This window comes from Microbacterium sp. ZW3a (assembly GCF_057167165.1).
Genome location: NZ_CM169903.1, coordinates 1593695 through 2507050, shown reverse-complemented (window position 1 = coordinate 2507050; position 913356 = coordinate 1593695). Strand labels below are relative to the sequence as shown.

Below are 913356 nucleotides of genomic sequence, written 5' to 3'. Positions count from 1 at the left end.
AGCGTCACGGCGATCTGCGGGTGGGGCGCGTGGACGTCACCGTGGGTGACGTGCACCTGGAGGGGGAGCAAGAGCAATGACCGACACCGCTGCCGACCTGGCACCCCGTATCGATCTGGCCGTCGCCGCGGTGACGGGGGTGCGCGAGTGCTACTCGGCACGCTCCCTCGTCGCGCGCGCCTACGAACGCGCCTCCGACGTCGTTGGATCACTGTCGTCCGTGGAGGAACGAGCGGGGGAGCGGACGATCACCGTCTGCATTGGCGTCTCGACCGACGACGACAGCGCGGTCGTGGCATCCGCCGTCGCCCGCGCGGTACGACAGGTCGAACCGGAGGCGGCCCCCGCCACGGTGCGCGTTCGCGTGGCGCGCCTGGTCGCCCCGCGCATCTGAGGCGCTGGCGCCCCGAGCCCGCGCGCGGCCGAATACGCTGAGAGCACCGACCCTCGCCCCTTCGGAGGACGTATGCCCGCGCAGACCGTGATCGCCGTCACCGGATCGACCGGGGCCGTGGGAGGACGCGTGGCACGCGACCTCTCGGCCCGCGGCATTCCGCAACGTCTCCTCGTTCGCGATGCCTCACGGGCACCCCAGCTTCCGGGGGCCGAGGTTCGAGTCGCGGGGTACTCCGATGCCGACGCGGCGTTCACGGCACTCACGGGTGTCGACACGCTCCTGATGGTCTCGGCGTCCGAGACCGCCGATCGGGTCGACCACCACCGGACCTTCATCGACGCTGCGGCTCGCGCCGGCGTTCGCTCGATCGTGTACACGTCGTTCTTCGCCGCGGCGCCCGACGCCGTCTTCACCCTCGGCCGCGATCACGCGGCCACGGAGGAGCTGATCCGCGAGTCGGGGATGAGCTGGACCTTCCTGCGCGACAACTTCTACATGGACATGATGGAGCTCTTCGCCGGTGACGACGGCGTCATCCGGGGGCCCGCGGGCGCCGGACGCTGCTCCCTGGTGTCGCGCGCGGACGTGGCCGCGACGGCGGTCGCGGTGCTGCGGGATCCCGCCGCCCACGCCGACGCCGCGTACGACCTGACCGGGCCCGAGGCGCTCACCCTCGACGAGGTGGCGCAGAAGATCTCGGCGGTGCGCGGCCACCCCGTGCGCTTCGTCGATGAGACCGTCGACGAGGCCTACGCCTCGCGCGCGGTGTACGGCGCCCCGCGGTGGCAGGTCGACGCCTGGGTGAGCACGTACACCGCGATCGCCAGCGGTGACCTCGCCCGCGTCTCGGGCGACGTCGAGGCGGTCACCGGGCGGCCCGCCCAGAGCTTCGACGAGTTCCTCGGCGCGATCGCCTGAGTCGCGGCGATTCTTCGGCTATGCTGACCGCGTGCTGACCTGTCGCTGTTGTCGCTGAACGCCTCCCGCGTTCCCTTTCGACGACCCCGTCAGCCGCGCCCGCCGGCGCCTCACCCCCAGGACTCCATCGTGCGTTACGCCCAGAGCGTCGCCGACCTCGTCGGCAACACCCCCCTCGTCCGTCTCACCCGTGTGACCGACGGCATCCCGGCCACCGTGCTCGCCAAGATCGAGTACTTCAACCCCGGCGGTTCCGCGAAGGACCGTATCGCCGCCAACATCATCGACGCGGCCGAGCGTGACGGGCTGCTCCGCCCGGGCGGCACGATCGTCGAGCCGACCAGCGGTAACACCGGCGTGGGGCTCGCCCTGGTCGCGCAGCAGCGCGGATACCGCTGCGTGTTCGTCGTGCCCGACAAGGTCGCCGAAGACAAGCGCGCCGTGCTGCGCGCCTACGGCGCCGAGGTCGTGGTGACCCCGACCAACGTCGAGCCCGACGATCCGGAGTCGTACTACAGCGTCTCCGACCGGCTCGTGCGCGAGATCCCGGGCGCGTTCAAGCCCAACCAGTACGCCAACCCCAACGGCCCGCGCAGTCACTACGAGACCACCGGCCCCGAGATCTGGCGCGACACCGACGGGCGCCTCACCCACTTCGTGGCCGGCGTCGGCACGGGCGGCACGATGACCGGCACCGGGCGGTACCTGCGCGAGGTGGCGGGAACGGGCGTGCGCATCGTCGGGGTCGACCCCGTCGGGTCGATCTACTCCGGCGACGACATCCACGGGTACGACGTCGAGGGCGTCGGCGAGGACTTCTGGCCGCCGGCCTTCGACCCCACCGTGGTCGATGCGTACGAGCGGGTGTCCGACGCCGAGTCCTTCGCGATGACGCGCCGGCTGGCCCGCGAAGAGGGGCTCCTCGTCGGCGGCTCCAGCGGCATGGCGGTCGTGGGAGCGCTCCGCGTGGCCCGTGACCTCCCCGCGGATGCCGTGGTCGTGGTGATCCTGCCCGATCACGGCCGCGGCTACCTCAGCAAGATCTTCGACGACCAGTGGATGACCGCGCGCGGCTACGCCGTCGAGCCGGTGGCATCCGTTCTTCCTTCTATCGCCCCCGAGGAGCACTCCGAATGAGCACCCACGACGCCGCCCGCGGCTTCGACAGCCTCGCCGTCCACGCGGGACAGGCCTTCGACCCCACGACCGGCGCGGTGATCCCGCCGGTGCACCTGTCGACGACCTACGCGCAAGACGGGATCGGGGGCCTTCGCGGCGGCTACGAGTACGGCCGCAGCGGCAACCCCACGCGCGCCGCGCTCGAGACCCAGATCGCCGCACTCGAGGGTGGGGTGCGCGCGCTGTCGTTCGCGTCGGGCCTGGCCGCCGAAGACGCGCTGCTGCGCGCGGCCCTCGTCCCCGGCGACGAGGTGCTGCTCGGCAACGACGTCTACGGCGGTACGTACCGTCTGCTCGCGCGCGTTCTCGGCCCGTGGGGCGTGAAGCTGCGCGTGGTCGACATGAGCGACCTGGATGCCGTGGCCGCGGCGATCGAGGAGCGCGCGCCGCGCATGGTCTGGGTCGAGACGCCCAGCAACCCGATGCTGCGCATCACCGACATCGCCGGGCTTGCCCGCCTCGGGCACGCCGCGGGAGCGATCGTCGTCGTCGACAACACCTTCGCCTCGCCCGCGCTGCAGCGCCCGCTCTCGCTCGGCGCCGACGTCGTGGTGCACTCCGCCACGAAGTACCTCGGCGGCCACAGCGACGTCGTCGGCGGGGCGCTCGCGTTCTCCGGCGCCGAGCTGGCCGAGAAGACGCAGTTCCTGCAGTTCGCCGCCGGTGCGGTGTCGGGGCCGCTCGATGCGTACCTCACCACGCGCGGCATCAAGACCCTCGGCATCCGCATGCAGCGTCACAGCTTCAACGCCCAGGCCGTCGCCGAGCACCTCGTCACCCACCCGCGCGTGGCAAAGGTGTACTACCCGGGACTCCCGGCGCACCCGGGCCACGCGCTCGCGGCGGCGCAGATGAGCGGGTTCGGCGGGATCGTGTCGCTCGAGCTCGCCGACGGGGCGGCCGCGCGCCGCTTCGCGGAGTCGACGCGCCTGTTCACGCTCGCCGAGTCGCTCGGCGGTGTGGAGTCGCTGGTGAACTACCCGGATGCCATGACCCACGCGTCCGTTCGCGGCACCGAGCTCGCGGTGCCCGACACGATCGTGCGCCTGTCGGTCGGTATCGAGTCCGCCGACGATCTCGTGGCCGACGTCGACCAGGCGCTCGCCGCGCTCTGAGACCCCGACGCCCGGAGAGCCCGGCGCCGTGCATCCGTGCGGCGCCGGGCTCTCTGGCATCCATAAACGCGATCTGCGCCGGGAAACGGGCGCGGAGCGCGTTTCCCGGCGCAGATGCCGTTTATCGGTGAGGGGGTGTCAGCGCTCGGCGCGGGCGAGGTTCTGCTCCAACTCCTCGCGCGTCTGACGCACGACGTACGCCGGCTGGTCGCGCTCGACGCGCCAGCTCTCGGCGAGAGGGCCCGCCGAGACCGTGTCGTAGCCGAACTCGTCGTAGATGCGGGTGACCAGGGCCACGGCCGCGGCGGAGTCGCTCGAGGTCGCCAGAGCGCGGCGCCCCGGAGTGCCGACGGGCGACCCGTCGGTGAGGATGTCCGCGGCCATGATGTGGTTGAACGCCTTCACCACCGTGCTCTCCGGCAGGTGCTGCTGCAGCATCTGCGAGGTCGTTGTGCGCTTCTCGTCGAGCTCGGCGATCTGCCCGTCGCGCTCCCAGTAGTAGTTGTTGGTGTCGAGGACGGTCTTTCCGCCCAGCGGCGCAACGGGGACCTCGCGGTACGCCTTCAGCGGGACCGTGACCACCGCGATGTCGCCCGCCTCGGCGGCCTCCTCCGCCGTGGCCGCACGCGCCCGGTCGCCCAGAGAGGCGACGAAGTCGGTGAGGGTCTCAGGCCCGCGCGAGTTCGCGATCACCACGTGGTACCCGCGGTCTACGAAGCCCCGGGCGAGGGCTTGGCCGATGTTTCCTGCTCCGATGATTCCTACGGTCGTCATAGTCAGGCGAACCCCGCGGGCGGTCGGTGCATTCCCTGTCAGCCTCACCGAGGCGGGGCCGGAAGGGCAGGTAATTAGCATTCCGAGATATCAGTGTCAACGGGCAAGACAATCTTCCGGGGATCGGTAATTTTCTTCCTGTCGCACCCTCGCGATAAAGGTCGCAGACCGGTGTTCGGGTCATCGTTCTGCTTGATCTGTGAGGGCGACGGCCCCCGGTGGACGCGGCTTCGGACCACCGGGGGCCGCTTTTTTTTCGCGGGTCGCGGCCATCGGCCCCGCAGCCGGGGTGGAAGACTGGTGCGTCGGCGCCCACTCGGCCGCCGTTCCCTGATCGTGCGAGGACCCGCATCCCGTGACCCCCGACCCCCGTCCCCCGCGCACCACCCGCTTCTACACCGTCTGCATCGGGGTCGGGCTGCTCGCCGGCCTCCTGTCGGGGCTCTTCGGCGTCGGCGGCGGCACCGTGATCGTCCCGCTCCTCGTGCTGCTCCTCGGCTTCGATCAGCGGTTCGCCGCGGGGACCTCGCTCGCGGCGATCGTGCCGACGGCGTCGGTGGGTGTCATCACGTACGCGATCGACGGCCACGTGGCGTGGATCCCCGCGCTCATCCTGGCCGCCGGCGCCGTGCTGGGGGCGCAGGTCGGAACGTGGTTGCTGCCCAAGCTGTCGCAGACGGCGCTGCGCTGGGCGTTCGTGGCGTTCCTCGTCGCCGTGATCGTCAGCCTGTACCTCGTCATTCCCTCGCGCGATGCCGAACTGGAGCTCACCTGGACCACGGGACCGGGACTGGCCGCTCTCGGTGTGGTCACCGGCATCCTGGCGGGTCTTCTCGGCGTGGGCGGCGGCATCATCGTCGTGCCCGCGCTGCTGCTGCTCTTCGGAACGAGCGACCTCATCGCGCGCGGCACGTCGCTGCTCATGATGATCCCCACCGCCGTGTCGGGCACCGTCGGCAACCTCCGCCGCTCGAACGTCGACCTGCGCGCGGCGGCATGTATCGGGATCGCCGCGTGCACCACGACCGCTCTCGGGGCATCGTTGGCGAAGCTCGTCGACCCGTTCGTGGGCAACGTGCTGTTCTCGATCTTCCTCGTCTTCATCGCCGCTCAGATGGCGGTCAAGGCGGTGCGCGGACGCCACCAGCGCTGAGGGTGTCCGCCGCGGGCGTCGGTAGACTGGCGGGGTGCCCGTGAACCCCGAACTGGTCGGTCGTGTGTTTCCGCCGACCGCGCCGTATCTGGTCGGCCGCGAGAAGGTGCGCGAGTTCGCCCGCGCCGTCTTCGCCGATGCGCCCCCGCACTCCGACCCCGACGCGGCCCGCGCTCTCGGCTACGCCGACGTCGTCGCTCCGCCGACCTTCGCGATGGTCGTGCAAGACCTGACGCTCCAGCAGCTGCTGGGTGACCCCGACTCGGGGATCGAGCTGTCGCGTCTCGTGCACGCCGAGCAGCGGTTCCGCTACTCGCGTCCGATCGTCGCGGGCGACGAACTCACCGCCACGCTGTCGGTGACCGGCATCCGCGCGCTCGGGGGCAACGCGATGATCACGAGCGAAGCCGAGATCGTGGATGCCGACGGCGCCCATGTCGTGACCACGACGAGCGTGCTGCTCGCGGGGGAGGCCGGGGCATGAGCGAGTTCACCGTCGGAGACGTCATCGCCGAGCGTTCGGTGCACCTCACGCGCGAGTCCCTGGTGCGGTACGCCGGCGCCTCGGGCGACTTCAATCCCATCCACTACCGCGACGACGTCGCCGCCGCGGTCGGCCTGCCGGGCGTTCTCGCGCACGGCATGCTCACCATGGGCATCGCCGTGGGGACGCTGGCCGAGGCGCTCGGCGACACCGGACGCATCCTCGAGTACGGCGTGCGCTTCACGCGCCCGGTCGTCGTCGACCCCGAGACCGGTGCCGACCTGCACGTCGCGGCCAAAGTGGGCGCCGTCGACGACGAGACCGCCCGCATCGACCTCACCGTGACGCACGCCGAGACCACGGTCCTCGGCAAGGCGCAGGTGCGCGTGCGGCTGTCCTGATGCCCGAGGTCGCACCGATCCCACTGTCGCAGCTGACGACGCTGCGCACCGGCGGAACCCCCGCCCGCACCGTCGAGGCGACGACCGTCGACGACCTCGTCGGCGCGGTGCGCGCGGCCTGGGATGCGGGGGAGCCGTGGCTTGTCGTCGGGGGCGGCTCGAACCTCTTCGTCGGCGACGCGCCGTTCGAGGGAACGGTCGTGCTCGTGCGCACGTCCGGCATCGAAGAGCTGCCGGGCTCCCGCCCCGGCACGGTGCGCCTGCGCGTGCAGGCCGGTCACGACTGGGATGCCCTCGTCGCCGAGACGGTCGAGCGGGGCCTCGCCGGCATCGAGGCGATGTCGGGGATCCCCGGCACGGTCGGCGCTGCCCCGGTGCAGAACGTCGGCGCGTACGGCCAGGAAATCGTGCAGACCCTCGTCGAGGTCGAGTTGCTCGACGAGTCCTCGGGTGAGCGCGAAACGGTCGCGGCATCCGATCTTCGACTCGGCTTCCGCACCTCGGTGCTCAAGCAGCACTACGGCTCGGTGCCGGACCGCTCGGCCGTGATCCTCTCGGTCACGCTCGAGCTCGAGGTCGTGGGCAGCGGCGAACGGCCCATCGCGGGCACGCAGTTGCGCGGAGCTCTCGGGCTGGATGCCGACACCGCGGTGTCGCTGCGCTGGATCCGCGATCACGTGCTGGCGACGCGGGCGCGCAAGGGAATGGTGCTCGACGCCGAAGACCCCGATACCTGGAGCGCCGGGTCGTTCTTCCAGAACGCGATCGTGTCGGAAGCGTTCGCGCGCACCCTGCCCGCGGAATGCCCGAAGTGGCCGATGTCGCCGACGTTCGATCCGGTTACCGTCATCCCCCTCGCGGCCTTCGACGGCGCCGTGCCGCCCCCGGTGATCGAGCAGCGCGAGGTGAAGGTCAGCGCCGCGTGGCTCATTGAGCACGCGGGGCTCTCGCGTGGATTCCGCTTCCCGCGGTCCCGCGCGGGCCTGTCGACCAAGCACACCCTGGCCCTGACCAACCGCGGCGAGGCCACGGCCGCCGAGATCGCCGAGCTCGCCCGGTTCGTGCAGCAGCGCGTGCAGGCCGAGTTCGGTCTGCTCCTGCAGCCCGAGCCGGTGCTGGTGAACGTCGAGCTGTAGCTCCCGTTCTCGCTCCTCTCGCTCCGCTCGCGCGCGAGTCGCCAAAGTATGTCGCTCATGGGCCGTCGGAGGCGACACATCTTGGCGACTCACGCGAGGAGACGGCGGATGCGGGCGAGAAGAGCTTCGGGAGCGTCGAAGTCTCGCGCGGTGACCACGGTCACCCGGTAGCCCAGCGACTCGAGCTCTGCACGGCGAGACTGATCACGGCTCCACTGACGAGGGTCGCGGTGGTAATCGCCGTCGTACTCGATGACCAGGCGTGCCGTCCGATAGAGCAGGTCGACGCGCGCGACGAAGCGTTGACCGTCGAAGATCTCGACATTGGTCTCGGGAACCGGAAGTCCCGCCTGGATCAGCAGGACGCGAAGCTCGGACTCCCGCGGGGACTCGGCCCGGTCGTCGGCGAAGTCGACGGCGAGACGCCTCCGCCGGGATCCTCGCCCGCCCAGGAAACGCAGGTGAGTGCGCTCCAGGTCCCTCCGCGCGGCGAGGGGTCGACGGTGGGAGAGGAGATGGTCGGAGATGGCGGTCAGCTGCCCGACCCCGAGACTTTCCGCGAGCTCCGCCCACGTGCGGAGGGCCGACGTGCAGCGGATGCCGTCCACCCGGACGAGGTCGTCCTCCTCGATCGTCAGCGAGCGCCCCGTCGTCCCCGGGCGCCGGATGCGATTGTGCCCGCTCGGCACGCCGATCACCGGATGACTCCACGCTCGCGTGGCGACCGGGAGAGGGAGGGGCATCTCGAGAAGAACGGCTGCCGTGGCACCGCAGAAGAACGCGTGCGCGGGCAGGGCGCGCTGGAGTGCGGCCAGCCGTTGACGATCCGTCGCAGATGTTTCGACGCGAACGCCCGCGTGTGGGACCGACCAGCGCGCGGATCGCAAGCTGCTGGGCGAGAGCCCGGATGCCGATCCCTCCGCGATGGTGAAGGCGGCGGCGGGGGCGACGAGGTGGGGTGATGTCGGCATCCGCCGATCTTCGTCCCCGGTTGCGGCGACGGTGTGATGTTCTCCCCAGGTGGAGAAGGGGTGACCCGGGTGAGTCGCCAAGATTTGTCGCCCGGGCAACGCTCCGGGCGACAAATCTTGGCGACTGACGCCTTAGGAGAAGAGGCGCTGGAGGCGCTGGATGCCCTCCAGGAGGTCTGCGTCGCCGAGAGCGTACGACAGGCGGAGGTAGCCGCTCGGGCCGAAGGCCTCGCCGGGCACCACCGCCACCTCGGCCTGCTCGAGGATGAAGTCGGCGAGCTCGAGCGAGGTCGTGGGCGTAACGCCGTTCCACTCGCGGCCCAGGAGCCCGCGCACGTCGGGGTAGACGTAGAACGCCCCGAGAGGGTTGGGCACCTCGACCCCGTCGATCTTCGACAGCTCCGACACGATCAGGCGGCGGCGGCGATCGAACGCCGCCCGGAACTGCTCGACCTCGTCTTGCGGGCCGTTCAGCGCGGCGGCCGCAGCGCGCTGCGCGACGTTGTTGACGTTGCTGCTGAGGTGGGACTGCAGGTTGGCGGCGAGCTTCATGGCATCCGCCGGGCCCACCATCCAGCCCACGCGCCACCCGGTCATGGCGTAGGTCTTGGCGACGCCGTTGAGGAGGATGGTCTGGCCGGCGAGCTCGGGCACGGCCTCGACGATCGAGACGGCGCGGACTCCCTCGTATACGAGGTTCTGGTAGATCTCGTCGGTGATGACCCAGAGGCCGTGCTCGAGCGCCCAGCGCCCGATCTCCGCGGTCTCTTCGGGGGTGTAGACCGATCCGGTCGGGTTCGAGGGCGACACGAATACCAAGACCGTCGTCTTGTCGGTGCGCGCGGCTTCGAGCTGGGCGACGGTGACCTTGTAGTCCTGGTCGGCGCCGGCGAACACCTCGACGGGCGTGCCATCGGCGAGGGCGATCGCTTCGGGGTAGGTCGTCCAGTAGGGCGCGGGCAGCAGTACTTCGTCGCCGGGGTTCACCACGGTCTGGAACGCCTGGTACACCGCCTGCTTTCCGCCGTTGGTGACGATCACCTGTGACGGCGCGACCTCCAGGCCCGAGTCGCGCAGCGTCTTGGCCGCGATCGCCTCACGGAGCACGGGGAGTCCGGCGGCGGGGGTGTAACGGTAGTTCGCGGGGTCGCGGAGCGCCTCGGCGGCGGCATCCACGATGAACGCGGGGGTGGCGAAGTCGGGCTCGCCCGCCGCGTACGAGATGACGGGGCGGCCGGCGGCCTTGAGGGCCTTCGCCTTGGCGTCGACCTTGAGGGTCGCGGACTCGGCGATGGCGGAGAGCTTGCGGGAGAGCGGTGCGCGGTCGGTCACGGCACCGAGCCTACTCGGCACGCCCGGGATGCCGCGGCCTCGGGCCGAGGTGACGCCCGGGATGCCGCGGCCTTGGGGAGGTTTCCGGGATGCCGCCGTCTCGGGCGCGCAGGCGAGGGCGGCGTGCTCACACGGTCGAGCCGAGGAGCACCCAGACGCCGGGGACGATCAGCAGGATGCCGAGGACCAGGCCCACGATGGAGGGAACGGCCGGCAGCCGCCGCCGCGAGCGCAGCACGATGCCGAGGATCGCGAGCACGATCGTGAGGGCGCCGATGACCGTCATCACCGGCAGCAGCACGATCCCGAGCCACCAGATCGCGTTCATCTCGGGGATGAGCCCGATGAGGAAGACCGCCAGAACGGGGACGAGCACGAGTGCGGCGAGGACCACGGCGACGATGCCGAGGACGTCGACCGGCCGCGCGTCGGGAGGAGGAGGGGTCATGCGGTCACGGTAGCGCGTGGCGGGAGGCCGGTGCCCGGTGCGTTAGCGTGGCGTCGTGACAGCAGGGGTTCGAGAGCGCACGCGCACGCATCGACAAGGGATCGCCGCCCTCCTTCGCCTGGGTATCGCCACCGTGGTCATCGGAGTCTCGACGGGGCTCGCGGTGCTGCTGCTGGTGTGGATCGTGCACACCGTCGAGCACCTCGTCTGGAGCCACGACGAGGGGCCGTTCCTCGACGGGTTCGCCCTCCCCTCGCCCTGGTGGCTGCCGATCCTCACGGTCGGCGGGGCGGGGGTGATCGCGGCGGTCGGTTGGTACCTGCTGCGACGCTTCGGTCGGCGGATCGCCACGGTCGAGCAGGGGGTCGCGGGGGCGCACATGCCCTGGTGGGAGACGCTCGCCGACACCGTCATCCAGGTCACCTCCGTCGCGCTCGGTGCGTCGATCGGCAAGGAGGTCGCCCCTCGCGAGCTCGCGTCGATGGCGGGATCGAAGATCGTGCTGTGGTTCCGGCTGGACGCGCGGTGGGGGCGCATCCTCATCGCCGCGGCGGCCGGCGCGGGTCTCGCCGGCGTCTACAACGTTCCGCTGGGTGGGGCGGTGTTCGCCATCGAGATCCTCCTCGCGCAGTTCAGCGTCGGGGCGGCGGTCGTCGCCCTGTCGGTGAGCGCGATCGCCACGATCGTGGCTCGCCCGCTCGTGGGCGACGGGTCGCTGTACCAGATCGCCCCGGTCGAGGTGAGTCCGTCGCTGCTGGTCGCCGCCATCCTTCTCGGACCGCTCCTGGGGTGGGCGGCGACGAGCTTCTCCACCGTCACCGCGCGACTGGCGGCCTTCCGTCCGACGGGATGGAAGCTCCTGGTCTCCCTTCCCCTCACCTTCGCGGCGGTGGGAGCCCTCGGGGTGTTCTTCCCCCTCATTCTCGGCAACGGCCGTTCCCTCGCGACCGCCGGGTTCGACCTGTCTCAGCCGGCCCTCCTGCTGCTTTTGCTCGCGCTGCTGAAGTACGTCGCCACCGTCGTCTCCCTCGGCTCCGGGGCGGTCGGCGGCACCCTCCAGCCGTCTGTGGCGATCGGGGCGGCCCTCGGCGCGGCGGCGGCGGCGGGGTGGGCGTACGTGTGGCCCGGGGCTGACGGAACGGCGCTCGCGATCGTCGCGGCGGCGGCGTTCCTGGCATCCACCATGCGTGCCCCGTTCACCGCGATCATCCTCGTGATCGAGTTCACCGCGACCGGTTTCGACCTGCTGCTGCCGATCTTCCTCGCCGTGGCCGGGTCGCTCGCCGCGTCGCGGTTGACGACGCCGGCGAGCCTGCGCCGCTTCGCGCCGCTGGACCCGGCGCGCGAGTAGACGCCCGGGGCGCGCGAGTAGCCACTGCACCCGGCGCGCGAGCAGACCCCGCCGCGACCTGCCGCGCGAAGGGCCGGAGCGCACGGCCCCGGCCCTTCGCGCCGCGATCAGTCGAGGTACTTCGCGTACGCCGGCAGCGTCAGGAACGCCGGGAACTCCTCGCGCAGCGCCACTTCGCGGAACACCTCGGCCGCGTCGTCGAAGCGGTCACCCTCGACCCGGGGCACCTCGGCGAGCACCTCACGCAGCAGGCCCTCGACGTACTCGCGCGTGATGAGCGTGCCGTCGTCGGTGGAGCGGTCTTGGTGGATCCACTGCCAGATCTGCGAGCGCGAGATCTCGGCGGTCGCGGCGTCTTCCATGAGGTCGTCGATCGCGACGGCCCCGAGGCCCCGCAGCCACGCCTCGATGTACCGGATCGCCACCGCGACGTTGCCGCGCACCCCGCCCGCGGTGATCGGCAGGCCGATCCGCAGGTCGAGCAGCTGCTCGGGGCGCACCGACACCTCCTCGCGCAGCCGGTCGAGCTGGTTCACGCGGTCACCGAGCACGGCGTCGAATTCGGCCCGGGCCACGGGGATCAGGTCGGGGTGGGCCACCCACGTGCCGTCGAAACCGTCGCCGGCCTCGCGGCGCTTGTCGGCGGCGACCTTCTCGAACGCGGCATCCGTCACCTCGGGCTTCCGACGGTTGGGGATGAAGGCGCTCATGCCGCCGATCGCATACGCGCCGCGCTTGTGGCACGTGCGCACGAGCAGCTCGGTGTAGGCCCGCATGAACGGCACCGTCATCGTCACTTCGCTCCGGTCGGGCAGCACGAACCGGGCGCCGCGACCGCGGTAGGTCTTGATGATCGAGAAGATGTAGTCCCACCGCCCGGCGTTCAGGCCCGCGCAGTGGTCGCGCAGCGCGAAGAGGATCTCCTCCATCTCGAACGCCGCCGGCAGCGTCTCGATGAGCACCGTTGCGCGGATCGTGCCGTGCGCCAGGCCCAGACGCTCCTCGGTGAACGAGAACACGTCGTCCCACAGCCGCGCCTCGTCGGCGGACTCGATCTTCGGCAGGTAGAAGTACGGTCCTCGGCCCGCCGCGATCAGAGCGTGCGCGTTGTGGAAGACGTACAGCCCGAAGTCGACGAGAGAACCGGATGCCGCAAGCTCCCGGCCGGCGCGATCGATCACCGTGATGTGCTTCTCGGGCAGGTGCCACCCACGCGGACGCATCACGATCGTGGGCGTGCGCTCGGCGGTGACGCGGTACTCCTTGCCCTCGGGGCTGGTGTACTGCAGCTGCCCCCGGATCGCGTCGAACAGCGAGAGCTGACCGCGGATGACGTTGCGCCACGTGGGGGAGGTGGCATCCTCTTGGTCGGCCAGCCACACGCGGGCTCCGGAGTTCAGCGCGTTGACCGTCATCTTCGGGTCGGTGGGGCCGGTGATCTCAACGCGGCGGTCTTCGAGCCCGGGGCCGGCGCCGGCCACGCGCCACGACGGGTCGTCGCGGATGTGCGCGGTGTCGGAGCGGAAGTGCGGGTCATCGCCCTTGCCGATCTCGACGCGTCCGCGCAGGCGCGCCGCCAGCCGGTCGTGGCGCCGCCGGGCGAAACGGTCGTGCAGCTCGGTGAGGAAGGCCAGAGCGGCGGGGGTGAGGATCTCGCCGTCGCGCCCCTCGAGAGGGCGTTCGATCCGCAGGTGCGGGGCGGGAGTGGATGCCGAGGGCTCTGGCATCCGTCGGTCGTCGGTGGGCGGGGAGTCGATGAGGGTCATGATCGTGGCTTTCTGTTTGGGTCGCGAACCGCGCGGGGAGGCATGTCCCGAAAGTGGTCACTGAGGCGGGGCTGAAGTGACCACAAGTGGGACATGGTCTGCGATAAGTGGGACGAGGTTCGCGAAGCACGGGGTCAGTGGAACTGCGCGGCCTCGGTGGAGCCGGCGAGGGCGAGCGTGGCGCTGTCGGGGTTGAGCGCGGTCGAGACGACGTCGAAGTAGCCGGTGCCCGCCTCGCGCTGGTGCTTGGTGGCGGTGTAACCGACGGCCTCGGCGGCGAACTCGGCCTCCTGCAGCTCGACGTAGGCGCTCATGGCGCGTTCGGCGTAGCCGCGGGCGAGGTCGAACATCGAGTGGTTCACGGCGTGGAAGCCCGCGAGGGTGATGAACTGGAACGCGTATCCCATCGCGGCCAGGTCGGCCTGGAACGTCGCGATCTGCGCGTCGTCGAGGTGGCGCTTCCAGTTGAAGCTCGGGGAGCAGTTGTAGGCGAGGAGCTTGCCCGGGTAGCGGGCGTGGATCGCCTCGGCGAAGCGGCGGGCCAGCTCGATGTCGGGCTCGCCCGTCTCGACCCACAGCAGGTCGGCGTAGGGTGCGAACGCGAGGCCCCGGGCGATGACGGCATCCAATCCGGGGCGCACCCGGGAGAAGCCCTCGCTCGTGCGCTCGCCGGTGAGGAACTCCGCGTCGCGCGGGTCGATGTCGCTCGTGAGCAGGTCGGCGGCGAGTGCGTCGGTGCGGGCGATGATCACGGTCGGCACCCCCGCGACGTCGGCGGCGAGGCGCGCGGCATTGAGCGTGCGGATGTGCTGCTGCGTGGGCACGAGCACCTTGCCGCCGAGGTGGCCGCACTTCTTCTCACTGGCGAGCTGGTCTTCCCAGTGGATGCCGGCGGCCCCCGCCTGAATGAGCGAGAGCGCGAGTTCGTAGGCGTTGAGAGGCCCGCCGAACCCGGCCTCGGCGTCGGCGACGATCGGCGCGAGCCAGTCCCGGGTGATCTCGCCCTCGGCGCGCTCGATCTGGTCCTGCCGCAGCAGCGCGTTGTTGATGCGGCGCACGACGGCGGGCACCGAGTTGGCGGGGTAGAGGCTCTGGTCGGGGTAGGTGTGACCGGCGAGGTTGCCGTCGGCGGCGACCTGCCAGCCGCTGAGGTAGATCGCCTTCAGACCCGCGCGCACCTGCTGCACGGCCTGGCCGCCGGTGTAGGCACCGAGCGCCCGCACGTACTCCTCGGTGTGGAGCAGGTTCCAGAGGTTCTCGGCACCGCGGCGGGCGAGGGTGGACTCCTCCCGAACGCTGCCGCGGAGCCGGACGACGTCGTCGGCCGAGTAGGTGCGCTCGATGCCGTCCCAGCGGGGGTCGTTCTCCCACGAGGCGCGGATCTCATCGGCGGTCTCGGTCTGGTCGCCGGGGCGCAGGGGCGGCTGGGCGGGGGTGGCCTGGATCGTCATGTCGTCCTCCTTCGGGTGGCGGGGCGTCAGTGCCCCGTGGAGACCACTGTGAGCGAAGAACCACGGTCAATTCGGCGATCAGGTGTGTGAAGTTTGCCCGTTCTTCCGATTCGGTGAGATCATCGCGACATGGACACCGGTGTCTCGCTGACCGACCCCTCCTCGGCATCCGACGATGAAGGGGTGGACGCCCTGACGATCGGCAAGCGCATCCGACAGTTGCGCACCGCCCGCGGACTCACGCTCGATGAGCTCGCCGCGGCGGTCGGGCGCGCCCCGAGCCAGATGTCGATGATCGAGAACGGGCGGCGCGAGGCGAAGCTCACGCTGCTGCAGGCGATCGCGCGGGCGCTGGGCACGGGCCTAGACGCCCTCCTGGATGCCGAGCCGCTCGACGAGCGCGCGGCGCTGGAGGTCGCGGTCGAACGGGCGATGCGCGGGTCGACGTTCCAGGCCCTGGGGATCGCGCCGTTCCGTGTCGGCAAGACCGTCCCCGACGAGGCGCTCGCCGCGATGCTCGCGCTCCAGGCCGAGATCGAGCGCCTCCGCGACGAACGCTCCGCGACCCCCGAGGAGGCGCGGCGGGCCAACGTGGCGTTGCGTCGCCTCATGCGCACGCAGGACAACCACTTCCCGGAGCTGGAGCGCACGGCATCCGAGATCCTGTCGGCCGTCGATCACCCCGGGGGGCCGCTCACGCAGCGCGCCGCGAGCGACATCGCCGCGTACCTGGGGTTTTCGCTGCACTACGTTCCCGACCTGCCGCAGACGACCCGCAGCATCGCCGACGTGAAGAACGGGCGGCTGTACCTCTCGACGCGCGTGGCCAAGGGCGACCCGCGTGCCGCGGTGCTGCAGGCGCTGTCGAGCCGCATGCTCGGGCATCGCGAACCGACGAGCTACGGGGAGTTCCTGCGGCAGCGCGTCGAGACGAACTACCTCACCGGTGCCCTGCTCCTGCCGGAGAAGCACGTCGTTTCGGCGCTGACGGATGCCAAGGCCCGTCGGGCGCTCAGCATCGAAGACCTGCGCGACGCCTACTCGGTGTCATACGAGACCGCCGCGCACCGATTCACCAATCTCGCGACGGTGCACCTTGGCATCCCGGTGCATTTCCTCAAGGTGCACGAGTCGGGGACCATCACGAAGGCGTATGAGAACGACGACGTGAACTTTCCGACCGATCGGCTCGGGTCGATCGAGGGGCAGATGTGCTGCCGTCGGTGGACCAGCCGCGTCGTCTTCGACGAGGACGACCGCTTCAACCCGTACTACCAGTACACCGACACCGGCAACGGCACGTACTGGTGCACCGCCCGCGTGGAGCAGTCGAGCGAGGGCGCGCACTCGGTGAGCGTGGGGGTGCGCTTCGACGACACGAAGTGGTTCCGCGGGCGCGACACCCCCAACCGTGGGGTGTCACGGCACGCGGTCGAGACCTGCTGCCGCCGCCCGCCCGCCGAGCTGGAAGCGGCGTGGCGCGACAACGCCTGGCCGAACGTCCGCACACCCCGCACACTGCTCGCGACGCTGCCGACCGGGGCGTTTCCCGGCGTCGACACGACCGAGGTGTACGAGTTCCTGGAGGCGCACGCCCCGCGGTGACGGCGTGGGGTTCGGCGCCCGGTGCCTGCGTCGGGGTCGCCAGTGCCCACGTTCGGGTCGAGCGCACACGAACGGGACGCCCGGAACGTGTGCGCTCGTCCCGAACGTGTGTGTTCGCGCGGCCCGCGGGCGGGCGACCGGATGCCGCGGCGTCAGGCCCGCTGCACCCGCAACGCCGCCCACAGCTCGGCGCGGGTCGCGAACGAGGTGAGGTCGCGCCCGAGCAGACGTTCGGCGACCGCCAGCCGCGTCCGCACGGTGTGACGGTGCACGCCGAGGGCCTGGGCGGTGGCCTCGTGGGAGCAGTCGTGGTCGAGCCACGCCGCCAGGGTCTCCACGAGCCGCGTGCCCTCGGCCGCGTCGTGCGCGGTCAAGGGGGCCAGCTCCGCCGCCGCGAGCGTCGGGGCGTCCGGCCCGAGCGCCGACAGCACCCCCGAGGCGGCGACCGCACCGAAGGTCGTGACGGGCCCGACACCGCGGTCGCGGGCGACCCGCGCCTGCTCGACGGCCGCGGTGAAGCGGTCGTAGCCGGTGGGGTCGGACACGCCGATCCGCGCCCCGAAGCGTTCGGCCGCTTCGTCGAGGGCGTGCTGCTCGCTCGCCGGCAGCACCACGACGACGCCGTCGTCGGACCGACCGAAGAATAGACCGCCGTGGCGTTCCTCGGCGCGCAGCTCGAGGAGTTCGGCCAGGCCGTCGCTGCGGGCCGCGGCCGCGTCGGTGAGGGCGACGACGATGGGCGCCGAGGGCAGCGGGCCCCAGGCATCGCGGGCGATCCGGCGCGCGAGGGCGGGATCGTCGGTGAGGAGCGACTGCACGAGCCCCGCGCGCAGCGCGCCGCGCGCCCGGTTCAGCCCCTGGTGCTGCTCGAAGGCCAGGCCGGCCATGGCGATCACCGCGGTCACCACGCCCCGGCCCTCCTGGTCGAGCTCGCCCGCCGCGATCGCGATGACCCCGCGCAGGTGACCGCCCCGTCCGAGCGTCTGCAGGGTGAAGGGGCGGCCGTCGATGCGCAGCGACGATCCCGCGCGCGCTCCCCGCCGCAGGACCGCGGCCACTTCGCCGCGCAGGGCGCTCGAGGTGTCGGCATCCAGGTCTCCGCCCGGGTGCGCGCGCATCAGCTCGCCGGCCCCGTCGAACAGTCCCACCCAGGTGCCCAGCTGCCGGGCGAGCTCGGCGAGGGTCGCGCCGAGCCCGTCGGGGCGGAGGGCCGCGAGGGCGATCGCGCGCTGCGCCGAGAGCGCCCAGCTGCGGCGGGCGTAGGCCTCGGCGGCGATGGCCTCAGCGTTCGCGCGGGCCACCGCGATGAAGGGGGTGCGGTACGGCACCTCGAACAGCGGCAGATCGTGTTCGCGGCACGCGGCCGAGAGCTCGGGTGGGATGCCGTCACGCACGACCTCCGTACCGAAGCCGAGGCCCGCGACCCCCCGCGCCGTCAGCCGCTCGACGTAGTCGCCCGCCGAGGTGGCTCCGCGCCCCTGGAACTGCGTCCCCGTCGTCAGCAGCACCTGGCCGTCGGACAGGAACGGGGTGGGGTCGGCGAGGTCGCTGCTGTGCACCCACCGCACCGGGCGGTCGAGTGCCTCGGGCGCGGTCCCGCCGTGTTCGAGGCGCAGGTGCAGGTCGCCGCGGCGCAGCAACGCGCCGAGGGTCGGGGTGTCGGTGGCATCCATGAGCGCCTTTGCGAGGGAGGTGTGTACGTCTCGTACAGCCGGGTATCCAGAATGTACAGCACGGACGGTGCTCGACCCGGGCGCCGTTCCCTACGCTCCGGAGCATGACCGCACCGCACACCGTCACCGCGCCCCCCGTCGGCGGACCCTCGCTCCCGCAGGAGCGCCGCCTGGTCACGAGCATTCCCGGCCCGCGCTCGCAGGAGCTCCTCGACCGCAAGGCCGCGGCCGTTTCGGCCGGCGTCGGCCATACCGTGCCGGTGCAGGCCGTCGCCGCGGGCGGGGGAGTGATCGTCGACGCCGACGGCAACTCGCTCATCGACCTCGGCTCCGGTATCGCCGTGACCACGGTTGGAAACGCCCACCCGGCGGTCGTCGCGGCCGTGCAGGAGCAGGTCGCCGCCTTCACCCACACGTGCTTCATGATCGCGCCGTACGACTCGTACGTCGCGGTGGCCGAGGCGCTGAACCGCCTCACCCCCGGCGACCACGCCAAGAAGAGCGCCCTGTTCAACTCCGGCGCCGAGGCCGTCGAGAACGCCATCAAGATCGCGCGCAAGCACACCGGCCGCACCGCCGTGGTCGCCTTCGACCACGCGTACCACGGCCGCACGAACCTCACGATGGCCCTGACCGCCAAGAACATGCCCTACAAGAGCGGCTTCGGTCCCTTCGCGGCGGAGGTGTACCGCGCGCCGATGTCGTACCCCTACCGCGACGGCCTGTCCGGTCCCGAGGCGGCAGCCCGCGCCATCTCGGTCATCGAGAAGCAGGTCGGCGCCGACAACCTCGCCGCCGTGGTCATCGAGCCCATCCAGGGCGAGGGCGGCTTCATCGTCCCCGCCGAAGGATTCCTGCCGGCCATCGGCGACTGGTGCCGTGCGCACGGGGTGGTCTTCATCGCCGACGAAGTGCAGTCCGGCTTCGCGCGCACGGGCGTCATGTTCGCCTCGGAGCTGTTCGGGATCGTCCCCGACCTGGTCACCACCGCCAAGGGCATCGCCGGCGGACTGCCGCTGGCGGCCGTCACCGGTCGGGCCGAGATCATGGATGCCACCCACACGGGCGGCCTCGGTGGCACCTACGGCGGTAACCCGATCGCGTGCGCCGCGGCTCTGGCATCCATCGACGCGTTCGAGAACGACGGCCTCATCGAACGTGCCCGCGAGATCGGCGAGATCCTGACCTCCCGCCTGTCGGCGATGCAGCAGGCGGACGCGCGTATCGGCGATGTCCGCGGCCACGGCGCGATGATCGCCGCCGAGTTCGTCGATCCCGCCACCGGTGAGCCCGATGCCGCGCTCACCGCCGCCGTGGCCAAGGCCGCGATCGCGGAGGGGGTCATCGTGCTGACCTGCGGCACCTACGGGAACGTCATCCGTTTCCTTCCGCCGCTGTCGATCGGCGATGATCTGCTCAACGAAGGTCTCGACGTCGTCGCGGACGCCCTCGCCCGCCACTGATCACCGAACCGAGGGGGCGGCAGACGACCCGACGAGCCGCCCCCTCGCTGCACCATCCGGGTCACCGATGCAGAGAAAGAAGATTTCATGGACGAGATCACGCGTGACGTCGTCGTCATCGGAGCGGGGGCCGCGGGCTTGACCGCGGCGAACGACCTCCGCAAGGCCGGTCTGTCGGTCGTCGTGCTCGAAGCGCGCGAGCGCGTGGGCGGGCGCCTGTGGACCGACGTCATCGACGGGGCGATGCTCGAGCTCGGTGGCCAGTGGGTCTCGCCCGACCAGGAGGCCCTCATCGACACGGTGGCCGACCTCGGCCTGTCGACCTTCAGCCGCTACCGCGAGGGCGACAGCGTCTACGTCGGACCTGACGGCGTCGCCCGGCGCTTCACGGGCGAGATGTTCCCGGTCTCGCCCGAGACCGAGGCGACGATCGACGAGATCACCGCGCGCCTGGATGCCATGGTCGCCGAGATCGACCCGGACAAGCCGTGGGAGCACCCGAAGGCCGAGGAGTGGGACAAGGTCTCGTGGGACGCGTGGCTCCGCGCGCAGACCGACGACGACGAGGCGGTGCGCAACCTCGCCTTCGCGACCGGGTCGGCGATGCTCACCAAGCCGACGCACACGTTCTCGCTCCTGCAGTCGCTGCTCATGGCGGCATCCGCGGGCTCGTATTCGCACCTCGTGGACGCCGACTTCATCCTCGACAAGCGCGTCGTCGGCGGCCTCCAGCAGGTTCCCGAGCTGCTGGCCGAGCGCCTCGGCGACGACGTGCTGCTGAACCAGCCCGTGCGCACCCTCCGCTGGGGCGACGACGGCGTCACCGCCGTCGCCGACGGCGTCACGGTGCGCGCCCGCTTCGCGATCCTGGCGCTGGCTCCGGTGCTGTACTCGCGCATCTCGTTCGAGCCGCCGCTGCCGCGCCTGCAGCACCAGATGCACCAGCACATCTCGATGGGCTTCGTCATCAAGGTGCACGCGGTGTACGACCGCCCGTTCTGGCGCGAGCAGGGCCTGTCGGGCACCGCGTTCAGCCCCTACGAGCTCTCGCACGAGGCGTACGACAACACCAACCACGGCGACGAGCGTGGCACGCTGGTGGGCTTCGTCTCCGACCAGAACGCCGACGACCTGTTCCGCGTCAGCGCGGAGGAGCGCAAGGAGCGCATCCTCGAGTCGCTCTCGCACTACTACGGACCCGAGGCGAAGAACCCGATCGTCTATTACGAGAGCGACTGGGGCACCGAGGAGTGGACCCGCGGCGCCTACGCCGCGAGCTTCGACCTCGGCGGCCTGAACCGCTACGGTGCCGACCTGCGTGAGCCCGTCGGCCCGATCCACCTCGCGTGCAGCGACATGGCGGGCGCGGGGTACCAGCACGTGGACGGCGCGATCCGCCAGGGTCGCCGCGCCGCCGACGAGATCCTGGATCGGGTCCGCGGATGACCGCCCCGGTGGTCGTGGGGTACACCGCGACAGACACCGGCGCCGACGCCCTCGCGCTCGGCATCCGCCTGGCGCGCGCCATCGGTGCGCCGCTCGAGGTCGCCCTCGTGCTCCCCGACGCCCGCAGCGTCATCACCCCGCCCGACGCCTCGTATGCCCGTCTCGTGCGCGAGCAGGCCGATCTGTGGCTCGGCGAGGTCGCGGCGACGATTCGGGATGCCGTGCACCACCGCGAGCACATCCGCCACGCCGACTCATTCGCCGAGGGGCTCGTCGCGTTCGCCGACGAGATCGGCGCCGGGTACATCGTGGTGGGCGCCGCCAACGGCGGTCTGCGCGGGCGTCACCGCCTCGGCTCCGTCGCCTCCGAACTCCTGCACTCCTCGGACGTGCCGGTCGTGCTCGCCCCGGAGGGATCGCGCCGCGTCGACCCGACGGTCGGGATCAGCCGGATCACGGCCGCGATCGGCAGCCGACCCGGAGCCGACGTGCTGCGCGAAGAGAGCATCGCGCTCGCCGCCGCGGCATCCGTGCCCCTGCGTCTGCTGTCGTTGGTCACGGTCGATCTCCCGCCGGGACTGCAGACCGGGGCGATCCGTATCGCGGGGGCCGCGCACGCGGAGGAGGTGCTCGCGCAGGCGCGAGCGGCCCTGCCCGCGGGTGTCGCGGCCGAGGTGGCGGTCGCCGACGGCGAGAGCATCGAGGAAGCCGTGCGCGACCTCGCCTGGGATCCCGCCGAGCTCGTCATCGTCGGCAGCAGCCGCCTGGCCCAGCCCCGACGCCTGTTCCTCGGTTCGACCGCGGCGAAGATGCTGCACGAACTGCCCGTTCCCCTCGTCGTCGTGCCACGCAGCCGTGCCGACGTCTCGTCCTCGGAAGGATCGCGGCCATGACCGCTCCCGACAGCGCCGCGGCGCCCCTGTCACCCGCCGCCGGCACCGACACCGGTGGCCTGTCGAAGAAGGGGTTGAGTGCCGGCACCATCGGGCTGCTCGGCGCCGTCGTCATCGGCATCTCCTGCATCGCCCCCGCCTACACGTTCACGGCCGCGATCGGCCCGACCGTCGGCGCGGTGGGAATGCAGGTGCCGGCGATCATCCTCGTCGGCTTCATCCCGATGCTCCTGGTCGCCTTCGGCTACCGCGAGCTGAACAACCGCATGCCCGACTCGGGCACGTCCTTCACCTGGGCCGCCCGGGCCTTCGGCCCCTGGATCGGATGGATGGCGGGGTGGGGCCTCATCGCCGCGACCGTCATCGTGCTGTCCAACCTCGCCGGTATCGCCGTCGACTTCCTGTTCCTGCTGATCTCGCAGCTGACCGGTCAGCCGGGCGTGGCGGATCTGGCATCCAATCTGCCCATCAATATCGCGGTGTGTCTGTTGTTCGTCCTGGGGGCGACCGTGGTGTCGTACCGCGACATGCAGACGACCCAGAAGCTGCAGTACGTGCTCGTGGGGTTCCAGGTCATCGTGCTCGTCATCTTCGCGGTGGTCGCGATCGCGCACGTGGTGGGCGGGGATGCCTATGACGCGACGCCGTTCGACTGGTCGTGGTTCAACCCCTTCGCGGTGACGTCGTTCAGCGCCTTCGCCGCGGGCGTCTCGTTGTCGATCTTCATCTTCTGGGGGTGGGACGTCACCCTCACGATGAACGAGGAGACGAAGGACCCCGAGAAGACGCCGGGGCGGGCGGCGACCATCACGGTCGTCACGATCGTCTCGCTGTACCTGCTGCTGGCGGTCTCGATGATCATGTTCGCCGGCATCGGCGACGGGGAGTTCGGCCTGGGGAACCCCGACATCCAGGACAACGCGTTCTTCGCGCTCGCGGGTCCCATCCTCGGACCCTTCGCTGCCTTCGTCTCGCTCGCGGTGCTCACCAGCTCGGCCTCGTCGCTGCAGTCCACGTTCGTGGGTCCGGCCCGGACCCTGCTGGCGATGGGTCACTACGGGGCCCTGCCGCCGAAGTTCGCCGCGGTCAGCCCCCGGTTCTTCACCCCCGGGTACGCCACGATCGTCTCGGCCGTGGTGGCTGCCGGGTTCTACGCGGTCATGCGCGTGGTCAGCGTCAACGTGCTCTCCGACACGATCCTCACGCTCGGCATCATGATCTGCTTCTACTACGGGCTCACCGCGTTCGCGTGCGTCTGGTACTTCCGCAAGCAGTGGTTCGACTCCGCGCGGAACGTGTTCTTCACGTTCCTCTTCCCGCTCGTGGGTGGCGTGATCCTCGCGGTCATCTTCGTCACGACGCTGATCGACAGCATGAACCCCGAGTACGGCAGCGGCTCGGAGATCGGCGGGGTCGGCCTGGTGTTCATCCTCGGCGTGACCATCATCGTGCTGGGAGCGGTGATCATGGTGGTGCAGTACTTCCGCCGGCCGGCCTTCTTCCGCGGCGAGACCCTCGCCATCGATGCCCCGCCGAGCGCTCGCCGCGTGCGGCGCTCGGCCCAGTGACCCTCGACCACGACACGAAACACGGGAGCCCACATGAGTGACTACGCCGTCGTCAACCCCGCCACGGGGGAGACCCTCGCCGAGTACGACACCCTCTCCGACGCCGGCGTCGAGGCCGCTCTCGCCGCCGCGCACGACGGTTACCGCGTCTGGTCGCGCACGGCTCCGGCTCAGCGCGCCGAGGCCCTGCGTCGCGCCGCGCAGCTGCACCGCGAGCGCCGCGACGACCTCGCCGCGATCATCGTGCGCGAGATGGGCAAGCCGCTGGAGGCCGCGCTCGGCGAGGTGGACTTCGCCGCCGACATCACCGAGTACTATGCCGACAACATCGACAAGATCACCGGCGACACCCCGATCGACATCCTCGGGGAGGGAACGGCAGTGATCCGCCGCTCGGCCCTGGGGCCGCTGCTCGGGATCATGCCGTGGAACTTCCCGTACTACCAGGTCGCTCGCTTTGCCGCCCCCAACCTCGCGGTGGGGAACAGCATCCTGCTCAAGCACGCGCCGCAGTGCCCCGAGTCGGCCGAAGCCCTGCAGCTGATCTACCGCGACGCCGGGTTCCCCGAGGGGGCCTACGTCAACATCCGCGTCACCAACGACCAGGCGGCGACCATCATCGCCGACCCGCGGGTGCAGGGGGTGTCGGTGACCGGCTCCGAGCGCGCCGGGGCGGCCGTCGCCGAGATCGCCGGACGCAACCTCAAGAAGGTGGCCCTGGAGCTCGGCGGGTCCGACCCGTTCCTCCTCCTCTCTACCGATGACCTCGACGCCGCGGTGCAGGCGGCGGTCGATGCGCGCCTGGACAACAATGGGCAGTCCTGCAACGGCGCGAAGCGCTTCCTCGTCATCGACGACCTGTACGACGCCTTCCTGGCGAAGTTCTCCGCCGCCCTCGGCGACGCGAAGGTCGGGGATCCCTTCGCGGAGGACACCGTGCTCGGGCCCCTGTCGTCGCTGGCCGCCGCCGAGCGGCTCGACGAGCAGGTGCAGCGCGCGGTCGCCCAGGGCGCGACGCTGGAGGTCGGAGGCACGCGCGACGGCGCGTTCTTCCCCGGGACGGTACTCGCCGACGTCACGAGCGACATGGACGCCTACCGCGAGGAGTTCTTCGGCCCGGTGGCGACCGTGTACCGCGTCTCGGGCGAAGACGAGGCCGTCGCCATCGCCAACGACACCGGCTTCGGTCTGGGGTCATACGTCTTCACGACGGATGCCGCCCAGGCCGAGCGCATCGCGGAGCGCATCGAGGCCGGGATGGTCTACGTCAACCTCGTGCTCGCCGACTCGCCCGAGCTGCCGTTCGGCGGCGTCAAGCGCAGCGGCACCGCGCGCGAGATGGGGCTCCTGGCGGCCGACGAGTTCGTGAACAAGAAGCTCATCCGCACGGCCTGAGTCGTCTCGTCCCCCGGCGCGGTTCGCCACGCCGGGGGACATGGCATAGACTGGGTGGTGCAGTCGAAATCTGCATTCTTTCGCCGTGCCCCGCGCACAGGCGGCATCCCTCCCCGAGAGATTCCTGGCGAAAGTGTGTCGGTTTCACATCCTGGATCCGCGAGGATCTTAGGGCGGTAGCTCAATTGGCAGAGCAGCGGTCTCCAAAACCGCAGGTTGCAGGTTCGATTCCTGTCCGCCCTGCGCACAGCGCACGCTGGCAACGAGAAGCGACCTAGGTGGTTCGATGACGCAGGACGAGGCGAAGGGCGAGATCGTCGCAGAACGCGGCGCGCCCCGTGAGAAGAAGCTGAACTTCTTCGCGCGGATCGCTCTTTTCATCCGCCAGGTCATTGCGGAGTTGCGCAAGGTCGTCACACCGACCCGGCAGGAACTGCTCAAGTTCACCGCCGTGGTCCTCGGGTTCGTCGTCGTCATGATGGCTCTCGTCTACGGCCTCGACGTGCTGTTCGTGTGGCTGACCAGCGCCGTGTTCGGCATCCCGGGCGCCGCCGGCGCCTGACCGGCGCTTCGGCGGACGCGCGGCCCCACGAGCGGCCGCTCCAGAACGGAAGAGATCACCAGTGTCTGAAAGATATGTCGACGACGCCGATTGGGCGACCGCGGCCGAGCAGTCCAGCGAGGACGACGAGGCCCAGGAGGGCAACGTGCTCGCGTCCCAGGAGCACGCCTCCGACGCGGCCGAGCACAACGCCATCCACATCGTCGACGAAGAGAACGACGATGACGACGCCGACCTCGGCGACGTCGACACCACCGACCCGGAGGCGGACGCGATCGTGAACGACGCTCTCGAGATCGACGAGACCAGCGAGGCCGAGGCCGCCGCCGAGGTCCTGAACGACTCCCTCGCCGAAGAGACCGCAGAGGAGGCCGCCGAGGCCGCCGACGAGGTCACCCCCTACGACGGTCCCGACATCAACGGCGAGCCCGACGAGCCCGTGCTCGACGAGGACTTCGTCGACGAGGTCGCCGGTGCCGCCGGCGTGATCGACGAGGTCGAGGCATCTGTCTCCCCCGCCGATGCCGCCGAGGCGCCCGCTGACGAGGACTCCGACGACGAAGACGCCGACCCGTACGAGGCGTTCCGCGCCGAGCTGCGTTCGCTCCCGGGCAAGTGGTACGTCATTCACTCGTACGCCGGTTTCGAGCGCAAGGTGAAGGCCAACATCGAGCAGCGCAAGTCGACGCTCGAGGTCGAGGACGACATCTACCAGGTCGAGGTCCCGATGGAGGACGTCGTCGAGATCAAGAACGGCCAGCGCAAGATGGTCACGCGCGTGCGCATCCCGGGCTACGTGCTCGTGCGTATGGACCTCAACGAAGACACCTGGTCGGTCGTGCGTCACACCCCCGGCGTCACTGGCTTCGTGGGCAACGCCCACAACCCCACGCCCCTCCGCTTCGAAGAGGCCTTCACCATGCTGAAGAGCCTCGTCGAGGTCAAGGAGTCCGCGCCCGCCAAGGGAGGAGCCGCCAAGGGCTCGCCCACCACGGCCCGCGTCATCCCCGCCGAGGTCGACTTCGAGGCCGGCGAGACCATCACGATCAAGGAGGGCTCGTTCGCGGGTCTTCCCGGCACGATCAGCGAGATCAAGCCCGAGAGCGGCAAGCTCACGGTGCTGGTGTCGCTCTTCGAGCGCGAGACCCCGGTCGAGCTGTCGTTCGACCAGGTCACCAAGATGATCTGACGCCCCGCGTCTGCGAACGCCCCGCCCGGCCCCGGCCGCGCGGGGCGTTCCGCGTTGCGCGGGGTGGTCACTGCGATTGACGAACGCCCCGGCCGGGCGGGGCGTTTCGCGGGGTGTTCACCGCGATAAACGCGATCGGCGCGAGGAAACGGGTTGCCGTCGCGTTTTTCGCCGTGGATGCCGTTTCTCGGTGCGGTGCGGGGGCGACTGCGCGCGCGGGGCGGTGCGCTGCGGGGGCGACTGCGCGCGGGGCGGGGCGGGGCGGGGGCGACTGCGCGTGCACCCAGCCGATAAACGCGATCGGCGGGGATAAACGCCGCGCTGTCGCGTTTCTCGAAGTGGATGCCGTTTATCACCGCCGGTGCCGGGGGCGCGCACGCGCCGGCCCGGGCCACGGTCCGGGGTCAGCGAGACCTGGGGTTGCGGTCGATCTGCAGGAGGTTGGCGGTATCAGTGGGCCCGGTCGGAGGGAGTCCGGCGGACCGGAGCGCGTCGTACAGGCCGTCCCCGCGAAGTGCGCCGGCGTAGTCCCAGCGGGCGATGCGCCAGCCGGCTCGGCGGAGCGCGTCTTCCCGGCGCTTTTCGTCGCGTACGGCGGCCGCAGCCTCGGCGGGATCGTCGGGGCTGTACTTCATCCACCCGTCGGCTTCCCCCAGCACGCGGAACTCGGGCCAACAGAAGTCGGACCGATAGCGGCGTCCGGCCACACGGTGCTCGGCCTGCAGCAGCGGCTCGGGGAACCCGTACCAGTGGATGACGGCGCGACTGACCGACTCCACCACGGACTCCGCGTCGCCGTTCGCGTGCTCACACACCCACTCCAGCCGCCGCCGTCCCCGGATCGATCGCTGCGAGACAGCGGTGTCGTGCACGTGCCGGGGGTGGATATCGAACGTGCGGATCGCGGCATCCGCCACCGCCAGGCCGAAGGCCGGCGGCAGCGCCCGCGCCAGATCGGCGACGGTATCGACGGGCGTGGTGATCCGCAGACCGTCCACCGCCGCCGACCGCCGCGCGTCGGCGCTGGTGTGGGCCACGACGTCGCCGTGCACCAGCGAGCGCGACCGGCGCCCGTCGAAGATGTGGACACGGTGGGGATGCCCGAATAGCGGCAGCCCGAGGAGGGCAGCGGCGGACTCGTGCGAGAAGACCACACCAGGCCGGACCAGCGCGTACGCGTGCACGCGCAGCAGGTATCTCTCCCATTCTGGAAGCGCGTCCCACACCTCCCGCGGGGTATAGACGCCCGGTCGCACACGCTGAAGGCTCGCATCGCGGTGCGGGTAGCGGCTCGCACGCTCGGCATCCGCTGTTCGCAGGAGTGGCGCGGGAGGCGGTCGGAGGGCGAGGGGGTGCATCAGCCGAGGATGCCAGCGGCGGCGCAACGCGCGCGGAGCCCTGTGGACAACGTCCGCCGTCACCGATAAACGCGATCCGCGGGGAGAAACGCGTTGTCCCTCCGTTTCCACCCGCCGATCGCGTTTATCGCTGCAGGAGGGAGGCAGCTGCCGAACCGGGAGAGCGCGGATGCCAGGGCGTGGCGTATGATGGGGAGGTTGCTCGTGCGTCTGTGCGAGCGCGACCGCTGTCCGGAACCGCCGGACGTGCGGGAGAGAGGACGCCCCCGGGGCGCCCGCTCGATGAGAGGAAGAGGATATGGCACCCAAGAAGAAGGTGACCGGCCTGATCAAGCTCCAGATCAACGCCGGTGCCGCCAACCCGGCGCCGCCGATCGGCCCCGCGCTCGGTCAGCACGGCGTCAACATCATGGAGTTCTGCAAGGCCTACAACGCCGCGACCGAGTCGCAGCGCGGCAACGTGATCCCCGTCGAGATCACGGTGTACGAGGACCGCAGCTTCACGTTCATCCTGAAGACGCCCCCGGCCGCCGAGCTCATCAAGAAGGCCGCTGGCCTCCAGAAGGGCTCGCCGACGCCGCACACCACCAAGGTGGGCAAGCTCACCAAGGACCAGGTGCGTCAGATCGCCGAAGCCAAGCAGCCCGACCTGAACGCGAACGACATCGAGGCCGCGTCGAAGATCATCGCCGGCACCGCCCGTTCCATGGGCATCACGGTCGAGGACTGAGGGAGAAAATCATGGCTACCAAGTCCAAGGCATTCCGCGCCGCTGCTGAGAAGATCGCGGCCGACACGTTCTACACCCCGGCCGAGGCTGTCGCCCTCGCGAAGGAGACCGGCTCGAAGAAGTTCGACTCGACCGTCGAGGTCGCGCTGAAGCTCTCGGTCGACCCCCGTAAGGCCGACCAGATGGTCCGCGGCACGGTCATCCTCCCCCACGGCACGGGTAAGACCGCGCGCGTCATCGTCTTCGCCAACGGTCCCGCGGCCGAGGCGGCTCTCGCTGCCGGTGCCGACGAGGTCGGCGGCGCCGAGCTCATCGAGAAGGTCGCCGGCGGGTACACCGCGTTCGACGCGGCCGTCGCCACGCCCGAGCTCATGGGCCAGGTCGGTCGTCTGGGTAAGGTCCTGGGCCCCCGCGGCCTCATGCCGAACCCCAAGACCGGCACCGTGACCCCCAACCCGGCCAAGGCCGTCGAGGAGATCAAGGGCGGAAAGATCGAGTTCCGCGTCGACAAGCACGCCAACGTGCACTTCGTCGTCGGCAAGGCCTCGTTCTCGGCCGAGCAGCTCGACGAGAACCTTCAGGCCGCGCTCGAGGAGATCGTTCGCCTCAAGCCGTCCAGCTCGAAGGGCCGTTACATCCAGAAGGGCGCCGTCTCGACCACCTTCGGTCCCGGCATCCCGCTGGACGTCAACGCCATCGTCTGACGTTCGTCGCCGAAAGCCCCGCCGCGCCCCGTGCCGGCGGGGCTTTCGCGTGCGCGCGCCCCACCGCACGCCTACGGCGCCCGCCACCGTCCACCTACGGCGCCCGCCGCCGCCCGCCTACGCCGTCGCCCTCCGGCACGGCGCCGCGTCTGCACGGACGTGCAACACAGCGTCATCCGGGAAGGATGCCGCCGCCGTTCATGTTGGGCTGGAAGCGCGCTTCGCGCTCGCCCCCCGATCCACACAGCAAGGAACATTTATGCCCCGTCGTCGTCTTCCCGTCCTCGCCGCCGCCCTCGGCGCCCTCGCGCTCACGCTCACGGCGTGCAGCGGAGGCTCCACCTCCGGTTCGGCCGAGCAGGGCGACGATCTCGGCCTGGTCACCGGCGGCACGCTCACCGTGGCTACGGAGGGCACCTACCGTCCGTTCTCGTTCCACGACGCCTCCGGCGAGCTGACCGGCTACGACGTCGAGATCGCCCAGGCGGTCGCCGACAAGCTGGGCCTCGAGGTGCGCTTCCAGGAGACCCAGTGGGACGCGATCTTCGCGGGCCTGGATGCCGGACGCTTCGACGTCATCGCGAACCAGGTCTCCGTCACCCCCGAGCGGGAAGAGCAGTACCTCTTCAGCGCGCCGTACACCGTTTCGCGCGGCGTGATCGTGACCACGGACGCCGACTCGTCGATCTCGACGTTCGCCGATCTGTCGGGCAAGACCACCGCCCAGTCGCTGACGAGCAACTGGTACGAGCTGGCGACCGAGAGCGGCGCGCAGGTCGAGGCCGTCGAGGGCTGGGCGCAGGCGGTCACTCTCCTGCAGCAGGGTCGCGTGGATGCCACGGTCAACGACCAGCTCACCTTCCTCGACTACGAGAAGACCAACAGCCCCACCGGCCTGAAGATCGCGGCCGAGACCGAAGAGACGTCGCAGAGCGCCTTCGCGACCCGCCAGGACAGCCAGGCTCTGGTGGATGCCATCGACACCGCGCTCGAGGAGCTGCGCGCCGACGGCACCCTCACCGAGATCAGCGAGAAGTACTTCGGCGCGGACGTCACGAAGTAAAGCCCCGCTCGACGCCCGCCCCTCGCGCCTAGCGTGAGTGGGCGGGCGATCGCGTGCGCGAGAGGAAGGAGGACGAGTGAACGACATCTGGACGCTGTTGATCGACTCGTTCTGGCCGATGGTGCTGGCGGGCCTGCGGGGCACGATCCCGCTGTCGCTCGCGTCGTTCGCGATCGGCCTGGTCATCGCCCTGGGCATGGCGCTCCTGCGCCTCTCGCGCCACGCGGCGATGCGCGGCATCGCGCGCTTCTACATCTCGGTCATCCGGGGCACGCCGCTGCTGGTGCAGCTGTTCGTGATCTTCTACGGCCTGCCGGCCGTGGGGTTGGTGATCGATCCCTTCCCCGCTGCCGTCATCGCGTTCTCGCTCAACGTCGGCGGGTACGCCGCGGAGGTGATCCGCGCCGCGATCCTCTCCGTCCCCCGGGGGCAGTGGGAGGCGGCGCACGTCGTGGGGCTTTCGCCCCGAAAGACGCTGACCCGCATCATCCTGCCGCAGGCGGCCCGGGTGTCGGTTCCGCCGCTGTCGAACACGTTCATCTCGCTCGTGAAGGACAGCTCGCTGGCATCCCTCATCCTGGTCACGGAACTGTTCCGCCAGGCCCAGAACATCGCCGCGTTCTCGTACGAATTCATGGCGATCTACCTGGAAGCCGCCCTGATCTACTGGCTGTTCTGTCTCGTTCTGTCGGCGGGACAGGGAGTCATCGAGAGGAGGCTCGATCGCCATGTCGCACGGTGACGACGCCCTGACCCCGCCCCGCCCCGCCGACGAGGCTCCATTGCTGCAGGTCGTGGGCCTGCAGAAGAGCTTCGGCGCGAATCGCGTGCTCGACGGCGTGGATCTCCAGGTCCGTCGCGGTGAGGTGCTCGTGCTCATCGGGCCCTCCGGATCGGGCAAGACGACGGTGCTGCGGTGCCTCAACGGCCTGGAGACTCCGGATGCCGGGCGCGTCGAGGTCACCGAGGGACCGGCGATCGACTTCGCGGGCGCCGTGTCGGCGCGGGATATCCGCGTCCTCCGCGACCGCTCGGCGATGGTGTTCCAGCACCACAACCTCTTCCCGCACCTCACCGTGCTGCAGAACGTCATCGAAGGCCCCGTGCAGGCGCACGGCGTGCCCAAGGCCCAGGCGATCGCGCGGGCGGAGGCGCTGCTCGATCGGGTCGGCCTCGCCGAGAAACGCGACGCGTACCCCTTCGAGCTGTCGGGAGGTCAGCAGCAGCGCGTCGGGATCGTCCGGGCCCTGGCGCTGCAGCCCGACCTGCTGCTCTTCGACGAGCCGACGAGCGCCCTCGACCCGGAGCTCGTGGGCGAGGTGCTGAAGGTGCTGCGCGGGCTCGCCGACGAGGGCTGGACGATGGTCATCGTCACGCACGAGCTCGCTTTCGCCCGCGAGGTCGCCGACGAGGTGCTCTTCTTCGACGAGGGCGTCATCGTCGAGCGCGGTGCACCGCAGACGCTGTTCACGCGTCCCGAGAAGGAACGCACGCGCCGGTTCCTCGACCGTATTCTGCGTCCCCTGGACTGATCCGCTCTAGGCGCTCTCGCGGATCTCGAATCCGGATGCCGCGGCGTCGCCGTCCGCCTCGGCCACGTCGACGCGATCGACGCGCGCCAGCGGCGGGCCGTGGTGGGCCCAGGCAATCATCGCCTCTACGGCTTCGGGCGCTCCCGCAACCCGCGCTTGGACCGTACCGTCGCGTCGGTTGCGCACCCAGCCGGTCACACCGTGATCCTCTGCGGCCGCGCGCATCGCCCACCGGAAACCGACGCCTTGGACGTGCCCGCGGATCGTGATCTCGATCGTTCGCATCGCTCCATTGTGACCTCAGCCGGTGAACACCGGGAAGACGAGCGAGAACGCCAGGCCCCACATCACGATCGCGATGATGCCGTCGAGCACGCGCCACGCGCGCGGCGAGTCGAGCCACCGCCCGAGGAATCGAGCGCCGAAGCCGAGGGCGGTGAACCACACGACGCTGGCCGTGGCCGCGCCGATGGCGAAGACACCCCGCGCGTCGCCGTGGGTCGCGGCGACCGAGCCCAGGAGGAACACGGTGTCGAGGTAGACGTGCGGGTTGAGCCACGTCAGGGCGAGACAGGTCAGCACGGCGGCGGTCGCGGTGGGGGTGATGGGTCGGGTACGCACGTCCGCGATCGCGCCCACCGGCGCCGGGTCGGCCGAGGCTCCGTCGACATGCAGGGCCTCGCCGCGGGGGCGCAGCGCGCGTCGGGCGGCGACGACGCCGTAGCCGATGAGGAACGCGGCTCCCGCCCAGCGGACGACGACCAGCAGCCAGGGCACCGCCGTGACGGCGGCGCCGATCCCGGTCACTCCGAGGGCGATCAGGAGGGCATCCGAGATCGCGCACACCGCAACCACGGCCAGCACGTGCTCACGCCGCACGCCCTGGCGCAGCACGAAGAGGTTCTGCGCGCCGATGGCGACGATGAGCGACAGGCCGAGGCCGAAACCGGCGGCGAGAGAGGTGAGCACGCCCCGACGCTAACCCGGTCGTGACGACACGTACAGCTCAGGATTCTGTTGGACCATTAGCATCGCTTCATGTCGATTCCCCTGGACCTCGCCCGGACGCTGGCCGTCGTGGTCGATGAGGGAACCCTGGATGCCGCGGCCCGCCGCCTGCACATCACTCCCTCGGCCGTCAGCCAACGTCTCCGAGCGCTCGAGGACCAGCTCGGCCGCGTCGTCCTGGTGCGTTCCAAACCCGTCCGCACGACGCCGGCCGGCGATGCCGTGGTGCGTCTGGCCCGTCAACTCGCGCTGCTCGAGCACGACGCGCTCGCGGCGATCGGGGCGGAGGGCGGGGCCGTGGCATCCGTTCCCCTGGCGGTGAACGCCGACTCGCTCGCGACCTGGTTCCTGCCGCCGCTGACCCGCGTCGCCGCGCGCCGCGCCGTGGTGTTCGACCTGCACCGCGATGATCAGGACTTCACGGCCGGGCTCCTCGAAACGGGGATCGTCATGGCGGCGGTCACCTCGCGTGAGGCCCCGGTAGCCGGATGCCGCGTGCGCCGCCTCGGGGTGCTGCGCTACGAGGCGGTGGCGGCGTTCGGCTTCGCCGCGCGGTGGTTCGCCGGCGGGGCGACCGCGGACGCTCTCGCCCAGGCCCCCGTCGTGGATTTCGACCGGCGCGACGACCTGCAGACGCAGTGGCTCGAGCGCCGAGGTGCGCCGGCGCACGTGCCGCCGCGACATCGCGTACCGGCATCCCAGGATTTCGCCGCGGCGATCGACCTCGGGTTGGGGTGGGGGCTGCTGCCGCGGTTCCAGTCCGCCGCGGGGTTGGCCGCCGGAACGCTGGTGCCACTCGGGGGCGACCCGGTGGACGTGCCGCTGTACTGGCAGCAGTGGAACCTCACCTCGCCCCTGCTCGACGAGGTGGCCGACGAGGTGGTCGTCGAGGGGCGTCGGGTGCTCTCGGTGGAGTGAGGTCAGTCGTCGCTGACGCGCAGCACGATCTTGCCCCGGGTGTGGCCCTTTTCGAGTTCGGTGTGCGCGGCGGCGACGGCGTCGAGGTCGTACACCCGATCGACGAAGACACGCACGGCCCCCGAATCGAGCAGGCGACCGACGGTCGCAAGGACCGCTCCGTCGGGGACGACCTTGTAATCGGTCGAGCGGATGCCGCGCGCCGACGCCGCCTCACGGAAGCCGGGCCATGCGCCGGTGGGCACCTCGATCAGGAGGCCTCCGGGGCGAAGCACCTCCAGTGAGCGCGTCCCGGTGTCGTCGGAGACGTTGCCGATGAGGTCGATCACCACGTCGACGTGGTCGACCACGTCTTCGAATCGCACCGCGGTGTAGTCCACGACCTCGGCGGCCCCGAGTTCACGCAGCCACTCGAGGTTGTGCGGCGAGCCCGTCGCGATGACGTGAGCGCCGAAGTAGGCCGCGAACTGCACGGCGAAGTGGCCGACCCCGCCGCTGCCGGCGTGGATCAGGATGCGCTGGCCCGCGTGCGCGAGCGCGGTCTCGACGACGACGCCCCACGCGGTCAGCGCCGCGAGGGGGACGCCCGCGGCCTCGACGTGCGAGAGCGAGGCGGGCTTGCGCGCGAGCGACAGGGACGGCACGACCGTGTACTCGGCGTATGTTCCCGGGGTGCGGGGGGTGGGTGTCATCCCGAACACCTCGGTGCCGGGCGGGAAGGGGTGTGCGTCGTACGGGGCGCTGACGACGATTCCGCTGAAGTCGTACCCGAGGGTCGCGGGCCACTGGGTGATCGCCCCGGAGGCTCCACGTCCGGCGCGCGTCTTGGCGTCGATGGGATTGATGCCCGCCGCCACGACCCGCACGAGCACCTCGCTGAGAATCGGGCGCGGCAGCGGCACGTCGGCGGGCCGCAGCACGTCGGTGGCGCCGGTGGCATCCATGACCATCGCGCGCATGGTCTCGGGCGGGGGAGGGGGTGGGGTCTCGACGGAGGCCTCGGGACGCGTCGATCGGAATCTCATCGGGCGCTCCTTCTCGTGGGTCACGTCGATGGCTGCTCCGCCTCGACCCCCTCAGTCAACCTCGCCATTGTCTCGACGGTGTTACACCTCGGTCACCGTGTCGCGTCGCTCGCTCGGTGCCGGTCGGGGACCTCGCCGACGGCCAGGGCGTGCAGCATGGTCGACAGGTGCTGGATCTCGTCGACCGACCAGTCGGTGAGCGCGTCGAACAACCGGCTCTCGTGGGGGGCTCGCGCCTCGCTGAGACGCCGGTGCCCCTCGTCGGTGACCGCGATCAGGCGGGAGCGCCGATCGTTCGGGTCGGGTGTCCGGGTGACGAGGCCGAGGCCCTCCAGCTCGCTGATCGCGCGGCTGAGGAATCCCTTGTCGGCGGAGAGCTTCTCGGCGAGGGACGACAGTGTCATCGGCCCGAACCGGCTCACCACCGACAGGGCCTTGAAGGTCGCCGGGAGCATCCCGGGGCTGACCCGTTCCGCCGCCTCCGAAACGAAGCGGCGGAACACGGTCATGAGCTCCGAGAACGACGATTCGAGCGCGTGCACGGCGGCCTGCCGCTCGTCGTCGTGTTCGCTGATCACGTCAGCCATCCTCCCCCATCGGGGCGTCCGCGCGGCGACGGGTGTCGGCATCCACCGTCTTCACCGTGCCCGTGGCCGACAGCGTGGCCATGCCCTCGGGCACCGACACGGTGGCCAGGTCGGCCTCGCTCGCCGCGATGCGCTCGGACGTGGTCATCTGCGTGAGCGGGCGGTTGGGGAGGAAGAGGATCGCGATGAGGCTCACCACGGCGACGGGAACCGCGACGAGGAACGCCTGGGCGATCGACTGCGCATAGATGTCCTCGACGATGAAGCGCACCGCCTCGGGCAGCGCCGACACCTGCGGGATCGTGCCCGACTGCAGCGATTCGGCGACGGGTCCGCCGGCCGCACCGAGCCCCACGATCGCCGTCTGCAGCTCTGCCCCGCGGTCGGTGAACAGTCCGGTCGCGGTGCTCGCGAGGACGGCGCCCATCACCGAGACTCCGATCGTGCCGCCGAGGCTGCGGAAGAAGGTGACCCCCGAGCTCGCCGCGCCCATGCGGGCGGGGTCCGCGGTGTTCTGCACGATCAGCACGAGGTTCTGCATCGTCATTCCCACGCCCGCGCCCAGCAGGAACATGTACAGCGAGACGAGGGCGAAGTTCGTGTCGTAGTGGATGGTCGACAGCAGGAACGTGCCCGCGATGAGGAGCGTGCCACCGGCGATGAGGAACGGCTTCCAGTGCCCGAAGCGCGTGATGAGCGCGCCCACGATGACGGATGCCAGGAGGAGACCGGCGATCATCGGGATGGTCATGACGCCCGCTTCGGTGGGCGTCGCGCCGCGGGCCATCTGCATGTACTGGCTGAGGAACACCGCGGTGCCGAACATCGCCAGGCCCGTGGCGATCGAGGCGATCGTGGCGAGGGTGAAGGTGGCGTCGCGGAACAGCGTGAGCGGAACCAGCGGCTCGGAGGAGCGCAGTTCGACCACGATGAAGAGGATCGTCGCGAGCACCGCGCCGCCCACCATCAGCAGGGTTTCGGTGCTGGCCCAGTCGAACGAGCGCCCGGCGTTGGTGACCCAGATCAGCAGCAGCGAGACCGCTGTCGAGAGGAGCACGATTCCGAGGTAGTCGATCTTGACGGCGCGCTTCGCCCGCGGGGGGAGGTGCAGCGTGCGCTGCTGGATGATCAGCGCCGCGACGGCGAAGGGCAGGGCGACGAAGAAGTTGAAGCGCCAGCCGAAGGTGTCGGTGATGACGCCGCCGAGGAGAGGTCCGCCCACCGTGGCGACGGCCATGACCGCGCCGAACAGGCCCATGTAACGGCCGCGCTCGCGCGGGCTGATGATGTCGGCCATGATCACCTGGCTGAGCGCGGCGAGGCCGCCGGCTCCCAGGCCCTGCACGGCGCGGAAGGCGATGAGCATGTCGGTGCTCTGCGAAAAGCCGGCGGCGGCCGTGGCCAGCACGAAGATCGCGATCGCGATCTGGATCAGGACCTTGCGGTTGAAAAGGTCGGCGAGCTTGCCCCAGATAGGGGTGGAGATCGCGGTGGTGAGCAAGGTCGCGGTGATGACCCACGTGTAGGCGTTCTGGTCGCCCGACAGGTCGTGGACGATCACCGGCAGCGACGTCGAAACGACGGTCGAGGCCAGCATCGAGACGAACATGCCGAGCAGCAGGCCGATCAGGGCCGGCAGCACCTTGCGGGGTGCCGCGGTATCGGGGACGGAAGCAGTCATGCGGAGCTCTCCAGGGGAGAAAGAAGGATGCCGCGACGACGTCGGCGCGTTAGTTGACGAAGATCAACTATACGCCGACTGTTTGATTTGGGTCAACTATCCGTCGAGGAGCGCGAGCGCGCGATACCTCTCCGTCGGCTCGGGTCGGGGCGCGGGAGGGCGCCCGCCCGTGGTGCGCCGGTACAGCTCATCGATGAGGGAAGTGGCCAGGCGCACGAGCGTGGCGATCTCTTTCTCGTCGCGGTCGACCCACTGGCAACGCGGCTCGTCGCCCACGGGGACGAAGGCGTCGTGCTGCTCCCACGCGACGAGCGTGCGCTCGGCGCCCAGGACGTGCTGCTGCCACCACACCTGTCGCAGGTACGTGCGCGGGATCGAGCGCCACGCCTTGTTCGTCGTCTTGATCTCGGCTAGCACGATCCGACCCTCGCCGTCGACGACGACCCCATCGGGGGTCGCCAGATGCCGCTTCTCGACGACCGCGTGATAGAGCGCCGACGAAGGCTGGATGCCATGGGTCGCGGCGACCCAGGCCGCGATCTCGGGCTCGCGTCGACGGCCGTGCGCCGTGTACGCGTTCCCCGAGAAGTTCGAGCCCAGGAGCTTGGCATCCGCGGCGCGGGCGATCGCGTTGGGGCTCGTCAGGGTCGCGACGTCGGTCGCGGTGATGCCGCGCGAACGGGCTCGGATCCAGGCGACGCGATCGCGCGAATCGGCGACGATCCGGGCCTCGAGATCGGCGCTGCGGGAGGCGACGAGCTCGGGGGACATGCGTTCGACCCTAACTCGGTCGCGGCCCTGTTTCGATCCGAACCCCGGCGCGTCGGCATCCCGCCCCTTGTCCCCGAGGTAAGGGTGACCTAAGTTGGTCGCATGATGCCCGCGCTGAGACGGCCCGACGGAGGTTTGTGGCGCGATCTCGAGGGGGCGGTGCTGCTCGGCGGAGACGCGCGGAACCTCCCCGAGATGCAGCGCATCGCCGCGGCGCTGTCACCCCGGGCGCACGTCACGGTGCTGATCGAGGCGGTCGCCGACGCGCAGGTCGAGCCATTCCCGGCCGGCGACGCACGGGTGTGCTGGCTCGTGCGGACCGCCGCGGGCGGGTTGCGACCGCGCGGGGAGCGGCTGGGCGCCGCGATCCACGCCTGGTGCGCCGAGTGGGCCTGCGGCGAGGCGCCCGTGTGCACGGTGTGGCTGGCCGCCCGCACGCCCACGCGGGTGGTCCGTATGACGCGGGCGCTGCTGCCCTCGGCCTGACGCGCGCGGCGGTCGTGTGGGCGGCGTTCGTCGTGCGCGCGCCGTCGGTCGAGAGCACACGTTCGGGTTGAACGCCCACGTTCCGGACGTCCCGAACGTGTGCCTTCGACCCGAACGTGGGCGCTCGGCGGGGTGCGGGGCGGGGCGGGGTGCGGGGCGGCGCGCGGGGCGGCGCTCCTGCACAGGCGGGGGAGGTGGCGAAGTGTCCACAGACGGGGCCTGGAGCAGGGTCGCAGGAGGCGTGAGTCGGGCACGCTGACCGGATGCCACGGGACATCACCATCGACCAGGCGCGGGCTGCGCTGTCCTCGCGTGCCGAACTTCTCGACCGGGACGTTCCGGTGAGGCAGCTTCGCCGCGAGGTGGCCGGTCCGGTGCGGCGCGTGCATCGGGGGGTGTACGCGGCGCGGGAGTTCGTGGAGGACCTCCGTCCGGCATCCCGCCATCGGCTCGACGCGATGGCTGTCGTCCGTCGGATGCGAGGGGGCGGCGCTGTGGTCTCGCACCTCTCCGCCGCTGTCATCCACGACCTCCCTCAGTACCGTTTCGTGGCTCGGCCGGTCGAGCTCACCGTCCGTGCCGATTCGCGGTCGTCGAGCAGTGCCCGTGTGCGACGACACAGCGACGACCTCGACGACGGCGATGTCGTCGAGGTTGATGGCATCCGGTGCACATCTCTCGAGCGGACCGTCTTCGACGTCGCCCGGACGGCCGGACTCGAGGTCGCCGTCGTGTGCGCGGACGCGGCGCTCCGGCGGGTCGCGGGGCGAGAGCGCGTGATCGACGCCGCCGCACAGGAGGCATGGCGCGAGCGGATGCGGGAGCGCGCAGCGCGGGCGACCGGGCGGCGGGGCGTGGCCGCCGCGCGGTGGGTCATCGAGTTCGCCGACGGGCGTGCAGAGCTGCCGGGCGAGAGCGTGAGTCGACTGCAGCTGTTCCGACTCGGTTTCCGTGACCTCGACCTGCAGGTGCCGGTGGCGGGCCCGTCGGGGTGGGAGTACTTCGTCGACATTGCCGTGGGGGAGCGCCGGATGTTCTGGGAGTTCGACGGGAAGGGGAAGTACCTCGATCCCGAGCTGCGGGGCGATGCCTCCCTCGACCAGGTCTTCCTGGCAGAGAAGCGGCGCGAGGACTGGATCCGCGGGAAGACTCAGTGGCGGCTGTGTCGCGGCGGATTCCGCGACATCGCCACCCCCGAATCGCTGGCGGACCGCCTTCGCGCCTTCGGCGTGGCGCTTCCCTCCTGACGCCCGCTGCGTCGCACATCCCGTGCGGCACGACGTCCGGCGCCGAGCGCACACGTTCCACACGTCGTCCTGCGCCGAGCGCACACGTTCCGCACGTCGTCCTGGGCCGAGCGCACACGATCCGCACGAGTGCACACGGTCGGGGCGTTCGGATCGTGTGTCTTCGTGCGGATCGTGTGCTTTCGCGCGGGGGTGCGCGGCGCGGGGCGCGGCGCGCGCGGGCGGCGGCGCCGCGCCGGCGCCGGGGCGGATTTGGGGCGGAGGAGGGGGTGGGGTACAGTGGATGCAAGCCAAAGACCGCCGGTCATCAGAGTGCTCGCACTCGATCGAAGCGTCTGCCGAAAGGCAGAGGACCTGCGCAGGTAACATGTAACTCTTCCCGATCGGGATTTTGAGCTCCGTGCGCCTGCGCCGGAGCTCTTCTTTTTTGCAGCGTGCCCCGGTGTCTTCGGCTGGCGCCCCGCTTCCGCGGAGCGCCTCGTACACACAAGGAGTGGCCATGGCGCAGAAGGATGCATCGGTCGCCGAGCTCACGAAGCACTTCGAGAACTCGACTGCCGTTCTGCTGACCGAGTACCGCGGTCTGACGGTTGCCCAGCTCAAGCAGCTGCGCAACGACATCCGTCAGGACGCGGAGTACGCCGTGGTGAAGAACACGCTGACCAAGATCGCCGCGGCAAACGCGGGGGTCACGGGACTGGACGACGAGCTCAAGGGCCCGTCTGCCATCGCGTTCGTGCACGGCGACCCCGTCGCCGTCGCGAAGAGCCTGCGTGCCTTCGCCAAGGCTAACCCTCAGCTCGTGGTGAAGGGCGGCTACTTCGATGGCGCCGCTCTGACCGCGGATGAGGTCAACAAGCTCGCCGATCTCGAAAGCCGTGAAGTCCTGCTGGCGAAGCTCGCCGGCGCGATGAAGGCGACGATGACCAAGGCGGCATACGTCTTCCAGGCGCTTCCGTCGAAGGCCGTTCGCACGGTCGACGCGTTGCGCGAGAAGCAGGACACCGCGGCCTGACCCGGCCCGGCTGACAATCCCGATCAAGGAGAAACACAATGGCTAAGCTCAGCACCGAAGAGCTGCTCGACGCGTTCAAGGAGCTCACCCTCATCGAGCTCTCCGAGTTCGTGAAGGCGTTCGAGGAGACCTTCGACGTCACCGCCGCCGCCCCCGTGGCCGTGGCCGGCCCCGCCGCCGGTGGCGCCGCCCCCGCCGAAGAGGTCGAGGAGAAGGACTCGTTCGACGTCGTCCTCGAGGCCGCCGGTGACAAGAAGATCCAGGTCATCAAGGTCGTCCGCGAGCTCACCTCGCTCGGCCTCGGCGAGGCCAAGGCCGTCGTCGACGGTGCTCCCAAGGCCGTGCTCGAGGGCGCGAACAAGGAGACCGCCGAGAAGGCGAAGGCTGCCCTCGAGGAGGCCGGCGCTTCGGTGACCCTGAAGTAATTCAGGTCGCCTACGCGATCAACGAAGGCCCGGATGCCATGGCATCCGGGCCTTCGTCGTTCCCAGTGGGGTGAAACCCGGCGTCGAGAAGGGCGAGACGGAAGTTCACCAACTGGAAACATTCGAGCCTGCGAATCAGCTATGCGGATCGTTTACGGTCGTGGAGACCCCCGTCGATCCCTCTCCGGCGCTCTGCGTCGGCTTCGCAGGAGACTCATGCCCACCGTGCACTCACGGCTGCGTTCGCGCCGCTTCACGTCCGCGCTCAGCGCCGCCCTCGGCGTCGCTCTGCTCGGCTCCGCTCTCGTCCCCCCTGCCGCCGTCGCGGCCGAAGGCCCCCGGGTGGTGATCAACGAGGCCTACCTGAAGGGCGGGAGCGCCGGCGCCGCCTACAGCCAGAAGTTCGTCGAGCTGTACAACGCCGGAGACACCGCCCAGGACCTCAGCCAGTGGTCGCTGCAGTACCGCTCGGCCAGCAGCACCGCTGCTCCGACCGGCGCGAACACTCAGACGCTCAGCGGTTCGATCGCCGCCGGTGCGTACTACCTGATTGGCTTGCCGGGCAACGGCACCAACGGTGAGGCGCTTCCCGCCGCCGACGTGACGAGCACGGGCCTGAACCCGTCGGGCACCACCGGACAGCTGTGGCTCGCCAACGTCACGGAGTCTCTCGCGCTGCCGGCGGGATCGGTGAACGATGCCCGCGTGGTCGACTTCCTCGGCTACGGCGCCGGTGTCGCGTTCGAGACCGCGGCGGCCACCGTGAACGGCGGCAACACCACGCCGAACTCGCTGGTGCGCACCGACTTCGTCGACACCGACAACAACTCCGCGGACTTCACCAACGCGACGACGATCACGCCGCAGGGCTCCGGATCGACGACGCCTGACCCCGAGCCCACGGGTACCCCGACGGCCACGCCTACCGCCACGCCGACGGCGACGCCCACCCCGACCGCGACGCCGGGGACCGTGGTGTCGATCCGCGACATCCAGGGCACCGGCGCCGCGACGCCGCTGCTCGGTCAGACCGTGACCACCCGCGGTGTCGTCACCGCGGCGTACCCGACCGGTGGGTACAACGGCTTCTACATCCAGACCGCGGGCACCGGCGGCGCCGCCGACGCCTCGCGCACCGCGTCGGACGCGGTGTTCGTCTGGGGTTCGCGCGCCACCGCGAAGGTCGCGATCGGCGACCACGTCGAGGTGACCGGCACCGCGAGCGAGTTCAACGGCCTCACGCAGCTGCAGTCCGACGCCGACCTCGTCTCGGTCCTGACCGAGGCCGCGGAGCCCGTGACGCCGACCGCGCTGAGCTGGCCCAAGACCGACGAGGAGCGCGAGCGCTTCGAGGGCATGCTCCTCGACCCGCAGGGCGACTACACGGTCACCAACACGTACACGACCAACCAGTACGCCGAGGTCGGCCTCGCCGCCGGCACGACGCCCCTGCGCACGCCCACGGACGTTGCTCGCCCGGCCACGCCCGAGTACGTCGCGGCCGTCGCCGACAACACTGCCCGCGCGGTCGTCCTCGACGACGGTGCGTCGCTCAACTTCCTCTCGACCGCCAAGGACGTTCCGCTGCCGTACCTTTCGCTCACCGCCCCGGTGCGTGTGGGGGCCGCGGTCGACTTCACCAAGCCGGTCGTGCTCGACTACCGCAACAGCGCCTGGAAGTTCCAGCCGACGCAGCAGCTCACGGCCGACCGCGCCGCCGAGGTGCAGCCCGCCACGTTCGAGAACGATCGGACCGCCGCACCCGCGGAGGTCGGTGGCGACGTGCGCATCGCGAGCTTCAACGTGCTCAACTACTTCACGACGACGGCCGAGGCCGTCGGCTGCACCTCGGTGTACCGCGACCGCGAGGGCAACGCCATCACGGCGAACCGCTGCCCCGACTCCGGTCCGCGAGGCGCGGCGAACGACGTGAACCTTCAGCGCCAGCAGGCGAAGATCGTCGCCGCCATCAACGCGCTCGGCGCCGATGTCGTGTCGCTCGAAGAGATCGAGAACTCCGCGGAGTTCGGCAAGGACCGTGATGCGGCGCTGTCGACCCTCGTCGCCGCGCTGAACACCGCGCTCGGCCAGGAGGAGTGGGCCTTCGTCGCCTCGCCGTCGGCTCTGCCGGCGTCGGAGGACGTCATCCGCACCGCCTTCATCTACAAGAAGGCCGCGGTCGCACCCGTCGGTGACAGCGTGATCCTCGATGACCCCGCCTTCGCCAACGCCCGTCAGCCGCTCGCTCAGGTGTTCGCGCCGGTGGATGACGCGGATGCCACGTTCCTCGCGATCGTCAACCACTTCAAGTCGAAGGGCGACAGCACCCCGGCGGCCACGGGTGACAACGCCAACGGCGTGCAGGGTGCCTTCAACGGCGACCGCGTGCGTCAGGCGCAGGCTCTCGTGAGCTTCGCCGACCAGCGCGCCACCGCAGCCGGTACCGACGACGTCTTCCTCATCGGAGACTTCAACGCCTACACGCAGGAGGACCCGATCCAGGTCTTCCGCGACGCTGGCTACGAGAGCCTCGGAGCCAGCACGGGCAAGTACTCGTACTCGTTCAGCGGTCAGTCCGGCTCGCTCGACCACATCCTCGCGTCGGAGTCGGCGCAGGAGCTGGTCACCGGCACCGACGTCTGGAACATCAACGCCGTCGAGGCGCTGGCGCTCGAGTACAGCCGGTACAACTACAACGCGACGAACTTCTACGACGCCTCTCCCTACCGTTCCAGCGACCACGACCCCGTGGTCGTCGGACTGGACCTGTCGAACACCACCGAGGTCAACCTGATCGGCATCAACGACTTCCACGGTCGTATCGACGCCAACACGGTGAAGTTCGCCGGTACCGTCGAGCAGCTGCGCGCCCAGTACGGCGATGCCAACTCGCTCTTCCTCTCCAACGGTGACAACATCGGCGCCTCGCTGTTCGCCTCGGCGTACTTCAACGACGAGCCCACGCTCGACGTGCTGAACGCGCTCGACCTGGCGGCATCCGCTGCCGGCAACCACGAGTTCGACCGCGGCGCCGACGTCCTGACCGGCGAGGTGTCCGAGGAGGCGAACTTCCCGTACCTGGCCGCGAACGTGTTCCGCGACGGAAAGCCGCTGCTTCCCGAGTTCGCCATCGTCGAGGTCGACGGCGTACGCGTCGGCGTCATCGGCGCGGTGACGCGTGAGACGTCGCAGCTCGTCTCGCCCGGTGGCATCGAAGGGGTCGAGTTCCGCGAGCCGGTGGCCGAGGTCAACCGCGTGGTCGCCGCGATCAAGGACCAGGTCGACGTGATCGTGGCGCAGTACCACGAGGGCGCGGCGCAGGGTGAATCGACGAAGACGACGATCGAGCAGGCCGTCGCCGCCGGTGGCGCGTTCGCGAAGATCGTGAACGAGACGGATGCCGCGGTCGACGCGATCTTCACCGGTCACACGCACCAGAAGTACGCGTGGGACGCGCCGATCCCCGGCGCCGAGGGCACCCGCCCGATCGTGCAGACGGGAAGCTACGGCGAGAACATCGGCCAGATCGTCCTGACTGTCGACCGTGACAACGGCGAGATCGTCGACTACACCGCCCGCAATGTCAGCCGGCTCGCCGCGGCGACCGTGCCGAACAACCCGGCGCAGACGGCCGAGAACAGCGCCGCTCTGGATCGCGAGCTGATCGCGACCTACCCGCGCGTGGCGGAGGTCGACGCGATCGTTCGTCTCGCCCGGACCGAAGCCGATCGCGTCGGTGCACAGCCGGTGGGATCGGTGACCGCCGACATCACCACCGCCTTCCGCGGCGGCGCGTACGTCGACGGCGTGTACGCCGGCGGTCAGCGTGACGACCGCTCGAAGCAGTCGGCTCTCGGCGGCCTCGTCGCCGACGCGCTGCGCAGCACGCTCGCCGACCCGGCGCGCGGGGGAGCGGAGATCGCCCTGGTGAACCCCGGTGGGCTCCGTGCCGACCTGCTCCACGGCGAGGATGGCGTCATCACCCTGGCCGAGGCCAACGCGGTGCTGCCCTTCGTCAACAACCTGTGGACGACCACGCTGACCGGTGACCAGCTGCGCCGCGTCTTCGAGCAGCAGTGGGGTGACACGGCCGGTCGTGACCGCGATCTCGCTCTCGGTGTGTCCGAGAACGTGCGCGTCACCTACGACGCGTCGCGGGCTGCGGGGCAGCGCATCACCGGTATCTGGATCGACGGCACGGCGGTCGACCCCGAGCGCGAGTACCGCGTGGCATCGTTCAGCTTCCTCCTGCAGGGCGGTGACGCGTTCACCGTCCTCCGCGAGGGTGCCGACACGCGGGACTCGGGTCTGATCGACCGCGACGGGTGGATCGCCTACCTGAGTGAGAACCTGGGGCTGACGCCCGACTTCACCGCTCGCTCGGTGCAGGTCACGGGGGTCCCCGCCGAGGTGGAGCGCGGGACGACCGCGACCTTCACGGTGTCGAACCTCAACCTCACCTCGCTGGGTGCGCCGGTGAACACCACGCTGTCCGCGGCGATCGCCGAGGGCGAGCCGGTGCAGGCCACCGTCGTCGACGGCAGCGCCACGGTGGTCCTTCCGGTTCCGGCCGGTGCCGCCGAGGCGAGCGTGGTGTCGCTGACGGCTGAGCCGAGCGGGACCACGCTCAGCCTCCCGCTGCGCACGGTGGCCGCTGCCGGCTCCGGCCAGGACGGCTCCGGCCAGGACGGCTCCGGCCAGGGCGGCACCGGCTCGGGCGCGGCGACCGGCTCGGGCTCCAGCTCGAACTCCGGTGCGCTCGCCCAGACGGGTGTGGACGCTGGCTGGATCGGTGCCGGTGTGCTCGCCGCTGCCGCGCTGGCCGGACTCGGCCTGATCGCCCGCCGCCGCGCGGGATCGCGCCAGGCGGACTGAACCACAGAAGAAAGGGGCCCCGGATGCCATGGCATCCGGGGCCCCTTTGTGGTCATCCCGTGCGCGGGGGAGCGGTGGAGGCGCGCACCACCAGGCGTGTCTCCGCCGGAGTGCGGGGCGGGGGGTGGTGGCCGTCGAGGATCGACAACAGGAGACGCGTCGCCTCGACGCCCTGGGCGTCGGGGAACTGTTCGATCGTGGTGAGCGCGAACATCTCGGCGTAGTCGTGGCCGTCGATCCCCACGACGCTGAGCTCGGTGGGCACCGAGATTCCCATGCGGCGCGCCGCGATGATGACCCCGATCGCCACCTCGTCGCACGCGGCGACGACGCCGGTCGGGCGCGAACTGGCATCGGCGAGGAACGAGGCGGCGGCGGCGTACGCGTCGGTGATCGTCAACGTCGAGGGGACGTTGCGGATACGCACCGCCAGCCCGCCGTCGTCCATGGCGGTGCGGTAGCCGATCGAGCGTTCGTCGACGTCGCGCGCCGGCGCATTGGTCGGCGGTGTGCTGCCGACGAAGGCGATGTCGGTGTGTCCCAGGGCGATCAGATGCTGGGTGATGATGCGGGTGATGCCGATGTTGTCGAGTCCCAGCGTCGGGATGCCCGGCAGCGGGTTACCGATGCAGACCGTTGGCTTGTCGATCGCACGCAGTCTCTCCAGATCGGTGTCGCCCGGTTCGAGGGCGACGGCGATGACGCCGTCGAATCGCTTCCGCGCGAGGTACGTCGAGTAGAGGCTCTCTCGATCCCGAGAGCCGGGCTCGGCCACGTACAGGGTGACGTCATACCCCCGGGGGATGAGCGAGCGCTCGACGCCTTCCACGATGGAGCCGAAGTACCACCGATTCACCTTGGGGACGATCAGCGCAATCGTGCGCGTCCTGCCGGTCGCGAGGCTCACCGCGCTGGTGGAGGGGACGTACCCCAGTGAGGCGGCGGCATCCGTCACCCGCTGCTTGGTTTCGTCGGAAACGTATCCGCCACCGGTGAGGGCGCGACTGGCGGTCGACTTCGACACGCCCGCCAGGCGTGCCACATCGGCGATACCACTCATGAGTCGACTCCTGCATCACGACGTCGACCTCAGCGTCGACCTGCATGAGAGTATCCGATTCCCCGACAACATGGAACCGGTTCCCGAGCGCGAATGCTCGGGAATTCCGCGGAAAGACGCAAGTTACCCGTTCGTGATATGCACCCTGTTGCGGATCGCAGGGATTGGGCTTAGCGTTGCCTGGAATCGGTTCCCGACGGGGCCCGATGCACCAACAGTGACTCGATGAGGAGGACCACATGGGCCTGACACAGCGTCGTCGCCTTTTGGCGCCGATTGCCCTGGCCGGCGTTGCCGGCATCGCTCTGGCCGGATGTTCGGGAGGACCCGGCGCCAGCAGCGGGGGCGGCGACGGCGGAGGCGACTCGAACGTCGTCACCGTCTACGGAACGATCTCTGACACCGAAGCCGAACTGCTCGACCAGTCCTGGGCGGACTGGGAGGCCGAGAACGACATCGACATCCAGTACGAGGCGTCGAAGGAGTTCGAGGCGCAGATCGCCGTGCGCGCGCAGGGCGGTAACGCCCCCGACATCGCGATCTTCCCGCAGCCGGGTCTCATGCGCGACATGGCTGCCCAAGGCTTCCTCAAGCCCGCTCCCGAGGCCGTCGTGGCCAACGTCGAGGAGTACTGGTCGGAGGACTGGGCCGGCTACGGCCAGTACGACGGCACCCAGTACGGCGCGCCGCTCATGGCCAGCGTCAAGGGGTGGGTCTGGTACTCGCCGCAGCAGTTCGCCGACAACGGGTGGACCGTGCCGAGCGACTGGCAGGGCCTGCTCGACCTCACCGCCCAGATCCAGCAGACCACCAACACGCCCCCGTGGTGCATCGGCTTCGGTTCCGACGCCGCCACGGGCTGGCCCGGCACCGACTGGATCGAGGACATCGTTCTGCGCCAGTCCGGCCCCGAGGTCTACGACCAGTGGGTCGAGAACGAGATCACCTTCACCGACCCGCAGATCGCCTCGGCGTTCGACGAGTTCGGCAAGATCGCGCTCAACCCCACCTACGTCAACGCGGGCTTCGGTGGCATCGACACGATCGTGACGACGCCCTTCGGTGACCCGGCTACCGCGCTCGTGAACGGTCAGTGCGCGCTGCACCACCAGGCGTCGTTCTACGACGGCTTCATCACCGACGCCGGCGGCACCGTCGCCGAAGACGGCGACATCTGGGCGTTCCTCACCCCGCCCTTCGAGGCCGGCGCGACCGGCAACGTCGTCACCGGTGGTGGCGAGATCGTCGCGGCCTTCAGCGACAGCGAGGCGACCCAGAAGGTGCAGGAGTACCTCTCCAGCCCCGAGTGGGCCAACTCGCGCGTGTCCCTGGGTGGTGTCATCTCCGCCAACACCGGCCTCGACGCCGAGAACGCCTCCAGCCCGATCCTGCAGCAGGCCATCACGATCCTGCAGGACCCGGCGACCACGTTCCGCTTCGATGCCTCTGACCTGATGCCCTCCGCCGTCGGCGCGGGGACCTTCTGGGCCGGGATGAACTCCTTCGTGAACGGCACGCCCACGGCCACCGTTCTGGAGCAGATCGAGGCCGGCTGGCCGTCCAGCTGATCCGGATGCCACGGGGTCGCTCCTCCTCGGAGGGGCGACCCCGTCGGCTCCCCTGAGAGTCCGTCGACGCACTCGAAAGGTTCCCCATGCGCGAATTCTTCCAATGGCTGAGCACCCTCTCGCCGTTCCTGGAGATCCCGATCATCATCGGCGTCTTCGTGGCGGTCGTGGGTCTCATCCTCTTCCTCGTGGAGATCGCCCCGCGTCGCGGGCGCGGATACACGATCGCCCGGCTCGCGGCTTGCGTCGTGACCCCCGCCCTGGTGCTGTGGCTGCTGCAGTCGTACCAATGGGCCATCATCGCGGCCGCCTTCGTCGGTCTCGGCTTCTTCTTCCTCGACATGCGGGCCCGCAAGGGTGCCGGCTCGCTGTTCCAGCTCGTGGCCTTCCTCGCCCCGGCCATCCTGTTGCTCGTGGTGGGTCTCATCGTCCCCGCCGTGCAGACCACCGGTCAGGCCTTCTTCAACCGCACGGGTGACACCTTCGTGGGCCTCGAGAACTTCGTCTGGATCTTCACGCAGCCGCAGGGCGTGCGCGTGGTGGTGAACACCATCGTCTGGGTGGTCATCACCCCGATCGTCTCGACGGTCGCCGGCCTCGCCTACGCCTACTTCATCGACAAGGCGCGGGGCGAAAAGTACTACAAGATCCTCGTCTTCCTGCCGATGGCCATCTCGTTCGTGGGCGCCTCGATCATCTGGCGCTTCATGTACACCAGCCGTCCGGCCGGTCAGGAGCAGATCGGCTTCCTCAACCAGGTCATCGTGTGGCTGGGCGGGCAGCCGGTGAACTTCCTCGCCGTGGAACCGTGGAACACCCTGTTCCTCATCGTCGTGCTCATCTGGGTGCAGACCGGTTTCGCCATGGTCGTCCTCTCGGCGGCGATCAAGGGCGTACCCACCGAGCAGCTGGAGGCCGCCGAGCTCGACGGCACGAACGCGTGGCAGCGGTTCATGAACGTCGTCGTCCCCGGCATCCGGGGGTCGCTCGTGGTCGTGCTGACCACGATCGCGATCGCGTCGCTGAAGGTGTTCGACATCGTGCGCACGATGACCGCCGGCACCAACAACACCTCGGTCATCGCCAATGAGATGTACACGCAGCTGCGCAGCTTCGAGCAGGGCCGTGCGGCCGCCTTCGCGGTGGTGCTCTTCGTGCTCGTCCTTCCGCTCGTCGTCTACAACGCGGTGCAGCTGCGCAAGCAACAGGAGGTCCGCTGATGTCGGCCGTCACCCCCATCGACCTGCCCGTCGACCCCGAGACCCGGGAGGAGCTCACCCGCGGTGAGCGCAAAGCCGAGCGCGGTGTCGCCGCCGGCGCGAAGAGGCGCTTGACCTCTCGCGGCGCCACGATCGCCGCGCTCGTCATCGCCGTGCTGTGGACGTTGCCCACGTTCGGGCTGTTCCTGTCGTCGTTCCGCCCGCAGCAGCTGATCCAGACCACGGGGTGGTGGACGATCTTCCAGAACCCCGGGTTCACGATCGACAACTACGCCACGGCGCTCCAGGCCGGAAACAGCCAGCTCAACATGGCGGGCGCGTTCGTCAACTCCATCGCGATCACGCTTCCCGCCACGATCATCCCGATCACGGTGGCGCTGCTGGCCTCGTACGCCTTCGCCTGGATGGAGTTCCGCGGCCGGAACATGCTGTTCATCCTCGTGTTCGCGCTGCAGATCGTGCCGATCCAGATGGCGCTGATCCCGCTGCTCCAGCTGTTCTCGGGCGGCACGATCTTCGGCATCCCGATGATCCAGGGAATCGGCCAGGCCGGCTACGCGCAGGTCTGGATCGCGCACACGATCTTCGCCCTGCCGCTGGTGATCTTCCTGCTGCACAACTTCATGTCGGAGATTCCGCGCGATGTCATCGAGGCGGCGCGCGTGGACGGCGCCGGCCACGGGCAGATCTTCTTCCGGATCATCCTGCCGCTGACGATGCCGGCGGTCGCGTCGGTCGCGATCTTCCAGTTCCTGTGGGTGTGGAACGACCTTCTGGTGGCGTTGATCTTCGCCGACGGAAACGTCGCTCCGATCACCAAGCTCCTGGCCGAGATGACCGGAAGCCGCGGGCAGGACTGGTACCTGCTCACCGCGGGGGCGTTCATCGCGATCCTCATTCCGCTCACGGTCTTCATCGCCCTGCAGCGGTTCTTTGTCCGGGGCCTGCTCGCCGGCTCGACGAAGGGCTGAGCTCGAGAAACAACGAAGGGCGTGGCATCCGGATCACGGATGCCACGCCCTTCGGTCGTGCGAGGGAACTCAGCCGGCGCAGGCCAGGCGCGTCTGGATGCTGCGCATCGCGTCGATCTCCGCGGACTGGCCGGTCACGATCGCCTGGGCCACTTCGCGCACGCGCGGCTCGTCGCCGAGCTCGATGACGGCCTCGGCCATGGGAATCGCGCCCTGGTGGTGGCGGATCATCAGCTCGAGGAAGAGGCAGTCCGCGGGCTGTCCCTCGAGCGCGCGGAGCTGGTCGAGCTCGGCATCCGACGCCATGCCCATCTCGGCGAGGAGCTCGTCCTGCGACAGCGCGGCGGTGTCGCCGTGGCTGTGCTCTCCGGACGCTTCCATCCACGCCATGAGGGGCTGCGACGACGCCTGCGGGAGACCCCACTCGACGAGCCACCCGAACATCTCGCCGCGCTGGCCGGACTGGGCGGTGGCGATGTCGTATGACAGCACGCGCAGTTCGGGGTCGGAGGTCTTGCGGTAGATCTCCATCGCCATGAGGACGGCCTGGGTGTGGTGCACCTGCATATCGCGGGCGAAGCCCGCATCCGCGGAGGTGGTCGTGGGTGTGGCGGGAGTCGCCGTCGCCCCGAACGCGGTGAATCGTCCGACGGCGAAGGCGACCGCGAGCAGGGCGACCACGGCGACCGCGAGGACGATCCGCCGCGCCGCCGGCCGGGCGACCGGGGCGTCGTCGCTCATGTCAGGCCTTGCCGGGGCCGTTGACCGCGCCCGAGCACGTGGCGTTGGGCTCGGGAACGTTCTGGCTGCGCCAGAACTCGGTGAAGAACTCCGTGATGCGCGGGTCGGCGGGGTCGTCGACCTTGAGCTGGTGGTTCCAGCCGCTCACGGCGACCGGGGTGTCCAGGCCGGGGTACGGCGAGAGGATGGCGTAGCTGGAGGGCATGACCGATTCCAGTGCCTCGATGCCGGCGGCGTCGACGCGCTCCGGGTCGTAGGTGATCCAGACGGCACCGTGCTCGAGCGAGTGCACCGCGTTTTCGTTCTGCTGCGGTTCGGTGTACACGCCGCAGTTGAGCCAGTACGGGTTGTGCGGTCCGCCGGCGGGCGGGGTCTGCTCGTAGGTGACCGTGCCCTCGACGTGGTCGGCCTCGTTCTCGAAGGTCTGCACGCCGTCGATCTCGCGACCCGTGCTGTTGCCGGCCTCGTAGCTGGGCGGCGGAGCGGGGGCGAACACGATGGATGCCACGACGATGCCGATCACGGCGACGGCCGCGGTCGATCCCACGACCCACCAGACGAGCTTGCTCCGCCTGCGGCGCGCGATCTGCTTCTGGTAGTCGGCCAGCTTCTCTTGCCGCTTCTGCTCGCGCTGCTGCTTGACGGTGAGGTTGATGTCGGCCTGCGTCGCGGGGTTGCCGCTCGTGCGCTTGTCGGGGGAGGGGCTCATGCGTTCTGTGCTGTCTCTCTCTGGCGGCGGGAGGCATCGGTCCGGTCCGATGGCCCCCAGCCTATGCGGATGAATGCGACGGCGGCCTGGGAGGAACCCGCGAGCCGGGATGGTGGGGAACCCGCGCCGCGCGCTAGTATGACGATGTCGAATCGATTCGAGGTTCGATGATCCCCCCTCGATTTCAGCCCGGCCCGTGCCGGGCCGTCCGTGTTGCGAAACGAACTGACTGACGTGCTCGATACTGCCTCTCATCCCGTGATCCCTCCGACCGACCGCCGCGAGCACCCCGCCTCGGGGGCGATCCGCGCGCTCGGGAGCAATCCGGCGACCGCCCCGGTCGTGCTGCACCCGGGCGACAGCATCCCGGCCGCCCGGCGTGTGCTTTACATCGTGCTGCTCGGGGCGCTGACCGCGCTCGGTCCGTTCACGATCGACCTCTACCTGCCGGCGTTCCCGATTCTCGAGGCCGATTTCCAGACCTCGGCGGCGGCGATCCAGCTCACGCTCACGGGCACGATGGTCGGCTTCGCCCTGGGGCAGCTCATCGTCGGACCCCTCAGCGACAAGGTCGGCCGCCGCATCCCGCTGTTGATCGTCACCGCCCTGCACGTCGCCGCGAGCGTGTTCGCCGCTCTCGCGCCCACCCTGGGGACGCTGTCGATCGCCCGCGTGCTCATGGGCGCGGGTGCCGCCGCGGGTGGCGTCGTGGCCGCCGCGATCGTGCGCGATCTCTTCGGCGGCCGCCGCTTGGTCGTGATGCTGTCGCGCCTCGCGCTGGTCTCGGGTGTCGCGCCGGTCCTCGCGCCCCTGGCCGGGTCGATCCTGCTCACCGTGATGCCGTGGCGCGGCATCTTCTGGGTGCTGGCCGCCTACGGCGCGGTCATGCTGGTGTCGGCCATCATCTTCATTCCCGAGACCCTGCCCGCCGCTCGTCGTGGCGGTGCCGGCTCCACCACCGTGTGGCAGCGGTATGCCAGCGTCTTCCGCGACCGCGTCTTCATCGGGGTCTTGGTCATCGGGGCAATGACCTTCAGCGGTCTGTTCTCGTACCTGTCGGCCTCGTCGTTCCTCTTTCAGCAGAGCTACGGATTCGACGCTCAGCAGTACGGTCTGCTGTTCGCCGCGAACTCCGTCGGTCTCGTGATCGGCGTGCAGGTGGCATCCCGTCTGGCGGCGCGCTTCGGCCCGCAGTGGGTGCTGGCGTTCTCGACCGCGTCGCTGGTGCTGTGGGCCACGGTCATCGTCGTCTTCGACCAGCTGGGCTTCGGGCTGTGGGGCACGATCGTGCCGCTGTTTCTGTTCATGACCTCGTGCGGGTTCACGTTCCCGTGCGCGCAGGTGCTCGCCCTCGACCGCCACGGCAAGGCCGCGGGCACGGCGCAGTCGATCATCGGCGCGGCGAACTTCGGTATCGCCGGTGTCATCTCGCCGGTGGTCGGGCTGCTGGCCACCGGCTCGGGCATCACCGCCACGACGATGGCCTCCGTGATGGTCGGGTGCGCCGTCCTCGGCGTTCTCGCGCTGTGGCTGCTCGTGCGTCCCCGGACCGTCGAGCGCCTCGCTCCGTGACCGGAGCGAACAGTAGCAGAGCGTCTCGCGGAGTTCCGCTGCCCCGTCGGGGCGGGCATCATGGGCCGATGGACCTCGATTCCGACCGTGTGCCGCCGCTGATGGTGCGCTTCGAACGCGCCTGGGGCCTGGTCGGTCTCGTGCTCATCGCTCTGGCGTGCGGATTGGGCGCCTGGGTGTACGTCCGAGGTGCCAGCCCGTTCACGCTCGACGTGTGGTGGAACCAGCTCTTTGCGGGCGCCCCGTCACCGGCGCTCCTCTCTTTCGCGCTGGTGATGAACCAGATCGGCGGGTACGTGACCGCGATCCTCATCGTTCCGGTCGGGGGCGCGCTCGCTCTCGTGCTGATCGGTCGTCGCTGGGCCGCGCTGTACTTCCTCGCCGCCGTGGCCGCCAGTGCGCTGCTGGTCCAGGTGCTCAAACAGACGTTCGGTCGGGCCCGACCGCAAGACATCCTCGTGCTCTCGGACTACGGCTCGTTCCCCTCGGGGCACACCGCGAACGCGGCGACCCTCGCGATCGTTGCGGGCATCATCTTCCCGTCGATCTGGGTGCGTCTGGTCGGCGGTGCGTGGATCGTGCTGATGGCGTTCAGCCGCACGTACCTGCACGCCCACTGGCTGTCCGACACCGTCGGCGGAGCGCTCGTCGGCGCGGGAACGGCCCTCCTCCTGGCCGCGCTGTTCTCGCACCTGCGCACGCGCGACGATGACCGGCTCGCGCTCCGGCGTGCTCGATCGCCGCGAGATGCCGCGTCCCCGACCGGGTCCTGATGTACTCGGTCGGCACGTTGGTGACACTCGGATAGGGAGAAGGCCTCCACGATTGGTGGTGTCTAACGTCACCGAAGTGGAGGCCTTCTCTTGGTCCACCGTAATGCGCGGCTCACTGTCATGGGCCGTCTGATTCTCGTGCGCCGGGTCCTCGCCGGCCGACCTGTTTCACATGTCGCGAAGGAGATGGGCGTCTCGCGACAGTGTGCCCATCGCTGGCTTGTCCGCTACCGTGCGGCGGGCGAGGCGGGACTGTCGGATCGGTCCTCGCGTCCCATCTCGTCGCCGACGGCGACTCCCGTGGCGACAGCGGCCGCCGTTGTCGAGCTGCGCTCGCGGGAGCGGCTCGGGCGCGACGATATCGCCCGCCGTTGCGGTGTCAGCCCGCGCACAGCCTCCCGGTTGATCGCGAGGGCGGGCCTTCCGGCGTTGCATGAGCTGGACCCGGTCACGGGGATCGCGTTGCGCGCATCGCGGCGCACCCAGATCCGTTACGAGCGCGCCACCCCGGGGGATCTGATCCACATCGACGTCAAGAAGCTCGGCCGCATCCCCGCCGGTGGCGGCTGGCGCTCCCAGGGTCCTGACTTCATCGATCACAACCACGGCAGGGACCGCCGGGTGAAGCTCGGGTTCGACTACGTCCACGTCGCCGTCGACGACCACTCCCGACTCGCGTTCGCGCAGATCCTCCCCGATGAGAAGGGCACCACCTGCGCGGCGTTCCTCGCCGCCGCGGCGGAGTTCTACGCCCGCCACGGCATCCGGATCCGCGAGGTCATGACCGACAACGCCAAGAACTACACGGTTTCGGCCACGTTCCAGGGGCAATTGGCCGCACTCGGCGCGAAACACATCACGACCAGGCCGCACTGTCCCTGGCAGAACGGCAAGGCTGAACGCTTCAACCGCACCATGCAGGACTACTGGGCCTACCGCGCCCCCTACGTCTCTAACCAGCATCGCGCTGAAGCGCTCGCACCCTGGCTCGAGCACTACAACTACGATCGACCACACACCGCCTGCGGCGGCCGACCTCCGATCAGCCGACTGTCACCAACCTCATGACCGAGTACACCTAGACCGGCCGGGGACACGTCGCGTCTCAGGGGCGGCGCAGCTCCAGGGGCATCGTCGAGGTGTCGATGAGCGGATCCTCGTCCTGGCGGGCGACGACGGCCTCCGCCTCGGCGGGTGTCTCCACCGCCGGCACCGAGCCCAGCAACGGGCGCCGGGCGGTCTCGCGCATCGACAGCAGAGCGATGAGTCCCAGGGCGGCGAAGAACATGATGTAGAACGCCGGCATGAGGGTGTTGCCCGTCCACTCGATGAGCGCCTGGCTGAACAGCGGGGTCGTGCCGCCGAAGAGCGACACCGCGATGTTGTACGCCACGGCCATCGCCCCGAAGCGCGAGGCGGTGGGGAAGAGGGCCGGCAGAGCGGATGCCGAGATCGCGACGTAGAACGCCACCGGGACCGCCGCGAGGAACAGGGCGATGATGACCGCCCACAGCTCACCGATCTGCATGATGAGGAAGGCCGGGACGAGCAGCACCAGCGCGGAGGTCGCGGCGATGGCGTACACGGGCTTCCGTCCGATCCGGTCGCTGAGCTTCCCGATGAAGGGGAGCACCGCCGACATCACCAGCAGCACCGGCACCGTGGCGATGGCCGCACCGAGGTTGGAGATGCCGACCTCCGTTTCGAGGTAGGTCGGCATGTAGCTGGTGAGGGCGTACCCGGCGGAGTTCGTCGCGGCGACCAGGGCGATGCCGATGAGCAGGGCGCGCCAGTGGTGGCGCACGATGCCGGCGAGACCCTGGCGGGCCATCGGGTCGTCGGACCCGACCTCCTGCGCGGCCTCGACGGCGTGCGCCTGCTCGAACGAGGGGGTCTCGGGGATGCGGAGGCGGAAGTAGATCGCGACGATGCCGAGCGGGATGGCGAGGAGGAACGGGATGCGCCACCCGTACTCGACCATGGCGTTCTCTCCCGAGATCGCGGTGGTGACGGCGGTCGTGATCGCCACGACCGAGGCACCGGCGGCGAACCCGACGTACGAGCCGACGTCGAGCCACGACGACCAGAAGCCGCGGGAGCGGTCGGGGGAGAACTCCGAAACGTACGTGGTCGCTCCGGCGTACTCGCCACCGGTGGAAAAGCCCTGCACCATCTTGAGCAGGTACAGCGGCACGATCGCCCAGAGGCCGATCGCCGCGGAGGTCGGGAGCATGCCGATGAGGGCCGTGGCGGCGGCCATCATGGCCATCGTGAGGAAGAGCACCTTCTGGCGACCGATGCGATCGCCCAGGGGGCCCAGAACGAATCCGCCGAAGGGGCGGACGAGGAACGAGATGGCGAAGCCCAGGAGGGTCACGAGCAGACCCCAGGGTTCGGGAAGGTCGGAGGTGAAGACGACCGCGAGGGTCACCGCCAGGTAGCCGTAGATGCCGAAGTCGAACCACTCCATGAAGTTGCCGACCACGGTGCCGCCGATGGCGGTACGGACGCGCTTCTTGTCGACGACGATGACATCGTCGACCTCGAGTCGGGGGGTGTCAGGTGCCGCGGGAATATGCTGGCTCATACTTCTACCCCTACCCCGATCGCGCGGCCTTTTCCAGCCGCTCGGGCTGCGTGGGGCGGGTGTGGTATTCCCCCGCTCAGGAGAACGACAGTGTCTGATCACCCCAGGCGCGGCGGAGTCCGCCGTCGAGGTCGTCGACGACGAGGTCGTGACGGTCGATCACGAGCGTCGCACGGGCGTGCGGCCCCTCGACGGTGAAGGGCGGCCACACGGGGGCGTTCGGCGCATCGGGTTCCTCGCCCCGCGCGAACGCGGTCCACCGCGACTGCATCCGCGCGGAGATCAGCTCAGCGACACGGTGTCCGCCGAGGCGGAAGGTCATGTCCTTCGGCCCGCTCACGAGGTTGCCCCAGAGGTACGGAAGCTCCGTCGCGTGCGTCGCGCCGAGGCCGATGAGGCGCAGGAACGGCGACGCGTGGTCGAAGCGGTACAGCCACACCGGTGCCGCGGCCGCGTGTCCCTCGGCGATCCACAGCGTCGGGAGGCGGAAGCCGATGTCGCGCGCGACGCCCAGGCCGATCGCGCGGTGCCGCACGTGTTCGTACGCCGTGAGCACCTGCTCGCGGGTGGGCAGTTGCACGGCGGGATTCTCGGCGGCCATGTCGGCGAACATCTGGTCGATGCGGTCGCCCGTGATGGGGATGAGCGGTGACTTCATGAACGAGAACAGCGACGCTTCGTCTTTGTTCGTGCCGATGAGCAGGGGCACGGGGATGCCGCGCCCCTCGCGCAGCACCGTGACCGGCGCCTCGGGAAGAAGGTCGCCGTCGACGACGGGGGCGAAGGCGAGCGTGCCGGGGTCGGTCGTGGGGACCGCCGCGTAGACGGCCTTGCCCGCCTCGACGATCGCGTCGGCAGAGGTCGACCGCAGCGCATCGGGTGCGCCCGCGTCGGTGGGGTCGATCCCGAGCTGGGTCAGGAACTGCTCGGCCACCCTCTGGGCGCGGTCGACGCCGTAGACGCTCGACGCGGGTGAGGACTGGGCGATGGCGCGGTGGAACAGGCCCGCGGCCGACGGGGTGGCCAGGAGCGTCGTGACCAGACCGCCGCCCGCGGATTCGCCGAACACCGTCACGCGAGCCGGGTCGCCGCCGAAGGCGGCGACGTTGCGCTGCACCCACCGCAGGGCCAGCAGCACGTCTTTGAGCGCGAGATTGCCGTCGAACCCGGCGCCGGGCACCGCGTGCGACAGGTCGAGGAACCCCAGGGCACCGAGGCGGTAGTTCACCGTCACGACGATGACGTCGCCCGAGGACACCATCGACGTCGCGTCGTAGAGCGGCTGGCTGGACGAGCCGAAGGTGTAGGCGCCGCCGTGCAGCCACACCATGACCGGGCGCGGCGCCTCGGCGGCCTCGGCGGGCGCCCACACGTTCAGCGAGAGGCAGTCCTCGTCGAGCACCGCATCCTCGCCGAGCGGGATCGCCGGGTTCGCCGGTTGCGGGCACGCGGGGCCGAAGGCCGTGGCATCCGTCTCGCCGTCGGCATCCGGCGCCGCGATCGGGTCGCGCCAGCGTAGTTCGCCCACGGGCGGCAGGGCGAAGCGGATGCCACGCCACGACAGCACCCCGCGCTCGAGGAGGCCGCGGAAGGTTCCGGCGGGGGCGGCAGCGACGGTGGGGTCGGAGGAGGGGGTGTGCATGGGAGTCCTCACGCGGTCAGCTGGTGGATCAGGTGTCCGGCTTCCGTGGCGGCGAGCACGGCGAACAGCACGGTCATGATGATGGCGTTGTGCGCGATCATCTCGTTCTTCAGGCGCTCCAGGGAGTGGACGATGCGGGGCAGGCCCGTGGCGCCGAGGAGCGTCGGGATCACGAGGGTGAGCGACCCCGCGACAGCGAGGGCGAGGCACAGCAGCACCGTGACGGCGACGGGGAGGTGGGCGTTGCCGAGGAGGGCGCCGCCCTTGAGCTCCAACGGCACGTTCTTGCTGTTGGTCACGGCCATGAGCACGCCGAGTCCGACGGCGCGTCCGGGGGTGATCGTGTCCACCGCCGCCAGCCACGAGGGGACGGTCGGCGCCGCTCCGGGCTTCGGGCGACCCCGCCAGCTCATGACCGCGAAGACCGTGAACCCGACGGTGAGGAGCGCGGTGAGCACGAGAACGACGATCTTGCCGCCCGTGCCCTGCGACGCCGCCGAGGCGCCCGCCGATGTCGCCGCGCCGATTGCGACGACGGCGACGGTGACCAGGAGGAAGCCGGCGGTGTACGCGGGTGCGGCTGTGCGGCCGCGCGCCGAGAGAAGGATCGCGACGACGGCGACGATCGGCAGCGGCGAGATCGCCATGCCGACGGCCAGGGGCAGGAGAGAGGACAGCTCGGACATCGGTGCCGACGCTAGTCCCCGTTCGAAACGCCCCCGCGAAAATGGTCGGTCGACACGACAGAACCGGATGCCGCGGTGTCGTGCGCGACCGCGAAGACCGCCTCGAGCACGGCGGTGTCTGCCGCCGCCGTGAGTCGCGCACCGAGGAGGTGCGCGCGCGAGTCCGCGCGCAGCCGCGCCCGGGGCGACGGTGCGCCGGGGGACATCACCCGCACGCGAAGGCGCGGGCCCGCCGCGGTGGGGGTGATCCGCACCTCGATGTCGGCGGTGCGGACGCGGGCGTGCTTGGCGACGTTCAGCAGCCCCTCAGCGACGACGTCGACGACGTCACGGGCGAGCCCCGGATCGCCGAGGAGCACGTTCCTCGCGTCGTCGCCGATATCGGCGCGCACCGGCATCGCCCGCCCCCAGGTCTGCAGCAGGGGGTCCAGCGGGACGGCCGTCGAGACCGCCGCGGGCGCGTCGAGGGCCCCGCGCACGGCGCCGGCGAGCGGGCGCAGGCCCGCCAGGAACGCCGTGATCTCGGCCTCCGTCGGCTGCGGCTGCTGCAGCGTGAGCCGCACCGCCGCACCCTGCGCGTCGCGATGGAGGAGCTCCGCGGCCTCGTGCAGGCCCGCGCGAACCCGTCGCGTGCCCAGATCGTCGGCGCGCGCCCGTGCGCCGATCGCGGTCGAAAGGCGTCGCCGCTCCACGGTGAGCGTCCGGAGCGCTCCCCGGCCCCGGGCGAGGGCGGCGGAGAGGGCGGGGTACGCGAGAACCGGAATGATCGCGAGGGGGAGAGCGACACCCTGAGCGATCGCCACCGCACCCAGTGCCAGACCCGTGAGCATGGCGCCGGCGAGGAAGACGACGGTGCTGGCCACGTGGCGTCGGCGCAGCACCGCCCGGCGCGCGAGGAGGTCACCGGCGCCGCCGCACACGAGGGCCGCGAGCAGCCCGATCACGAGGTCGAGAGGCGAGACGCTGCGCAGCGCGTAGGGGAGAACGGCGAGGCTGTAGATCGCCGCGGGGAGACCCACGGGGGGAAGACGAAACGGTGTGCCCGCGACGCGCGCCGCGGCGGGGGCCGGGCTCGCGGGCGACGTCGCCGTCAGGCGCTCCTCGGCCCTCGTCGACAGGGCGTGCGCGTGCGCGCGGAGATCGACGGCGAGCGACCGCACCCCCGCGACCGTGGCCGGACGCGGGGCCTCCAGCGCGTCCGCGGCGGCGGCGGTGTCCGCCCGCGCGAGGTCGCTGTACCGACGCACCCGGTCGGCTCCCCCCTCCAGCTGCGCGAGGACCTCGCGCAGCAGCGCGTTGGTTTCGCGCGTGGACCGGGCGAGGTCGACGAGGGCGGCCGTCCCGCCGAGCGCGATCGTCCACACAACGAGGTTGGTCGCCGCCCGCAGCGGGGTGGCGTCGGCCGAGGGGATCGCCAGGCCCAGCGCCTGCGAGACCGCGTCCTGCACCGCCGGTCGAGCGATCGAGGCGACGACGAGCGTCCCCACGACGATGCTCGCGCGAACCGCGCGCCCGAAGACGGCGCGCTCGACGAGGCCGACGAGCGCCCACGCGCCGGCGAACGGCAGCGCCGCCAGCGCGCCCACGGCCAGGCGCTCCCCTTCGGAGAGCGTCTCGGGCAGAGGGGCGAGCACCGTCACGGACACCCCGACGATCGCCACGAAGGTCCACCGCGACACGAACCGCCCGCTCGAGAGCACCGTGCCCACGGCTCGCAGCAGCGCGGTCACGGGGCCGAACCGAACTCCGCCAGATACAGCGCGCTCGCCCGCACACGCGGATTCGTCCCGGGGGTGCGGCCGAGGTCGAGGCGGTCGAAGATCCGACTCACCGTGCGCTCCACGGCGCGCGTCGTCGTTCCCCGCTCCCGCGCGATCTCCTCGTTGGAGCAGCCGCGGGCGATGAGAGCGAGCACGTCGATCTGCCTCTTCGTGAGGCGGGTGAGAGGCGACTGACGCGCCGGGGGAGCGGGCGGCACCGTCGACGACAGCGCCGCCTCGATGGCATCCACCACGACATCGGCCGAGGTCACGTCGAGTTTCGAGACGAACACTGCGCCGCGCGGGCCCTGGCGTCCGGCCGCGGCGACCGCCGCGGGGAAGCTGCTGAGGAAGACGACGGCCAGGTGCGGGGCGAGCCCCGCGAGCATGACGGCCAGCTCCACCCCCGAGGGGCGGGAACCGAGGTCGATGTCGGTGAGCAGAACATCGGGGTCCGTTTCGGTGAAGGCCGAGGTGGCCCCCGCGGCGTCGGCGGCCCCGGTCGCCTCGAACCCTCGGTGCGTCAGCATGTCGCACAGCAGCGCGCGCATCGCGGGCTGATCTTCCACGACGAGCACGCGTCGCACCCACGCGGTCTCCACGGCCTCACCCTAGCGGCGTCAAGCCCCCCTTTTCGGCCGTCGGCGCGCGTACCGTGACGGTCATGAGCGAGCTGTCCGCCCCCACCGGCCGTGAACCCGCGCTCGTCGCGCAGCCCCGCCCCGACGGATCGCCGCCGCGCGCGCTGGTTCTCGGCGCGACCGGCTATCTCGGCGGTCGGTTGGTGCCGCGGCTGCTGGCCGCCGGGTATCGCGTGCGCGTGCTCGCGCGTGACCCGCGCCGCGTCGACGCGTTCCCCTGGGGCGACGAGGTCGAGACCGTGGCGGGCGACGCGACCGACGCCGAGGCGGTCGGCCAAGCGGTCGACGAGGTCGACGTGCTCTACTACCTCATCCACTCGATGGGCGGCGGACGCGACTTCGAGGCCACCGACCGCCGTGCCGCCACGACCGTGGCCGCCGCCGCGTCCGCGGCCTCCGTCTCACGGATTGTCTACCTCGGCGGGCTGCACCCCGACGACGCGACCCTGTCGGCCCACCTGCGCTCCCGCGTCGAGGTCGGGGAGATCCTCCTCGCCAGCGGTGTGCCGACCCTCGTGCTCCAGGCGGGCGTCGTGATCGGGTCGGGCTCAGCCTCGTTCGAGATGGTCCGCCACCTCACCGACGTGCTCCCGTACATGCCGGCACCGAAGTGGGTGCGCAACCACATTCAGCCGATCGCGGTGCGCGACGTGCTGCACTACCTGATCGGGTCGGCCCGCGTCGCGCCCGAGGTCAACTGCGCCGTCGACATCGGCGGTCCCGACGTGCTGCGCTACGGACAGATGATGAACGGCTACGCGGTCGAGGCGGGCCTGCACCAGCGGGCGATCGCGGCGCTGCCGGTGCTGACTCCGCGGTTGGCCTCGCACTGGGTCAACCTCGTCACCCCCATCCCCAAGGCGATCGCGCGACCCCTGGTGGAGTCGCTGCAGAACGACTGCGTCGTGAAGGATCGCGCGATCGACGACCTCGTGCCGCGTCCCGAGGGCGGGCTGATGCCGTATCGCGAGGCCGTTCGCCGGGCACTCGGACGCGTGAACGAGGACGCGATCGAGACGAGCTGGCAGGATGCCGAGGTCTCCGGCGCCGCGAGCGACCCGCTGCCGAACGACCCGGAGTGGGCGGGCCGCCTGGTGTACACCGACGAGCGCACCATGCGCACCTCGGCGTCTCCCGCGCAGCTCTGGTCGGTCATCGTGGGGATCGGCGGCGAGAACGGGTGGTACTCCTCGCCGCTGCTGTGGGCGATCCGCGGGTGGATGGACCGCCTGGTCGGCGGCGTCGGGCTGGCGCGTGGGCGACGGAATCGCTCGGTCGTCTCTGTCGGTGACGCGCTGGACTTCTGGCGGGTCGAGGCCATCGAGCCCGGGCACCTGCTGCGTCTGCGGGCCGAGATGAAGGTGCCGGGCGGAGCGTGGCTCGAACTGCGCGCGAGCGCCGACGGCGACGGCGCCCGGTTCGATCAACGCGCGCTGTTCTTCCCGACGGGGCTCGCGGGGCGCCTGTACTGGCTGGTCGTCCTGCCGTTCCACGGCCTCATCTTCAGCGGCATGGCCCGCCGCATCACCGCGGCGGCCGAATCGGTGCAGCGCGACGCGCACGCCTAGGCTGAAGACGTGCCGCACACCGCCCGCGTGATCACCGTGTCCGACCGCTCGGCCGCGGGTTTGCGCGAAGACCGGGGCGGTCCGCTCGCGGTGTCGCTCCTGCGTGACGCGGGCTTCGACTGCGGTGACCCGGTCGTCGTGCCCGATGGTGCGGACAGCGTCGAGGCGGCCCTCCGTGCGGCGATCGCCACGGGCGCCGGGCTCGTCGTCACGACCGGCGGTACGGGCATCGCCCCCACCGACCGCACCCCCGAGGGCACGGCGCGTGTGCTCGACCGTGATCTTCCCGGCATCGCCGAGGAGCTGCGTCGTCGGGGTCTCGCCGACACGCCCCTGTCGGTCATCTCGCGGGGGCTCGCCGGCATCGCCGGCACCGGGACGCTCGTGGTGAATCTCCCCGGCTCGACCCGGGCCGTGTCGTCCGGCATCGCCGTGATCGCCGAGATCGCCCCGCACGTCCTCGATCAGCTCGCCGGAGGAGACCACGCATGAGCGCCGTCCGCATCGCCCGCATCTCGGAGCAGCCGCTCGACCTCGACGCGCACCTCGACGCCGTCGAGGACTCCTCGTCGGGAGCCGTCACGACGTTCGTCGGTCGTGTCCGCGACACCGACCCCGATGCGTCGGACGCCGTCGTCGCGCTCGAGTACAGCGCGCACCCCGACGCCGAAGCGGCGCTGCACCGGATCGCCGACGGCGCGGCCGACGGCACCGACGCGCTCGTCGCGGTGAGTCACCGCGTGGGGCGTCTGGGCGTGGGGGAGGCCGCGGTCGTGATCGCGGTGGCATCCGGTCATCGGGGCGTCGCGTTCGAGGTGTGCCGCGCCGTGATCGAGACGATCAAGACCGACCTGCCGGTATGGAAGCGTCAGGTCGAGGCCGACGGGACGACGGCGTGGAAGGGCATGGGCGGCTGAGGCCGAAACGCACCCGGCCGGAGCCTCGCTCAGCCGCCCGCGAAAGGCGGCAGCACGTCGACGTGCGTGACGGCGTCGAGCGGCGCGTCGTCGTCGCGGCGCTCGCCGTCGACGAGCACCGCGCAGCGATCCAGGATGCCGCCGAGCTCGGGGTGGTCGGCCACGATCGCCGCGCGCAGGGCGACGAGGGTCGGCTCGTCCCGGTTCTCGGCATCCGTTCCCGCCGCCTCCGCCGCGGCGGCGAAGTAGCGCACGCGCACGCGCACGCTCACGCCGGTTCCCCGGCGCGGTGCCAGTCGCCCGACTTTCCGCCGGTCTTCGACACGATGCGCACGTTCTCGATCGAGGTGCCCTTGTCCATGCCCTTCACCATGTCGACGATCGCGAGGGCGGCGACCGACACGCTCGTGAGCGCCTCCATCTCGACGCCCGTCCGGTCGGCGGTGCCGACGGTCGCCTCGATCTCGACGCCGTCGTCGACGATCGCGAGATCGACCGAGGCGCGGTGCACGCCGATGACGTGGGCGAGGGGGAGGAGCGCGGGCGTGGACTTGGCGGCCTGGATGCCGGAGATCCGCGCCACGGCCAGCACGTCGCCCTTCGGCGCGGTGCCGTCGCGGAGCGCGGCGACGACCTCGGGCGCACACCGCACGAAGCCGCGGGCGGTGGCGGTGCGGACGGTGGGCTGCTTGGCGGTGACATCGACCATGCGGGCGTGGCCCGCGGCATCCAGATGGGTGAAGGTCATGAAATCAGCATGACATCGAGCGGGTCGCCCACGGCGACGGTGGATACTTCGGCGGGCACGATCGCGAACGCCTCGGCGCGGGCGAGCGAGGCCGCGAGGTGCGATCCCGAGCCGCCCGGCGTCGCGGGCTGCACGGTGCCCGCGGCGAGGTCGACCGCGGCCGGGAGATATTGGCGGCGTCCGGGCGGGGTGCTCCAGGTCTCGGATGCCGTGAGCCGAGCGATCCGTCGATCGATGACCGTGCGGCCCTGCAGCGCGAGGAGCGCCGGGCGCACGAACACCTCGAACGACACCGCCACACTCACGGGGTTGCCGGGGAGGCCGAAGACGAGTCGGCCGTCGTCGAGGACGCCGAAGGCCTGGGGTTTTCCGGGCTGCATCGCGACCTTGACGAACGCGATGAGGTCGGACAGAGCCTGGCGGACGGGCTCGTAGGCGCCCGCACTGACCCCGCCGGTGAACACGACGACGTCGGCGTCGGTCGCGTGCTCGAGCACGGCCTCGATTGCGCTCGCGTCGTCGTGGACGGACGCCACCACGGTGACCTCGGCGTCGGCTTCGGCGATCAGGGAGGCGAGCAACGTCGTGTTCGAGTCGGGGGTCTGTCCGCGGCCCGGCACGGTGCCGGGGGCGACGAGTTCGCTCCCGGTCGACACCACGGCGACGCGGGGGCGCCGGCGGATCTCGAGCTCGGGGACGCCGGCGGCGGCCGCCGCCGAGAGGGCGAAGGCGCCGAGGCGCTCGCCGGCGGTGAGCACGGTGGCGCCCGTGCGCACGTCTCCGCCCTGGCGGCGAATGAACGCGCCCGCCGCGGCCGGTGCACGGAGCACCTCGACGGTGCCGAGGGAATCGGCGAGACCTCCGGCGGTGTCCTCGAACGGAACGATCGCGTCGGCCGCCGTCGGGACGGGCGCACCCGTCATGATCCGCACCGCCTCGCCGGCGCCGAGGGCCGGGTCGTCGGACGAACCGGCCGGGAGATCCGCGACGACCCGCAACGACACCGGGTGCGTGGCATCCGCCCCGTCCACGTCGGCGAAGCGCACGGCGAACCCGTCCATCGAGGAGTTGTCGTCGCCGGGCAGGTCGTGCCGGGCGGTGACGGCGGCGGCGAGCGTGTGGCCCGCGGCGTCGGTGAGCGCGCGGGTCTCCACCGGCAGCGGCGTCACGGCGGCGAGGACGCGGGCGCGGTGCTCCTCGACGGTCAGCAGATCGGTCACGGGGTCCTCCGGGCAACGAGCGGGACGATGTCGTGGCGGGCGCGCAGGGCGTCGATGACCGCCATGCGCCCGAGGAGCGGTTCCCCGGCGCCGGTGACGAGCTTGATCGCCTCGGTGGCGAGGAGTCCGCCCACCTGCACGCAGAGCGACCCCAGGACGCCCACCTGAGCGCACGTCGGCGGTTCGCCGACGGAGTTCGGGGGAAAGACGTCGGCGAGCGTCACGGCGGGGTGGCCCTCGGGAGGGCGCGACCAGAACACCGTCGCCTGCGCCGACCACTCCTGCACGGCGCCCCACACCAGCGGCATCCCGAGCTCGTCGGTGGCGGATGCCACGGCGCTGCGGGTGTCGAAGGTGTCGCTGCCGTCGATCACGACGTGGGCGTCGCCGAGGAGCGCGCGCGCGTTCTCGGGCGTCAGGCGGCGGTTCTCCTCGCGGACGCGCGTGAGGGGGGAGAGGTCGCGCACCGCCCGGGCGGCGGAGGCGGTCTTGGGGGTGCCGATGTCGTCGACACGGTGCAGCAGTTGGCGCTGCAGGTTCGTGCGCTCGACCATGTCGTCGTCGATCACGACGAGTTCGCCGATCCCCGCCGCGGCGAGGGCGAGAAGCACGGGAGAGCCGAGGCCGCCGGCCCCGACGACCGCGATGCGTGCCGCCGCGAGACGGCGCTGCCCCTCCTCACCGATGCCGGCGAGCACCGCATGGCGGGCCGTGCGGATCAGCTCTTCGGGGGCGAGGGACGCCACCGGCTTGACGAGTGGTCTCATCCGCCGATCGCGCTCATCGTGCGCTCCGGCTGGATGAAGTCGGCCCGGGCAAGGCCGACACGGTCGGACCCGTGGGCGCGGGGCTTCCGCCACATCGCCTCGCGCCAGATCTGCGCCAGACCCTCGTCGTCGGCGCCGTCGCGGAGCGCGGTGAGAAGGTCGGTCTCTTCGTGCGAGAACAGGCACGAGCGGATGCGACCGTCGGCGGTGACGCGCGTGCGCGAGCACGCCGCGCAGAAGGGCTCGGTGACCGACGAGATGATGCCGACGTGACCGGCCAGGGTGCTGTCGCCCGCGCGTCGCACCTCCCAGCGCTCGGCCGGCGCCGCCCCGCGGCCCCGGGGGTCGGCGGCGAGGTCGAACGTCTGCTCGAGGGCGGCGCGGATCTCGCGCGCGGGCACGACCTGCGTCTCGGTCCACGACCGGTCGCCGTCGAGGGGCATGTCTTCGATGAACCGCATCTCGAAACCGTTCGTCACCGCCCAGTCCACGAGCGGCACGATCTCGGTGTCATTGATCCCCCGCAGCAGCACGGCGTTGATCTTGATGGGGCCGAGGCCCGCCGCCCGAGCGGCCTGCAGCCCGGCGAGCACCCTGTCGAGGTGGGGTCGGCGGGTGAGCTCGGCGAAGGTCTCGGGGTGCAGCGTGTCGAGCGAGACGTTGACGCGCGTGAGGCCCGCGTCTTTCAGAGCCTGAGCCCGGCGATCCAGCCCCACGGCGTTGGTGGTCATCGAGATCGGCAGGTCGGGGTGGTCGGCGCGGATGCGGGCGATGACGTCTTCGAGGTCTTTGCGCACGAGCGGCTCGCCGCCGGTGAGGCGCAGCTCCTCCGCGCCCAGGGACCGCACGGCGACCCGCACGATTCGCGCGATCTCGTCGCCGGTCATGAGCTGCGTCTGCGGCATCCAGGGGAGGCCCTCGGCGGGCATGCAGTACGTGCAGCGCAGGTTGCACTTGTCGATCACCGACACGCGCAGGTCGCGGGCGACGCGGCCGAACCGGTCGAGAAGTCCGCCCTCTCGCGGTGCTCCGGTCTCGCGCACGCCATCCATGGGTCGAGCCTAGGCGAGTGCACGACCCCGGGGGTCGGCGTTAGCGTCGACCCATGCCGAACACTTTCCGCATCGCGCAGGCCGCACGCTTGCTCGGCGTCAGCGACGACACCGTGCGCCGCTGGATCGACCAGGGCCAGCTGCCGACGACCGGTGCGACGCCGGTCGAGATCCCCGGTGACGCCCTCGCCGCGCGCGCGGTCGCGCTCGCCGACGAGCCCGACGATCCCACCGGCGTCGCTTCCAGCGCCCGCAACCGCTTCGTGGGGCTCGTCACGCGGGTGCGCATCGACGGGGTGATGGCCCAGGTCGACCTGCAGTGCGGCCCGCACCGGGTCGTGTCGCTCATGTCGGCCGAGGCCGCCGAGGAGCTCGCTCTCGCGCCCGGCGCGCTCGCCGTGGCATCCGTCAAGGCCACGGTCGTCACGATCGAAACTCCGCACTAGCGACTCTTTCGAGCCTCATCCTCCGCACATGCGGGAGAATGGATGCCGCGGGCCGTCGGCGCCGCGGAAAGGACCGCCGTGCGTCGCCCCTCCCGCCTTCTGGTGCTCCTCGCGGCCGTCGCCGCGCTCGGCAGCGGGTGCACCGGAACGGAGCCCGAGCCGGGAGGTGCACTCTCGGGAACGGTGCAGGTGTACGCGGCGGCCTCGCTCCAGCGCCCGTTCGACGAGATCGCCCGCGCCTTCGAGGCGGAGAACCCCGGCGTGAGCGTGCAGCCCGTGTACGACGGGTCCCAGACCCTCGCCACGCAGATCGACGCGGGCGCTCCCGCCGACGTGTTCGCCGCGGCCGACGAGCGGACCATGTCCGAGATCGGGGTCGCGGCCCCCGCCCCCCGGATCTTCGCGGAGAACACCCTCGTGATCGCCGTCCCCGCCGGAAATCCGGCGCGGGTCGTGACCCTCGCTGACCTGGCGCGCGTCACCACCGTGCTCTGCGCGGCCGAGGTGCCGTGCGGGGCCGCCTCCACGACGCTCCTGTCGAACGCGGGGGTCACCGTGTCGCCCGCGAGCATCGAGCAGAACGTCACCGCCGTGCGCACGAAGGTGGCCGCCGGGGAGGCGGATGCCGGTCTCGTCTACGCCACCGACGTCGCCGGACGCGACGACGTCGAGGCGATCGTGCCCGAGGGGGCCGAGGCCGTCGTCAACCGGTATCCGATCGCGGCGCTCGCCGGGGCCCCGAACCCGGCCGCCGCCGCGGCCTTCGTGGACTTCGTGCTGTCGCCGATCGGGCGGGCGATCCTCGCCGACGCGGGATTCCGGGCACCGTGAGGGGCGGCGGATTCGTCCCGCGCTGGCTGTTCGTGCCGGCGGTCGTCGGGCTGCTCTTCCTCCTCGTGCCGTTGGCGGCGCTCATCTCCCGCGTGGACTGGTCGACGCTGGGGGCGGAGGTCACCTCTCCCGCGGCGCTCTCGGCGCTCGCGCTGTCGCTGGGGACCGGGGCGGCGGCCACCGCGGTGTGCGCGGTCGTCGGCATCCCCCTGGCTGTTCTGATCGCGCGGAGCCCCGCCCGCACGGCGGCGCTCCTGCGCGCGCTCGTGACGGTGCCGCTCGTGCTGCCGCCCATGGTCGGGGGAGTGGCACTGCTGTACCTCTTCGGGCGCTCGGGCTGGTTCGGCGCGCTCGGGCTGCCCTTCACCACGCCCGCCGTCGTGCTCGCGCAGGTCTTCGTCGCGCTGCCGTTCCTGGTGCTGGCGGTGGAGGGAGCCCTCCGCAGCACCGGGGTGGAGTTCGAGCGGGCCGCGGCGTCGCTCGGCGCGAGCCGCGCCACGATCCTCCGCCGCGTGACGCTGCCGCTGGCGGCGCCCGGCATCGTCGCGGGCGTCGTGCTGTGCTTCGCGCGCGCGATCGGGGAGTTCGGGGCGACCGCGCTGTTCGCGGGCAACCGGCCCGGGGTCACCCAGACGATGCCGCTGGCGATCTACACCGCGTTCAACGGGGCCGGCGTCTCGCAGGGCACCGCGGTCGCGCTGTCGCTCCTGCTCCTGGTCACCGCGATCGCGGTGCTGCTGCTCGTGCGCGGCTGGCGTCCGACGGGAGCCGCACGATGACCGCGGCGAGCCTCCGCGCCCGGGTGCGGGTGCGCCGACGCGACTTCGACGTCGACGTCGCGCTCGAGGTCGCCCCCGGCGAGACCGTCGCGGTCATGGGGCGCAGCGGGGCGGGGAAATCCACGCTGCTCGACGCGCTCGCGGGGCTGCAGCCCGTACACGAGGGGGAGATCTCCGTCGACGGGCGGGTGCTCGACCGCGTCGTGCGGCCGCGCGTGCGCACCGCGCCGATGCACCGCGGCATCGTGCTGCTCGGTCAGGACGCCCGCCTGTTCCCGCACCTCACCGCCCGCGAGAACGTCGCGTTCGGTCCGCGCGCTGCCGGTGTCGCCGCCGACGAGGCCCGCGCCGACGCCGACCAGTGGCTCGCGCGCGTGGGGCTTCCCGGCACGGGCGACCGCCGCCCGGCAGAGCTCTCGGGCGGGGAACAGCAGCGCGTCGCGGTGGCCCGTGCCCTCGCCGCGCGGCCGCGCGTGGTGCTGCTGGACGAACCGCTCGTCGCCCTCGACGCGGTGACGGCGTCGGAGATCCGCGCAATGCTGCGCGAGCGTCTCGCCGGTGTCACGACCGTGGCGGTCACCCACGACGCGGTCGACGCGGCCGCCCTCGCCGACCGCCTGGTCATCCTGGAACGTGGGCGCGTGACGCAGGCGGGGCCAGTGCGCGATGTGTTGAGCGCCCCCGCGACCGCGGTCGCCGCCCGCATCGCCGGGCTCGAGCGCCTCGTCGGGACGGCGCGCGGCGGCGGGTGGGAGAGCGGCGATGCTCGTCTGGAATCGACGGATGCCGCCTCCCGGGCGCTCGCCGCGCACGAGGGGTGGGCGCTGGCCGCGGTGTTCCGTGCGGCGGATGTGCGCACGGGTCCCGCGGACGGCGCGTGGAGGGCCGTGGTGCGCTCCCTGGAGCCGACTCCCTCCGGCGTGCGGATCGTCACCGATTTCGGCGTCGCCGAGATACCCGCGGTCGAGGCGGGAACGGTGCACGTGGGCGACGCCGTGGAGCTGTGGATCCCGCCGGACCGCGTGCGGTTCGTCGCGGCATCCTGAGGTGATCCCCGACTAGATGCAGAGGGGGTCGCCCAGGTCGATGCGGGTGCCGTCGACGGTGAAGCTCCCCTCCGCGCACAGCAGCGTGTCCGGCGACGGGCGCACGACCAGGGTCGTGTACGCCCCCTGGACATCGTGTTCCGTCGCCTCCTGTCGCAACGGCCCATCGGCCGCGGTCTTGGGGTAGATCGCGATCGAGACGGTGTTGCCCATCGCCTTCCCGTCGTACCGGGTGATGCGGCCCCACCCCGCCTGGCATTTGTCCGACCACACGATCTCGAGCAGGGAGTTGTCGGCGCGAGTGTCGCCCGTCGCGACGGCGGCATCTTCGACGCAGGCCGTTGCGGCGGGATCGATGCCGTTCTCCACGGCGATCTGCGGTGCGCCGGGAGGCGGGGTGGTCAGGGCCGTGACGGCGGCGACGCCGCCGAGAGTGACCAGGCTGCCCGCGAGGAACGTGCCGAGGGAGAGCAGAACAGCACCGCGGCGGCTGAAACCGTGCGGGCGCTCGGTGCTCTCGGTGGCCTCGACCGGCGCTGCGGCCAGCCCCGATGGTGTCGCCCGGCGGGCCAGGTCGGCGCGGCGTTGGAGAGCCGGCGCGGGGTCTTCGTCGAACGCCCGGACGAGGGCATCGACGGTCCGCTCGGTCGGGAGCGATCGCCCCGAGAGAGCGTCCGAGATCACCGTGCGCGAGATTCCCGTCCGATGCCGCAAGTGCGCCAGCGTGGGACTTCCGGCCTCCAGCCGGAGGCGGCGCAGTTCCGCTGCGAACTCAGCGATTCCTGCGCCAGGATCGGTCGTCTTGTCTTCGTGCGACTGCTCGCCGTTCATCTTTCTCCCCTTTAGAAAAATGACCGACCGGAATTTCCGGATACGTCCGGAACGGATGATTCCGGTCCCCACGGTGAACATACATGGTGAATTCTCCCCATGTGGTCACCCGGGGCCCCTGCGCTCTACTTAGCTCCGAGGCCAAAGTCAACGGACTTGTACACACTGGGGGAGGGGCCATGGTCATGGGCTGGCTATGGCGTCGACGGGGCGCAGTCGCGTCGGCCGCGACGCTGACGGCGGCAGCCGTGACGATCTCCACGCTCGCGGTGCTGCACCCCGGCATTCCCACCGCCGATCTGGAGCTCGACGACGGCGGAGTCTGGGTCACGAAGTCGTCGGACCTGTTGGTCGGCCACCTGAACTACCCGTCCCGGCTCCTCGACGGCGCGCTGCGAACGCGCGCGGCCGAGTACGACATCCTGCAGGACGGGGACACCGTCGCCGTCGTCGATGGTGTCAACTCCACGCTGACGCTGGTCGATCCCGCCGAGGTGGCTCTCGGCTCGGACACGACCCTTCCCGCGAACGCCTTCGTCGCACTGGGCGGAGGGACCCTCGGGATTCTCGCCGACGGGCGCATCTACTCCGTCTCTTCCTCCGCCATCACCGGCACGACCTTCGATCCCGAGGCGGCCACCGCCGATGTGGGGGAGGGGGCGGCCATGGCCGTTTCGCGGTCCGGCACTCACATCGTCGCCGCGTCGACACGGGACGGCGCCCTGCTCGAGGTCGACGCGTCCACCGGCGAGACCCGATCTCAGGCGCTCGCAGACGTGGGCGACGCGGCGGCGCTGTCGGTCACCGTCGTGGGCGAGAACGGGGTGGGCCTCGACGCCACCTCCGGCACGTTCTACACGCGGACGGGCTCCGCGGTGCCCGTGCCCGGGGGCGAGGGGGCACGCCTGCAGCAGCCGGGGGCGGACGCCGATTCGGTCTACATCGCGACGGAGACCGCGCTTCTGCGGCAGCCCCTCGGCGGCGGTGAGGCGGAGACCGTCGCGACGGTGTCGAAGGGCGTTCCCTCCGCGCCGGTGGTCGTCGGAGGCTGCGCGTACGCGGTGTGGAGCGGTACCGGGGCGTACGTCCGGGATTGCCCGGGAACCGACGACGATGTCCAACACACCATCGAGACCACCCCCGACGCGCGCCTGGTGCTGCGCACGAACCGCCGAGTCGTCGTGGTCAACGACACCCTGGCCGGCACGGTGTGGGCGATCGACCAGAACGTCCAGCGCATCGAGAACTGGGACGAGGTCGTCCCGCCCGCCTCCGATGAGGCCGAGGAGGAACAGAGCCAGGACGAGAAGCCGCAGTTCGATCTGCCCGAACGCAGCGCCGAGAACACGCCTCCCACCGCCGTTGACGATCAGTACGGCGTCCGCGCCGGCCGGACCACGATCGTGCGGGTCACCGAGAACGACACCGATCCCGACGGCGACCTGCTTGCGGCCTCCCTGGTCGGCGACCCACCGTCGGGCTGGGACGTGCAGCCGGTCCTCGGCGGTGCCGCGCTCCAGGCCTCGGTGCCCGCCAACGCCACCGGCGCGACCGCACTGCGGTATCGCGTCGACGATGGGCGCGAAGGCACGGCCGAGGCGACCGCCACGCTCACCGTCCGGCCCCCCGAGGTCAACGAGGCCCCCGTCCAGAAGCGCACCGACACGATCCTGGTGGAGGCGGGCGCGACCCTCACCTACGGGGTGCTGGATGCCTGGAGCGATCCCGACGGGGACGACGTGTTCCTGCAGAACGCGTCCGTGGAGGGCGGCGACCTCGTCACCTTCCGCAGTAACGGGGTGATCGAGTACACCGCGGCGACCGCGCAGACGGGCCTCCACGAGGTGACGCTCGTCGTGTCGGACGGGCGGGAGACGTCCGAGGGCACCCTGCGCGTCGACGTGCGACCCTCGGACACGCTGAACCCCGTCGCCAACGCCGACCGTGTCACCGCGGTGGCCGGTGTGCCCGTGACCGTCGCACCGTTGGACAACGATCTCAGCCCCACGGGGCGCCCGCTGCGCCTGTCGAAGCACGACACCGTTCCGGGCGCCACGATCACGCCGGATTTCGCGGCGGGCACGTTCGATTTCGTCACGGATCAGCCCCGCACCTTCTACGTGCAGTACCTCGTGACCGACGGACCGCACTCGGCCGTGGGCATCGTGCGAATCGACGTCGTCGCCGCCGGGTCCTCGCCGCTTCCGCCGGTGGCGGTGCGCGATCTCGCCCTCCTCCCCGCGGGTCGGAACACGCTCGTCGACGTCCTCGCCAACGACGTCGACCCGAGTGGTGGCATCCTCGTCGTCCAGACCGCGCGGGTCGCGCCCGGGGCGGGCATCTCGGTGGAGGTCCTCGAGCACCGGATCCTGCGCGTCACCGACCTGTCGGGGCTGTCTGGCCCGGTGACGATGACCTACACCGTCTCCAACGGAACCCAGACTGCCACCGGGGAAGTTCTCGTTCTCCCCGTCCCGCTGCCGGCCCAGTTGCGTCCGCCCGTCACCGTGGACGACACCGCCATCGTGCGCGTCGGCGATGTCGTCTCGATCCCCGTGCTCGACAACGACTACAGCCCCGACAACGACACGCTGCGACTGGAGCCCGCTCTCGTCGAAACCGACGTGCCGGACGTGGAGACGATCTTCGTCGACGGCGATCGGATCCGGTTCCAGGCCGGCACCGAGCCCGGCACCGTGCACGCGACCTATGAGGTGTCCGACAGCCAGCAGAACCGCACCGCGGGCTACCTCACTATCCAGGTGCTGCCTCCCGATCAGGGCAGCAACTCTGCTCCGCGGCCCAAGCCGGTGACCTCGCGCGTCATCGCGGGCAACACCGTCCGCATCGCGGTTCCGCTGGAGGGCATCGACCCGGACGGCGATTCGGTCGAACTGGTGGGCGTGGCATCCAACCCCGAAAAGGGTGCGGTCACCACCGGCGACAGCTGGTTCGTCTACGAGGCCTATCCGGATGCCACGGGGCGGGACACCTTCACGTACACCGTTCGCGACCGGCTGGGCGCCGAGGCGCAGAGCACCGTCGTGGTCGGCGTCGCCGCCCCGGGCTACGACAATCAGCCGCCGTATGCGGTCAAGGACACCGTGACGGTCAAGCCCGGACGTCGGGTCGCGGTCCCCGTGACCGCGAACGATTCCGACCCGGACGGGGATCGGATCTCCATCGACCCCGATGGCCTGACGGCACCTGACGGCGTCGCGGCGGAGGTCCTCGGGGGGCGCGCGGTGCTGACGGCGCCGAGCACGCCCGGTCAGTACCCGTTCACTTATGCGATCGCGGACTCCTTCGGGGCGACGGCCGTGGGCTCGCTCCTGGTGACCGTCGACCCCGACGCGCCGGCCGTCGCCCCCATCGCGCGCGACGATCGGGTGGTCCCCGGTCAGGTCACGGCCGCTCCCACCGTCGACGTGGCCGTGCTCGAGAACGACGAGGATCCCGATGGAACGGTCGACGACCTTCGCGTCTCGACGAGCGACCCGTCCACGTCGGTCGGAGCCGGTGGCATCCTGACGATCACCCTGCAGCCGGCGGCGCAGATCGTCCGCTACCGGCTCCAGGATGCCGACGGCCAGACCGCCCAGGCCTTCGTCTTCGTGCCGGGAGTGGCGACCCTCGTGCCCACCCTCGCGTCAACGGAACCGATCACCGTCACCAGCGGCGAGAGCGTGCGCATCCTGCTCGCCGATCACGTGCACGTTCGTCCCGAGCGCCAGCCGCGCGTCGCGACGGCCGATTCCGTGCGCGCCGGACACGCGGACGGCTCGCCGATGCTGGTGGACGAGCGCACGCTCGACTACCGATCCGCTCCGGGCTTCTTCGGCCGAGACTCACTGGGCGTGCTCGTGACCGACGGGACCGGGCCCGACGACCCCGAGGGGCTCTCGGCCTACGTCTCGATCCCGATCCGTGTGCTCCCGGGCGAGAACCAATCGCCCGTCATGCGCAACGCCTCGGTGAGAGTCGCGCCCGGCGAGGGCAGCCAGACCCTCGACCTCGCGCGGCTCACCCGCGACCCCGATGAGGGGGATGAAGACCGACTCACGTTCTCGATCGACGGCGATGTCCCCGCGGGCTTCCGCGCGTCGATCTCGGGGACGACGATGGAGGTCTCGGCCGAGGCCGATGCCGCCGCCGGGGCGACCGGATCGGTGCGCGTCCTGGCATCGGACGGAACCTCTGCTCCGGGAGCGGGCTCGGTCACACTGACCGCCGTCGTCTCCCAGCGACCGTTCCCCGTCGCCAACGACGACGTCGTCGCGCGGGCCGATCAGGGGCGCACGACGAGCGTCGACGTGCTCGCCAACGACATCAACCCCTTCGCGGATCAGGGCCCGCTCGAGCTCCTCTCGGCTCGCGTCGACAGCGGAGAGGGCACCGCGGCCGTCAGCGGAGGACGTGTGGACGTCACCCCGGCCGCCGACTTCGTCGGCACCATGGTCGTCGGCTATCGCATCGGGGATGCCACGGCCTCAGCCGAGCGCCAGGTCGAAGGTCGCATCCTGCTGACGGTGCAGGGCCGCCCGGGTGCACCGGGAACACCCACCGTCACCTCGATCCAGGACCGGACGGTCGTGCTGTCCTGGTCGACCCCGACCAACAACGGTTCGCCCATCACCGGGTACACCGTGACGTCGCCGCAGGGGTACAGCAAGGCGTGCGCGTCGACCACGTGCACGCTGGACGGACTCACGAACGACGTCGAATACACCTTCACGGTGGTCGCGACCAACGCCGTCGGGGACTCCGACCCCTCACCGGCCTCGGCTCCGGCCCGACCCGACGCGCGCCCCGACACCCCGGGGTCGCCGTCGGCCGTGTTTGGCGACCGGAGCCTGACGGTGTCGTGGGCGGCTCCGCGCTCGACCGGATCGCCGGTGACCTCGTACAACCTCGAGATCTCTCCCGCCCCGGCCACCGGGCCCATCCAGCGCACGGGGGTCAGCGGGACCAGCCTCGTGTGGGACGGCCTGCAGAACGGCGTCGCCTACCAGGTTCGCGTCCAGGCGGTGAACCGCGCGCCCGAGCCCAGCGAGTGGAGCCCGTACTCGGCGGCCGTGGTGCCCGCGGGGGTTCCCGATGCGCCGGGTGCACCGACGACCCTCCCGGCGACGCCGGTCGGATCTCAGGCCCAGATCGGCGTCTCGTGGACCGCCCCGGCGAGCGACAACGGCGACCGCGTGTCGAGCTACACCCTCACGGTCAAGCGCGGAGGGTCGGTGGTCAACACCATCCAGACCAGCGCGACCTCGCAGAACGTCGTCGTCGACACCAGTGAGACCGACTACGCGTTCTCGGTCACCGCGCGGAACAAGGCGGGGGATTCGGCGGCGAGCGCGGATTCGGCGCCGCGCCGAGGGGCCGTGGCCCCGGGGGCTCCGGCGAAGGTCGTCACGACCCCGCGGGATCAGTCGATGGGGGTCGAGATCACTCCGGGGCCGCTCAACGGCTCGCGTTCCGACGAGATCCAGTACCGCTATCGCGTCGACCAGACCGGAGCACAGGGCACCCTCCCCGTCTCGGGCGGCTCGATCTCGGGTCTGTCGAATGGGTCGGCATACACCGTGAGCGTGTGGGCGATCTCCTCGGTCCAGGGCGTCTCGCCGGGCGCCGAGACGCGGTCGAACGAGTCCGTGCCCTTCGGGAAGCCGATCATCTCCTTCGAGCAGGTGAACCGTCAGGACCGCGCGGTGCAGTTCGTGTGGTCGGTCAACTCCAACGGTCGCCCGATCACGTCGACGAACGCTCCGGTCGGCGGCGAGGGCCGGTTGTCGTGGACGAAGGACGGGCTGCAGCCGAGCGAGTCGTACACGTTGAACCTCTCGTACACGAACGAGGCGGGGACGTCGTCGGATTCTCGGACGGGTCAGGCGAATGATCCGCCGCCGACGCGGGCGTGGATCACAGACATCTCTGGGAAGTCGGCGACGTTGAACTTGCAGAGCTATCAGGCAGGCACCTTTGAGATTCGGTGCTGGGCCGCGTCGTCCTACGACGACCGCAGGTGGGACGGCGTTACGAATGCCAACTACGCAGGGGCGGTTGCCAACGTGGCGATCCCCGCGAACGGCTCGGTCCGGATCGCCTGCCCGGACCCGAACAACCGGCTTGGCGACGGGAAGCCTTTCGCCCTGGAGATCTTCAGCAAGGAATGGGTCCAGGGCCGATAGCCCAGGGACGGCACGGAGAGGTCGAGACAATGACAATCACCCAAGAACAGATCACCTGGTTCGCCGACACGTTCCAGAAGCTCAGTGACAACGTCGGGCTCGCCGTCCTCGGCAAGCCCGGGGTCGTGCGTCTGGTGCTGACGGCCTTCCTCGCCGAAGGTCACGTGCTCCTGGAGGACGCGCCCGGAACGGGCAAGACGCAGCTGGCCAAGGCGCTCGCGGCGACCGTGCAGGGCTCGAACAGCCGCATCCAGTTCACGCCCGACCTGCTGCCCTCCGACGTCACCGGCACCGTCATCTACGCCCAGAAGACGGGGGAGTTCCAGTTCCGACGGGGGCCGATCTTCGCCTCGATCGTGCTCGCCGACGAGATCAACCGCGCCTCGCCGAAGACGCAGTCCGCTCTGCTCGAGGTCATGGAGGAGGGGCGCGTCACCGTCGAGGGCACGCCCCACCCGGTGGGGCGGCCGTTCCTGGTCATCGCGACGCAGAACCCCATCGAGCAGGCGGGCACCTACAAGCTCCCCGAGGCTCAGCTCGACCGGTTCCTCATCAAGACCAGCATCGGCTATCCCGATCTCGCCGCCGCCGAACGCATTCTCTCGGGCGCCGCAGTGAAGGACCGATCCGCCGCCCTCACCTCGATCGTGACGACGTCGATGGTGGCCGAGATCACCGAACTGCTCACGTCCGTCCACGTCGACCCGGCCGTGCTGCGGTACGTCGCACAACTCGCGGAGGAGACCCGGAACGACCCCAGCACGCGCCTCGGGGTGTCGGTACGCGGGATGCTCGGCATGATCCGCGCCGCCAAGGTGTGGGCGGCCACCGACGGTCGTGGATACGTCCTCCCCGATGACATCAAGGCCCTCGCTGGCCCCGTCTGGGAGCACCGCCTGGTCATGGACCCCGAGGCAGAGTTCGCCGGCTCGACCGCCGCGGGTGTCGTCGAGCGGGCGCTTGCCGCCGTCAGCGCCCCGCAGTCCCGGACGACCGCGGCATGACCCTCCGCCGCCCGCTCTCGCTCGCCCGTGACGCCCTGCGCCGTCTGGGCGTTGTCATCGCGCCGCGCCTGCGGGTGGCATCCGCGCTCGGGTGGACGTTGGCGCTCGTGGCGGTGATCGCGCTCGCCGCGGGCACGGTCTTCGGATGGGGCGAGGTGACGGCGCTGGGCATCGGAGCCGCGGCCATCCTCGCGTGCGCGGTTCCCTTCGTTCTGCTCCGCCCTGTGTACGCGGTGGAGATCGAGCTGGCGGCCCACCGTGTGCGGGTGGGGGAGCGTGCGGTGGGCCGTCTCGTCGTGCGCGGTGCCGGTCGCCGGACCTCGCCGGCCACGCGCGTGGAGCTCCCGGTGGGGATGGCCCGGCCCTGGTTCCGGATGCCGCGGTTGGCGCCGGGAGAAGAACACGACGAGCTGTTCACCGTGCCGACGCGGCGGCGGGCCGTCCTCACGCTCGGGCCGGTGACGTCCGTGCGCAGCGATCCCCTCGGTGCTCTGCGGCGCGAGATCGCGTGGACCGAGCCCGAACTGCTGTACGTCCACCCGCGCGTGGTGACCCTCGACAGTGAGACGACCGGCCTCCTGCGTGATCTTGAGGGGCTGTACACGCGCGAACTCGCGGACGACGACATGTCGTTCCACGCACTGCGCGAGTACGCCGCCGGCGACGACCTGCGGCACGTGCACTGGATCTCGACCGCCCGCACCCAGACGCTCATGATCCGTCAGTTCGAGCAGACGCGCCGCTCGCACTTGCTGCTGGTGCTCTCCACCGACCTCGACGACTACGCCGACGACGACGAGTTCGAACTCGCCGTGTCGGTCGTCGGATCGGTGGGTCTGTCGGCGCTGCGTGGCGGGAAGACCGTCACCGTCCTCACGCACGATGGAGCGCTGACCGCGCCCGGGGAGCGGGGCTTCATGGACGCCCTCTCGGCGATCGAGGCGACCCCCCGTGCAACCGGAGTGGCCCACCCCGCCCGTTCCATCGCCGCAGCGGCGCCGGGTGCGTCGGTCGTCGTCTTCGTCACGGGGAAGATCGGGGCGCTCGCCGATCTGCGGGCGGCCTCGCTGCGTGCTCCCGCCACGGCCCGCACCGTGGCGGTGCGGGCGACGACCGGGCAGGAGCCGGCTCGGCGCGCGATCGGTGATCTCACCCTCGTCGACATCGCCGACCTCGATCAGCTTCCGGCGGGCATGCGGGCGGTGGCGACGTGACGCGGCGGTGGGTGGTCGACGTTGTCGCGATGGCGGCATTGGGGGCGATCGCCCTCATCCCGCTGTGGTCGGCATACGGCGGCGCGATGTTCTGGGTGACGGCGGGCGGCGCGATCCTCGTCGGCGCGGCGCTGGCCGTCGTCGGAGCCGTGCGCCGGTGGCCGGTGATCGTGCTGGCCGCGTCGGTGGTGCTGGCGTACTTCCTGGTCGGCAGCGCGTTGGCGTTCCCTTCCCGCGCGCTGTGGGGCTTCGTCCCGACCGTCGAGACGGTGACGGACCTGGCCACCGGAGCGGCGCGGGTGTGGAAGGAGTCGGTCACTCTGCCGCCCCCCTTCGTCGGGGTCGAGTCGATGTACGTCCTCCCGCTCCTTCTGGGACTGATCGTGTCGGCCGTGTCGGTGTCCGCGGCTCTTCGGACGCGTCGCGCTCCCGTCGCTCTCCTCGCTCCCGCGGCGCTCCTGGTGGCATCCATCGCCCTGTCGACCTTCGACAGCGTCGCGCCGGCGCTCGTGGGCGGCGGTTTCGGAGCCGTCGCCCTCCTCTGGTCGGTGTGGCGCTCGCGCCTGCGGTCCGCCGAGATCGATCGTGGGGAGGATGCCGGAGCGCAGCCGTCACGCACGGCGGTGGTGCCCGCGGTGGCCGCCGTCTCGATCGCGGCCCTCGTCGTCGGAGCGGGAGCGGTGGGGACCGCGGCCGCCACAGCCGCGCCGCTCGGGGATCGTCAGGTCGTGCGCGACCACGTCGTGCCTCCGCTGGAGCTGCACGACTACGCGTCTCCTCTGACGGGGTTCCGCAAGTACACGAAGGACGCCGACGACGGCACCCTGTTCACCGTTTCCGGTCTCCCGGAGGGAGCGCGCATCCGCCTGGCGACCCTCGACGCGTATGACGGTGTCGTCTACTCGGTCTCGGGTGCCGGCTCGGGGGCCGGCACGTTCTCCCGGGTGGGGCGGCGCCTCGAGCCCGCGACATCCGGCGACCCCGCCCGTGTCGAGGTCACGGTGGGCGCGATGCGGGGAGTATGGATGCCGACCGTCGGCTATCTCACCTCGGTCTCCTTCGACGGGACGGATGCCGTCGAGCGCGACGGCGCGCTGCATTACAACAACGCGACGGGTACCGCGCTGGTGACCTCGGGGCTGAGCGAAGGCGACACCTACGGCTTCGAGACGATCGTGCCGACTCTGCCGACCGCGGAGCAGCTGGATGCGGCGCCGATCGCGCCAATCACCACGCCCGCTCCGGAGCGGGTGCCCGATGACCTTGTCGCGGCTGTCGATGTGGCCACCGCGGGCGCTGAGACACCGGCCGCGCAGGTGCGTGCGATCGAGGCGTACTTCCAGACCAACGGGTTCTTCTCGCACGGGCTCGAGGGCGAAGTGGCTTCACGCTCAGGCCATACCCTCGCCCGGGAGAGCGATCTCTTCTCGCAGCCGCAGATGGTGGGCGACGACGAACAGTACTCCGTGGCGATGGCGCTCATGGTCGCGCAGCTCGGGATCCCCGTGCGTGTGGTCATGGGGTTCTCCGGCAAGAACGAAGGACTTCCCGGCGGCACGCTCGAACTCACGGGCGAAGAGCTGCATGCCTGGGTCGAAGTGCCCTTCGACGGATACGGCTGGGTGCCGTTCTGGCCCACCCCCGCCGAAGACAAGGTGCCGCAGGAACAGACACCGCAGGAGCGGCAGAAGCCGCGTGTCCAGGTCGCCCAGCCCCCGGCCCAGCCTCAGGAACCCGCACAGCTGCCGCCCGCGCCGCCGGTCGAGGACGCCCGCGACAGCGAGGAGCAGGCGGATCTGGGATGGCTCTGGATGGTCCTGCAGATCGCCGGATGGTCGCTCGGCGCCGTCGCGGTCCTGTTCGCGCCGTCTCTGCTGCTCGGCCTCGCCCGAGCTCGCCGACGTCGTCGTCGGGCCTCGGCCGACGACCCGGCCGAGCGGGTTTCGGGCGGATGGGCCGAGCTCGTGGACACTGCGCGCGATAACGGGGCGAGCGTCGCGGCCGGGGCGACCCGCCGTGAGCAGGGCGTCGCGTTGGACGCGCATTTCCCGACGGCCGGTGTCGGGGCGCTCGCCGTCCGAGCCGACGCGGCCGTCTTCGGGGGCGGACATCCCGCCGACGACGAAGCGGCGGCGTTCTGGGCGGATGTCGCCAGTGCCTCCGGGGGGATCCGCCGTGCCGTGCCGTGGTGGCGTCGGGTGCTGTCGCGGCTGTTTCCCGCGTCCGTGTGGGAGAGCGTGCGTGCGCGAGTGCGGCGCCTCGGCGGGCGGAGGAGACGATGAGCGAATCCTCGGGCACCGTCCACCTCGAGTGGGGGGCGAGTTCGGACACCGGTCTGCGGCGCGCCGTGAACGAAGACGCCTACCTCGCAGAGGCGCCGATCTTCCTCGTCGCCGACGGCATGGGAGGGCACGAAGCAGGGGCGGTCGCCAGCGGACGGGCGATCGACGGATTCAGAGCCCTCGTCGGACGCGAGATCGTGACCGTCGACGACGTCCAGGACGCGTTCGCGGAAGCGGCCCGCAGCGTGCGATCGATCGCGACCCGCGTTTCGGCGGCGGGTACGACTCTCTCGGGCATCGCCGTGTGCGAGCAGGTGGGTGAGCCGTACTGGATGGTGTTGAACATCGGCGACTCTCGCACGTACCGGCTCCTGGACGGACGTCTCGAACAGATCAGCATCGATCACTCGGCTGTTCAGAGCTTGATCGACGCGGGCGAGATCGATGCGGCCGAGGCGGAGCGGCATCCTCAGCGCAACGTCGTCACCCGCGCCGTCGGCGGAGGGTCCACGGGGGTGCCCGACTACTGGCTCCTTCCGATGGCGCCCGGTGACCGCATGATGATCTGTTCCGACGGTCTGAACAAGGAAGTCGGCTTCGACGACATCCATCGCGTGCTGATGGAGGAATCCGACGCTCAAGCAGCGGCGGAGCGACTCGTCGAGGCTGCTCTGCGCCGGGGAGGCAAGGACAACGTCACCGTTGTGGTCGTCGACTCCTCGTTCGTGGGGGAGTTCGACGTGAACGAAAGCACCGTCCCGCGGGTTCCGGTGAGACCGCACATGTCGCCGCGTCATGCGGGAGAGGGAACATCCGATGTCGTCATATGAGCCCGGAACCTGGCACGGGGCGATCGCTCCCAGCGGTGTGGCTCTGCTCGCCCCGCCGCTCGACGACAGCATCGCCGAGCGCGTGTGGACGGCGTTGTCGACCTCCGCCGGTGTCGAGGCGGTGATCGGGACGCTCGTCGGGGCGTTCGGGGCCTCGTTCGCGGTCGAACTCCCCACCTTCGCCCTGATCGTTCCGACCCTCTCCGGTGAGTCCCGCGTGATCGTCCGAGGCGACGTGTATGTCCGCGTGGAGAGCGCCGCCGGTGTTACGACCGAGATCGTCGCGGAGCCCGGGACGTTCTGGACCGAACGCGCGTTACCGGGCGTGGTGCGCGCCGAGATCGGCGCCCGCGCAGCGACCGTCTCGCGCCGTCTTCTGCCGGTGAAGGACGGGCTGGTGCTGGCCACCAGCGTGTCCTGGGCGTTCGACGACGCCGCGCCCGGCGAGAGCCGACCGGTCGTGTCCACCGTGCGTCCCACGCCCACGCCCACGCCCGCGCCCGCGCCCGCGCCCGACCCCGCACCGGAGCCGGAGCCCGCACCGGAGCCGGAGCCCGCACTGGAGCCTCCGCCCGTTTCCGCGCCGGCCGTTCCGTCCGCCCCGGACCCCGCGGTCGTCTCGGTCGAGACACAGCCCCCGATCGCGGAAGACACCAGCGGCCCGATCGACTCGAGGGCGGAGTCACCGGAGATTCCGTCTCCCGCCGTCGGTTCATCGGTCGTCGGCGACGACACCTCCACCCTGCACGAGCTGCTCTTCGGACACACGAGAGCCGGGTCGATCGAGGATGCCGCCGTCCGTCCGACGGAGAGCGACATCGACGAGGCGGTCCCCGCCCCCTCCTTCATCGGGTCGATCCCCGGCGCCGGCACGGCCGTCGTTCCGCCGCGGCTCGGTGACCACGACGGCCGCACGATTTCGGGGGAGGAGCTTCGGCGCCTGGCTGCCCAGACTCCCTCTCCGCCATCCGGGGAGCGGGGCGTGCCGACCATGATCACCTCGACGGGCGCGCGGTACCTCCTCGATCGCGGAGCCGTCATCGGATCCCAGCCGAGCGTGGTGCGGGCGACCGGGACGCTCCCGCACATGGTCGCCGTGTCGGGTCCGGCTTCCGAGATCTCCCGCCGACACGTCGAGATCCGCGTCGAGGGGCCCAACGTTCTCGCGGTGGATCTGAACTCCACCAACGGCACCTATCTCCTTCGCATCGGTGTGGATCCTCTTCGCCTTCACCCCCTCGCGGCGACGCTGCTGGTGGCGGGGGACAGGCTCGACCTCGGTGACGGAGTCATGCTCGACTTCGAGGGGCTCCCGTGAGCGGCCGCCGTCCGGCCGCGGATCCGCCCGTTCTCGCCGGCTACACCTACCTCGAGCCGCTGGGCACCGGCGGGTTCGCCGACGTGTTCTTGTACCAGCGGGAATACCCGCGCAACAAGGTGGCGGTCAAAGTCATGCTGCGTGATCGTCTTGATGACGAATCGAAGCGGCGTTTCGTCGACGAGGCCAATCTCATGGCCGAATTGGGCAGCCACCCCTCGATCGTCCAGATCTTCGATTCGTCGGTCTCCGACGATGGGCGCCCCTACTTGATCATGGAGTATTGCCCCGGCCCCAACCTGCAGATCCAGCATTCGCGCCAGCCGTTCTCCGAGGCGAAGACGCTGGACTACGGCGTTCAGATCGCCGGTGCCGTCGAGATGGCCCACCGCGCCGGCATCCTGCACCGCGACATCAAGCCCGCGAACATCCTGGGCGGCGCGTACAACAGGCCCAAGCTCTCCGACTTCGGGATCGCCGGATCGAGTTCGAGCGCGTCGGCGGGGTTGAGCGTGCCGTGGTCGCCCCCGGAATCATTCGGTGGCACGGCCAGCCCGGCATCCGATGTGTATTCCCTCGCGGCGACCCTCTACACGCTGGTGGCGAACCGCAGTCCGTTCCAGATTTCGGGTGCCTCCAACGGTGATTTGGACATGATGCGCCGTATCGAGACCATGCCGTTGCCGCCCATCGGGCGCCCGGATGTCTCGGATGCGTTCGAGGCGGTCATGGCTCGGGCGATGGCGAAGAACCCGCGGGATCGATACGCCAGCGCACTCGAGTTCGCCCGGGCGCTGCAACACGTGCAGATCCTCCTGAAGTTGGGAGTAACCCAGCTCACCGTCGAAGAGGAGGAGATCGCGCCCGTCGTCCCGGACGAGGACGGTCCCGGTACGCGGCATCGCGAGGTGAAACAGATCGACGCGCAAGCGCCGACGGCCCCGCCCTCCTTTTCTGCGCCCACTATCTCCCGTGTGGGGGGCAGCCCGGTCGTCGCCGACACCATCGACGCCTCCCGGATGCCGTCAACGGCGGGGGCCGGACGCCCCGTGTTCGTCCCGTCCTCGGAGCCGACCGAGACGTCCCTCGGGCCGGTGCCGACGCCGACGCTGGTTTCCGAGCGCGTGGGCGATGTCGCGTCCGCTCCCGTCCCCGCCCGACGAAAGCCCCGCTGGGGTCTCCTCGCCGCGACCGGGGTGATCGTCGCCGTTGCTGCCGCGGTAGCCGTCGCCGCGGTCGTGATTCCCCGTGACGAGGTCGAGAGTCCTCGTCCGGCGATCTCGATCGACCCGGTGGATGCCGCGCCCACGCCGGCGTCGTCGACCCCCCTGGTGTCAGACCTCACCGGCGTCGTCACGGACGGCACCGCCGTCTTCTCCTGGACCAATCCCGCGCCCGCGTCGGGCGACCTGTATCTCTGGCGTCCCGTCGTCCCGGGCGAGGAGCACGACTTCGAGGAGACCGCCGAAACCCGCGTGACGGTCCCGGCCACGGGTTCCGCTGCACCGTGCATCGAGGTGGTTCTGCGCCGGGCCGACGGACGATCCTCCGCTGACGGTGCCGAAAGGTGTGCGACATGACCCCGATCCCGCTCCCCGCCGAAATCGGCTTCGATGACGCGGCCGTGCACGTGGAGTACTGCGGCGAATGGATGCGTGTGGCGCCCGGGCAGACCTTCACGGTGGGGCGCGAAGCCGACCTCGCCATCGACGACAACCCGTTCCTTCACCGGAGGCTCCTGGAGATCGCGCAGTTCGAGGGGCTGTGGATGCTGCGCAACGTCGGCTCCCGCCTCGCTGTGACCGTGAGCGACGGCGCCGGCCGGCTCCAGTCGTGGCTCGCCCCCGGTGCGTGGCTCCCCCTCGTCTTCGGCCGGACGACGGTCGTCTTCAGCGCTGGACCGACGACGTATGAGATCACGCTGCTCGTGGCCGAACCGGTCTTCAGCGAGACCCAGCCCACCGCGAGCGAAGGATCGACGACCGTGGGCGAGGTCACGCTCACCCTGTCGCAACGGCAACTCATCGTCGCGCTCGCCGAACCGCTCCTGCTGCGCGAAGGCACGGGGCTGGGAGAGATCCCCACCAGCGCGCGGGCCGCCGCGCGCCTCGGATGGGCGATCACGCGCTTCAACCGCAAGCTCGACAACGTCTGCGACAAGCTCGATCGGCTGGGCGTCCAGGGGCTGCGGGGAGGAGTCCGCGCCTATGCCACGAATCGGCGCATCCGGCTCGTCGAGTACGCGATCGCATCGCGCGTGGTCACCCGTGCCGATCTCGCGCTCCTCGATATTGATGCGACTCAGGCGGAGGACGCGGCATCGTGAAGATCAAGGTTGCCTATCACCGATCGGGCGGCGATGTCGTCCCGGTTGTCATCACCGCCGAGGCGACGGCGACGATCGGAGAGATCGCCCGTGAACTGATCGACACCGATCCCACGGGTGCGGACCGATCGCGATTCGGTCGCCGCGTCACTCTGCGCGTGCACACGCCGCTCACGGGGCGAGACACCCTTCTCCCCGCCACGCGCGCCGTCGGCGAAGCGGCGATAGCCTCCGGAGCCACGATCTCGGTGGCTGAGGCCGAACCCGAGAGCGTGGGGGGATCGGCCGCGGCGGTGCTGACGGTCGTGGCGGGCCCGGATAGCGGTCGCTCCTTTCCGCTGGCGCTCGGCGAGACCGTTATCGGACGAGACCCCGCCGTCGATGTCGTCGTGACCGATCCGCTCGTGTCCAAGCGTCACGCCCGTATCGAAGTGGGCACGGGCATCGAACTCGTCGACCTCAACTCGGCAAACGGCATCCTCGTGGACGGGGTGCGCGTCACGCGTGTCGTCCTCGCCACCGGTCAGTACGCGCAGATCGGCGACACCACGATCGCGGTTGCCCCGGTCGTGTCTCTTCTTCCACCGCGCGAGCGCGTGAGCGGCGGCGTCGAGCCTTTCCTTCGCTCGCCGCGCGTGGAGATCCGCTTCGCCGAGCGCGTGCATCCGCGACCGCAGGTGCCGGTCAGCCCCACGCCGCCGGTGTTCAGCTGGATCATGCTCATCGCCCCGATCGCCCTCGGGCTGGCGATGTTCCTCATCACCAATCGCGCTCTGTCGCTCCTGTTCGTCGCGATGGCGCCCATGATGATGGCCGCGAACTATTTCAACGGGCGGATGAAGAACAAGCGCAGCCAGCGCACCGACCTGGGCAAGTTCGAGGCCCAGCTGGCCTCGCTCGAGAAGACTCTCGCGCAAGAGACCGCCGAGGAAGTGGAGTTGCGCCGAGCTGAAGCGCCCTCGACGGCCGAGGTCTACGCGGCAGCCCTGGCGCGCGGTCCGCTGCTGTGGGCACGGCGTCCGGAGCACTGGTCCTTCCTCACCGTGCGTCTGGGTGTGGCCACGATGCCCTCGCGCTCGCGCGTGGCGCCACCTCCCGACGTCGATGACGGAATCCCGGAGTTGTCACGGCGACTGGATGCGCTCGTCGAGCGGTTCGCGGCGGTTCCGAACGTCCCGGTGCTGGAGTCCCTGCCGGTCTCGGGCGCTCTGGGCATCATCGGTGCACAGTTCGGGCCGCACGTGCTGCGGTCGATCCTCGTGCAACTGCTGGGGCTGCACTCTCCCGCCGAAGTGAACGTGGTGGCCCTGACCAGTCCCGAGGAGCGGGCCGAACTGGAGTGGTTGCGGTGGCTCCCGCACACGAGCCCCGCGCAGCCCCCCATCGACGGCATCCGTCTGGCGGATTCCCAACCGACGATCGCGGGTGTGCTGTCGCAGTTGGAGGGCCTGGTCGCACAGCGACTCGGGCGCCGCGCCGACGACCCGCTGCCGCCGCACGGTCCGCTCGACGACGATCTGTCGGCGACCTCCCGTGGGGGGCGGCTGGGTGGGCCGACGCCGGACGGTCCGCCTTCACCGCCGATCGTCATCGTCGTGGTGACCGAGAACGCCGTCGTCGACCGCGCGCGTCTGCTGCGCGTGGCCGAGACATCGTCGCTGACGGGGATCGTCCCGATCTGGCTCGCAGCCGACCAGGTCTCCCTGCCGGCGGTGTGTCGCACCTTCATCGACGTCACCCACGGTCTGGACGCCGCCCGTGTCGGCTTCGTCCGACACGGACGCGTGGTCACCGGTGTGCAGACGGAGGGTGTCGATCGCGACCACGCCGAGGTCTTCGCGCGGGCATTGGCCCCCCTCGTCGATTCGGCCGCCGTGGTTTCGGATGCCAGTGATCTGCCCCAGGAGGTGTCTCTCGTCACCCTCCTGGGTACCGACATCATCGAGACCCCGTCCACCGTCGTGGAGCGATGGCGACAGAACGAATCGCTCCACGACCGGACCGCCGCTCCGCAGGCGAAGGCTCGGGCCGGCTCGCTGCGCGCACTGGTCGGTCAGATGGGGGTGGATGCCATGCACCTCGACCTGCGTACTCAGGGTCCGCACGCGCTGGTCGGCGGCACCACCGGAGCGGGCAAGAGTGAGTTCCTCCAGTCGTGGGTACTCGGGATGGCCGCGGAATACAGCCCCGACCGGGTCACCTTCCTGTTCGTGGATTACAAGGGCGGCGCCGCCTTCGCCGATTGCGTGCGCCTGCCCCACTCGGTCGGGCTCGTGACCGACCTCAGTCCCCATCTGGTGCGCCGGGCTCTGACGAGCCTCCGCGCCGAGCTCCGGTACCGCGAGCACTTCATCAACCGGAAGAAGGTCAAGGATCTGCTCGAGCTCGAGCGGCGGGGAGACCACGACGCTCCGCCCGCGCTCGTGCTCGTCGTCGACGAGTTCGCCGCGTTGAGCAAAGAGGTCCCGGAGTTCGTGGAAGGCGTCGTCGACATCGCGCAGCGGGGACGCTCCCTCGGCATCCATCTGATTCTCGCGACTCAACGGCCGGCGGGAGTCATCAAGGACAACATCCGCGCCAACACCAACCTGCGCATCGCTCTGCGTGCCGCCGACGAGTCAGACAGTACCGATGTCATCGGAACACCGGTCGCCGCTCACCTGGACCCCGGTATCCCCGGCCGTGGGATCGCCAAGTCGGGGCCGGGGCGACTGACCGCGTTCCAGTCCGCGTACGCCGGAGGGCGCACCGGGGCGGTGCCCGAGCGGGGGAACGCCGTGGTGATCCACCAGCTGGGCTTCGGTGCGGAAACGACGTGGACGCGCCCGGAGGAACCCCGGTCGATTCCCGCGGCGCCCGGGCCGACCGATCAGGTGCGCCTCGTGGATGTCATCGTCGCGGCCGCGCACGAGGCGCAGGTGCCCCCTCCGCGTAAGCCGTGGTTGGCCGAGCTGAGCTCCGCCTACGACCTGTCCAAGCTGGGTGCGCGCACCGACCGTGAACTCGTGCTCGGCGTCGCCGACCTGCCCGACGACCAGGAGCAGCGAACCGTGCGCTTCCTCCCCGACGTCGACGGCAACCTGGCCGTGTACGGGACGAGTGGGTCGGGCAAGACCGTCGTCCTGCGCACGCTGGCCGTCAGTGCCGGGATCACTCCGCGCGGGGGCCCCGTCCACGTGTATGCGCTGGACTTCGCCGCCGGCGGGTTGAAGATGCTCGCCGACCTGCCGCACGTGGGCGCTGTCGTGGGGGGTGATGAGCACGACCGCGTCGTGCGCCTGTTGCGCATGCTGCAAGACCTCGCGGCCGCGCGTGCGCAGGCCTTCCCGATGGTGAACGTGGGATCGATCGCCGACTATCGCACGGCGGCGGGAAAGCCCCACGAGCCGAGGATCCTGTTGCTCGTCGACAACCTGCCCGCCTTCCGGGACGCGTACGAGGTGGTCGGGCCGCGCGCGGCATGGTTCGGGGTGCTCCAGCAGCTGATGAGCGAGGGGCGGCAGCTCGGCATCCACGTGGTCTTCACGGCGGATCGACCGGGCAGTATCTCCGCGTCGATCACCGCGAGCGTCCCGCGTCGCATCGTGCTGCGGTTGGCCGAAGAGAACGCCTATCGCCTGCTGGGTGTGGCCCCGGACGTGCTCGACGGTGCGCCGCCCGGGCGCGCTGTCATCGACGGGTTCGACACTCAGATCGCCGTGTTCGGCGGCTCGGGCAACGTCGCCGATCAGTCCCGGGCCATCGGGCAGTTCGCGCGTGCGCTCGCCCGGGAGGATCGGACTCCCGCTCCGCGGATCCGCGTCCTGCCGACGGAGTACCCGGCTACGGCCCTTCCCTCCGAGGTGGGCGGGCTCCCGGTACTGGGGCTCAGCGACGAGACGCTCGAGCCTGTGGGCTTCGATGCCACCGGAGGCTTCCTCATCGGTGGAGGGCCGGGCAGTGGGCGCACGAACGCGGTCCTCGCCGTCGCCCACGCGTTGCGACGCTGGAGTCCGGATCTGATCATGATGTACGTCGGTGTCCGTCGATCTCTCGTGCCCTCGCAGTTCGATTGGACGCTCGCGCTGACGACGCCCGAAGAGATCGCCGACATGGCCAAGCAGCTGAGCGCGGCGCTGAAGTCGGGGGAGCGGAAGCGCCGGATGGCGCTCGTGATCGAGGGAGTCGGGGATCTCGTCAACACTCCCGCGGATGCGCCGCTCGTGGAACTGCTCAAGCGGCTCCGCCACTCGGAGCACGTCTTCGTCGGCGAGTCCGAGACGTCGTCCTGGGGATCGATCTTCCCGCTCTACACGGAGTTCAAGAACACCCGCCGCGGGTTCCTCCTGCAGCCCGACTGGGTGGAGGGCGATGCGATCCTGCGGACCACGTTCCCGCGTTCGCAACGTACCGAGTTCCCGGTGGGCCGAGGAATGTTGGCGCACGGCGGCCGTGCCGTCAAGGTTCAACTCCCCCTCGCCACAGGGGATTGGTCCCCATTGCCGCCCTCGACGGGCGCTCCCTAACCTGAGGCCAACAACGTCCCGTCGCTCGGCGGACACCACATCACACACCAGGAGAAGACATGTCGAACGTCAACGTCAGCTATGAAGAGATGCGCAACGCGGCTGGTCAGCTGCGCAACGGCCAGGAGCAGCTCAACAGCACGCTCTCGGAACTCAGCACTCTCATCAACGGGCTCGTCGAGTCGGGCTTCGTCACCGACCTCGCGTCGGTCACGTACCAGGACCAGTACCAGCAGTTCACCGACGGCACGCGCACGGCCGTCGATGCCCTGGAGGGGCTGGCGGCATACCTCGAGCAGGCGGCCGACGTTCTCGCCGCCACGGACAGCGACCTTTCGAACGCCATCCGCGGCTGAGCTCCGGGCGAGGCCGAGGCCTCACGCCACTCGGTTCGCCCAGAAACATGGACACCTGGAGAAGAACATGGCCATCATCGTCATGCCGCCGCTCGACCTCGCCTTCACGCTCTACGGCCTTCCGTGGCCCGACATCGACGAAGGAGCGATCGCCGAGTTCGGCGAAGACTTCGACTCGCTGTGCACGGCCGTCACCGACTTCGGTCGCGCCGTCGACGGCCTGCTGAGCATGCTCTCGGATCGGTCTCGATCGGATGCCTTCGACGCTCTGACGGAGGAATGGGCGGCGGTCTGCAATAGCGATGTGTTCCCCGTGATCGAGGCGGCCGGAGATGCGGTGCGCGCCGGTGCAACGGTCACGAGCAACGTGATCACGTCCTACAAGCTGACCCTGATCAGCATCCTGTCGGTGAACGTCGCGGTGGACCTCGTCGCGCTGGCCGTGCCGGGGCCGGGGACGGCGGTGGCCGCCGGACGCGTGGCCACGATGAGGGTCTTCTTGCGCCTCGCCTTTCAGGAGGCGGCGCAGTCGTTCGCCAGCGCCGCGATGAAGGCCTTCGGCGACGCGTTCGAGACCTTCGTGATCGGGCCGATCGAGATCATGTTCGCCCGCATCCGCGAGGCGATCGTCGACCACATCGCCGCCGACATCGTCGCCAACGCATTCGTGCGGGGCGCGACGACCTCGACGGCCGGGGCTCTCTACATCGACTATCACGACGTGGTCGAAGCGACCAAGACCCTGCGCAACGCCTACGACGAACTCGAGAGCAAGCTCGGCATGTTCGACAGCCATGCCGGGCACCAGGAGTTCACCGAACCCGACTACCAGGGCGTGGCCGAGCGCGACTCGCTCCTGCGTTCCCAGCTCAGAGAAGTGATCGAGTGGTCGGTCGGCGCGATCGTCCGCCTGCTCGCGGATGTCGGCCAGGCTGTCCTGAACGATCTGTGCGCGCTCGTCATGGACACGTACGACAAGTACGTCGCCGCGGACGCCGAGCTGGCCGCATCCGCGCGGGCGCTGCGGGAGAGTCTGCTGTTGCGGCCGAGCCCGCTGCCGTACTCGATCGACCGTACGAGCCGGCCGCGTCCGATCGTGGTGTGGGAGGACCCGCCGGAGGAGATCTTCACCGGGCAGGCGGTATCGGACGCACGCTTCGATATCTCGACGTTCGAGATCGTGGATGCGCCCGATCCGGTGGTGACGGGGGTGGCGACCTCCGACGCCCGGTTCGACATTACGATCATCGATCTGCCGGACGCTGTCGATCCGACCGCGACGGGCGTCGCTGAGTCGACGGCGCGTGACGGCATCCGGAGGATCACCTTGCCCGACCTGTCCGTCCCCGACGACGCCGAATCCTCCGCGTGAGCGGAGCTCCGGTGTCCCGCGTCCCTACCGATGAGGAGCCCCTCGTGATGACTGTCCCGATGGACCGACCCGCCCCCGATGCGACGTTCGGGGAGGCCTATCAGCGATTCTGGAAGAAGGGCTTCACCTTCACGGGGCGGGCCAGTCGGGCCGAGTTCTGGAAAGCATGGCTGCTGACTTCCGCTCTCATCGTCGCGCTCTACGTGCTGTCGACGATCATCAGCACGGCGGGGCTTGCCGCGGTGCTGAACTCGGGGAACTACTCCGCCTATTCGTCGGTGAGCGTGATCTCCGGGCTGCTCCTGGCGGTCGCCGCGATCTATGCACTGGCCGTGTTCATTCCCTCGATCGCGGTATCGATTCGACGCCTGCACGACGCCAACCAGCCCGGCGGAATGTACTTTCTCTCGGTCATCCCGTTCGTCGGAGGGCTGATCCTCCTCGTCATGCTCACCCAGCCCGCTCGTCCCGAGGGCGCGCGGTTCGATCTCGCATCGGTGTCCGAACCGCCGCTTCCCCCCGTACCTCCCGCGCCGACGTCCACCTACGGAGAGATCCCGGCGCCGCCCGCGCCCCCGGCTCCGTCGTTCGCCGGGGGCGCGCCGCTCGCTCCCCCTCCGCCGCTTCCGCCTGCGCTGTCCGTGTCGCCCTTCTCCGGTGGCGCTCCGCTTGCGCCGGCATCGGCAGCCCCCGCCGCTTCGGCCGCCCCCGCAGCGCTCGTGGCTCCCGCGCCCGCGGCATTGTCGGGCCCCCCGGCTCCCGTCGCGCCGATCCCCGGCATCCCGGGCATCCCGGCCGTTCCCGTCCCTCCCGCGCCGGCATTCGCCCCCCAGCCCGAGCCCGACCTCGAGCAAACACGAGTGGCGACGTCCTTCGCGGGGAGGGGATGGAGGATAGACCTGCCCGACGGTCGACGCATCGCCGTCGAGGGGGCGGTCTTCCTCGGGCGCGACCCTGTCTCCGAGCAGGGCGGGGTGCTCGTGCCGGTCGATGATCCGGCCCGCTCCATGTCCAAGACCCACGCGCGGTTCGACATCGCGAGTGGGTCCGTCTCCGTGACCGATCTGCATTCGACGAACGGCACGCGCGTCGAGGTGCCGGGAAGCCCCGCCGTCGCGGCCGCTCCGGGTCTTGCCGTCGTGGTTCCGACGGGTGCGACCGTTCTGCTGGGGGACTACGCCGTCCGGCTCCAGCGGGGATGATGAACGAGCGCGACGCGGCGTGGCGGCGTCTGCACGACCCGGCCACGTCGGCAGCGGACCTCGCCGCGATCGCTCGTGCTCACCCCGAGTTCGCGGATGCCATCGCCCGCCACCCCCACTGCTACGACGACCTGCGCGCGTGGGCCGATGCGGTCCGGGCGAACTCACCTCTCGACGCCGACCGGTCGTCGACGCATCCGCGACGGGGCTGGATCATCGCCGCTGCGGTGGCGGGTGCCGTCGTGCTGGGTGGGGCCGGCACGGCTCTGGCCGCGGTGCTGTCGACGGCGGCCCCGTCTGCGCCGTCGGCGGAGGCAGAGGCGCCGGTGCCCGACGCCTCGAGCGCCCCGTCGATTCTGGGGGAGCGCCGTCTGGACGGGCCGCCGGTCTACATCGGCGACGAGCTGAAAATGTTCCTGCTCGACGGGGCCGAGCTCGCCCCCTTCGTCCCCGCGGCGGCGGCGGGCGAGGCGAGTTCTGCGCTGAAGGTGCTCGGGGAGAGCGAGGGGGCCTCGGCGCTGCCGGACGTGTGCGGCGCTTGGCTCCTGCCGGACGAGGGCGCGGTCGTGGGATCGCGGTCGTGGAAATGGAACGGGTCGGGCTACACCGTCGACGCGATGACCGTTCGCCAGTTCCCGACGCCGGAGTTCGCGGCCGCGTGGTTCTCTGACCTCGCCGACCACACCGACGAGTGCGCCCGATTCGAGTTCGGCCAGATCGGCACGTCGTCGATCGAGTGGCAGCTGTCGGTCCTCGCGCGCGCCGGCGAGGGCGTGGTGGTGGCGGTGCTGGAGGGGGCGGAGGGATTCGGTCCGCGCACCGTTGCCGTCGGGCACGACGGCAACGTCGTGCTCACCATCGACGCGCAGGGGACGATCCCCGCCGAGGATGCCCAGCGCCTCGCGGATCTCCTCGCCGCACGGATCGAGCGGGCCCACGAGGCGCTCACCGAGAAGATCGGGTATCGCTGAGCCTCACGGAAGGAACAGCCCGAAGCTCTCCCGAACGTCGGTGCGCAGGGTGAGCGAGGCGTCCTCGACGCGGATCGACCCGACGCCGTCCTGGTTGATCGGGGTGTTCCAGGAGAGCCGGAACCGCATCACGCGACCGGTGCGGTCGGTGACGAGGTAGGCGTTGGCATCCGGTGCGATCTGCACTTCCGACATCGAGCCGCCCGGGAACGCGTCGGTCACGAGTGCTGCCGAGTCGCCGATCATGATCCCGCGGGCACGCGGGGCGATCGAGCGGAGGTCCGCGGCCATGCCCGAACTCGGTCCCGTCTGCACGACCGCCAGGCGGTCATCGACGAATCCCGCCGAGATCAGGGGCGCGCCGCTCGGGGCGTCGAGCACCCAGACATCGTCGTCGTGCCGAGTGAGCCCGGGCACGGCGGACCGGGCGTCGCTCAGGCTCATCCCCAGGGTCAGGGGGCCGATGCCGTCGAAGCCGATCTCCCAGGTGGACGGGACATCTGTGCTCTCGAGCGGAACGCAGCGGCACACCACGATGCGGATGATCCGGCCGGAGCCGTCGGTCTCGACGCGGTAGCCGGTGGCGCTGTTCGGGGCGACCGGGAACACGACGGTCCCGTCGGCCAGGGGGCGGCTCGGACCGTACAGGCCGGTGAAGGCGTCGAGGCCGTCCGCCGGGCGGATCCCCTCGGCGGTGCTGACCGCCGGGTCGGTAGGGGTGATCGAGAACACGCGGCCGTTGCGCAGCTGCACGGTTCCCCACCCGCAGTCCACCTCGATCACCTCGACGCCGTCGACGGTCGACGACCGCCCGACGCGGGTGCCGTCGACGGCGGCGCGCACCTGCGCCAGCGTCATGCCCAGCTCGACACCGTTCATTCCGCGGATGCCAAGCGTGCCGTCGTTCTGCGTGGCGGTGGCCGCCGCGCGCAGGCGGGCCGAGAGTTGTGCGGGGTCGGATGCCGAGACGGCGGTGCCGCCGCCGACGCCGCCGATGCACGTCATCTGCTGCTGCGCCTCTTCGTCGTCGTCGACGCCGAAGCCGACCACGTGGATTGACAGCAGCGGACTGGCGCGGTGCAGTTGGGCGGCGATCTCGCAGGACGAGGGCGGCGCACACGTGTCGACCCCGTCAGAGACGAGGACGATGCTCGCCGCGCGATCGGCGGGCAGCATCTCCGCCGCCGTGCGCAGGGCAGGACCGATGGGCGTGAACCCGGAGGCGCGGATGCCGTCGACGGCCGCGCCCAGCGCCGCGGGATCGACCGGGCGCAGCGGCGAGAGCGTCGTGACGTCCTGGCATCCGGCGGCTCGTTCGCTGTCGTCGTTGCCGGTGCCCGTGCCGAAGACCAGCAGGCCCGTCGGCGTTTCCGCGGGCAGCGCGGCGATGGCTGCCCGGGTCGCCTCCTGCGCGACGGTCATTCGGGTGCGCCCGCCCGCGTCGCGGGTCATGGAGCCGGAGGCGTCGACGATGAACACCACGGGGGCGGGCGTGTCGGTCGAGGCCGACTCGACCGCCCCCGCGGGCGTGACCACGAGAAGCGACCCGAGGGTCGCGATCACAGCGACGACGCCTGTTCGCACGTGCGCCCACCGGCGCGACGCGAACGGTCTCCGCCGAGTCGTTGGAACAGTCTGCATTCGCGGCCCCCTCTTCGCCGCGCCCGCGGGGCGCGCTCGACGCCAGGCTCCCACGGTGGCAAGGACGGCGTCGATGGGGAGAGATCCCCTTCGCGCTCAGTACACGTCGTGCCCGCAGTACGGGCACTTGTAGGAATCCGAGGCGTGCATCTGGTCTTTGAAGACCGTGTGTCCGCGCGAGCAACTGGCCTGGAGGTTCCAGTTGCCGCTCTGGACCTTGGAGGCTTCGGTCTTGAACATCGCCGTTTCCTTTCCGCGGGAGGTCGTTCCCCCCGTCGCCGCCTACGGTGCAATGCGGCGCCCGAGGGGCGCCAGGGGGAATGTTCCCCGCCCGATGGGGAGGTGTCCCCATGGGCAGCGATGCGGCGGTCGTGTGATCGTCGTTGCAACAGCACGGGAGAGTCCCGAGCCGACGAAAGGGACCGGTCATGGCCACGTGGATCGATGTGCGCGCGTACATCCTGGCGAACTACTCCGCCGAAGACATCGGGGAGGGCATCGTCAAGGTCGCCTTCACCATTGACGACTCGCGCTCGCAGGTGGTGTTCCTCTCGCGTCAGACCCTGAACGGCGAAGAGTGGCTGACGGTGGAATCGGTGATCGGGTCGATCGACTCGATCAATCTCCGCGGTGCGCTGGCGCAGGTCGAGAACATCGTCGTCGGGGGCCTGGCGAAGGTGGGCGATCTGCTGACGCTCAAGAACGTCGTGGCGCTGGAGAATCTCGACATCAACGAACTGGTGCGCCCGATGGAGCTGGTGACGCTGTCGGCCGACAATCTCGAACGCGCCCTCACGGGACTCGACGCGTTCTGAGAGCCCGCCTCAGCCGACCACCACCCGCCCCTCCTCGAGCCGTACGGTGCGGTCGATCGCGTCGGCGGGCACGTCGACGTGCGACACCAGCACGACCGCGCGATCGCGGTCGACGGCGCCGAGCAGGTCGCGGAGAAGGGCGTCGGATGCCGCGGGGTCGACGCCCGCGGTCGGCTCGTCGAGCACGAGCACCGGGAAGTCGCGCAGCAGCGCCCGGGCCAGGGCGAGGCGCTGCGCCTGTCCGCCCGAGACGAGGACGCCGCGGTCGCCGACGCGGGCGTCGAGTCCGCCGCGCTCGGCGACCCAGGTGTCCAGGCCCACGCGGGCGAGGACGGCGTGCAGGTCGGCGTCGGTGGCGTCGTCGCGGGCGAAGAGCAGGTTCTGTCGCACCGACTCGTCGAACAGGAACGGCGACTGCTCGACGAGTCCGATCGTGCGGCGCAGGTCGTCGCCGGCGAGCGCGCGCGCCTCGATCCCGCCGATGGTGAAGGACCCGCCGTAGTCGAGGAAGCGCACGAGCACGTGCGCGAGCGTGGTCTTTCCTGCGCCGCTCGGGCCGGTCACGAGCACGCGTTCGCCCGGGCCCACGCGGAGCGTCACGTCGGTGATGCGACCGGTGTCGTCGAGCGCGGCGTCGGAGCGGGCGGGCCAGTGCGCGTGCAGGTCGCGGAGCTCGATCCCCGAGCCCAGCGCGGGGGCGGCACCGGTCGGCGACGGCTCGTCGCGGGGGAGCCCGTCGGGGATCTCGTCGGGCACGGACGCGGCGATGCGTTCAGCGGCCGCGCGCACCTGCCGCCACGAGGCCAGCGCGAGCGGCACGGGGCCGAACACCTCGAAAACGGCCATCGGCAGCAGCACGACGACGGCGAGGCCCGGGCCCGAAAGGGTCCCGCCGGTGACGGCGGGCGCGGCGACGATCAGTGCCAGGAGCGACGCAAGCCCGGCCAGCAGAGACACCGTGCCCGAGGTCAGCCCCTGCGCGGTCCCGCGGCGCACGACCGCCCGGCGGAGCGCGGCATCGGCGAGGCGCACCCGCTCGCGCGCGGCATCCACGGCCCCGTAGGCGGTGAGCACGTCGAGGTTCGTCAGCAGGTCGTGCACGGCGTCGGCCACCGCCGCCCGCAGGGGAGCGATCGACCGCTCCGCGCGGGATCCGGCCGCCCAGCCGAGGGCGACCGACACCGCGAACGCGACGATCAGGCACCCGAGCAGCGCGAGCGCGGCCGGCCACGACACGACGGCGGTGAACCCGACCGCGGCGAGCGCCGTCACGGCCGCCACCGACAGGGGCAGCACGACGCGCAGGGGGAGGTTCTGCAGTTCTTCGACGTCGTCGATGAGGCCCGAGAGCAGTCCGCCCCGCCGGGCGCGGGCCAGCCCGTCGGGCGCGAGGGGAACGAGCTCCCGCACGAGATCTGCACGCACTCCGGCGAGCCTGTCGAGCGCGGCGTCGTGACCGGTCAGTCGCTCGAGGTAGCGGAAGACTCCCCGCGAGAGCGCGAACGCGCGCACCCCGACCACCGCGGCGGAGAGGTACATCACCAGCGGCTGCTCGGCCGCCCGCGCGATGAGCCATGCGCTCGCGGCGAGGAGGGCGACGGCGCTCCCGGCGGTGCCGAACCCCGACAGCACGGCGGGGGCGAACCGGCGCCGCGAGGGCATCGCCGAGCGCAGGATGCCGCGGACCCGGGCGTTCACGAGGCCGCCTCCAACTCCACGACGCGGTCGGCGATCGTGCGCGCCGACCGCCGGTGCGAGACCAGGAGCACGCCCGCGCCCGCGTCGGCTTCGCGCCGCAGGGTCTGCCACACGTGCGCCTCGGTCTCGGCATCCAGGGCGCTGGAGGGTTCGTCGAGGACGAGCACGCGCGCCCCCGCCACGCGGGAGCGGTACAGCGCGCGCGCCACCGCCACCCGCTGCGCCTGCCCACCCGACAGGCCCGCCCCACCGGCGCCGAGCGGGGTGCCGGGGTCGAGGTCGGCCGCGCCCGCGTCGGCCAGGGCCGCAGCGATCCGAGCCGGGTCGGCGGCGGAGCCGAGGGCGACGTTCTCAGACACCGTGCCCGACATCAGGCCCGGCCGCTGACCCGCCCACGCCACCGCGGCGCGCGCGTGCGCGACGGGACGCCCGTCCACGCGCACCTCGCCGTCGTGCGCGGCGTACCCGAGGAGCGCGGCGAGCAGGCTCGACTTGCCCGCTCCGCTCGGTCCCGTCACGAGCACGACTTCTCCGGGGCCGACCGACAGCGACACCCGCGGCAGGCGGTGTGCGCCGCGGTCGACGCGCACGTCGCGCAGCTCCACCGTCGTGCCGGCGCCGGGGTCGGCGGCATCCGGCTGTTCCGCGCTGCGGGCGGCATCCAGCGCGTCGAAGATCTCGGCGGTTGCGGCGACGCCCTCGGACGCCGCGTGGAACTGCACGCCCACCTGGCGTAGCGGCAGGTACGCCTCGGGCGCCAGGAGCAGCACAAACAGCCCCACGAGCAGGCTGAGGTCGCCCGCGAGCAGGCGGAACCCGATCGTCACGGCGATGATGGCGACCGAGATGGATGCCAGGAACTCCAGGGCGAATCCCGAGAGGAACGACACGCGCAGCACCGTCATCGTCTCGCGCTTGTAGTCGCGGGTGACCCGCTCGATCGAGTCCGCCGCACGGCGATCGCGTCCGAACGCTTTGAGGGTGCCGAGCCCCTCCACGGTGTCGGCGAAGCGCGCGGCCAGATGCCCCAGGGTGTCGTACTGCATCTTCTGCACCGCGCGGGTGGCCAGGCCGATGAGCACCATGAACACCGGGATCAGGGGGATGGTCAGCACCACGATCAGCCCCGACAGGGGGTCGGCGAGCGCCATCGCCCCGATGAGGATCGGCATGGCGATGAGCGTGGCGACCAGTTGCGGGAGGTAGCGGCCGAAGTAGGCATCGAGGGCCTCGAGTCCGTGCCCGGCCGTCACCGACAGGCTCGCCGCGTTCCGGCGCGCGAGCCACGCGGGGCCGAGGGCGGCGACGGCGGCGACGAGGCGCTCGCGCAGCTGCCGCGAGGCGGCGGCGGCTCCGTTCGCCGACACCCGCTCGGAGGCGACGATCAGAAGTGCCCGCAGGAAGACGAGGGATGCCGCCGCCCCGATGTATCCCCACAGCTCCGTCGGCGGCCGCCCCTCGATCGCCCCGACCAGTGCCGAGGTCAGCGTCCAGGCGAACCCGACGATCACGCCGGTCTGGGCCAGGACGATGGCGGCGCTGATCGCGAGGAACCCGCGGGCCGCGGACGCATAGCGCACGAGGCGGGGGTCGACGGGGCGCATCGGGGCGGCCGCGTCAGTCACGGAATAGATCCTCTCAGAGCCCGCGGGGGGCCGTCGTCAATGGGCGACGAGAGCGGCCTTCTCGATCCGAGCGCGGGTGACGCGCTTGCGGAACACCCAGTACGTCCACCCCTGGTAGGCCAGCACGACCGGCAGGAAGATCAGCGCCGCCCAACTCATGATCGTCAGGGTGTAGTCGGTGCTGGACGCGTTCTCGATCGTCAGGCCGGAGCCCGCCTCGAGGGTGGAGGGCATGACGTTCGGGAACAGGGCGAAGAACAGTGCTCCCACCGCCGTGACGATGGTCACCGCGCCGAGGGTGAAGGCGGTGCCCTCCCGATCGCGGAGGTTGGCGACCCACGAGCCGATCAACGTCAGCGCGGCGATGCCGGACAGCGCCACGACGCCCAGGAGCAGCGGGGCCTCGTTGTTCGCCGCCTGGATGATCGTCCACACCAGGAACACCGCGGCGGCGACGATCGTGGCCAGCCCCGACTTCTTGGCGAGAGCCCGAGCGTCGGTGCGCACCTGTCCGTCGGTCTTCAGGGCGACGAAGTACACGCCGTGCGTGAAGAACAGCAGCAGGGTCACCACTCCGCCGAGCAGGCCGTAGGGGTTCAGCAGTGTGAACAGGGTGCCGACGTATTCGTGATCGGCATCCAGCGGCACGCCCTGCACGATGTTGGCGAACGCGACGCCCCACAGGAGGGCCGGGACGGCGGATCCGATCACGATCATGCGGTCGAAACCGCGCTTCCACTTCAGCGAATCGCGCTGGTGGCGGTACTCGAACGACACCCCGCGGGCGATCAGGGCCAACAGGATCAGCAGGAGCGGCAGGTAGAACCCGCTGAACAGGGTGGCGTACCACTCGGGGAACGAGGCGAACAAGGCCGCTCCCGCGACGATCACCCAGGTCTCGTTGAGGTCCCACACCGGGCCGATGGTGTTGATGATCTGCCGGCGGGCGATGTCGTCCTTGCCGAGGAACGGCAGCGACATGCCCACCCCGAAGTCGAACCCGTCGAGGACGAAGTAGCCGATGAAGAGGAATCCGACGATCCAGAACCAGAGGTATGCGAGGTCCATGACTGTGCTCCTAGTAGACGGTCGTCGGGGTGTTCTCGACGGTGTCGGGCTCGCGCGGCGCGTCCGGGTCGGGAAGCGGGTCCGGACCCTTCTGCGCGTACGTCTTGATGAGTCCGAACTCGACCACGGCGAGGGTGGCGTAGATGGCGGTGAAGGCGAGGAGCGAGATCAGCACGCTCCACCCGGGGACGCTCGGGGAGACTCCGTCCTCGGTGAGCATCAGGCCGAAGACGATCCACGGCTGTCGGCCCATCTCGGTGAAGAGCCAGCCGACGAGGCTCGCCACCATCGGGAGGGGCGCTGCCCAGATCGCCACGCGCCACATCCACGGCGCGACGGGGCGGGTCGCCTTCGTGCGCGTGACCCACAGGCCCACGACGCTGATGAGGGCGGCGAGACCGCCGAGCGCGATCATCCAGCGGAACGACCAGTAGGTGACCCACAGGACGGGGGCGAAGTTGCCGTCGACCTGGTCGGCGAACTGCGGGAACATCTCCTGCGTGTACAGGGTGTTGAGGTCGTTGATGCCTTCGACGCAGCCGTCGAGAGAGTGCGTCGAGAGGAGGCTGAGCAGGAACGGCACGCGGATGGAGAACAGTTCGCTCGTGCCGTCGGGGGTCCCGAGGGTGAAGATCGAGAACGAGGCATCCGCCCCACACACGGTGTTGAACGTCGCCTCGGCCGCGGCCATCTTCATGGGCTGCGTCGCAACCATGACCAGGCTCAGCTGGTCACCGGCGAGAGCGACCAGGACGAAGGACACGATCGCCGACCACAGGCCGAAGCGCAGCGGGGCGCGCATCATCTCGACGTTCCGGCCGCGGGCGAGGTGCCAGGCCGAGACCGACACGACGATCATGGCGGCGAACATCCAGCCCGAGAAGATCGTGTGGGGGAAGGCGGCCAGGGCAACCGGGTTCGTGAGCATCGCCCAGAAGTCCACGAGCTCGGCCCGGCTGCCGTCGGCGGCCATCTGGTAGCCGACGGGGTTCTGCATGAACGCGTTGGCGGCGATGATGAAGTAGGCCGAGAACGTCGCGCCGAGCGTCGCCATCCAGATGCTCGCGAGGTGCGCGAGACGGGGGAGCTTGTCCCAGCCGAAGATCCACAGGCCGATGAAGGTGGCCTCGAGGAAGAAGGCGAGAAGCCCCTCGAACGCCAGCGGGGCACCGAAGACGTCACCGACGAAGCGGGAGTATGCCGACCAGTTCATGCCGAACTGGAACTCCTGCACGATTCCGGTCACGACGCCCATGGCGAAGTTGATCAGGAAGATCTTGCCGAAGAAGCGGGTCAGGTGCAGCCACTTCACGTCGCCGGTGCGGTACCAGACGGTCTGGAAGATCGCCACGACGAGCGACATTCCCAGGGTCAGGGGCACGAACAGGAAGTGGTAAAGGGTGGTCAGTCCGAACTGCCACCGAGCGAGGATGAGGGGGTCGAGCCACTCCACGGGATGCCTCCGATCGACGACCTTCACTGTGGTCTGACCACAGGCTACTCCCGGCCATCGGCGCGGGGTCGAGCGCTATTTCGGCATCGAACCATATACTCGGAGAGTCATTTTCTCGCGGGTCGGAGGGCCCTATGTCCGTGCGCCAAAGCCTGCTAGTGATCCTTGATCGCGGCGACTGCTACGGCTCTCAGCTGCGCGCCGAGTACCTGCGCCGGACGGGTGCCGCGGTGAACGTCGGCCAGGTGTACTCGACTCTCGAAAGGCTCGAGCGCGACGGGTTGGTCGAGAATCGCGGTGCCGATGACGAAGGGCGGGTGCTCTGGGGGGTCACTGCCGCCGGCCGCGGGGAAGCGCGGACCTGGCTCGGTGAGGCCTCGCTTGCCGAGCGGCGTGACGAGGTCGCGTTGCGCATCGCTCTGGCGTTGACCCTGCCCGACGTCGATGTCGCGGCAATCCTCGCCGCCCAGCGCGCGGTGGTCAGTGCGGCGCTGGCCGCGCCCGACGATGACGGCGAAGACGCGGATGCCGTCTCGCGAGCCGTGGTGAGGGTTGCCCGTCGTGTGCGACTCGAGTCCGATCTGCGCTTCCTGGATGAGGTTGAGCGGCTGGCGGTCGATGCTGCTCCGTTCGACCTGTCCGGAGAGCGCCCGCGCCGCGGTCGGCCGGTGCGCGTGGCCCGCTGAGCCACGGGTAACGTCCCCTCTCCGATTCGTCAACCCCGAAACGCGCGGGGGTGCAGGGGCGCACGCTGAGAGGACCCCGGACGAACGAGGAGCGCGCGCATGGTCATGGACATCCCCCTCAGTGACCCGGGTTCGACGGTCGAGAGTGCGCGTCGCACGTCGGCTCCGGCCGTGTCGGCGGTCACCGAGGTTCCGTGGACGCGCGTTGATCTCGACCTGTACGAGGTCGCTCGCGACGGAAAGACCTTCGGATACGTGGAGGTCGTCGGACCGGTCTTCGTGTCTCTCGAGGGCTCGTACTACGACCGGGCGGTGGAGGTTTCGCAGCACCTCACCTTCCATGCCGCCGTCGATGCGGTGCAGAGGTCGGCACGATAGCGATACCCCCGAGGGGTATGCGTATCACCCTTCCGGATCCTGTCAACCCCCTCGGTCCCTCCGGCACGGTGACCCAGTGTCGAATCACCAGGAGGTCGACATGCTTTTCCGACTCGCCGGTGGTGGTCGCCGATGACCGCCGATCCTTTCCCCACCGGACCGCACCGTCCCATCCGTATCGCGCATCTGCCCCCCGTGCGTTCTCAGCGACGAGAATCGAAGGATGACACGAACGCTGGCCGCTCTGCCCGGCGCGGCGCGCAGGCTGTGCCTGAGCCGCCGACGGGGAGAGATCTGCACGCGTGAGAACGGCCATCGCGGCCTGCACCACCGTCGGGGCGGTTCACTCCTGTGGAACGACCTTCAGGCGGATCCGCCCGAGTGTCCCGGCGCCGGAGCCGTCGCTGAGGCGGCTCCGACGCTCGACGGCGGCTTCCCCGACGGGCGCGCCCTGTGCCCCGTGTGCTGGGCGTTCGTCGGGCTCGAGGCCGACGGCACCCTGACCGCTCACGACACGTGGCGCGGTGACCCGACTCGCGCCGAGGCCGATCAGCGTCGCGACTGGTTCAACGCGTTCGGGTGGTGAGGCGGCTCATGCTCCGCGCAGCGCCACGACGGGTTCGACGCGCGCCGCACGGCGCGCGGGGAGCCCACCCGCGACGAGACCGACCAGCGCCCCGAGCAGGGCACCGCCGATCGCGATCAGCGGGTCGAGCACGGGCGTCCAGTTCTGGGACACGGCGACGCCGACGACCGTGAACACGCCGACCGCGGCACCGATCAATCCGCCCAGTCCCCCGATCACCACTGACTCCACCACGAACTGGGCAGCGATCTGACGCCGGGTCGCCCCCAGAGCGCGCCGGAGACCGATCTCGCTCGTGCGTTCGGCGACGGACAGCATCGTGACGTTCGCGATCCCGAGCCCGCCGACGAGGAGAACGACGACGCCGACGGCGGCGAAGATCGCCGTGAGGTCGTTCTGTACGCCCCCGCTCACGGTCGACGGAGCCGCGGGCGCCCCGACGGTGACGTCCTCCGGGCGGTCGGGAAAGAGCGCGAGCGCGATCTGCGGGCGAAGCTGCGGACCGGCGCCGGCCACGATGCGCGCCCGGACCGCGGCCGGAAACCGCAGGCCGAAATCGACGCGCGCCGTACCGTCGGGGATGACGATGGCGTCAGCGAGATCGCCGACGGCCTCCGTGCCGGTCATGATGCCGATCACGGCATAGGCCCGTCCGTCCAGGAAGATCGACGGCTGAGTGTCTAGTCTCCGGATGCCGAGCGCGTCCGCGGCTGCGGATCCGAGAACGGCCACCCGGTCACCCCGGCGATCGTGTCCGACATCGAAGAAACGACCGGTGACGATTCGGCCCCCCACCGTGTCGAGCAGGCCCGCTCCCGCCGCGTAGACCGTCGGCGGTACCGTGGCCGCCGCCGAAGGGTCCGTGACCGACACCGCCGACACCGTTGCCCCGCGAAGATCCACGGGACTCAGGGTCGAGGATGCCTGGACGCCCGCCAGTCGTCCGATTCGCGCCGCCGAGTCCGGCGGAAGTGCGGCGGTGGCGACGGACTTGCCGTCTTTGTCCTTCGCCGTCGCGGGAGTGGCGACGACCTGCGTCGAGGCGGCGGCGTCGAACTGTCGCTCGATCTGGGCGGATGCGGTCGCCGCCAGCCCCAGCGTGGCCACGAGGGCTGCGATCCCCAACATGGCCCCCGCGATCGTGACGATGAGCCGTCCGGGGCGAACACCGAGGTCGCTCGTGGCCTCGATCAGGAGATCGCCGACGCCGAACCGGTCTGCTCGGGCGCGGGCGTTCACGGCACCTCGCTCATGCGGCCGTCGCTGATGCGGATGACCCGATCCGCGCGGGCGGCGACGGCCGAATCGTGGGTGATGATCACGAGGGTCATTCCTTCGTCGTGCAGTTCTTCGAAGAGGGACATGATCTCGTCGGTCGTGCGACCGTCGAGGTTTCCCGTGGGTTCGTCGGCGAGCACCAGTCGCGGCCGGGTCACGAGAGCGCGAGCCACGGCGACGCGTTGACGCTCACCCCCCGAGAGCACGTCGGGGCGGAAACCGAGGCGGTGCCCCAGCCCCACCCGCTCCAGCGCTTCGCGTGCGCGGCTCTCCCGATCGCGGCGGGGGGCACCGCTGTAGATCAGCGGCAGCAGGACGTTCTCCTGAACGGTGCGCCGCGGAAGCAGGTGGAACGCTTGGAACACGAACCCCAGTTGCCGCGCCCGGAGCGCGGTGCGGTCGTCGTCGTCGAGCGTCGTCGTCGGCTCGCCCGCCAGGAGGTACTCTCCGCTCGTGGGTCGATCCAGCAGCCCCAGGATGTTGAGCATGGTGGATTTCCCCGACCCGCTGGGGCCCACGATCGCGAGGTAATCGCCGTCGAGGACCGTGAGGTCGACTCCGCGCAACGCCCGCACCTCCGGCGGTCCAGGAAATGACCGCGTCACTTCGCGCAGCTCCAGGAGGGGAACGGTCATCGCCCGACCACCACCAGGTCTCCCTCGGCCAGTTCGCCCTCAACCGGACGGACCTCCACCGCCCCCGAGGCGGCGAGCCCCGTCTCGACGACGACGAGTCGGGTGGGGGCCGACTCTCCCTCGCGCGGGTCGCCGGTGACGACCTCCACCCGCTCCTCGCCCCCCGGACCCGAGGTCAGGGCGGCGAGCGGGACGTGCAGCACGTCGCCGTCGGTCGCCGACACGGGGATGCGCACCCGCAGGTTCTGACCGCGAAGCTCGGTCAGTTGCGCATCGGTGACCGCACCAGGGGTCAGGGTGAGTTTCCACCGATCGGAGGCTTTCTCGCCCGCCGTGATCGTTGCAACGGTTGCGTCCAGGGTCGATCCGTCCGGCAGGTCGACGACGGCTTTCCCGTCCTTCTTCACCAGGCGGGCATCGGACTCGGGGACAGTTCCCGAGAGCGAGAGTGTGGCCCCCGACACGACCATGGCCGTGCCCTTCACCTCCGAGCCGCGCTGAGCGTCCACGGAGTCCACGCGACGGGGGAGCGCGGAGAGGTAGAGCACCTCGCCAGCGGGCAGCGATGGAAGAGCCCGCTCCCGCGCCCGGGCCAGGTCCTCGCGCGCCTGATCGAGCTGCTCCTGCGCGCCACGCAGATCCGCCTGCGCGGACGAGGTGTCCGGCGCGGCGTCGAGTTGAGCGCGCTTGCTCTGGGCGAGCGAGAGCGCGTCGCGCAAATCCGCGACCCGCGCCTCCGGCTCCCCGTCGGCCACCGCAGCATCCAGAGCGCGCTGGGCGCTGGCGACGGCGTTGTCGGCCTCCTGCTTCTCCACCGCAGTCGGTCCGGCCTTGGCCGTGTCGTACGTGGTGGAGGCGGATGACACCGCTCGTTCGGCGCTCGCAACCGCGCTCCGGGCGGTGCGAACGGCGGCCTCGGCATCCTCGGTGATCGCCGGGGCCGGGTAGCCGGCCTGCGCGTAGAGCGACGTGACCGCCGAGGCGGCCTGCTCGTCGAAGAGCGCGTTCGATGGATCGCCGGCGTCGAGACCGACGGCGCGCATCGCTGACTTGAACTGCGACACGTCCGGGCCGGAGACGCCGAACCTCAGCGTTCGATAGGCGGGCAGGTCTCCGGGCAGAACGATGACCGGGCGGCCCGCGACCTCGAGGGCGATCGAGAGACGATCGAGTTGTGTCCCGACCTCCGGCACGCGACCGGTCACGACGGCGGCTCCGGGAAGGCCCGCGGTGTCGATCTTCACGTCGGCCGGATCGGCGTAGCCGAAGTCGGCGCGTATCGTGACGTCATTGCTGAGGGGGCCGTATTCGACGGGAGCGGTCACGTATCCCGGCGTCGGGGGTGCGTTTCTCGCCGCGGCATCCGCGGGGGAGACGACGAAGCGCCCCACCGCGAGTCCGGCCACGAGCGACGCCACGGCAACCGCGGCCACGATCCACAGGGGACGATTGCGACGGACGAGCTCCCGCGTCGGAGCGACCATCGCCCCGACGCGGGAGCGGAAGCTCGTCACGATGCGGTCTGCTCGGCTGCGGCCTTGGCTGCCTCGAGCTCCGACTTGTGGTCGGCGACGAACTTTTCTTCGGCCGCCCACCGGACCTTCTCCACACGGTCCGTGTAGTCGGTCTTCGTGCGGCAATCCAGATCGGCCAGGGCGGTGTCGATCTCTTCCTTCTTCAGCTTCTCCCGCGCCGATTCGTCCGACTGGGTGGTGTCGTCTCCCAGCAGGTCGATCCACCGCTGGCTGATGCCCATCGAGGCCTCCAGCTGACTCGTCAGGTCGGGGTACCCGGCCGTCGCCATGCAGGCGGCCCATTCGCTATCGGCCTGCTTCACCTCGGGGGACGACGCCGTCTCCTGCTGCATCGCGGTGGCCGCTTCGCGGAGGCCGGCGAACTCGTCCGAGTTCGACGTCGACTGTCGCTGCGCTTCCCCCAGGCATCCGGCTCGCGTGGGATCGTATTCCTGGGTGGCCTCACCAGACGCCAACTCGCCGTACAGTGCGTCTTCCCAGGCGCGACGCTCGGTCTCGGAGAGTGATTCGACGTACGCCGCGTTCGGGTCTTGGACGGCCTCCGTCGGCGTCGTCATCTGCTCGAACATCCGGGACATTCCGTACCCGTTCTGCGCGACCCACGAGCGGTCGTCGGGCTTCCAGTCGTCGCCAGCGGTGAGGTTGATCGTGGTGCCCTCCGTGACGTTCGGCACGTAGTCGAAGCCCTTCTCCTTCATGCAGGTCGCGATGTACGCCTCCTGCTTCTTCTGCTCATCAGCGAGCCCGGCGTCGGTCGCGTTCGGGTCCCCCGCCGCGCCGTAGAGCGCGGTCAGGTACGGGGTGAGGGGGGATTCCTTGGGGGTGGCGGCGTCGGGCGCCGCGGACGACGACGTACACCCGGCGAAGATGAGGACGGCGCCGAGGACGGCGGGGATGGCGACAGTGGGTCGGTGAAAGGACATGGTTACCTCCGGTTAGGGAGCCAGAGGTAATCGCGCTCTTTATGAGCGAGTTATGTTTGGCGCGCTCGGCTCCGCAAACTCTGGGGCGGTGGCTCGGTAAATCACCCTCTCCATCACCTCGACGGTCGCCGCGTACCATGGCGTCATGATCCCGGTTCGCGTGCTCGGTGTGGCCCTGGATTCCGCCCAGCAGCACGTCATGCTCCTCGCCCCCTTGCCGGGCGCGGGTGCCGAGGCCGGAGTAGTTCTGCCGGTGTGGATCGGCCCCCAGGAGGCGATGTCCATCCTCGTAGCGATCGAGGGCGCGGCCCGGCCCCGTCCGCTCTCCCACGACCTCATGGTCGTCATGCTGCGCGGGCTTTCGGCATCCGTCGATCGAGTCGACGTGACGCGGCTGGTCGAGGGCACGTTTTATGCGGAGATCCAGCTGCAGACCCCGCGAGGCCCGTTCGTCATCGACGCGCGACCCTCGGATGCCATCGCCCTCGCCGCCCGGACCGGCGCACCGATCGCGGTGGCCGAGACGGTGATGACCATCGCCGGGGTGCCGGAGGGCGCGGTGGAGTTCGACACCCGCGGCGACGACGAGCGGGTCGAGGAGTTCCGCACGTTCCTCGACAGCGTCGACCCCGACGACTTCCAGGGCTGACCCGACCGAACCGGCGCCCCACGCTCCTAGACTCGCGTGTGGGCCGCCCACCGCGGCGGCGATCCACGACGAACGGGGTACGGATGCAACTCGCCATGGTCGGACTCGGACGAATGGGCGCCAACATCGTCCGCAGACTCATGAAGGACGGCCACGACTGCGTGGTCTACGACGTGAACCAGGATGCCGTGGCGGCTCTGGTGGCGGAGGGTGCGGTGGGAGCGTCGAGCATCGCCGATCTCGCCACGAAGCTCGAGAAGCCGCGGACCGTGTGGCTCATGATCCCGGCCGGGTTGACCGGCAGCGTCGTCGACCAGGTCGCCGAAGTGCTCGAGGCCGGCGACATCATCATCGACGGTGGCAACTCGAACTACCGCGACGACGTGCGCCGTGCCGCGAAGCTGCAGGACACCGGCATCCACTATGTCGACGTCGGAACCAGCGGCGGCGTCTTCGGGCTGGAGCGCGGGTACTGCCTCATGGTGGGTGGACACGACGAGGCCGTCGCGCACCTCGAGCCCGTGCTGCGCACGATCGCCCCCGGACCGGGCGAGGTCGAGCGCACTCCCGGTCGCACCGGCGATTTCGGTCCCGAGGAACGCGGCTACCTGCACTGCGGGCCCTCCGGCGCGGGGCACTTCGTGAAGATGGTGCACAACGGCATCGAGTACGGCATCATGGCCGCGCTCGCCGAGGGTCTCAACATCTTGCACAACGCCGACGCCGGCCTGCGTCAGGGCGAGCACTCGGCGGAGGTCGCTCCGTTGGAGGAGCCGGAGTTCTACCAGTTCAGCATCGATACCCCGAAGGTCGCCGAGCTCTGGCGCCGCGGCTCGGTCATCTCGTCGTGGCTGCTCGATCTGACCGCCGCGGCGCTCGCGCAGAACCCGACGCTCGACGGTCTCGCGGGCCGTGTGTCGGACTCGGGCGAGGGACGGTGGACCGTGAAGGCCGCCGTCGACACCGGAGTTCCGGCCCCCGTGCTCGCCGCGTCGCTGTTCGAACGGTTCGCCTCGCGCGGCGAAGACCATTTCGCCAATCAAGTGCTGTCGGCGATGCGCCTGCAGTTCGGCGGTCACCAGGAGCTTCCCGCCGGTGACGTTCTGGAAGCGGGCGGAGAGAAGGCCGACAGCAACGGCTCCTGACGCGTGATGCGGTCGGCGGGCGCCGGTCGGGGAGACTAGAGGGATGAGCAATCCCGCCTCCTCCGGCCCCTCCGACCGTTACGTCGTCGCCACCGACGGTGCCTGCAAGGGCAATCCCGGTCCGGCGGGCTGGGCCTGGGTCGGTGAGGACGGACACTGGGCAGCCGGCTCCGTCCCCGAGGGGACGAACAACATCGGCGAACTCCTCGGTCTGCTCCACGCCATCACCGACCACGCCGACGTGCGGGAGCTGGTCGTGCAGGCCGATTCGAAGTACGCGATCGACACGTACGCGTCGTGGATGGACGGGCACCGCCGCCGCGGGTGGGTCACGTCGGCGAAGAAACCCGTTGCCAACCGCGGCATCCTGGAAGCCCTCATCGCGGCGCGTGATGCTCGCCGCGCGGCGGGTTTGCCCGATGTGGTGCTCGAGCACGTGCGCGGACACAGCGGCCATGTGCTGAACTCGTGGGCCGATGAGCGCGCGGTGCGCGCGTCACAGCACGCCGCGAAGGGCGAGGAACTGATCTGGACGTCGCTGCGCGGGCTCGACCCGCTCGACGTCGCGTCAGCACCGCCGCGGTCGGCCGGCGACCGCAACGGGCGGTGACGCGCGGCGGGTGGTGACCCGCGGCGGGCGGTGACGCGCGGCGGGTGGTGACGCGCGGCGGGGGCGGTGACCCGCGGTAGGCGGTGACCCGCGGTAGGCGGTGACCCGCGACGCGGGCCACTCATCAGAACGGCGGAGGGTCGGGCTCGGGGAGGAACGCCACGTACCGCTCGGGTCGGTCGATGACGAGGCGGCCGAGTGGGCTCGTCCATTCGATGCTGCCGTCGGGGAGTTGCCGGGCCACCCACGGTGTCTCGGTCTTGAGCGTGTGATGTCGCTTGCACAGGCACGCGAGGTTGCACAGGCTCGTCGGTCCGCCGCGCGCATGATCGCGGTTGTGGTCGAGGTCGCAGCGTCGCGCCGGCTGGCGGCATCCGGGAAACCGGCAATGCACGTCGCGCGCCCGAACGGTGCGCTGGAGTGCGGGGGAGGGGCGGTAGCGGTCGACGGTGAGGAGCGTGCCCGTGACCGGGTGCGTGACGAGTCGCTCCCACACCGGAGTCCCGGCCACGAGTCGGCGCGCGGTGTCGGCGTCGATCGGGCTGAGCCCGTCGATCGACGCGCCCCGGTCGCTCGCGCCCGCGGCGGTGAGGGCAGGCACCGTGACCGACACGTGCGCGCGGATCGCCCCGAGGCCACCGGGGAGGACGTCGACGGTCGGGTCGATCGCGGGCTGACCGGTGAGCACCAGGTCGCACAGGAGGTCGGCCCGAACCTGGTCGATGCTGCGGCGGTCGCGCACGGCATCCGGATCGTCGTGGGTCTCGTGGGTCTCGTGGGTCTCGTGGGGCACGGGGGTCGCGACGGCTCTGATCGCGCGCGCCTGTTGGGTGAGCCGGTCGTACATCGCGCGGATCTTGGCGGCCCCGTCGAGCACGCCGAGCCGGGCCATGCCGTCGACGTCGTCGTCGATCCACACCCGTCGCTGCTGTTCGGCGCGCTCGAAGCGCTCGGTGATCGACACGGGGTGCAGCTCTTCGACGACGGCGCGAGCGAAGGCCCGTGTGCCGGAGACGGTGTCGCTCGCGGCCCGCTCGACCACGCGGCGTTCGTACTCCGCCCGCACGTCGGGATCGCTCACCTCGACGCCCACGTCGCGGATCACCGCCGCGTGACGCGCGCTGAGGCGCGCCTCGGACAGCGCCTGCAGCGTGGTGGGAAAGTCGTCGACCAGCTGGATGGCTTCGCCGAGGCGGCGCTGCACGGTGCGGTCGTTCCATCGCAGGGCGACGCCGATCTCGGCCGCGATCGAGCGGAGCGCCATCTCGCGCTCCTGGACCGCCCGGGGTCGGTGCGCCGAGCGGTGCAGAGCGACGCGCATCGCCGCGGCGAACTGAAAGACTCTGGCGGCCTCGAGTTCGGCCAGGGCCCGCTCGCTCTCGATCAGCGCGTCAACGACCTCGGTGAGGACGGCGTCCTCCCGATCGTCGAAGAGCGGTCGATCCGGCATGCACACATGCTGCCACGGACCTCCGACATCGCGCGGGGACTATCCACAGGGGGAGGAGGAGTCAGATGACGCTCTGCCGGACCGCCGTGCCCTGATGGGCGGGATCTCTTCGGTTCGTACACGCGAGAGCAGATGGGGAAGGAGCGCCGCCTCATCCCGCGGATGCGCGCCGATGCCGACGCGGCATCGCTTTACCGGACCGATGCGCGGCGCAGGAGCGCGTACTGGCCGAAGACGGCGAGCATGATTACGATCCCGGCGCCCACGGCGACCCACCACGGCTGGAATGTCGAAGCCACCGGCACGAGCAGGATCGCGGCGATCCCCAGACCGATCACCAGCACCGCGGCCAAGACCATCGGCCCGAGAGCGCCGAATCGCACCCAGGCGGCGGCGAACGCCCCTCCGACCGAGAGAACGAACAGCGTGCCCAGGAAGGCCGTGATCGCGAGCTGGAACGGATCTCCGGAGCCGAGGATCGTGACGTCGAGCATGTAGATGTCGAAGAACCAGTGGCCGGTCGCGAGCTCGATGGCGAGGAGGGCGAGGAGCATCGCGGTGATGTAGAGCGAGAGAGCGACGTGGGTCAGCACGGTGCCGGCGACGAAGACACGGCGGGTGCTCCCGAGCGACAGTGCGAGCGGGAACGTCAGCGACACCGTCTGCACCCCGAGCCATCCGAAGAAGCCGGGCAGCGCCCAGAACACGGCGGCGTTGTTTCGGCTGTTCTGCACCCACTCGGGGCTGCCGGGCACCGAGCCGATCCGCCAGAAGATGACCGCGATGATCACCGTGACCACGAACACGACGAGCATGATGCCCGGCGGGGTACGCAGCAGCATGGCGCGCTGCGAAAAGTGCAGGCGCAAGACGTCGAGCGGAGCGGCGCCCCGCGAGGGGGTAGCGGTGAGGGCGGTCATGCCAGGGTTCCTTCCCGGGTGTCGTTCTGCACGCCGTAGGCGGCGACGAGGTCCTGGAGGGTCGCGGGCGTCAGCTGGGCGCCCGCCGCGGCGGCCCCCGCGCTCCATCCGTCGTCGGCCGGCGTTTCGATGACGACCGAGGTGAGCCCGCCGATCGTGCGACGCTGCAGCACGTGGCGACCCTCGGCGAGGGCATCGACCGTGGGCGTCAGACCGCTCAGCGTGACGGCGCTGCCCCGCAGGTCGTCCGCGGTGGCGGTGCGGACCAGTCGGCCCTCGTCAACGATCACGACGTGCTCGAGCAGAGGCTCCATCTCGTCGATGAGGTGGGTCGAGACCAGGATCGTGCGGGGATGATCGAGGTAGTCCTGCATGAGCGTGTCATAGAAGAAGCGTCGGGCCGTGGCATCCAACCCCAGATAGGGCTCGTCGAAGATGGTGAGGGGTGCGCGAGAGGCGAGGCCCAGCACGATGCCCAGCGACGAGGCCTGCCCGCGCGAGAGCTTCTTGATCGCCGTCTTCCGGGGGAGACGGAAGCCCTCGATCAGGCGCTCGGCCACCTCGGCGTCCCAGCCGGCGTGGAACAGAGGAGCGACTTCGATCGCCTGGCGCAGCGTGAAATCCTCGGGGTAGCGCTGGTTGTCGCGCACGAAACTGATCGACGACATCGTCGGGGCGTCCTCAAAGGGATCGGTGCCGAACACCCGGACGGATCCGGAGCTCGGGCGGTCGTGACCGGCGATGATCGACATGAGGGTCGTCTTGCCGGCCCCGTTGCGACCGAGCAGGCCGGTGATGGCGTTCTCAGGGATGTCGACGGTGAGGTCGTCGAGGGCTCGGGTGCGGCGGAAGCGCCGGGAGACCCCCGTGAGGCGGACAGCGGGCTGGGTCATGACGAGGACCCTTCCTGGTCGATGATGCGGCGGATGTCGGAGAGGTCGAAGCCCAGCGATCGGGCCTCGGCAAGCAGCGGGGCGACGAAATCGGTGCGGAAGCCGGCGGTGCGCTCGTCACGCAGGCGCTGACGCGCGCCATCGCTGACGAACATGCCGAGTCCCCGACGCTTGTGCAGGATGCCGCGGTCGACGAGGAGTCCGAGCCCCTTGCCGACCGTGGCCGGGTTGATGCGATGGAAGGCGGCGAGCTCGTTGGTCGAGGGCACCTGCGTCCCTTCGGGGTAGGTGCCCGCGAGGACGCCGTCCGAGATCGCCTCGGCGATCTGCAGGAAGATCGGCTTGCCGTCGTCGAGCATGGTGCTCCTTGGGTTCGTTACTTGAGTAATGAACCTAGGAAGTCCGGGCCCTCTTGTCAAGACGAAGACGACCGACGCCCCGCCCCCTCAGCGCAGGATCGCCCCGGTCTCCCCGGACACCACCAGGTCCGCGCGCTCCCGGGTCGCCTCGATGAGCGCGGCGTTCACGCCGTCGACCTCGCGCGCCCACCGGGTTGCGGCCTCGACGGTGCGGCCGTGCCGGGTGTGCCGTTCGATCAAGCGGCTCTCGCGTTCCGCCTCGGTCGTGGCGCAGAACCAGACCTGGTCGAGAGCGTCGCGCACATGCGCCCAGGGGCCGTCGTCAACCAGCAGGTAGTTCCCCTCGACGACGACGATCCGCGTCTCGGGCCCGATCGCGATTTCGGCCGCGACGCCCTCGTCGACACTCCGGCGAAAGCTCGGGGCGAAGACGGTGTGATCGGTCTCGGCGCGCACACGGTGCAGCAGCGCCACGAACCCCCAGCCGTCGAAGGTGTCGAGTGCACCTTTCCGCGCGCGGCGACCCAGCCGGTCCAGCGTGGCGTTGGCGAGGTGGAAACCGTCCATGGGCAGGGCCGCGGCCGTGTCCGGTCCGCGGGAGTTCAGCTCGGAGACGAGTGCGGCCGCAAGCGTCGTCTTTCCGCTTCCCGGGCTCCCGGCGATCCCCAGGAGATAACGGGGAGACCCGGACGCCGCCCGCTCCACGCGCGTGGCGAGTGTCGCGACGGCGTCGTGCGAGGGAGCGGGAGTGGATGCCATGGCGGGGAGGGCGATCGACGGTGTCGACCGGAGTGGGTCAGACGGCGACGCCAGCCGCCTGCAGCTCGCCTACCACCCTCGCGATGAGGTCGGCGCGAGGAACGGGTTTGACCAGCACGACGTCGAATCCGTGACGTTCGGCGAATCCTTCCTCCGTCTCCGCTTCGACGCGGGCGGTCATGAGGATCAGTCGCATGCTCTTCAGGGTGTCGTCGCCGCGTACGATGCGCGCCAGCTCCAGCCCGTCGAGTCCCGGCATCATCCAGTCGAGGATTGCCACGGCGGGCTGGCTCTCGCGCATCATCTGCAGCGCGGTGGCCCCGTCGTAGCACTCGAACGCGTCGATGCCTGCTGCTTCCAGGCGCATGCGGGTCAGTCGGGCGAGATCGACTTCGTCGTCGACCACGAGGACAGACATCACGCGCTCTCCGTTCGCTCGTAGCATCGGACTCGATCGACACACGGTCCAATGACCTGACCGACTCGCGGGCCGGGGGGTGCCGAGTCGCGCTCGATCGGGTCTGTGACAGATACTATCCGGGCATGCCACACACCACGATCGCGAGCAGGATCCGCGAGCTCGACGGCTGGCGCCACGTCGCAGCTCTCGGGGTCGTCCTGCTCGCGAGCTTCGTCGTCGGGGTGGCCAGCGTCCTCCCCTTGAGTGGCTCGGCCAACCTCAGCTGGTGGTGGCCCGCCGTGGGGTTCGGGTCGGCGGCGGCTCTCATGTCGAGCCCCTCACTCCGCCCGTTCGTCAGCATCTCGTACGGACTGCTCATCTCCGTCGTGTCGGTGATCGGCGAGCGCGGGGTGGGGGTCGCCGTCATCGGAGGACTCGCGGCCGCGATCGAGGTGTACGTCGTGGCCACCGTCGCGACGGCTCACTCCGAAGCGCCGGGCATCCGCGATGTGCGTGCCGCCGGCCGTCTCATGCTCGGCGCGGTGGTCGGAGCGATCATCGGCGGAATCGGGGTCGCCGCGGGCGTGGCCGCGTCGGGCGGATCCTTCACCGCAACGGTCGGTGGCATCGCCGCGTCCCACGCGTCGGCCATCCTGATCATCACCCCCCTCGTGTTGATTGCACGGGAGAAAAGGGTTACCCCGTGGCGGGTCTCCCTCGCCCTGACACTCCTGACTCTCACCAGCACCCTCCTGGCGTTCTTCCCCGACTGGGAGGAGCCGTTGGGGTTCCTGCCGGTGCCCATCCTGATGTACGCGGCCTTCACGCAGTCGATGCGAGTGACGTACGTGCAACTGGTACTCACGGTCGTGGTGGTGAGCGTGCTGACCGCCGCGGGGGGCGGTTCGTTCGCCAACACCTCTGGCGTGATCAGGGTCGTGAGCCTGTTGCAGCTGTACGCCATCACCCTCGCGGTCACCGTGCTCTTCGTGGCGGCGGCACAGGCTCACCAGCGCCGCATGATCGACCAGCGAGAAGGCACGCGGAGGCTCCTCAATGAGGGTTTCGCGCGAGCGCGGAGCGGCTTCGCGATCCTGTCGGAGGAGGCCGACGGAGCGCTCGCCGTGCTGGAGATCAACCCGATGGCGACCGCGGTGCTCGCCTCCGAGCTGACGCCGACGGCGAAATCCCGCACCTTCGTCCGCCCGGACGGCACGCTGCGGTCATTCGCGAGAACGCTCCCGCCCGGCCGCTCCGACACGACGGCGTGGCCGGTCGAGGAAGGCGATGATGCCCTTTTTCGTATCACCGTCGAGGCGCTCGGCAGGTCTGACTACGGCAGGTTCTACCTGCTGTACATCGAAGACCTCAGTCCCCTCCGGGAGGCCGAGGCGGTCATGGCCGAGCGGCTGGAGAAGGAGCGCGAGGTCGTCACGACGCTCAAAGCGATGAGCCAGCAGAAGGATGACTTCGTGGCCAGCGTGTCGCACGAACTGCGAACGCCGCTCACCTCGATCAGCGGCTATGCCGAGGAACTGGCGGAGCTGGTCGACACCCCCCTCGAGCGTGACTACGTCGCCGTGATCATCCGCAACTCCGAGCGGCTGCTTGAGCTGGTTGGCAACGTGCTCGCGGCCGCTCGACGGCAACGGCGCGACGCCGAGGTCGAGGCGGAGCCAATCGTCCTCTGCGAGGTCATCGAGCAGTGTCTGTTGGACGTCCGGTACAGCATCGTCAGCCGGGCGATCATCACGGAGGTGGAGTGCAGCTCGACGTTGCGCGTCATGGCGTACGCCAGCGACCTGACTCGGGTGATCACGAATCTGCTCACCAACGCGGTCAAGTTCTCGCCCCGGGGTGGAAAGGTCGTCATCACCGCGACGCAGGCGGACGGGGTGGTGATCGTCACGGTGCAAGATGACGGGCCCGGCATCGACCCCGCGGAACGTGAGCGGCTGTTCGAGCCCTTTTACCGTGCTCCGAAGACGATCCACGACGGGGTGGCCGGAACGGGGCTCGGGCTCACGATCACCCGGGATCTGCTGGCAGGCATGAAGGCGACCATCTACCTGGACAACGCCCCCACCGGGGGCGCGGTTGCCGAACTCAGGTTCCCCGCGGTGCCGGTGCCCGGACTGCACGCCGCGGACGCCCGCTAGTCCGCAGCGCGCAGGGTCGGCGAGCCGTCGCTGTCTTTCGTCCGCGGGGGCGCCGCCGACGAAGCGGCACGCCCGCGACGTTATCGCTTCAGGGGCGGCGGAGCACTCGGTCGAGGCGCCCCGCGACGGGGCGCTGCTGCTCGCCCTGCTGAGCGCCGAGGACGATGAGTGCCCCCGTGAGGGCGGGGAGGATCCACTGCAGGATGCGCTGTTGCTTCTGCGCGGAGGTGAGGGGAGCAGAGGCATCGCTGTCGGGCTCGGTGACTCCTTCGGCTCCCTCGTCGGCGTGCTTCGCGATCTTCGCGCCGAGGATACCCGCGTACAGGCTCGCTCCCCCCGCGACGCCGGTGATCGCGAGCTTGACGATCGTGTTCGTCCGCGCTTCGGGCTGCGTGGCGAGACGGGTCTTGTTTCCGAGGATGAGACCGGCACCGCCGATGCCGTGGAGAACGATGGCGCCCCACTGCACCGGTGCCCAGCGAGCCCAGCCGACGGAGGACAGCCGCAGGCGTTCGGTCGGATCGTCCGCCTTCGCGGTGCCGCCGTTGAGGCCGACCGCGCCCATCAGGGTTCCGCCGAACCAGGCGGCGAGTCCGAGGTCGTGCAGAGAGCGAACGAGGGTGTTGCGAGCTGACATGTCGATCCTGTCGTCGAGGGGAGCCCTCAACCTGTGGCCTCTCGACGACGACGCCAGGGGGGTTGCCATCGGGGAGCCCGCGGCCTATATCGAGAGGCAGAGCAACTCCGGACGGTCGTCCCACGAGGGCGCGATCTGAAACCCGCGACGACGGTAGAGCGCGATGGCAGGTTCGCGCCACCGCCAGACGGAGAGCCGGACGGGACGCGGGGCGTGTTCGAGCGCCGCATCGAGAAGAGCCGTGCCGACGCCGCGCCCGCGCGCGGACGGGTCGGTCCACAGGCGCGAAATCTCGGTGCCGGTGCGCGACACGTTGACCACCACGACTCCGCTGGCGCCGCCGTCGATCTCGGCGATGAGCACGCGGCGTCCCGCGAACGCCGTCGCCGGGTCGGCGATCTCCCGCGCGTAGCGGTCGGCGAGCGGCGCGTCCTCCGCGACGAGGCCCCGCTCGGCCTTCTCCGCCTCGGTGCGCCGGAGGTAGGCGCCGACGAAGGCGGAGACGATGGCGTGATCGTCGGGGAAGACGGCGGTGCGAACGGAGGTCATCGGTCCACGGTATTCGGCCGTGGAACGACGAACGGAACCGGATGCCAGGGTGTCGGCATCCGGTTCCGTTCGGGGACTCGCGGCTTAGACGGTCGCGAGTGTCGACTGCCACCCGAGCGCCGGCGCCACATACTTCGCGAAGTTCTCCACCAGGCGCAGGTTGAACTCCACGCCCATCTGCGACGGGATCGTCAGCATCAGAGTGTCGGCGCTCATCACCGCGGCGTCGTTCTGCAGCTGCTCGACGAGCGCGTCGGGCTCGGCGGCATACGTCTTGCCGAAGGTCGAGCGCATGCCGTCGATGACACCGATCTGGTCGGATCCCGCGGAGCCGCCGAAGTACATGCGGTCCTCGTCGCTGACGATGGGGAAGATACTGCGGCTCACCGACGTGCGCGGCGTGCCCGCGTGACCGGCCTCGGCCCACGCGGCGCGGAAGGCGTCGAGCTGGCGCGCCTGCAGGATGTCGAAGGGGGTGCCGTCGGCCTCGGTGAGGAGCGTCGACGACATCAGGTTGATGCCCTTACGTCCTGCCCACTCGGCCGTGGCCGTGGTGCCAGCGCCCCACCAGATGCGCGTACGCAGCCCCGGGGAGTGCGGTTCGATGCGCTGCAGCCCGGTGCCGCCACCGAAGGGGCTCATCGGGTCGCGCTCGGCGAGGCCCTCGCCGTCGATCGCACGCAAGAACAGGTCGAAGTGCTCACGCGCGATGTCGGCGCCGCGCTCGTCCTCGGACCCCGTGTAGCCGAAGGCCTCGTAGCCGCGCACGACCGTCTCGGGTGACCCGCGGCTCACGCCGAGTGCGAGTCGGTTGGCGCTGATCAGGTCGACGGATGCCGCCTCCTCGGCGAGCATGAGCGGGTTCTCGTACCGCATGTCGATGACGCCGGTGCCGACCTCGATGCGCGAGGTGCGCGCGGCGATCGCGGCGAGCAACGGCATGGGGGCCGCCTGCTGACGGGCGAAGTGATGGACGCGGAAGGAGACACCGTTGACCCCGAGGTCATCCATGCCCTGGGCGAGGTCGATCGCCTGCAGCATGGAGTCGCCCGCGGTGAGGTGGTGTCCGCCGCCGAGGGGGCCGTAGTGCCCGAAAGAGAGTGTGCCGAAGGAGCGCATACGGGGTGCAACGCTCCTGCCGCAGATGTATTCCCAAGAATGGACGCGCTCCGCCCTCGGGGGGTCGGGGTGTGGAACCATTCAGACATGGACGACGACGTGCGCGAGGAGTTGGTGCGCCTGCGTGCCCGCGCCTACGGCCCCGATGCCGACATCGCGAACGACGCCCCCGCCCTCGCTCGCTTGGCCGAGCTCGAGGATCGCGAACGACGCGCGCGGGAGGAGGCTGTTCCCGCCGCTCCGGCATCCGACGACGCCCCGTCGGGCGTTTCCTTCGATACGCAGACGCCGGAGATCCCGCATGGCGCGGCGCCCATCGGCACCACGGGGGGCGAGGCGTCCGGAACAGACGCGGTCGAGGACGGTCCTGCGCGGCGACGCCCCCGCCGGTCGCCGGTGCGATCGCGGCGGACGCTGTGGCTGTGGGCGGCGTCGATCGCGGCGGTCGCTGCCGTGACCAGTGCGGCAACCGCCGCCGGAACGACCTTCGTGCCCGTCGCGCGCACGGCCGGCGTCGCCCAGGTCGACACGCTCGTCGAGGACACGGCGTTCGACGTCCCGTCGTTCTTCGGGCCGATCGGCGAGGGGGCACGCGGCTTTCGCGACTACCTCGGGCTCACCGCCATCGTCGGCTTCCAGGAAGTCGCGAGCGGCGAGCGCGCGCCGTGCCTGTACGTCGTCGATGCCGAGGATCTGCGCGAGGCCAGCGGGTCGTTCCAGGGTGGCTACATCTTCGGCGGCTGCGGGGCGGGGGCGTTCGCGCCGACGGCGGAGTTCGTCGTATCGGACCAGCTCCCCGAGCAGCTGCGCGAGCGGTTCCCCATCGGAACGAGCCTGCAGTTCGTGTTCGACGGCGAGCGCGTCGGAGTGTTCACCGACGCCGAGTGATCGTGACCGGCCGGTTCACCGAGCGGGGGATGAGAGGGTGGGTCGGTGACCTCCCTCCTCGACCACGTGCCCGCCGGCAGCGACCCGGATGCCGCCTACCTCGGGTTCGTCGAGTGGGCGAGCGGTCGCGGACTCACCCTCTACCCCGCGCAGGACGAGGCGATCATCGAGATCGTGTCCGGGGCGAACGTGATCCTGTCGACCCCGACCGGCACGGGCAAGTCGCTCGTCGCGGTCGCCGCGCACGCGGCATCCCTCGCTCGTGGCGGCCGGAGCTATTACACGGCCCCGATCAAGGCGCTCGTCAGCGAGAAGTTCTTCGCTCTCGTCGAGATCTTCGGCGCCGAGAACGTGGGTATGGTCACGGGCGACTCCTCGGTCAATTCCGATGCGCCGATCATCTGCTGCACCGCCGAGATCCTCGCGAATCTCGCTCTGCGCCAGGGGCAGGATGCCGTGGTCGACCAGGTCGTCATGGACGAGTTCCACTACTACGGCGAGCCCGACCGCGGCTGGGCCTGGCAGGTGCCGCTGCTGCTGCTGACGCGCGCGCAGTTCATCCTCATGTCGGCGACTCTCGGCGACGTCACCGGCATCGCCGATGACCTCTCCCGGCGCACCGGCCGTCCCACGGCGCGCGTGACCGGCGTTGAGCGCCCCGTCCCGCTCCACTTCGAGTACGCCCGGACCCCCGTGCACGAGACGGTGCAGGACCTGCTCGACACCCGCCAGGCGCCCGTCTACGTCGTGCACTTCTCCCAGGCGGCGGCGATGGAGCGCGCGCAAGCGCTGTCGTCGATCCGCATCATCGGGCGCGAACAGCGCGACGAGATCGCCGAGGCCATCGGCGGCTTCCGATTCACGACCGGCTTCGGCAAGACGCTTTCGCGCTACGTACGCGCGGGGATCGGCGTGCATCACGCGGGCATGTTGCCGCGCTATCGACGCCTGGTCGAGACCCTCGCTCAGCGCGGACTCCTGCGGGTCATCTGTGGCACCGACACCCTGGGCGTCGGCATCAACGTGCCCATCCGCACGGTGCTCATGACGGCGCTGACCAAGTACGACGGTCAGCGCATGCGCCAGCTCAGCGCGCGCGAGTTCCACCAGATCGCCGGGCGCGCAGGCCGGGCCGGCTTCGACACCGCCGGCACGGTCGTCGTGATGGCGCCCGATTATGAGATCGAGAACGCCGCGCAGATCCTCAAGGCCGGAGACGACCTCAAGAAGCAGAAGAAGATCGTGCGGAAGAAGGCGCCGCAGGGCTTCGTCAACTGGACCGAGCAAAGCTACGACCGCCTCGTCGCCGCGGAGCCCGAGCCGCTTCAGCCGCAGATGAAGCTCACGGCCGCGATGCTCATCAACGTCATCGCCCGCGGGGGCGACGTGTTCGGCAACGTCCGCTCGCTGGTCTTCGACAACCACGAGCCGCAGGCGCGGAAGTACGAGCTCGCGCGCCGCGCGATCGCGATCTTCCGCACTCTGGTGCAGGCCGGCGTGGTGGAGGTTCTCCCGCCGCGTGAGTCGCCAGGAATTGTCGCTTCCGACGGCTCCGAAGCGACGAAACTTGGCGACTCGCGCATTGCGCTCACCGTTGAGCTGCAGCCGAACTTCGCGCTCAACCAGCCGCTGTCGCCGTTCGCGCTCGCGGCGATCGAGATGCTCGACCCCGAGGTCGAACTCGGGAGGGGGCCGGATGCCACACCCCCGGCGTCGGCGGTCGGCACCGGGCACTACGCGCTCGACGTCGTCAGCGTCATCGAGGCGACCCTCGACGACCCGCGGCCCGTGCTCTCGCAGCAGCAGTTCCGCGCGCGCGGGGAGGCCGTGGCGGCGATGAAGCGCGAGGGCATCGAGTACGACGAGCGCATGGAGCTGCTCGAAGAGGTCACGTGGCCGAAGCCCCTCGATGCCCTGCTCGCGCAGGCGTACGAGGTGTTCGCGTCGAGCCAGCCGTGGATCCGCGACTTCGAGCTGTCGCCCAAGTCGGTCGTGCGCGACATGTTCGAGCGGGCGCTGTCGTTCGGGGAGTTCGTGTCGCTGTACCAGCTGGCCCGGAGTGAGGGCCTGGTGCTGCGCTACCTCAGCGACGCCTATCGCGCGATCCGCCAGACGGTGCCCGTCGACGCGCAGACTCCCGATCTGCTCGACCTCATCGAATGGCTCGGCGAACTCGTGCGTCAGGTCGACTCGAGCCTCGTCGACGAGTGGGAGCAGCTGATCAATCCGGCCGACGACCCGACGGCCCCGGTGGTGCCCCCGGCGCCGCCGTCTATTCTCACCAACCGGCGCGCGTTCGTCGTGCTCGTTCGCAACGAGATGTTCCGGCGCGTGCAACTCGCCGCTCTGCAGCGCGACGACGAACTCGTCGAGCTCGACCCCGACGTGGACTGGCCCGCGGCGCTAGACGCTTACTTCGACGAGCACGACACGATCGGCACCGGGGGAGCGGCGCGATCGTCGGCGTACGTCGACATCGACGAGTCGGCCGCGGCCGACGGCGTATGGCGCGTCGAGCAGACGATCGACGACCCCGCCGGCGACCACGATTGGCGCATCCGGGCCGAGGTCGACCTCCCCGCCTCGGAGGAGGAGGGGACGGCCGTGGTGCGCGTCACCGAGGTTCTCCGGATCTGACGGTTCCTCCCCGGTGGGCGTGGGGGTGAAGTTGTCCACGGTTGGCGTCTGTCGACTCGCGAGCGCGAGACAGAGGTCGTAAATTCGACCCCACCCCCGCTCGAAAGGACGAACCGTGACCGTCGACGCCGCTCAAGCGAGTATCGCACTCGCCGCGTTCTTCCTCACCTTCGTCTCCACGATTCTCGGCGGCACGAAGTGGATGATCGTGCGGATGGAGCAGCGCACGGATCGCCGCTTTGTCGACTCGGAAGAGCGCTGGGAAGCGAGGTTCGCTCGATCCGAGAGCCGCCTCATCGCGAGATTCGAGCAGGTCGATAAGAGGTTCGACCAGGTCGATAAGCGGTTCGAGCAGGTCGATAAGAGGTTCGAGCAGGTCGATAAGAGGTTCGACCAGGTCGATAAGCGGTTCGAGCAGGTCGACCACCATCTCATCGACCTCGACGAGAAGGTGAGAGCTGTGGACGATTCCCTGACAGAAGTCAAAATCGCTGTCGCCCGGCTCGAGGGCCCTCACCCGCCGTTCCTCATCGCGCGCGGCTGACCCACGCGGGAACGACGGATGCCGAGGCCCTGAGGCCCCGGCATCCGGTGAGTTTCGTCGCGCTTACGACTTGCGTGCGACGCGATTCTCGGCGCTGACCATCCACGACAGCTGCTCGAGGCGCTCGAGGATCCCGTGCAGGATGTCGGCACTCGTGGGGTCTTCCTCGTCGACGGCATCGTGCACGTCGCGGACCGTGCCGACGGTGGCGTCGAGGCGCTCGGTGATGAGGTCGACGACCTCGGCGGTGTCGACCTCACCCTGCGGGAACTCCGGCAGGGTCGTGGTCTCGGCGATCGTGTCGCTGCGGCCGTCGGGGAGAGCGTGCAGCGAACGCATGCGCTCGGCGACCGTGTCGCTGAACTCGCGCGCGGCTTCGATGATCTCGTCGAGCTGGAGGTGCGTATCGCGGAAGTTCTTACCGACGACGTTCCAGTGCGCCTGCTTGCCCTGGATCGACAGCTCGATCAGGTCGATCAGCACGGCCTGCAGTGCGTCGGTGAGCTTCTCGGACGCCTGGAAGCCCTTCTCGGCGTTCTGCTCTTCGGTGGTTTCGGGGCCGCTGCCGCCGCGAGCCGGGCGACGGCGGTTCTTGGCGGGGGAATCCTTGGTGGTGGAAGACATGCGCGTTCCTTTCACTCGCGGTCGATGACGAGGTTAGGCCGCCGGGTGCGTGAGAGGCCGGGGGTTGCGGGGGTCGCGGCGTCGCGGTAGCGCTGTGCCCGTAGCCGCTTGCGTCGGGAACGACAACCCCGCCCCGCCGATGCCGGGACCTTTCTAGCGTGGAACCGTGCCCACGACATCACCTTCGCCGTCCCGGCCGCTCCGCGACTATGCCGCCATCGGCGACGGACGAACGGTCGCCCTCATCGGGCTCGACGGGGCGGTCGACTGGTTGCCGTTGCCGAACCTTCATTCGCGCCCCGTGTTCGCGCGGCTCGTTGACGAGTCGGCCGGGGGATGCATCGAACTGGCGCCGGTCCAGGACTTCGAGGTGTCGCGCCGCTACATCGCGCACACCAACGTGCTCGAGACCACGTTCACCACCGCCACGGGTACCGCGACGGTCACCGATGCGATGGTGACGGGCATCGCCGGGCGACTGCCGTGGGCCGAGCTGGCGCGCCGGGTCGACGGCATCCGGGGCGAGGTGGAGTTCGCGTGGCGCGTGCAGCCCGGGACGATGCTGCGGTCGGCCGCGCCGTGGACCGAGCGGGTCGACGGCTTCACGGTCATGCGGGTCGGGGCGGTCTCGCTCGCGGTGGTCGGCCACGAGCACGGCATGCGCGGGGAGCCGGATGCCGGGGACGAGAGCATCGACGGCGGCTTCACCACCGCCGAGGGGTCGCGCCACCTACTGGTGCTCGCCGCGACCGAGGGGGAGCCCTTGCGCATCCCGAACGCGAAGAACGTCGACCGGGGCATCGACCGCACGATCCGCGGGTGGTCCGCGTGGTCGGACGAATTCTCGTACGACGGGCCGTGGGCCGACGACGTGCAGCGCAGCGCGCTCGCCCTGAAGCTTCTTCTTTTCAGTCCCACCGGCGCGATCGCTGCCGCGGCCACCACCTCCCTCCCCGAGAACCCGCGGGGTGGCAAGAATTGGGACTACCGCTTCGCGTGGGTGCGCGATCTCGCCTACACCGCACACGCGTGGGTCGGCTTCGGGCTGCGGGAGGAGACGCACGCGGCGATCTCGTGGCTGCTGCGCACCATCCGTGAGAACGGCCCCGAGGTGCAGGTGATGTACACCCTCGAGGGCGGTGCCGATGTGGGCGTCGAGAAGCACGACGTGCCCGGGTGGAACGGCAACCAGCCCGTCGTGACCGGCAACCCCGCGCAAGGACAACTCCAGCTCGGCGTGTACGGCGACCTCATCTCGATCTGCCGCACCTACGTCGAGGCGGGCAATCGCCTCGACACCCAGACCGGGCGGCTCCTCGCCGACGTCGCCGACCGCACGTGCGACCTGTGGCGCCGCACGGATTCGGGCATGTGGGAGCTGCCCGAACTCGCGCATTACACGTCGTCGAAGATGGGCTGCTGGAAAGCCCTCGACGACGCGCAGTGGCTCGCCGAGGACGGCCACATCCCCGACAACGGAGACCGCTGGCGCGCGGAGCGCGACCGCATCCACGCGTGGGTCGAGGAGCACTGCTGGTCGGACTCGCTCGAGGCGTACACGCTGCGCCCGGGTACCGACGACCTCGACGCCTCGGTGCTCCTGCACGCTCCCACCGGCTTCGACCGGGGCGAGCGCATGTCGAAGACCGTGGATGCCATCACCGAGCGTCTCGGAACCTCGAACCACCTGGTCTATCGGTACACCGGCATGGACCAGGAAGAGCACACCTTCGTCGCGTGCGCGTTCTGGCGCGCGACGGCGCTCGCGTGCGTCGGCCGCCACGCTGAGGCGATCGAGGCGATGGACGCGCTCATCGCCCAGGCCAACGACGTCGGAATCTACTCCGAGATGATCGCCGAAGACGGCGGGGCCTTCTGGGGCAACCTCCCGCAGGCCCTCAGCCACCTCGCCCTCATCAACGCCGCTCTGGTGATCCGCGAGGTCGTGGACGCCGCCGAGCTCGAAAACCACTGAACCGCGCCGGGACGGCCTTCGTCCCGGCATCCCCCCTGAAAGGACTCGCCATGACCACGCAATACACCTTCACCGACCCCGCGAAGCTCTACGCCGACATCGAGCCGTCGAAGCAGCACCAGCCCGAGCCCGGTCTCGATGCCGAGCTCACCCCGAAGGCCGCGCTGGGGGAGGACACCTACGTCGGCAGCGGTCGCCTCGAGGGGCGGAAGGCGCTCATCACGGGCGCCGATTCGGGCATCGGCGCGGCCACCGCGATCGCCTTCGCCCGCGAGGGCGCCTCGGTGGCGATGTCGTACCTGCCCGAGGAGAAGGAGGATGCCGACCGCATCGCCGGCATCCTGCGCGAGGCCGGCGCGACCGTCGCGCAGATGCCCGGCGACCTGCGCGACCCCGAGTACTGCCGTTCGCTCGTCGCGCAGGCGGTCGAGGAGCTCGGCGGGATCGACATCCTGGTCAACAACGGCGGGAAGCAGCGTTTCAACGAAGACCTGACCACGCTGACCGACGAGCAGTTCGACGACACCTTCAAGACCAACGTGTACGCGATGTTCTGGATCACCAAGGCGGCGCTGCCGCACCTCCCGGCCGGCTCCGCGATCATCAACACTACGTCGATCCAGGCGTACTCGCCCTCGGCAATCCTCGTGGACTACGCCTCGACGAAGTCGACCATCAACGCGTTCACGAAGGCGCTCGGCCAGCAGCTGGCGCCGAAGGGCATCCGCGTGAACGCGGTGGCCCCCGGCCCCATCTGGACGCCGCTGCAGGTGTCGGACGGCCAGCCCCAGGAGAAGGTCGCCCAGTTCGGTGAGGACACCCCGCTCGGCCGCATGGGCCAGCCCGCCGAGCTCGCCCCGGCGTACGTCTACCTCGCGTCGGCCGAGTCGAGCTACGTCATCGGCGAGACGCTGAACGTCAACGGCGGCATGCCCACTCCGTAAGCGCCCGTCGCGACCGGTCGGGCAGCGCCCCGACCGGTCACGAAAACCGGGGATGCCACGAGAACAGGCCGATTCCGTCGGCGGGAATCGGCCTGTTCTCGGCTCACGGCCTGCTTTCGCGACGCGGCGTGCCCGGCCGCGGTCACCGGCCCGCGTCAGGCCAGGGGCTTGCGGTAGAAGATCTCGCCGCCGTCGGTGGTCTCGCTGCGGTGGTAGCCCTCGCGCTCGTAGAGGCGCTGGTTGGCGTCGCTCAGAGGGCCCGTGAATAGTTCCGCCTCGCGGGCCCCGGCGGTGCGCCCGCGCTCCTCGACGGCGGCCAGTAACCGGGACCCGATCCCGCCGCCCTGCTGGTCGGGAGCGATGGCGATCCGCCCGATCAGCAGCAGGTCGCCGTCGATCCGCGCCCGGACAGCCCCGACGACGCGATCACCGTCGACCGCGACGCAGCCGAGGTTCTCAACGAGTTCTGCTTCCACTTCTTCGAGTGTCTGGGTCAGCGCGGGCATGTCGGGGTCGCCGTAGATGAGTGCTTCGCTCGCGAACGCGGCGCGCTGGATCGTGAGCACCTGACCGGCGTCGTCGGTGCGGATGTCACGGATCACGGGGTGGCTCAGCGATCCCGGTCGGTGTACTCACCCGGGTCGGTGAGGTCTTCGCGGGACTCATCACCGGTGGGCAGCTCCACGTCGGTGTACGCGCCCGCTTCGTCGGAGCGCGGACGTGACTCGGTCCCGTCGGCACGCTGGGTGTCGACATACTCGCCCGGCTCGTCGGTGTCGATGCCCGCTTCGCTGCCGTCGGGCAGCTGCACCTCGGTGTACTCGCCCTCGTCGGGTCCGGTGCCGTGGCCGGTAGTCTCGCGATCGCCCATGATGCGCCCTTTCGGTGTGGTGGTGGTTTCGACCCTAGACCCGTCGCTTTGCGCGCATCGAGTGCTTGACACGCGATGGCGCTCCTCCCCACCCGGTGCGGCGTCCGCGCCCGGTGGAGGGCGTGTGCTCGGGCGCGGGGCCCGCCGGGCACCTGACACAATGGAGGCCATGCGACGACAGGGACGGGGAACGCGCGTCGCGCGCGGTGCCGTCGGCGCGGCGATCGCGACCTTCGTCGCCCTGCTCTCGCACGTCACCGCCGGGGGAGCGATGCCGGGCTGGGTGGGCATCGCCGTGCCCCTCGCGCTCTCTTTCGTCGTCTGCACCGCCCTCGTGGGGCGCCGGCCGTCGTTCTGGCGGCTCGCGCCGGCCGTGGGGCTCAGCCAGGTGCTCTTCCACACGCTCTTCGTGCTGGGCGGGTACGACGCCCCCGCCGGCCACGTGCACGGTGCCGCCACCCCGCTCCTGTCCGCCGCGGCAGACCCGGTCGTCGGGGTGGATGCCACGATGTGGGGCTGGCACCTCGCCGCCGCCGCGGCGACCACCCTCGCGCTGCACCGCGGAGAACGCACTCTCGCGCTCGTGCGCTCCCTCGCCGACCTCCTCCTCCTGTGGTTGCGGGCCCGCGTCGCGATCATCGCGACCGGCACCGGACCCGTGCCGCGCCGTCGTGTCTTCCCCGCTGTCGCCGCCGCCGTGGCGCCGCGTTCGCTCCTCCTCGTGACCTCGGCCCGGCGCCGGGGCCCGCCGCTGTTCGCACGCTGACGCCCGCACTGTCGCTCTCGCGCTGACGGGGCGCCGCCGCCGTGCCGCGCCGCTGATGACCGGCCGCGCCCGCCGGCAGAGATTCCTGTCCCCTCGGGACAGTCCCGTTCATCGGGGCCCCGCCGCACCCGTGTGCGCGCCGGCCCGGCGCTCGCGCTCGTCGCGACCGCCCGGATCCGGCTCGCTGCGGCCGGGCCCTCGGCGTCGGCGTCGGCGTCACCCTCGGGTGACACGGTCGCCGACGACCGATCGACGGATGCTGCGGCATCCGAGAAGAGGTTCCTTCCATGCATCGCCTCCGCGTCGTCGCGGCGGGGATCGTCGTGGCCGCCGTCGCCGTTCTGGCGTCGGTCGTCCCGGCATCCGCCCACGACGATCTGATCTCCAGCTCACCCTCCGCCGGTGAGCGCCTTCCCTCCGCGCCCGATGAGATCGCCCTGAGCTTCTCGGCCGACGTGCTCGACGTCGGTACCGAGGTGATCGTCGCCGACGGCGAGGGCACCGACTGGGTGGCGGCCGACCCGGTCGTGGCATCCGGGGTCGTCACCGTTCCGCTCCAGGGGGGCCTGCCCGTCGCGGGGTACGAAGTGCGCTGGCGCGTCGTCTCCGGCGACGGCCACCCCATCTCGGGCGTCATCCCGTTCACCGTCGGTGACGCCGCACCGCTCGAGCGGGTCGCGGTCTCGACCGCGGCTCCCGTCGACGCGGCTCCGGCGTCCGACGCCGTCGCGGGCCTTCCGCGCGTCGTCGTCGTCGGTGCCGCCGGGGCGGGCCTCGCGCTCGCCGCGTTCGCCGTCATCTTCTTCCTCCGCCGTCGCGCCGGGCGCGACGCACAGTCCTGAAAGGCCCGTCATGTCCACTCGCACCACCTCCGTCCTGCGCTTCGGCGCGCTCGCCCTCGCCGCCACCCTCGCCCTGTCCGGCTGCGCCGGAGCGGCGTCTCCCGAACCCGCGACCCCCGCGGCCGAGGCGTTCTCGACCAGCGACGTCTGGGTCAAGGCCGCCGACTCCGGCATGAGCGCCGGGTTCGGTGAGCTCCGCAACGACGGTGATTCCGAGCTCACCGTCGTGTCGGCGACGAGTCCCGCGACGTCGTCGATGCAGCTGCACGAGACCGTGCAGAACGAATCCGGCCAGATGGTCATGCGACAGATCGAGGGCGGCTTCGTCATCCCCGCGCACGGGTCGATCACGCTCGAACCGGGCGGCAGCCACCTGATGTTCATGGACGTCACCTCCCCTCTTCGCGCCGGCGACGAGACCACCCTCACCCTGACGTTCTCGGACGACTCCACCGCCGAGATCACCGCACCCGTGAAGGAGTTCGCCGGCGCGAACGAGAACTACGAGGACGACGGGCACGACGGGGGCGACATGGCGCACTCGGAGTCGGATCACTGATGGCCCGACGCGATCGACCCACCTCGGACGGTCGCGGCGCCAGCCGGCGGCAGTTCCTCCTCGGAGGGGCTGTCGCCGGCGCGGGTGCCGTTGCCGCGATCGGCATCGACGCGGCCATGTCGGCCGGAGCGACGGATGCCACGGCCTCGCCGCCGCTCAACGGCGACGTGATCGTGCCGTTCTACGGCGCTCACCAGGCCGGGATCGACACCGACGCCCAGGCCCACGTCTCGCTCGTCGCGCTCGACCTGCGTCCCGACACCGATCGTGAGGCCCTCCGCCGCCTCATGCGCACGCTCACCGACGACGCCGCACGACTGACGCGCGGGGAGAGCGCGCTCGCCGATACGGAGCCGGAGTTGGCGACCTCACCCGCACGCCTCACGGTGACCTTCGGTTTCGGTCCGCAGGTCGTCGCGCGGGCCGGGGCACCGGCTCCCGCGTGGCTCCGGCCGCTGCCCGCGTTCGCGATCGACCGGCTCCGCCCGGAGTACGGCGACGGCGACCTGCTGCTGCAGATCGCGGCCGACGACCCCGTCACCGTCGCGCACGCCACCCGCATGCTGCTGAAGGACGCGCGGGCCTTCGCTGCGCCCCGCTGGGTGCAGCAGGGGTTCCGTCGCGCCCACGGGACCGAGCGGCCCGGGACGACGATGCGCAACCTTCTCGGCCAGGTCGACGGCACGGCCAACCCCGTGCCCGGGACCACCGGGTTCGACGAGATCGTGTGGGCGCACGAGGGGTGGCTGGCCGGGGGCACGGGGGCGGTGGTCCGTCGCATCGCGATGGATCTCGACAAGTGGGACCGGCTCGACCGTCCGGGCCGAGATCAGGCCCTCGGGCGCACACAGGCCACCGGTGCGCCGCTGACCGGCACCGACGAGTTCGACGAGCCCGACTTCGCCGCGAAGGACGCCGTCGGGTTCCCCGTCATCCCGGAGTTCTCGCACGTGCGGCGCGCACGCCCCGACGACCCCGCGCAGCGCATCTTCCGTCGCGGGTACAACTACGACGACTCGCCGCCGGCGGGCACGGTCTCGGACGCGGGACTGCTGTTCGTGTCGTTCCAGGCCGACATCGACCGGCAGTTCGTCCCCCTCCAGCGTCGGCTCGACGAGCTCGACCTGCTCAACCAGTGGACGACCCCGATCGGGTCGGCCGTGTTCGCCCTCCCGCCCGGTTGTGCCGAGGGCGGCTTCATCGGAGAAGGAATCCTGTCATGACCCTCACCCACCCGGGCGTCGGCCCCACGGCCGACGAAACGCCCGCGCGCGCGAGGGGGAGGCGAGGCTGGTTCACCGCGCTCCTGCGGCGGCTGCACTTCTTCGCGGGCGTGCTCGTCGGCCCGTTCATCCTCGTCGCGGCCCTCAGCGGCGCGCTGTACGCGATCACCCCGACGCTGGATCGCATCGTCTACGCCGACGAGCTCACCGCCACCTCGAACGCGGCTCCGCTGCCGTTGGCCGATCAGATCGTCGCCGCCGAGCGATACGTCGGGGGCGACGCGACCCCGGTCGCGGTGCGTCCGGCGCCCGAGGTCGGCGCTACGACGCGCGTGATGTTCGCCGACCCGTCGCTCGGGGCGAGCGAAACGCGGGCGATCTTCGTCGATCCCGGCTCCGCCGAGATCCGGGGCGATCTCCCCGCCTACGGCACGAGCGGCGCCCTGCCCGTGCGCACGTGGGTGAGCGATCTGCACCGGACCCTCCACCTCGGCGAACCCGGCCGGTGGTACAGCGAGCTCGCGGCATCCTGGCTCGGGATCGTGGCGCTCGCCGGACTCGGGCTCTGGATCGGGAGGATGCGGCGCAGTCGGCGCGGCCGTGCCGATCTCGTGCGCCCGAACCGGAAGCACACCGGCTACCGCGGGCTCTTCGGCTGGCACGCCTCGATCGGCGTGTGGGTCGTGCTCGGAGCGGTGTTCCTGTCGGCCACGGGCATCACGTGGTCGGCCTTCGCCGGGGCCCACGTCGCGGACCTCCGCGCCGCGGTCGGCGGGGGGACGCCGTCGCTGACCACGACCCTCGACGGCGACGCTCCCGTCGGCGGAGAGCACTCCCATCACGGCGGAGCCGCGGCGGCCCCGACCGGCGCGGCGAACCCCGCGACCTTCGACGCCGTGCTCGCCATCGCGCAGCGCATCAACGTCACCACCGGGCAGGTCGAGATCAGGCCCCCCGCCGCGCCCGGTCGGGCGTGGGTGGTGCAGGAGATCCAGCGCAGCTTCCCGACCGAGGTGGATGCCGTCGCAATCGACGGGTCCACGATGCAGGTGACCGACCGTGTCGACTTCGCGGAGTTCCCCCTCCTGGCGAAGCTCTCGCGCTGGGGGATCGACATCCACATGGGGTCGATGTTCGGTCTGGCGAACCAGCTCGTACTGTTCGTGCTCGCCCTCGGGATCACCGCGCTCGTCGTGCTCGGATACGCGATGTGGTGGGCCCGCCGTCCGACGCGCGGCTTCGCGGTTGCCCCCGCCCGCGGCGCCCTGCGCGATGCGCCGTGGTGGGGGATCGTCCTCGTCGTCACCGGAGCGGTGGGACTGGGGCTGCTGCTGCCGTTCGTCGGGTACACCCTCGCGGCGTTCGTCGTGCTCGACGTCGCCCTCGGGCTGGCGCAGCGACGGAGGGTGCCGAACGGCTGAGAGGCCCGGTCAGTCGTCGTCGGGGTCGGGGAGGCTCTGGGCGATCTTGCTCGACTCCGCCGAGTCGCGTCCGACGCCCGGCTGGTAGTGGGCGATCGCCGAGTCGCCCGTCACGTGCGCCTCGCCCCCGGCGTTCGTCTCGCCTTCGGGGTGCGGCTCGGTCTCGTGTTCGTGATGGCGCGAGGTCGAGCCGCTTTCGCCGCGTGCGTCGTCGGTACCCCGCTCCATGTCGCCGTCGGAGGCACGCGTGCCGACGCCCGGGATGTCGTTCTGGCTCGAAACGTTCTGCACGCGCGCGTCGTCGTCGGTGTCGATCTCGGTGGCCGAGACCGCTCCGGAGTCGGCGCCGGCACCGCCGGCGGGCACGTCGGCCGCGTGGCCCTCGGCATCCGAGACGGTGTGCGCGTGGTCGGCTCCGGGCCGGTCTTCTGCGGGGGTGTTCACGGTGGTGGTCCTTCCGGTGGGGTGTGAGGTCACGCTAGAGGGCGCGCCCGCGAGCGGGAACGGGGTTGACGCGCGGCCCCCGTGTCGAGGGGGGTGGATAGGCTCGATCCGACTCCCGAAAGGAACCGCAATGCAGCAGCGTCCCCTCTCCCGCACCGGCCGCGAGGTCTCGGCGATCGGTCTCGGCACCTGGCAGCTCGGCCCCGACTGGGGCGGTGTCAGCGAAGACGAGGCGATGCAGGTCTTGGCCGCGTCGGTCGACGCCGGGGTCACCCTCTTAGACACCGCCGACGTCTACGGCGATGGGCGCTCCGAAGAGCTCATCGGCGCCTTCCTCCAGAAGACGGATGCCACGGGCCTCACGGTCGCCACCAAGATGGGCCGTCGCGCCGACCAGGTGCCCGAGAACTACACGATGGAGAACTTCCGCGCGTGGACCGACCGGTCGCGCCGTCTGCTCACCCAGGACACCCTCGACCTCGTCCAGTTGCACTGCCCGCCGTCGGCGGTCATCGACGACGACGCCACCTACGACGCGCTCGATCAGCTCGTGGCGGAGGGTGTGATCGCCGCGTACGGCGTCTCGGTCGAGACGATGGACCAGGCCCTGTCGGCCCTGCGGCGCCCGAACCTGACCAACCTCCAGATCATCTTCAACCCGTTCCGTCTGAAGCCTCTCGATGAGGTGCTGCCGGCGGCCGCGGAGAAGGGCGTCGCGGTCTTCGCTCGTGTTCCGCTCGCGAGCGGCCTGCTGTCGGGGAAATACACCGCCGACACCACCTTCGACAAAGACGACCACCGCACGTACAACCGCAACGGCGAGGCGTTCGACAAGGGTGAGACGTTCTCGGGCGTGCCGTTCGCCGAGGGCGTCGCCGCCGCCGATGAGCTGAAGGCCGCGCTGCCGGAGGGCGTGACGCTGCCGGCTGCGACGCTGGCGTGGAGCGCTTCGCGCGAGGGGGTCACGTCGGTCATCCCCGGCGCCCGTTCCGCGGCGCAGGCATCGGCCAACGCCGCCGCCGCCGATCTGCTCGACGGCGGGCTCGACCTGAACGCCTTCGACGCGCTCGTGCGCGACGTGTACGACCGGCGTTTGCGGGCCGAGATCCACCCGCAGTGGTGAAACACCGAGAGCCGGGCCCGTCCTCGTGGACGGACCCGGCTCTCGGCGTTCGGAGAAACGTCAGCTGACGTCGCCGCGCCAGGCGCCGGACTCGGCACCGCGCGACTCGATGTACTCCTTGAAGTTCTGCAGGTCCTTCTTCACCGTGTGGTCGTCGGCGCCGAAGACGGCGCCGGCCTTCTCGAGCAGGCCCGTGGGCTCCCAATCGATCTGCACGGTGACGCGCGTCTCGTCGTCGGAGAGTCGGTGGAACGTGACGACACCGGCGTGGTTCTCGTCGCCGCCGACGCTGTTCCAGGCGACGCGCTCGTCGGGGTGCTGTTCGGTGATCTCGGCGTCGAACTCGCGCTCGGCACCGGCGATCTTGACCTTCCAGTGCGTCAGGGTCTCGGTCTTCTGGGTGATGGACTCGACGAAGCCCATGAAGTGCGGGAACTCCTCGAACTGCGTCCACTGGTTGTAGGCGACGCGTACGGGAACGTTGACGTCGACGGTTTCGATGACCTGGGCCATGATGTCCTTCTTCCTGTGTGATCCGGGGTTCGGGTCTAGTCTTCGCGCCTCGCGCGGGTCGGGGCCCCGGGGTTGAGAGATCTGCTCGTGTGGCCTATACGCGAGAGCTAGGCCCGCCCGCGCAAGATGAGGTTCCAATACACCCACGGCAACACGTGGCGGTCGGCGATCCACGTCGACCGTCGCTCGCGCGACAGCGAGCGCCAGAAGGGGATCGACGGACGGGGTTTGCCCCACCGGTCGAACTCGGCGAAGACGACCGTGCCCCGCGAGACCGTGAACGGCACGACGCTGTAGCCGTCGTAGCGCGCCGAGGGTGTCCGGCCGGCGAGGGCAGAGCGCAGATTCGTCGTCAGCACCTTCGCTTGCTGACGGATCGCCCCGCCCGAGCGGCGGGTGGCGACGGCGGCCGCATCGCCGAGGGCCCAGATCTCCGGATGCCGACGGTGCTGCAGCGTCTCGGGATCGGTGTCGACGAAGCCGTGCGGATCATCGTCGGCGGCGAGTCCGCTGCCGGCGATCCACTCGGGTGCCCGCTGTGGCGGCACCGCGTGCAGGACGTCGTACGAAAGCGTCTCCTCGTCGGAGCCGTGACCGATCGTGAGCGTGCGGGTCTCGGCATCCACTCGCCTCACCTCGCGGGAGTAGTGCACCTCGACGCCGTAGCGGTCGAGCACGCGGTGCAGCTCGCGATCGATCGACGGCATGCCGAACGGAACGGGGTCGGGGAGCACCAGGATCACGCGGATGTCGTCGAGCACGCCGATCGAGCGCCACCAGTCGCACGCGAGATACATCGGCTTCTGCGCCGCGGCACCGCACGACGCCGGTTCCGGAGGCTGGGTGAATACCACGGTGCCCTGGCGCAGGTCACGCAGCACCGGGGAGGCCTGGGCGGCGAGGGGGAAGTCGTAGTTCGAGATCCCCTCCGGGGTGGCCATGGCCTCGGGGAGACCGGGGATGGACTCCCAATCCATGCGAATTCCGGCGGCGATGACCAACTGGTCGTAGTCGAGGTGCCCGCCCGAGACGAGGTGCACCCGGCGGGCGCGGGGATCGACGGTGAACGCCTCGTCGCGCAGCCATCGCACGCCGGGCGGGGTCACGTCGGCCTGGGGGCGGACGGCGCGGGACGCGCGCGCGGCACCGCCGGCGATGTGCGACTGCAGGGGAGCGTAGACGTGCCGCTCGCGCGGCTCGACGACCGTGATGTCGCCCGTGCGGGCGCGGTGCAGTCGCCCCGCCAGCGAAAGCCCGGCGTTTCCGCCGCCGATGATGACGATGCGGGGAGCCGGTCGGGGGGTGTGGGGCATGGCGGTCCTTCCGTCGCCCCTAGACAACGGCCTCGACCGGCCCGACACCACCGGGTTGACAGGGGATCAGCCGAAGGACTCCGGCAGGGTCGCGTCCTCCGGGGGTTCGGGCACCACGTAGAGGCCGCTGGGTGAGTTGGCCATCGTCATGAGGGCCTCCAGCCAGTGCCGATTGACGGCGGGGGTGCGGCCCCCGTGGAACTTGAACACGATGCTCGCGCGCGGGTGCACCCAGACCGCGGTCCGGCCCCCGCCGGTGCTGAGGTCGTCTTTCCACTGGAAGTAGAACGGCTCCCCGCGCCTGAGCTTGTTGCCCACCACCACCTGCAGGTGCGCCAGGAGACGGTCGTCGAAGTCGGCCCGGACGGTGCCCTCGTAGATGAATTTGCCCACGGCTGATCCTCCTCGTTCTCGATGTCACACTGTGCTCTTGTCGCCGTCCGGTGGTCGCGATCGGAGACGTTCCGCGCACAGACGGAACCGGATGCGATGCGAATCAGAACATTTGGACGATGTGGCTCCGGGGGGAGAGCCGCAGCACCCGGGACATCCTGCCGCGTCGGATCCTCTCCGCCGTCTCGTCGGACGCAGAGCGCGGATGCCGGGCCGCGGAGCGAAAGATCGGCGAGCTACGAGGAGGTGGGCGGAGGTGTCAAGGGGGCGGTCCTGCGTCTCGGTCGACCGTTTGGATGGGAGCACCCGGTTCACCGGCCCCTGCGCGGACGCCGCGCAGACGACGAGAGGATGCCCCATGAGTGACGCTTCGCCCACCCGCGCCGAGACCGAAACGACCGCGCCCGCCGAGGCGGACGGTGTCGCGGGCGTCCAGCCGTTGCGCGACGGGGATACCTCGGTCGAGGTCGATCCCTCCCGGGATCCGGCCCAGGCCGAATGGGATGCCACGACCGCGCTCGACGAGGGCGTTGACCCCGCCGACCTCGATCCCGCCACCGCCACGGGTGCCGACCCTGCCGAGATCCCCGCGGAGGATTCGGACATCCCGCTCGAGGATCTCCACCCCACGGGCACCGGGACCGACTCCCAGGGGCAGGATCCGGGGGTCGTCGAGCTCGGCGACGAGGGTCAGGGCGATCTCGCTCCCGAGGATCTCTGAGTCGACTCCGCGAGGGACTTGCCCCTTCCGGCTAATGGGCGTAGCTTTTGGCTATGGACATTAGCCAAGTGAACGTGGACGGTGGATATCTGGCCGTCGAGGTGCGGGGGAGCGGGCCCCTGGTGGTCTGCTCGCCCGCCATGGGAGATGAACGCGACGCCTTCGGACCCCTCGCCGACCGGCTCGCCGCCGCCGGGTACCGCGTGGCCCTGACCGACCTGCGAGGGCACGGCGACAGCGACACCGGTTTTGCGGAGTACGGCGACCCTGCCACCGCCGCTGACCTGATCGCCGTCATCGAGGCTCTCGGGGGCGGTCCCGCGGTGATCGCGGGGGCGTCATTGAGTGCGGCCGCGGCCATCATCGCCGCCGGCACCCGACCCGACCTCGTGACAGGTCTCGTGTTGCTGGGGCCGTTCGCCCGAAACGGCAACGCGGTGATGGGCGCGCTTCTGCGCGGTCTCCTCGCCCGCCCCTGGGGGCCGACCGTGTGGCGCGGATACTCCGCGTCGCTGTGGCCCGGACTCGGCAAGGACGCGCGGGTTCGAGCGGCGCACCTCTCCCGGCGTCTCGCTCGCCCGGGGCGATGGGCGGCGTTCGTCCGCACGACCCGGGCCGACCACTCCGTCGTCGCCCCCTTCCTGCCGCGCGTGCGGGCGCGCACCCTCGTGGTCATGGGTGCGGCGGATCCCGACTGGAAGGACCCCGCCGCCGAGGCGGAGTGGCTCGCGGGGGAGCTGTCGGCGCAGGTGCTCGTCGTCCCGGGCGTCGGACACGCGCCGATGCTCGAGGCGCCCGACGCCGTTGCCCCGGCCGTGCTGCATTTCCTCGGGGAGGTGCGGAATGCCGCGCGCTGGTCTTGACCCTGACGCCGTGGTCCGCGGCGCCGCCGGGATCGTGGACGCCGAGGGAGTGGCATCCCTGACTCTCGCCCGGGTGGCCGCGGCGCTCGGGGTGGCCGCCCCTAGCCTTTACAAGCACGTCGGCGGGCTCGCCGACCTCACCGACCGGGTGGCGTTGACGGCCACCCACGCCTTCGGTGAGGCTCTCGCGCGATCCTCCCGCGGTCTGTCGTCGCGCGACGCTCTGGCTGCCGTCGCCGAGGCGTACCGCGGCTTCGCGCGGGAGCGCCCCGGAATGTATGAACTCGCCCAGCACGGGGGATCCGGCCCGGAGTGGGAGGTGGCGGCCGGAGCCGTCATGGACGAACTCACGCGGGCGCTGGCCGGGTATGGGGAGAGCGCGCGCGACGTGCATCGGATCCGATTCGTTCGGTCGGCGCTGCACGGCTTCGCCGACCTCGAGCGGCTTGGGGGGTTCCGTCAGCCGGAATCCGTCGACGAGAGCTTCGCCCGGCTGATCGAGGCGCTGGACGCGGAGTTGTCGCGGCCACTCCCGGAGGTGCGCACGAGCGCGTGACGGCGCGTTCGCCGACCGGGAGCGGGGCCCACCGCGTCGTCGCCCCAGTGCAGGGGGAGCACGTCCTCCGCGACGAGCCGCCTCAGTCGTCGGTCCGGAACCCCGCGGGCTTGTGCGTGCCGTCGCAGAACGGCTTGATCGTCGATAGGCCGCACCGGCAGAGTGCGACGGTGCGCCGGTTCTTCGTCACGGGACGCCCCTCGGGGTCGCGCAGCTCGACATCGCCCCGCACGATCAACGGGCCGTCGGGGTAGGCCGTGATGCTCGGTGCGGGGTCGTTCATCGCCCCGCCTCGGGTCGCAGCGACGATTCTCCGCGCGACCAGGCGTCGATCATGTGCGCGCCGACGCGCCCGTCCACGCTCAGGCACGCCGCCGCGCCGAACAGGATGTCGGGGAGCATTTCGGGGTGATCCTCGGCCAGCGCACCGGCGAGGTCGCGCGCGGCGATCTGCTCGTGCACGGCGTCGGCCTCGACGTGCTCGTCGAAGTACGCGCACACCTCGTCACCGAAGCCGAGGCGTCGCAGGCCTTCGGCGTACAGCCGGTTAGGGATCGACGAGGTCATCTCGAACGCGGCGAGATGACCGACGATCGCCCCGAGAAGTCGGCGATTCAGGCCGAACATCGACATCGCGTTGTGGGAGGCCAGGGTGACGGCGGGCACATCGTCGATGTAGGCGCCGTAGGAGTCGGAGAGGCCCGCGGCCCGGACCGCACGGGCGAACAGCGTTGCGTGCACGCGCTCCGGGCGTCCGCCGCCGTACTCGTCGGACTGGATCTCGACGAGCGCCGCCTTGGGTCGCCCGGTCAGGCGCGGGATTGCCCAGGAGTGCGGGTCCGCCTCGCGCAGCGTGTACACGGTGCGGTGCACGAGGAACTCGTGCGCCTGGTCGAGGGTGGCCTTCTTGGCGAGGTGGCGCGACACGCTGGGGCCGGTGTCGGCGGCGGTCAGGTCGAAGAGCGCGCGGGCCACGGCATCCGCCGTCGGTGCCGGGAGCTCGGGGAGTGCGAGCCGATCGCGGAGCGCCGCTTCGAACGCCCGCTCGATCACACCCCGGGTCGCCACCAGGGAGGGATCCCACTCCAGGTCTGCGTCGAGCGCGTCGAACGAGCCGTACGCCGAGGCGGAGAGGACGAACAGCGCCAGTTGCAGGTCGTCGTCGGTCTCGACATCGGGTGTCGCGGCCACCGCGTCGTCGGCGAGGGCGGTGTGCGGGGTGGCGACGCCGTCGCAGAGGTGGCGGATCACGGCCGCACTGACGGGGCCCCGCGCGGAGAACGGCAGGGATGCCGCGGCGTCGAGGGCGTCGTCGCCGACGGGGGCATCGTCGCCGGCGAGGTGAGTGCGGGGAGCGTGGGGGGAGAGAGTCACGGACACCGGATCACTCTGCGCGCGCGGGCGCTGATCTCGGAGGCCCTTGACAACCGTGTGCCGCGCGACGCCGCACGGCCATTTCGACCTCGCGATTGTGCCCGTGCCGACGGGCGAGCGCAACCCCCGTGCCGGACCCCGGGGCGGCGCCCTTTCGTTGTTCGTGACGTCGCGCCCCCCGGTCGGCGTCGATGGACGACGAAGGAGAGCGATGTACTTCCACCGGCAGGAACTCCAGCACGCAGCGACCCCCGAAAAGCCCGATGCCGTCTACGCCCGCAAGCTCCAAGAGGTGCTCGGCGGCCAGTACGGCGAAATCAGCGTGGCCATGCAGTACCAGTTCCAGGCCTGGAACATGCACATGCCCGGCAAGTACCGTGACCTCGTCTTCGGGATCGGTGCCGAGGAGATGGGCCACGTCGAGATGCTCGCGGTCATGATCGCGCAGCTTCTCGAGAAGTCTCCGCTCGGGATCACCGAGGAGGCCGTGCAGGACGACCCCACGGTGGCCGCGGTCATCGGCGGGACCGACATTCAGCACGGGATCGTCGCGGGCGCCGGAGCGCGCCCCGTCGACTCGAACGGCAACCCGTGGCAGGGCAGCTTCATCACCGCCAGCGGCAATCTGCTCGCCGACTTCACCGCGAACGCCAACGCGGAGATGCAGGGCCGTGTGCAGGTGGCGCGGCTCTACCACCAGACCGACGACCACGGTGTGAAGGACCTGCTCGCCTTCCTCCTCGCCCGCGACACGATGCACCAGAACCAGTGGATCGCCGCGGCCGCGGAACTGCAGGAAGAGGGATACGAGGCCCTCCCCGTGCCCAGCAACTTCCCGCTCGAGAAGGAGGACCGCGACGTGTCGTACCAGTACATCAACTTCTCCGACGGTGCCGCCGCGGGCGAAGGACGCTGGGCTTCGGGTCCGACCCCCGACGGCAAGGGCGAGTTCACCTACCTCGCCACGCCCGAGCCGGGTGTGCCGATGCCGCCGCCCACGCACCCCGACGTGCGGTTCTACGGCACGACCGAGCTGCCCAACACGGTCGAGAAGCTCGCGGGCCGCGCCCAGGACGCGCTGCACAAGGAATGAGCGACGACGAGGGGAGCGGTGCCGAGATCGGCACCGCTCCGGCGGGGCGTAGCGGAGGGCGTCTCGGCAGTGGGCGCGAACGCACCGGGGCGAGCTTCCCGGCGATGCGTGCGGCGAAACAGCCGCGCGCCGCGGTGGCGGGGCCGTATGGGCATCCCTTCCATCCCATCGCCGTGACGATACCCATCGGGGCGTGGAGTTCGAGCCTGGTGTTCGATCTGGTCGGCCTCGCGTCCGACGATCCCCGCGCCTTCGCCGCCGGCTCGCGCCTGCTCATCGCCATCGGTCTGGTCGGCGCTGTCGTGGCGTCGGTCCTGGGTCTGCTGGACATGTCGCGGATCGAACGACGGACCCCCGCCCGCCGGACCGCGGTGGCACACCTCTTGCTCAACACGACCGGGATCGTGCTGTTCACGCTGGGGCTCGTCGTGCGACTCCTGGATGCCGGCCGCATCCCCCTCGTCGCCTTCCTCCTCAGCGGGATCGCGGCGAGCGGCCTCGCCGTCTCGGGGTGGCTGGGCGGAAAGCTGTCGTACCGCTGGGGCGTGCGGGTGGCCGACGAGCACACGCAGCGCGAGGGCTTCGAAGCGGGGTGACCCGCGTCGGGTCCGTGCGGTGCCGTCGCGTTCGAGTCGGCCGTGCGGTGCCTCGCTGGTTCGTCGCTTTGGAGTCGGCACGTTCGGTGCCCCGCCGTTCGGTTGTGTTCGAGTCGGCCGTTCTGTGCCTCGCGGTTCTGTCGCGTTCGAGTCGGCCCGTTGGGCGCCCCGCCGTTCCGTCGCGTCAGCGGGTTCCGCTGCTGCGCCGTGGGGTCAGCGGGTTCCGCGGGGGACCCGGCGCCACCCGCCGCTGATCGCGCCGGGGTCGTGCAGAGGGATGAGCACGGCCCCGGCGCTGTCGGGCGCGGAGCGTCGCCGCAGACCGAGGGTGCGTTGCAGCGTCCGCATGCCGCGGTCGTACCACCGTGGCGCGAGCGCACGCAGCGGGCGGGCCGCGAACTGTGCGGCCCCCACCGCGATCTCGCGTCGTCGTCCGTTCGCGGCGCGCTCGATCGCCCGAGCCACCCGCGTGGCGGACACCACCGGCGGGAGCGGATGCGGGGTGCGACCGGTGACGTTGGCGGCGCGCTGATAAATGGGAGTGTCGATGCTCGCGGGGAGCACGACACGCACCCGGATGCCGGAATGCCCGAGCATCTCCTGCCGCAGGGCCCGCGCGAACCCCAGCAGCCCGTGCTTGGCCGCAACGTACGGGGCGACGTAGGCGCCCGCGACCTGGGAGTACAACGACCCGACGAAGACGATCGTGCCGGACCCCTGCCCGCGGAAGCGGGGGAGTACGGCCTGCGCGTCGCGCATCGGCCCCATCAGGTTCGTCTCGATGACCCGATCGCGCACTGCCCCGGGGGTGTCTTCGACGGATCCGTAGGAGAACACCGATGCCGCGCTCACCCAGACGTCGATCCGCCCGAAGCGCAGGATCGCGGCATCCACGGCCCGCTGCGCGCTGCCGGGAAGGGCGAGGTCGAGCGAGAGGGGGAGGACCTGCGCGCCGAACCGGCGGCATTCGGTGGCCGCAGATTCCAGGGCGGTGCGATCCCGTGCGATCAGCACGAGCCGGGCTCCCCGGCGCGCGTACCGGATGGCGGTGGCGCGCCCGATGCCCCGCGACCCTCCCGTGATGACGACGACCTGGGTCATACGACTCCTCGTGCTCGGTCCCGGGCGCCGTGCGCGCGGTGGGGACGCGTGACAGTGTCGCCGTTCCCTCGTCGGGTGGCCGACGGGGTTGACGCGGGGAGGCGCGGATGACCGGGCGAGGGGATCGCGCGAGTCGGCGGGATCGTGCGATCCGGCGGGATCGCGCGAGTTGGCGGTGTCGCGCGAGTTGGCGGTGAGGGGGGCTCTGGGGAAGTCCTCCTCCCCAGTGGGCGAGCCTGACGAGTTATCCACGGATGCCGCCGGCGGCGGGTGGAATGTCGGAGGTCGGGGCTAACATTCGAACATGTCTTCGATTGATTCGCCTGGCTGCGCCGGGTCCTCCGACCAGCCGGTCTCAACGCCGTCGGGTGATGTGGAGGTGCTCGCCGGATTAGTGGCCGAGGTGGTCGCGGCGGAGGCGGCGGTGGCTTTGGCGGAGGTGGCGCGGGTGCGGGCGTTGGCGGGGGTGGGGCGGTTTGCTCTGGATGCTGCGGCGTCGGTGCGGGCGTCGGTGCGGGGCTCGGATATGGCGATGCGGGAGGTGGCGTCGGAGGTTGCGGCGGCGTGTGGGCTGTCGGATCGGACGGTGCAGCGTGACATCGGTGAGGCGGTGACGTTGGTGGAGTCGTATCCGGTGACGGTGGCGGCGTGGGAGGCGGGGGTGTTGTCCCGCCGGTATGTGCGGGTGATCGCTGAGGTCGGGGCGGAGCTGCCGGTCGAGGCGCGGGGGGAGTTTGATGTGGTGGCTGTCGCGCTGGCGGGGGAGGTGTCGAGTCCGGGGCGGTTGAAGTCCCGGCTCACGGGTGTGGCGCAGCGGTTGCATCCGCGGACGGTGACCGAGCGGCACCGGGCCGGGCGGGAGGGTCGGTGTGTGCGGGTGGTGCCGGGGGTGGAGGGGATGTCGGATCTGGTTGCGACGTTGCCGACGGTGTTGGCCGAGGCGATCCATGACCGGTTGACGCAGCAGGCGCGGGTCATCGTTGACGCGGGCCGCGAGGCCGCGGCGGGTGGGGAGGCGGGTGTCGCCGGTTCCCGGCCCGCGACGCCGGATATCCGCACGGTGGATCAGGTGCGGGCGGATGTGTTCGCGGACATGCTTCTCACGTCCGATCCGACTCTGGATCCGACGCGTCGTGGTGATGGTCCCGGGACGTTGGGGAAGATCCGTGCGCGTGTGCAGGTGGTGGTGCCGGCGTTGACGATGCTCGCTCCCGGGCGGGAGAACCTCGCTCCGGCGGAGCTGGTGGGGCGGGGTCCGATCGATGCCGACACCGCGCGACGGTTGGCGGAGGCGACGAGTGTCCCGTGGGATCGGGTCATCACGCATCCGGTCACGGGGGCGGTGTTGTGCGCCGACACGTATCAGCGGACGGCTGCGATCGACCGGTATCTGCGGGCCCGGGATCGGCACTGCCGGTGGCCGGGGTGTACTGCTCCCGCGATCCGGTGTGAGATCGACCACAGCATCGACTGGGCGCTGGGTGGGGTCACCGATGTCCGCAACCTCTGCTGCCTGTGTCAGCGACACCACACCCAGAAACAGTTCACCCGGTGGACCGTCCGACAGCTCGACGGCGGGGTCCTGGAATGGACCTCACCCACCGGACGCGTCTACATCGACCACCCCGACCCCTACCATCCGTCTTACCCGGGGCCCGACCCCGACCCTGACCCCGACCCCTCCGCCGCGGCCGAGACACCACCCGGCGTGCGCTTCGTCCCCGACCCTGACCCTCGACTCACTCCTGCGGCTGCACCGGCGCACCGACACGGAGAAGCGCCCGACGATGTGCCGTTCTGAGGCGGTTCCTCTCGGTAGGGCGGCTCGCTCGCTGTCGCCGTGGGGGCTGAGGCCACGCACCTGGGAGCTGCCGCGTCTCCGGTCGAGGCGCGGTAGGACGCGGTACCGTCGTCACGTGTCCGACGCCCCCGCGAAGCCGTCCCTCCTCGGGGCGCTGTGGGGCGCGACCCACCCCGGCCCCACGCTCGTCGTCACCGTGCTGTCGCTTGCGCTCGGCATCGCCGCGGGGCTAGAGCCGTGGCGCCTGGTGCTGCTGGTGGTCGCGGTGTTCGCGGGGCAGGTCTCGGTGGGGCTGTCCAACGACGCGATCGACGCGGCCCGCGACGTCGCCGTCGGGCGCACCGACAAGCCCATCGCGGGGGGTGCTCTCACGCCGCAACGTGCTCTGGCGGTGGCCGTGGCATCCGTGGCCGTCGCGGTCGCGCTCTCGGCGCCGCTCGGGCCCGGGCTCGTCGCCGCCCACGCGGTGGCCCTCGCCTCCGCCTGGGCTTACAACGCCGGGCTGAAGTCGACACCCGTGTCGATCGCGCCATTCCTGCTCAGCTTCGGACTCTTCCCCTCGTTCGCGCCTCTGTCGCTGCCCGACCCCGCCCTCGCCCCCGTCTGGGCGTCGCTCGCGGGCGCGGCCCTCGGCGCCGCCGTGCACCTCACCAACGTCGTGCGCGACCTCGACGACGACCGCGCGACCGGCGTGCGGGGACTCCCGCACCGGCTGGGCGCGCGCGCGTCGGTTGTGCTCGCGGCGTCGGGGATCGCGGTCGGCGCGGTGGCGGTGCTCATCGGTTCCGGCGGCGGCGCGGTCGGCACCGTGTTCTTCACCGCCGTCGTGCTCGTCGCGGTCGCCACGATGGTGCTCGCCCTCTCGCGTCCGCCCGGTCGCTCGGTCTTCCAACTCACGATGCTCGCCGCGCTGCTCTTGGCCGCCCAGCTCGTCGCGACCTGAGCGCGCGCCTCAGACGGGCACGAAGCCGGCGCGTCGCTCGTCGGCTCGCAGGAGGAGCGTGGCGAGGAGAGAAGTGACGAAACCCAGGACGATGCCGATCGACGCGGCCACCGCGACGAAGCCGACGCCGAGGTAAGGCGCGGCAACGATCCCGAGAGCGAGCCACCCCGCCACCACCGCGAGGGCGGCGCCGGATCTCGCCCGCTCGACAGCTCGGTCTGCGCCGCGTCGGAGGAGGAGGGCGACGATGCCGCCGACCTGCGCGAGCACCGCGGTGCCGACACCGACGACGGCACCGAAAAGAGCCAGGGAGAGCACCCCGCCACTGCCATGGGTCGCCACGAAGTCGGACTTTCCTCCCCCCGAGAACGCGAATCCGGGCACCGCTCCCAGCGCCGCCCCGACCGGAACGGGGAGCCACAGAGCACGACGGTACGCACGAAGCATCATGGCTCGACTGTAGATGCGCGCTCAGAGCCGGGTCAGACCCCCCACCCGGCCGCCCGGGTCACGCCGAACAGTGCAATGACGAATACGTCTCGATGACTTGTTCATGATCGGGGAAGCCCGCGTCCGCGAGGGCTTCCCGCACGTCGGACCGGACGACTTCGCGATGCACCGCCCCCTCGAGCACCGTGGCGGAGGGCCATTTCGTGTCGTCCAGCTCGGTGAGGGTCCGGTGCCACTCGTGGGATTCCGCACTGTCGACCGTCGACTGCGCGAGGGCGGCTCGGGCGACACCCCATGCCTCGTCAGTCGCTCCGTCCGTCACCCCCTCGAGCCACCACTCGACACGGCACGTGCCGCCGGTGACGGCGATCTCGTCGACGCGGTCAACCTCGGCGGGACGCACCATACCGCAGGAGCTCAGCGCGCCCGCGAGCACCAGAACGGTGATCGGGAGCACGATCCGTGGTTGACGCATCGCCTCACTCGACAAAGCCCGGGCGGCCGAATGCCGAGACCACCGTGACACACCGCTCGACACCTACTGCGCCGCCCGGTCGAACCGCATCGCATACGCGCGGGTGAACACCGTCCCGCCCGGACCGCGCAGCAGGGCACGCAGCGCCGCGGACCTCACGGCGTGCCCGCCCCGACCGGCCGCACGCCCGAGCACCGTGTTCAGGTAGGCCAGGCGCGCGGCGTGCCGCGCCGATGTCAGCCGATCCCGCTCCCACCGCGCGATCCCCGCGGGGTCGCCCGCCCGCACCCACCGCTGCAGGAGCGGTGCGAGGGTGAGCGCGTCGAGCAGGCCCAGGTTCATCCCCTGACCCCCGATCGGACTCACCTCGTGCGCCGCGTCGCCGACGACGACCACGCGTCCTCGGCGCAGAGCCGGAGCGACCGCGCGGCGCACACCGAAGGTCGAGGCCCCCGCCGTGTCGACCGACACCCCGATGCGGTCGGCGAGCGCCTCGCGCAGGAATCCGGCGGCATCCGTCACCTCGTCGGTGCCCGCCCACGCGACCAGTCGCCGACGTCCGTCCGGAAGCGGGAACGACTCCACGACCCCGCCGCGCTCGAGGTGCACGAGCGCCGTGGGGCCGCCGGGGGCCGCGACATCGACCATCGCGTACCGGTCGGGATAGCGGCGCGTGCGCACGGCGCCCGGCCGATACACGAGGTCTCGTCCCGACCACCCGGATGCCACGACCACCACCGCAGCGCGAAACTCCTCCTCGCCGCGGGGCCCGACGGCGAGAACCCGCGCCGACGCCCCGTCGTCGTGCACCGCCGTCACGCGCACCCCGCGCCGCACGGGCGGGGCGAGCCGGGACAGCACGGCGACGGTGTCGGCCTGGGGGAGCGCGGCGACGTAGGGGTGCCGAGCGGGGAGCCGGTCGAACGGGATCGCGGCCAGGAGGCGCCCGTCCGCTCGCGCCTCCCCGCGCCGGATCCGCACGGCCCGCGCGAGCAGCTCGTCCGTGGCGCCGGACCCCTCGAGGTGGGCGAGGGCGGGGGAGTGGATGCCGATCGCCCGCGTCCCGGCATCCATCGACTCCCGCCGCTCGAGCACCTCGACCTCGATGACGCGGGACCGCAGGTCGGCCGCGAGCGCGAGGCCGACGGGACCCGCGCCCACCACGAGCACCTCAGACACGCGCGACCGCCGTTCCCTCGGCCACGGCCAGCACCCGGAAGGGGGCCGGGGTCTCCACGCGCCACGGTGCGCCGAGAACGCCCGCGAGCTCGTCGGGACGATAGCTGCGGCGGATCGAGCGCAGCCCGTCGGTGCGCAGAAACGTTCCGGGTGCCAGCGGCGTCACCCCCGCCGCGTACAGGGCGTACGCGGCGCGTCCGCGCGCGATGTCAGCGTGCAGGACCCGCCCGCGCGAGAGCGCGAGCGAGTCGTCGACGAACGGACGCAGGTGCGTGTCGTCGAGGTGGTGGAGGACGTGGTTGGACAGCACGATGTCGAACCGCTCCCCGTCGGCGAGCAGGTCGCCCGACCCGCGCGCGACGAACCGGACGCCCGGTCGCGTGCGGGCCTGCGCCGCCTGCCACGCGCGGGGGTCGGGGTCGGCGCCGATCCACTCCACCCGCAGGCCGTCGCGCTCGGCCCGCTCCGCGAGGCGCACGACGACGTCACCGCCTCCGTACCCGAGGTCCAGGACGCGCGCGGGCCGTCCGAGAGCAGCCAGGTGCGGGCGGACGTGCGTGCGGTACACGCGCCCCCACCCCGACACGGCGCGATTGACGACGTCGAAGCGGCGGTACGTCGCCGCGAGGCGTCGCGAATCGCAGTCGGGGTCGTCCATCAGCTCGGTGAGGACGGTGTCGCGTCGGGCGAGGCCCCGCCACGCCGCGACCGGCCCGACGCTCACGCGGGCGGACGGCGCAGCGTCAGACGCGCCGCCTCGACGGTGAGCCCCGGCCCGAACGCGAGGGCGGCGATGCGGTCGCCGTCAGCGCGCGCCGGGTCGGCGAGCAGGTCGCGCAGGATGAACAGCAGCGTCGCGCTCGACATGTTGCCGTGGGCGCGCAGCACCTCCCGCGAGGGGCCGAGGGCCTCGGCATCCAGGTTCAGGGCGGTCTCGACGCGGTCGAGAATGCTCCGCCCGCCCGGGTGCACGGCCCACGCGTCGATCTCGCCGAGGTCGCCCCACACATCGGCGGCGACCTCGGCGATCTCGCGCCCGATGATTCGCGGCACTTCGGCCGTGAGGGTCATCTCGAAGCCCGAGTCTCCGACCGTCCAGGCCATATCCTTCTCGCCCTCGTCGGTGACGCGGGTGGCGAAGTCGTCAAGGTCCAAGCCCGGGTGCGCCGGGTCGGTGGATGCCACGATCGCGGCGGCCGCGCCGTCGGCGAACACCGACGCGGCGACGATCTGGTCGGGGTGCGACGAGGTCTGCCAGTGCAGCGAGCACAGTTCGGTCGCCGCGACGAGCACGACCGCCGCCGGATCGGCCGCCACCGCTCGCGCCGCCAGGCGCAGCGCCGGGATCGCGGCGGCGCAGCCGATGAAGCCCAGGTGATAACGCTCCGCCGAGACCGGCAGCCCGAGGTCGCGCACCAGGTGGTAGTCGGGGCCCGGGGCGAACATGCCGGTGCACGAGACCGTCACCACGTGCGTAATGTCATCGGGTCCGTACCCCGATCCGTCCAGGGCCGCGCGCGAGGCTTCCGCGAACAGGGCCGGGGCCGTCCGACGGAACTCGTCGTTGCGGGCGCCCGTGGGCGGCATGAGCAGGCCTTCGTCGTCGCGCACCGCCAGAGCCCCGCCGTCGTCACCGGCCAACTGGGGCAGCACCGTGTGACGCGTGTCGATCGCCGCCGCGTCGAAGGCGGCTCCGACCAGCCGCTGAGCGCGACGGTCGAATCCGGGCTGCGCGGCGAACAGATCGCGCAACGTGGTCTGGTCGACACGGGTGTCGGGCAACGCCGTGCCGATCGAGAGGATGCTCGCGGTCATGCCTCACTGTAGGCACGGTTCGGGCCGCGGGTGTCGGGGATGGTGCGGGTGTCGCGCGCCGTCTAAGGTGACGCGGCGGACTCGTTTCCGCAAGCCGAGGCGGGCCTGTCAACCCCGTCCGTCGCGGAGGACGGCCGGTCCTACGGTGGCCTCCCGACGGAAGGATCACCCCGATGAGCAACGACCGCGCCGCCGACCCCACACGAGTGAGAAATCAGGATGCCGTGCAACGGCCGGACCGCCGGGTGTGGATCGCGGTGTCGGGATTCCTCGCGCTGATCGCGATCGTGCTGTTCGCCTTCTCGATCCCGATCGTGGCCGCCTGGGCCTGGATCGGCATCGCGGTTCAGGCGGCGATCTTCCTCGCGGTTCTCGTCAGCGGTTTCACCGGTCGCCGGACGGCCGCGCAGGGCTCCCTGTTCGCGATGCTGGTCATCGTGCAGGCGGTCGTGGCGCTGCTCGTCACCGTGATCATCGCGATCGCCGCGTGGGCGCCCGTCGGCTGAGACCGGCGCCCACGCGGACGGGTCAGAGGATCGGCTTGCCGCCGGTGACGGCCACGCGCGCTCCCGAGACGTAGCTGGCCTCGTCCGAGGCCAGCAGGACGTACACCGGCGCGAGTTCGGCCGGCTGCCCCGGGCGCTTCATCGGCACCTGCTGTCCAAAGCTCTCGACTTTCTCCTCGGGCATGGTCGAGGGGATGAGCGGGGTCCACACCGGCCCGGGCGCGACGCTGTTGGCCCGGATGCCGCGCTCCGCGAGGAGCTGCGCGAGGGACGCGGTCATGTTGGCGATCGCGGCCTTCGTCGCGGCGTAGGGCAGCAACTGCGGGGAGGGCATATCGGAGTTCACCGAACTCGAGGCGATGATCGAGGCGCCGTCCTTCAGGTGCGGGAGGGCTGCCTTGACGAGGTGGAAGTAGGCGCTGACGTTGGTCGCCCACGTGTAGTCCCACTCGTCGTCGGGCACCTCCTCGAGCGTGTCGTAGCTCATCTGAAACGCGGCGTTGCTGACGAGCACGTCGAGGCCACCGAGGTGCTGGACGGTCTGGGCGACGAGGTCGCGGCAGTGCTGCGGATCGGAGATGTCTCCGGGCAGCAGGATCGCCCGCCGCCCGGCGTCCTCGACGAAACGCCGTGCCTCTTCGGCATCCTCGTGCTCGTTCAGGTACGCGATGGCCACATCGGCGCCCTCGCGTGCGTACGCCAGAGCCACGGCTTTGCCGATGCCGCTGTCGCCGCCGGTGATCAGCGCCACTTTGCGCTCGAGTCGGCCCGAGCCGCGGTAGCTGTTCTCGCCGAAGTCGGGCGTGGGGTCCATCGCCTGGTCGCTGCCGGGGACGTCCTGCTGCTGGGCGGGCTGAGTCATGTTCTGCCTCCTCGGGGGTGGGATCTTTCGACTCCACCGGCCCACGCGAGATGACGCACGAGGGTTGACAGCAGCCCCGGCTCCAGACTCAGGCGGCGAGCACGTCGGGCAACAGCAGCCCGTCGATCGCGCCGCGGTAGTCGGCGATCATGCGTCGCCGATCGAGCCGTGCCCGCGCGGAGATCGCCGCCGAGCGCAACTCCGCGCGGCGGGAGAGGGCCCACTGCCACGCGTCGGCGATCTCGGCGGCGTCGCGCGACGTCACCAGGCCGAGGCCCGCCACCACGCGCGCCGCGTCACCGACGTCGGTGGTGACGGGGATCGCACCGGAGGCCGCACCCTCGGCCAGACACAGCGGCGACGCTTCACCGAACGCGCTCGTCAGAGCGACCACGTCGGCGATGCGGTAGAGCGCGGGCATGTCCTCGCGCAGCCCGAGGGCGTGCAGGGCAGTGTTCGCGGGAAGGTCGGCGGCTCCGACGAGGGCGACGAACGCCGCGTTCGTGGTCGTCATGCCCGAGCCGCACATCACGTAGTGCGTTCCCGGGCTCCGGCGAGCGTGGCGCGCCACCGCGGACAGGAACAGTCCCGGGTCCTTCATCGCGTCGAAACGCGCCGCCAGCAGTACGACGGGGGCCGTTTCCGGGATGCCGAGAGACGCGCGGATGCCACGACGCTCCGCCCGCGTGCCGGGGCGGAAGCGACGCGTGTCGATGCCGTTGTCGATCACCCAGGCCTGGGCGGCGGCGACCCCCGCGCGGGAGTACGCCCGCGACGTCGAGGCCGCGCAGGCGATCGTCGCCGACACCGCTCCCGAGGCACTCGCGCTCATCAACCAGTCGAGCGCCGGTCCGGAGTGCGTCGGGTCCGATCGGTGCAAACAGGCCGCCGTCGGACGGGAGGGCAGCATTCCCGCCCGCTCCAGCGCCACGACGAGGCTGAGTGGCTGCTCCTTCAACGACAACACGATGTCAGCCTCGGCAAAGAGGGCGGCGGCGTGCTCGAGCTCGGCAGCGGTGAACGACTCCGGGGTGACGGGGCTGTCGCCGGCGACCCGATCGAACGTGTCGATCCGCACCCCCGCGGCGCTCAGCGCGCGGAATCGGGTGTCGTCGTGCGCGTACTGCAGCGACGCATCGCGGCGCGCCGCAGACGTGAGGGAAAGCACCCGGTGCTCCTGTGAGCCGTCGGCGGCCAGCCCCGCGACGACGTCGGAATGGAGGATGCGGGCGCCTCCCGCAAAGAATCCCTCATACAGGGACAGCACGCGTACGGGTCTGGTCATCGCGATCGCTTTCCGGGGAGGGGCGCCGCGCCGCGGTGCCGAATCGATCACCGCGGTGTGCGGTTTCCCCATGCTGAGGGTTCGACCGGGGGCGGCGGGTTACGCCACGAAGACCATTGCGTGAACGCGTGCAACGCACACAAAAGCCGACGCGCCGACCCCCGGGGGAAGGGGCCGACGCGCCGGGTGTGCAGGCGGGGTCAGTCGCGCGGAGCGACCGCCACCGTGTCGGTCGCGGTGCGCGCACGCGACCAGGGCCACCGGCGGCTCTGCTGTGCGGGAACCGAGACGGCCGCGGTGCGGGGCACGATGCCGCTGCCCATCGCGCTCGACAGGGCGATGCCCCAGTCCGGCGTCACCTGATCGCCGCTGCGCTGTCCATGAATCGCCATGATGTCCTCCTCGTCCCCGTCTCCCGACGGGATCTTCGTCCGTCTCCCGACGGATCCGTGACCTCAGGCCTACCCCGGTGCCCCCGCAGTCGCTCTCCCCTTGACAGACGTGCCGATCTGCGCGTTTCCGCCCGTCAACGGGCGGAAACGGGGACGGGCGCGACGGGGTGCTCGTCGCCCGGGCGCAAGGCCCGCGCGGCCAGGGCGGGCACCAGTACGATCAGGGGTCGTGCACACCTCTTCCGCCGCGTCGAACGCGCCCGTCTCGGGCTCGGCCCTGGGGCGCGCGCTCCTGGCCTATGGTGAGGCGCGCCGTGTCGCCGTCGCCGAGGCCCGCCGCGAGCTGTCCCTGAACGACCTCGACGCCAAGGCCCTGCTGTTCGTCGCCGATAATCCCGGCGCCCGCCCCTCGCACGTCCGCGATTACCTGGGCATCACCTCGGCGGGAGTCACCACGCTCATCGACCGGCTGGTTCAGCGCGGAGCGGTCAAACGCGACCTCGATGAGGAGGACCGCCGGGTGAACCACATCACCGCGACGGTGGATCTCGGCGCGGCCCCGTGGTCGTCGTTGCGAGCGTTCGACGCGGCCGTCGAGGCGGCGATCGGGGGGATCGCCCCGGAGGATGCCGAGCGTGTGGCCGATGTCCTCGATCGGCTGACCGCGGCCGCCTCTGCCGGTCGCTGAAGCGCCGAAATCAGGGGCGTGCGTCCAGGAACGCTTCGGCGCGCGCCTGGAGGAACGAGCAGAGGGCGGCGAGCGTCGCCAGCTCGCCGGACAGAGCCATGACGCGGCCCGCGCCCAGGGGGGCGGCATTCTCGCGAGGTTCGAACGTCACGGCCCACTCCGTCGAGTCCTTCTCGGGCACCGGCGCCACGTAGAAGGTCGTCGAGACGCTGCGCAGCTGTGCGGCGATGAGGCCCGTGTCGGCACCGTCGTAGCTGTCCTGGGGGATGACGCGGAGGATCTCGGCGTCGTCGTAGCCGAGGGCGCGGAACTCGTCCACCCAGGTCTGCAGGGTCGTCATGGTGCGGAAAGGCATGCGGCATCCCGTCGGTCAGGTCCGGCCGAACGGCGGACACCGTCCAATTATCGGCCCCGCGCGCGGTCGCGCGCGTCATTGCGCGCGCGCGAGGTCGGAGCTTCCCGCGCCGGGCGGCCGGAACGCGCACGGGCGCGTCCCCGCGCCGCCGGGTCGACGGCTGAGAGCGGTGCCATGGTCACATCGCCGTCGCCGATGCAACGGCCTTGCCGGGACATCGCGGGTCGCCTAAAAAGTGCCCGTGGACCATACGAACGTCGAGACCCGAGAAGCCGCAGCCGTGCAGGAGATGTGGCAGACAGTGGTGCCCGGCGCGCGCATCTCCCACGCCGAGAGCATCCAGCCCGCGTTCGTCTTCCGCGGGGCCGCCGATGCGGGCTTCGGGTTCTGCGACTACACGATCGGATCGACCATGGTCGTCGATTCCGACCCGGGTGACCGGATGATCATGGGGCGGATCGCGGGCCCTCGCGTGCGCGCGACGTACCGGCGCGAGCGCATCGACACGGCGGTGCCGTTCATGGTCCTCGATCGCCCGATCGAGATCGCGTTCTCCGGCCGCATTGCCGGGACAGCGCTGTCGTTCGCCCGCTCAGAGGTCGATGAGGCCGCACGCCGGCTCTCCGGCGACGAAGCGCTGCGAGTGCGGCCGACCGGCCATGCGCCCCTCAGCGAGCAGCGTCATCGCTACTGGAACCGCACCTGGGAGTACGGGCGAGACCTGTTGCTGCGCTCGACCGAACGGACGCCCCTGATCGAGCAGCAGGTCCGTGGGCTGCTGCTGGAGGCCTCACTGCTGGCCTTTCCCACGACGCTCACCGAGGCTCTCGCGTCCGGTCGCCCCGCGCGACCGCTGCCGGCCCCGGTTCGCCGAGCCAAGGGTTACATCGAGGCGAACGCCACCAGCGCGGTGACCCTCGCCGATATCGCCGAGGCGGCGCGACTGTCGCCGCGCGGTCTGCAGTACGCCTTCCGTTCCGCCACGGGGCGCACGCCGATGCAGTACGTTCGGCGGGTCCGTCTCGACGCCGCGCGTGCCGACCTGCGCTCCGCCGACCCGTCCGGAGAGACCGTCGCCGCCGTGGCAGCGCGCTGGGGATTTTCCAACCTCGGCAGGTTCGCGGCGATGTACCGAACCGAGTTCGGCGAGACGCCCTCGACGACGCTGCGCACCTGACGCAGAAGTCGCTGCCGTCAGTGGCCGGCGCCGAGTCCCCCGCTGAGACGGCCGTGGAACCGGGCGGTGGCGTCGTTCATGCCCACGATCTCGATGGACGTGCCGAGGTGGGCGTACTTGGTCTGCACGGCGTCGAGCGCGGCGACCGTCGAGGCGTCCCACACGTGCGACCGTGACAGGTCGATGATGACGCGCGCGGGGTCGTGGTGGTACGCGAACTTGGTGGTCAGGTCATTGCTCGAGGCGAAGAAGAGCTCGCCCTCGACGGTGTAGCGGGCGACCTCACCGTCGACGGCGCGCGTGACGGTGGTGAGGCTCGCGACACGACGCGCGAAGAGCACGGCGGCGGCCACGACCCCTACGCCCACCCCGATAGCGAGGTTGTGGGTCCACACGGTCGCCACCACGGTCAGGACCATGACGATCGTTTCGCTCCGCGGCATCCGCCGAAGGGTCGAGAGACGGATGCTGTGCCAGTCGAACGTCGCGACCGAGACGACGATCATCACGGCCACGAGCACCGCCATGGGAATGATCGCCACGACATCACCGAACACGAGGACGAGGACGAGCAGGAACACCCCGGCCAGGAACGTGGAGATGCGCGTGCGCGCGCCCGACGCCTTCACGTTGATCATCGTCTGGCCGATCATCGCGCAGCCGCCCATGCCGCCGAACAGGCCCGACAGGACGTTCGCCGCGCCCTGACCGAGCGACTCCCGGGTCTTCGACGAGGGGGTGTCGGTGATGTCGTCGACGAGTGCGGCGGTCATCAGGGACTCGAGGAGTCCGACGATGGCCATCGCCACGGCGAAGGGGAAGATGATGGCGAGGGTCTCGCCGGTGAGCGGCACGTTCGGCGTCAGCAGCGCCGGAAGGCTCTCGGGGAGCGCCCCCTGGTCACCCACGGTGGGCACCGAGATGCCGAAGACGACGGCGGCGCCGGTCAGCAAGACGATGGCCACGAGCGGGGCGGGCACGGCCGTGGTGAGCCGCGGGAGAAGGTACATGATGGCCAGGCCGGCCGCCGCCAGGGGGTACACCATCCACGGCACGCCGATCAGCTGCGGAACCTGGGCCACGAAGATGAGGATCGCCAGGGCGTTCACGAACCCGACCATGACGCTGCGCGGGATGTAGCGCATGAGCTTGGCGACGCCCAGGAGGCCGAGGATGACCTGCAGGATGCCACCGAGGATCACCGTGGCCAGGAGGTAGTCGACGCCGTACTCGCGCGCGACCGGGGCGATGACGAGCGCGATGGCGCCGGTGGCGGCGGTGATCATCGCGGGGCGCCCGCCGAGGAACGCGATGGTCACGGCCATCACGAACGACGAGAAGAGCCCGAGGCGCGGATCCACGCCGGCGATGATCGAGAACGCGATGGCCTCGGGGATGAGGGCGATCGCGACGACGAGGCCGGCGAGCACCTCTCGCGTGAGCAGGCGCGGGGATCGCAGCGCCTGCAGGACGGTCGGCTCGGGGCGCGGGCGCGCGAGGACGTCGGTCACGGAGGACTCCAGGGGGGTGGGGGAGAATCGAGGGGGTCGCGAACGCGACCGCTCAGACTCTACCGTAACGTGAGGTTTACGGGATCGGGGATGTCATGAACCAGGTGCGGCCGATGCAGATCGGGGAGCTCGCCGAGCGGACGGGGCTGTCGATCCGGACCCTCCGCCACTACGACGAGATCGGGCTGCTGCGCCCGTCGGCGCGCACCGACGGAGGATTCCGGCTCTATACCGCCGACGACGAGTCGCGCCTGCTGCTCATCCGCCGGATGAAGCCCCTCGGCTACTCCCTCGAGCAGATGGGGGAGCTGCTGACGGTCGTCGACGGTCTCGCCGGCGACCCGAGCGACGCCGCGCTGCGCGCCCGGCTCGACGGCATCCGCGACGAGGCCGCCGAGCGCCGCGATGGGTTGCGCCGGCAGCTCGAGGCGGCCGACGAGTTCCTCGCCCAGCTGGCCGCGCGCTGACCGCGCCAGACCTCGCCCGTGCAGGCGCGGCGGGGGACGGCCCCGTCGCCGTGTAAGATCGTCTGTTGGAAGTGTGTCCGAGCGGCCTAAGGAGCATGGCTGGAATCCATGTAGGCGGGGTAACTCGCCTCGCAGGTTCAAATCCTGTCACTTCCGCCACGAAAAGAGCGTCGCCCCGATCCGTCAGGACCGGGGCGACGCTCTTTTGCGTCGGGCGGTCAGACCACCCTCTCCGGTTGCTCCACCGCCGCCGTTCCCGTCCGCTGAGCGAGAGAGCGCGGCAGCACCAGGGCGAGGACGCGACGGATCGGCGTCGCCCGCTCACGCAGACGCGTCCGCACCCCGTGGACGGCCGATGTCAGCGCCGCTCCCTCCGACGGATCGGAGCGCTCCTCGGCGTAGCTCGCGCGCTCCACGGCGTCGCGGAGCAGGTCCACGTCGTCGGCGGGAGCTCCGTGCTGCTGGATCAGCCGCCCGGCGAACGCGCGCGGAGTCTCGGCGTCGGGAGAGGGGATGCCGAGATCCACCGCCTGCGCGCGGATCTCCGCCCACGCCGCCGCCGCATCGCCCGCCGCGATCCGCCGGAGCCGCGAACGTCGGCCCACCGTTCGGACCGCGCCGGGAAGGGCACCCAGAAGGAGCAAGAGCACGAGCCCCGCTGCCGCGACCAGGCCGGTGAGATCCTGGCGGGCCCCCGCGGCGCGGTCGCTCCCGGCCGTGCCCGGCCCGTCCTGGGCGCCGCGGGAGGGAGCGGTCGTGGGCACCGCCCCGGGAGTGGCGGCGTTCTGCTGCGAGGGAGTGTCGGCCGGAGTGGTGGACCCGCCCGTCGTGCCCGAGGCGAAGTTCGTCGGGACGCCGAGGCTGTTGGTGGGCTCGAACGGGACCCATCCGATGCCCTCGAAAAAGACCTCGGGCCACGCGTGCAGCTGGCTGGAGGTGACGGTGTAGGTCGTCTGCCCCTGCTGCGCCGTGCTCGTCGGGGTGCCGGGGAGATACCCGACCACGATGCGGGAGGGCATATCCAGGGTGCGGGCCATCACGGCGAAGGCGGAGGCGTAGTGCACGCAGTAGCCGGTGCGCTCCTGGAGGAAACGGGCGACGGCATCCATTCCCGCCCCATCGAACCCGGCCTCGACGGGGGCGTCGAGCGAGTAGCGGAAATCGGATCCGCGGAACCACGACTGCAGGGCGACGAGGGCGTCGTAGGGCGACTGCGCTCCGGCGGTGACCGATCGCGCCGTCTCGCCGATGATCGCCGGCACATCCGCGGGGAGCGCCCGCACGTCGTCACCGAGGTCGGTTCCGCCGACCGAGCGCGCGCGGATCTGTTCGAGCGTGGGCCGGGGCACGACGGCGTCGACGTCGTAGGCCTGGTCTCGCGAGGAACTGGCACGCGACACGATGGTGCGGTTCTCGGGGACGCCGAGCCACTCGCCCTGCAGGCCGGTCACGGTCGTCGCCGGAGACGGGACGGGCAGCCACGGGCTGTCCAACTCGCCGACGTTCACCGTCGTGGTCCACTCGGCCAGCGCGATGTCGGCATCCACCGAAACCGGATCGAACACCGGCCCGTCGGCGGGCACGGTGACGGTCTCGCTCGTGTCGGGCTCCCACACCGCGCCGTCGAAGCGCGACAGCGTGACCGCGCGCAGATACGGCGGCGTCGGTCCGGTCGTCCGCACGGTCAGGACATCGATCTCGCGGGGCTGGCGCAGATCGCTGCCCAGCTCGAGGTTGGGATTGATCGTCGTGCCGAACCCGGTGCCGCTGCCGGAGGCGAAGCGCAGCGCCGGCTGCGGGAGCATCGGCACGGCCACCAGGGTGACGATCACCGACACGGCGGCGATGCCGAGGGCGGTCGCCGAGGCGCCCCCGGCGCGCGGGGCGCCGGCGGGCCGGGTCGGCGAGACGCCGCGCGACCGGGCGCGGGTGTCCACGCGCAACAGGAACAGGAGGGCGCCGGCGAGCAGCAGCACCGCGGGGACGTTGACCTCGGCGGGGAGGGCGATCGTCGGGATGAGCGACACCGCGACCAGCCCCACACCGCCCAGCAGCGGCATCCGGGCGGTGAGCACGACGTGGTCGAGCACGATCGCGAGACCCCCGACGGCGGTCACCAGCACGAAGGCGAGTCCGGCCTGGGGGACGACCGGCGCCACGCCGAGGCGGATCTCCTCGGCCGCCCCGGCCAGGAGGGTCGGCACCGATGCCATCGTCGCGGGGGTGGGGATGACGCCGAGGAGGGCCGTCGGGCGTCCGAACATCGCCGTGAGCAGGACGACGCCGACGACGAGTTCGAGAATGGTGGCGGCGATGGCTGGGAGGGCGAAGAAGCGCACGGCGAGGCCGGTGAGGAGCACGGCGCCGGCGAGGGCGAGAGCGCCGGCCGTCCACGCGCCGGGGGCGATCACCGAGAACACCGGCATCAGGGCAGCCGCGACCCCCGCGAACACGCCGATCGCCAGCAGCAGAGCGTCGCGGCGTCGCAGCCGTGGGCGCACCGCCGCCGACTCAGCCCGCGACACGCGCATCCTCCGATCGCGTGGCCTCGTCCCAGACCCGGGCGATGTCGTCGCCCGGACGGAGGGCGGACGCGCGCCAGCCCGCGCGGCGCCAGAGGTCGATGTCGGCGCCGTCGGACACGGCGAGCAGCACCGGCAGGGCGGAGTGCGGAGGTCTCGCCGCGAGCGCCGCCGGGTCATCGGCCGCGAGGCCGCCGGTCACCACCACAACGGGTCCGAGCATCGCACCGGCCGAGGCGGGGACGGCTCGGCGCCCGGGGCCGTCGGGCCGCGCCGCGAGGGTCGCGAACGATGCCGCCAGCGCGCGGGCCTCGGCATCCTCGCCCCCCTCGACCGGGTCGGCCAGCAACTCGCCGTCGCTGTCGATGACGTCGACGGTGTACCCCTCGTGGACGAGCCGGGCCACCGCCGACACGCACGCCGAGATCGCGGTTTCGAAGCGGGGATCGCGTCCCGGTGCCTCCGCCGCGGCGGGCGACCAGCGGGACACGGCGCGGTCGAGCACCACCGTGGCGGCGGGGCTGGACTCCTGCTCCTCTTGGCGCACCATGAGCGTGTCGCGGTGCGCGGTGGCGCGCCAGTGGATCCGACGCATCGAATCCCCGGGGGCGTAGGGGCGAGCGACGAGGTTGTCGGCGCCCTGGCCGAGCTGCAGGGCGGCGCTCTGCCGGGTGCCGCCGGCCTCGCCGGGGGTGGAGGGGAGCGGTCCGAGCTCGACGATCGTCGGGGCCACGGTGACCGGCGTCGCCTGCCCCACGCGGAATCGGCGACGGATGAGTCCGAACGGATCGGTGGTGGACACCCGCAGGGGGCCGAGGAGGTGAGCGCCGCGCTCCACGCCCCACACCTCGTACCGCAGCCGAACCAGGGAGCCGGTGCCGCGCGTCACCGCCGGGAACGGGCCCTCGGCGTTCCCGCGCAGACCGGTGGGCACGGTCTCGGACCAACGTCCGGCAAGCGTGGGAAGACCCGAGCTCATCCGAACGGTGACGTGCACCTCGGCGAGGCCGCCCACTTCGGCGACGTCGGGCGCCACGGCGCGCGTGACCTCGGCGCGGCCCCGCCGGAACACCGACGCCGCTCCCGCGCACAGGACGAGGGCGATCATGAGCACGCCGAAGTACATCAACTCCGGGATGGCGGCGCGCTGAGCCACGACGAGGGAGACGATGGCCAGGGCGACCGCGCCCGTGCCGCGCAGCGTCAGCGGCCAGCGCTCCTTCACGGTGTGCTCACGCCCGTTGGGCCAGCGGCACGCGCACGCCCGCGGCGATGCGCTCGAGCGCATCGGCGATCACGACGGCGCCCGCGCGTCCGCCCGCGGCCGACCGGTTCGCGATGAGCCGGTGGGCGAAGACGGGGGCGAGGAGCGCCGTGAGGTCGTCGGGGATGACGTAGCCCCGGCCGTCGAGCGCGGCGCGCACCTTCGCCGCCCGCACGAGCTGCAGTGTGGCGCGGGGGCTGGCGCCCAGACGGATATCGGGGTGGCTGCGGGTGGCCTGCGCGAGCGCGACGGCGTACTCCTCGAGGGCCGGGGCCACGTGCACACCGCGCGCCCAGGCGATCATGGCCGTCACCTGGCGCGCCGAGACGACGGGGGTCAGGGCGTCGAGCGGATTGACCGTGTCACGCTGGCGCAGCATCAGCGCTTCGGCGGCCGGATCGGGGTAGCCCATCGAGATCCGGAGGAGGAAGCGGTCGCGCTGGGCCTCGGGAAGAGCGTAGGTGCCCTCCATCTCCAGCGGGTTCTGCGTCGCCACGACCAGGAACGGCGAGGGCAGCACGTGGGTGCGCCCGTCGACGGTGACCTGCCGCTCCGCCATCGCCTCCAGCAGCGAGGACTGGGTCTTGGGGGAGGAGCGGTTGATCTCGTCGGCGATCACGATGTTCGCGAACACCGCGCCCGGCGTGAACTCGAACTGCCGCTGGACGGGGTTGAACACCGACACGCCCGTGATGTCGCCGGGGAGCAGGTCGGGCGTGAACTGGATGCGACGGACGTCGGCGTCGACGGTGGCGGCGAGGGCGCGGGCGAGCATGGTCTTGCCGACGCCGGGCACGTCTTCGATCAGCAGATGTCCCTCGGCCAGCAACGCGATAAGCGCGCTGCGTACGGCATCCGGCTTGCCATCGATGACGAGCGAGATCGACGAGAGGATCCGGTCGGTCAGGCGGGCGAACGACTCCGCGGTCAGGGGATCGTCCGCTCCCGCGCGAGGGGGAATCGCGTCCGGGCGTCGCAGTCGCGAGGTCGCCTCGGGCGTCACCGTCTCGTCCATGGCATCCCTCGTATCGCGCTGGGGTGGGGCGGATCACGGCCACCGTGACCCGATCGTAACCTGCGCCGCGGGCGCCGGGGCCGGAATCCGGCAGGTGCTCAGGTCGAGGTCTTCGCGCCCGCGGACCCATAGGATCGGGCATCGTCGCCCAACCGAGGAGAACACCATGTCCGCTGCCGCTCACGTGCTCGCCGTCGACATCGGTGGAACCAAAGTGGATGCCGCCGTCGTCACCGCGGACGGCGCGGTCGTCCGCGCGAGCGTCGCGCGCCGCGCCACGGGCCGCGAGAACTCGCGCCAGGTGATCGCCGCGAACATCCGCGCCGCCGCGGAGGAGGCGCTCGCCGCCGTTCCCGGAGTGAACGTCGAGGCGATCGGCGTGGGGAGCGCCGGTCCGGTCGACCTCCCACGTCGTTCGGTATCACCGCTGAACCTTCCGCAGGCCGGGGAGCTCGTCATCGACGACGTGCTCGGTGGTCTCGTCGACGGCCCCCTCACGCTCGCTCTCGACGGCACGTGCATCGCGCTCGCCGAACACTGGCGCGGTGCCCTCGTCGGCTGCGACAACGCGATGGCGATCGTGGTGTCCACCGGCGTCGGTGGCGGGCTCGTGCTGGGCGGTCGGCCGATCACGGGCACGAGCGGGAATGCCGGACACCTGGGCCAGACGTTCGTGCGCACCGTCGAGGACGACGCCGCCGCGGCGACCCTGGAGGCCGTCGCCGCCGGTCCCGCATCCGTGGCCTGGGCCCGGTCGCGGGGCTGGGACGGGCAGACGGGGCTCGACCTGGCCGCGTCGTACCGTGCGGGCGACGACATCGCCGTCGCGGCCGTCCGCCGCTCGGCCTCGGCGGTGGGGCAGGCCATCGCCGCCGCGGCGACGCTCTGCGATCTGGAGGCCGTGGCGATCGCCGGCGGGTTCTCGCACGTCGCCGACGACTACATCGACCTCGTTCGTGCTGCGGCGTCCGCCGCCGCGGTGCACGCCTACGCGCGACGCTGCCGCATCGTCGCCTCGGGACTGGACGGCGACGGGCCGCTGCTGGGGGCCGCCGCGCTCGCGCTGCGGGCATGACGACGGCGCGGCGCCCGCGAGGGGCACCGCGCCGTGTGCGTCACACCAGGGCCACGGCCATGAGCACCACCGACAGGCCCATGGCGCCCAGCTGCGCGCGGTCGAGGCGGGCGCGCATGCGGCCCATCAGGGCCACCGACAGCGCCGCGTAGCCCAGCGCCCCCACCAGAAGCAGGGGACCGAGCGCGATCCCGTGGGCGTGGCCCGCGGCCGTGCCGTGCCCTCCCATCGCGAGCGGGAGTCCCGCCATCGCGATGAGTCCGAGCGTGGTGTGCATGGTCATCGCCGCCGGAACCCGGGTGCGCCGCCGACTCCGGGGCGACCGCCACATGGCCAGGGCCAGCGCCGCGCCGAGGAGGAGCGCCGTCCAGTACACCGGCGCGAGCAGGCCGAACAGGCCCGCATCGAGCATCGCCGCGAGCATGAGCACCGAGGCGATGACCTCGGGCGGCCGCACCCGCGCGCGATCGGCGGCCAGACAGCACGTTCCGATCGCGGCGGGGGCGACCGCCCACAGGTGGAGGATCTCGCTCATCGACTCAGCAGTGGTGCGCGCCGTCGTGTCCGTGCGCCGCGTGCCCCTCGTCGCCGTGGCCGGTGACGTGCGCGGCCGGCGAGCAGTGCGCGCTCTCCGGGGCCGGCACGTTCAGCACGGGGTTGCGCTCGAAGAAGTTGTACGGCTTCAGCGTGAACTTGGCGTAGTCCATGGGCATCACCGGCCAGTCCTCGTTGCGCGGGAAGTGCGTGAGTCCGAACGTGTGCCACAGCACGAGGTCCTCGCCCACGAGCGGCTCGTCGCCGGCGATGAAGTCGGGGATGCCGGCCCCACCGGGGTGCTGATTGACGAAGTCGCCCGCCGCGTAGCGCTCGGCAGGGTCGTACTTGGTGACGAAGAGGTTCTTGGTCGCGAAGGCGGCACGGGCCGCGATCGAGGACTCGTCGTCGGCCAAGAGCACGGGCGTCTCGGTCGGGAAGAGCACGTACGACGTCGCCTGGCCGCGCTCGGTGGTCTTGTCGGTCGAGGCGATCTGCCACACCCGGTTGACCGCGCCGTCGGCAACGCGGCCGGACACCTTCTCGGAGGTGATCGGCGTGACCTTCTTGGTGAAGGCGTTGCCGGCGGGGTTGGTTGCCGACATCGGCAGACGCACCGCGTCGATCTCGTTCACGACGTTCGCGACGCCGTCGACGGTCATGTCCAGGCGCGCCGAGAACAGGTGCTGGTGGTAGGGAGCGCCCAAGCCCGGGGCGACCTCCGACGCGAACGGGTAGCCCTCGCCCGGGTAGGCGGAGGTGAACAGGATGCCGGTGAGCTTGGCCTCGCACTCGATCGTGCCGTCGAGGTAGAGGTACCAGTAGAACCCGTAGTCGTAGTTGCCGACGGTGGTGAAGAAGGAGATGACCAGGCGGCGGGCGCGGCGGACCTCGCTGGAGCCGGTGAAGATGTCGCTGTGCTTCCAGAGGGAGCCGAAGTCCTCCTCGTGCATGCAGACCGCGTTGCGGATCGTGCGCGGCATCCCGTTCTCGTCCGAGAGCACGGCGTCGACGTAGGTGATGTCGCCGACGCAGTCGCATCCGAGTTCGAGTTCGTTGGTGTAGCGGCCGAAGAGGTACTCGCCGGTGTCGAAGTAGTTCTGCCAGAAGCGGTTGGGGGCGGGGTCGGCGTAGGGCACCACCATCTCGCTGATCGAGCCGCGGTACATCACCGGGCGCCCGGCGAATGACAGCTGGCGCAGGATCAGACCCTCGCGGGTGTCGAAACCGATGCGCAGATCCCACTCGCCCCACGTGACGTGCTCGCCGTCGACGGTGAAGCTCGACCCCTCGGGCTGGGTGATGACGATCGGCTTCAGCCCCTCGAGGGGCGGGCCCTGGAGCTCGGGATCGTCGAAGTTGCCGTGGGTCTCGGGCACGGTGAATCCGGGGGTGTCGACGATCTCGATGACCGCGCGGGCCGCGACGTCGATGTAGGCGGTGAGCCCGTCGACGGGGTGCGCCCACGGGTGGTCGGCGGGGTGGTCCTGCCGGAACGCGAAGGTGCGGAGCACGCGGCGGCCCACCTCGTTCTCGTAGCCGTAGTGGCCGGCCGAGAGCGGCACGAGCACGACGTCGTCGGTGGTGAGGCCGCGCGCGGCGAGGGCGGCGATCCACTCTTCGCTCTCGTTCGCGATCACGCCGACCTCTTCGAACTCGGCATCCAGGATCGGGAGCTGGCCGTCGGAGCCGTCGAGCTCGGTGGAGCGCAGCACGCCGCCGGTCGCGAGCGACACGACGAGGTCGAGGGAGTGGGCCGTGCGGAGGTTCAGCAGCTGCACACGAGCGCGGCGCTCGGGAGCGGGGGCCTCGCCGCGCTCCCAGGCGAGGACCTCGCCCTTGGGAGCCTCCTCGAGGCCGACGTACGCGAAACGGGTGGCCTCGTCGATGCCGTCGAGGCCGGCGACCACGGCGCGCACGGCGGTGATCTCCTCGGGGGTGAGCGACGCCAACGGGTGCGCGGGCGCGGCCGGGGCGGTGAAGGCGGAGACAGTGGAATCAGTGAGGGTCATGGTGTCTTTCCAGGTGGAGCGGGTGAGGGGGACGACGAGGCTCAGCCGGCGATGGCGTCGATGAGCTTGGCGTAGGCGGCGGGACGGCGTCGGCGGATCCAGGTCGCCTGCGCGTATCCGAACGCGGGGACGACCACGACCAGGGCGAGCAGCGACCAGGTCAGCCCGCCGAAGACGGGGGAACCGTCGGCGTCCACGTCGCCGACCAGGACCGGGAAGTAGGCCACGATCACCGCGGCCGACAGGGCGAGACCGATGAAGCCGAGGGCGGGGGCGACGACGGTGTTCCACACGCGTCGGTCGGTGCGGTTGCGGGCGAAGTAGACGATGACCGCGATCGAGGTCGCCGCCATGAGCACCGCGATGGCCACCGTGGCCACGCCGGAGAACCACGTGAACACCTGCAGCAGCGGGTCGAGGCCGAGGACGGCGAAGGCCGCCAGCAGGAGGCCCGCGGTCGCGGTCTGCACGAGCGAGGACGCGTGGGGCGACAGGTGCCGTGCGTGCACGCCGGCCAGGCGGTCGGGCAGGACGCCGGCGGAGGACATCGCGTGCTGGTACCGGGTGATGACGTTGTGGAACGACAGCACGCACGCGAACATCGAGGTCAGCAGCAGCACGTTCACGATCACTTCGCCCACGGCGCCGAGGTAGATCGCCACGGTGCGCAGAACGAGCGTGCCGGGGTCTTCCGCCGCCGCCTCCAGAACGCCGCCGGGGCCCCACGCCATCACCAGACCCCACGCCGAAAGGGTGTAGAAGATCCCGATGCCGATCACGGCGCCGTAGGTGGCACGCGGAATGGTGCGGTCGGGGTCGCGGGCCTCGTCGCGGAAGATCGCGGTGGCCTCGAAGCCGATGAAGGCGGCGATGGCGAACATCAGTCCCACGCCCGGCGACCCGCTGAGCACGTTGGACGGCTCGAACGGCGCCAGGCTGAGGCCCTCGGGACCGCCGTTGACGACGACCGCGGCGACGAGGACCAGCACGATGGCGACCTCGGCGATCAGCAGCACGCCGAGCACCTTGCTCGACAGGTCGATGTGGCGGTAGCCGAGGAGGCCGACGAGCGCGACCGTCGCCAGCGCGTACAGCCACCAGGGGAGGGCGGGGCCTCCGAGCGAGACGACCGTGACGCTCAGCAGGTAACCGATGTAGCCGTACACCGCGACCTGGACGGTGGTGTAGGTCAGCATCGCCATCCACGCGCCGGCCAGCCCCGAGGGGCGTCCCAGGCCGTAGCCGATGTAGGTGAAGAACGCGCCGGGGCGGGGAACGTGCCGCGTCATCGCGGCCAGGCCCACGGCGAACAGCACCAGGATGACGGCGCTGACGGCGTACAGGCTGGGGTAGCCCACGCCGTTTCCGATCAGGATGCCGAGGGGGGCTGCGCCGCCGACGACGGTGAGCGGGGAGGCGGCGGCGACCACCATGAAGATGATCGCCGTGACGCCCAGCGAGCCGCTCAGCTTTCGGGGTGTCGCTGCCGCGGCCCCCGTCGATTCGAGCTGGGTCATGTCGAAGCCTTTCGAGTCGGGTGCGCAACCGAGAGTCCTCCCCCGGCGTTGCCGCACGATGTAGCCGGTGTGAAACCGCCCGCACTCCGAGTGGGACCGGGGTCGCCGCGCCGTCTCATTCGCCGACACGCGCGCGAAACATCGGCGTCGTCGGGGTGCAACGGCGACGTCGTACGGTCGCAGCGAGTACACGGGGAGCACCATGACCGCACTTGCCCGCGCCATCGCCCGGCCCGCACCCGTCGCCGGGTTCGGCGACCGATCGCCCCTGCACGGCCTGGAGCGCCGCACCATCGGCATCGTCGACCTGGCGGCGCAATCGGTGGCCGCGGTCGCCCCCGCCGCCGCCGCGACGACGGTCGTGCTGCTCGTGGCGGGCGTCGCCCCCGGCGCCACCGTCGCCGCGATCATCGCGGCCGCGGTGCTGAGCTTCGGCGTCGCGCGCACGATGTCGCAGTTCGCTCGACGGTTCGCCGCCGCCGGCGCGCTGTACACCTACACCGCCCGCGGGCTCGGCGAACGGGCGGGGCTCACGGCCGGCGCCGCGATCGTGGTCGGCTACGGCGCGATCGCGATGTTCGCCCTTCTCGGGGGCGCGTACTACCTCGGCTATCTCGTCGCGGGGGTGTGGCCCGGTGTCGATCGCGGGGCCACGACGACGGTGGCGCTGCTGGGCGAGGCGGTGTTCGTCGCGGTGGTGCTCGTTTCCGGCATCCGCCTGTCGGCGCGCGTCGCCCTCGTCGTGGAGGCCCTGTCGGTCGCGCTCATCGTGGTGCTGCTGGGGGTTCTGCTGGTCTTCATCGGTCCCGCCGACATCGTCGCCGCCGTCGCCCCCGGTCCCGTGGATCCGGTGGCGCTCGCCGCGGGCGCGGTCGTGGCGTTGACGGCCTTCGTGGGGTTCGAATCGGCGGCGACGCTCGGCGTGGAGTCGGTCGCCCCCCTGCGCAACGTGCCGCGCGCGATCACGGGGACGGTGCTGATCTCGGGCGCCGTCTACGTGCTGGCGGCGGTCACTCAGGTGTCCGGCTTCCACGCGCTGGGGCTGGATCTGGCGGCCAGCGCGTCGCCGGTCAACGATCTGGCCGGGGCGTTCGGGCTGGGACCCTGGGGCGTGGCCGCCGACATCGGGATCGCGGCGTCGTTCCTGGCGTGTGCGATCGGCACGATGACCGCCCTCGTGCGGGTGCTGTTCGCCATGAGCCGTGACGGCGTGCTGCCCGCGCGCCTGGGGAGCACGCACCCGCGCCTGCGCACGCCCATCGCCGCGATCGCCGTGGCGCTTCCGGTGGTCGCGGCGGTGCCGGTGGCGCTGGTGATCACGGGCGTCGACATACGCGAGGCGATGCAGGCGACCCTGGCCGTCGGGGCGACGGGGTACATCACCGCGTACGTGCTCGTGTGCGTCGCCGCGCCCGTGTTTCTGCGTCGGATCGGTGAGTTCACGATCTGGCCCGCGGTGGTCGCAATGGTCTCGGCCGCCGCCCTGACCGCCGCGCTCGTGGCGTTCCTCGTCGTCGGAACCGATGGGGTGGGCGTGATCTGCGTTGCCGCGGTCGGCCTCGTGGGTGCGGTGATCGTCGCCTTCGCAGGACGTCGCCGACGCTCTCGCCCCATCGGCGCGTACGACGAGCCCGTGGCCGCCCAGGTGCTCGGGGGAGTCGCCCCACCGGGCCACCGGGGCGATGCCTGAGCGGGCGGGGCTTTCGGCGCGACAGCCGGGGGCGGTGCGTTCGGCGCTGGCGGTGCTCGAGGCGGTGGCCCACCTCGGCGCCGGGGCGAGCGCGCAGCGCATCTCGACCGAGCTGGGGCTTCCCCGGGCCACGACCTATCGGCTGCTGAACCTCCTCGTCGAGGACGAGTACCTCGTGCGCACGCCCGACCTGACCGGGTTCGCCCTCGGCGCCCGCGTCGCGCAGCTGACCGGGGTGGTCGCCGCCCCGACGCGGCTGCCGTCAGCCGCCCGGGCGGTGCTCGCCGAGGCCCGGCGGGCGGTGCGCGGGGGCGTGCACGTGGTGCTGTTTCTGGAGGGGCGACTGGTGGTCGTCGATGCCGACCCCGACTTCCCGCTCTCCGACGAGGCACGGATGACCCGCGAACCGGCTCGGTATGCGCTGGGGCGCCTGTTGCTGATCACGAGCGGGGCCGGTGTCGACACGACCGTCGAGGCTGACTACCACCGCTTCGGCGTCACCCGGCAGTGCGGGGAGGTGGCCCCGACGACCGGATGCCTCGCCCTCCCGATCCGCGATGAGACCGGGGCGACGGTGGGCGCACTGGGATTCTCGGGCGCCCGTCACCGGGTCGAGGAGCCCGCTGAGGTGATCCGCTCCCTCGAACCCACCGTGCGCGCCCTCGCGCCGCTCGTGGTGTGACCGGCCTCAGCTCGACACGATCGTGATGACCCCCGGTGCGGTCCCGCCGGGGGCGACCACCCGCGAGACGCAGCAGCACATCTTGGTGCGGGCGTCACGCTGGCGCTCGCTGTAGAAGACGTCGCGGTGGTCGATCTCGCCGTCGAGCCCGGTGACCCGGACCTCGCAGAGCCCGCACTCGCCCTTGCGGCAGTCGTACATCATGTCGGCTCCCGCGGCCTCGAGGGCTTCCAGCATCGACTGGTTCGGGGCGACGGTCGTCTCCAGGCCCAGGGCGGGGATGCGGACGGTGAAGGGTTGCGGGTCGAACCACCCGCTGTTGCCGAACGTCTCGGTGCGCAGGTCGGCCGCGGGGAGGCCACGTACGATCCACGCCCGGCGCACGGCATCCATCAACCGGATCGGCCCGCACACGTACACCTCCGTGCCCGGTTCGACGGAGTCCACCAGCGCGGGCACCGAGATCGAGGTGCCCTCGTCGCGCACGTGCACGTCGAGTCGGTCGTCGTGGACATCGCGCAGTTCGTCGAGGTAGGCCATGAGCGGGCGGCTGCGACCGAGGTAGAGAAGTCGGTAGTCCGCTCCGGCGGCACGGAGCCGTTCGGCCATGCCCAGGAGCGCCGTGATGCCGATGCCGCCGGCGATGAGCACGTAGCGGCGCGCGCCGAGGCGGAGCGGGAAGTCGTTCAACGGCTGCGTCAGCGCGATCCGGTCGCCGGGGCGGAGCGCGTTCATTCGGGCCGCGCCGCCGCGGCTCACCGGTGAGGTGAAGACGCTCACCGCCACCCGGGCGCCGTCGGGCGTGGCATCCACGATCGAATACGACCGCTGCTCGTCGCGCCCGGCGATCCGCACGCGCACGTCGAGGTGTGCGCCGGGCTCCACCCGGACGGGGGAGTCGACGTCGATCTCGATCCGGCGGATCTCGGGGGTGAGGTCGCGCGCGGCGGCGACCGTGCCGCCCTGCCAGACTGCGCGGTGCGAAACGGCCACTCAGCCCACCGCCGCCGGCGTCCGCTCGCGGCCCTCTGCCGCCAGCATCCGCTCGAGGAGCCGCCGCACCCACATGCCGCCCGCGTCGATGTTGAGGCTGTAGAACTCATAGTCGGGGTTGGCGTCGATCGCGGCCTGCTGGGCGGCGAGCATCGCCTCGTCTTCGCCGAACACGCCGTGCACGCCGTCGCGCAATTGCGTCGTGATGAGCTGGCTGTCGAGGCGGTAGTTGCGCTGGAACGACCAGAAGTAGTGGCTGGTGCGGTCGGTCTCGGGGGTGATGGTGTTCATGACGTAGCCGTTGACGCCCTGCGAGCGGTCGCCCTCGGGGGCGCCGGTGCCGGCTTTGGCCACGCCCACGTCGATGCGGATCGTCGAGGGGGCCTCGAAGTGGATGATCTGCCAGCGGTCGACGCGGCCGGAGAATCCCGGGAATTTGTCGCGCATGTTCTTCAGCCAGAAGGGCGGCGGCTCGATGTCGCGCATCCAGCGTTCGACGGTGACGGTGTCGTCGGTGTGGCGGGTGACGAACTCCGATTCGCTCAGCTCCTTCTGTCCGATGCTGCTGGAGTGCACGAACTCCTCGTGGGTGAGGTCCATGAGGTTGTCGAGGATGAGCTGGTAGTTGCAGGGCGCATGGATCGTGAGTCCGTCGCCGGTCCAGTCGGGGTGCGTCATCTGGTGCATGTCGGGGATGCGGTCGGGATCGGCCAGTGCCGGATCACCCACCCACACCCACACGTAGCGGTAGCGGTCGACGACGGGGAAGGAGGGGACGAGCGCGCTGGGGTTGATCGTCTCCTGGGCGGGCATCGAGGTGCAGCGGCCGCGGGAGTCGTAGGTGATGCCGTGGTACGGGCATCGGATGTCTTCCGGACCGACCAGCGCGCCCTGCGACAGGGGTGCGAGGCGGTGCCAGCACGCGTCGGCGAGGGCCACCGCGGTGCCGTCCTCGGTGCGGTACAGCGCGAGGGGGCGCCCCGCGATCGTGCGGGCGAGGATGCGCTTGCGGCCCACCTCGTGGTCCCACGCCGCCACGTACCAGGCGTTCCGGGGGTAATCCAGCAGCTTCGCCGCCATCGTTTCGGTCACGGGACCTCCTCGTCCTCAATAACTATCACCATAGATATTGAGAGGAAGATAGCGTGGGCGCACGCCACATCGCAAGAGGGGAGAGGCAATGAGCCTGCGCTACGCGCTCCTGGCGCTGCTGACCGCCCAGCCGATGACCGGGTACGACCTCGCCAAGGCCTTTCACGGCTCGGTCGGACACGTCTGGCACGCCCCCGATTCGCAGATCTACCCCGAGCTCAAGCGCATGGTCGCCGACGGCCTCCTGCGCGACGAAGCGGTGCCGTGGGGGAGCGCCACCACCAAGACGCAGTACACGATCACCGACGAGGGCGTCGACGACCTGCGCCAGTGGATGGAGCAACCGGTCGTGTACGGAGCCGACCGCGACCCCGCACTCCTGCGCGCGGCCTACTTCGAGTGGGCCGAGCCGGAGGCCGCCCGCGCGCGGCTGCGCGAGCACATCGCGCACTACGAGGTGCGGCGCGAGCTGTGGCAGGGCCAGCTCGACGCGATCCGCGCGCGCACGCATCCGATCGTGGCGCGACGCCTCGAGACCGACACCGTGCACGACCCCGCGGCGATCGTCGCCTTCAAGGTCTTCGCCTACGAGGGGTTCGTGGCCCGCGCCGACCACGAGATCGCCTGGGCCCAGCGCGGCCTCGCCCTCGTCGAGGCGATCGAGAGCGGCAGCGCGCCCCGTTAGGAGCCGGCGAGCAGGCGCGCCCGGAGCTCGGCCTTGCGCACCTTTCCCGAGGCCGTGCGGGGCAGGTCGTCGACGATCGTCACCGCCTTCGGGATCTTGTACCGCGCGATCTGCCCCGACAGGGCCGCGCGCACGGTCTCGGTGTCGACCACCGCCCCGTCCGCGACCGTCACGAGGGCGATCGGCACCTCTCCCCACTTCTCGTCCGGGATGCCGATGACCGCGACGCCCGTGATCCCGGGGAGCCCGGCGATGAGCCCCTCGACCTCGGCGGGGTAGATGTTCTCGCCGCCGGAGATGATCATGTCCTTCAGCCGGTCGGCGATGTAGAGGTAGCCGTCCTCGTCGAGATAGCCCAGGTCGCCCGACCGGAACCAGCCGTCCGCGGCGAACGCGGCCGAGGTGGCCTCGGGCTGGCCGTGGTAGCCCGCGAAGACGTTGGGCCCCTGCACGTGGATCTCGCCCACGGTGCGGGCGGGCACCGGCATCCCGTCCTCTCCGACCACCCGCACGTCGGTGAAGAAGTGCGGCAGTCCCACGCTCCCCGCCTTCTGGCGGGTCATGGATGCCGACATGCTCGTCGCCCCGGGGGAGGTCTCGGTCATGCCGTACCCCTGCGTGAACGACAGGCCCCGAGCCTCGTACGCCTCGCGGATCCGCGGCGGCACCGCCGAGCCGCCGCACGTCAGGGTGCGCAGGCTCGAGATGTCCGTCGTCGCCCACTCCGGGTGGTCGGCCATGAGCTGGTAGGTGGTGGGAACGCCCGAGACCACCGTGATGCCGTGGCGCTCGATCAGATCGAGCGCGCGCCCGGCCTCGAAGCCTGCCTCGAGCACGACCGTCGCGCCTTTCATCAGCGCAGGGAGCGCCCCCATGCCGAGGGACGCGACGTGGAAGAGCGGCGAGATCATGAGCGAGACGTCGGAGGAGACGAGGTCGTAGTCGATGATCGTGTTCACCGACACCCACGTGAGGTTGCCGTGGGTGAGCACGGCGCCCTTCGCGCGACCCGTGGTGCCGGAGGTATACACCAGCGCCGCGGGGTCGTCGAGTCCGGTCGGCGCCGGCGCGGGCACCTCGGTGACGAGGGCGAGGAGGCGCTGGAGACCGGGCTCGCCGTCGCGTCCCGAGGCTCCGGTGCGCACGACGTGCGGGGCGGCGTCGCCGCCGAGCGTGCCGTCGGCCAGGGCAGCGTCCACGCGGTCGCCGAACGCCGGATCGTGCACGAGAAGACGCGCGCCCGAATCGGCGAGGACGTGGGCGATCTCCGGTGCGGCCAGACGCGTGTTCACCGGCACGAAGACGGCCCCGAGGTGCGCAGCGCCGAAGAGGAGGAAGAGGAACTCGGGCGCGTTCTCGCCGAGGTAGGCCACGCGGTCGCCGCGACCGATCCCGCGCCCGGACAGGACGGCGGCGGAGCGTTCGACGGCGTCGGCGAGGTCGGCGTAGCTCACGCGCCGGTCGTCGCCGAAGATCAGGGCAGTCTTATCGGGGTGCTTGAGGCGGCGGCGAGGAAGCCAGGCGCCCAGTCCGGGTGTGCTCATCGTTCTCTTCATCGAGGGAGAGGGCGCCGCGGTGCGCCCGGGAGCGGAGGGGATGCCGCCCGCGCGGCGCCGGGGTCGGCGCGCGCGGGCGGGGTGTCATGCGGAGAAGCGGTAGAGCCCTCGGGCCACGACGGCGGGCTTGTCGCTCCCGTCGACCTCGATCGTTTGGTCCACGGCGAGCTGGTAGCCCCCGCGCACCTCGGTCACCTCGGCGATGATGGCGTTCATGCGCACGCGCGCACCGACCTTCACCGGCGAGACGAAGCGGACCTTGTCCAGACCGTAGTTGACCTTGGTGGTGACGCCCGTCACCTCGAGCAACTCGGTCCAGAACTTTACCGTGAGCGACAGGCTGAGGTAGCCGTGCGCGATCGCCCCGCCGAAGGGGCCGTCCTTCGCGCGCTCGGGGTCGGTGTGGATCCACTGGTGATCGTCGGTGGCGTCGGCGAAGAGGTCGACACGGCTCTGCGTGACCTCTAGCCAGTCCGACCAGCCGAGGTCGGTGCCGGCGAGTCCGGCGATGTCGGCGTAGGCGACGGTCGTGGTCATGGTGTTCTCCGTTCGGGTCAGGGGGTCAGGCCGAGCAGGCGCGCGGCGTTGTCGCGGAGGATGCCGGGCATCCTCTCGGTCTTGAGCGCCGTCGCCTCGACGTCGCGCATCCAGCGATCGGGCGTCAGGAGCGGGAAGTCGCTGCCGAAGAGGATGCGCTGGCGGAGGAAGGAGTTCGCCGCGCGCACGAGCTGATCGGGGAAGTAGGTCGGGCTCCACCCCGACAGGTCGATCCAGGTGTTCAGTTTGTGCGTGGCGACCGAGATCGCCTCGTCCTGCCACGGCACCGACGGGTGGGCCATCACGATCTGCAGGGTGGGGAAGTCCGCGGCTACCGGGTCGAGCAGCATCGGGTTCGACAGCCCCAGGCGCAGACCCCTGCCCCCCGGTATCCCGGCGCCGATCCCGGTCTGGCCGGTGTGGAAGAGGGCCACCACTCCCGCGGTCTCGAGTTCGGCGTAGAGCGGGTAGTGCGCCTCATCGCTCGGGTCGAAGCCCTGCACGGTGGGGTGGAACTTGAATCCGCGCACCCCGCTCTCGTCGATCAGGCGCCGCGCGCGGTCGAGGGCGTCGGGGCGGCGCGGGTCGACCGATCCGAAGGGGATCAGCACGTCGGCGTGGCGTGCCGCTCCCGCGGCGACCTCGGCGCTGGAGATCGGTGGGTGCCGCAGCTGCGTCTCGGCGTCGACGGTGAACACCACCGCCGCCATCCGCCGCTCGCGGTAGTACGCGGCGATGCTGTCGAGGTCGGGGCGGGGGCCGTCGGTGGAGAAGTACCGGCTGGCCGCTTCGGCGAGGTCGTCGGGAAGCGAGGCGTGCGCGTGCCCATCGACCTCGATGTGCACGTGCATGTCGATCGCGGTCAGGGCCGCGACGTCGATCGCGGGCTCGTAACGGGTCATGCCGGTCACCGCGCGGGGTCGCGACGCAGGTCGTCGGGGAGCGGCGGGAAGCTCTCCCCGACCCCCTGCAGGGGGCCGACCGCCTCGGTGAAGTCCGTGGCGAGGGCCTCGGCGGTCCAGCCGCCGTCGCGGTAGGCGGTGGCGGCCGGCTCGGGGTGCGTCCACAGTTGCAGGCGGTCCCCGCCGATGCCGATCGCCTGGCCGGTCACCGCACCGGCGGCATCCGAGGCGAGATAGGCGATCAGCCCCGCGACATCGTCGGACGTGCCGAAGCCGAGGTCGTGACGGAAGAAGGCGGGCATGGGCTCCCCGGCGGCGTCGGCCTCGACGGCGGCGGCGAAGTAGGGCACCGTCGCGGTCATGGCGGTGGCGGCGACGGGAATGACGGCGTTCGCCGTGATCCCGGCCCTCTTCAGCTCCAGCGCCCAGGTGCGCACCATGCCGACGATGCCGGCCTTTGCGGCGGCGTAGTTGGTCTGGCCGAAGTTGCCGCGCTGACCGGTGGGGGAGCCGATGCAGATGATCCGCCCGGCGACGCCGTTCTCGCGCATCCAGATCGCCGCTTCGCGCACGCACGTGAAGGTGCCGCGCAGGTGCACGCCGATCACGGTGTCGAAGTCGTCGTCGCTCATCTTCCACAGCACGGTGTCGCGCAGGACTCCGGCGTTGGTGACGAGGATGTCGAGACCGCCGAAGGTGTCGACGGCGGTACGGACGAGCTGCTGGGCCGTAGCGGTGGGTCCGACGGGCGCGACGACCGCGACCGCGCGGCCCCCGTCGGACTCGATCGTGGCGACGGCCTCGGCCGCGGTCGCCGCATCGACGTCGTTGATGACGACGGCGGCGCCGTGGCGGGCGAGTTCGCGGGCGTAGGCGAGGCCGAGGCCGCGGCCCGAGCCGGTGACGACGGCAACTTTGCCGTCGAGGAGGGGTGCGCTGGTCATGGGGATCCTTCCGTCGAGACCATTTCTAAACTCAACGATTGATAATGTCAATCATTGAGTTCGCTACCATCGGAGAGTGACCTCCACGCCCGCCCCCGACGCGCCCGTGAACCTCGACGACGAGCTCAGCTTCCTCATGGCGCGCGCGAACGCCCTCTCCATCGCCGCGGGCAACAGCGCGCTCGCACCCCTCGGCCTGCGGGTGCGGTCGTACTCGGTGCTCGCGCTCGCCGCGGGAGAGACGCGTCCCTCGCAGCGAGAGGTCTCCGATCATCTGCGGTTGGATCCGAGCCAGGTCGTCGCTCTCGTGGACGACCTGCAGCGCCGCGGTCTCGTGACGCGCGAGCCCGACCCGCGCGACCGCCGCGCCAACGTCGTCGTGATCACCGCGCCGGGTCGCGCCCTCGTGGACGAGGCCCGCCCCGCGATCCTGGCGGCCGAGCGCGAGCTGCACGCCGGACTCGACGACGCGGAGCGACGACAGCTCACGGCGCTGCTGCGGCGCGTGGCGTTCCCCGACTGAGCCCCGCGCCTCCGCCCGGGGCGTGCGCGGGCTCGCCCGTCGGGTAGACTCGTGTCGGCTCTCCGCGCGGCGGCATCCAGGCCAACTCCCCCAGGACGGAAACGTAGCAAGGGTAACCAGGCTCTACCGGGTGCGCGGAGAGTCTTTTCTTTGCCCGCGGATCCGGATGCCGCGCCCTCAGCGGCGCGCGAACGGTCCGTCGATCACCGCCCACTGCAGCAGCATGATCGTCTTGGCATCCTGGATCTCTCCGTCGCGGACCATCTGCAGCGCCGCGTCGATGTCGTACTCGAGGATCTCGATCTCCTCGCCCTCCTCGACCAGGCCGCCCCGGTCGCCGACGCGCGCGGCGCCGTCGTACGCGGCGGCGAAGAAGTGCAGTCGCTCGGTGACCGAGCCGGGGCTCATGTACACCTCGAACACCGGCTGCACCTCGGTGACGACGACCCCCGTTTCCTCCTCGGCTTCGCGGCGGATCGCGGTGAGCGGATCGTCATCGTCGAGGAGCCCCGCCGCGGTCTCGATGAGCATCCCGTCGGGGTGGTCGTTGACGTAGACGGGGTAGCGGAACTGCCGCGTCAGCAGCACCGTGCGCCGGGCGGGGTCGTAGAGCAGGATCGTCGCGCCGTTGCCGCGGTCGTACGTCTCGCGCTTCTGGGTCGTCCAGGCGCCGTCGTCGCCGCGATAACGGAACGTCGTGGCGCGCAGGACGTGCCATCCGGCGGCGAGGAGCTCGACGTCCTCGACCACGACGCGCTCGTTGCGGTCGAGATCGCGGCCGGTCAGGTGCAGGCCCGTGCGGCCGCGATGGTCGGGAACGGTGGTGCCGGGGCGTACGTCGTTCATGCGGTCGGGATCTCCTCGATCGAGGCGTACACCGGGATGCCGCGTTCTCGCGCGATCTCCACGTCGCGGTCCGCGCCGCGCGAGGCGCCGGGAAGGCGGAGGACGGCGTCGCAGTGGTGCAGCAGGCGCTCCGCGGTCGGATAGAGCACCTCGGAGGCGAGCGGGTCGTTCGGCCCCGACGCCCCCGCGCTCGCAAGGACGGGCAGCGCGACCCACTCGCCGATCATCGGGACGTGCCCGGCGCGGAAGATCGGCCACGCCGCCTCCTCCAGACGGCGCAGGTTCGCGGCCATGCGGGCGGGGTCGCCGTCGGTGCCCGAAGCGTACGGTCCGGCGATCAAGATCAGGAGGGGGCGGCTCATAGTCGGAACGATAGTGCAGAAACGTGCAACACTGGGAATATGATGCTCGCCGCCGCTCGCAAAGAGGCCCTCCTCGACCGGCTCCGTCGCGACGGACGACTCGTGGTGAAAGACATCGCGATCGACCTCGGGCTCTCCGAAGACAGCATCCGGCGCGACCTGCGGGAACTGGATGCCGCGGGTCTCGCGGTCCGCGTCTACGGCGGTGCCCTGCCCGCCTCGCCGGCGGTCGGCGACTACGCCGCGCGCGCGGACGTAGCCCCGGCCAGCAAGAGGCGGGTCGCCGCGGCCGCGCTCGCACGGATCGAACCCGGGGCGACGATCCTTCTGGACGGCGGGACCACGACGCTCGCCCTCGTCGACGCGCTGCCGCGGTCGTTCGAGGGCACCGTCATCACCCACTCGCCGACGATCGCCGCCGCGCTCCTGCACCACGACGTCGAGGTCATCGTCATCGGCGGGCGCGTGTTCAAGCACTCCGCCGTCGCGTGCGGGGCCGCCGCGGTCGAGGCCGCGCAGAAAATCAGCGCCGACGTCTTCTTCCTCGGCGTCACGGGCGTGCACCCCGACGCGGGGCTGTCGACGGGGGATGCCGAGGAGGCGGCGATGAAGCGCGCCCTCGCGGCCCGCGCGGCCGAGACGTACGTGCTCGCCAGCACCGAGAAGCTCGGTGCGGCCTCGCGATTCGGCATCCTGCCGCTGGATGCCGTGACGGGCGTCATCGCCGATCTCGATCCCGCTGCCGCCCTCGCGGGCCAGCTGCGCGCGGCGGGGGCCCGGTTGCTCCCGGTCGCTGATCGCCCCTGATCGCTCGACGCCGAGGCAACCCCCCTGTGATGTCGGCGGCCGCGAATAGGCTGAACGGGTGGCGCAGAGCATCTACATCACGTCAGCCGAGGGGCACTCGGGCAAATCCACGGTAGCCCTGGGCGTTCTCGACGCCCTCAGCCGGGTGACTCCGCGCGTGGGCGTGTTCCGCCCCATCGCCCGGTCGACCGCCGAACGCGACTACGTCCTCGAGATGCTGCTCGACCACGACGGCGTCGACCTCGCCTACGACGACTGCGTCGGCGTCAGCTACGACGACGTGCGCGACGACGCCGACGCGGCGCTCGGGCGCATCGTCGAGCGTTACAAGGCCGTCGAGGCGCAGTGCGACGCGGTCGTGGTGATCGGCAGCGACTACACCGACGTCGGAAGCCCCGCCGAGCTCGCGTACAACGCGCGCATCGCCGCCAACCTCGGCGCCCCCGTGCTCCTCGTCCTCGGCGGACGCGCTCAGCAGGGACAGGGCGAGACGCTGGGGCTCTCGGTCGCGCGTACCCCGAACGAGGTCGGCCAGATCGCGGCGCTGGCCATGCCCGAGTTGCTGCACGAGCGCGCGGAGGTCTTCGCGGTCGTGATCAACCGCGCCGACCCCGAGTACCTCGACGACATCGTCTCCTCCGTCCGGCAGGTCGTGGAGGCGGCTCCCGCGCAGGGGCGACGCACGGTCCCCGTGTGGGCTCTTCCCGAAGACCGCTTCCTCATCGCCCCGTCCATGCGCGGAGTCCTGCGCTCGGTCGAGGGTGATCTCATCAAGGGCGACCCCGAGCTGCTGACCCGCGAAGTTCTCGGTGTCGTCGTCGCCGGCATGTCCATGGTGAACGTCCTTCCGCGGTTGAAGGAGTCGGCGGTCATCGTCATTCCCGCCGACCGCTCCGAGGTGCTGCTGGCCACCCTGCTGGCCCACGCCTCCGGCACGTTCCCCTCGCTCGCCGGCATCGTCCTCAACGGCGGCTTCGAGCTCCCCGACGCCATCGTGCGCCTCATCGACGGTCTCGGTTCCTCGCTGCCGATCATCGCTACCGACCTCGGCACCTACGACACCGCCGTGCGCATCATGAACACCCGCGGGCGTCTGGCGGCCGACTCCCAGCGCCGATACGACACCGCGCTGGCGATGTTCGAGCGCCACGTCGACACCGAGCTGCTCACGCGGGAGCTCGGCGTTGCCCGCCCGAGCGTCGTGACGCCGCTGATGTTCGAGTACGGCCTGGTCGACCGCGCGCGCAGCGACCGTCGCCGCATCGTTCTGCCCGAGGGCACCGACGACCGGGTGCTGCGGGCCGCGGCCACCGTGCTCGCGCGCGGCATCGCCGACCTCACGATCCTCGGCGAGCCGATCGAGGTGCGCGGTCGCGCGATCGAGCTCGGCATCGACATCCGTGACGCAGAAGTGCTGAGCCCCTTCGACGCCGTCCACGTCGACAAGTTCGCCACCGAGTACGCGCGCTTGCGCGCCCACAAGGGCGTCACCTACGCCCAGGCGGCCGACACGGTCACCGACGTGTCGTACTTCGGCACGCTCATGGTGCACCTCGGGCTCGCCGACGGCATGGTCTCGGGTGCCGCGCACACCACGGCCCACACGATCCGCCCGGCGTTCGAGATCATCAAGACCGCTCCCGGTGTCTCGGTCGTCTCGAGCGTGTTCCTCATGGCCCTGGCCGACCGCGTGCTCGTCTACGGCGACTGCGCGGTGATCCCCGACCCCACGAGCGAGCAGCTCGCCGACATCGCGGTGTCGTCGGCGGCGACGGCGACGCAGTTCGGCATCGAGCCGCGCGTGGCCATGCTGTCGTACTCGACGGGAGAATCCGGCACCGGCGCCGACGTCGAGAAGGTCCGCTCGGCCACGGCCCTGGTGCGCGAGCGCGCGCCCGAGCTGCTGGTCGAGGGTCCCATCCAGTACGACGCGGCGGCGGACGCCGCGGTGGCGAAGGCCAAGATGCCCAACTCCGAGGTCGCGGGGCGGGCCACCGTGTTCGTCTTCCCCGACCTCAACACCGGCAACAACACCTACAAGGCCGTGCAGCGCTCGGCGGGCGCCGTCGCCATCGGGCCGGTGCTGCAGGGCCTGAACAAGCCCATCAACGATCTGTCGCGCGGGGCTCTCGTCGACGACATCGTCAACACGATCGCGATCACCGCGATCCAGGCCCAGGGGAGCGCCTCGTGAGCGTCGTGCTGGTTGTCAACAGCGGTTCGTCGTCGTTCAAGTACCAGTTGCTCGACATGGAGCACGAGCGGGTCCTCGCCTCGGGGCTGGTCGAGCGCATCGGCGAGGGGGTGGGCGTGGCCACCCACACGGTCACCGCCGCGGTCCTCGCGCCCGCCGACGGTCCCGCGCCGACGGTGACCGATGCCACGTCCACCATCGAGCGTGAGATCCCCGATCACACGGCGGGCTTCGCCGTCATGCTCGAGGCCTTCGCCGCGCACGGGCCCTCGCTCGAGGAGCGCCCGCCGGTGGCGGTGGGGCACCGCGTCGTGCACGGCGGCGCCCGGTTCTTCGAGCCCACCGTCGTCACCCCGCTCGTCGAGATCAACATCGACGAGCTGTCGGTTCTCGCGCCCCTGCACAACCCCGCCAACCTCGCGGGGATCGTCGCCGCGAAGAAGGCGTTCCCGTCGGTGCCGCACGTCGCCGTCTTCGATACCGCGTTCCACCAGTCGCTGGCCCCGGCGGCGTACACCTACGCCATCGATCGCGAGCTCGCCGACGCGCACCGCATCCGTCGCTACGGTTTCCACGGCACCAGCCACAAGTTCGTCAGCGAGTCCGCCGCCGCCTTCCTCGGCCGGCCGCTGACCGAACTGCGGCAGATCGTGTTCCACCTCGGCAACGGCGCATCGGTCACCGCGATCGAGGGTGGGCGTTCGGTCGAAACGTCGATGGGGCTCACCCCGTTGGAAGGCCTCGTCATGGGCACGCGGTCGGGCGACCTCGACCCGGCGGTGCTGTTCCACCTCGCGCGCCGCGCCGACCTGTCGATCGCCGATCTCGATGCGCTGCTCAACAAGCGCTCCGGGCTCCAGGGGCTCGCGGGGGTGTCCGACATGCGCGACCTCACCGCCCGCTGCGACGCCGGCGACCCGCACGCCCAGTTGGCTTTCGACGTCTACATCCACCGTCTGCGCGCCTACGCGGGCGCCTACCTCGCTCAGCTCGGCGGGGTCGACGTCGTCTCCTTCACCGCCGGCGTCGGCGAGAACGCCGCCCGCGTCCGGGCCGAGGCCGTGGCCACGCTCGGCTTCGCCGGGGTCGAGCTCGACCCCGAGCGCAATGCGGCGCGGGGGCGCGGCATCCGCCGCATCTCCACCGACGCTTCCCCCGTCGCGGTGCTCGTGGTTCCCACCAATGAAGAGCTCGAGATCGCCCGGCAGACGTTGTCGGTCGCGTCCTGAGCGCACCGCCGTGACGCGCCTGCGCGCCGCCCGCGCCCTCGTCGGGGGCGCGCTCGTCGGGCCGATGGTGCTCGAGCTCACGGGCTCGCAGATCCGGACCGTCCGTCCGGCGCGCGAGGGCGACGTTGTCGACATCGACCTCGTCGGCGGCACCCTCACCGCGGGGCTGCTCGACGTGCAGGTCAACGGGTCGTTCGGCATCGACGTCGCCGGTGCCGACCCCGGGGAATGGCGAACGCTGCTCGCGGGACTGGCCTCTCGCGGCGTCACCGGGGTGCAACCCACCGTGATCACGGCGCCCCTGGACGATCTGGCGGCGTCCGTGGATCGGATCGGCCGTGCGCGCGACGCGTTCGCCGACGAACCGGTCGCCCGCGTCCTCGGGGCGCACGTGGAGGGGCCGTTCCTCTCTCCGGTCCGGGCGGGTGCTCACCGGGCCGCCCTTCTCCTTCCTCCGACGCGCGAGAACGTCGACACCCTGCTGACCGCGCCCGGGGTGCGCGCCGCGCTTCGTACGGTCACACTGGCCCCCGAGCTGCCGGGTGGGCTCGACGCCGTCCGGCGCCTGACCGAAGAGGGTGTCATCGCCGCGGTGGGCCACAGCAACGCGACCGCGGCAGAGGTGCACGCCGCAGGCGACGCGGGAGCGACGATGTGCACCCACGTGTTCAACGCACAGCGGCCCCTCGCGGCGCGCGAGCCCGGCGTGCCCGGAGCGGTGCTCGCCGACGACCGTTTCTTCGTGGGGACCATCCTCGACGGCCACCACGTCGATCCCACCGTCATCGCACTCGCCCTGGCGGCGGCGGGGCGACGGATCGTGGGCGTGACCGATGCGATCGTGACCGCCGGTCTCGAACCGGGCACCCGCCTCACGTTCGGCGGGCAGCCCGTCGATGTCGACGACACCGGTCTCGGCCGACGCCCCGACGGCACGATCGCCGGATCCGGCATCGTGCTCGACGAGGGTGTGCGCCGCATGATCACCGCGGGCCTCGACCCGGCCGCCGTCCTGACCGCGTGCACCGAGAGTGCCGCCCGGTCGCTGGGGCGCACCGACATCGGTCACGTCGCCGAGGGCGCGCTCGCCGACCTCGTCTGGTGGGATGCCGCGTGGCATCCGTCCCGCGTGTGGATCGGCGGGCGGGCGCTCGCCGTCGCAGACCGGTGAGAATCGCGCCCCTCCGCCAGTACGCTGGGGGAGCGGCGCTCCGGGCGCCCGCCCAACCCGCCGCCTGATCTGGAGTCCGCCGTGACCGAGAGCCGCGACCTGCCCGACCTCACCGCGTACGACGCCGTGCTGTTCGACCTCGACGGGGTTCTCACCCCGACCGCCGAGGTGCACATGCGGGCGTGGAAAGAGATGTTCGACGAGCTGTTCACCGCGTGGGGCATCGAGCCGGCTTACACCGAGCGTGACTACTTCGACTACGTCGACGGTAAGAAGCGCTACGACGGCGTCGCGAGCCTGCTGCGCAGTCGCGATGTGGAGGTGCCCTGGGGTGATCCCTCCGACGACCCGTCGCTCGACACCGTGTGCGGCGTCGGCAACCGCAAGAACGTCGTATTTTCGCGCATCCTCCGCGCCGAGGGCATCGCCCCGTACCCCGGGTCGGTCGCGGTCCTCGACGCGCTCCAGGCCGCCGGCACCCCGATCGCGGTGGTGTCCAGCTCGAAGAACGCTGTCGAGGTCCTCGAGGCCGCGGGTATTCGCGACCGCTTTCCGGTGGTGATGGACGGCGTCATCGCCGAGCGCGACCACCTCGCCTCCAAGCCCGCGCCCGACGTGTTCGCCGAGGCGGCCCGCATGCTCCGCGTCGACCCGGCGCGCTCGGCCGCCGTCGAAGACGCGCTCAGCGGCGTCGCCTCGGCGTCGTCGGCGGGCTTCGGGCTCGTCGTCGGCGTCGACCGGGGGGTCGGTGCCGATGACCTCGCCGCCGCGGGGGCCGACGTGGTCGTCGACGACCTCCAGGCGTTCGTAGACTGAGCCGTCGCCTCGCGCGACTGACCCGAACCCGGCCACCGGAAGGCATGCCCCCGATGATCGATCGCGATCGTTTCCCCGTCGACGAATGGCGCCTCGTCGAGACCGAGTTCTCGGTCGACGACACCGGCGTGACCGAGACCCTGTTCGCCATCGGCAACGGCTATCTGGGCCTGCGCGGCAACTCGATCGAGGGGCGCTTCGCCCACGAGCAGGGCACGTTCATCAACGGGTTCCACGAGACCTTCCCGATCCGCCACGCAGAGCAGGCGTACGGCTTCGCCGAGGTCGGGCAGACCATCATCAACGCACCGGATGCCAAGGTCATGCGCGTGTACGTCGACGACGAGCCGCTCTCGCTCGACGTCGCCGACGTGCGCGAGTACGAGCGCGTGCTCGACCTGCGTCAGGGCATCCTCCGCCGCAGTCTCCTGTGGGTGACCCCCTCGGGCAAAGAGGTGCGCATCGAGGACGACCGGTTCGTGTCGTTCGACGAGAAGCACCTCGCGGTACTGCGGCTGACGGTGACGGTGCTCAACTCCGACGCCCCGGTCACGGTGGCATGCCAGCTGCTGAACCGCCAGGACGGCGAGGGCATCTACGGCGGCTCGCCGATGGCATCCAAGCAGGCGGGTTTCGACCCGCGGAAGACCGAGAAGCTCACCGACCGCGTGCTCCAGCCGCGGGAGTACTGGCAAGACGGCGATCGGTCGGCGCTGTCGTACGAGGCGACCGAGTCGGGCATGACGATCGCCGTCGTCGCCGACCACGAGGTCGACACCGAGAACGAGTACACGTCGCGGCAGCTGGTCGAGCCCGATATCGCCAAGAACGTCTTCCGCGTGCAGGCGCGGGCCGGGGTTCCCACGACCGTCACGAAGTTCGTGAGCTACCACACCTCGCGCGGCGTGCCCGCGGGTGAACTCGTCGACCGCTGCCGACGCACGGTGGATCGTGCCCGGAGCATCGGCGTCGACGTGCTGGTGCAGCGTCAGCTCGACTGGTTCGCGGCCTTCTGGGAACGCTCCGACGTGCGCATCGGTGGCCAGGCCGACCTGCAGCAGGCCACCCGGTGGTGCCTCTTCCAGCTCGCGCAGGCCGCCGCCCGGGCCGACGGGCAGGGCGTCCCCGCCAAGGGCGTGACCGGCTCCGGGTACAGCGGCCACTACTTCTGGGACACCGAGGTGTACGTGCTGCCGTTCCTGGCGTACACCTCGCCGCAGTGGGCCCGTAACGCCCTGCGCATGCGGTACCTGATGCTCCCCGCGGCCCGCAAGCGCGCCCACCAGCTCAACGAGGCGGGCGCCCTCTTCCCGTGGCGCACGATCAACGGCGAGGAAGCGTCGGCCTACTACGCCGCGGGCACCGCGCAGTACCACATCAACGCCGACGTGGCCTTTGCGCTGGCGAAGTACGTCCGCGCCACCGGCGACGAGGAGTTCCTCGCCCGCGAGGGCGTCGACATCGCCGTCGACACCGCGCGTCTGTGGTCGACGCTGGGGTTCTGGCGATCGAGCGACGGCACCGACGACGGCGAGCGCGACGCCTTCCACATCCACGGGGTCACCGGGCCCGACGAGTACACCACCGTCGTCAACGACAACCTCTTCACCAACGTCATGGCCCGCTTCAACCTCCGCTTCGCCGCGCGGACGGTGCGCGATCTCGCCGAGAACGATCCCGAGGCGTACGGTCACCTGGTCGACCGCATGAACCTCGACCCCTCGGAGCCCGACGGGTGGGAGAAGGCGGCCGAGGCCATGCACATCCCGTTCAGCCCGGCGCTCGGCATCCATCCGCAAGACGCCGTGTTCCTCGAACGCGAGATCTGGGATCTCGAGAACACCCCGCCCGACCAGCGTCCGCTGCTGCTGCACTTCCACCCGCTGGTGATCTACCGCTACCAGGTGCTCAAGCAGGCCGATGTGGTGCTCGCGCTGTTCCTCCAGGGAAACCACTTCACGGACGCCGAGAAGCTCGCCGACTTCGAGTACTACGACCCGCTGACCACCGGCGACTCGACGCTGTCGGCGGTCGTGCAGTCGATCCTCGCGGCCGAGGTGGGCTACCAAGACCTCGCGCTGGAGTACTTCCGTCAGGCGGCATTCGTCGACCTCGGCGACCTGCACCACAACGCTGCCGACGGTGTGCACGTGGCCTCCGCGGGTGGCGTGTGGACGGCGCTCGTGAGCGGCTTCGGCGGCATGCGCGACCACTTCGGACGCCTGACCTTCGATCCGCGCCTCCCCGCCGACTGGCCCGAGCTGTCGTATGTGCTGCACTGGCACGGCACGAAGCTCGACATCGCGATCACCGCGACGGCCATGACCCTGCGCGCCGGCGAGGAGGGTCGGCCCGTCGAGTTCGCCGTGCGCGGGGTCGACTACACCGTCGCCCCGGGCGAGAGCGTGCGGGTCACGCTGCACGGTCAGGGCCCGCTCATCCCGGGACGCCCCTCGATCCGCCAGCTCGAGGGCTCGGTCCGCGAGGACGGCACGCTGATGTCGGCCTCGGTGCCGATCGTGACGGCCGCGATCCCGCTCGTCTCCACCGGCGACGAGCCGGTCGCGGTCGGCCTCGACGCCTGACCCTGCCCCCTCGAACGCGGCGGTGCCCTCCGGGGCGCCGCCGCGTTCGGCTTGTCTGGGGTGGTGCGGCGTTCGATTCGGAGCGGGGCGGGCATCGCGCGCTGCGCGGGGGTGGGGCGTGCGTCGCGCGCTGCGCGGGGGTGGGGCGTGTGTGAGGAGGGGAGGGCGGGGGAGGAGGGGAGGATGCCGGGGGCTGTGGCATCCTCCGTTGGCCCCGGGTCCTCCGTTCCTCACGTGTGGGGGCTCTGCCCTGCGCGCCGCGGGTGTTGCTGCGCGCCGTGGGTGTTGCTGCGCGCCGTGGGGCATTGCGCGCTGCGCGGGGGTGGGGCGTGCGTGAGGAGGGGAGGGCGGGGGAGGAGGGGCGGATGCCGTGGGCTGTGGCATCCTCTGTCGGCCCCGGGTCCTCCGTTCCTCACGTGTGGGGCCTCCGCCGCGCGCGCCGCGGGTGTTGCCGCGCGCCGTGGGGCCTCTGCCCTGCGCGCCGCGGGTACGGGCGGGCGTGGGGAGAGCGACGGACGCGATGTCGGTGGCACGCCGTAGGCTGGAGGGGTGACGACAGCCCTGTACCGCCGCTACCGCCCGCAGGCGTTCGGCGAGATGATCGGGCAGTCCCAGGTGACCGAACCGCTCATGACCGCCCTGCGCGGCGACCGCGTGGGTCATGCGTACCTCTTCTCGGGTCCGCGCGGCTGCGGCAAGACCACCTCGGCCCGCATCCTCGCGCGCTGCCTCAACTGTGCCGAAGGCCCCACCGACACCCCGTGCGGGAAGTGCGACAGCTGCGTCGAACTCGGCCGCGGGGGCGGGGGGTCGCTCGACGTCGTCGAGATCGACGCCGCCAGCCACAACGGTGTCGACGACGCGCGCGACCTGCGCGAGCGCGCGATCTTCGCCCCGGCGCGCGACCGGTTCAAGATCTTCATCCTCGACGAGGCGCACATGGTGACGCAGCAGGGGTTCAACGCCCTGCTCAAGCTCGTCGAAGAGCCCCCCGCGCACGTCAAGTTCATCTTCGCGACCACCGAGCCCGAGAAGGTGCTCGGCACCATCCGCTCCCGCACGCACCACTACCCGTTCCGGCTCGTCCCGCCCGCGGCAATGCTCGAGTACGTGCAAGAACTCTGCGAGACCGAGGGTGTCGCCGTCGAGGCCGGTGTGCTGCCGCTCGTCGTGCGGGCCGGTGGCGGCTCGCCGCGCGACACGCTCTCGTTGCTCGACCAGCTCATCGCCGGTTCCGATCAGGATGCCGAGGGGCAGGTGCTCGTGAATTACGAGCGCGCCGTCGCCCTCCTCGGGTACACGCACTCCGAGCTTCTCGACGAGGTCGTCGATGCGTTCGCGGCGCACGATGGCGCCGGGGCGTTCGCCGCGGTCGATCGCGTGGTGCAGACCGGACAAGATCCGCGTCGCTTCGTCGACGACCTGCTCGAGCGTCTGCGCGACCTCATCGTTGTGGCTGCCACGGGGGCCGGAGCCTCCGCGGTGCTGCGTGGTGTTCCCGACGACGAGCTCGAGCGCATGGCCCACCAGGCCACCGCGTTCGGAGTCGCGCGGCTGTCGCGCACGGCCGATCTCGTTGTCGCCGCGCTCGACGAGATGACGGGCGCGACCTCGCCACGCCTGCAGCTCGAACTCCTCGTCGCCCGGGTTCTCACACATACCGGTGTCTCGCAGGGCGCGTCGCCCGCGGCCGCATCCGCGCACGGTGCCGAGCACGCGGCGCCAGCCCCCTCGACGTCGCCCGCCGCCCAGGCGTCTCCACGCGTCGCGTCTCCCGCGCCCGCGGCACCCCGTGTCGCATCGCCGGGGGCGTCGCCCCGGGTGGCGGCTCCGGGAGCCGTCACGCCCAACGTCGCGCCCGCCGTGGCGTCGCCGGTCGCGGCGCCCGGTGGGGCTGCCGTGGCCTCGCCGGTCGCGGCGCCCGGTGGGGCTGCGTCTGGCACGTCGCCGGTGGCGGCGCCCGGTACGACTGCGCCGCGGATGGCGGCCCCCGACGTCGCGCCGCCCCCGGTGGCGGCGCCGGGTACGACCGCGCCCCCGGTGGCGGCCCCCGACGTCGCGCCGCCCGGCGCCCCGTCCGACGATGACGCCCCGCCGCCGTTCGACGACGAGGTGCCCCCGCCGTTCGACGACGATGAGCCGGCTCCCGGCGCTTCGGCGCCGTCGAGTGCCGCCAGCGCGCCGCAGGGCGCGGCGCCGGGCGCCCCCGTTGCACCCCCGAGCGCCCCGAGCCCGGCGCCGAGCGCCCCCGCGGCGCCGCCGCACGGTGCAGCACCCGCGGCCTCGACACCGGTGACCGACGCGCACCCCTTCGACACGGCGCCGACCGTCGAGTCCTCCGAGGTGTCGACCGTGCCCGCCGCGGCACCCGAGGAGGCGACCGCCACGGCCGCCACCGCGCCTGACACGGCCCCCGATGCGTCCGCCCCCGTGGCTGACACGGCCGCCACCGCGCCTGACACGGCCCCCGACGCGTCCGCCACCGTGGCCGACACGGCCACCACCGCCGACGACACGCCCGCGCCCTCCGCCGGCGCCGAGCCCTCGCCGCTCGACCCGCCGGCGCCGACACCACCGGCGACCCCCGTGGGGCCGCTCGAACTCTCCCACGTGCGTGACGCGTGGCCCGAGGTGCTCGGTCAGCTCGAGGCGCTCAGCCGCGCCTCGTGGCTGGTCGTCTCCAACGCCGGTGTCCTCGCCTTCGAGGGCGACGTCCTCACCCTGGCCTTCCGCACCTCCGCCGACCTCACGGCGTTCAAGACACGGTCGGCCGACGGGGGCCCGAGCGAAGACCTGCGACGGGCGATCCAGTCCGTTCTCGGCATCCGGGTCAAGTACCTCGCGCGCCTCGAGGGTGACGCCGGACCGGGCGGACCCGGAGGGGGCGCGCCCCGCGGCCCGGCACCTGCCGGATCCGGTGGAAACAGGGCGGGGCAGGGGAGTGCGCCCGCGCGCACATCCGCTCCGTACGCCTCCGCCTCGGTCGCCGACTGGGCGGTGGCACCGATCCCGGGCGGGTCGTCCACCGCGAGCCCGAGCGCACCCTCCGCGGCGTCGGTCGCCCCGACGCGCTCCGGCGCTGCCGGAACGGCGCTCGCGGTCGACGACGAGCCCGAAGAAGCACGACCCACGATGACTCCTCCCGTGGCACCGACCGCGCGCGACGGCGTGGTGCTCGCCGCGACCGACGTGGCACCGTCGGTGACCCCTCCCGATGAGGTCGACGACGACGACGTCATCCCGCCCGCCGACGAGAGCCCCGACCTGCCCGTTCCGCCGGTCGTCGTGCCGCGCATGGCGCCGCTGCGTGGCGGGGTTCAGCGCTACGGCGAAGCCGTGGTTCGGCAGATGCTGGGCGCCACCTACGTGCGCGACGAACCCTACGAGCCCCCGACGAGGTTCAGCTGATGTACGACGGCATCGTCCAAGACCTCATCGACGAGTTCGGCCGCCTCCCGGGGATCGGGCCGAAATCGGCGCAGCGTATCGCGTTCCACATCCTGCAGTCGCCGACCTTCGACGTCTCTCGATTGTCGACCCTCCTCGGTGAGATCCGCGAGAAGGTGAAGTTCTGCGAGGTGTGCGGCAACGTCTCCGAGCAGGATCGGTGTTCCATCTGCCGCGATCCGCGCCGCAACGAAGCGCTCATCTGCGTCGTCGAAGACGCGAAGGACGTCGCGGCGATCGAACGCACCCGCGAGTTCCGGGGGCTGTATCACGTGCTCGGCGGCGCCATCAGTCCCATCGCGGGCATCGGCCCCGACGACCTGCGGATCACCCAGCTCATGCAGCGCCTCGCCGACGGCACCGTGCAAGAGGTGATCCTCGCCACCAATCCCAACCTCGAGGGCGAGGCGACCGCCACGTACCTGAGCCGGCTGCTCCACACCCTCGAGATCCGCGTCACCCGCCTGGCATCCGGTCTGCCTGTGGGTGGCGACCTCGAGTACGCCGACGAAGTGACCCTCGGCCGCGCCTTCGAGGGCCGCCGCACGCTCTGACGTTGGGTCGCCGCGCGCTCTGACCGGTGACCTGCGGGCACCGCGCCGCGAGTGCGTCTCCCGGGAGGGAGACGACGGCGCCGGGTGGGTGATCTCCGAGCGTTGATCACCCGTGTACCCCGCGTTCATCCCCCGATGGACCTACGGAAACCGGGCGCGGCCATTTTCTTGCCTACGGACTGCAGCACGGGTGCCCGACCCACGAGCGGCGCAGCCGTCAGACAGGGGTACCCGTGAGCAATACGCTCTCCGACCGCGCCACGCGCCGTGCACGGATCGTATTCGACACATTCCGTTCGATCCACGATCCGCGACTTGCCGCGTGGCTGCTCTTCCGTGCACACCTCTTGCCGGAATGGTCGGTCACCGCCGGCAGCCTCAGCGAGACGGCCCCCGAATCGGCGCTCGGCCAGCTCGGCGTCTTCGGGGTGTGGCGTCTGCTCGCGACCAACAATCGTGAGCTCGCGCGGTGCGCCCGGGTCTTCGTCTCGCCGCGGGCGGCGTTCGACGCCGTCGTCGCCGAACAATCCCGGGTGGAGGAGATGACGGTCACCGCCGTACGCGGCCCGCAGTCGACCACGCACGGATGGGTGATCCGCCGCGGCGACCGTCCCGTTCTCACCGCCGCGCGCTGGTACGAGTCGGCGAGCGAGGCCGCCGCCGCCGGTCGGGCCGCGAGCAACGCCCTGGCCACGGCGACCATCGCGCAGGGCGTGAGCATCGGCACCGCGTCGGGGCGCCGCGCCCGGGTCGTGATGAACGCCCCGTGACCGCAGAGTCCGGACTCATCGCCGGCCGGTTCCGCCTCGAGGGGCTGCTCGGGTCCGGCGGAACGGCGTCGGTGTTCGCCGCGATCGACACGCTCCTGGATCGTCCGGTCGCGATCAAACTGCTGCACCCGCACCTCTCCGAGAGCGAGGCGCTGCGCGAGGCGTTCCTCGACGAGGCGCGGCGCACTTCCGCCGTCGCGCACCCCGGGATCGTCGAGGTCGTCGACGTCGGGACGTTCCAGGACGGCGCCGTGACGATCGCCTGGATCGCCCAGGAGCTCCTCGAGGGCACGACGCTCGCCGAGCACGTGGTCACCCGCGGCCCCCTCGATGCTGCGGCGACGCGACGCGTCGGCCTGATGATCCTCGGTGCGCTCGAGGCAGCGCACACCGCCGGCCTCGTGCACCGCGACGTCTCTCCGGCCAACGTCCTGGTGCGATTCGACGGCACGGAGCCGGTGCGCGCGACGTTGCTCGACTTCGGGCTGGCGGACGCCGCCGGCCGGACAACGCGCGGCGACGACGTGCTGCGCAGTTCCGCATCAGCCACTGCCGGGGTCGTCGGCAACGCGCAGTACGCCTCGCCCGAACAGCTGCGGGGCGAGCCCGTGGGGGTGCCGGGGGACATCTACCAGGTCGGGGGCCTGCTGTACTTCGCGCTGACCGGCCGCGCGCCTTTCGAGGGCGGGAATCGGGATGCCGTTGTGCGGGCGCAATTGCATGCACCGCCCCCGGTTGCGTCCGTGCGGGCGCGCGGGGTGTCGCCCGCGCTCGACCGCGTGCTCGTGCGGGCGATGCTCAAAGATCCCGCGGACCGGTTCGCCGATGCCGCCGAGATGAGGAGCGCGCTGGAGGCGGCAGCTCCCACGCCCGCGCCGGTCGCCGCCACCCGTGTGCTGCGCCCGACCCCGGTGGGTCCGCCGCTCGTCGCCGCACCCGCGGACCCCGACACCGCGACCGGTCGTCCCCGAGGGGAGGCGCCGGGGTGGGTGACCGCGGTCGTCGTCGTCGCCGTCCTCGCTCTCCTCGCCGTTGCTGTCCCCCTCATGGCGTCGGCCGGCCGTCCCGAGCCCGGGGCAGCACCGAGTGCCGCGGCGACCCCGTCGGCGACCGCGGACCCCGGCGTCACGCCGAGCGTGATCACGACGCCCACGGCGGCCGACGATCCCGTCGTCCCCGACCTCCGGTCGCTCCAGGAGATGCTCGCCGCCCTCGAGGGTGCAGGTCTCGTGCCGGGCCCGGTGACAACACAGGACTCCCCGTTCCCCGCGGGGGCGGTGCTCTCTGCCGACCCCGCGGTCGGTCGGTCGGTGCCGCGTGGCACCACGGTGCGTCTCGTCGTGGCATCCGGGACGAACGCCATCCCGCCGGTCGACGGGTGGACGGCCGCCGACGCGGACGCCGCCATCCGCGCGGCCGGGTTCGCGGCCGAGGCGGTGGCCACGGTCTCGGACCGACCGGTCGGGACCGTCGTCGGTTCGGCGCCGGTCGCCGGCGCCTCGGCGCAGGTGGGATCGTCCGTCCGCTTGCTCGTCTCGAGCGGCCGACCGCTTCCACCCCCGCCCAGCCCGACCACATCGGCGACCCCCGCGCCGTCACCGACGGCGACGCCCACCGCGACCCCGGGAGCGTCGTGATCGTCACGCTGTCGCCGAGGTCGTGGCATCCCTCGTTTACCTCCCGGCCAGTCGGCGTGGGCGCTCGCTCCCGGCGGCGTTCACGACTCGGATCTACCGTCGCCAGTGTCGGCGCCCCGAGCCGGCACCAGGGACAACGGGCGAATCGCGTCGCCGGTCGTCTGGACACCGCCCCGAGGCCGACCCCGCTCCGCGGGAGACCGCCGCGGTGCCGTTGCACGACCTGCCCGACGCGACCGACGGAGAGCGCATGACGGACACCACCACGGAGGTTCTCCCTCCCCGCCCCGAGGCGACGGCTTCTCAGCGGCGCTCACTGAAGAGCCGACCGGTGCAGGCGGACCGGGTGTTCCGCTCGGTTTCGTACGCTGCGGGCGGCATCACGGTGGCGATCATGCTGGCCGTGGGTGTCTTTCTCACCGCCCGGGCGGGGGACGCGCTGAGCGTCGCAGGGCCCAGCTTCCTGACGACGCAGGAGTGGTCGCCGGAGACGGGCTCGTTCGGCGTGGCGGCGGTGCTGTTCGGCACCGTCACGATCGCCCTCATCGCCCTGGCCATCTCCGTGCCCCTGGCCATGGGGACCGCGCTGCTCATTAGCGAGATCGTCCCGCCCAAGATCCGATCGCTGCTCATCACCCTCGTCGATCTGATGGCGGCCGTCCCGAGCGTCGTGTTCGGTCTGTGGGGGGTGTTCTTCCTGCAGTCGAACATCATCCCGGTCTCGCAGTGGATCTCCACGTACTTCGGGTGGATCCCGGTCTTTCGCGTCGCGGACGAGACCGGACAACCTCTCACCGATCCCGGCGCCTTCACGTCGTCCGCGTTCATCGCCGGCATCGTGGTGGCGCTGATGGTGGTGCCGACGCAGACCTCGGTCATGCGCGAGGCGTTCTCACAGGCGCCCCTGGGAGAGCGCGAGGGTGCGCTCGCCCTCGGCTCCACGCGCTGGGGAATGATCCGCGCCGTGGTGCTGCCCTTCGGTCGCGGCGGCATCATCGGCGGAACAATGCTGGGCCTCGGCCGCGCGCTGGGCGAGACCATCGCGGTGGTCATGATCATCTCGCCGATCTTCACGATCAACTGGCAGGTGTTGAAGACGGGCACGAACTCCGTGTCCGCCCTCATCGCCCTCCGCTACGGCGAAGCGAGTCAGTTCGGTCTGTCGGCCCTCATGGCTGCCGGCCTCGTGCTGTTCATCATCACCCTCATCGTCAACTTCACCGCGTCGACGATCGTCGCGCGCAGCCGTTCCGGAGCGGAGAGCAACTGATGGCGATCCTCGCCCCCGACGCCCCCGCGGTCGACGCGGACGACCCTGCGGGGCCGTCCGGGCGCACCGTGATCCCCGAGCGGACGGGCCATATCGGCGAACGTCGTGACCTGCGCACGGTCCCCTTCGGCGACACCTTCAACCTCCTGGGCAGCGCAGCGGCCGGCATCGCGCTGGCCACGCTCCTCTTCGGTTTGCTGACGCCGATGACGGGCATCATCGGCTGGCTCATCGTGTCGTTCCTCTGCTTCCTCGGGATCTACGCGGTCCTGTCTTCGCTGCGGGCCGATCGCCTGGCCGTGAGCGAGCGCATCATGACGGCGCTGTTCTACTCCGCCGGTGTCCTCCTCTTGAGCGCCCTGGTCTTCGTCATCTTGTTCACGGTCGTGCGCGGCTATCCCGCGATCACGAACCTGAATTTCTTCGTCGACACGATGAAGCTCGCGGGTCCGCTCGATCCCCTGTCGATGGGCGGTATCGCGCACGCGATCGTGGGCACGCTCATCCAGATCGGCATCGCCCTGGCGATCACGATTCCCCTGGGCATCACGACGGCCGTCTTCCTCAACGAGATCGGCGGCCCCTTCGCCCGCTTCGTGCGGACCATTTCGGATGCCATGACCGCGCTGCCCTCGATCGTTGCCGGTCTGTTCGTCTACGCCGCGGTGGTCACCCTCATCACCCACGAGCGTTCCGGGTTCGCGGCCTCACTGGCGATCAGCGTCATGATGCTGCCGATCGTCATCCGCGCCTCCGACGTCGTGCTCCGGCTGGTCCCGCACAACCTCCGCGAGGCCTCGTACGCGCTGGGGACCAGCCGGTGGCGGACCGTGTGGAGCGTCGTGTTGCCGACGTCCCGTTCAGGGCTGGTCACCGCGGTGATCCTCGGGACCGCGCGCGGCATCGGCGAGACCTCGCCCGTGCTGCTGACCTCGGGCGTGACCGCCGGGTGGAACCTCAACCCCTTCCAGGGGCCGATGATCTCTCTGCCCCTGCAGGTCTTCGATTTCGTCAAGTCGCCCGAGACGAACATGGTCTCCCGTGGCTTCGGTGCCGCCGCGACCCTCGTGCTCCTCGTGCTGACGCTGTTCATCATCGCGCGTCTCATCGGCGGGAAGGGCCCCGGCCAGCTGTCGGACCGTCAGCGCCGCGCCGCAGCGTCGGCGTCGGCGCGCGACCTGCAGCGCATCCTGGCATCTCCGGGGCAGACGCCGGGGGGTCCCACCTCGCGCGCGGAACGTCGCGCGCAGCCCCCCAAGGGCAAGCCCCCCCGTGACCTCCAGTGGCGCCTTGCGCAGCGCGCTCTGGCGCCCCGTCCCGATCGACCCACCGAGGAGAACCCGTCGTGAACGTCCGTACCCGTCTCGTCCGACTGGGGGCGCTGGTCGTCGTCGTGGCCCTCGCGAGCCTGGGCGTCGCGCCCGCCAACGCGGCCGAGGCCTATAAGACGATCACCGGTTCCGGTTCCACGTGGTCGCAGAACGCCCTCGACCAGTGGCGGACCAACGTCGCCAGCAACTACGGAATGACGGTGAACTACGACGGCAAGGGGTCATCAACCGGCCGGAACGACTTCATCAACCAGACGGTCGACTTCGCCGTCAGCGAGATCCCGTTCCAGGCCAACCCGGAGGATGGGTCTCCGCCGGAGAACCCGACGACGGGGTACGCGTACATGCCGATCGTCGCCGGTGGCACGTCGCTGATGTACAACCTCAAGATCGGCGGCAAGCGGGTCACCAACCTGCGCCTGTCGGGCGAGGTCATCGCGAAGATCTTCTCGGGCCAGATCACGAACTGGAACGACCCCGCGGTCCAGGCCGACAACCCGGCCCTGGCCATGCCCGACCGCCCGATCACCCCGGTCTACCGTTCCGACGGCTCGGGAACGAGCGCGCAGTTCACCCTCTGGATGTCGAAGCAGTTCCCCAACATCTGGACGCAGGGCATGCGGTCGCAGTTCCCGCAGATCACCTCCTCGTTCAAGGGACAGAACGGCTCGCTCGGCGTCTCCGGCTACGTGAGCCAGAACTACGGCGAGGGCGCGATCACCTACGTCGAGTACTCGTACGCGAAGGCGTCGGGCTACCCCGTGGCGAAGGTGCTCAACAAGGCCGGGTACTTCGTCGAACCGACCTACCAGTCGGTCGCCGTCGCGCTGATGTCGGCGGTGATCAACCCCGACCTCACCCAGAACCTCGACGGGGTCTACAACAGCGGTGATCCCCGCTCCTACCCCATGTCGAGCTACTCGTACATGATCGTGCCGACGCAGACCAACAACATCTTCACCGTCGAGAAGGGCAAGACCCTCAGCATCTTCGCCTCCTACATGATCTGCGAGGGCCAGCAGTCCGCGAAGGACCTCGGATACTCGCCGCTGCCGATGAACCTCGTGCAGGCCGGGTCCGACGTGATCGCGAAGATCCCGGGCACGGCGGGGGGCGTCGACTTCAACAAGTGCAACAACCCGACGTTCAAGCCGGGGGACTCGCCCTCGAACAACCAGCTCGCGCAGTCGGCACCCAACCCCGCCGAGTGCGACAAGCAGGGGCCGACGCAGTGCCTCGGAGGCACGGGCGGCGCGCAGGAGGAGACGCCCGCAACCGGATCGGGCGGCGTTCCGGGCGGCAGCACGGGCGAGGCGGGTGCTGCCGGAGGGGATACCGCGGGCGGTGCCGCGGCCGCAGCGGCGGGCGCTGCCGCGGCCGGGGGAGAGCCGGTCTACGACGCCAACGGCAACCTGGTCTCGGGTTCGGTGGTCGGGACGGTTTCGGCGGCGGTGTCCTCGCCGTTCACCCTTGCCGACAGCGGCTGGGGCACTCCGCAGTACATCATGCTCGCCGCCGGCATCCTCGTCGTCGCCGCAATCCTCGTGCCTCCCCTCGTCTCGCGCCGTTCGCGACGCGACGGCGCGTAGGGCTGACTCGACCGCGCTCCGGCGGGACCACGCGTCCCACCGGGGGCGCGAGCCTGCCCGAAAGTCCCCCTGATCGGGTGTGAACCGCGTTCGCACCTCCACCACGCGGCGGCGGCGCCTCGTTACCGCCGCGTTCATTCCACAGACACTCGGCCGCCCTTAGCTTCTCGCGAGGGCGCACCCGAGCCCTCGACTCCCGAAGGATCCCCGTGCCCGAGAACCGCGTGCTCACCGGCGAGGCCGCCTCGTCGACGTCGATCACCCCACGACGGCGTGTGCGGGTCCGTCGTGCGCGGGCGCCCCGTTGGATCGCCTCCGTGGCCATCGGCGTCGTCGCCGGCTTCGGGATCTTCGCCGTCACCGGCGGTTCCGGCCTCGTCGCCGGCTCGGTTTCCCGCGCCACGGCCGAGGATTCCTCCGCGGTGACGGTGACGGCCAAGAGTCAGGACGCCGACGTCGTGAACGCGCCCTTCCCCGACCTCGCCGTCACCGTGTCACAGACGCGAGCCCTCGAATCGCAGGGCATCGTCGTGTCGTGGACGGGCGGCAAGGCGTCCACCGTGCCCAGTCAGCAGATCGGTGGAGCGAATTTCCTGCAGGTCTTCCAGTGCTGGGGCTCTGAGGAGAACGACCCGAACAGCCCCGACCGCACCACCTGCCAGTACGGCCTCGGGGGTGTTCCGGGATCGCACCGCGACGACGTCCGCGAGAGCGACGCGTCCGTCGCCGAGCAGGACAAGCCCTACACCGTCCCGAGCGAGGGTTTCGCCAGCCCGACCTTCACCTCGATCCCGTTCCGCGGGGCCAGCGGCAAAGAGGTCGCCTCGGTCAAGGACGGCAAGTACAACTACACCGTCGCCGAAGACGGCACGAAATCGCTGCCCGACATGAACACCAACGAGTTCTTCTCGAAGTACACCACGAACATGGTGTCGTGGGCGGGCTCCGGTGCCGACGGCTCAGGATCGGTCAAATTCGAGGTCCAGACGGCGATGCAGTCGCAGGCGCTGGGCTGCGGCACGCCGCTCACCGCGGCCGACGGCACCGTCTCGGGGTCCAGCTGTTGGCTCGTCATCCTGCCGCGCGGGACGAAGGACTCCGGCTCCTCCTTCATCACCCAGTCCGGGTTGTTCTGGGACGCGTGGAAGCACCGCATCGCGATCAAGCTCGACTTCAAGCCGATCGGCGCCCGCTGTCCCATCGGCGCATCCGAGCGGAAACTGGCCGGCAGCGAGCTCATCTCCCGGGCCGTGTCGTCGTGGCAGCCAGCGGTCTGCAACGCGGCGGGCGGATCGGTCTACTCGGCCATCACGAGCGCCGAGTCCGACGCCGCGCTCGCCGCCAACGGCGTGGATCCCGCCCCCCTTGCGCTGACCTCGCGGGCCCTGAATCCGGAACTCGCCACGGACCGCCTGCGCTACGCGCCCATCGGCATCACGGGGGCCGCGGTCTCGTTCGCCATCGACCGCAATCCGCGCCCCGGCGATCCCAGCGTGCCCGCGGACGTCGCGGGACGCGCAGGGCTGCCGTTCACGTCTCTCAAGCTCACACCGCGCCTGATGGCGAAGCTCTTGACGAATTCGTACCTCGATTCGCTGCCGACCTTCGCTGACCGCCGTCACCTGAGTCACGCGGGTCCGGGCGGTGCCGACGACCGGATCTACAACCCCCGCACGCTCACCTACGACCCCGACTTCCTCGCCATCAATGATCCGGAGTGGGCGTACCAGGCGCTCGCGGCGGCCTCGCTCGCCGACGTGCTGATTCCTCAGGGGCGCTCGGATGCCGCGTGGGCGGTGTGGCAGTACGTCCTCAACGACCAGAGCGCCCGGGACTTCCTCGAGGGCACGCCCGACCCGTGGGGGATGACCGTCAACCCCTGGAGTACGACGAACGCCGACGCGAACCTCTCGGGTTCGGCGCTGTCGCTCCCGCGGGAGGACTTCCCGAAGGCGGACCCCGTCGAGCAGGCCGAGACCGACTCGTCCGGTCCGGTGAACCTCGTCACGTGGCGCCCCTACGTCAAGGACTTCGACTCCGGTGCCTATGACACCCTCCGCGGCGACGGCCTGATCCTCGGCGATTGGAATCCCACGAGTATTCCGCCGAAGTACGGCAAGGCCGACCGCAACCTCCCCGGACGCCAGAGCGTGCTGGCCCTCACCGGCACGGCATCCGCCGCGCGCTACCAGGTGGTCACGGCGGCGCTGCAGAACCCGGCGGGTCAGTTCGTCGAGGCAACGCCCGAGTCGATGGGCGTTGCCGCCGCGGCGATGACGCCCGATCCGCAGCAGCCGCAGGTGTACGGCTTCGACCCCTCGTCGGAGGGCGCGAAGCGCGCCACCGGCGCCTACCCGCTGACGCTCCCGGTGTACGCCGCGGTCAACCCCCGCATGAGCGATGCCGATCTGCGGGCCAGCTACGCCTCCTTCATCCGCTTCGCCTCCACCACGGGGCAGCAGCCCGGGACCTCGATCGGGCAGCTTCCGCAGGGCTACGTCCCGCTGCCGGACGACTGGCGCGCACGGGCGACGGCGGCGGCGGAGGACATCAAGAACGGCACAGTCCCCACCACACCCGCGCCGGCCTCCTCGGGTGCCGGGTCCTCCGGTACGCCGTTCCCCACCGGCAGCATCGTCGGCAGCGCTCCCGCAGCTGCTGCGCCCGCCGCTGTTGCCGCCCCGGCGGGCCCCGCCGATCCCGCGGCCACCGGCACCACCGCGACGGCCCTGGCCGGTGCCACAACGCCCGACGACCCGGATATGGGCGCGATCACCTGGGCACTTCCCGGCAGCGTCCTCGGTGGTCTCGCCTGCGCGCTCGCCGTACCGCTGCTCGGACGCCTCCGCCGACGCCTGTGAGCGCCGTCCCCACGACTTTCCCTCCACCAACTGAACACCCGAAACACAGTGCACTTCCTACGAAAGGTAAATGAGTTGAAGCTCAACAAGCTGGTCGCTCTCGGGGCGGCTTGCGGCATCGCGATCGCCGGTGTCGGCGTCGCAACCTCCGCCTCGGCGGAGCCGGTCTCCAACAGCTACTCGCTGGTCGGATCGGACACCCTGCAGGACTCGATGAACGCCATCGTGAACGGCACGACCATCACCGGTGCGACGGTCCGTGTCACCTCGAACAACAAGACGCTGGGCAACTTCGACGCGTTCGGTTCGGCCGCGATCCAGACCAAGCCCGCCGGTGCCTTCTTCGGTCGTCCCGCCGGCTCGGGTGCCGGTGTGTCGGCGCTGCGCGCCTCGATCACGGGTGCCAACTACACCGGCAACCCCGCCGTGCCTGCTCGTCAGATCCTCGGTCAGGTCGACATCGCCCGTTCGTCCAGCGGCCCTGGCGGCAACGCCAACGCCAACGGCATGCTCGCGTACGTGCCCTACGGCCGTGACGCGCTCGGCTTCGCCTACAAGGGCGGCGACAGCTCGTGGGCCAACCTCACCGCCGCGCAGCTGAAGGCGATCTACGAGTGCACGACCACCACGGTCGGCGGTGTCGCGATCAAGCCCCGTATCCCGCAGAGCGGCTCGGGCACGCGCAGCTTCTTCCTCGGCGCCATCGGCAACCCCACCCTGGGGTCCTGCGTCTCCGACGCCACCGGCACCACGCCCGAGAACGACGCGTCGGTCCTCGGCGCCAACGAGCTGATCCCCTTCAGCGTGGCCAACTGGGTTTCGCAGGCCAACGGCGCGACCGGCATCAACACCACCACCGCTTCGGGCGTCTCGTTCGGCTCGGCGGTCTCGGGTCAGGCCGCGTTCACCGGCACGGCCCCGAGCCTCGTTCCGAACGCGTCCTACTACAGCGACGCCACCTTCGGTCGCGACACCTACCTCGTCGTGGAGTACGCGCGCATCACGCCGTCGGACGCCAAGTACGACGCTTCCCTGGCCAACCTGGTGAACCCCGGCGTCAACAACAGCCTCACCAGCTTCGGTTCGCTCAGCAGCTCGGTCGGCGCGGTCAAGAAGAAGTTCGGCTTCCTCGCCCCGTCCACCACCAACATCCAGCGCGCGTACGCGACGCTCTGACGTTCGATCAACGGATAAGGACACTCTTCCTCTCATGAACATCAAGAAGCTCGGATCGATCGTCGCTGCGGCGACGGCGGTCTCGCTCCTCGCCGGTGGCCTCTCGGCCACCGCGGCCAACGCGGCCACCCCCGCCCCGCAGTTCTACCTGATGGACGGCGGCGACGGCTCGCGCCTTCCCGACGGCAAGGTCATGGCCTGGGATGACCAGGTCATCGCCAGCCCCGGCCCGGAGTTCGCCGACATCGACACCCCGTTCCTCGGCCAGTCGAACGACGCCACCAGCGTCGGCTACTTCATCACCACCCCGGGCACCGAGAACACGCTCTCGTCCTGGACGGCGACCGCCGACGGTGGCTTCACGCCCGGCACGCAGAACATCCTGCAGCCGAACCTCAGCCTGTCGGGCTTCATCGGCGGCAACTGGGCGTCGATCAAGGCCAACGGTGGTGACTACAGCCTCGGCTTCGCGTGGGTCAAGAACAACGGTCTGACCATCGCGAACACCGGTGTGAAGTTCGTCTCCATCCACGTCAACCCCGGCGGCAGCTGGACCTTCGCCGACCAGGCCCCGGCCGCGGCTGAGGTGGCGCCCGTCGTCACGACGACGTCGCTGAACGCCCTCACGAAGGACGCCGCGTTCTCGCAGACGGTTGCCGCCACCGGCACCGCCCCGATCACGTGGGCCGTCACGGCCGGTGCGCTCCCCGCGGGCCTGAGCCTCGACGCCGCCACGGGCGCCATCACGGGCACGCCCACCGCCGCCGGTGCGTACAGCTTCACGCTGACCGCGACCAACGGCGCCGGCTCCGACGACCAGGCCTTCTCGGGCACGGTCGCCGCCACCGCCCCGGTCGAGCCCACGGGTTCGGACGCCAACAAGGTCACGATCCCGGCCCCGGCCGAGGGTGCGACCACGGTCGTCGTCCCCGCCGGTGTCGCCAACGCGAACAAGACGCTGCAGGCCTGGGCCTGGTCCGACCCGACCAACCTCGGTCAGGTGACCACCGACGCCAACGGCGACGCCACGGTCGACGTCTCGTCGCTGCCCTCGGGCACGACCCACACCATCGCCCTGACCCAGCCGGGTGACTCCACCTTCGCGGTTCTCGCGTGGGGTACCGTCACTCTCGCCGGTAAGGCTCCCGCCACCGACGCCGTCGACCTCACGGCCGCCGTCACCGCGAGCGACCTGTGGTCGCTGAACGCCGAGAAGACCCAGGTCGACTTCGGTGACGTGGCTCGTGACCAGAGCACCACCAAGGCGCTCGGCAAGGTCACCGTGGTCGACGACCGCAACGTCCTCAAGGGCTGGGACCTCGGTGCCTCGTGGACGGCGTTCTCGAACGCGTCCGGCGACGAGATCCCCACCAGCGCCCTCACCCTCGCGCCGAAGGCCTACACGGGCTACACCCTCATCGACGGTGTGACCCTGGGCACCGGCACGAAGATCGCGCAGAGCTCGGCCGTCTCGACGCTCCCGACCGGTGCGCTCTTCGACGCCGATCTGACCTTCAAGGCTCCCAAGGACGCCAAGGTCGGCGAGTACCACTCGACGCTGACGGTCACCCTCACCTCCAAGTGAGCTGATCCCAGCTGAGCCCTGCGGGGAGGCCGTTCTCGGCCTCCCCGCAGGGTGCGTTCACCCCTGGGCCGGTGACACTCTCCGTGCCCGCGCCGAACAGCCCTCGTTCACCTTTGCGACACACCTCCGTCGCCCGAATCTGCGGAGATATATCGTGCTCTCCTCGACCCCGCGACCGGCTCCGCGCCGCCTGCTGTCAGCGCTCGGTGCCGCGGTTCTCGTCACCGCCGGACTGGTCGCGACCCTGGTGGCTGCGCCCGCCGCCCACGCCGCCGACGGCGACCAGCCCAGCCCCGCCACCGTCGGCGTGGCCACTCGTCCGGCCGGCGGCGACGGCCGCCCGGACGGGCGCACCCGCTTCAGCTACAGCGCCGATCCCGGGCAGAGTGTCACCGACCAGGTGCTCGTGGGTAACACCGGCACCGAGCGCCAGGACTTCACCGTGTACGCCACGGATGCCTTCAACGGTCAGGACGGCACGTTCTCGCTGCTGCCGACGGCCGACGTCCCCACCTCGGTGGGCGCCTGGCTGCGCTTCGACAACGGTGCGGATCGCATCCAGTTCTCGCTCGAGCCCAATGAGGTGCGACTTCTGCCGTTCACCGTGACGGTGCCCGCCACCGCCACCCCCGGTGACCACGTGGGAGGCCTCGTGGCCTCCGTCGTCGAGGAGGGCCAGCAGGTCAGCCTCGACCGCCGCGTGGCGACCTCGATCTTCGCCCGCGTCTCGGGCGAGCTTCAGCCGCAGCTTTCGATCACCAGCTATTCGGCCTCCTACGAGGGTGACTGGTGGAACCCCTTCGCCGGGAGCATCCGTCTGCGTTACACCGTGACCAACCCCGGCAACGTCGCGCTCGCGGGCAACATCACCTCCGGTGTGCGCACGTGGCTCGGGATCCCGGCCACCGGTGAGCGTGGCGGCAGCATCCCCGTGCTCCTGCCGGGCAACACCGCGTCGTACGACTTCACCGTCAACGGGGTGGGGCAGTGGTTCTACCTGAACCCGGGCACCACGCTGAGCCCTTTCGTGGAGTCGTCGGATACCGCTCTGCAGCTGCCGGTCACGGCGGTCTCGCGCGACACGGTGGTCTTCGCCGTGCCGTGGACGGTGCTGATCCTCCTCGTGCTCGCCGCGGGCGTCGTGCTGCTGCTGCGGTGGCGTCGTCGCCGCGACGAGGAGCGGGCTCAGGAGTGGGTGGACTACATGCAGCGCGCCGCCGCGGCCGAGGCCGCCGAGAAGTCCGATCTGCACGAGGCCGCTCGATGAGGCGACGTGTCGGCTCCGCGCTCGGCGTGGCCGCGGTCATTCTGGCCGCCGTGTTGCCGACCCTGCCCGCGGCCGCGGAAGACCCGTCGAGCGGGACGCCGTTGAGCGTCAACGTCACCGACGGCAGCACCGCCGCTCCGACCCCCACCCCCAGTGTCAGCAGCAGCGCCTCACCGTCCGCCGTCGTGCCGGTGACCGGTCCGGCCGCGCGTCCCGGCGGTTCGACCGGTTCGACCGGAGGATCCGGCACCGGCGGTGCGACCGTGCCCGGCGGGGGTCCCGGCGCCGGGGCTCCCACGGGCTCGACGGATCCCGCTGACGAGGTGAACGTCGCCGGCATGCTCTACATCGGGGGCATCAACGGCACGGGCGCTCCGGCGTTGAACCCCGCCGAGGGGACGGTCACCGTCTGGTTCACCGTGCGCAACGCATCGAAGAGCGTGATCGACGCCACGGCATCCTTCTGGCTGGACGGCGCGATCTTCAACAATCGCCTGGACACCGTCGAGGACGTCCCCGTCGCTGCCTTGCAGCCGGGGGAGACCCGCGTGGTCTCGGCGGAGTTGCAGCACGGCGGGCAGTGGACCCTCCTGTCGACGCACGCGACCCTCACTCCGCCGGAGACGGTCGACGGCACGGCGCTGACTCCGGTGACCCGTGACGCCCTCGTGTTCCTCTTCCCGTGGCTGATCGTGCTCGTCGTGGTTCTGCTCGTCCTGACGTACGTGCTGGTCCGCGTGCTCCGCTCGGTGCTCGCCACCGCTCCCGCCCCGGCGGCCGCCGCATGACGATCGAGGAGCGCCCCGTCCCGTCTGCGCCGCCGTCTCCACCGCGCCGGGCCCCGCGTCGCCGCCCGCAGTACGCCCCCCTCAGCCCCGTGCAGGTGTTCGTGCGCGGAGCTGCCGCGTCGCTGGCCGTGCTCGTGCTGGCGTTCCTGGTGAACGTCCTCGTGGTCAGCCAGGTGATGCACTTCGCCTCCCAGCAGCAGCTTCGCGACACGTACCGCGCGCAGCTCGCCGCCGGCACCGCTCCGGTCAGCGAGGGCGATTTCGAAGACCACCTGCTCGCCGACGGTGCCCCCGTCGGTCTCCTGTCGATTCCGCAGCTCGGCATCGACGAGGTCATCGTCGAGGGAACCACCTCGAGCGATCTCCGGCTGGGTCCGGGCCATCGTCGTGACACCGTGCTGCCCGGTCAGGCGGGGGTGAGCGTCGTGATGGGGCGCGCCGCCGCCTTCGGCGGACCCTTCGGCCCCCTCCAGTCCCTGCAGCCGGGCGAGAGCTTCACCGTGCGCACGGGTCAGGGGGAGCAGATCTTCGAGGTGCTCGGTGTCCGGTACGCCGGCGACCCGACCCCACCGGCCCCGGCTCGCGGGGAGAGCCGCCTCATCCTGATGACGGCACGGGGGGCCCCGTACCTCCCGAGTGGGGTCGCCTACGTGGATGCCAAGCTCGTCGGTGACGCGCAGGCGCGGGGTCCGCGCCAGAGCACCACGATGACCCTGCCCCCGCAGGCGCAGGCCATGGCCACCGACATGAGGACCGTCTGGGCGCTGGTGTTCGCCCTGCAGTTCCTCGTGGTCGCGGAGTTCGTCGCCGTCTGGTCGTATCGCCGTGTCGGCTGGCAGAAGACATGGATCGTCTTCGCCCCCATCCTGCTGCTGGCGAGCGTCTTCGTCTCCGACCAGCTCATCCGTCTCCTCCCGAACCTCCTCTGACCCGAAGGCCGCACATGACCGACCGCCGCGATCCCGATGTCGATGGCTCCGTCTCCCCCTCCGGCGACGAGCCCGCCGATCCCTTCATGACCGACGTCCTCAGCTCCGACGACGTTCGCGTGCTCGACGAGGTCGTGTTCGAGTCCGCGCCGCTGGGCGCCGCCACTCCGGGTTTCGGTGAGAGCCCCGCTGCGACCGCGGATACCCGCGCCGGACTGGGCATCGTGCACCGCCGTTCGCGTCGAGGGGGCCTCTTCGGCCGCCGCGACGCGGAAGCGGTGCCGACCGCCGGCGCCGACGAGGTGACGAGCGTCATCCCCGCCCCGGGCGAGGCCGGTCTGGCCGCCGCCGCCGCGCCGGCCGCGGTCGTCGCTCCCGTACAGGTGGCGGAGGCGGAGCCGATCCGGTCGGTCCCCGTCGATCCTGCCTCGCTGTCCGAGCTGGACGCTCGCTCCATCTCGGCCTGGTTCGGTGACCACCAGGTTCTTCTGGACGTGTCGCTGACCATGCCCCGCGGGCAGGTCACGGCGCTCATCGGTCCGTCGGGATGCGGTAAGTCGACCTTCCTGCGGATCCTCAACCGCATGCACGAACTCGTCCCCTCGGCCTCGCTCGCGGGCGAGGTGCGGCTCGACGGCGACGACATCTACGACTCGACCCACCGGCTCATCGACGCGCGCAAGAACATCGGCATGGTGTTCCAGAAGCCCAACCCCTTCCCGGCGATGTCGATCTACGACAACGTCATCGCGGGTCTGAAGCTCACCGGCACACGCGCCTCGCGCGACGAGAAGGACTACCTCGTCGAGCGGTCGCTGGCCTCCGCCGGTCTGTGGAATGAGGTCAAGGACCGCCTCCGCGCCCCGGGCGGCGGCCTCTCGGGCGGACAGCAGCAGCGCCTCTGCATCGCGCGGTCCCTGGCCATCAAGCCCAAGGTCCTGCTGATGGACGAGCCGTGTTCGGCTCTGGACCCCACGTCGACCCGCGTCATTGAAGAGACGATGGGGGAACTCCAGAAGGAACTCACGATCGTCATCGTCACGCACAACATGCAGCAGGCGCAGCGTGTGTCTCAGCAGTGCGCCTTCTTCCTGGCATCCCAGGGTCAGCCGGGCCACATCGTCGAGCACGGTGACACCGAGGCCATGTTCGACTCGCCCATCGACCCCCGCACGTACGACTACGTGAACGGCCGCTTCGGATGATCCGGCGCCGGCGTTCCCTGGCTGTTCTGGTGGCGGCCGCGGCGGTCCTGGCGCTTCCCGGTCCTGGCGCGTGGGCGGATGCCGATGCTTTCGTGCCCGTCACCGGTTCCGGTTCCACGTGGGCGCAGAACGCCCTCGAGCAGTGGCGCTCCGACGTGGCGACCCTCGACGGCTTGACCGTGAACTACCACGGGACGGGGTCGACGGCCGGCCGGAACGACTTCATCACTCAGACGGTCGATTTCGCCGTGAGCGAGCTGCCGTTCCAGGCGAACCCCGAGGATGGGTCTCCGCCGGAGAACCCGACGACGGGGTACGCGTACATGCCGATCGTCGCCGGTGGCACGTCGCTGATGTACAACCTCACGATCGACGGGCAGCGCGTGAGCGACCTGCGCCTGTCGGGTGAGGTCATCGCGAAGATCTTCACGGGCCAGATCACGAACTGGAACGACCCCGCGGTCCAGGCCGACAACCCGTCGCTCGCGATGCCCGACCGTTCGATCACCCCGGTGTACCGGTTGGATGGTTCGGGCACCAGCGCGCAGCTCACACAGTGGATGTCGACGCGATTCCCGAACATCTGGACGCACGGCGTGCGGTCGCAGTTCCCGCAGATCACCTCCTCGTTCAAGGGGCAGAACGGTTCGCTCGGCGTCGCGGGCTACGTGAGCCAGAGCTCCGGCGAGGGCGCGATCACGTACGTCGAGTACTCGTACGCGAAGGCGTCGGGCTTCCCCGTGGCGAAGGTGCTCAACGAGGCGGGGTACTACGTGGCCCCGACCCCGGAGGCGGTCTCCATCGCTCTGCTGGGGGCGCAGGCGCGCGCGGATGGCTCCCTCGACCTGACGGGCGTGAGCGGCAACACCGACCCGCGTGCCTACCCGATCTCCTCCGCGTCGTCCATGATCGTCCCGACGCAGACGAACCGGATCTTCACGGCCGACAAGGGCCGCGCACTCGCCAGATTCCTCTCCCATGCGCTCTGCGCGGGTCAGCAACGTGGGCCCGGCCTCGGCTACGCGGCGTTGCCGCTGCCTCTCGTGAAGGAGGCCGCGGCGCGGGTCGCCGACATCCCCGGCGCGCCCGGCCCCGTCGATCTGGCAGGCTGCGCCAACCCGATGTTCGGCCCCGGCGACACCGTCTCCGACAACGTCCTGCTGCGCACGGCGCCGATGCCCCCGGCCGCCGACAAGCTCGCCGGTGTGGTCGCCCTCGCCGATCTCACCGAGGCGCGTCGCACGCTGACGGTCGACCTCGTAGACGGCGGCCCGCGGGTGCGGGTGAGCGCCGGCGCGACGTGGGCGGGAACGACGCTCCGAGCGGGAACGTTCTCGCCGACGGCCACCCTCGGACAGGTGACTTTGGATGCCACGGGCGCAGCGGCCATCGACCTGCCGGCCACGCTCGCCCCGGGCGCCGTGGTGCCGCTCTACCTCGCACAGAGCGATGGCACGGTGGTCGCGTGGAACACGGTAACGATCCCGCCCGTCGGTTTCCCGCACCGCGTGGAGGGCGACATGATGGCCACGGTCACGGCATCCGGTATGTTCCAGCTCTCTGCGCCGGCGTCGGCGGCGGTGGACTTCGCCGACCTGCGGCGCGAGGTGACGTCCGCGGCCCGCACGCTCGGCCGCTTCACCGTCACCGACGACCGCGAGACTCTCTCGGGATGGAGCCTGCAGATCTCCGTCGCCGATTTCGTCGGCGTCGCAGACCCGACCGCGACGTTCTCGTCCAGCGCACTGGGTTTCGCGCCCGAGCAGGTGACGCTCCCCGCGGGTGTCGTCCTGACGGGCCCGCAGGAGGCCGGATCGGCGGTGTATCCCGCGGTACTGGCGACGGGCGACCCGGAGACGTCCACGGCCCTCGCGGGGGCGACACTGGATGCCGCCCTGACCCTGCGCGTCCCGACGGGCACCCCCGTCGGTGCCTACCGTTCCACGTTGACACTCACACTCATCGCGCGCTGACTACCGCCGTGCCCGGGCCCGCGAGCGCACGACGCTCGACAGCGTGGCGCGGACCGGCTGCCCGAGGTAGATGCCGAGTGACGCGCCGACGGCGAGGGCGATGCCGATGGTCGCCGCGCCCACGAGGGTCGTGACTCCCGTCATCAACACGGCGGCGTCGTCGCCCGACTCGACGATCCCCAGGAGCCCGCGGAACACCGCGGCACCGGGCACCATCGGCAGAATCGCGGCGGTGGTGATCGCCACCGACGGCACGTGCAGCCGGTAGGCGACGACGATGCCGATGAAGCTCGCGACGAACGCTCCGACGCCGCTGGCCGCGGCCACCTCGAATCCGACGGCCGATGCCCCGACGTAGCCCACCCACGCGATGAGGCTCAGCGCGGCGCTCACGAGCACGATGCGGGCACCCGCGCCGTTGTAGATGGCCACCGCGATCGCGATGACCGCGGCCCCGGTGAACTGCAGGGGCAGCGGCCCGAGCGGCAGCGCCATCGACGGCGGTGACATCCCGAGGCCGAGCACGCGGACGGTCTCGAGCCCCGCGAGGATTCCCAGGACGACGCCCAACGTCTGCGTCGTGAGTTCGAGAATTCGCCCCGTGGCGGTGAGGGCGAAGCCGTCGATGGCATCCTGGGCCGCCCCGACGACCGTGAGGCCCGCGAGCATGAGGACGATGCCGGCCGCGACGATCACCGACGGCCGGATATCCTCGGCCGCCGCGACCCCGGTGTATCGCAGGAGTGGCGACAGGGCCGCGACGACGGTGAGCACGAACCCGCCGGCGATCTGCGCGAAGAAGTACGGCACGCGGGCCTTCGCGAGCAGGTGCTGCGTCGTCGCGGCGAGAGCCGCCGCCACGAACGACAGCACCAGCGCGAGCCAGTTCGCCCCGAACATGATCGCGACGCCGAGGGCGAGCGTCGCCTGGGCCACGATGACCGCCGTCGGGCGGTACCGGAACGGGAGACGTCGGATCGCGCGACAGCGGGCGATGGCCGCATCGAGCTCGAGCCCCTCGGTGATCTCGGTCACCAGCGCCTGCAGTCGCTGCAGCTTGGCGTGGTCGGGCACCGACCCGCGCACCACGCGCAGCAGCGTCGTGGGGCGCGCTGCCCCGGGCAGACTGTGCGCGATCGTGACGGAGTTGTAGGTCACGTCGACGTGCACGGTGTCGAGTCCGTACGCCGCGCACACGCGCACGATCGTGAGCGTGACCTCGCTGGCGGGGGCGCCCACGACGAGCATCGTCTCGCCGATCCGAATGGCGAGGTCGAGGACGCGGGCGGCGAGGGCGTCGTCGATGGCCGTGAGCATCTGGGTCTCGGGCGCGGTCGACTCGTCGGTGTGGACGAGACGGCGCACAGACGACAGCCATCGACCGGGGGTGGGGGGCATCCGATCGCTCCAGAGACGCGGGTGGGGCGGAACCCGATGATCCTATCCGGGGCGGATGACCGTCCGCCGGGTGCCCGCATGGCGGTGGCGACATGCGGGCGCCTCTAAGATGAACCCTCGGGTGCGGCATCCGAGCGCCCCGTCGTGGCATCCCGACGCCCGACCCATCCGGGAGTTCCTTCTTATGGCGCTGATCGTCCAGAAGTATGGCGGTTCGTCCGTCGCCGACGCCGAGAGCATCAAGCGCGTCGCCAAGCGCATCGTCGACACCCGCCGCGCGGGGCACGAGGTCGTCGTGGCGGTGAGCGCGATGGGTGACACCACCGACGAGCTGCTCGACCTCGCAGGACAAGTCGCCCCCATCCCCGCGCCGCGCGAGCTCGACATGCTCCTCTCCAGCGGGGAGCGCATCTCGATGGCGCTGCTGGCCATGGCTATCCACTCGATGGGCTTCGAGGCGCGCTCCTTCACCGGTAGCCAGGCCGGAATGATCACGGATGCCACGCACGGCGCCGCGCGCATCGTCGACGTCACGCCCGTGCGCCTGCGCGAAGCGCTCGACGAGGGCGCGATCGTCATCGTCGCCGGCTTCCAGGGTTTCAACCGCGACACCCGCGACATCACCACGCTCGGCCGTGGCGGCTCCGACACCACCGCCGTCGCGCTCGCCGCCGCCCTGAACGCTGACGTGTGCGAGATCTACAGCGACGTCGACGGCATCTTCACCGCCGACCCGCGCGTGGTCCCGCTGGCCCGCAAGCTCGAGCGCGTCGGAAGCGAAGAGATGCTGGAGCTCGCCGCCAACGGCGCGAAGGTGCTCTACATCCGCGCCGTCGAGTACGCGCGCCGTCACGGCGTCCTCATCCACGCCCGGTCCACGTTCAGTTCGGGCGAGGGCACGTGGGTGCTCGACGCCTCGAAGAAGTCCCCGCTCGTCCCCGAGGGAGCCACCATGGAAGAGCCCATCGTCGCCGGCGTCGCCACCGACCTCAGCCAGGCCAAGATCACCGTCATCGGCGTGCCCGACGTGCCCGGCAAGGCCGCCGACATCTTCAAGATCGTCGCCAAGTCCGGCGCCAATGTCGACATGATCGTGCAGAACGTCTCGGCCGCGGCCACGGGGCGCACCGACATCTCGTTCACGCTGCCCAAGACCGACGCCGCGACCGCGCTCAAGGCGCTCGCGGGCGAGCAGTCCGAGGTCGGTTTCGAGAGCCTCGTGCACGACGATCAGATCGGCAAGCTCTCGGTCGTGGGCGCGGGCATGCGCACGCACTCGGGTGTCTCGGCGACGCTGTTCGAGGCGCTGAGCCTCGCGGGCGTCAACATCGAGATGATTTCGACCTCCGAGATCCGCATCTCGGTCGTGGTGCGCGGGGTCGACCTCGCCGAGGCCGCCCGCCTGGTGCACACGGCCTACGGCCTCGACGGCGACGCCGAGGCCACGGTGCACGCCGGCACCGGTCGCTGACCCGCAGACTGTCAGCGCGTCCGAAGGTGCGCCCGCTACATTTCGCGCACCGAAAGGAGGGCGAAATGGCACGCACGGGCTCGGTTCATCGGTCGCGCTGGTGGTGGGGGATCGGCGCGGCAGTCGTCGTCGTGGCCGTCGTGGTGCTCGGTCTGGTCTTCCAGCCGTGGCTCCTCTTCGTGAACGTGCGGGTCGACGACGCGATCCCTTCTGCCGTCGCTCCCACCGCGGCGGCCACGTCCGCTGCGCCCGATCCCGTCGCGACGACGACCGCGGAGCCGGCTGCCCCGGCGCCTCCCGCGGGGCCGGTCGACCTGTCGACCGGAACGTTCATCAGTCACGAGCACGAGACAACCGGAACAGTCCGGGTCATCGAGAACCCCGACGGGTCGCGACAGCTCGCCCTCGTCGGTCTGGCGACCTCGAACGGCCCCGATATCCACGTCTGGCTCAGCGCCGGGCCCGTCGTCGAAGGCACCGACGGATGGTTCACCGCCGGCGGGTACGACCACGTCGACCTCGGACCGATCAAGGGCAACCTCGGCGACCAGCTCTACGACATCCCCGCCGACGTCGACCTGTCGGTGTTCCGCAGTGTCGACCTGTGGTGCGTGCAGTTCGGCGTCTCGTTCGGGGCGGCCGCCCTCGCATAGTCCACGGCTTCGGGGCGTGATCCGGTCGGCGTGTCTTGGCCCGCTAGAATCTGGATTTCACCCACGAATCCCGAGGACTTCGCATGACCCGCATCTCCGATTCCGGAATCTCTCTCGCCGTCGTCGGCGCCACCGGTCAGGTCGGCACCGTCATGCTCGAGATCCTCGCGGAGCGGTCGTTCCCGATTCGTGAACTGCGTCTGTTCGCCACCGCCCGCTCGGCCGGCACCGCGGTGGAGTTCGGCGGACACTCGGTGATCGTCGAAGACGTCGCCACCGCCGACCCCGCGGGCGTCGAGGTAGCCCTGTTCTCGGCGGGAGCGACGGGCTCGCGCGCCCACGCGCCGCGCTTCGCCGAGGCCGGCGCCCTGGTGATCGACAACTCCAGCGCGTGGCGCATGGATCCCGAGGTTCCCCTCGTGGTCAGCGAGGTCAACCCGCACGCGATCGCCGAGGCGAAGAAGGGCATCGTCGCCAACCCGAACTGCACCACGATGGCCGCCATGCCGGTACTGAAGGTGCTCCACACCGAGGCGGGCCTCGAGCGTCTCATCGTGAGCACGTACCAGGCCGTGTCGGGTTCCGGTCTCGCCGGGGCGCAGGAACTGCTCGGTCAGGTCGAGGGCGTGCTCGCCCAGGGCGATGTCGAGCGGCTCGTGCGCGACGGCTCGGCGCTCGACTTCCCGCAGCCCGAGAAGTACGTCGCCCCGATCGCCTTCGACGTCATCCCCTTCGCGGGCAACCTCGTCGACGACGGCCTGAACGAGACCGACGAAGAGAAGAAGCTCCGCAACGAGAGTCGCAAGATCCTCGAACTCCCCGACCTCCGTGTCGCCGGAACGTGCGTGCGCGTGCCGGTCTTCACGGGGCACTCGCTGAGCATCAACGCCGAGTTCGCCCGCGACATCACGCCCGAGCGTGCCCGTGAGCTCCTCGCCGACGCCCCCGGCGTCCGCCTCGAAGAGGTTCCCACGCCTCTTCAGGCCGCGGGGACCGACCCCAGCTACGTCGGCCGCATCCGCGCCGACCAGTCGGCTCCCGAGGGCAAGGGACTCGTGCTGTTCATCAGCAACGACAACCTGCGCAAGGGTGCGGCGCTGAACGCGGTGCAGATCGCCGAGCTCGTCGCGCAGGGGCTCCTCACGCGCGCCTGAGCCCTGGCATCCGGATGCCGTGAGGCCCGCGTTGTCTCGACATCGAAGCGAGCGATCTCTCGATGTCGAGACACCTTCGCACGGCGCCTAGAATCGACGGGTGACCGAAAACGTCGACGTTCTCCTCATCGGAGGCGGCATCATGTCCGCCACCCTCGGCACGATGCTGAAGGATCTGCAGCCCGATCTGAAGATCGCGGTGATGGAGCGTCTCAGCGACGTCGCGCAAGAGAGCTCGAACGCCTGGAACAACGCGGGCACCGGTCACGCCGCCCTGTGCGAGCTCAACTACATGCCCGACAACCCGAACGGCCCGCTGGATCCGTCGAAGGCCGTGACGATCAACGAGCAGTTCCAGCAGAGCCGCCAGTTCTGGGCCACGCTGGTCTCGGAGGGCGTGCTTGACGAGCCCTCGACGTTCATCAACCCCACCCCGCACATGACCTTCGTGCGGGGAGAGAAAGACGTCGCGTACCTTCGCAAGCGCTACGAGGTGCTCAAGCAGCAGCCGCTGTTCGCGGGCATCGAGTACAGCGAGGACTCCCGCGTCATCAACCAGTGGGCCCCGCTGCTCATGCAGAAGCGTCGCAAGGGTGAGCCGTTCGCGGCCACGCGCGTTCCCGCGGGCACCGACGTCGACTTCGGTGCGCTCACCCGCCAGCTCTTCGCCGGGCTGCGCGAGAAGGGCGTCGAGGTCGTCACCAACAACGAGGTCAAGAACCTCACCAAGCGCAAAGACGGCGCGTGGGACGTCGCGTACCGCCACGTGATCGGCCACACTCCCGGAACCATCACGGCGAAGTTCGTCTTCGTCGGCGCGGGCGGGTGGGCGCTCAAATTGCTGCAGCGCTCCGGCATCCCCGAGATCAAGGGATACGGCGTCTTCCCGATCGGCGGCCAGTGGCTGAAGACCTCCAACCCGGCGATCGTCGCTCAGCACCGCGCGAAGGTGTACTCGCAGGCCTCGGTGGGCGCGCCGCCCATGTCGGTGCCGCACCTCGACACCCGCGTCGTCGACGGCGAGACCTCGGTGCTCTTCGGGCCCTTCGCGACCTTCAGCCCCAAGTTCCTCAAGAACGGCTCGATGCTCGACATCGTCACCCAGGTGCGCCCGCACAACCTGTTCCCGATGCTCAAGGTCGCCGTCGACAACCCGAGTCTGCTCAAATACCTCGTCAGCGAACTTCTGAAGACCCACGCGAAGAAGGTCGAGAGCCTGCGGGAGTTCGTGCCCACCGCCAAGGCCGAAGACTGGGAGCTTCTCGACGCCGGCCAGCGCGCGCAGGTGATGAAGCGCGACAAAGACAAGGGTGGCATCCTGCAGTTCGGCACCGAGGTCATCACCTCGGCGGATCACTCCATCGCCGGTCTGCTCGGCGCGTCGCCCGGAGCGTCCACCGCCGTCTCGATCATGCTCGGCCTGATCAAGACGTGCTTCCCCGACCGCATGCCCGAGTGGGAGCCGCGCCTGCGCCAGCTCATCCCCAGCTACGGCGAGACGCTCAACACGCGTCCCGACGCGGCACGGGCAGAGCTGGATGCCACGGCCCAGGCGCTCGCGATCAACGCCTGAGGCGCTCATGGCGAAGCTGTACTTCCGCTACGGAGCGATGAACTCCGGCAAGTCCACGGCCTTGCTGCAGGCGGCGTACAACTACGAGGAGCGCGGGCAGCGCGTGCTGCTGGCCAAGCCCGAGATCGACACCAAGGGTGCCGATCAGATCGCGAGCCGTCTCGGGGTCACTCGCCCGGTCGATTTCCTCGTCGGCCCCGGCGACGATCTGCGCGCGGTCTTCCAGGCTGCCGCCGGACACGCGCCGGTGGCGTGCCTCCTGGTCGACGAAGCGCAGTTCTTCACCCCCGCGCAGGTCGATGACCTCCTGCGCATCGCGGTGCTCGATGGCATCCCGGTATTGGCGTACGGCATCCGCACCGATTTCCGCACCGATGCCTTCCCGGGGTCGGCGCGTCTGATGGAGATCGCCCACAGCCTCGAAGAGTTGAAGACCATCTGCCGCTGCGGACGCAAAGCCGTCTTCAACGCGAGACTCGTCGGGGGACGCTTCGTGTTCGACGGCGACCAGGTCGCGATCGACGAGGGGCAGATCGCGGGCGAGGTCACCTACGAGTCGATGTGCGCCGCGTGCTACCTGCGCGAATCGGGCGGGCGGCTCGACGGGCGCTGAGCCCGCCGACCGATAGCCTGGAGGCATGCGCGTACTCCTGGCCGGCGGTGCCGGTTACATCGGAACTCACACGGCCGTTGCTCTGCTGGAGGCCGGCCACGACGTCGTGCTCCTCGACGATCTGTCGGGCACCCACCCGGTCGCCGCCGAACGGGTCGAGAAGATCACCGGCAAGCCTGCGCCGCTGGTGGTCGGCGACGCCGCCGACGAGGCCGTCGTCACCTCGGTGTTCGACGAGCACGGACCGATCGACGCGATCATCCACCTCGCCGCGTTCAAAGCGGTGGGGGAGTCCACGCAGAAGCCGTTGGAGTACTACTCCAACAACCTCGACACCACGTTCGCTCTGCTGCGGGTGGGCATTCCCCGCGGCATCCGGTCGTTCGTCTTCTCGAGCACCGGCACGGTGTACTCCGACCCGGCCGATCTGCCCTTCACCGAAGAGTCGACCACGAGCGTCGACCTCTCCAACGCGTACAGCAAGTCCAAGCGTATGAACGAGGTCGTCCTGGCCGACGTGGCGCGTGTGAACCCCGAGCTGAACGTGACGGTGTTGCGCTACTTCAACCCCGTGGGTGCGCACCCGTCCGGCCTGATCGGTGAAGACCCCGCCGGCATCCCGAACAACCTCATGCCGTACGTCTCGCGCGTGGCGATCGGGACGCTCGACGAGGTGGGCGTCTTCGGTGACGACTACGACACCCCCGACGGCACGGGGCTCCGCGACTACATTCACGTGGTGGACCTCGCCGAGGGGCACGTGGTCGCCCTCGAGCAGGCGCAGCCCGGGCATGAGGTGTTCAATCTTGGGACGGGGCGCCCCGTCAGCGTCCTGGAGCTCGTGGCATCGTTCGAGAAGGCGGTGGGTCATGAGCTGCCGAAGAAGATCCTGGCGCGGCGCCCTGGCGACGTCGCCGCCACCTACTGCGATCCCTCCAAGGCTGCAGACGTGCTCGGATGGCGCACCCGCCTGACGATCGACGACGCCTGCCGCGACTACTGGAACTGGCAGACCACCAACCCCGCCGGGTACGCAACCCCCGCCGAAGCCTGACGGTCGGCGCCTAAGCTTGTGTGGTCAGGCCACACGGCCTGGTCGTCGATGAGCGAGGGAATGCCATGCCCGATTCCGCACTCCGCGCCTGGCAGGTCGTGCTCGACCGCGTCGAGCGCGACCTTCGCGACGGGCGACTCTCGCCCGGTGACCGGCTGACGCCGGAGCGCGAGCTGGCGACGCAACTGGGCGTGGGGCGCTCGAGCGTCCGCGAGGCCATCCGCGTGCTCGAGGTGCTCGGCGTGGTCCGCACGGCGACGGGGTCGGGTCCCACGTCCGGAGCCATGATCGTGACGACGCCGCGCGGAGGGCTCGCGGCCTTCCTTCGCCTTCAGGTCGCGGCCAGCGGCTTCCCCCTCGTCGACGTCGTCCGCACCCGCATCGTGCTCGAGAGCGACATCGCCGAGACGCTGGCCGAGGCCGACGCCGACCTCACCGAGATCCGCGGCATCCTGGATGCCATGGACACCGCCCGACTCGAGCGGGATGAGTTCCTCGCGCTCGACGCCCGGTTCCACCAGGCGCTGGCGGAAGCGTCGGGCAATGCGGTGGTCGCCGCGATGATGGCAGGACTCCGCAGCTCGATCGAGTCGTACACGCGGGCGGGGGCCGCGCGCCTGGCCGACTGGGAGACGACCTCGGAGCGGCTGCGAGCTGAGCACCGCGGGATCGTCGAGGCCGTCGCCGACGGCGATGCGAACGCGGCGCGCGAGCGTATTCGGGAGCACATTGCGGGATACTCCGCGCAGGTCGCCGAAGCGCTCGGTGGGCCCGACGGTGATGCCCTCGGGAGGGATGCCGCGTGAGCGACCGCCCCGTGCGCCCGCCGCGCCCGCAGCACGTGCTCGACGTGGTCTCGGCCGAGCGACTTACCCCGCACCTCGTGCGCGTCCGAGCCCGGGGCACAGACCTGTCGGCCTTTCGCGAGAGCCCGTACACCGATCGCTACGTGAAGATCACCTTCGTCAAGCCCGAGCTGGGCCTGCAGCCGCCGTACGACCTCGCAGCGCTGCGGGAGACGCTCGCCCCCGAAGATCTCCCCGTCACCCGCACCTACACCGTGCGCGAGGTCGCGGGCGACGAGATCGCGATCGACTTCGTCGTCCACGGCGACGAGGGGCTGGCGGGGCCCTGGGCGGCGCGGGCGCAGCTGGGCGAGCGCATGGTCGTCTCGTCCCCGGGCGGCGGCTACGCGCCCGATCCCGGCGCGGACTGGCATCTGCTCGCCGGCGATGAGTCAGCGCTGCCGGCGATCTCGGCGGCTCTCGAGGCACTCGACCCCGGCGCTCGGGGTGCGGCGTTCCTCGAGGTGGCGGGCGTCGCCGATGAGCTGCCGCTGACCGTGCCCGCCGGCGTCGAGATCGTCTGGCTGCACCGGGGTGACGATGTGCCCGCGGGCACGTCCCCGGTGCTCGTGGACGCCGTCACGGCGTGGACGGTGCCGGACGGACGGGGTCACGTCTTCGCCCACGGGGAGCGCGAGGCCATGAAGGCGCTGCGCGAGGTGTTCTTCCGCGCGTGGGGTCTGGACCGCGCCCAGGTGTCGCTCTCGGGGTACTGGGCCTACGGACGCACCGAAGATCGCTTCCAGGCCGAAAAGCGCGAGCCGATCGGCGAGATCCTCTAGGAGCTCGTCGAGCCCGGTGGCCTCAGGCGCGCGCCGGCAGCGTAGGGAGAAGAGCCTCGAGGTAGTCGGCGGTGTCTTCCCACCCGTGCACCGCGTGGCACTCGACGCCCATCGCCAGCACCGGGTAGTCGTTGCCGTCGGGGTCGAGACGGTCACCGACGAAGAGCATGTCGTCGAGGTCGATCCCCGTGGCCTCGGCGAGCTTGCGCATGCCGTAGGCCTTGTCGATGCCGCGGTGGGTGATGTCGACCGAGGTGGACCCGCCGGAGCGGACCTCGAGGTCGGGGATGCGGGCGGCGACCGCCTCGCGCAGGCTGTTCTTCTTCTCGCCCGTCGGGTCCCACGCCATCTTCGCCTCGAGCGGGGCCTTCTGGCCGAGGGCAGAGAAGGTGATCTGCGAACCGCGGTCCTCGAGGATCTCGCCCCACGGCTCGGCCTCCCACAGGCCCAGGCGCTCGGCCTCTTCGCGGACGGCGGTGAGTGCGCGGGTCTTCTCGTCGTCGGTGAGCGAGTGCGCGTAGACGGTCTGAACGCCATCGGTGCTCAGGCGATAGTACTGCGTGCCGCAGGTCGGCATGAGGTGCAGGTGCGACAGCAGATCGGAGTCGGCCTCGGGCAGGCGCTCGACGACCTGGGAACGGAACTGCTGCAGCTGACCGCCCGAGATGATGGCGACCTCGACGCGCTCCGCGAGAGCGAGCAGCAGGTCACCGATGCGCGGGTCGATCGCGGTCTTCGACGGGGCGAGGGTGTCGTCGAGGTCGAAGGCGACGAGACGGGGCGAGGTGTCGGACACGATGCTCCTGGGGAGGTGAAAGGTGTATCTCGGTACACGAGAGGCCCCACCCGAAGGTGGAGCCTCTCTGCGGTCGGGGTGACAGGATTTGAACCTGCGGCCTCGTCGTCCCGAACGACGCGCGCTACCAAGCTGCGCCACACCCCGTGGCCAACCCTGCAAGTCTACCCCGTTCGACGGCATGGTTCGAACCGAGCCGTAGCACGGGCGCGTCGCTCGGCTCGGTTCGACCCATGGGTCGACGTGTCGCGTTCGCGAACCGCCGGGGTGAGCGCGACATGGCCGAACGGCGCGCCCACCCCGACGGGTGCACGTTCCTCAGGCGCGGCCGGCCGGACGCCGGCGGCTGCGCCCGACGAGGATCGCGGCGACGCCGACGGCGATGGTGCACGAAGCGAGTACTCCCGCGGGCGCGAGACCCATGGCAGAGATCCCGGTCGCCGCGAGGGCTCTCGCCGGAGGCTCGGCGACGGGCGGCGGGACGGGTGTCGGCGTGGGGCTCGGCGTCGGCGCGTCCGTGGGCGGCGGCGCTACCCACTGCTCAGTTTGCGAGGGCGCGCCGAAGCGCTCGAGCCAGCGGTAGCGCGCCGGGAGATGCGGGAGGGTCGCGGCATCCTGGTCGGCGCGCTCGATGCGCCAGACCGCGGTGTAAACGCCGGGACCGGGCAGCGGTTGCGGGGTGGTCACGGTGTAGGTTCCGGCGCCGACGGCCGGGTCGGTGGTCAGGTCGAGGCGCGCCACGGGCTGCAGACCGGAGGGGATCTCCGACGACTCGGCCGGGAACGCTCCGGTGCGGTAAAGATCGGCCCGTGCCCGAAGGCGCACGAACGTGCCGTCGGCGTGGCGTGGCCAGGGGCCCTCTCCGGAGGAGAACGACACCTCATCGACGAAGCGTCCGTCTTCCAGCCGGGCCTGCGTCTGGATGCGCGGGGAGAACCGCACGGGGCGAGGCGTGGCATCCTCCGCCGTCAGGTCGAACCGCAGCGGCTCCGCCGGGCCGGCTGACTCCTGCTGTCCCGGTGTGGTGAACAGGCGAATCGCGGCCGCGCGCACCGTGAAGGCTCCGCGGGCGCGCACCGTATACGGACGCCCGTCGGTGTTCGCGGGCGGCGAGGCCAGAATGGGGTACGCCACGCCGGGCGTCACGGCGGAGCGGTCGGCGGAGCCGGTGTCGGCGAAGACGGCGCCGTCGAGGTGCAGCCCGCCCGTCGCCTCAGGGTCGACGTCGGCGGTGACGGTTCCCCGCGTCGGGTCACCCGGGTCGGTGGTGAGGTCGAGCGCCCCGCCGAGGCGGGGAACCCGCACGGCGGCGGCCTCGGCGAGATACTGCTCGGCGCGGTCTTGGATCGCCGCGCTGTTCTCGGGGCTGGCGCGGCGCATGATGTAGTCGATCGCCTCGCGCAGCGACTCGCCCTCGTAGCCCCACGAGTGCAAGGTCGTGTCTCGGTCGACGATCGCTTTGACGGCCCAGCCCACCGCGGCGGCCCGGACGGGGTCGTCGGTCTGTCCATAGGTGGTGACCAGGTGGTTGACCGACACCAGTTGCTGTGGCGACAGCCCGTTCACGTCGGTGCGGACGCCGTGGTCGGTCGTCGTTCCGGTGGCCAGGGGAAGCCCGGGGTGGATGCAGTACGTGTGGACGTCACCCACCCGCATGGAGCCGTGCCACCCCGTCGATGACAGCGGCGCCCAGGTGCCGAAGCCCGTTCCGCGATCGGCCGCCTGAGCAGGAGCGGCCACGACCGCGGTTGCGCCGACGAGTCCGGCAGCCACGGCGAGAGCCAGCACGGCGCGCGGCAGTGCACGACGTCGGCGAGGGCGGGGAGGTGGATGGTGCATGGGGAGTCCCTTCGGTCGAGGAGACTCGATCCTGCGACGTGGGGGACGTCCCGCGATGGCCGAAGGGGCCGATCCGTGGAGGGATCGGCCCCTTCGGTCGTGGGGGAGGAGGGGTCAGCGGGGGAGGAGCGTCAGCAGCGTCGCCTCGGGCCGGCACGCGAACCGTACCGGCGCATAAATCGAATGGCCGAGGCCGGCACTGACGTTGAGCGGAACCGTCCGGCCACCGTGCGACCACTCGCTCAGCCCGCGGGCCTGGTCGAGCGGCAGGTCGCAGTTCGACACGAGCGCCTTCCGGCTGAACGGCACCCGTACCTGGCCGCCGTGGGTGTGTCCGGCCAGCAGCACGTCGGCACCCAGATCCACGAACCGGTCGAGCGTCCTGCGGTACGGCGCGTGCATCACGCCGAGAGTGAGGTCAGCGGCATCCAGGGTGTCGAGTACCGGGGGAATGAGCTCGGGCTTGTCCCAGTTGCGGTGGGCGTCGTTGACGCCGAAGGCCGTGACCCGCAGCCCCTTCACTTCGACGGACACCGCGGTGTCGTCGAGAATGCTCCACCCCAGATCGTCGGTGAAGAACCGGTCGAGCGCGTCGACGTCGAGGTGCTTATGGACGGGGAGATTAGCGGAGGGCCCGAGGAAGTAGCGGAACGGGTTTCGGGGCGACGGCTCTTGGAAGTCGTTCGACCCGTGCACCGCCAGCCCCGGCACGCCCCGTAGAGGAGTAAAGGCCGAACGGATGCCGAGGAGCCCGTCGCGGTGACCGAGGTTATCGCCCGTGTTGATCACGAGATCGGGGGAGAGCTCGGCGAGCCGCGCCATCCACTCTTGCTTCCGGTGCTGCCACGGTGCCATGTGGGCGTCGGACACGTGGAGCACGCGCACCGCATCCGACCCCTTCGGCAGCACTCGCAGCGCGTGGTACCGCACCGTGAACAGGTAGCGCTCGACGCCCACGCCCCAGACGGCGGCGCCGACAGCGGCCGCCCCCGCGACCCCGAGGGGCGCGAGGGCGGCCTTCACGAGCGAACCCGTCACGGGCATTCCTTCGCGACGATGTTCATGCTGACGGTGGTGTTCTTGTTGGTGGACGTGCCCGGAGCGGGGTTCGTGGCCGTCACCCGGCCCTCGGCCGGAGCCGCGGGGTCGTTCTGGCACGATCCGATCGACACGGAGCCGAAGCCCGCCGACGACAAGCCCGCCCGTGCACTGTTGACGTTCTGGCCTACGACGTCGGGCACGGTTCCTCCCTGGCCATTGCCGGGGCGGATGGTGATGACCGAACCCGCGGCGGCCGAACCGCTCGGGCTCTGCTCGGCGACCCGGTCGCCACCGAACTCCGAATCCACGGGATCCCCCACAGACACCCGGAATCCGGATCGATCGAGCGTGGAACGGGCGCTGTCGATGCTCTGTCCGACGACGTTCGGCACGTCTCGCTGGACGGTCCGCAGCAGGCTCTGCGCCGGATCGGGGAAGCGGTCGCCGCCGTAGAACTCGTTGGCGGCGCTCTGCACGTCGCGGGCGAGAGTGTAGCGCATGTCGCTCAGTCGCAGCCCGTTGGAGTACCGATCGAAGAGGTCGACGTCGCCCGTCCAGTTGCCGACCCACACGGCGGTGGTGACGTTGGTGGACGATTCGATCATCCAGGTCTGGAAGCCCTCGTGCGTCCCGGTCTTGCCCATGACGGCGACACCGTCGCGCGGGTTGGCAGACGAACCGGTGCCGCCACCGGCCATCACGCCCTGCAGCGCATAGGCGGCGGTCGACGCGACCTCGGGGGTGAGGACCGGCTCGCAGTCGCGCTCGGGGATCCGGCGTTCAGCGCCGTCGGCATCCGTCACCTTGTCGATGACCTTGGGCTGGCAGTGGCTGCCGCCGTTGGCCACCGTGCCGAACGCGCCCGCCATAGCGATCGGCGAGACGTTGTCGCTACCGATGACCTCGTTGGCGTTGGCCATGAGGATCTCTTTGCCGTCACCGCTGGTGACGCCCATCTTCTTGACCACCGTGGCGATGTCGCACAGGTCCAGCTGAGCGGCCATGGCGAGATATCCGGTGTTCAGAGAGTCGCGCGTGAACATCATGGGGGTGCCGACGTACCCGCCGTTGTTCGCGAAGTTGTTGATGCGGACGTTGCCCTGGTTGATCCAGTCGCCCTGACACGAGTTCTTCATGTTCGGCACCGGCTGCAGACGACCGTTCAGCTGCTCGTTGAGCGAGTGCCCCTTCTCGAGCCAGTCCACCAGCGTGAACAGCTTGAACGTCGACCCGGCGTTGAAGCCGATGGATCCTCCGATCGTCGAATCGCCGGCGAAGACGATCGAGTTGTACGACGGGTCGGACTCCGCGAGCTCGGGATCCTGCGGGAACTTGGTGTTCTGCGCGATGGCGAGGATACGGCCGGTCTTGGCTTCCATGCTCACCGCCGTCGCGCCGAACTTCATGCCGTCGAGGCTCTGCGGCGTGTTCTCGTTCATCGTGCCCTGGGCGGCATCCTGCATGCGCCAATCCAGCGTCGTCTGGATGGTCAAGCCGTCCTGACGGAGGGCGCGCACGCGGTCATCGACCTCGGCTCCGAAGGCGGGATCGTTCAGGATCGTCGCGACGACGTACTCGCAGAAGTACGGGGCACGCGAGGTGCCGCACCCCTGGTCGGTCGACGTCAGGTTCGGCGTGATCGGCTCGACCGCGAACTGCACATACTGCTCGTGCGTGATCTTGCCGTCGGCCTCCATGCGGCTGAGCACGTAGAGCTGGCGACCCTTGGTCTCGCTGTAGGCGTCGGCGGCGGCCACGAGCTGGTCCTGCGTGATCTCGCCGTTGTCGCGGAGCGTGTACAGCGCCTGGATCGTGCTCTGGTCGACGTCGTCGATCGAGCCGTCGGCCTGCTTGTTGTACGCCGTGCCGTCGTTGTCGAAGATCGAGCCGTCAGCCCGGTCGATGCGGAAGCGGTTCGGATTCTGCACCATGCCGGCCAGGATCGCGGCCTGACCGACGTTGAGGTCGGCGGCCGAGACGTTGAAGTAGCGCTTGGCCGCGGCGTCGATGCCGTAGGTCGTGCCGCCGAAGTTGGCGATGTTCAGGTAGCCGAGAAGGATCTGGTCTTTCGTGTACTGCTTCTCGAGCTGTACCGCGTACCGCATCTCCTGCAGCTTGCGCTGATACCCCTCGACGCCCTGGGCCTGGATGGCCTCGAGCGCGCACTCCTGGAGGACCTCGTCGCGCGTCTTGGCGGGGGCCTCGTCGGTGGCCTCGATGGCACGCGCATCTCGCTCACAGCGCTGCACGAGAACGTTCTTGACGTACTGCTGGCTGATCGAGGATCCACCCTGCGTCTCGCCGCCCGCGGCATTGCTGAGCAGGGCGCGGGTGGTTCCGATCAGGTCGACACCACCGTGCTGGTAATAGCGCGGGTCTTCCGACGACAGAACCGCGTCGTACATGACGGGATTGACCTGGTCGAAGGTCACGGGCGAACGGTTCTGGTCGTAGAACTTCGCCAGCACCTGGTCGCCCGCCATCAGCGTCGTCGGCAGCATGAGCTGGTCGGGCTGCAGGTAACCCGGCATGTTGTCGAAGATCGTGATGGCGCTCGACGCCGCCAGACCCGATACGGCGATCGCCGGGGTCACGGCCGCGGTCACAAGGACGCCGGCGGCCGCGCTCAGGCCGACGAGGCCGACGATGCCGCCGAGGGCACCGCTAGCCGTACGTTTGTTCTCAGGCATAGGGTTGATGCTAAGCGACGTTGCTGGGCGATGCCTTGAAGGGCGTGCGCTCGCGCGCGTACGCGTCCATCTCTCTCGCTCGCCCGTCGAGCCGACCCGCCGGGAGTCCCGTATGACCACGTGGGAGTACCTCACCACACCGCTGCTGATCCACAACACCGCCGCGATCCTCAACAACTGGGGCAAGCAGGGGTGGGAGCTCGTGCAGGTGGTGACCGGCCCCGAAGGCGGACTCGTGGCCTACTTCAAGCGTCCCGTCGGCGGGGGCGAGGCGAACGTCGGCCTCGGTGCCGCCGCGACCGCCGCGCGCCAGTTCGAGGGCCAGCAGTGAGCGTCTCGGAGCGCCTGGCCGCGCTCGGCGTCGAGGTCCCGTCGGTCGTCCCACCCGTCGCGGCCTACATTCCGGCGAAGCGCCACGGCGATCTCGTCTACACCTCGGGCCAGCTCCCCATGGTGCAGGGCGCACTCCCGGTCACCGGCAAGGTCGGTGCCGCGGAGGGGCTCGTCTCGGCGGAGGATGCCAAGACCCTGGCGCGTCAGTGCGCGCTCAATGCCCTCGCGGCGGCGGCGTCGCTGGTGGGCGGCGTCGACAACATCACCGGCGTGCTCAAGCTCACCGGGTTCGTGGCATCCGTGCCCGAATTCACCGGGCAGCCCGGCGTCATCAACGGTGCGAGCGAGTTCTTCGGCGAGGTCTTCGGCGAGGCGGGGGCCCACGCGCGCTCGGCCGTCGGCGTGCCGGTGCTGCCGCTGGACAGCCCGGTCGAGGTCGAGGTCATCTTCACCGTCGCCTGAGGCTCGCGTCTTTACCGCGCTTCTTCGTCGCGCTCCGCGGCCTCGCGCTCCGCGTCGGTGGCCACGTAGCCCTCGATGTGCCGCTCGTCGACACCGGAGTACGCCGACAACGGGCGGATGAGGGCGTTGGATGCCGCCTGCTCCCGGATGTGCGCCGTCCACCCCGTCACCCGCGCGGCGACGAACAGCGGCGTGAACGTCGGAGTGTCGAAACCGATGAGGTGGTACGCCGGGCCCGACGGGTAGTCGAGGTTGGGGTAGATGCCCTTCCGGGAAACGAACTCGCTCTCGAGCGCGTCGTAGAGCGCGGCGAGGTCGCCGGCGGCGTTGTGCTCGACGAGCGTGTCGAGGGCGGCCTTCATCGTCGGCACGCGCGAGTCGCCCTTCTTGTACACGCGGTGACCGAAGCCCATGATCTTGCGCTTCTCGGCGAGGGCGGCGTCCAGCCACGGCCCGACGTTCTCGGCCGATCCGATCTCGTCGAGGATGTGCATCACGGCCTCGTTCGCGCCTCCGTGCAGCGCGCCTTTGAGCGCACCGATCGCGCCGACGACCGCGGAGTACAGGTCGGCCGTGGTCGAGGTGATCACGCGCGCGGTGAAGGTCGATGCGTTGAAGGAGTGTTCCGCGTACAGGATCATCGACACCGTGAACGCGCGGGCGACGACCTCGTCGGCCTCGTCGCCGAAGGTCATCCAGAGGAAGTTGCGCGCGTAGTCCAGGTCGGCGCGCGGCTCGACGAGCTCCTCTCCGCGCCGCCGGCGCTGGTCGTAGGCGACCATCGCGGGGATCTTCGCGAACAGCAGCTTCGCCTTCGCGAGGTCGGCGTCGGGGGAGTTGTCGGCCACCTCGGCCGCCGGCGCCGAGGCCCCGAGCACCGAGACCGCGGTGCGGATGGCATCCATCGGGTGAGCGTCGAGCGGCAGCAGGTCGATCGCGGTGCGCACCGCCGGGTCGAGATCGCGGTGGGCACGCTCGAACCGCTCGAACGCCGCCAGCTCCTCGGCCGAGGGCAGCTCGCCGTTCCACAGCAGCAGGGCCACGGCCTCGAACGACTGCGTCGCGGCGAGCTCCTGCACGGGATATCCGCGGTAGAGCAGGCTGTTGGTGTCGGGGTTGACCTTGCTGACGGCGGTGTGGTCCACCGTCACCCCGGCCAGGCCCTTCTTGATCTCGACGTCGCTCATGCTCACTCCTTCGTGATGGTGAAATCGAACACGTTCGCGTCGAAGCGCGAGTACTGCTCGTAGTCGATGAGGTCGTACAGGTCGGCGCGGTGCTGCATCTCGCCGAGCTTCTCGCGCAGGTGACCCTCGGATGCCAGGGCGTCCAGGCCCCGGTCGGCCGAACCCATCGCCAACCGCAGGAGCGACACGGGCCAGATCACCAGGTTGACCCCGGCGTCGCGTAACTGGGCCGTCGAGAACAGCTCGCTCTTCCCGAACTCGGTCATGTTCGCCAGGATCGGCACGTTCAGCGCCGCGCGCATGGCCTCGAACTCGCCGAGGTCACGCATCGCCTCGGGGAAGATCGCGTCGGCGCCGGCGTCGACCAGGGCCTTCGCGCGGTCGATCGCGGCATCCAGGCCCTCGACCGCTCGCACGTCGGTGCGGGCCATGATGAGGAAGTCGGGGTCGCGCCGCGCGTCGACGGCGGCGCGGATGCGTTTGACCGCGGTGTCGGCGTCGACGACGCTCTTGCCGTCGAGGTGGCCGCAGCGCTTCGGGTTGACCTGGTCCTCGATGTGGGTGCCGGCCAACCCCGCGTCTTCCAGCGTCTGGATCGTGCGGGCGACGTTCATCGGTTCGCCGAACCCGGTGTCGGCGTCGATGATCGCGGGAAGTTCCGTCATGCGCGCGATCTGCTGACCACGGCCCGCGACCTCGCTCAGCGTCGTCAGACCGATGTCGGGCAGTCCCAGGTCGGCCGAGATGACGGCACCCGAGATGTAGACGCCCTCGAAGCCCTTCCGCTCGATGAGCCGGGCCGACAGCGGGTTGAAGGCTCCCGGCATCCGCACGAGTTCTCCGGATGCCAGCTTCTCGCGCAGCGCGCGGCGCTTCTGCGCCGGGTTGGTCTGGGAGTACAGCATCAGTTCTCCTCCGCCGGACGTGCGCAACTCCGGAAGATCTGCGTCGTGGTGGTGCGGGCGTCGCGGAAATGCGCGGGTGTCCGGCCGCCGGGCGTGGGAATCTCAGGAGTTGCGCACGCCGCGGGTCCGGGCCGGCGCATCAGAACAGCCCCTTCGGCGCCGGAGCCAGCGCCAGCACACCGGGCTTCGCGACGATCGTCAGCTGCAGCACCTCGGCGGGGGTGAGCTCGGGCAGGCGCTGGACGAGCTCGAGGAACCGCTCGATCTCGTCGGCGGCGAGTACGGGCTCGGCGAGCAGCCGGAACTTTCGCACGTAGTCCTCACGGGCGAAGGGGCGGGCGCCGAGCGGGTGGGCGTCGGCGACGGCGATCTCGTCCTCGACGACCGAGCCGTCGGCGAGGGTGATGACCACGCGGCCGCCGAAGGCCTTCTCGTTCGGGTCCTCGGAGTGGTAGCGGCGTGTCCACTCGGCATCCTCGGCCGTGGTGATCATGTGCCACAGGGCCACGGTGTCTTCGCGGCCCGCGCGCTCGGGGGCGTAGGAGTCGACGTGATGCCACGCACCGTCCTGCAGCGCCACGGCGAAGATGTACGGGATCGAGTGGTCGAGGGTCTCGCGCGAGGCGGTGGGGTCGTACTTCTGGGGGTCGCCCGATCCCGAACCGATCACGTAGTGCGTGTGGTGGCTGGTGTGCAGAACGATGGATGCCACGTTCGCCGGGTCGCGCAGTTCGGGCCGCTCCGTGCCCAGGCGCCGGGCGAGGTCGATCCAGGCCTGCGCCTGATACTCGGCGGAGTGCTCCTTCGTGTAGCTGTCGAGGATGGCGCGCTTGGACTCGCCGTCGGCGGGGAGGGGCACGTCGTACGTGGCATCCGGTCCGTCGAGCATCCAGGCGATCACGCCGTCTTCGCCCTCGTAGATGGGGGAGGGGCTGGTCTCGCCGCGCATGGCCCGGTCGACGGCCTCGACCGCCATCTTTCCGGCGAAGGCGGGGGCGTGCGCCTTCCAGGTCGAGATCTCGCCCTTGCGCGACTGGCGCGTGGCGGTCGTGGTGTGGAGGGCCTGCCCGATCGCCTGGTAGATCGCCTCCTGGTCGAGGTCGAGCAGGGTGCCGATACCCGCGGCGGCGGAGGGGCCGAGATGGGCGACGTGGTCGATCTTGTGCTTGTGGAGCGAGATCGCGCGCACGAGGTCGATCTGCACCTCGTAGGCGGTGGCGAGCGCGCGCACCACCGCGGCGCCGTCGCGTCCGGTGTGCTGGGCGACGGCGAGCACGGGCGGGATGTTGTCGCCGGGGTGGGAGTAGTCGGCGGCGAGGAAGGTGTCGTGATAGTCGAGTTCGCGCACCGCGACGCCGTTCGCCCACGCCGCCCATTCGGGGCTCGAACGGCGCTCCAGCGCGCAGCCGAACACGGTCGCCCCGACCCCGCCGATCGACACGGCGTGGTCGAGGGCCTGCTGGCGGGCGGCGCTCACGGGACGACGGGTGAGCGAGGCGGCGGCGACGGCGGCGTTGTCGATGAGGCGGTTGACGATCATGTCGACCACGTCGTCGTCGACCGCGACCGGGTCGACCGCGATGCGCGCGAGAGCCCACGCCAGCTGCCCCTCGCGGGCGAGGTTCTCGTCGCTGCGGTGCACGCGGAGGTGGTGGGTGATCGTCATGCGGAGGCCTTTCGGTCGGGCGCGGGAACGGCGTCGTCGAGGGACTCGAGGATGCTCGTGAGGGCGTTGTGCAGGTGCACGTGGGTCGCGTGCGCGGCGAGGTCGGCGTTGCCCGCGGCGATCGCGAGCGCGATCAGCCGGTGCTCCGACACCGAGGCGGCGAGCCGCTCGGGCTGGTACCGGGCGAGGCGCCGCACGCGCACGAGGTGGGTGCGGACGGTGCGCAGTGCGTGAGTCAAATACTCGTTGGCGGAGGCGGCGTCGAGGGCCGCGTCGAAGTCGGCGATGAGGCGGTAGTAGGCGTCGCGGGCCGCCTCTCCGTCGAGACGTGCTGTGCCGAAGGCCTCCGCGAGAGCAGTGAACTCGGACGCGCGCCCCGAAGCCGCAGCCAGCCGCGCCGCGGTCTCTTCGAGCGCGCGCCGCACGACGAAGAGCGATCGGATGTCGTCGTGATCCACGTGGGTCACGACGGTCACGCGCGGCGAGGCCTGGGCGACGAGTCCATCGGCGGTGAGTCGGGCCAGGGCCGTGCGCAGCGGAGTGCGGCTCACGCCGAGGCGGGCCGACTGCTCGACCTCGCCGAGCACGGTGCCGGGGGCGAGAGCGCCGGTCTGGATCTCTTCGAGGAGCGCGGAGTAGGCGCGGTCACTGGCGCGCATGGCATCCCTCCTCCCCGTCGATTTCTTCATTGTATACAGAGGTGGCGCCGTGTCGCGATAACGATGGAGCAGACGACCTTTTCGTATACAGGGATGGGTGCCGCGGCATGCCGTGTGCTCTCGTGGACGGCGGCGGAAGGGGGCGTCGCATTACGAACGCGAGTCAGACACCCGCTTCTCGGCGCCATCCTGAGGGGGTGTGACCGAACCGTCGGCGAAAGGCCCGCGCAAATGTTGCCGCGTCACCGAACCCGCATCGAATCGCGACGTCGACGACGGTCAGACGCGGTTCGTCACGAATCAGCGCGGCCGCGTGATCGAGTCGCCGCGTACGGATGGCGGCCGCGGGAGTGACCCTCCTGGTCGCGAACAGGTTGTAGACGTTCCGGATCGAGACGTGGTGAGCGTCGGCGAGCGCTGCGACGTCGAGGTCTGGAGATTCGAAGTTGGCCTCGATGAACCGCATCATCCGCTCGTAGTCCGACGTTCGCACGGCTCCGGTACGCCACGATACGAGCGAGTTCAGGAGCGAGCTGACGAGGTCGACGGCGAGGTCGCCGCTGGCGCTCGCCATGTCGGCGGATTGACGGGGTTCTTGTTTCCAGAGGGCGCGCATGTACGCCCGGACGAGCACCGATTGGGGGTGATCGTCGGGCATCGGCGTCGCGGAGAGCCGCGCGATCGTCTGATCGTCGATGCCCAGTCGGCATCGACTCACGCGCAGCGTCAGCTGACGCTGGTTTCCCGCGGAGTGGTCGAACGAGTACGCCCGTGACGGGTCGAACAGAGCGATCGATCCGGGCGTCAGATGAACGTCGCGTCCGTACTGCGTGAGGACACCCGACGACCTGCGCTGCAGCACGAGAAACACGTCTTCATGGGGGTCCGCCGCCGCCGACTTCTCGGATCGCTCAACGATCAGCCCGGTCGTCGACAGATCGTGCAGAGAGACGTCGTCGTTCATGACGGTCTGCTCGAACCTCGCTCGGAACCGCTCTTCGGTAGGCCTGAAGGCGAGTGCAACGATGCGCTGGCTGGCGACCTGGTGCCAGTCATCGACCGTCTTGACTCGAATCTGCTGCACCCCTCGAGCATCCTGGGCGGCTGTTTCACGGTGATGTCGCGAATGTCCCGGTCATGTGTCCGTGAGTCCTCCCCGGAACCGGGTCGCATCGATCGGTGCAGATCGTGTCGCATCCGGTGCAGAAAACGTCATCCGTGCATGAGATATCGCTCCCTAGCGTGATGTGCGCGCCGCTCGTCAGCGAGGGGCGCCAACCCGATAACTCCCCTCGAATGAGGGATCAACACAGCGGAGAACCATGGACAAGACGAAGTCTCAGCACAGACGCATGCGAATCGCGGTCGGTCTCGTCGGATGCAGCAGCCTGGTAGTTCTTGCCGGGTGCACGGCGACCGAGCCGGCCGACTCTGCGATGTCGGCTGAGGAGGTCGCGACTTACATCACGACCGAACCCACGATCGTCGAGATCCAGGCCGCGCTCGAGGAGGGCGAACTGACGAGCGAGCAACTCGTCGGTGCCTATCTCGACCGGATCGAGGCGTACGACGACGAGGGCCCCGCCCTCAACGCGATGGTTTACGTGAACTCCGACGCGCTCGACACGGCGGCGGAGCTCGACGAGGAACGCAGCAAGTCCGGTTCGCGCGGACCGTTGTTCGGTATCCCGGTCATCCTGAAGGACAACATCAACACCTCCGACATGCCGACGAGCGTCGGGTCGGCCGCGCTCGGCGGGGCCACTCCCGACAACGACGCCTTCGTCGTCGAGCAGCTGAGGGATGCCGGGGCGATCATCCTCGGTAAGGCGAACCTGCAGGAGTTCGCCTACGGATTCGCGACCGTGAGCTCCTTCGGCGGTCAGACGCTCAACCCCTACGACCTGACCAAGAACCCGTCGGGCTCCAGCGGAGGAAGCGCGGTCGCCGTCGCGGCGAACTTCGCACCGCTCGCCTTCGGCACCGATACCGGCGGCTCCATTCGCGTGCCCGCATCGGCGACCTCGGGCGTCGGCATCAGGCCCACGAAGGGTCTGATCGGCCGCTCCGGGATCGCGCCGGTCTCGACGAGCCTCGACACTGTCGGCCCGATGGCGACCTCGGTGAGCGATATCGCGGTCGCCCTCGACCTCCTCGGCGGCGTCGACGACCCGGACGACGCGGTTGCCCTCGGAGCAGACGCGCCGCGGCCCGACTCGTACCTCGACGCCCTCGACCCGGAGGCCCTCGATGGCGCGCACATCGTCGTACTGGACAGCGCCTTCGGCGATTCGCCGGCCGCCCAGGAGATCAACGACGTCATGACCCGGATGGAAGCTGACCTCGTAGACGCGGGCGCGGTCGTGTCGCACCTCTCGTCGCTGGAGTTCACGTCACAATCTGCGATGCAGAACGACTGGGAGATGGAGGAGGCCTTCGACAAGTACCTGAAGGACTTCGGGCCCGCTCACGAGGGCCTGACCTTCGCGGAGATGACCCGCAACGGTGGCATCGTCACGGATGTGAGCGCCTCTCTCGCACCGCTCGTCGGCGGCCCCGATACGACCGATCCGTCCTACGACGTGGAGGTCGTACAGCCCGCGGCCGCGTTCAGCGAGGCATTCGCCGCCTTCATGGAGGAGAACGACATCGACGCGCTTCTCTACCCGAGCTCCAAGGAGGCGGCCTCGGCCCTCGGCGTCTCGAACTGGGGAGCCGTCAACGCCTTCCTCGCTTCCTCCGCTGGCGCACCGGCGATCAGCTTCCCGGCCGGCTTCACGAGCGCAGGCCTCCCTGTTGGCGCAGAGTTGGTCGGCAAGCAGTTCGATGAGGCGACGCTCCTCGGCCTCGCCTACGCGTACGAAGCGGCTCACCCCCAGCGGCAGCGCCCCAGCACGACGCCGTAGTGCGCAAACGGGTTCCCGGCGACTCGCGGACGGTCGAGTCGCCGGGAACCCGTTCCGTTGCGGGGACCGGCGCCATCCGCGCGGATGCGCAATAGGCGCGTCCCTCTCCGGGTGCGAGCGCCGAACCCGACGGCATCCACCGCTACTTCTTCTTCACCTGCCCCGAGATGGTGCTCATCACCATCGTGTCCGCGAGCGTGGTGGTGTCGCCAACGTCTCGGCCCTCCGCGACGTCGCGCAGCAGACGCCGCATGATCTTGCCGGAGCGGGTCTTGGGCAGCTCGCCGACGATGTAGACGTCGCGGGGGCGCGCGATGGGACCGATCTGCTCGCCCACCCACTTTCGCAGCTCGTCGCCGAGCCCGTCGACGCCGTTCTTCTTCAGATAGCGGCTCTTGATGATCACGAATGCGACGACCGCTTGACCGGTCGTCTCATCCGCCGCGCCGACGACGGCGGACTCGGCCACGCCCTCGTGTCCGACGAGGGCCGACTCGATCTCGGCGGTCGAGAGGCGGTGGCCCGAGACGTTCATGACGTCGTCGACGCGGCCGAGCAGCCACACGTCGCCGTCGTCGTCGAGGCGGGCGCCGTCGCCGGCGAAGTAGTAGCCCTTGTCGGCGAACTTCTGCCAGTAGGTCTCGACGAAGCGGTCGGGGTCGCCCCAGATGCCGCGCAGCATCGACGGCCATGGCTCGGTGATGACGAGCAGTCCACCGTTGCCGTGGCCCACGTGTTCGCCGGCGTCGTCGACGACGTCGATGGAGATGCCCGGGAGCGGCACCTGTGCGGAGCCGGGCTTCGTCTCGGTGACGCCGGGGAGGGCCGAGATCATGATCGCGCCGGTCTCGGTCTGCCACCACGTGTCGACGATCGGGGCGCGGTCGCCGCCGATGATGTCGCGGTACCAGACCCACGCCTCGGGGTTGATGGGTTCGCCGACCGATCCGAGGAGCCGCAGCGACGACAGATCGAAGCTCTGCGGCACGTCGCGGCCGATCTTCATGAACGATCGGATCGCGGTGGGCGCGGTGTAGAAGATGGTCACGCCGTGGTTCTGGATGAGTTCCCACCAGCGACCCGGGTGCGGGGTGTCGGGGGTGCCCTCGAAGAGCAGCTGCGTTGCGCCGTTGGCGAGCGGACCGTAGGCGACGTAGGTGTGGCCGGTGATCCATCCGATATCGGCGGTGCACCAGTACACGTCGGTGTCGGGGTGCACGTCGTGCACCACACGGTTGGTGAACGCCGCCTGCGTCAGGTACCCGCCCGAGGTGTGGAGGATTCCCTTCGGCTTCCCGGTGGTGCCCGAGGTGTAGAGGATGAACAGGGGGTTCTCGGCGGGGAAGGCCTCGGCCTCGTGGTCGGCCGAGGCCTGCGGCACCACGTCGTGCCACCAGATGTCGCGGTCGTCGGTCCATTGCACGTCGTTCTCGCCGCGCTTGACGACGAGTACGTGCTCGACGGTGTCTTGGATGCCGGACCCGTTGCGGTCAGCGAGGGCTTGGTCGACCGCGGGCTTGAGGGGCGAGACCTTGCCCTTGCGCCAGCCACCATCGGCGGTGATGACGAGCTTCGCTCCGGCGTCGTCGATGCGCGCGCGGAGGCTGTCGGCAGAGAACCCGCCGAAGACGACCGAGTGCACGGCTCCGATGCGGGCGACGGCAAGCATCGAGGCGATGGCCTCGGGGATCATGGGGAGGTAGATCGCGACCCGGTCGCCGCGCTCGACACCGAGGTCGAGGAGCACGTTCGATAGGCGCTTGACCTCGTCGGTGAGTTCGGCATACGTGACGTTGCGCTGGTCGCCGGGCTCGCCCTCCCAGCGCAGAGCGATGCGGTCGCCGTTGCCGGCCTCGACGTGGCGGTCGAGGCAGTTGTAGGCGACGTTGAGCTCGCCGTCGGCGAACCACTCGGCGAAGGGCGGGTTCGACCAGTCCAGCACCTGAGTGAAGGGGGTGTGCCAGTGCAGCTCGCGGGCCTGGTCGGCCCAGAACCCCTCGCGATCGGCGGACGCACGTTCGTACAGGCTCGCGTCGGCGACGGCGTTCCCGGTGAACTCCGCCGAGGGGGCGAAACGGCGGGTCTCGTTGAGGAGATGATCGATCTGGCTGCTCATCGTGGCGCTCCTTCGCGTTCGAATGCACGGCGCGTCCTCGCGCCACCGTCACGCTATCTAGGGGGTGGAGGCAGCGGCCACCTCCGATAGTTGGCATCGGTTCCGAGCGACCCACCTGATATATCGCTCTCTTATCGAGGTAATCGAGTTGGTTGCGGCCCCTGAACTGCGTAACCTTATGGACGCCCGAACATCGCTTCGGGCAGCGCGCCGGGGGGAGCCCCCCAATTTTTCTCCGGCGCGTGGCGGCATCCCTCGCCCCCCACTGACGGGATGCCGCCTTCTCTCTTTCTCGGGTGGCTCCGCGACGTCGCGGGCTTGACCCCTCCTCCCCACCGCGCCGAGCGGCGGTGTTCCCCACGAAACGGCAGAATCGCGCCGCGCCGACGGGGGCAATCTCCGTACCGTCATCGACGTGACCACCCCCCTTCGCCTTCTTCCCCGGGAACCCGTTTCCGCGCCACGTTCCTCGACGTCGTCCGTGCCGTCGGCATGGACGGACCCGGCACTGGCATTTCTTCGGCCGTTTCTCGAAGACCCCGAGGTGAGCGATCTCTTCATCAACGGGGAAGACGGGCTGTTCGTTGACCGCGGTCACGGCGCAGAGCGGATGGCGTCGTGGTGGGCGAACGAGGCGGAGGTACGGCGACTCGCGGTGCGCCTCATTGCGCTGGGTGGGCGCCATCTCGACGATGCTGCGCCGTGCGTTGACGTTCGCATCGAGCGGGGCGTGCGGGTTCATGCGGTCCTCGCCCCGATCGCCGTCCGCGGTACGACGATCTCGATCCGCGTTCCCCGGTGGGACGCACCGGATCTTGACGCTCTCTCGGCGTCCGGCATGTTCTCCGACCACGGGCGTCGGCGGGTGGAGGCGTTGGTCGACGAACGCTCGAACGTCCTGATCACCGGGGCGACCGGCGCGGGAAAGACCACTCTTCTGGCGGCGATGCTCTCACGCGTGCCGGCCGCCGAGCGGATCGTCACGATCGAAGAGGTCGCCGAGCTTCGCCCGCGGCACCCTCACCACGTCGCGCTCGAGGCGCGTCAGGCGAACCTCGAAGGAGCTGGTGGGGTGGGGCTTGCCCGTCTCGTGCGCGAAGCGCTAAGGATGCGACCTGACCGGCTTGTGCTGGGGGAGTGCCGCGGTGACGAAATCCGCGAGCTCCTACTCGCCCTGAACACCGGGCACGACGGGGGCGCCGGCACGCTCCACGCCCGGGGGCTCGCCGAGGTGCCGGCACGCCTGGAGGCATTGGGAGCGCTGGCGGGCATGGATGCCATGGCGGTGGGGCGACAGGCCGTGAGCGCGTTGCAGGCGGTCGTGCACGTCGAGCGGGTGGCGGGACGACGACGCGTCGTCGGAATCGGTCGGCTGACGCTGGACGACGACCGGCTCGCGATCGAGGGGGAACGGTGGGACTGATCGTCCGGGCGAGGCCCGAGCCGGATGCCGGCGCGATCGGGACCACGATGCGACTGGCGGTGCTGCTGTCTGCCGGGGTGGCAGCGGTGCCTGCCTGGCGGCATCTCGCCCGCGACGGCGACCCTTTCCTGGCGAGTGTGGCCGCGACTGCCGAGGTCGGCGGTGATCTCGTCGCTGTGCTCCGCGGCGGCGGCGGCGTCTGGCTCGACGTGGCCTCGGTCTGGGCCGTCGCCACGTCTGTCGGAGCGCCCCTCGCCGACACGCTGCGTTCGGCGGTGGCGGCCCTGCGCGATGCCGCAGAGGTGAGGGCGGAGGTGACTGTGGCGCTCACCGAGCCCACGGCAACGGGGCGGCTGCTGAGCTGGCTCCCGCTCGTGGGTCTCCCTCTCGGTTTCCTCCTCGGGATCGATACGTTCTCGGTCCTTGTCAGCGACCCTCTCGGGCTGTTCTGCACGTTTGCCGGTCTGGCGCTCGTCGGCCTCGCCCGGTTCTGGGTCGGGCGGTTGGCCCGTCAGGCGGCCCCGCCCGCCGGCATCCCCGGGTGGGATGCCGAATTGCTCGCCGTCGCGCTGTCGTCGGGCGCCTCGATCGACCGGGCTCGAGCGCTCGTCGCCGCTCACCGCTCGGGCGCTCGGGGCGAATCCGATGCGGAGGTCGAGGCGACGCTCGACCTCTCGGTCCGAGCCGGCGCACCCGCCGTGGAACTGCTCCGCGGAGAGGCGTGGCTCGCGCGACAGCGGGCGCGCACACGGGGCCGCGAGGCTGCTGCCCGCCTGTCGACACGCCTGCTGTTGCCCCTCGGCATCTGCACTCTGCCGGCCTTCCTCCTCCTCGCGGTTATCCCCGCGGTGCTGGGGGTGCTGCGCTCCAGCGTTCTCCCGTTCTGACGCCCCGCGTCGTCCCATGATCTGTGCCCACCTCCCCGCCACCTCCGAATCACGAAGGAATTCCATGTTCGTCGTCCGCTTCTCGCCGTTCTCCGCTCGCCCCCTCGGCCCCCGGACGGAGATCCCGGTGCTCCCCCCTCTCACGACGCGTCGTGCCGGCGCACTCTTCCTCGACGATCGCGGTGCCGCCACCGCCGAGTACGCCATCGCGACGATGGCGGCTGTCGCCTTTGCGGGTCTCCTGGTCGTCATCATGCGCAGCGATGAGGTGCGCGGCATCCTGACCGATCTCGTCCGCCGCGCCCTCACGGTGCAATGAGGCGACCTCGTCTCGACGATCGAGGGGCGGTCGCGGCGGAGTTCGCCGTGGCCCTCCCGGCGATCGTGATCGTGCTCTCCCTCGGTCTCGGGGCGTTATCGGCGGGCACCACGGCGATCCGCCTGCAGCACGCGGCCGCGGAGTCGGCCCGTCTGTTCGGCAGGGGCGACGATGCGCGTGGGCATGCGGTAATCGCCGACGTGGGCGCGACGGCGAGCATCGAGCGGGCGGATCGCCTCGTCTGCGTCCAGGCGTCGGCCCGGGCCCCGGGGCCGGTGCCCCTCGGGCCGCTCACCGCGCGATCCTGCGCGCTGGACGGGGGTGGGTGATGGCGGGGGCCGTGTCGGCTACCGGGGTGATCGCGGCGATCGCCGTCACCGCCCTGGGCCTGGCGATCGTCGCCGGCGCCGCCGCGCAGTCGGCACACCTGGCTGGGATCGCGGATGCCGCCGCCCTCGCCGCCGCCGACACCCTCAGCGGAGCGATCGCTGGCGTCCCCTGCGAGGCGGCAGCGCAGGTGGCCGATGCCGGGGGTGTGGATGTGTCTGAGTGCACCCTCGACGGTCTCGTCGCCACGGTGGGGGTCGGCAGCGCGTACGGTGGAATTCCATTCGCTGCACGCTCGCGGGCTGGACCGCCCGATGTCTCGACCGCGTATGACCTCCCGGATCCCGACCAGGAAGGCGTGTGTATGGTGTGCAACGAAGAAAGGACCCCAGTGGCAAACGGCAAGAAGCTCGTCATCGTCGAGTCCCCGACGAAGATGAAGTCGATCCAGGGATACCTCGGCGACGACTACGAGGTGCTCAGCTCGGTCGGGCACATCCGCGACCTGGCCTCCAAGAAGGAGATCCCGGCCGACAAGAAAGCGGCGTACGGCAAGTACTCCATCGACGTCGAGAACGACTTCGATCCGTACTACGTCGTCAACGACCGCAAGACCAAGACGGTCGCCGAGCTCAAGCGCGCGCTGAAGTCCGCCGACGAAGTCCTGCTCGCCACTGATGGTGACCGCGAGGGCGAAGCCATCGCGTGGCACCTGCGCGAAGTCCTCAAGCCCAAGGTGCCCGTGCGCCGCATGGTGTTCCACGAGATCACCAAAGACGCCATTCAGGACGCCGTCAACCACACCCGGGAGCTCGACGTGTCTCTCGTCGATGCGCAAGAGACCCGCCGCGTGCTCGACCGCCTCTACGGCTGGGACGTCTCGCCGGTGCTCTGGCGCAAGGTCGGGTCCGGACGCGAAGGCACCGCTCTGAGCGCCGGCCGTGTGCAGTCCGCCGCCACGCGAATGGTCGTCGAGCGCGAGCGCGAGCGCATGGCGTTCGTGTCGGCGTCGTACTGGGACGTCGAGGCCCTGGCATCCAAGTCGGGCTCCTCCTTCACCACACGCCTCAACCGCCTCGACGGCGCCCCGCTTGCCCGCGGTGGCGACTACGACGACAACGGAAAGCTCAAGAAGGCCGTCGTCGTGCTCGACGAGGCGCAGGCTCGCGCGCTCGCCGCCGACATCGTCGCCGCGGCCAAGGCCACCGTCGCCAAGGTCGAGTCCAAGCCCGGCACGCGCAGCCCCCGCGCTCCCTTCACGACCTCGACGATGCAGCAAGAGGCGGGGCGCAAGCTCTCAATGAGCGCGAAGCACGCCATGGGCGTCGCTCAGCGTCTCTACGAGAAGGGGTTCATCACCTACATGCGTACCGACTCGACTGCGTTGTCGACGCAGGCGGTCAAGGCGGCGCGCGAGCAGGCGGTCGCGCTCTACGGCGACAAGGCCGTCCCCGCCAACCCCCGCCTGTACAAGAGCAAGTCTAAGAACGCGCAGGAGGCGCACGAGGCGATCCGTCCCTCGGGCGAGCACTTCCGCACGCCCGCCTCGCTTGCCTCGTCGCTCGACCGTGACGAGCAGAAGCTGTACGACCTGATCTGGAAGCGCACCGTCGCCAGCCAGATGGCGGATGCCAAGTACGAGACCACCACGGTGACCCTCGCTGTCCAGGCGGGTGAGAGGCAGGCCGAGTTCACCGCGTCGGGCACCGTCTACACCTTCAAGGGCTTCCTCGAGGCGTACGAAGAGGGCAACGACGAGAAGCGCAACGACGACGACGCCGACCAGTCGCTGCCGGCGGTCGCCGTCGGCGACGAGCTGGCCATCAGCGACGTCGAGCCCAAGGGCCACAGCACGTCGCCCAAGCCCCGTTACACCGAAGCGAGCCTGGTCAAGGCGCTCGAAGAGAAGGGCATCGGTCGTCCGTCGACCTTCGCCAGCATCATCGGCGTGATCCTCGACCGCGGCTACGTCACGAAGCGCGGCCAGGCCCTCGTGCCCAGCTGGCTCGCCTTCAGCGTCGTGCGCCTGCTCGAGCAGCACTTCGCCGACCTCGTCGACTACGACTTCACTGCCGCGCTCGAAGACGACCTCGACGCCATCGCTCGCGGCGAGCAGCGCCGTACCGAGTGGCTCAAGGCCTTCTACTTCGGCTCCGAGAGCCAGGTGGGCCTTCGGCACATCGTCGAGAACCTCGGCGAGATCGACGCGCGCGAGCTCAACTCGACGCGCATCACCGACACCGCGACCCTTCGCTTCGGCAAGTACGGCCCGTACCTCGAAGTGACCGAGCCCGGCGCCGACCCCGAGGCCAAGCCCCGCATCGTCAACATCCCCGAAGACCTCGCGCCCGACGAACTGACGCCCGAGAAGGCGCAGGAACTCATCGAGGCTCCCGTCGCGGGTGATCGCGTTCTCGGGGAGAACCCCGACAACGGCAAGCTCGTCGTCGTGAAAGACGGCCGGTTCGGTCCTTACGTGCAAGAGGTGGAGCCCGAAGACCCCGAAGAGGTCGATCAAGCCACCGGCGAGGTCGTCGAGGCGCCCAAGAAGCGCGGCGCCAAGAAGGAGGCCGCGCCCAAGCCCCGCACGGCATCCCTCTTCCGCTCGATGTCGGTCGACACGATCGACCTCGACACCGCGCTCCAGCTGCTGTCGCTGCCGCGCGTCGTCGGTGCCGACCCCGAAACGGGGGCGGAGATCACCGCGCAGAACGGCCGGTTCGGTCCGTACCTGAAGAAGGGCACCGATTCGCGGTCGCTCGACGCGGAGCAGCAGATCTTCGACATCACGCTCGAGGAAGCGCTCGCGAAGTACGCCGAGCCCAAGTACGGCGCGCGCCGTGCCTCGAGCGCCCTCAAGGAGTTCGACGCCGACCCCGTCAGCGGCAAGCCGATCAAACTGAAGGACGGCCGGTTCGGCCCGTACGTCACCGACGGTGAGACCAACGCCACGGTGCCGCGCGGCGAAGACGCGATGGAGATCACGTTCGAGCGTGCTGTCGAGCTCATCGCCGACAAGCGTGCCAAGGGTCCCGCGCCCAAGCGCACCGCGGCGAAGAAGACGACGACCACGCGCAAGGCCCCGGCGAAGAAGTCGTGACGACCGAATCCTCCCGGCCGCCGCACGCCCCCCGCGCGGCGGCAGCCGGGGGACCCGGACTCTTCCTCACGTTCGAGGGAGGCGACGGCGCCGGCAAGACGACGCAGTCCGCGCTCCTGGAGGAGTGGCTGCGCGCCCAGGGCCGCGAGGTCGTGCGCACCCGCGAGCCGGGCGGTACCGACGTCGGCGTGCTCATCCGCGACATCGTGCTGCATCACCGCGGTCACATCGCCCCCCGCGCCGAGGCCCTGCTCTACGCCGCCGACCGGGCGCACCACATCGAGACCGTGGTCCAGCCCGCGGTCGCGCGTGGTGACATCGTGATCCAGGATCGCTACCTCGACTCCTCGGTCGCGTACCAGGGTGCGGGGCGCGTGCTCGACGCCGGCGACGTGCGCGAGCTATCGCTCTGGGCCACCGGCGGGCTGCTCCCCGACCTCACCGTGCTGCTCGACCTCGACCCGGCGTCGGCGCGGGCACGCCTCGACGCGGCCGACAAACCGTTCGACCGCCTCGAGGCCGAGAAAGCCGAGTTCCACGAGCGCGTCCGCTCCGCCTTCCTCGCGCTCGCCGCCGCGGAGCCCGAGCGTTTCCTCGTGCTGGATGCCACCGAGCCGGCGCCCGACCTGGCGACGCGCGTGCGCGAGGCCGTGGCATCCCGTCTCTCCTGAGCGGCACGACAGCCGGCCCGACACCCGCCTCGACGCTCAGCCGATCGACAGCGGCCGTGTCGGACGCCGCGATTAGGGTGGAACGCATGCCCGCCGTGTTGGACTCGCCCGCTCGTCCCACCCCGGCGCCGTTCCCGTGGGACGCCGTGTGGGGGCAGGTCGAAGCGGTCGAGACGCTGCGCGCCGCCGCGTCCGACCCGGCAGCCCTGGCCCATGCCTGGCTCATCACCGGTCCGCCCGGATCGGGGCGGTCGACGCTGGCGTACGCCTTCGCCGCGGCACTCATCGCCGACCCCGGCGACGAGGCGGCCCAGCGCCAGGTGCTCGCCCGCACGCACCCCGATCTCACCGCGCTCCGCACCGAGCAGGTCGTGATCCGCATCGATGAGGCACGGCGCCTCGTCGAGCGGGCATCGTTCGCTCCCTCACTCGGTCGCCACCGGGTGATCGTCGTCGAAGACGCCGATCGCATGGCCGAGCGCACGTCCAACGTGCTGCTGAAAGCCCTCGAAGAGCCGCCGGAGCAGACCGTGTGGGTACTGTGCGCCCCCAGCGACGCCGATCTTCTGCCCACCATCCGCTCGCGGGTCCGGGTGTTGCGGCTCCGCGAACCGTCGGTCGCCGACGTCGCGTCGCTGATCGTCGAGCGCACCGGCGTGCCCGCCGACATCGCCGAAGAATCCGCCCGTCACGCGCAGCGGCATATCGGCATGGCGCAGCGCCTGGCCACCGACGACGACGCCCGCGCTCGCCGCGCCGAGACGCTGTCGTCCGTGCTCGCGGTGCGCGGGATCAGCGATGCCGTCGAGGTCGCCGGACACATCGTGCGCCTGGCCACCGACGACGCAAAAGCGCTCACGGCCACGCGCGACGAAGAGGAGCGCCGCACGCTCCTGCGCACCCTCGGTGTGGCCGAGGGTGCCGCGGTGCCGCCGAGCGTGCGTGGTCAGCTGAACGCGCTCGAAGACGACCAGAAGCGCCGCGCGACGCGGAGCCTCCGCGACGGCATCGACCGGGTCCTCACCGACCTGCAGTCACTCTTCCGCGACGTGGTGATGCTGCAGTACGGGCGCGACGGCGACCTCGTCAACGCCGAGCGCCTCGACGACCTGCGCGTCCTCGCGACCGAATGGACCCCGGCGCGCACCCTCGGGGTGCTCGACCGCATCACCGACACACGGCGCCACCTCGAGCAGAACGCCGCACCGCTCCTCGCGCTCGAGAGTCTGCTCATCACCGTCGCGAACGGATCAGCGCCGTGAGCCTCCGCCGACGGATCGTCACCGCGGTCGCGGGCGTTGCCGCCCTCGCCGTCGCGCTCTCCGGATGCCTCTACGCACAGATCCCGCCGATGGCCCCGGGCGGCGGCGCGTCGCTCGCCCCGCAGACCGACGGAGTCTCGGCCGAGCTCCTGCCCTACTACGGGCAGACGCTGGCGTGGGAGGAGTGCGGCACGGGCCTGGATTGCACGACGGTCACGGTTCCCCGCGACTACGCCGCCCCGGGTACGGGCGACCTGCAACTCGCCGTCGTCCGCCATCGCGCGACGTCGGGCGAGCCGCTCGGTTCCCTGCTGACCAACCCCGGCGGACCCGGAGCGAGCGGTGTCTCGCTCGCGAAGCAACAGCTGTCGATCCTCGTCGACGATGCGCTGGCCGACGCCTACGACGTGATCGGGTTCGACCCGCGCGGGGTGGGGGAGTCCACGGCGGTGCACTGCTACGACGCGCCCCAGCTCGACGCTTACCTGTACGACATCCCTCCCGGAGCCCGCGGCAGCGACGAACGGCAGGCGGCACTCGATCAACGCGCGGCGGACTTCGCCCGAGCGTGCGAGGCCGGCAGCGACGGGATCCTGCCCTTCCTCACCACCGAGAACTCCGCGCGCGACATGGACGTGCTGCGGGCGGTGCTGGGTGACCCGAAACTGAACTACCTCGGTTTCTCGTACGGCACGTTCCTCGGCGCCACGTACGCGGGACTGTTCCCCGACCGAGTGGGCCGAATGGTGCTCGACGGCGGGATCGACCCGAGCACTTCGGTGAGTGACACCTCGATCGACCAGGCGGTCGGGTTCGAGAACGCCCTCCGGGCCTTCATCGCCGACTGCCTACGAACGAACGAGTGCCCTTTCGCCGGCTCTGTAGACAATGCCCTGAACGACCTGTCGGCCCTTCTCGCCCGCGTCGATGCGCGGCCCCTCACCGCGTCCGACGGTCGAAAGCTCGGGGGCGACTCGCTGATGACCGCCATCGCGTCGGCCCTGTACAGCGAAGACAGCTGGCCCTACTTGCGTTCGGCGCTGTCCGATGCGAGCAACGGGCGCGCCGACGTCGCGTTCCAACTCGCCGACTTCTACAACGGCCGCGTGGGCGGTGTCTACGAGGGCAACACGATCGAGGCCTTCACCGCCTACAACTGCATGGACTATCCCGACGACGGCAGCGATGCCGATCTCGACGCATTGCAGAAGCGGCTCGACGTCGAAGCACCGGTGATCGCCCCGTACTGGGCGGGCGGGGGAGACCCCTGCGCGTCCTGGCCTGCGCCGCCCACCGGTCTCCGGCAGCCGATCACCGCCCCCGGCTCGCCCCCGATCGTTGTGATCGGCACCACCGGAGACCCGGCGACCCCGTATGAGGGCGCCCAGCGGCTCGCTGATCAGCTCTCCCAGGGCGTGCTCGTCACCAATGTCGGCGAAGGACACCTCGGATACAACACCGGTAATGCCTGTGTCACCGACGCCGTCGATGCCTACCTCATCGATGGCACCGTGCCCGAAGAGGGTCTGCGCTGCGGATAGGGCTCGGGCGAGCGCGTCCCACCACGCGGAACGTAGGCTTGTCGTCGTCCCCGCCCGAAGGAGCACTCATGACCACCGCCGCTGACCTGGCCACCTTCATCGACCACACGCTGCTCAAGCCCGAGGCCACGCGCGCCGATGTCGAGCGCACGATCGCCGAGGCCGCCGAGCTCGGCACCTACAGTGTGTGCCTGTCACCGTCGTTCCTCCCCGTCGAGGTCCCCGAAGGACTCAAGATCGCGGTGGTGTGCGGCTTCCCGAGCGGTAAGCACCACGCCGAGGTGAAGGCTGCCGAGGCCGCGCTCTCCGTCGCGCAGGGCGCCCACGAGATCGACATGGTCATCGACATCGGCGCCGCCGTCGAGGGGCGTTACGAGGTCGTCGAGGCAGAGATCCGCGCGGTCCGCGCCGCTGTTCCCGCGCCCACCGTCCTCAAGGTGATCATCGAGTCGGCGGCTCTCTCCGACGACGCCATCGTCGCCGTGTGCACGGCTGCGGTGGCTGCCGGTGCCGACTTCGTGAAGACGTCCACCGGCTTCCACCCCGCGGGTGGCGCGAGCGTCCACGCGGTCGAGCTCATGAAGAGCACGGTCGGCGACCGCGCCGAGGTCAAGGCATCCGGCGGTATTCGCACGCGCGCCGCCGCGGAGCAGATGATCGCCGCCGGCGCCACGCGCCTGGGTTTGTCGTCGAGCCGCGACATCCTCGCCGACCGCTCCGCCACGGGCGACTACTGATCGCGCGGGCCGATTGGTCAGGCGGCCCGCTGAGCATGTAAGATCGATGATCGTGCACGCGTCAGCGGAGCGCGCCGCCTTAGCTCAGACGGCAGAGCGATTCACTCGTAATGAATAGGTCAAGGGTTCGATTCCCTTAGGCGGCTCCAGCACACGAAAGGCCCGGGATTCCCGGGCCTTTCGATTTTCCCGAGCGCCCCCACGTCGCGGGATGCCGGGCGGGCGCCCGCTAGGCTGAGACCCCCACCCCATCGCGCCCCGGCGCGGAGATGATCGTCCCGCGAACCGCAGGAGCCCCCGTGTCGAACGTCGTCGATATCGTCGTCGAGCTCTTCACCTGGGTGGGGCTGGGAGTCGGCGTGCTGCTCGCGCTCGCCGCAGTGGTCCTTCTTCTCGCCGACGGCACGTGGCTGCCCGCCCGGGCGGTCGTCGAGCGCGTCGACGATCATCGCGTCGTGCGGTGGTTCGACGAGCACGGGGGAGTCAACGAGGCGCCCCTGTCGTCTCACGATGATGCCCGGGTCGGACCCGCCGACATGACCGATATCTTCTATCGCCGGGGCAGCATGCACCGCATGCGACTGTCGGCCTCGTCGCCGGTCGTCCGCTTCGTGGCCCTGCTCGCCGGTGGAGTTTCGGCCCTGGGCGTCGGCGCCTTCGTCATCTCGATCGTCCTGCTCTTCACCCGCGGCTGACGCTCTCGCCGAACAAGGAGTAGCGCCACAGCCTGTTAGCTAGATAATCTAGCGATATGTCCCGCACTCCGGCATCCGCAGAAGTCTCACCCTCTCGCCGCGACACGCGTCGCACCGCGCCCGCGGTGTCGCGGTGGCTGCGCATCGGCATCCCGAGCCTTCTGGTTCTGATCTGGGTGGTCGGGGGCTCGATCGGGGGACCGTACTTCGGCAAGGTCGACGAGGTCGCGACGAACGACCAGTCCTCGTTCCTTCCGCAGTCGGCGGATGCCACGCGCGTGAGCGAGCGTCTGCCCGACTTCGTGGGCGCCGAGGCGATCCCCGCCATCGTCGTTGCAGAGACGGCCGACGGGTCCGCGCTCTCCGACGCGCAGCGGAGCGAACTCCAGACCCTGACGTCGGAGATCGCCGCGCTCGATGGCATCCGCGGCGAGACCAGTCCGCCGGTGGTCTCGGACGACGGGCAGGCCGTGCAGATCTTCGTGCCGGTCGACGCCTCGGGAGAGGTGGGCGAGGTGGTCGAGAAGATTCGCGAACTCGTCTCCGCCGATGCGCCCGAGGGGGTGCAGGCGTGGGTCACCGGCCCCGCGGGCTTCACGGCCGACCTGGTCGAGGGCTTCCTCGGCATTGACGGGCTGCTGCTCATCGTGGCCCTGGCGGCGGTGTTCGTCATCCTCATCGTCGTGTACCGCTCGCCACTGTTGCCGATCCTCGTCCTGCTGACCTCGGTGTTCGCGCTGTGCGTCGCGCTGCTGACGGTGTGGTGGCTGGCCTACGCCCAGATCGTGGTGCTCAACGGCCAGGTGCAGGGAATCCTGTTCATCCTGGTCATCGGCGCGGCCACCGACTACGCCCTGCTCTACACGGCACGATTCCGTGAGGCGATCGGTGAGGGGCGACCCCGCTGGGACGCCACGGTGACCGCCTGGCGGGGCGCGGTCGAGCCGATCCTCGCCTCCGGCGGCACGGTGATCGCGGGACTGCTGTGCCTGCTGCTGTCCGATCTCGCGAACAACCGTGCGCTCGGTCCGATCGCCTCGATCGGCATCGCGTTCGCGATGTTGTCGGCCCTCACCTTCCTTCCGGCCCTCCTCGCGTTGTTCGGCCGTGTGGCGTTCTGGCCGTTCCCCCCGAAGCCCGGTGCGGGGGCCCTGCCGAGGGATCTCACGCAGCCGGTGAAGGGCCTGTGGCCCCGCCAGGCGCGCTTCGTCGCCCGTCGTGCGCGGCCGATCTGGATCGTCTGCACCGTGGTGCTGCTGGCCGCCTGTGCCGGGCTGACGCAGCTGCGGGCCGATGGCGTTCCCTCCAGCGACCTCGTGCTCGGCGCATCCGAGGCACGCGACGGTCAGGAGGTGCTCGCCGAGCACTTCCCCGGTGGGTCGGGGAGTCCCGCCTACGTGCTGGTCGACGAGTCGTCCGCCGCCGATGCTGTCGAGGTGCTCACCGCGGCTTCGGGGGTCGAATCGGTGGCGGTGCTGTCGGGCGACGCCCCCGGCGGACAGGCTCCGGTCACCGCGGTGGACGGCGCGCTGCAGACCACCGCGTTCGGCCCGCCCGGGACGCCCGCGCCCGCGGCGACCGTCTCCGACGGTCAGGTCATGCTCGCTGCCACCCTGTCGGACACGGCCGACTCCGCAGCGGCCGACGACACCGTGCGTCAGCTGCGCGTCGATCTCGCCGACCGTCTCGGCGAGGGAGCGGCGCTCGTGGGCGGAGTGACCGCAACCGACATCGACTCGATCGACACCTCGATCCGCGACCGCACCTTGATCATTCCGATCGTCCTCGTGGTGATCCTGCTGATTCTGATGGCACTCCTGCGCTCGATCGTCGCTCCGCTGCTGCTCATCGGCACGGTGATCCTGTCGTTCGGCGCGGCCCTGGGCGTCAGCGCCCTGGTGTTCGACGGGTTCTTCGGGTTCCCCGGCGCCGACCCCTCGGTACCGCTCTACGGGTTCGTCTTCCTCGTCGCCCTCGGGGTGGACTACAACATCTTCCTCATGTCCCGCGTGCGCGAGGAATCGCTCGCGCACGGGACTCGGGCCGGCATCCTGCGGGGTCTGGTCGCCACGGGCGGGGTCATCACCTCGGCCGGACTGGTGCTCGCGGCGACCTTCGCGGCGTTGGGGGTCATCCCGATCCTCTTCCTCGCCCAGATCGCGTTCATCGTCGCGTTCGGCGTGCTCCTGGACACCTTCGTGGTGCGATCGCTCCTCGTCCCCGCGCTCGCCACCGACATCGGCGCGGCCATCTGGTGGCCCTCGAAACTCTGGCGACGGGATGCCGAGAGGGTGACCGCCGCGCGTAGGCTCGAGCCATGAGCCGGGCACTGTTCATTGTTGACGTTCAGAACGACTTCACCGAGCACGGGGCTCTGGGGGTGGTCGGGGGCGATGCGGTCGCGCAGCGCATATCGGAGTACCTCGACGCCCACGCTGACGAGTACGCCCTCGTCGTCGCCTCACGCGATTGGCATCACGGCGACGACGACAACGGTGGGCACTTCTCCGACAACCCCGACTTCGTCGACACCTGGCCCGTCCACTGCGTCGGCGGCACCTTCGGAGCGGAGTACGACGACGTGTTCGACACGCGCCGCGTCACGCACCACCTGAAGAAGGGGCAGGGCAAGCCGGCGTATTCGTTGTTCGAGGGCGTGACCGACGACGGGCAGACCGCCGCCGACCTCCTCGACGCGCACGGCATCCGCGACATCGACGTGGTCGGGATCGCCACCGACTACTGCGTGCGGGCCTCGGCGCTCGACGCGCTCGCCGCCGGTCGCACCGTGCGGGTGCTCACGGATCTCATTGCCGGGGTGCACCCCGATTCGAGCGCGATCGCGCTCCGCGAGATCGAGGAGGCGGGCGCCGAGCTCACGCCGTCGGAGTGACCTCGTCGTCGGCGCGGGGAATCGTCAAAGTCACCGTCGTCCCGACGCCGGGTTCGCTCGTGATCTGGGTCCGCCCGCCGTGGTCCTTCACGATTCGTCGAACGCTCGCGAGGCCGATTCCGCTCCCCCCGTCGCGCACATCGGCGTAGCGCCCGCGCTCGCCCTCCTGCATCACGAGTCGCAGCTCGTCGGGATGGATGCCGCGACCGTGGTCGCTCACCGACACCACGGCTCCCTCGTCGCTCTCGTACACCTGGATTTCGATGATGTCGTCGGAGTACTTGGCGGCATTTTCGAGCACGTTCGCCACCGCGCGGCGGAGTCCGAGCACATCGCCGATCACCGGCACGGCATCCATCCGCCCGAAGACCGCGCGGTTGGGCGCATCTCCGGGAAGGATGAGCGCAACCGCACCACGCACCACGAGATCGAGCGTGATCCGGCGGCGTCCGCGCTCGGGTTGGGCGCTGGCATCGGCCAGGAGGGCTTGGGCCATAGCCACGAGATGATCGCTGGTCTCGCCGGCGAGGCGAAGCAGCCGGTGGTCGGGCGGAAGCTCGTCGGCCAGAAGCTCGAGATACCCGCGGAGCGCGGTGACGGGCGAGATCAGGTCGTGCGCGAACGTGCGCTGGAGCGCGGCCTGCTCGTCGGCGGCACGCTTTTCGGTGGTGAGGTCGCGGACGATCTTGACGAAACCGAGGATCTGCCCCGATTCGCTGCGGATCGCAGAGATGGTCACGCGCGCCCAGAACTCGCTGCCGTCCTTACGGACGCGCCAGCCGGTGTCTTCGACGTGTCCGTCACGCTGCGCGGCGGCCAGCAAGCGGTCGGGAAGACCGCGGCGACGGTCTTCTTCGCGATAGAAACGGGAGAAGTGAGACCCGATGATCTCGTCCTCTGAGTAGCCCTTGATGAGCTCGGCGCCGAGGTTCCACCCGCTGACGACTCCGCCACCGTCGAGTTTTACGATCGCGAAGAGATCGACCTGGCCGTCCCAGTCGGGGGGAAGCGGGCGCCGCATGCTCGCGATGGGTCGGTCCTTCTCGGAAAAGGTGGATGCCGTCGCGAATACCTGGGCGTCGCCACCGACGACGCTCATGAGCGTGGGCAACTGATGGCAGGGATGCTTGCTGAAGGCATGACGTGATCATGGAGGTCACGAGTAGAGAAAAACTACCACTTGACACGTGCGGGAGGGGTGCCCCAGGGCGCGGCGTTACCTCACGGTGACGAGCGTGCGTTGCCAGCCGCTGGAACCGTTCGGGGCAATCGCCGCCGGCTCCTGAATCTGCACATTGCCCTGCTTGTCGATCGCGCGCACCGTGATGTAGTGCGTGCCCGGCTGGGCGTCCCATTCCATGACCCACTGCACCCAGGACTGGTCGTTGATCGGCGTGGAGAGGGTCGCCTGCTGCCAGTCACCGTCGTCGATCTGCACCTCGACGGTCTGGATGCCGATGGGCTGCGCCCAGGCCATGCCGGCGATGGGAACGCGCCCCGCCGACACCGGCGCGCCGATCTTGGGGGTGTCCACGCGCGACGACATCTTGATGGGCGCCTCGGCCGAGTAGCCGCGCGGCGTCCAGTACGCCTCGTCCTGGTCGAAGCGGGTGACCGTGAGCGTGGTCACCCACTTCGTCGCCGAGACGTAGCCGTAGAGGCCGGGAACGACCATGCGCACGGGGAATCCGTGTTCGAAGGGGAGCGGTTCGCCGTTCATGGCCACCGCGAAGATGGCATCCAGTCCGTCGTCGGTGAGAGCGGAGAGGGGAGTGGATGCCGTGTACCCGTCGACGCTCTCGGAGAGGACCATGTCGGCGTCGGCTTGGGGAGAGGCCAGACGCAGCACGTCGCGGATGGGGATACCGGTCCAGATCGCATTGCCGACGAGGCCGCCGCCCACTTCGTTCGAGACGCAGGTCAGAGTGACGCCGTACTCGTCGAGGCCCATGGCGACGAGGTCGTCGAAGCTCAGCTCGATGGGCTGGTCGACCATGCCCTCGATGGTCAGTCTCCACGTCGAGGGGTCGACGTTGGGGACGGTGAGGGCGGTGTCGACGCGGTAGAAGTCGGCGTTCGGCGTGATGATCGGGGAAAGCCCGGGTACGTCGAGTGACGCACCCTCCGGCACGGTCACGGTGGTCCGGGCCGTCGGTAGACGGAGAGCGTCGCGAGCGGCCGCGACCGACGCGGTTGCGGCGTTGACGACGCGCGCACCGACGCCCACCACGACGGCCGACGCGGCGGCGATACCGGAGAGGAGGAAGAAGCCACGGCGATCGACGGCGGCGCCGGTCGCATCATCGGCGTCGGTCGAGGCCACCCATCGACGCAGGCGACCCACCATCAGGACGAGCAGAACGACACCGACAACGGTGCCGAGGATCGGGGGCAGCCACGCGAGCGCGCCGGCTCCGGCGCGGGTGATGATCGCGGCGGTGGCCAGGGCTCCACCGACGCCGAGGAGGATCGCGCCCGAGGGACGCAGTCGGTACTGCAAAATGCCGGCGACAGCGGCGGCGACCGCCGCACCCAGACCGACCCCCACGAGAAGGGCGATCTTGTCGGACTCCCCGAAGACCGTGATCGCCAGTTCCTTCAGCGGGCGGGGAACGAAGTCGACGATGAACGAGCCGACCGCCAGGACCGGGCTCGCCGAGCGGGCCACGAGGATGGCGAACAGCTCCGCGATCGCCAGCAGGCTCGCGGCGGAGACGAGGCCCGCCAGCGCCGCCCAGATCCACGCGCGGGGGCGCCGCACGGTGCGTGTGTCGTCGGTGCCGGTCGCGGTGTCGGTGGTCATGGCATCCCTCTTCTCTGCGACGACGCACGGAACACTGCCGTCGAGGGCTATTCGGAGCGCGGACGAGAACGGATGCCGAGGCTTACGCCGGGTCGTGGGTCGTGGGTCGTGGGCCGTTGCGCCTCGTCGTCGGCGAACTCCTGGAGCGCGCGCCGCATCGTCACGACGCTCCCGAACCCCGCCTCGCGCGCGGTGTGGAGTGCGCGGGACTCCGAGGCTGAGTCGGAGCGGAGCAGCGCCCGGGCCGTCTGAACTCGGGCGCGTCGAATCTCGCGCGCGACCGAAGAACCCTGCGTGGCGAATGCTCGCTGCAGGGTGCGCAGCGGCACGCCCATGATCTCCGCGACTGTCGCCGGGCTGGTCGACGGATCGGTGTGGAGCCGTGCGATCAGAGCGCGTGCTCGGTCTTGCAACGACGCCGAGGAATGCCGAGCGGGACTCGCGTCCGCGGGGGACTGCACGACACCGAGCCAGAGGAGGTTGAGAAAGTCGATCTCGCGCGGGTCGAGGCCCTTGTGCCCGCTCTCGAGGCGGTCAAAGGCGTGGGTGGGGGCGACGTTGAGAGGATCGGCGAATAGGCGGTTTGTCGCGATCTCGTGGATCTTCGGTCCGCCCGCGACCGAGTCGAGACCCGCGTCGCGGATCACGTCGCCGGTCGAGACAGAGAACACGACATCGGCCGCCTCGGTGGCGGTCACCTCGCAGGGGGACCCCGAAACGACAAGGACGCAATCAGGATCCATCGTCATCGTCCTGCCCCCGGCGTGCAGACGAGCCGTGCTATTCAGGCAGGAGAAAAGAAAGACGTCGCCGAGTGCGGGGTCGAGAGGCTCGACGACCGCCGATGTGACGGCCCGAAGTCGGAACACCTCCGACCGCCCGATCCGCAGATGACTCGGCGGAGTGGTACGACCGGGCGTGCGTATCGCGACGTTCCCGGTGTAGTAGACGTCATTCTCCCCGGTCGGCATACCGCTCTCCGTTCTGTGGGGAAGAGAATCGTCCTTCATTTTCCACAAGGCAGGCGCGGATTCTTGGTCTCCGTCCAACGCGGGCGCGTCGGCTGGAAGGCTCAGTGTAGAAGATGCGAACGAATCATACGACTGCGTGAAGTACGAACACCTCAACACGGGAGGGGGAGAGTTTGTCAAGCCTGCCCCCGCAGATTCGTCTCATTGGACGGCCGCGGGGTGGCCAAATCGCGCAGGGCGCGGTGCGGCGGGCGTGGTTCTAGATCCTGGTGCGCTCAACCAGGCAGGCCGGTCAGGAGTAGAACGACGTATCGAACACATCGATCCCTAAGGCCAGGCAGTATCCTCGCAACATCTCCGGGGTGAACCTGTCGCGCTTGCGACGCAGCGAGTAGGCGTTCGTGTTCTCCCACGGTTGCTCGGGCCCGAACGCCTCGAAGTAGTAACGGGACGAACCGCTCTCTCCTTCGATCAGATGCCGGAGGCCCAGCTCAGAGCCCACGGCGCGCCATCCACATCGCAGCGAGGCCGCCGATCACGCCGACAACAAGAACAGCCGCGCCCACCCTGATCATGCCTCTCTTCTGCGCGCGGGTGCCGCGGTCTACGGTGAGCGTGAACCGTCGCACTCCCGGAAGGATGCCGCCATGTCCACCGCGCTCGTTGTCTACATCTCGTTCGCCGGCCAGGCCCGCGCGGCGATGACCTTCTACCAGTCCGTTTTCGGCGGTGAGCTGGTGATCGCGACGTTCGCCGACTTCGGGATTCCCGATGGTCCCGCGGACGGGGTGATGCACTCCGAGCTCCGCGCCGAGGGATTCACGGTGATGGGGGCGGATGCCTTCGGAGAACCGGCCAAGGGGTGGGGGAAGAACCGCGTGCATGCCGCGTTCATGAGCGACGAGATCGATCGCGTCTCGGGGTTCTACGACAGCTTCGTGGAGCGTGGTGCCGAGGTCGTCCAGTCGCTGGAGAAGCAGGTCTGGGGCGATTTCTACGGCGAACTCGTCGACCCGTGGGGCGTCGCCTGGATGTTCAACATCGCGGCGCCGGACGGTTGGGGCGAGAGTGCGAGCTGAGCTAGTGGCTCCGTCCCTCGACGAACTCACGCACCGCAGCGGCAACCTCGGCCGACGCCGGGTACACGTGCTCTGCGCCGGCGTACGCGCCCTCGCGCGCGTACGCTTCAACCCAACTGGCGTGATCAGCGGCATCTCGAACGCCGGCACCAACTGCACCGGCGTAGGTGCCGGCGATGGCCGCCGTTGCAGCGTCGATGTGCCTTATGTGCCTTTTCGCAACTTCTTCGGCAATAACGGGAACTGGTGCTTGTGCACGAGTCGCCCCATTGGTGGCTGACCTGTGAAGAGTTCCAAGCAACGCGCGATCGTGGCCGGCGGAATCGTCATCGTAGTGCTGGGGATCGTGATACTCCTGCTGACTCAGCAGGGTGCGTACCACGCTATATAAGACACTTTGTCGCGACAACGCCGAAGCCCTCTGCCTCGTCGGTTGGAGCCTGACCCTCGTTTCCGAGTCGAACCCCGCGATCGTAAACATCGACGGCGAGACCATCAGCGTCACCAGCGTCTATCTGGAGCGAGTGCCATGACTATCGCCAACCCCACATTCGTCTACGAGGTCAACGGTGCCTCGTTTGCCAACCTCATCAACAGTCCGCGGTCCTACGAGGACAACCTGCGCCGCATGCTATCTCTGGTCGGCGAACCGGGTCGCTCGACGTTTGCTCTGTCGAAGCTGCCGGACGGTCAAAGCGCTTGGGACGTGAAGCGGGAGACGCTGCCGAGCGTGTTTCTGCATGCGGCAGGAACCGCGGAGGTGATGACCATTGAGTGGCGACGCCTGGATCGGGATGGTGTGGAACGGCTATACACCGTCGGAGGGGGGCATCGAGTTCCACGACGGAGCGGGCCGCGCCCTGGTCCACCCCGACGAGGCCTTCACCGCGGAAGAAGCCGGCGAGATCTTCGTGCACTACTTCCACACCCTCACTGTCCCCGACCACTATGTCCTCCGCGAGGTCGACCTGACCCCGCCGACACCATGACAATTTCCGTCGAGTGACCGTCGGGAAGCATCCCTCAACTCCCGCTCAAACCCGCGGTGCCGCGCAGCCTGCGCTGGCGCGACTTGATCTGAACGTCACAGCCCGAAATATCGGGCGCGGATTCACACGTCGGAAACGCGGCGCCGATACCTTCTCGCCGAACGGTGAGGCCCCTGTCTTCTCTCGAATTTACGTCGAAGCCGATGAGGTGACGGGCGTGGAATTCAATGAGCCGTTTGACCTGCTTGTGGGCGCCGACGAGCAGTACACCGCGCATACGGAGAGGGAAGAAACCAAAACCGCCCCTGCAAACAGGGGCGGTGTGAAGTTGTCGGAGGTGGCGACTCTTGTAAACATGGCCAAGGATGATACTTCGAGTAACGCTGACGTGGTGGGCCCCGTGGGGCTCGAACCCACGACCCGCGGATTAAAAGTCCGATGCTCTACCGACTGAGCTAGAGGCCCGTGGCATCCAGCCTACCGGCCTGCGCGTGGTGGGTCGTGCACGCGGGACGCAACAAAGAGCGAGCGCCGGACCCCCTCGCCTGGGGTCCGGCGCTCGCCGTCAGTTCCGATCGGTCATCGATCGGTCCGGGTGCGTGGAATTACGCAGCCGGGGGCATCAGCACCGAGTCGATGAGGTACACGGTGGCGTTGGCGGTCTGGACGCCACCGCAGATGACGTTGGCGTCGTTGACCATGATCGCGTCGCCGCTGCCGGAGACGGTCACCTCGGCGCCCTGAACGGTCGCCTGGGCGCCCTCGATCTCGTCGGGCGCGATCTGGCCGGGGACGACGTGGTAGGTGAGGATCGACGTGAGCAGATCGGTGTCGGTCTTCAGCGTCTCGATCGTGGCGGGGTCGATCTTGGCGAACGCGTCATCGACCGGAGCGAAGACCGTGAACTCGCCACCGTTGAGGGTGTCGACGAGGTCAACGTTGGGGTTGAGCTGGCCGCTGACGGCCGCGGTCAGCGTGGTCAGCAGCGGGTTGTTCGAGGCAGCGACCGCGACGGGGTCAGCGGACATGCCCTCGACCGAACCGGCACCATCGGGAACGGTAGCGGCGTAGTCGGCGCAGCCGGGGCCCACGAGGTTCGCGGCCGGGTCCATCATGTTCGACGACGCCGAGGGCGAGGCCGCCATCGAGGGAGCCGACGACTCCTCGGTCATCGAGTCGCCCGAGGTGCTGGCACCCGAACATGCGGTGAGAGCGAAGGCCGAGCCCAGAACGAGGGCGAGACCGGCGACGACAGGCTTCTTCTTGGTGAGCATGACATTCCTCCGAAATCGTTCGGACCGCGTCTGCGACCCGTTAGGACACCCCGGTGCGAGGGGCGGTTCGCCGTGTTGCGGCGTACACAGGGTCTTCGGGACCCCCTGACGTTCGGATTGCGGCTTCTCTCGCATTCCTCGCCTGGCGAGGTGGAGGCGGCAGGAAAACACCAGGTCAGAGGCGCGGAAATATTCTTCCGAATATTTTCGAAGATGCCCTGCCGTTGGCGGATCCGCGTTGTTCTCCCTCTATCGGTCACGGTTGCTTACCTCATGCGCGCCACGCGCGCGCGCGAAAAGGAAGTCCGGGGCGGGTACGGCATGCTGGGAGTCATGGTGATCGACGGTTTCTCTCTCCCCGAAGACGGGGTGGACCACGTCGACCACGTCGGAGAATTGCTGCAGAAGATCGCCACGGGCGATCAGAACGCCTTCGCTGAGCTCTATGACACTCTGTCGGCTCGTGCGTTCGGACTCATCCTGCGGGTGCTCGTCGACCGGTCGCAGAGCGAAGAGGTGCTCCAGGAGGTGTTCTTGGAGATCTGGCAATCCGCCGCGCGGTTCACTCCGAACAAAGGTCAAGGAAGATCGTGGGTGCTCACGATCGCACACCGACGCGCGGTGGACAGGGTCCGCTCGTCGCAGTCCAGTGTCGATCGTGACGTACGCGTGGGCTTCCGCGATCTGGACGTCGCCTACGACGATGTCTCTGAGAAGGTCGAACTGAAAATCGATGGGCGGCGCGTCGTGGACGCACTCGCGACGCTTCCCGACGCTCAAAAAGAAGCGATCACGCTCGCCTACTTCGGTGGGTATAGCCAGAGTGAGATCGCTACCCTCGTCGGGGCGCCGCTCGGTACGGTCAAAACCAGGATGCGCGACGGATTGTCGCGCCTGAGGACGCAGATGGGGGTGGAAAAGTGAACGAGAGGGATTTCGCCGACCTCGCTGCCGGGCACGCGCTGAATGCGCTGTCCGAAGCAGACGAACGCGCATACCAGGAGGCTCTCGCGGGCAATCCGCACTGGTCCTCCCACGTCCGGGATGCCGCTGACGCCGTCGCCGCGATCAGCGCGACCGTCGAGCCCGTCGAGCCGCCGGCATCCATTCGGGCATCGCTGCTGGCTCGCATCACCGATCTTCCGCAGGAACAGGCCGAGCCGGCCCGGGCCGAGGCCGACGTCGAGGACTTTGCCGCCGCCGGCCCCGCACCGATCGAGCCACAACGCGACACCGCCGCGGCTGAGTCGGGCTGGGGTCTCCGTCGCTGGTTCACCCTCGCTGCATCCATCGTCGCCGTCCTCGTCCTCGGGTTCGGCGCGGTGACGATCAGCCAGCAGCTCACGAAGCCGGCGTCGCTCGTCGCGCTCGAGCAGGTCACGACGGCGCCGGATGCGCAATCGGCCAGCGCGACGATGCCCGACGGCGTCGTCGCCACGGCGCACTGGTCGGCATCCACCGGCCAGAGCGTGCTGGTGGCCGAGAATATGCCGCCCCTGGACGGCGATCAGACCTACGAGCTGTGGTTCGTTCGCGGTGAGACCCCGATTGCGGCGGGCATCTTCGAGACGGATGCCGACGGTCGTGCGACCGCCGTGCTCCAGGGTGAGTTCCATTCCGGCGACGTGATCGCCGTAACCGTGGAGCCTGCCGGCGGGTCGCCCGACGGGACGCCGAGTTCGGCACCCATCCTGGCGGTCGCCACGGCCTGATCGCGGCGTCCGTCGCGGCCCCGATGGGGAGGGCGACGCTCTAGCCTGGAACGATGAGCGACAGTTCTCGCGAGTTCCACAAGCCGGTGCGTCGCCCCGCGGAGCTGTTCGATCGGCTCTTCGCGGCCGAGGACCCCGCGGAGGTCTCCCGGGTCGCGCACAGCACCGCCCAGGCCCTCCTGTCGCGTGTCCGGGCCGACCCGAGCGTCGACGTCGTCGAGCGTCTCGTTGCGTTCACCGATGACCACGGGATCGACGACATCGCCGAGCTGTGGTCGCGCTCGCCCGCCCGCTCCCTTCCCGGGGCGCTGTGGCGGCTCTACCTGCTGCAGCTGATGATCCACGACGATGCCGCCACCGCGGCGTTGCTGTTCGAGCGCGGTCGCGTGGAGATGGCGACGGTCGATCCGGTCGTGGTCGGCGCGCCGGCGCCCGCCGGGCCCGACGAGCTGGTCCAGCTCATCGACACGATTCTGCGTGGACTCTTCGAGGGCGACTTCGCCGTCGCGCTCGATCGCGCCGCGGCGTTCTGTCGGGTGCAAGCGACCGGCTCCACTCACCTCGCCGACGACTACGAGAACACCGAGTCGGAGCGGGCCACAGCTCTCACCACGCGAGCTCTTCGCCTGTCGACCTATGCCGACGACCTCTCGGCTGCCGCCGCGCTCTGGCGACGCGACGCGCTCGCCTGACCGCAGCGACGGGGCAGCGGAGAAAAGAAAGTGCCGGGCCGCAGAACGCCTCTCGGCGCGAGGCCGCTCGCAGCGGCAGAAGATGGAGCCCGGGGTTACTGCGGCCCGGCTAAAAAAGTGTAACAAGGCATCACGCGAGGCATTCCCTCGAGCCCCCTCCCGATCGTTGCCCGGGCGTGTCGGCGCTCGGGCATAGGGTCGAGACATGGCTTGGCGCTTCGCTCTCGTGATCGACCCCGTGGCATCCGACGATCAGAGAACGGACTTCGTCGACACGTTCACCGTCGTCGAGCCGACCGCCCCCGCCCTCAGTGTGGGGGAGCTGAGCGCCCAGCGCGGCGACGGCGTTTTCGAGTCGATCGGCGTCGTCGACGGCCACGCGCAGGAGGTCGGGCCCCACCTCGCGCGTCTGGCCCACTCTGCGCGGCTGTGCGACCTGCCGACTCCGCACCTTGGTCAGTGGCGGGCGGCGATCGAGCGTGTCGCGGCGGAGGCCGGCGCGGGGGAGAACGTCCTCAAGCTCATCCTGAGCCGCGGCGTCGAGCACGGTCCGTCTCCGACCGCCTGGGTGACGCTCGCCTCGGCGCCCGACAACGCACGCGCGCGCACCTCGGGCGTGCGGATCGCGACGCTCGACCGCGGCTACGCTCTCGACGTTCCCGCGCGCGCTCCGTGGCTGCTCCTCGGGGCGAAGACGCTGTCGTACGCCGTCAACATGGCAGCGATCCGCGAAGCACAGCGCCGCGGCGCCGACGACGCCGTGTTCGTGACGACCGACGGGTACGTGCTCGAGGCCCCCACGGCATCCGTCGTTCTTCGCTACGGTGACCGCTTCGTCACGCCCGCACCCCACGCCGGAATCCTGCACGGCACGACGCAGCAGAGCCTGTTCGCCCACCTGGAGGCTCGCGGGTTCGAGACCGCCTACGAGACGGTCGCGGTGTCCGATCTCACGCGAGCGGATGCCGCCTGGCTGCTGTCGAGCGTGCGGTTGGCCGCGCCGATTGCGGCCGTCGATGGCGATCCCCGGGCGGTCGATCGAGGGGTCACCGACGCGATCAACGCCTACCTGCTCAGCCCGCGCGACTGACAGACGGCGGCACAGGTGCCGCAACGACGAAGGCCCCCGCTCACGCGGGGGCCTTCGTCGCTCAGTCCTTCGGGATCACCCGAAGCGGCCGGAAACGTAGTCTTCGGTGGCCTGCACGGCAGGGGCAGTGAAGATCGCCGCCGTGTCGTTGTACTCGATGAGCTTGCCGGGCTTGCCCGTGCCGGCGATGTTGAAGAACGCCGTCTTGTCGCTCACACGCGAAGCCTGCTGCATGTTGTGCGTCACGATCACGATCGTGTACTCGTTCTTCAGCTCGGTGATGAGCTCCTCGATCGCGAAGGTCGAGATCGGGTCGAGGGCCGAGCAGGGCTCGTCCATCAGCAGCACGTCGGGGGAGACGGCGATCGCGCGCGCGATGCACAGACGCTGCTGCTGGCCACCCGACAGGCCCGAGCCGGGCCGGTCGAGACGGTCCTTGACCTCGTTCCACAGGTTGGCGCCCTGCAGGGACTTCTCCACCAGTTCGTCGGAGTCGGACTTAGAGATCCGCCGGTTGTTCAGCTTGACGCCGGCCAGCACGTTCTCGCGAATCGACATGGTGGGGAAGGGGTTCGGGCGCTGGAAGACCATTCCGACCTGGCGGCGCACGAGCACGGGATCGACGCCCGCGCCGTACAGGTTGTCGCCGTCGAGCAGCACGGAGCCTTCGACGCGCGCGCCGGGAATGACCTCGTGCATGCGGTTCAGCGTGCGCAGGAAGGTGGACTTTCCGCAGCCGGAGGGGCCGATGAAGGCGGTGACGCTGCGGGGCTCGATGTCGAGGGACACACCCTCGACAGCGAGGAAGTCGCCGTAGTAGACGTTCAGATCGTTGACTTCGATGCTCTTGGACACGATTCCTCGGGAGTTTCTACTGGAGTCTGACGAAAAGGGTTCAGCGGCCGAGCTTGGGCGAGAAGATCTTCGCCACGGTGCGGGCCACGAGGTTCAACACCATGACGATGACGATGAGCACCAGCGCGGCGCCCCAGGCGCGATCGACGAAGGCCGACGCCGGGATGCCCTGATTCATGTACTGCGAGTACGCGAACACGGGCAGTGTCATCATGCGACCGTTGAAGAGGTCGTAGTTGACGGATGTCGCCACACCGGCGGTCAGCAGGAGGGGCGCCGTCTCTCCGATCACGCGCGAGATCGACAGCATGACGCCCGTCGTGATGCCGGCCAGGGCAGTGGGGAGGACCACCTTGCTGATGGTCAGCCACTTCGGCACGCCGAGCGCATACGACGCCTCGCGGAGCTCGTTCGGCACCAGTCGCAGCATCTCCTCCGTGGAGCGCACGACCACGGGGATCATGAGCACCGAGAGCGCGATGGCGCCCATGATGCCCATGCGGATACCGGGACCGAAGAAGAGCGCGAAGAGGGCGTAGGCGAACAGACCGGCGACGATCGAGGGGATGCCGGTCATCACGTCGACGAGGAACGTGATGGACTGCGCCATGCGACGCCCCCCGCCGTACTCGATGAGGTAGATCGCGGTGAAGATACCGATCGGGATCGAGATGACCGCGGCGGCCAGCGTGATCATGAGCGTGCCGACGATCGCGTGCAGGGCTCCGCCGCCCTCGCCGACGACGTTGCGCATCGACGAGGTGAAGAACTCGGCGCTGATGCCGTTGACGCCGTTGGTGATCACCGTGACGGCCACCGACACCAGCGGCACCATGGCGATCGCGAAGGCGGTGACGACGACGCCGGTGACCAGGCGGTCCACGCCCTTGCGGCGTCCCTCGACGAGCGTCGAGATCACGGTGATGAGCACCAGGTAGACAACGGCCGTGAGTACGAGCCACCCGGCGACGTTGAACGCCCCGCCGGAGGAGAGAGTCACGACGGCGATCAGGGCGGCGCTCAGGACGGCGCTGCCGCCGAGCGTCGCCCACGGCGCCCACGAGGGGAGGTGGCCGCTGGTGAGGCTGTTGGAGGCTTTCGAGGCGGACGGCGTGGTGGGCGTCTGCGGAGCGGTGGTTGTCGCGGTCATGTCAGTTGGCCCCCGAGAATTCCTTGCGACGGCTCACGAGGTAGCGAGCCAATGCGTTCACAGCGAAGGTGACGATGAAGAGCACAAGGCCGGTGGCGATGAGCACGTTGACGTTGAAGCCGTAGGCCTCGGGGAAGGTGAGCGCGATGTTGGCGGGGATCGTGCTCGGGTTCTCTGACGTGAAGAGCTGGAAGCTGATGACCCCGGATGCCGAGAGCACCAGGGCGACCGCCATCGTTTCGCCGAGCGCGCGACCGAGGCCGAGCATCGACGCCGAGACGATACCGCTGCGGCCGAAGGGGAACACTGCCATACGGATCATTTCCCACCGCGTGGCACCCAGGGCGAGCGCGGCCTCCTCGTGCAGGACGGGAGTCTGGAGGAAGATCTCGCGGCAAATCGCGGTAATGATCGGCGTGATCATCACCGCGAGGACGACAGCGGCGGTCAGGATCGTGCGGCCCGTGGCTGACACGGTGCCGGAGAAGAGGGGGAACCAGCCCGCGTTGGCATTGAGCCACACGTAGACCGGCTGAATGGCGGGGGCGAGCACGAGGATGCCCCAGAGGCCGAAGACCACCGACGGCACGGCGGCCAGGAGATCGACGATGTAGCCGAGCCCCTGCGCCAGTCGACGCGGGGCGTAGTGCGAGATGAAGAGGGCGACACAGACGGACAGCGGAACGGCCAGGATGAGGGCCAGGATCGAGGCCCAGATCGTTCCGAAGGCGAGCGGGCCGACATAGGCCCAGAAGTTGCTGGTGAGAATCGAGGCGTTCTCGCTCGTCGCGGTGAATCCCGGAAGGGACTGGACGACGAGGAAGATCGTCACGGCGGCAAGCGTTACGAGGATCATCGACCCTGCGAACAGGGCGGTTCCGGAGAAGACACGATCTCCGGGGCGTTGCTTCGGCTTCTCGGGTGCCGGAGCAGTGGTGGCTGTCATGGCTTCCTGTCTCGGGTCGATAACGGGCGGAAACCCGGCCCGATGCGGTGAGGCATCGGGCCGGGCATCAGGGGTGCTTTATTACTCGACGACGATCAGGTCGATGGCCGAGTTCACGCGCTCGCGCAGCGTGTCGCTGATCGGGGCGCTACCGGCGGCTTCGGCAGCGGCCTGCTGGCCCTCTTCGCTCGCGACGTACTGCAGGAACGACTTCACGATGGGAGCGTTCGCGGCGTCCGCGTACTCCTGGCAGGCGATCATGTAGCTGATCAGGACGATCGGGTAGACACCCGCGTCGGTCGAGGTGCGCTCGAGCTCGATCGCGAGGTCACCCTCGGTGCGACCCTCGACGAACGGCGACTCGTCGACGATGGCCGCGGCAGCCTCGGGCGAGTACGCGACGAACTCGTCGCCGACCTTGATCGCGGCGGTGGACAGACCCTCTTCGGCGGCGCGCGACGCGTCGGCGTAGCCGATGGTGCCGTTGGCGCCCGAGACGGCCGAAACGACGCCCGAGGTGCCGTTGGCAGCCTCGCCCGAGCTCAGCGGCCACTCGCCGTCGGGCTCCGAGGTCCAGACGCTGGGAGCGGCCTGGTACAGGTAGTCGGTGAAGTTCTCGGTGGTGCCCGAGTCGTCCTGGCGGTGAACCGGGGTCACGGCGAGGTCGGGCAGGCTGACACCCGGGTTCGTCGCGGCGATGGCCGGGTCGTTCCACTTGGTGATGGTGCCCGCGAACATGCCCGCGAGGGTCGCGGCGTCGAGGTTGAGCGAGTCGACACCCTCGAGGCTGAAGATGACGGCGATGGGCGAGATGTAGGTCGGCAGCTCGATGATGCCCGAGCCGTCGGTGCACGCGGCGAAGCCGCCGGCAGCGATCTCCTCGTCGTTGAACGCGCGGTCGGAGCCGATGAAGGGGTAGGCGCCGGCCTGGAACGACTCACGACCCGCACCCGAACCGGAGGGCTCGTAGGTGATGGTGACGTCGGGGTTCGCGGTCTGGAAGCCGGCCGTCCACGCCTGGACCGCAACCTCCTGCGACGACGCGCCGCCGCTCGCGACCTCACCAGAGAGGGCGGAGCCGCCGCCGTCGGTGCTGCCGGAGCCGCCCTCGTTCGAGGCGCAACCGGCGAGAGCGAGTGCTGCGACGGCCGAGACGGCGCCGAGCTGGGCGAAGCGAGTGATCTTCACGATAAAGAATCCTTCTGGATATCGGGTGCTGTGGTCGAACCCGGTGCAGGGCTCGCGAGGAACGCTAAACGCCGACCCTTACGAGCGTGCGCAGCACGGGTGAACGGAAGGTGAACGACCGCGGCCTGGCAGGGGTGTTCTCGTGCGCGGTATACGCTTCCGTGCCGTGACGATCCCTCATTCCGCCGCACAGTCGACACTCGATCGGCGGTCTGTGGCCGCGCCGCCGAGGACGCTGCTGGACATCCTCTCCGACGTGGCCGCACGGCATCCCGAGGCCTCGGCGATCGACGACGGGTCGGGCGCCCTCAGCTACCGCGAACTGCTGGCCCGAGTATGGCGCACCGCGGCCGCCCTGCACGCGGCGGGTGTCCGGCGCGGCGACCGCGTCGGTGTGCGGATGCCCTCGGGATCGAAGGAGCTCTATGTCTCGATCCTCGGTGTCATGGCGGCCGGAGCCGCGTACGTGCCCGTGGATGCCGACGACCCCGACGAGCGTGCACGCCTGGTGTTCGGCGAGGCCGGTGTCCGCGGCATCGTCGCGGGCGACGGAGAGTACGTGGCGAGCGAGGGGACCGACGACCTGGTGCGCCTCTACGACGGCGAGGCGCCGCACCCGAGCACGAACGCCGTGCCGGTGGTTGCCCCGCCGACGGTGGACGACGACGCCTGGATCATCTTCACGTCGGGATCGACCGGCGTGCCCAAGGGCGTCGCGGTCTCCCACCGGTCGGCGGCGGCCTTCGTCGACGCCGAGGCCCGGATCTTCCTGCAGGGCGAGCCCCTCGGGCCGGGTGACCGCGTGCTGGCCGGCCTGTCGGTGGCCTTCGACGCGTCGTGCGAGGAGATGTGGCTCGCGTGGGGGCACGGTGCCTGCCTCGTACCCGCGCCCCGTTCCCTCGTGCGCTCCGGGGAGGATCTCGCACCGTGGCTCCTTCGCCAGGGCATCACGGTCGTCTCCACCGTGCCCACCCTCGCGGCGATGTGGCCGGCGGACTCGATCGAGAACGTCCGACTCCTGATCTTCGGCGGCGAAGCGTGCCCGCCCGAACTCGCCGCGCGGCTCGTGGCCGAGGGGCGTGAGGTCTGGAACACCTATGGCCCGACCGAGGCCACCGTCGTCGCCTGCGCCGCCCCGCTGGACGGCAGCGTGCCCGTGCGCATCGGTCTTCCCCTCGACGGCTGGGCGCTCGCCGTCGTGGACGCCGAGGGCCAGCGCGTCGCCGAGGGCGAGGTGGGTGAGCTCATCATCGGGGGCGTGGGCCTCGCCCGCTACCTGGATCCCGCAAAGGATGCCGAGAAGTACGCGCCGATGCCCACGCTCGGCTGGGAGCGTGCCTATCGGTCGGGTGACCTCGTGCGCTTCGAATCGGAGGGACTCGTCTTCCAGGGGCGTGCCGACGACCAGGTCAAGGTCGGTGGTCGCCGCATCGAGCTCGGCGAGGTCGAGTCGGCGCTGCAGGATCTGCCGCAGGTGGCCGCGGCGACGGTCGCGGTGCGGACGACCGAGGCCGGTGTGCCGGTGCTCGTGGGATACCTCGTGATGGAGGAGGGCGTCGACCTCGACCGGGCCGCTGCGCGCGCGGTTCTCGCCGACCGGCTGCCCGCCGCCACGATTCCGCTGCTCGGCGTCGTCGACGAGCTGCCCGTGCGCACCTCGGGCAAGGTCGACCGAGCCGCGCTGCCCTGGCCGCTGCCGGGGGTGGACGCCCCGGCATCCACTGATTTCTCCGACGACGAGGCGTGGCTGGCCGAGCAGTGGCAGGCGGTGCTGGGGCTGCCGGTCACCGAACGCAAGGCCGACTTCTTCGACCTCGGCGGAGGCTCTCTTGCCGCGGCGCAACTCGTGTCGCGCATCCGCGCTCGCGTGCCGGAGTTCTCGGTCGCCGACATTTACGACGTGCCCCGGCTCGGCGCGATGGCCAAGGCGCTCGGTCCGCAGCTCGTCAACGAGACGCCCGCTGCTTTCCACCGTGCCGCCCCCACCCCGCGCGCGACCCAGTGGGTACAGACGCTTCTCGGCGCTCCGCTGTTCATCCTCTCGGGCGTGCGGTGGCTCCTGTACCTGCTGACGGCGTCGGCGATCCTCCGTCTCGTGCCGGGTTTCGACGTGCTGCCGTCGGTGCCGTGGCCGCTTCTGGTGATCGGCCTGCTGGTGTTCGCCACCCCGTTCGGTCGTATGGCGATCGCCGTCGTGTCGGCGCGCGCGCTGCTCGCGGGCCTGCGCCCCGGGGATTACCCCCGCGGCGGTTGGGTGCACGTGCGGCTCTGGCTCGCGGAGCAGATCGCGGCGCAAGTGGATGCCGTGGGTCTCGCCGGAGCACCGTGGGTGTCGTACTACGCCCGGGCGCTGGGCGCGCGGATCGGCCGCAACGTCGACCTGCACGCGCTCCCGCCCGTGACCGGCATGCTCGTGGTCGGCGACGGCGCCTCGATCGAGCCCGAGGTCGATCTCACCGGCTACTGGATCGACGGCGACCTGGTGCGCATCGGCGAGGTGCGTATCGGGGCGGAGGCCACCGTCGGCGCGCGCTCGACCCTCGCTCCGGGGACCCGCATCGGTCGGCGCGCCGAGATCGCCCCCGGCTCGGCGGTGTTCGGCCGGGTGAAGGCGGATCAGTCGTGGGCGGGCTCCCCGGCCGTTCGCGTCGGCGGCACGGCGAAGGGGTGGCCCACCGAGCGACCCACGGCCCCCACGCGCTGGCTGTGGGCGTACGCCGCCTCCGCCGTCGTGCTCGCGCTGCTGCCGCTGATGGCTTTCACCGTCGGGGCTCTCGTGGTCGCCCACGGGATGCGCGCCGCCGCGTCGCTCGCCCAGGCGGCCGGAGCCGCCTTCGCCTGGCTCGTTCCCGGCGTAGCCGTCACGGGGCTGGTGTTCGCGGCATCCGTGATTCTTCTCGTGCGCGTGTTCTCGATCGGTCTGACCGAGGGCACGTTCCCCGTGCGGAGCCGCGTCGCCTGGCAGGCCTGGACGATCGAGCGACTGCTGGACGCCGCGCGGACGATCCTCTTCCCGCTGTACTCGAGCCTGTTCACCCCCGTCTGGCTGCGCCTGCTCGGCGCTCGGGTGGGCCGTGACGTCGAGGCATCCACGGTTCTGCTCATCCCCTCGATGGCGCGCATCGAGGACGGAGCGTTCCTCGCCGACGACACCATGGTCGCGTCCTACGAGCTGCGCGCAGGCTGGCTGCGCCTGGGGCCGGTGCGCATCGGAAAGCGCGCATTCCTCGGCAACTCGGGCATGGCCGCCCCCGGCCACCGTGTGCCCCGCGACGGCCTGGTCGCGGTGCTTTCGGCAGCGCCACTCAAGGCCAAGCCGGGCTCGTCGTGGTTGGGGTCGCCCGCCGTGCGCCTGCGTCGTCTGTCTGCCGAGGGCGACGAGTCGCGGACGTACCGCCCCACGCCGGCGCTCCGCCTCGCGCGCACGCTGTGGGAGCTGTGCCGATTCGTCCCCGTCGTGGTCACGTGCGCGATCGGACTCGGCGTGCTGTTCACCCTCGCCGCGCTGTGGGAGACGACGGGGCCGGTGTGGACCCTGTTGCTATCGGGCCTCGTGCTGCTCGCGGCCGGTGCCGTGGCCGCGGGCGTCTCCACCGCGGCGAAGTGGGCCATTGTCGGCGTGATCCGCGCGGGCGAGCAGCCGCTGTGGTCGAGCTTTGTCTGGCGCACCGAGGTCTCGGACACCTTCACCGAGATGGTCGCCGCCCCGTGGTTCGCTCGCGCCGCTGCCGGCACTCCCGCGCTCGCCGTGTGGCTGCGCAGTCTGGGCGCCCGGATCGGGCGAGGCGTCTGGTGCGAGAGCTACTGGCTGCCCGAGCCGGATCTGGTGACCCTGGGCGACGCATCGACGGTCAACCGCGGGTGCGTCGTGCAGACGCACCTCTTCCATGATCGAATCATGAGCATGGACACCGTCGAGCTCGAACCCGGTGCGACCCTCGGGCCGCACAGCGTGGTGCTGCCTGCCTCCACCCTGGGCGCGCATGCCACCGTCGGCCCGGCCTCGCTGGTCATGCGCGGAGAGACCGTTCCCGTGGGTTCGCGCTGGAGCGGGAACCCCATCGGACCGTGGCGCGCGGTGAAGGTGCGCGCCTACCAGTCGACCACGTGAGCGCCGTCGACCCGTACGCTCCGCAGAGCGGTGACGCCACGTATCGCGTCGAGTCGTACGACCTGACCCTGGGATACCGCGTCCGCACGAACCGTCTCGACGGGACGGCGGTCCTCACGGCCGTCGCCCGGGAGGACCTCGCGGCGTTCTCGCTCGACCTCGTGGGGCTGCGTGCCTCGCGGGTGCGCGTCGACGACGCTCCCGCGCGCTCCTCCTCGGCCGTGGGGAAGCTCCGGGTCGTCCCGGCCTCCCCGATTGCGGCGGGGGAGCGGTTCGTCGTCGAGGTGGCTTACGCGGGGGCGCCGGCGCCCCGACGCTCGCGGTGGGGGACCCTCGGCTGGGAAGAGCTCACCGACGGCGCGCTCGTGGCCGGACAGCCCACCGGCGCGCCCACGTGGTTCCCGTGCAACGATCGGCCCGACGACCGCGCCCGCATGACCATGCACATCAGCGTCGACGAGGGATACACCGTCGCCGCCACCGGCGTTGCGGGGATCCCCGCGCGCCGCGGCGGTCGCGTGACGACGACGTTCACCTCCGATGTCCCCACGGCGACGTACCTCGCCGCGGTCCACGTGGGCCGCTACCGCACGCGGCCGCTCGCCGGGACGGGGATCGGGGCCATCCCCGCGGTGACCGTGACGGCTCCGCCCGCGCTCACCGCCGCGTCGGACCGAGCGTTTGCCAGCGTGCCCGAGATGCTGCGGGTGTTCGACGGACTGTTCGGCCCCTACCCGCAGGAGGCGTGCACGCTCGTGGTCACCGCTGACGAGCTCGAGATTCCCCTCGAGGCGCAGGGCCTGGCGGTGTTCGGCATGAACCACCTCGTTCCCGCTGCTCGGCGTCTGATCGCGCACGAGCTGGCCCACCAGTGGTTCGGCAACAGCGTCGGCATCGCACGGTGGAGTGACATCTGGCTCAACGAGGGCTTCGCCTGTTACGCCGAGTGGCTCTGGTCGGAGGCGTCGGGCGGCCCGTCCGCGCAGGAGTGCGTCCGCACCCATTACGCACGCCTGGCCGCCAAGCCCCGCGACCTGCTGCTGGTCGACCCGGGTCCCGACGACATGTTCGACGACCGGGTGTACAAGCGGGGCGCTCTCACGCTCCACGCGATCCGGGTCGCCCTCGGCGACGAGACGTTCTTCACGCTCGTGCGGGGCTGGACCAGCGATCACCGGCACGCGCTCGTGACCACCGACGATTTCCGTCGCGCCGTGACCGCGGCCGGCGGTCCCGCGGCGGCCGACATTCTCTCGGTGTGGATCGACCGGACGGAGCTACCGCCGCTCGGCTGAGCCCGCGGCATCCAGGGCCACCGCGACGACGAGTCCCGGCGGGCCGCTCGTGTCCCACCCGAGCCATTCCGGGCCGCCGTCGATCCGGGCCTGCCAGGTACCGGTCCGGTCGGCGTCGACCACCTCGACCGAGCGCGGATCGACCAGGAGTCCGCGCCCGTCCGCCTTCAGAACCGCCTCGACCCGGGCCCAGTCGCGCGCGTCGGTCGAGTCCGGCAGCACGCGCTCGAGCCCGGCGGCGCCGGCGACGACCGCGTCCACCCCGAGGCGGCGCTCACCCCCGGCGATCGCCACGACGGTCCAGCCATCGGCATACGACACCGAGACAGCGGCATCCACCCCCGAGACCCGGATTCGGCCGTGTTCCCCCCCGCACCGAGGACACCGCGACAGGAAGGTCGCCCCGGGGAGCATTTCGCCGAGGAGTTCCCGTGACGCCGCACGCCGGTCCGACGGGGCGGGAACTCGGCGCCAGGCGACGCGCACCTCGTCGGGGAGGGTCACACCTGCGGCTCGTGGGTCTCGATCGCGACGATGCCCGAGCCCGGGTGCTCGACCGGGATATGTGCCACCGAGAATGCCGCCGGCTCCAGGGCCGACGAGCTGCCCAGGTACGACCCGCGCATGGTGCCGGTGGCCAGGGCGAGCTCGTGCATGATGTCGGGGAGCACCGGCCCGTGGCTGACCACGACGACGGGTTTGCGGGCGCGGACGCGTTCGCCGATGACCGTGCGCGCGTCGCTCCGGCCCTCCTCCCAGGCATCCTGGCTGATCGCCTCGGTGTGCTGGATCCGCTGTGCCAGGGCCGCCGAGAGCGGGGTCACGGTGCGAACGCACCGCTCCGCCGGGCTCGCCACGATCCGGCGCACTCCGAAGGCCAAGAGCGGGCCGACGATCGCGTTGGCCTGACGCCGTCCGCGTGTACTCAGGGGGCGCGCGGAATCGTCGCCGTCCCACTCGTCGCGCGACCGCGCCTTGGCGTGCCGGAGCGCGATGACCGGGAACGTGGGCAGCGCACGTTCGTCGATCAGGCGCACGAACTCGTCGAGGATCTCGATGTCGACGGGATAGCTGAGGTGCTTTCGCGCCTTTTTGAGCCCCACCCACTCGATCGCCGCGATTTCTTTGTTCGGGACGAAGGTCGAGGTGCGCACGGCCGCATCGGTGGCCTCGGCCGCCCAGTAGTGGACGATCTTCGTGCGCGAACTCGGCATGCGGTAGCGCGAGACGCCCACGGGAACACCGAGCGACACCCGGATGCCGGTCTCCTCGCGGATCTCGCGCACGGCGGTCTCGGCAAGGGTCTCGCCGGGATCGACCTTGCCCTTGGGGAGCGTCACGTCACGGTACTTCGTGCGGTGGATGAGCAGGACGCGGTACTTGCCGTCGATCATCCGCCACACCACACCGCCGGCGGCGTAGACGGCGGTTTCGGTCACCGTGCCGCCCGGGTGCGCCGCTTCCGCTGCACGCGAGACATGGTGTGCTCCTGCAGGTCGATGAGGGCAACGCCCTCGGCGTCGACGCTGTGTCGCGTCCACTCGCCCTCCGGACCCAGATGCCACGAACTCGTGCCGTCGTCCATCGCGAGGTCGAACAGGTCGGACAGGTCCTGGAGCTGCTTGGGGTCGACCACGCGCACCAGCGCCTCGACGCGACGGTCGAGGTTGCGATGCATCATGTCGGCGCTGCCGATGAAGACCTGCGGATCGCCGTCGTTCGCGAACGCGAAGATCCGCGAGTGCTCCAGATAGCGACCCAGGATGGAGCGGACCTTGATGTTCTCGCTCATCCCCTCGACACCGGGCTTGATCGAGCAGATGCCGCGCACCCACACCTCGACGGGCACACCGGCCTGGCTCGCACGGTACAGCGCGTCGATGATCTGCTCGTCGACCATGGAATTGACCTTGATCCGCACACCGGACGGCTTGCCCGCGAGCGCGTTCTGCCGCTCCTTGTCGATGTGGCGGAGGAGCCCCTTGCGCAGGTGCAGGGGAGCGACGAGCAGGCGCTTGAATTTCTTCTCGATCGCGTAGCCGCTCAGCTCGTTGAACAGGCGGGTGAGGTCGCGCCCGACCTGGTCATCGACGGTGAACAGGCCGAAGTCCTCGTAGATGCGGCTCGTCTTCGGGTTGTAGTTCCCCGTGCCGACGTGGCTGTAGTGGCGCAGGCGCCCCTCTTCCTCGCGGATGACGAGGGCGAGCTTGCAGTGGGTCTTCAATCCGACCAGGCCGTAGACGACATGGACGCCGGCCTTCTCGAGCTTGCGGGCCCAGACGATGTTGTTGGCCTCGTCGAAGCGTGCCTTCACCTCGACGAGGGCGAGCACCTGCTTGCCGGCCTCGGCGGCGTCGATCAGTGCCTGGACGATCGGGCTGTCGCCCGACGTGCGGTACAGCGTTTGCTTGATGGCGAGCACGTTCGGGTCTTTGGCGGCCTGCTCGAGGAAGGCCTGGACACTCGTGGCGAACGACTCGTAGGGGTGGTGCACGAGCACGTCGCCCTTGCGGATCGCCCGGAAGATGTCGGCACGACCGTTCTGCTCGGGCGGCTGGAACGGCAGGGCCGTCTTGGGCACGTGCGGCGGGTAGTGCAGGTCGGGCCGGTCGATGCGCGAGAGGTCGAAGAGCCCGCGCAGGTCGAGAGCGCCGGGGAGGCGGTAGACCTCTTGATCGGTGATGTCGAGCTCGCTGAGCAGCAGCTCGCGCGTGACATCGTCCATGTCGTCGGTGATCTCGAGACGGATCGGCGGACCGAATCGGCGCCGCAGCAACTCGGCCTCGAGCGCCTGGATGAGGTTCTCGGTCTCGTCCTCCTCGATCGTCATGTCCTCGTTGCGGGTGAGGCGGAACGCGTGGTGGTCGAGCACCTCCATCCCGGGGAAGAGGTCGCCGAGGTGGTTGGAGATGAGCTCCTCGAGCGGGAGGTAGCGCACGCCACGGCCGTTGCTGGGCACCTCGACGAAGCGCGGGAGCATCGGCGGCACCTTGAGGCGGGCGAATTCCTGGCGACCCGTTCGGGCGTTGCGGATGCGGATCGCCAGGTTCAGTGACAAACCCGAAATGTACGGGAACGGGTGTGCGGGGTCGACGGCCAGCGGCATGAGCACCGGGAAGACGTTGCGCTGGAAGTACTCGGTCAGTCGCGACGCGGAGTCCTCGTCGAGCGAGTCCCAGGACACCACCTCGATGCCGGCTTCGGCGAGGGCCGGGCGGACCTGGTCGGTCCAGACCGCGGCGTGGCGCAGCTGCAGACGGTGGGCTTCGGCCGAGATGTCCGCGAGGACGTCCAACGGGGCGCGGCCGACGTTCGTCGGAACGGCCAGGCCCGTGACGATGCGGCGCTTCAGACCGGCGACGCGCACCATGAAGAACTCGTCGAGGTTGCTGGCGAAGATCGCGAGGAAGTTGGCGCGTTCGAGGACCGGAACCGTGGGATCTTCGGCCAGCTCGAGCACGCGCTGGTTGAACGAGAGCCAGCTGATCTCGCGATCGAGGTAGCGGTGGTCGGGAAGCTGCTCGTCCGCCGCCTCTACGGCCTCGTCGAAGTCGTCGTCGTCCGCGTCGCCCAGGCCCGCGTCGAGCACGTCGTGTTCGATCATTCCCACATCATTGCAGGGGACGGTGACGCGCGCGTGAACGGTCGCGGTGTGGGGGTCAGACCGAGGGGTCGGGTGCGGGCGGCTGGTCGTCTTCGTAGACGTTGAACCGATAGCCGACGTTGCGCACCGTTCCGATGAGCTGCTCGAGGTCGCCGAGCTTGGCGCGGAGGCGTCGAACGTGCACGTCGACCGTGCGCGTGCCGCCGAAGTAGTCGTAGCCCCAGACCTCACTGAGCAGCTGCTCGCGTGTGAACACCCGAGAGGGGTGCGTGGCGAAGAAGTGCAGCAGCTGGAACTCCTTGTAGGTGAGGTCGAGCGGCTTGCCGTGGACCTTCGCCGAATAGGAGGACTCGTCGATGGTGATGCCCGACGTGGAGATGCGCGACGAGACCTGCTCGGCGCTGCGGCGTCCCATGGCCAAGCGAATGCGGGCGTCGATCTCGGCGGGGCCGGCTCCCACGAGGACGACGTCGTCGACGCCCCAGTCGGGGGAGACGGCGGTGAGCCCGCCCTCGGTGACGACGAGCACCAGGGGGGCCTCCATGCCGGTGGTCGTCAGGATCTTGCACAGCGACTTGGCGCCCACGAGGTCGACGCGCGCATCGATGAAGACCACATCGGCGCTGGGCGCGTTGACCAACTGCGCCGGTTCGGCCGGAATCTGCCGCACACGATGGCTGAGCAGCTCGAGGGCAGGCAGCACCGAGCCACCGCCGGCGGCGGAGCTGAGAACGAGAAGCTGAGCCAAACGGACCTCCTCGTGCGGGTGTGCCGCACCCGCCCATCTTAGGGTGAGCCGCGCGCTCGCGCCGTCATCGGTGGGCCCGGCTGGTGCCGCCCCGCGTGTGGCGGGTGCGCGCGAGCGTCGTGGTGCGCGATGATGGACGACATGTCGACCCCCGACCTCGCGCCGCGACGCACGTTCGGCGGCATCGTCGTGGTCTGGGTGCTCGCCCTGATCGCCGGCGTCGCGATCGGCCTGTTCGTCCCGGCCCCCTGGCGTGCCCAGTGGATCACCGTCGCCCTCGGCGGCTGCGTGATCGTCGCGTTCGCCGTGCAGCTCTGGTACGGCCGCTCCCAGGCCTTCATCCAACGCGTCGCCGCGAGCGTCCTCGGGGCGCTCGTGGTCCTCGGTCTCATCACGGCCGGGTTCGGGCTGGCATCCATCGTTCCCCGGTAGAGTCGGAGCATGGATCTTCTCGCGCTCGAACTCTTCTTCGTGGGACTTCTCGGTCTCGCCTCGCTGGCGATCGCCTTCGTCTCCGGCACGGTCATCTGGAACCTCTACCGCGGCCAGCGCTGACGAGCGCTGTCGTGATCGAGATCCCGACCGACCTCCCCGCCGACCTCGTCCCCCTCTCGTGGCTGATCGGTGTCTGGGAAGGCACCGGCGTCATCGACTACGAGGCCGACGGTCGATCGTTCTCGGGCGAGTTCTCGCACCGCGTGAGCTTCAGCCACGACGGCGGCGACTTCCTGAACTACTCGGCGCACGCCTGGCTCATCGACGGCGATGAGCGTCGGCCGCTGGTGTCTGAAACCGGCTACTGGCGCGTCGCGCGCCCGGCCGGCGATGCCGATGTCGGCCCCGCGCTCCTCCCGCCCACCGCCCCGGCCGAGTCCCGCACCGCGGACGACGTCGAGGGTTTGCGCACCCCGGAAGGCGGGTTCGCGCTCGAGGTGAGCCTCGCGCACTCCGACGGCGTTCTCGAGCTGTACATCGGTCAGGTGCGCGGTCCGCGCATCGACCTCGCCAGCGACGCCATCGTCCGCACGGCGGGTGCCAAGCCCTACGCGTCGGCGACCCGTCTGTACGGACTCGTCGACAACCACCTGCTGTGGGCGTGGGATATCGCGGCCTTCGGGCGCGAGCTGTCGTCCCACGCCTCCGCACGACTCGCGCGAGCGGAGTGACCATGGTTTCCCTTTCCGACGTTCCCGGTGCCGTCGTCGACGACGGCGGTCTGCGCCACGCCGGCAACCCGTTCGCCGAACAGCGCAAACTGGCATCCGGGTCCGCCCTCGCTCCTCTCGGTGACCGCCGCGTCCTCTCGGTCACGGGTCCCGACCGGCTCAGCTGGCTGGATTCCCTGACGTCGCAGGCGCTCGCGCACCTGGCGCCGGGGGTATCGACGGAGCTCCTCGTGCTCGATCCGCAGGGTCGCGTCGAACACGCCGCCGCGGTGGTCGACGATGGTGAGACCGCCTGGCTCGTGGTGGATGCCACCGACGCCGAGCCCCTCGCCACGTGGCTCGGCCGCATGCGCTTCCGCCTGCGCGTCGAGGTGAGCGACCGGTCCGACGAGCTGTCGGTCATCGGCGGCACGCGCGCCGCAGTGGGAGCGCTGGCCGCGATCGCGCCGACGGGCGTCCCCGCGGTCTGGGTCGACCCGTGGCCCGCGGTATCGCCCGGAGGATGGGCCTACGCCCGCGTCGACGACCACCCGGGTGCTGACCGCGATTGGGCGGAAGCGATCGTGGATGCCACGGAGTACGACCGCATCGTCGCCTCGGCCGTGGCGGGCGACATCGCGCTCGCGGGCCGCGACGCCGTCGAGGCCCTGCGGGTCGCCGCGTGGCGCCCGCGCGTGTCGGTCGACGCCGACGAGCGTCTGCTGCCGCACGAGATGGACTGGCTGCGCACCGCGGTGCACCTGTCGAAGGGGTGCTACCGCGGGCAGGAGACCGTGGCCAAGGTGCACAACCTCGGTCACCCCCCGCGCCGGGTCGTCGCGCTGCAGCTCGACGGCAGCGACAGCGTGCTGCCCGCCCGGGGCGATGTCGTGCGCGCGGGAGACGACGCCGTGGGCGCCGTGACCTCGGTGGCGCTCCACTACGAGGAGGGGCCGATCGCGCTGGCCCTGGTCAAGCGCACCGCTCCCGCCGAGGCGTCGTTCGTCGTCGACACGGCAGACGGTCCCGTCGCCGCGGCGGTCGAGACGATCGTGCCGGCCGACGCGGGCGCCACCGCCGGTGTTCCTCGACTGCCGCGCCTCGGACGCCGCCGCGCCGCGGAATGACCGAAGAGGAGTCGTCGACGACGGTCGGCGTCGTTGTGCCCCGGTCACGACTGCGCACGACGGTGCGGCGTCGACTGGCACGCGTGCGCGAGTCGCTTCCGGCGATCATGCAGATCGTCGTCGCGGCCACGGGCGCCTATGCCTTCGCGCACGTCGTTCTGGGACACACGGTGCCCCTGCTGGCGGCCACCGTGACGGTGTCGAGCCTCGGCCTGGTTCGCGACGCCCGTCCGTGGCGCGTGGCCGAGACCGTCGCGGGGATGCTCGTGGGCATTCTGATCGCCGAGGTGGTGCTGCTGCTCGCGGGCGCCGGCTGGTGGCAGATCGGCCTGGCGATGCTGGTCACCCTCGTCGTCGCCCGCTTCCTCTCGCCCCAGCCGGGTTTCGCGCTCGCCGCGGTCGTCCAGGCCCTTATCGCCCTCGTGCTCATCAGCGGAGCTCCCTTCACCCGTGTCATCGACGGCGCGGTCGGGGGAGTCGCGGCGCTGCTCGTGACCGCGCTGATCCCGCGGACGCTCCGCCGCACCGAGTTGCGCGACGCCGACGAGCTCTTCGACGCCTTCGACGTGGCCGCCGCGACGATCGTGCGCGCCCTCCGGCGCGGAGACCGGGCACGGGCTGAACGCGGCCTGGAACGCGCACGTTCTCTCCAGACCTACGTCGACGCGTGGAGCGGGTCGCTCGAGTCGGGCCGGGAGGTCGCACGCATCTCCCCGTTCCTCCGGCGCCAGCGCACCGAACTGCACCGGCACGCGCGCGTGCACGGGGCTATGGACCTCGCCACGCGCAACCTGCGGGTGCTGGCCCGCCGGGCCGCCTACCTGTGCACCGATGGGCAGCCGCGCCCCGTGCCCGCCGACCTCCTCGCCGAGATCGAGCGCGGAGCGCGTCTCGTGCGCGACGCCCTCGACGACGTGGCCCTAGAGCCGGCCGCGCGTGCGACGCTCGCGGCGCTCGCGGTGCGTCTGGATCCCGCCGGGATCCTCCCCGGCGGGAGCGTGGGCGAACTCAATCTCGTCGCGGCGCTGCGGCCGCTCACCGTCGACCTGCTCGTGGCGACGGGGATGCCCTCGGCCGAGGCCCAGGCCCTCCTGCCCCGCGACTGAGCGCGCACGCCCTTATCGCGGCGCGACGGCGCTCCAGTCGACCCCGACTTCGCCCAGCCGCCACCGGGAGCGCCCACGGACCGGCCAGCCCGCTGCGGCGAGAGCCTCGACCGCGGTGCGCCACCGATGCACGGCGCCGAAGGGCGCGACCGCCGCCGCGCGCGCCCACTCACGATCGAGGGCGGAGACGAAGTCGTACACCCGCTCCCCGGGCACGTTGCGATGGATGAGCGCCTTCGGAAGGCGCTCGGCCAGGATCGACGGTTCCTCGAGGTCCGCGAGCCGCAGCGAGACCGTCAGCGTTCGCGGCACAGCATCCGCCCCGACCTCCGCCCACGTCACCACGCGACCGATCTCGTCGCACGTGCCCTCGACCAGGATGCCGTCGGGCGCCAGGCGTGCGCACATGCGCGCCCACGCGTCGGCGACGTCGGCCTCGTCATACTGTCGCAGGACGTTCATCGCCCGGATGATCGCCGGCCGGCGACCGCCGGGGACCGGCACCTCGAACCCGCCGAGGGCGAACTCCACGCCCGGAATGCCCTCTGCCTGCGCCCGTGCCCGCGCCACGCGCTCGGGATCGATCTCCAGGCCCCGCACCGTGGCATCCGGTCGTACGGCCGTCAGACGCGCGTGCAGCTCGAGCGGCGTCACCGCGCTCGCGCCGAAGCCCAGATCGACCACGAGGGGGTCCGCCGCCCGGCGCAGAGCCGGGTGCCGGGCGATCCAGCGGTCCACCCGGCGGAGTCGGTTGACCCCGGTCGTGCCGCGCGTCGGCCGGCCGACGGGGGAGGGAGTCACTCCGACATGATGCCAGCCGTCGGGCTCGGAACGGCGCCGCTCGCCTCGCTAGCATGGAGTCATGCCTCACACGCTGATCCTCCTCCGCCACGGGCAGAGCGAGTGGAACAAGACCAATCAGTTCACCGGCTGGGTCGACGTCCGGCTCACCGACCAGGGGAAGGCCGAGGCCCAGCGCGGCGGCGAACTCCTGAAGGAGTCCGGCGTCCTGCCCGACGTGCTGCACACCTCGGTGCTCAGCCGCGCCATCCAGACCGCCAACATCGCCCTCGACGCGGCCGACCGCCTGTGGATCCCGGTCAAGCGCACGTGGCGCCTCAACGAGCGCCACTACGGCGCCCTCCAGGGCAAAGACAAGGCGCAGACGCTCGAGGAGTTCGGCAACGAGCAGTTCATGCTCTGGCGCCGTTCGTTCGACGTGCCGCCGCCGCCGCTGCCCGCCGACGACGAGTACAGCCAGGTCGGCGACCCGCGCTACGTCGGCATCGACGGTGAGGTGCCCGACACCGAGTCGCTGAAGATCGTCATCGACCGCATGCTCCCGTACTGGCACAGCGACATCGTCCCCGACCTGCAGGCCGGCAAGACGGTCCTGGTCACCGCGCACGGCAACTCGCTGCGGGGCCTCGTCAAGCACCTCGAGGGCATCAGCGACGCCGACATCGCCGAGCTGAACATCCCCACGGGGATCCCGCTCGTCTACCGCCTCGACGACGAGCTGAAGCCGCTCGGCCCCGGTGAGTACCTCGACCCCGAAGCCGCCGCCGCCGGTGCCGCGGCCGTGGCCGCCCAGGGCTCGAAGGGCTGATCGACCGCAACGAAAAGGGGGTGGATGCTACTGGCATCCACCCCCTTCGACGTGTGCGGGTCAGATGACCGGCGTCGCCACGCTCTCGTCGTCGGCGCCCGCCCAGTCGCCCGTCGCGAGGTACACGACCTTCTTGGCGACGGACACCGCGTGGTCGGCGAACCGCTCGTGGTAGCGGCTGGCGAGCGTGGCGTCGACGGTGGCCGTGGCCTCGCCCTTCCACGAGTCGCCCAGGACCTTCTCGAACACGCTGACGTGCAGCTCGTCGATGTCGTCGTCGGCGTCACGGATCGCTTCGGCGATACGAAGATCTTGCGTGCGCAGCAGCTCGGCGAGCTTGCGGGACACCTCGACGTCGAGCTCGCCCATGCGCGTGAAGGTGCCCTTCAGGCCCTTCGGGATGGCGCGCTCGGGGAAGCGCGAACGCGCGAGCTGGGCGATGTGCTCAGCCATGTCGCCCATGCGCTCGAGCGAAGCGCTCACGCGCAGGGCCGTGACGACGATGCGCAGGTCGCGCGCGACCGGCTGCTGGCGGGCCAGGATCTCGATGGCCAGTTCGTCGAGAGCGAAGGCCTTCTCGTCGATGATCGCGTCAGCCTCGATCACCTCTTCGGCCAGGGCGACGTCGCTCGTTCCGAAAGCGCGCGTGGCGCGGTCGATCGCGACGGTCACCAGATCGGCGATCTCGACCAGCCGGTCCTGAACGTCCTCGAGGGACTGGTGGAACACTTCGCGCATGGCGATACCTCCTCGTCGGCGGCACGGCACACATACGTCCCGCAACCCTGAACGATTCTTGCCATCGAAGGTTAACGAGTGGTGCTGTGACAGTGAATACTAGCCGCCCCGCCCGGGCCCCCTCGTCTGAACGGCCGGTGACGTTCCGCTGGCGGCTCTACGCTGGAGCCATGGATCAGATGCAGCTCTCGCTGCTCGCGCTCCTCGCAGGAATCCTCGTCGGGAGTTCCGTCGTGGGCCTCATCGTCGCCGCACAGCGTGCCCGTGACCGGGCCGCGGCCCAGAGTTCCGGGGGTGTGCCCGAGGGCGTGGAGTCAATGCTCGGGGCGCTGGACGACCCCGCGGTGGTGTGCGATACCTCATCGACGGTGCTGGCACTCTCGCCCGCCGCCGAGGTGTTCGGGCTCGCCACCGGCCAGGCCATCGCCGACGACGACCTCCGCCGCGTCGCGCGGTCGGCGCGCGACAACGGGGCCGCGGTGACCGAGAACCTCCGTCTCCGACGCGGCGCGGCGCCCGCGGAGCCGCGTCTGGTCGCCGTTCGTGCGGCCCCGGTCTCGCCCCGGCTCGTCCTGCTCGTGCTGCGCGACATCACCGAGCGGGAACGCGTCGAAGAGATGCGGCGCGACTTCGTCGCCAACACCAGTCACGAACTGAAGACACCCGTGGGCGCGGTCAGTCTGCTCGCCGAGGCGATCGAATCCGCCGCCGATGATCCGGCGCAGGTGCGGTACTTCTCGTCGCGATTGCAGGCAGAGGTCTCTCGGCTGTCGGCCCTGACCAATCGCATCCTCAGCCTTTCTCGGTTGCAGGCCTCCGACGAGCTGAGCGAGGTCCGCGACGTCTCGATCGACGAGGTGGTGACCGCCGCCGTCGAGTCGCACACCATCCAGGCCGATTCGGCGCAGGTGACGGTCGTGCGTGGGGGGACGAAGGGACTCTGGGTGCGCGGGGAGCCGCAGATCCTCACCGAAGCGCTCGGAAACCTCATCGCCAACGCCATCGCCTACTCGCCGCAGGGGTCGAAGGTCGGAGTCGGGGTCAAGCTCGACGTCGACGTGGTGGAGATCGCCGTCACCGACCGGGGCATCGGCATTCCCGAGGGCGATCAGCATCGGGTCTTCGAACGCTTCTACCGGGCCGATCAGGCCCGGTCGCGTCGCACCGGCGGGACCGGCCTCGGCCTGTCGATCGTCAAGCACGCGGTGCAGCGCCACGGCGGCGAGGTGCGCCTGTGGTCCCGTCCCGAGCGCGGATCCACGTTCACCATCCGGCTTCCCCAGTCCGAGGCCCCCGACCTCGATCTCGTTCGACCCAAATCGCGCCGGAAGGGCCGGAAGACCGGCTCCGGTGCGCGCACCGTACCCGTGAAGGGAGACACCGCATGACCCGCGTTCTGATCGTCGAGGACGAGCCCGATCTCGCCGACCCGCTTGCCTACCTGCTGCGTCGGGAGGGATACGAGGTCGAGATCGCCGAGGACGGCGCGCTCGCGCTCGCCGCTTTCCGCGAGCGCGGTGCCGACATTCTGCTGTTGGACCTCATGCTGCCGGGGATGCCCGGCACCGAGGTGTGCCGGCAGCTGCGCCTGACCTCGCAGGTGCCGATCATCATGCTGACCGCCAAGGACTCCGAGGTCGACATCGTCGTGGGGCTCGAGCTCGGCGCCGACGACTACGTCACCAAGCCCTACTCGACCCGCGAGCTCCTCGCGCGGATGCGGGCCGTCCTGCGCCGACGGGCGCCGGAGGACTCCGACCTCGACGAGCGGATCCTCACCGGGGGGCGTGTGACTCTCGACATCGATCGACACACGGTGGCCGTCGATGGCGCCGAGATCAACATGCCGTTGAAGGAGTTCGAGCTTCTCGAGGTGCTCATGCGCAACGCCGGCCGCGTTCTCACGCGCGGTCAGCTGATCGACCGCGTGTGGGGCACCGACTACTTCGGCGACACCAAGACGCTCGACGTGCACATCAAGCGCATTCGTTCGCGTATCGAGCAGAGCCCGAGCGAGCCGGCGATGCTCGTGACCGTCCGTGGGCTGGGGTACCGCTTCGAGGCCTGATCGCCGCGAGAACGACGAAGGCGCCGACGGTAACCGTCGGCGCCTTCGTCGTTGCGGATCAGGAGGACGGCGTCGGCGTGGGGGTCGCGGACGGCGTCGGCGTGATGAGGGCCGTCGACGGGGTGGGAGTCGGGGCGAGCGGGCTCAGGTATTCGAGACCGCCGTCGAGAACGGGGACCTGGATGAGGGCGCCCTCGCCGCTGCCGGACTGGAAGAACACCGGCACGGTGGAGCCCGGGGCAGCGTCGATCCCGTCGAGCTGCAGAGGCTCCACGCCGTCGGCGAGGTCGCCGAGGCTGAGCGTGCGGTTCGCGGGAACCTTCACCGAGGCGCGGACGGCAGAGGAGCCCTCGCCGACCTCGAGACGGAGCGTCTGGGGCTCGGCGGTCTCGTTGACGATCGCCGCGACGAAGTTGCCGACCGTTCCCTCCTCGTCGGCCACGATGAGGGCGTTGCGCACCTGCAGAGGACCCGATTCGGGGACGTTCACCCCGTCAGAGGCGGAGTAGTCGATTGTGGTCGCTTGGGGGGCGATGAGGTTGCAGCCCGTCGTTCCCAGAACGACGGCGGCCCCCACGGCCATGGACGCGAACAGGCGCGATTTCACGGATCCTCCCGGAACGACAGACGGCATCCAGATCATCCTACGGGGTCCGGGCACTCCACCCGCCCGCTCGGGCCTCGCGCGCGCGGGGTACGCGTGGGGGGAGATGGTGGGGCGGAACCTTAGCGCATGAGGGCCTGTGGTATCCTGGATGTTGCCGAAAGGACATAACTCCATGCTTTTTGAGGTTGGCGAGACCGTCGTTTACCCGCACCATGGCGCGGCCACGATCATCGAGGTCAAAGAACGCGTTATCAAGGGCGAGACGAAGAAGTACCTGAAGCTCAACGTCACGCAAGGCGACCTGGTCATCGAGGTCCCCGCAGACAATGTCGACCTGGTCGGCGTGCGCGACGTGATCGGCAAGGAGGGTCTCGACCGCGTTTTCGACGTGTTGCGCGCGCCTTTCACCGAGGAGCCGACCAACTGGTCGCGCCGGTACAAGGCCAACCTCGAGAAGCTCGCCTCGGGTGACGTCATCAAGGTGAGCGAGGTCGTGCGCGACCTCTGGCGTCGCGACCAAGACCGCGGTCTCTCCGCCGGTGAGAAGCGCATGCTGGCCAAGGCGCGTCAGATCCTCGTGTCCGAGCTCGCTCTGGCAGAGAAGACCGACGAAGACCGCGCGAGCGTCGTGCTCGACGAGGTCCTCGCCTCCTGACGCCGCGCGCGGCGCGTCCGCGCTAGCGTGGACGGGTGATCCTCACGCCTGTTCCGCGTCTCGCCGTCATCGTCGTCGCCGCCGGCTCTGGCACGCGCCTCAACGGCGGCGCGCCAAAGGCGTTCGTCGGCCTCGACGAGCACACCATTCTTCGCCACGCGCTGCGCGGCGTCTTCGCTGCTCCGGAAGCGCAGGTGGTCATCGTCGTTCCGGCGGGCTTCGAGGGCAGTGCCCTGACCGACGCCCGCGAGGCCGCGGGCGCGCGCCATGACCTCGTGTCGGTGGTCACCGGCGGAGCGAGCCGGCAGACGTCGGTGGCCGCCGGACTCGCCGCGCTGCGCGCCGACATCGAGACGGTTCTCGTGCACGACGCCGCGCGCGCCCTGACGCCGCCGGAGGTGTTCGAGCGAGTCATCGCCGCTCTCGACACCGGTGCTGACGCCGTCATCCCCGTGGTGCCGGTCGTCGACACGATCAAACGCATCGATGACGGCGGTGTCGTCGTTGCGGCCGTCGACCGGTCGGAACTCGCGGCCGCGCAGACGCCCCAGGGTTTCCGCCGCACGGTGTTGGAGCAGGCGATCGCCTCCTCCGAGGCCGATCACACCGACGATGCCGCCGCGGTGGCGGCTGCCGGGCACGAGGTCGTGACGGTGGAGGGCGACGCCGCATCGTTCAAGATCACGACCGGCCCCGACCTCGTGCGTGCGCGCGGGCTGCTCGCCGCCGCGCCCGAGGACTCCCTCGCCGCGCCCCGCCAGGACGGGCCCCGCGTCGGTATCGGGACCGACGTTCACGCTTTCGGCGGCGACGGCGCGCTGTGGCTCGCCGGGCTGGAGTGGCCGGGGGAGCAGGCGCTGTCGGGCCACTCCGACGGCGATGCTGTCGCCCACGCCATCGTCGACGCGCTCCTGGCCGCGGCCGGTCTCGGTGACATCGGTACCCACTTCGGCACCGATCGGCCCGAGTTCGCCGGTGCTCATGCCGAGGCCTTCCTCTCTCACACCCGGGGTCTGCTCGGCGCGGCGGGGTGGCGGATCGGCAACGTGTCGGTGCAGGTGCAGGCCAACCGCCCGCGTTTCGCCGGCCGGCGCGCCGAGGCGGAGCGCGTCCTCTCGGTGGCGCTCGGCGGTGCGCCGGTGTCGGTGAGCGCCACGACGACGGACGGCCTCGGCTTCACGGGCCGCACCGAAGGTGTCGCCGCGTTCGCGACGGCGCTGGTCGTCCCGGCCTAGATCCCGCGCATCATGAACGTCGACAGCGGATCGGGGCGGTACGACCCGAACGGCGGGCATTCCACGAAACCCTCGCTCGCGTAGAGACCGCGCGCCGCCGCGAAGTCGTCGGTGCTCCCCGTCTCGAGCCACAGGCTCCGGATGCCACGCTCCCGCGCCTCCGTCATGATGCGCCGCAGGATCGCCCGGCCGATTCCCTGGCCGAGAAAATGCTCGTCCACCCGCATGGACTTGAGCTCCCCGGCATCCTCGCCCCACGGGGAGAGCGCACCGATGCCGGCGAGCTCTCCGTCGACGCGAGCCGACCACAGGAGCGCGCCACCTCCGACGAGCGTGTCGGCGTCGAGGGCGTGGCAGCTCTCGGGCGGGGTGTGGGCGAGCATCCCCGAGACGTGGGCGGTGACGAGGGCACGCGTATCGGGCGCGGACAGGTCGTCGAGCTGGATCTCCACCGGCATCCCGTGAGACTACTGGCCCCGTGTTTCGGGCACGGGTCACCGTCAGGGGCGGCCGGTAGGCTGGAACAGTGACCGTTCGGCTGTATGACACGAAAGCGCAGGCTCTGCGCGACTTCGTCCCCGTCGACCCCGCGAACGTCACCATGTACGTCTGCGGGCCCACCGTGCAGTCGGGTCCGCACATCGGGCACGTGCGCGCTGCCCTGGCGTTCGACCTCCTGCGTCGCTGGCTCGCCCACCGCTTCGGTCGAGTCACGTTCGTGCGCAACGTCACCGACATCGACGACAAGGTGCTCGCCAACGCCACCGACAGCGAGCCGTGGTGGGCGCTGGCGTACCGCATGGAGCTGGAGTTCTCGCGGGCGTATGCCGCCGTCGGCATCCTTCCCCCCAGCTACGAGCCGCGCGCGACCGCCTCGGTGACGCAGATGCAGGAGCTGATCGCCGAGCTCATCGAGCGCGGGCACGCCTACGCCGCGGCGGGAGACGTGTACTTCGATGTGCGCTCGTGGCCCGCCTACGGCGAGCTCACGCGCCAGACGCTCGATGCCATGGAGCCCGCCGCCGACGCCGACCCGCGGGGCAAGCGCGACCCGCGCGACTTCGCGCTGTGGAAGGGCGCGAAAGAGGGCGAACCGACCTCGGCGACGTGGGCGTCGCCGTGGGGGGCAGGGCGCCCGGGATGGCACATCGAGTGCTCCGCGATGTCGCGGCGGTATCTCGGTCCCGAGTTCGACATCCACGGCGGCGGGCTCGACCTGCGCTTCCCGCACCACGAGAACGAGATCGCCCAGTCCACCGCCGCGGGCGACGCGTTCGCGCGGTACTGGGTGCACAACGGCCTCGTGACCGTCGACGGGCAGAAGATGTCGAAGTCCCTCGGCAACTTCGTCCTCGCCGCCGACGTCCTCGCCGATCGCGACGCCCGCGTCGTGCGTTACGCGCTGGCCGCCGCGCACTACCGGTCGAATCTCGACATCTCGGACCGCGCATTCGACGAGGCGGCGAGTGCCCTCGACCGCATCGCGACCTTTCACCAGCGCGCGCTGCGGGTCGTCGGCGCCGATCCGTTGGTGTCGGCTCCGGGAGAGATCCCGGCCGCGTTCGCGGAGGCGATGGATGACGACCTCGGCGTGCCCCAGGCGCTCGCGGTGCTCCACGAGACCGTTCGTGCCGGCAACGTCGCGATCGACGCGGTCGATCACGAGGCCGCCATCGCGGCTTCCCGATCGGTGAGCGCAATGCTCTCGGTCCTGGGGCTAGACACCGCCGAATCCGCCACCGTCGGCAGCGGGGTCGAGGTCGCCCTCGACGCCCTCGTGCAGGAGATGATCGCGCAGCGCGCCCGCGCTCGCGCCGACAAGGACTGGGCAGCAGCAGATCGCATCCGAGATGCCATCTCCGCCGTCGGAATCACGCTGGAGGACACTCCGGCCGGAACCAATTGGAGTATCGATGCCTAAGCATGGACGTCCGGGAGCTCGCAACCCCGGCAAGAAGAAGGGCCCCCTGAAGGGCACCGGCGGACACTCCCGCAAGGCGCTGGAGGGCAAGGGCCCGACGCCCAAGGCCGAGGACCGCGCCTGGCACGTCGCCGGTAAGCGGAAGGCCGCGCAGGAGCGCTACGCGGCCGCGGGTGGCACCGGCAGGCCGGGCGTGCGTTCGGTCGGCTCGTCGCAGAACCGCGCGCGCGCGAAGCAGTCCGATGACACCGAGACCGTCACCGGGCGTAACTCGGTGCTCGAGGCGCTGCGCGCGAAGATCCCGGCGACGGCGTTCTACATCGCCCAGCGCGTCGAAATGGACGACCGCGTGAAAGAGATGCTGTCGATCGTCACGCACCGGGGCATCCCCGTGCTCGAGGTCACGCGTCCCGAGCTGGACCGCATGGCCGGTTTCGACGGCGTCCATCAGGGCGTCGCTCTGAAGGTGCCGCCGTACGAGTACGCGCACCCGCAGGACATGCTCGAGAAGGTCGTGAATCGCGGTGAACTGCCCCTGTTCGTCGCGCTCGATGGGGTGACCGACCCCCGCAACCTCGGCGCGATCATCCGCTCGACCGCCGCGTTCGGCGGACAGGGACTCATTCTCCCGCAGCGCCGTTCGGCGAGCGTGAACTCCGCCGCGTGGAAGACCAGCGCCGGCGCCGCCGCGCGCGTTCCGGTCGCCCTCGCGGCCAACCTCACGGCGACGCTCAAGGACTTCAAGAAGCAGGGCGTGTTCGTGCTCGGCCTCGCCGGCGACGGCGACGTGTCGCTCCCCGAGCTGAAGCTCGCCGACCGCCCGGTCGTCATCGTCGTCGGTTCCGAGGGCAAGGGCCTCTCGCGCCTGGTGACCGAGACGTGCGACCAGGTCGTATCGATTCCGATCTCGGCCGCGACCGAGTCGCTCAACGCCGGTATCGCGGCATCCGTCGCCCTGTACCAGGTGTCGACGCTCCGCGCCGCCGACTGATCCTCAGCCCCGCTGCAGCAGGGAGAGCGCGGCGAGCGAGGGTTCGACCTCGCCGCGCTCGATCGCGTGGCCGACGGCCACGATCGCCTCGTTCACCGGTGTGGGGATTCCGAGACGCCGCCCGGCGTCGACCACCGCACCGTTGATGTCGTCGACCTCGCTGTGCCGGCCCTTTCGCCAGTCCTGCAAGACGGTGGTCGTGGCACCGGGAACGGTGAAGCGGGCATAGAGGGTGTCGAGCATGGTCTCCACGACGTCGGGGGAGGTCTCGATCGACTCCGCCGTGAGGCCGAAGATCGGCAGCACGCGATGATCGCCGGCGACCCGGAGTGCTTCGCGCCCCGCCTCGAGCATGAGTTCGCGCATGCCGGGCACGGTGATCGCGTCGACCATGGGCAGGCCGAGAGCGGCGGTCGGCACGAGCACCGAGGCGTTGCTGACGATCTTCATCCACTTCGCCGATGCGATGTCGTTGACGAGGGCGACTTCGCCCGAGTGCTCCAGGACGCGTGCGACATCCGTGCCGCGGGGAGCGGTCGCGTCGACCGCGAACCACGATCGCTCGGGATCGACGTGCCGGTGCACGACGCCGGGATCGGTCATGGTGGAGGAGATCTCGATCACCGTCCCCACGCACCGGTTGGAGCCGACGACCTGGGCGACGGTCGCGGTGGTCATGCCGTTCTGCACGACGGCGATCGCCCCGTCGTCGGCGAGGTGGGGTTCGATGAGCGCGGCTGCCCACCGTGCGTCGTACGCCTTCGTCACGAGCAGGACGAGGTCGAACTTCTCGCGGAGGGTCGCGACCTCGCAGAGGTGGAGCGTTCGCGGATGGACGTGATGCGTCCCCGAGGGCATGTCGATGCGCAGGCCGTCACGCCGCATGGCCTCGACATGGGCGGGCCACTGCTCGATGAGGACCGGATCGAAGCCGGCCGCGAGGAGATCGGCGCCGATCGACGCGCCGTTCGCGCCGGCGCCGAGAACGGCGAGGGAGAGTGCGGACATCATGCTCCTTCGTTGGAGTGTGAGCGTACGGCGAAGCGGTGAGGCCACTCGGAATGTAACAAAGGTGAACAGAACCCGGGGCTATTGCCTCTTCTTCACCGAGAGTGTAAACCAGGAACGAACATTCTCAATGGGGAGAAGGCCATGACAGACATCACACCCGCTGCCGAGCAGTTCTCGGCCGACCGCCCGTTCGTCTTCCGCCACGCCACCGTGATCACCATGGACGAGCAGGGCGTTCTCGACGACGCCGACGTCCTCGTGATCGGCCGCGATATCGCGGCCGTCGGGCACCGTCTCGAGGTGCCCGAGGGCACGCTCGAGATCGATGCGTCGGGCGGCATCGTCACGCCCGGCTTCGTCGACACCCACCGCCACATGTGGCAGTCCGCGCTGCGCGGATACGGGGGCGACTGGGCGCTCAGCCAGTACTTCGTCTTCTACTACCTCAACTGGGGTGAGGTCTTTCGCCCGGAAGACGTCTACGCCGGCAACCTGCTCAGCGCGCTGGAGTCCGTCGACACCGGCGTGACGACGACGCTCGACTGGTCGCACGGCCTGCGGACTCCCGAATACGGTGAGGCCGCCCTCCAGGCGCTTCGCGAGATCCCCGGCCGCTTCGTGCTCGGATACGGCAACTACCTCGGCGCCCCGTGGGAGTGGGCCAATTCGCCCGAGTTCCGCGACTTCGTCTCGCGCAACTTCTCCGCGCCTGACGACATGATGGGTCTCCAGCTCGCGTTCGACGTGCCCGGCTCCTCCGAGTTCCCCGAGCGCGGCGCGTTCGAGGCGGCGCGCGAACTGGGCCTGCGGGTCACCACGCACGCCGGGGTGTGGGGCGCGACGACCGACACCGCCATCACGCAGATGTACGAGGCCGGGTTCATGACCCCCGAGATCTGCTACGTCCACTCCACCTCCCTGAACGAGCAGAGCTACCAGAAGATCGCCGCAACCGGCGGTACCGTCTCGGTCGCTACCGAGTCGGAACAGAGCGCAGGCCAGGGGTATCCCTCCACCTGGGCGATCCGCAAGCACGGGATCCCGGCATCCCTGTCGATGGACACGAGCGTGTGGTGGAGCGCGGACTTCTTCTCCGCCATGCGCGCGACCCTCAGCGCCGACCGCTCCCGCGACCACCTCGAAGCCCAGGCCCGCGGCGAGACGATCGTCGCCAATCGCCTGCGCGCGGAAGACGTGTTGCGCATGGCCACGATGGGGGGCGCGCGTTCGCTCGGGCTGGAGAACCGCATCGGGTCGCTGACTCCCGGCAAGCGCGCCGACATCGTGCTGATCAAGAACGACGAGTCGCCCTCGATGACCCCGATCCTGCACCCCTACGCGCACGTGGTCTACCAGGCCGGTACCGCCGACGTGCACACCGTCGTCGTCGATGGTCGTGTCGTGAAGTACCGCGGCGCGCGGATCGGCCTCCCGCTCGCACCGATCCGCGACAAGGTCGCCGCCTCGGTCGAGTACGTCCGGTCGAAGCTCGGTGAGCAGGCGTGGACCGAGGGCATGCACCCCGAGATCCCCGTCGACGAAGAGATCGAAAACCCGTACCGCTACACCGACGGTGACGCCCACGTCGTCGCCCGCGCCCACGACTGACGAGGACCGCATGATCCTGCACGCCGCCCTGTTCACCTGGAACCCCGACGTCGGCGCGGAGGAGGTGACAGCCCTCACCGCGGCGCTGCAAGAGATGGCCGGCGGGTTGCCGATGCTCCGCGGCTATCGGTGCGGCGCCAACCTGCGCCTGCGCCCGAGCCCCGCCGATTACGCCGTCGTCGCGCTCGTCGACGACGACGAAGCCCTCGCGGCCTACCTCGACTCGCCGGCCCACGCGGCGGTGTACGACGCGCATCTTTCCCGGATGATCGCCTCGCGCCAGGCTGTGCAGCTCGAGGTGCCGAACGGGGTCGCCCTGTGACGGATATGCGCGCCGCCGTCCTGTACGGGGCCGGGGACCTGCGGGTGGAGACGCGCGCCGTTCCGACCCCCGGCCCCGGTGAGGTGCTCGTGCGGGTAACAGGGTGCGGGGTGTGCGGGTCGGATGCCACGGAGTACGCCCGCGGTCCCGTGCTCACGCATCTTCCGGTCGTGCTGGGGCACGAGTTCACCGGCACGGTGGAGGCGGTCGGCGCCGACGTCGATCTGCCGCTCGGGGCGCAGGTCGTGTGCGGCGCCGGCATCTCGTGCGGGGCGTGCAAGCCCTGCCGGGCGGGACGGACGAACCTCTGCCGCCGCTATCGGACCGCGGGTTTGCAGCTCGACGGCGGGCTGGCGGAGTTCGCGTGCGTCCCCGCCGCGACGCTGTACGACGTTACGTCGTGGGGGCTCGCCTCCGACACTCTCGCTCTGGCGCAGCCCATGGCGATCGCGGTGCACGCCGTGGCGCGCAGCGGGCTGGCCGCGGGGGACGAGGCCGTCATCCTGGGGATCGGCGGGATCGGCGCCTTCCTCACGTACGCGGCGGCGGCGGTCGGCGCCCACGTGCTCGCGGTCGACCGCTCGGACGAGCGTCTGGACCTGGCGCGCGCCCTCGGTGCGGAGCGTACGCTCCGCGCGGGAGAGGGCACCATCGCGGAGACGCTCGCGGCGGCGGGGTGGGAAGCCGACGTGCTGTTCGAGGTGAGCGGCTCGCGCGCCGGGTGGGATGCCGTCGTCGAGGCGGCCCTCCCGGGCGCGGTACTCGTGCCCGTCGGCATCCAGCGGGAAGACGTGCCGGCACCGCTGGGGGCATGGACCCTGCGCGAATACACGATCGTGGGGACGGTGGCGCACGCCATGGCCGTGGACATCCCGCGCGCCATCGAACTGCTGGCGGCCCGCGCCGATTGGAGCGATGTCGCCGACGAGGTGCTGCCTCTCGAGGACGTGGCCGAGGACGCTCTCGGTCCGTTCGTGCACGGTGGCGCCCGCCAGATCAAGACGCTCATCGACCCGACGATCACCCAGCCGCGGGCAGCGCGCCACCGCGCCACCCGCTGAGGGTCAGCGGTCGAGGTCGTCCATCGCGCGCAGCACGTCGACGGCGGACCCGATCGTCTCGCGGGGGGCTGAGGTCGAGTGTCCCGCGGAGGGCATCGCCTGGTTCTGCTCGCGGCGGCCGACCACGAACCAGATGCCGCGCGCGATCGCGTCGCTCTGGTTGACGTACAGGTGCGGTCGCACGGAGTCGAAATGCATGCTGTCGCCGGCGCGCAGCGTGAACGTGTCGAACTCGAGGCGCAGGGTGAGCTCGCCCTCGAGAAGATAGGCGTACTCCATGCCCGCGTGCCGCATCATTTTGCCCTCGACCGAGCTGGAGGCCCCCGGCTGGTACGTCACGAGAAGCGCATCGGCGGGGCCGACGCCCGCAGCCAGGCGCTCCCAGCGCACGCCGTTCTCCATGTCGAGGACGGCGTTGTCGGCGGCACGCTGCACCGTCGGATCGGCCGGGAGAGGATCAGGTGTGGGCGCGGTCGCGCCGGCCGCCGGGACGGGGGAGACCCCGAGGAGTTCGTCGATCGAAATGCCCAGGTGCGTGACCATCGCGTACAGTGTCGACACCGAGGGCTGCGTCTTGCCGGTCTCGACCTGGGAGATGAGGCTGGCCGAAACGCCCAGGGCGCTCGCGACGCTGCGCAGGCTCATGCCGCGCTGCAGCCGCGCGTCGCGCAGTCTGCTCCCGATGTCGTCGGTCATCACCGCGCCTCCTCTTCCGAGGGCGGAGAACCCGGTCATTGGGTGCCCCGTCCCACTCGGAAGACCACGCTACCCTCCGCTGTGCGCTGACCCTGTGCGCCGCGCCTGAACACGGCGCCGACTCATCCGGCCCGGGGGACGTCGAGCAGCGCGTCGACGTTGGCGGCGGAGCGTGGCATCCGGCCGGCTTCGATCTCCTGCGCGAGACGAACCGTGTGGGCGTTGAACGGCGCCGTTTCGCCCGCCGCCTCGAGGACGGAGACCACGAGACCGTTCACTTCCCGGTACTCGGCGTGGCGGTTCTTCATCCAGTCCTGGAGGACGGTCGTCTTCGTATCGGGGAGGGAGAAGCTGTCGAGCACCTCGCCGAGGAGGTCGGAGGCGTAACGATCGGGATCGGTGACGGCGTCGTCGGTGAGGCCGAAGATCGGGACGAGGCGGCTCCCGTCGGCGAGGGCCGCCCGCGCCGCTTCTTTGCCGCACTCGATCATGAAGTCGTGCACCCCCGGCAGCGCCACGGCCGAGGCGAGCGGCAGGTCGAGAATCGCGGAGGGGACCAGCTCGCCGGCATTGGCCACGAGCTTCATCCATTTGGACGACCGGATGTCGGGGGAGACGTCGACCCGTCCGGTGTGCGAGAGCACCGCCTGCACCTCCGACTCGCGTCCGCGGGCCGCGTCGTCGTAAGCGCCGACGGCGAACCACGACCCCGAGACGGGCGTCTGCCGGTTCACGATGCCGGGCTCGAACATGTTCGAGGCCACTTCGATCACCGCGCCCATCGTGCGGTGCGCGCCGACGGCGGCCGCGATGGCATCCTGGGTCATCCCGTTCTGCAGGCCCACGACGAGTCCGTCGTCGGCGACGTACGGCGCGATGAGCTCGCTCACCCAGCGGGTGTCGTAGGCCTTCACGACGACGAACACCATGTCGAACGGCTCCCGCAGGGTTGCGACCTCGCAGAGGTGGAGCGGGTGAACCGGGGTGACGTGGGTCTCGTCGGGCAGCCGGACCTCGATGCCGCGGGCGCGCATCGCCTCGACGTGGGCCGGCCACTGCTCGATGTAGGTCACATCCAGCCCGGCGCGCAGCAGGTCCGCGCCGACGCTGGCGCCCTGTGCTCCTGCGCCGAGGACGGCGATGCGGGGATTCGTGCGAGTCATGGGTCCTCCTTGACGCCAGGGTGTTCGCTTCTGCTTTACAAATCTGGAGCCGACTGTACATTCGTGTGTAGTCCAACACAACGTCGGGTCGACGAAGACCCGATTGCATCGCGAGGGAGCGAGCATGCGCACACTCATCCGGAACGTCGCGGCGGCCACCGTCGACCCCGACCTCGGGGATCTCCCCCGTACCGACATCCTCATCGAGGACGGTGTCATCCGAGAGATCCGTCCCGACATCGCCGTCGCCGATGCCGAGATCATCGACGGCCGCGACATGATCGCGATCCCCGGCATGGTCGACACGCATCGGCACACGTGGCAGACCGCTCTGCGCGGCATCCTGGCCGACGGCAACATTCCCGACTACCTGCGCGGCATCCGCCTGCACATGGCCCCGCTGTATCGTGCCGACGACATGTACGCGGGCAACTATGTCGGAGCCCTCGACGCGCTCAACAGCGGCATCACGACGATCGTCGACTACTGCCACAACATCCTGGATCCCGACGGTGCCCACGCGGCGGTGACCGGGCTGCGGGATGCCGGGATCCGGGCGTTGTACGCGCACGGACTGACCCCCATCACCACCAACACCTGGAGTCAGTCGCGCGGCGGGTCCACCGGCCACGCCGACCCGGCCGCCCTCGCCACGCGGGCGCGGCTGGCGCGGGAGATCCGCGAGCAGTACTTCTCCAGCGACGATCAGCTCCTGCGCTTCGGCATGGCGCCGCAGGAGCTGGCGATCGCCCCGGTGGCCGTCGTCGCCGCCGAGTTCGCGCTCGCGCGTGAGCTGGGCGCGCGCGTGACCCTGCACGCCAACCAGGTGATGGTGCGGCAGCTCTTCGAGGATGTCGAGGTGCTGCACGCGAACGGGTTGCTCGCCGACGACCTGCTCCTCGTCCACTGCACGTTCAACACCCCCCACGAGTGGGAGCTGCTGGACGACAGTGGCGTGACGGTCTCGGTCTGCGCCGAGACCGAGATGCAGATGGGTATGGGGTATCCGGCTATCGCGGAGGCCACGGCCCACACGTTCGGTCCGAGTCTCGGGATCGACTGCGTCTCGGGGAACGGCGGCGACATGGTCTCGCACAGCCGGCTCGTGCTCCAGGCTTCGCGCTACCGCGCGGACGAGCCGGAGTACGCGGTCATGCGCGCTCCGCAGACGATGGCGTGGACGACGAGGGATGCGCTGCGGTGGGCGACACTGAACGGTGCGCGCGCGGCCGGGGTGGATCACCTCGTCGGGTCGCTCACCCCGGGGAAGCGGGCGGACATCGTGCTCGTGAACATGTCGGGCATCAGTCAGGTGGGCTGGAACCGTGCGGATCCGACCGGGGCGGTGATCTCGCAAGCGCACGCCGGCTGCGTCGATACGGTGCTGGTCGATGGCCGCGTGGTCAAGCGTCACGGCGTGCTCACGCATGTCGACGTCGCGGCGGCGACGGCGGCGCTGGAGCGCTCGCACGACCATCTGTACGGACGAATGGGTGGCTCCGGTGCGTTCATTCCGCAGCCCCCGATCGACATCCCGCTCTATCGGGAGCGCGCCTGACTTTCAGTCGTGCTGGACGGCCGCAACAAAGTGGTAACTAATACTTGACATGTTCAGTCAGGCTTTTTAGCATCCAATCAACGCACATTACCGGCGCGATGACGCACCGGTTCGACGAGGGAGTCACCACCACATGAGCGAGCGCACGCTGTTGCGGGGAGGGACCGTCATCACGGCCGTCCGGCCCGGCGAGGTCCTCACCGACACCGACATCCTGATCGGCGCGGACGGCACGATCGAGGCCATCGGACAGGGCCTGGATGCCGCGGGCGCCGAGGTCATCGATGTGACCGGACGCATCGTGCACCCCGGGTTCGTCGACACACACCGCCACACCTGGCAGTCGGTGGTCCGCAACCTCGCCTCGGACTGGTCGCTGACCGAGTACCTCGTGGGGCTGCACACCGGGCTGAGCAAGCACTTCCGCCCGGAGGACACCTACACCGGCAACTACCTCGGCGCCCTCGAGGCTCTCGACTCGGGCATCACGACCCTCGTGGACTGGTCGCATAACCTCGCCACCCCCGAGCACGCCGATGCCGCCGTCGCGGCGCTGAAGGACACCGGGATGCGGGCGGTCTTCGCCCACGGCGGCGGCGCCGCGCAGTGGGGGAGCCTGCCGAGCGAGAACCCCCACCCCGATGACGCCCGCCGCGTGCGCGACGAGCACTTCGCCTCGGGCGACGGCCTCGTCACCATGGCACTCGCCCTGCGCGGCCCGCAGTTCGTCACCCCCGACGTCAACCGTCAGGACTTCCGCCTCGCCGCCGACCTCGACCTGCGCGTGACGATGCACGCCGGTGACGGGTACTGGGGGAAGTCGGGCCCGATCCACAAACTGGCCGCCGACGGGCTCCTCTCCGACCGCACCACGTACGTGCACTGCTGCACCTTGAGCGACGACGAGTTGCGCCTCATCGCCGACAGCGGGGGAACGGCCTCGGTCGCCCCCGATGTCGAGATGCAGATGGGTCACGGCTTCCCGGCGACGGGCCGCCTCCTGCGCGCGGGTATTCGTCCGACCTTCTCGATCGACGTGTGCAGCTCGAACGGCGGCGACATGTTCTCGACGATGCGCACCGCGATCGGCATGCAGCGGGCCCTCGACAACGCCCCCACCGTGGACACCGGCGAGGTTCTCGAGCGAATCAGCCTCACGTGCGCCGACGTCGTGCAGTTCGCCACGATCGACGGGGCGCACGCCGCGGGACTGGCCGAGACCACGGGATCGATCGCGGTCGGCAAGGCCGCCGACCTCGTCGTCCTCGACGACCGTTCTCTGGCCCTGACCCCGCTGAACAACCCCATCGGCAGCCTCGTGTACTCCGCCCACCCCGGCCTCGTGCGCGACGTGTTCGTTCAGGGGCGCCGAGTCAAGAAGGACGGCGAGCTCGTGGGCGTCGACCTCGCCCGTCTGAAGTCGGATGCCGAGGCCTCGCGCCGCTACCTGCTCGGGGAGATGCCCGAGGCACGCCTCGACGGCACGTGGCACCCCACCCTGGTGACGGCATGACCGACCTTCTCGCTCCCGCGCGCACCGCGCCCCAGGATCACGGCCCCACGGGGCGCATGATCCTGGGGTGGCCGGGCACCCGTGCCCTCATCGCGGTGGTCGCGCTCTTCCTGGTCAGCCCGCTCATCGCACCGGGCAGCGTCGGGCCGACCGCGATCGTGTCGATGCTGCCGTTCGCGGCCCTCATCGCGTTCGTTGCGATCGGTCAGACCCTGGTGATCCAGCAGGGCGGTCTCGATCTGTCCATTCCCGGTGCCGTCACCCTCGGGGCCCTCATCGTGGCCCGTTTCGGTGGAGACGATGCCCTGGGACTTCCCGGTGCGATCGCCGCCGCGCTTGTCGTCACCGCCGCCTTCGGCCTCGCGAGCGGGCTCGTCATCACGGTGTTCGGGCTCCCGCCGCTCGTGGTCACGATCGCCGTCAACGCGCTCATGATCGGCACGGTCCAGGCCGTCTCGGGCGGGTTCGCCACCCAGAGTCCCGACGCGCTCAACCAGTTCGCACTCAGCCGGTGGGGTGGCCTCCCGGTCCTGGTGTTCTTCGCCCTCGCGCTGACCGTGGTCGTCCACGTCGTGCTCAAGCTCACCCGGCTCGGCCGCCGTTTCGAGCTGGTGGGGGAGAACCCGCGCAGCGCCGCCAACCTCGGCATCGGCACCCGCGGGTACACCATCGTCGCCTACGTGTTGTCGTCGGCGCTCGCGGCAGCGGGAGGGATCCTGCTGGCGGGGCTCCTGCGCACCCCCACGCTGACGGCTGGCGACGACTACCTCCTGCCCTCGATCGCCGCGGTCGTGCTCGGCGGCACCGCCCTCACCGGCGGACGCGGCAGCATCGTGGGCACCGCGCTCGGTGCCCTGTTCCTCGCCCAGCTCACCCAGCTGGTGCAGACGTTCACGCAGGCGACCGCCGTGCAGAACATCGTCCAGGCGCTCATCATCGGCGTCGGGATCGTCGCGCAGCTGCAGCTGGGCGGCACCACCTCGAGGATCCGAAATCTCATGCGACGACGACCCGGGGCCTGACACCTCCCTTCCTCCACCCGCGACGGCCCACCGGGTCGCGGGGCGATCCGTCGCGCCCATCCACCGACCCTGCACCCACCCGATCACCACTCGAAGAGGAGTACCCCATGATCACCACAGCACCCGCACGGCGAGCAGGTCTCGCCGTCATTGCCCTCGGCGCCCTCGTCCTCGCCGGATGTTCGTCCACCAACAGCGCCGGTGGCGGCGGCGGAGAGGATGCCAACAACCTCACCGCCGACATCGCCGCGGGCAGCGTCGGCACGATGTCGCAGTTCGCCGACATCGCCGACATCTGCCCCGCGGACGGCGAGCAGGTCTCCGTGGGCGTCGTCGACGGCTACGGGACCAACACCTGGTCCAAGACGGTGCTCGCCGAGATCGAGAGCGAGGCCGCCAAGTGCGCCGGGATCTCTGGCGTCGAGTTCATCGCCGGTCGCGGTGACCTCGAAGCCACGAACTCGGGCATCACCAGCCTCGCGGCCAAGGGGACCGACATCATCCTCGTCATTCCCGACGCGGGACCCGGCGAAGCCCACCTGCCCGCCATCCGGCAGGCCACCCAGGCCGGCTCGATCGTGGTGAACTTCGCCTCGGACCCGCAGGGGACGGCGGGAACGGACTACCTCGACTACACCGACCAGATCCCCACGTTCGTGGGCAAGTCCAAGGCGCAGTGGATCGTCGACCAGCTCGGCAGCGAGGGCGGCAACGTCGTCTTCTTCGGCGGCCCGTCGGGCGCGCTGGTGTCGACGCAGGAGTTCGCCGGCGCCAAGGAGGTCTTCGACGCCAACCCCCAGATCACCCTCGTGAACGAGGAGCCCATCTGGACCAACTGGGACCCGGCGCAGGCGCAGCAGGCGATGGCGGGCGTGCTCTCGCAGGGCACCCCGATCGATGCGATCGTGACCGACTACGGCGCCTCGGCGTCGGGCGTCATCCGCGCGTACGAGGCGGCCGGCCAGACGCTGCCCATCCTGACCTCGACCGATGACAACTCCCTCAGCTGCGGCTTCGCCACCCTGAAGGCCGCGAACCCCGAGTACGAGCTGGCCACGGTGTCGTCGCGCACCTGGATCGGTCGCGTCGCTCTGCGCAAGGCCCTCGCCGCCGCCTACGGAACGAAAGACACCGAGCCCTCGCTGTACGAGCTGTCGCTGTTCGAGGACTCCACCGGTGGGGCATCCGGCTCGGTCACCCCGCAGGATGCCTGCCTGGCCGACGCGCCGGCCGACGCGACGCCGTCGGCGCTGCTGACCGCCGACGAGATTACGAAGCTGTTCGGCTGATGAACGAGACCCCCACGACCGTGGCATCCGCACTCACTCTCTCGGGCATCACCAAGACCTACCCCGGTGTCACCGCGCTGGACGCGGTCTCGGTCGACATCGCCCCCGGTCGCGTGCACGCCGTGCTGGGCGAGAACGGCGCCGGAAAGTCCACCCTCGTGGGGATCGCCGCGGGGTCGGTGGTGCCGGATTCCGGCACCATCGGCCTCGCCGGCCGGGAGTTCGACCGCATCCGCCCGGCCGAGGCGCGGGAAGCCGGACTCGCGATCGTCTACCAGATCCCCGCGCTCGCCCCCTCGCTGAGCGTGGTGGATGCCGTCCTCCTGCTGCTCCCGGCCAGCAAGCGCCCCTCGCGACGCACGGCGGCCGCGTGGGTGACCGCGCACTTCGAGCGCCTGTCGCTGACCATCGACCCGCACGCCCTGGTGTCCTCGCTGTCGCTGCGCGAGGCTCACCTGGTCGAGATCGCCGCCGCCCTGGCATCCGATCCCCGGGTGCTCGTGCTCGACGAGCCGACCGAAGCCCTCGGTCCCGAGGAGACCGCGTGGCTGTTCGCCCAGGTGCGGTCGCTGCTCGAGAAGGACGTCGCGATCGTCTACATCACCCACCGCATTCCCGAGGTGATGGAGATCGGCAACGACCTGACGGTGTTGCGCGACGGTCGCGTCGTCGGCCGAGGTCTGGTCGCCGACTTCACCTCCGACCAGGTGGTGGAGCTGATCGTCGGACGCTCGCTGGAGACGACGTTCCCCGACAAGCCCCCCGCCCCCGCCGCATCAGAAACCCCGGCGCTCGAGGTGCTCGAGCTCAGCGGCGCCGGGTACGACAACGTCTCGTTCTCGGTCTACCCCGGCCAGATCATCGGTCTCGCCGGCGTCGAGGGCAACGGGCAGCGCCGCGTGCTGCGCGGGATCGCCGGAGCAGGGGCGACCGGGGGGCGAGTCCTCGTCAACGGGGTGGAGACCCCGATCCGCTCGCGGCGCGCCGCGGCCGCCGCGGGGGTTGTGTTTCTCCCGGGCGACCGCATCGGCGAGGCGATGTTCGGCAAGATGTCGATTCGCGAGAACGCCGTGGCGGGGGCGCTGCGCGCGGCGATGCCGGGCGGATTCGTCCGCCGCAGCCGGGAGTACGCCCTGACCCGTGAAGGCGTCGCCGGGCTCGCGGTGAAGACGCCCCACTTCGAGGTGCCCGTCTCGGCGCTCTCCGGCGGAAACCAGCAGAAGGTGCTCCTCGCGCGCGGGCGCCTCGGCGACCCGAAGGTGCTGCTCGTCGAGGACCCCACGCAGGGCGTCGACGCCGGCGCCCGGGTGGACATCTACGCCTTCCTGCGGGAGCTCGCCGCCACCGGCGTCGCCGTGGTCGTGCTCTCGACGGATGCCGTAGAGCTCGAGGGTCTCTGCGACCGCGTGGTCGTGTTCTCGCGCGGCCGTGTGCAGGCGACCCTGATCGGCGACGACGTCGACGAGCGCGCCATCACCGGTGCCGCCGTGCTGTCGTCGGAGACGGCAGCGGTCGAGGTGGCCGTCTCCGCCCGGCGCCCGCGTTCGCGCAGCATCCTGGCGGGCGAAACGCAGGCCGTGGTCCTCCTCGGTCTCGCGGTGGCCCTGTCGGTGGTGACGTCCTTCGTCTCTTCGGCGTTCCTCAGCCCCCTGAGCGTCAGTCAGCTGCTCGCCGCGGCGAGCGTGCTGGTGCTCGTGGGGCTCGCCCAGCTCGTGGTGGTGATGACCGGCGGCATCGACCTCAGCATCGGTTCGGTGACGGCGCTCTCGGCGGTGATCCTGTCGTTCTTCGCGCAACAGGGGATCGGGGTGTTCCTCATCGGGGTCGTGCTCGCGCTCGCCGCGGGGGCCGCGGTGGGAGCGATCAACGGTCTGCTGGTCACGCGCCTGGCCCTTCCCCCCGTGATCGCCACGCTGGTCAGTTCGATCGCCGTGCTCGGGGTGGCGCAGGTGCTGCGGCCGAGTCCGGGCGGCGCCGCACGCGCCGACGTGCTCACCACCCTCGGTCTCGCGGTGGCCGGTGTGCCGATGATCCTGGCCCTGGCCGTGGGGGTCGCCGTGGCGATGTGGTTCGTCATCCAGCGCACCCGGGGCGGTCGGGCGCTCCGCGCCGCGGGATCCGACCCGGTCAAGGCCAACCGCATGGGGGTACGCGTGCCGCGCACGCGTCTGCTCGCCTCGGTCACGGCCGGGACGCTCGCCGCTCTGGCCGGCCTCGCCGTGTACTCGCGGTCCGGCATCGGCGACGCCAACGCCGCGCAAGCGCTCACCCTCACCTCCGTCACCGCCGTGGTCATCGCCGGCGCGAGCATCTTCGGCGGCTCGGGCTCGGCCCTGGCGGTGGCGGCGGCGGGCCTGCTCCTGCAGACGGTGACGAGCGCGCTGGCGTTCCTCTCGCTCGGACTGTCGTGGCAGTACTGGCTCCAGGGGGCTTTCGTGCTCTTCGCGGCCGTCGTCCCCCTGGTCATGGTGCTCCTGCGCCGCGGCCGCTCGTCGAGAGGGCGGGCGGGATGACCCGCGCGGTCGCCCGCTCTCCCCTCGGAACCCCTCAGACCTCAGGAAGGCCATCATGAAGAACACCGGAACCACCGGCACCAACGGCGTCGATTGGGAGGCACGCGTCGATTTCGATCGGCTCCGCGATGACCGCCTTGCGCGCGTGAAGGCGGAGCTGGAGCGCTCGGAGCTCGGCGCGGTTCTCGCGTTCGACTTCTCCAACATCCGCTACATGACCGCCACCCACATCGGTACGTGGGCGATGGACAAGCTGATCCGCTTCAGCCTGCTCACCCGCAATACCGACCCGATCTCGTGGGACTTCGGCTCGGCGGCGAAGCACCACGCGCTGTACAACCCGTGGCTCGACGTCACCTCGTCCGAGATGGATGCCGATCCGCACGCGCCGCACGAGGGCACCAAGCGCCCGCGGCTCGAGTCGGGAGCCCGGGCGGGCATCTCCACCCTGCGCGGCGCGTTCCCGCCGGATGCCGGGATCGCCGAGGAGGTGGCCCGAAAGATCAAGCGCGAGCTGGAGAAGTTCGGCGTGGCCGACCAGCCCCTCGGCGTCGACGTCATCGAACTCCCCATCCTGTTCGCCCTGCAGAAGGTCGGCATCCAGGTGGTCGACGGCCAGCAGGTCTTCATGGAGGCGCGGCGCATCAAGACCGGTGACGAGATCCGGCTCCTGACCCAGGCGGCCTCGATGGTCGATGCGGCGTACGAGGAGCTGTACCGGTTCCTGCGTCCCGGCGTTCGGGAGAACGAGGCGGTCGGGCTCGTCGCCAAGACGCTGTACGACCTCGGCTCGGAGTACGTCGAGGGTGTCAACGCCATCTCGGGTGAGCGCTGCTCGCCGCACCCGCACGTGTTCTCGGACCGTCTGATCCGTCCCGGCGACCCCGCGTTCTTCGACATCCTCCACAGCTGGAACGGCTACCGCACGTGCTACTACCGCACGTTCGCGGTGGGGTCGGCGAGCACGAAGCAGAAGGACGCGTACACCCGGGCCCGGGAGTACATGGACCGGGCGATCGCGCTCGTGCGTCCCGGAGCGACGACCGCCGACATCGTCTCGGTGTGGCCGACGGCCCAGGAGTTCGGCTTCGCCGACGAAGAGGCCGCGTTCGCCCTGCAGTACGGCCACGGCGTGGGCCTGTCGATCTGGGAGAAGCCGATCTTCTCGCGACTGGTCTCCTTCGACCACCCCGAGGAGCTCAAGGAGGGCATGGTCTTCGCCCTCGAGACGTACTGGCCCTCCGCCGACGGGTGGGGCGCGGCGCGCATCGAGGAGGAAGTCGTGGTCACCGCCACCGGGTGCGAAGTGATCACGAAGTTCCCCGCGGAGGAGCTGTTGATCGCCGGTCCCCGCTACATCGCCGTCGGCGGTCCGCTGAACAACCAACGCGACTCGCAGTCGCACCTGAACACGACGTGGGGCCGCGGGGAGGCGTGATGGCCTCCGTCGGCTTCCTCGGCCTCGGCTCGATGGGCGCGGCGCTCGCGCGGCGCCTCGTCGACGCCGGGCACCGCGTCCACGTGTGGAACCGCTCGCGCGGCCCCGTCGACGCGCTCGTCGCCGCGGGAGCCGTCGCGTGCGCGACACCCGGCGAGGCGCTCGCGCACGACGTGTCGTTCTCCATGCTCGCGGATGACACCGCCGCCCTGGCCGTGCTGGATGCCGAGGCCGTGGCATCCACGACCGGCGGTGTCCATGTGAATCTGGCGTCGATCAGTCCGGCCGCCGCGGTCGAGCTGCGGCGGAGGTTCGCCGCGGCGGGGGCGCGCTACGTGGCCGCCCCCGTGCTCGGGCGGCCCGCGGTGGCCGCCGAGGGGCGGCTGAACATCCTCGTGGCGGGGGAGTCCGCGGTGGTCGCCGAGGTCGAGCCCTACCTGCAGCTGTTCGCCGCGCGCCTGTGGCCGCTGGGCGAGGAGCCGTCGACGGCGAACGCGGTCAAGATCGCCGTGAACTACGACATCATCCACGCCATCCAGGCCATCGGCGAATCGGTCGCGCTCGTGGAAGCGCGGGGCGTCGATCCCGCCCTGTTCGTGGAGATCCTGACCTCGACGCTGTTCGCCGGTGTCGTCTACAGCGGCTACGGCGGGATGATCGCGCGGCGGTCCTACGACCCGCCCGGGTTCGACGTCGCCCTCGGCGCCAAGGACCTGCGGCTGAGCGCCGAGATCGCGGCCGAGTCCGGCGTGCACCTGCCCACGCTCTCGGCGCTGACGGCGGTGTTCGATCGCGCGCTCGCCGAACCGGACCTCGCGCGCCTCGATTGGGGAGCGGCGGCCGAAGTCACCCGGCGGGGGCTCCTGCCGGCATCCGAGAACGAGCGAGAAGGAGGTGCGGCATGAGCCGCAGGTATCTGGTGGTGGGCGGCACGTCCGGTATCGGCCGCGAGATCGTCGCGTCGCTGGCCGCCGACGGCCACGAGGTGACCCTCACGGGGCGCGATGCGACCACCGCGCGGGCGGTGGCAGCCGAGATCGGCCCGCACGTGCGCGGGATCGCGGTCGACATCTCCGAACCCGAAGACATCGCCCCGGCGCTCGCCGACGTCGGCGAACTGGATGGGCTGGTCCTCGCCGCCATCGAGCGCGATGCCAACACCGTCCGCGACTACGACATCGCGCGTGCCCGGCGTCTGGTCACGCTCAAGCTCGTGGGATACACCGAGACGGTGCACGCGCTGCTGGACCGGCTCGTGCCCGCGCGCTCGACGGGCATCGTGCTCTTCGGCGGCCGGGCGAAGGACGCCCCGTACCCCGGGTCGATGACCGTGTCGACGATCAACGGCGGCGTCGAGGGACTCACGACCGCGCTCGCCCTGGAGCTCGCACCCCTGCGCGTGAACGCCCTCCACCCCGGCATCATCGGCGACAGCCCGTTCTGGGCGGGAAAGCCCGCGAGCGTCCTCGAGGGCTACTCGTCCCGCACTCCCGGCGGCGAGCTCGCGACGATGAGGGACGTCGTGGATGCCACCCGCTTCCTCCTGCACAACGAGGGTGTCTCCGCGACCAACCTCTACGTCGACCGCGGGTGGCGCATCACCTGATCCCGGCGTCGTCCTCGAAGATCTCGGGATGCCGTTCCAGTTCGATGCGCGTGCGGCGGATGTGCCTTTCGAGCACGTGCGCGGCCTCGTCGACGTCGCCGCGGCGGAGCGCCGAGACGAGAAGGCGGTGGTCGAGGTGTGCGGTGCCGTCGTGGCGCGCGTGCGCGACCGTCACGAAGGCGCGGCGGTAGTGGTGAGTGCGATTCCACAGCCCAACGACCGTGTCGCTCAGCATGACGGTGCGCGCGGGCGCGTAGGTCGTGAAGTGGAAGTCACGGTCGTGCCGCAGAAATCCCTCGGCATCCGTCTGTTCCATCCGCGCGGCGAGGTCGTCGAGCCGGTCGAGGTCGTGGCCGGTCAGGTGCGGGGCGCTCATGGTCAGCAGCACGGGCTCGATGCGCTCGCGCACCAGGTAGAGCTCCTGGCATTCGGCGAGCGTGAGGCGCGCGACCCAGGCACCCGCGTTGGCGACGCGAGTGACCAGGCCCTCCGCCTCGAGGATGCGCAGCGCCTCGCGTACCGGGAGCCGGCTGGTGGTGTGCCGAGTGGCCAGGTCTTCCTGGCGAATACGGGCGCCCGGGGGATGGATGCCGCGGAGGATCTCGTCGCGGAGGGTGTCGGCGATCCCGGCCCCCGCGCTGCCGTGGTCGAGGACGGGGGGATGGAGGCCGGTCATTGGGCGGGCCGAGCCGGATGCCACAGCAGCGTCGAGGCCTCGCGCTCGTAGGCCTTGCCGTCGGGGAAGCTGACGAGTTCGAACTGCATGCCCCACGGCGCGCGGAAGTAGATCCACCGCTGCCCGGCAGAGGCCGCGCCACTTTCGACGGGGTCGCCCATGACATCGACGTCGTGGGCGCGCAGGTGGGCAACGGCCGCATCGAGGTCGTCGACGTAGAGGGCGAGGTGGTGTCCGCCGATGTCGCTGTTGCGCGGCGGCGGTGCTTGCCCGTCGGCCGCGTCGTACGCGAACACCTCGAGGTTGGTGCCGTTGCCGAGGCGGTAGAACCGGATCTCACGGATGCGCGTTCGCGGGTGCACGCCCAGCTGACGGGTCATCCAGTCGCCCTCGCCGCTGCGTCCAGGAAGGGTGTACACCGGCTCGGCGCCGAGTACCCCGACGAGGAAACGCTCGGCCTCGTCGAGGTCGGGAACCGTGAAACCGATGTGGTCGCTGCCGCGTAGGCCCGGAAGTCCCATGACGCCGTTCTCCTTCATTGGATCCATTCGTGTCGTTGAGCGTGAGCATATCCCGCTTCATGCGCGTGATTCGCTTGTATTGGCGACAATCACACCGTACAGTTCTGGTGAACGTGCTGTATAGGCATACGCAACGACGCGTGAGGAGCGACATGGCCAAGCGGAAACGCCTGAATACCGGTGTCGAGTGGGTGCAGCTGGAGACGACGGCCGCCGACTGGAAAGCCGCCGACCCGGCACTGCTGGGCACCATGCTCGGTCAGCTGCACCTGATCCGGGCGTTCGAGGAAGCCGTGCTCGATCTCGCCGGCGCGGGGCTCGTCCACGGCCCCGCGCACTCGAGCATCGGTCAGGAAGGCGGAGCGGTCGGCTCCATCGTGGGACTGCGGCCCGCCGACGCCGTGAACGGGTCGCACCGCGGGCACCACCAGTTCCTCGCGAAGACCCTCGCCTACGTCTCGGGCGGCACCCTCGACCCCCAGGCCCTGGTCACCCCCGACGTGCAGCGACTGCTGGATCGCACCCTCTCCGAGATCCTGGGCCTGGCGTCGGGCTTCTCCGGCGGACGCGGCGGATCGATGCACCTGCAGTGGCTCGAGGCCGGAGCGCTCGGCACCAACGCGATCGTGGGTGGCGGGGCGCCGCTGGCCACGGGTCACGCGTGGGCGCAGAAGCACGCCGGAACCACCGACGTGTCGGTGAACTACTTCGGTGACGGCTCGAGTCAGATCGGCTCGGTCCTGGAATCGATGAACCTCGCGTCGACGTGGAAGCTGCCGGTCGCCTTCTTCGTGGAGAACAATCTGTACGCGGTCTCCACCCGCGCCGACGAGGCCAGCGCCGACACCCGGTTCTCGGTGCGGGGCCAGGGCTTCTCGATTCCCGCGTGGCGGGTCGACGGCATGGATCCGCTCGCGGTGCACCTCGCCATGGGCGAGGCGCTGGACCGGATGCGCGCTGGCGACGGTCCCGCGATCGTCGAGGCCGAGGTCTACCGCTTCTTCCACCAGAACGGCCCCTACCCCGGGAGCGCCTTCGGCTACCGCACGAAGGACGAGGAGGGCCAGTGGCGTGCGCGCGACCCTCTGGAGCGCGTGAGCACCGAGATGCGCCGCCTCGGCCTGCTCGACGACGCCGAGGCCGCCGCGGTGCGCGAGCAGGCGGTCGCCGCGATGGCACAGGCCGTCGCCGCCGTCGTCGAGCCCGACCCCGAGCGCCCCGGGCGCCGACGTATCCGTCCCGAGCTGTGGCCCGACCCGGCCGTCGTCGACACCGGCATCCGGGGGGATGCTTCCGAACTCGAGTCCTGGGACGCGGCCGAACCGACCGACTGGGCCGGCCCGTGGCGAGACGTGAAGTTCGTCGACGCGGTTGCCCAGACCATGGATCGGCGCATGGAGACCGACCCGCGCATCGTCGTGCTCGGCGAGGACGTGCATCGCCTCGGCGGCGGGACCAACGGCGCGACGAAGGGGCTGGTCGAGAAGTACGGCCCCGATCGTGTGATCGGCACCCCGATCAGCGAGAACGGCTTCTTCGGCGCTGCCGGAGGGATGGCTCTGGACGGCCGGTTCCGCCCCGTCGTGGAGTTCATGTACCCCGACTTCATGTGGGTCGCCGCCGACCAGGTGTTCAACCAGGTCGGCAAAGCGCGGCACATGTTCGGTGACAACAACACCGTGCCCCTCGTCCTGCGGACCAAGGTCGCGATGGGATCCGGGTACGGCTCGCAACACCTCATGGACCCCGCGGGCATTTTCGCCACGCAGGCGGGGTGGCGCATCGTCGCCGCCTCCACGGCCGCCGACTATGTCGGGCTCATGAACGCCGCGCTGGCCCTCGAGGACCCGGTGCTCGTCATCGAGCACGTCGATCTCTACGGCACGCCGGATCGGGTGCCCGACACCGACCTCGACTACATCATTCCGCCGGGCCGGGCGGCGATCCGCCGTGTGGGCTCCGCGGTCACCGTGCTCACCTACCTGTCGATGGTCGGGCATTCGCTCGAGGCGGTGGAGCAGACGGGAGTGGATGCCGAGGTGATCGACCTGCGCTGGCTCGACCGCGCCTCACTGGACTGGGACACCATCGGCGAGAGCATCCGCAAGACCAACGCGGTGCTGATCGTCGAGCAGGGGTCCCGCGGGCCGTCGTACGGCGGATGGCTGTCGGACGAGATCCAGCGCCGGTTCTTCGACTGGCTCGATCAGCCGATCGAGCGCGTGACCGGTGGCGAAGCCAGTCCGAGTATCTCGAAGGTGCTCGAGCGGGCGGCGATCGCCCGCACCGAGGAGGTCGTCGCGGGCCTCGAGCGCGTCCGCGCGGCGGGAGGAATCGTCTGATGGCTGTCATCGTGCGCATGCCCGAGGTCGCCACCGGTGCGGCCGAGGCGGCGATCCAGAGCTGGCTCGTCGAGGTGGGCGCCCCGGTCGCTGCCGGTCAGGCGATCGTCGAGATCGAGACCGAGAAGGCGGTGGTCGAGTACGAGGCGGAGCGTGCGGGGACACTCGCGGGCATCCTCCTTCCGGCCGGCGACGCGGCCGGCGTCGGGGTGCCGATCGCCGTGCTCGCGGAGGAGGGCGAGAGTCTCGACGCCGCTCTCGCCGCCGCCGGGGAGTCCGCGCCTCGCGAGCTCGCGCCGGAAGAGGTCGTCGCCGTCGAACCCGAGGAGGCCGCGAACTCCGCCGTCGCCCCCGACGGTCCGCCCGCCGTGGACGCCCCGTCGGCGACACAGACCTCCGGCGGGGGAGAGGAGCGGCGCATCTTCGCGTCGCCTCTCGTCCGGCGCCTCGCGAGCGAGCGGGGGGTGGATCTCGCCGACCTGACCGGCTCGGGACCCCGCGGGCGTATCGTCCGCCGTGACCTCGATGCCTGGACTGCGGCGCCGAAGGAACGGCATCCGGATGCCACGGCCCCTGTGTCGGCCCCCGCCGCGCCCGCGCCGGTCGCCGTTCCCACCCCGCCCGCGGACGCGGGGTACGACGACGTTCCGCACACCGGGATGCGCCGCGCGATCGCGCGGCGACTGAGCGAGTCGAAGGCCACGGTCCCGCACTTCTACCTGCAGGCGGACTGCCGTGTCGACGAGCTCCTCGCGCTCCGCGCGCGCATCAACGAGGGGCGCGAGGAGCGCATCTCGGTCAACGATCTCGTCGTCAAGGCCGTGGCCGGAGCGCTGCGCGCGGTCCCCGAGGCGAACGCGATCTGGACCGAGGATGCCGTGCGCCGCTTCCGCACGGCCGATATCGCCGTGGCGGTGTCGGTGCCAGGCGGACTGCTCACGCCCGTGGTCCGCCAGGCCGATCGTCTGTCCCTGGGTGAACTGGCGGCCACGGTCCGGGACCTGGCCGCGCGGGCCCGGGAGGGGCGCCTGAAGCAAAGCGAACTCGAGGGCGGATCGTTCTCGGTCTCGAATCTCGGCATGTACGGGACGACGTCGTTCTCGGCGATCATCAATCCGCCACACGCGGGCATCCTCGCCGTGGGCGCGGCGACCCGGCGTCCGGTGGTCGAGGCCGACGGGTCGCTGTCCGCGGCGACGGTCATGTCGGTGACGCTGTCGGCCGACCACAGGGTCCTGGATGGCGCGCTGGCGGCGCAGTGGCTCGCGGCGTTCGTGGCAAGAATCGAGAATCCGCTGCAGATCCTGCTATGAATCGCCCCGGACCTCGGCCCACCGTTTCCCAACGGTGCGCCGAACCGGCACGCTGGGAGGACACGTCTGCGACCGTCCGCGGACCGGAGGAGAGGAACGCCCGTGCCCCGCATTGCCGTCATCGGAGGAACCGGCTACGCCGGTAGCCACATCGTCGCCGAAGCCGTCCAGCGCGGCCACACCGTCGTCTCGGTCGCCCGCTCGGTTCCGGCCGAGCGCATCGAGGGGGCCACCTACATCGAGGGCACTGTGCTCGATGTTCCCGGGCTCGTGGCCGAGCTCGAAGGTGTCGACGTGGTGGTGTCGGCCGTTGCCCCGCGCGGCGACATGCTCGGCAACCTCCGCCCCGCGATCGCAGAGCTCGTCGTTGCTCTCCCCGAGAACGTGCGTCTGGGCATCGTCGGCGGAGCGGGCGGGTCCCTCGTGGCAGAGGGCGGCCCGCGCGTGATCGACACCGACGGCTTCATCGAGGAGTACAAGCCCGAGGCGCGCGAAGCGATCGGCATCCTCGAAGACCTCGAGTCAGACGCGTCCGGGCACGACTGGTTCTTCGTGCACCCGGCCGGCGGGTTCGGCGTGTGGGCGCCGGGGGAACGCACCGGAACGTACCGCGACGGCGGCGACGTGCTGGTCGTCGACGACAACGGCGACTCGTACATCTCCGGCGCCGATTTCGCCGTCGCCGTGCTCGACGAGATCGAGAACCCGCGTCACTCGCGCGGTCGCTTCACGGTCGGCTACTGACGCCAACAACGACGGCGCCGCCCGGGGTTCGGGCGGCGCCGTCGTCGTTGTTCAGACCAGATCGCGCCAGTCGATCAGATCGGTGTCGGTGGTCGGCACCTCACCGGTCGCGGGGGCCGCGGCATCCGAGACGGTCGCGATCGACATCGTGTCGGTCGGCGGCCCCATCACCGTGGCCTCGTCGCGGCGGTGACTCAGCACATCGTCGATGTAGGAGGTGACGACCTCGGCCAGGGGGACGGAGCGTCCCCGCGCCTGTGACATGTACCAGCGGTGCTCGAGCACCTGGTGGAACACCTCGGCGGGTTCGAGCTTCGCGCGCAGGTCGAAGGGGATCGACATGACGATCGGCTCGAACACGCGCGTCAGCCACTCGTGCGCGACCATCTCCTCGTCGGCGCCGAGGCGCGAGACACGGGCGCGGAACTCGTCGAGGTCGTTCAGCAGGCGACGCGCCTGGTTCTCCTCGACGTCCAGACCGGTCAGTCTCAGCAGGCGTCGCTGGTGATGGCCGGCATCGACGACCTTGGGCTGGATCGACACGCGCGTGCCGTCGCTGGTGGTGCGGATCGACATCTCGCCGATGTCGAAGCCCAGGGCGTTCAGGCGGTGCACGCGTTCGGTGATGCGCCACGACTCGTCGACGGCGAACGTCTCCTTGTCGGTGAGGGCCCCCCACAGCGAGTGGTACGACGACACCAGGCCGTCGGCGACGGCGACGGCATCCACGCCCCCCTCGAGGCGTCCGCCGGCCTCGAGGTCCATGATCTCGCCGGCGATGTTGGTGCGGGCGACGTCGAGGTCGTGCGCGCGCTGCCCGGGGGTCAGACGGTTGCCGTGCAGTTCTCCGGTCTCGGCGTCGACGAGGTAGGCCGCGAACTCTCCCGCGTCGCGGCGGAACAGGGTGTTCGACAACGACACGTCGCCCCAGAAGAAGCCCACGTTGTGCAGGCGCACGAGCAGCACCGCCAGGGCGTCGACCAGACGCGTCGCCGTGTGCGGGCGGAGCACCTGGGTGAAGAGGGCCCGATAGGGGAGCGAGAAGCGCAAGTGCGCGGTGACGAGCGCCGCGGGGAGGGGGCGCCCCGAGGCATCCGTGCGTCCGGCGATGACGGCGACCCGGTCGACGCACGGCGCCGCGAGGCGGTCGAGGTTGCCGAGCATGTCGTATTCGCGGCGCGCCATCTCCTCGGTGGTCTCCTTGATCGCGACCACGCGTCCGGAGAGGTTGGCAAATCGCACGAGGTGACGCGAGATGCCCTTGGGGAGGGCGACGATGTGCGAACTTGGCCACTCGGCGAGCGAGGTCGACCAGGGCAGCTGCAAAAGGCCGGGGTCGACGGTGCTGGCGGTGATGCTGAGGGATTCAGCCACGGTTCCTCCGGGAAAACGGGTGCGGCGCGGGGAGTCGTCGAAGACTCCCCGCGCCGCGACGGTGCATGAGATCAGGCCGAGGCGATGGCCTTGTCGGTGAGGCGGTCGCCCGACTCGAGGTCGAAGACGTGCACGTGACCCGGGATCGGGGCGAGCACGACGGTCTCGCCCGCGTGGGGGTGACGGCGGCCGTCGACGCGCGCGACGATGTCGGTGCGCTTGCCGTTGATGTCGGTGTGGCCGTACAGGTAGCCGTCGGCGCCGAGCTCCTCGACGAGGTCGACCACGACCGACAGGCCGTGGCCGTCGGCCGGAGCGACCTGGATGTCTTCGGGGCGGACACCGATGGTGACCTCGCTGCCGTGGGCCTTGCCGATGACGTCGGCCTCAACGGGGACGATGAGGTCACCGAAGCGCACGCCGCCCTCGGCCAGCGCGACGGGGAACAGGTTCATCGCGGGCGAGCCGATGAAGCCGGCGACGAAGACGTTCTTCGGCTTCTCGTACAGGTCGCGCGGGGTGCCGACCTGCTGGAGCACGCCGTCCTTGAGCACGGCGATGCGGTCGCCCATGGTGAGGGCCTCGGTCTGGTCGTGCGTGACGTAGACCGTGGTGACGCCGAGGCGGCGCTGCAGCGACGCGATCTGCGTGCGCGTCTGGACGCGGAGCTTGGCGTCGAGGTTCGACAGCGGCTCGTCCATGAGGAACACCTGGGGCTGGCGCACGATGGCACGGCCCATGGCGACGCGCTGACGCTGGCCACCCGAGAGGGCCTTCGGCTTGCGGGTCAGGTACTCCTCGAGGTCGAGGAGCTTGGCGGCCTCGAGCACGCGGGCCGCGCGCTCTTCCTTGCCCACACCGGCGATCTTGAGCGCGAAGCCCATGTTCTCGGCGACGGTCATGTGGGGGTACAGCGCGTAGTTCTGGAACACCATCGCGATGTCGCGGTCCTTGGGCGGCACGTCGGTGACGTCGCGGTCACCGATGAGGATGCGGCCGGAGTTGACCTCTTCGAGGCCCGCGAGCATGCGCAGCGACGTGGACTTACCGCAGCCCGAGGGGCCGACCAGAACGAGGAACTCGCCATCGGCGACCTCGAGGTTCAGCTTGTCGACCGCGGCACGAGTGCCGCCGGGGTACAGGCGGGTTGCGTTGTCAAAGGTGACGGACGCCATTTCTTCTTCTCCTTCACCGGCAGGTACGTGCCGGACGATCCGTAGTGAATGGAATGAACGGGGGCGACCCCGTGCGCGTACAGCAGTGGACGCAGGGTCAGTATGGCATGTGTCTGGGCATTTCTCAGCCAGGGTTACTACGATCGGACCTCGTTCGCCCCACCCGAGCGTTCCCCATCATCGTCAGCGATTTCCGTCGCGCCCGAGAGGTTTCATGTCCAACGACCAGACCCCGAATGTGCCCGCCGAACGTGCTCGCCGCGAGGCCGTGCGTGAGAAGGCGCAGCAGGTCAAGGCGCGACAGAAGCGGGCGCGGATCCTTCGTCGTTCGCTCCTCACGGTCGGTGCCGCCGCGGTCGTCGCGGTCGGTGCGGTCGGTGTGACCTCGGCGCTGTCGTCGCATGACTCGCGGTCGCAGGCGTTCCCGGATGCCGCGTCCGACGACGGATTCGTCGTCACCGCTGCGACGGGGATCGCCGACCCGCTCGCCGATCAGACCGTCGACGGCAACGCCTCCGCGCTCGCGGCCGAGGCAACGCCCACGGTGGCCCCGACTCCCGCGCCCACCACGACGGCGGCGCCGGTCGACATTCGTGTCTACGTCGACTACCTCTCCACCGAGGCTCGGGAGTTCCAGCTCGCTAACGCCGAGCAGCTATCGAAGTGGGTCTCGCAGGATGCCGCGTCGCTGACGTACTACCCCGTGGCGATGCTGACGTCGAAGTCGAACGGCACGAAGTACAGCCTGCGTGCGGCGGGGGCCGCGGCGTGCGTCGCGACCCAGGCGTCGGACCGGTTCTTCGCCTTCAACCACGAGCTGCTGACCAATCAGCCGGCGGTCGACTCCGAGGGCTACAGCGACGAGAAGCTCGCCGACATGGCGCAGGGCGCCGGTGTCGGCAACCCCGACGAGGTGCGCGCGTGCATCGAGGACGAGACCTACACGGGCTGGGCGAAGGCGGCCACCGATCGCGCGATCAAGGGGCTCCCCGACACCAAGGGGCAGACGTTGACGGCGACTCCCACGGTCCTGGTCAACGGCACGCCCTACGTCGGCCGCATGGACGACCCCAAGGAGTTCGCGCAGTTCGTGCTCACGGTCGACAGCAACGCCTACTACTCCACGGCGACGCCGACTCCCACCCCCACTCCCGCCGGCTGACCCGCGCTCGGGCGTGGAGGGGCGCGGTCGCGCCTGGATAGACTGGCCGTCTCGCCGGCTTGGCGCAATTGGTAGCGCACCGTACTTGTAATACGGGGGTTGCAGGTTCAAGTCCTGTAGCCGGCACCGAAATGCCCCGATGAACCTTCGCACGGTCCGCGATCGGGATCCGTCGCCGACCGCCGCGCACGCGCGGAGGAGGCGGGGCTCCGGTCGCCGTGGCGTCCGGAGCCCCCGATCGGTGATCGTTACTGCCGGGTGGTTGGGAGGCTGAGCTGGCGCATCGCCTCAGCATCTCGGGCGGTCCACACGGTGCCGTCGGTGGCGATGGCGAGCGCGTGGTTGTTGCCTTGGGCCCAGTCTCCGGTGAGAGAGGTGAACGTCTGTGAGGCGGGGGAGACGGTGGTGATTCCGCCGTTCCACCAGACGGGGGCGACGTAGGAGATGCGTCCGTCTTCGCCGAGGACGTAGCTGTGGGCGGCGGTGGCTTTGGCGCGGCCGGGGAGGGGGATCTGTCTCATCTGGTTACCGTCTTGGGTCATCCAGGCGGTGCCGTCGGTGGCGATGGCGAGCGCGTAGTTGTTGCCTTGGGCCCAGTCTCCGGTGAGAGAGGTGAACGTCTGTGAGGCGGGGGAGACGGTGGTGATTCCGCCGTTCCACCAGACGGGGGCGACGTAGGAGATGCGTCCGTCTTCGCCGAGGACGTAGCTGTGGGCGGCGGTGGCTTTGGCGCGGCCGGGGAGGGGGATCTGTCTCATCTGGTTACCGTCTTGGGTCATCCAGGCGGTGCCGTCGGTGGCGATGGCGAGCGCGTAGTTGTTGCCTTGGGCCCAGTCTCCGGTGAGAGAGGTGAACGTCTGTGAGGCGGGGGAGACGGTGGTGATTCCGCCGTTCCACCAGACGGGGGCGACGTACGAGATGCGTCCGTCTTCGCCGAGGACGTAGCTGTGGGCGGCGGTGGCTTTGGCGCGGCCGGGGAGGGGGATCTGTCTCATCTGGTTACCGTCTTGGGTCATCCAGGCGGTGCCGTCGGTGGCGATGGCGAGCGCGTAGTTGTTGCCTTGGGCCCAGTCTCCGGTGAGAGAGGTGAAGGTCAGCGAGGCGGGGGAGACGACGGTGACGCAACCGTCGCCGACGAAAGAGATGCGTCCGTCTTCACCGAGAACGTAACCGTGGCCCGCGGTGGAAACCGTGGATCCACACTTCAGCTTCTCCGCCAGCGCGGCGAAGGTCGAAATTCCCGTCGAATCAAAGTTCGGCGCGGCTGATGGTGCCGCGGGCGCCGCGGCGCGGGCCGGGGTGGTGCGAGCCTGAGAAGGCACACCGGTGAATGTCCTCGTCTCCGTGGCGCCTCCGCTCAGCGACACCCTCACGCTCATGGAGGTGCCGGACACCCCGCGGAACGACGCGCTGCCGGAGAACTTGGCGGTGTCACCGTCCACCACGACCGTGGCCGGTGTGACGACGTTCCCATCGTCTTTACGGAGCGCGAGGACCTTTCCGACGGGCAGGGAGAACGTCTCTCCACATCCGTTGGTGAAGTTCACGTTCCCCGTGAGATTGCCCTTTAACTTCAGCTTCCCGGAGAACTGCGCCTTCTGGATCTGCGCCTCGACTACTCCTCTTGTATGTGCAGGCAGCGAGATCGTCTGGCTGGGAACGGTCCACGCGCTGGTCAGCGTCGTGGTCGTCGTGTCCGTGTACTTGACTCCAGACTCAACCTGCCAAGAGACATTCGCTGACGCGTTGAAGAATCCCGCGGTGAACCCGACCGTCGCCGACGCTCCGGTGACATTACTCAGCCCCTTCTCAACCGTCGCCGTCGTCGTATCCCACGTCGTGAAGGTGTTGGACTGCGAAGTGAGCGTCTGAGCGTACGGAAGATCGTTCTGGAGCGTGGTCGTGTACGCCGTGTAGGGCGCGTCATACGTCGCCTTCAGGTTGGTGGGCGTCACCTTGGCTTTGTCGAGTTGCACGTGGCTGGTGTCGACCCGCACACCCCGGAGCTCGGGGATCGCCAGGGCTGTCACGAGATCGAATGACGTACTCGCCTCCGCAGCCTGCGCCGGCGCCGGGGGGATGAGGGACAGTGCTAGGGCGCACGCCATCGCGCCGCCCAGTAATGCGGCCGTGGTGGTTTTCATGTGGATTACCCTTCGTCGTTGAATGAGTGTGGTTCCGCCCCGGTGACACGCGCCGGGCCGGGACCGAAGCCACCATGACGCTCGTGCGGGACATTCGAGCCGCGAGTCCCCCGATGCCACGGGAAACGGCCGCCGACTTCATGTCGGTGTCACCCGGCCCTGCACACCGGGCTCACCAGAGCGGCGCCGCGATGCTCCGGAGGTCAGGGCATCTGTCTGACCGGCATGTTTACTCGTCCCCGCACGGATCGAATCGCGACCGCCGCCCTACGATCGAACATGGCGTCGGTGGCCTCAACGTCAACGTCGACGATGTCGAGGGGAGACGGGCATGTCGGAGCGACGATCGCGCGGGATCGCCGTCGGCGGAGCCGTGCTCATCGGCTCGCTGACCGCCGTTCAGGCGCGCGTCAATGGCGCTCTCGGTGCCGAGATGGGCGACGGCATCCTCGCGGGGGCGGTGTCGTTCGGATCAGGCCTCGTCATCGTCGCGGTGCTGTGCGCCCTGATCCCGACGGGCCGGGCCGGGGTGGGACGACTGGCCCGTGGCATCCGAGGTCGATCCGTTCCGATGTGGATGCTGATCGGGGGCGTGGCGGGGGCGTTCACCGTCGCCAGCCAGGGGCTCACGGTCGCCACGATCGGCGTCGCTTTGTTCACCGTCGGCTTCGTGGCCGGACAGACCGCGGGCGGCCTCGTGCTCGATCGCATCGGCCACGGTCCGGGGGGTGTCGTTCCGGTGACGGTGCGCCGCGTTGCGGGTGCGCTGCTGGTGTTCGTCGCGGTGGCGGTGTGCGTGGCGGGAGATCGCCTCGCGGGGGTGCCGGTGTGGATGCTCGTCGTACCGGTCGTCGCGGGCGCGGCTGTCGCTTGGCAGCAGGGGACCAACGGCCGACTGCGCGTGCGAGTCGATAGCCCCCTCACCGCGACCCTGGTGAACTTCGTCGGCGGCACTGTAGTGCTCATCGTGGCGGCTGCGGTGCACCTCGCGTTCGTCGGCGCACCGCGCACCGTGCCGACGGCTCCGTGGCTCTACCTCGGCGGGGCGATCGGCGTGGTCTACATCTTCGTCTCGGCCGTGGTCGTGAAGCGGATTGGTGTGCTGCTGCTCGGCCTCGGCTCGGTGGTCGGGCTGCTCACCACCTCCGTCGTGCTCGACGCGGTGGCTCCGGCACCGGCGGCGCCGCCCACGATCATCGCCCTCGTCGCGGCGGCGGTCGCCATCACCGGTGTGATCATCACGGCGGTGCCGTGGCCTCGTCGTTCGCGAGGCTGACCCCCGCCGGCGGGATCAGAGGTGTGCTTCCTCGACCTTTCGGCGCTTCTTGCCGCCGGGCATCCGCGACAGGTGCTTCGTGGCATCCACGGTCTTGCGTCGCGACGGCCGTGACCGCGCCGGCTTGCCGCCGATGTACAGCCAGCCCAGCAGCACCTCGCCCTTGGCGAGGCCGTGCGCCTTGGCGAGCACCTTGCTGCGGGTGTTGTCGTCGGTGCGCCAGAACACGCCGAAACCGGCCTCGTCCAGAACCAGGCTCAGCATGTGGGCGACTCCGGATGCCACGGCCTCCTGCTCCCACGCGGGGATCTTCTTCGAGCTGAGGTCGGCGACCACCGCGATGATCAGCGGAGCGCGCCGAGGCTTGGACGACAGGCCCTTCTTGCCGTCGGCCTTGTTCAGCGCGCGCGCCAGGGTGTCACGGTCGTCGCCGCGGATCTCGATGAGACGCCAGGGGCGCAGTGATTTGTGATCGGCGACGCGTCCGGCCGCGGCCACGAAGGATTCGAGCTCGGGCCCCGTGGGGGCTTCGTCGGTGACCTTCGACCACGACCGGCGGTCGCGCATGGCCTCGAGCGCGCTCATGCCTCGTCAGCGGGGGTGAAGCTCAGCGACAGCGAGTTCATGCAGTAGCGGTCGCCGGTGGGCGTGCCGAACCCGTCGGGGAAGACGTGTCCGAGGTGCGAACCGCAGGCAGCGCATCGCACCTCAGTGCGCTGCATGCCGTGGCTGCTGTCGTCGAGCAGCTGAACGGCCTCGGGGCGCACCGACTCGTAGAAGCTCGGCCACCCGCAGTGCGAGTCGAATTTCGTGCCGCTCTGGAACAGCTCGGCTCCGCACGCGGCACAGGCGTAGAGGCCGGCGCGGCTTTCGTCGAGCAACTCACCGGTCCAGGCGCGCTCGGTGCCAGACTGCCGCAGCACGGCGTACTGCTCGGGCGTGAGCTCGGCACGCCACTGGTCGTCGGACTTTTCGACGGCATACGTCATGAATGGTCTCCTTCGTCTCTTCCATTGTCTCGCGTCGCGCGGGGGTCCAGCCCGTCGCGGCATAATCGCCCGGGTGACCCAGGATGCCGTGACCGCCGTCGTCGATCGCTACGGGCGCTTCGCGCGCGACGAGGCGCCCGGGCGTTCGGCGCTGTACGAGGAGTGGGCGCGGCGGGTGGTCGACGAGCCGTCCGTCACGGAGGCCCTCGCCCGGATTCCGGACGTGCGCCGCCAGCCCCCGCTCGTGTTCGCTGTCCTGCGGCTGCTCGGAGCACCACTCGACGACATCGACGCGTGGGCCGCCTGGGTCGTGGACCATGCCGACGCCATCGCGGCGGAGTGCGGACGCCGCAGCGTCCAGACGAACGAGCCGCTGCGCTGCGCCGCCCTCCTCCCCGCGCTCTCGCTCATCGAGGGACCCATTGCTCTCCTCGAGATCGGGGCGAGCGCCGGACTGTGCCTGTATCCCGACCGCTACTCGTACCGGTTCCGCTCGCCGAAGGGCACCGAGACGGTTCTGCATCCGGTGGGTGGGCCGAGCACCGTCATGCTCGAGAGCGTGGTCGAGGGCGACCCGCCCCTGCGCATGCCCAATGTGGTGTGGCGTGCGGGCATCGACCTGCATCCCCTCGATCCGCGTGATGCGGAGGACCGCGCCTGGCTCACCGGCCTGGTGTGGCCGGGCGAGGAGGGGCGTCTCGAGCGCGTGGCGGCGGCTCTGGATATCGCGGCGGCCGACCCCGCGGTCCTCGTCGCCGGCGACGGGGCCGCGGCGCTGCCCGAACTGGCCTCCCGCGCTCCGCGCGACGCCACGCTCGTCGTCACCACCCCCGGGGTGCTCGCACACGTCCCACGGGTGCATCGAGGACCCGTCATCACCGCGGCGCGGAACGCGGGGCGCTGGATCACCCTGGACGCGGCGGGGTTGCACGATGCCTGGAACGGGATGCCGACGATCCGCCCGGGGGGTTTCGCGCTCGCGCTCGACGGTGATGTGCTCGCCAGCGTCGATCCGCTCGGCGCGTGGGTGGCGTGGCATCCGGAGGTCGGCGACGGCGCGCAGTAGCGTGGCGTGGTGCCCCTCTCCGACCGCGACCGCGCCTTCCTCGCCTTCGAGGGTGAGTGGCGTCGCCACGGCGGTGCGAAAGAAGAGGCGATCCGCGCAGAGTTCGATCTCGCGCCGGCACGGTACTACCAGCTCCTGGGGCGTCTGCTGGACGACCCCGAGGCTCTCGCCCACGACCCCATGCTCGTGCGCCGCCTGCGTCGGCGGCGCGACGAGGCCGCTCAGCAGCACCGCGCCCGCCTGGGCCGCACCGCGGTCCGCTGACGGGGGTCGGCGACCCTGACCGATACCATCGTCCAATGCCCAAATCGACCTTCCCTCGGGATCGCTTCGACGACCTGACGTCCGATGCCGGTCGAGTCGGCGCGCACCGAGCAGAGACCCCTCGGTCTCGGGGCTGGGTCGTTTTCCTCTGGGCGGTTCTGATTACCATCGTGCTCGTGATCGTTGGGATCTTCGGCACCCTCGTGGCATCCGGTCGGATCTCGCTCGGATCGGAGCCCGCACCGACGCCGACGGTCGTCGAGACCCCTCCCGCGGTGACTGACACCTCGTATTCGGTCGTCGTTCTCAACGGGACGGCCGACGAGGGGCTCGCGGGGAACCTTCGCGATCAGATCGTGCAGGCGGGCTGGGCAGGCGACGCCGTGCAGACGGGCGACTCCGACACGACCGACTTCCCCACGACGACGGTGTACTACCGGGGCCCGGAAGACGAAGAGGCTGCTCGCGGACTCGCCAACGTCATCGGGGGAGCGGAGATCGCTCAGGACAGTTTCCTGCAGCCCACCGACGACCCGAACACCCCCGATGACGAGAGCGCCGAGAAGCGCCTGGTCGTGGTGATCGGACTCGACCGCGCGGCCGGCCAGCCCACCTCCTGAGGGCCTTCGCGGGCCCGTGTTTCCGCGGCGTAAAAAGTTGGATGCACGCGTGTCAACAATGCCCCTGCGGGCCTCGGCGGCCCGTGTCCGCGTGCTTACGATGACCTCGTCATTCAGCAACAGGAGATTCGCATGACGCAGGGCACCGTCAAATGGTTCAACGCCGAGAAGGGTTACGGCTTCATCACCGTGACGGACGGCCAGGACGTCTTCGTCCATTATTCGAACATCGAGATGTCGGGCTTCCGCGTTCTCGAAGAGGGTCAGGCCGTGGAGTTCACGGTCGGTTCCGGGCAGAAGGGGCCGCAGGCCGAGTCCGTTCGCCTGATGGCCTGACATCGTTCCTCCCCGCCGCCGTGGCATCCCTCACCGGATGCCACGGCGGCGTCGTTCGTGCCGGTGCGGGCGGCTTGCACTCCCCAGGGGCGAGTGCCAGAATGAGTTAGCACTCGCTTTCGTCGAGTGCCAAATCTGGAAGTCACCCGTCCGGGAGGGACGACACACTTATGGCAAAGATCATCGCTTTCGACGAAGAGGCCCGCCGCGGCCTCGAGCGTGGCCTCAACACGCTGGCCGACGCCGTCAAGGTGACCCTGGGCCCTCGCGGCCGCAACGTCGTGCTCGAGAAGAAGTGGGGCGCTCCCACCATCACGAACGACGGTGTCTCGATCGCCAAGGAGATCGAGCTCGACGACCCGTACGAGAAGATCGGCGCCGAGCTGGTCAAGGAGGTCGCCAAGAAGACCGACGACGTCGCCGGTGATGGCACCACCACCGCGACCGTCCTCGCTCAGGCACTCGTGCGCGAAGGTCTGCGCAACGTCGCAGCCGGCGCCGACCCCATCTCGCTCAAGAAGGGCATCGAGAAGGCCGTCAAGGCCGTGACCGACGAGCTGCTCGCCTCCGCCAAGGAGGTGGAGTCGAAGGAGCAGATCGCCGCCACCGCGTCGATCTCGGCCGCTGACCCCGCCATCGGCGCGCTCATCGCCGAGGCCATCGACAAGGTCGGCAAGGAGGGCGTGGTCACCGTCGAGGAGTCCAACACCTTCGGCACCGAGCTCGAGCTCACCGAGGGTATGCGCTTCGACAAGGGCTACCTGAACCCCTACTTCGTCACCGACCCCGAGCGTCAGGAAGCGGTCTTCGAAGACCCGTACATCCTCATCGCGAACCAGAAGATCTCCAACATCAAGGACCTTCTGCCCATCGTCGACAAGGTGATCCAGGAGGGCAAGGAACTCCTCATCATCGCCGAGGACGTCGAGGGCGAAGCTCTGGCGACGCTGGTGCTCAACAAGATCCGCGGCATCTTCAAGTCGGCTGCCGTCAAGGCGCCCGGCTTCGGCGACCGCCGCAAGGCTCAGCTCCAGGACATCGCGATCCTCACGGGCGGCCAGGTCATCACCGAAGAGGTGGGCCTCAAGCTCGAGAACGCGACCGTCGACCTGCTCGGCCGTGCGCGCAAGGTCATCATCACCAAGGACGAAACGACCATCGTCGAGGGTGCCGGTGACTCCGCGCTGATCGAGGGTCGCGTGACCCAGATCCGTCGCGAGATCGAGAACACCGACAGCGACTACGACCGCGAGAAGCTCCAGGAGCGCCTCGCCAAGCTCGCCGGTGGCGTTGCCGTCATCAAGGCGGGCGCGGCCACCGAGGTCGAGCTCAAGGAGCGCAAGCACCGCATCGAAGACGCCGTGCGCAACGCCAAGGCTGCCGTCGAAGAGGGCGTCGTCGCCGGTGGTGGCGTGGCCCTCATCCAGGCCGGCAAGACCGCGTTCGCGAACCTCGAGCTCTCGGGCGACGAGGCGACCGGCGCGAACATCGTCAAGGTCGCCATCGAGGCTCCGCTCAAGCAGATCGCGCTCAACGCCGGTCTCGAGCCGGGTGTCGTGGCCAACAAGGTCGCCGACCTCCCCGTCGGACACGGCCTGAACGCCGCGACCGGTGAGTACGGTGACCTCTTCGCGCAGGGCATCATCGACCCCGCCAAGGTGACCCGCTCGGCGCTGCAGAACGCCGCGTCGATCGCCGGTCTGTTCCTCACGACCGAGGTCGTCGTTGCCGACAAGCCCGAGAAGGCCTCGGCGGCTCCCGCCGACCCGACCGGTGGCATGGACTTCTGATCCACGCCTAGGCATCACAGAGAAGGTCCCCTCCTCCGGGAGGGGACCTTCTTTCGTGTCCTCAGCGAGTGGCGTTCCTGGGCTGCCCTGACGGGCGCCGGCTCAGGATGCCGCGGGCGACTCATTCGTGTCGGGCCGGAATTCCTCGGGCAACCGATCGAGCGGTCGGGTCTCGATGAGGGCGTGCTCCTGGGCGTCGCGACGCTCGGCCAGGGGGAGGGACACTCGGAAGGTCGCCCCGCCGCCCGGGGTGTCGTACACCTCGACGGTGCCGTGCAGCAGATCGACGATGGATGCCACGATCGACAGCCCCAGGCCCGAGCCGCCGGTCTCGCGAGTGCGCGAGGTGTCGGCGCGCCAGAAGCGCTGGAAGATCTGCTCGCGGATCTGCTCGGGAACGCCCTCGCCGTGGTCGACGACCTCGATCCACCCCATGTCGGCCTCGGCATCCACGCCCACGCGCAGGCCGATGGGGGAGTCGTCGGATGTGAAGCGCCGCGCGTTGCCGAGGAGGTTCGCCACGACCTGGCGCACGCGGTTCTCATCGCCCAGCACGATGGGGGCCAGCCGCGGCGTGTTCCGTGCCGGGGGTGCGACCGGAATCGGTGCCGTCGCGGCGTCGCCGTCGGCAGGGGATGCCGTGACCTCGGGCGTCTCCCTCTGGCGGCGTCGCAGTCGCGACAGGGTGGCCCCGGCGATCGCCATCGCCGAGGTGGTCGGTGCGGACCTCCGCCGCGCCGCCGACGCCTCACTCGCCGATTGGCCCGTGTCGAGCGTCATCATCGGCAGGACCAGCTCGTCACGGCTGGTCGTGTCATCGACGGTCACCTCGCGCTGCGGCGACGTCACGCGGAGGTCGAGGGCGGCGTCCCGGGCGATTGGGCGCAGGTCGAGGGTCGTGATCGCCACGTCGCGGCGCTCGTCGAGGCGCGCCAGGGCGAGGAGGTCTTCGACCAGCGCTCCCATCCGGATCGCCTCTTTCTCGATGCGCTCCATGGCCTGGGCGACGTCGTCGTCGGAGCGGATCGCCCCCATCCGGTACAGCTCCGCGTAACCGCGCATCGTCACGAGCGGAGTGCGGAGCTCGTGGCTCGCGTCACCGATGAACCGGCGCATCTGGCGCACCGTGGCATCCCGCTGGTTGAGGGCCCCGTCGATGCGCGCGAGCATGGCGTTGATCGCCGCCTTCAACCGCCCCACCTCGGTGTCGGGCACGATGTCGGTGAGGCGCTGGCTGAAGTCGCCGGCGGCGATGTCCATCGCCGTGGTCTCGACCTGGCCGAGGCTGCGGAAGGTCAGCGTTACCAGCCATCGGGTCAGAAGGGCGCTGGCGATGAGGATCAGCAGGGCGACGAACCCGTAGATGCCCACATAGGCCGCGACGATCCGGTCGGTGGGGGCCAGCGGCTGGATCACCATCTGGGTGTACACGCCGTTGTATCCCGGCAGGACGAGCTGGCCCACGCGGGCGAGAAAGTGCTGCCCGGAGACGGGGTCCTCGAGATCGATGCGACGGTCGACCTGGCTGTAGGTCTGCTCTACGGTGAAGGTCTCGGGGAGCTGTGGCACCGTCTTCATGGGAGTGCCGTTGTAGAAGGCCTCCCGCTGACCGTCGGGGCCGTACACGACGACCATCGAGCCAATCTGCGGGGCGTTGTCGAGCTGGGTGAACGACAGCTGCCCGTCGATGTCGCTGGTGAGGAAGATGCTGTTGGCGATGTTGCCCGCCGCCTGCTGCCCCAGCTGCTCGTCGAGGTTGTTGATGAGCGTCGTGCGGAGGAAGACCATCGTCCCGATGCCGGCCGCGAACAAGCCGACGGCCAAGAGCGTGACGGTGACGCCGGTGACCTTCGTGCGAAGGCTCAACCGGCGCCACCAGCGCGTCAGCGCATCGTCGGAGTTCTCCAGGATCGCCCCCGCTCAGGCGCTCTTGCCGGACTTCAGCATGTAGCCGAAGCCGCGCTTGGTCTGGATGAGCGGCTCGGAGGAGTGCGGATCGATCTTGCGGCGCAGGTAAGAGATGTAGCTCTCGACGATGCCGGCGTCGCCGTTGAAGTCGTACTCCCACACGTGGTCGAGAATCTGAGCCTTCGACAGCACGCGGTTGGGGTTGAGCATGAGGTAGCGCAGGAGCTTGAATTCGGTGGGGCTGAGGTCGATGGATACGTCGCCCACGCTGACGTCGTGGGTGTCCTGGTCCATGGTCAACTCGCCCGTGCGGATGACCGACTCCTCGTCGGCCTGCATCGTGCGGCGCAGGATCGCCTGGATGCGGGCGACGATCTCGTCGAGGCTGAAGGGCTTGGTGACGTAGTCGTCGCCGCCGGCGTTGAGGCCGGTGATCTTGTCTTCGGTCTCGTCCTTCGCGGTGAGGAAGAGGATGGGAGCGGTGTAGCCGGCCCCACGAAGACGCTTGGTGACACTGAACCCGTTCATGTCGGGCAGCATCACGTCGAGCACAATGAGGTCGGGTTCCTCTTCGAGGACGGCCGAGATGGTCTGCGCGCCGTTGCCGACGGCCCGGACCTGGAATCCGGCGAAACGCAGGCTCGTGATGAGCAGGTCGCGGATGTTCGGTTCGTCGTCCACGACGAGGATGCGCGGTGCAGTCATGCGCCCATTATCGTGACTTCACCCAAGGAACCGCTGGATATCGCGTGAAACGCCGCGCACTGATATGGCTCAGGCCGCGACGGCGCCGATCCCATCGGCATCCAAAATGGTGTAGGCGTAGCCCTGCTCAGCCAGGAACCGCTGGCGGTTCTGGGCGAAATCCTGGTCGACGGTGTCGCGGGCGATCAGCGTGTAGAAGCTCGCCGTGTGCCCGGACTGCTTCGGACGCAGGAGGCGTCCGAGGCGCTGAGCCTCTTCTTGGCGCGAGCCGAACGACCCCGACACCTGCACGGCCACCGAGGCCTCGGGCAGATCGACCGAGAAGTTGGCCACCTTCGACACCACCAGCAGCGAGATCGTGCCCTCGCGGAAGGCCTGGAAGAGCTGCTCGCGCTCGGCGACGGGGGTCGCCCCCGTGATCTTCGGGGCGTTCAGCGCCTCGGCCAGTTCGTCGATCTGGTCGAGGTACTGTCCGATCACGAGGACGCGTTCACCCGGATGCCGCTCGACGAGGCGCTTGACGACGTCGATCTTCGCGGGGGCCGTGGCGGCGAGGCGGTAACGCTCCTCGTCGGCGGCGGCGGCGTACTCGAGTCGCTCGCCGGCGGGCAGGTCGATGCGGACCTCGTAGCAGGCGGCCGGGGAGATGAAGCCCTGCGCCTCGATCTCTTTCCACGGCGCGTCGAACCGTTTGGGGCCGATGAGGCTGAAGACGTCGCCCTCGCGGCCGTCTTCGCGCACGAGGGTCGCGGTGAGGCCGAGACGCCGGCGCGCCTGCAGATCGGCGGTCAGCTTGAACACGGGAGCCGGCAGCAGGTGCACCTCGTCGTAGAGCACCAGACCCCAGTCGAGGGCGTCGAGCAGCGCGAGGTGGGCGTACTTCCCGCCACGTTTGGCGGTGAGGATCTGATAGGTCGCGATCGTGACCGGCTTGATCTCCTTCGACTGGCCGGAGTACTCGCCGATCTCCTCGGGGGTCAGGGTCGTGCGGCGCAGCAGCTCGTCGCGCCACTGTCGCGCGCTCACCGTGTTGGTCACGAGGATGAGCGTGGTCGTGCGGGTCTGGGCCATCGCCCCGGCGCCGACGAGCGTCTTTCCGGCGCCGCAGGGGAGAACCACCACGCCCGAGCCGCCCTCGGAGAACGAATCGACCGCCTGGCGCTGGTACGGGCGCAGGTTCCACCCATCCTCGTCGAGGTCGATCGGGTGGGGCGTGCCGGGGGTGTAGCCGGCCAGATCTTCGGCGGGCCAGCCGATCTTCAGCAGTTCCTGCTTGATGTGGCCGCGAGCCCACGCGTCGACCGTATAGCTGTCGGGGGTGGGGTGCCCGATGAGCAGCGGCGCGATGCGCTTGTTGCGCGAGACCTCGCTGAGCACCGCCGGGTCGGTGGAGCGCAGCACCAGCGCGCCCTCGTCGTCGCGCTCGATCACGAGGCGCCCGTAGCGGTTCACCGTTTCGCGGATGTCGGTACTCACCGAGGCCGGCACCGGGAAGCGCGACCATTGGTCGAGCGTGTGCAGCATGGCCTCGGCGTCGTGCCCGGCGGCACGGGCGTTCCACAGCCCCAGCCGGGTGATGCGGTACGTGTGGATGTGCTCCGGTGCGCGCTCGAGCTCGGCGAACACGGCAAGTTCGTGCCGCGCCGTTTCCGCGTCGGGATGCGCGACCTCGAGGAGTACCGTGCGGTCGCTTTGAACGATGAGGGGGCCGTCAGCCATAGCGTTCGAGTCTAACCGTCCTCGCTGCGAGGGGCCGCGTCCAGGCGCGACGGGTCAGGCGACAGGACGCACCGAGTCGATGTGAGACAGCGGGACGGTGCGCTCGACGTCGGCGCCGCGGTCGCGGCCGCGCAGCCGTCCACCGCCGAGTCCGGTCGCCTCGAGGCGGAATACCCGCGACGATCCGTCGGGCAGGCGCACGGTCACGTCGACGACCGCACGAGCGCGCACCGCCTGGTCGAGCTCGCGTTCCAGCCAGGCGGCATCCGAGTCCTCCCCGCCCGCCCGCAGACGTGCGAGGAGGGGGGCGTAGACGTCGTCGGCGTCGTCGGGCACGGGGGTGGTCACGAGCCGTGCGCGCTCCACGGCGCGCGGGGCGCCGTGCGCATCGACAGCCACCGCGGGGTAGCGGGCGTCGTTCAGGGCCCAGAACACCACGTCGGCGGCGACGTGGGTAACGAGTTCGTCGTGTTCGCGGGAGATCGCGATCGACCGCAGCGCGGTGTCGACCTCCATCGCGCGAAGGAGGGTCTCGTCGTCGGTGGTGACCCGGGTGAGACCGGATGCCGCATCCGCGGCGACACGCACGCGCCCGTGCTCCGCCGACGTGCGTTCGATGACGTAGGCCAGAGGTTGGGGGAGGCCGGTGAGAGAGATCTCGGTGAGGAACTCGCGCAGGCTCTCTGCCGTCTCGCCGGCGGTGATCGCCGCCCCGATGGATGCCGCGCTGAAGCGGTAACTGGACGCTTGTGCGCGCGACTCTCGCAGCGCCATTCCGCGCAGGCGCACGTCGAGGTGCGGTGCGAGAGGACCGGGGGCGATCGCGGTGAGATCGTTCTGAAGGTAGACCCGGTCGACTTCGGGCGGGAGGAGTTCCCGCAGCGTCGACACATCGAGGTCACCACCGTCGCGGAGTCCCTGCCCCCACGGCGTCTCGCCGCCCTGGGCGTCGAGCAGGCCCCAGGTGCGCAGGCGATGCGTCCACCGGGCTGCTCGTTCGGGACCGTTCGGGTCGAACGGCGTCGCCCCCGCCCACTCCGGCTGCGGGATCCATCCGCCGGCGGCGGTGCGGTAGGCCCGCGGGAGCGCCTCGCGAAGACTCCGCGCCGTGGCCGCCCAGCGGTCCAGGGTGGGTAAGCGCAACCAGGCGCGTCCTGCCGGGGTCACGAGCCACGCGCGGCCGTTCGATCCCAGCAATCCCACCCGGGCACCCATGCCCACCAGGAGATCGGCGTCGTCGGGCGAGGGCACCGCGCCGGCCTCGACGAGCCGGCGGCGCTCGGTCGCCCCGAGGGACCCCGAGCCGATTCGTCCCAGAGGGGTCTCGAGGGTGAGGAGCAGGACGTCTGCGAGCGCCGCGGCGCTGGTGAAGGCCGCCTCGGCGGCGGCGTCATCGTGCGATCCGCCGAGGGAGGGGCGCGTTGTGGGCGCCTCGGCGAGGCCGTCGGGAGCCGCTTCGCGCACGGCGTCGCTCACTGCGGTGTACGGCATCCCCTCGTCGTCAACGAGGGCACGGCGGCGCAGGGCGTCGCCGAGCTCGCCGCGCGCCGGCTCACCCTCTCGCGCTGCGGCGAACAGCGCCTCGGCTTCGGGACGGGTGAGTGGGGGCAAAGCCCGGGCCACGGAGGCAGGGTCGAGGAGGGCGTCGGCCGCGTCGAACATGTCGCGCCACATCGCCGAAGCGGAGACCCCGCGATCGGCGAACAGTCGAGCGAGGGAATCGTCGGTCAGGGCGCTCAGCGAGACCGCCAGTGCGCGTTGGTCGGAGGTCTCGGACACGGTTAACGTCCCTTGTTAGCTCGCGCCCTTCGCACGAAGCTCATGATGAGCACGGCCATCATCATGAGGAAGGCGACGGGGAGGGCGATGAGGGGGAGGAGTACCAGCGTCGGCCAGATGCCTTCGCCGAAGTTCGTGACGCCGGCGGGTCGGGCAAGGATGACAACGAAGAAGCACACGATCGAGACGATTCCCAATCCCAAAGACATGAATGCCAGAATGCGATCGATCCGACGGATCGGAACGTCGTCGTCGGGGGTGCGCGTGCTCATCGGGCTCAGCCTACTGCCTGGCGGGCGTGCCGTAGGCTGAAGGGCCGGGATCCGATCGGGTCCCGCGTTCCGCCGCGCTATCGCGCACACACTCAGTGAGGTGTCCATGCCCACCGGCAAGGTCAGGTTCTACGACGACGAGAAGGGCTTCGGCTTCGTCACGACCGATGACGGCCAGGATGTGTTCCTGCACGTCACGGCCCTGCCCGCCGGGACCCCCGCGCCCAAGGCCGGAACGCGTCTGGAGTTCGGTGTCGCCGACGGCAAGCGGGGCCTCCAGGCCCTGTCGGTGCGCGTGCTCGATGCCCCCGTGAGCCTGTCGAAGCGTGCTCGCAAGCCCGCCGACGACATGGCGATCATCATCGAAGACCTCGTGAAGCTGCTCGACGGCATCGGCGGTGACCTTCGCCGCGGTCGCTACCCCAACGGTCCCCACGCGCAGAAGATCGCCGCGGTGCTGCGCAAGGTCGCCGATGACTTCGAAGCCTGAGCAGGTCGCCGACGAGCGGCTGCTGCACGCGCACGATCTGGCCCTCGCGGCCCTTCGTGAGATCACCCCGGCCGACACCATCGGCCCGGCCGCCGGGTACACGGTAGAAGACGACGGCGTCGTCTCTCTGCTGTTCCACACGCGGCTCGCCGGCTACCCGGGGTGGCACTGGACCGTGAGCGTCGCCGTGGTCGAGGAGTCGGAGCCGACGGTGCTGGAAGCCGAGCTTCTTCCCGCCGAGGGCGCCCTGTTGGCGCCGGAGTGGGTGCCGTGGGCGACCCGGCTGGCGGAGTACCAGGCAGCTCAGGTCGCTGCGGCTGCCGCGCGCGACGACTCCGACGACGATTCCGACGACGACGATTCGGATGACGACGAGTTCGACGACGACGACGCGGACGACGACGACGCGGATGATGAGCCGACGGCGCGCCTGCACGCGGGCGACCTCGACGGCGTCGACATCGATGAGCTCGACGACTCCGATGAGCTCGACGACTCCGACGACTCCGACGAGGACGACGTCGAGAGCGATGACGAGGACTCGGATGACAACGCGGAAGACTCCGAGGATGACGACGAGTCTGACGACGATGACGACGAGCGCGAACGCAGCTACTGACCCGATTGCGCCCGCGCTCTCGGCGCCCTGATGTGGCTCGTCGCCCACGAAGAAAGCCGCCCCGTGTTCTCCGGGGCGGCTTTCTTCGTGGGAACTTCGATCAGCCCTGCGGCAGGTGCTCGATGGTGTAGTCGATCGCTCCGATGAGGCGACGGACGTCGTCGGGTTCGATCGAGACGAACGTCGCAACCCGCAGCTGGTTGCGTCCGAGCTTGCGGTACGGCTCGGTGTCCACGATGCCGTTCGCCCGCAGACTCTTCGCGATGGCGGCGGCGTCGATCGACGCGTCGAAGTCGACCGTGACCACCACGGGGGAGCGGTCGTCGGCTGCCGCGACGAACGGGGTGGCGACCGCGCTCTTCTCTGCCCAGTCGTACAGCGCCGACGACGATTCGGCGGTGCGGGCACCGGCCCACGACAGCCCGCCGTTCTCGAGGATCCAGCCGAGTTGCTCGTCGAGGAGGAGCAGCGTCGACAGGGCGGGGGTGTTCAGCGTCTGCTGCAGACGCGAATTGTCGAGCGCGTTCTTCAGGCTCAGGAACTCGGGGATGTACCGGTCGGATGCCGCGAGCTTCTCGATGCGCTCGATGGCGGCCGGCGATACGGCGGCGTACCAGAGGCCCCCGTCGGAGCCGAGATTCTTCTGCGGCGCGAAGTAGTACACGTCGGCCTCGGTGACGTCGAAGTCGATGCCGCCCGCGGCGCTGGTGGCGTCGATGACGGTGAGGGCGCCGGCATCCCCGTGCACCCGTGCGACGGGGGCAGACACCCCTGTCGAGGTCTCGTTGTGCGGCCACGCGTAGACGTCGACACCCTCGACCGCTTCCGCGGTGGCACGCGTACCCGGTGCGGCGCGACGGACGTCGGGAGCCTGGAGCCACGGCGCGGCGGCGGCCCCGGCGAACTTGCCGCCGAATTCGCCGAACACCAGGTTCTGGCTGCGGTTTTCGATGAGGCCGAAGGCGGCGGCATCCCAGAATGCCGTCGACCCGCCGTTGCCGAGGATGATCTCGTACCCGTCTGGGAGACGGAAGAGCTCGGCGAGGCGTTCGCGCGTGCTGGCGACGAGGTTCTTGACGGGCGCCTGGCGGTGCGAGGTACCGAGAATGGTCGCTCCGCGGGTCACGAGCGCCTCGAGCTGCGCTCCGCGCACCTTCGAGGGGCCGCATCCGAAGCGGCCGTCGGCGGGCAGGAGGTCGGTGGGCAGATCCACGTGCGGCATGGGTCGATTCTAGGGTGGGGGACCGTCGCAACCCGCGCTCGTGTCGGAGGGGGTCGGTAGGCTGGCATGACACGCCGCGACGCCCGAGGACTCTGAATGACCGATCTCATCGACACCACCGAGATGTACTTGCGCACGATCCTCGAACTCGAGGAAGAGAACATCGTTCCCCTGCGCGCGCGCATCTCTGAGCGCCTGGGTCACTCCGGTCCGACCGTTTCGCAGACCGTGGGGCGCATGGAGCGCGACGGTCTCGTGGTGGTGTCCGAAGACCGACGCCTCGAACTCACCGCAGACGGCCGGCAGAAGGCCGTCGACGTCATGCGCAAGCACCGGCTGGCTGAGCGCCTGCTCAGCGACGTCATCGGGCTCGATTGGGCGTACGTGCACGACGAGGCCTGCCGCTGGGAACACGTGATGAGTGAGCAGGTCGAGCGCCGCCTCGTCGAACTCCTCGGGCACCCCACCGAGTCGCCCTACGGCAACCCCATTCCCGGCCTCGACCAGCTCGGCGACGCTTCCAGCCCCACCTTCGAAGAGGGCGTGGTGGGTTTGGTTCGCAAGCTGACCGATGCCGGTCACCCGATCTCCGGCACGGTTCGACGTCTCGCCGAGCCCGCGCAGGTCGACCCCGAGCTGCTGCAGCAGCTGAAGGCGGCGGGCGTCCTTCCCGGGGCCCGTGGCGATTACCGCTTCAGCGAGGGCTACGTCCTCGTTCACATGGAGGGCGCCGACGGGGGCCTCGAATTGCCCGTCGAGGTGGCCTCGCACATCTTCCTTCTCGACGAGGCCTGATCTGCGCGCACGCCCCCGCCGTGCCGTGCTGCGCCGGCGAGCAGTCGGGCGCGGGAGCGTGGCATCCCGTGCGTCACCTGTGCGGGTCGTGCCGCGGCGTGACAGTTTCGTTATCTTCCGGTAGCCTCGGAAAGTCCACAGGCGAGAAGCCCGCCGTCGGACCCCTCGCGGTTTGCCTCATCGGCTCGTCGTCCGCAGAGGGTGAAGCCCGCACATCGTGCCCCCATCGAGTGCTGACGAGCCAGCGTCCTAGACGCAGAGGCGCCGGAGGAAATTTGGCTGAACACATCGATCCCGCCGCGGACCTACCCGAGGTCCCCGCGACGGGCCAGACTCGAAAGAGCGCGCGCGCTGCGGTTTCCCGGCCGTCTCGCCGCCTCCAGCGGACCCCGGCGGTCGTTTCCTCGACCGTCGCCCGTCCCGCGCCCGCCCCTCGCCCCGCCTCTTCGTTCGAGCGAGGAACGAAGCCCCTGCGCAGCGCTGTCATCCTGTCGATGGTCGCCGGACTCGTCGCGACCGTCGCCATCCCCGCGTACGCGGCGACCGTGCCGGTCGCTGACACGATGACGCTGCAAGAGATGTCGGCGCCCGACAATCAATCGCTCGTGGTCGCTTCCGACGCCACGGCCGAAACCCTCGATCGCAGCAGCTACTCGGCCACCACCGCCGACGAGATCCAGAAGAAGAAGGATCAGGAGGCCGCCGCGGCCGCTGCCGCCGAGCGCGCCCGTCAGCTTGCCGCGAAGGCGAATGTCGCCGTCTCCTCGGTCGACCTCAACATGACCGCGCCCGGCTCGGGCGAGGTGCGGTGGCCGCTGGCCGGCTACACGCTCGGTCGCGGCCTGTGGGACTCCGGTTACCACCAGGGCGTCGACCTTCTCGCTCCCGGCGGGCAGCCCATCTTCGCGGCCGCGGGCGGCGTGGTGAGCGTGTCGTCCGAGAGCTTCGGCGGGTACGGCGTGGGCGTGGTGATCGAGCACGTCATCAACGGGCAGAAGGTCCGCACCACCTATGGCCACATGACCTACGGCAGCCGGCAGGTGCAAGCGGGACAGACGGTTTCCGCCGGCCAGCTCATCGGCCTCGTCGGTTCGACCGGCAGCTCGACCGCGAACCACCTGCACTTCGAGGTGCACATCAACAACTCCGTGGTCGACCCCTACGCCTGGCTCCAGCAGAACGCGGGCTGATCCACACAGACGGCGGCGTGTCGGAGACCATCGTTCTCCGACACGCCGCCGTCTGTTTCCCCGGGCACCCGGCCCCGGGCGTGTCGTGGTGGGTTAGCCTGTTCGCGACGTCGGAAGAACCGGAGGGAAAGCCGATGGACGCTATGCCTCGCATCCGCACCATGGATGCGCTCGGGCTGCTCGTCCTTCGGCATTGCCTGAGCGGACGCCGCGGTATCACCGCGACTTCTGAGGCGCTGTCTGTATAGACAGCGCCTTTTTTCATGCCCCTGCGCCTCTTCCGTCGCCGCGAGTCGAACATCCGAGAAGCCGTCTCGGCCATTCGAGAGGAAACGGAATGCGCACACTGGTGTTGAATGCGGGCTACGAGCCGCTCGCTGTCGTGTCGTTCAAGCGGGCTCTGGTGCTCGTGATGAATGAGAAGGCCACCGTCGTCGAATGCGTCGACGAAGATCCGGTTTGGGCGGCGGCGGGGACGTACGACCGCCCCGCGGTGATCATCCTCACGCGCTACGTGCGCGTGCCGGGGGCGCGTCGCGTGCCGGTCACCCGTCGCGGGGTGCTGCGCCGTGATGCGCACCGCTGCGGCTACTGCGGGAAGGCGGCCTCGACGATCGACCACGTGCTCCCGCGCTCGCGGGGGGGAAAAGACACGTGGGAGAACCTCGTGGCCTGCTGCCTGCGGTGCAACAACGTCAAGGGTGACCGGACGCCCCAGGAGATGATGTGGGAACTGCGCCTCATCCCCGGGCCTCCGCACGGGTCCTCCTGGACGGTGCGGGGGGTCGACAAGTCCGACCCGCGCTGGGAGCCGTACCTGGCGTTGGCGGCGTGAGGGTCGTCGCGCGACGCTGAGCCTTCATCATCCGGGGGCCGATGTCGGAGGGTGTTCGTATCTTCGAACCACAGGGATTGAGAGTGTAGAACGCATGTTCTAACCTGTGGGAGTGAGGGCGATCGTGCGAGACCAGGCGCAAGCCGTACCCGACATCCACGCGCTCCGTGATCGCCTCGAGCGCATGCAGGGGCGGAAGATGGATGCCGCGGTGCTGCCGACGCATCCCGCTTTCACCTCGCTGCTCCCCGGCGGCGGCCTGCGGTCGGGGTCGGCGTATGCGATCGCCCGCTCCATGTCGCTGCTGCTGGCACTCATGGCGCGTCCCTCGCAGGACGGGGCGTGGTGCGGAGTCGTCGGCATGCCCGAGCTGGGAGCGGAGGCCGCCGAGAAGTACGGTCTCGATCTCGATCGCCTGGTCTTCATCCCCGATCCGGGTCCGCGCTGGCTGGCGGTGACGGCCACGATCGCCGAGGTACTCCCGGTCGTGGCGGTGCGTCCGCCGGCGGGGGCGAACACCGCGCGAGGGGGCGCCGAGGCGACGCGGTTGGCGGCCCGCCTGCGCGATCGCGGCACCGTGCTCCTGGTGCAGGGGGCATGGCCGCAGGCGGAAGCCGTGATCGACGTCGCCGATCCACGGTGGTCGGGACTCGGGCAGGGGAACGGCTATCTCGCGGGGCGCGAGCTGACCGTCTCCGTTGCCAGCAAGCGCTCGCCCACGGCCCGACGCGCCCGCATGCTGCTGCCGGCGGCCGACGGATCGATCGAGGTGCTCGGCGCTCCCGCCGAAAGGCTCGTCCCGCGGGAGCACGCCGGTCATCGACAGCGGGCGGCGGGCTGATGCACGAGCCCACCCGCAGCCTCGTGCTGTGGCTTCCCGACTGGCCGGTGCTGGCCTACCGTCGCGAGGCCACGCGTCCTCCGCGCGCCGAGGCACCTCTGGCGGTGTTCGAGAACAACGTGGTCACGGCGTGCTCCGCGGCCGCTCGGGCTCAGGGGGTACGACGAGGGCAACGTCGCCGCGACGCCCAGGCTCTGTGTCCGTCGCTGGTCGTCGTGCCCGCCGACCCCGTCCGTGACGCGCGCGTCTTCGCGCCGGTCGTGGCTCTGATCGAGGAACACGCTCCCGGGGTGCAGATCGTGCGTCCCGGGCTGTGCGCGTTGCGGGCGCGCGGTCCGTCGCGGTATTACGGCGGAGAAGAGGAGGCCGCGTGCATGCTCGTGCGCCTTCTCGCGGCAGAGGGATTCGTCGATGCCCGAGCGGGGGTCGCCGACGGCGTCTTCACTGCCGAGCACGCCGCCCGTGTCACCCGTGCCGACGCGTCGGTGCGCGTCGTTCCGGGCGGAGAGGCGGCTGCTTTCCTGGCCCCGCTCCCGGCGACCGCGCTCGACGACATCGACCTGGCGAGCCTGCTCGCCCGTCTCGGAGTGCATACACTCGGCGACTTCGCGGCCATGCCGGTCGAGCGGGTGCGGGAGCGATTCGCCGAGCGCGGCGCGCGGCTGCACGCCCTCGCCTCGGGGCGCGACTCCCAGCCGGTGCGGCCGCGCACTCCGCCGCCCGAGCTGCACCGCGACGTGGCCTTCGAGCCCCCGCTCGAGCTCGCCGATCAGATCGCCTTCGGTATGCGCGTCGCCGCCGAGGAATTCATCGCCCGGCTCGGTGCGCACGACCTCGTCTGCACCGAACTGCGTGTGGTGCTCTCGGGCGAACGCGGAGAACGCAGCGAACGTGTGTGGCTGCACCCCGGTTCCTTCGATGCGGCAGCCGTGGTCGACCGGGTGCGCTGGCAGCTCGCCGAAGACGGGCGGGGGATCTTCGGCAGCGGCGTCGCGGGCGTGCACATCGAACCCGAGGCCGTCGACGAGGCCGCCCACCACGCCCGGGGGATCTTCGGCGGTGGTCCCGACGAGAAGGTGCACCACGCCCTGTCGCGGGTGCAGGCCATGCTCGGTCATCGCGCGGTCGTCACCCCCGTGATCGGCGGCGGCCGGTGGCTGGCCGAGAGGCAGGTGCTCGTGCCCTGGGGAGACCGGGCGGTGACCGCGAAAGATCGCACACGCCCCTGGCCCGGAAGCCTGCCCGACCCCCTCCCGGCGACGGTCTATCCCGAGCCGCGGCTGGTCGAGGTCACCGACATTGCGGGCGCATCGGTGAGCGTGGGGGAGCGCGACGTGCTGAGCGCTCCACCGGCCGTCCTCGACGCGGGCGGTCGACGCGTGCGCATTCGGGAGTGGGCGGGACCCTGGCCGATCAGCGAGCGCGGGTGGGATCCTCTGCGACGTCGGAGGGCGCACCGGTTTCAAGTGGTCGACGCCGACGGGGGCGCGTGGCTGCTCGTCGTAGAAGAGGGCGAGTGGCGAGCGGAGGGACGCTATGACTGAGCGGCGTCCGGCGCCGGTGGTGCCGCGGCTCCCCGCGGCGACGGCATCCCGGGCGGGGGAGCGCTGATGGGCTTTCACAACCCCCCGGTGAAATGGTCGGAGCTCGAGCGTGCCCTGAGCAACACGCGGCGGCCGGTCTCGACCCCGGCGAACGGCGATGGTGGTGACAGCCCGGCCTGGTCGCACAAACGCGGAGCCTACGTTCCTCCCACGATCGCGCGGCCCGACAATGCCGTGCCGTACGCCGAGCTGCACGCGCATTCGTCGTACTCCTTCCTCGACGGGGCCTCCTCGCCCGAGGAGCTCGTCGAAGAGGCCGAGCGTCTCGGACTCCACGCGCTCGCCCTCACCGATCACGACGGCTTCTATGGCATCGTGCGCTTCGCCGAAGCGGCCGAGGCTCGGGCGGTGCGCACGGTGTTCGGTGCCGAATTGTCGCTCGGGCTCCCCGGGTCGCAGAACGGCGAGGCCGACCCCGCCGGTTCCCACCTGCTCGTGCTCGCCCGAGGAGAAGAGGGGTATCACCGCCTCGCCGCGGCGATCACCCGAGCCCAGCTCGCCGGTGGCGAGAAAGGGCGTCCGGTCTACGACCTCGCCGCGCTCGCCGAACAGGCCGGAGGTCCGCACGATCCCCGCTGGGCGGTGCTCACCGGATGCCGCAAGGGAGCCGTTCGACAGGCCCTCGCCGCCGCAGGGCCAGCGGCAGCCGCGCGGGCCCTCGATGAGCTGGTCTCGCTGTTCGGTCCGGATGCCGTCCACGTCGAGTTGATCGATCACGGCGGACCGCTCGACTCCTCGCACAACGACGTGCTCGCGGCCCTCGCCGCCGATCGCGGGCTTCCCGTCCTCGCCACCAACAACGTGCACTATGCCGCGCCGACGAAGGAGCTGCTCGCCGCCGCCGTGGCCGCGGTACGCGCGAACCGCAGTCTCGACGAGCTCGACGGCTGGCTCCCCTCCCATGCCGGCGCCCACCTGCGTTCCGGCGCCGAGATGGCGGCGCGGTTCGCCCGCTACCCCGGGGCGGTCGCGCGCACCGTCACCCTCGCCGACGAGGTGGCCTTCCCGCTCCGCCGGGCCAAGCCCGCGCTGCCGAAGCAGACCGTCCCCGAGGGGCACACCCCAATGTCATGGTTGCGGCACCTGGTGTGGGAGGCCGTGCCGCGGAAGTATCCGACCCTCTCCGCCGACGACCGCGACCGCATCGAGCGCGAGCTCGCCGTCATCGAGATGAAGGACTTCTCCGGGTACTTCCTCATCGTCCACGGCATTGTCGCCGAGGCCCGCCGGCGCGGCATCCTGTGCCAGGGCCGGGGTTCGGCTGCCAACAGCGCCGTCTGCTATCTGCTCGACATCACCGCCGTCGACTCGATCTTCTACCGTCTGCCGTTCGAACGTTTCCTCTCGAGCCTCCGCGACGAGGAGCCCGACATCGACGTCGACTTCGATTCCGACCGTCGGGAAGAGATCATCCAGTGGGTCTACGAGACCTACGGGCGTGATCGCGCGGCTCAGGTCGCCAATGTCATCCAATACCGTCCCAAGAATGCCGTCCGCGACATGGCCCGTGCCCTCGGGCATTCGCCGGGTCAGCAGGACGCCTGGTCGAAGCAGGTCGAGAGATGGGGTGCAACGCTCGAGACCGGCGCTGACCACGACATCCCCGACGAGGTGATCGAGTTCGCGTCCGAACTGTTGAAGGCACCCCGGCATCTCGGCATCCATTCCGGCGGCATGGTGCTCACCGATCGTCCGGTGGGTGAGGTCGTGCCGATCGAGCATGCGCGCATGGAGAACCGCACGGTGATCCAGTGGGACAAAGACGACGCGGCGTGGATGGGGCTGGTGAAATTCGACCTGCTGGGCCTGGGAATGCTCGCGGCGCTGCAGTACTGCTTCGACCTGATCCGGACCGCCACGGGCGAGGTGTGGGAACTGTCGACCCTGCCCAAAGAAGAGAAAGCCGTGTACGACATGCTCTGTCGCGCGGACTCGATCGGGGTGTTCCAGGTGGAGTCCCGCGCCCAGATGGGGCTCCTGCCGCGTCTGCAGCCCCGACGCTTCTACGACCTCGTCGTGCAGATCGCGCTCATTCGGCCGGGGCCGATCCAGGGTGGGGCCGTGCACCCGTTCGTGCGGCGCAAGCTCGGTCAGGAGCCCATTACCTACGTGCACGACAAGCTCCGCCCGGTGCTCGAACGCACGATGGGGGTACCGGTGTTCCAGGAGCAGCTCATGCAGATGGCCGTGGCCGTCGGCAACTGCACCGCCGAAGACGCCGATCTGCTTCGGCGCGCGATGGGGTCGAAACGCGGACTCGAGAGGATCGACTCGCTGCGTGAGAAGCTCTACGCCGGAATGGCCGAGAACGGTCTGGTCGGACCGGTGGCCGACGAGCTGTACGCGAAGATCCAGGCGTTCGCGAACTTCGGGTTCGCCGAATCGCACTCGCTGTCGTTCGCGCTGCTCGTGTATGCCAGCTCCTGGATCAAGCTGCACTACCCGGCGGCGTTCCTCGCGGGGCTTCTCCGCGCGCAGCCGATGGGGTTCTACTCGCCCGCGACGCTCACCGCCGACGCCCGCCGCCACGGCGTCCGGGTGCATCGCCCCGACCTGCAGCGCTCGGGGGTCGAGGCCGCCCTCGAACCGCTCGACGACGACGAGTCGAGAGCGGATGCCACGGGCCGGCGCCGCGCGGCGACCGGTCGCGACGCGTGCACCGCGGCGCACCAGCCGCCCACCGGCGACTTCGACCCCGCCGCTCCCGATGAGACGGCGGACCATCGTCGTGACGGTGCTTTCGCCGTGCGGATGGGACTGGCCGGGGTTACCGGCATCGGGGCGAAGGTCGCCGAGCGCATCGTGGCCGAGCGCGAACGCGGCGGACCGTACCGCGATCTGCGCGACCTCGTTCGCCGCACCGAACTGGTGACCGCGCAACTCGAGGCGCTGGCCACCGCCGGGGCGTTCGAGTGTCTCGGACACTCGCGACGCGAGGCCATCTGGCTGTCGGGAGCGGCGGCGCTGGACCGGCCGGAGTTCCTCCCCGATTCCCTCGTCGCCGTGCAGCCTCCGCTGTTCACCGACCCCTCCAGCTACGAGGTGCTCGCCGCCGACCTGTGGGCGACCGGGCTCTCCACCGACGATCATCCCCTCACCCATTTCCGCTCGGCGCTCGATGCCCGGGGAATCCTCACGTCGCGCGAACTCCGCTCGGCCGAGACCGACCGGCGCGTCGAGGTGGCGGGTCTCGTCACGCACCGGCAGCGTCCGGCGACGGCATCCGGCATCACGTTCCTCAACCTGGAAGACGAGCACGGCCTGATGAACATCATCTGTTCGGTGGGCGTGTGGAACCGGTATCGGCGGATCGTGCGGGAGTCTCCGGCGCTCATCGTGCGCGGGATGCTCGAGAGGTCGGTCGAGGGGGTGACGAATGTGGTCGCCGACGGATTCACCGATCTGCGCGTGGGGGTCTCGCATGCGTCACGCGACTTCCGGTGACGTCCCCCGTCGTCACTAGACTCGGGGCACGCCCACCGCATCGATGCACCATAGGGGGAAACATGACTGACACGCCTACTCCGCCCGACGGTTGGTACCCCGACCCCGCGGGCAGCGGAGGACTCCGTCGCTGGAACGGTTCCGCGTGGACCGACGAGGTGCGCCCCGCCGTCGAGGCCGCGGCCGCGGATCGGGAGGAGCCGAGTGCTCCGGAAGTTCCCACCGCGCCCGACGCACCCGCCGCACCGGAGGCGCCGAGTGCACCCGACGCACCAGCAGCTCCCGAGACTCCCGCGGCTCCGACCGCCGCGGCGCCCGTTCCGCCCGTCGCCCCGCCGCTCCCGCCGGCTCCCGCGCACCCCGGCGCCCCAGCCTCATCCGGCGCCCCAGCCTCATCCGGCGGCCCGGCCTACGCCAGTGCCCCGGCCTACCCCGGTGCCCCGGCTTACCCTGGCGCGGCGTCCGCCGCGGCGCCCCCGGCGCACCGCGACATCCCGACCAACACGGCGTGGATCTGGCTTGTCGTCCTCCTGCCGCTGGTGTCGCTGTTGACCCTGGTCCTGTTCGACTGGTCGAGCTACATCCAAGAGTCGATCTATGCCTCGGCCTTCCCCGAGGAGGCCCCGTACGTGGCATCGTCGTCGCTGGCCATCACGGCCGGAGCCTCGGCGCTGAGTTTCGTCCTGGCCGGCCTCACCGTGCTGTTCTCGTTCCTCGATTGGCGTCAGCTGCGGGCGCGGGGTATCGACAAGCCCTTCCACTGGGCGTGGAGCTTCTTCGTGCTGGTGATTTCCAGCGGCGGCGTCTACATCATCGGGCGCGCGATCGTTCTGCGTCGCCAGACCGGCAAGGGTCTCGCTCCGCTGTGGGCCTGGATCGCGGTCATGGTCGTGTCGATCATCGCGTTCTCGATCTGGTTCGCGGTCATCCTGGGGCAGACGCTCGCGGCTATCGAGGATCTGCAGTACTCCTTCGCGCCCTGAGTGCGCTCCGCCCGTCGGCTGCGCGCTCAGCGCGCCCGGCGGGCGGACCACCCCGGGCCGGACTCAGCGCGCGCGCTGGGTCAGGATCGCATCGAGCAGCGCGTGGGCGGTGTCGTCCTTTGACCCGGATGCCACCGCGAGCACGCCTCCGTCGCGCCCGACGACCGTGAGAGCGTTGTCGGCGGTTTCGAATCCGCGCGTCCAGCCCACGGCGTTCGCCGCGAGCAGGTCGACCCCCTTCCGGCCGATCTTGGCGCGAGCCCGGTCGAGCAGCTCCTCGTCGCTGTCGACCGTCTCGGCGGCGAACGCGACGATCGTCTGACCCGGTCGGCGGGCGGCGACGAGCCCCGCCACGACATCGCGGTTCTCGACGAGCTCGAGCGTGAGAGCGCCGGGGGAGTCCTGTTTGCGGAGCTTGCTCTCCGACACCGCGGCGACGGAGTAGTCGGCGACCGCCGCGGCCATGACGATTACGTCCGCGTCGGGGGCCGTGGCATCCATTGCCCGTCCGAGGTCGTCGGCGGTGCCCACCGAGATCACCTCGACGCGCGGGTCGGGGCGCACGTCGGCGTCGAGGTGGGCGGCGACCAGGGTCACGTGCGCTCCGCGATCAGCGGCGGCGCGGGCGATCGCGACGCCCTGGCGTCCGCTCGAGCGGTTGCCGAGGAAGCGCACCGGGTCGATCGGCTCGCGCGTGCCCCCGGCGCTGACCACGACCGTGAGGCCCTCCAGATCGCGCGGTCGCTCGACGAGCGCGAGGGCCGCGGCCACGATCTCCTCGGGTTCCGACATGCGGCCGGGACCGCTGTCGCCGCCCGTGAGTGCACCGTCGGCTGGCCCGACGACGTGCACACCCCGGGCGCGCAGAACCTCGACGTTGTGGACGGTGGCGGGATGCCGCCACATCTCGGTGTGCATCGCCGGGGCGACCACGACCGGTGCTGTCGTGGCCAGCAGAGTGGTGCCGAGCAGGTCGGAGGCCAGCCCCGCCGTCATCGACGCGAGGGTGTTCGCGGTGGCGGGAGCGACGATGACGAGGTCGGCGGACTGCCCGAGGGCGACGTGGCGCACGCGCGCGACGTCGTCGTGCACCGAGGTCGTGACGGGATTGCGGCTGATCGCCTCCCACGTGGGCAAGCCCACGAACCGCACGGCGTCGTCGGTGGGAACGACGTGGACGTCGTGCCCCGCCTTCACCAGGAGCCGCACGAGCCCCACGGTCTTGTAAGCGGCGATACCTCCGGTGACCCCGACGACGACGAACATGGCCCCAGTCTCCCAGGTCGGCCGGGGCTGAGCGCTGACGCGCCACTGTCACACGCCCCTCCCGCCCGCATCACGTCCGGCCCCGGCAGCCCACCCGACGCGCCACCCCGCCCGCCCGCGGCGCGGGTACCGTGGGAGGAATGTGCACCGTGGTCGTCGACGTCCCGCGCGAGAGTGGTCAGCCCGTGCGGATGCTCGCCGTCCGCGATGAAGACCGGCACCGTCCGTGGCGCGGCCTCGGGGAGTGGTGGCCCGAGCAGCCCGGCGTGCGGGGTGTGCGCGACGACCGCGCCGGTGGCGCGTGGCTCGCCGTCGATCCCGAGACGCGGCGGCTGGCGGTGCTGCTCAACCGCGAGGACCTGTCGCAGCGCTCCGACGACGAGGTCGTGAGCCGGGGTGGCATCCCGCTGCAGTCCGTGGCGCGGACTCTGGACGAGGCCCCGCCGACGCGCGGATTCAACCTCGTCGAAGTGGATGCCGAGGGCGCCACCGTCGTGGAGTGGGACGGCCTCACCGCCCGGCGTACCCGCCTCTCGCCGGGAACACACATGATCGCGCATCACAGCCCCGACGACCCGGCAACACCGCGCATCGGGCGGTGGCTCGAGGACTTCCGCGTCGCGGGGATCGCCGAGGGCGACGCGTGGTGGGAGCCGTGGCTCGAGGTCGTCGCGGCGTCGACGGTCGACCCCGCCGCATCGGTGCTGCGCCGCGACGCCCACGACGGTCTCGTGCTCGAATCGCTCCTGGTCTGCGCGGCGAGCGTCGGGGCCGACGGTGTCGATGTGCGCGAGGCGGTGCTGTCCGAGCCGGGACAGTGGGACGACGCGCTCGCCGCGCGACTCCGCGCCGGTGCTCCGGGGCGACCGCAGTAGGCTGGAGGCATCCCGCCTCCGTAGCTCAGGGGATAGAGCGCCGCACTCCTAACGCGGGCGTCGCAGGTTCGAATCCTGTCGGGGGCACCGCAGACATCATCGGATCCCACCCTCATCTGCCAGGATCTCGCGGACTCGCGGTACGACGTCCATTCCGAAGCGCTCGATGTTCTCCGTCTTGTGCGCATGCGTCATGCGGCTGGCGGCGGCGACGAAGTCGAAGCGGCTGGCGCCCGCCGCGAGCATCCCCGCCGCGACGTTCCTGGCTACCGTCTCCGGTGATCCGACCACGATCGTTCCCGCGCGCACTTCGGCGTCGAAGCGTTCGCGCCGGAACGGTGCCCAGCCCCGCTTCGGAGCTTCGGCGTTCATCATCTCCTCCCAGACCGGCCAGAAGGTCTCGCGTGCCTCTTCATCGCTGTCGGCGATGAACCCGTGGAGGTGCAGGCCCACTGGCTGCATCTCCTGGCCCATCGCTTCGGCGGCGCGACGGTAGAGGTCGACGACCGGAACGAACCGTTCGATCGTGCCGCCGATCACGCCCAGCATGAGGGGGAGGCCGAACCGTGCCGCGCGGACGGCGGAATGCGGGGTTCCTCCGACTCCGACCCAGACGGGGATCGCACCGGGCACCACCGGCGGCTCCAAGATCTGCGCGTTCAGCGGCGGGCGGAAGCGTCCTGACCAGGTGACCGGCTGCTCCCGGAGGAGCTTCATGAGGAGATCGAGCTTCTCGTCGAAGAGGTCCTCGTAGTCGGCGAGGTCGTACCCGAACAGGGGAAACGATTCGATCGCAGACCCTCGTCCGACGATGAGCTGCGCGCGACCGTCGGATACCGCGTCGAGAGTCGCGTACTCGTTGTAGACACGGACAGGGTCCTGGGTGCTGAGCACCGTGACGGCGGTCCCGAGCTTGATTCGACGGGTGCGTCCCGCGATCGCCCCCAACGTGACGGCTGCAGCACTGTCCATCATCCCGGGACGGTAGTGCTCGGCAATCCCGAACGAATCCAGTCCCGCCTTCTCGGCTGTGACGGCTTCCTCGACCACATCGCGCAGCACTCGCGGGCCGGGCGTGGGGGAGCCATCGGGTTCCGCGGTCTGGAAGGCAAACGTGCCGATGCCGAAGTGCAGATCGCCCGGTGCGGGGTCGGAGATGCGCGGCTCTCGATGGGAGGGTTCGAGAATCATATGGTTACTCATGATTACCTGCGTAACATCGAGTAACTGATCACTTCAACGTGACCATGGTCACCCGACTGTTACCGAGGAGGAACCCCATGAACGACGGACCGGGCGAGACGAGCATGCGCGCGATCTGCGCGGAAGACGACCCGCAGGCGTTCCGGTCGGTGCTCGAGCGGGTCGCGAACAAGTGGACTCTCATCATCATCGGGATGATCGAGGTCGAGCCGCTCCGCTTCACGCACCTGCTGGACGCGATTCCCGGTATCTCTCGACGAATGCTCACCATGACCCTTCGCTCCCTCGAACGCGACGGTCTTGTCGAGCGCACCGTGTATGCAGAGGTCCCTGCCAGAGTGGAATACCGAGCGACCGCGCTCGGAGTCTCGCTGAGCGACCCGGTGCTCGCGCTGGCGCGGTGGGTCGGCGCGCACAAGCAGGAGATCCTTCTGCACCGGCGCCGATACGACGACGCAGACGAGTTGGAGGCGTGACGCTCTCCGGGCCGTCGCACGAGCCCTCTGCCACACTGTGAGCGTGAGCAGTGTGGTGCCCTCCCGTCGCCGGTCGGTCCTCTGGACGATCGCCTCGATCGTCGTCTTCGTTGCGCTGTACGTCACGGTCGTCGGCCTCTATGCGAGCAGCGGCGACGTCGTCACGCAGGGCGAGGGGGAGACCTCGGGCGATACCGTCGCCCTGTCTCTCACCCCCGAGAAGATGGATGCCACCACCAACCGCTTCACGATGTCGGTGATCCCGACCCAGGGCGAGGAGGGCACCGTCACCAACGGCCTGGTGGCTCTGCGCTCGTTCGGCGTACTCGTGTCGGCGGCTGCGGGGTCGAGGGCGACGGAGTACACGGAGGGTGACCTGATCGCCCCCATCGAGAGCTCGCTCATCATGGAGGGCGAGATCGAGAAGTGGCCGTTCGACCAGTACGCCGTGCGGACGGTGATGACCGCGCTCTACGACGACGCCGAGGGGGAGTCGCACCCGCTGCCGACGACCGTGCAGCCGTCCAAGCGCGGGATCCCCGGGTGGGACATCGCCGTCGCCGAAACGCCCGTGGGCGATGGCATCGTCGCGGTGGACATCGTGGTGTCGCGCTCGGGATCCACGATCGCCTTCGGGATCGTGCTGCTCTCGCTCATGGTCGTCATCCCGGTGCTCGTGCTGACGGTGGCGGTCATCGTCCTCCGCGGCCGACGCAAGGTCGAGGTCACGGTGATGGGCTGGATGGGCGCGATGCTCTTCGCCACGATTCCGCTGCGCAACTTCCTCCCCGGAGCGCCACCGATCGGCTCGTGGATCGACTACCTGATCGTGCTGTGGGTGCTCGCGGCTCTGGTCGCCGGTCTCGTGGTCTTCGTGATCGCCTGGATTCGACGCGGCCCAGCCTGATCGGAGCGCCGCCCGGACACGACAATGCCCCGGCACTCGGGCCGGGGCATCGACGACGGCGGTCAGGCCGGGGTGGTGACGGCGAACTGCACCGATCCTTGCCCGTCGACCTGCGCGTCGAGCACGCGGTCATCGAGCACCTGGGCGGCGTCGGCGTCGAGGAAGACGCGGGCGCCGGACTTCTCCACGACGGCGTCCTCGGGCTCGGGCCCGTCGACGACCGACAGGCGGAACTGCGATTCGGGGGAACCGGCACCCTCGATGCGCACACCGCCCTGGGCGGCCTCCGGCAGCTGGGCGGCGATGGTCTTGACGGCGGTGGTGGCCTCTTCAGTGAGCGTCAGCATGTGGCTCTCCTTCTGTGTCGACGTCAGGGGCCAGCCACGATTCCGAGAATGCGCCGCGGTCTCAACCTCTCGCGGTCATTGCCAGGGGATTCCCAAGGAGCCAGGCGGCGCCTGCCCTCGAGATCAGGGCAGAAGACCGGCCCGGCGCGCGCGAGCGACCGCGGCGTGGCGGGTCGAGGCATCCAGCTTCGACATCGCAGAGGCGAGGTACGACTTCACGGTCGTCTCGCGCAGGTTCAGGGATGCCGCGATCTCGCCGTTCGTCGCGCCCACGGCCGCGCACGCGAGCACGTCGGTCTCACGGCGCGAGAGATGGATGCCGGCACCCTGGGGGTCGGCGGGGGCATCGCCCGAGAGCGCGGCGAGGCGGGACTCGAGCTCTTCGAGGCGGCGGCGTACCCCCTCGTCGCCGACGGTGGCGGCGATGCTGCGCAATTGCGCGTAGCTCTGCCGAATCTCTTCGCGCACGCCGGTGCTCAGGCCGTCATCGCCCGGTGACGAGGCGGCGAGCCGCCGGTCGACCTCGTCGCGCACCCGCAGCTCGGTGCCCAATTCGCCGGCCACGTCGAACGCGGGGCGCGCCTCGCGCTCGCCGAGTGGTGCCTGCGCCCAGGAGCCGCAGTACAGCACGCCGCGGGCGCTGCCGCTGACGAGAACGGGAACGGCGAACAGCGTGGCGATCCCTTCGCCGAGGATCGCGCGGTCGTAGTCGTGCGTGATCGTGCGCGCGGTGCGGTAGTCCAACGCGAGGCGTGGCCGTCGCTCGACGAGGGCACGACCGCCGAGGCCGCGCTGAGCGTGCACGACGAGTCCCTCGATGCTGCGCGTGCGGGCGCCGACGATCGTGGAGACATGCACGGCGCCGTCGCGTTCGAGGCCACCGAAGGCAACCGGGAAGTTCGTGCGGCGGGCGAGCTCAGCGACGGCGTGCGAAACAAGCGTCGCGTCGTCTCGGAGTACAGCCGGTGCTCCCACGAACTACCTACTTCCGGGGGTGACGGCCTCGTCGCCGCCTTTCGTAGCGTCGACCTTACCACCGGGATTGGTTCGCCGACCCGGTCTATTTCCCCCTCCGGCGCACCGCTGCGCCGGTCTCATGAGGCAAGGAGGCCACATGACGGACAGAAGGATCGACGGCGCCGGTCGCGGCGTCGACTACATCGCGGTCGAGGAGTCCGCACCGTTCCAAGAGCTGAAGAAGCGCCAACGCAGCTTCGTCTTCCCGATGGCGGTGGCGTTCCTCGTCTGGTATTTCGTCTACGTGCTGCTGTCGTCGTTCGCCCCGGCGTTCATGGCGCAGCCGGTGTTCGGGGCGATCACCGTTGGGCTCGTGTTCGGACTCGGGCAGTTCGTCACGACGTTCGCCATCACGATGGGGTACGTCGCGTACGCCAACCGCCGTCTCGACCCGGTCGCCGAACAGCTGCGGGTCGACCTCGAACGCATCGAGCGGGGTGAGGCATGAACGAGGTCTTCGGTACCGTGCACGCCGCTGTTCAGACGGTCGAGAACAACCCCGTTCTCAATATCTCGATCTTCGGGGCGTTCGTCGCGGTGACGCTGTTCATCGTCATCCGCGCCAGCCGCAACAGTAAAACCGCCGCCGACTACTACGCGGCCGGTCGCTCGTTCACCGGCCCGCAAAACGGCTTCGCGATCGCCGGCGACTACCTGTCGGCGGCATCGTTCCTCGGCATCGTCGGCGCGATCGCGATCAACGGGTACGACGGGTTCCTGTACTCGATCGGATTCCTCGTGGCGTGGCTCGTCGCCCTCCTCCTGGTCGCCGAACTCATGCGCAACACGGGCAAGTTCACGATGGCCGACGTGCTGTCGTTCCGTTTGAAGGAGCGGCCGGTGCGCATGGCTGCGGCGATCACCACGCTCGCGGTGTGCTTCTTCTACCTCCTCGCGCAGATGGCCGGTGCGGGCGGACTGGTGTCGCTGCTCCTGGGCATCACCGAGCGGGTCGGTCAGTCGGTCGTCGTCGCCGTGGTGGGCGTGCTGATGATCGTCTACGTGCTCATCGGCGGGATGAAGGGCACCACGTGGGTGCAGATCGTCAAGGCGTTCCTCCTCATCGGCGGAGCCGTCGTGATGACGATCTGGGTGCTGGCGATCAACGGGTTCAACCTCAACACCCTGCTCGAGAGCGCGGTGGCCGCGTCGCCCAAGGGCGAAGCGATCCTCGGGCCGGGCCTGCAGTACGGCGCCAACCCGTGGGACTTCATCTCGCTCGCCCTGGCACTCGTGCTCGGTACCGCGGGTCTGCCGCACGTGCTGATGCGCTTCTACACCGTGCCGACGGCGAAAGAGGCTCGCCGCTCGGTCGTGTGGGCCATCTGGCTCATTGGCCTCTTCTACATCCTCACTCTCGTGCTCGGCTACGGCGCGGGTGCGCTGGTCGGCTCCGAGGCCATCCTCGCCGCCCCCGGCGGAGTCAACGCGGCCGCGCCGCTGCTGGCCCTGGCCCTCGGCGGGCCGATCCTGCTGGGATTCATCTCGGCGGTGGCCTTCGCGACGATCCTCGCGGTCGTGGCGGGGCTCACGATCACCGCCGCGGCGTCGTTCGCACATGACATCTACGCCAACGTCGTCAAGAAGGGCAACGTCCCGCCCGACGGCGAGGTGAAGGTCGCCCGGCGCACCGTCATCGTCATCGGCATCCTCGCGATCGTCGGCGGCATCGGCGTGCAGGGGCAGAACGTGGCGTTCCTCGTGGCGCTGGCCTTCGCGGTCGCCGCCTCGGCGAACTTGCCGACCATCCTGTACTCGCTCTTCTGGCGCCGCTTCACCACGCGCGGCGCGGTGTGGAGCATGTACGGCGGCCTCGGATCGGCGCTCCTGCTGATCCTGCTGTCACCGGTGTTCTGGGGCACGCCCACGAGCGTCTTCGCCAACACGGGGGTGGCGATCTGGCCGCTGAACAACCCCGGCATCGTCTCGATTCCGCTCGGCTTCCTGCTCGGGTGGCTGGGGTCGATCATGTCGAGCCGGCCGGAGGATCCGCGCAAGGCGGCCGAGATGGACGTTCGCTCGCTCACCGGCTTCGGCGCGGAAAAGGCGTCCAGCCACTGATCGTTCCGCTCGCCCGGTCCGGGGTTCGCCCCGGACCGGGCACCGTCATGCTCGCGCGCCGCGGCGACGCCCGCGGGAGGGCGTTCCGGCCACTCGCGCGAGGCGAACGGGCGCGGACGCCGCTCACGCCGGTTCGCGCAAACGCTCCCCGAAGACGACATCGTTCTCGAGATCGAGAAGGAAGTGCTTCACCTCCGGATGCCCGCCGTACTCGCCGATCGAGCCGTCGGCCCGCACCACGCGGTGCACCGGAACGATGATCGAGAACGGGGTGTTCGCGCAGGCGGTGCCCACCGCGCGGGCTGCTCCCGGCGACTCGGCCATGATCGCGACCTCGCCGTACGAGGCCACCTCGCCGTAGGGGATGCGGCGCGTGGCTTCGAGAGCGGCGCGGGTGAAGCCGTTCACCAGGCGCCAGTCCAGGGCGATCTCGAAGTGACGACGTCGGCCGGCGAAGTAGTCGTCGAGTTGCGCCACGGCCTCGCGGCCCGGCCCGGGATCGGGGTCGGGAGCGACCCCCAGGCGGAGCGCGACCGAGGCGCGCGCGACATCGAGACCGTCGTGGGCGACGTCCAGATGGACGAGGGCGTCGTCGACGAAGGTCAGGAGGATCGGGGCGAACGGGGCGTCATAGACGGTGCTGGTGACTGTGCTCATTGCTTCATCCTCATCACGCCCGCCTCAGCCCGCCGGGACTCGCACCGAATCGGGGGACGGTTCCGCGAATCCCCCGGCTGGGGAGGAAGTGCCGGTAGGCCCGGCGTGTCGCGCAATCCCGCGAAACTCGGCCCCACTACAGCTCAACCCGGGGTACCCGGCCTAGTCTGGCAGGTGTGTGGCGAGCTGAGGAGGGCGTCGTGATAGGCGCCGAGGGCGACGTTCCGACGTCGTCGATCGATCCGGGCGAGCTGCGACTGTCGGAACCCGGCATCGTGGTCCGCCACGTCGCCGACCCCGAACGCGACCGCATCCGAGCCGAAGCCGCCGCCCTCGGCGGGCGATCCACTTTGCTGCGGTTCGACGACGCGCTCGACGCCGGCATCGACATCACCAAGGCCCATCCCGGATCCCTGCCGCAGTTCATCACGGGGCGCGCGACGCTGCTGTCCAACCTCTTCCGCGACGAGGTGGCATTGCGCACGGCGCGCCTGGCGGCGGAGCGCATCACGGCGAAGAACGTCGAACTGCGCACGGCGCGCGGTCTCGAGCCGGTCCACCTCGCCGTCGGACTCGCCGCGTGGAAGATCGGGGGAGTGGAGTGGTCCTCTCCCGTGCTCCTTCGCCCGCTCGCCATCCGGCGGCACAACGGCGACTTCGAGCTCAAGCTCCACGGGGCGTTCGTGATGAACCCTGAGTTGGCGCGCGCGTTCCGCACGCACCTGGGTATCCAGATCGACAGCACGGCGCTCGCGGGCCTCGCCTACGACCAGGGCGTGTTCAAGCCGCAGCCGGTCATCGACCATCTACGACGCCTCACCACTCACGTGCCCACCTTCGTCGTGCACCCGCGGTTGGTGATCTCGTCCTTCGCCGACGTGAGTTCGGGCATGGCGCGCGACACTCAGCATCTCGACGACACTCTCTTGAACGCCCTCGCGGGCCACCCCGACGATCGTGCGCGCATCACGGTCCGTCGCGCCGATCCGGTCGTGACGAGCCCCGACGAGCGGGCTCCCGCGGCCGACACGCTCCTGCTCGACGCCGACGCCGAACAAGAGCGGGTGCTCGCGCGGATCGCGGCTGGCCATTCCCTCGCGGTGCACACTCTCCCCGGCACCGGTGGCACGCAGACGGTCATCAACGCGATCGGCCAGGTCGTGCACGCCGGTAAGCGCGTGCTCGTCGTCAGTGCCCGCCGCTCGACGCTCGACGGCATCCGTCACCGCTTGGCGGGTGTCGGGCTGACCGGCCTCGCCGTCTCGCCGAACCACGTGAGGCGTGACCTCATCCGCGCGATCGGGCGCAATGAAAAGGCGGAGCAGCCGAAGGTCTCCGAGATCGACGACGCGCTCGTCCGCCTGCGCTCCGTGCTGCGCGACTACCGCTCTGCCGTCACCGAGCCGCACCTGGCCTTGGGGGTCTCCGCGCTCGACGTCTTGCGCGCGCTGACGGCCCTGGCATCCGTCTCTCCGGCTCCCTCGACCGCCGCGCGCTTCGACTTCGCCACGCTCGAGCGTCTGGCGGGCCGTCGCGATGCCGCCGCGAAGGCGCTGGCGACCGCCGCGCGGCTGGGGGAGTTCCGCTTCGGCCCCGATGACTCGCCGTGGTACGGAGTGAGCTTCACGCGAACGGAAGACGCCCGCGCGGCCCATGACCTCGCCGGCAAGCTGCACGCGCAAGACGTGCCGCGGCTGCTCGAGCGCGGGTACGAGCTCATCGCGCAGACGCGCATGCGGCCCTTCCAGACGGTGTCGGAACTGGGCGCGTACCTCAAGCTGCTCCAGGGCATCCGCGAGTCGCTCGACCGATTCAGCCCTTCGGTGTTCGAGCGGCCGCTCGGCGAACTCATCGACGCGCACTCGCCGCGCCGTGATGCCTCGCCGATGAGCGGTCCGAACCGCCGACGCCTGCGCCGTCTGTCGAAGGAGTACGTGCGCCCGGGCGTGCACGTGCCCGACATGTACGAGGCGCTCGTGCGCATCCAGCAGCAGCGCACCGAGTGGCAGCGCGTGGTCGAGGCGGGCGTGACACCCGAGGTGCCTCTGGGCCTGGCCGATGTGCACGTGGGGTGGCAGCGGGTCGACGCGCTTCTCGGCGAACTCGATCAGATCCTCGGTCGCCAGGGTTCCGAGCGCCTGGCGACGCTGCCCGTCCAGGTGCTCGTGCGCACGCTCGCGGGCCTGGCCGCGGAGTCGGCTGTCTTCGACAACCTCGTCGAGCGCGCCCAGCTGCGCAGCGAGCTCGCCCGTCTCGGGCTCGAGCAGCTGCTCGTCGAACTCTCCGTGCGACACGTTCCCGAGAACCGGGTCGGCGACGAACTCGAGTTCGCGTGGTGGCAGTCGGCCCTGGAGCACCTCCTGCGCACCGACCGTGCGCTGCTGGGGGCCAATACCAGCGTCGTCGACCGGCTCGAACGCGATTTCCGTCTCGTCGACGAGGCCCACGCCGCGGCGGCCGGCCCGTTGCTGGCGGCCGAGCTGGCGAAGCAGTGGCGCATCGGCATCGTCGACCACGCCGATGAGGCCGCGGCTCTCAAGCGCACGCTGAAAGACGGGCTGCACACGGCCCAGGAGATCTCGGATGCCGCGCCCACGCTGCTGCGCACGCTCGCTCCCGTGTGGCTCGCGTCGCCGTACGAAGTGCCCGACGTCCCGAGCGACCTCGGGTTCGATGTCGTGATCATCGCCGACGCGGCCGCACTGTGCCTGGCCGAGGCCGCGCCGGCGCTGCGCCGCGCGCGCCAGGTGGTGCTGTTCGGTGATCCCGTCGTGCAGAAGCCCACCCCGTTCCGCGTGAGCGCGTCCAGCGCACTCGTCTCGAACGATGACGCCGACGACGTGCCCTTCGACGAGGTCTCGGTCTTCGAGCGCATCGCGGAACTGCTCCCGGTAGAGACGCTCACCCGCAGCTACCGCGCGGGCGGCGAAGACCTCGCCCAGCTGGTCAACGACGCGTTCTACGGTGGCGAGATCGTCTCGCTCCCGTGGGCCGGTTCGTACCTCGGCCGCGGGAGCCTGAGCGTCGACTACGTCGAGAACGGCGTGGGCGTGCCCGACCCCGTGAGCGGTGCCGTCGAGAGCCCCGGCGCCGAGGTCGCGCGCGTGGTCACGCTCGTCGTCGAGCACGCGGTGAACCGCGCGTCCGAGTCGCTCATGGTCGTCACAGCCAGCCGCAAGCACGCTGAACGCGTGCGGGCCGCGGTCGAGGCGGCGCTCGCGGGACGCTCCGACGTCGCGGCGTTCGTCGCCCGGGATGCCGCGGAGCCGTTCGCCGTGCTCACCCTCGAGGAGTCGGTGGCCGAGAGCCGCGATCGCGTGGTGTTCTCGCTCGGTTTCGGGCTCACCCGCCACGGGCGTGTGCTCAGCGATTTCGGCGACCTGTCGACCCCCGACGGAGAGCGTCTGCTGACCGTCGGGATGACGCGCGCGCGGCGGTCGATGGTCATCGTGTCGTCGATCCGGCCCTCGTCCTTCGACGACGGTCGACTCGAGCACGGCGCCGCGACCCTCATGGGGATCCTCGGGAGCGTCGCCGGTCGTGACCGCGATGCGCGCCTCGAAGACCTCGCCGACCCGCTCACCCGCGCCCTCGCGCGCGAGTTGCGCCGCCTGGGCATCGAGGTCGACCTCGATTACCGTGGTCTGCTGCCGCTCGTCGCGCGCTACGGGGGCAAGGCCGTCGTAGCCGAGAGCGACCCCGAGACGATCGGCGAGTCGCTGCGGGAAACCCTGCGCCTGCGGCCGCAGATCCTGCGCCGTCTCGGCTGGCACTACGTGCGCGTGCACGCGTTCGATCTCTACAGCGACCCGGCGGGCGTGGCATCCCGGATCGCGGGTCTCCTCGGCGTCGCTTCCGACGACGCCGCTGAGCCGGGAACCACGACCGAGCCGCTCGACTTCCCCGGCTGAGCGGCATGAGCGAGACCCCGGATGCCACCGGCTCCGCCGCCGGTGACGCCGATCGAGCGGCGGCCCTGGGCGCCGCCCAGAGCGACGGGGCGCGCGAGCGCCAGCCGATCGTGAAGGTGCGGGGGGCACGCCGCGCGCGTCTTCTGCCGGCCCCGGGGACGAGTGCGGAGCCGGTGCCGGCAGACGACCGCACCCGGGAGCGCGCCGCCGCGCCCGCGGCATCCGGGCCGAACGACGCCCAGCTGCTGCGCGACGTCCCGCCGCACTACTGATTCGGGCTGCCCGCACGCGCGCGGTGCCCGTCGCCCACCGCCCGCCCGCCCGCCCGCCCCCTCCGCGATAAACGCGATCTACGTCGAGGAACGCGTTCAGCGCGCGTTTCTGATCGCAGATCGCGTTTATCGCGGGGAGACCCGCGGACCACCCACCGTCGCGCGCTGGGGCCGGCAGGTCGCGGGGGCACGCCTCAGGCGCGCGGCTGGCGCTCCAGCAGGTCGCGGATCTGCATCAGCAGCTCTTGCTCGGTGGGCAGCGTCGGTTCGTCGCTCTTCTCGTCGACGCCGGCGCGGGCGGCCGCGCGGGCCTTCCAGCGGTTCATCGGGAAGACGAACACGAAGTAGACCACCAGGGCGACGGCGAAGAAGCTGATGACCGCGGTCAGGAGCGCCCCGAGCGGGAAGGTGACGGTCTGGCCGTACAGACCCGTGATGCTCGGCCCGAACTGACCGTTCTCATTCGGCACGTAGAACACCGCGATAAGCGGGTTAATGATCGCGCTCACGATGGCGTTGACCACCGCGCTGAAGGCCGCGCCGATGACGACGGCCACCGCGAGGTCGATGACGTTTCCGCGGAGGATGAACTCCTTGAATCCCTGGATCATGACGGGGCTCCCTTTCGCCGCGTCACGCAAGAGTCAGGATGCCGAGGCGGACGCGGTCTTCGTCGATTCCGAGGACGATGATGTCGAAGATCCGCCGGAGGATCCGGATGCCGCGCCGGAGGACGACCCATTCGAGCCGCCGCTGCGCGAATCGGTGCGGTAGAAGCCCGAGCCGTTGAAGGTCACGCCGATCGAACCGTACTGCTTGCGCACCTCGCCGCCGCACTCGGGGCATTCGGTGAGGGCGGCGTCGGAGAACGACTGCACCGCGTCGAAGCGGTGACCGCACTGCTTGCAGGCGTAGGAGTAGGTGGGCATGTCGGGTTCCTTCGGGTGTTCAGACGGCGGAGCGGTCGATGGCGACCGTCCGCGTGGGGGTGACGACGCCGGAGACGGGCTGATCGTGCACGTCGCGCGGCACGTCGTCGACGAACTCGGAGTCGAAGATCACGGCGTAGACCGGGGGGCACTTCTCCATCGAGCCGATGGTCTTGTCGAAGTATCCCCGACCCCAGCCCAGGCGCATGCCGTGCTGGTCGACGGCGGCGGCCGGGATGACGAGGAGATCGACGTCGTTGACCGCGATCGGCCCGAGCACATCGCCCACGGGCTCGGGGAGGCCGAACAGGCCCTCGGCGATCTGGGCATCGGGAGTGGCCTCGGTCCAATCGAGCAGACCGTCGTCCCGCGTGATGGGGAGGAGGACCCGGATGCCACGTTCCACGGCGCCGAGCACGAAGGCGTGGGTGCCGGGTTCGGTCGGCGTGGAGAGGAAGCACGAGATGCTGCGGGCGCCGAGCCGGTCGACGAGGGCGTCGAGCTGTTCTTTGACGCCAGCCTCAGCCGCTTCGAGTCCGTGAGCCGAAACGGTCTGGCGTCGTTCGCGAAGATCGGCGCGGAGTGCGCGTTTGGCCTGCTCGATGCTGTCGGGCATGCAGTAAGTGTACGTGCGAGCGAAAGCGGTAACAGAGCTGTCGTACGACACCAGTAAGGTATGCGCATGCCTCATAAGCCCTTCAAGGCCGTGATCCCGGCCGCTGGACTCGGTACTCGCTTCCTCCCGGCCACCAAGGCCATGCCCAAAGAGATGCTGCCGGTCGTCGATAAGCCCGCCATCCAATACGTGGTCGAAGAGGCCACGGAGGCGGGTATTCAAGACGTCCTCATCATCATCGGGCGCAACAAGAACAACATCGCCAACCACTTCGACTCCATGCCCGAGCTCGAGACCAAGCTGCGCGAGAAGGGCGACCACGACAAGCTCGCCAAGGTCGAGCACTCGTCCGATCTCGCCGACGTCCACATGGTCCGCCAGGGCGAGCCGAAGGGCCTCGGCCACGCCGTGCTCCGCGCGCGCAGCCACGTCGGCGACCACCCCTTCGCCGTGCTCCTCGGCGACGACCTGATCGACGAGCGCGACCCCCTCCTCACCACGATGATGGAGGAGTACGACAAGCGCAACGCCACGGTGATCGCCCTCATGGAGGTCGACCCCGAGCACATCCACCTCTACGGTGTCGCGGCGGTCGAGCCGACCGACGACGAGGGCGTGGTCAAGGTCACCAAGCTCGTCGAGAAGCCGAAGGCCGAAGACGCCCCCTCCAACCTCGCCATCATCGGCCGGTACGTTCTGGGGCCCGACGTGTTCGGCATCCTGGAGCACACCGAACCCGGCAAGGGTGGCGAGATCCAGCTGACCGACGCGCTCGAAGAGCTCGCGAACGGCGGCGGAGACGGCGGCGGCGTGTACGGCGTCGTCTTCCGCGGGCGTCGCTACGACACCGGCGACCGCGTCGACTACATCAAGGCCATCGTGCAGCTCGCCTCCGACCGTGAAGACCTGGGCCCCGCCCTGCGTCCCTGGTTCAAGGAGTTCGCGGCGGGTCTGTGACCCGACGGGATGCCATGGATCTCTCCGTCCCACGACGGCACGGCGAGGTGTCGATCCGCCTCATCCGCAACCGCGACGCGCGCGTTCTTCAGCAGCAGCTGATCGACAACCGCTCGTGGTTGCGGCCGTGGGAGGCCACGAGCCCCGACGGGCCGGTGTCGTTCGACATGCGGCTGGGCATCCGCCGACTTCTGCAGCAGTACCGTGACGGCCTCGGCGTCCCCTTCGTCATGGAGTGGGGCGACGAGGTCGCCGGGCAGCTCAACGTCTGGGGGGTCTCGCGGGGGTCGCTGGCCTCAGCGACGATCGGGTACTGGGTCGCCGAGGGCTTCGCCGGCCGGAACATCACCACGATCAGCGTCGCGATGGCCACCGACGTGTGCTTCACCGCGCTGAACCTCCACCGCGTCGAGATTTGCATCCGGCCCGAAAATCACGCCAGTCTTCGCGTGGTCGAGAAGCTCGGATTCCGGTACGAGGGGCTGCGGCGGCGGTACATCCACATCGACGGCGACTGGCGCGACCACTACGCGTTCGCCCTGGTGCGCGAAGAGGTTCCGCACGGCGTTCTCGACCGGTGGGAGCGAGGTCAGGTGCCTCCGGATGCCGCCCGCGTGCCGCCCGGCGATCGGCTCTGACACACCCGCCGGCGAATCGGCAGAAACCCGCGTGCGACACGCGGAGGGATGCCGAGGTGTGACCTCGGCGTGACCTACCGTTATGCCATGGGTGGACAGGTTCTCGGCGGCGGGGTGATCGTCTTCGTCGCGGTCGCACTGTGGCTGGTCTACCTCCTGCCCTCCTGGCAGAGCCGCCACCGTTTCACATCGGCGGAGCGCAACGCCGTCCGCCTGAACCAAGCGTTGCGCGTGCTCGCCGAGACGGCGGAGACGCCGCGCGAGGTTCACCTCGAACTGACCGCTCGCACGGCTCATCAGCAGACGAAGCTCGCGCGACAGGTGCAGTCTCAGAAGGCGCAGGTCGAACTCGCCGAGGCGAAGGCCCGTCTCGAGGTCGCGCGCCTCGAAGCGGCTCGCGACCGCGACCTCGTCAAAGAGCAGCGCGCCGCCGCCCTCGAGTTGGCGCGCGCCGAGCGCATCGCCGCCCTCGAGGTGGCCAAGGCCGAGCGAGCCGCCGCGCTCGAGAAGACGCGTGCCGAGCAGGCCGAGGCTGTCGAGCGCGCCCACGCCGAGCGTGCGGCGGCCGTTGCGCGTCCTGAACTCCGTCGTGCCCGTGCGCGTCGGCGGTTTCGTCTCGGCACGACTGTTGTCGCACTGGCCGGTCTTGTCGCAGCCGTCGTCGGTGGCATACAGGTGAGCGCCGGCGCGGCCCCCCTCCTCCTCATCACCGGGGGAGCGCTGATCGTGCTCGCCTCGATCGTGCTCCATCGCCTATCCCGCGTCGCCGCCCGGGCGGTGGCACGTCCGGCCGTGACGAGCGTGCCGCGTGCCGTCGTCGAGGTGCAGGACTTCTCCGCCCCGGCTCCCGCCCCGCGTCCGACGTGGACGCCGCGGGAGCTTCCTCGTCCTCTCGTCGCCTCGGCCGGCTCACGCGCCGCCGCGGTGGTCGACGAGCAGCTGGCGCGGGAGGCGCTGCGCGCGGCCGCCCGCGAGCAGGTGGCGCGAGAGATCGCCGCAGCCGAGGCGCCCACGCCGATCGAGACGGTACGTCCGGCGGCACAGGCTTCGCGTCCGACGCCCTCGCCGTACGCGGCGATGGGCTACGTGGACGACGCCGAGATCGAAGACCACGTGCGTCAGCTTCTCGAGCGGCGCGCATCGGGTCAGTAGTCCCTACGGACGGCACGCCCGGGTCGTTGGCCGGGTCGGGCGGATCGAGGGTCGCGTGATAGTGTTGTGGAGTTGTCCGGGCCTGTGGCGCAGTTGGTAGCGCGCCTCGTTCGCATCGAGGAGGTCAGGGGTTCGAATCCCCTCAGGTCCACAGCCTCACAACGGCGCCTCTCTCTCGGGAGAGGCGCCGTTGCTTGTTTCGCTCGCGGGGACGATGCGGGCGAACGGCTCCATGAGCACTTCCTCGACGCTCGCGTCACTTGGGGCGCGCGACCGCCCGCCGCCTCAGAACGCGCCGGTCGTGATCCCCGCTGATCCGTACGGGGGAGTCACGAGGACGTTATTGCCGCCCGGCTCCCACGCATCCGCCGTGTTCGGGAAGCCGACTTCTTGCCGCTTGATGCACTTCCATTCGATCGTGGTCGAGGGCGGCAGCCCCTCGACGACGCCGGTCCACGTCGGATAGCCGCTGGGGGTCAGTTTGACCGCGCTGGCCGGCGACCAATTGCCCAGCTGAGGGATGCTGCCCACGACATAGACCGATTGGCCGAACGTGGTCGTCCCGTTCTCACAGGCGAACGTGGCCCACGAAGCTTCCTGACCGAGGGTGAACGAGAACGTCTTCGCACTCGTCACCGCGCTGCTGGCTGCTTTCGCCACGACGAGGCTGCCGCCGGCGTTGTACCAACCGCTGGCGGCCGCGTCGAAGGCGGCCTTGGTGGCGTGCTGGGTCAGTGCGGCGCCGCCGAGTGACACCGCCGACGCGTGACTTCCGTCGGTCACCAGCTCGACCACGGTGGGTCGCGCCGACGGCGCACCGGTGTAGCTGCCCGAGGAGGCGCCGACCGTCACCGATGCGGTGCTGCCGGAGGTCACCTGGCTGATCTGTGTCGTGCGCACAGCGCCACTCTCGTACGCCGTCGTGGCGCCATCGTCTTCGTACAGCGTGAAGTCGCTCGCGGTGTCGTCGGCGTACACGGTGGCGATGAGCTCGTTGTGAACGGTCGTGTCCGACCGCTTGCCCGTGATGTCTTTGGTCTCGGCATCGACGAACGCCTTCGGAATGATCGCTCCCGAACGCGCGTAGGCGGGAAGGGTGAACACGCCGTTTCGCCACAGGGGCACGTCTTCGATCCATTGACCGGTGCTGGAGATGCGCTCGTTCGTGTGCACGTCGACCCACTCACCGGCCGGCAGGTAGACGTCGCGTTGGCGCTCGCCCTCTCCGGCGACGATCGCGACGAGGAGGTCGCGGCCGAGCATCTTCTCGTGCCCCATCTCTCGCACGGTGTCGTCGTTCTGGTAGTAGTACACGAGCGGCGGAGCCAGCGGCTCCCCGTTCTGGCTGGCCCGGTGGGCGAGCGAGTAGTAGTAGGGCGCCAACTCGTACCGGCGCTGCAGGTTCTCGCGGTTGCTGGCCTCGTCGCCGATGGCATCCGGGCTCGTCTCGAGGCAGTTGCAGAGGTTCTCGGTGTGCGGGCGGAGGGGAGTGTCGAACCAGGCACTGTTCGCAAACCACTGCGTGTACAGCTCGTCTGGATCACTGTCGAGCATCTCGCGGCGGAAGCCCCCGACATCCGAGCCGTAATAGTCGATGCCCGACATCGACATGTGCATCTGCGTGTTCTGCTGCGAGGCCAACGCCTTCATCGTCGAACCGATGTCGGCCGACCACATTGCCGTGCCGTGACGTTGGATGCCGCCGGCTGCGGCGCGCGACAACAGGAACGGCCGGGCTTGCTCACTGTTGCGCTCGTAGCCGTCGGCGATGCTCTCGGCCCAGAGCAGGTTGTACGCGTTGTGGTAGTCGGCGTGCGCGTTCTTGCCGGGCAGCACGCCGCCGGTCCAGTCGTTCGCGTCGTACATCTCGGGCTCGCCGAGGTCGAGCCAGTGACCCGTCACACCCTCGTCGATCAGGTGCTGACGTTGGTCGTCGTGCCAGGCGGCTCCCGCCGCCGGCTGGGTCCAATCGATCATTCCGCCCTTGCCCCACCACGGGTTTCCGGTGAGATACACCGGTGCGCAGGTGGCGCAGCCCGACCTCACGAGGTAACCGTCGGCGGCCATGTCGGCGTGCTCGGGCAGGTTCTTGCCGATGTACGACTCCTCGATGGGAATGACGCCCACGCCGTCGGCCGAGAGTGAGGCGATCTTCGAGGCGGGGGAGGGGAACGTGCTGGTGTCCCAGTCGAGAGTTCCCATCCGGGTGTTGTCGGAGTTTGCGGCGACGCCGCCGAACCACTGCACGTCGAGCATCACGCCGTCGACGGGGAAGTCGGCTGACCGCAGGCCGGCGATCGTGTCATCGACCTCGGCCCAGCTGTCGTAGCCGAACTCCGACACCCACAGCCCGAACGCCTTCTTCGGCGGAACGGGCGGTGTGCCCGTGAGCTCCATGTAGTCCTGGCGCAGGTCGGGGAGGTCGGGGCCCGACATCACGTACCAGCGCACCTGGTCGCCCCAGGTGCGCATCGTCCACGGGTCTCCGGTGAGGTTCCACTCTTGCTTGTAGAGCTGGTCGACGAAGAGGCCGTAGTTGGCGTTGTCGTCACCGACGGCGAACAGGACGGGGATCTGCGTGTTGCCTACCGGGCCGTTTTCCGAGTCGTAGACCATCGCGTTCCCGTAGGTGCCGCCGGGCGTGCGCGTGCGGCCCACCCAGTCGCCGTCGGAACTGCCGCCCGTGAAGAACTGCTGGCCGAGGCCGTAGGCGTTCTCCATCGACGACTTCGTGATGTTCAGCCCCTTCCACGCCTGCCCGAGGTCGGCGGGGCACGACGTCTGCAGCACCAGCTCCGGTGTGCGGGTGATGTCGGTCGTGGTGACACAGAGCGTCGTCGGTGCCACCGACACCCGCAGATCGGAGGTCTCGATGACCGAACCGGTGAGCGAGTACACGTCGGGTCCGGCGTAGTCGGACTTGTCGACCTGCGGCGTCGTGAACACGGGGGATACCGTGCCCGGAGGGGTTCCGCCCCCGGCGAGCTCGAAATGCACGAGGTCGTCGTCGAGTACCTCGACCACGAGGTAGCTCGATCCGAGGGTGAACTGCGCCCGCTGGACGCCGAGGGGCGCCGCGGCTGCCGGTTCGATGTCGTAGGCACCCCCGACGGCGGTGAGGGCCGAGGCCGCCAGTGCGGCCGTGACGAGAACAGCGACGCGTCGTCGCAGAGGAACGGTGTGCATGGGAGTCAGTCCTTCGCGAGGTCAGCGTGCAAGCACGAGGCTGTCGAGGTTGATGCCGCCCGAGCTGCCACTGCCGTACTCGATGCGCACGGTATGGCGGCCCGGAGACAGCGAAGCGGGGAGGGATGCCGTCGCCCACTGATCCCACGACCCGCCGCTCGAGGGCAGAGAGAGCGTGCCGACGACCGTTCCATCGACGCGGACGGTGCGCACCGCCGCCGTGGATGCCCCGTTGCTGTAACGGAATCGGAGCTGGTGCGTGGCGCTCGCATCGGACCACACGTCGAACTGCACCGCATCACCGCTGGACGCGAAGCCGTCGACGAACCCGACTCCCGTGTAGCCGGGGTGATCGGTGTTCGTGCTGACCGCCGTCTGCGCGGCGAACTCCGCCTCGTAGGCTGCCTTGTCGACGCCGTTCACGACGATCGACCGCGTGGACGTGCTGGCGGCGACCTTTACGAAGGTGAGCTGCTGCGCGGCATCCCAGTACCATCCGGCGCCGGTCGCGGCCAGGGCGCTCACGGAGCCCGTCTCGGTGAGCGTCGACCCGGCCACCGTCACGGACGAGGGCTTCGTGCCCGACACCTGGTACGTCGCGGCGGTGGTCAGCGGCGGCGCGGAAACCGTCACCGTGCGTGCGACGCGGTCCGACGTGACCGAGATCGAGCGGTGCGCGTCGGCGGAATCCTCGAAGTAGTCGTAGCTGCTGGATGCCGCCGGGTACACGCGGAACGTGAGGTTGTCGTAGACATCGACATCGTTGCCAATGGCGCCGCCCAGCTCGTATGCGTCGTTCAGGTTGAGCGGAATCACCGCACCCGCCTTGGCGTAGACGGGGATGCCATCCGTGCCGGCGTAGTACTGCTTCACGCCCGCGCCCGTCGCACGCCCGCCGTTCCAGAAGTCGTACCACTCGCCGTCGGGCAGGTAGACGTCTTTCACGGTCTGACCCTGTGTGGTGATCGGGGCCACGAGCAGCTGCGAACCGAACATGTACTGCTGGTCGTAGCCGGCCGCGGCCGCGTCGCCCGGGAACGCGAGGCTCATCGCCCGCATCATCGGCACACCCGTCGTCGAGCTGTCGTCGGCCTCGGTGTAGAGGTAGGGGATGAGGTTCATGCGCACGTTGGCGAACTTCGCGAACGTCGGCACGACCGAGGTGTTGCCGGTGCGGGACTGGACGTTCCAGGGCGTCCGCGCCTCGGACGGGCTGGGGTCGGATTTCTCGGAGTGGTACTGCATGATCGGCGAGAACGCGGCCTGCGCGGTCGAGCGCAAGTAGAGCTCGGCCGTGGGGAACGAGCCGGTGAAGCCGGCGAGATCCCACGCCCAGAACGGCACGCCCGATTGCCCGGCGCTCTGCCCGGCACGCACTGCCTCCTGGAACGCTCCGAACGTCGAGGCCTGGTCGCCGGCCCAGAAGACCGACTGACTCTGACCGCCCGATGTACCGGCGCGGCTGAAGATCGTTCCGTCGCCACCAGTCTGCTGCTGGACGTAGTCGTTGTAAGCGCGGGTGTACTCGTTCGGGTAGGCGTTGTGCATCTCGTCGCCCCGGCGACCGTCGGCCACCTGCAGATCGCGTCCGAAGAGCGCCTCGCTGCCATCGGTCTTGAAGCCATCGACACCGAGGTCGAGCAGATACTGGCGCTTGCTCATCCACCAGTCGGTCGCGGCGGTGCTCGTGAAGTCGGGCACGGTGCTGTCACCGAACCACTGCCCGGTGGGGATGCGGTACGGCTGGCCGGCGGCATCCTTCACGAGGTAGCCCTGAGATTGCGCGTAGGCCTTGTCGTTGAGGTGCTGCTGCGGCGCCGTCGACGGGTTCGAGGTGAAGTTCTCCTTCAGTACCGGGATCTGCCAGAGGATGACCCGGATGTTCTGGTCGTGCGCATTCGCAATCATCTGCTCGGGATCGCTCCATGCGCCGCCCGCGGGGAAGGTGAGGTCGTCGTAGTCGAGCACGCCGGAGCCGGCGGTCGGGGTGTACTGCGCGTCCTTCCAGAGGTAGAAGGTCGCCTCGTCGCTCCACTGCTCGAGCACCAATGCGCTGTGCGGGATGCCGGAACTGTCGACCTGCGCGAGCCACGAGTCCACCTCGGCCTGCGTGTTCCACTCGTTCGCCGACCCCCACAACCCGAAGGCCCACTTGGGGGGCAGCAATGGCCGCCCGGTCTCGGCGGTGTAGTCGTCGAGCATGTCGGTCTGGGTGCCGGTGAAGAACTGGTACGTCAGCGTCGAGTCGAGGGCGCCGCCCGTGTCGACCGTGAAGCCGGCCATGTCGGTGCGGTACGTCGCGAGGTTGAAGATCGCGTACCGCGTGCTGGGCACGTGCACGCCGTAGCCGGCGGAGTTCGCGAAGTAGGGCACGGAGTAGTACGTGCGACGCGTGGCGCCCTGGTCCTGGTACTGGTTGTAGACGTAGTTGTGCACGTCGGTGCCACGGTGGTCGAGCCGGTCGTAGCGCTCGCCGAAGCCCTCGAACCGCTCGCCGGTCGGAGTCAGATAGTGATCTTCGATCTTGGTCACGGTCGTCGCACCGTCGCTGGCCCACCCGATATTGCGGAAGGTGGCGGGGTCGTACTGCCGGGTGATGAGCGTCGTTCCGTCGCCCTTGTACACCGAGAGTCGGTAGGGATTCTTGTCGATACGCAGCACGAGCTCGGACGTCGAGATCGTGAGCTGCGATGCGCCGTCCGTGACGGAATAGTCCGATATGCCGCTGAGGTCGAGACCCGCGCCGTTCGGAGCGATCTGCACGTCGAAGCCGTCGAGTCGCGGGAAGGCGAAGCGCACCTTCGGGGTGAAGTCCCCGGCGCTGTCGCCCGTCACGACGTCGACCGACGTGCCGTTGTCGATGAAGGACGACACGTTCGTCACCGTGCTCCACGACGTCGTGGCAAACGAGAACGGACCGGTGCTGCGCTGACCGGCGCCGTTCACGTCTGCGTTGACCGTGTACTCGACCACATCCCCGCGGGCGAATGTGCCGAGGTCGAGCTTCCAGTAGGTGTTGTTGCCCGAGTTGTAGTCGTACGCCGCGCCCTTCGGGGTCTGCGCGACACCATTCAGCGACCACGTGACCCAGACCGACTGGCCCGATGCGATGGGCCACGTCGTGGCGCGCACCGTGACGTTCTCGCCCGCCATCGGGTCGCGTGGCGCGCGCTCCGTCGGCTCTGTCGCATAGAGCTCGTCCGCGCCGTAGGGGTCGTGCCACACCCCGTCGAGTCCGGCGGCCTGGGCGGGAGTCGCGGACAACAGCGTGAGGATCAGCGCCGATGCGACGGCCGCGGCCACGCCGGCGAGGCGGCGGCGACCGGTCCGTTGTGCGCGTCCAGACGATCGGTCACTGCGTCTGCGGGGAGCGCGGACGAGCTCAGACATGGGAACCCCTTTGTTCAAGTCTGTATTTAGTGATGAATATGGCCCGAACGTCGTGAGGCGTCAAGCCCTGCTTTCCTTTCGATTGATGAGAAGATGCCGCGGGTGGTGTCTGGTTGACGTGGGGGTGCAACTCTCCTAGTCTTCATTCAGTCCTGAACAAAGGGGTTCTCTTGGCCCAGTCCACTGCACGCGCCGACGTCATGCGATCGGCCGTTCTCGCGCACATCGGCGCGAGCGGTCCGACGTCGCGCGCCGACCTTGCCCGCGAGCTCGGCGTCTCGCCCCCGCTGATCACGCAGCACACCCGACAGCTCATCGCGGATGGTCTGCTCGTCGAGCTCGAGCACAGCCCGTCCCAGGGCGGTCGTCCCGCACGGCTGCTCGGGCTCGTCGCCGACGCGGGCCGTGCCATCGGGGTGAAGATCGTCGCCGACCACATCACTGCGGTCGAGGTGGGCATCGACGGTGCCGTCGTGCGCTCGGCGACCGAGCCGTTCGACGCCGCCGCCGGTACCGCCATCACGCGCCTCAGCGACGTGCTCCGGGCCTTCATCGCCGGTGGGGGAGAAGCGCCCCTCCTCGGCATCGGGGTGGGGGTTCCCGGCAACGTCGACGAGCAGGCGGTCGGCACGGTCGACTCCACCCAGCTCGGGTGGCTGCGCGTGCCTCTCGGCGAGGCGCTGCGGCGAGAGCTCGATCTGCCCGTGCTCGTGGAGAACAACGTCAACGCCCTCGCGATTGCCGAGGCCTTGCACGGCCAGGCGCGCGGGCATGAGAACGTGCTGGTCATCACCATCGGTACCGGAGTCGGTGCGGGCCTGGTCAGCGACAGCCGTGTCCTTCGCGGGCGAAGCGGAGGCGCGGGCGAAATCGGGCACACCCCCGTCGAGGAAGACGGACCGCTCTGCCAGTGCGGCGGGCACGGCTGCCTCGAAGCACTCGTCGGTCAGAGCGCCCTCGTGGCTCAGGCGCGTGAGCGCGGCCTCATCTCGGCCGACGCCGGCATCGCGGTGCTGCGTGGGCTCGCCGACGCCGGCGACGACGGCGCGCAGCAGCTCTTCTCCCGCGCGGGCCACCTGCTCGGACGCGTGCTCGCCGGGGTGGTCAACCTCGTCGACCCCGAGATCGTCATCGTCTTGGGCGAGGGTGTCGAGGCCTGGAGCCACTGGTCGTTCGGGTTCGAACCCGCCTTCCGGGCGGGCCTCATTCCCCGCAACCGGGCCGTGCCCGTCGCGGTCGAGACCTGGCAGGACGACCGGTGGGCGCAGGGTGCGGCATCTCTCGTGCTCTCGACGCCGTTCGACGCGCAGGGGCGGTCGGGTGAGCAGGGACGCCTCGTGCGCGAGCGCCTGGCGGTCTCGCGCACGGTGGCGCCCGACACCGAGGCGGCGAAAGAATGACGCTGACCTACCGGCCCGTTCCCGCCACCGAGGGACGCGAGGCGATCGAGAACCCACCCGTGCGACGCCGGCAGAAGAAGGCGCGCTACGCGCTCACGGTGCTCGCGTTCCTCCTCCCGAGCGCCCTGCCACTCGCCTTCTTCACGATCTACCCGATGTTCGGTGCCCTCTGGACGAGCTTCCACAAGTGGAACCTGCTGGCGCCCATGCAATGGGTCGGTTTCGACAACTACGTCTCGCTCGCGCAAGACCCCACGACCCAGCGCGCGTTCCTCAACACCTTTTCGTATCTGGCCGGGTACCTCCCCCTGGTCTACGTCGGCGGACTCGCGCTCGCACTCGCGCTCAACGCGCGCATCGCCGGCAGGAACATCCTCCGAGGCGTCTACTTCCTGCCGGTCGTCACGAGCTGGATCGTCGTCGCCCTCGTCTGGCGTTGGCTGCTCAACCCCTCGGTCGGCATCGTCAACGCGGCCCTCGGCGTCTTCGGCATCGAAGGGCCGGGATGGTGGACAGATCCCGCCTGGGCCATGCCGTCGATCATCATCGCCTCGGCGTGGAAAGACCTCGGTTTCGTCATGATCATCCTGCTCGCCGGGCTCCAAGCGATCCCGCAGGAGATGTACGAGGCCGCAAAGGTCGACGGCGCCGGCGCGTGGCGGCGGTTGTTCAACGTCACCCTGCCGCTCCTGTCGCCCTCGACGTTCTTCGTCGTCGTCATCTCGCTCATCAATGGCTTCCAGGTCTTCGACCAGGTGTACGCGATGACCGGAGGGGGACCGGCGGGGGCGAGCACCGTCGTCGTGCAGCAGATCTTCGACCTGACCTTCCGCTACGGCGCCGCGGGCGAGGCATCCGCCCTCTCGTGGATGCTCTTCGTCCTCGTGCTCGGAGTGACCGTCGTGCAGATCATCGGCCAGCGGAGGTGGGTTACCTATGCGTGAAAAGACTCAGCGCATCGCGCTGACGATCGTGCTCGTCATCGGGGCGCTCATCATGTTCTTTCCGTTCCTATGGACGCTCACGACGTCGTTCTCCTCCGGCGCGGGCCTCACCGCGACGCCGCAACTCATCCCTGCGAACCCCTCGTTCGCGGCGTACCAGACGCTCTTCGCCGAGCTTCCGTTTGCCCGCATCATCGCGAACTCGCTCGGGCTCGCGGTCATCACCGCGCTGCTGCAGATCGTCACGAGCGCGCTCGCGGCCTACGCGTTCAGTCGACTGCCCTTCCGCGGACGCGGCGTCGTCTTCGCGCTCTACCTGGCGACGATGATGATCCCGATCCAGGTGCTGATCGTGCCGCTGTTCGTGCAGATGCGCGACCTCGGCCTCGTCGATACCTACCTGGGCGTCCTCCTGCCCAGCGTCGCCAGCGCCTTCGGAGTCTTCCTGCTGCGCCAGGCAATGAACGCCGTGCCGCGCGAACTCGACGAAGCGGCCACCCTGGACGGTGCCGGGCACTTCCGCATCTTCGGCACTGTGGTGCTGCCGCTCGTCGGCCCATCGATCGCGACGCTCGCGGTGTTCGCGTTCATGAACAGCTGGAACAGCTTCCTCTGGCCGCTCATCATTCTGAGATCCAGCGAGCTCCAGACCTTGCCGCTCGCGCTCGCCGGTCTGCAGGGCCAGTACACCACCGAGTGGGACGTGATGATGGCGGGTTCCGTCGTCAGCATCCTGCCGATGCTCGCCATCTACCTGTTCGCTCAGCGCTTCGTCATTCAGGGCGTCGCCTCGAGCGGCATCAAATGACCCGCACCTCACCCGCAATTCACCATCAAAGGAGATACCCCATGGCTCACACAGCCCGCCTGGTCGGAGTCGGCATCGTCGCCGTTGCCGGTCTGGCCCTCGCAGGATGCTCCGGCGGCGGAACGCCCGCCGGAGACGGACCCGTCACCATCACGTACACCAACTTCACCTCGAACGGAGGAAACGAGGAGAACCTGCAGAAGATCGTCGATGCCTTCGAGGCGGAGAACGACAACATCACCGTCGAGGTGACGACGCTGCCGTATGCCGACTACTTCACGGCGCTACAGACCGACGTCGCGGGTGGAACGGCCTCAGACGTGTTCGACATCGAGTTCGCCAACTATGCCGCGTATCAGCAGAGCGGCGTGCTCGCGCCGATCGAGGGCGTCGACACCAGCGTCTATCAGTCGACCCTCGCCGACGCCTACGCGACCGACGGAACCCAGTACGCCCTGCCCAGCTCGTTCTCGAACGTGGTGCTCTTCTACAACGCCGACCTGTTCGACGCCGCGGGCATCGAGTACCCGACGTCGGAGTGGACCTGGGAAGACGAGCAAGCGGCCGCGGCGAAGCTGACGGATGCAGCAGCCGGCGTCTGGGGCGACTACCAGCCGATCAGCTACAACGAGTTCTACAAGACCGTCGCGCAGGCCGGCGGCGAGTTCCTGAGCGCGGACGGATCTTCGGTGGAGTTCAACTCGCCAGAGGGTGTCGCTGCCGCGCAGTGGCTCATCGGCAAGAGCGGCACGACGATGCCGACGCCCGAGCAGGGAGCGGGCACGCCCGACTTCGACAGCACGCTGTTCACCGACGGCAAGCTCGCGATGTGGCACACCGGCATCTGGATGTTCGGCACCCTCGCCGACACCGCGTTCACCTGGGACGTCGCGGTCGAGCCGGGAGACACCCAGCACGCGAGTGCCCTGTTCTCCAACGGTGTCGCGATCTCGGCGGGCTCGAAGAACATCGAGGCGGCCACCGCGTTCGCCACGTTCCTCACGAGCTCGCAGACGACCGTAGACGTGCGGCTGGACGCGGGGTGGGAGCTTCCGCCCATCGCCGACCAGGCGGAGCTCGCGCCGTACCTCGAGAAGACGCCGCCGACGAACCGCCAGGCGGTGTTCGACTCGCTCGAAGAGGTCGCTCTCGCCCCGTCGATCGGGGAGGGCCAGGCTGAGATGCAGGACATCGTGACCGAGGAGCTGACCGAGGCGGCAGCCGGTCGCAAGACCGTCGAGCAGGCGCTGTCCGACGCCGAGAAACGCGTCGCGCCGCTCCTCGGCTGAGCCATCGCGTGGGTCCCGGTCCCGGGGGCCGGGACCCACGCGGGGCGCTGGAACAGGCTCAGCGACCTGCACTTCCCTTCCGCATTCGCTTCTTACAGGAACGACACATGACCACCACACCTCGCGTCGACCTCGACGCGCTTCTCGACCGTTCCCGCGCCGTGATCACGACGTTGCAGCAGCCCAACGGTGCCTACCCGGCCTCACCGACGTTCTCGGCGTACCGCGGGTATTGCTGGCTGCGCGATGGGGCGTTCATCGCCGACGGTGCGTCAGCGGCCGGCGAGGTCGCGTCGGCGTCGGCCTTCTTCGACTGGTGCGCGATGGTCGTCGAGCGTCACGGTTCGCGCATCGACGAGATCGTCGCCGCTGCCGCCGCGGGCGCTCCGCTGTCCGACGATCAGATGCTGCCGGCCCGCTTCACTTTCGACGGGTCGCTCGGTGACGACGACTGGTGGGACTTCCAGCTGGACGGCTACGGCACGTGGCTGTGGGCGGCTGCGGAGCACGCGCACCGCCACAGCGTCGATGTCAGCCGATGGTCGAACGCCGCTGCACTCACCGTGGACTACCTGCTGAGTTCGTGGCAGCGCCCCTGTTTCGACTGGTGGGAGGAGCACAGCGAGCAGGTGCACGTGTCAACTCTCGGATGCGTCGCGGCCGGCCTGGTCGCCGCCGCCGACTCGGGACTCGTCTCGGGCGAACGGGCGCTGCGGGCGCGAGATGGCGCGGAACGCGTGCGCGCCCGGATCCAGGAGTCGGGTGTCGTCGGCGGGCACCTCGTGAAGTGGTTCGGTTCGACGGCCGTCGATGCGAGCCTCAGCGCGCTCATCGCGCCGCTCGGCGTGATCGACGCGCGCTCCGAGCTGGGGGCAGCGACGCTGCGCGCGGTCTCGGCAGATCTCGAGGTCGACGGGGGAGTGCACCGTTTTCTGGCCGACACGTTCTACGGCGGCGGTCGGTGGCCGTTGCTGTCGTGCTTCCTGGGGCTCGCCTACGCCGCATCCGGTGACCGCGAATCGGCGCGGAGGCTGCTCGACTGGGCGGCCTCGACCGCGACCGACGAGGGGATGCTCCCCGAACAGGTCGCGGGGCATCTTCTGTCTCCGGGACACCAGCAGGAGTGGATCGACCGGTGGGGGCCGGTCGCGAGTCCCCTGCTGTGGAGCCATGCCATGGTGCTGCGTCTCGCCGCCGAGCTGGGCACGAACCGCGGCGAGGTGGCCGCATGATCCGGCACCGTCCGTCGGGTTCGGGGCACCCGTACTCCGATGACACCGAGCAGCGCTCGCCCGTGCAGCCGGTGGCCGGGGAGCCGTTGCGGATCGGCGCACGCACGTCCGCCGACGTGGATGCCGTCACGCTCGAACTGCGCATCGAGGGTGGCGCCGTGCGGGAGATGCCGCTCGCCCGCGTGGCACGGTCGTCGCGCGGGCAGGCCGTCGACGGCGGGCACCTCGCGTCGGCGCAGGCGCGCACCGCCCGATCGGCGGGTGGCTGGGAGGTCACCTTCGACAGCCCCGAGCCCGGCAGTGCGATCGAGTACCGACTCGTCGCGCTCACGGCAGGCCGTCCGCAGGCGACCCGGTGGTTCCGAACCCGCGCGGCGGGGTGGAGGCCTGCGCCGAACGGTGAGCTGGTGGTCGACGGTTCTGTGGTCGAGGTCGATCCCGCGAGCGTCGCCGTGCTCGACGACGGCGAGCGCATCCACCGCATCCGCTTCTCCCTGCCGCTGCGGACCGGTGAGCACGTCACCGGTTTCGGAGAACGCTACGACGCACTCGACCACCGCGGCGAGATGCTCGACTCGGTCGTGTTCGAGCAGTACAAGAGCCAGGGCGAGCATCGTCGCACCTATCTCCCCATGCCGTTCGCACACGTCGTCGGCGGCGCAGGGTGGGGTTTCCACGTGCGCACCTCGCGACGCGTGTGGTTCGACGTCGGGCGCTCGCGCGACGATCGGCTGGCCGTGGAGGCCGAGGTCGATGCCGCCGCGGGGGAGCGCGGCATCCTGAGCCTCGGACTCTATGCCGGTCCTCCGACCGCGGTGCTCGATGCCTTCGTCGCGGAGACCGGGCGTCCCGAGGCCCTGCCGGAGTGGGTGTTCGGTCTGTGGGCGAGTGGCAACGAGTGGAATACCCAGGCCGAGGTCGAGCGTCAGATGGCGCTGCACCGGGAGCACCGTATCCCCGTGCGCAACGTCGTCATCGAGGCCTGGAGCGACGAGAAGACCTTCACCATCTTCCGTGACGCGGAGTACACCGTGCGAGAAGACGGCGCCCCGATGCGGTTGGGCGACTTCACCTTCCCCGCCGACGGTGCCTGGCCTGACCCGAAGGGGATGGTCGACGACCTGCACGCGCACGACGTTCGCGTGCACCTGTGGCAGATCCCGCTCATGAAGCTGCGTCCGCACCCGACCGGGCAGGCCGCCGCCGACGCTCGCGCGGCGATCGAGGCCGGGGTGCTCATCCGCGAGACCGCCCCGGGCGGCGAACTGCGACCGTACCGCAACCGCGGCTGGTGGTTCCCGCTGTCGCTCATGCCGGATCTCACCGACGAGCGCGCGGCTCGATGGTGGACCGAGAAGCGGCGCTACCTCGTGGAGGAGGTGGGCATCGACGGCTTCAAGACCGACGGCGGAGAGCACGCCTGGGGAGAAGACCTCGTCTACCTCGATGGATCACGCGGCGCCGAGTCGAACAACCGCTTCCCCGCCGCGTACGCGGCCGCCTATGGCAGGCTGCTCACCTCGGCAGGGAGGGCGCCGGTGACATTCAGCCGCGCGGGCTTCACGGGCTCTGGGGCGTACGGCGCGTACTGGGCCGGCGACGAGAACTCGACGTGGGATGCCTTCCGCTGGTCGATGCTCGCGGGACTCTCGGCGAGTTCGTGCGGAATCGTCTACTGGGGGTGGGACGTCGCGGGATTTTCGGGACCGGTCCCCGACCCCGAACTGTACGTGCGTGCGATGGCGGCGAGCGTGTTCGTGCCGATCATGCAGTACCACTCCGAGTTCAACCACCACCGGCTGCCCTCGAACGATCGCACGCCGTGGAACATCGCGGAGCGCTTCGACGATCCGTCGGTGATCGATGACGTGCGTGCGCTCGTCGAGCTGCGCGAGCGACTCGTTCCCTACCTCGCGGCCTCCGCCGAGCGGGCGGTTGCCGCCTCCGTTCCTCTCATGCGCCCGCTCTACTTCGACCACCCGCTCGACGAGCACGTCTGGGACAAGCCGGTGCAATGGATGCTGGGCGACGCGCTGCTCGTTGCGCCCGTGCTCGAGCCCGGGGCAGCCTCGTGGCCGGTGTACCTGCCGGCCGGCGAGTGGATCGAGGCCCGCACCGGTGCCCTATTCGACGGCGGCCGGGTGGTCGATGTCGACGTCGCGGAGCGCGCCAGCGTGCCGGTGTTCGTTGCCTCCCCGCAGTGGGAAGGGATGCGCGCGCTGTTCGCGTGACCGGCGGGGCGTCCGACGTAGCTGAGGGAGCGCGCCCGACCTCGGCTTCGGCGGGAGCCGCTCGTCGTCTCGCGTCAGGCGGGTGCCTTCGCGGTCGGGGAGAGGTTCTCGCTCGCCCACGCGCCGAGCTGATCCAGGAGGGGCAGGAGTCGGCGTCCGGCATCTGTCAGCTCGTACGACACCGACACGGGCGGGCCGGCGTCCACGGTGCGGACCGCGAGCCCGGCGCCGGCGAGTTCGGCCAGGCGATCGGAGAGCACGGCGTCGCTGATGCCGGTCACCGCCCGTCGGAGGCCGACGAACGTCGTCGCGCCGGCGCCGAGAGACGACAGGATCATGCCGTTCCAACGTTTGCCGAGCACCGAGAAGGCGAGCGTGACCGCGGCGTCGCAGGCACCGTGCTCGGCATCCGGGGTGATCTCGGCCATGACTCCATCGTACGCGTGCTACAGTCCCGCTAGTCGCTCATATTTACAGAGTGGCTTTCCTTTCACGATTGGAGCGCCATGTCCCTGTTCCGCCTGGATGCCAGCATCCTGCCCGCCTCGAGCGCGAGCCGGTCGCTCGCCGATCTCGTCGAGCAGGAGTGGGTCGCGGCCCACCCCGATTCCCCCGTCACGCGGCGCGATCTGGCTGTTGAGCCGGTGCCGGCGACCGCGTGGGCGGATGCCGTCACGGCGAACTTCGTGGGGGAGGGCGAGCGTACCGACCGTCAGCGCGAGGCCCAGGCGCTCGCGAAGACGTTCGCCGACGAACTCACCGCTGCCGACGCGCTGCTGTTCGCCGTTCCGCTGTACAACTACGGCGTTTCGCAGCACTTCAAGGCGTGGTTCGACCTGGCCTACACCGACTCCCGCATCGACCCGCAGGGCACGGCGCTGCGCGGAAAGCCCGCGACGCTCGTCACGGTGCTCGGCGGCAACTACGCGCCCGGGACGCCGAAGGAGGGCTGGGACCACTCGACCGGGTGGCTGCGCCGGGTGCTGCAGGACGTCTGGGGCCTCGACCTCCGTATCGTCGAGCGCCCGTTCACGCTGGTCGGGGTGAACCCGGCGCTGGATGCCTTCACCGACGACGCCGCCGCGCTCAAGCTCAAGGCCGAGGGCGAGGCCGTCACCTATGGCCGCGAGATCGCCGCGGCCAGGGGCAGCTCGGCGCTCTGACGCCGACGAGAGACCCGGCGCGGAGGGCAACACCACCGCGCCGGGTCGTCCGATAAGCGGTTCAGGGAGTCCGGCCGCGTGCGCGGTTCCGAATGAAGCCGAAGACGAGGGTGCCGAGGAACAGCACGATTCCGATGATGGCGAGCCACAGCAGGCCCTCGAAAGCGAACCCCACGATCGAAAGAACGGCCCACGCGACGAGCAGGATGATGAGAACGGTCCACATGGTGGGGACGGTACGCGTAAAATGGAGAACTCGATGGTCTCTTGACGCGCCGCGTTTCATCTGAGTTCTTCGCGGCTCTTCGTCGGTTGATTCTCGGGCGGATTTTCCGTTTCGATGAGTGCTTCGGCGGAGCGGGACCATGACACGATTCTGGGAAGAGCTCGCGCACGTTCTGTGGGGAAGATCGAGCGCCCACCCTGACGTGCCCGATGCGCGGCACCTCCCCACTCGCAGTGTGGCCGTGCGCGGAACGCAATATCTCGTGCACGATCGGGAACGGCGCGATCCGCACGACCGTCTCTACGTGCTGCGCCTCCCTCGCTCCCGGCGCGATCACAGCCCCATCGGGGTGTACTCCGACGGTCGGTCACTGGGGCGACTGTCCGCGGAGGTCTCCTCCGCCCTCGAACCGTCGCTCGAGAAGCTGGGCGGTGCGGTGCTGGTGAACGGATCGGGCGTGAAAGACGACGGCATCCGTCTGTGGGTGGATGTTCCGCTCGCCCCGGCTCTCGCTGAGTTCGCCGAGTCCTGGACGTCCGCGTCTGCCTCATCTGGCCGCGCGGACCACTGACGGCCCGACCTCAGTAGCGGATCGCGTCGATCACCTTCACCCGCACGGCGACGAGGGCGGGAAGAAGGCCCGCCAGCGCCCCCACGGCCGTGGCGGCGACGAGGCCGGTGATCGCGGCATCCACGGGGAACGGGGGAAAGTCACTGACCATGCCTTGACCGATGAGATCGCGGAGCCACGGCGACTGGACGATGAGAATGGATGCCATCACCCCGGCGGCTCCCGCGACGACCGTCGCCACGACGCTCTCCATCATCACGGCGAAGAAGACCCGACCGGCGGTGGCGCCGAAGCTCCGGCGGATACCGATCTCGCGCACGCGCTGCTTCACCGTGACCAGGGCGATATTCACCAGGCCCAGGGCGCCGAGGAGGAGGACGAGCACCGCGATGCCGATGACCACCATCTTCGTCACCAAGAACGGGTCGTCGCCGTAGGCCGCCCAGTCCTGTCGGCTGACGTTGACCTCGGTACCCTCCCCGAGAGAGGCCGACAGGTCTCGTGTCACCAGCGTCGTCAGCTGCTCGGCGAGCTCGGGCGGCACCCACATCTCGTACTGCGACGGCGGTGCGCCGCCGTACGGAGAGTCCTGCGCCGCTGCCGAGCCGCGGCGGCCCTCGGCGGCCTGTTCGACCGCACGCGCCTGGTCGGCGAGCATGAACATCGTGGGCTCCGTCTCCCACGTCGACGCCGGAGTGACCCCCACCACGACCGCCGTGATGCCGCCCGGGGGGATGCCCGACGCCGCACCGGGAACGGCCTGTCCACCGAGCGCGACGACCGGGTGGGTGGAGAGCGCCGGGCGCCCCATCCGATCCCAGAAGACCTCGTTGACGATCAACCGCGGCGCCAGCTGTTCTGCATCTACGGGCAGAAACCACGCTCCCTCGAGCATCCGCACGCGGTGCATCTCACCGTAGGGCTGGTCGACCGCGTGGGTGGAAACCTGCACCGCGCCGCTGACGAAGGGCACCAGGTGCGTGGTCTGCTGGACGCGGGTGGCGTACGAGATGTCGTAGCGCTCGACCACCTCGGTCCAGGCGGCATCCATCTGCGACGGGTCGATGTCGCCGTCGGTGCGGAATGCCGAGACGCTGAGGCTCGCCGGGCGACCGCTCGAGCGTTCGCTCATCTCCTGATTCGCCTGCTGCACGATCGCGCCGAGGGCGACGACCGTCGTCAGTGAGCAGACGGCGACGGCCACTCCGATGAGCGAGAGGAGCACGCGGGTACGGTGGACCCGGACCTCTTGCCAGGCCTCCAGGAGAGAGCCGACGAAGCTCGTGACAGCCCGCATCAGCGCGTCTCCTCGACGACGGAATCGGCCTCGGGAGCGGGCCACTCCCGGGGCCCGGCTGTCGCGTCGAGCGCGGGTTCGGCAGGTGCCATCTCCCGCACCTCGCGGCGCGTGCGCGGCTCGTAGGCGGGATCGTTGACGGGCGTGAGGATGCCGCGCTCCAGGCGGAAGTGTCGACGCGCGCGCCGCGCGATCATCGGATCGTGGGTGATGACGACCTGCGCGGCACTCGTGCGGTCGGCGACCTCGTCGATGAGCTCCATCACGCTCTGGCCGGTGTCGAGGTCGAGTGCCCCGGTGGGTTCGTCGGCGAGGATCAGACGCGGACTGCGCACGAGCGACCGGGCGATCGCGACGCGCTGCTGTTCCCCGCCGGAGAGACGGTCGGGCATGCTGTGCAGACGGTGGCCGAGACCGACGAGATCGAGCATGTCGGCGGCGATCTTCTTGCGTCGCCAGAAAGTGCGGCCGCTGGCGTACAGCAACGGCATGGTGACGTTCTCGAGGGCGGTGCGGCCCTGCAGCAGGTTGAACTGCTGGAACACGAAGCCGATCGCCGAACCGCGAACACGGTCGCGCTGCGCCGCCGACAGTGCGCGCACCGGGCGACCGTCGAAGGAGATCTCGCCGCTGGTGGGCAGGTCGAGGAGACCGAGGAGGTTCAGAAGCGTCGACTTGCCGGAACCTGAGCGGCCCACGATCGAGACGTGGTCACCGGGATCGATCGTGATGTCGACGCCGGACAGGATCGTCAGCGCCGGCTGGTCGGGGGGAATGACCGTGCGAGTGACCTCGCGCAGCTCCAGCAGGCTCACGACTGCGGCGCCGGTTCGCAGAACATGGAGCCGTCGGGATAGGTGGTGCACCCGTCGCCCGTCCCGGCCATCGCCCCCGGGGCGAACTCGAGGATCTCCTCGCCCACGCTCAGCCCCTCGGTGATCTGCACCAGGGTTCCGTCAGTGAGGCCGAGCGCGACCGGACGCTCCTCGGTGGTGCCGTCGGGAGCGGACACCCACACCGTGCCGCTCTGCGCCGCTCCGCGTACCGCGGTCGTCGGAACCAGGAGCACGTCGTCAGCGCGCCCTCCGGCGATGGTCATCTCAGCGGCGAGCCCGGCGAAAACGGTCACGTCGCCCGGCACCGCGCACGTGGCCGTCGTCCCGGACCCCGCCGCACCGGCGCCAGCGCCGGACGCACCTCCCGTGGATGTGGAGTCGTCGGTGGTGCTCCCGGCCAGTGGCGTGGTGATCCGCAGCCCGGTGCAGGTAAACGCCGCGGGACCGCCGGTGATGGTGACGGTGGCGTCGCCGGGGCGATTCAGCAGGCGGTACTGCTGGGCGGGTTCGAGCGTCCCCGAGACGGAGAACGACGGCGGCGCCACCGTACCCGCCGTGGCACCGACGACCACGTCCTGACCGGCGATGACCGACAGGGAGCTGAGCGTTCCCGTGGCGGGGCTGGCGACGTCTTCGTAACGATAGATGGCCGGCTTGGGTTTCCCCTCGGCGTCGACGCTGTCGGCGGGGTCGCGCTCGATCGGCACCTTGACGTTGAAGACGATGTCGCCCTCGGTGACCGTCGCCCCCGGCGAGACGAAAATCTTGTTCACCGTGCCCGCGGCAGTCGACTTGACCGGCACCGCCGGATCGGCCGAGACGGTGGCCGTGATCACGACGTCGTTGGTGATGGAGCCCGAGGTCACGCTCACCCGCGGTTCCACGAGGGTGCCCGTGGGCTGTGCCGGATCGGCGTCGGATGGCTGATCGGGGAAGAATGCGACCTTGACCAGGGCCACGGCGATGACAGCGATGAGCAGAATGCGCAGGATCGGAAAGACCCACGTGCGTGCGATCCCCATGAAACCCCCCGGAGTGGTGACCGTCGACGTCGAACGGCAACCACCCTAGAGGATGCGCGAGACGCCGTCATGACGACGGCGCGCCGGGGAGGGGAGACCCGGGCGGCCTCTCGCCGGGTGAAGGCGCCGCACGCGCAGCGAGCGCGCGCCCGCGACAGTATGTTGCGCGCGCCCGAATGTCGACCCCCATACGTATGAACCTCGCGAGGCGTCCACTTGCCCGACATCGCAGATCCCGTACGTGGATGCACTAGACGCATCAGATTCTCTCGCCGGGTGATGGTCGCCGTCGCCCAGCGACGGTTCTCGCTGACCGCCGCGTGATCACTCTGCCCCTTCGCGAGAATCGACGTCCCGATGACGCCTGTACCTTTCCCCGCTCTTCTCCCTAATGTCGCCCTGGCTTTGCCCGCCGTGTGGCAGTCCGTTCAGAACGTGTATGCCGACGTCGCCGGATACTTCCCCCTCGCCATTGCCGGGGTGGTTGTCTGGGGGCTCTGGCTGTACCGCTTCATCCTGTCGCGCCGCGCACGGCCGATCGAGTCGGACTATCGCACGACGACCTCGGTGATCGTCCCGTCGTACCACGAGGATCCCGACATCCTGATGCGCTGTCTGGAGTCCTGGCGCGGACAGGGGCCGACGGAGATCATCATCGTCCTCGACGTCCAGGACGTCGAGGCCTACGGGCGGATCGTTGCGCTCGACGATGATCGCCTGCGTCCGATCCTCTTCCACCATGTGGGGAAGAGATCGGCCCTCGGTGCCGGCATCCGTCTCGCCGTCGGAGAGATCCTCGTGCTCACCGACTCCGACACGTGGTGGCGCCACGGGCTCCTCACTGCCGTGCAGAAGCCCTTCATCGACCCGCTGGTGGGCGGCGTGGGCACGCACCAGAACGTCTACCAGGCGCGGACCAGCGTGTGGCGTCGAATCGCGGACTGGATGGTCGATCTGCGCTACTACGACTACGTCCCTGCCATGGGGCGCGCGGGCGCCGTTCCCTGCCTATCAGGGCGCACCGCCGCGTACCGTCGTGACGCCGTACTGGCGGTGCTCGACCACCTGGAGAACGAGTTCTTCCTCGGCCGGCGCTGCATCGCCGGTGACGATGGCCGTTTGACCTGGCTCATTCTCGCCTCGGGCTACAAGACGGTGCACCAGTCCTCGGCGCGGGCATTGAGCATGTTCCCCGACACCTTCCGGGCCTTCGTCAAGCAGCGCGTGCGCTGGAGCCGCAACTCCTACCGCTGCTACCTGACCGCCATCAGCAAGGGGTGGCTCTGGCGGGTCCCCTTCGTGACCAAGATCACCGTGCTGCAGATTCTCCTGACCCCGGTGACCATGGGCCTGACGATGTTCTACCTCCTCTTCACCCGGCTCGACCTGTCGGTGATCGGGGTGCTCGCCGCGATCGGCTGGGTGCTTCTCGGCCGCGGCATCCGCGGTATCTCGCACCTGCGCCGCAACCCCTCCGACCTGCTGATCCTCCCGCTCTACGCCGTGGTGGTGATTCTCGTCGCCCTGCCCATCAAGGCCTTCTCGTTCGTGACCATGAACAAGCAGGGCTGGTTGACGCGACACGCGAACCAGATCGGCGGCGACGGGCAGACGGCGAAGACCCTCGAACCGGCGTCCGGTGTCGTCGAACCGCAGGTTCGCGTTCTCGAGCCGGTGGTGGCGTCGTGAGGGGCCGGACGGCAGTCATCCTGGTCGTGGTGGCCGCACTCGTCGGAGGCGGCGCGGCACTGACGGCCGCGCAGCTCGTCGACGGATCCGCGGAGCAAGAGGCCTACGGCCTCAACGAGATCGCCCGCAACGGCAACGTGCAGGGCGTGCTCTACCCGGGGGATGCGACGAGTGAGGCGCAGCTCGTGGAGGAAGAGAGCCAGCGCATCGTCTACGTGCGCAAGGTCGCGTCCGCCGCGTATTGGGCGCTGTCGGTCCACGAGCCCTACCGGTTCCAGACCGGCGATCGGTACACCCTGGTCCTCCCGGAACGATCCGACGCCTATACGCTCGACGACCTGCGCGCGCTGGCACCGGAATCCCTCATCCACAACCCTGACGGGTCCTACTTGCTCAAGGAAGACATCGCGATCATGCAGGGCGCCACCCTCGCCCTCGGCCCCGTCGATCTGCGCCTGGAGAGCTCCCCGGCCGGGTTCACCTCCATCATCGCCTTCGGTGGGCGGCTAGAAGCGACCGGGACCTCGGATGCCACGGCATCCATCACCAGCTGGAACAGTGCCGCGGGAACCCCCGACACCGACACCCGCGACGGCCGTGCCTACCTGCGGGTCATCGGCGGCACCGCAAACCTCACCCACGCCGCGCTGTCGTCGCTGGGCTTCTGGAGCGGGAGCACCGGCGGGTTCGCCGTGACCGGCAGCGATGGCATCGACGATCCCGCGCTCGCCGAAGCCATGCAACCCGGCGGAGACCTGCTGGCCGCGCCCTCGGGAGCTCCCGCCGTGGATGCTGCCGGCGCCGTCGATGACGTGGATGCCGCCGGCCCGACGCCCGCGGCTACGGGTCTCGCAACCGCGTCCATCACCGACTCGACGGTCAACGGGAACGCCTTCGGCATCTTCGTCTCTGGCGCGGAGAACGTGAGGATCACCCGCACGTCCGTCGCGGGGAGCCTCGTCGACGGCATCACCTTCCACCGCGCGGTGTCGTCGAGCATCGTGATGAACACGGAGTCGAGCGACAACGCGGTGGATGGCGTGACGATCGGTCGCTCGACCTCGGGCATCACGTTGCACGACGTCACGGCGTCGCGCAATGGTCGCAACGGGGTATCGATGGACGGACAGTCGTTGGCCGATGGGCCCAGCGCGTCGGGGACCACCGTGAAGAATTTCGGCGACAACGTCATCGACGAGAGCCGGATCGCCGACAACGGTCGGTACGGTGTCGAAGTCATGGGCGGAAGTGGCATCCGTGTCACCGAGACACGCTTCACCGGCAATCCCGACGGAGTGGTTCTCGACCGCGGCGCGTCGGACGTCCAGGTCGCCGGAAACGCCTTCGTCGATCAGACGGCGAAGTCCATCGCCATTCGCGAGTCGGTCACCGATGCCGTCATCGAGGGGAACACGATCACCGGATCGGAGACCGGTGTGAACGTGCGGAACGCGGACGCCGAGATCAGCGGGAATGTCGTGGTCGGAGCCTCCACCCACGCCGTCGTTCTCGTCGGTGACGTCGCCGGCACCACGGTCGCGGGCAATGACCTCGGCGGCGACGGAAGTACCGCGCTGCGCTCCGAGGGGTCCACCGGAGCGGTCCTGGGGGAGAACAACACCGACCAGTGGCATCCGGCGGCCACGGTGGGTTCCGTCCTGCGCTTCATCTTCCAGCCGCTCACGGTCATCTGGCTGGGTCTTGCCGTGCTGCTTCTGGTCACGGCGGTCACGAGGAAGGACCGCCAGTTCGGGACGATCCGTGACCCGTACGAGGAGCGCGTGCCGCTCACGTCGCTGAGTCGCGGCATCGTCACCCCCGAGCCGATGCCGGGCGGAGGCTCATGACGCGTCGCCGCATTCTGGTTGTCGCCATCGCGATCGCGGTGGTTGCGGTCACCGTGATCGCCGTTGCCGTGCTGACCCTCCGCGGTGCCCCTGACGCGGGCCCGCAGCCCTCACCCGACGTGAGCAGCTCCGCCCCGGAACCCCCGCCGAGCGGGTCGGGGGCCGGAGGTGCTGACTGCTCGGGCGCCACGGTGACCGTCGCCACGGCCCGGGAGCTGCAGGACGCGCTCGATGACGCGGAACCCGGAGTGTCGATCCTGCTCCAGCCGGGCACCTACCCCGGGAGCTTCACGGCGACGACGAGCGGGACGCCCGACGCTCCCATCCGCCTGTGCGGGAGCCCCGACGCCGTGCTCGACGGCGGCCGCGTGGATGGCGGGTATGTGCTCCATCTCGACCGCGTCGCCCACTGGCAGCTCGCCGGCTTCAGCATCCGCAATGGTCAGAAGGGGCTCATGGCCGACGGCGTCACCCAGACGACGATCGAAAACCTGACCGTGTCCCACATCGGCGACGAGGCGGTGCACCTGCGCGCGCACAGCACCGACAATCTGATCTCCGGCAATGTCATCCGCGACACGGGGAAGCGCCGGGCCCAGTTCGGTGAGGGCATCTATATCGGTACGGCGGAAAGCAACTGGTGTGACGTCACGGACTGTGAACCCGATCGCAGCGACCGCAACGCCGTCATCGGCAACACGATCTCGGGCACGACCGCCGAGAGCGTGGACGTCAAAGAAGGAACGACCGGGGGTCGCGTCGAGGACAATGTCTTCGACGGCGCACAGCTCGTTGAGGACGATGCGGACTCCTGGGTCGACATCAAGGGCAACGACTGGGTCATCCGCGGCAACACCGGCACGAACTCGCCCGGCGACGGCTACCAGACCCACGAGATCCTCGACGGCTGGGGGAGGGGCAACGTCTTCAGCGCGAACGTCGCGAACGTGAACGGCCCCGGGTGGGGCTACGCCGTGACGCGCCGCCTGGACAACGTCGTCGACTGCAGCAACGCGGCGTCGGGCGCCGGTGAGGGCGTCAGCAACGTCGAGTGTTCCCCGGCCGCTCCTTAGCCGGAGGCTGCAGAAGCGGAGCGCCGGGACGGAGCCGGGGCAGGGCGCCCCGACTCCGTCCCGGGCCGCTCCTCTCAGCCCGTGCACGCGATGTTGGTCAGGCCTTTCGCGGCCACCGTCGGGGCGCAGGCCACGACGGTTCCGATCGCGCCGGACTGGACCGAGACCTCGTACCCCGGGACGCCGCCGGTGACGGTGTTGCCCCGGAAGACGTTGCCATTGCCCCACCCGGGCAGGGGCACGTGCACCTGGAACGCGTCGAGGAGCGTTCCCGCGCCGCGGTTATCGGTGATCTGGTAGCCGTTGCCCTTCACATCGATCCAGGAGTCGCCGTAATTCGCCCCGGAGTACCCGGCGTTGACGAATGTGTTGCCGCTGATGACTCCGCCGGTCGTGCCCTCCTTCACATCGATCCCCTCCGCCGACGTGTCGGAGATGGTGTTTCCGATGATCCGCGCGTCGTCGGAGCGATCGGGCGTGGTCGAGGACCCCATGATCGACGACCAGTTGCTCTTCGCGCTGCCGATATAGATGCCCTCGCCGTATGACGGCTTGTCGAGTCCGGTGTGATGGATGCGGGAGTTCCGGACCGTGACGTTGCTGCTGCCCGTGCGCAGGTGGACCGCCTCGGCGCCGATGTTCCCGACGTCGACGCCGTCGATCACGGTGTGGCTGGAGCCGTCGAGCACGATGCCCTTGGCCGCACGCGCGACCGAGAGCCCCGAGACGTTCCAGTGGTCACCGGTGATGTGCAGGGCGTAGCCCGACGAGATGCTGCCTGTCGTCAGCACGGCGCGCGAGGAGCCCGTGAGGGTGATCGGTTGCGCCGAGGTGCCCGACGTCGGGGCGACGAACTTCCCCGTGTAGGTGCCGTCCTGCAGCGCGATCGTGTGTCCGGGTTTCGCGGAGTTCAGCGCGGCGGTGAGCTGTGCCGACGTCGAGACCGTGACGGTCGGCGCGCCGGAGTCGGTGGCGGGTGACGACGGCGTCGGTGCCGGGGTGGTGGGCGTCGGTGCCGGCGTGGCGGGTGCCGTCGTGGTCGGCGTCGGCGTTGGGGCGGTGGGTGTCGGTGTCGGTGTGGTCGGTGCGGAAGCGGTCGGTGACGGCTCCGGCGCAGCGGGGCGCGATTCGAGCGCCGAGCCGGTCACCGTGAACGTCACGTCGGTTTCGTGCCGCCCCTCGGCATCGTCCCATCGGACGTTGAGCTTATGAGACCCGACGGTCGTGCGAATCGGCCAGGTGTACGGCGCTGCCGTGTCCTGCCCGAGATAGGTGCCGTCGAGCCTGAACTTCACCTTGACACCCGCGGGCGCGTCCACCGCGAGGTCGAAGACCCCGTCGGCGCGCGTGCTTCCCGCGAGAGTGGTGCCGTTCGCAGTCACGTCGGCGGCGGTCAGCGCCGACGCGGAGGTCGGTACGGCCACGCTTGCTCCGACCGCGACCACCGCGGCGATGGCGACACGAGCGGTCGTGCCGATGGTGTTCGGATGCTTCACCTTCGTCGTCTCTTTTGGTCAGAACGGCGATCCGGAGACCGCCGTTGTGTGATTGTCAACCCCATTGCGCGACGATTAAAACAGTGTGGCAGGACTCCTGTGAGCATCGAATACCGCGCGCGCAGTTCCCGTCCTGCGAGCGACACGCACCGACGTTTCTTCGGTCGACGAAGACAGGGATGCCACGACCCCGGCGATCTGATCGCGCCGGGGTCGTGGCATCCCTTGTGGTGGCGTTACCGCTCCGGTGGGGCGACCACGCGCGGCTTCGAGGGGTCGAGGAAGTCGCCGGTGCCGAGTCGCGCGTGCCGGCGGGAGTACGCGAAGTAGATGACGAAGCCCAGGGCGAGCCAGATCAGGAAGCGGAGCCACGTCTCGACCGACAGGTTGAGCATGAGGTACGTGCAGATGAGAGCCGAGAGGATCGGGAGCACGGGGCTCAGGGGCACGCGGAAGCCTCGCTTGAGATCCGGTCGTGTGCGGCGCAGCACGATCACGCCCACCGACACGAGGACGAACGCCGAGAGCGTGCCGATGTTGACCATCTCTTCGAGCACGCCCACCGGCGTCACACCCGCCACGACGGCGACGATGAGCGTCACGACGATCGAGACGATCCACGGTGTGCGGAAGCGGGGGTGCACCTTGGCCAGCCGCTGCGGCAACAGCCCATCGCGCGACATGGCGAAGATGATCCGGGTGGCACCGATGAGGAGCGTGAGCACGACCGTGGTCAAGCCGGCGACGGCGCCGGCCGAGATGACCGTGGCCATCCACCCCTGCCCGTGGTAGACGAATGCGTTGGCGAGAGCGGCCGCCGGGTCGAGCTCGCGGTACGACACCATTCCGGTGACCACGAGCGCGACGGCGCAGTAGAGGACCGTGCAGATGACGAGGGAGGCGATGATGCCGATGGGCATATCGCGCTGCGGCTTCTTGGTCTCTTCTGCCGTGGTCGCCACGACGTCGAAGCCGATGTAGGCGAAGAACACCAGCGCGGCACCGGCGAGGATCCCCCCGACGCCGAATGTGGCGGGCTCGAGACCCGAGAGGAACTGCAGCAGCGGCTGCGTCAGGCCGGACGTCGCCTGGGTCGGCTCGCTCGCCGGGACGAAGGGCTGATAGTTCGCGGGATTCACGAACATCAGCCCGGCGATGATGACGAACAACACGATGAAGAGCTTCACCGCGACGAGCACGAGATTCACCCTCATGGATTCCTTGATGCCGAGCGTCATCAGACCGCCGAGCACCAGGACGAGCAGCACCGCGGGGAGATCGATGGCGCCGCCGTACGAGATTTCCGGCGGGAGCGTGATTCCCAGCTGGCCGAGGAAAGCGCCGAGGTACGCGCTCCATCCCTGCGCGACCACGCTGGCCCCCAAGAACATTTCCAGGATGAGGTCCCACCCGATGATCCAGGCGAACAGCTCGCCGAGCGAGGCGTACGAGAACGTGTACGCCGACCCCGACACCGGCACGGTCGAGGCGAACTCGGCGTAACACATGGCCGCGAGCGCACAGGCGATGGCGGCGATGGCAAAGCTCAGCACGATCGCGGGACCGGCGACCTCGTGCGCCGCGCGCCCGGTCAGCGTGAAGATGCCGGCGCCGATGACGACGCCCACGCCGAACACGGTCAGGTCGACGGCGCTCAGTGACTTCTTCAGCCGGAACTCCGGCTCATCGGTGTCGGCGATGGACTGCTCCACCGACTTGGTGCGGAAAAGGCTCACGCCACTCCTCCTCGTTCGAGGCGTTCCAGGAGCGAACGCCATCCGGGACGATAGCCGTTGAGGCGGCTCGAGCCAATCTATGGATATCGAATGGTCGCCGATAAGCCCGGATGGATAGACGTTCAAAACAACGCGGGGAGGTGTATCCTTATCCCCATCATGGCAATCAAGCACATCACGCACCTCGTTGACGATCTCGATGGAACCCTGCTCGAAGAAGGCGACGGAAAGCAGATCACCTTCTCCATCGAAGGGCGGTCGTACGAGATCGATCTGTCGGATCGGAATGCCGACAAGTTCTATGCGGCCGTCGCCCCGTTCGTCGACGCCGCACGCGCCGTGAACCGCTCGGGCAACGGCCCGAAGCGAGCTCGGACTCCTCGCCGGAGCACCGATATCGATCTTGCGGCGGTACGCGAATGGGCGCGCGCCAACGGGCACACGGTCAGCGACCGGGGTCGTATCCCGGGTTCGGTGCTCGAGGCCTATCAGGCAGCCAATTCCTGAGCCTGTCATGACGGCGGGGTCACCGGAGACTTCCGTCCAACCTGGCGCCGTGACCCAGTTCGCGGTTCTCGATGCGCTCTTGGCCGGGGTCTACTCGGCGGGAATTCCTGTGGAGGAAGTTCACCGCCTGGGTGATTTCGGGGTGGGATGTTGCGAGGGTCTCGGCGGAGAAGTCGTGATCGTCGACGGCGCCGCATTCGAATGCACTGCGGACGGTCCTCCGCGGCCGATGGTCCTGACAGAGAATCTTCCTTTCGTCGATGTCTGTCGCTTCGGGGAGGTGGACGGCACGGGCGTCGAGGCCCTGGATCTGGACGCTCTCACCGCAGCCGTCGAAGACCGATTGGTCAGTCGCAACCTGTTCCACGCCGTGCGGCTCGATGGCGTCGTCACGCGGGTGCGCACGCGCGTGACTCGACCCCAGGAGGGGCGCCATCGGCCGCTCGCCGACGTGGCTGCTGAGCAGATCGAGACGGTGACGCTCGATCGGGCGGGTGTGGTCGTCGGTTTCTGGATGCCGCGCATTTATCAGGGCATATCGGTCGCCGGTCTACATCTGCACTTCCTCAGCGACGACCGTCTCGTGGGCGGGCACGTCTTGGACATCGAGATTTCTGAGGCGGTGCTGCGCCTCTCGGCGTTTGCGCAGATCAGCCTTCGGCTCCCGCTCGACGAGGAATTCTTGTCCACCGAACTCACGCACGGAGAAGATCGCCGTATCGTCGCGATCGAAGGTGGCGCGCACCATCACGCTGAGAACGAGTGATTTCGTCCCGGCGGGGCTATTTGCCGGGTGAAGTCGTGCCGTTCTCAGGGAATTCTGTCAAGGATGAGGCCTAAGATCGGCGCCATGGCAAAAAAGCAGATTACGCAGCTGATCGACGATCTCGACGGATCCGTTCTCGAAAGTGGAACGACGATCCATTTCTCGATCGAAGGACGTGCGTACGAGATCGACGTATCTACCGAGAATGCGAAGAAGGTCCGCGCGGCATTCGAGCCGTTCGTTTCCGCCGCGCGCTCCCTCGGGTCGGCTCCGAGCAGCGGTCGCCGTGCGCCGAAATCCGGTGCCGGAGCGTCGCGGAATCTCACAGACGTTCGCACCTGGGCAGACGAGAACGGTTTCTCGATCAATTCTCGTGGCCGGATCTCCGCGTCGGTCCTCGAGGCGTACGACGCCGCCCACTAAGCGAAGAAGACCCGGATGCCGCAGGACGGCATCCGGGTCTCATTTCGTCCGTGCACTCATACCACCGCGGGCGATGCGGCACCCCGGCGGAGGCGATCGGCGGCCAACCCCTCGGCGGCGGCGAGTGGAGTGACTCCGCGGGACTCGGCCTCGTCGAAGACCTGACGCAGGGTGTCGCCGATGGCGACGACGCGGGTCATGATCGCGTCGCGCGAGCCGAGACCCTTGGCCTCGAGGTCGAGGTAGATCACCCCGCCGGCGTTGACCACGAAGTCGGGGGCGTAGACGATGCCGCGTCGAGCGAGGCGGTCGGCCCCCGAGCGGTCGGCGAGCGGATTGTTGGCGGGGCCGCACACCGCGCGAGCATCGAGAGCGTCGATCACGTCGTCGGTGAGCACACCGCCGATGCCGGCCGGGACGAAGACGTCGGCGGGAACGAGGTGGGCTTCGCCCGGGTCGACCCAGGCGGCGCCGAGTTCTGCGGCCAGGGTGCGCTTGGCGGGGTTCACATCGGTCACGGTGAGCACGGCCCCCTCGCGCGTGAGCCGCTCGGCGAGGCGGCCGCCCACCTGTCCGAGTCCCGCCACCGTGATGCGGCGCCCGCGCAGGTCTGCCGTGCCGACGGCCCGCTCCAGTGTCGTCACGAGGGAGGCGTATACCCCGAGGCTCGTGGGACCGGCGGGCTCGCCCGACCCTCCGACGGCATCCGGGAGCCCCACGACGTGCGCGGTGCGCTCGCTCACGACCAGCATGTCGTCGGTCGTCGACCCCACGTCTTCGGCGGTGCGGTACAGGCCGCCCAAGCTCTCGACGGCATCGCCGAGATCGAGGAACGCGGCCCTGCGGCGGTCGGCGTCGAGCACGGTCCCCTCGGGGAGTTCGATGACCGCCTTGCCTCCGCCGGCGTCGAGGCCGGCAGCGGCATTCTTCAGCGTCATCGCGGCCGACAGACGCAGCGCGTCGCCCAGGGCGTCGCTCCAGTGCGGGTAGGTCCACAGTCGGGCACCGCCGAGGGCGGATCCGAGCACCGAGGAGTGGAGGGCTACGGCGATGAACAGGCCGCTGCGGCGTCCCGTCACCACCTCCACGCGCTCGTGGGAGAACTCGGGCAGGGGAAGGGCGTTGGTCATCGCGATCCTTATCGTCGGTCGCCTTGTGGGCGGCACTGTCGTGGATGCCGCGGCTCTGCGGCATCCACTCTCCATTCTGGCCCTCCGTGTGGGGCGGAGCGAGCGCCCTAGGCTGGCCGCATGACCGACTCGCTCCCCGCTCGTAGCCGTCTCGTCGCCGCCGCCCTGCGCGAAGCCGGGATCGCGGGGGAGATCGTCGTGCTCCCCGATGCCGCTTCCACCGCCGCGCTCGCGGCGGCAGCGCTCGACATCGAGGTCGGGGCGATCGCGAACAGCCTGGTGTTCTGGAGCGACGGCGAGCCGCTCCTGGTCATGACCAGCGGCGCGCACCGTGTCGATACGGCGGCGCTCGCCGAGCGGCTCGGTCGTTCCGGCATCCGTCGGGCGACGCCCGATCAAGTGCTCGCCGCGACCGGGCAGCCCATTGGCGGCGTCGCGCCCACGGGGCATCCGGCGCCCCTCACGACGATCGTCGACGAAGACCTTGCGGGGTTCGAGCAGATCTGGGCCGCGGGCGGCACCCCGCACACGGTGTTCCCGCTCACCTTCGACGACCTCGTGCGCCTGACCGGCGGCACGGTCGCGCGCGTCGCCTGAGCCCGCGCGCGCGGGCGGGGCGCGGGCGCGGGCGCGGCGTGGCCGCGGGCGGGCGAGTGTCCAAGACACGCCGATGCGTGTCCTCCGCCAACGGCGTGTCTTGGACACTCGGCGGGCAGGGCAGGGCAGGGCAGCGCAGGGCAGCGCCGCGCCGGCGGTGAGCGCGGGCGGCGTTGGCCGCGGGGTCAGGGCGTGAGCAGCTCGAACTCGTCGGGGGCGGTGGCGTCGACATCGTCCCAATCGCCGTCGTGCCAGGTGAAGATCGCCACCGCGCACGTGACCATCCGCACGTCGCGATCGGCCAGGCGCGAGACGAGCGCGCTCATGCCGGGGTCGTGCGCCACGACCATGACTTCGGCGGCCCCGGTTTCTCGGGCGGCAGCGAGCAGGTGGGCCGGGTCGGCGAGGTAGAGGTCGGCGCGTTCGGTCACCTCGACCTCGAACTCGGCGGCGAAGGTCTCGGCGGTGGTCCGCGCGCGCAGCGCCGTGCTCGAGAGGAGTACTTCCGGCCGTACCCCGCGCCGCAGAACCGTGCGTGCCATCACCGGCGCATCGCGGCGCCCGCGATCGTTCAGCGGACGGTCGTGGTCGTCGAGCCCTTCATCGGCCCAGTCCGACTTGGCGTGCCGCGCCAGAACCAGTTGGATCATCGTCTCTCCGCTCCGCGCAGGTGAAGCGTCGCCCGCGGCCGTCGCGCGAGAAGCGCAGACCGGGCAGCGCCCGAATCGAGGATATCCGCCGGGCCCCGCAGTTGGGTGCGATCCGTGTATCCCGGAACAGGGCGTCGCCGGATCATACGCCAACGTAGACCCAGGCGCGGATGCCACTGGCAAGCTCGACCGACACGCGTCGGTACAACGACACCTCGTACTCGTCGGCGGCGTCCAGCTCCTCGGGCGTGAGGCCCAGGACGCGGCCGAAGACGCGGTCGCGCGGGTCGTCCGTGCGCCGCAGGACCGGGTGAGCACGGAGCCCTGAGAGCTGAGCTACCGGCTCATCGTCGCTCTCGGTCCATTCCAGACGGAACCCCAGCAGCACGTCATCCTCGCCGGGGATCAGGCGCCCGAAAGTGTCCAGCTGCACGTCCGACAGTTGGAGGGTTCCGTACGTGAAGAGGGGTTCCGTCCCCACATCGAAGCTCACGCGCTCAGGCTACTCAGCGCGCGGGGATGCGCACACCCTTACGCCGGAAGCGGCCGATCGTGTTATGACCCCCAGGCGAGGTGCGCGACCGTGAAGATCGCCAACCCCGCCAACGCGCCCACGATCGTGCCGTTCAGGCGGATGTACTGCAGGTCGCGACCGACCATGAGCTCGATCTTCTCGGTGGTCTCTTCCGGGTCCCACCGCTCGACGGTGTCGGTGATGACGGAGGCGATGTCGTGGCGATAGCGCTCGACGAGGAACACCGCGGCATCCGTCACCCATCCGTCGACGCGCCGCTGCAGCGACGGCTCGGTCTGCAGGCGCCGACCCACGTCGGCGAGAGCCGCCGAGGCGCGGTGGCGCAGAGCGCTCTCGGGGTCGGCGAGCGAGCTGAGAAGACCCGCTTTCGCGGTGTTCCACGCGTCGGCGGCGAGACCGCGAACGCGCGGGCTGTCGAAGATCGAGGCCTTCGCCTCTTCGAGACGAGTCATCGTGGCGGGGTCGTGCTGGAGGTTGTCGGCGAGACGGGCGAGGTACTGGTCGATCGCGAGTCGCGCCTGGTGGTGCGGATCGGCGCGGACGGCGCCGACGAAGCCGACGGCCTCGCGATACACCGTGTCATCGACCAACCGCAGCGCGAGACTCGGCACCCACGAGGGGAGTCTGCGCGAGACCAGCCCCTGGAACATCTCGTGGTTGTTCGCCAGCCAGGTCGCGATGTTGTCGAGCGCGAGGTCGACGGCTTCGTGGTGCGCGCCCGCTCCGACGACGCGATCCAGCCAGCCCCCCACCGCCGGCCCCCAGTCGGGCTCGATCAGGTGTTCACGGGCGAGGTCTTCGATGAGCCCCTGCACGTCGTCGTCGCTCAGCGCCTGCAGGACGCTCGTGGCCAGGGCCGCCCCCTCGGCGGCGAGTCGCTCGGCGTGCGCGGGCTCGGCGAGCCACGCTCCGGCGCGCGAGGCCAGTGGCGTCGACTCGAGCTTGGTGCGCACGACATCGCCCTCGAGGAAGTTCGTCTCGACGAACTCCCCGAGCTGCTGGCCGATCTCGTCTTTTCGGCGCGGGATGATCGCGGTGTGGGGGATCGGCAGACCCAGCGGATGCCGGAACAGAGCGGTCACCGCGAACCAGTCGGCGAGAGCTCCGACCATGCCGCCTTCGGCGGCGGCGCGGACGTACTGCAGCCACTCGATGTCGCGCTGAAAGGCGAACGCGACGGCGAAGACGACCGCCATGGCCAGGAGCGCACCGAGCGCGACCCCCTTCATGCGGCGCAGGGCGCGGCGGCGCTGCTGATCGGCGGGGCTGAGCAGACCCATCGGTGTGCGGGCCATCAGGCGTCGACCGGTCCGAGCCAGGCCGCGGCGACCGCGGAGTGCGCCGATTCGGCGTCGGAGGGGTGGAACTGCCCCGCGAGCACGTCGCGGTACAGGCGCGAGAGCTCGGTGCCGGCGAAGTACGAGGACCCGCCCCCGACGAGCATCGCGTCATCGACGACCGCCTTGGCCATCGTCACCGCTCGGTGTTTGAGCCCCGCCAGGAGCGAGAACCAGCGTCCGCCGTGGTCGACGAGCCCGTCGACGTCGGCGCTCAACGCGGCGATCTGGGGCGGCAGGGCGTCATACGTCAGCGCCATCTCGGCGATGCGCCAGCGGATGTCGGGGTCGTTTGCGTAGCTCGTGCCCGTCTTCTTCGATCGACGCGATCGCGCCGCCTCGACCGCGAGATCGACGGCGCGTCGAGCGATCCCGGTGTAGACCGAGGCCAAGAGGATCTCGAACACCGCGAAGATGCCGAAGACCAGGGGATCGGGCTGCGGGCCTGGATCGAGACGACGGACGACGCGGTCGGCGGGCGCGTGCGCGCCGTGCAACTCGGTCGTGCGGCTCTGGGTGGCGCGCATCCCCAGGGTGTTCCAGTCGTCTCGCGTGACGACGCTGTCGTCACGGTCGAGGAACGCGAACACCATCTTCGGCGCGTCGGGGGAGGAGGAGTCGAGCCCGTGCACGCCCAGGTGATCCCACACGGGAGAGAGCGAGGTAAAGATCTTGGTGCCGGTGAACCGATAGCCGCCCTCCCCGTCGGGGTGGGCCTCGGTGTCGCTGCCGAAGAGCACGAGGTCGTTGCCGGCCTCGCTGATACCGAAGGCGAACACCTCTCCGGCCGCGGCCCCGCGCTGCAGGAACTCGAGGACGTCGATCCCGCGGTCGCGCAGCACCTTGGCCACGCCGGTCCACACCAGGTGCATGTTGATCGCGAGAGCCGTGGCGGGCGCGGCGACCGCGAGCCGCTGCTGCAGCTGAGCCGCCTCGGCGAGCGAGAGTCCCGCGCCGCCGAGCTCGGTCGGGACCAGGATGCCGAGATACCCGGCCGCCCGCAGATCGTCGAGGTCGTCGTGCGGGAACGTGTTCTCGCGGTCGTGCACGGGAGCGCGTTCGCGCAGACGCACGAGCAGCTCATCGGGGAGGAACCGAGCGGGATCGAAGGCGGGGGCCATGGCATCCATTCTCGTCCTGCCCACCGACATCTCGGCCGCAAGGGGGCAGATGCTCGTGGGGGCGGGTCAGGCGAGGGCGTCGAGGAGCGCGGCCACGGTGTCGTCGGGGCGGTCGCGGTGCGGCGAGTGCCCGGCGCCGGCGATCACCGACATCGTGATGACCGGATTACGCGTGACCTCGTCGGCGATCGCTCCGGTGAAGATCGAGTGCACGGCCGGGTCGGCGCCGATCACGTGGGTCGGGACGGTGAGGGTCGCCGCCTCGGCCCGGACATCCCACGTCGTGTTCTGCGCGCTGGTCTGCTCGAGGGCCCACCGGCTCGCGCGCTGGGTGGCCCGGGCCTTGAGCTCGATGTCAATCGGATGCCAGTCCGGATGTTCCGCGCGCACGGCGCCCACGCTCGGGTCGGCGAACGCCTGCTCCTGACTGACCCGGACGCTCTCGCGGTCGTCGTCGCTCAGCATGAGGGCGGGGTCGATGAGGACGAGTCGGCGGGTCCACGTCGTGTCTGCCGCGGCCGCGAGCGTCGCCGCCGCGCCGCCCAGCGAGTGGCCCACCACCGCGTCCCAGGGGCCGTCACGGTCGGGTCGCGTCGCGCCCAGGTCAGCACCGTAGGCGGCGAGCGAGTAATCGAGCGCGCGCGGCGCGTCGCCGTGGCCGCGCAGATCGACGGCGACGGCGTGCCATCCGGTGTAGGCCAGGGCGGTGCCCAACCGCCACATCAGCGCGCCGTCGGAGCCGAGGCCGTGGGCGAGCAGAATGCTCCGGCCGTCCGGGGCGCCCCACGAGAGGCGGGGCAGGATCACGGGAGTAGGCATGGCATCCATTGTGGCGGGGAGCGGGCGTGTGAGGCTCCCCGGTGCGGCCCCACCGCGCCCGGCCGCCCGCAGAATGGATGCCATGATCTCGACCGAGATGGCCCTCGCCCTGCGCGAGGCGGGGCTGGTGTGGCATCCGCGTTCGGGCGACCGCTTCCAGCTGGACGAACCCGAGTTCGACGCCGACGTGTTCACGGTGAGCGAGATGACGGTGGAGCCGCGGGAGTATCCGACGGGCCGGATCCTGGCGTTCAACGGCACGACCGAGTGGGCGCTGGACTCGGTCGCCACCGAGGAGGCGCTGTGGCTGCCGTCGGAGGCGCAGCTGCGCGAGATGCTGCGGTCGTCGTTCCGGTCGCTGCGGCGTCTGGCGGACACGCACGAGGTGGAGGTCTCGATCGCCGGGGCGACCCTGGTCTTCGACCACCCGGAGCCGGCGGACGCCTATGCCCTCGCGGTGCTGGAACTGCTCCGTCGCCTGCGCTGAGCCGCGAGCGGGGGTGCCCGCTCAGGTGATCGTGTGGACCGGCTCGGTGTCGGGGATCGGGCTCGCGTCGCGGCCGCGGAGATCGGGGAAGCCGCGCATGAAGAGCACAGAGACGACGAGCCCCGCGGCGGCGAAGGCGGCCGCGGCAACGTACGCGCCCTGCGGACCCACACCGTCGACGAGGAAGCCGGCGACCGCAGAGCCGGCGGCGGCGCCGATGAGCTGACCCGTGCCGATCCACCCGTAGGCCTCGGCCGTCTCGCTGAACCGCACGCTGGCCGAGGTCATGGCGAACATCACCGCCAGCGCCGGGGCGATGCCGACGCCCGCGACCAGCAGCGTCGCCCCGAGCCACCAGGCGTTCAGCGACACGATGGTGAGCGTGAGGCCCACCGTCACGATCGCCAAGCGGCGCGCCATCGCCCACGGGCCGATCGGGATGTGGCCGAAGGCGAGACCGCCGGCGAGGCTGCCGACGGCGAAGACCGCGAGCACGAGCCCTGCCTCGAGGCCGCCGTGGTCGAAGGTGGCGACGACCCCGGCCTCGACCGCGGCGCACGCGCCGATGAGGAGGAAGCCGGTCGCGGTGGCGAGGATCACCGGCGGCTTACGCAGCACGGTGCCCAGGGCCCGGCGGCTCCGCGGGATGCGCACGCGCCCCACCTCGGGGCTGAGGATGAACCATGCCCCTCCGCCGAGGAGGATGACGACGATCAGCAGCAGGGCCGGCACCGTGCCGACCTGGGTGCCGACGAGGGTGATGAGCACCGGGGCCAGGACCCAGATGATCTCTTGCAGCGAGGCGTCGAGCGAGTAGAGGGGGGTCAGCTGCGAGGAGTTGACCATCTTGGGGTAGATCGTGCGCACGGCCGACTGCACCGGGGGAGTGGACAGACCGGCGACGAGCCCGAGCGCCATGGAGATCGGGAGGGGGACCGCCAGCAGGGCGATCGCCGCGATCGCGGCGGCGCACAGAAGAAGGGTGACCGTCAGCACGCGGCGCATGCCCCACAGGCCCATCCATCGACTCGTGACGGGGCCGGCAATCGCCTGTCCGACGCTCGTGGCGGCCAGCACCAGGCCCGCGGCCGCGTAGGAGCCCGTGACGTGCTCGATGTGCAGCAGGATCGCGAGGCTGATCATGCCGTTGGGGAATCGCGCCGTCAGCTGAGCGGCGATGATGCGCCCCACGCCCGGGGTTCTGAGGAGTACGCGGTAGCCGGCCACCGCACAACGCTATCTCCCCCGTCCGACACCCGAGATCCGGTGGCGGATACACGTCGCGCGCGACACGCCGCGACACGCCGAACGCTCGTATCCACCGCCTGTGCAATGTCGGAACCCCCGTCTAGCGTCCGAGCTGTGGACGGATGCCGGAAGGAGGCGCCACATCCGCGGAATGTCGGGCTTCGACGAGGTCGAAATCGGTCGACGACCTGTGGATGAAATGGTGGACAACCTGTGTTGTACATGGGGAGGGCGGTGGAAAATCACACTCGTGTAACTACTACCCCTTGTGGTTCCCCCCGATGTCCGCACCCATATGTAGTATTGAGCTCCCGGCACGCCCCGTGCGGCCGGATGACGATTTTCCAGGGGAGAGAGAGAACGAAATGGCGATCACGGTCTACACCAAGCCGTCTTGCGTCCAGTGCACCGCGACGTACCGCGCACTCGACTCGAAGGGCATCGAGTACAACGTGCTCGACCTCACCGAAGACCCGTCGGCGCTCGAGCAGGTCAAGTCGCTCGGGTACCTGCAGGCCCCCGTCGTGATCACCGACGAGGACCACTGGTCGGGCTTCCGTCCCGACAAGATCGACGAGCTGGCCTCGCGCCTGGCCTGACACCGGATGGGCTCAGAGGGTTCTCATGAGCGCTGTCATGTCGGAGACCGAGGTTCCGCTGCTGGTCTACTTCTCGAGCGTGTCGGGCAACACCGCACGTTTCATCGAGAAGCTCGGCAAGCGGGCCGTGCGCATCCCCCTGCGACCGAGTGATCCGCCCCTTCACATCGACGAACCCTTTGTGCTGGTCACCCCCACCTACGGCGGGGGTGTCGGCCGGGGGGTCGAGAAGGGGGCGGTTCCCAAGCAGGTCATCCGCTTCCTCAACGAGGAAAGCAACCGACGCCACATTCGCGGAGTGATCTCCGCCGGAAACACCAACTTCGGCGACGCCTTCTGTCTCGCCGGAGACATCATCAGCCGCAAGTGCTCTGTGCCGCACTTGTATCGCATCGAGGTATTCGGCACACCAGAAGACGTCGAGCGCGTCACCGAAGGATTGGAACAATGGTGGAAGTAGGGCTGAGCGACGTGGACTTCAAGACCGAGGCGCGCTTCGAAGGGCTGGATTACCACGCCCTGAACGCGATGCTGAACCTGTACGACGCCGACGGCAAGATCCAGTTCGACGCCGACAAGCGGGCGGCGCGGGAGTACTTCCTGCAGCACGTCAACCAGAACACCGTGTTCTTCCACTCCCTCAAGGAACGCCTCGACTACCTCGTCGAGAAGGAGTACTACGAGCCCAAGGTGCTCGACAAGTACTCGCTGGAGTTCATCCAAGAGCTGAACGACCGCGCCTACGGCAAGAAGTTCCGCTTCGAGACCTTCCTCGGCGCGTTCAAGTACTACACGAGCTACACGCTGAAGACCTTCGATGGCAAGCGTTACCTCGAGCGCTTCGAGGACCGTGTCGTCATGACCGCCCTCGCTCTCGCCGACGGCGACCAGCGTCTCGCGGTGCAGCTCGTCGACGAGATCATCTCGGGCCGCTTCCAGCCGGCCACCCCCACGTTCCTCAACGCCGGCAAGGCTCAGCGCGGCGAGCTCGTCTCGTGCTTCCTTCTGCGCATCGAAGACAACATGGAGTCGATCGCCCGCGGCATCAACTCCGCGCTGCAGCTGTCCAAGCGCGGCGGCGGCGTGGCGCTGCTGCTGTCGAACATCCGCGAGTCGGGTGCCCCGATCAAGCAGATCGAGAACCAGTCCTCGGGCATCATCCCCGTGATGAAGCTCCTCGAAGACAGTTTCAGCTACGCCAACCAGCTGGGTGCCCGTCAGGGCGCCGGTGCGGTGTACCTCAACGCGCACCACCCCGACATCCTGCGCTTCCTCGACACCAAGCGCGAGAACGCTGACGAGAAGATCCGCATCAAGACGCTGTCGCTCGGTGTCGTGATTCCCGACATCACGTTCGAGCTCGCCAAGAACGGCGAAGACATGTACCTCTTCTCGCCGTACGACGTCGAGCGCGTCTACGGCGTGCCCTTCGGTGACGTCTCGGTCACCGAGAAGTACCGCGAGATGGTCGATGACCCGCGCATCAAGAAGACCAAGATTAACGCGCGCGAGTTCTTCCAGACCCTCGCCGAGATCCAGTTCGAGTCGGGCTACCCGTACATCATGTTCGAGGACACGGTGAACAAGGCCAACCCGATCAAGGGTCGGATCAACATGTCGAACCTGTGCTCGGAGATCCTGCAGGTCAACACCCCGACGACCTACAACGAAGACCTCTCCTACGCCGGCATCGGCAAGGACATCTCGTGCAACCTCGGATCGATGAACATCGCCCTGGCGATGGACGGCGGCGACCTGGGCCTCACGGTCGAGACCGCGATCCGCGCCCTCACCGCGGTGAGCGACCAGAGCCACATCGCCTCGGTCCGCTCGATCGAAGACGGCAACGACCGTTCGCACGCGATCGGCCTCGGGCAGATGAACCTGCACGGTTACCTCGCTCGCGAGCACGTGTTCTACGGCTCCGAAGAGGGCATCGACTTCACGAACATCTACTTCTACACGGTGCTGTTCCACGCGCTGCGGGCCTCCAACCGCCTCGCGATGGAGCGCGGTGTCGCCTTCGACGGCTTCGCCGACTCCACCTACGCGTCGGGCGAGTTCTTCGACAAGTACACCGACCAGGTGTGGGAGCCGCAGACCGCCAAGGCGAAGGAGCTGTTCGCCGGGATTCCGGTGCCCACCCAGAACGACTGGCGCGAGCTCAAGGCATCCGTCCAGCAGTACGGCATCTACAACCAGAACCTGCAGGCCGTGCCGCCCACCGGCTCGATCTCGTACATCAACAACTCCACGAGCTCGATTCACCCGATCGCCTCGAAGATCGAGATCCGCAAGGAAGGCAAGCTCGGTCGCGTCTACTACCCGGCGCCGTTCATGACGAACGACAACCTCGAGTACTACGAAGACGCCTACGAGATCGGCTACGAGAAGGTCATCGACACGTACGCCGCCGCCACGCAGCACGTCGACCAGGGCCTGTCGCTGACGCTGTTCTTCAAGGACACCGTCACCACCCGCGACATCAACAAGGCCCAGATCTACGCGTGGAAGAAGGGCATCAAGACGATCTACTACATCCGCCTCCGTCAGCTGGCGCTCGAGGGCACCGACATGACCGAGTGCGTCTCGTGCATGCTCTGATCCGCTGATCACGACTTATCGATAGAGGACGCTGAAAACGACATGGCTGAGAAGCTGCAGTTGCTGAACCACGTTCAGGCGATCAACTGGAACCGCATTCAAGACGACAAAGACCTCGAGGTCTGGAACCGTCTCGTGAACAACTTCTGGCTGCCCGAGAAGGTGCCGCTGTCCAACGACATCCAGTCGTGGAACACGCTCACCCCCGAGGAGCAGACGCTCACGATGCGCGTGTTCACGGGTCTGACGCTGCTCGACACGATCCAGGGCACCGTCGGCGCGGTCTCGCTCATCCCCGACGCGATCACGCCGCACGAAGAGGCGGTGTACACCAACATCGCGTTCATGGAGTCGGTGCACGCCAAGAGCTACTCGTCGATCTTCTCGACGCTGTGCTCGACGAAGGAGATCGACGAGGCGTTCCGCTGGTCGACCGAGAACGAGTTCCTTCAAAAGAAGGCGCACATCGTCATGGACTACTACCGTGGCGACGACCCGCTCAAGCGCAAGGTCGCTTCCACGCTGCTGGAGTCGTTCCTGTTCTACTCGGGCTTCTACCTGCCGATGCACTGGTCGAGCCGCGCCAAGCTCACCAACACGGCCGACCTGATCCGCCTCATCATCCGTGACGAGGCCGTGCACGGCTACTACATCGGCTACAAGTTCCAGCGCGGTCTGGAGCAGGTCGACCAAGCCCGTCGCGACGAGATCAAGGACTACACGTTCTCGCTGCTGTACGAGCTGTACGACAACGAGGTGCACTACACGCAGAGCCTGTACGACTCGGTCGGCCTGAGCGAAGACGTGAAGAAGTTCCTGCACTACAACGCCAACAAGGCGCTGATGAACCTCGGCTATGAGGCGATGTTCCCGGCGTCGGTGACGAACGTGAACCCGGCGATCCTGTCGGCCCTGTCACCGAACGCCGACGAGAACCACGACTTCTTCTCGGGGTCGGGTTCGTCGTACGTCATCGGCAAGGCCGAGGCGACGGAGGATGACGACTGGGACTTCTGAAAGACCCGGTCAAACGACAAATTAGTGGGAAGAGAAGCGTGGTAACAGGGAAGTGTGAGCGGCTGGCGGCTGGCGCCTCGCTTGCCCCTGCCCACGTTCTGCCCACATACAACTCGGAGGGTTCCCGCGGCGACGCGGGGACCCTCCCTTTTGTTGTCCCCGGCAAATGTCCGGGGTACACCAAAAAGAGAGGGGTACCGCCGTGAGGTATGTACCTAAGGGCCCAGATGGCTCATGGAAGACTGGCCAGCGCGTTCCCTTCGAGGGGAACTGGGCTGATCAATACGGAGTGGTCACTCACCACGACGTGGGAGCAACGTTCCCCCCGTGCATCGACCGCAAGGGCGAATGCGCAAATCGACACCTGATCGAAGCTGTGCCAGCAGCGTAAGATCGTCCAGCTAGGCAAGGGCCCCCGACTTCGGTCGGGGGTCTTTGTTGTGTTTCGCGAGTTGGGGCCTTCGCGATCGATGCACGATGGAGACAACAACCAGTTTGTGTCACGTATGCCCTGCTGTGCAACCCCGCTGAGCATATGTGCGTCTCATGAGACAGCTGAGGCTCGTGCTGCGCTCGTGGCCCGCGCAACAGCTTCAAGATCGTCGTCAAACAGCTCGGCGTAGACGTCCAGCGTCATCGCCGCAGAGGCGTGTCCGAGCATCCGTTGAACGGCCTTGACGTTGGCGCCGGCGGATATGGCGAGCGAGGCGGCCGTGTGTCGTAGGTCGTGGGGTGTGATGGTCGGGAAGGTGCGGTCGGCGTCCTGCGCGGCTGTGACGGCCTTGACGAACCATCCTGAGGTGCGGTGGGGGTAGGTCATGGGGACGGGCCCGTCGGAGAACAGGAATGCGTCGCGCGTCTTGTCCTCGCAGAGTCGAGCGATCGGTGAGACGAGGAAGCCGGGGATGGGCACCTCGCGCGAGGTGCCGTGCTTGGGTGTGCCGATTTCGTAGACGCCCTTCACGAGGACGGCGTTGTCCTCGATGAGCATGCGGCGGCGGAGCATGTCGAGGTGGCGGACGCGTAGCGCTGAGATCTCGCCCCAGCGGAGGCCGGTGTACGCGAGCAGCAGCATGATGGTTTCCCGGCCGGGGGCGGCCGCGGCGAGCAGCTCGACCTGTTGGTGGGTGAGGAAGCGTTTCGGCTTCGAGCGCTTGGCAGGTAGCTGCACGCCCTTGGTCGGGGACGAGCGGATGACGCCGTCGCGTTCGGCGATCGCCAGGATGCTGGACAGCACGAAGGTGCAGCGGCGCACGGTCTGGGCGCTGAGCGCCTTTCGGTCGGCGGTGGGGGAGAGTAGGGCGCTGACCCAGTCTTCGACCTCGGAGGCGCGGATCCCGGCGACGCCGCGTACGCCCCATTGCGGCTCGACGTGCACCCGCTATGAGGTCTCCATCGTGTTCCGGCTCGACGGCTTCAATCGGGCGAGGCGTCCGGTCTTCCACTGTTCAGCGAACATGGAGACGGTCTTCTTGCCGAGGGTGGGGTCGAGGTAGGTGTTCGATGCGACGGCGACGGTGACCTCGGCGCGGAAGATCTCAGCTTCACGCTTTGTCTTGAAGCCGCGCTTGTCGGTGCGTTTGCCGCTGGGCGTGGTGTACCTGACTCGGTACCGGCGACCCTTGGCGGTGTCGTATGCCTCGATGGATCCGGCCACGGTTGGCCTGAATCGGCCTGATTTTCGTTCCGTTCTTCAAGCAAGGATGGAACTCGATGAACAGGAAGTACTCGCCGGAGATGCGTGAGCGGGCGTTGCGGATGCTCGCGGAGACGCGACCGTCGCACCTGACGTTGATGAGCGCCGCGCGGCATGTGGCGGGGCTGTTGGGGATGAGCCCGGAGACGTTGCGGTTGTGGCAACGTCAAGCGGAGGTGGATGCGGGCGCTAAGCCTGGGGTCACGACCGAAGCAGCGCAGCGCATCAAGCAGCTCGAGAAGGAGGTCTCGGAGTTGCGGAAGGCGAATGAGATCCTCAAGGCTGCGAGCGTGTTTTTCGCGAAGGAGCTCGACCGTCCCTGACCGCGATGGTCCGGTTCATTACCGAGTACCGGGATCGTTTCGGGGTCGAGTTCATCTGCCGGGTTCTCCGACCCGCAGTCCAGGGGTTCCTCACCTCCCGCGGCTACCACGCCGCCCTCGGTCGAGCGCCGTCGGCCCGGCAGCTGAAAGATGAGCTGCTGGCACCGGAGGTCGCGCGGTTGCATGCGGAGAACTACGGCGTCTACGGGCGCCGGAAGATGCATGCCCTCATGCGCCGGCAAGGGTGGGAGATCGGTCGCGACCAGACGGAACGGCTGATGCGGCTCGCGGGCGTCCGAGGCGTCCGCAAGTCCAAGCGAGTGTTCACCACCCGCCCCAACAAGACCGCGGTTCTGCCGAGCGATCTCGTGAACAGACGCTTCACTGCGCGTGCGCCGCGGCGGCTCTGGGTCTGCGACGTGACCTATGTCGCCACGTGGTCCGGCTTCGCTTACGTCGCGTTCGTCACCGACGTCTACTCGAGACGCATCGTCGGCTGGAATGTTGCGTCGACGCTGCGGTCGGAAATCCTGCCGATGCAGGCGCTGGACATGGCCGCGTGGAACGTCGGCGGGCGCCTGGACGGGCTGGTCCATCATGCGGATCACGGGTCGAACTACACCGCGATGGTCTACACCGACCGGATCGTCGAACTCGGCGCCGTCCCCTCAACCGGAACCGTCGGCGACTCATTTGATAACGCGATGGCGGAGGCGGTGAACAACCTCTACAAGACCGAGCTCATCCGCCAGCGCGGCCCATGGCGCACCGTCGAGCAGGTCGAGCTCGCGACCCTCGAATGGTGGTGGAACAACTCCCGCCTCCACGGTGAGCTCGACATGCGCACCCCCGCCGAGGTCGAGACGGCGTACTACGCTGACCAAGAATCAGCCAATCCAGCACCGGCCGGACAAGGCTCCCGATAGGAACGAAAGTCAGGCCGATTCATCGGCGGTGTCCGTCCAAGGGTTTGTTGTTGCCGCGGTGCCGTCGACGGACTGAGGGCGCCATCGGTGATCTTGGCGGCGCGACCCTAAGAGGACCACACTGGGCGGCGAGTCCATCCGCCCGAAGTTGAGAACTGCGCAAGTCTGAGCAGATGACAGACGAGGTATCCGCGACGTCGGCGCCTGAGGCCCTGGTCGGCGAGGTCGAGCATCCCGAGCCCACAACGAAGACCATCAAGGAGTTGTACGCGCACGCCTTCTCCTGCGCGAAGCCGGACTGTGCGAAGTGGTTGTACGCGCAGAGTGATGAGTCTGTGGAACCGGTCCTGAACAGCCGGGTAGCCCACATTCACGCCCGACGGCCTGGCGGGCCGCGGTGGAAGCCAGGGATGACCCACGAGGAGAACCGGGCCGCCGAGAACCTCCTGCTGCTGTGTATCCCTCACTCATACGAGATCGACGAGCAGCCTGAACGCTTTCCGGCAGAGATGCTGCAGCAGTGGCGCGAACAACAACGAGCTGAACATTCTCGACTACGCAAAGCCTGGCCACTCAACGATGAGGAGGCTCGCATCGTGGCGGGGGAGTCGTTTCCCGAGCCGTCCCGGATCCCGCTTGTGCTCACCGACACGGCTCGCGCCGCAGAGAGGGTGGCCATCGCAGCAATTGCCTCGCGGCCTGCGGCGGTCGAGCAGGCACAGCAATGGCGGGCCACATGGGATCGGGCTCGGTCATCTGTGATGATGTGGGACAAAGACGGGGAGCGCCTTTATGCGGAGCCGTCCTTCGCTGAAACCTCTAGGCACCAGCAGAGCATGTTGGGGACACTCCGGAACGCCATAGACGGCCTCGCCCCCTTCATCGCGGACTTGAAGGCCGAAGCCGCAGCCGCGGCCGCCACGGTGCCGGGTTCAGCGGACTGGTGTGAATGGCTGGGAAGAAGTGCCGACGGTGTCTCAGACGCGGTCGGACGCTGGCCGGGCCCTCCGCCCGCTACCGACGACGAGGTGCTCACGGATGCGGTGAAAGAACTACGGGCCGCGTCGAGCGCGTTGTCCGCCTACCTGCGAGGCGAGAAGCCGCCAGCGCCGCCTGCTGCCCCAGAACCGGAGGCGGAACCCGCCGACCAGGAGAACCCTCTGTCTCTGCACCGGGCGCTCTTGGACCGCGCGAGACCTTACGCGCGGGTTCAGCACCGCCCGTACGATCCGGTTCTTCGGGACGAGTTGGTTCAGGCGGCTCGTGATGCCAGCACCATCCCACCCGTCCTCGACGCGATGGGTATCGACCTGACCGCAACGGCAGCGCTTGCTGCTGCTGTTGGCCGCAACGCTGAAGCGCACGAAATAGAGGCGTTCATCCCGCACGACAGTGCGATGCGGCCGCTGTGCGTGGCCGTCGTCGTGCTGTTCGAGACGCGGCGGATACTGCTAGATCGTGGTCTCGTGAGACTCGCGGAAGAGGCGGCGTCGGCCACGCTCGCGCAGTTGCGATCGGTCGACTGGTCACAAGCGGACGCGTGGGTAGGAAACGAACGCTATGGCCGTTTGATGTTCGGGATGTGGGCCCATCTCTCATCGGCTGACGAGGTCAAAGCCAGTCTTGCCGAGGCGTTGAAGACCGACCCGGACAGGTTGGTGGAAATGTTGTTGAGTACCGCCGGCTGGACCCAGCGAGAGAGCTTTCACTCGAACGCGAAGACCTATGAGCGGAACTACCGTGAGTTACCGGAATGGCTCCCCGTCGACGAGATCGTCACGGCCGCCGAGTCAGTCTTCCCAGAGGTGGCGCCGCGCGCTGATGAGGATGACACGCGCGCAGGCGAAGTCGAGGGGATTCTCGCTGACGTGCTCCATCTCATCGATGCGTCAGCGAAAGACGCCTGACATGCTCGCCCACGCGAGCCTCGGATGTGAGTGACCGGAGGAGTTGGAGCGTGCCCGGCACTTCGAGGTAGAGCACACGCCGTGGCTTCGTGGTGATGACGTCGGCGCGGCTAGGTGGAGTCGAGTTCGGCGACTAACTCGGCCACGGTCTGCCTTGTCGGTGTATAGCTCGTATTTGCCTGCCATAGTTGCTCCCCCGCTGGGGTTCCTGTAACCGGGGACGTCCTGGCCCCACGGGGCCGCGAGCCGCAACGGCCTTGAACTCAGCCCGGCCACTCCCGCGCTTCCAGCCGCCCCAGCAGCAGCTCGACGGCCGATCCCTCCATCCCACGGACCCAGCGCTGCGTGCCGGACCCGAACGACGAGACGGTCCGCCCGCGCTCCCCGCCGGTGAGCCGCACCTCCACCTGCCCTGACGCGACGCTCACGCCCCGCAACGCCCCCGCCGCGACCATCGCGGCGAGCGGATCGTGGAGCGCGCAGCGACGGTCGGGGAAGACGCGGCCGTCGTAGAAGTCCAGGTACGCGGGCAGCATCGCGGCCAACGCCTCCGGTAGCGCGCCGGCGATCGCTTGGAGGCGCACGAGGTCGGTGGCATCCAGGGTCTGGGTCATCGTGACGTCGAGGGGCACGAGCGTGATGTCCCAGTCCTGCGCGAACACGACGGCCGCGGACTCGGGGTCGTTGTGGATGTTCGCCTCGGCCCACCGGGTGACGTTGCCCGAGTGCGCGAACGCGCCGCCCATCGCGACGAGGCGCTCGAACGCGGCGACGCCCGGCACCTCGGCATAGGCGGCGAGGTTCGTGAGCGGCCCGAGGGCGAGCACGGTGAGATCCGGATGCCGGGAGGCGAGGTGATCGATGAGCTCGACGGCCGGCCGCGCATCGTGGGCGCGCGCCGCGGCGGTCAGCGCGATCCCGCCGACGCCGTCGTCACCGTGCACGTGCGGGGATCCACCGGCGTAGGCGCGGTCGCGGAAGTCGTGGGCTCCCACGGCGACGGGGATGTCGTCGACACCGGCGAGCTCGAACAGCGACAGGGTGTTGGCGGCCGCGCGGGCGGCATCCGTGTTCCCGGAGACGGTGGTGACGCCGACGACCTCGACGGCGGGCTCGGCGAGGAGGTAGGCGAGGGCCAGGGCGTCGTCGATGCCCGTGTCGCAGTCGACGAGGATCGGGCGGCGGCTCATCGGGCCACCCCGTACGCGTCGAGGGGCTCGAGCGCGGGTTGCGATGCCTCATCCGCGACGGCAGCAGCCCCCACGGCACAGGCCCGCGCGAGCGCCTCTGCCTCGGCGTCGCCCCGCAGCAGGCCGCATACCAGCGCGGCGCAGAAGGCGTCGCCCGCGCCGACGGTGTTGCGCACGGTGGTCGCGACCCCCGCAGCCTCGGCCACGAGGGCGCCGTGGCGGTACAGGCGCGCGCCGTCGGCTCCGAGCGTGACGCACAGGAGCGGGGCGTCGTGCACCTCGGGCAGCTGGGCGTACTCCGTCTCGTTCACGATGACGAGGTCGCATCGGTCGAGGACCGCCCGGGGGAGCGGACGGGCGGGAGCGGCGTTGAGCGCGAAGAACCCCGCCGCGCGTGAGGCCGCGTCGACGACGGCATCCGATACCTCCAGCTGCATCAGCACGGCCGCACCGGGTTCGATGCCCAGGGCGTCGGCGTCGATGTCGGCGTTCGCCCCCGCGCACACGACGATCGAGTTCTCGCCCGTCGCGTCGACGACGATCAGCGCGGTGCCGGTCGGGTCGTGCGAGGTCTGCACCCCCGTCGCGTCGATGCCGAGGCTCTCGAGGTGATTCCGGATGCCACGCCCCTCGGCGTCCTCACCGACGGCGCCGATCATGCGCACCTCGGCACCGAGCCGCGCGGCGGCGACAGCCTGATTGGCGCCCTTGCCGCCGGGCCCCCGCTGCAGTTCGCCGTCGGCGACGGTCTCGCCGGGCCCCGGCGCGCGCAGCACGCGCGCGGTCAGATCGACGTTGATGGCGCCGACTACCGCGAGTTTCGGGGCGGCGGTCATCGGCCGGTCACCGTGGCGACGGCGCGGAAGGAGGGGGAGGGTTCAGGGCTCACGAGATCCACCCTGTCACCCTCAGTGCAGCAGCAGCTTCGCCACGACGAGGAGCGCCGACACCACCGCGGCCCCCACCGCCGTCAGCACCACGGTGAGCGGGGAGTAGCCGCGCAGGCGTGCGCCGGTGGTCGCGACCACGACGAGGTAGGTCATCGCGACGCCCACTCCCCAGAGCAGGGCCGTCGACAGGTCCACCCCGGTCAGCGTCAGCAGCACGACGACCAGCAGGGGCGCGAAGGTCACCGACACCATGGGCGCGCTCACGCGCATGTGGTGCGAGATGATCCGCGACGGGCGTTCCGTCGAGACGTCGCCGAGCGAGTACGCGAAGACGTGCGTGGCGAAGTAGACGATGTTCGTCAGTGCGACCACCGCGACGACGATCCCCAGGTCGGTGTCGTTGAGACCAAAGAGCGTGGATGCCGAGACCAGCGCGCCGTAACAGCCCGCGCTGATGCGTTCGGCAGCGTCGTTTCCGAGGCGTCGGGACGGGGCGGGTGCGGCGTCGGGGGAAGTCTTCATGTCGGAGTCACCCTAGCGGGGGCCCCGGCGCAGCCCCGCCGACGCGATCGCCACGACTGTGCCGACGGCCACGCCGATCACCGTCTCGAGCACGCGGTCGCGGAGCAGCGTCTCGGGTCCGACCGGGGAGGCGAGCGAGATCATGAGCAGCGCGAGGGGCGTGATGAACACCATCGCGATGGCATAGTTGCGGCCGACGAAGAGTTCGGCGCCGGCCTGGAGGGCGATCGCGACGACCAGCACGGCCCACGCCGGCAGCTGAAGCGCGAGCAGGCCCGCGGCGATGAGGACGCCGAGGAGCGTGCCCACGAGGCGCTGCACGCCACGGACGAGGCGCGCGGTCACGTGAGCGCCGCCCACGGCCGCGACGGCGCCGACCATCGCCCAGTACCAGTGGGTGCCCACGAGGAGTGCCCCGGCGACCCCGGCGAGCAGCGCCGCGAGGCCGACCGTCGCGGTCATCTCCCACGCCACGGCGCCGATCGGTGGGCGAGGTCGCGTCGGCGGTCGCCACGACCCGCGCCGCGCAACGACGAACAGTGCGGTGACGAGGAGGCTCCACACGACACTGCTCCCGGCGACCACGAGCACCGTCAGGAACGTGCTCGTCGTCGCCGGGAAGCTGGCGCACGCCCCCGCGGCGAAGACGCTGAACAGTGCGCCGGGAGGGTGCCACTGCGCCCGGTAGGCGATCAGCGTGACGATCGCGGCAACCACCGCGATCACCGCGACACTCACGAGTGCGGGGGCGGCGACGAGGGAGAGGGCCGTGCCCACCAGCATGGACGCGATCAGGATGCCACCGGCCGAGGCCTGCATCCGCACGCGCGTGCGCGGCAGATCGTGACGCCCGTACAGCGCGGCGAAGGCGCCGAACGACGCGTAGACGCTCAGGTCGAGCCGGCCGAGCGCCAGCAGGACGGCGAGCGGGACACCCACGCTGAGCGCCGCGCGCACCGCGACGCGGTGATCGCCCCGGTGCGGACCGATGCGGATCACCCCGGTCCACACGCGTCCCCGGGATTCCGCCATTTCTCCAGCGTACGCCGCGGTGCCGCGGTCGTTCGAACCTCGCGACCGTGGCATCCCGGCATCCGCTGTGATGGGGTGGACACATGGATGCCGACCGTGAGAAGCCCCCGATCGACCCCGGCCCCGAGCCCGACACGTCGACGGCGGCGGAGGGCGAGACCTCCGATCCGTCGCTCGACCACGACGATCATCCGATCGAGTAGACCCCGACCCTTCGACGTCGAAGGGTGCGGCGCGTGCGGGGCGAACCCGTTCCGTAGGGTGGAGGGTCCCCGACCCGTACGAGGAGAGACGTGTTCCGCACGCCCCTGACCCTGTTTCGCACGCTCGCGATCGCCGAGGCCATTTCGTGGACCCTCCTGATCGGCGGGCTCATTCTGCGCGCGACGGCCGACCTATCGATCGCGGTGTCGATCGGGGGTGGCATCCACGGGTTCGTCTTTCTCGCGTACGGCGCGACAGCGGTGCTCGTCGCGCTCAACCAGCGGTGGGGTGTGGGGCCCGCGGCGATTGCGATCGTCAGCGCCGTGATCCCGTACGCCACGATCCCCACCGAGGTGTGGCTCCACCGCACCGGGCGGCTGCGCGGCGCATGGCGGCTCGAAGACACCGCCGACCCGCGTGACGCGCGCCCCCTCGACCGGCTGCTGCGGTTCTTCCTGCGGCGGCCGTGGGTGCTCGGCATCCTGATCGCGCTCGCCGTGGCGCTGATCTTCGTGGTGCTGCTGACCCTCGGCCCGCCGGGCGGCAAGGGCTGAGACGTCTGGGCCATGTCCCACTTTTGGCTGTCTGCTGAGGCTCTTGCCGACCATTTGTGGGACATGCGCCGCCAGAAGTGGGACGAGGTCTAGCGGTCGGCGCTCAGCTCCGGGTCGAGACCGTGACGGTGAACTTGCGGTCGCGAGCGACCTGACGTGTCGGTCCGACCAGGCGCTCCAGCGCCGGCCGGTACTGCAGGGCCGAATTCCAGACCGTCCACAGCTCGCCGCCGGGACGCAGAACGCGCGCGGCGTCGGCGAACATGCGCGGGGCGATGCCCTCGGTGATGGCCGCCCCCGTGTGGAACGGCGGGTTCAGCGCGATGAACGACGCACTGCCGTCGGGCTGCGCGCTCAGCAGATCGTCGCGCACGACGTCGACGCGCTCGGCGACGCCGTTCGCCTCGGCCGTTGCGCGCGCCGACGCCACGGCGACGGCCGACTGATCGCACGCCACCACGCGGAGGGACGGATGCCGCGTCGCCAGGGCCGCGGCCACGACGCCCGTTCCGCACGCGTAGTCGATGGCGTCGTCGCCCCGAGGCTCGGGGAGGTGGGCGAGGAGGAGGCGTGTGCCTATGTCGATCGACGCCCCGGCGAAGACCCCGCCGAACGCGCGGACCTCGAGCCCGTCGACGCGCGCGCGCTCGGGCTCCGGATCGGTGCCGTCTCGCGGCCCCCGCGCGACGAGCACCCGCGACTTCTGACGGGCGTGCGTGACATCGACGCGGTCGAAGTGCTCGCGCACCACGTCGTTCATGGTGACGGTCATGTGCTTGAGGCGTCCGCCGGCGAACACGACGGCGTCGGGGTGCGCGTGCGCGGCGATGACGCCCGCGATGTCGCGCAGCGCGTGCAGTGACCGGGGGAGGCGCAGCAGCACGACGCGCGCGTCGGCGAGCAGGGCGGCATCCCGGTCGTGCGTGGTGAACGTGCCGTCGAGGCCCGCCCGGGCGGCGTTGGCGGCGAGCGCGCGTTCGCCGGTCAGGCTGTCTTGGTGCACGCGGATGCCACGCGCCCCCGCGTCGGCGGAGCCGAGGGTCAGGGCGCCGTAGGCATCGTCGATCACGACGAGCTGCCCGTCGTCGAGCGCGGCCCGCGCAGCGGCGGACTCGTCGAGGATCAGGCGGTCGGCGGCATCCACGGCCACGAGGTCGGGAGCCTCGAAGTCGGGCCAGCGGCGGAGGTCGTCGAGGGAGAAGGGCACCCGGTAACGCTACTCGGGTGCCGGGGTTTCCCCCCGACGCGTGGAGCCGGACCCGGCGAGAAACGCCGATCGCGGCGAGAAACGCCGTGCGAACGCGTTTGTCGCCGTAGACCGCGTTTCTCGGTGGAGGGCGGGGACTTACCGGGTGCCGAAGTGGAAGGGCAGCGCCAGCGAGGCGGCGACGAGGATGATGCCGAGAGCGAAGAACAGCCCCGGTGCGGCCAGCGAGAACGACAGACCGAACAGCAGCATTCCGCCGAGGAACAGGAGGAGCGAGACGATGAACATGAGGATCCCTTCGGTCGCTCCAGGCTATCGTGCCGCGTCGGGGTCGAGGTTCCGCCCCGCCCGCTCGCCCAGCGCCTCGTGCGTCCAGAGCGTGCTTCCGGCGACGGCGGCGGGCATCACGGCTACGGCGCCCAAAGGGATGAGGAAGCACAGCTGCGTCGCGACGCCGAAGCCCAGGGCGCGCGCCCGGTTCGCGCGGAGCACCGCGCGTCGGGCGCGCCGATCGAGGCCCCGCGCCGCGAGCGCGCGCGAGGTGAGTTCGTCGGCGAGCAGCCATCCGGTCAGGAGCAGTCCCACCATGAACCCGAGCACCCCGCCCACGAGCGGGATGAGCCCGAGGAGCCACGCGGCGAGGGCGGAGAGGGCACCGCGCGCGATCAGTCGCACGGCGTCGCCGATCGCCCGCCAGAAGCCGTACTCGGTCTCGGGGACGTGCCCAGTGGCCGACAGTTCGGTGGCGCGCCAGATGCGGTCGTAGAAGGGTTCGCCCACGGTGAGGGTGACCGCGGTGAACGACACGATCGCGAGAAACGCCACCGCGCCGAACGAGGCGACGCCGATCGCCGTGCGCACGATCGTGGCCCAGAGCGGATCCCAGTCGTCGGCGAAGGGCGTCCAGTCGTCGACGACGTTGCCCAGCAGCACCGCCCACGCCACGAGGGCGGCGGCGAACAGCAGACCCACGACGAATCCCGGGATGAGACCGAGGGCCATCGCCCCGGGCGAGCGGCGCCACTGGCCGAGGCCGCGCAGGAGCATCCGTGCGCCCTGGAGGAACTCGTGCATGCGTGAAGTCTCGCATCTCGCGGTGGAGGCGGCCGGGTCCGGCGCCGCCGGACGCCGTGTCGGTGGCAGCTGCGAGGATGTGCGCATGCGCCTCCGCACCACGTCGACGCAGCGCACGTACCGGTACGTGCGGCTGTCGATCATCGGCGCGACCGCGCTGTTGGCCGTGTCGGTCGCTCTTCAGATGGCGACCGGCGGAGTCCTCCCGTCGTTGAGCGCCGCGTACTACACGCCCGCGGGCCCGCTCTTCGTCGGGAGTCTGTGCGCCGTCGCGCTCGCGCTGTTCGTCCTGTCGGGGCGGAGCGTCGAGCAGGGGCTCCTCGACGTGGGCGCGGTGCTCGCTCTCGCGGTCGCGGTCGTGCCGACGACCGTCGAGGGCCCGGCCTGTCCCGGGGGTGGGCGGTGCGTTCCGGCCGCGGTCGTGCCGACGGTGGTGAACAACGGGGTGGCCGTGGCATCCGTCGTGCTGGCCGGTGTGATCGTGGCGGTCATTCTGGCGGCGGTGCAGGGGACGCTGTCGCGCGGGGTTCTCCTGACCACGGCGGCGGTGGCGGCGGTGCCCGTGGGGTTCGGTGCCTGGGCGGCGCTGGATCCGTACAGCTTCCTCGCGGTGGCGCACAACGTCGCCGCGATCGCGTTCTTCGTGCTCGTCGCCGCCGTCTCGTCGATCGCCGCCTGGCGACCGCAGGGCGTCCGGAGGGGGCTGCGCGGCGCGTACGCGACGGTGGCGATCGGCATCCTGGTGTGTCTGGCGGGTGTGCTCGTCGCTCTCGCCGCAGGTCTGCCGGGCGACGTGCCGTGGGTGCTCGTGGGGGAGGGGGCGGCGCTCGCGCTGTTCGCGGTGTTCTGGATCGTCCAGACCGCCGAACTCTGGAACGATCCCGACCCGGCGCTCCGCGCCTGAGGACGCCGGGAATATCCTCGGAACCCCTCCGTTGAACTTGATACGCAGTCGCTCAAGTCCGAAACTTGAGTCTGTTCGACTCACGTATCACAGGAGACGGAATTGCCCGAAGATGTCACCCCCGGTGCCGGGGACAACGGCGCCCAGTCGTTCGACGAGTTCCTCGCGCGCTACCTCGCGGGCGAGCGTGCCCGCGCCGAACGCTCCATCGACCTGAGCCGGTTCCTCAGCTCCCGCACGCAGGAGGCGCTGCAGCAGGCCGGACGCTTCGCCCTCGGTCGCGGACAGCGCGAACTCGACGCGTTGCACGTGCTGCACGTGCTCGTCGGGCAGTCGCCCGCGCGCGAGGCCGTGTCGCGCCTGGGAGCTGACCCCGCCGCGATCGCGCGCGCTGCGGAAAGCCGTCTGCCCGCCGCGGGACCCGCCGCCGACATCGACGGCGCCGTGGTCGCCGGGTCGGTGCAGCGCGCGCTGTTCCACGCCTTCCAGGTGGCCCGCGCCGCCGGGTCGACCTACGTCGACCCCGACCACCTCTTCTTCGCGCTCGTGCTCGCGCAGGACGCCCCCGCCGGGCAGATCCTCGCGCAGGCCGGTGTCACCGCCGAGGCGCTCACCCAGGGCGTGCGCGAGACCCTCGTGGGCGGCGACGAAGCCACGGTCGCCGCCGACACGGCATCCGCGACCCCCAACCTCGACCGCTTCGGCACCGACCTCACCGCCCTCGCCCGCGAGGGACGGCTCGACCCGGTGATCGGTCGCGCCGACGAGATCGAGCAGACCCTCGAGATCCTCAGCCGCCGCACGAAGAACAACCCCGTGCTCATCGGCGAAGCGGGCGTTGGCAAGACCGCTGTCGTCGAGGGCCTCGCCCGCGCGATCGTCGAGGGCGACGTGCCCGAGCAGCTGCGCGAGACGCGGGTCGTGTCGATCGACCTGGCCGCGATGCTCGCCGGAGCCCGCTACCGCGGCGATTTCGAGGAGCGCCTGACGCAGACCATGGACGAGATCGCCGCGCAGTCGGGCGGGCTCGTGGTGTTCATCGACGAGATCCACACCATCGTCGGTGCGGGTGCCGGCGGCGAGGGCGCGATGGACGCCGGCAACATCCTCAAGCCGCGTCTGGCTCGGGGCGAGGTGCACCTCATCGGTGCCACCACGCTCAAGGAGTACCGCACGATCGAGAAGGACCCCGCTTTGGAGCGGCGCCTGCAGCCCGTGCGCGTCGGCGAGCCCTCCGTACCGGACGCCGTCGAGATCCTGCGGGGTCTGCGCTCCGCGTACGAGGAGCACCACGGCGTGACCTACACCGACGAGGCCCTCCGCGCCGCGGTCGAACTCGGTCACCGGTACCTGCCCGACCGGGTGCTGCCCGACAAGGCGATCGACCTCATCGACCAGGCGGGCGCACGTCTGCGCCTGCGCCTCGGGGCGAAGGTCGACGTGTCGGAGCTCGTGTCCCGCCTCGCCGAGCTCGAGGCCGACAAGAACGCCGCCGTCTCGGCCGAGCACTACGAGGAGGCCTCGCGCCTGCGCGACGAGATCGCCGCGGTGCAGCAGCGCCTCGACGCCGTGACGTCGGCCCCGGCCGCGGGAACGGTCGTCGACGAGCCCGAGATCGCCGCGGTGATCAGCCGGGCGACCGGCATCCCCGCCGCGCGTCTGACCGCGACCGAGCGCGGACGCCTGGCCGGACTCGAGGACGAGCTGCACGCCCGGGTCATCGGACAGGATGCCGCCGTCACCGCCGTCGCGAAGGCCGTGCGCCGCAACCGCACCGGTCTCGGCGACGAGCACCGGCCGGTCGGATCGTTCCTGTTCCTCGGTCCCACCGGCGTCGGCAAGACCGAGCTGGCCAAGGCCCTGGCCGGGTCGCTCTTCGACGACGACTCCGCCGTGATCCGCTTCGACATGAGCGAGTTCGGCGAACGGCACACCGTGTCGCGCCTGATCGGTGCCCCTCCGGGATACGTCGGCTACGACGAGGCCGGTCAGCTCACCGAGCGCGTGCGCCGCAACCCCTACTCGGTCGTGCTGTTCGACGAGATCGAGAAGGCCCATCCCGATGTCTTCACCCTGCTGCTGCAGGTGCTCGACGACGGGCGCCTCACCGATGGTCAAGGACGCACGGTCGACTTCCGCAACACCGTGATCGTGATGACGTCGAACCTGGGCGGTGAGGTGCTGGCATCCCGGTCGGGGGCGATCGGATTCACCACGACCGGGCGGGAGTTCGCCGACGACGACCTGCGCGATCGCGTCATGGGCAAGCTCCGCGAGGCGATGCGGCCCGAGTTCCTCAACCGCATCGACGACATCGTCATCTTCCGCAAGCTCGAGAAGGCGCAGCTGCGCGAGATCGTTCGGCTGCTGCTGGGCGCGACCTCGCGGCGGCTGGCCGCGCGCGAAGTGTCGATCGAGGTCACCGAGGCGGCCATCGACCGGCTCGCCGAGGTCGGGTACGAGCCCGAGTACGGCGCGCGGCCGCTGCGACGGCTCATCCAGCGCGAGATCGACGACCGCATCGCCGACCTGTTCGTCTCGGGCGAGATCACCGACGGGGGAGCGGTGACGGTGGATGCCACGGCATCCGGGTTCGTCGTCCGAGCCGCCGTGGAGGCGCTCGCCGCGTGACGGCTGTGGGGCCCCCGGAACCTTCGGGTTCCGGGGGCCCTGTGCTGTCTCCGGCCGGCGCGGTCGCTCGCAGAACTCCTGCGGGTCGCGGCATCCGGGGTCCGGTTTGCGGGTCCGGGCGCATTCTGCAGGAGTTGTGATGGATGCCACGGGTGCCGGGTGCGATGTCGGTGGGACAGGGCAGAGTAGGGGCATGAGTCGTATCGGAGCGATCTTCAGTCCCTACCCGCACCCGCCCGAGGAGTTGCGCGATGCCGCGCGCGCCGCGGAAGATGCCGGCATCGAAGAGCTGTGGCTGTGGGAGGACTGTTTCCGCTCCTCGGCGTGGGCGGCCGCCGCGGCGGCACTGGCCGTGACCGACCACCTCCGCGTCGGCGTGGGCATCGCCCCTCTCCCGCTGCGCAACGTCGCGGCATCCGCGATGGAGGTCGCCACGATCGAGCGCCTGTTTCCGGGCCGTCTGCTGCCGGGGTTCGGTCACGGCGTGCAGGACTGGATGCGGCAGGTCGGGGCCAAGGCGGCCTCGCCGCTGACGCTCATGCAGGAGCAGCTGCCCGCCCTGCGCGCGCTGCTCGCGGGTGACACCGTGAGCGCCGAGGGACGCTACGTGCGCCTGCGCGATGTCACCCTCGACTGGCCACCGGCCGAGGCGCCGCGCGTGTACGCGGCGGCGGAGGGGCCGAAGACGCTGCACCTCGCGGGTGCGGTGGCCGACGGGGTCATCCTCGACAGTCGGCACACCGTCGATGAGATCGCCGAGGCGGTCCGCGCGGTGCGCGCCGGCAGGGGTGAAGCCGGACGCGAGGGTGCCCCCGACATCGTGGCGTACGTGCTCACGGCCTTCGGCCCGGGGGCCCACGAGCGTACGGCCGCCGTGCTGAAAGACCGACCGGATGCCGCCGACCGCGCGCTCGCCGGCTCCGTGGCCGAGGTCGCCGAGGGCGTGGCGCGGTTCCAGGCCGCGGGGGTCGACGACGTCGTGCTGCTTCCCACCGACGACGCTGATCTGCACACGTTCTTCTCCGCCGTGGGCCAGGTCGCGCTCGAGCTGCCCGACGCCGGGGGCGTGTCGTGAGGCGCGGCGCGGTTTCGCTCGGCGTCGCCGGGTCGCTCGGCCCCGAGGCGATCGCCGAGATCGCCGTCGCTGTCGAGCGCGCGGGCTTCGACACGCTCTGGGTCAACGACACCCCCGACGGCGATGCGCTGGCCGCGCTCGCCGCCGCGGCGCACGTCACGCAGCGGCTGCGGCTCGCGACCGGGGTCGTGCCGGTCGACCGCCGACCGGCCGCCGAGATCGCCGCCGAGGTGGCCTCGCTCGGCCTCCCCGCCGACCGCCTGACGATCGGCATCGGGTCGGGCATCGCGAAGGCGGGGGCGCTCGCGCGCGTCCGCGACGCCGTCGATGTGCTCGGCGACGCGGGGGTGCCCCGCGTGATCGTGGGCGCGCTGGGCCCGAAGATGCGCCACCTGGGTGCCGAACGCGCGCAGGGCGTGCTGCTCAACTGGGTGCCGCCGACCGAGGCGCGCGCGCAGGCCGAGGCGCTGCACGCGGTCGCGCCCGGCGCGCACGTCGCCGTCTACGTGCGCACGGCGATCTCCTCGGCGGCGCGCGAACGCCTCGATGCCGAAACCGCGCGGTACGCCTCGTTCCCGAACTACGCCGCGAACTTCGCGCGGATGGGGGTGGATGCCGCCGACACGACGATCCGCGACGTCACCGACCTGGCCGATGCCCTCGACGCGTACACCGCTGCCGCCGACGAGGTCGTGCTGCGCGCGATCGTTCCCGACGACACGGTCGCCGCCTACGTCGAGTTCGCGCGGCGGACGGGGCCTGCTCCGCTCTGATGTCGCGCGCGGGCCCGGGCCGGCGCGGCCCCGTGCGAATCGGGCGACCCGGCCCGTGGCATCCGTGTGCCTGAGACACTGATCGGATGCCACGACGTCGAGGTCTCCCCGTCCGCTCGGTCGCCCGAGGGGCGCTGGCGTTGCTGCTGATCGCCGCCGGTGTCAGCCACGTGACGTGGGGTCGTCGCGGATACCGCATCGTCGTGCCGGACTGGGCGACGCGGATGCTGCACACCGACAAGGACGCCATCGTCGTGGCATCCGGAGCGGTGGAGGTGTTGCTCGGGACCGCTCTCGTCGCCCTGCCGCGAGAGCGTCGCCGGGTCGGGGCGGTGATCGCGGCGTTCTTCGTCGCCGTGTTCCCGGGCAATGTGCACCAGTGGCGCACGGGCCGCTCGGCCCCGGGCCTGACCACGGATCGCGCGCGCTTCGCGCGGCTCTTCCTGCAGCTTCCGCTCGTGGCGTGGGCGTGGTGGGCGACGCGCGAGCGCTGACGGTGGGCGCTGGCTTCGGTTCGGGCGGTGGTTGCGCGGTGTCACACCCGCGATAAACGCGATTCCCGACCAGAAACGCGCCGTCCACGCGTTTCTCGGCGGAGATGGCGTTTATCGCGGGGGTGTGGCGGCCGCGACACGGGGTGCCCCTGCTGTGCTCTTCCCGGTTGTGCTGCGGCGTGCGGTCACGCGGTCCCGCGATAAACGCGATTCCCGACCAGAAACGCGCCCTCCACGCGTTTCTCGCCGCGGATGGCGTTTCTCGCGGGCGTGTGGCGGCGGCGATACGTGGCGCCCCTGCTGTGCTCTTCCCGGTGGTGCTTCGGCGTGCGGTCACGCGGTCCCGCGATAAACGCGATTCCCGACCAGAAACGCGCCCTCCACGCGTTTCTCGCCGCGGATCGCGTTTCTCGCGGGCGGTGGCGGTGGCGGTGGCGGTGGCGGTGGCGGCGGCGGGGCGACGGCGGGCGTGCGGCGGCGGCGGGGCGGCGGGGTGTGCGGCGCGGGAGGGGCATCTGGGAGTGCGGAGCGCAACCCGACCGGCGATGTCGGAGGGGGATGCCAGGATGCCGTCATGCTCTTCGGCGACATCGAAACCGCGCTCGCGACGGTGGCGGGCACGCGGTCGCGCCTGGCCAAGGTCGACGCGCTGGCCGCGGTGCTCGGTGGGCTCGCCGCCGACGAGATCGTGCCGGCGGTGGGGCTGCTCACTGCGGCGCCGCGACAGGGGCGGCTCGGCGTGGGCTGGCGCACCCTCGCCACCCGCGGGGGCGACCACGCCGCCGCCCCGACGCTGTCGGTCGGCGACGTCGACGCGGCCTTCACCCGCCTCACCGCGATCTCCGGCAGCGGATCGGCCGCGGCGCGCACCGCCGAGCTCGACGCGCTGGCCCGGCGCGCGACCGCGGCGGAGTGGAACCTCCTTGTACGCGTCATGACCGGTGAGCTGCGCACGGGCGCCCTCGAGGGCGTGCTCCTGGATGCCATTGCCCGGGCATCCGATCGCGACGGCGGTCTCGTGCGCCGCGCTGCCATGCTCTCCGGCGATCTGGGAGAGACAGCGGCCATCGCGCTCACCGGCACCCCCGACGCCCTCGCGGCGGTCGGACTCGTGGTCGGACGCGGGGTGCACCCGATGCTGGCCTCCACCGCTCCCTCGGTCGCCGAGGCGCTGGCCGTCGCGGGGCGCGCGTCGGTGGAGTACAAGCTCGACGGTGCCCGCGTGCAGGTGCACCGCCGCGGCGACGAGGTGCGGGTCTTCACCCGCACGCTCGCCGACGTCACGCACCGCGTGCCCGAGATCGTCGAGGTGGCGCGCTCGTTGCCCGTGACCGACGTGATCCTCGACGGGGAGACCCTCTCGCTCGACGACGACGGTGCTCCGCGCCCGTTTCAAGAGACGATGGCGCGCTTCGGGGCAGAAACTGCTCGGGCGATTGCCCTGCGCCCGTGGTTCTTCGACCTCCTGCACGTCGACGGGCGCGATCTCGTCGATGAACCTCTCGCACGGCGCCGTGCCGAGCTCGATCGCATTGCCGCCGACTTCCGCATTCCGGCGATCGTCACCGACGATCCCACCGAGGCCGAGACGTTCGCGCGTGACGCGCTCCGGGCCGGGCACGAGGGGGTCATGGTCAAGGGCATCGACGCCCCCTACACAGCGGGGCGGCGGGGCAAGAGCTGGCTGAAGGTCAAGCCCGTGCACACCTTCGATCTGGTGGTTCTGGGCGTCGAGCGGGGGTCAGGGCGTCGCGCCGAGTGGTTGTCGAACCTGCACCTCGGGGCGCTCGACTCCGAGGGGACGTTCGGCGACCCCGGCGGTTTCGTCATGGTGGGAAAGACCTTCAAGGGTCTCACCGACGAGCTGCTGCGCTGGCAGACCGCGCACTTCGCCGAGCGGCAGATCGGCGCGGTGCCCGGTGGCATCCGGGTCGTCCCCGACACCGTCGTCGAGATCGCGATCGACGGGGTCCAGCGCTCCTCGCGCTACCCCGGCGGCGTCGCCCTCCGGTTCGCCCGTGTCAAGGCCTACCGTCCCGACAAGCCGGCCGCCGAGGCCGACACCATCGATACGCTGCGCGCGCTCCTTCCCGGAGCGGGTGCGGCGCCCACGGAAGGATGACGCGATGAGCCGTGCCCCCTGGCTCGACGGCGAGCTCGAGTTCCGCAGCTTCGGTACACCCGGCGCGCCCCGCCCCGTGCTGGTGCTGCGCACCGGCGATGTGGCCACGACCGACCCCGACGTGCGGGTCACATCCGCGTTCGACGTGCGCGTCGTCGCCGTCGGTCTCGACGCCCCCGAGATCGAGGACCCGCCGGCGTTCGGCGGTCAGACACCCGCCGGTCTGACCGTGCAGGCCCTCCGCAACCTTCTGGAGCGCGAAGCGCCGGGAACGACGGTGGGGCTCGTGGGGGAGCGGTCGGCCGGGCCGCTGGCGATCCACCTCGCCGCGGCGATGGGCGACATCGTCGACCGGCTCGCGATCGTGGGCGTGGAGAGCCCGTCCGACCCCCTCAGCCGTGACATGGACACACCGATGCTCGGTGGGCTCGTGGCCGAAACGCTCGTCGTCGTGGGCGGGGAGGGCACGGCCGGTGTCGCCGACGCCGAGTGGTACGCCCGACACCTTCCCGCGGCGCGCATCGAGGTGGTCCCCGCTGATCGTCTCGAGACGACGAACGGGCAGCTCACCCTCACCTCGGTGTGGGAGAGCGTCCTCGCGCACGTGGCGCCGGGTGCCGAACGGCGCTGAGCGCCTGTCACCGAACGACGCTCACGCCCCGCGCGTAACCGCCCGCACCAGCACGACGTTCGACTCCTCGTCGACCTCGACGTTCTCGGTCTGCGCTTTGAGGAAGTCCGAGAAGCTGCGGAAGCCTAGTGCCTTCTCGCTGAACGAGGGGTCCAGCCGCTTCATGAGGTCTTTCACCGCCGAGGCGTGCAACCACTCGCCGTCGGCGCGCTCGCCCTCCAACTGCATCGCCCGCTCGAGCAGATTGACCGCGGGATCCTGCGACCGCTTGCGGGCACGAGGACGCGAGGGCGCGGTGTCTTTCTTCGTCTCGGTGAGCTTCGGGATGCCGGGGAGGCCGTCGTAGTTGTCGAATCGGTCGCACGCCGAGGCGAGCGACTTCGCGGTGGAACCCGCGACGCCGATCCCGACGACGTACCGTCCGAGGCGCTTACAGCGCTGCGCGAGGGGCACGTAGTCGCTGTCGCCCGCGACGATCACGACGTGCGACAGGTCGGGGAGGCGGAACATGTCTTCAACGGCATCCACCGCCAGGCGGATGTCGGCGCCGTTCTTGGCGTATGCCGCCGCGGGAAACAACTGCACGAGGTCCACGGCGCGCGCGACGAGTTGCGACCGGTATTCCGCGTTCACCGGCGCCGACCAGTCGGCGTAGGCGCGCGTGAGCACGAGGGTGCCGAACGAGGCCGCGTAGTCGATGATCGCGCCGACGTCGATCGTGGCCTTCGTCAGGCGCTCGGCGATCTCGGGCTCGATGGGGTTCTCGGCGATCTTCTGCCGATCGCGCGAATACGCGTTTCGTCCGTGCACGCGGTCGTACCAGGACATCACGATGTTGTCGAAGTCGAGGTAGACGGCCACGCGGGCGTTCTGGGTATCCAGCATGCCTTCAGTCTCTCCCGACATGGCGCGAGACGGGAACCCCGGTCAGCGCTCCCCGGGGTAGACCACGCCGATCTGTCGACGGACCTCGTCGAGAACGCCCATGATCGCCACGGTGTCATCGATCGAGAGGATGTCGCTCGTCGTCGCGCCCGCGGCGACCAGGCGCTCGGCGGCCAGCGCCTGGAACTGCATGCCGCGGCCATCCACGGCGCCGTCGAACTCCTCGAGCACGGCGCCGTCCGGCCCCACGACGCGGAACGTCGTGGGGGTGTACCAGACGCCGTCGATCTCGATGCGGGCCTCGGTCCCGACGATCTGGGCGACGTTCATGCCCCTCCCGCGAGACGACGACACCGTCGTGGACAGGGCGCCGCCGGGGTGCACGAACACCGTCGCCACCTCGGCGTCGCTGCCGGCATCCGACAGGCGCGCGAGCGCCGTGATGCGCTCGGGAAGCCCCAGCACGTCGACCACGAAGGCGATCGGGTAGATGCCGAGGTCGAGCAACGCGCCACCGCCGAGCTCGAGGGAGTTGAGGCGGTGCTGCGGGTCGGTGGAGATCTTCTGCGTGTGGTCGGCCGAGACGACGCGGATCTCGCCCAGCGTGCCGGCGTCGAGGATCTCGCGGATGCGGACCATGTGCGGGAGGTAGCGCGTCCACATCGCCTCCATCGCCAGCAGTCCCTTCTCGGCGGCGCGATCGCGGATGACAGCGGCCTCGCTCTCGTTGAGCGTGAAGGGCTTCTCGACGAGCACGTGCTTGCCGTGGTCGAGCGCGAGGAGCGCGTTCTCGACGTGTCCGGGGTGGGGGGTCGCGATGTAGACGATGTCGACGTCGGGATCGGCCACCAGATTGGCGTAGGAGCCGTGTGCGTGCGGGATGTCGTACTGCTCGGCGAACGCCCGGGCGCTCTCGAGCGTTCGGGAGCCGACGGCGGTGACGTCGAGGCCCGCGGTGCGCAGGTCGGAGGTGAAGGCGTGCGCGATGCCGCCCGTTGCGAGGATGCCCCAGTGCAGTCCGGTCATGGGCTCCACCGTATCCGGGTGCGGGAGGGGAACGCGCGGACGCGCGCCGACACCGGGCGGATGCCACGGGTTAGGCTCCCGACATGACGCCCGTCGAGCGCTTCCGCGAGCTGCTGGCCATCCCGACCGTGTCGCACGTCGATACCTCCCGCACCGACACCGCGCGGTTCGCGGAGTTCCGCGCGGCGCTCGAGCGGCTGTATCCGCTCGTGCACGCCCACCTCGAGCGGGAGATCGTCGCCGAGCACTCGCTGCTCTACCGATGGCGGGGGCGGAGCTCCGACGCGCCGGTCGTGCTGCTCGCGCACCAGGACGTGGTCGACGTCGAAGGTCAGCGGTGGTCGCGACCGCCGTTCGCCGCCGAGATCACGGGCGAAGGCTCCGCGGCGGAGCTGTACGCGCGGGGCGCGATCGACGACAAGGGCGCCCTCGTGGCGATCTTCGAGGCGGTCGAGCAGGCACTCGCCGACGGCGTCGTTCCCCGCGCCGACGTGTGGTTGGCGTTCGGTCACGACGAGGAGACTCTCGGGACGGGGGCGCAGGCGATAGCGGCCCTGCTCGCCGAACGCGGGGTGCGTCCCGCGCTCGTGCTCGACGAGGGCGGCGCGGTCGTCGAGGGAGCGGTCCCCGGCGTGTCGGTGCCGACGGCGATGATCGGCGTCGCCGAACGCGGGGTCGCCTCGTTCGACCTCATCGCGCGCGAGGCGGGAGGACACGCGTCGACCCCGCCTCGTCTCCCGGCGACGGCGCGGCTCGCGCGCGCGATCGACCGGCTCCATCGCCGGCCGTTCCCGCGGCGCCTGGCTCCGCCCGTGCGGGCGATGCTCGCCACCGCGTCCGCGCACACGGGCGAGCCGCTGCGCTCGCTGTTCCGGCGCGCGGAGCTGACGGCTCCGCTGCTCACCGGCGTGTTCGCGCGGCTCAGTCCCGAGACCAACGCGCTCGTGCGCACGACGGCCGTCGTGACGCGGCTGAGCGGTTCCGCGGGTGAGAACGTCCTGGCGACCGAGGCTCGGGCGACGGTCAATGTACGGCTGCTCACCGGCGATACTCTCTCGGATGCCGCGATCCACCTGCGGCGCGCGATCGCCGACCCGCTCATCGACATCGAGCTGCGCCACGGGTCGGATCCGTCGCCGGTCTCGCCGTGGCAGGGGGAGTCCTGGCGACGTCTGTCGGGCGCGGTGACCGAGACCCTCGGCGCCGAGGTCGTCGCTCTGCCGTACCTGCAGCTGGGCGCGAGCGACAGCCGGTTCTACACGGGCCTCACCGAGCACGTCTACCGCTTCACTCCCTTCCACCTCACCCGCGCCGAACGCGACGCGCTCCACGCGCCCGACGAGCGGATCCGCGTCGAGGTGTGGGTGCGGGGCATCAGCTTCTACCGGTCCCTGCTGGCATCCTGAGACCGCCCCGGCCGCGCCGGCGCCGGCGCCGAGGCGTCGAAGGGCGCACGGCGTCGGCTATTCTCGTGTGACCGGTCACGCATGCGAGCGCGACCCACGCGATGAGGCGGACCATGAGCGATACCGACACACCGGATGCCACGGGCAGGGCCCCGAGCATTCGTGACGTCGCTCGGTTGGCCGGGGTCTCGTACCAGACGGTCTCGCGCGTGATCAACAACAGCCCGCAGCTGCGGCCCGAGACGGCCGCGCGCGTGCGGTCGGCCATCGCCGAGCTGAAGTTCGTGCCGAACCAGGCCGCGCGGGCGCTGGCGACCAGCCGTACCCGATTGATCGGCGTGCTCGGCCCGCGCACGACGACGCACGGTGTCTCGTCCATGGTGCAGGCCGTCGAATCGGTGGCGCGCCGCGCCGGTTATCGGCTCACCCTCACGAACCTCGGGACGAGCGCCCCCGATGACGTGCGCGCCTCGATCGACCACCTCGTGCAGCAGTCGATCGAAGGCCTCGTCGTGGTCGCCCCGCAGACGCGGGTGATCCCGATCCTCGAGGAACTGAAGCTCCCGGTGCCGGTGCGCATCGTGTCGTCGACGGGGTCGGCGATCCCGACGTCGACCTTCAATGATCAGGTCTCCGGGGCGCGCGCGGCCGTGCGCCACCTCGCCGAGCTCGGGCACTCGCGCATTCTCCACATCGCCGGGCCCCGCGACTGGCTCGAGGCCGATCACCGCATGCGCGGGTACCTCGCCGAGATGGACGCGCAAGACCTGTCGCCGCGACCGCCCGTGCTGGGGGACTGGACCGCGCAGTTCGGCTTCGAGGCCGGCATCGAGTTGCTGCGAACCGAGGACGCCACGGCGGTGTTCGCCGGCAACGACCATATGGCGCTCGGGTTCATGCACGCCGTTCGGGCGCTCGGACGCTCGGTTCCGGAGGACATCTCGGTGGTGGGATTCGATGACGTTCCCGAAGCCGCGCACCTGTGGCCACCGCTGACGACGGTGCGCCAGGACTTCACCGGCATCGGCCAGCGCGCGATGTGGGATTTGCTCGATGATCTCGGAGTTTCGCACGACGGTGAGACCGCCCCGGAGCCGGATCATCTGCGGTTCATCGTGCGCTCCTCCACGGCGCCACCGAGCCGCTGATCACGTCACGGTTTGGCAACGCCTGATCTCGGAACGCACGGGGACTTGACAGCGGAGCCCCGGGGCGAGGTAGCATCACACTCACAATGTGAACGGTCACATCACCGCCACACTCAGCCGACGGGACTCGCTGCGGAGCGACTCCGTCGAGACGAAGACGTTTCGAACGACGCGTACCCCGCCTCGCCGACCCGGCCTCGTTTCGCCCCGTCGAGAGCGTGACGACGTGCCGTCCGCGCTGATGCGGTGGGCTCCATGTGGAGAGACCGCGACATCCAACCCAACGAAGGGAACCAGAGTGAAGAAGCACAGCATGCTCACCATGGTCGCGGGGGCCTCCGTCCTCGCGCTGAGCCTGGCCGGTTGCGCCGGGGACCGTACCGGTAACAGCGGCGGCGACGCTCAGGAGTCGGGCGGCATCATCGGTGTCGCCATGCCGACGCAGCAGTCGGAGCGATGGATCGCCGACGGCAACAACGTCAAGGCGCAGCTCGAGGAGCTCGGCTACCAGGTCGACCTGCAGTACGCCAACGACGACATCCCCACGCAGGTCTCGCAGATCGAGAACATGATCACCTCGGGCGCCAACGCGCTCATCGTGGCCTCGATCGACGGCACGACCCTCACCGACGCGCTGCAGCAGGCCGCCGACGCCGGCATCCCGGTGATCGCGTACGACCGCCTGATCAACGGCACCGAGAACGTCGACTACTACACGACGTTTGACAACTTCCAGGTCGGCGTGCAGCAGGCCACGTCGCTGCTCACGGGCCTCGGCGTCCTCGACGCCGAGGGCAACGAGACCGGCGCGACCGGTCCGTTCAACGTCGAGCTGTTCGCCGGTAGCCCCGACGACAACAACGCGACGTTCTTCTGGAACGGCGCCATGGCGACCCTCCAGCCCTACCTGGACTCGGGCGTCCTCACCGTTCCGTCGGGTCAGACGGAGTTCGGTCAGGCCGCGATCCTTCGCTGGCTGCCCGAGACCGCGCAGGAGCGCATGGAGAACATCCTCACGGTCATCGGCGACACCAAGCTCGACGGCGTTCTCTCGCCGTACGACGGTCTGTCGATCGGCATCATCTCGGCTCTGACCTCGGGCGGCTACGCGGCCACCGCGCTGCCGATCGTCACGGGTCAGGACGCTGAGGTCGGCTCGATCAAGTCGATCATCGCCGGTGAGCAGTACTCGACGATCTTCAAGGACACCCGCGAGCTGGCCAAGCAGGCCGTCACGATGGTGGACAACATCCGCAAGGGTGAAGAGGTCGAGGTCAACGACACCGAGACGTACGACAACGGCGTCAAGGTCGTTCCCTCGTACCTCCTCGAGTCCACGATCGTCACGAAGGACAACTACGAGACGGTCCTGGTCGACAGCGGTTACTACACCGCCGACGACCTGAAGTGATCCCGCGGGAGAGCCCTGCTCTCCCGTCCGCTTCCGCCGCGACCGGTCCGCCGGTCGCGGCGGAAGCCCCTGTTTCCCCATCCCCACCGGCCCCGGGCCGGCCCTGCAAGGAGGACCTCGTGAGCACCATCCTCGAGATGCGCTCGATCACCAAGGAGTTCCCCGGCGTCATCGCCCTCGCGGACGTGTCGCTGACCGTCGACCGCGGCACGGTGCACGCCATCTGCGGCGAGAACGGCGCCGGAAAATCCACCCTCATGAAGGTGCTCAGCGGTGTGTATCCCGCGGGCGACTACCGTGGCGAGATCGTCTTCGACGGCAAGACCGTCGAGTTCAAGGACATCCGCGATAGCGAAGCGGCCGGCATCGTCATCATCCACCAGGAGCTGGCCCTCAGCCCCTACCTCTCGATCGCCGAGAACATCTTCCTCGGCAACGAGATCACCCACCGCGGTCTCATCGACTGGGATGCCACCAACCGCGAGGCCTCCAAGCTTCTGGCGCGCGTGGGCCTGGGCGACAGCCCCGACGTGCCGGTGAACGAGATCGGCGTCGGCAAGCAGCAACTCGTCGAGATCGCCAAGGCGCTGTCGAAGGACGTCAAGCTCCTCATCCTCGACGAGCCCACCGCGGCCCTCAACGACGACGACTCCGAGCACCTGCTCGACCTGATCCGCCACCTCAAGGGCCAGGGGATCACGTCGATCATCATCAGCCACAAGCTCAACGAGATCCGCGCGATCGCCGACGAGGTCACGATCATCCGTGACGGTCGCACGATCGAGACGCTGGACGTGGCGACCGGCGGCACGAGCGAAGACCGCATCATCCGCGGCATGGTCGGCCGTGAGCTGGAGAACCGCTACCCGGACCGCGACGTCGAGATCGGCGACGAAATGCTGCGCATCGAGGACTGGACCGTGCACCACCCCGTGGATGCCAGCCGTGTCGTCATCCACGAGGCCAACCTGCACGTCCGTGCCGGCGAGGTCGTCGGAATCGCCGGCCTCATGGGCGCCGGGCGCACCGAGCTCGCCATGAGCGTGTTCGGACGGAGCTTCGGCTCGCGCATCACGGGCAACGTCTACATCCGCGGTCAGAAGGTCGACACCTCCACGGTGCCCGCCGCCATCCGCAGTGGACTGGCGTACGTCACCGAGGACCGCAAGGGTGCCGGGCTCAACCTGATCGACACCATCAAGCGCAACATCTCCCTCGCCGGCATGCGCAAGCTCGCCAAGGGCGGCTGGGTCGACGGCGACGAGGAGTACCTGGTCGCCAACCGCTACCGGAAGTCGATGAACATCAAGGCGCCCTCGGTGGACGTCGTGGTCGGCAAGCTCTCGGGCGGCAACCAGCAGAAGGTCGTGCTGTCGCAGTGGCTGTTCTCCGACCCCGAGGTGCTCATTCTCGACGAGCCCACCCGTGGCATCGACGTGGGCGCCAAGTACGAGATCTACACGATCATCAATTCCCTCGCGGCGCAGGGCAAGGGGGTGCTCGTGATCTCTTCGGAGCTTCCCGAGCTGCTCGGCATCTGTGACCGCATCTACACCCTCAGCGAAGGCCACATCACCGGCCAGCTGCCCATCGAAGAGGCCACACCCGAGGCCCTCATGGTGCTCATGACGAAGGAGAAGGAAGCCGACCATGTCAGCGCTTAACAACACCGCGACCCAGGCCGGTCCGGCGACGCCGAAGGGCCCCGTCGGCGGTGGCGCCGGGGGAGCCGGCGGCATCGTGCAGTTCCTCACGTCGCGTCTGCGCGAGATCGGCATCTTCATCGCGCTGATCGTGATCGTCCTGCTGTTCCAGGCGCTCACCGGTGGTCGCCTGCTCACCGCGGGCAACGTGTCGAACATCATCGTTCAGAACAGCTACATCCTGATCCTCGCGATCGGCATGGTGATGATCATCATCGCCGGCCACATCGACCTCTCGGTCGGCTCGGTCGCCGCCTTCGTCGGTGCCGTCTCGGGTGTGCTCATCGTGCAGTGGGGCATGCCCTGGTGGCTCGGCATCCTGCTCTCGCTCCTGCTCGGGGCGGTGGTCGGCATGTGGCAGGGCTTCTGGGTGGCGTACGTCGGGATCCCCGCGTTCATCGTGACGTTGGCCGGCATGCTCCTGTTCCGCGGTCTGACGCAGATGACCCTGGGCAACACCCAGATCACGCCGTTCCCGACCGAGTACCGCCAGCTCGGCGGTGGCTACCTCTTCCCCGACCTCTTCCCGGCGACGAGCTCCCCGGCCGAGTGGATCACGGTGGCGCTGGGCGCTCTGACGCTCGTCCTCTTCATCGCCTCCGAGGTGCGTCAGCGCGCCAAGCGCGCGGCACTCGAGCTGCAGAACGAGCCCCGCGGCTGGTTCCTCTTCAAGATCGTCGGCGGCGGCGCGCTGATCGCCTACCTCACCTACCTGCTGGGTGTGGCCCCCGGTTCGCGCGGCACCCCGATCGTGCTGGTCGTCCTCGCCGTGCTGATCATCGGCTACTCGACGGTCATGAGCCGCAGCGTCTTCGGTCGCCACATCTACGCGATCGGTGGCAACCGCACCGCCGCGAAGCTGTCGGGCATCAACACCCGTCGCGTCGACTTCCTGCTGTTCGTCAACATGGGTGTGCTCGCGGCCCTCGCCGGCATCGTGTTCACGGGTCGCCTGAACTCGGCCGGTCCGGGCGCGGGAAACCTGTTCGAACTGGATGCCATCGCCGCCGCGTTCATCGGTGGCGCCGCCGTGCAGGGTGGTGTCGGCCGCGTGGTCGGTGCGATCGCCGGTGGTCTGGTCATGGGTGTGCTCAACAACGGCATGTCGCTCATGGGAATCTCGACCGACGTGCAGCAGTTCATCAAGGGCCTCGTGCTCCTGCTCGCGGTGGCCTTCGACGTGTGGAACAAGAACCGCACGCGGGGTTGATCCACAGCCACGATTCCGGACGCCCCGTCGCCTCGTGCGGCGGGGCGTCCGTCGTTCGTGGGGCAGGATGGAGCGGGTGATCCGTCGCCCCGCCCGCCGCGCCGTTGTGCTCCTCGCCGCGGCCGCCCTGCTGCTGGCCGGCTGCACGGCGACGACGACCGCGCAAACGACGGGCACGAGCGACGGTGCGGGCGTGATCGGCGTGGCCCTGCCCTCGACCGACGACCTCGCGTGGACGCGCTTCGGAGAGACCCTGCAGGAGGATCTGCGCGCGCGGGGCTACCGCGTCGATCTGCAGTACGCCGCCGGCGAGGCGCGAACGCAGGCCGCCCAGGTGCAGAACATGGTCACCAAGGGCGAGGAGGCCGTGGTGCTCGTGCCGCTGACCGCCGAGGCCGAGCTCTCAGCCGAGGAGGCGGCGATCGGCGGCGGCATCCCGCTCGTCCGTGCGCTGCGCGGCGTGGACGATGGCGGCGTCACCGCGGGCATCGACCCGGCTCAGGTCGGGCGGGCGCAGGCGGCGACGCTGATCGCAGACCTCCCCGCGGAGGCCACGACGCGGCTGGCGGTGCTCACCGGCGCGGCGAGTGACCCGGAGGCTGTTGCCCGGTACGACGCCGCGCTGGCGACCCTCGCCCCCGCGCGGGAGTCCGGCGCGGTCACGCTCGTCGTGGGAGCCGACATCGTCGACGCCGCGGTGGCGAATGACCCGATCGAGGTCGAGGACGCGGCCGAGCAGCGTCTGCGGAGTCTGCTGACCGGCGGCGAGAGCGCGACGCCGACCGCGGTGCTCGCGCTCGGCGACGCCGTGACCCGCGGAGTGGTGACCGCGCTCACCGAGCCCGGGCCCGAGGCGACCCCGACCGCCACGCCCGAACCGACGCCGTCGGCCACCGACGACGTTGCCACCGAGCCGACGCCGTTGCCCTGGGTCGTGGGGTCGGGTGCCGATGTCACGGTCGCTCGGGCGGTGCGCGACGGCATCGTGGACGCGACTGTCTTCGTCGACACCCGCGACCTCGCCGCCCGCGTCGCCGACGCCGTCGAGGCCGCCCGGGCCGGAGAGACGCCCGCCCCCGACGGGCAGATGGCCGACGTCGAGGTGGTCCGCCAGGCGTCGGTCCGGGTGCTCCTCCTCGACACCGGGTGGCTGGACGCGGAAGACCTCTGAGCGTGCGCGTTCGGGATAACCCGAACGAACGAGCGGGGTGGCCCTGCTGACCGCCGCGGAGCCGCGCCCTACCGTGGAACACATGACCACGGCATCCGTTCTTCCTCCTCCGTCGCCGACCCCGACGCTCGCGGCGAGCCCCGCCTCGGGCGAGGTCTCCGGGCCGAAGGTGCGCATCTCGTCGCCCGGCCACGTGGCCGGCGCCATCGCCCAGCTCGCGGCTCTCGGCCTCATCGGTCCGGGTGTCTTCGGCGTGATCTTCGGCTTGTTCGGAGCCGGCGTCGGACTTCTTTTCGCCGTGCTGATCGGGGTCGTGCTCCTCGTCGGTCTCGTCTACGCCCTGTTCGGTATCGCGTGGTTCGAGCAGGCCCGCCTCGACGGGCTGTACGGGTTCGGTCTTCCGCCGGTGCGCGTGCGCCGGAGCGAGCGAACCGGCTTCCCCGGGGTGCTGCACACCATCTGGCTCCAGGCGATCGACGCCCGGCAGTGGCGTGCGGTCGCGTCGTTCACGATCTCCACGGTGCTGGGGCTGGCCACACTCTTCCTGGTGGGAGCCAGCGCGTGGGGCCTCGCGCTCGCGGTGAGCCCGATCTTCGGGTGGCGGCCCGCCCGCCCCTTCGGCATGGTGCTGCTCGACGGGGTCGGCGTTCCGGTGATCGGGGGGCTCGTCGCCCTCGTCGCGGTCGCCGCCGTCATCGGTCTGGCGCTCCTCCACGGGGTCCTCGCTCGGGCAATCCTCGTCCCCTCCCGCGAAGCCGAGCTCGAGCAGCAGGCGCGCACCTCCGACACCCGTCGTGCCGGGGCCGTGCGAGCGGCCGAGGTCGAGCGCACCCGCATCGAACGCGACCTCCACGACGGCGTGCAGCCGCGCCTGGTGTCCATCGGCATGACGCTGGGCCTCGCGCAGACGAAGATCGACGACGACCCCGAAGCAGCCAAGGCGCTCGTCGCCGAAGCCCACGCCTCGACCAAGTCGGCCATTACGGAGCTGCGGCAGTTGGCGCGCGGCATCCACGCCTCGGTTCTCGAGGATCGGGGACTGGATGCCGCCCTCTCGGCGCTCGCGTCGCGTTCGCACATCCCGGTGACCCTCGACGTGCGCCTCCCGCGGCGGTGCAGCCGGCCCGCGGAGGCGGCGGTGTACTTCTCGATCGCCGAGACCCTCACGAACGCCGCCAAGCATTCCCGGGCGAGTGCGTGCCGCGTGCAGGTGCGGCAGCGCGAGGACGGAACGCTCTGGGCACGCGTGGAGGACGACGGTCTGGGCGGCGCCCGGGTCGTGCCCGGCGGTGGCCTGGACGGCATCGTCAACCGGGTGACCGCCGCCGGCGGCACCGTGCGGCTCGACAGCCCGCAGGGCGGACCGACGTCGGTGGAGGTGAGTGTGCCGTGCGCATCCTGATCTGCGAGGACTCGGTCCTGCTGCGCGAGGGGCTCGTGCGCCTGCTCGCCGACGACGGCCACGAGGTCGTCGCCGCCCTCCCCGACGCCGCGGGCCTGGAGGGCGCCGTCGCGGAGACCACGCCCGACCTCTGCGTGCTCGATGTGCGACTGCCGCCCACCTGGACCGACGAGGGCATCCGCGCGGCCATCGCGCTGCGCACGCGGCATCCCGGGCTCGCCGTGCTCGTGCTCTCGCAGTACGTCGAGGAGCAGTACGCCAGCGATCTCATCGCCGACGGGCAGGGCTCGCTCGGCTACCTGCTGAAAGATCGCGTCGCCGACGTGCGCGACTTCCTCGCCGCGGTCGCCCGGATCGCGGAGGGCGCCACGGTGCTCGATCCCGAGGTCGTGGGCCAGCTCCTCGCGCGGCGTCGCCGCGACGATCGGCTGCAGTCCCTCACCGAGCGCGAGCGGGCCGTGCTGGCCCTCATCGCCGAGGGGCGGTCGAACCAGGCGATCGCCCAGGCGCTGTTCGTCTCCCCGGCCAGCGTCGAGAAATACATCACCGCCATCTTCACCAAGCTGGGCCTCGAGCAGGACGAGACGGGCAATCGCCGCGTCATCGCCGCGCTGGTCCACCTCGGCCACGACACCACTGGAGTCACCTCATGACCGTGCAGACGCCCCTCGCCCCGACGCCGCCGCCCGCCGCGGCGCCGACCCCTCCGCGCCGCTCGGGCGTCGCACTGGCCGTCTCGATCGTCACGATCGTCGTCGGCGGGTGCGCCATCCTCGGCGCGTTCGCGAGCAGCGGGTTCTCGGCGGCCGCCACGTTCGGCCGGGGTCCCGACGGCGGACAGCGGCAGGCGAGCGATATCGAGGGGGTGCGGGACCTCGATGTCGACATCGCGGGGGGATCGCTCACGATCGAATACGGCGAGGTATCCGAGGCGGTGCTCGACGGGCCGCGGGCGGACGTGGCGGGCTGGACCTTCGAGCGGAGGGGTTCCACGCTGCGCGTGGTCTCACCCGATCACTCCCTCGTCGACTGGGGGAGCGGTCCCGCCGCGACCCTCACGCTGCCGCGGGAGCTGGGCCGCTCCGACGTCGACCTCCGGGTCGACGTCGCCGGCGGGAGCCTCCGGGTCGACGGCGACTTCGGCGACCTGACGGTGCAGCTGACCGGGGGAGAGGCGACCCTCTCGGGACGCGCGGACGCCCTCGACCTGTCGGTGGCGGGCGGTTCGGCCGTCGCGGAGGTGTCGGGAACCGACTCCGCGAGCTTCTCGGTGGCGGGGGGCGACCTCTCGGCCGTGCTCACGGGCGCGACGCCGACGTCGACGAGGATCGACGTCACGGCCGGCTCGGCCGACATCGCCCTGCCCGACGACACGTATCTGGTCGTGAGCGACGGGCCCGGGTCGGTCGAGAACACCCTGCCCACGTCGCCGACGGCGACCGCGCGGATCGAGGTGCAGACGGCGCTCGGGTCGGTCACCCTGCGGGCGTCGTAGGTCGCGCGCGCCGACCGCCGGGGTCGGGGGACGTCGTCGCCGGGGGCGCGGACGACGGACCTCGGCCCCGTTCGGGGTGTGCTCCGACGGAGCGAGGGCGGGCCACGACGATCGCGGCGAGCACGGCGGCGATGCCCGCGATCTGTCCGGCCCCCAGCGTCTCCCCGCCGACGGCGACGCCGAGCAGCACGCCGGTGACGGGATTGAGCAGCCCGATGAGCCCGACGGTCCCGGCGGGCAGGTGGCGAAGCCCGGTGAACCAGCACACGAACGCCAGCGCGGTGGCGATCACGGCGACGCCCGCGTAGGCCGCGACGCCGGTGGCATCCACTCTCGGGGGCGGCCCCTCGACCACCCCCGCGACGACCGTGAGCGCGAGCCCGCAGGCGATCAACTGCCACGCGGTCGTGGCCAGCAGCGGGGTGTCGTCGCGCCACCGCGTGGTGAGGATCGCGCCCAGTGACGACGACAGTAGAGCGACCCCGGATGCCACGACCCCCGCCGGGGCGACGGGTGCGGCACCGAGACCCACGACGAGGGTCACCCCGGCGAATCCGAGCCCGGCGGCGGCCGCCCAGCGCAGCGTCGGGCGCTGGGCCAGCAACGGCCAGGCCAGGCCCGCGAGCGCGAGGGGGGCCAGCGCCATGATCGAGGCGGCGATCGAGGAAGGCAGCAGCTGCGCGGCGACGTAGACGAGCACGAAGAACCCGCCGAAGTTCAGGGCTCCCAGCACGGGGGCCTTCCACCACCACGCGCCGCGCGGGCGACGGCGGGCGAGCGCCCAGAGTAGGAGCCCGGCGGGGAGCGCCCGGAGTGCACCGCCCCACAGGGGAGCGTCGGGCGGGAGCAGGTGCCGGGTGACGACGTAGGTCGCCCCCCACGCGATCGGGGCGACGGCGGTGAGGAGCACGACCCGCCAGTTAGCTTCCATGGAAGGCATACTACCTTCCGCGGAAGGTAAAGTGGGGGGATGACCGAGACCGACCGCGTTGACACCATCGCCGCCCAGTGGAGGACGGAGCGCCCCGACCTCGACGCCACGCCCCTGCAGATCATCGGGCGTCTGCATCGCGTCGCCGACCGGCTCCGCGAGGAGCTCCTCGTCGTCTACCGCCAGCACGGTCTCGGCGAGGGGGAGTTCGACGTGCTCGCCGCCCTCCGGCGTGCGGGCGAGCCGTTCGCCTGCGCCGCTGGCGATCTCGCGCGGCACACCATGGTCACCACGGGCGCCGTCACGAAACGCGTCGACCGACTCGTGGCATCCGGACTCGTCCTGCGGAGAGGGAGCGGCGACGACGGGCGCGGTCGCATCGTGGCGCTGACTCCCGCCGGGCTGCGTGTGATCGACGAGGCCTTCGCCGCCCACGTCCGCAACGAGGAGCGTCTGCTCGCGGCCTTCACCCCGGAGCAGCGTCGTCAGCTCGAAGAGCTGCTGCGCGTCTGGGGTCGCGCGCTCGGCGTGTGAGCGTCAGCCCTTCAGCGCCTTGGCGATCCGCTGCGGCGAGACGGGCTCGGCGGTGCCGAGACGCTGGGCGAACAAGCTCACGCGCAACTCCTCGAGCAACCACCGGGTCTGCACGAGGGTCGCGGGGGCATCGGCCGGGAGAGGAACGGTGCCGCCCGCCTCGATGAAGCCCGCGGCGGCCCGCTCGAACTCGGTCATGCGCTGACGGTCGCGGCCGGGGTTGTCGGTCAGGGTCTTCACACGCTCGAGGGCTCCGGCGAGATAGCGCGGCAGGTGCGCGAGGCGCGCGAGACCGGTCCGCGAGAGGAAGCCCGGGAAGACGAGCCCCTGCAGCTGGCCGCGCACGTCGTTGAGCGCTCCGAGGAGCGTGATCGACGAGGCATCCTTCATTGCCCGCTCGACCTCGCGCTGGGCGAGCAGGACCTTGGCCGCCAGCGACACCGTCTGGAACGTGCGCTCGACCGATGCCGCCGAGAACGCGTCGCGGACCCGCTCGAAGTCGGCCTTGGTGCGGACCACCCCGGTCGGGGTCTCGCGCACGAGGATGTCGTCGGCGAGGGCGACGCGGGCGTCCTCGATGAGGGCCTTGGCGTTCTGGTACGGCGAGGCTGCGAGGGCGAGCTTCTCGTTCGCGGTCAGGTGGTCGAGCACGTAGGTCGCGGGCGAGGGCACCGCCAGCAGCAGCAGTCGACGGATGCCGGCGCGCGTGCGCCGCACGGCCTCCTCGGGCGTTGCCTCGACGCGGAGGGCGACACTGTCTTTCTCGTCGACGAGCGCGGGGTAGCCGCGGACGACACCACCGGCGACCGGGGTGTCCACGACCTCGGGGAGGTCGTCGAGGTCCCAGGTGGTCAGCTGCGTGCGGGAGGCGAAGGCGGGGGACGCCTCGGCGACGCGCGCGGCGGCCTTCACCGCGGGCGGGCGGGCGATCGTCGACTCGACGCTCGAGCGCGCGCGGTCGGCGAGGCGCCGCTGCAGTGCGGAGAGATCACGATCGGACCCCACCGCGCGGCCGCGGGCATCGACCGCGCGGAACGAGGGCAGGAGGTGCGCGGGGACGCGGTCGAGCTCGAAGTCGGCGGCACTGACCCGTTGGTTGGCGACCCGCTGCACCAGGGCCGCGAGCGCGTCGACCAGGGGAGTCTTCGGCAGGCCGTTCGCGTGTTCCGGCCCCTTCTCGGCGAGTTCGGCCGAGAACTTCTCCGCCCAGTCGGCCGCGGGCACGACGTTGCGGCGGATGGTCTTGGGCAGCGCGCGCAGCAGAGCCGTGACCAGCTCGTCGCGCATGCCCGGCACCTGCCAGTCGAAGCCGTCGGGGCGCAGCTGCGCCAGGAGCGGCAGCGGGACGACCACCGTCACCCCGTCATCGGGGGCGCCCGGCTCGAAGCGGTAGGCGAGGTTCAGGGTCTGGTCGCCCTGCCGCCAGCGGGCGGGGAAGGCGCGGTCGTCGCCCTGGGCGCGGTCGCCGGTGAGATCGGACTCGCGCAGGTCCAGCAGGTGCGGCGTGCGGGTCGAGGCATCCTTCCACCAGGTCTCGAACGAGCGCACGTCGGTGACGTCGGCCGGAATGCGCGCCGCGTAGAACGCGAAGACCGCTTCGTCGCCGATGAGGATGTCACGGCGACGCTCGCGCTCCTCGATCTTCTCCAGCAACCGGCGCTGTTCTTGGTTCCGCCGGAGAAAGGCGGTGAGGCGCTTGTCGAGCACGGTGGGATCCCACTCGCCCTCGACGAGGGCGTGCCGCACGAACATTTCGCGGGCGAGCGGGCGGTCGAAGCGCGCGAGCTGCACCCGGCGGCGCGAGACGAGCTCGACCCCGAACAGCGTCACCTTCTCGTAGGCGGCGGCGGAGCCGGCATCCTTCGACCAGTGCGGCTCGCTCAGCGACCGCTTGACCAGGTCGGGGGCGAGCTCTTCGGCCCACGCCGGGTCGACGGCGGCGACGGTGCGGGCGAACAGGCGCGAGGTTTCGACGAGTTCGGCCGCCATGACCGCCGACGGCCGCTTCTTCTTCAGCCCCGAGCCCGGGAAGATCGCGAACCGCGCGCCGCGGGCGCCGATGTACTCGCCCTTCGTGGGCCGGGCGTCGCCGGGGGCCTTCCGGTCTTTCGTCTGGGCCACGGTGCGCGGGTCGAGGATGCCGAGGTGCGACAGCAGTCCCGACAGCACGGCGCGGTGGATGGCGTCGCCCTGCGCGTGGCCCTGCGGCTCGGCGTCTGTGCGCGCCCCTCGTCCCCTTTCTGACGGAGCATGTCCCGAACGGTGCTGCCCGGAGCGGCTCGGAGCAGCAGAATTCGGGACATCGTTCTTCGCGGGAGCGCCGCCGCGGTCGCTCCCGAGCACCGAGCGCAACTGCCGGTGCACGTCGACCCACTCGCGCACGCGGACGTAGTTCAGGTGCTCGCTGCGGCACAGGCGGCGGAACGCGCTCGAGCCCAGCTCGGCCTGCTTCTCCTGGAGGTAGTCCCACAAATTCAGGAGCGACAGGAAGTCGCTCGCCGGGTCGGTGAAGCGGGCGTGGAAGCGGTCCGCCTCCTCGCGCCGCTCCTCGGGGCGCTCCCGCACGTCTTGGATCGACATTCCCGCGACGATCGCGAGCACCTCGGGCAGGACGCCCGAGCCCCGCGCCTCGAGGAGCATGCGGGCGAAGCGCGGGTCGATGGGCAGCCGCGCGATTTCGCGCCCGATCCCGGTGAGCCGTGGCCCGCGCTCGTCGCCGCGGCCGGGGAGCGTCACCGCGCCGAGCTCGACGAGCAGATCGAGAGCCGCCTTCACGCCGCGCGAATCGGGCGGGGTCAGGAAAGGGAACGCCTGGATGTCGCCGAACCCGAGCGAGAGCATCTGCAGGATGACGGATGCCAGTGACGTGCGCAGGATCTCGGGCTCGGTGTACTCCGGGCGGCGGAGAAAGTCCTCTTCCGAATACAGGCGGATCGCAATGCCGGGCGAGGTGCGTCCCGCGCGTCCCGAGCGCTGCTGCGCCGAGGCCTGCGACACGGCCTCGATCGGCAGCCGCTGGATCTTCGAGCGGTTGCTGTACCGCGAGATGCGCGCGGTGCCGGTGTCGACGACGTACCGGATGCCGGGGACGGTGAGGCTCGTCTCGGCGACGTTGGTCGCGAGAATCACGCGGCGGCGGACGCCGGCGACCGTCGACCGCTCGAACACGCGGTGCTGCTCGGCGGCCGAGAGGCGGCCGTAGAGGGGCAGGACCTCGGTGGGCGCGGCATCCTTCTGATACGCCCCGCGGATGGCATCCGCCGCATCGCGGATCTCGGCCTCGCCGGGGAAGAAGACGAGCACGTCGCCCGGGGGCTCGCGGTCGAGCTCGCGCAGGGCGGCGACGACGGCCCCGACCTCGTCGACGTCGTCGGCGTCGCGGCCGGCGCGGGCCGAAGTCCTGATTTTCGCGGGCTTCGGGGCGGCGCTACCGCGAGCGGGCGGGACGCCGGGGCCGTCGGCATCCGATTCTTCAGGAGTTTCGCCCGCGTCGCTCGCCGGACGGTACCGGATCTCGACCGGATACGTGCGCCCCGACACCTCGATGACCGGTGCCAGCACCGGGTCGCCGCCGGGCTCGGCCGGTGGGGCGGCGAAGTGGCGCGCGAAGCTCTCGGGGTCGATCGTGGCCGAGGTGACGATGATCTTCAGGTCGGGGCGCTTCGGGAGGATGCGCCGCAGGTACCCGAGCAGGAAGTCGATGTTCAGCGAGCGCTCGTGCGCCTCGTCGACGATGATCGTGTCGTATCGGCGGAGCAGCCGATCGCGGTGAATCTCGTTGAGCAGGATGCCATCGGTGACGAGCGCCACCCGGGTGTCGGCCGACACTTTGTCGGTGAAGCGCACCTTGTAGCCGACCGTGGACCCGAGGGGAACCTGCATCTCTTCGGCGATGCGCTCGGCGATCGTGCGGGCCGCGATGCGCCGCGGCTGCGTGTGCGCGATCGAGGTGCGACCGAGCTCGAGGCAGATCTTTGGCAGCTGTGTCGTCTTGCCCGATCCGGTCGCGCCGGCGACGATCACGACCTGATGGTCGCGGATCGCGCGCGCGATCTCGTCCCGCGCGGCGCTGACGGGCAGCTCGGGCGGGTAGACGATGACGGGTTCGACAGACACAGCCTTTCAGCCTATCGCGGGCGCGGGGACCCGGTCGTCTCGGGCGCGCTCTCGCCCCGCTCCTGCCCCCTGCCCGCCCCCCTGCCCTGCCCCCTGCTCCTGCCCCGCCCTGCCCCCTCGATAAACGCGCATCCGACTGGGAAACGCCGCGGCAGCGTTTCTCGCCGCGAATCGCGTTTATCGGGATCGAGGGAGCAGCGGCAGGGGCAGCGGCAGAGCGGGGTGGATGCCGAGGGGTCAGGGCATCGCGGCCTTCTGAGCCAGGATGCGGGTGACGGCGGCATCCACCTTCTCGGCGAAGGCGGGGTCGCTCTGCGCTCGGGCGAGCACCGCCTGCCGCATCTCGGGGTACACCGAGGAATCGGCCGAGACCAGCAGCAGGTCGATGCCGGCGTCGACGGCGAGGGTCGCGCGATCAGCGGGCGACCAGGGCTGTACCTGGCGGGCGGCCGAGAGGTCGTCGACGGTGACCACGCCGTCGAAGCCGACGGTGTCGCGCAGCACCGCGACGACGGCGGGAGAGAAGGCCGCGGGCGCGTTCGGGTCGAGCCGCGCGTAGAACGCGGTCGACACCATGACCACCGCCGGTCCCTGGGGGAGCACCGTCGAATAAACGCCGACGTCGGGACCGTCGGCCGTGACGACGTCGTCGGTCACGCCCGTGCGGGTATCGGTGTTCTCGCTCACGTGACCGAGGCCGGGGAAATGCTTGAGGGTGGGCAGGATGCCACCGTCGCGCATCCCCTGCGCGAAGGCGCCGACCTTGGCCGCGACCGTCGCACCGTCGTAGCCGTACTCGCGCGCCAGCTCGCCGATGGGTGGGTTGCTCTGCGCGGTCTCGGGGCTCGTGACGACGTCGGCGACCGGCGCGAGGGTCATGTTCACGCCCGTCTGCGCCAGCTGCGCGCCCCAGACGGCGGCGTTCGAGCGGAGGGTCGCGTCGTCCTGTCCACCCTGCTCGACGGCGGAGGGCAGGCGATCGAACCCGGGTCCCGAGAGCACCTGCACGGTGCCGCCCTCCTGGTCGGTCGCGATGAACAGCTCCGGCTGTCCGGGGGCGACCACCGAGGTGAAGCCCGTCACGAGGTCAGCGGTGGCCTGCACCCCCGCGTCGGAGCGGCCGTGCAGAAAGATCCCGCCGATGTGGTCGTCGCGCACCGCGGCGAGCGTCGTCGGGTCGGCGCCGTCGACCGAGGTGCCGACCATGAACATCTGGCCCACCTTGTCTTCCACGCTCATCCCCGCGAGCGGGTCCGGCGTGGGCGTCGCGGTGGGGGTCGGCGTCGGGGTCTGGCTCGCTGTCGGGGTCGGCGCGGGAGCCGGTTCGGGCACGCACCCGGCCAGTGCCAGAGTCGTCAGCAGCAGGAGGACCGTCGAGCGGGTCGCGTTCGTCACCCGTCGATCGTCCCGCATGTCGGGTCGTCGCGCTCGCTGTCGCGCCGGGCTTGACTCAGCCGTTGCCCGCCGAGCAGGTGAACTGGTTGGCCTTGGAGCCGCTGACGTTGCTCGGCAGCTCGACGACCTCCGGCGCGGCGGTGGCGTCGGTGGCATCCGGGGCGGGCGTCGTCTCGGCCGGTGCGGGCTCGTTCGGCGCGGGCTCGGCGGGGGTGGGAGTCGGGGCCGACGGGTCGGCGACGACACCGCCGTTGGCCCCCGCCTCGCCGGTGAGCGTGAGGGGGGCGTTGCGGTCGAGCGCATCCCACAGGATGGCCGCGGCGGCCTCGTCGGCGATCACGCGGTTGGGGTCGGCGGGGTCGTCGACCACCGGGTACTGCACGAAGGTGATGTCTTCGAATGGCACGTCTTTCAGCGTGTACGCCAGCTGCGCGATGCGGATCGGGTCGGCGAGGCTCTCGCTCGGCTCGATGTTGGTCACGGCGGTGTTGGCGAGGCCGATGAGCGTGCCGGGGTTGGAGAGCACCTCGTCGCTGCGGAGCTTGTTCACCAGGCGCGAGAGGTACTGCTGCTGGTTGCCGATGCGGGCGAGGTCGCTGCCGTCGCCGATGCCCTTGCGTGTGCGCAGGAACGCCAGGGCGTCGTAGCCGGTCACCACGCGCGGTCCCGGCTCCCAGTCGATGCCCGCGTCGGGATCGTCGATGCCGTCGCCGCCGATGCAGACCTCGACCCCGCCGATCGCGTCGGTGATGTTCACGACGTTGCCGAAGCTCACCTTCGCGGCGAACGGGATGCTCTGCCCGCTCAGGTCGGAGACGGTCTCGGCGACGCACGTGAGGCCGCCGGCACCGTAGGCGCTGTTGATCGGGGCCTTGAACGAGCCCTCGAAGACCGTGCCGTCGGCCCCGGTGCACTCGGGGATCGCGAGCTGCAGGTCGCGGGGGAACGAGACCACCGTCACCCGGCGGGGATCGGTCGAGACGTGCACGAGCATGTTGACGTCGTTGCGGGTGCCCTCGTTCTCGGGGTCGGTGCACCTCGCCCCGAAGGCCTCGCGCACCTGGTCGTCGCACTCGTCGGTCCCGACGACCAGCACCGAGAACGGCTCGTCGTACGAGCTGAGCGCCGGGGGCGCGGCGGGCGCATCTCTCAGCGGGACGGCGGCCTCCTGCAGCCGCTGCGAGAGCGACCACGCGTAAAACCCGCCCACGGCGACCGCCGCCACGATGACAACGGTGACGACGAGGGCGAGGGCCTTCGCGCCGCGCCGCCACCCCGAGACGGGACGGTGGCGTGCGTGCTGGGCGGGGGGCTGCGGCATCCGGGTAGTCAACCACGGCCTCGCCGGGAACTCGGCGAGAGACGGGGCGGCCGGGGTGACCCGACCGCCCCGCGGAGCCTACTTCCCGCCCTCGGTGAGGGTGACCTCGATCGGCGTGTAGTCGCCGCCGACCTCGACGCCCTCCTCCTTCAGGGCGGCCAGGGCGGCTTCGATGTACTCGTTCGAGTACGCCGAGGCCGCGGGCTCGGTCGTGATGAGGTTCAAGCCGTCCTGGTTCACGGCCGCGAGAGCGCCCGCGACGGTCTTGTCCCAGGCGGCGGAGTCGATGAGCCCGAAGTCTCCGCCGGTCCAGATGAGCTTGTTGACCTCGTTCATCTGCCACAGCTGGTGCACGGGCCCGACCGGGAACGCGCTCACTCCGGGGGCGGTCGCGGCCGCGTAGGTGATCTCGGCGGCTTCCGTCGGGTTGTCGCGCGCGAACACCCAGCCCTTCACGACGGCCTTCAGGAAGCGCGTGGCGGCGTCGGCGTACGCGGGGTCCTCGGCGAGACGCTGCGTGTCGGCCCAGAGCGCGTCCTGCAGCATGGCACCGGCGGTGTCCTCGTACGAGATCACGTCGATGTCGTCCATCGTGTAGAGCTGCCCCGTGGCGGGGTTCACCGTCTCGAGCAGCTGGGCGAGTTCGTTGTAGGTCATCGCCTGAGCGGCATCCACGTCTTTGTCGAGGAGCGCGTTCATCGAGAAGTCCTGCGTCGTGATCTCCACGGTGGAGGCGTCCAGGCCGTCGTCGGCCATCGCGGCGAAGATCTCCCACTCGTTGCCGAAGCCCCACGAGCCGATGCGCTTGCCCTCGAAGTCCTCGACGCCGGTGATGCCGGAGTCCTTCCACGACACCTGGGTGGTGCCGGACTTCTGGAACACCTGGGCGATGTCGGTGAGCTCGACGCCCTGGTTCTCCATCGTGCCCAGCACCTTCGGGACCCACGCGACGGCGAAGTCGACGTCGCCTTCGACGAGGGCGTCCTGCGGGACGATGTCGCCTCCGGAGGGGACGACCTCGACCTCGTCGAAGCCCTCCTCCTCGAAGTACCCCTGGTCGAGGGCGACGTAGTAACCGGCGAACTGCGCCTGCGGCAGCCACTGCAGTTGCAGCTTCACCGAGGTCAGCGGGGTGAAATCCGCCTCGCCGGAGGCTTCGGGTGCGGATCCGCCCGCGCAGGCGGAGAGGGCGAGGGATGCCACGGCGATCCCCGCGACCGCGCTGAGGGCGCGGCGTGTGCTGTGTGTCATGGGAGTCCTTTCGGGTGCGGGTGGTGCGGGTGTGGAGCGGGTGGAACCTGTTCTGTCGAGGGCGGACGGGAAGGATGCCGGTCAGCCCGGCGGACGCCCCGCTCCCGGCCGCCGGAGGGCGACGCGTTCGAGCAGCGAGGTGACGAGGAAGAAGACGAGACCGATCGCGATGCCGCCGCCCACGAAGGCCCAGGCGAGGGCGGCGCGGCCCGACTTGGCGTACGTGGCGATGGCGGTGCCGATTCCGTCGGCGGGGCCGCCGAAGTACTCGGCGACGAGCGCGGAGATCACGGCGAGAGAAGCCGCGACGCGAATGCCGGTGAGCAGGTACGGCAGTGCCGTCGGCAGGGTGAGCAGGCGGAAGGTCTGACCACCGGTGGCGGCTGTCGCCCGGAACAGGTCGCGCTGCACGGGACGGGTCTGGCGGAGCCCCCGGAGGGTGTTGACGAACACCGGCACGAACGCGGCGATCGCGGCCACCGCCTGCCGGCCGAACTGGCTGGACGCGCCGAACATGGTGTTGAGGATCGGGGTGAGCGCCACGATCGGCACCACGGCGAGCGCCGCCACGAGGGGCGCGGTCATCCCGTCGACGGGACGCCACGTGGCCGCGAGGGCGGCGAGGGCGACGGCGACGACGGTCCCCGCGAGGAGTCCGACCAGGGCGTTGGTGCCCGTGATGGCGGCGGCGTCGACGATGAGGGGAAATCGCTCCACGGTCTCGACGAGGATCGCGCCGGGGTCGGGCAGCATCCGCGGGGCGCTCCCGGAGGCGACGGAGGCGAACCACACGGCGAGACCGAGGAGGCCCACGGCGATCGGGGCCGCGACGCGCAGCCACGACGGGAGTCGGGTCGCCGTCATCGGTCGTTCGCCCGCTGCAGAGGGGCACCGTGAAGGGCCTCGCGGACCGCCGTGACACGAGCGAAGTACTCGGGCGACTCGCGGAGCGCTTCGTCGCGGGGCCGCCCGGGGCGCGTGTCGACAACCTCGGTGATGCGGCCGGGGCGGGGGCTCATCACCACGACGCGGTCCGACAGGAACACCGCCTCGGGGATCGAGTGGGTCACGAACACCACGGCGGCTCCGGTCTCGGCGGCGATGCGCGCGAGCTCGGTCTGCAGCCGTTCCCGCGTCATCTCGTCGAGGGCGCCGAAGGGCTCGTCCATGAGGAGCAGCTGGGGCGAGGCGGCGAGCGAGCGCGCGATCGCGACGCGCTGCTGCATCCCGCCGGACAGCTGATCGGGGTAGCGGCTGACGAACTCGGACAGACCGACCATTTCGGCCAGTTCTGCGACGCGGGCGTCGCGTCGCGGACGGTCCCACCGGTGCAGTTCGAGGGGCAGGGCGATGTTGGCCGCGACCGTGCGCCAGGGCAGGAGCCCCGCCTGCTGGAACGCGATTCCGTAGTCCTGGTCGAGGCGCGCCTGCCGCGCGGTCTTTCCGAAGATCGTGAGGTCGCCGGTGCGGGGGGTGTCGAGGTCGGCGATGAGGCGCAGCAGGGTCGACTTGCCACAGCCGGAGGGGCCGATCAGCGACACGAATTCACCCGCGGCCACGTCGAGATCGACGCCCGTGAGCGCGACGACCTCGCCGTCGGCCGAGTCGAACACCTTGCCGACGCCGGCGGCGTGGACGGCAGGAGCGGGAACGGTCATCGGATCTCCTCTCCGCGGCGGAACCGGTGCAGGCTCACGCCGATAATGGCGACGCCGCCGGCGGCGACGAGGCCGATCGCAACGGTGCCGAAGGTGGGTGCCCACGGGGCGGCCGGATCGGACGAGGCTTGCCCGGCGAGCTGGATGAGCATGCGCCCGATGCCGCCGCGGACGCCGATCGACACCTCCGCCACGACCGCGCCGACCACGGCGGACGCGGCGGCCAGCCGGAGCGCCGGCAGCAGGTGCGGCACGGCGGCCGGCAGGCGCAGACGGGTGAGCGTCTGCCACCAGCCGGCGGAACTGGCGTGGAACAGGTCGAGGTGCAGCGCGTCGGGGGCCTCGAGCCCGCGGAGCATTCCGACGGCGACGGGGAAGAACGCCAGGTACGAGGCGATGAGGGCGACCGAGAACCACTGCGGCCAGGGGAAGACCCCGGCACGGTCGATCTGGTTGCCGAGGGCGTTCACGACGGGCGCGAACGCGATGAGGGGCACGATCTGGCTCACGACGATCCAGGGCAGCAGGCCCCACTCCACCAGTCGCCACCGCTGCATGACGATGCCCAGGATGCCGCCGACGGCCACGCCGATGAGCCAGCCGAGCACCGCGAGTCCGAGGGTGGTCCCGGCCGCCTCGAGCACCGAGACGAGGAGGGGCGGGGTGGATCCGCCGCTGGTGGGGGCGAACATCCGGCCGATCATGTCGCCGACGTGCGGCATCGCCCGGTCATGGGTGCGGGGGAGCAGGATGACGCCCGACCCGGCCGATCCGTCGGATCCGACGGTGACGCCGTCCGCGGGTCCGAAGACCTTGTACAGCTCCCAGACGGCGATCACCGCGGCGACACCCGCCAGGCCCCACCCCACGCGCACGGCGACGCCGGATCCCCGAGTGCGGCGGCCGCGCGGCATCCCGTCGCCGTCGTCGGGGACGACCGAGGTCACCGACCCCGGGACGAGTGCCTGGTCGGTCACCGCTTCGCCGTCACCGGGGGAGTGAGGGCGGGGATGACGGTCTCGCCGTAGACGCGCATCGTCTCCTCTTTGTTGTCGTGCTGGAGGTAGCCGGCGAACTGGGTGACGCCGAGGGCACGGAGCTTTTCGAGCTTGGCGATGTGCTCCTCGGCGGTGCCGAGGATGCAGAACCGCTCCACGATCTCGTCGGGCACGAAGTCCACGTGGTCGTTGTCGCTCTTGCCGTGCGAGTTGTAGTCGTACCCCGTGCGGCCGGCGATGTAGTCGGTGAGGGCGGCGGGCACCGCGGAGTCGCCGCCGTACTTCGCGACGATGTCGGCGACGTGGTTGCCGACCATTCCGCCGAACCACCGGCACTGCTCGATCATGTGCGCGCGGCTCTCGGGGGTGTCGTCGCCGATGTACATGGGCGCCGCGACGCAGAACGCGATGTCGTCGGGGTTCCGGCCGGCTTCCTCCGCCGCGCGGCGCACGGTCGCGATCATCCACTCGGCGATGTCGAGGTCGGCCAGCTGCAGGATGAAGCCGTCGCCCACCTCGCCGGTGAGCTTCAGTGCGAGGGGGCCGTACGCCGCGACCCACACGTCGAGCTTCGACCCGCGGCTCCAGGGGAACTGCAGGGTCGCGCCGTTGTACTCCACGGCGCGGGAGTTGCCGAGCTCACGGATGACGTGGATCGACTCGCGCAGGGCCTTCAGCGTCGTCGGACGGCCGTTGGTCACGCGCACGGCCGAGTCGCCCCGGCCGATGCCGCAGATCGTGCGGTTGCCGTACATCTCGTTGAGCGTGGCGAACGTGGATGCCGTGACGGTCCAGTCGCGCGTGGCGGGGTTCGTGACGAACGGGCCCACCGTCACGCGGCGCGTGGCGGCCAGGATCGCCGAGTGCACGACGTAGGGCTCCTGCCACAGCAGGTGCGAGTCGAAGGTCCAGACGTGGCTGAAGCCGTGCGCCTCGGCGAGCTGAGCGAGCTGCACCGTGCGCGCGGCGGGCGGGTTGGTCTGCAGGACGACACCGAAATCCATGGGGAGCCTTTCTCAGACCAGGTACTGACTCAGGCCGCGCGCGATGAAGCGCCCGTCGCCGGGGGAGCCGAGGTAGGAGCCGTCGTCGACGACGACCTTGCCGCGGGAGATCACGGTGTCGACGTGCCCATCGATCTCGAAGCCCTCCCAGGCCGAGTGATCCATGTTCATGTGGTGCGTCTTGTCTACGCCGATCGAGGTGTGGCCGGCCGGGTCGTACACGACGATGTCGGCGTCCGCGCCGGGCGCGATGACGCCCTTCCTGCCATACATGCCGAACATGCGTGCGGGAGTGGTGCTGGTGAGCTCCACCCATCGCTCCAGCGTGATCTGCCCGGTAACGACGCCCTGGTACATCAGGTCCATCCGGTGCTCGACCGATCCGATGCCGTTGGGGATCGCCCGGAAGTCGCCCTGGCCCAGGGTCTTCTGGTCTTTCATGCAGAAGGGGCAGTGGTCGGTGGAGACCATCTGGATGTCGTTGGTGCGCAGCGCCTGCCACATGTGGTGCTGGTGTCCTTCGTGCTTCGAGCGCAGCGGGGTGGAGCACACCCACTTCGCCCCCTCGAAGTCGCCCCACTCCTCGCTGGAGGCGCCGAGCTGATCCTCGAGCGACAGGTAGAGGTACTGCGGGCACGTCTCGCCGAAGACGTTCTGACCGTTGTCGCGCGCCCACGCCAGCTGCTCGACGGCCTGCTTCGCGCTGACGTGCACGACGTACAGCGGCGCGCCGGTGAGGTGCGACAGCATGATCGCGCGGTGCGTGGCCTCCTCCTCCATCTGCCACGCGCGGGCGACGCCGTGGAAGTACGGGCTGGTCTTCCCTTTCGCGATGAGTTGCTCGGCCAGGACGTCGATGACGGGACCGTTCTCGGCGTGCATCATCGTCAGCAGTCCCGTGTCGGCCGCGACCTGCATGGCCCGGAGGATCTGGGCATCGTCGGCGTAGAACACCCCGGGGTAGGCCATGAACATCTTGAAGCTGGAGACCCCCTCGTCGATGAGGCCGGGGAGGGCCGCGAGCGAGTCCGCGTCGACGCCGCCGACGATCTGGTGGAAGCCGTAGTCGATCGCGCAGTTTCCGGCGGCCAACTCGTGCCAGTGGGCCAGACCGTCCTGCACGCGCTCGCCGGCGCGCTGCACGGCGAAGTCGACGATCGTCGTCGTCCCGCCCCAGGCCGCCGCGCGGGTACCCGTCTCGAACGTGTCGGAGGCGCTGGTGCCGCCGAAGGGCAGCTGCATGTGGGTGTGCGCGTCGATGCCGCCGGGGATGACGTACTTTCCGGTCGCGTCGATCACGCGGTCGACGGATGCCGCGAGCTCGTGGCCCAGCAGGGTGGAGCCGGGGGCCAGCACCGCGGCAATGGTCTCGCCGTCGATCAGCACGTCGGCGGCGGTGCGGCCCGTGGCGGAGACGACCGTGCCGCCGGTGAGGAGCGTCGTGGTCATGTCAGGCCTCCACGATCTCGCCGTAGGTGTCGGGCCGACGGTCGCGGTAGAACTGCCAGTCGTCGCGCATCTGCTGCACGAGGTCCATGTCGAGGTCGCGCACGAGGATCTCCTCGTGCTCGGAGGAACCGACGGCCCCGACGTGGTTGCCGCGCGGGTCGATCACCTGGCTCGTGCCGTAGAAGGTCACGGCATCCTCGCCGTACTCGTTGTCTTCGCGGCCGACCCGGTTGGGTTGCAGCACGAAGTAGCCGTTGGCGACCGCCGCGCACGGGCCCTCCACCTCCCAGAGCCGGTTGGACAGGCCCGGCTTGGTGGCGTTGGGGTTGAACACCATGTGGGCGCCGTTGAGGCCCAGCTCCCGCCATCCCTCGGGGAAGTGCCGGTCGTAGCAGATGTACATCCCGACCTTGCCGACGGCGGTGTCGAAGACCGGGTACCCGAGGTTGCCGGGGCGGAAGTAGAACTTCTCCCAGAACTTGTCGAGGTGGGGGATGTGGTTCTTGCGGTAGCTGCCGAGCACCGTGCCGTCGGCATCCACGAGGACCGAGGTGTTGTAGTAGACCCCTGTCTGGGCCTCCTCGTAGATCGGCAGGACCGTGACCAGTCCGAGCTCTTTGGCGAGCGCGGCGAACCGCTGCACGATGGGCCCGTCCACGGGTTCGGCGTAGCGGTAGTACTTCTGGTCCTGCGTGATGCCGAAGTAGGGGCCGTAGAACAACTCCTGGAAGCACAGCACCTGGGCGCCCTGCGCCGCGGCATCCCGGGCGAACTGCTCGTGCTTGTCGAGCATCGACTCTTTGTCGCCGGTCCAGGTGGTCTGCGTGATCGCGGCGCGTACCGTCGTCATGGGTCCCCTCGTTCCTCCGGGCCGTCGTCCGGTTCTGTTACTGTCGCGCCTGAACATTTCTCTACGATTTCCACGAGTGACACCGCCGTAAATTGGGGGCCCGATGATCTCGCCCGACATGCTCGTGGAGCGCACGCCCGCGGGCATCGCCGCCGAGATCGCCCGCCTGGTCAGCGACGGCACGCTCGCGCCGGGCGCGCGGCTTCCGACCGTGCGCGAGGTTGCCGCGGCCCTCGGGGTGTCCACCGGCACGGTCGCCGCGGCGTGGAGAGCGCTCGCCGATGCCGGAGTGGTGTTCTCGCGCGGCCGCGCGGGCACGTTCGTCCACGCGGAGCGCCGCGAGTGGCTGAGCCCGCGCGTCCAGGGCATGTCGGCCGACGGAGTGCCGGGTGCCCCGCGGGGGCTCGGCGCGGGGCGCGAGGCGACAGCACTGCGGCTGGACCTGTCGCTCGGGACACCCGACCCGGCGATGCTGCCCTCGATCGAGCGGGCACTCGCCCTCGCTCGGCCGCGCGCCGACACCGGCCGGTACCACGATCTCCCCGTGCTCCCCGACCTCTCCGACGTGCTGCGCGAGCAGTGGCCGGTGCGCGGGGTCGAGGCGCTGACCGTCGTGGACGGAGCCCTCGACGGCATCTCCCGCACCCTCGACCAGGTGGTGCGGTTCGGCGATCGCGTCGCGGTGGAGTCGCCCGGGTTCCCGTACTTCTTCGACCTCGTCGAGGCCGCGGGCGGCGTCCCCGTGCCGGTCGACAGCGACACCGACGGCATCCTGCCCGCCTCGCTCGCCCACGCGCTCGCGCTCGGGCCGTCGGCCCTCCTGCTGCAGCCGCGGGCGCAGAACCCCACGGGGGTCTCGATGTCGGCCGATCGCGCCCGTCGTCTCGCGAACGTCCTCCTCACGGTGCCGGGCGGCACCCGTGTCACCGTCATCGAAGACGACCACTCGGCCCTCATTGCCACGGCGCCCCCGGTCACGCTGGCGCTGTGGATCCCGGCGCAGGTCGTTCACGTGCGCGGGTTCTCGAAGTCGCACGGTCCGGATCTCCGGATCGCGGCGCTCGGCGGCCCGTCCGCGATCGTCGACCGCATCGTGCGCCGCCGGATGCTCGGCCCCGGCTGGACGTCGCGGCTGCTCCAGTCGGTGCTGTACGAGTTGCTCACCGACCCGCGCTCGACCGCGCCCGTCCGCACGGCGCGGCTGATCTACCGCGACCGCCTCGACCGTCTCGCGAACGCCCTGCGCCGCCTCGGTATCGACGTGGGCGACCCCGACGGCATCAACCTGTGGATGCCGGTCCGCGACGAGCGCGCCGCTCTCGTGCACGCCGCGGCCGAGGGCATCGGCGTCGCCGCGGGCTCTCCCTTCGTCGTCGACGCCGAGACGGGGGTGCCGGTCGAGGGTCGGGTGCGAGTGACGGCGGGATCGGTCGTCGAGAACACCCGCCTGGTCGCCGAGGCGCTCGCGCGGGCATCGACCGCTGTGCCCCTGTCGTAGCGCTCCGTCAACCCCGGACCGCCTCGAATCGTTTCGACTACTCTCGGACCCATGACTGTTCCCTCTGTCCAGCTCAACGACGGAAACTCCATTCCCCAGCTCGGCTACGGCGTGTTCCTCGTGCCCGCCGACGACGCCGAGCGCGCCGTGTCCGAGGCGCTCGAGGTCGGCTACCGCCACATCGACACCGCCGCGATCTACAAGAACGAAGAGGGCGTGGGCCGCGCCATCGCCTCCAGCGGCATCGCCCGCGACGAGCTCTTCGTCACGACGAAGCTCTGGAACGACCGCCATGACGGCGACGAGCCGCACGCCGCGATCGACGAGAGCCTCGAGAAGCTCGGCCTCGACGCGGTCGACCTGTATCTCATCCACTGGCCGACGCCGAAGAACGACAACTACGTCCACGCGTGGCAGAAGATGATCGAGATCCGCGAGGCGGGCAAGACCCGCTCGATCGGCGTCTCGAACTTCCTCGTGCCGCACCTCGACCGCATCGTCGCCGAGACCGGTGTGACCCCCGCGGTCAACCAGATCGAGCTGCACCCGGCGCTCAGCCAGCGCGAGATCCGCACGTGGGGTGCCGAGCACGGCATGCACATCGAGTCGTGGGGTCCCCTCGGTCAGGGCAAGTACGACCTGTTCCAGATCCCCGCGGTGAAGGATGCCGCTGAGGCGCACGGCAAGTCGCCCGCCCAGGCGGTGCTGCGCTGGCACATCCAGCACGGCATCATCGTGTTCCCCAAGTCGGTGCGCCGCGAGCGCCTCGAGGAGAACTTCGACCTGTTCGACTTCGAGCTCACCGCCGACGAGATGGCCGCGATCGACGCCATCGATCCGGGCGACGGATCGGGCCGCGTCGGCACCCACCCCGACGACCTGAACTGACGACGGACACGACGCTGAATCGCCTCGCGAACGCCTCGAGCCCCTACCTGCGGGCCCACGCCGACAACCCCGTCGCGTGGTTCCCCTGGGGGCCCGAGGCGTTCGCCGTTGCGGCGGAACGCGACGTCCCGGTGCTGGTCTCGATCGGCTACAGCACCTGTCACTGGTGCCACGTGATGGCCCGAGAATCGTTCCAGGATGGCGCGACCGCCGCCGCCGTCAACGACGGGTTCGTCGCGGTCAAGGTCGATCGCGAGGAGCACCCCGACGTCGACGCGGCCTACCTCGACGCGGCCTCCGCGTTCACCCCGCACCTCGGCTGGCCGCTGACGGTCTTCGCGACCCCCGAGGGGCGGGTCTTCTACGCCGGCACGTACTTCCCGCCCGAGCCCCGCGGTCCGCTGCCCTCGTTCCGGCAGGTCCTCGCCGCGGTCCGCGAGGCGTGGACGGATCGCCGCGGAGAAGTGGATGCCACCGGTGCCGCGTTGCGCGACGCGCTCGCCGCCGCGGCGCCCGCCGCCGCCGCCGCGATTCCCGCCACGGACGCGCTGGCGGCCGCCGTCGCCGACGTCGCGTCCCGGGAGGACCGGGAATTCGGCGGCTTCGCCGCGGGCGTCTCGCTCGACTCCCCGAAGTTCCCCAACACCCCCGTGCTCCGCTTGTTGCAGCACCCCGCGCTCGCCCCGCTCGTCCCCGAGGCGGCGGGCGTGGCATCCCGCGCTCTCGACGCCATGACCCGGTCCGAGTTGCGCGACCCCGTCGAGGGCGGGTTCTTCCGGTACGCCACCCGCCGCGACTGGACCGTCCCGCACTACGAGCGCATGCTGACCGACAACGCCGGCCTCATCGAGGTTGCCCTCGCCGCCGGCGACGACGCGACGGCGGCCGAGACCGCCCGCTTTCTCGTCGACGTTCTTCAGCTGCCCTCCGGCGGGATCGCCGCCGCGCAGGATTCCGAGTCGATCATCGACGGCGAGCGATCGGAGGGCGGGTACTACCGTGTCACCGACCGTTCCGGGCTCGCGGCGCCGGCCCTGGATGCCAAGGTCGTCACGGGGTGGAACGGTCATGCGATCGCGGCGCTCGCCGCCGCCGGCGCGCGCACCGATCCGCGGTTCGTCGAGGCCGCGCGCTGGGCCGCCGACACGGTTCTGGAGAACAACGTCGCCGACGACGGCACGCTCCGCCGCGCCTCCCTCGACGAGGTCCGCTCGGCGGCGCCCGCGACCCTCGAGGATTACGGAGGGTTGGCGCGAGGCTTGCTCGCGCTCGCGCGCGTGACCGGCGAGGTCGCGTACGCCGAGCGCGCACGCGCGTTGGCCGACGCCTGCCTGCCGAGCGATGGCATCCGTCCGCCCGGGGGAGGCGACCCGGTCCTCGCGGTGCAGGGGATGCAGCCGCAGGGCGTCCCCAGCGACGGGGCGGCGCCCTCGGGTCCGTCGGCGTTCGCGGCCGCGGCTCTCGACCTCTGGCGCATGGGGGCGGGGGAGCGGTACCGCGAGGCCGCCGAGACGCTCGTGCGCGCCGCCGCCTCGGCCGCGGTGCAGGCCCCTCTCGCGTACGGCGCGATCCTCGAGGTCGCCCTCGGGCTCGTCACTCCGCCGCGCCAGGTGGTCGTGGTGGGCGAGCAGAGTTCCGCCCTCGCCGACGCCGCACGCCGCGTCGACGCCGACGTCGTGGCCGTCGTCACGCCCGAGCAAGCGACCGCGTTCGCCGGGGCCGGGTTCGAGTTGTTCGACGGCAAGGTCGCCCCGAACGGGACGCCCACCGCCTACGACTGCCGGGCGTTCACGTGCGCCCTGCCGACAACGGATCCGGCTGCCCTGGGGTGACTCCGCGCACGTCGTCGTAGATCGCGAGGTAGGCGTCGGTCGGGGACGGGAGGGCCGGTGCGTGCCCGGGATCGACCCGGTGCGGGCCGGTCTCGAGAGCTGCGGTGAGCGCGGTCGCCCAGGCGACGGGGTCGCGGAAGCGCGTCACCGTGTGGAGGCCGCCGCCGTAGATCTCGCCGAGTTCGGGCAGACCGCCCACGTGAGAGGCGACGACCACGGTGCCCGCCTGCAGCCCCTCGGCCGCGACCCGTCCGAACGGTTCGTTCCACTGCGTGGGCACCGCCAGCACATCGCAGCGGGTCAGGAAGTCGCCGGGGACGACCGAGCCGACCTGGACGAACGCTCCCGTCGCGTACTCCGCGGCGTAGCGCTGTCGGAGGTCCCGGCCGAACGCGGTCGGGGCGCCGGCGACGAGGAGGGTCGCGGGCACGCCCGAGGCGCGCAGATGCCGCACGGCCTCGTGCAGGATGCCGACGCCCTTGTCGGCGTCGACGCGACCGAGGTATCCGATGACCGGCGCCGTGTGAGCGGCGCGATGCCGGGCGGGAGCTCCCGCTCCGGGCAGAGCCGGACGGTTGTGCACCACGGCGGGGGAGCCCTCGCGACCGCGGACCCCCGCCGCGGTCATCCGCCGAACGACGTAGTCGCTCACCCCGACGATGCGGCTCGGGCGGATCGCTCGAACGGTGAAGGGGGCCTTGAGGATTCGGCACCGCATGCTCCGACGGGAGCAGACCGTGTGGCCGTGCTGACCGAACGACGAGGTGCACACCAGGGCGTAGTCGCGCACGGTCTGGACGGTCGGAACGTCACGCGCGGCCAGCCACGCGAGCCAGCCGAATCCGGCGATGTTGTTGAGGTGGACCACGTCGGGCCGGTCGCGTCGGATCTCGGTGCGCAACGCCGCGTACTCGCGGAGCCGGGCGAGTTCGCCCACGTGCCACAGGGCGCGGGCGCGCCACGACGGATTTCGGCCCCCGGGATGCAGGCGACGGCGCCAGAGGCGGCGCACGGTGACGAGTCCGGCCCCCGGCGGCGGGTCGGGGGGAGCGAGCGCCTCCCGACGAGAATGGGGTGCCAGGCAGAGGACGCGCACGTCGTGCCCCGCGGCGGCGAGGTCGTCGGCCAGCTCCTTCACCGACAGCTCCGCCCCGCCGATGATGAACGGGGGGTACGACGTGTTCACGAGCAGGACCTTCACGCGTGTCATTGTGACCACTTCACCGGCCGAGGAGCGACGGGGGACTTCGAAGTCGCCCGAGCCTTCACCCGGGGGATGTGAAGGCTCACCGCACCGTCGTCCGTGATCGCACCCGCTTAGTCCAGCAGGTGGCGCAGGTACCGCCCCGGCGACTCCAAGAAGCCGCGGTGAAGACGCACGACCTCCAGGTCGTCCCAGGTCGTCTCGCGAATGCCCCACTCGCCGAGCTCGAGGATCGTCGCGCCGGGGAGGGCCGCGAGCACGGGGGAGTGGGTCGCGCAGATCACCTGGGTACCGCGGGAGCGCATGCGGTCGAGGGATGCCAGCCAGCGCAAGGTCGACGAGAACGACAGCGCGGCCTCGGGCTCGTCGAGACACGCGAGGCCGGCGACGTAGCGCGGGTGATCGAGGGCTTCGTCGAGGAGGGCGTTGAACGATTCGCCGTGGCTCAGGCGGTGCAGGCTCGGCGTGGCCCCGCCGAGGTCGTCGCGCCACGTGTAATAGCCGTGCATGGTCTCGGCGCGGAGGAAGAACCCGAAGCGGGGAGCGCGCGGACTCCGCTCCAGCCGTAGCCAGTCGCCGAGCGGGCTCTCGGTGCGCCGGGTCTGGCCGCCGCCGTTCGTCGACCCGCCCTCGGCGGGAAGTCCGTACGCCTCGGCGATGCCCTCGATGAGCGTCGACTTTCCCGAGCCGTTCTCGCCGACGAGGAACGTGACCCCGGGCCCGAACTCCCAGCCCTCACCCGCCGCGATCTCGAGGAACTGCGCGACCGCGGGGATCGTCGCCGGCCACGCGTTCGGATCGACCCGTGCGTCGGAGAACAGTCGCACCCGCTGCACCGGCCGGGGATCGTGCAGCCACTCGTCGCCGCGGCTCACGGTCTCAGATCCAGCTGGGCAGCCAGTTGTGCAGCCGCCAGAACTCGTAGGGCACCGGCAGCGCCGTCCACACGGGGTACCAGAACGCCGACAGCAGGAGGCAGACGGCGAGGAACACGAGGACCAGGCGCTGCCCGCTCGCGCGGGTGAGTGACCCGGGGCCCCGGGCCAGGTCGCGCAGGGCGAAGGTCAGCGCGAGCACGAGGAACGGCACCATCGCGACGGTGTAGAACTGGAAGATCGTGCGCTCGGGGTAGAGCAGCCACGGCACGTAGGTGGCGGCGAGCCCCGTGAGCACGAGGGCGTAGCGCCCGTCGCGGACCAGGACGAACCGCACCAGCAGGTACAGCGATGCGGCGATCCCCGCCCACCACAGCAGCGGGTTGTCGATGCTCGAGATCGCCTCGGTGCAGCCGCCGGGGAGCTGGCATCCGTTCTGTCCAACCTCGTCCTGGTTCCACGACATCGACGTCGGGCGCACGAGCAGCGGCCACTGCCACGCGGGGCTGGCGTAGCTGTGCGGGGTGGCCAGCCCGACGTGGAAGCCGTACATGGCCTGGTGGTAGGCCCAGAGGTTCTGCAGGGGCAGCGGTACCCACGCCCAGAAGCCCTGGGCGGGCATCGCGTCGACGGCGTGGCGGCCGTAGCCGCCGTCGGTGAGCAGCCAGCTCGACCAGCTCGCGAGGTACACCACCGCCGCGACGGGGACGAGCAGCACGAACGACACCAGACCCTGGCGCACGGCATCCATCGGCCACTGGGTGATGCCGGCGCGGCGGCGCGCGAGCGCGTCGGTGACGACGACGTACAGGCCGATCGCGGCGAGCACGTACAGCCCCGACCATTTCACCGCCGTGGCGGCCCCGGCCGCGGCGCCGGCGGCGAGGAGCCACGGGCGGTTGCCGAACACCGGGCCCCACGTCGCCTCGCGCGTTTCACGGGCGGTCCAGCGGGCGAGGGTCGCGCGCCGGTCGAGGGCCACGAACCACAGCGCGAGCACAACGAAGAACGTGAGGAAGACATCGAGCAGTGCGACCCGGCTGAGGACGATCCCCAGCCCGTCGATGGCCATCAGACCGGAGGCCACCGAGGCGAAGACGATCGACCGCGTCAGGGTGCGGGCGAAGAGGTACACCAGCAGGACGGTCGCTGCGCCGAAGACGGCCGCGGCGATCCGCCAGCCGGCCGTCGACTCCGCCCCGAACAGGGCCATCCCGGCGCCGATGAACACGCGCCCGAGGGGAGGATGCACGACGTAGCTGCCGACGCCGGTGAACACGTCGGTGTCGCCCGCGACAAAACTCGCGTCGGCGCCCTCGGGCCACGTCGACGGGAACCCGAGCTGCCACTGGCTCCAGGCGTCTTTCACGTAGTAGGTCTCGTCGAACACCAGCTGCCGGGGATTGGCGATGTTCACCACGCGCAGGACGAACGCGAACACCGTGATCAGCGTCGGCGCCAGCCAGCGCCACAGACGCTCTCGGCGGGGATCCGCCAGGAGCGCGTCACGCCAGCGATCCAGGCGCGTCCGTTCGTCCGAGGGGACCAGGGAGGGGACGGCAGTCACGGCCCCCAGCATAAGGTGGGGCCGTGATCATCCTCGCGGCGACCCCCATCGGCAACCTCGGAGATGCGTCGCGCCGCCTCGTCGAGGCCCTCGAGAACGCCACCGTCGTCGCCGCGGAAGACACCCGCACGACCCAGCGCCTTCTCGCCGGCCTCGGCGTGAGCAATCGGCCGCGGCTCCTCGCGCTGCACGACCACAACGAGAAGGAGCGCGCCGCCGAACTGGTGGAACTCGCTCGCGACGACGACCTCCTCGTGCTGAGCGACGCCGGCATGCCCACCGTCAGCGATCCCGGCTACGGCCTCGTCGCGGCGGCGGCCGCCGCGGGCGTCACCGTCACCGTCCTCCCCGGACCGAGTGCCGTCGTGACCGCGCTCGCCGTGGCCGGGCTCCCCACCGACCGGTTCGCGTTCGAGGGCTTCCCCCGCCGCAAGCCGGGTGAGCGCCGGCGGGCCTTCTCGGAGCTGGCGTCGGAAGAGCGGACCCTCGTCTTCTTCGAGTCGCCGTCGCGGCTGGCATCCACCCTCGACGACCTCGCCGCGACCTTCGGCGCCGACCGCCCCGCCGCGGTCTGCCGCGAGCTGACGAAGCTGCACGAGGAGGTGCGCCGCGGCACGCTCGCCGAACTCGCCGCCTGGGCGGCCGAGGGCGTGCGCGGCGAGATCGCGATCGTCGTCGGGGGAGCGACCGCGCGCGAGGTGGCGTTCCCGGATGCCGTGACCCAGGTGCTCGAACTCGTGCGCGGCGGCACACGGCTCAAAGAGGCGGCGGTCGAGGTGGCGTCGCTGACGGCCCACTCGTCGCGCGAGCTGTACCAGGCCGCGCTCGCGGTCAAGCGCTGACCCGTCACACGGCCGGGGCCCCCGGTGCGCCCCCGTAGAATCCTCAGGTGACTTCCGGCCGCTCCTTCTACATCACCACGCCGATCTACTACCCGAGCGACGTGCCCCACATCGGGCACGGCTACACGACCGTGGCGGTGGACGCCCTCGCGCGCTGGCACCGCCAGTCCGGCGACGACACGTGGATGCTGACGGGCACCGACGAGCACGGCCAGAAGATGATGCGCGCCGCCGCGGCGAACGGCCACACCCCGCAGGAGTGGGTCGACAAGCTCGTGGGCGAGTCGTGGTTCCCGCTGCTCACGACGCTCGACGTCGCCAACGACGACTTCATCCGCACGAGCCAGCCGCGGCACGAGGAGCGCGTGGCCAAGTTCGTGCAGGCACTGTACGACCGGGGCTACATCTACGCGGGCGAGTTCGAGGCGCTGTACTGCGTCGGCTGCGAGGAGTTCAAGACCGAGGCCGAGATCGTCGACGGCGAGGGCCCCTTCGAGGGGCTGAAGGTCTGCGCGATCCACTCCAAGCCGCTGGAGCTGCTGCAGGAGAAGAACTACTTCTTCAAGCTCAGCGAGTTCCAGGATCGGCTGCTGGAGCTGTACAAGACCGTCCCCGACTTCGTGCGCCCCGAGTCGGCGCGCAACGAGGTCGTCTCGTTCGTCAAGAACGGCCTGAAAGACCTGTCGATCTCGCGGTCGACGTTCGACTGGGGCATTCAGGTGCCGTGGGATGAGTCGCACGTCATCTACGTGTGGGTCGACGCCCTGCTCAACTACGCCACGGCCATCGGCTACGGCACCGATCCCGAGGAGTTCGCCCGGCGCTGGCCGGCGTACCATGTCGTCGGCAAAGACATCCTGCGCTTCCACGCGGTGATCTGGCCCGCGATGCTCATGGCGGCCGGCCTCGAGGTGCCCCGCGGCGTCTTCGCCCACGGCTGGTTGCTCGTCGGCGGCGAGAAGATGTCGAAGTCCAAGCTCACCGGTATCGCACCCACCGAGATCACCGACGTGTTCGGCTCCGACGCCTACCGGTTCTACTTCCTCTCCGCGATCGCGTTCGGCCAGGACGGCTCGTTCTCGTGGGAAGACCTCTCGGCCCGCTACCAGGCCGAACTCGCCAACGGCTTCGGCAACCTGGCATCCCGCACGATCGCGATGGTCCAGCGCTACTTCGAGGGCGTCGTGCCCCCGGCCGGGGAGGACACCGAGGCCGAGCTGCGCATTCAGCAGACGGTCGCGGATGCCACGGCGAACGCCGACGCGGCCATGGAGCGGTTCCGCATCGACGAGGCGATCGACGCGATCTGGACGATCGTCGATGCGCTCAACCTCTACATCACCGAGAACGAGCCGTGGGCCCTCGCCAAAGACGAGGCGCAGCGCGAGCGTCTCGGTACCGTGCTCTACACCGCCGCGGAGGGCCTGCGGGCGCTCGCCGTGCTGCTCTCGCCGGTCATGCCGATCGCGACCGAGAAGCTCTGGATCGCGCTCGGCGCCGCCGAGAGCATCGGGGGTCTCCACGATCAGCCCCTGCGCGAGGCCGGGGAGTGGGGCGTGCTGCGTCCGGGATCGTCGGTCAACGGACTGTCGCCGCTGTTCCCGCGCGTCGAGCAAGAGGCATGAGCACGCCCGTCGAGCGCCCGCGCGGCACGATCGAGGGCGGCGACCCCAGCCAGTACGTGCGCGAGCGCTCGGCCGACGGGCGTCGCGACGTGAGCTACCCGCCGGCCCCCGAGCCACTGGGCGTGCCGGTGTACGACAACCACTGCCACCTCGAGATCGAGGACGGCGAGACCGGGCTCTCGCTCGACGAGCAGCTGGAGCGCGCGGTCGCGGTGGGCGTTCACGGCGTCGTGCAGGCCGGAGGCGACGTCGACTCGTCGCGCTGGTCGGCCTGGGCCGCGGCAACGCACCCGCGCGTCCTTGCCGCCGTGGCGATCCACCCGAACGAGGCACCCGCGTACGAAGAGGCCGGCGAGCTGGATGCCGCCATCGCGGTGATCGACGAGCTCGCGGCCCAACCCCGGGTGCGGGCGATCGGCGAGACGGGCCTGGACTTCTTCCGGACCGACGCCGATGGCATCCCGGCCCAGATGCGCTCGTTCGAGGCGCACATCGGCCTGGCCACGAAGCACGGGATCGCGATGCAGATCCACGATCGCGACGCCCACGACGCTGTCCTCGAGACCCTCGCGCGCGTGGGGGCACCCGAGAAGACGGTGTTCCACTGCTTCTCCGGCGACGCCGACATGGCCCGCATCGCGGCCGACCGCGGGTACTACCTGTCGTTCGCGGGGAACGTCACGTTCAAGAACGCCCAGAATCTGCGCGATGCCCTCGCGGTGACGCCGCGCGAGCGCATCCTCGTCGAGACCGACGCCCCGTTCCTCACCCCCACGCCCTACCGCGGGCGGCCGAACGCGCCGTACCTCGTGCCGGTGACGCTGCGGTTCCTCGCGAGCGAGCTCGGCATGGATGCCGACGAGCTCGGCGCGCAGGTCGCGGCGAACACGCTCGAGGTCTACGGGGAGTTCTGACCCCTCGCGAGAACGACGAAGGCCGGCACCCCGCGGGATGCCGGCCTTCGCGCATTCGTCAGGCCTTCGCCTTGGGCTTCTTCACGAAGAGGGTCTCGGTCTGCTCGAGCTCCATGCCCTTGGTCTCGGGGATCTTCCACAGCACGAACACGAACGACAGCGCCGCGAAGAACGCGTAGCCGCCATAGGTGAGGGAAAGCGACCAGTCCGCGAGCTGCGGGAAGGTCCACGACACCAGGAAGTTCGCCAGCCACTGGGCCCCGGCGGCGACGCCGAGGGCCTTGCCGCGGATCCGGCTCGGGAAGATCTCGCCGAGGAGCACCCACACGAGCGGACCCCACGAGGCACCGAAGCCCACGACGAACAGGTTGGCGGCGACGAGGGCGACGGGACCCCACGCGCCGGGCAGCGAGACATCCTGCCCCGACCCCGTAGCGAACGAGAACGCCAGCGCCATCGTTCCGAGCGACAGCGCCATGAGCGCCGAACCCACCAGGAGCAGGGGCTTGCGACCCACGCGGTCGACGAGCCAGATGGCGATGAGCGTCACCAGGACGTTCGTGACCGAGGTGATCACGCCGATGAGCAGGGAGTTGCTCTCGTCGAACCCGACGGCGCGCCACAGGCTCGTGGAGTAATAGAAGATGACGTTGATACCGACGAACTGCTGGAACACCGACAGGATGATGCCGATCCACACGATCGGCTGAAGGCCGAGAGCGGGGCCCGCGAGCGAGGCGCTCTTGTTCTTTCGGTCGTTCTCGATGCCGTTCGTGAGCTCGTTGATCGTTTTTTCGAGGTCGGCGGGGGGAACGAGGCGGGCGAAGATCTCGCGTGCCTCGTCGGCGCGGCCACGGGCGAGGAGGAACCGGGGAGACTCCGGCATCGTGAAGGCCAGGAACCCGTAGACGGCCGCGGGAATGACCCCGATGAGGAACATCCAGCGCCACGCGTCGAGGCCCCACCACAGCACGTTGTCGGCGCTGCCACCGGCGGCCGCGACCAGAAGGGCGTTGCTCAGGAGCGCCGCGAAGATGCCGAGCGTGATCGCGAGCTGCTGCAGCGAGGCGAGGCTGCCGCGGATCTGCCGCGGAGCGACCTCGGCGATGTAGGCGGGGGCCACCACCGAGGCGATACCGATGCCGAGGCCGCCGATCACGCGCCAGACGATGAGATCGGGAACGCTGAAGGTCAGCGCGGACCCCACCGACGAGATGAGGAACAGCGCCGAGCCGACGATCATGACCTTCAGGCGCCCGTAGCGGTCGGAGAGCGCACCGGCGGCCACGGCGCCGATCGCGCAGCCGATGAGCGCGATCGCGACGACGAAGCCCGTGAGGAAGGGCTCCTTCGTGTAGTCCGTCTCGATCGAACGGACGGCGCCGTTGATGACCGACGAGTCGAAGCCGAAGAGGAACCCTCCCACCGCCGCGGCGATCGAGAGGACCACGGCGCGGCGTCCGTAGGGACTCCGCAGGGTAAAGGCGTTGGCGGGGATCGACTGCGTCTGGCTCACCCGCCCACGTTACTGCTGTCGGAGGTCGATCGGGCGGAGGCTGGATACAGTGGAACAATGCCCGTTTCGCTCCTCGGCGCTTCCGAGATCCGCCGGCTCGCCGCCGACCTCGACGTGACCCCGACCAAGAAGCTGGGCCAGAACTTCGTCGTGGACGCCAATACGGTGCGCAAGATCGTGCACGCCGCCGGGGTGTCGGCATCCGATCGGGTGGTCGAGATCGGCCCCGGTCTGGGCTCCCTGACGCTGGCGATCCTCGAGACCGGCGCGTCCGTCGTCGCGGTCGAGATCGATCACCGCCTCGCGGAGCGACTGCCGCACACGGCCGCAGCTCACGGTGTTCCCTCCGATCGTCTCGACGTGATCGACGCCGACGCGCTGCGCGTCACCGACCTGCCCGGGGAGCCGTCGGTGCTCGTCGCCAACCTTCCCTACAACGTCTCGGTGCCGGTCCTCCTGCACTTCCTCGAGACCTTCCCCTACCTGCAGCGCGGCGTGGTCATGGTGCAGGCCGAGGTGGGGGAGCGTCTGGCGGCTCCTCCGGGGTCGAAGGTGTACGGCGCTCCGAGTGTCAAGGCGGCGTGGTACGGCTCGTGGCGGCTCGCCGGCACCGTCTCGCGGCAGGTGTTCTGGCCGGTCCCCAACGTCGACAGCATCCTCGTCGGCTTCGAGCGGGATGCCGAGCCCCGCGGCAGCGAGGAGCACCGTCGCCGCACCTTCGAGATCGTGGATGCCGCCTTCCAGCAGCGCCGCAAGATGCTGCGCCAAGCGCTGGCCGGGGTGCTGGGCGGCTCGGCCGCGGCCGCCTCGGCGGCGATGGAACGGGCCGGTGTCGACCCGACGTTGCGCGGAGAGCAACTCTCGGTCGAGGACTACGCCCGCATCGCCGCGCTCTGACACGCGCCCTGCCGCGAGGTCGGCGCGGGGCGATTTCCCGACGTGTTCATCACGCGTTCCGGAAACATGTCTGTAACATTTCAGCCCAACCGGGAGCATCACGCCGGGCAGAGGTCGTATCCGACGACCCGAAGGGAACGAGATGCGCTACGCCGAATATCCGCGTGCTGAACGCGTGCTACTGCACCTCAGCGACACCCACCTGCGAGCCGGCGGTGCGCCGCTGTACGACCGGGTGAACTCCGAGGCGTACCTCGCGCAGGCGATCGCGGCGATCGAAGCGTCCGGCGTCCGCCCGGACGGGCTCATCTTCACCGGCGACCTCGCGGACTTCGGTGAGGGAGATGCGTACGAGCGCGTCCGCGCGCTCGTCGAACCGGCCGCCGAGCGCCTCGGCGCCCCGGTCATCTGGGTCATGGGCAACCACGACGACCGTGCGACGTTCCGCTCGCACCTGCTCCCCGCCGACCACGGAGACCCGACCGCTCCGGTCGACCGGGTGGACGAACTCAACGGTCTGCGTGTCGTGACGCTGGACACATCGGTTCCGGGGCAGCACCACGGCGAGGTCACCGCCGCCCAGCGCGAGTGGCTCGCCGACGTGCTGTCGGTCCCCGCCCCGCTCGGGACGATCCTGGCCATGCATCACCCGCCGGTGCCGAGCGTCCTCGATCTCGCCGCGACCGTCGAACTGCGCGAGCAGCGCGTGCTCGCCGACGTGCTGCGCGGGAGCGATGTGCGCGCGATCCTCGCGGGCCACCTCCACTACTCCACGTTCGCCACCTTCGCCGGCATCCCCGTGTCGGTGGCCTCTGCGACCTGCTACACGCAGGACCTCATGGTGCCCGTCGGGGGAACGCGACCGCAGGACGGGGCGCAGGGGTTCAACCTCGTGCACGTCTACGACGAGACGATCGTGCACTCGGTCGTTCCCGTCGGTGCCGCGGAGGTGCTGCAGTACGTCGACGCCGCCGAATCGCAGGAACGCCTGCGCTCGGCGGGCATCGCCGTGCCGACGAACCGCGGTCTCAGCGGGCGGGTGTCGCCGCCGCCGACGCCGTCGCCGATCCTGCGTTGACCGCCGTCTTCTCCCACGGGGCCGCGATCGGGAAGTAGCGCTCGAGGCACGCCCGTAGCGCGGGTACGCGCACCTCTTCGGGGATCTCGGGGACGCTGCCGTCGTTCAGGCAGAACATGTCGGTGTCGCGGCGCGAGACCAGGCGCTCCATGCGGCGCAGCGAGTCCAGCTGCGTCGTCTGCACGTAGCGGGTGCGCGGCTCACCCGTGACGACCGCGCGACCGGTGGCCAGGGCGTAGTAGTGGTAGAGGCTGTTGGTGACCGAGATATCGGTCGCCGACCGGAAGCGACTCCCCGCGGTGCGGGCGTAATCGTCGGCGAACTCGCGCTCGAGCTCGTATGCGACGGAACGGCGCAGCGGCGTGGCGCAGTGCTCGAGGTCGAGCGTGATCACGCGGCCGAACCGCTCCTTCAGGAGCGCCCGGTTCACGCGCAGGCCGTTGTCGTGCCCCGACCGGTCGGTGTGAGCCGGCCCGCTGCCGATGCGGATGCCGCTCTCGACGAACCGGCTGATGCCGGCCCCGCTGAAGAACAGCTCGGGCGTGACCGGGCGACCGAAGAACATGTCGTCGTTGCTGTAGAGGAAGTGCTCCGCCAGCCCCGGGATCCGGTGCAACTGGGCCTCGACGGCGTGCGAGTTGTGCGTGGGGAGCACGGACGGGTCGGCGAAGAACTCCTCGCTGCGCACGATCGTGACTTTGGGGTGGTCGGCGAGCCACTCGGGCGTGGGGGAGTCGGTGGCGATGAAAATGCGCCGCACCCACGGGGCGTACATGTGCACGCTGCGCAGGGCGTAGCGCAGCTCGTCGACCTGGCGGTAGCGCGCGGCGTTGTCATCGCCGTCGCCGACGACGTACCCCTTCATACGGGCCGCGCGCTGGCGCTGGAAGTCGCTGGAGGAGCCGTCGACCCACGAGAAGACCATGTCGACGTCGGCGGTGAACTCGTTCGGGTGCGGGTCGAACATGCCCGACACCGTGCGCCAGCGGCGCCCGTACCGCTCGATCTCGACGAGATCGAGGTCTGCCACGGCGAAGCGGCGCCGCGTCAGAGCGCTCGGGCGCGGAGCCTCGATCGTCTGCGCGCCGAAGCGCCACAGTTCCAGGCGCGGGGCTAAAGCCGCGCCGTAGCGGTACGACCCCTCGGTCGACGTGCGGGGGCGGAAGACGGCGTAGGCCTCGACGGCGTTCCGGTGCGGGACGACGCTGTGCGCGGGAACGGGGTCCTCGCCGCGCGCCTTGAGATAGACGGGTCCGAGGTCGGGGTCGCGCAGCGCTGCGAGAGCGGCATCCGCGTGGGCGGTATCGACGACGAGCTTGGGGCGACGGTTGGCGTCGCGCACGAGCAGGACGGAAACGCCCGCGGCCTCGATCGCCGCCGCCACGGTGAGCAGGTCGTCGCGTTCGGCGTCGGCCGGGGTCGAGTCGTCGTCAATGACGTGCAGGATGCCGTCGACCATGCGGATATCAGATCGGGAGAGGAGCGCGCGCCAGGGATCGGTCTCGAAAGAAAGGGGGACCATCGATCGCATATTGCCTCCTCGGGGGTGATAAGGACGGTTCGCTACACCGTAGGTACGCGGCGTTACGGTCGCGTTTCGGCGACGGCGCCGGACGGCGGGGAACGGGGCGCTACTGTCGAAGAGTGACTGAGTGTGCCCGTTCCGGCCCGGCCGTCGTCGACCCGCCTCTCGCGGGCCGGACGCCTTCGGGCCGACGTTCCAGTTTCGCACACGCGGCGACGGTGCGGGTCCACGGCCGACGGGTCGGGCAATGACCCCCCGCGATCCCGCGGCCGTGCGGGTGCGGGCGCCGGGCAAGATCAACGTCTTCCTCGAGGTCGGCGACGTGCAGGACGACGGCTACCACGAGGTGGCCACGGCCTATCAGGCCGTCTCGCTGTACGAGGAGATCACCGCGACGGCGGCCGACGAGATCACGATCGAGGTCACCGGCACCGCCGCCGTCGACATCGACGGTGTTCCCACCGACGAGCGCAACCTCGCCGTGCGCGCGGCCCGTCTGCTGGCCCGCACGGCGGGGATCGACCGCGGAGTGCATCTGGCCGTCCGCAAGGCCGTGCCCGTGGCGGGCGGCATGGGCGGCGGATCCGCCGACGCCGCGGCGGCGCTCGTGGCGTGCGACGCTCTCTGGGGGATCGGGATGCCGACCCCCGACCTCGCGCGTCTGGCGGCGCAGCTGGGGGCGGACGTGCCCTTCGCGCTCCTCGGCGGGACGGCCGTCGGGACGGGCCGGGGAGACGAACTGAGCCCGGCCCTCGCTTCCGGTCGCTTCGACTGGGTGCTCGTGCCCAACGAGCTCGGGTTGTCGACACCGGTGGTGTACGGCGAACTCGACGCGCATCGTGAGCGTCACTCGGGTGACATCGGACCCGCGCCCCGCGTTCCGGCCGTCGATCGGGGCGTCCTGCACGCGCTGCGGCAGGGCGACGCCGCCATGCTGGCCTCGACCGTCCGCAACGATCTTCAGGCGCCCGCGCTGCACCTGCGACCGGACCTGGCGCGCGTCCTCGAGCGAGGAGAGCGATCGGGAGCTCTGACCGGTCTCGTCTCGGGATCCGGTCCCACCCTCGCCTTCCTCGCGGCCGACGAGGCGTCGGCGATCGATCTGCAGGTGACGCTGAGCGCCTCGGGGCTGCATGCCCTTCACGTCCACGGCCCGGTGGCCGGGGCGCGGCTGGTCTGAGGGGGTCGCACCATAGCCGAGGTCGTCACACGCGGCAATCTGCCGTTTCGTGTCGGACGCCCTCGCTAGCCTCGACAAAACGGCTCGCACCGGCGAGCCTTGTGCCCGTACGCGGTCACGAAAGGGGAGTTCCCATGAAGGCAGTACTCGACGGCGTCACGATCGCCGAAGCCGATCGCGACGATCTGGTCTCCATCGAAGGCAACTGGTACTTCCCGCCGAGCGCGGTACGCGAGGGAGCTCTTTCGACGAGCCCCACCGCCTACACGTGCCCCTGGAAGGGGGCGGCCCAGTACTGGAACATCTCCCTCGAGGGCGCGGAGCTCCCCGACGGCGCATGGTCTTACCCCGACCTGCGCCCGGGGGCGATCGACCGCGTCGGCACCGACTTCGCCGGATACCTCGCCTTCGACCGCAAGGTCGTGGTCTCCGACTGACCTCGGACACGCGCATGATCGAGTTCTCGGCCGTATCCAAGGTCTTCCCCGGCGGCACCACCGCCGTCGACGATTTCAGTCTCGTCATCCCCTCCCGGAAGACGACGGTCTTCGTGGGGTCCTCCGGGTGTGGCAAGACGACACTCCTCCGCATGATCAACCGCATGGTGGAGCCCTCGTCGGGCTCGATCACGATCGACGGCGACGACATCGGTTCCCGCTCGCCGGTCGCGCTGCGGCGCAGCATCGGTTACGTCATGCAGAACTCCGGCCTGCTTCCGCACTTCACGGTGGCAGAGAACATCGCCACGGTGCCGGTCCTGCAGGGCGAGAACCGCAAGAAGGCGCGCACGCGGGCGCTCGAGCTCATGGAGACGGTCGGCCTCGACACCGCGATGGCCGACCGGTATCCCAGCCAGCTCTCGGGCGGTCAGCAGCAGCGCGTCGGCGTTGCTCGAGGCTTGGCCGCCGACCCGAACATCCTGCTGATGGACGAGCCGTTCGGTGCCGTCGATCCGATCGTGCGCGATGAGCTGCAGCAAGAGCTCATCCGGCTGCAGAGCGACATCGGCAAGACCATCGTCTTCGTCACCCACGACATCGACGAGGCGTTCCTGCTCGGCGATCAGGTCGTGCTGCTCGAGAAGGGGGCTCGCGTCGCCCAGGTCGGTGCGCCGAGCGAGATCATCGAGAATCCGGCGAACGACTTCGTCGAGAGCTTCATCGGCGCCGTGAAGGGCAAGCGCGCGCTGCACCTGAAGCAGACCCCGCGGGGCACGGTCGTCGTCGACGCCGACGGCCGCACGCAGGGCTCTCTGGTGGAGGAGCCCCGCCCGTGACTTGGGTGTGGAACAACCTCGACCTCATCGGGGAGCTGACGCTGGTGCATCTGCGTCAGAGCCTCATCGCGCTGGTCGTCGGCTTCCTGCTGAGCATTCCGCTCGGGTGGGTGGCGTGGCGCTACCAACTGGTGCGTAGCGGGGTGATCACGATCACCGGTCTGCTCTACACGATCCCGTCGCTCGCGCTGCTCATCCTCGTCCCGGTGATCACGGGCTGGTACAGCATCGTCAGCGAGCAGAACCTCATCGTGGCGCTGGCGATCTACGCCGTCGCGATCCTCGTGCGGGCCGTCGCCGACGGACTGGACTCGGTCGATGCCGGCGTGCGCCAGGCGTCCACCGCGGTGGGCTACGGGTCGTTCCGCCGTTTCTGGGCCGTGGAGTTCCCTCTGGCCGGACCCGTGGTCCTCGCGGGGCTGCGCGTGGCCTCCTCCAGCACGATCGCCCTGGCCACGGTCGGCATCCTGGTCGGCATCCAGAACATCGGCTACCTGTTCACCAATGGTCTGCAGCGCCGCATCATCCCCGAGGTTTTCGCGGGCGTGGTCGCGGTCGTCGTGCTCGCGCTCGTGATCGACCTGCTGCTGGTGATCGCCGGGCGACTCCTCATGCCGTGGACACGTCGGGTGAAGACCCCGTCGCGTCGCTCGGCCCGCGAGGAGGTGACCGCATGAACCTCCTCGGCGAAGCCATCGCCTGGATCTTCTCGGGCGATTCCGGTCAGTTCGACTCCATCCCGGTCGCGATCGGCGTGCAGCTGCTCTACACCGCGATCTCGGTGCTCATCGCGGGCGCGATCGCCGTTCCCCTGGGCTGGTACATCGGGCACACCGGCAAGGGCCGCGAAGCGGCCGTCGCGATCTCGGGGGCCGCGCGAGCGATCCCCTCGTTCGGTCTGCTCATTCTGCTGACGCTGCTCCTCGGCGTGCTCCACAAGCCCGAAGCTGCGGTGATCTCGTTCGTGGTGCTCGCGATCCCGTCGCTGCTCGCGGGCGCGTACACCGGGTTCGAGGCCATCGACCGTCGCGTGCTCGACGCCGGGCGCTCCATGGGCATGACCGAGCGTCAGATTTTGTGGCGCATCGAGGTGCCCCTCGGGCTCCCCCTGCTGGTCGGCGGAATCCGGGCGGCGACGCTGCAGGTGCTGGCGACGGTCACCATCGCCGCGTACATCGGTCTCGGCGGCCTCGGGCAGTACATCATCGCGGCGATCCCGCTGCGCAGGTTCGACATTCTCATCGGTGGCGCCATCCTCGTCGCCGTGCTCGCGCTCGTCCTCGACGGGCTGTTCGCGCTCCTCCAGCACCTCGTCGTGCCCCGGGGCATCCGCGCCGCCGGCGCTGCGTCGCCCCGCACCCGCTCGGTGCGCGAACGCCGCGCGGAAGCCCTCGCGGTCGGCGCTCCCGCCGTCTCGGGCGCATCCGGCTCGGCCACCTGACTCACCCGACGTCCCATCACCAGAAAGAGGAACCCATGTTCACAGCACGAACTCGCAAGGGTCTCGGCGTTTTCGCCGGACTCGCGGTCGCCTCGCTCGCCCTCGCCGGTTGCGGCGCATCGAGCGATCCCCTGAGCAACGGCGACGGAGAGGTCTCGTCCGACGAGATCGTCGTCGGCTCGCAGGCGTACTTCTCGAACGAGATCATCGCCGAGATCTACGCCCAGGCCCTCGAGAACTCCGGGCTCACGGTCACGCGCCAGTTCCAGATCGGTCAGCGCGACGCGTACATCCCGTTACTCGAAGACGGCACCGTCACTGTCTTCCCCGAGTACAGCGGCAACCTGCTGCAGTTCTTCGACGAGGAGACCACCGCGCGCACGTCCGACGAGGTCTACGCCGCGCTCCCCGACGCCCTCCCCGAGGGCCTCGAGGTGCTCGACCAGTCGTCGGCGACCGACCAGGACTCGTACACCGTGACCGCCGCGTTCGCCGAGGCCAACGGTCTGACGAGCATCGCCGACCTGGCGAACGTCGCCACGCCGCTGACGCTGGGCGGCAACGCCGAGCTCGCCGAGCGTCCCTACGGCCCCACGGGTCTGCAGGAGACGTACGGCGTGAACGTCCAGTTCACGCCCACCGGTGAGACCACCGTCGACGACCTCATCGCGGGCACGATCAACATCGCGAACGTCTACACCGCCGACCCGCGCATCCAGACCGACGACCTCGTGACGCTGGACGACCCCGAGGGCCTCTTCCTCGCCTCGAACGTCGTCCCGGTCGTGAACTCGAGCGTCGCGTCGCAGGTCTCCGACATCCTCAACAAGGTCAGCGCCGCCCTCACCCCCGAGGGTCTGGTCGAGCTCAACGTGAAGTCCACCGTCGACCAGGAGTCGACCCCCGACATCGCGAAGGAGTGGCTCGCGGCCAACGGCCTCTGAGCACACGTCACCCCAGCGGGGCCGTCCGGGAGACCGGGCGGCCCCGCTGTACGCGCGGGAGCACGCTCACGCCGCGTAGCCTGGGACGGATATGGCACATCTGCTCGGGGGCGAAGCCCTCCACCTGGAATACCCGACCAAGGTCGTTTTCGATTCCGTCTCGCTGGGCGTGAACGAGGGCGATCGGATCGGCATCGTCGGTCGCAACGGCGATGGCAAGTCGAGCCTGCTCGGCATGCTCGCGGGGCGTCGCGAGCCCGATGGCGGGCGCGTCACGGTGCGCGGGGGAGTGACGGTCGGCGTCCTCGATCAGCAGGACACCCTCGACGATGACGACACGATCGGGCACGCGGTCGTCGGTGATCGCGCCGAGCACGAGTGGGCCGGCGACGCGCGCACGCGCGACGTCATCGCGGGGCTCCTGGGCGACCTGCCGTGGGATGCCCGGCTGGGCGACCTCTCCGGCGGACAGCGCCGCCGCGTCGCCCTCGCGCGGCTGCTCTCCGGCGACTGGGACGTGCTGTTCCTCGACGAGCCCACCAACCACCTCGACGTCGAGGCGATCACCTGGCTCGCCGGGCACCTGAAGCGTCGCTGGTCGCCGTCGGCCGGGGGACTCCTGGTCGTGACGCACGACCGGTGGTTCCTCGACGAGATCTGCACCGTCACGTGGGAGGTGCACGACCGCCTCGTCGAGCCCTTCGAGGGCGGGTACGCCGCGTACATCCTCCAGCGCGTCGAGCGGGACCGTCAGGCCGCGACGATCGAACAGCGCCGGCAGAACCTCGCGCGCAAAGAACTCGCGTGGTTGCGCCGCGGCGCGCCGGCCCGCACCTCGAAGCCGAAGTTCCGTATCGACGCGGCGAACGAGCTGATCGCCGACGTGCCCGAGATCCGCGACCGCGTGGCCCTGCAGTCCCTCGCCGTCTCGCGCCTCGGCAAAGACGTCGTCGACCTCCTCGACACCGGCGTCGTCTACGGCGACCACACCGTGCTGCGCGACGTCGAGTGGCGGATCGCACCGGGGGAGCGCACCGGCATCCTGGGCGTGAACGGCGCCGGAAAGTCGACTCTCCTCGGCCTCATCTCGGGCACCGTCGAGCCGACGACCGGTCGCGTCAAGCGAGGGAAGACCGTCAAGGTCGCGACCCTCACGCAGCGTCTCGACGAGCTCGAGCAGCACATGAACGACCCGGTCCGGGTGGTGATCGCCGGGCTGCGCACCACCTACACGTTCGGGGCGGGGTCGAAGTCACAGGAACTCACTCCCGGGCAGCTCCTGGAGCGTCTCGGATTCTCGAGCGCACAGCTGTCGACCCCGGTGAAGGACCTCTCGGGCGGGCAGAAGCGTCGCCTCCAGCTGCTGCTGATCCTGCTGGACCAGCCGAACGTCCTGATCCTCGACGAGCCGACGAACGACCTCGACACCGACATGCTCGCGGCGATGGAAGACCTGCTCGACTCCTGGTCGGGCACGCTCATCGTCGTCTCGCACGACCGGTACTTTCTCGAGCGCGTCACCGACCAGCAGTTCGCGATCCTCGACGCCAAGCTCCGTCACCTCCCCGGCGGTGTCGACGAGTACCTGCGCCTCCGGGCGCTTCAGGATGCCGAGCCCTCCCGCTCCGCCGACGCCCCGGCTGCGGCGACCCCGGGCTTGCAGGGCGCCGATCTCCGTGCCGCGCAGAAAGAGGCGTCGGCGGCCGAGCGCAAGATCGAGAAGCTGCAGGGACAGATCGACGCCGCCCGGGCAGCGCTGGCCGACCACGACCAGTCGGACTACGTCGGTCTCGGTGAGAAGATGCAGCGCATCACCGAGTGGGAGGCCGAGCGTGACGAACTCGAGATGCGGTGGTTCGAGCTGACGGAGTCCATCGGCTGACGCCCGGGGTGCGGCGTCAGTGGAAGCCGTACTCGAGGATCACGATGAACAGGCCCAGCATCGCCGTGGCGACGGCGCCGATGATCCGCGTCAGCAACCGCGCTCGGCGGCTCTGGAACGCGTGGTACCCGAGGATCGCGAGCACGATGAACGTGGCGAGCATGCAGTAGTCGACCGCGTCGGAGATCGTCGCGCCGCTGAGGTCGGCGATCACGAGCACGAGGATCGACGGGATCGAGGCGTACAGCATTCCGGCGCCGTGCCGCACGGCGTTTCGCGTGGCCGCGCGCAAGCCGTGTTCGGAATGCTCGGTGAGCGTATGCGCGAAGACGTGGGCGATGAAGAACACGATGAGGCTCGCCACCGAGGTGGCGAGCATGTCCTCCATGCTCTCGGCGTGGTCTTCGGCGATCGTCACGAACGCCGTGAACACGATGAGGCCGTAGATCGCCGCGGGCGAGCGGAAGCGCACGTCGAACCACGCCAAGATCCGCCGCCACGTCGACGTCGGTGCCGCGGGGGCGCTCATGCGTCGAACCCCAGGCTGAGCTTGCGGAGCAGCGTCGCCAGGCGCTCGCGGTCGCCGCGGGAGATGGCCTCCAGGAGAAGGGCCTCGGCGTCGACGAGGCGGGTGATCGCGGCATCCACGCGGACGCGTCCGTCTTCGGTCAGGGTCACCAGGATGCTCCGTCCGTCGCCGGGGTCGGATTCGCGTCGGACGAACCGGCGGGCGACGAGCCGGTCGATGCGATTGGTCATCGTGCCGCTGGAGACCAGCGTCTGCTGGAGCAGCTGCTTGGGGCTGAGCTGGTACGGCTCACCGGCGCGTCGCAGCGCCGAGAGGACGTCCCACTCCCACGACTCGATATCGCTGCGTCGGAACGCTTCTTTGCGGGCGATATCGAGATGGCGGGAGAGGCGCGCGACGCGCGAGAGCACTTCCAGGGGCGAGAAGTCGAGGTCGGGACGCTGGCGCACCCACGCCTCGACGATGCGATCCACTTCGTCGCTGTCCCGGCTCACGGATTCATTATGTCGAGAACGCCCCCGGCTCGCCGTCTGGCAGACTTGACCAGCGCCCCTGGCGCGGTCCGCCGTGGTGTAACGGCAGCACGACAGCCTTTGGAGCTGTTAGGTCTAGGTTCGAATCCTGGCGGCGGAGCATGACATCACCGACCGAGTTGGCCGTCGTCGTCCTCGCTGCGGGTCAGGGAACGCGGATGCGCTCGCGCACCCCCAAGGTTCTGCACCGCGTGGGCGGGCGCCCCCTCGTGGGGCACGTTCTCGACACCGCGGCATCCCTCGACCCGACCCGCATCGTGGTGGTCGTGCGCCACGAGCGGGAGCGCGTGGCCGAGACGGTCGCCGAGCTCGCCCCGGGCGTGGTCGTCGTCGACCAGGACGAGATCCCCGGCACGGGCCGCGCGGTCGAGGCGGCCCTCGGGGCCCTCGACGGGTTCGAGGGCGATGTGCTCGTGCTCAGCGCCGACGTTCCGCTTCTGGAGTCCCACACGCTCGTCGAGCTCGTGCAGACCCATCGCACCGGGGGAACGGCCGTCACCCTCCTCAGCGCCCACGTGGACGACCCCCGGGGGTATGGCCGGATCATCCGCGACGAAATCGACGGCGTGCAGCGCATCGTCGAGCAGAAAGATGCCACGGCCGACGAGGCCGCCGTCACCGAGATCAACGTCGGCGTCTACGTCTTCCAGGCGGCGCCGCTGCGCGACCAGCTGGCGCGCGTGGGTACCGCGAACGCCCAGGGCGAGAAGTACCTGACCGACGTGGTCGGGCTCTTGCGCGACGCGCGCCTGGGGGTGGCGGCATCCCCCACGTCCGACGCCGCCGCGGCCCTGGGCGTCAACGACCGCGTGCAGCTGTCGGAGGCCGGGCGCACCCTCAATGCCCGCACGGTCCGCCGGTGGCAGCTCGAGGGCGTCACCGTGGTCGACCCGGCCACGACGTGGATCGACGTCACGGCCACCCTCGCGCCCGACGTCACGATCCTGCCCAACACGCACGTGCTCGGCGCGACCGTCGTCGCCGCGGGCGCCACGATCGGTCCCGACACGAGCCTCGTCGACTGCGAGGTCGGAGAAGACTCCACGATCACCCGCACCGACGCCACTCTGGCCGTCGTCGCTGCCGGCGCCACCGTCGGGCCCTTCGCCTACCTGCGCGCCAACGCGCGGGTCGGGGTGAGGGGCAAGGTCGGCACGTTCGTGGAGGTGAAGAACTCCTCGATCGGCGAGGGCAGCAAGGTGCCGCACCTGTCGTACATCGGCGACACCGAGATCGGCCGCAACGTGAACCTCGGGGCTGGCGCGATCACCGCGAATTACGACGACCTCGCCAAGCACCGCACCGTCATCGGCGACGAGGTGCACAGCGGCTCGCACAACGTCTTCGTCGCGCCGGTTACGATTGGGGATGGCGCGAAGACCGGTGCCGGCGCGGTCATTCGCAAAGATGTCCCGGCCGGGGCTCTGGCACTCAGCGTTGCACCCCAGCGGAACATCGAGGGGTGGGTCGAGAAGAATCGACCGGGCACCGGAGCGGCGGACGTCGCCGCGCGGGCCCGGGCTGAACAGGAAGCGCGCGATGGCTCGTAAGAAGAACAGGGTTGATCTCGACCGCGACAACGGCATCGCCCCCGGGCTCGTCGCCAAGACCAAGAAGCGGTTGGTCGTCGCGTCCGGGCGCTCGCACCCCGAGCTGGCTGTCGAGGTGGCGCATCACCTGGGCACCGAGCTCGCTCCCACCGAGCACCGCACGTTCGCCTCGGGTGAGATCTACACGCGCTTCGAGGTGTCGATCCGTGGCTGCGACGTGTTCGTCGTGCAGTCGTTCGGCCCGCCGGTCAACGAGTGGCTCATGGAGCTGCTCATCATGCTCGATGCGCTCAAGCGCGCCTCGGCCAAGCGCATCACCGTCGTCGCGCCGTACTACCCGTACTCGCGTCAAGACAAGAAGGGCCGCGGTCGCGAGCCCATCAGCGCGCGTCTCGTGGCCGATCTCCTCAAAACGGCGGGTGCCGACCGCATCATGAGCGTCGACCTGCACGCGGCACAGATCCAGGGCTTCTTCGACGGACCCGTCGACCACCTGTTCGCCAAGCCCGTTCTGCTCGAGCACTTCCAGCAGGGTCTCACCGGCGAGGACCGCGAGACGCTCACGGTCGTCTCTCCCGACATGGGTCGCGTGCGCGTGGCCGACACGTGGTCCGACAGCCTCGGTGCTCCGCTGGCGATCATCCACAAGCGTCGCGACCCGAAGGTCGCCAACCAGGTTTCGGTGCACGAGATCGTCGGTGACGTCCACGGCCGCACGTGTCTGCTCGTCGACGACATGATCGACACCGGCGGCACGATCCAGAAGGCGGCTCAGGCGCTCAAGGCCAGCGGCGCGCGCAAGGTCATCGTCGCCGCGACCCACGCGATCTTCAGCGACCCGGCGAGCGAGCGTCTGCAGGATGCCGCGATCGACGAGGTCGTGGTCACCGACACCGTTCCGCTGCCCCCGGAGCGCCGCTTCCCGGGGCTGACGGTGTTGCCGATCGCCCCGCTCCTCGCGCGCGCGATCCACGAGGTCTTCGAAGACGGCTCCGTCACGAGCATGTTCGGCGGAGACGCCTGACGCGCTGGGCGTTTTCATAGGATCTCCGCTGAACCCCCGGTTCCCCGAGGCCGTGTCTCTACCGTGAGTACGACCGCGCCGCGAGGCACGACCGAAGGAGGACCCTCATGATCCGCACCACCGCCGTACCCCGCCCCGCCCGACTGGGCGCTGCCCTCGTGGGCGTCGCCGGGATCGTCACCCTCGCCGGTTGCGCCGGCGGGGCGACCGACGCCGCGGCTCCGGCCGAGTCGGCCGCCGCGCCCGCGGCGTCGTCGGCCCCCGCCGCGAGCGCGGCTGCGGGGGGCTCGACGACCGCCGGCGCCTACGCCGACGGCACGTACGAGGCGACGGGGCAGTACGCGACGCCCGAGAGCGTCGAGACCGTCGACGTCACCCTGACGATCGCCGGTGACACCGTCACCGATGTCACCGTCACCGGAGATCCGCAGGCCGCCGAGTCGCGGCGGTACCAGGGCGAGTTCATCGGGGGAATCTCCGACGAGGTCGTGGGCAAGAAGCTCGACGAGATCTCGGTCAGCAAGGTGGCGGGTTCGTCGCTGACCAGCGGTGGCTTCATGAAGGCCGTCGACGCGATCAAGGCTGAGGCGCAGGCCTGAGCCGATGAGCGCTCCGGCCGCGACGGGTTCCGCGTGGACCTTCGAGGCGATCGGCACGTCGTGGGCGATCGAGACGGCGCATCCGCTGTCCCCGATCGCCCGCGAAGCCGTGACGGCGGTCATCGCGGACTTCGACCGTGAGTGGTCGCGGTTCCGCGACGACTCCCCGGTGTCGATGCTTGCCGCGGGGACCGTGGCATCCATCGACGCCCCCGCCGACACGGATGCCATGCTCTCGCTCTACGACGAGCTCGACGCGGCGACCGCGGGAGCCGTGAATCCGCTCGTCGGTGACGGCCTCGCCCGGCTGGGGTACGACGCCCGCCTGTCGCTCACGCCGCGGGGAGCGGCAACCCCGGCGCCGTCGTGGCGCGACACCGTGACCTGGGGGAGCGGCACCCTGTCGGTGGCGACGCCCGCGATGATCGACGTCGGCGCGCTCGGCAAGGGGCGTCTGGTCGACCTCGTGCTGGACGCCCTCGGCGCGCACGGGGTCGGCGATGTCGTCGTCGACGGGTCGGGCGACCTCGCCGTGCGCGGCGCGCCCGTGCGCGTCGGGCTGGAGCATCCGTACGACCCGACCCGCGCGATCGGCGTCGTGACCGTGCGTGACCAAGCGCTGTGCGCCTCGGCGATCACCCGCCGCGCGTGGGGCGAGGGGCTGCATCACGTGCTCGATGCGCGCACCGGCGCGCCCGTGCGCGCGTACGCGGCGACGTGGGCGATCAGCGACACCGCCATGCGGGCCGATGCGCTCGCCACGGCCCTGTTCTTCGACGGCGGGCCCGAGCTCGCCGCCTCCTGGCACGCGCACTGGGTGCGCATGCGCACCGACGGCCGCGTGGAGTGGTCGCCCGGATTCGACGGAGAGGTGTTCTCATGACCGCGATGCTCACGGCGGGTTCGACCCGCGTGCTCGCCCTGCGGGCTGGCGTTTCGATGGGCGGAGAGGTGTTCTCATGACCGCGATGCTCACGGCGGGTTCGACCCGCGTGCTCGCCCTGCGGGCTGGCGTTTCGACGGGCGGAGAGGTGTTCTCATGAGTGTGAGCGCAATGCTCACCGCGGGCTCGGCCCGCGTGCTCGCCCTGCTCGGCCGGGTCTCGATGTACCGCCTCGTCTTGGCGTCGCTGGGGCTGCTGACGGTGATCGCCCTCGCGCTGTCGTTCGCGGGTCTCGTGGGCCCCGACCCGCTCGAGATCGCCGTGAGCGCGGTGGTGCTCGCGGCCGCGTGCGCCCTCACCGACCTCCTCGCGCAGAGCGTGCTCCGGATGCCACGCCGCCTCGAGTCCTCGCTCATCACCGCCGCGATCCTGCTGTTCGTGCTGCGCCCGACGCTGGAGCCGCTGGGCCTCGCGGGCCTCGTGCTGGCGGGGGTCGTGGCATCCCTGTCGAAATACCTGCTGGCCTGGCGCGGGCGCCACATCTTCAACCCCGCCGCCACGGGGGCGAGCGTGCTGACGATCGTGAGCATCTGGGCGCCCGACCTCGGATCCTCCGCGTGGTGGGTGGGAACGCCCCTGCTGGCCGCCCCGGTGCTCGTTCTCGGGGTGCTTCTGCTGCTGCGTACCGACAAGCTCCCGATCGTCGCGGTCTTCTGGGTCGTGGCCATGACGGTGGCGTTCGTCCGCACGACGGTGCAGTTCCAGGCCGTCGGCTTCCCGGTGGATGTGCCGGCGGTGCTGCTGCAGGTGGCGTTCTCGTCGCCTTTCCTGTTCCTCGGCGCCTTCCTGCTGTCGGAACCCTTGACGCTTCCGCCCCGGCGTCGCCAGCAGTTCGCGGTCGCGGTGCTGGTCGGCGTGCTCGCGGGCTGGCCCATCGCGCTCGGCGGCATCACGCTCGGCCAGGAGCGGGCGCTGCTGATCGGCAACCTGCTGGCGTTCCTGTTCTGCCTCCGCGCCGCGGTGCGCCTGCGCCTCGAGGGGCGCCGCGACCTCACCCCCACGGTGCGCGAACTGACCTTCCGTGCCGCCCGGCCGTTCGCCTTCTCGCCGGGGCAGTACCTCGAGCTCGACGTCCCGCACCGACGCCCCGATTCCCGCGGCACGCGCCGCGAGTTCTCGATCGCGTCGGCGCCGGAGGACCTCCCGCTCGTGCGCATCGCGTTCAAGGACGGCTCGCAGTCCTCGTACAAGCGGGCACTGGCCGCGGTGGAGCCGGGAGCGACGCTCGCGGTCACCGGCGTGTGGGGCGATTTCGTGCTCCCTCCGCGTCCGACCGCGCCGGTGCTGCTGGTGGCGGCGGGGATCGGCGTGACGCCGTTCGTCTCGCAGCTGCGGCATCTCGCGGCCACCGGCCAGGCCCGCGACGTCGTGCTGGTCTACGTCGTCTCGGAGGCGAGTGAGCTGGCTTTCCGCGACGACATCGTCGCCAGCGGCATCCCCGTGGTGGTCTTCTCGCGCGACGAACCGCGGGATCTCCCCGCGGGGTGGGTGTGGGCAGGTCCTGACCGGGTGGATGCCGAGCGTCTCCTGCGGGCAGTGCCCGACATCGCCCAGCGGGCGGCGTACGTGTCGGGGCCGCCCCGACTGATCTCGGCGCTCGCGCCCGCCCTCGCCACGGCGAGATCGCTCACGACGGACGCGTTCGCGGGGTACTGAGCCCCGGGCGTGCTGTCGAACGCGGGTGGCGGCTCGGCGGCAACCCCGCAAGAGTGGGGGCATGAGCGCCGGATTCTTCCCCGCCGATCCTCCGGACAACGGCGAGAACCCCTTCGACCAGCGCACAGAGCGCACGCCCTCGTTCGAACCGCCCCGCGACGAACTGCCCACCCTGCTGGCGATATCGGAGGTCATCGGTCGCGGAGACGATGTGGTCATCGCCCTGGTGGGCGCGCGCGTGTTCTCCGACGGGGTCGAGCTCCTCGTCGACCGCTCGCTTCGGCGCGGGGCGAAGGATGCGCGGCAGTGGCAGCGGGCGCAGATGGACTTCTCGGGACACGGGGGCCCGCTTCTGCGCGAGCCCGATCGCCTGCGGTGGGGGCTCGTCCTGGGCAACGGTGAACGCCTTCTCCTCGAGGAGGGCTTCGGCGGCCCGGGGGAGGGCGACGGACACACCGTTCGGATGAGCGGAAGCGGCGGTGGGGGCGGCGGTGACTCCTTCACCATGCGCGACGGTCTGTGGCTCTGGCCCCTCCCGCCCGAGGGGCCGCTCGAGCTCGTCCTGCAGTGGCCCGCGTTCGGCGTGGCGGAATCGCGGGTGATCCTCGACGGCGGACAGATCGCTTCTCTCGCGGCCTCCGTCCGTCCGCTGTGGGAGTGAGGCCGCGAACGAGGGGAGCGGTGTCGTGGCCGCCGGCTCAGGCGGGATCGCGCGGCTTCGCCGGTAGCCGCACCTCGAACGTCGTGTCGCCGGGAACGCTGCGCACCGAGATCGTGCCGTGGTGCGCCTCGACGATCGCTCGGGCGATCGACAGGCCCAGGCCCGTGCCGCCGGTCTTGCGGTCGCGGGAGCGATCCGCGCGCGCGAATCGTTCGAACAGCTGCGGCGCCACGGACGGGTCGATGCCCGGTCCGTCGTCGTGTACGCGCAGCACGGCGTCGTCGCCCTCGCGGGTCACCGACACCGTGACTTCGCTCCCCGCCGGGGTGTGCGTGCGGGCGTTGGCGAGCAGGTTCGCGACGACCTGGTTCAGCCGCGCGGCATCGCCGGCGAGTTCCACCGGCTCGTCGTCGACGTCGATCGACCACGCGTGGTCGGGTCCGGCGGGACGGGCGTCGCCGACGGCCTCCACGGCCAGCCGCGTCAGGTCGACCGTGCCGTAGACGAGTTCTTGCCCCTCGTCGAGACGGGCCAGCAGAAGCAGGTCTTCGACCAGCGTGGTCATGCGGAGCGATTGCGCCTGGATCCGCTCGAGGGATTGCTCCGTGGTCTCGACGGCCATCGCGGTGCGCTGGCGGCTTTCGTCGTCCTGCGCCTGCCGCATCGCGCGGAGCGACAGCTCGGAGAACCCCCGGATGGAGGCCAACGGCGTGCGCAGTTCATGACTGGCATCCGCCACGAACCTCCGCATGAGCTCTTCATTGCGTTGGCGGGCTGCGAGCGAGGCGTCGACCTTGTCGAGGAGCGTATTCAGCGCCGCGCCGACCTGACCGATCTCGGTGTGCTCGTCGACCTGCTCGGACGGAACACGTTCGTCGATGGAGACATCGCCCTGGTCCATACGGATGGATGCCACCCGGGTGGCGGTCTCGGCGACGGCGCGCAGCGGGCGGAGACCGACGCGGATGACGATCGCGATGATGACGGCGAGGAGGAACAGGCCGCCGGCGGTCACGAGCCCGACCGTGGTGAGGATCGCGCCGATCGTCGCGGTGACCTGGCTCAACGGCAGACCGAGCACCGCCACCGTGCCGGCCTGGTTCCCCGACACGCCGACGCGGTAGTCGCCGAGCCCGGGAAGGTCGATCGTGTCGGACGTGGCCTCGGAGAGCCCGGTCGCGATCGCGTCCCGGATCTCGTTGACCTGTGCTTCGTCGAGGGAACGCACCGACCGTCCGTCGACGTACGCACCGGTGTCTCCCGTCAGCGGGGTGCGCAGGACCAGCACGGTCCCGTCGGGGAAGGGCCCGCCGGTCAGCACATCGCTCGCCGTGCTCGACGGTCCGACCGCCACGTTGGCCATGGCCTGGGAGACCTGCGCGTTGAGATTGGTCTGCAGGACGCTCGCGATGATCGCCCCGGTGGAGACGGCGATCATCACGAGGATGAAGGCCACCATCCCGATGACCGCGGCCATCAGCCGCGATTGCAGCGACCAGCGGTGCGGTGCCCGGCGGGTCGTCACTGCGGGGCTTTGATCATGTAACCCACGCCGCGGACGGTGTGGATGAGCGGCTCGTGCCCGACGTCGATCTTCTTGCGCAGGTACGAGATGTACAGCTCCACGACGCTGGAACGGCCGCCGAAGTCGTAGTTCCACACGCGGTCGAGGATCTGTGCCTTCGAGACCACGCGACGCTGGTTGCGCATGAGGAAGCGAAGGAGCTCGAACTCGGTCGCGGTGAGCTCGATCTCGGTTCCGGCGCGCACGACCTCGTGGCTGTCTTCGTTGAGCGAGAGGTCACCCACCCGCAGGATGGGCTCGGAGTCGCGCGTGAGTGCCGTTCCCGAACGGCGCAGGAGACCGCGTAGCCGAGCGACGACTTCTTCGAGGCTGAAGGGCTTCGTGACGTAGTCGTCGCCGCCGGCGGTGAGTCCCGCCACGCGGTCGGCGACGGCGTCTTTCGCCGTGAGGAAGAGGACGGGCACGTCGTTGCCCGAGTGGCGCAGCCGCTGCAGCACCGCCATGCCGTCGAGGTCGGGCATCATGATGTCGAGCACCATGGCATCCGGTTCGAACTCCCGTGCGGCCTGGAGGGCTTCGAACCCCGACCCGGCGGCGCGCACCTCCCACCCCTCCATGCGCAGCGCCATCGACAGCAGGTCGGTGAGCATCTGCTCATCGTCGACCACGAGGATGCGCAGGGCGCTGCCGTCGGGGCGCGTGAAGGCGGGGGAGGGGTCGGTCGTGGTCATAGCTCCCATTGTGCGCGGGAATCTATGAGCTTTCTATGGCAGGTGCTATGCGCTCGCTGTGAAGCCGACGGTGACGTCGGGCGACCACGACGATGGCGACGCCGAGCGCCGCACCGGCGGTATTCGCGACGATGTCGCGCGCGTCGGACACACGGGTGGGCAGGAGCAGCAGTTGCGTGAGTTCGATCGCCACACTGACGAGCGCCCCGCCCAGGATGCCGTGCCACCCGCGCGCGCCCCAGGCCATCGCGAGCACTCCGAGGGGGACGAACAGAACGACGTTGGCCGAGAACTCCACCAGATCGAAGGTGATCCACGCGGTGAGGGGAGACGACGAGAGCACCCCGAGAAGCCACTCCAGGAGGCCTCCCGCTTCCGGGCTGTACGGCTCGGGCCGCAGCGTCATCCACCACAGGCCCGCGGCATACGACGCCGAAGCGGCGACGAGCAGTGCCCGTCGCCGCTTCGTCTGGGTTGGGCTCAGTGCGTGTCCTCGGCCTCGATCTCGGTGCGGTCGCCCGACCAGAGGGTGTGGAACGTCCCCTCCTTGTCGATGCGACGGTAGGTGTGCGCACCGAAGAAGTCGCGCTGCCCCTGGATGAGGGCGGCGGGCAGGCGCTCGGCGCGCAGGCCGTCGTAGTACGCCAGCGACGAGCTGAAGGCGGGGGCGGGGATGCCACTGGCCGCCGACAGCGAGACGATGTGGCGCCACGCGTCCTGCGCGCGGCCGAGGGCCTCGACGAAGTACGGCGCGGTCAGAAGCACGGGCAGTTCGGCCTCGGCGTCGTAGGCCTCGGCGATGCGGTTGAGGAACTGGGCGCGGATGATGCACCCGCCGCGCCAGATCTTCGACACGGCGCCGAGGTCGATCTCCCAGCCGTACTGGGCGGCGCCGGCACGGATCTCGTCGAAGCCCTGCGAGTACGCGACGATTTTCGAGGCGTACAGAGCCAGACGCACCTGCTCGATGAACGCGTCGGCGTCCTCGCCCGCGAGCACGTCGGTGCCGGACGGGCCGGGGAGTTCGCGCGACACCGAGCGCTGCTCGGGGTGGCTCGACAGCGACCGGGCGAACGTGGCCTCGGCAATGCCCGACACGGGCACGCCCAGGTCGAGCGCGGTCTGCACGGTCCAGGCACCCGTGCCCTTGGCGCCCGCCTGGTCGAGGATGACGTCGACGAGGGGGGTGCCGGTCTCGGCATCCGTCTGGCGCAGCACCTCGGCGGTGATCTCGATGAGGTACGACTCCAGCTCGCCGCGGTTCCACTCGGCGAAGACGTCGGCGATCTCGGCGGGGGTCTTGCCCGTGGCGCGGCGGATGAGGTCGTAGGCCTCAGCGATGAGCTGCATGTCGGCGTACTCGATGCCGTTGTGCACCATCTTCACGAAGTGGCCGGCGCCGTCGTGCCCGACGTGGGTGACGCACGGCTCGCCCTCGGCGACCGCGGCGATCGAGCGCAGGATCGGGCCGAGCGTCTGCCACGACTCGTCGGAGCCGCCGGGCATGAGGGAGGGGCCGAGGAGCGCGCCCTCTTCGCCGCCCGAGACACCCATGCCGACGTAGTTGATGCCGGTCTCGCGCACGGCCTTCTCGCGGCGGATCGTGTCGCTGAACAGCGCGTTGCCGCCGTCGACGATGATGTCGCCGGGCTCGAACACCTTCACGAGCTCGTCGATGACGAAGTCGGTCGCCCGCCCGGCCTTAACCATGATGATCGCGGTGCGCGGCTTCGACAGCGACGCGGCGAAGTCGGCGTAGGAGTACGAGGGGACGAAGCCGGCCTCGGGGTGGGCGCTGACCAGGTGCTCGGTCTTGTCGGCGCTGCGGTTGAACACTGCGACGGTGTTGCCCTCGCGACTGGCGAGGTTGCGCGCGAGGTTCGAACCCATGACGGCGAGTCCCACCACACCGATGTTCGCGCTCGCGTCGCCCGAGCCCTCGGGGCGGGAGTCGGCGTCGGCGGTGGGGCGCTCGACCTCTTCGGGGGCGGGGGCGCCCTCGTGGTGCGAAGCGGCCTCGTGCGGCGCCTGGTCCTGGTCGGTCGAGGTTCCGGTCGGGGAGGGGGTCGAGGACATGCGTGACTCCTGCAGAGTGTGTGCGGGGTGAGACGTCGCGCCGTGGGGACGCGGCCGGACGGTTTCAGCCTACTGGGCGGTCAGGACGGGGCGAGAGAGCGTGACGGTCTCGCGGACGGCGGCGACGACCGTGTCGACGTCTCCGCGGCGGATCGCCGCGGAGGGCAGCATCCACGATCCGCCGACGGCCGCCACGGCGGGAAGATCGAGGTAGGCGCGCGCCGAGTCGGCGTCGATCCCTCCGGTGGGAACGAACGAGACGTCGCCGAAGGGGGCCGCCAGCGCGCGGACGGCGGCGACGCCCCCGGACGTCTCGGCGGGGAAGAACTTCACGGTGCGGATGCCGTGCTCCCGCGCGGCCTGTACCTCGCTGGCCGTGCTCGCCCCCGGGATGACGGTGATGCCGTGCGCGCGGCAGCGCTCGAGGACACGCGTGCTGGTGCCGGGGCTCACGATGAAGCGCGCACCGGCAGCCACGGCGGCATCCACTTGGTCGGGATCCACGACGGTGCCGGCTCCCACGAGGAGATCGCCTCGGCGGGCGGCCGCGGCGATCGCGGTCAGGGCGGCCGGGGTGCGGAGCGTGAACTCGGCGACGGGAAGACCGCCGGCGACCAGAGCCGCGCCGACCAGTTCGCCGTCGGGGGCGGAATCGACCGTGACCACGGGAATCACGCGGAACTCTCGAAGACGATCCAGGGTTTCGGACACGGGACTCCCCACGACGTAGTGGTCAGGTCAGGCGAAATGATCATATCATTAGGCTGTGACGACGACGCACGTACCCGCATCCCTCTCCCGCTCCTGCACCGCCCGCCGCGGGGCGGTGCGATCGTGAGGATCCTGGCGCTGGAAGCCAGCACGACCTCGGCGAAGGCTCTGCTCTTCGACGCCGACACGGGCAGCATGCGCGTGCGCTCGCGCCGATTCGAGGTGTCCGTCGCCGACGCGGCGGTGCGCGACGGTGACTCGATCTACATCCAGCTCATGGCGCTCGGCCGCGAGGTCGCGGCGGGATCCTCGCCCGACCTCGTCGTGCTCATCGGCACGTGGCACGGTCTCGTCCTCACCGACGACGACTTGCGCACGGTGACGCCGGTGATGGAGTGGCCGTACACGGGGGCGCGGACGGTGGGGGCACGCCTGCGCGCCGACGAGGAGTTCACGCGGTGGTTCTACCGGCGGACGGGATGCATGGTGAACGCCGCCTACCCCGCGTTCAAGCTGCGTCACCTCCTCGAGTCCGGCGCGCAGATCGAGGGGCGCACGGTTCTCGATCAGGCGTCGCTCATCTTCGCCCGGATGACGGGCCGGGTCTGGAGCAACCCCTCCCTGGCCTCGGGTTCCGGGCTGCTCAACGCCGAGGCGGTCTCGTGGGACTCGGAGGTGCTCGAGCGCCTGGGGCTCACCGGCGTCGTCCTGCCCGAACTGTCCGAGAGCACCGACACCGCGCCCCTGCTCGCCGAGGCGGCGGGTCTTCTCGGCATCCCGTCCGGCATCCCGGTGCTCGTTCCGGGACCGGACGGCGGGCTGAACCAGATCGGTGACCTGGCGATCGAGCCGGGGGAGATGACGCTGTCGATGGGCACGAGCGGTGCGCTGCGCTTCTCTACCCCGACGCCGTCGTTCTCGGAGTCGATGAGCACGTGGTCGTATCGCTCGCCGCTCGGGCCGCTCAGCGGTGCGGCGACGTCCGGGTGTGGCAACTGCGTCGACTGGGCCCGCGACCGGTTCTTCGACCGCTCCGCCGACTTCTCCGAGATCGAGCCGCAGCTCTCCGACGATCGTCGCGACCTGCCGGTGTTCCTTCCCTTCCTGTTCGGTGAACGCAGTCCCGGGTGGCAGGATCAGCGCCGCGGCGGGTTCGCCGAGATGCTCCCCGCCCACACCAACATCGATCTGTATCAGTCGGTGCTCGAGGGAATCGTGTACTCGCTGGTGCACTGCTTCGCCGAGCTGCGCGCGGTCAACGGCGACCCGTCCCGCATCGTGCTGTCGGGGGGAGTGCTGTCGTCGCCGTTCTGGACCCAGATGACGGTGGACGCCCTCGGGCAGCCCGTCGAGGTGTCGGCGCGGCAGCACAGCTCGATCACGGGCGCGCTGCGGATGGGACTCCTTGCCCACGGCCACGACCCCCGGCATCCCTCGCTCGACGGGGTGACCTCGCGGGTCATCGAGCCCCGGGAGGAGCGTCGCAGCCAGTACGTCGAGGGATTCGAACGCTACCTCGAGCACTACGAGCGTTCGCGCCCCGTCGGGGTCCGCCGATGAGGGTCCTGGTCACCCCGACCTCCCTCGCGGGGCGGCAGGACGCACCCGCGCTGCGACGACTGCGCGACCGGGTCGACGACGTCGTGTTCTCGGAGGCGGGTCGGCCGCTCACCGAGGACGAGCTCCTCGACCTCGTGCCGGGCTTCGACGGCGTCATCGCGGGGCTCGACCCCTTCACCGCTCCCGTGCTGGCCGCGGCGGGGCGGCTGCGCACCATCGCGCGGTACGGAACCGGGATCAGCAACATCGACCTGGATGCCGCGGCCCGCCACGGCATCGTCGTGACGCGCACGCCGGGGGCCAACGCCCTCGCCGTGGCGGAGCTGACCATCGGGCTGATGCTGGCGGTGGCGCGTGGCATCCCTCGGTTGGACGCGGCGATGCGGCGGGGGGAGTGGACCCGCGGCGAGGGGATCGAGCTGGCGGGGCGGACCCTGGGTGTCGTGGGCTTCGGCGCCATCGGCCGGCTCGTGGCCGAGCGGGCCGCCGCGTTCGGAATGGAGGTCGTGACCTACGACCCCCAGATCGACGGGGCGGTGGCCTCGGCGGCCGGGGTCGAATCCATCGACCTCGACACCCTCGTGCGGCGCTCGCACGTGGTGAGCCTGCACGTCCCGCTCCTGCCCGAGACGCGGCACCTCGTGGATGCCACCCGCCTGGCGATGCTCCCGGCGGGGGCGATCGTGATCAACACGGCGCGGGGCGGTCTGCTCGACGAGAGGGCCGCCGCGGAGGCGCTGGACACCGGGCGGCTGTACGGCGTCGGAGTGGACGCCTACGAGGCCGAGCCGCCGACCTCGTCGCCGCTCGTCGGCCACCCGCGCGTCGTCGCGACGCCCCACGCGGGAGGCCATACGGATGCGGCGGTGGAACGGACCTCGCAACAGGCAGTCGACAACCTCCTCGCCGCCCTCGGTCGCTGACGCCCGCGCCTCAGTCCAGGCGGCGCACCTCGGAGAGCACGGCACCGACGTAGCGCCGGGTGTGCTCCTCCGCCGCGTCGGCGTCACCGCGACCGATGGCGGCCGCCGTCTGGACGTGGTTGTGCAGCGCCTCGTGGTTGGGCACGCCCGGGGTGAGGCCGTGCTCCGCGCGCCCCGTGATCACCGCGGCGATCGGTGCGCGGGTGGCGGCTAGCATGAGGTTGCCGCTGGAGACGAGGATGAGGTCGTGGAAGGCGATGTCGGCCGCGAGGTACTCCTCGGAGTCGCCGAGTCCCTCCGTTCCGAGGCGTTCGAGGCGATCCGCGAGGCGGAGGATCTCCCGTCGCTGCACGTCGCTCGCGCGCTGAGCGCTCAGGCGGGCGGCGACGGGTTCGATCGCTGCGCGGAGCTCCGTGACGACGGCGATCTGCTGCGCGCGGCCGCGGCCGGCCAACTGCCAGGCGATGAGCCGGGTGTCGAGCGCGCTCCACTGGTCGGACGGGCGGACCGTCACTCCCACGCGACGTCGCTGCTCGAGCATGTTCATGGCTTCGAGCACCCGGACTGCTTCGCGGATGACCGTGCGGGAGACGTCGTACTCGGCCTCGAGAGAGCCCAGGGTGAGCACGGTGCGGGGGGCGAGATGCCCCTCCACGATGCGCGTCCCGAGATCGTCCAGAACGGATCGGTGTGATGCCCGTGCCATGCGTACTCCTTTGTTATGTACGACCATATCTTGCGAAAAATATGATCATTGTGTGATGATTCCTCGACGCCGCTCACCGTGGGCGTCCCGAGCACGAGGCTCGGAACTCTTGACACGCCGTCGCTGACCGACGGCGCGCCCAACCTGAATCGATGGAGATCTCCTTGGACGACTGGACCCAAACACTCGGCACGGCCCCGCTGCTGGCCATCGCCGCGGGCGCGATCGCGCTCATTCTCGTCCTCATCATCTGGCTGAAGATGCACGCCTTCCTGGCGCTCATCATCGTGTCGCTCGTGACGGCCTTCGCCGCGGGCGTCCCGATCTCGGCGATCGTCAGCACCCTCACCGGCGGATTCGGCGGAACCCTCGGAACGGTCGCCCTGCTCGTGGCGCTGGGAGCGATGCTCGGCAGGCTGATCGAACACTCGGGCGGTGCCCGGGCGCTGGCGGAGATGTTCGTCCGCGTGTTCGGAGAGAAGCGGGCTCCCTTCGCGCTCGGCATTACCTCGCTGGTTCTCGGCTTCCCGATGTTCTTCGACGCCGGCCTCGTCATGATGCTGCCGATCATCTTCGCGATCGCCCGTCGGGTCTCGCGCAGCAACGTACTGCTGTTCGGCCTGCCGGCTGCCGCCGCTTTCTCGGTGATGCACGTCTTCCTGCCCCCGCACCCCGGCCCCGTGAGCGCGAGCGAGCTGTACGGCGCCAACCTCGGCATCGTGCTGCTGGTCGGTCTCATCATCGCGTTCCCGGTCTGGTACGTCTCGGGCTACCTGTGGGGCGTCTTCGTCGCGAAGCGCATCCAGCTCCCCGTGCCCACCCTGTTCGGTGAGATCGACGATGACCAGCCCGTCAACGCCCCGAAGCCCGGCACCGTGATCGCGGTCCTGCTGCTGCCGATGTTCCTGATCTTCCTCAACACCGGGCTCACCACGCTCGCCAGCGCCGGGGTCGTCTCGTCGGACGACGCCTGGGTGCAGGTGCTCACCCTGCTCGGCAACTCGGCCATCGCGCTGCTTATCACGGTCATCGTCGCCACGATCGTCTTCGGCTTCCGTCGCGGCGAGAACGGAACGGCCATCGAGAAGATCGTCGACTCCGCGCTCGGGCCGGTGGCCTCGGTCATCCTCATCACCGGCGCCGGTGGCATGTTCGGTGCGGTCCTGCGGGCCTCGGGCATCGGTGACGCGCTCGCCGACAGCCTCAGCGACCTCGGCCTTCCCGTCATCCTCGCGGCGTACATCATCGCCGTGGTGCTCCGCCTCGCCCAGGGCTCGGCCACCGTCGCCCTGGTGACCGCCGCCGGGCTCGCGGCCCCGGCGGTCATGGCCGGCGACTTCTCGCCGGTGCAGGTCGCCGCCATCACCCTCGCCACGGCGGCCGGATCCGTGTTCGCCGGTCACGTCAACGACTCCGGGTTCTGGCTGGTCGGCCGCCTCATGGGGATGGACGTCAAGACCACCCTGAAGACGTGGACCGTGCAGCAGGCCATCGAGTCGGTGCTCGGCTTCCTCGCCGCCCTGCTGGTCTTCGGCGTCGGCGCGCTCATTTGATCCCGGAAGACAGAACGATGAACACTGCACTCTTCGACGTATCCGACCGGTTGGCCCTGGTCACCGGATCGTCCCGCGGCCTCGGACGCTCTCTCGCGACCGCGCTCGCTCGCGGCGGCGCACGCGTGATCGTGCACGGCCGTGATCTCGAGGCCGTCGAGGCCACGCGCCGCGAGCTGGAGGAGATCTCCGGCCGCCCGGCCGCCTCGGTCGTCTTCGACGTGACGGATGCCACGCAGGTGGAGGCGCAGATCGGCCGGATGATCGACGAGGTCGGGGTTCCCGACATCCTGGTCAACAACGCCGGTGTGCAGCGCCGCGCTCCGATCCAGGACTTCGCCGTTGCGGACTGGGATGACCTGATCGCGGCGAACCTGTCGGGCGTGTTCTACGTGACGCGCTTCGTGGCTCCCGCGATGGTCGCCCGTGGCTCGGGCAAGATCGTGAACATCGCCTCGGTCCAGTCGCGGCTCGCGCGTCAGACCATCGCGCCGTACTCGGCCGCCAAGGGGGGCGTCGCCCAGCTGACCGCGGGGATGGCGGCGGACCTGGCACGTCATGGCATCCAGGTCAACGCGCTCTCTCCCGGCTACTTCGCGACGGAGATGAACCGCGCCCTCGTCGACGATGTGGAGTTCACGGCCTGGCTGACCCAGCGCACGCCGGCGCAGCGGTGGGGCGAGTTCCGCGAGCTCGACGGAGCGTTGCTGTTCCTGGCCTCCGACGCCTCGAGCTTCGTCTCCGGGCAGAACATTTTCGTCGACGGCGGAATGACCGCGGTGGTCTGAGGAGGACGACACCATGCACGCACTCTTCATCGATGCGGCCCGCGAGGCTGCCGTCCGCGATGTACCCCTGCCCGACCCCGGTGCCGATCAGGTGCGGATCCGCGTCGACTACGTCGGGATCTGCGGCTCGGACCTGCACTACTACTTCGACGGCGCCAACGGCGCGTTCGTGGTGCGGGAGCCGCTGATCCCGGGCCATGAGGTCTCGGGGCGTATCGACCACGACCCCGCGGGGGAGTGGGCCGCCGGAACGCCGGTCACCGTGCATCCCGCGCGGTTCGGGCAGCCTCGCCCGGGCATCGAGGACGACCCGCACCTGTGGCCCGGCGGTTCCTACCTGGGCAGCGCGTCGACCTGGCCGCACACGCAGGGGGCGGCCGCCGAGTATCTCGTGGTCGAACGCCGCATGATCCGGGTCCTGCCCGAGGGGCTGCCGATTCGTCGCGCCGCTTTGGCCGAACCGCTCGCCGTCGCCCTACACGCGCTGGGCAAGGCCGGGTCGGTCGAAGGCCAGCGCGTGCTCGTGACCGGGTCGGGGCCGATCGGCCTCCTCGCGGTGGCTGCGGCCTTCGCGGCGGGGGCGCACGTCACCGCCACCGACGTCTTGCCCGGCCCGCTGGCCCGCGCGCGCGATCTCGGTGCCGCAGCGACCGTGGATGTCAGCGCGGAAGCCCTGCCCGACGACACCTTCGACGTGGTGCTGGAGTGCTCGGGAGTGCCGCGGTCCATCTCCGCGGCTCTGCGCGCGGTCCGCGCCGCCGGCACGGTGGTGCAGGTGGGCATGTTGCCCAACGAGGACCGCTCGGTGAATCTCGCTCCCTTCATCGCGAAGGAGGTGCGCTATCTGGGGACCTTCCGGTTCTCGGACGAGATCGACGCCGCGATCGCCCTGCTGGCGGAGCGGCCCGAGATCGAGTCGGCCATCACCCACGAGTTCGCGCTCGGCGCGGCTGCGGAGGCTTTCGCGACAGCACGAGACTCCGACGGGTCGGGGAAGGTGCTCTTCGCGCTGTGAGGGCGCGGTGGCGTGAGCAGCTGCCGCGCGGGGGTCAGTGCTTCTTGTAGCCGGCGTTGCGTCCGAGCGAGAACAGCGCGCCGACCGCGGCGACGGCGCCGATCGCGGAGATCGCACCGATCGTCCAGAGCACGACGTGAGAGAAGAAGTCGCTGTCCATGAAGATCCTCCGGTCGGTATGGCTCTCCGATCCTATCGTCGCCGTGATGCCACCCCCTCCCCGGGCGGGGCGTCCGGGCGGGCTGAGCGGTCGGGTCGAACGCGCGGCGCGTCGCTGATAGACTCTCCGGGAACTTCGGCGAGGGATGCGTCGTCGTGCGCCCCGTGGGTGCGCGCGGCATCCGTGATCGACGCGGTGATGCAGGCTCCCGGCTTTCCTCACGCGCTCGCGTTCGAGTCGAATCCAGACCACACATGCGCGGACACCGTCCGCTCACAAGCTGCGGGACCCGTGCCCGCGAGGAGAAGAACATGTCGGAAGACAACAAGGTCGTCGCCGAGGTGCGCGAGAACTTCGGTAAGGGCTTCGCCCGCCGTCTGCGTGCCGAGGGCAAGATCCCCGCGGTCATCTACGGTCACGGTACCGAGCCGCAGCACGTCGCGCTGCCCGGCCACCAGGTGTCGCTGCTCATCCGCCGCGCGAACGCGCTGCTCGACCTCGACATCGCGGGCAAGAGCCAGCTCACGCTCGTCAAGGACGTGCAGAAGGACCCGGTGCGCCAGATCATCGAGCACATCGACCTGATCGTGATCACGAAGGGCGAGAAGGTCGCCGTCGACGTGCCGATCATCGTCACCGGTGACCCCTTCCCCGGCACGATGGCCTCGCTCGACACCACGTCGATCGCCCTCGAGGTCGAAGCCACCCACATCCCCCAGCACATCGAGGTCTCGGTCGAGGGCCTCGAGGACGGCACGCAGATCACCGCGGGAGACCTCGAGCTCCCGAAGGGCGCTGTTCTCACCGGCGACGCCGACCAGCTGATCATCGCCGTCTCGGTGCCCGTCGACACGCTCGCCGCCGAGGAAGAGATCGCCGAGGCCGACGCCGAGGTGGCCGAGGAGCAGTCCGAGGGCGACAACAACTGATCCCGGTGGGTCGCGCGAGCGGCCCGCGGTCGACGAGGGGGCGTGCAACCACGCCCCCTCGTTCTGTATGTGCTCGTGAGGTCAGGGTCCGTGCGCGGATCCGGAAGGATGGATGCCATGGCGCAGACGTGGCTCATCGTCGGACTCGGCAACCCGGGACCGCGATACGAGGCAACGCGGCACAACGTCGGGCAGATGGTCGTCGACGAGCTCGCGGCGCGGCGCCGGGAGGCGTTCCGGGCGCACAAGGCGAACGCCCGCGTCGTCGAGACGTGGCTGCGACCCGGGGGCCCGAAGATCGTGCTGGCCAAGCCCAACAGCTTCATGAATGTGTCTGGCGGCCCCGCGGCGGGGCTCGCCCGGTTCTTCGCGGTCGACCCTGAGCGCGTCGTCGTCGTGCATGACGAGCTCGACATCCCCTTCGACACGGTCAAGCTCAAGGTCGGTGGCGGCCACGGCGGCCACAACGGCGTGCGCGATGTCGCCAAGGCGCTCGGCACGGCCGACTTCCCGCGCGTGCGCGTGGGCATTGGTCGTCCTGTGGGCCGCCAGGACCCCGCCGACTGGGTGCTCGACCCCTTCAGCGCGACGGAGCGGCAGACGCTCCCCATCCTCGTGTCGGACGGTGCCGACGCGGTGGAGATGCTCATCGACGAGGGCCTCGTCGCGGCTCAGCAGCGGTTCCACGCGCCGCGCTGAGCGGAACCGTCAGGCTCGGGCGGCGGCAGAGTCCTGTGTCGGCGCGTGGATCAAGAGTTTCTCGGGATCGGGGAAGGGCACGAAGCCCACGCGAGCGTAGAGCTCGTGCGCGTCGAGGGTCGACAGCATCGTCCGTTTGAGCCCCCAGGGCGCGAGCGTCTCGACGATCGTCCGCGACAGCAGGAGGCCTACTCCGCGACCTCGGGCCTCGGGGACAACGTAGACGTCGCACACCCAGGCGAACGTCGCTCGATCGGTGACGACGCGGGCGTATCCCTTCATCTCGCCATCGGCCGCGAACGCGGCGAAGTTCAATGACCCTTCCGCCGCGAGCTGGACGGTCTCGCGAGGACGACCGATCGCCCAGAAGGCATCCGTGGAGAGCCAGCGGTGCACGAGGTCGAGGTCGATGCGCGCGAGGTCGGTCTCGATCACGAAGCTGTCGCTCATCGCGTCATCGTAGCGAGCCCGGAGAGAAGGGGCCGTATTCGTGCTCCGCACGCGGTGTCGTGGCTCCGCGCGTCGTGGCTCCGCGCTCCCGCTCCGCGCTTCGTGGCTCGGCGCTCCCGTTCCGCGCTTCGTGGCTCGGCGCTTCCGCTCCGCGCTTCGTGGCTCGACGCTCCCGCTCCACGTTCCGCGTTCCGCGCTCCCGCTCCGCGCACCGCGTTCCGCGCACCGCGTTCCGCGCTCCCGCTCCGCGCTCCGCGTTCCGCGCACCGCGTTCCGCGCACCGCGTTCCGCGCACCGCGTTCCGCGCTCCCGCTCCGCGCTCCGCGTTCCGCGCTCCGCGTTCCGCGCACCGCGTTCCGCGCTCCCGCTCCGCGCTCCGCGTTCCGCGCACCGCGTTCCGCGCACCGCGTTTCGCGCACCGCGTTCCGCGCACCGCGTTCCGCGCACCGCGTTCCGCGCACCGCGTTCCGCGCTCCCGCTCCGCGCTCCGTGGCTCCGCGCTCCGCGCGAACGCCAGGGTACCGGGAGGGGCGGGAAGCGGCTGCGTTCAGAACGGTGCGGCCTCGACAGCACGACCGGGCGGCGCGGCGCCGCTCGTCTCCGGGGAGTCGGTCCGGAATCGAACACGAGGCAAATGGTCGCTCGGGTACGGCTCGGGGGTATCGAGGTAGACCCTGCCCGTGGGTGAGGTCCATTCCAGGACCCCGCCGGGAAGCTGTCTGACCTCCCACCGGGTGAATTGCTTCTGGGTGTGGTGCCTCTGGCAGAGGCAGCACAGGTTGGTCACGGTGGTGGGACCGCCCCGGGCATGGTCGATCGAGTGATCGATCTCGCAACGGATGGCCGGGGCAGTGCACCCGGGGTACCGACAATGCCGGTCGCGGGCCCGCAGGAACCGGTCGATCGCGGCAGTGCGAGCGTAGGTGTCGGCGTGGAGGACGGCGCCGGTGATCGGATGAGTGACGACGCGGTCCCACGGGAGGCTGGTGGCTTCAGCCAACCGGCGCGCGGTTTCCGCGTCGAGCGGACCGTGCCCGACCAGCTCTGCCGGAGTCGCGTTTTCCCGCCCGGGCGCGAGCATGGCGAGGGCCGGGACGACGACTTGCACCCGCGCGCGGATCTTCCCCAACGTGCCGTGGGCATCTCCTGCCCGGGTCGGGTCGACCATCGGATCACCGGTGAGAAGCATGTCGGCGAACACATCCGCCCGCACCTGGTCCAGCGTGCGGGCATCAGGCGCGGGCGCCGGCGCCGAGGGGCTCGTCGGGACCGCCGGGTCTTTTCGCGCGTCGACGATGACCCGAGCCTGCTGGGTCAGCCGATCGAGCACGGCCTCCGCCAAGACCGTCGGCAGGGTCGCGATCAGATCGGACATTCCGTCTTCACCCGTCACCACCCGCACGCACCGCGATTCTCGTGCGGTGCGGTGGCGTTCGGTGAGGGTCTGTGGGTGCCACTTCTGCGCGGCGACGCTCAACCGGGTCTTGAGGCGCCCTGGACTCACCTCTCTCGCCAGAGCAGCGGCGAACCGGTCGAACTCCTCCCGCGTTTCTCGGGGGAGCGCGATACCGACGTCGGCGACCGCTCGCACGTGCCTCCGTGACAACTGGCCCGCTTCCCATCCGGCCACGGTCGCCGGGAAGCACTCGACCAGGGTCATGGCCTCAGAGATCTCTCGCTGCACCGTGCGGTCGGATTGCCGACACGCGGCGGCGATCTCGGAGGCGACTTCTCGCATCGCCATGTCGGACGCCCTCACCGACGCCCGTGCGGATGCCGCAGACTCCAGGGCGAGCCTCCCGGCCGCAGCGAGAGCGCGCACCCGGGCCACCTCGGCGGCAGCGACCGCCGCTTCGGCGGACACCACGGCATTCCGCACCATCGCGAGGTGCGACAACGAGCCCGACGGCCCGGCGGTTCCGCTCGTCGGATGGCCCTCGTTCGCGCGCCCGCCGTCGCCGTGACGTCGACTCGCGCGGGGCGAGACGGGCGGCTCATCCGCCGACGGAACATTCGAAGACATGTTCTAAGAGTACCCGTTCCCAACGACATTACCCAGGTCAGAGATTGAATCTGTGAAAAGCTGGATCCGTTTACAGCCTGTGGAGGAGGGGTCGAGCGCGCTCTCGAGCCAAGGCAAAGGCCCCATCGAGCCCTGGCCTGGTGACCGCCCGCCCAGCGCGCGGCGCCCCGCTCCGAAGACCGGCCGAGCAACGCAGAACGGCCCCGATCCGAAGACCGGGGCCGTTCGTGAGAAGCGCCGTTACAGGTACGGGGCCGCACCGATGGCGGTACCGATCCCCAGGAAGACGAAGACGACGATCCCACCGAGGACGGCGAGGATGATCGCGGTGATTCCCCACCCGCGCCCGCGGTTCTTCACGGCGGCGACAATGCCCTGGATGAAGCCCCACAACGCCAGGACGCCCCACACGAGGAACCCCGCGACCGAGAACAGTCCCGCGGAGATGGCGATCTGTTCAGCGCCAGGCGGGAGCGTGTTGGGGTCGATCGTGGTGGTGCCGTCGGTCATCGAGGCGTACTGCGCGAGGCTGCCGCTCTGCATCCCGCCGATGAACGCGAGGATCGATCCGACGACGATGCCGACCAGCGCGACGACGAACGCGATGACACCGAGCTTCCGGGAACCCTTCGTGCCGGGCGTGCGGTCGGCGGGAGCTGCCGGCGGAGCGGTATAGCCCGTCTGTGACGCCTCGGCGCGCGTGGTGGGCGGCGGGTTGTACGGCTCGGGGGGCGGCGGTGTGCTGCTCACGGTGTCCTCCTCTGGTCGTCGAGGACACGTGGCGCCCTCGTCTCCGCGAGCCTAGGGATCTTCCGCGGATTCGCCGAGGGGGGTGGACGCGTCCGGGCATCAGCCGGTAGAACGCGCCCGCACCGTCCGGAACAGCCCGCGACCCGGGCAGTCGCTCAGACGGGCACGCCAGCGCTCCCGGCCGACGTACCCACGCCCGCCGCGAGTGCCACCCCCACGAGGAGGGCGAAAACGATCGGTGCGAGCACCGAGACGACGATCGCGGCGATGCCCGCGCCCCGTCCGCGGTCGGTGGAGACGGCAACGATGCCCAGGACGAAGGCCGCGACTCCGAGAGCGGCGCCGGCCCAGAACGCGATCTCGGCGACGAGCACGAGGTCGCGCACCGGTGACAGCAGCCTCCAGTCGACGGACTGACCGCCGCGGGCGACGAACTCGCTCCCCGCTCCGCGCGCGACGCGGAACGCCGCGAATCCGGCGACGGCCGGGGCCACGAGCCCGGCGATCACCGAGAGGACGAGCGCGAGAGCGCCCAGTGGCCGCCGGGACGTCGGTGCGTCGATCGGGGTCAGGAGGGTGCCGACCGGGGGCGCGGCGTGCGGGGCGGTGAACGACGGGCCGCCGGGCGCGCTCGGTGAAGACATGCAGCCACTGTACGAGACGTCGCCCGCCGTGTCGGTGCCCCCGCGTAGACTCTGTCGAGTGACAGTTCCCGGGATCGTGCGCGCCCTCGAGCAGGCTGAGTCGTACCGGGAGGCCGCTGCGGCGGCATCCTCCGATCTGTCTCTCTCCCTCGTCGACGGGCTCGACGCGCCCGTCATCGCTGGCCTCCTCGAGCATCGACGCTCGGCGGGGACACCCGGCGCCGTTCTGGTGATCGCGCCCACCGGCCGACGTGCCGAGTCTCTCGGTCCGGCCCTGGATGCCGTGCTCCCGGGCGCGCAGGTGCTGCACTTCCCCGCGTGGGAGACGCTGCCGCACGAGCGCTTGAGCCCGAGCCCCGAGACCGTCGGTCGCCGCCTCGATGTGCTGCGCCGGATCGCCGCGTGGGACGGTGAGGTGCCGCTCGTCGTCACTGCCTCCGTGCGCAGCGCTCTGCAGCCGCTCGCGCCGGGACTCGGTGACGTGGAGCCGATCGACCTCCGCATCGGTGGGCGCGGCAGTGAGCTCGACGAGGTGATCGCGCGGCTCGTCGAGCTGGCGTATCACCGCGTCGACATGGTCTCCCGCCGCGGGGAGTTCGCGGTGCGCGGTGGCATCCTCGATGTCTTCCCGCCGGTGGCCGACCACCCCTACCGCGTGGAGTTCTTCGGTGACGAGGTCGATCAGATCCGCGCCTTCTCGGTCGCCGACCAGCGCTCGCTGCCCGGCGAGGTGGGGCACATCTCGCTCGTGCCGAGCCGCGAGCTGCTGCTGACCCCCGAGGTGCGCGCGCGGGCCGCCGAGCTCCGAGACGGCTATCCGGGCCTGCGTCAGCTCCTGGAGAAGATGTCCGAGGGCATCCCCGCGGAGGGGATGGAGTCCCTGATCCCGGTCCTGATCGACGACCTGACCACGATCGTGGACTACCTGCCCGGGGGCACCGCCGTCGCGCTGGTCGACCCGGAACGTTCGCTGGCGCGGGCGACGACGCTCGGCGACACCAACCGCGAGTTCCTCGAGGCCGCGTGGTCGGCCGCCACCGCCGGCGCCGACACCCCGGTCGACCTGGGCGCGGGTGATTTCGTCACCCTCGACGACCTCCGCGAGATCGCGAATGGTCGTGGGGGAGTGTGGTGGCGCCTGAGCGCCTTCGATTCGGGAGCGGCGGATGCCGAGGCCGAGGGTCTCGTGACCGGCGACGACTCCGCCCACCGTGTGAAGGCCGACCCCGTGCCGTCGTTCCAGGGCAATGTCGACGGGGCCACGGCACACATCGGGGGACTCCTCGCCGACGGGTGGTCCGTCGTGGTGACGGCATCCGGACCCGGTCTGGTCGACCGCGCGCGCGACGTCCTCGCCGAGCGCGGGATCGCCGCGCGCCGCGTCGACGACGTGCGCACCCCGCCCGAGCCCGGCGTCGCTCACATCGTGTGCGCTCCCCTCGAGCGGGGGTTCCAGCTCCCCGAGACGACCTTCGCCGTCATCACCGAGACCGAGTTCTACGGTCGCGCGGTCGGCGGCGACAACCGCGGCGTGAAGAAACTCGCGTCGCGGCGTCGCAACGTGGTCGATCCCCTGCAGCTGAAGCCCGGCGACGTGGTCGTCCACGCCACCCACGGCATCGGCAAGTTCCTCGAGCTCACGCGGCGCGAGGTCTCCAGCGGCGGACGTAACGCCGTGAAGACCACCAAGGAATACCTCGTCCTCGAGTACGCCCCGTCCAAGCGCGGCTACCCCGGCGACAAGCTGTTCGTGCCGACCGATCAGCTCGACCTGCTGTCGAAGTACGTCGGTGGAGAGGCTCCGACCCTCTCGAAGATGGGTGGAAGCGACTGGGCCGCCGCGAAGGGCCGTGCCCGCAAGGCCGTGCGCGACATCGCGGTCGAGCTGGTCAAGCTCTACTCGGCCCGCATGGCGGCGAAGGGCTACGCCTTCGGCCCCGACACACCGTGGCAGCGCGAGCTGGAAGAGGCGTTCCCGTTCGCCGAGACCCCGGATCAGCTGCAGACGATCGACGAGATCAAGGCCGACATGGAGAAGCCGATCCCGATGGATCGCCTGCTTTCGGGCGACGTCGGCTTCGGTAAGACCGAGGTCGCGGTGCGCGCCGCCTTCAAGGCGATTCAGGACGGCAAGCAGGTCGCGATGCTGGTTCCCACGACGCTGCTGGTCAAACAGCACCTCGAGACATTCGCCGAGCGGTTCGCCGGGTTCCCGGTCACCGTGCGGCCGCTCTCGCGTTTCCAGACCGACAAAGAGGCGCGCGCGACCCTCGCGGGCCTCACCGACGGCACCGTCGACATGGTCATCGGCACCCACCGCATCCTCACCGAGAAGGTCATCTTCAAAGACCTCGGCCTCATGATCATCGACGAGGAGCAGCGCTTCGGCGTCGAGCACAAAGACGCGCTGAAGAAGCTCAAGACCAACGTCGACATTCTCGCGATGAGCGCCACGCCGATCCCGCGGACGTTGGAAATGGCCGTCACCGGAATCCGCGAGATGTCGACCCTGGCGACTCCGCCGGAGGACCGGCATCCGATCCTCTCCTACGTCGGAGCGCGCAACGACAAGCAGATCTCGGCCGCGATCCGGCGGGAGCTGCTGCGCGAGGGGCAGGTGTTCTACGTGCACAACCGGGTGTCGTCGATCCAACGGGTCGCCGCGCACCTGGCCGAACTCGTGCCCGAGGCGCGCATCGTCGTGGCGCACGGACAGATGGGCGAGCACCAGCTCGAGCAGGTCGTCGACGACTTCTGGGAGCGTCGCGCCGACGTCCTGGTGTCGACCACGATCATCGAAACCGGCCTCGACATCGCCAACGCCAACACGATCATCATCGACCGCGCCGACAAGTACGGTCTCTCGCAGCTGCACCAGCTGCGTGGGCGCGTCGGTCGCGGGCGCGATCGCGCGTACGCCTACTTCCTGTACGACGAGATGAAGCCCCTGTCCGAAACAGCGGCCGACCGCCTCGAGACCATCGCGGTCAACAACGATCTCGGCAGCGGTATGCAGGTGGCGCTGAAAGACCTCGAACTGCGCGGGGCGGGAAACCTGCTCGGCGCCGAGCAGGCCGGTCACATCGCCGGTGTGGGTTTCGACCTGTACCTGCGCATGATCGGCGAGGCCGTGGCGACCTTCCGCGGCGAAGACACCGAAGGGCCGACCGAGCTTCGCCTCGAGCTCCCCGTCGACGCGCGTCTTCCCGAGACCTACATCGACAGCGAGCGCCTGCGGCTGGAGGCGTACCAGAAGCTGTCGGCCGCGGCATCCGCCACCGCCAAGGACGACGCGATCGACCTCGTCGTCGAAGAGCTCCGCGACCGGTACGGCGAACCGCCCGCAGAGGTGGAGGGCCTCGTCGCCGTCGCACGCCTGCGTCGCCGCGCCGCCCAGGCGGGTCTCGCCGATGTCGTCGCGATGGGGTCGAACCTCCGCATCGCCCCGGCGAACCTCCCCGACTCGTTGCGGGTCCGTCTGCAACGGCTCTACCCGAAGGCGAAGCTCGTGGCGAACGGGGATGCCATGGTCGTGCCGCTTCCGCAGGATGCCGCCGACGGCAACCTCATCGCCTGGGTGCGCCAGTTGCTGGATGCGCTGTGGCCGTTGCCGGTGAAGGAGTCCGAGACCGCGTCGGCATGATCGGAAGGACGCCATGATCGGAGCTCTTGTGACCGTGACCGTCGCGATGAGCGTGGTCGCTGTCGCCGCCTTCTGGGTGGCGCGACGCGGGACGGCGGGCACCCTGCCGCGAAACGATCTCGTCGGGATCCGGACGGACGGGATCTGAGCGGCTCTCTCCTCGACCCGTCTCGTCGCCGGCGCTACGCTGACGGCACCGACGGGAAGGACACCGCTCATGCGCTTCGCTCACCTCGGGGCCGAGCCCCGGATCCACCCCGACGCCGTCATCGCCCCGACCGCCGTCGTCAGCGGCGACGTCACGATCGGTCCCGGATGCCAGATCCTGCACGGCGCCGTGATCACCGCCGAGGGGAGCCGGATCGTGCTGGGGGAGCACACGATCGTGATGGAGAACGCGCTGGTGCGGGCGAGCTCCACCCATGCGGTACACGTCGGTGCGCACACGCTGATCGGTCCGATGGCCAGTGTGGCGGGAGCCGACATCGGCGACGAGGTGTTCCTGGCCACGGGCACGCGCGTCTTCAACGGGGCCGAGATCGGCGATCGGTGCGAGGTCCGCATCAACGCGATCGTGCACCTGCGCACGGTCCTGCCGCCCGAGACGGTGGTGCCGATCGGATGGGTGGCCGTCGGAGACCCGGTGCAGCTCCTGTCTCCCGACCGCCACGACGAGATCTGGGCCGCGCAGAAAGAACTCGACTTCCCCGGTTACGTCTTCGGTCTCGACCGCGAGACCCCCGACCTCATGGTGCAACTGACCGAGCGCTACGGCCGGAGCCTCGCGCGGCACGCCGCCGACCGCCGCCTCGACTGAGAAGGGGCCGCCGCGGCGTCCGTCTCACGACCCGCGGGAACAGCGACGCGCCGACCCCCGGGGGCCGGCGCGTCGGAGGCGGAACGGATGCCGCTCAGCCGGTGTTCTGCAGACCCGCCGCCACGCCGCTCACCGACAGCAACAGCAGACGCTGGTGCTCGGCATCCGGGGTCGTCGCCTCGGCAGGGGCGTCACGGAGCGCGCGCAGGGCCCGCAGCTGCAGGAGCGAGAGCGCGTCGACGTAGGGGCTGCGCATCTTCACGGCGCGCTGCAGCACGGGCTTGTTGCCGAGCAGGTCGCCGCCGGTGATGCGCTCGACCCACGAGCGGGTGAGGAGCATCTCGTCCATGACGAGAGCGGCGAGGTCGTCGCGGTCGCCGAGGGCGAGGTACCGGCGCGCGATGCGCTCGTCGGCCTTCGCCAGGCTCATCGCGACGTTGTCGATCATCGTGCGGAAAAGCGGCCACTGCTCGTACGCCTCGCGCAGGCGCTGCTCGTCGCCGACCGCGTCCAGCGCCGTGCCCAGGCCGAACCAGCCGGCGAGGTTGATGCGCGCCTGCGTCCACGAGAACACCCACGGGATCGCGCGGAGGTCTTCGAGCGACTCAACCGAGAGTCCGCGGCGGGCCGGGCGTGAGCCGAGCGCGAGGTGACCGAGCTCTTCCATCGGGGTGACGGTGGCGAACCACGGAGCGAAGCCGGGCGCCTTCACCAGCGCGAAGAACCGTTCGCGCGAGGCGACGTCCATCGTGGCGGCGACGTCGGCGAACGCCTCGGCCGCCCCGCGGTTGCGTCGCTCGATCGAGGGGGAGGATGCCGTGAGCACCGCGGCCGCGACCTGGTCGATGTGGCGCATCGCAATGTCGGGGTCGCCGTAGCGGGCGAAGATGACCTCGCCCTGCTCGGTGAGCTTGAACCGGCCGTCGACCGAGTGCGGCGGCTGCGCGAGGATCGCGGAGTTCGCCGGTCCGCCGCCGCGCCCGAGAGCGCCGCCGCGGCCGTGGAAGAGCGTCAGCTCGATGCCCTCGGCCTCGGCCCACGTCGAGATCTGCGCCTGGGCCTCGTACAGCGCGAGGTTGGCGGCCACCGGACCGACGTCCTTCGACGAGTCGGAGTAGCCGAGCATAACTTCGAGGCGACGGCCCGTGGCATCCAGGCGGCGGACGAACGCGGGGTGCGAGACGATCTCAGCGAGGATGCCGGGGGCCGCCTGCAGATCGGCGAACGTTTCGAACAGCGGGATGACGTCGAGCACCGGCGGCTGTTCGCCCGGGCCCATCGCGTACCCGGCGAGCTCGTGGACGTTGGCCAGGTCGTCGGCGGACTGCGTGAACGACACGATGTACCTACCGGCCGCGCGGGGACCGAAGCGCTCCTGCACGTAGGCGATCGAGCGGAAGACCTCGAGCACCTCGTCGGTCTGCTCGCTGCGCTCCCCGCCGGCGCGGAGCTCGGCGAGCACCTTCGCGTGGACGGCGGAGTGCTGGCGCACCTCGAGCTCGGCGAGGTGGAAGCCGTACGTCTCCACCTGCCACACGAGACGCTGGAGGGCGCCGTACGCCTGGCGGGAGGCGCCGGCGGCGGCGAGGGAGTCCTGCACCGTGCGCAGGTCGGCGAGCAGGTGCTCCGGGTCGCGGTAGGCGAGGTCGGCGTTGCGCGTGCGCGTCGCGGCGATCTTGCGCGCCAGAAGCAGCAGGATGCGGCGGTGCGGCTCGTCGGGGGAGCGTTCGGCGATCTCGGCGGCGGCGTCTTCGTCGGCGGCGCGGAGGCGGTGCCACAGCGCAACGAGGGCGTCGCTGGGCGGGGTGGTCCCGGCATCCAGGGTCAGCCCGCGACCCACGCGCAGCGTTGTGCGCTCGAGACCGATCAGCACGTGCTCGCTCGCGATCGCGGCGGCCTTACGGGTGACGGATGCCGTGACGAAGGGGTTGCCGTCGCGGTCGCCGCCGACCCAGGACCCCACGCGGACGAAGGGCTTCACGATCGGCGCACGGGCGCCGGCGTTCTCGCCCTGGAGGATGTCGTCGATGCGGCGGTACACGCGCGGGACGGCGGTGTAGAGCGTCTCGTCGAACACCGCCATGACCGAGCGCACTTCGTCGACCGGTGACGGCTTCTCGCGGCGAAGGGGAGCGGTGCGCCACAGCGTGTCGATCTCTTCGAGCATGCGGCGCTCGGTGCGCCGGCTCTCGGTGTCGTTCTCGCCGGCGTCGTCGTGCTCGCCGAGCAACTCGGACAGCCGGCGGATGCTGGTGGAGATCGCGCGGCGGCGCGCCTCGGTGGGGTGCGCGGTGAAGACCGGGTGGAAGCGCAGTGCTTGCAGGCGTGCCAGCGCCGACTCCTCGCCGATCTCGCTCGACAGGCGCTCGAACGCCGTCGCGATCGTGTCGGGAGTGCCGCCGCGCGACGGACGGTCGCCGCGCTCGCGCAGGACGCGCACGCGCTGGTGCTCCTCGACGAGGTTGACCAGGTGGAAGTACGCCGTGAAGGCGCGTGCCACCTCGTCGGCGCGGGCGATCGAGAAGCCGTCGGCGATGGCCGCGGCCCGCTCGAACGCCTCGGGCGTCTCGTCGGTGTAGGCCTGAATCGTCGCCGTCCGCAGTTTTTCGACGTCGTCGTACAGTCCGGGGGAGCCGCTCTCTCGAAGCACACGGCCCAGCAGTGATCCGAGCAGGCGCACGTCGGCGCGCATCTGCTCGGGGAGCTCCTGGCCGGCTTCGAAACGGCCCACGAGGTCGATGGCCTCAGTCGGGGTCAGTTCACGCACACGCCCCAGATTATCGGCGTCCTGTTGCGGGCAGATCACGCGGGGTCCGCGGCGGGCCTCGGGATGGCGCTGCGGCCCGTGCGGAACTCCGGATCTTCTGCGGCCGCGCGGCGACGCTGGCGCGGAATTCCGCGGCGCGTGCCGACCCGGACCGGCAAATCTCCGGAATCCGGCACGTCGCAAACGCGGGAAGGGCCCGCGGGGGATACTCGGCAGAGCGGTGCACGGTCGCCGCAGAGGGAGGGATCGTGAGCGAAGACGCCCTGCGTGAGGCCGCCGAGACGATGCGCGCGGTGCGCGAGCGCTGCGTCTGGACGCAGACCATCGACCACCGCGACCTGGTGCCCTATCTCGTCGAGGAGAGCGCCGAAGTGATCGACGCCGTCGAGTCCGGCACGCGCGCCGACCTCCGGGAGGAACTCGGCGACCTGCTGTGGCAGGTGCTGTTCCACGCCGAGATCGCCGCCGGCGACCCCGACGAACCGTTCGACATCGACGACGTGGCGCGCGGACTCACCGAGAAGATGGTGCGCCGCCATCCGCACGTGTTCGGCGACGCCGTGGCATCCACCCCCGACGAGGTGCTCGTGCACTGGAACGCGGCCAAGGCGGCCGAGAAACGTGAGCGCACGAGTGTGCTCGACGGCGTCAGTGACCACATGCCCTCGCTGGCGCTGGCACAGAAGGTGCTCGGTAAGGCCGCGCAGGTCGGGGTGTCCGCCCCGCACGCCCCGCTCGCGCCCGCCGACGAAGCCGACCTCGGCGACGCGCTCCTCGCCCTCGTGCAGCTCGCGCGCGACCGCGGCTGGGATGCCGACCGCGCCCTGCGCGAGCGCCTCCGCGTCCTGCGGTCCGAGATCCGCGCCGCCGAGTAGCCCCGCGCCCCGGCCGCGCGCCGGCGCCCCGGGCGCCCCTCGCCCCCGGCCCCCGGCCCCCGGCCCCCGGCCCCCGGCCCCCGCGAGAGCACACGATCGGGACGAACGCCCACGATCCGCGCGCCCCGAACGTGTGCGTTCGTCCCGAACGTGTGCGTTCGCCGCCCCGCAACGGCGCCCGCGTGACGGGGCGCGGGCGCGGCCTGGAACAATGGAGCCGTGGCATCCGTGAACCCGCCGCGCGGCATGCGCGACTTCCTCCCCGCTGACAAGGCCCGGCGCGAGCGCGTGCTCGCCGTGATCCGCGAGCGTTACCGCGCGCACGGGTTCGACGAGATCGAGACCCCGGTGGTCGAGGAGTACTCGCGGCTGCACGCCGGTATCGGCGGCGACAACGAGAAGCTCTCGTTCAGCGTGCTCAAGCGCGGCCTCGACGCCGAGGCCATCCGCGCCGCCGCCGACGACCCCGCGGCACTGGCCGACCTCGGGCTGCGTTACGACCTGACCGTTCCTCTGGCGCGCTTCTACGCCACACACCGCGGGCAGCTGCCGACGGTGTTCCGGGCGATCCAGATCGCGCCGGTCTGGCGCGCGGAGCGTCCGCAGAAGGGCCGCTACCGCCAGTTCGTGCAGTGCGACATCGACATCATCGGGGATGCCACGGCTCGCGCCGAGGCCGAGCTCATGGTCGCGAGCCTCGACGTTCTCGACGCGCTCGGCCTCGAGGGGGGCACGATCCGCGTCAACGACCGCCGCGCGCTGGACGCGATGCTCGACGTGTTCGGCTTCGCCCCCGAGGAGCGCCCGGGTGTGCTCATCACGATCGACAAGCTCGACAAGGTCGGCGCCACGGGGGTCGTCGCCGAACTGCGCGAGCGCTCCGCGACGCCCGACGCCGTCGACGCGCTCGCCGCGTTCCTCGACCGGCCGACTGCCGACGGTTCCGCCTTCGACGAGGCGGCGATCCGCGCGGCCCTGCCCGACGGTGTCTCCGACGAGATCGTGACGCACCTCGTCGCGCTCGGCGACACCGTCGCCGCCGCCCGCGGGGGAGACGTGCCACTGCGCTTCGACCCGTTCCTCGTGCGCGGCATGGGCTACTACACCGGCACGATCTTCGAGCTGGCCCACCCGAGCGTCGACTACTCGCTCGGTGGCGGCGGCCGCTACGACGGCATGATCGGGCGCTTCCTCGGACAGGACGTGCCCGCGGTGGGCTTCTCGATCGGCTTCGAGCGGATCGTCGACCTCCTTCAGGATGCCGGTGACGCCGGGGACGACGCCATCGTGCTGGTGCACGACCGCGACGTTCCGCTCGCCGAGTTGCTGACGCTCAAGGCGGCGCTCGTGGCGGGCGGTTCGCGCGTGCGGCTCGAACAGCGGACGAAGAACATGAAGGCGCTCTTGGAGCGTGCCACCGCCGACGGCTACGCGCGGTTCGCGACCGTCTCGGCCGGCACGACCGCGGCACAGCTCGACCTCAAGCCGCTGGGCTGAGGTCGCCGACCCGGTCGTTCACGTCACACGGCCCCGCCGGGCGCGGTTCGGCCGGGCCGTCCGGCGACCGTCACGTCGCGGCCACACTCCGTTCACCCCCGCGGAGTGTCATCGAGTCATGCGCGTTTCCCGGGCTCGGCGTCCCGTGACCGTCGCGGCCGCTTCGTCGGTCGCGGTGCTCGGTGCGACCGCGGTGGCCATGCGCACGCTCATCTCGCGGCAAGCAGCCATCGCTCGTCGCCGCATCGGCAAGCCCCTGGGCGAGCAGGCGCTGAACGCCGACCGGGTCTGGCGCCGGAAGAAGCACCCCGGGCGTCCGGTCGAGCTTCTGCTCCTCGGTGACTCGATCGCCGCCGGACTGGGCGCCGGTCATCGTCGCGACACCCTGGGAGCGCGATTGGCCAAGGGTGTGGCCCGCGCGGCGGGCCGGCCCGTGCGGTTGCGCACGGCCGCGGTCGTGGGGTCGGAGACCTCCGCGCTGGCCGCACAGCTCGGTGCCCTGCCCGAGGGGTATGCCGCTGACGTCGCGGTCATCGTCGTCGGCGGCAACGACGTCACCCACCGCATTCCGGCCACGCGGGCGGCGGCACAGCTCGAGCGGGCGATCGACGACCTCCGCGCCGTGGGAACCCCGGTCGTGGTGGGCACGTGCCCCGACCTCGGGACTCTCCGGGCGATCCCGCAGCCCCTTCGTTCGCTCGCCGCACGCTCCTCGCGTCAGCTCGCCGCGGCGCAGGCGCGCGTCGCGCACCGCGCGGGTGCGCAGGTGGTCGGTCTGGCGCGCGCCGTCGGGCCGGTGTTCGCGGAGCGGCCCGACGAGATGTTCAGCGTCGATCGCTTCCACCCGAGCGCACTCGGTTACCGACGCACCGCCGAGGCCCTGCTTCCGGCGGTGCTCGCCGCTCTCGACCCCGACCGTTCCCCGGCGTTGACCGCGGACGCGGCGGTCGCAAGGCTAGGGGAATGAGCCTTCCCGACGGAGCCGACCGCGTCGACGCGTTTCTCACCGACACCCTCGTCGGCGAAGACCCGATTCTGGATGCCGCCCTCGCGGCGCAGCAGCGGGCGGACCTCCCCGCCATCGAAGTGTCGCCGGTCAGCGGCAAGCTCCTGCACCTGCTGACCCGCATCGCCGTCGCACGCCGGGTGCTGGAGATCGGAACCCTCGGCGGCTACTCCACAATCTGGCTCGCCCGGGCGCTCCCCGAGGGCGGAAAAGTGATCACGATCGAGGCGGAACCTCTCAACGCCGGAATCGCCCGGTCGAACCTCGAGCGGGCCGGTCTCGCCGAGCGCGTCGAGGTCCGCGAGGGCCGCGCGCTCGACGTGCTTCCGCAGCTGGTGGGGGAGGAGCCTTTTGATCTCGTCTTCATCGACGCCGACAAGGAGTCCAACACCGCCTACCTCGACTGGGCGGCGCGGCTCGGACGCCCCGGCACCGTCGTCGTGCTCGACAACATCGGCCGCGCCGGGAAGGTCGCCGATCCGGATGCCACCGACTCCAAGGCGCGCGGGAGCCGAGACGCGCTGGTCATGCTGGGGGAAGACCCCCGCTTCGACGCGACGGCGCTCCAGACCCTCGACCGCAAGGGCTGGGACGGTCTCGCACTGGCCGTGATCACCGACGCCGTGGCATCCGGCCCCACGGGCGGCGGGCGCGATCACTAGACTCGACCACGGACCGACGACGCTCCGCTCTCTTCCACCCAGAACCAACGAGGAGTCCTTCGTGGCACTTATCGAGGCTGTCAACGCGCGCGAGATCCTGGATTCGCGCGGTAACCCGACCGTCGAGGTGGAGGTGCTCCTCGACGACGGCATCGTCCAGCGCGCGGCCGTCCCCTCCGGCGCGTCCACCGGCGCGTTCGAGGCTTACGAGCTGCGTGACGGCGACAAGAGCCGCTACAGCGGCAAGGGCGTGCTCAAGGCCGTCGCCGCGGTCGTCGACGAGCTCGGCCCCGCCATCGAGGGTGTCGAGGCCAGCGAGCAGCGCATCATCGACGAGATCCTCATCGACACCGACGGCACCGACAACAAGTCGCGCACCGGCGCCAACGCCATCCTCGGCGTTTCGCTCGCGGTCGCCAAGGCCGCCGCCGACAGCGCCGACCTGCCGCTGTTCCGCTACCTCGGTGGCCCCAACGCGCACCTGCTGCCCGTTCCGCTCTTCAACGTCATCAACGGCGGCGAGCACGCCGACAACGGGATCGACTTCCAGGAGTTCTTCCTGGCTCCCATCGGCGCCGAGACCTACGGCGAGTCGCTGCGCTGGGGTACCGAGGTCTACCACGTCCTCAAGGGCGAGCTGAAGTCCGCGGGCTACAACACCGGTCTCGGCGACGAGGGCGGCTTCGCCCCCGACCTGCCCAGCAACCGCGAGGGCCTCGACTTCCTCATCCGCGCGATCGAGAAGGCCGGCTTCACCCCCGGCACCGACATCGCGGTCGGCCTCGACGTCGCCGCGACCGAGTTCTACAAGGACGGCGTGTACACCGTCGAGGGCAAGGCGTGGAGCGTCGACGAGCTCGTCGACTACTTCGCCGACCTCGTCGCGAACTTCCCCATCGTCACCATCGAAGACGCCCTGGCCGAAGACGACTGGGACGGCTGGAAGAAGCTCACCGACGCCATCGGCTCCCAGGTGCAGCTCGTCGGCGACGACCTGTTCGTCACCAACCCGAAGCGTCTGCAGCAGGGCATCGACCTCGGTGTCGCCAACTCGCTGCTGGTGAAGGTCAACCAGATCGGCACGCTGTCCGAGACCCTGGATGCCATCGCCCTGGCGACCCGCTCGGGCTACACCTCCATGCTGTCGCACCGCTCCGGTGAGACCGAAGACACCACGATCGCCGATCTCGCCGTCGCCGTGAACGCGGGCCAGATCAAGACCGGTGCCCCCGCCCGCAGCGAGCGCGTCGCGAAGTACAACCAGCTGCTCCGCATCGAGGAAGACCTCGGCGGCGCCGCGGTCTTCGCGGGCCGCTCGGCCTTCCCCCGCTTCAAGGGCTGAGCACACCCCACCGCAGAAGGGGGGAGCCGTTCGGCTCCCCCCCTCGTCGTCTCCGCACACGCGGGCCCGGCGTCTTCCGAAGAGAACCCGAGCGGATGCCGAGTCCTCGGCGCGTTACCCGGGCGGTGCCGATGCCCAACGTAGAATCGGCTCCTGCCCGGGCGAGAAGTCTGCCCGGCGGTGCGAGGAGGGAGTGCCATGGACAGGCCGACTCTTCCCCCGGCACCCGACAAGCGAGACGCGTCTCGACCCGCCGCCGCGAAGAAGCGTCCCGCTGAACGCCCCCCGCGCGGACCGCGCCCGTCGCCGCGGCGCGTGGACGTGCGCGGATGGCTCGGGGGACTCCGCGTGTCGGGGTTCGTCGTCATCATGCTCGGCCTGGTGGTGCTCGGGACGTTCGTGCTGGTGCCGACCGTGGGCACGTACATGGACCAGCGGCAGCAGATCACCGCGCTCGAGAACGCCGTCGCGCTGCGTCAGTCCGAGGTGGCCGAGCTGCAGTCCCAGCGCGAGCGCTGGTCGGACCGGGCGTACATCACGACACAGGCGCGCGAGCGTCTTTTCTACACGCTGCCGGGGGAGGTCGTGTATCTCATCGACGACGACCTGCCCGCATCGGAGGCGCCGCAGGAGCAACAGGACGTCTCCGAGGACGTGGGACAGACACGCACCGACTGGATGTCGCAGCTGGTGCGCTCGGTGACCTCGGCGGGTGCCGCGCAGGTCGTCGTGCCCCCCGTCGGCGTACCGGATCCGGCGCCCGCCCCCTGACGCCTGTCGCCGCGACGACACGGCCGCGCGGCGAGCCCTGGGGTGCGACGGGTACCCTGGGGGCGATGAGCACGCCGCCCCTGCCCCCCGCCTCCGACGCCGACCTCGATGTGCTGCGGTCGCAGCTGGGTCGTGTCCCGCGCGGCGTGATCGGCATCGCGGCTCGGTGCGTGTGCGGCAACCCGACCGTCGTATCCACGTCTCCGCGGCTCGACGACGGCAGCCCGTTCCCCACGTTCTACTACCTCACTCACCCCGCGGCGACCGCCGCGATGTCGGTGCTCGAGGCCGGCCACGTGATGAAGGAGTTCTCCGAAGAGCTCGCCGAGGACGACGATCTGCGCACGGCCTATGCGGCGGCACACGAGGCGTATCTGCGCGACCGCGCGACCTACGGTGAGCCGGAGGAGATCGCGGGCATCTCGGCGGGCGGCATGCCGACCCGCGTGAAGTGCCTGCACGCGCTGGCCGGACATGCGCTGGCCGCGGGTCCCGGGGTCAATCCGATCGGCGATCGTGCCCTCGCCCGCGGCACCTGGTCGCCCGACCGGTGTGAGTGCGAGACCCCCGGAGCGGGCGGATGAGACGCGTCGTCGCGGCCGTGGCATCCGTCGTTCTGACGGTGATGCTCACCGGTGCGACGACGGCCCCGGTCCCGCAGGACCCCACCGATCCCGTGCGCGCCGCGGAGTACTGGCTCGACCAGTACGGCATCCGTGACGCGTGGAAGACCACGCGCGGCGCGGGGCAGAAGATCGCCGTGATCGACACCGGCATCGCGCGCGGCCCGGTGGAGTTCTCGGGGGCCGTCGTCGGGGGCACCGATGTTTCGGGGGTCGGATCGACCGATGGGCGCACGCCCGTCGGCGCGGTCGATGCGAACCACGGCAGTTGGGTGGCCTCGCTCGCTGCGTCGCGCGGAACCGGGAACGGGCGCGGCATGATCGGTGTCGCCCCCGAGGCCGAGCTCCTGTCGATCTCGGTCGGCTTCGGTGCGGTGACCTCGAAACCGTTCACCGAGCAGATCGTCGAAGCGGTCCGCTGGGCGGTGGATGAGGGGGCGACCGTCATCAACATGTCGCTGACGACGAACACCCTCGACTGGGACCCGAGCTGGGACAGCGCATTCCAGTACGCCTTCGACAACGACGTCGTCGTGGTTGTCGCGGCCGGAAACCGCGGCAGCGGAACGGCGCGCGTCGGGGCTCCGGCGACGATCCCCGGTGTGCTCGCGGTCGGCGGCGTCGACCCGTCGGGTCTGGCCAGCAACGACGCGTCGACGCAGGGCATCACGATCGGCGTCTCGGCGCCCAGCGAGCGTCTGCTCGGCGTCTCCGCCGACGGCACGCTCGTGCAGTGGAACGGCACGAGCGGGGCGGCACCGATCGTCTCGGGCATTGCCGCGCTCGTTCGCGCCGCGCACCCCGAGATGGATGCCGACAACGTGCTGAATCGCCTGATCCGCACCGCCAGGCCCGCGCCCGGTGCGGGATCGGGACAGAGTCCGCTCTACGGCTACGGCCTGGTCGACGCGGCGGCCGCGGTCACGGCATCCGTGCCCACGGTGACGGAGAACCCGCTGGGCGACCTCGCGGAATGGGTGCGGTTGTACCGCCGCGCGGACGCGCCGGCACCGACCGAAGGACCCACCGCCGCCCCGGTCGAGATCCCGCCCCTGCCACCCGTGGAATCGGCCCCGCAGGCGTCATCTCCGCTGCTGCCGACGCGCGACAGCCTGCTCTACGGCACGCTTCCGCTCGCGGGGGGCACCCTCGTCGCTATAATGATTGCGCTCGGCGTCAGTGCTGCTGCCCGGCGAATCCGACAGGCGCGCATCTCTCGCGAGCCGAGCCGCCCCACCAATCAGGAGTCTCTCCCATCGTGACCAGCACCGTGCCTAAGATCCTCATCGTCGGCGGAGGCTACGCGGGCTTCTACACTGCGTGGAAGCTCGAGAAGCTCCTCGGCCGTAACGAGGCCGAGGTCACCATCGTCGACCCGCTTCCCTACATGACGTACCAGCCCTTCCTCCCGGAGGTCGCTGCGGGCGAGATCGAGGCTCGCCACGTTGTCGTGGGTCTGCGCCGCCACCTCAAGCGCACCGCCGTGATCGCGGGCAAGATCACCGGCATCCAGCACGCGTCCAAGACCGCGACCATCACCCCGATCGCGGGCGACGAGTCGTGGCAGCACGAGTACGACCACATCGTCGTCACCGCGGGCGCCGTCTCGCGCACCTTCCCGATCCCGGGCATCGCCGAGAATGCGATCGGGTTGAAGACGGTCGAAGAGGCCGTGGCCATCCGCGACCGCCTCACGTCGAACTTCGACAAGGCCTCGGTCCTTCCGGCCGGCCCCGAGCGCGACCGTCTGCTGACCGTCGTCGTCGTCGGTGGCGGGTTCGCCGGCATCGAGGTGTTCGCCGAGCTTCGCGCCTACGCGTCGTCGCTGCTCAAGCAGTACCCGACGATCGCGTTCGACGACACGCACTTCCACCTCATCGAGGCGATGGGCCGCATCATGCCCGAGGTCTCGCAGAAGACGAGCGAGTGGGTGCTGGCCGACCTGGCGAAGAAGGGTGCGTTCGTGCACCTCGACACGCAGGTCAAGGGTGCCGTCGACGGCGTGATCGAGCTCTCCACGGGCGAGCAGCTGCCGACCGATCTCATCATCTGGACCGCGGGGGTCATGGCCAACCCCACCGTCGTGCGCGGCAGCGACCTGCCCGTCGAGGAGCGCGGCCGCATCCGCACCCGCCCTGACCTGCGCGTCGGCACCGACGACGAGATCGTCGAGGGCGCGTGGGCGGCCGGTGACGTCTCGGCCGTGCCCGACCTCACCGGTGGCGGTGTGGGAGGATTCTGCGTCCCGAACGCCCAGCACGCGGTGCGCCAGGGCAAGCTCATGGCCAAGAACCTCGTGGCCGTGCTGCGCGGTGAGGAGCCCAAGCAGTACGTCCACAAGAACCTGGGTGCGGTCGCCGGGCTCGGTCTGTACAACGGTGCGTTCCAGTCGGGCAAGATCGCCCTCACCGGCCTGCTCGCGTGGTTCGCGCACCGCGGCTACCACGGTCTGGCCATGCCGACGTGGGAGCGCAAGTTCCGCGTCGTCGGTGATTGGGTGCAGAACTTCCTGCACGGCCGCGAGACGGTCTCGCTCGAGGCCGTGCAGACCCCTCGCGCCACGTTCGAGGAGTTCGCCGCGCGGCCCCGTCCCGCTCAGCCCGCGGCCGAGGCTCCGGCCGAGAAGAAGCCCGAGGCCGTCGCCGCCAAGTGACACCGGTCGAGACCCCCGCACTGTTGGTGCGGGGGTCTCGTCGTTTCCGGAGAGCGTCACACACCGCGCTACGGTGGAGCGTGGCATCCGCCCCCGTAGCCCAATGGCAGAGGCAGGCGACTTAAAATCGCTTCAGTGTGGGTTCGAGTCCCACCGGGGGTACGCGATCGACATCGCCGCATCGTCGGCGTCAGCGTGCGTGCGGATGTACTGGGAGTCGCCTGCGCAGCCCCGTGTCCGGGGGTCCTGCGCGGTTAGGATTGTGCCGCAGGCGTCGAACGGAGTGGGGACATATGTGGGAGTGGCTCGTACCGGTCATCGTGATCGTCGCGATCCTCGCGATCGCGGGGATCTACCTCTGGGCGACATACAACTCCCTGGTGTCGCTGAACGTCCGCGTCGATGAGGCCTGGAGTGACATCACCGTGCAGCTCAAGCGGCGCGCCGATCTGCTGCCGAACCTCATCGAGACGGTGAAGGGCTACGCCGCACACGAGAAGGCCGTCTTCGAGAACGTCACCCGAGCGCGCGCCGAAACCATCTCGGCGCAGAGCCCGGCCGAGGCGGGCGTGGCCGAGGGCCACATGCAGCAAGCGCTGAAGTCGCTCTTCGCGGTCGCGGAGGGCTACCCGCAGCTGCAGGCCAGTCAGAACTTCCTCCAGCTCCAGCAGGCCGTGGTCGACACCGAAGACAAGATCCAGGCGTCGCGCCGGTTCTACAACGGCGGTGTGCGCGAGCTGAACACCAAGATCAAGGTGTTCCCCAACAACCTCTTCGCGCGGCAGCTCGGCTTCCACGAACGCGAGTTCTTCGAGGTGGTCGACGGGGCCGCGATCTCGGAGCCCCCGCGCGTGCAGTTCTGACGCGCCGCCCGCCGACGCGAACGACGGTTCTGGCCAGTCGGAGCTGACGACGCGTCAGTTCTCCCGCCCGTCGGGGTGGTCGTGGCGGTCCGCGCGGAGCGCACCCGCGAGAGTGTCGGAGGCATCGCCCCAGCGCGCGACGGTGACCGTCTCGAGCCCCTGCCACGTCGCGGCGCGGCGCAGCTCATCGGCGATGCGGTCTGCCGCGTCGACGGGGGCCCCGGGCTCCCACCACGCTGACTGCACGCGCAGGGCCGATGCGGCGCGGTCGGCCTTGAGGTCGATGCGCGCGACGACGTCGTCTCCGACGATCACCGGCAGCGAGTAGTAGCCGTATCGGCGTCGCGCGGCGGGCGTGTAGATCTCGATTCGGTAGTCGAAGGCGAACAGGCGCTCGGCGCGGTCGCGGAACCACACGACCGGATCGAACGGGGTGAGGAGCGCCGTGGCGTCGACGCGGCGGGGGCGCGCGGCATCCCGATGCAGCCAGGCCGTCGCCGGTCGCCCCGCGGCCTGCCAGCCCTCGACCGTGACCTGTTCGAGCTCACCGGCGTCGACGAGGTCGCGCAACGCCGCGAGCACCGCGGGCCGGTCGCGGATGCGCCAGTAGTCGGCGAGATCGGCGGCCGTCGCGACGCCGTAGGCCACCGCCGCCCGCCGGACGAGTTCGTGAATGGCCTCGGCCCGCGGAACGGGGGAGTCGAGCACCTCGGCCGGCAACACGTCGGAGGCCAGGGCATACCGACGCTCGAATCCGCGGCGACCGGCGATCGCGACGTCGCCCTGGAGCCACAGGCGCTCGAGGCCGTGCTTGACGTCGTCCCACCCCCACCACGACCCGCGCGACCCCTGTCGCGCGTCGTGTTCGATCTCGGCGGGACGCAACGGCCCGCGTGCCGCCAGCTCGTCGCGCAGCCATCGCAACAGCGGGGTGTGGGCTCGGGCCCAGTCGTCGTCGCCGTACTTCTCGCGGAGGGCGTCGCGACGGAACTGCAGCAGCGGCCAATCGTCGACGGAGATGAGGGATGCCACGTGCGCCCAGGACTCCACCCACCGTGGACGCCGGTCGAACGCCAACCGGTCGAGGAGCGTCGTGTCGTACGTGCCCAGGCGGGCGAACAGGGGGAGGTAGTGAGAGCGCGCGAAGACGTTGACCGAGTCGATCTGCAGCACCCGCATGCGGTGCAGCGTCGCCGTGATCTGGCGGAGACCGGGCTGCGCGGGACGCGGGCGCGCAAACCCCTGCGCGGCCAGCGCGATGCGGCGTGCGTCGGCTCGTCGGAGGGTCGTCGTCATGGGCGCCAGCGTAGACGTGCCCTCCGACATCCCCGGCGTGGGCCACGCGGACGCGGCGGTAGGCTGGCGTGATGACCGGAACCGATCCCGAGGACCGCGGATCGTTCTTCGACGCCCTCCGGCGGCGCACCGTCTCGAGCGATCTCAGCCCCGCTGTCCCCGCGGCCCTGCGCCAGGCGACGGCCTACTCGTGGCGACTGCTCGTGATCGCGGCCGCGGTAGGCGTCGTGATCTGGGTCGTCATCCAGCTCAAGCTCCTCGTCATCCCCCTCCTCGTCGCGATTCTCGTCACCGCGCTGGTCTGGCCGGCGTTCTCGTTCCTTCTGCGCCACCGGTGGCCGCACTGGCTCGCCATCGTGGTGACGCTGCTCGGCACGGTCGCGATCATCTCCGGGCTGCTGTGGCTGGCGGTGTGGCAGATCACTCGCGAGTTCGGCTCGGTACGCGCGCGCACGGTCGATGCGGTCAGCCAGTTCCGTCAGTACCTCATCGACGGACCGCTCCACCTGAGTGCCCAGCAGATCGACGACGGCCTGCGGCAGGCCAGCACCTTCCTGCAGGAGCAGGCCGAGGTGCTCTGGACCGGAGCGCTGGCCATCGGCACGACGATCGGCCACGTCGCGACCGGCCTTTTGCTGACCCTCTTCATCCTGCTGTGCCTTCTCGCCGATGGCGGGGGAATCTGGCGCTGGACCACGCGGCTGTTTCCGCGCGTGGCCCGTCCGGCGGTCGATGGTGCGGGGCGTGCGGGATGGCGCACGGTCAAGATGTACGCGCGTACGCAGCTGCTGGTCGCCACGATCGACGCGATCGGCATCGGTCTGGGCGCCTTCCTGCTCGGCGTGCCGCTGGCGATCCCCATCGGCGTGCTCGTCTTCCTCGGGGCGTTCGTCCCCTTCGTGGGCGCGGTGGTCACCGGCGCCCTGGCCGTTTTCATCGCCCTCGTGTACAACGGGCCGCTCATCGCGCTGTTCATGCTCATCGTCGTGCTCGGTGTGCAGCAGATCGAGAGCCATGTGCTGCAGCCCATCCTCATGGGGTCGGCGGTCAAGGTGCACCCGCTCGCGGTCGTGCTCGTCGTCGCGGGTGGCGCGATGATCGGCGGCATCCCCGGTGCCCTGTTCGCGGTACCGTTGGCGGCCTTCGTCAACGTCGTCGCGGTGTACCTCAGTAGTTCTGCGTGGCGTGAGGGCACGGCATCCGTCGATTCGGCCGACCTCATCTGGCAGACCGTGCCGCGGGATCGCGGAAGGAGATCATGATCGACACGCCCACCCTGGCCGAGTTCGAGGATGCCGCGCAGACCTTGCGCGGCATCATCGCGCGGACCCCCCTCGACCAATCGCTGCATCTCACCGAACTGCTCGGCGTACCGGTGCACCTCAAGCTCGAGAACCTCCAGCGCACGGGATCGTTCAAGATCCGCGGAGCGACCTACCGCCTGTCGCGGTTGACCGCCGAGGAGCGCGCGCGCGGAGTCGTGGCCGCCTCGGCCGGCAACCACGCGCAGGGCGTGGCCCTGGCCGCCCAGCAGCTGGGCATCGCCGCAACGATCTTCATGCCGCTGGGCGTACCGGTGCCCAAGCTCCTGGCGACGCGCGGCTACGGCGCAGAAGTGGTGCTCGAGGGTGCCACCGTCGAGACGCCGCTGCGGTTGGCGGCCGAGTTCGCCGAGCGCACCGGGGCGGTACTCATCCACCCGTTCGACCATCGCGACATCGTCGTCGGTCAGGGGACGCTGGGGCTCGAACTCGTCGAAGACCTTCCCGACCTCGACACGGTGATCGTCAGTATCGGCGGGGGAGGGCTCGCCGCCGGTGTCGCTGCCGCGGTGAAGGCACGCGCGGCCGCTGTGGGTCGTGAGGTGCGCATCATCGGCGTGCAGGCCGAGAACTCTGCCGCCTACCCGTCGTCGCTCGCTGCCGGCTACCCCATTCAGGTCCCCACGACCCCGACGATCGCCGACGGTATCGCCGTCGCCCGTCCGGGCGACCTCCCCTTCGAGATGATCCGCCGTTACGTCGACGAGGTCGTCACCGTGACCGAAGACGACATCGCGCGGGCGCTTCTGGTGCTGCTCGAGCGCGCGAAGCAGGTGGTCGAGCCCGCCGGCGCCGTGGGTGTCGCGGCGATCCTGGCGGGCAAGGTCCAGGCGACCGGCACGACGGTCACGATCCTCTCGGGTGGGAACATTGATCCGTTGCTGCTCCAGCGCGTCGTGGCGCACGGGCTCTCGGCATCCGGTCGCTACATGTCGCTGCGGATTCCGCTGCCCGACCGACCGGGTCAGCTCGCGCGCGTGTCCGAACTGCTGGCGCAGGTCGGGGCGAACGTGATCGAGGTGCTGCACACCCGGCATGGCCAGGGGCTGCAGATCAGCGAGGTCATCCTGCAGTTGAGCGTCGAGACCCGCGGGGCCGAGCACCGTGCCCTCGTGATCCAGACCCTCGAAGAGGCCGGCTTCATCGCGACCGTCGTTCCGAACTGAAACGCATCGAGCCGCTCACCCCGGGCGGGGGAGCGGCTCGACGCGTGCGGGGTCACTGACCCGTGTAGGTCTCGACCTTCACGATCTCGACGGAGATCTGCTTGCCGTTGGGAGCGGTGTACGAGCCGCTGTCGCCCTCTTTCATGCCGAGGATCGCCTCGCCGAGCGGGGACGCTTCGCTGTACACGTCGAGCTCGGAGTCTGCCGCGATCTCACGGTTGCCGAGGAGGAACACCTCTTCGCCGCCGGCGATGAGGGCGGTGACGACGGTGCCGGATTCGACCACACCGGTGCTCTCGGGAGCCTCACCGACCTTGGCGCCCTTCAGCAGGTGCTGGAGGGTGCGGATTCGAGCCTCCTGCTTGCCCTGCTCGTCTTTCGCGGCGTGGTAGCCGCCGTTCTCTTTGAGGTCGCCCTCTTCGCGCGCGGACTCGATGCGCTTCGCGATCTCCTCGCGGCCCGTGGTCGAGAGGTGCTCGAGCTCGCTGACGAGACGGTCGTAGGCATCCTGGGTGAGGAACGTCACCTGAGCGTCGCTGGACACGGTGGTCTCCTTCGTCGATCGGGCCGGCGGCGACGTCACCGGAGTGCGGCCGCCGGGGCAGATATGTCGAACGCCCCGGCTTCGAGCCGGGGCGCCTCTGGAACGAAAAGCCTACGGCACCCAGCAGGCGTTGACAAAACCTGTCGTGGCCAGCGCCAGGGTGGGGATGTCTTCCGAGAATGCGCGGCTGTGCTCGTCCGACGCGGGGTATTCCACGACCCGCCAGCCGACCGTGCCGTGCTCTTCGTCTTGCGCCTCGATCGCGCAGGCCACCGGGCTGCCGACGGGGGAGGTGATCTGGAACGACACGCTCACCCCTTCGGCATCGTTCACGACGAAGCCCGTGTCGACGGCGGTGACCGAGGCCAGGCTGTTGGCGACGGTGGTCCACCCGAGCCCGCCGATGAGCGCGAGGGCGACGACCCCGACGATGCTCCACAGTGCGATGCGACGACGCGGGGAACGGCGTCGGCCGTAGCGCTCGTCGAGCATCTCCTGCGTCGTCATGGTCTCCCCGGGCTTTAGGCTGGACTTCCAGGCTACGCGCTTCCGCCCGGACCGAAGGACTCCATGCTCACCGCGCTCGCGGCCCTCGCGGCCACGCCCACCCCCGTGCCGACCCCCGATCCCGGGATCGTCACCCCGGGGCCTCTCGGTTTCGCCGCCATCGCCTTCATCGGCCTCGCCGTGTTCCTCCTCGTGTGGGACATGCTCCGCCGCATCCGCCGCGGTCGCTACCGCGAAGAGGTCAACGCCGAGCTGGATGCCGAAGAGCAGGCGCGCGCGGCACAGGCGGCCAGCGAAACCGACGACGAGGACATCGACCCCGCCGCTCCTCGGAGCTGATCCGGCCCCGTCAGCCCCCGTGATAGGCGGGGGCGAGCGCGATCAGAAGGCACGCCGTCCAGTGGCACAGGAAGGCCAGGACGGTGCAGACGTGGAAGATCTCGTGGAACCCGAAGTGTCCGGGCCACGGGTTCGGCCGCTTGAGCGCGTAGACGATCGCGCCCGCGGTGTAGAGCAGCCCACCGACGACGACGAGGACCATCATCGCCACGTTCGCGGCGAGCAGGTCGCCGAGGTACATCACGGCGGCCCATCCCAGCGCGAGATAGAGGGCGACGTAGAGCCAGCGGGGCGCGTGAATCCAGAAAACGCGGAACAGGATGCCGAGGATCGCACCTCCCCACACGATCGAGAGCAGCAGCACGGTCTGCGGCGTCGGCAGCGCGAGCACCGCCAGGGGCGTATACGTGCCGGCGATCAGCAGCAGAATGTTGGCGTGGTCGATCCGCTTGAGCACGGCCAACGTTCGCGGCTTCCAGTTGAACCGGTGGTAGAGCGCGGAGTTGCCGAACAGCAGCATCGAGGTCGCCATGAACACCGCCGATGCCCACTTCGCAGGGGCGCCCTGCGCCAGGCTGATGAGCACGATGCCGGCGGCGATGGCCACAGGGAACGTGCCCGCGTGGATCCACCCGCGCCACGTGGGCTTCAGGTCGGCTTGCGCGCCGACCGCGCCCGCTTCCAGGAGGGGGAGCTGGGGCATTTCGGGGCCATCGTCAGCGGGGGAGGGGGTCACCCCTCGACCCTACGTCGGGGTGCATACCCCCGCCGGCACATTCTCGGTACCTCACCCCCGTCCCGGGTGGACGGTCACCCGGCGGTGGCCCCGGCCCGCGACGCGGTAGCGTAGGCGGGTGGCGCGCGTACGAAGGAACGAGGGGCGAGGCCCCCTCTACCGTCTGTACATTTCGCGTCTACGCCGCCGCATGCCCACCACCGTGCCGCATCACGTCGCCATGATGATCGACGGCAACCGGCGGTGGGCTCGGCAGCTGGGTTTCGACAGCGCCGCCCACGGACACCGCGCCGGGGCCGCGAAAATGCACGAGTTCCTGCGCTGGTGCGACGACCTCGGCATCCAGGTCGTTTCGCTCTATCTGCTCTCTCACGACAATCTGCGCAAGCGAGACTCGCGAGAACTCGACGACCTGCTCGACATCATCGGCGAGCTCGCTCGCGAACTCTCGCACGAACCGGATTGGCGCGTGCAGCACGTGGGGCGATCCGAGGGACTGCCCCCGACGCTCGCGGGAGTGTTGGCCGAGGTGACCGAGCGCACGAAGACCCACACGGGCCTGCACGTGAACCTCGCGGTGGGCTACGGCGGGCGCAGCGAGATCGTCGACGCGGTGCGCAGCATCATTGCGAAGCACGATCAACGGGGCGGTTCCCTCGAGGAGCTGGCCGCGAGCCTCACTCCCGAGCAGATCGGCGAGCACTTGTACACCGGCGGCCAAGCCGATCCCGATCTGGTCATTCGTACGTCCGGCGAGCAGCGGCTGAGCGACTTCCTCCTGTGGCAGTCGGCGCACTCGGAGTTCTATTTCGTCGAGGCGCTCGGCCCCGATCTGCGCGAAGTGGACTTCCTTCGCGCGATCCGCGACTTCGCCACCCGCGACCGCCGCTTCGGTCAGTAACAGCCGCTGTTTACGCATTCGTCATCTTTCGCGGCGTGTTAACGTCTTCCCGCCCTCGCGCGCGGCCTTACGGTGATCACATCGGGCACGGAGCCTGATCGAGTCGGCCTTCGGATCGCGACTCGTGACCCACAGGTCGACTCGTGACAGCCGGGTGAGACACCCGGGTCGGGAGTGGGTTGTGACTGCACGAGCACCGTACGACCAGCGTCACGTCGTCGAGAGCACTGTTTCGGAATCCGATGCCTCAGCCGATGAGGCTCTGCGCACCTACGTCTTGGATACCTCGGTTCTGCTGAGCGATCCGCGGGCGTTCTTCCGGTTCGCCGAGCACTCCGTCGTGATCCCGGTCGTCGTGATCACCGAACTCGAGGGCAAACGCCACGACCCTGAGATCGGCTACTTCGCCCGCCAGGCTCTGCGCCACCTCGACGAGCTGCGCATCGAGCATGGCCGCCTGGACTTCCCCGTTCCCGTCGGTACCGGCGGGACGCTGCGTGTCGAGCTGAACAACACCGATCCGTCGGTCCTGCCCTCGGGTATGCGTCTGGGCGACAACGACAGTCGCATCCTGGCGGTGGCGATGAACATCGCCCGCGATGGCGCCGAAGTGACCGTCGTGTCGAAAGACCTTCCCATGCGGGTGAAGGCGGCGTCCCTCGGGCTCTCCGCCGAGGAGTACCTCGCCGAGCAGGCGATGGACTCCGGCTGGACGGGTATCGCCTCGATCGATGTCTCCGGCGACGATCTCAGCGATCTGTACGAGGCGGAGGTCGCGTCGAGCGACGACGTCCTCGGTCTTCCGGTGAACACCGGGCTGATCATCCACTCCGAACGGGGTTCCGCCCTTGGCCGGGTCACCGGCGACGGGGAGTTGCGCCTGGTGCGCGGCGACCGCGACGCGTTCGGCCTGCACGGACGCTCGGCCGAGCAGCGCATCGCCCTCGACCTGCTGCTGGACCCCGAGGTGGGGATCGTCTCCCTCGGCGGCCGCGCGGGAACGGGCAAGTCGGCCCTCGCCCTGTGTGCGGCTCTCGAGTCGGTGCTGGAGCGGCAGCAGCAGAAGAAGATCATCGTGTTCCGCCCGCTGTTCGCGGTGGGCGGGCAGGAGCTCGGCTATCTGCCCGGCGATCAGGCCGAGAAGATGAACCCCTGGGGGCAGGCGGTCTTCGACACGCTCGGCTCGGTGGTCTCGGGCAACGTCCTCGAAGAGGTGCTCGCTCGGGGGCTCCTCGAGGTGATGCCGCTCACCCACATCCGCGGTCGCTCGCTCCACGACGCGTTCGTGATCGTCGACGAGGCGCAGTCGCTGGAGCGGAACGTTCTCCTCACCGTCCTCAGCCGGATCGGACAGAACTCCCGGGTCGTTCTCACCCACGACGTGGGGCAGCGCGACAACCTGCGGGTGGGTCGACACGACGGCGTCGCCTCGGTGATCGAGACGCTCAAGGGGCACGCCCTTTTCGGTCACGTCACGCTGACGCGGTCGGAGCGTTCGGCGATCGCCGCGCTGGTGACCGATCTCCTGGAGGCCGGGGAGCTCTCCTGATCGATTGCTGTCGAGGGGTCGGGATGCCAGGCATCCCGGCCCCTTCCTCGTTCCGGCACCGAAGATGAGAGCATTCTCATCCCGACCTCCTCGCTCTCTCACGTCGACAGGTCAGAGTGGACTCATCGGCGAGGGAGACCTCGTCACCGCTCCGGCGGTTCCCCCCAAGTGAATGAACACGAGATCCGTCTTGTCGCGCAGGTCGCCGACGTTTCGGGTACGTCGGCAGACCATCGCCGCGGATCTCCCCACCCCCTGGCCTCCCCCCGGCCAGGGGTTTTTGGGTTTCAGGGGTCGGTCACTCCCAGCGATAGCCGGCGCCACGGACCGTGACGATGCGCGCGGGGCCGAACTTCGCCCGAAGGTAACGCACGTACACGTCGACCACGTTGGAGCCGGGATCGAAGTCCATGCCCCATACCCGGCTGAGCAGCTGCTCCCGGCTGAGCACCTGTCCCGCGTGACGCACGAATTCTTCGGCGAGGGCGAACTCCCGCACGCTCAGGTCGATCTCCCGACCGCCCACCGAGGCTCGGCGGCTCAGGATGTCGAGCGACACGTCGGCGTGGGACACCGTGATGTTCCCCAGCGTCACCGGTTCGCGCAGGCGTGAACGCACGCGCGCGAGCAGCTCGTCGAACTTGAACGGCTTCGCGACGTAGTCGTTGGCTCCGGCATCCAAACCGTCCACGGTATCGCGCGTGCTCGTACGGGCGGTCAGCATGATCACCGGCACTGCGGAACCTTGGCCGCGCAGGCTCCGCAGCACTTCGAAGCCGTCCATGGTCGGCAGGCCTACGTCCAGAAGTACGAGGTCGACCTCGCCTGCGAGCGCGGTGTCGAGAGCTTCTGCGCCGTCTTCGACGATCAGGGTCTGATAGCCGGCCGACTCCAGTCCCTTCGCCACGAACGCCGAGATGCGTTCCTCGTCTTCGGCGATGAGGATCCGTGTCATCCAGTGGCCTCTCTTTGCATGACGACGTCTCCGGCGCGCACCGGAGTGGGAAGCTCAGCCGACGCGTGGGAGCCGCGCAGGGGGAGGGACAGGGTCATCGTTGCGCCCCCGCCCGGGGTGTCGCCGACCGTGCAGTGTCCGTCGTGCGCCTTGGCAATGGCATCCACGATCGACAGTCCGAGGCCCGATCCCTCCACCCCGCGGCGCGTGGAGATGCGGTCGAAACGGCGGAAGATGCGGTGGCGGGCCGCGGGCGGGATGCCGGGACCGTGGTCGCGCACCCACAGGTTCGCCGTGGTCCCGTCGGTGCTGCTGCCGATCTCGATGGGGCTGCCGGCGGGGGTGTACTTCGCGGCGTTGTCGGCCAACTGCACCCAGGCCTGCACCAGCCGGTCGTGGTCACCGTGGATACGCCCGCGTCCGCGCGACTCGATCGTCCAGATGTGCTCGGGGATGGCGCTGACCAGTTCCCCGACGCGGTCGGTGAGGGAGGCGACGTCGACGACGCCGGCCGACAGTGCACCCGCCTCGACCGCGGCGAGGTCGTCGATGTCGTCGACGAGCCGTGACATCCGGTCGAGTTCGGCGATACCGAGATCGCGCGTTTCGATCACGTCGCGCGCGTCTGCGGGATTCATGGTCTCGAGGTGGCCGCGCACGATCGTGATGGGGGTCTTCAGCTCGTGGCGCACGTCATCGAGGAGTTGGCGCTGCGCATCGACCGACATCGCGAGGCGGTCGAGCATCGAATTGACCGACGTGGTGAGACCGGAGATCTCGTCGTTGCCGCTCGCCGGGACGCGGGTGGCGAGATCCGCGATAGTGATCGCGTCGGCCGTGTCGCGCAGCCTGCGGAGCGGAGAGAACAGCCCACCGGTGACGAACCAGCCGGCCCCGCCGATCACCAGCAGAACGAGGAGGCCGGTGGTCGCATACGTGACGGTGGAGAGGTTCACCAGCTCCATGCGCTGATCGATCGAGATGGCCTGCACGATCGTCGCTTCCCCCGCGGGGACGGCCGCGTACAGCAGCGGGCCCTGGGCGCTGTCGATCCGGCCGCGTCTCTCGCCACGTTCCAGGGCGGCCGTCAGATCGTCGAGGAAGCCCGCGTCGGCGGAGAGCGAGAGCCCCGGGGGCGACGGGGTGGTGGCGAGGACCCGGGAGCCGGCGACGGCGAGAGTCCCATCGGTGCGACCGGGGATGGCCGCGGCCACGAGGTCGGCGGGATCCTGGCCGTCAGATGACACCGTCGAGACGAACCCGTCGAGCTGGCGTTCGGCGTTCGCGACCACACGATCGCTCTGGACGAGGAACGTCACGCTGCCGGCAACGATGAGCCCGAGCAGCACGACGCCGAGGATAGCCGCGAGGAGTCGCACGCGCGCCGAGATGGGTCTCGTGCGGCGGCTCATCCTCCGATTATGGCTCTCCCCGGCGTCGATCGCGCTTCGGCTCAGCCCGGGTGCGTCATCGACAGCAGGTCGAGCTTGGCGTCGAGCACCTCTTCGGTGATCTCGCCGCGCTCGACGTACCCGAGGTCGATGACGGCCTCGCGCACGGTGATGCCCTCGGCGACGGCGTGCTTGGCGATCTTGGCGGCGGCCTCGTAGCCGATCACCTTGTTCAGCGGTGTCACGATCGAGGGCGACATGCCCGCGAACGCCTCGGCACGAGCCACGTTGGCCTGGAGGCCATCGATCGTCTTGTCGGCGAGGACCCGCAGCGTGTTCGAGAGCAGACGGATGGACTCCAGCAGTGCCGTGCCCATGACGGGGATGGCGACGTTGAGCTCGAACGACCCCGAGGCTCCGGCCCAGGCGACGGTGGCGTCGTTACCGATGACGCGGGCGCACACCATCAGGGTCGCCTCGGGCACGACGGGGTTGACCTTGCCGGGCATGATCGAGGAGCCGGGCTGCAGGTCGGGGATGTGGAGCTCGCCGAGCCCGGTGTTCGGGCCTGAACCCATCCAGCGGATGTCGTTGTTGATCTTCGTCAGCGACACCGCGATCGTGCGGAGGGCACCGGAGGCCTCGACGAGACCGTCGCGGTTGGCCTGCGCCTCGAAGTGGTCTTTGGCCTCGGTGATGGGAAGTTCGGTCTCGGCCGCGAGCAGCTCGATGACCTTCTGCGGGAAGCCGAGGGGCGTGTTGATCCCGGTGCCGACGGCGGTGCCGCCCAGGGGCACCTCGCCGACGCGGGGGAGGACCGCCTGCACGCGCTCGATGCCGAGGCGCATCTGGCGGGCGTAGCCGCCGAACTCCTGGCCGAGCGTGACGGGGGTGGCATCCATGAGGTGGGTGCGTCCCGACTTGACGATGCCCTTCCACGCCTCGGCCTTGGCTTCGAGCGCCACCGAGAGGTGGTCGAGCGCGGGGATGAGGTCGTCGATGAGGGCCTGGGTGACGGCGATGTGCACCGAGGTCGGGAAGACGTCATTCGAGGACTGCGAGGCGTTGACGTGGTCGTTCGGGTGCACCGTCTCGCCGAGGATGCGGGTGGCGAGGGTCGCCAGCACCTCGTTCATGTTCATGTTCGACGAGGTGCCGCTGCCGGTCTGGTACGTGTCGACCGGGAACTGCGCGTCGTGTGCGCCGGTGACGACCTCATCGGCCGCCTGCGCGATCGCGTCGGCGATGCGGGCATCGAGCGTGCCGAGGTCTTTGTTGGCCAGGGCCGCGGCCTTCTTGATGCGCGCGAGCGCGGCGATCTGCGTCGACTCCAGGCCCGAGCCCGAGATGGGGAAGTTCTCGACCGCGCGCTGTGTCTGCGCGGCGTAGAGGGCGTCCTTCGGCACCCGCACCTCACCCATGGTGTCGTGTTCGATGCGGTACTCGATGTCGGTCACGTCGTCGTTCCTCCAGGTCGTTCTCTGTGGTCTCAGGCGCGGGGTTCGTCTACGTCGCCCACGGTCACGACGGGGACGGCTTCCCCGTCGTCGAGTCGGTAGTTGGCCCCCACGACCGCGACCCGGCCGTCGGCAACGGCGTCGCTGATGAGCTCGGAGGCCCGGAGCAGGTCGGCCACGGTGTGGCGCAGGTGCTCCTGGCCCACGAGTTCGGGGTCGACGCGGTCGGCGGTGTGCCCCGCCGCGGTCTCGGCGCGCTGGACGCGGCGCACGGCGGGCACGATCGGCGCGATCTGACGCCAGATGTAGGCGGGCAGCGTCGGAGCGTCCATGCCCGTGCTGTCGATTGCGGCACCGACGGCACCGCACGCATCGTGCGCGAGCACCACGATCAGGGGGACCTCCAGCACGCCGACGGCGTATTCGAGGCTCCCGATCACCGAGTCGGAAATGACCTGGCCGGCGTTGCGGACGACGAACAGGTCACCCAGGCCCTGGTCGAAGATGATCTCGGCCGCCAGGCGCGAGTCGGAGCAGCCGAAGAGCGCCGCCGTGGGGTGTTGCGAGGTCGCGAGTTCGGCGCGGCGCTCGACGTCTTGCCGGGGGTGCGCGGGCTCGCCGGAGACGAACCGTCGGTTGCCCTCGACCATCTGGCTCCACACGGCGCGCGGTGTCATTCGATCGTTCACGGGACCTCTCTCAGTTCGCGGACCTGTGCGGTCACGGATGCCGCGGCGAGTGCCGTGGTCTCGGGGCTGGCGTCGCCGTAGACGAGCACCTGGTCGGGTCCGGCGGCCGTCGACAGGGCGTAGGAGATGTTGCCGGCGCGCTCGGGGTCGCTCGGGCGGTACACGTTCCACGCGATGCCGTCGATGTCGATGGTCTCGGTGCTGCGGGCACCGCCGAGAATCTGGGCGACCCACTCCTCGCCCGCATCGAGCCCCTGGGCCACGCGGACGAACCCGGACTCGCCCGACCGGACGTACACCATCGTCCACGCGTCGGTGCCACCCTGACCCTCGGTCATGGCCTGGTTCACCCGCCAGCCCTCGGGGAGGGCGGGAGAGAGCGCCGGCCGGCCAAGGTCGGCGGAGAGCTCGGCCGCGAGGGCCGGCACGTCGGGCTGGGGGCGCGGTGCAGGCTCGCCGCGCGGGACCGCGGCGATGACGACGAGGACAACCGCCACGGTCACGAGCAGCGCGGCGATGAGGTTGCGGAAGGTCTTGCTCGAGCGGTAGCGGCGCGAGGATTCCGCCTTGCGGGCCGCGGTCTCTTCCGGCGTCTCGGGGCGCCCGAGCTCGGCGACGATGCGGGCCATCAGGCCTCCTCGCCCTCGCCGCGGGCGGCGTCGAGCCGACGCTTCGCGCCCAGGAGCCACTCCTCGCACCGGGCCGAGAGCTGTTCGCCGCGCTCCCACAGAGCGAGGGATTCTTCCAGCGTGGGGGCGCCCTGCTCGAGCTGAGCGACGACGCGGACGAGCTCGTCTCGGGCCTGTTCGAACGACAGCGACGCCACGTCGGCGACAGGGCCGGAAGGCGTCTCGGTCATGGCATCCATCTTAGGCGGGACCGGCGACACGGCCGCCGTCGGACGGGTCGGCGGACGGGCCGGCTTCACCCTCGGAGCGTGCCGCGACCGCACCGCGGGCGACGGTGACGATCAGGGGCGTGCCGGCCGGCGCCTGCTCGGCATCGCGAACGATCCCACCTCCGGCGACCTGCGCGATCGCGTAGCCGCGCGCGAGGGTCGCTTCGGGTGACAGCGCGCGCAGCGAGGCTCGTAGCTCGCGCGTGCGGCGTTCCTCGCTCTGGAGTCGTCGGTCGACGACGTCGCGACCCCGCGTGGAGAGCATCCACACGTCCTGAGCGCGTGCGGTGAGCATCGAGTGCGGCGTGCGCAGCACCGGGCGCGACCGCAGCTGTTCGAGCTGCGCGATGTCGTGCAGCACGCGCTGGGTGAGGCGGCCGGTGAGGCGCGCCCGAAGCTGCGCGACGAGGGCCCGCTGTTCGCTGACGTCGGGGACGACGCGCTTGGCGGCGTCGGTGGGGGTGGAGGCCCGCACGTCGGCGACGTCGTCGAGCAGGGGGCGGTCGTTCTCGTGACCGATGGCGCTGACGATGGGCGTGGATGCCGCGGCCACCGCGCGCACGAGCCGCTCGTCGCTGAAGCCGAGGAGCGTCTGCGGATCACCGCCGCCGCGGGCGATCACGATCACGTCGACTTCGGGATCGGCGTCGAGCGCCGCGAGTGCGGCCAGGGTCTCGGGCACGCACCGGTCGCCCTGCACCGCGGCGTATCGGGTGCGGAAGCGCACCTGGGGCCAGCGCAGTTCTGCGTTGCGGTGCACGTCTTTCTCGGCGTCGGAGTTCTCGCCCGTGATGAGTCCGATGCAGTGGGGGAGGAAGGGCAGCTTCTTCTTGCGGACGGGGTCGAACAGCCCCTCGGACCGCAGCTGGGCGCGCAGGCGTTCGAGACGCTCGAGCTGTTCGCCGAGGCCCACGTGGCGCATGGCCGAGATGGCGAAGGAGAAGTCGCCGGTGCGGGGGAAGTAGTCGGCCTTCACGCACGCGACGACGTGGTCGCCGACCCGCAGATCTTTCGGCAGGCGCGCGAGAGTGCTCGACCAGATGCGGAAGGCCACGGTCGACTCGGTGCCGAGGTCTTTCAGCCGACCGAACACGTTGCCGCCGCGGCGGTTGAACGAGGTGATCTCGCCCTCGACCCACACCGACCCCCAGCGTTCGATGAAGCCGCGGATCGTGTCGTTGAGGCGCGAGACCGAGGTGGGGGCGTCGGTGCGCGAGTCGCGCGGGTGGACCGAGTCGGCCGGGGGCGCGAGGCCCTCCACGGCTTCGGGTTGGAAGGAGGTCATGGTCTCCGTGCGGGTCGTGGTGGCCGATTCGGCCGTCGTCCAGGGGCGCCCCGGTAGAATCGGGGTGTGAGCACACCTGTCGTCCAGTTGCCCGTTCCCCGGATTCCGGGTCGACGCGGGCGCCTCCAGGATATCCCGGTCGAAGGACAGAAGAAGGTGCTGTTGGCGGCGCCTCGGGGATACTGCGCGGGCGTCGATCGCGCGGTCATCGCTGTGGAGAAGGCGCTCGAGCGCTACGGTGCGCCGGTCTACGTGCGCAAGCAGATCGTCCACAACATCCATGTCGTCACCGAGCTCGAGAAGAAGGGCGCGATCTTCGTCGAGGAGGTCGACGAGGTCCCCGGCGGCGCGCACGTCGTCTTCAGCGCGCACGGGGTGTCGCCGGCGGTGGTGTCGGCCGCCGCTGACCGCGGCCTGCAGGCGATCGACGCCACGTGCCCCCTCGTCACGAAGGTGCACCGCGAGGCCGTGCGCTTCGCGCGCGATGACTTCGAGATCCTCCTGATCGGTCACGAAGGGCACGAAGAGGTCGAGGGCACGGCGGGCGAGGCCCCCGAGCACGTCACCGTCGTCAACTCGCCCGACCACGCCGACACGGTCGAGGTGCGCGACCCGTCGAAGGTCGTGTGGCTCTCGCAGACCACGCTCTCGGTCGACGAGACCATGGAGACCGTCCGCCGCCTGCGCCTGCGCTTCCCCCACTTGCAGGACCCGCCGTCCGACGACATCTGCTACGCCACGCAGAACCGTCAGGTCGCGATCAAGAAGGTCGCCGTCGGCGCCGATCTGGTGATCGTCGTCGGATCGGCCAACTCCTCCAACAGCGTGCGACTGGTGGAGGTCGCGCTCGAGCACGGAGCCAAGGCCGCGTACCGGGTCGACTATGTCGACGAGGTCCGGCAGGAGTGGCTCGAGGGCGTCGAGACCGTGGGCGTGACCAGCGGCGCGTCGGTGCCCGAGGTGCTCGTGACCGAGGTGCTCGAAGAGCTCGCCGGTGCCGGCTACCGCGACATCGAAGAGGTGCGCACCGCCGAGGAGGACCTCATGTTCTCGCTCCCCAAGGAGCTGCGCCAGGACTCCAGCGGCAAGCGCGACCAGCGTGCCCTGGGCGGCCGGGGCCGCGCGTGAGCGACGCCGACGCGCGCCCGTCGCGCCCGCAGTATGGGGAGTACGCCACTCCCGAGGAACAGCGCGCGCGGATCCAGCGGCCCGAGGCCACGGACTCCCTCGATTCGGGTGTGGCCCCGCAGCCGGTGCCGGCCGCAACAGAGGTGCCGCACAAGCGCGCGCGCGGCCCGCTGGCCGACCGTGCCATCACCGTCGTTCTGCTCGTCTACGGTCTGGTCTCGACGGTCTCGACGATCGTGCAGCTGCTCGACTTCCCGGGCTATGCCGAGCGCGCGGCGCAGATCCTCGGCGTCGAGGCGAGCTACACCAACCTCTCCGCCGGTTACGTGTGGGGTGCGGCGGCGTCGGTCGTCTACGGCATCGGGTACCTCGTCACCGCGGTGCTCACCTGGCGTCGTCTCGGGCGCGGCCGCATCTCGTTCTGGGTCCCGCTCGTGGGCTTCGTCGTCACGACCCTCCTCGCGGGGGTGTGCATCACGGTCGCCCTGGTGTCCGACCCGGCTTTCCTCGCGGCTCTCAGCGGCGCCGTCGGCAGCTGAACCGACGGGCACGGCATCCCGTGTTCTCTTGAGGACGAGAGGAAGGGAGTCGCGTGCGAGACGAGCAGGCACAGCTGACGGCGCTGTACGACGCGCACGCCGCGCCCGTGTGGCGCTACGTCGTCAGTCTCACCGGTGACCACGCCGGTGCCGACGACGTCGTTCAAGAGACGCTCCTGCGCGCCTGGCGAACGCCCCGTGTCATGGCTGACGACCCTTCGACGCTGCGTTCGTGGATGTTCACCGTGGCGCGCAACATCGTCATCGACGAGGCACGCAGCGCACGACGCCGCCACGAGCAGCCCGTCGACGAGGTGCCCGAGATGGCCCGCCACGACGACACGGATGCCATGTTCGACGCGCTGCTCGTCGAAGAGGCGCTCGCGACGCTCACACCTGATCACCGCGCGGTCATCGTCTCCGCGTACTACGGCGGGCGCAGTGTCGCTCAAGCCGCCGAGGAGCTGGGAATCCCGGCCGGCACGGTGAAGTCGCGTCTGCACTATGCCGTGCGCGCTCTGCGACTCGCCCTGCAGGAGAGAGGGGTGACCCGATGACGACCGAACACGAGCGCCTCGCGACCTGGGATGGCGCGTATGTGCTCGGCGCGCTGTCCGCGCCCGACCGCGCGGAGTTCGAGCAGCACCTCTCGCGCTGCCCCGTGTGCCGCGAGGCCGTGGCAGAACTGGCCCCCACGGCGGGATTGCTCTCGCGCCTCTCGGCGGAGCGCGCGCGAGCGATCGGCGAGACGGATGCCGCCCCCCTTCCGGCCGCGGCTCCCGACCCGGCCCTGCGCGGACGCGTCGTCCGCACCGCACGACGCCGGCGTCGGCGGACCGTCACTCTCTGGGCGGGAGCTGCCGCGGCGGCGCTCCTGGTGATCGCCGTGCCGAGCGTCATGGCGGTGACCCAGGGCCCGGCCGAGCCGTCGGGAATCGTCTACGCCCTCGATGACGTCGCGGGCGCCCCCCTCGAGGCCTCCGTGAAGCTCACCCCGGTCGACTGGGGGACTCGCATCGATCTCGTCTGCCAGTACACCGGCGAGGTGCTCGACGCCCCGCCCGGCGGCTGGCCGTACGCTCTGGCCGTCACCGACGACGCGGGTGCCACGACCGTGCTCTCCACCTGGCGTGCGGGCCCCGGCTCGACGACCGAATTGAGCGCCGGCACAGACCTGGCCGCGTCACGCATCGGCGCGGTCGAGATCCGCACCCTCGAGGGTGACCGCGTCGTCATGCGGCGCGACTTCGACACCCCGTAGCATCGACGGATGCCGAGTCTCGTCGCCGTCTGTGCCGTTCATGCCCTGCGTCCGGATTCGGGATCGGTCGGGGTCACGGCCATCGATAAGCGGGCCCTCGAGGGTTCCGTGCGCGTCGGACCCCTCGGCATCCGCTCGGACGTGCAGGCGAGCCGCAAGCACCACGGCGGCCCCGATAAGGCGGTCTACGCCTACGCGCAGGAGGACGCCGAGTTCTGGGAGCGCGAACTCGGACGAGAGCTGCACCCGGGATGGTTCGGCGAGAACCTGAGGCTCGACGGGATCGACGTCAACGGCGCGCGGATCGGGGAGGTGTGGCGCATCGGCGACACCGTTCAGGTCGAGGTGACCATGCCGCGCACCCCGTGCGCCACGTTCTCGCGGTGGGTGGGCGGGTCCGCGGCCCGCGGCTGGGTCAAGCGCTTCTCGGACGAGGGCCGTCTGGGAGCGTATCTGCGTGTCCGTCGCGCGGGCCAGGTACGAGCGGGGGATGCCGTGGAGGTGCTGTCGTCGCCGGCTGCGGCGCCCACGGTGCTCGAGCTGTACCGCTCCTGAAACGACGAACGCCCCGGCCGGAGCCGGGGCGTTCGGGTGAGCTGTCTCAGCCCAGCGACTTGCCGAAGGAGCCGAGCTGCTTCGTGGCCTCGACGACGCGGACGGCCATCGCCGACTCGGCGACCTTGCCCCACGCGCGCGGGTCGTACTGCTTCTTGTTGCCGACCTCGCCGTCGACCTTCAGCACGCCCTCGTAGTTCGAGAACATGTATCCCGCGATGGAGCGGGTGAAGGCGTACTGGGTGTCGGTGTCGATGTTCATCTTGACGACGCCGTTGGCGACCGCGAGGGCGATCTCCGCGTCGGTCGAGCCGCTGCCGCCGTGGAAGACGAGGTCGAGGGGCTTGGGACCGGTGCCGAACGCGGCGGCGATGCCCTCCTGGATCTCGCCCAGGAGTTCGGGGCGCAGCTTCACGCCGCCGGGCTTGTAGACGCCGTGCACGTTGCCGAAGGTGAGGGCCGAGATGTAGCGGCCGTTCTCGCCGAGGCCGAGGCGCTCGACGGCCTTCGTGACGTCGGCGACGGTCGTGTAGAGGGCGTCGTTCGAGCCCTCGTGCTGCACGCCGTCTTCCTCGCCGCCGACGACGCCGACCTCGATCTCGAGGATCGCGTTGATGTTCTTCATACGGGGGAGGAGTTCGGCGGCGATGTCGATGTTCTCGTCGAGCGGCACGGCCGAGCCGTCCCACATGTGCGACTGGAAGATCGGGTTACGGCCGGCCTTGACCTCTTCCTCGGAGGCCTCCAGCAGCGGGAGGACGAAGCCGGGGAGGGCGTCCTTCGGGCAGTGGTCGGTGTGCAGGGCAACCGTGATCGGGTAGTTCTTGGCGACCTCGGTGACGTACTTCGCGAAGGCGAGGGCGCCGGTGGCGCGAGCCTTCACCGTGTGGCCGGCGAAGTAGTCGGCTCCTCCGGTGGTGACCTGCAGGATGCCGTCCGAGCCGGCCTCGGTCAGGCCCTGGAGCACGGAGTTGATGGTCTGCGAGCTCGAGACGTTGATCGCGGGGTACGCGAAGCTGCCGGCCTTGGCGCGGTCGAGCATCTCGGCGTACTGCTCAGGGGTGGCGACGGGCATGGAGGTGCTCCTTGGTCGTGACAGGGACACGGTCACTCTAGCGAAGGCGCCGGATCGTGACGCCGAGGCGGGACGAGGAACACCGCAGTTCTGTCGCGATGTTAAGAATCGCCATTCCTTCCGCCGCGGACCGGGAAAAACCGGCGGATGTCACGGACACGATGACTACAGTGGGCCACATGGTGAGCCTGACGTCCGACATGAGCCCGTTGCACCCCGATCGGAACCTGGCTCTCGAGCTGGTGAGGGCGACCGAGGCCGCCTCGATCCGCGCCGTTCCCTTCATCGGCCGCGGCGACAAAGAAGCCGCCGATGGCGCCGCGGTGGATGCCATGCGGGCCTTCTTCACCACCGTCAACTTCGACGGCACGATCGTCATCGGCGAGGGCGAGAAAGACAACGCCCCCATGCTCTACAACGGCGAGCGAGTGGGCAGCGGACGCGGTCCGCGCTGCGACGTCGCGGTCGACCCCATCGACGGCACGTCGCTGACCGCCGCGGGCCGACAGAACGCGCTTTCGGTGATCGCCGTGTCCGACCACGGCACCATGCTGGACGCGTCCAGTGTCTTCTACATGGACAAGCTCGTCACGGGCCCGGCGGGAGTCGGCGTCGTCGACATCCGTCTGCCGATCGGGGAGAACATCCGCCTCTTGGCCAAGGCGCTGGGCAAGCCGGTCGACGAGATCGTCGTGTCGGTGCTCAACCGGCCCCGCCACGAGAAGCTCATCGCCGAGATCCGCGAGGCGGGTGCCGGCACGCGCCTCATGAGCGACGGCGACGTCGCCGGCGGTATCAACGCCGCGCGGCACAACGCCCGCACCGATATGTGCGTCGGCGTCGGCGGCAGCCCCGAGGGCATCGTGACGGCGTGTGCGATCAAGGCACTCGGTGGCCACATCCAGGGTGTGCTCATGCCGCGCACCGACGACGAGAAGCAGAAGGGCCGCGACGCGGGACTGAAGCTCGACGGCGATGTCTACGAGGCCGATGACCTCGTGCGCGGCAAGAACACGATCTTCGTGGCGACCGGGGTCACCGACGGACAGCTCGTGCAGGGTGTGCGCCGCGAAGGCGACTTCGTCTACACCGAGAGCGTCGTGCTGCGTGGCGCCTCGGGGACCCTGCGTCGTATCTCGTCGGAGCACCTCACCTCGAAGTGGCTCTGACCCACTGAGGGGCTCTGCCCCCCTGAGGGGAAGGCCGACGACCCGTGTGGCCGTGGCCGGGACCGGCGAAGGTCGCGTCAGCCCCGCCGCCGCGCCCGCGGATACGCAGGTACAGCCGGGCGTGTCGTTGTGCAAGCGTGACTCCCCGCGCGGGGGCTGCGTGGCAGAATCGACAGCGGTGTCAACGGCGACGCGATGTTCTTCCGAGACCCGAAGGGGGATCGCCCATGGCAGTTCCGACGAACTCGACCGCACCCCAGACGGGGGCGCACGCGGTCATCGCCGACGCCGTCGACCCTGCGCGCCGGCCCGATGTGCTCCTTCGTGTGCGGCGCGACGAGGGGCACGAGATCAGCGCGTGGTGGATGATCGGCGCCTTCGTCGGTGTCTCGGCCGCGGTCATCAGTCTCCTCAGCTGGGTGCCCGGCGGGTCTTGAGCCCGGCACCGCAGCGCAGCCCCGGTCACTGGTGAGCTGCAGCGCCTCCGTGGGTGTCTCCGAACCACTCCTCTCTGTCGACGTCGAGACCCGCCCGGATGCGGATGTCTCCCACGTCGGCGCCCGACATGGGCGGTGCATCGCCTGACCCGTCGATGAGTTCGGGCGCGGTCCAGCGTCGCGGCGCCGCCTCCAGCGGAGCGGGCGCGGCCACGGAGTCCAGCTTCGTCTCGTCGATGCCGGGGAACTTTCGCGCCGTGACGAGGACGCGCGTCTCCAGCGATCCCGCGAATTTGTTGTAGCTGTCGATCGTGCGCTCGAGGGCGCGGCGCAGGTCGCCTGCGTGGCCGGCGAGGATGCCGACCCGGTCGTACAGTTCCGTGCCCAGGGCGAAGAGGGTTCGCGCCTCGTCGGAGACGTCTTGCTGCGTCCACGTGAAAGCCACCGTCTTCAGCACGGCCCACAGATTGACGGGCGAGGCGAGGGCCACGCGACGCGTGAACGCATATTCGAGCAGCGTCGGGTCGTCGTCGAGCGCGGCCGAGAGAAGGGATTCGCTCGGCAGGAAGCAGATCACGAACTCGGGGCTGTGGGACAGGCCCGCCCAGTAGCTCTTCTTCGCGAGAGCGTCGACGTGGGCGCGCACGGCCTTGGTGTGCTTCGTCATGAGGGACGCCCGCCGTGCGCCCTCGTCGCCGTGCGCCGTCACCGGGATGGCGCTGGCCTGCAGGTAGGCGTCGAGGGGGACCTTGGCATCCACCGCCAAAGCCTTGCCGCCGGGAAGGCGCACGACCATGTCGGGCCGGCCGGCCCCGGCGTCGGAACTGATCGAGGACTGCAGGTCGAAGTCGACGTACCGGGTGAGTCCGGCGGCCTCGACGACGCGGCGCAACTGCGTCTCGCCCCACACGCCGCGCGTGCTTCCTGACCGCATCGCCGAGGCGAGGGCTTCGGTGGTGGCGCGCAGGGATTCGTCGACCTCACGCGACAGGCGCAGCTGCTCGCCGAGAGCGGAGTACTGCTCGACGCGGTCGCGCTCGAGCCCGTCGACCTTGCGCTGCATGGCGTCGAGGGTCTCGCGGACCGGGTCGAGCGCGCGCAGGACCGTCTGTTCGCGGCGCTCGCGCTCTTCGCGCGCGGCCTGATCGGCGCGCGCCTGGCCGACGGCGTCGCGGTAGAGGCCGGCCTGGTGATCGAGCTGCTGCTGCAACGCCCCGCGCGAAGATTCGGCCGCCGCGACGCGCGCGGCGAGATCGACCCGCTCGGCGGCGGCCCGTGAGGTGGCGCGCGCGGTGCCGAGGAACCACCCCGCACCGGCGCCGATCGCGAGGGCGAGGATCACGAAGATCAGGGCGATGGCATCCATGTGCTCAGTGTGACGCAGGCCTCCGACATCGCCGGTCGGCGTCCCGGCGGGTCAGGCGACGGCGCGTTCGAGACGGGGTTCGGGGGCGATCTGCGATACCCGCACGCCGAGGTGGGCGGCGAGATCGTGCACGTCGTCGACCCCGGCGCGGCGCGCGCAATCGATCGTGATCTCGGCGCACGCGACCGCGTCGGCGAGGGCGTCGTGATGCGCGAACGGCGAGCACCCGGCCTCGGCCGCGACGAGCGGCAGCCGGTAGGAGTCGAGGGTGTAGGTCTTGCGCGACATCTGCACGCTGCACAGGTACCGGTAGGGCGGGTACTCGTCGCCCGTGGCGGCGCAGGCCCGGCGCAGCACCGACATGTCGAAGCCGGCGTTGTGCGCCACGAGCACGTCGGCGCCCGCGAATGCCGTGAGGCGCGCGAGCTGGGTGCTCCAGTCGGGCGCATTCACCACATCCTCGGGACGGATGCCGTGGATGCCCACGTTGATCGCGGCGAAGTGGTCGTGTCCGGCCGGTGGCTTGATCAGCCAGGCGGCGGTGGCAACCACCCGACCGTTGCGGACGCGGGCCAGCCCCACCGCACACGCGGACGCACCACTGGAGTTCGCGGTTTCGAAGTCGATCGCGGTGAAATCCAGTGCCACGTTCCCACCCTCGCCCGGCAGGTGGCGGTCGGAGCGAAGGCGCGCCGTCGCCGTCGGGATCGGCAGGGTGGCGGCGCATACACGCGGCGTAGGGTCGAGGAATGACGGAGCGCGAGAAGTCGACGTCGTTCGGGCAGGCGGCCTCGGCGTATGAGTCGGGTCGCCCGGAGTATCCGGCCGAGGCGGTGGCGTGGATGCTCGCGCCGGTCCGCGAACCCGGCCGTGCGCTGAGGGTCGCCGACGTGGGCGCGGGCACCGGCAAGCTCACCCGGGCCGTCGTCGAGCTCGGCGCCGACGTGGTGGCGATCGATCCGGATGCCGCGATGCTCGCGTCGCTGCGCGAGAACGTCGTCGGCGTCCCCACGTTCGCGGGCACGGCGGAGAGCCTGCCGCTGCCGGATGCGGGCCTCGACGCCGTCGTGATGGGCCAGGCGTGGCACTGGGTGGATCCGGATGCCGGCTCCCGCGAGGTGGCGCGGACGCTGCGTGTGGGCGGAGTGCTCGGGCTCATCTGGAACATCCGCGACGAGCGGGAGGACTGGGTACGGAGCCTGACTCGGGTGATCGGGACGTCGAACGCCGAGCGACTCATCGCCGACGGGGGACCGCGGATTACCGAGCCCCTGGTCGACCTCGAACACCGGATCTGGTCATGGAGCCGCCGCATCTCCCTCGCTCAGCTTCGCGACCTCGTCTTCTCGCGCAGCGATTTCATCACGGCATCCCCCGAGGAGCGGGCACGCATCGATGCCGAGGTCGACGGGGTCGTGGCATCCATTCCCGGACTCGCCGACGGGGGAGCGGTCGAGCTGCCCTACGTCACGCACGCGTTCCGCGCGCGACGTCGCTGACGCCGTGGGCGCGCCCCGGGCCGGGTAACCTGGACTCCCGTGGCTCTTACCATCGGAATCGTCGGCCTTCCCAATGTGGGAAAGTCCACCCTCTTCAACGCCCTGACCAAGAACTCGGTGCTCGCGGCGAACTACCCGTTCGCCACCATCGAGCCCAACGTCGGGGTCGTGAACCTTCCCGATGTGCGGCTGCAGCAGCTCGCCGACGTGTTCGGGAGCGAGCGCCTGGTGCCCGCCGCGGTGTCGTTCGTCGACATCGCCGGTATCGTGCGCGGCGCGAGCGAGGGCGAGGGCCTCGGCAACCAGTTCCTCGCCAACATCCGTGAAGCGGATGCCATCGCCCAGGTCGTCCGCGGATTCGCCGACGACGACGTGGTCCACGTCGACGGCCAGGTGAACCCCGCCAGCGACATGGAGACGATCAACGCCGAGCTCCAGCTCGCCGACCTCCAGACGCTCGAGAAGGCCATCACGCGCTACGAGAAAGAGGTGAAGGGCAAGAAGCTCGACCCCTCTGTTCTCGACGCCGCCAAGGCCGCGGAGGACGCGCTCCAGCGGGGCGTGCTGCTCTCGGCATCCGGTCTCGACCTGTCGCCGATCCGCGAACTGGGGCTGCTGACCGCGAAGCCGTTCATCTTCGTCTTCAACGTCGACGAGGCCGTTCTCACCGACCAGTCCCGCAAGGACGAGCTGGCCGCGCTGGTCGCGCCGGCGAAGGCCGTGTTCCTGGATGCCAAGATCGAGTCGGAACTGATCGACCTCGACCCCGAGGATGCCGCCGAGCTGCTGGCGTCCACCGGTCAGGACGAGTCGGGTCTCGACCAGCTCGCGCGCATCGGCTTCGACACGCTGGGGCTGCAGACCTACCTCACGGCAGGTCCCAAGGAGGCGCGCGCCTGGACGATTCCGCAGGGCGCGAAGGCTCCGCAGGCGGCCGGCGTCATCCACACCGACTTCGAGAAGGGCTTCATCAAGGCCGAGGTCATCTCGTTCGCCGACCTCATCGAGCTCGGCTCGGTCGCCGAGGCCCGCGCGAAGGGCAAGGCCCGCCTCGAGGGCAAGGACTACGTCATGCAGGACGGCGACGTGGTGGAGTTCCGCATCGGAAACACATCTGGAGGATCGAAGTGAGATTCCGCGCAACCCTGGTCGGCGCATCGACGATAGTCGCCGCAACGTTGTTCTTGGTCGGGTGTACCGCGCCGTCGCCCGAGCCGACGATGTCAGGCTTGAGTCCGCAGCCGACCGCCTCCACATCAGTCGAGCCGCCGTCAATGACTCCAACGCCGACCGTGGGGGCCTCGGACGCGCCCGACCCCGACGACTCGACCGCGCCCGTGAGCTTCACGTTCGAGTGCTACGTTCCAGACGAGTCCGCGCCGGGCGGGGGTTACTACCTTCCTTACGACACGATGGAGGCGGCCTGGGGCAACCTCGATGTCATCTCGTGCAGGGGCGAGCAGCACGGGCAGGTCATCACAGCCGAACAGGAGGAAGCCATCTCGGTGAGCCGGCCTTCGTTTGGTTACGAAGACCCGTACCTGATCTTGGAAACGTTGTATTCGCAGTGCGCGACGGCGAATCACGGCTACCTCGCCATCGACGAGTACACGGGATTTCAGGACGAGAACGTTCGCGGAATTCTCGCCCTGTGCCCCCATCACCCAGGAGCCGACAAGATGCGGGCCGGACTTCCCTCCAGTTGAGCCACTGCAGGACGGCGACCTGGTGGAGTTCCGCTTCAACAACTGAGCAGCCTCCCGACGTAGGCTTCCGGGCATGAGCGGAGCCCCTCCGGCGCGACGTTCCATCCGGCTGTTCCCCGACTACGGCCGGGACTGGCCGCTGTGGGAGGACTCGACACCGACGTGGGACGTCGGGTACACGACGACGCCCGACGACTACGGGCTGTCCGACGCCCTCCGTCGCGACATCGCCGCGTGGAACGCCCTGTGGGAGGCGAACTTCGACCCGTTCGACGGGTGGAAGGACGCGGCATCCCGCGAGGCGTGGCGCGCGGCGGGGGAGGGCGTCGCGGCACGGCTCGCCGATGAGGTCTCGGCGTTCGCCGACGTGTGGTACGAGCCGTGGCCGCTCGGAGCAGAGCTGGGTGCGGCCGAAGGCTGAGGTCTGGCCCGCCGCCGATGTCAGTGGTGGTATCGCGCCTGCAGCACCGTGACGTGCGTGTCGTCGGCGATGTAGACGAGCCGATTCGCCTCGTCGATGCAGCGCGACCACACGCGGGCCAGTGCGTGCTTCAGCGGCTCCGGCTTGCCGATGCCCTCGAACGGGTAGTCGCGGAGGGTATCGGCGAGCAACTGCTCGTCGTGATGGCCATGGGGATCTCCGTCCCACTGGTACGGGAAGTGGTATCAGTCTGGTTCTGTGCTCGGCACAGGCTCGCGCGGTTCGTGGCACCGGGCCGATGTCTCGGGCGCGCAGTCGAGCGATCGGCGTCGGATTCGTCGTTCGGAGCGAGTCGAAACGGTGTCGCGGTGAGCGAGCACCGAGGGGCAGGGGAGAATCGACTCGTGACCACCGTGCACCTGCGTCCGCTCGAGCCGGCAGAGGAGCCCGCCTTCATCGCCCGCCTCCAGAAGGCGTTCACCGAGGGTGCCGAGACGGCTCCCGGTCACGACGGATCCGAACCCGTGATCTCGGTCGGGGAGATTCGGGAGTCGATCGACGCGCCCGGGGCCGAGTCGTGGAACGTGCTGGTCGACGGGCAAAGCGTCGGCGGGGCCGTGGTGTCGGTGAAAGACGGCGGACGCCGCCGCGGTCTCGACCTGCTGTTCGTCGACACGGGGACGCAAGGGAAAGGCGTGGGGGCGGCGACGTGGCGCGCGCTCGAGGAGCACTACCCCGATGCCGAGGTGTGGGAGACGATGACCCCGTACTTCGACACGCGCAACATCCACTTCTACGTCAACGGGTGCGGGTTCCACATCGTCGAGTTCTTCCACCCCGGCCACCCCGACCCGAACAGCCCTCACCCGACGACGGCCGACGACGACGAGCGCGGGCCCGACCTCATGTTCCGATTCGAGAAGCGGCGGATGCCGCGGCCGAGCTGATCAGCCGAGCTCGCCCGGGTGCGTCAGGCGCCACCACAGTGTCGGTTCCTCGATCTCGCCGGAGATGTTCACGTCGACCGAGGTGGTGTTGGGGCCGGCCGTCCAGGTGATCGTTCCGACCGTCTCGCCGTCGGCGTAGGTCTCGGGAGTCCCGACGTCGAGCGTCGTGGTGATGGGTGTGTCTGACCATGTCATCAACGAGGCGCTGCGGGCGAGCACGATCTCGGCGCGTGAGCCCCACGCGGTGGTGATCTCCCCGATGGGGGCGCCCCCGCTCCCGACCTGCACCTCGTGAAACCCCGCGCGGATGCTCTGCAGCAGCGTCACAACGTCCTGGTCGGTGCTCTCGTCGGTGGCGCCGCCGAGCCGAACGCCCGTGACTCTCAGGGGAGCGCCGATGCCCACGTCGAGATCCGAGGTGAACAAGAGATTGAAGCTGCCCTCACCGAGGTTGCCGGTCTTGAGTCCGTCGATGCCCTCTACGCCCAGCAGACCGTTGGTGTTCGTGACCGTCCCCGGGCCCGCCGGCACCGTGATCGAGGAGGTGCTCGTGATGGCCGCGACTACCGGATGGGCCGCCGCGATCTTGCCGAGCGCGAGGAGGTCGGTCGGCGTGCTCGTGTTGCGCTCGTCGATGCCGGTGGCATCTACGATTCGCGTCGACGAGAGACCGTTCGCCTCGAGCCAGGAGCGCGCCGTGCTCACGTAGGCGCCCTCCGAGCCGAAGCCCCACCGCGCGATCGCGACGGCGTAGTTGCTGGCCGAGGGCAGCAGCATGGTCGAGAGCGCGTCGCGCAGCGACACCTGCGCGCCCTCGGGCATGCGGGCGATCGTGGCGCCGCGCACGTAGAACTCGTCGTACAGGTCGGCGTCGGCCTCGCCGAGCGTCAGGGTGGGGCCGGGATCGTCCGGTCCGTCGAGGGGATGCCGATCCAGAACGACGAGCGCGGTGATGAGCTTCGCGATGCTCGCCGTCGGCCGCGGATCGTCGCCGCCGGACGAGACCCAGGCGCCGGCGGCATCCGGACCCAGATAGGCGTCGGCGTCGGACACGCTGACGAGCATCGACCCGGTCGTCGGCAGTCTGATCGCCGCCGGTTCGGACGGCGGTGTCACGGGCGTCTGCGAGGTGACGGCCGGCGCTCCGAGCGGCGCCGTCGACGCCCACCAGACGTATCCGCCCCCGGTCCCGAGGGTCGCCAGCACGACGACCAGGAACACGATCAGAGCGATCTTGCCAGCCCTGCCCGAGCCCGATGCCGCCGGTGCCTCGTCGAGCAACCCGGCGAACTCCGTCAGGTCGTCGACCTGCTTCTGCGCTTCCCCCATGCGTTTCCCCCTCGCACCCTTCGAACCTAACCTCTCGGGGGCGGCGGGGGAAACGGCCCGCTCGTCCCGAGGTTCGTCGTCACACCCGCGCGGCGAACACCACCCGGTTGTCGAGGTACGACCCGGCGTCGCGATCGAAGATGCCCCCGCACGTGATGACGCGGAGTTCGTCGCGCGCGGTCGCGCCGAAGACGCGGGCCGTGGGGAACTGCGCCTTGGGATAGTCCGCGGTCTCGGTGACGCGGTAGGTGTGCACTCGACCGTCGGCGTCGTGCACCTCGACGACGTCGCCGACGGCCACGTCCTCGAGGTGCTGGAAGACGGCGGGGCCGGTGGGGGAGTCCACGTGCGCCGCGATCACGGTCGGCCCAGTCCCGCCCGGTCGCCCGCCGCCGGTGAACCACCCGACCTCGTCGTAGTCCGTCGGCACCTCCATGGCCCCATCGGCGGCGAGGCCCAGATCGATGAGCGGCTCGTCGAGGCCGAGGCCCGGGATGACGACGCGCGTGGGATCGGCGATCGCGGTGGCGGCCGGGGGCTCCGGGAGCGGAGTCGCCGACGGTGGGGGCGCCGGCGCGGCGACCGTCGGTGCGGGCTCGACGGCCGTCGGCGCGACGGCGCACCCCGTGCACACCCACGCCACGGCGAGCGCGAGCACGCGCGCGGCGCGACGCGGGTGCCCGGTGCGGGCACTCCGCTGCGCGCCGCGCGGTGTCGACATCACTGAGCCGCGGATCCGCGACGACGGTGGATCAGCAGGGCGCTCGCCGCGAGCACGCCGACCCCGGCCACAGCGGCGGAGACGACGAGGGGCGCGGTGTCGGTGTCGGCGTATCCGCCCGCACCGGTGTCGACGCCGCCGACGGGAATCGCGGTCAGCTGGCCGCGCACCACGCCGGCGGGAGACATGACGGTGTGGGAGTCACCGGTGAAGCCGGCGGGGTTCGCCTCGATCTGGGCGAGGGTGAAGCCGTCGCCGGTGTCGGCGCCGTTTGCCTGGACGCCGGTGGTGAACGGCCCCTGGAGGCAGCCCGACGACTCGCGGGGTCCGTCGCCGATCGGCGACGGGTTCGGGAAGGCGATGCGCGGCGGCCCGGGCTTGCCGACGGCCGCTTCGTGGATGTGCGTGGCCGTCTTGGCGGGGCTCTGGTAGTCGCCGCTCACGCCCTCCAGGCGGATGTCGTAGCAGATGATGTCGAGGTCGGAGTTGATGCGGAACGTGAACGTTCCCGTCGCGCCGCTCTGGCCGGGCGCGGCCACGCCGTCGTTGTTGATCACCTGGTCGGGGGTGGCCATGACCGTGAAGGCGCTCGTGAACTCCGACGGTTCGGCGACCTCGGTCTCGGCGTGCGCCGGAGCGCCGACCGCGAGGAGGGCGATGCCCGCGAGGGCACCGATCGTCAGGGGGCGGGCATACGTCTTCTTCGTCATCGTCGTGCCTTTCGGTCGGGACGCTCGTCGTCCGGTTGCGGGGGTGTACGTCGCCCGCGTTCCGCTCGTTCATCGAAACCGGAATCTTTTCCGATGAACGCTCCGGGCCGTGTCGACGTATCTCTCCGAGAGGCCGAGCGCATCGCGACCGTTAGCCTCGGAAAGGACGGTCACCGATGGTCGGGCGACGGGCGGCTTCCGCCGCAGAACGCGAGGAGACACGCATGCACGTGCCTCGGCGACGCGCGGTTGAGTTCGATGTGCGCCGGGCCTTCGAGGAGCACGGCGGCGCTCTGCTCGGGTACACCGTGAATGCGCTGCGCGACCGTCCGCTGGCCGAGGACTGCGTGCAAGAGACCTTCCTGCGCGCGTGGCGCGCGCGCGACCGGTTCGACCCGCAACAAGGATCGGAGCGCACGTGGCTGTTCTCCATCGCGCGCAACGTCATCGTCGATGCCCTCCGCACGCGGGCGCGGCTCCCGCTCATCGGCGACGATGCCGAGCTCGAAAGCCGCGCCGCCGAAGCCATCGACCCGCTGGAACGTCTGCGGATGGTCGAGGCGCTCGCGGTGCTGAGCGAGGCGCATCGCACTGCGATCGTCGCGGTCCACCTGCAGGGCCGCAGCTATCAAGAGCTCTCGGATGCCACGGGCGTCCCCGTCTCCACCTGGCGCACGCGCACGTTCCACGCGCTGCGCACCCTCCGCACGCACCTCGAAGGAATGGAGGAGCCCGATGCGCACTCCCGATGACCGTTGGGCCGAACTCGTCGCCGCCGCACTGGCGGGAGAGCTGACCGCCGCCGAAGCAACCGAGTTCGACGACCTCCGCCGCAGCGACCCGCGGCGGGCTGAGGAATACGCCGGACTGCAGGACGTCGCGCGCCGTCTCCGCCAGGGTGATGTCACGTGGGTCTCCCCGCGCGACACCGCAGATCTCGGCGACCGCATCATGGCATCCATCGATCGGGAGGATGCCGCGACGGCGGCGCCCGTGCCCGACCTCCCCGTCGTGGCATCCCGCCGTCGGCGCCCCTGGCTCGCCCCGGTGGCAGCCGCGGCGTGCCTCGTTGCCGGCGTCGTCGTCGGCGCGAACGGGGCGGAGCTCTTCGGCGCGTCCACCCCGTCGGGGCCGCCCGGAACCCTCGGCGCCCTCGAGCAGATCGCGGTGAGCGACGACGTCGCCGAGGTCGACGTGGATGCGCAGCTGGTGGCGCACACCTGGGGGACCGAGGCGTACCTCGAAGCCACCGGGCTCGACGTGGGAGCGACCTACGAACTGGTGTTCGTCGGGGTGGATGGCGGCGAGTTCTCGGCCGGCGAGGTGCTCGGCTCTGAGGTTCCCATCGTGTGCCGGATGAACGCGGCGGTGCTCCGCGGCGACACGGTGCGGATGGAACTGCGCGACACCGAGGATCTCGTGATCGCGCACGCCGACCTGCCGGCGGTGTGAGCGCGGGCGCCACCGTGCCTCACGACGATCGGAAGGTCAAGCCCCCGCCGGGAACGGCAGCGCCGACCTACCGTGGAGGGCATCGGGAGATACCCGGATAGCACGACGGGAGGAGCCGACATGGGACTCGACGACAAGATCAAGAACTCCGCTGAAGACCTCACTGGTAAGGCGAAGGAGGCCGCCGGTAAGGCGACCGACAACGAGCGCCTCGAAGCCGAGGGCCACGCCGACCAGACCAAGGCCAACGCCAAGAAGGCCGGCGAGAACGTCAAGGACGCCTTCAAGTAAGTCGCCCTCTCCGAATGCCCCGACCCCCGCGGTCGGGGCATTCGTCGTTTCCGGGCAGGGCGGCTGTCGGGGCGGGTCGTCCGCCCGGGATAATGGCCGCATGACCGCTGCCGTTCCCACCGAGACCCCCACGCTGGTCTCGGGCACCCCCGTCGTCCTCCGCGCTCACGGCTACGAAGCCGCCATCGCGAGCGTCGGCGCTTCCCTCCGCTCCCTGACGTTCGAGGGCCGCGACCTCGTCGTGCCCTTCGACGCCGACGAACTGCGCCCCGCCTACCGCGGCACGACGCTCGCGCCGTGGCCGAACCGCATCGTCGATGGCATCCACCACTTCGACGGGCGCGAGCACCAGCTGCCCCTCACCGAGCCGAAGCGGGGCCACGCGCTGCACGGCCTGCTGTCGTGGGTCGACTGGAACGTGCTCGAGGCCTCCGACGACGCGGTCACCCTCACCGCCACCGTCACGGCGCAGGCCGGCTACCCCTGGTGGCTCGTCGTGTCGACCACGTACCGACTGGATGCCGACGGCCTCACGCAGACCGTCCGGGGGACGAACCTGTCCGACACTCCCGCCCCGTGGGGCACCGGCCCGCACCCGTACCTCGTCGCCGGACCCGCCGCGCTCGACGAGTGGACGCTGGGTCTTCCGGCCGACACCGTGCTCGAGGTGACGCCCGATCGGCTGTCGCCGGTGGCGCTGGCATCCGTCACCGTCGACGCGGAGCGTTTCGACTTCCGCGACGCGCGCGTGATCGGCGCCGTCGAGATCGACCACGCCTACACCGGGCTGATTCGGGATGCCGAGGGCCGCGCGACCGTCCGCATCACCGACCCGTCGGGCACGGGTGTGGCGATGAGCTGGGCCGGGGAGTGCGGCTGGGTGCAGATTCACACGGCCGATCAGCCGACTGGCGCCGGAACGCCCGGACACCGCGTGGGGCTCGCGGTGGAACCGATGACGTGCGCTCCGGATGCCTTCAACGATGACGCTTACGACTTCGACACCGGCGTGGTCTCGCTCGACCCCGGCGCCTCGCACGAAGCCGGCTGGACCATCTCGGCGCGCTGAGCTCAGAGACAGAACCGCCCCGATCGCACGTGATCGGGGCGGTTCTGTCGTTTCGGCGTGTCAGACGACCTGTGCGCCACACATTCCGCAGTCGCCGCCGACCGACACCTCGACGAAGCAGTCGGGGCACATCGTGCGCAACGGCCGATCGCTCGGTGCCACGGGCTTCGGACCCGCGACGCGGCGCTCGGCGCGCGGCGCGGACGCGCGCGCCTTCTTCAGCTCAACGGGCGCGGGCGGAGCCGGCGCAGGCTCAGGCTTGTGCGCGGCGCAGTAGAAGCGCACGAATCCGCCGTGGTGCTTGGGGTGGCGGTGCTTGACCGCCCACAGCTCGGCGCGGTCGAACAACTCTCCCTCTGCTCCGCACCCCACGCAGCGCGTGGGTTCGCCGGGGACGACATCGGCGACAACGACGGGAACGTCGAAGGCGATGGCATCCCGCCAGTCCGAGGAGGACACGATCTTCATGGGGGACCCTTCTTCGGCGGTTCGGGCCGCCTCTCTGTCAACGGTACGCTCCCGCGCGCCCCGTCGGCGACGAATCGGGCGGGGGAGGGGGTGGACAGCCCCGCAGAGGTGCCGGATAGGTTGGAGGCAAGTCCCGCTCGCGCCGCCTCGGCGGTGCCCATCGAAGGAGAAGCATGGAACTCGCCGCTCTGGGGGCGATCGGTCTCGTCGTCGTCATCGCTCTCGTCGTCGCCATCGTCGTCATCCTCATCGTCGCCGGGATCATTCGCGGCTGGTACCGCGTCGCCAAGGCCGACGAAGCCCTGGTCATCGTCGGTAAGCGACAGAAGGCCGCCGACGGCGCCTCATCGCGCATCACCGTCATCACCGGTGGCGGCGCGATCGTCAACCCGCTGACCCAGCGCGGCGAGATGATCTCGCTGCGGGCGCGGCAGATCAAGATGGAGCCGACCGCGCAGTCGTCTACCGGCGTGACGGTCAACGTCAGCGGTGTCGCGCTGGTCAAGATCGGATCCGACCCCGAATCCGTGCGCCGCGCGGCTGAGCGGTTCGCCTCGCAAGACAAGGCGATCGAGCAGTTCACGACGGAGCAGCTCGAGGGTGCGCTGCGTGGCGTGGTCGCAACGCTCACGGTCGAAGAACTCATGCGCGACCGTCAGAGGCTGGCAGACCAGATCGCGGAGGGCATCAAGCAGGATCTCTCGTCGCAGGGGCTGATCCTCGATTCGTTCCAGATCCAGGGCATCACCGACACCAACGGCTACATCTCCGCTCTCGGTGCCACCGAGGTCGAGCGCGTCAAGCGCGAGGCGGAGGTCGCGCGTATCAACGCGGTGCGCGAGATCCGGGCGCGGCAGATCGCCACCGACGAAGCGAACCTCATCGAGCAGACCGCGCTCGACAAGAACAGCGCCGCGGCCAAGGCCGAGGTCGGCCGCGCCAACGCTGAGGCCGAGCAGGCCGAGGCGCTGACGCGCGCCGAGCGCCGACAGGCCGTGCTGCAGCAGGAGGCGCAGAACACGCAGGCGCGGCTCGAGTCCGAGGTCGCGCGCGTCGCCGACGCCGACCTGTACCAGCGGCAGAAAGAAGCCGACGCCGAGTCGTACGCGCAGATCAAGGCGGCGCAGGCTCGCGCCGAGATCGCGGAGCAGGAAGCCGCCGCCGTACGCGTGCGCGCCGAAGCCGACGCGCAGGCGGTGCGTCTGGCCGGTGAGGCCCGTGCCGAGGCGATCCGCGCCGAGGCCGAGGCGCTCTCGCACAACCAGGAGGCACTGCTCGCCCAGCGCGCTCTCGAGGCGCTCGTGCCGATGATGGCCGAGTTCGCCAAGGGCTACGACCGCGTCGGCAACATCACCGTGCTCGGGGGCGAGGGTGCCAGCGGCCACCTCGCGGCCGAGTCGGCCACGGGCCTGCGCTCGTCGTTCGAGGCGGTCCGCGCCGCGACGGGGATCGACCTCACCGCCATCATCCAGGGTCGCGCGGTCGCCGATGCGTTCGCCGACGCCTCGCGTCGACCGGCCGAGGCGTCGGCTGCCGCCCCCGCGGACGCGCCCTCCGCGCGCCCGTCGGAGGCGCCGTCCGACAGCACCTCCTCCGCCCCGACCCCGCCGACGGCACCCGAGCCCGGGGCCTGACGGGGAACGGACACCGTGCCCGAGGCACCCGAGGTCGAGGCGCTCACGCTGTTCCTGCGTGAGCGCCTCACCGGTCAGACGGTGCACGCCATCGAACTCGCCGAGTTCCGCGCGGTGAAGACGCGCGCGAGGCCGCTCGACGAGCTCGTCGGTCGCACCGTCGTCGGCGTCGACCGGTATGGCAAACACATCGACATCGCCACCGACGGCGCCCACCTTTCGGTCGGCTTCGGCCGGGCGGGATGGGCGACCTGGACGGACGCGGACGCGGGGGAGTCCTCCGGCGACGCGGCGGTGATCGCCCGCGTGACCTTCGACGACGGGGTGCTCGGCATCACCGACGCGGGGGAGTGGCTGTCGGTGCAGCTGCACGTCGTGGACGCTCCGGACGAGGTGCCGGCGGTGGCGAAGCTCGGTCCGGATGCCGCCGACCCGGCGTTCCCGCGCGAAGCTCTCGCGGGCGCGCTGGGAAAGCGGCGGAAGAAGCTCAAGGCACTGCTGCAGGAGCAGGAGTCGCTCGCCGGGATCGGCAACGCCTACTCCGACGAGATCCTCTTCGTGGCGCGCCTTTCTCCGGAGGTGCAGGCCGCCGCGCTGAGCGAGGACGACATCACCCGCCTGCACGCGGCGGTGGTCGAGGTGCTCGGCGAGGCGGTCGCGGCGCGCCGCGGCATCCCGATCGCCGAGCAGAAGACCGCGAAGGTCGCGGCGATGCGCGTGCACGGCCGCACGGGCAAGCCGTGCCCCGGGTGCGGCGGCACGATCGAGGACATCCCCGGGACGAAGGGCGGCGGGCAGTACTGCCCCGCGTGCCAGCAGATGTGAGGAAGCGGGACGCACGAAAGCCCCGGGCGGGGGCCCCGGGGCTTTCGGCGACGCGGGGTCAGGCCGTCTGGCCGGAGTGCTTCCCCTCGGCCACTTCCTCGATGAGCTTCGCGTTGAACGCGGGCAGATCGTCGGGGTTGCGGCTCGAGACCAGACCCTGGTCGACGTGGACCTCTTCGTCGACCCACGTGGCGCCGGCGTTGCGGAGGTCGGTCTGCAGCGTCGGATAGCTGGTGAGCGTCCGGCCCTTCAGCACGTCCGCCTCGGTGAGGATCCAGCCACCGTGGCAGATGACGGCGACGGGCTTGTGCTGCTCGAAGAAGGTGCGCGCGAAGTGCACGGCATCCTGCACGATTCGGATGTCGTCGGCGTTCTGCACGCCGCCGGGGAGGACGAGGGCGTCGAAGTCGTCGGGGGAGGCCTGCGCGACCGCGAGGTCGACCTTCTGCTCGTGGCCCTTCTCGCCGGTGATGCTGCCGTCGGCGGGGGAGACGAGCACGGCTTCAGCCCCGGCCGAGGTGACGGCATCCCAGGGGCTGGTGAGCTCGCTGTCTTCGAAACCGTCGGTGAGAAGGAAGGCGATGCGCTTTCCGGTGAGGTCGGTCATGGTGGACTCCTCTCGAGGATGGGCGGGTGTTCCTCCACGCTAGGAACGCCCGGTGACGCGGGCGCGGGGGTTGCGGACGCTCCGCCGCACCGCTACCGCGTGCGGAGCTCGCCCCGCGGAGGCGGCCCGGCCCGTGCCGGAGCACGCGGGCGTAGCATGGAGCGCATGTCCGGTGAGAGCACTCCTGATACCGAGACCCCGTCGAAGCCGCTTCTGACGCTTCTGACGCCCGCGGCCTCCGACGACGAAGACACCCCCGCCACCTTCCGGTGCGGGGGCGGCTCCTGCTCGATCGGGTGAGCGCTCGCGCACTCAGTGCGCGATCGGGGCTCCCTCGATCTGGTCCGCGGGCTTGCGGATGAGGAAACCTCCGACGATGAGCGGCAACGACACGATCGCGGCGATCAAGAACGCTGTACGTGCGCCCGCCGCGTCGCCCTCGACTCCGCCGCCGGCAGACCCCGACACGGATGCCATGACCGTCACGAGCAGCGCAATCCCCGCCGCACCCGCGACCTGCTGAACCGTGCCGACCACGGCGGACCCGTACGAGTAGAACTGCGGTGCGACCGACCCGAGGGAGGCCGTGAACAGCGGCGTGAACGACAGGGCGAGGCCGATCGAGAGGACCGTCTGCGCGACGATGAGCGCCACGAAGGACGTGTCCGTTCCCACGGTCGAGTAGAACCACAGGGTCGCGCTGGTGATGACGGCGCCGGGAACCAGGAGGACCTGGGTGCCGTACCGGTCGTAGAGCCGGCCGATGACGGGACCGGCCAGGCCCATCGCGAGCGACCCGGGCAGGACGGCGAGGCCCGTCTCGAGCGGGCTCTTCTCGAGAACGTTCTGCAGGTACAGCGGCAGCAGCGTGATCGTGCCGAAGAACGCGAGCGACATCACGCCGAGCTGCGTCACCGACAGCGAGAAGTTCAGCGATCGGAACACCCGCAGGTCGAGCAGGGCCGTGCCGCCCTTCTGCAGTCGCAGCTGGCGCAGGACGAAGAGGGTGAGACCGACGACACCCACGATGAGCGAGACCACCAGGGTCACGGTCGAGGCCGACTGCGCCGCCGCGGCGTCTGCCCCGGCACCGTGTCCGCCGCCGCCGATCTGGCTGAGGCCGAACACCAGTCCGCCGAAGCCGAAGGCCGACAGGATCACCGACACGACGTCGATCGGCGCCTTGCGGGTCTCGCCGAGGTTGTGGATCCAGCGGGCGCCGACGAACAGTGCGACGAGCGCGATGGGGAGCACGATGCCGAAGATCCAGTGCCAGCCGAGCGACTCCAGCACCAGGCCCGACATGGTGGGGCCGATCGCGGGCGCGAGGGCCATGACGATGCTGACGCGACCCATCATCCGGCCACGCTGTTGCGGCGGCACGATCGTCATGATCGTGGTCATCAGCAGCGGCATCATGATCGCGGTGCCGGAGGCCTGGATGACGCGGGCCACGACGAGCACCTCGAAGCCGGGCGCGAGGAACGCCACGAGCGTGCCGGCCGAGAACAGCGTCATCGCGGCGATGAACACCTGTCGCGTGGTGAAGCGCTGCAGGAGGAAGCCGGTGATCGGGATGACGACGGCCATCGTCAGCATGAACGCGGTGGTCAGCCACTGCGCCGCGACGGCGGTGATGCCGAGATCGCGGATCAGGAACGGGATGGCCACGTTCATCGTGGTCTCGTTCAGGATCGCCACGAACGCGGCGGTGAGGAGAAGCCAGATGACCCGACTCTGTTCGGCGGTGACCCCCGAGGCCGATGCGGGCGGGGCGGTGGGAATTCCGGTGGTGGCGGCCAAGGCGGGGTCCAATCGGGGAGGGCGTCCAGGCGTCACGAAGGCGACGAGCTTCGGAGGTAACGGCGGGACGCCGTGACATATTCCCGGTGAACGGGAAACGGGTGGAGGCGGTGGGACGCCTCGCCGGGAGTGCCCGATCCTACCGTCCGCGGGTGTCCGGCCGGAGCGCCTCCGTGTCGGCGGGCGGACGTAGGCTGACCGGCATGAGCATGGGTGGCGTGGGCGGGAGCATGTTCCGCGGCGTGTACGCCGAGACACAGCGTCAGCGCAACGCCGAAGCACCCCGGGTCGCCGATCTCGGCCGACGCGTCGCCTCACTCTTCCGGCCCTACCGCGCCCGCATCGTCGTGACGGTGGTGCTCGTCGTGGTCGGGGCCGCGATCGCGGTGATCCCTCCCCTGCTCGTGCAGCGGATCTTCGACGATGCGCTTTTCCCCGTCGACGGCTCCCCTCCCGACGTGCGTCTGCTGACCATGCTGGTCGCGGCCATGATCGGGCTGTTCCTGCTCTCCGGTGGCCTCGGTGTCGTGCAGACGTGGTTCACCGCGACGGTCGGCAACCGCGTGACCGGCGATCTGCGCGTTCGTCTGTTCGATCACCTGCAGTCGATGGAGTTGGGGTTCTTCACCCGCACCAAGACCGGCGTCATCCAGTCGCGGCTGCAGAACGATGTCGGCGGCGTCTCGGGCGTCCTCACCAACACGGTCACGAGCATTCTCGGCAACTCGGTGACGGTCGTGGCCTCGCTGGTGGCGATGATCCTCATCGACTGGCGGCTGACGATCATCGCTGTCGTGATCATGCCGATCCTCGTTCTCGTGCAGCGGCGGGTCGGCCAGGTGCGCGCGCGCATCGCCGCCGAGACGCAGGAGTCACTCTCGCAGCTGTCGGCCATCACTCAAGAGACGCTGAGTGTGTCCGGCATCCTGTTGTCGAAGTCGTTCAACCGGCAGCGCACCGAGTCGGCGCGCTTCGACGCAGAGAGCGACAACCAGGTTCGGTTGCAGGTGCGGCAGGCGATGAGCGGGCAGCGATTCTTCGCCGTCGTGCAGGTCATCATGGCGAGCGTTCCGGCCATCATCTACCTCGTGGCGGGACTCCTCGTCGGCAGCGGTGCGGGTGCCCTCACCGCGGGGACGATCGTCGCCTTCACCACCGTGCAGGCGCGCCTGCTCATGCCGCTGATGGGACTCATGCGCGTCGCGCTCGACGTGCAGACCTCGTCGGCCCTGTTCGCCCGCATCTTCGAATACCTCGACCTGCGCCCCGCGATCAGCGACGCCCCCGACGCGGTCCCGGTGACGGCGGCACCCGGCCCGGTGGGGCGCGTGGAATTCCGCGACGTCGTGTTCCGCTACCCCGACGCCGCCGAGCAGTCCCGCCCCACCCTCGACGGGGTGTCGTTCGCCGTCGAGCCGGGGCAGCACGTGGCTTTCGTCGGGCCGTCGGGGGCCGGTAAGACGACGATCCTCTACCTCACCCCTCGCATGTACGAGGCGTCGGGCGGCACCGTGCTGTTCTCCGGAGCCGACGTGCGCACGCTGCAGGGCTCGTCGATCATCGACAACATCGGCATCGTCTCGCAAGAGACCTACCTGTTCCACGCGACGGTCCGCGAGAATCTCCGCTACGCCAAGCCGGACGCCACCGACGCCGAGATCGAAGCGGCGTGCCGGGCCGCGAACATCCACCACGTCATCGCCGGCTTCGAGGCGGGGTACGACACGATCGTCGGCGAGCGCGGCTACCGGCTCTCGGGCGGGGAGAAGCAGCGCATCGCGATCGCGCGGGTGCTGCTGAAAGACCCGCCGGTGCTTCTGCTCGACGAGGCGACGAGTGCACTCGACACGGTGTCGGAGCGCATCGTGCAGGAGGCGCTCGAAACGGCGTCGCGCGGGCGCACCACGCTGTCGATCGCCCACCGACTGTCGACGGTGATCGGCGCCGACCGGATCCACGTCGTCGACGCGGGGCGCATCGTCGAGTCGGGGACGCACAGCGAACTCCTCACGGCGGGCGGGCTGTACGCGGGCCTCGCCGCCGAGCAACTCGCCGCGTCGTTCGTGCTCGCCGAAGAAGAGCGTGACCGGGCGCGTGCCGACCAGCCCGCGCTCACGTCCCGCGGCGGCGATCCGGCTCCGGCCTGAGCTCGCCGGGGAGACGTCAGGACGGCAGGGTCTCGGCCGGCATCGTTTCCACGAAGGCCTCGAGAGCGATCCGGTAGGCCGGGTCGGGGTGGGTGTCGGCGATCGCCCACAGCGGCGGCAGATCGAGCACGCGGATGAGACGCCCGCGCTCGCGGACGGCCGCGTCGGCTCCGGCCGCGCGGAGAACGGCGATGCCCTCGCCGAGGGCTTCGAGGTAGTCGCGGAGCACGGTCGTCTCGTCGAGGCGCTGCGTGATCGAGGTGCGGTCGCGGCGTTCGCGCCACTCGACTACGACGTCGGGAATCACATCGAACGCCGTCGCGAGCGTGTACATGCGCTGCGCAACCACCTGGTCCTCGTAGTAGCGCCCCTCGGGGAAGCGCAGACCGTGCGCGTGCCAGAAATCGGTGCGGCTGAGCTTCGACCACGCCACGATGTTCCCGGATGCCGCGGGGTGCGCGGCCAGCGTCGTGCGGCGACGCGCGGGGTCGGTGGCGGCCGATACCCACGGTTGCACGGTGCCGGGGGTGTACCCCGGGCCGTCGGCATCCGGTCGCAGGCGCACGTACGCGCCGACGACGAAGTCGCTGCCGGATTCCTCCAGCGTGGCGGCGAGGCGGGCGAGACCGTCGGGGCGCAGGCGATCGTCGGCGTCGAGGAACGCGGTGTACGCAGTGTCGACCAGGTCGAGGCCGCTGTTTCGGGCGGCCCCGAGGCCGCGCGGCTCGGGGTGCTCGACGAGACGGAAGCGGGGATCGGCGGCCGCGGCGTCGGCGAACAGGCGCCGGGTGTCGTCGGTGGACCCATCGTCGACGAGCACCGCCGTCCAGGTGTCGAGGGTCTGCGCTCGCAGCGACCGTAGCGCGTCGCCGACGAAGGCGTCGACGTCTCGACCGGGCACGATGACCGTGATCGCGGGGGAACTCACCCGCGCGATCCTACGGCGCTCACCGCCTCGGCGACGGCGATTGCCACGGCGTCGAGATTCTCGGCGAGACCGTGGGGAAGCGTGAAGCGGACGGCCGTGCGCGCGTCGTCGGGGGTGATGTCGAGCGCGAGGAGCACGTGGGAGGCCTCGTCGCTGCCCGCGGCGCACGCGGATCCGCTGGAGGACACCACGCCGCGGCGCTCGAGCTCGAGCAGGACGGTCTCGCCGTTGACCCCCGGGAACACGAAGCTGGCGGTGCCGGGGAGTCGGCGCGTCGGGTGGCCCGTGAGCCGTGCGCCCGGCACCGCGTGCAGCACGGCGGCGACGAAGTCGTCGCGGAGGGCGGCGACCCGGTGTGCGTCGTCGGTCCGTTCGGCCTCGGCGAGAGCGAGAGCGGTGGCGATCGCGACGGCCCCCGCGACGTCGGGCGTCCCCGACCGGCGCCCGCGCTCGTGTCCGCCGCCGTGCAGGAGCGGCTCCAGGGGCAGCCGCCCCCGAACCGCGAGAATCCCGGTGCCCTTCGGGGCGCCGATCTTGTGTCCCGCGATCGTGAGGGCGTCGGCCCCGAGCCCCGCGAGCGGCAGCCACCCGGCGGCCTGCACCGCGTCGAGATGCAGGGGGACCCCCCGGTCCTTCGCGACGGCGGCGAGGGTGACGGCATCCTGCACCGTGCCGACCTCGTTGTTGGCGTAGCCGACGGTCACCAGTGCGGTGTCGTCGCGCAGCGCGGCCGCGAGCGCGTCGGGAGCGAGGGTGCCGGTGGCGTCGACCGGGAGCACGGTGACCTCGACGCCGTGGAGGCGCGCGAGGTAGTCGGCGGAGGCGAGCACCGACTCGTGCTCGATGGCGGTGGTGATCAGGTGCCGTCGGCCGCGGGCGAGCGCCCCGAGCACGAGCCCTTTGATCGCGGTGTTGTTGGACTCCGTGCCGCCCGAGGTGAAGACGATGTCGCCCGGCCGCATCCCGAGCACCGCGGCGACCCGCGCGCGAGCGTCGTCGAGAGCGGCCGCGGCGGCCTCGCCGACCTCGTGGTGGCTCGACGGGTTGCCGAACCACCGGCTGAGGTACGGCGCCATTGCCTCGACGACCTCGGGGCGCACCGGGGTCGTCGCGGCGTTGTCGAGGTAGAGGGTCACGCCGTCTCGATGCGGATGTCGAGCCCGAGGTCGAGAGCCGGAGCCGAGTGCGTCAGCGCGCCTACCGAAATGACGTCGACCCCGGTCTCGGCGATCGCCGCCACCGTCTCGAGGCTGACCCCGCCGGACGCCTCCACGATGGCGCTACCGGCGATCTTCTCGACGCCCGCGCGGAGGTCGTCGAGCGTGAAGTTGTCGAGCATGATCGTGTCGACACCCGCGGCGAGGACCGCGTCGATCTGGTCGAGGCGGTCGACCTCCACCTCGACGTGGGTCGTGTGGGGGAGTCGGGCGATCGCGCTCTCGAGGGCCTGGGTCAGCGGCATCCCGCTCGCGGCGAGCACGGCGAGGTGGTTGTCTTTGGCCATCACCGCATCCGAGAGCGAGAAGCGGTGGTTGTGGCCCCCGCCGTCGCGGACGGCCTGGCGTTCGATGGCGCGCAGCCCGGGGGTGGTCTTGCGCGTGTCGACGATGCGCGCACCCGTGTGGGCGACGGCCGCGACGTAGCGGCTCGTGAGCGTGGCGATGCCCGACATCCGCTGCACGAAGTTGAGTCCGATCCGCTCCGCGGTCAGCACCGCGCGGGCCGGCCCCGTCACCACCGCGAGCACCTCGCCCGGCACGAACTCGACACCGTCGGCGACCCGCATCTCGATTTCGACCTCCGGGTCGGTGAGTGTGAACGCCGCGCGGAACACCGCGGCCCCGCTGAACACGCCGATCTCGCGGGCGACGAGCTCGGCGCGGGCGGTGGCACCCTCGGGAATGAGAGTCTCACTGGTGAGGTCACCCCACGGGGCGTCCTCGTCGAGGGCGGCGGTAACGACGCGATCGATGGCGGCGCGGGTCAGCATGCGAGGGCCTCCTGGGGGGCGGGGACGGATGCCGCGTCGGCGGCGTCGAGCGCGGCGGAGGGGGCGTCATCGGTGCGGAAGTGCGCGCCGACCGAGGCGGTGCGCGCGAGGGCGGCGGCGACGACGTGCGTGGCGAGCAGCAGCAGGTCGTCGTCCTCCGCGGTGCGCGGGGCGGGGTCGGCGCTCCAGGCCGCGAGCAGCGCGGCCGCGCGCGTGAGACCCGCCGCATCCCGGACGAGTCCGGCCTCGGCCCACATCAGTTCTTGCAGGGCGGCCCGCGAGAAGGGCGGGGCGTCGTCGGCGGGTGCCACAGCGGGCACAACGATGGCGGGGGGTACCGCCACAGCGGGCCACGCCGCGTCACGGGCGACCGCGTCTCCGGCGCGAGCCCCGAACACCGCGCCCTCGAGAAGCGAATTGGATGCCAAGCGGTTCGCGCCGTGGACGCCGGTGCGGGCCGTCTCGCCCACTGCGTAGAGCCCCGGCACGCTCGTGCGCCCGTCGAGGTCGGTGACGACCCCGCCCATGAGGTAGTGCGCGGCGGGGGTGACCGGGATCGGCTCGCGCGCCCAGTCGAGGCCCCGGGCGCGCACCGCGGCGTCGATCGTCGGGAAGCGCTGGGCGAGACGCTCGGCGCCGAGCGCCGTGGCATCCAGACCGACCGGGCGACCGCCCTGCGCGGCCATCGCGCGCACGTTCGCGCGGGCCACGACGTCGCGCGGGGCGAGTTCGCCGTCGGGGTGGGCGTCGAAAGTGAACCGGTGCCCCCGGTCGTCGACGAGCACGGCGCCGTCGCCGCGCACCGCTTCGGACACCAGGAACGGCTCGCCGACGGCGAGAGCCGTGGGGTGGAACTGCACGAACTCGAGGTCGGCGACCGCCGCGCCGGCGCGCACGGCGAGAGCGATGCCGTCGCCGGTGGCGGCGGGCGGATTGGTCGTGTGCGCGTAGAGCTGACCGGCGCCCCCGGTGGCGAGGATCACGGCATCGGCGAGGAGACGTTCGCGCTCGCCGCCTGTTTCGACCTCCACACCGACGACGCGGTCTGCGTTGCGCAGGAGCTCCCGCACGCGCGTGTGCTCACGCACGGCGATGCCCGCCGCGCGCACCGCGGCACCGAGGGTGGACTGGATCTCGGCGCCCGTGGCATCCCCTCCGGCGTGCAGCACGCGCGGGCGGGCGTGCGCGGCCTCGAGACCGCGCGCGTAGTCGCCATCGGCCGCGCGATCGAAGACGACCCCGCGGCCCACGAGCTCGGCGATCCGCTCCGGACCCGCGCTCACGAGGGTGTGGACCGCGTCGTCGTCGGCGAGACCCGCGCCCGCGGTGAGGGTGTCGGCGAGGTGGGAAGCGATCGAGTCGTCGGGGGAGGTGACGGCGGCGATCCCGCCCTGCGCCCACCGGGTGTTGGTCTGGTCGAGGGCGCCCTTGGTCACGACCGTGACGCGACAGCCGTTCTCGGCGGCGTGCAGGGCCGCCGTGAGACCGGCGATGCCACTGCCGACGACGACGACGGAGGTCATTTCACGGCGCCGCTCGGCTTGGCCGCGAGCATGCGCTCGAGCGCGATCGTGGCGGGATCGGCGACGTCGGCGGGCACCGTGATGCGGTTGACGACGTTGCCGGCGACGAGGGATTCGAGCACCCAGGCGAGGTACCCGGGGTGGATGCGGTACATCGTCGAGCACGGGCAGACCACCGGATCGAGGCAGAAGATCTCGTGCTGCGGGTACTGGGCGGCCAGGCGCTGCACGAGGTTGATCTCGGTGCCGATCGCGAACGTCGTCGGCTCGGTCGCCGCGGCGATGGCCTTGCGGATGAGGTCGGTGGAGCCTGCCTCGTCGGCGGCATCCACCACCTCCATCGGGCACTCGGGGTGCACGATCACGCGCACGCCGGGGTGCTCGGCGCGAGCCCTGTCGATCTGGTCGACGCTGAAGCGGCGGTGCACAGAGCAGAATCCGTGCCAGAGGATGACGCGGCTGTCTTCGAGGGTGGCGGCGTCGGAGCCGCCCAACGCCTTCCGCGGGTTCCACATCGGCATCTGCGCGAGCGGCACGCCCATCGCCTTCGCGGTGTTACGGCCGAGGTGCTGGTCGGGGAAGAACAGCACGCGGCGTCCGCGGGCGAAGGCCCACTCCAGCACCGTCCGGGCGTTGGAGGAGGTGCAGACGATTCCGCCGTGGCGGCCGACGAAGCCCTTGATGGCGGCGCTGGAGTTCATGTACGTCACCGGGATCACCGGCAGCAGACCCTCGGCATCCGGGGTGTCGAGGTCGCCGAGCACGTCGGCCAGCTGCTCCCAGCACTCCTCGACCTGGTCGATGTCGGCCATGTCGGCCATCGAGCACCCGGCCGCGAGGTTCGGGAGGATCACCGCTTGCTCGGGCTGCGAGAGCAGATCGGCGGTCTCGGCCATGAAGTGCACGCCGCAGAACACGATCGCCTCGGCCTCGGGGTGGGCCTTCGCGGCGTTCGCGAGCTGGAACGAGTCGCCCACGTAGTCGGCGTGGCGCACGACCTCTTCACGCTGGTAGAAGTGCCCGAGCACGACGACGCGGTCGCCGAGGGTCTCTTTCGCGGCGCGGATCCGGGCGTCGAGATCGTCGTCGGAGGCCTCGCGGTATTCGCGTGGCAGCTCGCCCTGGCGGGGCGCGCCGGTGGGGATGACGTCACCCATCGAGGAGCCCGGCCCGTAGCCGGGGCGCGTGTCGAAGTCCCACGGGCCGACGGCCAGGTCGGTCGTGCACGTCGCGTCGGTCGAGGCGCCCGAGACGATGGCCTGGATGACGTGATCGACGGAGGGGTCGATGTCGGGGCGGGGCTGCAGGGTGAGGGCTGTCGTCGTCATGGGTGGTCCGATCAGTGACGGGACGTGAGCGGGCCGCGGTCGGCGAGCTCCACGTCACGGTTGTAGCGGTACAGGCGGGCGGGGCGGTGGCTTCCGGTGCGGAAGCGGTCGGTCGGGATGAGGGTGTCGGAGGTGTCGATCTGGCGGCGGAAGTTCGCCGGATCGAGGCGTCGGCCGAGGATCGTCTCGGTGACCTCGCGGAGGTCGGCGAGGGTGAACTCGTCGGGGAGGAGGCCGTGCGCGATCCGGCTGTAGCCGGCCTTGTTCCGCAGGCGCCACAGCGTGTACTCGACGATGTCGTTGTGGTCGAACGCCAGCGCCGGCAGGTCGGTCGCATCGAACCACTCGACATTCTCGGGGGCATCGCCCTGCCGCGCGTGCGCGGCGACCTGCGCGTCGACCTCGTCGGAGCGCAACAGCGCCCAGTACACGATCGACACCACGCGGCTGGGGGAGCGGTCGACGGAACCGAACGCGTAGAGCTGCTCGAGGTAGCTCGGGGTGAGCCCCGTCGTCTCTTCCAGGGTGCGGGATGCCGCGGCGTCGAGGTCTTCCGCCGGATCGAGCCAGCCGCCCGGCAGCGCCCACCGCCCGTCGAACGGGTCGCGCGTGCGGCGCACGAGCGGGAGAGACAGGACGGGGTCGTCGTCGGCCGTGCGGCGCACGCTGAAGATCACGGCAGAGACGGCGACGCGCACGTCAGCGTCTCCGTGAGAGGGGGGTGGGGTTCGTGTCATGGTGACCATATCTCCGTCAGCGATCTTAGTGTCACCCTGACACGAAGGGCAAAACGGGGCGTCACGGGGGATCTCTCAGCGCCGCCGCGTACCCTGTCGCACGACTCTGGAGGTGCGGATGCCGCTCGTCGACATCGTGCTGATCGCGTTGCTCGCGATCTCGCTCATCGTGGGGCTGGCGCGCGGCTTCCTCGCAACGATCGGATTCTTCGCCGGGCTCGCGCTCGGCGGGATCGCGGCCTACTGGGTCACCCCCTTCGTGGGCCAATGGGTGACCGATCCGCTCTGGCGCGGGGCGGCGATCGTGGGTTCGGGGGTGCTCCTGCTCCTTCTCGGCGCGAGTCTGGGCACGGCCGTCGGAAACACGCTGCGGCGGGGTGCCGACCGCATCAAGCTGCGCATTCCCGAGCGAATTCTCGGTGGAGCGGTGAACCTCGCGGCCGCGGCCCTCGCGCTGTCGTTCGTGGCCGGAACCGTCACCGCCGCCGGGGTCCCCGTCGTGTCGACGGCGCTGGCGTCGTCGACCGTTGTCCGCACGATCGATCGCCTTACCCCCGATCCGGTGCGGGTGGCTCTGGCGGAGCTCCGCGGCACGGTGTTCGCCGACGGCATCCCGCGCCTGGGTGAGCTGATCCAGATCGGCCCCGTCCCCACGACTCCCGAGATCGCGCTCGACGATCCGGCCCTCACCCGTGCGGCACAGTCGGTGGCGCGTATCGCCGGAACGGCCTACGCGTGCGGGGTCACCGCCAGCGGCTCCGGGTTCGTGATCGCCGATGACCGCGTCGTCACCAACGCCCACGTGGTGGCCGGTGTCGATGCTCCCCTGGTGGAGCTGCCCGGCCGCCCCGCTCGAGAGGGCCGCGTGGTCTACTTCGACCCGATCGACGATCTCGCCGTCATCGCCGTCGATGGTCTGGATGCCACCCCTCTTCCGATCGTGCCGACCCTCGCCGTGGGCTCGGCCGCCGTCGTCCAGGGGTATCCCTACGGCGGCCCGTTCACCTCGGGTGGCGCGCAGATCCTCTCGCAGGGCACCGTCCCCGTGCCCGACATCTACGGCGACCAGTCGGCCCCGCGCGACATCTACGCCCTCGGCGGCGTCGTGCGCCCCGGTAACTCCGGGGGGCCGCTCCTCACGAGCGCCGGCGAGATCGCGGGCGTCGTGTTCGCCCGGTCCGAGACCGACGAGAACGTCGGGTACGCCATGACCCCCGCCGAGCTCGAGCCGGTGCTGGCCCAGATGGGATCGCTGTCGGCACCGGTGGCATCCGGAGCCTGCACCCCGAGGTGAGAGCGGGTCGCGCTGTGCGGGGCCGCGGGAGCGGCTAGGCTGACCCGCACAAGTCCACACCGGCCCCAGGATCGATGCGGGAGAGCTCCGGCGAATGCAGCCGGGCACCGAAGGAGCAAGCCTCCCCGCCAATCTCTCAGGTACGCGTACCGCGTCGATCGGGCCACTCTGGAAAGCGATCCGCGTGCTTCGGTGCGGATCCGCCGACGGTGAAAGCCCCGCGCCCCCGTGGCGTCGTGGTGAAACTCTCAGGCCCATGACAGAGGGGGAGTTCTCAGGCGCCGTCCGGTGTCTGACCGTCATCGCGAACGGCAGAACTCATGACCGATACCCCCGCTCCACCGCGCTCGTCTCCGCTGCATGATCGGCACGAGGCCCTCGGCGCCTCGTTCACCGACTTCGGTGGCTGGAACATGCCGGTGCGCTACTCGTCCGACCTCGCCGAGCACCGCGCGGTGCGCGACGCCGCGGGTCTGTTCGACATCTCGCACATGGCCGAATTCTGGGTCCACGACGGCCGCGCAGCCGACTTCCTCGACTTCGTCCTCGCCGGACGCATCTCCGCGATGGCGATCGGAAAGGCCAAGTACTCGCTCGTGCTGGCCGACAGCGGCGGGATCGTCGACGACGTCATCGTCTACCGCACGGGGGACCAGTACTTCCTCGTGGTGGCCAACGCCGGCAACCGCGAGGCCGTCGCCGCCGCGTTCGACCGGGCGCGCGAGATCTGGCCGACGACCCAGGCCTTCCTCGACGGACGCCCCGACGACGGCGAGTACGCCGTGGTGCTCGGCGGGAGCCTCCCTCACGTCGAGGACGTCACCGACCAGGTGGCGCTCATCGCCCTGCAGGGGCCGCGGGCGCGTGGCATCCTGTCGACGACCCCCGGCGTCGACATCCTCGGGACGCCCCTCGACGAGCTCGGGTACTACGCGTGGACCGAGGGCACGTTCGAGGGAGCATCGCTGTTCGTCGCGCGGACCGGGTACACCGGCGAAGACGGGTACGAACTCCTCGTGCCGCTCGAGAAAGCCGGGGCCCTGTGGGACGCTCTGCTCGCCCAGGGCGCCGACGAGGGTCTCGTGCCCTGCGGGCTCGCGGCGCGCGACACGCTGCGACTGGAAGCCGGGATGCCGCTGTACGGCCACGAGCTCTCGCGCGACATCACCCCGGCACAGGCCGGTCTCGGTCGCGTCGTCGCCATCGGCAAGCCGGCGTTCGTCGGAAAGGACGGCCTCTCGTCCGGACCCGCCGACGCCCCGGTCCTCGTCGGGCTCGTGTCGGAGGGGCGCCGCGCCGGACGCGCCGGGTACACCGTGCTCCGGGGCGACACTGTCGTCGGCGAGATCACCAGCGGGGCCCTCAGCCCCACCCTCGGCCACCCCGTCGCGATGGCCTTCGTCGCGCCGGATGCCGCCGAGATCGGCACCGAACTGACCATCGACGTCCGCGGCACACGCATCCCCGCGACCGTCACCGCCCTTCCCTTCTACCGGAGAAACGCATGACCGATCTCACCGCCCTCAGCTACACCTCCGAGCACGAGTGGATCGCCGTCGACGGCGATGTCGCCACCGTCGGGATCACCGATTTCGCGGCCGAGAAGCTCGGTGACGTCGTCTTCGTCGAGCTCCCCGCCGCCGACTCCACGGTCGCCGCCGGCGACGTGTGCGGCGAGATCGAGTCGACCAAGTCGGTCGGCGAGCTCTACGCCCCCCTGAACGGCACGGTGGTCGCGGTCAACGACGCCGTCGTCGACGACCCCTCGCTCGTGAACGCCGACCCCTTCGGCGAGGGCTGGCTCGTGAAGATCCGCCTGGACGGCGACCTTCCCGGCGACCTGCTCGACCGTACCGCCTACGAAGCGCTCACCGCATGAGCACCGTTCTGCCTCCCCGGACGGAGGCCGCGACCCCCGCCGCGTTCACCGATCGCCACATCGGCCTCGACGCGGCCGCCCAGGCGCGCATGCTCGAGGTCGTCGGGTACGACAGCGTCGACGCCCTCGTCGCGACCGCCGTCCCGGCATCCATCCACGTCCGGCCTCGCGACACCAGCGACATCCCGCCCGCGGCCACCGAGGCCGAGGCGCTCGCCGAACTGCGCGAGCTCGCCACGACCAACCGCGCGGCGCGACCGCTCATCGGGCTCGGGTACTACGACACCTTCACGCCGTCGGTGATCCAGCGGAACGTGCTCGAGAACCCGTCGTGGTACACCGCGTACACGCCGTACCAGCCCGAGATCTCGCAGGGCCGACTCGAAGCGCTCCTCACCTTCCAGACCATGGTGACCGACCTCACCGGTCTCGCCACCGCCAACGCGTCGATGCTCGACGAATCCACGGCCGTGGTCGAAGGGATGCTGGTCGCCCGCCGCGCGTCGACGGCGAAGACCGATCTCTTCCTCGTCGACGCGGACGCCCTCCCGCAGACGAAGGCGCTGCTGGCCCACCGGGCGGAAGCTCTCGGCATCCGCCTGGAAGAGACCGACTTCCGCGGCGACGTTCCCGAGTGCTTCGGCGCGTTCGTCCAGTACCCGGGCGCCACCGGGCGCATCTGGGATTTCTCCGACACCGCCTCGGCCGTGCACGCGCACGGTGGGCTCGTGGTCGCCGCCGCCGACCTCCTCGCGCTGACCCTGCTGCGCTCGCCGGGCTCGCTCGGCGCCGACGTCGCCGTGGGCACGACGCAGCGGTTCGGCGTGCCGCTCGGCTTCGGCGGACCGCACGCCGGGTACATGGCCGTGCGCACCGGGCTCGAGCGCCAGCTCCCGGGCCGGCTCGTCGGGGTGTCACTGGATGCCGCGGGCAACCCCGCCTACCGCCTGTCGCTGCAGACGCGCGAGCAGCACATCCGCCGCGAGAAGGCGACCTCCAACATCTGCACCGCGCAGGTGCTGCTGGCCGTCATGGCCGCGATGTACGCGGTCTACCACGGGCCCGAGGGCCTGCGGGGGATCGCGACCCGGGTCGCGCGCACCGCCGACTCCCTGGCATCCACTCTGCGCGCGTACGACCTTCACCTCGTCTCGGATGCCTTCTTCGACACGGTGCGCGTGCACGTCCCGGGGCGCGCGCAGAACCTCGTCGACCGTGCTCGCGAGCGCGGCTACCAGCTCCTGTGGGTGGACGACGCGACGGTGGGCGTCTCCGTCGACGAGACGACGACGGATGCCGACATCGCCGCGGTGGTCTCGGCTTTCGGGCTGCCCGACGGCGCCACGGCGGGTGAGGCGGTGGCGCTGCGCGGCGTCGACGAGCGCCTTCACCGCGACGACGCCTACCTCACGCACCCGGTGTTCCACGCCCACCGCAGCGAGACGGCGATGATGCGGTATCTCAAGACGCTCGCCGACCGCGACTACGCCCTCGACCGCGGCATGATCCCGCTCGGCTCGTGCACCATGAAGCTCAACGCCGCCACCGAGATGGCCGCGGTGTCGTGGCCGGAGTTCTCGCGCGTGCACCCCTTCGCCCCCGAAGCGGACGTGCGCGGCTACCTCGTGATGATCGAGCAGCTCGAGCGCTGGCTCGCCGAGGTCACCGGCTACGACGCCGTCTCGCTGCAGCCGAACGCGGGCTCGCAGGGGGAGCTCGCCGGGCTCCTCGCCATTCGCGGATACCACCGCGCGAACGGCGACGCCCAGCGCACGGTGTGCCTCATCCCCTCCTCGGCGCACGGGACGAACGCCGCCTCGGCGGTCCTCGCGGGCATGCGGGTCGTGGTGATCGCGTGCGACGAGGCCGGCAACGTCGACCTCGGTGATCTGCGGGCGAAGATCGCGCAGCACGCCGACGAGCTGGCCGCGCTCATGATCACGTACCCCTCCACCCACGGGGTGTACGAGCACGACGTCCTCGACATCACGCAGGCCGTGCACGACGCCGGGGGTCAGGTCTACGTCGACGGCGCCAACCTCAACGCCCTGCTCGGCTTCGCGCGCTTCGGCGACCTCGGCGGCGACGTGTCCCACCTGAACCTGCACAAGACCTTCGCCATCCCGCACGGGGGTGGAGGTCCGGGCGTGGGACCGGTGGCGGCCAAAGCGCACCTGGCACCCCACCTGCCCTCGCACCCGTTCTCGCAGCGCGCCGACCATGCCGGCGGCGTCTTCGACGGCGGCCCCGTCTCGGGCGCACCGCACGGCTCGGCCGGCATCCTTCCCATCTCGTGGGCGTACGTGCGCATGATGGGCGCCGAGGGGCTGCGGCAGGCGACCGCGGCGGCGGTGCTGTCGGCGAACTACCTGGCCGCGCGCCTGCGCGACCACTACCCGGTGCTGTACGCGGGCGAGGGCGGACTCGTCGCGCACGAGTGCATCCTCGACCTGCGCCCGCTCAGGGAGCAGACCGGCATCACCGTCGACGACGTGGCCAAGCGCCTCATCGACTACGGCTTTCACGCCCCGACGATGTCGTTCCCGGTTGCGGGCACTCTCATGGTGGAGCCGACCGAGAGCGAGGACCTCGCCGAGCTCGACCGGTTCGTGGATGCCATGATCGCGATCAAGAACGAGGCGCTCGCGGTCGCGGCGGGGGAATGGCCTGCCGACGACAACCCGCTCGTGAACGCGCCGCACACCGCCGAGACCGTGGTCGTCGGCGAGTGGGCTCACCCGTACTCGCGAGAGGTCGCGGTGTACCCGCAGCGCTCCCTCGTGCGGGGGAAGTACTGGCCCCCCGTGCGGCGGATCGATCAGGCGTACGGCGACCGCAACCTCGTCTGCTCCTGCCCGCCACCGGAGGCTTTCGCCTGACGCGACGGACGGTCCGTCGAGAGACCACGCGCCCCCGCCGCGTGGTCTCTCGGCGTGCCGTCGCGGCGAGCGGGGAGACCCGCCCCCGCTCAGGAAGACCCAAAGCGCGATTGGGTAGGGTGCCCGTGTGCACCTCGGGCAGTATGAAGAATCGACGACGCAACGACGCCCCCTCCTGCGGCTGGCGGGTCTGATCGCCGCCGCGGCGGTGGCCCTGGCGGGATGCTCGGCCGCCGAGCCCGTCCCGGAGGAAGAACCGCCGGCCCGGACCAGCCTGACGCTCGGCGTGGTCGGGACGCCGACGAGCTTCAACGCGGCGACCGCGCATGGAGACACCTCGGCCAATCGCGCGCTCTCCGCCCTCATCGACGAGCAGCTGGGCTCTCTCGACGGGGAGTTGCAGGTGGTGGCCAACAACGGCCTCGGCCGCGTCACCCGGGTCGAGGGAGACCCGCTCACGGTGAGCTACGAGCTCTTCACCGACCACACCTGGTCGGACGGAACGCCGATCACCCTCGACGATCTCCTGTTCGGCTGGGCGGTCTCGTCGCACTACTTCGACGACGCCACCTACGACGAGTCCGGGGCGGTGGTCTCGGGCACGCGGTACTTCGAAACGGCGATGCGGCCGGATCCGAACGCGCGCACGTCACGACCCACGCTGGACCGCGCCGACGACACCCTCACCCTCACGTACGCCGAGCCCTTCGCCGACTGGAACCGGCAGTGGCTCCTCGACCGCCCCGTGCACCTGGTGGCCGCAAAGGCGGGCGTGAGCGTGAAAGACCTGATGACCGCCATTCTCACCACCCCCGCGGGCGACCCGTCGGCCCCCGTCGCCCCGAATCCCGTGCTGGCTGCGGCAGCCGCGGCGTGGAACACCGGATTCGACGCCGCGCCCGACGGCACCCTCGACCCCGCCGCGGCGGTGGCCGCCGGCCCCTGGGCGATCGGCGAGGTGACGGCCGCGTCGGTCGCGCTGGTGCGCCGCGACGATTACCAGGGGGCGCACTATCCCGCCCTCGAGGGCCTCACGATCCGGTTCTTCCCTGATCGTGCAACGCAGGTCGCGGCCCTGGCGGCCGGCGAGATCGACGTCGCCAACATCGGCGATCCGGATGCCACCGAGCTCGCCACGCTCGCTGACGCCGGAGTGACGGTCACCACGGGGCCGACCTCCCAGACGCTCCAGCTGCGATTCGCCGAGACCACCCCGGATGACCTGCGGCAGGCCGTGAGCCTGTCACTCGATCGCGACGCCCTCGTGGAGGAGCTGCTCGCCGAGGAGCGTCCCGACGCGCGTGCGCTCCAGTCCTTCCTGTCGTCACCGGCCACAGGCCAGACCTACACCGACCTCGTCGCCGGGAACGGCGCACTGGGTACAGGGAGCGACCCGGGCGCTGCGCGCTCGATCCTCGCCGATCGCCCCGCGGTGTTGCTGGTCGCGCACGACCCGACGGACGAACTTTCGGCGGAGGTGTTCGCGCGGATGATCGCCATGGGCGCGGAGGCCGGGATCGCCGTACGTGCCGCCTCGGCCGGCGAGACTGCCGACGCCACCCTCGCCTGGGTCGGGGAGGACGAGAGTCTCTACCGGTCCACGCGGGATCGTCTGGCGGAAGGCGTGAGGGCGCCCGAGATGCAGGAGATCTTCGCGCAGATGACCCGCGACACCGACCCGGTCGACGTGCTCGAGCGTGCCAAGGAGATCGATCGCGCCTTCTTCGCCGCGCACGCGGGTGTCCCGCTCCTGGTGCGCACGGGCGCGGTCGCCGTGGGGGCCGGCGTCGGAGGGGTGCCGTACACGTCCGAGCCCAACGGTGTGCCGCCTTCGTTCTGGGCGTGGTCGGCGCCGTCGCCCTAGCCCCTACACCGTGGGGGAGGGCGTGGGGGTCGGCGTCGCCGCGGGCGAGGGCGGCGCAAAGATCCCCGGCCACCAGGCCGCGGCCAGGGGATAGCCGACGAAGGCGATGACGTCGATGACCGTGTGGGCGACGACGAGCGGCATGACGCGCCCCCACCGCTTGTAGCACCAGCCGAAGACGAGGCCCATCACGACGTTGCCGAGCGCCGACGGCCAGCCCTGGTAGAGGTGGTAGCTGCCGCGGAGAAGCGCCGTGGACACGATGATCCCGGTCCACGACCATCCGAGCCGCCGGAGACGGTCGAAGAGGTAGCCGAGGAAGATGACCTCCTCGGTGAGACCGGCGCGCAGGGCCGCGAGAAGCAGCAGGGCGACGACCCACCACGAGGAGTCCAGCGGAGCGGGCACAACGGCGATGCTCTGACCGATCGCGCGACCGACGGCGTAGACGCCGATGCCGGGGGCGCCGATGAGTGCGACCAGCAGCAGTCCCCGCCCCACGTCGGTACCGAACCGGCGGAAGTCCAGCCCGATACGGCGGAGGGCGTTGTCGGCGGGCTCCCACAGGAGGAAGAGCACGAGCGCGACGAGCGCGAGCGAGAAGAAGATGTCGAGGAACTGGTAGAGCGCATCCCAGAACGGCTCGGCGCTGCGCGAGGGGTTCAGCTGCGTCTGCTGCTGCGAGATCGGCGCGCGGGTCGTCGCCCGCACGAACGACACGACCGAGTAGATCGCGGACTGTCCGACGGTGACCAGTAGGACGAGAGAGATCTCCCACGCCAGTCGCTGCCGGTGGGAGCGCTCCCGGGTTTCCAGGGCAGGAGGGAACGGACCGGTCACTCCGGAGGGGGGTGCATCAGATTGCCACATGAAGAGCCTCGCGCGTAAAGCCTTTGTAACGGTTGGGCCGCCGATTGGGAGCACGTCGTCACGCGTGCCTAGGGTGTTCCTATCCTGCCCCGGCGCCGCTTCGTAGCGCACGAATCTGCTGAGCGCGCCGTTTGGGCTTATTCATCCCTTCCCTGGAGGACCTGTGAAGCGCAACAAGATTGCCCTCTCCAGTCTCGCTCTGCTGGGTGTCGCCGGGCTCACGCTCGCCGGCTGCTCGGCAGGTGGCGACGACTCGGGCAACACCGGCTCGGCCGACGCGACGGCCATCATCACCACCAACGGTTCCGAGCCCGAGAACCCGCTGATCCCGACCGCGACGAACGAGGTCGGCGGTGGCAAGATCCTCGACGCCATCTTCGCCGGTCTGGTCTCGTACGAGGCCGACGGTTCGCCGGTCAACGACATGGCCGAAGAGATCACGGTCAACGACCCGCAGAACCTCACGGTGAAGATCAAGGAAGGCCAGACCTTCAGCGACGGTGAAGAGGTCACGGCCGATAACTTCATCAACGCGTGGAACTACGGCGCACTTGCGTCGAACGAGCAGTACAACAGCTACTTCTTCGAGGACATCGAGGGCTTCAGCTACGACGAAGACAGCGAGCTCACCGGCCTGCAGCAGGTCGACGACTACACCTTCACCATCGCGCTGAACAAGCCGGCCTCGGACTTCGCGCTGCGCCTGGGCTACTCGGCGTACTACCCGCTGCCCGACGTCGCCTTCGAGGACACCGAGGCGTTCGGTGAGAACCCCGTCGGCAATGGCCCCTACAAGCTCGCGAGCGAGGGTGCCTGGCAGCACAACGTTCAGATCGACCTCGTCAAGAACGAGGACTACCAGGGTGTGCGCCAGGCGCAGAACGGTGGCCTGACCATCTCGTTCTACGCTTCGCAGGATGCCGCCTATGCAGCGCTCCTCGATGGCGAGCTCGACGTCCTCGACGCCGTGCCGCCGTCCGCTCTCGCCAGCTTCGAGTCCGACCTCGGCGACCGCGCGGTCAACCAGCCCGCCGCCGTCTTCCAGTCGTTCACGATCCCCGGCCGCCTCGAGCACTTCTCGGGTGAAGAGGGCCAGCTGCGCCGCGCCGCGATCTCGCACGCCATCAACCGCGAGGAGATCACGTCCACGATCTTCCAGGGCACCCGTACGCCCGCCACGGACTTCACCTCGCCCGTCATCGACGGCTGGTCGGACGACCTCGAGGGCTCGGACGTGCTCGACTTCGACGCCGACAAGGCGAAGGAGCTGTGGGCCCAGGCCGACGCCATCGCGCCGTGGACCGGTTCGTTCCAGATCGCGTACAACGCCGATGGTGGACACGACCAGTGGGTCGACGCCATCTCGAACCAGCTCGCGACCAACCTCGGTATCGACGCGTCGGGCGCTCCCTACCCGACCTTCGCCGAGCTCCGCGCGCAGGTGAACAACGACTCGATCACCACCCCGTTCCGTAGCGGATGGCAGGCCGACTACCCCGGTCTGTACAACTTCCTCGGACCGCTCTACGCGACCAACGCGGGCTCGAACGACGGCGACTACTCCAGCGCCGAGTTCGACCGTCTGCTGGCCGAGGGCATCTCCTCGACCGACCTCGAAGAGGCCAACCGCCTCTTCGGCGAGGCGCAGACCGTGCTGTTCCAGGACCTGCCGGCCATCCCGCTGTGGTACTCGAACGTCACCGGTGGCTACGCCGACACGGTGGAGAACGTCGAGTTCGGCTGGAACTCGGTGCCGCTGTTCCACGAGATCACGAAGGTCAGCTAACATCGCCTGATCACTCACCCGCGAGGCGGTGACGTACCCGTCACCGCCTCGCGTGGTGTGTTCCAGCCGTGCACTGCTCATCGGTGGTGCACGGCTTTCGTGCGGTGCCACATCCGAGGCATCCATCCATTCCCCGAAGGGAGACGAGGGTGGGCTATTACATCCTCAGACGACTCCTGCAGGTCATACCGGTGTTCTTCGGTGCGACGCTGCTGATCTATTTCATGGTCTTCGCCATGCCGGGAGATCCCATCCTGGCTCTGTTCGGCGACCGGACCCCCAACCCCGCTCTGCTCGAGCAGATCCGGGCGCAGTACCACCTGAACGAACCGTTCATCGTCCAGTACTTCTACTACATCACCGGCGTTCTGCAGGGTGACTTCGGCGTCAGCTTCTCGGGCCAGAGCGTCAACGACGTCCTCGCGCGGGCGATCCCCGTGACGCTGCGTCTGGCCGTCATGGCGATCGCGATCGAGCTGGTGCTGGCCATCATCATCGGCACCGTGTCGGCGCTGCGCAAGGGCAAGATCTTCGACAACGTCTCGCTGGTCATCGCGCTGCTGTTCGTCGCGATCCCCGTGTTCGTCCTGGCGTTCCTGGCGCAGTTCTTCCTGGCGATCCAGTTCGGCTGGTTCCGCGCCACCGTCGGCGGACAGAACGGCTGGGCAGATCTGCTGCTGCCAGCCCTCGTGCTCGGGTTCAGCCTGTACGCCACGAGCATGCGCCTGACCCGCGCGTCGGTCATCGACACGCTGAACCAGGACTGGGTGCGCACGGCGTACAGCAAGGGTCTGCCGCGTCGCCGCGTCATTCCCGTCCACGTGCTGCGCAACTCGCTCATCCCGGTGATCACCAACAGCGCGACCAACTTCGGCGTGCTGATGGTCGGTGCCACGGTCACCGAGGGGATCTTCGCCATCCCCGGTGTCGGCGGCACGCTCTACGAGGCGACCATCCGTCAGGAGGGCCCGACCGTCGTGTCGTTCGTGACGGTCTTCGTCGTTTTCTACGTGCTGATCAACCTCGTCGTTGATCTGCTCTACGGTCTGCTCGACCCGAGGATCCGCTATGCCAAGTGATCGCACCCCCACCCCGCACTACGTTGCGCCGGTGCGCGACTCCGTCGACGTCGTCGACGCGGTCCGCGTCGACGAGAAGCCTCGGAGCCTCTGGGCCGACGCGTGGCGGGACATGCGCCGTCGTCCGACTTTCTGGATCACCTCGGCGGTCGTCTTCGTCGTCGTGCTCATGGCGCTGTTCCCCACGCTGTTCACCCAGGTGGAGCCCTCGCAGGCCGGCTGCTCGCTCTCGAACAGCAACGGCGGTCCGACCGCCGGGCACCCGCTCGGCTTTACGCTGCAGGGCTGCGACATCTGGTCGCGCATCGTGCACGGTGCTCGCACCTCGCTCCTGGTCGGCTTCCTGGCCACCGCCATCGGCACGACTATCGGCACGATCATGGGGTCGTTCGCGGGCTTCTACGGAGGGTGGCTCGACTCGCTGCTCTCGCGCGTCGGTGACATCTTCTTCACGATCCCCTACGTGCTCGCGGCCATCGTCGTCATGAGCGTGTTCTCGCAGAACCGCACGCCGCTCGTCCTGGCTTTCGCCATCGGCGGGTTCGCGTGGGCATCGACCGCGCGCGTGGTGCGCGCCGAGATCCTGCGCGTGCGGCAGGCGGACTACATCACCGCCAGCCGGGCACTAGGTCTCTCGCGCTTCCGTACCCTGCTGTCGCACGCGCTCCCCAACGCGCTCGCCCCGGTGATCGTCGTCACGACGATCACGCTGGGTGCGGCGATCTCGGCCGAGGCGACCCTGTCGTTCCTGGGTCTTGGCCTGGGCAGCACGGTGATGTCGTGGGGTCTGGACATCGGGCAGGCGCAGTCTTCTCTGCGCGTAGCCCCGATGGCGCTCATCTACCCGTCGATCGCCCTGACCGTCACGGTCCTGGCGTTCATCATCCTGGGCGAGCTGCTGCGCGACGCCCTCGACCCGAAGGCGAGGGCACGTCGATGAACGAACGTTCCAGCGCACCGCTGCTGAGCATCCGCGACCTCACGGTCGCCTTCGACGCGGGCAAGACGTCGCGTCAGGTGCTGCACGGCGTCAGCCTCGACATCCACGCCGGCGAGACCCTCGCGATCGTGGGGGAGTCCGGGTCGGGCAAGTCGACGACCGCCTCGGCGATCATCAACCTGCTCCCGGGTACGGGTCACGTCACGGGCGGCTCGATCACCCTCGAGGGTCGGGAGCTGACCGACCTCAGCATCGCGCAGATGGAGTCCGTCCGCGGTCGCGAGATCGGTTACGTCCCGCAGGACCCGATGTCGAACCTCAACCCGGTGTGGAGCATCGGCTTCCAGGTCAAGGAGGCGATCCGGGCCAACGGCATCGCCCGCGGCCGCAAAGAGGTCGAGCAGCGCGCGATCGAGGTGCTCAAGCAGGCCGGTCTGAGCGACGCCGAGCGTCGCCTGCACCAGTTCCCGCACCAGTTCTCGGGCGGCATGCGCCAGCGCGCGCTCATCGGTATCGGCCTCGCGGCGGATCCCAAGCTCTTGATCGCCGACGAGCCGACCTCGGCCCTCGACGTGACGGTGCAGCGCGTCATCCTCGACCACATGGCCTCGCTCACCCGCGAGCGCGGCACGTCGGTCCTTCTCATCACCCACGACCTGGGGCTGGCCGCCGAGCGTGCCGACACCATCGTGGTGATGAACCAGGGCGAGATCGTGGAGTCCGGGCCCAGCCGCGAGATCCTCGAGAACCCGCAGCACCCGTACACGCGGCGCCTCGTCGCGGCGGCGCCGAGCCTGGCGTCGCAGCGCATCCAGGCGAGCGTCGCCGACCGTGGCATCCAGCACGGATCCGACCTCGCTGCTCCCGCCACGGTCAAGGTGACCGATCTGGTCAAGGAGTACAAGATCCGCCAGGGCGGCTTCCGGAGCGAGCAGTTCCGCGCCGTCGATGGGGTGTCGTTCGAAATCCCGCGCGGCAAGACGCTGGCGCTGGTCGGCGAGTCCGGTTCGGGGAAGTCGACCGTGGCCAAGATGCTGCTCAAGCTCGAAGAGCCCACCTCGGGCACCATCGAGATCGACGGCGTCAACTCGGGCGGGCTGTCGTCGCGGGAGTCCTTCGCGCTGCGTCGCCGCATGCAGCCGGTGTTCCAGGACCCCTACGGCTCGCTCGACCCGCTGCGCAACATCGGGTCCTGCATCGCCGAGCCGCTCGACATCCACAAGGTCGGCGACAAGGCGTCGCGCCGCGCGCGCGTGGCTGAGCTGCTCGACCAGGTGTCCCTGCCGCAGGAGGTGGCGTCCCGCTACCCGAACGAGCTGTCCGGTGGTCAGCGTCAGCGCGTGGCCATCGCGCGCGCGTTGGCTCTCAAGCCCGACATCCTCGTGCTCGATGAGGCCGTCTCGGCGCTCGACGTGCTCGTGCAGGCGCAGATCCTGCAGCTCCTGGCGGAACTGCAGGGGGAGCTGGGGCTCACGTACCTGTTCATCACCCACGACCTCGCGGTCGTGCGCGTGGCCGCCGACCTGGTCTGCGTCATGGAGCGTGGCAAGGTCGTCGAGCAGGGCACCGTGGACGAGATCTTCGCCCAGCCGTCGCAGGAGTACACCCGGCGACTGCTCGACGCCATCCCGGGTGCGTCGCTGTCGCTCGGCGGACAGTGACCCGAGACGAGCGCTTCCGGGGCGCGGAGCACCCACGGGTGTTCCGCGCCCCGTCCGCGGTGGTCGGGATGGTCGTCACGGCCCTGCTGGCGCTGGTTTTGCTCGGCGATGCCGCGCTGCGTGCGGGGCTCGGTCCCATGCTGCTGCTCGCACCGTGGATCCTGCTGCTGGTGTGGGGCGTCTACGCGTTCCTGTTTGCGCCGCACGTCCGCATCGACTCGGGTGGCATCCGGATCCACAACCTGCTGCGCGTCATCGACGTGCCATGGGCTCGCGTGACCGACATCGACCTGCGCTGGCAGCTCGAGGTGACGACGGACGAGCCGCGCGTCGTGAAGGCGTACGGCGGACCGACGAGCGGTCGCCCCGGACGCAGATCCCGCGCGCCTGAGGTCGACCGTGATCGACGAGAACCGCCCGCCATCCGCGACCTCGTGCTGATCCAGGAGGCCTGGTCGGCGGCACAGGACCGCGGGACCGGGGGCGGGTCTGTGCGCCGATCGTGGGATGCGATCTCCCTCGTCGCCCTGGCCCTCCTCGGTCTGTGGGGCGTCATCGCCCTGCTGATTTCCGGCGGAGTCAGCTGAGCGCACGGGTGTTCTCCCGAGGCGGCGCTGCGTCTCCGCCGACGGTAGGCGAACGCATGTTTTCCGGTCCGGCCGGGAGTGTCGCGGGCGCCCGGTAGACTAGGGGGGCCCGATTCCGGGCACCACCCCGAATTTTCCTGGAGACCCTCCATGGCGCACGCCCTCCGTCCTGACCTCCGTAACGTCGCGATCGTCGCGCACGTCGACCACGGCAAGACGACGCTCGTCGACGCCATGCTGCGCCAGACCGGCTCGTTCGGTGACCACGCGCACGTCGAGGAGCGCGCGATGGACTCGAACGACCTCGAGCGCGAAAAGGGCATCACGATCCTCGCCAAGAACACGGCGATCACCTACAACGGCGTGCACACCGAGGTGCCCGTCACCATCAACGTCATCGACACCCCCGGCCACGCCGACTTCGGTGGCGAGGTCGAGCGCGGTCTGTCGATGGTCGACGGCGTGGTCCTGCTCGTGGATGCGTCCGAGGGTCCGCTGCCCCAGACCCGCTTCGTGCTGCGCAAGGCGCTCGAGGCCAAGCTCCCCGTCATCCTGCTGGTCAACAAGACCGACCGCCCCGACGCCCGCATCGCGGAGGTTGAAGAAGAGGCGCACGACCTGCTCCTGGGTCTGGCTTCCGACCTCGTCGACGACGTGCCCGACCTCGACGTCGACGCCCTGCTCGACGTGCCGGTCGTCTACGCCTCCGGTCGCGCCGGAGCCGCCTCGCTGAACCGTCCCGACAACGGCGCCCTGCCCGACAACGACGACCTCGAGCCCCTGTTTGGCGCGATCCTCGAGCACGTCCCGGCTCCCGCCTACGACGACGAGGCTCCGCTGCAGGCCTGGGTCACCAACCTCGACTCGAGCCCCTTCCTCGGCCGCCTCGCGCTGCTGCGCGTCTTCAACGGCACGCTGAAGAAGGGCCAGACGGTCGCCTGGGTGCGCGCCGACGGCACCACCAGCAACGCCCGGATCACCGAGCTGCTGAAGACCCGCGCGCTCGAGCGCTACCCCGCCGAAGACGCGGGCCCTGGCGACATCGTCGCCATCGCCGGCTTCCCCGACATCACGATCGGCGAGACCATAGCCGACCCCGAAGACGTGCGCCCGCTCAAGGCGATCACGGTCGACGACCCCGCGATCTCGATGACGATCGGCACCAACACCTCGCCCCTCATGGGCAAGGTCAAGGGCCACAAGCTCACCGCGCGCATGGTCAAGGACCGCCTCGACCGCGAGCTCATCGGTAACGTCTCGCTGAAGGTCGTCGACATCGGACGCCCCGACGCGTGGGAGGTGCAGGGTCGTGGCGAGCTCGCTCTCGCGATCCTCGTCGAGAACATGCGCCGCGAGGGCTTCGAGCTCACCGTGGGCAAGCCCCAGGTCGTCACCAAGCGCGGCGAAGACGGCAAGCTCAAGGAGCCCTTCGAGCACCTCACGGTCGACGCGCCCGAAGAGCACCTCGGTGCGATCACGCAGCTCATGGCCGCTCGCAAGGGCCGCATGGACAACATGACGAACCACGGCACCGGCTGGGTACGCATGGAGTTCGTGGTTCCCTCGCGCGGCCTCATCGGCTTCCGCAGCGAGTTCCTCACGATCACCCGCGGCACCGGTATCGCCAACGCGATCTCGCACGGTTACGACGACTGGGCGGGGGCCATCACGACCCGCCAGAACGGCTCGATCGTGGCCGACCGCATGGGTGTCGTCACCCCGTTCGCGATGATCGCGCTGCAGGAGCGCATGAGCTTCTTCGTGCAGCCGACCGAAGAGGTGTACGAGGGCATGGTCATCGGCGAGAACTCGCGCGCCGACGACATGGACGTCAACATCACGAAGGAAAAGAAGCTCACGAACATGCGTTCGTCGACGTCGGACTCCTTCGAGTCGATGACGCCGCCCCGCGTGCTGACGCTGGAGGAGTCGCTCGAGTTCGCTCGCGACGACGAATGCGTCGAGGTCACTCCCGAGAAGGTGCGCATCCGCAAGGTCGTGCTCGACGCGACCGAGCGCGGCCGCGCCGCCTCGCGCCTCAAGCGCCAGGATGCCAACGCCTGAGCGTTCGCGCCAGAGAACGGCCCCGTGCAGCTCGCGCTGTGCGGGGCCGTTCGGCGTTTTGCCGGTCGCGGCTGCGTCGCTCGTGAGCTTCGGGCTCTGGCGCCGGTGCGCCGCGCGAATGAGTGTCCACGACACGCCGCTCGACCTCGACTGTGTGCGGCGTGTCTTGGACATTCGCCAGGTGGCGAGCCCCGAGACGACGGCCGAGAGTCAGTGCGATTCGCTCACGCACACCGCGCTCATGCCGGGGCTGAGCGCCTCGAACACGTGCGGGGCGTCGCCGGGGTACGACAGGTAGTCGCCGGGTTCCAGCTCGAACGGAGCGTCGGCCGGTCCCACCAACCCGCGTCCGCTCAGGAGCACGACGTGCTCGATCGTGCCGCGGGGGTGCGGTTCGGAAACGCGGGCGCTGCCCGGTTCGGCACGAAGCAGGTAGATGTCGCGTCGCGCGTGCGGGGGGCTGGCCGACAGAAGGACGGCGAGGTAGTCGGCGGACGCCGCCCTCACGGCGGTGGAGGCCTCGCCGGCGCGGATGAGGGTGGGTGCGCGCACGCCTTCCTCGACCAGCGCGGCGAACGGCACTCCGAGGGCGGAGGCGAGGGCCCACAGCGTCTCGACGCTGGGATTTCCCCCGCCGCCTTCCAGCTGTGACACCGTTGCTTTTGCGACGCCGGCCCGGCGGGCCAGTTCCGACACGCTGAACCCCTGCCGCTCCCGTTCACGTCGAACGGATGCCGCGATGCGGGCGCCGAGATCGCTCATGCGTTCATCATGGCATCCGTTCGTTCGGCTTGACGAACGTAGGGAACTGTTCGAGGATTTGATCATGCGTTCATTCCAGCGAACACCCGAGAGTGTCGCGATGCGGCAGGGGCTCGCCGTCGCCTTTGCGACCAGCGCGTACGGCATCTCGTTCGGGGCGCTGTCGGTGTCGGCGGGGCTCGACGTATGGCAGACCTGTGTGCTCAGCCTGGTGATGTTCACGGGGGGATCGCAGTTCGCCTTCGTCGGGGTGATCGCCGCGGGCGGCCTTGCCGCCGCTCCCGCCGCGATCGCGTCATCGACCCTCCTGGGGGTGCGAAACGCCGCCTACGCGATGCGGATGTCGCCCGTCGTCGGGGGAGGGCTCTGGCGCAAAGCTGCGGCGACCACGTTCACGATCGACGAATCCGTCGCGGTGTCGCTGGCGCAGACCACCGACCGTGCTCGCCGGACCGGGTTCTGGGTGACGGGCATCGGCGTGTGGGTGGGGTGGAACATCGCCACTCTCGCCGGGGCGCTCCTGGGCGATGTGCTCGGGGATCCCCGCACCTGGGGGCTCGACGCGGCGGCCGCCGCCGCGTTCCTGGCGCTCCTCTGGCCGCGGCTGAAGCGCGGTCGACCGATCGCCGTCGCCGTCGGTGCCGCGGTCGTGGCCGCCGCCCTCACGCCCCTGGTGATGCCCGGGATCCCGGTCATCGCGGCCGCCGGCGTGGCCGTCGCACTGGGATGGTTCGATGCGTCCCCGCAGGCCGCGGCGAACGACGAGAAGGAGACTCCGTGAGCCCGTGGACCGCCGTGCTGCTGGCATCCATTCTCTGCGTCGCGCTGAAGGCGGTCGGATATCTGCTGCCCGCGCACTGGCTCGAGTCCGCGCGCCCGGCGCGCATCGCCGACCTGCTCACCGTGGCCCTTCTCTCGGCGCTCGTGGTGGTGCAGGCGCTCGCCACGGGGCCCGCGATCGTGGTCGATGCGCGGCTCCCCGCCGTCGGTGTCGCGGCGCTGCTGTTGTGGGCGCGGATGCCGTTCCTCGTGGTGGTGGCCGCCGCGGCGGGGACTGCCGCGCTCCTGCGCGCGCTCGGCTGGGCCACATGAACGCGCGCCTAGACTGACGCCCGTGGGTTCTGGGATCGTTCGCGGCGTCGGCTGGCTCGTCGCCCTCCTCGTCGGCGCGTTCTACGGAACGGCGGCGACGGTGGGTCACGCCTACCGCCTCGGCGTCCTGCCGGTGGGGCTCGTCCTGGCCACCCTCGGTTGTGCCGCCCTCCTCATCGCCCTGCGGGTGCTCACGCAAGACCGGGTGAACGCCATCGCCGCGGGACTGGGCATCATCGCCGCGACCTTCCTGTTCTCGCAGGTGGGCCCGGGCGGGTCGGCCATCATCGCCGCGCCGACCCCCGATACGGAGTGGATCCCCCTCGCGTGGACCCTCGTCGGACCGATCCTGCTGGTGCTGATCGCTCTGTGGCCGGAGTTCTCTCCGCAGCGTCCCGAGGGGGCTCCCGAGTCCTAGGTGTACTCGGTCATGAGGTTGGTGACAGTCGGCTGATCGGAGGTCGGCCGCCGCAGGCGGTGTGTGGTCGATCGTAGTTGTAGTGCTCGAGCCAGGGTGCGAGCGCTTCAGCGCGATGCTGGTTAGAGACGTAGGGGGCGCGGTAGGCCCAGTAGTCCTGCATGGTGCGGTTGAAGCGTTCAGCCTTGCCGTTCTGCCAGGGACAGTGCGGCCTGGTCGTGATGTGTTTCGCGCCGAGTGCGGCCAATTGCCCCTGGAACGTGGCCGAAACCGTGTAGTTCTTGGCGTTGTCGGTCATGACCTCGCGGATCCGGATGCCGTGGCGGGCGTAGAACTCCGCCGCGGCGGGGAGGAACGCCGCGCAGGTGGTGCCCTTCTCATCGGGGAGGATCTGCGCGAACGCGAGTCGGGAGTGGTCGTCGACGGCGACGTGGACGTAGTCGAACCCGAGCTTCACCCGGCGGTCCCTGCCGTGGTTGTGATCGATGAAGTCAGGACCCTGGGAGCGCCAGCCGCCACCGGCGGGGATGCGGCCGAGCTTCTTGACGTCGATGTGGATCAGATCCCCCGGGGTGGCGCGCTCGTAACGGATCTGGGTGCGCCGCGATGCGCGCAACGCGATCCCCGTGACCGGGTCCAGCTCATGCAACGCCGGAAGGCCCGCCCTCGCGATCAACCGGGAGGCTGTGCGCGGGCTGACACCGCAACGGCGGGCGATATCGTCGCGCCCGAGCCGCTCCCGCGAGCGCAGCTCGACAACGGCGGCCGCTGTCGCCACGGGAGTCGCCGTCGGCGACGAGATGGGACGCGAGGACCGATCCGACAGTCCCGCCTCGCCCGCCGCACGGTAGCGGACAAGCCAGCGATGGGCACACTGTCGCGAGACGCCCATCTCCTTCGCGACATGTGAAACAGGTCGGCCGGCGAGGACCCGGCGCACGAGAATCAGACGGCCCATGACAGTGAGCCGCGCATTACGGTGGACCAAGAGAAGGCCTCCACTTCGGTGACGTTAGACACCACCAATCGTGGAGGCCTTCTCCCTATCCGAGTGTCACCAACGTGCCGACCGAGTACACCTAGGCGACGGGTGTCGGGCGGAGCCAGTGCCGTCGTCCCGCGTAGACTGAACCGGTGACTTACGTGATCGCCCTCCCGTGTGTCGATGTCAAAGATCGCGCGTGCATCGACGAATGTCCCGTCGACTGCATTTACGAGGGGGAGCGATCGCTGTACATCCACCCCGACGAGTGCGTCGACTGTGGTGCGTGCGAACCGGTCTGCCCCGTCGAGGCCATCTACTACGAAGACGATCTCCCCGAGGAGTGGTCCGACTACTACAAGGCGAACGTCGAGTTCTTCGACGACATCGGGTCGCCCGGTGGGGCCGCCAAGGTGGGCGTGATCGCCAAGGATCACCCCGTGATCTCGGTTCTCCCTCCCCAGAGCCACTGACCCGTGGGCGTCGCCGACCTCGCCGACTACCCCTGGGATGCCGTCGCCCCCTTCGCCGAGCGCGCGAGGCGACACCCCGGCGGGATCGTCGACCTCTCGATCGGCTCGCCGGTGGATCCGACCCCGGCGGTCGTCGCCGAAGCCCTCGCTGCCGCCACCGACGCGCATGCCTATCCGCAAACCATGGGCACTCCGGCCCTGCGCGAGGCAATCGTCGAGTGGTACGCCCGTCGACGCGGGGTGTCGGGGCTGAGCCCCGCGAATGTGCTGCCCACTGTCGGTTCCAAAGAGCTCGTCGCGCTGCTTCCGTTGCTGCTGGGCCTCGGGCCCGGTGATGCGGTGGTGCACCCGCGGGCGGCGTACCCGACGTACGAGGTGGGCGCCCGTCTCGTGGGCGCCGAGGCCGTGGCATCCGATGATCCGTCCGAGTGGCCAGCGAACACGCGGCTCGTCTGGATCAATTCGCCCGGCAACCCCGATGGGCGTGTGCTCTCGGCCGCCGAGCTGACGGATGCCGTGACCCGGGCGCGCGCGCTGGGTGCGGTGCTGGCGTCCGACGAGTGCTACGCCGAGCTCGGCTGGGATGCTCCGTGGGACGCCGAGCGTGTGCCGAGCGTGCTCGACCCGCGCGTCGTAGGCGATGACCTCACGGGCGTGCTGTCGGTGTACTCGCTGAGCAAGCAGTCGAACCTCGCGGGCTACCGCGCGGCGTTCCTGGCCGGCGACGCGCAGATCGTGGGCCGCCTGCTCACGGGGCGTAAGCACCTCGGGCTCATGCCGCCCGCGCCCGTGCAACGGGCCATGACGGTCGCCCTCGGCGACGACGGGCACGTGGCCGAGCAGCGCGAGCGGTACGCCCGTCGTCGCGCCGTGCTCAAGCCCGCGGTCGAGGCCGCCGGCTTCCGCATCGACCGCAGCGAGGGGGGTTTGTACCTCTGGGCAACCGAGGGGCGGGACGCGTGGGAGAGCGTCGGACGCCTCGCCGATCTCGGCATCCTGGTCGGCCCCGGCCACTTCTACGGCCCGCATTTCCCCGAGCACGTGCGTTTCTCGCTCACCGCGACCGATGAGCGCATCGCCGCGGCGGCCGAGCGACTGACTCCCTGATCGGGTCAATCGGGAGGATCCCTCCATCAGAAGGGGGCATCCTTTGGCGGTGTCATCTGTACGCCGCCGGCCCCACTAGGCTGTAAGGGCACTGCGTGCGGGACACCCTCTGCGCGCGTTGCCGACTCGGGAGCCGCTCTGGCGGACTCCCGGGAGAGACGGCTGCGGGTGCTCCGGCGCCCACGGTCCATCGAAATGGGCGACCAGAAATCGCAAGGAGGCGCGGTGAGCGACGCGGGTACGGAGCACGACAAGGCCACCCTCACGGTGGGGGGCACCACCGCCGAATTCCCGGTTCTGAGAGGGACCGACGGAACTCCGAGCATCGACATCGCGTCGCTGACGAAGCAGACCGGTCACACCACGCTCGACTACGGTTTCGTCAACACCGCGTCGACGAAGTCCGACATCACCTACATCGACGGTGATCAGGGCATCCTGCGCTACCGCGGCTACCCGATCGAGCAGCTGGCGAAGAACAGCACGTATCTCGAGGTCGCGTGGCTGCTCATCTACGGCGAGCTGCCTTCGGCCTCCGAGCTGGCGGCGTTCGACGAGCGCATCCGCCGTCACACGCTGCTGCACGAAGACCTCAAGCGCTTCTTCTCGTCGCTGCCGCCGACGGCGCACCCCATGTCGGTGCTCTCGGCCGCCACGGCCGCGCTGTCGACCTACTACGAGTCGGAGTCCGACCCGCACAACCCCGAGCACGTCGAACTGAACACGGTTCGTATGCTCGCGAAGCTCCCCGTGATCGCGGCTTACGCGCACAAGAAGAGCATCGGGCAGGCGTTCCTGTACCCCGACAACTCGCTGAGCTTCGTCGACAACTTCCTCAAGCTGAACTTCGGTGTGCTGAGCGAGATCTACGAGATCAACCCCGTCATGACGCGGGCCCTCGACCTGCTGCTCATGCTCCACGAAGACCACGAGCAGAACGCCTCGACCTCGACGGTGCGCCTGGTCGGCTCGACCGGGGCCAACCAGTTCGCGTCGATCTCGGCCGGCATCCAGGCTCTTTCGGGTCCGCTGCACGGTGGGGCGAACGAGGCCGTGCTCCAGATGCTCGGACGCATCCGCGACTCGGGCGAGAGCGTCGAGCGGTTCGTCGAGCGGGTGAAGAACAAGGAGCAGGGCGTCAAGCTCATGGGCTTCGGTCACCGGGTCTACAAGAACTACGACCCGCGCGCCAAGCTCGTCAAGGGCGCGGCCGACGAGGTGCTCGAGGCCCTCGGTGTGAGCGACCCGCTGCTCGACCTCGCCAAGGAGCTCGAGCAGATCGCCCTCGAAGACGACTACTTCAAGGAGCGCCGTCTGTACCCGAACGTCGACTTCTACACCGGCGTCATCTACAAGGCCATGGGTTTCCCGACCCGCATGTTCACCGTGCTGTTCGCGATCGGGCGTCTGCCCGGCTGGCTGGCGCAGTGGCGCGAGGCCATCAGCGACCCGCAGACGAAGATCGGCCGCCCGCAGCAGCTGTACACCGGGGCCGCGCAGCGCGACTACCCCGGCGCGCGCTGAGTTCCGCGTTAACGCCCCGTCCCTCTCGCGAGGGGCGGGGCGTTTCGCGTTGCGCGGGGCGCGTGCGCGTGCTGCTCCCGTGCGTGCGGGTTGCGTGCGTGCGTGCGCGCCGTGCCGGGTGATGCAGCGATAAACGCTCCCCGCGCGGGGAAACGCGCCGCCAACGCGTTTTCCCGCGCGGGAAGCGTTTATCAGAGGGGGTGGGGCGCCGCGCTCAGCCTCACACCGACGCTGACGCGGCGCTCAGGCGTGGAGCGCGGCGTTCAGCGTGACGCCGACGCCGGCGCGCGCCGAGGCCTCGACGGCGCCGGTGAGGGAATTGCGACGGAACAGGATGCCATCGCGGCCCGACAGCTCCCCGGCCTTGACCGTGTCGTCACCGACGCGCACCTTGGTGCCCGCCGTGACGTAGAGCCCCGCCTCGACGACGCAATCGTCGCCGAGGGAGATGCCGATGCCCGCGTTGGCGCCGAGGAGAGTGCGCGCGCCGATCGAGACGCGGTGCGTGCCGCCGCCGGAGAGCGTCCCCATGATGGACGCGCCGCCGCCGATGTCGGTGCCGTCGCCGATCACGACGCCCTGCGAGACGCGCCCCTCGATCATCGACGAGCCCAGCGTTCCGGCGTTGAAGTTCACGAAACCCTCGTGCATGACGGTCGTGCCGGGGGAGAGGTAAGCCCCCAAACGTACACGGGAGGCGTCGGCGATCCGGACGCCGGTGGGCGTGACGTAGTCCAGCAGGCGCGGGAACTTGTCGAGACCCTGAACCTGGATGCCGTGACGCTGCAGCGACGCGCGCAGACGCGTCAGGTCGTCGGGGTGCACGGGGCCCGCGTTCGTCCACGCCACGTTCGGCAGGTGCCCGAAGATCCCGTCGAGGTTGATCTCGTTCGGACGCACCAGCCGGTGCGACAGCGCCTGGAGGCGCAGGTAGGCGTCGACGGTGGAGGTCGGGGCGGCATCCGCATCGATCGTGAGCGAAACGGTCTCGACCGTGACGGCGCGTCGGTCGTCGGCCCCCGTCGCGGCGTCGAGGTCGTGGTCGGCGCCGGTGTCGGAGGTCCCCAGCGCCGGGGCGGGGAACCAGGCGTCGAGCACCGTCCCGTTGGCGGCGATGGTGGAGAGTCCGGTTCCGGTGATCTGTCGTTCGTTGGTCACCCCGACAGGCTAGCGGGGAGCGCTGGGTAGGATCGGGAGCATGCCGACGCTCGACCTCACCGCGTCCTCCGTCGAGATCACCCGTGCGATCTGCGACATTCCCAGCGTCTCGGGCGACGAGACCCCCTTGGCGGATGCCATCGAGGCCGCCGTCTCGGCGCACCCCCACCTGGAGGTGATCCGCGATGGCGACACGATCGTGGCCCGGACGTCGCTCGGCCGCGCACGCCGCGTGGTCATCGCGGGCCACATCGACACCGTGCCGATCAACGAGAACCTGCCCACGCGTGAGGTCGATATCGACGGCGAGCGGTTCCTGTGGGGGCGCGGAACGGTCGACATGAAGGCCGGCGTCGCCGTGCAACTCAAGCTGGCGGTCGAGCTCACCGAGCCCCCGGTCGACATCACCTGGATGTGGTACGACCACGAGGAGGTCGATTCCTCACTCAACGGCCTCGGCCGCCTCGCCCGCCACCGCCCCGACCTCTTCGCGGGGGACTTCGCGATCCTGGGCGAGCCGAGCGACGGCGAGGTCGAAGGAGGGTGCAACGGCACGCTCCGCGCGCTCGTCCGCACCGACGGGGTCCGCGCCCACAGCGCGCGCTCGTGGATCGGTGAGAACGCGATCCACAAGGCCGCCCCGATCCTCGCCCGCCTCGCGGAGTACCGCGCACGCGAGATCGAGGTCGAGGGCCTGGTCTACCGCGAGGGCTTGAACGCCGTGCGGATCACCGGGGGAGTGGCGGGCAACGTCATCCCCGACGCGTGCGAGGTCGAGGTCAACTACCGATTCGCGCCGAGCCGCGACGCCGCCGGAGCCGAGCGGGTCGTGCGCGACGTGTTCACCGGCTTCGACGTCGAGATCGTCGACGTCGCCGAGGGGGCACGACCGGGCCTGGATGCCGCTCTCGCGCGGGACTTCGTGACTGCCGTGGGGGCGACGCCCCGACCGAAGTACGGGTGGACCGACGTCGCACGGTTCTCGGCCCTCGGCATCCCCGCGGTCAACTACGGACCCGGCGATCCCCACCTCGCGCACCACGACGAGGAGCGTGTGCCGCTCGCGCAGATCGACTCCGTCGAGCGCGGTCTGCGCTCCTGGCTCTCCGGATCGTGAGCGCAGCCGCTGCGACCTCCGTGTCGGCGCGATCGTGGCTGCGTTGGCCGGTCGTGGCGCGGATCGCCGTGATCTACGTCGCGGCGAGGCTGGTCACGACCGGGTTCTTCCTGCTCGCCGCCGCCGCATCCGGTCCCGCCTCGCGTTATGGTGTGGCTCCGTCGCTCGGCGAGTTCGCGCTCGGATGGGACGCGCAGTGGTACTGGCTCGTGGCGGTCTCGGGCTACCCGGCCGATCTCCCGCTCACTCCGCAGGGCGGCGTGGCCGAGAACGCGTGGGCGTTCATGCCCGTGTATGCCTTCCTCGCGGCCGGGCTCGGTGCACTGCTCGGCTCGTGGGGCGCGGGGGCAGTGACCATTTCGCTCCTCGCCGGGTTCGGGGCCTCTCTTGCCCTCCACGCCCTGCTGCGTGAGCGTCTGGGCGACGCGGCGGCGACGTGGGCCGTCGCGTTCTTCGCGTGCGGGCCGCTGGCCGCCCTCTTCCAGGTCGGATATGCGGAGTCGCTCTTCCTCTTCTTCCTTTTCCTCGCGCTCCGCTGCGTCCAGCTCCGCCGCTGGGGGTGGCTGTACGCCCTCGTCCCGGCGATGGGGTTCACTCGTCCTGGCATCCTGGCCTTCGCGCTCTTCCTCGGCCTGTACGGCGTGTACCGCTTTCTTCGGCGCCGTACGGAGCCTCTGCCCGTGCGCGATGTCGTTCAGGTGATCGGTGTGGCGACCGTCGCCGTGGGGGTGGGTTTCGCCTGGCAGGTCATCGCCGGGGTGGTGACAGGCGACCCGGGGGCCTACCTCGCTACCGAGCTCGCCTGGCGGCGCAACTGGATCGGGGCCGAGGGGGGTCATTTCGTGCCCGTCGAGGGCTGGATTCAGGCCGCGGGGTTCTGGTTCACCCAGTGGGGTCTCGGGCCGGTCGTCGGGTACGTGGCCCTGGTGCTGCTCGTGGTCGGTGTGGCCGCGGCACTTCTCGTCGCTCCCCAGGTGAAGCGTCTGGGTATCGAGATCCGCCTCTGGTCGGCCAGCTATCTCATCTACCTGTTGCTCGTCTTCTTCCCGCAGTCGAGCGTCTTCCGTCTGCTGGTGCCGGTGTCGCCGCTCTGGGGTGCTCTCGCGGTGCCCCGCTCCACCGCGTGGCGAGTGGTCGTTCTCGCGGCGGCTCTGCTCGGTCAATGGTGGTGGATTTACAACATGTATGCCCTCGCGAACACCTACTGGCAGATCCCGTGACGCGCGATGACGGCCCGCGGCGGGGGCGTGACGACGGCGCGCGTCGGTGACCGACTAAACTAGTCCTCAGACCAACGACGAAAAGGGGGCCGCGATGGCAGCCATGAAGCCGCGTACCGGTGACGGACCGATGGAGGCCGTGAAGGAGGGCCGGCTGATCATCGTGCGTGTTCCGCTCGAAGGTGGCGGGCGCCTGGTGGTGTCGGTCAACGATGCCGAGGCGAAGGAACTCTACAACGTGCTCGGCGGTGTCGTCGGCGCCGCCTGACGAATCCTCGTGCGAAGGCCGGTCCCCTCGGGGGCCGGCCTTCGTCGTTGTCAGAGGGGTGAACCCGCGTGGGAGGTCAGGTGAGCGGAGTGACCGTCGTGAGTTGGAGGAGACCTTCGCCGGTGGTCGACAGTGCGCCGAAGACGGCGGCCGAGGTCTGGACCTCCTGGATCAACGACCGGTAGGCGGTCGTGACCGCGTCGCGGCGCACCGGGTCGGCGACGGCACCGCCGGCGAGCACGCGCGGAACGAGCACCGTTCCGCCGGCGCGAACGAGACGAAGGCCGTGTTCGACGTACTCGATGACCCCGTCAGGGTCGGCGTCGATGAGCACGATGTCGTACGACGCCTCGTTCATGCGGGGCAGGACGTCGGCGGCGCGCCCGGTGATGAACCGTGCGCGAGCCGCGGGAATCCGCGCCTCGGCGAACGCGGCGCGCGCTGCTCCGAGGTGCTCGGGCTCGCTGTCGATCGTCGTGAGAGTGGCGCGGGGAGAGCCATGGAGCAGCCACAGACCCGAGACACCGCCCCCGGTGCCGACCTCGACCACATTGAGCGCACGGGAGGCCGCCGCCAGGACCGCGATCTGCGCGCCGATTGCCGGACTGATCGGGGCTGCTCCCAGCTCGAGCGCGTGCGCACGAGCTCGAGCGATGTGGTCAGGCTCGACCGTCGACTCCTGCACGAACCGCTCGTTCGCCTCGTAACCGCTCACGTGGACCTCCCCCGCAAGGCTAGACGTCACCGAGGGTCTGACCGCCGAGGCGCGACGGGTAATCTGAACTCATGTTCTTCGGCCTCACCATCGAGAAGCTCCTGCTGATCGGGGTGATCGCCGCCCTCATCATCGGCCCGGACCGTCTGCCGAAGTACGCCGAGAGCCTTGCGCGCCTGACCAAGCGGGCGAAAGAGACGATGCAGGGCGCGAAGACGCGAATGCGCGACGAGATGGGCCCCGAATTCGACGACGTCGATTGGCGCAAGCTCGACCCGCGCCAGTACGACCCGCGGCGGATCATCCGCGAGGCCCTTCTGGACGACACCCCCACGGCGACCATGCGCGCAGCCGGAGCAGCGGCCCTGGCCACACAGTCCGCCGAACCCAAGCCCTCGTTCGTCGCCGGCGGGGTGCCGCCGTTCGACGACGAAGCGACCTGAGCCGGGGTCAGCGCAAGCGAAGCGGCAACGCGCGTCCGGAGAGTCCGCGTGGGCGGGTCGCGAGCGCGCTGGCGGCCGTAGCGATCGCAACCGACGCTGGGTCGTCGGGATCGGCCAGGACGACCGGCCGCCCCTCGTCGCCGCCGGTACGCAGCGCAGGGCTGAGGGGAACGGATGCCAGCAGCGGGACGGTTTCGTCGCCGTTCGAGAGGGCGTGAGCCACCGTCTGGCCGCCACCCGCGCCGAAGAGATCGAGGACGCTTCCGTCGGGCAGGGCCATCGCCGACATGTTCTCGATGACGCCCACCAGCTTCTGGCCGGTCTGTCGTGCGACGAGACCGGAGCGCACGGCGACGTCGGCCGCGGCCGTCTGCGGGGTGGTGACCACCAGGACGTCGGCGTGGGGGAGGAGTTGTCCGACGGAGATCGCGACATCGCCGGTGCCCGGCGGCATGTCCAACAGCAGCACGTCGAGGTCGCCGAAGTAGACGTCGGTGAGGAACTGCTGCACCGTGCGGTGGAGCATCGGGCCGCGCCAGGCGACCGCTCCCGCGGCATCTTCTCCCGGTCGGCGCAGGAACATCCCGATCGAGATCACCTTCACCCCGTACGCGACGGGCGGGAGGATGAGGTCGTCGATCCGCGTGGGTGCGGGGGGCAGGCCGTCGGCATCGACCAGGCCGAGCAGACCCGGGATCGAGAAGCCGTGGACGTCGGCATCCACCAGTCCCACGCGCAGTCCCTGAGCCGCGAGGGCCACGGCCAGGTTGGCGGTGAGGGTGGATTTGCCGACCCCGCCCTTGCCGCTGGTGACGGCGATGACGCGCGTGAGCGAGTCGGGGCCGAAGGGCATCTCGCGCGCAGCGCGTCCGCCCCGGAGCCGTTCGGTGAGCGCGCGGCGTTCGTCGGGCGACATGACGCCGACGGCGACCTCGACCGCCGAGACGCCGTCGACCGACTCAGCGGCCGACCGCACGTCGCGTTCGATGCGGTCGGCGGCGGGGCAGCCCACGATCGTGAGCGCGATGCCCACCTCGGCCACGCCGTCACTGACGGCGATGTCACGCACCATGTCGAGTTCGCCGAGCGGTCGACGCAGCTCCGGGTCGGTGACGGCCGAGACGGCGGCGCGCACTCGATCGGCGAGCGCCGCGGTCACGGGGCGGCCGTCTTCGGCTCGGTCGCGTCCTGGTCGTCGAGGCGTTCCAGCGCGGCCTTCAATTCGGCGCGCAGACTTTCTTTCGTGATGACCTCGTCGGTGAGGTCGCGCACGGCCATGCGCAGCGCGACGATCTCGCGGGCGAGGTACTCCGTGTCGGCGAGGTTGCGCTCGGCCCGCTGGCGGTCCTGTTCGATCTGCACGCGGTCGCGGTCGTCCTGCCGGTTCTGCGCGAGGAGGATCAGCGGTGCCGCGTAGGACGCCTGCAGAGAGAGGACGAGCGTGAGCGCGGTGAAGCCGATGGCCGCGGAGTCGAACCGCACGTTCTCGGGCATGAGCGAGTTCCACCCCATCCACAGCACGCAGAACAGCGTCAGGGAGAGCAGGAACGTGGGGGTTCCCATCGCGCGGGCAACCCACTCCGTGAAGCGGCCGAAACGGTCGCGGGAGGGCTGCGGCGTGCGGGGTGCCAGCATCCCACCCCGTCCCCGGGGGGCATCGAGAGCGGCCTGTCGTTGTGCACGTGCCATCAGCGCCTCCTCGGGGTGTGGGTCGGGATCTGCGGGATGCTCGCGGTCGCGAGCGGTCTGATCGTGGTCTTGGGTCTCGGATCGTCGCTGTCGTGCGTGCGCCAGTCGTCGGGGAGCAGGTAGTCGAGCACGTCGTCGACGCTCACGCATCCGACGAGGCGGTGCGCCTGATCGACGACCGGCAGCGACACGAGGTTGTAGCTCGCGAGCATGCGCGCGACCTCGGCGGCCGACGCGTCGGCGGGTACCGGCTCGAGGGTGTCGTCGATGATCGCGCCCAGACGCTCGTGCGGGGGGTAGCGCAGCATCCGTTGGAAGTGCACGGTTCCCAGCAGGCGCCCCGTGGGCGTCTCGTACGGGGGCAGGGTGATGAAGACGGATGCCGCGAGCGCGGGGTGCAACTCGTGACGGCGGATCAGCGCGAGGGCCTCGGCCACGGTGGCATCCGCCGACAGCACGATGGGCTCGGGCGTCATGAGGCCACCGGCGGTGTCGGGGCCGTACTGCAGGAGGGCGCGGACGTCGTCGGCCTCCTCCGGCTCCATCAGATCGAGGAGCTGTTCGAGGCGCGTCTCGGGCAGCTGACCGAGGAGGTCGGCCGCGTCGTCGGGCTCCATGGCATCCAAGATGTCGGCGGCGCGCTCGTCGCCGAGCTGCTCGAGGATGTGCACCTGCTCGTCTTCGGGCATCTCTTCGAGGGCGTCGGCGAGACGGTCGTCGCTGAGCTCTTCGGCGACCTCGATGAGGCGCTCCTCGGGCAGGTCGAGGAGGGTGTTGGCGAGGTCGGCGGGCTTGAGGTCGGAGTACGTGGCGACCAGCTGCTCGGCGGACTGGGCCTGACCGGGCATCTGCTGCTCGCGCACCTCGCGCCACGCGGCGAAGGTGGTGGCGCCCTTGGCGAACGGCGACGCGCTCGTGCGGGGGCGGCGGAGGAAGAGCTGGCCGACGTCCCACTCGCCGAGACGGTTGCGTTCGATCGCGACGTCTTCGATGACGGCGTCACCGGAACCGTCGATGAGGTGCACGCGGCGGCCGAGCATCTCGGCCATGACCCGCACTTCGCCGCCGCGCTGCTGGAAGCGGCGCACGTTGATGAGGCCGGTGGTGATGACCTGACCGGCCTGAATGGAGGTCACTCGCCCGATGGAGACGAACACATGTCGGCGCCCAGGGATCTCGACGACGAGGCCCACGACGCGCGGCGCCGCCGACGCGCGGTAGATCACCACGACGTCGCGCACCTTCCCGAGGCGGTCGCCCGCGGGATCGAACACCGTGCAGCCCGCCAAGCGGGCGACGAAAACCCTTTGCGTGCTCACCGGTCCAGCGTAGTCCGCGAACCCCCGGGGAGAGCCGACCGCGCCGTCGGGGCCGCGTGACAAGATGGGGAAATGAGCATGTTCTCGGGGCCCATGGGGTCGAATCGCGACGAGGTCGGCGAGAAGGTCGCCTCCTTCCCGACGTACGAGAAGGCCCAGAAGGCGGTGTCGTCGCTCATCGCCGGCGAGGTGCCCGCCCGCGACATCGCGATCGTCGGCTCGGGTCTGCGCTCGATCGAACGCATCACGGGGCGGCTGGGCTACGCCACCGCTGCGCGTTCCGGTGCCCTGAACGGCCTCATGCTGGGCTTGCTCTTCGCGTTCATCTTCGTGCTCGGGACGCCCACGGTGCAGATCTCCGCGTTCATCGGGGTGCTCCTGGTCGGTATGGCGCTCGGGATGCTGCTGAGCCTCGGCACGTACTCGATCGTGCGCCGCCGTCGCGACTTCGCCTCGGTCATGCAGGTCACGGCTGATCATTACGACGTGTGCGTCGCGGCGCCGAGCTTGCAGAAGGCACGCGACGTCCTGGGGACGCCGGCAGGTGCGCGCACGGTCGTGTCGCGGCCCGCGGCCGACGTCGACGCCGCGCCGCCGCAGTACGGCGAGCGCGTCACGACGCCCGGTGCACCGTCTCCGGCCGTGCCCCCGCGCCCGCCGGTCCCCGCACGGCCGGTCGAAGACGAACCGCCGCGGTACGGCGAGCGCATCGCCCCGCCGGTTGCCGACGAGGGTGGGTCGGAGCCTGCCGCGAGCCCGGCGGACGACACCCCGTCGGACTCGCCGCGCGACGAGCGGTGACCCCCGACGCGGTCCGGATCCCCGTCGCATTGCCGGCGGGCGACACAACCGTGTCGGGACTGTGGTCTTCGGCATTCGCGCCCGGCGCGACGATCGCGCTCGCCCACGGTGCCGGTGCCGGAATGACTCACCCGTTCCTCGAGGGGATGGCCGACGCGCTCGTCGGCGAGGGTTTCTCGGTTCTGCGGTTCGTCTTCCCGTATGTCGAGGCCGGCCGACGGATGCCAGGACCCGCCGCCCACGCCGTCGCCACCTGGGCGGGAGTGCAAGCGTGGTTAGCCGGTGCGGGCGCCGTCTCGTTCGTCGCCGCGGGGAAGTCGTACGGCGGACGCATGGCCTCGGTGGCCACCGCCGAGGGGGAGCTCTCGCCCGCGGCGCTGGTGTACCTCGGGTATCCGCTGCACCCGCCGGGGCGTCCGGACAAGCCCCGGGCGGAGCACCTTCCCGCTATTACCGTTCCGCAACTGTTCGTCGAGGGGGAGAACGACCCGTTCATCGCCCCGCGCGACCAGTTCGACGAGGTCGTCGCCACTTGTCGTGACGCACGTGTGCACTGGGTGGACGGGGCGAACCACTCCTTCGAAGTGAAGGGCCACCGGCGGCCGGCGGATGCGATCGGGGCCGGTCTCGCGCCGGTGGTGGCGGAGTTCGTGCGGGGGCTGTCCACTACCTAAGGCCGGAGCGGGGTATCGAGGTAGCGCTACTGAGGCTCCTCCTCGGTCCCGCAGCGGGACATGGCGAGAAGTTCTACGGCCTTGCGGCTATCGAGCGTCGTTTCCTCGATTGTCAGCGTCATTCGTGGCGATTTCCTCACCATGTAGACGAACGGTTCCTTGGTGGGCACGCCGAGGTCCTGTTCAGTCCAGTCGCCCGGCAATATGCCTGGGATTTCGTCAACGAACTGCGCAATATCAAAGTCCTCCTCGACGGCCACGACCCACTGGCCGGTGAAGAACGCGCCCCTGGCTGAGCTGAAGAGGAGGTCGTCCTCGCAGCCGTAAGGCGGAAATTCCGGAGTGCGCTCGATGTCTCCGTGGCTGGGAATGAGGTCGACCACCTGGCCCAGGGCATCAAGAGTCTCCTGCCGGACCTGGTCGTAGGTCGGTCTGTCTTGAGGAGCGCATCCACCTAGAAATGTCAGCGCTGCGATCATTGTGGCGGCCGCAATTGTTCTCTTCATTCGTCCTCTCCCGCACGGGCCAGGGTTTGCTTCACCTGGTTCAGAACGATCCCGTTAACCTTCTCGTCGTCGCTCATCAGCGCCTGGTGGTGGTCAACGCTGTCGTCGACGAGGCCGGGCAAATAGACGGGGTTGCCCGTAAAGGCGTATCCGACCGCCGCCGCCCAGTCGGGCCCGGGGATCCCGGACTCGACGATGTGCACGCCCGGGATGGCTTCCGGGGCGACGGTGAAACCCAACGGTCCTGCCCCGAGGCCTGCGTAGTAGCGATTGATATCGTCGGTCGCTTGAGCGGCGAAGTACGTGGTACCCGGGTGCGGCTCGTACGGACCGATAGCGCCGACGCCCGCTGCGAGGAAGCGTGTGTCAACAGTGCCGCCGTGAGATTCCGCCGCGCTTGCCACACCGCTGCCGTAGGAATGCTCATAGCTCATCGTCCAGAGGTCGGGGCGTGTCGCATCGACTCCCCGGATGAAGCTCGCGTACTCGGTGCCACGTTCGACCGCGAACTTGTTCCATTGCGGCCCGTCCGTCACGGGGTCGCGGTCGAGCTCGATCTGAGGCATGGGGCCGGTCATAACGGTGAACGCCACGACGGACCCTCGGGCGGCCCGGACCTGCCAGTCAGCGAAGCGCGTGATCGAGTGCTCACGCATGAAGGAGTCCGCGCGAGTGTTTGTTCCTGGCACGACGAAGAGTGCGGATGTCGCGGTCGACGGATCACCGTTCACCTCGATGAGGCAGCCATGGTCGGGATCCCACGCGTAGAGCTGTTTGCCACCGTCCCGGACCTTTTCGAAGTACGCGATTTCTCGTTCCAGACGCTCGAGCTCATCACGCCGCTTGCGGCTCTCGATGGCTGCTGCTCGGGAGCGTGCTTTCGCGCTCCTTTGGAGAACTGCTCGCCGCTTCTCGGCAGCCTCAAGGTAGGACAGTGTCCGGCTCCGATTCGCCGCCACCCGATCCGCAATCGCGACCCCGTCGAGATTGCCGATCAACGCGGGAACACCGGCGACCAGCGCGGCGGCGACGGCGGGATCGAGGTGCGACCACCAGCGTGCGATCTCTTCGGGCGCGACGGCGCGGATGGCGCTCGCCCACGCGGGGTGGCGGGCGAGGAGCGCAGGGATATCCGTACCGGAGGCAGACGAGAGACGATCGAGCAGGGCCAGCCCGGCCGTGTCGGTCACCGAGGGGGGCGGCGCGGGCAGGTCTGCCCCGCCGAAGGTGGAGAGGGACGCCCACGAGACGTCCGGGATCGCGCGCAGGGCTCGGGCGCATCGGTCGATGGCATCGTCATATGCGCCCTGGAGCGCATCCACCTCGCGGGCGATCTCGCGCTCCTCGGCGTCTCGCGCGAGCGCATTCATGGCGTCGCCGGAGCCGCCGTCGCCGGTCCACACCGTGTGGGGCGTGTCGGTGTCGAGCCGATTCAGAAGGAGACTCCGCCGGTTGCGCAGGTCGTCCAGATCGTCGGCGAATCGCTCGATCACGAGGCAGGCCGCGCGCGTTCCGCTCACGACCTCTTCGGCGGCCGGTCGAACGGGCAGGAGGGAGTCGTGCAGGCCATCGGCTTCCGGAGCGCGATACGAACCGGGGATGAAGTTCCACGCGAGGAGCGCGTGATGGGCCGTCAACTCCAGCCGCGCCGCCTTCGAGCGCAAGGTTGACGCCGCCTCACGCAGCTGAGCGGGATCGGCCGGGGGGACGGGCACTCGGCCGATGGCGCTCACAGCCGCCTCCGGCCGAACACCGTCGGATCGAACGGATTCCCCTCACCGACACCGGCCATCGCCGCGTGGGCGTCGGTGGCAGCGGCCATCTCGTCATCGGCGGTGAGATACGCCAGAGCGGCGGTCTGGAGCGCGGAGACAGCGGCACGACCGCGCCCGACGATGCGACGCGCCAGATCGACGCGTGCCTCGGCGCCCGCGAGGAACGCCGAATGCACAGGCGTCGCACGAGCGAGCGCCAGGGCAACGGCATCTGTAGCTCTGCGCAGAGAGACCGCGATCTCGTAGAGCTCCTCGAACGAGGTGCGTACGCGATCCGCCACTCCCAGCAACTCGTGGGGCTCCACCGAAAACGACATGCGCGCATGCTAAGCAAACCGCGCGGGGCGTGTTTTCACCCTGTGGAGAACCGCGCCGCCCGCTCAGGCAGCCGCGAGCCTCACTTCGCGCGTCGCGCGATCCAGGCCTCGACCTCGTCGGCGGTGCGGGGGATCCCGGCCGACAGGTTGACCGGCCCGTCGGCGGTCATGACGATGTCGTCCTCGATGCGCACGCCGATGCCCCGGTACTCCTCGGGCACGGTGAGATCGTCGATCTGGAAGTAGAGGCCCGGCTCGATGGTGAACACCATCCCGGGCTCCAGCAGACCGTCGTAGTACATCTCGCGCCGCGCCTCCGAGCAATCATGCACGTCGATGCCGAGGTGGTGGCTGGTGCCGTGCACCATGTAGCGACGGTGCTGGCCACCGCGGTCGGCATCCAGGGCCTCCTGCGCCGTGACCGGGAGGAGCCCCCACTCGGCCACGCGCGCGGCGATGACCTCCATGGCCGCCTCGTGCACCCGGCGGAACGGAACCCCCGGCTGTGCGGCGGCGAAGGCCGCGTCGGCGGCCTCGCGTACCGCCTCGTAGACCCGACGCTGCACCTCGGTGAAGCGGCCGGAAACGGGGAGCGTGCGCGTGATGTCGGCGGTGTAGAGGCTGTCAACCTCGACACCGGCGTCGACGAGGATCAGGTCGCCGGGCACGACGGCGCCGTCGTTGCGCGTCCAGTGCAGGTAGCAGGCGTGCGGGCCGGAGGCGGCGATCGTGTCGTACCCCACGGTGTTGCCCTCGGCGCGGGCCCGGGCGTGGAACACGCCCTCGACGACGCGCTCTCCGCGCGGATGAGCGACGATGCGGGGGAGCTCGGCGACGATGTCGTCGAACCCGGATGCCGTGACCTCGACGGCCAGGGCGAGCTGGGCGAGCTCGTACTCGTCTTTGATCAGACGCAGCTCCGACACGAACCGAGTGAGCTCGTCGTCGACCTCGACCACGCGGTCGCTCTCGGCGGCGGAGAACTCCGACACGTGCGCCGTCGTCAGGCCGAGATCGGCGGCGACACCGGCCAGCGCGGGCCGCGGCCCGATCCAGAACTCGCCGATGGCGGCATCCGCGTAAAACTCCGGCGTGGTGCGGTCGGCGCGTTCCCGGAAGTAGAGCACCGCGTCGTGGCCGCCCTCGCGCGGCTCGAACACGAGTACCGAGTCGGGCTCGGCGTCGGCGGCCCAGCCGGTCAGGTGCGCGAACGCGGAGTGCGCGCGGAAGGGGTAATCGGTGTCATTGCTGCGCTGCTTGAGCGAACCGGCCGGAATGACGAGACGCTGTCCGGGGAAAGCCTGCGAGACGCGCTCCCGGCGGCGGGCGGCCCAGACAGCCTGCTCGCGCGGCGACGGGAGCGTCTCGGGCCGTTCAGCCCACCCCGTGGAGATGGTGTCGAGGAAACCGCGGGGGAACGGAGCCTTGCGGTTCAGCGTGGTCTCGACGGGCTTCTGATCTGCGGGGGCGATCGTGTCGCCGGCGGCGGGGGAGTCCATTCCTCCAGTCTCGCACCGCTCGGCCGCGAGCGCACGGTCAGCCGGGGGTGCGCTCCAGCTGCACCACGATGGGTCGGTGGTCGCTGCCCGAGCCGTCGAGCGAGCGCATGACGACCGAGCCGGTCACCGTCCAGTCGGGCGTGACCATGACGTGATCGATGGGCGCACCCGCCAGCGACGGGACGTCGGTCGGCCAGGTGCCCACGCCGCCGTTCCCGCTCTCCGAGGCGGCATCGTTGCATCGTCCGAGCGTGCCGCCGTCGACCCCGAGCCCGGTCATGTGGTCGAGCGTGGCGTTGAAGTCGCCGGCGAGGATGACGTTGTCGGACGCGCACTGGTCGGCCAGCCACTGCAGATCCGACCGCCACTCGTCCATGTACTGCTGGCGCGGCGCCACCGCGTGCGCGGCGACGATGATCGGGCCGTCGCCGGACACCGGCATGGCGACGGCGCTCGGCACGGTCGAGGTGTTGCTCGACCCGTCGAGCGAGGACTCGATCACGCTGTAGTCGCCGAGCTCGGGGCGGATCAGCACGGTCGTGGAGGTGGCATCCCAGCCGGTGATTCCGTACTCGCCGTATTCGGCGTGGTGCGCCCACATGGGCTGGCCCAGATCGCGCATGAGCTCGGCCACGCGCGTACCGGTTTCGATCGTCGTCTCGGGGAGGGTGACCACGTCGGCCTTCATGCCGACCGCGAACTGCGCGATCGAGTCTGCTGAGGTGGCCTCACCCGCGGTATTCCACGTCATGACCCGCAGGCTCGTGTCGGTCTTGGCGGGAAGGGCGTCGGTGCCGATGCCGCGCTGGATCACGAGGGCAGCGTTCACTCCCGCGGCGCATCCCAGGATCAGTGCGAGCGTTAGCGCGAGCGCGCGAATCGGGCGGATCAGCGCGAAGAGAAGCACGAGAGCCGCGGCGGCGGCGAAAGCGGCGGCCAGGGGGGCGCGGAAGGAGATCACCTGCGCGAGCGGGAACGTGCGCTCGATGCCGAAGAGCGAGGGCCAGGTGAGGGCCGCGGCCCCCGCGGCACACGCGAGCGCGATCACGATCCCGAACAGCCGACGCACGCCCCCGACACTAATTGGGCCGCCTGGGAGATCGGCGGATGCCACCCCTGCGCGGACTCTGCGGTGTCCGGCGCCGCGGACGCACCGGGGCAGTGCGGACGCGCGCGCTACGCTCGACGGGTGGAGCATGATCGTCGATTCGAGGGGCCGAGCGACCTGCACCTCCACTCCACGCACTCCGACGGCACGGAGCCGCCGGCTCTCGTGATGGCCGCGGCGCACCGGCACGGCCTGCGCACCGTCGCCCTCACCGACCACGACACCACCTCGGGGTGGGCCGAGGCCGCGGAGGCGGCGACGTCGCTGGGCATGACGTTCGTCCCGGGAATGGAGCTGTCGGCGCGGCACGAGTGGCGCAGCATCCACCTGCTCGCCTACCTCGTCGACCCCGACGACGAGAGCCTCCGGGCCATGACCGACCGCATTCGTTCCTCGAGGCTGGACCGCGCGCAGCTCATGGCCGAGCGCATCTCGCGCGACTTCGACATCGCCTGGGACGACATCGTCGCCCAGACCACCGACGGGGCGACCGTCGGGCGTCCGCATATCGCCGATGCACTCGTGGCCCGGGGGATCGTCGCCGACCGCACCGAGGCGTTCGCCGACATCCTGCATCCCTCGAACGAGTACTACGTGTCGCTGTACGCCCCCGATCCTGTCACCGCGGTCGAGCTCGTCGTGGGAGCGGGGGGCGTCCCGATCGTGGCCCACCCCGCCGGGCGGGCGCCGCTGGCACCCCGCGTGCTGACGGCCATGCTGTCGGCCGGTCTCGCCGGTTTCGAACTCGCGCACCGCGAGAACCTGCCGCAGCCGACCGCAGAACTTGCGCGACTCGCCGCCGAGCGAGATCTCATCGTCACCGGGTCGAGCGACTACCACGGCCTCGGGAAGCCGAACGTGCCGGGGGAGAACACGACCGACGACGAGATGGTGGAACGCCTGATCTCCGCAGGGTCCGGCACGTCGGTCGTCTACCCCTGACCCACGACAACGGCGCCGTCCCTCACGAAGAGAGACGGCGCCGCGATGTTCTCGGGACTCAGGCCACCGGGGCCGCGTTTCCGGCTCCCGCGCCACCCGAGCGACGACGCCGACGACGACGCGGTGCCGCGTTGCCGTCGTGGTGCTCCTTGCCGCCGCCGTCGTGCGTCCCGGCCCCCGCGGCGCGGGGTGCGTCGGTCGCCGCGCTCTCGCCGGTGGCACCGGACCCGCCGCGACGGCGCCGACGACGACGCGCAGCGCCCTCGCCCGTGGCATCCGTGCCCTCGGTCTTGTCGGAGGCCGGAGCCTTCTCGGAAGCCGGGGCCTTCTCGGCCTTGGGCGCCGCGGCCGCCTTCGGGGCGGTCACGAGCCGACCCTTCGTGCCCTCGGGGATGTCGAGGTCGGTGTACAGGTGCGGGCTCGAGGAGTACGTCTCGACCGGTTCGGGCTGACCGAACTCGAGCGCGCGGTTGATCAGGGCCCACTTGTGCAGGTCGTCCCAGTCGACGAAGGTCACCGCGATGCCGGTCTTGCCCGCACGACCGGTACGCCCGGCCCGGTGCAGGTAGGTCTTCTCGTCGTCGGGGATGGTGTGGTTGATGACGTGCGTGACGTCGTTGACGTCAATGCCGCGCGCGGCGACATCGGTGGCGATCAGCACGTCGCGCTTGCCCGCCTTGAAGGCGGCCATCGAGCGCTCGCGCGACTCCTGGCTCATGTCACCGTGCACCGCGGCGGCGTTGAAGCCGCGGTCGCCCAGCTCGTCGACGAGCTTCTGCGCGGCCCGCTTGGTGCGCGTGAAGATCACGCTCTTGCCGCGTCCCTCGGCCTGCAGAATGCGGGCGATGACCTCGTCTTTGTCGAGCGAGTGCGCTCGGTACACCAGGTGCTTGATGTTGGCCTGCGTGAGCCCCTCGTCGGGGTCGTTCGCCCGCATGTGGATCGGGTTCGACATGAACCGGCGGGCCAGGGCCACGATCGGCCCCGGCATGGTGGCCGAGAACAGCTGCGTGTGACGGACCGGGGCAACCTTCTGGAAGATCTTCTCGATGTCGGCGAGGAAGCCGAGGTCGAGCATCTTGTCGGCCTCGTCGAGAACGACCTCGACCGCGCCCGACAGGTCGAGCAGACGCTGGTTGCTGAGGTCGATGAGTCGACCGGGGGTTCCGACGACGATCTGGGCTCCGGCCTTGAGCTGGTCGATCTGGCCCTCGTAGGCCTTACCGCCGTAGATCGCCACGACGCTGGTCGCGCGGTTCTGGGTGAGCATGTCCATGTCTTCGTAGACCTGGACGGCGAGCTCGCGCGTGGGGACCACGATGAGGGCCTTCACGCCCGGCTCCGGGTTCTGCCCGAGGCGCTGCACCACGGGGATGCCGAAACCGAACGTCTTTCCGGTTCCGGTCTTGGCCTGACCGATGATGTCCTGACCGGGGAGACCGAGGGGAATGGTCTGCTCCTGGATCGGGAAGGCATCGACGATGCCCTTGGATGCGAGGGCGTCGACGATGTCTTGGTCGACGCCGAGCTCGGCGAAAGTCGTCATGAGCGTGCCTGTTCCGGCGGTGAGAGACCGCCTGGGGAGTCGGATCCACGCCCTCCACTCGTCCACAGGCGCGGGGCCCCGATCCATCGCCGGGGCGACTCCACTCTACCCGGCACGTGTTTCGGGGCCCCGGCGCCTAGGCTGTACAGCGTGTTCGGATGGTTCCGTCGTCGTCGCCCGGTCGGTCGCACGCTGCAGTTGCGCTCGCGCGGAGACCTCGGTGATGCCATGCGCGTGGACTTCGCGGAGCTCGCGCCCGACGTCGAGACGTTCCTCGGCCAGGCGGCGTACCTGCAGCTCGGCTTCTTCGAAACGCTGAGCGAGCTCATCGCGTCGACGCCCGAGCTGGCCGAGAAGGAGTCGCTCTCGCGCGCAGCGGGCGCCGCCCTGATCAAGCACCAGGCGATCGTCGGGCTCATCCGCGAACGCGGGGCCGATCCCACGCAGCTGATGCTCCCGTTCCGTGAGTCGCTCGACGCGTTCCGGCGCAACACCCACGGGGTACGCCCGCAAGAGACGATGCTCTCGGTGCATATCACCGCGGGACTCCTCGACGACTTCTACCTCGCTCTGTCGTCGAGCTACGGCGACACGGGTCGACGCGTGGCCCGCATTCTCAAGGCCGACGACGACCGTTATGCCATCGTCGAGATCCTCGGCGCCGCGATCGCGAGCGACGAGGAGTGGCGCTGGATCCTGGCGCTGTGGGGGCGGCGACTCGTCGGCGACACGCTCCTCGTGGCCCGGGCGGCGCTCGCCCACCCTCGTCTCGACCGCGACGAAGAGGCGAAGGTGGAGCCGGTGTTCACCGAGCTCATGGGCGCGCACGCGCGTCGAATGGATGCCATGGGGCTCGCTGCCTGACACCGAGCGCGGCGACTCGCCTGGCACGGAGCCCGGCGACGGCGTCGCGGCCGTGGGGGCTGTCGCGCGTCAGATGCCCCGGCGCGCGCGCTCGTCGGCGTCAGCACGCTCTCGCACGCGCGAGAGCAGGGGAATGAGCACGAGGGTGGTGGCTGCGGGAGCGACGACGGCGACGATCCACAGGATCGGCGAATCGACACCGAGCCCTGCCCACGTCGCCGCGGTCCACACGACCCCCGACGCCGCGGCTCCGGCCAGCGGAGCGAGCGCGGCGCCGCGGAGGTCGCGGTGGCCGAGGGTGAAGTGAACGGCGAGGCCGACGACCGCGCCGATGATCAGCCCGAGAAGGATCTGCACGGCGGTGTCGTCAGGCGACGAAGCCGACCCGGCGCGACTCCTCGGTTCCGAGCTCGATGAACGCGAGGTTCGCCGTCGGAACGATGTAGGAGTTGCCCTTGACGTCGGTGAAGCTCAGGTGGCTGGCGGACTGGTCGAGCGCGGCGGCGACCGTCGACTTCACGGCGTCCGAGCCCTCGTTGGTCTCGAAGTTCAGCTCGCGGCCGGTGTTGGTGATACCGATGCGGATCTCCACGTTGCGTCCTTTCCGCCCGGGCCTCTCGGTCTTCCCGGCGCGATGCTCCGACTCTACGACAGCCCGCGGAGGCCATGACCCGCGCGGCGGTCCGCTTCGCGGACGGCGAACGGAGCGGGTCGCCGCCGTGGTGTCGGAGGCCGCGGCTAGCGTGGAACGCATGCAGAACCCGGATGCCGTCACCCGCAGCCGTGACGGCGACCGGATCGCCCTCCGGCCCCTGGCGCTCGACGACCTCGACGACGCGCAGCGCACCGTGGCGTCCTGGGGGGCCGACGCCAGCGGCGCGGTGGTGGGAGCCCCCGGATCGGGGAAGACCTCGACGCTTCTCGCGCGGGTGCGCGCGCTGATCGACGAGGGCGTCGACCCCGACCACCTGCTCGTCCTCACGCCGACTCGCCCGGCGGCCACAGCATTGCGCGATCCGCTGGCCCTCGCCGTCGGTCGCGCCACCTCCGGTGCCGTGGCACGGTCGCTCGCCTCGTTCGCGTTCCAGCTCGTGCGCGGGGCAGAGGTGCGACGCGGGGCTGAGCCCCCGCAGCTCCTCACCGGCGGCGATGAAGACCAGATCATCCGCGAACTGCTCGACGGCGACGCCCTCGACGAGGCCGAGGGTCGATCGCGCTGGCCGGAGTGGCTCGGCGCATCGATCCGCGCCACGCGCGGCTTCCGCGGCGACCTGCGCGCCTTCTTGGCGGAGTGCACCGATCTCGCGATCGCCCCGGAAGACCTCCCCGCCCTCGCCGACCGTCACGGCGTGCCGGTATGGACGGCGGTCGGCTCCTTCGCCGCGGAGTACCGGGCCGTCCGCGCCGAGATGCGCGGGGCTCACCGCGACGCCGCCGATCTGGCCCGAGAGGCCGTCGCCGTGCTGCACGAGGCCGCCGCCGAGCGTGAGCTCCTCGGACGCTTCGCCTCGCTCCGCTGCATCCTCGTCGATGACGCGCAAGAGCTCACGGCGGGCGGCATCGATCTCTTGCAGGCCTGCCGGGCGCGGGGGATCGGCGTCGTCGCCTTCGGCGACCCCGACGTGGGATCGGGGGCCTTCCGCGGCGCCAGTCCCGAGAACTTCGCGCGACTCGCCACCGAGCTCGGAACGATGGCTGCCCTCGGATCGCCGCACCGCGGCACGGCCGAGCAGATCGACCTCATCCGCACCGTGTCGGCGCGCATCGGCGCGGCCGGAGTGGTCGCGCACAGGCGACCGCCGTCCGGCGCCGCTCCCGAGGGGTCGGTGCGCACGTTCCTCCTGCGCTCCCCGGCGGAAGAGGTCGACGCCATCGCGCGGATCCTTCGCGAGCGGCACGTCCTCGACGGCGTGCCGTGGGGGGCGTGCGCGGTCATCGCCCACGATTCCCGGCAGGTCGCGTCGCTCGAGGCCGAGCTGGCCGCGCGCGAGGTTCCGGCGCGCGCCAGCGGTCCGGGGCTCGCGCTCGGCGCCCAGCGGACGGTCCGCGACCTCATCGCCCTGGTCGAGCTCGGCATGCGCGAGCCCGACCTCTGGTCGGCCGACGCCGTCGTCGACGTGCTGCTCGGCACGTACGGCGGGCTCGACCCCATCGAGCTTCGACGTCTGCGCACCGCGCTGCGCCACGAGGAGGTCGGGAGCGGGGGCGTCCGCACCGCGAGCGACCTGCTGGTGTCGGGGGTGCGGCATCCGCTCGAGTTCGAAACGATCGACACGCGCGAAGCTCGGCGGGCCGCACGCCTGGGGGAGACCTTGGCCGCCCTCCGGGTCGGCGCCGAGGCTCACGCCACCGCCCATGAGCTGCTGTGGACCGCATGGGAGCGCAGCGGGCTCCTTCGCCCGTGGCGCGAGGCGGCGCGCGGCAACGGTCCGGTGGCCGAGCAGGCCGATCGCGACCTGGATGCCATCGTCGCGCTGTTCCAGGCGGCAAAGCGCTTCACCGAGCGCGAGCCCGACGGCGAGGCCGCAGCGTTCCTGCGCTCGGTGCTCGACAGCGACGTCGCCGAAGACCGGATCGAGCAGCCCGCCGTGGTCGACACCGTCCGCGTGCTGACCCCGGCGGCTGCCGCCGGTACGGCGTTCGACACGGTCGTCGTCGCCGGCGTGCAAGACGGAGTGTGGCCCAATACCCGGTTGCGCGGGGGCCTCCTCGAGACGTGGCGTCTCGCCGATGCCGTGCAGTTCCCTGACCTGCCCGCCGCCGGCATGCTCGATCGCCGCCGGGCGGCGATGCACGACGAGCTTCGGCTGTTCGTGCGCGCGATCTCCCGTGCTCACGCGCGGCTGATCGTCACGGCCGTCGACGACGACGACACCGGCCCGAGCGTGCTGTTCGAGATGCTCCCGACCCCCGAGCCCGCGTCGGCCGTCCCGGAGCACCCGTTATCGCTCCGCGGTCTCGTCGCCCGTCATCGCCGCACGCTCACGGCACCTCGCGTGGCCGCGTCCGACCGGCGCCACGCGGCGGGCCAACTCGCCCTGCTCGCGTCGGCGGGCGTCGCGGGAGCGGCCGCGGATCAGTGGTACGGGGTCGCGGCGCCGAGTTCGACGGCGCCGCTGCGCGACCTCACCCGCGAAGACGTCCGCGTCTCGCCGTCGAGGCTGCACGCCCTGGAACAGTGCGAACTGGACTGGGTGATCGGCGACCTCGGCGGAGACCGGAGCGGAACCACGGCGGGCATCGGCACGATCATCCACGCCGCCCTTGAAACGGCGGCTTCGGGCAGCGAAGACGACCTCTGGTCAGTGGTCGACGAACGCTGGGGTGAGCTGGTCTTCGACGCGGCCTGGCGGGAACGCGCCGAACGGGTGCGTGCGCGCGAGCTCGTGCGCCGGCTCGCCGCCTACCTCCGCCGGTTCGACGACGCCGGCGGACGCCTCGTCGGGGCCGAGCGACACTTCGACGTGCCCATCCCCGTCGACGACGCGGGGGAGCACCGCGCGATGCTGAGCGGCGACATCGACCGCGTCGAGATCACCCCGCAGGGTGAGGTAGTGATCGTCGATCTGAAAACGGGCAAGAACGAGCCGCAGACCGACGCCAAGGTCGCCGACAACCCGCAGCTGGCCGCCTACCAACTCGCCTTCGCATCCGGGGCGATCGAGCCGGTCGCCGGGCTGCCCTCGGGCGGGGCGAAGCTGCTCGTGCTGCGGCCGACCGCCGCGACCAAGGACTATGCCGAACCCCGCCAGGCCCCGTTCGACGACGACGCCCGTGAGCAGTTCGTCGCCCGCGTCCAGCGGGCGGTCGGCGTCATGCGCGGCCGGAGCTTCGCGGCGCCGTATGAGGTGCACTGCCGCGACGAGTTCTCCTTCGGGCTGTGCCGTATCCACACCGTCTCGGCGGTGAGTGCCTCGTGAGCGCCCTCCTCCCGGCGGCGACGATCGCCGCGGCGCTGGGCCAGTTCCCGCCCACCCCCGAGCAGACCGAGGTCATCGAGGCACCGCTCTCCCCGGCTCTCGTCGTGGCGGGCGCCGGCAGCGGCAAGACCGAGACCATGGCGGGTCGCGTGGTCTGGCTCGTGGCCAATGGGCTCGTGCGCCGCGACGAGGTGCTCGGCCTCACGTTCACCCGAAAGGCCGCGGGCGAGCTGGCCGAACGCATCCACCGCCGCCTGCACCGGCTGTCGGAGTTCGAATCGAGGGGTTTGCTGCCCGTGCTGCCGGCGCTGCACGCCGCCGGGCGCCTGGCGGTCTTCGCCGAGCTGGCCACTCGCGAGGGGGCTCGCGGCGACGAGGAACGGCGGCGGGTGCTCGATGCCCTCGCCCACGAACTCGGGGTCGACGCCGCATCCGGTGGCGACGACGACCAACTCCTGCATCGGCCCACCGTGTCGACGTACAACAGCTTCGCCGACGCGATCGTGCGCGAGCACGGTCTGCGCATCGGACGCGACTCCGAGTCGGCGATTCTCTCCGACTCGGCGGCGTGGCTGCTCATGCGGCGGGTCGTCTTCACTTCGGACGACCCGCGGCTGGAGGAGCGCCAGGAGTCGCCGCGCACGCTCATCGACGCCGCGCTGCGCATCGCTCGCGACGGTGTCGACAACCTCGTCGATCTGGATCGCCTCGCCGCCTTCCCCGAGGAGTTCGCGCGCGTCGTGGAGCGGCCGTCGACATCGTCGCGGGTGACCGTCTACAAAGACGTCGCCGAGGCGGCATCGCGGGTGTCGGCTCTGGGAATGCTGGCGGGGCTCGCGGCCGCGTACGACCGCGAGAAAGCGCGGCTGGGCGTCATGGACTTCGCCGACCAGGTCGCCGGGGCCCTCCGAATCGTTCGGGAGCATCCCGCCGTCGTCGACGAGCTGCGGTCGCGCTATCGCGTGGTGCTGCTCGACGAGTATCAAGACACCTCCGTGGTCCAGACCGACCTGCTTTCGACCCTGTTCGCCGAGACCGGTGTCATGGCCGTGGGCGATCCGCACCAGGCGATTTACGCGTGGCGTGGCGCGAGCGCGGGAAACCTCGGCGGTTTCCCGGCCGCGTTCGCCCCGGGGGGTGGATGCCGGGAGTTCTCGCTCCTCACCAGCTGGCGCAACAGCGCGCGGGTGCTGACGGCGGCCAACGCCGTGCTCGCGCCCCTGGCGCCCCGCTCCCCGGTCGCCGTCGAGGAATTGCGCTCGCGTCCCGGCGCTCCCGAGGGCGTGGTCGAGACGTTCTTCGAGCGGGATCTCGACACCGAGGCCGACCGTGTCGCGGCGTGGTTCGCCGGGGTGCGGGCCGCCCGTGCGGCGGAGGGTCACCCGACGACCGGGGCGGTGCTCTTCCGGAGCAAGAAGCACATGGTGCGTTTCGGTGATGCGCTCGGGCGCCGTGGCATCCCGCACCGAATTCTGGGACTCGGGGGGCTTCTCACCACCCCCGAGGTCGTCGACGTCGTGTCGGCGCTGCGGGTGATCAGCGATCCCGAGGCCGGCTCGGCGCTCATCCGTCTGCTCGCGGGCCCGCGGTGGTCGATCGGTCTCGCCGACCTGCGTGCCCTGGCCCAGCTGGCGCGTCGCCTCGCGACCCACGACGCCGCGCTGCAGCCGCTGGCCCCCGACGTCGTCGACCGGCTGCGGTCGACCCCCGGGGCCGACCGGGCGTCGCTGGTGGACGCGCTCGACTTCCTGGCCCGGCAGACCGACGGTCACGGCTGGCTGAGCGACATCACGCCAGACGGACGATCGCGGCTGCGGGAGGCGGGATCGGTGTTCGCGGGGCTCCGCCGTTCCATCGGCGCCCCGATTCCCGAGCTGATCCGCCTGATCGAGGCCGAGCTGCGGCTTGACATCGAGCTCGCGGCGAACGAGTCGCGCGGTTCGGCGCGCACCGCGTCCGCGCAGTTGCGTGCCTTCGTCGACGAGATCCGCGGCTTCCTCGCCGCCGACGAGTCGGGGTCGGTGACCAACCTCCTCGCGTGGCTCGATCACGCCGAGCAGGCCGACGAGTTCGCCCCGCGCACCGAGCCCCCCGAAGACGACGTCGTGCAGTTGCTCACGATCCACGGATCCAAGGGGCTCGAGTGGGATGCCGTCGCGGTGGTGCGCCTGGTCACCGACGAACTGCCGTCGCTCGCGCGCGACACGAAGGGCTGGCTGGGTTTCGGCATCCTGCCGTCGGAGTTCCGCGGTGACTCGGCGTGGCTGCCGGTGCTCGGGTGGCGTGGTGCCGAGACGCAGCAAGACGTGAAGGCGGCGATTGACGCGTTCGTCGAGGCCAACCGGCAACGTCAGCTCGACGAGGACCGCCGGCTGGCGTACGTGGCCTTCACCCGGGCTCGCGATCACCTGCTCCTGTCGGGATCGAGCTGGTCGGGAACGAAGCGTCCGCGGCGTCCCAGTGTCTTCCTCGACGAGGCGACGGAAGCGCTCGGCATCGACCTCGGCGTCGATGATCCCGGCGACGATCCCTATGACGGCGAGCGGCGTCTGCTGCACTGGCCGCTCGACCCGCTCGGCGCCCGATGCACCGCGATCACCGCCGCGGTCGACGAGGTCGCGGCCGCGCGTGCGCGCCCGGCGGATGCCCCGGATGCCGACCTCGAATTGCTCCTCGCCGAGCGCGCCGATCGTCTTCGACCCACGCACACGCCGGCGCCGACCCGCATTCCCGCCTCACGCTTCAAGGACTTCGTTTCGGACTACGCGGGGACCGTGGAGGAGTTGCGGCGCCCGCTTCCCGAGCGTCCGTACCGGCAGACTCGCCTCGGCACCCTCTTCCACGCGTGGGTGGAGAAGCGCTCCGGTCTCGTGGGGGCGGGAACCGGGCTCGACGACGGCGGGCTGTGGGACGACGAAGACGAGGGTGCGGCCGCCGCGGATGCCGCGGAGCTGCAGCGGCTCAGGGAGATCTTCGAACGTTCGGAATGGGCGCACCTGCAGCCGCTCGAGGTCGAGACGGAGATCGACTTCGTCACGACGCTTCTCGACGGGCGCCCGCACGTCGTGATCTGCAAGCTCGACGCGGTCTACCGGCGCGGCGATCGGTACGAGATCGTCGACTGGAAGACCGGGCGGCCCCCGGCCTCAGAATCGGAGCGTCGCTCCCGGATGCTGCAGCTCGAGCTGTACCGCGAGGCGTACCACGCGAAGCACGCTATTCCGATGGATCTGATCGACGTGACGCTGTTCTACGTGGGCGACGAGATCGTCCTCCGGGGGTGATGCGCGGGCCGCGAAGCTGAGGCGGACGCCGCCCGCTCACGCCCCGTCGCGCGAGACTCCCCATCGGCGGAGGGCGGCCCGGGTTGCCCGCGCGGCCTCTTCTTCGTCGTCGAGCGGATCGGCACGGGCGGCGTTGCCGCTCGGTGCCGCTTGCGAGGCGCTCGTGGTCTGCGGGTCGTCCGGCTCCCGATCAAGACGTGCCTCCCGGGCCGCGGGCTGTTCGCCCGCGTCGGAGGGGGATCCGCCCGTCCAACCGTCGAGGTCGATCGGCGCGGTGGGACCGGGGTCGTCCGGCTCCGCGTCGTCGATCTCACCGAACGACGGGGCACTCGTCGAGGCATCCGGGATCGACTCGTCGGCGGCCAGTGCCTCGGCGAGGCCCGCCGCCGCTGCCTGCCGGTCGCGCTCGGCCGAGAGGTACAGCGACAGCGCCTCCGGGTCGTACGCGTCGGTCTGCATGGAGGTGTCGACCGCGGTCGCCGCGGTCGGCGGCATGCGTTCGACGAGGGCCATCGCGTCGTCGATGTCGGAGCGCGTAGACGGCACGATGTGGTCTCCGCGCACCCCGTCGGCCAGCGCCGTGAGCAGGGCGACGGCGTCGGCGACGACGTCGGATTCGCCCTCGTCGTGGCCGTGCACGAGCCACTTGGCGAACTCGAGCTCGGCGTAGAGGCGGGCGCGCTCGCGCAGGAGCGGATCGGGGGAGCGTTCCCCGGCGGCGGCATAGCCCTCGTGCACGTCGTCGGCGGCGGTCGGTGCGGAGGCGAGCCAGCGCAGGTCGACCGCGGGGTCGCCGACGCTCAGGCCGGCCCAGTCGAGGACACCGCTGACGTGCGGGATGCCGTCGGCGTCGTCGGTGAGGAGGATCGACGCGCTCGTGGCACCGCCCAGCACGACCGCCGACTCGAAGCGCCACAGGTCATCGACCTGCAGGGCACGTCGCCAGCGCATCATGAGCCCGTCGGGGACGCGACCGGTCGCGTCGGCGCGATCGAGCAACCGGGCGACATCGTCACGCACCTGCTCGGGCGAGCGAACGGGCAGACCGTCGGTGCGCACGATCGACACGGGCAGGGCGTGGACGGCCGCGAGGGCACCGCCGATCGCCGGCGCGTAGCCGGGCCCCTTGGGGAGCTCCGCCGGGTCGATGCGATACCCCTCGATGACGTCGACCACGAGCACGCGCTGCGCTCCTGAGCCGTTCTCTCCGATGACGGTCGGTGCCGCGAAGGGCAGCAGCGCCCGAACCCCCGGAGTCAGGGCGTGGAGGGCGCGCGACTCCGCGGCCAGGTCGGGGGAGGTGTCTTCGGTCGCGGGCATGCGAACGACGACCGTCCGACCATCGTCGAGGCCGAGCAGAGCCGAGTCGAAGCGTCCGCTCGCGTTCTCGGTCAGCGGGGCGGCGCTCGTCACACCGATCCGGGGCAGGGCCGCCGTCGCGGACGCGGCTAGAGTGAGGGGCGAGCGTGCCATGCCCCCAGGGTAGGTCGGTCGCTCTCTTGTTCCCCCCGCGCCACGCCCTTGAGAGAGGTGTTCGATGCCGCTGCCCGCTTCGTCGGAGCCCGGTCGATGGCCGGGAGGAGTCCTCGACCGTGCCGGGGCGGAACGCGACGTCGACGACCTGATCGGGCGCGAGCGCGGCGGCTCGGCGACGCGAGTGCTCCTGGTCCACGGCGACGCGGCACCGGTGTCGGAGGGGCGTCTGCTGTTCGCCCCCGTCGAGGCCGTCACTCGCGCCCGTGCCTGGGCTTTCCTCGGGCGGGCGTCCGACGCGGCCGCCCTGCTCGTGGCGGTCGTGGACGAGGAAGCGGATGCCGCTCTGCCGTCTGACGCGCGGTGGGCGCCGTTGCGCGCGGTCGGGGGCGACCTGCCCCGCGAGGAGGCGGAGATCCTCGGCACCGCCGTGGCGTTGGCGGGGTGGCTGCGCGACGCCGCGTTCTGTCCTGCGTGCGGGGCGGAGACCGTGCTGCGGCACGCGGGGTGGTCGCGCCACTGCCCGAGTTGCGGTCGCGAGCATTTCCCGCGGACGGATCCGGCGGTGATCGTTCTGGTCACCTCCGCGGAGGATCCGGACCGTGTCCTCCTCGGCGCCAACGCGGCCTGGGGCGGGAGCCGGTATTCGTGCTTCGCCGGGTTCGCCGAGGCGGGCGAGTCGCTCGAAGACACCGTGGCGCGTGAGGTGTGCGAGGAATCGGGCGTTCGGCTCGAGAACATCGCTTACCGCGGTTCGCAGGTGTGGCCGTACCCGCGATCTCTCATGCTGGGCTTCCGTGCGCAGGCGGTCCGCGACGACGAGGCCCGTCCCGACGGTGAGGAGATCGTCGAAGTGCGCTGGTTCGACCGCGCCGAGATCGGCGCGGGGTTGCGCGGCGAGTCCGCTGTGCAGCTCCCCGGGGCGGCGTCGATCGCGTACCGCCTCATCGATGACTGGTACCGGGGGAACTCGTGAGCGTGGAACCGCTGAGCGGCCTCGACGAGCATCAGCTCGAAGCCGCCCGTGCATTGCGCGGCCCGGTGTGCGTCTTGGCGGGCGCCGGCACGGGGAAGACCCGGGTGATCACGCGGCGGATCGCCCATGGCGTCGACACCGGTGCCTACTCGCCGCAACGGGTGATGGCGGTGACCTTCACCGCGAAGGCCGCCGGTGAGATGCGTGGTCGGTTGCGTGCGCTCGGTGTGACGGGCGTGTCGGCGCGCACGTTCCACGCGGCCGCGCTGGCGCAGGTGAACTTCTTCTGGCCCACTCTCGCGGGCGACCAGGCCCCGAGCATCATCGACAACAAGGTGCGGATGCTCGCGCACGCTGCGGACGGCGTGGGGCTGGCGCCCGACACCGCGACCCTGCGCGATATCGCCGCGGAGATCGAGTGGCGCAAGGTCACGATGCGCTCGATCGAGCAGTACGCGGCCGACCGCCCGGGAGGGATCGGGCGGCTGACCGTCGACCAGGTCGTCGCCCTCCAGGGCGCGTACGAGAAGCTCAAGGATGAGCGACGGCAGATGGACTTCGAGGACGTCCTGCTCACGTGCGCCGGCATGATCGAGGCCGAACCCCGTGTGGCGGCGGCGGTGCGCGAGCAGTACCGGCACTTCACCGTCGACGAGTACCAGGACGTCTCGCCGCTGCAAAACAGACTTCTCGAGCTGTGGCTCGGTGATCGGCGTGATCTGTGCGTGGTGGGCGATGCGAGCCAGACCGTCTACTCGTTCACGGGCGCCGACGCCCGCTACCTGCTCGAGTTCGCGCGTACGCACGACGACGCGCGCGTGGTCAAGCTCGAGCGCAACTATCGCTCCAGTGCTGCCGTCTTGGCGGTGGCGAACGACCTGATGCGCGGGCGCGCGGGTGCCCTCGAACTCGTGGCGGCGCGCGAGGATCCGTCGCCCGTCCCCACCGTTCGCGCCTACGACGACGAAGAGGCGGAAGCGGAGGGTGTGGCGGCGTCGATCGCGGCTGCCGTGCGCGAGGGGGTCGATCCGCGCACGATCGCCGTGCTCTATCGCTCGCACGCGCAGTCGGCGGCGGTGCTCGGCGCGCTGGCGAAGCACTCGATCGCGGCGTCGGTGCTCGGAGGACGCAAGTTCTTCGATCTGCCGGAGGTTCGGCAAGCGCTCATGGCTCTGCGCGCCGCCTCGGTGGCGCCCATGGAGACCGGCTTCTTGGCCACGGTGCGCGACGTGTTGCGCAGCGTCGGCCTCACCGACGATCCGCCCGCGGCAGGCGGGGCTCTGCGCGAGGGATGGGAAGCGCGGGCGGCGCTGCTGCGCCTGGCCGAGGAGGCACCCGCCGGCACCGACCTGCGGTCGTTCACGGACGATCTGCAGGCACGCGCGAAGGACCAGCACGAGCCGGCGACGCGCACGGTGACCCTGGCCACGCTTCACGCCGCGAAGGGGCTGGAGTGGGATCACGTGTACCTCATCGGGGTGAGCGAGGGCCTCCTGCCGATCTCGTACGCGACAACGTTCGACGCGGTCGATGAGGAGCGCCGCCTGGCATACGTGGGCGTCACGCGTGCGGCGCAGACGCTGTCGGTGAGCTGGTCGCGGGGACGGGGACGGTCGGAGCGGACGCCGTCGAGATTCCTGCGAGAGATCGGCAGCGGCAGTCTTCGCTCGGCCGATGGACTTCCCAGGCCCGCTGGAGCGAGTCGACGCGCAGGCGCAGCGAACGGGACACCGCGCCGGGCGGATCGCTGAGCAGATGGCGTGCGGCCCGGCCGGCCTCGGCCGCCAGAGTGGGGTCGACGTCGGGTCGGGGCCGAGCCAGCAGCTGAGCGGCCACGAGGGGCCACGAGGGATCGTCGCGCCGGCGCGTGGCATCGAGACAGGCCAAGCACGCGGTGTGCCCGGGCACCACGACGGGACCGATGAGCGCGGTGGCGCCGTCGAGCACGAGCGGAATGTGCACCACGTCGTCGCGCACCAGGGCGACGGCTCGGCGCGGATCGACGCGATGCGCGGCGAGGAGGACCACCCGCGTGCTCGCCGGGACGTCGTCGGTCGCGTTACCGGCCCAGTCGATCCGCCGGGTACGCGGAGGGAACGCAGCCAGTGCGGCGCGGACGGTCGCGGGAGGGAGGTCGTCGGTGGTCTGGACGACGATCGGTCTCGCGCGTCGTCGCCGGATGAGGGCGGGCTGAACGCGCGCGATCAGAGCGTCGGCGTCGGCGTCGCGGTCGCCGTGAAGACGGGCCAGGCCGCGCACGGCGGCACGCGAGGTTCCGGACTCGAGGGCAGCGAGTGCCGCATCGGTCCAGGGGGCGATCTCGGTGATGCGCGCCCGCGCCGGTGAGCCGAACTGCACGCTGCCGTCGTCGCGCCAGAGCGGGGGAGCGGAGGGATCGATTCGAAGCATGCCCCCATGCTGACCCGGCTCGCGAGCCGGGAGCGGTTCTCCCCAGGGCGATCGTGCGTCATCCGCCCTGGGGAGAAGGGGTCAGACGGGGCGCTGGTCTCCCGGTGCCGGGTCGTCGTCGTCGGGGTCGGAGGAGTCCGTGGCCAAGGGGCCGGCAGGATCCGACGGGTCCGCGGTGCCGGCGGTCTCCTCGGCGATGAGCTGTGCGAGCGCGTCATCCATGGCATCTGCGGGAGCCGCTTCACCGCGTGACTGCGCGGTCAGACGGGCGACGAGTCCGGCGGGGTCGTCGATGTCGTCGGACGAGGGCATGAGGTCGGGGTAGTCCCACAGGGCGTCGCGCCCTGCCACGCCGACCGCGTCGGTCACGGCGCGCCACATGGCGGCTGCTTCGCGCATGCGTCGCGGGCGGAGCTCGAGCCCCACGAGCGAGCCCAGGGCCTGCTCGGCGGGTCCGCCCACGGCGCGGCGCCGCCGCACGGCCTCGGCGATCCGGACGGCCGACGGCAGGCGCGCGGTGGCGTCTTCGGTCACCACGTCGACCCATCCCTCGATGGTGGCGAGGAGGTTCTCCAGCCGGGTCAGGGCTGCCGTCTGCTCCTCCGAGCGCTGCGGGAGCAGGGCACCGCTCTCGAGTGCGCTGCGCAGCTCATCGGGCTGTGACGGATCGAAGCGTGAGGCCAGCTCTTCCAGGGCATCGGTATCGACGTGGATGCCGTGCGCGAATTCGCGCACCTGGGAGATCACGTGCAGCCGCAGCCAGCGCGCGTGTCGGAACAGACGCGCGTGGGCGAGCTCGCGCGTGGCCAGGTAGAGCGCCAGCTGGTCCTCGGGGATTTCGAGATCGCGGCCGAAGTCGGCGAAGTTCTGGGGGAGGATCGCGGCCTCTCCGTCGGGCATCACCGGGATGCCGACATCACCACCGCCGACGACCTCGGTCGAGAGGCGTCCGACCACGTGGCCGAGCTGGGTGGCGAACAGCGAGCCGCCGACGGTGCGCATCAGGCGCCCGGCGCCGGCGATGAGGTCTTGCATGTCGTCGGGAGCCTGCTGGCCGAGGGCGTCGGTCAGAGCGTCGGCGATGCTCGTGGCGACCGGCTCGGCGAGCTCCTGCCAGACGGGCAGCGTCGCGCTCACCCAGGCGCCGCGCGTGACCGCCTTCGCCGGGTGCGGGAGGTCGGCGATCGTGGTCGCCTCGCCCAGCCAGAGGGAGGCCAGGGTGAACGCCTGGTCGAGGTCGGTGCGCTGACCGGCGGAAACGCCGAGGCCGTCTTGGTTGGCGATGTGCAGCGCCTGGCGCTCGGCCAGGCCCCAATCGATCCCCTCCTGGGCTCCGGAGAACGCGCCGCGTAGCTGGTTCATGACGGCCTGCATCATGGCCGGGTCGATCTGCATGCCGGAGAGGCGCGAGAGCTGTTCCGGGTCGAGCCCGGAGGTGTCGCCCGACATCAGGCGCCGCATGAGCTCCTGGAACTCCTCCTCGGGGCTCCGGTCGTCGTCTGCCACTTCAGCCGCCTTTCAGCCAGGTCTGGGGGAACGGGATCTACGCTAGTCGCACGATTCCTCGCTCCCCTCGGCTCGGCCCTTCGCCGCTTACGCCGCGCGCGAACGACCCGGCTACGGAGGCCCTGTGACCCTGTTCGACGAGAGCGTTTCCGTCGTTCCCGCCCCGCGGCGACGCCGGAACCGGTCGACGGTCTTCGGGCTGTGGTCGCTGGCCGTGGCGACCCTCATCCTGTTCGTCCTCACGTTCCTGCCGAGCCCCTATGTCATTCAGCAGCCGGGGCCCGTGCTCAACACCCTCGGAACGTCGCCCAACGCCGACGGAGAAGAGATCCCCCTGATCACGGTGCCGGAGGAAGACGACACCGCCTCGGCGGGGCAGCTCGACCTGGTGACGGTGCAGATCAACGGCAACCGGCAGCGCACGCCGAGCTGGCTCGAACTGGCCCAGGCCTGGTTCGATCCCTCGCGCGCGGTCGTCCCGGTCGACCGCATCTTCCCCGCGGGGCAGACGACCGAGCAGCGCAACACCGAGAATGCGGTGCTCATGACCGACTCGCAGATCGAGGCGTCTGCGGCCGCCCTGCGCGAGCTCGGCTACGACGTCCCGCAGGAAATCGTGGTGGGCGCGGTCGAGGACGCCGGCGCCGCGTCGGGGGTCGTCGAGGTCGGCGACGTGATCACCTCGCTCGACGGGACACCCGCGACGAGCGTCGACGAGGTCCGCGCAGCCGTCCAGGCGGCCGCGGGCGCCCCGGTCGTCCTGGGCATCGAACGAGACGACGAGGCTCTGCAGGTCACCGTCACCCCGCAGGAGGGGGCGATCAGAGACGAGCCTCAGTGGCTCCTGGGGGTCACTCTCGGCCTCGCCTTCGACCTCCCGGTCGACGTGACGATCCAACTGAACAACATCGGCGGCCCCAGCGCCGGCATGATGTTCGCGCTCGGCATCATCGACAAGATGTCGCCGGGCGACCTCACGGGTGGCCAGCACATCGCCGGCACGGGCACCATCAACGCCGCGGGCACGGTGGGAGGCATCGGCGGCATCCGTCAGAAGCTCTACGGCGCACGGGATGCCGGCGCCACCTGGTTCCTCGCTCCGCAGGCGAACTGCAACGAAGTGGTCGGCCACGTGCCCGATGGCATCCGCGTGTTCGCCGTGTCGACGCTCGAGGATTCGCTGAATGTTCTGCAGGGGATCCGCGACGGCGGCGACCTGGACGCGCTTCCGGCCTGCGACGGGACGGCTGCCCCGACGCCGTAGCATCCACGGCTTACCCCCAGAGGGCGCGGCTTAGGATGGGGGAGTGACCACGACCTCAGCGCCGAACCAGGCCACGCCCCCGAGCCGCTCCCGACGAATCATCTCGATCAGCCTGGCGGTCATCGCCGCGCTGGTCGTGGCGTTCTTCCTCTTCGCGAACCTTTATGCCGACTGGATGTGGTTCTCGCAGCTGGGCTTCACCGAGGTGCTTGCCACCCAGTGGATCGCACGCTCGGTGATGTTCGTCGTGGGCTTCCTCGCGATGGCGGTCCCCGTGTGGGGTGCCATCCAGCTCGCCTACCGTCTGCGACCGGTGTACGCGCGCCTGAGCTCCCAGCTCGACCGCTACCAGGAGGTCGTGGAACCGCTTCGTCGCCTGGCGATGTGGGGCATCCCGGTGTTCTTCGGCTTCTTCGCCGGCTTCGCCGCGTCCGCGCAGTGGGAGACCACCTGGCTGTGGTTCAACGGTGTGGCCACGTCGACGACCGATCCGCAGTTCGGTCTCGACACGGGCTTCTACCTGTTCGGTCTGCCCTTCTACACCACCGTCGTCGGCTTCGCCTCGGCCGTGGCCCTCGTGTGCCTGCTGCTGACGGGCGTCGTGTCGTACCTGTACGGATCCGTCCGCGTCGGACAGCGGGAGCTGCGCATCTCCAAGGCCGCCCGCATCCAGCTCGCGGTCCTCGCCGGCGTTTACCTGCTGCTCCAGGGTGCGAGTCTCTGGCTCGATCGGTACACCACGCTCGTCACCCCCGAGGACCGGATCACCGGACCCGGGTTCGTGGGCGTCAACGCCGTCATCCCCGGACAGACGATCCTGGCCATCGCCGCGATCATCGTGGCGCTCGCGTTCTTCGTGACCGCGGTCATCGGCCGGTGGCGCTACCCCCTCATCGCCACGGCCCTGCTCGTGGTGTCGGCGATCGTCGTCGGTGCTGCGATCCCGTGGGCGGTCAACACCTTCCAGGTGCGCCCGAACCAGCTCGCGCTCGAGAGCCAGTACTACCAGCGCAACATCGACAGCACGAAGGCCGCCTACGGCATCGACGCCGTCGAGAAAGAGAACTTCGAGGCCACGACCACGGCGCAGGCCGGACAGCTGCGCAACGACGCCGCCTCCACCGCTCAGCTGCGCATCATGGACCCGGCCATCATCGGTCCGACCGTGCGCCAGCTCGAGCAGTACCGCGCGTACTACCAGTTCGGTAATCCCCTCGATGTCGACCGCTACCAGATCGGCGGACAGACCCAGGATGCCGTGGTGGCCCTGCGCGAGCTGAACATCGGGCAGCTGGGCGACGCCGCCACGTGGCAGAACACGACGCTGGTGTACACCCACGGTTACGGCATGGTCGCGGCCGCCGGAAACGAGCGCACCGAAGACGGCGACCCCGTCTTCCTGGAGCAGGCGATCCCGGGCACGGGCTTCCTCACCGACCTGGAGTACGAGCCGCGCGTCTACTTCGGCGAGCAGTCGCCGCCCTACTCGATCGTCGGCGGCCCCGAGGGCGGCGAAGACATCGAGCTCGATTACCCGATCGGTGTCGACGGGGGGACCGAGACCCGCACGACGTTCCGCGGCGATGGCGGCCCGAGTGTCGGTAACGTCTTCAACCGCCTCATCTACGCGCTGAAGTTCCAGTCCGAGCAGATCCTGTTCTCGGACTACGTCAACTCCGAGTCGCAGATCCTGTACGACCGCGACCCCACCGAGCGCGTACAGAAGGTCGCGCCCTACCTCACGCTCGACAGCGACCCGTACCCCACGGTCGTCGACGGCCGCGTCAAGTGGGTCATCGACGCGTACACCACGAGCGCGAACTACCCGTACTCGTCGAGCGTCTCGCTCTCGCGGGCGATCGCGGACTCGAACACCCCGTCGCCGACGTATTCGCTCGACAACATCAACTACATTCGCAACTCGGTCAAGGCCACCGTCGATGCGTACGACGGCAAGGTCACGCTCTACGCCTGGGACGACGAGGACCCGATCCTCCAGTCGTGGCAGAAGGTGTACCCCTCGAGCCTCCAGCCGTGGAGTGAGATGTCCGCCGACCTGATGAGCCACGTGCGCTACCCGACCGACCTCATGAAGGTCCAGCGCTCCATGCTCGGGGTGTACCACGTCGACGACGCGCGGTCGTTCTTCCAGCAGGACAACCGCTGGACCACCCCGAACGACCCGCAGGACCCCAACGCCCTGCAGCCGCCGTACTACCTCACGATGCAGATGCCGAGTCAGGACGCCCCGTCCTACTCGATGTTCACGAGCTTCATCCCGGCCTCCCAGGGCGGCCAGGCGCGCAACGTGCTGACGGGCTATCTGGCGGTCGACTCCAATGCGGGCGACGAGGCCGGGACCAAACGCGACGATTACGGTCGTCTGCGCATGCTCGTGATCGACGGGGCGACGACGGTCCCCGGACCCGGTCAGGTGCAGAACACGTTCGACTCCGACACCGCGGTCTCGTCGCAGATCAACATCCTCCAGCAGGGGCAGTCGCAGGTGCTCAACGGCAACCTGCTCACCCTCCCCGTGGGCGGCGGTCTGCTCTACGTTCAGCCGGTGTTCGTGCAGTCGTCCGGCGGCACCCAGCTTCCGCAGTTGCGGCGCGTGCTCGTGGCCTTCGGCGACAAGATCGCGTTCGAGAACACCCTCAGCGAGGCGCTGGACGCCCTGTTCGGCGGCGACTCCGGCGCTGATACGGGTGACGAGGCGGTAACGCCCGACGACGGCGCCGACGGCGCAGACCAGGGCGGGAGCGCCACCCCGGACGCCCCCGCGGCACCCGCCGGCGACTACGCCGCGGCGCTCGCGGAGGCCCAGGCGGCCCTCACCGCACGCCAGGAAGCACTGACGAGCGGTGACCTCGCCGGCTTCGCGACGCAGGATGCCCGCCTGACGGCGGCCGTGGAACGGCTCATCGAGCTGCAGGAGCAGGGCCAGGGCGGCGGGGAGACCCCCGCGGGCTGAGGTCCCTCTCTGAGAACGCGAGACGCCGGTGCCCTTCGGGGCATCGGCGTCTCGCGTATCGGCGCCGGCCAGGTGCTGGCCCCCGGGCGGGGGTGGGGCGCGTCACGCGCTCAGGAACCACCACCAGATCAGCAGCATGGTCGTGCCGAACCCGGCGATCTGGTTGAGCCAGAGGAAGCGGTTCCATCCCGCCGTCGCGCTGTCGGAGGTGGCATCCGTCACGTTGCGGTACGGCCACACCACGACGAGGTACGGGATCACGAGCAGCGCGGCGAGGGGCCCCGGCCACGCGGTCAGCAGCATCGCGACGCCGGCGAGGGCGTACGCGGCCAGCGCGAAGCGCACGGTCCAGCGCGCGCCCCGCGCCGTCGCGATGGAAGAGATGTCGGCGGCGCGGTCGGCCTCGACGTCCTGCACCGCTCCGAACGCATGGGACGCGACGCCCCACAGCGCGAACGCGACGAGAGTTGCCACGAGCTGCCACGTCCATGTCGCGCCGGCCAGCACCAGCCCGTACACGGCGGGCGAGAAGAAGTGGATGCTGCTGGTGACGGAGTCGGCGAACGGCCGCTCCTTCAGGCGGAGCGGGGGAGCGGAGTAGAACACCACGAAGAACAGGCTGAGGGCGAGCACGAGCCACGACAGCGGTGAGCCCAGGATCACCAGGATCACGACGAACGGCAGGCACGACAGCGCCGCGGCCCACAGCGTGATCGGGTGCATTCGACGGTCGAGCACCGCGCCGTGCGTGCCACCCTTGCGCGGATTGCGCAGGTCGGACTCGTAGTCGAACACGTCGTTCACGCCGTACATCGCGAGGTTGTACGGCACCAGGAAGAACGCGATGCCGACGAGGAGCGCGGCGTCGATCTGACGCGCGGTGAGCAGGTACGCCGCGGCGAAGGGGAACGCGGTGTTGATCCAGCTCACCGGCCGCGACGAGACGAACAGTTCGCGCACGATGCGCCCGGGGGTGAGAGCGGCGGGGGTGGTCATGCGGGTTCCCTCCGGGCGGAGACGAGCGTGTACAGCGCCGGCACGAGGAACGCGGCGCAGACGGGATAGGCGAAGTCCTCGAGGGGGGCCAGACCGATCCGGATGCCACTGAGGTGCTCCGGCGGATACGAGAACAGGTCGACCGCGATCATGACGTTGTCGAAGATCGCCGTAAGAACGATCAGGGCGAGGGCGGTCAGCGCCGAGGTGCGCATCCGGCGGCCGAAACGCGGACGCCGGGCGCTGAGCAGCGTGATCACGACGGTGGCAGCGACGAAGGGGAGGACGATCAGCGGATACGTCACGACGCGGACCCTCTCGCGGGGGTGTCCGCGGGGTTCGTGGCATCCCGTCTCTGCTCGAGACGACGGAACACCGTCCACAGCATGATCGCGAGGTAGTTGAGGAAGATGAGGAAGAAGACTTCCTCCAGGGGCAGGTGCGGGGCGAGATCGACGCCGACGAAGAGCGGACTGGAGCCTTTGACGAACACGCCCGTGACGATGCCGACGGCATCCCACAGGAGGAAGAAGAGGGTGCCCAGAGTCACCGCCAGGACGGTGCGCCGGGGCGCCGTGCGCAGCGACAGACCGACCTTCAGGTCGATCGCGATCGTGCCGGCGAGCGAGAAGAGGATCGCGCCCAGGTAGACCCCGGGCACGTCACACCGCCGTGTGCGCCGGCTCGGTCAGGGGCCCCGCGGTGCGGTCGCCCGTCATCCGCTTGACGACGAGCTCGGCCGAGATGAGGCACATCGGCAGGCCGATCCCCGGCAGCACCGACGTTCCGGCGTAGTAGAGGTTCTGCACCTTCTTGGACCGGTTCTTCGGGCGGAAGATCGCGCTCTGGCCGAGCGTGTGCGCGAGGCCCAGGGAGTTGCCGTGCCAGGCGTGCAGATCGGTGGCGAAGTCCTCCGGCGAGATGGTGCGGCGCACCACGATGCGCTCGGCGAGATCCGGGATGCCGGTCCACTCGGCGATCTGCGCGATGACACGGTCGGCCGCCACCTCGATCCGGGCGTCGCCGTCGCCCTCGATGCCGCCACGACCGCTGACGGGGTCTGCGGGGACGGGGACGAGCACGAAGAGGTTCTCGTAGCCCTCGGGTGCGACCGAGTCGTCGGACGCGCTGGGCCGGCAGACGTAGATCGACGCCGGGTCGGGGATGCGCTTGTTCTCGCCGAAGATCGCGTCGAAGTTCGTGTGCCAGTCGTCGGTGAACAGGAGCGTGTGATGCGTCAGCTGGGGGAGCTCGCCCTTGACCCCGAGAAGGAGCAGCAGGGCCCCGGGGCTCGGGACGCGATCCTTCCACCACTTCTCCGGGTACTGGCGGTCACCCTCTTCGAGCAGCTGGGTCTCGGTGTGGTGCAGGTCGGCTCCCGAGACGACGGCGTCAGCGGAGACGACGCGGCCGTCGGCGAGGCGAACGCCGCGGGCGATGCCCCCGTCGGTGAGGATCGCCTCGACGGGCACGCCGGTTTCGATCTGCACGCCGCGCTCACGCGCGAGACGCTCGATCGCGGCGATGATCTCGGTGAAGCCGCCGCGCGGGTAGAGCACCCCATCGCCGAGATCGAGGTGGCTCATGAGGTGGTACAGGCTCGGTACCTCGAACGGAGAGCCTCCGAGGAACACCGACGGGTACGCGAGGATCTGCTGCAGCCGCGGGTTGGCGAAGTCGCGGGTGACACGCTTCCACAGCGTCTGGGTCAGGAGCGGCACGAGCGTCGGCAGCCGCTTGACGAGCGCCGGGTCGCGCAGGCCCTGCGTGGAGGAGTACGGGTCGTAGAGGAACTTCGACGTCGAGAGCTCGTAGGCGTCCTTCGCCGATTCGAGGTAGGCGTCGATCTTGTCGCCCGAACCGGGCTCGTGCTGCTCGAAGAGTGCCCGTACCTCCTCTCGGCCCGAGACGATGTCGATCGGGTCGCCCTTTCCGGGAGGACCGTAGACGCGGTACGCCGGGTCGAGGCGAACGAGGTCGAGCTGTTCGGCGGCGCTCGTGCCCAGGAGGCGGAAGAAGTGGTCGAACACCTCGGGCATGAGGTACCAGCTGGGGCCGGTGTCGAACCGGAAACCGTCGCTCTCCCACGAACCGGCGCGTCCGCCGAGCTGGTCGCGCCCCTCGAACAGGTGCACCTCATGACCCTGGTCGGCCAGCAGGGCGGCCGTGCCGAGGCCGGCGATCCCTCCTCCGACGACGACGATGCGCTGCGAGGTCATGACTGGGCCCCTTTCGGTGGGCGTCCGAGGAAGGCGCGTGCGGCGAGTGTCGCCTTCACGCCGTCGGGCACGCGGACGCGTGGTGCGCCCGCGGGAGTCCGGCGCAGGCGCCGGGAGAGTTCCGCGAACAGGTCGTGCGCGGCGGTGACCGCGCGGCGACAGTCGGGCGGGAGGTGGGGAATGGTGGATGCCGCGGCGGCGAGGTCGGCGTCGATCCGGTCGAGCACGGCGACACGTCGATCGTCTCCCGCTGCCCCGTCGAGGTAGTCGCGGCCCAGACGCTCGGCGTCGTCGTCGAGATCGCGGAGGAAGTTCACGTCTTGGAACGCCGCCCCGAGGCGCCGCGCCCCGTCGACGAGATCGGGAGCCGGACGCGCGGGCGCGGACATGCCGGCGTTGAGGAACACCTGCAGACACATGAGCCCCACGACCTCCGCCGACCCGTAGACGTAGGCGTCGTGCGAGGCGTCGTCGTGGGCCGCGGTCTCCAGGTCGGTCCGCATCGACGCGAAGAACGGGGCGATGAGGTCCTCGCCGATGCCGCATTCACGAGCGGTCCGAGCGAAGGCGTGCACGATGAGGTTGGCGCTGAACCCCGAGGCGATGGCATCCCGCACCTCGTTCTCGAGGGCGTCGAGAGTGGCCCGTTCCTGGGCGGGGGAGAGCCCGGCGTCGTGGGCCGGTCCGTCGACGATCTCGTCGGCCACGCGGACGAGGGCGTAGATGTTGCGCACGTGCGGGCGCGGACGCGGTCCGAGCAGGCGGCAGGCGAGGGCGAACGACGTGGAGTAGCGGTGGATGACCGCGGCGGCGGCGGCGTCGGCCGTCTGCGAGTACAGGGTGAGGCCGGTGACGCTCGCGCTCACGGAACGCGCCCTTCCACGGCGTCGACGAGGTCGAGGAGCATCTCGCGGCACTCATCGGGGAGCGTGGAGGCCGTCACGATCGCGCGCGCTTCGTCGAGGGTGTCGCGCACGAGGTCTTCCAGGCGGGTCCGCGCCCCCGACGCGCTCAGCGCGCGCTGGGCGGCGCGGATGGCGACGGGGCCCGTGTGCGCCTGAGCCAGCGCTTCGCTGACCGTCGGCCAGGCCTCGGTCTCACGGGCGAGCACGATCAGGTGGGTCTTCTTGGCCTCGCGCAGGTCGCATCCCTCGTCTTTTCCGGAAAGCTCCGTGCTCCCGAAGGCGCCGATGAGGTCGTCGACGAGCTGATAGGCCAGGCCGAGGCGCTGACCGAACCGCTGCAGCGCGGCGCGGACCGGACGGTCGGCCCCGGCAAGGACTGCGCCGGCCTCCAGCGGCGCCGAGAACGAGTAGACCGCGGTCTTGTCGTGCGTCGTCCGCAGGATGGTCTCCGCGTCGATGTCGGTGGCCGACACCGCGTTCTCGACGTCGGCGAGCTCACCCGCGGCCGAGATCAGCACCGCATCCTCGACCAGTCGCAACAGCTCGCCGCGGGCTCCCGTCGGGAGGTCGGCGAGGGCGACCAGTCGTCCGGCCTCGTGCAAGAGAAGGTCGCCGGCGAGGATGCCGGCCGCGTCTCCGAGAAGCGCCGCCCCGGTGGCATCCGCCCCGCGATCGGCGCCACGGGCACGGAACTCCCCGCTGACGTTGGGGACGCCCCGGCGCTCGGTGTCGTGATCGATGACGTCGTCGTGCACGACGAACGCCGTGTGCAACAGCTCGAACGCCGCCGCGACCTGGTAGGCGGCCGCGCGATCGCTGTCGCGCCCGCGGAGGGTGTCGAAGACGGCGACGACGAGAAGGGGACGGAACCGCTTGCCCCCGGTGGTCGATCGTCCGATGGCGGATGCCAGGGCTCGCGCGCCCTCTCCGTGGTCGTGCAGTCGGCGTTCGAGTCGCGCGATGACCGTGTCGATGGCCTCGTCGATGGCCGCGCGGGCTGTGGGAGTCGTGGACAGCGCGATCATGAGGCCGCCCGGATGGCCGCGGGCGGCGAGAACAGGTGAAGCTGCTGGGCCTGAAGAACGAGCCACGGGCTGAACGCCCACGGGGTGGCCTCGAGCGCCGCGGCAAGGTCGGCCGGATCCACCCAGCGGGACTCCGCGACCTCCGACGGGTTCAGACGGGGCTCTTCGTCGGTGTGGGCGATGTACACGGGACAGATCTCGTGTTCCACGATGCCGCTGGCGTCGACGGCCCGATAGCGGAACTGGGGGAGCGCGAGTTCGACATCGCGGAGCGTCAGCCCCACCTCGAACGCGGCCCGGCGGTGCACGGCCTGCACGACCGGCTCTGCGGGCCCGGGGTGCCCGCAGAACGAGTTGGTCCAGACGCCCGGCCAGGTCTTCTTGTCGAGCGCACGACGGGTGACCAGCACGTTCCCGTCGGAGTTGACGACATGACACGAGAACGCGAGGTGCAGTGCCGTGTCGGTGCTGTGCACACTGGCTTTCGGCGCCGTGCCGATCTCGTTGCCCCAGTCGTCCAGGAGGACGACATACTCGGTCTCGCTCATCGTGCCTCCTATTTGCTAGTTTAGCTAGCGATGTCTGCCGACTATACCGAGAGCCCGACGGAGGTGTCCACTGTGCGCAACGGTGATCCGTTCTCTGGTAGGCGGCCCGGCGTCCTCAAGGCCCTCGAAGCGGTCCGGGCACTCAGCGACGCTCTCGACCGCATGAACAGCGGCATGAAGGGCGATATGGACATGAACGCCAGCGACCTGTCGACACTGCGCATGCTCATTATCCGGGAGCAGCGCGGCGAAATGGTCAGTCCGCACGACGTCGCGTCGCACCTGCGGATCTCCACCGCCTCGACGACCAAGCTCCTCGACCGCTTGGCTGCCTCGGGCCATGTCGAACGGCGTCCGCACCCCTCGGACGGCCGCGCACGCGTGGTCGTGCTCACGCAGAAATCGCGCACCGAGTTCTTCCGCCACTTCGGCGCTCACCTCCTGGCCATGCGCGATGTCGCCGACCGATACTCCGACGCGCAATTGGACACCATTGTCGACTTCATCGACGGGCTCAGCGACGCCATCAGCCCGACCGGGTGAGCGCGCCGCGCGCGACGCGCAGACCGACATCGTCGAACACCGCTCGAGGACCGGCCCCCCGTCGTGCAGACGCGCGCACCACGGCACGCGCGTCGCTCCACCCTCCGCCCCGGAACACACGCGCGTCGCCGGACTCGGGGTCGAACGGGTCCCAGCACCACTCCGAGACGTTGCCGAGCATGTCGAACAGTCCGTGAAGGTTGGGGAGTCGTCCTCCGACCTCCATCGGGCCGCGCACGCCGTCGTCCGCGGTCCAGGCGATCTCGGCGACCGGCCCGTACGTCGACCCCGTCGATCCGGCGCGGCAGGCATACTCCCACTCGTCCTCCGTCGGCAAACGGAAGCCGTCGGCCTCGGCGTCCCAATCGACGACCTCGCCGTCGTACGAATAGACCGGATCGCGGCCCTCCCACTCCGACAGCGCGTTGCAGAACCGGATCGCTCGGAGCCAGCTCACCCGCACGGCCGGTCGTCGCGGATTCTGCGCCGCGACCCCGAGCACGTCCGCCATCTGCTCCTCGGTGACCGGGTACACGGCGAGATCGAACGCCTCCACGACGATCTCCCGCCGCTCCTGTCCGCGTTGGTCGCCGCGCAGCACGCGTCCCGCCGGGATCCGCGTCATCTCCACCTCGCTCATTGCACCTCCAGCATCCACAGGTTGCCGTCGCCGGTGAGGAAGAGACGACGCTGATCGGTATCGAACGCGCAGTTGCTCACGACGTGGGGCGTCGGGATCACGCCCATCCGTGCTCCCGCGTCGTCGACGATCACGACGCCGGCTTCGCTGCTGATCCACAGCCACCCGCGCCGGTCCACCGCCAATCCGTCCGGGATGCCGGCATCCACCGTCGCGAACGTGTGAGCGGCGCCGAGGGTCTCGCCGTCCCAGGAGCAGGCGACGACGCGGGGGAGGCCGTCGGCGCGGGATTCCGCGATGTAGAGGGTCTTCTCGTCGGGGCTGAAGCCCAGGCCGTTCGGCGTATCAAGGTCGATCATGCGTTCCAGGGCGTGTCCTTCGCGCCACCGGTACACGCTCTGGTGCCCGAGCGCCGATTCAGCGGGGTACCCCTCCCGCGGGTCGGAGATGCCGTACGTCGGGTCGGTGAACCACACCGCTCCCGTGGAATCGACGACGAGGTCGTTCGGCGAGTTCAGCGGCATCCCGTCGTAGGTGTCGGCGAGCACGTGCGTTCCCCGGGCGTCGGTGCGGCTGAGGGCACGCCGACCCTGTTCGGCGTGCAGGAGGCGGCCCTCGGCATCCACCGCGTTGCCGTTGGCGAACGCCGACGGGTCGACGACGGCGACGACGCTGCCGTCTTCGTGCCAGGCGAGCGTGCGGCGGCCCACGACGTCGCTGAAGACGAGGACGTTCTCGTTCGGCCACCACACCGGCCCCTCGGCCCACGTGGCGTCGGCATAGAGGGAGAGGAGGCGGGCGTCGGGGGAGAGGACGCCGCGGAGCCGCTCGTCGAAGATGCGCGGCGGCGCGACCTCGACGGGGGCGGGCTCACGCGCGCTCTGCAGGAGGCGGCCGTCGATCATATGACCGGGCTCGTCGTCTGGGTCATGGTTCCAGTCAAGCGTGTGGCGCCGACATCGCCGGGCGGGTTGACGCGCGGTGCGGTGATCCGCTCGCGGGTCGGTGGTTTCACCCACCGGTCACCGGCGCGCCACCCGGGTCGGACACGGCGGGTGTTCACTGGCGCGGTGATCGCCGGCCCCTCCCTCCCTCGCCGACTCGCTGCCCTCGCCGTCGGGGGCGCGCTCGCCGTGATCCTCGCGGCGTGCGTCGCACCCGTCGCCGACGGTCCCGCCGCCGAGCCTGCTCCGGCGTCGTCGGCCGCCGTGGCGCCGGCCGACGAGGCGTCCCCCGCCCCCGGCCGCACGATCGAGGCGACGCCGCCCACCGACGTCGCCGCGCTGCGGGGGGTGAGAATTGCCGCCGTCATCCCCGACGACGGCCCCGCGACGCGCGTGCTGCGGGACGCCGTGCGAGGGTTCGCACAGGAGCACGGGCTCGAGGTCGAGGAGTTCGTTGCCACCGACGACGCGGCATCCCTCGAGGCGGCGTTCCGGGAGGCGGTCGCGAGCGAGCCGCACATCGTGGTCGGTCTCGGCCCGGGAGATGTAGACGTCTTCGCGTACGGGTCGTCGCAGGTGCTGGACCAGGACTTCCTGCTGTTGGGAGCGCAGCTGGCCGAGCCCACCGCCAACGTCACCGCCGTGGTGTGGGAGGGGGCGACCTCGCGCGGATCGGGCGCCCCGGCCGACGGGGAGCTCGACGATGCGGCCGTGACCGCGGCGCGCGCGGCGGAGGCGACGTCGTCGGGCCTGTCGGCCGTGATGTCGGGGGTTTCGGGGGTCGTGCTCCGCCTTCCCGGGGGAGATGCGGGGTAGGGAGCCGCCGACAGGGGCAGGCCAGGCGGCGTTCACTTCGCCGCCGACGGGAGGCCACCCGCGTTCGGGAGCGTGAGGACGGCGCGCTCGCGCGCCTCCCCACGTACTGCAGAACGGAGCATTCCCTTGCCTATTTCCGACGTGAGCGCGGACACCGTCCGCGCAGATACCGCACACAAGGCGGTACGGCGCACCGTCGCTGGAGCGGTGCTGGCCTCGATGGTCGCGGCCTCGTTCGCGGTGACCGCCCTCCCCGTCTCCGCCGCCGAAACGACCGCCGCCGCGGCGGTCACCGCGGCCGCCGAGCCCCTGCGCCTCGAGGGAGAGAAGTTCACCAGCGGGTCCAACCCCAACGGCGAAGCCCTCAAGCGCGAGTCGATCAACCTCGGCAACACCTTCAACGGCACGGTCGTGCGATGGGACGACGTGAACTTCGCCGACCGTATGGGCACGCTCACGGTGCGTGCGGCCACGCGCGACGACGCCATCGGTGCGAACCCGCGCCTGGAGATCTTCCTCGACGAGGCGGTCGCGGCCAACAAGATCGCCGACGTGACGATCCCCACGACGGGCGGCTGGGGCAACTGGCGCAACACGACCGTCGACCTGAGCTCGACCGTCACGGGAACTCACGACGTCGTCATCGTCATGCACGTCGACGACATCCCCGGCCGTCGCAACTACGTGGCCAACTTCGACTACTTCGAGTTCGGTCCCGCCGCGCCCGTCGACCTGCCCGACACCTACCTGACGAGCGACTCGCCGTGGCGGTTCTCGGACAACGGCACAGACCCGTCCGGTGACGGCACACTGTCGTGGACGACGTCGGCGTTCGACGACACCGCGTGGAAGGAGTCCACCGGTCCCTTCGGCTCCAAGCGCGGAGTCGCGGACCTGGGCAACGGCTTCGTCGCCAAGACCCTGCTGCAGTACGCGCAGACGGGCTCGGCCAACACGGTCCCGACGTACCACTTCCGTGCCGACGTGACCATCTCGGACGAGGAGCTCGAGCAGCTGGACGCGCTGCAGGCCGAGCTGCGGTACGACGATGCCGTCCGCGTGTACGTCAACGGGCAGAAGGTCGCCGGCTTCGCCGACGACCGCGTGAACGGCGCCGCGAACCAGAACCTCACCTACGCGGGCGTGAGCGCCGGTAGCCCGGTGACCAGCACGATCCGCATCCCCGCCTCGGCGCTCGTCGCCGGCGAGAACCAGATCGCCGTCGCGCTGTACCAGGACCGCGAGACCAGCAGCGACATTTTCTTCGACCTCACGAGCATCGTCCCGGTCGAGAAGCAGGTCGTGACGACCGCGAAGATCACGGACCTCCTTCTCGGCGTCGGGGCGACCGAGCAGGAGCGCACCCTCGTCTGGTACTCGAACGTCGACGTCCCCCAGGTCGCTCAGCTGGCCGAGAAGTCCGCCGTCGTGGATGGCGTCTTCCCGGCATCCGCTCAGACCTTCCCGGTCACCGCGGGTGGGGCGACCTCGAGCGGCGAGTACTTCCGCGACGCCACCCTGTCGGGCCTGAAGGAAAACACCGAGTACGCCTACCGGGTCGGCGACGAGGCGACCGGCTGGTCGCCCGTGTCCACCTTCCGCACGCGGGGCTTCGACGGCAACTTCGACTTCCTCTTCTTCGGCGACCCGCAGGTCGGCGCCTCGGGCAACCTCGCGAACGACGAGGCGGGCTGGATCGACACCCTCAACGTCGCGTCGCAGACCTACCCGGATGCCGAGATGCTCTTCTCCGCGGGAGACCAGGTCGAGAGCGCCGGCAACGAGAACGAGTACACCTCGGTGCTCAAGCCCGAGCAGATGCGCAGCATCCCGTTCGTCGCGACCAACGGCAACCACGACGTGGGGTCGAAGGCGTACGAGCAGCACTACAACGTGCCGAACGAGGACCTCACGGCGGGAGCCGCCACCAGCGGTTCGTCGTCGGGGGGTGACTACTGGTTCATCTACAAGGACGTGCTCTTCCTCAACCTGAACTCCAACAGCCGCGACTACGCCTCGCACAACGCGTGGCTCGACAAGGTCGTAGCGGAGCAGGGTGACAAGGTCTCGTGGAAGGTGCTCGCGTTCCACCACTCGATCTACTCGACGGCCATCCACGCGACGGACGGCGACATCATCGACCGTCGCAACGCGATGCCCCAGCAGATCTCGAAGCTCGGGATCGACCTCGTCCTGATGGGCCACGACCACCAGTACACGCGCAGCTACCTGATCAAGGACGGCAAGCTGGCCGACCCGGCGGAGCAGGAGGCGGCCGAGGAGGTCGTCGCCGAGCCCGGCGAGGTGCTCTATGTCACGGCCAACTCGGCGAGCGGCTCGAAGTACTACAACTACAACACCAACATCGACAAGTGGTGGTCCTCGGTGTGGAACCAGGAGCGCGTGCGCAACTACTCGGCGGTCGAGGTGACCGACGAGTCGATCACGATCCGCACCCTGCGCAGCCAGGCCAACGGTGCCGCCAACCCGGTGAACAGCGTCGTCGACGAGGTCGTGCTCCGCAAGGCGGATGCCGCGGCCGATCTCGACGTCACGGCGTCGGCGTCCACGCGCGCCATCGGTGGCAAGCAGTACGTCACGGCCACCGTGACCAACAACGAGGCCGTGCCGGTCGACGTCGTCGTCACGACGCCCTACGGGACGAAGTCGTTCGCGGCCGTCAAGCCCGGCGCGTCGGTGAGCGTAGCGATGAACTCGCGCCTGCGGTCCCTCCCCGCCGGTGAGATCACCGCGCAGGTCACCGCAACGGTGGGCGACGAGACGGTCACCGTCACGAAGTCGGCCTCCTACCCGGCAGCGGGCTGACGCCTCTGCCCTCCGGCTCCCGCGGCGCAGGCCCCGTTCTGCGCCGCGGGAGCACCCCGGCGTTCCTGATCGAGCCCCTACACCTGGAGAATTCCCGCCCATGTCTCTCCCCTCTGCCTCCCTGCGGTTCCTCGCCGCGGGCACGGCCATTGCGCTTCTGAGCGCCGGCCTGCCGCTCAGCGCGGCGGCCGCCGAACCGGTCGCCGTTCGGCCGGCCGCGGCCTCCGCGCCCGTCGACCGCACCGCGTCCGTGAACCCGTTCGTCTCGACCGAAGACGACTTCGGACAAGATCTCGTGGGCGCCGAGGCCCCGAACTCGCTCGTGAAGATCAACCCCCTGACGGTCTCGGGTCGCTCGCACAGCGGGTACGACTACGCCGAGGATCAGATCGCGGGCTTCACGCACACCAATCTGAACGGTGTCGGCGGCTCCGGTGCGGGCGGTGACCTGCTGGTCGTCCCGACCTACGAGCGCTACACCGCTCGCCCCGGGACGGGCTCGTACGCCAAGGACTTCACCCACGCCACCGAGGATGCCGAGCCCGGCTACTACGGCGTCGACCTGGGCGTCGCCGGCGGGGCGATCCGCGCCGAGGCGACGACCGATGTGCGTACCGGTCAGGACCGCTTCACGTTCCCCCAGGCGGGTACGGCGTCGCTCGTGCTCGACCTGCGCAACAACTTCACGAGCCGCCGCGGCGCGACGCTCGACTACGCGACGCTTCCGGACGGCCGCGTCGCGCTCTCGGGCGCGTTCACCGGCCATTTCAACGGCTACGACTACACGATGTACTACCACGTGGAGTCCACCGCGGCCGCCGCCAGCACGCGCACGTGGGGCGGTAACGGGGCACTCTCGGGGACCGCGCACCAGGAGGGCACCGACATCGGTGCCGTCGTCGAGTTCGACGTCGCGGCGGGCGCGCAGGTGGGCCTGAAGGTCGCGGTGTCGCCGATCAGTGTCGCGCAGGCCAAGATCGACCTGGCCGCCGAGATGGGGGAGCGCTCCTTCGAGCAGGTCCGTACCGACACGAAGGCCGCGTGGAACGCCCTTCTCGGCCGTCTCGACGTGACGTCGTCGGCCACGAGCGACCCGACGGGGGAGCTCACGACCCTCTTCTACACGCACCTGTACCGCATGTTCGGCTCGCCGGTGAACGCGACGAGCACGAGCGGTACCTACCGGGGTCTGGACGGGCAGGTGCACACCGCCGACGGCTACACCCACTACGACGGCTGGGGGTTCTGGGACGACTTCCGCAAGTACGAGGTGCTCGCCATCGGCTACCCCGAGGTCTTCCGCGACCAGGCGCAGTCGATCGTCGACCTCTACGCGACGTTCGCGTCGACGGGACGCGGATCGCTGTCGAACGTGACCCATTCCGTGCCCACCGTGCGTTTCGAGCGCGCGGCCGTGGTCGTGGCCGACGCGATCGCGAAGGGGGCGCAGCTGCGCGGCCTGTCGCAGGCGTGGCCGGCGCTGGTGTCGCAGTCGGCGGGCGGGTATGCCAACGCCGACAACGTGCGCCGCGGGTACATCGCGAACGAGGTCGACGACACGCTCGGAACCGCCTATGACGACTGGGCCATGGCGACGATCGCCGAGGAGCTGGGCAAGACGCAGGAGGCCGCCGACTACCGGCTGCGCGCCGCGAACTGGACGAACATCTTCAAGCCGGATGCCGTCACCCTGGCGGATGGCACCCGGACGGGCCTCATCTTCCCCAAGAACGGCAACGGGGCGTGGAACGACGCTGACCCCGAGCGGTTCGAAGCGGGCAACGTCTACCAGGGCACCCTGTGGCAGTACCACTGGTACGCCGCGAACGACATGGGCGGTCTCATCCAGAAGATGGGCGGCGAGGAGACGACCCGTAAGGCCCTGAGCTTCATGTTCGGCGAGCACGCGCCCGACGACGGTCGCCGGATGCTGCACGCCAACGCGAACGAGATCGACCTGCAGGCGCCGTATCTGTTCAACTACGTCGGTGCGCCCTCGCGTACGCAGGAGTGGGTGCGCGACATCTACACCAAGCAGACGTGGAACCGGTACATCGCCACGGGCAGCACCCACGAGTACCCCTCGGGCGGCGGGGAGTTCACGCCTCCGGTGAAGACCCAGGTGTACAAGAACAGTCCGCAGGGGTTCCTCCCGACGATGGACAACGACACCGGCACCATGTCGTCGATGTTCGTCTCGGCCGCACTGGGGCTGTTCCCGGTGCTCGCCGGCTCGGACGAGTACCAGATCGGGACGCCGTTCTTCGAGAACGTGCGGATCGCCTACGAGTCCGGTCGCACGTTCGACATCTCGGCCGACGGCGTCTCGCCCGACGACTACTTCATCCAGTCGGCGACGCTCAACGGCCAGAACTTTGACCGCACATGGGTCACGTACGACCAGCTCACCGCGGGCGGCGAGCTGTCGTTCCGCATGGGCGACACGGCCTCGACGTGGGCCGCCGACTCGGTGGCCTCGTCGTCGCTCAGCGACGAGCTCCCGAGCTCGCGCTACGACCCGATCAGCGCCATCGCGGTGTCGTCGCGTCTGTTCACCGAGGCGGGGGCCGGAGACGGATCGATCGGCAACTCGATCGACCTGACCCTCGCCAACGGCACGTTCGCCGGCGCGAACGGCGCCGACCTGTCGGCATCCATCACCGCCCAGAACGTCCCCGCGGGGCTCGCGCTGAAGGCGGTGCGCACCGGGTCGCGCAGCGTCACGCTGTCTCTGACCGGAAGGGCCACCGCGTCGTCTCCGATGGACAGCATCGACGATCTCGTCGTGACCGTCGCGAACGGCGCGTTCTCCCGTCAGCCGTCGACCGGAACGCGCGAGTTCACGGTCAAGGTCGCCTTCCAGGGGGCGAGCATCGCGATCGATACTCCGCGCCTGGCGGCGGCGCCCGACGGTGCGGTGGACGCCACGGCGACGCTGTCGCTGCGCGGAGCGACCTTCGCAGGTTCCGCCGGTCGCGACCTGGTCGCGGACCGCGCACTCACCCTGCCGGGACTTCCCTCGGGCGTGACCGTGTCCGTCGTACGAACGGCGGCCGACACGGCGACCCTGCGGTTGAGGGGGTCGATGGGCCCGGTGCAGCGTGCGGCCTTCACGCTCGACTTCTCCGACGCGGCGTTCGCGGGAACGCCCGCGACAAGCGTGCGCGGTGACGGGGTTTCGGGTCTCGGCACGCTCGTGCTCGAGCGCGACCCGCAGTGGCGCGACAAGCTCGCCGCGGTCGTCGCCGACGCCGATCTGGTGGTCCGCGGTGCCTACTCGGCGGCCTCGTTCGCCGCGTTCACCGGCGCCCGCACGACCGCCCGCGACGTTCTCGCCGACGCCGCCGCCAGCGGTGACGCGCTGGAGTCGGCACTCGCCGGACTCACGCGGGCGATCGAGGGCCTCCGCATCGTCGAGACGGCGTATCGCGTGTTCCAGGCCGAGGACTTCGAAGCCTCCTCGGGCGGACGCCTCGGCACCGAATCCGGCACCGACTCCAGTGGCGCGCCGTTCGGCGCCGTGAACGGCACCCAGGCGGGCGCCTGGATCGCGTTCGACGGTGTCGACTTCGCCGGCGTCGAGCCGCTGCGCGTGCGGATGCGCTACTCGAACCACCCCAGCGACAGCGCCACGGGCGAGTTCATCGAGGTGCGCGTGGGAGCCGTCGACGGTCCCGTCGCCGCCCGGGTGGAAGTTGCCCCCACGGGATCGTGGGGCACGTACACGACCGTCGAGGCGGCCATCGCCGACCCGAGCGTGCTGTCGGGGTCGAACCGCCTCTACGCCGTATTCGGCGGAACGCCCGACACGACGCAGCCGAACTCGTGGGTCGTGAACGTCGACTGGTTCCAGTTCCTCCCCACGGCCGACGACGCGGAGCAACCGGCCGCGCCCGTGCGGGTCGAGGCGGAGACCTACGACGCCGACAACGGCAACGGCCTGAAGAAGGAGGGCGGAGCGGCACCGGCGGGCAACGTCGGCGGCACCTGGGACGGCGGTCAGCTGACCTACACGGCTCGCGACCTGGGCGCGGCGCCCCTCACGCACGTCACGGTGAACGCCTCGACGCGCGACGAGCGGGTCGGCAACAACAGCCGCCTCGAGTTCTACCTCGACGAGGTGACCGACGCGGCGAAGGTCGGAACCGTGTTGCTGCCGAAGACCGGCGCGTGGGGCACCTATGTCGCGACGACGGCGAAGCTCGACACCCCGGTCTCGGGAGCGCACACGCTCCTCGTCGTGATGCGGACGGATGCCGTCGTCGGTCAGGAATTCAACTACGTCGCCAACCTGCAGTGGTTCGAGTTCGGTACCGCGCCGCAGGACGGTCCCGAGGTCGACCTCACGGCGCTGGAGGCGGCCATCGCCGAGGGGAACGCGCTCGCCGCCGACGAAGACCGGTACGTTTCGATCGACTTCGCGGTGTTCCGTGCCGCGCTCGACGAAGCGACGCGAGTCGCCGCTGCCGCCGATGTCACCCAGGATGCCGCGGACGAGGCGCAGCGCGTCCTCGCCCTCGCGACCGCGCAGCTCGAGTACGCGGTGGTCCGGCAGCTGCCGGCTCTCATCGCGCGGGCGGAGGCGATCGATCCGACCGCCCACGCGCCCGAGCGCGTCACGGCGGTGAACGACGCCCTGGCGGTCGCCCGCGCCGTTCCCGCCGACGCCGCGTACGAGCAGTTCGCCGCCGCCGTCGAGGCGCTGACGTCGGCGCTGGACGCGCTGTCCGAGCCCGCGCCCGCTCCCTCCCTCGACGTCGCGGTGTCGACCTCGACCCGGGTGCTCGCCGGAAAGCAGTACCTCACCGTCGCCGTGACGAACGGCGACGAGGTGCCGGTGGATGTCACGATCACCACGCCCTACGGCACGAAGCGTTTCACGGCGGTCAAGCCCGGGGCCGTGGCGAGCGCGTCGATGAACTCCCGACTGTCGGCGATGCCGGCGGGGGAGGTCACCGTCGAGGCGACCGGCGTGGTCGACGGCAAGACGGTCACGGTGCGCACGATCACGGCCTATCCCGCCGCGGGCTGACGCTCGAAACGGCCGGGTCTCGTCGCCTCCGCGACGGGGCCCGGTCGCTCGTGGGGGCGGTCGCGCGCGAGTGCTCCGGACATGACGAAGGCCCCGGATCAGATGATCCGGGGCCTTCTTTTGTTGCGGGGACAGGATTTGAACCTGCGACCTCTGGGTTATGAGCCCAGCGAGCTACCGAACTGCTCCACCCCGCGGCACAAGAGATAAACCTAGCATGGGTTTTGGTGCGTGTCTAATCGGCGTCGATTCCGGTCCTCAGGGCGGGCCGAAATGCGGGGATGCCGCCCCCACCGACGATGCCCGCGTGGCCCTCCCTCCGAGGTCGTGCGGATCGCCGTGATCCTCGTACTGTGGGTCGTGGGCCCGGCGATCTTGCGCGGGGTCGGCGGCGAGAAGGAGCGCGGATGACGCACGAGAGCATGGGCGTGGCGGTGGCGCAGTTCGCCCCGTCGGCTTCGAAGGAGGGGAACCTCGACGCCATCGACGGCCTGGCGCGGACGGCCGCCGCCCGCGGCGCGCGCGTGGTGGTGTTCCCCGAGTACTCGAGTTACTTCGTCGACCCGTTCGACACGTCGCTCGCCGAGAACGCCGAAGACCTCGACGGTCCCTTCGTCGCGGCCCTGGGCGCGCTCGCTGCCGAGCTCGACGTCGTGCTGGTCGCGGGACTCGTGGAGCGGGCCGACGACGGTCGGCGCGTGCGCAACGCGGTCGTGGCCGTCGGGGGCGATGGCATCCGGGCCGTGTACCGCAAGCTGCACCTGTACGACGCGTTCGGGCAGCGCGAGTCCGACTGGGTGGCACCGGGCGAGATCGCCCCGCCCGAGACGTTCGAGGCCGACGGTCTGCGCTTCGGGCTCATGACCTGTTACGACCTGCGTTTCCCCGAGGTCGCGCGTACCCTCGCCGACGCCCGCGTCGACGTTGCGCTCGTGCCGGCGGAGTGGGTGCGCGGTCCGCTCAAGGAGGACCACTGGCAGACGCTCCTGCGGGCCCGCGCGATCGAGAACACGTTCTTCGTCGCCGGCGCCGATCACCCGCCGCCCATCGGCGTGGGGCACTCGATGGTCATCGATCCGCAGGGTGTGCCGCTGGCCACCATCGGCACGGCCACCGATGTCGCCGTCGCTCATCTCGACCCGGGCATGATCGACCGGGTGCGGCGCGTGAACCCGGCGCTCGAGCTGCGCCGCTTCCGCGTCACCCCGCGCTGAGGGGGTCCGCGCTCTAGGCCCGCGAGAGGGAGGCGAGGCGCTCGGCCGCCTCGGCCAGCACCTCGACCTTCTTACACGCGGCGAACCGCACGAGCGTGGCGTAGTCCGCCCGGTGCTCGGGCGACACGAACGCGGTGAGCGGGATGCCGACGACCCCGGCGCGGGCGGGCAGCTCGCGGCAGAACGCATCGGCGTCGGTGGCGCCGAGCGGGGCGGCATCCACCACCGTGAAGTACGAGCCGCCGGGGTTCCCCACCTCGAAGCCCGCCTCGCGCAGGCCCGTGCCGAGGAGGTGCGCCTTGGCCTTCATCTCGGCCGCGACCGACGCGAAGAACGCGTCGGGAAGACGCAGGCCCGCCGCGATCGCCGGCTGGAACGGGGAGCCGCCGACGTACGTCAGGAACTGCTTCACCGTCAGCACCGCCGACACCAGCTCGGCGGGGCCGGTCACCCAGCCGGTCTTCCAGCCGGTGAGCGAGAAGGTCTTGCCCGCCGACGAGATCGACAGGGTCCGCTCGGCCGCACCGGGGAGCGTCGCGATCGGCACGTGCGGGCCGTCGAACACGAGGTGCTCGTAGACCTCGTCGGTGACGATGATCGCGTCGTGGCGGTGGGCCAGGCGAACGACCTCGTCGAGCACCTCGCGAGAGAAGACGGTGCCGGTGGGGTTGTGCGGGTCGTTGATCAGGATGACGCGGGTGCGGTCCGACACCGCGGATGCCAGCGCCTCGAGGTCGGGTTGGAAGTCGGGCCAACGCAGGGGCACGGGCACGAGCCGGGCTCCGGCCAGTGCGACGCACGCGGCGTAGGAGTCGTAGTACGGCTCGAAGACGACGACCTCGTCGTCGGGGCCGTCGATGAGCGCGAGCAGCGTCGCGGAGAGGGCTTCGGTCGCCCCCACCGTGACCAGCACCTCGCGGGCGGGGTCGAGCTCTCGACCGTAGAACCGCTGCTGGTGTTCGGCGATCGCGGCGAGCAGGTCGGGGAATCCGCGCCCGGGCGCGTACTGGTTGAGGCCGTCGGCGATCGCGCGACGCGCGGCCTCGAGCACGACCTCGGGGCCGTCTTCGTCGGGGAACCCCTGACCGAGGTTGAGCGCCCCCGTGGAGGCGGCCAGCGCCGTCATCTCGGCGAAGATCGTGGGAACCGAGGTGCCGTCGGGGGCGATGAGGCCGGCGCCGAGAGCGGTGCGGCGCCAGGCGCCGGGAAGGTCGAGCATGAGCGGAAACCTTGGGGAGAGGGGACGCTGAGCGCCCGGGGCGAAAACCCTCTCACCGTAGCCGAGCGTTCACGGGGCGGGATCGACTGTGACCTCGCATTCCGTTCCTGTCAGACCCATAGACCTGACTCACCCCTGTCATAGGAAGAACACAGCATGCGGGTTCATCGTTGATCTCGCCTGGAAGAAGGAGCATCCCATGAGCGACACCACGGACGACCGTCCCGAGGGTACCGACCCCCGCACCACCGACGCGGCCGCGCAGGGCGCGGTTCCCGCGTCGCCCCAGAACGACCCCGCCGACCGCACGCCCGACGCGGCGCCCGCCGACGCGAGCACCGCGGCGACCCCGGCCGCCGAGGCCACGCCCACCACGGCGAGCCCCGCGGTCCCGCCGCTGCCGACGCGTTCACCGGTCGACGCCGCAGCGTCGTGGCCCCCGCCCGCCGCCGGCTCCGGCGCCCCCGCCGGCGCCGCCGCGCAGGCCCCCGCGACCCCGCACATCGGAACGCCGCAGCACCCGGCCCCGCAGGCGCAGGGGTACGCCGCGGCGCCCTCGGGAGCCACCGCGCCCACCGGTCAGGCCTTCGGGCCCGCCGCGGAGAGCGCGTACGGCACGCAGCCGACCCTCGCCCTCCCCGATGCCGAGACGCCGGCCGGCCCCCGCAAGAAGAGCTCGGCGCCGAAGATCGCCGCGCTCCTGGTCGCGGCCGCCCTCGTCGGCGGCGGCGCCGGCCTCGGCGGCACCTACGCCGGTCTGAGCATGTGGGGCGGCTCCGAGAACACGGCGGTCTCGGGCCCGACGGCGGTCACCGTGAACAACCCCGATGACGTCAACGACACCGCCGCGGTGGCGGCCAAGGTCGTGCCGAGCGTCGTGACGATCAGCGCTCGCGGATCCTCCGGAGCCGGGAGCGGCTCGGGCGTCATCCTCAACGAAGACGGCTACGTGCTCACCAACACCCACGTGGTGACCCTCGACGGGCAGACCGGAGACGCCCAGCTGTCGGTGACCACCTCCGACGGACGCGTGTTCGCCGCGACCCTCGTCGGCACCGACCCCACGTACGACCTCGCCGTGATCAAGCTCGAGGACGCCACGAAGCTGACCCCCATCGAGTGGGCCGACTCGAGCAAGCTCAACGTCGGCGACAACACCGTTGCGGTCGGAGCCCCGCTGGGCCTGCCCAACACCGTGACCACCGGCATCGTCAGCGCCCTGAACCGCTCGATCCAGGTCGCCTCCGCCGCCGCCCCGAAGGACGGGAGCGAGACCGACCCGGGCGACTCGTCCGGCGAGAGCCCGTTCTTCTTCGACTTCGGCCAGGGCGAGCAGAACACCCAGCCCAAGCAGACGATCAAGATCGCCGTCATCCAGACGGATGCCGCGATCAACCCGGGTAACTCCGGCGGTGCCCTGGTCGACGACGAGGGCAAGCTGATCGGCATCAACGTGGCGATCGCGAATGCCGGTCGGTCCACGACAGGCGGGCAGTCCGGCAACATCGGCGTGGGCTTCTCGATCCCGTCCGACATCGCCAAGCGCGTCTCGCAGGAGATCATCGACTCCGGCGCGGCGACGCACGGTCTGCTCGGTGCGAGTGTGCAGGATGCCGTCGCGATCCAGGGCGCCACGACCACCGGTGCCTACGTCGCCGACGTCACCGCCGGCGGAGCCGCACAGGCGGGCGGGCTGCGCAAGGGTGACGTCATCACCCAGTTCAACGGCATCCCGATCACGAACTCCGTCGACCTCACCGCCCAGGTGCGCGCGCTTGCCGCGGGCGCGGAGGCGAAGGTGACCTACCTGCGCGACGGCTCCGAGAAGACCGTCGAGGTGACGCTCGGCACGATGCAGAGCTGACCCCGCTCAGAAAGACGCCACCCCGCGATAGGCTCGCGGGGTGGCGTCTTTCTCGTTCGGGGCGGGAAATGCGCGAAAGCTGAAGCGCATCCCGTTCTATCTGGCGGGTCGGCTGCTGACCGCGGTCGTTCCCCGGTCCCGCGACGCCTGGGTGTTCGGGTGCGCGGTCGGTGTCGCCGACGGGGCGCTCGCGCTGTGGCGCGTCGCCGATGCGGCGGGGGAGCGGACGACCTGGCTCGTCGCCGACGCCGCGCAGGCGAAGGACGCCGAGGTGCTCGGCATCCCGTGGGTGCTCCGGGATTCGCCGCGCGGACTGTGGCGCACGGCGCGGGCCCGCGTGGTCGTCGTGACCCACGGATTCGGCGACGTGCAGCGCTACGCCGTCGCCGGCGCGTTCGTCGTGCAGCTGTGGCACGGGATTCCGCTCAAGCGCATCGGGCTGGATTCACCCGAGACCACCCGGAGCGCGATTCTGCCGCGTTCGCGCGTCGTGAGCCGCGTGCTGGCCGCGCTCTACGCCCGGACGATGCGACAGATCTCGCTCCTGCCCGCCGCGTCACACCTCGTGCGGGGCCGGCTCGAGACCGCCTTCGGGCTCGACGACGCGCGTGTGCCGGTGACGGGGGAGCCGCGGGTCGACGTGCTGTCGGCGGGAACGCCCGAGCACCGCCGCCGCACCGCGCGCGACGCGATCGCCGCCGCCCTCGGCAGTGACCCCGCCGACCGGGCGGTCCTGCTCTACGCCCCCACGTGGCGCGATGGGGCGCCCGATCCGGCCGTGCCGACACCCGAGGAGTGGCAGCGCATCGATGCGTTCCTCGCGCGCCGTGACGCGATCCTCCTCGTGCGCTCCCACCCGCTCGGCGCGGGCGAGTACCGGCCGCCGAGCGACCGCGTGCGCCTGCTCGGCAGCGACCTCGTCAACGACGTCACCCCGCTGTTGCCGGGGGTCGACGCGATGGTCACCGACTACTCGTCGCTCGCCTTCGACGCCGCGCTCGTGCCCCTGCCGGTGGCGTTCTTCGCGCCCGACCTCGAGGACTACTCCGCACGGCGGGGGCTCTACGGCCGCTACCGCGACGTGGCCGGCGACGACCCGGCTCGCACGTGGGACGACGTGCTCGCTCGACTCGATGGCATCCTCGACGATCCCGGCGAGGCCCTCGCGGCCTCGCGCCTGCGGAGCGCGACCGTGCACGCCCATCGCGACGGGCGAAACGCTGAGCGCGTATACGGTGCGATCCGGATGCGCCTGGCCGCCCGGATGCGCTCTCGCGCTCCGATCCGTGCCGCTCGCGGCGAGAGGAAGACGACCCCATGACCGACGTGCGCTTCACCGACGACGACGGCCACGCCGCCCTCGAGATCACCGGCCAGGGTCCCCGGCCCGCTGCCGTCTCCCTGCAGGGACCACGCGCCAGCGTGTCGGCGCGCGTGCACGGGCGTGGGCGCACGTGGAGGGCTGTGCTGCCGCTGCGCGCGGGTCGCTGGGGCGGGCCCGAGCTGCCGCTGCCGACGGGCGAGTACCGCCTGCGCATCGAACCGGGAGAGGCCACGGATGCCGCTCTCCCCGCGCACTCACTCCCGTCCACGGTCCTTCCGGGCCTGCGCGCGGAGTGGGCGGACGGGCGGCTGCGCGTCGGACCGCCGGTAGATCCCGCGTACGACTCTGCGGAGGCGCAAGCGGCGCTCGAACGCCGGTACGCCGCCTCGCGCGAGCCGCTCGAGAACGCGGTCTTCTTCGAGAGCTTCTACGGTCGCAACGCCAGCTGCAATCCGCTCGCCATCGATCGAGAGCTCGCCCGCGTCGCACCGGGAGTCATCCGCTACTGGAGCGTCGTCGACCTCTCGGTGCAGGTGCCGGAGGGGGCGATCGCGGTCGTGGAGGGGAGCCCTCCGTGGTGGCGCGCCCGTGGTGCCGCACGCCTCCTCGTCGTCAACGACTGGCTCCGTCGCCGCTTCGTGCGAAAGCCCGGGCAGCGGGTGCTGCAGACCTGGCACGGGACGCCCTTGAAGCGACTCGCCCTGCATCGCCCCGGCTTCGACCCCCGGCGGATGCTCGCGGTCCTGCGCGAGAGCCGGCGGTGGACCGTGCTGCTGGCGCAGAGCCCCTACGCGGCGCGGGTGCTCGGACGCGCGTACGCCTTTGTCCGGCGGCCGATGTGGGTCGAGGGCTACCCCCGTAACGACGCCCTGCGCACCGACGACGGATCGGCTACCCGCCGTGCGCTGGGGATCGGTGCCGAGGAGCGGGTGCTGCTCTACGCCCCCACATGGCGCGACGACCGCGAGGCGATGGTCGACTTCGTCGACCCGGTCGCACTGGCCCGTTCGGCCGACGCCGTGGTGCTGGTGCGCGGCCATTCCCGCACCCTGCAGCCGGGGGAGGACGCTCGCGGTCCGCGGGTGATCGACGTCACCGGTTTTCCCGACACTGCGCGCCTGCTCGCTGTCGCCGACGCGCTGATCACCGACTACTCCTCCGTGATGTTCGACTTCAGCATCACGGGCAAGCCGATGTACTTCCTCGTGCCTGATCTCGAGCACTACCGGGGGGAGCTGCGCGGCTTCTACTTCGATCTGCTCGAGGCTGCGCCCGGGCCCGTGGTGCGAACCCAGAACGAGCTCGAAGCCGCGATCGCCGACGTCGATCCCGAGATCTTCGCCGAACGGTACGACCGTTTCCGCCGCGTGTTCGTCGCCCGTGAAGACGGGCGCGCGAGCGAGCGCGTCGTCGCGCGCCTTCTCGACCAGGGGTTCATCGACCGGGACTGATCCGGGGATGCCGCGCGCCTAGGGCAGCGGTGTGTTGCGACCGTCGAGCCGCGAGGTGTCGACGGTGTCGCGGGCGCCGCGCACGATCGCCCAGAGGAACCCCACGCCCCAGGGCAGGTGCATCGACGGGAGAACGCCTGCGGTCCACGCGCGGTCGCGCCAACCGCGGCCTCCGCCCCGGCCGAGCGATACCGCTGTCACGAGCGCCGCGTACGCCGCTACGGGGAGGTGGATCACGTGCGTGGCGCGTCCGCGCACCACTCCGGTGGCCTGGAGGACGCCCACGATGGCCGAGGCCACGACGCTCACGACGAGCAGCGGCGGGGCGAAGAACCGGAGGGAATTGCGTCGGCCGTAGCGGCGCACCAGCTCGCCGCGCCACGCGCCGGTGGCGCGGAACTGCCGCACGAGGCGGGGCCAGCTCTCGCGCGGCCAGTAGACCACCGACAGGGCCGGGTCGAACCACACGCGATACCCGGCGCGGCGGATCCGCAGGTTCAGTTCCCAATCCTCCCCGCGCCGAATCGACTCGTCGAAGTACCCGACCTCGGCGATCACCGACCGGCGGAAGACCCCGAGGTACGCCGACTCGGCCGGGCCTTCCTCGGTGCCGCCGTGGTACGCGCCGCCGCCCAGGCCGGCGCGCGAGTTGTAGGCGCGTGCCACCGCCCGCTGGAACGGCGAGCGCCCGTCGGCCCTCATCACTCCGCCGACGTTCGCGGCGCGCGTGCGCGCGAGGGTCGCGAGGGCGCGCCGGGTGTAGCCGAGCGCGAGCTCGGAGTGTGCGTCGACACGGACGATCGTCGGGTGGCGGCTCGCCCGGATCGCGAGGTTCAGACCGACCGGGATATCGGCGGCCGGGTTGTCGAGCAGCACCACGCGGGGATCCGCGGCCGCCAGTTCGCGGGCGATCGCGGTGGTGGCATCCGTCGACGGTCCCAGGGCGAGGATCAGTTCGACCGGTCCGGGAACGTCCTGCGCGAGGGTGGAGGCGACCGCGCGGCGGAGGTAGCGCTCCTCGTTGAGAACGGGCATGACGAAGCTCACGCCGGCGTCGTCGGGGGGAACGGGCGCGTCTCGGCGGCCGGGGGTCGCGAGGTGCATCCGTCGATCTTTCCACGCCGACCTGGCCGCTACCCTGGAACGATGCCTCTCGCTCGTGACGCCGTCCTCGCCGTGGGGCTGCTGCGGAAGGCCCTCGCCACCCGCCGCGCCCGCATCGACCTGCGCCGGATGCTTGCAGAGCGGGGTCCCCTGCCGCAGGGGCAGTTCCGTGTCGCGGTGTATTTCGCCGACGGCCCGGTGAACATGTACCAGATGCGCCAGTGGTATGCGCCGCTGCGCGATCTGGCGCGGGAGTGGCCCGTGCTCGTGATCTCGCGCGCGATCCGGGGCGCCGACGCACTCCTGCGTGACGACGCGCTGCCGGTCGCGTACGCGCCGACCGTGGGCGATGTGGAACGGGTGCTCGCCGAGCAAGACATCCGGGTGGTGTTCTACGTCAACCAGAACACCCGCAATTTCCAGATGTTCCGGTACGGGCGCCGATGGCACGTGTTCATCAACCACGGCGAGTCCGACAAGATGTACATGACCACCAACCAGTTCAAGGCCTACGACTACGCCTTCATCGCCGGAGACGCCGCCCGCGCCCGCCTGGAACGTACGCTGTGGGACTACGACCTCGATCGGCGCACCTTCGCCATCGGTCGTCCGCAGGCCGACCACTACTCCGGCTCGGTGCCCTATCCCTCCGACGAGCGCACGGTCGTGCTCTATGCGCCCACGTGGGAGGGCGACCGCCCGTCGGCGCACTACGGCTCGATCCTCAGCCACGGCGAGGCGCTCGTTTCCGCGCTCCTGGCGACGGGGAGGCACCGTGTCGTGTACCGACCGCATCCGCGCTCGGGTGTGGTCGATGCCGCGTACGGTGCCGCGAACGCCCGCATCATCGCGGCCCTCGCCGCCGCCAACGCCGCCGACCCCACGGCGCACCACGTACACGACACCGGTGCCGAGGTGGGGTGGCAGCTCGCCGCCGCCGATCTCGCCATCGTCGACATCTCGGCCATGGTCTACGACCGGCTGGCCGCGGGCAAGCCGCTGATGATCACGCGGCCCCTCGACCCCGAGGCTCTCGTCGACACCACGGGGTATCTTTCCGCCTGTGAGTGGCTGGATGCCGCCGACGCCGGCGACATCGTGACCCAGGCGCAGCGCGTGCTCGACGACCCCGACGCGGTCGAGCGCCTCGATCACTGGGTGCGCCACTACTTCGGCGACACCGCCCCGGGCGCCGCCACGCGGCGCTTCCACGACGCCGTCCGCGTGCTCATGGACCGCTGGGAACGCGCCGCGGGGGAGTGAGGCCGGTCAGTCGTCGAGGGGCGCGAGCCGACCGATCGCGGCGAGGGGGATACCCACCCAGTCGGGGCGGTTGCGGGTCTCGTAGATCGCCTCGTACACCGCTTTGTCGAGCTCGAACGCTGACAGCAGCGCGCTGTCGGCCATGTTCTCGACGCCCACGGTCGCGGCATAGCCGTCGAGAAACGCCTGCTGCGCGTCGATGACCCACGCGCGCACCGCCGCGCCGTCATCGTCGGCCACGGCTCCCGAGACGTAGTCGAAGGAGCGCAGCATCCCGGCGACGTCGCGGACGGCGACGTCGGGACGGAGGCGCTCGGTGATCGGACGCAGCGGCTCACCCTCGAAGTCGAGCAGCACCCACCCGTTGGCGGGCGTGTGCAGCACCTGACCGAGGTGGAGATCGCCGTGCACGCGCTGCAGCGCCGGCCACTCCGCCGCGGCGGCTGCGGTGTAGATCGCGCGGATCCGCGTGTCGTAGGGGGCGAGGGCGGGGACCTCCGCGAGGGCAATCGCGAGGCGCCGCTCCCAGGCGCCCGCCACCGCGGCCCGCGTCTGCGCGTCGGGGGTCACGGTGGGGAACCCGGTGGCCAGAGCCACGTGCATGCGGGCGACACTCTCGCCGAGCGCGCGGGCCGACGCGGTGAAGTCGTCGCCGGCCGTCGCGGCGAGCAGCGCGACGCGCCACGCGTCTTCCACTCCCTCGAAGAACTCCTGGGCGAATGCCAACGAGCCGATCGCGGTCTGCCCGTCGCCGCCGGACCAGGTGCCGCGCACCTCGCCGATCGCGGCGGGCACGAACGTGGCGCCGCCCGCGGCCAGGGCGGACTGCAACTCGACGTCGGGGTTGATGCCGGCGTGCACCTGCCGGAACAGCTTGCAGATCACCGGGACCTCGCCCTCGGGGCGGAAGATGATCGAGGTGTTCGACTGCTCGCCGCTCAGCACGCGGGCGGGGATGTTCTCCGCGGTGGGGATCGCGATCGAGGTTGATAGCGGGATGCCGACCAGCCCCGGTTCCGGGGAGGCTACGGTTCCCTCGACGGTGACCAGCCGGAACAGCAGGTCGGTGTAGCGCGGGTCTGTCGTGGCATCCGTCCACACCCGGCCGTCGGCGGTGGGGCCGATCAGGCTGCCCGGGAGGACATCGTCGGGCTCCCGCACGGAGACGGGGACCTGGTACACCGCCGCCGGGGCGACGGCGTCGTCGCGCACCAGGAGGAGCCGCGAGTCGGGCGCGGACAACTCCCATTCCGCCACGAGCGTGAGGCGCGGATCGCGGCCTTTCGTGCCGTACCAGCGCTGACGCGGCATCCATGCGGACAGGAGATCGAGGAGGTCACCCATGCCGTGAGGCTAACGCGATCCGGGTTCGCCCACCCGGGGCCTTGCGCGCGGGCGGGGTCGATGAGATGGGTCTCAGTCCTCGTCGGCGCTGTCGTCCGGCTTGTCGGCGCTGTTTCGACGCGGGAGAGCCTTGCGAGCGACGGAGCCGGTGCGACGGGTCGCCGACCCCACGGCCCCAGCGATGGCTCCGCCGACCCGCTGCACGCCGCCGGCGGCCCGTCGCTCCAGCCGTTCGGCGCCCGGCTGCGGCTCGATGTCGCGGGGAAGGATGAGCGGGGGAGCGCCGAACGCGCGCCGCGAATTGACGAGCACCCGTCGTCCGAGGATGTGGTTGCCCGCACCCCCCACGACGGCCCCGACGCCGAACGGCAGGGCTTTGCCCACCCAGGATGCCCCACCGCGGGCGGCGAACTGGCGCGCGAAGGTGGTCTTGAGCCGGTCGACGAGGGGGCCGACGGCGGCGCGCGGCAGCGTCTTGGTGACCATTTCGCCCCAGTAACTTGAGCGGGTCGTACCCCGTCCGGCCGCCTGGGACGCCAGCTGCGACACCAGGTCGATGCCCTCCTTGCCGAGCATGAGGGTGAGCACGAGTGCCCGCGCACGGTCGGGGTCGTCCACGGCGACCCCGTGCACCTCGGCGACGGACTGCGCGAACAGAGCCGTGGCCTCGAGGAAGCCGACGGTCTCGACGCCGCTCAGGGCGAGCGTCACCCCCGTGCCGATGCCGGGAACCACGGCCGTCGCGCCCACCGCTGCGCCGCCCGTGGTCACCGCGGCGAGGTAGCGCCGTTCGAGGATCCGCAGGATGTCCTGCGGGGAGGCGTCGGGGTGGCGCAGCCGGATGCTCCGCAGGTGCGCCATGACGGCGGGGCGCTGCACGGCCAGCACGCGGTCGAGCATACGGATCGTGCGGGGATGCTCCTCGGACCCGGCCGGCGGAAGCCCGCCCGTCCAGGGCGCGTCGTCGGGCAGGGAATGGATGCGGTGCGCCTTCTCAGCCATGACCTCATCCTCTCCCGCCGCACGGCGACGGCGGGGGACTTGACGCGCGGCTCGGATCAGACGAACAGGTTCGCGCGCTCGAGGTCTTCCGCGAAGTCGACCTCGACGGCGTACAGGTCGGAGATGTCGAGCGGCTCGACCCGCATGCCGTCCACGGCGATCGCGAGTTCGATGCCGCGCTCGAAGTAATCCTGGTCATCGACGCGCTGCAGGTGACGCTGCAGGGTCTTCTTGTCGCGCGACGACACGAAGTTGATGCCCACGGCCTCGCCGAGGCCGCCTGTGACAACCTTCGAGAGGTTCTTGACGAAGCCCTCGGCGTCGACGGTGTACTTGACCTCTTCGTCGCTCACCGAGGCGGTGTCGACGGTGACGAACGAACGATCTGCCTCGATCAGTTCGACCGCGCGTCCGAGGACGCGGGGGTCGAAGACGACGTCGCCATTCATCCACAGCACGCCACCGCGTCCGGTCGCGGCGAGCGCCCGCAGCAGGCTCTTCGACGTGTTCGTCTGGTCGTAGCGGTCGTTGTAGACGTACTCGACCTCCGGGAACGCGTCGACCACGGTCTCGGCGCGGTAGCCCACGACGGTGGTGATTCGCGCGTCGCGGCCGAAGGCGGCGCGGATGTTGTCGTGCTGCTGTTGCATGATGCTGCGGCCGTCGGCCAGTTCGGTGAGCGGTTTGGGCAGACTGCGCCCGAGGCGCGAGCCCATGCCCGCGGCGAGGATGACGATCTGAGGTGTCAAGGCAGTCTCCTGGGGGATGAGTTGTCATTTCCGGTTCATCGGAAAGTCACGCCTTCGTGTCGAATTCATGGTAGTCAAATCGCCTGAGAAGGTGCAGAATTCGCTCTTGTTGTTGCGTATTCGTGATGGCGCGTGAATTTTCCCGCCGCTCCGAGCCGCCTCCGTCGCTGTCCGAGGGGGTTGATAGCTTGGAGTGATGACAGCGTCGCTGCCGCAGCCCCCCGAATCCGCCTCTTCAGGGTCGGAGCCCGACGCGGCGAGCGTCGACGCCGATCCCACTCCGCCCACACCGAAATCGCGCCCGACCACGCCCCGAGCGCCGCGGCGTCCGCCTGCGCGACCGGCCGCCGCCGCTCCCGAGTCGACGGATGCCGAGGAGCCCGGTGAGGCTCCCGCGCCCCGCGCTCCGCGCGCCTCGTCGGCCGCGAAGAAGCCGGCCACTCCCCGGACGCCAGCGGCGAAGAAGCCCGCGACGCCGCGCACGCCGGCGGCGAAGAAGCCGGCTACGCCGCGCACGCCGGCCGCGAAGAAGCCCGCCACGCCGCGCACGACCGCGGCGAAGAAGCCCGCGACTCCGCGCACGCCGGCGGCCAAGAAGCCGGCCGCCCGACCGGCGGACGCGCCCCCCACGCCCACCTCGGCCGAGACCGAGACGACCGCGAGTCGCCCCGGGCCGCCGCCGGTTCCCGCCGATCTCGTCGTGCCCCCGCGGCCACCCCTCCCGACCGTGACGATCGTTCCGGTCCTGGAGCCGGCCACCACGGGTGCTCCGGTCACCACGGATGCTCCGGCTGAGGCAGCGCCGGTTGACGCTGCGCCCGATGAGGCTGCGCCGGTTGACGCTGCGCCCGATGAGGCTGCGCCCGATGAGGCTGCGCCCGATGAGGCTGCGCCCGATGAGGCTGCGCCTGCTGAGGGGGGTGCCCCCGACGACGCGCCGGTCGACGACGCGCCGGTCGTCGACGCGCCGGTCGATGACGCGGCGGACCGTGAGGCGCCTGTCGAGGCCGAGGGCGGAGACGCCCCGGAAGATCCTTCCCGCCCCGATGTCGCGGTGGAGGAGCCTGCCGTGGAGGAGCCTGCCGTGGAGGAGCCTGCCGTGGAGGAGTCTGCGCTAGAGGAGCCTGCGCGGGAGACTCCCGCGGTCCCCGCCCTCAGCCTGCGTAACGTCACGAAGACCTTCGGCGAGTTGCGGGCCGTGGACGGCGTCGACCTCACCGTTCCCGCCGGGTCGTTCTACGGTTTGGTCGGCCCGAATGGCGCGGGAAAGACCACGACGCTGTCGATCATCGCCGGTCTCCTCCGGGCCGACGGGGGCAGCGTCGAGATCAATGGTGTCGATGCGGCTCGCCAGTCCCGTCTCGCGAAGAAGATGATCGGTGTCCTCCCCGACCGTCTGCGTACCTTCGACCGCCTCACCGGGCGCCAGCTGCTGTCGTACTACGGCGCTCTGCGAGGCCTTCCCTCCTCGGTGGTCGAAAGCCGCGCGGCCGACCTCGCGCGCGCCTTCGACCTCGTGGATGCCCTCGGGCGTCCGGTCTCGGATTACTCGGCGGGCATGACGAAGAAGGTCATGCTGGCGGGGGCGATGATCCACTCGCCGCGGTTGCTCGTGCTCGACGAGCCGTTCGAGGCTGTCGACCCCGTGTCGAGCGCGGTCATCCTCGACATCCTCGGCGCCTACGTCGCGCACGGTGGCACGGTCATCCTGTCGAGCCACGGGATGGAGCTGGTGGAGCGCGTGTGCTCCCGCGTCGCGGTCATCGTGTCGGGCCAGGTCCTCGCCGAGGGCACGGTCGACGAGGTGCGCGGTGAGTCGACCCTCGAGCAGCGCTTCCTGGAACTCGCGGGCGGTCTCGGCGACGTGGAGGGCCTCGAGTGGTTGCACACGTTCTCCGCCTGAGGCTCGCCATGATGCTCGGCGCCCTCCGGGGTGACCGGGATCACGTGATCCGCCGCGTCGTCGGACTATTCGTCCTCGTCGCCGGCACCGTGTTCGCGGCGATCAACGTCGCCGCGCTCGCTCAGTCCGATCGGCTGACGACGGCCGTCGTGACGGTGCTCGCCGGGTCGGCCGTCACTCTGGGCTTCGCGATCGCCCCGCCGGTGACGGCATCCGTCGATCCGCTCGACCCGCGGCGGTTCGCGGTCGTGGGCCCCGAGCCCCGCCCGCTCGCGGCTTCGCTCGTGCTCGCGGGGCTGGTGAGTGTCCCGGTCTTCGTCGTGCTCGTGCTCGCCATCAGTCTCGCCGTGGCGTGGACAGCCCACGGTGCCGCGATCATCGCGGGCGTGGTGTCGATCGTCCTCGGCGTCGTCACCTGCGTCCTGCTGGCCCGCGTGAGCATGGCGCTCGGAGCGCTGGTGCGACGACCGCGCCAGTCGCGGGAGCTGATCGGGGTCTACCTCGTGGCGGTCCTCGTGGTCGTCGTGCCGGTCGGCATCTTCCTTGCGTCCCTCGAATGGCGCGGGGCCGTGCCGTCGCAACTGGTGTCAGCCGCGGAGGCCCTCGCGTGGACGCCCGTCGGTGCCGCATGGAGTATCGCCCTCGCGCCCTCCTCCGGAGCGGTGGTCGGCAGCGTGATCGTCGCGCTGGCAACCGTCGCGGTGCTCCTGGTGGCGTGGTTCGCCCTCGTGCGGCTCCTCCTGACGACGACGCCGCGGCCCATCACCGTGCGCGAGCGGGCCGGACTCGGGTGGTTCGCGCTCCTCCCGGGGACGCCGGGCGGAGCGGTTGCCGCTCGCAGCCTGTCGTACTGGCTGCGTGATCGCCGGTACGTCGTGAACATCGTGGTGGTGCCGATCGCCGCGGTGTTCTCGACCGTGCCTCTCTTAGTGGCGGGGGTGCCGCTCGAGCTCGCCATGCTGCTGCCGGCGCCCATCATGGCGCTGTTCCTCGGCTGGCTGCCGCACAACGACCTCGCCTACGACTCCACCGCCCTGTGGATGCACATCGCCAGCGGTGTGCGGGGACTCTCCGACCGAGTCGGACGACTCGTGCCCGTCGTGCTCATCGGGGTCCCGCTCCTGGCGGTGGCCATCCCGCTCGCGATCGCCGCGCACGGGCGCTGGTCGTTCGCTCCCGCCCTCGTCGGTGTCTGCGCCGCTCTCTTCCTGGCGGGGTTGGGACTGTCGAGCATCTCGTCGGTCGCGGCCCCGTACGCGGTCTCGCGGCCCGGCGACAGTCCGTTCCGGCAGCCGCAGCGCACGGGATCGGGAGGAGTGGCGGCGCAAGCGCTGGTGATGGTGGGCGCTCTCGCGGCGGCCGCCCCCGCCCTGTGGTTCGCGTGGCAGGCAGCCACCTCCGACACGGCCGACACCTACCTCGCCCTCTGGTCGGGACTGGTGGCGGGCGGCGTCGTGCTCGTGGGGGGAGTCGCCGTCGGAGCTGCGCTCTTCGAACGTCGCGGTACGCGGCTGATGGAGTTCGCCGAGGCGACGTGACGTGCTTCCCGCGCGGCGGCACCGCCGGCCGGCGGCATCCGTCCGTCCCACCGGTGCGCTCCGCGGCTACACTGGCACACCATGAGCACCCCTCTCGACCGTCCCGACAGCGGGGGTCTTGCGACCCTGGATCGTGAGCTCGAAGAGCTCATCCGCGAAGAGAACATCGAGCCGGGTGACCACGAGCGTTTTTCGCACTACGTCAAGAAAGACAAGATCCTCGAGTCTGCGCTGACGGGGAAGCCGGTGCGCGCCCTGTGCGGCAAGAAGTGGACGCCGGGCCGCGATCCCGAGAAGTTTCCGGTGTGCCCGCAGTGCAAGGAAATCTACGAGTCGCTGAACCGCTGACGACGCGCCCCTAGCTGACGGTGACCGAGGTCGACGCCGACGTCGAGCCATCGCTGCCGAACAGCGTCAGAGTGAACGTGTACGTGCCGGCCGGAATGGGGAAGTCGTTCGGGCCGGGATACCAGCGCTCCTGCTGAGCGTATCCACCGATGGGGATGGTGACGGCGCCGGTCAGGGTACTCGTGCCGAGGGGCCCGCTCACCTGCACCACGTAGGGGACGGTCGCCACACTCGGATCGGGCGTCGGCCACCACACGATGTTCTGGTCGTAACGAGCGCGGACGTACACGACGATGGGCCCACGGTTGACCCCGGTGGCGGGGTCGTAACGGTCGGCGTCTGCCGCGAGGAAATCGGGGCTCACCCGCACCTTGGAAGCGGGTACGCTGCCGCGCGACTGCGCCGACTGCGCCAAGGCGGGCACGAACGTCGATGCGATGACCGGCATCGCCCAGGCGGACGCCACCAGGACGGTGCGGCGGGCCGGGTGGCGGTGGCGGGCGTCGTCGGTCATGGTGCTCTCCGTTCGGCGCAGTCCTCGTTCTGTCCGCCGTCACCGTCGGGCAGGCGGACTACCCACGCTACGCAGCACGCGCGAACTCCCCGGTGGATGCCGGGGGAATCTCGCCCCTGTCCAAAAGAGGATCACCCGGGTCGGTGTCCTCGGCGGTGGCGTCAGAGCTCGACGTACTCCGTCGGCAGAGCCGGCTCGGATCGGCTCAGTGCGAGGGCGTGGACGGGGAGCTCTTCGCGCACGCGCGCGTGATGGGCGCGGGCGGCCTCAACGCCGGCGGGGCCGAGGGCCGCGGCATCCGGTTCTCCGTCGACGACGAGCGGCACCTGCAGGGCCCGGGCGTCCGGATGCTCGGCGGGGGTGGACAGCTCCTCGAACCCGTCGCTGACCACGATCACCTCCGTCGTGGCGGTGCCGCCGTCGAGGCGGCGGAAGGCGGCCTTGCGCCCGCCGTGCGACGCCTTCTGCGCGGAAGCCTTGGCAACGGGCACCCACGACCCGTCTGTCGCCGCACGAGCGACGAGCTTGAACACCAGGCCCGCGGTCGGGACGCCCGAGCCCGTTGCCACGGACGTTCCGACGCCATAGCCGTCGACGGGGGATGCCGCCAGGGCGGCGATGGCGTACTCGTCGAGGTCGCTGGTGACCGTGATGCGCGTGGTCGTCGCCCCCAGGTCGTCGAGCAGGGCGCGAACCTCTCCGGCCACGATGGGCAGATCGCCCGAGTCGATGCGCACGCCGCCGAGGCCGGTGCCGGCGACCCGCACGGCGGTGCGCACGCCCTCGGCGATGTCGTACGTGTCGATGAGCAGGGTCGTGTCGGTGCCCAGAGCGTCGATCTGCGAGCGGAACGCCGCTTCTTCGGTGTCGTGCAGGAGAGTCCAGGCGTGCGCGGCGGTGCCCATCGTGGGCACGCCCCAGCGGCGCCCCGCCTCGAGGTTGCTCGTGGCCGAGAACCCGGCGATGTAGGCGGCCCGTGCGGAAGCCACGGCGGACTCCTCGCTCGCCCGTCGCGAGCCCATCTCGGCCAGTGGCCGGTCACCCGCGGCGACCGTCATGCGCGCGGCGGCGGTGGCGACGGCCGAGTCGAAGTTCAGCACGCTGAGCGCCAGGGTTTCCAGGATGACCGCTTCGGCGAACGTGCCCTCGATCATCAGGAGAGGCGACCCCGGGAAGTACAGCTCGCCCTCGCGGTAGCCGGTGATCGAGCCGGTGAAACGGTATCCGGCGAGGAAGTCGAGGGTGGCGGCGTCCACGATCTTGTTGTCGCGCAGGAACCGCAGTTCGTCGTCGCCGAAGCGGAAGTCGCGGATCGCGTCGAGAAGGCGCCCGGTGCCGGCCACGACGCCGAAACGGCGCCCGCCCGACAGGCGCCGACCGAACACCTCGAACACGCACCGGCGGTGCGCGGTGCCGTCGCGCAGTCCCGCGTCGAGCATGGTGAGTTCGTACCGGTCGGTGTGCAGGGCCGTGCTGCGCGTCATTGGCTCAGCCTATTGCGGTGGGGACAGACCGAAGGGGGAGCGAGGCTCCGGGTAGGCTGGACGCCTATGAACGACGCGCCGATCGGGATCTTCGACTCGGGAGTCGGTGGGCTCACCGTCGCCCGGGCCGTGTCGGCCCAGCTTCCGCGCGAGTCCATCCTCTACATCGGCGACACCGCGCGTTCGCCCTACGGCCCCAAGCCCATCGCCGACGTGCGTCGCTACGCGCTCGAGGTGCTCGACACCCTCGTCGAGCAGGGCGTCAAGATGCTCGTGATCGCCTGCAACACCGCCTCGGCGGCGATGCTGCGCGACGCGCGCGAGCGCTACGACGTTCCCGTGGTCGAGGTGATCGGACCCGCGGTGCGCACGGCCATGTCGACCACCCGCAACGGGCGCATCGGCGTGATCGGTACCGTCGGCACCATCGGGTCCCGCGCCTACCAAGACATGCTCGAGGTCAACGAGCGCCTCACGGTGTTCGCCGAGGCCTGCCCGCGCTTCGTCGAGTTCGTCGAGGCCGGGGTCACCGATTCGCCCGAGGTGCTCGCCGTCGCCGAGCAGTACCTCGCTCCGTTGCGTCACGCCGAAGTCGACACGCTCGTGCTCGGTTGCACCCACTATCCGTTCCTCGAGGGCGCCATCAGCTACGTGATGGGCCCCGAGGTGAGCCTCGTCTCCAGCGACAGCGAGACCGCGAAAGACGTCTATCGTCAGCTGGTCTCCCGCGACCTGCTCGCGGGGCCGGATGCCACGGCCTCCCACCGCTACGAAGCCACCGGCGCGTCCGCCGACGAGTTCCTCCGCCTGGCCCATCGCCTGATGGGACGCGAGGTGCGCGACGTGCAGCTCGTGCAGACCGGCGCCATCGACCTGCCGCGCTGAGGCGTGGCATCCATCCCGTCCCGAGGAGAACCATGACCGACACCCGCAAAGACGGCCGCGCCGTCGACGAACTGCGTCCCGTCACGATCGAACGGGGCTGGTCGGCGCACGCCGAGGGCTCCGCGCTGATCACGTTCGGCGGCACCAAGGTGCTGTGCACCGCCTCGTTCACGAACGGGGTGCCGCGCTGGCTCACCGGCAAGGGCAAGGGCTGGGTCACGGCCGAGTACGCGATGCTCCCGCGCGCGACGAACAGCCGCAACGACCGCGAGAGCATCAAGGGCAAGGTCGGCGGGCGCACGCACGAGATCTCGCGCCTGATCGGCCGCGCGCTGCGCGCCGTGGTCGACACCAAGGCGCTCGGAGAGAACACGATCGTCATCGACTGCGACGTGCTGCAGGCCGACGGTGGCACGCGGACCGCGGCGATCACGGGCGCGTACGTCGCCCTGGCAGATGCGATCGCCTGGGGCCGCGAGAAGAAGTTCATCGCTCAGCGCTCCGAGGTCCTGTTCGACTCGGTGTCGGCGGTATCGGTCGGCATCGTCGATGGCACGCCGCTCCTCGACCTGGCGTACGTCGAGGACGTGCGCGCCGAGACCGACATGAACGTCGTGGTCACCGGCCGGGGTCTGTTCGTCGAGGTGCAGGGCACGGCCGAGGGTGCGCCGTTCGACAAGGCCGAGCTCGACCGCCTGCTCGAGCTCGGCGTCGACGGGTGCGCGCGCCTGCGCGACCTGCAGACCGAGGCCCTGAAGGCCTGACGTGGCGCGCATCGTTCTGGCGACCCACAACCCGCATAAGGTCGAAGAATTCCAGGCGATCGTCCGCGACACCCGCCCCGACCTGGAGGTCGTCGGCTACGACGGACCCGAGCCGGTCGAAGACGGGGTGACCTTCGCGGCGAACGCCCTCATCAAGGCGCGCGCGGCGGCCGCGCACACGGGCCTTCCGGCGCTCGCCGACGACTCGGGTGTGGCCGTCGACGTGCTCGGGGGGTCTCCCGGCGTGTTCTCGGCGTACTGGGCCGGGCATCGGAAAGACGCGACGGCGAACCTGGAGCTTTTGCTCGACCAGCTCTCCGACGTCGCCGATCCGCACCGCACGGCGCAGTTCGTGTCGGTCATCGCGCTGGTGCGCCCCGACGGGGTCGAAGACACGGTCGAGGGACGCTGGCCCGGACGCCTGGCGACCGCTCCGTCGGGATCGGGTGGTTTCGGGTATGACCCGATCTTCGTGCCCGATGGGCAGGACGCCGGTGCCGAACGTACGGTCGGCGAGTGGACCGCTGACGAGAAGAACGCGCATTCTCACCGTGCGCGGGCGTTTCGCAACCTGATACCCCTTCTTCGGTCACTCTGATCGGGTAGACACCGGGGGTGGCTCACGTGCCGTCGGTGTCGATCATCGTTCCCGCCTTCAACGAGGAGGCGGTGATCGGCCGATGCCTGGAGGCGATCCTCGCTCAGACGGTGCGGCCGGCCGAGGTGCTCGTCGTCGACAACCGTTCGGTCGACGGCACGCGTGGGGTCGTGCAGCGCCTCATCGCCGACCACCCGGGTTCCGTCATCCGCCTGCTCCGCCAGGACGAGCGACAGGGACTCATCCCCACACGCAACGTGGGGATGGATGCCGCCCGGGGCGACGTGCTCGGACGCATCGACGCCGACACGGTGCTCAAACCCGACTGGGTCGCCCAGGTGTCGAGGGTGTTCGCCGACGCCGAGATCGACGCCGTGTCGGGACCGATGGAGTACTACGAGCTTCCCCTGCGGTCGATCGGCCAGCAGATCGACGACCGGCTGCGCCGGCTGCAGGTGCGGATGGCGGGGGATCTCACCTTCCTGTTCGGGAGCAACATGGCGGTGCGCGCCGACGCGTGGCGGGAGGTGCGACCGCACCTGTGCGACGACCGGGCCGATGTCCTGCACGAGGACCTCGACATCGCGATCCACCTCGCGTGGGCGGGGCGACGCATCGGATACAGCTCGGCGGTCGTGGCCGGCATGTCCCTCCGTCGCGTCGACGATCGGCCGCGGGAGTTCCGGCGGTACGTCGAGCGGTTCGAGACGACGTACTCCGCCCACGGCATCCGCGACGTGCGCCTGCGCGCGCCCATGGCCGTGTTCCTCGGGGTGTACCCCGCGCTGCACGCCCACCGCCGGATCCAGCGCCAACTCGCCGGGCTGCAGCGCTGAAGCCGAGAGCGATAGCCGCTCTCATTCCCGACTACGCGGAAACGCCACGGCCCGCGCTCGGGCGGATCTAGCCTGGACCCATGCACGATCACGCGCCCGCCGGAGGTCTCCGCGATGCCGGTCACCGCCGCCTCCTGACGGTGGCGCTCAGCCTGACCGTGTCGGTCATGATCGTGCAGGTCGTCGGGGCCGTTCTCTCGGGTTCTCTGGCCCTGCTCGCGGACGCGGCGCACATGTTCACCGACGCGGCGGCCCTCGTGATCGCGCTCATCGCCACCTCGATCGCGGCCCGGCCCGCCGATGATCGCCGCACCTTCGGGTATCAGCGCGCCGAGGTACTGGGGGCTCTCGTCAACGGTGTCGTTCTGATCGTGCTGAGCCTGTGGGTGGGGTTCGAAGCGGTGCAGCGGCTCCTCACCCCCGCGGAGGCGGAGGTGCAGGGCGGGCTCATGCTGATCGTCGCCGCGGCGGGGCTCGTGGCCAACGCGGTGTCGATGTGGCTACTCAGCCGCGCACAGAAGCGCAGCATCAACGTGCGCGGCGCCTACCTCGAGGTGCTGGGCGACCTCATCGGATCGGCGGCGGTGATCGGTGCGGCGATCGTGATCGTCGTGACCGGGTTCGTGCAGGCGGATGCCATCGCCTCCCTGTTCATCGCGGTGCTCATCGTGCCGCGTGCGATCGGTCTGCTGCGGGAGGTCGTCGTCGTGCTCACCGAGTCCGCGCCCACGGGCGTACAGGTGGCCGAGATCCGTCGCCACCTGCGCGAAGCGGACGGCGTCGTCGACGTGCACGACGTGCACGTCTGGCAGCTGACGCGCGGAGCCCCGGTATTCAGCGCCCACGTGGTGGTCGACGACGCGGCCCTCGCCGACGGCCGTGCCGCCCGCATCCTGGCGTCGCTCCAGGGGTGCCTCGCCGAGCACTTCGACGTCGAGCACTCGACGTTCCAGCTCGAACCGGCCGGTCACGTCGAGCACGACGCGCAGCACGCATAGGACTCAGTCCTCGCGCACCACGTCGCCCGGGTCCTTGTCGGGGCGCAGACCCCGCCACCGCGCCTGGCGCAGGATGCCGCCCGGGGTGAATTCCGCGAACTCGACCTCCCCGACGAGCTCGGGGCGCACCCAGAGCGCGTCGCGCGCGTCGGCGGCGGGGACACCGACGAACGGGTCGGCGTCGGTGCGAAGTGGCTCGAGCAGTGCTGTCAGCTTCTTCAAGGTCTGTTCGCCGAAGCCCGACCCGACCCGCCCCGCGTAGCGCAGACCGTCGGGGGAGGGGACGCCCACCAGGAGCGAACCGATCGTGCCATACCGGTTGCCCTGCCCGGGACGGATGCCCCCAATGACCACCTCCTGCGTGCGAGAGTGCTTGACCTTCAACCACCGTTCCGAGCGGTGACCCGGTCGGTAGGCGGACTCCGCGTCTTTCACGACGATCCCCTCGAGCCCGAATCGTCCGCTCGCCGACAGCGCCCCCTCGACGTCGTCGAACACCGGCGGGACGACGACGGGGGCGGTGGCATCCCGGGCGAGATCCTCCAGGATGCCGCGACGCTCGGCCAACGGAAGAGCGGTGACGTCGCGTTCGCCCACGCGCAACACGTCGAACAGGTACAGGTGCACGGGCGTCCGCGCGGACTCCTGCGCGATCTCGCGGGGTCGGGAGAGGTTCATGCGCTTCTGCAGGAGGGGGAAGCTCGGCCGACCCTGACCGTCGAGCGCGACGATCTCGCCGTCGATGACGGCCGGCACGGGGCCCAGTCCGAGGTCGACGGCCGTCAGCTCCGGATAGGCGGCGGTGAGGTCGTTGCCGTTGCGCGAACGCAGGGTGAGGCGACTGCCGTCCCAGAAGCCGAGACCGCGGATGCCGTCCCACTTCATCTCCACCCAGGTTCGCCCCCAGCGGTCGGCGGCGGCGCCCGCGAGTCCGGGGGTCGCCGCGGTCGCCTGCATCGGGCGGAGATCCGCGGAGCCGGTGTCGGTGTCGGCGGGCTCCGGTTCGCGGGGTGCCGGGTCGTCGGCGGGCTCCGCAGCCCGGGGCACGACGACGGCGCCGTCACCCTGCGGGTGGCCGTCGGCATCCGTCTTCATTCGGTGCAGGAGCCACTGCGACTTCTCGCCCGCGCCCTCCGTGCGGATGAGGGCGAGACGCACGCGACCCAGCGGACCGCCCGGCCGCCCCTCGAGGGTGGCGATGACCTCGTCGTCCCGCCACTTCTCGAGCTCGTAGCGTCCGGTGTCCCAGACCGTCATCGTGCCGGCCCCGTACTGACCCCGGGGGATCTCGCCGGCGAAGTCGAGGTACCGGAGGGGGTGGTCCTCGGTCATCACGGCGAGGCTGTTCTTGTCGGCGGTGCGGGGCACGCCCTTGGGCACGGCCCAGCTGACGAGCACTCCGGCGCGTTCGAGCCGCAGGTCCCAGTGCAGTCGCGAGGCGTGGTGCTCCTGAATCACGAAGCGGGGCAGCCCCTCACCGGCGCGCTCGCCGCGCGGGGTGTCGGGCATCGGTTCGGGCGTGCGTCCCGCGGTGCGCTTGGAAAGGTAGGCGCGCAACGGGGCGTCGTCGACGATCGCGAGCGGGTCCTCGGGGCGGGCGAGCACCTCGTCGAACCGCAGGTGCCGCAGCCCCGGATCGTCGAGCTCCGCCCAGGTGCGCGGTGCCGCGACGGTCGGTTCGGAGCGTCCGCGTAGCGAGTACGGCGCGATCGTCGTCTTGGAGCCGTTGTTCTGACTCCAGTCGATGAACACCTTGCCGGGACGCGCGGCCTTTGCCATCTGACTGACGACGAGGTCGGGGTGATCCGCCTCGATCGCTCGGGCGAGCTCTTTCGCGACGGCGCTCGCCGCATCGCTGCTCTGTCGGCCGTCGAGATGCGCGTACAGGTGAATGCCCTTGCTGCCGCTGGTCACCGGCATCGGGTCGAGGCCCATGTCGATGAGGATCGTGCGCGCCCAGCGCGCCACTTCCGCGCACTCGGCGAGTCCCACCCCCGGCCCCGGGTCGAGGTCGAGCACCAACCGGTCGGGATTCTGGCGCTCGCCGGCGGCGGTGAACCGCCACTGCGGCACGTGCAGCTCGAGGCTCGCGACCTGCGCCAGGTACACCAGGGTGGGTAGGTCGTCGACGAGGGGATAGTCCTTCGCCCCGGAGGAGTGGTCGATCGGATGCCGGGCCACCCACGCCGGGGCACCGGGCTCGAGGGCCTTGGCGAAGAAGGGCTCGCCCGGGTCGGTGTCGGTGCCGACTCCGTCGGGCCAGCGCTTGCGGGTCACGGGGCGCCCGCGCGTGTGGGGGAGCAGCAGCGGGGCGATGCGGGTGTAGTAGTCGATCACCTCACCCTTAGTGGTGCCCGTCGCGGGGTACAGCACCTTGTCGAGGTTCGACAGGCGCAGCCGGCGTCCCTCGATGCGCACCGTCTGCTCCACCATCGCTCAAGCGTAGAGCGACCGAGGTGCCCGATGCGGAGGGGTTTCGCTGCACAACTCCTGCAGCGGTGCGCAGTGCGCTGTCTGCAGCCGTGCGGGACCCCTGGCCGCAGGAGTTCTGCGCCCTTGCGGGCACAACCCCTCGGCATCCACGCTTTTCCGGTGTTCACTGGGGGTATGCGATCGATCTGGAAGGGCGCTCTGACGTTCGGTCTCGTCAACGTGCCCGTGAAGGTGTACTCGGCGACCGAGGACCACGACGTGCCGCTGCACCAGGTGCACAACGCCGACGGCGGGCGGATCCGGTACCAGCGCATCTGCGAGGTCGACGGCGAGGTGGTCGCCTACCAAGACATCGACCGCGCCTACGACGACGGTGAGCAGACCGTGATCCTGACCAAAGACGATCTCGCCTCGCTGCCGAGCGAACGCAGTCGCGAGATCGAGGTCGTGGAGTTCGTCCCCAGTGACCAGGTCGACCTGCTCACCCTCGACAAGGCGTACTACCTCGAGCCCGATTCGTCGTCACCGAAGGCCTACGTGCTGCTGCGGAAGACCCTGGAGCAGACCGATCGCACCGCCATCGTGCGTTTCTCGCTGCGGCAGAAGACGCGCCTTGCCGCGCTGCGTACGCGCGGCGACGTGCTCGTGTTGCAGACGCTGCTCTGGGCCGATGAGGTGCGCGATGCGGCGTTCCCGGCCCTCGACGACGACGTGCGCATCTCGGCGAAGGAGTTGGAGATGTCGGCGTCTCTCGTCGAGAGCTTCTCGAAGGACTTCGATCCCGAGGAGTTCGGCGACGAGTATCAGCGGGAGTTGCGCACCCTCATCGACGCCAAGCTCGAGCAGGGCGACGCGATCGACACCGCGGCGACCTTCGGCGAGCAAGAGGGTGACGACGATGGCGGAGAGGTCATCGACCTGATGGAGGCCCTGCGCGCCAGCGTGGAACGCACCCGCGCCACTCGCGCGAAGGCGGGCGATGATCCCGCCCCGAAAAAGAAGGCGGATGCCAAGAAGAAGACGTCGAAGGCGTCGTGACGTCGGCGCGGCTCACCGCGCGCGGTGGTCGCCGTCTTCGAGCGTGTTCGGGTCGAGGGCCAGCGCCTCGGCCTCGGTGTGGGTGACGGTGGCGTGACCCGCCGCGGCGTCGCGCTTGGCCGCCGCTCGCTCGCGGAAGTAGTGCACGGCGATGAAGATCGCGGTGCCCGCGACGGCCGCCAACAGGATGACGTCGATGTACTCGGTCACGAGGTCGCGTACGAAGGGGATGTACCCGACGACGTATCCGAGCATGGTGAGTCCGATGCCCCAGATGATCGCGCCGATCAGGTTGTACAGCGTGTACTGGCGCCAGGGCATGTGGCCGACGCCGGCCGCGATCGGGGCGAACGTGCGGACCACCGGCACGAAGCGGGCGAGGATCACCGTGATGCCGCCGAACCGCTGGAAGAACGCGTTGGTGCGCTCGACGTTCTTACGGCTGAAAATGCCGGACTCTTTGCGCTCGAAGATCGAGGGCCCGGCCTTATGGCCGATGAAGTAGCCGACCTCGCCGCCGATGAAGGCGGCCACGCCGATTGCCAGAGCCACGAACCAGGCGTTGATGCCGAACACGCCGTTGGGCGCGGCCGGGGTGGAGTGCGAGAGCAGCCCCGCCATGATCAGGAGGGTGTCGCCGGGGAGCAGGAACCCGATGAGCAGGCCCGTCTCGGCGAAGATGATGAAGCACACCACCAGCAGCGCCCAGGGCTGGGAGTTCGTGATGATCGTCGCCGGGTCGAGCCACGGGAGCAGGGCGGTGGGGTGGATCACGTCGGTCCCGTCGGGTCGGAAAATCGGTGTCTACGGAAGGATGTCCGTGCGGAAGGGGGGACTTGAACCCCCACGCCCGAAGGCACAGGAACCTAAATCCTGCGTGTCTGCCGGTTTCACCACTCCCGCGAGTGCCCTCATTCTAGGTGAGGACCGCCCCCGTGCGATGTGAGGCACCCCCGAGGATGCCGCGCGTCTCGCCCGCCGTCGTCGTCGCGTGTGATGCCACCGTCACGACGCGACGACGGTGCCGCCCAGGACGGTGATCGCGGTGCGGGTTTCGTGAATGGCATCCTTCGGGCCGGCGAAGGGGTCGCGGTCGGCGATGGCGAGGTCGGCGCGGTCTCCGACGGCGAGACGGCCGCCCCCGATGCCGAGGAGCGCCGCGGATCCCGCGGTGTACGCGCGGATCGCCTGCCCGAGGCCGAGCGACTCCCCGGCGCCGAGGGGTTCGGCATCCGACTCACCCGGCGGGCGGCGGGTGACGGCGACGTGGATGCCCTGCCAGGGGGCGAACGTGGAGACCGGCCAGTCCGAGCCCATCGCGAGCTCCGCCCCGTGGCGCGCGAGCGAGCCGAAGACGTACAGCTCGTCGGCGCGTTCGGGGCCGATGAGGGGGAGGGTGCTCTGCCGCGCGAGGGCGCTCGCACACGCCCAGAACGGTTGCGCGTTGGCCGTCACGCCGAGTTCGCCGAAACGGGGGACGTCCGCGGCATGGATGAGCTGGATGTGCGCGATGTGGTTGCGCACCGCACGCCGCGCGGAGTCGGGGACCGCGGCGAACGCATCGAGCGCATCGCGCACGGCGGCGTCGCCGATCGCGTGGACGTGGACGGCGATCCCGCTCTCGTTCAGAGCCGAGACCAGGCGCGTCGGGATGCCCGGGGCGAAGTACGACCGGGCCCGTTCGTCGAATCCGCAGTACGGCTCGAGGAGGTGTGCGGTGCGCGTTTCGACGATCCCGTCGAGCATGAGCTTGGCGGTGCTGCTGGGGAGTCCGGCGGCGCCGAGTCGCGCGGCGCGCTCGACGGTGCCGGCGACGAACGCCTCGATGCCGTCGTCGGTGAGATCGCGGGGCACCCACAGCGCACCGGTCGCGCGGCCCTCGAGGGTGCCCGCGGCCAGCAGGTGGAGATACGCGTCGGTGAAGTCAGGGAATCCGCCGTAGGCACCCAGCGCCGCCTCCTGCCATCCCGTGACACCCGCGGCGAGCAGCTGCCGGGACAGACGAAGGATGCCGCGGGCGATGTCCTCCGTGGGAGGTTCGGGGAGGAGGCGGGCCACCAGCTGAACAGCCCCGTCGCGGAGGGTGCCGCTCGGAGCGCCGGTGGCCTCGCGTTCGATGCGTCCGTCGGCAGGGTCGGGGGTGCGCGCGTCGATGCCGGCGAGCGCTAGCGCGGCGGTGTTCGCCCACGCGGCATGATGGTCGGCATCCAGGAGCAGCGCCGGCCGGTCGCCGACGAGCGCGTCGAGATCGACGGCCCGGGGGCCGCCGGCGGGGAAGAGCGTCGGATCCCAGCCGCCGCCGACGACCCAGGGCCCCGGCTGAGCCGACGCGAAGCGGCGCACGCGCGCGTCGATCTCCTCCGGTGAGGCGGCTCCGGCGAGGTCGCAGCGCAGGGCATCCACCGCCCCGACGCCCAGATGGACGTGCGCGTCGACGAAGCCGGGGGTGACGAGCCCACCGCGCGCGTCGACCTCGTCGGCGCCCGGGCCGACCGCGGCACGGACCTCGGCGAGAGCGCCGATGGCGACGATGGCGCCGTCGCGGACTCCGATGGCGGTGCGGCTTCGCGCGGAGACGGCCGCCCTCGCGTCGTCGGGGAGGAACGAGACGCCGTCGGCGATCACGAGAGAGCTCATCCCTCCAGTGTGCCGAGCCGCCCCGCGCGACACGCCCAGGGAATGCGTGGCGCCCGCCCGGGCTTGAGTCTGCGTATGAAGACGATCGTCTACAGCACTCCCGGTGACTCCTCCGTCCTCTCGCTCGTCGAGCGCGAGATCCCCGACCCCGCTCCCGGCGAGGTGCGCGTGCGCATCGCCGTATCGGGCGTGAATCCGACCGACTGGAAAGCCCGCGCCTCGGTCGGTCGTCCGATCGTCGCCGACGAGGTCACCCCGAACCAGGACGGCGCGGGCACGGTGGATGCCATCGGCGAGGGCGTTGACGATCTCGCGGTGGGCGATCGCGTGTGGGTCTACCTCGCTCAGCATCAGCGTCCGACGGGGACCGCCGCCGAGTACGCGGTCATCCCCGCCGCTCGTGCCGTGCCGCTGGCCGACGACGCGTCGTTCGAGCTCGGTGCGAGTCTCGGCGTCCCGGCGATGACGGCGCACCGCGCGCTCACAGTCCACGAGTTCGGTCCTGCCCGGCTCTCGCCCGGAGCGCTGAGCGGTCGGGCGGTTCTCGTACAGGGTGGGGCCGGGGCCGTCGGTCACGCGGCCATTCAGCTCGCCGTGTGGGCGGGGGCCACCGTGATCGCCACCGTCAGCAGCGCCGAGAAGGAAGTGCTCGCTCGCGCGGCGGGTGCCCCGCACGTGTTGCGGTACACCGAGCCGGGGCTGGCCGACCGCATCCGTGAGATCGCCCCAGACGGCATCGACCACGTCGTGGAGGTGGCGATCGCCGAGAACGCGGGTCTCGACGTCGACGTGATCGCCAACCACGGCTCGATCGGGTACTACGCCGACAACGGTGGCGACAGCTTCACGGCGGCCGTTCGCGAGAGCTTCGCCAAGAACGTGCGCTGGCAGGGACTCCTGCTGTACACGGTCGGCGAGGACGCGTTGACCGCGGCGGCCGAGGATGTCTCTGCCGCGGTGGCCGACGGCGTGCTCCCCGTGGGAGAAGAGGTCGGCCTCCCGCTGACGTGGTTCCCCCTCGAGGAGACCGCCGCGGCGCACGACGCTGTCGAGGCGGGGGCTGTCGGCAAGGTGCTCATCCGGGTGTGATCCGGACCCGGGCGGGGCACTGCGCGGCTTCGCCCCGGTGCAACCGGGGCGCCAGTCAGGGCGCGGCCCCGGCCCGGCGGGTCGCCAGGAGCACGGTGACGAGCGCCAGTGCGACGGCGGCGAGGGACAGGGCGAGCGGGCTGCCCCACCGGTGGGCGATCGCACCCACGATCGCGCCGCCGACCAGCGACGACCACAGCAGGAGCGGACGTTGCCACGCCTGGCGCGATCCTCCCGTCAGGGCGGTCGCGATAGCCAGACCCAGACTGACGAGAGTTCCGGTCGAATATGTGATCGCGACGCGCGCCCGTCCGTCGGCGAGGAAGAGCGTGTTGAGGGCGCCCATCGCCGCCGCGAGGAGTGCCACGCGCCATACCGTCGCTTGTCCCGCAAGGGCGAGCGCAGCGACGAGGGCGACGCCCGTGGCCGCGCCCCCGACGATCCAGGCGCGAGGCCGGGCGAGGACGGTGGTGGTCACGCCCCCGATGGCGACCCCGGCGACGAATGCGGCGATGATGCCCGCGGATGCCAGGGCCACGGCGGCACCCGGGCCGAATATCTCGACGGCCGCCTGGGTGGAGTTCCCACTCATGAACGACACGAACAGTCCACCGGTGTCCAAGAAGCCGATGGCATCCACGTACCCGGCGACCCCGGCGAGCGCGGCAGAAATCGCGAGTGCCGCGCGATCGACGTCTTTCACGTGGCCTCTTCTCGATGGCTGCGGGGGCGGTTCGGATTCATCATCGAGTGTTCCACCGTCGTGTGTTCGGGCGTCGAGTGTTCCACCGTCGAGTGTTGCACCGTCGAGCGCGACCCCGGCGGCGGGCGTGTGTGGCGTGACCGGGGCGGCTGCCGCGCCGGCCGGGGCGCCTATCGGACGGCGCGCCGGTTCGAGGACGCAGATCAGCGTGCACGTCGATGCCGAGTTCAGAACGGGGCAGCATCGATCGAACCGTGGGGTGTGGCGTGCGGGGGTGACGACGACGCATCGTCGGGCTGGAACCGCACGTCGGGTGGTGCCCCCGCCCGTGCCTCGGCCACGGGGTACGGGTCGGGGGTGTCGATGTACACGCGTCCGGTGGGTGAGGTCCACTCGAGAACCCCCGCGCCGAGCTGTCGCACGCTCCACCGGGTGAACTGCTTCTGGGTGTGGTGGCGCTGGCACAGGCAGCAGAGGTTGCGGACGTCGGTGGAACCACCGAGCGCCCAATCGACGCTGTGGTCGATTTCGCACCGGATCGCGGGGGCGGTGCAGCCGGGCCACCGGCAGTGCCTGTCTCGCGCCCGCAGGTACCGGTCGATCGCGGCGGTGCGGTGGTAGGTGTCGGCGTGAAGGACGGCCCCGGTGACGGGGTGGGTGATGACCCGATCCCAGGGCACACTCGTGGTCTCGGCCAGGGTGCGCGCCGTGTCGGCATCGATCGGACCGTGGCCAACCAGTTCGGCGGGCAGAGTGTTCTCCCGTCCAGGTTGGAGCATCGTCAAAGCTGGCACCACCACCTGCACGCGGGCACGGATCTTGCCCAGGGTGCCGGGACCGTCCTCGGGGCGGGTGGGGTCGATCGTCGGGTCGGAAGTGAGAAGCAGATCGGCCAGCACGTCCGCTCGGACCTGATCCATCGTCCGCACGCCGGCTGCCGCTGCCGCTGCAGTCGGGGGCGCATCGAGGATGACCTGTGCCTGTTGGGTCAACCGATCGAGTACCGCCTCGGCGAGCACGGTGGGGAGGGTGGCGATGAGGTCGGACATTCCGTTCTCGCGCGGGACGACCCGCACGGCTCGGTGCTCTCTTCCTTCTCGATGGCGCTCGGTCAGCGTGGTCGGATGCAGGCGCTGCGCGGCCACGGTGAGCCGACCCTTCAGCCTGCCCGGGCTCAGCTCCTCGGCGAGAGCGGCGGCGAACGCGTCGTACTCGCCCCGCGTCTCGCGGGGGAGCTCGATTCCGACATCGGCGATCACCCGCACGTGTCGACGCGAGAGAACGCCGGCTTCCCACGCGGAGACGGTGGCGGGGAACGACTCCACGAGTGTCAGCGCCTCGTTGATCTCGCGTTGGACGGTGCGATCCGACGCGCGGCAGGCCGCAGCGATCTCGGACGCCACCTCCCGCATGGCCATATCCGACGCCCGCACGGGTGCCCGTGCGGAGGATGCGGCATCGAGGGCGAACCTGCCGGCGGTGGCGAGAGCGCGAACGCGCGCCACCTCGGCCACCGCGAGGGCGGCTTCGGCGGCGACGACGTTTCTGAGAAGCGCATCGAGCGTTGCCACCGGACCCGTCGGAGGCCGACCGGCGGCACCGGCCTCAGCGGATCCGCCTGGGACATTCGAAGACATGTTCCAATACTACGAAGCAGAGCCAACTTATCCCAGGTCTGCGGGCATATTCGTGGATAACTCGTCGCGGCGCCCGCCTGTGGAGGAGGGGCGAACCGACGTGCTCGAGACCCCCGAGCACCGGTGCTCCCACACCCCCGTGCTCGAGGCCCCCGAGCACCGGCGCTCCCACGCACCGGTGCTCGGCCAACCCCGGCTGGCGCTCTACGACGCCCTGTCACCGCGCGCGCGGCGCCGGTGCATGAGCGAGCCCGCGGCGATCAGTGTGCCGAGCATCAGCATCCCCACGCCGATCGCCGGGAGGGCGGATCCCTCGAGGTCTGATCCCGTCGTCGCGAGGGAGCCACGCGAGCCCGACCCGGCCCCCGGAGCCGCGGTCGCGCTCGGTGAAGCACTGGGCTGGCTGGTCGGCGTCGGGGTCGGAACCACCGGGGGAGGCGTCGGCTCCGGGGTCGGCTCCGCGGGTGCCTCTGCCGCATCCCACGCCAGCACCGCCGTCGCGTTGCCGATGGCACGCGCGAAGATGTCGATCGCGTCCCGGTTCACGTTCGCGAGAGTGTCCTGCGCCGTGTGGTAGTTGCGGTCCATGAAGACACCGGGGGTGCCGCCGAACAGAGCGGCCTGCTCCGCGGTCTTGATGTCGTCACCACCCGAGAACAGACCGCCCGAGGGGATGCCGTTGTCGATGAACGCCTGATAATCGGACCGCCCCGAGTATTCGGTGTCGATCCAGGGCTGATCGATGGCGTCGAAGTAGTCGGTGTAAATGCGCTCCAGGTCTTCCGAGCCCGCGGGGATAGGCACGTCCGCGGCGGGGAACGTCGAGCGATTTGCGTCGTAGACGCCGACGGTGAAATTCTCCGACCCGATCATGTCGTAGTTGAGGTAGGCCGAGATCCGCGCCAGCTCCGCCGGGTCATTCGTCTTGAGGTCGTCGACGTAGTACGTCGAGCCGACGAGATCGACCTCTTCGGCGCTCCAGAGCGCCAGCCGGATCCGCTTGTCGTTCGAGACGTCGGATGCCGCGATCTTTTCGGCGAGGGCGAGGATCGCCGCCGAACCCGAGGCGTTGTCGTTGACGCCGGGGCCCTCGGCCACACCGTCGAGGTGCGCGCCGATGACCACGGTGTCTTCGGGATCGCCGGCGATGCTGTCGGCGATGAGGTTGAAGGTCTTCCCGACGAGGAACTCCTTCTCGATCACCGCCGTCCCCTCAACTGGGGCATCGGCGGGCGCGGCGCCGATGAGCGCCGCGATCGTCTCGCCGGCCTCCTGCGGCAGCGTGGCCGCGGGCGAGTCGTCCTCGTTCCGCGCTCCGGATGCGACCTTCGTGAGCTGATCCGTGGGCGCGACGCCCTCTTCGGCGGGTCGGGCGTTGTTGTACACGAACACCGCGCCCGCGCCAGCGGCAGAGGCGAAGCCGATCTTTTCCTCGAACGCGCAGACACCGCGCTGCACGAGCACGACGGAGTCCTCCGGGACGTCCGCGAAGTCGTCCGCCGCGCACCCGAGGTGCGTGCCGTCGCCCGCGGTGGGCTGCGCGAGGATGCCGGTGTAGTCGCCGTCAGTCCCCTCGCTCAGGTCGAAGTGCGAACCCGCGTAGGCGGTGCCGTCGACGGTGAGTGTCACGTCGCCGAACCGCGAGTACGGCTGCTCGAACTCCTGTCGCGTCACCGTGAACGTACCGGTGTCCTCGAGCACCGTCTCGGCGTACTCCGCTGCGGCGGTGTAGCCCGGGCCGTAGAAGACGCGGTATTCCTCATCGGCGTACCGCTCGGTGATATCCGCCAGGGCGGTCAGATGCTCCATGACGTCGGCGCCGGTGACACCGAGGGTCTCCGGCGCCTCCGCCGCGGTGGCGGCGGGAGCGATCATCAGGGAGCCTCCGATGAGCGCGCCGGCCGCGACGACGCACGCCAGGCGCCGAGTGGGCGGGGGAGGGGAGAACAGGCTGTTGCTGGGCACGTGAATGTACCTCTCCGCGGGCGACGACGCCCGCATCATCCAGGGGGGAATGACACCTGCCACCGTGAGAAGGCGACAGTGGAGACGATTCTCACCACAAATTGCGGCGACGGACAATACGTGCAGGAATGTTTACGGACCGGAAACACTTGTCCGCGGTTTCATCGCTTCCGTGGAACGTACCGCGGCACCCACCGCGCGAACCCGGCCGCCCCCAGCCCCGCGATGACCCCCATCGCCCCGACAGCGACCGACAGCGACGCTGCCGCCGCGAGCGCCGAGACGAGGAGCGGAGCCGCCGCGCCGCCGGCATCCGTCAGTGTTCGCCACGAACCGAGGAACGGCGCCGGTTCCGCGGGGGGCGCCAGGTCGGCGCCGAGGGTGAGCAGGATGCCGCTGGACAGACCGTTGCCGACACCGAGCACGGCCGCGAACATCGCGAACCACATCTCGGCGTTGGGCAGGTCATGGGTGAACGAGAGGGCAACGAACCCGGCGCCCATGAGGATCATCGCCGGCAGCGCCGCCCACAGGCGCCCGAAACGGTCCATGACCTGTCCGCTGGCGTAGAAGAGGGCGAAGTCGATCGCTCCCGAGACGCCCACGACCACCGCGATCGTCGACGCGTCCACCCCCAGCGATACGCCCCACAGGGGGAGGGCCACTTGGCGGGCGGAGCGCACGGCCGACAGCGAGGCGGCCGCCAGGCCGAGTCGGGCGAGCACGCCGCGAAAGCGCCACATCGTCCGGAACACTCCCGTCCGCTCGACCGCGGGGACGGAGCCGGTGACGGGTTCGCCGGTGTCTTCGGCATCCACCGTGTCTTGCCCGACCGCGGCTTCATCGGTGACGGCGCGCTCGGGATCGGGCCCCAGGAACACCAGGAGAATCGTCGCCACCTGACAGATCGCGAAGAACGCGATCGACGCGGACTCGTCACCGAAGATCCCGAGAAGCGCTGCCGAGACGAACGGTCCGACGAACATGCCGAGGCGGAACGTCCCGCCCAGGAGCGACAGCGCCCGAGCGCGGAAGTGCAGGGGCACACGCGTCGTCATGAAGGAGTGCCGGGCCAGGGCGAAGGATGCCGCGCAGAAACCGATCAGGAACACCGCGGCCGCGAAGACCGCGAGCGAATCGGCGAGAACCACCCCCACGAGTCCGGCGAGAATGACGATGCCCGCGACGCCCATCGTGATGCGCTCGCCGAAGCGCGCCACCGCCCACCCCGCGGGGAGGTTGCCGCAGAGCTGCCCCACCACCAGCGCGGCAGCGATGAGGGCGGCGACCGGTACGTCGGCCCCCAGGCGGGTGGCGATCACCGGGATGAGGGGGATCACCGCGCCCTCGCCGAGGGCGAACAGCAGCGTGGGGCCGTAGATCATCGGCGCGAAGCGCACCAGCACGTTCCGGGGAGAGTCGGCTGTCACCGTCTCCACGATAGGCTTGATCTCAAATGCTCGAACTCGATTTGACCGCCGACATTCAGGCGCTGCGCTCGACCTTCGCCGATATCCAGGCCGTGGTCGACGTCGACGCACTCACCGCCGACATCGAACGCCTGAGCGAAGAGGCCGGTGCCCCCGACCTATGGGACGACGTCGACAACGCTCAGAAGGTCACGAGTCGTCTCAGCCACCGGCAGGCGGAGCTCAAGCGCATCACCGAGATCGAGCAGCGTCTCGACGACCTCGAGGTGCTTGTGGGCCTGGCGATCGAGATGGATGACGAGGACTCGGCCGAGGAGTCTCGCAAAGAGCTCGCGTCGCTTCGCGAGGTCATCGGCCAGCTCGAAGTGCAGACGCTCCTCGACGGAGAATACGACGCCCGCTCGGCGGTCGTCACGATCCGCTCTGGCGCCGGCGGCGACGACGCCACCGACTTCGCCGAGATGCTCCTGCGCATGTACCTGCGCTGGGCCGAGCGCCACAAGTACCCGGTGAAGGTCATGGACACCTCCTACGCCGAGGGTGCGGGCATCAAGTCGGCCACGTTCGAAATCGATGTGCCCTACGCCTACGGCACGCTTTCGGTCGAGGCCGGCACGCACCGACTCGCGCGCATCAGCCCGTTCGGTGGCGCCGACAAGCGTCAGACGAGCTTCGCGGCCGTCGAGGTCATCCCCGTCATGGAGGAGGCCGTCGAGGTCGAGGTGCCCGAAGGCGACATCCGCGTCGACGTCTTCCGTTCGTCGGGCCCCGGTGGCCAGTCGGTCAACACCACCGACTCCGCCGTGCGTATCACCCACCTCCCCACGGGTCTTGTCGTGTCGATGCAGAACGAGAAGTCGCAGATCCAGAACCGGGCCGCCGCCATGCGCGTTCTGCAGACCCGACTGCTCCTGCTCAAGCGCGAAGAAGAAGCGGCCAAGAAGAAAGAGCTCGCCGGCACCATTACGGCAAGCTGGGGCGACCAGATGCGCTCGTACTTCCTCTATGGCCAGCAGCTGGTGAAAGACCTCCGCACGGGCTACGAGGTCGGAAACCCCGCCGTGGTCTTTGACGGCGACCTCGACGGCCTGATCGCTGCCGGCATCCGGTGGCGCAAGCGCAAAGACGACGACGACTGATCGATGGATGCCGCACCCCGCGGCATCCATAGGACTCTCCCGGTTTCGCGACCCGGCGCGTCCTCTCGGGCTGGAACTGTCACGCGCTTAGGCTCGTCGAGCCATGATCCGGTTCGAGAACGTCACCAAGCGGTATCGCGGCACCACGAGACCGGCGCTCAACGCCGTCGACTTCGAGGTGCAGCGCGGAGAATTCGTCTTCCTCGTCGGGGCCTCCGGTTCCGGCAAGTCGTCGTGTCTGCAGCTCATCCTGCGGGCCGAGACACCCAGTGAGGGGAGGGTCGTCGTTCTCGGACGCGACCTGCGCACCCTGTCCAACCGCAAAGTGCCCTATTTCCGGCGGCACATCGGCTCGGTGTTCCAGGACTTCCGCCTGCTGCCTAACAAGACCGTGCACCAGAACGTCGCCTTCACGCTCCAGGTGACGGGCGCATCGCGGGGCTTCATTCAGCAGGCGGTTCCGGAGGTGCTCGCTCTCGTCGGGCTCGATGGAAAAGAGAAGCGCCTTCCCCACGAGCTCTCCGGTGGTGAGCAGCAGCGCGTCGCGATCGCGCGCGCGCTCGTCAACCGTCCCCAGGTGCTCCTCGCCGACGAGCCGACCGGAAACCTCGATCCCGGGACGTCCATCGACATCATGCAGCTGCTGGCGCGCATCAACGCCGGTGGCACCACGGTCGTCATGGCCACGCACGAGGCCGGCTTCGTCGACCAGATGCAGCGCCGTGTGATCGAGCTCCGCAACGGCGAGATGGTCCGTGACGAGCGTCGCGGTGGGTACGGCGACACGTCGAGCCTGCCGCGCCTGGCCCCCGAGGTCGAGAGGGGCGCCGCCGCAGTGGCAGCCCTGACCGCCGTGCTCGAGGTGCAGCGCGAGGTCGCCCACGTCACCGGTCCGGTCGAGCCGCTGCCGACCGTCGAACCCGTGCGGGTCGACCCGGTCACCACGGCGCCGGCGCCCGCGCCGGCTCCGGCAGCCTCCTCCGCGGAGCCCGGCACGAACACGCGTTCCGTTCCCGTGACGACCCCCGATGTGGATGCCCTCGGCCTCGCCGACCGGCTCGGCCTCGCCGACAAGAACGACCGCGACGACGAAGTGGGACCCACGACATGAGGTTCGGGCTCATCCTCTCGGAGGCCTTCACCGGCCTTCGACGCAACGCCTCGATGGTGATCTCGGTCATCCTCGTCACTTTCGTGTCGCTGACCTTCGTCGGCGCGGCGATGCTCATGCAGATGCAGATCGGCAAGATGCAGTCGTACTGGGCAGACCGTGCCCAGGTCGGCGTCTTCATGTGCGCGACCGTGTCCGACGCGCAATCCTGCACGGCCGGACAGGCCGCCAGCCAAGAGCAGATCGACGCGGTGCGGGCCACCCTGGACGGCCCGGCGCTGGCGCCCCTGATCCGTAACTACACGTTCTCGACCGCCGATGAGGTCTTCGCAGATGCGCAGAGCCAACTGCCGGCCGACATCGCCGGGGTCGTGACCGCCGATCAGTTCAATGCGACCTTCAGCATCAACCTCATCGACCAGAGTCAGTCCGACGTCATCTCCGAGGCGTTCAGCAACCGGTCGGGCGTCGAGGAGGTGACCGACCAGATGCAGTATCTCGAGCCGCTGTTCCAGACGCTGACCGTCGCCACCTACGTCGCGGTCGGAATCGCCGGCCTCATGCTCATCGCGGCCGTTCTGCTGATTGCTACGACCATCCGGCTGTCGGCCTTCGCCCGGCGGCGCGAGCTGGGGATCATGCGGCTCGTCGGCGCCTCGAACCGCTTCATCCAGACCCCGTTCATCCTCGAGGGTGTTCTGGCCGCCCTCATCGGCTCGGCGCTTGCGAGTGTCGCCGTGTGGGCGATCGTCGGGGTCGGCGTCAACCAGTACCTGCGCGACCGGATCGGCTTCATCACCTCGTGGGTCGGGGTCGCCGACGTGGCGATCGTCATTCCGATCATCGTGGTGATCGGTGTGCTGTTGGCCGCACTGAGCGCGGGCTTCGCGATCCGACGCTGGCTGCGCGCCTGATCGCGTAGACTGAAGGGCTCTGTGTGCCCGCAATCATGAGGAGGTGGCACCGTGCCTCGTGAGCAGGGTGAAAAGCTCATCGCGTCCAACAAGAAGGCGCGCCACGACTACGCCATCGAGAAGACGTACGAGGCGGGTCTTGTGCTGACCGGCACCGAGGTGAAGTCGCTCCGGCAGGGGCGGGCGAATCTCACCGACGGGTACGCGTACATCGACGGCGGTCAGGCCTTTCTCGACGCTGTCCATATCCCCGAGTACTCGCAGGGGCACTGGACCAACCACTCGGCCAAGCGCACGCGCAAGCTCCTCCTGCACAAGGAAGAGATCATCAAGCTCTCGCACGCCGTCGCGGCCGGAGGCTATACCCTCGTGCCGCTGCGGCTGTACTTCCTCGACGGCCGTGCCAAGGTCGAGATCGCTGTCGCGAAGGGCAAGCGCGAGTTCGAGAAGCGTCAGACCATTCGCGAGCGCGAAGACAAGCGCGAGGCCGAGCGCGCGATGCGCACGAAGAACCGCTTGGGTGACTGACCCCGAACCCACTGGTGAAAGGTCAGCCCGTGCGCAAACTCAGCCTCATTCGGCGCGGAAACGCCCCTCGACGACGGCGCTCACGACGATCTCGGGCGGCTGCAGACTGAACGAGGGCCCGGCATCCGCCATGGCCATCAGGCGCGCTCCCTTGAACGCGGCCGCCTCCGGGCGCACCTCGAGCAGTCCCGCGTCGGCGATCTCGACGGCGGTGACGGATGCCAGCCCCAGCGCGTCCGCATACGCCGTGGCGCGCTCGACGGCGACGTGGACCGCGTCGGAGGCGACCTCTCCCTCCACGCGGACGCGCGTCGCGCGCGACAGCCGCCAGTCGACGGCCGTGACCTGCACGTCGTCGGATTCGGTCACGTCGCCGAGCCACCACGACAGTGCTCCGGCGTCGGTGAACGTGGCCGACACCTCGACGCTCGCGTGGTGCACGAGGGGGAGCTGGGCGCCGTCGCTACTCCACGGTCGGTCCGACCAGACAGACACGCGCGCGCTCGACCACTCCGACACCTCGCCCGACCGCAGGTGCGCAACGAGTCCGTCTTGCACGGATGCCGCCCGCTCCTGCGCGCGCTCCACCACCGGCCCGCGGGTGGGGCCGTCTGTCGAGACGGTCACGCGGACGGCGGCCTCCTCGGCGCGGACCCGCGTTTCGCTCTCGCCCCGGACGGTGATGATGACGTGGCTCATGCGGGGAGCATACGCGAGCGCGTGGGAATGGCCCAGGATACGGATCCGTTGTAGACTGTGACGCTCGGGTGTCTCGGCATCCGATTGGTAAGTCAACAGTGTGACGATGGTCGCTCCTACACGGAGTTCCCGGGGCTGATCGGTTTCGACAGCGCCTGCGAACCCGCGAGAAGCGGGCCGAGGATGTGGGGTTATCTCGTAAACGCTCCCTGCAAAACTATAAGTGCCGAAACCAAGCGCACTGACTTCGCCCTCGCTGCGTAAGCGAGCCCGATAGTCCGTCAGACCGTGTGTGACCCCGCCACGGATTCTGGCGTCATTTAGGGGTCTTGCTGTGTGACGGCGTCCGGACGTCACGCGGGACTTTTCCCGGACTGGGCCTGTCGACTTAGGTGTCTGTGACAAAGGTCGGGGCCGAGTAGAACGTCTGCACAGACTGCGCCCGGAGAAAACGCGGAGACCCAGCGTTGGACGGGGGTTCGATTCCCCCCAGCTCCACCATGTGAGGCTTATGAGAAACACCGTCCGAAGAGGAGCCGGTGAAGAGGTAAGCCCACGCCGTCGTCACACTGTTGGAGTACAGGAGACCGCCCTTCGGGGCGGTCTTCTGCTTTCTGTCGTTCTCGTCTGGAGCCGCGATCGCAGCGTCCACTCGTGGAAGGAGCGCCCACGGGTGCGGGCCTTCAGAGAAACCGAGATAATGCGCAGTCGTTCGCCGCGTTGCAAGAATGCGCATGGCGACTGTTCCTGGTGCTTGCGCCCAGTTGTGCTCGGGATCTGCGAAGCCAGCGACCGCGAGTCCCTGAAGGGGTTCCTCGGGGGCCGCGCCCTTCCGCCCAAGAATCTTCACGCGCCGTTAGGTGCGATCGCGCGCGGAGACGGCCATGATGAGGACGGAACCCACCATGGAGGAGATCCCGTGCCCGAGCTGCGCCATCGCATCCGCATTTCCGCACCTCTTAGCCCGGTGTGGTCAGCCCTGACCACAGCCCAGGGCTTGCAGGCGTGGTGGGCGCCGGACGTCGAAGTGGATGAAGCCGGTGGCTACGTCAGTGTCAAGGCCGGTTCGGCCAACTTCGTCTGGAGCGCGAAGAACAACGGCGAGAGCGGGATCGTCGAATGGACCTGCCTCGAGGGCCCGGGCAGTTCTCCCGGATCGGTTGTGACGTTCGCTGTGGCAGCGGACGACGACGATCACACGGTCGTGACACTCGTCCACGAGGGCTGGACAGAGGAAGACCCGAACATCGAGGCATGTAACACGCGCTGGGGGGGACTTCTGCATGCGCTGAAGAACGCCTCGGAGCAGAGCCGGCCCGCGCCCGTTTACCGCTGACCGAACCTCCGAAAGAGCATTCATCATGCCTCAGCAGTCTTTGACCGAGTTCGTCGATGCCATGGAAGCCGCTGGGCTGCTGGTTCGCGTCACGGATGAAAAGCGTGTCGACGAGCTTCCCCAAGTGATGGAAGATCATCCGGAGACGGCCGTTCTGGTCGAGAAGATCACCGGGTGCGAGTTCCAGTTCCTCGCCAACGCCTACTCGAACCAGGATCAGTACGCCTGGGCGATGGGCTGCACGAAGGCCGAGACCGGTCAGAAGATGGTCGCGGCCTCGGAGGGCCGGGTGAAGCCGGTCGTCGTCGACACCGCCCCGTGCAAGGAAGTGATCCTCACCGGCGACGACGTGGACCTCACCGTGCTTCCGATGTTCCTGCACCATGAGCGTGACGGACATTCCTATACGGACGACAATCTGGTGATCTCGAAGGATCCGGAGACCGGTGTCTACGACTGGGGCTTCTATCGCTCGATGTACCGCGCCAAGAACGAGCGGGCGTTCGACATGACCTGCACGTCGCACCGCGCACGCATCAACGCGCAGAAGGCTGCCGCGATGGGCAAGAATCTCGAGATCGCTGTGGTCATCGGCGGCCCGATCCTCGACAAACTGGCCGCGCTCAAAGGGTTCCCGCCTGATGTGGACGACTTCGAGGTCTTGGGGAGCTTCTACGGAGAACCGGCGAAGCTCGTCAAGTGCGAGACCATCGACCTGATGGTGCCTGCGAACGCCGAGGTCGTGCTCGAGTGCGAGCTCATGGCCACGGAGGGATGGGTGCACGACGAGGCGCCCTTCGGCGAGTTCACCGGAATGTACGGCGGCGGCCTGAAGCACAACGTACGCGCGATCGTGAAGGCGATCACCTACCGCAAGGGCGGGATCTTCCAGTACGCGACCATTGGCGGGCACCACCCGTGGTTCACCGACAACATGCTCCAGCTGCCTGCGATGGAGGCAGATCTCTTCGGCGCTTTGAAGGACTCCGCCCTCGATGTCCTCGAGGTCCGCGCCGATCCGGGAGGCCTGAGCAACATCGCCTACGCGAAGATCCGTAAGCAGGGCGCCGGTGATGCCAAGCAGGCACTGGCCGTGATGCTGGGCGCGTCGAAGATGGCCATACCGAAGCTCGCCTACGTCTTCGATGAGGACGTCGATATCTGGGATGACCACCAGATCAAGTGGGCAATGGCATTCCGCTTCGACCCGGTGCGCGACACCGTCATCCTGCCGCAGATGAACACCATGACGGTCGACCCGATGATCGCCAAGAATGATCCTCCCGCCACGATCTCGAAGATCGGCTTCGACTGCACCATCCCCTGGGGCGACCAGTGGACGCAGAGCGATTTCCAACGCTCCGCCGCGTATGTGCTCGGTGAGCCCGAGGATGAAGTCACCGCCATGAGCGAGGACGAGATCACCACAGAGATGGAGTCCTTCATCACAGCGGCTCCGCGCTCGTGGAAAGACATCCTGGAGCACTTCCGGGGTCAGCACTACCGGGACGTGTACCGGGCCTTCAGCACGCTTCGGCCGCGCCTGGGACGCGTCGTGGAGCCGCCGTTCTTCCCGTATACGTTCAACGAGGGCGGCGACTTCGTTGGAGAACTCACGCCCCAATCGCCAGCGCGAGTCGACCGCCTGCACCATGAATCCTGAAGCCGGGCAACGTCCACGGATGATCGTGGGCATCACCGGCGCCACCGGCATCGTCTACGGTGTCCGCGTCCTCGAGGCACTTCGTGCGATGGATGTGGAGACCCATCTCATCGTGTCAAAGCCGGGCGAGATGACGCGCGCGTACGAGACGGACTTGAGCGCGAAGGACCTGCGCGGCCTTGCCGACTATGCTTACGCGCCCGGCGACATCGCGGCGCCGATCGCCAGCGGCTCCTTCCGCGTGATGGGGATGATCGTCGCACCCTGCTCGGTGCACACGCTCAGCGAGGTCGCGGTCGGATCGGCGGGCACGCTCATGGCCCGCGCGGCCGACGTTGTGCTCAAGGAGCGACGGAGACTCGTGCTCATGGTCAGGGAGACCCCGTTGCACGCGGCTCACCTGAAGAACATGCTCGCCGTCACCGAGATGGGCGGCATCATCTTCCCGCCCGTCCCCGCGTTCTATACCCGACCCGAGTCGGTCGACGAGATCGTGCGACAGAGCGTCGGACGTGCACTGGACCTCTTTGACCTCGACACCGGCGACTTCCCCCGCTGGAGCGGGGGCCAGGACCGCGCTCGTTGAGGCGGCAGACCACTCGGTTTCGAGCCAGGGCGGCATGCGCGATCAGGCGGCGGAACGCGTCTGGACGTCGCTCTCGCCGGAGGCGTCGTTGAGCTCGAGGTAGAGGCGTCCCTCGGTGCGCGTGAGGGTCGCGGTGTTGCGGCGTTCGATCGCGCCGGCCATCCGCTCGACGAAGCCGGCGTCGAAGGAGTGCAGCAGCACCTCGTCGCCGCGGTGGATGCGCTTGCCGGCCCAGGGGGCGGCGACCTTCTCGGGGTCGCGGTGGGTGTACACGGCGACCCGCTCGGCCTTCATGCTGCCGGTGTGCAGGCGGGCGGCATCCGGTGCTCCGACTTCGATCCACGCGACCAGCGCGCCGGTGAGATCGCGCACCATCACGGCAGGCTCGTCGGTCGCGGACACGCCCTCGCTGAAGGCGATGCCCTCCTCGAATTCGAGGCAGTAGGCGAGAACGCGCGTGAGCATGTACGCGTCGGTCTCGGAGGGATGCCGGGCGACGCGCAGCGGCAGTTCGTCGTAGACGCCCCGGTCGATGTCGGAGAGCTGCACCGTGAAGGTATGAATGGTCGCGCCGATAGCCACGACGACCGAGCCTACGTCACCGGCTTGCCCGCGGCGGTGCGGGCGACCTAGCGTCGGAGCATGTCCGATCCCCGCGCGCAGAGCATCGACGTCGGTCCTGTTCAGCTCGACCATGACGGTTCCGCGATCTGGACGGCGACGGGGTCGCGCACGCCTGACGGTGCCGCATCAGCCGCGTGGGGCGACTGGGTCGCTCTCGCTCACCGCATCCTGCAGACGGACGCGCTCTGGCGCGAGCGCGAGGCGCGCGGCGATGCGTGGGACCAGGGCCACGCGGCATCCGGGAATCCCGGAGCAGAGAATCCCTACCGCTGAGCCGGCGGCCACTCGACGAGAATCAGGCTCTGCTTGGTGTCGGCGACCTTCACCCAGCCGTCGCCGAAGAGGTAGGTGATGCCGTAGCCGTCGGCATCTTTCCCGATCGCCCAGTCGGGGTTCTCGGTGACGTAGACCGTGCCATCGGCGCCGTCTTCACGCGACCAGCCAGCGCTGAGGAGGTCACGCTCGGCCTTCTGTGCGGTGGCCTGATCGATCGGGGCCCATCCGAACATCTGGATGCGGTCACTGGTGACCGAGTTGTCTCCCCATTTGCACTGGATGCCGTCGGGGATCTCGGTCGCGCCGATCCGGAACGTTTCGACCTGGACGCCCCAGCCGAGGCTGCTGAAGTCTGCGGCCGTCGTGCGGGGAATGATCGTCTCGCAGGTGGGCTCGGTCGCACCGGTGTCGGGTTCGGGGGAGGGGGAAGATCCGCCGGCATCCGCGGACGCGGTTGGGGTCGGGGTCGTGGTGACCTCGGGGCCCGGGGCGGCCGCGGTGGGGGCACACGCGCTCAGACCGACGGCCAGCAGCGCGATGGCGGCGGGAATACCGAGTCGCTTCACACCTGGGCCTCTCCGTGAAGGAACGTGAGGAACGTGTCGTGCAGCACGCCATTGGTGGCGAGCGAGGACTCGGCGTCGAGACGGTCGGACCCGTCGAACGCGGTGAACCGTCCGCCGGCCTCGCGGACGATGGGTGCGATCGCGGCGATGTCGTACTCCTTCACCCCGAACTCGGCCACGAGCTCGAGCCGGCCTTCGGCGAGCCACATGTACGGCAGGGCGTCACCGTAGGCCCGATCGCGCCACACGGCGCGCGCCAGCCGCTCTAGCGTGGGGACGAGGTCGACATCGTCCCACTGCTCGATGCTCTGGAAGCTGATGCTCGCGTGCTCGATCTCGTCGACGGCGGATACCTGGATGCGACGCGGGTCGCCGTCGCGCCCATTGGTCCAGGCGCCCTGTCCGGTCTCGGCCCACCAGCGGCGTCCGATCGCGGGCTGGCTCACAACCCCGACCGTGGGGATGCCGTCAATGGTCAGCGCGATGAGCGTCGCCCAGACAGGGATGCCGCGCATGTAGTTGTGCGTGCCGTCGATCGGATCGATGACCCACCGCCGCGCGGTGTCGCCGGTGGTGCCGTACTCCTCGCCCAGGATCGCGTCGCCGGGACGCTCGGCATCCAGGATCGCCCGAATGGCGCGCTCGGTCGCGAGGTCGGCCTCGGTGACATGCGTGCGGTCGGGCTTGGTGTCGATACGCAGGTCGGTGGCGTCGAAGCGCTCCATGGCCACCGCGTCGGCGGCGTCGGCGAGGCGCAGCGCCAGGGCGAGGTCGTCGCTCAGTGCAGTGGCGGGCGAGAGGGGCTCGTCGGAGGTGGGCACGGCTCCAGGATATCGGGCGTCCCCGGCTCGATTTGGCGTGGTCGCGTCACGCCTGGTAACGTAATCCCTCGGTTCGGAACGCAAAATCTGAGCCGACACAACGCACCTCTAGCTCAATCGGCAGAGCAACTGACTCTTAATCAGTGGGTTCTGGGTTCAAGTCCCAGGGGGTGCACCGTCGAACCGCCCCACATCTAGGTGTTCTAGATGCGGGGCGGTTCTTTCGTTCCGCGGTTGTGAAGTCATTCAGGATGCCTCTCGGTCCGCGCGGCATCCGAGTGCGAGCATGCGGCATCGTCGAGAGACCGCACGGGCCATTTTTCGCCGCGGTGGGTGGGCTTCCGGTTCTGAGTGAGGAAGGCCATCGACTAATAGTCGGCCAGGTATTTCTGGACGGCTGGCGCCACCGAGTCGACGAGTTCTTCACGGCTCATCTCGACGAGCATGGGAAGCCGGATGATGTGGCGCCCGATCGCCACTCCGAAGAGGTGTGTGGCGGCAAGCGCGAATCCCCTCATCCGCCCGTCCTTCCCGGGTGGGAACGGGGCTGTCTCCTGGATGCGGCCGCCGACGATGTCGAGCAGCAGGGGGACTCCGTTCGGGGAGGTCATCGCGGAGCGGACGAGTCCCATGAGGATCGGGCGCATTTCCTCGTCGTCCCAGAGCCCGAGATAGGCGTCGGCAACCCGTCGACCCCGCGACTCGGGTGGGCCGGCCAGTGCGGCGCCGATGCGTTCGGGGATGACGGTGCGATCGGCCATGGTGGTGGCGAAGAGGGTTGCCTTGTCGCCGAAGAAGTGCCTGATCAGAGCGGAATCTACGCCAGCGCGCGAAGCGATCGCTCGGACGGAGGCCTTCTCGAATCCGTGCTCCGAGAACAGGTCTCGGGCGGCGTCGAGAATGGCGGCGCGCGTGTCGCTATCGCCTCCGCGGCGCCCGACGGGACGCTTCGCGGGCGGGTCAGGGGGAGCGGGTGTCACGGCACCAGCGTAGACGACGTGAAATTAATTCCCCATGTGTGGAATTAAAGCCCTACACTCTCTCGTGATGAGGTCCGCAAACGAAGACGGACACAGAGAGAAGGAGGACGTACTGATGAGCGCGGATGCGGTGGTCGAAGCTCGAGGGCTGACGAAGTCGTTCGGGCGGTTTCACGCCCTGAACGGCATCGACCTGGAGGTCGGGCGGGGGGAGGTGCACGGATTCCTCGGGCCCAACGGGGCCGGCAAATCCACGACGATTCGTGTGCTCCTGGGACTCCTCCGCGCCGACGGGGGCGTGGCGAGAGTGCTCGGCGGTGACCCGTGGAAGGACGTTGTCGCCCTGCACCGGCGTCTCGCGTATGTTCCGGGCGACGTTTCGCTGTGGCCCGGGATGACCGGCGGGGAGGCGATCGACCTCCTCGGTTCGCTTCGCGGAGGCCTCGATGAGGGACGACGCCGCGAGTTGGTCGAGCGATTCGAGCTCGATCCCACCAAACGAGGTCGGCAGTACTCGAAAGGCAACCGGCAGAAGGTTGCGATCGTGGCCGCGCTGTCGTCGAACGTGGAGCTGCTGATCCTGGACGAGCCGACGAGCGGCCTGGACCCGCTGATGGAGAACGTCTTCCAAGAGGTTGTCGCGGAAGCGAAGGCGCGCGGAACCTCGGTGTTGCTGTCCAGCCACATCCTTGCCGAGGTCGAGACGCTCGCGGACCGGCTCTCGATCATCCGCGAGGGCAGGATCGTGCAAACCGGAAGTCTTGCCCAGTTGCGCGGCTACGCCCGCACCTCCGTCCACGCCGTATTGGATCGCGCGCCGCAGGCGGGGTCTCTGACCGCGCTGCACGACCTGCACGTGGACGGAAGAACGGTCACGGCGACGGTGGATGCGGATCGGATCGGGCAGGCGATGACGGCGCTCACGCCCTACGGTCTGGCGTCTCTGACGGTCGAACCGCCGTCGCTGGAGTCGTTGTTCCTGCGGCTCTACGAGCCCGACGACGAGATGGTGGCGACCCGATGAGCGCCTCGGCTCTGGTCGGTACGGCGCCGCTGCTGCGCGTCTTTGTACGGCAGGACGGACGGCGCAGCTTCGCGCCGTGGGTCATCGCCGCGACCGCGCTGGCGGCGTCCTCGGTGGTCCTTTACCCGCTGATCTTCCCGGAACAGCAGGACCGCATGGCTCTGGCGGCAGCCGTCGGGTCCAATCCCGCGCTCAGTCTCATCCTCGGGCCGGCCTTCGACCTGTCGACCAACGATGGCTTCGCCGCGTGGCGCTCGCTCGCCCTCGGCGGATTCTTCACCGCGCTGGGTGCGATCTTCACCGTCGCCCGCGCGACGCGCGGACAAGAGGACTCCGGGCAGGCCGAGCTTCTCGCCTCGGGAGTGCTGGGGCGCTTCAGTCGCCTGCTCGCCGGGGTTGGCCTCGCCTTCATCGGCTCGCTGCTCGTGGGCACGGTCGCCGGTGTCGCGACCGGCCTCTGCGGCGGAGCCTGGGAGTCTTCGCTCCTGATCGGAGCCACGTTCACCGCGTCGGGCTGGATGTTCGCCGTTGTGGCCGCGATCGCCGCGCAGCTGGGCTCGGATGCTCGCACGGCAGGTTCGCTCGCCATCGGCATTCTCGGGACCCTGTTCGTGCTGCGGGGCTTCAGTTACGCCGTGGAAGCGCCCGAGTGGACGATCTGGGTCAATCCCCTCGGCTGGATGACCGAGACCCGGCCGGCGAGTGGGACTCACTGGTGGCCGCTGCTGCTGGCTGTCACGTTCAGCGTGGTCGGGCTCGCGATCGCCCTCGTGCTGCAGGCTCGGCGCGACTTCGGTCAGGGCCTCATCGCCCCGCGCCCGGGCCCCGCACGAGGACGCGTTCGCTCCACGTGGCATCTGGCCGTGCGGGTCAACGAGGGATCGATGATCGTCTGGGCCGTCGCGTTCCTGGCCCTCGGGTTGGTCTTCGGCTACTTCGCCACCTCGATCCGCGACATCCTCGAGGGCAACGCCGCGGTGGCGCAGATCCTCGCCGCCGGCGCCACCACCCCCGACGGCCTGATCTCGGCCTTCCTCGTGACGATCCTCAGCCTCGTGGGCATCATCGCCGCCATCCCCGGCGTGCAGACCGTGCTCAAGGTTCGCAGCGAAGAGCAGGACGACCGCGCGGAGCCCGTCCTCGCCGCCGCGGTCGGGCGCACACGCTACTTCGCGAGCAGCGTGGTCGTCGCCCTCGCCGCACCCGCGCTGTACGTGCTGCTTGCCGGCCTCGTCATCGCGGCGATGGTCTCCGGCGCCGACCTCGGTGTGAGCTTCGGCGACGTCATGGCTCAGGCTCTTGCGACCGTCCCGGCGGTGGCGACCGTGATCGCCGTCGCGGCCGCGGTCGTCGGCGCGCGGCCGCGCCTCTCTCCTGCCGCGTGGGTGGGCGTCGTCGCGGCGTTCGCGCTCACCATCCTGGGACCGACCTTCCGACTGTGGGATGAGGTGCTTGCCATCAGTCCGTTCTGGCACATCCCCGACGTCACGGCCGTGGACGTCGACTGGTCGGGGCTCGGATGGATCTCCCTCGCTACGGCGGTGTTCCTCGTTGCCGGATTCGTGGGATTCCGCCGACGCGACATCGCGCGATGACGCAGCGAGGGCCGGCGGCCGGGTGAGCTCTTTCGGTTTCTCCCGGGTGTCGGCTCTCGCGTCCGCGCCGGTGTGGCGGGAGGATGGTGGCATGGCCGACGACGAGATGTGGGACGTCACCGACGTCCAGGGCACCCCCACCGGAGTACTTCACCGGAGAGGCGACGGGCCGGTGCCGGCGGGGTCGTTCCACATCGTGGCATCCGTGTGTGTGGTGGCATCCACCGGTCGGGTGCTCGTGAGTCGGCGTGCGGAGGGTAAGGAATACCCGCTCGCGTGGGAGTTCCCGGCCGGCAGTGCGTTGCGGGGCGAGTCGAGCCGTCGCGGCGCGATCCGAGAGCTCGACGAAGAGGTGGGAATTTCCGTCCTTTCGGATGAACTTGTGCTCGTGGGGCGCGTCGTCGAAGACCGTGCGCTGTTCGACCTGTGGATCACACGCGTCGATGGCGAGCCTGGCGTCGTGGTTGATCTCGAGGAAGTTCGGGAGGCCGAGTGGGTTGATATCGCCGAGGTGCGTCGGCGGTGGGAGGCGGGTCTGTTCGCCGCGCCCTGGAACGTTCGGTTCGATCAGCTCTGGGATGAATTGGAGCACGCGGTGCGGGGTGAGGAGTGACCGACCTCGCGCGCATTGTCGCGGTCGCCGTCCGGCAACGCTGAGCGTTATGGGGAGTGTTCTTCGTCGTAGGGCTGCGTGGCTTCGATGGAGTCTTGTGGGTCGGGTAGTTCGTAGTAGTTGTTGGTGAGGCGTTCTTCTCGGTCGCCGTCGTTTTCGTTGAGTTCTCCGTCTTCGAGGACGGCGTTGCGAAAGATGTTGGACGCGGCGTACAGGATCATCGCTGCGTCTTTGCGGCGGATAGCGCGGAATACGTCGACGGCCGCCAGGAATGCGGTGCTGTCCATTGCCCAGGCGTGCCATAGCCCGCCGTTCATGATGAGCCCATGAACCTGCAGCGTCTGGTCGAGGGCGGCTCCGGACACCTTTGCTGGCGTACGAGGCTCGGGATCCGGGACACTATCCAGGACGAGCGAGCCATCGTCGAATTGCGACAATGTAATCTTCGCACGAAAGCTGTTGAAGTCGGACCCGCGCGCGAACTCTTCCACAACCGTGCGCGCGCGATCTGTCGCAAAGACGAGGGAATCCCTGGCGGCGCTAAATCGAACGTCGGCGTTCTCGTCGTCGAGAAGGCTGACGATCGCGGCCCGACCTTCTTCCGATGCAATCAATCTCAAGTACTCGCGCTGAACATCATTTGCGAGGCGGTTCGCCAATCGAACGCTGGGCTCATTCCGATATCGGAGTATCAACTCTCGGTATTGTGCAGCTAACGGATTCACCGCAGTTCCTCTCCTCTAAGAAGTCGGTTCAGAGTATCAAGTCCGAACTGTCGCTGATACTCATAGGGGCTACCCGCAAGCGCGTCCCGCACCCGCACCCCTGGGCGGACTTGTCTGTCAATAGAGTTGTAATATGCAGCGCGTTTGTTGTTGATGTGGCTGGGCACCGCAATCATATTGCACGGATCGTTGATCTGTTCGGCAGAGAATCCTGACCGGCGGATCTGCGACTGCTCGACCACATGATCCCAGTCCATTCCGGGACCTGCAGCGCCCAGGTCCCGTTTCGCTGCGGGGAACGAACGGTACCCCTCGGTTTCGTCGCAGTCCGGTAGCTCGACGCCACCGAAATCATCCCCACCCCCCGACCCGCTCGCTCCGCCCGTCTGCGTTCCGGGTACCGCCGGCATCGGGCGTGATCGCCTGCTCTCGCCGACGTTCTGAGAGACACCGCTGGCCCCAGGGGCGCCCGCGACTGGCTCCATGGGTAGGCACAACGCTATTGCGGACGCCCGAGATGCGCATGCCCTGACCACACCTGCGGTCGGTGCGAGACACGTGCTGATCGTATTCGCCAATCCGCACGGAGGCAGCGTCGACCCTGCCTGATCGGCAGCGGGGAGAGATACGACCCCCGCGATGGAGCCGTCGTTCCCCGACGACACCTTGGCGCCCCAGCGGTCGAACTGCACGGTCGGATCCGCCGGACGTGGGGGAGGAGCACCATTGCCCCCCGGCGTTGTAGCAGCGCCGCCGCCCTCGCCTGTGCCGGTTGCAGGTCCGTTTCCTCCCCCGCCAGTGCCGGCTCCGCCACCACCCCCGCCGCCGGGGCCACCCCCGCCCCCTCCGCCGGGCGGCGATGTGGGTAAGGCGAAGATAATTGATAGCGCTGTGATGACGTCCGCTGCGACAAGGACCCAGCCCAAGCCTGGTATGAGCCTGGAAGCGGCCCGCCCACCGATCTTGCGCGCAGCCGCCTCTCCAGATTCACCGACGAACTCACGGCCCAGGGCATCCAGCACCGCGCGTCGCTCCGGGGTCCAGAAGTCGCTGGCTGTGCGTTGAACATTCCGCGCGATGTCGCCAACGCCTCGTTCCACCTCTCGCCACAGTTGATCGACGAATCTCCCGGTGGAGTCCGTGAACGTGATGGGGTTTGACGCGCCGTAGGCGTATCGGTTGAGAGAAGAGAATCCGTCGAACGGGAAGACGGTCGAGTCGCGGCTCAGGAACGCGCGCAATCCCGCGTCATACCATCTCGCACCCATCCATGTCGTGCTTGACGCCATATTGGTCCAGTCTGCCTGGAGTCCCAGCGCGGATGGCTGGGTCTCCGTGCCCGGAGCCCAGTCCGTCTCAGCGAAGCTGGCCCCGAAGGGCTCGCGCTGCACGCGACTGGACATGGTCGGATCGACGCCCCTCGGCACGCCGCCGGTAATGTCGCCGTGTTGATTCGGCACGAGCACGCGCGCGCCATACGCTCCCAGCGATGCGAGCGGTGTCCCGTCGGGGGCGCGGAATACTTCCTCCGCGTCGTCGAGGCCGACGGCGGCTATGCGTTCTGGGTCCGAATCGAGATCGGCGTACCAGAAGAGCCCTTGCTCGCCGCCAGCTGACGTAAGGCGTCCCAGCGCATCGTAGCTATACGCCACGCCATCGTCTGACACGAGTTGTCCGAGGGCGTCGTATTCGAGAATTCTGGTGTCGAGCACCTCTCCATTCCTCACCCGTTCCACTTTCGTGACGTTCCCGCTCGCATCGACGTTGACGCTCGTCACTTCTGGAGGGCCGTAGTCAAAGTCCTCAACTACCGCCATTATTCGACCGCGTTCATCCCTCGCCAGGTCTTGCTGCGTGACGTTTACCCATTGCTGGTCGAGGTTCCCCGCGTCGTCCCACTGATACTCGCGTTCGTACCAGCTGCCTGTTGCTCCGTTCCCATTCCCCGGTTTCCAGCGCACGAGACGGTCAGCGAGATCGTACTCATATGCGCCACCACCACTCATTCCGCTGATGCTGCTCTCGACGACGTTGTCGTTTGAGTCGTAGTGATACTCCGTCTTTTCAAGGGACCTCCTCGCACTCCAATCCGCCGTCTCTACGCCCTCGAGCCGCCCGTGCGGGTCGTATGTGCGGCCGATCTCGACGGTGTCGGTGAATCGGGCGGACTCCGCGCCGCTGGCTGTGTCGTACTTCCAGCCGATGGGTCCTAACGGCCCCCCTTGGAAGGTCGCCAAGCGCCCTCCCTCGTCATACGAGAACGTCTCGAACCGAATGTCGGAGGCACGGGAACTGAGTTGAGAATCGGCGGTGTAACCAAATGACATTGATCGCCCTTGAGGGTCGCGTGAGCTCTTGAGCAGTCCTCGATCCGTCCATGCGAGCGTTACGTCCCCGGTGGCGTTGCGCGCGGCCGTCAATCGCCCATCCAGGTCGTACTCGAAGCTCCTTTCGGCCGGTCTCGGTCCGTCAGACAGCTGAGAAGCTGCCGATTCCCGCACCAGTCGATTGAAGCGGTCGAACTCCCTGGTCACTCGGATCGCGCCAGGGCGCTCCTCCCTGGTCTGATTCCCGGAAGCGTCGTACTCGAAACGCCAAGACCGTTCCGAAAGGTTCGGATGCGTGCGCGTCGCCGCCTCGACCTGGAGTGCTGGCCTATCCCAGGAGTCGTATAGCGTCCATGTGTCCGTTCCATTTCCGTCGGTCGTGCGGACACGGTTGCCGCGTGCGTCGTATCCCGCGCGCATTGTGATCGTCTTGCCGACCGCCACCGGTTGGGTGATCGAGGTACGTAGGTTTAGCGCGTTCACGCTGTACGACGTACGAGCACCGCGCGGGTTCGTGAATGCGATCAGGTTCCCGGCGAGGTCATACTCGTAGGTCGACGTGAGGCGCGACCCGTCTGTGCCGACTCTCGTCGTAGACGTCTTCCTGCCGGCCAGGTCGTAGACGCTCTCGACCGCACGCCCGGCGCCGTCGGTCGCCCGAGTGATCCGTCCTGCGACGTCATATTCGAACCGATCAGGTCGTGTCCGCCCCGGATGCCAGATTGCGGTCGCCTCCCCTGCCGCGTTCCGGTCATATCGTGTGACCCGACCGGCGGGCGTCGTCACTGAGATGAGGTCACCGGCCGCGTTGTAGGCGAAACTCGTCACGAAGTTGTACGAGCTCGTTCCGACGCGTTCCCTTGCTGAGACGGCAACAACGCGGCCGAGACGGTCATATGCATAGGACGTGGTCGCACCAGTCGGTGAAGTTGACGACGTGAGCTGACCAGCAGAGTCGTAGGTGTATACGGTGCTCGGCCGTACGAGCCAGGCCACCTCCGGTGCCGTCTCCCTTACGAGGTTGCCGGCGACATCGTATTCATAGTCAGTGACGCCACCGCGGGCGTCGATCTTCGTGACCAGGTCGCCCGCAGCGTTGTACGAGTACTGAATCACCGGGTGCACTTCCGAACCATCGAGACGCGTGTAGGAAGGCAAGTGCTCGCGGACCATGCGTCCAGCTGCGTCGTAGTCATATTTGGTGACGCCGTGCCGGTCTGCGATCGAAGTCACGTCCCCGAATGCGTTGTAGGCGATGTCGGACGAGTCGGCTTCACGGCGCTGCGTCGCTCCACGAAACGCGCTTGAGTCCGCTGCATTCGCGTTCGTGGGTGCGTCGACAACGATCATTGGGCCAGAACTGTGCACGACTCGACCGTTTGCGTCGAAGTACGACCGCCGTGTGTAATCGCCTACCGCCGTGCCCTGCTCCAGATGCCGCGGATCCTTGGTGGCCGTAATTTGCCCGCGAACGTTGCGGTCCGTCACAGTTTTCAGTGACGCGATGTCGTCGAGCCACTGACGGGTCGCAACCGGATCACCACTCGCATCTACGTCGTATGTCACCCGCTCGGTCCGCGAAGAATCCGACAGCCGCATCTCGACGACGCGCCCCGCCGCGTCGCGCAGCGTGGTCGAGATGCGGTTCAACCCGGCCGGATCTACGACGGTGGCTGCAAGTCTGCCTTCGGCATCGTACTGAGAAAGGACGACGCGCCCGCCAACCGTTTCACGGGTCACACGCCCGACGCCGTCGAATGACCGCTGCCACAGCGTTGTAAGGATGCTTGCTCCGCCGGGCGCTACTCCGATTGGACGGCGCGCGCGGAACGCGAGATCGTCTCCCGTGTATTCGTAATACGTGATCCGTCCCGCAGCGTCGTAGTCGTAGTCGATACGTCCCGCCCTGTCGTATCCATATTCCATGAGGGCGGCACGCTGCCCGCTTCCCACAGCGCCGACGTCCGCCAGGATCTGCCTGAGTTGTCCCTTGTTGGTGTATGTGTAGTTGGTGAGCCGTCCACGCGCGTCTTTCATACTTGAGACCCGCATCGGGTCTTCGGTCGAGTACGTGTAGCTCGTGATGGCCCCCGATGGAGAGGTTTCTGTCGAGAGTTGTCCCCTCGCGGTATAAGTGAAACTTGTGGTGCGAGCGGGCTCGACCTCGGCCAGGGTCGAACAGTTGAGCGCGCGGCGAGTCTCTGCCACGAGAAGCCCGTCTCGGTCGTACTGGTATTCGATGACGAGCTGAAAATCCTCGCCGCTTAGCCAGTCAGACGTGCAAGGACGCGCTTCCCGAGTCATCCTTCCGGCGTCGTCATAGGCGAATGTGGTTTGGGTCGGTGTTACTCCGATGCCGCCAGTACGCTCGATCGTCACGAGCCCTCGGGCATCGTAGGCGCGCGACGTCACAAGTCCTCTGCGGTCACTGGTTCGTGTGGCATTCCCGAACTCGTCATACGAGTACGTTGTAGTCCCTGCGGCTGTCGTCTCCGTGCGCAACAGCCCTGCGGGCATCGTCTTGCCGGCTATCGGGGCGCCGACGACGTTGACCGCTTGTTCCTGGCCAGTGGTGTACGAGTAGTCAACATCCTCCCCGGAAGGTGAGCCCGGAGTGGGCGGCCCGTCTCGGCGAATTAGCCGGCCCGCGGTGTCGTAGTGGAACATGTCCACATAGTTCGCCAGTGGTGTCAGCGAGGAGTCGGGAGCAGTCGAAACTCCGGCGAGCCGAATGATTGGCATCTGGGGATTTGGTGAAACGTCTTTGTAGTAGCTGGTGCTTCGCGCGTTCAGCGCATCACTTGTCTGGCGATATGTCAGCGCGGTGGTCATGTTGCCGTACGCGTCGTAGTAGAAGTCCTTTGTGTTGCTGTTCTCGTCGATGACGGCTTGCAAGCGCCCGCTCGCGTCGTAGTACCAGTACCGATGCGGCGTGCTGAGAAGGTCGGCAGTCTCGACGCCTTTGAACGAGTAGCGCAGTCGACCCTCCAGATCGAACTGGAGCGTGTCGAAGTAGCCGTTGCACTGCTCGCTTGAGCCGCTCACCTGGCGCGACTCGCAGTAGAGGGCGGTGAGTCCACCGAATGCGTTGTAGCTATCCCGATACCACGTTGTTGACCCGGTCGCAGGGGGGGCGAGCAATCGGATTGTTCTTGGGGCCGAGCCTGGTTCGGTCAAGGTGAAGGTGCGCTCTCGGTGCGTCGTTCCAATATTGCGCCACGAGCTGGCGCTGGAGAGGCCTGGGAGTACGCGCCCTTCCGCTGTGGTGACGGTCATCCCGATCGTCGAAGTAGACCATCCGTACTTCTTCACGCCTTGCATGGGGTCACGCACGGACACGAGCCGATCGCAACTGTACGAGTACTGCCAAATCGATCTGGCTTCGCCTTCACGTTCCACGCTGACACTCATGACGTATGGGCGTGTGGGAATGTTCCCTTCGATGCAAGAAGACGAGGGAGGTCGGCCCCAATCGATTTTGATTTGTTTCCCAGACGGCTTCTGTGTGACGGTGCGCACGAGATCGGCGGCGTAGCCGAATTCCCACGACCCGGCTCCCGGGAATTCGATTCGGCGGATCGCGCCGCCTGCGTCGAAATCGACGACCTCACCGTTCGACTGCGCAACACGGATCGACGAGTCCGGGTTGCGCACAAGAACATTGCGCATCCCGAGGTGCGCCGCGCCGACGTAGCCGCTCCCAGACGGAGCGAAGGTCTCCTGTCGTCCGTCCGGGTAGGTGATCGTGATCTGACCGTTTGACGAATCGCGGACAGCTCTGGCGTCCAATGCAGAGATCCAGCCCCGTCCGAAGACACCTTCCGTGTTACGCGCGCCACTCGAGTACGTCCGGTCGACGGAAAGGGGGAGGTTCTCTGTCTTCAGTTCGACATCTCGCTCTGTGTGAACGAAGACGCCGTAGGGCAGAAGTAAGCCGTGGACGTTCGTTAGCCCGAGCCCGTTGCCGACCTGGCGCCAGGTGTCCGGTTGCGGCACGACTACCTGGAAGCGGAGCAAGGAGGGGTTATCGCCCCCGTCACGCAAGCTGACACTGGCCTGTCCATCGGAAACCGTGGCGTTCCAGTAATACGTTCCTGTCCAATCCAGCGCACCGTCCGGCACTCGCCAGGATGAGGTGCGCGTCGGGCCCGATGTGCGACAGCCGATTGTGAGTTCGACGTTCGAACAGACGCGAAAGTCGTACGTCAGGGCGCTCGGGGAAGGCCAGGAATCCACATCACTTCCGGTCACCGTGAGGTAGGGAGTTCGCGTCGTTACCGCATCCGCCAGCCGCGGGCTGACGAGTGAGATCGAAGGCCGCTGGTTGCCCACCTCCAGCGAGGTCAACGGGCAGACGCCGCGCGGGCCGAGCCATCCAACTCCTGGCACGTTGATGTCCCACAGAATGAACCACGACCCGGGGCTGACGGGCCCCACGGCCGCGTCCAGCGTCCTGCTCCCACCTGCACCGAGCCCGTCGAGCGTAGTGAAAGGGCCGTACCCGCCCCTCTCGGACTGCGCACTGTCGAACAGTCGATAGGACAGCGATGTTCCTGTAGGCCAGGCCGTGCTTCCGGTGTTGGTCACAGTGACTTTGATGCGTCCCTGCCGATTGTGCATGACCGTCTCGGTCACCTGGTGGATAGCGACCGACGCGTTGTAGGCGGGTGCATCCCCTGGAAAACAAGCATTTCCGGTGGGTATGGCAGACCCTGTTGTCGTGCCTGAGCGTTTGGACCCCGCCAGTTGGAAGCTGAAGGCATCCCTTGCTGCAACAGAGGTAGCGGCGATGGGGGTGGGCGGAGGTGGTGGTGAGAGCGTCGGAGACGGAGAAAGCGTAGGGCTCGGCGACTCCGATGGTGTTGGCGTGGGAATCGTCGACTGCAACGGAGGTGGCGAGCTCGATGCGTCCGGTGTCGGCGATGGGTTCAGTGGCTTTGATTCGGTCGACGGCGCAACGCTCGGGCTGAGGTCTACGCTTTCCGGAGCGACGTATTGCGCCTCGGATCGCTCGAGCGGCGGCTTCACCACGAGGCCGCTCTCCCGCGCAGAAACCGCGGCCGCTTGCTCATCGGCGAGAGCTCGTAGCTCGGTTAGCCTCCTACCGAGTTCGGAATCGGCGGGTACGTCTCTTGGGGGAGAAGGGGCAGGCGCCTCACGCGCTGGGGGCGGCGTGTAGGCCGTAGACGGAAGCGCGTTTACAGGTAGATCGTTCTCCGCGATTGGCCCTTTGTCCGCGAAGGCGGGCTGCGGTACCAACATGCCCGCGAGTACGGATGCGGTGGCAAGTGATGCGAGCACGCGCGTCGAGAATCTCATATGTCCCCCCGGTCCTAGTCGCGTCCATATGGACGCCTCTTCATACCCGATCGGCGGCCATGAGATGTGCGGCGAGTTGCCCCCGCAGAATTCATGGGATGGATAAGATCTGGCCACCCGCTGCATCTCAGCTTCATTTCGGCATTCGTGGTGACTGCGACGCGACCGGTGTCCTATCGCCGGTCCGCATCGCTGATATCTGTCAGCGTCTCGCGCATGGTCGCCGAGTTAGTGCGCGTTGGGGCCGATAGTGTCGGCGCGTCCTTCTTTCTCGGCGCAACCGCTAGGACACGTGAGAGCCGCGGCACTTGTGTTCTTGCTACACGCCCGGCGCTCCGGGGCCTTTGAAGCAGGCCGCCGTAGGCAGGTCCACAATCATCTGAGGAAGTCGGAGATTCCATCCGTTCGGATGAGCTTCTATTCGCGGCATCGGTGAGGGCGGCCACGGAGTGTTTGATCGGCCGGCGACTAGTGTCGGCGCGAGACGGTCATCGCGGAGGATCTGTGTCGTGTTTCGAGTTGGATTCACGGAACGACCACGTGCGTCGAAGGCGAAGCCGCCGTTCACGACGCCGAGTGGATCGAGCAAGAGGAGGTGTGGCGTCGGTGAGAGCCCGACGCCTTCGCGAGGCCGCCGAGCGAGCAGTTGACCCAACTGTGGGACGTTCTTGCTGATCGGGTGCGGGACAAGGGGGCCTGACCCACCGCCGCATGTCCGGGGAGTGGCCCCGGTCCTACGGTTCAGCCCGCGTCGCCCACCAGCACGGCGGCGCCCTCGTCGGCGGCGCTCGGGTGCGCGCCGTCGACGTGCGCGAGAGCGCGGCGCCCGGCCAGGATGCAGCCGGCCGCGATCGCGACCGAGACCGCCGCCATGACGTAGGGCACACCGGCTCCCGCGGCGTGCCACAGGAATGCCGCCAGTGGCGGGGCGACGGCGCCGCCGAGGAAGCGGACGGCCGAGTACGCCGACGACGCGACGGAGCGCGGCAGGTCGGTGGCCTCCATGACGGCTTCCGTGAGCGCGGTGTTCACGACGCCGAGGACGAGACCACCGACGACGATGCACGCCACGAGCGCGGCGGGCGAACCGACGACGAACGCGGCCACGAAGAGGTCGACCGCCAGCAGCGGCAGCGCGACGAGGAGAACGGTGGTCAATCGCATCCAGCGCAGGAGCAGGGGAGCGACCCACACGCTCGTGATCGCGAGCCCGACGCCCCACCCGAAGAACGTCAGTCCGATGCCCATCGCACCGAAGCCGAGCGGGAACGGCGAGAACGCGAGCAGCGTGAAGAATCCGATGTTGTAGAACAGTGCGGTCGCGGCGAGGATCGCCAGCGCCGGACGCCCCAGGGCGCGGAAGGGCGCGCTGAACGCGATCGGCGTGCGGGCGGGCGCCGATCCGCGCAGGAGCACCGCGACCGCGACGAAGGCGATCGCCATCAGCGCGACGACACCGAAGAACGGCCCGCGCCAGCTGGCTTCCCCGAGGATGCCGCCGAGCAGCGGTCCGACGGCGATGCCGAGGCCCAGAGCGGCTTCGTACAGAACGATCGCGGCGGAGCTCCCTCCCGAGGCTGCGCCGACGATCGTCGCGAGCGCCGTCGAGATGAACAGGGCGTTGCCCAGGCCCCAGCCCGCGCGGAAGCCGATCACGGCGTCGACGCTGCCGCTCAGGGCGCAGAGCAGCGCGAACACGATGATGAGCGCGAGACCGACGAGCAGCGTCGCCTTTGCGCCGATGCGGCTCGAGATCCAGCTCGTCACGAGCATCGCCAGGCCGGTGACCACCAGATAGCTCGTGAAGAGCAACTCGGTCTCCACGGGCGACGCCTGCAGCGATTCGGCGATCGCCGGGAGGATGGGGTCGACCAGGCCGATGCCCATGAACGCCACCACGCAGGCGAACGCGACGGCCCACACCTGGGCGGGCTGCTTCCACACGCTGGGAGCGGCGCTCATCGCACGACCTCCGGCCGCAGGCCCACGCGGGCCGCGAGGGCATCGGCGCTCGTACGCACGGCATCCCACTCGGCATCCGTCAGGTCGGCGACGTGGGGGGTGAGCGCGGCGCTCAGGGCGACGAACCAGCGGTCGAGCTCGCGCAGCCCCTCGTCGGTGACGGAGACGACGCTCACCCGTGAATCCTCGGGATGGATGCCACGCGCCACGAGGCCGGCATCCTGCATCTGGTGCACGAGCCGGGTCATGCCGGGCTGCGAGACGCGGCTGAGAGTCGCGAGGTCGCCGAGGCGCTGCGGGCCGTGATCACGCAGCAGGGTGAGCGTGCGCCACTGCGCACCGGGGGCGTCGTTCTTGGTGTCGATGGCCGCGATGCGCGTCAGGGCGTGCACCGCGAGGATCAGTCTCTGGAGATCGTCGTCGCGGGTCATTCCCACAAATATACCCGAGGTATATACCGTAGGTATTTATCTACGAGAGAGTCGCGTCGTCAGCTGGTGGGCGTGGGCGAGCACGATCCGCCCGAGTTCCGCGAGGCGGTCGCCCGTGAAGCGGAACTCCACCCCCGTGAGACTCAGTGCCCACTGCGGCTCGCCTGCGGGGGTGAACACCGCGGCGCCCAACCCCCAGCTCCCCTCGACGATGAGGCCCGGATTCACCGCGTACCCGCGGGCTTTCGTGTCGGCCACCCGCGTGCGCAGACGCGCGGGGGAGTGTGCCGTGCCCCACCGTTCGGTGAGGTCATCGTGGCGATCGAGGTAGGCGTCCACCTCTTCGGGGGGTAGGAAGGCCAGGATCGCGAGCCCCGCCGAGGCGACACCGAGGGGGAAGCGAACCCCTTCCGAGAGCACGAACGAGCGGATGGGGAAGCTGCCGTCCTCGCGCACCAGGCACACGGTCTCGTCTCCTCGGCGCACGGAGAGGAAGGCGCTCTCTTCGGTACGGACGGCGAGGGAGCGCACGATGTCGCGCGCGATCGCGGTGATGTCGAACCGGGATGCCGCGACACTGCCCATGAGGTACAGCTCGGGTCCCGGCAGCCACCGGCCCGTCGCCTCGTCGCGGTCGACGAGACCCTCGTGGCGGAGCGCCGTCAAGAGCCGGTGGGCGGTGGGCCTGGTGAGGTCGGCCCGGAGGGCGAGATCCTGCGCGGACGCGCCGTCGACCCCCGCCGCGGTGACCAGGCGCAACAGGTGGGCGGCCCGGGCGATCGCCTGGGTGCCGGGGACGCTCGCGCGGGCGCCGGGTGTCGGGGCAGTGTCCACGATGTGGACGCTACCCGGGCTGGCATCCACATGGCAAGACTCACCGCGAGCCTCTGATGCGGGCGGTCGCACGATGAAGGAACGATCCCCGCACGAAGGAGTCCGCGTGATTGACAAGACCTGGCCATCGGCGGCCGACGCCGTCGCCGACATTCCCGATGGAGCGTCGCTCGCCGTCGGCGGCTTCGGCCTCTCGGGCAACCCGATTGCCCTCATCGAAGCCCTGCTCGCGCAGGGCACACGCGATCTTTCGGTCGTCTCCAACAACTGCGGCGTCGATGAGTGGGGGCTCGGCGTTCTGCTCGGCGCCGGGCGGATCCGCAAGATGACGTCGTCCTACGTCGGGGAGAACAAGGAGTTCGAGCGCCAGTTCCTCTCGGGCGAGCTCGAGCTCGAGCTGACGCCCCAGGGCACCCTCGCCGAGAAGCTTCGGGCGGGCGGCTCGGGAATCGCCGCGTTCTACACGCAGACCGGCGTCGGGACGCAGGTCGCCGAGGGAGGTCTGCCCCAGCGGTACGACGGTGCCGGCGGTGTGGCCGTTGCCTCTCCGCGCAAGGACGTGCGCACGTTCGAGGTCGACGGGCAGCCCCGGGAGTTCGTTCTCGAGGAGGCCATCACCACGGACTTCGCGCTCGTCCACGCGTGGAAGGGCGACCGTCACGGCAACCTCATCTTCCGCAAGGCGGCGCGCAGCTTCACGCCGGTCGCCGCGATGGCCGGGCGCGTGTGCATTGCGCAGGTCGAGCATCTCGTCGAGCCCGGCGAGCTCGACCCCGACGACGTGCACCTGCCCGGTGTGTTCGTCCACCGGGTCGTCGAGGTGGGCCCCGATATCGAGAAGCGCATCGAGAAGCGCACCGTCACCGAAGGAGCACGCTGACATGGCCCTCACTCGCACCGAGATGGCCGCGCGCGCGGCTCGAGAACTCCCCGACGGCGCGTACGTCAACCTCGGTATCGGTCTGCCGACGCTCGTGCCCAACCACGTGCCCCGCGGCGTCACGGTCGTACTGCAGTCCGAGAACGGCATTCTGGGGGTGGGTCCCTACCCGAGCGAGGATGCCGTCGACCCCGACCTCATCAACGCGGGCAAAGAGACGGTCACGACCCTCCCCGGCGCCGCGTTCTTCGACTCCGCGACGAGCTTCGGCATGATCCGGGGCGGCAAGATCGACGCCGCGATCCTCGGAGCGATGCAGGTCTCGGCCGCGGGTGACCTGGCGAACTGGATGATCCCCGGCAAAATGGTGAAGGGGCCCGGCGGAGCCATGGACCTCGTCCACGGCGCGGCCCGCGTCATTGTGCTGATGGAGCATGTCGCCAAAGACGGGTCGCCGAAGATCGTCGATACGTGCTCGCTACCGCTCACCGGCCGGGGAGTGGTCGACCGCATCATCACCGACCTGGCCGTCATCGACGTCACCCCCGGCGGTCTCGTGCTCGTCGAGCTCGCCCCCGGGGTGAGCGTCGACGAGGTCCGCACCGCCACCGAACCCCCACTGACGGTCCGGATCCCCGAGGAGCAGATCGCATGACCGCCGACACCGACGTCGTCATCGTCGCCGCCGCCCGCACGCCCCAGGGCCGTCTCAAGGGGCAGCTCGCTCCACTCACGGCGGTGCAGCTGGGCGCCGCCGCGATCGCGGGGGCGTTGGACCGCGGCGGCATCCCGGCCGGAGCGGTGGATGCCGTGCTCGTCGGGCAGGTGCTGCAGGCGGGCCTCGGGCAGAACGGCGCGCGTCAGGCGGCGATCGCGGCCGGTATCGGCTGGGACGTGCACGCGGCCACGATCAACAAGGTGTGCCTCTCGGGGCTCACCGCGATCATCGACGCCGCCCGCATGCTGCGCTTGGGAGATGCCACCGTCGTCGTCGCCGCGGGCATGGAGTCGATGACCCGTGCTCCGCACCTGCTGATGAACTCGCGCGAGGGTTATGCGTACGGGGCGGTCGAGGTGCTGGACCACCTCGCCTTCGACGGTCTCACCGACGCCTACGACCGCGAGAGCATGGGCGCCTCAACCGAACGGGCGAACGCCCGCTTCGAGGTCACTCGCGAAGATCAGGATGCCGTCGCCGCCCGGTCGCACCAACGCGCCGCCGCGGCGCGAGAGGCGGGCGTCTTCGACGCCGAGATCGTGCCGGTGTCGATTCCGCAACGGAAGGGCGACCCGGTCGTCGTCCGCACCGACGAGGGCATTCGCACCGAGACGACGATCGAGGCACTCGGCCGGCTCCGCCCCGCATTCGCCGAGGGCGGGTCGATCACCGCGGGCAACGCGTCACAGATCTCGGACGGGGCCTCGGCGGTCGTCGTCACGACACGCGGCGTCGCGAACACGAACGGGTGGGACGTCCTGGCGGTCGTCGGGGCGTCCGGCCAGGTGGCGGGTCCCGACAACTCGCTGCACGCCCAGCCCGCCCGCGCGATCCAGCGAGCCTGCGAGAGGCAGGGGATCTCGGCATCCGATCTGGATCACGTCGAGATCAATGAGGCATTCGGGGCGGTGGTCGCCCGCTCGCAGGCGGAGCTCGGGATCGCCGACGAGGTGGTCAACCCGCACGGCGGCGGGATCGCGATCGGCCACCCGATCGGGGTGTCCGGCAACCGCCTCGTCGTCCACGCCGTCCACGAACTCATGCGTCGGGGGAGCGGTACGGCCGCCGTCGCGCTGTGCGGGGGCGGCGGACAGGGCGACGCGCTGATTCTCACGCGCTGATCGGATGCCGGGCCCGGGGGCCTGGCATCCAGCCCGGTTTCTCAGCGGGACAGACGCTTCTTCATCAGCTTCTTCTGCTTGCTCGCCACCGGGGAGTCACCCGAGACCTGCTTTCCGCGGCGGGCGCGGCGCGTGTCGACGACGGCCCCCACGGCCAGGGCGAGCGTGATGCCCCAGCTGAGCCACGCCAGCGCCGTGCGCCACGTGAAGTCCTCGTGGTTGCGCAGGCCGCGCAGCAACGTGATGCCGCCGGTGATGGCGCTGAGGAGTCCGGTTCCAAAGATGTACTGGCGCATGCGCCCAACCTATCGAGCCGGGCCTCGCGGGTGTCTGTGACTTGACAGCGCGCCATGTATAGCGCATTTGGAAAGCCCCGGAGGTGCCGCGGAGCTCACTGTTAGCCTGGGGTGAATCTACCGAGGAGGACCTGTGACCCAGGCCGATTTCGTCGTTGTCGCCAATCGTCTACCGGTGGATCGCACCCCCGACGGGGAGGGGTGGCGTCGTTCCCCCGGGGGACTCGTCACGGCCCTCGAGCCGGTCATGCGTCGCGCAGAGGGAGCGTGGGTCGGGTGGGCCGGGCAACCCGGAGTCACCCTCGATCCGTTCGACTTCGACGGCACGCGCCTCGTTCCCGTCGAGCTGTCGGCCGCCGACGTGCAGAACTACTACGAGGGATTCTCGAACGATACGATCTGGCCGCTGTACCACGACGTCATTGCGGCGCCCACGTACAAGCGCGCCTGGTGGGACGCGTACGTGCGGGTCAACCGTCGCTTCGCCGAGGCGGCCGCAGGCGTCGCCTCGACCGGCGGCACCGTGTGGGTCCAGGACTACCAGCTGCAGCTCGTGCCGAAGCTGCTGCGCGAGCTGCGTCCCGACCTGACGATCGGGTACTTCCACCACATCCCCTTCCCCGCCTACGGCCTCTACTCGCAGCTCCCGTGGCGCAAGCAGGTGCTCGAGGGTCTGCTCGGCGCCGACGTCATCGGCTTCCAGCGGGTGGCGGATGCCGGCAACTTCGCCCGCGCCGTGCGGCGGCAGCTGCGCTACGACACCAAGGCCAGCGGCATCTCGGTACCGGACGGCGAGGGCGGCACGCGCGTCGCGCTGGCCAAAGCGTTCCCGATCTCGATCGACGCCGAGTCGTACATCGAGCTGGCGCAGCGCCCCGACATCCAGGAGCGCGCCCGCGAGATTCGCGAAGGCCTCGGCAACCCGCGCAAGATCCTGCTCGGGGTGGACCGGCTCGACTACACCAAGGGCATCCGCCACCGGCTCAAGGCCTGGGGCGAGCTGCTCGAAGACGGGCGAGCGACCGTGGAGGATGCGACCCTCGTGCAGGTCGCGAGCCCCAGCCGCGAGCGCGTCGACGCCTACATTCAGTTGCGCGACGAGATCGAGATGACCGTCGGACGCATCAACGGCGATCACGACACCATGGGGCACACCGCCATCCGCTACCTGCACCAGTCGTATCCGCGAGAAGAGATGGTGGCGCTCTACCTCGCGGCCGACGTCATGCTCGTCACGGCGCTGCGTGACGGCATGAACCTCGTGGCCAAGGAGTACGTCGCCAGCCGCATCGACAACCGCGGAGTCCTGGTGCTCAGCGAGTTCGCCGGCGCTGCCGACGAGATGGGCAGCGCGCTGTTGATCAACCCGCACGACATCGGTGGACTGAAAGACACGATCATCCGTGCGATCGACATGCCCGCCGCCGAGCAGGGCCGCCGGATGCGGACCCTGCGCCGACGCGTGCGAGACCACGATGTGGAGGACTGGTCGCGCGAGTTCCTCGACGCGCTCTCCGCCTTCCACGGACGCGCTACGGGAGCGGGTGCATGACCGCCGCGGATGCCGCGATCGAAGCGGTGTCGACGACCCCGGTGCTGCTGGTCGCGCTCGATTTCGACGGCACGCTGTCGCCGCTCGTCGACGACCCGATGACCGCGCGGATGACCCCGCGCGCGCGGGCTGCCGTCGACGAGTTGGCGGCGCTGCCCCACACCGTGGTCGCGCTCGTCTCGGGCCGCTCCCTGGGGCACCTGCGCGAGATCGCCGAGCACGACGATGCCTCTCCGCTCTGGCTCGCGGCCTCGCACGGGGTGCAGTACTGGGTACCGGGCACCGGGGAGGAGCCGGCGCCCGACGACGCCGCCGACCTCGCGCTCCGCGACCGGCTGCGCACCGAGATCGAGCAGCGCACCGCGCACCTGAGCGGGGTCTGGATCGAGCCGAAGGAATTCGGCGTCGGCCTGCACACCCGTCGGGCGGATGCCGCGGACGCGGCGGAGGCGCGGGAGATCGTCGATCGTCTCGTCGACGCGGAAGCCCCCGCCTGGCGTCGCCGCACCGGACACGACATCCTCGAATTCTCCTTCCGCCACGAGGGGAAGGACTCCGCCGTCCAGCGTCTGCGGGAGCGCCTCGAGGCCACCGCGGTGATCTTCGCGGGCGACGACGTCACCGACGAGGACGCCCTGCGCTCCCTCGAGACGGGGGACCTCGGCATCCACGTCGGAACGGGGGAGACCGCGGCGACGCTCCGGGTGGCCGACATCGACGCATTCGTGGACGTCCTGGAGGCCGTGGCGCGTCAGCGGGCCGCTCACGCGCAATAGACTGCGAGAATGCCCGCACCGCAGAATTCCACCCCCGCCGGCGAGATCGACATCAAGCCCCGCAGTCGCGTCATCACCGATGGCATCGAAGCCACCACGTCGCGCGGAATGCTCCGCGGCGTCGGCATGGGCGACGACGACTGGGACAAGCCCCAGATCGGTATCGCCTCGAGCTGGAACGAGATCACCCCCTGCAACCTGAGCCTGGACCGTCTGGCCCAGGGCGCGAAAGAGGGGGTGCACTCCGGCGGCGGATACCCGCTGCAGTTCGGCACCATCTCCGTCTCGGACGGCATCTCGATGGGGCACGAGGGCATGCACTTCTCTCTCGTCTCGCGCGAGGTCATCGCTGACTCGGTCGAGACCGTCATGATGGCCGAGCGCCTCGACGGCTCGGTGCTCCTCGCCGGCTGCGACAAGTCGATCCCGGGCATGCTCATGGCATCCGCCCGCCTCGACCTCTCCAGCGTCTTCCTCTACGCCGGCTCGATCGCGCCGGGCTGGGTCAAGCTCTCGGACGGCACCGAGAAGGAGATCACGATCATCGACTCCTTCGAGGGTGTCGGTGCGTGCCTCGCCGGCCGCATGAGCGAGGCAGATCTCAAGCGCATCGAGTGCTCCTTCGCCCCGGGCGAGGGCGCCTGTGGTGGCATGTACACCGCCAACACGATGGCCTCCGTCGCCGAGGCGCTCGGCCTGAGCCTCCCCGGCTCCGCCGCCCCGCCGTCGGCCGACCGCCGCCGCGACTACTTCGCCCACCGCTCGGGCGAGGCCGTGGTCAACCTGCTGCGTCAGGGCATCACCACGCGCGACATCCTCACCAAGGAGGCGTTCGAGAACGCCATCGCGCTGGCGATGGCCCTCGGCGGCTCGACCAACGTCGTGCTCCACCTGCTCGCCATCGCCCGCGAGGCCGAGGTCGACCTGACGCTCCACGACTTCAACCGCATCGGCGACAAGACGCCGCACGTGGCCGACATGAAGCCGTTCGGCAAGTACGTCATGAACGACGTCGACCGCCAGGGCGGCATCCCGGTCATCATGAAGGCGATGCTCGACGAGGGCCTGCTGCACGGCGACGCGCTGACGGTCACGGGCAAGACGCTCGCCGAGAACCTCGCCGACCTCGATCCCGACCCGATCGACGGCACCGTCATTCACTCGTTCGACAACCCGATCCACGCGACCGGCGGCATCACGATCCTGCACGGATCGATGGCTCCCGAGGGCGCCGTCGTGAAGTCGGCCGGCTTCGACGGAAACGTCTTCGAAGGCCCCGCGCGGGTGTTCGAGCGCGAGCGCGCCGCGATGGACGCCCTCGAGGCGGGGGAGATCCAGGCCGGCGACGTCGTCGTCATCCGCTACGAGGGCCCCAAGGGCGGTCCCGGCATGCGCGAGATGCTGGCCATCACGGCCGCCATCAAGGGCGCGGGTCTCGGAAAAGATGTACTACTCTTGACGGACGGTCGATTCTCAGGCGGCACAACCGGCCTCTGCATCGGCCACATAGCTCCCGAAGCGGTGGACGCAGGTCCTATCGCCTTCGTGCGCGATGGTGATCTGATACGGGTCGATATCGCCGCTCGCACTCTCGACTTGATCGTCGATGACGCCGAGCTGGGTTCCCGCCGTGATGGCTGGGAGCCGCTCCCCCCGCGCTATACCCGTGGCGTTCTGGCCAAGTACTCCAAGCTCGTGCACTCCGCCGCGGAGGGCGCGGTCACGGGCTGACGGCCGTCCCCCTTTCACCCCCTTCTGGTTCCGAGGTCCCACCATGTCCGCCGAATCCGCCACGGCCGTTCCCCGGCCTCCCGCTCGCACCGCCCCGGCGCCCGTGCTCACGGGCGCCCAGGCGGTCGTCCGTTCGCTCGACCTGCTCGGCGTCACCGACGTGTTCGGTCTGCCGGGTGGGGCGATCATGCCTGTGTATGACCCGCTCATGGACGACGAGAACGTCCGCCACATCCTCGTGCGTCACGAGCAGGGCGCCGGCCACGCGGCCGAGGGCTATGCCGCCGCCTCCGGCCGCACGGGTGTCGCCATCGCGACTTCGGGCCCCGGTGCGACGAACCTCGTCACCGCGATCGCCGACGCCTACATGGACTCGGTTCCGCTTGTGTGCATCACCGGTCAGGTCTTCTCGACCCTGATGGGAACGGACGCGTTCCAGGAGGCCGACATCGTCGGCATCACCATGCCGATCACGAAGCACTCGTTCCTCGTCAAGACCGCCGAGGACATCCCCAGCGCGATCGCGGCCGCGTTCGAGATCGCCTCCACCGGTCGCCCCGGCCCGGTGCTCGTGGACATCACCAAGGACGCACAGCAGGCCGAGGCGCCCTTCGTGTGGCCTCCGAAGATCGACCTGCCCGGCTACCGTCCGGTGACGAAGGCCCACGGCAAGCAGATCCAGGCCGCGGCGCAGCTCATCGCGGCGGCGAAGAAGCCCGTCCTGTACGTCGGTGGCGGCGTGATTCGCGCCAAGGCGTCGGCCGAGCTGAAGACGCTGGCCGAGGCGACCGGCGCACCGCTGGTGACCACGCTCATGGCCCGCGGGGCGTTCCCCGACTCGCACGAGCAGCACCTCGGCATGCCCGGCATGCACGGAACCGTTCCGGCGGTGCTCGCGCTGCAAGACAGTGACCTCATTGTGTCGCTCGGCGCGCGCTTCGACGACCGTGTCACGGGCAAGGCCGCGCTGTTCGCCCCGAACGCGCAGGTCGTGCACGTCGATATCGATCCCGCCGAGATCTCGAAGATCCGCACCGCCGATGTGCCGATCGTGGGCGACCTCAAGGAGGTCCTGGTCGACCTCGAGGCCGCCTTCCGCGCGGCTGCGGCCGAGACCGAGGTCGACTACTCGGAGTGGTGGTCGTTCCTCAACGGCCTCCGTGAGGAGTTCCCGCTCGGCTACACGCCGACGACCGACGGCCTGCTCTCTCCGCAGCACGTGATCCAGCGCATCGGGGAAATGACCGGACCCGAGGCGATCTACGCCGCGGGCGTCGGTCAGCACCAGATGTGGGCGGCGCAGTTCATCAAGTACGAGCGCCCCAACGCGTGGTTGAACTCCGGCGGCGCCGGCACCATGGGGTACTCGGTGCCGGCCGCCATGGGCGCCAAGGTCGCCGAGCCCGACCGCGTGGTGTGGGCGATCGACGGCGACGGCTGCTTCCAGATGACCAACCAGGAGCTTGCGACCTGCGTCATCAATGACATCCCGATCAAGGTCGCGATCATCAACAACTCCTCGCTCGGCATGGTGCGCCAGTGGCAGACGTTGTTCTTCGACGGGCGTCACTCGAACACCGACCTGAACACCGGTCACGGCACCCGTCGCATCCCGGACTTCGTCAAGCTCGCCGAAGCCTACGGATGCCTCGCGATCCGCGTCGAGAAGGAAGACGAGATCGACGCCGCGATCCAGCTGGCGCTCGACACCAACGATCGCCCCGTGGTGATCGACTTCGTCGTGAGCGCCGACGCCATGGTGTGGCCCATGGTTCCGCAGGGCGTCAGCAACAGCTACGTCCAGTACGCGCGCGAGCACTCGCCCGCCTTCGCCGAGCAGGAGGACTGACATGTCCAGGCACGTTCTCAGCCTCCTCGTCGAGGACAAGCCGGGTCTGCTGACCCGCGTCGCCGGTCTCTTCGCCCGTCGCGGCTTCAATATCGAGTCGCTCGCGGTGGGCGTGACCGAGGTCCCCGGCCTCTCACGCATCACGGTCGTGGTCGATGTCGAGGGGCTGCCGCTCGAGCAGGTGACCAAGCAGCTGAACAAGCTCATCAACGTCATCAAGATCGTCGAGCTCGACGCCGCCAGTTCGGTCCAGCGCGAGCACGTCCTCGTCAAGGTGCGCGCGGACAACTCCAGCCGTTCCCACGTGCTCGAGGTCGTGAATCTGTTCCGCGCTTCGGTGGTCGACTATGCCGCCGATGCTCTGGTGATCGAGATCACGGGCGACAAGGGCAAGGTCGACGCCTTCCTCAAGGCCATCGAGCCGTTCGGTGTGAAGGAGCTCGCGCAGTCGGGCCTGCTCGCGGTCGGCCGCGGTGGCAAGAGCATCACCGAACGCGTTCTGCGCGGCTGAACTTCCCTCCCTTTCCACACACCCCCGGTCCCGTCGCGGGACCTGTATCCAAGGAGAAAGCATCCCCATGGCAGAGATCTTCTACGACGACGACGCCGACCTCTCGATCATCCAGGGCAAGAAGGTCGCGATCGTCGGCTACGGCTCGCAGGGTCACGCTCACGCGCTGAACCTCCGTGACTCCGGCGTCGAGGTCGTCATCGCGCTGAAGGACGGCTCGAAGTCGGCCGCCAAGGCGCAGGAGGAGGGCTTCGAGGTCAAGAACGTCGCCGACGCCGCCGAGTGGGCAGACCTCATCATGATCCTGGCGCCCGACCAGCACCAGCGCTCGATCTACGCCGACTCCATCAAAGACAAGCTGACCGAGGGCAAGACGCTCGCCTTCGCGCACGGCTTCAACATCCGTTTCGGCTACATCGACGCCCCCGAGGGTGTCGACGTCATCCTCGTGGCCCCCAAAGCCCCCGGTCACACCGTGCGTCGCGAGTACGTCGCGGGCCGTGGCATCCCCGACATCATCGCTGTCGAGCGTGACGCCTCGGGTTCGGCCTGGGACACCGCGCTGTCGTACGCCAAGGCCATCGGTGGTACCCGCGCCGGCGTCATCAAGACGACCTTCACCGAAGAGACCGAGACCGACCTGTTCGGCGAGCAGTCCGTGCTCTGCGGTGGCATGAGCCACCTCGTCCAGTACGGCTTCGAGACCCTCACCGAGGCGGGCTACCAGCCCGAGATCGCCTACTTCGAGGTGCTGCACGAGCTCAAGCTCATCGTCGACCTCATGTGGGAGGGCGGCATCGCCAAGCAGCGCTGGTCGATCTCGGACACCGCCGAGTACGGCGACTACGTCTCCGGCCCCCGCGTGATCTCGCCCGAGGTCAAGGAGAACATGAAGGCCGTCCTCGCCGACATCCAGTCGGGTGCCTTCGCGGAGCGCTTCATCGCCGACCAGGACAAGGGCGCGCCCGAGTTCCTCGAGCTCCGCGAGAAGGAGCAGGGTCACCCCATCGAGGCGACCGGCAAGGAGCTGCGCGGCCTGTTCGCATGGAAGCAGCAGGACTCCGACTACGTCGAGGGGTCGGCCGCGCGCTGATCCTCTCGCGAACGCCCTCGGTACCTCGGTGCCGGGGGCGTTCGCCGTTGCGGCGGGGCGTGGCCGCGGCGGCCGTCGGCGGGGCTACCGTGGACGGGTGAGCACTCCGCGCGACGACGACGCCCTCTCCTGGGACGGTGACGACGACCCGACCCTCGACGTGGGCGAGCGGACGACACCCGAGCCCGAGACGCCGATCTCCGAGACCGCCACGCGCGCGGTGTCACCTGTTCCCGAGCCCGCCGTGGGGGAGTCGCCCGCATCGGACGACCCCGCCGACGCTGACCCGACCTCCGCGCCGCTCGGCAATGCGGGGCTCATCGGCATCGGCATGGTCGCCGCGACTTTCCTCCTCTTCGCGATCGGCTGGGTTCTCGCCGGGCGACAGCTCCTCGGGCTCGGCATCCCGATTCCCGAGGTCACGGTCGTGGCGATGACGATCGGCGCGGCGCTCGCCCCGCTCGTCTGGTTCGTCGCCGGACTCGTGCTCACCCGCGGCTGGCGCACGTGGCAGCGGTTCCTCGTGCTGATCCTCGGGGTCGTGCTGCTCGTGCCGTGGCCGCTGCTGTCGATGGGAGCCCTGGTATGAGTTCGACCACGGGAACGCGTCGCCTCCCCGCCTGGATCGTCGTCACGATTGCGGGAGGCTTCGGCCTCTTCTACGCCTACGTCGTGTGGAGTTCTGTCGCTCTTCTGATCCTGCAGGTCAACGGGCCGCTGGGCCTCAACGGTCTCGGCTGGTTCGTCTACATCCTCCCGATCGTCTTCCCGCTTGCCGCGTTCGGCGTGGCCTTCGCCATCGGCGCGCGGCGACGCGCGGGGGAGTTCGCCCTGGCCATGCTCGCGGGCCTCACCCTCTCGGCCGCCTTCTGGCTGGCCATCGTCGGCTATGGCACGACGTCGTACGGGCTCTACGGGAGCTGACGTCGGGAGAGCGCGTCGCCCTTGCGTGAGCGTCACAGTGTCGGGGGCGGCTCCGGCTCCGCGCTAGGCTGACACACGGCCCGCACGGGTCGTGCGCCCGGTTCGCGCCGGCATCGCGCGACGGTGCGCGCCAGTCCCGTGCACCGTTTCGAAGGACTCATCCGTGACGAAGCCCGTCGTGCTCATCGCCGAAGAACTCTCTCCCGCCACGATCGACGCGCTCGGCCCCGACTTCGACGTGCGCCACGTCGACGGGACCGACCGCCCCGCGCTGCTCTCGGCTCTCGCCGACGCGCACGCGGTTCTCGTGCGATCGGCCACCAAGATCGACGCCGAGGCCATCGCCGCGGCGTCGTCGCTCAAGGTGGTCGCGCGCGCCGGAGTCGGTCTCGACAACGTCGACATCAAGTCGGCGACCGCAGCGGGCGTCATGGTTGTCAACGCGCCGACGTCGAACATCATCTCGGCGGCCGAGTTGACGGTCGGCCACGTGCTGAGCCTGGCTCGCCGCATTCCCGCCGCCCACGCCTCGCTCTCGCAGGGGCTGTGGAAGCGCAGCTCGTTCACCGGCACCGAGCTGTTCGAGAAGACGATCGGCATCATCGGTCTGGGCCGCATCGGTGCCCTCATCGCCGCCCGTCTGCAGGCGTTCGACATGCGCGTGATCGCGTACGACCCGTACGTCACCGCGACGCGCGCGCAGCAGCTCGGCGTGCAGCTCGTCTCGCTCGACGAACTGCTCGAGCAGAGCGACTTCGTGACGATCCACATGCCGAAGACCCCCGAGACCACCGGCATGATCGGCGCTGAGCAGCTGCGCCGCATGAAGAAGAGCGCCTACGTTATCAACGTCGCCCGCGGCGGTCTCATCGACGAAGACGCCCTGTACGACGCCCTTACCTCGGGCGAGATCGCCGGTGCCGGCCTCGATGTCTTCTCCACCGAGCCCCCCGCCGAAGACGGTCCGGCCCGCAAGCTCCTCGACCTGCCCACCGTGGTCGTCACCCCGCACCTGGGTGCCAGCACCGAAGAGGCGCAAGAGAAGGCGGGCGTGTCGGTGGCACGCTCGGTCAAGCTCGCGCTCGAGGGCGACCTCGTGCCGGATGCCGTGAACGTCGCGGGCGGTGCGATCGACCCGTTCGTTCGACCCGGCATCGCGCTGGTCGAGATGCTCGGTCAGTTCTTCAGCGGCCTCGCCGACAGCGCGCTGTCGAGCCTCGACATCGAGGTGCGCGGCGAGCTCGCCGCGTACGACGTCAGCGTCTACCGCCTCGCGGCCCTGAAGGGCATCTTCAGTCGCATCGTGAGCGAGACCGTCTCGTACGTCAACGCTCCCTTGTTCGCCGAGCAGCGCGGCGTCGAGACCCGCCTGATCGTCGAGGCCGAGAGCCCGCTGTACCGCAACATCACCATCCTGCGCGGCACCCTCGCCGACGGCTCCACGCTGACCGTCGCCGGTACCCTCGCCGGAACGCGCATGGTGCCCAAGGTCGTCTCGATCAACGGCTACGACATCGAGGTGCCGATCGAGCAGCACCACCTCGTCATGCGCTACGCCGACCGCCCGGGCATCGTCGCGATCTACGGACAGAAGCTGGGCGAAGCGGGCATCAACATCGCCGGTCTCCAGGTGGCGGCTCCGGATGCCACGGGTCGCGCCCTCTCGGTGCTCACGGTCGACTCGCCCGTGCCCGACGAGATTCTCGGCGCGATGCGCGAGGCCGTCGGCGCCGACCTGTTCCGACAGATCGACATCGTCGAGAGCTGAGGCTCCCAACGTCATCGGGGGGGGGTCGCTGTGGCGGCCCCCTTCTGCGTTTCGGATGCCACCGTCGCAATGCGCGATGTCGGGTGGCGGCCGCGGTCAGGTGGTGGCCGCGACGACGGCGGAGATGAGCGCGTCGAGGTCGGCGCCCTCCATCGTCGCACCGGGCACCGCGTTCAGATCGAGGACGGCGTTGAAGTAGAGGCCGTCGCTGACGAGCAGCACCATCTGCAGGGCCGTCTCGTCGCGGGTGTGCGGGCGCAGGCTCTCTTCCCACAGTTCACGGACACGCCGCAGAGACGCGGACGCGGCGTCGCTGCCGTTCTGCGCGAGACGTGAGACCGCGAGGATCGTCACGTCGAGCGGCGACCCGGTGTTCTGCGACGACCGCAGGTGGGCAGCCACCACGCCCTCGTCGGACTTCTCGATCTCATCGACGTCGTGCTGGGCGAGCGTCTCGAGACGCGCCACCAGCGCCTCTTCCAGGGCGCTCTTCGACCCGAAGTGGTAAAGGAGTCCGCCCTTGGAAACGCCAGCGGCGCGGGCCGTGGCATCCATCGTCGCGGCGCGTTCGCCGTCGTCGACGAGGATGCGCGTGAAGGCGTCGAGGACGGCATCGCGGGCGAGAGGGGGACGGCTCATGACTCCTCGATCGTAGGGGCGAATGTCTCGTTCCTCTGATACTATACCGGCTGGACGGTTTAGAAACGGAACGGAATCATGCTCACCTCGTCGTTGCCCACTCAAGAGATCAACGCCCCTCGCGCCGGCTGGCGCGGGTGGTTCGCGCTGGCCGTGCTGATGCTGCCGGTGCTGCTCGTCTCGGTCGACAACACGGTGCTGAGCTTTGCTCTCCCCGAGATCGCGCTCGACCTGCAGCCCACGAGCATCGAGCAACTGTGGATCATCGACGTCTACCCGCTGGTGCTGGCGGGCCTCCTCGTGACGATGGGCACGCTCGGCGATCGCTTCGGTCGTAAGCGCATGCTCCTCATCGGCGCGACGGGCTTCGCCGCGGTCTCCGCGCTCTCGGCCTTCGCGCCGACCGCCGCCGCGCTCATCGCCGGCCGCGCGCTCATGGGTGTGTTCGGCGCCATGCTCATGCCGTCGACGCTGTCGCTGCTGCGCAGCATCTTCCGCGACCGTGACCAGCGTCGGTTCGCGATCGCCGTGTGGGCGTCGGGCTTCTCGGCGGGCGCCGCTCTCGGCCCCATCGTCGGCGGACTCCTCCTCGAGCACTTCTCCTGGGGCTCGGTCTTCCTCATGGCGGTGCCGGTTCTCGTTCCGCTGCTCCTGCTCGCGCCGTTCTTTGTGCCCGAGAGCCGCGACCCCGCGCCCGGGCGCTTCGACCCGATCAGTGTGGTGCTCTCGCTGGCGACGTTGGTGCCGATCGTCTATGGCATCAAGAAGCTCGCCGTCGACGGTCCGACCTCTCTCGCGCCCGTGCTGTTCCTCGTCGGCATCGGGTTCGGCTGGGTGTTCGTGCGGCGTCAGCGGCGCCTCGCGACACCGATGCTCGACATGTCGCTGTTCCGCCGCGGCACCTTTTCGGGCGCCATCCTGGTCAACCTGCTGAGCGTCGTCGGACTTGTCGGCTTCCTCTACTTCGTGGCGCAGCACCTGCAGCTCATCGTCGGTCTCTCGCCGATGGTGGCCGGTTTCGCGCTGCTGCCCGGACTCGTGCTCATGATTTTCTCGGGTCTGGCGATCGTGCCGGTGGCCAAGCGCTTCCCGCCGCGCACGGTCGTGCCGGTGGCGCTCGGCTTCTCGGTCGTCGCGTACGTCATGGTGGCGTTCTCGACCGCGGATCTCGTCATGCTCATCGTCGCGTTCGGTCTGCTCGGCATCGGTATCGGAGCGGCCGAAACGGTATCGAACGAGCTCATCCTCTCGAGCGCCCCGCCGGCCAAGGCCGGTGCGGCCAGCGCCGTGTCTGAAACCGCGTACGAGCTGGGGGCCGTGCTCGGTACCGCGGTGCTCGGCGGCATCCTGGCCGCCTTCTACCGCGCCCAGCTCGTGCTCCCGGCGGGTCTGCCCGAGGGTGCCGCAGACGCGGCTCGCGAGACCCTCGCCGGTGCCGTCGCGGTGTCGCAGACGCTCGACGACCCGTCGCTCGCCGAGGCTCTGCGTACTGCGGCCGCCCATGCGTTCGATTCGGGTGTGGTCGTGACGGCGCTCCTCGGTGCGGTGCTCATCGTCATCGCCGCCCTCATCGCTGCCACTACCCTGGGAGGAACCCGAGGCGCGTCGACGAAGTGATGCGCCCTGAGCGCTGAGGAGAGCGATGTCGCGCGTCGTGAAACTGGCCGTCATTCCCGGTGACGGCATCGGTCCCGAGGTTGTCACCGAGGCGGTCAAGGTGCTCGACGCGGTGACCGCCGAGTCTGGCGTGAAGTTCGAGAAGACGCCGTTCTCTCTCGGCGCCGGTCGCTACCTCGAGACCGGAGACACCCTCACCGACGACGACCTCGCCGCGATCGCCGCGCACGACGCGATCCTCCTCGGTGCCGTCGGCGGTGTGCCGGGCGATCCGCGCCTGAAAGATGCCAACATCGAGCGCGGCCTTCTCCTCAAACTGCGCTTCGAGCTCGACCACTACGTCAACCTCCGCCCGTCGAAGCTGTACCCGGGGGCAGCCGGCCCGCTGGCCAACCCGGGCGAGATCGACTTCGTCGTCGTGCGTGAGGGCACCGAGGGACCCTACGTCGGTAACGGCGGGTCCATTCGTCGCGGCACGCCGCACGAGGTCGCCAACGAGACGTCGGTCAACACCGCCTACGGCGTCGAGCGCGTCGTGCGGTACGCCTTCGCCCTCGCCGAGCGGCGGCGCAAGAAGCTCACACTGGTGCACAAGACGAACGTGCTCGTGAATGCGGGCGGCATGTGGAAGCGCATCGTCGACGCCGTGGCATCCGAGTTCCCCGAGGTCGCCGTAGACTACCTGCACGTCGACGCGGCAACCATCTTCCTGGTCACGAACCCGGGTCGTTTCGACGTGATCGTCACCGACAACCTCTTCGGCGACATTCTGACCGACCTGGCCGGCGCCGTTACCGGTGGCATCGGCCTCGCCGCTTCGGGCAATATCAACCCCGACGGCGCGTTCCCCTCGATGTTCGAGCCCGTTCACGGATCGGCGCCCGACATCGCGGGTACCCAGAAGGCCGATCCCACGGCCGCGATCCTCTCCGTCGCCCTGCTGCTCGACCACCTCGGGCTCACCGACGAAGCCGCCCGCGTCACCCACGCGGTCGAGGCCGACATCGCGGCCCGGGATTCCTCGCCGCGAACCACCGCGCAGATCGGCGACGCCATCGCCGCCCGCGTCCGGGCGTAACCTGGACCGATCGGCCCGCGCCGCCGCACCGCGCCCCCTGAACAGCCTGAAAGCGCAGATCATGACGACCATCGACACAGACCCCGACACCGGACTCGAGCCCCTCGAGTTCGCCGTCACCCGCAACCTTGCCGCCAAGACGACGGCGCAGCGCGACGAGATCCTGGCCACGCCCGGCTTCGGACAGAACTTCACCGACCACATGGTCGACATCTGCTGGTCGGTGCGCGGCGGCTGGCACCGTCCCCGCGTCTCGCCCTATGGTCCGATCTCGCTCGACCCGGCGGCCGCCGTCCTGCACTACGGCCAGGAGATCTTCGAGGGCATCAAGGCCTACCGCCACGCCGACGGTTCGGTGCACACCTTCCGCCCCGACCAGAACGGTCGCCGTCTGCAGCGTTCGGCACGCCGTCTCGCGCTGCCCGAGCTCCCGGTGCCGTACTTCCTGCAGTCGCTGCGCGAGCTCATCGCCGTCGACGGCGCGTGGGTACCCTCGGGCGAAGACCAGAGCCTGTACCTGCGTCCCTTCATGTTCGCCAAAGAGGCGTTCCTCGGTGTGCGCCCGGCGCACAAGGTGGCGTACTACCTCATCGCCAGCCCCGCCGGTGCGTACTTCAAGGGCGGCGTGCAGCCCGTCTCGATCTGGCTCAGCGAGGACTACTCCCGCGCCGGCAAGGGGGGCACCGGAGCGGCCAAGACGGGCGGCAACTACGCCGCGAGCCTCCTCCCGCAGTCCGAGGCATACGAGAACGAGTGCGACCAGGTCGTCTTCCTCGACCAGGACCGTAACGTCGAAGAGCTCGGCGGCATGAACGTCGTGTTCGTCTACAAAGACGGCACGCTCGTGACCCCGCAGTCCGACTCGATCCTCGAGGGCATCACGCGCGATTCGCTGCTGCAGCTGGCGCGCGACCGCGGCCACCACGTGGTCGGGCGAAACGTCTCGCTCGCCGAGTGGCGCGAGGGTGTGGCATCTGGTGACATCGTCGAGGTGTTCGCGTGCGGCACGGCCGCGGTCGTCACCCCCATTGGCATCCTGAAGGGGCGCGACTTCATCGACGAGCAGCCCACGGGAACCCTCGCGCTGGAGCTGCGCGAGGAGCTCACCGACATCCAGTACGGCCGCGCCGAGGATCGGCACGGCTGGCTGTACCGTCTCGACGCCTGAGCCGCGCCGGTCACGACGGGGTCCCCGAACGGGGGCCCCTTCGTCGTTGCGTTCCGGCACTGTGCGGCCCGTCTGCCCCGATAAACGCCCTCGGCGCGGAGAAACGCGGTGCGAGCGCGTTTCTCTGCCCGGCACGCGTTTATCGCTCGGGGGACCGGGCGGCACGCGTTTATCGCGCAGGGGCACCGCGCAGCACGCGTTTGTCGCGCGGGGGACCGGGCGAGGAGGCACCGGCGAGGAGCGAGCGGGAGTGGCGCGGCGGGTGCGTTGCGCGGTGGGCGGCACCCACGCCCTCCCTGCCGATAAACGCCATTCTTGCGGGAAAACGCGGCGACGCACCGTTTCTCGGCAGGAATCGCGTTTATCGGCACGGGGTCGGGGGCACGGGGCGGCGGCACAGGGCGGCAGCACAGGGCGGGGGCCACGGGGAGGCGGCGCGGGTCGGGGGAGCGCGGGACGGCAGGGACGGATGCCGTGTCGGAGGCCCCGGATAGGCTGGAGCGGTGAAGATCGCACGGTTCAGCTACCAGGACGCCATTCGCTACGGGATCGTCGACGACGGTGAGCTCGTGGTGCTCGCCGGTGACCCGATGTTCGCCGGGTTCGAGACGACGGGCGAGCGCGTGCCCCTCGCGGAGGTGGCGCTGCTCGCGCCGGTGATTCCGCGCTCGAAGGTCGTCTGCATCGGCAAGAACTACCACGATCACGCGGCCGAGATGGGCGGCGAGGCGCCCGCCGAGCCGCTGATGTTCCTCAAGCCCAACACCTCGGTGATCGGTCCCAACGATGTCATCGTGCGGCCCACGGCGCTTAGCTCGCGCACCGACTACGAGGGCGAGGTCGCGGTGGTCATCGGCCGCATCGCCAAGAATGTGCCGGCCGAACGCGCCGCCGACTACGTCTTCGGGTACACCGTGGCCAACGACGTCACCGCGCGCGATCTGCAGAGCCGCGATGGGCAGTGGACCCGAGCGAAGGGCTTCGACACGTTCTGCCCGGTCGGGCCGGTGATCGAGACCGATCTGAACACGGATGCCGCGGTCATCACGACCCGCGTCAACGGCGAGGTGCGGCAGAACGGCCCGATGTCCGACATGATCCACTCCGTGCCCGACCTGATCGCGTACGCCTCCTCGGTGTTCACCCTGCTCCCGGGCGACCTGATCCTGACGGGCACGCCCGCCGGCATCGGGCCGTTCGAGGCCGGTGACACGGTCGAGGTCGAGGTGAGCGGGATCGGGGTGCTGCGCAACACCGTGCGTGATGCCTGAGTCGGCTGCCGCTGCCGCCGCGATCGATGTCGCGGCGGCGCAGCGGCGCACGGTGCGGGTACTCGCGGCCGGGCAGGTGCTGACGGGCGTCGCCTTCGGTGCCACGCTCTCGCTCGGTGCGCTCCTGGCCGCCGATTTGTCGGGCCAAGACGCCCTGTCGGGTTTCGCCACGGCGGCGGTCACCCTCGGAGCGGCGCTCACGGCGATCCCGCTGGCGCGCCTGGCCGCGGCTCGCGGTCGCCGCTTCGCGCTGAGCACCGGAAACGTCGCCGCGCTCGTCGGCATCGCCATCGTCATCGCCGCGGCATCTCTGCGGCTGTTCCCCCTGCTGCTCGTCGGCATCGCGCTGATCGGCGCGGGCAACGCGGGCACGCTGCAATCGCGCTTCGCCGCCACGGATCTCGCCGACACCGCGCGGCGCGGCCGCGACCTCGCCACGGTCGTCTGGGCCACGACGGTCGGCGGTGTGGTGGGGCCGCTCCTCCTCGCCCCGGGCGAGGTCCTCGGTGCGAGCATCGGGATGCCACGGCTCACCGGTGCGTATCTCTTCTCGTTCGCCGCCCAGGCGTGCGCGCTCGCGCTCTACGTGCTCGTGCTGCGTCCCGACCCTCTGTTGCTCGCGCAGCGCCTCGATCGCGAGAAGGCGGTCTCGCAGACGGTGACTCCGCCCGCGGATCGCCCGCTGCTCGCCCGGTACGCGATGTTCGCCATCGCCGCCTCGCACGTGACGATGGCGTCGGTCATGGCCATGACCCCGGTCCACCTCGCGCACATTGTCGCCCCCGAGGCGGTGACTCTCGCCGTCGGTGTGACGATCGCGCTGCACGTGTTTGGCATGTACGGCCTGTCGCCGGTCTTCGGCATCCTGGCCGACCGGCTCGGTCGCATCCCCGTCGTGCTCCTCGGGCAGGTGCTACTCGCGGCGTCGCTCGCGGTCGCGGCGTGGCTGTCGTGGTCGCAGGCCGGGGTGCTCGTGTCCCTCGTGCTCCTGGGCCTCGGCTGGAGTGCCGCGACGGTGGCGGGCTCGGCGCTGCTGACCGAGGCGACGCCGCTTGCGGCGCGGCCGCGGAGGCAGGGCCGCAGCGACACGCTCATGACCGCGTGCGCCGCCGTCGGTTCGGTCGCCGCGGGGCTGATCCTCGGCGCGGTGGGCTACGGAGGGCTGGCGCTGTGGGCGCTTGTCCCCGTGGTCGCGGTCGCCGTCGGCGCGGCCGTCGTCAGAGCACGAGACTGAGCGACGCCGCACGCGTGCCGTCGAGAGCCGCCAGTGCGCGGTCGACGTCGTCCTCGTCGTTGAAGACGTGGAACGCGACCCGGGCGCGGCCCGCGCGTCCGGAAGCGATGATGCCGGATGCCGTGAGTCGGGCGAGCGCGCAGGCCTCGGCATCCGGCCACGTGACGATCGCGGATGCTCGCGTGGGCTCGGGGAGTCCGAGGCCCGCTCGGAACCGCGCCGCGAGGCCCGTCGCGTGGGCGTGGAGGGCGGTCACATCGGCGTCGGCGAACATCGCCAGGGCCGGAGCTGCGCCCACGAACGCGGACCACGCGGGCGAGACGTCGAATCGACGCGCGTCTGCGGCAAGGGGCGCGTCGGTGCCGTAACACGAGGCCCAGGGATCGACGCCCGAATACCACCCGGCCTGCACGGGCCGCAGGTCGCGAGCGAAGGTGGGTGCGAGGGTCAGGAACGCTACTCCGCGCGGCGCGCAGAGCCACTTGTACGCGTGGCAGACGGTGGCGTCGAAGAGGGTGGCATCCACCGGGAGCCAGCCCGCGGCCTGGGTGAGGTCGCAGAGGGTGCGGGCTCCCGCGCGTGCGGTCGCCGCCGTGATCGCCGCGGCGTCCGCGACCTCGCCCGTGGCCGACTGCACGAGAGAGAAGGCGACGAGCCAGGTGTCGGTGGTGACGGACTCGGCAAGCCGCGCGAGCGGAACCGCGCGCAACCGCACGCCGCGGCCGGCGTGGGCGAAGGGGGCGACGAGCGAGGCGAAGTCGCCCTCGGGGCAGAGCACCTCGGCGCCGTCGGGCACGGATGCCGCGATGACCGAGACCGCGACGGAGGTCTGCGCGGCGATCGCGACCGTCGACACGGGTGTGTGGACGAGGCGGGCGTACGCGCCCCGCGCAACTTCGACCGCGCGGGACGCGGCCGCGACGTCGGGCCGACCGGATGCCGCGGCGCTGAGGTCCGCGGTCAGCGCGGCGACCGTGGCGGTCGGGGGAAGGCCGACCGTGCAGGCGGCGAGGTAGTCGCGGCCGCCCGCGAACTGCTCCTGCAGAGACTCGATCATGCTTCTACGGTGGCGCGACACCTGACATTGCACCAGGCCAGGTATTGCATGAAAAGCATGCAGCATGCTTATGTGTGCGCATGAGCGACACTCCCGCCGACGACGGCCTCGATTCCCACGCCCTGCGGGTGGTGAAGGCGATCGCCGACACCGGGTCGATCACGGCCGCCGCGCGGGCGCTCGGCTACAGCCAGCCCGCGGTCAGCCAGCAGCTGCGCCGCCTCGAGCGTCGGGCCGGGATGCCGATCGTCGAACGTGTCGGTCGCGGTGTGCGCCTCACCGAGGCGGGGTGGGTGCTCGCCCGTCACGCGGCGACCGTGACGACGGCGCTGGACGCGGCCGCCGGCGACCTGGCCGAACTGCGCGGCCTCCGCGCCGGGCGCGTGCGGATCGCGGCCTTCCCCTCGGCGTCGTCGATTGTCGTTCCGCGGGTGATCGCCGCCGTCATGGCGCGGCGGCCGGGGGTCTCGATCAGTTTCGTCGAGGCGGAACCGCCCGAGGCCATTGCGGCGGTGCGCGAGGACCGTGCCGATATCGCGCTGACCTACAGCTACCCCGGCGATCGCCGCGAGCAGCTCGAATCGGCGGCGACCGGCCTCAGCGTGCGGACCGTGGGCGGCGACGACACGGTCGTCGTCGTTCCTGCCGACCACCCGGCGGCCGGACACGACCCCATCGATCTGTCGAGTCTCGCGGGGGAGCGGTGGATCGCCGGATGCCCCCAGTGCCGCGGTCACCTGCTCGAGGCCTGCGCGCGGGCGGGGTTCACCCCCGACATCGCGTTCGAGACCGACAACTACATCGCCGTCGAGAACCTCGTCGCCCAGGGGGTCGGCATGGCGATCCTGCCGCGTATGGCCGTGGCATCCCTTCCGCTCCTGTCCGGGATCTCCGCGCCGCGACTGCCCGTCGAGGAGGCGCGGACGCTCCACGTCGTCACCGCCCGCGGGGCCGAGCGGGTGCCCGCGGTCGGCGCGGCCCTGCAGGTCGTGGGCGAGGTGCTCGCCGACTACCCGCATCCCGGGGAGGCGGCCCCCGGGGCGAGCGGCGCCCGCGAGTAGGATCGGGGGGTGTCAGCCACGCCCGATCCCCGCACCACGACCGCCACCGGCGCCGACGTTCGCGTCCGGTTCTGCCCCTCACCGACGGGGCTTCCGCACGTCGGTCTCATCCGCACTGTCCTGTTCAACTGGGCCTACGCCCGGCACAACGGGGGCAAGCTCGTCTTCCGCATCGAAGACACCGACGCCGCACGCGACAGCGAAGAGAGCTACCAGCAGCTCCTCGAGGCGCTGCGCTGGATGCGCATCGACTGGGACGAGGGGGTCGAGGTCGGCGGCCCGCACGCGCCGTACCGGCAGTCGCAGCGGCACGAGATCTACCGGGGCGTGCTCGACCAGCTTGTCGCCGCCGGCGCCGTGTACGAGAGCTACTCGACCGCCGAAGAGATCGACGCGCGCAACGAGGCCAACGGCCGCGCGAAGCAGCTCGGCTACGACAACTACGACCGCGACCTCACCGAGGAGCAGAAGGCCGCCTTCCGCGCCGAGGGTCGCGAGCCCGCGTGGCGCCTGCGCGTGCCCGACGAAGACCTCACCTTCGACGACCTCATTCGCGGCGAGGTCACGTTCCCGGCTGGATCGTTCCCCGACTTCGTGATCGTGCGAGCCGGTGGCATCCCGCTGTACACCTTCGTGAACCCCGTCGACGACGCGCTCATGGGTATCACGCACGTGATCCGCGGCGAAGACCTCATGCCCTCCACGGCGCGGCAGCTCGCGCTGTACCGGGCGCTGATCGACGCCGGGGTCACGACCTATATCCCGCGCTTCGGGCACATGCCGCTCGTGCTCGGCGAGACCGGCAACAAGAAGCTCTCCAAGCGCGACCCGCAGGCCGACCTGTTCCTGCAGCGCGAGAAGGGCTTCATCCACGAGGGTCTGCTCAATTACCTCTCGCTGCTCGGCTGGTCGCTCTCGCACGACCGCGACGTGTTCTCGCTCGACGAGCTGATCGCGGCCTTCGACATCGCCGATGTCAACCCGAACCCGGCCCGCTTCGACCAGAAGAAGGCCGAGGCCATCAACGGCGACCACATCCGCATGCTGGCCGCCGACGACTTCGCGGCACGGATCGTCCCGTACCTCGCCGGTGCCGGGCTGATCGCCGAGGACCCGAGCGCGGAGCACCGCGCGATCATCGCCGCCGCGGCACCGCTCGTGCAGGAGCGCGTGCAGTTGCTGGGTGAGGTTCCGGGGATGCTCGGATTCCTCTTCGTCTCCGACGTGGAGTACGCCGAGGACGCGCTGAAGGGCCTGCCCGCCAACGCGGGCGAGGTGCTCGTGGCCAGCGTGGGCGCGCTCAAGCTCGTACCCGAGGGGCAGTTCACCGCCGCTGCCGTCCAGGAGGCGCTCTCGACCGCTCTCGTCGACGAACTGGGTCTCAAGCCCCGCGTCGCCTACGGTCCGCCCCGCGTCGCCCTCACTGGCCGCCGGGTGTCGCCGCCGCTGTTCGAGTCGATGGAGTTGCTCGGCAAGGCCGAGACCCTCCGCCGCCTCGACGCCCTGGTACAGCACCTGGGCTGAGCGGCGCGGCGCGCCGCGCCCGCGCCCCGGTGAGTGTCCAAGACACGCGGATGCCACGTCGCGGCATCCGCGTGTTTCTGGACACTCGGATGCCGCGGCACCGGCGCCGCGACGCGCGCGGGGTGGCGCCGGTTTGGCGCATGGCCCCGCGTCACGTAAGCTTGATCCTCGGCACGAACTTCGGTTCAGCGCCTTGGGGTATGGTGTAATTGGCAACACGGCGGTTTCTGGTTCCGTTGTTCTTGGTTCGAGTCCAGGTACCCCAGCAAGTAAGGCCCTCGATTTTCGAGGGTCTTTTTTGTTGCCGCTTGCGGCTCGATCTCGGCCGCACGTGATGTCGGATCAGCGGTTTCCGCGCGGCGGAGGAGCAGGCCGGAGGGTACGCGCCCCCACCCGCGGGCGGATCATCCGCACATGGGACAGTCGGCTCCGGCCCGGATCAGGAGTGCGGGCCGAGCACGGCGTCGAGCAGCCGTTCGGCGTCGCCCGGCTGGATCGGGGCGCGGCTGAGCGCCCGCAGCAGCACGGCGCCGACGAGCGCCTCGGCGAGCTGCTCGACGGGCGCGCCCTCGGGCAGGTTGGGCGTCGTTCCGATCGCCCGCTCGAGGCGCCCCGAGATGGACTCGGATCCGGACAGGCTGTCGCGTAGCCGCCGTCCGATCTCGGCGTGCTCCGTGGCCGCGGCGATCAGTGAGCGCAGGATCGTCTCACCCTGAGCGGATTCGAGCAGCGCGAAGACGTCGACGAGCCAGACGGTGAGGTCGCGGCGGACGTCGCCGGTGTCGGGCAGCATCAGGCGTCCGTCGAGCAGCTTGCCCTCGAGCAGGCACTCCGCGATCACCGCGCCCTTCGAGGGCCACCAGCGGTAGATCGTCTGCTTGCCGACCCCGGCTCGACCGGCGATGCCCTCGATGGTCAGGTGATCGTAACCGCGCTCGGCCAGGAGCTCGGCGGCAGCGTCGAGAATCGCGTGGCGCGCGGCTTCGCTCCGGACGGGGCCGCTGCGGGGAAGCGTCATGAGGGCTCCTCAGGTTAGACGAGACGGTCCGTGTTATCTTATCCGGGCCGATCGATGCGGAGTAGGCCTCACCGATGGGGCACGCCTCCGCGAATCTGGAGGAGAGTCGTGGCCGAACTGTTGCACCGCCTGGGGTCGTTTGCCGCTCGACGAGCATGGACCGTGATCGTCAGTTGGGTCGCGATCCTCGGCATCGCCGTCGGAGGCTTCCTCGTCGGGTTCACGGGTCTGAGCTCGAGCTTCGACATCCCCGGGACCGCGTCGGGCGACGTGATCGCCGAGCTCGAAGAACAGCTGCCCGACTTCAGCGGCGCCTCGGGCACCGTCGTCTTCCACACCGAGAACGGCGCAGCGTTCACCGAGGACCAGCGCAGCGACATCACCGAGCTCGCCGAATCTGCCCGCGACCTTCCCGATGTGTCCGGCGTGATCGATCCCTTCGCGACCGCCCAACAGCTGGCCGACCGCCGACAGCAGGTCGAGGACGGACGGACACAGCTCGCGGATGCGCGGGCGCAGGCAGAGTCGGGAGCCGAACAGCTGGATGCCGGGCAGGCGCAGCTGGATGCCGGCCAGGCGCAACTCGACGCGACGCGCTCCCAGCTCGAGGCGCAGGGACTGCCGACCACGGCGCTCGACGCCCAGCAGACCCAGCTCGATGCGCAGCAGACGGTCATCGACGACCAGCGTCAAGAGCTCGCGGAGGGCCTCGCCACGATCGAGGCGAACGAAGCCGAGCTCGAACAGGGGGCCGAGCTGCTGTCGTTCACGGACGGCATCCGCGTCGTCTCGGAAGATGGCGCTACCGTGATCGTCAACGTGCGGTTCTCCGAGCCGCGCCTGGAGCTCGCGCAAACGTCGAAGGACGCGGTGGTCGAGCACTTCGAGGCCGAGCCGATCGAGGGCGTCGAGGTGGCGTTCTCGACGGACATCTCGCAGGGCGTTCCCGAGATCCTGGGCGTCGGTGAAGCAGTCGGTGTGGCCGTGGCCGCCATCGTCCTCGTCGTCGTGCTGGGCTCGATTCTCGCCGCCGCGTTCCCGATCGTGACCGCGCTGGTCGGTGTCGCGATCGGGGCCCTGGCGACGCTGTCGTTCTCGGGTGTCGTTCAGATGGCCTCGGTGACCCCGATCCTCGGCGTGATGCTCGGGCTCGCCGTCGGCATCGACTACTCGCTCTTCATCATCTATCGGCACCGGCGGCAGCTGCTCGACGGTGCCGATCTCCACGAGTCGATCGGACTGGCCAACGGCACCGCCGGCAACGCGGTCGTGTTCGCGGGCGCGACGGTCATCGTCGCGCTCCTGGCGCTCAACATCACGGGCGTTCCCTTCCTGGGAGTCATGGGAACGGCGGGCGCGGTCAGCGTCGCGGTCGCCGTGTTGATCGCCGTCTCGCTCACGCCCGCGCTGCTGGGGCTCGCGAAGCACCGCATTCTGAGCACGCGCGCCATGGCGCGTGCCCGCGCCGCCGAACCGGATGCCGTGGCCCAGCGATCGCGCTCCGTCCGTCCGATGTCGACCCTGCGCGCCGTGCTGACCGTCGTCATCGCCACGGTCGCGCTGCTCGTCGTGGCGATCCCGTCGCTGTCGATGCGCCTCGGCTTGCCCGACGGTGGGTCGGAGGCCACCGACTCGTCCGGCTATCGGGCCTACACCCTGACGGCAGAGTCCTTCGGCGCCGGGGCGAACGGGCCGCTGCTCGTGACGGCGTCGCTGCCGGCCGGGCTCGACGACGATGCCGCGCTCGATGCCCAGCTGAGCGTTGCGCGCGTGCTCGTCGCACAGGAGGACGTCGTCGCGGTCGCGCCCGTCGCCCTCTCAGACGACAACCGGCTCACCGCGTTCCAGGTGATCCCCGCCGAGGGTCCGAGCAGCGCCTCGACCGAGGAACTCGTTCGCGACCTGCGTGATCTCCCGCCCGTCGACGGCGATATCGTCCTCGGCGTCGCCGGGCAGGCGGCCATCAACATCGATATCTCGGAGGGGCTCGCGGATGTGCTCCCGCTCTACCTCCTCGTCGTCGTCGGCCTGTCGTTCTTGATCATGGTCATGGTGTTCCGGTCGCTCCTGGTCCCGCTGATCGCGACCGCCGGATTCGTGCTCTCGCTCTTCGCCACGTACGGGGCGGTGACGGCCGTGTTCCAGTGGGGATGGTTCGGCGAACTCTTCGGCGTGCACAACCCGGGCCCGATCCTGAGCTTCCTGCCGGTCATCCTCGTCGGCATCCTGTTCGGCCTCGCGATGGACTACCAGCTCTTCCTCGCCTCCGGGATGCGTGAGGCCTGGGCGCACGGCGCGCCGGCTCGGCTCGCCGTCGTGCAGGGGTTCCGCGCCGGTCGCACGGTCGTGATCGCCGCGGCGCTCATCATGGTCGCGGTCTTCTCGGGCTTCATCACGTCCGAGTCGGTCATCATCAAGTCGATCGGCCTGGGGCTCGCGCTCGGGGTGCTCTTCGACGCTTTCGTCGTGCGGATGCTGCTGATGCCCGCGCTCATGCACCTGCTCGGCGGGGCGGCGTGGTGGCTGCCGCGCTGGCTCGATCGCATCGTGCCGAACGTCGATGTCGAGGGCGCGGCACTCGAGCGCCGGCATCCGGTCCATCACGCCGACGGTCGCTGAGGCTGGGGAGGACGCAGGCCTCACGCGGGCGCGTGCGCGCGCCGCTCCCGCGGCAGGCAGACCGCGACCGACGTCCCGCTCGAGCCGCTCGTGATCTCCAGACGCCCGCCGGCGTCGTTGATCGCTCGTTCGAGAAGGCGGATGCCGTGCCGCGCCGTTGTCCCGGGATCTTCGGTGAACCCCCGCCCGTCGTCGGCGACCGTCAGGATCGTCTCTTCGCTCTGGGAGACCACCCCGACGCGGATGGTCTCGGCCTGAGCGTGGCGCCGCGCATTGCGCACGAGTTCGCGGGCGGCTTCGGCGAGCAGGCGGACCGTGTCGGCATCCGGATCCTCGTCGAGAGCCATCTCGACCGACACCGGTGGCCCGGCCTCGTCCTCCGACGCGATCTCGGCCAGCGCCGCTCGCAGCGAGAGAGGAGCCGCGTCGAGGTCGCCGTCGAGCAGGGTCCGCAGCATCCGGGCATCGGCGGCGAGCGTGTCGGCGACGCGCGTGAGCCGATCGGGGTCGGTTTCGGAGCGGGAGGCCATGGCCTGCAACGCCAGCGCAGAGCCGGTGAGGTCTTGCAGCACGTCGTCGTGCAGGCGGCGGGCAAGCCGGAGGCGCTCGCCCTCGCGCGCGCGGAGGCCGAAGGCGACGGCGTCGCGCCGTTCGGCCTCGGCCGCGGCGAGTCCGCGCGCGAGGCGGATCGACAGGGGAGCGAGCGCGGCCGCGAGCGCGATCATCCCGCCCACGAGAACGGGCAGGTAGACCGCGAGGGTCGAGGCGACCCAGGCGTCACGGAAGACGGGGACATAGACCTCAAGGTGCAGCGGTGTGCCGTCGGCATCCTGGAAGGCCAGAAACGCTTCGCGGAGTTCCCGCGAATCCGCGGTCTCAAGGCGGTGCTCGACGTCATCGGGGACCTCCAGCACGACGACGCCCTCACGGCGCAGTCGTTCGGCGAGATCGGGGGAGTACGGCCGTTCGCCGCCGATAAGACTCCGTTCATCGGAATACACCACGCGTGCCGTGTCGCCCTCGATGCGCCACAGTTTGACGCGCGCCACCGTGCCCGCCGCGAAGAATCCGTCGAGCCGAGCATCGAGGCCGACGGGGTCCGGAACGACCCCGACGTCGGTCGCCGCCAGGACGTCCGAGACGCGTTCGGCCACGCGTCCGGCGGCCTCACGGGTGACGCGATCAGCCTCGGTCGTGGCGAGGCGCCATTCGATCACGATGAGCGCGCCCAGGAGAGCGACCGCGACGCCGATCGCGGCGAGCACGTGCCGGCGGATGAGTCGTGCGGGCGTCATGGTCGGCGCGGTGGGACCAGACCGCGAGCGAGGGCGATCGAGACCACCTCGAGTTGGGAGCGGGCGCCCAGCGCTTCCCGCAGAGCCTTGACGTGATCGCGGACGGTGTGCGCCGACAGGCCGAGCTCGCGCGCGATCTCGACGGGGCGGCGTCCTTCACAGAGCAGGGCGAGGACATCGCATTCCCGCGGCGAGAGAGTATCGAGCACGGACGCGCGGAGTCCGGGGGTCATGTGCGGCCGCTCCGGGGTGGCGATGCGGATCGCGTCGACGAGGTCGTCGAGGCGGGTGTCCTTTGCGAGATACGCCGATGCCCCGGCAGCCCGCGCCTGTGCCGCGCCCGCAGCGGTGGGATGCCCGGTCAGCACGATGAGTCGAACGCCCGGCCGGAGCTCGGCGAACGACGCGAGGGCCGCGAGGCCGTCGTCCTCGCCGAGGTGAACGTCGATGACCACGACATCCACGTCGACGGCGGCGAGCTTTCGGCGCCCCTCGTCGAGAGTGGCTGCCGTGGCAGCGCACGACAGGGAGGGCGCGGCATCCAGAGCGAAGGCGAGCAGGTCGGTGAACACCCGGTGGTCGTCGACGACGAGCACCCGGAGGGGCGGGGCGACGGAGGTGACGACGGTCATGACCCCCTCAGTTTAGGGGGGTCCCGGAGAAGAAGGTAAGGCTAGCCTCAGTATGTCGCGACGACCCCCCGCACCGTCGATCCCAGGAGCATCATGTCCAGATTCCGTCCCGCGTTCAGCGCTCTCGTCCTCACCGTCGCGGGCGCTCTGACCCTGTCGTCGTGCGCCGGCGGCGCGCCGGCGGCCGCCCCCGAGCCGACCGAGAACGAAACGTCGCTCGTGGTGTACTCCGGTCGCGATGAGAAGCTCGTCGCCCCGCTCATCGCCCAGTTCGAAGAGGCCTCGGGGATCGACGTCGAGGTGCGCTACGCCGGCTCCACTGAACTCGCCGCGCAGCTCCTCGAAGAGGGAGACCGCACGCCCGCGCAGGTCTTCCTGTCCCAGGACTCCGGGTCGCTCGGGGCAGTGGATGCCGCGGGCCTGCTCAGCACGCTTCCCGAGGCCGTGACCGCCACCGTTCCCGCGGAGTACACCTCCACTGACGGCTCGTGGGTGGGTCTCACCGGTCGCGCCCGCGTGATCGCCTACGACAGCGAGACCTACACCGCCGACCAGATCCCCGGCGACGTCTTCCAGCTGACGGAGCCGGAGTGGAAGGGCAAGGTCGCTATTGTCCCCTCGAACGCGTCGTTCCAGGCCTTCCTCACCGCGCTGCGCGTCGAGGAGGGCGAGGAGCGTGCGCGTCAGTGGGTAGAGGGCATGGTCGCCAACGATGCACAGATCTACTCGAAGAACGGCGAGGTGCTGGAAGCGGTCAACACCGGCGTCGTCCCTCTCGGCCTGATCAACCACTACTACTGGGCCCGTTCCGAACAGGACCCGGCCACCCTCCGGGCTCAGCTGAAGTTCGGTGACCCCGGCACCGTCTCAGCTCTGGTGAACGTCACCGGTGCCGGCATCCTCGCCGGCGCCGCCGACTCGCGCGCCGCTCAGGACTTCGTCGCGTTTCTGCTGTCGGAGGAGGCGCAGACGTACTTCGCCGAGGAGACGTCCGAGTACCCGCTCCTCGCGGGCGTGGCATCGCCCGCCGGAGTGCCGGCCCTCTCCGAGCTCGGCGGGCCCGACATCGACCTGTCGTCGCTGTCGTCGGTCCAGGAGACCGTCGCCATGTTGACGCAGGCGGGGCTGCTCTGACCGCTCCCACCCGTACCCGGCACCGGGGTGCGCCGACCCTGCGGTCGGGCACCCCGGTGCTCGTGCTCGCCGTCGCGACGCTCGTCGCCGCGGCGGTCGCGGCACCGCTCGTCCAACTCGTCGTGCGGGTGGCGTCGGGAGATCCCGCGACGGTGGCCGGTGTCATCTTCCGCCCGCGGACCCTCGACCTGCTCGTCGCCACCGTCGGGATCACCGTCGCGACCGCGGCCGGTGCGCTCGTCGTCGGTGTGGCGACCGCGTGGGCGCTCACCCGCGTGCGGCTTCCGGCGCGCGCGCTCTGGCGAGTGCTCGCGTGCCTGCCCCTCGCGCTCCCCAGCTTCGTCGCCGCTTTCGGCTGGATGAGCGTGATCCCGGGGCTCTCGGGGCCCGGACCGCTCATCGCGGTGCTCATCCTCTCGACCGTGCCGTACGTCACAGTGCCCACCATGGCGGCCTTCGCCCGGATCGACGCCTCCGTGGCGGACGCCGCACGCACGCTCGGGCGCTCTCCCGTACGCGCCTTCCTGTCGGCCACACTGCCCCAGATACTCCCGGCCGCCCTGGCGGGGACGCTCCTGGTCGCCCTGTACGCCCTATCGGATTTCGGGGCGCCGGCTCTGCTGCGCGTGGACACCCTCACCACCGGCATCTACGCCCAGTTCACCGGCGGCTTCGACCGTTCGCTGTCGGCCGCCATGGGGCTGATGCTCGCAATCCTGGCGGCGCTCTGCGTCGCGGCCGAGTCCGGTGCGCGCCGTCGCGCAGCGGCGCGGGTCGACGCCCACGCCGCGCCGCCCGCCCCGGTCCGCCTCGGCCGCGGGGCCACGGTCGCCGTCGTCGTCGGCCTCGCGCTGGTCGAGGGGGCCGCGGTGGCGGTGCCTCTCACGGCGCTCGTCGCACGGGTACCCTTCGCCGACCGCTACGCCGCGACCGCACCGGAGCTGCTGCAGGCCGCAACGACCACGCTCGCACTGGGCGCGGGGGCCGCGTTGGTCACCGTGCTCGCCGCGCTCCCGGTGGCGTGGCTGGGCGCCCGATATCGCACCCGGTTCGTGGCGGTGCTCGAAACGCTCAGCTCGATCGGCCACGCGCTCCCGGGGCTCGTCGTGGCACTGGCGCTGGTCGCCCTCACGCTCACCGTGGCTCCCGGCGCCTACCAGGGCGCGGCCGCCCTGGTCGTCGCCTACGCGGTGCTGTTCCTCCCCAAGGCCATGGGGTCGAGTCGTGCCGCTTTCGCCGCGGTGCCGACCGCGCTGGAGGACGTCGCACGCACGCTCGGCGACGGGCCGGTCGCGGCCTGGCACCGGGTGACCCTCGCGAGCGCCGCCCCGGGGATCCTCGCCGGGGGAGTGCTCGTCATGGCGGCGGTCATGAAGGAGCTTCCCGCCACCCTCATGCTCCGCCCCATCGGGGTCGACACCCTGGCCACCGAGTTGTGGGCGGCCACCAGCGCCGGCGCGTACGGTGCCGCCGCATGGCCCGCGCTGCTGCTGGTGGCGGTGGGCCTCGTGCCGGCGCTGGCGATGGCTCATGGCATCCGTTCACTCGGAGAGGACTTCCGATGACCCTGCAGCTGCGCGCCGTCACGGGCGGATACGGAACCCGGTCCGTGGTCGAAGACGTCGACCTCGACGTCGGCAGGGGAGAGATCGTCTCGGTGCTGGGCCCGTCGGGCAGTGGCAAGACCACGCTTCTGCGGATGATCGCGGGGCTGCATCCGTTGTCGTCTGGCACCATCGCCATCGACGGTCGCGACGTCACCGGAGTCCCGACGCACCGCCGCGGGGTCGGGCTCGTCCCGCAGGAGGGAGCGCTGTTCCCGCGCCGCACCGTGGCCGCGAATGTCGCCTACGGCCTCCCCGGGGTGTCGGTGCGCCGAGCCGCGCAACACCCCGAGGTGCGTCGTTTGCTCGACCTGGTGCAGCTATCGGGGCTGGCGGATCGCCTTCCGCACGAGTTGTCGGGCGGTCAACGGCAGCGCGTCGCGGTGGCCCGGTCTCTGGCCGCACGTCCGGCGGCGGTGCTTCTCGACGAACCCTTCAACGCCCTCGACGCGGCCCTGCGGGCCGACGTGCGCGCGGGAGTGTGCGCGCTGCTGCGCGAGGTGGGTGTCGCCACAGTGCTCATCACTCACGACCGCGCGGAGGCGTTTCTCGCCGGTGATCGGGTGGCAGTCTTCCAGCGCGGCTCCGTCGCGCAGATCGGTACGCCGGGGGAGGTCTACCGCCATCCGGCGTCGCGGGAGGTCGCGCGTCTGACCGGGGAGGTCGTGGCTGTTCCCGCGGCGCTCCGGGATGACGCCGAGGGCGGGGCGTTCGTGCGTCCGTCCCAGATCTCGCTCGATGCGGTCGCGCCCGTCCGCGGGATCGTCACCGCCGTGCTCGACGAGGGGGCGCGGATGATCGTTTCCGTGCAGCTGCCGGGAGGGGACGTGCTGGACGTCGAGTGCTCGCCGTTCGCGTCTCGCCCGGAGATCGGCGCCGAGGTCGGACTTCGTCTGGAGGGACAGAGGCACCCCCGGGCCACACGGTGACGGTCCGGAAAACCTCGCGCTCTGCCGCATCGGTCTGCTTGAATGCCGAGAACACGTGACCTGGGGGATGTCTGTGTCCTCGGGGTTGTCCGCCCGACCGACACGGAGTCGCACCGATGCGCATTCTTCCTCGGCGCCGGCACATCGCCGTCGCCTCGCTGCTTGCCCTGCTCATCACCGGGGCCACCGCCGTTCCGGCGTCGGCCCAGGGCCCCGACGATGTCGTCGTGGCCTCGGGCGAGGACTGGACCGTCGAACGGGCCCCCGGCGGGTACACGGTCACGCTGCGTCTGGCCGCGCCGCTGCCGATCGTGAGCGACGCCCCCACGATCGTCGTCGACGGAGAGCCCCTCGGCATCGCGCGCACGGAGGACGGCGGCCGCACCCTGACCATCACGACGTTCGACGACCGTGTCGCCTCGGCCCGCGAGGTGGTGAAGGGGTGGGCGTCGGGATCGGGTCCCAAGGCCGGTGAGGACGGTGCCGACAGCCCCGGCCAGCGGCGCGCCCCCGAGCCCGAGAATGACACGCTCGAGCGGCAGCTCGAGGCGCTCGCTCCCGCCGACCCCATCGCCGACCCGGCCGAACCGGGGCCCTACACGGTGACCGAGGCGGAGTACGACTTCGGCGAGGCGGCGATCCGTCTCGCGGGTTACCGCGACGGCCGCGGCGAGGTGGTGGGAAAGCTGTACCTCAGCTCCGCGGCCGGACCGCGGCCGGTCGTGATCCTCGAACACGGCCGGCACGCCACGTGCGGTGACGCCGCATCGGGCGAAGCGAGCGGTGGCTGGCCCTGCCCGAGTGACGAGATGGTGATCCGCTCGTACCTGGGCTACGAGGGCACCGGCCGCGCTCTCGCTTCCCATGGCTACAACGTCGTCTCGATCTCCGCGAACGCCATCAATGCCACCGACTCCGAGCTCACCCTCGACCAGGGCGCGCAGGCGCGGGGCCGTCTGGTGTTAGACACACTCGACATGCTCGACCGACTGGGCCGCGGCAAAGACGTGGCGTTCGAGGATCAGCCGGAGGGTCAGGATGCCGTGACCCGCACATTCGATGAGGCACTGGAGCGCGCCACCACACGCGCCGATCAACCGGCTCCCCCCGCGGAGGTGACCGCCGACGATCTCGACGGCCGGTTCGATCTGGACCGCGTCGGCCTCATGGGTCACTCTCGTGGCGGCGAGGGCGTCGCCACGGCCGCGCAGCTCAACGCCGCCGCCGCCGACCGCTACGGCATTCTCGCGGTCCTTCCGCTGGCCCCGACCGACTTCGCCCGTCGCACGCTCTCGGACGTGACGACCCTGGCGGTTCTGCCTTACTGCGACGGCGATGTCTCCGACCAGCAGGGGCAGAAGTACGTCGATGACTCCCGCCGCGCGTTCGGCGATGACGTCCTGCGGTCAGCGCTGTGGGTCATGGGCGCCAACCACAACTTCTTCAGCACCGTGTGGACCCCGGGCGAGTACCCCGTGGGCGGTGCCGACGACTGGAACCCCGAAGACACGACATCCAGCTGCGCGACCGACGACAGCACACGTCTGAGCGCCGCACAGCAGTACCAGGTCGGGGTGTCGTACATGACCGGCTTCTTCCGGCTCGTCCTCGGGGGCGAAGACGAGTTCCGACCCCTGTTCGACGGATCCGTCGCCCCGTCGACCACTCTCACGACCTTCGCCGACGTGCGCGCAATCGCCACCCAGGCCCGCTCGGCCACCGACCTGATCACCGATTTCGCCGGTGGAGGCGCACCGGTGACGGTTGAGGGGCAGGCCACCGCGACGCTCTGCGAGGGCTCCACCGGGGAGTCCTGCACCTACCGGTCCTCCGGCGAAGTACCGCACTGGAACCCCGCCTTCCTGGCCCCGTACGTCCCGCTCTTCCCCGCGACGCGATTCGAGTGGACGGAGACTTTCGGCGCGAGCCTGCGTGTCGCCCTGCCGGCCGAGCAGCGCGACGTGCGCGACCATGCACAGCTGACGCTGAAGGTGGCACCGGGCGACGACGTCTTCCTCGGGACCGAATTCTCGTTGACGCTGATCGACGGATCGGGGGCCGAATTCTCCACCCCCGCCTCGGTGCTGAACCCCTACGCGGTCAACCGCCTTCCGGGCGGGGCACGGGGGCTCGACAAGGTCGTCCTGCAGCAGATCACCCTTCCGTTGGATCAGGTGCTGGGCATCGACCTCTCTGACGTGCGGGAGGTGGTGCTGGAGCCGGGGTTCGGCGCCGACGACACGGCATCCGGATCGCTTCTCCTGTCGGATCTCGCCTTCGACACCCCGTCGACCGGCGCACCCGCGGCGGTCGCGCGTCCGGCGGTGAACGTGGCCGAGACCCGCCTGGAGGAGGGCTCCGAGGAGCGGACCGCGGCGGTCGCGGTCTGGCTGGATCGGGCCACCGACGAGCCCGTGAGCGTGTACCTCGGCACGAACCCCGGACCGGGCGGCGGAGCGCCCCCGGCCAGTCTCGGCGCCGAACGCGTCACCTTCGCCCCCGGCCAGACGTGTGTGCCCGCTGCCGTCCTCATCGTCGGCAACGCGGATGCTTCGGGGTCGGGGGTGTCGATCGCGGGGACCGCGGCGACCACCGGTGAGCGCGTCGTCTCCGGTTCCTCCGACTTCTCGGGCATCATCGTCCGCGAGGACGACGGCGTGCAGGATGCCGAGGAGGATCCGGTTCCGCCGTTCGGCGTCCAGGGCGACGTCTGCGCCGAGCTCGCCGCCGCGCGGACGCCGGGCGTGCTGGACGTCTCGGATGCCGAACCCCGCCGCGGCGACACGCTGCGGCTGACCGCGACCGGCTTCCGCGTCGGCGAAGCCGTCCTGGCCCAGATCGCGGGGGCGTCGCTGCCGTGGGTGATCGCGGATGCCGACGGCACCGCCATCATCGAGACGACGATCGCCGTGGATGCCGCGCTGGGGGTGACCGAGGTGCGCGTGGAAGGCGCAGGCTCGGCGGGCGTCCAGCAGGCGATCGTGCGTGTCGGCGCGGCGGCTCCGACTCCGACCCCCACGCCAGAGCCGACCCTCTCCCCGCAACCGACGCCGTCCGCGACGGGCGGCCCGGCCGTCGCCGGCGGCTCGTCGGGCGGTTCTCTCGCCCGTTCCGGCATCGATGGAGCGCTGTGGCTTGCCGTGGCCCTGGGGGGAGCGTTGGCCGCCACCGCCGGGGGCGCCTCGGTCGTCGGCGCGCGGCGCCGCCGGGAGTGATCGTCCCGGGCCCGGCGAGTCGCCGGGCCCGGGCGCCCGAACCCCGACCTTCGTTCCGCCGCGTCGTCGGTGCCAGCGCTCGGCGCGCGATAGCATCCGAACGGAGACGGTCGATCATCCCGTCTCGAGAAGAGGTTCCGGTGAAGCGTTCGTCTCTCGCGGCCGTCGTGGTCGCAGTCGCCCTCCTGACGGTCGGGTGCACCCCCGCTCAGACCCCCGCGGCGCCCTCCGGGGGCTCGTCCGCGAGCCCCAGCACGGCCGGCGGTCTGCAGGCTCTGCCGCCCACAATCGTCTCACCCGGTGAGCTCGACGGCACCGACGTTGCCGTGATCGTCGATACCGCCCTTGTCATCGCCGTCGACGACGGCACCGAAGACCAGTGGACCGGCACCACGGCCGACCCCACGGTCGCGGAGTTCTCCGGCGGCGGAACGACCGAGGGCGCGACCTTCCGTCCCGGCTTCACCGCACTGTCGATCGGATCGACGACCGCGACCCTCACCGCCCCCGATGGCCGTGAGATCGCGTTCACGATCTCGGTCGTCGCGCCCTGAGTCGCAGAACGACGACACGCCTCACCGTGGGGGCTTCCGACCTCGGCGTGCTCTTCGGGATACCACCGTTTCGGCGACGGAGTTCCTGGTGAGCCCCGCCTGAGCGCCGCTTGGCGTGCCTGCAGCATCGTGGGCGATCTCGCCGCCGAGTGACGGCTCTCGCACGCTCGGCATCCCGTGCACTTCACGCGCGGGGAATTGTCGTGCACCGCGATGTTGCTTCATGTGGCTTCGTGTTGTAACTTGTGGGAATCTTCGAAGGAGATTCCGTGTACGCAATGGAGCGCCAGCAGCTCATCGAGCGCGAGCTGCGTGAGATCGGACGCGTCAGTGTCGTCGACCTGGCTCGCCGTTTCGACGTCACGACCGAGACCGTCCGGCGTGACCTCGACCGCCTCGAGCGCCGAGGTTCGCTCCGCCGTGTCCACGGCGGCGCCGTCGGCGTCGACCGGGCCAGCACCACCGAGGCCTCGCTCTCCGAGCGACGGTTGCGCCAGGGGGAAGCCAAGCGCGCCATCGCGATCGAGGCTGCCCGCCTGCTCGCCCCGGGTTTCCGCGGATCCGTCTTCATCGACGCCGGGACGACAGCCGCCGCCGTTGCCGCCGAGCTGCCGCTCGTGCTGGGCGATTCTGCGAGCGAGGTCGAGATCGTCACGCACTCCCTCGAGGCCGCGCACCTGCTGGCCGGCGACGACCGGGTCTCGCTGACCGTGATCGGGGGCAAGGTCCGCGGCGTGACCGCGGCGGCCGTCGGTGCGTACACCGTGCGCGCCATCGGCGAGCTGCGTCCCGACATCGCCTTCGTGGGGACCAACGGACTGAGTGCGGACTTCGGCCTCAGCACGCCCGACCCCGAGGAGGCGGCCGTGAAGACCGCCATCATCCAGTCCGCGCGGCGCGTCGTCGTCGTCGCCGACACCGCCAAGTTCGGAGAGGAACTCCTCGTGCGCTTCGCCCGCCTCGACGAGATCGACGTGCTCGTCACCGACGAAGACCCGCCTGCCCCCCTCGCCCAGGCGCTGGCCGAGGCCGACGCCGAGGTGCGTGTCGCATGATCGTCACGCTCACCGCCAACCCGTCGGCCGACCGCGCCGTTCACCTTCCGGGTCCCCTCGTTCCCGGGGAGGTCCAGCGCGCGGAGTCGTCGCGCGAAGACGCCGGCGGGAAGGGCGTCAACGTCGCCCGCGTCATCTCGGCGGCCGGCGCCCCCGCGCGGGCCGTGGTGCCCGTCAACGACCACGACCCGTACCGGCTGCTCCTTGACGACGCCAACGTCGACCTCGAGATCGTTCCGGTGGCCGGCCGGGCCCGCGCGAACCTGACGATCACCGACCCGCAGGGCGAGACCACCAAGCTCAACCTCCCCGGCGCCGAGCTGTCGCCGGCCGAAGCGACGGCGCTTACCGAGGGTGTCGTCGCCGCGGCCGAGGGGGCCACGTGGCTCGTCCTGGCCGGATCCCTGCCGCCCGGCGTGCCCGACACCTTCTACGCCGATCTCATCGCCGCCGTCCGCGACCGCTGGGGCACCCGCGCCCCGCGGATCGCGGTCGACGCCTCCGGCCCGGCCCTCGCCGCGGTCGTGGCATCCGCTCGTCCCGACCTCATCAAGCCGAACCACGAGGAGTTGGCCGAACTCGTCGGCGAAGACGCCGCGTCCGACGACGACGTGATCGCCGCCGCCGCGCGCCGCGCCTCGGCGCTCGTGCCCGACCGCGTGGCATCCGCGCTGGTCACCCTCGGAGCCGACGGCGCGCTGCTGTTCGCCGCCGAGGGCTCCTGGCGCGGACGCGCCCCCAAAATCCAGGTCGCGAGCACGGTCGGAGCGGGCGACAGCTCGCTCGCCGGCTACTTGCTCGCCGACCTCGAGGGGGCCGCGGCCCCCGATCGTCTCGCGCGCAGCATCGCCTACGGCGCCGCTGCCGCGACCCTGCCGGGGACGCAGGCCCCGACGCCGGCCGATCTGCCCGCCGGGCCGATCGCCGTGATCGCTTTCGCCATTCCTACCGCAACACCCTGACCACGGAGGTCGACACCCATGTCCGACATCATCACACCGGAGCTCGTCAGCCTCGACGCGCCCCTGGGGGCCGACAAGCAGTCGGTCATCCGCGCGCTGGCCGAGCGCATCGTCGCGCAGGGCCGCGCGCGCAGTGCGCAGGAGCTCTTCGACGACGCCTGGGCCCGCGAGCAGAAAGACGAGACCGGCCTGCCCGGCGGCATCGGCATCCCGCACGCGCGCAGCGCGTCGGTGACCGAGCCGACCCTTGCCTTCGCGCGACTCACTCCCGGCGTCGACTTCGGGGCGCCCGACGGCCCGGCCGACATCGTGTTCCTCATCGCCGCACCCGCGGGTGCCGACGAGGCGCACCTGGCGGTGCTCTCGCAGCTGGCCCGCAGCCTCATGAAGAACGACTTCACCGCGGGGCTGCGCGCGGCCTCCACTCCCGGCGAGGCGGTGCGCATCATCACGGATGCCATCACCCCCGCGCCCGCAGCCGAGCCCGTCGCCGCGGCTCCCGCCGCCACGCGGGCCGAGGCGCGTACGGCCGCACGCACGACGAAGATCGTCGCGGTCACCGCCTGCGCCACCGGCATCGCCCACACGTTCATGGCCGCTGACGCGCTCACCGCCGCCGGTGCCGAGACCGAGGGTGTCGAGCTCATCGTCGAGCCGCAGGGCTCCAGCGGCTACAAGGCACTGCCGCAGAACGTCATCGACGACGCCGACGCTGTCATCTTCGCCGTCGACGTCGACGTGCGCGACCCCCAGCGCTTCGCGGGCAAGCCCGTCGTGCGCGCCGGTGTGAAGCGCGGCATCGAGCAGCCCCAGGCCCTCATCGCCGAGGCGGTCGCCGCGGTCGGCAACCCCCAGGCGCCGCGCGTGCAGGGCTCTGCCGCCGGGGCGTCTGAGGCCGCCTCGGCCGGCTCGCAGTCGGTGGGTCGTCGCATCCAGCGCTGGCTGCTCACCGGTGTCAGCTACATGATCCCGTTCGTCGCCGGTGGCGGTCTGCTCATCGCGCTGGGCTTCCTGCTCGGCGGGTACGAGGTCACCGCGAACGCCGCGAACGTCATCATCCAGAACTCGCTCTGGGATCTGCCCACCGAAGACATCACCTCCCCGATCGGGCCGCTCGGCCAGTACCTCGGGTCGGTCGCCTTCATGATCGGCGCGACGTCGATGGGCTTCATCGTCGCGGTGCTCGCCGGCTTCATCGCGTACGCGATCGCCGACCGCCCCGGTATCGCCCCCGGTTTCGTCGCCGGTGCCGTCGCGGTGCTCATGAACGCCGGCTTCATCGGCGGCATCATCGGCGGTCTGCTCGCCGGCTTCATCGCCTGGTGGCTGGGTCGCTTCGACGCCCCGCGCTGGTTGCGCGGCCTGATGCCCGTCGTGATCGTGCCGTTCCTCGGCTCGATCTTCGCCTCGGGGCTGATGATCCTGTTCCTGGGTCGCCCGATCGCCACGCTCATGGAGATGCTGACCAACGGCCTGAACTCCCTCGCCGCCAGCGGCGCCGGTGCGGTCCTCCTCGGTGTGATCCTCGGTCTCATGATGTGCATCGACCTCGGCGGACCCGTCAACAAGGTGGCCTACGTCTTCGCCACGACCGGCCTCGCCGCCGCCTCGCAGATCAACACCGCTCCGTACCTCATCATGGCCGCCGTCATGGCCGCGGGTATGGTTCCTCCGCTCGCCATGGCTCTCGCCTCGACGGTGCTGGCACGCCGCCGGTTCACCCCGGTCGAGCGCGAGAACGGTGCCGCCGCCTGGCTGCTGGGCGCCTCGTTCATCTCTGAGGGCGCGATCCCGTTCGCCGCGGCCGACCCGCTGCGCGTCATCCCCGCCTCCATGGTGGGCGGCGCGATCACGGGTGGTCTGAGCATGCTGATCGGCGTGCAGTCGTTCGCCCCTCACGGCGGTGTGTTCGTGTTCTTCGCGATCAACCCGTTCTGGGGTTTTGCCCTCGCGATTGCGGCCGGTACGGTCGTGACGGCGCTGATCGTCGTCGCTCTCAAGGGCATCGGTCGCAGCACCAAAGACGCCGTCGTCGCCGAGGCTGCGCCGGCAGCCACGGTCGCGGCCTAAGACCCCGTCGAATCGGAAGGATTCACCATGGCAGAACGTCAGGCCACCATCGCCAGCAGCTCGGGCCTCCACGCTCGTCCCGCGAAGCTCTTCGTGCAGGCCGTGCAGGAGAAGAAGGTCCCCGTCACGATCTCGGCTGCAGGCGGCCCCGACCTCAACGCCGGCAGCATCCTCTCGCTCATGGGTCTGGGCGCCGGTCACGGCACCGTCGTGACGCTCAAGGCCGAGGGTGAGGGCGCCGAGCAGGCGCTCGACGAGCTCGTCGCCCTGCTCGAGACCGATCTCGACGCGCAGTAAGCAGCTCTCTCAGAGAACACCGGATGCCACGGGCCCCAGGGCTCGTGGCATCCGGTGTTCTGCGTGTGGGGGTGGCGCAACTCCTGCGGTGACCCGGCCGCGCGGGTGCTGGGGGGTGGCGCGGACCGTTTCTGCCGGAGTTGTGCGGGTCAGGGCTGGTGGCCTGGGGGCCTCCGGTGTTCTGCGTGTGGGGTGGCGCAACTCCTGCGGTGACCCGGCCGCGCGGGTGCTGGAGGGTGGCGCGGACTGTTTCTGCCGGAGTTGTGCGGGTCAGGGCTGGTGGCCTGGGGTGGTGGCATCCGGTGTTCTGCGTGTGGGGGTGGCACAACTCCTGCGGTGACCCGGCCGCGCGGGTGACGGAGGGCCGCACGAGCCGGTTCTGCCGGAGTTGTGCGGCTCTGGGCTGGTGGCCTGGGGTGGTGGCATCCGGTGTGCTCGTGTGGGGTGGCACAACTCCTGCGGTGACCCGGCCGCGCGGGTGACGGAGGGCCGCACGAGCCGGTTCTGCCGGAGTTGTGGGGGTCAGACCTCGGTCGAGTCGCCGGGGCGCAGGTCGACGAACGAGCCGCCGTTCTGCTCGACGGCCCAGGTGAGGCGGGCGTCGCCCATCTGCTTTCCGGCCACCGAGAGAGTCATGTCGTGCGTGGCGAACGCGCGCGCGGGCTTGACCGCCAGCACGAAGTCCATCGCCTCGGAGATCTTGAGCCACGGCGCGCCGACGGGGGCCGCGAGGAGCGCCACGTCCGCCCCCTTGGGCACGGCGTACGAGTCGCCGGGGTAGTAGAGCGCGTCGTTCACGAGCACGCCGACGTTGTCGATGACGGGGATCGACTCGTGGATGACCGCGTGCTTTCCGCCGAAGAACTCGAGGTGGAAGGGGCCGAGGTCGAGGGTGTCACCGGGGTTCACCGGAATGATGTCGAAGCCCGCCGCGGCCTTCTGCACGCCCTCGGGTCCGTAGATCGGCGCGCCCGGGTACGCCTTCTGCAGGCGGCTGAGGTGCTCGGGCGTCCAGTGGTCGGGATGCTCGTGCGTGACGACGACGCCGACGAGGCCCGTGAGGTCGTCGAGCGGTGACGTGAAGCTGCCCGGGTCGATGACGAGCGTGTGCCCGGAATCGGTGAGAACGAGGGTGGCGTGTTCGTGTTTGGTGACCTGCATGGTGTCGAGTCAACTCCGCGGCGGGGGAGCCTGCAAGGCGTCGACGGCGCGGTGAGCGCGCGGTAGTGGAGATGGGGGTTCCCCCCACGCGCCGCGCGCGGTACGGTGGGCGGGACACGCCCGGGCTGCGAGTCATTCGTGGCCCGATTTGTCGTGCGCGGCATCCGTAGTGCATACTTGAACGGTTGCGACGCGGCCCCATCGTATAGCGGCCTAGTACGCCGCCCTCTCACGGCGGTAACGCGGGTTCGAATCCCGCTGGGGTCACCAACAGAGAAAGAGCCTCGACCGAATGGTCGGGGCTCTTTCTCTTTCTCGGCGCGCGCCCACGCACGCGGCGTACACGGAATCGGATGCCGTAAGCGCCGGCATCCGATTCCGTGAGGCGATCAGACCTCGCTGTTCGAGCGGCGGCGCCGGATCAGCCGCCGCACACCCCACACGATCGCGAACGCCACCGCGCCCACGGCGATCCACGGGAGCAGGAACCCGAGCCCGATCACGAGGCCGTTCAGCGTCGCGACAAGTCCGTTCCATCCGGCCACGAGACCATCGCCGAAGCCGGCGGGGTCGGCGGCGACGGTCTGCGAACGTTCGGTCAGCTGCACGCTGAGCGACGACATCGCCACCTGCGACTCGATCGACTGCAGCACCTGCCGGTCGGAGTCCAGCTGCGCCTGACGCTCGGCGAGCGCGGATTCGGCGGCGATGAGGTCGGCCACGGATCCCGCCTGCGCCATGAGCTCGGTGAGACGGGCGACGGATGCCTCGCCGGCGGCGACGCGCGCGCGCAGATCGACCGTCTGCTCGGTGACATCGGAACGGGAGACGCTCGTGGCGGTGACGTCACCGATGGAGGACAGGCCGTCCATGACCGAGGCGAGCGCCTCGGCGGGTACGCGGACCGTGATCCACGCGGAGGAGACCGCGGCGCTCTCGGACATCGGCCCCGCGATCGGAACGAAGCCCATCCCGCCGCCGACCTGCGACGACTCGACGTAGCCGCCGGCGGTGGTTGCGGCATCCGACACCCGGTCGATCGCGGCGCGGACGTCGTCGACCTCGACCGTGCTGGAGCCCGTCGCGACGATCTCTCGACTCGCGTCCGTGGCGGCGCTCGACGAGTCCGCTGCGCCGCCCGCGGCGCTTTCGGGCAGGACCTGCCCGCTCATGTCGCGCGCTCCGTCGGGGGCCTCGCCGGTGATCACCGGGGGAGCCTCTGCGCTTTCGGCCTCGGCGGCGCCCACGATGAACGACCCGGATGTGCCGCTCGGTGTCGTGAGCGCGGGACCGATCACGGCGGCGACGACGAGGACGGCCGCGGCGGCGCCGATCCCGCCCCAGGTCGCGCGCCGGCGCCGACGGCGCGTGTCGCGCTCGTGGGCGATGCGGGTGAAGACGGCGTTCTCGATGGCATCCAGGCGGTCGTCGTTGAGAGGGGGGAGGGTGGGGGTGGTCATGGGGTCTCCGTCTCCATCGCGGTGGCGCGCACCCGGGAACGGATGCGGGAGAGTCGGTTGCGCACGGTGCCGTGCGAGACGCCCAATTCCTCGGCGGCCGCTTGGTATCCGTAGCCTTCGGCGGCGCACAGCCGGAAGATCTCGCGGTCGAGCTCGCCCAGGCCGGCGACTTCGGCCAGGATCGCCGTCACCGTTTCGGCCTCGACGACCTGCTTCTCGATGTCGACGGCGGCCGGCAGCTCCGCGTCGAGCGGGGCGTGGGCGCCGTGGCGTCGGCGAGCGCGCAGGCGATTCTGCGCCTGAAGCCGACAGACCGTGGCAAGCCAGGGGAGCAGGGACGCCCCCTCGAGCCGCAGCTTCGGGATCTTCCGCCAGGCGACGACGAACGTCTCCTGCACGACGTCCTCGGCGTCGGCCGTGTCGCTCACAAGGCCGACGGCGATCCAGTACACCGCGCGGGCGTAAGCCCGGTACAGCGTCCGGAAGGCCGCCTCCGACCCGGCGGCGGCGCGCGCGACGAGCGCCCTGTCGTCGATCACGTCGTCGGTCATGGCATCCGTTCCCTCGAATCCGGCAGAGGCCGTGCGAGCACTCTCTCACTGAGGAGTGTCCGCTCGCGCGGGATCGTCTCACGGTCGCCCGGGACCGGAGCGCGCGGTGCTCGATAGACTTCAGCGTTCCCCACGACGAAAGGCCCCCATGGAGCTGCAGCTCGACCCGGTGTTCCAGACGGTATCCCTCGTGGTGCTGGTGCTGATCCTCGCCGCCGATCTGCTCATCATCCTCAAGCGCCCGCACATCCCTTCGGCGAAAGAATCGACGCTGTGGGTGGTGTTCTACGTCACCCTCGCGCTGATCTTCGCGGGCGTGCTGTGGATCGCGGCCGGGGGAGAGGTCGCGGGGCAGTTCGTGGCCGGATGGCTCACCGAGTACAGCCTGTCGGTCGACAACCTGTTCGTCTTCGTGCTGATCATGGGTCAGTTCGCCGTCCCGCGCCGCTACCAGCAGGAAGTGCTGATGGTGGGCATCATCATCGCCCTGGTGCTGCGCGGGAGCTTCATCCTCGTCGGGGCGACGATCATCGAGAACTTCAGCCCGATCTTCTACGTGTTCGGCGCGTTCCTCATCTACACCGCGATTCGACAGGCCTTCCCCGGCGCCGACAACGACGACGAGCCCGCGCGGGAGAACCTCGTCGTGCGCACGCTGCGCCGCGTGCTGCCGATGAGCGAGTCGTACGACGGCAAGAAGGTGCTGACCCGGGTCGACGGCAAGCGCGTGTTCACGCCCATGATCATCGTGTTCGCCGCGATCGGTGTGACCGACCTGCTCTTCGCGATCGACTCGATCCCGGCGATCTTCGGCATCACGCAGAGCCCGTTCATCGTGTTCACCGCGAACATCTTCGCGCTCATGGGGCTCCGCCAGCTGTACTTCCTGCTGGGCGATCTGCTCGAGCGTCTGCGGTTCCTGCACTACGGCATCGCGTTCATCCTGGCCTTCATCGGCGTCAAGCTCGTGCTGCACGCGATGCACGTCAACGAGCTGCCGTTCCTCAACGGCCGCGAACCGATCGAATGGGCACCGGAGATCTCGACGTGGGTGTCGCTCGCGGTGATCATCGCGTCGATGGCGGTGGCGACGATCGCGAGCCTGACGATTCCGAAGAAGGTCGCCGCCTCGCGCGACTGACTCCGGTCAGAACGCGCGCAGGTTCGCGTGCAGCCCTCCGTCGACGTACTCCTCGCGCAGGATGCCGCGGCGGCGAAGGATCGGCACGAGTTCGTCGAGCATGCGATGCACCGTGACGGGGTGCAGGTCTCCCCACAGGAGCACGCCGTCGTTGCCCCAGTCACCGAGCTCCTCGATGCGGTCGGCGAACTCGTCGGCCGTCCCCACGAAACCCGAGCCGTCGTTCAGCCGTCCGAGCCGGGCGTGAGCGGCGAGGATCGCGCGGAGCGGGGCGTCGGGCTCGTGCGTGCCGACCAGCCGGCGGATGCTCCCCTCCGACATGTGCTCGCCGAAGATCGCGCGGTCGAGCGGCCGGTCGAGATCGAGACCGGTCAGGTCGGTCTCGAGGTCGCTCGACTGCTTACGCGCGATGGTCAGCAACGCGGCGTCGTCGGGGTGCGCGGATGCCGCGACCAGGCGGTCGGCCTCCTCCGGCGATGACACGAGCACCGGCTGGATCGCGAAGAGGACCTTCACGTCGGCGGGGGTGCGCCCGGCGGCCTCCGCGGCGGCGTGGATGCGTCCGCGATAGGCGCGAATGCTCTGTTCGTTCAGAGGAGCCAGAGCCAGCTGCACGTCGGAGTTGTGCCCCGCGAAGGCGAGTCCGCGCCCCGATCCGCCGGGCGAGACGATGGCCGGCTCGCCGTCGGTGAACGGCACGGCGTTCAGGGGGCCGTCGAACTCGAAGTAGTCGCCGCGGTGCTGCGTGGCATCCAGCTTCGTCCCGTCGGCGTACACGCCCGACTCCTCGTCGGCCACGAGCGCTCCGTCACCCCAGCTGCGCCAGAGATCCCGGATGCCGCTGAGCCACTCCTCGGCCCGGTCGTAGGCCGCGTCGTGCCCGAGCTGCGGGGCCGTGGAGAAATGCCGTGCGCTTCCGGTGTCGGTCACCACGTTCAGCCCCAGGCGGTGTCCGCTGAGGTGCTGGAGGGTCGCGAACTGCCGGGCCGCGGTGTACGGGAGGGACGCCGCGGGGTTGACCGTCGGGACGACGCCGAGGTGCCGTGTGGCGGCGAAGAGGTACGGCGCCAGCAGAAGCGGGTCGTGCTTGGGTCCGCCGAAGGCATGCCGGACGCGGAGGTCGATGGTCTCGGCGCTCCCGAGAGAGGGGGCGTCCTCGATGATGAGCAGGTCGAATCCCGCCTGCTCGAGCGTGCGCGCGGAGTCCTGGTAGAGACCGGGCTCGGTCCACCGGTGGTTCCACCGGAGGTACGGGTGCCCCCAGCCGTGCGGGCCGAAGCCGCGGGCGAGGAACCACCCGAAGTGCTGCAGGCGGCTCACAGGACCACGACCTCTCGCACGACGTCCTGCTCGGCGGCATCCGTCTCGCTGGCCGAGGGGAGGGATGCCAGTGCCTCCAGCGCCTGGCGCAGATCGGCGAGGAGGTCGTCGAGGTCTTCGATACCGATCGACAGGCGTACCGTGCCGGGGAAGACTCCCGCGCGTTCGCGCTCGGGCACCGTGCGACCGGCGTGGCTCGTGCTCTGCGGGTGCAGTACGAGCGAGCGCACGTCGCCGAGGTGCGTCATGTGGGTGATGAGGCGCACCGACTCGACCACGTGACGCGCGGCTTCGAGGCCGCCGCGGAGGGTCACGGTGAACACCGACCCGCTGCCCCGCGTGAGGTAGCGACGCCCGAGCTCGTGGTGGGGATGCGAGGGGAGCCCCACGTAGTCGACGCGCTCGACCTCGGGGTGGTCGGCGAGCCAGCGGGCCACCGCCAGGGCATTGGCCGACTGGCGCTCGACGCGCAGGCTCAGCGTTTCCACGCCCTGGCCGATGAGGAAGGCGTTCAGCGGCGATGGCGAGGGACCGAACCGCGGGGCGACGCTCTCGCGCAAATAAGCGCCGCGGGCACGCGGACCGTGCTTCTCGGCGTAGCTGGGTCCACCGAGGCGGTCGGTCTCGACGAGGTGCGGAAACCGGTGCCCCGAAGCGGCCGCGTCGAAGCGGCCGTCGTCGACGATCACGCCGCCGAGCACCGCGCCCTGCCCGGCGAGGAACTTGCTCGCCGAATGCACCACGACAGCTGCCCCGTGCTCGATCGGGCGCAGCAGGTACGGCGTGGTGAACGTGCTGTCGACGACCAGGGGGATGCCGTGCTCTCGGCCGATCGCGGCAACGGCGGCGATGTCGAGCACATCGTTGCGGGCGTTCGAGAGCGTCTCAGCGAACAGGGCCTTGGTGCGCGGCGTGATCGCTGCCCGCCACGCGCCGAGGTCGTCGGTGTCGACGAACGTCGTCTCGATGCCGAGGCGCGCGAGGTTGTCGAGGAGCAGACCGCGCGTTCCCTCGTAGATGTGGTCCGACACGACGAGGTGGTCGCCCGCCCCCGCCAGTCCGAGGAGGGCCACCGTCACGGCCGCCTGGCCGCTCGAAACGAGGATCGCCTGATCGCCGCCCTCGAGAGAGGCCAGCCGCTCCTCCACCGCCTGCACGGTCGGGTTTCCGGTGCGGGTGTAGCCGAAGCCGCTGCCGGTTCCGAAGTGCGCCGCGGACTCGCCGAGGTCGGAGAAGGTGAAGCCGGCCGTGAGGTAGATCGGCGTCGCTCGCGGCGACGCGGGGGCAGCGGAGCTGCCCACGTGCACCTGACGGGTCGAGAACCCGGTGTCTGTCTGCGCGCCCATGCGGCACTCTCCTTCCAGCGGCGGTGGCGACAGGCTCGCACGCGCACCGTGCGCCAGCCCAAACGTGCGGCGCCGTGTTACGCGAGGGCTCCGTGGCCCGGTGGTATCGTTGCGGCATGCGGATCGCAGGCCTCCTCCTTAGCGGCCGCGACGAGACCTTGTTCTAGGCCTTTCTCGTCGCGGAGTTCGTCGCGGGCCTCACATCCCCTCCGAGGAGAACCCACATCCCATGAGCACGACATCGATCGACGGCATCCACATTCCCGATCGCCCCCGCACCCTGGCCGAGAAGGTCTGGGACGACCACCTGGTCGTCAAGGGCGAGAACGGTCAGCCCGACCTGATCTACATCGACCTGCACCTGGTGCACGAGGTCACCAGCCCCCAGGCTTTCGATGGTCTGCGGGCCGAGGGTCGGCCGGTTCGCCGTCTCGACCTGACCATCGCGACCGAGGACCACAACACCCCGACGCTCGACATCGACAAGCCGATCGCCGACCTCACCAGTCGTACCCAGATCGAGACGCTGCGCCGCAACGCCGACGAGTTCGGCGTGCGCATCCACTCGCTGGGCGACAAAGAGCAGGGGATCGTGCACGTGGTCGGCCCGCAGCTGGGGCTGACCATGCCCGGCATCACGGTGGTCTGCGGAGACTCGCACACCTCCACGCACGGCGCGTTCGGCGCGATGGCCTTCGGTATCGGCACGAGCGAGGTCGAGCACGTACTCGCCACGCAGACGCTGCCGCTCAAACCGTTCAAGACCATGGCGATCACGGTCGAGGGCGACCTCAAGCCCGGTGTCACCGCGAAAGACATCATCCTCGCGATCATCGCCAAGATCGGCGCGAACGGCGGCCAGGGCTACGTGCTCGAATTCCGCGGCAGCGCGATCCGCTCCCTCTCGATGGAGGGACGCATGACGATGTGCAACATGTCGATCGAAGCGGGCGCCCGTGCCGGCATGATCGCCCCCGACGAGACGACGTTCGCGTACGTCAAAGACAAGCCGCACGCCCCGCAGGGGCAGGACTGGGACGACGCGGTCGCCTACTGGCGCACCCTCCCGAGCGACGAGGGCGCCGTCTACGACGCCGAGGTCTTCCTCGATGCCGCCGAGCTCGAGCCCTTCGTGACCTGGGGCACGAACCCCGGCCAGGGCGTGTCGCTGTCGGATGTCGTGCCGACCCCGGCCGAGATCACCGACCTGAACGAGCGCGCCGCCGCCGAACGGGCCCTGGAGTACATGGACCTCGCCGCCGGAACCCCGATGAAAGACATCCCGGTCGATGCGGTCTTCATGGGTTCGTGCACGAACAGCCGCATCGAAGACCTGAGGGCCTTCGCCTCGGTGATCGAGGGTCGCACGAAGGCCGAGAACGTGCGCGTGATGGTCGTGCCGGGGTCGGCTCGGGTGCGCCTGGAGGCCGAGGCCGAGGGGCTCGACAAGGTGTTCATCGCATTCGGTGCCGAGTGGCGCTTCGCGGGGTGCTCGATGTGCCTGGGCATGAACCCCGACCAGCTCGCGCCGGGCGAGCGCTGCGCGTCGACGTCGAACCGCAACTTCGAGGGGCGCCAGGGCAAGGGCGGGCGCACGCACCTCGTCTCGCCGCTCGTCGCCGCCGCCACCGCGGTGCGCGGGACGCTCTCGAGCCCCGCCGACCTCGAACCGCTGCCGGCAGAGACCGTTTCGACCGGGGCGGAGGCCTGACATGGAGAAGTTCACCACGCACACCGGTATCGTCGCGCCGCTGAAGCGCTCGGCGGTCGACACCGACCAGATCATCCCCGCCGTGTACCTCAAGCGCGTCACCAAGACCGGATTCGACGACGCCCTGTTCGCCAACTGGCGCCAAGACCCGGAGTTCGTCCTCAACCAGGACGCGTTCCGCGCGGCATCCATCCTCGTCGCTGGCCCCGATTTCGGCACCGGCTCCAGCCGCGAGCACGCCGTGTGGGCGCTGCGCGACTACGGGTTCCAGGTCGTGCTGAGCCCCAAGTTCGCCGACATCTTCCGCGGCAACTCGGGCAAGCAGGGCCTGGTGACGGGCGTCATCACCGAAGACGACCTGGAGCGCATCTGGGCCGCCGTCGACGCGCAGCCCGGCGTCGAAATGACCGTCGACCTGGATGCCAAGACCGCCACGCTCGGCGACCTCCGAGTCTCGTTCGAGATCGACGATTACACTAGGTGGCGGCTTCTCGAAGGGCTCGACGACATCGGGCTCACGCTGCGCGACGAAAACAAGATCGCTCAGTTCGAGGCGCGCCGCGAGGCATGGCGGCCGCGGACCCTTCCGGTCCGGTGAGCCCGATCGACCCGATCGGGTCGATCTGCCGCCCCTCGTCCACGAAGTGAGGTCCACCCCCCTATGAGCACACTCGTCACCGATTCCGGAGACCAGATCCCCGGACAGCCGGACTGGGACGCGGCCGAGACCCTGACGATCCGCGGCGGACGCCCGCTGCGCGGCGAGGTCGAGGTCAAGGGGGCCAAGAACCTCGTGACCAAGGCGATGGTCGCCGCGCTCCTGGGCGACACGACGAGCATCCTTCGCGACGTGCCGATGATCAGCGACGTCAAGGTTGTGCGTTCGCTCCTCGAGGTGCACGGCGTCACCGTGACCGAGGGCGAGGAAGAGGGCACCCTCCACCTCGACCCGTCGGGCGCCGTCGCCGCGCACTTCGAAGAGATCGACGCGCACGCGGGGGCCTCGCGTATCCCGATCCTCTTCTGCGGCCCGCTCCTGCATCTGCTCGGCGAGGCGCTCATCCCCGACCTCGGCGGATGCCGTATCGGCAATCGTCCGATCAACTTCCACATGGACGCGCTGCGCGCCTTCGGCGCGGTCGTCGACAAGAGCTACGAGGGCATCCGTATCACCGCCCCCAACGGGCTGCACGGCGCGAACATCACGCTGCCGTACCCGAGCGTCGGTGCGACCGAGCAGGTGCTGCTCACCGCGGTGCGCGCGAAGGGCGTGACCGAGCTGCGCAACGCCGCGATCGAACCCGAGATCATGGATCTCATCGCCGTCCTGCAGAAGATGGGCGCGATCATCTCGTACGAGCCCAACCGCGTCATCTTCATCGAGGGCGTCGACCGACTCGTCGGGTACGACCACCGCGCGATCTTCGACCGCAACGAGGCCGCCTCGTGGGCGTGCGCGGCGCTGGCGACCGACGGTGAGATCTTCGCCAAGGGCGCCCGCCAGCAAGACATGCTGACCTTCCTCAACGTCTTCCGTAAGGCCGGTGGCTGGTTCGACGTCCGTGAAGACGGCATCCTGTTCCGTCGCGGGGGAGACCTCAAGCCCGTCATGGTCGAAACCGACGTGCACCCCGGCTTCATGACCGACTGGCAGCAGCCGCTCATCGTCGCGCTCACGCAGGCGCACGGCACGTCCACGGTGCACGAGACGGTCTACGAGAATCGGCTCGGATTCACCGCCGCCTTGAACAAGATGGGCGCCGACATCGTCGTGCACCCCCAGGGACTCGAGAGCCCCGACCGTCGTGTGCCGCGTCGCGACCTCGAGCAGGCCGCGGTCATCAACGGTCCCACGCCGCTGCACGGGGCCGATGTCGAGGTTCCCGACCTCCGCGGGGGCTACAGCTACGTCATCGCCGCGCTGGCGGCCGAGGGCGAGTCGACCGTGCGCAACATCGGCATCATCCGCCGCGGGTACGAGAAGTTCCTCGAGAAGCTGACCGCTCTCGACGCCGACTTCGACGTCGTGGGCTGAGCGTGGCCGTCTCGCCCGAGAAGAGCCGTCCGAGCGCCTTCTGGCCGCTGGCGGCGATGGTCATCCCGTTGGTGGGGCTGTTCGCCCGCCTCGAGGTGCGCGGTGCCGAGAATCTGCCGCGCGCGGGAGCGTACGTGCTCGCCCCGAACCACAACTCGGAATTCGATCCGTTGATCGTGGCCGTCGCGGTGTGGCGGTCGGGGCGCGCCCCGCGGTTCATGGCCAAAGAGAGTCTCTTTCACGTTCCGGTGCTCGGTGCGGCGCTGCGGGCCACCGGCATGGTTCCGGTGCCCCGCTCGTCGTCGAGCGCCAGCCAATCGATGAAGGCCGCGCAGCAGATCGCGTCGGACGGGCGCGGGGTGATCGTGTACCCCGAGGGCACGCTCACGCGCGACCCCGAGCTGTGGCCGATGCGCGGCAAGACCGGCGCGGTGCGGTTGTCGCTGGCCGGCGACCTTCCGCTCATCCCGATGGCGCAGTGGGGTGTGCAAGAGATCCTGCCGCGGTACGGCAAGCTGCGCTTCCCGCGGCGATCGCGGGTCGTGGTCGAGTTCGGCGCGCCGCTCGACCTTTCCGCCCTCGGCGCGACGGCCTCGCACCCGGCGACGCTCACCCGGGCCACCGACGCGCTCATGGCACGCATCGCCGCCATGCTCTCCGGGCTTCGGGGTCTGCCGGCCCCGGCCGAGCGCTGGAACCCGGCGCAGCACGGGCAGAACGAAACGGGCCGCCTTGAGTCGTAAGAGCGAAGCCCCCGGACCCAAGGTTGCCGTCGTCGGTGCGGGCAGCTGGGGCACGACGTTCGGCAAGATCCTCGCCGACGGCGGGGCCTCGGTCGTCATGTGGGCGCGGCGGCCCGAGCTCGCGGCCGAGATCACCGAGTCCAAGCGCAACAGCCGCTACCTCCCGGGCATCAACCTGCCCCGCACCATGACCGCGACGACCGACCTGGCCGAGGCGCTGCGCGGCGCCGAGCAGATCTACCTCTCGGTCCCGAGTCAGTCCCTGCGCGAGAACCTCGCCGCGATCGCGCCCCTCGTGGCCGATACCGACGTTCCCCTCGTCTCGCTCATGAAGGGCGTCGAGAAGAGCTCGGGCCTGCGGATGAGCCAGGTCATCGAGCAGGTGCTGCAGTGCGATCCGCAGCGCATCGCGGTGGCATCCGGCCCGAACCTCGCTCTCGAGATCGCCCGGGAACAGCCGACGGCGGCCGTCATCAGCTCGCTGAGCCCCGAGACGGCCGAGGCCGTGGCCCGGCGGGCGCGCAACCGGTACTTCCGGTCGTTCGTCAACACCGACGTGATCGGAACCGAGTTCGGCGGCGTGCTGAAGAACCTCATCGCGGTCGCCATCGGCATCGTCGACGGCGTCGGGTACGGCGAGAACACCAAGGCCTCGATCATCACGCGCGGCCTCGTCGAGATGACGGACTTCGCGGTGGCCCAGGGCGCGCAGCCCGAGACGCTCCAGGGGCTCGCCGGCCTCGGCGACCTCATCGCCACGTGCCAGTCGCCGCTCAGTCGCAACAACACCGCCGGGCGCTTGCTCGGCCAGGGCTACGGCTATCAGGACGTGGTCAAACAGATGCAGCAGACCGCCGAGGGGCTGGCATCCGTCGCTCCCGTACTGCAGCTCGCGCGGGAGGTCGGCGTCGACATGCCGATCGTGCGCCAGGTGAAGATGGTGCTCGACGGCACCATGGACCCGCGGGATATCGCGCCGCATCTCACGACCGACGACGACCAGCCGCAGGGCGAGAGGACGCAGAATGACCAGACCGGCGGTGGTGGTGCTCTTCGGAGGGCGCTCCAGCGAGCATTCGATCAGTTCCGCCACGGCGGGCGGGGTGCTGCGGGCGATCGATCGTGAGCGCTTCCGTGTGATCCCGGTCGGGATCACGCGTGAGGGCGCGTTCGTGCTCGAAGACGACGATCCCGACAAGTTCGCGCTGCGCCCCGAGGCGCTGCCCGAGGTGCGCGACAACGGCACGCGCGTGCGCCTGCCGGAGTCAACGCAGAGCCGCGAGTGGACGGTCGTGGATGCCGAGGGCGCACGCTCCCTCGGCGAGGTCGATGTCGTGCTGCCCATCCTGCACGGTCGCTTCGGCGAGGACGGCACCATCCAGGGGCTCCTGGAACTCCTCGGCATCCCGTACGCGGGCGGCGGTGTGCTCATGTCGGCGATCGGCATGAACAAGAACGTCACCAAGCGCGTGCTGCGGTCGGCGGGTGTCCCCGTGGTGCCCTGGGTGGCCGTGACGCGCGCCGACCTCGCGCGCGACCGCGATCTGTGGGAGCGTCGCATCCGCGCCCTCGACCTGCCGGTGTTCGTGAAGCCGAACGAGGCGGGGTCGAGCGTCGGGGTGACGAAGGTTTCGCGCTGGGAAGACCTGGATGCCGCCCTCGAGACGGCGTTTGCCGAGGATCGACTCGCGCTCGTGGAGCAGGCGATCGTCGGGCGTGAGCTCGAGTGCGGCGTGCTTCCCGGGCGCGACGGAGGACCGGTGCGCGTGAGCGTGGCGGGGGAGATCGTCGTGACGGGCCGGGAGTTCTACGACTTCGAGGCGAAGTACCTCGATGCCCCGGGAGTCGACCTCGTCTGCCCCGCCGTCCTGCGCGACGGCGAGCTCGCCGAGATGCAGCGCATCGCCGCCCAGGCCTTCGAGGCACTCGGGGGCGAGGGGCTCGCACGCGTGGACTTCTTCTACACCGGCACCGAGTTCTACGTGAACGAGGTCAACACCATGCCGGGCTTCACGCCGATCTCGATGTTCCCCACGTGCTGGATCGCCTCGGGACTGACGTACCCCGAGCTCATCAGCGACCTCCTCGACGCCGCACTCGACCCGGCCTGACGCCGGCGGCGGAGGGTTACGGGGTAGGCGCCGGGGAGGGCGTGGCCTGCAGGTCGGAGGCCGACGTGCACACCGACCCGGTGGCCGGCAGGTAGTCGCGGATGAGCGGGGCGAGAGCCTGCGCCACGTCGGCGCTGCTCGCCTCGGCATAGTCGAGGTACACCTGCACGGCGGGCTCTCGCCCGAACGTGGTGAGGGTGTAGCGATTCTCGGCGGCCTGCGACTCGTCGACGAGCCAGTCCACGCCGTCGAACGGACGACAGGGGAGAGTCGACGGCCCGGGTGCCTCGAGGCCGCAGGTGAGCAGGATGTTCGCGGGCGTTCCCCACGCGGCTGTCGCCTGCGCGTCGGTCCAGCGCCGCTCCTGCCCGGAGATCGACTGCGGCAGGCGCGAGATGACCTGCGCGCACGCCGGGTCGTTCGCCTCCGCGGCGGGCTGCATCGCCACGGTCGCGCTGCAGGCCGCGAGGCCCGGCAGCAGAGCGAGGACAGCGATCAGCGCGGCGGGGCGGAGGGAGCGGGGCACCCCTCCAGGCTAATAGCGTGGGAGGGTGACCGACGCCGAGACCACCGTGGGAGACCTGTCCGAGGGGCAGGTGCTGCGCGGCATCCTGGACCGCCTTCCCGCCTCGACCGCGCTCGTGGGGCCCGGTGACGACGCCGCGGTGCTGGCGATCCCCGACGGGCGGGTGGTGGCCACGACCGACACGCTCGTGCACGGCCCCGACTTTCGCCTGGCGTGGTCGTCGGCGGTCGACCTCGGATTCAAGTCGGCCGCGGTCAACCTCGCCGATGTCGCCGCGATGGGCGCCCGCCCGATCGCGCTGCTGGTCGCCCTGGCCATGCCCGACGACACGCCGGTCTCGTTCGTGCGCGGGCTCGCGGAGGGGCTGGCTCAGGCGTGTGCGGAACTCGCGCCCGGCTGCGCCGTCGAGGGCGGCGACCTCACCGTCTCCGACACCTTGACGATCGCCGTCACCGCTCTCGGCAGCCTCGACGGTCGTGCGCCCGTGCGCCGGTCGGGGGCCCGCCCCGGCGACACGGTGCACGTCATCGGTGATCTCGGGGTCGCCGCGCGGGGGCTCGACGTGCTGTTCGGACGATTCACGGATGCCACGGGTGCACCGCTGCCGGTGACCACGGCGGCACGGGCGGCGCTGGATGCCGAGGACGCCCACGCCCTCGAGCGGCAGTTGCGCCCGCGCCCGCCGATCGCCGCCGCCCTGCGCGCGGCCGACGAGGGCGCCACCGCGATGATGGACATCTCGGACGGTCTGGCGTTGGACGCCGGACGCCTCGCGGAGGCGTCGGGAGTGACGATCGACTTCGATTCGGCGGCGCTCGGAGACGATCCGGTTCGCGCGCTCGGCGGGGGAGAGGACCACGGTTTCCTCGTCACCGTGCCCGCGGATGCCGACGGGCCGGGCCGGAGAGTGGGAACCGTCCGAGAGCGCGGGGAGGCGACTGTGCTCGTCGACGGGCGTGCGTGGACCGGCCGCTCCGGGTGGGATCCCTACCGCGACTGGGACGCCGGGCGGGGCTGAGGCGCGGCGCCGGTCCCCGGCGCGGCGCGCGTCACGCGGGCGGGCGTCCCCACCACAGGGTCGTGTCGCCGTACGTGCGGTCGCGCTCGGCTTCGAGTCCCGCGGCGGCCCAGTCGGGGGCGGCCGATCTCTTCGCGCGTTCCACGATCACGGCGGCATCCGCGCTCAGCCGTGGAGCGAGGGCGGCGAGCACCCGGGCGATCTCGTCGTCGGTCACGTCGTAGGGCGGGTCGATGAAGACGAGGTCCCAGTCCGTCGTCGAGGTTTCGAGGTAGGTCGAGGCGTTGGCACGGTGCACGCGCGCGGTGGCGGTGACGCCGGCGCTCCGCAGACGATCGGCGTTCTTGCGGATGAGGGCGGATGCCGGGGCCGACAGCTCCACGAGGTCAGCGGAGGCCGCGCCGCGGCTGAGACTCTCGAGCCCCAGCGCACCCGAGCCGGCGTAGAGGTCGAGCACGCGGGCGCCCGCGATGAGGTCGGCCGAGTCGAGCGCGCCGAAGAGCGACTCCCGCACGCGGTCGCTGGTGGGGCGCGTGCCCTTGGCGGGGACGTCGAGGACCGTGCCGCCGGCGCGGCCGGAGATGATGCGGGTCACCGTCTCACCCTACAAACACGGTGTCGGAGGGCGTGCCTAGACTCGGAGCATGCCCGGACTCTCTCTGTCGTCACGACTCGACGGAGCCGTGGGCGGCAAGACGGCCGCCGCGTTCGAGCGTGCGTTCGGCATGAAGACGGTCGGTGAGCTCCTCGAGCACTACCCGCGGCGCTACGCCAAGCGCGGCGAGCTGACGCCGATCGCGTTCCTCCCGCTGGGTGAGCCGGTGACGATCGTCGCCGAGGTGGTCAGTGCCACCGAGCGCCGCATGCAGAACCGCCGCGGTTCGCTCCTCGAGGTGATCATCAGCGACGGCGACGGCCGCATGTCGCTGACCTTCTTCAACCAGTCGTGGCGTCTGAAAGACCTCACGCCCGGTCGTCGCGGCATCTTCTCGGGCAAGGTGGGCGAGTACCGGCGTCAGACGCAGCTGACCCACCCCGACTACGAGCTGTTCGACGAGCTGGCCGAGGCCCGGGCCGAGGCCGAGGTCAACGCGAAACGACCCATTCCGATCTACCCGGCCACCAGCAGCGTGCCGAGCACTCTCGTGCAGAAGACCATCTCGCTCGTACTCGACGCCCTCGGCGATGTCGACGATCCGCTCCCCGAGCCGGTGCGCACCGCGCGCGGTCTCCTCGGCGCCCGGGCGGCGCTCGAGCACATCCACCGGCCCTACCACGACGACGAGATCCCTCCCGCGGTCGAGACGCTCCGCATGCAGGAGGCGTTCGTGCTGCAAACTGCGCTGCTGCAGCAACGGCAGTTCGTGCGGGCGCTGTCGGCGACCAAGCGCCCCGCGGCCCCCGGTGGCCTGCTCGAGCGATTCGACGCGGCCCTGCCGTTCGCGCTCACGCCCGACCAAGAGAGCGTGGGTGCGCAGGTCGCCGCCGACCTCGTCGGCGACTGGCCCATGAATCGGCTCGTGCAGGGCGAGGTCGGCTCCGGTAAGACGCTGGTCGCGCTGCGGGCCATGCTGCAGGTCGCCGAGTCGGGTGGGCAGTCGGCGCTCATCGCCCCGACCGAGGTGCTGGCCGCGCAGCACGTGCGCTCGATCGCCCGCATGCTGGGGCCCGACCTCGCGCCCGAGCTCATGCCGACCCTGCTCACGGGTCAGCTTCCCGCGGCAGAGAGGCGCCGTGCGGCTCTGCGGGTCGCGTCGGGCCAGGCCCGGATCGTCGTGGGCACACACGCCCTCCTGAGCGCCACGACCACGTTCGCCGACCTCGGGTTCGTCGTCGTCGACGAGCAGCACCGATTCGGGGTCGATCAGCGCGAGGCCCTGCGAGCCAAGGGTGACTCTCCGCACACGCTCGTGCTGACGGCCACCCCGATTCCGCGCACGGTGGCCATGACGGTGTTCGGCGACCTCGATGTATCGACCATTCGCACCATGCCGGCCGGTCGCGCCGGCATCCAGACCTTCGTCGCCCCGCTCGCCGAGAAGCCCGGGTGGTTCGCCCGGGTCTGGGATCGTGTGGCCGAAGAGGTGGCGCAGACGCGGCAGGCATTCGTCGTGTGCGCGGCGATCGATGCCGAGAAGCTCACCTCCGACGAGGTGGGTGATGAGCCCGCCGAGGGCGCCGCCGACACCCGCACCCGCTGGGGCGTGGTGCAGGTCGCGGCGTTGCTGGAGACGCTCCCGTCGTTCGCCGACATCCGTGTCGAGATCCTGCACGGCAAGATGCACGCCGATGAGAAAGACGCGGTCATGCAGGCGTTCGCGCGCGGCGACATCGACGTCCTCGTGGGGACGACCGTCATCGAGGTCGGCGTCGATGTGCCCAACGCCTCGACCATGGTGATCCTCGAGGCCGACCGCTTCGGCGTCTCCCAGTTGCATCAGCTGCGCGGGCGCGTCGGTCGTGGGGGGATCCCGGGCCTGTGTCTCCTGGTGACCGAGGCTTCCCCGGGGTCGTCGTCGCGCTCGCGGGTCGAGGCGGTCGCCCGCACGCTCGACGGCTTCGAGCTCGCCGAGGTCGACCTCGAGTTGCGGGGCGAGGGCGATGTGCTGGGTGGTGCGCAGTCCGGTGTCCGCTCGTCGCTCCGGCTGCTGCGGGTCGTCACCGACGCCGACCTCATCACCGACGCGCGCGCCGCCGCTGAGAAAATCCTCGCCGACGACCCCGCATTGCTGCGGCATCCGGGTCTCGCTGCCGCTCTGGAACGGCGCGTCGGGGTAGAGGAGCGCGCGGCCCTGGCCAAGTCGTGATCGCTAGGGTGGAGTCATGACCCCCCGGATCGCTGTGGTTCCCGGATCGTTCGACCCCCCGACGTTGGGACACCTCGACGTCATCCGTCGGGCCGCCGAGCTGTTCGACCAGTTGCACGTGCTCGTCGTACACAACCCCGGTAAAGAGGCCATGCTGCCCATCGCGCAACGTCAGGCGCTGCTGGAGCAGTCCATCGCCGACGCCCAGATCGAGGGTGACGTCATCGTCGCCTCGTGGAGCATGGGGCTGTTGGTCGACTACGCCACCGACGTGGGCGCGCGCGTGCTCGTCAAAGGCATCCGGTCGCAGGTCGACGTGGCGTACGAGACGCCCATGGCGATCGTGAATCGCGACCTCGCGCACGTCGAGACCGTGTTCCTGCTGCCCGACCCGTCGCACGCGTTGGTGTCGAGTTCCCTCGTGCGCCAGGTGGCGTCGCTCGGTGGCGACGTCTCGCCGTACGTGCCGCGCGCCGTCGCCCGTTTCCTCGACACCGGGGCGCGCGGCCTCTGACGCCCGACCTCCGCGGCTGCACGGCCCGCGTCCAGGGGCACGCGGGTAGCATGGTCGACCGTGAGAACCCACCGGCCCGGCCCCTTCCAACTCCCCGTGCGCGACATCGAGCGCCACCCGGGAGAGATGCGCGAGCACGAGCTCGACATCCCGACGCCCGAGAAGTGGGGGGAGGGTCTCCTCTCGGTCCCCGCCGACGAGACGCTCGAGATCGACGTGCGACTGGAGTCGGTGCACGAGGGCATCCTCGTCTCCGGCACGGTCGACACCACCGCCACGGGTGTGTGCGGTCGCTGCCTCATCGACATCGAGGAGCCTGTCGAAGTCGAGTTCCAGGAACTTTTCGCGTATCCTGGCAATGAAGCGAACGACTTCGAAGTTCAAGACGACCACGTGGATCTTGAAAATCTGGTTCGGGACGCCATCGTCCTTTCGCTTCCGTTCCAGCCGGTGTGTCAGCCGGACTGCCCCGGGCTCGACCCGAACACGGGTGAGAGGCTGACGGAGAGCGCCGGCGACACGGAGCAGTCGCCTGTCGATCCTCGGTGGGCTGCGCTCCAGCAGTTCACCCCAGACGACGGCGATGCGCTTCGCGCCGCCCCCAAGACAGAGAAGAGCTAGCCATGGCAGGTAACCCCCCGAAGCGGAAGGTCTCCCGCTCGAACACCCGCTCGCGTCGTGCGCAGTGGAAGGCCGAAGCCCCCGCGCTGGTCAAGACCATCGAGAACGGCAAGGTCGTTTACAGCCGCCCCCACCAGGCGAAGGTCGTCACCGACTCGCAGGGCACCGAGCTGTTCCTCGAGTACAAGGGCCGCAAGGTCGCCGACGTCTGATCAACGTCCGGTGACGCGTATTACTGCGCTCAGCGAGAAGCTCGGGGTCGACATCGACCCCGAGCTTCTTTCTCTTGCGCTGACCCATCGTTCGTTCGCCTACGAGAACGGCGGCATCCCGCACAACGAGCGCCTCGAGTTCCTCGGTGACTCGGTGCTCGGTCAGGCCGTCACGGTGCGCCTCTACACGCGGCATCCCGATCTCGACGAGGGCAGTCTCGCCAAGCGGCGGGCGAGCGTCGTGTCGACCGTCGCTCTGGCGGAGGTCGCGCGCGGCATCGGTCTCGGCGATCACGTCCGACTCGGGCGTGGGGAGATCCTCACCGGCGGACGCGACAAGGACTCGATCCTCGCCGACACCATGGAGGCGGTTATCGGCGCGACGTACCTGTCGACCGGGCCGGATGCCGCCACCGCCTTGGTCCTGCGCCTGGTCGAGCCGCTGCTCGCCGATCCCGACCGGTACGGCGCGGCGATGGACCCGAAGACGAGCCTGCAAGAGATCGCCGCACGGCTCTCGCTGGCCGCTCCGGTGTACACCGTCGAGAGCGCCGGGCCCGACCATGATCGCCGCTTCACCGCGACGGTCACCGTCGGCGACCTCGCGACCACGGGTGCTGGGTCGAGCAAGAAGCAGGCCGAGATGGCCGCTGCGCTCACCGCCTGGCGCGAGCTCTCCGCGCGTGCCTGAGCTGCCCGAGGTCGAGGTCGTCCGCGCCGGCCTCGAACCCGCCGTGAGCGGAGCGTTGATCGCGTCCGTCGACGTGCGTGACGAACGCGCGCTCACCCGCCATTCCGGCACCGCGGCGCACTTCGAAGCGGCACTCACCGGCCGGCGGATCGCCGCCGCGGTTCGCCGTGGCAAGTTCCTCTGGATGCCACTGGGCGACGATGACGCGATCGTCACGCACCTCGGGATGAGCGGTCAGATGCTCCTGCGGGTGCCCGGCGCCCCGCCCGAGCGGCACGAGCGTGTGCGCATCGAACTCGAGCACCCCGTGCACGGTCCGTTGTCGGTGGTGTTCGCCGACCAGCGCACGTTCGGTTCGCTCGCGCTCGACGACCTCGTCGACACCCCGGATGCCGCTGCCGGTGGCCGCGGTTCGATGCTCTCGCGCGTGCCCACGCAGGTCGCGCACATCGCCCGCGATCCGCTCGATCCCGCCTTCGACGACGGCGTCTTTCGTCGGCGGCTGTCCCGCACGTCGTCGGGCATCAAGCGCGTGCTCCTCGACCAGACCGTCGCGAGTGGCATCGGCAACATCTACGCCGACGAATCCCTGTGGGCCTCCCGCATCCACCCCGAGACCCCGGCATCCGCTCTTCCGACCCGCGCGGTCAATCGTTTGCTGAGCGAGGTGCGGGCCGTGCTCGAGAAGGCCCTGGCCGAGGGCGGCACGAGCTTCGACGCGCAGTACGTCAACGTCAACGGGCAGGCGGGGTATTTCGCGCATTCGCTGAACGCCTACGGCCGCACGGGGCAGCCGTGCCCGCGGTGCGGTCGGCCGATCGTGCGGGTGTCGTTCATGAACCGCTCGAGTCACTTCTGCCCGAGGTGCCAGCGCGTGCGGTGAGCAGGCGCCGACCCCCTGGCTTACGCCAGCATCTTCTGCCACGCGCCCTCGTACGACGTCGGCACGAAGCCGATCGCCTCGTTGATGGAGAGCATCGGCCGATTCTCTTCGGCGTTGTACGTCATCACGCGGGGAGACTCGGGGACGGCCTCGCGCCACGCGAGCAGTCCCGCGCACTTCACGAGCATGCCCAGGCGGTGTCCGCGATGGGCTGCGACGACCAGGGTGTCCTCCTGTTGGGTCACGGCGCGGCGGTCCTTGCCGATCGAGAGCTCATTGAACGCGGCGAGGTCGCCGGTGTCGACGTGCTGAGCAACGGTCACCAGGATGTGGCGGCCGCCGTCGCGGAAGGTGCGTTCCCAGTCGGCCACGCGGGTGGCATCCCACATCTCCTCGTCGTAGTCGAGGCCGGCCGCCGGGGCGTCGGTGAGCAGGCGTGACTTCATGAAGGCGAAGGAGTCCATGAACTCGGGCGGCGTGGGCAGGGTCCACTGGACGATGCGGTAGCCCGCGGCCGCCTGCTCCGCCTCCGCGAGCAGACGGCGCAGGTGGGGTTCGGCGTCCGTCAGGGCGAGGGAGCTCTGCCGAACGATCTGCTCGAGGCGGTATCCCGACGCGAGGAAGAACCGGGCGGCGTGGTCCAGCGGGATGTGCCCGAAACCCGTCGGTGCATCGAGCTGGGGTCCGTCCGCGGCCGGGTGCTCGGCCCACGATTGGAGCACGGTGCGTCCGTGCGCGCGTGCGGTGCGCTCGATGAGGGCGTACGCGGCGCGTCCGATCCCGCGGCCCCAGACGGAGCGACGCAACTCGATGAACCAGAAGCCCGTTCGGGCACCCTCCTCCTGCGGGAGGTCGAGGCCGACACGGCCCACGACCTCGCCGTCGAGCACGACGATCCACACCAGCCTGCGTTGGGCAGCGGTCGGGCGATAGAGGGGGAGCAGCTCGTCGGCCGGCATCGCGTGATCGTCGTGCCCGGCGATCTCGGCAGAGACGAGGTTGCGCACGCGCGCCATCTCGCGGAAGTCCGCGGCGTCGTCGGAATCGATGGATGCCGGGATGTGGAGGGGCCGCAGCTCGAGGCCGGCCGGTGAAGCGGTCATGTCGGATCTTTCGTGACGAGGATTTCGCACAGCGGGGGGCGGGTGGGACAGGACTGGCCTGCCCCACCCGGTCACAGCAGGTGGCGGAGGGAGATCGCCATCCGCTGCCAGTCGGCTTCGCGCTGTACGCGTTCCTGAGCATTGCGACGGGCCAGGATGGCGGCGTCGGCGGCTTGGGCCGCGCGTCGCGTCGCCTCGTCGGCGCGAGCGGCAGCCCGCACCAACAGCCACAGGCCGAGGCGGAGAGACAGCCGGTCGAGGTGACCGAGACGGCGCTCGGCTGAGGTTTCGACGACCGGGACAGTGAGCGCGGATGCCGCGTGCTGCGGCGCGCGCGGGAGAGAGGTGTTCATTCGGGGCTCCGATGAGGAAGAACGAGCGAAAGAGCCGCGACGGGCGACGGGGCCGGTCGGGCGGAGAGGGTCTCGAAAGACCCGGGAGCGCGGCATCCGAAGTTCGGACGCAGGCGCGGCCGCGAAGACGACAGAGCGTCTCAACGCGGCGAGGTCACCCCTGACGAGCAGGCATGCCGACGGCGGTGATCACTCCCTGCGTAAATGCGGACCGCACGGGGGCGGCGGTGAAGCCGGTGGCGAGAATGCCGGTGGTGTGGCGAACCATGGGGTGACCTCCTTTCGACGTCGGTTGCGACCCATGACGCTAGCGAAGGTGTTCAGTCGATGTCAAGCGAATGCTCAGGATGGGCGGAACCTCGCGCGCGTCGCACGGGACCGCGCGGCCAGCCGCCGCGGAATGACGGGCGGGGTCGGGTACCGTGAGGCGGTAGTCCACCGGGTCGGGAAGGCGCATCGGCATGCACCTCAAGAGCGTCACGCTCAAGGGCTTCAAGTCCTTTGCGCAGTCGACGACGTTCGCGCTCGAACCCGGGGTCACATGCATCGTCGGGCCGAACGGGTCGGGCAAGTCCAACGTCGTCGACGCTTTGGCGTGGGTCATGGGGGAGCAGGGCGCGAAAACCCTGCGCGGCGGCAAGATGGAAGACGTCATCTTCGCCGGCACGTCCACTCGGGGGCCGCTCGGGCGCGCGGAAGTGCAACTGACGATCGATAACTCCGACGGTGCCCTCCCCATCGACTACACCGAGGTCACGATCAGCCGGACGCTGTTCCGCACCGGCGCGAGCGAGTACGCGATCAACGGCCAGACCTGTCGTCTGCTCGACGTGCAGGAGTTGCTCAGCGATTCCGGTCTCGGTCGCGAGATGCACGTCATCATCGGCCAGGGGCGGCTCGACACGGTGCTGCAGGCTTCGGCCGAGGAACGCCGCGGCTTCATCGAGGAGGCCGCGGGAATCCTCAAACACCGTCGCCGCAAAGAGAAGACCGCTCGCAAACTCGAGGCGATGGAGACCAACCTCACCCGACTGAGCGATCTCGCCGGAGAGCTGCGCCGGCAGCTGAAGCCCCTCGGGAAGCAGGCCGAGATCGCGCGAGAGGCGGCCACGATCGCCGCGGTCGTGCGCGACGCCAAGGCTCGCCTGTTCGCCGACGAGCTGGTGCGACTGCGTCGGGAGCTCGCGGACGCGGCTGCCGCGGAGAGCGAGCGGCACACCGAGCGCCTGATGCTGCAAGACCAGGCGGACGGCCTCCGGCAGCGCGTGGAGCGCCTCGAGGAGGAGCAGCGCTCCGAGGCCGTCGACCGCGCGCGTCGCGTGGCGTTTTCGCTCGAGCAGGTGCAGGAGCGCTTGCGCGGCCTGTACAGCCTGGCCGGTCAGCGGCTCACCCTCCTCGCCGACGACGACCTTGACGCGTCGTCGCAGGCTCCCACCGTGAGTCAGTCGATGATCGACGACGTTCGGTCCGAGATCGACGACATCGCCGGTGGTTTGGGGGACGCGCAGGATGCCGCGGCCGAAGCGGTCCGCGGGGTGGCCCGCGCGCGTGCGGAACTCGACGCTCTGGACGCCGACATCGCCGCCCAGAGCGCTCTGGTGTCGGAGCACGACATGAAGCTCACCTCGCTCCGCGGTACCGCCGAGGCCGCCGCCTCCGCCCTCTCGGCGGTGCGGACGGCGGTCGAGCGGCAGCAGAAGGCCCTCGATGCCGCGCTCGTGCGCCGCGCCGAGGCCGAGCAGGCACGAGCCGAACTCGACCCCGACGTCACCCCCGAGCCGTCGACCGCCGAGCACGCGGCCGCCTACGAGCGGGCACAGCGCGACGCCAACGAGGCCGAAACCGACGTGACGAGCCTGCGCGAACGACTGCACGCCGCCGAACGCGAGCGCGACGCGCTCTCGGCTCAGACCGCCGCGCTCGGCCGGGCGCTGGACGTGCGCAACGCGGCAGCCGACCTCATCGCCGCCGGCGGTCCGGGGGTGCGCGGCCTCGTCGGCGACGAGGTCAAGGTCACGGCGGGGTACGAAGCGGCGATCGCCGCGGCCCTGGGCTCCCTCGCCGAGGGTCTCCTCGTCGACGACGCTGCGGCCGCGTTCACCGCGGCGCGCGCGGCGCGCGAGGGCGACCTCGGCTCCATCGACATCGCGATCGCCGACGCCGACGGCGGTGCGGCGGGGGACGAGCTGCCGGGCGCCGTGCGCGCGGTCGACGTCGTCACGGCTCCTCCCGGGGTACTCGGAGTCCTGTCGCGCGTCGCGATTGTTGACGACCTCGCCGCCGCCGAAGACGCCCGCTCCGCGCTACGCGAGGCCGGCGACGGCACCGTGCTGGTCACGCGCGATGGGGCGGTGCTGACGCGCCAGACCCTGCGCGCGGGATCGGGGTCGGGGCGTTCGCGACTCGAGCTCGCCGCGGAACGCGATGCGGCGGCGGTGCGGCTCGACGAGATCGTCGTGGTGGCGGACGCGTTGCGTGCGTCTCTCGCCGACGCGCAGGCGCGCTGGACCGATGCGCGTGCCCGCACGAAGGACGCCCTCGCGACGCTGCGCGCGCACGACGCCGCCCTGGCGGCCCACGCCGAGAAGCTCAACCGCGTCACGGTGCGGCACGAAGCCGCCGTCGCCGAGTGCGAGCGCCTGGCGACGGGCGTCGCGCAGGCGGAGGCGGCGGTGGCGGATGCCGAAGAGACCGCGCGCGCGGCCGGGGCCACGCTGGAGCGCGCGCTGCAGGCCCCGCGTCCGATCCTCGACGCCTCGGCACGCGACGGGCTGCTCGCCGACCTCGACGCGGCGCGCGAGCGCGAGATGCGGTCCCGTCTCGACATCGAAACGCTCCGCGAACGGGTGCGCGCCGGCGAGGTGCGCATCGTTCAGCTCGAGCAGCAGCGCGAGCGGGAGCGCGCCGCCGCCGCCGCGGCCGCCCGCCGCGCCGTGATCCGGCGCGCGCAGCGCGAGGTCGCCGCGGAGGTGGCGGCAGCGCTTCCGACGCTGCTGGATTCCGTGGACCGGTCGGTGAGCCAGGCGCGCGTCGAGCTGGCGGCGGCGGAGTCGGCCCGCTCGGCCGTGACCGCCGACCTGAGCCGGGCGCGGGGGGAAGAGACCACCGTGCGGGAGCGCCTCGCTCGGCTGACCGAGAGCGTGCACGGACTCGAGCTCCAGATGCACGAGAAGCGGTTGCACGTGACGAGCCTGCTCGAACGGGTGCACTCCGAGCTTGCCCTCGACGAGCACATTCTGGTTTCGGAATATGGGCCAGATCAGCCCATTCCGACGGACGGCGACGGCGAGCCCGTGCCGTTTGACCGTGCCGGGCAGAAGCGTCGATTGCAGGATGCCGAGCGCAAGCTCGGGCAGTTGGGCCGGGTGAACCCGTTGGCACTCGAGGAGTTCGCCGCGCTGGAGCAGCGGCACGCGTTCCTCACCGAGCAGCTGGCCGACCTGCAGCAGACCCGCGCCGACCTCCAGACGATCATCGCCGAGCTCGACGAGCGGATGCAGACGATCTTCGTCGCCGCCTTCGAGGACACCCGCGTGGCGTTCGGCGAGATCTTCCCGATCCTGTTCCCGGGCGGTGCCGGGAGCATCTCGCTCACCGACCCGAACTCGCCGCTCACGACCGGGATCGAGGTGGCCGTACGCCCGGTGGGCAAGAAGATCGAGCGCCTGTCGCTGCTGTCGGGTGGAGAGCGGTCGCTGGCGGCGGTCGCGTTCCTCACCGCGATCTTCACGGCGCGTCCGAGCCCGTTCTACATCCTCGACGAGGTGGAGGCGGCGCTCGACGACGCCAACCTCGGGCGGCTGCTCGGGGTGTTCGAAAAGCTCCGCGAGAGCAGTCAGCTCATCGTCATCACGCACCAGAAGCGCACGATGGAGATCGCCGATGCCCTCTACGGCGTCTCCATGCGGCAGGACGGGGTTTCGGCGGTCGTGGGGCAGCGCGTCGGTGACCGCGCCGCCTCCGCCGCGGAACCGGCCCCCGTAAGCTGAAGCAATGGCTGAGAACTCCTGGTCGCTCGGGCGCGCGCTGCGCGGACTGTTCGTCAAACCCACGATCGACGAGACCACCTGGGACGACCTCGAGACGGCCCTCCTGACCGCCGACTTCGGCCCCGATGTGACCGAGCGGCTCATCGACGAGCTGCGTGAGAAGGTCGACCGCTACCGCACGACCGATCCGCGCGACCTGCAGCGGATGCTCCGCGAAACGCTCGAGGAGCACTTCGCGAAATTCGACACGACACTCCGCCTCACCGAGCGTCCAGCCGTGGTGCTCGTCGTGGGTGTCAACGGCGTGGGGAAGACCACGACGATCGGCAAGTTCGCGAAGTTCCTCCAGCGCTACGGACGGACCGTCGTCGTGGGCGCGGCCGACACCTTCCGCGCCGCCGCCGTCGACCAGTTGGCGACCTGGGCCGAGCGCGGGGGAGCCACGATCGTGCGTCCTCAGCACGAGGGTCAGGATCCGGCATCCGTCGCTTACCAGACCGTGGCGCACGCGAAAGAGACGGGCACCGAGATCGTGCTCATCGATACCGCGGGGCGTTTGCACACCAAGGGTGGGCTCATGGACGAGCTCGGCAAGATCACGCGCGTCGTCGAGAAGCAGGCCCCGATCAGCGAGGTCCTCCTGGTTCTGGATGCCACGACCGGGCAGAACGGCCTGATGCAGGCCCAGGCCTTCCTCGAGAGCGCGGGTGTTACGGGCCTGGTGCTGACGAAGCTCGACGGGTCGGCCAAGGGCGGCTTCGTCCTGGCGGTGCAGGAGCGCACCGGCATCCCGGTCAAGCTCCTCGGTCAGGGGGAGGGGATCGGCGATCTGACTGGTTTCACGCCGCACGTGTTCGCCGCCTCGCTCGTCGACTGATCCTCACCGCACTGCGTTCGCTGGGCGGGTCGCCTTCCGTGTGGGAGGTCGGCCTGGTTTCATGGGGGGATGGCGATCGAGCACGACTTCTTCGGACTCCTCGAGTCAGGACCGGATGGATCGATCTTCTGGTCCGAGAACGTGGAGTTCGGTGATCAGAGCGTCACCGTAGACCTGACTGCGCCCGATCAGGACGACGTGTCGGTGGAGGCCCTCGACGTCGCCGCGTCGCTGATCTCGTCGCTCGAGTCGATCGACCTCGCCGCGCGCAACGCGATGGTGAACGAACTCGATGACCGCACGAGCGAGGTGACCGAGTACATCCTCCAGCAGCAGGCGACCCTCGGCGAAGAGCTCGATGACCTCCTCAGTGACCCCTCCGGCGACACCCACATCGACGTCCTCAAGTCGCTTCAGCTGATGAGCATGACGATCCTCGCCGACGAGCACGGCGGTGCTGACCCGTTCGCGGTTCTCGAATACGCCCTCGACCCGGATGCCGCCGACGACGTACTCCTGGTCAACCTCGCCTCCGACGGCCAGGTGCAGTCGGTCACCAGCGCCGACTGACCCCCCGGCGTCAGACCGCCTGCGCGAAGCCCGCGTCGGCGGCTGCGATGTCTTTCGCGAGGTGTGAGAGGTGCGGCGGGATCTCGCGTCCTTTCGAGACCATCGACTGGGCCCACAGGCGCCCCGCGCGGTACGACGAGCGCACGAGAGGCCCGGCGAGGACGCCGAGGAATCCGATGCGCTCGGCCTCCTCTTTGAACTCCACGAACTCGGCGGGCTTCACCCACCGCTGCACGGGAAGGTGTCGAGGCGTGGGCCGCAGGTACTGCGTGATCGTGATGATGTCGGTGCCAGCCGCGTGCAGATCTTCCAGGGCCTGCACGACCTCTTCGGGCTCCTCACCCATGCCGAGGATGAGGTTCGACTTCGTGATGAGCCCCGCTTCGCGCGCCGCCGTCAGCACGCCGAGCGACCGCTCGTACCGGAAGGCGGGGCGGATGCGCTTGAAGATCCGGGGGACCGTCTCGACGTTGTGCGCGAAGACCTCGGGCCGCGACGAGAAGACCTCGTCGAGCAGCGCCGGGTTGCCCGAGAAGTCGGTCGCGAGGATCTCGACGCCGGTCCCGGGGTTCTCGGCGTGGATGCGCCGCACCGTCTCGGCGTGCAGCCACGCCCCCTCGTCGGGCAGGTCGTCGCGGGCGACGCCCGTGACGGTGGCGTAGCGCAGTTGCATCCGGGTGACGCTCTCGGCGACGCGTCGCGGCTCGTCCCGGTCGTAGTCAGCGGGCTTGCCCGTGTCGATCTGGCAGAAGTCGCACCGACGCGTGCACTGCGAGCCGCCGATGAGGAAGGTGGCCTCGCGGTCCTCCCAGCACTCGAAGATGTTCGGGCAGCCGGCCTCCTGGCAGACCGTGTGCAGTTCCTCGGTCTTCACGAGGTTCTGCAGCGCCGTGTACTCGGGGCCGAGGCGCGCCTTCGTCTTGATCCATTCGGGCTTGCGCTCGATGGGGGTCTGCGCGTTCCGCACCTCCAGGCGCAGGAGCTTGCGCCCGTTCGGAGCGGTGGATGCCGCGCCCCCGGCGCTCCCAGTCCCGCAGGCGCTCATGCGGCTACCGCCGCGTACTCCGCGCGAAAAACGCTCTCCACGCTCTCGACGATGTCGGCGGGGGAGACCTCGGCCCCGACGACCTCGCTGACCGTCGTCACACCGGCATCCGTGATCCCGCACGGGATGATTCCGCGGAACCCCGCCAGGGTGTTGTCGCAGTTGACGGCGAAGCCGTGCATGGTGACACCTTTCTCGACGCGGACGCCGATCGCCGCAATCTTGTCGATGCCGAGGGGGCGGCGCACCCACACGCCACTGCGCCCCTCGACGCGGAAACCGTCGACGCCGTGACCGGCGAGGGCGGTGATGAGCAGGCCCTCCAGGCGCCGCACGTGGGCGACGACATCCAGGGGTTCGGGGAGCCGGACGATCGGGTAGCCGACGAGCTGGCCCGGACCGTGCCAGGTGATCTTGCCGCCGCGGTCGACGTCGATGACCGGGGTGCCGTCGGTCGGACGCTCGTGCGCCTCGGTGCGCTTGCCGGCCGTGAACACCGCCTCGTGTTCGAGGAGGAGCAGGGTGTCCGGGCGTTCGCCCGCCACGACTCCGGCGTGCACGGAACGCTGGAGGGCCCACCCGTCGAGGTACGGCACGTAGTCGGGGGCGAGCCCCACGTGAAGGATGTCGAGCATCGGCGCTCCCGGAGTTATTGGATGCCGTCTAACAATACACATGGAGGGGCGCCGTAGGCTGAGGGCATGGCCCCCGAACCTCGCAGCGGTCGACCGCGCGCGTCGTCGCGGGAAGTTCTCTCGGAAGCGGCCTGCGAGCTGTTCCTCGAGCAGGGGTACGACGCCACGTCGGTGTCGGACATCACGCGGCGCGCCGGGGTCAGCCGCTCGAGCTTCTTCAACTACTTCTCCGCCAAGAGCGACGTGCTGTGGTCGGGATTCGACGAGCGCATGGACGCCGCGCTCGCGGAGCTGGGGGATCCCGGCATCCCGGTGGTCGATGCGCTCGCCACGATCGGCCGCGATTTCGCCCCGGACGCCCTGGCCCTGGCGATCGCGAACGCCGACGCGATGGGTCTCGCCGCCGAGCTCGATCGCGACCGCGCCCAGCGGCAGTTCCGTCTCCAGCGCGAGGTTGCCGCGCGGTTCGTGGCGCAGGGTGAGGAGCGCCTGGCGGCCCACGTGCGTGCCGGAGGATGCGCGGCGGCGGTGCTCGCTGCGGTATGGGTCTGGGCGGAGCGCACCTCGCGGGGGCCGGCCCTGGAGAGCCTGCTCGCCGAGGCCCTGTCTCACGTCGAACGCTGACCGACGACGCCGGCGCGCGGCGGGTCGGCGCCCGGCCGCGTAAACTCTTCCCATCATGGCGACTTTCGGCACCCTCTCCGACCGGCTCACAGAGACCTTCCGCAATCTGCGCAAGAAGGGTCAGCTCACCCCCGCCGACGTCGACGGGACGGTCCGCGAGATCCGGCGCGCCCTGCTCGACGCCGACGTCGCGCTGCCGGTGGTCAAGGAGTTCACCGCCGCCGTGCGCGAGCGTGCCCTCGGCGACGAGGTCAACCGCGCCCTCAACCCCGCGCAGCAGGTCGTGCAGATCGTCAACGATGAGCTCATCGGCATCCTCGGTGGTCAGCAGCGTCGCCTGCAGTTCGCGAAGAACCCCCCGACGGTCATCATGCTCGCCGGCCTCCAGGGCTCGGGAAAGACGACCTTCGCGGGCAAGCTCGCCAAGATGCTCGAGAAAGACGGGCACACCCCGCTTCTCGTGGCGTGTGACCTCCAGCGCCCGAACGCCGTGAACCAGCTCCAGGTCGTCGCCGAGCGCGCCGGTGCCGCCATCTACGCCCCCGAGCCGGGCAACGGCGTGGGCGACCCGGTGAAGGTCGCGCGCGACGGCGTCGCGCACGCCACGCGCCAGCAGCACGACATCGTCATCATCGACACCGCCGGACGCCTGGGCGTCGACGCCGAGCTCATGAAGCAGGCCGCCGACATCCGCGCCGCGACCCAGCCCGACGAGGTGCTCTTCGTCATCGACGCGATGATCGGTCAAGATGCGGTGAACACGGCGAAGGCCTTCCAGGACGGCGTCGATTTCACCGGTGTCGTGCTGTCCAAGCTCGATGGTGACGCCCGCGGTGGTGCCGCGCTCTCCGTGGCATCGGTCACGGGGCGTCCGATCATCTTCGCGTCCACGGGTGAAGGCCTCGACGACGTCGAACCGTTCTACCCCGACCGCATGGCGTCCCGCATCCTCGACCTCGGTGACATCCTCACCCTGATCGAGCAGGCGCAGCAGGCCTTCGACGAGGCCGAGGCGATGAAGGTCGCCGAGAAGCTCGCGACCGAGACCTTCACTCTCGAGGACTTCCTCGAGCAGATGCAGCAGATGAAGAAGATGGGCTCCATGAAGAAGATGCTCGGGATGCTCCCGGGCATGGGCTCCATGAAGCAGCAGCTCGAGGACTTCGACGAGCGCGAGATCGACCGCACCGAGGCGATCATTCGCTCGATGACGCTCGCCGAGCGGCGCAACCCCAAGCTCCTCAACGGATCGCGTCGCTTGCGCATCGCGCGCGGCTCCGGCATGACCGTGACCGACGTCAACCAGCTCGTCCAGCGCTTCGACCAGGCGGCGAAGATGATGAAGACCGTCGCGCGCGGCGGTGTCCCCAACATCCCCGGCATGGGCCCCATCGGGGGGAAGCCCGGAGCGTCGTCGAAGCGCGGCAAGCAGCAGAAGGCCAAGGGCTCGCGCTCGGGTAACCCGGCCAAGCGCGCGGCCGAGAACGCCGGTATCGCCGCGGCGGCTCCGGCCACGGGGTCGGGCTTCGGTCTGGGCGGCCAGAAGGCGCCGAGCGAGGCCGACCTGGCGGAGCTGCAGAAGATGCTCGGCCGCGGCGGAGCCTGACGGCCGCGCGGGTCGCGGCGACGGTCAGACGCGCAGCGCCGCCAGGTGCTCGCGCAACGTCGGGCCGCCGCGGAACTCGCGGATCAGGTGCTGCACCACGGCGCGAAGGTCGCCGTCGGCTGCCTCTGCGACGGCGATCTGCCGCGCGGAACTCCCGCCGGTGGAGAGGATCGTCTCGAGGCCCGCGAACTCGCGCGCGCACTTCAGCTCGACCGCGATATCTGCCAGGTCCTCCATCGTGGCGAGCAGGTGCTCGCGCACGGGGAGTTGCGTGCCCGCGCGGTCGACGATGACCCGCGCGTCGAGTCCGTAACGCGCGGCGCGCCACTTGTTCTCGCGGGCGAACCACGGCGGGATGCCGGGCAGCTCGCCGCCCTCGTCGAGGATCCGGGAGAACCGCTCGACGAGGGTCTGCGCGAGAGCGGCCACCGCGGCCAGCTCGGGGAGGGTCGACATCCCGTCGCACGCACGGATCTCGACGGTGCCCCACCGCGGCGCCGGACGGATGTCCCACCGCACCTCACTGGCATCCGCCATCACTCCGGTGCGCACCATGTCGTCGAGGTAGCGCTCGAAGTCGTCCCACGTCTCGAGCTGCCAGGGGAGTCCCGCCGTGGGGAGCTGCTGGAAGACGAGAGAGCGGTTGGAGGCGTACCCGGTGCGCTCGCCCGCCCAGAAGGGGCTCGAGGCCGAGAGCGCCTGGAGGTGCGGGAGGAACACGGTGAGCGCGTTGACGATCGGCAGCACCTTCTCGACGTCGTCGACGCCGACGTGCACGTGCACGCCCCAGATCATCATGTTGCGGCCCCACCACTGGGTGCGCTCGATGAGCGTGTGGTACCGGCCCTTGTCGCTGACCTGCTGGTCGTACCAGTGCGCGAAGGGGTGGCTGCCGGCGCAGAGCATCTCGATGCCGCGGGGCTCGGTCTCTTCCCGCAGTGCGCAGATGGCATCCGCGATGTCGTCGACGGCCTCGGCGACCGTGCTGCCGACACCGCTGGTGACTTCCACGGTGTTCGTCAGGAGTTCGCCCGTGACCGTGAAGCGTTCGAGCTTGCTGCGCTCCTCGACGAGGTCGAGAATCTCGGGGGCGCGGGGCACGAGATCGCCGGTCTCGCGGTCGGCGAGCATGAGTTCCCACTCCAGCCCGACGGAGGAACGCGCGGACGGGGCGAACGGCAACGTCATGCGGATCAGTCTGACACGCGACACGGACAGCAGTGGTTTCGCGACCCGCCGTGTCATCTGGCAGAATAGAGGGTCGGACCAGCCGCTCGACCCTCTATCCAGTGTCGGTCCGCCTTTTTGAGCTTCCGCCGGGTGTGCACCCCACGCTCCAGGCGTTCGGTTCGTTCGCTTTCCACCATCCAGGAGTATTCGTGGCTGTCAAGATCCGTCTCAAGCGTCTCGGCAAAATCCGTGCGCCCTACTACCGCATCGTCGTCGCCGACTCGCGCACCAAGCGCGACGGTCGTGTCATCGAAGAGATCGGCAAGTACCACCCGACCGAGGAGCCCTCGTTCATCGAGGTCGACTCCGAGCGCGCGCAGTACTGGCTCGGTGTCGGCGCTCAGCCGACCGAGCAGGTTCGCGCCATCCTCAAGCTGACCGGCGACTGGGGCACCTTCAAGGGTGACAAGGACGCGAAGTCCACCGTCAAGGTGCGCGAGCCCAAGGCTCCCTTCGAGGTCGACGCGTCCAAGAAGTCGGTCGTCAAGCCCAAGGCCGAGAAGAAGGCCGACGAGACCCCGGCTGCCGACGCTGCTCCGGCCGCCGACGCCGCCGAGACCTCGGCAGAGTAAGTCCGTGCTGTCCGCCGCGCTCGAACACGTCGTCAAGGGGATCGTCGATCACCCCGATGCCGTGACCATCCGTTCCGCCTCCTCGCCCCGCGGCGAGGTGCTGGAGGTTCGCGTGCACCCCGATGACCGGGGTCGCGTGATCGGGCGCGGCGGTCGCACCGCCAAGGCACTGCGCACGCTCATCTCGGCTCTGGCCGATGGGCAGCGCGTCCGCGTCGACGTCGCCGACGACTGATGGCAGCCGACGACACCGCGGGCCCGCAGCCCGCGAAGACGCAGCTCCGCGTGGGCCGCCTGGTCAAGGCCCACGGCTTGAAGGGTGCCTTCAAGATCGAGCTGTACACCGATGACCCCGAGGGGCGTTTCGTCCCCGGAAACACCTTCACCCTGCAGGTTCCCGAGTCCTCGCCGTGGCACGGCCGCGAGCTGACGGTCCGGGAGTTCCGCTGGATGAACACGCACCCCGTGGCCTTCTTCGAGGGCGTCGACGACCGCACGGCCGCCGAAGAGCTCGTGAAGGCGATCCTCTGGATCGACCAAGACGCCGAGGCCGCCCCCGCCGAAGACGACGCCTGGTACGACCACCAGCTGGTCGGTCTCGACGTGGTGCGTGACGACGCGGTGATCGGCCGCGTCGTGCGCGTCGACCACTTCCCCGCGCAAGACCTCCTGATCGTCCGTCCCTCCGGCCGCGGCGAAGACGCCGACGTCCTGGTGCCGTTCGTGAGCGCGATCGTGCCCGAGGTCGACGTCGAGGGCGGTCGCGTGGTCGTGACGCCGCCGGCCGGTCTCTTCGAAGACCTTCCGGGCGACGACGACACCCCGCGTGAAGAGAGCGGCGACGATTCCGACGCCGACGACGCGGGGGATGCCGACGACACCGACGAGCGCGCCGACACCCACGAGGCCTGACGTGCGCATCGACGTCGTCTCGATCTTCCCGACGATCTTCGACGCCCTCGAGGTGTCGCTCCTGGGTAAGGCGCGGCAGAGCGGACTCCTCGACGTCCGCGTGCACGACCTGCGCGACTACACCCACGACCGTCACCGCACCGTCGACGACACCCCTTACGGGGGCGGCGCCGGGATGGTGATGAAGCCCGAACCGTGGGGCGAAGCGCTCGACGACCTCACACGAGACGTCACTGCCCCTCCGGTGTTCGTCTTCCCTTCGCCCGCGGGGGAGCGCTTCACGCAGGCCATCGCCCGCGACCTGTCGACCGAGGACCACCTCGTGTTCGGGTGCGGTCGGTACGAGGGCATCGACGAGCGCGTATTCGAGTACGCCGCCGAGCTCGGACGCGTGCGTCTTCTCAGCCTCGGCGACTACGTGCTCAACGGCGGTGAGGTCGCCGTGATGGCGATGGTCGAGGCGATCGGTCGCCTGATCCCCGGCGTCGTCGGCAACCCCGAGAGTCTGGTCGAGGAGTCCCACGAAGACGGACTCCTCGAGTACCCCTCGTTCACGAAGCCCGCCGCGTGGCGCGGACGCGAGGTGCCGCCCGTGCTCCTCAGCGGCAACCACGGGGCCGTGGCCACGTGGCGTCGCGAGCAGCAGATCGAGCGCACGCGCGCCCGTCGTCCCGACCTTCTCCCGGACTGAGCACCGCGCCGTGTTCTCGGTGTAGCCCGCAGATCCCGGCATCCGAGAACAGGATGCCGGGAGGCCCCGGCCTCAGTCGACGCCGAGGAACGACCGGTCGGTGAGCACCACGGGTCCGTCGGCGGTGATCGCGACGGTGTGCTCGGAGTGGGCGCCGCGCGAACCGTCGGCACTGCGGAGGGTCCAGCCGTCGGCATCGGTGATGAGCTTGTCGGTGGTCTGCAGGAACCACGGCTCGAGCGCGACGACGAGCCCGTCGCGCAGCGGGTAGCCGCGCCCGGCCTTGCCGTCGTTGGGGACATGCGGGTCACCGTGCATCGTGCGCCCCACGCCGTGTCCGCCGAAGTCGGTGTTGATGGAGTACCCGTCGCCGTGGGCCACCGCGGCCACCGCTGCGGAGATGTCGCCGATCTTGCGGCCGACCGTCGCGGCGTCGATCGCGGCGGCGAGGGCGCGCTGCGTGGTGTCGATCAGCGCGAGGTCTTCGTCGCGCGGGGTACCCACGACGAACGAGACGGCCGAGTCGGCGACCCACCCGTCGACGGAGGCGGCGAAGTCCAGCGACACGAGGTCACCGTCGCGCAGTACGTAGTCGTGGGGGAGTCCGTGCAGAACCGCGTCGTTGAGCGAGGTGCACAGCACCTTGCCGAACGGGCTCGCGCCGAACGAGGGGTGGTAGTCGATGTAGCAGGACTCGGCGCCGGCGGCGCGAATCATGTCGTGCGCGCGGCGATCGAGGTGCAGGAGGTTGGTGCCCACCTTGGTCTCGTCGCGCAGCGTCGCCAGTACTTCCGCGACGAAACGACCGGCCGGTCGCATGGCGTCGATCTCAGCGGGGGTGCGCAGTTCGATCATTGGTGGATCCCTTCCTCGAACCTCCATTCTCGCCGACGATGGGGCGGGTCTGTGGCAGCGCCCATTCGAAGCGTCTGCACAACCGGCCCGCGTAGCATCGGGGCATGGTCCTTCGCCGACTTTTCCTCCCCTGGCTGTTTCCCGCCGCCCTCGTGCTTCCGCTGTGGCTGTTCGTCGGCTGGATCGTCTTCAGCGGAGGAAGCGGGTGGGCTCTGCTGTGGCTTCTCGTCGCGGCGCCGGCGGTCTTCGTCTCCGAGATCCTGATCGCCCTGATCGTGCGCGGTCGGGGTACCGTGCGCACCGAGCGGGCCGTGTCGTGGCGCGACCTCATCGGCATCGGCCTCTGGCACCTCGCGATCGTCGCGCTGGGCTTCTACGACTCGCGCACCTTCTTCCCGCTTCTGGTGCTCGGGGTCGTGGGCGCTTTCGTGCTGATCGGGTCGTCGCTCGCGCAGCTGTGGAGCGAGGCCCGTGGCGCGGTGACTCTGCTGCACGCCGCCGACGGCACCGGCTACATCCCACCCACGCGGGAACAGCCCCGCCCCCGCGTCGACGGCGACGTCGTCGTCATCTCCGAGACACGTTCCGCCGACTGAGCCGGTTTGGCCGGGGCCTCGGTCCGTGGCAGAATAGGCGTTTGTGCCCTGACCGGCTCTGCCTCAGGGGAGTCCGCCGCATCCGCGGCCTCGGGTACGCCTCACCTTTTCCCTTTTTATCGTGCGATCGACCTGTGGCGGTCGCAGGAAGTGACGATCATGCAGATCCTCGACTCCGTCGACGCGGCTTCGCTCCGCTCCGACATCCCCGTCTTCGCCCCCGGCGACACCGTCAAGGTGCACGTCAACATCACCGAGGGCAACCGCTCGCGTATCCAGGTGTTCCAGGGCGTCGTCATCGGCCGCTCCGGTGACGGTGTGCGAGAGACCTTCTGTGTCCGCAAGGTCAGCTTCCAGGTCGGTGTCGAGCGCACCTTCCCCGTGCACAGCCCCGTGATCGACCACATCGAGGTCGTCACCCGTGGTGACGTGCGCCGTGCGAAGCTCTACTACCTGCGTAGCCTCCGTGGCAAGAAGGCCAAGATCAAGGAGAAGCGCGACCGCTGAGTCCGCCTCCCCGAACGCCCCGCGATCCGTCGCGGGGCGTTCGTCGTTTTCGGGGGAGGGGCGCGTGGCATCCTGTCTGATCGGATGCCGGGAACGTTCGGTGGGCGGGTCGGAATGTGCGAGGCTTGTCGGGCGGTCTTCCGGTGTGCGGTGAGCCCGGCGAAGGATCAACATGAGCGACGAAACCGCATCCCCCGTGGCCCCCACCCCGACGACTCCCCGTCGCCGTGGAGCCCTGACCTTCCTGCGCGACGTCGTCGTGATCCTGCTGATCGCGTTGCTCGTGTCGTTCCTGGTCAAGACGTTCGTGGTGCGGTCGTTTTACATCCCCTCGGCGTCGATGAACAACACGCTGCTGCAGAACGACCGGATTCTCGTCGACGAGCTCACGCCGCGGTTCGGCGAGTACTCCCGGGGTGACGTGGTGGTGTTCCGCGATCCGGGTGGCTGGCTGCCCGTGACCACTGAGCCGCCGCGCGCGCCGATGGTCGAGGCGGTGGACTGGGTGCTCTCGCTCGTGGGGCTCGCCGCTCCCGACAGCGACGACCACCTCATCAAGCGCGTCATCGGCACGCCCGGAGATCACGTGGTGTGCTGCAACGCCCTCGGCCAGACGACGGTGAACGGCGTGCCGATCGAGGAACCGTACGTCAAGCTCAACCCCGGGGCGACCGCGCCCGAGCCTGTTCCCTACGACATCACGGTGCCCGAGGGGGCGCTCTGGGTGCTCGGCGACAACCGCAACAGCTCGAAGGATTCGCGCTACAACCAGGAGCAGCCGGGGCGCGGATTCGTGCCCATCGACAACGTCGTGGGGCGCGCCTTCCTCATCACCTGGCCGTTCGACCGGTTCGGCCTGATCGACTTCCACCACGAGGTCTTCGCGGGGGTGCCCGCTCCCGGGAGCGCCCCGTGATCGAACCGACCCTGACGCTCGAGCGCCGCCTGCTCAAGGAGCACGCGCTCATCATCGCGTGCGACGAGGTGGGCCGCGGCGCCCTCGCGGGTCCTGTGGCGGTGGGGGCCGCGGTGATCGACCCGTCCCGGTCGCGCAAGCGCGTCCCCGTCGGCCTGCGCGACTCGAAGCTCGTGCCCGAGGCGCGCCGCCCCGAGGTGGCCGCGCGGGCCGCCGCCTTCGTGCAGGAGAGCGCGGTCGGATGGGCCAGTTCCGACGAGATCGACGAGATCGGCATCATCCGTGCCCTGGGTCTGGCCGCGATCCGCGCCATCGCCGATCTGCGTGCGCACGGCGTCGTGTGCGAAGACGCCATCGTGATCCTCGACGGCAACCACGACTACATCACGCCCGCGGGGGAGCGCGATCTGCGCGTGCGCCCAATCGTGAAGGCTGACCGTGATTGCGCCAGTGCGGCCGCGGCATCCGTCATCGCCAAGGTCGCACGTGACACCCTCATGACGCACCTCCACGACGACCTGCCCGCCTACGGCTGGGCGCGCAACAAGGGCTACGCGAGCCTCGATCACCGCGAAGCCATCGGCGTGCACGGCATGAGCGTGCACCACCGGCAGTCGTGGGCGATCGCCGCGGCGCCGACGCTGTTCTGACGCTGCCCGCGAAGGTCTGCCGCGACGGCGTCGCGCGCCTAGGATGGAGGAACCATGGATGACGACGTCTTCGAGGATTACGACCGCGAACTCGAACTGGCCCTGTACCGCGAGTACCGCGATGTGGTCCTGCAGTTCCAATACGTGATCGAGACCGAACGGCGGTTCTACCTCGCCAACGATGTCAATGTCGTCCGCCGCGACACCGAGCACGACTTCTACTTCGAGATCTCGATGACCGACGTGTGGGTGTGGGACATCTACCGCGCCGACCGGTTCGTGAAGTCGGTGCGCGTGCTGACGTTCAAAGACGTGAACGTCGAAGAGCTGTCGCGTCGCGACTTCCAGCTGCCCGAAGAGCTTTCGCTCGACAGCTGACGGTTCCTCCCCAGCGCTCGTTCTTCGAGCGCTGTCCCCGATTCGGGGTTTCGGCGCCTCGGGGGCCGGGTTTCGGATGCCACGCTCTCGGGCATGGCAGCGAAAGACGACTTCGGGCGGGCCGGTGAAGAGCGGGCCGCCCGCCACCTGACCGCGAACGGTTACCGCATCCTCGACCGCAATTGGCGGTGCCCGCAGGGCGAGATCGACATCGTGGCCGAAACCGCGGGCACGCTCGTCGTGGTCGAGGTCAAGGCGCGGGCGAGCGAGGCCTTCGGGCATCCGTTCGAGGCGATCGATCGACGCAAGGCCGCGCGCCTGTGGCGGCTGGCGATGGCGTGGATCGCCGTGCACCCCGACGAGGCGCGCGGGCGGAGCCTGCGGATGGACGCGATCGCGCTGATCGGCACCGACGCCCGCACGGCCCGTCTCGAGCACCTCGAGGACGCGCTGTGACGGTCGCGCGCACGTGGGCCGTTGCCCTGACGGGGCTGCGCGGCGATCTCGTCGAGGTCGAGGCCGACCTGTCTCCCCAAACGCCGGAGTTCGCAATCATCGGGTTGCCCGACAAGGCACTCGGTGAGGCCGGGCGGCGGGTGCGCAACGCCTGCACCAATCGCGGACTCGACCTGCCCAAGCGCCGGTTGACGGTCAACCTGTCGCCTGCGAGCCTGCCCAAGCGCGGCTCGGGTTTCGATCTCGCGATCGCGGTGGCCGCGCTCGCGACGACGGGGTCGATGGATGCCGCCCGCGTCGCCGATACCGTCCACATCGGAGAACTCGGGCTGGACGGTCGGCTGCGGCCCGTGCCCGGCGTCCTGCCCGCGGTTCTGGCCGCGCATCGGGCCGGGCGGGCGCGGGTGGTCGTGCCGGCGGGGAACGCCCCGGAGGCAGGGCTCGTGGAAGGGATCGAGGTGCGCGCGGCGACCTGCCTGGCCGAGGTCGTGCGCTGGCACGGAGGGACGACCGACGCCCCGGATCTCGCCCCCGTCCTGACCGATCAGGTGCCCGATCCCGTCGAGGAACGGCTCGAGCTCGGCGACGTCGTCGGTCAGCCCGACGCTGTCGACGCCCTGATCGTGGCCGCGGCGGGCGGTCACCACCTGCTCATGAGCGGACCACCGGGCGCCGGAAAGACGATGCTCGCGCGCCGACTGCCTGGCATCCTTCCCGACCTTGATGACGAGGCGGCGCTGTCGGTCGCCTCCGTCCGTTCGCTGTCGGGCGATCCGGTCACGCGGCTGACCCGCACGCCGCCGTTCGAGGCGCCGCACCACGGGGCGAGCGCGGCTGCGCTGATCGGCGGAGGGTCGGGGATCGTGCGCCCGGGGGCGATCGCCCGCGCCAGCGAGGGCGTGCTGTTCCTCGACGAAGGCGGGGAGTTTCCCGCGTCGGTGCTCGACGCTCTCCGCCAGCCGCTCGAGAGCGGCGTCATCCATTTGCACCGCTCCGGTATGTCGGCGACCTACCCCGCACGGTTCCAACTGGTCGTGGCCACCAACCCCTGCCCGTGCGGGCAGTACGGGGTTCCCGGGGGCACGTGCGAGTGTGCCCCGCAGGCGATCCGCCGCTACACCCGACGACTGTCGGGCCCGCTCCTGGATCGCATCGACATCGACCTTCGGCTCCAACGCGTCTCGGTGGCGCGACGAGACGCGGCAACGCGTGTCGTGACCACTCGCGAGGCGCGAGTGCTCGTCGCGGCCGCCCGTGCGCGAGCAGCGCGGCGCTGGAACGGCACTCCCTGGCTGCGCAATGCCGACGTCCCCGGCACGTGGTTGCGCGGGCCGGCTGCTCCCGAACCCGAGGTGGTGCGCTCGCTCGACACGGCTCTCCGCCGGGGCTCGCTCACCCTTCGCGGCTACGACCGGCTCTTGCGAGTGGCCTGGACGGTAGCGGACCTCGCCGGTCACGACCGCCTCGGTGCGGACGATGTCGGGCGTGCGCTCTTTCTCCGGCAGGGGAGCGCGTCGTGACCGGGATACTGCCATCCCGCGACTCTGCCTCGTCGGTGATGCGCGACCTCGGTCTGCCGCCGGGGCTCGACCCGATGGAGGCCTACGCGCGCGTGGTGTGGAGTGTGCTCGCGGAGCCCGGTGACGGCGCTGCCGGGGCGATGATCGGTCGCTTCGGAGCGCTCGAGGCGCTGCGGGTCGCCACGTCCGAGTCCGGGGACGAATGGGCAGAAGCCCGGGCACGGTGGATGCCCCGATATCGGCCCTCGGTGGTCGACGCAGCGATCGCCTCGGCCCGGCGGTCCGGTGCGCAGCTGGTCGTGCCCACGGATCCTCGGTGGCTCCGTGGACTGGACGACCTCGGTGCTCACGCGCCCAGCGTGCTCTGGCTGCGCGGACGCCTCGACCCGCGCGCCGGCGTGCGGGTCGTCGCGATCGTCGGGGCACGGGCGGCGACTCCCTACGGCGAGGCGGTGGCCGCGGATCTGGCGGCTGATCTCGCCGCCGCCGGCGTGGTGGTGGTGTCGGGCGCCGCCTATGGCATCGACGGCGCTGCGCACCGCGCCGCCCTGTCGGCCGACGGGCAGACGATCGCCTTTCTCGCCGGGGGTGTCGACCGTCCCTACCCGCGCGGACACGATGGACTCCTCACCCGCATCGCCGCGACGGGGGCCGTTCTCAGCGAAACGCCCTGCGGGGCAGCACCGACGAAGTGGCGGTTCCTCCATCGCAACCGCCTGATCGCCGCGATCGCGGACGCGGTGGTGGTCGTTGAGGCGGGGTGGCGCAGTGGTTCGCTGAATACCGCGGCGCACGCCGCGACGCTCGGGCGGGCGCTCGGGGCGGTGCCCGGGCCCGTGACGAGCGCCGCCTCGGCGGGGAGCCATCGCATCCTGCGCGAATTCGACAGCGTCTGCGTGACGTCTGCCGCCGACGTGCTCGAGATGCTCGGCGCACCCGATGAGGGGATCGGGGAGAATGCTCCCGATAGCCGGGACGCCGCGCGCACCGACGATGCCACACGGATGCTGGACGCGCTGTCGTCACGCGTCGGGAGGGACGCCACCGACGTGGCCCGGCGCGCGGGGTTCTCGGAGACCGAGGCCCAGGTGCTCCTCGGGTTTGCCGAGCTGGAGGGGCGAGCCGTGCGCGATTCCGACGGTCGCTGGCGGGCGAAGCACGGCGCCTCGTGATGCGGACAGGGGGAGGCCGCCGGTTTCGGTCGCGGGGCGTCCTGTGATCGAGGCCGCGGGTGCGCGACGTTGCGCCGGCTATCGACGCCTCGCCTGTGGGATCCGCCGACCGCGCGCGTCCTGACGGCCTGTCCGCGCCCGGCGGGGCAGGCTGGGGGAGTGCGCATGAGCGAGGCCATCGAGGGGTATCTGGATCACCTCGCCACGGTGCGCCGTCTGTCGGCGGCAACGGTGCGCGCCTATCGGTCTGATCTGCGGGATCTCGCGCGTGCCTCCGGAGACCCCGACCTGCGAGACATCGACATCGAGGCGCTCCGGCAATGGCAGTGGGATGCCACCACCTCCGGACTCAGTAAGGCCACGGCCGCGCGCCGCACCTCGGCCGTGCGCGGCTTCCTCGGCTGGGCACGCGAGCAGGGCCTCGTTGCCACCGACCCGAGCAGCCGGATGGTCGCCCCGAAACGCGGACGCACGCTCCCGACCGTCGCGACCGCGCCGGCACTGGAGTCGCTCTTGTCCGAGGTCGAGGCCGATGCGCGCTCGGGGGATCCGGTGGCCCTGCGCGACCACGCGCTGCTCGAGCTTCTCTACGGCTCCGGTGCCCGGGTGTCGGAGATCTGCGGCCTCGATCTCGACGACATCGACCAGGAACGCCGGACGCTGCGGCTGCGCGGCAAGGGAGACAAGGAGCGCGTCGTCCCGTTCGGCGCGCCGGCCGCGCGAGCGCTGGAGGCCTACCTCGTTCGCGGTCGCCCGGTGCTCCACGCCCGGGGAGACGGGGCTGCGGGCTTGGCCGTCTTCCTCGGGGTGCGCGGTGCCCGCCTCGGTCCGCGCGCCGTCCACGCCCTCGTTTCCCGTGTCGTCGCCCCCGCCGTCGGTGCCGAGTCGCTCGGACCACATGCCCTCCGCCACTCCGCGGCCACCCACATGCTCGACGGCGGCGCCGACCTGCGGTCGGTGCAGGAGATCCTCGGACACGCCAGTCTCGGAACGACGCAGATCTACACCCACGTGTCGGCCGAGCGTTTGCGTGAGGCCTACCGCCTGGCGCACCCGCGCGCCTGACCGCTCACCTGCGCCGTCCACGTGCGAGCGCGCCGGACCGCCGTGCCTGTCGCCCTGGCGCCGCCCCGGTACGGCGACGTAGCGTGGGGTCGTGAACCCGCGCTCTCGCTTCTCTGCCTCGGCGTTCGGGGCTCTCGTCAGCGCGCTCCTCCTCGCCGGCTGCGCGTTCGGTCCGCAACCGGTCGTCACGCGACTGCCCCCGCCCGCGGCATCCACGACGGCCGCGCCGGCCACGACCGCGCCGACCCCCTCGGGAGTCCCGAGCGCACCGTCGGCGGCGCCGACCGGCCCGTCGACGGCGCCCGTGCCGAGCACCCCTGGTGTCGCCCCGGGGGCGGGTGACGTCGTGTCCTGTGGCGACGGCGGTTCCGAAACGATCTCCGGGAACGAACGAACCGTCCGCGTCGAAGGTCGCTGCGCAGAGCTCACCGTCGGGGGCACGGCCCTCACCATCGATGCGGGCACCGCGACGATCGGCATCCTGTCGCTCGCGGGCGACCGCCTGCGCCTCTCTGCCGTCGCGATCGACAGCGCCACCGTGCAGGGCAACGACAGTGGCCTCACGGTCGCGCAGTCGCTCGGCCGCGTCGAGCTCAGCGGAGACCGCTCCACCGTGACCGCGGGAGGAACCCTCGGGGCACTCGTCGTGCGCGGCCAAGACAACGTCGTGACGGCTGGCGGCGGCATCGGCGAGAGCACGGTGGAGGGCCGCGGTAACCGCATCGGCTGACGGCGATCGCGACGGAGTGTCCGCCCCACGCCGCGGTCGGGAGGCGCCCTCCCCACCTGCGACCTCAACAACACGGCAACAGCACCGCGCGCGGCACACCGCCGAGCAGCCGGAGCGGGTTGACGTGCTCGCCATTCCACCGCACGCCGAAGTGCACCGCGCCCACAGCCGTGTGCCCGCCCTCGGCCACCTCCCCGATCGGATCGCCGCGCGCAACGGCATCGCCGGCGCTTAGCGGGGTCGTCACCGGCTCGAAGCTCGTCACGAGACCGTCGCCGTGGTCGATCGTCACGACGGGACGCCCCGCGACAGGACCGGCGAACGCGATCGTTCCGGCGGCGGGGGAGCGCACCCGTGCGACGGAGCCGAGATCCAGCCCGCGATGACCGGGGGCGTACCGGTGCGCGGGCGCCTCGAACGGGCGCACGATCTGCAAGGCGTCGACGGGCCACACCCATCCGCGGCGGGAGAGGGGGTCATCGGTGTCGGCCCGCGCGGGAGCGACGCCCCAGACGACCAGGAGCACAACCAGCGCCGCTACCGCCCGCGACCACCGCACGGCGGGGGGACATTGAGTGTTCATGCCCCGATGGTGCGCCGTCCCATCCCACCCGCGCGGGCCGTCGCCCCCGTTCCGTGAACGGTCCCCGAACCAGACCTCGTGGGGAGGAGCCGTCCTGTATGCTGGAGGACGCATCCCGTCTGTCGGGATGACTCCGCGTGCCCACAGCGCAACGCGCCGCCCTCCGGGGCAGCGCATCGCGCGGCATCCACACCCCACGGTCCTCCGCTCCGGCGGAAAGGCGGGTGTGCGCCGGGCACCAGGCTCGCCGCTCGATCGATCGGCGCGAACAACCGCAACCACGGCGTGAAAGCGCCCAGAACAGGAGAACGACCATGGCCGTCGTTACCATCCGCCAGCTGCTCGACAGCGGCGTGCACTTCGGACACCAGACCCGCCGGTGGAACCCGAAGGTCAAGCGCTTCATCCTCACCGAGCGCTCCGGCATCCACATCATCGACCTCCAGCAGTCGCTGTCGTACATCGACAAGGCCTACGAGTTCGTCAAGGAGACCGTCGCGCACGGCGGCACCATCCTCTTCGTCGGTACCAAGAAGCAGGCGCAGGAAGTCCTCGCCGAGCAGGCGACTCGCGTGGGCCAGCCCTACGTCAACCAGCGCTGGCTCGGTGGCCTTCTCACCAACTTCCAGACCGTCTCCAAGCGCCTCGCTCGCATGAAGGAGCTCGAGGAGCTCGACTACGAGAACCCGGCCGAGAGCGGCTTCACGAAGAAGGAGCTCCTGCTCAAGAAGCGTGAGCTCGACAAGCTGCACAAGTCGCTGGGTGGTATCCGCAACCTCCAGAAGACCCCCTCGGCGATCTGGATCGTCGACGCCAAGCGCGAGCACCTCGCCATCGACGAGGCCAAGAAGCTCGGCATCCCCGTGATCGGCATCCTCGACACCAACGCCGACCCCGACGAGTTCCAGTACCCGATCCCCGGCAACGACGACGCGATCCGTTCGGTGAGCCTGCTCACGCGCATCATCGCCGACGCCGCCGCCGAGGGTCTGATCCAGCGTCACCAGCCCGCCGGTGAGGCCGAGGCTGCCGAGCCGCTGGCCGAGTGGGAGCGCGAGCTGCTCGAGACCCCCGAGGCCGGTGCTGAGGCGACCGAGACCGGTGCCGAGGCCGTCGAAGCCGCCACCGAGTCGGCTGACGACGCCGCCGGTGCCGAGGCTCACGACGAGGCCGTCGCCGACGCGTCGGGTGAGGAGACCTCCGAGGTCGCCGCCGCCGAGGCCACCGACAGCAAGTAAGCGCGCCGCCGCGTCACTGCGGCGTCACCCGCACAGGCTACGATCCGGCGGGGTCGTGACAGCACCCCTCGGGGTGCACACGGCCCCGCCGAGCTCACATCAGAACGCACAACGACAAGGAGACGCCACACCATGGCAAACTTCACGATCGCCGACATCAAGGCTCTGCGCGAGCAGCTCGGCACCGGCATGGTCGACACCAAGAAGGCGCTCGAAGAGGCCGACGGCGACGTCGAGAAGGCCGTCGAGATCCTGCGCCTGAAGGGCGCCAAGGGCAACGCCAAGCGCGCCGACCGCTCCACGAGCGAGGGCCTTGTCGCCGCTCGTGAGTCCGACGGCGCCGTCACGCTGCTCGAGCTCGCCTGCGAGACCGACTTCGTCGCCAAGAACGACCGCTTCATCGCCCTGGCCGACAAGGTCGTGGCCGCTGCGGCCGCCGCCGGCGCCGACTCGGTCGAGGCTGCCCTGGCCGCTGACGCCGAGGGCCAGGCCGTCGAGCAGCTCATCTCGGACGAGGCCGCCATCATCGGCGAGAAGGTCGAACTCCGTCGCGTCCGCACCATTCGCGGTGACAAGTTCGAGGTCTACCTGCACAAGACCAGCAAGGACCTCCCGCCCCAGGTCGGCGTGGTCCTCGCCTACACCGGTGACGACGCGGAGACCGCGCGCAGCATCGCGCAGCACATCTCCTTCGCCAACCCCTCGTTCCTCACCCGCGACGACGTGCCCGAGGCCGACGTCGAGAAGGAGCGCGAGATCGTCACCGAGATCTCCCGTAACGAGGGCAAGCCCGAGGCTGCTCTGCCGAAGATCGTCGAGGGCCGCGTGAACGCCTTCTTCAAGCAGGTCTCCCTGCTCGACCAGGACTACGCGAAGGACAACAAGCTGTCCGTCGCCAAGGTCGCCTCCGACGCCGGTCTCACCCTGACCGACTTCGCCCGCTTCAAGGTCGGCGCGTAAGCACCGATGACAAGGCCCGGGATGCCACGGCATCCCGGGCCTTTTCCCTGCGCGCGCGGCGTACCGGTCGGTGCAGCAGGGGCAGTAGTTTGATCAAGACGAGAGGACACCCCACGTGATCGATGAAGCGACCAGACGACGCCGTGTTTTGTTGAAGCTCTCCGGTGAGGCCTTCGGAGGAGGACAGTTGGGGGTCAACCCCGACGTCGTCAGCCAGATCGCCCGCGAGATCGCCGAGGCGGTGGATCGCGTCGAGGTCGCGATCGTCGTCGGCGGCGGCAACTTCTTCCGCGGCGCAGAGCTCAGCCAGCGCGGTATGGACCGCGGACGTGCCGATTACATGGGCATGCTCGGCACGGTGATGAATTCCCTCGCGCTGCAGGACTTCCTCGAGCAGGCGGGCGCGGCAACGCGCGTGCAGTCGGCCATCTCGATGACGCAGGTGGCGGAGCCGTACATCCCGCGCCGCGCCGTCCGGCACATGGAGAAGGGGCGCGTCGTCATCTTTGGCGCCGGGGCAGGACTCCCGTACTTCTCCACCGACACCGTCGCCGCGCAGCGTGCGTTGGAGATCGGTGCCTCCGAGGTGCTCGTGGCCAAGAACGGCGTCGACGGTGTGTACACCGCAGACCCGCGCGTGGATGCCACGGCCACCAAGCTCGACCACCTCACCTACAACGACGCCCTGCAGAAGGGCCTGAAGGTCGTGGATTCGACCGCATTCAGCCTGTGCATGGACAACGGCATGGACATGCGCGTGTTCGGCATGGAGCCGGCGGGGAACGTCACCCGCGCGCTGCTGGGCGAGACGATCGGCACGCTCGTTACCTCGTGACGTGCGGCGCGGGCCCGGGTTCCGGGCCCGCGCGCGACTAGACTGGTTCGATAGTTCCAACGAATGGAGTCACCGTGATCGCCGATGTCCTCGCCGATGCCGGAGCGCGTATGGATCGCGCCGTGGAGGCCGCGAAGGAGGACTTCGCGACCGTCCGTACCGGGCGCGCGAACCCCCAGATGTTCCAGAAGGTCCTGGTCGACTACTACGGGTCGCCGACCCCGCTCGCGCAGCTGGCCTCGCTGAACAACCCCGAGGCCCGCACCCTCGTCGTGAACCCCTACGACAAGTCGGCCCTCAAGGCCATCGAGCAGGCGATTCGCGACATGCCGAACCTGGGCGTGAACCCCACCAACGACGGCACCATCGTTCGCGTGACCATGCCCGAGCTGACGGAAGACCGCCGCAAGGAGTACGTAAAGATCGTGCGCGGCAAGGGTGAAGACGCGAAGGTTCAGGTGCGCAACCTGCGCCGCAAGGCCAAGGATGACCTCGACGCCCTCAAGAGCGAGGTCGGCGAAGACGAGCTCGCACGCGCCGAGAAGGAGCTCGACGGCGTGACCCGCGCCCACGTCGACGCGATCGATGAGGCGCTCAAGCGCAAAGAGGCCGAGCTGCTCGAGGTCTGAACCCATGCCCGAGGCCCCCTCTGCGGATGACGCAGAACCCGTCGACTCGCCGTCGCGACGGCGGGGTGATGCGTCGCGCCGTCCGCCGGCGACCGGCGAGGCGGTAACCGCGATCGAGTCGCAGCTGCGCGCGATGCGCACCGACGCCGAGCAGCACATCGCACACGCACGCGCGGAGTTCGATCAGGCCAACGAGCGTCTCAAGCAACGAACCGGGCGCGACCTGATCGTCGCCATCCTCATCGGTGTCGCGATCGGTGTCGTCGTCGTTGCGTCGCTGATCTTCATCAAGGGACTCTTCGCGGTCTTCGCTCTCGGGGCCATGGGGCTCGCCGTGTTCGAGTTCTCGCGAGCACTGCAGGTCTCGGGTCGGCGCGTCGACGTCGTTCCCCAGCTCGCTGCGGGCGCGCTCCTCTTGGCGAGCGGGTTCTTCGTGGGGCTGTGGCTCCACTGGGTCGCGACGCTGGCGGCTGTCGTCCTCGTTGTGGTGTGGCGCCTCACTGCGCAACTTCTCGCCAACGACGGGCGCACGCACACCGACGTCCTTGCCGATGTGCTGGTGGCGGCGTTCGTGCAGCTCTACGTTCCCTTCCTCACCAGCATGGCGATGATCCTGCTCGCGCAGGACCGGGGGGAGTGGTGGGTTCTCGCCTTCCTCGTGCTCGCCGTGGTCGCCGACACCGGCGCGTACGTCTCGGGTCTGACCTTCGGCCGAGGCGGGCGGCATCCCATGGCCCCGCGAATCAGCCCCAAGAAGACCTGGGAGGGCTTTGCGGGAGCGTGCGTAGCCGCCCTCGTGGCCGGGGCGCTGCTGGCGGTCTTCATGCTTCAGATCCCCTGGTGGGCTGGGCTGATCTTCGGCGCGGTGGTGCTGGCGACCGCGACCGTTGGCGACCTCGGGGAGTCCATGCTCAAGCGCGACCTCGGCATCAAAGACATGAGTTCCTGGCTGCCGGGTCACGGGGGAGTGCTCGACCGGCTCGATTCGATCCTGCCGTCCGCCACCGCAGCCTTGGCTTTGTACTACCTGCTCGCGCCCCTGGGAGTGGCATGACCGACACGGCGACCAACGAACGCTCGACCACGACCCCGTTCCCTGACGCGCCGCGTCGGAAGAAGGGCTACGAGAAGCGGGCGGTCGATCGGTTCCTGGAGCGCGCGCGCGAGGCGTTCGAGGCCGATGAGCCCGGGGCCCTGCGCTCGGCCGAGGTCCGGGCCGTCGCCTTCCCCCTGGTCCGTGGCGGCTATGCCGTCGGTCCCGTCGATGCTGCTCTGGGGCGCGTCGAAGACGCCTTCGCCGCACGAGAGCGGGAGTACGCCCTCTCTCGTCTGGGCGCTCGGGCCTGGGTCGCCGAAACCCGCGATACCGCGCAGGTGGTCCTCGACCGGCTGACTCGTCCTCGCGGACGCCGGTTCGCGCGAGTCGGCATCCTGCACTACGGCTACCGCGTCGACGAGGTAGACATCGTCGCCGACCGCATCGCGCGCTACCTCGCCACCGGGCATCCCGTCACCCCCGAACAGGTGCGTTCGGTCGCTTTCCGCCTGCAGCGCGGGGGTTATCGCGAGCAGCAGGTCGACACCGTGCTCGATGCGGTCATCGAGGTCATGCTGGCGGTGGGCTGAACTGCGTGGCAGGCGGTCGGACGCACCGGTAGAATCGGCGGCACTGTGACTTCCGGATCCGACCTCACGCGCGCGACCTCTCGACGTGTGGCCCGTCACGGCCACACGGTGGTCGACGTGGTGCCTCCGGCTCCCTCCGGCCGGTTGGGTCCGCGGTGGTCGCGTCGCCGCGGCGTCGTCGCCGTCTTCGCGGCCTGCGCAGCGCTGGCCTTCACCGGCGCCTACGTCGGCCCGATGGGGGGTGCGGTCCTGCGGGCGCAGGCCGATGAGCCCCGCACGGTGACGCTGTACGCCGAGGGCCTCGGCGACACGCAGGCGGTTTCCGTGGCCGGCGAAAAGCAGGCGCCCGAACTGGATCGATCCAGCTACAACGTCTACGTCAAGCCGAAGCCGACGCCGACCCCCACGCCGACCCCCTCGCGGAGTTCGTCGGGCTCGGAAGCGTCGAGCGGCGGTGGGCCTCTGTACTACAGCGGCGGCGGAGCGCCCGGGGAATGGATGGCAGCGGCCGGGATCTCCGAGGCCGACATGGGCTACGTCGACTACATCGTCAAGCGCGAGAGCGGCTGGAACCCCAACGCGACAAACCGTTCCTCGGGGGCGTGCGGGCTCGTCCAGGCACTGCCGTGCAGCAAGGTGACCGGAAACGGGTACGACCCTGTCGACAATCTGCGGTGGGCAACCAGCTACGCCACGGCGCGCTACGGCAGTTGGTCCGAGGCGTACGCGTTCTGGACGACCAACCACTGGTGGTGAGCGGCATCCATGCCCCGTTCCCGCAAGCGGCGTCCTTCCAGCGACCGCGCTGACGCCTCTCTTGACCGCCTGATCGCCGGGTGGAAGCGCAGCGAGATCAAACGTGGCATCGAATGGACCGTGCAGCCGATTTCGGCGCCGCAGGCGCAGAAGTCCTACCTCTGCCCCGGGTGCGGGCGCACGGTCGAAGTCGGCGTCGCGCACGTAGTCGTGTGGCGCGCCGACGGGGTCCTGGGTGACTCGGCCGACCTGGCCGCGCGTCGACACTGGCACACGCACTGTTGGAGAATCGCCTGATGGAGATACGCGGACCCGTCCTGCTTCCCGCCCGCCGAGAAGAGATCGAGCTGGTCACCGTCGACGAACTGACCCTCGTCGGTGAACTCGCCCTCCCGCTCGAACGGGAGCCTGTCGCGACGCTCATCACGCTGCACCCCCTGCCCACGGCCGGGGGGTTCATGGACTCGCACATCCTGCGCAAGGCCGCCGGTCGCCTGCCGGCGTTGGCCGATCTCGCCGTGCTGCGGTTCAACACGCGCGGGACCACCTCACCGCGCGGCACCAGCGAGGGCGCGTTCGACGGGGGAGCGGGCGAGGTCTTCGACGTCGCCGCCGCCGTGGATTTCGTGCGCGAGCGGGGCCTGCCGCGCCCCTGGCTGGTGGGCTGGTCGTTCGGGACCGAGCTGGCGTTGAAGTACGGACGCGACCACGACATCGAGGGCGTCGTGCTCCTGTCGCCGCCGTTGCACCGGGCGACCGCCGACGAGGTCGCTGCCTGGGCCGGAGACCCGCGGCGCATGGTGGTGCTGGTCCCTGAGTTCGACGACTATCTGCGTCCCGACGAGGCGCGAGAGAGGTTTGCGTCGGTTCCGCACGCCACCCTGATTCCCGTCGAGGGAGGCAAGCACCTCTGGGTGGGCGAGAACCAGACCCGGCGCGTCCTCACCGAGATCGTCGCCGCGGTGAACCCCGACGCTCTGCCCCTGCCGCTGGAGTGGGACGGCGCGATCGACGACTGAGCTCAGCGCTCGTTCTGCCGCGGGATGATGACCTCGCGGTAGATGATGAGGATGCTGGCGGCGACCGGAATCGCGATAAGCGCGCCGAGCAGGTTGAGCAGCGCGCCACCGGCGAGGGCCGAGATGACGACGACCGATCCCGGAACGGAGACCGCGCGGTTCATGATGCGCGGCGAGAGCACGTAGGCCTCGATCTGCATGTAGACGAGGTAGTAGATGGCCGCGGCGATGATGGCCCAGGTGGGCGTGCCCAGGCCCGGGATGAGACAGGTCAGCACGATGATCGTCGACCCCGTCAGCGTGCCGACGAGGGGGATGAGCGAGAAGAAGAACGCAATCACGGCGAGGACGGCCGGGAAGGGCGCCCCGATGATCGTGAGGAAGATCGCGCTCAGGATGCCATTGATCACGCCGAGGCTCACCTGCCCCATGACGTAGTAGCCCACCGAATCGGTGATCTTCTCGGCCAGCTCGATGAACCGCGCGCGCTTGGAGGCCGGAACCAGCTGATACACCGCCGACTTGAGCGATGGCGTCGAGGCCGTGAAGTAGATGGTGAGGATCAGCACGATGAACGCACCGCCGAGACCCGCCGCGACCGCACCCCCGATCGTCAGCAGGCTGTTGCCGACCATCGTCGAGATCGATCCCACGTCGAGGGTCGAGAACCACTGCTGGATGCCACTCCAGACCTGGTCGATCTGCAGCCAGGGGAACGTCGCTGTCGCCCAGTCCTGCACACCGCGGACGACCTCGTTCCACACGCCCGGCCGCAGCAGCGTCTCGACCTGAACGACGAGTTGCGCGATCTGGCTCACGATGATGGGCACGACCATGAGAATGATGCCCGCAAAGACGCCGAGCACCGCGAGGATCGTCAGGAGCACCGCCGCCCAGCGCGGCATCCCCCGGCTTTCGAGGAACGACACCACGGGATCGAGGCCGAGGGACAGGAAGAGCGCCGTGCCCACGTACAGCAGGATCGTCGACAGGTTCTGCACACTCACGATCAGCAGAAGCCCCACGCCGACACCGAGAGTCGCCAGCAAGGCGACCCGGAAGGGATTGTGGATCTTCATCCTCAGCGACTCCTGCCTCAGCCGGGCGCGAGTCCGCCCGTGTCGAAAGAATACTGACGGCGGGGCACGGCGGCGGCATCACTCACCTCGCCGGGAACTTTCAGGCGTCCTCGGCTAGTCTGAAACGTCGATTCTTCGGTGACCGCCCGAGTCGCCGGTGGGGATGGTGTGTAGCGTGAGATTCGTCTGGGCCGTGGTGGCGTTCATCATCGCCGCCGTCATGATCGGCGCGGGCATTGCTCAGCGCACGGTGTTCCAGGGCCCGTCCGAGACGTCCCAATCGATCCAGACCGACGGATCGAACGCCTACACGCTCATCGACGGCACCCTGATCAGCAGCCTCCCGGGCGCACAGACGCTCCGGGTCGACGGCGAGGGCCAGGTCTTCGCGTCATACGGGCGCACCGCCGACCTGGAGGCCTGGCTCGCCGATGTGCCCTACACCGCGGTCACGCCCGGTGCAGACAACACCGTGCAGACGGCGACCGTGCAGCCCACCGAGACCGTTCCCCCCACCGAGGCCGTGGCCGCGCGGACCCCGATCGGGTCTGATCTCTGGCTCGACGAGTTCCAGCAGACCGGGTCGCTCGTGACCACTCTGCGGCTGCCCTCCGATATGAGCGTCCTCGTCGCCAGCGACGGCATCGCGCCGGCGCCCGCCGACATCACGCTCACCTGGCCGATCGACGACTCCACTCCCTGGGCGGGGCCGCTCATCGCCGGTGGCGCGATCGCGCTCCTCGCCGGCCTCGTGCTGTACCTCCTCGGCATCCGTCACGTCCGCCGGTCGCGGCGCCCGCGCCGCAAGGGCCTGCCCCTGCCCGTCACCGAGCCGATCTCGATCGCGGACGCCGACGCCGCCAGCGCCGACAAGGGCGTGATCAGCTCGTCTCCGTCCCGCCGCGGCCGAACGCCCGGTCCGAGGCGTCGCGCTCTCGTGGCGGTCCCGGCCCTCGGGCTGTCGGCCGCGTTGTTCGCCGGCTGTTCGGCCGACGCGTGGCCGCAGTTCGCCGCGAGCGAGACGCCGAGCCCCACGCCGACCGTCATCGTGCCGGAGGGGCAGTTCCCGCCGGCGGTCACCGAGCCGCAGGCCGAACGCATCGTCTCGCGCATCTCGGCGACGGTGTCTCAGGCCGACGCCGCACTCGACGCGGCCGCCGCCTCGACGCGTCTGACCGGCCCGGCCCTGGCCGAGCGCGAGACCAACTACACGCTGCGCGCCGCGCTGCCCGATCGCCCGGCCCTGCCGGCCATCCCCGCCGAGCCGGTGCAGATCATCCTCCCGCAGACGACCGGCGCCTGGCCACGGACGGTCATGACCGTGGTGGAGTCGGCCGCAACCGACGCCCCCACGACGTCGATCATGATGATGACGCAGGACGACCCGTGGTCGCCGTACCGGGTGTCGTACATCGGCAACCTCGAAGCGTCCACGAATCTCCCCGAACTCGCCGCTCCCTATGTGGGCGCCACGCAGGTGCCGCCGGACTCGTCCTTCCTCGTGCTCCCGCCCGAAGAGGTCGCGGCCGCGTACGCCGACCTCATCAACAACGGACAGAACAGCCCGTCATGGGGGGCGTTCGACACCGCGAACGATCTGCTCCTGCCGGCGATCGAAGAGAACAAGCGCACGCGCACGGATGAACTGAACCAGACGGGTCAGGGCACCGCCGAGATCAGCTTCTCTGCGGCCGCGGGGCCGGCGTCACCGATCGCGCTCGCGACCCTCGACACCGGCGCCATCGTCGCGGTGAACGTGCTCGAGAGCGACACCGCGAAGCCGACGAACGCCGATGCCGTCATCAAGCTCGACAACAACCCGGCGGTGAAGGCCCTCACGGGCGTCGACCAGTCGGCGACGGGCTTTACGACGACCTACACCGATCAGATCTTCTTCTACGTGCCCAGTCAGGGATCAGACGACAAGATCCGGCTGCTGGGCTACCGATCCAGCCTCCTCGAAGCGAAGGTATCCCCGTGAGCACTCCACCCCCCGGTTCCGTCCTGCGCGGCGGTCTCGACCTCTCGTCGCTGCGTAACCGTCCCCAGGCGCCCGCCGCCACCGAAAGCGACGCGTCGTCGTCGAGCGGTACCCCGGCAGCGTCGTTGATCTTCGACGTCACGGACGCCTCCTTCGGACAGGTGCTCGAGCTTTCGCGCACCGTGCCGGTCGTCGTGGATCTGTGGGCGGAGTGGTGCGGCCCCTGCAAGCAGCTGAGCCCTGTGCTCGAGAAGGTCGTCACGGAGCTCGCCGGAAAGGTCGTGCTCGCCAAGGTCGACGTCGATGCCAACCCGCAGCTCGCGCAGGGGTTCCGCGCGCAGTCGATCCCCATGGTGGTGGCGCTCGTCGCCGGTCAGCCGGTGCCGCTGTTCACCGGTGCGGTCCCCGAGCAGCAGGTGCGCGACGTGCTCGCTCAGCTCCTGCAGCTCGCGGCGCAGCACGGCGTGACCGGCACCGTCCCGGTCGATGGGGCCGTGGATGCCGCGGAGGAGCCCGCCGAGGCGCCGTTGCCGCCGCTGCACGCCGAGGCGTTCGCCGCCATCGAGGAGGGCGACTACCCCCGCGCGATCAGCGCCTACGAGCGCGCCCTCGCCGAAAACCCCCGTGACGACGACGCTCGCGCCGGTCTCGGCCAGGTTCGTCTGCTGGACCGGGTGCAGGGTGCCGACCTTCAGGCCGCCCGTGACGCGGCCGCGGCGACTCCGACCGACCTGTCGGCGCAGTTCCTCGTGGCGGATCTCGACGTGGCCGGTGGGCACGTCGACGATGCCTTCGCGCGTCTGCTCGACCTGTTCCAGGCGCTGCCCTCCGACGACCGTGGCCCGGTGCGCGAGCGTCTGCTCGAGCTGTTCGGTCTCGTCGGCGACGACGACGCGCGAGTGATCCGCGCGCGTTCGCGCCTGGCATCCCTGCTCTTCTGATCTGACGGCAACGGCCCCGACCTGTCCTGGTCGGGGCCGTTGCCGATGCGGGAGCGGGTCAGCTCGCGCGGTGGTGGAGCCAGAGCACGCCGAGGGGCGGCACCGTGAGCACCGCGCCGCCGCGCTCATCGGTGGTGACGGAGCCGAAGTTGCCCTGTCCGGAACCGCCGAACGCCTCCGCGTCGCTGTTGAGCACCTCGGTCCACGTGCCCGTCTCGGGCAGGTCGAGGGGGAAGTCGCTCAACGGGACACCCGAGAAGTTGCAGATCACGGCGACCGTGTTGCCGTGGTTGTCGCGGCGGGCGAAGGCAAGCACGTTCGGGTTCCACGCGGGAGCGCCGAGGCGCGAGAACGCGGCACCGTCGTGGTCGCGCGACCACAGGGGAGCGTGGTCGCGGTAGACGCGGTTCAGCTCGGCCACGAAGTCGTGCAGCTGCGCGTGCGAGGGCTGGTCGAGCATCCACCAGTCGAGGCCCCGCGACTCGGACCACTCCGACATCTGCCCAAATTCCTGGCCCATGAACAGCAGCTGCTTGCCCGGGTGGCCCCACATGTAGGCCAGGAAGGCGCGCATGTTCGCGAGCTTCTGCCAGTGGTCGCCCGGCATGCGGCCGAAGAGGCTCCCCTTGCCGTGCACGACCTCGTCGTGGCTGATCGGCAGGATGAAGTTCTCGCTGAAGGCGTAGACGAACGAGAAGGACAGCTCACCCTCGTGGTGCGACCGGTACATCGGGTCGCGCCCGATGTACTGCAGCGAGTCGTTCATCCAGCCCATGTTCCACTTGAACCCGAAGCCGAGTCCGCCGTGCGCGGTGGGCGCGGTGACGCCGGGGAAACTCGTGGATTCCTCGGCGATCATGGCGATGCCGGGGTAGCGCTTGTACGCGGTCGCGTTGACCTCCTGCAGGAACCGGAGGGCCTCGAGGTTCTCGCGACCGCCGAACTGGTTCGGCGCCCACTCGCCCTCGTTGCGGGAGTAATCGAGATAGAGCATGGAGGCCACGGCATCCACGCGCAGGCCGTCGACGTGGAACTCCTCGAACCAGTACAGGGCATTGGCGACGAGGAAGTTGCGCACCTCGTTTCGCCCGTAGTCGAAGATGAGCGTGCCCCAGTCTTTGTGCTCACCGCGGCGCGGGTCGGGGTGCTCGTAGAGGGCTTCGCCGTCGAAACGCGCGAGGGCGAAGTCGTCTTTGGGGAAGTGACCGGGAACCCAGTCCATGATCACGCCGATACCGGCCTGGTGCATCCGGTCGATGAGGTAGCGCAGGTCGTCGGGGTCGCCGAACCGGCTCGTCGGCGCGTAGTAGCCCGAGACCTGATAGCCCCACGACCCGCCGAAGGGGTGCTCGGCGAGCGGCAGGAACTCGACGTGGGTGAATCCCTGTGCGGTGACGTAGTCGATGATCTCGTCGGCCGCGTCGCGGTACGACAGTCCCGGACGCCACGAACCCAGGTGCAGTTCGTAGATCGACATGGGGCGGTCGACGGGAGCGGTGCGTGAACGCTCGGCGATCCACTCGTCATCGGCCCACGTGTACTCGGATGCCGTCACGACGGACGCCGTGGCGGGCGGCACCTCGGCGAGGCGCGCCATGGGGTCGGCCTTCTGGATCCACGCACCGGCGCGCGTCAGGATCTCGAACTTGTAGCGAGCCCCCGCGCCGACGCCCGGGAGGAACAGCTCCCAGATACCGCTGCCGCCCATGGAGCGCAGGGCGCTTCCGGCTCCGTCCCAGCCGTTGAAGTCGCCGATGACGCGCACCGCGCGGGCGTCGGGCGCCCACACCGTGAAGGCGGTGCCCGCGGATCCGTCGAGTTCGCGCACGTGCGCTCCGAGCACGCGCCAGAGCTCCTCGTGGCGACCCTCCGAGATGAGGTGCAGGTCGAGCTCGCCCACGGACGGGGCGTGACGGTAGGGATCGTCGGCGACGTGCTCGTCGCCGCTGTCGTAGGACGCGCGCACGACGTACGGCCCGGGCGCCGCGTCGAGCGCGGCTTCCCACACGCCGGCGCGCACGTGCCCGAGCGTCACGGTGGAACCGTCGCCGAGCTCGGCGACGACCTCGCGAGCGAGGGGGCGTCGGGTGCGGATCACCCACCCCTCGGACGTCTCGTGCGCCCCGAGGACGCTGTGCGGGTCATGGTGGGCGCCGTGAGCCACGGCATCCAGGAGTTCGGGGGGAAAAACGGTCATCGGGACTCCTTCACGTGCAGGATGTGCACGGGTTCGCTGAATGCGTCCAGGCGCACGAAGTTGTGGTCGGCCCAGGTCCAGACCTGACCGGTGACGAGGTCTTCGACCTCGTAGTGGCCGCCGGGTTCGACACCCCAGATCGTGGTGTCGAGGTGCACGGTCGTCTCGCGCGCGGAGTGCGGGTCGACGTTGGCTACGACGATGATCGTGTCGGACGCGCCGGTGGGCGAGAGGGCGGCGTCAAGGTGCTTGGCGTACACCAAGATGGCGTCGTCGTCGCTCCACTGCACGTGGAGGTTGCGCAACTGGCGCAGGGCCGGGTGATCGCGCCGGATGCCGTTGAGCAGGCGCAGATAGGGGGCGAGCGAATCGCCCGCGGCCTCGGCGCCCTCCCAGTCTCGGAACTTGTACTCGTACTTCTCGTTGTCGATGTTCTCTTCCGAGCCCGGACGTGCAACGTTCTCATAGAGCTCGTACCCCGCGTACACGCCGTAGGTGGGGGCGGCGGTAGCGGCGATCGCGGCCCGGATCTTGTAGGCCGGGCGCCCCCCGAACTGCAGGTACTCGGTGAGGATGTCGGGCGTGTTGACGAAGAGGTTGGGGCGCAGGAAGTCGTCGGTCTCGTGTGCGAGGCCGTCGAGGAACTCCTCGAGCTCTTCCTTGGTGTTGCGCCACGTGAAGTAGGTGTAGCTCTGCTGGAAGCCGGCCATGGCCAGGCCCTGCAGGGGCGCCGGGCGCGTGAACGCCTCGGCGAGGAAGACCGCGTCGGGCTCCTCGGCACTGACGGTGGCGATGAGCCACTCCCAGAACTGCAGGGGCTTGGTGTGCGGGTTGTCGACGCGGAAGATGCGCACACCCTGGGCGATCCAGTGGCGCACGATGCGGAGCACCTCGGCGCGGATGCCCTCGGGGTCGTTGTCGAAGTTGACCGGGTAGATGTCTTGGTACTTCTTCGGCGGGTTCTCGGCGTAGGCGATCGAGCCGTCGGGAAGAGTCGTGAACCACTCCGGGTGTGCGCTCACCCACGGGTGGTCGGGAGAGGCCTGGAGGGCCAGGTCGAGGGCCACGTCGATGTTCTGTTCGCGTGCGGCGGCGACGAAGGCGCGGAAGTCCTCCAGCGTGCCGAGGTCGGGGTGCACGGTGTCGTGACCGCCGGCGGGGCCACCGATAGCCCAGGGCGAGCCGGGGTCGCCGGGGGAGGTGACGAGGGTGTTGTTGGGACCCTTGCGGTTGCGTTCGCCGATCGGGTGGATGGGCGGGAGGTAGAGCACGTCGAATCCCATGCCGGCCACGCCCGGAAGTCTGTCGACGGCCGTTCGGAAGGTGCCACTGATGACCGTGCCGTCGTCGGCGCGCGTCGCGCCCTCGGAACGGGGGAAGAACTCGTACCAGGCGCCGACGCCGGCGCGCTCGCGCTCGACGAGCAACTCGGCATCTTTGCCGACCGACACCAGCCCCATGACGGGACGGGCGGTGAACAGGGCGGCGATGTCGGGATCGCGGACGATGTCGAGGGCGACGTCGTCGTGCGTGTCGGGGTCGCGCAGACGGCGCGCGGCGTCGTACAGCACGTCTTTGTCGGAGCCGGGGCGCTTCTTCTCGCCGCGCGCACGGTCGAACAGCTGGGCGCCCATCTCGCGCATGAGGGAGACGTCGACACCGGCGGCGATCTTGACCTCGGCCGCGTGCTCCCACGTGGCGAACTCGTCGGCGAAGGCCTCGAACCGGAACCGCCACACGCCCTGCTCGAGGGGGGCGACGAGCGCCGACCAGCGGTCGAATCCGTCGTGGAGCGCCGACAGTCGGTGCAGCGACTCATCGCCGGACGGCGAGAACAGGCGCACCTGCACACCGATGCGGTCGTGCCCCTCGCGGAAGGCCGTGACGGTGAAGGGCACCGCTTCTCCGACGAACGCGGACGGTCGGAATCGACCGCCGGGCACGCTCGGGTGGGGGAGCGCGAGCGGGACGCGGGGCGTCAACACTCCTTTGACGGAGGGCGTCGGTTTGACCGGACGCACCGGGATCGCGGCGGCGCTGCGCCAGGGGACTGCGGGCGAAGGAGTCGTCGTGGTGGCCACGGGTTCGAACCTACCGTGGGCCACCGACGTTCCCGCAGGGTCGACCGGGGGCCTTGACAGCGCGGCTCGCCGGCGCGAAGGAGGCTCAGCCGGTCGCGTCGACTCGGAACAGACGCATGGAGGTTCCCACGAACGGCACCACGTCGCCGGGTGCGAACCGCGGCGTCTCGGGCGACGGCACTTCGTCGGCGCTCGACCATAGCGACACGTACTCCGTGTCGGCGAGGGCCGGGAGCGTGACGTCGACGGGCTGTTCGTTGCCGTGCACGACGAGCAGGATGCGGTTGAGCTCCTCATGCTCCGGCGTCGAGGTGGCCAGGTACTGCAGCGTGCGATGCGAGGGGTCGGTCCACCGCTCGCTCGACATCGTCTCGCCGTGCTCGTCGAACCAGTCCATGACCGACGCCGAGGGGATCCGTTCGCCGAGACGGGCGAAGTGCTCGGGTCGGAGCGCGGGGTTCTCGCGGCGCAGCGTCAGCAGCCGCTGGGTGTGGGCGAAGAGGTCGTGCTGCCACGGAGCGAGGTCCCACGACAGCCACGTGAGGGAGGAGTCGTGGCAGTACGCGTTGTTGTTTCCGCGCTGGGTGCGGCCCATCTCGTCGCCCGCGGTGATCATCGGCACGCCGGCCGACAGCAGCAGCGTGCCGAGCAGGTTGCGCATCGCCTTGCGCCGGGTGGCGAGCACGAACGGGTCGTCGGTCTTGCCCTCGGCCCCGTGGTTGAACGACCGGTTGGTGTCGGCGCCGTCGCGGTTCTGCTCGCCGTTGCCGAGGTTGTGCTTGACGTCGTACGACACGAGGTCGCGCAGGGTGAACCCGTCGTGCGCGGTGACGAAGTTGACGCTCGCGAGCGGACCGCGCTCCTCCGCGAACGTGTTCGACGACCCGGCCAGGCGCGTCGCGAGGCCCCCGATGCCGACGGGGGCGGTGTCGGCCCGGCGCGCGTAGTCGATGTCGCTGAGCCAGAAGTTGCGCACGCGGTCGCGATAGCGGTCGTTCCATTCGAGCCAGCCGTCGCCGAAGTTGCCCGTCTGCCACCCGCCCATGCCGACGTCCCAGGGCTCGGCGATGAGCGTGACGTCGGCGAGCGCCTCGTCGTCGCGGATCGCGCGCAGCAGGGGGTGTTCGGGGGTGAAGGAATGGTGCTCGTCTCGGCCGAGGGTGACGGCCAGATCGAAACGGAACCCGTCGATCTGGACGTCGTTCGCCCAGTACCGCAACGAGTCCAGCACGAGGCGGCCCGCGGCATCCGTCGCCGTGTTCACGGCGTTGCCGCACCCGGTCTCGTCGATGTAGACGCCCTCGTCGGTCTGCCGGTAGTACGAACGGTTGTCGATGCCGCGCAAGCTGGTGCGCGGTCCGCCGATCCCCTCTTCGGCGGTGTGGTTGTAGACGACGTCGAGGATCACCTCGAGCCCCGCCTCGTGGAGGAGCTTCACCATGCCCTTGAACTCGCGGAGGACCGCCTCGGGTCCTTCCGCGCGGCTGGCGGCGGTGGCGTAGGGCGCGTGCGGGGTGAAGAAGTTCAGGGAGTTGTAGCCCCAGTAGTTCGTCAGTCCGAGCTGGAGCAGGCGCGGTTCGGTCGCGAACGCGTGCACCGGGAGCAGCTCCACGGTGGTGATGCCGAGCGTGAGGAAGTGGTCGATCATCGCGGGGTGGGCGAGGCCCGCGTACGTTCCGTGGAGGGCCGGAGGCACGTGGGGGTGGCGTTTGGTGAGGCCCTTGACGTGCCCCTCGTAGATCACGGTGCGATCCCGCGGGACGCGCGGCTTGGACACCCCACCCCAGTCGAAGCTGCCGTCGACGACGACCGAGCGGTAGTCGCCGAAACCGCCCGAGACGAGTCCCCGCGAGTAGGGCTCGATCAGGAGCGTCTGGGGGTTGAACGTGTTGCCGGGACCCTGGGGTCCGCTGACCCGGACGGCGTAGCGGGCGCCGGGGCGCAGGAGGGCGCTGACGGCCTCGAACACGCCCCCGCCGACCGGCGTCATGGTGACGGTTTCGACGGCCCAGTCGAGGTCGGCGTCGTCGAAGATGAGCAGCTGCATGGCCTCGGCGTGCCCCGACCACACGCGGAGGGTGCCGCCGTCGGGTCCGAGCCGCACGCCCAAATCATCGAACGCAGCGGACAGCAGAGCGGGGCGCGCGGAGGGGGCCGTCTCGGGTGGGACCATGCGATCTAGGGTAGTGAAGGCGAACCACGGCTGGCCGGGAGGGCGAATGCAGGTCTACCTCGATCACGCGGCGACCACCCCCCTGCGGCCCGAGGCCCGCGAGGCGTGGCTCGTCGCGCACGACGTGCTCGGCAACCCCTCGTCGATCCACGGCGCCGGTCAGGCGGCCCGCCGGCTGCTGGAAGACGCGCGCGAGCGGCTCGCGGAGGTCTTCGGATGCCAGCCCATCGAGGTCGTCCTCACCTCTGGCGGCACCGAAGCGGCGAACCTCGCCCTGAAGGGCCTGTGGTGGGCGCGCGACCCCGCGACCGACACCGTCGTGCTCCCCGACGGTGAGCACCACGCGACCCTCGACACCGTGGGCTGGCTTTCGGCCGAGGCGGGCGCCGGGGTGCGCCCGGTGGCGCTGGACGACCTCGGACGGATCCACCTCGATGCGTTCTCGGCGGCTCTCCCCGACGCGGCCCTGGCGACCGCGCTCGTGGCCAACAACGAGGTCGGGACGGTTCAGGATGCCGCCGGCCTCGCGCGCGTGTCCGCCGAGGCGGGGGTTCCCCTGCACCTCGACGCGGTGTCGGCGCTCGGACAGGTCGGTGTCGACTTCGCGCGGTGGCGTGGCGACGCGTCCGGCCCGGTGGGCCTCGTGGCGCTGTCGGTGTCGGCGCACAAGGTCGGAGGCCCCGTCGGGGTGGGGGCCGCGGTGGTGTCCCGGCACGCGCGCATGACTCCCGTCCTCCACGGGGGCGGGCAGCAGCGCGGCCTGCGCGCCGGGACGCAGGATGCCGCGGGGGCGGCCGCGTTCGCCGCGGCGGCGGTGGCCGCCGAGGCCGAGCGCGAGACCGAGAGCGTGCGACTGAGCGCGCTGCGCGACCACCTGGTGCGTGGCATCCGGGACGCCGTTCCCGCCGCGCGGCTGCTCGGCGATCCCGATGACCGTCTGCCCGGGAACGTGCACGTGCTCTTCCCGGACGCGGCGGGGGAGACCCTGCTGTTCCTGCTCGACATGGCGGGTATCGCCGTCTCCACCGGCTCGGCCTGCCAGGCGGGTGTCGCCGAACCGTCGCACGTCGTGCTCGCGCTGGGACTCGATGCGCGTGCGGCGCGGTCGGTGCTCCGGCTGAGCCTCGGCCGTACATCTACCGCGGCGGACGTCGAGGCCGTGCTGGCGGCTCTCCCGCACGCCTACGAACGGGCCGTGGCATCCGGCGCCCGCTCAGCGGGCGGTTCGTAGACTGGAACCATGCGAGTTCTGGCGGCGATGAGTGGTGGCGTCGACTCCGCGGTGGCTGCGGCACGCGCGGTCGAGGCGGGGCACGACGTCGTCGGCGTGCACCTGGCGCTCTCCCGTGCCGGCGGGACGCTGCGGGCGGGAAGCCGCGGGTGCTGCACGATCGAAGACGCCATGGACGCCCGGCGTGCGTCCAACAAGCTCGGCATCCCGTTCTACGTCTGGGACTTCTCGGAGCGGTTCCGCGACGACGTGATCGACGACTTCGTCGCCGAGTACCGCGCCGGCCGCACACCGAACCCGTGCATGCGCTGCAACGAGAAGATCAAGTTCGCCGCGCTCCTCGAGCGCGCGATCGAGCTCGGCTTCGACGCCGTATGCACCGGGCACTACGCCGCCCTCGTCGACACGCCCGAGGGCCGAGAGCTCCACCGCGCTTCGGACCAGGCGAAAGACCAGTCGTACGTTCTCGGTGTGCTCACGGCCGAGCAGCTCGCACACACCTACTTCCCGCTGGGGTCGACGCCGTCCAAGGCGATCGTGCGCGCCGAGGCGGAGGAGCGCGGTCTGTCGGTGGCGCAGAAGCCCGACAGCCACGACATCTGCTTCATCCCCGACGGTGACACCCGCGGATGGCTTGCCGACAAGGTGGGCGCGGAGCGCGGCGAGATCCTCGACCGTACCGGCGCCGTCGTCGGAACGCACGAGGGAGCGCACGCGTTCACCGTCGGGCAGCGCCGCGGGCTGCAGCTGGGCGTTCCCGCGGCCGACGGCAAGCCGCGGTTCGTGCTCGAGGTGCGGCCGGTGAACAACACCGTGGTCGTGGGGCCGAAAGAGGCGTTGGCGTGCTCCGAGATCGCGGGGGAGCGCTTCACCTGGGCCGGCCGCGTGCCCGAGTCCGACTCGTTCGCCTGCCACGTGCAGATTCGCGCGCACGCCGACCCGGTACCCGCCTCGGCGGAGCTCGAGGATGGCGTGCTGACCGTGCGACCCGAGACGCCGTTCGACGGCGTCGCGCCCGGGCAGACCGCCGTGCTCTACGACGGCACGCGCGTGATCGGGCAGTTCACGATCGACCGCACGGTCTCGGCGGTTCCGGTCGGGGCCTGACCGGGGCTCCGCGCCGCGGATGCGGTGTGCGGCGGCGTGCGGCGGAGCGGCGTGCGGCGTGGCGGCGTGCGGCCGCGCGGGGCGGTGTGCGGCGGAGCGTGGCGGCGTGCGGCGAAGCGTGGCGGCGTGCGGCGTGGGCGTCGTGGCATCCGCTCTGTCGCGCTCGTGAAGAGCGAAGGGCATGGGGCGTAGGGAGGACTGTGCGCGGCGGTTCCGCCCTCCGTCGGCCCCCTCTCCTCCGCTGCTCACGGGGGCGTGACCCGGCGCGCAACGCGAGGTCGCATGTCGGAGCTCGAACCTAAGCTGGGGACGTGACCGAGCACGACCAGCTTCCCGACCTGACCCTCGATGAGGCGCGCGCCGAGGTGGGCGACCTGACGCAGCGCATCATGGGGGCGCGCGACGCCTACTACGGGCAGGATGCCGAGCTGGTCGACGACGCAACTTACGACCGCTGGATGCATCGGCTCGAGGCGATCGAGCGGCTGTACCCGGAGCTGCAGGGGCAGGACAGCCCCACGCAATCGGTGGGTGCGGCCGAGGCGACCGACCTCGACACGATCACGCACGCCGAGCGGATGCTGAGTCTCGACAACGTCTTCTCCGCCGATGAGCTGCGGGACTGGGCCGTCAAGACCCAGGCGTCCGCCGGTCGACCCGTGCAGTGGCTCAGCGAACTCAAAATCGACGGGCTTGCGATCAGCCTGCGGTACGAGAACGGCGTGCTGACGTCCGCGGCCACCCGCGGCGACGGGCGCGTGGGGGAGATCGTGACCGACAATGCGCTGCGCGTGCGGGGGATTCCCCGCGAACTCGAGGGGGAGGGGCACCCCGCTCTCGTCGAGGTGCGCGGCGAGGTCTTCATTCCGGTGGCGGCCTTCGAGAACTTGAATCGGCTCCAGGGCGAGTACCGGGAGCGTGCGGCGGCCGAGTCCCGCGAGCGCGCCGGGGCACGCCGCGGCGGGGCGAAGGTGTTCGACGAGCAGAAGGCGGAACAGGCCGCGGCCCGGCGCTTTCCGGCCTTCGCCAATCCGCGCAACGCCGCCAGCGGCGGGCTGCGGCAACAGATCGAGAAGAAGGCCGGGCTCGAACTCGAGGCGGGTCTCGCGCGCATCGACTCGCTCGCGCTCTACGTGCACGGCATCGGCGCCTGGCCCGATCCGCCGGTCGCCGCCCAGAGCGAGGTCTACGACCTCCTGAAGTCGTGGGGCCTGCCCACCTCGCCGTACAGCCGCGTAGAGCCCTCCGTCGACGGGGTGCTGGCGTTCGTGGCGCACTACGGTGAGCACCGGCACGACGTCGAGCACGAGATCGACGGCGTGGTGGTCAAGGTCGACGAACTCGCGTTGCACGACGAGCTCGGCGCCACCAGTCGCGCGCCGCGCTGGGCGATCGCCTACAAGTACCCGCCCGAGCAGGTGAACACGAAGCTCCTCGACATCGTCGTCTCGGTGGGGCGCACCGGGCGCGCGACGCCCTTCGCCGTCATGGAGCCCGCGCGCGTGGCCGGCAGCGTCGTGCGCCAGGCCACCCTGCACAACCAAGACGTCGTCAAGGTCAAGGGCGTGCTCATCGGTGACACGGTCGTGCTGCGGAAGGCCGGCGACGTCATCCCCGAGGTTCTCGGGCCCGTCGTCGAGTTGCGCGACGGGACGGAGCGCGCCTTCGTCATGCCTCGGGACTGCCCCGAGTGCGGAACGCCCCTGCGCCCCGCCAAAGAGGGCGACATCGATCTGCGCTGCCCCAACGCGCGCTCATGCCCGGCGCAGGTGCGCGGACGCGTCGAACACATCGGCTCCCGCGGGGCCCTCGACATCGAGGCGCTCGGTGAGGTGACGGCCGCCGCGCTGACACAGCCCGACGTTCCCGCCGAACCTCCGCTCGACACCGAGGCGGGGCTCTTCGATCTGACGGTGGAGCAGCTCGTCCCCATCGAGGTGGTCGTGCGCGACGCCGAAACCGGCGAGCGCAAGATCGGCGACGAGGTCCGGCGTGCACCGTTCCAGAAGCTCGGCCCGGCAACGTACCCGCCCGGCACGGAAGACCTCGATCCGGCCGAACGCCGCCGTCGCGGCATCCGGAAAGACCACCGCGAGGTGCGCCCGTCGGAGCAGGCGATCAAACTCGTGGCCGAACTCGAGAAGGCCAAGACGAAAGACCTGTGGCGCCTGCTGGTGTCGCTGAACATCCGGCACGTCGGTCCGGTCGCGGCACGGGCTCTCGCCCAGTGGTTCGGGTCATTGGATGCCATCCGCGCGGCGTCTCGCGATGAGCTCGCCGCCGTCGAGGGGGTGGGTGGGATCATCGCCGACGCGGTGATCGATTGGTTCGAGGTCGACTGGCACCGCGAAATCGTGGAGCGCTGGGCGGCGGCCGGGGTGCGCTTCGCCATCCCCGGGCACCCCGGGCCCGGAGCCGCCGCGGCGGCCGGGGGAGTGCTCGCGGGACTCACGGTCGTGGCCACCGGCTCGCTCGAGGGTTACACCCGTGAGGGAGCGCAGGAGGCGATCCTTCAGGCCGGGGGCAAAGCGGCCTCGAGCGTGTCGAAGAAGACCGATTTCGTCGCCGCGGGGCCGGGTGCCGGCTCCAAACTCGCCAAGGCCGAAGAGCTCGGCCTCCGAATCTTGGATGCCGCGGGTTTCCACCTCCTCGTGACGCAGGGTCCCGGGGCACTCCCGCCCGCGGAAGAAGGGGCACCTGTGGAGGAGTGATCTGTGGAGAGTTCCGCGGCTCACGGGGGCGATTTCCCTACGCTCCCGAGTGACCGTAAGGAGACCCATGGAACCCACCGACGCAGAGATCGTCGCTTTTCTCGACCAGGATGATCGTCGTCTCGTCGAGACGATCCGCGCCCACCGCGTGTCGATCGAGTACGTCACGTGCGGGCCGGAACCCGAACCGTCCTCGTTCGCCTACACGATCGGGCTGTTCGGACTCGGGCATCCCGAGCTTCTGATCTTCTCAGTGACTCCCGGCACCGCCCACGGTGTGCTGAACGAGATCGCCGGTCTCGTGAGCGAGGGCCGCGACCTCATGCCCGGTGAGGTCCTCGCCCTCGACGGCTGGCCGCACCGGATGCGCGTGGAGGTCGTGCCGAACGCCGGCGAGATCGTCTTCGGGGCCAATCGCTTCTATCAGCGGCCGGCCGAGGCGTCGGTCCCCGTCCTCCAGTTGACGTGGGACGACCGCTCCGGGCACTTTCCGGACGACCCCGACTACACCGTTCCGGCGCGAGCACAACCGCGGCCGGGAACGTTTCAGGCGTGAGCGCGCCTCGTGGAGCGCCCGGGGAAGCGAGTCCTGTGGCGCGCGACGTACCCGGCTTGCGCCCCACCCGCGGGCGGGTCAGCCCGCGCTCAACCGTTCCTTGACCTGGCGTCGCAGAACCTTGCCGATGAGCGACTTCGGCAGCTCGTCAACGACAACGATGCGCCGCGGCACTTTGTACGGGGTCAGGATGCCGCGCGCGAAGGTCCGCACCTCTTCGGGGTCGAGGTGGGAGCCGGGGGCGGCAACGACCGCCGCGACCACGTCCTCGCCGGAGTGCTCGCTGGGAATTCCCACGACTGCCACGTCGGCGACGGCGGGGTGTTGCCGCAGCACGTTCTCGACCTCGGTGGGCGCGACGTTGAAGCCGCCCGTGATGATGAGCTCCTTGATGCGGTCGACGACGCGGACGAAGCCGCCCTCGTCGATGGTGACGATGTCGCCGGTGCGGAACCATCCGTCCACGAACACAGCGTCGGTCTCTTCCGGCTTGCCGTAGTAGCCCGAGAACACCTGCGGACCGCGCACGAGGAGCTCACCGCGTCCGCCCGGCTCGACATCGGTTCGGGGATCGTCCGGATCGACCACACGGCACTCCGTGCCGGGAAGCGGCAGCCCCACGGTGCCGGGGACACGGTTCTCGGCGACCGGGTTGGCCATAAGGACGGGGGAGCACTCGCTGAGCCCGTAGCCCTCGACGAGGTACCCGCCGGTCGCCTTCTCGAACGGCACGACCAGGTCGTGCGGGAGCGCCATGGCGCCCGAGATGGCGATGTCGGTCCCGGCGAGCGACACCCCCTGAGCCTCGGCGGCGGCCAGCAGACGCTCGGCGATCGGCGGCACGAGCGGCAGGAAGGTGGCCGGGTGCTTCTTCGTCACCGCGAGCACGAGGTCGGGGTCGAACTTCGGGAACAGCACCAGGCGCGCGCCCATCGACATGGCGAAGGTCAGGCACAGCGTCAGGCCGTAGGCGTGGAACATGGGGAGCACGGCGTAGACGACGCACCCCTGGCCCCGCACGATCGACGGAACCCACGCGCGAGATTGCGCGGCGTTGGAGAGAAGGTTCGCGTGCGACAGCATCGCGCCCTTCGGCATGCCCGTCGTGCCGCTCGTGTACTGGATGATCGCGAGGTCGTCGACCGTCGGCCGCGGGTGAGCCTCGGGCAGTGGATCGTGTCGCACGACCTCGGCCCAGGGCGTGGCATCCGTGGTCTTCTCGGTCAGGGCCGCTCGTGCCTCGCGCGCCTTGGCGATGGGCAGACGAAGCGCGACCTGCATGCGCAGCGGCATGGCCTGCGTCACGTCGACCGAGATGAGCGTGTCCATCTGGAGATCGGCGGGGAACTGCTGCACCGTCGCCACGACCTTGCTCCACACGATCGCGTGCTTCGCTCCGTGATCCTCGAACTGGTTGCGCAACTCGCGCGGGGTGTAGAGCGGGTTGTGCTCGACGACGACGGCGCCGAGCCGCAGGACGGCGTAGAACGCGACGATGTGCTGCGGGCAGTTGGGGAGGACGATCGCGACCGGGTCGCCGGCGCGGACGCCGTGGGCCGCGAGGGCGGCCGCGACCCGGGAGACCTCGGCCGACAGCTCGGCGTACGTGGTCTCGCGCCCGAAGAATTCCAGGGCGGGGGCATCGGGGTAGTCGCGGGTCGACGCGTCGAGAATGTCGACGAGCGACCCCGTCTGCGGTTCGAGGTCTTCCGGCACGCCGGGGGCGTAGCTGGCGGTCCAGGGGCGCGGCGGCTCGAAGATCGTCACGCCCCCAGCGTAGGGTGCTGCCGGTCTCGGCGTGCGGTGCCCGCGAACTAGACTTGGGGGGTGTCTGAAATCACCCTTGATCTCGTGCGCCATCTCGGTGTGCTCGCTCGGATCCAGTTGAGCGACGAGGAGGTCGAGCGCCTCACCGGTCAGCTGGATGCCATCGTCGACAACATCGCGAAGGTGTCCGAGGTGGCAACGCCCGATGTCGTCGCGACGAGCCACCCGATCCCGCTCCAGAACGTCTTCCGTCCCGACGTCGTGGGCGACACGCTTACTCGCGACCAGGCGCTGCAGAACGCTCCCGACCAGGCCGACGGCCGGTTCCGGGTGACCGCGATCCTCGGAGAAGAACAGTGACCGACATCACCCGCCTGAGCGCCGCCGACCTGGCCGCCGCTCTCGCGACCAACGAGGTGTCCAGCGTCGAGGCGACGCAGGCCCACCTCGACCGCATTGCCGCCGTCGACGGCGACGTCCACGCCTTCCTCCACGTGAGTGATCACGCTCTCGAGGTCGCCGCCGACATCGACCGCCGTCGCGCCGCCGGCGAACAGCTCGGCGAGCTCGCGGGTGTGCCGCTCGCGGTGAAGGACGTGCTGGTCACCACCGACATGCCCTCCACGAGCGGGTCGAAGATCCTCGAGGGATACATGTCGCCCTTCGACGCCACGGTCGTGGCGCGCTCGCGCGCCGCGGGCCTGGTGCCCCTCGGCAAGACCAACATGGACGAGTTCGCCATGGGCTCGTCGACGGAGTTCTCGGCGTACGGCCCCACGCGCAACCCGTGGGATCTCGACCGCATCCCCGGCGGATCCGGTGGTGGCTCGGCCGCGGCCGTCGCCGCGTTCGAGGCCCCGCTCGCCCTCGGCTCCGACACCGGCGGATCGATCCGCCAGCCCGCGCACGTCACCGGCACCGTGGGCGTGAAGCCCACGTACGGCGGGGTCAGCCGCTACGGCGCGATCGCCCTGGCATCCAGCCTCGATCAGGTCGGTCCGGTCACGCGCACCGTGCTCGACGCCGGCCTCCTGCACGACGTCATCGGCGGGCACGACCCGCACGACTCGACCTCGCTGTCCGACGCGTGGCCCTCGTTCGCCGCTGCCGCCCGCGAGGGCGCGACCGGTGAAGTGCTGAAGGGGCTGAAGGTCGGGGTCATCCGCGAGCTCGACGACCGCGGCTTCCAGCAGGGCGTCTCCGCCTCGTTCCGCGCGGCGCTGGCCACGATGGAGGCCCAGGGTGCCGAGATCGTCGAGATCAGCGCGCCGCACTTCGAGTACGGCGTCGCCGCGTACTACCTGATCCTCCCCGCCGAGGCCTCGAGCAACCTGGCCAAGTTCGACTCGGTGCGGTTCGGTCTGCGCGTCACGCCGCAGGGCACCCCCACGGTCGAGAACGTCATGGCCGCCACGCGCGACGCGGGCTTTGGTCCCGAGGTCAAGCGCCGCATCATCCTGGGCACCTACGCGCTGTCGGCGGGCTACTACGACGCCTACTACGGCAGCGCCCAGAAGGTGCGCACGCTCATCCAGCAGGACTTCGACGCCGCGTTCGCGGAGGTCGACGTGATCGCCACCCCCTCGGCGCCGACGACCGCGTTCCGCCTGGGCGAGAAGATCGACGACCCGCTGCAGATGTACCTCAACGACGTCACGACGATTCCCGCGAACCTCGCGGGAGTTCCGGGCATCTCGATCCCGAGCGGGCTGGCAGCAGAAGACGGTCTGCCCGTCGGCATCCAATTCCTCGCCCCCGCGCGCGAAGACGCCCGTCTCTACCGCGTCGGCGCCGCCCTCGAGGCGCTGCTGGTCGACCAGTGGGGCGGTCCGCTGCTGGATCAGGCCCCCTCTCTCACGAACGGAGCGTCGCGCTGATGGCGAAAGATGCGCTGATGGACTTCGACGAGGCGCTCGAGATGTTCGAGCCGGTCCTCGGCTTCGAGGTGCACGTCGAGCTGAACACGGCGACCAAGATGTTCTCGGCCGCACCCAACCCCGCGAACGAGGCGAACCACACCGCCGCTCCCAACACCCTCGTCGCGCCGGTCGACATGGGACTCCCGGGCGCGCTGCCGGTGGTCAACCAGGAAGCGATCCGCTCGTCGATCAGCCTGGGGCTTGCCCTCGGCTGCTCGATCGCGCCGTCGAGCCGCTTCGCCCGGAAGAACTACTTCTACCCCGACCTCGGCAAGAACTACCAGATCTCGCAGTACGACGAGCCGATCGCTTTCGAGGGTTCGGTCGAGGTCGAGCTCGAAGACGGCACGATCGTCACCGTGCCGATCGAGCGCGCGCACATGGAAGAAGACGCGGGCAAGCTCACGCACATGGGCGGGGCTACCGGTCGCATCCAGGGCGCGGAGTACTCCCTCGTCGACTACAACCGCGCGGGTGTGCCGCTGGTCGAGATCGTGACCAAGCCGATCGTCGGCGCCGAGCATTCCGCTCCGGCCCTGGCCAAGGCGTATGTCGCCACGATCCGCGACATCGTGCGGGCGCTCGGAATCTCCGAGGCGCGCCTGGAGCGCGGAAACCTCCGGTGCGACGCGAACGTCTCGCTGCGCCCGCGCGGCCAAGAGAAGCTCGGCACGCGCACCGAGACGAAGAACGTCAACTCGATGCGGTCGGTCGAGCGCGCCGTGCGATACGAGATCCAGCGGCAGGCCGCGATCCTCGCGAAGGGCGGCACGATCACGCAGGAGACGCGTCACTGGCACGAAGACACCGGGCGCACCTCTCCCGGTCGTCCGAAGTCGGATGCCGACGACTACCGCTACTTCCCCGAGCCCGACCTGCTCCCCGTCGTTCCGGCGCCCGAGCTGATCGAGGAGTTGCGTGCCGCGCTGCCCGAGCCGCCCGCCGCGCGTCGGCGCCGGCTCAAGGCGGAGTGGGGCTTCACCGATCTCGAGTTCCAGGACGTCGCCAACGGTGGCCTGCTCGACGCGGTCGCCGAGACGATCGCGGCCGGTGCCGCCCCCGCCGCGGCGCGCAAGTGGTGGACCGGTGAGATCACGCGGGTCGCGAACGTGCAGGAGCGCGACGCGGCCGACCTCGTGTCGGCTGCGCACGTGGCCGCCCTCCAGCAGCTCGTCGACGCGGGAACGCTGACCGACAAGCTCGCCCGTCAGGTGCTCGAGGGCGTCATCGCTGGCGAGGGCAGCCCGCAAGAGGTGGTGGACGCCCGCGGTCTCGCGGTCGTTTCCGACGACGGGGCGCTCATCGCCGCGATCGACGACGCTCTCGCGGCCCAGCCCGACGTGCTGGCGAAGATCCGCGACGGCAAGGTCCAGGCCGCCGGTGCTGTCATCGGTGCGGTCATGAAGGCCATGAAGGGCCAGGCCGACGCCGCGCGCGTGCGCGAGCTCGTTCTGGAGCGCGCCGCCGCACAGTAAGTCACCGGATGCCACGGCGTCACCGGCTTCGCGCCGGTGGGCCGTGGCATCCGTCGCTGTCAGGGTGTGGTGCGCGGCGAGCGGGGGACGTTCGCCGGTTCGCGGCCCGCATGTCGGAGGCCCGGAGCAGAATGGATGCCATGGGACGCGGAGACGGAACGGGGCGCATCGTGTCCCCGCCGGGTGCCGACGACACGGGCGCTGGCATCCTCCACGTCGACATGGACGCGTTCTTCGCCTCGGTGGCGGTGCTCGACGATCCGTCGCTGGCGGGCAAGCCGCTCATCATCGGCGGCTCCGAGGGGCGTGGGGTCGTGTCGAGCGCCTCGTACGAAGCCCGCCGGTACGGGGTGAAATCGGCGATGCCGGTCGCCGTCGCCCTGCGGATGTGCCCGACGGCGATCGTCGTCAACCCGCCGTACACGCGCTACACCGAGATGTCGCGCCAGGTCATGGCGATCTTCGATGAGATCACCCCGCTGGTCGAGCCGCTCTCCATCGACGAGGCGTTCCTCGACGTGCGCGGCGCGCGGAGGCTCTGGGGGAGTCCCGGAACGATCGCGCGTGATCTGCGCGTGCGGGTGAAGGAGCAGACCGGCCTCACCTGCAGCGTGGGGGTCGCGGCGACCAAGCACGTGGCGAAGATGGCCTCGACGATCTCGAAGCCCGACGGCCTGCTCATCGTCGCCGCCGCCGACACCGAAGCGTTCCTGCGACCGCGATCGGTGCGCGCGTTGTGGGGGGTCGGGCCGAAGGCCGCCGAGGCGCTGGAGTCCCGCGGCATCCGCATCGTCGCCGATGTGATCGATGCGCCGCGCCCTGTGCTCGACACCGCGTTGGGGCCCGCGATGGGCGAGCGTATCTGGCACCTGGCGCGCGGGATCGACGCCCGCGAAGTGCACACGGGGCGGGTCGAGAAGAGCGTCGGGCACGAAGAGACCTTCCACACTGACATCACCGACACGCGCACGCTCCACGTCGAGCTGCGCCGTCTGGCCGACCGCGTCGGTGCGCGGTTGCGCGGCCAGGGGTTCGAAGCCTCGACGATCTCGATCAAGGTGCGCTTCAGCGACTTCACCACGCTCAGTCGCTCGCGGACTCTCCCCGAGGCCACGTCGGTCGGCCAGCGCATCGGCGACGCGGCGATCGAGCTCTTCGACGGCATCGACCGACGCCAGGCCGTGCGCCTGGTCGGGGTTCGCGGAGAGAAGCTACGACCGGCGTCCGCGGCAGCCACGCTGTGGGACGACGATGCGGAGTGGCGGCGCGTCGAGGGGGCGCTCGACGGGGCCACCGCGCGCTTCGGGCGGGGCGCGGTGACGCGCGGATCCCTGCTGGGGCCGACGCGCGGCGGCGGCGCTCTGCCGACGAATCCGCGGCCGTCGTACGAGCACTGACACGGCGTCCCCGGTCGGCGCAACGCCCCTGGGCGGGGAGCGCGTGGCCCGGTACGGTGGGGCCATGCCCAACATCGCATTGGAACTCGGCCAGCAGTCCACGAGCTTCGGCGTCACCGCCGCCTACGGAGAGCAGCAGGACGTCGACGGCGTGCGTCTCGTCCCGGTCGCGCTCACCTGGGCCGGCTACGGTGGCGGGTCCGACGAGCAGGGCAACGGCGGGGGTGGCGGCGGCGGGTACTCAGTGCCCCTCGGTGCGTACATCCGGCGCGGCGACGACCTCCGGTTCGAGCCGAACGTGGTGTCGTTCCTCGCCGTTGCGATCCCCTTCGTGTGGGTCGCCGGTCGCGCGCTCAGCCGTGTCATCCGCGCTCTCAAGAAGTAGTGCCGATCCCCTCGACGAGGCACTTCGGTCCGCCGTCGCCGCAATAGTGGCGCGCGTGACGGCGCTGGGGGCTGCCAACCCCGTGGTCGTGATCGACGGCCGTAGTGGTGCGGGCAAGAGCAGCCTCGCCCGGCGCCTGGTTTCCGCGTGGCCCGGCAACGGCCGCGTGCAGCTCGTCGCGCTCGACGACCTCTACCCCGGGTGGGACGGACTGGCCGAGGGGGCGGACTATGCCCGCGAGTCGATCCTGCTCCCGCACGCGAAGGGGAAGGTCGGCGTGTGGGAGCGATGGGATTGGGAGGCGGGCGCGCGCGCAGAAGCCCACGCCGTCGATCCCTCGCTTCCCCTCGTCGTCGAGGGCTCGGGGGTGCTCACGCCGGCGGCAGCGCCCCTCGCCGACGTCCGCGTGTGGGTCGACGCGCCGGACACGTCGCGCAAGAGTCGCGCCCTGGGACGCGATGGCGAGACCTACCGGCCTCACTGGGAGCGGTGGGCCGCCCAAGAAGAACGGCACCTGACGCAGAACGCGCCGCACGCGCACGCGTCGCTCGTCGTCGTTCTGCCGTGAGATTCGCGCTCTACTTCTCCGCCCCGGTCTGATCGTCGCGCCGGTCGAGCGCGGCGACCAGACCGTCCAGGCGATACCCGACCCAGTCGTAGATCCCGAAGCGAGGGTCGTCGGGGCGGTGGTCGTCGTCGTTCTGGATGCCGAGCCGGGTCGCCAGCACGAGACGCACCGCCGAGAGGGTCCGCATCCAGGCCTGCGCCTCGATTTCGCCGAGGGCCACCGAGATGGTCGTGTCGGGGTCGCTCGTCGGGTCGAGGTCGTCGCCGTCCATGCCGAGCGTGGTGAGCACCGTGCGGGCGTCGGCGGCGCGACGATCGAGCATGTCGGCGCCGGTCAGGCGACGGAACTCACGGCTGGCGGCCTCGTCGTCTGGATAGGCATCGGGAAGGAGCCGCGCGACCGCGGGGTCGTCGTCGCGCCCGGCATCCACGACGAGATCACGGAACTGGCCCACGATGCCGGCGAGGTGGAGGGCCTCGAGGCCGCTGACTTCGAGGACGATGATGCGTTCGCTCACAAGGGGTCCTTTCGCACCGTCGCCCACAGGCCGAACTCGTGCATGGCTTGGGTGTGCGCTTCCATCAGTTCGCGCGGGCCGCGGGCCACGACGGCGTGTCCGTCGTGGTGCACCGAGAGCATGAGTCGGTGCGCGGTGGCAGCGTCGAAGCCGAAATAGGTGCGGAAGACGTGGACGACATAGCTCATGAGATTCACCGGATCGTTCCACACCACGGTTTGCCACGATGACGGGGGAGCGACCTCGACGTCGGTGATCTCATCGAGCTCGGGGAAGGCGGCACCGGCCATCACGCCCACCCCAGTTCGTGCAGACGGGCATCGTCGATGCCGTAGAAGTGGGCGATCTCGTGCACGAGGGTCGTGTGGATCTCGTCGCGCAATTCATCCTCGTCCGCGCAGGCGGCCAGGTGAGCTTCCCGGTAGAGGATGATCCGGTCGGGCAGTTCCCCCGTGCCGTAGCGCTCACGCTCCGTGAGCGCCCAGCCGTCGTACAGACCGAGCAGATCCAGCGAGCCGTCTTCGGGGCGGTCCTCGACGACGAAGATCACGTTGTCGAGCCCGTCGACCATGTCATCCGGCAGACGATCCAGTTCGTCCACGACGAGTCGCTCGAACTGCGCGGCGTCGAGCGCCAGAGCCGGAGCATCGTCGACATCGTCGTTCATTAGGCCTCCCGGTCGCTCGGACGAACGCGACGGGATGCCGAGCCGCGTCGTCCTGACGATTCTACGGTCGCTCGGCCCGTGGCATCCGTGAAACACGAAGGCCCGCCGGGGAGGCGGGCCTTCGAGAGTGGGGTGGCTAACGGGACTTGAACCCGCGGCCCCCGCGACCACAACGCGGTGCTCTACCAACTGAGCTATAGCCACCATGTGTCTGCCGCAGCGGACAACTGAACGATTATGTCATACGTCGCGCGAGAACGACGAAACGGCCGACGCTGCGGCGCTCTTGGCCTCGTCGCTCGTGGGTCCGGGCTCGGGAACGAAGACCGCTTTGCGGTAGTACGCGAGCTCGCGGATCGACTCGAGGATGTCGGCGAGGGCGCGGTGGCCGCCGTTCTTGGTGGGCGCGTTGAAGTAGGCGCGCGGGTACCACCGGCGCGAGAGCTCCTTGATGCTCGACACATCGACGTTGCGGTAGTGCAGCCAGCGGTCCACGCGCGGCATGTACTTCGCGAGGAACATCCGGTCGGTGCCGATCGTGTTCCCGGCGAGCGGGGCCTTGCCCTCCAGCGGCGCGAAGCGCTGGATGTACTCGAGCGCCTGGAATTCGGCATCCGCGAGGCTCACGCCGTGGGGGATCTCGTCGAGCAGGCCCGACGAACGGTGCATCTCGGTGACGAACTCGCCCATGTTCGCCAAGGCCGAGTCGTCGGGCTTGATGACGATCTGGAACCCCGGGTCGAGCACGTTCAGCTCGAAGTCGGTGACGACGATCGCGATCTCGACGAGTTCGTCGACGGCCAGGTCGAGTCCCGTCATCTCGCAGTCGATCCATACGAGCCGGTCGTTCTCAGAGGCGCCTACCATCCCCTCATCCTAGTGAGGGGCCCCGGGGCCAGATCGGTCCCCCAGACACGATTCGAACGTGTGACCGGCGGATTAGAAGGCCGCTGCTCTATCCACTGAGCTACTGGGGGTCGCGGTCCAGGATATCGCCCCGGGTTCGTGCGGTGTCATGCACCCCCTGGTGCTTCGTGTGGCGTCGGCGTAGCGTGCGGCCACGTCGAATGAAAGGAACGACATGTCCGAGACGATGACACGACGCCTGTGGGTGGCGTACGGCCCGAGCGGCGTCGTGGGGAAGATCCAGAAGGATGCCGCCGGCTATGCCGTACACATGGCCGGAAAGGACGAGCAGCTCGGTGTGTATCCGACCCTCGAGATCGCCAAGAGTGCGCTGCACGCGCACCTGAAGCCGGGCAGCGACCGGCCCGAGTTCCGCGCGCACTGACCGCCGCCGCGGGTCGCGCGCACTTCGTCGCGGTGTGAGACCCGATTAGACCCGTGCGGCCGCGCGGCGGCGCCGGTGCGGCTCGGGGGCTGCCAGGAGCGGGAGCGCGACGTGCACCAGCGGTCCGATCCCGAGCGCGAACACGACCGTTCCGATGCCCACGGTTCCCCCGAGAAGCCATCCGGCGACGAGGACCGACCCCTCGACGCCGAGGCGGCACGCCCAGATCGGCCAACCGAACCGGGAGTGCAGGCCGGTCATCAGTCCGTCGCGCGGTCCGGGTCCGAAGTGCGCGCCGATGTACAGACCGGATGCCACGGCCACCGTCACAACGCCGGTGACCAGCATCACGACCTGCCACAGGGCGTCGGTCGCGGTCGGAAGGAACCCGAGGGCGATCTGCATGCTCGTGCCCACGAGAAGAATGTTCGCCACGGTGCCGATTCCCGGACGCTGGCGGAGGGGGATCCACAGCACGAGGACGCTGAGGCCGACGATGTTCGTGATCCAGCCGATGCCGATCCCCGTGACACGCGAGAGACCTTCGGCGAAAACGGTCCACGGGTCGACGCCGAGGCCCGCGGCCACGGTGAGCGCGCAGCCGAACCCGTAGAGAGCGAGACCGACGAGAAGGCGGAGCGTTCGGGACATCACGTAGAAATCCAATCACGTCATTGGATTCGAGCCGCAGGGCCAATTGCCCTACTCTGGCCCCATGGATTCCCGGATCTCGGCTCGCGCGTTGGCGGAAGCCCTCGGAGGGTGGCGCGGACGCGGGCCCGCGTATGAGTCATTGGCTGATGCCATCCGTCTGATGTGCTTGGACAATCGCATCGCCCCGCGCACAGCGCTCCCCGCCGAGCGTGAATTGGCGGCGGCGCTCAACCTCAGCCGCACGACGATCGCGGCCACGTACCGGAGCCTTCGCGACACGGCGCACATCGAGAGCGTCCGCGGCAGCGGCAGCGTGACCTTGCCTCTGCGACGGACGGACCCGGGGAGCGACACCCGGCGCGACGGCGTCATCGACCTGCAGCAGGCGAGCCCGGCGGCCTGGCCCGGGCTCCCGGCGGTGATCACCGAGGTGGCGGGCGAGGCAGCGGCCCTGGTGGCCCGAACGGGATACGACGTCGTCGGCGACGTTCAGCTGCGCGAGGCTCTCGCTCAGCGGTACCGCGCGCAGGGCCTGCCGACCGATGCCGACCAGATCCTCATCACCACCGGCGCGCAGAGCGCCCTGCACCTGATCGCCTCCGTCCTCCTCGCGCGCGCCGACCGTGTTCTCATCGAGACTCCGACGTACCCGCACGGTGCGGATGCCTTCCGCGCGGTCGGGGCACGCCTGGTGGGTGTGCCGGTATCGCCGGACGACGGGTGGGATCTCGATCGCGCCGCGCAGACGTTCGCCCGCGTGCTTCCGTCGCTCGCCTATCTCATGCCGAACTTCCAGAACCCCACCGGCCGCACGATGACGTCCGCGGAGGCGCGCGCCTTCGTCGAGGGAGCGCAGGTGGCCGGCACCTTCCTCGTGCTCGATGAGACGACCGCCGAGCTCGACATCGATCGCGAAACCCCGCCGGCGGTTTTCCCTGACTCCGACCGGATCATTCGGGTGGGGTCGATGGGAAAGACGGTCTGGGGCGGACTTCGGGTGGGCTGGGTGCGCGCGCATACCGACGTCGTCCGGCGTCTCGCCAGCGGTCGCCCCGTACACGACCTCGGCACCCCCGAGTTCGAACAGGCGGTCGCCACCCGGCTTGTCGCACGGCTGGACGAAATCGCCGCGCAGCGTGCGGCCGTCTTGCGTGCCGGCCGCGACGCGGTGACACGAGCCCTGGCGAGTGCGCTGCCCGAGTGGGAGGTGCCCGCGCCGAGAGGCGGCGTCTCGCTGTGGGTCGGGATCGGGGAGCCCGTGAGTACGCCGCTGGTCATGAACGCCCGCTCCCGCGGGCTGTTGCTTTCGGCGGGTTCGCGGTTCGCCGTCGACGGCGGTCATGACCGTCGCCTGCGCATCCCCTTCACCGCAGCTGCGCACACGCTCGAGCGTGCTGTAGACGTGCTGCGGTCGTCGTGGCACGAGGTGCGTGGCACCACGTCGCACACGTCGCTCGACGATCTCGCGGCGGTCGTCTGAGGTCATCGGGCCACGGTGCGGCGAGGATCAGCGCGCATATCGAAGGCACTCGAGGGCATCGGCCGAGGACCAGAACTCCCCGAGCCGGCGGAATCGACCGGAGGCCGTGTGGAAACGCTCGGCCGCGTAACGCCAGCCTTCGTCGGCGGCGATCGCGCGCACGTGACCGACCACGACGCCCCGCGGGTCGGCGATGCGCCACAGGCCGGCGGCGACATGCGTCGCTGCACCCCACCCGGCCGGGCGCGGGGCCGGTGCGAGGTCGTTCCAGAGGACGGTGCTCATGCCCTCACGGTAGGAGTGGCCTCCGACATTGCTGTCGACGGTCGCCGCCGTGACTCCTCCCCAGGGGGCGGACTTCGTGATCTCTCCACCGACCGCCCGTTTTGCCGGTCGGCGCGTCGACGAGAACGGTCATCCTGACGTTGTCTCCGGCATCCGTCGGGCACACGGGTGCCGGAGCACACGATCACGAGAGGACACCATCATGAGCGACCACATCACCCTCGTCGGCAACGTCGTCGGAGACCCGGAGGAGCGCGCAACGCGCGGTGGCGATCCCATCGCCGCGCTCCGGCTCGCCGTCAGTGAACGCCGCTTCGACCGCGAACGCGGCCAGTGGGTCGACGGGCACACCAACTACTACGCCGTCTCGGTCTTCGGGGAACTGGGACGACACGCGCTGTCGTCGATCCGCAAGGGCGAACGGATCATCGTGGCCGGGCGATTGCGACTGCGGGAGTGGGAGACCGAGACCAAGCGAGGGGTGAGCGCCGACGTCAGCGCCGACGCGATCGGACACGATCTGCGGTGGGGGGTCTCCATCTTCTCCCGCCCCGCACGTGCCGCCACTCCGGCCGGGGGTGACGCGGGCCGGCCGACGGCAGAGGCACCCGCGACGGATGCCGACGGCTGGGCCGTTCCGGGGGCTGCACCCCTGGACGAGGATGTCGATGCCGACCCAGCGCCGAACGTGACCGCCGAACGCGCGGCAGACTCCCTGGCGGAGGTCGGTGACCCGACTCCCTTCTAGGGAGGTCGGCCGTTGCGGTCGGGAACGTAGACTCGGGCGGGTGATCCGCGTGAAGCCCCGTTCGGCCGTTCTGCTGGTCCTCGCGACCGCCGTCGTGCTGACGGGCTGCTCTCCGGAGGTCCCGTCGACCGAGACTCCCGGGGCGGAGTCGCCATCGGCGTCGAGCGTTGCGGACCCCTCGGCCCCGGCACCCGCCCCCGCGGCCCTCGTGCCGGAGGGAACAGCGTCCGACAACCTGCCGCTGTTCACTGAGGTGGTGGCGCAGGTCTGGGCCGGCCCCGACCAGGTGTCCGGGCGGGCGTACATCGACGCGCTCGTCACCGCAGGCTACGACCGGTCGGCGATGCAGGTCACCCCCGACAGCACCACGATTGGCAATCCCGCCGAGAGCATCGAGTTCTCGGTCCGGTGGGGAGAAGACTGCCTCGTCGGACAGGTCGGTCCGTCCATCGGTTCGCCCGTGACGACAGTCCTCCCCGGTCTGTCGGCCGGAGGGTGCCTGATCGGGCAGACGCGCGCGATCGACTGGTGACGCGCGGGGAGCTCTCAGGGGTGCTCGACGTGGGCTGGACCGCTCGAGAATCACTGGGCGGGCGGCGCCGCGACCCGGGTTGGTAGGCTGGTCACGACTTCCGCGCGCCCGTGTGCCTCGTTGAGATGTGTCTCGGCATTCCGGGAGGGCGCGGCCCTCATCCCCGATCGAAGGTGGTACTCCTCGATGGCCGAATACATCTACTCCATGGTCCGCGCCCGCAAGGCCGTGGGCGACAAGCTCATCCTCGACGACGTCACGATGTCGTTCCTGCCCGGCGCCAAGATCGGCATGGTCGGTCCGAACGGCGCGGGTAAGTCCACGATCCTCAAGATCATGGCCGGCCTCGACACGCCATCCAACGGCGAGGCGCGGCTGAGCCCCGGTTTCACGGTGGGCATCCTCATGCAGGAGCCCGAGCTCGACGACAGCAAGACGGTGCTCGAGAACATCCAGGACGGCGTCGCGATCAAGCCGAAGCTCGATCGCTTCAACGAGATCTCCGCGCTCATGGCCGACCCCGACGCCGACTTCGACGCCCTGCTCGCCGAGATGGGCACCCTGCAGGAAGAGATCGACGCTGCCGACGGGTGGGACCTCGACTCCCAGCTCGAACAGGCGATGGACGCCCTGCGCACCCCGCCGGCCGACGCCTCCGTCGTGCCGCTCTCCGGTGGTGAGCGCCGCCGCGTCGCCCTCGCGAAGCTGCTGCTGCAGAAGCCCGACCTGCTGCTGCTCGACGAGCCCACCAACCACCTCGACGCCGAGAGCGTGCTCTGGCTTGAGCAGCACCTCAAGGCCTACAAGGGTGCCGTCATCGCCATCACCCACGACCGGTACTTCCTCGACAACGTCGCGGAGTGGATCGCCGAGGTCGACCGCGGGCACCTCTACCCGTACGAGGGCAACTACTCGACCTACCTCGAGAAGAAGGGCCAGCGCCTCGACGTCCAGGGCAAGAAAGATGCCAAGCTCGCCAAGCGCCTCAAAGAAGAACTCGAGTGGGTGCGCTCCAACGCCAAGGGGCGTCAGGTCAAGTCGAAGGCCCGCCTCGCGCGCTACGAAGAGATGGCCGCCGAGGCCGAGCGCACGCGCAAGTTGGACTTCGACGAGATCCAGATCCCCGCGGGTCCGCGCCTCGGCAGCATCGTGATCGACGCCAAGAAGCTCGAGAAGAGCTTCGGCGACCGCTCGCTCATCAGCAACCTGAGCTTCAACCTTCCGCCCAACGGCATCGTCGGCGTGATCGGCCCCAACGGTGTCGGAAAGACGACCCTGTTCAAGACGATCGTCGGCCTCGAGCCCCTCGACGGGGGCACGCTGAAGATCGGTGAGACGGTCAAGATCAGCTACGTCGACCAGTCACGGGCGAACATCGATCCCGACAAGACACTGTGGGAGGTCGTGTCCGACGGTCTCGACATCATCACGGTCGGAAAGACCGAGATCCCCTCGCGCGCCTACGTGTCGAAGTTCGGCTTCAAGGGGCCCGACCAGCAGAAGAAGGCCGGTGTGCTGTCCGGTGGTGAGCGCAACCGCCTGAACCTGGCGCTGACGCTCAAGGAGGGCGGCAACCTGCTGCTCCTCGACGAGCCGACCAACGACCTCGATGTCGAGACGCTCAGCTCGCTCGAGAACGCCCTGCTCGAGTTCCCCGGTTGCGCTGTGGTCATCACGCACGACCGGTGGTTCCTCGACCGCATCGCGACGCACATTCTGGCCTACGAGGGCACCGACGAGAAGCCCGACCAGTGGCACTGGTTCGAGGGCAACTTCGAGGCGTACGAGGCCAACAAGATCGAGCGTTTCGGCCCGGATGCCGCGAACGCCTCGCGCTCGAGCTACCGCAAGCTCACGCGTGACTGACGACCGCGAGATGCCCGGGGGTGCGGCTGAGGTCGCTCCCCGGGCGGTTCACGTCCCCATTCATCTCCGCTGGGGCGACCTTGACGCGCTCGGCCACGTCAACAACACCTCGATGCTGAAGCTCCTCGAGGAGGCGCGTCTCCGCGCATTCTGGCGCGCCGACGGCGACGGCGAGGCCCTGCCGACGGCGGTGTTCGACATGGACGTGCTTGAGAGTGGCGGAGAGCGCGCCACGCTCATCGCCCGCCAGGAGATCGAGTACCTGCGGCCGGTCCCGTACAGTCAGCGCCCGCTCGACGTGCGGCTCTGGATCGGGGCAATGGGCGGATCGAGCGCCGATATCTGCTTCGAGGTCTTCAGCCCCGTCGGCGAAGCGGAGCGGATGCTCTATGCCCGGGCGACCGCGGTGGTGGTTCTGGTCGACACCGCGAGCGGGCGGCCAATCCGCTGGAGCGAGTCCGAGCGGCGCGCGTGGCAGCCGTATGTGGGTCACCCCATCGAGTACCGCCGCCGCACCGCGGGGCGCTGACGCAGGCTCGCCCTCGGGCGGGGGCCCGGCGCGAGATCAGCCTTGCGGGACCCGCACCATGACTTCCTGCGCCACGCTCGCGAGCAATGTGCCCTCGCGCGTGTAAATGCGCCCGGTGGACAGGCCCCGGCCGCCGCGGGCATTCGGGGATTCCTGCACGTACAGCAGCCAGCCGTCGACCCGTCCGGCACGGTGCCACCACATCGCGTGGTCGAGGCTCGCCACGCGCAGACCCGGGGTGCTCCAGGGCACGCCGTGCCCGCGCAGGATGGTCTCCTGGATCGTGAGGTCGCTGAGGTAGGCCAGGGCCGCACGGTGGATCGCCGGGTCGTCGGGGAGCGCGCGCCGCGTGCGCATCCAGACCGCCTGGCGGGGGACGTGGGGCCCCTCGACCGAGGTGTAGACCGGTGAGGGCACGTGCCGCACCTCGACGGGCCGATCGGCGAACATCCGGCGGCTCAGCGGGTGCAGCTCGTCGGTATCGACGGGAGGCAGATCTTCTGGTTGGGGGATCCCCTCGGGGAAGGGCTCGGCGTGTTCGAGGCCCGGGCCGTCGTCCTGGAACGACGCGATCATCGAGAAGATCGGCACGCCCGCCTGGAAGGCCTGGGTGCGGCGCGTCGAGAACGAGCGCCCGTCATGGATGCGATCGACCGAGAACGTGATGCCGTCTGTGGGATCGCCCGGCCGCAGGAAATAGCCGTGCATCGAGTGGACCGTGCGCTCGGGCGGGAGCGTGCGAGAGGCCGCGACGATCGACTGCGCCAGGACCTGTCCGCCATAGACGCGGCCGAACGGCATGGGCTGCGACACGCCCGTGAAGATGTCTTCGGTGGTCCGTGCGCCGGCGTCGCGGAGGTCGAGCACCGCGAGCAGAGAGGCGACGGGGTCGTTGGCGTCGGTCACGCTCACTCCCGTTCCGGCGCCACGAGCGTGCGCCGCTTGGTAGTTTAGGGCGGGTGTCCGCGCGCCTGATCTTCCCCGACCCGCAGGCGGCAGCCGACCTGCTGACCTTCGCCTCCCGTGCTATCCGTCTCGGCGACGGCACCGTCCGCCTTCGCGCCGACAGAGGTGTGCTCGTCACCACGTCGGCGCCGCTCGCTCCGCGGGGCCTCATGGATGCCACTCCGACGGTGCTCGGCCTACGCGTGTCCGCGGTCGATCCCGAACTCGAGTGCGACCTGGTGGTCGAGGCATCCGCCCTTCTTCCGGCCCCCGATGACGCGGCGGCTGTCGTCCTGCCCGAGGTGGCCACCTCTCCGGCGTGGGCGGGCGTCTCGCCGCCGCGGAGCGGGTGGACCCCGACCAACGAGATCGACAGCGCCGTCCTCGCCGCTCGGGCGCAGTACGGCATTGCGGCCGTCGCCGACGCGGTGCCGTCCGACGCGGGCGAGGACGTCGTGCGGCTCGTCCGCGCGCAAGTGTGGGGGCCGCCCGACGAGGCACTGGGCGGTCTGCCCCTGGGGACGGCTTTCGCGGCATTCGCGCTGGGGTTCATCGCCGGCGCAGAGATGGCGGCAGTGCGCACCAGCGGGGTGTGGACGCGCGTCACGCTCGCGAGAGGCCACATCCTCGTGCGCGGGCCGGTGCGTTCCGGACTCACCGCGGTGCGCACGACGGGGCTGTGACCTCACGGGCGTCGCGGGTGACCGTCGTGCCGTATCGAGGCCGCCGCGCGACGATACTCCGCGCGGCCGGCGGTGCCGGTCAGTCCGCGGCGCGGACGGGGAGGCCGGTGTCGGGTCGCCCGTCGCGCGAGGGGCCGACGCCGCGGGGCTCGAACGTGTTGACCATGGCGTGCGCGGCGCGCTCGAGGTAGTCCCAGAGAGGTGCTTCGAGGGAGGGGGGCAGGGCGACCTCGTCGACCGCGACGCGCATGTGCTGCAGCCAGCGGTCGCGGGCGTCGGGGTCGACGTGGAAAGGCATGTGCCGCATGCGCAGACGGGGGTGCCCGCGCGTCTCGCTGTAGGTGGTGGGGCCGCCCCAGTACTGCGCGAGGAACAGGGTCAGGCGCTCGGCGGCGGGCCTGAGGTCTTCCTCGGGGTACATGGGCTTGAGCACCTCGTCGGCGGCCACCCCGCGGTAGAAGGCGTCCACGAGTCGGCGGAACGTGTCCATGCCCCCCGCCTGCTCGTAGAAGCTGATCGGTTCGCTCACGCGGGTGCTCCGTCATCGTCGGCCCGCACGGCGGGAGGGGTGGGTTTGGCGACCTCGTCGGTCGACGCGGTCGAGGGCTGCGCCGCGGCGGTGGACGGCGCCGTGGGGGTGGCGGATGCCGCCGGCCGCCGCGGCTTCGTCTTCTTCGGGGCTACGGGGTCGGCGTGCTCGGCGGCAGCCTGAACCTCCGTGGCGTCCGCGTCGAGGACGGTCTCGGAAACGGCGAGCTTGCGACGGCGCGGACGCCACACCGGGCGCTCGGGGGGAGGGGTGATCGGCGTCGGCTTCGTCTTCGGCGGATGGGCGCCGCGGATGCTCTGTGCTCCATCCGACCCGGTGAGAACGATCGAGTTGAGCAACGGAAGCGTGACGCCGATCGCGTCGATGGCGCGCTTCAGGCGCATGCGCAGTTCACGGGCGACATCGTCTTTCGAGCCCGCGCGGGTCTTCATCACGAGACGGATGACGAGGGCGTCACCGCCGATGGACTCCAGCCCCCAGATCTCGGGCTGCTCGATGATCCGAGAGCGCCACTTCTGTTCCTTCGCGAGTCCGCGGGCGGCATCCAGCATCGCCTTCTCGACCTGGTCGATGTCGGAATCGACGGGGACGGCCAGGTCGATGATGACGCGCGCCCACCCCTGCGACATGTTGCCGATGCGCGTGATCTCACCGTTGCGCACGTACCAGAGCGTTCCGTTGACGTCGCGCACGTGCGTGATGCGGACGCTGACGAACTCCACGATTCCGGTCGCGAGACCCAGGTCGACGACATCACCGATCCCGATCTGGTCTTCGGCGACGATGAAGATGCCGTTCAGCACGTCTTTGACGATGTTCTGCGCCCCGAAGCCGAGACCGGCGCCCACCGCCGCGGTGAGCAGGGTGAGTGACGCGAGGGCATTGGGGGCGACGATGCCGGCGATCCAGACGAGGGCGACGACCACCAGCACCACGTTGACGATGTTCTGCAGGATCGTTCCGAGGGTGCGCGTGCGCTGGACGAGACGGACCGCCGCCAGGGGCGACCGGTCGATGGCCTGGGTGTCATCGACGCGGGCGTTCTTCTTGGCCCCGTTGACGATGCGGTTCACGACTCGCCGAATGAGGAGGCGGAGGAGCCACGCGGTCAGGACGACGCCGATGATGATCGCGAGGATCCTGAGGACCACGCCGCCGATCTCCAGCAGGCGCACACCGACCCAGGCCCATGTCTCCGGCTCGACGAAGTCGGCGGGGGAGGTGGGGCTGGAGGACGGTTCCGGTGCGCTGGCGAGAACAGACATCGTTCTCATGCTAGCCAGGGATGCCTCGGCGCCACCTGAGCGCCGAGGCATCCCTCTCTCGGTCGGCCGTCGCTACGCGTCGCGCCGCTGGAGCAGGACGATCCCGGCGGTGAGCAGACCCACGACCCACGCGGCGAGAGTGAGAGCCGGAACGAGCACGTCGCCGGTCGGCACCGCGCTCAGCTCGGAGCCGGCGGAGACCGGGAGGTAGCGGCTGAGGTCCACGACCCACTGCCACGAGGGACCCCCGAGGGCGAAGAGGTTGAAGGCGATCGGGGCGACGAACAGCACGCCGACGGTCGCCGCGATGGCGCCGGCACCGTTGCGGATGAGCAGGCCGAACCCGGTGCCGATGAGCGCGTAGGCGACCATCGCGACGACACCCAGCGCGAGCGGGATCACGGCTGCCGCGGGGTCGCCCCACGGCACGGCATCCGCCGCCGCCGGAACGGTGACGGCGAGGCAGATGAGGGAGATCACGACCGTCGCCGCGCCCAGCACGAGGGCGATCGCGAGCGCCTTGGCCAAGGCGGCCTGCGCACGGCGGGGGTTGGCGGTGAGCGTCGAGCGGATCATGCCGGTGGCGTACTCGCCGGTGACGGCGATGGCGCCGAGGATGCCCGCGACGAGCATCGTGAACTGCGCCGAGACGAGCGTTGCCGTGACCGGCGATCCTCCGTCGGTGGCCGAGGAGTAGAGATAGGCGATGCCGATCGAGAGCGCGGCCGCGACGGCCAGCGCCCACCAGGTCGACCGCAGAGTGGTGAGCTTCAGCAGCTCGCTGCGCAGCGCACGGGCGAACGTGGGGCCACTGGCCTCGGAAACGAACGTTTCGCGGCGAGGGGAGGTGGTCGTGGTCATGCGAGTTCCTTCGTCTTGTACTCGACAGCGTCATCGGTGAGGGCGAGATAGGCCTCTTCGAGCGATCCGCTACGCGGAGTGAGTTCGCGAATCGGGATGCCGTACCGCGCGGCGATGTCGCCGATCTCGGCCGCGGTGGATCCGGTGATGAGTGCCGCGCCGGGCTCGGCCGGTGCCGCGGTCGTCCCCTCGGCGGAGAGGATCTCAACGAGCCGGGTGAGGTCGGGGGAGCGGACGAGGACGGCTGCCCGCGTCCAGGAACGGACGAGTTCGTCGAGAGGTGCGTCGGCCAGCACGGAGCCGCGGCCGAGGACGATGACGTGGTCGGCGGTCTGCGCCATCTCGCTCATGAGGTGGCTCGAGAGGAGGACGGTGCGCCCCTCGGCGGCGACATGGCGCACGAACTCGCGCACCCAGCGCACGCCTTCGGGGTCGAGGCCGTTGACGGGTTCGTCGAGGATCAGCGTGTGCGGGTCGCCGAGGAGGGCGGCAGCGATCCCCAGCCGCTGTCCCATGCCGAGCGAGAATCCACCCGCGCGCTTGTCGGCGACCGACGCGATGCCGGTGAGCTCGATCACGTCGTCGACGCGTCGACGGCTGATCCCGTGGGTCGCGGCCATGACCCGCAGATGGTTGCGAGCCGACCGGCCGGTGTGCACGGCTTTGGCGTCGAGAAGGATGCCGACCTCGGTGAGCGGCGCGGCGAGGCGGTCATACGGCTTGCCGTTGACCGTGACACGGCCCGCGGTCGGACGGTCGAGACCCACGATCATGCGCATCGTGGTCGATTTTCCGGCACCGTTGGGGCCGAGGAAGCCGGTCACGCGCCCGGGCGTGACGGTGAAGGAGACGTCGGACACGGCGGTGCGGGAGCCGTATCTCTTGGTGAGGTGGTCTGCGACGATCATGTGTCCAGGCTAGGAATCCGCTGGACTCGGGCGCATCCCCCGTGAGACTGATCGTCGCGAGCGACGTACATCGCAAGAGGTACGCCCCCTCCCGCCGGAGCGGGGAGGGGGCGTACGGGCCGGACGATGCCGGGACTACTGCGCGTCGCGCTCCTGAACAGCGAGAGCGCGCTCGACGCCCGCGAGATTCTCGCTCACCAGGCGACGCAGCGCCGGAGCCGCATCGGCGTGCGCCGACAGCCACGCGCGGGTGGCGTCGCGCAACTCGCGGTTCGCCAGGGCGGCGGGGTAGAGACCCACGATGAGGTACTGCGCGATCTGGTAGCTGCGGCTCTCCCAGATCGGCAGCAGCATCGCGAAGTAGGGCTCGACGAAGTCGGCGAGCACGGCAACGGTCGCGGGGTGCGTGAAGCCGAGAGCGGCCGAGCGCACGATCGTGTTCGGGGCGTCGGCCCGGTCGATGAGCGCGCTCCAGGCCTCCTGCTTCGCCTCGTGGGTGGGCAAGGCCGCCTTCGCCTGCGCGGCGAACTCTCCGCCCTTGGCGGTGTTGTCGGCCGCGCGAGCCGCGTCGATGTCGGCCGCGGTGACGGCGCCGCCGGCGGCCAGGGCCACCAGCAACTGCCACGAGAGGTCGGTGTCGATCTCGAGGCCCTCGAGCACGGTCTCGCCGTCGCGCAATGCGCGCACGGCCTCGACGTGCGCCGGGGTCGTCGCAGCCGAAGCGAAGGCGGTCACGAACTGCAGCTGGCTGTCGCTGCCCGCCTCCGCCGCGCGCGCGAGCTCCCAGAGTCCGTCGGCCACGCGCTCGCGCGCGGCGTCGCGGGTCGCCGGGGCGACGTAGCTGTTGGCGGCGAGCTGCAGCTGAGCCAGGGTCGTCCGGACCGTCGTCGATTCGGTCTCCGCGGCGATGTTGCGCAGCACCAGGTCAATGTAGGCGGTCGCCGAGGCCTCGGCATCCCGGGTCTGGTCCCACGCCGCGCCCCAGACGAGCGAGCGCGCCAGCGGGTTCGCGATGTCTTTCAGGTGGGCAACGGCCGTAGCCAGCGAACGCTCATCGAGGCGGATCTTCGCGTAGGCGAGATCGTCGTCGTTGAGCAGCACGAGGTCAGGACGACGGATGCCACGCAGCTCGGGCACCTCGGTGCGGTCGCCGTCGACGTCGAGCTCGACGCGGTGCACGCGCTCGAGGTTGCCGGAACGGTCGAGCGAGTAGAAGCCCACCGCGAGGCGGTGCGGACGGATCGTCGGGTAGTCCGAGGGCGCGGTCTGGACGATCGCGAAGCGCGTGATCGACCCGTGCTCGTCCTGCTCGATGAGGGGGGAGAGGGTGTTGACGCCCGCCGTCTCGAGCCACTTCTTCGCCCAGTCGCCCAGGTCGCGGCCGCTCGTGGCCTCGAGCTCGACGAGCAAATCGCCGACCTCGGTGTTCGACCACTGGTGCTTCTGGAAGTACGCGGCGACGCCGGCGAAGAACTGCTCGATGCCGACCCACGCCGCCAGCTGCTTGAGCACCGACCCGCCCTTGGCGTAGGTGATGCCGTCGAAGTTGACCTGGACGTCTTCGAGGTCGTTGATCTCGGCGACGACGGGGTGCGTGGAGGGCAGCTGGTCTTGGCGGTACGCCCAGGTCTTCTCCATCGCGTTGAAGGTGGTCCAGGCCGCCTCCCACTCGGTGGCTTCGGCGGTGGCGATCGTCGAGGCCCACTCCGCGAACGACTCGTTCAGCCAGAGGTCGTTCCACCACTTCATGGTGACGAGGTCGCCGAACCACATGTGCGCCAGCTCGTGCAGGATCGTGACGACGCGGCGCTCCTTCACGGCATCCGTGACCTTGCTACGGAAGACGTAGGTCTCGGTGAACGTCACGGCACCGGCGTTCTCCATGGCACCCGCGTTGAACTCGGGCACGAACAGCTGGTCGTACTTGGCGAAGGGGTAGGGGAAGCCGAACTTCTCCTCGAAGTACGCGAAGCCCTGACGGGTCTTGTCGAAGACGTAGTCGGCGTCGAGGAACTGCCACAGGCTCTTACGCGCGTAGACACCCAGGGGGATGACGCGGCCGTCAGCGCTGGTGAGCTCGGAGAACGTCGCCTCGTAGGGGCCGGCGACGAGGGCGGTGATGTACGACGAGATGCGCGGGGTGGCCGGGAACGACCACTGCGCGGAACCGCCGCCGAGGTCGACGGGCTCGGGCGTGGGGGAGTTCGAGACGACCTTCCACTCGGCGGGGGCCGTGACCGTGAAGGTGAAGGCGGCCTTGAGATCGGGCTGCTCGAACACGGTGAACACGCGGCGCGAGTCGGGGACCTCGAACTGGGTGTAAAGGTACACCTCGCCGTCGACGGGGTCGACGAAGCGGTGCAGACCCTCGCCCGTGTTGGTGTACTCGCAGTCGGCGTCGACGACGAGCTCGTTCTCGGCCTGAAGGTCGTCGAGGGCGATTCGGGAGTCGGCGAACACCGCGGCCGGGTCGAGGTCACGGCCGTTGAGCGTCACCGCGTTCACCGAGCGGGCGATGAGGTCGATGAAGGTCGCGGCGCCCTCGGTCGCGGCGAAGCGGACGGTGGTGACCGAACCGAACACCTCGTCGCCCCTCGTGAGGTCGAGGCGCACGTCGTACTCTCGCGTGTCGACGATCGCGCGGCGCTCTTGCGCTTCGATGCGGGTGAGGTTCTCTCCTGGCACTGGCGTTCTCCCAAGGATGCGGGTGGATCGTCGCAAATGGCACTGCTGGCGCCGACGACAACCGTATAAGCCTACTGTCGAGATACCCCACGACCTGGCTCCCCGCTCAGGTGCGAGGATGTCGGGGTGAGCACGACCGATATGGACACCAGCCCGGAGACCGTCCTCTACGCGTCTCCCGCCGCATCATCCGGACCCAAGTGGGTCGAGACGCCCGTGGCATACGACGCGGTCCTCCTCGCCGGCTTCGGCGGGCCCGAGGGCCAGGAGGACGTCATTCCCTTCTTGCGCAACGTCACCCGCGGCCGCGGCATCCCCGACGAGCGCCTCGAAGAGGTGGCCCACCACTACCGTCACTTCGGCGGTATCAGCCCCATCAACCAGCAGAACCGCGATTTGAAGGCGGCGATCGAGGCCGAGATCGCGCGTCGCGGGCTGAACCTGCCGGTCTACTGGGGCAACCGCAACTGGGCGCCGTACCTCGAAGAGGCCGTCACCGAGGCGGCCGAGGCCGGTGACACCACTTTGCTCGCGGTTGCGACGAGCGCATACAGCTCGTTCTCGAGCTGCCGCCAGTACCGCGAGGACTTCGCGCGCGTGCTCGAGTCCACCGGACTCGGCGACACGGTGACCATCGACAAGGTGCGCCAGTTCTTCGACCACCCCGGCTTCGTCTCCGCGTTCGTCGAGGGAGTGAAGGATGCCGTGTCGACCTACGTGGCCGACGGCATCGCGCCCGAGAAGATCCGCGTGCTCTTCTCCACCCACTCGATCCCCACCGCCGATGCCCAGCGCTCGGGCCCGCGCGACGTCGACTTCGGCGAGGGCGGTGCCTACGAGGCCCAGCACAAGGCCGTGGCCACGTACGTGATGGCCGAGGTGGCCGCGGCGGTCGCCGACGTCGAGTGGGAGCTGGTCTACCAGTCCCGCTCCGGCCCCGCCTCGCAGCCGTGGCTCGAGCCCGACGTGAACGACGTGATCGCCGAGCTCCCCAGCCGTGGCGTCGAGGCCGTGGCGATCGTCCCGCTCGGCTTCGTCAGCGACCACATGGAGGTGCTCTGGGACCTCGATACCGAGGCCATGGAGGCGGCCGAGGAAGCCGGCATCCGCGCGGTGCGCACCCCGACTCCCGGCATCGACCCGGCGTACGTTTCGGGTCTGGTCGATCTCATCCAGGAGCGTCTCGCGGGCACGCCTCAGTCCGAGCGTCCGCACGTGACCGACCTCGGTCCGTGGTTCGACGTGTGCCGACCGGGATGCTGCGAGAACATTCGCGCCGGGTTCAAGCCGGTGGCCGCGGGCCTGCGTCCTTGAGAGCCTTTCGACGCCGCTCGTCCCCTTCGGGGCGGGCGGCGTCGTCATGTCCGTCCGCGGTGTCGGCGGCCCTCAATAGGATGAGCGCATGCGTATTCACATCGGCACCGATCACGCCGGTCTCGAGTTCTCCACCCAGCTTCAGCACCACCTGGCCGAACAGGGCCACGAGGTCGTCGATCACGGACCGATCGAGTACGACCCGCTCGACGATTACCCGGCGTTCTGCATCCGCGCCGCCCAGGCCGTCGTGCGCGACCAGGCCGACGGCGTCGAGACGCTCGGTGTGGTGTTCGGCGGCTCCGGCAACGGCGAGCAGATCGCGGCCAACAAGGTCGTCGGCGTCCGCGCCGCGCTCGTGTGGAACATGGCCACGGCTGAGCTCGCGCGCGAGCACAACGATTCCAACGTGATCGCGATCGGCGCGCGTCAGCACACGTTCGACGAGGCGGTGTCGTTCATCGACCGCTTCATCGCGACGCCGTTCTCGGGCGAAGAGCGCCACGCGCGCCGCATCGGGCAGCTCGCGGCCTACGAGCGCGACGGCGCCCTGCTCCCCGATCCGCGTGAGGCGAGCGCGCGCCCCGACGTGCTCGACGCGAGCGACTCCTTCGACCCCGAGGCAGGCTGATGCCCGAAGGGCATTCCGTCCACCGAATCGCCCGGCAGTTCGACCGCAACATCGTGGGTCGCACCGTCGCGGCATCCAGCCCTCAGGGGCGCTTCGTCGAGGGCGCGTCGATCATCGACGGTCGTGAGGCTGTTGAGGTGCGGGCCGTGGGCAAGCAGATGTTCCTGCGGTTCGATGGCGATGTCTGGCTGCGTGTACACCTCGGCATGTACGGGGCCTGGGATTTCTCGGGCGAGGTGGCGGTCGACGCCACGATCGCGGCCGCGAACGGTCGTATGGGCCAGACCAATCAGCGCGGCACCGTCCTCGACGAACCGATTCTGGATGCCGCCGGCGAGAACTCCCTCACCTCGATCGGGGCTCCTCGGCGCGCCCGCATTCGCATGTCGGAGCAGACGACCGGCCTCGAGGAGCAGGTCGAGTGGCCGCCGCCCGTGGTGGGCGCGGTCCGTCTGCGGCTGCTGACGTCGACCACGTGCGCCGATCTTCGGGGCCCCACCGCCTGCGCGCTGCAGACACCCGACGAGGTTCAGGCGACGATCGCGAAGCTCGGGCCCGACCCTCTCGTCGACGACATCGCCGAGGGCGAGGAACGCTTCACGGCGACGGTGCGGCGCAAGCCCACCGCGATCGGTCTGCTGCTGATGGACCAGGCGGTCGTGAGCGGCATCGGCAACGTCTACCGCGCCGAGATCCTCTTCCGTGCGCGCCAGAATCCGCACACTCCCGGGCGCGATGTGCCCGAGGAGGTCGTGCGCGAGATGTGGCGCGACTGGGCGAGGCTGCTCGCGATCGGCGTCGAGTCGGGCCAGATGATGACGATGGACGATCTCGATCCCGCGGCGTACCGTCGCGCGATGGCGCATCGCGACGACCGGCACTGGGTGTACCACCGCGCGGGGCTCCCGTGTCGCGTGTGCGGGACGACGGTGCTCGTCGAGGAGGCCGCGGGGCGCAAGCTCTATTGGTGCCCTCGTTGCCAGGCGTGACCTGCCGCGCGTTCTAGGCTGATCGGGTGCGTCAGAACCCCAGCTTCGCGATGACCGACGTCGGTGAGATCCGCCGTCTCATCGACCGTCACCCGTGGGTGACGCTCGTCTCCTCCGGCGCTGACGGTCTCGTCGCGTCGCACTACGCCGTCCTGCTCGACGACGACCGCGACGACCTCACCATCGTGGGGCACGTGGGTAAGCCCGACGACGCGATCCTCGGTCTCGGCGAGCGAGAGCTCCTCGTGGTGGTGCAGGGCCCCCACGGGTACGTCTCGCCGCGATGGTACGGCGACGTGGCGGCGGTGCCGACGTGGAACTTCGTCTCAGCGCACCTGTCGGGCGTTCCAGAGCTCCTCTCGGCCGAAGAAAACCTGCGGATCCTCGACCGGCTCGTCGCGCGGTTCGAGGGGGACGGCGACCAGGCGCGCGGCCTCTACGAGCGTCCGAACGACCCCGAGTTCGTCGAGCGGCTCGAGCGCGGCACGGTGGGGTTCCGTCTGACCCCGACCCGTGTTGTCGCCAAGCGCAAGCTGAGCCAGAATCGCACGCCCGAGGTCGTCGACACGATCATCGACGGCCTCGCTGAGGGCCCGTTCGCCAACCCCATCCTGGCCGCCGAGATGCGCCGCGCCGCCGACGCGCGCCCCCGCGCATGATCGGCGAGACCGCGGGGTTCGTCCGCGCCGTGCGCGTCGCGGGCCCCGGGCGCGAGTTCCTGCCCACCGATGACCCGGTGGACCTCGTGCTCGTCGACGGCCGTATCGCCGATATCGCCCCGACCGGCAACCTCCGGCCGCGGGGTTTCGTCATCGAAGGTGAGGGCGGGTGGCTCGTCCCGGGGCTGTGGGACCATCACGTGCACGTGGTGCAGTCGGCGCTCACGAGCGACCGCGTGCCGCTGGGCGACGTGGCCTCGGCCCGCGACGCCGCCGCCGTCATGGCCCTCGCTCCCGAGAGTGACGGGCGTCGCATCGGCACCGGATTCCGCGACGGCCTGTGGCCCGACGACCCGAGCCTCGAACTCTTGGATGCCGCGACCGGCTCTGTCCCCACCTACCTCATTAATGCCGATGTGCACAGCGTCTGGATGAACTCGGCCGCGTTCCGGCGCGAGGGTTTCGAGCCCGTGGCATCCGGGATGCTGCGCGAAGAGAACGCGTTCGAGATCTCGCGGCGTGTGAACGCCGTCGACCCCAGCGCGGCGGATCGGGCCGTCGAGCGCATGGCGCGCGCGGCCGCGGCGCGCGGTGTGGTCGGGCTCGTCGACCTCGACATGACGTGGAACGACGAGCCGTGGCAACGTCGCGTCGCGCGCGGTTTCGACACGCTGCGGGTCTCGTACGGCACGTACCCCCGGCACCTGGACCGCGCGATCGCCCAGGGGCTGCGCACCGGGGACCCCGTGCGCGGGGCCGCGCACGACCTCGTGCGGGTCGGGCCACTCAAGGCGATCACCGACGGCTCCCTCGGCACGCGCACCGCCGCGTGCACGCACCCCTACGCGAACGAGGCCGGCAACTATGGCGTCCTCACCGTTCCGCCCGAGGAGCTCGTCGACATGATGACGCGAGCGACCGCGGCGGGGCTGGAGTGCGCGATCCACGCGATCGGTGACGTCGCGAACACGCACGCCCTCGACGCCTATGCGCGCACGGGCGCGGTCGGCACGATCGAGCACGCGCAGTTGGTGGCCCACACCGACATCCCGCGGTTCGCGCGGCTGGGGGTAGCGGCGAGTGTGCAGCCCGAGCACGCGCTCGACGACCGCGACATGACGGATGCCATCTGGGCCGAGCAGTCCGCCCAGCCCTACCCGCTGCGGGCCCTGGTCGACAGCGGCGCCAACCTGCGGTTGGGTTCGGACGCCCCCGTCTCTCCGCTGGACCCCTGGGCGGCGATGGCGTCGGCCGTCTTCCGCACGCGCGACGGTCGGGAGGCGTGGCAGCCGCACCAGCGGATCGGGATCGAGACCGCGATCGCCGCGTCTACGGTCGGCGGTTCGACGGCTCCCGCGGAGATCACGCCGGGTGCGCGCGCCGATCTCGTCATCGTCGGCGACGATCCGCTCACCGCTGACGAACGTGGACTGCGCGGGATGCCGGTGCGCACGACGCTTCTCGCCGGTCGCGTCACCCACACGTCCTGACCCCCGCCCGGCGCGTGCCCCGTGCGTGAGGCGCCAAGTTTTGTCGCCTACGACCGACCTCAGGCGACAAGAATTGGCGACTCGCGCGAAGGGAAGCGAAAGGGGGCGGTGCCGAAGCACCGCCCCCTTTCAAAAGGAGCTCAGGCCGCGAGGTGGGCGAAGAGGAACCAGCGGTCCTTGTCGAGGCCGCGCTTGATCTCGATCGCGACGTCCTGGCTCGTGAGGTCGGTCTCGTCGAGACCGTCGATCGCGGTCTGGATGTCGACGAGCACGGCGTCGATGTCGGCGATAACGGCGCGGATGACGACGTCGGACTGCGCGAAGCCGGCGGGGACGGCCGTCTCCTTGGCCTTGGCGGCGACCGTCGTCAGACGGGCGTCGACGGGCAGGCCCAGCGAGACGATGCGCTCCGCCGCCAGGTCGGCCCAGTCCTGCGCGTGAGCGACAACCGTGTCGAGCAGCTCGTGCACGCCGATGAAGTTCGCCCCGCGCACGTGCCAGTGCGCCTGCTTGCCGTTGACGACGAGGGCCTCGAGGCCGAGGACGACGGGCGAGAGGAACTGGGCGGTGCTGGAGGCCATGGTCGAGTCGACGGTGGTGGCGGCGGGCGTCTGAACGGTGCTCATGAGATCTCCTCGGGTAACGCTGAAGTCGTGTTGAGAGCAACGCTACTCACGCTGGGACATTCCGCAAGCAAGATGAGGCTCGGCTAAATCCCTGGTAGGCAGGCAATCCTCACCTCACTAGCGCGGTAATGTCGCGGCATGACGATCGCTCCGGATGCCACGGTCCTCGCCCTTCCCGATGCCGCCCCCACGGTGCACGACACCGCGTTCGTGGCATCCGGAGCACGTATCGTCGGCGACGTGACCCTGAGCGAGGGGTCGAGCGTCTGGTACAACGCCGTGGTGCGCGGTGACAGTGCCGCGATCGTGCTGGGCCCGCGCAGCAATCTGCAGGACAACGTGTCGGTGCACGTGGATCGCGGGCGTCCGGCCACGATCGGCGCCGACGTGTCGGTCGGCCACAACGCGGTCGTGCACGGCTGCACGATCGGTGACGGCTCGCTCATCGGCATGGGGAGCGTTGTGCTCTCCGGCGCCAAGATCGGGGCAGGATGCCTCGTCGCCGGGGGAGCGGTCGTGCTCGAAGGTACGGTCGTCCCCGACGGATCGCTCGTGGCGGGCGTGCCGGCGAAGGTGCGGCGCGCTCTGACCGCGGAGGAGCGCGAGGGGATTCTACGGAACGCGCAGACCTACCTTGCGCACGCAGAGCGACATTCCGGCGCGCGCCGCCTGGACTGAGTCTCGCGGCCTCAGGAGTGTCGTCGCCGGGTCAGCAGCGGGAGAACGTGCACCAACACGATCATGCCCACCAGCTCGACAAGCGTTTGCATGACGACCGCAGCGGGTGCCAGAGCGAGAGGGGCCGGGAGGGCCAGGGCGAGCGGGAGAATGACGAGCGAGTTCCGCGTGGCTCCCGAGAACACGATCGCGCGGGTCGATGCCACGTCCTGCCGGAAGGTGCGCGCAACGAGGAAACCGAGGGTCGCCGCGATGAGCAGGAACGCGACGTAGATCGGCACCACGGTCAGCAGCGTCGGGACCTCTGCGTGGACGACGTCGATCTGCGCCGCCACGACGATGGCCAGGGTCACCGCGGTGATCGGGACCATTCCGGCATCCATTGGTCTCCCGATGCCCCGCGCGATCGTGGATCTGCGAGCAAGGAGTTGCGTGAGGGCGGCGAGCCCGAGGGGCAGCGCGAGGAAGAGCAGGAAGGCGCGAACGAACGGCGCGATGTCGAGTACGCGGAGGATATCGGGGCCGGCGAGGAGCCCGAGGAACGCGGGCAGCAGAGCGAGCTGCAGTAGCAGGAGCAGGGGCGACACCGCCAGCAGCTTCGACGCTGCCCCGCCGGCGAGTCGCGTGAACACGATGACGTAGTCGATGCACGGCGTCAGGAGCACGAGGAGCACACCGACGAGCAGGGCCCGATCGTGCGCGACGAACCGTGAGAGCGCGAAGACCACGACCGGCACGACGACGAAGTTCAGGAGCACGACCGCGGCGAGGAATCGTCCATCGCGGATGCCGCGACCGATCTCGGCGAAGGGGACGGCCAGGAAGGTCGCGAACAGCAACGCGATGAGCGCGGGCGTGACGAGTGCCTCGAAGACGGGAGCACCGTTGGGCGCGAGCAGCCCGATGCTGGCGCCGACGACGATCCCCATCAGGTAGACAGGGATCTGCCAGCGGTGTGCCCACGCGATCATCGGAGCGAGCCTACGGTTCGCAACCCCCTGGGTGCGTCTGTGCGCGCGTACCGTTGCCGCATGCACATCGACACTCTGGAACCCGGCGAGATCTTCGTCTTCGGCGCCAACGCGTCCGGTGCCCACGGTGGAGGCGCCGCGCGCTTCGCGTACGACCGCTTCGGCGCGGTGTGGGGACAGGGGGAGGGGCTGCAGGGCCAGTCGTACGGCATCGACACGATGTCGGGTCTGGCGGTCTTCGAGGAGCAGGCCCGGCGCTTCGTTGCATTTGCCGCCGAGCATCCCGAGCTGACATTCCTCGTGACCGAGGTGGGGTGCGGCATCGCCGGCTATCGACCCGAGCAGGTCGCGGGGTTCTTCGCCGGCGTGGGAGACAACGTGGTGCTGCCGGCTTCTTTCCGGGCCGTGTGACCTGCGCAAAGTGTTTACACAGGAAACGCTCAGGAAGGCTCCATTTAGCGCTAGCATGCGGCTCGGTAATACCCGATCACCTCAGCTTGGAGTACACATGACCACTGCTTCCCCGCCGCCGCCGCCGGCTGCCACGGGCCCGATCCCCGGCAAGACTCTCGGGATCGTCGCCCTCATCGTCGCGATCTTCTTCAACGTCATCGGACTGATCCTCGGAATCGTCGCGCTCGTGCAGAGCCGCAAGGCCGGGTACAAGAACGGCCCGGCGATCGCCGCGATCATCGTCGGTGCGGTGCTGACCATCGTCGCGATCATCGTGATCATCTCGATCGTGTCCGTCCTCGCCGTCGCCAGCGAGGCCTATCAGGCCTGTCAGGCCGTGGACTTCGTGGGCACCGTCGTCGTCGCGGGCACCGAGATCGTCTGCGAAACCGTCAGCCAGTAGTACTCCCACGTGGGGAGCCCGTCACCGTCGGTGGCGGGCTCTCTTCGTGACGGCCCGATCGTCGCGGCAGCAAGAGCTACTCACCGAGCCGGATATCGGCGGGGAGGGAGACCGTCAAAACGGTCGTGGAGGGGCTGACGAGAATCGAACTCGCATCATCTGTTTGGAAGACAGAGGCTTTACCACTAAGCTACAGCCCCGCATTGCCCGGATAGATTCCGCCACTCGCAGAGGATTGGACGGTTCTTGGTCGGGATTGCGATGTTCAGTTGTCGGGTGATTCCCGTGTCTCCACTCTACTTTATGCGCAGACATGTCATGAACACGCGCCGCGAAGCTTGCGCCGTACCGGGAACAGGGCATGGGCCGAAAACAGGGCGATCCGCGCAGGATCAGCCTGTCTCGGCGGCATCCGCTGCTCTCGTGACACCTGATCGCCGCACCGAGTCGAGTGTTCCCGAGACGCCGCGCTTGCGCCACCGCAACCCCGGATTCGCTCACACCAGCCGGTGCGACTCCATCGACTAGACTTCCAGGGGTCGTTTCGTCGAACGCGTACTGCGCGTCGCTCCGGGGCGTAGCTCAGCTTGGTAGAGCGCCCGCTTTGGGAGCGGGAGGCCGCAGGTTCAAATCCTGTCGCCCCGACGCAACGGCCCCACAGACCACAGGCCTAGCCGGCCCCCGCGTCCGCGCGGGCCACACGAGGAGAACACACCGCATGGTCAACAGCACCGTCGAGAAGCTCAGCCCCACCCGGGTCAAGCTCCACATCACGGTCTCGCCCGACGAGCTCAAGCCGAGCATCGCCCACGCCTACGAGCACATCGCTCAGGACGTGCAGATCCCGGGCTTCCGCAAGGGCAAGGTGCCCGCGCCGATCATCGATCAGCGCATCGGTCGTGGCGCCGTCATCGAGCACGCCGTCAACGAGGGTCTCGACGGGTTCTACCGCCAGGCCGTCGAGGCGCAGGAGCTGCGCGTCATCGGCCGTCCCAGCGCCGAGATCGTCGACCTGCCCGAGCTGAAGGACTTCTCGGGCGACCTGGTCATCGACGTCGAGGTCGACGTGCGCCCCGAGTTCGACCTGCCGGCGTTCGACACCATCACGGTGACGGTTGACGCGGTCGAGACCGACGAGGCCGGCGTCGACGCCGAGCTCGACCGTCTCCGCGCCCGCTTCGGCACCCTCGTGACCGTCGACCGTCCCGCCGCGACGGGTGACTTCGTCGAGCTCGATCTCGTCGCCACGATCGACGGCGCCGAGATCGACCGCGCCGAGGGCGTGTCGTACGAGGTCGGCTCGGGCGAGTTGCTCGAGGGCATCGACGAGGCCATCGACTCGCTCACCGCCGATGAGCAGACCACGTTCCGCTCGAAGCTCGTCGGTGGCGACCACGCCGGCGAAGAGGCTGAGGTTGCGGTCACGATCACCGCGGTCAAGGAGCGCGAGCTTCCCGAGGCCGACGACGACTTCGCCCAGATGGCGTCGGAGTTCGACACGATCGCCGAGCTGCGCGCGTCGCTCGCCGAGCGCGTGTCGGAGCAGGCCGTGTTCGGTCAGGGTGCCGCGGCTCGCGACAAGTTCGTCGAGGCGCTGCTCGAGGCCGTCGAGATCCCCGTTCCGCCGCAGCTCATCGAAGACGAGGTGCACAACCACCTCGAGGGTGAGAACCGTCTCGAAGACGACGAGCACCGCGCCGAGGTGACCGAGGCCAGCGAGAAGCAGTTCCGTAGCCAGATGGTCCTCGACAAGATCGCCGAAGAGGCGAACGTCCAGGTCTCGCAGGACGAGCTCACGCAGTACCTCATCCAGTCGGCGGCCCAGTACGGCATGGCTCCGCAGGAGTTCGTGAACGCGCTCCAGCAGGGCAACCAGCTGCCCGCCCTGGTCGGCGAGGTCGCGCGCAACAAGGCGCTCGCGATCGCCCTCGGCAAGGTCACCGTCGTCGACACCAACGGCAAGGCCGTCGACCTGAGCGGCTTCGTCGCCGTCGAGGGCGAAGAGCCCACCGACGCCGAGGAAGAGGTCGTCGAAGAGGCGCAGGAGATCGCTGACGCCGCCGCCGACGCCGACGCCGTCATCGAGGCTGAAGAGGCTCCGGCGGAGGAGGCCCCCAAGAAGGCCCCCGCCAAGAAGCGCGCTCCCGCCAAGAAGAAGGCCGCGGACAGCGAGTAAGAGTCACCGCACGGTCACAGGGGGTGGATGCCATGGCATCCACCCCCTGTGATGTTTGTGTGCTCGGCGCCGGCGTTCCGGTGTCCACGACACGCGGATGTGTCCGGGACGAACCGGCGCGTTGGGGACACTCGATGAAGGAGAAGCCATGGATGACTGGCAGAGCCGCGTGGACGCGGTCTGGGACGATGCGACGCTGACCGACGACGAGGTCATCGAACGCATCGACGCACTGGCGGCGGAGAGGCCGCACGATGACCCGGTCGCGCTGTTCGAGCGCGCCGGCGCCCGGGACTCCGCGGGGCGGGAGGCCGAAGCCGAGGAGCTGTACCGCCGCGCGCTTCTCCTCGGGCTCGCGGGGGAGCACCGTACGCGGGCGGCCATCCAGCTCGCCAGCACGATCCGCAACCTCGGCAAGATCGACGAGGCGCGAGACCTACTGCGCGCCGAGTATGAGCGTGAGCCCCGGGGCGACCTCCACGATGCGGCCGCTGCCTTCTACGCCCTCGCCCTGGTCTCGTCGGGTGAGGCCGAGCGGGCGGCATCCGTCGCCCTCGAGGCGCTCGCCCCGCACCTGCCGCTGTACACCCGTTCGGTGACCGGATACGCCCGGGAGATCGCGGACGGACACGCCTGATCCGCCCGCGGCGAACACGGCGACCCGCCCCGAACCACGCCGGTAGATTCGTTGCAGATCACCGGAAGAGGAGCACACATGCCCGAACCCCTTATGGCAACGAGCGTCTTCGACAGGCTGCTGAAGGACCGCATCATCTGGCTCGGTTCGGAGGTGCGCGACGAGAACGCCAACGAGATCTGCGCCAAGATCCTCCTGCTCGCCGCAGAAGACCCGCAGAAGGACATCTACCTCTACATCAACTCGCCCGGCGGCTCGATTACGGCCGGCATGGCGATCTACGACACGATGCAGTTCGTGCCGAACGACATCGTCACCGTCGGTATCGGCATGGCGGCCTCGATGGGCCAGCTGCTGCTCACCAGTGGAACGAAGGGCAAGCGCTACATCACGCCCAACGCCCGTGTGCTGCTGCACCAGCCGCACGGTGGATTCGGCGGAACGTCGAGCGACATCCAGACGCAGGCCCAGCTCATTCTCGACATGAAGCGCCGCCTGGCCGAGATCACTGCGGCGCAGACCGGCAAGAGCGTCGAGCAGATCAACGAAGACGGCGACCGCGACCGCTGGTTCACCGCGCAGGAAGCGCTCGAGTACGGCTTCGTCGACCACATGCGTGAGCACGCCACCGACGTCGCCGGCGGCGGCGGGACCGCGGCCTGAGGCCGAGGGCGAGAGGAAAGGACACCGCAATGCACACTCCCACCTTCGGCGGCAGCGCCGCGCACATGCCGAGCAGCCGTTACGTGCTTCCCCAGTTCGAGGAGCGCACGGCCTACGGCTACAAGCGCCAGGACCCGTACAACAAGCTGTTCGAGGACCGCGTCATCTTCCTGGGCGTCCAGGTCGACGACGCCTCGGCCGACGACGTCATGGCGCAGCTGCTCGTGCTCGAGTCGCAGGACCCTGACCGCGACATCATCATGTACATCAACTCGCCCGGTGGCTCGTTCACGGCCATGACGGCGATCTACGACACGATGCAGTACGTCTCGCCGCAGATCCAGACGGTGGTGCTCGGCCAGGCCGCGTCCGCCGCCTCGGTGCTGCTGGCCGCCGGCGCCCCCGGCAAGCGTCTCGCGCTGCCGAACGCCCGCATCCTGATCCACCAGCCCGCCGTGGGCGAGGCCGGTCACGGCCAGGCGTCCGACATCGAGATCCAGGCGGCAGAGATCCTGCGCATGCGCACGTGGCTCGAAGAGACCATGGCCCGGCACACCGGTCAGGACGTGGTGAAGATCAACAAAGACATCGACCGCGACAAGATCCTCTCCGCTCAGGAGGCAATGGAGTACGGCATCGTCGACCAGGTGCTCACGACCCGCAAGCGCGTCCCGACGGCCCTCACCGCCTGACCCGCTTCTCTCGATGCCCCGCCGGCGCTCGTCGGCGGGGCATCGTCGTGTCATGGCGGGGCCGAAAACAGGGATGCCGTGAGCCTCGCGCAGCGCATTGGTGTCCGCCGTGGGCGATCAGGTCTCACCTCGCTCGCTCAAATGCCCTCGATTGCCCTGGGCAGCGGTTAGGCTCGGAGGCACTCGGGCGAGTGGGCCGGGGGGACGAGGAGGACGGGCATGGCACGCATCGGAGAGAGCGCCGACCTGTTCAAATGCTCCTTCTGTGGCAAGAGTCAAAAGCAGGTGCAGCAGCTGATCGCCGGTCCGGGCGTCTACATCTGCGACGAGTGCGTCGAGCTCTGCAACGAGATCATCGAAGAGCGGATGGCGGAGTCGTCGTCGGGTGAAGTCACCGATTTCGATCTGCCCAAGCCCCGCGAGATCTTCGGCTTCCTCGAGGAGTACGTCGTCGGCCAGGAGCCCGCGAAGCGCGCGCTCGCTGTCGCCGTGTACAACCACTACAAGCGCGTGCGTGCCCACGGCACCCTGCAGCCCGCCGAGCAGCGCGCCGAAGAGATCGACATCGCCAAGAGCAATATCCTGCTGCTCGGGCCTACCGGCTGCGGTAAGACGTATCTGGCGCAGACCCTCGCGAAGCGCCTCAACGTGCCCTTCGCAGTGGCAGATGCGACGGCCCTCACCGAAGCCGGCTACGTCGGTGAAGACGTCGAGAACATCCTGCTCAAGCTGCTCCAGGCCGCCGACTTCGACGTGAAGCGCGCCGAGACGGGCATCATCTACATCGATGAGGTCGACAAGATCGCCCGCAAGGCCGAGAACCCGTCGATCACGCGCGACGTCTCCGGTGAGGGCGTGCAGCAGGCGCTGCTGAAGATCCTCGAGGGTACCGTCGCGTCGGTGCCGCCGCAGGGCGGCCGCAAGCACCCGCACCAGGAGTTCATCCAGATCGACACGACGAACGTTCTGTTCATCGTCGCCGGCGCCTTCGCCGGACTGGAAGAGATCATCTCCGCGCGCGTCGGCAAGCACGGCGTCGGCTTCGGCGCCCCGCTGCACCGCAAGGAAGATGCGCCCGACCTCTTCAGCGAGGTCCTTCCCGAAGACCTCCACAAGTTCGGGCTCATCCCCGAGTTCATCGGGCGCCTCCCCGTCGTGGCATCCGTCTCGCCGCTCGACCAGGACGCGCTCATGGAGATCCTCACGGCTCCGCGGAACGCGCTGGTGAAGCAGTATCAGCGCATGTTCGAGCTCGACGGCGTGCAGCTGGAGTTCGAAGAAGAGGCGCTGCGCGCGATTGCCGACCTCGCGGTCGCCCGCAAGACCGGCGCGCGCGGACTCCGCGCCATCCTCGAAGACGTGCTCGGCCCGGTGATGTTCGACGTCCCCTCGGCGGATGACATCGCGAAGGTCGTCATCACCCGCGCGGCCGTCGAAGACGGCGCCCCGGCGACCATCGTGCTGGCCCAGAAGCGCAAGAGCGCCTGACGGGCCACGGGCGGCGGACGCGGATCACCGTGCGCCGACTCATCATCGTCCTCTCGGTCGTCGTCGTGGTGTGTGCCATCGGCGTCCTCGCGGTCGTCAGCGTTCTCCAGGCGGCCGGGTCGCTCGCGTCGACGGTCGTTGACGCGATCGCGGACGACAGCGATGGTCAGGCGATCGCACGCAGCACGGTGCGCGCGACGGCGGAAGACCTCACGTCGGCGATCGGCTACGTGCCGACAGCGGTGGATGCCGAGACCCTCGCGGCGACGACCTTCACGTCTTCGACCGGCAGCCCCGCGCGGATGACGCCGCTGGCGTGGTCCGGGGCCGGCACCGCCGACTCCCCGGCCGTCGTCGAGGTGCGCATCGACGCCGTGATCACGGCGATCATCAGCACGGGGTTGGGCTCCCCCTCACGGAGCGCCGGAGTTGCCGTCGCGTGCTACCGATTCACGCTCGCCCACGGGCGGGACGCAGAGTCATCGCTCATCGACTGCCCTGATCCCGCGGCGCCACTTCGCACGCCAGTCGCAACGCCTCTCCCGCATCTGCCTGCCGACGCGGCGGATCGTCTGCGCGCGGTACTGGGCGCCGACACGGCCGCACCCCTGGAGCCGGCCGTGCGGTCCGCGTTTCCCGACCCGGCGACGACCGTCGAGACCACGGTCACCGATGTGGGAGAGACAGTGGTCGCGGTCGGTGTCGCCGCCGCTCGAGAGTGCGTCGTTCTTGTGCGTCGGGCCGATGGGGCGATCGAGAACGTGGCTTTTCGCCCCATCCACCTCGAGCCGGGCGAGGCCGGGTGTTCGACGACGCTCTATACCAACCCACCGCTGTGATGCCGGGCGGAGGCAGCCGCTACCGCGGCTGCTGGATGCGCAGCATGTTGCCCGACGGGTCACGGAAGGCGCAGTCGAAGACGCCGTAGGGCTGCTCCGTCGGCTCCTGCACGACCTCGGCGCCGGCGGCCTCGAGCGCCGCGAAGGTCGCGACGAGGTCGGGGGTGGCGAGGTTGACGCCGAAGTAGGTTCCCTTGGCGATGAGTTCGAGCAGCACGCGCCCCTCGTCGTCGGTCAGATCCGGGTTGGCGGTCGGGGGGTGCAGCACAATCGCCGTATCCGGCTGGCCGACGGGGCCGACCGTGATCCAGCGCCTGCCTTCGTAGCCGACGTCGTTGCGCACCTCGAATCCGAGCACGTCGCGATAGAACGTCAGGGATGCCTCGGGGTCGGTGTGTGGCAGGTAGGTCTGGTGAATCGTGATGTCCATGCGCTCACGCTAATGACGTCGCAGCCGGGTGGGCTTCTCGATTCCTGACCGGTCGGGTGACGAACTTCTCGACGCACGGCGGCATTCCCCCGGCGGTCCCGGACGCCGCGCGCCGGTACGCGCTCGGGGCGACACCGACCACTTCGGTGAACCGGGTGCTGAAGGTGCCGAGCGAGGAGAACCCGACGGTGAAACAGACCTCGGTGACGCTCAGGTCGCCACGGCGCAGGAGCGCCATCGCTCTCTCGATGCGCCGCGTCATCAGGTAGGCGTAGGGCGATTCACCGAAGGCGAGGCGGAACGTGCGGCTGAGGTGACCGGCCGACATGTGCACGCCGCGAGCGAGCTCTTCGACGTCGAGCGGGCGAGCGTGTTCGCGGTCGATGCGGTCGCGCACGCGGCGCAGCCGCGTCAGCTCGTCGAGCCGAGCCGCCGGGATGCTGTGCATGCGGCTATCGTGCCAGATCCGGTCGAGGCGGTTCCGATCGCGCGGGACGACCGGAACCGCGGCACCCTCAGCCGGTGAGGCCCCGGCGCTTGAGCAGCGGCTGGATCTCGGCATCCCGGCCCCGGAAATCGCGGTACGCGGCGAGCGGGTCGCCCGATCCGCCGACGCCCAGCAGACGCTGGCGGAATCGGTCGCCGTTCTCGCGGGTGAGGCCGCCGTTCTCGCGGAACCACTCGACCGTGTCGGCGTCGAGCACCTCGCTCCAGATGTACGAGTAGTACCCGGCGCTGTAGCCGCCCGAGAACACGTGCGCGAAGTAGGTCGAGGCGTAGCGGGTGGGCACGGCGGGGTTGTCGAGCCCGATATCGGCGAGAGCCGCCGACTCGAAGCCCGCGACGTCGATCTCGCCGGAGGCCTCCTCCACCGACAGGCCGTGCCAGGCCTGATCGAGCCAGGATGCCGCGAGGTACTCGCTCGTGGCGAAGCCCTGGTTGAACGCCTCCGACGCGTGGAGCCGCTCGACGATCTCGGCGGGCAGCGGTTCGCCGGTCTCGTAGTGACGCGCGTAGTGGGCAAGGATCTCGGGCCAGAAGATCCACATCTCGTTGACCTGGCTCGGGAACTCCACAAAGTCGCGGTGCACCGCCGTGCCGGCGAAGTGCGGGTAGGTGACGGTGGCGAATAGACCGTGCAGGGCGTGGCCGAACTCGTGGAACAGCGTCGTCACCTCGTCGAGAGTGAGGAGCGTCGGGGTACCGGGTGCGGGCTTGTTCACGTTGAGGTTGTTGACCACGACCGGGGCCGTGCCGCGCAGGCGCGACTGCGTCACGATCGAGTTCATCCAGGCGCCGCCGCGCTTGGTGTCGCGCGTGTACAGGTCGAGCAGGAACAGCCCGAGCTCGCTGCCATCGGCGTTGTGCACCTCGAACACCCGCACGTCGGGGTGGTAGCCCTGCAGGTCGTGGCGCTCGGCGATGCGGACGCCGTACAGCTGCTCGGCGGCGAAGAAGACGCCGTCACGCAGCACCCGCTCCGCCTCGAACCAGGGCCGGAGCGCCGCGCGGTCGAGGTCGTACTTCTCAGCGCGCACCTTCTCGGTGTAGAACGCCCAGTCGTGGGCCTCGATCGCGGCACCGTCGGCGTCGGCGATCCGTTGCAGAGCGGCCTGCTCGGCGCGGGCGTTGGCGGCGGAGGGGCCGGCCAGGCGGCGCAGCAGGTCGCGCGCGGCATCCGGAGACCCGGCGGTCTGATCGGCGAGCACGGCGGCGGCGTGGGAGGGATACCCCAGGAGCGCGGCCCGCTCGGCGCGCAGGCGCACGATCTCGCGGAGAGTGTCGCGGTTGTCGTTCGTGTTTCCGCGCGTCCCCCGACCACGTGAGGCCTCCAGCAGACGCCGCCGGCTGTCGCGGTTCGTCAACGAGGCGAGGGCCGGGTGGCCGGTGTAGAGCGTGAGGGTGAGGACGTAGCGCCCATCGAGCCCCCGAGCGGTCGCCGCCTGGGCTGCTGCCGAGAGTTCTCCATCGGACAGGCCGTCGAGATCGGCGGCGTCGTCGAACACGACGGCAAGATCGTTGGTGTCGGCGAGAAGGTTCTTCTCGAAGGTGGTCGTGAGCGTCGACAGGCGTTGGTTCAGCTCGGTGAGCTGCTGCTTCTGCGCGTCGTCGAGGCCGGCGCCGGCCAGCGACATCTCACGGTGGCGACGCTCGACGAGATAGCGGCTCTCGGCATCCAGATCGAGGTCGCCCAGCTGATCGAACACCGTCGCGACGCGCGCGAACAGGGCCGAATCGAGCTCGATCGCGTCGGTGTGGGCCGCCATCAACGGGGCGAGCTCTTCTTCGATCGCCTGCATCTCGGGAGTTCCGTGGGCGGAGGACACGGTGTAGAAGGCGCGGGCCACGCGCCCGAGCAGCTCGCCGCTGCGCTCGAGCGCGACGAGGGTGTTCTCGAACGTGGGCGGCTCGGTGTGCGCGGCGATCGCCTGGACCTCGGCGCGCTGCGCGGCAAAACCCTCGCGGAAAGCGGGGAGGTAGTGCTCGGGCCGAATACTGCCGTACGGCGGCAGATCGTAGGGGAGCGGCGTCGGAGCGAGGAGGGGATTGGTCACGGCATCCGTCATCGTTCCAGCGTAGTCACGCGGGCGAAACCGACGCCGAGGACCCGGGGGCGGTCCGCCGCCCGGGCCCTCGGTGCTTAAGCGAATTCGTCGTCGGTGTCGTAGCGCACGACGACCTCTCCCGAGGCCTCCTGCGCCACGATCACGCCCGTGTCGAGCTCGGCGATGGGACGCCCCTCGAGGAACGTGAGCGTCCACTTGGGTGCGGGGGCGCTGAGCCCGTCCGGGTTCAGTGCGGCCTCGACCGCGGCGATCTGCGCGTGCAGGGCGGCGGGGACGGCGGCGGGCGGCTCTTCGCGAGCGGTCCAGCGGGTTCCGAGCTGCATCAGTCCTCCTGGGGTGCGAACACGATGTCGGTGACGGTGGTGGTCTCGGCGTCGGCAAACGCGATCGTCTCGATGCGCCCCACAGCGCGCAGGTCGGCCTCGGCCAGGCGCAGGAGGGCCGCGTGAGGGCTCGCGACCGTGAGCGAGGTCACGGGCGTCTTCTGCGAGGCCTTGGCCTCGGTCTTGGCACGACGGATGCCGATGAGCGCCTCGCCCACGGCGGAGAGCACCGCCGCATCGCCCTCGACGCCGGTCGGCTCGGGCCAGGCCGCGAGGTGCACAGAGCCCTCTGCGAACCACGACCACGTTTCTTCGGCCGCGAAGGAGAGGACCGGCGCGAACAGCCGGATGAGGGTCGACAGCGCCGTGCGCAACGCGAGGGCCGCCGAGGCCTGACCGTCGGCGGCGCTGTCGTACGCGCGCTCCTTGACCAGCTCGAGGTAGTCATCGCAGAACGTCCAGAAGAACGACTCGGTGAGTTCGAGGGCGCGCGCGTGGTCGTACGACTCGAGCGCCTTCGTGGCCTCGACCACGACGGCATCCAGGGTCGAGAGCATCGACGCGTCGAGCGGCTCGGTGACCTCGGCCCCCTCGGGCACGGGGAACGACAGTACGAACTTCGCGGCGTTCAGCAGCTTGATCGCCAGGCGCCGGCCGATCTTGATCTGCGTCGGGTTCTGCGGGTCGAACGCGGCGTCGGTGCCCAGGCGGCTGGAGGCCGCCCAGTAGCGGACGGCGTCGGAGCCGTGCTGCTGCAGGATGTCGGCGGGCGTGACGACGTTGCCCTTGGACTTCGACATCTTCTTGCGGTCGGGGTCGACGATGAAGCCCGAGATGGCGGCATCCGACCACGGGACCCGGTCGTCTTCGAGCGTGCTCCGGAGCATGGTGGAGAAGAGCCAGGTTCGGATGATGTCCTGCCCCTGCGGGCGTAGGTCGAACGGCGCGACGAGGTTCCAGAGCTCGTCGTCGCGCTGCCAACCGCCGGCCAGCTGCGGGGTGAGCGACGACGTCGCCCACGTGTCGAGGATGTCGCGCTCGGCGTCGAAGCCGCCCGCGAGGCCCCGCTGGTCTTCCGTGTAGCCCGGGGGCACGTCGGTCGTGGGGTCGACGGGGAGGGTGGCGAGGTCGGGCGTCAGCACCCGGTCGTAGTCGCGCTCCCCGCTCTCGTCGAGGGCGTACCAGACCGGGATCGGCACGCCGAAGAAGCGCTGACGCGACACGAGCCAGTCGCCGGTCAGGCCGTTGGTCCAGTTCTCGTAGCGCACGCGCATGAAGTCCGGATGCCACGACATCTCGCGGCCGAGGGCCACGAGGCGCTCGCGCAGCTCGGCGTCGCGCGCGCCGTTGCGGATGTACCACTGACGCGTCGACACGATCTCGAGCGGGCGGTCGCCCTTCTCGAAGAACTTCACCGGGTGCGTGAAGGGCTTGGGCGCACCCTCCATTTCGCCGGACTCCTGCAGCAGCTCGACGATGCGCTTCTTGGCACTGAAGACGGTCTTGCCCGCCAGTTCTGCGTACGCCGCCTTCGCGGCATCCGTCACGATGACCTCGGGAGCGTCGGCGATGATGCGGCCGTCTTTCCCAATGATCGTGCGGTTCGGAAGGTCGAGCTCGCGCCACCAGATGATGTCGGTGACGTCACCGAACGTGCAGATCATGGCGATGCCCGAGCCCTTGTCTTTCTGGGCGAGCGGGTGGGGGAGCACCGGCACCTCGACGTCGAAGAGCGGGGTGCGCACCGTCGTGCCGAAGAGGGGCTGGTAGCGCTCGTCGTCGGGGTTGGCGACGAGAGCGACGCACGCGGCGAGGAGCTCGGGGCGGGTGGTCTCGATGAACACGTCGCCCGACCCGTCGGTCTTGTGGAAGCCGAGGCGGTGGTAGGCGGCGGGCTGGTCGCGGTCTTCGAGCTCGGCCTGCGCGATCGCGGAGCGGAAGTCGACGTCCCACAGGGTGGGCGCCAGCGCCTGGTAGGCCTCACCGCGGTCGACGTTGCGCAGGAACGCCAGCTGGCTGGTGCGCATGGCGTCGTCGGAGATGGTGCGGTACGTCTGGCTCCAGTCGACGCTGAGGCCGAGGTCGCGCCAGAGTGCCTCGAACGCCTTCTCGTCTTCGACGGTGAGCTGCTCGCACAGTTCGATGAAGTTGCGGCGGCTGATCGGCACCTGGTCGGCGGCCTTGCTGCTCTTGTTGTCGCCGCCGGCGAACGGGGGAGTGAAGTCGGCGTCGTAGGGGAGCGACGGGTCGCAGCGCACGCCGTAGTAGTTCTGCACGCGGCGCTCGGTGGGCAGGCCGTTGTCGTCCCAGCCCATCGGGTAGAACACCGTCTTGCCGCGCATGCGCTCGAAGCGCACCTTCACGTCGGTGTGCGTGTAGCTGAAGACGTGCCCGATGTGCAGGCTTCCGGATGCCGTGGGCGGCGGGGTGTCGATCGAGTAGACACCGGCGCGGCCCACCTCGACGGCCTTGGCGCGGTCGAACGCGTACGTTCCGCGCTCGGTCCAGGCGGCATCCCACTTCTGCTCGAGGCCCTCCAGGGCGGGCTTGTCGGGAATCTGCGACATGGGTACTCCTCGAGCGCTATGTGCGGCACCGTGTGTGCGTGCCTGAGTGGGGTTCGGTCCAGGATACCGAGTCCGGCCCGCGCGCTCGCCCGACGTCGGGCCGGGGGCGGGCGGCCGGCGGCGCCGCGCGGGCGCAAACTCAGCGATAGGCGGTGCATCAGTTCATTTCGGCGTCTGCGCACTGACCCTGTTCGCGTCGCTGAGGTTGTGACCGCGATTCACGGCTCCTCCCCAGACCGGATGCCATCCACAGGGCGCCGTTCGAACGCTCGAGGACCCGTCCGGCTCGGGAACATCGTGCTCATGACCGCATCCGCACACGCCGTTGCCGCGCGCGTGGCCGCCATCGGCGGCATCGCCCGCCCCACCCGACTGATCGATGAGGGGCACAGCCGCCGGCGTATCAACCAGGCCCTCGAGCTCGGCCTGCTCATCCGGGTACGGCGCGGGTGGGTGGCCGTGCCCGGGGCGGATGGCGACCTCGTCGCCGCGGCCCGCCACGGGGTGGTGCTCTCGTGCGTCACCGCAGCGGCACGGGCGGGCCTGTGGGTCTTCAACCGGCCCGAGGTGCCCCACGCCGCCTATCCGGGGCACGGCCGCGTCGTGAACTCGGCGGCGGTGGTGCACTGGCAGAGGCCGATCGTTCCGCGGCATCCGGACGCCCTCGAAGACGGTATCGAGAACGTGCTGCTCACCGTGGCGACGTGTCAGCCCTACGAAGCAGCGCGCGCGGTGTGGGACTCGGCCCTGAACAGGGGTCTCATCGACATCGCTGCCCTGCGCCGGCTGCCGTGGACCGGCGCGGCACGGCGTCTGGCCGACGAGGCGACACCGTGGGCGGACTCCGGACTCGAGACGTTCTTCATCGTTCGGCTGCGGTGGCTTCGTCTTCCGATCCGTGTTCAGGTGTGGATCTCGGGCCACCGCGTCGACGTGCTGATCGGCGACCGCCTCGTCGTGCAGATCGACGGCGCGCATCATGTCGGGGCGCAACGCACCGCCGACATCCAGCACGACGCCGCACTCCTCCTCCTGGGATATCACGTCATCCGGGTCGGCTACGAGCAGGTGGTGCACCGTTGGCACGAGGTCCAGGAGATGATCATGGATGCCGTGGCGCAGGGGCTGCACCGCGCGGGAGGGCGGTCATAACCTCAGCGATGTGCGCAGAGTCAGCCACAGAGACCACCGGTCGCTGAGGTTGTGCGCATCACTGAGCGAGCGACGCGCACAGCAGTGCTCCGAGATTTCGAGACCGCGTCCAGGAACTCGGTAGACTGGGATCTTCCCCACCAGCGATTTCGAGGTCGTTCCATGCCGTCCGTGCTGCTCCGCCGCCTTCTCTCCGCGACCGCCGTCGCCGCCGTCTCCGCGCTCGCCCTCTCGGCGTGTTCGGGAACGGATGCCACCTCCTCCGGCGATGGCGAGATCGTCTGGGCCATCGAGGGGGCGAACCTCTCGGCCGGGCATATGGACCCCCAGACCAGCCAGCTCGACGTGTCGGCCATGGTGCAGCGCGCCGTGCTGGACTCCCTCGTCTTCCAGGAGGCCGACGGGTCGTTCTCTCCGTGGCTCGCCGAGTCGTGGGACGTCGAAGACGGGGGCGCGACCTACGTCTTCCGCCTGCGCGAAGGCGTCACGTTCCACGATGGCACTGCGTTCGACGCGGCCGCGGTCAAGGCGAACTTCGACCGCATCGTCGACCCGGAGACGGCGTCGGCCCAGGCGGCGAGCATGCTCGGCGGCGACCTCTACGCCGACACCGACGTCGTCGACGAGCAGACCGTGCGCGTGCGCTTCAGGGAGCCCTACGCGCCGTTCCTGCAGGCCGCGAGCACCGCGCTCCTCGGCTTCTACTCACCGGCGGTGCTCGAGAGCTCGGCCGACCAGCTCAAGGCGGGAGGCCCCGACGTCACTGTCGGCACCGGCCCGTTCGCCCTCACTTCGTACACGCCTGATCAGGAGATCGTGTACACCCGCAACGACGATTACGCGTGGGGCCCCGACGGCGGCACCGCGCCGGAGATCGAGACCCTCCGCGTGCAGATCCTCCCCGAGGCATCCGTGCGCCTGGGCGTGATCTCCAGCGGGGAAGCCGATGTGGTGACCAACCTGCCGCCGAACCTCGTCGCCCAGGTTCCGGCCGACGTCACCGTCGAGGCTCTCGAATACCCGGGTCTTCCGTACTCGCTCTACCTCAACGAGAAGTACGGCGTGTTCTCCGACCAGCTCGTACGTCAGGCTTTCTCGCGCGCGATCGACGTCGACACGGCGGTGGAAGAGATCTTTTTCGACCAGTACCCCCGCGCCTGGAGCATTCTCGGCGCGACCACGCCCGGCTACGACGCGAGCCTCGAAGGGTCGTGGCCCTTCGACGCCGCCGCCGCGAACGCCCTCCTCGACCAGGCAGGGTGGACGGGCCGGGATGCCGAGGGCTTCCGCACCAAAGACGGGGAGCGCCTGAGCGCCCGCTGGATCGCCTGGACCCCGGTGCCGGATGACCGTGCGGCCCTCGCCAACGCGATCCAGTCCGACCTGCGGGCGGTCGGCTTCGACCTGCAGCGCGAGGTGCTCGAGCCGGGCGCCTACAACGAGCAGTACGGTCCGAAGACCTTCGACCTCACCGACTGGGGCTTCTCGGGCGCCGACCCCGACCTCCTGCGCAGCCACCTGGCCACCGACGGTTTCCAGAACGCCTCGCAGGTGAGCGACCCGGCCCTGGACGCACTCTTCCAGCAGGGCGCCGGCACCACCGATCCCGCGGCGCGCGCCGACGCCTACGGGCAGGTGCAGCAGTGGAACGCCGAGCACGTGGCGATCGTGCCGCTTTACAGCCCGGCGCTCATCACCGCGGTGCGCCCCGACGTGTCGGGCCTCACCTTCGACCTCTACGGTCGCCCGCTGTTCGCGACCGCCACGCGCGGCTGACCCGCGGAACCCGGATGCCACGGTCCCCCTCGCGCGCTCGCGCCGTGCTCGCGCGGCTCGGAGGGATCGTGGCATCCGTCGTTCTCGTGCTGTGGGGCGCCGCGACCCTTGCATTCCTGGCGTTCCGGATCATTCCGGGCGACGCGGTCGACGTGATCCTCGGCCCGCAGGCTCAGGTGAGCGAGGCGGTGAAGGACGGGGTCCGACGCGACCTGGGCCTCGACCGCCCGCCGATGGAGCAGTACGTCGCTTTCCTGGCCCGGCTCGCGCGGGGCGACCTGGGGGAGTCGTACCAGTTGCGGCTCCCCGTCGCCGAGGTGATCGGGCGCCAGCTCGGCTCCACCGTGCAACTCACGGCCCTCGCGCTCCTCATCGCCGTCGTGCTCGCCCTCGCCTCGGTGCTGCTCGTGCGCGGCCGCGCGGGCCGCGCGGCCGCCGGAGCCGTCGAGCTCGTCGTGCTGTCGTCGCCGGTGTTCTGGACGGGGCTCGTGCTGCTGTCGATCTTCTCGTTCCAGCTGGGGTGGTTCCCGGTCTCGGGCGCGCGCGACCCCGCGACGATCGTGCTGCCGGCGATCACCCTGGCGCTTCCGGTCGCCGCTCTGCTGGCTCAGGTGCTGCGCGACGGTGTCGAAGCGGCCGAGCGTGAGCCCTTCCTTCTGACCGTGCGCGCGCGCGGTGCCTCGCCCCTGCGCGAGAGCACCCACCACACGCTGCGGCACGCCGGGGTTGGGGGCGTCACCCTCGCGGCGTACCTCGTCGGGTCGCTTCTCGGCGGCGCCGTGCTCGTCGAGACCGTGTTCGCCCGTCCCGGAATCGGACGCGTGACCCTCACCGCCATCACCGACCGCGACCTGCCGGTCGTCACGGGCATCATCCTGCTCAGCGCCCTGGTGTTCGTCGTCGTCAATACCCTCGTCGATCTCGTGGTTCCGCTGCTCGACCCGCGCCTCGCGCGATCCGCCCCCGGGCGCCGGATCGACACGGGGGTTCCCGCATGACCCGCGCGGCGACGCGCGTCGGCGTCTCGACCCGCCCTCCGGTGCGCGGCGTGGTCGCGCGTCGTCTCGTGATCGGCGCCGCCGCGGCGGTGCTGGCCGTTATCGCGCTCGCGGCGCTCGTGCCGGGACTGCTCGCCACCCACGATCCGCTCCTGACCGACGTCCGGGCGGCGCTGCAGCCGCCGAGCGCGGCGCACTGGTTCGGTACCGATCAGAGCGGGCGCGACGTGTACTCCCGCGTGGTGTTCGGCACCGGACGCTCGGTGGGCATCGGGCTGCTGGCCACCGGACTGGCCCTGACGCTGGGCGTGCTCGCCGGTGTGCTCGCCGCCGTCGCTCCTCGCGTCGTCGACGCCGCGGCCATGCGGATCACCGACGTGCTGCTGGCGTTCCCGGAGTTCCTCCTCGCCCTCCTCGTCGTGGCGGTCCTCGGCCCGGGTCCGGCGAACGTCGCGGTGGCCGTGACGCTGGCGGCCCTGCCGGTGTACGTGCGCCTCGCCCGCGCCCGCACGCGCGCTCTCGTCACGACGGAGTACGCCGAGGCGGCGCGCATCGTCGGGGTGTCCCGCGCCGTCGTGCTGGTCACCCACGTGCTCCCGGGTGTCGTGGCCTCGGTCAGCGTCCTGGCCGTGATCGGCATCGGCACGAGCATCCTCGCGGCGGCCGGGCTCAGCTTCCTGGGCCTCGGCCCCACCGAACCGACGCCCGAGTGGGGGCTCATGCTCTCATCGGGACGCAACCTCCTCGTACAGGCGCCCTGGGTCGCGGTGTTCCCGGGCCTGGCGATCACCGTCACCGTCGTGAGCGTCAGCGTCGTCGGACGCGCCGCGCGCGCACGATCCGAGGAGCGTGGCGCATGACCGGCATCCGGCTGCGGGAGTTCGGTATCGACGGCCCCGACGGCGCGATCGTGCGGGCACTCGACCTCGACGTCGCTCCCGGCGAATGCGTCGCGCTGGTCGGGGAATCCGGTGCCGGCAAATCCCTGACGGCGCGCGCGCTCCTGGGTCTGCTTCCGCGCGGACTCGGCTGGCGCGCCGAGACGGCCGAGATCGACGGCACGGACGTTCGTGGATTCGGCGAACGCCAGTGGCGCGCTCTCCGTGGGGCTCGCGTGGCCCTCGTCTCGCAGGACGCCCTGGTCTCTCTCGATCCCCTGCGCCGCATCGGAGCGGAGGTGGCGGAGCCCCTCCGCATCCACGAGCCCTCCGTTCGGGGAGCGGCACTGCAGGCTCGCGTGCGCGACGTTCTCGCGCGCGTCGGTCTGCCCGAGCCCGATCGGCGCGCGCGCCCGTACCCGCACGAGCTCTCTGGCGGTCAGCGCCAGCGCGCCCTCATCGCCTCGGCCCTGGTGACGAACCCCGCCGTCCTGATCGCCGATGAGCCGACGACGGCTCTGGATGCCACGGTGCAGGCGCGCGTGCTCGACCTCCTCCGGCAGATCGCTGATGCCGGCGTCGCCGTGGTGCTGATCACGCACGACCTCGGCGCGGTGCGCCGCGTGGCCGACCGGGTGGTGGTGCTCCACGGGGGACGCGTCGTCGAGGCCGGGCAGACCGCCGCGGTCCTGGCCGTGCCCCGTGATCCTCACACTCGCGCCCTCGTCGAGGCGATCACTCCCGCACCGCTGCAGCGGCTCCCGCGCGCGGAACCGCCGCTGATGAGCGGCGCGGGGCTCACGAAGCGCTTCGGTGATCGCACCGCTCTCGACGGCGTCTCGTTCGAGCTGCGGCGCGGGCGGACGCTCGCCATCGTGGGGGAGTCCGGCTCGGGCAAGACGACGCTCGCCCGGCTCATCGTCGGCGTCGCCGAGGCCGATGGCGGGTCCCTGCGTTTCCACGGGCGGCCGTGGACCCCGCGGGCCGCACGCGGATCCGAACGCCGTCGGGTCCAGCTCGTGCAGCAGAACCCGTGGGGAGCGCTGGATCCGCGCTGGAGCATCGGTCGCACGCTCACCGAGGCCGTCGCCGTCGCGGGCGTCCCGCGCGCGGACCGCCGCGCGGCGGTTGCCGACCTGCTGCGCGAGGTCGGGCTCGCGCCGGCCTTCGTGCGCCGGCGCCCGGCGCAGCTGTCGGGGGGCCAGCGTCAGAGGGTCGCCATCGCGCGTGCGCTCGCGGTCTCGCCGGACCTCCTCGTGCTCGACGAGCCGGTGTCGGCGCTGGACGTTTCGGTGCGCGCGCGCATCCTCGACAAGCTCCTCGCCCTCCAACGCGACCGTGATCTCGCGATGGTGTTCGTCACGCACGACCTCGACGTCGTGCGCGGCATTGCCGACGAGGTGCTCGTGCTGCAGGACGGCCGGGTGGTGGAGTCCGGGGCGGTCTCTCGCGTGTTCGACGAGCCGCGGCATCCCTTCACGCGGGAACTGCTGGCGGCCGCCGGTCTCCCGGCGACCGGCGCGGACGGATCGGCGTAGACTGGACGCACCAGCACCGATCCGGCCATCACCGGGGAGCTCTCGGAAGAACAGGGTTCATCGCCCCCAGTAGAACCGAGCGGGTCAGGCCCGTCACAGCCGCCGTGAGAGAGGCGACGTCTTCGGGCGGCGCAATGCGGGGTGGTACCGCGGTCCGACCGGATCGTCCTCGCAGGTGGATCGCGACCTGCGGAGAGACATGACCTACCCACGCCCCTCATCGTTCGGACCGGCGGCCGACGCCGCGGCATCCGTCGTTCCCAGCCCCCGGTTCCCCGACATCGAGCGCGACACGCTCGCGTTCTGGGACGCCGACGACACCTTCCGCGCCTCGATCGCGCAGCGCGACGGCGGGGAAGAGTGGGTGTTCTACGACGGCCCGCCGTTCGCCAATGGCCTGCCGCACTACGGCCACCTCCTCACCGGTTACGCCAAAGACGTGTTCCCGCGCTTCCAGACCATGCGCGGTAAGAAGGTCGACCGGGTCTTCGGGTGGGATACGCACGGCCTCCCCGCCGAGCTCGAGGCGATGAAGCAGCTCGGGATCACCGAGAAAGACGAGATCGAGCGCATGGGCGTCGCCGTGTTCAACGGCAAGGCGCGCGAGTCGGTGCTCGAGTACACGCGCGAGTGGCAGGACTACGTCACGCGCCAGGCGCGCTGGGTCGACTTCGACCGCGGCTACAAGACGCTCGACACCACGTACATGGAAAGCGTCCTGTGGGCGTTCAAGACGCTCCACGACAAGGGCCTCGCGTACGAGGGCTACCGCGTGCTGCCGTACTGCTGGCGCGATGAGACCCCGCTGTCGACCCACGAGCTGCGCATGGACGACGACGTCTACAAGATGCGTCAGGATCCCTCGGTCACCGTGACGTTCCCCTTCGTCGGGGCGAAGGCCGAGGCGCTCGGCCTCACCGGCGTGCGGGCGCTCGCGTGGACGACGACGCCGTGGACGCTCCCGACGAACCTCGCGCTCGCGGTGGGTCCCGGCATCCGGTACGCCGTCGTTCCGGGCGGGCCGAACGGCGCCGCCGACGTGCACCGCGCCCCCGACGGCACGCCCGACGAGGCGATCGAGGCCACCGCGCACCGGTACCTGCTCGCCGAAGACCTGCTGCCGAACTACGCGAAAGACCTCGGGTACGAGTCGGTGGATGCCGCCCGCGCGGCCATCCTGCAGACGATCTCGGGCGCGGAGCTCGAGGGCGTGTCGTACGACCGCCTGTTCGACTACTACGCCGACGCCGAGACGTGGGGCACGCAGGACGCGTGGAAGATCCTCGTCGACGACTACGTCACCGTCAGCGACGGCACGGGCATCGTGCACCAAGCCCCGGCCTACGGTGAAGACGACAAGCGCCTCGCGGATGCCGCGGGGCTCCCCACCATCATTTCGCTCGACGACGGCGGTCGGTTCCTCTCGGCCGTCACCGACGTGGCGGGGGAGCTGTGGCTGGAGGCCAACCGTCCCCTCATCCGCCTGCTGAAGCAGGGCGGCCGTCTCCTCCGCGAGGCCTCGTACGAGCACTCGTACCCGCACTGCTGGCGCTGCCGGAACCCCCTGATCTACAAGGCCGTGTCGAGCTGGTTCGTGCGCGTCACCGACATCAAGGACGACCTGCTCGAGAACAACCAGCAGATCACCTGGGTGCCCGAGAACGTCAAGGAGGGCCAGTTCGGCAAGTGGCTCGAGGGCGCGCGCGACTGGTCGATCAGCCGAAACCGGTACTGGGGCTCGCCGATCCCGGTGTGGAAGAGCGACGACCCCAACTACCCGCGCGTCGACGTCTACGGCTCGCTCGCCGAGATGGAGGCCGATTTCGGCCGTCTGCCGCGCAACGCCGAGGACGAGGTCGACCTCCACCGCCCCTACATCGACGACCTGACGCGCCCCAACCCCGACGACCCGACGGGGCGGTCGACGATGCGCCGCATCGCAGACGTGCTCGACGTGTGGTTCGACTCCGGCTCCATGCCCTTCGCGCAGGTGCACTACCCGTTCGAGAACCACGAGTGGTTCGACGAGCACGCTCCCGCCGACTTCATCGTCGAGTACATCGGGCAGACCCGCGGCTGGTTCTACGTCATGCACGTGCTCTCGACCGCCCTGTTCGAGCGACCGGCCTTCACCGGGGTGTCGTGCCACGGCATCGTGTTGGGCAACGACGGGCAGAAGATGTCGAAGTCGCTGCGCAACTACCCCGACGTGCGCGAGGTGTTCGACCGAGACGGGTCGGATGCCATGCGCTGGTTCCTCATGTCGAGCTCGGTGCTGCGCGGCGGCAACCTCGTCGTGACCGAAGAGGGCATCCGCGCGGGCGTGCGGGAGTTCCTGCTCCCGATGTGGAACGCGTGGTACTTCTTCGCCACCTACGCCAACGCGTCGGGCGACGGATACACCGCCGAGTGGCGCACAGACTCCACCGACGTGCTCGACCGGTACATCCTCGCCCTCACGGGTGACCTCGTGCGCGACGTCGCTGCCGACCTCGAGGGCCTGGACTCCACGACGGCCGCCGAGCGTCTGCGCGACTTCGCCGAGGTGCTGACCAACTGGTACATCCGCCGCTCGCGCGACCGGTTCTGGGTCGGCGTCACCGACGACCCGTCCAGCCGCGAGGCGTTCGACACGCTCTACACGGTGCTCGAAACGCTCACGCGCGTCGCGGCGCCCCTTCTCCCGCTCGTCACCGAGCGCGTGTGGCAGGGCCTCACCGGCGGCCGCAGCGTCCACCTCGAGGACTGGCCGGAGGCCACGGCGTTCCCCGCCGCCGCCGACATCCGCACGGCCATGGACACCGTGCGCGATGTCTCGAGTGTCGCCAATGCCCTCCGCAAGCGCGAGGGCAAGCGCGTGCGCCTGCCGCTGCCGCGCCTGACGGTCGTGACCCCGGATGCCGCGGGCCTGGCGCAGTTCGACGACATCCTGCGTGACGAGCTGAACGTCAAGAGCGTCGAACAGGTCGCGCTCGAAAGCGGCACCGCCGCGGAGTACGGCATCACGCACCGCCTCTCCGTGAATGCGCGTGCCGCCGGCCCCCGCCTGGGTAAGCAGGTGCAGCAGGCCATCCAGGCCGCCCGCGCGGGCGACTGGAGCGAGGTCGACGGACAGGTCGTCGCCGGTGGCATCCCGCTGGAGCCCGCCGAGTACGAGCTCGTCGTCGAGACCGCCGGACGGCCCGAGGGTGAGGCGCTGGCGGTGCTGTCGAGCGGGGGCTTCGTTCTCCTCGACACCGTCACCACCCCCGAGCTCGAGGCCGAGGGCCTGGCCCGCGACATGATCCGCGGCATCCAGGACACCCGCAAGGCCGCCGGCTTCGATGTGAGTGACCGCATCGCGCTGAGCCTGACGTTCGACGACGCCGACGACGCCGCGGCCGTGGCCCAGGCGTTCGACGTCGCCGGGGTGGCATCCGAGACCCTCGCCGAAGGCGTCGTGCTCGCCAGCCGCACCGAGCGGCTCATCGAACGCGGGACGATCCTGGCGCCGGAGTTCGAGACCGTGCTCGCGGCGAAGACCTACGCGAACGTCGGGGCGGTCACCGTCGCGGTCGCGCGCACGGCAGGAGGTGCCGCGTGAGCGATCGCACCCGCGCCGACGCCGTCTACGCCGCGCTGCTGCAGCGCCAGGGCGAGCAGTGGGTGCAGCCGCGCGTGGAGCGCACGCGCCGCGTGCTCGAACTGCTCGACGACCCGCAGCGCACCTACCGCGTGATCCACGTGACGGGCACGAACGGCAAGACCTCCACGAGCCGCATCATCGAGACGCTGCTGCGCGCACTGGGGCTGCGGACGGGGCTGTTCACCAGCCCGCACCTCGAGCGTTTCACCGAGCGCATCCTCATCGACGGCGAGCCCGTGTCCGACGGCGCGGTGACCGACGCGTGGGACGAGATCCAGCCCTTCGTGCAGATGGTGGATGCCGAGCTCGAGGCCGCGGGCGACGCACCGCTGACATTCTTCGAACTGCTCACCGTGCTCGCGTTCGTGGCGTGTGCCGATGCACCGATCGATGTACTGGTGCTCGAAGTCGGCATGGGCGGGGAGTGGGATTCCACCAACACCGCCGACGGCGACGTCGCGGTGTTCACCCCGATCGACATCGATCACACCGACCGGCTCGGCTCGACCATCGCCGAGATCGCAACCGTCAAGGCCGGGATCATCAAGGAGGGCGCCGCGGTGGTCTCCGCCGCCCAGCCCGCCGAGGCGCGACGCGCGATCCTCGCCCGCGCCGAGCGGATGAACGCGACCGTCGCCTTTGCCGACGAGGGCTTCGCCCTCGAGACGCAGACGCTCGCGGTCGGGGGACAGCTGCTCACGGTGCGCGGCATCGCCGGCACCTACTCCGAGCTGTACCTGCCCCTTTACGGCGCCCACCAGGGCGCCAACGCCGCTCTCGCCATCGCCGCGGTCGAGTCGTTGATCGGCGGGGGAGCCCAGCCTCTCAGCGCCGAGGTCGTCGGCGACGGGCTCGGCCAGGTGACCTCACCCGGGCGTCTGCAACTGCTCGGCACCGCGCCGACGGTGCTCGTCGACGCCGCGCACAACCCGCACGGCGCCCGCGCGCTGGTCGCGGCCCTCGACGAAGCCTTCGACATCGATGAGTGGGGCGCCGCCGTCGGGATCCTGGAGGGGAAGGATGCCGTCGGCATCGTGTCCACTCTGGCCCCGGCCGTCGCGCGCGTGTTCGCCACCGCCCCCGACAGCGACCGCGCGACCGACCCCGACACGATCGCCGATGTCGCCGAGGCGGCAGACCTTCCGGTGACCGTGCACCCCACGTTGGAAGACGCGGCCGACGCCGCTCGCGCGTGGGCGGCCGAGTCCGATCGCCGCGCCGTCATCATCGCCGGCTCCGTGGTGCTCGCCGGCGAGGCGATTCGCCTGTCGGAACTCGAGGACTGGAAGGCGGGGTGGCAGCGATGACGCCGCGCGAGCGGCGTGCGCGTCGCGTCCGCGGAGCGCAGGAGTCCCTCGGAGCGGTCGTGCTCGGCTTCGAATCGATCGTCGTCTTCCTCGGCGGCCTGGTCGTGTTCGGGCTCAAGGCCCTGCCCGCGGGGATCGAACCCTGGTGGGGAATCGTCGGCGGTGTCGTGTTCGCCGTGGCGATGGTGGCCCTCTCCGGACTTCTGCAGCACCGCTGGGCGCTCATCGCCGGGTGGGTGCTGCAGGTGCTCCTCGCGTTGGCGGGGTTCCTGGTTCCGGCCCTCGCCGTCGTCGCTCTCATTTTCGGTGGCATGTGGGCGTATGCGACCATCAAGGGAGCGGCGCTGGACCGGCAGAACGCCCGACGCGCCGCCGACCCCGACCTCTCGAACGGAGAATGACCCATGGCCACCGAAGAGACCCTCGTCTTGGTCAAGCCCGATGGCGTCGCGCGCGGCCTCACCGGCGCGATCCTCGCCCGCATCGAGGCGAAGGGCTACGCCCTCGTCGACATCCGCCTCGTCGAACCCGACCGTGAGCGCCTCGCGGAGCACTACGCCGAGCACGAGGGAAAGCCGTTCTACGAGCCCCTCCTGGAGTTCATGCTCTCGGGTCCGTCGGTGGCGATCCGTCTCGCGGGCAACCGCGTGATCGAGGGTTTCCGCTCGCTCGCCGGCACCACCGACCCCACCACGGCCGCTCCCGGCACGATCCGCGGTGACTTCGGCCGCGACTGGGGCCTGAAGGTGCAGCAGAACCTCGTCCACGGCAGCGACAGCCCCGAATCGGCCGCGCGCGAACTCTCGATCTGGTTCGACTGACCCCGGATGCCGAAACGGCCGCCGTCCCGCGAGGGCGGCGGCCGTTCGTCGTCGGCGGGTCAGAGTCGGGCGAGGACGTCCAGGCGAAGCTGAGCGATCACGGCGACGATCGTGTAGGCCAAGAACGTCATGAGCGGCACCCACGCCATGAGTGACTGGGCGGCGCTGCGCACCTTTTCGCCGACGGGGACGACGCCCTCGCGCAGCAGGTGAAGTGTGACGGCGAAGAACGTCGGGATCGTCACGGCCCACGTCACCATGCACCACGGGCACAGGGTCCCGAGCACGAAGATGCTCTGCGAGATGAGCCAGATGACGAACGTCATCGCCCCCGCGACACCCACCCAGAACAGCAGCCAGAACCAGCGCGCGAAGCGAGCACCGGCCAGGAGCGCCGCGCCCACCACGATCGGCGCGACCCATCCCGCGAGGCCGAGGATCGGGTTGGGGAACCCGAACACGCTGCCCTGCCACGACTGCAGATTCGCCGTGCACTGCACCAGGAGGCTGAAATCGCAGGATGCCACGGCATCCTTGTCGATCAGCAGGTGGAAGCGCTCGAGCGTCAACGAGAACGCTGCCCACCAGCCCACGGCACCGGCGATGATCAGCCACACCGCGAGGACGACCGGCCGACGAGGGGCGACGGTTTCACTCATGCCGCGATTCTCCCACCGCGAGGCGATGCGCCCGCTGTGCGATGCCTCGCCATCGAGACGCTCCCGCCTGTCGCTCACGGCCCCCCCCGCCCCCGCCCCCCCATTGCCGATAAGCGCAATCGGCGGCGAGAAACGGGGTGTCCCGGCGTTTCTCGCCGCCGATACCGTTTCTCGCGTTGGATGGGGTGGGCTTTGGGCGCGGCGGGAGTGGGCAGGAGCGGGGCCGGGCGCGGGGGCGGTGACCGGATCGGGCCAGTCGTGCGATAATGAAGCTTCGATGAGCCGCGGCCGCGCCGCAGGAGCATCACCAGAAGACTTCGGGCGATGACCGCCCTTCGCAGCCCGAGCCGTAGGCCGGCTGCAGACCGAGTGAGTTCGCGGCCCCGCCGGGTGCGGCGCCGCACGAGATTTCGCCGGGCGACGCGCGGTGTCGCCCGCCAGGGAGTACGTCCGATATGGCCGACGCAAACGACGATCAGACCCCCGCCGAGACCCCGGCGTCCACCACACCGCTCGACGAGAACACGCCCGCGGAACTCGCGACCTCGGACGAGCCCGGCGAGGCCGTGGCCGAGTCGCCCGCCGTCGAGATCCCGGCGGCCGCTGCGGAGGCCCCGACCGACGCCGAGGAGGCCCCGGCCCCCGAGGAGTCCGCGGTCGACGCGGCCGCCGACGCGGACGACGAGGTTGCCGTCGACGACGCCGAGACCGCGGCCGCCGCCGACACCGGTGCCCCCGCCGTGCTCGACGAGTCCGCAGAACCTGCCGCTGCGGAGGAGTCCGCCTCGGGGGAGTCCGCGACCACCGCAGAGTCCACCCCCGCGACGGAGCCTGCCACCGAGCCCGAGAAGCCGGCGCGTCCGACCGCCGTCTCGCTGGGCCTGCTGCCCGAGGTCTTCGTGTCGGCCGTGTCGACGCAGCTGCACTTCTACGCGCCCGAGCTGCCCGCGCTCCCCGCGCGCGAAGAGGTCGACGAGCGCGAGGAGCGCGACGACGACGGTCCCGCCGAGCGCGGCTCCGCCAACGCCCGCCGGCGCAATCGCCGTCGCGGTGGCCCGGTTTCCGCCGCGGCCGAAGAGCCGATCGAGGCGCCTGCCCCGCCCCCGCGCCAGCGCGCCGTCGAGCTCATCACCGAGCCCCAGCGCATCAAGGGGTCCACGCGCCTCGAGGCGAAGAAGCAGCGACGTCGTGACGGTCGCGAGGCCGGGCGTCGTCGGCCCGTCGTCACCGAGGCCGAGTTCCTGGCCCGCCGCGAGGCCGTGGACCGCGTCATGGTCGTGCGGTCCAAGGGCGGTCGCATCCAGATCGGCGTGCTCGAAGACAACGTGCTCGTCGAGCACTACGTGGCGCGCAATCAGGACGCGTCGCTCATCGGCAACGTCTACCTCGGTCGCGTCCAGAACGTGCTCCCCAGCATGGAGGCCGCCTTCGTCGACATCGGCCGCGGCCGCAACGCCGTGCTCTACTCCGGCGAGGTCGACTGGGACGGCGTCGAGACCGGCAACCAGCCGCGTCGCATCGAACTGGCGTTGAAGTCCGGCGACCGTGTGCTCGTGCAGGTCACAAAAGACCCCGTGGGCCACAAGGGCGCGCGTCTCACGAGCCAGATCTCGCTTCCGGGCCGTTACTTGGTCTACGTTCCGGGCGGTGCCATGAACGGCATCTCTCGCAAGCTCCCCGACACCGAGCGTGCCCGCCTGAAGAAGATCCTCAAGGAAGTGCTGCCCGAGTCCTCCGGCGTCATCGTCCGCACCGCGGCCGAGGGCGCCACCGAAGACCAGCTCACGCGCGACGTGCAGCGGCTCACCTCGCAGTGGGAGCACGTCAGCAGCCAGGTGAAGACCATCCAGGCGCCGGCCCTGCTGCACTCCGAGCCCGACCTGCTGGTCAAGATCGTGCGCGACGTCTTCAACGAGGACTTCACGCGCATGCTCATCCAGGGCGACGAGGCGCTCTCGACCATCTCCAACTACCTCCAGGGTGTCGCCCCCGACCTGCTGGAGCGCGTCGAGAAGTACGAGGGCGACCAGGATCCGTTCGACGCCTTCCGCATCACGGAGCAGATCGAGAAGGCCCTCGACCGCAAGGTGTGGCTGCCCTCGGGCGGCTCGCTGGTCATCGACCGCACCGAGGCCATGACCGTCGTCGACGTCAACACCGGCAAGTTCGTCGGTTCGGGCGGAAACCTCGAAGAGACCGTCACCAAGAACAACCTCGAGGCCGCCGAAGAGATCGTCCGTCAGCTTCGCCTCCGCGACATCGGTGGCATCATCGTCGTCGACTTCATCGACATGGTGCTCGAGTCCAACCGCGATCTCGTGCTGCGCCGCCTCATCGAGTGCCTCAGCCGTGATCGCACGAAGCACCAGGTGGCCGAGGTCACCTCCCTCGGCCTCGTGCAGATGACCCGCAAGAAGCTGGGTCTGGGTCTGCTCGAGACCTTCAGCGAGGCGTGCGAGGTGTGCGCCGGTCGCGGCGTCGTCGTGCATCACGACCCGGTGGTCAAGCACCGCGCGGCCCCCTCGTCGAGCAACGGTCCCTCGAACAACCGGCGCGGACGCGGCGGCAACGGCGGACAGAACGGCGGCGGCGCCTCCCACAGCGGCACCAACGGCAACGGTGGGGGTGCCGGCAACGGTGCAGCTGCCGCGGCGGCTCCGGCCGGCGGCACGCACGTGATCACCGAGGGCGTGAAGTCTGCGCTCGCGCAGATCGCGGCATCCACGATCACCCCGACGGTCGAAGACCCCGCCGTCGTCGAGGCGGCCGTCGTCGCCTCGGTGGAGGCGGTCATGGATGCCAAGGTCGAGGCGCCCGCGCGCGAGAAGCGCCCGCGGAAGAAGCGCGAGCCGAAGGCCCCGCGCACCGAGAAGGACGCGCTGCTGGAGTCGGTGCTCGAGGCTCTCCCCGAGCCGAAGGCCCCCGGTCAAGGCCGTTCGCGCCGTCGCGTGACGACTGCGGCGCTGACCGGTACGCCCGTCAACGCACAGCCCTCCACCGAGGCCTGAGAGCGCGGCGCCGAGGAATCCCTCCCCGACTCCGGTCGAGGCGGCATTTCTCGGCGCCTCACGCCCCCGAGGGCCGCGATCGGCGCTCGCGTGCGGTGATCCGCAGCCCCGACGCGCGGAGGCGGCGCACGAGTTCTCGTCCGCCCACGTGGTGGGCGCCGGCGGCGACGAGCTGGGCGTGACGCGCGTCCGGAACGTCGTAGTGGTCCAGATCGAACGCGCGGCGGGGGATCCCCGCTGCCGCGGCGAACGCGTGCAGCTCGTCGAGATCGCTGTCGCTCACCAGATGCGCCCACAGTCGCCCGTGTGCGGGCCACAGCGGGTCGTCGATGAGAATGGCCATCCCGAGATCCTACGGCCGACACGCGGACCCGGTGCTTTTGCCGGATGCCTCTCAGTGGGCTAAACTCGTCCTTTGGTGCGTCGTGTCCGCCCGACTGGCGCGTGACCCCGCGGGCCCAGTCCGCTGGATCGCACCGATACTTGGGCCCTAGGCCCTCCAGACGTCATCAGACAACCGGAGCCGTGCGCTCCCGAACGAAACAGGTGTGAAGTGGTTTACGCAGTTGTGCGCGCCGGCGGCCGGCAGGAGAAGGTCGAGGTCGGCACGATCGTCGTGCTCGATCGCCAGCAGGCGAAGATCGGCGAGAGCATCCAGCTGCCCGCCGTGCTGTTCGTCGACGGTGAGACCGTCACGACCGACGCCGACAAGCTCGCGAAGGTCTCGGTTACGGCCGAGGTGCTCGGTGAGGAGCGCGGTCCGAAGATCGTGATCCAGAAGTTCAAGAACAAGACCGGCTACAAGAAGCGCCAGGGCCACCGTCAGGACCTCACGCGCGTCAAGATCACCGGCATCAAGTAAGAGCCAGGAGACGCAGAGATGGCACACAAAAAGGGCGCAAGCTCCACCCGTAACGGTCGTGACTCCAACGCACAGCGCCTCGGCGTGAAGCGTTTCGGTGGCCAGGCCGTCAACGCCGGCGAGATCCTCGTCCGCCAGCGTGGCACCCACTTCCACCCCGGCGCCAACGTGGGTCGCGGTGGCGACGACACGCTGTTCGCCCTGGCTGCGGGCGCGGTCGAGTTCGGCCAGAAGGGCGGCCGCAAGGTCGTCAACATCGTCGCCGCCGCCGCGGAGTAATCTCCGCGCTTCGGCGCTCCCGAGGGGGTGGGCACTGCCCGCCCCCTCGTCGTTTTTTCCCGCCCGGCGTGCGCCGGCCCACTCCCGGAAGGACCCGCCATGGTCACCTTCGTCGACCGCGTCACCCTGCACCTGCGCGCGGGCAAGGGCGGCAACGGCTGCGTGTCGGTCCGCCGCGAGAAGTTCAAGCCGCTCGCCGGCCCCGACGGTGGCAACGGCGGACACGGCGGCGACGTCGTGCTCGTTGCCGACCCGCAGGTCACGACGCTGCTGTCGTACCACCACTCGCCGCACCGCTCGGCGGGCAACGGTGGCTTCGGCATGGGCGATCATCGCTCCGGCGCCGCGGGCGAAGAGCAGGAGCTGCCCGTTCCGCTCGGCACCGTCGTCAAGGACCCCGATGGCACTGTCCTCGTCGACATGCTCACCCCGGGGATGCGCTTCGTGGTCGCCCCCGGTGGCCTGGGCGGTCTCGGCAATGCCTCGCTGGCCTCACCCAAGCGCAAGGCGCCCGGCTTCGCTCTGCTCGGAACCCCCGGCTGGGAGGGTGACGTCGTCCTCGAGCTGAAGACCGTCGCCGATATCGCGCTCGTGGGCTTCCCCTCGGCGGGCAAGTCGAGCCTCATCGCCGCGGTGTCGGCGGCGCGACCGAAGATCGCGGACTACCCGTTCACGACCCTGCACCCCAACCTCGGTGTCGTGCAGGCGGGCGACGCGCGATTCACCATCGCCGACGTGCCGGGCCTCATCGAGGGCGCGAGCGAAGGCAAGGGTCTGGGCTTGGAGTTCCTCCGCCACGTCGAGCGATGCACGGCTCTCGTGCACGTTCTCGACTGCGCCACTCTCGACCCCGGGCGTGACCCGCTTACCGACCTCGACGTCATCCTCGCCGAGCTCGCGGCCTACCCGGTTCCCGAGGGGCAGATCCCGCTGCGGGAGCGTCCGCAGATCGTCGCACTCAACAAGATCGACGTGCCCGAGGCCCGCGACCTCGCCGACCTGGTACGTCCCGAGCTCGAGGCCCGCGGCTTCCGCGTGTTCGAGATCTCCACGGTGAGCCGGGCGGGCCTGCGCGAGCTGACTTTCGCCCTGGGCGACGTCGTCGAGCAGCACCGCGTGGCGACGATCGACGACGTTCCCGCCGAGCGCGTCGTCATCCGCCCGCACGGCGCCGAGAAGGACTTCACGATCAAGGTCGAGGGCGGCACCTACGGTCCCGTCTACCGCATCCTCGGCGACAAGCCGGTCAAGTGGGTACAGCAGACCGACTTCCAGAACGAAGAGGCTGTGGGCTACCTCGCCGACCGCCTGGCGCGTCTGGGGATCGAAGACGAGCTGTTCCGTGTCGGCGCGGTCGCCGGTGCGACCGTCGTCATCGGACCCGGTGACGGGATCGTCTTCGACTGGGAGCCCACGCTCTCGTCGGCCGCCGAGTTGATGACCGCGCCGCGCGGTACCGACCCCCGCCTGCTCCAGAGCTCGCGACGCACGACCAATGAGCGCCGCGAGCGCTACTACGAGCGCATGGATGCCAAGGCCGACGCCCGCGCCGAGCTTGAGGCAGAGCGCCTCGCCACTCGGTCTTCGGAGGAGGACGAGCGGTGACCGCGCGCGTGCGCGCCGATCTGCCCGCCGCCGCGCGGGTCGTGGTGAAGGTCGGGTCTTCCTCGATCAGCGGGGACGGCGCATTCCGCATCGACCTCATCGTCGACGCGCTCGCCCGGGCCCGCGAAGCGGGTGTCGAGGTGGTGCTGGTGTCCTCCGGCGCGATCGCGACGGCGCTGCCCCTACTCGATCTGCAGGGCCGACCGAACGACCTCGCGACGCAGCAGGCCGCCGCCGCGGTGGGCCAGAACGTGCTGATGTGGCGCTACCAGACCTCGCTCGACCGGTTCGGTCTGCTCGCGGGTCAGGTGCTGCTCACCGCGGGCGACCTCGAGAACGCCACGCACCGGTCCAACGCCCGCCGGGCGATGGAACGACTGCTCGGGCTTGGCATCCTGCCCATCGTCAACGAGAACGACACCGTCGCGACGCAGGAGATCCGGTTCGGCGACAACGATCGGCTCGCTGCCCTCGTGGCGCAGTTGATCGGCGCCGACGCTCTCGTGCTCCTCAGCGACATCGAGTGCCTCTACACCGCGCCACCGAGCGAACCGGGCGCCCGCCCGATCATCGATGTCGAGTGGGGCGATGATCTGTCGGAGTACACCTTCGGCTCGGTCACGGTCAACGGCGTCGGCACCGGGGGAGCGGCCACGAAGGCCTCGGCGGCGAAGCTCGCCTCCGCCGCCGGCGTGGGCGTGCTCGTGACCAGCGCCGACCTGGTGTCGCAGGCCCTCGCCGGAGAATCGGTCGGCACGTGGTTCGCCCCTCATCCCGATCCGGTCACCCTCGCTACCGGCCCCGTGGGCGCCGTGACCACGGCGATAGACTGACCAGATGACCCTCATCGCCGTTTCGGTCGACGAACGCCTTCACCGCGCGAAAGACGCCGCGCGACAGGTCGGACTCCTCGATTCCGCGGCCAAGACCGCTGTGCTGCGCGCGATCGCGGACGCGATCGACACCGCGTCGGCCGACATCGTCGCGGCCAACGCCGACGACCTCGAGCGGGGGCGCGCTGCCGATATCGGTGACGCGCTGCTCGACCGTCTGCGGCTCGACCCGGCGCGGATCTCTGCCCTCGCCGCTGCCGTTCGCGACGTGGCCGAGCTGCCCGATCCGGTGGGTCGCGTGCTCGACCAGCGCACCCTCCCCAACGGTCTCGCGCTCAAGAAGGTCGCGGTGCCGTTCGGGGTGGTCGGCTCGATCTACGAGGCTCGCCCCAACGTCACCGTCGACATCGCCGCGCTGGCGCTCCGCTCGGGCAACGCCGTGGTGTTGCGCGGAGGGTCGGCCGCACAGAGCTCGAACGCCGCCCTGGTCACCGTCATGCGCGCGGCCCTGGAATCCCAGGGGGTCTCACCCGAGGCGATCCAGACCGTCGACGACTTCGGTCGCGACGGCGCGCGGGCGCTCATGAACGCCCGCGGTCTGGTCGACGTGCTCGTTCCTCGCGGCAGCGCTGGTCTCATCGAGACGGTGGTGACCGAGTCCACGGTCCCCGTCATCGAGACCGGCGCGGGCGTCGTGCACGTTTATCTGGATGCCACGGCTCGGGCCGACTGGGCCACCGACATCGTGATCAACGCCAAGACGCAACGACCGAGCGTCTGCAACGCGGTCGAGACGGTTCTCGTCCACCGTGAGGCGGCCGACCGCCTGCTCCCCGAGATGCTGGCGTCGCTCGCCGACGCCGGTGTGCTCGTGCACGGCGACGCCACGGTCGCCGGGTACGACCCCCGTGTGGTCGCGGCGACCGATGACGACTGGGCCACCGAGTACCTGAGCCTTGACCTCGCCGTGCGCGTGGTCGATGACCTCGATTCGGCGCTCGAGCACATCCGCCGGTATTCGACCCACCACACCGAGTCGATCATCACCGACGACGATGTCGCCGCTGCCCGTTTCCTCGCCGAGGTCGACTCGGCCGTCGTGCTGGTCAACGCCTCCACGCGGTTCACCGATGGGGGAGAATTCGGGTTCGGTGCCGAGGTCGGCATTTCGACGCAGAAACTCCACGCACGCGGACCGATGGGTCTCGCCGAGCTGACGAGCACCAAGTGGCTCGGGCGCGGCGACGGCCAGGTGCGCGCCTGACCGCCTAAAATAGCTCTGCGCGCCGCGCAGACTTCTCGAACGGAGCACTGATGACTTTCGCCTCGCTGATCGCCCTGGCCGCTGAAGAGGGCGCCCACCACGGCGGCAACGTGCAGGCCGAGACCTTCTGGTACGGCGCCGTGGCGTTCCTCGTCCTGGTCGCGCTGAGCCTGGTCACCCTGTCGTACCGCAACGTGTCGAACCGTCACGCGCACAAGGCAGAGGCCTACGCGCGTACGCACGGTACGCCCACTCCCGAGGCGCACGGCCACTGAGGCCCACCGTATGTCGGTGACGCGCGCCCCTCGTATCGGGGTCATGGGTGGGACTTTCGATCCCATCCATCACGGTCACCTGGTGGCGGCGAGCGAAGTCGCGCAGTCGTTCGATCTCGACGAAGTGATCTTTGTCCCCACGGGCCGCCCGTGGCAGAAAGACGACGTCACCGAGAGTGAACACCGCTATCTCATGACGGTGATCGCCACCGCCTCGAACCCCCAATTCACGGTGAGTCGTGTCGACATCGATCGCGCGGGCCCGACGTACACGATCGATACTCTGCGCGATCTCCAGCGCGAGCGTCCGGGCGCCGACCTGTTCTTCATCAGTGGCGCCGACGCCGTGGCCCAGATCCTCGGGTGGCGCAACCACCAGGAGCTGTGGGATCTCGCCCACTTCGTCGCCGTCTCCCGGCCCGGACACGTCCTGACGACCGAAGGCCTTCCCAGCGACGACGTCAGCCAGCTCGAGATCCCGGCGCTGTCCATCTCTTCCACCGACTGCCGCGCTCGCGTGCGCCGAGGCCACCCGGTGTGGTATCTCGTGCCCGATGGCGTTGTGCAGTACATCGCGAAGCATCACCTCTACCGGAGCCCCGCATGAGCACTTCCGAGAACCCCGAGACTCCGCCGCTGACGCGGCGTCAGCTGCGCGAGCTCCGAAACACCGGCGCTACGCCGATCGTCCAGCCGGAGCAGGATGCGCCTGCCGACGATGCCGTGGCAGCGCCCGCGCCGGAGTCCGCTGAGGCCACCGCGCCCGAGTTCCCGAACATCCCTGCCTCCCCGTCGAAACCCGACGCGCAGGCCCCCGACGCTATGCCCTCCGACGGTGCACACGAGGCGCCGTCCGACGAGACCACGCCCTTCGAGGAGGCTGCGCCCGAGGCTCCGACGGCAAAGAAGAGCGGTGTGCTCGGCGGCCTCTTCGGCCGGAACAAAGCCGACAAGGCAGAGTCGGCCTCCGATGACGACGTGCCTTCACCCGACGATGAGCCCGCCGCCGAGGAGGAGCCCGCGTCCGCTGAGCCGACTCCCGCTGGGCCCCCGGAGCCGCCGACCGCGTTCGCGCCCACGACCGCCGATGCCCCCGACCTCGGCGTGACCGGACTCACGCGTCGACAGGCACGTGCGCAGGAGCGCATCCGCACCGCCGCCGTGCCCGTGATCACGCCCGACCTCGAGCCCGCCGCACCTCCGGCGCGCCTCGAGCCCGCGGTGAGCGCGCCGACCCCGCCGATCGCGGCTACTACCCCAGAGGACTCCGCGGACGGCCCGGACTCCGACCCCAGCGAGTCGCCGGCGATCTTCCGTCCATCGGCCGTCGACGACGACGCATCGGACGCCGCCGACGACGACGCGCCGGTCTCGACCGTGAATCCCGCGCTGGGGTCCGACCTGCTCAGCGGTGAGACGCCACATATCTCGCTTCCGCCGTCGTTCGACCAGCTCATCGCGCGCAGCGGAGTGGCGACGGGATCCGTCTCGACCCCCAATGCTCTGATCCTGTCGCAGACGCCCGCGGGAGTCCCGCTGGTGGGCCCGGTCACCTCGACCGGCGAGCTCCTGATCACGGGGACCTTCGAGCTCCCCGAGGGCCTGGGCTCCGCGGGGCACGCGCCCGGGACGACCGATGGCCGCGACGTCGACGCCGTTCTCCTTGACGGGGAGCTTCCCCCCGCGTCGTCCCCGACCCCTATCGCCGCGAGTGCGGCGATCAGCACCGTTAAGCAACCCGGTGAGATCATTCGTCCGCCGGCACCCGAGAAGGGCAGCAAGCTCGTCATCGGTCTCATCATCACGACCGGCGCTCTCGCTGTCGCGGTGGCCGTCGCACTGGTGCTCGCCTTCACGACAGGAGTCTTCGGATGACCGCCAGTCCCAACGGCATCGAGATGGCGCGTATTGCCGCCATCGCCGCCGATTCAAAGTCGGGGGAAGACCTCGTCGCCCTCGACGTCTCCGAGCCGTTGCCGCTCGTCGACATCTTCCTGCTCGTGACGGGGCGCAACGAGCGCAACGTCGCGGCGATCGCCGACGAGGTCGAAGAGCAGTTGCTCGAAGCCGGCCACAAGCGCCTGCGTCGCGAGGGCCGCCAGGAGTCCCGCTGGGTCCTCCTGGACTTCGGCGACCTGGTCGTGCACGTGTTCCACGAGCAGGAGCGTGTCTACTACGGGCTCGAGCGCCTGTGGAAGGACTGCCCCGTCGTGCCGCTGGAGCTGCCGGCTCCGGCATCCGCCGACTGACCCGACCCCGTTGCGCGAAGGGCCGCTCCCGATAGTCGGGGAGCGGCCCTTCGCGCGTTCTCGTCAGGGCGTCGCGATCACGCGGCGGAGCTGGCGAGTTCCTGTCGAACGATGTCGGCACCCGCGCTCAGCGCGCTGAGTTTCGCGAGAGCGACATCCCGCGGCAGCGGAGCCATGCCGCAGTTGGAACTCGCCATGAGCTTGTCGGCATCCACGAAAGGCAGCGCCTTCCGAAGCGTTTCGGCGACGTCTTCGGGGCGTTCGACCTCTGTCGTCGCCACGTCGACGGCACCCAGCATGACCTTCTTGCCCCGGAGGAGTTCGATGAGGTCGACGGGGATCCGCGAATTGTGGGACTCCAGCGAGACGGTGTCGATGCCGGACTGCTGCAACAGGGGGAAAGACTCCTCGTACTGCCGCCACTCCGGGCCCAGAGTCGCCTTCCAGTCGGTGTTCGCCTTGATGCCGTAGCCGTAGCAGATGTGCACGACAGTCTCGGCGCGCAAGCCCTCGACGGCGCGTTCCAAAGTCGCCATGCCCCAGTCCCGCACCTCGTCGAAGAAGACGTTGAATGCGGGCTCGTCGAACTGGATGACGTCCACCCCCGCCGCTTCGAGCTCCCTCGCCTCCTGGTTCAGGATCACGGCGAACTCCCACGCCAGCTTCTCCCGGCTGCGGTAGTGCCGGTCGGCGAGCGTGTCGATCATCGTCATCGGACCGGGGAGGGCCCACTTGATCGGCTGGTCGGTTTGCGCGCGAAGAAAGCGCGCGTCATCGACGAAGACCGGCTTCTCGCGGCTCACCGCGCCGACGACTGTCGGCACGCTCGCGTCGTACCGATTGCGGATGCGAACGGTTTCGCGTCGCTCGAAATCGACCCCGCTCAGGTGCTCGATGAAGGTCGTGACGAAGTGCTGGCGAGTCTGCTCGCCGTCGCTGACGATGTCGATACCGCGCTGACGCTGCTCGTGGACGGCGGCGCGAAGGGCATCGTGTTTGCCTTCGACCAGCGCGTCGCCCTCGAGACGCCACGGGGACCAGAGGGTCTCGGGCTGCGAGAGCCAGGACGGCTTGGGAAGACTGCCAACGAGGGAGGTGGGCAGAAGGGTGTTCATGAGTGGTGGATCCCCGAGGTCAGTGAACGAGTGCGGGGGAGAGGCCGGCCCAGCGGGCGAGCGCGTCTCCGTGGGGCTTCACGAAGTGCTCTGCCGCGTAGGTCCCCTGGATCAGGGCGAGGCGCGACCTCTCTTCGCGGTCGTAGTCGACCCGCGTGCGCGAGAAGTCGCCGTGATCGAGGCGTGGCCGGTAGACGCTCGCGGCGGTGGAGTTGGCGTTGTAGATCTCGGGCCGATAGATCTTCTGGAACGTCTCCATCGTGCTGATCGTGCCGATGAGCTGCAGGTTCGAATAGTCGTTGAGCAGGTCTCCGCGGAAATAGAACGCCAGCGGTGCCACGCTGCCGGCGGGCAGGAAGTAGCGCACCTGCAGCCCCATCTTCCCGAAGTACTCGTCGGTCAGGGAGTAGTCGTTCTGCACGTACTCCACCCCGAGGACGGGGTGGACGTTGTCGGTGCGGCGGTACGTCTTGCTCGTCGAGACGCTGATGCAGATGACGGGCGACACCGCGAAGCGCTCCCGGTACGCGGCGGAGGCGACGAAGTCCTGGAAGAGTGCGCCGTGCAACGCGCCGAAGTCCTCCGGCACCGTGAATCCGGTCGCACCGTCGTTGGCCGCGGGAAGGAGCACGCTGAAGTCGAAGTCGCGCAGGTACGAGGAGAAGTTGTTCCCGACGATTCCCGCGTGGCGCTCACCCGTCTTCTGGTCGACGATCTGGACGTCGAGAACCTCCAGGAGGGGGAATCGCTCGTCGTCGCCTGCCTCGGCGAACTCCAGCTCGACCGAGACGATGTCGAGCTCGAGGGTGTAGCGATCGCCGTCGGGGTTGTCCCACCGGGCGAGATCGTTGAAGCGACGGTTGATCATCGTCAGAGCGGTGCGGAGGTTCTCCTGACGGTCGTCGCCACGTGCCAGGTTCGCGAAATTCGTGGTGGCCCGGGAGCTGTCCGACGGGGAGTAGTCCTCGTCGAAGCGGGTGGTGGAGATGCGGTAGGTGAACTCGTTCGCCATGGTCGGCCACTCCGGGAGTTTGGCGGCCGGGAGGCCGTGCGGTTGGGGTGACTCCATGGTGCGTCGTCGCGGTGGGCATCAGGTAATTCGTGACCGCTATCCGAGGCCATAGAGTTTCCCTATGGCTCGACGATCTAGTGGCGTAACGCTGCAGCAGCTCCAGTCGTTCATCGAGGTCGCTGCGGAGGGGTCCATCACCGCGGCCGCCGATCTGCTCTACGTGTCTCAGCCCACGATGTCGGCGGCGATGAAAGACCTCGAGGCTCGAGTCGGCCGCGCCCTTCTCGTCCGTTCCGCACGCGGGATCACACTCACGGCGGACGGCGTGGAGTTCCTCGGGTATGCCCGGCAGGTCGTGGAGCAGGTCGCCCTGCTCGAACAGCGCTACCTGGATCGGCCGCCGTCGCGGCGCCTCCTGGGCGTCTCGACCCAGCACTATTCCTTTGCGGTCGACGCGTTCGTACGGATGGTGAAGACGAGCGGTGCCGCTCAGTATGAGTTCTCCCTTCGGGAAACGCGCACGTGGGACATCATCGAAGACGTGCGGACGCTGCGCAGCGAACTCGGCATCCTGTACCGGAATGATTTCAACCGGAACGTCATCGACAAGCTGCTGCGCGACTCGGGGCTCGTCTTCCACCCGCTCTTCCTCGCCGACCCGCACATCTTCGTCTCGCGCAAGAATCCGCTCGCGGCTCGCGACCGCGTGACGCTCGACGATCTCGCGAGCCTTCCGCGACTGACGTTCGACCAGGGCACGAACAATTCGTTCTATTTCGCCGAAGAGATCCTCTCGACCCTGTCGAGTTCGCAGGAGATTCGGGTGTCGGACCGCGCGACGATCTTCAACCTCATGATCGGTCTCGAGGGCTACACCATCTCGACGGGGATCATCAGCGACGACCTCGACCCCGAGATCGTCGCCGTGCCCCTCGACGTCAATGAGCGCATCGAGATCGGGTGGATCGCCCACACCGCGATCCCCCTCACCGAGCAGGCGCAGAGGTATCTCGAGGAGGTTCGGGCGGTGGTCGCGGAGTTCGACGTGGTCCTGCTGGGGTAGGCCCCGATATTGTCCTTGCCTTATATAAGCCTGGATGCAATTATGGGCGGCATGCACGCGCTCGACGTCCTCGGCGATCCGGTGAGGCGTCGTGTTCTCGAGCTCCTCGCCGAGGGCGAGCGCAGCGCCGGCGCCATCGGAGAGGTGATTCAGCGAGAGTTCCAGATCTCTCAGCCCGCTGTCTCGCAGCACCTGCGCGTCCTGCGAGAGTCGGGATTCGCCACGGTGCGTCCCGAGGGTGCGCGGCGACTCTACGCCGTCGATCCCTCACCGCTCGCAGACGCCGAGGCGTGGTTCGATCCGTTCCGGCGGCTCTGGCAGCCGCGCCTCGACGCGCTCGGCACGGAGCTCGCTCGGGGACGCCGCATGCGGCTGCCGACGGCAGATGCCTCACACGAGGCATCCGATGATGATGAATCCGATAAGGAGAACTGACATGGCAGATGTCGACGCCCAGGTGGCGGCTGTAACGCGGAACCTCCGCGACGAACACGTCGACGGCAAACGCGCCTTCGTGCAGACGCTCACGCAGAGCTACCCCAGCCCGATCGACGATGTCTGGGATGCCGTCACCAACCGTGAACGGATTCCCCGATGGTTCCTGCCAGTGTCGGGTGACCTGACGCTGGGCGGCCGCTATCAACTCGAAGGCAACGCCGGCGGCGAGGTGCTGGAGTGCGAGCCACCGGAGGAGGGGAGCGCACACTATCGCGCGACCTGGGAGTACGGCGGCGGCGTGACCTGGCTCGCGGTGCGCCTGACCGCGCTCGCTCCGGAGACGACCACGCTCGAACTCGAGCACACCTCGCTGGAGTCCGACATCCCACCGGGGTTCTGGGATCAGTTCGGCCCCGGGGCGACCGGCGTCGGCTGGGACAGCGGCCTGCTCGGCCTCGCGCTGCACCTGTCCAGACGGGCGGACATCACTCCCGAGGCGGCCCCCTCGTGGCCCTTCACGGACGAGGGCCGTGCGTTCTACCGAGCCTCGGCCGACGCGTGGCGTGACGCGCACATCGCTGCCGGTGGGTCGCCCGACGCGGCTGCGCGGGCGGCGGACGCGACCTTCGCGTTCTACACGGGCGCGACGCCGACGGAGTAAGCCAGGCCACGCGGCGATATCGGCGGGGGAAAACAAAAAACCCCGCCGAAGCGGGGATTTTGGTGGACCTGAGGGGACTCGAACCCCTGACCCCCTGCATGCCATGCAGGTGCGCTACCAGCTGCGCCACAGGCCCGTATTTTGTTTTCCGCCCCGTTTGAGGCAACTCCATGAGCCTACTACACGGAATCGGGAGGCGAAAAATCGGCGCCTCCGGGCGTGTCGTGAGTGGTGGTGACGGCATCCAGCACGGCTCTGCGCAGCACCTGGGCGCGCTCGCTCAGCGCCCGCTGGCGGGCGACGTACTGCGCCTTACCGTCGGGCGTTTCGATGGCCACGGGGGAATATCCCCAGTCCGCGAGGTCGTAGGGCGAGGCCTCCATGTCGAGGGTGCGAATGTCCCGCGCGAGCTCGAACGCGTCGAGCAGAATCTCGCCGGGCACGAGGGGGCCGAGCTTCACGGCCCACTTGTAGACGTCCATCCCGGCATGCAAGCAGCCGGGCTGCTCCCACCTCGGCTGATCCTCGCGGCTCAGCGTCGTGCGATTGCGCGGCACGGCTTCGGGCGTGAAGAACCGGAACGCGTCGAAGTGCGTGCACCGCAGGTCGTGGGCCTCGACAACGGCATCGGTGCCGGCTCGACCGAGGCGGAGCGGCACCGCGTGGCGCACCTCGTCGGCACGGTAGGTCATCGCCCACTCGTGCAGCCCGAAGCACCCGAACTGCGGCGGCCGCGCGGCGGTGGCCCGCAGCAGGTTCACGATGCCGCGGTACAGGGATCCGCGCTGCTCGCGGAAGGCCGCGGCATCCACGTCGACCCCGTCGGGAACGGCGCGGTACCAGCGCCAGGCGGCGCGCTCGTCGGCGTCGTCGAGCACGACGCCCGGCCCCGGATGCCATCGGCGCAGGATCGCGGGCTTGTACGAGTAGTACGTGAACAGGAAGTCCTCGACCGGGTGCTTCTCACCCCGCGACGCGCGGGCGCGGTGGGCGGCCGTGAGCGCGTCGGCGCGTTCCGCGTGCGACTCGGCCTGGCGCGCCCATTCAGCCCGCGGGAGGACGGGGCTCGGCAGGACGGCCGTCATTCGACCGGCTCGATGAGCTCGGGGGAGTCGTTGCGAACGTTGCCGACCGCGGGAGACACCACGTGATCGTCGAGCGTCTCGGCCACGTCGGGGGCGGCGTCGATCGCCGCATCGAGGATGTCGCCGACGTTCTCGGTCGTGGGGTCGAGCCAGGCATCGGCGAAGTCGGGGTCCATGAACAGCGGCATCCGGTCGTGAATCGACCCGAGACGCCCGATCGCGTCGCGAGTGAGCACGGTGCAGCTGAGCACCCAGCGGGCCGGATCGTCGTCGGCCTTCGCCGGATCTTTCCACCACTCGTAGAGCCCCGCGAAGAACAGCGGCGATCCGTCGGCGGGGTGGATGTAGTGCGGCGTCTTGCCCGCCTCGGTGGTCTTCCACTCGTAGTAGCCCGACGCGGGGATGATCGCGCGCCGCGCGATGAGGGCGTTGCGGAACATCGGCTTGTCTTCGACCTCTTCGGACCGCGCGTTGAAGGCGCGCGCCCCGATCTTCACGTCTTTCGCCCAGCCCGGGACCAGGCCCCATCGCGCGAGCTCGAGGCGCCGTACCGGGGGCTCGCTCTTCACCGAGTCGAGCACGATGGCGACGGATGCCGTGGGCGCGATGTTGTACGACGGCGGCGGCAGCACGTCGGCCTCGACATCGACGCGCAGCACGCCCACGAGCTCGGATGCCACATTGGCCACGACGAATCGACCGCACATGCTTCCACCGTACGCGGCGCCTCCGACACGGCGGCCACCGATCCGATGAAGGGAGTGCGTCAGTCGTCGCGCGAAACGATCCCGACGTCTTGGAGCCGTTCGAGCAGCCCCGCCCCGTCGGACTCGCTCACCCACGGCACCTCGGCGGCGGAGTGGTCATCGACGACCGTGCGGCCACCGGCGAGCACCGCTTCCGCGGGCAGCAGGCGGCGGATCGCGACGGCGGCGACGCTGTCGGGATACTCGATCGCGAAGCCCGTGTAGATCGCATCGTCGTGCTGGCCGTCGTCACCCACGAGGAGCCACTTCAGGTTCGGGAACTCCTCGGCGATGCGACGAAGGTTGCGCGCCTTGTGGTCGCGGCCGCTGCGGAACCAGCGGTCGTGCGTGGGGCCCCAGTCGGTGAGCAGGAACGCCCCGGACGGGAAGAGGTGGCGCCGCATGAACCGCGTGAGCGTCGGGGCGACGTTCCAGGCGCCCGTGGAGAGGTAGATGACCGGCGCGCCCGGATATTCGCGCGAGAGGCGCTCCAGCATCACGGCCATGCCCGGCACCGGCTGGCGCGCGTGCTCGTCGACGACGAAGGAGTTCCAGGCGGCCAGGAGCGGCCGGGGGAGGGCGGTGACCATCACGGTGTCGTCGATGTCGCTGACGATTCCGAAACGCACGTCGGAGCCGACGATGAAGACGCGTGTCTCGGCGGGCTCGCTGCCCTCGACGCTCATCGTCACCGTCTGCCAGCCCGGGGGGAGGGTCGCGGGAAGCTTGGCGTCGATCACGCCACCGCGGTCGGCGACGACCTCGTGCGAGACGCCCTCGATCGTCACCGTCACCTGCGCGTAGCCGACGGGGACGGCCGCGAAGCTGCGCCATCCACGCAGGCTCGCAAACTCACCCGAGGAGGTCCGCTTGATCGGCGGGGCGATGAGCACCCGACCGAGCACGCGCACCCATTCCTCGGTTCCGTATCCGGGGAATCCCGTGACGGCGGGCCGCAGTCCGCGCCCGCGGGCGCGACGTTCGCGCCAGGCGTGGAAGCGGTACTCGAGGCGGGCGAACCAGAGCACTTTGGCGCGAGAGGAGCGAGGCATCCCGCTCAGTCTTTCACGTCGTCGACCGCCGCTCCGAGGGAATCGGTGTCGTCGGCGAGGTGACGACTCTCAAAACGCTCGAGGAGCTTCTTGCCGGCGAACACCAGCAGGAGGAACACCACGATGATGCCGACGAACAGGTATCCGGCGTAGTGGATCCGGTCCGCCAGTTCCCGATAGGTTCCCGCCGCCGACGCGGCGACGGTGATGTAGAGGCCCGCCCAGAGCAGGCACGCCGGCGTCGTCCAGGCCAGAAAGCGCCGGTAGCGGTATCCCGACATTCCCACCGTGAGGGGGACGAGCGAGTGCAGCACCGGGAGGAACCGCGAGAGGAAGATCGCGGGGCCGCCGCGACGGCGCAGATAGCGGTCGGCGCGATCCCAGTTGCGCTCGCCCAACTTCTGCCCGAGGCGTGATGCGCGGATGCGGGGGCCGAAGTAGCGGCCGAGCCAGAAGCCCAGGCTCTCGCCGACGAGCGAACCCACGACCACGGTGAGTCCCAGCAGGACGCCCTCGAGCGGCGAGGCGATGGCGGTGCCGGCGACGATCACGACGGTGTCGCCGGGAACGACGAGGCCGACGAGCACGCTGGTCTCGAGCATCATGGCGAGACCGGCCACGAGCGTGCGCACCACGGGGTCCACGTTCTGGACCACGTCGAGGAGCCACGTGAGGATCTCGTTCACCTCGCTCAGCCTACGGCCGCACGTTCGGCCTAGCCTGGGAGCGTGCCGCGTTCTGTCTCCCCGGTCGCCCTGCCGCGGTGGCGGGAGCCCGACGACCTCTTCTGCGCCCTGTTCGCCGCGTCGCCGCACGCGTTCTGGCTCGACGCCGGCCCCAACGCGACGGACGGCTGGAGCTACCTCGGCACGGGTCGGCCCGACGCGACAGCGTCCGCCCTCGCGAGGGATGCCACGACCCGCGCCACCGTGGGCGCACAGGCCGCGCCGTTCCTCGGCGGATGGGTGGGATGGATCTCCTACGAGGGGGAGCCCGCCTGGCTGCGGGTCGACGAGCTCCTCGCCTTCGATCACGCGAACCGGCGCGTGTGGGCCGTCCGCGCAGAAGGCGACGCGCGAGCCCTCGCCGAGGCTGCCGACGCCGCCCCGGCCGCTCCCGCGGTTCCGGTGGCCGAGCCCCGGGGGGTGGCATCCGGTCGCCATACCCCCGATGACTACGCCGCTCTCATCGAGGCGTGCCGCGCGCACATCGCCGACGGCGACGCGTACCAGCTGTGTCTCACGACCCGTTTCACGGTGCCGGGGGCGACCGATGCGCTGGCGGTGTTCCGGCGGCTGCGAGAGTCCGCGGCCTCACATCACGCCGGATTCGTGCGCATCGACGAGGTGACGCTCGTCAGCGCCTCGCCCGAACGATTCCTGCAGGTGCGCGACGGCCGCGTGCACACGCACCCCATCAAGGGCACGCGCCGCCGCGACGCCGACCCCGCCCGCGACGCCGCCCTCGCCGACGACCTCGCGACGGATGCCAAGGAGCGCGCCGAGAACGTCATGATCGTCGACCTCATGCGCAACGACCTCTCGCGCGTGTGCGTGCCGTCGTCGGTGGGAGTGGACCGGCTGCTCGAGGTCGAGACGTATCCGACGGTGCATCAGCTGGTCAGCGAGGTCTCGGGCCTGCTCCGCCCGGGCACGACGCTCGGCGGCCTCGTGGAGGCCGCCTTCCCGGCCGGCAGCATGACCGGGGCACCGAAGCAGTCGGCGATGCAGATCCTCGCGCGGCTCGAGGGCGCGCCCCGCGGCGTCTACTCGGGCGCTTTCGGCTGGATCGGCGACGACGGCGCGGCCGATCTCGCCATGGTCATTCGGAGCATCGTCGTCGAACCGGATGCCGCCTGGGTCGGCGCCGGCGGAGGCATCACGTGGCGCTCGGTCGCGGCATCCGAAGTCGCCGAAGTGGGCACCAAAGCCCGGGCTCCGCTCGCGGGGCTGGGGGCGCGCGTTCCGCCCGGATGGTGACCGTTCGCGCGCGCCGGAGGGGGCGGCGCGGGGTCGGGTAGCCTGGACGCTGGCCCTCGCGGCGTCCCGACTTTCACGATTGGCTTCACCCGTGTCTCAGAACCCCTCTTCCGTGCCGTCCGCCGACGGAGGCTTCGACCCCCACGAGATCCAGGCGAAGTGGCAGCAGGCGTGGGCCGAGAAAGACCCGTTCCGCGCCGGCGGCGACGGCGACACCCGCCCCCGCAAGTACGTGCTGGCGATGTTCCCGTACCCGTCGGGCGACCTCCACATGGGGCACGCCGAGAACTACCTCTACTCCGACATCGTGGCGCGGTTCTGGCGCCACCGTGGGTACAACGTGCTCAACCCCATCGGGTGGGACTCCTTCGGCCTGCCCGCCGAGAACGCCGCGATCAAGCGCGGCGCCGACCCCGTGGAGTGGACGTACTCCAACATCGCGCAGCAGAAGGAGAGTCTGAAGGACTACGGCGTCTCGTTCGACTGGAGCCGCGTGCTGCACACGAGCGACCCCGAGTACTACCGCTGGAACCAGTGGCTGTTCCAGAAGCTGTACGAGAAGGGCCTGGCGTACCGCAAGGACGCCCTCGTCAACTGGGACCCCGTCGACCAGACGGTGCTCGCCAACGAGCAGGTGCTCCCCGATGGCACGAGCGAGCGCAGCGGCGCCGTGGTGGTCAAGAAGAAGCTGACCCAGTGGTTCCTGCGCATCACCGACTACGCCGACCGGCTGCTCGACGACCTCAACCAGCTCGAGGGGTTCTGGCCGCAGAAGGTCATCCAGATGCAGCGCAACTGGATCGGCCGCTCGATCGGCGCCGACATCGAGTTCGAGATCGAGGGCCGCGCCGAGAAGATCACCGTCTTCTCCACCCGTCCCGACACGCTGCACGGCGCGACGTTCTTCGTTGTGGCGCCCGAGTCCGACCTCGCGGCCGAGCTCGCGGCATCCGCCGATATCGAGGTGCGCGAGCGTTTCCAGGGGTACCTCGCCGAGGTGCAGCGCGCCACCGACATCGAGCGGCAGGCCACCGACCGCCCGAAGACCGGCGTGTTCCTCGGCCACTACGCGATCAACCCCGTCAACGGCGAGAAACTGCCGATCTGGGCCGCCGACTACGTGCTCGCCGATTACGGCCACGGCGCGGTCATGGCCGTGCCCGCGCACGACCAGCGCGACCTCGACTTCGCGCGCGTCTTCGACCTGCCGGTCAAGGTCGTCGTCGACACCAACGCGCCCGTCACCGGGGCGATCCCGGTGATCGAACTCGACGACGACGGGGTGCCGATCGACCCGCTGGGCGACATCGACGACCTCGACCCCGTGAAGACGGGCGTTGCGCTCACCGGCGACGGCCGCATGATCAACTCCGGTTCGCTCAACGGACTGTCGAAGCGCCACGCGATCTCCCGCATGATCGAGGAGCTCGAGACCAAGGGCGTCGGCCGCGCGGCCAAGACCTACCGCCTGCGCGACTGGCTCATCTCGCGCCAGCGCTACTGGGGAACGCCCATTCCGATGCTGCACGCTGAGGACGGCTCGATCGTTCCCGTCCCCGAAGATCAGCTGCCCGTCGTGCTGCCGTCGGTCGAGGGTCTCGACCTCAAGCCCAAGGGATCGTCGCCGCTGGGCGCCGCGACGGAGTGGGTACAGGTCACCGACCCCGAGACGGGCCAGACCATGCTGCGCGACCCCGACACGATGGACACGTTCGTCGACAGCTCGTGGTACTTCCTGCGCTTCCTCTCGCCCAACGACGAGACCGAGGCGTTCTCGGGCCGCGAGGCGGGCAAGTGGGGACCGGTCGACTACTACATCGGCGGTGTCGAGCACGCGATCCTGCACCTGCTGTACGCCCGCTTCATTACCAAGGCCCTGTTCGACATGGGTCTGGTGGAGTTCACCGAGCCCTTCTCGAGCCTGATCAACCAGGGCATGGTGATTCTCGACGGCGCCAAGATGTCGAAGAGCAAGGGCAACCTCGTGCTCTTCCAGGAGGAGCTCGACGCCCACGGCGCCGACGCGCTGCGCGTGGCCCTCGCCTTCGCAGGCCCCGTGGAAGACGACAAAGACTGGAACGACGTCTCGACCACGGGCGCGGCGAAGTTCCTCGCCCGGGCCCTCCGCATCGCGCACGACGTCGACAGCGAGACCGACGTGGTGTGGGCCGAGGGCGACCAGGCCCTGCGCCGCGTGACGCACCGCCTGCTGGCCGAGGCGCCGAACCTCGTCGAGCAGACGAAGTTCAACGTCGTGGTCGCCCGCCTCATGGAGCTGGTGAACGCCACCCGCAAGGCCATCGACGGCAGCGCCGGCACGAGCGACCCCGCCGTGCGCGAGGCCGCCGAGGTCATCGCCATGACCCTCGACCTCTTCGCCCCGCACACCGCCGAAGAGATGTGGCAGACGCTCGGTTACGACGGCTTCGTCGGCCTCACGACCTGGCGCCAGGCCGACCCGACGCTCCTCGTCGAAGACACCGTGACCGCGGTCGTGCAGATCGACGGCAAGGTGCGCGGCACGCTCGAGGTCTCGGCCAAGATCGGCGCCGACGAGCTCGAGGCCCTCGCCCGCCAGGACGAGAAGGTGCGCCGCGCGCTCGGTGAGCGCGAGATCATGCGCGCGGTCGTGCGCCCGCCGAAGGTGGTCAGCTTCTCGACGAAGTAGCGGTCGTCATCTGGATGCCACTTTCGCCCCCTGCGTCCGACGCGACCGGCAACCAAACGGCAAACAGGTAGAGAAACGTAGCCGGGGTGACCGGGGAAATCCGGGTGTGCTCAGCGTGCCTATGAGTCGGTGACCTGCGGTCCCATCATGGCCCCCGTCAGGATTGGGTCTCTTCGCCGAGGTCTTCACCAGCCGAGGACCGAATCGACTTCCCAAGACGGCGCACAGCAAAGCCCAACGTGCAGGCCGCGACGGCGCCGAGAACAAGCACGGGCATTAGATTGTCGTCAAGCGTTCCGAGGAGGAGCCGGAGTTCGCGCCCGAAGCGGGAGCTCACAATCATCGCAACCGCGGTGGAAACGATCACACCGGACGCCAGGCACACGTAGACAGCGATACGTCGCGAACGCGTGATAGCGAGAGCGATGTCAAGGGCGGCGTTCGGCCACAAGCACGAAATGGCGAGGGAGATGGGGGGCGCCCATTCGAGAACTCGTCGCCCGACGCGACGTGCATGCATCCACCGCCATGCCCACGCAGAGAAGGCGCGTGCAAACTCGAAGTACGAGATGTGCATTGCGAGACGCAAGGGCGGGACCAATAGCCAATAGGGGCTAGCACTAAGCAGGACTGTCGTGTCGAGCGAGGGTCGGAGAACGGCGAGTAGCGCCGGGACTTGGTGAACCATCACTGGCATGAGACCGAGACTGACGTGTCCGACGACGAAGAAGAACCCCGCCATGCCCGCCCAGAACCATCGCGTTCGCGCTGACATCACACCTTCCTCGGGGTCACCAGCGTGAGGATCCGACGAAGGATTGCCGGGAGCAAGAGCGCAAGCAGTCCCCCGATGAATAGCGCCTGGGCGATTGCAAGGACGGCGCTTGAGGTGATAGCGATCCAGACGATGACGTTCACCCAGAGGAATGTCTCATTCCCTCGTACGCGCGGCGTCGACCTCCCCTGAACGAGTTGAATAAGACTTGTGGATGACACGCCCGCGCAGACGGCGATCAACACGACTCCGATGATCGTGTGCGTCGCGCTTGCTGGTCGACCCGATGTTTGCTCGAGTGCAAGAGAGAGGTAGAGCGCGATCTGCAGGGCAGCCGAGTACACGGAGAAAGCCCGCGAGAAGACCACCTGTCCCGTAGCGGCCGCGTAGCTTCCCGATTCCTTTGCAATCGTGCGGAATCTCGTCGCAGTGTCGAAGGCCAAGTCTTTCACGTTCCCGCAGAGGTTCATCTGTAGAGCCAGTGCGGCGAGCGAAAAACATAGGAGCCAGGGGATATCTCGACGTTCACCTGGATCGCTCATGAACCGCGCGACAAGCAGCGTGAGCGGAAATACGCAGGCGTAGGCGAGGTCCATCAACCACGGGTTCACGCGCTTCTGGAACCAGGAAACAACTGCCGTCATCACGAGGAGAAGCAAGACATAGAGTGCCCCGGGCGGGTAAGAGATCCCGGAAAAGCCGATTGCAAGGCTGCATGCGAAAACGATCGACGTCCAAACCACGAACGGGGAAGTGTCACGACTCACGAGAGGGCTATGTTGCCGACGTGGATCGAGCTTGTCGACGTCCCGGTCTGAGAGATTGTTCACGGCGAATGCAACATAGTTGACCGTTAGACCCACAAAGCCGGCGACGACGTAGGCGAAGAATGTGGGTTCTCGGACCAAGAGCGCGGTACCGCACAGCCCAAGGTAGATGCCGAACCCAGCGACATGAAAACGGCCGACGTCAAGTAGCGCCGTGAAACCGCGCATCAGCTCTCGCCGGTTGACCATGTCCGCTCCATCTCAAGGAATCGCGCGGTGGACGTCCTCGGCACGAATCCGAGCGCCTCGTATGCACGAACCAGCGATGGTGAGTCGATCGCCACATGAAGGTGGAGTGAGCAGCGGCGGGAAGCCTGAAGCCTGCCGATGAGGTCTCGAAGGCCGTGAAGATCTCCGCCAGAACGAGCCTCCGTGCTCACAACAAGGCCGACAAGTCGGATGGGCTGCCCAGGGCGGAAATGGGAGCTATGGCGCACAACTCCCACCAGGGAAAGCAGGGTCCGTGACCCCGTGACGATGGCGGCCACGATGGGAGGGCGCCGCTCTGACCACGGCGCAAGGCCGAGAACGACCTGGCTATCCCGGCTCATGACGTGCGGTACGGAAAGGGATGTCAATACGTCCCGGAAACGCTGGTGCTTCGAATCGGCCGAGCGTACGCGGGCCACGACAGGGAGATCGTTCACCGACACCCACCCGTAGTGATGTGTCAGCAACTGTCACCGCGGAATCGATGCAAGGTTGCGGGCCCACGCGAGCGCCCACTCCGAAATGACGTCAGCATTCTGGGCGGCCAAGGAATGCGCGGCGAGATTGGCCTCGTGCTCCGCCAGTTCTAGAGAATTCTTGACCAACCCGGTGGCCTGCAGCGCGGCGTGAATGCGCTCCGATGGCCAGTCCACGATGCTCGGATAGATGGCCCGAAGAGACTTCGCGGGCCAGCTGGGGTTTCCGTCCTCGAGGTCCACGGTGACGTCCTGAAGATCATCGACGAGCTGGAGCGCCGTGCAAAGCTGAAGAACCGACGCAATCAGGCTTTCCGCTCCATCAGAGCGATCAGCCAACTCGCACATCACCGCAACGACCGAGACCAACGGCGCTGCGCGATCCCCGAGAGTGAGCAGATCGGTTGGGGTGAAGGCCTGGTTGGGATCAGCGCGATGGCGAACCTCGCGCCTGACGGAGCGAGCATAGAGACCAGCCGCATGTCGCTGCAGGGCCACGACTCGCGCGAACCCTGCTTGGCCTACGAGATGGACTTGAATCGAGGCCACTTCTTCACGAGCGACACGTGACTTCAAGAATGCGATTGGCTCAAAATGGCCCGCGTCAATCAGGTCATCCTCGACGCGATAGACCAAGTGTGCCAAGTAGACCAGATCAAAGACCGCGTCGAGAACCTCCGCGTCTCGAACCCCCCAGTTTTCGAGCTGGGCTGCCGGAAGAACGAAGAACCCGCTTTCCATTCCTAGAGGCCGATCAATGACCGGCGCACACCCGTCGTCGCATCCGACCAACGTGCACAGTCGACTTTCGACGCGCTTCTGGAGTTCGGTCAGTGGAAACCGTGCAGCTACGTCGGCCAGGCATTCCGGAAGGTGAAGGTCGGGCTTCGTCACCAGGAGTCGGCGCCGAGCCTGGGCGAGCTCGGTGCAAGCTTGTCGGGTGCTGGCGCGTTGTTCGCGCGAGAGGCGACATCGTCGATCGCGGCCTGCGCGGCCATGACATCCTCGTCGCTTACCGTCCTAGTTTCCATGAGTCCCCCCGGGTCTCTTGCTTTGGTCAGCCAGTTACCTGATCATTTCGGACCGGGCACTCCACCGCAAGTGAATTTCATATTGCCAGGAGGGCTCGACACAGGTTTCGAAGTGCACTTACGAAACGACCGGCGCCTTCCGGCATACGCGTACCGCAGAAGAGATGTGGCAGCCCCTCGGCTACAGCGGCTTCGTCGGCCTCACGATCTGGCTCCAGGCCGACCCGACGCCGGATGCCACGCCCCCGGCGCTCTGCGGAGCACGCGGGGCGTGGCATCCGGCGTTTTCCGGCGGCGCGGTTCCTCCCCAGGGGCTGAGAGGGAACGGCACTCCACGATTCAGGCATCCGCAGCCCCGAGAGCGGGCGCCGTCTTCGTAGGGTGACGGCGTGATGGACCAGCCAGACGACCCCGTGCCCTCCCGGCTGGGGGCGCTCGCGCCGGTCTCACACGGAACGGGGCGGCGGCGGCTCGGCGTCGGCGCGGTCATCGTCCTCGTCCTGCTCGCGTTCGCGGTGACCGTGGGGATCGGTCTCTTCCGCGGAGCGACGGGGGCAGAGATCGTCGCGTCAGACGGGGCGACGCCGGCACCCTCCGCCGTGCCGCCCACCGCGGGCGTCTACGTGCACGTCGCGGGCGCGGTGCGCACGGCCGGGCTCTATCGGCTCGAGATCGGCGACCGGGTGGCGGATGCCATTGCCCAGGCCGGCGGGTTCGCCGACGACGCCGAACGGGGCGGAGTCAACCTCGCCCGCACGGTGACCGATGGGGAGCAGATCGTCGTGCCGGTCATCGGCGCTGCCTCGCCCGCGGAGGCAGGCGCGACCGGTGCGACTTCGGGGCCGCTCGACCTCAACACCGCCACGCGCGAGCAGCTCGACACCCTGCCGAGGATCGGCCCGGCTCTGGCCGACCGCATCCTCACGTGGCGCGACGAGAACGGACGTTTCACCAGCGTGGACGACCTCGGTTCGGTCCCGGGCATCGGAGAGAAGATGCTCGAGAACCTTCGCGATCTGGTGCGGGTGTGAACGAGCGGCAGGCGCTGCGGCAGCGCACGGCGAGGCCGGTGGCCGTTGCCGCGGTGACCTGGGGCGGGGCGGCGACGGCGATCGCCGTGCCAGAACCCGGGGTGCTGGCCGTTCTGCTCCTCGTCGCCACGGCCGCCACCATCGCCACGTGCGCCCGGTTCCGGCATCCGGTCGTCATGGTCACCGCAGTGGCAGTGGCGTGCGCCGCCGCTACCGCTGGTTCCGTCCTCGCCCTCGTTCCGACCCGAGAGGCGGTCGACACTCTCGCTGTCGAGGGCGGCCGTCACCTCCGCGTCACCGCGACGGTGACGGGGCATGTGTCCGGGAGCGCAGATGGTGGCGCCTGGTTCGACGCGAGCGCCTCGCTCGTCGCGGCCGGTGACACGGCGATCCGTGGGGCGATCCCCGCGAGGATCGGCGTCGACGCCGACGGCCGAGAGCGCCTGCGTGACGTGGGACAGGGGAGCGAGATCGTGCTGTCGGGCCGCGCCATTCCTGCCGACCCGACGGAGCGCGCTGTTCTAGTGATCCGCGCGGGCGAAATCGAGCGTGCGCCCCCGCCCGCGGGCGTCTGGGCCGTGTTCGAAGGGCTGCGCGACGGACTTCGGGCATCCACGAACGGTCTCCCGCAGCCGGGGGCCGGACTTGTGCCCGGTCTCGCGATCGGCGACACGTCCCACCTGGATGCCACCACCGAAGCGGCCATGAACGCCTCGTCGCTCTCGCACCTCACCGCGGTTTCGGGCGCCAACTGTGCGCTGGTGGTCGGGGCCGCGTTCGCCGTGCTGGCGATGTGTGGCGCACCGCGCTGGGCGCGCGTCAGCGGTGCCTTGCTCGTCCTCGGCGGGTTCGTCGCCCTCGTCACGCCCGAGCCGAGTGTCGTGCGTGCTGCGGCGATGAGCGCGATCGCGATCCTCGGGCTCGCGCTCGGCCGCCCCACCCTCGGCGTCGCCGTGCTCTCAGCCGCCGTGACCGCGCTGCTCATCGCCGACCCCTGGCTCTCGCTATCGCTCGGCTTCGCCCTCTCTGCCGCGGCCACCGCCGCCCTGTTGCTCCTCGCGCGCCCCCTCGCCCGGGGCTTGGAACGGTGGATGCCGGCATCCGTCGCCCTCGCCCTCGCGGTCCCCGCCGCGGCGCAGCTCGTCTGCGGCCCGCTCATCGTGCTGATCGATCCGCACGTGCCGCTCCTCGGGGTCGCCGCGAACCTGCTCGCCGATCCCGCCGCCGCTCCGGCGACGATCGCCGGGGTGCTGGCCTGCATCGCGCCGTTCCCGTGGCTGCGCGACGGGCTCACCGCGCTCGCGTGGGTTCCCGCGTCGTGGATCGCCGGGGTCGCCCACACGGCCTCCTCTGCGACGGCGCAGAACCTGCCCTGGCCCGACGGACCCGCCGGCGCCGCCCTCCTCGCCGTCGTGGGCGGAGCGATCGTGGTCGTGATCGTGCGGCCCGCGCGCGTTCCACGGGTGACCGCCGTCGCCACGCTCGCCGTGGCCGTGCTGATCGGAGTCGTCGGGGCGAGCACGACGATCCGGACGGTCTTGGGGCCGCTCACCATGCCCGCCCGCTGGCAGGTCGCGATGTGCGATGTCGGCCAGGGGGATGCCACGCTCTGGCGCTCCGGAGCGGCGGTGGCGCTCGTCGACACCGGGCCCGAGCCCGAGCCGCTCGCTGCCTGTCTGCAGACTCTCGGGATCGACCGCCTCGACCTGGTGGTGCTCACACACTTCGACAAGGACCACGTCGGCGGTTCCCCGGCGATCCTGGGGCGCGCGGACGTCGTTCTCCACGGGCCGCCCGGGGAGTCGGCCGACCAGAAGCTCCTCGATCGGTTCGCCGCCGGCGGGGCTCAGCTGCGGGCGGCATCCCTCGGTCTGACCGGCACCCTCGGCACTACGCGCTGGCAGGCACTCGGCCCGCTTCCAGGCATGGAGCCCGGCAACGATGCGAGCGTAGCCATCGACGTCTCCGGCCCAGGGTTCCCCCGTACGGTCATGCTCGGCGACCTGGGCGCCGAGCCCCAAGCGTCGCTCGTTCGCCGCGTCGACATCCCGCGCGTGGAGATCGTGAAGGTCTCCCACCACGGCAGCGCCGACCAGGACCCCGAGCTCTACCGCCGCCTGCACGCCGCGATCGGGCTCATCGGGGTGGGGGCGGACAACACCTACGGTCACCCCACCGCGCGGCTGCTCGACACCCTCACGGCGATGGGTACCGTCGCCGCCCGCACCGACACCGACGGCATCCTGGCGGTGTGGCGCGACGAGGCGGGGCGGCTCACGCTCTGGCGTCAGCGTGCGCCGTGAGCGCGCGCCGCCCGGCGGGCAGCCCCCTCCGCCCGCGGCCCGGCTCCTGCGACCTGCGTCCGCAGCCAGCGACGTCAGACCTCGATCACCAGGTGCTCGATGAGCGAGCCCGCCAGCTCGAACCGGTGGTGGAGCACGACGGTCCCCCCGGGGAAGTTGCCGTCGAGTCGCACCCGCACGACCACGCCACGGCCGTCGACGATCTGCTGATCGAGGCGCGAACTCGTGTAGGTGAACTCCGTCGACGACGTTCCAATCCACGCGGAGATCGCATCGATGCCGCGGTAGGTCGTGCCGTCGTCGATGACGACCGCATTCGGCGCGAAGGTGGCCGTGGCGTCGGCGTAACGGCGGTCGTCCCGCGCGTCGAGATAGGCGAGCACCGGGGCGGGGAGGGTCGTCGGGTCGTAGGGCGTGAAGCCGTCGGTCATGGTCTCTCTTTCGGGGTTGATCGGTGGTCAGATGGTGCGCAGGGTGCCGCCGTCGACGACGAGGTCGGCGCCGATGATGCTGGCGGCTTCCTCCGAGGTCAGGAACGCGATCGCGGAGGCAACCTCGTCGGGTGTCGCGAAACGCCGGAGGGGCACACCGCCGAGCGCGGAGACGAGCGAGTCCCACGCGGCATCCTGGTCACCGTCGAAGTCCGCGGCGAGACGCTGAACGAGCGCCTCCGCCCCGTCGGTCTGGATGCCGCCGGGAGAGACCGTGTTCACCCTGATGCCCCGGGGAGCGAGTTGGCCCGCCAGTCCCTTGCTGTAGGTGCGCAGGGCCGCCTTCGCCGCCGCATAGGCGAGAGTGCCATCCCACAACGGCATCCGGGCCTGGATCGAGGACACGTGAACGATGGCGCCGCGCCCGGCCTCGATCATGGCGGGAACGAGCTCGCGGTCGAGCCGCACCGCCGAGAGGAGGTTTAGGTCGATCTCGCGCGCCCAGTCGTCCTCTCCGAGGGTGGCGAAGCCGCCGGAGGGGGAGTGCGACCCGCCGGCGACATGAACGACGACGTCGGGAACGCCCTCGGAGAGGATGATCCGCGCGGCTTCGCGAACCGCCTCCGCGTCGGTCAGGTCGGCGGCGACGAAGCGTGCGTCGTCGGTGGATCCCGGCGTCCGGGCGATCGCGGTCACCTCCATTCCGCTCGCGCGCAGTCGGCGCGCCACGGCGGCACCCGTGCCTTTCGTCCCTCCGCTCACGAGGGCCCGTCGGGCGGTGCGAGGAGGAGAGGGGTCGTGCGGACTCGCTTCTGTTTTGACAGTGACCATGGCTGCTACATTAGCAGTCGCTGGCGAACGTGCTCAGCGACCATCGGAAGGGGGCTGGGATGTCTGCACGCACGCGGGTCGAAGACCGCGAATGTCCGCTGTCAACCGCGATGTCGTACGTGGGCGAGTGGTGGACCATGCTGATCCTTCACGACTGCTTCGACGGGTACACGCGCTTCGACGAGTTCGAGACGAACATCGGACTGTCCTCGAGCATGCTCACCAAGCGGCTCCGACTGCTCGTCGACAACGGCATCCTCACCACGCGCGTCTACCAGGAGCGCCCGGTCCGGCACGAGTACGTGCTCACCGACTTCGGGAGATCGCTCCGGCCGATCCTCGTCGCCATGGCGGCGTGGAGGAATGAGCAGCTGGCGCCGTCCGAGCGTGCGATGGTGCTCGTCGACGTGACGACGGGCGACGAAGTGGAACCGGTCACCATCGATCCCGTCACGGGCCTCTCCGTCTCGGATCCGCGGTTCGCGTTCCGGTCCGGACCGGCCGCGGGCCCCGAGATGCGCGCGCGTTACGCGGCGCCTCGCACCCCCGTCTCGACGGGGGCGGACGACTGATCCACCCCGCGTCTCCCGCCGTCGGTGTCGGACCCGGTCGGTAGGCTGGGGGAGTGACCCCGGCCCCTCGACGCTCCGCCCCCGCGAAGGCGAAAACGGCCATTCCGCAGATCGGCTGGCGCACCCCCCAGCCCGCGCCGATCGTGCTGATTTCCGGCCCCGAAGAGGTGTGCGCCGAACGCGCGACCGCGGGAATCCGCGAGTACCTCAAGAGCGAAGACCCCAGCCTCGAGGTCACCGACGTTCGTGCCGACGACTATGTCGCCGGCACCTTGCTCGCCGTCACCTCCCCGTCGCTGTTCGGTGAACCGCGTCTCGTGCGCGTCGGGGGAGTCGAGAAGTGCAGCGACGCGTTCCTCACCGAGGCGCTGTCGTACCTCGCGCACCCGCAAGACGGCGCCACGGTGGTGCTCCGGCACACCGGTGCGAGCGTGCGCGGCAAGAAGCTCTTGGATGCCATCCGCGCGGGGCAGGGGAACGGCATCGAGATCGCGTGCCCGGCGATCAAGCGCGACTCCGACCGCTTCGATTTCGCCGTCGGCGAGTTCAAGGCCGCGCAGAAGAGGATCGCCCCGGTCGCTCTCCGCTCGCTCGTCTCGGCCTTCGCGGACGATCTCACCGAACTCGCCGCCGCCTGTCAGCAGCTCATCTCCGATGTGCCCGGCGACATCGACGAGCGCACGGTCGAGCGGTACTACGGCGGCCGTGTCGAGACGTCCGCGTTCACCGTGGCCGACACCGCCATCGCCGGTCAGTACGGGCCGGCGCTCCTGTCGCTGCGGCACGCCCTGGCATCCGGGGCCGACCCCGTGCCTCTGGTCGCCGCCGTCGCGATGAAGCTGCGCACCATGGCGCGCGTCGCCGGCAACCGTGAGTCGTCGTCGGCGCTCGCCCAGCGCCTCGGCATGAAGGACTGGCAGGTCGACCGGGCCCGCCGCGACCTCGTCGGGTGGACCGCCACCAGCCTCGGTATGGCGATCCACGCCACCGCCCGCGCCGACGCCGAGGTCAAGGGCGCTTCCCGCGACCCCGTGTTCGCGCTCGAGCGCATGATCACGATCATCGCCACGCGCCAGCCCTACGGACGCTGACCCCGCGCCCCGCCCCGGCGATGACGCGAGTTTGGGGCGCGATCTGCCTTCTGGGGCGCGAAATCCCACGCCCCAAACGGAATTCCGCGCCCCAAACCCGAAATCCCCGCCCGAGAACGACGAAGCCCGCCCCGCGGTGCGGGACGGGCTGTCGAAGAAGAGGCGGCTCAGAGAGCGGCGACCTGCTTCGCGATCGACGACTTGCGGTTCGCGGCCTGGTTCTGGTGGATGACACCCTTGCTCACGGCCTTGTCGAGCTTCTTGCCCGCGGTGACCAGGGCCTTCTCGGCGGCTGCCTTGTCACCGGCGAGGATCGCCTCGCGGGTGCGACGCACGTGCGTGCGCAGCTCGCTCTTGACGGCCTTGTTGCGCTCGCGGGCCTTCTCGTTGGTCTTGTTGCGCTTGATCTGCGACTTGATGTTCGCCACGTTCGACGGTCTTTCGTTTGAGTGAATGTTGGAAGTGCCGGGCGAGCGGTAGAGGGACGCTGCACCGGCGATCGTGGAGGTCGGGAAAAACCCCACACGCAAGCCAAGAAGCGAGTCTATCAGGTCGACGCTTCGACCGTGGTGAGCGCCACGTCGAGCACGGCGTTGAACACGCGCGGCCGCATCGCGGTGACCAGGTGCGTTGTGCGGGGCACCACGATGAGCTCGGCGTCGCGCGCCACCGACAGAAACAGCTTCTCGTTGACCCGCAGTTGGTCCCACTGCCCGTTCACAAACCACAGCGGCACGTCGATCCGCCGGAGCGCGGCGAGCAGGTCGAGCACCGACAGGCTCCGGAGCGCCGTGTCCTGCGCATCGAACGCGTAGCCGCCGGCCCCGAAGTCCTCGCGTGTCTCGGGCGGCAGCGTCCGCTCGAGAACGTAGTTCGTCACGCGCATCCCGCGGTCGGGGAAGGCATCCAACCGTCGCGCGAAGAAGCGGTAGGCGGCGAGCCCGACCCCGCGCGGGATCGACGTACAGGATGCCGCCACGAACGCCGCGACCGGCGGCGGGTCCTCCCGCCCGACGTACTCGATCGAGAGCAGCCCGCCCATGGAGTGCCCGACGAGCAGCACGGGACCTCGGGTCGCGGCATCCTGAACCGCCCGGTCGATCGTCGCGAACGCCTCGTCGAGCGTGAACGCCTCGCCGCGTCGCGTGCCGTGACCGGGCAGGTCGACCGCCGTCACCGGGTTCCCGCGCTCCCGCAGATGAGCGACCTGGGCGCGCCACATCGACGCCGACGTGCGGATGCCATGCACGAGCACGACCTGGACCGTCACGGCATCCAGCCTACGAAAGCACCGGATGCCGAGGACCCGGGGATCGGCGATGTCGGTACGCCCCGTAGAATCGACGGAACATGTCACCGCGCGCCCTGAAGCCTCTCGAGCCGTCCGCCACCCCGCCGGCGCAGATCCGCAACTTCTGCATCATCGCCCACATCGACCACGGCAAGTCGACGTTGGCCGACCGCATGCTGCAGATCACCGGCGTCGTCGCCGACCGCGACATGCGCGCGCAGTATCTCGACCGCATGGACATCGAGCGCGAGCGCGGCATCACGATCAAGTCGCAGGCCGTGCGCATGCCGTGGGCCGCCGACGGCGAGACGTTCGCGCTCAACATGATCGACACTCCCGGCCACGTCGACTTCACGTACGAGGTCAGCCGCTCGCTCGCCGCGTGCGAGGGCGCCATCCTGCTCGTCGACGCGGCGCAGGGCATCGAGGCCCAGACGCTCGCGAACCTCTACCTCGCGCTCGAGAACGATCTGCAGATCATCCCCGTGCTCAACAAGATCGACCTCCCCGCGGCCGACCCCGAGAAGTACGCCGCCGAGCTCGCCGGCCTCATCGGCGGGAAGCCGGAAGACGTGCTGCGCGTCAGCGGCAAGACCGGCATGGGCGTCGAGGCGCTGCTCGACCGCATCGTCGAGCAGATCCCCGCGCCCGTCGGCCAGGCCGATGCCCCGGCGCGCGCGATGATCTTCGACTCGGTCTACGACGCCTACCGCGGCGTCGTCACCTACGTCCGCATGGTCGACGGCGCGCTGTCGCCGCGCGAGCGCATCCAGATGATGTCGACGACCGCGACGCACGAACTGCTCGAGATCGGCGTGTCCAGCCCCGAGCCCGTGCCCACCCGAGGTCTCGGCGTGGGCGAGGTCGGCTACCTGATCACGGGCGTGAAAGACGTGCGGCAGTCCAAGGTTGGCGACACCATCACCAACCACCGCAAGCCCGCGACCCAGGCTCTGGCCGGCTACACCGACCCGAAGCCCATGGTCTTCTCGGGCATCTACCCGATCGACGGCAGCGACTACGCCGAGCTGCGCGAAGCGCTCGACAAGCTGAAGCTGTCCGATGCCTCGCTGCAGTACGAGCCCGAGACCTCGGTGGCGCTCGGTTTCGGCTTCCGCTGCGGGTTCCTCGGCCTGCTGCACCTCGAGATCATCACCGAGCGCCTGTCGCGCGAGTTCGGTCTCGACCTCATCACCACCGCCCCGTCGGTGACGTACGAGGTCACCACCGACACCGGCGAGACGGTGTCGGTCACCAACCCCAGCGAGTACCCCGACGGGCGCGTCGCCGAGGTTTCCGAACCGATCGTCAAGGTCGGCATCCTGCTGCCGAAGGACTACGTCGGCACGGTCATGGAGCTCTGCCAGTCCCGCCGCGGCACGCTGCTCGGCATGGACTACCTCAGCGAAGACCGCGTGGAGCTGCGGTACAACATGCCGCTCGGCGAGATCGTGTTCGACTTCTTCGACCACCTGAAATCCCGCACGCAGGGGTACGCGAGCCTCGACTACGAACCGGCCGGTCAGCAGACCGCCGACCTGGTCAAGGTCGACATCCTGCTCCAGGGCGAGAAGGTGGATGCCTTCAGCTCGATCGTTCACCGTGAGAAGGCCTACAGCTACGGCACGATGATGACCGAGCGGCTGCGCAAGCTCATCCCGCGCCAGCAGTTCGAGGTGCCCATTCAGGCTGCGATCGGTGCGCGCATCATCGCGCGCGAGAACATCCGCGCGATCCGCAAAGACGTGCTCGCCAAGTGTTACGGCGGTGACATCACCCGTAAGCGCAAGCTCCTCGAAAAGCAGAAAGAGGGCAAGAAGCGCATGAAGATGGTGGGCCGCGTCGAGGTGCCGCAGGAGGCGTTCATCGCCGCCCTGTCCGGCGACGTCGAGGCGAAGAAGTAAAGCACGCCCACCGTCCTCCCATCTGCGACAGAGGAGACTGGAGCTCATGCGCCGGCAGAACTTCACCGACGACACGGTCGACTACGCGGCGGTCGGTGCCACCCAGGCGCACGACCTCCTGCAGTATCCGCCCGAGCATTCCGTGCCCGCCGAAGACGCCTGGCGGATCGGCAGCGGCGAAGAGCGCTTCGCGGCCGCCGGCGAGCTCCTGCTGTCGTGGGCTCCGCTGCGTGCGGGTGAGCTGAGCATCACCGACGTGCGTCCGGCCAGCGATGGCGGGTACTCCGGTGTCGGGTTCGACGCCGAGGGGGCGCCCATTGCTCCTAGCCGCCTCGAGTCCGACCAGCGCTTCGCTGCCGACGGTACGCCCTTCGTGAGCCCCGGTACGAGCGTCCGCCTGCACGGCAAGGTCGACGGCCACCGCGCCGACGCGCACCTGCGCGTGATCTCGGTGTTCGAAGAGCCCCGGCGCGTGGGCTACATCCTCGGAACGGTCGGACACTCCATCGTCAGCGGCGAGGAGCTCTTCGCGATCGAATGGCGCGACAACGACGAGGTGTGGTTCGTCGTGCGCGCGTTCGACCGGCCCACGGCCCCGTCTTACCGACTGTTCACCGGTCTCGTCCGCCGTCGCCGTCGCGCGCTCTTCCAGCGGTATCACCGCGCGATCTCGCCGCTGTACACGTCCTGATGGGCGGGCCCCTGCCACTCGGAGACCCGGCCCCGACCGACGGACGCCTGCCCGCCGACCTCCCGATCGACGCGACCACCGATTTCGGTGTCTACCTGCACGTCCCGTTCTGCCGCGTGCGGTGCGGGTACTGCGACTTCAACACGTACACCGCGAGCGAGCTTCGCGGCGCCCGTCAAGACGACTTCGCCGACACCCTCGCCGGCGAGGTGCGTCTGGCGGGTACGGTCATGGATGCCATGAGCGCGCGGCGCGCGGCATCCACGGTGTTCTTCGGGGGCGGGACCCCGACCCTGCTCCCGCCCGGCGATCTGGCACGCATGCTGACGGCGGTCCGCGATGAGTTCGGAATCGCGGACGGCGCCGAGGTCACCGTCGAGGCGAACCCCGACACCGTCGACGACCGCGTCGCCGAGACCCTCGCCGCGGCCGGGGTGACTCGCCTGTCGATCGGGATGCAGTCGGCGCAGGCGCACGTGCTCGCGGTGCTCGATCGCACGCATGATCCGCGCAACGTCGCCACGGCCGTCGCGTCGGCGCGACGCGCGGGGCTCGACGTGTCGCTCGACCTCATCTACGGCGCACCGGGGGAGTCGCTCGACGATTGGCGCGCGTCGCTCGAGACCGCCACCGCACTGTCTCCCGACCACGTCTCGGCGTACGCGCTCATCGTCGAAGACGGAACGAAGCTCGCGCGCCAGATCCGCTCGGGTGCGGTCGAGATGCCCGACGACGACCTGCAGGCCGACATGTACGAGCTCGCCGACGACCTCCTCGGGGCCGCCGGGTACGAGTGGTACGAGGTTTCGAACTGGGCCACCGACGCGTCCCACCGCTCCCGGCACAATCTCGCCTACTGGCGCGGGACCGACTGGTGGGGCTTCGGACCCGGCGCCCACAGTCACGTCGCGGGGCTCCGCTGGTGGAACGTCAAGCATCCCGCCGCGTACGCGCAGCGGCTCGCCGCGGGGGAGTCCCCGGCGGCGGCCCGTGAGCGTCCCGACGACACGGCGCGGCGACTCGAATCGGTCCTCCTGCGCAGCCGCATTCGCGACGGCCTCCCCGTGTCGGAGCTTCTCGGCGAAGGCCGGAAGGCCGTGGCATCCCTCATCGCCGATGGACTCGTCGAGGGGGCGGATGCCGTGCGCGGACGCATCGTTCTGACGCGGCGTGGGCGGCTGCTCGCCGACGCCGTCGTGCGGGCCCTGACCGCGTAGGCGCGTTCCCGGCTGACGGTCGGACCGATCCCCTAGAATTGGCACTCAGGTGTCCGGAGTGCCAGGAGGAGGGAGCCGGTCATGGTGTCCGAACGCGGCTTGCAGGTGCTCCGCGCGATCGTCCAGGACTACGTCGACACGCGCGAACCGGTCGGCAGCAAGGCGATCGTCGAGCGGCACGCCTTCGGTGTCTCGGCGGCGACGATCCGCAACGACATGGCGCAGCTCGAAGACGAAGACCTCATCGTCGCCCCGCACACGTCGTCAGGACGCGTGCCCACCGACAAGGGCTACCGGGTCTTCGTCGACCACCTCGCGGAACTGCGCCCGCTCTCGTCGGCGCAGCGCAGCGCCATCACATCGTTTCTCGATGAGGCGGGCGATCTCGACGACCTCCTGGCGCGAACGGTGCGCGCGCTCACGCAGCTCACCGGTCAGGTGGCGATCGTGCAGTACCCCTCGTTCGCCCGGGCGAACCTCACCCACGTGGAACTCGTGGCCCTCGGCGGGCCGCGGGTGCTCGTCATCCTCGTCACCGACACCGGCCGTGTCTCGCAGCGCATCGCGCTCGTTCCCGTGGAGCCCACCGAGACCGACATCGTGCAGCTGCGCGCCCGCGTCGGCGCGGTGCTGGTCGGCCGCAGTGTCGCCGACTGCGTGCAGCGCGTGGGCGGAGCCCTCGCCGACGGTCCGCGTGCCGGGATCGCTCTCGACGCGATCGCCGACGCCGTGCTGCGCGTCGTGGGGGAAGAGCTCGAGGAGTTCCGGCAGGACCGTCTCGTGATGGCCGGGGCGGCGACGCTGGCCAAGCGCGAGTCCGACTTCCGCGGCAGCATCTACCCGCTGCTCGAGGCCATCGAGGAGCAGGTGACTCTTCTGCGCCTGATGAGCGAGATGGTTGCCGACGAGCAGGGCCTTTCGGCCAGCATCGGCCGCGAGAACGAACCGTTCGGCCTCATCGAGGCGTCGGTGCTCGCGAGCCGCTACGACGGCTCCGCCGGCGGTGCCCGGGTGGGACTCCTGGGCCCCACGCGCATGGACTACTCCTCCAACCTCGCGGCGGTCCGTGCCGTCGCGCACTACCTGACCCGGATGCTCGAAGACGACGACAGCACGCGTTGACGAGCACCCCACCCGAGATCGACCCCGCATGAGCGGACAGGAAGGCGATTGTGGCTGACCACTACGAGGTCCTCGGCGTCGAACGCGACGCCAGTGCCGACGAGATCAAGCGCGCGTACCGACGGCTCGCCCGCGAGCTGCACCCCGACGTCAACCCCGGCGCCGACGCGTCCGAGCGCTTCAAACTCGTGACCCACGCCTACGACGTGCTCAGCGACCCCGAGCAGCGCCGACGGTACGACATGGGCGGCGACCAGAGCCCGTTCGGCGGGGGAGGAGCGGGCGGCTTCGGCGGCTTCAGCGACATCTTCGAGACGTTCTTCGGCGGCGCACAGGGGGGCGGGGGCCGCGGTCCGCGGCCGCGCTCGCGTCGGGAGCGCGGCCAAGACGCCCTCGTTCGCGTGACCCTGCAGCTCGGCGACGTCGTGTTCGGCGTGCACCGCGACCTCGACGTCGACACCGCCGTGCTGTGCGAGACGTGCCACGGTGAGTGCACGCAGCCCGGCACGAGCGAGGTCACCTGCGACATCTGCCACGGCTCCGGTCATGTGCAGCGCACGGTGCGCAGCCTCCTCGGCAACGTCGTCACGAGCCAGCCCTGCAGCGTCTGCCAGGGCCACGGCACCACGATTCCGTACCCCTGCGGCACCTGCCAGGGCCAGGGGCGCGTGCGTGCTCGTCGCACCGTGTCGGTCGACATCCCCGCCGGCGTCGAGACGGGCCTGCGTCTGCAGCTTCCCGGCTCCGGTGAGGTCGGTCCGGCCGGCGGCCCGAACGGCGACCTCTACCTCGAGATCACCGTCGAGGCGCACGACGCGTTCAGCCGCGAGGGCGATGACCTGCTCGCGACCCTCGAGGTGTCGATGCCGGATGCCATCCTCGGCACCACCACCACGATCGAGTCGCTCGACGGCAGCGTCGACCTCGAAGTGCGCCCCGGGGTGCAGTCCGGCGACGTGCTCACGATCAAGGGCCGCGGTATCACGCCGCTGCGGGGCAACCAGCGCGGTGATCTCAAGGTCGGCGTGCACGTGGTGACCCCCACGCGCCTCGACCACAAGGAGCGCGCCCTCATCGAGGAATTCGCCAAGCGCACGAAGGCTCCCCAGCCCCGCCTGGCCGAGCACCAGCAGGGCATGTTCTCCAAGCTCCGCGACCGCTTCCGTCACGGCTGATCGTGGCGCTGCACTTCGTCACGGATGACGCCGCCACGGCACGCCCCGGCGACCGTGTCGTGCTGGCCGGCCCCGAGGCCCACCACGCTGCGGCGGTCCGGCGCGTCCGCGTCGACGAGGCGGTGACCCTCGGCGACGGCCGCGGCGTGTGGCTCGAGGGTCGCACCACCGCCGTTGCGCCCAAGGAGGTCGCCGTCGTCGTCACCGGACGCACCGAGGTCGTCCCGCCCTCCCCGCGCTTCGTGCTCGTCCAGGCGTTGGCCAAGGGCGACCGTGACGAGCTCGCCGTGCAGGCCGCCACCGAACTCGGCGTCGACGCGATCGTGCCCTGGCAGGCGTCACGGAGTGTGTCCCGGTGGGATGCCAAGGCCGAGAAGGGTCTCGCGCGCTGGCGCACGATCGTCCGGGAGGCCGCGAAGCAGGCCCATCGCGCCTGGATCCCCGAGGTCGAGGGCGTGGCCCGACTCACCGACCTCGTCGCGCGGGCGGGCACCGCGAACGTACTCGTGCTGGAACCCTCGACCTCCGAGCGGCTGACGGCCGTGGCATCCGAGGTGTCCGACGGACGCGACGTGGTGCTGGTCGTCGGCCCCGAGGGCGGGATCGCCCCCGACGAGCTCGAGGCGCTCCGCGGCGCCGGGGCTCGCCTGGTGCGTCTAGGCGACACGGTGCTGCGCACCTCCACCGCGGGGGCCGCGGCGCTGTCGGTGCTCTCGAGCGTCCACGGCCGGTGGTGAGCCGCGCCCGACCCGGTGTCGCACCCCGTCGATAGACTGGATGCCATGAGCGAACCGTCGATCTTCACGCGCATCCTGCAGGGCGAGATCCCCTCCGAGATCGTCGCCGAGACCGAGAACGCGTTCGCGATCCGCGACATCGCGCCGAAGGCGCCCGTGCACCTCCTCGTCATCCCCAAGACGCAGCAGTACCGCAACGTCGTCGAACTGGCCGCGGGCGACCCCGACCTGCTCACCGAGATCGTGGGCCTCGCCCACCGCGTGGCGGCCGAACACGCCGACGGCGATTTCCGGCTGATCTTCAATACCGGCGCCGGTGCCGGTCAAACCGTCTTCCATGTGCACGCCCACGTTCTCGCGGGCGGCCTGAACGAAAAGAGCCTGGGTGGCTGATTCCCCCGAAGAACCCGTCGTCGACCGCATCTACGTCGACGGCGTCGCGATGGTCCAGCTCCTCGGACCGCAGGACCGTCTCCTGCGGGTCGTCGAGAAGGAACATCCCGACGTCGATGTACACGTGCGGAGCAACGAGATCACGCTCTCGGGGTCGGCGACCGCCGTCGCCGCCGCACGAGGTCTCGTCGACGAGCTGCTCACGATGACCCGCAGCGGTCAGGGTCTCGACCCGGCCGATGTGTCTACCTCGAACCGGATGCTCCGGTCCGACGGCGGTCCGCGTCCCTCGGAAGTGCTGGGCGAGGCGATCCTCTCGTCGCGCGGCAAGGTCATCCGCCCCAAGACGCCAGGCCAGAAGGCGTATGTCGACGCGATCGACGAGAGCACGATCGTGTTCGGAATCGGCCCCGCCGGTACCGGAAAGACCTATCTCGCCATGGCCAAGGCCGTGCAGGCGCTCCAGCGCAAAGAGGTGAGCCGCATCATCCTGACGCGTCCCGCGGTCGAGGCCGGCGAGCGGCTGGGGTTCCTTCCCGGCACTCTCACCGACAAGATCGACCCGTATCTGCGGCCGCTCTACGACGCTCTCAACGAGATGATGGATCCCGACATCGTCCCGAAGCTCATGGCGACGGGCACGATCGAGGTCGCGCCGCTGGCCTATATGCGCGGTCGCACGCTCAACGACTCCTTCGTCGTGCTCGACGAGGCGCAGAACACCACGCCCGAGCAGATGAAGATGTTCCTCACGCGTCTGGGATTCGGCACGCGCATGGTGGTCACGGGCGACATCACCCAGATCGACCTCCCGCAGGGCGCATCGGGTCTTCGCCTGGTGACTCGCGTGCTCTCCGACATCGACGACATCCATTTCGCCTACCTCACGAGCGAAGACGTCGTGCGACACACGCTCGTCGGCCGTATCGTCGATGCGTACAGCGAGTACGACGAGAAGCGTCTCGTGGCCCGCCGCGAACGCGACGAGGCCACCGAATTCGCCAACCGTGCCGAACGCCGCAGCGCGGCCCGCCCCGCGGGTCCGCGCGATCACCTCCCGAGACGAAACCGCTCATGACGATCGAGATCAATAACGAATCCGGCCACCAGGTCGACGAGCAGGTCCTCCTGCGCCTGATGGAGTACAACCTGGCCGAGTTGCACGTCAGCCCCGACGCCGACGTGGCGATCGTGCTCGTCGACGAGGGCGCCATGGAGTCCCTGCACGTCCAGTGGATGGACGAGCCCGGCCCGACCGACGTGCTGAGCTTCCCGATGGACGAGCTCCGCCCCGGGTCAGAAGACGCGCCCACCCCCGCGGGTCTCCTCGGCGACATCGTGCTGTGCCCGGCGGTTGCCGAGACCCAGGCGATCGCGGCCAAGCACTCCACGCAAGACGAGCTGATCCTCCTCACCACCCACGGGCTCCTCCACCTGCTCGGCTTCGACCACGCCGAGCCCGACGAGGAGCGCGAGATGTTCGGACTGCAGCGCGAGCTCATCACCGGTTTCCAGGCCGTCGAGCGCCGCCGCCGCGCATGACCGAGGCCCTCCTCCTCGTCGCGGCCCTCCTTCTCGTCGCCTTCGGCGGCTTCATGGCGGCGTCCGAGGCCGCGCTCGGCGTGACGTCGCGGGCCGATCTCGCCGAGCTCGGGTCGAGCGGCCGGAACGCGCGGTCGCTCCAGCGGATCGCCGCCGATCCCAGCGCCCATGTCACCGCCGTGGTGTTCATCCGCGTGCTCGCCGAGACGACCGCCGCGGTGCTCGTCGCCGCGGCCTTCATGCTCCTTTTCGACAACATCTGGCTCGCGCTGGTCGCCGCCGCGGTGATCATGACGGGGATCTCGTTCGTGGCCGTGGGGGCGAGCCCCCGGGCGGTTGGTCGTCAGCACGCGACCGGCCTGCTGCGCGGCGGCGCTCCCGTCATCCGGGGAATGCGCATCCTCCTGGGGCCTCTCGCGCACGGACTCGTCGCGGTCGGCGACCGCATCACCCCCGGCGTCTCGCACTCGACGTCGTTCGCGTCCGAGGAGCAGCTGCTCAGCATCATCGACGAGGCCGCCGAGAACGAGCTCATCGAAGAAGACGATCGCGAACTGATCCATTCGGTGTTCGACTTCACCGACCGCTACGTGCGCGAGGTGATGGTGCCGCGCACCGACATGGTGACGGTGGATGCCGCGGCCACCTCGCGCGAAGCACTCGCGCTGTTCCTCGAAAAGGGCGTCTCGCGCATGCCCCTCGCCGACGACGACGCCGACGACGTGGTGGGCATGCTCTACCTGAAAGACCTGGTGCAGTTCGGATTCCGCGACGAGGCCGGCTGGCGTGATGCGCCGATCCGCCGGATCGCGCGACCGGCGGTGTTCGTCCCCGAGTCGATGAAGGCCGAAACCCTGCTGCAGCAGATGAAGAGAGACGCCGTGCACGTCTGCCTGGCGGTCGACGAGTACGGCGGAGTGGCGGGGCTCGTGACCCTGGAAGACCTCATCGAAGAGCTGGTGGGCGAAATCTCCGACGAGTACGACGCGCGCTCGACCGAGATCGTCCCGCTTGACGACGGTCGCTACCGCGTCAGTGCGCGCCTCGCACTCGACGAGGTCGGCGACCTGTTCAGCCTCGAACTCGACGACGACGACGTCGACTCGATCGGTGGCCTCCTGGGCAAGGCGCTCGGGCGCATCCCGCAGCCGGGCGCCACCGCCGAGCACTCCGGCCTGATCATGACCGGCGGCGCCTCCCGGGGCCGCAATCGCGGCATCGCGACGGTCATCGTCGAGCGCGCCGACCCCGACGACGACACCGACACCGACGCGGCCGCTCCCGGCGCTCCGCGCGAGAGGAACGACAAATGAGCGAGACACGATCAGGATTCGTGACCTTCGTGGGCCGCCCGAACGTCGGTAAGTCGACGCTCACGAACGCCCTGGTGGGCGAGAAGGTCGCCATCACGAGCGAGAAGCCGCAGACCACGCGCCGCGCGATCCGCGGCATCGTGAACCGCCCCGGCGGTCAGCTCGTGGTCGTCGACACTCCCGGCATCCACCGCCCTCGGACGCTGCTCGGGCAGCGCCTCAACGACCTCGTCGAGCAGGTGCTGGGCGACGTCGATGTCATCGCCTTCTGCGCCCCCGCGACCGAGAAAGTGGGCCCCGGCGATCGACGGATCGCCGAGTCGCTGTCGGGCTACCCGCGCGCAAAGAAGGTCGCCCTGGTCACCAAGACCGATGCGGCCTCGCGCGAGCAGATCACCGAGCGCCTCATCGAGGTCGACGCGCTGCGCGAGGACTGGGCCGCGGTCATCCCACTCTCGGCCGTCACCCACGACCAGCTCGACGTGCTCAGCGACGAGCTGCTCGCCCTCATGCCCGAGGGTCCGGCGCTCTACGGTGACGACGTCGTGACCGACGAGACCCTCGAGGACCGGATCGCCGAGATCATCCGCGAAGCGGCTCTCGAGGGCGTGCGCGACGAGCTGCCGCACTCGATCGCGGTCACCATTGACGACGTCGCCCCCCGCGAAGACAGCGACCTCACCGACGTGTGGGCAAACATCGTGGTCGAGCGCGACAGCCAGAAGGCGATCATCATCGGCCGCAAGGGCTCGCGCCTGGCCGATGTCGGAGCGCGGGCGCGCAAGGGCATCGAGCCGCTCGTGGGTGGGCGGGTCTACCTGTCGCTGCACGTGCGCGTGGCCAAGGAGTGGCAGCGCGACCCCAAGCAGCTGGGGCGCCTCGGCTTCTGATCCGACGCCCCCGAGCGAAAGGCGAAACCATGGCGGAGCGGTGGAGTGCGCCGGCCCCCGGGCCGGTCGACACCTGGACGTTCGACGAGGTCGAGGTGGCGCCACCCGGCCCCGGCGAGGTGACGATCCGCGTCCGGGCAGCCGGGATCAACCCCGCGGATGCCAAGCACGTCGCGCGGGCGCGCCCCGGGGCCGTGTTCCCGGCGCCGATCGGGTACGAGCTGTCGGGCGACGTCATCGCGACGGGGCCCGATGCCGTGGGCGGTTCGGGCCCGCTCGCCGTGGGTGACGAGGTCGTGGGCTTCCGCGTGCGGGGGGCCTACGCGACCGAGATCACGGTTCCGGCGCGCGATGTGTTCGCGAAACCGGCGACGCTCTCCCACGCGGAGGCCGCGAATCTGCTGCTGGCCGGCACCACCGCCGCCGAGATGATCCAGGTCACGCGCGCCACCGCGGGCGAGACGGTGCTCCTGCACGCCGCCTCGGGCGCGGTGGGGGTGAGCCTGTTGCAGCAGGCTCGGGTGCTCGGCATCCGGGTCATCGGTACCGTCGGCCCTGACTCCGTCGCGTCCGCGGAGCGGGTGCGTCGCTACGGCGGTATCCCCGTCGCCTACGGTGAGGGCCTCCGCGAGCGTGTCGACGATGCCGCCGGGGGAGAGCCGCTCGTCGCCGCGTGGGATGCCGCGGGCACCGACGAGGCGATCGACGTGTCGCTCGCCGTCGTGGCCGAGCGCGACCGCATCGTCACGATCGTTTCTCCGCAGCGCGCCGAGGCCGACGGCATTCTCTGGATCGCCGGGGCGCGCGCGGAGAGCGCCCGCTTCCGCGACATCGCGCGTTCCCGGGTGATCGAGCTCGCGGCATCCGGGGCGCTCGAGGTGCCGATCGCCCGGGAGTATTCGCTCGCCGACGCCATCGAGGCGGTGCGTTTCGTCGTGGAGGGGCACCCCGGCGGCAAGGTCGCCCTGCTGCCGTGACACCCGCGGGAACGGGGCGTCGCGCGGCCGAGTGCTACGATCGCAGAATGCGCTTCGGTGGCCTGCTTCTTCTTAGCTGCCGCGACGAGTCCTCGTTCTAAGGGCCTTCCTCGTCGCGGAGATCGTTGTCGGCCCCACCGAACGAATCTAAAGAAGCGACACATCATGAAGAACACCCAGAAGCCCACGTCCGCTCCGGTGCACAAGTACCGTCCGTTCCACGAGCAGATCCGGGTCGATCTGCCCGATCGCACGTGGCCGAGCAAGCGCATCGAGACCGCACCCCGCTGGTGCGCGGTCGACCTCCGCGACGGAAACCAGGCCCTCATCGACCCGATGAGCCCCGAGCGCAAGCGCGTCATGTTCGACCTGCTCGTGAAGATGGGCTACAAGGAGATCGAGGTCGGGTTCCCCTCGGCGAGCCAGACCGACTTCGACTTCGTCCGTCAGCTCATCGACGACGATCTCATTCCCGATGACGTCACCATCCAGGTGCTGACGCAGGCGCGCGAGCACCTCATCGCCCGCACGTACGAGTCGATCGCGGGCGCCAAGCAGGCCATCGTGCACCTCTACAACTCCACGAGCGTGCTGCAGCGCGAGGTGGTCTTCCGCACCGACCAGCAGGGCATCGTCGACATTGCCCTCGAGGGCGCGCGCCTGTGCAAGAAGTACGAGGCCACGATCCCTGAGACGCAGGTGTTCTACGAGTACTCGCCCGAGAGTTACACGGGTACCGAGCTCGAGTTCGCCCTGCGCATCTGCAACGAGGTGCTCGAGGTCTTCCAGCCGACTCCCGAGCGCAAGGTCATCCTGAACCTGCCCGCCACGGTCGAGATGGCGACGCCCAACGTCTACGCCGACTCGATCGAGTGGATGTCGCGCCACCTGAACCACCGCGAGAACGTCATCCTGTCGCTGCACCCGCACAACGACCGCGGCACCGCCGTTGCGGCAGCGGAGCTCGGCTACCTGGCGGGTGCCGACCGCATCGAGGGATGCCTCTTCGGCAACGGGGAGCGCACCGGAAACGTCGACCTGGTGGCTCTGGGCGTGAACCTGCTGACGCAGGGCATCGACCCGCAGATCGACTTCAGCGACATCGACCAGGTCAAGCGCACCGTCGAGTACTGCAACCAGCTGCCGGTTCCCGAGCGCAGCCCGTGGGCGGGCGACCTGGTGTTCACCGCCTTCAGCGGATCGCATCAGGATGCCATCAAGAAGGGCTTCGAGGCGATGGAGGCCCGCGCGGCGTCCGAGGGCAAGAGCATCGATGACATCGAGTGGGCCGTGCCGTACCTGCCGATCGACCCGAAAGACCTGGGGCGCTCGTACGAAGCGGTCATCCGCGTCAACTCGCAGTCCGGCAAGGGCGGGGTCGCGTACCTGCTGAAGGCCGACCACGCCCTGGACCTGCCGCGAAAGCTCCAGATCGAGTTCTCCGGCGTCGTGCAGGCGCGCACGGACGCCGAGGGCGGCGAGGTCTCGAGCAAACAGATCTGGGACATCTTCACCGACGAGTACCTGCCGACGAACGACGACGATCAGCGCTGGGGCCGATTCGAGCTCCTGTCGACCCGCTCGTCGAGCGACATGTCGGGCGACGTCTCGCTCGATGTCACGTTGCGCGACGGAGACGAGACCCGCTCCGCGTCGGCGCTCGGCAACGGCCCGGTCGCGGCGTTCCTCGAGATCGTGCGCGCGCAGGGGTTCGAGGTCACGCTGTACGACTACGTCGAGCACGCCCTGAGCTCGGGCGGCGACGCCCAGGCGGCGGCCTACGTCGAGCTGCAGGTCGACGACCAGCGCCTGTGGGGCGTCGGCATCGACGGCGACATCTCGACCGCGTCACTCAAGGCGATCGTCTCGGGCGTGAACCGCGCGATCCGCACACGCGAGCACGAGGGCGCCCTCGCGGCCGTCTGAGTCGCCTCGAAGCGCCGTCGACCCCGCGGTCGGCGGCGCATCGGCGTTCTCCCGGGATGCGAGGATGGGGCCGTGATCCGCGTCGAGTCGCTGTACCGCTACCCCGTGAAGGGCTTCACGCCCGAGCGCCGCGATGAGCTCGTCGTGCAGCCCGACGGACGGGTGCAGGGCGACCGGTCGTTGGCCTTCGCCTTCGCCGACGTGGAGTCACCCGACGACACCGTCTGGCCGAAGAGCCGCGGGCTCGCGCTCATGGGCGTCCCCTCGCTCGCGCGGATCGAGCTGACCTACGACGATGAGGCGCGTCGCGTGCGCCTGCGCGTCGATGACATCGCGGTCGACGCCGACATCGACGATCCGGCGGGCCGAGCCGAGCTCGCCCAGGCCGTGACCGACTTTCTGCGCACCACCCCCGACGCTCGCCTGCTCGACGAGGACGGCGTCCTCCCGTTCGCGTTCGTCGGCGACGGCCGAACGTCACGATTCCAGGATCGGCCTCAGGGGTACGTGTCGCTCCACGGTGCGGCATCCGTCGCCGACGTGGATGCCACGGTGCCCGCGCCCGTGGACGATCGCCGCTTCCGCTCGAACGTCGTCCTCTCCGGGTCGGCGCCCTGGGAGGAACTGCAGTGGACGGGAACGGTACGCATCGGCGACGTGACCTTCGAGGTGCAGAAGCCGATCGAGCGGTGCTCGGCGATCACCGCCAACCCCGACACGGGCGTGCGCGATGCGCGCCTGCTCCGCGTCCTCACGTCGCAATTCGGTCAGACAACGCCGACACTCGGCATCCTGCTGCTGCCGGTCGCCCACGGCGGAACGATCCGCGTCGGCGACGAGGTCGCGGTCATACGAGCGTGAGGCGCCAACCTTTGTCGCCTGGGGCGGGCCCGAGGCGACAAAGATTGGCACCTCACGCCACCGCCTCACGCCACCGCCTCACGCCACCGCATCACGCCACCGCATCACTCGGGGTCGTTTACGCGGATGATCGGGATGCCGGTGGTCTCGACCGCGACCTTGCGCCGGTAGAGCTTGCGCTGTTCGGGGAGCGAGAGGTCGAAGAGCACCGCGAGCACCCGGATGATCGTGGTCACCACGAGGCCGATCACCGCGGCGATCGGCAGCGGAACGCCGAACGCGGCGGTGGTCGCCAGCACCGCGCAGCCACCTCCGGCGGCGACGGCGTAGAGGGAGCCGACGTGCATGATCGCGACGGGGAGCCCCATCAGCACGTCGCGCAGCACACTGCCCCCCACCGCCGCCAGCACGCCGACGAACACCGCCGGCACCGCGGGCAGTCCCAGTGCGAGGGCCTTGGAGGTACCGAACGCACCGAAGAGCCCGATCACGACCGCGTCGAGCATGATGATCGCGCGGTTCAGGCGCTGGAAGATCCCCGACAGCAGCATCCCGACCAGGGCGGCCGCCGTCGCGGTGATGAGGTACCAGTTGCTCTGCAGCGTGGTCGGGGTCAGCCCGAGCAGCAGATCGCGGATGAGACCGCCGCCCATCCCCAGCAGGATGCCGATGATCGCGACGCCGAGCAGGTCGACGCGGCGCTGCCCCTGGAAGCCCGAGGCGAACAGCGCGCCCTGCACGCCGCCGAGGGCGACGGCGGTCAGGTCCGCCCACAGCGGGATGACGAAGGCCGGTTCGTTCACGGCATCCATTCTCCGGCCTCGGGCGCCGGATCGCCGCGCGCGCCGCACGGCCGTCTCCCGGTCGGGCGGACCGATAATGGACTGTGCCCACCTACCGCGACGAAGTCGTGGTCCTGCGTACCCACAAGCTGGGGGAGGCGGACCGCATCGTCACCCTCCTCAGCCGTCGCAACGGCAAGATCCGCGCGGTCGCGAAGGGCGTGCGGCGCACCTCGTCGCGGTTCGGATCGCGCCTGGAGCCGTTCATGGTCGCCGATGTGCAGATGTATCGCGGCCGCAACCTCGACATCGTGCAGCAGGCCGAGTCGCTCGGTTCCTACGGCGCCGACATCGCCGTGCACTACGACCGGTACACCACCGCCAGCGCCATGGTCGAGACGGCCGACCGCCTCAATGAGGCCGAAGCCACGCCGCAGCAATACCTGCTGCTGGTCGGCGGGCTGCGCGCGCTCGCCCGCGGCGACCACGCCGCGCGCAGCGTGCTCGATTCGTACCTGCTGCGCGCCATGGCTCTCTCGGGCTGGGCGCCGGGCCTCGGGGAGTGCGCCCGCTGCGGAACCGTCGGCGACCACGACTTCTTCCTCGCCCAAATGGGCGGTGTCGTCTGCTCCGCGTGCGCCCCGGCCGGCGCGCCGCGGGTCGCGCGCGACACCGTCGACCTCCTGCGCTCGCTCATCGCGGGAGAGTGGGACGTCGTGGATGCCGCCCCCGACCGCACCACCGCGGCCGCCTCGGGCCTCGTCGCCGCCTACGCGCAGTTCCACCTGGAGCGTGGCATCCGTTCTCTCTCGCACCTGGAATCGAGTCGATGACCCCGAAGCCGTACACCCACCGAGACGCCGTTCCGTACCGACCGCTGGATTGGACGGGGGAGTACCCGCCGGCCTTCCCGAAGGGGTCGGTGCCGGAG

At 70.1% G+C, this 913356-nt stretch carries 836 protein-coding genes, 20 tRNA genes, 2 other RNA genes, 2 pseudogenes and 2 riboswitches (2 of these 862 only partly in view); of the genes and pseudogenes, 524 read left to right on the top strand and 336 right to left on the bottom strand.

The features are described 5' to 3' along the window. From ACU6WY_RS11790 to ACU6WY_RS11770, 5 genes are all read left to right on the top strand, one after another. On the top strand, nt 1-80 hold the 3' end of the coding sequence (locus ACU6WY_RS11790) for an Asp23/Gls24 family envelope stress response protein (RefSeq protein WP_483819838.1). 493 nt of this gene lie to the left of the window's left edge; 80 of the gene's 573 nt are visible here — the last part of the coding sequence; its start codon lies off the left edge, out of view; it ends in the stop codon at nt 78-80. Continuing rightward, on the top strand, nt 77-394 hold the full coding sequence (locus tag ACU6WY_RS11785) for a hypothetical protein (RefSeq protein WP_483819837.1): 318 nt from the start codon (nt 77-79) through the stop codon (nt 392-394). Before ACU6WY_RS11790 ends, ACU6WY_RS11785 begins: the two co-directional genes overlap by 4 nt. Before the next feature lie 72 nt (nt 395-466). Beyond that, nucleotides 467-1315, top strand: coding sequence for an SDR family oxidoreductase (locus ACU6WY_RS11780; RefSeq protein WP_483819836.1), 849 nt, complete (start codon nt 467-469; stop codon nt 1313-1315). A gap of 129 nt (nt 1316-1444) precedes the next feature. Beyond that, nucleotides 1445-2452: a pyridoxal-phosphate dependent enzyme gene (locus tag ACU6WY_RS11775; protein WP_483819835.1), complete on the top strand. Its 1008-nt coding sequence runs from the start codon at nt 1445-1447 to the stop codon at nt 2450-2452. Beyond that, nucleotides 2449-3609 carry a cystathionine gamma-synthase gene (locus tag ACU6WY_RS11770; protein WP_483819834.1) on the top strand — a complete coding sequence of 387 codons (1161 nt, stop codon included), beginning with the start codon at nt 2449-2451 and terminating at the stop codon, nt 3607-3609. The genes ACU6WY_RS11775 and ACU6WY_RS11770 overlap by 4 nt, the downstream gene beginning before the upstream one ends. 138 nt (nt 3610-3747) lie before the next feature. Here the strand turns inward: ACU6WY_RS11770 and ACU6WY_RS11765 are convergent, their stop codons facing one another. Further along, nucleotides 3748-4383, bottom strand: a complete 636-nt coding sequence (locus ACU6WY_RS11765; protein WP_483819833.1) for an NADPH-dependent F420 reductase — start codon at nt 4381-4383, stop codon at nt 3748-3750. Between the two features lie 355 nt (nt 4384-4738). On the opposite strand from ACU6WY_RS11765, the gene ACU6WY_RS11760 reads away from it, so the two are divergent. From ACU6WY_RS11760 to ACU6WY_RS11745, 4 genes are read left to right on the top strand one after another with little or no spacing between them, the layout of a single operon-like run. After that, entirely contained in the window at nt 4739-5536 is a 798-nt protein-coding gene (locus tag ACU6WY_RS11760; RefSeq protein ID WP_483819832.1) for a sulfite exporter TauE/SafE family protein, read from the top strand. 34 nt (nt 5537-5570) lie between these two features. Further along, complete coding sequence (locus ACU6WY_RS11755; RefSeq protein ID WP_483819831.1) at nt 5571-6020, top strand: FAS1-like dehydratase domain-containing protein; 450 nt, start codon at nt 5571-5573, stop codon at nt 6018-6020. Next, nucleotides 6017-6421, top strand: a complete 405-nt coding sequence (locus ACU6WY_RS11750) for a MaoC/PaaZ C-terminal domain-containing protein (protein ID WP_483819830.1) — start codon at nt 6017-6019, stop codon at nt 6419-6421. The genes ACU6WY_RS11755 and ACU6WY_RS11750 overlap by 4 nt, the downstream gene beginning before the upstream one ends. Further along, entirely contained in the window at nt 6421-7557 is a 1137-nt protein-coding gene (locus ACU6WY_RS11745; protein WP_483819829.1) for a UDP-N-acetylmuramate dehydrogenase, read from the top strand. The genes ACU6WY_RS11750 and ACU6WY_RS11745 overlap by 1 nt, the downstream gene beginning before the upstream one ends. A gap of 89 nt (nt 7558-7646) precedes the next feature. Here the strand turns inward: ACU6WY_RS11745 and ACU6WY_RS11740 are convergent, their stop codons facing one another. From ACU6WY_RS11740 to ACU6WY_RS11730, 3 genes are all read right to left on the bottom strand, one after another. After that, the gene (locus tag ACU6WY_RS11740; protein ID WP_483819828.1) at nt 7647-8528 is read right to left on the bottom strand and encodes an endonuclease domain-containing protein; all 882 of its coding nucleotides are present in this window, start codon (nt 8526-8528) and stop codon (nt 7647-7649) included. 132 nt (nt 8529-8660) lie between these two features. Continuing rightward, complete coding sequence (locus tag ACU6WY_RS11735) at nt 8661-9860, bottom strand: pyridoxal phosphate-dependent aminotransferase (protein WP_483819827.1); 1200 nt, start codon at nt 9858-9860, stop codon at nt 8661-8663. 127 nt (nt 9861-9987) lie between these two features. Then, complete coding sequence (locus ACU6WY_RS11730; RefSeq protein WP_483819826.1) at nt 9988-10308, bottom strand: hypothetical protein; 321 nt, start codon at nt 10306-10308, stop codon at nt 9988-9990. A gap of 55 nt (nt 10309-10363) precedes the next feature. Here ACU6WY_RS11730 and ACU6WY_RS11725 point away from each other — a divergent pair, with 55 nt between their 5' ends. Then, nucleotides 10364-11659, top strand: coding sequence for a chloride channel protein (locus ACU6WY_RS11725; protein ID WP_483819825.1), 1296 nt, complete (start codon nt 10364-10366; stop codon nt 11657-11659). 107 nt (nt 11660-11766) lie between these two features. On the opposite strand, the gene aceB is transcribed toward ACU6WY_RS11725, so the two are convergent. Both aceB and aceA read right to left on the bottom strand, forming a co-directional pair. Further along, nucleotides 11767-13425: a malate synthase A gene (aceB, locus tag ACU6WY_RS11720; RefSeq protein ID WP_483819824.1), complete on the bottom strand. Its 1659-nt coding sequence runs from the start codon at nt 13423-13425 to the stop codon at nt 11767-11769. Nucleotides 13426-13559: 134 nt separating this feature from the next. Then, nucleotides 13560-14876 carry an isocitrate lyase gene (gene aceA, locus ACU6WY_RS11715; RefSeq protein ID WP_483819823.1) on the bottom strand — a complete coding sequence of 439 codons (1317 nt, stop codon included), beginning with the start codon at nt 14874-14876 and terminating at the stop codon, nt 13560-13562. A gap of 129 nt (nt 14877-15005) precedes the next feature. On the opposite strand from aceA, the gene ACU6WY_RS11710 reads away from it, so the two are divergent. Then, nucleotides 15006-16481 (top strand): helix-turn-helix domain-containing protein, encoded by a 1476-nt coding sequence (locus ACU6WY_RS11710; protein ID WP_483819822.1) that lies wholly within the window; start codon nt 15006-15008, stop codon nt 16479-16481. A 152-nt stretch (nt 16482-16633) separates the two neighbouring features. Here the strand turns inward: ACU6WY_RS11710 and ACU6WY_RS11705 are convergent, their stop codons facing one another. After that, entirely contained in the window at nt 16634-18154 is a 1521-nt protein-coding gene (locus tag ACU6WY_RS11705; RefSeq protein WP_483819821.1) for a PucR family transcriptional regulator, read from the bottom strand. A gap of 104 nt (nt 18155-18258) precedes the next feature. Here ACU6WY_RS11705 and gabT point away from each other — a divergent pair, with 104 nt between their 5' ends. The 8 genes from gabT (at nt 18259) to nusG (ending at nt 26670) form a co-directional block, all read left to right on the top strand. Further along, nucleotides 18259-19617: a 4-aminobutyrate--2-oxoglutarate transaminase gene (gabT, locus tag ACU6WY_RS11700; protein WP_483819820.1), complete on the top strand. Its 1359-nt coding sequence runs from the start codon at nt 18259-18261 to the stop codon at nt 19615-19617. A gap of 87 nt (nt 19618-19704) precedes the next feature. Further along, the gene (locus ACU6WY_RS11695) at nt 19705-21063 is read left to right on the top strand and encodes a flavin monoamine oxidase family protein (RefSeq protein ID WP_483819819.1); all 1359 of its coding nucleotides are present in this window, start codon (nt 19705-19707) and stop codon (nt 21061-21063) included. Beyond that, nucleotides 21060-21956 carry a universal stress protein gene (locus ACU6WY_RS11690; protein ID WP_483819818.1) on the top strand — a complete coding sequence of 299 codons (897 nt, stop codon included), beginning with the start codon at nt 21060-21062 and terminating at the stop codon, nt 21954-21956. Before ACU6WY_RS11695 ends, ACU6WY_RS11690 begins: the two co-directional genes overlap by 4 nt. Continuing rightward, nucleotides 21953-23524, top strand: a complete 1572-nt coding sequence (locus ACU6WY_RS11685) for an APC family permease (protein ID WP_483819817.1) — start codon at nt 21953-21955, stop codon at nt 23522-23524. The genes ACU6WY_RS11690 and ACU6WY_RS11685 overlap by 4 nt, the downstream gene beginning before the upstream one ends. Nucleotides 23525-23557: 33 nt before the next feature. Further along, nucleotides 23558-24919 carry an NAD-dependent succinate-semialdehyde dehydrogenase gene (locus ACU6WY_RS11680; RefSeq protein ID WP_483819816.1) on the top strand — a complete coding sequence of 454 codons (1362 nt, stop codon included), beginning with the start codon at nt 23558-23560 and terminating at the stop codon, nt 24917-24919. Between the two features lie 170 nt (nt 24920-25089). Continuing rightward, nucleotides 25090-25162: transfer RNA gene (locus tag ACU6WY_RS11675), tRNA-Trp, on the top strand. A 43-nt stretch (nt 25163-25205) separates the two neighbouring features. Further along, a complete protein-coding gene (gene secE, locus ACU6WY_RS11670; protein WP_483819815.1) occupies nt 25206-25481 on the top strand; it encodes a preprotein translocase subunit SecE in 276 nt (91 codons plus the stop codon). 61 nt (nt 25482-25542) lie between these two features. Further along, nucleotides 25543-26670, top strand: coding sequence for a transcription termination/antitermination protein NusG (gene nusG, locus ACU6WY_RS11665; RefSeq protein ID WP_483819814.1), 1128 nt, complete (start codon nt 25543-25545; stop codon nt 26668-26670). Nucleotides 26671-27074: 404 nt separating this feature from the next. Here nusG and ACU6WY_RS11660 read toward each other — a convergent pair whose 3' ends face one another. Then, a complete protein-coding gene (locus ACU6WY_RS11660) occupies nt 27075-28028 on the bottom strand; it encodes a hypothetical protein (RefSeq protein WP_483819813.1) in 954 nt (317 codons plus the stop codon). 298 nt (nt 28029-28326) lie between these two features. On the opposite strand from ACU6WY_RS11660, the gene rplK reads away from it, so the two are divergent. The 5 genes from rplK (at nt 28327) to ACU6WY_RS11635 (ending at nt 32057) form a co-directional block, all read left to right on the top strand. Beyond that, a complete protein-coding gene (rplK, locus tag ACU6WY_RS11655; protein WP_483819812.1) occupies nt 28327-28758 on the top strand; it encodes a 50S ribosomal protein L11 in 432 nt (143 codons plus the stop codon). An 11-nt stretch (nt 28759-28769) separates the two neighbouring features. Beyond that, the gene (rplA, locus tag ACU6WY_RS11650) at nt 28770-29462 is read left to right on the top strand and encodes a 50S ribosomal protein L1 (protein ID WP_483819811.1); all 693 of its coding nucleotides are present in this window, start codon (nt 28770-28772) and stop codon (nt 29460-29462) included. Nucleotides 29463-29721: 259 nt separating this feature from the next. Next, nucleotides 29722-30525, top strand: a complete 804-nt coding sequence (locus ACU6WY_RS11645) for an amino acid ABC transporter substrate-binding protein (protein ID WP_483819810.1) — start codon at nt 29722-29724, stop codon at nt 30523-30525. A 118-nt stretch (nt 30526-30643) separates the two neighbouring features. Next, nucleotides 30644-31267: an amino acid ABC transporter permease gene (locus ACU6WY_RS11640; RefSeq protein ID WP_483821917.1), complete on the top strand. Its 624-nt coding sequence runs from the start codon at nt 30644-30646 to the stop codon at nt 31265-31267. Beyond that, the gene (locus tag ACU6WY_RS11635) at nt 31254-32057 is read left to right on the top strand and encodes an amino acid ABC transporter ATP-binding protein (RefSeq protein WP_483819809.1); all 804 of its coding nucleotides are present in this window, start codon (nt 31254-31256) and stop codon (nt 32055-32057) included. Before ACU6WY_RS11640 ends, ACU6WY_RS11635 begins: the two co-directional genes overlap by 14 nt. Nucleotides 32058-32063: 6 nt before the next feature. On the opposite strand, the gene ACU6WY_RS11630 is transcribed toward ACU6WY_RS11635, so the two are convergent. Next, a complete protein-coding gene (locus ACU6WY_RS11630; protein WP_483819808.1) occupies nt 32064-32342 on the bottom strand; it encodes an acylphosphatase in 279 nt (92 codons plus the stop codon). A 15-nt stretch (nt 32343-32357) separates the two neighbouring features. Continuing rightward, nucleotides 32358-33026 carry a LysE/ArgO family amino acid transporter gene (locus ACU6WY_RS11625; protein ID WP_483819807.1) on the bottom strand — a complete coding sequence of 223 codons (669 nt, stop codon included), beginning with the start codon at nt 33024-33026 and terminating at the stop codon, nt 32358-32360. Nucleotides 33027-33095: 69 nt separating this feature from the next. Here ACU6WY_RS11625 and ACU6WY_RS11620 point away from each other — a divergent pair, with 69 nt between their 5' ends. Beyond that, nucleotides 33096-33983 (top strand): LysR family transcriptional regulator ArgP, encoded by an 888-nt coding sequence (locus tag ACU6WY_RS11620; RefSeq protein ID WP_483819806.1) that lies wholly within the window; start codon nt 33096-33098, stop codon nt 33981-33983. Nucleotides 33984-33985: 2 nt separating this feature from the next. Here ACU6WY_RS11620 and ACU6WY_RS11615 read toward each other — a convergent pair whose 3' ends face one another. The 4 genes from ACU6WY_RS11615 to ACU6WY_RS11600 form a co-directional block, all read right to left on the bottom strand. Beyond that, nucleotides 33986-35008, bottom strand: coding sequence for an NADP-dependent oxidoreductase (locus ACU6WY_RS11615; protein ID WP_483819805.1), 1023 nt, complete (start codon nt 35006-35008; stop codon nt 33986-33988). A gap of 92 nt (nt 35009-35100) precedes the next feature. Then, a complete protein-coding gene (locus ACU6WY_RS11610) occupies nt 35101-35586 on the bottom strand; it encodes a MarR family winged helix-turn-helix transcriptional regulator (RefSeq protein WP_483819804.1) in 486 nt (161 codons plus the stop codon). Nucleotide 35587: 1 nt separating this feature from the next. Continuing rightward, nucleotides 35588-37276, bottom strand: coding sequence for an MDR family MFS transporter (locus tag ACU6WY_RS11605; RefSeq protein WP_483819803.1), 1689 nt, complete (start codon nt 37274-37276; stop codon nt 35588-35590). A 96-nt stretch (nt 37277-37372) separates the two neighbouring features. Beyond that, entirely contained in the window at nt 37373-38047 is a 675-nt protein-coding gene (locus ACU6WY_RS11600) for a YqaJ viral recombinase family protein (RefSeq protein WP_483819802.1), read from the bottom strand. Nucleotides 38048-38149: 102 nt separating this feature from the next. On the opposite strand from ACU6WY_RS11600, the gene ACU6WY_RS11595 reads away from it, so the two are divergent. The 5 genes from ACU6WY_RS11595 to ACU6WY_RS11575 all read left to right on the top strand — a co-directional run bounded on the left by ACU6WY_RS11595 (nt 38150) and on the right by ACU6WY_RS11575 (nt 46095). Beyond that, nucleotides 38150-38533 (top strand): SIP domain-containing protein, encoded by a 384-nt coding sequence (locus ACU6WY_RS11595; RefSeq protein WP_483819801.1) that lies wholly within the window; start codon nt 38150-38152, stop codon nt 38531-38533. Nucleotides 38534-38796: 263 nt separating this feature from the next. Next, complete coding sequence (locus tag ACU6WY_RS11590) at nt 38797-39780, top strand: hypothetical protein (protein ID WP_483819800.1); 984 nt, start codon at nt 38797-38799, stop codon at nt 39778-39780. A 499-nt stretch (nt 39781-40279) separates the two neighbouring features. Further along, complete coding sequence (gene rplJ, locus ACU6WY_RS11585) at nt 40280-40795, top strand: 50S ribosomal protein L10 (RefSeq protein ID WP_483819799.1); 516 nt, start codon at nt 40280-40282, stop codon at nt 40793-40795. 38 nt (nt 40796-40833) lie between these two features. Then, nucleotides 40834-41220, top strand: coding sequence for a 50S ribosomal protein L7/L12 (gene rplL, locus ACU6WY_RS11580; protein WP_483819798.1), 387 nt, complete (start codon nt 40834-40836; stop codon nt 41218-41220). 216 nt (nt 41221-41436) lie between these two features. Further along, nucleotides 41437-46095 (top strand): ExeM/NucH family extracellular endonuclease, encoded by a 4659-nt coding sequence (locus tag ACU6WY_RS11575; protein WP_483819797.1) that lies wholly within the window; start codon nt 41437-41439, stop codon nt 46093-46095. Nucleotides 46096-46147: 52 nt separating this feature from the next. Here ACU6WY_RS11575 and ACU6WY_RS11570 read toward each other — a convergent pair whose 3' ends face one another. Continuing rightward, nucleotides 46148-47155, bottom strand: coding sequence for a LacI family DNA-binding transcriptional regulator (locus tag ACU6WY_RS11570; RefSeq protein ID WP_483819796.1), 1008 nt, complete (start codon nt 47153-47155; stop codon nt 46148-46150). Between the two features lie 239 nt (nt 47156-47394). Between ACU6WY_RS11570 and ACU6WY_RS11565 the strand changes: the two genes are divergently transcribed. From ACU6WY_RS11565 to ACU6WY_RS11555, 3 genes are all read left to right on the top strand, one after another. Next, nucleotides 47395-48723, top strand: coding sequence for an ABC transporter substrate-binding protein (locus tag ACU6WY_RS11565; RefSeq protein WP_483819795.1), 1329 nt, complete (start codon nt 47395-47397; stop codon nt 48721-48723). Between the two features lie 86 nt (nt 48724-48809). Then, on the top strand, nt 48810-49943 hold the full coding sequence (locus ACU6WY_RS11560) for a carbohydrate ABC transporter permease (RefSeq protein ID WP_483819794.1): 1134 nt from the start codon (nt 48810-48812) through the stop codon (nt 49941-49943). Beyond that, nucleotides 49943-50914, top strand: a complete 972-nt coding sequence (locus ACU6WY_RS11555; protein WP_483819793.1) for a carbohydrate ABC transporter permease — start codon at nt 49943-49945, stop codon at nt 50912-50914. The genes ACU6WY_RS11560 and ACU6WY_RS11555 overlap by 1 nt, the downstream gene beginning before the upstream one ends. A gap of 69 nt (nt 50915-50983) precedes the next feature. Here ACU6WY_RS11555 and ACU6WY_RS11550 read toward each other — a convergent pair whose 3' ends face one another. Next, nucleotides 50984-51655, bottom strand: a complete 672-nt coding sequence (locus ACU6WY_RS11550; RefSeq protein WP_483819792.1) for a DUF305 domain-containing protein — start codon at nt 51653-51655, stop codon at nt 50984-50986. A 1-nt stretch (nt 51656) separates the two neighbouring features. Further along, entirely contained in the window at nt 51657-52364 is a 708-nt protein-coding gene (locus ACU6WY_RS11545) for a DUF3105 domain-containing protein (RefSeq protein WP_483819791.1), read from the bottom strand. 234 nt (nt 52365-52598) lie between these two features. On the opposite strand from ACU6WY_RS11545, the gene ACU6WY_RS11540 reads away from it, so the two are divergent. The 3 genes from ACU6WY_RS11540 to ACU6WY_RS11530 all read left to right on the top strand — a co-directional run bounded on the left by ACU6WY_RS11540 (nt 52599) and on the right by ACU6WY_RS11530 (nt 55777). Then, nucleotides 52599-53936, top strand: a complete 1338-nt coding sequence (locus ACU6WY_RS11540) for a multidrug effflux MFS transporter (protein ID WP_483819790.1) — start codon at nt 52599-52601, stop codon at nt 53934-53936. 68 nt (nt 53937-54004) lie between these two features. Then, entirely contained in the window at nt 54005-54709 is a 705-nt protein-coding gene (locus ACU6WY_RS11535) for a phosphatase PAP2 family protein (protein ID WP_483819789.1), read from the top strand. Nucleotides 54710-54829: 120 nt separating this feature from the next. Continuing rightward, nucleotides 54830-55777, top strand: a complete 948-nt coding sequence (locus tag ACU6WY_RS11530; protein ID WP_483819788.1) for an IS481 family transposase — start codon at nt 54830-54832, stop codon at nt 55775-55777. A 37-nt stretch (nt 55778-55814) separates the two neighbouring features. Here the strand turns inward: ACU6WY_RS11530 and ACU6WY_RS11525 are convergent, their stop codons facing one another. The 5 genes from ACU6WY_RS11525 to ACU6WY_RS11505 all read right to left on the bottom strand — a co-directional run bounded on the left by ACU6WY_RS11525 (nt 55815) and on the right by ACU6WY_RS11505 (nt 61986). Continuing rightward, a complete protein-coding gene (locus ACU6WY_RS11525) occupies nt 55815-57296 on the bottom strand; it encodes an MFS transporter (RefSeq protein ID WP_483819787.1) in 1482 nt (493 codons plus the stop codon). A gap of 76 nt (nt 57297-57372) precedes the next feature. Next, on the bottom strand, nt 57373-58938 hold the full coding sequence (locus tag ACU6WY_RS11520) for a carboxylesterase/lipase family protein (protein ID WP_483819786.1): 1566 nt from the start codon (nt 58936-58938) through the stop codon (nt 57373-57375). Nucleotides 58939-58946: 8 nt separating this feature from the next. Then, on the bottom strand, nt 58947-59624 hold the full coding sequence (locus ACU6WY_RS11515) for a GAP family protein (protein WP_483819785.1): 678 nt from the start codon (nt 59622-59624) through the stop codon (nt 58947-58949). Nucleotides 59625-59635: 11 nt separating this feature from the next. Further along, on the bottom strand, nt 59636-61354 hold the full coding sequence (locus tag ACU6WY_RS11510; protein WP_483819784.1) for a hypothetical protein: 1719 nt from the start codon (nt 61352-61354) through the stop codon (nt 59636-59638). After that, entirely contained in the window at nt 61351-61986 is a 636-nt protein-coding gene (locus ACU6WY_RS11505) for a response regulator (protein ID WP_483819783.1), read from the bottom strand. Before ACU6WY_RS11505 ends, ACU6WY_RS11510 begins: the two co-directional genes overlap by 4 nt. A gap of 62 nt (nt 61987-62048) precedes the next feature. Between ACU6WY_RS11505 and ACU6WY_RS11500 the strand changes: the two genes are divergently transcribed. From ACU6WY_RS11500 to ACU6WY_RS11490, 3 genes are read left to right on the top strand one after another with little or no spacing between them, the layout of a single operon-like run. Further along, nucleotides 62049-63593, top strand: coding sequence for an SDR family oxidoreductase (locus tag ACU6WY_RS11500; RefSeq protein ID WP_483819782.1), 1545 nt, complete (start codon nt 62049-62051; stop codon nt 63591-63593). 9 nt (nt 63594-63602) lie between these two features. Beyond that, on the top strand, nt 63603-64085 hold the full coding sequence (locus ACU6WY_RS11495; protein WP_483819781.1) for a MogA/MoaB family molybdenum cofactor biosynthesis protein: 483 nt from the start codon (nt 63603-63605) through the stop codon (nt 64083-64085). After that, entirely contained in the window at nt 64082-64510 is a 429-nt protein-coding gene (locus ACU6WY_RS11490; RefSeq protein WP_483819780.1) for a molybdenum cofactor biosynthesis protein MoaE, read from the top strand. Before ACU6WY_RS11495 ends, ACU6WY_RS11490 begins: the two co-directional genes overlap by 4 nt. A gap of 29 nt (nt 64511-64539) precedes the next feature. On the opposite strand, the gene ACU6WY_RS11485 is transcribed toward ACU6WY_RS11490, so the two are convergent. From ACU6WY_RS11485 to moaA, 5 genes are read right to left on the bottom strand one after another with little or no spacing between them, the layout of a single operon-like run. Continuing rightward, nucleotides 64540-64776: a MoaD/ThiS family protein gene (locus ACU6WY_RS11485; protein ID WP_483821916.1), complete on the bottom strand. Its 237-nt coding sequence runs from the start codon at nt 64774-64776 to the stop codon at nt 64540-64542. Between the two features lie 2 nt (nt 64777-64778). Further along, nucleotides 64779-65258: a cyclic pyranopterin monophosphate synthase MoaC gene (gene moaC / locus ACU6WY_RS11480; RefSeq protein WP_483819779.1), complete on the bottom strand. Its 480-nt coding sequence runs from the start codon at nt 65256-65258 to the stop codon at nt 64779-64781. Further along, entirely contained in the window at nt 65255-66478 is a 1224-nt protein-coding gene (locus ACU6WY_RS11475) for a molybdopterin molybdotransferase MoeA (protein WP_483819778.1), read from the bottom strand. Before ACU6WY_RS11475 ends, moaC begins: the two co-directional genes overlap by 4 nt. After that, nucleotides 66475-67245: a HesA/MoeB/ThiF family protein gene (locus ACU6WY_RS11470; protein ID WP_483819777.1), complete on the bottom strand. Its 771-nt coding sequence runs from the start codon at nt 67243-67245 to the stop codon at nt 66475-66477. Before ACU6WY_RS11470 ends, ACU6WY_RS11475 begins: the two co-directional genes overlap by 4 nt. Continuing rightward, nucleotides 67242-68297: a GTP 3',8-cyclase MoaA gene (gene moaA, locus ACU6WY_RS11465; protein WP_483819776.1), complete on the bottom strand. Its 1056-nt coding sequence runs from the start codon at nt 68295-68297 to the stop codon at nt 67242-67244. Before moaA ends, ACU6WY_RS11470 begins: the two co-directional genes overlap by 4 nt. A 53-nt stretch (nt 68298-68350) precedes the next feature. On the opposite strand from moaA, the gene ACU6WY_RS11460 reads away from it, so the two are divergent. The 4 genes from ACU6WY_RS11460 to ACU6WY_RS11445 all read left to right on the top strand — a co-directional run bounded on the left by ACU6WY_RS11460 (nt 68351) and on the right by ACU6WY_RS11445 (nt 71399). Further along, a complete protein-coding gene (locus ACU6WY_RS11460) occupies nt 68351-68743 on the top strand; it encodes a TOBE domain-containing protein (protein WP_483819775.1) in 393 nt (130 codons plus the stop codon). A 78-nt stretch (nt 68744-68821) separates the two neighbouring features. Further along, nucleotides 68822-69574, top strand: a complete 753-nt coding sequence (gene modA, locus ACU6WY_RS11455) for a molybdate ABC transporter substrate-binding protein (RefSeq protein ID WP_483819774.1) — start codon at nt 68822-68824, stop codon at nt 69572-69574. Next, nucleotides 69571-70353, top strand: coding sequence for a molybdate ABC transporter permease subunit (gene modB / locus ACU6WY_RS11450; protein ID WP_483819773.1), 783 nt, complete (start codon nt 69571-69573; stop codon nt 70351-70353). Before modA ends, modB begins: the two co-directional genes overlap by 4 nt. Then, nucleotides 70350-71399, top strand: coding sequence for an ATP-binding cassette domain-containing protein (locus ACU6WY_RS11445; RefSeq protein ID WP_483819772.1), 1050 nt, complete (start codon nt 70350-70352; stop codon nt 71397-71399). Before modB ends, ACU6WY_RS11445 begins: the two co-directional genes overlap by 4 nt. A 12-nt stretch (nt 71400-71411) precedes the next feature. Here ACU6WY_RS11445 and ACU6WY_RS11440 read toward each other — a convergent pair whose 3' ends face one another. Then, nucleotides 71412-72230, bottom strand: coding sequence for a helix-turn-helix domain-containing protein (locus ACU6WY_RS11440; protein ID WP_483819771.1), 819 nt, complete (start codon nt 72228-72230; stop codon nt 71412-71414). A 248-nt stretch (nt 72231-72478) separates the two neighbouring features. On the opposite strand from ACU6WY_RS11440, the gene ACU6WY_RS11435 reads away from it, so the two are divergent. From ACU6WY_RS11435 to ACU6WY_RS11375, 13 genes are all read left to right on the top strand, one after another. Further along, nucleotides 72479-78418, top strand: a complete 5940-nt coding sequence (locus tag ACU6WY_RS11435; RefSeq protein WP_483819770.1) for an Ig-like domain-containing protein — start codon at nt 72479-72481, stop codon at nt 78416-78418. 29 nt (nt 78419-78447) lie between these two features. Next, the gene (locus ACU6WY_RS11430) at nt 78448-79422 is read left to right on the top strand and encodes an AAA family ATPase (protein ID WP_483819769.1); all 975 of its coding nucleotides are present in this window, start codon (nt 78448-78450) and stop codon (nt 79420-79422) included. Continuing rightward, a complete protein-coding gene (locus ACU6WY_RS11425) occupies nt 79419-80636 on the top strand; it encodes a DUF58 domain-containing protein (RefSeq protein WP_483819768.1) in 1218 nt (405 codons plus the stop codon). The genes ACU6WY_RS11430 and ACU6WY_RS11425 overlap by 4 nt, the downstream gene beginning before the upstream one ends. A gap of 11 nt (nt 80637-80647) precedes the next feature. After that, nucleotides 80648-82918 (top strand): transglutaminase-like domain-containing protein, encoded by a 2271-nt coding sequence (locus tag ACU6WY_RS11420; RefSeq protein ID WP_483819767.1) that lies wholly within the window; start codon nt 80648-80650, stop codon nt 82916-82918. Next, a complete protein-coding gene (locus tag ACU6WY_RS11415; protein WP_483819766.1) occupies nt 82915-83748 on the top strand; it encodes a PP2C family protein-serine/threonine phosphatase in 834 nt (277 codons plus the stop codon). The genes ACU6WY_RS11420 and ACU6WY_RS11415 overlap by 4 nt, the downstream gene beginning before the upstream one ends. Beyond that, complete coding sequence (locus ACU6WY_RS11410; RefSeq protein ID WP_483819765.1) at nt 83735-85066, top strand: FHA domain-containing protein; 1332 nt, start codon at nt 83735-83737, stop codon at nt 85064-85066. Before ACU6WY_RS11415 ends, ACU6WY_RS11410 begins: the two co-directional genes overlap by 14 nt. Continuing rightward, complete coding sequence (locus ACU6WY_RS11405) at nt 85063-86646, top strand: serine/threonine-protein kinase (RefSeq protein ID WP_483819764.1); 1584 nt, start codon at nt 85063-85065, stop codon at nt 86644-86646. Before ACU6WY_RS11410 ends, ACU6WY_RS11405 begins: the two co-directional genes overlap by 4 nt. Beyond that, nucleotides 86643-87392, top strand: coding sequence for an FHA domain-containing protein (locus ACU6WY_RS11400; RefSeq protein WP_483819763.1), 750 nt, complete (start codon nt 86643-86645; stop codon nt 87390-87392). Before ACU6WY_RS11405 ends, ACU6WY_RS11400 begins: the two co-directional genes overlap by 4 nt. Next, on the top strand, nt 87389-91897 hold the full coding sequence (locus tag ACU6WY_RS11395) for an FtsK/SpoIIIE domain-containing protein (protein WP_483819762.1): 4509 nt from the start codon (nt 87389-87391) through the stop codon (nt 91895-91897). The genes ACU6WY_RS11400 and ACU6WY_RS11395 overlap by 4 nt, the downstream gene beginning before the upstream one ends. Before the next feature lie 59 nt (nt 91898-91956). After that, on the top strand, nt 91957-92253 hold the full coding sequence (locus ACU6WY_RS11390) for a WXG100 family type VII secretion target (RefSeq protein ID WP_483819761.1): 297 nt from the start codon (nt 91957-91959) through the stop codon (nt 92251-92253). A gap of 67 nt (nt 92254-92320) precedes the next feature. After that, complete coding sequence (locus ACU6WY_RS11385; protein ID WP_483819760.1) at nt 92321-93625, top strand: hypothetical protein; 1305 nt, start codon at nt 92321-92323, stop codon at nt 93623-93625. Nucleotides 93626-93672: 47 nt separating this feature from the next. Beyond that, nucleotides 93673-94827, top strand: coding sequence for a DUF805 domain-containing protein (locus ACU6WY_RS11380; protein ID WP_483821915.1), 1155 nt, complete (start codon nt 93673-93675; stop codon nt 94825-94827). Then, entirely contained in the window at nt 94827-95798 is a 972-nt protein-coding gene (locus tag ACU6WY_RS11375) for a variant leucine-rich repeat-containing protein (RefSeq protein WP_483819759.1), read from the top strand. The genes ACU6WY_RS11380 and ACU6WY_RS11375 overlap by 1 nt, the downstream gene beginning before the upstream one ends. Nucleotides 95799-95801: 3 nt before the next feature. Here the strand turns inward: ACU6WY_RS11375 and ACU6WY_RS11370 are convergent, their stop codons facing one another. Next, nucleotides 95802-97361, bottom strand: coding sequence for a VWA domain-containing protein (locus tag ACU6WY_RS11370; RefSeq protein WP_483819758.1), 1560 nt, complete (start codon nt 97359-97361; stop codon nt 95802-95804). 174 nt (nt 97362-97535) lie between these two features. Next, nucleotides 97536-97679 carry a hypothetical protein gene (locus ACU6WY_RS11365; protein ID WP_483819757.1) on the bottom strand — a complete coding sequence of 48 codons (144 nt, stop codon included), beginning with the start codon at nt 97677-97679 and terminating at the stop codon, nt 97536-97538. A gap of 188 nt (nt 97680-97867) precedes the next feature. Between ACU6WY_RS11365 and ACU6WY_RS11360 the strand changes: the two genes are divergently transcribed. Then, the gene (locus ACU6WY_RS11360; RefSeq protein WP_483819756.1) at nt 97868-98254 is read left to right on the top strand and encodes a hypothetical protein; all 387 of its coding nucleotides are present in this window, start codon (nt 97868-97870) and stop codon (nt 98252-98254) included. A 9-nt stretch (nt 98255-98263) separates the two neighbouring features. Here ACU6WY_RS11360 and cydC read toward each other — a convergent pair whose 3' ends face one another. Genes cydC through ACU6WY_RS11340 form a run of 4 tightly spaced genes read right to left on the bottom strand, consistent with a single transcriptional unit; the run spans nt 98264 to nt 104098 of the window. After that, the gene (cydC, locus tag ACU6WY_RS11355) at nt 98264-99916 is read right to left on the bottom strand and encodes a thiol reductant ABC exporter subunit CydC (RefSeq protein WP_483821914.1); all 1653 of its coding nucleotides are present in this window, start codon (nt 99914-99916) and stop codon (nt 98264-98266) included. 32 nt (nt 99917-99948) lie between these two features. Beyond that, the gene (gene cydD, locus ACU6WY_RS11350; RefSeq protein ID WP_483821913.1) at nt 99949-101556 is read right to left on the bottom strand and encodes a thiol reductant ABC exporter subunit CydD; all 1608 of its coding nucleotides are present in this window, start codon (nt 101554-101556) and stop codon (nt 99949-99951) included. 57 nt (nt 101557-101613) lie between these two features. Further along, the gene (gene cydB / locus ACU6WY_RS11345) at nt 101614-102645 is read right to left on the bottom strand and encodes a cytochrome d ubiquinol oxidase subunit II (protein ID WP_483819755.1); all 1032 of its coding nucleotides are present in this window, start codon (nt 102643-102645) and stop codon (nt 101614-101616) included. A gap of 10 nt (nt 102646-102655) precedes the next feature. Beyond that, complete coding sequence (locus tag ACU6WY_RS11340) at nt 102656-104098, bottom strand: cytochrome ubiquinol oxidase subunit I (RefSeq protein ID WP_483821912.1); 1443 nt, start codon at nt 104096-104098, stop codon at nt 102656-102658. A gap of 134 nt (nt 104099-104232) precedes the next feature. On the opposite strand from ACU6WY_RS11340, the gene ACU6WY_RS11335 reads away from it, so the two are divergent. The 3 genes from ACU6WY_RS11335 (at nt 104233) to ACU6WY_RS11325 (ending at nt 105748) form a co-directional block, all read left to right on the top strand. Then, nucleotides 104233-104784 (top strand): PadR family transcriptional regulator, encoded by a 552-nt coding sequence (locus tag ACU6WY_RS11335; RefSeq protein WP_483819754.1) that lies wholly within the window; start codon nt 104233-104235, stop codon nt 104782-104784. 99 nt (nt 104785-104883) lie between these two features. Then, entirely contained in the window at nt 104884-105162 is a 279-nt protein-coding gene (locus ACU6WY_RS11330) for a hypothetical protein (protein WP_483819753.1), read from the top strand. 223 nt (nt 105163-105385) lie between these two features. Continuing rightward, nucleotides 105386-105748, top strand: a complete 363-nt coding sequence (locus tag ACU6WY_RS11325; protein WP_483819752.1) for a hypothetical protein — start codon at nt 105386-105388, stop codon at nt 105746-105748. Nucleotides 105749-105754: 6 nt separating this feature from the next. On the opposite strand, the gene ACU6WY_RS11320 is transcribed toward ACU6WY_RS11325, so the two are convergent. The 4 genes from ACU6WY_RS11320 to ACU6WY_RS11305 are packed head-to-tail and all read right to left on the bottom strand — an operon-like array spanning nt 105755 to nt 110119. After that, nucleotides 105755-106987 (bottom strand): ABC transporter permease, encoded by a 1233-nt coding sequence (locus ACU6WY_RS11320; protein ID WP_483819751.1) that lies wholly within the window; start codon nt 106985-106987, stop codon nt 105755-105757. Further along, the gene (locus ACU6WY_RS11315) at nt 106984-107661 is read right to left on the bottom strand and encodes an ABC transporter ATP-binding protein (protein WP_483819750.1); all 678 of its coding nucleotides are present in this window, start codon (nt 107659-107661) and stop codon (nt 106984-106986) included. Before ACU6WY_RS11315 ends, ACU6WY_RS11320 begins: the two co-directional genes overlap by 4 nt. Beyond that, entirely contained in the window at nt 107658-109175 is a 1518-nt protein-coding gene (locus ACU6WY_RS11310; RefSeq protein WP_483819749.1) for an efflux RND transporter periplasmic adaptor subunit, read from the bottom strand. The genes ACU6WY_RS11315 and ACU6WY_RS11310 overlap by 4 nt, the downstream gene beginning before the upstream one ends. Then, on the bottom strand, nt 109172-110119 hold the full coding sequence (locus ACU6WY_RS11305) for a hypothetical protein (protein ID WP_483819748.1): 948 nt from the start codon (nt 110117-110119) through the stop codon (nt 109172-109174). Before ACU6WY_RS11305 ends, ACU6WY_RS11310 begins: the two co-directional genes overlap by 4 nt. Nucleotides 110120-110264: 145 nt before the next feature. On the opposite strand from ACU6WY_RS11305, the gene ACU6WY_RS11300 reads away from it, so the two are divergent. The 3 genes from ACU6WY_RS11300 (at nt 110265) to ACU6WY_RS11290 (ending at nt 112523) form a co-directional block, all read left to right on the top strand. Further along, nucleotides 110265-110768, top strand: a complete 504-nt coding sequence (locus ACU6WY_RS11300; RefSeq protein ID WP_483819747.1) for a bifunctional nuclease family protein — start codon at nt 110265-110267, stop codon at nt 110766-110768. Between the two features lie 83 nt (nt 110769-110851). After that, nucleotides 110852-111913, top strand: coding sequence for a phosphogluconate dehydrogenase (NAD(+)-dependent, decarboxylating) (gene gnd, locus ACU6WY_RS11295; protein WP_483819746.1), 1062 nt, complete (start codon nt 110852-110854; stop codon nt 111911-111913). Nucleotides 111914-111956: 43 nt separating this feature from the next. Beyond that, complete coding sequence (locus tag ACU6WY_RS11290) at nt 111957-112523, top strand: ribonuclease H family protein (RefSeq protein WP_483819745.1); 567 nt, start codon at nt 111957-111959, stop codon at nt 112521-112523. A 124-nt stretch (nt 112524-112647) separates the two neighbouring features. On the opposite strand, the gene ACU6WY_RS11285 is transcribed toward ACU6WY_RS11290, so the two are convergent. The 6 genes from ACU6WY_RS11285 to ACU6WY_RS11260 form a co-directional block, all read right to left on the bottom strand. After that, nucleotides 112648-113973, bottom strand: a complete 1326-nt coding sequence (locus tag ACU6WY_RS11285) for an HNH endonuclease signature motif containing protein (protein WP_483819744.1) — start codon at nt 113971-113973, stop codon at nt 112648-112650. 191 nt (nt 113974-114164) lie between these two features. Beyond that, a complete protein-coding gene (locus ACU6WY_RS11280; RefSeq protein WP_483819743.1) occupies nt 114165-114893 on the bottom strand; it encodes a hypothetical protein in 729 nt (242 codons plus the stop codon). Further along, on the bottom strand, nt 114890-115786 hold the full coding sequence (locus ACU6WY_RS11275; RefSeq protein ID WP_483819742.1) for an ABC transporter ATP-binding protein: 897 nt from the start codon (nt 115784-115786) through the stop codon (nt 114890-114892). The genes ACU6WY_RS11280 and ACU6WY_RS11275 overlap by 4 nt, the downstream gene beginning before the upstream one ends. Next, a complete protein-coding gene (locus tag ACU6WY_RS11270) occupies nt 115783-116145 on the bottom strand; it encodes a GntR family transcriptional regulator (protein WP_483819741.1) in 363 nt (120 codons plus the stop codon). The genes ACU6WY_RS11275 and ACU6WY_RS11270 overlap by 4 nt, the downstream gene beginning before the upstream one ends. 87 nt (nt 116146-116232) lie before the next feature. Beyond that, a complete protein-coding gene (locus ACU6WY_RS11265; RefSeq protein WP_483819740.1) occupies nt 116233-116904 on the bottom strand; it encodes a nucleoside/nucleotide kinase family protein in 672 nt (223 codons plus the stop codon). 37 nt (nt 116905-116941) lie between these two features. Beyond that, nucleotides 116942-117322, bottom strand: a complete 381-nt coding sequence (locus ACU6WY_RS11260; RefSeq protein WP_483819739.1) for a response regulator transcription factor — start codon at nt 117320-117322, stop codon at nt 116942-116944. Between the two features lie 125 nt (nt 117323-117447). On the opposite strand from ACU6WY_RS11260, the gene ACU6WY_RS11255 reads away from it, so the two are divergent. Continuing rightward, nucleotides 117448-119463, top strand: coding sequence for a sensor histidine kinase (locus ACU6WY_RS11255; protein ID WP_483819738.1), 2016 nt, complete (start codon nt 117448-117450; stop codon nt 119461-119463). A gap of 88 nt (nt 119464-119551) precedes the next feature. Here ACU6WY_RS11255 and ACU6WY_RS11250 read toward each other — a convergent pair whose 3' ends face one another. From ACU6WY_RS11250 to ACU6WY_RS11240, 3 genes are all read right to left on the bottom strand, one after another. Continuing rightward, nucleotides 119552-120100, bottom strand: a complete 549-nt coding sequence (locus tag ACU6WY_RS11250) for a hypothetical protein (protein WP_483819737.1) — start codon at nt 120098-120100, stop codon at nt 119552-119554. Between the two features lie 84 nt (nt 120101-120184). Further along, nucleotides 120185-120649, bottom strand: coding sequence for a GNAT family N-acetyltransferase (locus tag ACU6WY_RS11245; protein WP_483819736.1), 465 nt, complete (start codon nt 120647-120649; stop codon nt 120185-120187). Between the two features lie 84 nt (nt 120650-120733). Next, nucleotides 120734-121768, bottom strand: coding sequence for an LLM class flavin-dependent oxidoreductase (locus ACU6WY_RS11240; protein WP_483819735.1), 1035 nt, complete (start codon nt 121766-121768; stop codon nt 120734-120736). Nucleotides 121769-121855: 87 nt separating this feature from the next. Here ACU6WY_RS11240 and ACU6WY_RS11235 point away from each other — a divergent pair, with 87 nt between their 5' ends. The 3 genes from ACU6WY_RS11235 to ACU6WY_RS11225 all read left to right on the top strand — a co-directional run bounded on the left by ACU6WY_RS11235 (nt 121856) and on the right by ACU6WY_RS11225 (nt 125837). Next, nucleotides 121856-122656, top strand: a complete 801-nt coding sequence (locus ACU6WY_RS11235) for a hypothetical protein (RefSeq protein ID WP_483819734.1) — start codon at nt 121856-121858, stop codon at nt 122654-122656. Nucleotides 122657-122701: 45 nt separating this feature from the next. After that, a complete protein-coding gene (locus ACU6WY_RS11230; RefSeq protein ID WP_483819733.1) occupies nt 122702-125293 on the top strand; it encodes a DEAD/DEAH box helicase in 2592 nt (863 codons plus the stop codon). Nucleotides 125294-125408: 115 nt separating this feature from the next. Then, complete coding sequence (locus tag ACU6WY_RS11225; RefSeq protein ID WP_483819732.1) at nt 125409-125837, top strand: response regulator; 429 nt, start codon at nt 125409-125411, stop codon at nt 125835-125837. Between the two features lie 63 nt (nt 125838-125900). Here ACU6WY_RS11225 and ACU6WY_RS11220 read toward each other — a convergent pair whose 3' ends face one another. Continuing rightward, nucleotides 125901-126461, bottom strand: a complete 561-nt coding sequence (locus ACU6WY_RS11220) for a Dps family protein (RefSeq protein ID WP_483819731.1) — start codon at nt 126459-126461, stop codon at nt 125901-125903. 166 nt (nt 126462-126627) lie between these two features. Between ACU6WY_RS11220 and ACU6WY_RS11215 the strand changes: the two genes are divergently transcribed. Next, nucleotides 126628-128436, top strand: a complete 1809-nt coding sequence (locus ACU6WY_RS11215; protein ID WP_483819730.1) for a glycoside hydrolase family 15 protein — start codon at nt 126628-126630, stop codon at nt 128434-128436. 50 nt (nt 128437-128486) lie between these two features. After that, the gene (locus ACU6WY_RS11210; protein ID WP_483819729.1) at nt 128487-129380 is read left to right on the top strand and encodes an SDR family oxidoreductase; all 894 of its coding nucleotides are present in this window, start codon (nt 128487-128489) and stop codon (nt 129378-129380) included. A 155-nt stretch (nt 129381-129535) separates the two neighbouring features. Here ACU6WY_RS11210 and ACU6WY_RS11205 read toward each other — a convergent pair whose 3' ends face one another. Both ACU6WY_RS11205 and ACU6WY_RS11200 read right to left on the bottom strand, forming a co-directional pair. Then, nucleotides 129536-129994 (bottom strand): GNAT family N-acetyltransferase, encoded by a 459-nt coding sequence (locus ACU6WY_RS11205; protein WP_483821911.1) that lies wholly within the window; start codon nt 129992-129994, stop codon nt 129536-129538. Next, nucleotides 129991-130251, bottom strand: coding sequence for a hypothetical protein (locus tag ACU6WY_RS11200; RefSeq protein ID WP_483819728.1), 261 nt, complete (start codon nt 130249-130251; stop codon nt 129991-129993). The genes ACU6WY_RS11205 and ACU6WY_RS11200 overlap by 4 nt, the downstream gene beginning before the upstream one ends. Before the next feature lie 169 nt (nt 130252-130420). Here ACU6WY_RS11200 and ACU6WY_RS11195 point away from each other — a divergent pair, with 169 nt between their 5' ends. The 5 genes from ACU6WY_RS11195 to ACU6WY_RS11175 all read left to right on the top strand — a co-directional run bounded on the left by ACU6WY_RS11195 (nt 130421) and on the right by ACU6WY_RS11175 (nt 135062). After that, nucleotides 130421-131017, top strand: coding sequence for a hypothetical protein (locus ACU6WY_RS11195; protein ID WP_483819727.1), 597 nt, complete (start codon nt 130421-130423; stop codon nt 131015-131017). A 287-nt stretch (nt 131018-131304) separates the two neighbouring features. Further along, nucleotides 131305-131859, top strand: coding sequence for a copper resistance CopC family protein (locus tag ACU6WY_RS11190; protein WP_483819726.1), 555 nt, complete (start codon nt 131305-131307; stop codon nt 131857-131859). Between the two features lie 10 nt (nt 131860-131869). Continuing rightward, complete coding sequence (locus ACU6WY_RS11185) at nt 131870-132418, top strand: copper chaperone PCu(A)C (protein WP_483819725.1); 549 nt, start codon at nt 131870-131872, stop codon at nt 132416-132418. Then, the gene (locus ACU6WY_RS11180) at nt 132418-133641 is read left to right on the top strand and encodes a Dyp-type peroxidase (RefSeq protein ID WP_483819724.1); all 1224 of its coding nucleotides are present in this window, start codon (nt 132418-132420) and stop codon (nt 133639-133641) included. The genes ACU6WY_RS11185 and ACU6WY_RS11180 overlap by 1 nt, the downstream gene beginning before the upstream one ends. Beyond that, nucleotides 133638-135062 carry a PepSY-associated TM helix domain-containing protein gene (locus ACU6WY_RS11175; RefSeq protein WP_483819723.1) on the top strand — a complete coding sequence of 475 codons (1425 nt, stop codon included), beginning with the start codon at nt 133638-133640 and terminating at the stop codon, nt 135060-135062. Before ACU6WY_RS11180 ends, ACU6WY_RS11175 begins: the two co-directional genes overlap by 4 nt. Nucleotides 135063-135071: 9 nt before the next feature. Here ACU6WY_RS11175 and ACU6WY_RS11170 read toward each other — a convergent pair whose 3' ends face one another. Further along, nucleotides 135072-135506 carry a hypothetical protein gene (locus tag ACU6WY_RS11170; protein WP_483819722.1) on the bottom strand — a complete coding sequence of 145 codons (435 nt, stop codon included), beginning with the start codon at nt 135504-135506 and terminating at the stop codon, nt 135072-135074. A gap of 130 nt (nt 135507-135636) precedes the next feature. Between ACU6WY_RS11170 and ACU6WY_RS11165 the strand changes: the two genes are divergently transcribed. Continuing rightward, a complete protein-coding gene (locus ACU6WY_RS11165) occupies nt 135637-136629 on the top strand; it encodes an aldo/keto reductase (protein WP_483819721.1) in 993 nt (330 codons plus the stop codon). A gap of 60 nt (nt 136630-136689) precedes the next feature. On the opposite strand, the gene ACU6WY_RS11160 is transcribed toward ACU6WY_RS11165, so the two are convergent. The 3 genes from ACU6WY_RS11160 to ACU6WY_RS11150 all read right to left on the bottom strand — a co-directional run bounded on the left by ACU6WY_RS11160 (nt 136690) and on the right by ACU6WY_RS11150 (nt 138848). Beyond that, the gene (locus tag ACU6WY_RS11160; RefSeq protein ID WP_483819720.1) at nt 136690-137142 is read right to left on the bottom strand and encodes an SRPBCC family protein; all 453 of its coding nucleotides are present in this window, start codon (nt 137140-137142) and stop codon (nt 136690-136692) included. Between the two features lie 107 nt (nt 137143-137249). After that, entirely contained in the window at nt 137250-138455 is a 1206-nt protein-coding gene (locus ACU6WY_RS11155; RefSeq protein WP_483819719.1) for an NAD(P)/FAD-dependent oxidoreductase, read from the bottom strand. Nucleotides 138456-138521: 66 nt separating this feature from the next. Next, a complete protein-coding gene (locus tag ACU6WY_RS11150) occupies nt 138522-138848 on the bottom strand; it encodes a DUF7882 family protein (RefSeq protein ID WP_483819718.1) in 327 nt (108 codons plus the stop codon). A gap of 358 nt (nt 138849-139206) precedes the next feature. Between ACU6WY_RS11150 and ACU6WY_RS11145 the strand changes: the two genes are divergently transcribed. The 3 genes from ACU6WY_RS11145 to ACU6WY_RS11135 all read left to right on the top strand — a co-directional run bounded on the left by ACU6WY_RS11145 (nt 139207) and on the right by ACU6WY_RS11135 (nt 140988). Continuing rightward, on the top strand, nt 139207-139569 hold the full coding sequence (locus ACU6WY_RS11145; protein ID WP_483819717.1) for a sugar ABC transporter ATPase: 363 nt from the start codon (nt 139207-139209) through the stop codon (nt 139567-139569). 74 nt (nt 139570-139643) lie between these two features. After that, nucleotides 139644-140432 (top strand): alpha/beta fold hydrolase, encoded by a 789-nt coding sequence (locus ACU6WY_RS11140; RefSeq protein WP_483819716.1) that lies wholly within the window; start codon nt 139644-139646, stop codon nt 140430-140432. A 10-nt stretch (nt 140433-140442) separates the two neighbouring features. Next, the gene (locus tag ACU6WY_RS11135; protein WP_483819715.1) at nt 140443-140988 is read left to right on the top strand and encodes a TetR/AcrR family transcriptional regulator; all 546 of its coding nucleotides are present in this window, start codon (nt 140443-140445) and stop codon (nt 140986-140988) included. A gap of 82 nt (nt 140989-141070) precedes the next feature. Here the strand turns inward: ACU6WY_RS11135 and ACU6WY_RS11130 are convergent, their stop codons facing one another. Both ACU6WY_RS11130 and ACU6WY_RS11125 read right to left on the bottom strand, forming a co-directional pair. Then, complete coding sequence (locus ACU6WY_RS11130; protein WP_138175474.1) at nt 141071-141271, bottom strand: CDGSH iron-sulfur domain-containing protein; 201 nt, start codon at nt 141269-141271, stop codon at nt 141071-141073. Then, complete coding sequence (locus ACU6WY_RS11125) at nt 141268-142239, bottom strand: iron-containing redox enzyme family protein (protein ID WP_483821910.1); 972 nt, start codon at nt 142237-142239, stop codon at nt 141268-141270. Before ACU6WY_RS11125 ends, ACU6WY_RS11130 begins: the two co-directional genes overlap by 4 nt. A gap of 334 nt (nt 142240-142573) precedes the next feature. Between ACU6WY_RS11125 and ACU6WY_RS11120 the strand changes: the two genes are divergently transcribed. Together ACU6WY_RS11120 and ACU6WY_RS11115 are read left to right on the top strand one after the other, a co-directional pair. Continuing rightward, on the top strand, nt 142574-143455 hold the full coding sequence (locus ACU6WY_RS11120) for a manganese catalase (protein ID WP_292902080.1): 882 nt from the start codon (nt 142574-142576) through the stop codon (nt 143453-143455). Further along, the gene (locus ACU6WY_RS11115) at nt 143452-144051 is read left to right on the top strand and encodes a DUF2231 domain-containing protein (RefSeq protein WP_483819714.1); all 600 of its coding nucleotides are present in this window, start codon (nt 143452-143454) and stop codon (nt 144049-144051) included. Before ACU6WY_RS11120 ends, ACU6WY_RS11115 begins: the two co-directional genes overlap by 4 nt. Before the next feature lie 213 nt (nt 144052-144264). Here ACU6WY_RS11115 and ACU6WY_RS11110 read toward each other — a convergent pair whose 3' ends face one another. Further along, entirely contained in the window at nt 144265-145152 is an 888-nt protein-coding gene (locus ACU6WY_RS11110) for an SDR family NAD(P)-dependent oxidoreductase (RefSeq protein WP_483819713.1), read from the bottom strand. 304 nt (nt 145153-145456) lie between these two features. Between ACU6WY_RS11110 and ACU6WY_RS11105 the strand changes: the two genes are divergently transcribed. Continuing rightward, nucleotides 145457-146953: an HNH endonuclease signature motif containing protein gene (locus tag ACU6WY_RS11105; RefSeq protein WP_483819712.1), complete on the top strand. Its 1497-nt coding sequence runs from the start codon at nt 145457-145459 to the stop codon at nt 146951-146953. A gap of 115 nt (nt 146954-147068) precedes the next feature. Then, nucleotides 147069-147896 (top strand): UbiA family prenyltransferase, encoded by an 828-nt coding sequence (locus tag ACU6WY_RS11100; protein WP_483819711.1) that lies wholly within the window; start codon nt 147069-147071, stop codon nt 147894-147896. Nucleotides 147897-147905: 9 nt separating this feature from the next. Here ACU6WY_RS11100 and ACU6WY_RS11095 read toward each other — a convergent pair whose 3' ends face one another. The 5 genes from ACU6WY_RS11095 to ACU6WY_RS11075 form a co-directional block, all read right to left on the bottom strand. Further along, nucleotides 147906-148346, bottom strand: a complete 441-nt coding sequence (locus ACU6WY_RS11095) for a hypothetical protein (protein ID WP_483819710.1) — start codon at nt 148344-148346, stop codon at nt 147906-147908. A gap of 58 nt (nt 148347-148404) precedes the next feature. Beyond that, entirely contained in the window at nt 148405-148821 is a 417-nt protein-coding gene (locus ACU6WY_RS11090) for a hypothetical protein (RefSeq protein ID WP_483819709.1), read from the bottom strand. A 63-nt stretch (nt 148822-148884) separates the two neighbouring features. Then, nucleotides 148885-150000 carry an FAD-dependent oxidoreductase gene (locus ACU6WY_RS11085; protein ID WP_483819708.1) on the bottom strand — a complete coding sequence of 372 codons (1116 nt, stop codon included), beginning with the start codon at nt 149998-150000 and terminating at the stop codon, nt 148885-148887. Next, nucleotides 149993-150658 carry a methyltransferase domain-containing protein gene (locus tag ACU6WY_RS11080; RefSeq protein ID WP_483821909.1) on the bottom strand — a complete coding sequence of 222 codons (666 nt, stop codon included), beginning with the start codon at nt 150656-150658 and terminating at the stop codon, nt 149993-149995. Before ACU6WY_RS11080 ends, ACU6WY_RS11085 begins: the two co-directional genes overlap by 8 nt. A gap of 62 nt (nt 150659-150720) precedes the next feature. Beyond that, nucleotides 150721-151815, bottom strand: a complete 1095-nt coding sequence (locus ACU6WY_RS11075; RefSeq protein ID WP_483819707.1) for a type III polyketide synthase — start codon at nt 151813-151815, stop codon at nt 150721-150723. 173 nt (nt 151816-151988) lie between these two features. On the opposite strand from ACU6WY_RS11075, the gene ACU6WY_RS11070 reads away from it, so the two are divergent. Then, entirely contained in the window at nt 151989-152321 is a 333-nt protein-coding gene (locus ACU6WY_RS11070; RefSeq protein ID WP_483819706.1) for a hypothetical protein, read from the top strand. Between the two features lie 22 nt (nt 152322-152343). On the opposite strand, the gene ACU6WY_RS11065 is transcribed toward ACU6WY_RS11070, so the two are convergent. From ACU6WY_RS11065 to ACU6WY_RS11055, 3 genes are all read right to left on the bottom strand, one after another. Further along, entirely contained in the window at nt 152344-153183 is an 840-nt protein-coding gene (locus ACU6WY_RS11065; protein WP_483819705.1) for an SDR family oxidoreductase, read from the bottom strand. Nucleotides 153184-153271: 88 nt separating this feature from the next. Further along, a complete protein-coding gene (locus ACU6WY_RS11060) occupies nt 153272-154468 on the bottom strand; it encodes a glycosyltransferase (RefSeq protein WP_483819704.1) in 1197 nt (398 codons plus the stop codon). Between the two features lie 200 nt (nt 154469-154668). After that, nucleotides 154669-154860 (bottom strand): hypothetical protein, encoded by a 192-nt coding sequence (locus ACU6WY_RS11055; RefSeq protein WP_483819703.1) that lies wholly within the window; start codon nt 154858-154860, stop codon nt 154669-154671. A 229-nt stretch (nt 154861-155089) separates the two neighbouring features. Between ACU6WY_RS11055 and ACU6WY_RS11050 the strand changes: the two genes are divergently transcribed. Beyond that, nucleotides 155090-155548: a MarR family winged helix-turn-helix transcriptional regulator gene (locus ACU6WY_RS11050; RefSeq protein WP_483819702.1), complete on the top strand. Its 459-nt coding sequence runs from the start codon at nt 155090-155092 to the stop codon at nt 155546-155548. 10 nt (nt 155549-155558) lie between these two features. On the opposite strand, the gene ACU6WY_RS11045 is transcribed toward ACU6WY_RS11050, so the two are convergent. Continuing rightward, a complete protein-coding gene (locus tag ACU6WY_RS11045; RefSeq protein WP_483819701.1) occupies nt 155559-155903 on the bottom strand; it encodes a hypothetical protein in 345 nt (114 codons plus the stop codon). A 241-nt stretch (nt 155904-156144) separates the two neighbouring features. On the opposite strand from ACU6WY_RS11045, the gene ACU6WY_RS11040 reads away from it, so the two are divergent. Beyond that, nucleotides 156145-157080, top strand: coding sequence for a helix-turn-helix transcriptional regulator (locus tag ACU6WY_RS11040; protein WP_483819700.1), 936 nt, complete (start codon nt 156145-156147; stop codon nt 157078-157080). Between the two features lie 17 nt (nt 157081-157097). Here ACU6WY_RS11040 and ACU6WY_RS11035 read toward each other — a convergent pair whose 3' ends face one another. Next, nucleotides 157098-158591 carry a SulP family inorganic anion transporter gene (locus ACU6WY_RS11035; RefSeq protein ID WP_483819699.1) on the bottom strand — a complete coding sequence of 498 codons (1494 nt, stop codon included), beginning with the start codon at nt 158589-158591 and terminating at the stop codon, nt 157098-157100. A 113-nt stretch (nt 158592-158704) separates the two neighbouring features. On the opposite strand from ACU6WY_RS11035, the gene ACU6WY_RS11030 reads away from it, so the two are divergent. Both ACU6WY_RS11030 and ACU6WY_RS11025 read left to right on the top strand, forming a co-directional pair. Further along, on the top strand, nt 158705-159058 hold the full coding sequence (locus ACU6WY_RS11030; RefSeq protein ID WP_483819698.1) for a MerR family transcriptional regulator: 354 nt from the start codon (nt 158705-158707) through the stop codon (nt 159056-159058). Between the two features lie 67 nt (nt 159059-159125). Next, a tRNA-Ser gene (locus ACU6WY_RS11025) sits at nt 159126-159217 on the top strand. A gap of 59 nt (nt 159218-159276) precedes the next feature. Here ACU6WY_RS11025 and ACU6WY_RS11020 read toward each other — a convergent pair. From ACU6WY_RS11020 to ACU6WY_RS11010, 3 genes are read right to left on the bottom strand one after another with little or no spacing between them, the layout of a single operon-like run. Next, nucleotides 159277-161583, bottom strand: coding sequence for a transglutaminase TgpA family protein (locus tag ACU6WY_RS11020; protein ID WP_483819697.1), 2307 nt, complete (start codon nt 161581-161583; stop codon nt 159277-159279). Beyond that, a complete protein-coding gene (locus tag ACU6WY_RS11015; RefSeq protein ID WP_483819696.1) occupies nt 161570-162805 on the bottom strand; it encodes a DUF58 domain-containing protein in 1236 nt (411 codons plus the stop codon). Before ACU6WY_RS11015 ends, ACU6WY_RS11020 begins: the two co-directional genes overlap by 14 nt. A gap of 7 nt (nt 162806-162812) precedes the next feature. Next, nucleotides 162813-163859 (bottom strand): AAA family ATPase, encoded by a 1047-nt coding sequence (locus ACU6WY_RS11010; RefSeq protein ID WP_483819695.1) that lies wholly within the window; start codon nt 163857-163859, stop codon nt 162813-162815. Nucleotides 163860-164025: 166 nt separating this feature from the next. Between ACU6WY_RS11010 and ACU6WY_RS11005 the strand changes: the two genes are divergently transcribed. Beyond that, nucleotides 164026-164934 carry an ROK family protein gene (locus ACU6WY_RS11005; protein WP_483819694.1) on the top strand — a complete coding sequence of 303 codons (909 nt, stop codon included), beginning with the start codon at nt 164026-164028 and terminating at the stop codon, nt 164932-164934. A gap of 40 nt (nt 164935-164974) precedes the next feature. Here ACU6WY_RS11005 and ACU6WY_RS11000 read toward each other — a convergent pair whose 3' ends face one another. From ACU6WY_RS11000 to ACU6WY_RS10990, 3 genes are read right to left on the bottom strand one after another with little or no spacing between them, the layout of a single operon-like run. After that, nucleotides 164975-165469, bottom strand: coding sequence for a hypothetical protein (locus tag ACU6WY_RS11000; RefSeq protein ID WP_483819693.1), 495 nt, complete (start codon nt 165467-165469; stop codon nt 164975-164977). Nucleotides 165470-165473: 4 nt separating this feature from the next. Further along, complete coding sequence (locus ACU6WY_RS10995) at nt 165474-167480, bottom strand: primary-amine oxidase (protein WP_483819692.1); 2007 nt, start codon at nt 167478-167480, stop codon at nt 165474-165476. A gap of 41 nt (nt 167481-167521) precedes the next feature. Further along, nucleotides 167522-168997, bottom strand: coding sequence for an APC family permease (locus tag ACU6WY_RS10990; protein ID WP_483819691.1), 1476 nt, complete (start codon nt 168995-168997; stop codon nt 167522-167524). Between the two features lie 202 nt (nt 168998-169199). Between ACU6WY_RS10990 and ACU6WY_RS10985 the strand changes: the two genes are divergently transcribed. Both ACU6WY_RS10985 and ACU6WY_RS10980 read left to right on the top strand, forming a co-directional pair. Further along, entirely contained in the window at nt 169200-170687 is a 1488-nt protein-coding gene (locus ACU6WY_RS10985; protein WP_483819690.1) for an APC family permease, read from the top strand. Between the two features lie 34 nt (nt 170688-170721). Continuing rightward, nucleotides 170722-171369 (top strand): helix-turn-helix domain-containing protein, encoded by a 648-nt coding sequence (locus tag ACU6WY_RS10980; RefSeq protein ID WP_483819689.1) that lies wholly within the window; start codon nt 170722-170724, stop codon nt 171367-171369. A gap of 6 nt (nt 171370-171375) precedes the next feature. Here the strand turns inward: ACU6WY_RS10980 and ACU6WY_RS10975 are convergent, their stop codons facing one another. Further along, nucleotides 171376-172362, bottom strand: coding sequence for a PDR/VanB family oxidoreductase (locus ACU6WY_RS10975; protein WP_483819688.1), 987 nt, complete (start codon nt 172360-172362; stop codon nt 171376-171378). After that, nucleotides 172363-173442, bottom strand: coding sequence for an aromatic ring-hydroxylating dioxygenase subunit alpha (locus ACU6WY_RS10970; RefSeq protein ID WP_483821908.1), 1080 nt, complete (start codon nt 173440-173442; stop codon nt 172363-172365). 100 nt (nt 173443-173542) lie between these two features. Here ACU6WY_RS10970 and ACU6WY_RS10965 point away from each other — a divergent pair, with 100 nt between their 5' ends. Then, nucleotides 173543-174139 carry a PadR family transcriptional regulator gene (locus tag ACU6WY_RS10965; RefSeq protein WP_483819687.1) on the top strand — a complete coding sequence of 199 codons (597 nt, stop codon included), beginning with the start codon at nt 173543-173545 and terminating at the stop codon, nt 174137-174139. On the opposite strand, the gene ACU6WY_RS10960 is transcribed toward ACU6WY_RS10965, so the two are convergent. The 4 genes from ACU6WY_RS10960 to ACU6WY_RS10945 all read right to left on the bottom strand — a co-directional run bounded on the left by ACU6WY_RS10960 (nt 174136) and on the right by ACU6WY_RS10945 (nt 178078). After that, a complete protein-coding gene (locus ACU6WY_RS10960; protein WP_483819686.1) occupies nt 174136-175683 on the bottom strand; it encodes an acyl-CoA synthetase in 1548 nt (515 codons plus the stop codon). The two genes, ACU6WY_RS10965 and ACU6WY_RS10960, sit on opposite strands and share 4 nt — an antisense overlap. Before the next feature lie 96 nt (nt 175684-175779). Further along, nucleotides 175780-176232: a MaoC family dehydratase gene (locus tag ACU6WY_RS10955; RefSeq protein WP_483819685.1), complete on the bottom strand. Its 453-nt coding sequence runs from the start codon at nt 176230-176232 to the stop codon at nt 175780-175782. A 17-nt stretch (nt 176233-176249) separates the two neighbouring features. After that, entirely contained in the window at nt 176250-177134 is an 885-nt protein-coding gene (locus tag ACU6WY_RS10950) for an amidohydrolase family protein (protein WP_483819684.1), read from the bottom strand. Between the two features lie 5 nt (nt 177135-177139). Beyond that, entirely contained in the window at nt 177140-178078 is a 939-nt protein-coding gene (locus ACU6WY_RS10945; protein ID WP_483819683.1) for an SDR family oxidoreductase, read from the bottom strand. A gap of 76 nt (nt 178079-178154) precedes the next feature. Between ACU6WY_RS10945 and ACU6WY_RS10940 the strand changes: the two genes are divergently transcribed. Both ACU6WY_RS10940 and ffs read left to right on the top strand, forming a co-directional pair. Beyond that, a complete protein-coding gene (locus ACU6WY_RS10940; protein ID WP_483819682.1) occupies nt 178155-178601 on the top strand; it encodes a MarR family winged helix-turn-helix transcriptional regulator in 447 nt (148 codons plus the stop codon). A 53-nt stretch (nt 178602-178654) separates the two neighbouring features. Continuing rightward, nucleotides 178655-178751: signal recognition particle sRNA small type (ffs, locus tag ACU6WY_RS10935), an RNA gene on the top strand. Nucleotides 178752-178778: 27 nt separating this feature from the next. Here ffs and ACU6WY_RS10930 read toward each other — a convergent pair. Both ACU6WY_RS10930 and ACU6WY_RS10925 read right to left on the bottom strand, forming a co-directional pair. Further along, nucleotides 178779-179447: an NUDIX domain-containing protein gene (locus ACU6WY_RS10930; RefSeq protein ID WP_483819681.1), complete on the bottom strand. Its 669-nt coding sequence runs from the start codon at nt 179445-179447 to the stop codon at nt 178779-178781. Then, entirely contained in the window at nt 179444-179809 is a 366-nt protein-coding gene (locus ACU6WY_RS10925) for a DUF4406 domain-containing protein (RefSeq protein WP_483819680.1), read from the bottom strand. Before ACU6WY_RS10925 ends, ACU6WY_RS10930 begins: the two co-directional genes overlap by 4 nt. A 39-nt stretch (nt 179810-179848) precedes the next feature. On the opposite strand from ACU6WY_RS10925, the gene ACU6WY_RS10920 reads away from it, so the two are divergent. The 21 genes from ACU6WY_RS10920 to pstS (ACU6WY_RS10820) all read left to right on the top strand — a co-directional run bounded on the left by ACU6WY_RS10920 (nt 179849) and on the right by pstS (ACU6WY_RS10820) (nt 210993). Beyond that, nucleotides 179849-180616 (top strand): DeoR/GlpR family DNA-binding transcription regulator, encoded by a 768-nt coding sequence (locus ACU6WY_RS10920; RefSeq protein WP_483819679.1) that lies wholly within the window; start codon nt 179849-179851, stop codon nt 180614-180616. 58 nt (nt 180617-180674) lie between these two features. Further along, nucleotides 180675-182810: a phosphate acetyltransferase gene (pta, locus tag ACU6WY_RS10915; RefSeq protein ID WP_483819678.1), complete on the top strand. Its 2136-nt coding sequence runs from the start codon at nt 180675-180677 to the stop codon at nt 182808-182810. After that, nucleotides 182807-184039, top strand: coding sequence for an acetate/propionate family kinase (locus ACU6WY_RS10910; protein WP_483819677.1), 1233 nt, complete (start codon nt 182807-182809; stop codon nt 184037-184039). Before pta ends, ACU6WY_RS10910 begins: the two co-directional genes overlap by 4 nt. 10 nt (nt 184040-184049) lie before the next feature. Next, on the top strand, nt 184050-185210 hold the full coding sequence (gene nagA / locus ACU6WY_RS10905) for an N-acetylglucosamine-6-phosphate deacetylase (RefSeq protein WP_483819676.1): 1161 nt from the start codon (nt 184050-184052) through the stop codon (nt 185208-185210). 81 nt (nt 185211-185291) lie between these two features. Next, on the top strand, nt 185292-186026 hold the full coding sequence (locus tag ACU6WY_RS10900; RefSeq protein WP_483819675.1) for an HAD family hydrolase: 735 nt from the start codon (nt 185292-185294) through the stop codon (nt 186024-186026). A 53-nt stretch (nt 186027-186079) separates the two neighbouring features. Then, nucleotides 186080-188611: a glycoside hydrolase family 65 protein gene (locus tag ACU6WY_RS10895; RefSeq protein WP_483819674.1), complete on the top strand. Its 2532-nt coding sequence runs from the start codon at nt 186080-186082 to the stop codon at nt 188609-188611. Between the two features lie 549 nt (nt 188612-189160). Next, entirely contained in the window at nt 189161-192019 is a 2859-nt protein-coding gene (locus ACU6WY_RS10890) for a DNA polymerase III subunit gamma and tau (protein WP_483819673.1), read from the top strand. Continuing rightward, nucleotides 192019-192612 carry a recombination mediator RecR gene (recR, locus tag ACU6WY_RS10885; RefSeq protein ID WP_138178246.1) on the top strand — a complete coding sequence of 198 codons (594 nt, stop codon included), beginning with the start codon at nt 192019-192021 and terminating at the stop codon, nt 192610-192612. Before ACU6WY_RS10890 ends, recR begins: the two co-directional genes overlap by 1 nt. 233 nt (nt 192613-192845) lie before the next feature. Next, nucleotides 192846-193382 carry a hypothetical protein gene (locus ACU6WY_RS10880; RefSeq protein ID WP_483819672.1) on the top strand — a complete coding sequence of 179 codons (537 nt, stop codon included), beginning with the start codon at nt 192846-192848 and terminating at the stop codon, nt 193380-193382. Further along, nucleotides 193379-195019, top strand: a complete 1641-nt coding sequence (locus ACU6WY_RS10875; RefSeq protein ID WP_483819671.1) for a serine/threonine protein kinase — start codon at nt 193379-193381, stop codon at nt 195017-195019. The genes ACU6WY_RS10880 and ACU6WY_RS10875 overlap by 4 nt, the downstream gene beginning before the upstream one ends. 250 nt (nt 195020-195269) lie before the next feature. Beyond that, entirely contained in the window at nt 195270-196289 is a 1020-nt protein-coding gene (gene pstC, locus ACU6WY_RS10870) for a phosphate ABC transporter permease subunit PstC (RefSeq protein WP_483819670.1), read from the top strand. Then, nucleotides 196289-197638: a phosphate ABC transporter permease PstA gene (pstA, locus tag ACU6WY_RS10865; protein ID WP_483819669.1), complete on the top strand. Its 1350-nt coding sequence runs from the start codon at nt 196289-196291 to the stop codon at nt 197636-197638. The genes pstC (ACU6WY_RS10870) and pstA (ACU6WY_RS10865) overlap by 1 nt, the downstream gene beginning before the upstream one ends. Next, on the top strand, nt 197635-199209 hold the full coding sequence (gene pstS / locus ACU6WY_RS10860; protein ID WP_483819668.1) for a phosphate ABC transporter substrate-binding protein PstS: 1575 nt from the start codon (nt 197635-197637) through the stop codon (nt 199207-199209). The genes pstA (ACU6WY_RS10865) and pstS (ACU6WY_RS10860) overlap by 4 nt, the downstream gene beginning before the upstream one ends. A gap of 209 nt (nt 199210-199418) precedes the next feature. Further along, nucleotides 199419-202070, top strand: coding sequence for a type 2 periplasmic-binding domain-containing protein (locus ACU6WY_RS10855; protein ID WP_483819667.1), 2652 nt, complete (start codon nt 199419-199421; stop codon nt 202068-202070). Between the two features lie 75 nt (nt 202071-202145). Then, the gene (locus ACU6WY_RS10850) at nt 202146-203246 is read left to right on the top strand and encodes a hypothetical protein (RefSeq protein WP_483819666.1); all 1101 of its coding nucleotides are present in this window, start codon (nt 202146-202148) and stop codon (nt 203244-203246) included. Between the two features lie 34 nt (nt 203247-203280). After that, nucleotides 203281-204831 carry an Ig domain-containing protein gene (locus ACU6WY_RS10845; RefSeq protein WP_483819665.1) on the top strand — a complete coding sequence of 517 codons (1551 nt, stop codon included), beginning with the start codon at nt 203281-203283 and terminating at the stop codon, nt 204829-204831. A 154-nt stretch (nt 204832-204985) separates the two neighbouring features. Further along, nucleotides 204986-206098, top strand: a complete 1113-nt coding sequence (locus ACU6WY_RS10840) for a hypothetical protein (protein ID WP_483819664.1) — start codon at nt 204986-204988, stop codon at nt 206096-206098. Continuing rightward, nucleotides 206095-206886 (top strand): hypothetical protein, encoded by a 792-nt coding sequence (locus ACU6WY_RS10835; protein ID WP_483819663.1) that lies wholly within the window; start codon nt 206095-206097, stop codon nt 206884-206886. The genes ACU6WY_RS10840 and ACU6WY_RS10835 overlap by 4 nt, the downstream gene beginning before the upstream one ends. After that, a complete protein-coding gene (locus tag ACU6WY_RS10830) occupies nt 206883-207815 on the top strand; it encodes a sortase domain-containing protein (protein WP_483819662.1) in 933 nt (310 codons plus the stop codon). Before ACU6WY_RS10835 ends, ACU6WY_RS10830 begins: the two co-directional genes overlap by 4 nt. A gap of 431 nt (nt 207816-208246) precedes the next feature. After that, nucleotides 208247-209020 (top strand): phosphate ABC transporter ATP-binding protein, encoded by a 774-nt coding sequence (locus ACU6WY_RS10825; protein WP_483821907.1) that lies wholly within the window; start codon nt 208247-208249, stop codon nt 209018-209020. Then, nucleotides 209017-210993 carry a phosphate ABC transporter substrate-binding protein PstS gene (pstS, locus tag ACU6WY_RS10820; RefSeq protein WP_483819661.1) on the top strand — a complete coding sequence of 659 codons (1977 nt, stop codon included), beginning with the start codon at nt 209017-209019 and terminating at the stop codon, nt 210991-210993. The genes ACU6WY_RS10825 and pstS (ACU6WY_RS10820) overlap by 4 nt, the downstream gene beginning before the upstream one ends. Here the strand turns inward: pstS (ACU6WY_RS10820) and ACU6WY_RS10815 are convergent, their stop codons facing one another. Beyond that, nucleotides 210994-212391: a threonine/serine exporter family protein gene (locus ACU6WY_RS10815; RefSeq protein WP_483819660.1), complete on the bottom strand. Its 1398-nt coding sequence runs from the start codon at nt 212389-212391 to the stop codon at nt 210994-210996. It abuts the gene before it with no gap. 184 nt (nt 212392-212575) lie between these two features. On the opposite strand from ACU6WY_RS10815, the gene ACU6WY_RS10810 reads away from it, so the two are divergent. The 8 genes from ACU6WY_RS10810 to ACU6WY_RS10775 all read left to right on the top strand — a co-directional run bounded on the left by ACU6WY_RS10810 (nt 212576) and on the right by ACU6WY_RS10775 (nt 220536). Continuing rightward, nucleotides 212576-213862: an aspartate kinase gene (locus ACU6WY_RS10810; RefSeq protein ID WP_483821906.1), complete on the top strand. Its 1287-nt coding sequence runs from the start codon at nt 212576-212578 to the stop codon at nt 213860-213862. A 65-nt stretch (nt 213863-213927) separates the two neighbouring features. After that, the gene (locus tag ACU6WY_RS10805) at nt 213928-214515 is read left to right on the top strand and encodes a DM13 domain-containing protein (protein ID WP_483819659.1); all 588 of its coding nucleotides are present in this window, start codon (nt 213928-213930) and stop codon (nt 214513-214515) included. 83 nt (nt 214516-214598) lie between these two features. Then, nucleotides 214599-215669 (top strand): aspartate-semialdehyde dehydrogenase, encoded by a 1071-nt coding sequence (locus ACU6WY_RS10800; protein ID WP_483819658.1) that lies wholly within the window; start codon nt 214599-214601, stop codon nt 215667-215669. 142 nt (nt 215670-215811) lie between these two features. Then, entirely contained in the window at nt 215812-217242 is a 1431-nt protein-coding gene (mqo, locus tag ACU6WY_RS10795) for a malate dehydrogenase (quinone) (protein ID WP_483821905.1), read from the top strand. Nucleotides 217243-217249: 7 nt separating this feature from the next. After that, nucleotides 217250-217855, top strand: coding sequence for a thymidine kinase (locus ACU6WY_RS10790; protein ID WP_483819657.1), 606 nt, complete (start codon nt 217250-217252; stop codon nt 217853-217855). A 25-nt stretch (nt 217856-217880) separates the two neighbouring features. Continuing rightward, a complete protein-coding gene (galE, locus tag ACU6WY_RS10785) occupies nt 217881-218909 on the top strand; it encodes a UDP-glucose 4-epimerase GalE (RefSeq protein ID WP_483819656.1) in 1029 nt (342 codons plus the stop codon). Nucleotides 218910-218974: 65 nt separating this feature from the next. Continuing rightward, nucleotides 218975-219715 (top strand): FadR/GntR family transcriptional regulator, encoded by a 741-nt coding sequence (locus ACU6WY_RS10780; protein WP_483819655.1) that lies wholly within the window; start codon nt 218975-218977, stop codon nt 219713-219715. Then, nucleotides 219712-220536 (top strand): siderophore-interacting protein, encoded by an 825-nt coding sequence (locus ACU6WY_RS10775; RefSeq protein WP_483819654.1) that lies wholly within the window; start codon nt 219712-219714, stop codon nt 220534-220536. Before ACU6WY_RS10780 ends, ACU6WY_RS10775 begins: the two co-directional genes overlap by 4 nt. Nucleotides 220537-220558: 22 nt before the next feature. On the opposite strand, the gene ACU6WY_RS10770 is transcribed toward ACU6WY_RS10775, so the two are convergent. The 5 genes from ACU6WY_RS10770 to ACU6WY_RS10750 form a co-directional block, all read right to left on the bottom strand. Then, complete coding sequence (locus ACU6WY_RS10770) at nt 220559-221332, bottom strand: HAD-IIB family hydrolase (protein WP_483819653.1); 774 nt, start codon at nt 221330-221332, stop codon at nt 220559-220561. 73 nt (nt 221333-221405) lie between these two features. Then, a tRNA-Pro gene (locus ACU6WY_RS10765) sits at nt 221406-221479 on the bottom strand. Nucleotides 221480-221650: 171 nt separating this feature from the next. Then, entirely contained in the window at nt 221651-223171 is a 1521-nt protein-coding gene (locus ACU6WY_RS10760) for a hypothetical protein (protein ID WP_483819652.1), read from the bottom strand. A gap of 114 nt (nt 223172-223285) precedes the next feature. Then, entirely contained in the window at nt 223286-224215 is a 930-nt protein-coding gene (locus ACU6WY_RS10755; RefSeq protein WP_483819651.1) for a metallophosphoesterase, read from the bottom strand. After that, the gene (locus ACU6WY_RS10750) at nt 224206-226902 is read right to left on the bottom strand and encodes a transglycosylase domain-containing protein (protein ID WP_483819650.1); all 2697 of its coding nucleotides are present in this window, start codon (nt 226900-226902) and stop codon (nt 224206-224208) included. Before ACU6WY_RS10750 ends, ACU6WY_RS10755 begins: the two co-directional genes overlap by 10 nt. Nucleotides 226903-227014: 112 nt before the next feature. Here ACU6WY_RS10750 and sp36 point away from each other — a divergent pair, with 112 nt between their 5' ends. Then, on the top strand, nt 227015-227233 hold the full coding sequence (sp36, locus tag ACU6WY_RS10745) for a Sp36 family protein (RefSeq protein WP_483819649.1): 219 nt from the start codon (nt 227015-227017) through the stop codon (nt 227231-227233). After that, on the top strand, nt 227230-227697 hold the full coding sequence (locus tag ACU6WY_RS10740) for a RidA family protein (protein ID WP_483819648.1): 468 nt from the start codon (nt 227230-227232) through the stop codon (nt 227695-227697). Before sp36 ends, ACU6WY_RS10740 begins: the two co-directional genes overlap by 4 nt. Before the next feature lie 11 nt (nt 227698-227708). On the opposite strand, the gene ACU6WY_RS10735 is transcribed toward ACU6WY_RS10740, so the two are convergent. The 5 genes from ACU6WY_RS10735 to ACU6WY_RS10715 form a co-directional block, all read right to left on the bottom strand. Continuing rightward, entirely contained in the window at nt 227709-228884 is a 1176-nt protein-coding gene (locus ACU6WY_RS10735; protein ID WP_483819647.1) for a bifunctional 2-methylcitrate synthase/citrate synthase, read from the bottom strand. A gap of 2 nt (nt 228885-228886) precedes the next feature. Then, nucleotides 228887-229789 carry a methylisocitrate lyase gene (prpB, locus tag ACU6WY_RS10730; protein WP_483819646.1) on the bottom strand — a complete coding sequence of 301 codons (903 nt, stop codon included), beginning with the start codon at nt 229787-229789 and terminating at the stop codon, nt 228887-228889. Between the two features lie 139 nt (nt 229790-229928). Further along, entirely contained in the window at nt 229929-231455 is a 1527-nt protein-coding gene (locus ACU6WY_RS10725; protein WP_483819645.1) for an MmgE/PrpD family protein, read from the bottom strand. Continuing rightward, entirely contained in the window at nt 231452-232114 is a 663-nt protein-coding gene (locus tag ACU6WY_RS10720; RefSeq protein WP_483819644.1) for a GntR family transcriptional regulator, read from the bottom strand. The genes ACU6WY_RS10725 and ACU6WY_RS10720 overlap by 4 nt, the downstream gene beginning before the upstream one ends. Before the next feature lie 163 nt (nt 232115-232277). Beyond that, the gene (locus ACU6WY_RS10715; RefSeq protein ID WP_483819643.1) at nt 232278-233198 is read right to left on the bottom strand and encodes a helix-turn-helix domain-containing protein; all 921 of its coding nucleotides are present in this window, start codon (nt 233196-233198) and stop codon (nt 232278-232280) included. A 268-nt stretch (nt 233199-233466) separates the two neighbouring features. Between ACU6WY_RS10715 and ACU6WY_RS10710 the strand changes: the two genes are divergently transcribed. Then, the gene (locus ACU6WY_RS10710) at nt 233467-235020 is read left to right on the top strand and encodes an amidase (protein ID WP_483819642.1); all 1554 of its coding nucleotides are present in this window, start codon (nt 233467-233469) and stop codon (nt 235018-235020) included. Between the two features lie 142 nt (nt 235021-235162). On the opposite strand, the gene acs is transcribed toward ACU6WY_RS10710, so the two are convergent. Further along, a complete protein-coding gene (gene acs, locus ACU6WY_RS10705) occupies nt 235163-237136 on the bottom strand; it encodes an acetate--CoA ligase (RefSeq protein ID WP_483819641.1) in 1974 nt (657 codons plus the stop codon). Between the two features lie 544 nt (nt 237137-237680). On the opposite strand from acs, the gene ACU6WY_RS10700 reads away from it, so the two are divergent. From ACU6WY_RS10700 to ACU6WY_RS10640, 13 genes are all read left to right on the top strand, one after another. After that, the gene (locus ACU6WY_RS10700) at nt 237681-238559 is read left to right on the top strand and encodes a TadA family conjugal transfer-associated ATPase (RefSeq protein WP_483819640.1); all 879 of its coding nucleotides are present in this window, start codon (nt 237681-237683) and stop codon (nt 238557-238559) included. After that, a complete protein-coding gene (locus ACU6WY_RS10695) occupies nt 238550-239446 on the top strand; it encodes a pilus assembly protein TadB (RefSeq protein ID WP_483819639.1) in 897 nt (298 codons plus the stop codon). The genes ACU6WY_RS10700 and ACU6WY_RS10695 overlap by 10 nt, the downstream gene beginning before the upstream one ends. Nucleotides 239447-239567: 121 nt before the next feature. Next, nucleotides 239568-239765, top strand: a complete 198-nt coding sequence (locus tag ACU6WY_RS10690; RefSeq protein ID WP_483821904.1) for a DUF4244 domain-containing protein — start codon at nt 239568-239570, stop codon at nt 239763-239765. After that, nucleotides 239762-240094 carry a TadE family type IV pilus minor pilin gene (locus tag ACU6WY_RS10685; protein WP_483819638.1) on the top strand — a complete coding sequence of 111 codons (333 nt, stop codon included), beginning with the start codon at nt 239762-239764 and terminating at the stop codon, nt 240092-240094. The genes ACU6WY_RS10690 and ACU6WY_RS10685 overlap by 4 nt, the downstream gene beginning before the upstream one ends. A 389-nt stretch (nt 240095-240483) precedes the next feature. After that, a complete protein-coding gene (gene topA / locus ACU6WY_RS10680) occupies nt 240484-243192 on the top strand; it encodes a type I DNA topoisomerase (RefSeq protein ID WP_483821903.1) in 2709 nt (902 codons plus the stop codon). After that, nucleotides 243189-243863, top strand: coding sequence for a dTMP kinase (gene tmk / locus ACU6WY_RS10675; protein ID WP_483819637.1), 675 nt, complete (start codon nt 243189-243191; stop codon nt 243861-243863). Before topA ends, tmk begins: the two co-directional genes overlap by 4 nt. A gap of 86 nt (nt 243864-243949) precedes the next feature. Then, a complete protein-coding gene (locus ACU6WY_RS10670) occupies nt 243950-245125 on the top strand; it encodes a DNA polymerase III subunit delta' (protein ID WP_483819636.1) in 1176 nt (391 codons plus the stop codon). Further along, a complete protein-coding gene (locus ACU6WY_RS10665) occupies nt 245122-246666 on the top strand; it encodes an alpha/beta hydrolase (RefSeq protein ID WP_483819635.1) in 1545 nt (514 codons plus the stop codon). The genes ACU6WY_RS10670 and ACU6WY_RS10665 overlap by 4 nt, the downstream gene beginning before the upstream one ends. 68 nt (nt 246667-246734) lie before the next feature. Then, nucleotides 246735-247403, top strand: coding sequence for a deoxyribose-phosphate aldolase (gene deoC, locus ACU6WY_RS10660; RefSeq protein WP_483819634.1), 669 nt, complete (start codon nt 246735-246737; stop codon nt 247401-247403). Nucleotides 247404-247476: 73 nt separating this feature from the next. Then, nucleotides 247477-247552, top strand: a tRNA-Thr gene (locus ACU6WY_RS10655). Nucleotides 247553-247702: 150 nt separating this feature from the next. Continuing rightward, nucleotides 247703-248098: a hypothetical protein gene (locus ACU6WY_RS10650; RefSeq protein ID WP_483819633.1), complete on the top strand. Its 396-nt coding sequence runs from the start codon at nt 247703-247705 to the stop codon at nt 248096-248098. A gap of 56 nt (nt 248099-248154) precedes the next feature. Further along, complete coding sequence (locus tag ACU6WY_RS10645; protein WP_483819632.1) at nt 248155-250419, top strand: MMPL family transporter; 2265 nt, start codon at nt 248155-248157, stop codon at nt 250417-250419. Further along, complete coding sequence (locus tag ACU6WY_RS10640) at nt 250416-250991, top strand: isochorismatase family protein (protein ID WP_483819631.1); 576 nt, start codon at nt 250416-250418, stop codon at nt 250989-250991. Before ACU6WY_RS10645 ends, ACU6WY_RS10640 begins: the two co-directional genes overlap by 4 nt. Here ACU6WY_RS10640 and ACU6WY_RS10635 read toward each other — a convergent pair. From ACU6WY_RS10635 to ACU6WY_RS10620, 4 genes are all read right to left on the bottom strand, one after another. Beyond that, nucleotides 250975-252090 (bottom strand): ATP-binding protein, encoded by a 1116-nt coding sequence (locus tag ACU6WY_RS10635; protein ID WP_483819630.1) that lies wholly within the window; start codon nt 252088-252090, stop codon nt 250975-250977. The two genes, ACU6WY_RS10640 and ACU6WY_RS10635, sit on opposite strands and share 17 nt — an antisense overlap. Nucleotides 252091-252207: 117 nt before the next feature. After that, nucleotides 252208-253794 carry a molybdopterin-dependent oxidoreductase gene (locus ACU6WY_RS10630; protein ID WP_483819629.1) on the bottom strand — a complete coding sequence of 529 codons (1587 nt, stop codon included), beginning with the start codon at nt 253792-253794 and terminating at the stop codon, nt 252208-252210. Nucleotides 253795-253841: 47 nt separating this feature from the next. Further along, complete coding sequence (locus ACU6WY_RS10625; protein ID WP_483819628.1) at nt 253842-254492, bottom strand: hypothetical protein; 651 nt, start codon at nt 254490-254492, stop codon at nt 253842-253844. A 565-nt stretch (nt 254493-255057) separates the two neighbouring features. Further along, nucleotides 255058-255267, bottom strand: coding sequence for a hypothetical protein (locus ACU6WY_RS10620; RefSeq protein ID WP_483819627.1), 210 nt, complete (start codon nt 255265-255267; stop codon nt 255058-255060). Nucleotides 255268-255412: 145 nt separating this feature from the next. Here ACU6WY_RS10620 and ACU6WY_RS10615 point away from each other — a divergent pair, with 145 nt between their 5' ends. After that, on the top strand, nt 255413-255844 hold the full coding sequence (locus ACU6WY_RS10615; protein ID WP_483819626.1) for a VOC family protein: 432 nt from the start codon (nt 255413-255415) through the stop codon (nt 255842-255844). Nucleotides 255845-256614: 770 nt separating this feature from the next. After that, nucleotides 256615-256833, top strand: a complete 219-nt coding sequence (locus tag ACU6WY_RS10610; RefSeq protein WP_483819625.1) for a hypothetical protein — start codon at nt 256615-256617, stop codon at nt 256831-256833. Between the two features lie 34 nt (nt 256834-256867). Here ACU6WY_RS10610 and ACU6WY_RS10605 read toward each other — a convergent pair whose 3' ends face one another. The 3 genes from ACU6WY_RS10605 to ACU6WY_RS10595 all read right to left on the bottom strand — a co-directional run bounded on the left by ACU6WY_RS10605 (nt 256868) and on the right by ACU6WY_RS10595 (nt 258107). Continuing rightward, nucleotides 256868-257110 (bottom strand): hypothetical protein, encoded by a 243-nt coding sequence (locus ACU6WY_RS10605; protein WP_483819624.1) that lies wholly within the window; start codon nt 257108-257110, stop codon nt 256868-256870. Between the two features lie 112 nt (nt 257111-257222). Beyond that, nucleotides 257223-257298 (bottom strand) — tRNA-Lys (locus tag ACU6WY_RS10600). A gap of 140 nt (nt 257299-257438) precedes the next feature. Then, complete coding sequence (locus ACU6WY_RS10595) at nt 257439-258107, bottom strand: fasciclin domain-containing protein (protein WP_483819623.1); 669 nt, start codon at nt 258105-258107, stop codon at nt 257439-257441. 321 nt (nt 258108-258428) lie between these two features. Here ACU6WY_RS10595 and sigK point away from each other — a divergent pair, with 321 nt between their 5' ends. From sigK to ACU6WY_RS10575, 4 genes are all read left to right on the top strand, one after another. Further along, nucleotides 258429-259031 carry an ECF RNA polymerase sigma factor SigK gene (gene sigK / locus ACU6WY_RS10590; protein ID WP_483821902.1) on the top strand — a complete coding sequence of 201 codons (603 nt, stop codon included), beginning with the start codon at nt 258429-258431 and terminating at the stop codon, nt 259029-259031. Then, entirely contained in the window at nt 259028-259819 is a 792-nt protein-coding gene (locus tag ACU6WY_RS10585; protein WP_483819622.1) for an anti-sigma factor, read from the top strand. Before sigK ends, ACU6WY_RS10585 begins: the two co-directional genes overlap by 4 nt. Before the next feature lie 53 nt (nt 259820-259872). Then, nucleotides 259873-260511, top strand: coding sequence for a DNA-directed RNA polymerase subunit beta (locus ACU6WY_RS10580; protein WP_483819621.1), 639 nt, complete (start codon nt 259873-259875; stop codon nt 260509-260511). A gap of 205 nt (nt 260512-260716) precedes the next feature. Continuing rightward, complete coding sequence (locus ACU6WY_RS10575) at nt 260717-261601, top strand: aminodeoxychorismate lyase (RefSeq protein WP_483819620.1); 885 nt, start codon at nt 260717-260719, stop codon at nt 261599-261601. Between the two features lie 75 nt (nt 261602-261676). On the opposite strand, the gene pstB is transcribed toward ACU6WY_RS10575, so the two are convergent. From pstB to pstS (ACU6WY_RS10555), 4 genes are all read right to left on the bottom strand, one after another. Beyond that, nucleotides 261677-262456, bottom strand: a complete 780-nt coding sequence (gene pstB, locus ACU6WY_RS10570; RefSeq protein WP_483819619.1) for a phosphate ABC transporter ATP-binding protein PstB — start codon at nt 262454-262456, stop codon at nt 261677-261679. Nucleotides 262457-262496: 40 nt separating this feature from the next. After that, on the bottom strand, nt 262497-263606 hold the full coding sequence (gene pstA, locus ACU6WY_RS10565; protein ID WP_483819618.1) for a phosphate ABC transporter permease PstA: 1110 nt from the start codon (nt 263604-263606) through the stop codon (nt 262497-262499). Between the two features lies 1 nt (nt 263607). Further along, the gene (pstC, locus tag ACU6WY_RS10560) at nt 263608-264552 is read right to left on the bottom strand and encodes a phosphate ABC transporter permease subunit PstC (protein WP_483819617.1); all 945 of its coding nucleotides are present in this window, start codon (nt 264550-264552) and stop codon (nt 263608-263610) included. A gap of 81 nt (nt 264553-264633) precedes the next feature. Beyond that, on the bottom strand, nt 264634-265740 hold the full coding sequence (gene pstS / locus ACU6WY_RS10555; protein WP_483819616.1) for a phosphate ABC transporter substrate-binding protein PstS: 1107 nt from the start codon (nt 265738-265740) through the stop codon (nt 264634-264636). A gap of 166 nt (nt 265741-265906) precedes the next feature. Here pstS (ACU6WY_RS10555) and ACU6WY_RS10550 point away from each other — a divergent pair, with 166 nt between their 5' ends. Then, nucleotides 265907-269851, top strand: coding sequence for a Pls/PosA family non-ribosomal peptide synthetase (locus ACU6WY_RS10550; protein WP_483819615.1), 3945 nt, complete (start codon nt 265907-265909; stop codon nt 269849-269851). Further along, a complete protein-coding gene (locus ACU6WY_RS10545) occupies nt 269848-271146 on the top strand; it encodes a M1 family metallopeptidase (protein WP_483819614.1) in 1299 nt (432 codons plus the stop codon). Before ACU6WY_RS10550 ends, ACU6WY_RS10545 begins: the two co-directional genes overlap by 4 nt. Here ACU6WY_RS10545 and ACU6WY_RS10540 read toward each other — a convergent pair. The 4 genes from ACU6WY_RS10540 to ACU6WY_RS10525 form a co-directional block, all read right to left on the bottom strand. Next, nucleotides 271129-271485 (bottom strand): hypothetical protein, encoded by a 357-nt coding sequence (locus tag ACU6WY_RS10540; protein ID WP_483819613.1) that lies wholly within the window; start codon nt 271483-271485, stop codon nt 271129-271131. The genes ACU6WY_RS10545 and ACU6WY_RS10540 overlap by 18 nt on opposite strands. 161 nt (nt 271486-271646) lie before the next feature. Further along, nucleotides 271647-272585: an NUDIX hydrolase gene (locus ACU6WY_RS10535; protein WP_483819612.1), complete on the bottom strand. Its 939-nt coding sequence runs from the start codon at nt 272583-272585 to the stop codon at nt 271647-271649. Next, nucleotides 272582-274750: an RNA degradosome polyphosphate kinase gene (locus ACU6WY_RS10530; protein WP_483819611.1), complete on the bottom strand. Its 2169-nt coding sequence runs from the start codon at nt 274748-274750 to the stop codon at nt 272582-272584. Before ACU6WY_RS10530 ends, ACU6WY_RS10535 begins: the two co-directional genes overlap by 4 nt. Before the next feature lie 55 nt (nt 274751-274805). Beyond that, entirely contained in the window at nt 274806-275498 is a 693-nt protein-coding gene (locus tag ACU6WY_RS10525; protein WP_483819610.1) for a response regulator transcription factor, read from the bottom strand. Nucleotides 275499-275639: 141 nt separating this feature from the next. Between ACU6WY_RS10525 and ACU6WY_RS10520 the strand changes: the two genes are divergently transcribed. The 4 genes from ACU6WY_RS10520 (at nt 275640) to ACU6WY_RS10505 (ending at nt 278876) form a co-directional block, all read left to right on the top strand. Beyond that, nucleotides 275640-275930, top strand: a complete 291-nt coding sequence (locus ACU6WY_RS10520) for a hypothetical protein (protein WP_483819609.1) — start codon at nt 275640-275642, stop codon at nt 275928-275930. Nucleotides 275931-276064: 134 nt separating this feature from the next. Next, a complete protein-coding gene (locus ACU6WY_RS10515) occupies nt 276065-276664 on the top strand; it encodes a heme-binding beta-barrel domain-containing protein (protein ID WP_483819608.1) in 600 nt (199 codons plus the stop codon). 2 nt (nt 276665-276666) lie between these two features. Next, a complete protein-coding gene (gene ygfZ / locus ACU6WY_RS10510; RefSeq protein ID WP_483819607.1) occupies nt 276667-277770 on the top strand; it encodes a CAF17-like 4Fe-4S cluster assembly/insertion protein YgfZ in 1104 nt (367 codons plus the stop codon). Then, on the top strand, nt 277767-278876 hold the full coding sequence (locus tag ACU6WY_RS10505; RefSeq protein ID WP_483819606.1) for an FUSC family protein: 1110 nt from the start codon (nt 277767-277769) through the stop codon (nt 278874-278876). Before ygfZ ends, ACU6WY_RS10505 begins: the two co-directional genes overlap by 4 nt. A gap of 12 nt (nt 278877-278888) precedes the next feature. Here ACU6WY_RS10505 and ACU6WY_RS10500 read toward each other — a convergent pair whose 3' ends face one another. Next, the gene (locus tag ACU6WY_RS10500; RefSeq protein WP_483819605.1) at nt 278889-279677 is read right to left on the bottom strand and encodes a class I SAM-dependent methyltransferase; all 789 of its coding nucleotides are present in this window, start codon (nt 279675-279677) and stop codon (nt 278889-278891) included. 61 nt (nt 279678-279738) lie between these two features. Between ACU6WY_RS10500 and ACU6WY_RS10495 the strand changes: the two genes are divergently transcribed. Beyond that, on the top strand, nt 279739-280485 hold the full coding sequence (locus tag ACU6WY_RS10495; RefSeq protein WP_483819604.1) for a phosphoglyceromutase: 747 nt from the start codon (nt 279739-279741) through the stop codon (nt 280483-280485). Between the two features lie 60 nt (nt 280486-280545). Here the strand turns inward: ACU6WY_RS10495 and phoU are convergent, their stop codons facing one another. Beyond that, nucleotides 280546-281223, bottom strand: coding sequence for a phosphate signaling complex protein PhoU (gene phoU, locus ACU6WY_RS10490; RefSeq protein WP_483819603.1), 678 nt, complete (start codon nt 281221-281223; stop codon nt 280546-280548). Between the two features lie 170 nt (nt 281224-281393). Here phoU and ACU6WY_RS10485 point away from each other — a divergent pair, with 170 nt between their 5' ends. Both ACU6WY_RS10485 and ACU6WY_RS10480 read left to right on the top strand, forming a co-directional pair. Further along, nucleotides 281394-282611, top strand: coding sequence for a sensor histidine kinase (locus tag ACU6WY_RS10485; RefSeq protein WP_483819602.1), 1218 nt, complete (start codon nt 281394-281396; stop codon nt 282609-282611). Further along, entirely contained in the window at nt 282608-283291 is a 684-nt protein-coding gene (locus tag ACU6WY_RS10480) for a response regulator (protein WP_483819601.1), read from the top strand. The genes ACU6WY_RS10485 and ACU6WY_RS10480 overlap by 4 nt, the downstream gene beginning before the upstream one ends. A 58-nt stretch (nt 283292-283349) precedes the next feature. On the opposite strand, the gene ACU6WY_RS10475 is transcribed toward ACU6WY_RS10480, so the two are convergent. After that, nucleotides 283350-283925, bottom strand: coding sequence for a DNA modification methylase (locus ACU6WY_RS10475; RefSeq protein WP_483819600.1), 576 nt, complete (start codon nt 283923-283925; stop codon nt 283350-283352). Between the two features lie 145 nt (nt 283926-284070). On the opposite strand from ACU6WY_RS10475, the gene ACU6WY_RS10470 reads away from it, so the two are divergent. Together ACU6WY_RS10470 and ispD are read left to right on the top strand one after the other, a co-directional pair. Then, entirely contained in the window at nt 284071-284553 is a 483-nt protein-coding gene (locus ACU6WY_RS10470) for a CarD family transcriptional regulator (protein WP_013585821.1), read from the top strand. A 35-nt stretch (nt 284554-284588) separates the two neighbouring features. Further along, nucleotides 284589-285788, top strand: coding sequence for a 2-C-methyl-D-erythritol 4-phosphate cytidylyltransferase (ispD, locus tag ACU6WY_RS10465; RefSeq protein ID WP_483819599.1), 1200 nt, complete (start codon nt 284589-284591; stop codon nt 285786-285788). Here the strand turns inward: ispD and ACU6WY_RS10460 are convergent. Continuing rightward, a complete protein-coding gene (locus tag ACU6WY_RS10460) occupies nt 285785-286246 on the bottom strand; it encodes a GNAT family N-acetyltransferase (protein WP_483819598.1) in 462 nt (153 codons plus the stop codon). The two genes, ispD and ACU6WY_RS10460, sit on opposite strands and share 4 nt — an antisense overlap. Before the next feature lie 68 nt (nt 286247-286314). Between ACU6WY_RS10460 and cysS the strand changes: the two genes are divergently transcribed. Together cysS and rlmB are read left to right on the top strand one after the other, a co-directional pair. Further along, the gene (gene cysS / locus ACU6WY_RS10455) at nt 286315-287709 is read left to right on the top strand and encodes a cysteine--tRNA ligase (protein ID WP_483819597.1); all 1395 of its coding nucleotides are present in this window, start codon (nt 286315-286317) and stop codon (nt 287707-287709) included. Continuing rightward, the gene (gene rlmB / locus ACU6WY_RS10450; protein WP_483819596.1) at nt 287702-288700 is read left to right on the top strand and encodes a 23S rRNA (guanosine(2251)-2'-O)-methyltransferase RlmB; all 999 of its coding nucleotides are present in this window, start codon (nt 287702-287704) and stop codon (nt 288698-288700) included. The genes cysS and rlmB overlap by 8 nt, the downstream gene beginning before the upstream one ends. Before the next feature lie 3 nt (nt 288701-288703). Here rlmB and ACU6WY_RS10445 read toward each other — a convergent pair whose 3' ends face one another. Next, complete coding sequence (locus ACU6WY_RS10445; RefSeq protein ID WP_483819595.1) at nt 288704-289708, bottom strand: ketopantoate reductase family protein; 1005 nt, start codon at nt 289706-289708, stop codon at nt 288704-288706. Nucleotides 289709-289852: 144 nt separating this feature from the next. Between ACU6WY_RS10445 and ACU6WY_RS10440 the strand changes: the two genes are divergently transcribed. Genes ACU6WY_RS10440 through ACU6WY_RS10430 form a run of 3 tightly spaced genes read left to right on the top strand, consistent with a single transcriptional unit; the run spans nt 289853 to nt 292702 of the window. After that, nucleotides 289853-291319 carry an amidohydrolase family protein gene (locus ACU6WY_RS10440; protein WP_483819594.1) on the top strand — a complete coding sequence of 489 codons (1467 nt, stop codon included), beginning with the start codon at nt 289853-289855 and terminating at the stop codon, nt 291317-291319. A gap of 10 nt (nt 291320-291329) precedes the next feature. Then, on the top strand, nt 291330-291641 hold the full coding sequence (locus ACU6WY_RS10435; RefSeq protein ID WP_483819593.1) for a Dabb family protein: 312 nt from the start codon (nt 291330-291332) through the stop codon (nt 291639-291641). A gap of 5 nt (nt 291642-291646) precedes the next feature. Continuing rightward, nucleotides 291647-292702 (top strand): zinc-dependent alcohol dehydrogenase, encoded by a 1056-nt coding sequence (locus ACU6WY_RS10430; RefSeq protein ID WP_483821901.1) that lies wholly within the window; start codon nt 291647-291649, stop codon nt 292700-292702. A 3-nt stretch (nt 292703-292705) separates the two neighbouring features. On the opposite strand, the gene ACU6WY_RS10425 is transcribed toward ACU6WY_RS10430, so the two are convergent. Then, nucleotides 292706-293398, bottom strand: a complete 693-nt coding sequence (locus ACU6WY_RS10425) for a helix-turn-helix domain-containing protein (RefSeq protein ID WP_483819592.1) — start codon at nt 293396-293398, stop codon at nt 292706-292708. 122 nt (nt 293399-293520) lie between these two features. Further along, nucleotides 293521-294561 (bottom strand): ketopantoate reductase family protein, encoded by a 1041-nt coding sequence (locus ACU6WY_RS10420; protein ID WP_483819591.1) that lies wholly within the window; start codon nt 294559-294561, stop codon nt 293521-293523. A gap of 124 nt (nt 294562-294685) precedes the next feature. Here ACU6WY_RS10420 and ACU6WY_RS10415 point away from each other — a divergent pair, with 124 nt between their 5' ends. The 8 genes from ACU6WY_RS10415 to ACU6WY_RS10380 all read left to right on the top strand — a co-directional run bounded on the left by ACU6WY_RS10415 (nt 294686) and on the right by ACU6WY_RS10380 (nt 305500). Continuing rightward, nucleotides 294686-296119: an amidohydrolase family protein gene (locus ACU6WY_RS10415; RefSeq protein ID WP_483819590.1), complete on the top strand. Its 1434-nt coding sequence runs from the start codon at nt 294686-294688 to the stop codon at nt 296117-296119. Nucleotides 296120-296252: 133 nt separating this feature from the next. Continuing rightward, entirely contained in the window at nt 296253-297632 is a 1380-nt protein-coding gene (locus tag ACU6WY_RS10410) for an amidohydrolase family protein (protein WP_483819589.1), read from the top strand. Continuing rightward, nucleotides 297629-298654, top strand: a complete 1026-nt coding sequence (locus ACU6WY_RS10405) for an ABC transporter permease (RefSeq protein ID WP_483819588.1) — start codon at nt 297629-297631, stop codon at nt 298652-298654. The genes ACU6WY_RS10410 and ACU6WY_RS10405 overlap by 4 nt, the downstream gene beginning before the upstream one ends. 107 nt (nt 298655-298761) lie before the next feature. Then, nucleotides 298762-299943 carry a substrate-binding domain-containing protein gene (locus ACU6WY_RS10400; protein ID WP_483819587.1) on the top strand — a complete coding sequence of 394 codons (1182 nt, stop codon included), beginning with the start codon at nt 298762-298764 and terminating at the stop codon, nt 299941-299943. Further along, the gene (locus tag ACU6WY_RS10395) at nt 299943-302456 is read left to right on the top strand and encodes an ATP-binding cassette domain-containing protein (RefSeq protein WP_483819586.1); all 2514 of its coding nucleotides are present in this window, start codon (nt 299943-299945) and stop codon (nt 302454-302456) included. The genes ACU6WY_RS10400 and ACU6WY_RS10395 overlap by 1 nt, the downstream gene beginning before the upstream one ends. Before the next feature lie 55 nt (nt 302457-302511). Further along, nucleotides 302512-303894: a M24 family metallopeptidase gene (locus ACU6WY_RS10390; protein ID WP_483819585.1), complete on the top strand. Its 1383-nt coding sequence runs from the start codon at nt 302512-302514 to the stop codon at nt 303892-303894. After that, on the top strand, nt 303894-304799 hold the full coding sequence (locus ACU6WY_RS10385; RefSeq protein WP_483819584.1) for an NAD(P)-dependent oxidoreductase: 906 nt from the start codon (nt 303894-303896) through the stop codon (nt 304797-304799). The genes ACU6WY_RS10390 and ACU6WY_RS10385 overlap by 1 nt, the downstream gene beginning before the upstream one ends. After that, the gene (locus tag ACU6WY_RS10380; protein ID WP_483819583.1) at nt 304796-305500 is read left to right on the top strand and encodes an SDR family NAD(P)-dependent oxidoreductase; all 705 of its coding nucleotides are present in this window, start codon (nt 304796-304798) and stop codon (nt 305498-305500) included. The genes ACU6WY_RS10385 and ACU6WY_RS10380 overlap by 4 nt, the downstream gene beginning before the upstream one ends. On the opposite strand, the gene ACU6WY_RS10375 is transcribed toward ACU6WY_RS10380, so the two are convergent. Beyond that, nucleotides 305493-306176, bottom strand: a complete 684-nt coding sequence (locus tag ACU6WY_RS10375; protein ID WP_483819582.1) for a GntR family transcriptional regulator — start codon at nt 306174-306176, stop codon at nt 305493-305495. The genes ACU6WY_RS10380 and ACU6WY_RS10375 overlap by 8 nt on opposite strands. Further along, entirely contained in the window at nt 306173-306697 is a 525-nt protein-coding gene (locus ACU6WY_RS10370) for a VOC family protein (protein WP_483819581.1), read from the bottom strand. Before ACU6WY_RS10370 ends, ACU6WY_RS10375 begins: the two co-directional genes overlap by 4 nt. Nucleotides 306698-306849: 152 nt before the next feature. On the opposite strand from ACU6WY_RS10370, the gene ACU6WY_RS10365 reads away from it, so the two are divergent. The 3 genes from ACU6WY_RS10365 to ACU6WY_RS10355 all read left to right on the top strand — a co-directional run bounded on the left by ACU6WY_RS10365 (nt 306850) and on the right by ACU6WY_RS10355 (nt 311096). After that, entirely contained in the window at nt 306850-309039 is a 2190-nt protein-coding gene (locus tag ACU6WY_RS10365; protein WP_483819580.1) for an alpha-ketoacid dehydrogenase subunit alpha/beta, read from the top strand. Further along, nucleotides 309039-310352: a dihydrolipoamide acetyltransferase family protein gene (locus ACU6WY_RS10360; RefSeq protein WP_483819579.1), complete on the top strand. Its 1314-nt coding sequence runs from the start codon at nt 309039-309041 to the stop codon at nt 310350-310352. The genes ACU6WY_RS10365 and ACU6WY_RS10360 overlap by 1 nt, the downstream gene beginning before the upstream one ends. A gap of 102 nt (nt 310353-310454) precedes the next feature. Continuing rightward, nucleotides 310455-311096, top strand: coding sequence for an NAD(P)-dependent oxidoreductase (locus tag ACU6WY_RS10355; protein WP_483819578.1), 642 nt, complete (start codon nt 310455-310457; stop codon nt 311094-311096). A gap of 51 nt (nt 311097-311147) precedes the next feature. Here ACU6WY_RS10355 and ACU6WY_RS10350 read toward each other — a convergent pair whose 3' ends face one another. Then, entirely contained in the window at nt 311148-312470 is a 1323-nt protein-coding gene (locus ACU6WY_RS10350) for a DUF4032 domain-containing protein (RefSeq protein ID WP_483819577.1), read from the bottom strand. Between the two features lie 71 nt (nt 312471-312541). Next, nucleotides 312542-313645: an ABC transporter ATP-binding protein gene (locus ACU6WY_RS10345; RefSeq protein WP_483819576.1), complete on the bottom strand. Its 1104-nt coding sequence runs from the start codon at nt 313643-313645 to the stop codon at nt 312542-312544. A 214-nt stretch (nt 313646-313859) separates the two neighbouring features. On the opposite strand from ACU6WY_RS10345, the gene ACU6WY_RS10340 reads away from it, so the two are divergent. Beyond that, entirely contained in the window at nt 313860-314807 is a 948-nt protein-coding gene (locus ACU6WY_RS10340; protein WP_483819575.1) for a DsbA family protein, read from the top strand. A gap of 53 nt (nt 314808-314860) precedes the next feature. Further along, nucleotides 314861-314933, top strand: a tRNA-Thr gene (locus ACU6WY_RS10335). Between the two features lie 122 nt (nt 314934-315055). Here the strand turns inward: ACU6WY_RS10335 and ACU6WY_RS10330 are convergent. Then, nucleotides 315056-316951, bottom strand: coding sequence for an ETX/MTX2 family pore-forming toxin (locus ACU6WY_RS10330; protein ID WP_483819574.1), 1896 nt, complete (start codon nt 316949-316951; stop codon nt 315056-315058). A 331-nt stretch (nt 316952-317282) separates the two neighbouring features. Between ACU6WY_RS10330 and ACU6WY_RS10325 the strand changes: the two genes are divergently transcribed. Next, entirely contained in the window at nt 317283-318227 is a 945-nt protein-coding gene (locus ACU6WY_RS10325) for a DMT family transporter (RefSeq protein ID WP_483819573.1), read from the top strand. A gap of 15 nt (nt 318228-318242) precedes the next feature. On the opposite strand, the gene ACU6WY_RS10320 is transcribed toward ACU6WY_RS10325, so the two are convergent. Together ACU6WY_RS10320 and msrB are read right to left on the bottom strand one after the other, a co-directional pair. Further along, nucleotides 318243-318812, bottom strand: a complete 570-nt coding sequence (locus ACU6WY_RS10320; RefSeq protein ID WP_483819572.1) for a nitroreductase family protein — start codon at nt 318810-318812, stop codon at nt 318243-318245. Next, nucleotides 318809-319216 (bottom strand): peptide-methionine (R)-S-oxide reductase MsrB, encoded by a 408-nt coding sequence (msrB, locus tag ACU6WY_RS10315; protein ID WP_483819571.1) that lies wholly within the window; start codon nt 319214-319216, stop codon nt 318809-318811. Before msrB ends, ACU6WY_RS10320 begins: the two co-directional genes overlap by 4 nt. 73 nt (nt 319217-319289) lie before the next feature. Here msrB and ACU6WY_RS10310 point away from each other — a divergent pair, with 73 nt between their 5' ends. The 5 genes from ACU6WY_RS10310 to groL all read left to right on the top strand — a co-directional run bounded on the left by ACU6WY_RS10310 (nt 319290) and on the right by groL (nt 323292). Further along, nucleotides 319290-320282 carry a DUF2332 family protein gene (locus tag ACU6WY_RS10310; RefSeq protein WP_483819570.1) on the top strand — a complete coding sequence of 331 codons (993 nt, stop codon included), beginning with the start codon at nt 319290-319292 and terminating at the stop codon, nt 320280-320282. Nucleotides 320283-320291: 9 nt separating this feature from the next. Then, entirely contained in the window at nt 320292-320546 is a 255-nt protein-coding gene (locus ACU6WY_RS10305) for a DUF3263 domain-containing protein (protein WP_483819569.1), read from the top strand. A 35-nt stretch (nt 320547-320581) separates the two neighbouring features. Beyond that, nucleotides 320582-321166, top strand: coding sequence for a LytR C-terminal domain-containing protein (locus ACU6WY_RS10300; RefSeq protein ID WP_483819568.1), 585 nt, complete (start codon nt 320582-320584; stop codon nt 321164-321166). Nucleotides 321167-321298: 132 nt separating this feature from the next. Further along, a complete protein-coding gene (locus ACU6WY_RS10295; RefSeq protein ID WP_013585848.1) occupies nt 321299-321502 on the top strand; it encodes a cold-shock protein in 204 nt (67 codons plus the stop codon). Nucleotides 321503-321672: 170 nt separating this feature from the next. Beyond that, a complete protein-coding gene (groL, locus tag ACU6WY_RS10290) occupies nt 321673-323292 on the top strand; it encodes a chaperonin GroEL (RefSeq protein WP_483819567.1) in 1620 nt (539 codons plus the stop codon). Nucleotides 323293-323394: 102 nt separating this feature from the next. On the opposite strand, the gene ACU6WY_RS10285 is transcribed toward groL, so the two are convergent. From ACU6WY_RS10285 to ACU6WY_RS10265, 5 genes are all read right to left on the bottom strand, one after another. Further along, nucleotides 323395-325080 (bottom strand): sensor histidine kinase, encoded by a 1686-nt coding sequence (locus ACU6WY_RS10285; protein ID WP_483821900.1) that lies wholly within the window; start codon nt 325078-325080, stop codon nt 323395-323397. Between the two features lie 132 nt (nt 325081-325212). After that, the gene (locus ACU6WY_RS10280; RefSeq protein ID WP_483819566.1) at nt 325213-325905 is read right to left on the bottom strand and encodes a response regulator transcription factor; all 693 of its coding nucleotides are present in this window, start codon (nt 325903-325905) and stop codon (nt 325213-325215) included. Nucleotides 325906-325974: 69 nt separating this feature from the next. Next, on the bottom strand, nt 325975-327624 hold the full coding sequence (locus ACU6WY_RS10275) for a DNA repair helicase XPB (protein WP_483819565.1): 1650 nt from the start codon (nt 327622-327624) through the stop codon (nt 325975-325977). 54 nt (nt 327625-327678) lie between these two features. Next, nucleotides 327679-329403, bottom strand: coding sequence for a helicase-associated domain-containing protein (locus ACU6WY_RS10270; RefSeq protein ID WP_483819564.1), 1725 nt, complete (start codon nt 329401-329403; stop codon nt 327679-327681). Nucleotides 329404-329405: 2 nt separating this feature from the next. Then, entirely contained in the window at nt 329406-329675 is a 270-nt protein-coding gene (locus ACU6WY_RS10265) for a multidrug ABC transporter ATPase (protein ID WP_483819563.1), read from the bottom strand. A 106-nt stretch (nt 329676-329781) separates the two neighbouring features. On the opposite strand from ACU6WY_RS10265, the gene ACU6WY_RS10260 reads away from it, so the two are divergent. Both ACU6WY_RS10260 and ACU6WY_RS10255 read left to right on the top strand, forming a co-directional pair. After that, on the top strand, nt 329782-330165 hold the full coding sequence (locus tag ACU6WY_RS10260; RefSeq protein WP_483821899.1) for a cold-shock protein: 384 nt from the start codon (nt 329782-329784) through the stop codon (nt 330163-330165). Next, nucleotides 330149-330784 (top strand): DUF3027 domain-containing protein, encoded by a 636-nt coding sequence (locus tag ACU6WY_RS10255; RefSeq protein ID WP_483819562.1) that lies wholly within the window; start codon nt 330149-330151, stop codon nt 330782-330784. Before ACU6WY_RS10260 ends, ACU6WY_RS10255 begins: the two co-directional genes overlap by 17 nt. Nucleotides 330785-330884: 100 nt before the next feature. Here ACU6WY_RS10255 and serC read toward each other — a convergent pair whose 3' ends face one another. Beyond that, a complete protein-coding gene (gene serC, locus ACU6WY_RS10250; protein WP_483819561.1) occupies nt 330885-332006 on the bottom strand; it encodes a phosphoserine transaminase in 1122 nt (373 codons plus the stop codon). 96 nt (nt 332007-332102) lie between these two features. Between serC and ACU6WY_RS10245 the strand changes: the two genes are divergently transcribed. The 7 genes from ACU6WY_RS10245 (at nt 332103) to ACU6WY_RS10215 (ending at nt 341698) form a co-directional block, all read left to right on the top strand. Continuing rightward, the gene (locus ACU6WY_RS10245) at nt 332103-332801 is read left to right on the top strand and encodes an iron-dependent transcriptional repressor DtxR (RefSeq protein ID WP_483819560.1); all 699 of its coding nucleotides are present in this window, start codon (nt 332103-332105) and stop codon (nt 332799-332801) included. 494 nt (nt 332802-333295) lie between these two features. Further along, a complete protein-coding gene (locus ACU6WY_RS10240; protein ID WP_483819559.1) occupies nt 333296-333991 on the top strand; it encodes a M23 family metallopeptidase in 696 nt (231 codons plus the stop codon). 337 nt (nt 333992-334328) lie between these two features. After that, complete coding sequence (locus ACU6WY_RS10235; RefSeq protein WP_483819558.1) at nt 334329-334826, top strand: HNH endonuclease; 498 nt, start codon at nt 334329-334331, stop codon at nt 334824-334826. A gap of 124 nt (nt 334827-334950) precedes the next feature. After that, a complete protein-coding gene (locus ACU6WY_RS10230; RefSeq protein WP_483821898.1) occupies nt 334951-335667 on the top strand; it encodes a hypothetical protein in 717 nt (238 codons plus the stop codon). Next, the gene (locus ACU6WY_RS10225; RefSeq protein ID WP_483819557.1) at nt 335667-337211 is read left to right on the top strand and encodes a DNA polymerase Y family protein; all 1545 of its coding nucleotides are present in this window, start codon (nt 335667-335669) and stop codon (nt 337209-337211) included. Before ACU6WY_RS10230 ends, ACU6WY_RS10225 begins: the two co-directional genes overlap by 1 nt. A 66-nt stretch (nt 337212-337277) precedes the next feature. Beyond that, the gene (locus ACU6WY_RS10220) at nt 337278-340715 is read left to right on the top strand and encodes an error-prone DNA polymerase (protein WP_483819556.1); all 3438 of its coding nucleotides are present in this window, start codon (nt 337278-337280) and stop codon (nt 340713-340715) included. Nucleotides 340716-340777: 62 nt separating this feature from the next. Further along, a complete protein-coding gene (locus ACU6WY_RS10215) occupies nt 340778-341698 on the top strand; it encodes a DUF2510 domain-containing protein (RefSeq protein WP_483819555.1) in 921 nt (306 codons plus the stop codon). 63 nt (nt 341699-341761) lie between these two features. Here ACU6WY_RS10215 and coaBC read toward each other — a convergent pair whose 3' ends face one another. Further along, nucleotides 341762-342964 (bottom strand): bifunctional phosphopantothenoylcysteine decarboxylase/phosphopantothenate--cysteine ligase CoaBC, encoded by a 1203-nt coding sequence (gene coaBC, locus ACU6WY_RS10210; protein ID WP_483819554.1) that lies wholly within the window; start codon nt 342962-342964, stop codon nt 341762-341764. Nucleotides 342965-343104: 140 nt separating this feature from the next. Between coaBC and ACU6WY_RS10205 the strand changes: the two genes are divergently transcribed. Both ACU6WY_RS10205 and ACU6WY_RS10200 read left to right on the top strand, forming a co-directional pair. Beyond that, complete coding sequence (locus tag ACU6WY_RS10205; protein ID WP_483819553.1) at nt 343105-343839, top strand: NRDE family protein; 735 nt, start codon at nt 343105-343107, stop codon at nt 343837-343839. 14 nt (nt 343840-343853) lie between these two features. Beyond that, nucleotides 343854-343926 (top strand) — tRNA-Arg (locus ACU6WY_RS10200). A 9-nt stretch (nt 343927-343935) separates the two neighbouring features. On the opposite strand, the gene ACU6WY_RS10195 is transcribed toward ACU6WY_RS10200, so the two are convergent. After that, nucleotides 343936-345042, bottom strand: coding sequence for an LLM class flavin-dependent oxidoreductase (locus tag ACU6WY_RS10195; protein ID WP_483819552.1), 1107 nt, complete (start codon nt 345040-345042; stop codon nt 343936-343938). Between the two features lie 77 nt (nt 345043-345119). On the opposite strand from ACU6WY_RS10195, the gene ACU6WY_RS10190 reads away from it, so the two are divergent. Together ACU6WY_RS10190 and ACU6WY_RS10185 are read left to right on the top strand one after the other, a co-directional pair. Next, nucleotides 345120-345518, top strand: a complete 399-nt coding sequence (locus ACU6WY_RS10190) for a winged helix-turn-helix transcriptional regulator (protein ID WP_483819551.1) — start codon at nt 345120-345122, stop codon at nt 345516-345518. A gap of 43 nt (nt 345519-345561) precedes the next feature. Continuing rightward, a complete protein-coding gene (locus ACU6WY_RS10185) occupies nt 345562-346425 on the top strand; it encodes a DUF4436 family protein (protein ID WP_483819550.1) in 864 nt (287 codons plus the stop codon). A gap of 62 nt (nt 346426-346487) precedes the next feature. Here the strand turns inward: ACU6WY_RS10185 and ACU6WY_RS10180 are convergent, their stop codons facing one another. Both ACU6WY_RS10180 and ACU6WY_RS10175 read right to left on the bottom strand, forming a co-directional pair. Next, nucleotides 346488-346772 (bottom strand): Fe-S cluster assembly protein HesB, encoded by a 285-nt coding sequence (locus tag ACU6WY_RS10180; protein ID WP_483819549.1) that lies wholly within the window; start codon nt 346770-346772, stop codon nt 346488-346490. A gap of 123 nt (nt 346773-346895) precedes the next feature. Further along, the gene (locus tag ACU6WY_RS10175) at nt 346896-347747 is read right to left on the bottom strand and encodes a helix-turn-helix transcriptional regulator (protein WP_483819548.1); all 852 of its coding nucleotides are present in this window, start codon (nt 347745-347747) and stop codon (nt 346896-346898) included. Nucleotides 347748-347886: 139 nt separating this feature from the next. Here ACU6WY_RS10175 and ACU6WY_RS10170 point away from each other — a divergent pair, with 139 nt between their 5' ends. Further along, nucleotides 347887-348237, top strand: a complete 351-nt coding sequence (locus ACU6WY_RS10170; RefSeq protein ID WP_483819547.1) for a DUF485 domain-containing protein — start codon at nt 347887-347889, stop codon at nt 348235-348237. Further along, complete coding sequence (locus ACU6WY_RS10165) at nt 348234-349850, top strand: solute symporter family protein (RefSeq protein WP_483819546.1); 1617 nt, start codon at nt 348234-348236, stop codon at nt 349848-349850. Before ACU6WY_RS10170 ends, ACU6WY_RS10165 begins: the two co-directional genes overlap by 4 nt. 123 nt (nt 349851-349973) lie before the next feature. On the opposite strand, the gene ACU6WY_RS10160 is transcribed toward ACU6WY_RS10165, so the two are convergent. After that, the gene (locus tag ACU6WY_RS10160) at nt 349974-350507 is read right to left on the bottom strand and encodes a methylated-DNA--[protein]-cysteine S-methyltransferase (protein ID WP_483819545.1); all 534 of its coding nucleotides are present in this window, start codon (nt 350505-350507) and stop codon (nt 349974-349976) included. A gap of 200 nt (nt 350508-350707) precedes the next feature. Here ACU6WY_RS10160 and ACU6WY_RS10155 point away from each other — a divergent pair, with 200 nt between their 5' ends. Both ACU6WY_RS10155 and ACU6WY_RS10150 read left to right on the top strand, forming a co-directional pair. Beyond that, nucleotides 350708-354418 carry an AAA family ATPase gene (locus ACU6WY_RS10155; RefSeq protein ID WP_483819544.1) on the top strand — a complete coding sequence of 1237 codons (3711 nt, stop codon included), beginning with the start codon at nt 350708-350710 and terminating at the stop codon, nt 354416-354418. 5 nt (nt 354419-354423) lie between these two features. Beyond that, nucleotides 354424-354690: a hypothetical protein gene (locus tag ACU6WY_RS10150; RefSeq protein ID WP_483819543.1), complete on the top strand. Its 267-nt coding sequence runs from the start codon at nt 354424-354426 to the stop codon at nt 354688-354690. 194 nt (nt 354691-354884) lie between these two features. On the opposite strand, the gene mscL is transcribed toward ACU6WY_RS10150, so the two are convergent. From mscL to ACU6WY_RS10135, 3 genes are read right to left on the bottom strand one after another with little or no spacing between them, the layout of a single operon-like run. Beyond that, complete coding sequence (mscL, locus tag ACU6WY_RS10145; RefSeq protein WP_483819542.1) at nt 354885-355301, bottom strand: large conductance mechanosensitive channel protein MscL; 417 nt, start codon at nt 355299-355301, stop codon at nt 354885-354887. 33 nt (nt 355302-355334) lie between these two features. After that, on the bottom strand, nt 355335-355619 hold the full coding sequence (locus tag ACU6WY_RS10140) for an FmdB family zinc ribbon protein (protein ID WP_483819541.1): 285 nt from the start codon (nt 355617-355619) through the stop codon (nt 355335-355337). 19 nt (nt 355620-355638) lie between these two features. Beyond that, on the bottom strand, nt 355639-356235 hold the full coding sequence (locus ACU6WY_RS10135) for a 5-formyltetrahydrofolate cyclo-ligase (RefSeq protein WP_483819540.1): 597 nt from the start codon (nt 356233-356235) through the stop codon (nt 355639-355641). 66 nt (nt 356236-356301) lie between these two features. Here ACU6WY_RS10135 and galU point away from each other — a divergent pair, with 66 nt between their 5' ends. The 4 genes from galU to ACU6WY_RS10115 all read left to right on the top strand — a co-directional run bounded on the left by galU (nt 356302) and on the right by ACU6WY_RS10115 (nt 359133). Further along, nucleotides 356302-357192 carry a UTP--glucose-1-phosphate uridylyltransferase GalU gene (galU, locus tag ACU6WY_RS10130; RefSeq protein ID WP_483819539.1) on the top strand — a complete coding sequence of 297 codons (891 nt, stop codon included), beginning with the start codon at nt 356302-356304 and terminating at the stop codon, nt 357190-357192. A gap of 14 nt (nt 357193-357206) precedes the next feature. Then, nucleotides 357207-357830, top strand: coding sequence for a GNAT family N-acetyltransferase (locus ACU6WY_RS10125; RefSeq protein WP_483819538.1), 624 nt, complete (start codon nt 357207-357209; stop codon nt 357828-357830). 87 nt (nt 357831-357917) lie between these two features. After that, entirely contained in the window at nt 357918-358982 is a 1065-nt protein-coding gene (locus tag ACU6WY_RS10120; protein ID WP_483819537.1) for a large exoprotein, read from the top strand. Nucleotides 358983-359060: 78 nt separating this feature from the next. Continuing rightward, nucleotides 359061-359133, top strand: a tRNA-Ala gene (locus tag ACU6WY_RS10115). Nucleotides 359134-359267: 134 nt separating this feature from the next. Here the strand turns inward: ACU6WY_RS10115 and ACU6WY_RS10110 are convergent. Both ACU6WY_RS10110 and ACU6WY_RS10105 read right to left on the bottom strand, forming a co-directional pair. Further along, nucleotides 359268-362168: a TIM-barrel domain-containing protein gene (locus ACU6WY_RS10110; protein WP_483819536.1), complete on the bottom strand. Its 2901-nt coding sequence runs from the start codon at nt 362166-362168 to the stop codon at nt 359268-359270. 21 nt (nt 362169-362189) lie between these two features. Continuing rightward, nucleotides 362190-365558, bottom strand: coding sequence for a TIM-barrel domain-containing protein (locus ACU6WY_RS10105; protein ID WP_483819535.1), 3369 nt, complete (start codon nt 365556-365558; stop codon nt 362190-362192). A 170-nt stretch (nt 365559-365728) separates the two neighbouring features. On the opposite strand from ACU6WY_RS10105, the gene ACU6WY_RS10100 reads away from it, so the two are divergent. The 6 genes from ACU6WY_RS10100 to ACU6WY_RS10075 all read left to right on the top strand — a co-directional run bounded on the left by ACU6WY_RS10100 (nt 365729) and on the right by ACU6WY_RS10075 (nt 373462). Further along, complete coding sequence (locus tag ACU6WY_RS10100; protein ID WP_483819534.1) at nt 365729-366958, top strand: ROK family protein; 1230 nt, start codon at nt 365729-365731, stop codon at nt 366956-366958. Further along, on the top strand, nt 366955-367902 hold the full coding sequence (locus tag ACU6WY_RS10095; protein ID WP_483819533.1) for a carbohydrate ABC transporter permease: 948 nt from the start codon (nt 366955-366957) through the stop codon (nt 367900-367902). Before ACU6WY_RS10100 ends, ACU6WY_RS10095 begins: the two co-directional genes overlap by 4 nt. Next, the gene (locus ACU6WY_RS10090; RefSeq protein ID WP_483819532.1) at nt 367895-368710 is read left to right on the top strand and encodes a carbohydrate ABC transporter permease; all 816 of its coding nucleotides are present in this window, start codon (nt 367895-367897) and stop codon (nt 368708-368710) included. Before ACU6WY_RS10095 ends, ACU6WY_RS10090 begins: the two co-directional genes overlap by 8 nt. A gap of 41 nt (nt 368711-368751) precedes the next feature. Continuing rightward, the gene (locus ACU6WY_RS10085; RefSeq protein WP_483819531.1) at nt 368752-369999 is read left to right on the top strand and encodes an ABC transporter substrate-binding protein; all 1248 of its coding nucleotides are present in this window, start codon (nt 368752-368754) and stop codon (nt 369997-369999) included. Nucleotides 370000-370106: 107 nt separating this feature from the next. After that, nucleotides 370107-371231, top strand: coding sequence for a glycoside hydrolase family 15 protein (locus ACU6WY_RS10080; RefSeq protein ID WP_483819530.1), 1125 nt, complete (start codon nt 370107-370109; stop codon nt 371229-371231). Next, entirely contained in the window at nt 371228-373462 is a 2235-nt protein-coding gene (locus tag ACU6WY_RS10075; protein WP_483819529.1) for a glycoside hydrolase family 31 protein, read from the top strand. Before ACU6WY_RS10080 ends, ACU6WY_RS10075 begins: the two co-directional genes overlap by 4 nt. Before the next feature lie 74 nt (nt 373463-373536). On the opposite strand, the gene ACU6WY_RS10070 is transcribed toward ACU6WY_RS10075, so the two are convergent. Continuing rightward, nucleotides 373537-373890 carry a winged helix-turn-helix transcriptional regulator gene (locus ACU6WY_RS10070; RefSeq protein WP_483819528.1) on the bottom strand — a complete coding sequence of 118 codons (354 nt, stop codon included), beginning with the start codon at nt 373888-373890 and terminating at the stop codon, nt 373537-373539. A gap of 78 nt (nt 373891-373968) precedes the next feature. Here ACU6WY_RS10070 and ACU6WY_RS10065 point away from each other — a divergent pair, with 78 nt between their 5' ends. Continuing rightward, nucleotides 373969-374625 (top strand): FMN-dependent NADH-azoreductase, encoded by a 657-nt coding sequence (locus ACU6WY_RS10065; RefSeq protein ID WP_483819527.1) that lies wholly within the window; start codon nt 373969-373971, stop codon nt 374623-374625. 61 nt (nt 374626-374686) lie between these two features. On the opposite strand, the gene ACU6WY_RS10060 is transcribed toward ACU6WY_RS10065, so the two are convergent. Beyond that, nucleotides 374687-374851 (bottom strand): hypothetical protein, encoded by a 165-nt coding sequence (locus ACU6WY_RS10060; RefSeq protein ID WP_483819526.1) that lies wholly within the window; start codon nt 374849-374851, stop codon nt 374687-374689. A gap of 139 nt (nt 374852-374990) precedes the next feature. On the opposite strand from ACU6WY_RS10060, the gene ACU6WY_RS10055 reads away from it, so the two are divergent. After that, the gene (locus ACU6WY_RS10055) at nt 374991-375422 is read left to right on the top strand and encodes a hypothetical protein (protein ID WP_483819525.1); all 432 of its coding nucleotides are present in this window, start codon (nt 374991-374993) and stop codon (nt 375420-375422) included. 10 nt (nt 375423-375432) lie between these two features. Here ACU6WY_RS10055 and ACU6WY_RS10050 read toward each other — a convergent pair whose 3' ends face one another. From ACU6WY_RS10050 to ACU6WY_RS10040, 3 genes are read right to left on the bottom strand one after another with little or no spacing between them, the layout of a single operon-like run. After that, nucleotides 375433-376719: an ABC transporter permease gene (locus tag ACU6WY_RS10050; protein WP_483819524.1), complete on the bottom strand. Its 1287-nt coding sequence runs from the start codon at nt 376717-376719 to the stop codon at nt 375433-375435. Next, nucleotides 376719-377534, bottom strand: a complete 816-nt coding sequence (locus ACU6WY_RS10045; RefSeq protein WP_483819523.1) for an ABC transporter ATP-binding protein — start codon at nt 377532-377534, stop codon at nt 376719-376721. Before ACU6WY_RS10045 ends, ACU6WY_RS10050 begins: the two co-directional genes overlap by 1 nt. Next, complete coding sequence (locus tag ACU6WY_RS10040; RefSeq protein ID WP_483819522.1) at nt 377531-378577, bottom strand: permuted SH3 domain-containing protein; 1047 nt, start codon at nt 378575-378577, stop codon at nt 377531-377533. Before ACU6WY_RS10040 ends, ACU6WY_RS10045 begins: the two co-directional genes overlap by 4 nt. Nucleotides 378578-378934: 357 nt before the next feature. On the opposite strand from ACU6WY_RS10040, the gene ACU6WY_RS10035 reads away from it, so the two are divergent. The 3 genes from ACU6WY_RS10035 to ACU6WY_RS10025 are packed head-to-tail and all read left to right on the top strand — an operon-like array spanning nt 378935 to nt 383186. Beyond that, on the top strand, nt 378935-380266 hold the full coding sequence (locus ACU6WY_RS10035; RefSeq protein WP_483819521.1) for a glycosyltransferase: 1332 nt from the start codon (nt 378935-378937) through the stop codon (nt 380264-380266). 29 nt (nt 380267-380295) lie between these two features. Beyond that, entirely contained in the window at nt 380296-382113 is a 1818-nt protein-coding gene (locus tag ACU6WY_RS10030; RefSeq protein WP_483819520.1) for a right-handed parallel beta-helix repeat-containing protein, read from the top strand. Beyond that, on the top strand, nt 382110-383186 hold the full coding sequence (locus tag ACU6WY_RS10025; protein ID WP_483819519.1) for a right-handed parallel beta-helix repeat-containing protein: 1077 nt from the start codon (nt 382110-382112) through the stop codon (nt 383184-383186). The genes ACU6WY_RS10030 and ACU6WY_RS10025 overlap by 4 nt, the downstream gene beginning before the upstream one ends. Before the next feature lie 74 nt (nt 383187-383260). Here ACU6WY_RS10025 and ACU6WY_RS10020 read toward each other — a convergent pair whose 3' ends face one another. After that, nucleotides 383261-384682: a right-handed parallel beta-helix repeat-containing protein gene (locus ACU6WY_RS10020; protein WP_483819518.1), complete on the bottom strand. Its 1422-nt coding sequence runs from the start codon at nt 384680-384682 to the stop codon at nt 383261-383263. Between the two features lie 236 nt (nt 384683-384918). Continuing rightward, complete coding sequence (locus ACU6WY_RS10015; protein WP_483819517.1) at nt 384919-386418, bottom strand: amino acid permease; 1500 nt, start codon at nt 386416-386418, stop codon at nt 384919-384921. Nucleotides 386419-386508: 90 nt separating this feature from the next. Between ACU6WY_RS10015 and ACU6WY_RS10010 the strand changes: the two genes are divergently transcribed. The 3 genes from ACU6WY_RS10010 (at nt 386509) to ACU6WY_RS10000 (ending at nt 388114) form a co-directional block, all read left to right on the top strand. Then, nucleotides 386509-386925: a histone-like nucleoid-structuring protein Lsr2 gene (locus ACU6WY_RS10010; RefSeq protein ID WP_483819516.1), complete on the top strand. Its 417-nt coding sequence runs from the start codon at nt 386509-386511 to the stop codon at nt 386923-386925. Between the two features lie 49 nt (nt 386926-386974). Then, nucleotides 386975-387691: an acetolactate decarboxylase gene (locus ACU6WY_RS10005; protein WP_483819515.1), complete on the top strand. Its 717-nt coding sequence runs from the start codon at nt 386975-386977 to the stop codon at nt 387689-387691. Between the two features lie 84 nt (nt 387692-387775). Next, nucleotides 387776-388114: a histone-like nucleoid-structuring protein Lsr2 gene (locus tag ACU6WY_RS10000; protein WP_483819514.1), complete on the top strand. Its 339-nt coding sequence runs from the start codon at nt 387776-387778 to the stop codon at nt 388112-388114. A gap of 56 nt (nt 388115-388170) precedes the next feature. Here ACU6WY_RS10000 and ACU6WY_RS09995 read toward each other — a convergent pair whose 3' ends face one another. After that, on the bottom strand, nt 388171-389244 hold the full coding sequence (locus tag ACU6WY_RS09995) for a Glu/Leu/Phe/Val dehydrogenase family protein (protein ID WP_483819513.1): 1074 nt from the start codon (nt 389242-389244) through the stop codon (nt 388171-388173). Nucleotides 389245-389364: 120 nt separating this feature from the next. Between ACU6WY_RS09995 and ACU6WY_RS09990 the strand changes: the two genes are divergently transcribed. After that, a complete protein-coding gene (locus tag ACU6WY_RS09990; RefSeq protein ID WP_483819512.1) occupies nt 389365-389841 on the top strand; it encodes a YbaK/EbsC family protein in 477 nt (158 codons plus the stop codon). Between the two features lie 185 nt (nt 389842-390026). On the opposite strand, the gene ACU6WY_RS09985 is transcribed toward ACU6WY_RS09990, so the two are convergent. The 5 genes from ACU6WY_RS09985 to ACU6WY_RS09965 form a co-directional block, all read right to left on the bottom strand. Continuing rightward, nucleotides 390027-390491, bottom strand: coding sequence for a SixA phosphatase family protein (locus ACU6WY_RS09985; protein WP_483819511.1), 465 nt, complete (start codon nt 390489-390491; stop codon nt 390027-390029). Nucleotides 390492-390633: 142 nt separating this feature from the next. Further along, on the bottom strand, nt 390634-390984 hold the full coding sequence (locus ACU6WY_RS09980; RefSeq protein ID WP_483819510.1) for a gamma-glutamylcyclotransferase family protein: 351 nt from the start codon (nt 390982-390984) through the stop codon (nt 390634-390636). A 62-nt stretch (nt 390985-391046) separates the two neighbouring features. Continuing rightward, nucleotides 391047-392321: a DUF445 domain-containing protein gene (locus tag ACU6WY_RS09975; protein ID WP_483819509.1), complete on the bottom strand. Its 1275-nt coding sequence runs from the start codon at nt 392319-392321 to the stop codon at nt 391047-391049. Further along, nucleotides 392321-393484 carry an acyl-CoA dehydrogenase family protein gene (locus ACU6WY_RS09970; protein ID WP_483819508.1) on the bottom strand — a complete coding sequence of 388 codons (1164 nt, stop codon included), beginning with the start codon at nt 393482-393484 and terminating at the stop codon, nt 392321-392323. The genes ACU6WY_RS09975 and ACU6WY_RS09970 overlap by 1 nt, the downstream gene beginning before the upstream one ends. 66 nt (nt 393485-393550) lie before the next feature. Beyond that, entirely contained in the window at nt 393551-394303 is a 753-nt protein-coding gene (locus tag ACU6WY_RS09965) for an alpha/beta fold hydrolase (protein WP_483819507.1), read from the bottom strand. An 82-nt stretch (nt 394304-394385) separates the two neighbouring features. Here ACU6WY_RS09965 and ACU6WY_RS09960 point away from each other — a divergent pair, with 82 nt between their 5' ends. Continuing rightward, nucleotides 394386-394790, top strand: coding sequence for a pilus assembly protein CpaE (locus ACU6WY_RS09960; RefSeq protein WP_483819506.1), 405 nt, complete (start codon nt 394386-394388; stop codon nt 394788-394790). Between the two features lie 21 nt (nt 394791-394811). On the opposite strand, the gene ACU6WY_RS09955 is transcribed toward ACU6WY_RS09960, so the two are convergent. Further along, entirely contained in the window at nt 394812-396017 is a 1206-nt protein-coding gene (locus ACU6WY_RS09955) for an MFS transporter (protein WP_483819505.1), read from the bottom strand. Between the two features lie 386 nt (nt 396018-396403). Here ACU6WY_RS09955 and nrdH point away from each other — a divergent pair, with 386 nt between their 5' ends. From nrdH to nrdF, 4 genes are read left to right on the top strand one after another with little or no spacing between them, the layout of a single operon-like run. Next, nucleotides 396404-396637 (top strand): glutaredoxin-like protein NrdH, encoded by a 234-nt coding sequence (gene nrdH, locus ACU6WY_RS09950; RefSeq protein WP_483819504.1) that lies wholly within the window; start codon nt 396404-396406, stop codon nt 396635-396637. Between the two features lie 25 nt (nt 396638-396662). Beyond that, entirely contained in the window at nt 396663-397097 is a 435-nt protein-coding gene (gene nrdI, locus ACU6WY_RS09945; protein ID WP_483819503.1) for a class Ib ribonucleoside-diphosphate reductase assembly flavoprotein NrdI, read from the top strand. Continuing rightward, on the top strand, nt 397085-399241 hold the full coding sequence (gene nrdE, locus ACU6WY_RS09940; RefSeq protein WP_483819502.1) for a class 1b ribonucleoside-diphosphate reductase subunit alpha: 2157 nt from the start codon (nt 397085-397087) through the stop codon (nt 399239-399241). Before nrdI ends, nrdE begins: the two co-directional genes overlap by 13 nt. A 42-nt stretch (nt 399242-399283) precedes the next feature. After that, a complete protein-coding gene (nrdF, locus tag ACU6WY_RS09935; protein ID WP_483819501.1) occupies nt 399284-400258 on the top strand; it encodes a class 1b ribonucleoside-diphosphate reductase subunit beta in 975 nt (324 codons plus the stop codon). Nucleotides 400259-400802: 544 nt separating this feature from the next. Here nrdF and ACU6WY_RS09930 read toward each other — a convergent pair. Then, nucleotides 400803-401636, bottom strand: a complete 834-nt coding sequence (locus ACU6WY_RS09930) for a tyrosine-type recombinase/integrase (RefSeq protein WP_483819500.1) — start codon at nt 401634-401636, stop codon at nt 400803-400805. A gap of 3 nt (nt 401637-401639) precedes the next feature. After that, a complete protein-coding gene (locus ACU6WY_RS09925; RefSeq protein ID WP_483819499.1) occupies nt 401640-401915 on the bottom strand; it encodes an Arm DNA-binding domain-containing protein in 276 nt (91 codons plus the stop codon). A gap of 56 nt (nt 401916-401971) precedes the next feature. On the opposite strand from ACU6WY_RS09925, the gene ACU6WY_RS09920 reads away from it, so the two are divergent. Together ACU6WY_RS09920 and ACU6WY_RS09915 are read left to right on the top strand one after the other, a co-directional pair. Next, nucleotides 401972-403203 (top strand): IS3 family transposase gene (locus tag ACU6WY_RS09920; RefSeq protein WP_483819498.1). Its coding sequence is split into 2 segments (ribosomal slippage): nt 401972-402257 and nt 402257-403203, totalling 1233 coding nucleotides; the frame shifts between segments, so codons are not numbered across the junction. Nucleotides 403204-403376: 173 nt separating this feature from the next. Then, entirely contained in the window at nt 403377-405110 is a 1734-nt protein-coding gene (locus ACU6WY_RS09915; protein ID WP_483819497.1) for a hypothetical protein, read from the top strand. Between the two features lie 263 nt (nt 405111-405373). On the opposite strand, the gene ACU6WY_RS09910 is transcribed toward ACU6WY_RS09915, so the two are convergent. From ACU6WY_RS09910 to ACU6WY_RS09895, 4 genes are all read right to left on the bottom strand, one after another. After that, nucleotides 405374-406300 (bottom strand): nucleoside hydrolase, encoded by a 927-nt coding sequence (locus ACU6WY_RS09910; RefSeq protein WP_483819496.1) that lies wholly within the window; start codon nt 406298-406300, stop codon nt 405374-405376. Continuing rightward, nucleotides 406297-407136: a ribokinase gene (locus ACU6WY_RS09905; protein ID WP_483819495.1), complete on the bottom strand. Its 840-nt coding sequence runs from the start codon at nt 407134-407136 to the stop codon at nt 406297-406299. Before ACU6WY_RS09905 ends, ACU6WY_RS09910 begins: the two co-directional genes overlap by 4 nt. A 72-nt stretch (nt 407137-407208) precedes the next feature. Continuing rightward, complete coding sequence (locus ACU6WY_RS09900) at nt 407209-407712, bottom strand: hypothetical protein (protein ID WP_483819494.1); 504 nt, start codon at nt 407710-407712, stop codon at nt 407209-407211. Between the two features lie 12 nt (nt 407713-407724). After that, nucleotides 407725-408744: an FUSC family protein gene (locus tag ACU6WY_RS09895; RefSeq protein ID WP_483819493.1), complete on the bottom strand. Its 1020-nt coding sequence runs from the start codon at nt 408742-408744 to the stop codon at nt 407725-407727. A 293-nt stretch (nt 408745-409037) separates the two neighbouring features. Between ACU6WY_RS09895 and ACU6WY_RS09890 the strand changes: the two genes are divergently transcribed. Next, nucleotides 409038-409502, top strand: coding sequence for a DUF3817 domain-containing protein (locus ACU6WY_RS09890; RefSeq protein ID WP_483819492.1), 465 nt, complete (start codon nt 409038-409040; stop codon nt 409500-409502). Between the two features lie 103 nt (nt 409503-409605). Here the strand turns inward: ACU6WY_RS09890 and ACU6WY_RS09885 are convergent, their stop codons facing one another. From ACU6WY_RS09885 to ACU6WY_RS09875, 3 genes are all read right to left on the bottom strand, one after another. Then, nucleotides 409606-410709, bottom strand: coding sequence for a class I SAM-dependent methyltransferase (locus ACU6WY_RS09885; protein WP_483819491.1), 1104 nt, complete (start codon nt 410707-410709; stop codon nt 409606-409608). Nucleotides 410710-410847: 138 nt separating this feature from the next. Continuing rightward, nucleotides 410848-410997, bottom strand: coding sequence for a hypothetical protein (locus ACU6WY_RS09880; RefSeq protein ID WP_483819490.1), 150 nt, complete (start codon nt 410995-410997; stop codon nt 410848-410850). A 24-nt stretch (nt 410998-411021) separates the two neighbouring features. Then, nucleotides 411022-411783, bottom strand: coding sequence for an EI24 domain-containing protein (locus ACU6WY_RS09875; protein WP_483819489.1), 762 nt, complete (start codon nt 411781-411783; stop codon nt 411022-411024). Between the two features lie 85 nt (nt 411784-411868). Between ACU6WY_RS09875 and ACU6WY_RS09870 the strand changes: the two genes are divergently transcribed. The 7 genes from ACU6WY_RS09870 (at nt 411869) to ACU6WY_RS09840 (ending at nt 420413) form a co-directional block, all read left to right on the top strand. Further along, on the top strand, nt 411869-412687 hold the full coding sequence (locus ACU6WY_RS09870) for a hypothetical protein (protein WP_483819488.1): 819 nt from the start codon (nt 411869-411871) through the stop codon (nt 412685-412687). Nucleotides 412688-412789: 102 nt separating this feature from the next. Continuing rightward, a complete protein-coding gene (locus tag ACU6WY_RS09865) occupies nt 412790-415318 on the top strand; it encodes an ATP-dependent Clp protease ATP-binding subunit (protein ID WP_483819487.1) in 2529 nt (842 codons plus the stop codon). A 193-nt stretch (nt 415319-415511) separates the two neighbouring features. After that, entirely contained in the window at nt 415512-416393 is an 882-nt protein-coding gene (locus ACU6WY_RS09860; protein ID WP_483819486.1) for an LLM class flavin-dependent oxidoreductase, read from the top strand. Continuing rightward, a complete protein-coding gene (locus ACU6WY_RS09855) occupies nt 416390-417166 on the top strand; it encodes an LLM class flavin-dependent oxidoreductase (protein ID WP_483819485.1) in 777 nt (258 codons plus the stop codon). The genes ACU6WY_RS09860 and ACU6WY_RS09855 overlap by 4 nt, the downstream gene beginning before the upstream one ends. Before the next feature lie 86 nt (nt 417167-417252). Beyond that, the gene (locus ACU6WY_RS09850) at nt 417253-417660 is read left to right on the top strand and encodes a DoxX family protein (protein WP_483819484.1); all 408 of its coding nucleotides are present in this window, start codon (nt 417253-417255) and stop codon (nt 417658-417660) included. Between the two features lie 574 nt (nt 417661-418234). Then, nucleotides 418235-419782: an ATP-dependent DNA ligase gene (locus ACU6WY_RS09845; protein ID WP_483819483.1), complete on the top strand. Its 1548-nt coding sequence runs from the start codon at nt 418235-418237 to the stop codon at nt 419780-419782. 4 nt (nt 419783-419786) lie between these two features. Continuing rightward, a complete protein-coding gene (locus tag ACU6WY_RS09840; RefSeq protein ID WP_483819482.1) occupies nt 419787-420413 on the top strand; it encodes an MDR/zinc-dependent alcohol dehydrogenase-like family protein in 627 nt (208 codons plus the stop codon). A gap of 21 nt (nt 420414-420434) precedes the next feature. Here the strand turns inward: ACU6WY_RS09840 and ACU6WY_RS09835 are convergent, their stop codons facing one another. After that, nucleotides 420435-421298: an NYN domain-containing protein gene (locus tag ACU6WY_RS09835; protein ID WP_483819481.1), complete on the bottom strand. Its 864-nt coding sequence runs from the start codon at nt 421296-421298 to the stop codon at nt 420435-420437. A gap of 42 nt (nt 421299-421340) precedes the next feature. Further along, nucleotides 421341-422324, bottom strand: a complete 984-nt coding sequence (locus tag ACU6WY_RS09830) for a Gfo/Idh/MocA family protein (RefSeq protein WP_483819480.1) — start codon at nt 422322-422324, stop codon at nt 421341-421343. Nucleotides 422325-422407: 83 nt separating this feature from the next. Between ACU6WY_RS09830 and ACU6WY_RS09825 the strand changes: the two genes are divergently transcribed. The 9 genes from ACU6WY_RS09825 (at nt 422408) to ACU6WY_RS09785 (ending at nt 433270) form a co-directional block, all read left to right on the top strand. Continuing rightward, entirely contained in the window at nt 422408-423730 is a 1323-nt protein-coding gene (locus ACU6WY_RS09825; RefSeq protein WP_483819479.1) for a M20/M25/M40 family metallo-hydrolase, read from the top strand. 113 nt (nt 423731-423843) lie between these two features. Continuing rightward, nucleotides 423844-424878, top strand: a complete 1035-nt coding sequence (locus tag ACU6WY_RS09820) for a LacI family DNA-binding transcriptional regulator (RefSeq protein ID WP_483819478.1) — start codon at nt 423844-423846, stop codon at nt 424876-424878. A gap of 313 nt (nt 424879-425191) precedes the next feature. Continuing rightward, on the top strand, nt 425192-426289 hold the full coding sequence (gene chvE / locus ACU6WY_RS09815; RefSeq protein ID WP_483819477.1) for a multiple monosaccharide ABC transporter substrate-binding protein: 1098 nt from the start codon (nt 425192-425194) through the stop codon (nt 426287-426289). Between the two features lie 137 nt (nt 426290-426426). Then, nucleotides 426427-427953: a multiple monosaccharide ABC transporter ATP-binding protein gene (mmsA, locus tag ACU6WY_RS09810; protein WP_483821897.1), complete on the top strand. Its 1527-nt coding sequence runs from the start codon at nt 426427-426429 to the stop codon at nt 427951-427953. Beyond that, nucleotides 427940-429202, top strand: coding sequence for a multiple monosaccharide ABC transporter permease (mmsB, locus tag ACU6WY_RS09805; RefSeq protein WP_483819476.1), 1263 nt, complete (start codon nt 427940-427942; stop codon nt 429200-429202). The genes mmsA and mmsB overlap by 14 nt, the downstream gene beginning before the upstream one ends. A gap of 76 nt (nt 429203-429278) precedes the next feature. Continuing rightward, complete coding sequence (locus ACU6WY_RS09800) at nt 429279-430373, top strand: substrate-binding domain-containing protein (RefSeq protein WP_483819475.1); 1095 nt, start codon at nt 429279-429281, stop codon at nt 430371-430373. 82 nt (nt 430374-430455) lie between these two features. Beyond that, the gene (locus tag ACU6WY_RS09795) at nt 430456-431775 is read left to right on the top strand and encodes a sensor histidine kinase (RefSeq protein WP_483819474.1); all 1320 of its coding nucleotides are present in this window, start codon (nt 430456-430458) and stop codon (nt 431773-431775) included. Continuing rightward, on the top strand, nt 431763-432428 hold the full coding sequence (locus ACU6WY_RS09790; protein WP_483819473.1) for a LuxR C-terminal-related transcriptional regulator: 666 nt from the start codon (nt 431763-431765) through the stop codon (nt 432426-432428). The genes ACU6WY_RS09795 and ACU6WY_RS09790 overlap by 13 nt, the downstream gene beginning before the upstream one ends. After that, the gene (locus tag ACU6WY_RS09785) at nt 432425-433270 is read left to right on the top strand and encodes a hypothetical protein (RefSeq protein ID WP_483819472.1); all 846 of its coding nucleotides are present in this window, start codon (nt 432425-432427) and stop codon (nt 433268-433270) included. The genes ACU6WY_RS09790 and ACU6WY_RS09785 overlap by 4 nt, the downstream gene beginning before the upstream one ends. On the opposite strand, the gene ACU6WY_RS09780 is transcribed toward ACU6WY_RS09785, so the two are convergent. After that, nucleotides 433251-434201, bottom strand: coding sequence for a DMT family transporter (locus tag ACU6WY_RS09780; protein ID WP_483819471.1), 951 nt, complete (start codon nt 434199-434201; stop codon nt 433251-433253). The two genes, ACU6WY_RS09785 and ACU6WY_RS09780, sit on opposite strands and share 20 nt — an antisense overlap. A gap of 39 nt (nt 434202-434240) precedes the next feature. On the opposite strand from ACU6WY_RS09780, the gene ACU6WY_RS09775 reads away from it, so the two are divergent. Next, the gene (locus ACU6WY_RS09775) at nt 434241-434735 is read left to right on the top strand and encodes a MarR family winged helix-turn-helix transcriptional regulator (RefSeq protein WP_483819470.1); all 495 of its coding nucleotides are present in this window, start codon (nt 434241-434243) and stop codon (nt 434733-434735) included. 3 nt (nt 434736-434738) lie between these two features. On the opposite strand, the gene ACU6WY_RS09770 is transcribed toward ACU6WY_RS09775, so the two are convergent. The 10 genes from ACU6WY_RS09770 to ACU6WY_RS09725 all read right to left on the bottom strand — a co-directional run bounded on the left by ACU6WY_RS09770 (nt 434739) and on the right by ACU6WY_RS09725 (nt 448777). Then, nucleotides 434739-438851 carry a DUF3418 domain-containing protein gene (locus ACU6WY_RS09770; RefSeq protein WP_483819469.1) on the bottom strand — a complete coding sequence of 1371 codons (4113 nt, stop codon included), beginning with the start codon at nt 438849-438851 and terminating at the stop codon, nt 434739-434741. Between the two features lie 237 nt (nt 438852-439088). Continuing rightward, nucleotides 439089-440246: a glycoside hydrolase family 3 N-terminal domain-containing protein gene (locus ACU6WY_RS09765; RefSeq protein WP_483819468.1), complete on the bottom strand. Its 1158-nt coding sequence runs from the start codon at nt 440244-440246 to the stop codon at nt 439089-439091. A gap of 55 nt (nt 440247-440301) precedes the next feature. Beyond that, on the bottom strand, nt 440302-441567 hold the full coding sequence (locus tag ACU6WY_RS09760) for an LCP family protein (RefSeq protein WP_483819467.1): 1266 nt from the start codon (nt 441565-441567) through the stop codon (nt 440302-440304). 78 nt (nt 441568-441645) lie between these two features. Then, complete coding sequence (locus ACU6WY_RS09755) at nt 441646-442818, bottom strand: ABC transporter substrate-binding protein (protein ID WP_483819466.1); 1173 nt, start codon at nt 442816-442818, stop codon at nt 441646-441648. A gap of 81 nt (nt 442819-442899) precedes the next feature. Continuing rightward, nucleotides 442900-443682, bottom strand: a complete 783-nt coding sequence (locus tag ACU6WY_RS09750) for an ABC transporter permease (protein WP_483819465.1) — start codon at nt 443680-443682, stop codon at nt 442900-442902. Continuing rightward, entirely contained in the window at nt 443679-444476 is a 798-nt protein-coding gene (locus ACU6WY_RS09745) for an ABC transporter ATP-binding protein (protein ID WP_483819464.1), read from the bottom strand. Before ACU6WY_RS09745 ends, ACU6WY_RS09750 begins: the two co-directional genes overlap by 4 nt. Beyond that, complete coding sequence (locus ACU6WY_RS09740) at nt 444473-445453, bottom strand: ABC transporter permease (RefSeq protein WP_483819463.1); 981 nt, start codon at nt 445451-445453, stop codon at nt 444473-444475. Before ACU6WY_RS09740 ends, ACU6WY_RS09745 begins: the two co-directional genes overlap by 4 nt. Continuing rightward, nucleotides 445450-446478: a TIGR03842 family LLM class F420-dependent oxidoreductase gene (locus ACU6WY_RS09735; RefSeq protein WP_483819462.1), complete on the bottom strand. Its 1029-nt coding sequence runs from the start codon at nt 446476-446478 to the stop codon at nt 445450-445452. Before ACU6WY_RS09735 ends, ACU6WY_RS09740 begins: the two co-directional genes overlap by 4 nt. Nucleotides 446479-446490: 12 nt before the next feature. After that, the gene (hydA, locus tag ACU6WY_RS09730; RefSeq protein WP_483819461.1) at nt 446491-447927 is read right to left on the bottom strand and encodes a dihydropyrimidinase; all 1437 of its coding nucleotides are present in this window, start codon (nt 447925-447927) and stop codon (nt 446491-446493) included. A 1-nt stretch (nt 447928) separates the two neighbouring features. Next, nucleotides 447929-448777 carry a nitrilase-related carbon-nitrogen hydrolase gene (locus tag ACU6WY_RS09725; RefSeq protein ID WP_483819460.1) on the bottom strand — a complete coding sequence of 283 codons (849 nt, stop codon included), beginning with the start codon at nt 448775-448777 and terminating at the stop codon, nt 447929-447931. Between the two features lie 103 nt (nt 448778-448880). Between ACU6WY_RS09725 and ACU6WY_RS09720 the strand changes: the two genes are divergently transcribed. From ACU6WY_RS09720 to ACU6WY_RS09710, 3 genes are read left to right on the top strand one after another with little or no spacing between them, the layout of a single operon-like run. After that, complete coding sequence (locus ACU6WY_RS09720; RefSeq protein ID WP_483819459.1) at nt 448881-450275, top strand: aminotransferase class I/II-fold pyridoxal phosphate-dependent enzyme; 1395 nt, start codon at nt 448881-448883, stop codon at nt 450273-450275. A 51-nt stretch (nt 450276-450326) separates the two neighbouring features. Then, complete coding sequence (locus ACU6WY_RS09715; RefSeq protein ID WP_483819458.1) at nt 450327-451163, top strand: aldo/keto reductase; 837 nt, start codon at nt 450327-450329, stop codon at nt 451161-451163. 14 nt (nt 451164-451177) lie between these two features. Further along, nucleotides 451178-452995, top strand: coding sequence for a thioredoxin domain-containing protein (locus ACU6WY_RS09710; protein WP_483821896.1), 1818 nt, complete (start codon nt 451178-451180; stop codon nt 452993-452995). On the opposite strand, the gene ACU6WY_RS09705 is transcribed toward ACU6WY_RS09710, so the two are convergent. From ACU6WY_RS09705 to ACU6WY_RS09695, 3 genes are all read right to left on the bottom strand, one after another. Next, nucleotides 452952-454196 carry a glycosyltransferase gene (locus ACU6WY_RS09705; RefSeq protein WP_483819457.1) on the bottom strand — a complete coding sequence of 415 codons (1245 nt, stop codon included), beginning with the start codon at nt 454194-454196 and terminating at the stop codon, nt 452952-452954. The two genes, ACU6WY_RS09710 and ACU6WY_RS09705, sit on opposite strands and share 44 nt — an antisense overlap. Nucleotides 454197-454312: 116 nt before the next feature. After that, nucleotides 454313-455074, bottom strand: a complete 762-nt coding sequence (locus ACU6WY_RS09700; RefSeq protein ID WP_483819456.1) for an AAA family ATPase — start codon at nt 455072-455074, stop codon at nt 454313-454315. 4 nt (nt 455075-455078) lie between these two features. After that, nucleotides 455079-456641, bottom strand: coding sequence for a dolichyl-phosphate-mannose--protein mannosyltransferase (locus tag ACU6WY_RS09695; RefSeq protein ID WP_483819455.1), 1563 nt, complete (start codon nt 456639-456641; stop codon nt 455079-455081). Nucleotides 456642-456664: 23 nt separating this feature from the next. Between ACU6WY_RS09695 and rsmI the strand changes: the two genes are divergently transcribed. Genes rsmI through ACU6WY_RS09680 form a run of 3 tightly spaced genes read left to right on the top strand, consistent with a single transcriptional unit; the run spans nt 456665 to nt 460022 of the window. Beyond that, on the top strand, nt 456665-457483 hold the full coding sequence (gene rsmI / locus ACU6WY_RS09690; protein WP_483819454.1) for a 16S rRNA (cytidine(1402)-2'-O)-methyltransferase: 819 nt from the start codon (nt 456665-456667) through the stop codon (nt 457481-457483). Nucleotides 457484-457530: 47 nt separating this feature from the next. Beyond that, the gene (gene metG / locus ACU6WY_RS09685) at nt 457531-459108 is read left to right on the top strand and encodes a methionine--tRNA ligase (protein ID WP_483819453.1); all 1578 of its coding nucleotides are present in this window, start codon (nt 457531-457533) and stop codon (nt 459106-459108) included. Continuing rightward, on the top strand, nt 459105-460022 hold the full coding sequence (locus ACU6WY_RS09680) for a TatD family hydrolase (protein ID WP_483819452.1): 918 nt from the start codon (nt 459105-459107) through the stop codon (nt 460020-460022). The genes metG and ACU6WY_RS09680 overlap by 4 nt, the downstream gene beginning before the upstream one ends. Before the next feature lie 58 nt (nt 460023-460080). Here the strand turns inward: ACU6WY_RS09680 and ACU6WY_RS09675 are convergent, their stop codons facing one another. Then, nucleotides 460081-461538 (bottom strand): sugar porter family MFS transporter, encoded by a 1458-nt coding sequence (locus tag ACU6WY_RS09675; protein WP_483819451.1) that lies wholly within the window; start codon nt 461536-461538, stop codon nt 460081-460083. A 57-nt stretch (nt 461539-461595) separates the two neighbouring features. Here ACU6WY_RS09675 and rsmA point away from each other — a divergent pair, with 57 nt between their 5' ends. Then, the gene (gene rsmA, locus ACU6WY_RS09670) at nt 461596-462435 is read left to right on the top strand and encodes a 16S rRNA (adenine(1518)-N(6)/adenine(1519)-N(6))-dimethyltransferase RsmA (RefSeq protein ID WP_483819450.1); all 840 of its coding nucleotides are present in this window, start codon (nt 461596-461598) and stop codon (nt 462433-462435) included. 142 nt (nt 462436-462577) lie between these two features. Then, on the top strand, nt 462578-463513 hold the full coding sequence (locus ACU6WY_RS09665) for a phosphodiesterase (protein WP_483819449.1): 936 nt from the start codon (nt 462578-462580) through the stop codon (nt 463511-463513). On the opposite strand, the gene ACU6WY_RS09660 is transcribed toward ACU6WY_RS09665, so the two are convergent. Next, on the bottom strand, nt 463464-465044 hold the full coding sequence (locus ACU6WY_RS09660) for a stealth conserved region 3 domain-containing protein (protein WP_483819448.1): 1581 nt from the start codon (nt 465042-465044) through the stop codon (nt 463464-463466). The two genes, ACU6WY_RS09665 and ACU6WY_RS09660, sit on opposite strands and share 50 nt — an antisense overlap. A gap of 241 nt (nt 465045-465285) precedes the next feature. On the opposite strand from ACU6WY_RS09660, the gene ACU6WY_RS09655 reads away from it, so the two are divergent. The 7 genes from ACU6WY_RS09655 to ACU6WY_RS09625 all read left to right on the top strand — a co-directional run bounded on the left by ACU6WY_RS09655 (nt 465286) and on the right by ACU6WY_RS09625 (nt 471761). After that, entirely contained in the window at nt 465286-466218 is a 933-nt protein-coding gene (locus ACU6WY_RS09655) for a 4-(cytidine 5'-diphospho)-2-C-methyl-D-erythritol kinase (protein ID WP_483819447.1), read from the top strand. A gap of 134 nt (nt 466219-466352) precedes the next feature. Further along, on the top strand, nt 466353-466655 hold the full coding sequence (locus ACU6WY_RS09650) for a DUF427 domain-containing protein (protein WP_483819446.1): 303 nt from the start codon (nt 466353-466355) through the stop codon (nt 466653-466655). Between the two features lie 14 nt (nt 466656-466669). Next, on the top strand, nt 466670-467494 hold the full coding sequence (locus ACU6WY_RS09645) for an ABC transporter ATP-binding protein (protein WP_483819445.1): 825 nt from the start codon (nt 466670-466672) through the stop codon (nt 467492-467494). Further along, the gene (locus ACU6WY_RS09640) at nt 467491-468171 is read left to right on the top strand and encodes an ABC transporter permease (protein WP_483819444.1); all 681 of its coding nucleotides are present in this window, start codon (nt 467491-467493) and stop codon (nt 468169-468171) included. Before ACU6WY_RS09645 ends, ACU6WY_RS09640 begins: the two co-directional genes overlap by 4 nt. Then, nucleotides 468168-468935, top strand: a complete 768-nt coding sequence (locus ACU6WY_RS09635; protein WP_483819443.1) for an ABC transporter permease — start codon at nt 468168-468170, stop codon at nt 468933-468935. The genes ACU6WY_RS09640 and ACU6WY_RS09635 overlap by 4 nt, the downstream gene beginning before the upstream one ends. A 35-nt stretch (nt 468936-468970) precedes the next feature. Beyond that, complete coding sequence (locus ACU6WY_RS09630; protein WP_483819442.1) at nt 468971-469879, top strand: ABC transporter substrate-binding protein; 909 nt, start codon at nt 468971-468973, stop codon at nt 469877-469879. A gap of 91 nt (nt 469880-469970) precedes the next feature. Beyond that, nucleotides 469971-471761: an ABC-F family ATP-binding cassette domain-containing protein gene (locus tag ACU6WY_RS09625; RefSeq protein WP_483819441.1), complete on the top strand. Its 1791-nt coding sequence runs from the start codon at nt 469971-469973 to the stop codon at nt 471759-471761. A gap of 16 nt (nt 471762-471777) precedes the next feature. Here ACU6WY_RS09625 and ACU6WY_RS09620 read toward each other — a convergent pair whose 3' ends face one another. Then, nucleotides 471778-472290, bottom strand: a complete 513-nt coding sequence (locus ACU6WY_RS09620) for a hypothetical protein (protein WP_483819440.1) — start codon at nt 472288-472290, stop codon at nt 471778-471780. Further along, nucleotides 472287-472784, bottom strand: coding sequence for a MarR family winged helix-turn-helix transcriptional regulator (locus ACU6WY_RS09615; protein WP_483819439.1), 498 nt, complete (start codon nt 472782-472784; stop codon nt 472287-472289). Before ACU6WY_RS09615 ends, ACU6WY_RS09620 begins: the two co-directional genes overlap by 4 nt. A gap of 67 nt (nt 472785-472851) precedes the next feature. Here ACU6WY_RS09615 and ACU6WY_RS09610 point away from each other — a divergent pair. The 7 genes from ACU6WY_RS09610 to ACU6WY_RS09580 all read left to right on the top strand — a co-directional run bounded on the left by ACU6WY_RS09610 (nt 472852) and on the right by ACU6WY_RS09580 (nt 479256). After that, a tRNA-Gln gene (locus ACU6WY_RS09610) sits at nt 472852-472923 on the top strand. A 1-nt stretch (nt 472924) separates the two neighbouring features. After that, nucleotides 472925-474373, top strand: coding sequence for a bifunctional UDP-N-acetylglucosamine diphosphorylase/glucosamine-1-phosphate N-acetyltransferase GlmU (gene glmU, locus ACU6WY_RS09605; protein WP_483819438.1), 1449 nt, complete (start codon nt 472925-472927; stop codon nt 474371-474373). Continuing rightward, nucleotides 474363-475397 (top strand): ribose-phosphate diphosphokinase, encoded by a 1035-nt coding sequence (locus tag ACU6WY_RS09600; RefSeq protein WP_483819437.1) that lies wholly within the window; start codon nt 474363-474365, stop codon nt 475395-475397. Before glmU ends, ACU6WY_RS09600 begins: the two co-directional genes overlap by 11 nt. A 107-nt stretch (nt 475398-475504) precedes the next feature. Next, complete coding sequence (locus ACU6WY_RS09595) at nt 475505-475996, top strand: FMN-binding protein (protein ID WP_483819436.1); 492 nt, start codon at nt 475505-475507, stop codon at nt 475994-475996. 4 nt (nt 475997-476000) lie between these two features. Next, the gene (locus ACU6WY_RS09590; protein ID WP_483819435.1) at nt 476001-476879 is read left to right on the top strand and encodes an FAD:protein FMN transferase; all 879 of its coding nucleotides are present in this window, start codon (nt 476001-476003) and stop codon (nt 476877-476879) included. 156 nt (nt 476880-477035) lie between these two features. After that, entirely contained in the window at nt 477036-478595 is a 1560-nt protein-coding gene (locus tag ACU6WY_RS09585) for an FAD-dependent oxidoreductase (protein WP_483819434.1), read from the top strand. A gap of 61 nt (nt 478596-478656) precedes the next feature. Beyond that, entirely contained in the window at nt 478657-479256 is a 600-nt protein-coding gene (locus tag ACU6WY_RS09580) for a hypothetical protein (RefSeq protein WP_483819433.1), read from the top strand. A gap of 37 nt (nt 479257-479293) precedes the next feature. Here ACU6WY_RS09580 and ACU6WY_RS09575 read toward each other — a convergent pair whose 3' ends face one another. The 5 genes from ACU6WY_RS09575 to eda all read right to left on the bottom strand — a co-directional run bounded on the left by ACU6WY_RS09575 (nt 479294) and on the right by eda (nt 484299). Continuing rightward, nucleotides 479294-480715: a sensor histidine kinase gene (locus tag ACU6WY_RS09575; RefSeq protein ID WP_483821895.1), complete on the bottom strand. Its 1422-nt coding sequence runs from the start codon at nt 480713-480715 to the stop codon at nt 479294-479296. Nucleotides 480716-480777: 62 nt separating this feature from the next. Beyond that, nucleotides 480778-481512: a response regulator transcription factor gene (locus ACU6WY_RS09570; RefSeq protein WP_483819432.1), complete on the bottom strand. Its 735-nt coding sequence runs from the start codon at nt 481510-481512 to the stop codon at nt 480778-480780. 22 nt (nt 481513-481534) lie between these two features. Beyond that, nucleotides 481535-481918: a VanZ family protein gene (locus tag ACU6WY_RS09565; RefSeq protein ID WP_483819431.1), complete on the bottom strand. Its 384-nt coding sequence runs from the start codon at nt 481916-481918 to the stop codon at nt 481535-481537. Between the two features lie 74 nt (nt 481919-481992). Beyond that, nucleotides 481993-483588 (bottom strand): NADP-dependent phosphogluconate dehydrogenase, encoded by a 1596-nt coding sequence (gndA, locus tag ACU6WY_RS09560; protein WP_483819430.1) that lies wholly within the window; start codon nt 483586-483588, stop codon nt 481993-481995. Between the two features lie 69 nt (nt 483589-483657). Continuing rightward, entirely contained in the window at nt 483658-484299 is a 642-nt protein-coding gene (eda, locus tag ACU6WY_RS09555; protein WP_483819429.1) for a bifunctional 4-hydroxy-2-oxoglutarate aldolase/2-dehydro-3-deoxy-phosphogluconate aldolase, read from the bottom strand. 123 nt (nt 484300-484422) lie between these two features. Between eda and ACU6WY_RS09550 the strand changes: the two genes are divergently transcribed. Both ACU6WY_RS09550 and ACU6WY_RS09545 read left to right on the top strand, forming a co-directional pair. Continuing rightward, nucleotides 484423-485859 (top strand): gluconokinase, encoded by a 1437-nt coding sequence (locus ACU6WY_RS09550; protein WP_483819428.1) that lies wholly within the window; start codon nt 484423-484425, stop codon nt 485857-485859. Then, complete coding sequence (locus ACU6WY_RS09545) at nt 485856-486782, top strand: phosphoglycerate dehydrogenase (RefSeq protein ID WP_483819427.1); 927 nt, start codon at nt 485856-485858, stop codon at nt 486780-486782. The genes ACU6WY_RS09550 and ACU6WY_RS09545 overlap by 4 nt, the downstream gene beginning before the upstream one ends. A 10-nt stretch (nt 486783-486792) precedes the next feature. On the opposite strand, the gene ACU6WY_RS09540 is transcribed toward ACU6WY_RS09545, so the two are convergent. Then, entirely contained in the window at nt 486793-487488 is a 696-nt protein-coding gene (locus tag ACU6WY_RS09540; protein WP_483819426.1) for a FadR/GntR family transcriptional regulator, read from the bottom strand. A 164-nt stretch (nt 487489-487652) separates the two neighbouring features. Here ACU6WY_RS09540 and ACU6WY_RS09535 point away from each other — a divergent pair, with 164 nt between their 5' ends. Genes ACU6WY_RS09535 through ACU6WY_RS09525 form a run of 3 tightly spaced genes read left to right on the top strand, consistent with a single transcriptional unit; the run spans nt 487653 to nt 490844 of the window. Beyond that, nucleotides 487653-489041, top strand: coding sequence for a GntP family permease (locus tag ACU6WY_RS09535; protein WP_483821894.1), 1389 nt, complete (start codon nt 487653-487655; stop codon nt 489039-489041). Between the two features lie 17 nt (nt 489042-489058). Beyond that, a complete protein-coding gene (locus ACU6WY_RS09530) occupies nt 489059-489829 on the top strand; it encodes an SDR family oxidoreductase (RefSeq protein WP_483819425.1) in 771 nt (256 codons plus the stop codon). A 13-nt stretch (nt 489830-489842) separates the two neighbouring features. Continuing rightward, nucleotides 489843-490844: a zinc-binding dehydrogenase gene (locus ACU6WY_RS09525; protein ID WP_483819424.1), complete on the top strand. Its 1002-nt coding sequence runs from the start codon at nt 489843-489845 to the stop codon at nt 490842-490844. A gap of 34 nt (nt 490845-490878) precedes the next feature. Here ACU6WY_RS09525 and ACU6WY_RS09520 read toward each other — a convergent pair whose 3' ends face one another. Further along, a complete protein-coding gene (locus ACU6WY_RS09520) occupies nt 490879-491004 on the bottom strand; it encodes a hypothetical protein (protein WP_483819423.1) in 126 nt (41 codons plus the stop codon). Between the two features lie 311 nt (nt 491005-491315). Here ACU6WY_RS09520 and ACU6WY_RS09515 point away from each other — a divergent pair, with 311 nt between their 5' ends. Beyond that, nucleotides 491316-491933 carry a 50S ribosomal protein L25/general stress protein Ctc gene (locus ACU6WY_RS09515; protein WP_483819422.1) on the top strand — a complete coding sequence of 206 codons (618 nt, stop codon included), beginning with the start codon at nt 491316-491318 and terminating at the stop codon, nt 491931-491933. A gap of 117 nt (nt 491934-492050) precedes the next feature. Further along, the gene (gene pth / locus ACU6WY_RS09510; protein ID WP_483819421.1) at nt 492051-492632 is read left to right on the top strand and encodes an aminoacyl-tRNA hydrolase; all 582 of its coding nucleotides are present in this window, start codon (nt 492051-492053) and stop codon (nt 492630-492632) included. 9 nt (nt 492633-492641) lie between these two features. Here pth and ACU6WY_RS09505 read toward each other — a convergent pair whose 3' ends face one another. The 4 genes from ACU6WY_RS09505 to ACU6WY_RS09490 all read right to left on the bottom strand — a co-directional run bounded on the left by ACU6WY_RS09505 (nt 492642) and on the right by ACU6WY_RS09490 (nt 496499). After that, nucleotides 492642-493082, bottom strand: a complete 441-nt coding sequence (locus tag ACU6WY_RS09505; RefSeq protein ID WP_483819420.1) for a GNAT family N-acetyltransferase — start codon at nt 493080-493082, stop codon at nt 492642-492644. Between the two features lie 547 nt (nt 493083-493629). Beyond that, complete coding sequence (locus tag ACU6WY_RS09500) at nt 493630-494964, bottom strand: HNH endonuclease (protein ID WP_483821893.1); 1335 nt, start codon at nt 494962-494964, stop codon at nt 493630-493632. A gap of 381 nt (nt 494965-495345) precedes the next feature. Then, nucleotides 495346-495855 carry a hypothetical protein gene (locus tag ACU6WY_RS09495; protein WP_483819419.1) on the bottom strand — a complete coding sequence of 170 codons (510 nt, stop codon included), beginning with the start codon at nt 495853-495855 and terminating at the stop codon, nt 495346-495348. Nucleotides 495856-496010: 155 nt separating this feature from the next. Further along, nucleotides 496011-496499 (bottom strand): hypothetical protein, encoded by a 489-nt coding sequence (locus ACU6WY_RS09490; protein ID WP_483819418.1) that lies wholly within the window; start codon nt 496497-496499, stop codon nt 496011-496013. Nucleotides 496500-496557: 58 nt separating this feature from the next. On the opposite strand from ACU6WY_RS09490, the gene mfd reads away from it, so the two are divergent. The 3 genes from mfd (at nt 496558) to ACU6WY_RS09475 (ending at nt 500959) form a co-directional block, all read left to right on the top strand. Next, nucleotides 496558-500142, top strand: coding sequence for a transcription-repair coupling factor (gene mfd / locus ACU6WY_RS09485; protein ID WP_483819417.1), 3585 nt, complete (start codon nt 496558-496560; stop codon nt 500140-500142). A 13-nt stretch (nt 500143-500155) separates the two neighbouring features. Then, on the top strand, nt 500156-500290 hold the full coding sequence (locus ACU6WY_RS09480) for a hypothetical protein (protein WP_483819416.1): 135 nt from the start codon (nt 500156-500158) through the stop codon (nt 500288-500290). A 69-nt stretch (nt 500291-500359) separates the two neighbouring features. Then, the gene (locus ACU6WY_RS09475; RefSeq protein WP_483819415.1) at nt 500360-500959 is read left to right on the top strand and encodes a gamma carbonic anhydrase family protein; all 600 of its coding nucleotides are present in this window, start codon (nt 500360-500362) and stop codon (nt 500957-500959) included. A gap of 94 nt (nt 500960-501053) precedes the next feature. On the opposite strand, the gene ACU6WY_RS09470 is transcribed toward ACU6WY_RS09475, so the two are convergent. Continuing rightward, nucleotides 501054-503726, bottom strand: coding sequence for a phosphoenolpyruvate carboxylase (locus ACU6WY_RS09470; protein WP_483819414.1), 2673 nt, complete (start codon nt 503724-503726; stop codon nt 501054-501056). Nucleotides 503727-504010: 284 nt separating this feature from the next. On the opposite strand from ACU6WY_RS09470, the gene ACU6WY_RS09465 reads away from it, so the two are divergent. The 11 genes from ACU6WY_RS09465 (at nt 504011) to ACU6WY_RS09415 (ending at nt 514018) form a co-directional block, all read left to right on the top strand. Next, on the top strand, nt 504011-504601 hold the full coding sequence (locus ACU6WY_RS09465) for a nucleoside triphosphate pyrophosphohydrolase (RefSeq protein WP_483821892.1): 591 nt from the start codon (nt 504011-504013) through the stop codon (nt 504599-504601). A gap of 246 nt (nt 504602-504847) precedes the next feature. Beyond that, nucleotides 504848-506098 (top strand): histidine--tRNA ligase, encoded by a 1251-nt coding sequence (hisS, locus tag ACU6WY_RS09460; RefSeq protein WP_483821891.1) that lies wholly within the window; start codon nt 504848-504850, stop codon nt 506096-506098. Between the two features lie 118 nt (nt 506099-506216). After that, nucleotides 506217-507065, top strand: coding sequence for an SGNH/GDSL hydrolase family protein (locus ACU6WY_RS09455; RefSeq protein WP_483819413.1), 849 nt, complete (start codon nt 506217-506219; stop codon nt 507063-507065). After that, a complete protein-coding gene (locus ACU6WY_RS09450) occupies nt 507062-507766 on the top strand; it encodes an O-methyltransferase (protein ID WP_483819412.1) in 705 nt (234 codons plus the stop codon). The genes ACU6WY_RS09455 and ACU6WY_RS09450 overlap by 4 nt, the downstream gene beginning before the upstream one ends. Before the next feature lie 61 nt (nt 507767-507827). Continuing rightward, nucleotides 507828-509108, top strand: coding sequence for a phosphopyruvate hydratase (gene eno, locus ACU6WY_RS09445; protein ID WP_483819411.1), 1281 nt, complete (start codon nt 507828-507830; stop codon nt 509106-509108). A gap of 198 nt (nt 509109-509306) precedes the next feature. Beyond that, nucleotides 509307-509879, top strand: coding sequence for an FtsB family cell division protein (locus tag ACU6WY_RS09440; RefSeq protein ID WP_483819410.1), 573 nt, complete (start codon nt 509307-509309; stop codon nt 509877-509879). A 65-nt stretch (nt 509880-509944) separates the two neighbouring features. Beyond that, complete coding sequence (locus ACU6WY_RS09435) at nt 509945-510463, top strand: DUF501 domain-containing protein (protein WP_483819409.1); 519 nt, start codon at nt 509945-509947, stop codon at nt 510461-510463. After that, on the top strand, nt 510460-511764 hold the full coding sequence (locus ACU6WY_RS09430; RefSeq protein WP_483819408.1) for a S8 family serine peptidase: 1305 nt from the start codon (nt 510460-510462) through the stop codon (nt 511762-511764). Before ACU6WY_RS09435 ends, ACU6WY_RS09430 begins: the two co-directional genes overlap by 4 nt. 8 nt (nt 511765-511772) lie before the next feature. Next, nucleotides 511773-513155: an NAD(P)/FAD-dependent oxidoreductase gene (locus tag ACU6WY_RS09425; RefSeq protein ID WP_483821890.1), complete on the top strand. Its 1383-nt coding sequence runs from the start codon at nt 511773-511775 to the stop codon at nt 513153-513155. 89 nt (nt 513156-513244) lie between these two features. Further along, nucleotides 513245-513317: transfer RNA gene (locus ACU6WY_RS09420), tRNA-Leu, on the top strand. 131 nt (nt 513318-513448) lie between these two features. Next, entirely contained in the window at nt 513449-514018 is a 570-nt protein-coding gene (locus ACU6WY_RS09415; protein WP_483819407.1) for a LemA family protein, read from the top strand. 54 nt (nt 514019-514072) lie between these two features. On the opposite strand, the gene ACU6WY_RS09410 is transcribed toward ACU6WY_RS09415, so the two are convergent. Continuing rightward, complete coding sequence (locus ACU6WY_RS09410) at nt 514073-515314, bottom strand: winged helix-turn-helix domain-containing protein (RefSeq protein WP_483819406.1); 1242 nt, start codon at nt 515312-515314, stop codon at nt 514073-514075. Between the two features lie 71 nt (nt 515315-515385). On the opposite strand from ACU6WY_RS09410, the gene ACU6WY_RS09405 reads away from it, so the two are divergent. Together ACU6WY_RS09405 and ilvA are read left to right on the top strand one after the other, a co-directional pair. Next, nucleotides 515386-516576, top strand: coding sequence for an AI-2E family transporter (locus ACU6WY_RS09405; protein ID WP_483819405.1), 1191 nt, complete (start codon nt 515386-515388; stop codon nt 516574-516576). Continuing rightward, nucleotides 516573-517802 carry a threonine ammonia-lyase gene (gene ilvA, locus ACU6WY_RS09400; protein ID WP_483819404.1) on the top strand — a complete coding sequence of 410 codons (1230 nt, stop codon included), beginning with the start codon at nt 516573-516575 and terminating at the stop codon, nt 517800-517802. Before ACU6WY_RS09405 ends, ilvA begins: the two co-directional genes overlap by 4 nt. Nucleotides 517803-517854: 52 nt before the next feature. On the opposite strand, the gene greA is transcribed toward ilvA, so the two are convergent. Together greA and ACU6WY_RS09390 are read right to left on the bottom strand one after the other, a co-directional pair. Next, the gene (greA, locus tag ACU6WY_RS09395) at nt 517855-518346 is read right to left on the bottom strand and encodes a transcription elongation factor GreA (protein ID WP_483819403.1); all 492 of its coding nucleotides are present in this window, start codon (nt 518344-518346) and stop codon (nt 517855-517857) included. A gap of 111 nt (nt 518347-518457) precedes the next feature. Further along, nucleotides 518458-518853 (bottom strand): DUF4307 domain-containing protein, encoded by a 396-nt coding sequence (locus tag ACU6WY_RS09390; RefSeq protein ID WP_483819402.1) that lies wholly within the window; start codon nt 518851-518853, stop codon nt 518458-518460. Between the two features lie 63 nt (nt 518854-518916). Between ACU6WY_RS09390 and ACU6WY_RS09385 the strand changes: the two genes are divergently transcribed. After that, on the top strand, nt 518917-519192 hold the full coding sequence (locus ACU6WY_RS09385) for a hypothetical protein (protein WP_483819401.1): 276 nt from the start codon (nt 518917-518919) through the stop codon (nt 519190-519192). A 10-nt stretch (nt 519193-519202) separates the two neighbouring features. On the opposite strand, the gene trhA is transcribed toward ACU6WY_RS09385, so the two are convergent. Further along, a complete protein-coding gene (gene trhA, locus ACU6WY_RS09380; RefSeq protein WP_483821889.1) occupies nt 519203-519895 on the bottom strand; it encodes a PAQR family membrane homeostasis protein TrhA in 693 nt (230 codons plus the stop codon). A gap of 223 nt (nt 519896-520118) precedes the next feature. On the opposite strand from trhA, the gene ACU6WY_RS09375 reads away from it, so the two are divergent. Together ACU6WY_RS09375 and phoH2 are read left to right on the top strand one after the other, a co-directional pair. Beyond that, complete coding sequence (locus ACU6WY_RS09375; protein WP_483819400.1) at nt 520119-520829, top strand: isoprenyl transferase; 711 nt, start codon at nt 520119-520121, stop codon at nt 520827-520829. Nucleotides 520830-521010: 181 nt separating this feature from the next. After that, nucleotides 521011-522378: an RNA 5'-3' helicase PhoH2 gene (gene phoH2 / locus ACU6WY_RS09370; protein WP_483819399.1), complete on the top strand. Its 1368-nt coding sequence runs from the start codon at nt 521011-521013 to the stop codon at nt 522376-522378. Nucleotides 522379-522676: 298 nt separating this feature from the next. On the opposite strand, the gene ACU6WY_RS09365 is transcribed toward phoH2, so the two are convergent. The 7 genes from ACU6WY_RS09365 to xseA are packed head-to-tail and all read right to left on the bottom strand — an operon-like array spanning nt 522677 to nt 529053. Then, nucleotides 522677-523333, bottom strand: coding sequence for a response regulator transcription factor (locus tag ACU6WY_RS09365; RefSeq protein WP_483819398.1), 657 nt, complete (start codon nt 523331-523333; stop codon nt 522677-522679). Beyond that, the gene (locus tag ACU6WY_RS09360) at nt 523330-524745 is read right to left on the bottom strand and encodes a sensor histidine kinase (RefSeq protein WP_483819397.1); all 1416 of its coding nucleotides are present in this window, start codon (nt 524743-524745) and stop codon (nt 523330-523332) included. The genes ACU6WY_RS09365 and ACU6WY_RS09360 overlap by 4 nt, the downstream gene beginning before the upstream one ends. A 41-nt stretch (nt 524746-524786) precedes the next feature. Further along, nucleotides 524787-526181, bottom strand: coding sequence for a class II fumarate hydratase (locus tag ACU6WY_RS09355; protein WP_483819396.1), 1395 nt, complete (start codon nt 526179-526181; stop codon nt 524787-524789). Between the two features lie 32 nt (nt 526182-526213). Continuing rightward, nucleotides 526214-526858, bottom strand: a complete 645-nt coding sequence (locus tag ACU6WY_RS09350; RefSeq protein WP_483821888.1) for a carbonic anhydrase — start codon at nt 526856-526858, stop codon at nt 526214-526216. Between the two features lie 8 nt (nt 526859-526866). Continuing rightward, nucleotides 526867-527499 (bottom strand): DUF4245 family protein, encoded by a 633-nt coding sequence (locus ACU6WY_RS09345; protein ID WP_483819395.1) that lies wholly within the window; start codon nt 527497-527499, stop codon nt 526867-526869. Next, entirely contained in the window at nt 527499-527738 is a 240-nt protein-coding gene (locus tag ACU6WY_RS09340) for an exodeoxyribonuclease VII small subunit (protein WP_483819394.1), read from the bottom strand. Before ACU6WY_RS09340 ends, ACU6WY_RS09345 begins: the two co-directional genes overlap by 1 nt. 1 nt (nt 527739) lies before the next feature. Further along, nucleotides 527740-529053, bottom strand: a complete 1314-nt coding sequence (xseA, locus tag ACU6WY_RS09335) for an exodeoxyribonuclease VII large subunit (RefSeq protein ID WP_483819393.1) — start codon at nt 529051-529053, stop codon at nt 527740-527742. A gap of 66 nt (nt 529054-529119) precedes the next feature. Between xseA and ACU6WY_RS09330 the strand changes: the two genes are divergently transcribed. The 5 genes from ACU6WY_RS09330 to ACU6WY_RS09310 are packed head-to-tail and all read left to right on the top strand — an operon-like array spanning nt 529120 to nt 532536. Continuing rightward, a complete protein-coding gene (locus tag ACU6WY_RS09330; protein ID WP_483819392.1) occupies nt 529120-530181 on the top strand; it encodes a 4-hydroxy-3-methylbut-2-enyl diphosphate reductase in 1062 nt (353 codons plus the stop codon). Further along, nucleotides 530178-530720, top strand: coding sequence for a DUF6264 family protein (locus ACU6WY_RS09325; RefSeq protein WP_483819391.1), 543 nt, complete (start codon nt 530178-530180; stop codon nt 530718-530720). Before ACU6WY_RS09330 ends, ACU6WY_RS09325 begins: the two co-directional genes overlap by 4 nt. Nucleotides 530721-530773: 53 nt before the next feature. After that, nucleotides 530774-531277, top strand: coding sequence for a sigma-70 family RNA polymerase sigma factor (locus ACU6WY_RS09320; protein WP_483819390.1), 504 nt, complete (start codon nt 530774-530776; stop codon nt 531275-531277). Continuing rightward, the gene (locus ACU6WY_RS09315; protein WP_483819389.1) at nt 531274-531981 is read left to right on the top strand and encodes a zf-HC2 domain-containing protein; all 708 of its coding nucleotides are present in this window, start codon (nt 531274-531276) and stop codon (nt 531979-531981) included. Before ACU6WY_RS09320 ends, ACU6WY_RS09315 begins: the two co-directional genes overlap by 4 nt. Before the next feature lie 9 nt (nt 531982-531990). Continuing rightward, nucleotides 531991-532536 (top strand): MOSC domain-containing protein, encoded by a 546-nt coding sequence (locus ACU6WY_RS09310; RefSeq protein ID WP_483819388.1) that lies wholly within the window; start codon nt 531991-531993, stop codon nt 532534-532536. A 46-nt stretch (nt 532537-532582) separates the two neighbouring features. Here ACU6WY_RS09310 and fbaA read toward each other — a convergent pair whose 3' ends face one another. Then, nucleotides 532583-533611, bottom strand: coding sequence for a class II fructose-bisphosphate aldolase (fbaA, locus tag ACU6WY_RS09305; protein WP_483819387.1), 1029 nt, complete (start codon nt 533609-533611; stop codon nt 532583-532585). 179 nt (nt 533612-533790) lie between these two features. Here fbaA and glpX point away from each other — a divergent pair, with 179 nt between their 5' ends. Further along, nucleotides 533791-534780, top strand: coding sequence for a class II fructose-bisphosphatase (gene glpX, locus ACU6WY_RS09300; protein WP_483819386.1), 990 nt, complete (start codon nt 533791-533793; stop codon nt 534778-534780). A 227-nt stretch (nt 534781-535007) separates the two neighbouring features. Beyond that, a complete protein-coding gene (locus ACU6WY_RS09295) occupies nt 535008-535217 on the top strand; it encodes a UDP-N-acetylmuramyl pentapeptide phosphotransferase (protein WP_483819385.1) in 210 nt (69 codons plus the stop codon). Between the two features lie 25 nt (nt 535218-535242). Here the strand turns inward: ACU6WY_RS09295 and ACU6WY_RS09290 are convergent, their stop codons facing one another. Then, nucleotides 535243-536583 (bottom strand): DNA recombination protein RmuC, encoded by a 1341-nt coding sequence (locus ACU6WY_RS09290; protein WP_483819384.1) that lies wholly within the window; start codon nt 536581-536583, stop codon nt 535243-535245. Between the two features lie 51 nt (nt 536584-536634). Next, nucleotides 536635-537231, bottom strand: coding sequence for a 3'-5' exonuclease (locus ACU6WY_RS09285; RefSeq protein WP_483819383.1), 597 nt, complete (start codon nt 537229-537231; stop codon nt 536635-536637). Between the two features lie 101 nt (nt 537232-537332). Between ACU6WY_RS09285 and ACU6WY_RS09280 the strand changes: the two genes are divergently transcribed. The 4 genes from ACU6WY_RS09280 (at nt 537333) to ACU6WY_RS09265 (ending at nt 540209) form a co-directional block, all read left to right on the top strand. Beyond that, a complete protein-coding gene (locus ACU6WY_RS09280) occupies nt 537333-538082 on the top strand; it encodes a class I SAM-dependent methyltransferase (protein WP_483819382.1) in 750 nt (249 codons plus the stop codon). Between the two features lie 39 nt (nt 538083-538121). Next, nucleotides 538122-539213, top strand: coding sequence for a redox-regulated ATPase YchF (gene ychF / locus ACU6WY_RS09275; RefSeq protein WP_483819381.1), 1092 nt, complete (start codon nt 538122-538124; stop codon nt 539211-539213). Then, nucleotides 539210-539788 carry a hypothetical protein gene (locus ACU6WY_RS09270; RefSeq protein WP_483819380.1) on the top strand — a complete coding sequence of 193 codons (579 nt, stop codon included), beginning with the start codon at nt 539210-539212 and terminating at the stop codon, nt 539786-539788. The genes ychF and ACU6WY_RS09270 overlap by 4 nt, the downstream gene beginning before the upstream one ends. Nucleotides 539789-539861: 73 nt before the next feature. Beyond that, entirely contained in the window at nt 539862-540209 is a 348-nt protein-coding gene (locus ACU6WY_RS09265; RefSeq protein WP_483819379.1) for a hypothetical protein, read from the top strand. Between the two features lie 20 nt (nt 540210-540229). Here the strand turns inward: ACU6WY_RS09265 and ACU6WY_RS09260 are convergent, their stop codons facing one another. Beyond that, nucleotides 540230-540400 (bottom strand): Txe/YoeB family addiction module toxin, encoded by a 171-nt coding sequence (locus ACU6WY_RS09260; protein WP_483819378.1) that lies wholly within the window; start codon nt 540398-540400, stop codon nt 540230-540232. 213 nt (nt 540401-540613) lie between these two features. Here ACU6WY_RS09260 and ACU6WY_RS09255 point away from each other — a divergent pair, with 213 nt between their 5' ends. Continuing rightward, a complete protein-coding gene (locus ACU6WY_RS09255) occupies nt 540614-541156 on the top strand; it encodes an N-acetyltransferase family protein (protein ID WP_483819377.1) in 543 nt (180 codons plus the stop codon). Here the strand turns inward: ACU6WY_RS09255 and ACU6WY_RS09250 are convergent, their stop codons facing one another. From ACU6WY_RS09250 to ACU6WY_RS09240, 3 genes are all read right to left on the bottom strand, one after another. After that, nucleotides 541157-542485: a D-alanyl-D-alanine carboxypeptidase family protein gene (locus ACU6WY_RS09250; protein ID WP_483819376.1), complete on the bottom strand. Its 1329-nt coding sequence runs from the start codon at nt 542483-542485 to the stop codon at nt 541157-541159. Nucleotides 542486-542564: 79 nt separating this feature from the next. Further along, the gene (locus tag ACU6WY_RS09245) at nt 542565-543206 is read right to left on the bottom strand and encodes a class F sortase (RefSeq protein ID WP_483819375.1); all 642 of its coding nucleotides are present in this window, start codon (nt 543204-543206) and stop codon (nt 542565-542567) included. Continuing rightward, nucleotides 543206-543916 carry a CHRD domain-containing protein gene (locus ACU6WY_RS09240; protein ID WP_483819374.1) on the bottom strand — a complete coding sequence of 237 codons (711 nt, stop codon included), beginning with the start codon at nt 543914-543916 and terminating at the stop codon, nt 543206-543208. The genes ACU6WY_RS09245 and ACU6WY_RS09240 overlap by 1 nt, the downstream gene beginning before the upstream one ends. Nucleotides 543917-544140: 224 nt before the next feature. Here ACU6WY_RS09240 and ACU6WY_RS09235 point away from each other — a divergent pair, with 224 nt between their 5' ends. From ACU6WY_RS09235 to ACU6WY_RS09220, 4 genes are all read left to right on the top strand, one after another. Next, nucleotides 544141-544668, top strand: coding sequence for a sigma-70 family RNA polymerase sigma factor (locus ACU6WY_RS09235; RefSeq protein ID WP_483819373.1), 528 nt, complete (start codon nt 544141-544143; stop codon nt 544666-544668). After that, on the top strand, nt 544652-545368 hold the full coding sequence (locus ACU6WY_RS09230; protein WP_483819372.1) for a hypothetical protein: 717 nt from the start codon (nt 544652-544654) through the stop codon (nt 545366-545368). Before ACU6WY_RS09235 ends, ACU6WY_RS09230 begins: the two co-directional genes overlap by 17 nt. A 120-nt stretch (nt 545369-545488) precedes the next feature. After that, nucleotides 545489-545659 (top strand): CsbD family protein, encoded by a 171-nt coding sequence (locus ACU6WY_RS09225; protein ID WP_483819371.1) that lies wholly within the window; start codon nt 545489-545491, stop codon nt 545657-545659. 100 nt (nt 545660-545759) lie between these two features. Beyond that, a complete protein-coding gene (locus ACU6WY_RS09220; protein WP_483819370.1) occupies nt 545760-546728 on the top strand; it encodes an aldose 1-epimerase family protein in 969 nt (322 codons plus the stop codon). A 60-nt stretch (nt 546729-546788) separates the two neighbouring features. Here the strand turns inward: ACU6WY_RS09220 and ACU6WY_RS09215 are convergent, their stop codons facing one another. Beyond that, nucleotides 546789-547196 carry a glucose-6-phosphate dehydrogenase gene (locus tag ACU6WY_RS09215; protein ID WP_483819369.1) on the bottom strand — a complete coding sequence of 136 codons (408 nt, stop codon included), beginning with the start codon at nt 547194-547196 and terminating at the stop codon, nt 546789-546791. Nucleotides 547197-547369: 173 nt separating this feature from the next. On the opposite strand from ACU6WY_RS09215, the gene ACU6WY_RS09210 reads away from it, so the two are divergent. Together ACU6WY_RS09210 and ACU6WY_RS09205 are read left to right on the top strand one after the other, a co-directional pair. Further along, nucleotides 547370-548830, top strand: coding sequence for a flotillin family protein (locus ACU6WY_RS09210; RefSeq protein ID WP_483819368.1), 1461 nt, complete (start codon nt 547370-547372; stop codon nt 548828-548830). 15 nt (nt 548831-548845) lie between these two features. Continuing rightward, the gene (locus tag ACU6WY_RS09205) at nt 548846-549655 is read left to right on the top strand and encodes a DNA-formamidopyrimidine glycosylase family protein (RefSeq protein WP_483819367.1); all 810 of its coding nucleotides are present in this window, start codon (nt 548846-548848) and stop codon (nt 549653-549655) included. Between the two features lie 58 nt (nt 549656-549713). Here ACU6WY_RS09205 and ACU6WY_RS09200 read toward each other — a convergent pair whose 3' ends face one another. Then, entirely contained in the window at nt 549714-550262 is a 549-nt protein-coding gene (locus ACU6WY_RS09200; protein WP_483819366.1) for a type 1 glutamine amidotransferase domain-containing protein, read from the bottom strand. 165 nt (nt 550263-550427) lie between these two features. On the opposite strand from ACU6WY_RS09200, the gene ACU6WY_RS09195 reads away from it, so the two are divergent. Then, nucleotides 550428-550562 (top strand): hypothetical protein, encoded by a 135-nt coding sequence (locus ACU6WY_RS09195; protein WP_483819365.1) that lies wholly within the window; start codon nt 550428-550430, stop codon nt 550560-550562. Nucleotides 550563-550574: 12 nt separating this feature from the next. On the opposite strand, the gene ACU6WY_RS09190 is transcribed toward ACU6WY_RS09195, so the two are convergent. Continuing rightward, on the bottom strand, nt 550575-552065 hold the full coding sequence (locus ACU6WY_RS09190) for an MDR family MFS transporter (RefSeq protein ID WP_483819364.1): 1491 nt from the start codon (nt 552063-552065) through the stop codon (nt 550575-550577). 209 nt (nt 552066-552274) lie between these two features. Here ACU6WY_RS09190 and ACU6WY_RS09185 point away from each other — a divergent pair, with 209 nt between their 5' ends. Beyond that, on the top strand, nt 552275-554212 hold the full coding sequence (locus tag ACU6WY_RS09185) for an ABC transporter ATP-binding protein (protein WP_483821887.1): 1938 nt from the start codon (nt 552275-552277) through the stop codon (nt 554210-554212). A 16-nt stretch (nt 554213-554228) separates the two neighbouring features. On the opposite strand, the gene ACU6WY_RS09180 is transcribed toward ACU6WY_RS09185, so the two are convergent. Genes ACU6WY_RS09180 through ACU6WY_RS09155 form a run of 6 tightly spaced genes read right to left on the bottom strand, consistent with a single transcriptional unit; the run spans nt 554229 to nt 560718 of the window. Beyond that, on the bottom strand, nt 554229-555140 hold the full coding sequence (locus ACU6WY_RS09180) for a glycosyltransferase family 2 protein (protein ID WP_483819363.1): 912 nt from the start codon (nt 555138-555140) through the stop codon (nt 554229-554231). Beyond that, on the bottom strand, nt 555137-556216 hold the full coding sequence (locus tag ACU6WY_RS09175) for a cysteine desulfurase family protein (protein WP_483821886.1): 1080 nt from the start codon (nt 556214-556216) through the stop codon (nt 555137-555139). Before ACU6WY_RS09175 ends, ACU6WY_RS09180 begins: the two co-directional genes overlap by 4 nt. A 56-nt stretch (nt 556217-556272) precedes the next feature. After that, complete coding sequence (gene nadC / locus ACU6WY_RS09170) at nt 556273-557130, bottom strand: carboxylating nicotinate-nucleotide diphosphorylase (protein ID WP_483819362.1); 858 nt, start codon at nt 557128-557130, stop codon at nt 556273-556275. Next, nucleotides 557124-558653 carry an L-aspartate oxidase gene (gene nadB, locus ACU6WY_RS09165; RefSeq protein ID WP_483819361.1) on the bottom strand — a complete coding sequence of 510 codons (1530 nt, stop codon included), beginning with the start codon at nt 558651-558653 and terminating at the stop codon, nt 557124-557126. The genes nadC and nadB overlap by 7 nt, the downstream gene beginning before the upstream one ends. Next, nucleotides 558650-559981, bottom strand: coding sequence for a quinolinate synthase NadA (gene nadA, locus ACU6WY_RS09160; RefSeq protein WP_483819360.1), 1332 nt, complete (start codon nt 559979-559981; stop codon nt 558650-558652). Before nadA ends, nadB begins: the two co-directional genes overlap by 4 nt. A gap of 11 nt (nt 559982-559992) precedes the next feature. Beyond that, a complete protein-coding gene (locus ACU6WY_RS09155) occupies nt 559993-560718 on the bottom strand; it encodes an NUDIX hydrolase (RefSeq protein ID WP_483819359.1) in 726 nt (241 codons plus the stop codon). Nucleotides 560719-560836: 118 nt separating this feature from the next. Between ACU6WY_RS09155 and ACU6WY_RS09150 the strand changes: the two genes are divergently transcribed. The 5 genes from ACU6WY_RS09150 to ACU6WY_RS09130 all read left to right on the top strand — a co-directional run bounded on the left by ACU6WY_RS09150 (nt 560837) and on the right by ACU6WY_RS09130 (nt 568634). Next, the gene (locus ACU6WY_RS09150) at nt 560837-562012 is read left to right on the top strand and encodes a MarP family serine protease (RefSeq protein ID WP_483819358.1); all 1176 of its coding nucleotides are present in this window, start codon (nt 560837-560839) and stop codon (nt 562010-562012) included. 67 nt (nt 562013-562079) lie between these two features. Next, a riboswitch (glycine riboswitch) is annotated at nt 562080-562174 on the top strand. Continuing rightward, a riboswitch (glycine riboswitch) is annotated at nt 562175-562285 on the top strand. 47 nt (nt 562286-562332) lie between these two features. After that, on the top strand, nt 562333-563520 hold the full coding sequence (locus ACU6WY_RS09145) for an aminomethyl transferase family protein (protein ID WP_483819357.1): 1188 nt from the start codon (nt 562333-562335) through the stop codon (nt 563518-563520). Then, the gene (gene gcvH, locus ACU6WY_RS09140; protein WP_483819356.1) at nt 563517-563891 is read left to right on the top strand and encodes a glycine cleavage system protein GcvH; all 375 of its coding nucleotides are present in this window, start codon (nt 563517-563519) and stop codon (nt 563889-563891) included. The genes ACU6WY_RS09145 and gcvH overlap by 4 nt, the downstream gene beginning before the upstream one ends. Next, nucleotides 563888-566770 (top strand): aminomethyl-transferring glycine dehydrogenase, encoded by a 2883-nt coding sequence (gene gcvP / locus ACU6WY_RS09135; RefSeq protein ID WP_483819355.1) that lies wholly within the window; start codon nt 563888-563890, stop codon nt 566768-566770. Before gcvH ends, gcvP begins: the two co-directional genes overlap by 4 nt. A 127-nt stretch (nt 566771-566897) precedes the next feature. Next, entirely contained in the window at nt 566898-568634 is a 1737-nt protein-coding gene (locus ACU6WY_RS09130; RefSeq protein ID WP_483819354.1) for an ABC transporter substrate-binding protein, read from the top strand. A 3-nt stretch (nt 568635-568637) separates the two neighbouring features. On the opposite strand, the gene ACU6WY_RS09125 is transcribed toward ACU6WY_RS09130, so the two are convergent. Beyond that, entirely contained in the window at nt 568638-569504 is an 867-nt protein-coding gene (locus ACU6WY_RS09125) for a CPBP family intramembrane glutamic endopeptidase (protein WP_483819353.1), read from the bottom strand. A gap of 163 nt (nt 569505-569667) precedes the next feature. On the opposite strand from ACU6WY_RS09125, the gene ACU6WY_RS09120 reads away from it, so the two are divergent. From ACU6WY_RS09120 to typA, 6 genes are all read left to right on the top strand, one after another. Then, entirely contained in the window at nt 569668-571290 is a 1623-nt protein-coding gene (locus ACU6WY_RS09120) for a peptide ABC transporter substrate-binding protein (protein ID WP_483819352.1), read from the top strand. Between the two features lie 149 nt (nt 571291-571439). After that, entirely contained in the window at nt 571440-572369 is a 930-nt protein-coding gene (locus ACU6WY_RS09115; RefSeq protein ID WP_483819351.1) for an ABC transporter permease, read from the top strand. Further along, on the top strand, nt 572359-573309 hold the full coding sequence (locus ACU6WY_RS09110; protein WP_483819350.1) for an ABC transporter permease: 951 nt from the start codon (nt 572359-572361) through the stop codon (nt 573307-573309). Before ACU6WY_RS09115 ends, ACU6WY_RS09110 begins: the two co-directional genes overlap by 11 nt. Continuing rightward, complete coding sequence (locus tag ACU6WY_RS09105) at nt 573306-574970, top strand: ABC transporter ATP-binding protein (RefSeq protein ID WP_483819349.1); 1665 nt, start codon at nt 573306-573308, stop codon at nt 574968-574970. Before ACU6WY_RS09110 ends, ACU6WY_RS09105 begins: the two co-directional genes overlap by 4 nt. Further along, on the top strand, nt 574967-575557 hold the full coding sequence (locus ACU6WY_RS09100) for a hypothetical protein (protein WP_483819348.1): 591 nt from the start codon (nt 574967-574969) through the stop codon (nt 575555-575557). The genes ACU6WY_RS09105 and ACU6WY_RS09100 overlap by 4 nt, the downstream gene beginning before the upstream one ends. Before the next feature lie 150 nt (nt 575558-575707). Further along, nucleotides 575708-577621, top strand: a complete 1914-nt coding sequence (gene typA, locus ACU6WY_RS09095) for a translational GTPase TypA (RefSeq protein ID WP_483819347.1) — start codon at nt 575708-575710, stop codon at nt 577619-577621. A 210-nt stretch (nt 577622-577831) separates the two neighbouring features. On the opposite strand, the gene ACU6WY_RS09090 is transcribed toward typA, so the two are convergent. Beyond that, entirely contained in the window at nt 577832-578383 is a 552-nt protein-coding gene (locus ACU6WY_RS09090) for a helix-turn-helix domain-containing protein (protein WP_483819346.1), read from the bottom strand. A gap of 64 nt (nt 578384-578447) precedes the next feature. Here ACU6WY_RS09090 and ACU6WY_RS09085 point away from each other — a divergent pair, with 64 nt between their 5' ends. The 3 genes from ACU6WY_RS09085 to ACU6WY_RS09075 are packed head-to-tail and all read left to right on the top strand — an operon-like array spanning nt 578448 to nt 579893. Continuing rightward, nucleotides 578448-579164, top strand: a complete 717-nt coding sequence (locus ACU6WY_RS09085) for an AzlC family ABC transporter permease (protein ID WP_483819345.1) — start codon at nt 578448-578450, stop codon at nt 579162-579164. After that, nucleotides 579161-579475, top strand: a complete 315-nt coding sequence (locus ACU6WY_RS09080; RefSeq protein WP_483819344.1) for an AzlD domain-containing protein — start codon at nt 579161-579163, stop codon at nt 579473-579475. The genes ACU6WY_RS09085 and ACU6WY_RS09080 overlap by 4 nt, the downstream gene beginning before the upstream one ends. A 22-nt stretch (nt 579476-579497) precedes the next feature. Next, on the top strand, nt 579498-579893 hold the full coding sequence (locus ACU6WY_RS09075; RefSeq protein ID WP_483819343.1) for a histidinol dehydrogenase: 396 nt from the start codon (nt 579498-579500) through the stop codon (nt 579891-579893). A 10-nt stretch (nt 579894-579903) separates the two neighbouring features. Here the strand turns inward: ACU6WY_RS09075 and ACU6WY_RS09070 are convergent, their stop codons facing one another. Next, complete coding sequence (locus ACU6WY_RS09070) at nt 579904-580851, bottom strand: IS481 family transposase (RefSeq protein WP_483819342.1); 948 nt, start codon at nt 580849-580851, stop codon at nt 579904-579906. A gap of 176 nt (nt 580852-581027) precedes the next feature. On the opposite strand from ACU6WY_RS09070, the gene fdxA reads away from it, so the two are divergent. The 3 genes from fdxA (at nt 581028) to ACU6WY_RS09055 (ending at nt 583979) form a co-directional block, all read left to right on the top strand. Next, the gene (gene fdxA, locus ACU6WY_RS09065) at nt 581028-581348 is read left to right on the top strand and encodes a ferredoxin (protein WP_483819341.1); all 321 of its coding nucleotides are present in this window, start codon (nt 581028-581030) and stop codon (nt 581346-581348) included. Nucleotides 581349-581351: 3 nt separating this feature from the next. Then, nucleotides 581352-582455: a succinyldiaminopimelate transaminase gene (dapC, locus tag ACU6WY_RS09060; RefSeq protein ID WP_483819340.1), complete on the top strand. Its 1104-nt coding sequence runs from the start codon at nt 581352-581354 to the stop codon at nt 582453-582455. 225 nt (nt 582456-582680) lie between these two features. Beyond that, complete coding sequence (locus ACU6WY_RS09055; protein ID WP_483819339.1) at nt 582681-583979, top strand: citrate synthase; 1299 nt, start codon at nt 582681-582683, stop codon at nt 583977-583979. 243 nt (nt 583980-584222) lie between these two features. On the opposite strand, the gene dapD is transcribed toward ACU6WY_RS09055, so the two are convergent. Continuing rightward, entirely contained in the window at nt 584223-585137 is a 915-nt protein-coding gene (dapD, locus tag ACU6WY_RS09050) for a 2,3,4,5-tetrahydropyridine-2,6-dicarboxylate N-succinyltransferase (RefSeq protein WP_483819338.1), read from the bottom strand. Nucleotides 585138-585177: 40 nt separating this feature from the next. Here dapD and dapE point away from each other — a divergent pair, with 40 nt between their 5' ends. The 3 genes from dapE to ACU6WY_RS09035 all read left to right on the top strand — a co-directional run bounded on the left by dapE (nt 585178) and on the right by ACU6WY_RS09035 (nt 587742). Then, entirely contained in the window at nt 585178-586254 is a 1077-nt protein-coding gene (gene dapE, locus ACU6WY_RS09045) for a succinyl-diaminopimelate desuccinylase (RefSeq protein WP_483819337.1), read from the top strand. Further along, on the top strand, nt 586251-587474 hold the full coding sequence (locus ACU6WY_RS09040; protein ID WP_483819336.1) for a hypothetical protein: 1224 nt from the start codon (nt 586251-586253) through the stop codon (nt 587472-587474). Before dapE ends, ACU6WY_RS09040 begins: the two co-directional genes overlap by 4 nt. Before the next feature lie 94 nt (nt 587475-587568). Beyond that, a complete protein-coding gene (locus ACU6WY_RS09035) occupies nt 587569-587742 on the top strand; it encodes a DUF3117 domain-containing protein (protein WP_483819335.1) in 174 nt (57 codons plus the stop codon). 76 nt (nt 587743-587818) lie between these two features. Here ACU6WY_RS09035 and ACU6WY_RS09030 read toward each other — a convergent pair whose 3' ends face one another. Beyond that, the gene (locus tag ACU6WY_RS09030; protein WP_483819334.1) at nt 587819-588457 is read right to left on the bottom strand and encodes an O-methyltransferase; all 639 of its coding nucleotides are present in this window, start codon (nt 588455-588457) and stop codon (nt 587819-587821) included. Between the two features lie 71 nt (nt 588458-588528). Between ACU6WY_RS09030 and ACU6WY_RS09025 the strand changes: the two genes are divergently transcribed. Beyond that, the gene (locus ACU6WY_RS09025) at nt 588529-588900 is read left to right on the top strand and encodes a twin-arginine translocase TatA/TatE family subunit (RefSeq protein ID WP_483819333.1); all 372 of its coding nucleotides are present in this window, start codon (nt 588529-588531) and stop codon (nt 588898-588900) included. A gap of 7 nt (nt 588901-588907) precedes the next feature. Here the strand turns inward: ACU6WY_RS09025 and ACU6WY_RS09020 are convergent, their stop codons facing one another. Genes ACU6WY_RS09020 through ACU6WY_RS09010 form a run of 3 tightly spaced genes read right to left on the bottom strand, consistent with a single transcriptional unit; the run spans nt 588908 to nt 591908 of the window. After that, a complete protein-coding gene (locus tag ACU6WY_RS09020) occupies nt 588908-590059 on the bottom strand; it encodes an Mrp/NBP35 family ATP-binding protein (protein ID WP_483819332.1) in 1152 nt (383 codons plus the stop codon). Then, nucleotides 590056-590589 carry a DUF1003 domain-containing protein gene (locus ACU6WY_RS09015; RefSeq protein ID WP_483819331.1) on the bottom strand — a complete coding sequence of 178 codons (534 nt, stop codon included), beginning with the start codon at nt 590587-590589 and terminating at the stop codon, nt 590056-590058. Before ACU6WY_RS09015 ends, ACU6WY_RS09020 begins: the two co-directional genes overlap by 4 nt. Beyond that, nucleotides 590589-591908 (bottom strand): magnesium transporter MgtE N-terminal domain-containing protein, encoded by a 1320-nt coding sequence (locus ACU6WY_RS09010; protein WP_483819330.1) that lies wholly within the window; start codon nt 591906-591908, stop codon nt 590589-590591. Before ACU6WY_RS09010 ends, ACU6WY_RS09015 begins: the two co-directional genes overlap by 1 nt. Before the next feature lie 72 nt (nt 591909-591980). Between ACU6WY_RS09010 and ACU6WY_RS09005 the strand changes: the two genes are divergently transcribed. Together ACU6WY_RS09005 and ACU6WY_RS09000 are read left to right on the top strand one after the other, a co-directional pair. Then, the gene (locus tag ACU6WY_RS09005) at nt 591981-592709 is read left to right on the top strand and encodes a YflT domain-containing protein (RefSeq protein WP_483819329.1); all 729 of its coding nucleotides are present in this window, start codon (nt 591981-591983) and stop codon (nt 592707-592709) included. Continuing rightward, on the top strand, nt 592706-593383 hold the full coding sequence (locus ACU6WY_RS09000) for an alpha/beta hydrolase family protein (protein ID WP_483819328.1): 678 nt from the start codon (nt 592706-592708) through the stop codon (nt 593381-593383). Before ACU6WY_RS09005 ends, ACU6WY_RS09000 begins: the two co-directional genes overlap by 4 nt. A 26-nt stretch (nt 593384-593409) precedes the next feature. Here the strand turns inward: ACU6WY_RS09000 and ACU6WY_RS08995 are convergent, their stop codons facing one another. The 5 genes from ACU6WY_RS08995 to ACU6WY_RS08975 form a co-directional block, all read right to left on the bottom strand. Continuing rightward, entirely contained in the window at nt 593410-593889 is a 480-nt protein-coding gene (locus tag ACU6WY_RS08995) for a hypothetical protein (protein WP_483819327.1), read from the bottom strand. Next, nucleotides 593886-595292 (bottom strand): hypothetical protein, encoded by a 1407-nt coding sequence (locus ACU6WY_RS08990; RefSeq protein ID WP_483819326.1) that lies wholly within the window; start codon nt 595290-595292, stop codon nt 593886-593888. Before ACU6WY_RS08990 ends, ACU6WY_RS08995 begins: the two co-directional genes overlap by 4 nt. 326 nt (nt 595293-595618) lie before the next feature. Beyond that, nucleotides 595619-595981 (bottom strand): DUF6507 family protein, encoded by a 363-nt coding sequence (locus ACU6WY_RS08985; RefSeq protein ID WP_483819325.1) that lies wholly within the window; start codon nt 595979-595981, stop codon nt 595619-595621. 80 nt (nt 595982-596061) lie between these two features. Next, nucleotides 596062-597480 carry an aminopeptidase P family protein gene (locus tag ACU6WY_RS08980; RefSeq protein ID WP_483819324.1) on the bottom strand — a complete coding sequence of 473 codons (1419 nt, stop codon included), beginning with the start codon at nt 597478-597480 and terminating at the stop codon, nt 596062-596064. Nucleotides 597481-597517: 37 nt separating this feature from the next. Then, a complete protein-coding gene (locus ACU6WY_RS08975) occupies nt 597518-598549 on the bottom strand; it encodes an endonuclease/exonuclease/phosphatase family protein (RefSeq protein ID WP_483819323.1) in 1032 nt (343 codons plus the stop codon). Between the two features lie 120 nt (nt 598550-598669). Here ACU6WY_RS08975 and ACU6WY_RS08970 point away from each other — a divergent pair, with 120 nt between their 5' ends. Then, complete coding sequence (locus ACU6WY_RS08970; protein WP_483819322.1) at nt 598670-599530, top strand: PHP domain-containing protein; 861 nt, start codon at nt 598670-598672, stop codon at nt 599528-599530. A gap of 58 nt (nt 599531-599588) precedes the next feature. Here the strand turns inward: ACU6WY_RS08970 and ACU6WY_RS08965 are convergent, their stop codons facing one another. Continuing rightward, nucleotides 599589-601076 (bottom strand): DEAD/DEAH box helicase, encoded by a 1488-nt coding sequence (locus ACU6WY_RS08965; RefSeq protein WP_483819321.1) that lies wholly within the window; start codon nt 601074-601076, stop codon nt 599589-599591. A gap of 150 nt (nt 601077-601226) precedes the next feature. On the opposite strand from ACU6WY_RS08965, the gene ACU6WY_RS08960 reads away from it, so the two are divergent. Further along, complete coding sequence (locus tag ACU6WY_RS08960; RefSeq protein ID WP_483819320.1) at nt 601227-601940, top strand: ferritin-like fold-containing protein; 714 nt, start codon at nt 601227-601229, stop codon at nt 601938-601940. Nucleotides 601941-602009: 69 nt separating this feature from the next. Here the strand turns inward: ACU6WY_RS08960 and ACU6WY_RS08955 are convergent, their stop codons facing one another. Continuing rightward, nucleotides 602010-602297 carry a hypothetical protein gene (locus ACU6WY_RS08955; RefSeq protein ID WP_483819319.1) on the bottom strand — a complete coding sequence of 96 codons (288 nt, stop codon included), beginning with the start codon at nt 602295-602297 and terminating at the stop codon, nt 602010-602012. Between the two features lie 10 nt (nt 602298-602307). After that, nucleotides 602308-602532 carry a DUF3107 domain-containing protein gene (locus tag ACU6WY_RS08950; RefSeq protein WP_483819318.1) on the bottom strand — a complete coding sequence of 75 codons (225 nt, stop codon included), beginning with the start codon at nt 602530-602532 and terminating at the stop codon, nt 602308-602310. 160 nt (nt 602533-602692) lie between these two features. Between ACU6WY_RS08950 and ACU6WY_RS08945 the strand changes: the two genes are divergently transcribed. Together ACU6WY_RS08945 and ACU6WY_RS08940 are read left to right on the top strand one after the other, a co-directional pair. Next, nucleotides 602693-605860, top strand: a complete 3168-nt coding sequence (locus ACU6WY_RS08945; RefSeq protein WP_483819317.1) for an ATP-dependent helicase — start codon at nt 602693-602695, stop codon at nt 605858-605860. Further along, the gene (locus tag ACU6WY_RS08940; protein ID WP_483819316.1) at nt 605857-609144 is read left to right on the top strand and encodes an ATP-dependent helicase; all 3288 of its coding nucleotides are present in this window, start codon (nt 605857-605859) and stop codon (nt 609142-609144) included. Before ACU6WY_RS08945 ends, ACU6WY_RS08940 begins: the two co-directional genes overlap by 4 nt. A gap of 36 nt (nt 609145-609180) precedes the next feature. Here ACU6WY_RS08940 and ACU6WY_RS08935 read toward each other — a convergent pair whose 3' ends face one another. Further along, on the bottom strand, nt 609181-610617 hold the full coding sequence (locus tag ACU6WY_RS08935) for a phosphotransferase (protein ID WP_483819315.1): 1437 nt from the start codon (nt 610615-610617) through the stop codon (nt 609181-609183). Between the two features lie 64 nt (nt 610618-610681). Here ACU6WY_RS08935 and nudC point away from each other — a divergent pair, with 64 nt between their 5' ends. Both nudC and ACU6WY_RS08925 read left to right on the top strand, forming a co-directional pair. Then, on the top strand, nt 610682-611593 hold the full coding sequence (gene nudC, locus ACU6WY_RS08930; protein WP_483819314.1) for an NAD(+) diphosphatase: 912 nt from the start codon (nt 610682-610684) through the stop codon (nt 611591-611593). Continuing rightward, nucleotides 611590-613344, top strand: coding sequence for an ATP-dependent helicase (locus ACU6WY_RS08925; protein ID WP_483819313.1), 1755 nt, complete (start codon nt 611590-611592; stop codon nt 613342-613344). Before nudC ends, ACU6WY_RS08925 begins: the two co-directional genes overlap by 4 nt. Nucleotides 613345-614083: 739 nt before the next feature. Here the strand turns inward: ACU6WY_RS08925 and ACU6WY_RS08920 are convergent. Next, nucleotides 614084-615508 carry a zinc-dependent metalloprotease gene (locus ACU6WY_RS08920; RefSeq protein ID WP_483819312.1) on the bottom strand — a complete coding sequence of 475 codons (1425 nt, stop codon included), beginning with the start codon at nt 615506-615508 and terminating at the stop codon, nt 614084-614086. A gap of 124 nt (nt 615509-615632) precedes the next feature. Between ACU6WY_RS08920 and ACU6WY_RS08915 the strand changes: the two genes are divergently transcribed. Both ACU6WY_RS08915 and ACU6WY_RS08910 read left to right on the top strand, forming a co-directional pair. Further along, nucleotides 615633-616772, top strand: a complete 1140-nt coding sequence (locus ACU6WY_RS08915) for a YlbL family protein (protein WP_483819311.1) — start codon at nt 615633-615635, stop codon at nt 616770-616772. A gap of 43 nt (nt 616773-616815) precedes the next feature. Beyond that, the gene (locus tag ACU6WY_RS08910; protein WP_483819310.1) at nt 616816-619746 is read left to right on the top strand and encodes a UPF0182 family membrane protein; all 2931 of its coding nucleotides are present in this window, start codon (nt 616816-616818) and stop codon (nt 619744-619746) included. A gap of 102 nt (nt 619747-619848) precedes the next feature. Here the strand turns inward: ACU6WY_RS08910 and ACU6WY_RS08905 are convergent, their stop codons facing one another. From ACU6WY_RS08905 to idi, 7 genes are read right to left on the bottom strand one after another with little or no spacing between them, the layout of a single operon-like run. Further along, on the bottom strand, nt 619849-620742 hold the full coding sequence (locus tag ACU6WY_RS08905) for a prenyltransferase (RefSeq protein WP_483819309.1): 894 nt from the start codon (nt 620740-620742) through the stop codon (nt 619849-619851). Beyond that, nucleotides 620739-621047 (bottom strand): lycopene cyclase domain-containing protein, encoded by a 309-nt coding sequence (locus tag ACU6WY_RS08900; protein ID WP_483819308.1) that lies wholly within the window; start codon nt 621045-621047, stop codon nt 620739-620741. Before ACU6WY_RS08900 ends, ACU6WY_RS08905 begins: the two co-directional genes overlap by 4 nt. Further along, nucleotides 621044-621403 carry a lycopene cyclase domain-containing protein gene (locus ACU6WY_RS08895; RefSeq protein WP_483819307.1) on the bottom strand — a complete coding sequence of 120 codons (360 nt, stop codon included), beginning with the start codon at nt 621401-621403 and terminating at the stop codon, nt 621044-621046. Before ACU6WY_RS08895 ends, ACU6WY_RS08900 begins: the two co-directional genes overlap by 4 nt. A gap of 1 nt (nt 621404) precedes the next feature. After that, the gene (gene crtI / locus ACU6WY_RS08890; protein WP_483819306.1) at nt 621405-622961 is read right to left on the bottom strand and encodes a phytoene desaturase family protein; all 1557 of its coding nucleotides are present in this window, start codon (nt 622959-622961) and stop codon (nt 621405-621407) included. Continuing rightward, a complete protein-coding gene (locus ACU6WY_RS08885; protein WP_483819305.1) occupies nt 622958-623827 on the bottom strand; it encodes a phytoene/squalene synthase family protein in 870 nt (289 codons plus the stop codon). Before ACU6WY_RS08885 ends, crtI begins: the two co-directional genes overlap by 4 nt. Beyond that, a complete protein-coding gene (locus tag ACU6WY_RS08880; protein WP_483819304.1) occupies nt 623824-624891 on the bottom strand; it encodes a polyprenyl synthetase family protein in 1068 nt (355 codons plus the stop codon). Before ACU6WY_RS08880 ends, ACU6WY_RS08885 begins: the two co-directional genes overlap by 4 nt. Then, nucleotides 624888-625439, bottom strand: coding sequence for an isopentenyl-diphosphate Delta-isomerase (idi, locus tag ACU6WY_RS08875; protein ID WP_483819303.1), 552 nt, complete (start codon nt 625437-625439; stop codon nt 624888-624890). Before idi ends, ACU6WY_RS08880 begins: the two co-directional genes overlap by 4 nt. A gap of 30 nt (nt 625440-625469) precedes the next feature. On the opposite strand from idi, the gene ACU6WY_RS08870 reads away from it, so the two are divergent. Beyond that, the gene (locus tag ACU6WY_RS08870; RefSeq protein WP_483819302.1) at nt 625470-625982 is read left to right on the top strand and encodes a MarR family winged helix-turn-helix transcriptional regulator; all 513 of its coding nucleotides are present in this window, start codon (nt 625470-625472) and stop codon (nt 625980-625982) included. Here ACU6WY_RS08870 and ACU6WY_RS08865 read toward each other — a convergent pair. Next, entirely contained in the window at nt 625966-626622 is a 657-nt protein-coding gene (locus ACU6WY_RS08865; RefSeq protein ID WP_483819301.1) for a formylglycine-generating enzyme family protein, read from the bottom strand. The genes ACU6WY_RS08870 and ACU6WY_RS08865 overlap by 17 nt on opposite strands. Beyond that, nucleotides 626619-627527, bottom strand: a complete 909-nt coding sequence (locus ACU6WY_RS08860; protein ID WP_483819300.1) for an SMP-30/gluconolactonase/LRE family protein — start codon at nt 627525-627527, stop codon at nt 626619-626621. The genes ACU6WY_RS08865 and ACU6WY_RS08860 overlap by 4 nt, the downstream gene beginning before the upstream one ends. Nucleotides 627528-627692: 165 nt before the next feature. Between ACU6WY_RS08860 and ACU6WY_RS08855 the strand changes: the two genes are divergently transcribed. The 5 genes and pseudogenes from ACU6WY_RS08855 (at nt 627693) to ACU6WY_RS08835 (ending at nt 636240) form a co-directional block, all read left to right on the top strand. Beyond that, nucleotides 627693-628382, top strand: a complete 690-nt coding sequence (locus tag ACU6WY_RS08855) for a BMP family ABC transporter substrate-binding protein (RefSeq protein WP_483819299.1) — start codon at nt 627693-627695, stop codon at nt 628380-628382. A gap of 126 nt (nt 628383-628508) precedes the next feature. Then, on the top strand, nt 628509-631208 hold the full coding sequence (locus tag ACU6WY_RS08850) for a fibronectin type III domain-containing protein (protein WP_483819298.1): 2700 nt from the start codon (nt 628509-628511) through the stop codon (nt 631206-631208). 100 nt (nt 631209-631308) lie between these two features. Further along, nucleotides 631309-632100: pseudogene (locus tag ACU6WY_RS08845) on the top strand (hypothetical protein); the annotation flags it as partial. 102 nt (nt 632101-632202) lie between these two features. Then, nucleotides 632203-633591, top strand: a pseudogene (locus ACU6WY_RS08840) (glycoside hydrolase domain-containing protein); the annotation flags it as partial. A 51-nt stretch (nt 633592-633642) separates the two neighbouring features. Then, the gene (locus tag ACU6WY_RS08835; RefSeq protein ID WP_483821885.1) at nt 633643-636240 is read left to right on the top strand and encodes a carbohydrate-binding protein; all 2598 of its coding nucleotides are present in this window, start codon (nt 633643-633645) and stop codon (nt 636238-636240) included. A gap of 123 nt (nt 636241-636363) precedes the next feature. Here ACU6WY_RS08835 and ACU6WY_RS08830 read toward each other — a convergent pair. After that, nucleotides 636364-636437: transfer RNA gene (locus ACU6WY_RS08830), tRNA-Met, on the bottom strand. Between the two features lie 210 nt (nt 636438-636647). Here ACU6WY_RS08830 and ACU6WY_RS08825 point away from each other — a divergent pair. Further along, nucleotides 636648-637454: a carbon-nitrogen hydrolase family protein gene (locus tag ACU6WY_RS08825; protein ID WP_483819297.1), complete on the top strand. Its 807-nt coding sequence runs from the start codon at nt 636648-636650 to the stop codon at nt 637452-637454. A 13-nt stretch (nt 637455-637467) separates the two neighbouring features. Here the strand turns inward: ACU6WY_RS08825 and ACU6WY_RS08820 are convergent, their stop codons facing one another. Next, nucleotides 637468-638673, bottom strand: coding sequence for an aminotransferase class I/II-fold pyridoxal phosphate-dependent enzyme (locus ACU6WY_RS08820; RefSeq protein WP_483819296.1), 1206 nt, complete (start codon nt 638671-638673; stop codon nt 637468-637470). A 199-nt stretch (nt 638674-638872) separates the two neighbouring features. On the opposite strand from ACU6WY_RS08820, the gene ACU6WY_RS08815 reads away from it, so the two are divergent. From ACU6WY_RS08815 to ACU6WY_RS08805, 3 genes are read left to right on the top strand one after another with little or no spacing between them, the layout of a single operon-like run. Beyond that, nucleotides 638873-640537 carry a S1C family serine protease gene (locus tag ACU6WY_RS08815; protein ID WP_483819295.1) on the top strand — a complete coding sequence of 555 codons (1665 nt, stop codon included), beginning with the start codon at nt 638873-638875 and terminating at the stop codon, nt 640535-640537. A 40-nt stretch (nt 640538-640577) separates the two neighbouring features. Then, the gene (locus ACU6WY_RS08810) at nt 640578-641858 is read left to right on the top strand and encodes a CDP-glycerol glycerophosphotransferase family protein (RefSeq protein ID WP_483819294.1); all 1281 of its coding nucleotides are present in this window, start codon (nt 640578-640580) and stop codon (nt 641856-641858) included. Next, the gene (locus tag ACU6WY_RS08805; protein WP_483819293.1) at nt 641855-643312 is read left to right on the top strand and encodes a CDP-glycerol glycerophosphotransferase family protein; all 1458 of its coding nucleotides are present in this window, start codon (nt 641855-641857) and stop codon (nt 643310-643312) included. The genes ACU6WY_RS08810 and ACU6WY_RS08805 overlap by 4 nt, the downstream gene beginning before the upstream one ends. A gap of 18 nt (nt 643313-643330) precedes the next feature. Here ACU6WY_RS08805 and ACU6WY_RS08800 read toward each other — a convergent pair whose 3' ends face one another. Continuing rightward, nucleotides 643331-644416, bottom strand: a complete 1086-nt coding sequence (locus tag ACU6WY_RS08800; protein WP_483819292.1) for a glycosyltransferase family 2 protein — start codon at nt 644414-644416, stop codon at nt 643331-643333. A gap of 42 nt (nt 644417-644458) precedes the next feature. On the opposite strand from ACU6WY_RS08800, the gene ACU6WY_RS08795 reads away from it, so the two are divergent. Further along, nucleotides 644459-645679, top strand: coding sequence for a hypothetical protein (locus ACU6WY_RS08795; RefSeq protein WP_483819291.1), 1221 nt, complete (start codon nt 644459-644461; stop codon nt 645677-645679). A 6-nt stretch (nt 645680-645685) separates the two neighbouring features. On the opposite strand, the gene ACU6WY_RS08790 is transcribed toward ACU6WY_RS08795, so the two are convergent. The 3 genes from ACU6WY_RS08790 to ACU6WY_RS08780 form a co-directional block, all read right to left on the bottom strand. Next, a complete protein-coding gene (locus ACU6WY_RS08790; protein WP_483819290.1) occupies nt 645686-647023 on the bottom strand; it encodes a maltokinase N-terminal cap-like domain-containing protein in 1338 nt (445 codons plus the stop codon). Nucleotides 647024-647095: 72 nt separating this feature from the next. Beyond that, complete coding sequence (locus ACU6WY_RS08785) at nt 647096-648025, bottom strand: hypothetical protein (RefSeq protein ID WP_483819289.1); 930 nt, start codon at nt 648023-648025, stop codon at nt 647096-647098. A 56-nt stretch (nt 648026-648081) separates the two neighbouring features. Next, on the bottom strand, nt 648082-648774 hold the full coding sequence (locus tag ACU6WY_RS08780; protein ID WP_483819288.1) for a phosphocholine cytidylyltransferase family protein: 693 nt from the start codon (nt 648772-648774) through the stop codon (nt 648082-648084). A 196-nt stretch (nt 648775-648970) separates the two neighbouring features. On the opposite strand from ACU6WY_RS08780, the gene ACU6WY_RS08775 reads away from it, so the two are divergent. The 3 genes from ACU6WY_RS08775 to ACU6WY_RS08765 all read left to right on the top strand — a co-directional run bounded on the left by ACU6WY_RS08775 (nt 648971) and on the right by ACU6WY_RS08765 (nt 652563). After that, on the top strand, nt 648971-650677 hold the full coding sequence (locus tag ACU6WY_RS08775; protein WP_483819287.1) for an ABC transporter ATP-binding protein: 1707 nt from the start codon (nt 648971-648973) through the stop codon (nt 650675-650677). A gap of 8 nt (nt 650678-650685) precedes the next feature. After that, nucleotides 650686-652215: a hypothetical protein gene (locus tag ACU6WY_RS08770; RefSeq protein ID WP_483819286.1), complete on the top strand. Its 1530-nt coding sequence runs from the start codon at nt 650686-650688 to the stop codon at nt 652213-652215. Between the two features lie 81 nt (nt 652216-652296). After that, on the top strand, nt 652297-652563 hold the full coding sequence (locus ACU6WY_RS08765; protein ID WP_483819285.1) for a DUF3039 domain-containing protein: 267 nt from the start codon (nt 652297-652299) through the stop codon (nt 652561-652563). A gap of 10 nt (nt 652564-652573) precedes the next feature. On the opposite strand, the gene ACU6WY_RS08760 is transcribed toward ACU6WY_RS08765, so the two are convergent. Further along, complete coding sequence (locus ACU6WY_RS08760) at nt 652574-653077, bottom strand: hypothetical protein (protein WP_483819284.1); 504 nt, start codon at nt 653075-653077, stop codon at nt 652574-652576. A 161-nt stretch (nt 653078-653238) separates the two neighbouring features. Then, nucleotides 653239-654561 (bottom strand): nicotinate phosphoribosyltransferase, encoded by a 1323-nt coding sequence (locus ACU6WY_RS08755; protein ID WP_483819283.1) that lies wholly within the window; start codon nt 654559-654561, stop codon nt 653239-653241. A gap of 66 nt (nt 654562-654627) precedes the next feature. Between ACU6WY_RS08755 and murI the strand changes: the two genes are divergently transcribed. The 5 genes from murI (at nt 654628) to ACU6WY_RS08730 (ending at nt 658642) form a co-directional block, all read left to right on the top strand. Next, on the top strand, nt 654628-655446 hold the full coding sequence (murI, locus tag ACU6WY_RS08750) for a glutamate racemase (protein ID WP_483819282.1): 819 nt from the start codon (nt 654628-654630) through the stop codon (nt 655444-655446). 32 nt (nt 655447-655478) lie between these two features. Next, nucleotides 655479-656210 (top strand): ribonuclease PH, encoded by a 732-nt coding sequence (rph, locus tag ACU6WY_RS08745; RefSeq protein ID WP_483819281.1) that lies wholly within the window; start codon nt 655479-655481, stop codon nt 656208-656210. 1 nt (nt 656211) lies between these two features. After that, a complete protein-coding gene (gene rdgB, locus ACU6WY_RS08740; RefSeq protein WP_483819280.1) occupies nt 656212-656808 on the top strand; it encodes an RdgB/HAM1 family non-canonical purine NTP pyrophosphatase in 597 nt (198 codons plus the stop codon). Between the two features lie 17 nt (nt 656809-656825). Continuing rightward, nucleotides 656826-657644, top strand: a complete 819-nt coding sequence (locus ACU6WY_RS08735; RefSeq protein WP_483819279.1) for a glycosyltransferase family 2 protein — start codon at nt 656826-656828, stop codon at nt 657642-657644. Between the two features lie 80 nt (nt 657645-657724). Beyond that, nucleotides 657725-658642 carry a cation diffusion facilitator family transporter gene (locus tag ACU6WY_RS08730; protein ID WP_483819278.1) on the top strand — a complete coding sequence of 306 codons (918 nt, stop codon included), beginning with the start codon at nt 657725-657727 and terminating at the stop codon, nt 658640-658642. A 3-nt stretch (nt 658643-658645) separates the two neighbouring features. Here ACU6WY_RS08730 and ACU6WY_RS08725 read toward each other — a convergent pair whose 3' ends face one another. Then, nucleotides 658646-661075: an ATP-dependent DNA ligase gene (locus tag ACU6WY_RS08725; protein ID WP_483819277.1), complete on the bottom strand. Its 2430-nt coding sequence runs from the start codon at nt 661073-661075 to the stop codon at nt 658646-658648. Between the two features lie 174 nt (nt 661076-661249). Here ACU6WY_RS08725 and ku point away from each other — a divergent pair, with 174 nt between their 5' ends. Next, complete coding sequence (gene ku, locus ACU6WY_RS08720; RefSeq protein ID WP_483819276.1) at nt 661250-662113, top strand: non-homologous end joining protein Ku; 864 nt, start codon at nt 661250-661252, stop codon at nt 662111-662113. A 12-nt stretch (nt 662114-662125) separates the two neighbouring features. Here ku and ACU6WY_RS08715 read toward each other — a convergent pair whose 3' ends face one another. The 3 genes from ACU6WY_RS08715 to ACU6WY_RS08705 form a co-directional block, all read right to left on the bottom strand. After that, nucleotides 662126-662884, bottom strand: a complete 759-nt coding sequence (locus ACU6WY_RS08715; protein WP_483821884.1) for a DedA family protein — start codon at nt 662882-662884, stop codon at nt 662126-662128. Nucleotides 662885-662934: 50 nt separating this feature from the next. Further along, nucleotides 662935-663016, bottom strand: a tRNA-Leu gene (locus ACU6WY_RS08710). A gap of 102 nt (nt 663017-663118) precedes the next feature. Continuing rightward, nucleotides 663119-664750, bottom strand: coding sequence for an amidohydrolase (locus ACU6WY_RS08705; protein ID WP_483819275.1), 1632 nt, complete (start codon nt 664748-664750; stop codon nt 663119-663121). A gap of 75 nt (nt 664751-664825) precedes the next feature. Here ACU6WY_RS08705 and ACU6WY_RS08700 point away from each other — a divergent pair, with 75 nt between their 5' ends. Next, nucleotides 664826-665839 carry an NADPH:quinone reductase gene (locus ACU6WY_RS08700; RefSeq protein ID WP_483819274.1) on the top strand — a complete coding sequence of 338 codons (1014 nt, stop codon included), beginning with the start codon at nt 664826-664828 and terminating at the stop codon, nt 665837-665839. 55 nt (nt 665840-665894) lie between these two features. Here the strand turns inward: ACU6WY_RS08700 and ACU6WY_RS08695 are convergent, their stop codons facing one another. The 4 genes from ACU6WY_RS08695 to ACU6WY_RS08680 form a co-directional block, all read right to left on the bottom strand. Then, on the bottom strand, nt 665895-666542 hold the full coding sequence (locus ACU6WY_RS08695; protein ID WP_483819273.1) for a YoaK family protein: 648 nt from the start codon (nt 666540-666542) through the stop codon (nt 665895-665897). A gap of 227 nt (nt 666543-666769) precedes the next feature. After that, nucleotides 666770-668179 carry an HNH endonuclease gene (locus ACU6WY_RS08690; RefSeq protein ID WP_483819272.1) on the bottom strand — a complete coding sequence of 470 codons (1410 nt, stop codon included), beginning with the start codon at nt 668177-668179 and terminating at the stop codon, nt 666770-666772. 204 nt (nt 668180-668383) lie between these two features. Beyond that, the gene (locus ACU6WY_RS08685; RefSeq protein WP_483819271.1) at nt 668384-670144 is read right to left on the bottom strand and encodes a M28 family peptidase; all 1761 of its coding nucleotides are present in this window, start codon (nt 670142-670144) and stop codon (nt 668384-668386) included. Between the two features lie 161 nt (nt 670145-670305). Continuing rightward, nucleotides 670306-671529 (bottom strand): MFS transporter, encoded by a 1224-nt coding sequence (locus tag ACU6WY_RS08680; RefSeq protein ID WP_483821883.1) that lies wholly within the window; start codon nt 671527-671529, stop codon nt 670306-670308. 71 nt (nt 671530-671600) lie between these two features. Between ACU6WY_RS08680 and prfB the strand changes: the two genes are divergently transcribed. The 4 genes from prfB (at nt 671601) to smpB (ending at nt 675266) form a co-directional block, all read left to right on the top strand. Then, nucleotides 671601-672713 (top strand): peptide chain release factor 2, encoded by a 1113-nt coding sequence (gene prfB / locus ACU6WY_RS08675; protein WP_483819270.1) that lies wholly within the window; start codon nt 671601-671603, stop codon nt 672711-672713. 103 nt (nt 672714-672816) lie between these two features. Beyond that, a complete protein-coding gene (gene ftsE, locus ACU6WY_RS08670; protein WP_483819269.1) occupies nt 672817-673824 on the top strand; it encodes a cell division ATP-binding protein FtsE in 1008 nt (335 codons plus the stop codon). Next, nucleotides 673821-674738: a permease-like cell division protein FtsX gene (gene ftsX / locus ACU6WY_RS08665; protein ID WP_483819268.1), complete on the top strand. Its 918-nt coding sequence runs from the start codon at nt 673821-673823 to the stop codon at nt 674736-674738. The genes ftsE and ftsX overlap by 4 nt, the downstream gene beginning before the upstream one ends. Nucleotides 674739-674789: 51 nt before the next feature. Beyond that, nucleotides 674790-675266, top strand: a complete 477-nt coding sequence (gene smpB, locus ACU6WY_RS08660) for an SsrA-binding protein SmpB (protein ID WP_367726533.1) — start codon at nt 674790-674792, stop codon at nt 675264-675266. A gap of 45 nt (nt 675267-675311) precedes the next feature. Here the strand turns inward: smpB and ACU6WY_RS08655 are convergent, their stop codons facing one another. Further along, complete coding sequence (locus ACU6WY_RS08655; protein ID WP_483819267.1) at nt 675312-675965, bottom strand: SIMPL domain-containing protein; 654 nt, start codon at nt 675963-675965, stop codon at nt 675312-675314. 131 nt (nt 675966-676096) lie between these two features. Here ACU6WY_RS08655 and ssrA point away from each other — a divergent pair. From ssrA to ACU6WY_RS08635, 4 genes are all read left to right on the top strand, one after another. Continuing rightward, nucleotides 676097-676466: a transfer-messenger RNA gene (gene ssrA / locus ACU6WY_RS08650) on the top strand. A 418-nt stretch (nt 676467-676884) separates the two neighbouring features. Then, a complete protein-coding gene (locus ACU6WY_RS08645; RefSeq protein ID WP_483819266.1) occupies nt 676885-677301 on the top strand; it encodes an SRPBCC family protein in 417 nt (138 codons plus the stop codon). A gap of 25 nt (nt 677302-677326) precedes the next feature. Beyond that, nucleotides 677327-678964, top strand: a complete 1638-nt coding sequence (locus ACU6WY_RS08640; protein ID WP_483819265.1) for a UbiD family decarboxylase — start codon at nt 677327-677329, stop codon at nt 678962-678964. Nucleotides 678965-678983: 19 nt separating this feature from the next. Next, a complete protein-coding gene (locus ACU6WY_RS08635) occupies nt 678984-679550 on the top strand; it encodes a UbiX family flavin prenyltransferase (RefSeq protein ID WP_483819264.1) in 567 nt (188 codons plus the stop codon). Between the two features lie 42 nt (nt 679551-679592). Here ACU6WY_RS08635 and ACU6WY_RS08630 read toward each other — a convergent pair whose 3' ends face one another. Next, nucleotides 679593-680132: a YaeQ family protein gene (locus ACU6WY_RS08630; RefSeq protein ID WP_483819263.1), complete on the bottom strand. Its 540-nt coding sequence runs from the start codon at nt 680130-680132 to the stop codon at nt 679593-679595. Between the two features lie 60 nt (nt 680133-680192). On the opposite strand from ACU6WY_RS08630, the gene ACU6WY_RS08625 reads away from it, so the two are divergent. Continuing rightward, complete coding sequence (locus ACU6WY_RS08625) at nt 680193-680447, top strand: hypothetical protein (RefSeq protein ID WP_483819262.1); 255 nt, start codon at nt 680193-680195, stop codon at nt 680445-680447. On the opposite strand, the gene ACU6WY_RS08620 is transcribed toward ACU6WY_RS08625, so the two are convergent. Then, nucleotides 680438-681016 carry a hypothetical protein gene (locus tag ACU6WY_RS08620; protein ID WP_483819261.1) on the bottom strand — a complete coding sequence of 193 codons (579 nt, stop codon included), beginning with the start codon at nt 681014-681016 and terminating at the stop codon, nt 680438-680440. The two genes, ACU6WY_RS08625 and ACU6WY_RS08620, sit on opposite strands and share 10 nt — an antisense overlap. Continuing rightward, complete coding sequence (locus ACU6WY_RS08615; protein ID WP_483819260.1) at nt 681013-681837, bottom strand: inositol monophosphatase family protein; 825 nt, start codon at nt 681835-681837, stop codon at nt 681013-681015. The genes ACU6WY_RS08620 and ACU6WY_RS08615 overlap by 4 nt, the downstream gene beginning before the upstream one ends. Before the next feature lie 102 nt (nt 681838-681939). Between ACU6WY_RS08615 and ACU6WY_RS08610 the strand changes: the two genes are divergently transcribed. After that, nucleotides 681940-682012 (top strand) — tRNA-Lys (locus ACU6WY_RS08610). A 193-nt stretch (nt 682013-682205) separates the two neighbouring features. Here ACU6WY_RS08610 and ACU6WY_RS08605 read toward each other — a convergent pair. Then, nucleotides 682206-682817, bottom strand: coding sequence for a TetR/AcrR family transcriptional regulator (locus tag ACU6WY_RS08605; RefSeq protein ID WP_483819259.1), 612 nt, complete (start codon nt 682815-682817; stop codon nt 682206-682208). Nucleotides 682818-682932: 115 nt separating this feature from the next. Here ACU6WY_RS08605 and ACU6WY_RS08600 point away from each other — a divergent pair, with 115 nt between their 5' ends. From ACU6WY_RS08600 to ACU6WY_RS08590, 3 genes are all read left to right on the top strand, one after another. Then, nucleotides 682933-683841, top strand: a complete 909-nt coding sequence (locus ACU6WY_RS08600; RefSeq protein WP_483819258.1) for an ABC transporter ATP-binding protein — start codon at nt 682933-682935, stop codon at nt 683839-683841. Beyond that, a complete protein-coding gene (locus ACU6WY_RS08595; protein ID WP_483819257.1) occupies nt 683838-685436 on the top strand; it encodes an ABC transporter permease in 1599 nt (532 codons plus the stop codon). The genes ACU6WY_RS08600 and ACU6WY_RS08595 overlap by 4 nt, the downstream gene beginning before the upstream one ends. Nucleotides 685437-685527: 91 nt before the next feature. Continuing rightward, on the top strand, nt 685528-686049 hold the full coding sequence (locus tag ACU6WY_RS08590) for an NUDIX hydrolase (RefSeq protein ID WP_483819256.1): 522 nt from the start codon (nt 685528-685530) through the stop codon (nt 686047-686049). A 47-nt stretch (nt 686050-686096) separates the two neighbouring features. Here ACU6WY_RS08590 and ACU6WY_RS08585 read toward each other — a convergent pair whose 3' ends face one another. The 5 genes from ACU6WY_RS08585 to ACU6WY_RS08565 all read right to left on the bottom strand — a co-directional run bounded on the left by ACU6WY_RS08585 (nt 686097) and on the right by ACU6WY_RS08565 (nt 697647). Further along, nucleotides 686097-686708, bottom strand: a complete 612-nt coding sequence (locus ACU6WY_RS08585) for a hypothetical protein (protein WP_483819255.1) — start codon at nt 686706-686708, stop codon at nt 686097-686099. Nucleotides 686709-686770: 62 nt separating this feature from the next. Beyond that, nucleotides 686771-693736, bottom strand: a complete 6966-nt coding sequence (locus ACU6WY_RS08580) for a DUF6531 domain-containing protein (protein ID WP_483819254.1) — start codon at nt 693734-693736, stop codon at nt 686771-686773. 1425 nt (nt 693737-695161) lie between these two features. Then, nucleotides 695162-696382, bottom strand: coding sequence for an MFS transporter (locus ACU6WY_RS08575; protein ID WP_483819253.1), 1221 nt, complete (start codon nt 696380-696382; stop codon nt 695162-695164). Then, nucleotides 696379-696813 carry a MarR family winged helix-turn-helix transcriptional regulator gene (locus ACU6WY_RS08570; protein WP_483819252.1) on the bottom strand — a complete coding sequence of 145 codons (435 nt, stop codon included), beginning with the start codon at nt 696811-696813 and terminating at the stop codon, nt 696379-696381. The genes ACU6WY_RS08575 and ACU6WY_RS08570 overlap by 4 nt, the downstream gene beginning before the upstream one ends. A gap of 36 nt (nt 696814-696849) precedes the next feature. Next, a complete protein-coding gene (locus ACU6WY_RS08565; protein WP_483819251.1) occupies nt 696850-697647 on the bottom strand; it encodes an IclR family transcriptional regulator in 798 nt (265 codons plus the stop codon). 106 nt (nt 697648-697753) lie between these two features. Between ACU6WY_RS08565 and ACU6WY_RS08560 the strand changes: the two genes are divergently transcribed. From ACU6WY_RS08560 to ACU6WY_RS08550, 3 genes are read left to right on the top strand one after another with little or no spacing between them, the layout of a single operon-like run. Beyond that, nucleotides 697754-698527: a CoA transferase subunit A gene (locus tag ACU6WY_RS08560; protein WP_483819250.1), complete on the top strand. Its 774-nt coding sequence runs from the start codon at nt 697754-697756 to the stop codon at nt 698525-698527. A gap of 1 nt (nt 698528) precedes the next feature. Beyond that, nucleotides 698529-699182 carry a CoA transferase subunit B gene (locus tag ACU6WY_RS08555; protein ID WP_483819249.1) on the top strand — a complete coding sequence of 218 codons (654 nt, stop codon included), beginning with the start codon at nt 698529-698531 and terminating at the stop codon, nt 699180-699182. After that, on the top strand, nt 699179-700366 hold the full coding sequence (locus ACU6WY_RS08550) for an acetyl-CoA C-acetyltransferase (protein WP_483819248.1): 1188 nt from the start codon (nt 699179-699181) through the stop codon (nt 700364-700366). Before ACU6WY_RS08555 ends, ACU6WY_RS08550 begins: the two co-directional genes overlap by 4 nt. Nucleotides 700367-700407: 41 nt before the next feature. Here the strand turns inward: ACU6WY_RS08550 and ACU6WY_RS08545 are convergent, their stop codons facing one another. Beyond that, on the bottom strand, nt 700408-700662 hold the full coding sequence (locus ACU6WY_RS08545) for a hypothetical protein (RefSeq protein ID WP_483819247.1): 255 nt from the start codon (nt 700660-700662) through the stop codon (nt 700408-700410). A 133-nt stretch (nt 700663-700795) separates the two neighbouring features. Here ACU6WY_RS08545 and ACU6WY_RS08540 point away from each other — a divergent pair, with 133 nt between their 5' ends. The 9 genes from ACU6WY_RS08540 to serA all read left to right on the top strand — a co-directional run bounded on the left by ACU6WY_RS08540 (nt 700796) and on the right by serA (nt 710866). Continuing rightward, nucleotides 700796-702214, top strand: a complete 1419-nt coding sequence (locus tag ACU6WY_RS08540; protein ID WP_483819246.1) for an alpha,alpha-trehalose-phosphate synthase (UDP-forming) — start codon at nt 700796-700798, stop codon at nt 702212-702214. After that, nucleotides 702211-702990 carry a trehalose-phosphatase gene (gene otsB, locus ACU6WY_RS08535; RefSeq protein ID WP_483819245.1) on the top strand — a complete coding sequence of 260 codons (780 nt, stop codon included), beginning with the start codon at nt 702211-702213 and terminating at the stop codon, nt 702988-702990. Before ACU6WY_RS08540 ends, otsB begins: the two co-directional genes overlap by 4 nt. Nucleotides 702991-702999: 9 nt before the next feature. Continuing rightward, the gene (gene ilvD / locus ACU6WY_RS08530) at nt 703000-704721 is read left to right on the top strand and encodes a dihydroxy-acid dehydratase (protein ID WP_483819244.1); all 1722 of its coding nucleotides are present in this window, start codon (nt 703000-703002) and stop codon (nt 704719-704721) included. 43 nt (nt 704722-704764) lie between these two features. Continuing rightward, entirely contained in the window at nt 704765-706570 is a 1806-nt protein-coding gene (locus ACU6WY_RS08525; protein WP_483819243.1) for an acetolactate synthase large subunit, read from the top strand. A 1-nt stretch (nt 706571) separates the two neighbouring features. Then, nucleotides 706572-707081 carry an acetolactate synthase small subunit gene (ilvN, locus tag ACU6WY_RS08520; protein WP_483819242.1) on the top strand — a complete coding sequence of 170 codons (510 nt, stop codon included), beginning with the start codon at nt 706572-706574 and terminating at the stop codon, nt 707079-707081. 67 nt (nt 707082-707148) lie between these two features. Continuing rightward, nucleotides 707149-708174, top strand: a complete 1026-nt coding sequence (ilvC, locus tag ACU6WY_RS08515; RefSeq protein WP_483819241.1) for a ketol-acid reductoisomerase — start codon at nt 707149-707151, stop codon at nt 708172-708174. 97 nt (nt 708175-708271) lie between these two features. Next, entirely contained in the window at nt 708272-708763 is a 492-nt protein-coding gene (locus tag ACU6WY_RS08510; RefSeq protein WP_483819240.1) for a DNA polymerase III subunit gamma/tau, read from the top strand. Then, complete coding sequence (locus ACU6WY_RS08505) at nt 708760-709098, top strand: bacitracin resistance protein (RefSeq protein WP_483819239.1); 339 nt, start codon at nt 708760-708762, stop codon at nt 709096-709098. The genes ACU6WY_RS08510 and ACU6WY_RS08505 overlap by 4 nt, the downstream gene beginning before the upstream one ends. Before the next feature lie 163 nt (nt 709099-709261). Beyond that, entirely contained in the window at nt 709262-710866 is a 1605-nt protein-coding gene (gene serA / locus ACU6WY_RS08500) for a phosphoglycerate dehydrogenase (protein ID WP_483819238.1), read from the top strand. Nucleotides 710867-710962: 96 nt separating this feature from the next. Here serA and ACU6WY_RS08495 read toward each other — a convergent pair whose 3' ends face one another. Next, nucleotides 710963-711505 (bottom strand): TetR/AcrR family transcriptional regulator, encoded by a 543-nt coding sequence (locus tag ACU6WY_RS08495; RefSeq protein ID WP_483819237.1) that lies wholly within the window; start codon nt 711503-711505, stop codon nt 710963-710965. 78 nt (nt 711506-711583) lie between these two features. Here ACU6WY_RS08495 and ACU6WY_RS08490 point away from each other — a divergent pair, with 78 nt between their 5' ends. The 5 genes from ACU6WY_RS08490 to ACU6WY_RS08470 all read left to right on the top strand — a co-directional run bounded on the left by ACU6WY_RS08490 (nt 711584) and on the right by ACU6WY_RS08470 (nt 717873). Further along, nucleotides 711584-713122, top strand: a complete 1539-nt coding sequence (locus ACU6WY_RS08490) for an MFS transporter (protein ID WP_483819236.1) — start codon at nt 711584-711586, stop codon at nt 713120-713122. A 25-nt stretch (nt 713123-713147) separates the two neighbouring features. Further along, a complete protein-coding gene (locus ACU6WY_RS08485) occupies nt 713148-714200 on the top strand; it encodes a 3-isopropylmalate dehydrogenase (RefSeq protein WP_483819235.1) in 1053 nt (350 codons plus the stop codon). Between the two features lie 61 nt (nt 714201-714261). Then, complete coding sequence (locus ACU6WY_RS08480; RefSeq protein ID WP_483819234.1) at nt 714262-715368, top strand: branched-chain amino acid aminotransferase; 1107 nt, start codon at nt 714262-714264, stop codon at nt 715366-715368. A 503-nt stretch (nt 715369-715871) separates the two neighbouring features. Further along, nucleotides 715872-716639, top strand: coding sequence for a fumarylacetoacetate hydrolase family protein (locus tag ACU6WY_RS08475; protein WP_483819233.1), 768 nt, complete (start codon nt 715872-715874; stop codon nt 716637-716639). Next, the gene (locus ACU6WY_RS08470; protein WP_483819232.1) at nt 716632-717873 is read left to right on the top strand and encodes an MFS transporter; all 1242 of its coding nucleotides are present in this window, start codon (nt 716632-716634) and stop codon (nt 717871-717873) included. Before ACU6WY_RS08475 ends, ACU6WY_RS08470 begins: the two co-directional genes overlap by 8 nt. Here ACU6WY_RS08470 and ACU6WY_RS08465 read toward each other — a convergent pair. Beyond that, nucleotides 717857-718930: an aminotransferase class V-fold PLP-dependent enzyme gene (locus ACU6WY_RS08465; RefSeq protein ID WP_483819231.1), complete on the bottom strand. Its 1074-nt coding sequence runs from the start codon at nt 718928-718930 to the stop codon at nt 717857-717859. The genes ACU6WY_RS08470 and ACU6WY_RS08465 overlap by 17 nt on opposite strands. Before the next feature lie 80 nt (nt 718931-719010). On the opposite strand from ACU6WY_RS08465, the gene ACU6WY_RS08460 reads away from it, so the two are divergent. From ACU6WY_RS08460 to ACU6WY_RS08450, 3 genes are all read left to right on the top strand, one after another. Next, on the top strand, nt 719011-719991 hold the full coding sequence (locus ACU6WY_RS08460; RefSeq protein ID WP_483819230.1) for a LysR family transcriptional regulator: 981 nt from the start codon (nt 719011-719013) through the stop codon (nt 719989-719991). Nucleotides 719992-720000: 9 nt separating this feature from the next. Beyond that, nucleotides 720001-721515, top strand: coding sequence for a glutamate--tRNA ligase (gltX, locus tag ACU6WY_RS08455; protein WP_483819229.1), 1515 nt, complete (start codon nt 720001-720003; stop codon nt 721513-721515). Between the two features lie 194 nt (nt 721516-721709). Then, nucleotides 721710-721781, top strand: a tRNA-Gln gene (locus tag ACU6WY_RS08450). Nucleotides 721782-721954: 173 nt separating this feature from the next. Here ACU6WY_RS08450 and ACU6WY_RS08445 read toward each other — a convergent pair. Then, a complete protein-coding gene (locus tag ACU6WY_RS08445) occupies nt 721955-722533 on the bottom strand; it encodes a TetR/AcrR family transcriptional regulator (protein WP_483819228.1) in 579 nt (192 codons plus the stop codon). A gap of 108 nt (nt 722534-722641) precedes the next feature. Between ACU6WY_RS08445 and ACU6WY_RS08440 the strand changes: the two genes are divergently transcribed. Further along, nucleotides 722642-725152 (top strand): MMPL family transporter, encoded by a 2511-nt coding sequence (locus ACU6WY_RS08440; RefSeq protein WP_483819227.1) that lies wholly within the window; start codon nt 722642-722644, stop codon nt 725150-725152. Between the two features lie 20 nt (nt 725153-725172). Here ACU6WY_RS08440 and ACU6WY_RS08435 read toward each other — a convergent pair whose 3' ends face one another. Both ACU6WY_RS08435 and ACU6WY_RS08430 read right to left on the bottom strand, forming a co-directional pair. Beyond that, on the bottom strand, nt 725173-726447 hold the full coding sequence (locus tag ACU6WY_RS08435) for a sensor histidine kinase (protein ID WP_483819226.1): 1275 nt from the start codon (nt 726445-726447) through the stop codon (nt 725173-725175). Continuing rightward, nucleotides 726444-727079 carry a response regulator transcription factor gene (locus ACU6WY_RS08430; RefSeq protein ID WP_483819225.1) on the bottom strand — a complete coding sequence of 212 codons (636 nt, stop codon included), beginning with the start codon at nt 727077-727079 and terminating at the stop codon, nt 726444-726446. Before ACU6WY_RS08430 ends, ACU6WY_RS08435 begins: the two co-directional genes overlap by 4 nt. A gap of 93 nt (nt 727080-727172) precedes the next feature. Here ACU6WY_RS08430 and ACU6WY_RS08425 point away from each other — a divergent pair, with 93 nt between their 5' ends. From ACU6WY_RS08425 to ACU6WY_RS08385, 9 genes are all read left to right on the top strand, one after another. Further along, nucleotides 727173-728213 (top strand): iron ABC transporter substrate-binding protein, encoded by a 1041-nt coding sequence (locus tag ACU6WY_RS08425; protein WP_483819224.1) that lies wholly within the window; start codon nt 727173-727175, stop codon nt 728211-728213. Between the two features lie 56 nt (nt 728214-728269). Then, nucleotides 728270-729778 (top strand): ABC transporter permease, encoded by a 1509-nt coding sequence (locus ACU6WY_RS08420; RefSeq protein WP_483819223.1) that lies wholly within the window; start codon nt 728270-728272, stop codon nt 729776-729778. Further along, nucleotides 729775-730746 (top strand): ABC transporter ATP-binding protein, encoded by a 972-nt coding sequence (locus ACU6WY_RS08415; protein ID WP_483819222.1) that lies wholly within the window; start codon nt 729775-729777, stop codon nt 730744-730746. The genes ACU6WY_RS08420 and ACU6WY_RS08415 overlap by 4 nt, the downstream gene beginning before the upstream one ends. Before the next feature lie 116 nt (nt 730747-730862). Further along, nucleotides 730863-733961, top strand: coding sequence for an alpha/beta hydrolase (locus ACU6WY_RS08410; RefSeq protein WP_483819221.1), 3099 nt, complete (start codon nt 730863-730865; stop codon nt 733959-733961). Between the two features lie 140 nt (nt 733962-734101). After that, entirely contained in the window at nt 734102-734515 is a 414-nt protein-coding gene (locus ACU6WY_RS08405; protein WP_483819220.1) for a hypothetical protein, read from the top strand. Nucleotides 734516-734784: 269 nt separating this feature from the next. Then, nucleotides 734785-735570, top strand: coding sequence for a DeoR/GlpR family DNA-binding transcription regulator (locus ACU6WY_RS08400; RefSeq protein WP_483819219.1), 786 nt, complete (start codon nt 734785-734787; stop codon nt 735568-735570). Then, complete coding sequence (locus ACU6WY_RS08395; RefSeq protein WP_483819218.1) at nt 735567-736532, top strand: 1-phosphofructokinase family hexose kinase; 966 nt, start codon at nt 735567-735569, stop codon at nt 736530-736532. The genes ACU6WY_RS08400 and ACU6WY_RS08395 overlap by 4 nt, the downstream gene beginning before the upstream one ends. Before the next feature lie 18 nt (nt 736533-736550). After that, nucleotides 736551-738602, top strand: coding sequence for a PTS fructose transporter subunit IIABC (locus ACU6WY_RS08390; RefSeq protein ID WP_483819217.1), 2052 nt, complete (start codon nt 736551-736553; stop codon nt 738600-738602). Nucleotides 738603-738629: 27 nt separating this feature from the next. Continuing rightward, complete coding sequence (locus ACU6WY_RS08385) at nt 738630-738899, top strand: HPr family phosphocarrier protein (protein WP_063257512.1); 270 nt, start codon at nt 738630-738632, stop codon at nt 738897-738899. Between the two features lie 522 nt (nt 738900-739421). Here ACU6WY_RS08385 and ACU6WY_RS08380 read toward each other — a convergent pair. Continuing rightward, nucleotides 739422-740060, bottom strand: coding sequence for an MBL fold metallo-hydrolase (locus ACU6WY_RS08380; RefSeq protein ID WP_483819216.1), 639 nt, complete (start codon nt 740058-740060; stop codon nt 739422-739424). Nucleotides 740061-740254: 194 nt separating this feature from the next. On the opposite strand from ACU6WY_RS08380, the gene ACU6WY_RS08375 reads away from it, so the two are divergent. Beyond that, nucleotides 740255-740330 (top strand) — tRNA-Glu (locus ACU6WY_RS08375). A 119-nt stretch (nt 740331-740449) separates the two neighbouring features. Here the strand turns inward: ACU6WY_RS08375 and ACU6WY_RS08370 are convergent. Both ACU6WY_RS08370 and ACU6WY_RS08365 read right to left on the bottom strand, forming a co-directional pair. Next, entirely contained in the window at nt 740450-741520 is a 1071-nt protein-coding gene (locus ACU6WY_RS08370) for a DUF4349 domain-containing protein (RefSeq protein WP_483819215.1), read from the bottom strand. Further along, the gene (locus tag ACU6WY_RS08365) at nt 741517-742071 is read right to left on the bottom strand and encodes an RNA polymerase sigma factor (protein ID WP_483819214.1); all 555 of its coding nucleotides are present in this window, start codon (nt 742069-742071) and stop codon (nt 741517-741519) included. Before ACU6WY_RS08365 ends, ACU6WY_RS08370 begins: the two co-directional genes overlap by 4 nt. Before the next feature lie 148 nt (nt 742072-742219). Here ACU6WY_RS08365 and ACU6WY_RS08360 point away from each other — a divergent pair, with 148 nt between their 5' ends. Further along, on the top strand, nt 742220-743212 hold the full coding sequence (locus ACU6WY_RS08360) for a TerC family protein (protein ID WP_483819213.1): 993 nt from the start codon (nt 742220-742222) through the stop codon (nt 743210-743212). A 6-nt stretch (nt 743213-743218) separates the two neighbouring features. On the opposite strand, the gene ACU6WY_RS08355 is transcribed toward ACU6WY_RS08360, so the two are convergent. Continuing rightward, a complete protein-coding gene (locus ACU6WY_RS08355; RefSeq protein ID WP_483819212.1) occupies nt 743219-744532 on the bottom strand; it encodes an LLM class flavin-dependent oxidoreductase in 1314 nt (437 codons plus the stop codon). Beyond that, entirely contained in the window at nt 744529-745878 is a 1350-nt protein-coding gene (locus ACU6WY_RS08350) for an O-acetylhomoserine aminocarboxypropyltransferase/cysteine synthase family protein (protein ID WP_483819211.1), read from the bottom strand. Before ACU6WY_RS08350 ends, ACU6WY_RS08355 begins: the two co-directional genes overlap by 4 nt. Nucleotides 745879-746107: 229 nt before the next feature. Here ACU6WY_RS08350 and leuC point away from each other — a divergent pair, with 229 nt between their 5' ends. The 6 genes from leuC to ACU6WY_RS08320 all read left to right on the top strand — a co-directional run bounded on the left by leuC (nt 746108) and on the right by ACU6WY_RS08320 (nt 752478). Beyond that, a complete protein-coding gene (leuC, locus tag ACU6WY_RS08345) occupies nt 746108-747589 on the top strand; it encodes a 3-isopropylmalate dehydratase large subunit (RefSeq protein ID WP_483819210.1) in 1482 nt (493 codons plus the stop codon). A gap of 1 nt (nt 747590) precedes the next feature. Continuing rightward, nucleotides 747591-748187, top strand: a complete 597-nt coding sequence (gene leuD, locus ACU6WY_RS08340) for a 3-isopropylmalate dehydratase small subunit (protein WP_483819209.1) — start codon at nt 747591-747593, stop codon at nt 748185-748187. 63 nt (nt 748188-748250) lie between these two features. Next, entirely contained in the window at nt 748251-749624 is a 1374-nt protein-coding gene (gene murA / locus ACU6WY_RS08335; RefSeq protein WP_483819208.1) for a UDP-N-acetylglucosamine 1-carboxyvinyltransferase, read from the top strand. A 56-nt stretch (nt 749625-749680) separates the two neighbouring features. Beyond that, nucleotides 749681-750367, top strand: a complete 687-nt coding sequence (locus ACU6WY_RS08330; protein WP_483821882.1) for a lysophospholipid acyltransferase family protein — start codon at nt 749681-749683, stop codon at nt 750365-750367. Then, nucleotides 750357-751493: an NAD(P)H-dependent glycerol-3-phosphate dehydrogenase gene (locus ACU6WY_RS08325; protein WP_483819207.1), complete on the top strand. Its 1137-nt coding sequence runs from the start codon at nt 750357-750359 to the stop codon at nt 751491-751493. Before ACU6WY_RS08330 ends, ACU6WY_RS08325 begins: the two co-directional genes overlap by 11 nt. Beyond that, nucleotides 751393-752478 (top strand): D-alanine--D-alanine ligase family protein, encoded by a 1086-nt coding sequence (locus ACU6WY_RS08320; protein WP_483819206.1) that lies wholly within the window; start codon nt 751393-751395, stop codon nt 752476-752478. The genes ACU6WY_RS08325 and ACU6WY_RS08320 overlap by 101 nt, the downstream gene beginning before the upstream one ends. 16 nt (nt 752479-752494) lie before the next feature. Here ACU6WY_RS08320 and ACU6WY_RS08315 read toward each other — a convergent pair whose 3' ends face one another. Further along, nucleotides 752495-753004 carry a DUF3515 family protein gene (locus tag ACU6WY_RS08315; RefSeq protein ID WP_483819205.1) on the bottom strand — a complete coding sequence of 170 codons (510 nt, stop codon included), beginning with the start codon at nt 753002-753004 and terminating at the stop codon, nt 752495-752497. A gap of 25 nt (nt 753005-753029) precedes the next feature. On the opposite strand from ACU6WY_RS08315, the gene thiL reads away from it, so the two are divergent. Next, nucleotides 753030-754022 (top strand): thiamine-phosphate kinase, encoded by a 993-nt coding sequence (thiL, locus tag ACU6WY_RS08310; protein WP_483819204.1) that lies wholly within the window; start codon nt 753030-753032, stop codon nt 754020-754022. 31 nt (nt 754023-754053) lie between these two features. Here thiL and rsmD read toward each other — a convergent pair whose 3' ends face one another. Beyond that, nucleotides 754054-754617 (bottom strand): 16S rRNA (guanine(966)-N(2))-methyltransferase RsmD, encoded by a 564-nt coding sequence (gene rsmD, locus ACU6WY_RS08305; RefSeq protein ID WP_483819203.1) that lies wholly within the window; start codon nt 754615-754617, stop codon nt 754054-754056. A 49-nt stretch (nt 754618-754666) separates the two neighbouring features. On the opposite strand from rsmD, the gene ACU6WY_RS08300 reads away from it, so the two are divergent. The 6 genes from ACU6WY_RS08300 (at nt 754667) to mutM (ending at nt 759750) form a co-directional block, all read left to right on the top strand. Continuing rightward, complete coding sequence (locus tag ACU6WY_RS08300; RefSeq protein ID WP_483819202.1) at nt 754667-756829, top strand: ATP-dependent DNA helicase RecG; 2163 nt, start codon at nt 754667-754669, stop codon at nt 756827-756829. Between the two features lie 16 nt (nt 756830-756845). Continuing rightward, nucleotides 756846-757343: a pantetheine-phosphate adenylyltransferase gene (gene coaD, locus ACU6WY_RS08295; protein WP_138174342.1), complete on the top strand. Its 498-nt coding sequence runs from the start codon at nt 756846-756848 to the stop codon at nt 757341-757343. Nucleotides 757344-757469: 126 nt separating this feature from the next. Next, complete coding sequence (locus ACU6WY_RS08290) at nt 757470-757964, top strand: YceD family protein (RefSeq protein ID WP_483821881.1); 495 nt, start codon at nt 757470-757472, stop codon at nt 757962-757964. Between the two features lie 2 nt (nt 757965-757966). Then, a complete protein-coding gene (rpmF, locus tag ACU6WY_RS08285) occupies nt 757967-758176 on the top strand; it encodes a 50S ribosomal protein L32 (protein WP_013586329.1) in 210 nt (69 codons plus the stop codon). A 19-nt stretch (nt 758177-758195) separates the two neighbouring features. Beyond that, nucleotides 758196-758867, top strand: a complete 672-nt coding sequence (rnc, locus tag ACU6WY_RS08280; protein WP_483821880.1) for a ribonuclease III — start codon at nt 758196-758198, stop codon at nt 758865-758867. Next, nucleotides 758860-759750 carry a bifunctional DNA-formamidopyrimidine glycosylase/DNA-(apurinic or apyrimidinic site) lyase gene (gene mutM, locus ACU6WY_RS08275; protein ID WP_483819201.1) on the top strand — a complete coding sequence of 297 codons (891 nt, stop codon included), beginning with the start codon at nt 758860-758862 and terminating at the stop codon, nt 759748-759750. The genes rnc and mutM overlap by 8 nt, the downstream gene beginning before the upstream one ends. 20 nt (nt 759751-759770) lie before the next feature. On the opposite strand, the gene ACU6WY_RS08270 is transcribed toward mutM, so the two are convergent. Both ACU6WY_RS08270 and ACU6WY_RS08265 read right to left on the bottom strand, forming a co-directional pair. Then, the gene (locus ACU6WY_RS08270) at nt 759771-760853 is read right to left on the bottom strand and encodes an N-acetyltransferase family protein (protein WP_483819200.1); all 1083 of its coding nucleotides are present in this window, start codon (nt 760851-760853) and stop codon (nt 759771-759773) included. 71 nt (nt 760854-760924) lie between these two features. Beyond that, nucleotides 760925-761206, bottom strand: a complete 282-nt coding sequence (locus tag ACU6WY_RS08265) for a hypothetical protein (RefSeq protein WP_483819199.1) — start codon at nt 761204-761206, stop codon at nt 760925-760927. 461 nt (nt 761207-761667) lie between these two features. Here ACU6WY_RS08265 and smc point away from each other — a divergent pair, with 461 nt between their 5' ends. From smc to ACU6WY_RS08250, 3 genes are all read left to right on the top strand, one after another. Further along, the gene (smc, locus tag ACU6WY_RS08260) at nt 761668-765195 is read left to right on the top strand and encodes a chromosome segregation protein SMC (protein ID WP_483819198.1); all 3528 of its coding nucleotides are present in this window, start codon (nt 761668-761670) and stop codon (nt 765193-765195) included. A gap of 4 nt (nt 765196-765199) precedes the next feature. Then, on the top strand, nt 765200-766072 hold the full coding sequence (gene ftsY, locus ACU6WY_RS08255) for a signal recognition particle-docking protein FtsY (protein ID WP_483819197.1): 873 nt from the start codon (nt 765200-765202) through the stop codon (nt 766070-766072). A gap of 69 nt (nt 766073-766141) precedes the next feature. Next, nucleotides 766142-766642 (top strand): DUF2004 domain-containing protein, encoded by a 501-nt coding sequence (locus tag ACU6WY_RS08250; RefSeq protein ID WP_483819196.1) that lies wholly within the window; start codon nt 766142-766144, stop codon nt 766640-766642. 10 nt (nt 766643-766652) lie between these two features. Here the strand turns inward: ACU6WY_RS08250 and lipA are convergent, their stop codons facing one another. Then, nucleotides 766653-767687 (bottom strand): lipoyl synthase, encoded by a 1035-nt coding sequence (lipA, locus tag ACU6WY_RS08245; protein WP_483819195.1) that lies wholly within the window; start codon nt 767685-767687, stop codon nt 766653-766655. Beyond that, on the bottom strand, nt 767684-768322 hold the full coding sequence (gene lipB / locus ACU6WY_RS08240) for a lipoyl(octanoyl) transferase LipB (protein WP_483819194.1): 639 nt from the start codon (nt 768320-768322) through the stop codon (nt 767684-767686). Before lipB ends, lipA begins: the two co-directional genes overlap by 4 nt. A gap of 66 nt (nt 768323-768388) precedes the next feature. Here lipB and ACU6WY_RS08235 point away from each other — a divergent pair, with 66 nt between their 5' ends. Both ACU6WY_RS08235 and ffh read left to right on the top strand, forming a co-directional pair. Further along, nucleotides 768389-768946, top strand: coding sequence for a TetR/AcrR family transcriptional regulator (locus ACU6WY_RS08235; RefSeq protein ID WP_483819193.1), 558 nt, complete (start codon nt 768389-768391; stop codon nt 768944-768946). A 55-nt stretch (nt 768947-769001) separates the two neighbouring features. Then, nucleotides 769002-770552, top strand: a complete 1551-nt coding sequence (ffh, locus tag ACU6WY_RS08230; RefSeq protein ID WP_483819192.1) for a signal recognition particle protein — start codon at nt 769002-769004, stop codon at nt 770550-770552. A gap of 24 nt (nt 770553-770576) precedes the next feature. On the opposite strand, the gene ACU6WY_RS08225 is transcribed toward ffh, so the two are convergent. Beyond that, entirely contained in the window at nt 770577-771740 is a 1164-nt protein-coding gene (locus ACU6WY_RS08225) for a glutamate--cysteine ligase (protein WP_483819191.1), read from the bottom strand. A 191-nt stretch (nt 771741-771931) separates the two neighbouring features. Between ACU6WY_RS08225 and rpsP the strand changes: the two genes are divergently transcribed. From rpsP to trmD, 4 genes are read left to right on the top strand one after another with little or no spacing between them, the layout of a single operon-like run. Continuing rightward, nucleotides 771932-772354, top strand: coding sequence for a 30S ribosomal protein S16 (gene rpsP / locus ACU6WY_RS08220; RefSeq protein WP_483819190.1), 423 nt, complete (start codon nt 771932-771934; stop codon nt 772352-772354). 4 nt (nt 772355-772358) lie between these two features. Further along, nucleotides 772359-772589: an RNA-binding protein gene (locus ACU6WY_RS08215; RefSeq protein WP_483819189.1), complete on the top strand. Its 231-nt coding sequence runs from the start codon at nt 772359-772361 to the stop codon at nt 772587-772589. After that, complete coding sequence (gene rimM / locus ACU6WY_RS08210; RefSeq protein ID WP_483819188.1) at nt 772589-773266, top strand: ribosome maturation factor RimM; 678 nt, start codon at nt 772589-772591, stop codon at nt 773264-773266. The genes ACU6WY_RS08215 and rimM overlap by 1 nt, the downstream gene beginning before the upstream one ends. A 1-nt stretch (nt 773267) precedes the next feature. Further along, the gene (trmD, locus tag ACU6WY_RS08205) at nt 773268-773957 is read left to right on the top strand and encodes a tRNA (guanosine(37)-N1)-methyltransferase TrmD (protein WP_483819187.1); all 690 of its coding nucleotides are present in this window, start codon (nt 773268-773270) and stop codon (nt 773955-773957) included. Between the two features lie 72 nt (nt 773958-774029). Here the strand turns inward: trmD and map are convergent, their stop codons facing one another. After that, the gene (map, locus tag ACU6WY_RS08200; RefSeq protein WP_483819186.1) at nt 774030-774812 is read right to left on the bottom strand and encodes a type I methionyl aminopeptidase; all 783 of its coding nucleotides are present in this window, start codon (nt 774810-774812) and stop codon (nt 774030-774032) included. A 104-nt stretch (nt 774813-774916) separates the two neighbouring features. Between map and ACU6WY_RS08195 the strand changes: the two genes are divergently transcribed. From ACU6WY_RS08195 to ACU6WY_RS08150, 10 genes are all read left to right on the top strand, one after another. Beyond that, complete coding sequence (locus ACU6WY_RS08195) at nt 774917-775408, top strand: MFS transporter permease (RefSeq protein ID WP_483819185.1); 492 nt, start codon at nt 774917-774919, stop codon at nt 775406-775408. Between the two features lie 159 nt (nt 775409-775567). Continuing rightward, nucleotides 775568-775915, top strand: coding sequence for a 50S ribosomal protein L19 (gene rplS / locus ACU6WY_RS08190; RefSeq protein ID WP_094736597.1), 348 nt, complete (start codon nt 775568-775570; stop codon nt 775913-775915). A 172-nt stretch (nt 775916-776087) separates the two neighbouring features. Next, nucleotides 776088-776831, top strand: coding sequence for a signal peptidase I (gene lepB, locus ACU6WY_RS08185; RefSeq protein ID WP_483819184.1), 744 nt, complete (start codon nt 776088-776090; stop codon nt 776829-776831). Then, nucleotides 776828-777481, top strand: a complete 654-nt coding sequence (locus ACU6WY_RS08180) for a ribonuclease HII (protein WP_483819183.1) — start codon at nt 776828-776830, stop codon at nt 777479-777481. Before lepB ends, ACU6WY_RS08180 begins: the two co-directional genes overlap by 4 nt. A gap of 54 nt (nt 777482-777535) precedes the next feature. Continuing rightward, nucleotides 777536-777859 carry a DUF2469 family protein gene (locus ACU6WY_RS08175; RefSeq protein ID WP_483819182.1) on the top strand — a complete coding sequence of 108 codons (324 nt, stop codon included), beginning with the start codon at nt 777536-777538 and terminating at the stop codon, nt 777857-777859. 93 nt (nt 777860-777952) lie between these two features. After that, entirely contained in the window at nt 777953-778315 is a 363-nt protein-coding gene (locus ACU6WY_RS08170) for a YraN family protein (RefSeq protein WP_483819181.1), read from the top strand. Further along, on the top strand, nt 778312-779835 hold the full coding sequence (locus ACU6WY_RS08165) for a YifB family Mg chelatase-like AAA ATPase (RefSeq protein ID WP_483819180.1): 1524 nt from the start codon (nt 778312-778314) through the stop codon (nt 779833-779835). Before ACU6WY_RS08170 ends, ACU6WY_RS08165 begins: the two co-directional genes overlap by 4 nt. A gap of 38 nt (nt 779836-779873) precedes the next feature. Further along, complete coding sequence (dprA, locus tag ACU6WY_RS08160; protein WP_483821879.1) at nt 779874-781007, top strand: DNA-processing protein DprA; 1134 nt, start codon at nt 779874-779876, stop codon at nt 781005-781007. Between the two features lie 159 nt (nt 781008-781166). Next, the gene (locus ACU6WY_RS08155) at nt 781167-782072 is read left to right on the top strand and encodes a tyrosine recombinase XerC (protein WP_483819179.1); all 906 of its coding nucleotides are present in this window, start codon (nt 781167-781169) and stop codon (nt 782070-782072) included. A gap of 91 nt (nt 782073-782163) precedes the next feature. Then, nucleotides 782164-782802, top strand: coding sequence for a DUF3060 domain-containing protein (locus tag ACU6WY_RS08150; RefSeq protein ID WP_483819178.1), 639 nt, complete (start codon nt 782164-782166; stop codon nt 782800-782802). Between the two features lie 64 nt (nt 782803-782866). On the opposite strand, the gene ACU6WY_RS08145 is transcribed toward ACU6WY_RS08150, so the two are convergent. After that, nucleotides 782867-783385, bottom strand: coding sequence for a murein hydrolase activator EnvC family protein (locus tag ACU6WY_RS08145; protein WP_483819177.1), 519 nt, complete (start codon nt 783383-783385; stop codon nt 782867-782869). Between the two features lie 314 nt (nt 783386-783699). On the opposite strand from ACU6WY_RS08145, the gene rpsB reads away from it, so the two are divergent. The 9 genes from rpsB to ACU6WY_RS08100 all read left to right on the top strand — a co-directional run bounded on the left by rpsB (nt 783700) and on the right by ACU6WY_RS08100 (nt 790448). After that, the gene (gene rpsB / locus ACU6WY_RS08140) at nt 783700-784623 is read left to right on the top strand and encodes a 30S ribosomal protein S2 (protein WP_483819176.1); all 924 of its coding nucleotides are present in this window, start codon (nt 783700-783702) and stop codon (nt 784621-784623) included. A gap of 132 nt (nt 784624-784755) precedes the next feature. Continuing rightward, a complete protein-coding gene (gene tsf, locus ACU6WY_RS08135) occupies nt 784756-785583 on the top strand; it encodes a translation elongation factor Ts (protein ID WP_483819175.1) in 828 nt (275 codons plus the stop codon). Between the two features lie 115 nt (nt 785584-785698). Continuing rightward, entirely contained in the window at nt 785699-786418 is a 720-nt protein-coding gene (pyrH, locus tag ACU6WY_RS08130) for a UMP kinase (protein ID WP_483819174.1), read from the top strand. Nucleotides 786419-786492: 74 nt separating this feature from the next. Then, complete coding sequence (gene frr / locus ACU6WY_RS08125) at nt 786493-787047, top strand: ribosome recycling factor (RefSeq protein ID WP_483819173.1); 555 nt, start codon at nt 786493-786495, stop codon at nt 787045-787047. Nucleotides 787048-787051: 4 nt separating this feature from the next. Beyond that, nucleotides 787052-788101 (top strand): phosphatidate cytidylyltransferase, encoded by a 1050-nt coding sequence (locus tag ACU6WY_RS08120; RefSeq protein WP_483819172.1) that lies wholly within the window; start codon nt 787052-787054, stop codon nt 788099-788101. Beyond that, nucleotides 788098-788673, top strand: a complete 576-nt coding sequence (locus ACU6WY_RS08115) for a DivIVA domain-containing protein (protein ID WP_483819171.1) — start codon at nt 788098-788100, stop codon at nt 788671-788673. The genes ACU6WY_RS08120 and ACU6WY_RS08115 overlap by 4 nt, the downstream gene beginning before the upstream one ends. 45 nt (nt 788674-788718) lie before the next feature. Then, nucleotides 788719-789429, top strand: coding sequence for an aggregation-promoting factor C-terminal-like domain-containing protein (locus tag ACU6WY_RS08110; protein ID WP_483819170.1), 711 nt, complete (start codon nt 788719-788721; stop codon nt 789427-789429). 9 nt (nt 789430-789438) lie between these two features. After that, nucleotides 789439-789726, top strand: a complete 288-nt coding sequence (locus ACU6WY_RS08105; protein WP_483819169.1) for a hypothetical protein — start codon at nt 789439-789441, stop codon at nt 789724-789726. Continuing rightward, nucleotides 789726-790448, top strand: coding sequence for an alpha/beta hydrolase (locus ACU6WY_RS08100; RefSeq protein ID WP_483819168.1), 723 nt, complete (start codon nt 789726-789728; stop codon nt 790446-790448). The genes ACU6WY_RS08105 and ACU6WY_RS08100 overlap by 1 nt, the downstream gene beginning before the upstream one ends. Nucleotides 790449-790450: 2 nt before the next feature. Here ACU6WY_RS08100 and ACU6WY_RS08095 read toward each other — a convergent pair whose 3' ends face one another. Next, on the bottom strand, nt 790451-791527 hold the full coding sequence (locus tag ACU6WY_RS08095; RefSeq protein ID WP_483819167.1) for an AI-2E family transporter: 1077 nt from the start codon (nt 791525-791527) through the stop codon (nt 790451-790453). 175 nt (nt 791528-791702) lie between these two features. On the opposite strand from ACU6WY_RS08095, the gene ACU6WY_RS08090 reads away from it, so the two are divergent. Together ACU6WY_RS08090 and ACU6WY_RS08085 are read left to right on the top strand one after the other, a co-directional pair. Beyond that, entirely contained in the window at nt 791703-793508 is a 1806-nt protein-coding gene (locus ACU6WY_RS08090) for a DUF8094 domain-containing protein (RefSeq protein ID WP_483819166.1), read from the top strand. Further along, on the top strand, nt 793505-794449 hold the full coding sequence (locus tag ACU6WY_RS08085; protein WP_483819165.1) for a tetratricopeptide repeat protein: 945 nt from the start codon (nt 793505-793507) through the stop codon (nt 794447-794449). The genes ACU6WY_RS08090 and ACU6WY_RS08085 overlap by 4 nt, the downstream gene beginning before the upstream one ends. 58 nt (nt 794450-794507) lie before the next feature. On the opposite strand, the gene glgB is transcribed toward ACU6WY_RS08085, so the two are convergent. The 3 genes from glgB to glgX form a co-directional block, all read right to left on the bottom strand. After that, nucleotides 794508-796646 carry a 1,4-alpha-glucan branching protein GlgB gene (gene glgB, locus ACU6WY_RS08080; RefSeq protein ID WP_483819164.1) on the bottom strand — a complete coding sequence of 713 codons (2139 nt, stop codon included), beginning with the start codon at nt 796644-796646 and terminating at the stop codon, nt 794508-794510. Continuing rightward, a complete protein-coding gene (locus ACU6WY_RS08075; protein ID WP_483819163.1) occupies nt 796643-798727 on the bottom strand; it encodes a maltotransferase domain-containing protein in 2085 nt (694 codons plus the stop codon). The genes glgB and ACU6WY_RS08075 overlap by 4 nt, the downstream gene beginning before the upstream one ends. Nucleotides 798728-798812: 85 nt before the next feature. Further along, the gene (gene glgX, locus ACU6WY_RS08070) at nt 798813-800900 is read right to left on the bottom strand and encodes a glycogen debranching protein GlgX (RefSeq protein WP_483819162.1); all 2088 of its coding nucleotides are present in this window, start codon (nt 800898-800900) and stop codon (nt 798813-798815) included. A gap of 46 nt (nt 800901-800946) precedes the next feature. On the opposite strand from glgX, the gene ACU6WY_RS08065 reads away from it, so the two are divergent. The 4 genes from ACU6WY_RS08065 to ACU6WY_RS08050 all read left to right on the top strand — a co-directional run bounded on the left by ACU6WY_RS08065 (nt 800947) and on the right by ACU6WY_RS08050 (nt 806505). After that, on the top strand, nt 800947-802131 hold the full coding sequence (locus ACU6WY_RS08065) for a cysteine desulfurase family protein (RefSeq protein ID WP_483819161.1): 1185 nt from the start codon (nt 800947-800949) through the stop codon (nt 802129-802131). A 9-nt stretch (nt 802132-802140) separates the two neighbouring features. After that, nucleotides 802141-803238, top strand: a complete 1098-nt coding sequence (gene mnmA, locus ACU6WY_RS08060; RefSeq protein ID WP_483819160.1) for a tRNA 2-thiouridine(34) synthase MnmA — start codon at nt 802141-802143, stop codon at nt 803236-803238. A gap of 389 nt (nt 803239-803627) precedes the next feature. Next, the gene (gene ligA / locus ACU6WY_RS08055) at nt 803628-805949 is read left to right on the top strand and encodes an NAD-dependent DNA ligase LigA (protein ID WP_483821878.1); all 2322 of its coding nucleotides are present in this window, start codon (nt 803628-803630) and stop codon (nt 805947-805949) included. Between the two features lie 67 nt (nt 805950-806016). Next, on the top strand, nt 806017-806505 hold the full coding sequence (locus ACU6WY_RS08050) for a DUF4262 domain-containing protein (RefSeq protein WP_483819159.1): 489 nt from the start codon (nt 806017-806019) through the stop codon (nt 806503-806505). A gap of 78 nt (nt 806506-806583) precedes the next feature. On the opposite strand, the gene ACU6WY_RS08045 is transcribed toward ACU6WY_RS08050, so the two are convergent. Continuing rightward, nucleotides 806584-808272, bottom strand: coding sequence for a long-chain-fatty-acid--CoA ligase (locus tag ACU6WY_RS08045; protein WP_483819158.1), 1689 nt, complete (start codon nt 808270-808272; stop codon nt 806584-806586). A gap of 60 nt (nt 808273-808332) precedes the next feature. Between ACU6WY_RS08045 and gatC the strand changes: the two genes are divergently transcribed. The 6 genes from gatC to ACU6WY_RS08015 all read left to right on the top strand — a co-directional run bounded on the left by gatC (nt 808333) and on the right by ACU6WY_RS08015 (nt 814016). Then, on the top strand, nt 808333-808632 hold the full coding sequence (gene gatC, locus ACU6WY_RS08040; protein ID WP_483819157.1) for an Asp-tRNA(Asn)/Glu-tRNA(Gln) amidotransferase subunit GatC: 300 nt from the start codon (nt 808333-808335) through the stop codon (nt 808630-808632). Continuing rightward, entirely contained in the window at nt 808629-810149 is a 1521-nt protein-coding gene (gene gatA / locus ACU6WY_RS08035) for an Asp-tRNA(Asn)/Glu-tRNA(Gln) amidotransferase subunit GatA (RefSeq protein WP_483819156.1), read from the top strand. Before gatC ends, gatA begins: the two co-directional genes overlap by 4 nt. Further along, entirely contained in the window at nt 810149-811666 is a 1518-nt protein-coding gene (gene gatB, locus ACU6WY_RS08030) for an Asp-tRNA(Asn)/Glu-tRNA(Gln) amidotransferase subunit GatB (RefSeq protein WP_483819155.1), read from the top strand. Before gatA ends, gatB begins: the two co-directional genes overlap by 1 nt. Nucleotides 811667-811806: 140 nt before the next feature. Then, the gene (dinB, locus tag ACU6WY_RS08025; protein WP_483819154.1) at nt 811807-813063 is read left to right on the top strand and encodes a DNA polymerase IV; all 1257 of its coding nucleotides are present in this window, start codon (nt 811807-811809) and stop codon (nt 813061-813063) included. A 64-nt stretch (nt 813064-813127) separates the two neighbouring features. After that, nucleotides 813128-813448, top strand: coding sequence for a hypothetical protein (locus ACU6WY_RS08020; RefSeq protein WP_483819153.1), 321 nt, complete (start codon nt 813128-813130; stop codon nt 813446-813448). Between the two features lie 55 nt (nt 813449-813503). After that, nucleotides 813504-814016, top strand: a complete 513-nt coding sequence (locus tag ACU6WY_RS08015; protein ID WP_483819152.1) for a nucleoside/nucleotide kinase family protein — start codon at nt 813504-813506, stop codon at nt 814014-814016. 10 nt (nt 814017-814026) lie between these two features. Here the strand turns inward: ACU6WY_RS08015 and ACU6WY_RS08010 are convergent, their stop codons facing one another. The 6 genes from ACU6WY_RS08010 to ACU6WY_RS07985 all read right to left on the bottom strand — a co-directional run bounded on the left by ACU6WY_RS08010 (nt 814027) and on the right by ACU6WY_RS07985 (nt 816177). After that, nucleotides 814027-814533 (bottom strand): DUF2017 family protein, encoded by a 507-nt coding sequence (locus ACU6WY_RS08010; RefSeq protein WP_483819151.1) that lies wholly within the window; start codon nt 814531-814533, stop codon nt 814027-814029. Beyond that, nucleotides 814530-814823: an ATP-dependent Clp protease adapter ClpS gene (gene clpS, locus ACU6WY_RS08005; RefSeq protein ID WP_483819150.1), complete on the bottom strand. Its 294-nt coding sequence runs from the start codon at nt 814821-814823 to the stop codon at nt 814530-814532. Before clpS ends, ACU6WY_RS08010 begins: the two co-directional genes overlap by 4 nt. Next, the gene (locus tag ACU6WY_RS08000; RefSeq protein WP_483819149.1) at nt 814823-815200 is read right to left on the bottom strand and encodes a metallopeptidase family protein; all 378 of its coding nucleotides are present in this window, start codon (nt 815198-815200) and stop codon (nt 814823-814825) included. The genes clpS and ACU6WY_RS08000 overlap by 1 nt, the downstream gene beginning before the upstream one ends. Nucleotides 815201-815328: 128 nt before the next feature. Then, nucleotides 815329-815404: transfer RNA gene (locus tag ACU6WY_RS07995), tRNA-His, on the bottom strand. 36 nt (nt 815405-815440) lie between these two features. After that, on the bottom strand, nt 815441-816067 hold the full coding sequence (orn, locus tag ACU6WY_RS07990) for an oligoribonuclease (protein ID WP_483819148.1): 627 nt from the start codon (nt 816065-816067) through the stop codon (nt 815441-815443). Nucleotides 816068-816104: 37 nt separating this feature from the next. After that, nucleotides 816105-816177, bottom strand: a tRNA-Arg gene (locus ACU6WY_RS07985). 104 nt (nt 816178-816281) lie between these two features. Between ACU6WY_RS07985 and ACU6WY_RS07980 the strand changes: the two genes are divergently transcribed. Continuing rightward, the gene (locus ACU6WY_RS07980) at nt 816282-816491 is read left to right on the top strand and encodes a methyltransferase (protein ID WP_483819147.1); all 210 of its coding nucleotides are present in this window, start codon (nt 816282-816284) and stop codon (nt 816489-816491) included. Between the two features lie 45 nt (nt 816492-816536). Here ACU6WY_RS07980 and yczE read toward each other — a convergent pair whose 3' ends face one another. Then, entirely contained in the window at nt 816537-817142 is a 606-nt protein-coding gene (gene yczE / locus ACU6WY_RS07975; protein ID WP_483819146.1) for a membrane protein YczE, read from the bottom strand. A 64-nt stretch (nt 817143-817206) separates the two neighbouring features. On the opposite strand from yczE, the gene yczR reads away from it, so the two are divergent. Continuing rightward, complete coding sequence (gene yczR, locus ACU6WY_RS07970; protein ID WP_483819145.1) at nt 817207-818625, top strand: MocR-like transcription factor YczR; 1419 nt, start codon at nt 817207-817209, stop codon at nt 818623-818625. A gap of 27 nt (nt 818626-818652) precedes the next feature. On the opposite strand, the gene ACU6WY_RS07965 is transcribed toward yczR, so the two are convergent. After that, nucleotides 818653-818910, bottom strand: a complete 258-nt coding sequence (locus ACU6WY_RS07965; RefSeq protein WP_483819144.1) for a hypothetical protein — start codon at nt 818908-818910, stop codon at nt 818653-818655. A 202-nt stretch (nt 818911-819112) separates the two neighbouring features. Between ACU6WY_RS07965 and ACU6WY_RS07960 the strand changes: the two genes are divergently transcribed. The 4 genes from ACU6WY_RS07960 to ACU6WY_RS07945 all read left to right on the top strand — a co-directional run bounded on the left by ACU6WY_RS07960 (nt 819113) and on the right by ACU6WY_RS07945 (nt 822585). Next, a complete protein-coding gene (locus tag ACU6WY_RS07960; protein ID WP_483819143.1) occupies nt 819113-819658 on the top strand; it encodes a single-stranded DNA-binding protein in 546 nt (181 codons plus the stop codon). A gap of 40 nt (nt 819659-819698) precedes the next feature. Then, on the top strand, nt 819699-820190 hold the full coding sequence (locus tag ACU6WY_RS07955; RefSeq protein ID WP_483819142.1) for a DUF6993 domain-containing protein: 492 nt from the start codon (nt 819699-819701) through the stop codon (nt 820188-820190). Between the two features lie 186 nt (nt 820191-820376). Continuing rightward, nucleotides 820377-822056 (top strand): energy-dependent translational throttle protein EttA, encoded by a 1680-nt coding sequence (gene ettA / locus ACU6WY_RS07950; protein ID WP_483819141.1) that lies wholly within the window; start codon nt 820377-820379, stop codon nt 822054-822056. 10 nt (nt 822057-822066) lie between these two features. Then, entirely contained in the window at nt 822067-822585 is a 519-nt protein-coding gene (locus ACU6WY_RS07945) for an acyl-CoA thioesterase (protein WP_483821877.1), read from the top strand. A 36-nt stretch (nt 822586-822621) separates the two neighbouring features. Here ACU6WY_RS07945 and ACU6WY_RS07940 read toward each other — a convergent pair whose 3' ends face one another. After that, nucleotides 822622-823491 carry an acyl-CoA thioesterase gene (locus ACU6WY_RS07940; RefSeq protein ID WP_483819140.1) on the bottom strand — a complete coding sequence of 290 codons (870 nt, stop codon included), beginning with the start codon at nt 823489-823491 and terminating at the stop codon, nt 822622-822624. A gap of 53 nt (nt 823492-823544) precedes the next feature. On the opposite strand from ACU6WY_RS07940, the gene ACU6WY_RS07935 reads away from it, so the two are divergent. Next, entirely contained in the window at nt 823545-824213 is a 669-nt protein-coding gene (locus ACU6WY_RS07935; protein WP_483819139.1) for a DUF8185 domain-containing protein, read from the top strand. A 79-nt stretch (nt 824214-824292) separates the two neighbouring features. Here ACU6WY_RS07935 and ACU6WY_RS07930 read toward each other — a convergent pair whose 3' ends face one another. The 5 genes from ACU6WY_RS07930 to pepN form a co-directional block, all read right to left on the bottom strand. Further along, complete coding sequence (locus ACU6WY_RS07930; protein ID WP_483819138.1) at nt 824293-824742, bottom strand: globin; 450 nt, start codon at nt 824740-824742, stop codon at nt 824293-824295. Beyond that, nucleotides 824739-826028, bottom strand: a complete 1290-nt coding sequence (locus tag ACU6WY_RS07925; RefSeq protein WP_483819137.1) for a mechanosensitive ion channel family protein — start codon at nt 826026-826028, stop codon at nt 824739-824741. The genes ACU6WY_RS07930 and ACU6WY_RS07925 overlap by 4 nt, the downstream gene beginning before the upstream one ends. Nucleotides 826029-826100: 72 nt before the next feature. Further along, on the bottom strand, nt 826101-826889 hold the full coding sequence (locus ACU6WY_RS07920; RefSeq protein WP_483819136.1) for an ABC transporter permease: 789 nt from the start codon (nt 826887-826889) through the stop codon (nt 826101-826103). Continuing rightward, nucleotides 826886-827797, bottom strand: a complete 912-nt coding sequence (locus ACU6WY_RS07915; protein WP_483819135.1) for an ABC transporter ATP-binding protein — start codon at nt 827795-827797, stop codon at nt 826886-826888. Before ACU6WY_RS07915 ends, ACU6WY_RS07920 begins: the two co-directional genes overlap by 4 nt. Before the next feature lie 135 nt (nt 827798-827932). Continuing rightward, on the bottom strand, nt 827933-830482 hold the full coding sequence (pepN, locus tag ACU6WY_RS07910) for an aminopeptidase N (RefSeq protein ID WP_483819134.1): 2550 nt from the start codon (nt 830480-830482) through the stop codon (nt 827933-827935). 141 nt (nt 830483-830623) lie between these two features. Here pepN and ACU6WY_RS07905 point away from each other — a divergent pair, with 141 nt between their 5' ends. The 5 genes from ACU6WY_RS07905 (at nt 830624) to ACU6WY_RS07885 (ending at nt 835565) form a co-directional block, all read left to right on the top strand. Continuing rightward, nucleotides 830624-831796: a ferrochelatase gene (locus ACU6WY_RS07905; RefSeq protein WP_483821876.1), complete on the top strand. Its 1173-nt coding sequence runs from the start codon at nt 830624-830626 to the stop codon at nt 831794-831796. Between the two features lie 88 nt (nt 831797-831884). Then, nucleotides 831885-832427 (top strand): ribose-5-phosphate isomerase, encoded by a 543-nt coding sequence (locus ACU6WY_RS07900; RefSeq protein ID WP_483819133.1) that lies wholly within the window; start codon nt 831885-831887, stop codon nt 832425-832427. After that, nucleotides 832427-833416 carry an Fpg/Nei family DNA glycosylase gene (locus ACU6WY_RS07895; protein WP_483819132.1) on the top strand — a complete coding sequence of 330 codons (990 nt, stop codon included), beginning with the start codon at nt 832427-832429 and terminating at the stop codon, nt 833414-833416. Before ACU6WY_RS07900 ends, ACU6WY_RS07895 begins: the two co-directional genes overlap by 1 nt. Before the next feature lie 26 nt (nt 833417-833442). After that, nucleotides 833443-834075, top strand: coding sequence for an FMN-binding negative transcriptional regulator (locus ACU6WY_RS07890; RefSeq protein ID WP_483819131.1), 633 nt, complete (start codon nt 833443-833445; stop codon nt 834073-834075). Then, nucleotides 834072-835565, top strand: coding sequence for an amidohydrolase (locus tag ACU6WY_RS07885; protein WP_483819130.1), 1494 nt, complete (start codon nt 834072-834074; stop codon nt 835563-835565). Before ACU6WY_RS07890 ends, ACU6WY_RS07885 begins: the two co-directional genes overlap by 4 nt. 140 nt (nt 835566-835705) lie before the next feature. Here ACU6WY_RS07885 and ACU6WY_RS07880 read toward each other — a convergent pair whose 3' ends face one another. Continuing rightward, entirely contained in the window at nt 835706-836191 is a 486-nt protein-coding gene (locus tag ACU6WY_RS07880) for a Dps family protein (protein ID WP_483819129.1), read from the bottom strand. A gap of 138 nt (nt 836192-836329) precedes the next feature. On the opposite strand from ACU6WY_RS07880, the gene ACU6WY_RS07875 reads away from it, so the two are divergent. Further along, nucleotides 836330-836869: a gamma carbonic anhydrase family protein gene (locus ACU6WY_RS07875; RefSeq protein ID WP_483819128.1), complete on the top strand. Its 540-nt coding sequence runs from the start codon at nt 836330-836332 to the stop codon at nt 836867-836869. A gap of 11 nt (nt 836870-836880) precedes the next feature. On the opposite strand, the gene ACU6WY_RS07870 is transcribed toward ACU6WY_RS07875, so the two are convergent. Continuing rightward, nucleotides 836881-837840: an arsenic resistance protein gene (locus tag ACU6WY_RS07870; RefSeq protein ID WP_483819127.1), complete on the bottom strand. Its 960-nt coding sequence runs from the start codon at nt 837838-837840 to the stop codon at nt 836881-836883. A 60-nt stretch (nt 837841-837900) separates the two neighbouring features. On the opposite strand from ACU6WY_RS07870, the gene ACU6WY_RS07865 reads away from it, so the two are divergent. After that, nucleotides 837901-838251 (top strand): A1S_2505 family phage non-structural protein, encoded by a 351-nt coding sequence (locus ACU6WY_RS07865; protein WP_483819126.1) that lies wholly within the window; start codon nt 837901-837903, stop codon nt 838249-838251. Between the two features lie 97 nt (nt 838252-838348). Further along, complete coding sequence (locus tag ACU6WY_RS07860) at nt 838349-838696, top strand: DUF4190 domain-containing protein (protein ID WP_483819125.1); 348 nt, start codon at nt 838349-838351, stop codon at nt 838694-838696. A gap of 126 nt (nt 838697-838822) precedes the next feature. Here ACU6WY_RS07860 and ACU6WY_RS07855 read toward each other — a convergent pair. After that, nucleotides 838823-838896, bottom strand: a tRNA-Gly gene (locus tag ACU6WY_RS07855). 371 nt (nt 838897-839267) lie between these two features. Here ACU6WY_RS07855 and ACU6WY_RS07850 point away from each other — a divergent pair. The 7 genes from ACU6WY_RS07850 (at nt 839268) to ACU6WY_RS07820 (ending at nt 845191) form a co-directional block, all read left to right on the top strand. Beyond that, nucleotides 839268-839341, top strand: a tRNA-Pro gene (locus ACU6WY_RS07850). A 73-nt stretch (nt 839342-839414) separates the two neighbouring features. Next, on the top strand, nt 839415-840872 hold the full coding sequence (gene tig, locus ACU6WY_RS07845; RefSeq protein WP_483819124.1) for a trigger factor: 1458 nt from the start codon (nt 839415-839417) through the stop codon (nt 840870-840872). A gap of 148 nt (nt 840873-841020) precedes the next feature. Then, nucleotides 841021-841509, top strand: a complete 489-nt coding sequence (locus ACU6WY_RS07840; RefSeq protein ID WP_483819123.1) for a tetratricopeptide repeat protein — start codon at nt 841021-841023, stop codon at nt 841507-841509. A gap of 78 nt (nt 841510-841587) precedes the next feature. After that, a complete protein-coding gene (locus ACU6WY_RS07835; RefSeq protein WP_292902447.1) occupies nt 841588-842172 on the top strand; it encodes an ATP-dependent Clp protease proteolytic subunit in 585 nt (194 codons plus the stop codon). A 29-nt stretch (nt 842173-842201) separates the two neighbouring features. Further along, nucleotides 842202-842864: an ATP-dependent Clp protease proteolytic subunit gene (locus tag ACU6WY_RS07830; protein ID WP_483819122.1), complete on the top strand. Its 663-nt coding sequence runs from the start codon at nt 842202-842204 to the stop codon at nt 842862-842864. Between the two features lie 219 nt (nt 842865-843083). Next, a complete protein-coding gene (gene clpX, locus ACU6WY_RS07825; RefSeq protein WP_483819121.1) occupies nt 843084-844352 on the top strand; it encodes an ATP-dependent Clp protease ATP-binding subunit ClpX in 1269 nt (422 codons plus the stop codon). 29 nt (nt 844353-844381) lie between these two features. Then, entirely contained in the window at nt 844382-845191 is an 810-nt protein-coding gene (locus ACU6WY_RS07820) for a hypothetical protein (protein WP_483819120.1), read from the top strand. A 19-nt stretch (nt 845192-845210) separates the two neighbouring features. On the opposite strand, the gene ACU6WY_RS07815 is transcribed toward ACU6WY_RS07820, so the two are convergent. The 5 genes from ACU6WY_RS07815 to valS form a co-directional block, all read right to left on the bottom strand. Next, nucleotides 845211-845621: a VOC family protein gene (locus tag ACU6WY_RS07815; protein ID WP_483819119.1), complete on the bottom strand. Its 411-nt coding sequence runs from the start codon at nt 845619-845621 to the stop codon at nt 845211-845213. A 4-nt stretch (nt 845622-845625) separates the two neighbouring features. Further along, nucleotides 845626-846069: a helix-turn-helix transcriptional regulator gene (locus ACU6WY_RS07810; RefSeq protein ID WP_483819118.1), complete on the bottom strand. Its 444-nt coding sequence runs from the start codon at nt 846067-846069 to the stop codon at nt 845626-845628. A 67-nt stretch (nt 846070-846136) separates the two neighbouring features. Continuing rightward, nucleotides 846137-848188 (bottom strand): M3 family metallopeptidase, encoded by a 2052-nt coding sequence (locus tag ACU6WY_RS07805; RefSeq protein ID WP_483819117.1) that lies wholly within the window; start codon nt 848186-848188, stop codon nt 846137-846139. 74 nt (nt 848189-848262) lie between these two features. Next, nucleotides 848263-848511: a hypothetical protein gene (locus ACU6WY_RS07800; RefSeq protein ID WP_483819116.1), complete on the bottom strand. Its 249-nt coding sequence runs from the start codon at nt 848509-848511 to the stop codon at nt 848263-848265. Next, nucleotides 848511-851078, bottom strand: coding sequence for a valine--tRNA ligase (valS, locus tag ACU6WY_RS07795; RefSeq protein WP_483819115.1), 2568 nt, complete (start codon nt 851076-851078; stop codon nt 848511-848513). The genes ACU6WY_RS07800 and valS overlap by 1 nt, the downstream gene beginning before the upstream one ends. Nucleotides 851079-851381: 303 nt before the next feature. Here valS and ACU6WY_RS07790 point away from each other — a divergent pair, with 303 nt between their 5' ends. The 9 genes from ACU6WY_RS07790 (at nt 851382) to ndk (ending at nt 863173) form a co-directional block, all read left to right on the top strand. After that, nucleotides 851382-852230, top strand: a complete 849-nt coding sequence (locus ACU6WY_RS07790) for an endonuclease domain-containing protein (protein ID WP_483819114.1) — start codon at nt 851382-851384, stop codon at nt 852228-852230. Between the two features lie 162 nt (nt 852231-852392). Then, a complete protein-coding gene (locus ACU6WY_RS07785; RefSeq protein ID WP_483819113.1) occupies nt 852393-854006 on the top strand; it encodes an ABC transporter substrate-binding protein in 1614 nt (537 codons plus the stop codon). A gap of 14 nt (nt 854007-854020) precedes the next feature. Next, on the top strand, nt 854021-855004 hold the full coding sequence (locus ACU6WY_RS07780) for an ABC transporter permease (protein ID WP_483819112.1): 984 nt from the start codon (nt 854021-854023) through the stop codon (nt 855002-855004). Next, nucleotides 855001-855864, top strand: a complete 864-nt coding sequence (locus ACU6WY_RS07775) for an ABC transporter permease (protein ID WP_483819111.1) — start codon at nt 855001-855003, stop codon at nt 855862-855864. Before ACU6WY_RS07780 ends, ACU6WY_RS07775 begins: the two co-directional genes overlap by 4 nt. Further along, entirely contained in the window at nt 855861-857420 is a 1560-nt protein-coding gene (locus tag ACU6WY_RS07770) for a dipeptide ABC transporter ATP-binding protein (protein WP_483819110.1), read from the top strand. Before ACU6WY_RS07775 ends, ACU6WY_RS07770 begins: the two co-directional genes overlap by 4 nt. A 199-nt stretch (nt 857421-857619) precedes the next feature. After that, nucleotides 857620-861003, top strand: coding sequence for an isoleucine--tRNA ligase (gene ileS / locus ACU6WY_RS07765; protein WP_483819109.1), 3384 nt, complete (start codon nt 857620-857622; stop codon nt 861001-861003). After that, nucleotides 861000-862352, top strand: a complete 1353-nt coding sequence (locus ACU6WY_RS07760) for a bifunctional folylpolyglutamate synthase/dihydrofolate synthase (protein ID WP_483819108.1) — start codon at nt 861000-861002, stop codon at nt 862350-862352. The genes ileS and ACU6WY_RS07760 overlap by 4 nt, the downstream gene beginning before the upstream one ends. Further along, the gene (locus tag ACU6WY_RS07755; protein ID WP_483821875.1) at nt 862349-862753 is read left to right on the top strand and encodes a DUF4233 domain-containing protein; all 405 of its coding nucleotides are present in this window, start codon (nt 862349-862351) and stop codon (nt 862751-862753) included. The genes ACU6WY_RS07760 and ACU6WY_RS07755 overlap by 4 nt, the downstream gene beginning before the upstream one ends. A 3-nt stretch (nt 862754-862756) precedes the next feature. After that, nucleotides 862757-863173: a nucleoside-diphosphate kinase gene (gene ndk / locus ACU6WY_RS07750; protein ID WP_138172333.1), complete on the top strand. Its 417-nt coding sequence runs from the start codon at nt 862757-862759 to the stop codon at nt 863171-863173. 59 nt (nt 863174-863232) lie between these two features. On the opposite strand, the gene ACU6WY_RS07745 is transcribed toward ndk, so the two are convergent. Further along, nucleotides 863233-863832: a vitamin K epoxide reductase family protein gene (locus ACU6WY_RS07745; RefSeq protein WP_483819107.1), complete on the bottom strand. Its 600-nt coding sequence runs from the start codon at nt 863830-863832 to the stop codon at nt 863233-863235. 455 nt (nt 863833-864287) lie between these two features. Between ACU6WY_RS07745 and ACU6WY_RS07740 the strand changes: the two genes are divergently transcribed. Then, nucleotides 864288-866840 carry an Rne/Rng family ribonuclease gene (locus ACU6WY_RS07740; protein ID WP_483819106.1) on the top strand — a complete coding sequence of 851 codons (2553 nt, stop codon included), beginning with the start codon at nt 864288-864290 and terminating at the stop codon, nt 866838-866840. A gap of 58 nt (nt 866841-866898) precedes the next feature. Here the strand turns inward: ACU6WY_RS07740 and ACU6WY_RS07735 are convergent, their stop codons facing one another. Continuing rightward, nucleotides 866899-867183 (bottom strand): DUF4031 domain-containing protein, encoded by a 285-nt coding sequence (locus ACU6WY_RS07735; protein ID WP_483819105.1) that lies wholly within the window; start codon nt 867181-867183, stop codon nt 866899-866901. A gap of 210 nt (nt 867184-867393) precedes the next feature. Here ACU6WY_RS07735 and rplU point away from each other — a divergent pair, with 210 nt between their 5' ends. The 9 genes from rplU (at nt 867394) to rsfS (ending at nt 874207) form a co-directional block, all read left to right on the top strand. Further along, nucleotides 867394-867702 (top strand): 50S ribosomal protein L21, encoded by a 309-nt coding sequence (rplU, locus tag ACU6WY_RS07730; protein ID WP_483819104.1) that lies wholly within the window; start codon nt 867394-867396, stop codon nt 867700-867702. A gap of 18 nt (nt 867703-867720) precedes the next feature. Beyond that, a complete protein-coding gene (rpmA, locus tag ACU6WY_RS07725; protein ID WP_239275414.1) occupies nt 867721-867981 on the top strand; it encodes a 50S ribosomal protein L27 in 261 nt (86 codons plus the stop codon). 99 nt (nt 867982-868080) lie between these two features. Continuing rightward, a complete protein-coding gene (gene obgE / locus ACU6WY_RS07720; RefSeq protein ID WP_483819103.1) occupies nt 868081-869586 on the top strand; it encodes a GTPase ObgE in 1506 nt (501 codons plus the stop codon). Further along, entirely contained in the window at nt 869583-870419 is an 837-nt protein-coding gene (gene proB / locus ACU6WY_RS07715; protein WP_483819102.1) for a glutamate 5-kinase, read from the top strand. Before obgE ends, proB begins: the two co-directional genes overlap by 4 nt. 4 nt (nt 870420-870423) lie before the next feature. After that, nucleotides 870424-871683, top strand: a complete 1260-nt coding sequence (locus tag ACU6WY_RS07710) for a glutamate-5-semialdehyde dehydrogenase (protein ID WP_483819101.1) — start codon at nt 870424-870426, stop codon at nt 871681-871683. A gap of 50 nt (nt 871684-871733) precedes the next feature. Next, on the top strand, nt 871734-871958 hold the full coding sequence (locus tag ACU6WY_RS07705) for a hypothetical protein (protein ID WP_483819100.1): 225 nt from the start codon (nt 871734-871736) through the stop codon (nt 871956-871958). Between the two features lie 10 nt (nt 871959-871968). Then, entirely contained in the window at nt 871969-872565 is a 597-nt protein-coding gene (nadD, locus tag ACU6WY_RS07700; protein ID WP_483819099.1) for a nicotinate-nucleotide adenylyltransferase, read from the top strand. Next, on the top strand, nt 872562-873833 hold the full coding sequence (locus ACU6WY_RS07695) for a hypothetical protein (protein WP_483819098.1): 1272 nt from the start codon (nt 872562-872564) through the stop codon (nt 873831-873833). Before nadD ends, ACU6WY_RS07695 begins: the two co-directional genes overlap by 4 nt. Next, nucleotides 873830-874207: a ribosome silencing factor gene (rsfS, locus tag ACU6WY_RS07690; protein ID WP_483819097.1), complete on the top strand. Its 378-nt coding sequence runs from the start codon at nt 873830-873832 to the stop codon at nt 874205-874207. The genes ACU6WY_RS07695 and rsfS overlap by 4 nt, the downstream gene beginning before the upstream one ends. A 77-nt stretch (nt 874208-874284) precedes the next feature. Here rsfS and ACU6WY_RS07685 read toward each other — a convergent pair whose 3' ends face one another. After that, nucleotides 874285-875322 carry a methionine synthase gene (locus ACU6WY_RS07685; RefSeq protein ID WP_483821842.1) on the bottom strand — a complete coding sequence of 346 codons (1038 nt, stop codon included), beginning with the start codon at nt 875320-875322 and terminating at the stop codon, nt 874285-874287. 19 nt (nt 875323-875341) lie between these two features. Then, entirely contained in the window at nt 875342-876334 is a 993-nt protein-coding gene (locus ACU6WY_RS07680; protein WP_483821874.1) for a putative oxygenase MesX, read from the bottom strand. 121 nt (nt 876335-876455) lie between these two features. On the opposite strand from ACU6WY_RS07680, the gene ACU6WY_RS07675 reads away from it, so the two are divergent. The 3 genes from ACU6WY_RS07675 to ACU6WY_RS07665 are packed head-to-tail and all read left to right on the top strand — an operon-like array spanning nt 876456 to nt 878496. Then, nucleotides 876456-877397: a LysR family transcriptional regulator gene (locus ACU6WY_RS07675; protein WP_483821841.1), complete on the top strand. Its 942-nt coding sequence runs from the start codon at nt 876456-876458 to the stop codon at nt 877395-877397. Nucleotides 877398-877448: 51 nt separating this feature from the next. After that, nucleotides 877449-877832, top strand: coding sequence for an ArsR/SmtB family transcription factor (locus ACU6WY_RS07670; protein WP_483821840.1), 384 nt, complete (start codon nt 877449-877451; stop codon nt 877830-877832). A 1-nt stretch (nt 877833) separates the two neighbouring features. Next, on the top strand, nt 877834-878496 hold the full coding sequence (locus ACU6WY_RS07665) for an SRPBCC family protein (protein WP_483821839.1): 663 nt from the start codon (nt 877834-877836) through the stop codon (nt 878494-878496). 60 nt (nt 878497-878556) lie between these two features. On the opposite strand, the gene ACU6WY_RS07660 is transcribed toward ACU6WY_RS07665, so the two are convergent. The 5 genes from ACU6WY_RS07660 to ACU6WY_RS07640 form a co-directional block, all read right to left on the bottom strand. Beyond that, a tRNA-Ala gene (locus ACU6WY_RS07660) sits at nt 878557-878632 on the bottom strand. A 43-nt stretch (nt 878633-878675) separates the two neighbouring features. Next, nucleotides 878676-879581 carry a 3-methyladenine DNA glycosylase gene (locus ACU6WY_RS07655; RefSeq protein ID WP_483821838.1) on the bottom strand — a complete coding sequence of 302 codons (906 nt, stop codon included), beginning with the start codon at nt 879579-879581 and terminating at the stop codon, nt 878676-878678. Continuing rightward, the gene (locus tag ACU6WY_RS07650) at nt 879578-880288 is read right to left on the bottom strand and encodes an SOS response-associated peptidase (RefSeq protein WP_483821837.1); all 711 of its coding nucleotides are present in this window, start codon (nt 880286-880288) and stop codon (nt 879578-879580) included. The genes ACU6WY_RS07655 and ACU6WY_RS07650 overlap by 4 nt, the downstream gene beginning before the upstream one ends. Nucleotides 880289-880347: 59 nt before the next feature. Next, nucleotides 880348-881379, bottom strand: coding sequence for an App1 family protein (locus ACU6WY_RS07645; RefSeq protein ID WP_483821836.1), 1032 nt, complete (start codon nt 881377-881379; stop codon nt 880348-880350). A gap of 5 nt (nt 881380-881384) precedes the next feature. Further along, entirely contained in the window at nt 881385-882065 is a 681-nt protein-coding gene (locus ACU6WY_RS07640; RefSeq protein WP_483821835.1) for a DedA family protein, read from the bottom strand. A gap of 42 nt (nt 882066-882107) precedes the next feature. Here ACU6WY_RS07640 and pabB point away from each other — a divergent pair, with 42 nt between their 5' ends. Then, the gene (pabB, locus tag ACU6WY_RS07635) at nt 882108-883358 is read left to right on the top strand and encodes an aminodeoxychorismate synthase component I (protein WP_483821834.1); all 1251 of its coding nucleotides are present in this window, start codon (nt 882108-882110) and stop codon (nt 883356-883358) included. 91 nt (nt 883359-883449) lie between these two features. Then, nucleotides 883450-886026: a leucine--tRNA ligase gene (leuS, locus tag ACU6WY_RS07630; protein WP_483821833.1), complete on the top strand. Its 2577-nt coding sequence runs from the start codon at nt 883450-883452 to the stop codon at nt 886024-886026. Between the two features lie 774 nt (nt 886027-886800). Here leuS and ACU6WY_RS07625 read toward each other — a convergent pair. Together ACU6WY_RS07625 and ACU6WY_RS07620 are read right to left on the bottom strand one after the other, a co-directional pair. Next, nucleotides 886801-887817, bottom strand: a complete 1017-nt coding sequence (locus ACU6WY_RS07625) for a UbiA family prenyltransferase (RefSeq protein ID WP_483821832.1) — start codon at nt 887815-887817, stop codon at nt 886801-886803. A 491-nt stretch (nt 887818-888308) separates the two neighbouring features. Then, nucleotides 888309-889208, bottom strand: a complete 900-nt coding sequence (locus ACU6WY_RS07620; protein ID WP_483821831.1) for an isoprenoid biosynthesis enzyme family protein — start codon at nt 889206-889208, stop codon at nt 888309-888311. 529 nt (nt 889209-889737) lie between these two features. On the opposite strand from ACU6WY_RS07620, the gene ACU6WY_RS07615 reads away from it, so the two are divergent. After that, nucleotides 889738-890376, top strand: coding sequence for a helix-hairpin-helix domain-containing protein (locus tag ACU6WY_RS07615; RefSeq protein WP_483821873.1), 639 nt, complete (start codon nt 889738-889740; stop codon nt 890374-890376). Continuing rightward, nucleotides 890373-892679, top strand: a complete 2307-nt coding sequence (locus ACU6WY_RS07610; protein WP_483821830.1) for a ComEC/Rec2 family competence protein — start codon at nt 890373-890375, stop codon at nt 892677-892679. Before ACU6WY_RS07615 ends, ACU6WY_RS07610 begins: the two co-directional genes overlap by 4 nt. A gap of 74 nt (nt 892680-892753) precedes the next feature. On the opposite strand, the gene ACU6WY_RS07605 is transcribed toward ACU6WY_RS07610, so the two are convergent. Together ACU6WY_RS07605 and ACU6WY_RS07600 are read right to left on the bottom strand one after the other, a co-directional pair. Continuing rightward, nucleotides 892754-893110, bottom strand: coding sequence for a nuclear transport factor 2 family protein (locus tag ACU6WY_RS07605; protein WP_483821829.1), 357 nt, complete (start codon nt 893108-893110; stop codon nt 892754-892756). A 27-nt stretch (nt 893111-893137) separates the two neighbouring features. After that, nucleotides 893138-893872, bottom strand: a complete 735-nt coding sequence (locus ACU6WY_RS07600; protein WP_483821828.1) for an oxidoreductase — start codon at nt 893870-893872, stop codon at nt 893138-893140. A gap of 128 nt (nt 893873-894000) precedes the next feature. Here ACU6WY_RS07600 and ACU6WY_RS07595 point away from each other — a divergent pair, with 128 nt between their 5' ends. Both ACU6WY_RS07595 and holA read left to right on the top strand, forming a co-directional pair. Then, on the top strand, nt 894001-894513 hold the full coding sequence (locus ACU6WY_RS07595; protein WP_483821827.1) for a winged helix-turn-helix transcriptional regulator: 513 nt from the start codon (nt 894001-894003) through the stop codon (nt 894511-894513). 53 nt (nt 894514-894566) lie between these two features. Then, nucleotides 894567-895604: a DNA polymerase III subunit delta gene (holA, locus tag ACU6WY_RS07590; protein ID WP_483821826.1), complete on the top strand. Its 1038-nt coding sequence runs from the start codon at nt 894567-894569 to the stop codon at nt 895602-895604. Nucleotides 895605-895771: 167 nt separating this feature from the next. Here the strand turns inward: holA and rpsT are convergent, their stop codons facing one another. Continuing rightward, the gene (gene rpsT / locus ACU6WY_RS07585; RefSeq protein ID WP_483821825.1) at nt 895772-896032 is read right to left on the bottom strand and encodes a 30S ribosomal protein S20; all 261 of its coding nucleotides are present in this window, start codon (nt 896030-896032) and stop codon (nt 895772-895774) included. Nucleotides 896033-896151: 119 nt separating this feature from the next. Continuing rightward, entirely contained in the window at nt 896152-896874 is a 723-nt protein-coding gene (locus ACU6WY_RS07580) for an alpha/beta fold hydrolase (RefSeq protein ID WP_483821824.1), read from the bottom strand. An 80-nt stretch (nt 896875-896954) separates the two neighbouring features. Between ACU6WY_RS07580 and lepA the strand changes: the two genes are divergently transcribed. The 14 genes from lepA to ACU6WY_RS07510 all read left to right on the top strand — a co-directional run bounded on the left by lepA (nt 896955) and on the right by ACU6WY_RS07510 (nt 911643). Next, a complete protein-coding gene (gene lepA, locus ACU6WY_RS07575; protein ID WP_483821823.1) occupies nt 896955-898799 on the top strand; it encodes a translation elongation factor 4 in 1845 nt (614 codons plus the stop codon). Nucleotides 898800-898845: 46 nt separating this feature from the next. Then, nucleotides 898846-899490: a DUF1990 family protein gene (locus tag ACU6WY_RS07570; RefSeq protein ID WP_483821822.1), complete on the top strand. Its 645-nt coding sequence runs from the start codon at nt 898846-898848 to the stop codon at nt 899488-899490. Further along, nucleotides 899490-900707, top strand: coding sequence for a radical SAM family heme chaperone HemW (gene hemW / locus ACU6WY_RS07565; protein WP_483821821.1), 1218 nt, complete (start codon nt 899490-899492; stop codon nt 900705-900707). Before ACU6WY_RS07570 ends, hemW begins: the two co-directional genes overlap by 1 nt. Before the next feature lie 81 nt (nt 900708-900788). Next, nucleotides 900789-901829, top strand: a complete 1041-nt coding sequence (gene hrcA / locus ACU6WY_RS07560; protein WP_483821820.1) for a heat-inducible transcriptional repressor HrcA — start codon at nt 900789-900791, stop codon at nt 901827-901829. Between the two features lie 50 nt (nt 901830-901879). Beyond that, the gene (dnaJ, locus tag ACU6WY_RS07555; protein WP_483821819.1) at nt 901880-903004 is read left to right on the top strand and encodes a molecular chaperone DnaJ; all 1125 of its coding nucleotides are present in this window, start codon (nt 901880-901882) and stop codon (nt 903002-903004) included. Between the two features lie 2 nt (nt 903005-903006). Beyond that, nucleotides 903007-903741: a 16S rRNA (uracil(1498)-N(3))-methyltransferase gene (locus tag ACU6WY_RS07550; RefSeq protein ID WP_483821818.1), complete on the top strand. Its 735-nt coding sequence runs from the start codon at nt 903007-903009 to the stop codon at nt 903739-903741. A 45-nt stretch (nt 903742-903786) separates the two neighbouring features. Then, nucleotides 903787-904134 (top strand): HIT domain-containing protein, encoded by a 348-nt coding sequence (locus tag ACU6WY_RS07545; protein WP_483821817.1) that lies wholly within the window; start codon nt 903787-903789, stop codon nt 904132-904134. A 49-nt stretch (nt 904135-904183) separates the two neighbouring features. Continuing rightward, nucleotides 904184-905212 (top strand): PhoH family protein, encoded by a 1029-nt coding sequence (locus tag ACU6WY_RS07540; protein WP_483821872.1) that lies wholly within the window; start codon nt 904184-904186, stop codon nt 905210-905212. Beyond that, entirely contained in the window at nt 905209-905676 is a 468-nt protein-coding gene (gene ybeY, locus ACU6WY_RS07535; protein WP_483821816.1) for an rRNA maturation RNase YbeY, read from the top strand. The genes ACU6WY_RS07540 and ybeY overlap by 4 nt, the downstream gene beginning before the upstream one ends. Further along, nucleotides 905673-906989, top strand: coding sequence for a hemolysin family protein (locus ACU6WY_RS07530; RefSeq protein WP_483821815.1), 1317 nt, complete (start codon nt 905673-905675; stop codon nt 906987-906989). The genes ybeY and ACU6WY_RS07530 overlap by 4 nt, the downstream gene beginning before the upstream one ends. After that, on the top strand, nt 906986-907879 hold the full coding sequence (era, locus tag ACU6WY_RS07525) for a GTPase Era (RefSeq protein WP_483821814.1): 894 nt from the start codon (nt 906986-906988) through the stop codon (nt 907877-907879). Before ACU6WY_RS07530 ends, era begins: the two co-directional genes overlap by 4 nt. Nucleotides 907880-907908: 29 nt before the next feature. Continuing rightward, nucleotides 907909-908856 (top strand): quinone oxidoreductase family protein, encoded by a 948-nt coding sequence (locus ACU6WY_RS07520; RefSeq protein WP_483821813.1) that lies wholly within the window; start codon nt 907909-907911, stop codon nt 908854-908856. A 165-nt stretch (nt 908857-909021) separates the two neighbouring features. After that, complete coding sequence (gene leuA, locus ACU6WY_RS07515) at nt 909022-910782, top strand: 2-isopropylmalate synthase (RefSeq protein ID WP_483821812.1); 1761 nt, start codon at nt 909022-909024, stop codon at nt 910780-910782. Nucleotides 910783-910854: 72 nt separating this feature from the next. Further along, the gene (locus ACU6WY_RS07510; protein WP_483821811.1) at nt 910855-911643 is read left to right on the top strand and encodes an MOSC domain-containing protein; all 789 of its coding nucleotides are present in this window, start codon (nt 910855-910857) and stop codon (nt 911641-911643) included. Nucleotides 911644-911747: 104 nt separating this feature from the next. On the opposite strand, the gene ACU6WY_RS07505 is transcribed toward ACU6WY_RS07510, so the two are convergent. Continuing rightward, entirely contained in the window at nt 911748-912446 is a 699-nt protein-coding gene (locus ACU6WY_RS07505) for a trimeric intracellular cation channel family protein (RefSeq protein ID WP_483821810.1), read from the bottom strand. 83 nt (nt 912447-912529) lie between these two features. Between ACU6WY_RS07505 and recO the strand changes: the two genes are divergently transcribed. Beyond that, nucleotides 912530-913258 carry a DNA repair protein RecO gene (gene recO, locus ACU6WY_RS07500; protein WP_483821809.1) on the top strand — a complete coding sequence of 243 codons (729 nt, stop codon included), beginning with the start codon at nt 912530-912532 and terminating at the stop codon, nt 913256-913258. Beyond that, a protein-coding gene (locus tag ACU6WY_RS07495) for an isoprenyl transferase (protein WP_483821808.1) crosses the window boundary here: on the top strand, nt 913255-913356 show its start. Its footprint extends 705 nt past the window's final position; only the first 102 of its 807 coding nucleotides appear in the window; it begins with the start codon at nt 913255-913257; the stop codon falls past the right edge of the window. The genes recO and ACU6WY_RS07495 overlap by 4 nt, the downstream gene beginning before the upstream one ends.

What these genes read in the sequence shown, in the direction of transcription:
- ACU6WY_RS11000 (WP_483819693.1), bottom strand. Translation starts at nt 165,469, where the DNA reads ATGAGCGAGATCCTCCACCTGTGGGCGGTCGCCCCCGCCGCGATCGGA.
- ACU6WY_RS08365 (WP_483819214.1), bottom strand. Translation starts at nt 742,071, where the DNA reads ATGACCGACGACGTGATCGACGACAGGGCGCTCGTCGCGCGCGCCGCC.
- ACU6WY_RS08820 (WP_483819296.1), bottom strand. Translation starts at nt 638,673, where the DNA reads ATGCTCGACCTTCCCGGCGCCTGGCGCCGCACCGCTCTCGGCGCCGGC.
- ilvA (WP_483819404.1), top strand. Translation starts at nt 516,573, where the DNA reads ATGATCGACACGCCCACCCTGGCCGAGTTCGAGGATGCCGCGCAGACC.
- secE (WP_483819815.1), top strand. Translation starts at nt 25,206, where the DNA reads ATGACGCAGGACGAGGCGAAGGGCGAGATCGTCGCAGAACGCGGCGCG.
- ACU6WY_RS11685 (WP_483819817.1), top strand. Translation starts at nt 21,953, where the DNA reads ATGACCGCTCCCGACAGCGCCGCGGCGCCCCTGTCACCCGCCGCCGGC.
- ACU6WY_RS11190 (WP_483819726.1), top strand. Translation starts at nt 131,305, where the DNA reads ATGCATCGCCTCCGCGTCGTCGCGGCGGGGATCGTCGTGGCCGCCGTC.
- ACU6WY_RS08570 (WP_483819252.1), bottom strand. Translation starts at nt 696,813, where the DNA reads ATGACCCGCGACGACGATCTCCAGAGACTGATCCTCGCGGTGCACGCC.
- nrdI (WP_483819503.1), top strand. Translation starts at nt 396,663, where the DNA reads ATGAGCGCTGTCATGTCGGAGACCGAGGTTCCGCTGCTGGTCTACTTC.
- nadC (WP_483819362.1), bottom strand. Translation starts at nt 557,130, where the DNA reads ATGCTGACCCGCGCCGCCATCGATCGCGTCGTTACCGCCGCCCTCGAC.
- ACU6WY_RS10430 (WP_483821901.1), top strand. Translation starts at nt 291,647, where the DNA reads ATGCGCGCCGCCGTCCTGTACGGGGCCGGGGACCTGCGGGTGGAGACG.
- galU (WP_483819539.1), top strand. Translation starts at nt 356,302, where the DNA reads ATGCCTCATAAGCCCTTCAAGGCCGTGATCCCGGCCGCTGGACTCGGT.
- ACU6WY_RS07650 (WP_483821837.1), bottom strand. Translation starts at nt 880,288, where the DNA reads ATGTGCGGTCGATTCGTCGTGGCCAATGTGGCATCCGAGCTCGTGGGC.
- ACU6WY_RS08550 (WP_483819248.1), top strand. Translation starts at nt 699,179, where the DNA reads ATGACCGCCGACACCGACGTCGTCATCGTCGCCGCCGCCCGCACGCCC.
- ACU6WY_RS07625 (WP_483821832.1), bottom strand. Translation starts at nt 887,817, where the DNA reads ATGGTCAACCGGCGAGAGCTGATGCGCGGTTTCACGGCGCTACTTGAC.
- ACU6WY_RS10095 (WP_483819533.1), top strand. Translation starts at nt 366,955, where the DNA reads ATGACGCTGACCTACCGGCCCGTTCCCGCCACCGAGGGACGCGAGGCG.
- ACU6WY_RS10410 (WP_483819589.1), top strand. Translation starts at nt 296,253, where the DNA reads ATGAGCGAGCGCACGCTGTTGCGGGGAGGGACCGTCATCACGGCCGTC.
- ACU6WY_RS08680 (WP_483821883.1), bottom strand. Translation starts at nt 671,529, where the DNA reads ATGATCTACGGCCCCACGCTGCTGTTCGCCCTCGGCGAGGGCGCGGTG.
- ACU6WY_RS08795 (WP_483819291.1), top strand. Translation starts at nt 644,459, where the DNA reads ATGCCTCTCGCTCGTGACGCCGTCCTCGCCGTGGGGCTGCTGCGGAAG.
- ACU6WY_RS09725 (WP_483819460.1), bottom strand. Translation starts at nt 448,777, where the DNA reads ATGACGACGGTACGCGCCGCGATCACGCAGACCACCTGGACCGGCGAC.
- ACU6WY_RS07605 (WP_483821829.1), bottom strand. Translation starts at nt 893,110, where the DNA reads ATGACCGACGGCTTCACGCCCTACGACCCGACGACCCTCCCCGCCCCG.
- ACU6WY_RS08525 (WP_483819243.1), top strand. Translation starts at nt 704,765, where the DNA reads ATGTCCGCCGAATCCGCCACGGCCGTTCCCCGGCCTCCCGCTCGCACC.
- ACU6WY_RS08755 (WP_483819283.1), bottom strand. Translation starts at nt 654,561, where the DNA reads ATGACGCGCAGCACGGCCCTGCACACCGACCGGTACGAACTCACCATG.
- ACU6WY_RS08815 (WP_483819295.1), top strand. Translation starts at nt 638,873, where the DNA reads ATGAGCGACACCACGGACGACCGTCCCGAGGGTACCGACCCCCGCACC.
- ACU6WY_RS11155 (WP_483819719.1), bottom strand. Translation starts at nt 138,455, where the DNA reads ATGCCCCACACCCCCCGACCGGCTCCCCGCATCGTCATCATCGGCGGC.
- ACU6WY_RS08225 (WP_483819191.1), bottom strand. Translation starts at nt 771,740, where the DNA reads ATGACGTTGCCGTTCGCCCCGTCCGCGCGTTCCTCCGTCGGGCTGGAG.
- ACU6WY_RS07840 (WP_483819123.1), top strand. Translation starts at nt 841,021, where the DNA reads ATGGATGACTGGCAGAGCCGCGTGGACGCGGTCTGGGACGATGCGACG.
- fbaA (WP_483819387.1), bottom strand. Translation starts at nt 533,611, where the DNA reads ATGCCCGTCGCCACCCCTGAGCAGTACGCCGAGATGCTCGACCGCGCC.
- ACU6WY_RS09185 (WP_483821887.1), top strand. Translation starts at nt 552,275, where the DNA reads ATGGGTGGCGTGGGCGGGAGCATGTTCCGCGGCGTGTACGCCGAGACA.
- ACU6WY_RS11095 (WP_483819710.1), bottom strand. Translation starts at nt 148,346, where the DNA reads ATGATGCTTCGTGCGTACCGTCGTGCTCTGTGGCTCCCCGTTCCGGTC.
- ACU6WY_RS08000 (WP_483819149.1), bottom strand. Translation starts at nt 815,200, where the DNA reads ATGAACGACGATGTCGACGATGCTCCGGCTCTGGCGCTCGACGCCGCG.
- gatB (WP_483819155.1), top strand. Translation starts at nt 810,149, where the DNA reads ATGGCGAAAGATGCGCTGATGGACTTCGACGAGGCGCTCGAGATGTTC.
- ACU6WY_RS10575 (WP_483819620.1), top strand. Translation starts at nt 260,717, where the DNA reads ATGGCTTGGCGCTTCGCTCTCGTGATCGACCCCGTGGCATCCGACGAT.
- ACU6WY_RS08460 (WP_483819230.1), top strand. Translation starts at nt 719,011, where the DNA reads ATGAGCGACACTCCCGCCGACGACGGCCTCGATTCCCACGCCCTGCGG.
- ACU6WY_RS11290 (WP_483819745.1), top strand. Translation starts at nt 111,957, where the DNA reads ATGAGCAATCCCGCCTCCTCCGGCCCCTCCGACCGTTACGTCGTCGCC.
- ACU6WY_RS10140 (WP_483819541.1), bottom strand. Translation starts at nt 355,619, where the DNA reads ATGCCCACCTACTCCTACGCCTGCAAGCAGTGCGGTCACCGCTTCGAC.
- ACU6WY_RS09975 (WP_483819509.1), bottom strand. Translation starts at nt 392,321, where the DNA reads ATGGCCCGCACACCGATGGGTCTGCTCAGCCCCGCCGATCAGCAGCGC.
- ACU6WY_RS07925 (WP_483819137.1), bottom strand. Translation starts at nt 826,028, where the DNA reads ATGTCTGTTCTCGCCAGCGCACCGGAACCGTCCTCCAGCCCCACCTCC.
- ACU6WY_RS08270 (WP_483819200.1), bottom strand. Translation starts at nt 760,853, where the DNA reads ATGACCGCTTCACCGGCCGGCCTCGAGCTGCGGCCCCTCCACATCCCG.
- ACU6WY_RS11375 (WP_483819759.1), top strand. Translation starts at nt 94,827, where the DNA reads ATGAACGAGCGCGACGCGGCGTGGCGGCGTCTGCACGACCCGGCCACG.
- ACU6WY_RS11705 (WP_483819821.1), bottom strand. Translation starts at nt 18,154, where the DNA reads ATGGATGCCACCGACACCCCGACCCTCGGCGCGTTGCTGCGCCGCGGC.
- ACU6WY_RS08415 (WP_483819222.1), top strand. Translation starts at nt 729,775, where the DNA reads ATGACCCTGCAGCTGCGCGCCGTCACGGGCGGATACGGAACCCGGTCC.
- ACU6WY_RS07655 (WP_483821838.1), bottom strand. Translation starts at nt 879,581, where the DNA reads ATGACGGCCGTCCTGCCGAGCCCCGTCCTCCCGCGGGCTGAATGGGCG.
- ACU6WY_RS09265 (WP_483819379.1), top strand. Translation starts at nt 539,862, where the DNA reads ATGAGCGGAGCCCCTCCGGCGCGACGTTCCATCCGGCTGTTCCCCGAC.
- ACU6WY_RS07710 (WP_483819101.1), top strand. Translation starts at nt 870,424, where the DNA reads ATGACCCTCATCGCCGTTTCGGTCGACGAACGCCTTCACCGCGCGAAA.
- ACU6WY_RS08480 (WP_483819234.1), top strand. Translation starts at nt 714,262, where the DNA reads ATGACGACCATCGACACAGACCCCGACACCGGACTCGAGCCCCTCGAG.
- mqo (WP_483821905.1), top strand. Translation starts at nt 215,812, where the DNA reads ATGTCCGCCACCCTCGGCACGATGCTGAAGGATCTGCAGCCCGATCTG.
- ACU6WY_RS07960 (WP_483819143.1), top strand. Translation starts at nt 819,113, where the DNA reads ATGAGCGACCACATCACCCTCGTCGGCAACGTCGTCGGAGACCCGGAG.
- galE (WP_483819656.1), top strand. Translation starts at nt 217,881, where the DNA reads ATGCGCGTACTCCTGGCCGGCGGTGCCGGTTACATCGGAACTCACACG.
- ACU6WY_RS07540 (WP_483821872.1), top strand. Translation starts at nt 904,184, where the DNA reads ATGGTCCAGCTCCTCGGACCGCAGGACCGTCTCCTGCGGGTCGTCGAG.
- nadD (WP_483819099.1), top strand. Translation starts at nt 871,969, where the DNA reads ATGTCGGTGACGCGCGCCCCTCGTATCGGGGTCATGGGTGGGACTTTC.
- ACU6WY_RS08380 (WP_483819216.1), bottom strand. Translation starts at nt 740,060, where the DNA reads ATGCAGGTCACCAAACACGAACACGCCACCCTCGTTCTCACCGATTCC.
- ACU6WY_RS08905 (WP_483819309.1), bottom strand. Translation starts at nt 620,742, where the DNA reads ATGACCACCCCCGCCGCTCTCACCCCCGGGCGCATCGTGCGCGAACTG.
- ACU6WY_RS09315 (WP_483819389.1), top strand. Translation starts at nt 531,274, where the DNA reads ATGACGACCGAACACGAGCGCCTCGCGACCTGGGATGGCGCGTATGTG.
- ACU6WY_RS11640 (WP_483821917.1), top strand. Translation starts at nt 30,644, where the DNA reads ATGGTGCTGGCGGGCCTGCGGGGCACGATCCCGCTGTCGCTCGCGTCG.
- ACU6WY_RS10225 (WP_483819557.1), top strand. Translation starts at nt 335,667, where the DNA reads ATGCACGAGCCCACCCGCAGCCTCGTGCTGTGGCTTCCCGACTGGCCG.
- ACU6WY_RS11500 (WP_483819782.1), top strand. Translation starts at nt 62,049, where the DNA reads ATGAGCGAGCTGTCCGCCCCCACCGGCCGTGAACCCGCGCTCGTCGCG.
- ygfZ (WP_483819607.1), top strand. Translation starts at nt 276,667, where the DNA reads ATGGTTTCCCTTTCCGACGTTCCCGGTGCCGTCGTCGACGACGGCGGT.
- ACU6WY_RS11545 (WP_483819791.1), bottom strand. Translation starts at nt 52,364, where the DNA reads ATGAGCCCCTCCCCCGACAAGCGCACGAGCGGCAACCCCGCGACGCAG.
- ACU6WY_RS09245 (WP_483819375.1), bottom strand. Translation starts at nt 543,206, where the DNA reads ATGTCGACACCGCGCGGCGCGCAGCGGAGTGCCCGCACCGGGCACCCG.
- ACU6WY_RS10360 (WP_483819579.1), top strand. Translation starts at nt 309,039, where the DNA reads ATGGCTGTCATCGTGCGCATGCCCGAGGTCGCCACCGGTGCGGCCGAG.
- ACU6WY_RS11335 (WP_483819754.1), top strand. Translation starts at nt 104,233, where the DNA reads ATGTCCGTGCGCCAAAGCCTGCTAGTGATCCTTGATCGCGGCGACTGC.
- ACU6WY_RS08655 (WP_483819267.1), bottom strand. Translation starts at nt 675,965, where the DNA reads ATGAGCCACGTCATCATCACCGTCCGGGGCGAGAGCGAAACGCGGGTC.
- era (WP_483821814.1), top strand. Translation starts at nt 906,986, where the DNA reads ATGAGCGAGACACGATCAGGATTCGTGACCTTCGTGGGCCGCCCGAAC.
- ACU6WY_RS10930 (WP_483819681.1), bottom strand. Translation starts at nt 179,447, where the DNA reads ATGAACGACGTACGCCCCGGCACCACCGTTCCCGACCATCGCGGCCGC.
- ACU6WY_RS09795 (WP_483819474.1), top strand. Translation starts at nt 430,456, where the DNA reads ATGACCACGGCATCCGTTCTTCCTCCTCCGTCGCCGACCCCGACGCTC.
- ACU6WY_RS10495 (WP_483819604.1), top strand. Translation starts at nt 279,739, where the DNA reads ATGCCTCACACGCTGATCCTCCTCCGCCACGGGCAGAGCGAGTGGAAC.
- ACU6WY_RS07980 (WP_483819147.1), top strand. Translation starts at nt 816,282, where the DNA reads ATGTCCGAGACGATGACACGACGCCTGTGGGTGGCGTACGGCCCGAGC.
- gcvP (WP_483819355.1), top strand. Translation starts at nt 563,888, where the DNA reads ATGAGCACCGTTCTGCCTCCCCGGACGGAGGCCGCGACCCCCGCCGCG.
- rplS (WP_094736597.1), top strand. Translation starts at nt 775,568, where the DNA reads ATGCAGATCCTCGACTCCGTCGACGCGGCTTCGCTCCGCTCCGACATC.
- ACU6WY_RS08880 (WP_483819304.1), bottom strand. Translation starts at nt 624,891, where the DNA reads ATGATCGCGCTGTCCACGACTCCCACAGCCCGCGCGGCCATCGACGAG.
- ACU6WY_RS10440 (WP_483819594.1), top strand. Translation starts at nt 289,853, where the DNA reads ATGACAGACATCACACCCGCTGCCGAGCAGTTCTCGGCCGACCGCCCG.
- ACU6WY_RS11740 (WP_483819828.1), bottom strand. Translation starts at nt 8,528, where the DNA reads ATGCCGACATCACCCCACCTCGTCGCCCCCGCCGCCGCCTTCACCATC.
- ACU6WY_RS09585 (WP_483819434.1), top strand. Translation starts at nt 477,036, where the DNA reads ATGAGTGTGAGCGCAATGCTCACCGCGGGCTCGGCCCGCGTGCTCGCC.
- ACU6WY_RS08935 (WP_483819315.1), bottom strand. Translation starts at nt 610,617, where the DNA reads ATGGCACGCTCGCCCCTCACTCTAGCCGCGTCCGCGACGGCGGCCCTG.
- ACU6WY_RS11005 (WP_483819694.1), top strand. Translation starts at nt 164,026, where the DNA reads ATGTCCGCTGCCGCTCACGTGCTCGCCGTCGACATCGGTGGAACCAAA.
- leuC (WP_483819210.1), top strand. Translation starts at nt 746,108, where the DNA reads ATGAGCACGACATCGATCGACGGCATCCACATTCCCGATCGCCCCCGC.
- ACU6WY_RS08730 (WP_483819278.1), top strand. Translation starts at nt 657,725, where the DNA reads ATGCACGATCACGCGCCCGCCGGAGGTCTCCGCGATGCCGGTCACCGC.
- ACU6WY_RS11130 (WP_138175474.1), bottom strand. Translation starts at nt 141,271, where the DNA reads ATGAACGACCCCGCACCGAGCATCACGGCCTACCCCGACGGCCCGTTG.
- ACU6WY_RS09650 (WP_483819446.1), top strand. Translation starts at nt 466,353, where the DNA reads ATGAAGGCAGTACTCGACGGCGTCACGATCGCCGAAGCCGATCGCGAC.
- ACU6WY_RS08020 (WP_483819153.1), top strand. Translation starts at nt 813,128, where the DNA reads ATGCCCAACATCGCATTGGAACTCGGCCAGCAGTCCACGAGCTTCGGC.
- ACU6WY_RS10180 (WP_483819549.1), bottom strand. Translation starts at nt 346,772, where the DNA reads ATGCTGACGCTCACTGAAGAGGCCACCACCGCCGTCAAGACCATCGCC.
- ACU6WY_RS10485 (WP_483819602.1), top strand. Translation starts at nt 281,394, where the DNA reads ATGGATCAGATGCAGCTCTCGCTGCTCGCGCTCCTCGCAGGAATCCTC.
- ACU6WY_RS10790 (WP_483819657.1), top strand. Translation starts at nt 217,250, where the DNA reads ATGGCGAAGCTGTACTTCCGCTACGGAGCGATGAACTCCGGCAAGTCC.
- ACU6WY_RS07770 (WP_483819110.1), top strand. Translation starts at nt 855,861, where the DNA reads ATGACCGGCATCCGGCTGCGGGAGTTCGGTATCGACGGCCCCGACGGC.
- ACU6WY_RS08760 (WP_483819284.1), bottom strand. Translation starts at nt 653,077, where the DNA reads ATGACCGACGACGCCCGCCACCGCCACCCGGCCCGCCGCACCGTCCTG.
- ACU6WY_RS09150 (WP_483819358.1), top strand. Translation starts at nt 560,837, where the DNA reads ATGCCGCTCGTCGACATCGTGCTGATCGCGTTGCTCGCGATCTCGCTC.
- ligA (WP_483821878.1), top strand. Translation starts at nt 803,628, where the DNA reads ATGGGGGCGCGCGACGCCTACTACGGGCAGGATGCCGAGCTGGTCGAC.
- coaBC (WP_483819554.1), bottom strand. Translation starts at nt 342,964, where the DNA reads ATGTTCGTCGTCGTCGGGGTCACCGGAGGTATCGCCGCTTACAAGACC.
- ACU6WY_RS09750 (WP_483819465.1), bottom strand. Translation starts at nt 443,682, where the DNA reads ATGACGGCGACCCGACTCCCGTCGTGGCTGCGCGTCGCGGCCCCGATC.
- ACU6WY_RS08805 (WP_483819293.1), top strand. Translation starts at nt 641,855, where the DNA reads ATGACCGACGTGCGCTTCACCGACGACGACGGCCACGCCGCCCTCGAG.
- tsf (WP_483819175.1), top strand. Translation starts at nt 784,756, where the DNA reads ATGGCAAACTTCACGATCGCCGACATCAAGGCTCTGCGCGAGCAGCTC.
- ACU6WY_RS10670 (WP_483819636.1), top strand. Translation starts at nt 243,950, where the DNA reads ATGCCCGCCGTGTTGGACTCGCCCGCTCGTCCCACCCCGGCGCCGTTC.
- ACU6WY_RS08860 (WP_483819300.1), bottom strand. Translation starts at nt 627,527, where the DNA reads ATGATCGACGGCCGCCTCCTGCAGAGCGCGCGTGAGCCCGCCCCCGTC.
- ACU6WY_RS10995 (WP_483819692.1), bottom strand. Translation starts at nt 167,480, where the DNA reads ATGACCCTCACTGATTCCACTGTCTCCGCCTTCACCGCCCCGGCCGCG.
- ettA (WP_483819141.1), top strand. Translation starts at nt 820,377, where the DNA reads ATGGCCGAATACATCTACTCCATGGTCCGCGCCCGCAAGGCCGTGGGC.
- ACU6WY_RS09070 (WP_483819342.1), bottom strand. Translation starts at nt 580,851, where the DNA reads ATGGGCCGTCTGATTCTCGTGCGCCGGGTCCTCGCCGGCCGACCTGTT.
- ACU6WY_RS07860 (WP_483819125.1), top strand. Translation starts at nt 838,349, where the DNA reads ATGACCACTGCTTCCCCGCCGCCGCCGCCGGCTGCCACGGGCCCGATC.
- ACU6WY_RS08600 (WP_483819258.1), top strand. Translation starts at nt 682,933, where the DNA reads ATGAGCGCGGATGCGGTGGTCGAAGCTCGAGGGCTGACGAAGTCGTTC.
- ACU6WY_RS09025 (WP_483819333.1), top strand. Translation starts at nt 588,529, where the DNA reads ATGTTCTTCGGCCTCACCATCGAGAAGCTCCTGCTGATCGGGGTGATC.
- ACU6WY_RS10040 (WP_483819522.1), bottom strand. Translation starts at nt 378,577, where the DNA reads ATGGGGATCGCACGCACGTGGGTCTTTCCGATCCTGCGCATTCTGCTC.
- ACU6WY_RS09520 (WP_483819423.1), bottom strand. Translation starts at nt 491,004, where the DNA reads ATGGACAGCGACTTCTTCTCTCACGTCGTGCTCTGGACGATCGGTGCG.
- ACU6WY_RS10375 (WP_483819582.1), bottom strand. Translation starts at nt 306,176, where the DNA reads ATGACCGGCCTCCATCCCCCCGTCCTCGACCACGGCAGCGCGGGGGCC.
- ACU6WY_RS11380 (WP_483821915.1), top strand. Translation starts at nt 93,673, where the DNA reads ATGACTGTCCCGATGGACCGACCCGCCCCCGATGCGACGTTCGGGGAG.
- rpmF (WP_013586329.1), top strand. Translation starts at nt 757,967, where the DNA reads ATGGCAGGTAACCCCCCGAAGCGGAAGGTCTCCCGCTCGAACACCCGC.
- ACU6WY_RS10325 (WP_483819573.1), top strand. Translation starts at nt 317,283, where the DNA reads ATGTCGGAGCGACGATCGCGCGGGATCGCCGTCGGCGGAGCCGTGCTC.
- ACU6WY_RS10065 (WP_483819527.1), top strand. Translation starts at nt 373,969, where the DNA reads ATGTCCCTGTTCCGCCTGGATGCCAGCATCCTGCCCGCCTCGAGCGCG.
- ACU6WY_RS09860 (WP_483819486.1), top strand. Translation starts at nt 415,512, where the DNA reads ATGAGTCGTATCGGAGCGATCTTCAGTCCCTACCCGCACCCGCCCGAG.
- ACU6WY_RS10425 (WP_483819592.1), bottom strand. Translation starts at nt 293,398, where the DNA reads ATGACCGACGACATCGGGAGCAGACTGCGCGACGCGCGGCTGCAGCGC.
- ACU6WY_RS11565 (WP_483819795.1), top strand. Translation starts at nt 47,395, where the DNA reads ATGGGCCTGACACAGCGTCGTCGCCTTTTGGCGCCGATTGCCCTGGCC.
- ACU6WY_RS11780 (WP_483819836.1), top strand. Translation starts at nt 467, where the DNA reads ATGCCCGCGCAGACCGTGATCGCCGTCACCGGATCGACCGGGGCCGTG.
- ACU6WY_RS11145 (WP_483819717.1), top strand. Translation starts at nt 139,207, where the DNA reads ATGAGTGACGCTTCGCCCACCCGCGCCGAGACCGAAACGACCGCGCCC.
- ACU6WY_RS10955 (WP_483819685.1), bottom strand. Translation starts at nt 176,232, where the DNA reads ATGACCACGACCGTCGCCTACGCCGACATCGCCGGACTCGCCGGCACC.
- idi (WP_483819303.1), bottom strand. Translation starts at nt 625,439, where the DNA reads ATGAGCGAGACCGAGTATGTCGTCCTCCTGGACGACTGGGGCAACGAG.
- ACU6WY_RS09970 (WP_483819508.1), bottom strand. Translation starts at nt 393,484, where the DNA reads ATGGCCCCCGCCTTCGATCCCGCTCGGTTCCTCCCCGATGAGCTGCTC.
- nadA (WP_483819360.1), bottom strand. Translation starts at nt 559,981, where the DNA reads ATGACGACGACAGCCCTCACCCTGCAGCCCCGCCCCGACATCGACCCC.
- ACU6WY_RS09435 (WP_483819409.1), top strand. Translation starts at nt 509,945, where the DNA reads ATGAGCACGCCGCCCCTGCCCCCCGCCTCCGACGCCGACCTCGATGTG.
- ACU6WY_RS08050 (WP_483819159.1), top strand. Translation starts at nt 806,017, where the DNA reads ATGGAACCCACCGACGCAGAGATCGTCGCTTTTCTCGACCAGGATGAT.
- ACU6WY_RS08485 (WP_483819235.1), top strand. Translation starts at nt 713,148, where the DNA reads ATGTCGCGCGTCGTGAAACTGGCCGTCATTCCCGGTGACGGCATCGGT.
- ACU6WY_RS08790 (WP_483819290.1), bottom strand. Translation starts at nt 647,023, where the DNA reads ATGGGTGACCTCCTCGATCTCCTGTCCGCATGGATGCCGCGTCAGCGC.
- ACU6WY_RS09125 (WP_483819353.1), bottom strand. Translation starts at nt 569,504, where the DNA reads ATGTGGCAATCTGATGCACCCCCCTCCGGAGTGACCGGTCCGTTCCCT.
- moaA (WP_483819776.1), bottom strand. Translation starts at nt 68,297, where the DNA reads ATGGATGGCGTGCGCGAGACCGGAGCACCGCGAGAGGGCGGACTTCTC.
- ACU6WY_RS09350 (WP_483821888.1), bottom strand. Translation starts at nt 526,858, where the DNA reads ATGACACCGCGCGCCGTGTGGAGCCAGATGGTCGAGGGCAACCGACGG.
- ACU6WY_RS08640 (WP_483819265.1), top strand. Translation starts at nt 677,327, where the DNA reads ATGCCTCAGCAGTCTTTGACCGAGTTCGTCGATGCCATGGAAGCCGCT.
- ACU6WY_RS10010 (WP_483819516.1), top strand. Translation starts at nt 386,509, where the DNA reads ATGGTCGCCGATAAGCCCGGATGGATAGACGTTCAAAACAACGCGGGG.
- ACU6WY_RS07675 (WP_483821841.1), top strand. Translation starts at nt 876,456, where the DNA reads ATGGCTCGACGATCTAGTGGCGTAACGCTGCAGCAGCTCCAGTCGTTC.
- ACU6WY_RS11250 (WP_483819737.1), bottom strand. Translation starts at nt 120,100, where the DNA reads ATGTCAGCTCGCAACACCCTCGTTCGCTCTCTGCACGACCTCGGACTC.
- ACU6WY_RS11245 (WP_483819736.1), bottom strand. Translation starts at nt 120,649, where the DNA reads ATGACCTCCGTTCGCACCGCCGTCTTCCCCGACGATCACGCCATCGTC.
- glgB (WP_483819164.1), bottom strand. Translation starts at nt 796,646, where the DNA reads ATGACCGTTTTTCCCCCCGAACTCCTGGATGCCGTGGCTCACGGCGCC.
- ACU6WY_RS09230 (WP_483819372.1), top strand. Translation starts at nt 544,652, where the DNA reads ATGCGCACTCCCGATGACCGTTGGGCCGAACTCGTCGCCGCCGCACTG.
- yczR (WP_483819145.1), top strand. Translation starts at nt 817,207, where the DNA reads ATGGATTCCCGGATCTCGGCTCGCGCGTTGGCGGAAGCCCTCGGAGGG.
- ACU6WY_RS09440 (WP_483819410.1), top strand. Translation starts at nt 509,307, where the DNA reads ATGGACAGGCCGACTCTTCCCCCGGCACCCGACAAGCGAGACGCGTCT.
- ACU6WY_RS11240 (WP_483819735.1), bottom strand. Translation starts at nt 121,768, where the DNA reads ATGCGCTCCTTCGGCACACTCTCTTTCGGGCACTACGGCCCCCTCGGC.
- hrcA (WP_483821820.1), top strand. Translation starts at nt 900,789, where the DNA reads ATGGTGTCCGAACGCGGCTTGCAGGTGCTCCGCGCGATCGTCCAGGAC.
- ACU6WY_RS11270 (WP_483819741.1), bottom strand. Translation starts at nt 116,145, where the DNA reads ATGCTCGACGACGGCAAGCCGATCTTCCTGCAGATCGCCGAGGCGATC.
- ACU6WY_RS09295 (WP_483819385.1), top strand. Translation starts at nt 535,008, where the DNA reads ATGGCAGTTCCGACGAACTCGACCGCACCCCAGACGGGGGCGCACGCG.
- ACU6WY_RS11415 (WP_483819766.1), top strand. Translation starts at nt 82,915, where the DNA reads ATGAGCGAATCCTCGGGCACCGTCCACCTCGAGTGGGGGGCGAGTTCG.
- ACU6WY_RS11645 (WP_483819810.1), top strand. Translation starts at nt 29,722, where the DNA reads ATGCCCCGTCGTCGTCTTCCCGTCCTCGCCGCCGCCCTCGGCGCCCTC.
- ACU6WY_RS10755 (WP_483819651.1), bottom strand. Translation starts at nt 224,215, where the DNA reads ATGCCCGTGACGGGTTCGCTCGTGAAGGCCGCCCTCGCGCCCCTCGGG.
- murA (WP_483819208.1), top strand. Translation starts at nt 748,251, where the DNA reads ATGAGCACACTCGTCACCGATTCCGGAGACCAGATCCCCGGACAGCCG.
- ACU6WY_RS10190 (WP_483819551.1), top strand. Translation starts at nt 345,120, where the DNA reads ATGAACGACGGACCGGGCGAGACGAGCATGCGCGCGATCTGCGCGGAA.
- ACU6WY_RS07875 (WP_483819128.1), top strand. Translation starts at nt 836,330, where the DNA reads ATGACGATCGCTCCGGATGCCACGGTCCTCGCCCTTCCCGATGCCGCC.
- ACU6WY_RS11390 (WP_483819761.1), top strand. Translation starts at nt 91,957, where the DNA reads ATGTCGAACGTCAACGTCAGCTATGAAGAGATGCGCAACGCGGCTGGT.
- ACU6WY_RS09390 (WP_483819402.1), bottom strand. Translation starts at nt 518,853, where the DNA reads ATGACGACGCAGGAGATGCTCGACGAGCGCTACGGCCGACGCCGTTCC.
- ACU6WY_RS09665 (WP_483819449.1), top strand. Translation starts at nt 462,578, where the DNA reads ATGCGCTACGCCGAATATCCGCGTGCTGAACGCGTGCTACTGCACCTC.
- ACU6WY_RS10920 (WP_483819679.1), top strand. Translation starts at nt 179,849, where the DNA reads ATGATGCTCGCCGCCGCTCGCAAAGAGGCCCTCCTCGACCGGCTCCGT.
- ACU6WY_RS09215 (WP_483819369.1), bottom strand. Translation starts at nt 547,196, where the DNA reads ATGAAGATCGTGTCCTCCTCGGACTGGCGGGATGCCATCGCCTTCGAC.
- ACU6WY_RS09630 (WP_483819442.1), top strand. Translation starts at nt 468,971, where the DNA reads ATGTTCACAGCACGAACTCGCAAGGGTCTCGGCGTTTTCGCCGGACTC.
- ACU6WY_RS08430 (WP_483819225.1), bottom strand. Translation starts at nt 727,079, where the DNA reads ATGACCGTCGTCACCTCCGTCGCCCCGCCCCTCCGGGTGCTCGTCGTC.
- ACU6WY_RS10725 (WP_483819645.1), bottom strand. Translation starts at nt 231,455, where the DNA reads ATGACGATCACCCACCACCTCCGCGTGCACCGCAGCGACGAGAACCTC.
- ACU6WY_RS10105 (WP_483819535.1), bottom strand. Translation starts at nt 365,558, where the DNA reads ATGTCTGAGCTCGTCCGCGCTCCCCGCAGACGCAGTGACCGATCGTCT.
- coaD (WP_138174342.1), top strand. Translation starts at nt 756,846, where the DNA reads ATGACCCCCCGGATCGCTGTGGTTCCCGGATCGTTCGACCCCCCGACG.
- ACU6WY_RS07780 (WP_483819112.1), top strand. Translation starts at nt 854,021, where the DNA reads ATGCCACGGTCCCCCTCGCGCGCTCGCGCCGTGCTCGCGCGGCTCGGA.
- ACU6WY_RS07745 (WP_483819107.1), bottom strand. Translation starts at nt 863,832, where the DNA reads ATGAGTGAAACCGTCGCCCCTCGTCGGCCGGTCGTCCTCGCGGTGTGG.
- mmsA (WP_483821897.1), top strand. Translation starts at nt 426,427, where the DNA reads ATGCGCTCGATCACCAAGGAGTTCCCCGGCGTCATCGCCCTCGCGGAC.
- ACU6WY_RS10125 (WP_483819538.1), top strand. Translation starts at nt 357,207, where the DNA reads ATGGATCTCTCCGTCCCACGACGGCACGGCGAGGTGTCGATCCGCCTC.
- ACU6WY_RS09965 (WP_483819507.1), bottom strand. Translation starts at nt 394,303, where the DNA reads ATGCCTACTCCCGTGATCCTGCCCCGCCTCTCGTGGGGCGCCCCGGAC.
- ku (WP_483819276.1), top strand. Translation starts at nt 661,250, where the DNA reads ATGCGATCGATCTGGAAGGGCGCTCTGACGTTCGGTCTCGTCAACGTG.
- ACU6WY_RS10640 (WP_483819631.1), top strand. Translation starts at nt 250,416, where the DNA reads ATGAGCCGGGCACTGTTCATTGTTGACGTTCAGAACGACTTCACCGAG.
- ACU6WY_RS11410 (WP_483819765.1), top strand. Translation starts at nt 83,735, where the DNA reads ATGTCGTCATATGAGCCCGGAACCTGGCACGGGGCGATCGCTCCCAGC.
- ACU6WY_RS07735 (WP_483819105.1), bottom strand. Translation starts at nt 867,183, where the DNA reads ATGGCCATTCTCATCGACGACCCGCTGTGGCCCGCACACGGGCGACTG.
- ACU6WY_RS11430 (WP_483819769.1), top strand. Translation starts at nt 78,448, where the DNA reads ATGACAATCACCCAAGAACAGATCACCTGGTTCGCCGACACGTTCCAG.
- ACU6WY_RS07870 (WP_483819127.1), bottom strand. Translation starts at nt 837,840, where the DNA reads ATGATCGCGTGGGCACACCGCTGGCAGATCCCTGTCTACCTGATGGGG.
- ACU6WY_RS07920 (WP_483819136.1), bottom strand. Translation starts at nt 826,889, where the DNA reads ATGACCACGACCACCTCCCCTCGCCGCGAAACGTTCGTTTCCGAGGCC.
- serC (WP_483819561.1), bottom strand. Translation starts at nt 332,006, where the DNA reads ATGCCGCACGTGGATCTGCCCACCGACCTCCTGCCCGCCGACGGCCGC.
- ACU6WY_RS07805 (WP_483819117.1), bottom strand. Translation starts at nt 848,188, where the DNA reads ATGACGGATGCCGTGACCAATCCCCTCCTCGCTCCGACGCCGCTCCCC.
- ACU6WY_RS08370 (WP_483819215.1), bottom strand. Translation starts at nt 741,520, where the DNA reads ATGACCACCCCCACCCTCCCCCCTCTCAACGACGACCGCCTGGATGCC.
- ACU6WY_RS11445 (WP_483819772.1), top strand. Translation starts at nt 70,350, where the DNA reads ATGACCGCGGCGAGCCTCCGCGCCCGGGTGCGGGTGCGCCGACGCGAC.
- ACU6WY_RS08490 (WP_483819236.1), top strand. Translation starts at nt 711,584, where the DNA reads ATGCTCACCTCGTCGTTGCCCACTCAAGAGATCAACGCCCCTCGCGCC.
- phoU (WP_483819603.1), bottom strand. Translation starts at nt 281,223, where the DNA reads ATGCGCGAAGTGTTCCACCAGTCCCTCGAGGACGTTCAGGACCGGCTG.
- ACU6WY_RS08985 (WP_483819325.1), bottom strand. Translation starts at nt 595,981, where the DNA reads ATGTCGTTTTCGGTGGAGCCCCACGAGTTGCTGGGAGTGGCGGATCGC.
- rplJ (WP_483819799.1), top strand. Translation starts at nt 40,280, where the DNA reads ATGGCGCAGAAGGATGCATCGGTCGCCGAGCTCACGAAGCACTTCGAG.
- ACU6WY_RS10970 (WP_483821908.1), bottom strand. Translation starts at nt 173,442, where the DNA reads ATGGCGGCGAAGCTGCTGGATTACCCCCGGAACGCCTGGTACGTGGCG.
- ACU6WY_RS10135 (WP_483819540.1), bottom strand. Translation starts at nt 356,235, where the DNA reads ATGCCCGACAGCATCGAGCAGGCCAAACGCGCACTCCGCGCCGATCTT.
- ACU6WY_RS11300 (WP_483819747.1), top strand. Translation starts at nt 110,265, where the DNA reads ATGATCCCGGTTCGCGTGCTCGGTGTGGCCCTGGATTCCGCCCAGCAG.
- ACU6WY_RS08625 (WP_483819262.1), top strand. Translation starts at nt 680,193, where the DNA reads ATGTCCGATCCCCGCGCGCAGAGCATCGACGTCGGTCCTGTTCAGCTC.
- nrdH (WP_483819504.1), top strand. Translation starts at nt 396,404, where the DNA reads ATGGCGATCACGGTCTACACCAAGCCGTCTTGCGTCCAGTGCACCGCG.
- ACU6WY_RS10635 (WP_483819630.1), bottom strand. Translation starts at nt 252,090, where the DNA reads ATGAGCGTCGTCGGTGGCGACGCCCAGGTATTCGCGACGGCATCCACC.
- ACU6WY_RS09625 (WP_483819441.1), top strand. Translation starts at nt 469,971, where the DNA reads ATGGCACATCTGCTCGGGGGCGAAGCCCTCCACCTGGAATACCCGACC.
- ACU6WY_RS08410 (WP_483819221.1), top strand. Translation starts at nt 730,863, where the DNA reads ATGCGCATTCTTCCTCGGCGCCGGCACATCGCCGTCGCCTCGCTGCTT.
- yczE (WP_483819146.1), bottom strand. Translation starts at nt 817,142, where the DNA reads ATGTCCCGAACGCTCCGCCTTCTCGTCGGTCTCGCTCTCTACGGGTTC.
- rlmB (WP_483819596.1), top strand. Translation starts at nt 287,702, where the DNA reads ATGCCTAAGCATGGACGTCCGGGAGCTCGCAACCCCGGCAAGAAGAAG.
- rpsB (WP_483819176.1), top strand. Translation starts at nt 783,700, where the DNA reads ATGGCCGTCGTTACCATCCGCCAGCTGCTCGACAGCGGCGTGCACTTC.
- ACU6WY_RS11360 (WP_483819756.1), top strand. Translation starts at nt 97,868, where the DNA reads ATGGCCACGTGGATCGATGTGCGCGCGTACATCCTGGCGAACTACTCC.
- ACU6WY_RS09360 (WP_483819397.1), bottom strand. Translation starts at nt 524,745, where the DNA reads ATGAGCCGCCGCACGAGACCCATCTCGGCGCGCGTGCGACTCCTCGCG.
- ACU6WY_RS11165 (WP_483819721.1), top strand. Translation starts at nt 135,637, where the DNA reads ATGCAGCAGCGTCCCCTCTCCCGCACCGGCCGCGAGGTCTCGGCGATC.
- ACU6WY_RS09960 (WP_483819506.1), top strand. Translation starts at nt 394,386, where the DNA reads ATGATCTCGACCGAGATGGCCCTCGCCCTGCGCGAGGCGGGGCTGGTG.
- ACU6WY_RS10090 (WP_483819532.1), top strand. Translation starts at nt 367,895, where the DNA reads ATGCGTGAAAAGACTCAGCGCATCGCGCTGACGATCGTGCTCGTCATC.
- ACU6WY_RS08495 (WP_483819237.1), bottom strand. Translation starts at nt 711,505, where the DNA reads ATGAGCCGTCCCCCTCTCGCCCGCGATGCCGTCCTCGACGCCTTCACG.
- ACU6WY_RS11590 (WP_483819800.1), top strand. Translation starts at nt 38,797, where the DNA reads ATGCCACGGGACATCACCATCGACCAGGCGCGGGCTGCGCTGTCCTCG.
- aceA (WP_483819823.1), bottom strand. Translation starts at nt 14,876, where the DNA reads ATGACGATCCAGGCCACCCCCGCCCAGCCGCCCCTGCGCCCCGGCGAC.
- ACU6WY_RS10215 (WP_483819555.1), top strand. Translation starts at nt 340,778, where the DNA reads ATGACTGACACGCCTACTCCGCCCGACGGTTGGTACCCCGACCCCGCG.
- ACU6WY_RS07830 (WP_483819122.1), top strand. Translation starts at nt 842,202, where the DNA reads ATGCACACTCCCACCTTCGGCGGCAGCGCCGCGCACATGCCGAGCAGC.
- ACU6WY_RS09595 (WP_483819436.1), top strand. Translation starts at nt 475,505, where the DNA reads ATGATCCGCACCACCGCCGTACCCCGCCCCGCCCGACTGGGCGCTGCC.
- ACU6WY_RS10615 (WP_483819626.1), top strand. Translation starts at nt 255,413, where the DNA reads ATGTCCACCGCGCTCGTTGTCTACATCTCGTTCGCCGGCCAGGCCCGC.
- ACU6WY_RS07740 (WP_483819106.1), top strand. Translation starts at nt 864,288, where the DNA reads ATGGCCGACGCAAACGACGATCAGACCCCCGCCGAGACCCCGGCGTCC.
- ACU6WY_RS09430 (WP_483819408.1), top strand. Translation starts at nt 510,460, where the DNA reads ATGAGACGCGTCGTCGCGGCCGTGGCATCCGTCGTTCTGACGGTGATG.
- ACU6WY_RS07945 (WP_483821877.1), top strand. Translation starts at nt 822,067, where the DNA reads ATGCCCGGGGGTGCGGCTGAGGTCGCTCCCCGGGCGGTTCACGTCCCC.
- ACU6WY_RS09310 (WP_483819388.1), top strand. Translation starts at nt 531,991, where the DNA reads ATGCCGAGTCTCGTCGCCGTCTGTGCCGTTCATGCCCTGCGTCCGGAT.
- prfB (WP_483819270.1), top strand. Translation starts at nt 671,601, where the DNA reads ATGCTCGAACTCGATTTGACCGCCGACATTCAGGCGCTGCGCTCGACC.
- ACU6WY_RS11490 (WP_483819780.1), top strand. Translation starts at nt 64,082, where the DNA reads ATGAGCGCCGTCCGCATCGCCCGCATCTCGGAGCAGCCGCTCGACCTC.
- ACU6WY_RS07835 (WP_292902447.1), top strand. Translation starts at nt 841,588, where the DNA reads ATGCCCGAACCCCTTATGGCAACGAGCGTCTTCGACAGGCTGCTGAAG.
- ACU6WY_RS11695 (WP_483819819.1), top strand. Translation starts at nt 19,705, where the DNA reads ATGGACGAGATCACGCGTGACGTCGTCGTCATCGGAGCGGGGGCCGCG.
- ACU6WY_RS08300 (WP_483819202.1), top strand. Translation starts at nt 754,667, where the DNA reads ATGCCCGGACTCTCTCTGTCGTCACGACTCGACGGAGCCGTGGGCGGC.
- ACU6WY_RS11385 (WP_483819760.1), top strand. Translation starts at nt 92,321, where the DNA reads ATGGCCATCATCGTCATGCCGCCGCTCGACCTCGCCTTCACGCTCTAC.
- ACU6WY_RS07645 (WP_483821836.1), bottom strand. Translation starts at nt 881,379, where the DNA reads ATGCCTCGCTCCTCTCGCGCCAAAGTGCTCTGGTTCGCCCGCCTCGAG.
- ACU6WY_RS07695 (WP_483819098.1), top strand. Translation starts at nt 872,562, where the DNA reads ATGAGCACTTCCGAGAACCCCGAGACTCCGCCGCTGACGCGGCGTCAG.
- nrdE (WP_483819502.1), top strand. Translation starts at nt 397,085, where the DNA reads ATGGTGGAAGTAGGGCTGAGCGACGTGGACTTCAAGACCGAGGCGCGC.
- ACU6WY_RS08575 (WP_483819253.1), bottom strand. Translation starts at nt 696,382, where the DNA reads ATGAGCGCCGCTCCCAGCGTGTGGAAGCAGCCCGCCCAGGTGTGGGCC.
- ACU6WY_RS11255 (WP_483819738.1), top strand. Translation starts at nt 117,448, where the DNA reads ATGCCACACACCACGATCGCGAGCAGGATCCGCGAGCTCGACGGCTGG.
- ACU6WY_RS11460 (WP_483819775.1), top strand. Translation starts at nt 68,351, where the DNA reads ATGCCGAACACTTTCCGCATCGCGCAGGCCGCACGCTTGCTCGGCGTC.
- ACU6WY_RS11400 (WP_483819763.1), top strand. Translation starts at nt 86,643, where the DNA reads ATGACCCCGATCCCGCTCCCCGCCGAAATCGGCTTCGATGACGCGGCC.
- ACU6WY_RS11615 (WP_483819805.1), bottom strand. Translation starts at nt 35,008, where the DNA reads ATGAGATTCCGATCGACGCGTCCCGAGGCCTCCGTCGAGACCCCACCC.
- ACU6WY_RS07530 (WP_483821815.1), top strand. Translation starts at nt 905,673, where the DNA reads ATGACCGAGGCCCTCCTCCTCGTCGCGGCCCTCCTTCTCGTCGCCTTC.
- ACU6WY_RS08250 (WP_483819196.1), top strand. Translation starts at nt 766,142, where the DNA reads ATGGCGATCGAGCACGACTTCTTCGGACTCCTCGAGTCAGGACCGGAT.
- ACU6WY_RS11220 (WP_483819731.1), bottom strand. Translation starts at nt 126,461, where the DNA reads ATGTCTTCCACCACCAAGGATTCCCCCGCCAAGAACCGCCGTCGCCCG.
- ACU6WY_RS10235 (WP_483819558.1), top strand. Translation starts at nt 334,329, where the DNA reads ATGCGCACACTGGTGTTGAATGCGGGCTACGAGCCGCTCGCTGTCGTG.
- ACU6WY_RS09035 (WP_483819335.1), top strand. Translation starts at nt 587,569, where the DNA reads ATGGCAGCCATGAAGCCGCGTACCGGTGACGGACCGATGGAGGCCGTG.
- ACU6WY_RS10385 (WP_483819584.1), top strand. Translation starts at nt 303,894, where the DNA reads ATGGCCTCCGTCGGCTTCCTCGGCCTCGGCTCGATGGGCGCGGCGCTC.
- ACU6WY_RS08435 (WP_483819226.1), bottom strand. Translation starts at nt 726,447, where the DNA reads ATGACGCCCGCACGACTCATCCGCCGGCACGTGCTCGCCGCGATCGGC.
- ACU6WY_RS10320 (WP_483819572.1), bottom strand. Translation starts at nt 318,812, where the DNA reads ATGAGCGCGCTCGAGGCCATGCGCGACCGCCGGTCGTGGTCGAAGGTC.
- smc (WP_483819198.1), top strand. Translation starts at nt 761,668, where the DNA reads ATGCACCTCAAGAGCGTCACGCTCAAGGGCTTCAAGTCCTTTGCGCAG.
- dinB (WP_483819154.1), top strand. Translation starts at nt 811,807, where the DNA reads ATGGGACGCGGAGACGGAACGGGGCGCATCGTGTCCCCGCCGGGTGCC.
- ACU6WY_RS11520 (WP_483819786.1), bottom strand. Translation starts at nt 58,938, where the DNA reads ATGCACACCCCCTCCTCCGACCCCACCGTCGCTGCCGCCCCCGCCGGA.
- ACU6WY_RS08700 (WP_483819274.1), top strand. Translation starts at nt 664,826, where the DNA reads ATGAAGACGATCGTCTACAGCACTCCCGGTGACTCCTCCGTCCTCTCG.
- msrB (WP_483819571.1), bottom strand. Translation starts at nt 319,216, where the DNA reads ATGACGTATGCCGTCGAAAAGTCCGACGACCAGTGGCGTGCCGAGCTC.
- ACU6WY_RS11185 (WP_483819725.1), top strand. Translation starts at nt 131,870, where the DNA reads ATGTCCACTCGCACCACCTCCGTCCTGCGCTTCGGCGCGCTCGCCCTC.
- ACU6WY_RS09085 (WP_483819345.1), top strand. Translation starts at nt 578,448, where the DNA reads ATGCGTTCATTCCAGCGAACACCCGAGAGTGTCGCGATGCGGCAGGGG.
- ACU6WY_RS08965 (WP_483819321.1), bottom strand. Translation starts at nt 601,076, where the DNA reads ATGACGACTTTCGCCGAGCTCGGCGTCGACCAAGACATCGTCGACGCC.
- ACU6WY_RS10220 (WP_483819556.1), top strand. Translation starts at nt 337,278, where the DNA reads ATGGGCTTTCACAACCCCCCGGTGAAATGGTCGGAGCTCGAGCGTGCC.
- chvE (WP_483819477.1), top strand. Translation starts at nt 425,192, where the DNA reads ATGCTCACCATGGTCGCGGGGGCCTCCGTCCTCGCGCTGAGCCTGGCC.
- ACU6WY_RS10945 (WP_483819683.1), bottom strand. Translation starts at nt 178,078, where the DNA reads ATGACCAGCGCACCCCTCCTCGACGGCAAAGTTGCCGTCGTCACCGGC.
- lepB (WP_483819184.1), top strand. Translation starts at nt 776,088, where the DNA reads ATGAGCGACGAAACCGCATCCCCCGTGGCCCCCACCCCGACGACTCCC.
- ACU6WY_RS09450 (WP_483819412.1), top strand. Translation starts at nt 507,062, where the DNA reads ATGAGCCTTCCCGACGGAGCCGACCGCGTCGACGCGTTTCTCACCGAC.
- ACU6WY_RS09870 (WP_483819488.1), top strand. Translation starts at nt 411,869, where the DNA reads ATGCGCCTCCGCACCACGTCGACGCAGCGCACGTACCGGTACGTGCGG.
- ACU6WY_RS08545 (WP_483819247.1), bottom strand. Translation starts at nt 700,662, where the DNA reads ATGCGCCAGTACATCTTTGGAACCGGACTCCTCAGCGCCATCACCGGC.
- pstS (WP_483819661.1), top strand. Translation starts at nt 209,017, where the DNA reads ATGATCCGGCGCCGGCGTTCCCTGGCTGTTCTGGTGGCGGCCGCGGCG.
- ACU6WY_RS08360 (WP_483819213.1), top strand. Translation starts at nt 742,220, where the DNA reads ATGGAGCTGCAGCTCGACCCGGTGTTCCAGACGGTATCCCTCGTGGTG.
- ACU6WY_RS09345 (WP_483819395.1), bottom strand. Translation starts at nt 527,499, where the DNA reads ATGGCCCGCATCGTCGCCGAGCTCGGGCGCCCCGAGACGCCGGAAGAG.
- ACU6WY_RS11070 (WP_483819706.1), top strand. Translation starts at nt 151,989, where the DNA reads ATGAGCAACGACCGCGCCGCCGACCCCACACGAGTGAGAAATCAGGAT.
- ACU6WY_RS11010 (WP_483819695.1), bottom strand. Translation starts at nt 163,859, where the DNA reads ATGGACGAGACGGTGACGCCCGAGGCGACCTCGCGACTGCGACGCCCG.
- ACU6WY_RS11265 (WP_483819740.1), bottom strand. Translation starts at nt 116,904, where the DNA reads ATGGCATCCACTCCCGCTCCCTCGCACGACGCCGTCGCGACACTCGCC.
- ACU6WY_RS09220 (WP_483819370.1), top strand. Translation starts at nt 545,760, where the DNA reads ATGACCGCTGCCGTTCCCACCGAGACCCCCACGCTGGTCTCGGGCACC.
- ilvD (WP_483819244.1), top strand. Translation starts at nt 703,000, where the DNA reads ATGCCCGCACCGCAGAATTCCACCCCCGCCGGCGAGATCGACATCAAG.
- ACU6WY_RS08170 (WP_483819181.1), top strand. Translation starts at nt 777,953, where the DNA reads ATGGCAGCGAAAGACGACTTCGGGCGGGCCGGTGAAGAGCGGGCCGCC.
- ACU6WY_RS08690 (WP_483819272.1), bottom strand. Translation starts at nt 668,179, where the DNA reads ATGTCTTCGAATGTCCCAGGCGGATCCGCTGAGGCCGGTGCCGCCGGT.
- ACU6WY_RS08235 (WP_483819193.1), top strand. Translation starts at nt 768,389, where the DNA reads ATGGCCCCCGAACCTCGCAGCGGTCGACCGCGCGCGTCGTCGCGGGAA.
- ACU6WY_RS09505 (WP_483819420.1), bottom strand. Translation starts at nt 493,082, where the DNA reads ATGAGCGACAGCTTCGTGATCGAGACCGACCTCGCGCGCATCGACCTC.
- ACU6WY_RS10345 (WP_483819576.1), bottom strand. Translation starts at nt 313,645, where the DNA reads ATGGCGTCCGTCACCTTTGACAACGCAACCCGCCTGTACCCCGGCGGC.
- ilvN (WP_483819242.1), top strand. Translation starts at nt 706,572, where the DNA reads ATGTCCAGGCACGTTCTCAGCCTCCTCGTCGAGGACAAGCCGGGTCTG.
- ACU6WY_RS08115 (WP_483819171.1), top strand. Translation starts at nt 788,098, where the DNA reads ATGACCGACACGGCGACCAACGAACGCTCGACCACGACCCCGTTCCCT.
- mnmA (WP_483819160.1), top strand. Translation starts at nt 802,141, where the DNA reads ATGCGAGTTCTGGCGGCGATGAGTGGTGGCGTCGACTCCGCGGTGGCT.
- ACU6WY_RS11110 (WP_483819713.1), bottom strand. Translation starts at nt 145,152, where the DNA reads ATGACCCAGGTCGTCGTCATCACGGGAGGGTCGCGGGGCATCGGGCGC.
- ACU6WY_RS07905 (WP_483821876.1), top strand. Translation starts at nt 830,624, where the DNA reads ATGGACACCAGCCCGGAGACCGTCCTCTACGCGTCTCCCGCCGCATCA.
- ACU6WY_RS10080 (WP_483819530.1), top strand. Translation starts at nt 370,107, where the DNA reads ATGACCACCACACCTCGCGTCGACCTCGACGCGCTTCTCGACCGTTCC.
- ACU6WY_RS10685 (WP_483819638.1), top strand. Translation starts at nt 239,762, where the DNA reads ATGAGGCGACCTCGTCTCGACGATCGAGGGGCGGTCGCGGCGGAGTTC.
- ACU6WY_RS09530 (WP_483819425.1), top strand. Translation starts at nt 489,059, where the DNA reads ATGAACACTGCACTCTTCGACGTATCCGACCGGTTGGCCCTGGTCACC.
- mmsB (WP_483819476.1), top strand. Translation starts at nt 427,940, where the DNA reads ATGTCAGCGCTTAACAACACCGCGACCCAGGCCGGTCCGGCGACGCCG.
- ACU6WY_RS10070 (WP_483819528.1), bottom strand. Translation starts at nt 373,890, where the DNA reads ATGGCCGAGATCACCCCGGATGCCGAGCACGGTGCCTGCGACGCCGCG.
- ACU6WY_RS09905 (WP_483819495.1), bottom strand. Translation starts at nt 407,136, where the DNA reads ATGACCGCCGCCCCGAAACTCGCGGTAGTCGGCGCCATCAACGTCGAT.
- ACU6WY_RS10445 (WP_483819595.1), bottom strand. Translation starts at nt 289,708, where the DNA reads ATGTCCGCACTCTCCCTCGCCGTTCTCGGCGCCGGCGCGAACGGCGCG.
- ACU6WY_RS07895 (WP_483819132.1), top strand. Translation starts at nt 832,427, where the DNA reads ATGCCCGAAGGGCATTCCGTCCACCGAATCGCCCGGCAGTTCGACCGC.
- moaC (WP_483819779.1), bottom strand. Translation starts at nt 65,258, where the DNA reads ATGACCTTCACCCATCTGGATGCCGCGGGCCACGCCCGCATGGTCGAT.
- ACU6WY_RS10735 (WP_483819647.1), bottom strand. Translation starts at nt 228,884, where the DNA reads ATGAGCGACGTCGAGATCAAGAAGGGCCTGGCCGGGGTGACGGTGGAC.
- ACU6WY_RS11080 (WP_483821909.1), bottom strand. Translation starts at nt 150,658, where the DNA reads ATGGACGACCCCGACTGCGATTCGCGACGCCTCGCGGCGACGTACCGC.
- ACU6WY_RS07865 (WP_483819126.1), top strand. Translation starts at nt 837,901, where the DNA reads ATGCACATCGACACTCTGGAACCCGGCGAGATCTTCGTCTTCGGCGCC.
- ACU6WY_RS07785 (WP_483819113.1), top strand. Translation starts at nt 852,393, where the DNA reads ATGCCGTCCGTGCTGCTCCGCCGCCTTCTCTCCGCGACCGCCGTCGCC.
- ACU6WY_RS08800 (WP_483819292.1), bottom strand. Translation starts at nt 644,416, where the DNA reads ATGCACCTCGCGACCCCCGGCCGCCGAGACGCGCCCGTTCCCCCCGAC.
- ACU6WY_RS08350 (WP_483819211.1), bottom strand. Translation starts at nt 745,878, where the DNA reads ATGGGCGCGCAGACAGACACCGGGTTCTCGACCCGTCAGGTGCACGTG.
- ACU6WY_RS10035 (WP_483819521.1), top strand. Translation starts at nt 378,935, where the DNA reads ATGACGCCTGTACCTTTCCCCGCTCTTCTCCCTAATGTCGCCCTGGCT.
- ACU6WY_RS09210 (WP_483819368.1), top strand. Translation starts at nt 547,370, where the DNA reads ATGGAACTCGCCGCTCTGGGGGCGATCGGTCTCGTCGTCGTCATCGCT.
- ACU6WY_RS10965 (WP_483819687.1), top strand. Translation starts at nt 173,543, where the DNA reads ATGAGCCTGCGCTACGCGCTCCTGGCGCTGCTGACCGCCCAGCCGATG.
- ACU6WY_RS11765 (WP_483819833.1), bottom strand. Translation starts at nt 4,383, where the DNA reads ATGACGACCGTAGGAATCATCGGAGCAGGAAACATCGGCCAAGCCCTC.
- ACU6WY_RS10400 (WP_483819587.1), top strand. Translation starts at nt 298,762, where the DNA reads ATGATCACCACAGCACCCGCACGGCGAGCAGGTCTCGCCGTCATTGCC.
- ACU6WY_RS09880 (WP_483819490.1), bottom strand. Translation starts at nt 410,997, where the DNA reads ATGTTCATCGTCTCGCTCCTCCTGTTCCTCGGCGGAATGCTGCTGTTC.
- rplL (WP_483819798.1), top strand. Translation starts at nt 40,834, where the DNA reads ATGGCTAAGCTCAGCACCGAAGAGCTGCTCGACGCGTTCAAGGAGCTC.
- ACU6WY_RS09645 (WP_483819445.1), top strand. Translation starts at nt 466,670, where the DNA reads ATGATCGAGTTCTCGGCCGTATCCAAGGTCTTCCCCGGCGGCACCACC.
- ACU6WY_RS08065 (WP_483819161.1), top strand. Translation starts at nt 800,947, where the DNA reads ATGCAGGTCTACCTCGATCACGCGGCGACCACCCCCCTGCGGCCCGAG.
- nadB (WP_483819361.1), bottom strand. Translation starts at nt 558,653, where the DNA reads ATGACCTCCGTCGTCGTCGTCGGCAGTGGCATCGCCGGTCTCACGGCG.
- ACU6WY_RS08945 (WP_483819317.1), top strand. Translation starts at nt 602,693, where the DNA reads ATGCAGAACCCGGATGCCGTCACCCGCAGCCGTGACGGCGACCGGATC.
- ACU6WY_RS11210 (WP_483819729.1), top strand. Translation starts at nt 128,487, where the DNA reads ATGACCACGCAATACACCTTCACCGACCCCGCGAAGCTCTACGCCGAC.
- ACU6WY_RS10295 (WP_013585848.1), top strand. Translation starts at nt 321,299, where the DNA reads ATGACGCAGGGCACCGTCAAATGGTTCAACGCCGAGAAGGGTTACGGC.
- ACU6WY_RS09525 (WP_483819424.1), top strand. Translation starts at nt 489,843, where the DNA reads ATGCACGCACTCTTCATCGATGCGGCCCGCGAGGCTGCCGTCCGCGAT.
- ACU6WY_RS08770 (WP_483819286.1), top strand. Translation starts at nt 650,686, where the DNA reads ATGATGCTCGGCGCCCTCCGGGGTGACCGGGATCACGTGATCCGCCGC.
- ACU6WY_RS11730 (WP_483819826.1), bottom strand. Translation starts at nt 10,308, where the DNA reads ATGACCCCTCCTCCTCCCGACGCGCGGCCGGTCGACGTCCTCGGCATC.
- ACU6WY_RS10050 (WP_483819524.1), bottom strand. Translation starts at nt 376,719, where the DNA reads ATGCGGGCTGTCACGAGCTTCGTCGGCTCTCTCCTGGAGGCCTGGCAA.
- gnd (WP_483819746.1), top strand. Translation starts at nt 110,852, where the DNA reads ATGCAACTCGCCATGGTCGGACTCGGACGAATGGGCGCCAACATCGTC.
- ACU6WY_RS10595 (WP_483819623.1), bottom strand. Translation starts at nt 258,107, where the DNA reads ATGCTCACCAAGAAGAAGCCTGTCGTCGCCGGTCTCGCCCTCGTTCTG.
- ACU6WY_RS09110 (WP_483819350.1), top strand. Translation starts at nt 572,359, where the DNA reads ATGCCAAGTGATCGCACCCCCACCCCGCACTACGTTGCGCCGGTGCGC.
- clpS (WP_483819150.1), bottom strand. Translation starts at nt 814,823, where the DNA reads ATGGCCGGTGCCGCCTTCCCCGAGCTCGATGAGATCACCGACGTCGAG.
- rimM (WP_483819188.1), top strand. Translation starts at nt 772,589, where the DNA reads ATGGCAGCCGACGACACCGCGGGCCCGCAGCCCGCGAAGACGCAGCTC.
- ACU6WY_RS10390 (WP_483819585.1), top strand. Translation starts at nt 302,512, where the DNA reads ATGAAGAACACCGGAACCACCGGCACCAACGGCGTCGATTGGGAGGCA.
- ACU6WY_RS10750 (WP_483819650.1), bottom strand. Translation starts at nt 226,902, where the DNA reads ATGCCTGAGAACAAACGTACGGCTAGCGGTGCCCTCGGCGGCATCGTC.
- ACU6WY_RS10805 (WP_483819659.1), top strand. Translation starts at nt 213,928, where the DNA reads ATGGCACGCACGGGCTCGGTTCATCGGTCGCGCTGGTGGTGGGGGATC.
- ACU6WY_RS09105 (WP_483819349.1), top strand. Translation starts at nt 573,306, where the DNA reads ATGAACGAACGTTCCAGCGCACCGCTGCTGAGCATCCGCGACCTCACG.
- nrdF (WP_483819501.1), top strand. Translation starts at nt 399,284, where the DNA reads ATGGCTGAGAAGCTGCAGTTGCTGAACCACGTTCAGGCGATCAACTGG.
- mscL (WP_483819542.1), bottom strand. Translation starts at nt 355,301, where the DNA reads ATGATCCAGGGATTCAAGGAGTTCATCCTCCGCGGAAACGTCATCGAC.
- ACU6WY_RS09240 (WP_483819374.1), bottom strand. Translation starts at nt 543,916, where the DNA reads ATGACGAAGAAGACGTATGCCCGCCCCCTGACGATCGGTGCCCTCGCG.
- pth (WP_483819421.1), top strand. Translation starts at nt 492,051, where the DNA reads ATGGCGCAGACGTGGCTCATCGTCGGACTCGGCAACCCGGGACCGCGA.
- ACU6WY_RS11605 (WP_483819803.1), bottom strand. Translation starts at nt 37,276, where the DNA reads ATGACTGCTTCCGTCCCCGATACCGCGGCACCCCGCAAGGTGCTGCCG.
- rplA (WP_483819811.1), top strand. Translation starts at nt 28,770, where the DNA reads ATGGCTACCAAGTCCAAGGCATTCCGCGCCGCTGCTGAGAAGATCGCG.
- map (WP_483819186.1), bottom strand. Translation starts at nt 774,812, where the DNA reads ATGATCGAACTGCGCACCCCCGCTGAGATCGACGCCATGCGACCGGCC.
- ACU6WY_RS10240 (WP_483819559.1), top strand. Translation starts at nt 333,296, where the DNA reads ATGGTCGCCGGACTCGTCGCGACCGTCGCCATCCCCGCGTACGCGGCG.
- recR (WP_138178246.1), top strand. Translation starts at nt 192,019, where the DNA reads ATGTACGACGGCATCGTCCAAGACCTCATCGACGAGTTCGGCCGCCTC.
- ACU6WY_RS10950 (WP_483819684.1), bottom strand. Translation starts at nt 177,134, where the DNA reads ATGACCCGTTACGAGCCCGCGATCGACGTCGCGGCCCTGACCGCGATC.
- ACU6WY_RS08470 (WP_483819232.1), top strand. Translation starts at nt 716,632, where the DNA reads ATGCCTGAGTCGGCTGCCGCTGCCGCCGCGATCGATGTCGCGGCGGCG.
- ACU6WY_RS11680 (WP_483819816.1), top strand. Translation starts at nt 23,558, where the DNA reads ATGAGTGACTACGCCGTCGTCAACCCCGCCACGGGGGAGACCCTCGCC.
- ACU6WY_RS08390 (WP_483819217.1), top strand. Translation starts at nt 736,551, where the DNA reads ATGTCCGACATCATCACACCGGAGCTCGTCAGCCTCGACGCGCCCCTG.
- ACU6WY_RS08385 (WP_063257512.1), top strand. Translation starts at nt 738,630, where the DNA reads ATGGCAGAACGTCAGGCCACCATCGCCAGCAGCTCGGGCCTCCACGCT.
- ACU6WY_RS09735 (WP_483819462.1), bottom strand. Translation starts at nt 446,478, where the DNA reads ATGGATTTCGGTGTCGTCCTGCAGACCAACCCGCCCGCCGCGCGCACG.
- ACU6WY_RS10280 (WP_483819566.1), bottom strand. Translation starts at nt 325,905, where the DNA reads ATGACTGCACCGCGCATCCTCGTCGTGGACGACGAACCGAACATCCGC.
- gcvH (WP_483819356.1), top strand. Translation starts at nt 563,517, where the DNA reads ATGACCGATCTCACCGCCCTCAGCTACACCTCCGAGCACGAGTGGATC.
- ACU6WY_RS09835 (WP_483819481.1), bottom strand. Translation starts at nt 421,298, where the DNA reads ATGCTGGATACCCAGAACGCCCGCGTGGCCGTCTACCTCGACTTCGAC.
- ACU6WY_RS11785 (WP_483819837.1), top strand. Translation starts at nt 77, where the DNA reads ATGACCGACACCGCTGCCGACCTGGCACCCCGTATCGATCTGGCCGTC.
- ACU6WY_RS11745 (WP_483819829.1), top strand. Translation starts at nt 6,421, where the DNA reads ATGCCCGAGGTCGCACCGATCCCACTGTCGCAGCTGACGACGCTGCGC.
- ACU6WY_RS11175 (WP_483819723.1), top strand. Translation starts at nt 133,638, where the DNA reads ATGACCCTCACCCACCCGGGCGTCGGCCCCACGGCCGACGAAACGCCC.
- ACU6WY_RS08995 (WP_483819327.1), bottom strand. Translation starts at nt 593,889, where the DNA reads ATGAAGAGAACAATTGCGGCCGCCACAATGATCGCAGCGCTGACATTT.
- ACU6WY_RS07665 (WP_483821839.1), top strand. Translation starts at nt 877,834, where the DNA reads ATGGCAGATGTCGACGCCCAGGTGGCGGCTGTAACGCGGAACCTCCGC.
- ACU6WY_RS11470 (WP_483819777.1), bottom strand. Translation starts at nt 67,245, where the DNA reads ATGAGACCACTCGTCAAGCCGGTGGCGTCCCTCGCCCCCGAAGAGCTG.
- ACU6WY_RS09680 (WP_483819452.1), top strand. Translation starts at nt 459,105, where the DNA reads ATGAGCACGCCCGTCGAGCGCCCGCGCGGCACGATCGAGGGCGGCGAC.
- ACU6WY_RS11115 (WP_483819714.1), top strand. Translation starts at nt 143,452, where the DNA reads ATGAGCGACGACGAGGGGAGCGGTGCCGAGATCGGCACCGCTCCGGCG.
- ACU6WY_RS10835 (WP_483819663.1), top strand. Translation starts at nt 206,095, where the DNA reads ATGAGGCGACGTGTCGGCTCCGCGCTCGGCGTGGCCGCGGTCATTCTG.
- ACU6WY_RS09235 (WP_483819373.1), top strand. Translation starts at nt 544,141, where the DNA reads ATGCACGTGCCTCGGCGACGCGCGGTTGAGTTCGATGTGCGCCGGGCC.
- ACU6WY_RS11600 (WP_483819802.1), bottom strand. Translation starts at nt 38,047, where the DNA reads ATGTCCCCCGAGCTCGTCGCCTCCCGCAGCGCCGATCTCGAGGCCCGG.
- ACU6WY_RS07810 (WP_483819118.1), bottom strand. Translation starts at nt 846,069, where the DNA reads ATGCACAGCATCCCGGCGGCTCGGCTCGACGAGCTGACGCGGCTGCGC.
- ACU6WY_RS07615 (WP_483821873.1), top strand. Translation starts at nt 889,738, where the DNA reads ATGGACCAGCCAGACGACCCCGTGCCCTCCCGGCTGGGGGCGCTCGCG.
- ACU6WY_RS08635 (WP_483819264.1), top strand. Translation starts at nt 678,984, where the DNA reads ATGATCGTGGGCATCACCGGCGCCACCGGCATCGTCTACGGTGTCCGC.
- ACU6WY_RS09005 (WP_483819329.1), top strand. Translation starts at nt 591,981, where the DNA reads ATGAGCATGTTCTCGGGGCCCATGGGGTCGAATCGCGACGAGGTCGGC.
- ACU6WY_RS10645 (WP_483819632.1), top strand. Translation starts at nt 248,155, where the DNA reads ATGTCCCGCACTCCGGCATCCGCAGAAGTCTCACCCTCTCGCCGCGAC.
- ndk (WP_138172333.1), top strand. Translation starts at nt 862,757, where the DNA reads ATGGCCACCGAAGAGACCCTCGTCTTGGTCAAGCCCGATGGCGTCGCG.
- ACU6WY_RS10060 (WP_483819526.1), bottom strand. Translation starts at nt 374,851, where the DNA reads ATGTGGACCGTTCTCATCATCCTGCTCGTCGCGTGGGCCGTTCTTTCG.
- pstC (WP_483819670.1), top strand. Translation starts at nt 195,270, where the DNA reads ATGACGGACACCACCACGGAGGTTCTCCCTCCCCGCCCCGAGGCGACG.
- rsfS (WP_483819097.1), top strand. Translation starts at nt 873,830, where the DNA reads ATGACCGCCAGTCCCAACGGCATCGAGATGGCGCGTATTGCCGCCATC.
- ACU6WY_RS11425 (WP_483819768.1), top strand. Translation starts at nt 79,419, where the DNA reads ATGACCCTCCGCCGCCCGCTCTCGCTCGCCCGTGACGCCCTGCGCCGT.
- ACU6WY_RS11090 (WP_483819709.1), bottom strand. Translation starts at nt 148,821, where the DNA reads ATGCGTCAACCACGGATCGTGCTCCCGATCACCGTTCTGGTGCTCGCG.
- sigK (WP_483821902.1), top strand. Translation starts at nt 258,429, where the DNA reads ATGCTGGGAGTCATGGTGATCGACGGTTTCTCTCTCCCCGAAGACGGG.
- ACU6WY_RS11595 (WP_483819801.1), top strand. Translation starts at nt 38,150, where the DNA reads ATGATGCCCGCGCTGAGACGGCCCGACGGAGGTTTGTGGCGCGATCTC.
- ACU6WY_RS08095 (WP_483819167.1), bottom strand. Translation starts at nt 791,527, where the DNA reads ATGAAGATCCACAATCCCTTCCGGGTCGCCTTGCTGGCGACTCTCGGT.
- ileS (WP_483819109.1), top strand. Translation starts at nt 857,620, where the DNA reads ATGACCTACCCACGCCCCTCATCGTTCGGACCGGCGGCCGACGCCGCG.
- ACU6WY_RS09280 (WP_483819382.1), top strand. Translation starts at nt 537,333, where the DNA reads ATGACGGAGCGCGAGAAGTCGACGTCGTTCGGGCAGGCGGCCTCGGCG.
- ACU6WY_RS08705 (WP_483819275.1), bottom strand. Translation starts at nt 664,750, where the DNA reads ATGAGCTCTCTCGTGATCGCCGACGGCGTCTCGTTCCTCCCCGACGAC.
- crtI (WP_483819306.1), bottom strand. Translation starts at nt 622,961, where the DNA reads ATGACCTCGCAGCGCATCGTCGTCGTCGGAGGAGGGATCGCCGGCCTC.
- xseA (WP_483819393.1), bottom strand. Translation starts at nt 529,053, where the DNA reads ATGACCTCCTTCCAACCCGAAGCCGTGGAGGGCCTCGCGCCCCCGGCC.
- ACU6WY_RS10960 (WP_483819686.1), bottom strand. Translation starts at nt 175,683, where the DNA reads ATGAGCACACCCGGACTGGGCGCCTGGCTTCCTCGCCGCCGCCTCAAG.
- ACU6WY_RS08590 (WP_483819256.1), top strand. Translation starts at nt 685,528, where the DNA reads ATGGCCGACGACGAGATGTGGGACGTCACCGACGTCCAGGGCACCCCC.
- pstA (WP_483819669.1), top strand. Translation starts at nt 196,289, where the DNA reads ATGGCGATCCTCGCCCCCGACGCCCCCGCGGTCGACGCGGACGACCCT.
- ACU6WY_RS10170 (WP_483819547.1), top strand. Translation starts at nt 347,887, where the DNA reads ATGACGGACAGAAGGATCGACGGCGCCGGTCGCGGCGTCGACTACATC.
- ACU6WY_RS10370 (WP_483819581.1), bottom strand. Translation starts at nt 306,697, where the DNA reads ATGGGACTTCCGGGCCTACGCGGCAGCGACCACATCGGTTTCACGGTT.
- ACU6WY_RS09415 (WP_483819407.1), top strand. Translation starts at nt 513,449, where the DNA reads ATGTGGGAGTGGCTCGTACCGGTCATCGTGATCGTCGCGATCCTCGCG.
- ACU6WY_RS09145 (WP_483819357.1), top strand. Translation starts at nt 562,333, where the DNA reads ATGACCGATACCCCCGCTCCACCGCGCTCGTCTCCGCTGCATGATCGG.
- ACU6WY_RS10895 (WP_483819674.1), top strand. Translation starts at nt 186,080, where the DNA reads ATGATCGATCGCGATCGTTTCCCCGTCGACGAATGGCGCCTCGTCGAG.
- ACU6WY_RS10275 (WP_483819565.1), bottom strand. Translation starts at nt 327,624, where the DNA reads ATGGCTGACGGCCCCCTCATCGTTCAAAGCGACCGCACGGTACTCCTC.
- ftsX (WP_483819268.1), top strand. Translation starts at nt 673,821, where the DNA reads ATGAGGTTCGGGCTCATCCTCTCGGAGGCCTTCACCGGCCTTCGACGC.
- ACU6WY_RS09590 (WP_483819435.1), top strand. Translation starts at nt 476,001, where the DNA reads ATGAGCGCTCCGGCCGCGACGGGTTCCGCGTGGACCTTCGAGGCGATC.
- ACU6WY_RS11045 (WP_483819701.1), bottom strand. Translation starts at nt 155,903, where the DNA reads ATGCCTTTCCGCACCATGACGACCCTGCAGACCTGGGTGGACGAGTTC.
- nudC (WP_483819314.1), top strand. Translation starts at nt 610,682, where the DNA reads ATGCCGCTGCCCGCTTCGTCGGAGCCCGGTCGATGGCCGGGAGGAGTC.
- ACU6WY_RS11440 (WP_483819771.1), bottom strand. Translation starts at nt 72,230, where the DNA reads ATGAACGGCGAGCAGTCGCACGAAGACAAGACGACCGATCCTGGCGCA.
- ACU6WY_RS11285 (WP_483819744.1), bottom strand. Translation starts at nt 113,973, where the DNA reads ATGCCGGATCGACCGCTCTTCGACGATCGGGAGGACGCCGTCCTCACC.
- ACU6WY_RS11555 (WP_483819793.1), top strand. Translation starts at nt 49,943, where the DNA reads ATGTCGGCCGTCACCCCCATCGACCTGCCCGTCGACCCCGAGACCCGG.
- ACU6WY_RS08105 (WP_483819169.1), top strand. Translation starts at nt 789,439, where the DNA reads ATGCCCCGTTCCCGCAAGCGGCGTCCTTCCAGCGACCGCGCTGACGCC.
- ACU6WY_RS09715 (WP_483819458.1), top strand. Translation starts at nt 450,327, where the DNA reads ATGACTGTTCCCTCTGTCCAGCTCAACGACGGAAACTCCATTCCCCAG.
- ACU6WY_RS08555 (WP_483819249.1), top strand. Translation starts at nt 698,529, where the DNA reads ATGGCCCTCACTCGCACCGAGATGGCCGCGCGCGCGGCTCGAGAACTC.
- ACU6WY_RS08145 (WP_483819177.1), bottom strand. Translation starts at nt 783,385, where the DNA reads ATGAACACTCAATGTCCCCCCGCCGTGCGGTGGTCGCGGGCGGTAGCG.
- ACU6WY_RS10810 (WP_483821906.1), top strand. Translation starts at nt 212,576, where the DNA reads ATGGCGCTGATCGTCCAGAAGTATGGCGGTTCGTCCGTCGCCGACGCC.
- groL (WP_483819567.1), top strand. Translation starts at nt 321,673, where the DNA reads ATGGCAAAGATCATCGCTTTCGACGAAGAGGCCCGCCGCGGCCTCGAG.
- obgE (WP_483819103.1), top strand. Translation starts at nt 868,081, where the DNA reads ATGGTCACCTTCGTCGACCGCGTCACCCTGCACCTGCGCGCGGGCAAG.
- ACU6WY_RS09375 (WP_483819400.1), top strand. Translation starts at nt 520,119, where the DNA reads ATGCCCACCACCGTGCCGCATCACGTCGCCATGATGATCGACGGCAAC.
- ACU6WY_RS08765 (WP_483819285.1), top strand. Translation starts at nt 652,297, where the DNA reads ATGAGCACCCCTCTCGACCGTCCCGACAGCGGGGGTCTTGCGACCCTG.
- acs (WP_483819641.1), bottom strand. Translation starts at nt 237,136, where the DNA reads ATGAGCAGCCAGATCGATCATCTCCTCAACGAGACCCGCCGTTTCGCC.
- ACU6WY_RS10505 (WP_483819606.1), top strand. Translation starts at nt 277,767, where the DNA reads ATGACCGAAGAGGAGTCGTCGACGACGGTCGGCGTCGTTGTGCCCCGG.
- ACU6WY_RS11750 (WP_483819830.1), top strand. Translation starts at nt 6,017, where the DNA reads ATGAGCGAGTTCACCGTCGGAGACGTCATCGCCGAGCGTTCGGTGCAC.
- glgX (WP_483819162.1), bottom strand. Translation starts at nt 800,900, where the DNA reads ATGGTCCCACCCGAGACGGCCCCCTCCGCGCGCCCCGCTCTGCTGTCC.
- ACU6WY_RS09250 (WP_483819376.1), bottom strand. Translation starts at nt 542,485, where the DNA reads ATGGGGGAAGCGCAGAAGCAGGTCGACGACCTGACGGAGTTCGCCGGG.
- ACU6WY_RS10530 (WP_483819611.1), bottom strand. Translation starts at nt 274,750, where the DNA reads ATGATCGAACACGACGTGCTCGACGCGGGCCTGGGCGACGCGGACGAC.
- ACU6WY_RS07670 (WP_483821840.1), top strand. Translation starts at nt 877,449, where the DNA reads ATGCACGCGCTCGACGTCCTCGGCGATCCGGTGAGGCGTCGTGTTCTC.
- ACU6WY_RS09895 (WP_483819493.1), bottom strand. Translation starts at nt 408,744, where the DNA reads ATGGCGGAATCCCGGGGACGCGTGTGGACCGGGGTGATCCGCATCGGT.
- ACU6WY_RS11660 (WP_483819813.1), bottom strand. Translation starts at nt 28,028, where the DNA reads ATGCACCCCCTCGCCCTCCGACCGCCTCCCGCGCCACTCCTGCGAACA.
- cydC (WP_483821914.1), bottom strand. Translation starts at nt 99,916, where the DNA reads ATGCCCTCGCGGCGCCGGTTCGCCCCCGCCGTGCTGTCGGGGTTCGGC.
- ACU6WY_RS10420 (WP_483819591.1), bottom strand. Translation starts at nt 294,561, where the DNA reads ATGACTCGCACGAATCCCCGCATCGCCGTCCTCGGCGCAGGAGCACAG.
- ACU6WY_RS09775 (WP_483819470.1), top strand. Translation starts at nt 434,241, where the DNA reads ATGACCGAGACCGACCGCGTTGACACCATCGCCGCCCAGTGGAGGACG.
- tig (WP_483819124.1), top strand. Translation starts at nt 839,415, where the DNA reads ATGGTCAACAGCACCGTCGAGAAGCTCAGCCCCACCCGGGTCAAGCTC.
- ACU6WY_RS11570 (WP_483819796.1), bottom strand. Translation starts at nt 47,155, where the DNA reads ATGAGTGGTATCGCCGATGTGGCACGCCTGGCGGGCGTGTCGAAGTCG.
- ACU6WY_RS10720 (WP_483819644.1), bottom strand. Translation starts at nt 232,114, where the DNA reads ATGCGCGCCAGTGACCGCGCCTACTCCGCGCTCCTCGAAGAGATCCAG.
- ftsE (WP_483819269.1), top strand. Translation starts at nt 672,817, where the DNA reads ATGATCCGGTTCGAGAACGTCACCAAGCGGTATCGCGGCACCACGAGA.
- glpX (WP_483819386.1), top strand. Translation starts at nt 533,791, where the DNA reads ATGGTGAGCCTGACGTCCGACATGAGCCCGTTGCACCCCGATCGGAAC.
- lepA (WP_483821823.1), top strand. Translation starts at nt 896,955, where the DNA reads ATGTCACCGCGCGCCCTGAAGCCTCTCGAGCCGTCCGCCACCCCGCCG.
- ACU6WY_RS09910 (WP_483819496.1), bottom strand. Translation starts at nt 406,300, where the DNA reads ATGAGCCGCCGCCCGATCCTCGTCGACTGCGACACGGGCATCGACGAC.
- lipA (WP_483819195.1), bottom strand. Translation starts at nt 767,687, where the DNA reads ATGAGCGCCTGCGGGACTGGGAGCGCCGGGGGCGCGGCATCCACCGCT.
- ACU6WY_RS11275 (WP_483819742.1), bottom strand. Translation starts at nt 115,786, where the DNA reads ATGACCCAGCCCGCTGTCCGCCTCACGGGGGTCTCCCGGCGCTTCCGC.
- ACU6WY_RS09620 (WP_483819440.1), bottom strand. Translation starts at nt 472,290, where the DNA reads ATGAGCGCCCCCGCGGCACCGACGTCGACGTGGCGGCGGATCTTGGCG.
- ACU6WY_RS10520 (WP_483819609.1), top strand. Translation starts at nt 275,640, where the DNA reads ATGTCGACCCCCGACCTCGCGCCGCGACGCACGTTCGGCGGCATCGTC.
- cydD (WP_483821913.1), bottom strand. Translation starts at nt 101,556, where the DNA reads ATGCGCCCCGTCGACCCCCGCCTCGTGCGCTATGCGTCCGCGGCCCGC.
- typA (WP_483819347.1), top strand. Translation starts at nt 575,708, where the DNA reads ATGGCGCACGCCCTCCGTCCTGACCTCCGTAACGTCGCGATCGTCGCG.
- ACU6WY_RS08595 (WP_483819257.1), top strand. Translation starts at nt 683,838, where the DNA reads ATGAGCGCCTCGGCTCTGGTCGGTACGGCGCCGCTGCTGCGCGTCTTT.
- ACU6WY_RS10435 (WP_483819593.1), top strand. Translation starts at nt 291,330, where the DNA reads ATGATCCTGCACGCCGCCCTGTTCACCTGGAACCCCGACGTCGGCGCG.
- ACU6WY_RS10760 (WP_483819652.1), bottom strand. Translation starts at nt 223,171, where the DNA reads ATGCACCATCCACCTCCCCGCCCTCGCCGACGTCGTGCACTGCCGCGC.
- ACU6WY_RS11160 (WP_483819720.1), bottom strand. Translation starts at nt 137,142, where the DNA reads ATGGCCCAGGTCATCGAAACCGTCGACGTCAACGTTCCCGTACGCGTC.
- ACU6WY_RS11550 (WP_483819792.1), bottom strand. Translation starts at nt 51,655, where the DNA reads ATGAGCGACGACGCCCCGGTCGCCCGGCCGGCGGCGCGGCGGATCGTC.
- hemW (WP_483821821.1), top strand. Translation starts at nt 899,490, where the DNA reads ATGGGCGGGCCCCTGCCACTCGGAGACCCGGCCCCGACCGACGGACGC.
- dapE (WP_483819337.1), top strand. Translation starts at nt 585,178, where the DNA reads ATGCCGACGCTCGACCTCACCGCGTCCTCCGTCGAGATCACCCGTGCG.
- ACU6WY_RS10480 (WP_483819601.1), top strand. Translation starts at nt 282,608, where the DNA reads ATGACCCGCGTTCTGATCGTCGAGGACGAGCCCGATCTCGCCGACCCG.
- ACU6WY_RS08870 (WP_483819302.1), top strand. Translation starts at nt 625,470, where the DNA reads ATGTCTGCCGACTATACCGAGAGCCCGACGGAGGTGTCCACTGTGCGC.
- hisS (WP_483821891.1), top strand. Translation starts at nt 504,848, where the DNA reads ATGCGCGACTTCCTCCCCGCTGACAAGGCCCGGCGCGAGCGCGTGCTC.
- ACU6WY_RS11575 (WP_483819797.1), top strand. Translation starts at nt 41,437, where the DNA reads ATGCCCACCGTGCACTCACGGCTGCGTTCGCGCCGCTTCACGTCCGCG.
- ACU6WY_RS11530 (WP_483819788.1), top strand. Translation starts at nt 54,830, where the DNA reads ATGGGCCGTCTGATTCTCGTGCGCCGGGTCCTCGCCGGCCGACCTGTT.
- ACU6WY_RS11515 (WP_483819785.1), bottom strand. Translation starts at nt 59,624, where the DNA reads ATGTCCGAGCTGTCCTCTCTCCTGCCCCTGGCCGTCGGCATGGCGATC.
- ACU6WY_RS09755 (WP_483819466.1), bottom strand. Translation starts at nt 442,818, where the DNA reads ATGACACACAGCACACGCCGCGCCCTCAGCGCGGTCGCGGGGATCGCC.
- ilvC (WP_483819241.1), top strand. Translation starts at nt 707,149, where the DNA reads ATGGCAGAGATCTTCTACGACGACGACGCCGACCTCTCGATCATCCAG.
- ACU6WY_RS08465 (WP_483819231.1), bottom strand. Translation starts at nt 718,930, where the DNA reads ATGATCGAGTCTCTGCAGGAGCAGTTCGCGGGCGGCCGCGACTACCTC.
- ACU6WY_RS08425 (WP_483819224.1), top strand. Translation starts at nt 727,173, where the DNA reads ATGTCCAGATTCCGTCCCGCGTTCAGCGCTCTCGTCCTCACCGTCGCG.
- ACU6WY_RS11620 (WP_483819806.1), top strand. Translation starts at nt 33,096, where the DNA reads ATGTCGATTCCCCTGGACCTCGCCCGGACGCTGGCCGTCGTGGTCGAT.
- ACU6WY_RS11105 (WP_483819712.1), top strand. Translation starts at nt 145,457, where the DNA reads ATGTCTTCGATTGATTCGCCTGGCTGCGCCGGGTCCTCCGACCAGCCG.
- ACU6WY_RS08980 (WP_483819324.1), bottom strand. Translation starts at nt 597,480, where the DNA reads ATGGACTCCCCCGCCGCCGGCGACACGATCGCCCCCGCAGATCAGAAG.
- rsmA (WP_483819450.1), top strand. Translation starts at nt 461,596, where the DNA reads ATGCCCGTTTCGCTCCTCGGCGCTTCCGAGATCCGCCGGCTCGCCGCC.
- ACU6WY_RS07520 (WP_483821813.1), top strand. Translation starts at nt 907,909, where the DNA reads ATGGCGGAGCGGTGGAGTGCGCCGGCCCCCGGGCCGGTCGACACCTGG.
- ACU6WY_RS11065 (WP_483819705.1), bottom strand. Translation starts at nt 153,183, where the DNA reads ATGACTCAGCCCGCCCAGCAGCAGGACGTCCCCGGCAGCGACCAGGCG.
- ACU6WY_RS07915 (WP_483819135.1), bottom strand. Translation starts at nt 827,797, where the DNA reads ATGATCGTCGCAGACCACCTCACCAAGAGATACGGCTCCCGCACCGCC.
- ACU6WY_RS09465 (WP_483821892.1), top strand. Translation starts at nt 504,011, where the DNA reads ATGCGCGCGGTGCGCGAGCGCTGCGTCTGGACGCAGACCATCGACCAC.
- ACU6WY_RS10845 (WP_483819665.1), top strand. Translation starts at nt 203,281, where the DNA reads ATGAACATCAAGAAGCTCGGATCGATCGTCGCTGCGGCGACGGCGGTC.
- ACU6WY_RS10830 (WP_483819662.1), top strand. Translation starts at nt 206,883, where the DNA reads ATGACGATCGAGGAGCGCCCCGTCCCGTCTGCGCCGCCGTCTCCACCG.
- ACU6WY_RS08395 (WP_483819218.1), top strand. Translation starts at nt 735,567, where the DNA reads ATGATCGTCACGCTCACCGCCAACCCGTCGGCCGACCGCGCCGTTCAC.
- ACU6WY_RS09985 (WP_483819511.1), bottom strand. Translation starts at nt 390,491, where the DNA reads ATGATCCAACTGGTTCTGGCGCGGCACGCCAAGTCGGACTGGGCCGAT.
- ACU6WY_RS10055 (WP_483819525.1), top strand. Translation starts at nt 374,991, where the DNA reads ATGACACGATTCTGGGAAGAGCTCGCGCACGTTCTGTGGGGAAGATCG.
- ACU6WY_RS08265 (WP_483819199.1), bottom strand. Translation starts at nt 761,206, where the DNA reads ATGAACACCTCTCTCCCGCGCGCGCCGCAGCACGCGGCATCCGCGCTC.
- ACU6WY_RS10195 (WP_483819552.1), bottom strand. Translation starts at nt 345,042, where the DNA reads ATGAGTAACCATATGATTCTCGAACCCTCCCATCGAGAGCCGCGCATC.
- ACU6WY_RS11325 (WP_483819752.1), top strand. Translation starts at nt 105,386, where the DNA reads ATGACACGAACGCTGGCCGCTCTGCCCGGCGCGGCGCGCAGGCTGTGC.
- ACU6WY_RS10120 (WP_483819537.1), top strand. Translation starts at nt 357,918, where the DNA reads ATGGGTGGACAGGTTCTCGGCGGCGGGGTGATCGTCTTCGTCGCGGTC.
- valS (WP_483819115.1), bottom strand. Translation starts at nt 851,078, where the DNA reads ATGTCGCAGATTCCCGACAAGCCCGCCCTGGAGGGCCTCGAGCAGAAG.
- ACU6WY_RS11560 (WP_483819794.1), top strand. Translation starts at nt 48,810, where the DNA reads ATGCGCGAATTCTTCCAATGGCTGAGCACCCTCTCGCCGTTCCTGGAG.
- ACU6WY_RS09365 (WP_483819398.1), bottom strand. Translation starts at nt 523,333, where the DNA reads ATGACACGGATCCTCATCGCCGAAGACGAGGAACGCATCTCGGCGTTC.
- ACU6WY_RS10150 (WP_483819543.1), top strand. Translation starts at nt 354,424, where the DNA reads ATGAGCGAGACCCCGGATGCCACCGGCTCCGCCGCCGGTGACGCCGAT.
- ACU6WY_RS09995 (WP_483819513.1), bottom strand. Translation starts at nt 389,244, where the DNA reads ATGACCAACGCCCTTCCCCTGCCCGAGTTCTCCCACGAGCGCGTGGAG.
- ACU6WY_RS10025 (WP_483819519.1), top strand. Translation starts at nt 382,110, where the DNA reads ATGACGCGTCGCCGCATTCTGGTTGTCGCCATCGCGATCGCGGTGGTT.
- ACU6WY_RS08775 (WP_483819287.1), top strand. Translation starts at nt 648,971, where the DNA reads ATGACAGCGTCGCTGCCGCAGCCCCCCGAATCCGCCTCTTCAGGGTCG.
- ACU6WY_RS10580 (WP_483819621.1), top strand. Translation starts at nt 259,873, where the DNA reads ATGAGCGACAGTTCTCGCGAGTTCCACAAGCCGGTGCGTCGCCCCGCG.
- ACU6WY_RS10475 (WP_483819600.1), bottom strand. Translation starts at nt 283,925, where the DNA reads ATGCCGTCTGTCGTTCCGGGAGGATCCGTGAAATCGCGCCTGTTCGCG.
- ACU6WY_RS11195 (WP_483819727.1), top strand. Translation starts at nt 130,421, where the DNA reads ATGCGACGACAGGGACGGGGAACGCGCGTCGCGCGCGGTGCCGTCGGC.
- ACU6WY_RS10470 (WP_013585821.1), top strand. Translation starts at nt 284,071, where the DNA reads ATGCTTTTTGAGGTTGGCGAGACCGTCGTTTACCCGCACCATGGCGCG.
- ACU6WY_RS11305 (WP_483819748.1), bottom strand. Translation starts at nt 110,119, where the DNA reads ATGTCCTTTCACCGACCCACTGTCGCCATCCCCGCCGTCCTCGGCGCC.
- hydA (WP_483819461.1), bottom strand. Translation starts at nt 447,927, where the DNA reads ATGACCACGACGCTCCTCACCGGCGGCACGGTCGTCTCCGCCACGGGC.
- ACU6WY_RS09545 (WP_483819427.1), top strand. Translation starts at nt 485,856, where the DNA reads ATGAGGGTCCTGGTCACCCCGACCTCCCTCGCGGGGCGGCAGGACGCA.
- ACU6WY_RS10260 (WP_483821899.1), top strand. Translation starts at nt 329,782, where the DNA reads ATGCCCACCGGCAAGGTCAGGTTCTACGACGACGAGAAGGGCTTCGGC.
- ACU6WY_RS11630 (WP_483819808.1), bottom strand. Translation starts at nt 32,342, where the DNA reads ATGCGAACGATCGAGATCACGATCCGCGGGCACGTCCAAGGCGTCGGT.
- ACU6WY_RS11235 (WP_483819734.1), top strand. Translation starts at nt 121,856, where the DNA reads ATGGACGACGACGTGCGCGAGGAGTTGGTGCGCCTGCGTGCCCGCGCC.
- ACU6WY_RS10205 (WP_483819553.1), top strand. Translation starts at nt 343,105, where the DNA reads ATGTGCACCGTGGTCGTCGACGTCCCGCGCGAGAGTGGTCAGCCCGTG.
- ACU6WY_RS07595 (WP_483821827.1), top strand. Translation starts at nt 894,001, where the DNA reads ATGTCTGCACGCACGCGGGTCGAAGACCGCGAATGTCCGCTGTCAACC.
- ACU6WY_RS10000 (WP_483819514.1), top strand. Translation starts at nt 387,776, where the DNA reads ATGGCAAAAAAGCAGATTACGCAGCTGATCGACGATCTCGACGGATCC.
- ACU6WY_RS09655 (WP_483819447.1), top strand. Translation starts at nt 465,286, where the DNA reads ATGACCCCCCGCGATCCCGCGGCCGTGCGGGTGCGGGCGCCGGGCAAG.
- ACU6WY_RS08320 (WP_483819206.1), top strand. Translation starts at nt 751,393, where the DNA reads ATGACCAGACCGGCGGTGGTGGTGCTCTTCGGAGGGCGCTCCAGCGAG.
- ACU6WY_RS09090 (WP_483819346.1), bottom strand. Translation starts at nt 578,383, where the DNA reads ATGAGCGATCTCGGCGCCCGCATCGCGGCATCCGTTCGACGTGAACGG.
- glmU (WP_483819438.1), top strand. Translation starts at nt 472,925, where the DNA reads ATGACATCACCGACCGAGTTGGCCGTCGTCGTCCTCGCTGCGGGTCAG.
- gndA (WP_483819430.1), bottom strand. Translation starts at nt 483,588, where the DNA reads ATGTCCTCGACCCCCTCCCCGACCGGAACCTCGACCGACCAGGACCAG.
- ACU6WY_RS08290 (WP_483821881.1), top strand. Translation starts at nt 757,470, where the DNA reads ATGCGCGAGCACGAGCTCGACATCCCGACGCCCGAGAAGTGGGGGGAG.
- gabT (WP_483819820.1), top strand. Translation starts at nt 18,259, where the DNA reads ATGACCGCACCGCACACCGTCACCGCGCCCCCCGTCGGCGGACCCTCG.
- ACU6WY_RS09745 (WP_483819464.1), bottom strand. Translation starts at nt 444,476, where the DNA reads ATGACCGTTCCCGCTCCTGCCGTCCACGCCGCCGGCGTCGGCAAGGTG.
- ACU6WY_RS11075 (WP_483819707.1), bottom strand. Translation starts at nt 151,815, where the DNA reads ATGACCGCGAGCATCCTCTCGATCGGCACGGCGTTGCCCGACACCCGT.
- leuA (WP_483821812.1), top strand. Translation starts at nt 909,022, where the DNA reads ATGAAGAACACCCAGAAGCCCACGTCCGCTCCGGTGCACAAGTACCGT.
- pstA (WP_483819618.1), bottom strand. Translation starts at nt 263,606, where the DNA reads ATGACCGCGACAACCACCGCTCCGCAGACGCCCACCACGCCGTCCGCC.
- ACU6WY_RS11180 (WP_483819724.1), top strand. Translation starts at nt 132,418, where the DNA reads ATGGCCCGACGCGATCGACCCACCTCGGACGGTCGCGGCGCCAGCCGG.
- ACU6WY_RS11525 (WP_483819787.1), bottom strand. Translation starts at nt 57,296, where the DNA reads ATGAGCCAGCATATTCCCGCGGCACCTGACACCCCCCGACTCGAGGTC.
- rpmA (WP_239275414.1), top strand. Translation starts at nt 867,721, where the DNA reads ATGGCACACAAAAAGGGCGCAAGCTCCACCCGTAACGGTCGTGACTCC.
- ACU6WY_RS09825 (WP_483819479.1), top strand. Translation starts at nt 422,408, where the DNA reads ATGACGCCCGTCGAGCGCTTCCGCGAGCTGCTGGCCATCCCGACCGTG.
- ACU6WY_RS07755 (WP_483821875.1), top strand. Translation starts at nt 862,349, where the DNA reads ATGACGCCGCGCGAGCGGCGTGCGCGTCGCGTCCGCGGAGCGCAGGAG.
- pstC (WP_483819617.1), bottom strand. Translation starts at nt 264,552, where the DNA reads ATGACAGCCACCACTGCTCCGGCACCCGAGAAGCCGAAGCAACGCCCC.
- ACU6WY_RS09840 (WP_483819482.1), top strand. Translation starts at nt 419,787, where the DNA reads ATGAGCCGTGCCCCCTGGCTCGACGGCGAGCTCGAGTTCCGCAGCTTC.
- ftsY (WP_483819197.1), top strand. Translation starts at nt 765,200, where the DNA reads ATGGCTGAGAACTCCTGGTCGCTCGGGCGCGCGCTGCGCGGACTGTTC.
- ACU6WY_RS07705 (WP_483819100.1), top strand. Translation starts at nt 871,734, where the DNA reads ATGACTTTCGCCTCGCTGATCGCCCTGGCCGCTGAAGAGGGCGCCCAC.
- ACU6WY_RS10460 (WP_483819598.1), bottom strand. Translation starts at nt 286,246, where the DNA reads ATGCCGGTGGAGATCCAGCTCGACGACCTGTCCGCGCCCGATACGCGT.
- murI (WP_483819282.1), top strand. Translation starts at nt 654,628, where the DNA reads ATGAACGACGCGCCGATCGGGATCTTCGACTCGGGAGTCGGTGGGCTC.
- ACU6WY_RS08195 (WP_483819185.1), top strand. Translation starts at nt 774,917, where the DNA reads ATGGTCCTTCGCCGACTTTTCCTCCCCTGGCTGTTTCCCGCCGCCCTC.
- prpB (WP_483819646.1), bottom strand. Translation starts at nt 229,789, where the DNA reads ATGCTGTACTCCCAGACCAACCCGGCGCAGAAGCGCCGCGCGCTGCGC.
- ACU6WY_RS10925 (WP_483819680.1), bottom strand. Translation starts at nt 179,809, where the DNA reads ATGAGCCGCCCCCTCCTGATCTTGATCGCCGGACCGTACGCTTCGGGC.
- ACU6WY_RS11710 (WP_483819822.1), top strand. Translation starts at nt 15,006, where the DNA reads ATGGACACCGGTGTCTCGCTGACCGACCCCTCCTCGGCATCCGACGAT.
- ACU6WY_RS09915 (WP_483819497.1), top strand. Translation starts at nt 403,377, where the DNA reads ATGACAGACGAGGTATCCGCGACGTCGGCGCCTGAGGCCCTGGTCGGC.
- ACU6WY_RS08330 (WP_483821882.1), top strand. Translation starts at nt 749,681, where the DNA reads ATGGTCATCCCGTTGGTGGGGCTGTTCGCCCGCCTCGAGGTGCGCGGT.
- leuD (WP_483819209.1), top strand. Translation starts at nt 747,591, where the DNA reads ATGGAGAAGTTCACCACGCACACCGGTATCGTCGCGCCGCTGAAGCGC.
- ffh (WP_483819192.1), top strand. Translation starts at nt 769,002, where the DNA reads ATGGCGACTTTCGGCACCCTCTCCGACCGGCTCACAGAGACCTTCCGC.
- ACU6WY_RS09175 (WP_483821886.1), bottom strand. Translation starts at nt 556,216, where the DNA reads ATGGCGCCGTACCTCAGCCGGTGGTTCGGCAACCCGTCGAGCCACCAC.
- ACU6WY_RS09155 (WP_483819359.1), bottom strand. Translation starts at nt 560,718, where the DNA reads ATGACACGAACCCCACCCCCCTCTCACGGAGACGCTGACGTGCGCGTC.
- ACU6WY_RS07545 (WP_483821817.1), top strand. Translation starts at nt 903,787, where the DNA reads ATGAGCGAACCGTCGATCTTCACGCGCATCCTGCAGGGCGAGATCCCC.
- ACU6WY_RS10165 (WP_483819546.1), top strand. Translation starts at nt 348,234, where the DNA reads ATGAACGAGGTCTTCGGTACCGTGCACGCCGCTGTTCAGACGGTCGAG.
- ACU6WY_RS09660 (WP_483819448.1), bottom strand. Translation starts at nt 465,044, where the DNA reads ATGCGATCGATGGTCCCCCTTTCTTTCGAGACCGATCCCTGGCGCGCG.
- ACU6WY_RS09600 (WP_483819437.1), top strand. Translation starts at nt 474,363, where the DNA reads ATGGCTCGTAAGAAGAACAGGGTTGATCTCGACCGCGACAACGGCATC.
- ACU6WY_RS11365 (WP_483819757.1), bottom strand. Translation starts at nt 97,679, where the DNA reads ATGTTCAAGACCGAAGCCTCCAAGGTCCAGAGCGGCAACTGGAACCTC.
- ACU6WY_RS10255 (WP_483819562.1), top strand. Translation starts at nt 330,149, where the DNA reads ATGACTTCGAAGCCTGAGCAGGTCGCCGACGAGCGGCTGCTGCACGCG.
- ACU6WY_RS08725 (WP_483819277.1), bottom strand. Translation starts at nt 661,075, where the DNA reads ATGGTGGAGCAGACGGTGCGCATCGAGGGACGCCGGCTGCGCCTGTCG.
- ACU6WY_RS07885 (WP_483819130.1), top strand. Translation starts at nt 834,072, where the DNA reads ATGATCGGCGAGACCGCGGGGTTCGTCCGCGCCGTGCGCGTCGCGGGC.
- ACU6WY_RS11280 (WP_483819743.1), bottom strand. Translation starts at nt 114,893, where the DNA reads ATGACCGCCCTCACCGCTACCCCCTCGCGGGGCGCCGCTCCGCTCGAC.
- ACU6WY_RS10780 (WP_483819655.1), top strand. Translation starts at nt 218,975, where the DNA reads ATGCCCGATTCCGCACTCCGCGCCTGGCAGGTCGTGCTCGACCGCGTC.
- ACU6WY_RS08825 (WP_483819297.1), top strand. Translation starts at nt 636,648, where the DNA reads ATGACGCACGAGAGCATGGGCGTGGCGGTGGCGCAGTTCGCCCCGTCG.
- rplK (WP_483819812.1), top strand. Translation starts at nt 28,327, where the DNA reads ATGGCACCCAAGAAGAAGGTGACCGGCCTGATCAAGCTCCAGATCAAC.
- orn (WP_483819148.1), bottom strand. Translation starts at nt 816,067, where the DNA reads ATGGTAGGCGCCTCTGAGAACGACCGGCTCGTATGGATCGACTGCGAG.
- ACU6WY_RS10630 (WP_483819629.1), bottom strand. Translation starts at nt 253,794, where the DNA reads ATGACCACCGACACCGCGACCGGCACCGACGACACACGCACCGTGCGG.
- ACU6WY_RS11200 (WP_483819728.1), bottom strand. Translation starts at nt 130,251, where the DNA reads ATGGGCGATCGCGAGACTACCGGCCACGGCACCGGACCCGACGAGGGC.
- ACU6WY_RS09720 (WP_483819459.1), top strand. Translation starts at nt 448,881, where the DNA reads ATGATCTCGCCCGACATGCTCGTGGAGCGCACGCCCGCGGGCATCGCC.
- ACU6WY_RS09875 (WP_483819489.1), bottom strand. Translation starts at nt 411,783, where the DNA reads ATGCACGAGTTCCTCCAGGGCGCACGGATGCTCCTGCGCGGCCTCGGC.
- ACU6WY_RS10330 (WP_483819574.1), bottom strand. Translation starts at nt 316,951, where the DNA reads ATGAAAACCACCACGGCCGCATTACTGGGCGGCGCGATGGCGTGCGCC.
- rph (WP_483819281.1), top strand. Translation starts at nt 655,479, where the DNA reads ATGACCGACACCCGCAAAGACGGCCGCGCCGTCGACGAACTGCGTCCC.
- ACU6WY_RS09820 (WP_483819478.1), top strand. Translation starts at nt 423,844, where the DNA reads ATGAGCGATACCGACACACCGGATGCCACGGGCAGGGCCCCGAGCATT.
- ACU6WY_RS09635 (WP_483819443.1), top strand. Translation starts at nt 468,168, where the DNA reads ATGAACCTCCTCGGCGAAGCCATCGCCTGGATCTTCTCGGGCGATTCC.
- ACU6WY_RS07775 (WP_483819111.1), top strand. Translation starts at nt 855,001, where the DNA reads ATGACCCGCGCGGCGACGCGCGTCGGCGTCTCGACCCGCCCTCCGGTG.
- lipB (WP_483819194.1), bottom strand. Translation starts at nt 768,322, where the DNA reads ATGCTCGACATCCTTCACGTGGGGCTCGCCCCCGACTACGTGCCGTAC.
- ACU6WY_RS09455 (WP_483819413.1), top strand. Translation starts at nt 506,217, where the DNA reads ATGCGCGTTTCCCGGGCTCGGCGTCCCGTGACCGTCGCGGCCGCTTCG.
- ACU6WY_RS10415 (WP_483819590.1), top strand. Translation starts at nt 294,686, where the DNA reads ATGCGCACACTCATCCGGAACGTCGCGGCGGCCACCGTCGACCCCGAC.
- ACU6WY_RS08445 (WP_483819228.1), bottom strand. Translation starts at nt 722,533, where the DNA reads ATGACGCTTCCCCGCAGCGGCCCCGTCCGGAGCGAAGCCGCGCGCCAC.
- ACU6WY_RS09410 (WP_483819406.1), bottom strand. Translation starts at nt 515,314, where the DNA reads ATGACGACGACCCTCCGACGAGCCGACGCACGCCGCATCGCGCTGGCC.
- ACU6WY_RS11315 (WP_483819750.1), bottom strand. Translation starts at nt 107,661, where the DNA reads ATGACCGTTCCCCTCCTGGAGCTGCGCGAAGTGACGCGGTCATTTCCT.
- ACU6WY_RS07800 (WP_483819116.1), bottom strand. Translation starts at nt 848,511, where the DNA reads ATGCAGCTCGGAACCCGCTGGACCGCTCGCGAAGAGCCGCCCGCCGCC.
- ACU6WY_RS09990 (WP_483819512.1), top strand. Translation starts at nt 389,365, where the DNA reads ATGACCGACTCGCTCCCCGCTCGTAGCCGTCTCGTCGCCGCCGCCCTG.
- ACU6WY_RS08505 (WP_483819239.1), top strand. Translation starts at nt 708,760, where the DNA reads ATGAGTTCGACCACGGGAACGCGTCGCCTCCCCGCCTGGATCGTCGTC.
- ACU6WY_RS09830 (WP_483819480.1), bottom strand. Translation starts at nt 422,324, where the DNA reads ATGACCGGACTGCACTGGGGCATCCTCGCAACGGGCGGCATCGCGCAC.
- trhA (WP_483821889.1), bottom strand. Translation starts at nt 519,895, where the DNA reads ATGCCCCAGCTCCCCCTCCTGGAAGCGGGCGCGGTCGGCGCGCAAGCC.
- ACU6WY_RS07685 (WP_483821842.1), bottom strand. Translation starts at nt 875,322, where the DNA reads ATGAACACCCTTCTGCCCACCTCCCTCGTTGGCAGTCTTCCCAAGCCG.
- sp36 (WP_483819649.1), top strand. Translation starts at nt 227,015, where the DNA reads ATGACCACGTGGGAGTACCTCACCACACCGCTGCTGATCCACAACACC.
- ACU6WY_RS07790 (WP_483819114.1), top strand. Translation starts at nt 851,382, where the DNA reads ATGACCGCATCCGCACACGCCGTTGCCGCGCGCGTGGCCGCCATCGGC.
- ACU6WY_RS09015 (WP_483819331.1), bottom strand. Translation starts at nt 590,589, where the DNA reads ATGGCACGTGCACAACGACAGGCCGCTCTCGATGCCCCCCGGGGACGG.
- ACU6WY_RS09565 (WP_483819431.1), bottom strand. Translation starts at nt 481,918, where the DNA reads ATGACGCTGCGGCCCGAGCCGTACAGCCCGGAAGCGGGAGGCCTCCTG.
- ACU6WY_RS11330 (WP_483819753.1), top strand. Translation starts at nt 104,884, where the DNA reads ATGGTCATGGACATCCCCCTCAGTGACCCGGGTTCGACGGTCGAGAGT.
- ACU6WY_RS09290 (WP_483819384.1), bottom strand. Translation starts at nt 536,583, where the DNA reads ATGGATGCCATCGCCCTGATCTTCGTGATCCTCGCCCTCGCGATCGGC.
- ACU6WY_RS07965 (WP_483819144.1), bottom strand. Translation starts at nt 818,910, where the DNA reads ATGAGCACCGTCCTCTGGAACGACCTCGCACCGGCCCCGCGCCCGGCC.
- ACU6WY_RS09500 (WP_483821893.1), bottom strand. Translation starts at nt 494,964, where the DNA reads ATGGTGCGGAATGCCGTGGTGTCCGCCGAAGCGGCGGTCGCTGCCGCC.
- ACU6WY_RS09575 (WP_483821895.1), bottom strand. Translation starts at nt 480,715, where the DNA reads ATGGTGGCCTTCATCCTCGTGATGATCGCCGTCTCCACCGGGGCGATC.
- ACU6WY_RS11060 (WP_483819704.1), bottom strand. Translation starts at nt 154,468, where the DNA reads ATGACCAGACCCGTACGCGTGCTGTCCCTGTATGAGGGATTCTTTGCG.
- ACU6WY_RS08865 (WP_483819301.1), bottom strand. Translation starts at nt 626,622, where the DNA reads ATGAGCGAGGTGGAGATGACGCGGATCCCGGCGGGACGCGTGCTGCGC.
- ACU6WY_RS10340 (WP_483819575.1), top strand. Translation starts at nt 313,860, where the DNA reads ATGTCCAACGACCAGACCCCGAATGTGCCCGCCGAACGTGCTCGCCGC.
- ACU6WY_RS08785 (WP_483819289.1), bottom strand. Translation starts at nt 648,025, where the DNA reads ATGGCTGAGAAGGCGCACCGCATCCATTCCCTGCCCGACGACGCGCCC.
- ACU6WY_RS10265 (WP_483819563.1), bottom strand. Translation starts at nt 329,675, where the DNA reads ATGAGCACGCGCACCCCCGACGACGACGTTCCGATCCGTCGGATCGAT.
- ACU6WY_RS07815 (WP_483819119.1), bottom strand. Translation starts at nt 845,621, where the DNA reads ATGGACATCACGATTCACCAGACCTACCTGCCACACACCGACCCCGAG.
- ACU6WY_RS10710 (WP_483819642.1), top strand. Translation starts at nt 233,467, where the DNA reads ATGCGAATCGCGGTCGGTCTCGTCGGATGCAGCAGCCTGGTAGTTCTT.
- ACU6WY_RS11260 (WP_483819739.1), bottom strand. Translation starts at nt 117,322, where the DNA reads ATGTCTGTCCTCGTGGTCGACGACGAAGTCGATCTCGCCCGACTGACC.
- ACU6WY_RS10365 (WP_483819580.1), top strand. Translation starts at nt 306,850, where the DNA reads ATGGCCAAGCGGAAACGCCTGAATACCGGTGTCGAGTGGGTGCAGCTG.
- ACU6WY_RS10815 (WP_483819660.1), bottom strand. Translation starts at nt 212,391, where the DNA reads ATGCCCCCCACCCCCGGTCGATGGCTGTCGTCTGTGCGCCGTCTCGTC.
- ACU6WY_RS07900 (WP_483819133.1), top strand. Translation starts at nt 831,885, where the DNA reads ATGCGTATTCACATCGGCACCGATCACGCCGGTCTCGAGTTCTCCACC.
- ACU6WY_RS10160 (WP_483819545.1), bottom strand. Translation starts at nt 350,507, where the DNA reads ATGAGCACAGTCACCAGCACCGTCTATGACGCCCCGTTCGCCCCGATC.
- ACU6WY_RS10085 (WP_483819531.1), top strand. Translation starts at nt 368,752, where the DNA reads ATGGCTCACACAGCCCGCCTGGTCGGAGTCGGCATCGTCGCCGTTGCC.
- ACU6WY_RS08175 (WP_483819182.1), top strand. Translation starts at nt 777,536, where the DNA reads ATGGATGACGACGTCTTCGAGGATTACGACCGCGAACTCGAACTGGCC.
- ACU6WY_RS09405 (WP_483819405.1), top strand. Translation starts at nt 515,386, where the DNA reads ATGACCGGAACCGATCCCGAGGACCGCGGATCGTTCTTCGACGCCCTC.
- ACU6WY_RS09340 (WP_483819394.1), bottom strand. Translation starts at nt 527,738, where the DNA reads ATGGATGCCATGACCGAGACGCCTTCCGGCCCTGTCGCCGACGTGGCG.
- clpX (WP_483819121.1), top strand. Translation starts at nt 843,084, where the DNA reads ATGGCACGCATCGGAGAGAGCGCCGACCTGTTCAAATGCTCCTTCTGT.
- ACU6WY_RS11770 (WP_483819834.1), top strand. Translation starts at nt 2,449, where the DNA reads ATGAGCACCCACGACGCCGCCCGCGGCTTCGACAGCCTCGCCGTCCAC.
- ACU6WY_RS09225 (WP_483819371.1), top strand. Translation starts at nt 545,489, where the DNA reads ATGGGACTCGACGACAAGATCAAGAACTCCGCTGAAGACCTCACTGGT.
- ACU6WY_RS09200 (WP_483819366.1), bottom strand. Translation starts at nt 550,262, where the DNA reads ATGACCGACCTCACCGGAAAGCGCATCGCCTTCCTTCTCACCGACGGT.
- ACU6WY_RS09570 (WP_483819432.1), bottom strand. Translation starts at nt 481,512, where the DNA reads ATGACCACGACCGACCCCTCCCCCGCCTTCACGCGCCCCGACGGCAGC.
- ACU6WY_RS09195 (WP_483819365.1), top strand. Translation starts at nt 550,428, where the DNA reads ATGTCCGGTGAGAGCACTCCTGATACCGAGACCCCGTCGAAGCCGCTT.
- ACU6WY_RS09785 (WP_483819472.1), top strand. Translation starts at nt 432,425, where the DNA reads ATGACCGTGCAGACGCCCCTCGCCCCGACGCCGCCGCCCGCCGCGGCG.
- ACU6WY_RS10800 (WP_483819658.1), top strand. Translation starts at nt 214,599, where the DNA reads ATGACCCGCATCTCCGATTCCGGAATCTCTCTCGCCGTCGTCGGCGCC.
- ACU6WY_RS10405 (WP_483819588.1), top strand. Translation starts at nt 297,629, where the DNA reads ATGACCGACCTTCTCGCTCCCGCGCGCACCGCGCCCCAGGATCACGGC.
- ACU6WY_RS07880 (WP_483819129.1), bottom strand. Translation starts at nt 836,191, where the DNA reads ATGAGCACCGTTCAGACGCCCGCCGCCACCACCGTCGACTCGACCATG.
- ACU6WY_RS07680 (WP_483821874.1), bottom strand. Translation starts at nt 876,334, where the DNA reads ATGGCGAACGAGTTCACCTACCGCATCTCCACCACCCGCTTCGACGAG.
- ACU6WY_RS10395 (WP_483819586.1), top strand. Translation starts at nt 299,943, where the DNA reads ATGAACGAGACCCCCACGACCGTGGCATCCGCACTCACTCTCTCGGGC.
- ACU6WY_RS08100 (WP_483819168.1), top strand. Translation starts at nt 789,726, where the DNA reads ATGGAGATACGCGGACCCGTCCTGCTTCCCGCCCGCCGAGAAGAGATC.
- aceB (WP_483819824.1), bottom strand. Translation starts at nt 13,425, where the DNA reads ATGACCCTCATCGACTCCCCGCCCACCGACGACCGACGGATGCCAGAG.
- ACU6WY_RS09845 (WP_483819483.1), top strand. Translation starts at nt 418,235, where the DNA reads ATGCTCTTCGGCGACATCGAAACCGCGCTCGCGACGGTGGCGGGCACG.
- ACU6WY_RS08835 (WP_483821885.1), top strand. Translation starts at nt 633,643, where the DNA reads ATGGGCGACACGGCCTCGACGTGGGCCGCCGACTCGGTGGCCTCGTCG.
- ACU6WY_RS10285 (WP_483821900.1), bottom strand. Translation starts at nt 325,080, where the DNA reads ATGGTCTTCCTCCGCACGACGCTCATCAACAACCTCGACGAGCAGCTG.
- ACU6WY_RS10300 (WP_483819568.1), top strand. Translation starts at nt 320,582, where the DNA reads ATGCCCAAATCGACCTTCCCTCGGGATCGCTTCGACGACCTGACGTCC.
- ACU6WY_RS11120 (WP_292902080.1), top strand. Translation starts at nt 142,574, where the DNA reads ATGTACTTCCACCGGCAGGAACTCCAGCACGCAGCGACCCCCGAAAAG.
- ACU6WY_RS09385 (WP_483819401.1), top strand. Translation starts at nt 518,917, where the DNA reads ATGCTCACCGCGCTCGCGGCCCTCGCGGCCACGCCCACCCCCGTGCCG.
- ACU6WY_RS09540 (WP_483819426.1), bottom strand. Translation starts at nt 487,488, where the DNA reads ATGGCACGGGCATCACACCGATCCGTTCTGGACGATCTCGGGACGCGC.
- ACU6WY_RS11055 (WP_483819703.1), bottom strand. Translation starts at nt 154,860, where the DNA reads ATGGCGATTCATGGACAGCGCAGCGGCGATCAGGTGACGCCGGACTGG.
- cydB (WP_483819755.1), bottom strand. Translation starts at nt 102,645, where the DNA reads ATGGACCTCGCATACCTCTGGTTCTGGATCGTCGGATTCCTCTTCATC.
- ACU6WY_RS11535 (WP_483819789.1), top strand. Translation starts at nt 54,005, where the DNA reads ATGGACCTCGATTCCGACCGTGTGCCGCCGCTGATGGTGCGCTTCGAA.
- ACU6WY_RS11030 (WP_483819698.1), top strand. Translation starts at nt 158,705, where the DNA reads ATGCAGATCGGGGAGCTCGCCGAGCGGACGGGGCTGTCGATCCGGACC.
- ACU6WY_RS09580 (WP_483819433.1), top strand. Translation starts at nt 478,657, where the DNA reads ATGAGCGCCGGATTCTTCCCCGCCGATCCTCCGGACAACGGCGAGAAC.
- ACU6WY_RS10990 (WP_483819691.1), bottom strand. Translation starts at nt 168,997, where the DNA reads ATGACCCAGCTCGAATCGACGGGGGCCGCGGCAGCGACACCCCGAAAG.
- ybeY (WP_483821816.1), top strand. Translation starts at nt 905,209, where the DNA reads ATGACGATCGAGATCAATAACGAATCCGGCCACCAGGTCGACGAGCAG.
- otsB (WP_483819245.1), top strand. Translation starts at nt 702,211, where the DNA reads ATGACCGCCGCGGATGCCGCGATCGAAGCGGTGTCGACGACCCCGGTG.
- ACU6WY_RS09490 (WP_483819418.1), bottom strand. Translation starts at nt 496,499, where the DNA reads ATGTCTTCACCGAGCGCGCCCGGCGGCCCGTCGTTCACCGCCCCGCAC.
- ACU6WY_RS08120 (WP_483819172.1), top strand. Translation starts at nt 787,052, where the DNA reads ATGCCCGAGGCCCCCTCTGCGGATGACGCAGAACCCGTCGACTCGCCG.
- ACU6WY_RS09760 (WP_483819467.1), bottom strand. Translation starts at nt 441,567, where the DNA reads ATGCCGCAGCCCCCCGCCCAGCACGCACGCCACCGTCCCGTCTCGGGG.
- ACU6WY_RS11635 (WP_483819809.1), top strand. Translation starts at nt 31,254, where the DNA reads ATGTCGCACGGTGACGACGCCCTGACCCCGCCCCGCCCCGCCGACGAG.
- ACU6WY_RS09900 (WP_483819494.1), bottom strand. Translation starts at nt 407,712, where the DNA reads ATGAAGACTTCCCCCGACGCCGCACCCGCCCCGTCCCGACGCCTCGGA.
- ACU6WY_RS10985 (WP_483819690.1), top strand. Translation starts at nt 169,200, where the DNA reads ATGACCGCACTTGCCCGCGCCATCGCCCGGCCCGCACCCGTCGCCGGG.
- ACU6WY_RS10245 (WP_483819560.1), top strand. Translation starts at nt 332,103, where the DNA reads ATGACCGATCTCATCGACACCACCGAGATGTACTTGCGCACGATCCTC.
- ACU6WY_RS09480 (WP_483819416.1), top strand. Translation starts at nt 500,156, where the DNA reads ATGATCGGAGCTCTTGTGACCGTGACCGTCGCGATGAGCGTGGTCGCT.
- dprA (WP_483821879.1), top strand. Translation starts at nt 779,874, where the DNA reads ATGCGCGACCTCGGTCTGCCGCCGGGGCTCGACCCGATGGAGGCCTAC.
- ACU6WY_RS09515 (WP_483819422.1), top strand. Translation starts at nt 491,316, where the DNA reads ATGTCGGAAGACAACAAGGTCGTCGCCGAGGTGCGCGAGAACTTCGGT.
- ACU6WY_RS07570 (WP_483821822.1), top strand. Translation starts at nt 898,846, where the DNA reads ATGCGCCGGCAGAACTTCACCGACGACACGGTCGACTACGCGGCGGTC.
- ACU6WY_RS11690 (WP_483819818.1), top strand. Translation starts at nt 21,060, where the DNA reads ATGACCGCCCCGGTGGTCGTGGGGTACACCGCGACAGACACCGGCGCC.
- ACU6WY_RS10110 (WP_483819536.1), bottom strand. Translation starts at nt 362,168, where the DNA reads ATGCACACCGTTCCTCTGCGACGACGCGTCGCTGTTCTCGTCACGGCC.
- ACU6WY_RS09850 (WP_483819484.1), top strand. Translation starts at nt 417,253, where the DNA reads ATGCCACGACGTCGAGGTCTCCCCGTCCGCTCGGTCGCCCGAGGGGCG.
- ACU6WY_RS09780 (WP_483819471.1), bottom strand. Translation starts at nt 434,201, where the DNA reads ATGGAAGCTAACTGGCGGGTCGTGCTCCTCACCGCCGTCGCCCCGATC.
- ACU6WY_RS10380 (WP_483819583.1), top strand. Translation starts at nt 304,796, where the DNA reads ATGAGCCGCAGGTATCTGGTGGTGGGCGGCACGTCCGGTATCGGCCGC.
- ACU6WY_RS09475 (WP_483819415.1), top strand. Translation starts at nt 500,360, where the DNA reads ATGCGCTTCGCTCACCTCGGGGCCGAGCCCCGGATCCACCCCGACGCC.
- deoC (WP_483819634.1), top strand. Translation starts at nt 246,735, where the DNA reads ATGACCACCGCCGCTGACCTGGCCACCTTCATCGACCACACGCTGCTC.
- ACU6WY_RS10605 (WP_483819624.1), bottom strand. Translation starts at nt 257,110, where the DNA reads ATGCGCGGTGTACTGCTCGTCGGCGCCCACAAGCAGGTCAAACGGCTC.
- ACU6WY_RS10075 (WP_483819529.1), top strand. Translation starts at nt 371,228, where the DNA reads ATGATCCGGCACCGTCCGTCGGGTTCGGGGCACCCGTACTCCGATGAC.